This is a genomic window from Varibaculum prostatecancerukia, from assembly GCF_943169825.2.
Classification (GTDB): Bacteria; Actinomycetota; Actinomycetes; order Actinomycetales; family Actinomycetaceae; genus Varibaculum; species Varibaculum prostatecancerukia.
The window spans coordinates 1,440,723-2,211,690 of record NZ_OW968402.1; the positions used below are offsets into that span (position 1 = coordinate 1,440,723).

The following is a 770,968-nucleotide window of genomic DNA, read 5'->3' on the forward strand; positions in this document are numbered from 1 at the left end:
TTTGTATTTGAGACACTCTGCATCAGAGACTTGCGCGTTTTTGCTGATAGCCTCGGAGGGAAGGCTTATCACTACCGAGATAAAAATGAACAGGAATGTGACGTAGTTATTCACCTAAGGAACGGTAAATACGGTCTCATTGAAATTAAACTTGGTGGCGACAAGCTAATTGAATACGGCGCAGAGACTTTAAAGTCAATGGAAGCAAAAATTGATACCCAGAAAATGAATGCTCCATCTTTTCTTATGGTTTTGACAGGAATCGGCGACTGGGCCTATCGACGCAAAGATGGTGTTTATGTAGTTCCTATTGGTTGCTTAAAAAACTGAGACCAAATACGAGTCCTGTTTTCAGCTTTTTTCATTTTCTGAGATTAGATATATTCTTTCTTTATCAATACATATTCCTGAAGTAGGATTATATATTTGAACCAAATCTGTCAGTTTGTCTTCAAAGACACCGGTTTTCGGATTACCTAACGCTGCAAACTGCTCAACTACTCTTCTTTTCATTCCAATAGCATTTTTCTGCAAAACATCCCTTTTATTTTGCAGGAATTCATCGACCGGAGATTTCTTATCCTGAGTCGTGCAACTTTTTTAGTTTTCTGGTTTTTCTTTGGCGTTTGTGCTGGTGGTGAGGTTTTGGCTTGTGTTTTTGGGTCACTAAATTGGTGGTGGGGTTTCGGTTAGACTGTTCGGGTGTCGCCTTTTTTGCGTAAAGTGAGAACCGCCTCGGATGCTACGGCGGTGCAGATAGTGGAAAAGCAAGGTCGTGTAAACCGGGTTGTGGAGCATCTTGGCTCGGCTCGCGATGAGGCTAGCCTTCAGGTATTACTGGAGAAAGGTCGCAGAAAGCTGCGTCCCGATCAGATGGAATTCGACTTTAATTACCTGGATACCAAGATTAGTTACACCCCGATAGTGCAGCATCAGTCATCGACGCTTTTGTGGCAGGTTCTCCAAGACTCTTACCGGGCATTAGGGTTCGACCAGGCTATCGGGGATGCGGCCTTTGAGCAGCTGGTTTTGGCTAGGATTGCAGAGACCTCCTCTAAGGTAGACACTGTACGGATTCTAGACGAGCTCGGGATTAAGGCGGCGCATCGTAATACTTTCAACAATTGCTTACAGCGCTGCGCGGGAAGGGATTACCGTTCCCGGGTTGGTGCGGCGTGTTTCCAACATGCCGCTAAAACAGGGGATTTGTCCTTGGTGTTGTATGACGTGACTACCTTGTATTTCGAGGCCGGCAAAGAGGATGCGGACAGCGGCACAAATCAGGGTCTGCGCAAGGTCGGGTACTCCAAAGAACGAAGAGTAGACCCCCAAATAGTAGTCGGCCTGCTGGTAGACCGTAGCGAGTTTCCCCTGGAGATAGGATGTTTTCAGGGTAACAAAGCCGAAACCAAAACCCTCCTGCCAATCGTGAAGGACTTCCAAAAACGCCACGGGCTAGATGGTTTCGTGGTGGTAGCAGACGCGGGCATGCTATCAGCCGAAAACCTCAAAACCCTATACGCGGCCGGGTTTCGCTTTATTGTGGGAGCGCGGCAGACCAAGGCGCCCCACGATCTGGAATCATATTTTCATTGGCACGGCGACTGCTTTGCTGATGGGCAACTTATCGACACGATAACCCCCAGGCACGCCAACGCGAAAGTAAACAACAAGCTGTTCAAACCGGAACCCGTGTGGAACCCTACGATGAGTAAAGCTTGGCGAGCGATATGGCAATACTCGGCTAAACGAGCCAAAAGAGACACGGTGACTTTAAAAGCCCAGCACCGCCGTGCTCTAGAGGCGATAGAGGGGATAAAACCCGCCCGTAAACCTCGCTTCGTCAAACAATCCAAAACCGGTTACAAATTTGACGAGAAAGCCTTCAACCGGGCTGAAAAGCTGGTAGGGCTAAAAGGATACGTCACCAACATCCCCGCCCCGCTCATGCCAGCAAGCGAGACCATCAGCTCTTACCACGAGTTATGGCACGTCGAACAATCCTTCCGCATGTTCAAAAACGACCTTCGGGCTCGCCCGATATTCCACCGGCGAAAAGACGCCATCGAAGCGCACCTGACCATTGTTATGACCGCCCTCGCCATTTCCCGCTACCTGTATCAAAAAACCGGAATCACCACCAAAAAGCTCGTCCGGACGCTACGACCTATCCAGGAGCAAACCATCCTCTACCAAGGCCACGAAATCCAATCCAGCGAACCCATCACCCCACAAGCCCAAAAAATCCTGGAGAAACTGGGTCACTAAACTTGTACAACTCAGGAGATCCAAACCGCCATCCGATTCCTGCAAAATCAGCAGCCAGAGATTACCGACTTTGACGAAGCCCTCGTCGGTCGCCTCATCGAGCGCATTACTATTCAGGAGGGGAGAATCAAGGTGCAGTTCAAGTCAGGGGTGGAGGTTGGGGATCGTCTTTGACAACTTGAAGCGGAAGCGTGATTTGTACACAAGCGTGATTTTCGGGACTATTGAAAAGCCGAATCGTCCCGTCGTACTTGTCTAAAAACCTTCTCGCGAAATACAAGCCCAACCCGGTAATAGCCTCATCGTTGTTTGCTTTCTCTGAAAATTCCTTTTGCATGCCGTTTGCAAGCGCCCTTTCAGAAAAACAAGACCCCGAATTACTAATAAGATATTGAACCCTGTCTTGCAGTACTTCAAATTGTAGTTGCACAGTTTGGGGTGAGTTACCATGTTCAAAGGCGTTGATGAGAACATTCATGAGCGTTTGTTTGAGTCCTATTTCGTCTATAGAAAGTGTTTGCTGGCATTTTTGAAAATTGCTTCGCCATGCATTGCCATAGTGATCACTTAGGATATTTCCTAGGATGTCAATGGATTGATTGAAGTCATCCAGCGCAATGACGGTATTACCTGCGGCTGATGAGGTATCTGATGCCATTTGCTGTTGCAAGCGATCTCCTATTTCTGTCAATCGCTCCAGATTCAAGATAAGCGCATCTGCGCTGTCTATCAGATCATCTTTGTTTCTCATATCACTCAGGTTGGAAAGATCTTCTCGTAAAAACTCTGCATGCGCACGAGCTACCGTTAAAGGAGTGCGATAGTCATGAAGCATTTGAGCCGTAGATTCCCTCATCTGATTTTCATTAGACCACAGGGCCTGTAGTGTATTTTTTAAATCTGACCGCATGCGATCAGTCAGCGAGCCGAGCTCTTCAAATTCTTTAATTGAAAGATGAGGGACCGGATAATTCAAATTTCCTGACCCTATTAATCTGACTGTGTGTCTTAAAGGGGAGATGTTATTCTCCAGACGCTTGGATATAAAACGCACAAACACAATAGTTGAAACTAGGACAGAAAAAATAAAAGCGCTGACAAAAATAATCTCTACTCTAGGTAGATGCTGGTTCGCCCACTCAGATGAGTAATGCACGCCGATTTGATACTTAAAGACGCACACGCCGCCAGGATAAAGCGATTTAGCAAAGTATCCTTCTGAGAATGGAATATCCTCGCCTTTCAAAAAAGATAGTGATAATTTCCGATCCGATGCACTGCCGTTCGAAGAAAGGATTTCATTGTTGTTGTTAAGTACTACATAGGTAATAGACGGAGAAACCCAATCCGGGTCAAAGTACTGTTCTGCTTCAATTCGTTGTTGTAGTACCTCTACTTGTTTTTCTTCAGAGTCTGCGAAGGAATAAACATGGTTTCGCACCCCAGTCATGAAGGTAACATACAAAGCGGTGCAAAGTACTAAGATTACCCCGATGAAGATTAAGGAATAAAGTAGGAACATCTTTTTTAAAGTCATATTTTTCAAGTTGTCCCTCCAGCATCCCATTTATAACCAATACCCCAAATTGTTTTGATCGGATCAACTTGGTATGGCGCAAATTTTTTACGAATGTTTTTGATATGTTCGACAACAGCGGCCGGTTCTGAATCTGTCCAATAACCACCGGCTCTATCAAGTATTTGCTCCCTAGAAAAAACTTGACCACGATGCCGAATCATCAGCTCACAAATCTCATATTCCATTTTAGTTAGGGGCACAATATCATCGCGCACTCTTACTTCTCGAGCAGTGAATAAAAATCGAATTTCCCCGTCAGTGAGCACGGCATGGTGAATGCGTTTTTCACGTCGAATGTGTGCATTTACACGACTAACCAGCTCTGAGGGGGTGAAAGGTTTTCTAATGTAATCATCAGCCCCCATTGCCAAGCCCTGAATAACATCTGTTTCAGTGGTTTTAGCAGTGAGAAAAAGAATAGGGCAGTCGACCTTTTCTCTTACTTTTCTGCATAGTTCGAAACCATCCATATCCGGCATCATGACATCAAAAATCATTAGGTCGAATTGCTCGAGTCGCAGCGTTAAAGCTTCCTTTGCTGAAGTGCAGGCAGTTACAGAAAAGGACGCTCGCTTTAAGCTTTTGGCAATTACATCGCAAATGGCCGCTTCATCATCAACTACAAGAATATGTTCCATTTCACCCTCCTTTCTCTTGCTGGAAGATATTTGTTATTATTCGTCACCTATGCTTGGTCGCCCATCCCATTTATGAAACCATGAAGGAATCAATACCACAAGGATTAGAGTAAAGACCAGGCAGAAGAAGAGTCCATGTCTCAAATCAGCTGCAACTTTTATAATGTTATCTGAATGAAAAAAGTTTGAGATCATCAAAGTCGCAAATCTTGGTGCCCAAACCGAAGGTAGATAATACCAAAGTTGATCGAACAGCCCGGTAACTCCCAATGCACCAACCAACAAAAAGATTGCACCTAATGCAACACACCAAGAAGATCCAAATCTAAGTGCTATAAACAGTTGGATGAGAAGTAAACAGGCAATTGGAATAATCACGAGTATGCAGCTTAAAACATAAGCAGCTACGTGCATTTGTCCCCACAAAAGATAGAACCCCGCTACAGATAAAATTACTCCAATAGCGACCAGCACAAACAAGAGAATGAAAATTGAGAAAAATGTCCTCAATCGTGACCGTCCAACGCACAAAATATTGAAACAGTCTCCGGCACGCTGCTCTTGTTGTGCTACGTAGGTGCAAAGTAACGTAATTAAACAAGGCATCACTAAGGCGATAGTTTGAAAATAGCCGGTGATTTTTTGCTCGGTACTCCAAGCTGCTACAGAATAGTAAGCGATAAATAAGCCAACTATTAAAATTGGCCATAGCAAGGCAAGTCCTAAAAGAGGTGTCTTTCTGATTTTGTAAATATGAGAACGTAAATTATTAAACATATATGATCACCTCGCCTCTGAGTTTGAAAATAGCCATGTCGCCAAAAATCCCAACACAGCAGTTAAAGCTAAAGATAAGATCAGAGATAAAACAACATCCATCGTTCCTATATTTAGATTACTTTCGACCGGCAGACCGTTTGGCATGACACCGATTACGACAGCCATACAACGATTGACCCATGCCCACGGGCAGAAAAGCCAATAGGACTTTAAAGCTAATAACACACCTGAAAAAGAAATAATCAGGTTTATGGCAACAGTAAAGATGAGTCCAAGCTTCTTCGATAGAATGAAACTAAAAGGTATCTGCCAAGCTGAACTTAGAAACATGACAACAATGCCTGACAAAACAGTAACAACACTAAGCTGTTTTATTTGAGCTGTTCCAAATATACCTAATAGAGCTGGTACAAGAATGACTGCAACGCTGAGTAATAGGCAAGAAAATAAGGCATATCCCAACACATTAATGAGCTTTGCGAGCCAAATTCTCTTTTGCTTAATGGGCAAAGAGCGGATTGTGCGCAAAGCGTGTTTGCCATTATCAATATTGACGGCAGCTGCACCGATCAAAGCAAAGGTTGCAGGGAGGAACACCACGTAAAACCAGTTAAATAGGTTAAGAGAAAAATAACCTCCTTGAATTGTAGCCAGCGCAGCAAGACAAAGCGGGCTCGCTATGGCAACACGTCGTACAATGCTTCTTTTAGTTTTCAAAAACTCTGATTGCAGGATGCTAAAAAAGTCCATTTATAGCCTCACTTGCTGTTTACTTACTACGTCCATAAACAACTGCTCTAAATCTATTCCCTGACGTAGCGCACCTTGGAATCCGAGAGAACCAGCGGCGATAATTCCAACATGATCAGCAATTTGCTCCACCTCAGATAGAATATGTGACGACAAAATTACCGTGGTGCCCTGTTTCGCAAATCCACGGATTAGTCCGCGTAAATCTTTAATGGCGATGGGATCCAGACCGTTTGTAGGCTCATCCAGGATAAGTAGCTGAGGGTGATTGATGAGAGCTAATGCGATGCCGAGTCGCTGTTTCATTCCCATAGAAAACTGACCGGACTTCTTTTTTCCAGTGTCAGAAAGACCTACGATTTCTAAAACTTCATCGATTCGGCTTTTTTCTATTCCCAGAGCCAGTGATCGTACTCTACAGTTTTCATAAGCTGTTAAGTTGGGGTAGAGTGGCGCATTTTCAATAAGTGCCCCGATTTCAGAAAGAACCGAACGGTTCCAAGGAGCATTATTAAAAAGAATAGATCCGGATGACGGTTTGATCATGCCGCAGATCATTTTGAGAAAAGTTGACTTTCCTGCGCCATTTGGACCAAGAAGTCCATAGACTTTTCCCCGAGGGACACATACATCGATTGAGTTAACGGCTATTTGTTTTCCAAACTTTTTCGATAGGCTCTGCGTTTGTAAAATATAATCTGCCATATTAGTTGCCTCACCTTCTTATCGGTACTTAAACTGTACGAAAGAAAAATAAGGAAACTATAAGGTGCGAGATGAAATATCTATCTCACCCACTCAGCGGGCAAAACATCAATATCACCCACTCAAATGAGCCAAAAGAAAAATCGACTACTCAACCCTCTTAAGCATTTGCCCCGAAAACCCGTTGACCAGTTCCCCTGAACAGCCAAACAGCCCTCGAAGCACCATCTCACCATATTTTAACCACACAAAACCCCTGATAAACAAGGCTTTTCGTTACCGCACCCGTGTCATCAAACACACGCTCTCCACCGGGTTGGTGTGGGGAAAAGGTCGTAGATCTGCATGAACGCGATCCGTTAGCCACGGGATACGGCAACTTTTAGGTCACGAGCTAAGGCTGCCGGGTCGCAGGCGACATAAATAATCTGCTCCGGCTTTAGGCGCGTCAACGCCGCCATCACTTTCGCGTACAGCAACTGCTTAACCCCAGATTTAAACACACATTACAGCCTAGAAATATCTAGGAAATCCTTATCACAAGCCTTACTCAGAAAGAATAAGTATGAGGAATTGGCTAAATGAAGTATTTAGCCCGCGATCAGGTCGTTAAACTCCAACAGTCACTTATCGAAACCAGCGGAGGCTCCGCGGCATCCGCGATGAAGCGCTAGTTAATACAATCTTGCGGGTAGCTTCCGGTGAAGCCACAGAACAAATCTCTACCAGTGGACCTATGACCATCAAGCGTGATCCATTCCGAGGACGGGTACTTGAAGTAGAGCTAGGTCGGAAGCTCCTGTGGCGTTACAGATTGACATGATTGCGAGTGCATGAGCAACTTCCACCCCGCATCCAGAGAAAACAACTCTGGCAGTTATTCGTCAAAATAAAGTTAGTAGATATCCGTCAACTAGCGCCACGAAAAAGTAGAGCAACAGCGCTCTTATAAATGCCTCGATATGCTTTTTCGGATCTTTATAAAGCTCTTTTTGCGGTATTTTCGATAATCTTATCCGCTTGCTATTTCGCCACCACAGCAAATCAATGACGAGCAGGTCGAAAACATTTAAGGTCTGTCCCAGAATCAGCAAACATATAAAGTTATGAGCGAAGTTTTCCTGGCGAATAGGGATTCCGAAAAGTAAAAACAAGACAGTAAATACGAGAAAATTTGCTGCCCAGATATAGGCTCTCCCCGTTTCCTTAAACTTTCCGCGGTACTCGACAATCTCTTGGATGCGATCTTGAGCTTTTTCAGGATAGGAACTGTAGTTTTTTAAATTTTTCTGATCTGTGCCAGTCTCTAAGTAGCAAAACCCAAAGAATGCCGCACACAACATGACTGTCTCAATTAAAAGCACACGTATCCCCTAACCACTGAAGCGTACTGGGTCAATATAACTGCACGAGTCAGCACAAGAGGGAAATGATCAAGGCTTTGAATAGCTTTTTCTATCCTGTCTATTTGTCCTCTAGCATTTTTAGGTGACAATAAACTAAAGGTGATATATGCATAAATGCCCCCTAAGGGCTCTTCTGCTTCATGTGTTATGCAAACTGCATAGCTCATAAACCAAATTTCTTGTGCAAAGATTCAAATACTTCGTCTGCCGGTTTCACATCCCCAGATAGCACTGACTGATAGCCTTTCCCCTGTGCCCTGCTCGTCTTCTTCGTGTGGCGAGCGGCGCGAAAGCACAGTGAGGCACACGTTCTGTCTTTGTTCTTGAAATTAAAAAGACAGAGCGTGTGACCCGCTTAGGTTCAAAGAACTTACTTCTTGCCCGTCTGCTGTTCCCTCAGCTTCTGGCGTGCCTCCTGAATCTCCCACCAATCGGAATTCTTGAATCCATCGGGGCGAACAGAATTTGGGTCGTTCGGGTTCCATGTATTCTTCGTATTCTTCGTATTCTTCGTATTCTTCAGTGTGACTTTAAGGTCCTTCGCGATACCCTTTCCCGCTTCGGCGCCCATATACACATACAATCCAGTGCCCGTTTCGCCTAAAATCTTCGTACCTTGTTGAGGCCATGGATTGTCTTTCGCTACGGCAATGCATACTCCGCCACCGTAATCGTTAGGTGGCATGTGACTGAACATCCATGTATGGTCGTTTACCTTCTTCACGCTCCACTCACTGGACTTCCAGCTAGACGGAACATCCACATAGAAGTAGTCCGTCATGAATGAGTGACCGCCGTTCGCTGCCTTGGTCTTAGCATCCTTCTTTTCCTTAGCGGCTTTCTCCTCGGCTGCCTTCTTCTCTTCCTCTGCCTTCTTGGCTGCTACGGCATCGTCCCTGCGCTTCTGTGCCCTCTCTTTAAGCTCATCAAGCTTGGATATATCTATCCCACTGTCCTTCGCTGCGTTATATGCTGCTTCGATTTGCTCGTCTGTCACCTCTTCCGCAGGGATTGGCTCGATAGTGATTTCCTTCTCAACATCGGTCTTGCCATCCTTGGCAATGCTCACCTTCGTGACAGCGTCCTTTGTGTCATAGATGGTGCCGTCCTCTGCGATTGGCGATGCCGCAATCGCAAGTCTGTAATCCCCGGGTTTGAGCGCTATGTCAGAGGAACTTGACCCTCCATAGAACATGCTGTCCACATCATTGCCCTTGGAATCTTTTCCAGTAGCATGGACAGGGATTTTTGTGCCCTTCTCCGTATCAAGCCCCTTGGCGTTCACTACAATCGGCACGCCATACGTCTTGGCTTCTTGTGCTGAGAAATACAGATATGCGCCTCCGCAGCAGACGGCAATTGCCGCTATAACGGCTATCACCACTAATAATTTCGTTCGTTTCTTCTTCGCTGATTCATCAACCATTACTTTTCCCCCGTTTCCTTTCTTGCAATGTTCTGAGTGCCTTTATGAAATCATCTTGAAGTGCTTAAATGCCTTGATGATTGCATCGTGTTTGTCTTTCGGGCATTGAGGTCGATTTTTAGCAGCCATCCCTTCCTTTTCGTAGGAGAATTGCTTCTCAAGCCCTAGTCCATCTTTCAAAGTTGCGATATATAGCGGCGACACTTTCAGTCCGTACTTTTCAAGCACGTATGCCTGAATCTGCTTGTATGTCGGCTTTGGCGGTAGTTTCTCACGCTTCAGGTCTTTCATATCAACATCCACATATAAATGCTCTTTGACATTTTGCCGGGTTAAGAGACATACCGTCTCCAGGTGGTGGGTGTGGGGGAAAAGGTCGTAGGCCTGTAGGGATACGACCTGATAACCGTGGGATACGGCGACTTTTAGGTCACGAGCTAGAGCTGCCGGATCGCAGGCTACATAGATAATCCGCTCGGGCTCTAGACGCGCCAATGCCGCCATCACTTTTTGTCCCGCACCGCTGCGCGGCGGATCCATTATCACCAGGGGCGGTCCCTTCATCTTGCCGCCATAGTCCGCGAGTGCCTTGGCATCTACCCTTCCTGCGCGAATCTGCAGACGTCCAGGAGCTCCAGAAAGATTCTTGCGGGCCATTTTCACTGCCGGCTTTGATCCCTCCAAAGTGGTCAGGCGTCCTCCCCTATCCAAAATTTTAGCTAGAGGACGCGAAAACAGTCCTGCGCCCGAGTACAGTTCCAGGATTTCTTCCCACCGCCGGTCCCCGGGTATTAGCGGGCGGTCGCTACTCGCGTCTGCGTCCCTACGTTCGCTCGCTTCGACACTCCCGTCAGCCTCGCCATTGACAGGGTCTTCTAGACCCTCCCCCTGAGCAGTAGATACCCCGCTACCTAGCTCGTAATCGCTAGTCGCAGCCGCCATTACTTGCTCGCATAAAAGCCGCGCCGCCTGGCGGTGTGCCTGCCAGAAACCGTTCGGTGCCACCAGGTAGTCCCCGAAACCGGGAACCGATAAACGCACATTCTTTTCTGCGACCAGCTGAGCCGATTCGTCATAAAGGCCGCGTCCATTCCACACCCGCAGGCCGTTCGCACTCGCCCACGCCCGGATGCGCCCTCTCGGTTTTAAAACCTTGCCCCAGCTGGCGGGGTTGCTAAATAAAGATGATTCACTAATCAGCGGATCCGCCAGGGGAAAACTATCAATCTCTACCAGTTCTTCCCCGCGGAACTTAGTCATCGCTAGGCGCCCAGCAGCACTGACTTCAAAATCGGCGCGCAACCGATACCCTAAACCGTCCTCACCGCCAGTGTGTGTACTACTCACGCCCTGGCAGCGTAGCTCTCCCCCACAGGCATCAAGAGCTTGCGCGAAAACTTCCTCTCCCCCCAGGCGCCGCAAACAATCCGCCAGCACCTGCGCTTTCCAGATGCGTTGGTACGACAGTTTCACGTGGCAAAGATCCGCCCCACCAACTCCGCCAGAACCACCTAAAGCCCACACCGGCGCTTGCCGCTGATCCGACGCCTGAACTACCGCCCTGACTTCGGCAAAAATAACTTTGCCTTTTTTAGCGAGCGGTACGGCTTTTACCTGCTCCCCCGGCAACCCGAAACGCACCATATAGGTTTGACCGTCCCTATGCGCCAGGCAGTAACCGCCGTGGACGGGGCGCAGCAGCTGCAGAAAAACTTCACTCATAAGTTAAATACTTAAAAATCGGAGGAAAAGTCAGGCTGAATATCCTCGTCACTTTCGGTTTTCTCCCCCAGAGAGGGCGGGTCAATCCCCCAACCGCCATGGACATTATCAAACCAGGGAAGACGGTCATCTTCACCCATAAAAGCACCTCGGGTTATATCTTGAGATCTTCCTCTGAAAACCGGGTCTGACTTGCGGTATTCTTCGGGAGGACGCAGCGGATCTATCCCTGCTCGGCGATCGGCACGCCCCTGGCTATGGGAGAAGTTCCACGGCACCAGCACCACCAGCACCCCCGGCAGATCCCGCAGTTGGCGACGAATACGGTAAACGGAGCGGTTATGTAGAAACTTTTGCCAAGGATACTTCACCAGATAGCAGGGAATATAGATCACTACTAGATCCCGGGGCGAGCGGTGCCGCAAAGACCGCACGTGCTGAATCAAAGGACCGGTAATGTCGCGGAAAGGTGACGCTAAAACCGTCAGTGGCACTTCCACCCCGCTATTTAGCCAACTTTCCTTCAAGCATTCAAAGTCATCAGGCTCAATCTGCACGTGTACCAGCGATAGCGAAGAAGGATGACATACGCGCGCATAGGAGATTGCCCGCATCGTAGGTTTATCCAGATTGGAAACCAGCACTATGCTTTGCACCCGCGAAGGCAAAGCGCGTTCGGTGGCAAAATCGCTCACCAGGGTTTGCGCGGCAGTGCCTTTATAGTATTTCCCGATCGCTCGTAGCAGCCCAAACATTACCGCCATCATTACCAAGGCAACCCCTACACCTTGAGTAATCCGGGAAACGGTCACCACTACCAGCACAGTAGCGGTGCAGATAAAACCAATCGCATTGACCATCCAGCGCCGCCGCAATATCTTCCGCTTAGTTTTAAACGTATGCATACGTAGCTTCGTGTTCCAGTATCGCAGCATCCCCAGCTGAGAAAGGGTTAGGGAGATGAAAACCCCCACGATATACATTTGGATTAGACGGGGAGACTCCGCCCCCGTCACCGTTATTAAAACCGCTGCTACTAGGGCAGGAACGCAAATCACTGGCGATAGGGAACGCCTATCGGAGCGTCGGAAGATCTGCGGGGGTAATAACCTGTCACGAGAGAGCACCTGGGTTAGTTGCGAAAACCAGTTAAAAGCACTGTGAGCAGCAAACACTAAGATAAGAGCGGTTACCGCGGTGACCAGGTAAGCCATGAACGGATAGGGCGCAAAAACCGTATGCGCAAGTTGGGCGATTACCGGAGGAACTTCATAGGCAGCAAGCGGAGTATCGCCGGACAATATTTGAGAGTTAAAAGCGGGAACTTTTACCCCGGTTACTTTCGCCAGGTGCAGCACTGAAAGCATCATCGCCGCGCTTATCGTCCCAAATAGGGCGAGTGTTATCCGGGCGTTCTTAGGACGCGGCTTCATGAAAGCAGGCACCCCGTTGCTGATGCCTTCTACCCCGCTCAAGGCGACACAGCCTGCGGAAAATGCCCGCAGGAGCAGTAAAAATCCTCCCAGACCAGTAAGTCCGGCCTCATAGGACTCGGCGGGTAAAAGTCGCATAGAGGCAGTGTCCGCTGCCCCCAGGGAACCGAGCGCTTCTTGGGTAAAGCCGAAAACAGCTAGGAGGGCGATTACGCCCATAAAAAGATAAGCGGGGATGGCAAATAGTTGTGCCGACTCCCGCAGCCCTGACAGGTTCAGCAGGGTCAATACGGCGATCACTGTTAGAGATACCAAAACCTGGTGAACGTTTAGCGTCGGGAATAGCGCCCCCACGTAGCTGGCACACACCGAAGTGGAAACCGCGATGGTTAGCGAATAGTCCACCAGCAGAGCACTCACAGTTACCAGGGAGGCAGATTGCCCCAGGTTTTGCCGCGCTACCTCGTAGTCCCCGCCTCCGCGTGGATACGCCCGCACCACCTGGCGATAGGAAATAATCACCACTGCCATTACCGCGAAAACCGCTACCCCTACCCATAGCGAGATCCCGGAGGCAACGATTCCTCCAACCCCTAAGGTCAAGAGGATTTGATCGGGAGCGTAGGAAATTGAAGACAGCGCATTAGAGGCAAAAACTGGCAGGGCATAGCGTTTTGAGAGCCCTTCTCGTATCAGCCGCGGTTTACGCAGAGCCGGTTTTCTCCAGCCGTCTTTCACGTCTTTCACATCCCGATCATCCCACTATCTGACTAAAATCGATAGTTTTTGAGCTAGCAGTAAGCTGAAAATAGCAGCAAAAAGGTTTACGCTACTTGCATGCACTTCGTAGTTTTAGGCTCGGGGCGAGTAGGCGCCCGCGTCGCCCAGACCCTTGATGAACAGGGACACTCGGTGGCGATTATTGACTCTAACCCCGAGGCTTTTCGGAAACTGCCCGCTAACTTTACCGGGCAAAAAGTTTCCGGAATGGGGTTTGACCGGGAAGTATTAGAGCGCGCGAATATCGAAGAAGCCTATGCTTTTGCGGCTATCTCTAATGGAGACAACACCAATATTTTGGCGGCGCGTATTGCCCGGGAAACCTTTGGGATTGACCGGGTAGTCGCGCGGATTTACGATATTCGCCGCGCCGAGATTTATCGGAAGTTGGGGATTAACACTACTTCTCCGGTATCTTGGACTGCCTCGGAAATGCTGCGCCATATGCTGCCGGATGACACCCAGGTCGCCTACTCTGATTCCGTCTACCAGGTGAAGGTGCTGCGGATTATCCCCAGCGAAAGTTGGGTGGGGGTTTCGCTGCAAAAGACCCAGAGACTGCTAGATATTAAGGTTGCCTATATTGGGCGCGATGGCGAACCCTATTTCAACCTGTCATCCCTGGTCATCCAAGAGGGTGATGAGCTGATTTGTACAGTTCCCTCCCAGCGGGCAGCGGAGATCGAACGGGCTTTTAAACGCCCCCCAAAGCAGGAGGTTTAGATGCGGGTTGTAATCGCCGGAGCCGGCTCCGTGGGGCGCTCTATTGCCCGAGAACTGGTTACTAACGGCTATGAAGTGACTTTGATAGATAACCATTCCGCGCGGATGGAAGTAGCCTCAATTCCCCAAGCAGACTGGGTGTTGGGCGATGCCTGCTCCCTGGAGACTCTTTCTAAAGCCGAGATCAGTCAGGCCGACGTGGTGGTCTGCGCTACCGGGAATGACAAAGTTAATCTGGTGGTTTGTCTGCTGGCGAAAACCGAGTTCGGGGTGCCGAAAACGGTGGCGCGGGTAAACAACGCAAAAAACGAATGGCTTTTTGATGATGCCTGGGGCGTTGACGTGGCGGTGTCCACTCCGCGAGTAATGACTTCCCTGGTAGAAGAGGTAGTATCCGTGGGGATTCCGGTGCATCTGTTTCGTTTCCACACCTCGCACACCAATATGTATTCCCTGACAGTCCCGGAGGACTCTCCCTTAACCGGAAGGCCGCTCTCCGCTCTCGACTTGCCGCCTTCGGTGGTGCTCGCAGCAGTGTTGCGTGATTCGCGCCCGCTTTCTCCCCTCCCAGATACCCTGGTGCAAGGCTCTGACGAACTGCTAATGCTGTTTAGCTCCGAAACTGAGGAAGATTTAGAGCAAATAAGCGCGCTATTTGCTCCACCTCCCGAGGAAGTAGCTGATCCGGCGCAAGAAGATTAACTAGGACGCAGATTGGTTAATGTTCTCGCGCAGTTATTAGCAGTTACTAGTTGGCGCGCAGACGGCTGGTTTCACCGCGCAGTAACACCCAGTTGAAATATCCGATGAGGACGAATGCGGGCAAACCTAAGATTAGTCGCGCCGCCCCCAGGGGTACCAAGAGGTTCGCGTAGTAAAGCGGTAGTTCCACCACTAGTCGCAAGGTAAAAAGCCCTATCCATAGCCAGGTGCAGAGCCGGGAAAGTTCATAAAATTTGCGAGCATGCGCCTGGCGCCAACTGTCTAGTTTGCCGATTGCCCCAGCTACCAGCCAGCCGATTGCAGGTCGGCGAGCCAGGATGGTCAGCAACAATACCACTGAGTAGACCCCGTTTATCCAAAAACCGAAGGCAAAAAAATTTTCGACCTGTCCGCTGCGCCAAGCCCAAAACACGCTAATCAGAGTACCTGCTAGGCCAGCGAGTACCTGACGCAGACTTTGCCGGCGATGCAGGCGAATAACCCCGAAAATCAGGGTGGCCGCGAGTGCCAGGATCACCGGCAGGCGCAAGGATTGAGTGAAGGGATAGATTACTACCACCAAGATGGTGGGTAAAGTGGCCTCTAGCGCACCCCAAGGCCCGCCGATTGCCTCTCGAATTGAGAAATGTTGCGATCCAAGTTGCGCCCCCAATCCGCTGATTTTTCCCGGGGTTGCTATCGGATTTTCGCGAGGCAAAGAAGAATCGTCGGGATTAGTAGGATCTTTGCCCGCCGCCTCTACAGGATTAGTGGCCATTAGCTATAACCGGTTCAATCTGGAAAGTTGGGTTGATAACGCACAGTCCATTGGAGCGAGAAATAACCATTCCCTGGACTGCCAAGCGGATTCCGGCTTTGATACCGGGAACGCTTTTTCGTCCTAACCAAACCACTTCTATCGAACCGGTACCGTCAAATAAAGTACCAGAGAAAGACCCGGTTGCAGTGGGTGGGGGGAAAGTAACTGAACGCAAAACCCCAAATAGCGAGGCTTTTTGCCGCTCAGCTACCTCGCAAACCTTAGAGGCTACCGCAGCTTCAGCGGTTTCAGCTTGCGCGGTTTCGCTCGCCTCGCTACCTGTTGCCAATTCGTTATTCACTGCTCGCCTGCTTCCAGTTGTTCACGCACCTGCTGAGGGAGCACGATTGGTAATAGTTCGCCGGGAACTCGTGCTTCTTCCCCGCGTACGACCTCCAGGCCATGCAACACGTCCAAAAGTTGCTGCCGAGTATTTTCATCTTCAGCAGCCAGGCCGCGCACGATTACCCGTAGCAACCAACGTTCACCCTCGACGCCCCACAAAAGCAGGGGTAAAGCGCCCTCACCGGCAGATTTTCCTCCCGGAATCGGGCGCGCCAACACTGCTTCCCCAAAGGGGCCGGGCAGCGGAAAAATCTGGTATTCCTGAGATTTAAGCTGTTCCGCAAGCTCCACGCGGATCTTATCCCAAAGCCCCCCAGAGCGTTGCATCGCGAAAGCAGAAAGCTGCATTTGCCCTGTTCCCGCCACTATTTCTACTGCCAAGATATTGCCATAATCATCTTGAACCGGAAACAATTGCAACCCAGGAATTAAGGGAATCCGGATGGCTCCCAGATCTAAGAAGTCGCTGCCTCCTGGGGAATCCCCTTCGCTATAGGGACCCCGGTTCTCTGGGGGTTCCGCGCTCGGCTGCGGACCGGTAGCAGCTGGCGAAACTTGCGAATCATTTGCGCCAGATCCCGCAGGAGGCTGCGGTTTGACCGGATTTGAGGAATCGCTCAGGTCTGCCGCGCCTTCAGAAGATTCGCCCTGCAGGACGCGTTTGCGACGGGAAGGAAAAAATTTCATAACGCCAGCTTATTCGGCACAGTCGCGGCAAACAGGTTTGCCGTCAACCGCGCCCGCTAGGCGGGAACGGTGCTGCACCAGGAAGCAGACCGAGCAGGTGAACTCGTCATCTTGTGCCGGAATCACCTGGACAGAAAGTTCCTCACCCGATAAGTCAGCGCCAGGCAGCTCAAAATCTTCGGCAGCTGCGTTTTCGTCCTCATCGACCTCGGCTGAGCCACTGGCCTCCGCACGGCGAGCCTTCAGCTCCTCCAGGGAGTCTTGTTCTACTTCCTCTTCATTTTTACGGGGGGCGTCATAATCTGTTGCCACGGTTCGTCCCTTCTTAAAGCGATGCTTGGGTCATCAGTTAAGTAAACAATAGACGCGGGGATATTAACACTTCAAGCCCTAAAATGCTAGATACGACAGACACACCGCGCCTAATAGGCAAAAAATGCCTATGAACGTGGCAATCTCGAAGCAAGGGAACGGAGGAATATGAAAGACCTAGAGCTGTTGGGGTTGCACCCAGACGGTAATCAGCTGATTCTCAATGATGAGGAAGGCACCCGCTATGCCTTGGCTATTACCCAGGAGTTACGCGATGCGCTACGTCCTGAGCGTCCCAATTTGGAGGCGGTACCCCAAAGTCCCCAAAAAACAGTTTCTCCGCGAAAAATACAATCCTTATTGCGTGCCGGCAGCACTATCGGTGAAATCGCAGACAAGTTTGAGGTTCCGGAAGCAAAGGTGCGCCGCTACGCCACCCCGATTTTGGCTGAACGGCGCCATGCCGCAAATCTGGCGCAGGCCTGCCAGGTGGGAGGGGAATCAGATTCTCCTCACCTGGGCGACTTGGTTATTGATCGCCTAGCGGCACGGGGGGTTTCCGCAGATTCTTTGCGTTGGGATGCGGTTCGCAGCGGAAAAGGCCCTTGGGAAATTATTTTGACTTTCACCCAAGATGCCCGCGACCTTACTGCTCGCTGGCATATGGAGGCGGGTGCCTCTACAGTCAGCGCGCTTGACCAAGAAGCTATATGGTTAACCGAATCTTCCCAACCGGCCTCTAAGGTATCCAGTTTCGAAGAGTTTTTCCCACTTTCATCCGCGCAATCCGCCCCACCGGAAAAACCGGATACCGGTACGGATGCACTCTTAGATGCGCTGGCAGCTGCCCGAGGAAAACGCGACGCTACTCCCGATGTGCAACTCCCGGAAGATCAAGCTGATCTAGAGGAACTTGCCGATTTAGAGGAGGAAGACCACCGCGACACCCCGGCTGAGAATACCGCAAAAGAGCAGGCAGAGGTGGTTTCTTTACATGGTAAACCCGGCAGCAGCATCCCGGTTGCGCCTGACTCCCCCAGCCAGCCTACGCCAGTTAATCGCCCGCCCGACCAAGTGTGGGACTCCCCGGAACCTACTCTTGTAGGTACCCTCTCTGAAACCGAGGCACTAAATCTGGATTTGACTAGGCGCGCCCTGTCCGGCCCGGCACCCGAAGCGGATGCCCCTTCCCGACCAGCACCTCCTCCCCCGGTCGAAAATGAGCTTTCCAGTGCGCCAGTCCTTCCGGGAATGGAAAATGTTGAGGATAGCGATAAAACTGTCCTGGCCTCGAGTGATAGCCGCTCCAAAGGCAAGGGTAAACATCGCCGTTCCGGTAGAAAATCTATCCCCAGCTGGGACGATATTGTTTTCGGCACCAAGCCCCGCTAAAGCCAAGCACAATGTATGCCCGTCCTCTAGACAATAATCAAAGGGATTTCTATCTCCGCATCGCTTAAAGCACCGTGTACCCCCACCATTTTTAAAACCCCGCGGCTGTGGAAACGCGAATCCACGAACTGGTAGTTATCGTTTGCAAAAATAGTGAAGTCTCCTATGCGGTTCGGATCGCTAATATCTCCGTAAACTTCCCGGTAATCAGCCACTATTTGACCGCGCCCGGCAACCAGTTTTTGCCACTGCACGAGCACCAGCGCTTTAGGGGCCTTCCGGGTGCGATTTCCGGCGGGATCCTGTCCTAGATACTGTTCCTTGAGGTGAATATGGAGGGCGCGCGGCTCCCCCGAAACTGCAGCTATCTGCGAGGCTAACTCGCAGGTAGCTAAATCAATAGTGGTTTCCGCGGTGACGTTGACCATGCCGTGATCTGCGGTTATCACCATGGCAACATCTTGGGGCAACTGGGCGCGTAACTCAGATAATCCCCGGTCAATCGCTTCCAATTCTTGCAGCCACCTAGGGTGTGACCATCCGCGATTATGCCCCCAATGATCCAGCTGCGACCAGTATAAATAGACATAATCGGCACCTTGTTTAAAGGCTTGCAGGGCGTGGGAACAACGCTGGGAAAGTTCCGTAGATACCTTGAGATTCGCGTCTCGCAAAGTTATTTCACTCAGCGTAGAACCCACAAAATCCGGGGGAACTAGCGCCAGTGCCTCCAGGTCCAGCTGGCGGGCGCGAGTGAAATAAGTAGGCTGGTCGCACCAGGAACGCGCCGGTCGGTTAAAGCCTTCAAAAGTAATCAGATTGAGGACGCGCCTAGCCACCGGATCCCAACACTGATACCCCAGCATCCCGGTTTTTGCAGGTGAAAGCCCAGTGTGCAGGCTAGTTAAGGCCGCCACGGTGGTGGAGGGGACGCAGGTTCTGACTGGTTGCCCCCAGGCGTCCTCCGCCTGCGTGAGGTAAGGCCGCATAAAAGGAATATGCCCCCGCCTAGCTGCAAGCAGCCGCTGTCCCATGCCATCTATCGCCACTAGGCAGAGCCGGCGCTTACCTTTCCCCATTAGCTGCCGCAGCGTGGCAGAAAACTCGGTTTCCTCCTGCCAGTTAAGCGCCCCAAAAGCAGTCGGTAAAATATCCCAAATCCGCATTCCAGGCATTGTTTCCTCACGGTGATTCATACCTCTTATGTTCTCACATCCGCGAGCCAAATCTGACTAGAGCCAAGTTTTTTGCTTTGATAATAAGGTGAGTAAAAAGTCGCATGAACCCGATCAGCCTGACCTGTTTTCTACAGCTATGCCTGCTAGCGGCGAACTCGACCAGCCAGAGGCCAAGAAACAAAGTCTTAAGGCCGCGACTACTACTCCGGTGAAGCCCAAGCCGAAGAAAGCTACCCCTTCGGAAAGTCAGACACCTCAAGAACACATCACCCATATCGATGTGTCCGAGGAAATGCGTACTTCCTTCCTGGAATACGCCTATTCGGTGATTTATGCGCGCGCCCTGCCAGATGCCCGGGATGGGCTAAAGCCGGTACAGCGGCGCATCGTCTATATGATGAGCGAAATGGGGTTATGGCCGAACAAAGGGCACGTAAAAAGCTCCCGGGTGGTGGGGGAAGTTATGGGTAAGCTCCACCCCCACGGCGATAGCGCCATCTATGACGCGATTGTGCGCCTGGCACAAGACTTTAACCTGCGGATGCCGCTGGTGGATGGGCACGGAAACTTTGGTTCCTTAGATGACGGCCCGGCGGCGGCGCGCTATACGGAAGTGCGGATGGCGCCGACCGCGCAAGATATGGTGTCCAATCTAGATGAGGACGTCGTAGATTTTGTTCCCAACTACGATAACCAGTTCATGCAACCGGCGGTGCTCCCGGCAGCTTTCCCGAACCTGCTAGTAAATGGCGCCAATGGGATTGCAGTCGGAATGGCCACCTACATTCCCCCTCACAACTTGGGGGAAACCGTGGCCGGCGCGATTCATCTGCTAGAAAATCCCGAGGCAACTACCGAAGATTTAATGCGTTTTATTCCCGGTCCCGACCTGCCAGGCGGCGGAATCATTGTGGGGCTGGACGGTGTACGCCAAGCCTACGAAACCGGGAGGGGAATTTTCCGCACTCGCGCCAAGACCTCGATTGAGCGAGTTACTGCCCGCAAGATGGGGATTGTGGTCACCGAACTGCCTTATATGATCGGTCCAGAAAAAGTCATTGAAAAAATCAAAGATGGAGTGCAAAAGGGCAGGATAAAAGGTATTTCTGCGGTCACTAACTTAACTGACCGCGACCACGATATGCGCCTAGTTATCGAAGTTAAATCCGGGTTCAACCCCGAGGCGGTGCGCGCCGCCCTCTTTAAGCACACCCCGATGGAGGATTCTTTCGGGATTAACGCGGTAGCTTTGGTCGATGGGCAGCCGCGCACTTTGGGGCTAAAAGAAATGCTGCAAGTGTTCCTCGATCACCGCATGGAGATTGTGATGCGCCGCAGCCAGTACCGCCTGCGTAAACGGCAAGAACGGCTGCATTTAGTGCAAGGGCTGCTAGTCGCAGTCCTCGATATTGATGACGTTATTCAGATTATTCGCGCCTCCGAGGATGCTGCTCAAGCAAAAGCCCGCTTAATGGAGGCTTTCGACTTAGATGATGTGCAGTCTGAACATATCTTGTCCCTGCAACTGCGCAGGTTAACTAAGTTTTCTCGCCTGGAATTAGAGGCGGAGCGTGACCGCTTGACCGAAGAAATCGCCGAGCTGGAAGCGTTGATTGCCTCCCGAGAAAAACGGCAAGAGCTGGTGGTGAGTGAGCTGCGGGAAGTAGCCCAAAAACGTTCGGATCCGCGGCGAACGGTGCTGCTGGCAGAAGAGGGCGCCGCCCAGTTAGCCGCCGAGCAAGACGCACCTCTAGAGATTCCCGATGAGCCTGCCACGGTGGTTTTAGGGGCAGGCGGCCTGGTGGCGCGTTTTTCTGGACACGAACCTTTTGCTACTGACGGTCAACGCGAGCCCTGGGATGCAATTATTGCTACAGCCCAAACTACCGCTCGCGGCCAGGTGGGCGCGATTAGCTCCCTGGGAACTTTATATAAACTTACTGCCCTGGAAGTACCAGCTTTGGTACGGTCAGCAGCAGCTCCTTCACTGCGGGGTACGCCTCCGATTTCACGGCTGCTCAGCCTGGAGGAAGGCGAAGAAATAGTGGGGCTGGTTCCCCTGGATGAAGAAGGACCGACTTGGTGGGCGGCCACGGCTGCTGGGGTTATTAAACGGATCCGGCCGCAGGTGTTGGCTACCCAGGATTCTTATTCCATAATCGGTCTAGACAGCGGTGACCAGGTGGTGGCAGCTGGCAGTGGAGGCGATGACGGTGCTTTCGTGCTGATTTCTTCGGCAGCGCAACTGCTGCGCACCCCGGCAGATAAAGTACGCCCCCAAGGACGCTCTGGCCAGGGCATTTCCGGAATGAAACTGGCAGAGGGCGACCAAGTAATCGCTGCCGCTTTGGTTAGTGAAGACGACCTAGAATCTTCCCTAGTGGCAACAGTTGCCGGAATTTCTTCTTCGGGCCCCGGTAGCGGGCAAACCAGTGCGAAGGTCACTCCTTTGCCACAGTATCCCCAAAAGGGACGCGCCGGACAAGGGGTGCGCTGCCAGCGTTTCTTGAAGGGTGAAAGCCGCCTGTCTTTGGCGGCCATCACCGCTACCCCGCCGCGCGCCCTCAGCAAAGACGGAACCCCGCTGTCGTTACCGGCGCAAACTGACAAGCGGGACGCTTCTGGTAGCGGGCTGAAGCGACAAATCTATTTCTTGGGTTAAGGGGCTATCGCTTTCTTGGGGCAAGTTAGTTGGGCAATAGGCAAGTAAAGTCCCTAGTTGAGGGAGTTATTGTCCGTTTCAGATGCGGGAGTTTCAATCGCGTACTGGGTAGAGGTTCCGATGACTTTAAATCCGGCCTCCAAGAATAGACGCCGGGTGAAAGCATCAGCAGCCTCCGGCAAGAGAGCTCCAGTAGTAGCGAACCCCCGATTCTTAAACGCTTTCAATACCGACGCGATTAAAGATTGCAAGATGGCGGCATTTTCCCATCCCGGCAGTAACCCCAGCAGATCAATATAGCCTTGACGATTCCCCACCGCCTTCCAGTCTTGGCGATAGATGGAAGACAGCGCGAAACCGGCAATCTGGGAGCGATCAGTGGTTTTATCTAGCGCCACAAAAGAACAATCTGGAGTGAAAGCTCCTCGGCGAGTAGCCCAATCTTCCGCGCTGTAACCCGGCCCCGGATTTCGGTCTTGCAGGATCCGGTTTAAAGTATGACGCAACATTTCATCTAGTTCCTGATTCCAAGCCACAATCTGGAACGGATAAGGCAGTTCCGGCAGCTTTATAGGCTCGGTCAAATCCCGGGAAACATCCACGAAAGAAGCAGTTTGCTGATATCCGGCCTCTAGGAGCAACGCAGACAGGTCAGGGGCAATATCTTCCACATAGAATAGGGCGCGTCCGGGGCGCGAATGATCGAGGAGGGCGCGCGCCTGATCCCGCTGCCAAGCTATCGATGCGCGTCCTAAACCTTGGCCGCGATAGCGCGGATCTACCCCACCCTCGCAGACCACTTCGTTTACCAGTAGCCGCGGACGCACCTGCGCATAGGCGACCAGGTTGTTTTCCTGGCCGAAGGCACCGATGGTACGCCACCGTGAGGGTGCCGCAAAAAACTCTTCTACCTCAGAAATCGCTGTCCTAAAGGGAGGATTGTCGAATTCTTCAATCCGATGGATCAGGCTCCCCATTTCCGGTACGTTATCGGGACCGAGATTGCGCCAATCATATTTTCCGGTGCTCTTCGGCAGCGACCATTCCTGCCCGCTCATCACAGCTCCACCGTATAAATCATGCGCGCCCCCGCCAGTTTGAAGCCGCAGGCGGCACACACCCCAGAGAGGTCACCCAGGGTCGGGTAGTTATCTTCGGCGAATACCTGTTTATATCCTGAGTGTGCGCAGGCCGTGAGCACCCGGGAAAGTACCTGTTTTAATACCGCGAAATCTGCGCCGTGGTTATCGGCATTTTGGCGGTCATCACCGAAAATATCTACCGCCACTGTGGGAATTATTTCTTCGGATGCACCCTCAGATTCTAGGCAACTGCTTTGGCAAAGATCCCGGTAAACCACCAGACAATAAGCAAGCACGCGACCAGAATTCATAGAAACAGCTGCAAAGGACAAATCGGGAGCCAGATTCGATAAAACTCGCCCCCACCAGCGGGAAGCATCCCCCTTATCGGCATATAGGCGCGCGGAGTTAGCTACGTGCAAAGCTTTTATTTCTTCCCAGTGATCGGGGGAAAGCCGGCGGGCAGAAATGATCCGCACATCTTTCGTAGGGAACTTTTCTTCTAAGGAGGCTAGCACAGCCGGGTCTAAGCGGTGCGAAAAAACTTTTATGGTGCGTTGAGCAGAGAATCCAGCAGCCGCATAGAGCATTCGCCGATCCCCGGCGCGCTCGTCTACTACATTGCGGATTTGGGCGGGCCGATCATAATCCTCGCCGTAGTAACCCAACATTAGTTCCCGAGCACGCACATCTTGCCAAGCCAACAGGGCGCGACCTATTCCCCGTCCTCGCCAATGCTCGGCGGTAACTGCAAACAGATCGGCGCGGGCATAGCTTTTTTCGTCCGGCTGTAAAGTGACCGACCCGAAAGCCGCCAAGTTGCCGCGCGAATCTAGTCCAATCAGACAGTCTTGCAGTTCCGGGCGGCTCAGCGCCTGGGTTAACCGACTAATCTCGCCCTCGGAAGTAGGACGTGCCGGATGGGAATTCTTCTCAGTTAAATGGATTAGTTCCCGAATTTTCCAAGAATCAGTTTCGCGCGAGGGACGCCAATATAACCCCAGATGAACCGGGGGTACCGGGGCAGCTGGTAGGCTCCCTAACCGTTCGCGCAAAGTTGACATACTTTTATCTTACTGGCGCGCAAGCAGCAAACCGAAACCGTTAAGCATCTATTTGTTCGGCTGCCAGTTGGTCTGCGCCGGCCACGATGAATTCCCGGCGGGGCGCCACCGTGGATCCCATTAGCAGCTCGAAAATGTTTTCGGCTTGCGCCAACGCGGCTTCATCGGCGAAAGTGATTTGCCGCAGGGTGCGTTTTCCGCGTTGCATGGTGGTTTCTGCAAGCTGAGAGGCATCCATCTCGCCCAGACCTTTATAGCGCTGGATAGGTTCTTTATATTTGCGTCCACTCTTGGCGAGGGCGTGCAGGCGCTGATGCAGCTCATCCTCGGAATAGGTATAGATAATTTCTTTCTTTTTCCGCCCTTGAGCTGGGATTTCGATCCGATGCAGCGGGGGTACTGCCGCGTAGACTCTCCCGGCAGCAATCAGGGGGCGCATATAACGGAAGAATAGGGTGAGCAGCAGGGTGCGAATATGGGCTCCATCCACATCGGCATCGGTCATCATAATGACTTTGCCGTACCTGGCAGAATCCAGGTCGAAGCTGCGACCAGAACCTGCCCCGATTACCTGGATAATCGCTGCGCATTCGGCGTTGGATAGCATATCGGAGGTGGAGGCTTTTTGGGTGTTGAGGATTTTTCCGCGAATCGGCAGCAGGGCCTGGAAATCCGCTGATCGTGCCTGTTTGGCGGTACCTAGCGCCGAGTCGCCCTCTACGATAAACAGTTCACAGTCCTCAACTTTATTGGAGCGACAATCCGCTAGTTTTGCCGGTAGTGAGGAGGTTTCGAGGGCGTTTTTACGTCGGGAAATCTCTTTTTGATGCCGCGCACTCACTCGCGCCCGCATCTCCCCTACTACTTTCTCCATCAGGGCAAACACTTGCTGCTTGTCGTCGCGTTTGGAGGAAGAGAACTTCTTTTCCAGCCACTGGGTGACTGCGCTAGATACTGCCTGGCGCACTTGGGGGGTACCTAAAACTTCCTTGGTTTGCCCCTCGAACTGGGGTTCAGGCAACCGCACGGTCACTACCGCGGTCAGCCCCGCCATCACGTCCTCTTTTTCGATTCGGATCTTGGCTTCTTTTTGGGTGAGTTTCAGGCGCTTCGATTTCTTATTTTTATCAATCTGGCTGCGCAATACCCGCACCAGCGCGTTTTCGAATCCCATAATGTGGGTGCCGCCCATGGGGGTGGCCACGATGTTCACGAAAGAACGCTCAACCGTGTCATAGCCGTTGCCCCAGCGCATCGCAATATCAATATCGCAGGTGCGTTCGACTTCGACCGGGCGCAAATGTCCGCTTTTTTGGTCTAACTGTTGAATAGTTTCACTGTAGGTGCGCTGGTCGCGGATACACCAGGTGTCGATAATCGCCTGATCGGGGGCGAGGAAATCGACGAAATCTTCGGTTCCGCCCTCGGCCTTGAAAGATTCCTCTAGGGGTTCTTCGGGGCGTTCATCGCGGCAAACGATGGTTAAACCCGGCACTAGGAAAGCGGTTTGGCGCGCGCGTTCCAGCAGGTGTTCCCACGAGAATCCGGTGGAGGCGGTTTTGGGGAAAATCTGGAAATCTGCCCAAAAACGCACCCGGGTTCCGGTCTTTTTCTTGGGGGCTTTCCCTATTACTTTCAGTTTGGATTCTTTAGTGAATGGCTTGAACGGCGAGGTAGGGGTGCGGGATTCGGTGTCGTCAAACTCGCCGGGCTCTCCACGCAGGAAAGACATTTGATAGGTTTTCCCGCCTCGATCTACCTGCACATCTAGGCGGGCAGAGAGGGCGTTTACTACCGAGGCACCTACCCCATGTAGGCCGCCCGCTGCCCCATAGGAGCCGGTGCCGAACTTTCCGCCCGCATGCAGCTTGGTATAGACGACCTCCACCCCGGATAGCCCTACCCCGGGGACTTTATCTACGGGGATGCCGCGGCCATTATCGGACACCGATACCGAATGGTCATCGCCGATAGTGACCTCGATCTGGTCACAGTACCCTTCCAGGGCTTCATCTACCGAGTTGTCGATGATTTCCCACAGGCAGTGCATCAGCCCGCGGTGATCGGTGGAGCCGATATACATACCGGGACGCTTGCGAACTGCGTCAAGTCCTTCTAGTACCGACAGGTGCCGGGCGGTGTAGTCCGATTTCGTCTTTGTAGCCACCTCTCTAGTTTAGAGGGTGGCGCTTTTAGGGTTGCTAGCGGCTTTCCGAGGGCGCGCTTTTGTGAGGGACTTCCCGTCCGTTTGGGGGCAACTTTCTATGCTTTTAGAGTGTTGGTTTTACCTCCAGCGGAATAAATATATGAGTTAATAAAGGTAAAGAAAGTGCCTAAGTGACTGACTTTAGCTAGTCCAGGAAGAAGGAATCGCCTTGAAACGCGTAGCAAAGATGCTAATCGGTACGCTATTAGCTGTATTCGCGCTAACAATACCGGCCGCACCCGCAAATGCAGCCAACGACTATCTGCTTGATATGTCTATAGATGAGGATTTAGAAGTTCATGCATCTATCAACATTCCGTTGCCGGATGACCCCCTGAGTTTTCTGGGGGGCAGTTTAAATTGTGGGTTGCTAAAAGCATCGACTGAGCTTTTCCCCGGAGGAGTCAGCGATCTGAGTAACTTCAAAGTTGAAAGCTGTGACCAGCAAGGGAAAAACATCTCTTTGGAAGTTTCGGGGCAGGCAAGAGAGGGCGACCACAGCGCTAGCGGCTGGAAAATTACCAAGGATGAAATTACCTTGTCCGTTCCTCCCAACATTGGTGCGGCATCAGATGCAAACGAGAGTAATATCGGCGGAATCCGGATTACCTTCCCCGGAAAAGTTAAAAGTGTACAACCCAATATTGGATCCACTTCTGGCAATAGTTGGTCAGTAGATAATCCTAGCGAAATAGACGAAACAGTAACTATTACTGCTGACCGTCATGGCTCCAACTTGGGGTTGATTCTGGGAATCACCATCCCAATAGTCCTAATAGTTGTAGCGGCGATTGCGGCGGTGGTAGTGATAAGAAACCGCAAGAATAAGCAAGCTTCTACTCAGTCTATGCCAGGATATGGCGCCTATCCCCCGCCGCCTGTGCCCGGAAACTCCCCAAACCCTGTCCATCCGCAGGTACCGAGGCATCCGGCTTCAGTCGCTCCGGGGATACAGGAAACAGCGCCTTCTAAGCCTGGAGGTATACCGGTTACACCTGGAGCCTCTGGGATTCCTGCGGGGCAACCACCAAGGCCTGGAGTTTCGGAAACACCTGATGGGCAGCCACCTCTGTCTCAGGCTCATTCTCCCCTACCTAATCCGGGTGACAGATCTGGATTTGAGCCTGCTGTCTCCGCAGATGTGGGTACCCCGACCGGGCAGCCTTTTATGCCCGATATTCCTCAACCCTCTGTGTCTAAGGATTTGGTAATGCCCGGGGAGCAGCCGCACGTTCCTGGCTCTCCACAAATATCGGCTGAGCCATCTCCTAAGAACGAAACTGCGGAAGCACCGAGCGAACATCCGCCCCGGGCTCAAGCTGAGGGGTTGCCCGAGAATCAGCCGTCTACTTCGGACGCTGGCAGAATGTCTCCAGAGCAGCCGCCTGCTCCTGGCACTGCTCAGCCTCCTATGCCCCCAGTTTCTCCTCAAAATGGATATCCTCCCCAGTACGGTTACTTCCCAGCTCCACCAGCTATGCCCGGATACCCCGCCCGACCCCCAATGCCGGGTTATCCGGCGTCAGCTGCTCCGGGAATGCAGGAAGCAGCGCCTTATATGCCTGGAGGCAAACCGGCAGCACCTGGAGCCTCTGGGATTCCCGCGGGGCAACCCTCCATGCCAGGTAGTGCTACATCCCCGATTTCAGGCGCGCCGTCTCAAGGTGGATATCCGCCCGGATACGGCTACTTCCCAGCTCCACCCGTTATGCCCGGTAACCCCGTCCAACCTCCCATGCCGGGCTATCCGCCATCAGGTACACCTGGTGCGCCGGGAGCTGCGCCCTATCCCCCGAATATTCCTCCGCAAGGACAAGCGGGAGCGCCCGTGCCAGGTGGCTACTATCCCTATCAGTATCCTTATCCCTATCCGCCCGCTAATCCTCAAGGCTCGCAAGCTGGATACCCGATGCCACCTCAAGGCTACGGAACGCCTGCCCCAGGATTCCAACCTCCTGCAACTCCCCCACAATCAGGAGAACCAGGAAATCCGGGAGAATCGGGACAAACTGCCGAATCCCATAGCGGACAACATGCATCCCACTCGCCGCAGCCTGGACAGTCCGGGCAACCCGCGAAATCCCCCGAACCCGCACAATCGAAAGAAACAGGAGAACCGGGAAATTCGAACGACTCGGAACAAGAGCTCCCCTCTAGCAAGCCCAGGCACGCAGCCGAGCCAGCGCAAGCTGACCTGACAGTTCTAAAGACAGATTCTCCCGAGGCGATAGCACCCAAGCATTCGAGTCCAGCCGACCAAGCAGAGCAACCTGGACAGACAAACTAATAGGGAAAAGTTAAAACTCCGGGTTTAGCCCAGTTCAAAGGCAAATAGCTAGATGGCGTCTCCAGCTTAACGGGCGCGGGACAGCGAAGTTAACGGGGCGTTTTGGGCTTCCTCGAAATGCAGCTGCTCGGTGTTATCCACGATTTCGGCACCACTTTCCCGCAAAGCCGGCACTAGGGCGTGGGCGTGATGGGCGCAGAAAAACAGATTGCCGGCCTCCAGGCGGGCAAGAACCCACGCCTGCGCTCCGCAGGTATCGCAACGATCAGTCGCATCAAAAACATAGGTTTGCTCACTCATGTCCTCATTGTCTACTGCGTACGAGCGGAAGTCACGCCACGGATCGAGCTTTCGCGCCTGGCAGAACTAAACCGCCGTCCTTGCCAGTAGCAAGGACGGCGGAAAGTTAAAAGTGTGACGCCGCTCCTAATCCAGGTAGTCGCGCAACACCTGACTGCGCGAGGGGTGACGCAACTTCGACATAGTTTTGGATTCAATCTGGCGGATACGTTCACGGGTAACCCCATAAACTTTCCCGATCTCGTCCAAAGTTTTCGCCTGACCGTCACCCAAACCGAAACGCATCGACACTACCCCGGCTTCCCGCTCGGACAGGGTGTCGAGGACGCTACGTAACTGTTCTTGCAACAAAGTGAAGCTGACTGCATCGGCTGGTACCACCGCCTCGGAGTCTTCGATCAGATCCCCAAATTCGCTGTCGCCGTCCTCGCCCAGAGGGGTATGCAAAGAAATCGGTTCCCGACCGTACTTTTGCACTTCCACCACTTTTTCAGGCGTCATATCCAGTTCTTTAGCTAGCTCCTCGGGAGTAGGTTCGCGCCCCAAATCCTGCAGCATCTGCCGCTGTACCCGTGCAAGCTTATTGATTACCTCGACCATGTGGACGGGAATTCGGATAGTGCGCGCCTGATCAGCCATCGCGCGGGTAATCGCCTGCCGAATCCACCAGGTTGCATAGGTAGAGAACTTATATCCCTTGCTGTAGTCGAATTTTTCAACTGCACGAATCAGACCCAGGTTACCTTCTTGAATCAGATCCAAGAACAACATTCCCCGACCGGTGTAGCGTTTCGCCAGTGACACCACCAAACGCAAGTTGGCTTCTAGCAGGTGATTCTTTGCGTGTTGACCATCAATCGCCAAAGAATGTAGATCCCGACGCATCTTAGAAGTCAGGTTTTCCGATTCAGTTTCCAGCTTGTGCTGCGCATAAAGACCTGCCTCAATGCGCCGTGCCAAATCTACCTCTTCTGCGGCGTTTAGCAGCGCAACTTTCCCGATCTGTTTCAGGTAGTCCTTAACCGGATCTGCAGTCGCTCCTGCAACCGTGACTCGTTGCGCAGGTTCATCGGTTTCATCAGAATCAGAAACGGTGAAGGCATTGCCTTTCTTTTGCCCCTTAGCATTAGCTTTTGCCTGGGCAATCGCCTTACTTAAGCCTTCAGCGGCAGTGGCGGGAGCAGCTTCTTCCTCTTCTTCCTCATCTTCTTCGGGTTCGCGATCTTCACCATGCTTTTCGTCATCTTCATCTTCGTCGCTATCGTCGAGCTCCGATTCGATGTCAATTTCTTCTTCGCTGCTTAAATCCTCGTCACCAGGTTCAACCGTATCTTCATCTACCTCGGCATCTTTTACCGTGAGCTCTTGCTCTTCATCCTGAAGAGTGCTCTCAATTTCCTTTTCTTTTGCGCTAGTTTTCTTGGTGGCAGTCTTCGCCGTGCTCTTCGCACCGGTCTTGGTGGCAGCAGTCTTCTTAGTTGCCGACTTCTTGGCTGTTGCTTTCGTCTTGGTTTCTTCAGCCTTCGCCGAAGCCTTTGCCGGAGCTTTCGCAGCGGTCTTGGCGGTACTGGCTTTTTTAGCCGCGGTAGTTTTCTTCGCTGCGGCGGTCGTCTTAGTTGCCGCCGGTTTAGAGGTCGCGGTCTTCGAAGTAGCCTTAGAAGCAGCCTTAGTGGTGGTGCTAGCTTTAGCCGCACTGGTCTTCTTTGCCGCAGCGGAGGTCTTCTTTGCTGCCGGCTTAGAAGCTGCAGTCTTTGCCGGAGCCTTCGCAGCAGTCTTGGCGACACTGGCTTTTTTAGCCGCGGTAGTTTTCTTCGCTGCAGTGGTCTTGCTGGCTGCGGCGGTCTTTTTCGCAGTCGTGGTCTTCTTAGTTGCCGCCGTTTTCGAGGCAGCAGTCTTCGCTTTAGCTGCGCTAGTAGTCTTCGCAGCAGCGGAGGTCTTCTTTGCTGCCGGCTTAGAGGCCGTAGCCTTCTTGCTGGTAGCAGCCTTTTTCGCCGTAGTAGTTTTCTTGGCTGCCGGTTTGGAGGACACAGTCTTCGCTGTGCCCTCAGTAGTCTTTGCCAGAGCTTTCGCAGCGGTCTTGGCGGTACTGGCTTTTTTAGTCGCGGTCGTCTTTTTCACCGCGGCGGTCTTACTGGCTACAGCGGTCTTCTTAGCCGTAGTAGTCTTCTTTGCTGCCGGCTTAGAGGCTGCAGTCTTAGCTGATGCCTTCGAAGTAGCGGTCTTGGCAGTACCGGCTTTTTTAGCCGCGGTGGTCTTGCTGGCTGCAGTGGTCTTTTTCGCAGCAGTAGTAGTTTTCTTAGCTGTAGCGCTCGTTTTGCTGGCTGCAGTAGTCTTTTTTGCGGTAGCAGTCTTCTTTGTTGCCGGTTTGGACGCCGCCTTCTTGGTGGCAGCAGTCTTCCTAGCCGTCGATTTGCTCGATGACTCCGAAGCCTTAGTTTTCGCTGCACTAGTAGTTTTTTTAGCGGTCGCGGTTTTGCTGGCAGCAGCAGTCTTTTTCGCCGTAGTATTCTTCTTAGCCGAGGCTGTAGTCTTCGCCGTGCTCTTCGCACCGGTCTTGGCGGCAGTAGTCTTCTTTGCCGCAGTCTTGGTGGCGGGTTTTTTCGCCGCGCTCTTAGCGGTCTTAGCAGCAGTCGTTTTCCGAGTGCTGGCGGTGGCACTAGCTTTCGAGGAAGTTTTCGCGCTAGATTCAGATTGAGCAGGTTTAGTAGTCACAGCGACCTTTCCTGATTCCTAAACGTTTTCATAGAGAATGCTCAACAATTATAATTCAATACCACACTTTCTAGCACATATCCAGGGAAGTTTCGCGGCCAGAGTAGAACACGCAGGGAAAGGAAGTAGCAGCTAATGCCCACTGAACAGGAGTTTTCCACCCAGATTGACGAACTATTACCGAAGGCGTGGCAGAGCGGGCTGCAGCCTTGGCGCGACCTCGAGGGAGTGGAAGAATTATTTCAAGTGGGACTGGCAGCACTTTCCGGAGGTAAACGCACCCGCGCTCGCCTCGCCCATACCGGCTGGGCCGCGATCAGCGGTAACCATTCCCGCCCTCCCAAGCAGGTTTTTGACCTGGGAGTGGCCCTAGAGATTTACCAAGCCAGCGCCCTCGTCCACGATGACATTATTGATAACTCTCCCCTCCGACGGGGAAAAGATGCAGCTCATATTAGTTTCGCGAAACAGCATCTCAGCGAGAAACGCCAAGGCAATTCGCAAGAATATGGCAGTTTTGCCGCGATTTTACTGGGAGATTTACTGCTGGCGGTAGCCGATCAATGTGCTTTCGCGGTCACCTCTGCTTGCAAAGACGCTAATGCTTTTTTCGCCAACTGGACCGAGATGACCCGGGAAGTGGCCGCCGGTCAGTACCTGGACTTGCGGCTCGAAACTGATGAACTTGATCCCGCTGTAGCGCGAGAGCGAATTTTAACGGTGGTTCGCCACAAGTCAGGGCGTTATTCGGTTGCGCATCCGCTAACCTTGGGGGCGCGCCTAGCTGGTGCCAGCCCCACCCAACTGAAAACCCTTTTCACCATCGGGGAATACTGGGGAGTCGCCTTTCAGCTTTGCGATGATGAACTCGGAGTGTTCGGTGACCCCAGCCAGACTGGAAAGCCTGCAGGCGGTGACTTAACCGAAGGGAAGAAAACCGCATTGTGGTCTCTAGCGGAACAGATGCTTAGCGATTCCGCGCGGCAGGGGTTGCATTACGTGTTTGGCAACCGGGCAGCTACTGCCGGACAGATTTCGGCGGTAACTGAAGCCTTAACTGTGCAAGGGGTAAAAAGCCGACACCGCGAACTAATCGCAGAATATGCCGCTAAAGGTGATGCCCTAGTAACAAGCGGTGATTTTGATAGTGCTGGCCGCCAGGCACTGCTTAAGCTCGGACGGGCGCTGGTTGAGCGCGAATCCTAAAATATTTTGCTTAAAGAGCCTGCATGGCTGCCACTGAATTAACTTTGGTGTGGCTTCCGGCGCGCAATAAATCCAGCGGGCGCTGCTCGTCTAATAACGGTTGGGCAGAAAGCACCCACTCGGTTGCCTCTTGAACGCTAAAACCCCCATCTATCAGGGTTAGCATGGTGCCGGGCAGACGCTCAATCAAAGTCCAGCCCTGTGGGGTTTCCAGTAGGCTATCCGCTACGATCTGCAGTTTTCCCTGTTCATCAGGTAAGGCCAAAAGGCGATGTTCTTTTAGGAGGCGGTGGGTACGAGTAACTTTTACCCCGAGGCGCTCGGCGACTTCCGCGAAACTGATCATATCCATGTTCTTAGCCTATCTAAGGTGGCAAGCCGGTTCCTACCCGCGCCGCTTACCGGCAATAGGGCAAGCGCCCGCTAGGATTGCCTTATGAGTATCGATCCGGAAGCTAGAGGACGCCCTAGCAACTCCCCGCGGGAATCGTCCATCCCGCGTGCAGCTGGAAAAAACAGCGAGCAGATTCCGGAAATAGAGCAGCGTGCAGGCGATGAAGACCAGATGTTGAAACGTCTGATAGATCAGCGCTACCGGATTTTAAGCATTATAGATACCGGCGGGATGGCCAGTGTTTACCGCGCCCACGACGAACGGCTGGGACGCGATGTGGCGCTCAAAATTATGCATCCCCACTTGGCAAACACCCCCTCTCTAGTAGAGCGTTTCGAGGCGGAGGCGCGTTCAGCTGCCCGCTTGATGCATCCGGAAATTGTGCAGATTTTTGATCAGGGAACCTGGCGGCGGCGCCCCTACCTGGTGATGGAGTTTATTAACGGACCGAACCTGCGCCAGGTACTGACTAAAGAAGGCGCTTTGTCTTTAGGACGTGCCTTAGAAATCACGGAGCAAGTTTTAGAGGCTTTGCAGGCCGCGCATGGGATGCAGATTATCCACCGGGATATTAAACCAGAAAATATCTTGTTGGCTCCCTCCGGAAAAGTAAAAGTAGCTGATTTTGGACTTGCTCACGCAGTTAATCAAGCTACTGGCACCACTACCGGATCGGTGATGGGGACGGTCACCTACCTGGCTCCGGAACTTATTTCCCAGACCACCTCGGATGCCCGTTGCGATGTGTATTCCGTGGGGATTATGGCCTATGAACTGATCAGCGGGGTGCCGCCTTTCCAAGGCGATACCGCGATTCGTACCGCGTGGCAGCATGTAAGCGAGGATGTTCCCCCGCTTTCCGATACTGTGCCTTGGATTCCCAGCGAGGTCGATGACTTGATTGCGGCGCTTACTGCCCGCGATGCCCAAGACCGCCCGGTCGATGCCGGAGCTGCTCTACAGCTAGTGAGGGCGGTATCGGAATGTCTAAGTCCCGAGCTGAGTGAACGGAAAGCTAAGCGCCCGGTAGACCTGCCCCAAGAAAAAGAAACTGAACGCACCCCCCTAGGAAGAGGTGGTACTGCAGTGCTGCCGGTTTTACCGGTCGCCTCCCCGCAAGTACCTGCAGCTCCAGTTCGTCCTCATGGCGCGCCTGCTCACAGTGATTCTTCCGCTACCCCGCCTGTCTCCAACCAAGGAAAATCAGTAGCTGTGGTTGCAGCTGACAGTGCGGAGGAGACTCCAGACACCCCTCCCCAAAAGAACAGCAAAAAACGCTTGGTAGCTGCGGTTATCGCCTGCATTTTGGTGCTGGCGGGAGCTGCCGCTGGATGGTATTTTACTTTGGGTCCCGGAGGGCGAGTAGCAATACCTAATGTGGAAGGGAAATCCGCGGCACAAGCCAAATCCATGCTGGTAAAAGCAGAGTTAAAGGTGAAAATTAGTCGCGAGTATTCCGATACTATTGCCCCTAATAAGGCGACTCGCACTGATCCCAAAGCCGGCGAAAAGGCATGGAAAAAGTCCCAGGTAAACTTGTATATTTCTCGGGGAATTGAATACGTAAAAGTCCCCGATTTAACGGGTAAAGATGGTAATCAGGCCGCGAAACTACTTATAGGAGCGAAGCTGAAACTAGCCGGCACCAGCGCGGAATACTCCGATGAAGTCGAAAAGGGAAAAATCATTGCTACGGATCCGAAAGCCGGTACTACTTTACGTCACCACTCCAAAGTGAAAGTAACAATTTCAAAAGGCAAGGAACCGATTAAGTTACCGGATTTAGCCGGTAAAACCGAAGACGAGGTAGCGGAAACACTTAGTGATCTCAAGTTAGAGATGGAAAAAACCACCGAGTTTTCCGATTCGGTTCCGCGCGGGAAAGTGATCGGACAAGAACCGGAGGCAGGAACTACCGTTTACCATCATGACCAGATAAAAGTGCGGATTTCGCAAGGTCCAGAGATGGTTGAAGTCCCTAACGTAACCGCTTTATCTATGGAGGAAGCTAAACAAAAGCTCACGGATCTGGGATTCCAGGTGAATGTTCAAAAACAACTCCTAGGAATTGCCCCCAATCGGGTTTATTCCCAATCCCCTGGTGGGGGTACCAAACTAAAGAACGGATCTACGGTTACTTTGACCTACGTCTAGCGAGAGACTTTCCCTGATCTAGATAGTCTGCATCCTCGAGCTTTAGCAGGACGCAGCTCTAGCGCCCCTAGAGGTCTGGTCTAAACCGTGTAACCCCAGGGCTCTAAGGGTTCGCGCAGAGGATTACCCAAGGTGTCGTGGCGTTTTTGCAACATTTCCGCCACCTGGAAAGCCAGTTCTAAAGATTGCTGGTGATTTAGCCGCGGATCCACTCGGGTTTCATAACGGTTCTTCAAGGCATCTTCTGTCAGTCGTTCACTGCCCCCGATTACCTCGGTAACATCATCGCCTGTAAGTTCCACGTGAATTCCGCCAGGTATAGTGCCCGCTTCTTGGTGAGCGGCAAAGAAACTGGCCACTTCCTCGAGGATGCGTTCGAAGCTACGAGTCTTATAGCCGGAGGAAGATTGAATAGTATTACCGTGCATAGGGTCGCACATCCAGGTGACGGGCCGGCCATCACGCTTTTGCGCCTCTAACAGCGCAGGTAGCGAAGACTTTAGTGCCTGCGCCCCCATCCGGGTGATGAAGGATAGACGTCCCGGATCGGCCTCAGGATTGAGTTTATCTTGCAACCTAGCTAAATCATCGCCGGTGGCGTCGGGACCAATTTTCACCCCCAAGGGATTGGCTACTTGCGAAAGTTGCTCCACATGAGCCCCATCTGCCTGACGGGTACGCTCCCCGATCCACAGGAAATGCGCAGAGGTATCGTAAAGATCACCTGTACGAGAATCTACCCTGGTCATAGCTTGTTCATACTCTAAAAGTAGGGATTCGTGGGCGCTATAAAAGTCCACGGTGCGTAGTTCATCGGCGCTAACCCCGGCAGCGTCCATAAAGGAAATCGCGCGGTCAATATCGCCAGCTAAAACATCGAAACGTTTATAGGCAGGATTAGAAGTAAAACCGCGATTCCATTCATGTACCCGATGTAGGTCGGCATATCCGCCTTGAGTAAAGGCGCGGATCAGGTTCAAAGTGGTGCCCGAACGAGTATAGGTATCTAGAAGCCGTCCGGGGTCTGGAGTGCGAGCCTCGGGGGTGAATTCGAAAGAGTTGACTGCATCTCCCCGGTAAGACGGCAAAGTAACTCCGTCACGGGTTTCGGAATCGCTGGAGCGAGGTTTAGCGTACTGTCCAGCCATCCTCCCCATTTTTACAATCGGCAAGGAAGCCCCATAGGTGAGCACAATTGCCATTTGCAAAATGGTCTGGATTTTCAGCCGCACCCGATTAGCGGTTGATTCCGCGAAAGTTTCCGCGCAGTCCCCGCCAGTAAGCACAAAGGCGCGTCCCCTGCTGGCCTCTGCCAATAGTTCTTTTAAGGCATCTACTTCCCCCGCAAACACCAATGGGGGACGAGTGCGCAGATCAGCTAGCTTTTCTCGTAGCTTGTCCTGATCTGGATAGCTGGGCTGCTGGGTTGCGGGGCACCCCCGCCACGAATTCAGAGCCTTAGTTGTTTTCTCGTCCACGAAATCCACCCTAGTAAGTTTTAGATTTTAAGACGAATAAATCCGAGAGATGGACTTATTCCCTGTTTAGTTTGCTGTGGCACCGGTATTTATTTACTTCTTTGCCCACGTGCTTGTCATAGGGAGGCGCCATTAACACCTTCCCTGAAAAACTGACAGTAATAATTTCTTTGGCTCTCGCCGCACGCGGCGAGAGCCAAAGAAACTTTAGTTAAGCGAATATCGTCTTCACTTAGCTGTTGCCGGCAGGCTAAGCGGACAATGGTAAAGCTACGCGGGCTCTACTTCCTGCCCGATGTTAGCCATCATTTCCTGGAACCAGGGGGTGGTAATATCGAAGGCTTTACCACCCTTGATCCGGGAGAAAGCGATCGAGCTCAGCAGATCCCCATTTTCTTCATCATGACCAATCAGACCGGCTTTGCCTTCCAGTGCGCACTGCACCGCATAGTCGGTCATGGATTTAATCAGCCGCAGATCTTCTACTCCCGCCGCCGAAGCCCGAGAGAAGTAACCGGACTTTTGCACCATGACTTTTTCAGCTCCGATGCGCTCAGCGAACTGGTGCGCAAACCACTGACCGGGATTAATCTTGTCTAGCTGCACGTGGCCAAAGGGATCGCGGGGAACTGTTTCCCCTGCCTGCTCCATCTGCTCCACGATTTCGCTGACCCCGGCGCCCTCAGAAAGGAAGATATTTACGTTTCCGACCTCGTCCATAACTTTTCGAAGACGCGCAGACTCGCCCTCGATATCTATATGTGCTTCAGGCACGAAAATGGCGTGAATATCGCGAGACTCGCGGGTGAGCCCCATGGAAGGCAACCATTCTTTCTTGTCCAAAAGCTTGCGATAGGAACGGGCAGTCGCAGCTGTGAGATAACCGCAGTGACGTCCCATTACTTCGTGAATAATCAATTCCCGCGGGTTAGACTGGCACTCCCCGATTACGTGCTCTGCAAACAGCGCTCCGTTATCGGCTGCGGTCCAAGCCCCCAGGGATTGCCGCACCGGAATGATGTCGTTGTCAATAGTCTTCGGCAGCCCCACCACGGTCAGTTCATAGTCGTGTTCATGCAGGTAGTGCGCAAGATCCGCGGCGGTGGTGTTGGTATCGTCCCCACCGATAGTGTGCAGGACATCTACCCCGTCCTCTACCAAGCGATTAGCCGCAAATTCCAGGGGATTAACGCCCTCTTTAACCAGACCGCGTTTAACCAAATCTTCGGTGTTAGTCAGCTTGACCCGAGAGTTACCAATCGGGGAACCACCGTATTCATGCAGCAGGCCGGCATTTTTACGTGCCTCTTCGTCTACCACAATAAAATTCTTGGAAAGCAACCCGTGATATCCGTGCTTATAGGCGATGATTTCAACTTCCGGGGCCAGTTCGGTATAACGTTCAATCAATCCGCCAACCGCTGATGATAGGCAAGGTGCAAAGCCACCGGCAGTCAGTAGTGCCACCCGTTTAATGGTCATATCTCCTCCAAAAGATTTATTTGGCCAGTTTTGGCCCCGACATTTAACATTCTAGTCGATATTCCTTAAAGGACTCTAGGAGATCGGCACCTTTCCCATCCATACAGGTAAAACAGGATAACCCAGCTTGGGAACCAACCCTATCCACAGCTGGTGGGTAAGTTGCAAAAAATAGCGGAAGACTCCGAGGACTCCCCAGCGGGGTTTACTCTTTTGGTTCTTCGTCCTCGCTTGCAGTTTCTTCCGGAGGCTCCGGCACCTCAGTTTTAGGAGCCTGCCTGCCCCCAGGAGCTTCCACTTTCGGCTCGACGGCGCCCGTGTCCTCGTCATCTTTCTTGGCGGCTAGCGCCTTTTTTACGTCCGCTGCATACAGATCCACGTATTCTTGCCCGGATAGGCTCATTAGGGAATACATAATCTCGTCGGTGATCGCCCGCAACACATAACGGTCATTTTCCATGCCCTGGTAGCGAGAAAAGTCCAAAGGCTCACCAACAACCACTCCGATGCGGTGCAAACGCGGAATCCGGGTACCAATCGGCTGGGCAATATTGGTGCCCACCATCGCCACCGGAATCACCGGTGCCCCCGAACGTAGCGACAGACGCGCCAAGCCGGTTTTACCACGATAAAGTCGCCCATCAGGGCTGCGGGTACCCTCGGGATAGATACCGAATAGTTCACCCTCCTGCAAACGCGCCAACCCCTTTTGCAGGGCCGCCTGGGATTTCTTTCCCCCGGAACGGTCAATGGGAATAGTGCCCACCTGGGTCATAAACCACTTCACGAAAGCGCCTTTCAGGCCTTTACCGGTGAAATAGTCAGCTTTGCCCACAAATACGACTTCCCGGTCAATCATTAGCGGCAAAAAGAAAGAATCAATCACCGCCAGATGATTGGAGGCCAGAATCGCTGGCCCGGTCTCGGGAATATTTTCGGCTCCTTTAATCCAGGGTCGGTACAGAACCTTTAGAATCGGTCCCAGGATTACTTTCAGCATCCGGTAAAACACGTAAGCTTCCTTCCCGCCCGGGCTAACTGGCCGATCCCTAAAGACCGGCTAGACTAACGACTATGAAACTCCCCAAGAAGTGGGGGGCGCATCGCCGCCGCAACCCAAGTCAACGTCGCGTAGATGATGAATTTTTAGATATTACATCTAGGTTAGATGATACCGGTATTTTTGCGCCTGGACCGCGAGATTACGAATTATCCGAGCCAGATGAGCAGTTTCAACCCCCTACGCTGCCTGCCAGTCCCCGTCCCCGCGGAGCCATGCGCGTTTTAGTGATTACCGTCGTAGTGCTAATGGCCTGGGTGGCCACCTACATCACGGGAGTCACCCTGCCGTTCTGGCTTCATGTGTTGGGGTTCTTAGATTTAACGATTTTTTGCGTTCTCCTCATCTATCTGCGTCCGCGCGGCCGTAGCCCCTTGACCAATAAATGGGGGGATGACGATGGGGCGAGGGTGTGAGCGCTCAATTTTTTGGCCCACCTTCGCGCGCCCTGAAGAATCACCTCAGCACTCTGTTACCTTCCAGTGGTGAACTGGCACCCCAAGGCGAGTTTTCACAGCTAGGAACCCCGCTGGCGGAATGTTGTTTCCTGGTGGTTGACCTGGAAACCACGGGAATGGGCGCAGGTGCGGAAATCACCGAAATAGCGGCTGCCCGCTACTATAAGCGGCGCCTTTGCGGAACTTTTCGTTCTCTAGTGCGAACCCGCCGTTCGATCCCTCCAAGAATAGTGGCACTCACCGGAATCACTAACTCGATGGTGCTTGCTGCGGAGCCTTTGGAGGAAGTTTTTCCGCGTTTCCTTGCTTTTTGGAGGGCCGATCACCCCGACTCTCCTCCGGTAAATACCCTGGTTGCCCACAATGCCAGTTTTGACACCGGGTTCTTGCGCCGCGCCGCCGAGCAACTAGATGCTCCCCTACCTCACGCCCTCACCGTAGATACCTTGGCGATTGCCCGCCTGCTACTTCCCCGTCCCTTCGTCGCCAATCACCGCCTAGCTACCCTCGCTAAATATTTTGGCGCGGAAAAGCCCACTCACCGCGCCCTCGAAGATGTTTTAGCAACCGTGACGGTGCTGCAAGGGCTGCTGGATTTGGGGCAGGGAGCCGGTCTCACCCACACCCAAGATTTTCGGGTTTTACAAAAGGTACCCCGCCAGATTCGGGCAAAACGGGTGTTGGGAGTCAATCTACCGGAGCGCCCTGGGGTCTATATCTTTGAGGACGAGGAAGGAAAACCTCTCTACGTGGGGTCGGCTTCTAACCTGAGAACCCGGGTAGGTAGTTACACCACGGTGGGTGAAAAACGTCGGCAAATGCGAGAAATGTTAGCTGCCGCGTGCCATATCCGGCATTATTGTTTTCCCCATGTACTTTTGGCGCGGCTCAAAGAATTAGACTTGATTGCCCGGCTTAATCCCCCATTCAACCGTGCCAGCACCCGTCCTGATAAATATTGGCTGCTAGAGCTAACCGATGAAGATTTTCCCCGCCTGAGACTTTCTAAGCGAGTAGAGCGCGAAACCCATTCCCGCATCCTCGGGCCGTTTTCTACCCGCAAAAGCGCTGAGCGAGTCCGCCGGGTACTCTCGCAGCAGTGGAGCCTGCGCACCTGCACTCAAGAGATTTCCCCCGGAGCTCCTGCGGACAGTTGTTATTTGGAACAGTTAGGCGCCTGTCTTGCTCCTTGTCGCCCGCAGAACCAAGAAAAGTATGCTCAGCACCTAACGCAGCTGGCTGCTAATAAATCCGCCGCGGAACTGACTGCGGTTGATACCCTGCTAGAAAAAGTTCGGAACTTGGCAGAAAATGAAGAATACGAGCAGGCGGCAGTGATCCGCGAACAGCTTTTTTCGCTGCTGCGCGCGGGTGCGGAACAAGAATTATTGGCCCCGCTTCTAGGCGCGGAAGAACTTATTTTTGCCCTCCCCGCTCCCCACGGAGGATGGGTATATGTGGCTCTCGCCTACGGAAAAGTAGTGGGAACTGCTTTTACCTGTGCTAACGCACCAAAAATCGCGATTGACCAAACCGTTGCGGCACTAGCGGAAGTTTTCCCGGTGAGCGCCCCGCACTTCCTTGGCCAGGGCATCCTTTGGGAGCAGCTACATGTCTTGGCGCAGCAACTTTATCAACCGGGAACCCGGATCGTGCGGATACGGGGTACAGCGGCTTTGGCCTGGCCTGCCCAGGGAATGCTTTCTCGCACCCAGTTACGGGAGACCTTGGCTCAGGCTAGAAAACCGTATTCTTTCCAACTATGAGGGCGGAGACCAGGATCCTAAGCAGCGAAAATCTCCTTGAAATTAAAAATGCTTAGCGCAGCAGTTCAGCTACGGCCTCTTGCAGCTTTAGGGGGTTGAGGGGACGCTCCACCGCTTTGGTAGCTCCCGCCCATCCGACAAGCCATTCATCTTGCGGACGCGCGGTCAAAATCAGGATTGGGGGCAGGTTGTCATTTTCTTCAGCTAGAGACTTCGCTACCGAAATCCCAGAAATCTTAGTGGCTTCCCCATCAAGAATCAGCAGATCATAACGATTATTTAGTACCTTGTCCTGGGTAATCGTGGCGGTTGCAGTTTCATCCCAAGTTATTTTCGGCAAATCTGCCGCCGGTTTAATTCCTACTGCTTCGATTACTTGCCGGCGCACCTCACGGTCATCGCTGTACAACAAAATCTGTAGGTTCTCTTCCGATTCCGCCATTTTCTGCTTCCTTAGGTAAATATTTAAAAGGACTTTTGGCTTTCATTGTAACCGACTATCACGCCCTTGCATTGTCCGCTTGTCTAATGTCATCCCCATTTCCTAAATTTTCCGCGCATCATCCTCCTCACAAACCGGGATTAGCCGGTAAATACGCGCTCGAGCGCTGCAAAAATAGGACTTAGCGCCTAGACTAGATAACAGATGCCATCTGACCGGAGGGAAGTTAGGTGGACAATAACAATACAAAAGGAGAACCATTTATATGGAGAAATACACGCTTCCGGAACTGCCCTATGATTACGCCGCTTTAGAGCCGCATATTTCTGGCAAAATCATGGAACTTCACCATGACAAGCACCACAACACCTATGTGAACGGCGTAAATGCCGCCCTAGAGAAACTGGCAGCCGCCCGCGAAGCTGGAGACTTGGCAGCAGTCAACCAGTACTCGAAAGATCTGGCTTTCAATCTGGGTGGACACACCAACCATTCGGTTTTCTGGACTAATATGGGCCCGGATTGCGGCGGGGAGCCCGAGGGCGAACTAGCCGCGGCAATCACCGAAAACTTCGGTTCCTTCGAGGCTTTCAAGAAGCATTTCTCAGCGGCAGCCACCGGACTACAAGGCTCCGGCTGGGCCGTATTGGCTTGGGATTCCATTTCTTCGCGGCTCATCATCTTCCAGCTCTTCGATCAGCAAGGAAACGTGCCCGTCGGGGTAACTCCGCTGCTCATGCTGGACATGTGGGAGCACGCTTTCTACCTGGACTACCAGAACGTGAAAGCTGACTACGTGAAGGCCTGGTGGAACGTAGTTAATTGGGAAAACGTTTCTGCTCGTTTCGAAAACGCCGAAAAGAACTTTAAGTCCCTAATCAACCTGGCCTAGCAACTAACGCGGGGGAGCGATTTCCCCTCCTGCCCAAAAATTCGGGAAGCGCTAATACGCGCTTCCCGAATTTTTATGCCCACCGCACCTACTCGGGAAAACCGCTCCCCCCACGTATTTATACCTTCCCGGAAAAGTGTAAAGCGGGGGAAAAGTTTTTCCCACGCGGATACGATTTCAGATTAGGGTCGCGGCCGGTAAAAGATACGAGAGGGGCTTGACCTGCGGAGCAGGTCACGGGGTCCCCGGAGTGCTTTTACCGAGCCAGACCCGGATTTTACAATCGGATTTAAACTGTCACCCGAGGCGGGTACTGGTTTGTTTCGCCCCAATGTCGTAGATAGCAATCCGCGCTGGATGTGCCTTCGCCCCTTGGCGCGCGCCTTCTGCGGGCTCTATCATCACCATCCGCGAGCCGATGGGTACCCCTAAGAACTGCGGGGTGGTCTGCACGGTAGCGGGCGTAGACACCATTTTCCCGCTGACCCAGGAGCTGGATACCTCTCCCCATTTACCCTGCTGATAGCTGGCGGCAGTCAAATGTACTCCCGGAAAATCATCCGGTTCTAGTTTCGGTCCCGTGCCTTGGTAAAGCATGATTACCTGTTTTAACTGCGGAGCCGGCATATCGGGATCGATATCCAGCTGCGGCTGACTGCCGGGGCCGCCGGTAATCTTTACTCCTTTAGGGAGCTTCTCGAAAGACTCGTCGATTTTCTTCGCGTGTTTCAGTGCGGAAATATCACTTAAATCCATGGCGCTGATCAGGTCGATCACAAACACCATAGTGGAATCGGCGGGGATTCTCTTGGCGGCTTCACCTTGGAAACCTAAGCGTGGAGGTACGGTAAGCTGCACCCGCGAGCCAACTTTCTTGCCGATCAGACCCTGTTTCCAGCCGGCGATAACGTCACTCATCGCATAGCCTTGGGCAGAGTCTCCCATTCTGAAGGTGGTCATCACGGTTTTTCCGTCCCACAGGTTACCCAAAGTGTCCATCAACACCTGGTCTTTGGCGGTTACTTTGCGTCCGTCGCCCTCGTGAAGTACCCGCACCTGCAAACTGGTGGGCGCTTTGCCCGCACCGGCCTCCATTTGGGGTGCTTGTCCTAACTCGCCAGAAACTGCCGGGAACTTCCCTTTTACTTCTGGTGCGGAGGCATCGGATCCTCCCTGGGAACAGCCCGAAAGGACGCCCAGGCACAGGGCAGCCAAGAGCGAGAGCACTATCGCTCGCATTTTCAATGTTTTAACTGCAGGTTGCAAATCGTTATAAGTACGCATAACCCAGCCTGTACAGATTTTCTAGAGGGTGCCGATAATATCCATCACGAATGCGACGGCTTGCCCGTTTTGCATGGAACTTAAAGCTAGCCGCGATCCCACAGTTTTACCAGCAAGCTCTTTATCTAATCCCAACTCGGCTAGTGTCTTTTCCCCTTGCAGCGGCATCGGAGTTGCGCTATCCCAGGTGGAAGCAGTCTTCCCTTCCTGGTCTACCCAGCTTTGATGCACTATCACCACATCTTTAGCTTTCAGCGGCGCTCCTTTTCCTTGCGCCAGCACTACTACCTTGCGCTCTTTTGCCAATTGATCTGGGGTTACCTTCAATGCCGGCTTTGCCCCTAGTTTGCCGTCAACTTCCAGACCGGGCAAAGTTTCGCCGGTGGCTTTAGCTTCTGCTAGCAGCTGCTGGCCTTTCTTCGCCTGGGATGCGGAGAAGCACTTCAAAGTATCCACTACGAATACCAAGGTAGATCCGGCGGGAATGTCGCCGGTTGCCTGATCCCCATAACCCAATTCGGGAGGAATCACCAGGAGGGTGCGCGATCCCGGTTTGGCATCTTTAAGGCCTTTACCCCAGCCGGGAACTACCTGCTTTAAAGAAAAAACGGCGGGGTTTCCACGATCAAAACTGGAATCAAATTTTTTCCCATTCCACAGTTGCCCGTGATAGTTGACCGCTACCACCGCGCCGGTGCCACAGGCTTCGCCCTCTCCATCTTTGAGAGTAACGACTTTCAGATCTTTCGGTGGGGTTCCCTTCCCGGCACTAACCTTGGGAGCCTTACCGTAATCACCCTCGACATTTACCCCAGTATCGTTGCTACTACATCCGGTGAGGGCGCCGCCGATTAGGGCTCCCATAAGAGCGAGGGCAGCAAAAGAAGATGAAAGTCTACGTTTCACGGTTAAATCCTGACTGTTTTTAGTGGAATGACTGGCCGCAGGCGCAAGAACCTACAGCATTGGGATTATCGATGGTGAATCCTTGCCGCTCGATAGTATCCGAGAAGTCAATAGAAGCGCCCTCTAAATAGGGGTTCGACATTTTGTCTACTACTACCTCTACCCCGGGAGCGAACTCCACGACCGCGTCGCCTTCAAGCAGACGCTCATCGAAATACAGCTGATAGATGAGCCCGGAACAGCCACCCGGCTGGACTGCAATTCGCAGCCGTAAATCATCGCGACCTTCCTGCTCTAACAGCGATTTTACTTTTTCAGCGGCTGCATCGGTCAAAGTAACTTTGTGGGTAGCTGTTTTTTCAGCCTGTTCTTCGCTCATGTTTCTCCCTATAACAATCGTCTGGTTTCAGTAAGCTAGTCCTTAGCCTAGTCCAAGCCGGCCCCTACTGGCTATCGTGACCAGGTACGCGCTAAGCGAAGTCCGGCCTGACTCATACCGGCGATATCGGAGGGAAACTGATAGATACCGTCAATTCCCATCTCGGCTCCCTCTGCTCTACTTAGGTTATTTTCACTGGTAACCACGACTATCGGGATTCCGCTGGGAGCGGATAAGTGGCAGAGATGTTCTAAGGGGGAACCGGAAAGATTCCAGGGGGAAAGCTCAGGGGTATTCGCCACTAGCAAATCTGCGCCCCCTAAAATCTGGGGCAGTTGGGTGCGCTCATCTAAGAAATCTGCCGCGAAATCTAGGCGGGCTCCCAATCTGCCTAGTAGTTCCCCGATCCCAAAAGCGCATCCTCCTCCTGGCAGCGTCCCGATTTGGCTTTCCTGAGCTTTTCCGAAGCCAGTTGCACTGGACAGCCCCAGATAACGCTGGTGTCCGAACTTTTTAGCCTCGCCCAGTATGCCCTCCCAATTTTCCTTGGTTTTTTGGGCAATCTCCGGCCGGGTTTTTGCTACCGCAGCCAGCACCCCGGAGGCAGAAAATAGCGGTTTCTGACTGCCGGTAACTACCACCGTATGGGCGAGGGCGCGCCCCAGTTTTTCCCACACTTGCGGATTTGAAGTTTCCCGATCATAGGCGCGTGCCACTCCCCGCATAAAGGCGGCAGGAAAATCTGGTAACTCCTCTAGGTTCGCCAAAGTCGCTGCTCCGGGTGACAAATATTCGCTTTGCAAGGATAGTCCCAGATGACAGGGAGGAAGGTAAATACCATTTCCCGCTTTCAATAACGCGGACAACCGTTCGCCTGCCAGTTCCGGATCGATAGTGCCAGCGAAAATATCTGCTACCGGAAAGTTAACTGCGACCTCCCTAAATCCATAGGAGTAGGGGATGATCTCCAGCTGATCTTGGCTTTGATGACCCTGCCAACCAGCTTTAAAGGCCTCCCCTAGCTCTTTGGCGCTAGCGGAGGCAGTGCTGGTTAATGCCAGAACTATTTGCACTTAAAGCTGGCCACCTAGCCGGCTAAGGAACAGTGCCTCCGCCGTAATTGCGTTCTGTAAGTCCCCTAAATCTTGGGATTCGTTTTCCGAATGGGCGTTGGTGGCCGGATCTTCTACCCCGGTAATCAAGATATCGGCCTGGGGGAACACTTGCGCGAGGTCGGCGGTCATCGGGATTGCTCCCCCACAACCAATATCTACCGCGTCTTTGTCCCAAGCACTAGATAACGCCCATTTCATATCTTTTTCTGCCTCAGATGCTTGGGCTTGATAGGAGGGGCCGCATTCGAGGACTTCGGTCTCTACCTCGGCTCCAAAAGGTGCATTTTCTTTCAGGAAATCGCTCAATGCCTGAGCACATTCGGCGGTGCAAGTGCCCGGAGCGGTTCGCAGCGATAGCCGCAAACAGGTTTCGGGCACCAGGGCGTTGGCGCTTTCGGCACGGGAACGCTGATCCCAACCGATAACGCAAAGTGATGGCTGATTCCAGAGCCGCGACGCCACGTCGCCCTTCCCGGCTAGTTTAAAGCTGTCCACTACCTGGGCATCTGCCTTAAATAACTCTTCTGGATAATGCACATCTGCACTGGTAGAACCGCCAAGACCAGGTACTGCCAAGCTACCGTCAGGGTTAAAACATTTCGCCACTAAAAGGCTGGCGATAGTGACCGCATCTAGTACCGGGCCGCCGTAGGCTCCCGAATGCAGGGCGGTTTCCATGACTTTGACTTTCACATCCAGGCTGGCCACTCCGCGCAAAGTAGCGGTTAGGGCTGGTTCTCCCACCCGCCAGTTATCGGAGTCGCAAACAATAATCACATCTGCAGCCAAATCTTCCCGATACTTTTCAATAAAGTTACGGAATGAGGGCGAGCCGACCTCTTCTTCGCCTTCGATAAAGCAGGTCACGTTAACCGGGCACTTATCTGCCAGCGCCAGCAACGCCCCGTAGTGCACCATGACTCCTGCCCCGTCATCGGAAGTGCCCCGCCCATAGAGGCGCCCGTCCTTTTCGGTGGCGACGAAAGGATCGGTGTTCCAGCGTTCGCGTGGCCCGGCAGGTTGCACATCGTGGTGGGCATATAACAAAACTGTTTTGGCCTGTGGGTCAACTATTTTCCGGGCAACAACTGCAGGCATTCCCTCTTCCCCACCGGGAGTAGGAGCGGTTTTTACCTCGGTTTCCATCCCTAGATTCGAAAATAGTTCCGCCAGGTGGTGGGCAGATTTTTCGACTTCCTCGCGGGAGGATGAAGAAACCGACGGGATTGCCACCAGTTTCGTCAATTCGCTTTTCACGTCATTAAAAATGTTCTCTGAAGCTACTTTTACTTTGGAAATATCACTCATGATTGCCAGGTTACCCCGATAGCATGGGCTGAGGGAAAGACTGCGTTTCTATCTCAGTTAAGAAACCTTAGATAATACAGATTTCCAAAGCCCGCTCTGGCTAGATAACCTGGATGAGTGAAACTTTTTGGACGCAGTAAAGATGACGACGCCGCTCCGGTAGAGGACAAGGTCTCGGGCAAAGGTCGCCCTACCCCTAAACGCAAGGATGCCCAGGCGCGCAATCGCCGACCACTGGTAGTAGACAAAAAAGAGGCACGCAAACGGCGCCGCGAACAACGCGACGAGGTCTACAAGAAACAGCGGGAAGCACTAGATGGCAAGGGTGATGAACGCTATCTACCCGTCAATGACCAAGGTCCGATCCGTCGCTATATCCGTGATTTCGTAGATGCTCGTTTCGCTATCGGCGAGTTATTCATGCCGATTGTGCTGGCTTTCTTGATTTTGTCGATCATGTTCTCTCGCAATCAACGGTTGAATTCGTTTTTACTATTCACTATGTGGGGGTTGCTGCTGCTGGCGCTAATCGAAGCCATTATCACCACCATGATCATTAACCGTTCGCTAATGAAGGTAGCTGAGGGAGATAAGCGGGTAAAGAAAGGAAACGGCCGCTATATTTTAATGCGTCTAGCCAGTCCGCGCCGGATGCGGCGTCCCCGCCCTTCTGGTTCGCGCGGCCCACGCCCCGATATTAGCGAATACGCCAGGGATATTCGCGCCTATATGCGTTCTCGCCCCTAGTGGCTAGTTAGTGGTTATTGCGTAGCGGAAGTGCCGGAAGATTGGCACTAAGCTGCTTGTTTATCTTTCCGGCGAAACTGGGACCCTGATAGATAACCGCAGTCAGCGCCTCTAAAAGATCGGCTCCTGCCTCCAGGAACTGGCGGGCAGAGGCTACATCCTCGATTCCCCCGCACCCGATGATTAGATATTCTTCGTTTAAGTGGGAGCGCAAGAGGCGGACTACTTGCAGGGCACGTTCTTTTAAGGGAGGACCCGAGAGTCCGCCCTCCCCAAAATCGTGGTCAATGGTGGTGTTAGTGGCGATCACTCCCGCTAAACCCACTTCTTTAACCATCTCGGCTAGTTCCACCAGTTGCGAATCTTCCAGGTCAGGAGCCAATTTCACCAACACTGGCACTGCCCTACCGGCACTTTCTTGAGCTGCGGTTTTAACTGCTTCGGCGATTTCGCGCAGCTGGGCGCTAGCTTGCAGGCTGCGCAGCCCGGGGGTATTGGGCGAAGAAACGTTAATCACCAGATAGTCTGCATATTTTGCCAGCGCCAGCGCACTGGCGCGATAATCGTCTGCTGCCTTCGACAGATCTGTCGTCTTATTTTTCCCCAGGTTCACCCCCAAAACTAGGGAACGCCCCTGGCGGGTGCTTCGTAACTGTTGTAAGCGCCGCGCCATCTGCGCAGCTCCCTGGTTATTGAAACCCATTCGGTTACGCACCGCGCGTAGTGGCAATATCCGCCAAAGGCGCGGCTTTTCATTTCCCGGTTGCGGACGAGGAGTTACCGTCCCCACCTCTACAAACGCAAACCCGAAAGCGCCGAATTGCAGCGGCGCTAAGGCATCTTTATCCATGCCCGCTGCCAGTCCTAGATATCCGGGAACTGGCCTGGCCAGGGATTTTAATCCCTGCTGACTGCCAACCCAGCCGCTGTTCAAGGTAGCTACTGACCCCGAAAAAAACATTCTGATTAGCGCGGTTAATCCCGGAACCCGCGAAATCAGATGCAGCGCATTCATAGTTGCGTTATGGCATTTTTCGGGATCAAGCCGTGAAATCACGTGGTTATATAAGAATCGATATAGCACGGGCTCAATTGTACTTAATAGCGGACGCACTTACTGAATAGCTGGGAAACTGTATCCCGGCAGCCGACGTTATTGCCGGTTTTTATTGCTAGTCCCACCACAGGCACCAACCGGCAGATGCCCATTTGGGGTCGGCACTATAGAGTTCATCGGGCGCACAGGCTTGCCCCAAGGCGAGTTTGCTCTGGTATGCGTGCCAAATTTCGCGGGCGCGCTGCGCAGAAGGCTCCGGCACACCTTCAGCAGAATTTTCAACGATAAACATAGTGTCCACGCTGACGCGCTCGTCCCAACGCGAAGAACCGATAAGGTATCCCGACAGGTAAACCCGCCCCGGATTGGCTATGCACGCATTTAGGAACGCCAACAAAGTTGGGGCTTCATTTTGCCGGTCGGCCAGGGCTACCCGAGGAAGCGCTGCCAACACTTTCCGCGCACCCTCGGCATCTAAGCCGTGAAAACGCTGGTAATCCCCGATTCCTTGCCCGGTAGCGACATAGTTTTTAAGAATTTCGGGGATTTTGGTTTCCGCCAGCCACCCCAGTGGTCCGTAAAGGCCGGAAGGCAGATCCGGGTCCTCTTCCAGCATCTCTAGCAGATTTTTATCCCCCTCCTCCCCCAAGAATTCCGGGGTTGAAAGGGCAAAGAGATCACTGTCTTGCAGACGCGCTCCCAACTTAGATTTTGCAGGTGGACGCGCAGGTATTGAAGTGGTCGCCATAGTTACTCCTTAAGCTTGGTTTACTTTTCTTCACTTTGGCGCGCACCCAGCCTCGGGTGAAAAGAGCAGATAAGAAAACCTGGAAAACTATCGGCTATGAAATCTGTGGATATCTTTTTGTCTTCCTGGACGCCATAAGATAGATGAGTGCTTATTCCGCTTAACGATTTATCTGATCCGCGGGTACGTGATTTTACCCAGTTAAAGGACGTGAACCTGCGTAAAAGTTTTGAGGCCGAACGCGGTCTCTATTTAGCGGAAAGTTTTTCGGTGATTACCCGCGCCTTGGCGGCCGGTCATCAGCCGCGCTCCATTTTGACCAACCGGCATTGGCTGGAGCGCCTGCAAGAAACTTTGGGGCCGCGGGCTGCGGATATTCCTATTTTCGTAGCTAAGGAGGAGCAGCTGACTCGCCTTACCGGGTTCAGTATGCACCGAGGTGCTATCGCCGCGATGGAACGCCCGCCTCTGCCGGAACTGGGCGAAGTGCTTGCCGAGGCGCGGGCAGTGCTGATCTTAGAGGATCTGGTTGACCACACCAATGTGGGTGCCGCCATCCGCTCGGCAGCGGCGATGGGCTTTGACGCCATTTTGACTAGCCCTCATTGCGCTGATCCTCTCTATCGCCGCGCGGTTAGAGTGTCGATGGGAACCGTGTTTTCCTTGCCCTGGACCCGAATTGACACCTGGCCCGATACTTCCGCTTTGAAAACCCGAGGATTTATCGTTGCTGGTTTAGCACTAACTGATCAGGCAGTTTCCCTGCCAGATTTTTGCGCCTGCCTGCATTCCCAAGGGGAGCGGGGACAACAGCCGAAAGTAGCCTTAGTGCTAGGCACCGAAGGGCCGGGAATGACTAAGCAGGCATTGGCTGGCTGCGATCAGCTAGTTAAAATCCCCCTCAGCCACGGGGTTGATTCTTTGAACGTCGCCGCTGCCGGCGCAGTTGCCTGCTACGCGGTTAGCCAAGCCCTAGGGACAAATATTCAGACTCCCTAAAGCACGCGGGCGTCCTCGGGAGCAATACGCCTACTTAAATCGCTGGGAAAAATCAGGCGGGGCGCCAGCGAGATAGACTCGCCGCGCCCCGCCTTAAAAACCAGGTCTACGTTACTCCTGACCGGCCTTAGCCGCATCCGCAGCCTCTTTGGCTTCCTTTTCGATAAAGTCAGCCTCCGTAAGACCCTGATGGGGGTTAAAGTCGATTTCCGAGTAGTTTTCCCCTTTTTGATAGGGCGGATCCATACGGCGCAGCGCCACTACCGAACCCACCAGGCCGCCCCAAATCACCAGGATGGCGACCAGCATCATCAATATCGCTTCACCAGTCATAGCTAGTCTTCCTCCTTGTTCCAGTCCACATTTTCTAGGTCGAACGAGGGTGAAATCTCGGCGCTCTTATGCCACTTCATACGGGGCATTATCACTGAGAACACCAAGAGAATCGCCAACATACCCCAGCCGAAAGTATTTGTCCACCAACGCGGATAATCACCATAACCGTGAGAAATCAGATCCACCAGGTTAGGTACCAGCATGAATACTAGGAGCACCGGGATTACGAAGCCGATGAGCCCCTCCCACCATTTACCGGCTTTTACCGCAGAGGTCACGTTCAAGTGAACTCGCAGGGAACGTAGCGAGGGGGTTACCACTGTAACAATCACGCACAGTGAGAGTGCCGCACCTACCACCCCGATAGTGTTGATGTAGTTGTCAACGGTGTCGAGTGCGGCCAGCCCGGTGGTAGTTCCAAAGAAGAACACCGAGACGATCGCCAACACGACCCCGAGAATCACCGATGCCTGTTTAGAGGTCCAACCAATCTTGTCTTGGAAAGCCCCCGCAACCACCTGCACCAAAGACACCATGGAGGTGATACCCGCCAACACTAGGGAGGCGAAGAATAGCGCTCCGAAAATGGCGCCGCCAGGCATCTCGTTGATAATTTGCGGGAAGGTAATAAAGGAAAGCGAAACCCCGGAAATATTTTCCAGTTTGTCGACCGAAGTATGTTGCAGATGCGCCATATAACCCAAGGTGGCGAAAACGCCGATGCCTGCGAGTATCTCAAAGGAAGAGTTCGCGAAACCGGCAACTAGACCGGTACCGGTCAAGTTAGAACGCTTCTTCAGGTAGGAGGCGTAGGTCATCATAATCCCGAAGCCTACTGACAGTGAGTAGAAGATTTGAGCAACGGCCGCAATCCAGACTTTCCCGTTCCACAGGGCGCTCCAATCGGGGGTAAAGAATTTGTTTAATCCGTCGGTGGCTCCCGGCAAGGTCAGCGCCTTGATCACCATGGCTACGAATAGCACTACCAGCAAGGGAATACAGATTTTGGTAATCCATTCGATACCGCGCGAAACCCCGAGAGCGATTAGGACAATAGTGACCACCCAGGTAATAATCAGCGGAATCGCGATTCCCCACACCGGGGTCAGCGAGATTGAAGTGGTGTCTTGTGCCTGCAGGAACTTATCGGAAAAGAATTTTGCCGGATCATTTCCCCAGGCACGAGTAAAGGAAAACATGGTATAGCGCAGCGCCCAGGCAATAATGGCCGCATAGTAGACGACAATGAAGAAACAGACGCCCACCTGCCACCAACCTACGGCTTCGGCACGCCGGTTTACCCTGGCGAGAGCGAGAGGGGGCGAGCCCCGGAACTTGTGACCGATCGCGTAGTCTAGCATCAGCATTGGTAGTCCAATGGCTAGTAGGGCGATCAGATAGGGAACGATGAACGCACCGCCACCATTGGTATAGGCAACACCGGGGAAACGCCAAATGTTTCCCAAACCAATCGCAGACCCAATCGCCGCAATCAGGAATCCATATTGTGTCCCCCATGACTGTCGGCTGGTCTTATCGGACGCAGTAGGCTGCGAAACCTGTCCAGACATCTCAACTCCTTATAGACGGGACAAACAATTGTCGAAGCGCAATTGCTTAGAGCTAAAATAGCCCCTTCTATCATTTGTCGGACAAAAACACCCACATTGTGAGATTTTTGCCTGAGGAAACTAGCTGAAAATTAGTTTTCTCCCGCTTACGCCGTAAGTAAGCGGGAGAAAACTAGGGTTTTACGCAGTTACTGCGGCGTGACGCCGCGGGGTTTCCCCTTCTTCATCTTCACCCGATTCCGTTTTCTTTTCCCAGGTAGGAGCGCCCGCTCCCAGCTGTTCTAGACTCACAGCTTTGGCGGTACCTGCACTTTGGATAGTCATCACCGCGCTCTCACTAGAGTGAGTGACCGTCCCCGAAGTTACGGCCACGCGGGGGTGGGCTTTGGCTACGCCCTCACTGTTTTGAACCTCATCTTGAGGATCCGCGCCATCGGAACCCTGTTCAGAAGCATCTTTTACCCCAGCCTCTTTTTGGGGGCTGACTACTTCCTGCTTTACTTCAGCGGTCTTCTCCGGAGCAGATGCCGGTTCCTCCGGGCTCTTTTCCGGCTCCGGGATAGCTGTGTCTTTAGCTAAAAGCTGCTCTTTCTTAGCATCATTAGGTTTTTTGCTCTGGGTTTCCTCGTCATGAGCCTTACTGGCAGCTGCCGCAACTTTTGCCATCGACGCCCGGTTCTTAGACTCCGTTTTTGAACGTCTGTCTTCCCTGGCCTCACGTTTTTGCCCCTGAGAACGCAGATTTTCATCGCTATTAGCACCGTTTTCTACCGGTTCGCCATGCACGATAAACCCGCGCCCCTCGCAATGCTCGCAAGGAGTAGAGAATGCTTCTACCAGCCCTTCCCCTACCCGTTTACGGGTCATCTGTACCAGACCAAGGGAAGTAACTTCGGTTACCTGGTGGCGAGTGCGATCCCGCCCCAGGCATTCCACTAGGCGTCGCAACACCAGATCCCGGTTGGACTCCAACACCATATCTACGAAGTCGATAACTATGATTCCCCCGATATCGCGAAGGCGCAGCTGACGCACAATTTCCTCGGCGGATTCTAAGTTATTGCGAGTGACGGTTTCTTCTAAAGTTCCGCCGGAGCCCGTGTATTTACCGGTGTTCACATCGATAACGGTCATAGCTTCGGTACGATCGATAATCAGGTAGCCGCCCGATGGCAACCAAACTTTGCGATCCATCCCCTTAGCTAGCTGCTCATCTACGCGGTGGGCAGCGAAAATATCATCGGCACCCACCCATTGTTCAACCCGATCACGCAGATCAGGAGCAAACTCTTCTACATAGGAATCGACTTGACGATAAGTCTCCTTACCTTCCACTTTCAGCTTTTGGAAATCTTCATTGAAAACGTCACGTACCACCCGCAAGGCTAGTTCCGGCTCTCCGTGCAATAAATAGGGAGCAGATTTGGAGGACGCGGCGTTCTTTTCGATTTTCTCCCACTGTCTTTGCAGACGCTGCACGTCTTGACGAAGTTGATCTTCGCTGGCGCCCTCCGCAGCCGTCCTAATGATTACCCCGAAGTCCTTGGGCACAATCACCTTTAGCAGCTTCTTGAGGCGGCGGCGCTCACTCTCGGGAAGTTTCCGGGAAATACCGGTCATAGTTCCTCCCGGAACTAAAACCAGGAAACGTCCCGGCAGCGTCACCTGCGAAGTTAGTCGCGCACCCTTATGTCCAATGGGATCTTTGGTTACCTGCACGGTAATGGAATCGCCAGATTTTAAGGCTTCTTCGATGCGCCGCGGCCTGCCCTTCATCCCGGCAACATCCCAATTGACTTCGCCGGCATAAAGCACCGCGTTGCGTCCGCGCCCTAAATCAACGAAAGCCGCCTCCATAGAGGGCAAAACGTTTTGCACTTTGCCGCGATAAACCGAACCCACCATAGTGGTTTGGGTATGCCGGGAAACATAGTGTTCTACCAGCACGTTATCCTCTAAGACTGCAATCTGATTTAGTCCGTCTTTAGAACGGATTAGCATAGTGCGATCTACCGCTTCACGACGCGCCAAATATTCAGATTCAGTAATGATCTTGGGGCGTCGTCCCTCCCGGCGTCCCTCCCGGCGACGCTGCTTCTTGGCCTCTAGGCGAGTTGACCCCTTGACCTGCTCAATCTGGTCAACAGCCTCTGCGCTACCGCGAGTGCGCCGCCGACGCCTACGGTGACTACTACCCGTTTCTGTTTCTTCTTGGGATCCCCGCGCTGCTTGAGCGCCGTTAGTCTCTGACTTATCTTTCCGGGCAGTAGTCTCTTTGGAACGAGATTGTTTCCCGTTGTCACCGGAACCATTATCCCCGGACGCGTCCTCGCCTTTACGGGAGTTTTTAGAGCCCCGCGCCTTTTTCTCGCCTTTGCCTTTAGTCGATTTAGTTTTCTTTTCGCTGGCGCCCTCACCCTTTTTCCGGCTCTTGCGCCTGGGAGCCGAGTCCTGGTCGCTGTCGCCATCCCCTTGAGCGTTCACTTCCGGAACGGGAGCCGCCGCAAACATAGGAGCCGCAAAAGCTGGAGCCGCCGTAATCTGAGCGGGAGCTGCCGGAGAAGATTCTATTTTCTTGGGGGCAGAAAAAGCTGGCCCGGAAAAAAGTGCCGCGCCACTATTTTGATTAGATTCTGTTTCGTTATTATTTGGGTCTTTCACCACTGATCTCACCTGGACACGCCCGCACTGGCGAGTCCCCTATATTACGCCGTCCTCTAGGACGGAAGCCTTTGTTTACGCGAGTACATTCACCCCACGCCAGAGAGTTTTCCTAGGAAAATAGTCCCTCTGGGGTGGTTCCCTCCGTAGTGCGACGCCGGAAACCATCCAAGATCATTATTCCATATTTCTCAATTCTGTCGTAAAACCAGGCTAATTCTTAGAAAATCCTGGGAATTACTTAGCGACCGGCTGAAAAACGAGCTAATCTAAGTGACAACGTTGTCACTATGGACTCGCCTAAGCAAGCTCATAGCGGGCAGCGACTTCTAAACCGACTAGAAACGGAAAGGCGAGCAGAATGACTATTGCTTCAACAGCATTAGATGCCACTATGTTGGCGCGATGGCAGTTCGGTGTTACTACCGTCTACCATTTCATCCTGGTTCCGTTCACCATCGGCATGTCCCTCCTGGTTGCCATTATGCAAACTAAATGGCATAAAACTGGCGAGGAATATTGGCTGAAGGCGACACGGTTCTTTGGGAAACTGTTCCTAATTAACTTTGCACTCGGTGTTGCCACCGGTATCGTGCAAGAATTCCAGTTCGGCATGAACTGGTCAGAGTACTCCCGCTTTGTGGGCGACATCTTCGGTGCGCCGCTAGCATGTGAGGCTCTTATTTCATTCTTTATGGAGTCCACCTTCCTGGGTCTGTGGATCTTCGGCTGGGGCCGGCTATCTAAGAAGGCGCACCTCACGTGCGTCTGGCTGGTCTGCGTCGGGGTTAACACTTCGGCTCTGTGGATCGTGGGGGCAAACTCCTGGATGCAGCATCCGGTAGGGGCAACCTTCGATCCGGCAACCGGCCGTGCACAGTTGGACGGCCTGGCTGGCTTCTTCCAGGTACTGCTTAACCCGGTACTGTGGGCGGCATACACTCACGTGCTTTCTACTTCATGGCTGCTGGTTGGCACCTTTGTTGCCGGCATCGCTATTTGGTGGATGGTTCGGTCTGCCAACGCTGGCGCCGAGACTGAGGCACGTGACATTTGGCGTCCCATTGCCCGTTTCGGCATGGTGGTAGTTATCGTTGGCGGTCTGCTAACCGCGGTCACCGGACACGTTCAAGGTCAGCTAGTTGCTAAGCACCAGCCGGCCAAGATGGCTGCTGCTGAGGCTCTTTGCCAGACTCCAAATGCTGGCGAGGGCGCACCCTTTACTATTGCTGCTTTTGGACCACTGAACGCTAACTGCGATCAGATTTCCAAGGTTGGCGAGGTACCCGGGGTTTACTCCTTCATGGCTACCAACTCCTTCACTGGAAAGGTAGAGGGTCTGGATACTTTGAACCAGCAATATGGCTCATTGTTCTCTGAGATTCTCAGCCAGCGCGGCTACGATATGCAGTCGCAGCCGGTTGACTTCAGCCCGAACATTATGTTCAGCTTCTGGAGCTTCCGCCTGATGATGCTGTTTGGCATCTTCTCGGCAATCCTGGCGATTTGGGGTCTGGTTGCTACCAAGGGTGGCAAGATTTCTAAGTCCACTGGTTTGGGTAAGTTCGCCATTTGGTCCCTGCCGATGCCTTTCCTAGCCTGCTCCTTCGGCTGGCTATTCACCGAATGGGGTCGTCAGCCGTTCATCGTGCACCCAGTGGACATGCAAGTCGATGGATCCTCGGTATTTATGCTTACCGCCCATGGGCTTTCGTTCGCAGTGCCCGCATGGCAGGTACTTGTTACCTTGCTGGGCTTCACGCTGATCTACCTGGCACTAGGCATTGTCTGGTTCCTGTTGATTAAGCGTTACGTTAAGGAAGGTATCCACGTCAATGCCAATGAAAAGGCAGTACATGGCGAGGATGCTGGCAAGAACCTAAGCTTTGCTTACTAGGTCAGATAGGAGATCGAAGAGATGACTATTCTACAAGTTATTTGGTTCATCCTGATCGCCGTCCTCTGGACTGGCTATCTGGTACTGGAAGGGTTCGGTGTAGGCGCCGGTATGGTAATGCCGATGGTAGCCAAGACCGACCGTGAACGCTCTCAGGTTCAAAAGACCTTTGGCCCGGTTTGGGATGGTAACGAGGTTTGGTTGCTGACCGCCGGAGGCGCGACTTTCGCCGCCTTCCCGGAATGGTACGCCACCATGTTCTCTGGAATGTACCTGGCACTGTTCCTGATTCTGTTCTGCTTGATTATCCGCATCTGCGCGATTGAGTGGCGCACCAAGGTAGCCTCGGCTGCTTGGCGGGGTCGCTGGGACAGCTGGCAGACCATTGTTGCCTGGCTAGTTCCGATTCTGTTCGGGGTGGCCTTCGCCAACCTGGTTCAGGGCATGAATATTGCGATTACCCAGTACAACACCCCCGGTGAAGCCGTGGCGGGAGCTGCTGACCTCAGCAAGCACGTCCACAACTTCACTTCTCAGGGCGCTCCTCTCGGTAGCGTATTCCTCTCGCTGCTAACCCCCTACACCATTGCGGGTGGGGTCATGCTAGCGTTGATTTTCGCTACTCAGGGCTTGGCTTACTTGGCTCTGCGCACCAATGGTGAAGTTCAGAACCGCGCTAAGAATCTGCTCGGTAAGTTCGCGATTGCGGACACCGTGCTGGTTGCAGTGGCCGCGCTTTGGGGTCAATTCCTGTACGCTTCCCAGGCCATGGCTTGGATTCCGCTGATCATTGCTGCCTTGGCGTTTGTCGTCACGGTACTAATGGCGCTTCGCGGCTCCGAATGGGGTACCTTGCTCGCCCACTCCGTCGGAATCGCTGGGGCAGTTGCGTGGATCTTTACCGCGATGGCACCCAACGCTATGAAGTCTTCCATTAAGCCAGAGTTCTCTCTGACTATCTGGGATGCTTCTTCCTCGTCGTCTACTTTGGCGATTATGCTAGTGATCGCGCTGGTAGTGGTGCCCATTGTTTTGGGTTACACCTTCTGGAGCTACACTCGCATGCCGCTGAAGATTACTCTTGAGGGTCTGGACGAAAACCCGGGTGTTCCCTGGGACAAGATTCGTCAGGGTGCTTCTTTCCTCGCGGAAAGCTAGGCAAATATCGGCACCTATCAGGTAACTTCCAACTAGGTGCCAGTAATAAAACTAAATAAATAGTGTTGGCCTTGGCTATTCAGCCAAGGCCAACATTATTTTTACCCCCACGACTATTGTCCCCACCTACCGGAAACAGATTTTACTGACACGCGAAACCCAGAATGAGCGCGGGAGGGGATTTCATCCGAGTGGGCGCGGTGTTACCGAACTGGGGTAGAAAAAGATGCGAGAGGGGGCTTGAGCCGAGCGAAGCAAGGCTCACCGGGGTCCCCCGAGTACTTTTTCTACCCCAGTTCCTCCCACGTACTATCAGACTAGATTGGGACGCGTTTAGAGTTTTCACGTTCCTGTGGGAAAATAGTCCCGATATTTGCACGGAGGACACTTGTTTTGAAACCACTTGATCCGAAACTGCTGAAATATGCTAAGTCTGCGCGGGTCGCCATCGCTATCACCGCAGTCACCGGCATTATGCAAGCAGGTCTCGTAATCGCCCAATGCTTCTTAATCTCGGCACTGATTTCTCCAGTAATCTCTTTAAGGCAATCCTGGGATCAAGTCGCTCAGTTCGCGTTTTGGCTGGCGCTTGTATCGCTGGCACGGGTAGCACTCACCTATTTCCGCTCCAACCATCAACATAGGGCGGCCAAGAAAGCGATTCGGGAACTGCGTGGACAGGTGCTGGCGCATTGTTTGAAACTGGGGCCGCGCTGGCTGGCACGCAAAGGAACCGACACGGTTACCCTGGCTACCCGAGGTTTAGAAAAACTCGGTCCTTATTTCGTGGACTATATTCCGCAACTGATCTTGGCAGTCACGGTCACTCCCCTAGTGCTACTGGTAATGGCGATTTTGGACTTTTGGTCAGCGCTGGTAGCCATTATTACTATTCCTTTGATCCCGATATTTATGGTGATTATTGGGCTGATGACCCAGACTGCCTCGGATCGCCGCCTGGCTACCATGCAGCATTTGGGCAGGCAACTGCTAGATTTAGTTGCCGGTTTAGCGACTTTAAAGAGCCTGGGCAGGCACCGCGGCCCAGAAAAACAGATTTCTTCGATTGGGAAAACCTATACCCAAACCACGATGGCGACTTTACGGATCGCCTTCCTATCGGGTGCAGTCCTGGAGTTTATATCGATTCTGTCGGTAGCTATCGTGGCGGTTACCGTAGGTCTGCGGATGGTGGCTGGCGGTCTCGACCTCTACACTGGGCTAATTGCAATTATGCTGGCTCCCGAGGTATACGCGCCGGTGCGGGAAGTTGGCAAATTCTTCCATGCCTCCGCCGATGGGCTTTCGGCTTCACAATCGGCCTTCGAAATCCTAGAAACTCCCCCGGCTACCAGTGGTGATAAACCGGCTCCGAAACTGGAAGAAACCACTATTACGATTAAGGATCTGGGGATGCGTTCGCGGGGAGCTTGGGCACCCAATGCCGTTAATCTAGTAATTAAACCGGCCACTATCACCGCTTTAGTAGGTAAATCGGGGGAAGGTAAAACCACTACCGTTATGGCGCTGTTAAAACAGCTCTCTAGCGACCGCGGCACTATTACCTTGACCGACGCCTCCGGTAAAAACCTGGATTTAGATGAGGTTTCTCCAGATTCTTGGTGGGAGCAAACCTCGTGGCTCCCACAGATGCCGCTATTGCTACCGGGAACTTTGGCACAAAACATTGCTGAAAGCCCCGCTCATCTTGCGGAACTTTTCCCTCAGGGGGCGCCCGGGGAGCAAGTGCATAAAGCCGCGCGTCTAGCGGGTTTCGAGGAGGTAGTAGCGAAGCTACCGGAAGGCTGGAACACATTTTTACGGGCAGGCGGGGAAGGTCTGTCAGTAGGTCAGCGCCAACGCCTTGCCCTAGTACGGGCGCTGCTCTCTACCAAGCAGCTAATTGCTCTGGATGAGCCTTCTGCCCACCTTGATGCCCATTTGGTGGCACAAGTAGCACAAGTGGTTCAGCAGTTGAAAGATGCGGGAAAAACCGTAGTTTTAATTGCCCACCGTAAAGAGTTAGCACAGATAGCTGACCAGGTAGTGCGAATTTCTTCTGTTCCTTTCACTCCCGAAGAAACAGAAAAGTATAGAGATACTCAGCCACAGGCGGCCAGAGCCAGTGAGGCGGAGATTCCTGAATTCTTAGGCTCGACCCGGGGGTTGGAATAGCATGAAAACTTGGTTCATTACTGCTGAGGAACGCCAGGCTCTCAAGCGGGCGATAAAACTTTTGGAACTAAAACCCGGCACTTTGTTCTTGGCTTGTTTCTTGGGAGCTGCCGGACTGGGCGCCTCCATTGCCCTGGGTGCCACCGCCGCCTGGCTGATTGCGCGTGCCTCCCAAATGCCACCCGTCCTCTACCTGGAGGTCGCGGTAGTTTCCGTGCGCTTATTCGGAATCTCCAAAGCGGTGTTCCGTTACCTAGAGCGCCTAGCCTCCCACCAGCTAGGGGTATCGGGGATGACCACCCTGCGCACTAACCTTTATAAGACGCTTTCGCATTCGGATACTGCTCGGATCGCCAGTTTGCGGCGGGGAGATATTCTCGACCGGCTGGGAACCGATGTTGATAATATCGGTGATTTCGTGGTCAAAAGCCTGCTACCAGCGATGGTGGCCACCATCGTGGGAATCATCACCGTAATCGGGATTTCCCTAGTGGATTGGCGCGCCGGGCTGTTCTTAACTTTGGGCTTGCTGCTCTCGGGAGTGGTAGGGCCTTTATTTACCATTCGTTCTACCCGGATTGCCCAGCGCCGGGAAACCGAAAGCCGCGCCCACATTTCAGAAGTAGCTATGACCATTGTTGATGGATCTGCTCAAATCACGGTTGATGGGCAAACCCAGCAGGTGCTTGCCGGCTTGTCCGATCTGGAAGATCAGCTCTATGACGCCAAGGATGCCACCGCGAAACCGGCGGCTTGGGCGGCGGCTATCGACGTGTTCGGAATGCTGATGTCAGTGATAATGGCCGCTTACTTCGGGATTTTTGCGGTTATTGATCAGTCCATTCCGGAAGTCATGTTGGCCGTCCTGGCGCTTACACCTCTGGCTTCTTTTGAGGGGACTGCCCAGCTCGGTCCTGCCGCCCAACAGCTGGTGATTTCAGCGACTTCGGCGGTAAGGATCATGAATATGTTGCCCCCGGAAGACCAGGTAAAAGCGGCTGAAGAAACCGAAGATGCGGTGATTGAAAATTTCAAAGCTACCGGCCCGAGCATCCTCGAGGCCAAGGATTTAGCTATCGGCTGGCCGGGCGGCCCAGTAGTGGCTGACGGGATTAACCTGCGGCTGGCTCCCGGGGATCACCTGGCGATTGTCGGCCAGTCCGGCATTGGAAAAACTACCCTGCTCTACACTCTATCTGGCCTGCTAAAACCAGTTTCTGGGAGCGTAAAGATTGACGGAGTAGATATTTCCTCTCTGCCACGCACGCAGGCGGCTGCTAGTTTTGTGATCACTCCCGAGGACGCTCATATTTTCGAAACCACTATTCTAGAAAACTTGCGAGTGGCTAATGGTCAGCTTTCAGTTTCTGAAGGCGAAGAACTCGTTAAAGAAGCCGGTTTAGGCGAGTGGCTTTCCTCGCTACCGGACGGTATCGAAACCGAGTTAGGTTCGGGAGCGACCACTATTTCTGGTGGGGAACGCCGCCGCATCCTGCTGGCACGCGCCTTGGCAGCTAAAGCTCCACTCCTAGCCCTGGATGAACCGGGTGAGCACTTAGATCCGGAAACTGCGGATGCGCTGCTGCGAGATTTGCTAACTGCCGGCAGCAAGGAACATCAGCGGGGAGTCGTGCTGGTAACCCACCGCCTCACCCCACTTGACCAGGCAGATCGAGTTTTCATTATGGATAAACCGCATGGCCTGCCGGATGAACCGGCAACTTTCGTAGCCCAAGGTACCCATCGAGAACTGTTGGAAACTCACCAAGGCTATGCCTGGAGTCTGCGTCAGGAGCAGGTTGATGTCTTTTAAGGACCTGCCCACCTCCGATAACTCTGATGCGGATGCGTCCTCCCCGATCGATATTCCTCCGCTGCTAAATAATGCTTCGGGGCAATACTCGCCCCTACCAGAAGATAGCACCCAGTTACTTTCCTCAGTGCTGCAGATGATGGGAAACCTGGAGCAAGATAAAGTTCTGCAGGCTTTCGTAGATCAGGCTTGTGCGGTTACTTCCTCGCCCTATGGGGCGCTATCGATTCTGGGTTCGCGCGGAGAAACCAGCGCTTTTTATATCCACGGGCTTAGCGCCGACGAGAGAGAAACTTTAGGTAATCCCCCCATCGGTCGGGGAATAATCGGGGCTATCCCGGTAGATAACGGCATTATCTCTAATGATTTGCATTCTGACCCTCGTTTCACCGGTTACCCGCCTGCGCACCCAGAAATGGTTTCTTTCTTGGGGGTGCCGCTTCGTATCCACGAACAAGTCTATGGACGCCTCTATTTGTGTAATCGTCCCGGCGGTTACAGCCAACAAGACTTAGCTTATGTGTCTGGTTTAGCGATCCTGGCTGCAGTAGCAGTAGAGAACTCGCGTCTTTATGAGGTTTCTCGTTCCCGCGAGCGCTGGACCAGGGTGTCGCAGCAGCTCACCACGATTTTATTAGAGGGAACCGAAGAAGAGGACGCGCTACAGTTCATCGCCAAATCAGTGCGAGAGGTAGCGGACGCGGATACGGCGCTCCTGGTGCTACCTTCAGTTGGCGATTCCTGGGTATGCGAAATTGCTTCTGGATACGGCGCCGCCGACCTTATCGGGGTAACCTTTCCTCCCCACGGACGGGCGCGGACGGTACTAGCGGAAGGTCAAGGTTTAATCGTTGACTCTCTAGCCCGAGCAACCACTATGCGGGTACCTGAGTTAGCTAAGTTTGGGGCGGCGCTTTATGCTCCTCTCCTGGCAGGTTCCCACGCCATCGGGGTTTTATTGCTGCTACGTCTGCCGGAAAAACCGGAGTTTGATCCGGCGGTATTAGAAATGGCGGAACAGGTCGCTACTCAGGCGGCTTTGGCTCTAGAGATTGCAGGGGCTAAACATGCAGCTGATATTGCTACTTTGCTAGATGAACGCGCCAAGATTGGCGAAGATCTTCATGACCTGGCGATTCAGCAACTGTTTGCCACCGGCATGCAATTGGAACGTATCCGCGCGGCCTTTGCTAATGGAGATGATCTGGACTCTGCACGCGCCGAATCTTTGATGCAAGATGCTCTTGCTAGCGTCGATGATTCGGTGAAACAGATCCGGGCAATTGTTCATAACCTGCGGGAACCTGACGCGGCAGTCGATTTGGTTGAACGCTTGCGCCGGGAAGCCTCACTGGCGCGTCGCCTACTGGGTTTTGCGCCCTCTTTCGTTTTAGATATCGATGGTGAGACACTTTCCTCGGCTAATCCCTCGCGGGAAGAAATCCTGATTGAGGAGGTTGATCAGCGGCTTAGCCACGATATTTCTGATGATGTGGTGGCGGTGGTACGCGAAGCTTTATCTAATACTGCGCGCCACGCGGGCGCGTCTTCGGCGCAAGTAGTGGTGAGCATTAGCGGTATGGGCACTAATGGTTCTATTCGCGTCGAAGTAACCGATGATGGACGCGGCCTCGACCCTGCCGTTACCAGGCGTTCCGGGTTAGATAACCTAAAAAGCAGGGCGCGCCGCCACGGCGGAATCTGTCTGGTGCAGCCCGCCTTACCGCGCGGATTGAAAATTATTTGGGAAGTTCCCCTTTCTTAGCGAACTTCCCCGCCTGCTACCTAGAGCCCTGCCGATTTGGCGACCTCGGCTAGCTTTTCGGCACTGCGAGTGAGGGCATCACGCTCATTGAGGGTAATCGGGGGATCAAGTACCCGCCCTATCCCGGCTCGTCCCACCAAGGTAGGAGCTGCCATACATACTCCAGAAATCCCATTCCAGTTATCTAGCAGCGAAGATACCGTCAACACCCGATCTTCATCGCGCATCACTGCAGAAATAATATTGGTGACCGACAGACCGATCGCGAAGTTAGTGACCCCTTTGCCTTCAATTATCCGGTAAGCGGATTCGACTACATCTTTGGAGATGCGCTGTTTCAGCTTGTCATCAAAGATTCCGCCATTAATCGTGGCTCCCCAGCGCGAAAGCGGCACGTTACCGATCTCGGCGCTTGACCACAGAGGTACTTCCGAGTCGCCGTGTTCCCCGGCTATATAGGCGTGCACGTTTTGGACTGCCACCCCGGTTTCTTGGGAGATAAGGTAGCGCATCCGGGAAGTATCCAGTACCGTACCGGAACCAAATACCTTATGGGAGGGTAGTCCACTCATCTTCAAAGCCATATAGGTGGCGATATCAACCGGGTTAGACACCAAAATATAGATAGCGTCGGGGGCTACATTCAGTACCTTCGGCAAAATCGAGTTCATGATATTTACCATCGCCTGCACCATATCGAGGCGCGACTGCCCCGGTTTTTGCTGGGGGCCAGCGGTAATCACGACTACATCCGAGTCCCGCAGTACTTCTACATCATCCGATCCGGAGATCGAGGCTGCGGGGGTGAACTGAATCCCGTGAGCCAGGTCGAGCGCCTCGGCCTCTACTTTGGCTTTATTGATATCAAAGAGGGCGATTTCGCGTGCCGCACCTTTGATTTGGCAGGCATAGGCCAGGGCGGTTCCCACGAATCCGGCACCTACAATCCCAACTTTTGAGCGCCGCGTAAGCATCGACGCGGGGTAGAGAGAATTAGCGCGTTCTTTGGACATTTTTTCTCCTTTAGACTGGGATTAATCTCCTACTTATTAAGTTACCGGCTGCTACCAGGATTTTCCGGTGATGAACGGCCTAATTGCTGAGGTGATTTTGGATGCTTTTCAGCTTGCCGGTTAGCTAGTTTTCTGTTTCCTCGAGGTTCCCCAGCCGCCCTAGTGCCCCTAGCACCGTCTGATAGTCGGTAGTTCGCCAAAATGGGGGCAGAGATTTTAGCAGGTAGTTGGCGTATCGGGCGCTAACTAGACGCTGATCTAGCACCGCCACTACTCCTCTGTCGCTGTGGGTACGAATCAACCGGCCGGCTCCCTGCGCCAATAGTAAGGCCGCGTGAGACAGGGAAACCTCGGCAAATCCGCTACGTCCTTGCGCCTCAGCCGCCCGGGTACGCGCGGAAATATAGGGATCATTGGGTCGAGGGAAGGGTATGCGATCAATTAGGACGAGGCGGCATTTATCGCCAGGTAAATCCACCCCCTGCCAAAGGGAAAGAGTGCCGAAGAGGCAGGAATTTTTACTGGCTGCAAAGTCCTCTATCAGTTGATTTATCGGCGCTTCCCCCTGTAGGAACACCTGCAAGTCACTTTCGTCTGCAAAATACTCGGCGGCTTGCTGGGCGGCTCGATAGGAAGAAAATAGCCCTAAAACCCCACCACCGGCAGCTTCTGCCAGCTCTAGGGTTCTTTCCAAGGCGGCTTCACTCAAGCCAGATTTACCTGGCCTTGGTAAATCGGCGGCCACATATAAAATCCCCTGCTGGAGATAGTTAAAGGGACTGCCGAGGTCGCTACCTTGCCAACTTTGTTTGTCCCGGAAACCTAATCGATTCGCAATCGCCTCGAAAGATCCCCCTAGCTGCATAGTTGCCGAGGTGAGTACGCAGGAATGTCCCTTAAAGAGATGGGCATAAAGATCCCCACCTACATCCAGGGGGCCGCAATAGAGGCGGCGGCTCCCGGATTTTTCTTCCGCGATCCAGGCGGCCGATTTTTCCGGGTCAAAGGCAGCGATAATCTCGCAAGAATCTAGCGCCTCTTCAATCTGGGCGAGGACGATGCGCTGCTTTACCCGTTGTTCGTCCTCATCCCCGCTGCTGGTGACTTCCCCAGAGATATCGGAGAGTTCTATTTGCAGAGTGGTCAAGGTAGTTTCTAGTTTCTTCGGCAGTTCGTTAAGTTCGCCCTCGTCTTGTTCTTCTAGGATTTTTGTGAAATTTTTGGCCGTCTTTTCCAGGGCGGTAACTGGCAGGTTGAAATGTTTGCTCACCCCGCGCGCTACTTTTTCTATGGCGCCGCCAGAGAGGTTTACGCAGGCTTGGGAGCGGGCGCGGGAGGGTAGTTCGTGGGCTTCATCTACGATCAAGAGGTCGAACTCTGGCAGTAGCTCCGCGCTGGTGAGCGCCTCTATGGACAGCAAAGCATGGTTGGTGATGATGATATCGGCGTCTTGTGCCTTCAGGCGCGCATCTCGGGGAAAACAATCCGTAAAGAAACGACAGGTTTTCCCCTGGCATTGGTTGGGAGAAATCGAGGCTTGCTGCCAGGCGGCTAGGGTCACTCCGCGCTGAAGTTCATCCCGGTCACCGCTGTCAGTTTCTTCTGCCCAGTCTCGTAGGCGCTGCAGCTGTTTACCGATATTACTGGGGGAATATTCGGTGGCCTCGTAGCTGGGGAACAGCCCTTCTATTTCTTCGGGAGCCGCCAATTTCCAGCGGCAAACATAGTTTGACCAGCCTTTTAATACCGCAACTGTGGGAGGCGTATAGCCGAGTTCGCGGCAGGCACTCACTACCGTGGGAATGTCGCAGGTAAGCAACTGGCGTTGCAAGGCTAGGGTCGCAGTGGAGATTACGACTCTATCCCCGTGTTCGATTGCCCGTTGGAAGGCTGCTGCCAGGTAGGCGAGAGATTTTCCGGTACCGGTTCCCGCCCCGACCAATTGGCTTCCGGGCTGGGAAAACGAGCGGGCCACCAGGTTACACATTTGCACCTGTTCGGCGCGTTCACTGCCGCCAATCTGGTTAATGCAGGTACTGAGAATTTTCCGCGCCGCCTGGGCATCTTTGCTGCTCCCACCTCTACCTTTATCGGTGGCCCCTACCAGTGGGGATACTCCGGGATCAGGCATCTAATTTGCCGCCTCTAGGATGGCTTGGGCGAGGGCGGGGCCGGCGCGTCCTACGACGTGAGTACCGTTTTCTAAGTATTCCACTTTGTCTACGGTACCTTCCTCGTGTAGCCGCGCTACCAGCCCAGATTGGTCGTAGGGAATCACGTAGTCAATGGGTTTAGCGGGAGGAGGTAGCGCCTGACCAATCGCCTCCCGCAGTTGGTCTAGCCCCTGCCTGGTGTGGGTGGAGACCGGGATTCCTCCACCGATGGCAGATTGCAGGGCCCGAATGTGCAACGCATCCACCAGGTCTGTTTTATTGAGGACGAGAATCTCGGGAATGCGGGAAACATTAGGCAGATCTGCTAGCACTTCATGTACGGTTTCTACCTGCTGGACGGGGTTGTGGTGAGTAGCATCAACCACGTGCACGATTACATCGGCGTATTCGGCTTCTTCCAGGGTGGAGCGGAAGGCTTCCACCAGTTCGTGGGGCAGTTCGTCAATAAAGCCTACGGTGTCGGACAACGTGTAGACGCGTCCATCGGGGGTCTCCGCTTGCCGTACCGTGGGATCCAAAGTAGCAAATAGCGCATCTTGCACCATCACATCTGCATCTACCAGCGCATTTAGTAGGGAGGATTTTCCGGCGTTGGTGTATCCCACGATTACTACCGAGGGCAGGGGGCTGCTGAGGCGACCTTCCCGTTTGGTGTCCCGGGCTTTTTTCATCTGTTTGATTTCGTGGCGCAGTTTCGCGATTCGTTTGGTAATCCGCCGCCGGTCGGTTTCCAGTTTGGTTTCGCCCGGCCCGCGCGAACCGATTCCCGCACCTCCCGATACACGCCCGCCGGCCTGACGCGACATTGACTGCCCCCAGCCTCTTAGGCGAGGAAGTAAATATTGCAGCTGCGCTAGTTCGACTTGGGCCTTACCTTCGCGAGAGGAGGCATGCTGAGCGAAAATATCGAGGATTACGGCGGTGCGGTCAATGACTTTCACTTTGACTTGGTCTTCAAGTCCCCGCCGCTGTGAAGGCTGCAGCTGCGCATTTACAATCACAGTATCGGCTTCCAGGGCCGCCACCTGCTCGGCTAACTGTTTAGCTTTCCCGCGTCCTACAAAAGTTGCGGCATCGGGGGCGCTGCGTCGCTGCAAAGCCGCGCCTACCAGCTCGGCCCCGGCAGTTTGGGCTAGCGCCGCTAGTTCCGATAGGGACTGCTGGGCGCCGGTGCGATCGCGATCATAGATGCCTACTAGGAAAACTTTTTCCAGCTGTACTCGCCGGTACTCGACCTCGGAAATATCTAGATCAGAGGCGTTTGTGCGTTGGAATTCTTCGCGCAGCTGCCGGGAGAAATCCCCGCCGTGGGAGCTTTGTTTCGTAAGGGCGGTACTGCCCCAATCCAGCAGTTCTAACCCTTCTTTGGGGGTGTTTGCGTCTACATAGTAAGGATGCGGGGAAGTTGCGGGGGCGCTGTCGAAGGCGGAATCAGTTTCGCGCCGGTTTAAGCTCCGGTCACGCACGCGGCGCACCAGATTATAGGCTCTGTCCAGGTCTTGTTTACTGACTTCCGTTTCCGCAGGTATTTGCGCCGCCTCCCTTGGTGCTATCAACTTAATCTATTTTCCCACGACCCTGCGTTAGCTGCAAAAGGCGCGCGGGAGGTGTGGCGTACGGGATCTTTCGAGGGATCGGGCTGACCAAGTTCGACACATCTCACAGCCCGGGAAGTTTGTTTCTTCCGCACGATTGGGTATTCTTTAACAGGTCTAGGGCCTATAGCTCAGTTGGTTAGAGCGTCACGTTTACACCGTGGATGTCGGGGGTTCGAGTCCCTCTGGGCCCACCGGCGTAATCCGGTCAGGGATTACTAACACAATAGAACTCCAGCATTTTGAAAATCCGAGAAACCACAATTATTCCGTCTGTACCCCCATTAGGATACTAGCCAGATATTATTAGGGGAGCAGAAGAAAGGAATGCGTAGCGCCCCGCCCTATCGGTTTATGCTGACTTCTTTAGAGGAATAGTAATGCGTGTAGATATAGATGACCTCAGATTTAAATATCATGGTAGGGGTGAAACGCGTAAAATTTTTGACGGAGCTTCTGTCAGCTTTTCATCGGGTAACTTTTATGCGCTAATGGGGCCGTCAGGTTCAGGAAAGACTACGCTGTTCAGACTGCTAACTAAGGAGCTAGAACCGGAAGGCGGGCAGATTCTGATTGGGAATAGGGATTTAGAAAAAATTTCTGCCCGCGAACTCCGGACTTCAATTCTTGGTCGAATTTTTCAAGACTACCTGTTAATTCCTTTCCTAAATCCGATTGAAAATTTGCTGCTGGCGCGAGAGATCAGCCACGGATCCGCAGGTAGGCGCGAACGCGATCTTGCCTTGCAGTTGCTGGCACGGGTTGGATTAGCAGGTCATAGCACTCAACCTGTTGAGTTGCTATCCGGTGGAGAACAACAACGCGTAGCTATTGCGCGCGCCTTGATGGGATCGGCTCGGATTCTTCTTGCAGATGAACCCACTGGCGCTTTGGATCGGGATAACACTGTTCAAATCGCACAGTTGCTAGCTAGTTTTGCTCACGACGAGGACATGCTGGTTATTGCGGGTACACATGATATGGAATTCGCTAGTTACGCTGACAAAGTTATTCATATCGGCAATTATGGTTTTGCTGTGGAGTAACGCTAATGGGTAGACAGCGGCTACGTCTCATCTTCAAGATGGCTATACACCGACCTGCGGACGCTTTGGGTACGGTGGTTTTCGCGCTAGTGTTAGTGATGACGTGCGCAAGTCTTAGTGGCTTTATTTCTGCCTATAGTCACGCAATTCAGCGCGGAGCGCAAAGTAGTTTCGGAGCTTATAGTCAACAGGTAAACGGCAACGAGGACGTTGCCGTTTTTATGCGGTCTTTACAAGATAAAGGCGAGGCAGTAGCTACTTCATATTCACGTCAGAATCTTCTAAAAACTGATACGAAAAAGGCTACGAGTGCGGACGTAACGATGCTTAGCGGCGCGGGCGACCTGGGGGTACTAGTTGCTGGACACTATCCAGATAAACCGGGCGAGCTATCGGTTAGCCGGGAGGTTGCTAAGAGATTACAGGCAAAGCCCGGGGATCACGTTGAACTCGTAGACGTAGAGCAAACGGGAAAGCAAGCCGCATTTACTCTAGTTGGAATCACCGAAAACCCTGCTTCGATTCATGAAGTCAGCGCCGTTGCTATCAGTAGTAATCAAACCATATTTGATTCCTCCGAAGTATGGTTCACAAATAATGATTTGACCGCTTTGAGTAACTTGTTGGATCACGGTGGCGGAAATGTCGCGACAGTAACCTCGGTAATAGAGCGCGCTAATGCTAATGCGGTCAGTTATCAGGCGATATCGCCACAGGTTGCTTCACTGTTTCTAGGTCTGATTATCGTGGTGCTCTTGGTGGCAATTTATGCTGTCGATCGGCAGCGACGCCGCAGCGTATTCCAGGTATTGACCGCGTTAGGTGATACGCCAGGGCGAGCTGCTTTGACCACTTGTACCCAAACCACTTTGCTGGCATTAGTTGGGGGAGCAATTGGTTGGATATTAGCGTGTATATCGCTTCCCACCGTCTCGCGGTGGCTAGCAGCGTTTTTTGAGCAGCGTTGGAATCAGGTGGAATGGACTGCCGTGAGCATCGCTGCGCTAGCAACGCTGGTCATGATTACCCTTGGAGGAATACTGAGTGCAGGGGTAACAGTTTTATCTCTAAAACACCACAAGCGCGCTCACAGCGAGGGACTTTCACCCCGGGTACTGCTGATAGTAGGTATTGCGGGCACTGTAGCAACATTACTCCTGATAGTTTCTCGACAAATATTGATTTTTCCGCTGGGTCACCGCGTAGCGATGATTGTCGGAGCTCTAAGTATCCCCACCCTGGCATACGCACTCACATTATTCACGCGCAAGCGTAAAGTGACAGCTCGTTTAGGCAATCGCTTACAACAACTTACTTTAGGAGCGCTTGCAATAGTATTCGCTTTGAACTATTACGGAGCGCTCTATGCAAGTGGAGTAGCAGATTGGACTAATTGGCTAGGTCGGCAGATTAATGGTGAGGAAAGCTATCTGCAGGTCACAAGTGCTACCGAACAGGCCGTAGACAATCTTTTGGAAAGATTACCCCAGTTAAAACCGCGCACCGCGGTATTTGGTGATGTCTCTACCAATGAGCAAATGTTCCGGATTACCGATAGCAAAGGTACTCAATGCTTTAAAACCGCTAAGTCTGTAGACGACTGTCCTCAATCTAACCTGGATTTTGTTTATGTTGCCTCTGGAGGATTGATTGATAAGAGTTTTATTAACCATGCTCCCAAAAGTTATGTAACCAATAAAGGTGCAGTTACTTTGATTGGCATCGGTATCACTGACTCGACCATCACCAAAATGTCTACGGTAGAGGGACTTATCGGTGATCGTAACTTGGAAAATAACATTCTAAGCGGGTTGGTTATATCACCTGACTCCCCACTGCTTAAACAGTTAGGGGTCAAGAAACCTCAGTCTTACACTGCGATTATCACCGGTTTTGCCGCCTTACCCGATGAGGTGCAAGACGAGATACGTGCAAACCTGCTCATACAGGCTCCCTTCGCAACCATAACTGATTCTGAAGATCCGCAGGTTAGGCAAATGCGTGCGCAAGCGGTAGCTCGCCAACTTTTAGCGGTAATCGTCTCCGGCGCGATACTACTAACCCTAGCGGCCGCTTTGGTCTCTAATCAGCAAATTGAACGGCGTCTAATCGAACTCACTGGCGGCGGTAGCAAGATGCAAGTCCGACTAGTTAAATCACTACTTATCTCCTACACGGTTTCAGTGACTTGCGCAGTAATTTTAGGGCGTCTAGCCGCGATGGATCGAGTCCCCTTTATCCGCCTGAATTCAGCCGTTTCCCATGACTACGGTCTGGTGTGGACAATAGGATTGTCTGGCCTACTGTTCCTAATCCCCGCCCTCATTATCGCAATTCGGTCTAGCAATACTATCCCGCTAACCGGTTCGCCCAAATCTCAAAATAATCCTTAGCCGAACGGTGCGATAACCGTTTTACCTATCCCCAATCACCGCTATACCAGAGGGATTGAATGAGGGGGACAAAATTGTGTGCAATCTTGCCAAGGGGATTACTATCACTTTATGTATTACAGGCGGATACCGTTATTTTCTTCGCTGACGCTTACCGGGTTGATCGGCGGGTTATGGTGGTATGCCTTGGAGTCCACCGCTTCCACCCCCACTTGGGTGCCGGCTAGCGTGCTAGTTATCGCATTCCTGATTGCAACTATCGGGATGGCCTGTGCGAGCAAAACTACCGGTTCCAAGGGCGCAAAAATTACTTACCTGACCGGCACGATGCTGTTCCTTGCGGGATTCGCGTCCTTTTATGTATTCTCCCAACCTACCACTATAAACATTTTTGGGTTTATAGCGGTTGCTGCGGGTTTAATAGCCGCAAATCTAGCCGCGGGTTACCTTTACCGGGACAATTCTCGGCAAAAGTAAATATTTCGCTGCTTAGCGACCGCGGGTTACTACTTGGGTTCCCGACCATTGGGGGGAAACCACATCAGAGGTGGTGGGATTCATCCCGACTGTTTTTGCGGCCTCTTCGATTATGCGGGGATCAACGGCACCCGGGTCAGAGGCAATCGGGCTGAGCACCCAAATAAAGCCCCCTTCATCCATATTGCCCATCGCATCCATGAGCGCATCTGAGAGTTCATCGGCGCCGCCGTCATCATCGCGCCACCAAATCAGGGCGCCATCGGTCATCGCGGTGAAATCTTCATCTGCTAGATCGTCATCAATTTGATCCATTATGGCTTGGCGAAGATCTTCGTCGACGTCCTCGTCCCAACCAAATTCTTGAATGACTTGTTCTTTCTTAAACCCCATCTCCGAAACGGATAGGGAACTTTCATGCCTTTCGCGTGTGGTTTCCACGTTCTCTAAGTTACATGATTAAAGCAATAGGAGGAAACGCGGGAGCGAGCTTTGAGATAATCGCCTCCGGTTTTTCCTATTTTCTTCTGTTTCCTGGATTGTTCTTGACGCCCTCTCCCCCTGTTTCTCCTGGTAGAAAGAATACGAGCCGGGTTTACGGGAGGCGGAAATATGTTAATGATTTTCTTGCCGCTCTGCTGGTTTCTGGAGAGCGTTAGCGGTTTTCGTTTAGGCGCACTAGCCAAAGCGGCGGAAATAGATAACAATTAGGTTTGTATGGTCATTTCTGTTGGAGGAGCAACGAAATCTATGAGTGAAAATAAGGCGTCACTGGATTCTGTACACCAGTTAGCTACTGCCCTGCCGGATCCCGATCCTCAAGAAACCCGTGAGTGGCTGGATTCTTTGGATGATTTGATTCAAGAGCGCGGTCCGGAACGTACTCGTGATCTTTTGTTGCGGATGTTGTCGGCGGCGGGCGAGCAAAACGTGGCGGTGCCTGCCAACCTCAACACCCCCTTTACTAACACGATTAAGCCGCATGATGAACCGGCCTTTCCTGGCGATGAACGTATTGAACGTGACTATCGTCGCTGGATGCGCTGGAATGCGGCGGTGCAAGTTACCCGCGCGCAGCGCGACGGAGTCCACGTAGGGGGTCATATTTCTTCCTATGCCTCGATTTCTACTCTTTACGAGGTGGGCTTTAACCATTTCTTCCGAGGTAAGTCGCACCCGGGCGGCGGGGATCACGTGTTTTTCCAAGGCCACGCCTCCCCCGGTGTTTATGCGCGCGCCTTTTTGGAGGGGCGACTCTCTGAGGAAGATATGGACGGTTTCCGTCAGGAACTATCGCAGGCACCGCATGGCCTGCCCTCTTACCCACACCCGCGGCATCTGCCGGAGTTTTGGGAATACCCCACGGTTTCTATGGGACTGGGGCCGGCCGAGGCAATTACGCAAGCCTGGTTCGATACCTACTTAACTAATCGCGGAATCAAAGACTGCTCTGACCAGCACACTTGGGCGTTCCTGGGTGACGGCGAGATGGATGAACCGGAATCGCGGGGAATGCTGCAACTGGCGGGACAACAAAAGCTCGACAACCTCACTTTTGTGGTGAACTGTAACCTGCAGCGCCTGGATGGCCCGGTGCGCGGTAACGGACAGATTATTCAAGAACTCGAGTCCTTCTTCCGAGGCGCCGGGTGGAACGTTATCAAGGTGATTTGGGGTCGCGGCTGGGATCGGTTGCTGGCCAAGGATCACGATCATGCGCTGCTGAAAGTGATGACGGAATGTCTGGATGGCGATTACCAGACTTTCAAAGCTAATGATGGCGCTTACGTGCGCAAACACTTCTTTGGACGGGATCCTCGCACCGCGAAAATGGTGGAGGACTGGACCGATGAGGAGATTTGGGATTTGCGGCGCGGCGGTCACGATTACCGCAAGGTTTACGCCGCCTATCACGCGGCGATGGCGCACAAGGGACAGCCGACCGTTATTTTGGCACACACCATTAAGGGATATGTACTGGGTGAGACTTTCGCGGGTCGTAACTCCACTCACCAGATGAAGAAGCTGACCCTTAAAGATTTGAAGGCGCTGCGCGACCGGCTGCATATCCCGATTACCGATGAGGAGCTGGAGAAAGATCCGCAGCTTCCTCCCTATTACCGCCCCTCCCAGGATGATCCTTCCCTGCAATATATGTTTGAGCGGCGCGAGAAGTTGGGAGGATTCCTGCCTTCGCGTCCTAAGGAACGCAATCAGATGCAGCTTTCCCTGCCGGAGGATTCCGTGTATGACGTCCTCAAGGGCGGTTCTGGCAAGCAGAAGGTTGCTACCACGATGGCGCTGGTGCGCCTGATGAAAGAGTTCTTGAAAGACGAAGAGTTTGGCAAACGGATTGTGCCGATCGTGCCGGATGAGGCGCGTACTTTCGGGATGGACTCGATGTTCCCCTCGGCGAAGATCTATAACACCCTGGGCATGAATTACACGGCAGTCGACGAAAATTTGATGCTGCATTATGCCGAAGGTAAAGACGGGCAGATTATGCACCCGGGGATTAACGAAGCGGGAGCGGCGGCTGCCTTCCAGGTAGCGGGCACTTCCTATATGTCTAATGGGGAACCGATGATCCCCTTCTACTTGTTCTATTCGATGTTTGGTTTCCAGAGGACGGGCGACCAGTTCTGGGCGGCCGGCGATCAGCTGGCGCGAGGCTTCGTGATTGGGGGAACCGCGGGGCGTACTACTTTGACCGGTGAAGGTCTGCAGCACGCCGATGGCCACTCCCCGATTATTGCCGCCACTAACCCGGCGTTTGTGCAGTACGACCCGGCCTATGCCTACGAGCTGCGGCATATTATTCGCGATGGAATGCAGCGGATGTATGGGGATGGCTCCGATGGGCGCGACCAGAACGTCATGTACTATTTGACGGTTTATAACGAGGCGATTCACCAGCCGGCAGAACCCGAGGGGGTAGATGTTGAGGGAATCTTGCGCGGTATGTATGCCTTGACCGGTCACTATGAAAATGGCGGACCGAAGGTGGAGCTGCTGGCCTCGGGAGTCTCGGTTCCTTGGGCGCTGCAGGCACAAAAACTTTTGATGCAGGATTGGGGGGTTGATGCCGCGGTCTGGTCGGTTACCAGCTGGCATGAGCTGCGCCGGGACGGTATGGATTGCGATCGCCATAACCTGATTCATGCGGATGAGGAATACCGCCTGCCGTATGTTACTAAGCGTCTGCTTAATACGAACGCGCCGGTGATTGCGACTTCTGATTATGACCATCTGATTCCGGATATGATTCGCCCCTGGGTGCCGGGACGCTATAAGGTGCTCGGCGCCTCTGATTTCGGTTATTCCGACACCCGGGCTGCCGCGCGCCGTCACTTCTTGATTGATGCGGAGTCCCTGGTGGTTCAAGCCTTGGAGGCTTTGAATGAGGACGGGATTCTGCAGGATCGCTCGGTGGTTACCGAAGCGGTAAAACGCTATGACCTGCTAAATCCGAACGCTGGTTCTTCTGGCGAACAGTAATAGCTGACGCTAATAGCATCAGGGGGCGCTCATCGTTTGATGGGCGGCGCCCCCTATTTTTTGGAGTTAATACCCTGCTAATTCCGGTATAGGTATTCACCTGTCTAAAAGGCACTGGACCACATTAAGCCACTTTTGCGATTCTGCGGACAACCCCGGCTTTCGTGGGATTTCCCTATAATTGCCGCCGCTACAGTTAGCGATAAATTTCTTTGCGATGCCCAATAGCTAAGGCTTGAATATAGAAGTGGTCATCTTCGATCTCGCAGATGAGGCGATAGTTTCCGATGCGGTACCGCCACTGCCCGGCATAGTTTCCGCGCAGCGGTTTACCGTGGCTGCGGGGATCAGGGGTTTCCACCAGATTTTTATCAATCCAGTTACTAATCATTCGCTGGGTGTAGCGATCGAGTTTACGAAACTGTCTTTTGAACCTGGCGGTTACCCGGAACTGATATTTCACAGGTCGAGTTCTTTCTTGAACTCATCCCAGGAGTAGGATTTCTTTCCGTCCTCCATCCATTCGCGGTGAGCCTCATCGGCTACTGCCAGGTCGAACTCGTCTTCGATCTTTTCAAAAAGTGCCTGCCTGAAGGCTTCTGCCAAGGTAATCGAATGCAGGTTCGCATAGCTGGTGGCTAGTTCTTTTTCTTCTGCACTCATCCTGATAGAAAATGCCATCTTTCCCCTCCTCTTGTAGTACAAGGTACTACAAGCGTTCTAGGGGGTCAATAGCTTGCGACAAGTTAAAGCATTAGCCGCCACTGAACTAGATCCTGGATGCACGGCAGCCCCAGGCGCGCCTTCCAGAATTGCTTGCCGCGATAAGCGGTAAGGGGCGAGGTGTGGGAGGATGGGGCTATGGAAAAAGCTGAAGTTTCCGCCAGTACGGTTAAGCGGGTTTCGCAGATGGAGGCGGCGCTGGTGCGCCTAAATGACGCGATTGCAACTGTTGAGGGCGCGCTGGATACCTATGAGCAGATGTGGGACGATTATCGCGCCTTGGATAGCTACTATTCTGGAAAAGCCTGGTGGGAAGACTTAGAGGCTGACAACCAGGGGCTTCTACCCGAGGATTTGCCTCGCGGGGTACTTTCCGAGGACGCGCTTTATGACGCCCTCGGCGACGCCGAAGCCCTCCGCCAGCGCCTAACAGAAATCGCGCAAGCCGCGCAGTAAAACACACGTCACTAACCCGAAAAGGATATTGAGCGCTTTATCCTGCTTTAGTTGCACATACGCAACTCAGATAGTTTTGCTGTGTTTACGTAACTGCGCTGCAAAAAACATCAGGCATAGGTTTATTGTCAAGAGCAGTGAAAAACGTTTCCGGCTATGCCTGTTAGCTTAAACGAATTCCAACCCTGTTCAAGATCGCTTCTGCCGAGCGAGATTATCCTCAAACATGGAAAAAGCGGCTCCCGTTTACGACAATGCCCATGGCGCTGACTAGCCGGGTGTGCGAAAAACTCCAGCTTCCCGGCTGAAAGTTACTGCAACGCTTCCACTACCGGGTAGAGCTCTGGACTGTCAGCGCCTAGACTCTGTGAAACACCGCCGGTCAAAGCCAGACTAGTGATTACCAGGAGCGCAGAAATGCGCTTAAGTAAAATCTTTACCATTTGAGAACACCTCCCTTGTATTACTTGGCTTCCACCTGTTGCTATGCGTATGAGGGAGTCCGCTGTGCCTAAGAAAATGAACAGCCCAGTTAGAAAGCATTTGTGGTGGCAAATGCTCCACCTATTTACAAAGCGCCTCTTCTTGTCCAGCTCCGCTATCGCGTTAAAAGATGCATGCAACACTGGCGGATAGCGCGTAACTTCGACCTCGCAAGTCGTAGTAAGTTCGCCCCTATCGTGAGAAACGAAAAAATCAGCAACCAACCTGGAATCAAGGTCACTAGCAAGTCTTTGTATCTTGTCCATACCCCCTATATAGGGCGCGAGAGCAAAAACCCAGGTGAAAGCTATATTCCCACTGTGTAGTATTGGAAGTTTTTAAGAAAAGGGATTTTGTTAAGATTTCTGTGTGTGCAAGCAAAATTGGGACGATGGCCTCCCAAACGGGGCCTACCAGATACCGCCCAGAACAAGATGCGAGAAGTACCCAATCAGCGACATTGTGCCTTGCGATATAGAATACTTACGAATCCAAGGGAATCGCTGGACCCAGGCCGGAAGACTGACTGAGTTCGTTTTTGTTCTCCAGGTCAGAAACAAAAACACTGGCAGATGGCAAACGCACCTTTCGATAGACTGCACACATTCCAACACCCACATTCACCACTACAAAGATGGGGAACGGGATGACAGAGCGCGCGAAACGATTAAGGTACTTAACCAAGCAAGGGATGTTCAGGACGCATTGGGAATGGCTATACTGAGAATCAGACAAGAGATTAATAAACTGGTGGAGGTGCGAAAGTGAACAAGGAATTGGCGGACTTTGAGAACGAAGTCCTCTACAACGTCATGCTTGGGACTACCACCCCTAAAGTTATAGATTCTAGGGGTCACACCCCGCTTATTGTCTGCCTGGAAAACGAAACCGTTGGCACCCTGCTAGCTAGAATCGAAAGAGCCGGAGGTTGCGGGACCGTATATGCCCTATCCGAAACCGGCGAGGTCAGCGTGATAGCAGTGCAAGACAAAGCCCCGGAAGCACCCAGTCCCACCGACCTAGCAGCCGACACCCTAAGCGAAAACTCCCCTATCGGATTATTTATCGAATACATTTCTACCCAAGAAGATGGTGTTTATCTCACCGGCGCAAAAATACGCTCATACGGCACCGCCGAACTGACCAAGGTTTAATTCCCGCAATTCCAGCTACCGCTGACCGATCCATCAGCGGCTAAAGTAGCTGCGAAAGGTTGTTCCCAAGACAGGCTTAGGTTCGATCTGCCGCGCCGGCCTTCTAGTGATATGGAGGCGTTCGGCCCGGAAGCGTAGATAGTGAGCGTACCGTTGCATGACCCGGTAAGGGTAGTACTTGCCCGCCTGTTTGCCGGGGCAGGAGCAGGCGCGGGTGCTACGGGCCGCTGGATAATAGTCCTAGTGGGAACCGGGGCAGGCTTTACCGGGACAGGCGGGATTTCCTTTTTCTTCAGATTATCTACCGCCAAAGAAGAAAATACCCCAGCCCCCAGGACAAGACCTACCACTGCCACGTACGTAATAAACGTAGGCGACAGTAGCAGGTACTTAAATGTGCCCCAGGGGCTACGGAGTAGCGGCCTATCAGAAGAGGTCATCACCCTCTACCTCGTCTACTACCGGGGCAGCCTTAGCGACTTTAGCCTTGGGGCTGCGGGTGCTCTTAGCCTTGGACTTAGGCGCGGGAGCGTCTTGCTCGGCGCTACCTGCGCTAGAGCCAGGGGCTCTATCCTCTTCCACAACCGGAGGCTTATCCGGGCTATAACTAACCTTTGTAGCCTCAACTGTTCATGGTTCTCTTTTACCTCGCTTCCGTGAATAGGAGCCATTTCCAAAAACGGAAAGAGCAAATTGCGTTTCTGGCATTGTTCCCTGACGATGATTTCCAGGGTTCGCCAAAAACTCCACCTCCCCGACCGGCATCTGCTCCAGAATCTCCGCTACTGGGTAGAATCCAGGACTGTCATTGCCTGGATTGCAGGGAATAATAACGCTTAACGCTAATGCAAGCAGTGCAAAAAGCGCCAGAGCGCGTTTCGATACGCTTTGTATCATCTTGGAAAACCCTCCTGTCTAAAAATTTTGCTTTCCACTTGTTGCTATGCGTCAATCACGATTCGGGGGCAAAACAGCAGGTGGGGAAGAAAATAAGGATAGGGTTGAACTACCCCAACACTGAAGACATTGGGGCTTCTTGTTTCATCCAAACATTGCCCGTTTTCCCAACGAACGTATAGTCCATTGGTGCTACTGGTCTTACACGTTTTTCCGCAAGAGTTCTGCTATGTTCCGTAGCAGAGGCGTTTATAGACCGCTCACGTCTTGCCACTAGGTTCACCTCCCCTAAAACGACTCCGACTTCTTATTTGCACTACCTATATAGGGCGCGGGGTAATGGGGGGAAACACAAGACGGGCAAAAATAAAACCGCTGGTCAAGGTAGTTGCGAGGTTTATCAGCATACATTCGCGTCCCCTGCCCCCCATTCATCGGCAGAGCTAAAGACCCCGCCGGTTTCTGAAACAAGGAACGCTTTAGGTTCTGCCTAAAAATCTAAACGGGGAGATAAAAAAAGAACGGCTCATGTTCCTTAGTGCAACTGCTCAGAACGCAATCCTTGTCTGTGAGATAGTTACTATGATTCCCTTAACGAGTTTAGAACTGCCTGCGTGGAAATTACCATATCTCCACGATCTGAGTCGATTAGAACAAAATCAAAGCTCTCATAGAAACTGCGAACTTTTTCTTCAGGAGCCTGCAAGATTAAAAAGCGCGTGCCTGTCATGCCAGCAATATCCCTATACACCTTAAATACTTCGTGCATAAGGATGTAGCTCGCTGAAGTACCATGCAAGGATTGGGCAACGGCAAACTTGCCCAACAGCTGACCGGGATGAGAGGCAGCAGTAGAAATCCCTTCCCGCATAACACGGGGTAGCGCTTTGGAATCTATTACTTGGGAAGATAGGCAGAAATACCCTAGAACCTCAGTCGAGCCTTGCTCGCACATTACCCATATTGCCGACTGGTGACGTTCTTCGTATTTTCTTCCCCATTTAATCAGCCAATTGCCTAAAGCGTTCCCATGCCCACAGTCGAACCAATCATAAATATGATCCTCGTTAAGGCGTTCTACTGTGTAGCTCATGCCTCAACTAGCCCGCATTGAGCGAAAATCTCTCTAGCTTTTTCTCCTTGTTCAGCTCCTAGAGTTTCTAAAATCTCAGCCCCTTTTGCGGTGATAGGCATAATTTGGGGAGGGGGGAGCAAATAGAAAAGCTCCGGAGGCATTTTTCTCCACAAAAAGAAATCAATAATATCTTCGCTATCCAGGTATGACCGCCTGGTACCTTCCTCGCGACCTTCCCAGGCCTTAATCCAAGGGTCCTCCTGGTGCGTCATCTCCACCAAGTCCCACTGGTCAATCTCCCCGTAGTATTCCCAGACTGCTTCTACAACCTGGTCTAGGTAGAAATCATCCTCTAAGGGGGCATCTTCAAAAGTGGCGCAAACTTGCTCAATAAGTTCCAGGCTGACTACTTCTTGCTCGGAATGTAAGGAAAGCAAATCCCCTACGACCGGTCCGTATGTCATGGCGTAAAACTGCTGCCTAAACAAAGGCTCGCCGGTAAGCCTGCCATACCAACCATAAATGTAGTACATGAGCTTTTCTAGCTTAATTGCCGAAATTTCCCCGCGTCCGCTCACCCGAAATAGACGGGCAGCAACATCAAATACCGAACGTTGCATTCCTAGCCACCTCCCCGCGAAATAGAACTGTCTCCTTTTTAATGTATCTTAATGCATCCAGCCCAAACAAGGCACATACACTTACAGCCCCAGCAAATCGCTAGGGCTGTAAGGTTAAGAATGGTTAGTTACTAGCAAGGCCAGGAATTACCTTCGCTATCGCCGCATTGACGCATACTGGTGGTACCATCACCGTTGTCAGTGTATTTCCAGCCATCTTGTATCACAGTCTTGGGACCACCACTGTTACTACCACCGCCAGAGTTACCACCAGAGCGAGGTGCCTGGTAGTTACCACCGGAGCGGCGAGGTGCCTGGTAGTTAGAGCGGGCTTGCCCCTGATAGTTACCACCAGCTTGAGTCTGGGCTTGAGCCTGGGCATCAGCAGCAGCTTCAGCCTCTGCCTGCGCTTCTTTTTCAGCCTTCACCTTAGCTACGTAGTCCTTAGCAGCCTTAACGTTACGTTCAATAATCTCAGCCTGCTTTTCCTGAGACATCTGCACGGCAGTAGGTATCTTATGTGCCGACTCGCCCTGCGCCTTGGGAGCAGAGCTAGAACACCCCGCCAAACCAATAGCTAAACCAACAGCTGCCAGTACAGGTAAAATCTTTCGAGTTTTCATCATTTAATCCATTCAGTTATATCCAACGACTTCCTCAAGTACCCATACCGGGCGCACGAGCAAAACCTTGGCGGGAACTATATGCAACCATTATATCGCTTTAAGAATAAAATAACTAGCAAAAGGAACTACAAATCAACAGGTAGCGGCCGCAAAGTATTAGCCATAAAGCAGCTGCCCGAAACCTCGGCGAAGATCAGCATTAGATCCAGCCGGAAACTTTAATAAAAATCAAAGCGGGAACCAAAAGAATCCGGCGAGAGGAAATATTTCCTCTCGCCGGATGGAATGTTAGGTTATTGTGCTTTTAAAGTTAGCTCAGAATTTTTAGTATTTAGTCCCGACACGCCCACATATTGCGATTTCTTTTTTAAAAAATACAGCTAAGACTTGCGGAAACCTGCTTTTACAGTTTTGTTTTATTGACTTTGATAAAGGCGCGCCAGCTCCCCCAAAGTTTTACATTCCACAATCTGGCCATCGGAGCGTTTTTCTCCCAGTTTCCCTTCGAACCGCGCCACTACCGCATACAGCGACAAATCATCGAAATCTAGCTGCGTTCTCAACCCCGTCTCTGGCCGCAAATCTGTCTGTTCACAGTTAACTTCCGCGGCAACGGCTTCCAAAAGACAAGCTATAACCTCCGGGTCGCCGCTAAAGTTTTCCCAGGCAGCAGGGATATTTTCCGAGGATATATCCGGGTTGCTACCGCTGCCTTCCTCGAAAACCGCCCCAGATTCCGCGGTAGAACTACGTACAGATTCGTCCTCTCCCCCGCTTTCATCCTCCGAGCCGCCCGGCAGGTTTTTACCGAAATCGGCGAGCGCCGCTAAGGCATCGGCATCTAGCGCCATCTCAGCCCACTCGGTGCAGCCAGCGCACCGGCGCTCCGGCTCCCGCATATCGGAAAGGCTCGAGTTCTTCGTCCCAAGCGGTTCCCAGTGCCAAGTCCAGCAAGCGCCGCAACTCCTCTTGACTGCCTTGAGAAAGGGCAACGCGCACCCGGTCTTCGGGCACCACTACGTTGCCCACCACATCGGTTTGGGCATGGAAGATTCCCAGGTCAGGGGTATATGACCAGCGTCCCCCATTGTTATTTACGGAGGCGTCCTCGGTTACCTCGAAACGCAGATGTTCCCATCCGCGCAGGGCGGAGGCTAGTTTAGCGCCGGTACCAATCTGCCCCACCCAGGACAGTTCCGAGCGGAACATTCCCGGTTGCGCAGGCTGTTCCGTCCACTCTAAGTTGACGCGTTGATCTAGAACTGCGCCAACCGCCCATTCCACGTGACTAGAAAGTGCACGGGGGCATGAGTGCACGAAAAGTACACCGCGGGTGTAATCCTTGTTCATCGCTTCTCCTTTAGTGCTCGCAAGGTTCGTCTTCCCCAACGGCCTGTGCGCACCTAAGAGTGATGACACGCGGTGTCTCACTTTCTATTTTGCCCTCGATAACAAGTTTCAACAAGCCCAAAAGCCTCTGACCACCAATTTTGTGACCACTGAGGCTAATGTGACACCTGTGGTTTAGAGGGTGGGTGTCAAAGCGCGGGGTGCGGAGGAAACGCGAGAACGGACTGAGCAGACGCGCAGGATCAGTTTTCTGCCAGGACAGGTTCCGGCGTTGGATGTAACCTCGCGTGGGGCTTATCAATGGCGCGGGGACTAGATTTTCCGATAGGGCTAGGCGGACGTAAACCTCGAAAAACACCTACGGCTTTTCCGAGGTTTTGGGCAGGAGAAAAACCTAGAGCTCACGCTAACTTACAACCACCAAGCTCTTATCAAGGGCGAACGGGAAAAGATGCGGGAGAGACCGGACTAGACGCGCGGGGGCTGAGTTTGATCCGAGTAGGTGCGGTGGGCATAAGAATTGGGGAGAGACTAGGTCTCTCCCCAATTCTTGGGCGGGAGGACAAACTCAGCCCCCGCGCACCGGCTCAGCTACAGGCCTTTTTCACGAATCTCTTTAAAAGCTTTACGGCGCGTTAACCGATCCAGGCGATCTAGGTACAGATGCCCATCTAGGTGGTCACATTCATGCTGGATACAACGCCCCATCAGCTCTTCACCCTCAACCACTTTCGGCTTGCCATCCAGGTCAATCCCTTCGGCACGCGCATACCAGGCACGCTTGCAAGGGAAGTAGAGTCCCGGCACCGACAGGCAACCTTCATCGCCGTCTTGGTATTCGTCCTCAGATACCTCCACGAGTCGCGGATTCAAGATGTAGTCGATTTCCCCGTCAATGTTCCAGGAGAAAGCCCGCAGCCCCACACCAATCTGGTTAGCGGCTAGACCGGCGCGCCCATCGGCATCTACCGTTTCCAGCAGGTCTTCTACCAGCTGTTTTATATGTTCATCGATTTCGCCCACCGGTTCACAGGGGGTACGCAAAATCGGGTCACCGATTACTCTGATTTCTCGAAAAGCCATGGTCTATTTCTCCTCATTTCCGCTCGCCGGAACGATTTTTTCTGCCCGCGCATAGGCTTCCTCAAGATCCTTGCGCACCTTGTCACTTACATACTGAAAGGCATCCGCAACTGCGATTTCTTGGCGTTCGCCAGTGGCGCGACACCGTACTTCCACAGTTCCATCTTTGAGCCCGCGTCCGATCACTATCAACCAGGGCATGCCGAGCAGTTCCGCATCCTTGAACTTCACCCCGGCAGATACTTTCTTGCGGTCATCAATCAAAGTATCGATTCCGGCGGCAGTAAGCTGGTCTCCCAAAGTCTGCGCGGCCTCGAAAAGTTCTGCCCCTTTACCAGTAACCAGCACGTGTACTTGGAAGGGCGCCACATTAGTGGGCCATTTCAGCCCTACCTCGTCGTGATATTCCTCGGCAATAGCTGCCATGACCCGGGAAACTCCGATTCCATAGGAACCCATGGTAACTACCTGGGATTTCCCGTTTTGATCTAGCACGTTTAGCCCCAGGGCTTCGGAATACTTCGTTCCGAGGGCGAATATATGGCCGATTTCGATTCCGCGGGCGGTCTGTAAGGCTCCGGAACCGTCGGGAGCCGGATCCCCATCCCGCACTTCCGCGGCTTCAATAAACCCGTCAGCGCGGAAATCTCTGCCGGCCACCAGGTGATAAATGTGGGTGTCTTCTTTGCCGGCGCCCGCGATCCATTCGGTACCTTCCACTACCCGCGGGTCGAGGAGACAGCGGGGGCTGCCGGAGATATTCCCGTCCTCGTCTACTTTCCGATCCGGATGGTCAGGCCCGGCGCAGGTGGGGCCGGTAAAGCCCGGCACGATATTGGGGTAGGCGGCCATATCTTCCGGGGTGGCCATTTCCACATCTGCCCCTAGAGAGGCTTCCAGGCGGCGCATATCAATCTCGCGATCCCCGGGTACCCCTAGCAGTAGCACTTCCCGTTTCCCATCGGCATAGGTGGCGGCAACCATGAAGGCTTTCAAAGTGTCAGCCTTATTCCATTCCCGGCCATCTTCGCGCGGGAAATGCTCATTCGAGTAATCCACTAGCGCTTCCATAGTGTGTGTACCAGGGGTTTTACGTTCAATCGCCGCCGGAACCTGCGAATAATCTTTCGGCTCCGGCGCAATGGTAGTTACCGCCTCCACATTGGCGGCATAACCGCCCTGGGAGCGGACGAAAGTATCTTCCCCGATAGCACAGGGGAATATAAACTCTTCGGAGCGCGATCCTCCCATAGCCCCCGCCATCGCGGAACAAATCACGAAATCCAGCCCCAACCGCGAATAGATCCGTTGATAGGCACGGCGTTGCTCCTGGTAGGAGGCTTCTAGTCCTTCTTCGTCAATATTGAAAGAGTAGGCGTCCTTCATAATGAATTCGCGTCCGCGAATCAGCCCTGCCCGGGGACGTGCCTCGTCCCGATACTTTTCCTTAATCTGGTAGAGGACGACCGGCAGATCCTTGTAGGAAGAATAAAAGTCTTTCACCAGCAGGGTAAACATTTCTTCGTGAGTGGGTGCCAACAGGTAGTCAGCGCCCTTGCGATCCTGCAGCTTAAACAGGGAAGGCCCGAACTCTTCCCAACGGTTGGTCGCTTCATAGGGTTCGCGTGGCAGCAACGCCGGGAAAGCCACCTCTAGGGCGCCAATCCGATCCATTTCTTCGCGCACTACCTGCTCTACGCGCCGAATCGTGCGCAGCCCCAGGGGTGTCCAAGTGTAAATCCCGGGCGCGGCACGGCGAATATAACCGGCGCGCACCAGCAGTTTATGGGAATCCACCTCGGCATCTACCGGGTCTTCCCGCAAAGTCCTGACAAAATAAGTCGACATATTGTAAGCCACGTTCGCCAGTTTAGTAGATGATTCAAAGGAACCTAAACCGCGCCCGCCTCGCAGGAATCAAGTCGTCTCGCACCTAAGTGAGGTATGGGCGAAAGGTACCGTATGGATCCGCGCGAGCGAGAAGTTTTTCCTCCCGCATACAACGTACGGATTGCATCTCCCAAGACTTGGAACTAAAGACCATTTTTACCTCCCCACTCGCAAGGCTTACGGTCGGTAAGCTGTACCCGCCCGGTTGGGTTTGAGCGCGCGTCCGGATTTTTCTAAGACAACATCCAGCAACAAGAAGCGCAACCATATGGGGAGGGCTGGCTGTGAGCGCGGGAGAGAAGTTTTATCCGAGTGGGCTAGGTGGGCGCAAAATTCGCAACTGCCAGCGGGCAGTTGCGAATTTTTGGGCGGGAGGAAAAACTTCTCTTCCGCGCGTAAACCGTCGCTACGTTTGCCGAATTCTTGGGCAGGAGGAAAAACCAATCCCCCCCCCGCGCCGCAAGTAGCAAACTCGGGAAGCTTAACGACCAGGAATCGCGACCTCAACTTGGCCGGAGCCTTCTTCTAGGCCCAGCAGCTCAGCTTGGCGGTGCGCCTCCGCAATCAGAGTAGGTACGATTTCCTCCTCGGGAACCGTCTTTATCACTTTGCCTTTGATAAAAATCTTGCCTTTGCCGTTACCGCTGGCTACCCCGAGGTCGGCTTCGCGTGCCTCGCCAGGACCGTTTACGACACAGCCCATTACCGCTACTCGCAGCGGCACTTTAATTTCGTCTTTCAGGGCATCCGTAACGGCGTTTGCCAACGTGTAAACATCTACTTGGGCACGTCCGCAGGACGGGCAAGAAACAATCTCCAGGGTGCGTTCTTTTAACCCCATGGACTGCAGGATTTCAATCCCGACTTTTATTTCCTCCACCGGATCAGCAGACAGAGAAACCCGGATAGTATCCCCGATACCTTGACGCAGCAGCGCGCCGAAGGCGGTCGCGGATTTAATAGTGCCTTGGAATTGGGGGCCAGCCTCGGTTACTCCCAGGTGCAGCGGCCAATCCCCCATTTCGCTCAGCAGTTCATAGGCGCGAATCATAGTTACCGGGTCATGGTGTTTGACCGAGATCGCAAAGTCGTGAAAATCGTATTGCTCGAATAGCCGCGCCTCGTTAACCGCGGATTCTGCCAGCGCTTCCGGGGTGGCTTTGCCGTGGCGTGCCATTACCCGCGGGTCCAGGGAACCAGCATTGATCCCAATCCGCAGGGCGGTGCCGTGTTTGCGTGCGCATTTGGTGATTTCTTCTACCTGATCATCGAATTTGCGGATATTTCCGGGGTTAACCCGCACCCCGGCGCACCCGCCCTCAATGGCAGCGAACACATATTTAGGTTGGAAGTGAATATCAGCAACTACCGGAATAGTAGATTTTTGGGCGATGACCGGCAGTGCCTCCGCATCATCAGCGCTGGGGCAAGCCACCCGCACAATATCGCAGCCGGCAGCGGTCAGAGCCGCGATCTGCTGCAAGGTAGCACCAATATCGGTGGTCTTGGTGGTGCACATGGATTGCACGCTAATCGGGGCGTCTCCCCCAATAGCTACGCTTCCGCAACGGATCTTCCGAGTTTTCTTCCGCGGGAAACCCGCTGGCCCAACTTCCGGCATTCCTAGTTCAACACTCACGTTCCTATTATGACGCGTTCAGCCGCTAAAGCCCTATTTTCTAGAAATAATCAGACCTTTCCCACTGCTGTCACCAGAGCTTTTTCGTATGCTCGCTGAGGGCGAAAGCTCAAAGGAAGAGTAAAACCCAGCGGCAGACGCTACGGCAAGCGAATCGGATCCACAATATCGGCGACCATCAGCAGAACTGTCATCGCAATCAATAGCCCGGCCACCACGTATGTTAGCGGCACCGCTTTCGCGGCATCAATTGGGCCGGGAGCGGGGCGAGAACGCAGCCGCGCATAGCTGTTCTTGATTCCTTGCCAACAGGCACCAGCAATATGCCCCCCATCTAACGGAGGCAGCGGAATCAGGTTGAATACAAATAGCGCCATATTTAGCGAGGCCAGCAGGGAAAGCATTCCTCCCGCGCGGTCAGCCAAGGTTATTTGGGTAGCAGGGGCGGAACCGATTTCTCCCGCGATGCGCCCTACGCCCAGAACTGACATAATCCCCGAGCTATCTCGCGGAGTATCGGTGAACACCGAGACCCCCACATTCCACACTGCTACCGGCAGTTTTAAGACTACCGCTCCGGTTTGGTAAAACATTTGCCACATGGTTTGCCCATAGGTGGCTATCCCCGTGCTTTGACGCACCGAACGCGCGTAGAGGCCGGCTTTCCCCTCTACCCCGGAAAGCTGCAGATCGATAACCTCTCCGCCGCGGCGCACCGAAACGGTAGCGTCTCCATGAGTAGCCCCAGCATATTTGCGCAGGTCTTCCCAGGTGTTAATCTTTTTACCATTCCAGGCGACCAATACATCTCCGGATTTGATGCCGGCTTTGGCTCCCGGTGACGGCTGGGCTCCCTCCTGGGAGCATTCGACCACCTGACCGGCTTTTAGACACACAGCTTTATCGACCGTGGTGGTGGGGGTGGCAATCCCAATCCCCAGCATCGCTACCCCCATCAGCACGAATGCCAAGAATAGATTCATGACTGGCCCGCCGAACATTACCACTAGGCGGTGGCGTACTGGCAGGTTATAGAAGGCACGAGGACGCTGCTCCAGGGGAATCTCTGCTAGGGAGGCATCGCGCGCTTCCTGCGACCAGGTAGGAACCAAGTCTTCAGCTTGCTGTGGATCCAGGGCGCGTGCCTCGCGCACCGAAAGTTTTTTACCGTCAAGTTTGTATCCAAATTGGTCAGGGTCACCCGGTCCATACATTCCCAGGATCCGGCAGTATCCCCCTAAGAGGATGGCTTTTACCCCGTACTCGGTTTCCCCGCGTTTGCGCGAAAACAGGGTGGGCCCAAAACCAATCATGAACTGGGGAACTAACGCCCCGAACTTCTTGGCGGGCAGCAAATGTCCACATTCGTGCAGGCCAATAGAGATAATCAGTCCCACAACCAGAATTATTATTCCCAGCAAAAACGCCATGGAGGTACCCTACCTAGTGTTTATGACAATTTCCTGAGCCTTGGCTTTCGCCCAGGTTTGCGCTTCCATAATCTGCCCTAAATCCGGATTATCAATACCGATATGTTCAGATAATACTTCCGCTAAAGAATCCACTATTTGCAGGTAGGGCAGGTTTCCCGCCAGGAAGGCATCCACAAAAACTTCATTCGCGGCGTTATAGACCGCCGGGTGCGAGGCCGAGGCCGCCACTGCAGCTCGGGCCAGTTTTATTGCCGGGAAAGTTTCGTGATCTACCGGCTCGAACTGCCACTGCTGGGCGCTAGTGAAATCCAGAGGGGTAACCGTTTTTTCTAGGCGGGTCGGCCAATCTAGTCCCAAGGCAATCGGAAGACGCATATCGGGTGGGGAGGCCTGCAAAATCGTGGCCCCATCGCGCCAAGTAACCCCGGAGTGAATAATCGACTGCGGGTGAATCACCGGCACAATATTTTCGGGATCAACATCGAACAGCAAATGCGCCTCTATCAGCTCTAACCCTTTGTTCACCAGGGTTGAAGAATTGATAGTGACCACCGGCCCCATCGACCAGGTGGGGTGATTAAGCGCTTGCTGCGCGCTGACCTCCGCTAAGTCCGCGCGCTTCTTGCCCCTAAACGGCCCTCCGGAGGCAGTGAGAATAATCTGGCTAACTTCACTGCCCCCATCCTGGTTTACGCTGGTGAGCCCCTTATGGTGCACACCCGAAGCTAAAGCCTGGGCAATCGCCGAATGCTCTGAATCAACCGGCACAATCTGTCCAGGGCGCTGGCAGGCTGCTTTTACTAGGGCGCCGCCTACAATCAAAGATTCCTTATTCGCCAGTGCCAGGGTGGCTCCGCTTTCTAAGGCCGCCAAAGTGGGAGCTAAGCCCACCCCGCCGGTAATCCCGTTGAGCACTACCGCTTCGGGGTCAGCTCGCCCAGCCAGAAGCGCACTAGCATCTTCCCCGGTCAAAACCTCGGGTTGATATTTTTCGCTACTGCCGGCCAGTTCCGCAGCTAGCGCGCTAGCGAACTCTTCGCCCTTATCTAAAGAAATCGCCACCATCTCGGGGCGGAAACGCGCGGCTTGGCGCGCCAGTAAAGCTAGGTTAGATCCCCCGGCACTGAGGGCGCGGACACAAAAACACCCCGGATTTTGGGTAATAACCTCTAGGGCTTGGGTGCCGATAGATCCGGTGGATCCCAGAATGAAAACGTCGCGCACTGCCTCCCCAATCACCGGTATTATTTTGGCGGCATTTCCCGCCCACCAGCGGCTATTCTACCGCCAGCAGTACCTCTATTGCCCGCGAGAGATAGGCATCGACCACGCCCTCTTTATAGGCTTTTTCATTCTTGGCGGTTTTGAAAGTGGCACTGCGAATCTGGGCAGAAGTCATTCCCTCATCAGAGTCAAAATACTGTGCCAGCCGGTCAAGAAGCTCATCCACCTGGGCGGCGTCATAACCTTTGCCATCCGGATGGGCGAAACGTTTACCCCGAGGACGCAGCATCCGCGGATAAAGAGTGGTTGCCCGCTGGGCAACCCGCTCCATCCAGGCCTGAGAACCATTAACCGCCACGTTATCGGCGCGGTCACGGCGCACGAACGCCGCCTCTAGCCGGTCCATTGCCTGATCGATGGCGCTAGTTTGATAACCGCGACGCACCAGGTCAAAATGGGCACCCCGCACCTGGGCAGCCGAGAATTTTTCAGCAGGCACCCCGCCCTCATAGGCTTTACGCGCCTTAGTGAAAAACTCGTCTACCTGGGAGGGATCGTATCCCCGCGTAAAATAACCGGCTCGCGGAAAGCTGTTCTCACTCATTTGCCAGCCCTCTCCTTCCGAGATTTGGTCGCCAATTGGCCACACGCTCCGTCAATGTCCTGTCCGCGAGTATCGCGGATAGTGGTAGTTATACCTTTACTCTCCAGGGTATCCACAAATTCTGCTTGAGCGTGGGATTCACTCGCCGTCCAGATAGATCCGGGAGTGGGATTTAAGGGAATCGGGTTCACATGCGCCCATCCGTGCCCGCGGGCATTCAACAAATCCGCCAGCAGCCCCGCCCTCCAGGCTTGGTCATTCATATTCTTAATCAGGGCGTATTCGATGGAAACTCGCCTGCCGGTAGCTTGAAAATACTGGTAGGCGGCATCTAAAAGTTCACTAACCTTGAATCGAGAATTCACCGGAATCAGCTGGTCACGCAGTTCATCATCAGGGGCGTGCAGTGAAATCGCCAAGGTGAGCGGGATTTTTTCTGCCGTCAGTTTCTTAATCCCCGGCACCAGCCCGACGGTTGAAACCGTGATTCCCCGCGCCGACATCCCGAAACCTTCCGGCGGGTCAGCAATCAGGCGCCGCACCGCCCCCATCACCGCGCGATAGTTCACCATCGGCTCCCCCATCCCCATAAACACCACATTGGATAGGTGACAGGGATCCCCGCCAAGTTCGCCCTCTTCGCAGGCTTTACGCGCCAAGCGCACCTGTTCCACAATTTCGGCGGTAGACAGATTGCGGGTCAGCCCCATTTGCCCAGTAGCGCAAAACGGACAGGCCATTCCGCATCCCACTTCGCAAGAAATACACAGGGTAGCGCGGGAGGGATAACGCATCAGCACCGACTCTACTTCCGCACCATCAAATAGTCGCCACAGGTATTTTCGGGTCATTCCCTGATCCCCCCTGCGCACCACTACTTGCTCAACTAGGGGTGGAAAAGCCAGATCCGTGAGCTTTTCGCGCCCCTGAGCGGGCAGATCCGACATTTGCTGCGGATCAATATTCAGCCGACTGAAATAGTGGCGGGATAATTGATCAGCGCGAAACGCCGGAAAACCGGCTTCTTTTAGCAGTTGCTTGCGTCCCGCCAAATCAAAATCAGCCAGATGTACCTGCGGTTTTACTCGCCTGGTTGCTTGAAAACGCAGCACCGGACGGGCATCTGGGCTACTGGCACCCTCGGGTACTTGATCGGTGGGCATTACTTGAGCGGGATCGCGGCTAGGGCGAGCCCTGCGCATCAAGTCTTTATCGTTGGCAGCACTATTGGGGAGGACGCGTCCCTTCCCCCTGCTTTTAGCGGCGCTTTTCCCTTTTCCGGAGGCTTTTTCTTTCGCCATTGCTGCCGCCCTTAAAAGATAAATAGGGAGACTACGAAGAACAGCGGCACCGTGATTAGCAGCGAGTCCAGGCGATCCATTACCCCGCCGTGACCGGGCAGCAAATGCCCCATATCTTTAAGCTGCAAATCCCGCTTAATCAAGGATTCTCCCAGGTCGCCGCAGGTGGCAATCACCGGGGTAAGTACCCCAAGTACCGGGATTGCCCACAACGGAGTGCCCGTCACCCAGACGGCAATAGCAGCGGCCACCGTACACATCACCACCGAGCCGGCAAAGCCTTCCCAGCTTTTCGAGGGGGAAACTGCCGGAGCCATCGGGTGCTTACCTTTAAGCGCCCCCGCCGCATAGCCGCCAATGTCATTACAGATAGTGACCACAATCCAAAGGATAATCGGCGCTGGATGATGCGGGTTATGCAGCATAATCACTACAAAAGAGGCCAGGAACGGCAAATAGATAGCCACAAAGCAGGTAGCTAAGAGGTCGCGGGTAGCAAACTTAGAAGGTCCCACGCTTAGGCGCCAAATCGCGCAAGCGATTAACGTCGCCAGCAGCGCCGCCCACAGCCCCTCCGGGCCTAGCAGATAGGCACAAAGCAGCATCCCAATAGTGCCTACCCAAAGGGGAGGCAGGCACAGTTTTATCCGGATACGCGCAAGGGCTCTGGACATCTCGGCTTCGGCCATAATCGCCACTACCATAGCAAAAACCAGGAATAAAACCGTGGGTGCCAGCAGTAGCGCCAGTGCCAAGGCTCCCAGGCCTATCCCCACCCCAATCGAGGCTGGCAGGTTACGACCCGCCCGTGATTTTTTAGCTTTCTTGGGCGGGTTCTTAGCAGGCTCTGGGTTCATTACAGACGCAGATCCCTCGCTTAAGGCGTGGGGGCTGGGATTCAACTACATCTCCATCAATTCTTTTTCTTTGGCATCTAGCAGGGTATCCATGGTATCAACCTGCTTCTTGGTCAAAGCCTCGATTTCCTTTTCCGCGCGGGCCACTTCGTCCTCGCCGGCATCGCCATCTTTTTTCAACTTCCCAAGCTGATCCATGGCTTTGCGGCGGATACCACGAATCGTGACCCGGCCTTCCTCGGCCTTTTGCCCCGCGAGTTTTACATAGTCGCGGCGGCGTTCCTCGGTCAGCTCCGGAAGAGTTACCCGAATATGGTTACCTTCGTCAGTCGGGTTAACCCCCAGGTCGCTGTCACGAACTGCCTTGATAACGTCGCTGGTTGAAGATTTGTCATAGGGGGAAATCAGCACGGTACGCGGTTCGGGAATATTGATGGTGGCCAGCTGCTGCAAAGGCGTAGGCGCCCCGTAGTACTCCACCAAAATCGGGTTAAACATGGCGGCGTTGGCCCGCCCGGTGCGAATCGCAGTGAACTCTTCCCGGGAAAACTCGATGGCTTTTTCCATCTTGTCTTCGGCCTCGAGCAGAATATCGTCAATCACTTGGCTACTCCTTTTCAGCAGAAACTAATGTACCGATTGTCTCACCTAGCAGGGCGGAAGTAACGTTGCCAGGCTCAGACATTCCAAAAACGCGGGTATTGAGACCATTATCCATACAAAGACTAAAGGCAGTGGCGTCCATAACCTTCAGTTCTTTTTGGAGAGCCTCCTGATAGGTGAGGTGGTCAAACTTGGTGGCATTAGGGTCACGCTTGGGATCTGCGCTATAGACCCCGTCAACCCCGTTTTTACCTACTAATAGCTCTTGGCAATGGGTTTCGAGGGCGCGCTGGGCGCTAACAGTGTCGGTAGAAAAGAACGGAAGACCGGACCCGGCACCGAAAATCACTACCCGCCCCTTTTCCATATGACGCACCGCTTTCAAGGGAATATAGGGTTCGGCAATCTGTCCCATGGTGATGGCAGTTTGTACCCGGGTGGTTACTCCTGCCTGCTCTAGCAGATCTTGTAGAGCCAGGGAGTTCATCACGGTTCCTAGCATTCCCATATAGTCTGCCCGCGCCCGGTCTAGGCCGCGCTGGGAAAGTTCGGCGCCACGGAAAAAGTTTCCCCCGCCGACTACCACTGCTACTTGAACTCCTTGTTCAACTGCGGCTCCGATCTGTTGAGCTACCGAATTGATAACGTCCAGATCCATGCCGACGTGTCCGCCCCCAAAAACCTCTCCGGACACTTTCAGCATCACTCTGCGTTGTTTATTTGCGACTTCTTGGTTCACCCTTGTCCCCTTAAAATATCGTTACTGGCCGGTAGGCAACCTGTTACTACCTTAACCCGAGATTACTGCCTGGGGAGCTCCCCCAAATGCTTCTTACTTATTTATCCCGGCAAACCCGGGTTTTTGACTTGCGAACATAAAAGTGTGGCCTCAGGATTTTCCTGAGGCCACATCTTTATTTGCTTAAGAACCTACGTGGAAACGGGCAAAAGCAGTAACTTTACCGCCGGCCGCTTTCACGATCTGTCCTACCGACTTCTTGGGATCTTTCGCAAAATCCTGATCCAGTAGGCAGTTGTCCTTGTAGAAGGAACCCATCCGGCCCTCCACAATCTTGTCTACGATCTTTTCGGGCTTACCCTCTTTAATCGTCATTTCGCGCAGAGTTTCGCGTTCCTTATCCAGTTCAGACTGGGGAACTTCCTCGCGGTCAATGAAACGGGGGCTGTAAGCAGCAATGTGCAGCGCGATATCGTGGGCAACTTCAGCGCCCGCCTTATCGGTGGCCACCAGCACCCCGACCTGCGCGGGCAGATCCGCGGAGGAGTAGTGCAAGTAGCTGGTCACGGCCTCGCCCTCAATCCGGGTAACCTGTCCCAAAACAATGTTCTCGGAGAAGAGGGCGCCGATTTCCTCGACCTTGTCTTTCACGGTGCCTTCGCCGCATTTAGCCTCTAGCAGCTGTTCGCGAGTGCTTACTCCGCTGTCTACCAGTGCCTGCATGATTTCCTCGGCGGCCTCCACGAACTTGGGGGACTTGCCCACAAAGTCAGTTTCGGAGTTCAGCTCTAGCATTACCCCAGCCTGTCCGTCCGCGGTATCCAGCACTTTCGCCGTTACCAGGCCATTTGCGGTAGAACGATCTTCCCGCTTAGCTAGGGATTTCTTACCCGCCAAACGAATCGCCTTTACAGCTTCGTCCTTGTCGCCGTTTGCCTCTTCCAGTGCTTTCTTTACTTCCATCAGACCCGCGCCAGTCAGTTCGCGCAGTTCCTTAATGTCTTGCATCGAAATAGCCATAAGTATGTTCCTCTCGTTAACGATCCTCAGCGGATTATTCAGACTTTTCTGCTTCAGCCGGGGCTTTTTCCTCTTCCGCGGGGGCGGCAGGGGCTTCTTCTTTCGCGTCCTCTGCCTTTTCGGCTTTCTTGTCGCCGGCTTCTTCGCTAGCTTCGTCCTTTGCGGCGCCTTCTAGCAGTTCCCGTTCCCAATCGGCTAAGGGTTCTTCGCTGGCGGGAGCGGCCGCTTCGCCTTCCGCAGCGGCTTCTTCGCTAGCTTCTTTCTTAGCTGCCGCCTTTTGCGAGCGAGCAATCAAGCCATCTGCGCAGGCATCGGCAATAATCCGGGTAAGCAGGGCTACCGAACGGATAGCGTCATCGTTACCGGGAATCCCGAACTCGATCTCGTCCGGATCACAGTTGGTATCCAAAATCGCTACAACCGGGATATTCAGTTTGTTGGCTTCTGCCACTGCCAGATGCTCTTTATTGGTGTCGACTACCCAGATAGCGGAGGGGATGCGTGCCATATCGCGAATACCACCCAGGGTGCGGGTGAGTTTATCTTTTTCGCGGCTCATCATCAGCAGTTCTTTCTTGGTACGTCCAGAACCGGAAACATCATCAAAGTCGATTTGTTCTAGTTCCCGCAGACGCTGCAAGCGCTTGTGTACGGTGCCGAAGTTGGTGAGCATGCCGCCCAGCCAGCGCTGATTAACGTAGGGCATCCCTACCCGCTCCGCCTGTTCGGCAATGGAGTCTTGCGCCTGTTTCTTGGTGCCGACAAACAGGATGTTTCCCCCGCGCAGCACGGTTTGCTGCACGAAATCATAGGCACGATTGATGCCATCCAGGGTCTGCGCCAAATCGATTACATAAATGCCGTTGCGATCAGTCAAGATGAAGGGCTTCATCTTGGGGTTCCAACGCCGGGTTTGATGTCCAAAATGAACGCCGCTCTTCAGCAGCTCAGACATGGTTACTACCGCCATGACTTCCTTTCAGTGCGCTAGGGCGCACGTGTTTTGGGGCTATTGCCCCGGTTTACGGTTTCCATTCGGTTCCTGGCACGACGTCCACTGACACCCATTTTTACTGGTAAAGACCGCTTTCGGGGGTATCCCCTAGAGCTTGCCGCCACCAAAAAATAGGACCGAAGCCAGCGTGACCCAGCAAGGCTGGTAGTCGTACGCGAAGTCACCTGGGAATCCAGGTGCTAAGAGCTATCTTAGCGGCCTTGAGGAACTACCCCAAGCTGAAAGTGGCACTGAGCACTGTTAATCTGCTGACAGTTTTCAAAAGAAAATACTGGTTATTCAGTTTGCGAAGTTTGTTTTGGTTGTTCCAGTTGTTCCTGCGGCTTCTTCTGCGGCTGGCGCCTGGTTACCTATCTGACTTTCGCCGGTTGCCTACCTGGTTTTTCTCCGTTTGTCCTCCGGGGTATATAAGGGCGCGTCATCCTGGTCTGTTTATTTACTAAATTTTTGCGGAGGCTGCGGGCGGGCAAGCTGAGGGAGTGAAGAAGAATCTCTACTCCTTCGGGGCGCTACTAGCGGCTTTGGTCGCGACCTTACTCTTGGCTTTTTCCTCGGCTCCCCCGGCTCTTGCCAGCACGGGAGGTCAAGGATTTGGGCAAACGGTGAATCTGGCGCAGCTTGCGGGAGAGATCGGATATTACCAGTGGCCAAGTCGCCACCGCGTCGAGATTCTACGAGCTTTTGACCCCCCAAGCTCCCCTTGGGGTAGCGGACACCGGGGAGTTGATTTAGCAATGCCGGCAGGCTGTGAGGTTTTTAGTGCGCGCGCGGGAACTGTTTTCTTTGTCGGCACTATCGCCGGTAAGCCCAGTATTTCGATCAAGCATACGGAGCTGATTCGCACTACCTACACCCCGGTGAAAAGTGACTTAGAGGTAGGAACGTCAGTTACAGCCGGTCAAAAGATTGGAACCTTGGAGGCGGGACACCCGGGGCTACATTTTGGGGCAAAAATCGATGATTACCACTACCTGAATCCTCTATTGCTGATTCTGGGACCGATTCGCCTACTCCCCGACTCTTAAACCGGCTTTTGGCGGTCGCTAACAGGGGAATGCGACGTGAAAAAATTTTAGGCGCGGGGGAAAGCCTGCTGGTAGGCACCGATTAGACGATGGGCATCCACATGGGTGTAGCGCTGGGTAGTTGACAGCGCGGAATGTCCTAACATTTCCTGGATTACCCGCAGATCTGCCCCGCCCTCCAACATATGGGAGGCCATCGAGTGCCGCAGACCGTGCGGCCCTAAATCGGGTACTCCCGCCAGGGCACAGGCGCGGTGCAGGCGTCCGCGTACGATCCTTTCCGAAATTACCCCGCCTTGGGCTCCTAAGAATAGGGCGTCAGTAGGCGGCAACTTTTGCAGCTCTCCCCGCGCCCTCTGCAAGTAGAAGCGCAAAGCTTTTCCGGCCTGGGGACTAAAGGGAACTATTCGTTCTTTTGATCCTTTGCCCCACAGCCGCACCGTGCGCGAGTTGAAATCAATATCTTCCGGTACTAGGGCACAAATCTCGCCCACCCGCGCCCCGGTGGCGTAAATCAACTCGAAGATCGCCCAATCTCGCGCCATCACCGCGCTAGTATCTGCCTGACTTTCGCACCAAGCAAGCAGCTTTTTAGCTTGCGAAACCGATAACATATGCGGCAGATTTTTCGCGGTTTTCGGGGTGCGAAGTTGCTTCGCAAAATCTGTTTCCAGCACTTGGTTTTGTTTTGCCCATTTTGAAAAAGCACGCAGCGCCGCGATTTTACGGGCAATAGTGGTAGCCGATTGTCCCTGGGAGCGCAGCTGCGCCAACCAATTACGCGCTGCCGGCAAAGTGCAGGCCGGTAAAATCGATTCTTCTTCGGTAATCTCGCAATGATCCAGCCAGCCACGCAAATCCGCTAGATACGCCTTAATGGAGGCTGGAGAGAATGATTTCGCATACTGCAGATAGCGGCGATAATCTTCTAAGGCTTCGCCTCGCTTCACCGCTCGCATCCCTAGACTCCCGCCTTTTTCCATTTGCCATCAAGTTGGATTACCCGGCCATCCATTTCCAGGTTACCCATAATGGACAGCACTTCTTCGATGGCTGCCCCGCTGGCGCGCGCAATTGCCGAGGCATTTGCCGGACTCCGCAACGGAGTAGCATCCAGGATTCGGGCGCTTAGCGGATCCAGGCCGTCCAAGTACCCTGTCTGCACCCGCATCGGATGGGCAGTTACCGTCCCCAGGGGCGCAATCATTTCTTGCACGTCCTCGGCACTGCTAATCAAAGTGGCGCCATCTCGAATTAACTGGTTGGAACCCGCCCATTCGGGTTGGTTAATCGGGCCGGGAACTGCCCCCACTTGCCGCCCTAGTTCCATGCCGTGCCGGGCAGTATTGAGCGCTCCAGAGCGAAAACCCGCCTGGATGACGACAGTTGCGGCCGATAACGCCGCGATTAGGCGATTGCGATCTAAGAATCGCCAGCGTGTGGGGCGCGATCCGGGCGGATATTGACTAAGCAACAAGCCGCTGCCAGAAATCTGTTTAAACATCTGCGAGTTCATAGCCGGATAAGGACGATCCAGACCTCCTGCCAGCAGACTAATCGTAGGGATTTTTGCCCGCAGACAAGCCTGGTGAACCAGGCAATCCACCCCATAAGCACCCCCGGAAACCAGGGTCATCCCCTCCCCGGCACAGCGCCAGGCAAGTTCGGTGGCAATATCGTGTCCCAGGTTGGAAACGGCACGCGCCCCTACCATCGCCACCGTTTTTTCACTCTCCTGATTTAGCAGGGAAGTATCCCCGATTGCCCACAGTGCCCAGGGTGCGTTAGCGACATTTGCAAACGCGGCTGGCCAATCTGGATCGCGCCGAGTAACTAACTTAAAACGCCCTCGGGAGAGCATCTTTTCTAAGGCCGGTAAATCTAGGGATTCTAGACGCCCCCGCCACCTAGAAAAACTTTTATCCCACTTATCTCCGCCGCTGCGTCGAACTAGCTCTACCGGCAGATATCGGTGCCAACGCTGCGGATCATCACTGGCGGCGCGGCGTGCAATTTTTAAAGCGGCAACCGGTCCGAGTTCACTAAGCAGTAAATCTGCCGCCAAATCTTCGGCCTCAGTTAGCATTGACCAACTGGCACAGGCCAATCGGTACTGATGATTATCTTCCATACTTCCTCCTAAGAGCTGTGCGAAGTTCGCAGCGAATAGGCCAGACCAAAATCTTCGCTGGTGGGTTTATCTCTGCCTTTAAGATCAGCGACCGTCCAGGCCACCCGACAAATACGATCAGCGCCCCGCATCGAAATTCTTCCCGAACCCACCAGGTGATCCAGGCGGTCTTTAGTGGCGGAATCTAAACGCTGCCTCAAAATACGGCTGGGGATGCGAGCATTTAGGGTAACTCCCTGCTCTTTCCAGCGATAACGCGCACGTTCTCGAGCAGATAACACCCGCTCGCGCACGGTTTTACTGGTCTCGGGTACTTCGTCAGTGGTTAAATCGGTAATTTTTGGTCGCCCTACCCGGCATTGCAGATCGATGCGATCCATCAGCGGCCCCGATAGCCGCGCCAAATACCGTACCCGCTGGTAAGGAGTACATTTGCATTCCCCTCCCAACTGTCCCCACATCCCACAAGGACACGGATTAGCCGCAATCACCAGCTGAAACGCGGCCGGGAAACTGGTGACTGCCCGCGAGCGATGCACGGTTATTTTTGAAGTTTCTAAAGGTTGTCTTAAAGCATCTAGGCTGCGGGTTTGAAACTCAGGGGCTTCATCTAGGAAAAGCACGCCCCGGTGAGCTAAGGAGATCGCGCCCGGGGTAGCAATCCCGCTGCCTCCCCCGATCAAAGCCGGCAGCGTCGCAGAATGGTGCGGGGCAATAAAGGGCGGGCAGCGCATCAGGCCATTGGCAGGCATAAAAGTTCCCGCCAGGGAGTGAATCGAGGTTACTTCCAGGGCTTCTTCGTCATTTAACGGAGGTAAAATACCCGGTAAACAACGCGCCAGCATGGTTTTCCCAGATCCGGGAACCCCGATAAAACTCAGGTGGTGTCCCCCGGCGGCAGCTATCTCCAAGGCTTTGCGCGCCAGGAACGCTCCTCGCACCTCCTGCAAATCCGGGGGATCATCGATCGCTGAGGCCGGGGATACTTGCGGGGATGCAGGTTTATCTAGGGTTTTAAGCTGCGCTACCCGCTCTTTCATCTTTCGCATCCCTAAATAAAACAGCGCTTCTACCAGGTGCGATACTCCAATGATTTCTATTCCCTCGATTAGGGAGGCTTCGGCAACCGCTTCGGAGGCCACCATCACTTTCTTAAAGCCGGCACGTCGCGCCGCCAAAACCTGTGGCAAGATTCCTTTTACCCGATAGACTCGGCCATCCAAGCCCAGTTCCCCACAAAACACCATCCCCTCTGCCCGTTTTTGCACCCCCGCATAGCGGGAGGCCACCACTGCTAGCGCGATCGGTAAATCAAAACCGGAGCCAGTCTTAGGCAGTTCCGCCGGGGAAAGATTAACCGTCAGCCGGGTAGGTTCCCACCGCAGCCCGGTAGAGGCGATCGCGGCCTCCACCCGAGCCCGAGATTCCCGCAGTGAAGCATCTGGCAGTCCTACCAGTGCAAATGCTGGTAATCCTTGAGTGTGATGGGCTTCTACTTTGATTAGGTGACCGTTTAAACCCACCATTCCTAGCGCGAAACAAGTTCCGATTTGCGCCATTTTAAATCCCCCGACAGTGGGTAATTACCGGAACTTTTCCACCGGAGACATCAATGGCAATCAGATCAATCCGTGCCCCGTACCCTTTCCCAATATCTGGGTGTCGAGATAGCCATACGCTGACCAGCTGGCGCAGGCGGCCATATTTTTCGCGCCCTATCCCCCGCTTAGCGCCCCCATATTGCTGAGTGGTACGGGTTTTTACCTCGGCAAATACTAGACGCGCCGAACGCGGATCTCGGCAGATAATATCGATTTCCCCGAATCGACACCGCCAATTGCGGTCGATTATCTGGTATCCGCACTCTTTAAGCATCCGGGCTGCCAGATTCTCTCCCGCCGCCCCGATTTCTCGGTTCTTGGTTGCCATGCTTTAAGACTTACCTTGCAGGCAGGCAAACTAAATTTTTTATTTTGCGGACCAGGAAAACCCCGGATTATCTCCCCTTGGGGACAACCTCCCCCAAGGTACAGAAAACTCGGGCACGAGCACTCGCGCCCTAAAAAATAAAACCGTTAGAACAGCTGTTCACCGTGCTGCGGACAGCGAATCAGGTAGTTAAAAGCCCCTAGGGCAGCGTTAGCGCCGGCACCCAGGGCAATCACAATCTGTTTATGCGGAGTGTTGGTGCAATCCCCGGCGGCAAAAATTCCCGGCACCGAAGTGGCACCCTGGTTATTTACCTTGATATATCCGTCTTCTAACTGCATAGTTTCCGGTAACCAGTCAGTGTTGGGAATCGAGCCGATCTGCACGAAGATCCCGTCCAAATCTAAAGTTTGCTTCTGGTCACTGGCGTCAGCGTACTCCAGACCGGTAACCCGATGGCCGTCCCCCAGCACCCTAGTGGCCTTGGCAGAACTGATTACCTTGGTATTAGGTAGCGTTTCCAAGCGATTGACCAGCACCTTATCGGCCTGCAACTGATCTGCCAGGTCAATCAAGGTAACTTCGCGAGCCAAAGCCGCCAGGTCAATTGCGGCCTCGACCGCTGAGTTGCCGCCACCCATGACTGCTACCCGGCGATCGGCAAACAACGGACCGTCGCAGTGAGGACAGAAAGTGACCCCCCGGTTCAGGTACTGTTCTTCGCCAGGAATATCCAGACGCCTAAAACTGGTACCGCTACAAATCACCACGGTACGCGCGCGCAGACAAGCCCCGCCCTCGGTAGTAAGCGGAATCATTCCGTCCTTATCGCGTTCCCCAATGGACTCAACTTGGATCCCGCCAATCTGTTCAACCGCGTAATCACGCAGGTTAGCTTTAAAAGTGGCGACCAAATCCTCGGGTTGTACCCGTTCAAGGGTAATTAGATTCTCGATCTGACCACTCTCTAGGATTTGTCCCCCGATGCGGTCTGCCACCAACCCGACTCGTAATTGTTTACGCGCCGCATATACTGCTGCGGCGGTGGCGGCGGGGCCGCCCCCGATTACCAGCACGTCGAAGGGTTCCAGGGCGTTGAGGCGTTTTGCCCGCAGACCGGTCATTCCCCGCCCAATCTTGGAAACGATCTGTTCTAAAGTTGCCCTGCCCTGCAGGAATAGTTCTCCATCCTTCATCACCGTGGGTACGGATTGCAGATGCAGATGCTCGAACTCTTCCCAGAAAGTTCCCCCATCCACCGTGGTGTGTTTGATTAAGGGGTTGAGAACTGAAATCGCGTTCAGGGCTTGCACCACGTCCGGGCAGTTCATGCAAGAAAGCGAAACATAACTGGTGAACTCGGCGGGTTCATCGATTTCTTTAATCGCGGCGATAATATCAGCATCAGCCTTCACTGGATGCCCACCCACCTGCAATAACGCTAATACAAAGCTGTTGAATTCGGTTCCGGTCGGCACCCCCGCGAAACGTACACTAATATCGGTTCCCACCCGCCGAATCGCAAAAGAAGGTTTACGCTTATTTTCTTCCCATTTTACCTGGATATTGTCAGATAATCCCGCTATCTGATGCAGGATTTCGGAGGTCTGCTTGGACTGTTCGGAATAATCCAGGGAAGTCGCAAACTCTACCGGGTATTTAACTAATCCAATAACTTGTTTTACCTGGTCAAGTATTTTCTCTTCTAGCATTGCTTATAGCTTTCCAGACAGATCAAACGTAGGAGTAATGGTGCTCTCCCCCAAATCCCAGTTCGCGGGGCACACCTCGTCAGGGTGATCGTAAATATATTGGGCCGCCCGTACTTTCCGCAGCAGTTCCCCGGCGCTGCGTCCTACCGCATCCGAAGTGGTTTCTACATATTGAATAATCCCGCTGGGGTCAATCAGGAAGGTACAGCGATAGGCGCACCCGGATTCTTCATCCAAGGCTCCAAACGCTCGCGAAATCTTGCCGGTAGGGTCGGCCACCATGGGGAAAGAAATTTTTTGAATCCGTTTCGAGGTTTTATGCCAAGCCTTATGGGAATGATGTTTATCGGTAGAAACCGAATAAACCTCTACCCCCATCCGCTGCAGCTGAGCGTAGTTGTCTGCCAAATCCTCTAGTTCGGTGGGGCAAACATAGGAAAAATCCGCCGGATAGAAGAACATTATTGCCCATTTATCGCGGTAATCCTCGCTGGAAACATCGACAAAGGAGTCATTATGGAAAGCTATCCCGGACCAGTCCGGCGCTACAGTATTAATCTTGGACACTGTCAGCCTTTCTGCATATATACCATCGTAAAAACGCCTAACACTTTCCTTCTATGGTAACAGCCGCCCGCCGCCCCGGTTAGCTAAATGCGCTATCCGGGCAGGTATTTTAAATAGTTATTTCCGATTCGGGCAGCTTCTCCACGTTAATATCTTTGAAAGAGTAAACCTTTACCCGATTAACGAAGCGGGAAGGCCGATAAATATCCCATACCCAGGCATCTTGTAGGGTTACTTCAAAGAAAACATCCCCGCCATTATTGTGCATTTGCACGTCAACCTGATTGGCGAGGTAGAAGCGGCGATCAGTTTCCACCACGTATTTGAAGATAGACACCACATCTCGGTATTCGCGAAACAAGGCGAGTTCCTGATGGTTCTCATAGGCTTCTAAATCTTCAATACCCAATTTTCATCCCCTTAGACTGCTAAAAACTTTGGGAACTTGCGTTGCGCTGGTGCGGCGAGCGCGCCAGGCTCGGCTAAATTCCGCTGCCGGCACTCCCTGCAAATGCCAGCTGAGGCGGTGCAATGAATCCAGCCCTAACTGCCTAATTGCCTGGGTGTGCTGCGCGGACGCATATCCCTTATTTGCTGCCCAGCCATACCCCGGATCGGGCAAGCCGCTCATAAGTCTATCCCGAGTAACCTTGGCCAGCACGGAGGCAGCGGCGATAACTACCGATTTCCCATCTCCTTTGACCAAAGTGGTAACTCCGCGGGAAATTTCTTTTTCTGAGGACGCAGTCGACACCGCTGCCGGCGAGGGCGGCTCGCAGGAGGCAAATAAATCTGCAGGTGCCGTTAGATAGTCGAAACTGCCGTCAAGTAGCAGTAAACGCGGAGAAAAACCAGTTCTTTCTATAGCTTCCAAGGCGCGGAATGCCGCTAAGCGCAAGGCCGGGGTTAATCCCTCGCGGTCGATTTCTTCGGGGCTGGCGGTTCCTACCGCCCAGGCAGCCGGCCATGCCGCTAACTCGTCGAACATGGCTTCGCGCCGCTTGGCGGTTAGCTGTTTCGAATCGGTTAAACCGGCAGGGGGCGCCCCTTCGCTTCCATCTATGACCGCTACCCCCACTGCCAAGGGACCGGCGATTGCCCCGCGACCTACTTCGTCAATGCCGGCTACGCAAGTTAGTTTAGACGCCGAAGTGCCGCTCTTACCTGCAGAAATAGCGGTGTAATCCGGGGAGGTAAATAGTTTTTCCGCGCGCGATAGTAAGGAAAGTTCCAGGTCTCGACTTGGGATGGTTGTCATTTTAGGGAGCAGGCGGAACCGCTGCGAAAGCGTCGGTGTTCTTAATCGTAGACATCCGAGTAATCGGCCACATGATAGAGAATGCTCGCCCGGTCACCTGGTCTACTGACACGAAACCTTTCGAAGGCTCTTTCATATGGAAACGCGAATCCTCCGAGTTGGAACGGTTATCCCCCAACACCCACAGTTTGCCCGCCGGCACAGTCACATCGAATTTTATTAAAGAGGGCGCGCTGCCGGGGTTAATATATCCGCTTTCGTCTACGCTGACGCCATTAACTTTTATCCGCCCATTAGTGTCGCAGCATTGCACCCGATCCCCCGGTAGTCCGACGATTCGTTTAACCAGGTGGTTGTGGGAGTCATCGGGGCGCAGCCCTACCCAAATCATCATCTTGCCGACCAGGGAGGGACTGGGGGTGTTGGCGCCGCGTTTTAGCCAGTTTTCATCATCTTGGAAAACAATCACGTCGCCTCGGTTAAGTTGCCGGTATTTAGGAACCAGTTTTGACACGATGATACGGTCATTGATTTGCAGAGTTTGTTCCATCGAGGAGGACGGGATTTGGAAGGCCTGCAACAAGAAAGCCTTGATAATTGCGGAGATGGCTAGGGCAACTACCACCATCATTAGGGTTTCCCGAATCATCAACCACCATTTGGAGGGAGTCTTGCGTGTGCGGCGGCCACTTCCTGAGGCAGGCCCGTCTGCCGCTCGTTTCCCTAAGCCGCTTGCGGCTCTAGTTTCTTTCATCCCTTTAGCTCCCGCCATGATTCGATATTTCCATCATGCCATATATAAGTTAATCGGCTCTGCCCGCAGGCAGAGCCGATTAACAAATAACGATTTTAGGAATCGCGACGCTCTTTAATACGAGCGGCTTTCCCATGACGTTCACGCAGGTAGTACAGTTTCGCCCGGCGCACATCGCCGCGGGTTACTACCTCGAGAGATTCGATAGTCGGCGAGTTTACCGGGAAGGTACGTTCTACCCCGATCCCGAAGCTAATTTTACGCACGGTGAAAGTGGCATTCGGCTGTTTCTTGCCGTGACGGGAGATTACAACCCCCTGGAACACCTGGATACGAGTGTTTCCACCTTCGGTGACCCGTACGTTTACTTTAACGGTGTCGCCGGCGCGAAAATCGGGCAGATCAGAGCGCTGGGACTTCTGGTTAATCTCATCGATGATATTCAATGTAGTTTCCTCATTTGCTTTCGTTCCGCAGGTAACGTCAGCTATCGGGCCGGTCTAGCCGGCGTATCTAGCATTGCCAAGCGGCATTTGCGGCCCCCTGCGGCAGGTTTCGCAGCCTACTTGTGCAACCTTGCCTATTGTGCCACGTTTTGCGCCCAAGACGGAACCTGGCGGGCTGTGAAATCCCTAACCGCGATCAGATCCTGATTTTCAATTCCGCCCACCATGAAGGTGCGACGCCCGCATTTGCGGTAGCCGTGGTGGCGATAAAATTTTAGGGCTCGACGGTTGGCCTGGTTGGTGCCTAAACCAATCTTGGTTATATGCGGGAAAAGTGCTTGCAGCTGAGCATGGGATACTTCCAACATTGCCCCTGCCAGTCCCGAGCTGCGCCAGCGCTGATCCAGATAGCATTTTGACAGGTAGGCGCAGTTTTCTCCCGCTGCTTGCACCAGGTTTTCTTCGGGGGGTAAAAACCCGGGGGCGCCCGCGTTGATTAAGGTGTAACCGGCAGTTTCCCACGAGGTTTCTTCTTTGTTTTTTTCGCCGGGAGCCACTTCAGCCAAGATGATTAAAGTTCCCGGATCAGCTAGATAGGCTTTAAAAGCCTGCTCACTAAGTTCTTCAGCGACAAAACGGGCAATCGCGTCCTCGGGTAAATAGTCCGGGCAAGCCTGTGGGAATAGGCGAGATGCTATAGCTGAGCAGGTTGCCGCTTCTCCCGGCTGCGCGCGACGAAAACGTACCTGCCGGCTATAGGGGGCAGGTAGGAATCCGTGGGCAGCCAGGATTTCACGATCCGATTTTTCGAGGGCGTCCGGGGCTAAATCCCAAATCAAATCGGGGCGACGAGCGGCAGTTAGCATTAGGGACTGCTGGCGGCGCCAATCTTTGACCTTTTGGTGATCCCCACTGAGCAATACTGGCGGGATTTCCAGGTCGCGCCAAGTAGCCGGCTGAGTATAGGCGGGATATTCCAGCAGTCCGGATAGTTCATAGGATTCTTCCACCAGGGAACCGGGGTTACCTACGAAGCCATCCAGCAACCGGCAAGTTGCTTCTATCAGGGCAACGGCGGCGACTTCTCCCCCGTTTAGCACATAGTCGCCCAGGGAAAAAGGTAACACCGCAACACCTGGCTGCTGCTGATAGTACTGGCTGACTCGCTGGTCGATTCCTTCATAGCGCCCGCAGGCCACCACCAGATGCTCGGCGTTTTCCGCTAGATCCCGTACCTGGCGTTGAGTGAGTGGAATTCCCGAAGGGGTGGGGATAGCCAGCACCGTTTTAGCGGCACCTGCCTGGTCAATCACCTGGTCAATGGCTTTGCCCCACACATCGGGTTTCATCACCATCCCCGCGCCCCCGCCCGCGGGGGCGCGATCCACAGTCCGATGTACGTCTTGGGTCCAGTCCCGCAAATCCCATATATGGGTTTGCAAAATACCGCTGCCTCGGGCTTTACCCATAAGAGAAACATCTAAGCAATCAAAGAACTGGGGGAAAATCGAGATAATATCTATCCGCATGGGGGAACCTTTCTGCACCCTTAAAACAATCCGTCAGGTGCATCCACGGTGATTACCCCATTTTCGAGGTCAACCCCGGTCACTAAGGCTTTCACAAAAGGTACTTCCACTAGTTGATCCTCAGCCGTGGTTACCTGCAGGCGGTCTTGGAATCCCCCCAGAGCAAGTCCCGCACATTTACCTAGGGGTTCACCCGCGGGACTAACGACTTTTAGCCCTTCTAGCTGCACAGAAGAGTATTCATCTTCCCGGGAAGTTTCCGGGGCAAAAAGTTCGGTACCCCGGATAGCTTCTGCGCCCTCACGCGTGTTTATATGCGAAAAAGTCAGGCAGTAGCGATTTTTTATTTCCCGGTAGGACGCCACTGTCCATTCCTCACCTGCAGCGGTAGTCAGGGTGGCTCCCACTTGGAAACGTTCGGCGGGATAGTCGGTAAAGGGACGCACCAGCACTTCGCCTTTTAGGCCACGCGGCGGGCCAACCTGCCCGACTTTTACCAGATTCATAGTTCTCTTTCCTGTTATATAAGTTGCGAGCCCCATGAATCCTCATGGGGCTCGCAACTAAAAAACTAGCGCTATCGGCGCGAACGACGATCCGTGTCGACTACATCAACCCGAACCGGTCCGCGAGTAGAAAGTGCGCCCATAACCTTGCGCAGAGCCCGCGCGGTGCGACCTCCGCGACCGATTACTCGCCCAAGATCCTGCGGATTGACCCGCACCTCTAGCAGCTTGCCGCGCCGCATACTGCGTTCATCCACCCGCACATCGTCGGGGTGATCGACAATTCCACTAACTAGATGTTCTAGTGCATCCGCCAACATATTTAGGCTTCCTCACTCTCGGGAGCAGCTTCCTCAGCTTCTTCAGCCTTGGCTTCTTCAGCTTCTTTAGCTGCCGCCTCGGCCTCGGCCTTAGCTTTTTCTTCGCTTACCTTAGCCTTGCGCTTTTGTGCCTCGTCCGCGGCGGCCTTCACGTTCTTTTCGCGGGCCTCGTCGCTGCTAAGAGTTTCTTTGGTCTTAATCCAGCTTTCAACGTTTTCTTTACCGTTGAAGCGGGCAATATCGCCCGAAAGTACCAGCAACCGGCGAACTGCGTCCGAGGGCTGTGCCCCCACGCCGAGCCAGTACTGAACCCGATCCGACTGGACCTGAATAAAAGACGGTTCCTCGTTGGGGTTGTACTGTCCAACCTCTTCGATTACGCGACCGTCGCGCTTTTTGCGTCCATCCACCACTACAATCCGGTACACCGGGTAGTGAATCTTACCAACACGCTTTAAACGAATACGAACTGCCACTTTTGTGGTTTCTCCTGTTCTATTGACTGCTGAGTGTCCGCCCTAGCCGGTGGGATTCGGCCTGGATCAAACTCTCGAGACAAGGCCGCCACACAGAGAGGGGGTGTCTTGGCCCGGTACAACTAGCTATTCTGCCAGAATTTGAGGCTGTGTTTCTACTTTACTGCCCGCTAGGCCGGCTTCTTTGAGCAGTTTCACACCTCTTAGCTACTCTCTGCGCGATTCCAGGAGCATCGCCGCACAAAAGGCTGCCGCCCCTAATCGCTGGACTGACTGCGGTGAAACCGGGAGGGAGCTACTGAAAAGCACGAATAAACTGTTCCACGGCGGCGCGGGCAGTAACCGGATCTAAATCGCGGGCGCTAGCCACAAACGCCCCGCGCAAATGTTCGGGATCTTCCCGGTTATAACGGGTTTGGAAAGTTTGGACTTGTCCCCCAGCCACTCGCACTAGGTGGATCCCGGCAGCCACATCCCAGGGGCGCATCGCAGTTCCAAAGGCGACGGCGGTATGCCCGGCAGCTACCTGTGCCAGGTCCAAAGCCCCGGCACCGGGAGAATGCACGGTCGCGTAAGCATTAGCCAGGCGGGCGGCCATCTGCCAGGATTTTTCTACTCGCTGCGGATTTTTATCCCGGAAGGGGAAATACCCGGTGATGATGCCTTCGCTTTCGGCGCGCGCATTATCGGCTTGCATCGCGGTGGCGCGCTCCCCCTCATAAAGGGTGGCATTGGTAGCATCAGCGATGAAAAGTTCGCGAGTGTAGGGAACATAAACAGCGCCTGCCACCGCTTTCCCATCTAGCTCCACCCCGATAGAAGTGTTGAAATAGGCGACGCCGGAGGCAAAGTTCGCGGTGCCATCAATAGGATCTACAATCCAGCGCACCCGCTTCCCTAAGTCCTTCACTAGCGCTTTTGCTTCCGCCAGTTCGCCTGCCCCCGGGGCCTCCTCGCGCTGGTCGTCACGAGCCTGCTGCCAGGCGAACTCCTCAGCTGCAAGTGGCTGCTCTAGGCGATGCCGTGATTTTTCCTGGCAAGCAGCGTGGACCTGTTGCAAAGTTAAGGCTCCGGCTGCGGCAACTTTTTCTTTCTCGAGGACGTGCTCCCCGGTTTCCTCCCCCAAGATCCGGGAGCCGGGTATCGCGCTGCCTAGCAGGTACTGCAGCCGCGCCTCCACATAGCGGTCATGGATAGTGACTGGATCGTGGATACCGGCTTTTAAGAACACCTCTAGGGGCGCACGAAAGGCTTTGCGCAGGTAGACCCCTACCTGTTGTGCCGCCTCCCCCGCGATTATCATTAACGCGTGGTCAAGGCTCATTCCCGAAGTGCTCATAGCTTCTATTATTACCCTCTTTAGGCTATTAGTCCTAGGAAACCGGGGCTTTAGTGGCGAACTCGCGCCCCAGCAAGGCCACTTTTTCAGGTTTAACTGCCATTTCCAGATCGCTACTCGGATCTGAGGAATAGCGCAGGTAGTCGGCGCGGGCTCCCGGTTCCAGGGCGCCCACCCCTAGGTAGTCGCGGGCGCGCCAGGTAGCAAAATCAATAATTTCCCGGGCAGGTATCCCGCCGCGTTCCCATAGCGCCAGTTCCCGTCCCAACTCTCCATGCGGTTGATACCCACCGGAATCGGTACCCGGCAGCAGCTGCACTCCGGCATCGTAGAGCATCGCAAAATGCTCGCGCCGCCCTTCCCACATTTTCCGCATAGTTTCCGCATACACCGGATATTTCTGACCCGCCTGCGCCGCGAACTGATTAAACAATTCAACCTGCAACAAGGTAGGAGTCACCGGAATCCCGCGCCGGGCGCACTCTTGAGCCTGCTCGGCATCAATTCCACTGCCATGCTCAATACAGTCGATCCCCGCTTCTAGCAGACCCGCAATCGCTTTATGGGAAAATGCGTGCGCGGTTACCCGCGCTCCTGCCTCATGAGCAGCCGCAATCCCCTCCTGCAAGATTTCGGTGGGCCACAGGGGATCCAAATCTGAATCCGCGCCGTTGGAGCGGTCGATCCAGTCGGCCACGATTTTTACCCATCCGTCACTTTTTTGCGCTTGGCTCGCCATCACCTGCGGTAAATCACTCAGGTTCTCTACATCGATAGGTAGCAGCCGCATATAGCGTTTAGGGCGAGCAATATGGCGTCCACAGCGAATAATCGGCGGCAAAGCAGGGTTCCCTAAAATACCGGGAGCATATTCCAGGTTTCCGCAGTCACGAATCGCTAAAATTCCGCAGTCTCGATCCGCCTCTGCCTGCGCTAAGGCTTCTTGCGGTGTGGCTATCTGCCCTACTGCCGCGAAACCGATATGGCAATGCACATCGCAAAATCCCGGCAGGAAATAGTCGCCGTCAGCGGTGGCGTCGGCTTTAAAAGTTCCGAAGTGTCCGTCCTCGGTAATCGTTAACTGCCCCCGCACCCAGCTGGGAGCCTGATTAGCTTGCTTACGGTAATAAAAATTTCCGCTAAGTTGCTTCATCGCTGTCCCAGCATTCGTTTCAAGTCATCGGGCAGATCATCCAAAGTGGGAGCTGCGGCCGGGGCGGCTGGCTGCGCAGCTCCCATCCCGAAAGCACTGCCGGGAGCCGGCGCTGTTTCCTCGCCTTTAGCGGCTTGTTGTGCCTCCCACTGTTTTTGCTTCGCGGGATTGCCGAACTTGCGGCGATTCTTCTTCCCCGCCCTACGCTGCTTCTTGGTGGCGCCTCCGCGCCCTCCGGGCATCCCCGGCATAGAGGGCATCCCGGGCATGCCTCCCCCATTAGACATCCGTTTCATCATTTTCGCAGCCTGAGTAAACCGCTCTACCAGCCCATTTATCTCGGTAACGGTGGTGCCGGAACCGCGCGCGATCCGGGCGCGGCGCGAACCGTTCAGCAGGGAAAGGTCATCGCGTTCTGCCGGGGTCATGGAGTTTACAATGGCTTCAATCCGGTCGATGCTCTTTTCGTCAAAGGCATCCAACTGGTCGCGGTACTGATTCATGCCGGGCAGCATTCCCATCAGTTTCTTCATCGACCCCATTTTGCGGAGCTGCTGCAGCTGCGCCATAAAGTCGGTGAGGGTGAACTGCCCTTTCTGCATCTTCCGAGCCAGCGCCTCGGCTTCTTTTTGGTCATAGGCCTTTTGCGCCTGCTCAATCAGGGTGAGCATATCACCCATATCGAGGATGCGCCCGGCCATCCGTTCGGCATGGAAACGCTCAAAATCACCCAAGTTTTCGCCGGTAGAAGCGAACAAGATCGGTTGCCCGGTTACCCCGCGCACCGAAAGCGCCGCCCCGCCGCGGGCATCACCGTCAAGTTTAGAGAGCACTACCCCGGTAAAGCCCACCCCGTCACGGAAGGCAATCGAAGTTTGCACTGCGTCCTGCCCCACCATGGCGTCCAGGACAAATAGGATCTCGTTAGGATTAACCGCATCGCGAATATCGCGCGCCTGGCGCATCATTTCTTCATCGACACCGAGCCGACCAGCGGTATCGACGATAATCACGTCATAGCCTTCGGCGATTGCCCGGTTTAGTCCCGAACGTGCTACCTCGACCGGATCGCCCTTTCCGTCCCCGGATTCGGGAGCGTGAATATCTACTCCGGCCTTTTCGGCAACAATACTTAGCTGAGTGACCGCGCCCGGACGCTGCAGGTCACAGGCAGCGAGGAGGACGCGTTTGCCTTCTTCTTCTCGCAGCCACTTGCCGAGTTTTCCGGCCAGAGTAGTTTTACCGGCACCTTGGAGACCAGCCAGCATGAAAACTGATGGTCCGCGCTTAGCGTAGTTAAGTTCCCGGGTCTCGCCCCCCAAGACCTCCACCAGTTCGTCATGAACAATCTTGACTACCTGTTGGCCGGGATTTAGGGCTTTGGAACGCGCCGCTCCATAAGCTTGTTGCCGCACCGTCTTGGTGAATTGGCGGACTACCGGCAGCGCTACGTCGGCTTCTAGCAGGGCACGGCGGATTTCGGAGACGGTAGCGTCAACATCCGCCTCGGTCAGCAAGCCTTTAGAGCGCAGACGCTTAAAGGAATCGGCTAGGCGATCAGACAGGCTATTGAACAAAGTGGTTTCCTCCTGGAAATAGTTTCGCCGTCTAGTTTACTTCAGCAGCGCATCTACGAAATCTTCGGGTACGAAAGGCGCCAAATCATCGGGGCCTTCCCCTAGTCCCACTAGCTTAACCGGCACTGCTAGTTCGCGTTGCACACTAACCACAATTCCGCCCCGAGCCGTCCCGTCGAGCTTGGTGAGCACAATACCGCTAACATCTACCACTTCGGAGAATACTTTTGCCTGTTGCATCCCGTTTTGGCCGGTAGTGGCATCTAGAACTAACAGGGTCTCGGTCACCGGGGCGCTCTTTTCGATTACCCGTTTGACCTTGCCCAACTCGTCCATCAAACCGGCTTTATTCTGTAGACGTCCCGCGGTGTCTACCAGCACCACATCTAGCCCTTTATCTTTGGCATATTTAACCGTATCAAAAGCTACCGAGGCCGGATCGGCGCCCTCTTTATCGGAGCGCACTACTTCCACTCCTACCCGGTTACCCCAGGTCTCTAGCTGGTCAGCAGCGGCTGCCCGGAACGTATCGGCCGCTCCCAGCACTACGGATTTGTTTTCCGCCACCAAAATGCGGGCAATCTTGCCTACAGTGGTGGTTTTCCCGGTGCCATTTACTCCCACGGCGAGGACGATCCCCGGTTTTTTGCCATCGGCCTGCTCTAGGTTTAGGCTGCGATCCAAATCCGGGTTTACCAGCTCAATCAGTTTCGCACGCAAAATTTCTCGAATCTTATCCGGATCGGAAGTCCCCAGCACTTTCGCCTGGGTACGCAGTTCCTCCATCAGCTCATCGGTGGCGGCGATCCCTAAGTCTGCCAGCAGCAAAGTATCTTCTATTTCTTCCCAATCTTCTGCGCTCAGGTCGCCGCGACCGAGCACTCCCAGCAGCATTTTGCCGAATGATCCTGATTTCGCCAGCCGGGAACGCAGACGCTGCATCCGTCCTTGGGCTGGTTCTGGGGTTTCGAGGGCGGCCTCAGTACTTTCCGGTTCTGGTTCTACCGGATGGGCTTCTTCCGCGATGGGAGCTTCGCTTGGCTCTTCGGCGGGTTCGGCGGATTCTGCCGCGACTGGCGTTTCTTCCGCTGCTACTGATTCCGGCGCTGCCTGCTCCGGCTCCGCAACCTCCGGCTCCGCAATCGCGGTCTCTGGGACTGCCTCTTTCGCACCCTCTTTATCAGCGGTTTCACTTTCTTTAGCCGGTTCAGCTGCTGTAGGTTCCGCTCCCCCATCTACGGGAGTTTCTTCCTCCCCACCCGCTTCACTGGGAGTCGCTTCCAGTTGTTTCGCTTTGGAGGGCTCTAGCCGTTTCTTCGCTTTCGCAGAGCGCACCGCCAAAGCGCTACCGGTTCCAACGACCGCCAGAACTAGAACTACAACTACAATCCCGAGAGGTGTAAAAAGAAAATCCATATCCCTATTGTCACCTATCGGCGCGCCCAGGTCATATTAGGAAAAGTTTTTCCCGCGTGAACTGCCGGTTTAGAAAAAATATCGGTCTTATTCCGATTTGAGGGGTTGCCAGGAAACCTTATCCACCTGGAAAGGTTCATCTCCGGGCAAACCGGTGTGCTCCTCTAAATCCAGTTCGGCGGCGTCCGACTTCACCGGGGTGTCGGGGGTGAACTTGCGAGCCCAGCGACGCATCTGCCCGCCCTGGTGGTCTTTTGGCTTGTCCGCACGGGGCGTATCTGCAATCTTTTGGATTCCAGCAGCTTTTCCCTTGGTTTTATTGGCATTTACCGTCGGTACCTGCGGCAGGTAGCTAGTGGAATCTTCTGGATCTTTCACCATTGGGGTTGCGGCACTAGCTGGAGGACGCCGATGCTGCGAAGGAGCAAAAGTGGGAGGCAGCATCCCCGTGTCATCCGGTGAAGCTCCCTTAGCGTTGGCTTTTGCTCGTTTTTCTTGACGCGCGGCATCTTTTTCTGCCCGGCGCGTGCGCATCGCTGCTACTTCTTCCCCCCACATTTGTCCGGCGGCCGTACGCAGGTTCTCTACCTCTGCCAGCGGATTGGCGGAATCTCCCGGAGATGCCTCTTGTAGCAAAGTGTCGAGGCGTACCCGCTGACCAGAGTGTTCCCGGGGGGCGCGATGCTCGTTTTCTTGCCAAGAATCGGCTGACTCGCGGATCCATTCCCGCACCCCACCTCCGGGACGGCGGGTGCGCACCATTACTGCCACCACTAGCACCCCAATAAGCACAGTGATGCCGATGCCCACGAATAGCAAGATCAACGGTTGAGTCACGTAATCTAGTATGCCAATTCTTAAGCGATTTACCGACTTTAGATATTGACCGATACCAAACTGTTACCAGATTTCGGTGTGAGCTTAGCTATTAGCCGGCTCTAGGCGTTGCGAAATTACCCGCGATACTCCCTCACGCATAGTAACCCCGTAGAGCACATCAGCTACTTCCATAGTTCGTTTTTGGTGGGTAATCACAATCATCTGGCTAACTTCGCGCAGCTGTTTGAACAGCTCTAACATCCGTGAAAGATTCAAATCGTCCAGGGCGGCTTCAACCTCGTCCAAAATATAGAAGGGCGAGGGGCGGGCTTTGAAAATCGCGATTAGGAATGCCAACGCCGCTAGGGAACGCTCCCCACCAGAGAGCAGGGATAGGCGTTGCACGTTTTTTCCGGCGGGCCGGGCATTTATTTCCACCCCGGTAGTGAGCATATCTTCCGGGTCAGTCAGTTTCAGAGAACCGCTGCCCCCTGGGAACAGGTGGGAAAACACTTCCGTAAACTCCCGGGCAATATCCGAGTACGCCTGTTCAAAGGCTTCTTTCACCTGGTGATCGACTTCCCGCACCACTACCAGTAGATCTGCTTTCGAAGTCCGCAGATCTGTCAGCTGTCCCATTAAGAACTCAAAGCGTTTTTCGAGGGCGTGGTGTTCTTCTAAAGCTAAGGGATTAACTTTCCCCAGCCGGGAAATAGCGCGATTCGCTTTTTCCAGCAGGGCGCTCTGTTCAGCACGATCATAGGGGTGCCAGCCTCCTTCCTCAGGTTCTGCTGCGCTTTCCCCGCTGACAGTTTCAGTTTTTACCTGCGCTTGCTCGGCGTTTGCTACTTCATCGGTTTTTGGCGTTTCCGTATCCTGTCCTTCATCTGCAGAGGTAGCAGCTTCTTCCTGGGCGTTTTCTGCCCGCTGCGCCAGCAGCTGCGGATCGGGAACCAGCTGCTGGGGACCAAAAGCGGCAATTAGTTCTTGGGGAGAAAGCGCGTAACGCTCCTGCGCTTGCTGAGTTAATTGTTCGGCGCGTACCCGGTATTCAGCGGCAGCCACCTCGTCGCGACGGCTTAAATCGTTTAGCTCTGCAAGCTGGGTATTCAAACGGTCTATTTCACTGCGTACTTGCCCGGCGGCCTGTGAGGAGGCGGCGCGGGCGGCCTCTGCGCTTTCCCGCCAAGTTTTCGCCACCTGGGCTACGCTGGCCGAACGCTGCGCAAACACTTCACACCAGGACGCCACCTGCAGCATTCTTTGGGAATCCCGGGCACGCTCGATTTCCCGTTGACTGCGGGCAGCTAGCCGCAATTGGAACCGTTCCAAAGACTTTACTTCCCCTTGAAAACGTTCCCGCAAATTATTGGTGATCTGGGTAGCGGCCGCCAGCTCCAAGTGCGCCTGCGCAGCTTTTTCTCGAGCCGCTAAATCGGCGGCCCGAGCGGTCTCTAAAACTTGTTCTGCCTGCTGCAAAGGAGCTAAATCCTCGCTGCCCGCAAAAGCATCCCGCGCTTTTTGAGCCGCCGCTAACTGCTCCCTGCAGTTTTCAAAATCTACTTTCGCCTGCGCCAGCTCTGCTGCCGCCCGCTTTTCTTGGCTCTCGGCTCCGCTAACTGCTGCTTGGCTCAGTGCCCGTTCTTGCGCCTGCGCCGCCGCCTGAGCATCGGACTGGCGCAATACTTTCAATGCCTGCGCCGATGCCGCCGCTGCCTGCGATAATTCTTCTGTAGCTACTTTCACCTGGGCACGCGCTTTTTCTGTAGCTTCTGCGGCCTCCTGAGCGGCTTTCCGGGCTAAGCGTAGACGCCGCTCCACCTCGATACGGTTAACTCCACCGCTGCCGGTTTCCCCCAGGTATTTGCCGATAATCGTACCGTCTTTGATCCCCACCCGCGCCTGCGGATTATCTGCGAGCAGTGCCTGCGCCTGCGCCAGATTTTCAGCTAAATAACTATCTTTTAGCAGCTCGTTTAATGCCGGGTGTAGCCCAGTAGGAGCCGAGATTACCTCTCGAGCCGGAATCGGTTCCCCCGAGCTGTTCGCGGCCGGCTTGCTCAGAGGAACGGCCGCGTCCTCTGGATTACCTACCACCCAACTAACGCTGCCACTGCGGTCTTTAACGGCCGCCAGCCCCGCCTCTAGCTGGGCTGCTTCAATGGTGAGGGCGGATCCGGCGCGCCCGAGCAAGGCGGCAATTGCCCCCTCCCAGCAATCGGGAACCGTGATTAAGGAGGCTAACTGTCCCCGCGACTTCGCTGCCTGCGCAAAAGTATTTTCAGCCTGGTTCGAGGAGGCGGCTAACACCCCACTGAGGCTTGCTTCGCTCTCGGAGGCGGCCACTGCTTTGGCTTCGCTTTCGCGCAGACGGTCGCGAGCTTTCTCTAATTGCGTGCGTACCTGGTTTTCCGCCTCGGATAGTTTCCGGTAGCTACCCGCCGCATCCACCCCGGATTCTGGAACTGTTTCTCCTGAAGCTTGTTGTTTTTCCCGCGCTGCCTCCAATTTTTCTTGCGCATCCGTCTGCGCTTTTTGGGCTCTTTGAATCCGGGAATCCGCTGCCTCCAGGCGCGCCTTGGCCGTTTCAACTTCCCGCTCTAGCCGCGCGGTCTTCTGGGTTTTTTGCTGTGCCTCTTCCCGCAACTCCTGGGTAATGCGAACCTGCTCCCCAACTTTCCGAGTGGTTTCTTCCCGGGCGGCTTCGGCGGCATCAGCTTGCTTGCGTTTAGCTAAAGTGTCCTCGTCATGACTGGCCAGTTCGCTTTGTAAATGTGCCAACTGGCTCTGGCGTTCCTCTACGCTGGGGCCGGCGGGAACTGGTTCAGGTTTCGCTAAGGAGGAGGCGCGTTCATTGGCTAGGGCTTCTAGGGCACGCAGGCGCTCGGTGATCGCGGTCAACTGTTGCCACAGATTGGTGGCTTTACCCGCTACATCGGTTTGCGTCGCATCTGCGGTTAATTTCTGCAGTTTTTCCTGCTGCAGAGCAAGTTTCTCCCCCAGTTCTTCGCGCCTAGTTGCCAGGGCTTTCCCGCTTTCTTTATAGCGGGAAAGCTGCAGGCTCATCTGCTGGAGGTCATCTGCCAGAATCCGGCACCCGGCATCGCGCGCCTGTGCCTGTAACACCGCAGCTCGCCGCGCAGTTTTTGCTTGCCGCGCTAGAGGCCCTAGTTGCCTTTGAATCTCTTGGGTAAGGTCGGAAAGCCGGGAAAGTTTTTCTTCTAAACCATCGAGTTTCCGCAGAGCGCGTTCTTTACGCCGCTGATGTTTTAGCACCCCGGCGGCCTCTTCAATCAGGGAGCGCCGCTGGGAAGGGTCGGCAGAAAGTACCTGGTCGAGTTGACCCTGCCCGATAATCACGTGCATATTGCGCCCCATGCCGGTATCGGAAAGCAACTCTTGAATATCTAGCAGCCGGCAGGGAGTGCCGTTAATGGCATATTCGGAACCGCCCTGGCGAAACAGGGTGCGGGAAATGGTGACTTCCGAATAGTCAATCGGTAAATCTCCGCTGGTGTTATCAATGGTCAGCGCTACTTCTGCGCGTCCTAGGGAGCTGCGGGAACTGGTGCCGGCAAAAATAACATCTGCCATGGAGCCGCCACGCAGATTCTTGGCACCCTGCTCGCCCATAACCCAGGCGAGTGCGTCTACGATATTGGATTTGCCAGAACCATTCGGACCGACAACACAGATGATTCCCGGGGTGAACTGCAAAGTGGTGGCGCTGGCGAAAGATTTAAATCCTCGCAGCGCCAGCGACTTTACATACATCTAGATTCTCTCGCTATTCGCAGGCGTCCGGGAACCAGATTTTTATTTCACGGACAGCCGCGCTGGGCGAATCTGAAGCGTGCACCAGGTTTTGGATTTGTCCACTGTCGTAGTCGCGTCCATAATCGCCGCGAATAGTTCCCGGCGCTGCCTCGGTGGGGCTGGTGGCACCCACCAGGGAGCGTACCCCCTCAACTACCCGGGTGCCTTCAATAACTGCAGCCACAATCTTCCCGGACTGCATAAAGTCAACCACGGATTCAAAGAAATGTTTACCGCGATGCTCTTGATAGTGTTCATACAAATCATCATCGCTTGCCTGCACTACCCGCAAAGCGTCGATAGCGTAGCCTTTTTGCTCAATCCGCGCCAAGATTTTCCCAGTCAGCCCGCGGTGATAGCCATCCGGCTTCACCAGCACCAGGGTGTATTCCTTATCTGGATCCAACTTGAAGTCACTCATTCCCGTTTCCTTTCTCGCTTTCCCGCCCCGTTAAGCCCAAAAACTTACCGAGTTTACTTTTAAGAATACCGGTTGCGGACGCATCCCAATTCTTTTTCTGCGCTTCACAGATTTTACGGGAGTCGCTAAATCATTCCCCAGGCTGGATTGCATCCTCTGCTTCGGGCGCCGTTAGTGCCGCCTCTACCGCGTCTAAGGCTTTAAGGGATTCCCCGCCTTCGGCGGCAATCCGCAGTTCATCCCCGGGTTTTATCTTCAACCCCATAAGCGCGAGGACGCTGCCCGCATCAACCTGGTTAATGGTCACCTGGGCATCAAAACCAGTAGCAATCCGAGCTAAACGCGCTGCTGGACGCGCCGACAGTGGCTCTGAAGCCCCATAGGTGATAGTGCGGGGAGCAAGCGGATCCGGAGCGGGCGGAGGTGGCAAAATATCTGCCGCATCCTCTTCGGGGTAAAACTGGGAGGCAGCATTGATTGATCGCAGGATTTCTGCCAGGTCTGCGCCTTGAGCGGCGGCCACTACTCCCGCAGCGGTTCCCTCCACAATCGGGCCGCGCCCTAGCCGCAGCCGGCGCATCCCGATATCGGTGATTACCTGTTGGCAGGCTAGCCGCGCAGCCCCAAAATCTGCCATTAAGACAATCGCGTCTTGTTCTCCGAGTTTTTCCATTACTTTGGAAATTTTTCCGCTCAGGATTTCAGCGGCGGTACCCAGCCCTTCATCATGGCAACCGCAGGGCTCGATAATCACTTTTGGAGCCAGGTTGGCTACCACTTCGCATATTCCCCGCGCCAGCGTTTGTGACTGCGAAACAACAATAAAGGCAGTTTGCGGTTGCATAGCATTTCCTCCAAATACAGATGTCCCCTCTAGGCTATCGCGCCACGGGGCACGACTTAAACCTAGAGGGGACATCTACTTTTCGGTTTTAAGCGGATTTTTCCGCACGCAGGGTTGAGAACCCCTATTCGGCGTCTAAATCCTTTTCGACCAGTTCTGCAATCGCCGCGACAGCATCCTCGTTTTCACTCTCCACGGTAACCTCGGCACCGCATTCGGCACCCAAGGTCATGATCAGCATCATCGAGGAGGCATCTACCGGTTCTTCTTCGGCGGTTCCAATAGTGATTTCCTCATCGAACTCGGCGGCTTTTTCCGCGATAATCGAGGCCGGGCGGGCATGCAATCCCACGGAAGATCCTACTTTCACAGTTTTTGAAGCCATGATTTTTCCTTTCCTTATTTAACTAATGTATCTAACTTAGGCTTTGACTGCTGCCGGTTTCTTGCGGCGCATCTTAGCGAAAGTGACCGCGGCCGCAGCCACTGCCACCCCAGCTACCAGGGCGACTAGCGCCCCGAAAATATTGGTGTAGGCAAATAGCACGAAGATTCCCCCATGCGGAGCCCGACACCCAACCCCTAGCGCCATCGCAATTGCGCCGGTCACCGCGCCGCCTGCCATCATAGAGGGGATTACCCGCAGGGGGTCGGCTGCGGCGAAGGGAATCGCGCCTTCAGAAATAAAGGACAGTCCCAGTAGCCAAGCGGCTTTACCGTTTTGCTGTTCTGCCGGCGAATACAGTTTCGGACGCACCGTAGAAGACAGCGCCATCGCCAGGGGCGGTACCATTCCGGCCAGCATCACTGCTGCCATGAACTGATAGGACCCATCGGTAGCTTGCGATAGGCCGGCCGTACCTACCAGATAGGCGGCCTTATTGACCGGTCCGCCCAGGTCGAAGCACATCATCAGACCAATAATGATCCCCAACAAGATCGCCGAGGTACCGGCCATAGAGTTCAGCCAGTTCTGTAAGCCGCTCATCAAGGCTGCCAGGGGGCGACCGAGCAGCAGTAGCATTAATAGCCCCATTAGCAGGGTGGTTAGCAGTGGCACAATCGCCACCGGCATCAGTCCTGCTAGCCAACGCGGACATTTCAGAGTGGAGAGAGCATTAGCAATAATCCCGGCCAGAATCCCGGTCACCAGGCCGCCGATAAATCCGGCTCCCAGGGTTACCGAAATCGCGCCTCCAATGAAGCCAGGGGCGATGCCGGGACGTCCTGCCAGACCGAAGGAAATATATCCAGACAGCGCTGGCACCAAGAAACTCATTCCCGTTTGCCCCAGGAAGACCAACAGGGCTCCCAGGTAAAGCAACAATCCGGAGCGGTTAGTCATTATTTTGGCTTCCCCGAAGGGGCCAGAATCTGGCAGATTCCACAGCGAGAAGTTAAGGGAGATATCTTGCGCCGGGCCGGCCACATCATAACCGCCCAGCAGGAATCCCAAAGCGATTAGCAAACCGCCGGCTGCTACGAAGGGAATCATATAGGAAACCCCGGCCATCACTGCCTTTTGGATTCGCCGTGCCCAACCTACTTTCTCTTCCGGCTGCGCATCGCTAGTAGTGGCTACCGGAGCCGCATTCGGGTCTTTCTTTTTCGTCATTACCTCCCGAATTAGCTTTTCGGGATCGTTAATGGCCGCTTTTACTCCCACATCCACTATCGGGAGATGAGAAAAACGTTCCGGTGCCTGCACACTAACGTCGTGTGCAAATATCGCCCCGGAGGCGCAGGCAATCAAAGCCGGGTCTAGCCGGTCGATATGCCCGGATCCCTGTGCCTCCACATGTACGGGAATCCCCAGTTCTTTGCCTTTGTTAAGCAGCGAATCTGCCGCCATATAGGTGTGGGCAATCCCTGTGGGACAAGAAGTCACCGCTACCAGGTATTTCCCTTGGTCACCGCTGGATCCCGCTTCCGGTTTTACCGGAGCTACCGGGGCTGTAGGAGGATTCGCCGGAGCTTCCTTAGCCGCGGGCGCACTCTTGGAGGCAGCTGCCGAACCGGGCTCGACCACCTCCATAATGATCTCTGCGACCTGGTCGGCAGAATCCGCCGAACGTAAAGTAGCCAGGAAGTTCTTATCCACCAGTTTGCGTGCCAGCTTTTGCAGCAGTTTCAAATGTGCCTGTCCTTGCCCTTCGGCAGCAGCAATCATGAAAATCAAATCTGCCGGGCCGTCTTTGGCTCCAAAATCTACCGGCTGTGCCAGCCGGGCAAATGCCAAGCTGCCAACTTTAACTGCCTGCGAGCGGCAATGCGGAATCGCGATTCCCCCGGGCATCCCGGTCACGGATTTAGCCTCCCGCGCCATCAGGTCGCTAATTAAACCATTTTGTTCAGCGCGCCCGGTGAGTGCGATTTTCGCAGCTAGAGCCGCGATTACGTTATCTTTATCTGTCCCCAGCGGCTCATCTAGGCTCACCAGCTGCGGGATTATCAACTTTTCGTCTTCCATAGTTCTCCTGTTCAAGGTCGCTGTTAAAGGCTAAGTTTGGTTATTTTGGCTTCTTCGGGATGGATTTCTGCGGGGGTAGGCGGCTGGGTTCCCACTTTCGCGCAGGCAGCTGCCCCATAGGCGAGCGCAGTCGCTAGGCATTCTTCTGAGCTCTTCCCTCGGCTTTGAGCAAGTACATATCCGGTGAGGGAAGAATCTCCGGCTCCCACGGTGGAACGCACCCGCACATCGGGGCTGGTTCCATGCCAGGCGCCCTCTTCAGTAATCAAAATGGCACCGGCCGGCCCCAGGGTAGCCAGCACTGCCCCGACTCCCCGTTCGCTAAGTTCTTTGGCTTTACGCGCTACTGGCAGTAAATCTCCGCTGATAGCCGCCCTTTCCATTTCGGATCCGTTTCCTCCCAAAAGCTCAGCTAGCTCAAAAGAGTTGGGTTTCATCAGGTCAACTTTTACCTGGCCGAGCGCTTTCCCCAGGGCGCGCAGCGGCTGCCCGGAGGTATCGACTGCGAACCGCCCCTGGCAGCTAGCTAGTTCTTGTAGGCAGGTCACGTAAAAATCATCCGGCAACCCCGGGGGCAAGGATCCAGCGAGTACCACCCAGTCACTATCCTCGAGGGTTCCCGTCTGTTCCCTGAGTGCTGTCAGCAGCAATTTTTCTTGCTCCACATCGAGAGTGGGGCCGGGTTCGTTGATTTTGGTGGTTTCCCCACTGGCGTCGATAACCGTGAGGTTAGTGCGTACTGCTTCCGGAATTTCGGTGCACACATAGGGGAGGTCTACCTGGTCTAACAGCTCCAGAATCGGATCTTGGGTTTTTGCCGGCAACACGCAGCGAACCGGGAAACCGGCCTCTTGGGCTACCCGCGCCACATTGATTCCCTTCCCGCCCAGATCGGTGTGGGTAGAGATGATGCGGTGGACACCTCCCGGCACCAGGGTCTGCTCCAAGTTCACGGTTTTATCCAAACTGGAGTTCGCGGACAGGGTAACGATCATGCCAAGAACACTTCTTTCGCTAGTTTTCCTAAGTCTTTGCCGGCAATTTCACTCAGACGCTGATCCGAAATCAGCATTTCAATTTCACCGGGAGCAGCAAACTGGACGATACCGGTGTGGCCATATTTATCTGCATCCGCCAGCACTACCGCGTGACGACTGCTCTGCACCATTGCCCGTTTTACCGCAGCTTCCTCGATATCAGGGGTGGTATAACCATCGAGCGGATCCATCCCGTTTGTACCCAAGAAAGTGATATCCGGGTGGAGGGCGCGCACGGCCTGCACCGTGACCGCCCCGACTGTCGCCAGGGTGGACTCGCGCACTGTCCCTCCGATTAGATGTACTTTCAGGCTGCGGGTGCGGGTGGCAACAGCCGCTGCAATCGCCGCCGAGTTAGTCACCAGTAGTAAATCGGCGCGGTCAGGGAGCAGCTCTGCAAAATAGGCGGTCGAGGAGCCGGCATCCAGGAAGACAGTAAACGCGCCCTCGGGAATGTGGCTGAGGGCGAGCTGCGCCATTTTTCTTTTTTCTTCGCCGTTGACTTTCATCCGCTCGGACAATTGCGACTCGGGGATCTGTTGGATGCCGACTGCTCCCCCGTAAACCCGCTTCGCTTTGCCCTGGTCGGACAATAATTCTAGGTCGCGGCGAATAGTTTCATCGGAAACTTCAAACCGCTGCGCTAACTCGCGCAGACTCACCTGCCCGAACTCAGATAGCGCTTGCTCGATGAGGAGGCGGCGGCCTCCGCTATGAACCGGCATCTTCGCCTCCCGTCTTGCTGTAAGAATGGAACCTGGTAGATAGAGAATCACCAGAGCCGTTGGTCAATACTCTACTCAACATAACCTGCAACTTCAAGAGATTCTGTGAGTTTAGCGAGAGAGTTTGTGGGGTTATGAGATTATTTCGCTGTTTACTATGGAGGTTTAGAGTATTTCCTTGTTTAACTTTCCAAAAGATGCGACACTGGCACTATAAAGTTGCCCTCAGTGAGGAGGAAAAATGTCCGCAGAAGAAACAATCTATGGCACTCCAGTGGTTAATGGTCTAGCCTACGGGCCAGTCGCCTGGGTTAGCCGTTTTGAAATCCCCAAACTGCCTGCCACGAAAATCCCGCTAGATGAGCGGGAGGCTGAAGCCGAGCGCTACACTCAAGCGGCTCAGACCGTATCCGGACGCCTGCTGGCTCGCTCTAAAGAAACCGTAGGCAGCGCCGCGGATGTTTTGGCCGCCCAAGCGGAACTTTCTCGCGACCCCGGTTTCAAGAAAATGGTGGTCACAGCCATAAACAAAGGCACCCCAGCCGCCACTGCCGTGATGACCACCACCGAAATGTTCTGCTCTATGTTTGAAAAGGCCGGCGGGTTGATGGCCGAACGCACCACTGACCTGAACGATCTTTGCTTGCGAGTGGTAGCCGAACTGCTAGGAGAACCCGAACCGGGACTGCCCCATCTGGCTGAGCCTTCGGTACTTTTCGCCGATGATCTAGCTCCGGCCGACACCGCCGGATTGAACCCGGCAGAAATCTTGGCTTTGGTTACCGAACAGGGCGGCCCCACCTCCCACACTTCGATTATTGCTCGCCAGCTGGGGATTCCCTGTATTGTAGCGGCACGTAAACTGCACCAGATCGAGCAAGGGGAACAGGTCTTTGTAGACGCCTCCCTGGGGACGATTACCACTGGAGCTGACCCGGATGAAGCCCTCCCGAAAGTTGAGGCTGATCTGCGCGCTCGCGAAGCTATCCGTAACTGGTCGGGGCCAGCCCGGCTTGCCAGTGGCGAGGATGTGGAACTGTTAGCCAATGTTCAAGATGGTCCCGGCGCTCAGAAAGCCGCCACCGGATATGCGCAAGGGGTGGGTCTGTTCCGTACCGAGCTCTGTTTCTTAGATTCGGCGAAAGAACCTACTACTGAACAACAGGCAGAGATATATTCACAGGTGCTGGCGGCTTTCCCGGACAAGAAAGTGGTTACTCGCACCTTGGATGCCGGATCGGATAAACCGATTTCTTGGGCAACTTTGGATGAAGAACCTAACCCCGCCCTGGGGGTGCGAGGGCTGCGCACCACCGGCATTGACGAAGATCTATTCATCCGACAGTTAGATGCGATTGCGCAGGCAGCTCAGAGTCATCAAGGGAAAAACTGGGTGATGGTGCCGATGGTTTCTACCTTGTCCGAGGCAAAGTGGGTGGCAAAGCTGATTCACGACCGGGGCCTTACTGCCGGAATCATGGTGGAAGTGCCGGCAGTCGCGATTATGATTGACCAGTTCTTAGCCGAGGTTGATTTCGTTTCTATCGGCACTAATGACCTCACCCAATATGTGATGGCGGCAGATCGGATGAACGCTAATCTGGCCACCTATACCGATTCCTGGCAGCCAGCAGTTTTGACTTTGATTTCCCGGGTAGCTGACGCCGGGGTGCGCCTGGGTAAACCGGTAGGGGTTTGTGGGGAGGCTGCGGCTGACCCCATTTTGGCCTGCGTCCTGATTGGTATGGGGGTCACTTCCCTGTCGATGGCTGCTTCGGCGATTCCCGGAGTGGGTGCCCAGCTAGAACAAGTGACTAAAGAACAGTGTGAAAACGCGGCGAAAGAGATTTTGACGGCTCAAGATAGCGGAGATGCCCGGACTAAAGCCCGCCGCGCCCTGGGGATTGATCGCTAGTTTAGTACCCGGCGGGGGCAGTACCGATAGACAGGTATTGCCCCTCACCCAGGTCGACAATATCGCCTGCTTGCAGCACTACCGGATCTGCGGGTTCAATCGGGTAGACTTGCCCATCTCGACGTAACCGGGTGCCGTTTACCGACTCTAAATCTTTCAAAGACGGGTTACCGTGCTCGTCAATATAGAGCAGGCAGTGGGTGCGGGAAATCTGTTTAGCCGGGCTAGGCACAGTCATGGTTTGGGCTTGCGGATAGGTGGAGGTGGCGGCATCAGGCCGGCGCCCCACTACAATCGCGTCCTCTAAAATCATGGACTGCCCCTGCCCGGAAGTGACCGTATAACGCATAGCAGGTTGGTAAGCAGGCTGTTCCTCGTATTGAGGCTGCATCTCGTATTGTCCCTGCCCATAGTCGGCTTGCCCATACTGTTGCTGGTATTGGGGTTGCTCATAGGCGGGCTGTTGATACCCGGGTTCTGCATAGGGGGGCTGCTGGTAGGCAGGTTGCCCATATTCTGGTTGTTGATATTCGGGCTGCCCGTACTCAGGTTGCTGATATCCGGGAGCTCCCTGGGGAGAATAGCCCGGATATTGGGGAGCTTGCGGTTGTTCGCCATAGGGATTGGGGTAAGCGGGATTTGCCCCCTGACCATAGGGGTCGGGATTTCCCGGCACGGGCGCACCGGGCTCCGCTTGGGGGGCTCCATAGATCCCGCTGGGCGGATAGCCTGCACTGGCACTACCCGACTGGTTCGGATAGTACTGGTAGGGATCGTTGCTCATAGTGTTTCCTCCATTACCAACCGGCAATTTTGTGCTCTCCTATTTACACCAGTCTACCCCAGGCGAGGTTTTTCCATCTATGCTCACCGCAAAAACTTTTACGCACCATTTCCCGCCTTGAGGCTTAAGGCTGATTTTCGGTTCGGTGACCGTATGACTGCCCGCGTCCTTGCCATCTTGGGTCACTTGCACCTGGTAAGAGGCGGGGGTATCGCCCTCGCCCGGTTTCCAAGTTAGCGCTATTTGCCCATCTGCAGCGGGTTTTCCTTCCAAGGCAGTGACTGCAGATACTTCCGTCACGATGCCATCATCTGCGGAGGCAGTAATTAGCGGTTCGCTGGAACTGGGAGCGCTTTTAACCGAGCTAGTATCGGATTTGAAATAGTAGGCAACCCCGGCACCAGTTCCAGCTACCAGTACAAACGCTCCGATTAGAGCCAGGAGGATTCGCCGCCAACCCAAGCGGGAAGCCGGTAAGAGGGAACGCGAAAGCGCCACGCTAGAGTGTCCCCCTACAATCAGGGGACTATCTGCCCGCGCCGCATCTGCCGAATCTAGCGCTGGCTGCGAACCAGACGCATCTTTAAGGCGAGTCGCATCCGGATCGGTAGACACTTGCGCCAAAGTAGGATTAGCGCTCGCAATATCCATGCTGGTCACCGGCTGGTTTAGCTGAGCCTGCACTTCCTGTAACACTTGCCCAAATTGGGCGGCACTTGCGGGACGATCCGCTGGATCTGGCTGCAGCGCCCAGACCAGAATTTCGCGTAGCGGCGGAATCAACTGGGGAGCATCTAGGCGGGGAGCCGTATGTAAAATCCGCTCGGTCAGCGCAGATACCGAGTTATCGCCGCCAGGAATTTCGAAGGGACTACGCCCAGTAACCAGCGAATGCATAGTTGCCGCTAGGGAATAAATATCACTAGCCGCTCCCGCCAAAGAGTTTTCATCGTGCTGTTCCGGGGGTGCCCAGGGTACTGAAAGTCCTAAAACATCACGGTGAGCTAGTGGCTTTCCCAGTGGTAAAGCTAGACCAAAGTCAGAGAGTACCGGGGTGGAAAATTCAGAGATCAGCACGTTTGCCGGTTTCATGTCGCGGTGAGCGAGCCCTGCCCGATGTATAGTTTCTAAGGCTCCCGCCAGACGTATGGTGATGTCCAGCGCCTCTTTGAGGGGCAGGGGGCTGCGGCGAACCCGCTGCGACAAGTTCGTCACCGGACAGTATTGCAACACTAGATAGGGGCGACCATCGGGCAGTTTTCCGGTTTGATACAGAGACAGAATCGCCGGGTGCGCGCAGGTAGCTGCCAGGGCATCGGCCTCGGTAGTAAAAACTTGGCGCCCTTCCCGGCTGCCCAGCTCCCGCAGGACTTTAACCGCTACTTTGCGTTCAGGACGTTTTTGCCTATAGAGGTAAACATCGGCGAATCCCCCTCTGCCCAGCAAAGACTGCACACTGAAACCCGGAATTTTAGGGGGTGTCTGCGCCATGGTCACCCCCTTTCCGTAAGCGAGTTTCGTCAACGCTCGGGGGCGTAGCTGCCCGGCGAGTGTAATCTAGCAGATCCTGATTTCCTCCGGGGTTGTTCTGCGGAGGTTGTGGCGGCGGAGGGAGCGGGGAAACTGCCGGCTTTCCTAAGCGAGTAGCGTCCCAGTCCCCCTCGGAAGGTGCCCCTGGCGAAGCCTTTGGCGGCCGCGGAGGCTGGGTTGATCCCGGCGGGAGCGGAGGTTGTGGCGGCGGCGGGAGCGAGGAAACCGCCGGCTTTCCTAAGCGAGTAGCGTCCCAGTCACCCTCAGAAGGCACCCCCGGCGCCGGCGAAGGCTCGGGTGGCGTTGGCGCTTTCGGAGGCTCTGGCGGCAGCGGAGATTGCTGCGAATTCCGCACCCGGGTAACTTCCGCTGCTTCACTGGCTTTATCCGACTCCCCCTCGGGTGCCGGCTCCTCCCCTAATTTCCAGGCAATCGTTCCTAAGCGAGTAGCATCCGCTGCCGGTTCTTCCTCGGAGGATCCCAGCGGCTTTGCCAGACGGGTGCCGTCACTAAAATCTATCCCTACCTGCGGTAATCCTACTTTACCTAGACGGGTAGCTTCTGAGAACACCCCGCCTGCAGCGGCCGGAACCGGTGCGGCTTCACTGCGCACCGGAGCTAAGGGCGTACGCAGCTGCCGGTATTCCTGCTGGGTAAGCCCCAAGGACAAACTGGGCAGCGAAATCTCCTTACGCGGGGTCAGAATCTTCTCCACCCCCGGAATTACAGTGAGCTTTTGGGCGAACTCACTGCGAATAAAGCGGCTATACAGAGAGGAAGGGCGAATCGCGGCCACCATTGCTTTTGCTTTACCGGCGGCCGCTTTCCAGGTGTCGGTTAGCTGTTTCACCAGATCCCATGCCCAATCGGAATCAATTTCGCTATCGAGACCGGGACTGTAATCCAGGTAGTCAGCGATTCCGGCTAGTTCGCGCGCTCCTGATTCTGCCTTCGCTTGTTTTATTCCCCCTAGGTAAGTATCGATTATCCAGGCGGCTTCTTGACGGGTAGCTCCTGCCGGGAGTCGTACCCCGCGGTCACGGAAACGATCTACTATTTCCTCCCAGGCTCCCCGCAAACGCTTACCTGGTTCTTTGGCTTTCCGCCTCCTGCGCGTGCGGTACCACTTAGCCAGTAGCACTAGCAGGATCGGCGAAAGTAGCAGCAGCAACCAGGAACCATATTTTGCGGCCACCGCGAGCGCTGCCAAAATCTGCATACCGGTGGAGGGATTATCAGCGTGCGCCTGCTTTTCTACGTGCGGCAAAACCGGCGGAGTGGCCGGTGGTGGCGGGGGCTGCAATACCTGTGGTTTAGGCACGGATTTGGGTTGCGGCTGATCGGTGCGGGGTACCCGATTTCGGGGAGGCGTGGGATCGAAGGGTACCCAACCTACGTCTTTAAACTTCACTTCTACCCAGGCGTGAACGTTATCGCCCTTTAGTGTCAGGTTTCCGCCAGCTTTCTTATCGGCCGGATAGGCGCCCATCACTACTCGTGCAGGTGCCCCGAATGCCCTCACCATCAGCGCCATAGCTACCGCGTATTGTTCATCGTCACCGATTAATTCTTTCCCTTGGAAAAATTGGCTCATCCGGGAGGCGCGATGTCCGGGGCGAGACAGCCCATCCGAGCCATCGGAAAAGAAACCCTCGCCGGACAAATAAGACTCCACATTGCGAACCTTTTGCAAAGGGGTAGTTGCCCGCGCGGTTAACTGGTTATTTAGTTCGGTAATTTCAGTGGGAACTGCCTCGTCTTTACCTTGGGGAATGGGGTCAAACTCCAGTCCCGAAATCCGCGAGTCACTGGGGATCCGATCCCTGGCAAACCCAACCTGGTAGGACAGGTTAGCAGGCGCAGCAGCGAAGGCCGACCGCAGCGAGGTCGAATAGTAAATAACTGGTTTTGGCTGATTATTGACTTTTAGGGAATAGGCATCGCCCAAGAGCGGCACCCAGGGTTGGTCATAGTTCACCAGTTTTATGTGCGCGGTGCTATCAGCTGAAACCTGTTTATCTAATACCGAATCAACCTGCACAAATTGCGCGTTTAGTTGGGGGTCAATTTTGAAGACCGTGCCGTCATAGGCGTTCATAGTGGCAAAACGCATCCGGGTACCCGCCGGATAGTTCTTGACCTCCGCGATGGTTTTATCTTTCCAGTCGCGGGAAAGATGCCTAAAGGAGGCTAGGGGGGAAATAAAGTCTTCTAGTTCTACTGGCGGTAGTACGTGGGTGCGGAGCACTTCCCGGTTGCCGCGTTCAGTTATCGCCGCCAAAGAAGCGGAGGCCAGGCAGATAACTACCGTCACGGATACCATCGCTAGGGGGCGGGTAATACTGCTTTTCTGCCTGGCATCCGCTAGGTTAACCCGGCGGGTACGTGCCTTGGTAGCAGAACCGGTAACTAGGGCGCACCAAAGTAGGGCTACCAGGAAATATCCGGCTCCTGCCCAACGCGCCGCTGGAACCACTTGGGCTCCCCAAGCAATCGCTACCACCAGGCTAATCGTGGCAGGTACCAGCGCCACCCAGGGGCGACGCGAAGCCGCTGCTAAGCCCGCTAGTAGGGCGGTTACGAGGCAAGTAATTAGGGGCAGTACTGCTGCTCCCCCAGACGGGGTTAGCGGCAGCGCGGCGGTTAGGGCGTCGCGCCAGCAGGTCACCGTGGAGGTCACCAATACTTGGAGACCGGATAAGGTGGGGTAAAACTTGCGTCCCAGCGGGTCAGTAGCAGCCAAGGTGGGGCCGAAGGCTAAAAATACCCCCAGCATCAGGGTCACAGTGTAGATTATTCCCAGGTTCCAGCGGCGAACCACTAACGCGATCAGCACCCCCAGGACAGTGCCTCCGATAGCGGCGATTCCCCCGGCGAAACCTAGGAAAGGTAGGGCAAATAGCCAGCAAGGAATGATGAATAAGCATAGGGAGCTTAAGCAGATTAAATCGGATCTTTTCATGCCTGACTCGCCCCGCTTAATGCTCGGGGCAGCTGCGTGAGTTCCCCGATGTTTAGTAGTCGCCGCGAGGTAGCGCCTCGCCGAGTCAAAGTAGCTCCGGCATCTGCCCGCACACCGGTGGTAGCCATATCGGCAGGAGGCAGCAAACAGATTTGTTGCAGGCGGCGCATAGATACTCCCGGTCCGCAGATCAGGGAACAAACCGAGGCCTGCGCCTCATGGGCAAGCGCCCAGCGCACCAGATGCCGATACTCTTGGGCGTCCTCTTCGGGCTGAACTTCGGTAAGAAAGTCCAATACTGCCCGGGAAGTGGCCGCTTTCAACACGGTTTTGCCTGCATATAGGGTCAAGGGCTGCCCGCTGGACAGGGAGGAAACCGCTAGAGAGGCCGCCGCCTCTACCGCGAGTTCAAAATCAGCTTCCCCATAATTTTCGCGTTTCAGATCCAGCACAACTAAATGGTGGGAGCGGCGAGTCTCTAGGTATTGCCGCATCATTAACTGGCCAGTGTGAGCTGACATTTTCCAGTGAATATGGCGGCGGTCATCGCCGCTCTCATAGGGGCGCAAGGCGTGAAAGGCAGCATCGGAACTGGTTATTACCTGCGAGGTTGCCCCCTCCATATCTCGAGCATAGCCACTTAAAGTTCCCAGCGCGGAGGTGAAGTTGGGGTACACATAGACCTCTTGAAAGTCTGGCCAAGAACGCACCCGGCGGATTAACCCTAAAATATCTTCACGCACCGTGCGGGGCGGCCCCACTACAATCTTTTCCCGCCGCCTAGTTTGCAACTGGAAATCTCGGCTAAAACTCTTATCCGAACGCAAAGTCGGCAGGGCAATATCGGCTTGTTCCCTCCCCAGGGGTAACTCTATTTTGAGGGCGCGCACCGCGCGGCGTCCATTATTTTTAGCGGTTGCCCGTCCGATTAGATCTTGTCCTTTTCGCAGCCGGTCTTGCTCTACCCGCACCCGCACCGAGAGGTCTCCCCCACCCCAGGTTTGCGCTACCGCGGCTACCAGCGCTAATAGGGAGGCAAACATCACTGCGCCGGCCTCTGCCCAATCCCAAAGCACCCAGGCAGCCAGGCTGGCGAGCCCTCCTAGCAGGACTAGCCACCCTAAACCGGTAAGCGGAATATTGCGTAGCGCACCCAGGTAAGGAGTGGTGCGCGCCCGTTTCCAGGCTTTATTTCCGCTTTTCAGCGCGCTCTTTAGCGCGGTGGTGGTGGTTTCGGGAACTTTCATTATTTTAGGCCTGCGAATCCACTGGCGGTGGTACCTCGTTGAGCGCCCTCTCGACTACGCTTTGCGCGGTCGCTCCTTCAAAGAGGGCATCGGCATCCATAATGATCCTATGCGACCAAACTGGCACTGCCAGGGTCTTTATATCGTCTGGTAATACGTAGTGACGTCCTTGGGAAGCCGCCCACACTTTCGCCATCCGCATCATCCCGATGGCCGCCCGGGTAGAAACCCCCAGGTTAACGGCATCATCTTCACGGGTGGCTTCCGCGAGCTGCTGTACATACCGGGTGATTTGGTCATCTACATAGTTACGTAGCCCCAGCTCCCCCAAGACATTAATTTCTTCCGCCTCTACCACCGCGGTTAAATCCTTGGAGAGGTCGGGTTGAGATGCTCCCGACAAAATCTTCACCGTGGTTTCCCGATCGGGATACCCCAGAGAAACTTTAATCAAGAAGCGGTCTAGCTGTGCTTCGGGAAGTTTATAGGTGCCTGCCTGTTCTACCGGGTTCTGGGTGGCGATTACCAGGAATGGCGAATCTACCGGATGTACCACCCCATCCACGCTGACCTGGCGTTCTTCCATTACTTCTAGCAGCGCCGATTGGGTTTTAGGGCTGGCACGGTTGATTTCATCTGCGAGTACAATATTGGCGAAAATCGGGCCGGCATGGAAATCCCACTGCTTAGTTTTCTGGTCATAGACGGTTACCCCGGTGATGTCGGTGGGTAACATGTCGGGCGTGAACTGAATCCGGCTGTGCGAGGCGGCTACCGAGGCGGCGAGGGCGCGCGCCAGGGCAGTTTTCCCAGTTCCGGGGGCATCCTCTAAAAGTACGTGTCCGCCTGCCAAGAAGGCCGCGAGTACCAGGCGCACCTGGTGTCCTTTACCGAGTATCGCCTGATCAACGTTTTCGGCGATCTGCGCGAAACGAGTGGAAAAATCGGCGGCTTCTGCCTGTTTAAGGATCATAGAGCTATCTGCCTTTCGGTTTGCCGGGCAGGTAACTCCCGCCCGCTATGACTGGGATTGTGGTTCTGATAGTTGCTTAGGGCGCCCCACCTGATTTGAGTAACCGGGTTGCGCCAAAGAGGGCGGTTATCACTGGGTAAAGTCGGCTGCTCTACCAGCGGGATCAGCTGCGGGTATAGCGGTTTCGACACCGGAATCATAGGATTGAGATTCAACCAATTGTTCAGGTAGGAAACAGATGACATTGATTCATCATCGGAAGGATCAGTAGGGGTAGGGCTGGAATCGGGGATTGAAATAACTATCTGCTTTTCATCTATGGAGGTGCCGCCAGATTTGAACTTTAGTGTCGCAGTAATCGTCCATTCATCACCGGGTTTCAAATACTTCAGGCTAATAACCCAACCGCTCCCACGGATGGCACCCACTTTGTATTGAGAGCTTATAAGTGGTTTTCTGCTACCGCTTTCTACCCCAGAAACTTTCAAATCTAAGTATTTGTCGATATCCCACGCGTCTAGGTTGCTCCCGTCCACGGTTATCGTCGCGCTAGTACCCTTTTGGTCTGTCAGACGCATATCGGTGATAGACGGATTTTCCTGGGCAGCTAGATTCGCGGTCACTGAATCAGAAACACCCCCATTATGGTCAAAACTACAGGTGTATTCGACTTTCAGATCGTTTTGCGCCTGCGGGTTATCGAATGGGAAAGCTCCGTCGTTTCCTACCGATTTTCCCGCAACCCGGGTGGCTTTGCAGCTTCCGCTATCTCCGGCGGGGGCAACTGCTCCACTCAGATTCACTTTGGCTTGTTTAGCTCCATTACGTTCTAAAGTAGCTTTTACTGCCTTTTTGTTAAAAGAGTCGTAAGTTGTGAAGTTGCCGGTAGCCGCTGGCCCCGACTTGGTATTGACCGCGTAAACACTGAATTTGTGGGAACCTCCAGAAATCTCAGAAACCTTCCAGGAGGTACCTTTAGCCTCCCAAGTACCGGCTCCCTCTACAGACACCACATAGTGATCAATCGGGGAACCACCGTTAGTACTAGCCGCATCCCAAGTTAGGGTGGCAGTTCCGGGTGTATTGCCAGTGCTACCTCTGGGATTGCCGGGGGCGCCGGGAGTAACCTCTACCACTATCTCCGGGGAAGTCCCCGGCTTAGAATCCCCCACCCGGTTAGTGGCTACCACCGTGAATTTGTGTGCTTTTTTCCCAGGTTCTAGCCCTGGGAAGTCCACTATGGTTGCGGTAGAGGTAACCGATTTACCGGAAACTGAATCGGTAACTTTATAACCGGTAATCGGCGCCCCATTGGCTGCCGGGGCAATCCAGCTAATAGTGGCAGTGGTGGATTCTTTAACGGTAGCGGTTACCGCAGTGGGCGCATCCGGTACTGTCACTACCCGAACCCGCGCGGTGCCGGTCACCTGGCGGTCCGGATCCCCAGAGGCATCCTGCAAGGTATAAGACACCACCATATCGCCTTTAAAATTAGCTGCCGGGGTAACTTGCAATTGAGTTCCCGAAGCCGAAGCCTGACCGGATCCTTGCACCACACTGGGCGATCCCACAGTTTTCAGGGGTTTTCCGGGATAGGGATTGGTGGCGTAGCGATTCAAATCAATACTGAGGGTCTTACCCGACTCGCCCTCCAAATCAATCGCCGTTAACTGGATTAAGGGGCGGGTAGAGCTGACCACCCGCACCGGAATTTTCCCGGTAGTCGGCCCGGAGGCGTCCTCTACCGTGACTTCGATATTGCCCGCGTTACCTTTGGCTTTACCCGCATCCGCCGAAACCGAGAGCCTGGTGCCCTTCAAAGATGCTTTAATCCCGGCCGGAACCGCCCCCAGACGGTAACGCATTTTTGCGGGGTTATCGCCATCTAGATCGCTAACCATATCCGCAAGATTGGTGGTAACAGCCTCTTCACCTGCAGCTACGTCTATGCGCGTGGGGGTGAAAATCGGGGGACGGTTATCGGTGGATTTAACATCTATCGGCAGGGTCAGGGAGGCACTAAGGGCGGAAGAGTCATTAGATTTCCCGTCACTTACTTGCATCACCAGCGAAGTTTTCCCGAAAAATTCGGGGCTAATAGTTACTTGGAAGGAGTCATCTCCGGACATTTTCACCCCGCCGGAAAATCCGGCCCCCAAGGTGATAGCTTTCGCGGAGTGAATATGGGGGGTGCGTGCCTTCCGGGTGACCACGTAGGAGGCCAGGTCGACAGTCAAAGTTTCCCCGGACTGGGCTTTTATGGGCACACTATCGGGGTCAATATAGGGTTTTTGCTCGGAAACCCCCGGTACATTAACTATGGCGTTGGCACTTAAACCGTCCTGGTCAGTGACTTTATAGAGCACCAGTTGCCGCTTAGAAGGCGCCGGAATCACCAGCTTTGATCCTCTTACCGTCACCCCTTTTTGCTGGCAGCTCACGGTCAGGGCGGCTCCATCCCCATCGGGGTCAATGTCATTGGCGAGGACGTCTACTACAATCGGTTCGCCAACTTTCCTTCCCCCCTCTTTCGCGGTCACCAAGTCATCGGCGGCCTCGGGAGCCTGTAGCGGCGCATGGGGGTCTACCTGCACAGTGGCAATCGAGGTATCTTGTCCGCCTCGTCCATCGGTAATGGAGTATTGAATCCCGTAGGAGTCCGCTTTCTTCGGGGTAGTAAGCATCACCGCATCTTGACGTGCGGAAACTTTCAAAGAATCCCCCGGGGTTTGCAAGGATTCCGGCAGCAAGCCAACCCCGTCACCGTCAGGATCAGTATCGTTCGCGGTTACTGCGACTGCGAGGGCGCGATTCGGCCTTACCCGTACTTCATCTGGATTAGCCTGCGGATTTTGGTTAAGGGCAGAGGCGGGAGCCACCCCGACCTGTACCCGAGCGGTTCCTTGTTTACCGAAGCGGTCTTCCACGATATAGCTGAAAGTATCGGTACCGATTTTTCCAGCTATTGGCTGGTAGTTGAGCCAGCTGGGGCCAATATCTACTACCCCCATCTTGGGGGCGTCTGCAATCCCCACCAGGGAAACTGAATCGCCATCGGGGTCAATATTGGTTAGTTCCACTGGTATCCGGGTGGTTTGCCCCGATATCGCCCGACCGGTCACTACTCGCGGCTCAGGAGCCGCATTATCGGAGGCATTGGCCGGTTTTATCTCTACACTGACTCGCGCGCTGGCCTGATTCTGGTTGGTGTCCGTGACCGTGTAGGTGGCCTCGTATTTGCCGGGTTTCTTCGCCATGAAACGCACCTGGTTTCCGGTCACAAAGAACCTTCCTGCCTCCGCGGGAGTAGTGGTTTGCAGTTTGGGAGACAGCTTCAGGGTGAGCCCCACGGGGGAACGGTCATTAGCCAGCACGTCTACGCTGGCTACATCCCCTACTCGCCCTTTAGCTTCATCCGGTTTGGCGTTGGGGGGTGTAGTCGCCGACTGCGTCCTCATGGGGATAACCGTAACTACCCCTTCGGCACTTTCATACCCATTGGACACCTGGTATTTTAAGGTTTCTGCTTTGGTGATTCCGCGGGGAGCGGTGATATTTAACAGGGAATGATCCATCACGGTTGCCCGCAGCGGCGAGGATTCCCCCACGGTTACCGCCTGGGTGACTAGCACTTCGCCAGCGGGGTCGGCATCGTTGGCGAGCACATCGGTTAGCACTTGCCCGCCGATGGGCAGTACCGCCATATCGTCTTCTACTACCGGTTTCCCGCGTTTGCCTGAGGAAGTGACATCGACCCGGATAACTCCGGTGGCGGTGGCGGGGCCGTCAGACACGGTATAGGTCAAATAATAGGTGCCTTCTTGTTCGCTCTTAAAAGATAAAGTTCCCCCCGCCAAATCCGGGGTTACCTGCGGACCGGTTCTTTCAATATTGACTCCCGCCAGGGTCAAGGGATCGCCGTTCGCGTCGGTGTCATTAGCGAGGGGACGGATTGTAATAGTGTTTCCTGCCCGCGCAAACGCAATATCCCCGTTGGCTTCGGGCGGCACATTTCCGGCGGCACGCACATCCACGTTCACCCGCCCGGTGATTTCTTCGCGCCCATCAGATACCAGCACTTTTATTTCTTTTTTACCGATAGAGCCGCCCTGGTTGCGGATCACCAGGGTGCCTTCTTGTCGATATTCGACTTGGTTTTCGGCGCTAGCGGATACCCCGGTCAGGAACACCGGATCCCCATCCGGATCGCTAAAGGCAGGCAGGGCGTTGTATTCGATCTGCTTACCCGATTCCACTACTACCGTGGGTACTCGCTTTTGGGTCGGGGCATTATTTTGCGACTCCGGGGTGATATTCACGGTCACATTGGCGGTATCTACCCCGCCTCTACCGTCTTTTGCCTGATAGGTAAAGTTTATGGTTCCGGAGGCATCGGCGGGCAGCTCGATCCGCAGCGCGGCGCCTCCCCGCACTGGTTTCACCTGACCTTTCTTGGCCTGCCCTACGACCTCGGCGGTCAGTAAATCCCCATCGGTATCAGAGTCGTTTTCCAGCACCGGCAAAGTAGTTATTTTCCCTGGTCGCGCCCCAAACACATCGTCGCGAGCGACCGGTGGAGTATTTTCTTTTTGCCGATCTTTCTGCGCTATTTCTTCGGTCAACTGCGGGGAATCTTCGCGCTCTTCCTGTTTCTTTAACATGGTGGAGATTTCATCCCAGTTATCTACCAGTTCCATGTTTCTGTCGGCTAACCAGACTGCGCCATCAGCGGTGTCATTGAGTACCACCAAATCGCGGTTCTTGCGGAACACCGGGTTCTGTGCGGTTTTTAGCCGCTCCAACTCTTGGGAGGGTCGGTAAACTTTCCCGGAGCATTCCCGCACGAACTTGCCGCTACCTGCCCACGCCCCATAAACGCATTGGGCTTTCACCATCGGGCGGGCAGGGGTACCGCTACTACCTCCAGAGGGAATCTCGCTAGTTCCCCCGCTAGAAAGATCAACTTTTAGCAGTTTATCCTGGTCGGCGAGGAGCACGAACGGTTTTTTGGGGCCGGATTCTTGCAGCTTTAACTGCGTGCCCTGCAGTTTTATTCTTTTCCCGCTGGGTAAATAGAGGATTCCTTGGTCACCATCGAGGGCGACTGCCTGGTCTCCTACCCCTGCTACCTCTAGTTTCGCGTTAAGTGGCAGTTGGGAAAGATCTACCCGTTCGTCCTTCCACAGCTTTCCTTCTTTTCGTACGGTTATCAGCTCTTTGGTGGTAGCTGAGGCCAGGAAGAAAGTTCCTTTTTCCCCTCCGGCCAGCTGAGCGCCGCGTAGGGAACGCACGCTAGCATTAGCCCGGTTGCGCTCTACTCCCAAGAGGTCTTTTCCACTCCAGAGCAGACCGGCTTCGGGGTCAAGAATCGCCAAGTTCTCCCCAGATTGGGCGATTTGCTGCCCTTTCCCCAGGGAGGATGAGGTTTCTAGGCGTACTTTCTTAGGGTCGATTTTGGCGGCTTCACTGGCCGCTTGGTTCTGGAAGTGTACGTTTTCACCCGCCTGGGTAACATCGAACTGTCCGGCTTTGGAACGGACTGCTCCATCTAAGGCGCGTGCGGGAAAGTTCAAATGCCCCACCAGGTGTTGGGACTGGTTAGTTACCCAGATTCCGCCATCATTCAGATCTACCTGCGCCTTAGTTATTCCGGGATGCTGCCAAGCCAGATAGGCGATTACTAGGCTGAGGACGGTGAGCACTCCCACCGCGGATTTGCGTATCCGTCTGCGCCTTTTAGCATTATTTTCCCGTCGCGCCCGGAAACTGGAGTATCCGGTAGTTCCAGTTTGCTGCTGCGAGGAGCTATTTTGCCTGGAGATAGAGCGAGCGGAGTGGCGAAAGCTCCCCTTACTTCCCCGCAACCTAACCACAGCGACGTCCTCTTCTCATCTTTTAATCTTCCGCCGCCAACCCGGGAAAACTTTTCCGCGCAGGCGGGGAACTAACCTGCAAGTATTTACTAAATAATGAGTCTACTAAACTCCAGCGCTTCTCCGCCGCTTTTAATCTATTTTTGTCCCCGGGTATCGGTTTTCAGACTTTCCGCAACCTATAGGCGGAGCTAATCAACTGCGTGTTTTACGGTTCCAAGCTCCCCGACCGCTCTTCTTTTACCGCGAGCAGCGGTTTCCGAAATAGCGGTCTGTTTATTTTCCTAACTATTCATGAACAGTCTTTCAGATACACTACTGCACTGCAACCTTGATATCGCCTCTACCTGCAAATATGCTTAACTATGAATATAGGCACATAGGAATCCATTGCACTACCCCCCCCCATTTACATAAAATGAAATAGTGCTAATAAAGAAAAAAGTTTCCTCCGTTTTTCAGTTCCTAGCCACTCTCGCGACCCTCGCGGTGATTGTGGCGCTCGGGTCGACCAATCCGGCAGCAGCCGAGGGCGTGACCAGCTGGGACGACTTGGTGGCTAAAGCCGACACCTTCACTTCCGGGTCACACGACCTGACGGTCACCGGCAACCTCACCGTGGGTGAGCAGTCAAAACCGCTGGTAGTTCCCCAGGGCGCAGAGCTCACTCTTAAAGGCAAGGGCAGCACAGTTACCGGAATTAACAAGACGGCAGTGGAAGTGAAATCGGGCGGGAAACTGAACCTGGCGGGTCCCTCCTTCACCAAAACACAGTTCACGGTAAACGGAGACTTAAACTTTAGCGCCGGTTCCATTCACGATTCCGACCCCGCCGGCCCGGTGATTTTTGTTGACGGCGGCACCTTCACCATGAGCGGCGCTGCCATTTTCTCTAATAACACCACCACAGTAAGTGCAACTCCTACCCCTCAGGGCGTTAGCAGGGGCAAATATGCGCCGATAACCGCCTACGGTAACAGCACTATCACCATCAGCGGCGGATCCATTACAGAAAACAATAATAACCGCTTGACTCGTGGGGGCGCCATAGAAATTTGGGGCAGCAAAGATAATCACGCCACCCTTAATATCCAGGGCGGAGAAATCGCCAACAACAAAATAGAAAACCCCGATAGTACCGGTCTTGGGGGAGCCATTTTTGGGGTTTTCACCGACGCAACCATTTCTGACGGTAATATCCACGACAACTTCACGGAGTACGCCGGCGCAATTGCACTCTTTAGCGGATCTCTAACTATGAGCGGTGGCGCCATACAAAACAACCACAACAACATGAAATACAGTGGGGAAGCCGGAGCAATGATACTGGGATCCGTAAAAACCGAGATTTCCGGGGGCACCTTCCAGGGCAATACCGGCAGTGATGACGGTAGCGGAGCCATCAAGGCTGCCGGCAGTGACCTGCGGATTAGCGGAGGAACTTTTAGCGGAAACCAAAGTCGAGACGGGGGTGGTGCGCTAATGTCATACGATGGCAAGCTCACCATTGACGGCGGGGTTTTCCGCGATAACCAAGCAGATGGATGGGGCGGGGCTATCGGCGCTAGGGGAGGCACTGTAACTATCAATGGTGGTTCTTTCACCGGAAACACTGCTGAGAAATCCGGGGGCGCAATTGCCCTGTCAGGTGGCACGAAGAAATACGACGGAAGCCAAACCGTGATTAACGGGGGGCATTTCGCAAAGAATACCTCGAAAGGCTTTTGGGGCGGCGGTGCCATTTACAATGACACTTTCTCAAAACTCACCGTTAATAATGCTCTGATCAGGAATAATACGGTTAAAGATTCATTATTAATCGGTGCCGGGAACCACCCCATTAGCAAGCAAGGTGGCGGAGTGTGGAACTGTCCCACCGGGAAGACCACGCTGAACATTACTCGCGGGGTCGCATTTTATGGGAATTCCGCCGAGGACACCCCTAAATATGAAAGTTTCAATGGTGCCGGGGATGATTTCGCCAGTATCTCTACCCACACCTTCGGGAAATTCACCGCAGGTCAGCCAGTATCTATTACCTCTCGGATGCTAGGAGGGGGACAGCGCCTCTGGTATCAAGACGGCTCAATCCATGGTATTCACTCTAACTGGGACTTAGCTAGGCAGCTGCCGCGTTATAAAGAGGGCGGCGATAACAAGCTGATCCCTTACGACACGGAAATCAATGAAAATAAAGCTTTCAAGTCGGTACCCAGCGAAGACTCAAAGAAACTCGCCGAGAAACTAGCACGAGTGGTTATTGAAGATAACTTTGCGACTAGTGCCGGTATCAGTGGCGCGGGGATAGCCAATAATGGTCAGCTGGCTTTCGGTGAACCCGAAAAATGGAAGCTTCAGGTTAAGAAGGCTTGGCAAGGCGATGACCCGGAGCAGCGTCCTACCAAGATAACCCTGGACGTGCTAGTCGGCGGATTCCAGGTAGACCAGGTGGAACTGAGCAAAGAAAACAACTGGACGGCCGTGCTCGAAGACTTCCCCGACCCTGACACCCTGAAAGACGCGAAGACCGACAAGAAACTGCCGATCACCTTCAGAGAACATGACGGGAACGGCAAGCAGCTGGATGGCTACCAGCTGGCCGTAACCGGAGAGTCTAAAGACGAGGGAACCAAGACCTACAACATCTCGGTAGTCAACAAAATGACCACCGAGGTCGAGGTGTCCAAGAAATGGGCAAACCCGGATGGCACTTGCCCAGACGCCTCTCAAATTGAGGTACAGCTGCTGACCAACGGGAAAGCGACCGACAAGAAACTTACCCTGAACGCTGCCAACTCTTGGAAAGGCAAGTTCGAGGATCTGCCGAAGTATATTGACGGTAAACTCGCGAAATACACTGTTTCCGAGGTAGCGATACAGGGATACAGCAGCGAAGTAAGTGGCAATGCCAGCAAGGGATTTACGCTTACCAATACCTGTACGGTTCCTCCGCCCACCACTACCCCACCTCCCCCGCCGGGAGATACTCCTCCTCCGCCAAAGAAGACTCCCCCGCTGCCGCCTACCGGCTCTGGAATTAGTGCGGCGCTAGCGCTAGGGATCTTGGCGCTGGCTAGCGGAGTGGTGCTGGTACGCCGCCGGCTGCAAAACGCCTAAAACCGCTCAGATTCTGACAGTCATTTATGGGTCAAAAGCCCTAGAGGCGTAGACTGCCGCTATGGCTGCGGAAAGAAGCGATAACGGTGGCTACTCCCGAGGGGATCCTGAATATCGACGCATCGAACTCGCGCTATTTATTGCCGCGTTCGTCAGTTTCGCGCAAATGTACGAAACCCAGGTGTTATTGCCGGAAATCTCGGAGCATTTTCACCTAGATCCTTCGGCTGCGTCTCTAACGGTTTCCCTCACTACCGGAGGCTTAGCGCTTGCTTTATTCCTGGTCGGTCCCTCCTCCGAGCGACTGGGGCGCCGACCCATCATACTCACCTCAATTTTGGTAACCTCCCTGGTGGGTATGATGCTAGGCTTTGTCCCTACCTGGCATCTTTTGCTCGCCGGACGTTTCCTACAAGGTCTAGCGGCCGCCGGTCTGCCCGCAGTTGCGACCGCCTACCTCGCCGAGGAAGTGCGCGCTAAAGATTTACCCCGGGCAGCCGGTGTTTATATCGCCGGCACCGGCCTGGGCGGTCTTTTCGGGCGCATCCTCAGCGGCGTCATTTCCCATTTCCTTCCTTGGCACTGGGTCTTAACCGTGATTGGCGTGGCGGGAGTTTTATTTTCGCTGTCGGTCTGGCGGCTGTTGCCTCCCCAAGAAAACTTCCAGAAGTCTCCCCCGGGGTTAAACACCTTGATAGCCCACACCAAAGCGGTGCTTAGTGAGCCGGGATTGGCCTTGCTATTTCTGATTGGCGCCTTGACGCTGGGAGCCTACCAGGCGGTTTTCAATATGGTGCCCTACCGTTTCAGCGCCGCCCCCTACCTCTTCCCCGCTTGGATCGTGTCCGGGTTCTTCCTGGTTAATGCCTTCGGCTCCCTAGCCGCCTCGGTGAGCGGCAACCTAGTTGCCCGCTACGGCAGACGGCGAGTAATGCCCATGGCGGCGCTGCTGACTTTAATCGGCTTGGTATTGACCATTTTTGAAACCCTGTGGATCGTGATTCCCGCGCTAATAATCTTTGCTATCGGGTTCTTCGCTGTCCATGCCACCGCCTCCGGCTGGGTAACTGCCCGCGCCGTTGCGGGAGTGGGTGCTGCGGGGCAAGCAGCCTCCGCCTATTCCATTTCTTACTACCTGGGAGGCTCCTGTTTCGGCACCGTAGGAGGGATCGCCTGGTATCACTGGGGTTGGTCAGGTTTAGTCGCCCTCACCGCCACCCTGATTGCCCTAGTAGTAGTGTTCGCCCTGCTCCTGCGAAAAATCCCACCCCTACAAAAATCCGGTTACTAACCTCTTTCCGTACCTGTTCGTGCACTGAGCGTAAAAGCGCTCGGGGGACCCCGGTGAGCCTTGCTTCGCTCGGCTCAAGCCCCCTCTCGCATCTTTTACGCTCAGCACACAAGTTTGCGAGAGAGATAGGTTTTATCCGAGTAGGCGCGGTGGGCATAAGAAATCGGGGAGAGACTAGATCTCTCCCCGATTTCTTGGGCAGGAGGAAAAATATATCCCCCGCGCACACTATAGGCTGCGGAGCTCTTTTACCGCCCCGTATCTATACCCTGTTGAGGAAAATCTGCTACCGCTGTTCGCGGCGACGTAGGATTAGGTATCCTCCGGCGAGGCATGCCAGCATGGCACCTAGCGCCACGCTAACTTGCGCACCAGTCTTTCCTAGCTTCTTATGCACGTCACCAGTATTGCCCGGCTTGCCCGGAATCTTGGTACCCGGTTCCGGCTCGTTGGCCACATAGATATAGGCACCATCGTACTGCTGGGTTTCATCCGCAGGATTCTTCCAAATGGTGAAGGTCAGCGGCTCTTCTAGTAGCTTGTAGCCCTTAGGAGATTTCACTTCTTTCAACTGGTACTCGTACTGGTCGTTCTCATCGCTAACCGACAGCGCCCATTTGAGTTGTTCCTGGTCGCCCCTAATGGTGACTTCCCCATTCTTATCGGTAGTAAACCGCAGGGGCTCTTTCTCAGCCTGCTCTGGGGTAAGCTTCCCCATCAGCGGCTGGAATTTACCGTCCTTCTTCTCATAGAGTTCGAACTCGGCGCCTTCCAGCTGAGTGGTCAAGTCACGGGAATCATGCTTATGAATGGTTATTCCGGGGTTGGGGGCGCTACCGCCCCCGCCCATACGCACTGCCACGGAAGCTTCAACCTTGGACTGTTCCTTCCCGACCTCGACCTCGTTACCGTAGTTAACCAGATCCTTGCCGATTACTTTCGCTTTATAGGTGACCACTACTTTCTGCTTGTTCGGCACCTGCATAGTGAGCACCCCGTCCTTATACACCGGCCGGTAATCATAATCGGCGGGGGTCATCTTCAAGGTTTCCGGCTGCAGACGCAGATTTGTCATCTGGTCTTTGAAGTTCGCAGTCTGCGCCCCATTAGCAATATCTAGGCCGCCGGGGTTAATGGTGACCGTAAAGGACGCCACATAGTTGTTACTCAAAGTAGGCTTGTCAGTTAGCTCTTTGGTGAGGGGGGCATACTTGTATTCGGCATCCACAGCTTTCGTGGTCACCGGCCCCCAGGTGGCGGTGTTGCTGACCTTTAAGCTTTCTGGGTTCTTATTGATGGCATCTAGCGCTGCCCGACTAACCGGAATTAGCGAGTAATCCAGGTAATAGACAGATTGCTTTTTGCCTTCCGAATCCTTCGGCAACTTATCAGTCTTCATCTCGAAGTTAATCACGCCATCTTGCTGTGCGATCTTTAGGTTCTCTACACCTGACACATTGGGCTTCGGGTCGTCAGCCAACTTTAACAGTTTGGCATCGAACTTGTCAGTGATCTGGAAAGCATCCTTTTCATATTTATCCAGTCCTTCGAGGCGTAGCCGGTAGTTGAACACCGGATAGTCAACCCCGCCGATTTCCTTGAATTTAATGCCGTTGAAGGTTTTGTGAATGCCTTCGGGATCCGGGGTTGCCGCTGCCGACGCGGTGCGGTCAATGCCATTGGCGGTGGCCTTCACCCGATTTACGTGCCGGTATAGACTATCGTCACCAGCGCGGTAAGCCTTTACCCATTCTGGATCATTATTGGTAGTGAAAGTAAGTTTTACCGTGCGCTCGATGGGCTTCTGTTGATCGTCTAGTTCATTATTTTCCAGAAGTCCTTTTTCTGTATGCTCTTTATTTTTGAAAAACTCAATGGTAAATCCCCTATCGGGATTCTCAGGGTCTGGTTCGAACGTATAGTCTTCGTCTCCGATCAAGCCTTGAACCGTGATCTTGGTGTCTTTATTCAACGTGTCCTGGAAAGATTTATCGCCACTCTTGGCTGCCGGCAGGGTATCCGTCAATACTAGGGAGTCATAGCCCTGCGGCACCACATTGACGGCTACCTCCCAAGTGACCTTTTCTGGATCGGCGGAAAAGGCTTTCTTTTCAACGTTAAAGATATGCGGAGGGGTGAGGCCGACGGTGGGAGCCACTACTTCCTCCGGGCCATTGGGATTGCTAGGAGTCCGGCTGGAAGCACCATTCTTCACCGAAGTCGGCACAATCTGCTGGGTGACATCTACCTGGGTGGTATAGGTGATTTCGTAGCTGGAATTTTCTGGGTCAGTATCAGTACCGGGCAACACGTACGACCACTCGAACTGTGTATCCAAATCGGTGATGCCAACGTCTGCCCATTTAATCTCGCGGGTTTTCTCGATAGAGTTGCCCTCCGCGTCCTTTTTACCCTTGTTGACCACGAGCGTAATGCCGTCTCCCGCGTACTTCATCATCTTTTGGAACTCTTCGGGGATGGAGTCTTTGACTTTATTACCTGCCACCTTCAGCTTCGAGTATTTATTAACGTTCAGCGTCCACGGCTGCTCGTAGATTCCCGACTTAGGAGCCGTTTCTTTCGGACTGCCAGCACCCTTGGTGATGGTGCCGATCTTTAGCTTATGCTCCAGGTCATTAGTGGTCTCTTTAGGGGCGGGAATCTGGTCAGAAACCACATTGGCTTTATTCTCAGTTTGAGCCTTGGAGCCAGCCTCGTCCGGGTTAATCTTGGAGTAATCAACGCTGGCGGAGTACTCGACCGTGACCCGCTCCCCATGCGTCATCTTGGGGATGGTCACCGTAAACCCATTTTTGCCAAACTGCGGTACGCCAGGTTTGGGGGCTTGCTTATTCGAGGACTTGATCTTGAATGCTTTGGGATCTTTGTCCAGGTGAAGCGCGGTGTCGTCACCTTGGATCTCGTCAGAAATCACCACATTTTCGTTAGTGTTTATGGAGTTAACCGTCAGGGTGTAGAACACTTTCCCGGCAGCAAAATCATGGCGCGCACTCTTAGTGATAGACAGATCGGGATCGTTAGAAACCACTACGTCCATATGGACGCCATTTTTCAGGTCGATCTTAGAGGCGTCTTTTGCGAACTTTACATCTAAGGTGACAAAGAACTTGGCCTGCGGGGACTGAGTTAACTTCTCATCTTTAGCTAGCTTTACATGGATTTTATTGTCTTTCGTCACCCAAAAGGTATTGTCCTCAACGGGTTTCCCTTGAGCGTCGATCGTGAACTTTAGCGGATTTTTGGTGGGAAAAGCCTGCAGAGCGGCAGGTAAAGCGTAAACGAGTTCAGTATCGCTAGGTATTTGCCATTCAGGACCGGGTTTCTCGGCAAATCCTAGTTTCAACTGGTAAGGGGTGTCCGGGTGGACTTTATATTTCCCTTCCGTATCTTTGGTCAGTTCGGCGCCACCGTAGGACAGCGTCGCATCGTTAGTTAGGAACTTGGTGAGGTCAAAAGTGCCGTCTGCTGGATCCGGAGCAGGCGCGCCCGGTGCTTTCGCGGGACCTGGTTGCTGCGTCGGGTTTGCGGGAGTGGTGCTTTCCCCCGGCGAGGTCGCGGGGGCACCGGCAGGGGCAGGCGAAGTAGTAGTGGCAGCGGGGTCGCTAGCTGTCTGAACGGGGGCGGAAGTGCCATCCCCGCTTGGCTCCGCATAGCTGACCCCAGCTTGCGGCCCAAATCCCAGCAGCAGTGTAAACGCTAACAAGGGAAGCAATAGTTTTAAGGCACGATATTTCCTTTTTTGCCCCATTGCGCGAGTGGATCCCGTTTTCATACTTATCTCTCCCTGAGTTAATGCGCCTATTTCCCCTGTTCACAACAGTTAAGCTACACTAATAAATCTCTCATATACCACCCTACTATATACCTCCTACCTTTAGAAATACAGAGGGAAATTTTATTTCCCAAATGCTTTTTGTTGCTAAAAAATAGCGACTTCCCGATTTTTACCCCACCGCCATAACCTCAAGTTTCCCCCGGCCCCCAACAACCCCCGGAACTCCAGCGCCCGCCCTCATCGGTAACCAAACCATCCTTGCCGACCCGTATCCCACAGGATACGATTAGTAAAATCTAAAAGCTAAAGACGATCCAAGCTCAGGACATAGAAAAGGCGAAGAATCTCGCTAAACAGCTGAAAGAGGAGGGAACATGGCAATAAATATTTCAAGCTGGGACGCCAGCGAGTATCTGGAAAGCGCAGATGACATAGCTGCCTACTTAAATGCTGCTTTAGAGGACGGGGATCCGGCAATCCTGCAGGCAGCTCTCGGGGACGTTGCAAAAGCCCGAGGAATGAGCGCTATCGCCCGGCAAGCAGGTCTGGGGCGCGAATCCCTCTACAAGTCATTATCACTAGAGGGCAACCCCTCCTGGGCAACTATCACCAAAGTATTAAACGCGCTCGGCTTACAGCTAGAAATCAAATCGCCGGTTTCCGCCTAACTTTCCCGAGGTATCACCAACCTCCCCCTAAGGGAATAGCTGGGAAGCGGAAAAGCGCTTTTTTCTGCTTTAGGTGAATCTGCTTCCTAGCGCGGTTTATTTAATATTTTCGCACGTCACTGTTTTTTAAAAGCTATCTCCTTGCGGTTCTACAGAGGTTCCGTTGCGGTTTTACAGTACTTTCGTTGCGGTTCTACAAGAGTTTCGTTGCGGTTCTACAGCAGGCAAAACCATCCCTTAGTCCTCCGCGAGTGGCTAAAGCGCCCGAAAGACACCCATACAAATTCGCGCCGGAGGGTGATTCTGCACCGGGAGGGTGAAAATGTCGCCTATCCCCCTAAGCACTCCCAATTCCCCGAACCAAACCACCCTCCAACGATGAAAGCGCCCTCCAGCTACGAAAGCGCCCTCCACAGACAACGAACCACCTAACTTGTCGTCCCTCCCCCCCAACCGGGAGGGCGATTTTGCAGCAGGAACAAAATAGAGTTAAGAAAAATAGGAGGAGTTTAAGATGAGTGATTTCGATATTGCGGAGGCCGTAGAAAAGCTAGGTTCCTGGCAAGAGGAAACCTACAAGTGTCTACATCAGCACCCCGAGCTTTCTATGGCTGAAACCGAAACCTGCGATTTTATTTACCAGCAGCTGCAAGATTTTGGTTATGAAACTCAAAAAATCGGTGGCGGCGTCGTGGGGGTGCTAAAAAACGGCACTGGTAAGACCACACTTTTCCGCGCCGATATCGACGGACTGCCAGTAAAGGAAGAAACCGGACTGGACTACGCTTCCACTATCACCCGGCGCGATCAAGACGGGAATGAAGTCCCCGCGATGCATGCCTGCGGACACGACGTGCATATTACTGCTGGTCTGGGGGCAGCCCGGGTACTGGCCGAGAACCGGCAGGCCTGGGGCGGCACCCATATTGCGCTTTTTCAACCCGGTGAAGAAACCGCCGAGGGCGCAAAGTCAATGGTTGCCGACGGGCTAGTTGAGAAACTTCCCCGCCCCGATGCGGCTTTCGGCCAGCACGTCCTCACCGGTCCTATGCCTACCGGTTCAGTCGGCACCCATATTGGCGCCATCCTCTCGACTGGCGCCTCTTTGAAAATCACGGTGCATGGTAAAGGCTCGCATGGATCAATGCCTCATATGGGAGTTGATCCGGTGGTGCTCGCCTCGGCGATTGTGCTGCGCCTGCAAACTATTGTGTCTCGCGAAATTGATCCCTTTAAGATGGCGGTAGTGACCGTGGGGTCACTGCAAGCTGGTTCCAAGTCGAATATCATTCCCGAACGCGCCACCTTGCTGGTTAACATCCGCGCCTATGACCTGCAAGTGCGCGAGCACCTCTTGGCGGCAATTAAACGGATGGTGAACGCCGAATGCGAAGCAGCCGGAAGCCCCGAGCCTGCCCAGTTCGAGCTTTACGATTCCTATCCCCTGACCAACAACGATGCCGAAACCACTAAAACGGTAACCGACGCATTCATTGCACACTTCGGATCAGAGCGCGTAGGTGACTGCGGCGAAGTTCCGGCCTCAGAAGATTTCAGCACCATCCCGGATGCGTTCGGAATCCCCTATTGCTATTGGGGATTAGGAGGATTTCGCGAAGAGGACCCCAAGTTCCCCAATCACAACCCCAAGTTCGCACCCATCATGCAACCCACGCTAGCCACCGGCACCGAAGCAGCGGTGGCTGCAGTGCTGGCTTGGCTGGGGAAGTAGAAAGCGTTATTCCCTGTGAGGAACTTTCCATATGCTCCCACTTCACAATCCCACTTTTTAGGAAAGCATTAGCGTTAGCGCAAAGCCTAGCCCAATTCCGCAGGGAATCCTGTCAGGATATTCCGCATACGTAAGTTACCAGCGATTCTTCTCCACGAGAAAGGTGCTATCGAACGCACGCGGGCTGATAGCCGGTTATTATCTCCCCAATACTACTGTTTTAGACGTTAGCTAAACCCAGATAGTTGCGCAAAGTACAAACTATCTTGCATAGCGCTATAACTGCGATTAGAAAAATTGCAAAAAAATACATCTATTTAACGCCTAATTGTATTTTCTTCAAAGTATATTGATGCAAAAATAAGGATGAATGCAAAGATGCATGGCAAATTATCTAATCACTAAGGAGTGATAATGAAAAGGATAGCCAAACTTGCAACCGTTTGTGTTGCAGCTTTAGCACTCGGTGGATTATCCGGATGCAGCGGGAGCAGCAGTTCCTCGAAAAGCAACGACTCAGAAATAATAGTTTGGAGCCAAGTGACGGGCCCCGATGCAAAAGCGGCAAAAGCTACTTTTGACGATTACAACAAGACTAATCCTGACGTAAAAGTTAAGATGCTCACGATGAAGAAGGATACCTTCAACGCCAAGCTAGCTACCACGGCTCGCAGCGGTAAGGATGTGCCCGATATTGCGTGGGTGGCGTCCGAAGAGGTTCCTTCTTGGCAGAGCCAAGGAATTTTAGATTCTTGGGATAAACTAATTAAAGGCACGAAGCTAACTAAAGATGCTTATTTGCCAGCCGCTTGGACTGCGGGACAGGTGGATAACTCTCAATACGGAATCCCCGGAACCATGGGTACCTGGGTCATGTATTACAACAAAGATTTAGTCGATAAGTACGTCCCTGGCGCCATGGATGACGGCATAGCAACTTTTGAAGAAATAGAAAAGGCAGGTGCTGCAGCTAAGGCCGATGGCGTCTATTCTTATGCAAACTCTTGGCCGTTCCAGAACTACGATAATCTCTATCTACAAATGGGCGGTAAGTGGACTGATAAAAATGGCAACATCTCCGTAGACAACGATACTTCTACTAAGGTCTTTGAAGAGTTAAAGAACCTTTTAGACGAGGGTTACATGGTTCCGGACGGCAAGGAAGCAGTCAAGTTGTTCATGAACGGTAAACTGATTTTTATGCCCGAGGGAACTTGGCAACTCTCCACAGTAAAAGACGCGAAATTCGAGTGGGGAGAAACGACAGTTCCCCAATGGGATCTGGAAAACCTAGTCCAATGTTCCGGTGCTGATCAGTACGTAATAATCAAGAACAAGAGTGGCCGATCCGAAGAAAAGCTAAAGGGGATGGTGGCTTTCATGGAATGGCTACAGTCTAACCAACTCGAAATGTTGAAATCAGGGGCAAACCCCTCGGCTAAAGCCATGCTAGACAACTCAGAATATGCGAGCATGCCGCAATCCTTCCTGTTAAAGCAGGAAAACATCGCCAAATCTGTCAACGTAATCAACACTCCTGGACTCAGTTATGTAAACACCGAAATCGATGCCAGGGCATGGGACATGATCACTGGTAAGGCCAATATCAAGCAAACTATGCAAGATATCCAGAAAATCGCTGAACAGAAAATGAAAAAGTAATATTTAGCACCCGTTTTGGCGGGTGGGTACCCTGGGGTACCCACCCGCCAAACTTAAAAATCAGACCATACCATTTTTGGGGTTGTATAGTTATGAAATCCGAAACCAAAAAACACAAGAGCCGTATACGCAATGGCCTGTGGGCGACTTTTTTTATAGGGCCACATAGCGTTCTGTTCATATCATTTTTCTTATTTCCGGTCATCTATGGGATCTATGCATCCTTCACAAAATGGTCTCTCTTCAATGACCCGATTTGGACGGGACTAGCAAACTATAGAGAACTACTATTTGATAAAAATTCCATATTCCACGACCAGTTAGTAAATGGGCTATCTGCAACACTAATTTTCGTGGTTTTTACTGTTCCTCTATGCATAATAGTCCCTTTGATACTGGCGGCAATGTTACAGACACAGCAAAAGTTTAAGAAAATTTTTCAAGCAGTTTTTTACATTCCTTCTATGTTCGCTGTTTCAGCTGTAATGCTAATTTTCGCTTTTTTGCTAAGCCGTTCTTATGGGCCCTTTACCGAATGGTTCAACTTTGATCTCAACGTTACTCAAACGCAGCCTTACGCGTGGCTGGCGTTGATTCTAGTCACCGTTTGGTGGTGTATCGGACAAAATTTAATTATATATATCGCCGCATTGGGCGGAGTTTCTCAGGAAGAAATAGATGCCGCAAGAATAGATGGAGCTTCAAATTTCCGCATTCTCCGTCAAATACAACTCCCAAGTATCCAACTGCCAATGCTTTTTACAGTAATCACAACTACCGTTTTACAGTTCAACGTTTATGGCCAGCCTCTGATGCTGACAAATGGCGGGCCGAATGACTCCACAAAAGTACTACTCATGAGTATTCAACAAAATGCATTTGGATCAGGGGTACCGGTTGCTGGAATGGCATCGGCGATGGCAACAATACTAGGGCTGGTAATCATCCTGGTTTCCGCAGTGGAACTCATCATTCTAAAACTTTGCCAAAGGTAGGTAAGCCATGAAGTTTAGCACCGTTGAAAAATTTTTTGCCGGAATTATTCTCTTAGTACTTTCAGTCCTATGGATATTCCCAGTTGTTTGGGCATTTTTCACCTCATTCAAATCCAAAGATGAGATTATTTCTAGCAGTTTTAGTCTGATTCCTAAGAAATTCACTTTGGCTAACTATATCGAACTGCTAAGCGCCAATGAACAAACACCTGTATTGACTTGGTTTTTCAACTCGTTGGTAATCTCCGTAGGTGAAACGCTGCTTGTGTTAATTGTTGTTTCACTCGCAGCCTATGGATACACCCGAGTTAATTTCAAGGGAAGGGACGTACTCTTTCTATTTTTACTATCGACGATGATGTTCCCCTCAGTCCTTAGCTTAATTCCTAACTATAAAATCGTAGACACCTTGGGGCTTTTAAACTCTCCCCTGGCTGTAATATTGCCAGGAGCGGCCGGAGTCTACAATGTTTTCTTAGTTCACCAATTCGCCAAGGCAATCCCTAGTGAGCTAGATGAGGCAGCTAGGATAGACGGAGCGAGCCACCTTCAAATTTATTTACATGTGATAATGCCTTTATTAAAACCAGCTCTGACGGTTGTAGCGTTATTTACTTTCACCGCGGCATGGAATGATTTTTTGTGGCCCTCAATTGTACTCACCGATGTGGGAAGCATGGCTATAACCCCTGGCCTGCAACTTTTACAAGGCCAATACGAAACCTACCCTGGTATTTCTACCGCTGGCGCATTAATCGCCTTACTACCAATGCTGGCCATATTTATTTTTGCTCAAAAGTATTTCATGGAAGCACTGCACATGACCAGCGGAATCAAGTAATTGGAGAACTTCCTATGATCTATTTACGTAATGAGTATCCACGTCCGCAGTTTAAGCGGGAGAACTGGCAGAATCTAAATGGAGTATGGAATTTCTGCTTTGACGACGAAGACAGGGGTCTGCGTGAACGCTGGTTTTTACAAGACACCCCTTTCAAGATGCAGATCAATGTCCCTTTCGTTTATGAATGTGAGCTCAGCGGCATTAATGTCCAAGAGCGACACGACATTATCTGGTACAAACGCGATTTTGATACACCGACCTTAACCCCACAACAACGCTTAATACTGCATTTTGGAGCAGTCGATTATCAAGCACAAGTATTTATTAACGGTCAGATGGTAAAAGAACACATCGGCGGCGAAACCCCGTTCTCTATCGATGTCACACCTTTCCTCGAAAAAGGGACTGTTCAAAGCCTTTGTTTACGAGTTCAGGACCCGCTTGATAACCAAGAAATACCGCGTGGCAAACAGTTCTGGATGCCGAAATCCCAGGGAATCTGGTACACGCGAAGCACCGGAATCTGGCAAACAGTTTGGTTGGAAGTTGTAAACGATCAACATATTGAATCTCTAGCTATCGAACCCGATTTGGACAGTGGAACTGTTGAGTTCAATATTAAAACTAAAACCAGCAATCAAAATACTATCCTGGGTTTGAAGATTTATTACCGCGACCAACTGGTCGTCGAGACACGTACCAAATGTATAGAGCCCAAACTAAAGTTTTCTGTGGATATCGTGCAATCAGATGTCTTCCGAACAGGTTTTCATGACAGCGATGAATACTTGTGGAGTCCAGAATATCCCAATTTATTTACTGTTAAACTAACGCTAATAGATATTGATTCAAATATTGAAATAGACTCTGTTAGCAGCTATTTCGGAATGCGAAAAATACATTCAGAGAATGGAATTATTTGTTTAAACAACAAGCCTTACTACCAAAAATTAGTTCTTGACCAGGGATATTGGCCTAGAGGCTTACTGACTGCCCCTGAAGATAAGGATTATCGTCGGGATATTTCCTTGGCGAAAGAGATGGGCTTCAATGGATGCCGAAAACATCAAAAACTTGAAGATCCCCGTTTTCTCTATTGGGCAGATAAACTAGGTTTTCTAGTTTGGGAGGAATGCTCCTCTACCCCGTTTTTCACTGCGGATTCTCAGATAGCTATTTTCGATTCTTGGAAAGAGGTTTACCTGCGAGATCGCAATCATCCCTGTATCATAACCTGGGTACCACTAAATGAAAGCTGGGGTGTTCCCAATATTCACTTAGATGGGAAACAACAGCACTGGGCACAGACTCTGTATCATTTGTTGCGTTCACTCGACGACACTCGTCTGGTGAGTTCCAACGATGGTTGGGATCAAACTGTTACCGATATCTGTGCCATTCACAATTATCGGTTCGGCAAAAATGAAGACGACCCCGAGTTCAAAGAATTCTGCGAGACTCTTAGTACCCCGGAGGCGTTAGTGTCGCAATATGTTAGCGGACGCCCGGTATACGCCAATGGGTTCAGTTATGGCGGCGAGCCCATTCTAGTTACTGAATGCGGGGGTATCGGATTTGCTACCAATCAGGAATCGGATTGGAGTTACCTCAGCGTATGTTCCGAAAAAGAATTTTTATCTGCCTATCGACGCCTAGTTTCTGCACTCTGCACTTCAAAGTATGTGCAGGGATTCTGTTACACCCAGCTCACGGATGTCGAACAAGAGGTGAATGGGCTACTAACCTACGACCGCAAGCCCAAATTCGATTTGAAGGAACTACACCAGATTAACGCAAACAACTAGCTCAGCAGCTAGAATTGGAAAGGACAATAGATCACTCGCAAAGAGCCCGGAGAACACTAGGTATGGAACTTCGTCTGGACAAGGAATCCCTAGTAGTTTACCGGGCTCTGGCATCTGATTCACGGCTTAGCATTCTCCAACAGCTATCTCAAAAACCCGCAACCGCTACCGAGCTGGCAAAGATTTTACACCTTAGTAAGACAACGCTTTCGAGACACTTAAACCAGCTACGCCAAGCAGGCTTGATACAGGTAAAAGAAGACTCTCAAAATGAAGATCGCCGCCAAAAAATAGTTTCCTTATCTGTCGATTCCATAGAAATAGTTTTCCCTTCGAAGATTTACCTCCCCTTTGAACGTGTCACTCAGAAAACACCTATCGGTTACTATTCGGACTTCCAAGCCGAGCCCACCTGCGGGTTAGCCAGCAGGACCAAGATTATCGGGGTAATTGATGATCCTCGTAGCTTCACTTGCAACGATAGAATTCGCTCCCAGCTATTATGGTTTTCCTCCGGGTTTGTATCTTATCGATTACAAAACCCTTTAGACTCAAATCAACATGCGGAGATGCTCGATATTTCTATGGAAATTTGTAGTGAATATCCCGGATCCAACAACGAGTGGAAAAGCGATATTTTATTTACAATCAACGACGTCGATGTAGGATCTTGGACGAGTCCCGGAAATTTTTCTGACGTTCGTGGCATCTTGACGCCCTCGTGGTGGAAATCCAACTTGAGTCAATATGGAAATCTGATTCATCTACGAATTAATCACGAAGATAGCACGGTGAATGGTAAACGTATATCAGGCTGTACCTTAAATGATTTACGTCTTCATTCTTCCCCCTTCCTTACGGTTAAAATTGGAACAAAACCTGACTCTCCTAATCAAGGGGGACTTACTATATTTGGGAAGTATTTTGGAAATCACGCGCAAGATATAGTAACCACCTTGTATTATTCGGAACCGTCAGTTCACAGCAGGGATAGCGGCACGCTCCTCTAACCTCGGAGTGTTCTTCTGTTACAGTTGCGGGTTGAGTTCAATCCTGAACTACCCCAACTTTCTTCTGATTACCTGAATAATGCAGTCAGTGAGTGCTTTAGGATTATTGCTCAGTAAATCAGGGTGTAAGTACTGCACTTTCACCAGTATTTTGTTGCGGTTCTACCGAGGACGCAAAGGGCATTTCTAACAAGTACGACTACTAATGATAGAAAGTTGTGGGCAACCGATTCTCCGGCTGCCCACAACTTTAGGCTAATTCTCAAACCGTTAATAGCAGGCAGAATGCACTACTAGCAACCGCCAGCGATCACTCAGTTTCCCCAGATGGATCTGAGACTATGAATCTTTAGGTCGCTGACCGCAATCACTCCCCCAACAGAGGCGATACTGACCCCGCGTTTATCCCCAGCCGGGAAAGCCAGCGAAGATAAACTATAGCGACCATCATTGATGAACACCTCAAGCGAGCCGCGATCAATGATTACCCGCAGTTTCAACTCCGCTCCCCCCACGTAGGGAGCAGAGCGGTAACCGCGATCACTGGAGCCACTTTTACCCCGGTCAAGGATCACTCGATTCGATAGCGTGTCGTAAGCAACCTCGGTATAGCGGTCGACACTTGTTTGTTGCAGCAACAAAGAAACCTGTTCAGAGGAGGTTTTATCCAGATCTACCGTCAATTCTATTTCCCCGACGCTCATATCAGACGCGATTTCCACGGTGCTATCGGTATCCACGGTGAACGCACCTTTATCGACAGTGTTTTCACGTAACCTATCGAACTCTGGGATCGGGGTAGCAATAATTCCGAAATCTTCACCCAGCGAGACCTCCCGCGGGGTCGCCAGCTGCCCACTCCAACCATCTGCTGCTTGGCTGGCAAGCGGCAGGGTGAAGCCTCCCATCCACGCGAACATTAGGCGGCGGTTATCGGGAGAATGCATCGACTGGGTCGCATAAAAGTTGTGGCCGAAATCGAACTGGGCGAAGTTCTTGAGAACTTCAAAGTCCCCGCCCGGAGTCCAATTTCCTACCGCATAACCGGTGTTGTGTCCATTGCGTTGGTTATATCCCTGGCGACGTACGGAAGTCATCGGGCTGTAGACCAGCACCCATTTGCCATCAACTTCAAAAAAGTCGGGGCACTCGATCATAAACGTGTCCGGATCAGGATCTTCGTAGAGTACGCGATCAAATTCCCAAGTGTATAGATCGGCGGATGAGTAGAGCCAAACCTGCCCGCACCCCTCTGGCGTTTCCACACCGAGTACCAGCCACCATTTTTCGCCCTGTTTCCACACTTTAGGATCGCGGAAGTTAGAGATTCCCTTCGGATTCTCGATAACGGGCCCGTGTTTGGTGAAGGTAAACCCATCGGAGCTGACTGCCAGACATTGGCGTTGGATTGAGCCATCACCATCATCTTTACCGTTCGCCCAGCGGTTACCCGTATATAAAACATACAGTTTGCCCTGATGCTCGAGGGCGCAGCCAGACCAGACTCCGTCCAGATCGTATTCCTCACTGGGGGCAAGCGCGATGGGTTCGCGTTTCCAAGTCACCAAATCCTCACTTGAGAAGTGACCCCAATGCATGGGTCCCCACTGCGCACTATAGGGATGGTGCTGGAAAAACGCGTGATAGCGCCCTTGGAAGTAGCTAATACCATTAGGATCGTTGATCCACCCGGCGGCTGGAGCTAGGTGTACCTGCGGATACCAACGCGGGTTTACGTCCTCTTGCGCCGCAGAAACGAATTTATCGGCTTTTTGTAACAGTTATTGATGCTCACTCAAGGGATTCTCCTTTTAGCGGTTGCCACAGACTTTAAAATATCTATATCTCGCCATACCCCCCTAAAACGGAACTTGGACGCCCTCACCACAATCACGATAAGGGCGTCCAAGTTTCAGTCATTACCTTTAAATCACCTAATCTTTGCCACGGTTAGAGCGCATTAGCGTATTTACCCGCTTGTTTGCCTCCGTCAACGAGGACGGCTCGCTTTCAAAGGCGACAACCGAAGACATTGCCGGCTTCATGAGGGCATCTACCTGCGCCCACCGGTCAACTACTGGAGAGGGCACCGTAGTGCCTTCCTCAATATGAACCGAAAATGCGCGGGCATCAAACCCCATATCTTCAAAGGTTTTGATCGCTTTCTTCGTTGAAGAAGATATTGCCGGGAACACCGTACCTTGTTCAGCGATTACATCTTGGCATTGAGCCGAGCCTAGATATTTAACCCAACGCCAGGATTCCTTAGGATGCTTGGTGCCAATCCAAATCGAATCTGCCAAACCGTTCATTACCGAAGCACGATGCCCATCAGGACCGATTGGGGTGGGGGCAACTTGAATCGGGAGTTTAGTGGCGTTAGCGATAGTAGAAATATTCCACGACCCCTCAACCAGGCTGGCATATCCACCTGATCCCAGAGATTCCACAGTCCCGATCCCCGAGGATGCTACCGATAACGGCGGCATATATCCCTTATCAATCAAGGATCTCCACCATCCAATACTTTCCTGGAACTTCGGATCGTCGTAGTTAAAGTGCATCCCCCAGGGATTCTTTTCCGTCCAGGTCCAGCCCCCATTAGACAAAGCATAAGGTGACCACTGTACTTGTCCATATCCAGATCCAGCTTCGTTGTAGCCCAACGCGTAAACCTTGACATGCTTCTTGTCGAAACCAGGTTCATCCCCGCGAACGCCATTCACATCAACCGTGAGACGAGCAAGAAACTTTTCAAAAGTCCCTCCGTCTTTCGGATTCCATTCTAACTTCCAGAGGTCTTCTTGGGTATAACCTGCGGCTTTGACCATATCCTGGTTGTAGAACAGCGCCTCAGTATCCCAGTCTTTAGGAAGACCGTAACGATGTTTACCATCCGCAGACTCCCACTGTTCGGCAAGCCCCGGGGCATAATGACTCAAATCAAACTTCTCGGCCTTGACATAAGGTTCAATGTCCAGGAGCTGCCCCAAAGAAGAATACTTACCGAACTGCGAAGTATGATCGGTGAAAACATCTGGCGCATTTTCAGCCACCATAGAGGCTGTCATTTGCGTCCAATAGTCATCCCAACCGAACTGTTCAATTTGAATATGAATATCGGGGTTTTGTTTTTCAAAATCGGCAGCACATTGGCGGTATCCCGGAAGTTGTCCCGAATCCCATAACCAGTAACGCAATACGGTTTGCCCCGGTTTTCCACTCACTTGCGAACTACAAGCAGCAAGTCCCCCTGCAAGAATCAGCCCCAGGGTCGCCGCCAAAACAGCGGTGACCATTCGGCGCCCAGAAGCAGTAAACGCAGATTTTTTCATGTCGAGCCTCACTTAATTCCAGAGAATCCAACAGAGTTCACAATCCGCTTTCCGAGGATGATGAACAAAATGATAATGGGAAGTGCTGCCACTAAAGCGGCAGCCATCAGAGCTGTCCAGTCCGGCGAACCTTGCGGTTTTTGGGACCGGAAAATACCCAGCGCTACCGTCAGCACCCGCACATTATCGGACTGCCCCACCAATAACGGCCACATATAGTCGTTCCAAGCGTTAATAAAGGTCAGCACTGCCAGGGTAATGATGGGGGCAGAAGCCATCGGACAAATAACCCGGAAAAATACCCGGAACGGACCTGCCCCGTCGATCATTGCTGCCTCATCAATCTCACGCGGAATTCCGAGGAAGAATTGGCGCAAGAAAAATATCGAAAACGGAGTCATAAAGAAGGTAGGCAGGATTATCCCCGCGAAGGTATTGAGCAGACCCAGCTGTTTAATCAACACAAAGTTAGGGATGGCAGTGAAAATAGACGGTACCATCAGCGCCGATAGGAACAGCGCGAAAACCGCATCTCGTCCTCTCCACCTTAAACGGGAAAATGCGTAGGCTGCCATCGCCGAAAACAAGGTTTGGCCTATCATGACTGCTGCTGCCACCACGCATGAGTTACGCAGGTACAACCAGAAGTTGATAGAGGCTCCCGCGCCCCCTTGTGCCAAAGACTCCTCCGGAGTAGTCATCCCTAAAACCCGTTTATAGGCATCGAAAGTGGGATTTTTCGGCCATAACTGTCCCGGGTGTGCCAGCAACTCTGAGTTGGTCATCAAAGAAGATCGCAGCATCCACAAGAAGGGGAAAATCGTTAAAAATAACAAAATAATCAGGCATGCCCACGCACCGTAGAAACCTGGGCCGCGATGCTTACTGGAACCAGTCTTTTTATCCGCAGCGCCCTTTTTAGAGGACGCAGCTTTGGTATCTGTCACCGTTGAAACACTCATAACTCGCTCCTCACAGTTCGTCGGATTCGCCGGCGCGCATCAGTCGCAGCTGAATCAGCGAAATCCCAAATAGCAGGACAAATAGCACCATGGCGATGGCAGAGGCATACCCGAAGTCGAGCTGTCCGAACGCCAGATCCCAAATGTAGTAGTAGATAACCCGGGTGGCGTTGATGGGGCCACCTTTAGTGGTAATCGCTACCGTGTCGAAGATTTGGAAGGAGCCAGTCAAAGTCACCACCAAAACCATGGCGAGGACGGGACGAAGCAGGGGCAAAGTTATCGAGAAAAACTTTCGCCCCTCCCCAGCTCCATCAATATCGGCCGCTTCATAGACCGTACGGTTGATGGTTTGCAGCCCCGCGAAAACCAGTAGCGCCGTATAACCCATGTGTCGCCACACGTTAATAAATGCGACTGTAGGAATCGCCCAGGCGGATTCCCCAAAAAATGCGACCCGGTCTAGTCCCACCCAGGTGAAAATTTCGTTAACGATACCGATTTGGTAATCCATCATGAAGTACCAAACCAGGGCAACAACCACATTCGCTATGAAATAGGGCAACAATGCCATACCGCGAATAATGGTGGAGTTGGTTAAGCGCTGCAGCAGAACTGCCAGGACGATGGCGATAATGGTTTGAAAACCGATGTTAAGCACTACGTAGTACACCGTGACTTTTACGGCATTCCAAAATAGCGGGTCGTGGATTAGACGGCGATAGTTCGCTAATCCTGTCCATTTTTCGGGAGTTAGCACTGCGTAGTCGGTAAATGAAAAATAAAAACCGCGCAGTGCTGGTAGTAGGTAAAAGAAAAATAAGCCGATTCCAGCGGGAATCAAGAAAATTAACGCATATCGCGTTTGACGTGAGTTAACCACGCGGTGTTGCTTCTTCTCGAAGCAACACCCAGGGATGTGCTCATCAGCTTCTCCTTTCAGATTTTTTTAGGGAACAAAGCTGGGTTAAGCGCACATCATTGCGCAGTTAAAACTATCAAAACGGTTTGCATAGGATTGAGATCCGGTAGGCGAATGCCGGCTCTTTGCAGCACGGTTCCCGGTAACTCCAATCCCTCGCCCCACCAGGAAACCGTATCCTCGCCCCACCAGGAAACCGTACCTTCGCCCTCGCCAATCGCAGACTTGATTCCTTTGGGCAGCAGCTCCCGGAGCCGGTAAGAAATGGAACTATCTAATCCCGGTAAGCAAAGTGCTGGTGAGAGACGTTGAGCCGATGTGCGCAGGCGGGTCACCGCAAACACGGCCTGGGCTTTGTCCTCAGATACCACTCCATGAACCCAATAACCCTGGTCGGGGTGATCTACATGAACAGTTCTCCCAGAGTGCAAGAAGGAGCGCAGTTCCTTATGGAGAGCTACCCAGCTTGCAAGTTGCTCAATCTCTTCTGCAGTAGCGGATGCCAAGTCCCATTCAATTCCCATATGCGAGAACATAGCGTTGGAGGCGCGCAGAGCCAGACTTAGGGTACGTCCGGTTTGGTGAGAAACCGGGGAAGCCACATGGGAACCTACCAGCTCCGGCGGGAGTAGCAGGGAGGTGCCCGCCTCTATCAACATCCGCTCAATGGGATCGGTACAGTCAGAGCCCCAAACCCGAACAGCATATTCCATGATTCCCAGATCAATGCGACCACCACCGCTCGCGCAGGATTCGATTTCCAGATTGGGATGGGCGTTTTTAATTTCCTCCATGAGCCGATAGGTGGCGAGAGTTTGCTGGTGATATGCCGGAATCCCGCTGGCAGGCGATACCGCCTCGTAGAGGTCACGATTGAAATCCCACTTAATATAGTCAATCTGGGTGGATGCCAATACCGCTAACATCTGCGATTTTACGTGGTCAAAGGCCCCGGGATTGGTTAAATCCATTACCTGCTGGTGCCGGGCTTCTTGAGGACGATGGGTACGGGGGGAAAGCATCCAATCTGGATGATCCCTGGCCACTTGGGAGTCGGGGTTAATCATTTCTGGCTCAAACCACAGCCCGAACTGCATCCCCTTGGCATGCACTGCATCTGCCAGCGGGGCAAGCCCATCGGGCCACACGTCCTCAGATACTGTCCAGTCCCCCAAACTTGAGGTATCGTCGCGACGTCCGGAAAACCAGCCATCATCGAGCACGAACCGTTCTACGCCAACCTCAGCTGCCAGGTCTACCAGCTTTAATAGATGCGGTAGCGATTGATTGAAATAAACAGCTTCCCAAGCATTAAGGGTCACTGGACGGGGAGTCCTCGGATGGTTATCGCGACTGCGAACAAAACTATGCATCCGCCCTGCCGCCTCATCTAGTCCGCGCCCCCAAGTGCCAATGATCCAAGGAGAGGCGTATTCTTCACCCTTTTTCAGCACGACTTCACCGGGTAGCAATAATTCCCCTGCTAGTAGTCCTTGATATCCTTGAATATCTTTTTCGGCAATGGTGCGGGTATTTCCGGACCATGCCACGTGTACATAGTGAACCAGCCCGCTGCGCCAAGAAGTATTGGCTTCACAAGTTCCGTGGATACTGGATAGTGCGAGCCCGCGTGCGATCCGCGTGTCGCGTTGATGCGCTCCAATAGTGAACTCATGCTTTTGAATATCACGTTCTCGCAGATGATGCCCGGTTTGATCCAGAACATAGGTTTCTGCTGCCGGCGTAGGTAGTCCCAGCAATAGTGAATCCACCTGGTAACCGTCAGCGCCAGTGTTGGTGATCGTAGCTCGGGTACGGATTATGCCGGAGGGGACGATCTCAAGTTCCAAAGTGAGGTCGATATCAGCTTCCATGTCATGTAGTTTTGCCGACATAGCCGAGGCCGCACCGTCAGTTCCTTGATAAGTCAGTTTCATATCGGTCAAGTTGAAAGCCGAAAAAAGCGTGTTGCCGTTACGCGAACCAACTAACCCCGGTGTCCCTACCCAACCCTCACTTTGTTGCGGCACTAAAGAAAAGAGTGGGGAAACATCAGCGTTGCCTAAAACTATGGCCGGAAATTGCGAACGTGAAAAATTTTGACTTTGAGCAGCAGTTAACTCCCCGAGATCTTTCCCCCAGTAGAGAATCTGCGGAGTCCCCTGCTCCGTAATGCGCAAACATACCGAAGTGCCTCCATTACGAAGATTAAGTAACGCAGGAAAATTCATCATCAATCCCTCCTAGAATAAAAGCGGAGTAACGCCACACCGCGCAGACATATTTTCAATACTAAAAACAGTAGCGCGAGTGTAGGGCTGATACAACTACTTTTAAAAAAGCTGGATACGCCCTGGTTGACCAGACAGGAATATTTTTTAAGGGAACCTGAAAAGAGAATAATGACACGGCTATTTGACGACTCCTCGCTGGCACTCGTTGCGCACGTCTTGGCACATGGCCCCCTTTCGCGCGCCGACACCGCACGGGATCTTGATTTATCACCTGCCACCCTCACTCGCCTAGTTCGTCCTTTGATTAACAATGGGACAATCAGTGGGGTGTGTTCTGGGATGTCAAAAACGGGGATGGGGCGTCCCACGAAATTGCTGGAAGTTTCTTCCCACAATCGTTCTTTTATCGGAATTAACCTGACCAGTTCTACGATCCACTGCGTGCGCACCGACACCCATGCACGCATTATTTCTAGTCAAACAGTTCCGATCCAAAATCGGAGCACAGATGAATGCCTATTGCAGTTAAAGGGGCTGATTGACGAACATATCCACTCAACTAAGTACCCCTCCGTTGAAGGAATCGGAATTTCATTGGGAGGGAAAATCGATGGTTCCACTGTCCTTGAAAGCCGCTTCTTGGGGTGGCGAAACGTAAACCTAAAAACTTTTTTCGCAGAAACCACAGCTGAAAACATTCCCGAAATAGAACTAGTTAATGACGTAACCGGTTTAACCATGTTGGAGCAATGGTTTGGGTTGGGACGGCATTGTGAAGATTTCGTGGTTGCCACAATTGGGGATGGCGTAGGTCATGGCATGGTCCATAACCTACGAGCTGTTCGCTCCCCACAGGGCGGTGTAGGTATGACCGCCCATCTTCCTCTGGCGGGAGCCCACGGCGTTTGCCAGTATGGACACGTGGGGTGCGCTAATGGGGCGCTGACTGTACCAGCGATTTTGTCGCGAGCTCAAGCGGGTAGAGCCATTACCGAGAAGGGTAATTCGCCAACATCGGCGGAAGAACTCATGCGGCTAGCAGATAACGGCGATAAATCCTGCAGGCGCGCGATTGCCGAATTTGCTCGAAGCCTGGCGGTGTACCTTCAGACAGTCGCGTCTGCTGCTTTGGTTATGGATGTGGTCTTGGACGGGGAGGGCGTGTGCCTATTGGAATCTTGCTGGGCAGCGGATTTCGACAAGCATTTAAATTCTTATGCCCGCCCCGACGATCCTCGAATCACGGTTCACCGGCGTTCAGGTAGCTTTGAGCGTTGGGCACAGGGCGCCGCGGTAGCGGCGATTGTAAAGTGGCTAATCCGCGCAACTCGCAGCGCTAATGGTAAGGCGTAAGTCTTTAACTACCAGCTATTATCGCTTCTGGGCAATCCCGCTACTGTAGCGCCGCCGATTCTCAGCAGATAACACCTATCAATAAGTGAGTCCCTTAAAAACTAGAGGGCGACGAGTGGCTTCACATAGGGGATCTCTTTGCTGCGAGCCTGATCAAGTTCATAGGCGGTCTGCATGTCCAGCCACAGGCGGGCATTACCGATTCCCGCAAGCTCCAGCCGCAAAGCCAGGCTAGGGGTTAGTGCCGCTTTCCCATTCAGAACCCGCGAAAGGGTAACTCGAGATACCCCCAACTTGCGACTGGCGTCGCTCACCGAAACACCAAGTTCCTTCAAGAAATCCTCCCGGATTACCGCCCCGGGATACACCGGATTTTTCATACTCATTCTCTCTAACCCTCCTCAGTGATAGTCAAGGTAATCAACAAGTTCCACATCTTCACCCACGAATCGAAAGATCAACCGCCAGTTCCCACTGACTCGCAGCGACCAATAACCCGCAAGCGTTCCCGTCAGTTTGTGCGCACGGTAGCCCGGAAAGGTCAGCAGCGGCGCCGGATCATGTACTTGATCCAACACCGACAGCATCCGCGCAAGTTTATCTGCGTGAGCAGGATTGATACCGGATTTCGATCCTGATTCGTAAAACCGCTGCAATCCTGCGTGTTTGAAGCTGACGATCACCACCTAAGTGTATCGCATAACTTTACAGCACGAAAGGGCTAAACCTATTCGTGACTCAACTCAGTTCTTCTGCTGTTCCGTCAAGTACACCTCGCGACTGACAAGTGCGGGAGCCAAACACATCTCCAGCAACCGCGGTGTCCAAAAAAGTCCAACTTGCACAACAGAAACGGTCCAACTTGCACAACGCACGATAAGACAGGGCTGGATGCTGGTGCCGTTCTGAGGTTAGATTGCGCCGCATCCTGCACTATCGGGCAAAAGGGACAGCACCCCTTGACCAATGTAGCTTTTAAGCTACAATTAGGGTGTGAAAATTGCTTCCAGCAGCTTGTTTGACGCTTCGCTGGAGGGGATAAATCTAGCCAAATCAGAGATATTAAAACCGCTCAAAACCTCGCAAAACAGATAAGAAAGGAACGATCATGAACGAAGTGACTTTTTCTGCGTTTGACGCGAGCAAATATCTTGACACTGATGAAGCGATAAATGACTACTTAACTATCGCACTCGAAGATGGTGACACCAAAACGGTGCAAGTGGTTTTACGTGACATCGCCCGAGCACACGGCATGACTCAGCTCGCTAAAGAAACTCAGCTCAACCGCGAATCCCTCTACAAATCATTATCCAAAGAGGGCAACCCATCCTTTGCGACCATCACGAAAATCATGAAAGCCCTCGGACTCAAAATGACCCTCGCCACCCAATAGCCCTAAACCCTGGAACGAAAAAGATCAACCCTAAGTTTTTCCAAACAATCCGCCCGGATTACCGCCCCGGGATACACCGGATTTTCTATACTCACGTTTCCTCGCCCTCCCCTGGATATCTCTCCCTCTGATAGTCGCAGCCCTGGGCGCCGGTTATTAGCGGTAAACGTCTTTACGATGTCCCAGATCAACTAGAACAACAATCAGTTCTCGGTCCCGGATTTCAGTAATGAGTCGATAGTTTCCAACCCGGTAACGCCAGTAACCAGAGAATTTGCCCTTTAATGGTTTCCCATACTTTCTGGGCTCGGCAGTATTGACTAGGTTCTTTTCTACCCCCGCTTTAATCATCACCAATACCGGCTTATCCAGTTTTTTCAGGGCTTTCTTGGCTTCTTTCGTGTAGTAGAGCGAATACCGCTTCATACCCCCAATTCCGCCCATAAATCATCGTGGGAGTACAGCTCCGCCTCACCGGCGACCTTCTGCTTTTCATAACGCGCGATCGTCTGCAGATCGTATTCGTCCTCAATGCGTTCCATCATGGTTGCGCGAATAACCGCAGATAAACTCCGGTTATGAATCCGCGCGTAATCCTTATATAAATCCAGCTCTTTATCCGGAACCCGTAAACTAATCGTCCCCATCATCTCTCCTCCCAGCGCTGTACTACAAGTGTAGTACCACCTAGATTGAGGGCGCAACAGTTTTACCCCTAACCGAGGGCGAAAACCCGGGATGCTTCACCCGATAACGCCAGTAGCCACAAACCACGGGTGTTTATTGGACGTGTGGTTCGGGACGATGTCTATCACTACCCGAATGCCACGCTCACGTAATGCCGTCACCAGGTCGAGAAACTGCGCCAGCGTACCGATACGCGGATCAACATCGCGATAGTCAATCACGTCATATCCGCCATCAGATAGTTCTGACGGATAGAAAGGGCTGAGCCACACCGCGTCGATATTTAGGGAAGCCAAATAATTAATACGTGAGGCTATGCCAGCCAAATCCCCGATGCCGTCACCATTAGAGTCAGCGAAGCTGCGCGGATAAATCTGGTAAACAACACCTTGACGCCACCAATCTGCGTCTGAAAAGGCGATAATCCTTCCTTAAGCTTTCTTGAAAGACAAGATACGAGATTCCCAGGGCGCCAAATAATCCGGTGCATTATCGGCATGGGTGCCCAGTATCAGTTCGCCGCCGTTAAGATCCGGCAGGTCGTTTGGAATAGCCGCCCGCTTAGACGAACAATTCGCTAAAACTAATAAGGTCTCGTCACCGAGGGTACGGGTAAATGCCCAAATTTGTTCGTGTTCCGCCAGCAGCAATTCAAAGCGACCTTCGCGCACCACTTCAGATTCGTGGCGCAGTTTAATTAGCGCCTGGTAGTGCTTGAATACCGAATTCGGGTCTTGACGAGCAGCTTTGGCATTTATCTTCGGGTAATTCGGGTTGGGCTTAAACCATGGCTCACCATTGGTGAATCCAGCATTGGCCGACTCCTCCCATTGCATTGGGATGTGGGGCGTTTCGACGCCGCAGTCCGGACCTGTGTACTCATGGTGATGTTCTTCCCCGCCCGTTACCGCAAACGCATCCACACGCTGGTGTCCTGCGGCAGCATGCCGTCCGCAGTCAGCTCTCCCGAGCACAGCAGCACATCGCCCTCAGGCAGGGCGGCTGGCGTGGCACCGAAGTTCGTCAGATTCGCCCAGCCGTTGCTGCGACGATAGGCGATCACACCGCCCGCATTGCCGTCCGCTCCGTCTTTGCTTCCGGATTCCGCATCCTGCTCCAACCATTCGAGCTCGGTGTCATACAGCTTCAACTCATGGCGTAAGGCGAGCGCCCGACGGTACAGGTTGAGCATCGAGTTACGGTCCGCCCGCTCTCGGTCAACGGCGAAATCACGGAACCACAAGGGCTGAGGGAGATGCGGCCGGGCCGGGGTCTTCCCGTCCTGCGCACGTTCAGGCGAAAAACCGAAGGACCCTGTCTGCGCGAAAGCACTCCCACCATCACGAACACCGGCATCCGCCGCGACCCAAGGCAGGGGCACACGGCACCCATCACGGCCTTTGCTCATACCGGAACGGGCGGTGCGCAAGGCAGTCGGGTCTTCGAGCCGGTCCCAGGGGATATCGGCCACTTCGAACAGGCCCAGCTCCTCACCCTGATAGATGTATGCGGAACCGGGGAGTGCAAGTTCCAGCAGAATGGCGGCCCTGGCACGTTTGGTGCCGAGCGCGCGATCCTCGACATAGGTCTTGCCATCACGCAGCAGCCAATCCAAAGCGAGCTGATGCTGATGCCCCGGTACGGAAACCTGGGGCAAGGCGTATCTGCTGGCATTGCGCGGCACATCGTGGTTACTCATCACCCAGGTCGAGGTCGAGCCGGACTGCTTCGCCGATGCGATGCCTTCGGCAATGGCCTCGTGCATCTCGTCGCGGATCCAGTTCTTCTTCGCGAATTCGAAGTTGAATACCTGTCCGAGCTCTTTGGGGCTGGCGTACAGATGCTGCCTGTCAGGGTTCACCCAGGCCTCCGCAACCGCGAAACGCGGAGGATTGTACTGGTTGAACAGCTTCCTCCATTCACGGTAGATCTCATGCACCTCATCGCGGTCATAGGTCGGATGCGAGCCATCGGAGGGAATGGGCTTGAATACGTCAACATCCCACTGGTCAAGGTCATCCCGGTCCAGGTCCTTGGCCAAAGCGTGTGCGACATCGACGCGGAAACCGTCCACACCACGGTCACACCAGAACCGCAGCGTCTTGAGGAAGTCATCACGCACCTCCCTGTTATCCCAGTTGAGATCGGGCTGATCGGGCGTGAAGAGATGCAGATACCATTGGCCGTCGGCCACACGCTTCCAGGCGGAACCGCCGAAGTTGGCGATCCAGTTCGTCGGCGGCAACTCGCCATGCTCGCCCCGCCCCTCGCGGAAGATATACCGTTCTCTCGCCGCGGAACCCGGTTCCGAATTCAGGGCCTGCTGGAACCACGGATGATGGCTGGAGGTATGGTTCGGCACGATGTCCACCACGACCTTGATATCGCGGGAGTGCGCGGCCTCGACCATTTCGCTGAAATCATCCATCGTGCCCAGACGACTGTCCACATTGCGGTAATCGTCCACATCATATCCGCCATCGAGCAAATGGGAGGGGTAGAAAGGGCTGAGCCAGATCGCGTCGATGCCCAGATCGCTCAGATAGTCCATTCTTGAGGTGATGCCCTTGATATCACCCAAACCCGATCCGGTGCTGTCGCTGAATGACCTCGGGTAGATCTGATAGACCGAAGCCTGTTTCCACCAGAGCTCGTCCTTCAGCGCGTCGGATTCCTGCGCATCGGTTCCGAATACGCCACTCACGGCCGTTGTGTCATCCTGGGATACTTTGAGGTTCAATGAATCTGCACTCATAGTCAACTCTGACTTTCTTCCAATCGTCATTGATAGTGTTTGGAACAACAACCTTTATGCTAGCGCTTGCATAAATGTTGTGCAAGCGCTAGCAATAAATAGTCACTGAACTTCGCTCCCCACGTCCCGCCGATGGGATAGCGGGCGGCCGATGGCCCTTCACAGTACAATTGCAGCAGTAAGCAGGAGATTCCAGGCGGGACAGAGAAGAATGTTGTTGAAGGATATAGCCGAAATGGCTTCCGTATCACTTTCGACGGTTTCCCGTGCCCTGCACAACGATGAACGCATCAGCGAGGCCACCCGGCTACGCATCCAGGCCATAGCCGAACGTGAGCATTTCCTGCTGTCGAAAAGCGCTTCCGCGCTGGCTTCCCGCAAATCCTTCCGTATCAGTGCGCTCTTCGTCGACCGCTTCAACACCTGGTTCACCTCCACGTCATTTGAAGGTCTGTATACGACCATCGCAGGAAGCGGATACGATCTCTTTCCCATCGTCTTGCACACCCCGGAACAGATGGACAGCTATTTCCGCAGCATCTCCGAGAACAAGAACACCGACGGCATCATCATCGCCTCGATTCTGCTCAGCCCCGAGCAATCCTCCCAGTTGGCGGATGCCAACATCCCCATCGTCGGCCTTGACTCGCAGGACACCGAAGGCTATGACGCCGCGGTGCTCCTCGATAACACCGCATCCATGCGGGACGCCGCCGAGCACATACGCGATCTCGGGCACCCGCAGGTCGGCCTCGTCGAATTCCCCCAACCAGGGTCATTCAGGCGATACAGCTTTACCGAACGCATCCCCACCTTCGAACTGGCGTTGGGCGCCGCAGGCTACGATCCGCGGAACGTTCAGCGTTTCCGTAGCGAGAACAACCGCGCCGATGCCCAGGGCGTCGCCTCTTTGTGCGCACAGATACTGTCCGCCCAGACCCGGCCCACCGTGCTCTTCGTGGAGACCGACGACTTCGCCATCACACTGATCGCGGCACTGCAACAACGCGGCATCCAGGTGCCACGGGACATCTCGGTCATCGGATTCGACGACAATGCGGCCTCCGAACTGGTGGGCCTGGTAACCTTCCATCAGGATGCACTCGACGACGCGCGCCTTGCGGCCTCGAAGCTCCTGGACATACTCAACGGCAGACAGCTGGCCGAAGCATATTCAGGGCTAATACCCAAAATATGTGTCTTTTGCCGGGCGTGTTGGGGTGGTTTAGTGTCCTGCCCAGCCTTTGCGGATGTGTAGGGATCCGTTTTGGTATGAAGTGTCCCAGGTTTTGTTCCGTTTGAGTAGATGGGAAAATCTGGATTATGCCTAAGAAATTTGATCAGGATGCGAAGGATCGTGTGGTTCGTCTTGTTGAGGATCGGGTTCTTGCGGAGAATTTGTCCTTGCGGGAAGCGTGTCAGGTGGTTGCGCCAAGGCTTGGTGTTTCCTGGCATACTGCTCGCCAGTGGGTGCAGCGCTCTCGTCGTGAGGGTCGTGTTCACCGCCTAGAGGAGGACGTGATTGTTGAGAATGCTAGGTTGCGGCGTGAGAATCAGCAGCTGCGTGATACGAACGAGTTACTCAAAGCGGCGTCGGCTTTTTTCGCGTCAGAACTCGACCCGCAACGTCGGAAATGATCGCTTTCATTGACCGGTACAGGGATCATTTTTCGGTCGAGTTCATTTGCGCGACGTTGAATGTTCATCGTGAGGGTGGTTTCATTACCTCTCGTGGCCTCGGCAATCCAAATCTCGTGGGGTAAGTGCTCGCGCTTTGCGTGATGTGGTTGTTATTGAGCGGATCAAACAGATACACCGTGATAATTACAGCGTTTATGGGATACGCAAGATGTAGTTGGAAATCCTATAGATTTCCCTACCATTTCCTTGGCTTCACCAATACGAGCCAGCTCGATATTGGGTTCGGCCTGCGTTACGGTGGCATGCTCTTCGCCGTGAGGGTATCAGTATTGACCTGAAGCAAACAGCTCGATTGATGCGTCTAGCAGGTGTGAGAGGGAAGATGAAGGGCAAATGCCCGATAACTACCCGGAAAGCCGGTAGGGAAGATACCCGTCCTGATTTGGTAAAGCGTGACTTTAGAGCGCTAGCCCCGAATCGTTTGTGGGTAGTAGATATTACCTATGTTCGCACAGTCAAGGGATTTGTGTATGCGGCGTTCGTAACTGACGTGTTTTCCCGCAAGATTGTTGGTTGGGCGCTATCGGATTCGATGCGTACGAAATCTCTACCGTTGCAGGCACTCAATCAGGCGGTATTGTCAGCTAAGGAAACTGCGGGTCTGGTACATCATTCAGATCATGGATCCCAATACGTAAGCATCGTCTATAACGACACGCTCACCAATGCCGGGATTAGACCCTCAACCGGAACCATTGGTGATTCTTACGATAACGCGATAGCAGAAAACGTTAACGGCTCATATAAAAATAAGCTCATCCACACCCGCCGGTGGAACAACGTAATAGAGGTAGAAATCGCGACATTTCAATGGGTGTCATGGTGGAACGAACACCGCCTCCACCAAGCGCTAAGCTACCGCACACCCAGAGAAATCGAGACCGAATATTGGGGAAAACACAAACACCAAGTAATAATAGAAAACAAGGCAAACGCCTAGGAACAAAACCCAGGACAGTTCAAACACGCCCGGAAAAAGACACATATTTGGGTATTAGCCCGTTACACTTAACAATCAATTCCCGTTTTCAAGGGGGAAGACTCACATCTCAAGGAGTAGAGACAATGGGGACTAATTCAAAAGCTTCAATGAAACCCGCAGCATCCTTCGAACCAAAGAATCCTGGTTTATGGACCTATGTAGCATTTACACTCGCTAACCTAGGTCTGTGCATCGTCTACGGATCGGCATTGCAAGTTTTACTTGCTACGCAAGTTGACGCGATTGTAGGACCAGAAAATCGGGTGGGACAGCTTGCTATTGTAACTAGCGTTGGCGCTGTATCTTCAATGATTGCTCAGCCTGTTGCAGGGTGGATAGCGGATAAAACACATGTACGCTTTGGAAAGCGTAATTTTTGGATTTTTATTGGTGGTATTTGCTCTCTCTTCGTATTATTTCCATTAGCTTTCAGCAACAGTGTTTGGATGATTACGCTTCTTTGGGCGGCTTGCATGTGGCCACTTAACACCATTCAAGTTAATCTCAGCGCTTTCATCCCAGAGCGCACCCCGATTAATCGCAGGGGTCTCATGTCTGGCGTGATGGGAGTCGCAAGATACGGAGGTATGACCATTGGAGTCATTATTGTCGGTCAAGTCGCCTCTACCATTCCTTCTTATATAATTGTTGGAGTTACATGCGCACTAACTGCAATGCTTTATTCCTTCACCACTAAAGATTTATCTTTGGCTGAACGTCAAGAGGCAATCGCTACTGATTCAGATAAGTCCCCTTCGGAGGTGAACAGAGGAAAGAACGTTTTATTCACCTCAGCCGCACACGATTTTTGGCTCGCATTCGCATCAAGATTCTGCGTGATTGGCTCATATTTCCTTGTGACCGGATACATGCTGTATATGCTGCAGGACTATATTGGCTACGGGGATCAAACCCTGGTTGCTGCAGCTGCAGGAGTGGGCATCGTCACCGCCGTTATAACAATTGGAAACTTAGTATGTTCTGTTCTGGGCGGTATGCTCTCAGATCGCCTAGGTAAAATGAAAATTTTTATTGTGGGTGCCGCCGCACTATTTGCGGTCCCTGCTATCCTTATGTATTTTTTTCCGTCATGGAAAATGTTACTAGTTTCTGCAGCTTTAATCGGCATCGGATTTGGAACCTATAACTCGGTTGACCAAGCGCTTGTCGCACGCGTGCTGCCGTCGAAGGAGACTGCAGCGAGAGATTTAGGCATTATTAACTTTGCTGATGCTGGACCACAGACTGTTGCGCCTACTATTGCTGCCGGTATTGTTGCTTTTACAGGCGACTATGGAGTCATCTTCCTTGCTATGGGATTCTTCTGTGTAATTGGAGCAGTAATCGCTCTACGTATTAGGGGTGTGGATTAAAAGCCTGGGTATATTTTAAGGGGAATTATTATTGCAATCTATCCAATTATCTAAGGAACTCTCGATACTTAAAAACTAATGTAAGCAGAATCCTGAGAGCCAGGGAAAAATATAGCTGGTTTCAAATGGATGAATCCTACTGGGTTTTGTTCCGCTTCTTATACAAGGGTCGGTTGACTGGCTCGGTGTTGATTATAGCTTGCGATAATCTCCTCTGGGTAGCGTAGCCTAGGGGTTCGTGGAGGCGGTGGTTGTTCCACCAGTACACCCGGTTCAGGGTTTCCCACTCGATTTGGCTACACGAGCGCCAAGTGCAACAGTAGATTAACTGAGCCTTGTTTAGTCCGCCTACGGTTCGGCTTGGCGTTATCGTAAGAATCGCCGACGCTGCCAGTAGAGGACTTTACACCGTAGTCGGCAAGTTTTTCATGGTATCTGATATAAATGTATTCCGATCAGTGACTGCTATGGCGAATCGGATCTTTTAGATTTACCCTGGCGCAGTATTCGTGTTTAAACACACCATTTTTAGAGCTCCCACTAAAACAGGGGTGGAAGGGCAGCCCACAGGGATCTGCTTTTTTATATTCATTCTCTCTTAGCTACCCCTAGAAACAGCTAAGCTACTAATATTCGCTGGTGGGACAGGCGAGTCAGCCGACTACCCCGCCAGTGATAAAGATCGGAGAAGTAATGAAGTTTGTCCTTGCTCCAGACTCGTTCAAGGGAACCATGAGCGCTGCCACGGTCGCCGCTACCATGAGCAGCGGCGTTCGCGACGTTTTCCCCGATGCCGAATGTGTCGAGGTGCCCATGGCTGACGGTGGGGAAGGTACCGCCCGATCCTTAGTTGCTGCACTCGGCGGTGAAATGCGTTCGGCTCAAGTAGCCGATGCATTAGGGCGCCCTAGGCCCGCACACTTCGGATGGATTGCAGCAAGAATGCTCGCAGTCGTCGAAATCGCAGAAGCTGCCGGTATCGAACATTTAGCTTTAGAAGAGTTAGATCCTCATCAAGCCACTACTGCGGGCGTAGGGCAGCTGCTCAATCAGATACTTGAGCTTTCCCCCACTAGCCTGATTGTTGGTTTAGGTGGCTCTGCCACTAACGATGGTGGCTGGGGAATGGCGCAGGAGTTGGGAGCAGTTGCTAAAAATAGCTCCGGTGACCTCATCGATAGCTGCCCACTAGCCTTAGCTGATGCTGCCAGCCTAGATATCAGCAACCTCAGTAAACGTTGGCAAAAAATAACGGTCACCCTTGCTTGCGATGTCGATAACCCGCTCACCGGAGAAAGAGGTGCCACCGCGGTTTTCGGCCCCCAAAAGGGGGTGCAGCCTGAAGAAATCGCCATATTTGATGCAGCTTTAGCGCAATGGGGAAAGCTTTTAGATAAAGCTAGTGGTCATCCCGTAAGTGAAACTCCCGGCGCGGGAGCCGCAGGCGGCTTAGGGGCAGCTTTTATGGCATTGTTAGGCGCAAAACCGCAAAGCGGGGTCAACGTGGTAATCGATGCCGTCAATCTAGAGGATCAGCTAGCCGGGGCAGACTTTGTTTTCACTGGAGAAGGCGCCATGGATTTCCAAACTAAATTCGGTAAAACCCCCTGGGGAGTTATGCTCACTGCCCGCAAACATAACATTCCTACTATCGCATTCACCGGCAATTTAGGACGCAACGCAGAGTCACTACACGAAAACGGCTTTGCCGCCATCGTCCCGACCGTACGCGAAGTAGGGAGCTTAACCGAGGCTCTCGAAAAAGCTCAGTCATCGCTGCGTGAATCAGTGCGTATGACCTGCCGGATACTTGCTGCGCCAACTTTCCCGCGTGACTGAATAATAAAAACGGATAGGGTGCATTTACGGGAAACCAGCAAGATCCTTCCGCTTTTCTAGCGCGCTGATAATTTTAGAGAATGACTAATAAAAATAAGCTATCCCCCGAAGATGCGAGAAAATTTATTAATGACGACCCCTGGAACTGGCTGCCTGGCAGGCATTGCTCCTCTGTTCGCAAGCGATGCTCTTCTGTTCACTTGGGTGAAGAAGAAGGCATTCGTATTTTAAGAGCTCGCGAGCAAGCCGCTCTGACTCCCGTCTCGCCAGAACAGATTGCTAACTATGCGAATGAGTTTCTAGCTGCCTTAGGGATTCCGGAAGTTGAAACCCCCAGATTTGCTTTTCCACCTGGACTAACCGATGACGAACTGGACCGGTATCTAGAGGAAAATCTGTACGAACCAATAAGTGCCTCGGGAGGAAATCGTAAGGACTTGGTTTGGATGAAATTCACCGACCAAGGTTTTCTGGGGGTGGTAGCGGCAAGTGCCGACATCAATTTTGACATTCGAAAAGACGGAGAAACCGACCTAGGAAAACGAACCGTAGCAGGAATAATCGTTCATGGACTCAAGCAAACGTGGGATAGAAGCTTCGTGCTAGCGTTTCCTCTCAAATCAATACCAGAAGATTTGACATGCAGTGGCATAGAAACCGGCATCGGAAACTATCTGATCAGCCAGGATGTCCCGATATTGGACTATTACTCCCACAGGTACTTCTAGATCCCAGGCGCGACGGTCAGCCTGCCCAACAGTGGGGTTCTTCCCCTTAATCGGGAAAACACCAGGATCACATCCTGGCTACGGGGCGACAATTATTCTCGCGTGGAGCCGACTATCGGACTCGAACCGATGACCTGCTGTTTACAAGACAGCTGCTCTACCAACTGAGCTAAGTCGGCGGGTACGTAACCCGTACAGAGGGCGCGCCGCGCGCGAAGCGTCCGCAACCCTTACGAAACCAGCGCATCGGGTAGGTATCAAGTACCCGTAGCCCTCGCCTCGCGTCCTCGAAAATGAAGACGCCCTTTAGTTTGTCACGGCTTTAGTAAATGAACAAAACCGCAGCTAGTTGGCACCCGGTTCTTATGGTTTTCTGGGCAGCTAAAAGATAGCTCTCACCCAGCCACAGCGGGCTAAAACCTGGCCGAGAACAGGTCCCTGCCTAGCTAGCAGTCCCCCTGACCTATTTCTTACCGAGCAGCAGATCCTCGTTAAAAGTTCCGTCCTGGTTAATCGGATTGTCAACCAACTTCGCATTGGAGGCAAACATCGGGGTTCCTATCTGCTGGGATTGCTTACCAGCAGCATCCGCCCACTGTTTTTGCCACTTCTCCAGCAGCGCCGATTGGGGTTCTGCCTTGAAGGAGTTAATGATCTCGTCTTTAACCCCAACCTTCTTGGCAACTTTCTTGATTTTTTCTAGCGACTTAGCCGGATCAGCCATAATCGTGGAGTTACCCTGATCCTTCCAACCAGCGTCCTCACCTTTAGCGAACATCACCCCATATCCGGCATCGATCAACGCTTGATGGAACTCCAGCGTTTTCTCTGGCTGAGCTGCAGCCACCTGCATAGAGGCATTCCCGGCGATAATCGTCCACGGCAGTGCGTGAGTAGCCACTGGATGCAGCACCAGATTAGCTTTACCGTCCTTAGCAAAAGCCAGGATCTTCTCCCCCAACTGATGTTCTAGGTTCAGACAGGCGGGGCAGCCATAGGAAAACCACATCTCAATAGTGGGAACCCCAGCGGTAGCTTTATATACGCCCTTTTGGCCAATCAAAATACCCTGCGCCGCATCAACGGCCTCCTGACCAGAGAGGGCAGCAACTTTTTCCGGGCGCTGACCGGAAAGCACCGCGCCTGTATTCCCCTGCGCTTCTCCATTTCCGCTCTGCGCAACCAGGTATCCGGCGAGAGCCACCGCGGCCACCACTAGCACCGCAACTATCGCGATCGCTACCCGTTTTCCGGTTTGCTTACGGCGCGCCGCTTCCCGCTGTGCTTCTACCTGTTTCCAAACCTTTTCTTGTCGCTTTTGCGCGGCTTGAGATGAGGTCTTAATTTTTCCGGTCTGAAACTTGCCTTTTTTCTGTGCCATTGCTTTCCGCTACTACTTTCCTGCGACTTTCCAGTTTTCTGTTTCAAGCATAAACGAGGACGCGCCTAGCTCCCAGCCTATCCGGGCTTTGATCACCGCAACCCGGGCTAATCAGGCTACCAAAGGAAATTTACCACCATATATTCGGCGCCGATGCTGACTGCCAGTGCCACTACCCCCCAAAACAGACGGGCACCGGCTCCCCCGATCAGGCGCACCATAGAGCCAAACCCCACTCTGAAGGAACGAGAAAAAAACGCCACTATCGTGCCAAACAGCGAATACGCCAGGTAGAGCAGCACCCGATAAACCGCCTGTTGTTCGCGCCAGCCCTCGGGCAAAATCCGCTGTGCAGGTTCCAATAAGAGCACATCCCCGTACTCTCCTATTAGGGTCACGCCCACCCCCACCAGTATGGTCACCACTATTACTCCATGTAGCGGCGCCCATAATGGTTGGGCTTTGAGCGCCGCACTGGGCGGAGTAACCATTCCCGAAGCCAGTTGCGCATCTCGCATCCGCGCCCTAAACGCCCCAAACAGACCGCAAAAGGCCACTAAGGCAGTCAGAACTACCGTACCCAGGGATACTGTCAGCGGTGCATGCAGATTATTTTTTAGCGCAAATACTTCGGTAGCCAGCGATAAGGACAGCATTAAGACCAAACAAGACAACCAGGCGTTAGGTAACTTATTGGGGATATAGCGCGGCTCCCACTGCGCAGGCACCCCGCCAACCCCTCCGGCAACTGCACCGTAGCCAGGCGCCGACGGCTGCACCCCCGGATCTACGCCGCCCCCCGGATAGTTACTTGCATAGTTACCCGCGGACGCCACCTGATAACCGGCCGGACTGCCACTTTCGGGGGGAGCCGGAGGATAAAGCCGAGTAGCTTGACCTGAAGCTGAGGGCGCGGAACTGGGCTCTGATTCCCCTCGGTGTTGAGAAGCAGGCGGAAAACTGGGAGGAGGCGGCCCCGGATCGGCTGCACCAACATTCGCTGTGTCCAAAGCTGCGGTCCCCGCCCGCGCAAAACCAGAATCATCCGTCAGGTAAGAATCTTCCGGCAAGTAATCAGCGGGATCTTTCCCCTCATTAACCGCCCTAAAAGCCGCGATTAGCTGGTCGGGAGTTGCTCGCCGCTCCGGGTCTACCTGGAAACCAGCCTCAAAAACTCGCTGTAGCGACTGCGGCAATTCCGATAGGTCAGCTTGACCAGTATTTATGCGCCCTAAAACTACTTCGATAGGACCAGAACCAAAGGGCGGACGGCCACTGATGCAATAGAGCAACACACACAGCCAAGCCCACCAGTCATCGCGCGGGCGCGCATCCTCGCCCTGAATAAGTTGCGGAGAAATATATCCGGGAGTTCCCGTGACCAGCCCGGTCGCGGTTAAACGTTCCGCCCCCGGAGTTTGGGAAATCCCAAAATCAATCAACACCGGCCCTTGCTTCGAGATCATGATATTGGCGGGTTTCACGTCCCGATGCACCACCCCGGCGCTGTGCAGTTCCCGCAAAATCCGTGCCAGCCACTGCGCCAGGTCAATCAAATCCGGTAAATCCCAGGTGCCGAATTCGCTCACATCCTGGTCGATAGTCACCCCTTTGATCAGCTCCATAGCCACGTAAGGGGTTTCGCCCTGGGTATTTACCTCGAAAACTTTCGCTACCCCCGAGGAGCTAACGCGGTTAATCGCGTCCGCCTCCCGCTGCAGACGTTTGCGGGCATTGGGGTCGCTGGCAATCTGCGGATGCAAAAACTTCAAGGCAACTTGGCGACCATCAGGGGCTTCGGCCTGGTAGACCGAGGCCATTCCCCCGGCGCCCAAGGCCTTAATCACCTTGTATCCGCCAATTTCTTGCGCGACCACTGTCTCCCTAACTGTTAAGCAACTCTCTTTAGCTGATTTTAGCTAACTAGGCTCGCACATTCCCAACCACCTATGCCACAATTGTCCTAGCAAAAGTAGAAGGAGGAGGAATAGTGCCCGCTATGCAAAAACTTCGAGTCACTACTACGGGGACCTCTTCGTTCTATTCTTTGATTCCTTCCCTACCCTGGTCACTGCCTCTAGAAGAATGGCCAAATGAGCTATTAGCAGCACTCCCACGTGGTATTTCTCGCCACGTAGTGCGCTTCATCCAGTCTGAGGGCGAAATTTACGCGGTAAAAGAGATTTCTGAGCGCGATGCATTGCACGAATACCATATGCTGCTACAGCTGCATAGAAAAGAACTACCTGCCGTGTCGGTGGCGGCAGTAGTCGCCGGACGCAAGGACAAAAACGGGGAAGAACTACCCGCCGCTCTAATCACCAATCACCTGAAGTATTCCCTGCCCTACCGGGTGCTGCTGTCAAAACAGCTCTCTCAAGGCAATCTCGATCGCGTCCTTGATTCTCTAGTTGCCCTGCTGGTGCGCCTGCACTTATCCGGTTTTTACTGGGGGGATGTTTCCTTATCGAACACTCTTTTCCGCCGCGACGCCGGCACCTACGCCGCCTACCTGGTAGATGCGGAAACTGGGCGCTTTTACGACAATATTTCGGATCGCTCCCGCGAATACGATGTCTCCCTAGGCGCCATGAATATCATCGGGGAACTGATGGATTTGCAGGCCGGAGGCCTGGTAGACGAGGACTTCGATCCGACTATAGTCGGCGACTACCTGGAAAAAAGCTACCACGCCCTCTGGAATGATTTAACCGGATCCGAGCGGATTCCCGCCGACGAGATATGGCGAGTAGGGGCGCGTGCCGACAGGCTGGGACAGCTAGGTTTCGATATTGGCCAAGTAGAGATTGAGTCCGATGAGGACGGGGATTTCTTACGTTTCACCCCGCGAGTCGTAGAGGCCGGGCATTTCCAACGCCTGGTAAAAGATTTAACCGGCCTGGAAGTCCAAGAGGAACAGGCAAAACGTATCTACACCGATATTTTGACCTATAAACGGCGCAAGAAACTTGATAAAACTCCCCTGCGACAGGTGGCCAATACCTGGATGGATCGGGTGTATCTGCCCACCATAAACGCGATTCCCGCTGAGCTGCGCTCAAAACTAGAGCCGGCACAAATCTTCCATGAAGTTTTGGAACACCGCTGGTTCATGTCCGAAAAAGCTAGGCGCCACGTGCATACCCGCAAAGCCGTAAAAGACTATATCCGCACTCAGTTGGCGGCTCGCCCGGATGAACAAGTAGTCCTTCCGATGCCGCTGACTGCGACCGCCGATATTTCTGATTTTCTAGACCCGGAAAGAAAATAACTGCCTTTATTGTGGCCAGCGCCCAGGCTAGTAGTGACAGACTTAGGTGGCATACATCCCGGATATCGGTGCCGATAAACCAGAAACCTGCTGCTAGTGACGACCGTGACGGCGCCCTACTACTACTAATCCTCCCTGAGGTAAAAGACGATCAGGAGACATCGACTCGGAAACTGCCGCTAAGGAAATCGTGAATACTGCCGGCTGCCTGTTGGTAAGCTCTATGCGTCCCCCATCGGCTTCAATTAGATCTTTAGCCAGTGCCAGACCAATCCCGCTGGAGCCATGACCGCTAACTCCCCGCCGGAAAATATCGGGAGCGATATCTTCGCTCACGCCCTCGCCCTCGTCAGAGACCTCGACAAAGATGGAGCGCGAGGAGACTCCTTCGCGGGTAGAAACCGTGACCGTACCCGCCCCATATTTCAAAGAATTTTCCACCAAAGTGGCAATAGCCTGCGAAAGCGAAGAGGGTGTCGCCAGGGGCAAACGATCGGTTACTTGGTTGTCAAACACAATGCGGCGCCCCACTGCCGTGAACTGTGGCTCCCACTCATCCCGCTGTTGACGGAAAATTTCCTCCATTTTCACTGCTTGGGTATGGCCATGACTAGACTGCTGAGCCCGTTTCTTCAAGTCTTCGACCACTTGGGTAATGCGTTCTACCTGTTCCAAACAGGCTTCCGCCTCGGTGCGTACTTCTTCGTCATCGCTTAGATATTGGATTTCTTCTATCCGCATGGAAAGGGCGGTCAAGGGAGTGCGTAACTGGTGAGTAACATCCGAGGCAAACTGGCGTTCCTTGGCGATCCTGCCCACGATTCTTTCACCGGAGCGAGAAAGTTCCTCGCTGACCAGGTCGATCTCCTCGATTCCAGTAGGCTCTATCCGGGCTTGGACCGCACCAGAACCCACCTGTTCTGCCTGAGCAGAAAGATATATTAGGGGCGCTGCCAGGCGCCTTGAACCCCGGAAGGCAAAAATCGTGCCAGCACCCAATGCCACTGCTCCGCAGATCAGCACCGCGCAGACCGCGCCCACCGACGACCAGATCACCGGTACCGCCGAAGAACGGATAGAAACATAAAGACCGCCAGCACTGCGGGCATGGGAATACAGTTGCCATTCAGTGTCGACGGAACCAGAATCAAAAATACGCTTTTCCCGCTGGTCAATACGGATTTGGGATTCGGGAGCATAGACACGTCGCCACTGCGTAACCGCCTGGCGAGTACGATCCAGATCGTGAACCCCGATCTGATCCAAGTAACGCGAAAGGGTCACCGCCTGGTTATCCTGAGCCGTCTGGCTGGACTGCCACACGTAGGAGGGCGCCAAAATCGCCAAAGGTAGTCCCAGTAAAGTCAGCGATACTAACACTGACTGGAAAACCATTAACAGCGCACGGCGGCGCATAGCCGGCTACTTTCGTTCAGTCTCGAAACGGAAGCCCATTCCCCGCACAGTAGAAATGTAGTACGGATAGGCAGCGTCATCGCCCAGTTTCCGTCGCAACCAGGAAATATGCATATCCAAAGTCTTGGTTGACCCCGCGGGATCCGAACCCCAAACTTCCTGCATGATTACCTGGCGAGGAACTACGTTGCCCGCCTCTTTAATCAGAATGCGTAACAGGTCAAACTCTTTGGCAGTCAGTTGTAGTTCCCGGCCATTTTGGAAAGCGCGGTGAGCAGAAACATCAATCTTGATGTCCTGTGCCTCTAAGGTGTCGTCTTGGAAGTCGCTGCCAGCGCGGCGTAAAAGAGCGCGCACCCGAGCCAAAAGTTCTGCCAAGCGGAAAGGCTTAGTTACATAGTCGTCCGCACCCGCGTCTAGACCAACCACCATGTCGACTTCATCGGTGCGAGCAGTTAGCACCAGAATCGGTACTGAAGATCCTTGGGAGCGAATCTCCCGCGCCACGTCTAACCCATCCATATCAGGCAGACCCAGATCCAGTATCACCAGGTCAGCACCAATTATTTCGCCGAGAGCCCCGCGGCCGGTGCCATGAGCGCGCACCTCGTAGCCTTCCCGTCCCAGCGCACGTGCCAGAGGTTCGGAGATTGCCGGATCGTCTTCAACAAGTAAAACTGTAGTCATGTTCCCATAGTAAACTATAAAAATCTTTATCGCCAGCGGGCGTGTACTTTAGATAGTTTTACTATTTCTTTACTGGCGGGGAAGCCATCTCTAAGGTACTGTGGCGCATCAGCGGCTGGGCTGCGCCTTCAGATTTACCGCGGGTAAGCAACCAGGCTTCGACCTCGCCGAGGCCTTGGAGAGCTTGAGTTTCTGCCGGGCTTACCGCGAAAAACCCTTGATTATCCAACTCTTTTAACTGTTTGGCAGAGGCGGCATCCATCAGGATTTGCCCGCGGGGAGCGATATCTACCAGGCGAGAGGCCAGATTGACCGGGGGACCAAAAATATCGCCGGAACGGGAAACTACCCGCCCATGAACCAGCGAAGCCCGCACCGGTTGCAGCTCCGGCTCCTTTTTCAACCGCTCCACGATTGCACACACGATATCGGCCGCCACCAACAGTTCATCGGCAACAAACAGAACCGCATCCCCCAGGGTTTTTACCACCCGCCCTCCGCGAGTAGTAACCACGTCGCGACAGGCCATTTCAAAAGTTTGCACCATATCCGCGAGCGCTGACCCCGTCATAGTGGAAGAGCGGCGGGTATAGGCAACCATATCTACGAACCCCATACACCGATCTAGGGGATAAGAATCGGAAGCAGTTTCTTTCCCCTCCCGCATCTCTACTTCTCGGTTGGTGTTAAGCAGTAGATACGCCATTTGCCTGCGCCAGGCATAGCCCAGTTGGGATTGCAAAAGATCTATGTATTGATCAATTTCATCGAGGGCTACTAGGCGCGCCTTGGTGTCATCCAGACCCATGCGGTCTTGAAAATCAGTCACAATCGCCTCTAGCTGCCACAGCGCCAGCCGCTCGGCCAAATAGGATTGTGCCCGCAATAGTGAAGTTACGGCACCGGGTGAAAGCGCGCCCTCGCTAATCTCTTGAATCCAGCCCTTGACCGCTTGCGCGTCTTGTTCAGTGAACATATAGGCGTCCGGATCTGCCTTGGGAAAGCCACAGGAAGTCCAGAAACCTTCTACGACCTTCATCTCGACTCCCAAATGATCTGCCATCTCCCGCATAGTCATAGTGGGAGCGCCCCCGATTAGTTTCCACACCGGGCGCATCACGGTATTGCGCGCAATTTGGGCAGCAGACATGGATTCACTCACCCTACAACCTTAAGGTGAACAGCCTCACTTTTTCCAGCAGACCAGGCAGTGCCACCCGCTTTGGCAGAAACTTTTCTTTTTCACGGCTTCGCTACCTCGATTTGCTCCGGTAGCACTGTTTTTCCATAGGTTTTATTCCCTGCCGCCATTGTGCCTTTTAAAATAGAGGCTATGACTGATCACTTAGTCTTGGCCTCCGCCTCTAGCGCGCGGGTAAAAGTGCTGACCGGGGCGGGTATCACCCCCTTGGTTTGGGCAGCCGATATTGATGAGGACGCGGTGCGCGCCACCTTGGCTAACGCTGCGCCACCCGAGGTAGTTACGGCTTTAGCCCAGGCGAAAGCCCGACACATAGCCCAGCTAATAACCAAAACCAGCAGGCGTCGCCGAGAATGTTTGCAACTCAACCAGACCACTTTGAACGCACTTGCCGGGCTAGAAACAGGTGAGCGCCTGGCGGTAGTGGGATGCGATTCCATGTTGCTGCTAAACGGCAAATTACGAGGTAAACCCCATAGTCTCGAGCGCGCCCTCGCTCAGATTCATGAACTTTCCGGGGCGTCCCCGGTGCTTTTCACCGGCCACTGCGCGATCGCCCTCACCCGCACTAATAGTGGCTTTACCTGGGAAAAAGAGGTGCAGGGCCACTCGGAGGCCACTCTGTATTTCAGCGAAATCAGCAATAGAGAGGCGCGCGCCTACGCGGATAGCAAAGAACCTTTGGAAGTAGCGGGCGGTTTTACCATTGATGGATTGGGAGGAGCCTTTATTGACTCTATTAAGGGCGACCCACATGGCATTATTGGAATTTCTTTGCCATTAGTGCGTAAACTATTAACCGAACTTGGCTTTTTTTGGCCAAATTTATGGAAGGGCTTACCAAATCAAGCCCCAACAGATAAGGTTGAGTTATGAGTGAACGAAAAGCACGCGGGGTAGGCCTCGCAACCGTCAGCGAAAGTGGTCAAACCCTGGACGTTTGGTATCCGCGTCCTTACCTGGGTGACCAGCCAAATGAAACCGATCAGGAATTAATCCACAAACTAAGTCAGATTGAAGGGCGCGACGAGGGGCGTGGGGTTAACCGCACGGTCACCGTAGTCACTATCGATTTAGACGAGTCCGCCAGTTCGACTGCCGACGCCTACTTGCGTCTGCATCTACTGTCCCACCGCCTAGTAAAGCCCAACACCATCAACTTGGATGGAATTTTTGCGCGGCTTCCTACCGTTGCCTGGACAACGGAAGGTCCCTGCGCGGTCGAGGACTTCGAAAATACCCGTATGCGGATGCGTCTGGGTTACGGACACCCGATTCACCTGCTCAGCGTGGATAAGTTCCCCCCAATGGTGAACTACATTATCCCCTCCGGAGTGCGCATTGCTGATGGCGCGAAAGTTCGTCTCGGAGCCTATCTGTCACCGGGCACCACCGTGATGCACGCGGCTTTCGTTAACTTCAATGCCGGCACCTTAGGAGCCTGCCTGATTGAAGGACGGGTTGCACAAGGGGTAGTTATCGATGACGGCTCTGATATTGGAGGCGGCGCCTCTACCGAAAGCACGCTCTCAGGTGAAACCGGGCAACAGATTTCCCTAGGGAAACGCTGCTTGCTGGGTGCCAACTCTGGGCTAGGAATCGCCCTCGGCGATGACTGCATGGTTGCCCCTGGCTTGAACCTGACTGCCAGCACCAAAGTTTCGGTGCTCCCCCACGCGGGGGTGGCGCCCTCCGCCGAAGGTTACTTCGCGGAGCCAGTAGTGGTTCCCGCCTCCGAGCTTTCTGGAGCTTCGGACGTGATCTTCCGCCGCAACTCCCAATCGGGTCGGGTTGAAGCCCTGCCGCGCGCTGGCAAAGAAATCAAGCTGGCGACCGCCGCCCGCATCAACCCGTAAAATCAACAATCCGGATTTTTCCGGAGCCAAGTAATAATCCGCGTACCGATCCCGGTGCGCGGATTTTTACACTCCCGCCGCCCGCAGCCTCGCTGCTCCACGCTCGGGTCTGGCTCGCTTACCTCGTTGAGCGATTAAGCGCGGGGTTAGATTGTTATCCCGGTACGGGTTGGGTTGTAAAAGCGCTCGGGGGACCCCGGTGAGCCTTGCTTCGCTCGGCTCAAGCCCCCTCTCGCATCTTTTACAGCCCAACCCTTGTGCGCGGGGGATTAGTTTTATCCGAGCAGGCTAGGTGGGCGTAAAACTTGGAAACGTAGCTACGTTTCCAAGTTTTTGGGCAGGAGGAAAAACTAATCCCCCGCGCTGGCTACGCTATCGATTCTGCTTACGAGAATTACGACTGGTGGCGCCAGGCTGCGGAACGCTGACTGGCGACCCAAGCAGCGACCTGCGTGCGGCGCTGCAACCCCATTTTGGCTAGTAGCGAGGTGATATGGTTCTTCACTGTCTTTTCGGCGACACCGAGCTTTTCGCCGATTTCGCGGTTAGACAGCCCATCGCCGATTAGGTTTAAGACTTTGCGTTCTGCCGGGGTCAGATTCGCGGTGGGATCCTCGTTGCCGGCGCGGCGGCGGGTAACGGTGCGTTCATCAAGCAAGACTCGACCGCCTACTACTGCCCGAATCACGTCGGTGATTTCGGCTCCCCGCACCGTCTTTAACACATAGGCTTTAGCTCCTGCCTGCAAGGATTCCGCTAAAGCATCATCGTCATCAAAGCTAGTGAGCACGATCGCCAAAGACTTGGGGGAAACCTCACGCAGCTGTTTCATTACGTCAATGCCGGTGCCATCGGGCATTTGTAGATCCACCAGCACCACATCGGGGCGCACCAGTTCGGCGCGGCGCACCGCGTCCTCAACTGTTCCCGCCTCAGCTACTACCTCCATACCGGCAGTGCGGTCTATGATTTCGGCAATCCCGCGACGCACGATTTCGTGGTCGTCAATAATCATTACCCGAGTGGACGGTTCTTCTGTCTGCGATTGCTGAATGTTCACGCCTTGATTCTACCTAATCCTGGTGCAAAGGAAACATAGCTTTCACAAAGTAGTCAGCTAGCCCTTAATCCTATCCGGGAGCTACTGACCCCCCGCTGGAGCAGGCGCCAGGGGCAAGTGGTCAGAGGCGTGCTATTGACCCTATTTTTTCAGTTCCTGGCACTGGGGACAGTAGGTGGCGTTACGCCCTGACTGTTGCAGTTTTTTTAAGGTGGTGCCGCAAACCTTACAAGGCTCGCCGCCGCGTCCATAAACTTTTAGTTCCTGCTCGAAATAACCGGGGTTTCCACTGGTGTCTACATAGAGTTCATCGAAAGAAGTTCCGCCCTGTTTAATGGCGGCTTTCATGATCTTGCCCGATACCTTAAATATTTCCTCAATCCGTTCCTCGGTTAGGGTTTTAGCGCTTTGCGCCGGACTGATACGGGCAGCAAACAAGGTTTCATCTGCATAAATATTCCCGATCCCGGATACGAGCTTTTGGTCTAGGAGGGAGTGCTTAATCGAGCTCTTACGCTGATGAATCTTCTCGGCGACCTCCTTGAAATCTGCGTGCGGATCAAGTACATCCCGGGCTACGTTTACTTCCACATTGCGGGGAATCAAATGAGATTCAGCGCCGATACCTGCCGGTTTCTTGTCCTTGGTTTCCACTAGTGGCTCAACCACCATGCGACCGAAAGTGCGCTGGTCAACAAAACTGACGGTTCTGCCATCTTTTAGGGTTAGGCGCACCCGTAAATGTCCTTGATTCCGGCGGGATAGTTCAATTTTGGGTTTATTGATTAGTAACTGCCCGGACATTCCCAGATGAATAACCAGGGAATACAGGGTTTGCTTTCCCTCTTCATCCTCACCTAATAGCCACAAAAACTTTCCGCGACGCACGGCGTTCGTTATTGTCCATCCCTCTAAAGCCTCGCTAAAGCGCTTCTCATCCTGCCCCCGCAGAGAGCCGGGAAAAAATACCTCAACTTTTTCTATCTGCGCCCCTATTAGCTGCTGTTCGAGGCCGCGGCGTACTACCTCAACCTCAGGTAATTCTGGCATAAACAGTTCCCCTCAAATCTACTGTCGTTTCTCAATCCTTAAATGTAAGGTCATTTCCTTCTAAAAGCCTATCGGCGTAGTCACGCCATGTTCCTCTCGCAGCGTCATTACCGCTTGTCTGGCGGCTTCATGTTCGGCCACCTTCTTAGAACGACCTTTCCCGGAACCAATTTCCCGTTCTCCGATTAGGGCTCGCGCCGTAAAACGGCGATTATGGTCGGGACCGATACCTTCTACTGAAAACTCTACATTATGAACCCCTAACTGACCAGTAAGTTCTTGCAAAGTAGTTTTCCAGTCCATACCTGCCCCCCGCTCGAGGGCATGTTCTAAGAGGTCTTGAAGCAGATTTTCTACTACCTTTCGAGTAGTTTCCAGACCGTGGCTCAGATAAGTTGCCCCGATCAGGGCTTCTACCGTGTCAGAGAGAATAGAGTCCTTTTCGCGTCCTCCGGTCTTATCTTCTCCGCGCCCTAGCAAAATAAATTCCCCGAGATTAATATCGCGGGCAACCTTGGCTAAAGCCGGTTGGGAAACAGTGGCTGAACGCATTTTCGCCAAATGCCCCTCCGGGTGAGAAGGATAGGTACGGTAAAGACTTTCGGTGACAATCAACTGTAGAACTGCGTCACCCAGGAACTCTAGGCGCTCATTATTGGGAAGATCGTCTTGTTCATGAGCGAAAGAACGGTGAGTTAAAGCCAGCACCACCATATCGGGGTCTAGCTCGATCCCCCATCTGGTTAGCAGCTTCGCTAGGTCTTGCGAACCGCGACTCATGCGTTCTTCTCTCCCTCTTGGTCAAATAACCCACTCAGCGCCGACCAGCGCGGATCTATCTTTTCATGATGGTGACCGGCTTCGGCGTGTGCCAACGCGATTCCACAGTCGGGGCAAAGCCCCAGGCAATCAGGGCTACAAAGCACCGAATAGGGAATCTGCGGCACAATGGCGTCTATCAATAGCGGCTCTAAATCTACCCGAGAATCAGGGCACACCTGATAGGACTCATCCAGATCAGCATACACGCTTGAGTCGTCACTCACCTCATTTAGCAGGTGCGCAAGCTCATCTGGATAGTAATAGATTCGACTCAAAGAAAATTCGATTGCTTCTTCTACGGGTTCCAGGCAGCGCACGCACTCTCCTTTAGCGAGAGCACACCCGCTGACACTGATGGACACGCCCTCGGAAATCGCTACCGCGAGCACCTGTAAATCCAGGGTTTCCCCGGCCGGAACCGCCATATCGTCAGTGCCGATGGGGGCAGGTAACTGCACCTGTACCTGCCAAGATTTACTGTCGCCTTCACCGGATCCTAAACTGGCTAAATCCAGCGGGATAACGGCCTTTTTTATTTGTTTCATGACCCTCACCCTAGGCGGAATTTTCCTCCGGCGCTAACAGACTTAACTAAGCTGGTTAAAACTGAGGGCGCTCCTGGCGGGAAAACTGAGCGCGCCCCTTACGAGTTTGCTCAGCGATTGCCCCCAGCAAATCTTCTAGCTGCGTCAAAGAATCATTAACGTACTGGTCAGATTGATTCATAAAATCGCTGGCTTCCCCGCGCGCAGTATTAACCGTTTCCTTAGCAACCTGCTGAGCTTCCCGGTAAACGTTCTCTTGAGAAACCATTTGATCTGCGCGTTGCCGAGCTTCCTGCAAAATCTGCGCGGCTTGCTCCTTCGCCTGGGCAACAGTTTCTTCTGCCTGGGCGCTGGCGTGAGCAATCGCCGACTCGGCCTGCTGATTGGCTTCTGCAACCGTTTGCTGGGCTTGCTCATCGGCCTGGGCAATAGTTTTCTCTGCGCTCTGGTTAGCTTCTTTAGTGACCCGCTCGGCCTCGGCGCGGGCATCAGAAATAGTCTGCTCGGCCTCCTCGTCGGCGGCATCTAGCACTTTATTGGCATCGGCGACGATTCGATCTGCATTAACCAGGTCAGCCGGTAGCGCCGCGCGCGCATTTTCGAGCAGCTCCACCCCTTCGGCCTGGTTAATCATTACCGAAGCGGAAAAGGGAACGCTGCGTCCCTCCTCGATCAATTCGGTGAGGCGGTCAAGTACTGCAATCACATCTGAAGGTGCGTACTGCGGTTCTTCCTGGGCTTCCATAATCTTCCTTCCTGTTTTAGGCTTCTGGATTCAAAGAGTGGTCGGGGGCAGTGTTATTTTCCGCGGATGCATCGAAGACTACTTGCAGCGCCTGGGCTACTTCGGGAGGAACGAATCCAGACACATCTCCCCCATAGGCGGCGATTTCTTTAACCACGGAGGAAGAAATCAGTGCATTTTCCGGGGAGGTGGGAATCAAGATCGTATCGATACCGGAAAGTTGGCGGTTGGCGAACGCCTGGGTCATTTCACTGTCAGTGTCTTTAGAGTTGCGAATACCTTTCACTAGCGCCACTGCCCCATAGCGGGTCGCCAGGTCACAAGCCAGACCTTCCCAGGTAACTGCCTGCACATTCGGCAAGTCTGCGGTGGCTTGAGTAATGAATTCTTCGCGCTTGGCGGCCTCAAAAAGATAGTTTTTCTGGGAGTTTTTTGCTACCGCCACGATTACGCGCTCAAAAATGTGGGCTGCGCGGGTGATCACGTCCAAATGACCATAGGTCAAGGGGTCGTAGGATCCGACGCAGACAACAGTACTCATGAATACTAAAATACCTGCAAGGGTTCCCTGGGGAGGACTTCCCACGCGGAGGGAGAGGAAACTGAGCTTGTCCGAACTCTTTTAGGCGGCACCGAGGGCGGGGCGCAGGAAGTAAACGGCACTTTCCCCGTAGAGTTTGCGGGCTTCTTCTTCCCAATCATCTTCGCCCCAGTCCGGGGCTTCATCGCGAGCCGAACGCTCGATCACTATCCAGGCATCAGGGTCACAAAGGGGGAGCAGCTGCGCTAGCACTTCTAAGATTTCCGAGTTCTTCATATTGTAGGGAGGATCGATAAAAACCAGTTCCCATTGGGGATTTGGCTCGGTTCCTTTCCAACGCGAAGCCAAGAAAGTTAGGGCGGACTGCACATATAGTTTCGCTTCCGCAAAAACCGGAGATGCCGCCTGGTTCTTGCGGATTACTGTGGCCGCGCTTGGTGCACGATCAACCAGGTCTAGGCTGAGGGCGCCGCGCGAGAGAGATTCAAAGCCATAGGCTCCCGAACCGGCAAAAAGATCCAGAACACAGGCATCTTCCGTGGCTCCCCGAGATTGCAGAGCCGAGAAAATTGCCTCCCGAACTCGGTCTTGAGTAGGGCGGGTGCCGGAAGAGGGTACGGCTAGCTGAGTGCCTCGGGCAGTTCCAGCTATTATTCGCGTCATGATTACACCCTAACCCTAGCGAAGTTCACAAAACAGCGACTTTCGATATTACATTCAAGCATTCCGTTACCCGCGCTCTAAAAATTCCTGTTCTTCTTCGCTGATTCGCCGGGCAATCGCCTCTTTTAATATTTGATGGCTCTTTAGTTCCGGGTCTGCCGTTACCAGCGTCTTAGCATCTTGGCGCGCCTGGGAAATCACTGCTTCATCCGCCAGCAAATCCAAGATTTTCAACGAGGAGGCGCGTCCAGACTGGCTTTCTCCTAAAATGTTCCCACTTTCCCGCAACTTGAGATCGACAGCGGCCAGCCGGAAACCATCGGTAGTTTCGGTGAACGCTTGCAGACGGTTGCTGGCTAGAGTATCGGGTTGTGCCCCTGACCAAACCAAACACACTCCCCCAAGTTTGCCGCGTCCTATGCGTCCCCGCAGCTGATGCAACTGGGCAAGACCAAAACGGTCGGCATCTAGGATTACCATCATGGTTGCCTGGGGAACATCCACCCCCACTTCGATAACGGTGGTGGCCACCAACAACGGGGTTTTCCCGCTAGTAAAATCCGCCATCGCCCGGTCTTTTTCTTCCGCTGACATTTGTCCATGCAGAACCCCGATTTCGATTCCTTTTAGCGCCGGGAGCGACCGCAGGTGGCTGACGGTATCACTGACATTGGCGATGGATCCTGCCGCATCCTCGCCCTCTTCACCGCCAGCCCCATCTTCATTTTGGGAGCCAGGATTGATTGCCGGACACACCACAAAAACTCGGTGACCGGCCACGATTTCTTCGGCGGCGCGCTGCCAAGTGCGCGCTGTCCAGGTGCGATTCGCGGTATCTACCCGGAAAGTTTCTACTTTCGCCCTCCCGGGAGGCATTCCCTTTAAAGTCAGTAAATCTAAGTCCCCAAAAGAGGTCATCGCCACCGATCGAGGTATCGGAGTAGCGGTCATCACCAATAGGTGGGGAGTTCCCGATTCGCCCTGTCGCAGCCGGTCACGCTGACGTACCCCGAACTTATGTTGCTCATCGATAACCACCACCCCCGGGGAAGTGAGCATCACCCGCTCAGAAAGCAAAGCATGAGTTCCCACAATCAACGCTGGTTGCCCAGTTTTTAACGCATCCAAAGTACGGCGCTTTTCCGCAGTGGACATAGAGGAGGTAAGCCGATAAATCGGGATGCCCTCTGTCCCCCGTAAAGTAAACCCTCCTGGTTGGGCGTATTCACCTAAAAGACTGGTGAGAGTAGAAAAATGCTGATGCACCAAGACCTCGGTGGGAGCCATGAAGATTCCTTGCCGCCCGCCATCTACTGCCAGCAACATCGCCAGCAATGACACCACAGTTTTACCGGAACCCACATCCCCTTGTAGCAGCAAGTTCATGGGATGAGGTGACTGTAACCGCTCCTCTATATCAGCTAGGGCTTGCTGCTGGAAGTCGGTTAGGGCAAAAGGTAGCGAGGAGGCGACCCGCTCGGTAAATCCTCCGGGAACCTCTTTTAGAATGGGTGCATCCGCAGCGAGTTCTTGTCGCCGCTCCGCTAGCGCCGCCTGCAACACGAAGGCTTCCTCGTAGCGAAAACGACTACGCGCCGCCTCATAATCTGCGCGAGTTTGGGGGCGATGAATCTGTTCTAAAGCCGCATTTATCTCTAATAATCCCTGTTCTTTGCGGATTTCCTCGGGTAAAGGATCGGGCAGGGGACGAAACTTTAGCTGATCTAAAACCACCGCAATCGCTTTTTGGGTGGTCCATGTGGGTAGCCCGGCCTTCGCAGGATAAATCGGTTCTGGCCGCTGAGCCTGCACTTTAGCTGCCTGGTTACTGGCGGCATCTAGATTTTCGTCGCTTACTTCCTGATAGGAGGGGTGAGACAACTGTAGGCGTCCTCGATATAGGCTGGGGCGACCAGAAAACAGTTTCGTTTGTCCCACCTGCATTTGCGAGGACATCCAGGTGATTAGGTGCTGGCTTTTTGCCCAAAAAACCGCATCCATCAGGTTTTCCCCATCGCTTAGCTGCAGGGAAAGCATCCATTTTCCACCGCGAGTACGCCGCCGTGAAGAATCTGCGATTTGGGCGATTACTGACTGCTCTTCCCCCAAGGTGAGTTGCGGGAAAGAAGTAAGCTCCCCCAGTTCGTGATAGCGCCGAGGAAAGAAGTACAACAGCTCAACAGTGGTTTCAAGCCCGAACTTTTTATCTAACTTCCCCGCTACTCGCCCTAGGATTTTCTTTAAAGGCTCCCCGGCTACCTGACTTTCCTGCGCGTTCACGAAGACAATACCCCCACCAAGGTGTCGCCGCTTTGCCCGCCACTGATTAACTCAATCCGGATTCCGGGAGCCCCTTGCGAAAGCGCGTTTTGGATGCGGGCAATCAGATCCGGGTCCTCCCCTTTGCGAATCAGGATACGCGCCTGAACATCATCGGCGGTCACCGAAGATGCCAGCAGATCAAAGGATGTTTCGGAGGATACTGTCCATGTGCGTTGGGTAGCTAAAGCATCGAAGGTGCGCGAGCGCTGCAACTGGATCAGGTCAGGGGTTTCAATGGCTGAAGAAACTACCTGGCAGCAGGCGCGGGTTACTTCTAATACTTGCAGGTCATCTTGGGTGGGAGCCACCATCACTTCAATCCCTTGATTTTTGGCGGGACGTACCAGGTTTGCTAGTTCTGCCGCGCTCACCTGGTCACAGGGCAGCACTTGGACGACCTCTTGCTCCATCTCGGCGATTATCGGGAGTACTTCCTGAGGAACTCCCCGGCGGGAAAGCACTACTGTGGCACCTAGGTTAGCTAAATCTCCCACCAGTCCGGGAGCAGAAGCATAGGCTAAAACCGCTGGTCTGATTGGGCGGATAGCGCGCGAGGAATCCAGGCTCACCAAGTTGGAGCCAGAGGGGGTTTCACTTTCAATAGGCAGCGGGGGGCGGGCTAAAATCATCCCCGATTTTTCCGGTAACAATTCGATTACCTTCCGGGGATGCCGGCTGCGTACTAGCAGCATCCGCGGTCCGATTCCCAGCATATCGGCGCGACCGGTAATCGCCCCATATACTCCGTTTTTCTCTAGCTCCGCGCGCAGTCGCTGAACACGTGAATTATCGGCTTCCCCGCGCCAAGTTAACACTAGGGAGTGCCTTCGCGAGGGCGCAGGCAAACCGGGGTGGGAATCCGGAACCATATCGCGCACCATTTGCAAACTGGTGGCTACCGCCCCCTGCTCTTGTTGATTTTCCCGACAATAGGTTTCTACCATTGCCGCTACTAGCAGCATCAACACTGCCGCTCGCGCATCGGGGCGCCCATGATTTTCTTCTGCCCCTTCCACTAGAGCCACTTGGCTAGCCATCCAGGCACGCGAGAGAATATCTTCGATTGACATTTGCTCTGGCTGGGTTTCTAGCTCCGCGTTTACCTCCTCTATCAGCCCCGATAAAGTGGGCGGATCTAGGCGCTCCACGGCGGGCAACAGGCAGCGGGTAGGACACTGGCTGCTAGAACGCAACACTTTTAATAGCTGCACCGGATTTAGACCGGGGGAACTAGCCGCATTGGCAGCCGCACTGCACAGCTCGGACAGCACGATCCCAATCATTCCGCTGGCTCCCGCTAAGGCGGCATCGGCGATCGCTTCTAAAACCCAGCTGGCGTCCCTATCTGCGCGAGAAGGCAGTCCGGCCACAGTCAAAGCCACCTTATCCCAGGTAAGCAGGGTGTTTGTGCCGGTATCGGAATCCAGCTCGCTTTGTAGATCCATAGAATCTAGGGCGCTTTGCGCCGCCTGCAGCACTTCCCCGCTGACCTTTACCCAATGCCGGATATTACTTCCCGTGACTTGCAGATCCAGCCGCTCATCAGATTCCACCGCTTTCGCCACATTTTCCCGTTTGCCCTTCGGCCTTGGTTTCGCCGGTTTGGGAGCCATTTGCGGTACTTCAAAGTCAAGCAGCCCGGTTGTCCCTTTCACTGGGGTTTCCGCGGTTTTCTTTCCGCTTTTTTTTCGTTTTTCGCTGGAACGAGGACGCGGGGTGGTCTTATTGGGTTTTAGGCTTTCCTTAGCCTCAAGGGAATTTTTCTCGTCCCGTCGGTCATGGCTTACATACTCTGAATTGGCAGTAACCGGGTTTTTTGCCCTTGCGGCGCGCGCGAAATCTGCAAAAGAAAACAGATCCGCTAGGGGTTCTTCTTCGCCCACTGCCGCCTCCTTCGCAAAAAACTAGTTAAGGGTCTGCGCCTGCCCGCTCTCATAGTCTAACGAGTTTTTCAGTGAAGCCTGGCACAATAACCACCTGGTACTTGGCGGTTGCGCTTCGAATCAGTTAATCTGGTCGGGTTGCCGATATCTGGGCAAACTTACCCAGATTCAAAGAATACTTGAAGGAGACTATCGTGGCTGCCACCTGTGACATCTGCGGAAAAGGCCCCGGTTTCGGGAAGAGCGTTTCGCACTCCCACCGGCGCACGAACCGCCGTTTTAACCCGAACATTCAAAGCGTGCGCGCCGTTGTTGGTAGTGCCCGCAAACGCATGAATGTTTGCACCAAGTGCCTGAAATCTGGACGGGTAACCCGCTAGTAACAGGACGAATCGGCGCCGTCTGCCTCTGGCAGGCGGCGTTATTTTTATTTTCTCTGGAAAGTTCTCCTCCCTGAGCAGGGGAAGCCATGTAAAGTTAAAAGTGATTTCGCATCCAAATTTAGACAGGCAGAGGATTCTCATGAGCCAGAACAGCCCAAACCAATACGGTAATTTTCCTAATAACCCTGGTCAGCCTCCCTCTCCGAATAATCCGAATAATTCGTTTAAGCCGGGAATTCCAGATGGGCAAAACCATCAGATGCAGCCCTACCCACCCCAGCCGGGCAGCCAGGCTCAGACCTACCGCCCCCAACCAAGCAGCCAAAGCCCGATGCCTCCTGCCCCAAATGGCGGCAACTACCAGTGGAATAACTATGGACAACCTCAGGGACAACCTTTCCCCGGACAACCAGCTCCCGGTAACTACCAGCAATATCCGCCTTTCCCCGGACAACCAGTTCCGGGCATGGCCTCCCCTATGCCAAATCAAGCTTTCCAGCAGTACCCGAATCAAAAATCGAAACTGGTTGCCGGTCTGCTCGGCATCTTCTTGGGCGGTTTTGGGGTGCATAATTTCTACCTGGGAAGAACGGGGAGAGCAGTTCTTCAGCTAGTAATCACCCTGCTTTCCTTCGGCATCGCAGCCATCTGGGGCTTTATTGAGGGCATCTTAATTTTGGCGGCGAAACCGGGATCTTCTTGGGCGGTCGATGCTGAAGGGATACCTCTACGTGACTAACTAGCGCCGAGCCGGTTATTACTGACTCCCAGCACCAAGTTTGCCTACAGGGAAAACTATTGCTGATCGTTGTTCAGGCTTTACCATGTGAGCAAGTTCAAAGGCCGCCAGAGCGCTTTCAGCTTTTAAAGAGGCCTCCTGGTCTGCTAGATTAGGTGTTAACCGACCAGGAAACTGGTACGAAAGTGGAGGTTTTCCCACCTGGATGCTCTCGGGTATCGGGTAAGAACAGATGCTTTAGGCATCTGCGCGTTTTTTCGCAGCCTCCGCAAAACCAGCGGGGGCTTTTCTTTTTAAGTCTGGCTCCCAAAAATCTCGAGCAAGGAGCAGCTATCAGCAACGAGACACGCATTAATGAACGCATCCGGGTGAAAGAAGTACGCCTAGTTGGCCCCAGTGGTGAACAGGTAGGGGTAGTCCGGATCGAGGATGCATTGCGCCTAGCCACAGAAGCTGGCTTGGATCTAGTAGAGGTCGCGCCTACGGCGAAACCTCCAGTTTGTAAGTTGATGGATTACGGCAAGTTCAAGTACGAGGCCGCACAAAAGGCTCGTAACGCTCGCCGTAACCAAGTGAACTCCCAGCTAAAAGAGATTCGTTTCCGCCTCAAAATCGATGATCACGATTACGAAACCAAGAAAGGCCACGTAATACGGTTCCTCGAAGGCGGAGACAAAGTAAAAGTCATGATTATGTTTCGCGGACGTGAACAGTCCCGCCCCGAGCTTGGCGTCAAACTTTTAGAGCGCCTGGCCGAGGAAGTAACCGAGATGGCTACCGTAGAATCTATGCCCCGTCAGGACGGACGGAATATGACTATGGTGCTGGCTCCCACGAAACGTAAACATCACACCAAATCGGATCAGCGTCGTCGCCGCGACCAACAGCGCGGCGAAACTATGAACCGTCAACAACTTAAGGATGCCCGTAAGGCTCGCAGAGCTAAAGAGGCTCAGGAAGCTGAAGCCGCAGCGAAAGCGAAAAAGTAGGGTCGTCCTAACCGCCTAAGAAACAGGCAAAACCACCGGCGTGCCGGTAGAGAGGAAAAACAATGCCGAAGATGAAGACGCACTCCGGTGCGAAGAAGCGCTTCCGCCGGACTGGAAGCGGCAAATTGATGCGGGAAAAGGCGGGCAAACGCCACCTGCTAGAACACAAGTCTTCCAAACTGACCCGTCGCCTCAGCCGTGATCAGGTAGTGGCACCCGCCGATGCCAAGCGCGTAAATAAGCTGCTGGCTGGCAACAAGTAGGCAAGGAGAGGATTAAGAGAGATGGCACGCGTAAAAAGAGCAGTTAATGCCAAGAAGAAACGTCGCACCGTATTGGATCGCGCCTCCGGTTATCGGGGTCAGCGTTCCCGCCTGTACCGCAAGGCTAAAGAGCAGCTGCTGCACTCAGGCGTTTATTCCTACAATGATCGCCGCAAGCGCAAGAATGATTTCCGGAAACTGTGGATTCAGCGGATTAACGCCGCTTGCCGCGCCCAGGATATGACCTATAACCGGTTCATCCAGGGCCTGCGCCTAGCAGACATCGAAGTTGACCGCCGGATGCTCTCCGAACTAGCGGTTTACGATATTGACACCTTTAATCAGCTGGTAGACAAGGCGAAAGCTGCCCTACCGAAGGACGTAAACGCTCCGGCTGCTTAATAAACCGTCAAGAAAAGTCAGCTTTTTGCTTAATCTACGCCTAGACACGATTGATAATCCTCGCTCCCAGCGGGTGCGGACGCTAGTCAATCTGTCTAGGCGTAGTTTTCGTTTAAAACAAGGATTACTCCTGGTAGAAGGGCCACAGGCCTGCGCGGAGCTACTGCGTTTCTACCCGGACGCGGTTCGTGATGTTTATCTTGTTACCGATGCACCCTCCCCCGCGATCCAGGTGGCGCGGGAGGCGCTAGGGGTTACTTCCTGGGTGCATCCGGTTACCCGGCAGGTAATGAACCTGTTCGCGCCCTCCGCACAAGGAATCGCCGCCACCGCCGATCTTTCGCTGCTTCCTAGCGAAAAACTTCCGTCCCCGGATATTTTGAATGAGGGCGTGTGGGTAGTGTGCGCGCGAGTGCAAGACCCCGGTAATCTGGGCACTATTATTCGGATTGCCGATGCCTGCGGTCTGGCAGGGGTACTGGCCTTGGAAGGCTGCGCAGATCCCTCTAGTCCGAAAGTTATTCGCGCCAGCGCCGGGAGCCTGTTTCACCTTCCGGTTTACTCCGGCGGCTCCCTTGCTTCTTTAGCGGGGTTGAGCGCGGAAAACGACGGCTACCTGGTGGGGCTGTCGGGATCAGCCGAAACAGATCTCCCTACTTTTACTACTTCTGGGATGGTAACTGCCGCGCCGTTATTTATCTGCCTGGGTAATGAAGCCCGAGGTTTAAGTAGCGAGGAAATCGCCCTCTGTAATGAAACCATTTCTATTCCCATGTGGGGGCAAGCTGAATCCCTAAACGTAGCGACTGCCGCCGCGATCACCCTGCACGCCATCGCCAGTGCCCGCACTCACTAAAAGCAATCCGCCTTAAATCGCCCTATCCAGGGAAAATGACAAATATCATTTCTAAAAAGTGACAAACCCTGATGGTATAGCGCCAGATTAACCGCGATAATTTGGGTATGAAAGAACAAGCAGACCCCAACCTATCTACCTCCATAAAGGTAGTGGATAAAGAAGCATTAACAAATGCTGCCGGAATAGCAGAAAGTTACGAAACTACCCGGAAAAGTAGAGAAAATAAATCCCTTATTTCCGCTACCCCAAAGCCGGCAATAGCGACTCAAAACCTGACCCAAACTTTTGGCGCAATCCGCGCCCTGAACAATATAACTTTAACTATTCCTGCCGGAAAAGTAACCGCCCTGCTTGGACCAAATGGAGCCGGAAAATCAACCCTAATTGATTTAGCTACCGGACTCACCAAACCAAAATCCGGGAACATTAAAGTATTCGGTTTAGATCCGTTGCGTGCCGTTCGCTCTGGCAGGATAGGAGTCAGTCAGCAAAGCGGTACTTTTCCGGAAATACTCACGATTAAATCCGCCTTACAACTCCTAGCGGCAGCCTGGCCAAAACATTTGCCAATAGAGCAATTAATGGAGCTTTGCGATCTGAATAAAATAGCCAAACGGAAAATAAAAAAGTGTTCCGGCGGAGAAGTTCAACGGCTTAAACTTGCTTTAGCGCTCCTACCTAATCCGGATTTACTTATTCTTGATGAAGCCACCACCGGAATGGATGTGAACGCAAGAGCAGCGTTTTGGCAGATTATGCACCACCTAGCCCAGCAGAAGCGCACCATTGTTTTCGCCACCCACTATTTAGCGGAAGCCGAAGATTTTGCGCACAATATAGCCATCCTAGATCACGGGCAGCTGGCAGCCAGCGGCAGTCCCGATAAGATTCGCTCCTTGGCACGCTCGCACCTATCAGCCCTATTAGCGGAGCCCTCACTCACCGGCGCTCAGCGCGCCCTCGCCAAAGTCCAAGGAGGGCGAAACTGGAATATCTGGTTCGATAACGAGCGCATCCATATAGATGGGGCTGACCTTGATGATGCGTTACGCACCCTCGCCCAATTCGATGAAGCCACAGATTTCAGCCTGACCCGGGCATCCTTAGATGAAGCCTTTACCCATATCACCCAGGAAGCAAATCGTTAAGATGCCTATTGCTAATACCTACTCGTCCTTAAAAAAGAGAAATACCATGTCGAAAAATAATGATTTTGCTCTAAAGCTAAAAACCGATAATAAAATGTTAAAAATGCTGAATTTTCCCGCCTCCTCTAAAAGTCAATCCCCCTATAACTCCTGGCGGAATCTGGGATTAATTATGCGGCGTTGCTTTTTTGTTTGGGTACATCCGACTACTTTAATTCTATTTACTTTTATCCCGATAGCCTGTTTCTCGATTTTCGGTTTAGGGCAGGAATACTCGAATATCGATTTAGGAGAAACCACAATTGCCGGATCCATCATGTGCAATATGTGTCAATACTCGGTAGTATTTGTCGCCGCCTGTATCACTGCCCGTATCGGCACCGAACAGGCAACCGGCTGGACGCGACAAATCGCCCTCACCCCGATAACTTCCCGGCTGTATGGCACTGGCCGCGTTATCGCGACCGCTATTTCTTGCCTGGCAATGACCATTATTACTTACAGTTACGGGTTCGCTACCGGGGTACGCATGAGCGCAAAGACTCTAATATTATCCCTAGGTGTTTTAGTAATTTCCGCACTTTTCGGAGCGGTATTTGGATTATTAACAGGTCTGCTCATCCCCTCAGATGCGGCGCAAGGAATAGTTGGAGGCGGCTCGTCACTAATCGCTATTTTTTCGGGAATGTTTACTCCTTTAGAACAGATGGGCGCGTTTGTCCAAAAACTGGGTGAGTTTATGCCTATGTGGGGATATAATCAGCTTTTACAAGCCACATTTAATAATCAAACTATTTTGGGGTGGAAAATCTATTTGAATATGGCAGTGTGGACTGTGCTGCTATTGGGAATAGTGTTAGCGTTACTGCAACGAAAAAAGTCGTAGTTACCGCCTAGAACTTTATCGCCGATAATGCCAGCAAAACTGACTAGCGACTGGTGGAAATGAGGGAATATGTTAAAAAATAGGGACTCTTGGGCTTTCGCTTTCCCTCCCCTACTATTTCTTATTCTGCCCCTTTACTATATGTCGGCAGGATTTCCACAAATCAGTTACCTTGTCGCTTTCTTTTTGATGGTGCTGTTTGGCGCCTTCTACGTGGCGGCTTGGCTACAAATCCCCTATCGTCCGCGCCGTTTATCCTCGCTTAATATCGCTATTCTAGCCGGGCTAATCGCCACCTATTTGGGAGGATGGTGGATAGCGGGAACTAACGCCCCGGTAGCCTTTCAAGCTTCCTATCTTTGCTCGGTAGCTATATTTTTACTACCTGCCCGTCTTGACTATTACGCATTAGGGATAATTTATCTGCTGACAATGCTGCAAGTAGCTATCTCTCCCTCTATAACCAACTGGTCGGCGGTGCTGATAACTATCTTTACTTCTTTAGCCTGCTTTGCTGGTCGCAGCTCCGTTGAGGCTGAAAAACGCCGGACGCTGGCGGCAGCTAGTGAAACACAGGCGGCTAAAATGCGCGAGCGAGCCAGGATTAACGCTGATTTGCATGATGTTTTAGGGCAGACCTTAACGGCTATTTCCTTAAATGCTCAGCTCAGTTCCCGGCTTTTGCAACAAGGCAGGAATCAGGACGCGGCCTCGGCTCTCCGCACTGTTCAGCTCCTTTCACGACAGGCTCTCGCGGATGTGCGACAGGTGGTTAGCGCTTCTCGCGAGATTGTAATCGCTGAAGAAATAGAAAATGCACGGGCACTTTGCCAGGCAGCAAATATCACTTTTTCTGTTAGCGCCCTGGATACTATCAAGCCCGAAATCGAGAATCTGGCTGCTTGGATGATTCGCGAGGGAATCTCTAATCTGGTTCATCATTCCGGCTCCGATAAGGCCTGGCTGCTCTGCACCGCTAAAAGCGTTTGTTTAATCGATAACGGTAAAGGTTACCAGGAGCTAGTTTCAGATAGTGATAACGCCGGGTCAAGTGGTAACGATGCTACCGGTAATGGTCTTTGCGGTCTTAAGGACAGAGCCAAAAATCTAGCAGTTATTTCTTACGGTAACCTGTTTAGCTCGGCTTGGGAGCAGCTAATAGCTATAGACCCCGAGATTTCTACCAGGGCAGATGAGCTGATTTTACCCCCTAAATATCCTCGTAAACACCCTCATGGATTCTTCCTTGCGCTTTATACTCGCTAGCTTGCGGCGCAGTTCATTTAAGGCACTCGCCGAAAACCAGTCATTTGTCGCTACTGCGAGTGTTGTGCCTGATACTTGTGGTACTTACTCAACTAGCGCTATGGAATAATTAGAACATGATTTCGCTAATGCTGGTAGATGACCAAACCCTGGTGCGACAAGCTTTAGCCAGTTTGCTTAGTTTAGAGGACGACCTCAAAGTTTCAGGGCAGGCTGACAACAACCAGGCAGCGTTACAGCAGCTGCGCGCCCTACAAAATAGTGGACAGGCAGTTGATGTGGCGTTGGTAGATATTGAGATGGGGTCAGATTCCGGACTGGATTTAACTCGCGAAATCAAACAGGCTTTCCCAGACACAAAAGTACTGATAGTAACGACTTTTGGTCGTCCCGGATATTTAAGCCGAGCGCTTGCGGCAGGAGCTAGCGGTTTTATTGTCAAAGACACCCCCGCGGATCAGCTGGTGAGCATTATTCGCAATATCTATGCGGGAGCTAAACATATTGACCCTAAATTGGCTGCCGATGCCCTAGCTCAAGGACCTAATCCTTTAACCCCGCGAGAAATCGAAACTCTGAACTGTGCCTTAGCTGGGGCTAGTATCGAGCAAATAGCGGCTACAGTTTTCCTAGCTCCCGGCACGGTACGTAATATCATTTCCGGTGCAATGACCAAGCTGGGAGCTAAAAGCAGAATCGAAGCTGCTCAAACCGCTAGCGCCGCCGGTTGGCTATAATCCTACTGCAATAAGTCCGAGTGCGTTCCCGTTCGTGTTAGCGAAAGCTCAATTTGGTTAGAACTAATTTTATATATCAGTAGCCAATCAGGGCGGATATGACATTCGCGATGCCCCAACCAGTTTCCCGTTAGTGCGTGATCCTTTAGTGCTTTTGGAAGTGCTTCTCCAGCCGCTAACAGCCGGATAACGTCATCTAGCTCCTCTATGGGAAGCCCACGCCGAATAGCCTGCTTGTAGTCTTTCTTAAACCGGCTAGTCCATTGAATCTGGTAGCTCATGATTTTAGTTCTTTTAACGCCTCTTCGACATCCGAATAGCGTTTTGCATCTGGGTCAGCTAGTAATCTCTCTGCTTCTGTTAGAGCCATCTGGGTTTGATAGTTGGGCGATTTTTGACGGATTTCAAACGGAAATCCTCCCGCTTGGATAGCCTGACGCAAAAAAATATTAATCGCGGTAGTCATATTAACCCCTAGATTGCGAAAAATATCTTCGCTTTGCTGCTTAACATCTTTATCCATGCGTACACTGAAACTGGTAGTACCGGACATAGCAAATCCTCTCTCCTGCAATAAAATACATCTATAATAAGTCTATTATCCAGGTATTAGATATGCAATAGCTATTAGTTTCTACTAACTGAGGGGCAGGGTGAGGGTGAAGATGGCTCCTGAGGTGGCGCGATTTTCGCCTGTGACGCTGCCTCCGAGGGCTTCGGTCAAGGTTTTTACGATCGCCAGCCCTAGCCCGGAGGATTCTCCGGGCTGCCGCGCACTGTCGGCACGCACGAAGCGATCAAATAGGGTATCGGTAATCCGCTCGTCAATACCCGGTCCGTTATCGGCCACCTGCACCTGTACTTGCCGATCCGCCGTAAAGCCGGCGCTAACCTGTACTTTGGTTCCGGCAGGCGTGTGCTGTGCCGCATTTGAAAGCAGGTTAGAAAAAATCTGGGCGAGAGCGGATTCGCTGCCCGCTACCCTGGCTGCGGCCAATTCTTCCCCTATTTCCAGTTCCCAGAGGTGGTCGGGATAGGCAATCCGGACAGTCGTAAAAGTATCCACCAAGGCTCCCGCAATCGGCACTTCCTCTACCTGGGCACTTTGTCCGGCATCCATCCGCGCCAACAAAATCAAATCAGAAACTAGATCCGCGAGCCGCCCACTTTCCCTTTCGATCCGCTCGACTGCGTCTGCGGCCTCCTCTCCCAGGTTTTGCCGCGCCAATAGCTGGGCGTATCCACTGATAGCAGCGACGGGGGTGCGTAGTTCATGAGAGGCGTCAGCTACAAATTGGCGCAGCTGCGCCTCGCTATCCTCCCGTAGTTTCAGCGAGGTTTCGACATGTTCGAGGGCGCGGTTCAAAGAGCGCCCGAGCTGGGCGGCCTCCGAGTCTTCCCGGGTAACTGCGTCTTCAACCCGCGCAGGTAGCTTAGCTTCGTTTTGGAGATCGACGGTTTCAACTTTTCGCGCTACCCGTTCCACCTGGGCTAGATCCCGCAGTTCCCGGCGCACCAGGAATCGCGCCAAAAAGTAGGCGCCTAGCAGAGCCGCGAGCGATCCTAAAGTGTAAAAGAGGGTAAAGGAACGCAGAGTTTGATTTACTTCCCGCAGCGGGATTCCGCTGGCGATCTGGGCAGTGCCACCGGGGCTACTCACCGAGCGCAGTACCACTCGATAATCGCCTAGCGAAATCAGGTGAACATTTTGGGGATGAGCAACTGAATGTGCCAACACCTGCTGCACCTGGGCGCTGTTCAACTGGCGCGAGCCTTCTTTCGGGCTAGCTACTAAAGAGGTCGCCTGACTGCCTTGATAGATGAGGCTAAATGAACCGGCTGTTATTCCCGGGAAATCCCGTCCTGGGTGCGGTTTCTCCGGTTTGTCGACATGCTCTCCCTCGCCGTCTTTGCCATGCGGATCAGGGAGTTTATTCGCGTGCGGTGTATCTTTTGCCAGCTGATCCGCCGGTTTTCCCTTGGGAGATTTTCCCTGTTGCGCGCTTTCCTTCTCCACGTTTAAAGGAGTTCCTAAAACCTCTTTTCCCTGGCCAGCCCGGGCGATCTGGGCGAGTTGATTCACAGATTGGTTAAGTGAAGTGTCGAGTTGAGTATAGAGGGCGCTTCGCAGCGTGAGTCCCGCGAAAGTTCCTACCACCGCGAGCACCAGCAGGCACACCCCTAGCACCATCACCGGTAGGCGGCGCGAAAGACGACGTGAGGGGGCGCGTAAAAACCGGCCCCTATTGCGTCTGTTATTAGCCACGCGCCTGCTCCGAACGCATCACGTACCCTACTGCCCGCACGGTTTCAATCAATGGTTCTGTCTCCTGGTCGATCTTTTTTCGCAGGTATGAGATATAAAGTTCCACTACGCTGGCTTTGCCGCCGAAATCAAAATGCCAGACGGCATCCAGGATCTGTTCTTTGCTAAGGACCCGATCACAATTTTCCATCAGGTAGCGACACAGTTCGAACTCGGTTTTTGTTAGCTCGATTGGCTTTCCTGCCCGGCTAACCTGGCGGCTATCTACCTTCATTTCTAGATCTTTTACCCGCAGCACCTGCTCTTTGGGGTCATTTTCATCAGCGAAACCGCTGCGGCGCAATAGTGCCTCTAGGCGCAACTCTACTTCGGTCAAATCGAAGGGCTTGGTTACATAATCGTCTGCTCCCGAGCGTAGACCCGCGATTTTATCGGCGATAGCATCCTTAGCGGTAAGCATTAGCACCGGAATATCCTCCCGCTCACGCCGGATCCGCTCCATCGCTTCAAAACCGTCCATTACCGGCATCATCACGTCCATCACTACCGCGTCCGGGCGCTGTTTTCTGGCCAGCTGTACCGCCTGGAATCCATCATTAGCGGTGAAGGTTTCCCAACCTTGGATGCTTAGAGCCTGCGCCAATAGGTCGGCTAATAATTTTTCATCATCCACGATCAGGATTCGGGGCACCTGGCCTGCCCGCGCCAAACCAGAGGCACGGGCAGACTTTGTTTCAGTTTCCATGTCTTAATTATGCCTTTACCTTGAGCTGTTCAGGTGGCTTTAGCTGTTATTGGAGGGCGCGATGCTATGGTTTTGAAAGTCGCCTGTCCCCCCAATACCGTTTTCGGAATTGCTTTGTTTCTGCTGGTTTTGCGGTTTTTGGTTCTGATTGTCCTGCGGCGGTTGTGACTCTTGCCCATTTTGGTTTTGCCCGTCGGGTGCCATCTGGTCGTATTGTCCTCCCGGGGCGTTTTGCCCCGGCTTCCTAGGACCGCAAGGCCCCAGATCGCCACCTCTTCGCCCGTCAGGAGCCATCTGTCCGCCGTGACCCGGAGGCATATGTCCGCGAGGGCCTTCATTTGAGATTGCCATTCCCGATCCCATGCCTCCCATAAACAGAAGGATTGCCGCTCCCACCAGGGTCACTGCTTTAACCCAGGTTTTTTTGAAAAAAGTGGCAATTTTTCCGGTCTCAGCGCCGGTTTCCTTCGCGAAGGCTTCCGGCTGGAAACTCTCTTGGGTGAGGGGCACTGCCGACGCTCCGGACTGCGCGCCCGCAGGGGGCACTGGTTGCCTGGATTCAGTTTTTGGTTCAGTTTCCTGCTCGGTTTCCATCGACTGGGTTCCGTGAGCTGCCAAAGCAGGCTCGGGGGCATCCTGATCATTTTCCTGCTCGGGCAACCGCTCAGTAACTTTACCGTCTTGCTCTAGATTTTCTTCCTTTGCTTCATTTTCGGGATTCATTTTTCCTCCTAAGTTGTTTCTTTAACTAACATCTTTAAGTTAAGAAACTGATTTATGAGGCTAGGAAGAAAAACCTATGAATTTGCTATGGATATTTTTCGCTGCGCGAATAGCCTTTCGTTAGCACCCGGAATTACCTATCTGAACAGCCGTTTTACCTTTACTGAGGATGCTTGAAAGTAATACTCAGAACCCGGAACCCGGGACATTATTTTGTGGGCCGGTTCGCACAGTTGGCACAGAGGCCGAAAATATCTGCCATATGTTCGATATCGCTGAACTGGTAGCGCTGAGAAATTTCGGAAATCCACTGTTCTAACTGGTCATCTTGGATATCGACGGTGTATCCACAGCTGCGACACACCAGGTGGTGATGGTGTCGGCGCGCCGCACACCGCCGATAAAGGGTTTCGCCCCCTTCCGAACGCAAGCTATCCAGCTCTCCTACCTCGGTTAGGGTCTGCAGGTTCCGATACACCGTAGCTAGTCCCACGGTTTGCCCGGCACCCATTAGGGCAGCATGCACTTGCTGGGCGGAGCGAAAATCGGTTTCATCAGCCATAATCGCCATGATCGCGTCTCGCTGCCGGGTTTTACGCTGCATTGCCATTGCTTCTTTTCCCTACTTTCCCGCCCTTTAACGCTGCCGCAGCTGGCAAATTTTCCTGACTGCTGCCTCGAGGGCATATTGCGGATCCCGGCTAGCGCCTTTAGCGTCCTCGTCTGCTTGCGCAATAATTTTAATCGCTGCCGCTAATTGTGAATCTTTCCATCCGCGCACTTCCCGCCGAGCTTTTTCCACCTGCCAAGGTGCCATTCCCAGCTGGGCAGGGTTTATTCCCCGCACGCTCACTTTTGCCAGGTTGCGAAACTTGAGTGCGAGCGCACCCCCGATCGCGACCGGCTCCACCCCGGAAGAAAACGCTTGTCGTAGCAGCACTAGGGCGCGCGAAAGATTCCCCACCGCTGCTGCATCGGCCACGTTAAAGCCAGTAGCTCCTACCCGCGAACCATAGAACTGCTGCACTGCCTGCAAAGTTACCGCCTGCGGATAGTCAGAAACTAACTGGCGAGCAGCGCCGATTAGTTCCGCCAAATCCCCACCTAGCGCATCTACTAGCAGCTGTGCCCCAGCTGGCTCTATGCGTCCGCCGACCGTGCGCACTTCTTCAACTACTAAGGCAAGTTTGTCGCGGGCATTCTTTACTTTCGCAACTTTAACTTCCCTAGCTCCTGCCTTCTTTATCTTGTCTACCTGGCGTTTTCCTTTATTAGTGCCATCGTGGAGCGCTACCACCCAGCAATCAGGTTGCGGGGTCACCAGATAGGCGGCCAAGTCCTCACCCAAAGCTTCATCAGCGGATTCAAAATCAGGAATCACCAACAGGCGGGCTTCCCCAAACAAAGAGGGCGAAGTCAAAGAATCCAGGGATCCTACTTGATACCCGGCAGCGGTCACCTCAGTCACTGCTAGAGCCGGATCCTGGTTTCGTCCCAGTTGTTTCAAGCGGGTCAGCGCCCGATCTGCCAGCAGTTTTTCTGGTCCGCGAATCAATACTGCGGATTCCAGGGTGCAATCGCGCCAACTCATCTGCTTTGAGACCATGCTTCAACATTGCCACCGATCCTGGTTTTTGGAAAGTAGCAACGAAAAATAAAGGTCACCCCGCAGGCAACTGCGACTAAAGCTAAAATCCCGGGGATTCCTTGCGGCCAGGGCAGGATCGCAAAGGGGTTACTGGCAACCCCGCGAGCTACCATCATCACCCAGGTGCACCCGACTCCTAAGGTTTTAGCTAGTAAAGTACCTGGTAGCGGCAAGAACGTCAGGCAGGCACCTCCCCAAATCAACAGGGTTACCACCGGAGCTATCGCCACATTGGCCGCTACGGTTAGGGTGTTGATTCCGGGACGGATTAGCAGTTCTCCCGGCAAGCAAGCTAGCTGTGCCACCAGGCTAACTGCGCTAACCGCCAGAAAAGCCGCTAAAAACTTTCCCAAAAGCGCGCGATATTTTTCAGGTATTACCCGAGCTATCCGACCGCTTCCCTTTCTTTCCAGCGATTTCAGTTTTTCTTGTAACGTTTCCTCTACCGGTTTAGCGACCAGCACAATCGCGGCAGTGGCACTAACTGAGAGTAAAAATCCGGCATCCTGACCGAAGGCGGGTTCAAAAATTAGGAGCCCGATTACGGCCGTTTCTAGGGCGCTAAAAGAACGGGGTTCCCTACCCCTAGCTAAAGCCAGCACACTCACCATACCCATTACCGCTGCGCGCAGCAGTGACGGCGCCGGCCCCAACAGTAGGCAGTAGCCCACTAAAAGGCTCCCACACGCCACCAGACGCCAGCGCCGTCCAAGACCAGCAGTAAGCAGTGCCACTAGGGACAGCAACACAGAAATATGCATCCCCGATACACAGGTAATATGCACAATTCCCGCAGTTTTCAGCGCTTCGGTATCCGCGGAGGCATCGGCGCGGATACCCAGGATCATGGCCGGCAGCAGCATAGCTGCTGCCGGGGATTTTGCGGCTATCAGTTTCTCTTTCAGCCTGGCCGCGAACTTTTGTTTGAGGGCCGCCGCACCGCGCGGCTCGGCTCGAATTTTTGGGGTAGCCATGATTTGGGCGGGAATCTCAAACAGAGTATTTGCGCTGGTAAAATCGCTTATTTCTAGGTTGCTCTTCCCGGTGCGATGCGGTCTTTCCAGTTTCAGGCTGGTTTCTAGGACGGTTCCGCGCGGATAAGCCGTTAGATGCTGGCCGAAGGCCACCACTTTCAGGCGGGTTTTAACCGCCGGGGCAGGCGGCAATCTAGCTTCTAATAGCTGTAACTGGGTTATTTGTTGGTCACTGCCGGGCGCATATTTTCGCGGCGGCCCTTCTACCATTGCTAACACTCGAACTTTGGAGATCTCCCCCTGCCAAGCGCGCGCTAAAGGATCCGCTGCAATCTGCCTAGCGGCCTGCGAAACCGATAAACCGACCGCACCAAATGCGGCTACCGCCAGGGCTAAGGTTAACCCTACCGGTGCTAAACGCTGGAAATAAACGGCGATCAGCAGCGCTGCCGCTACCACCAGGGCTAAGGCACTGATAATCGGTTCTAGGTCCAGGGGTAAGGCCGGTAGGATCAGCGTCCCTAACCAGGCAGATACCGCTGCTGGCAATAACCGTAAATCCAGGACTCGAGAGTTCACATTTACGCCTAGACTTTGATTAACTCCGCCAAGGCAGCATATTTCTTTTCTCCGATTCCCGAAACATTCTTTAAGTCCTCAATGTTTTGGAATCGCCCCTGCTCCTTGCGATAAGCCACTATCCGTTGCGCCAAGGCCTCCCCCACTCCGGGGAGCTGTTCTAACTGTTCTTTGGAGGCATCATTGATAGAAATTTTGCCCCCAGACCCCGCAGCTGCCCCTTCGCCCTCACTGTTTTCCCCTGCGCTAGCTCCGCCACTATCGCTGCCTGCACTTTCATCAATCCCCACTCGAATCTGCTCCCCATCACTGACTTTGCGCGCCAGGTTCAGCTCCGATAAATCCGTCCCCGCAAGCGCACCCCCGGCGGCTTTAATCGCGTCTTGTACCCGGGCAGAAGCGTCCAGGCGCACCACGCCCGGTTTATTCACTTTTCCCACTACATCCACCAGCACCGCCCCACTCGTTGCCGGGGCAGACGCCGATGAGGAACTGAAACTACTAGCCGGTAAAGAAGCACTGCTTTTAGGGGTTTTACTTTGTGACCAGCCCGCCAGCACCGCCACGATGACCATGACAACCAGCGCTACCGCCACTATTTGTGGAGAGGGTACCAGGCGCGCCCGCAAACCCCCTGCAGGAGAGCGTAACCGCCCCTCAGCCTGGGCTAAAAGTTTTTCCCCCTGTGCGACGCTGCGAGTGGCCTGGCGAAACTGCGCGCGGGTATAGCTGGATTTTTCCTGATCCATAGGGCGAAACTATTGCCTGCCACCTTAGGCCGCAATCTCAAATCTGCGGTTAACAGGACAAAGCGGCGTTATCTACCCTTGGGGACAGACCCTCAAGTAGCCGTCCCCGCCATAAACCCCCAAAATAAAAGAGGGTTAAAAGCCTAGTTTACTCGCATCCCAAGAGCGTAACTTTTCCAAAGCCGCCACTAAATCCGGGCTTAAGGGTGCTTCGAAAGTCATTTTTTCGCCAGTGACCGGATGAGTAAAACCTAGGGATACCGCATGTAACCACTGTCGCTCCAGCCCCAGTTTCTTGGCCAGCAGCGGATTTCCCCCATAGATAGGGTCACCCACCAGGCAATGACCCATCGCCTGCATATGCACCCGAATCTGGTGTGTCCTGCCCGTTTCTAACTGCACCTCGAGCAGCGAAGCGCCGGGCAAAAGCTCTAAAGTGCGGTAATGGGTAATCGCCGGCCTTCCCCCCTCGACTACCGCCATTTTGAAATCTCGGGAGGGATGCCGCCCAACCGGGGCTGAAATCGTTCCCTGCGCTGGTTCTAGGTAGCCTTGCACCAGGGCGTGATAAATCTTTTCCACCCGGCGGGCGCGAAAATCCTCCTGGAGCTGTCGGTATGCTCGCTCTGATTTCGCCACCACCAGGGCGCCGGAAGTCCCTACATCGAGGCGGTGCACGATCCCGATACGCTCGCTTGGCCCCGAGGTGGCGACCTGGTGCCCCGCCGCCAGCAGGGCGCCAATAACCGTAGGTCCCTTCCATCCGGGAGCGGCATGCGCGGCTACTCCCACCGGTTTATTCACCACCACAATATCGGCATCTTCAAAAAGAATCGGCAGTTCAAAGGGGGTTTCTAAACTTTTTGGGGAGGTATCGGGCAGCAGCACTTCCACCTGGTCTTCGGGAAAGACCTCGGCAGATTTCCGGGGAATTTTCCCGTTTACCTGCACATCTTTTTGTTTAATCAGTTTGGCAACTAGTGAACGCGAAAGTTCCAGTTCACTGGCTAATACCTGGTCAAGACGCATCCCCCGCACTGAATCGGGCAGCTGCATCGTAACCCGTTCACGCATCTTTGCCTCGCACTCGCTCCGGCTTATAGGCGTGTTTTCCGCTGGTAGAGGGTACTCCCAGTACCACCAGCACCACCACGGTAATAACCCCCACCACAATCGCGATATCGGCGATATTTCCGACAAACATAGAGCGATAGTTTAAGAAATCAATCACGTGTCCGCGAAAAACTCCTGGAGGACGCGTAAGCCGGTCAACCAGGTTTCCTAGCGCTCCACCTGCCAGTAGCCCTAAGGATAGTTGCCACGCCAGATTGGTCATAGCGCGCCCACTCCAAATAATGATTACTAGCACTGCCGCCGCGATCACCGAAAATACCCAGGTGAAGCTTTCAGCTAGGGAAAAAGCAGCGCCAGGGTTGCGCACCAGTTGCAGACCAATGAAGGTACCGATTAGTGGCTTGGGAGCGGCTCCCACTTCTAGGGTGCTGAGCGCCCAGGCCTTGGTGGCTTGGTCAATGATCAGCACCGGTAGGGCAATAAATGCAAATATCACCAAGAGCGGGGCGGCTTGCTTCTTTTCTCGCTTGTTCATCTTCTTCCCAGATCGGTTGAGTCTACGACTCAATTTAATAAAAAAGCAGCGATGCCACCACTTGCGTGGTGGCATCGCTTCATCCTCCCTGGCTCTCGGGAGGAACTAGGCTTTTTTATGCTATTTAGGCCTCTTGGGCGTCGAGTTGCCCGATTAGCGCCTGCAGGTGCTCGCGCACCTTGTGGCGGTAGTCATTCTCGAAGGCCTTGAGGTCATCAACCCGGGTTTCTAGATCTGCCCGCTCGGATTCTAGCTGCTCTAGCACGCGGCGACGCTCATCATTGGCTTCGCGTACGATCTGGTCACCCTTGAGTCGGGAATCTTCCAGAATCTGGTCGGCTTCTTGCTGACCGTTGCGCACGTATTCATCGTGTACCCGCTGTGCCAGCGCCAGCATCGAGGTTGCGTCCTCAGGATGGTCGCCGGCGCTTTGTGGAGCGGCAGCACTCTGCTGTGCCTGCGACAGCTGTTCACGCAGCTGTTCGATTTCCGCAATCGCTTGCTGGGTTTCGGCCTGCGCTTGCTGGGTCTCGGCCTGTGCCTGTGCCAAAGCCGCCTGGGCTTCTTGCTGGGTCTGCGCCAAGTGCGCCTGCAGCGCCTGGATTTGCTCCCCGGCCTGCGGGTCACCTTCGGCAGCTGCCGCCTGGAACTGCTGTACCTGCCCCTGCATCTCGGCAATCTGTCCATTAGCGGTTTCTAGCTGCGCCTTGAGGGCAGCTACTTCTTCGCTATTGTCGCTGGGGGCTACTGCCCCACCAGCAGCAGCCTGCTGACGTGCCTCATCCAGTTCGGATTTTAAGGACGCATTTTGATCTTGCAGGGTCGCGATAGTTTCCACGACCTCATCTAGGAATTCGTCGACCTCTTCTTGGTCGTAGCCTTCACGGAACTTGGTTGCCTGGAATTGCTTCCAGTGCACATCTTCAGCAGTCAGCAGAGCCATACCTGTCACCTCAGTTTGTTATCGTCTTCTTCCCCGGGAAAGCTGTTAACTTCCTCGAGGAACTTCTGCGCTATAGGTTGCAGTTGGAAACAAGCATACCGAAGTTTTGCTCAACTTCCACATCTTCAACAATAGTAACATCTATGATTTTCGGCAACACTTTAGACATTTTTCTGCGGTTTTAGGAACTAAAAAGCACCAAAAGCGCATTTACTAAGTGGGTCCAAATGTTAATTAAGATTGTGACCAGCAAAAACAGTACTATAAAACTAAGATCTAGGGCGAAAGTCCCAAGACGCAGTGGTTTAATGAATCTCCCTAAGAAACGTAAAGGCGGATCGGTTAAACCAAAAACCAGATTACAAAGAAACAGGGTCAGGGAATTATTTGGTCGCCAACTGGGGTTTAGCGCCATCACCCAGGACAAGACAGCCCGGACTATCAGCGCCAGAATGTACAGTTGCAGCAGCCATCTGCCAACCAGACCGACCCAATAGATTAGGGAAAGCATCTAGTTAGCTTTGGTTGAAGAAATCTCTTTTAGACCCCAGGGAGGACGCGCCCTCGTCTACCTGTACAGACTTGGGGGAAAGTAGGAACACCCGGTTCGTCACCTTTTCGATGCCCCCATCGAGGGCGAAGCTAAGACCGGCAGCGAAGTCAATCATCCGCCGTGCCTCCAAGTCGTTCATTGCCCCCAGGTTCATAATCACCGGGGTGCCGTCCTTGAAGGCCTCCCCAATATTTTGCGCCTCGTTATAGGTGGTGGGGCGAATGGTTACAATCCGTTTTAGATCCGAAGCCGATTCGGGCTGGGAGCTGACCGCATGCGGGAAACGCAGCGCCGGCTCTACAATCCGAGGACGAGGAGCCGGAACTTCCGCATCCGGAACTTCGCTTTGCAGCTCATCGCTATATTCCTCGTTCTCTTGCGGTTCGGACAGGCCTAAATAGTCCATCGTCTTCCTCAAAGCGCCCATCAGGTTCTCCTTCGTTAAATACGGGTCTATGAAAACGTTAATCGTGACCGGGTTTTTTAGGAAGCATCCCCTCGGCGTGTTCCCAAAACTACCGACCTAAAATTGCAGTTCAGCCGGCTGGCACCTCACCTTTACCAACTACAATCCCCGCGAAGCGTCCGGTGACGGAATCGCGGCGATATGAATAAAGATTTCGATCTTCGAAAGTGCAGCGTTTAGAGGCGAAAGTAATCCGCACTCCCGCTGTGCGCAGCTGGGAGATTACTCCTGCCTGCAGATCCAAACCGGGGGTACCTGAGCGAGTCCGCGACCAGGCGGCCGGCACATGTCCGGTTACATGGGTGCGCATCGCCTCGGGAACTTCATAGCAAGCCCCACAAATTGCCGGTCCGATTGCGGCGTGAATCTTCCCGTTCTGTGCGCCTAGTTTTCGCATCGCGATTACCGCTTCCCGCGCAATCCCGGTCACCATTCCCGCTCTACCGGCGTGTACAGCGGCTACCAGCAGGCCATCATCAGATGCCAGCAACAGGGGTACACAATCGGCCACCATTACTCCGGCAGCAGGGGTTGCCAACCCCAGCTCCGCAAATTCGCGGGTATCAATAATGATTCCATCGGCATCGGCAGGGCTGTCAGTGTAACCAGGATGGACTTGTGCCACCCGGTTGGAGTGGGTTTGGTGCATCCATACCACTTTCCGCCCGATCGCCTCATCAACGATTTTGCGATTTTGCGCTACCACCGCCGGGTCATCACCAACGTGATCTCCCAAGTTGAGAGTGGCATACGCGCCGGTGGATCCCCCTCCAATTCGGTTGGTGAAAACCGCCTGCGCTCCCCCGAGGTCAAACATGGCGGCCTACCGCATGAAGTCGGGTACGTCTAGCCCCGATTCTTGGTCATCGTCCTCGAATACTCGCGGTACCGTCAAAGTAGCGTCATCCTCACGCCCCGTATCTACCCCAAAGTTATCGCGGTAGCTGTGGGAGCTCTCATTTTCCCGGCGGCTAAAGGCATCGCGGGAGGGCGGAGTTACCGGCAGGCGGTGCGCTCCCGGCGCGCTAGCGCGCGGCAAATCCCCCACGCTGCGATCTTCATCGTTCAAGGCCGCCCGGCGCGGGAAAGCTGGGATCGCAGAGGTAGCAGTGGAGTCCTCTTTTTGCTCTTTCTTTACAGGGGCGGAGGCCGGTTCTGCCGCTGGTTGCGGCGCTTTCTGCTCTACCTTAGCGCTCTTGGCTTTGCCTTTAGCTTTTTTAGGGTCATCGAATCCGGCAGCAATAATGGTCACTCGAATTTGGTCGCCCAAGGCCTCATCCACATTGGCACCAAAAATAATATTGGCTTCGGGGTGTACCATCTCGCGCACCATATCCGCGGCGCGATGTACCTCGATTAAGCCCATATCCGAGCCTCCCTGGAAGAACATCAACACCCCGAGCGCCCCATCGATATTGGCTTCTAGCAGCGGGGACATAAATGCGGCTTCGGCAGCGCGAATCGCGCGATCTTCGCCGGTGGCAGAACCAATCCCCATGAGGGCGGTTCCTGCCCCCTTCATCACGCTTTTCACGTCCGCGAAGTCCACGTTAATGAGGGCGGAAGTGGTGATCAGATCGGTGATGCCCTGGACACCGGAATGTAGCACTTCGTCTGCTGCGGAAAAAGCATCGACCATGGTGATGTTTTGATCCGAGATTTCCAGGAGGCGATCGTTAGGAATCACGATAATGGTGTCGACCTCTTTGCGCAGCGCCTCTACCCCGGCATCTGCTTGGGTCTGACGACGGTTACCTTCAAAGGAGAAGGGTCGGGTAACTACCCCAATGGTCAGGGCGCCCATTTCTCGCGCCACCCGCGCCACGATAGGAGCACCACCCGTACCGGTACCGCCGCCCTCGCCTGCGGTAACGAAGACCATATCGGCACCTTCTAGGGTGTCTTTGATTTCTTCTTCGTTATCAGCGGCGGCGCGCTCGCCTACCTTGGGATCGGCTCCGGCTCCCAGACCGCGGGTTTCTTCCCGTCCGATATCCAGTTTCACGTCTGCATCTGACATCATCAGTGCCTGCGCATCGGTGTTAATCGCGATGAACTCGACGCCTTTTAGCCCGAACTCGATCATGCGGTTAACGGCGTTTGCTCCGCCGCCGCCGATGCCTACGACTTTAATATCTGCCAGGTTCGTATCTGGTACTGTCACGGTCGCCCTCCGATCTAACCCTCAACCTTTAGTTTAGGGTTAGTTTTTCTTGCCCTCTTGGTCAAACGAAAATCCTATGTAAAGTGGCGTTTTCAGCAAGCACTCGGCGCGCGTGTTGCCAAATTTGCGCTAAATGCGCCCCCGAATCCTCGCCGTCCTATCATTGAAGACGAGGACTGCAATCCCAGGAGGAAATATGCCCACTATTTTTACTCGTATCATCGCTGGCGAAATCCCCGGCGAGTTCTGCTGGAAAGATGACATCTGCGTCGCCTTCGCCGACATCAACCCCATAACCCCCGGACACGTACTTTTAGTTCCCCGCCGGGAAGTCGAAAACTACTGGGACGCTCCCACCGAGGAGCTGCAGCACCTGATGAAAGTGGCGCAGATTATCGGTCGCGCCCAACGCCAGGCTTTCGGCTCCCAGCGATCCTGCCTGAGTATTGCCGGGTTCGACGTGCCGCACCTGCACCTGCACTTAATCCCGTCGAACTCCATGGAGGATATCAAGTTCGCGCACGCCCAGCCGGCAACCCCGGAGGACATTGCCACCTCTATGCAGGCACTACGCCAGGCGATTGCCGACCAGGGGTATGCCCACGAAGCAGGAGTTAACGCCTAAAACTAAGGTTTTAGGGGTGAGGCGCAGGTGACGTGCTAGTTGACTGACCTAACCGTAGGCGCGTGCTCGGGGTGAGGCGCGGGCGCGGGGAACGCGCACTCACCTTGAGGAGCAAACTAGTGCCCCCCTACTTTTTCCCGAGGGCGCGTTACAGCAGAAGGCGCGACGCTAAGTTGGGTGCGCCAAAAGGGTGCGTTAACAGCGTAAAGGCCATGACTACCCCGCGGGCAGGTGGCGGCGGAGATAATCAAGTTCGCTTTGGTCGTACCAGGACAGCGGCTGCGCCGCCAGTTCTTCCCAAAGCTCCCATCCGGAAGTTTCCTGCGCGTCCTCACCGCTAAAGTTTCCCCGACACCAAGCCGCGGCTGATTCCAAAGAGACCGCCTCTCTGACCTGCTGACATAACTCTAGTTCTTCGGGGCTATCGAGATGTAGGCTGACCAGGCGCTGCCAGTCGAAGCCGGTTTTCACTTCAAAAACACCGAGATCGCTGCTGGCGCTGATTTCACTGGCTTCCACGTCCAGCGCCGCTACGATGCGCCCTTGATAGCCACTGGCGGGAACCTCTAGGCAGGACATCGCAGCCATAGTCATGGCCATATCTTCTGCCTGTTCTTCATCTAGGGGGTCAATTCCCCAAAGCTGACAAAAATCATGGTTGCCTGTCCAGGCGAACTGAGAATAAAGCTGCTGGTTAGAAAGCTCATTGACCGCTACGGGAAGATAAATACGCACCTAACTATGCTAACGCCCGCGCGCCCTCTTGAGCCTTAGCCCACCCCGAAGCATGCTTAAAGGGAGGTTGCCAGGATTTTTCTTACCTCAGCAACCACCCCAGTAACTCATCTATCTTTAATTTTTTCTTAATTTAAAATTGCTAACAGCCTCTTTACAGCAATTTTGATTATTAAAACGTCTTTTGGTTTCCTCTTTAAACAGCGCAAAACGCGACTTGGCAATGATGCCTGTTTCCCCGATGCCCTTAATGGATTAGCGGCACAATTCTCATATTCTAAGGATCCGAACCGATGAGTTTAGCAGCAAGGCAACCCCTCTTACGAGAGCTGGAAAATGCCGATAACGAAGTAGAAAATAGTAAAAACCGTTTCCAGGAACTGTTTCCGCCGGGAAAACCTTTAGTAACTATCTGTCCTCAAGATGGGAAATATTCCGGGCCACTAGCAATCATTTGCCCCGAGCTCCCCGAAATTCCCCTCAGCCCCAAGTATGGCCCGTTAGTAGTGCGGACGTTACGCCCTAAAGAACAAGAAAAGCCAGGGGTGTTGCCTGGCGCGAACCAAGGGGAATCGCTAACTAAGCTACCCCAGATAAAACCCTGGGTAGCGGCCGCGGTGAAAATGATTTTTGAAGTGTTTTCCGGGCGACGCTCCGAACAAGCCGTCACTAACTGGTTCACCGCGGAGCTGCGCAAACCCTTTTTGGCTTTGGTACGCGCCGAAAGGCACCGTCCCCTGCCGGCACCGATTCAAGTGCGGCGTATTTGTTACCGCAAAGCCGGGGAGGGCGAACGTGGCTTCAAAGGGATCGAGGTCGCGGTTAGTATCAATGACGGCTCCCGGGTGCGGGCAATCGCCATGCGCATCAAACCCTGGGGAAAGAGCTGGCGAATCACCGCCCTGGAAATCGGGTAAACAACACGCAAAACTAGGGTAAGCGCGCAAACCCGCGACAGATATACGTGGCAGATACCGCGAATACCTGAAAGGCTGATCTAGCCGCTCTCTACCCACGAAACCGCAGGTAAAGGTATTTTACCGGTTTACTAACGGCGCTTCTTGCGCTTCTTTTGAGCGCGGCGCTGAGCCCGGTTACCGCCTTGCGCGGCGGTTTGCCGGGCGGCCTCGGCACCAAATGCCGATCCTTGTCCGGAGGCACCGGCCATGGCCGGCACAGTTTGCGAGGATTCCTTATGCCCGGTATCCCCCATCACTGAGCCTTCCGCCAGCGCCTTCTTCTTGGCTTGTTCAGCTTGCTGCTTTTCTGCCTCCAGCTGTTGCTCGTAGACCTGCTGGAACTGGTGGGAGAAACTGAAAATACCGGTAATAGTATCTTCGCGCACCTGCCCCATCATGTTTTCGAACATCAGCGCACCCTCGGATTTGTATTCCACCAAGGGGTCGCGCTGCCCCATCGCCCGCAGGCCGATGCCTTCTTTGAGGTAATCCATTTCGTAGAGGTGCTGTTGCCAAAGACGGTCAACCGTGGCCAGTAGCACCCGGCGTTCTAGTTCCGCCATCGGCTGGTCGCCCAACTGATCAATCGCGATTGGGTTCTCATTTACCTGATCCAGAATCTCTTCATAGGCATCAGCAATGTCATCCTGCAGCTTATGTTCCAGTTCGGTAGCCGAAATATGCAGGAAGGCGCCATCCTCGTCTTTGAGATCAGATAGCGGGGTGCGCACCGGATAAACCGCACGCAGATTGCTCCACAGTTTTTCCAAATCCCATTCGTTGGAATCGGCGCCTTCGCTGGTGGCATGGGTGACTGCCTCGGTAATCAAAGTGCGCAGGTAGGAAGGAATCAGCTCATCGAGATCGATTTTCTTGTGTAGCACTTCTTGACGTTCGGTGTAAATCAGATCGCGCTGATCGGTCATCACATCGTCATATTTCAGCACGTTCTTACGAATCTCGAAGTTCTGCGCCTCCGTCTGGTGCTGCGCGGACTGAATCCGCCCCGACACCATCTTGGATTCGAGCGGCAGATCCTCGGGGTAGAGCGAAGAATTCATGAACCGGGTTACGAACGCCGCCATGTTCTTCATCATTAGCGGGTCGTCCATCGCCAGGTAGAAACGGGATTCCCCGGGGTCACCTTGCCGTCCAGAACGCCCGCGCAGCTGGTTATCGATCCGGCGAGCATCGTGACGTTCGGTACCTAGGACGTAGAGTCCGCCCAGGTCAACGACCTCTTCGTGTTCATCGGCTACCTCGGCCTCCGCCTCGGTAAGGGCATCCTCCCAGGCTTCTTGCCATTCGGAGAGATTTTCTTCCGGATCCAGGCCACGCGCACGTAGTTTCTGGTCAGCAATATGTTCCGGGTTGCCGCCGAGCATAATGTCGGTACCACGCCCAGCCATGTTAGTGGCCACGGTAACCATGCCTTTACGCCCGGCATCGAAAACCACCTGGGCTTCATGAGCGTGCTGTTTAGCGTTCAACACGTTGTGCGGCACTCCGGCCTCATCCAGCATGATAGAAAGTTCTTCCGACTTGGCAACATCCGTGGTACCCACCAGAATCGGCTGGCCTTTTTCGTGACGTTCTTTAATGTCATTGACAATCGCCTTGAGCTTGCCGCGCCGGGAAGGATAAACCAAATCCGGCTGGTCAATGCGAATCATGGGTTTATTAGGCGGAATCGGGATTACCCCGATCTTATAGGTGTTCATGAACTCGGCTGCCTCGGTTTCGGCGGTACCGGTCATGCCCGCGAGTTTTTCGTAAAGACGGAAATAGTTCTGCAAAGTGATGGTGGCCAGGGTCTGGTTCTCGGCCTTGACCGGAACATGCTCTTTGGCTTCAATCGCCTGGTGCATCCCTTCGTTGTAGCGCCGTCCCTCCATCACGCGCCCGGTGTGTTCGTCAACGATTAGCACTTCCCGGTTGCGGACAATATAGTCACGATCCCGTTTGAACAGCTCTTTTGCTTTGATCGCGTTATTGAGGAACCCGATTAGGGGGGTGTGGGAGGCTTCGTAGAGGTTGTCTATCCCTAAGAAGTCTTCGACCGCGGCGATCCCCACATCGGTTACCCCCACGGTGCGTTTCTTTTCGTCGACCTCGTAATCCATATCCTTTTCCAGGCGGGTCACCAGGGAGGCGAACTTGTTGTACCACTGGTCGGCCTCGCCTTGGGCGGGACCGGAAATAATCAGGGGGGTACGGGCTTCGTCAATCAGAATCGAGTCCACCTCGTCGACGATGGCGTAGTGGTGTTTGCGCTGAACAATGTCTTCTACTCGCTGCACCATATTGTCGCGCAGGTAGTCGAATCCAAACTCGTTATTGGTGCCGTAAGTAATATCTGCCTGGTATTGTTTTACCCGCTCCGTTGGGGTTTGGCCGTTGACGATACAGCCCACGGTTAGCCCCAGGAAACGATAGACACGTCCCATAAGTTCACTTTGGTAACTGGCGAGGTAGTCGTTGACCGTGACTACGTGCACGCCCTTGCCGCTAAGTGCATTCAGGTAACTGGGCATAGTGGCGACCAGGGTCTTACCTTCACCGGTTTTCATCTCGGCAATATTGCCGTTATGTAGGGCGATTCCTCCCATAACCTGCACGTGGTAGGGCTTTTGCTTGAGGACGCGCCAGGCGGCTTCCCGCACAGTAGCGAAGGCATCGACCAGAATTTCGTCCTCGGTTGCCCCTTTTTCCAGCGCCTCTTTGAATTCGGCGGTCTTGGCTTTTAGTTCTTCGTCGCTGAGGGCGGCGTATTCTTCTTCTTTCGCCACAACTTCGCGAGCTGTCCGGTCTAGGCGTTTGAGGATTCGCCCCTCGCCCATCCGCAGGATTCTTTCAAAAAACGACATTTGTTCTCCCGTGTGTTCGCTCCGTTTACCGATTCTATATGGCTGCGGCAAAAAGCACGATTAGTTATTTTAGTTTTTCCTCTAGGCGTAGCACCTGGCGGTACTGGTTTTTCGGCTCCTGTGCCTAGCTCGCGGGTTTTTACGGTTCGTACGCCCCAGCTTTGTGCGCTGGTTGCTACGCCCCGAGCTTTGCTCGCAGCTCCCGCGCCTTACCGGTATCCTCCCAGGTAAACCCGGAACGTCCGAAGTGTCCGTAGGCGGCGGTGCGCGAATAAATAGGTCGGCGCAGCGAAAGCCGATCGATAATAGCTGCCGGTCGCAGGTCGAAGGTTTCCCGCACGGCCTGCAGAATCTTCTCTTTATCGGCCTTTTCGGTACCGAAAGTTTCCAGTTCTACCGACACCGGGTGCGCCGAGCCGATAGCGTAGGCCACTTGCAGTTCTGCTCGATCAGCTAGTCCGGCCGCGACCACATTCTTGGCTACCCATCGCGCCGCATAGGCCGCGGAGCGATCCACTTTGGTGGCGTCCTTACCCGAGAAGGCGCCCCCGCCGTGACGCGCCATCCCTCCGTAGGTATCTACGATGAGTTTCCGGCCGGTCAGACCGGTATCGGCGGCCGGGCCTCCCAGGATGAACCGACCCGCCGGGTTCACCAAGGTGCGGAAGTCTAGGTTTTCAACCCATGGCACCTGGGCGATTACCGGATCGATTACGGCGGCTTTTACTTCTTCGCGCAGGTCTTTGAGGTTTGCGGAGGCGCGATGCTGGGTAGAGAGTACGATCGTGTCCAACCCCACCGGGTGCCCGTCCTCATAACGTACAGTTACCTGGGTTTTCCCATCGGGACAGAGATAGTCGAGGATTTTTTCCCGCCGCACTTTTTCGAGTCGCTTGGCGATGCGATGTGCCAGCCAAATCGGGGCAGGCATTAAATCGGGCGTTTCGTTGCAGGCATAGCCGAACATCATCCCCTGGTCACCAGCTCCCTGCTGGTCAAAAGCGTCTACCGCTTCGCCTTGGCGAGTTTCCCACGAATCTTGCACCCCTTGGGCAATATCGGGGCTCTGGCGGTCGATAGAAACTAGTACTCCGCAGGAATCTCCGTCAAAGCCAATATCGGAGGAGGTGTAGCCGATTTCGTTAATGGTGTTGCGCACCAAAGTGGGCAGGTCAACATATCCGGAAGTGGTGATTTCGCCGGCCAAATGCACTTGCCCGGTGGTGGCCATGACTTCTACGGCAGACCGAGCCTCCGGGTCTTGCTCTAGGAGGGCGTCCACGACGGTGTCGGCGATCCGGTCACAGACTTTATCGGGGTGACCGCTGGTGACGGATTCAGATGTAAAAATCGACTGCTTTGAGCTCATAACCTCCAGTTTAGGGCAGCCCTTGCCTCGGAGGGAATTAAGCGAAGTTAAGCGTCAAAAGTCACCATAATGCGTTCCACACTGGACTATTCGCAACACATCGCCATCGATCTTGAAAACCAGACGATTTTTTTCATCGATGCGAGCGCTCCAGTATCCAGAAAGATCTCCCCGCAAAGGTTCAGGTTTGCCTATGCATTTGTACCCATTACGGTCAATTGACTGTATTAACTTCAATATTCGTCTCACAGTTTTCTTGTCTTGTTTCAACCAATACTGAAATTCTTCCCAAGAATAATCTGTCCAAGCCTTAATCACCGGGCAGAACCTCGTGAATAGTACCGCCAGTTTGTTCCATTTGGGCTATTGAACTGCGCAAACGCTTCATATTTGATTCTGAGTAGAACGGATCAATAGACACCTCGAACGGGATTCGCTTCTCCCGCACGACCTTTGCTGCAAACATAGTGTAGGCGCTGGTAGCCGTAAGCCCCAGTTCTTTACACGTGGCTTCAAGAGATTTTTTCAAACTAGCATCCATCCGAAAATTGACAGTTGCTTGTGCCACTTCAACCACTCCTTAAATACAAATCTCAACTTCTGAAGTACATATTAGAGGTTTTGCAACACAAATGGAATACTTTTTTACATTTTGCGCTCAACTGCCGTCACTTTCACCAGTCTGATACACCCCCGCTTGCACAGGCTCCCACCCCCCCCTAGTCGGCGCCGGAGGGTGTTCTGGTACCGGGAGGGCGGTTTTGTCCATGGAGGGCGATTCTGCACGCCCCCACACGCGCCTTCAGGCACAACGCGAACATTTCCACCCTCCCGCGACATTTCCGCCCTCCAGAGGCACAAAAACGAGCGCTTTAGAGGCTTCTACAAGCGCGGCGGAGGGTGATCTTGAACCGGGAGGGCGATTTTGTCCCTCTCCTTCCTTCCAGGCGCGCCGGAGGATGATCCGGTACTGGGAGGGTGGTTTTGTCCGTGGAGGGCGATTCTGCACGCCCCCACACGCGCCTTCAGGCACAACGCGAACATTTCCACCCTCCCGCGACATTTCCGCCCTCCAGAGCGGGTGTGAGGCGGACGCGGTGAGAAGTGAGGGGTGAGGGGACGGGATGAGTAGAACTCAGCCGCATGGGGGTGAGGGCGCGAGGCGGCGATAAAGCGATCAGACGGCGGGACGGCAGCGAAGTGACCGGGCGGTCCAAGACAGCAGGACGAGAGTGCGGAGCCGGGGCGGCGAAGAAGCTATCGGGCGGAGGAGGAGCGGCGGGCGTCGGATGTGCGCGCGGGGATCGGGTTAGGAGACCAAAATTTTCCGAACTTCACCCAGTTTTTATGGACTTCCGCGGGGTTGAAGATACAAACACATCTGACGGTAGCCTGTGGATAACTTGTTGCGTAATTCATCGAAATTGAAATTAAGAATGCGACATGAAATTTGATTAAATTAAATGCATAAGTTCTTTTATTTTTATATTTTATTCACTATTCTTTTGTCACATTTATCTATTAATTGCCAAAATAAAACGATTTTCCACAAAAAAGACCCTATTTTGGGCTTCGCCAGGGCTCTCACGGGCAACAAACTCGCGCACGAAATACTTCACCACATGCGATCAAATTGTGTCGAGTTTCATATAAATTATTTAGCTGAACATCTACTCGCTAGAAGGTAACGACGCACGAAGACGAGAGGAAATAAGAATATATGCAGGTAGAGGGCATGAAAGATACAATCGTAAAGCCGAGGGTAGCGAGCGCAAAGCGCCGGAAATCAACAGCGTCGCAAACAAAAAGTGCGGGCGCTAGGTAGATAGCTGCTAAGTGTTGGAACGCAAGCGCAGCACTTCAGGCGCAAGCGCCAGCATTCGGCATCGGCTTCCCTATCGCCGGTAGCGCGCACTAATAACGTCAGCAGCAGGCTGGCGCTACCGCGCGAAATAGACCGCTAGTACCCTGCCCTATTCTTCGGCGCCTAATTCGCTGTCGCCGGTAGGCACTACCAGCACCGGGCAAGCCGAATGCGCCAGCACTGATTGCGAGGTGGAGCCCATTAGCGCTCCTGCGAATCCTCCGCGCCCTCGAGTTCCGACTACCACCAGATCGACAGCGGTTGAAAACTCGTTGAGCAGCGCCGCCGCGTTTCCATCCAGGGCGTGAGAATGTACTTTCACTCCACTATCAGCGATTTCTTCCTGGCAAATTTCCTTGAGTTCGCTGCGCACATCCCGCAAAATACTTTCGCGATCCACCGATGCTGGCAACCACGCCAGTACCCCCGCCGAGGACGCCATTGGTACTGCCTCGACCGCGGTCAGTTCCGCGCCCCATACTTGGGTTTCGCTGATGGCGCGGCGCAAAGACTTGCGGGAACGCTGCGAACCATCAACCCCGATAACTATTTTCTTTACCGGAACGAACTGGTCGTCAGCGCCACGCCTCGGCACCACCACTACCGGACAACGGGAATAGGCAGGTAGCGCCGAGGAAGTCGCCCCCAGCAGGCGGTCAGTAAACCCTCCGCCGCCTCGGGTACCAACCACTATCAAATCGACTTGCTGCGACAGCTGCACCAAAATCGCGGTAGGATCGCCAGCATCAACTCGCCCCTTAGCCTGGTAACCCAACTTTTCTAGGTGGGCGATAGCCTCGTCAACTACGGTTTGGGCACTGTCACGAATCGCATCATTGTCCACCACCGCGAATCCGGAATCCATTGACGCGGCCGTATAGGAAGGTAGCGCGTAGGCACATAATACTTGCAGCTGGGCGCCGCTTTGCTTGGCGCGTGCGCCCGCCCATTCTGCGGCCTCCAGGGATTCGGGGGAGCCGTCCACTCCCACTAAGATCTTTTCTTTTTCCGCCATGATGATGCCACCCTCCTGCTGCACCGATGCCTGCTTGCTTCCATTTTATAGGCCGAAGGACGCATTTGCGCTGAAATGAGCGGTGCGCGCGGAAGCGGGCGCGGAAACCTACGGGGGAAACGAGCCTTGCGCTCAGCTGAAGACTTTATCTTTATCCTGAGGAGCCGCCTGGTCGCTTTTTGCGCTGGTTTTGTCAGCCTGGGGCGCGGGTGAGGACTTGTGTGATTGCCCGGAATGACGAGATCCTCTACGCTTACGCGATTCCCGGAACTTCTTTGCTCTTTCCGTGCGGGTTAGTCTGCCTATTTGCGCGAAGTTTTCTTCTTCATTCCCGCTATTTTCTGCTTCATCGTCTTTTTTACGGTCTTTTCGCAGGTACCGTGCCACGATGGTTCCTCCTACTGCGGAAATAATTATCGGGAGGATCATCCACCAGCGCAGCGCATCCCACCAGGTGGGGCCTTCTTCGTTCATAGGGGGCGCTGCCTTGAGGGCGATGCGTTCAGCGGTAACCACCAGGCGGTGAGTGTTGGTGCCGTAGGGGGTGCAGGTAAATAGGGTCAAAATGTCTTTACCTGGTTTCGGCTCAAATAAGTCCAACTGGGTAGGTTTAATCACGTGGATAGCGCGTACTTTATAAGCAAGCTTTTGCCCCGCCACCTGCACATAGGCAATATCGCCGACTTTGACATCCCGCAAGCCGTCAAACAAACTGGCGGTCCTCATCCCGGAATGGGCGGTTAGCACCGCGTTTACTCCTTTACCACCGACTGGCAACCCGGTGCCAAAAAGGTGTCCGGCTCCCCGCGCAATCGCGTCATCTTCGGTGCCATGCCGCACCGGCAAGTCTATTTGCCCAGATGGCACCACTAGACGCGCCATTACGTCTCCACTTAAAGTGGCCAGGTACTGTTTATATTCTGCCGACCCGGTTTTGGTCATCTGGTAGAGGTAGGGGTCAAGAATGGGGATTCCGCGGATGTTGCGGTTATATTCATGCGCCTGTTTCAGTAGCGCCTGTGACTGATCGGGATGATTAGCCATCCGCTTCATTTCTTGTGCCTCTAGGCGCGAGATTTCACCGATACGCACATTACCAGCGAAAATAGCGACTACCGGATAAAGTAGGAGCAACGCTCCCACTACTGTTAAGACAATGATTAAGACTCTTCGCAACGCGGTCCCCCCTTCAAAATTCTTAGCAGTTTTCGCCTAGCTATTCTTTTAGCTGGCTCGGTATTTTCTTAACCCAACTCGGGTACTTAGCTTCCCGCAGTCTACAACGGGCTTTTTACTTGTTTAGTTAGCTGCTTCTCCCCTGGCCGGCCGACCTGCTTTCTGCGGCTTTTTCCGGCAAGCATTTCCAGCTTAAGGGCGCAAAGAGGGGGCGATGCAGCAAGCTGCACCGCCCCCTCTTTGGCATTAGGGGCTATTGTTCACTCTATTATTAGTTTTCCTAGACCTGCGCTTAGTCCTTGCGGCGTTTAACCGCTAGGGTCACGCCGATGGAAACTAGGATCAAGCCCAGAGCCGAAACGAGTAGAATCCCCTGCGCACCAGTCAGCGGCAGCCCCAGGTTCTTGTGGTTGGTAATATCAAGCGCGTTACCAGCCTTAGCTTTAGCTGCAGCCGCCAAATCAGTAACCGTTCCCGGCTTGGTCAACTTGAAAGAAATCGCCTGTGGCAGAATCTGGTAACCAGCCGGAGCTTGTTCCTCAACTAGGCAGTAGGGTACCTGGTCCGCTTTCGCTACTGCTACCCCATCAATCCAGTCAGTCATCTGCAAATCAGAGATTTTTGCTAGACCATCTGCCCCAGTCTCATTTGAGGTCTTGATAGTGCCGCCATAGCTGGAGCAATCTTTATTGTCCGAGGTATCCAGGTGAACACTGAAAATAGCGCCAGCCAGAGTCTCGCCCGCGCTGTTAACCTTCTTGATTACGATATCGCCGTGCCGGGTCTCAACCTCCGGGGAGTTAATCGGCTTATCGTTCTTCTTAGACCATTCGTTCGGGTACAACTTACCGGTGTTCTTGGTCAAGCCATCAGCCGGAACGCTCTTTAGCTTGACGTGCAAAGTAACCTCGATCTTGGCGCCACCAGCGATAGTATTCAGCCCGGCACCCTTGAAGGCTACGGTGATCTTGTTGCCTTCGGCAGTGGCATCAAAATCGGGTGTAGTCTGGTCGTTAATCTTGGCGGTAGTCTTTACATACTCCACATTGGCGGGCAACTGGTCGACAATCTGGTATAGATTACCCAGGTCAGCACCATCCATCTTTCCATCGCCATTGACGTCAGCACCAGTGGAAGTGGTGGTCAAGACGTACTTAAACTCATCCATACCGTTTGCAGCGCCCTGATTCAAAGTAGTAACGCCCTTGTCTACGACCTTCTTATCCAGTTCGTTTTCCTGGTTCTTGGGGTAGACATGTACGTCGCTATTCCAGGCCTTACCATCGGGATTGGTCATCGGCAAAGTAACTGCGAAGGGCGCAATCGGAGTGATTTTTTCCTTCTTAACCTCTTTACCTGCAGCCTTAATCGTGCCCGATCCGGCTAGATCTTCAACCACGACGTAGAGACCCCTAGGTACAGAAGAAAACGCAGCTTCCCCATTAGTGCCAGTTGTCATAGTCGTCGGGTTAGCGGCCAGAGTGTAGGTCTTACCCCCAGATACAATCCCGGTAGTGGCGACATTATCCTTCAAAGCAACTGCCCCAATTTCTTGAGCCAGTTTCAGACCATCATTGGTAGAAACATCAACGCCCTCAACCTTATAGAGCTTAAAATTAACCCCCTCCAAAGGTGTTTTACCATTAAGCTCGGCAGCATCAATCGCAGTACCATCGTGTTTCAAACCCGTGGTGGCGCCCAAATACTTATGTATCGTCAAATTTGCGGTAGTGGGCTGAGGTGCACCCGGGGTCAACTCAGTATTGGCACTGGCGGCGCCTACTCCTGCCAGGCCCATGAAGGCCATCACCATGCCGGTTAGCATGGCCAATAACTTTTTCTTACTCACTTTCTTTTCCTTTCAAATAGAGTGAATACAATAGCAATCCCTAATACCAGGCACCCTAGAAGCAACACTTCTAAAGAACCGGCGTATCCCGATAAGGGAAGTTTCCCTTCCGGGTAGTTAGTGACGGTCAGGGATCCATTCCCGCCACTAACCGTGTTTACATTTCCTTTTCCACTGATAATGGTGACTTTCCCGTTACCGTCTACCGTGAAGTTCACCGGCTGCGGCAGGAGGGCGTAACCCCTGCTGGTCTGGGTTTCCTTCACAACGTACTTTTGGCCGGGTAACACCTGGAACTTCACAGTTCCATCCGCACCGGTTTTCAAAGTCTTTTCGGCAACATCGGAACCCTCTTTAAAGAGCTCAAACACCACGCCCGCCATCGCGGAGCCGGTATCGGATTTCTTATTCAAAGAGATTTCAATATCCGATTTCTGGTTATAGCGCTTGAAAGTTATCACCGGGTTATCCGCGCTCGGGGAAACCGTTTCAACCTCGTTGGAAATTAGATACCCCTTCGGAGCCTTAGTTTCCTGAATCTTATACTTCACGCCGAAAGTAAGGCCGGTAAAGGTGGCGAGGCCGACCTCGTTAGTAACCAGCGTCTTCTTGGTTCCATCAGGCGCCGTTAGGGTGAATTCCGCACCCGCCAGCGGCTTACCGGTTTCTTTCGATAGTTTCGAAACCGTGATCCTGCCGGTGTCCTTAGTGTTAGGCACCTCCATAGTGATCAGTCCGGTAAACCCTTCTAGCAGGGCATAGTCGGATACTTTCACCGAAATTGGGTTAGATTTCAGGATATAACCGCTGGGAGCTTGAATTTCCTTCAGCTTATAGATCTTGTTCGGATCCAGCTTCACGGTTGCCGGCAGGTTAACCAAACCGTCACTACCAGTAACCAGGTTGGTAGCCACTTCCGTCGACTCGTCCTCTTCATACAAGGTGAACTTGGCACCGGAAAGCGGAATCACCACATCAAAAACACCTGCCACCTGGCCTGGCACTTTAACCGAGCCGGGAGTGCCCGACACCACCTTGTCCGCTGCCGCTTCATCAATCGACTTCACCAGGGGTTCGAACTTGAAAACCCGCAGGCGAGAAGGATTATTATTGGCCGTCCAAGTAAACTGCTGCGCCTTATAATCATCAACTATGAAATCGTATTGCGCCTGGGGGTCAACATAGTACCCGATGGGAGCTTTCAGCTCTTTCACCCGGTAAATACCGCCATCCAGTTCGGTGAACTCTGCTTGCCCGGTATCGACTGTAGTTGCCTTCTTAATCGGCTCGGCGGGCCAAGAACCATCGTCGGCCTGCTTGAATAGGCCGAACTCGGCGCCAGCAAGGTTGCGGGCATCGCCGGTAACATTGGGGTCAACCTTGGTGACTACCAGCGAAGACTGTTGCTTTTGTTCCTCATTGGGCACCAGTAGCTCGCTTTGCTCGAACAACAGATGCCCGGCAGCATCCTTAAGCTTGCCGGCCTCATCAATCTGGAACTGCAGCGGGGCATCGTTCTTGACATATCCGGCAGGAGCCGTGATTTCTTTCAGAGTATAGACCTGGTTAATCACCAGATCCTTCAAGATGGCATTAGCGTCTGGTCCCCCGGTGGTTACCTGCGTAACCAGGTTGGTAGCCGAAGCAGTATTGCCTTTATAGAGGGCGAAGGTCGCGCCGGGTTTAATCACCCCGTCACCGCGCTTCCACTGGCCAAAGGACTTATTCTTATCAGCCATGCCGCGCACGCCTAGCTTCGACAAGGACACCGAGCCTTTATCGTTAAAAACCAGACCAAGATCCCCGAAGCCGAACGTCAGATTCAACCCACGGAATTGAGTACATCCCGTGGAACAAGTCGTAATCGTAAAGTCAATCGGAGCAATCGGCTGCAGGTGACGATCACCCGGATTCTCGGTTAAGCGCCATTTACCGGCAGGAATGCCATAGAACTTTACGTCACCGTCATCGTTAGAGCGCACCGTCCTCGGAGCTGAGTTCGGCACAAACATGGTGCCATCGTTCTGTTGCACCGGTAGCGGAGTAATCGTGAACTCGATTCCCGCTAAGGGTTGACCGTTCTTATCCACCTTTTTAAACTCGGCGGTACCACGAATCGGCTCGACTGGATACCATTTGCCCATGTTGGTAACATCAGGCGCTTTAATCTGGTAGGTGCCGGTAGCAGAATCAAAATTAGTCGCACTAAAGTCGGTGGCGGACAGCATAAATGCTCTATCGCTTACTGCATACCCGGTCGGAGCCTCGATTTCTCGCACCGTCCAACCCGGGGCGGCATTCACATTCGTAAACCTGACTTTGCCGTTAGAGCCAGAGATAGCGGTGGCTTTGAGCGCGCCCTCTTTATCATAGAGGCCAAACTTGGCTCCTGCGAGCAGTTTCTTCTGCGCTGACTGTAAGGGCTCGGCTTTGTATCCGTACTTTGTCAGCTCAATATTTACCGCCGGCGGCACCAAAGTGTTAATCACCGGGTTGGATTCCAGTTTCCCTTCGTGAGAACTAGACACGCTCCAGAAATCATTTATCGCCTGCTTACCCAAATGTTCTTGGGAAAGCGGAGTCGCGCCCTTGGGGCCGGCAATCATCGGTACCGTGATCCGCACTTCGCTGCGCGGCTGCTGCGGGTTGGTATTAGTGAATTTCAACCCCGTTACCGCCGAGCAAGGAGTGCTCTGCCAGTTGGCACGATCCAGGTCATATTTCGTCGCGATACCAGTATCGCAGGTATAGAAGGTATTCCAACCAGTAGCAGCCGTTCCATCAGCCATTTGGAAGCTGATTCGCCCGCTGGGATCATACTGGTTAATCATGGTGGAACCTTTGCGGGCAGGAGTACCTGCCACCGGCAGTAAGTCATAGACCACCGGATTTTGCTCCGGGCGCGTCCCGTAGCCTAAGCGCAGCTGATAATCGAAGTTCGCTCCCCCGACAGTTCTAATCTCGGTAATCCAGGGGGCATTGGGCTTGCGCTCCCGAATCCGCTTAGTTATGTAGGTTTCATCCCCAACCGCGACTCGGGTGGTATTTTCCGCTTTCGACCACGTTCCCGTACCCGCAATCGGGTTCTTCACTTCATTTAGGTAACGGACATTTCCCTGCGCCCGTACAAACGCTTCGTTAATAATGTCACCGTCGATAACACCATTGGTAATAGTGGTCTCTAGTTGTCCCACACTGTATACCTGGTTCGGATCCGTGACTTGGTCGGCTTGGAAACGAACCGCTACGCGTCCGGTGCCATTGAAGTTGGAAAGGATCTCATAACGCGCTCCGGGCAGCTCCGCAAACTTTTGAGTTAGCGTCACCCGGTTAACTTCCAAGCCCTTGGGTAGCACATCTACCAGCTCGAAAGCAGTCAAGGGATCACCATAATCGGTTTCCAGCTCGGCACCCACGGTATAGGTACCGGTTTTACCGGCTATAGTTGCCTTGGCAAAAGTGTTCACTTTACGAGCTTTAAGAACTTTGCCCTCGGGCTTCACCTTGACATGAGCCTCTTTGATACGTTCTCCGCCCTGTACCTTATTTCTGAGGTCAGCTTGGCACTTCAGTCCGTTACAGAGGTTCTGATTCGGGTCACGGAGCTTGGTGTGAATCTTGGTAATAGTGCTTTGTCCCGGCTGCATTGCCTTAACGCTGCTCCACCGCAACTGGACGTTCTGGTAGGAGGTAAGATTCTCCGGCAGGTCGATACGGTCAGTTCCCGTAATACCAACCGAATAAAGAACTTGATAGGTATCCGGTTCACCAGTGGGACTAATAATCTCCAGTTTGCCCCCTACAAACACTGGGTCGGGAGTAATAGCGGTGTATTGTAAACGGTCATCAAGGTCGAAGTCCCTAAGATTTAGGGTGACAGGAGTATCCGATGTGTTCCTGGTAAGTACATTCCAATCGAATTCTGTATTACGATCCTGCTTGCTGTCGTAGATTACCGCGACTCCATCACGGAAGTGCGGACCGGCAGCAACCTTCGTTAAGGGCACGCCGGGGGGTGCGGTCTCCATCGGTTTATAGAAGCTAAAGTAAGTATTTGCCGCCCCAGTAATTAGCGGTTCCTTCGGACCTTGTTCTTCGGGGGTGAGGGTAAAATCGGCGTGGTTATCAATCCGTTTTTGTTTCTTTGCCCCCGGGAAATGCAACTTCAAGCTCCCTAGACCTGAGTATTCCGTGGTCAGACGTTTTTGGGTATTAGTGTAAGTGAGGGTGACCTGATCGTCACCTAGCTTCCACCCCGGGTTTTCAGAAGCTACGAACTGGGCACGCGCTTGGGTACCATCTGTCTTCGTATATAGCGGCAACTGGTCAGTGATGGTGTAACCCCGCACGTTCCGCAGCATTTTCTCTACTTCAAAAGTAAAGGTGACCGCGTTATTGCCAGAGGTGCTGACGTCCCCTTCCGGATCGTCATCGTAGTCCCTGCATACAGCAAGTTCGCATCCGACTGTATCTTTCTTGAAGGTAGGCAGCGGATAGTAACCTTTAAGGTTCACCGGTCCCGGTTTAGAAGCCGGGTGCGGGGTCAACACATACTGCTTCCCATCCGAGGCGGTATCAAGCAATTCGGCCTTAACCGGGAACACTGCATCCGAGGCGGTAATCCGCTTCTTTATACGCCAGTAGATAGGAATACTTGTTCGTATGGAGCTATCGTAATTCGGCCTCAGCTTAACTTCTAGGACTCCTGGGGCAACTACCTTTACTGATCGGAAGTATTGGCTGGAAGTATTATCCCAATCCGCAACTTCTACCCGGGTGGGATCATAAGTTATCCGGATGGTCCCATTCTTAACTATCGAGGTGCCAGCATCCCCACCGTAGGTGATGTCAGTACGCATATTATTGCCGAACTGCTCTTCTAGCTCGTTGGACTCGGGCCAGCCTGGCTGGTTTATTTTTCCGGTCAAATTCAGACGGGCGTAAGAGCCCGACAACTCGGCAGGAGCCTTCTGGTAACGGAAAACTATGTCCTTGTCATTACCATCTAGCTTTATGGTCTGGGTAGGAGGCAGCGAATATCCCTTCACCATGGGAGGAACTAGCACATAATTTTGGTTACTATCGCCCTCTCGGCTGTTAATTGGACGGTTCATTTCCGGAGCTACCGGCTGACCGGTTTGCTGATCAAGGTAGCGTACCCGCACCTGGGAATCGGTGAGGATAATAATGTCGTTACCAGATCCAGTAGTATAGCCAGAAATATTATTGGGGTTCTTCCCCGACTCAGGACGCAGATATATAGGCCCCCTAAGACCGCCGTAGGTAGTATTAGAGCCAACGCCGTGTCTACCCCAACTTATGTCTGAGAACATTTTTACGGCATGTTCTAGATGATCATGCTGCTGACCGCTAAAAAACAGGGGAGCATCCGGAACCGTAAACACCATTCCTGGCTCCATCTTCCAGCTAAAAGTAGCTGGAGCGATGACCCACAAATTACCAAGAGACTCCGGGAGAGCGGTGATATTATTTTTATTTTTCTCTTTGTCTATATCTTCTGTCTGCCCGTTAGAGATAGAGGCCCCAAAGACCTCAGCATAAGGGTCCCAGTCGGAGATAGGTGCTCCCCGCTCACGTCCACCTAAGACACCTAACTTGCCCCAGGAATCTGGTAACGCCGTCAACTCATTATTGGCAAAAGCCCCATAGTGGATTTCTGTAAGCTCACCCCAGGAACTGGGTAAAGCCTTTAGGCGATTGTTCTGGAAACTGTACCTTCCGACTACATTAAGCTTGCCCCAAGAAGGCGGCAAGGAAACTATTTCATTGTTCAAGAACGCGCCACGCGGAATAGTGGTAAAAGTATCCCAGGGGGCAGTGAGAGCAGTGATTTTATTATCCTTAAAACTCTCGGCGCCGATAGTAGCAACGCTACCCCACGAGTTCGGCAGACCGGTGAGGGCGTTGCCCATAAAAGCCTGAGCCCCAATAGTCTTCACCTTCCCCCAAGAAGAAGGCAGGGATTGAATCTGGTTAATGTTAGTACCGGATTCTGCTCCATACGGGTAACAACGGTAATCGGGATAAGCGCTATCTTTATAAATGTTTTTACCAGCAAAAGCACAAGGCTCAATGGTAGTCACGCTATCCCAGGTGGGAGGAAGCACTGTGAGATTATTTCGTACGAAGGAGTTCTCACCGATAGTGGTCACCCCTCCCCAAGCGGGCAGCGCCGCCAGCTGGTTATCGTAGAAAGCCTGCTTCGGGATAGTGGTGATCTTGCCCCAAGAATCCGGCAAAGAAGTTAACAGGTTAGAAGCAAAACTACTCGTGCCTATCCGAGACACGTTTTCCCAGGAATCTGGGAGTTTAACCAGTTTGTTTTTCTCAAATGCAGAATCTCCAATGCTGGTAATCGACCCCCAGGCTGGTAGCGAGGCTATCTGGTTATCATAAAAGACCTGCGAGGGCAGGGAGGTAATCTTCCCCCAGGGAGCGGTCAAAGCAGTGATTTTATTGTGTTCAAAAGACCCTACCCCCAGTTGTGATACGTTCTCCCAAGAATCCGGCAACCCAGTCAACTGGTTATAGCTAAATACCTCTTGACCTAGGCTGGTAATCGGTCCCCACTCGGGCAGTGAAACTAGCTTATTCTCCTTAAATGCATACCTGGGTAAAGAGGTAATTTTACCCCAGGAATTTGGCAAGGCGGTTAGCCCACAAGAATAAAAGGCTGTTTCTCCAATCGAGGTAACTTTTCCCCAAGAATCTGGAAGCGTCGCGAGATTTGAGTTCCTAAAAAATGCCTCCTGGCCGATTGAGGTGATATTTCCCCAGGATTTTGGTATTGATTGCAATTTATTCGCACCGAAAACCCCCTCATTGATCTCGGTGAGCAAGCCCCAAGAATCCGGAAGTCGAGTCAAGGCACCACTTCTGAAAGCATTTTTTCCAATAGATTTAACAGAACCCCAGGAATCTGGGATTTCACTCAACTTTCCGTTTGAGTTAAAGGCTGATTCACCAATCGAGGTAACTTTTCCCCAAGATTTAGGAAGAGCCGTAAGTTGTTGGGAACTTTCAAAGGCGGAATCGCCAATCTTAGCAACTTTGTCCCATGATTTAGGCATCTCGGTGAAGCTGCTAGATGCAAATGCCCGGTTGCCGATGCTGGTGATAGAACCCCATGAATCCGGAATCCGGGTCAGCGAAGGGTACATATCTGAAAAAGCATTATCGCCGATCGCGGTAATATCCTGGCCTTTATCTCCGACTGTTGGCCAGCACCAGGGATCCTTGGTCTTCCCTGCCATATGCTTCTGGTTACCGTCACGGCTGAACCCGGTAATAGTTCCCCCGTTGTAAGTGAAATCTTTTACCTGCCAACCGGCACAAATAGTTTTCTCTGGCCAATTCGGACCTACTGCCACCTTGCCTTTAACGGTCTTAGTGCGCCCTTGAGAATCAGTAGCGGTGTAGTAGACATCGTAGGTGGCCTCTGGCACACTGGTGTCAATTTTTTCTGGAGAGACCGTCAGCGAGTCAGTAATGTCTTTGCCATCAGTGTCCTCCGCAGTTATCCCCGCCAGCAAGGCTGCTTTGCGGCCGTCGCCACCTTGGGGAATATGCTTGACGATTTCTCCGCTGATCTTGGGTGAAAAATCGGTTTTCTTATAAGTAAAAGTAACCTCATTGGGCGCCCCGGACTGCGGGGTAATATCTTGGGTAGCCGGAGTCACCGCGTAGCCAGCCAGTTGCGGCGCCTTAATCGTGTTTTTTTCGCCCGCGAAATAGACGCCATCCGGTTCGGTGAACTCACTTTGTAGCACCTGCGGGCTGCGCAGGGGCTTATTAGTATCAGCATCGAGGTAGTTAATGGTGATCGAGACTGCGTCCTCCGCAGCCACCTGACCAAAGCCGGAATCGTACTTTTGAGAAGTTACTGCGGCCGGGAGCGAGGACTGCCCGTCAGCTTTTTCTAGCACCACCCAGCGCTTGTTATTCGAAAAAACTTCCTTGCCAAAGGTGGTGATGGTAGCGGGAATCTTCACCTTTTCAATCTGGTTACCGCTAAAGGCATCCTGCCCTACTTTTTCCAGTTGGGGCGGGAGCGTAACCGTAGAAAGCTGGTTATTGGCAAATGCGCTAGCGCCGATCTCGGTCACGTATTTCGGCAGGGTGACCTCAGTTAGTTTATTGTCACGGAAAGCGTTCGCCGAAATAGTGGTTAGCCGCCGGGGCGGATTTTGCGGAGCATCCTGGCGGGTGTCGGTGATATTCACCTTGGTTAACTGGTTATCGCTGAATGCGCCCTCGCCAATGCTGATTACCGTATCCGAAGTGAAAGTAGTTAGCTGGTTCTTCTGGAACGCGCCCTCGCCAATAGTTTCTAGCCCCGGAGCCACCAGCTCCGTAATCTCGTTATCGTAAAAGGCGCGATCGGCGACCTCCGTCACTGAAGCCGGAAGCGTAACCTTAGTGAGTTTCAGCCCCGAAAATACACTCGCCGCAATCTTGGTGACGCCATCAGGAATGGTCAGTTCGTGATTATTTTGCAGATCAGTTTTACCCGCATCGGTCAGGCCAGTAATTTCCGTTCCGTTGTAAGTGAAACGAGGGTCAGTCGGGGGCACCCCCCCCCGCATCGGATTTGGGCTGCGAAGTGCCGGAGGAACGCCCGCGCTGGGATCTTCGAAGTTAAAGGGGACTGCTTGGTTGCCGGTTGCAGGGTTATTAGATGCGGACGGCTTAGATGAGGACGGGCTGGGTTTGTTGGAGTTTGCAGACGGTTTTGTGGAGTTGCTGTTACTGGGGGTATTAGTACTGGTTGAGCTGGAGTTTCCTGCATTCGGCTGTTCTACTGCGGGCGCCGTTATCGGCACAATCACCAGCAAAGTGGACAACAACAGCCCTAAAACCGAAAGCGAAGCAACAAGCCTTCTGCTCAACACGTTACTCGTCACGCTAATACCCCAACCACGGGTCAGCCGTCATCATTAGCGGCTTACCCTCTGCTCAACACATTACATCTCAATGATAGTAAATTAATATTCTTTCCGCAATGGTTCGGAAGATGGGCATCCTTAAACTGCTTAGGCGTTCACGCATAAAATGAAACATCTCTATATAGAAGCTTCCCTACCCTATATAGAAGCATCCTTATATATAAGGACAACCCCCCCCCGTAAATTTCGCCGCCGGAGGGTATTTACGTCCTTGGAGGGTGCTTCCGTCCTAGGAGGGTATTCAGTCCGTGGAGGGTAATTACGGCTCTGGAGGGCGATTTTGTCGCTGGAGGGCGATTCCGCCACATTCCACCAGCATTTTCTCCCCCGATGCGACCGTTCCACCCTCCCGAGACAAGATCACCCTCCTAAGATATGGAAACCGCATCCTACATCACGTTTGCCTAACACTCCGGAGGGCATTTCCGTCCGTGGAGGGTAAATACGACTCTGGAGGGCGGTTCCGTCGCTGGAGGGCGATTCCGCCACATTCCACCAGCATTTTCTCCCCCGATGCGACCGTTCCACCCTCCCGAGACAAGATCGCCCTCCCGCAACATCTAAACCCAGCCGCGGCATCTACACCACGCCACAGTATTTCCCGTCCCCAACTAGCAATAAGCGCAAAATATCCTCGCCGGATTATCGGGATAAGGACTTTATAAACAACCGTTGCGAAGCTATAGCTATGTTTCCGGAACTAATCAGCACTCAGGCTTTTTCCCGGCGAGTTCTGATGCAATCTCTGGCGAATGGCACCCTGATTAAAGTCGGGCGCGGACATGTTATTAGGCCGCTGAAATCGGCAGATAAATGGCAAAGGATACGACACGTAAAGCTAGGGCAAATCGCTTCCCACGCGGCGCGATGTAACACTCCCCCAGTGTTTATTGGAGTGACCGCTGCTCTGCTGCATGGCCTGTGCCTAAAATCGCTGCGGGGGGACACCGCTTTACATACCTCGACTAGGCATTTTGAAAAGAAATTGCTGCCCGCTTGGGTAGATTTAGATACTTCCAAAGGTTGCCCTATCCGCACAAAAATGCCGCCAACTCCCCTGATCTTCCACAAAATCACCGTCCCGAAAAATTCCGCTAAATTTATCGGTCACAAAATGCGCGTCACCGATCTTCCCACGACTACACTGCAATGCGCCGCCTGGTTGCCCGCCGGTAGTGCGCAAGCAGTCGCTGACTCCGCAGCTAGAAAGCTTATTCCGCAGTGGAACCGCCTTGATCGTCGTAGTCGCGAGGCTTTCGCGGATCGAATTCCAAAGCTGCGCGCTAAGATGACGAACCTAGCAAACAACTATCGGAAGCGGCTCGGAGCGCCCCAGGCTCGGCGAATCCTTGCAAATATGGATCCCCGATTTGAAAGCTATGCGGAATCTTTATTTCATGCCGCATCACAGTTAGCGCAGGTAAAACGGCTAATTCCACAGTTCCAAGTTAAGATTTCCACCGCTCAGAGCTATTTTCTAGATGCTGCGCTCCCGAAGATTCGCGAGGCGTTTGAAATCGACGGAATGCAGAAGTATCAAAGCACCGATCCTCAAAAAGCTTTCGAATCCATTCAGGGTGAGAAACAGCGCCAAAGTCAGCTCCAAAAACTCGGATGGCGCATTTACCGATTTACCTACGAGGACGTGGCGGACACCCTGGGGTTTGCAAAATTCCTGCGCGAAAGGTTAGGTACCTGCTGGAACGGTGTGCCACTTCTGGCCTTATACCGTTTGAAAAAACCCGCTTTTAATATGTAGCGGATTAGGTCAACTTGACTACATTAACTTGCTGAACAGCTCTTTTATAGGTTTGCGTCCTCGCGGGGACTATTTACTTCATTCGCTAAACGGATCAATAGCGTCCCCTTATTTCTAGCTACTCCTTACTCTTTGCATCTTTTGTTGCATTCCTTTCGCCCGCAGGTCATACACATATTTCGACCTGTGGAGGGCGGAAACGTCCTCCTCTATAAAAGCCAAGCGGGCACACTCCCTACTGATAGTTAGATATCTGCCCTATCTAAGCGCTTGGAGGTTAGATATCTGACCCAATTAAACGCTTGGAGGGTGGAAATGCTGGGACAATACACGCAAGCAGGAAATACGCACGACACTAGCGCCCTCCACGCACAAAAACACCCTCCCGAGACGTAAATACCCTCCCGGCGCAAAAGTTGGACTCAGAGATCAGCGGTAAAAACACCCTCCCGAGACAGAAGCACCCTCCAGCGCGAGGAATGGAGAGGGGTTTTATAGAGAGGAGAGGGACTTTAGAGGGGATCATCAATAGCTGGAGGGCGAGTTCGACGCTGGAGGGTGAAAATGTTGGGGCAATACACGCAAACAGGAAATATATCCGACATTAGCACCCTCCACACACAAGAACACCCTCCAGGAGCGTAATTACCCTCCGGGCACAGAAGTTGTAGTCAGATACCGACAGGTAAAACGCCCTCCGGAAACAGAAACTCCCTCCAACGCGAGGAAAAGCAGGCCAAAACGCAACCCGGTGGGAGTAAGCGGGAGTACGTGACACTAAGCGAGAAAAAGTGAGGAAAAGCGAAACTAGGAAGAGAAAAAGGTTGCGACCCGAGGGAAGTTAAGGGTGAAAAAACGCGACCCGAGGGAAGTTGAAGGTGAAAAAACGCGACCCGAGAAACTAGCCTCGGGTCGCATGATTTTAAGTTTTCGCTTCGATATTAATTTTTGGTTCACATAAGGCTGTGGTTAGAGAACGTAATACCTAGTACAGCCAGAACCTCGAGTAACCGCAGCTGCCGTTAATAATTAGAAACGGATTACCTGGAAACCCGAAGAGTAAATCGGGGCTACCTTTACAACGTCACCAGGTTTGGGGGCGTGAATCAGTTTCCCTCCGCCAATATAAATAGCCACGTGACCGGGATGCCACAGAACGTCACCAGGCTGAGCTTGGCTAAGCGGCAACTTGGTTCCCGCAGCAGCAATAGCCGAATCGGTGCGAGGAAGCGACTTTCCAACTTGCCCATACACGTATTTAACAAATCCGGAGCAGTCGAAGCCGCTGGGAGTGGAACCGCCCCATACATAAGGAACGCCCTGATACTGCATAGCAATCCCCACCACGGTGCCATCGGCAGGACCTAAATCGCGCCCCGCGAAGGAAGAGGATTGTGAGGAGGCGGGCTGAGCTGCCGGAGCAGGAGTATTTACCTGAACAGAGGTGGCAGCCTGGGCGACTTTATCTGACTCAGAGGTAACAGGCTCATTAACAGTCAGCTTTTCAACAGTGCCTTTCGCCAGCTGCGCGGAGTTAACCGAGGTGGCGATGCGCTTGGCGGCGGTGGCGTCGGCGCTAGCGGGAACGGCTGCTGCCGCTACTACGGTTAGCGCAACCCCCGAGCCGGCCAGCGCAGATAGGCGCTTGCCATTTTCGGAAGAAAATACAGACTGGGCAAACTGGGAAACCGGAGTGGAGGGACGGCTCGGAGCGCGGTGACGCGCTTTCAGCTTCTGAGTCACGATAAGGGTTCTCCTGACAGTGAAAGTTCTCTGGCCGATCAAGAAAGCTTCTTGGGAGCTACCCAGGAAACCGTCCTGACCGATTGGTCGTATCCAAATATAATGCTTCGATAACGAAATGTCACGTTTTGGTTACGAAAGTTTTTTAATCTTTCTCAAGACCTCGGAAACCAAGTGGCCAGACCCACAAAAATGCGCACCCTCAATAACTAGAAAATCAGCCCTAATAATTCGCTATTATCCCAGCTCAAAACAAAACTTAGACAGGTCTAATCCCCCTGGGAGACCCCTTCGACAAACAGGTGCTGCCCTAAAGAAGTGTAAAGTAACACAGTTTTTCCTGTGTCAACCCCGATAACCGACACCTGATCGTTCTGAGGCTGCAGATTCACCTCGTGACCAGGCAAAATACCGGCCTCATCAAAGAAAGCCAGCATTCGGGGCTCCGCCTGCAGAGGCTCGCCAATCCGCACCACTTTGGTGGCCACAATACCGCCATACTGCTCCACAATCTGCGCTGCAGAGGTTCCCGGCCCCACCAAATCGCTATCAGCATCAGGAATCGGGTTGCCATAAGGGTCAGTAGAAGGATGATGCAGCATATCGAGCAGGCGCATCTCTACCGCGGAAGACATCACGTGCTCCCAGCGGCAGGCCTCATCGTGCACCATTACCCAATCCAAACCGATCAAATCCAGCAGTAACCTCTCGGCCAGGCGATGTTTGCGCACCACTTCCCGCGCGAGGGCAACGCCCTGGTCAGTAAACTCAATCCGGCGATTATCAGCCACAAAGAGCAAATCATCGCGCTCCATGCGCGCCACAGTTTGAGAAACGGTGGGGCCGGAATGATCCAGGCGCTCCACAATCCGTGCCCGCAGCGGCGGCACCCCATCCTCGAGCATCTCGTAGACAGTTTTCAGATACATCTCGGTGGTATCAATCAGATCGCTCATCAATGCCCCTTGTGCCGTGTCAGTCGCGGAACCTGCGCCCGCCATTATTCTCGCCCAGCCTCACATTGCCCGGCTAACCCAGGATATGGCGCTTAACGCAAAGTTTAGACGCAAACGCGATTACCAAGGGCGTTTTGGACTAGATTCGCGGAGGTTTGCGCACCTAGAGTAAGGTTTGCTTTATGGAAAACTTTGTCAGCATTCCCGAAAATTTATTGCCCAAAAATAGGAAATTCGGATCCGGACCTAGCTCAATAAGAAAAACTGCCCTTGCGAAAGTTGCCGCCAGCGACCTGCCCGGCACCTCGCACCGGCAAGCCCCAGTTAAAGACCTGGTGGGTTCGCTGCGCGAAGGGTTAAAAGAATTATTTGCCCTCCCGGACGGATACGAGGTAGTGCTGGGAAACGGCGGCGCCACCACTTTTTGGGCGGCGGCGGCGTCCTCTTTAATTAGGGAAAGTTCCGCGCACGCCGTTTTCGGCTCCTTTGGCGCTAAGTTTGCGGAAACCGTCAGCGGGGCTCCGCACCTTAAAGACCCGGCAATAGAGCTCGGGGGCGTATCGGCGAGGGCGCAGGGCCGGGAAACCGAAAGCGAAATCGCGCTTTTGCGGGGCGGGCAAGAGGGAATCGACGCCTATTGCTATCCCGCACATGAGACTTCTACTGGCGCCCTCAGCCCGGTAAAGCGCATTGAGGGAGGATTAAACCTGGTAGACGCCACTTCGGTCGCAGGCGGGGTGCAGGTCGATATTTCACAGACCGACGTTTATTACTTCTCGGGGCAAAAATGTTTCGCCGCCGAGGGCGGGCTGTGGGTGGCGCTGGCCTCCCCTGCCGCTCAGGAACGGGCGAAAGACATCAAAGCAAACCCGGGTGCAGGACGTTGGATTCCTCCGGTACTGGATTTTTCGGTGGCGCTGAAAAACTCGGTTAAAAACCAGACTTTAAATACCCCGGCGATTGCCACCCTGATTTTATGGGAAGACCAGGTGCGGTGGATGCTGGCGGAGGGCGGCCTGGAGGCGATGGAAAAACGCACCCGGGCGTCCTCGGCGGTGCTATATGAGTGGGCGCGTTCCCACCCGGACGCCTCCCCCTATGTGTCTGCCCCGGAAGAGCAGTCCCCGGTGGTGGTGACGATTGATTTCCACGATATTGATGCCAACCAGGTGATTGCGCAGCTGCGCGCTAATGGGATCGTAGATATCGATCCTTACCGGGCTTTGGGACGCAACCAGATCCGGGTGGCGTGCTTCCCCAATGTGGAAGTGGCCGATACCCAGGCGTTAACTGCCTGCCTAGACTACGTAATCGACCGCCTGTAGCGGCCTTCTTTAGAAGCGGGTGCAGCTACCTGCGCGCTAGGCAGCACTAAAGCACCCTACCGGCGCCCGCTAGGCAACACTAAAACACTCTTATAAAACAAATAGTCCGTGGGAGCAGCCTGGCCACTCCCACGGACTATTTAAATTCCAGACCCTTTACGACAGCAGGGATTGGATCGGCCCGAGGCAGAAGTAGATTACGAACAGGATCGAAACTATCCACATCAGGGGGTGGATCCGCGAAATCCGTCCGGAAGCGATCTTGACGATCACATAGGTGATGAAACCGAACCCGATACCGACGGTAATCGAGTAGGCGAACGGCATCATCATGATGGTCATGAAGGCGGGAATAGCCACGTCGGCGCGCGTCCACTCGATATCGCGAACATTCACCATCATGAGGAAGCCTACGAACACCAGGGCGGTGGAGGCCGCCTCGGCGGGAACCAGATCCACTACCGGGGCGATAAACATGGAAACCCCGAACAGCAGGCCGGTAACTACCGAAGCCAAACCAGTGCGCGCGCCCTCGCCAACCCCGGAGGTCGATTCCACGAAAGAAGTGTTAGAGGAAACGCCGCCCAGGCCACCGGCCATTGCCGAAAGCGAGTCAATCAGCAGAATTTCGCGAGTCTTAGGCGGATTGCCGTTCTCGTCGAGCAGGTGCGCGCCTGCGCCTACCGCCACCATAGTTCCCATAGTGTCAAAGAAGTCTGCGAGCATCAGCGAGAAGATCAGCAGCACTACCCCTACCGCGGTGGTGTGGGGGTTGGTGAAAGCGCCGAAGAAATCAACTGCACCGATAGTGGAAAAATCGGGCAGGGAAACCGGGGAACCTTTAAGCTGCGGCACGTTAGAAGCCCAGGCAGATACCGCCTTTTCATCGGCTGCGCGCGAACCCAAATGGGCAAAAGCCTGCACGATGAAAGCCAAAACCGTAGCGCCCACAATCCCGATGAGAATCGCGCCTTGCACTTTGCGGATATAAAGCACCACAATCACGGCTAGACCGACACAGAACACTAGCGCTGGCCATCCCACCAGGGAGCCGTTCACACCCAGCTGTACCGGAGTGCCTCCAGGACGAATAATCCCGGCATTTATCAGACCTACGAACGCAATAAACAGACCAATACCCACGCTGATAGCGGTTTTTAGTTGGGCAGGAACCGCTTTAAACACGGCCTCCCTAAAGCCGGTCAGCACCAGGATGGTGATGGCCACGCCCTCCCAAAAGATCAGCCCCATCGCTTCCTGGTAGCTGAGCCCCAAAGCCTCGGGGTTCGCCAAAGTAAAAGCCACCACGGCGTTTAGTCCCATACCGGAGGCCAAAGCCAACGGGAAGTTCGCCACTAGCCCCATAAGCAGGGTCATCACGCAGGCCACCAGGGCAGTGCCGGCAGCGATAGAAGATTGGCTAATACCTTTGGGGGCGGCGTTCCCCAAAATCGCGGCGTTAACCACCAAAATATAGGCCATCGCGAAGAAAGTGACCAGGCCACCGCGGACTTCCCGCCCAACGGTGGAGCCCCTTTCAGAAATTTTAAAGAAACGATCTAGGAAACTATTCGACTTTGTCGCCGTATCTTGAGAAGACAAGATAACTGTCCAATCCGCCACCAGGGCATAGAAGTTACTTACAAGCTCATTATCGGAAGATTCCCAGGGTTTTTCCAATCTTGACCGCTATCTGCGACTTAGTTGCAAATTTCATCCAGATTGCCTACGCCGCAACCAAAGCAGCCCTAGCGAGATTCCCTAGACCTGTTCGAAAATTCCTTAGCCTCCTGGTCAGAGCTGCTAGTCCTAACCGCTAGCGGGCAATAGCTAGGACGCAAACACAGTCCTCCAGCCTCAAGCCGAGCCCCTAGCCAGAGCCACTACTCCCCTAGATATCCACCTGTTCTACGTCGAGTTCATCCAGGCGCGCGGGCGTGGGCTGCCAAGGGGAGGTATCCACTTTGACGTCAGTTTCCGAATGCGAGCCACAGGTGTGATCCATAGAAACCACCCGGCCATCGTCCACTGACCATTCATTGGTGCACACCCCGAACATGGTGCGCATACTGCCTGCTACCTTCAGTAAGAAGCCACAGGTTGAACAGGTATTTTCTGGAAGCTTCTTGCGGGTCATTCCCCGCCGCCCAGGACCTTGTTCGGAGTTATACCAGCGTTTAGCGGCCTGGGCACGACCGCAAGCCGACAGTACCCGGGGGCGCCCCAGTCCCAGTTCCTCTAGGGTGCGCCGATCAAGATCTTCGGGATTGGTGTCCGCATAGGACTGATCGAGGCGCTCGTCATCGGGAACGTAAGGTAGCACGTCCTCGCGTTTTATGTCTTGAGGACGCAGCCGCTCTGCCCAAGGCACCCAGGGACGCGCCAACAACGCGTCCTCTCCCGGAAGTAAATCGACTTCACAGACGGTGGCTTTGCGTCCCCGTGGCACCCGCGCTAAAACCGCCACCCAACGCCAGCCGCGGTAACCCGGCTTTAAACATTCAAAACAGTGGGTGACCAGGCGTTCACCCTCGTTAGTGGCGCTCAAATGTTCGCCAATCTCTTCCGGTTTCGCAATAGGCGCAAGCCCTTCGCGAGCAATATCGACCGCGCTGGCTAGTACACTATCCGCTTTTCCGGTTTTACGCCGGGTAGTTTCACTCATGTGCGTCTTTCTTAATTCACCGCCACTACTAGGCATCGAAATCATCGGCAACTGCCCGCAGCAGCTGCGCGATCTTCGCACCATTTTCCGGGTAGCGTCCATGCCGCAAATGCCCGGAGGAGGCGTCCAATAACTTAATCAGGTCTTCGACTACCGGCACCATGGCCTTGGGTTTACGCCGCAAATTTTTTGCTACTGAGGGCGCGCGCTGCAAGATCTTCACCGATAGGGCTTGGGGACCGCGTCGCGAGTCGGCAACGGAAAACTCTACCCGAGTTCCCGGTGCAGGAGGTTTAGTGTCAGCAGGCAATACGCTGGCGTGTAAGAACACCTGCGAGCCGTCCTCTGCGGTGATAAACCCGAACCCTTTGTCGGCATCAAACCACTTAACTTTTCCGCTTGGCACTGAAATCTCCCTACTTTTTCTAAATCTAGGTTACATGAAGCAACATATAACCCACTTCTTTGCATATGATAATGCAAAGTGGGGATTTAATCTGCTCCGGGCTAGCCTCATTAGTTAGGGAGAAACTTACGTGAGAGTCTTAAAGAAAGCCGGTTTACTGGTAATAGTTCTTCTAGCTGCGCTTTTCGCCAGTTTCGTAGTTACTGGAAACGTTGCTTACGCCGAGGATCCGCCTAAAATTTCCGATCACCTTTATGATCCAGGAAATAAAATGGGCAAACAGGCCGAGAAAGTCAAGGAACGTCTGGCGTCTTTAGATCGCTCGGGACTGCATGTTTATGTGGCGTTCCCATCGGAGTATTCCAATGACACCGTCAGCAACTGGAACTTGATGGCGCTACAAAAGTCGGGGGCTCCTCAGGGCTCCTATATGCTCTCGATAGTGGCTGATAACCCTAATCAGACCATGTATTTGGCTTCTGCAGATAATGCCGCGAAACTCTCCCAAGAAGAATTGTCTGCGATAGCCTCCGATAAAATGGTGCCCCTGCTCAATCAGCAAAAATATCCCGAGGCAGTTTTAGCTTACCTGGATGCGCTTTCAGCGAAAGCACCGGAAATGGGGTCGGGACTGGCGGTTGCCCCCTGGGCGATGATTGCTTTCCTGATCGCCCTAATTGTGGTGATCATAGTGATTTCCCGGATGCTTAAGGCGCGCCGTAAAGCTAAGGATCACGCCGAGGAAAGAGACAAAGCGGATGTTTTGGCTTCCGAGGCAGCGGCCAGCCCGGTGGTAACGCCGGTGACAGCTACACCAGCTACCGAGGAGCAGACTGCCCCGGCACCCTCGGTTCCTGCTGCTACCGAAGCAGAAAGTAGCGAGGAGGATGAGCAACCGCGCAAACGAAAGTTTGGATTCAAGTTTGGAGGCAAGAAAAAGGCGAAAGCCTCCGCCAGCGATTCACCTCTGCCAGAAGCATCCTCGACCCCGGCAGCTGCCCAGGAGGAGGCAGTTACCGCTGCTACTTCACCTGCTGCGGCTCCCGTTACCGCGGCGGCCACGCCCCATTTGCCTGAGGTTAGTGCGCCTAGTGCGCCTGCGGCGGTTTCTCCCCAGCCGGCAAGCACCGCTGCTGCTTTTAAACCGCAATTTGGCAAAGTTCCTTCACTTGCGGAGCTAGATCAAATCGCTTTAGCACGGACGAAAGCTGCTTCTCAATCACCTGCCGGAACTACCGGCAGTGGTCACGCCCCTGTGCAATCTCCGCAGGCGCCACAGGTGCGGGAGGTACCGCAGGAGGCGCCACAAGCGCCGGCTCTACAGGGGCAGGCACCAGTTGCGCAGCAACCACAACAGTTCCAGCCGCAGGCGCCACAAGAACAACCGCAGGTACAGCAACCCCCGGCTACGCAACCACCGCAGCCGCAGCCCGTAGCGAGCGCCCCACAAACAGTAACGCCCGGTTCGTCGCCGTTACCACAAGCGCCGGCCTCATCTCCGCTGGCTGCTACCGCCACCCCGGCAGTGCCCACGGCGGCGCCAACCGTGCAATCCCCGCAGATGTCCGCGCCGCAAGCGCACAGTTCCGTCCTACGTCCGGGAGCGACCACCTATTTGCCACCGGAAGCCAATGACGATGACACTCAGGTTACTTCCGCCGCGCAGATTAAAGACTATGGTCAAGAACGTCGCGACGAGATTGCCCGCGCGAAAGCCCGCGCCCAGGCAATTAACCGTTTCCGCCAGGAACAGGCGCATAAGCAAGCCGCGCCCACTCCAGAGCGACCCGCTAGCTATCAGCCGGGTTTGAGCCCCCTGCCGACAACCCCCAGCCCCCAGCAGCAAGCGGCTGTTCCGGTAACGCCTCCCGCGCAGGTGCCTTCCCAGCCCGCGCCGCAGCCACAACTGCCCACGCAGGTGGCTTCCCAGGTTGTATCTCCGGTAGCGCCGCAGGAAATTCCACAGGTATCTCCGCAGATGACAGCTCCGGTTCCGGGAGGCGAAAGTTCGCAGGCTCCCAGGCAGGCACAGGCCGCCGCGCCCTCCGGCCCGGAGCCGACCACTGCCCCGCAGACGATTCCGCAGGTCGTTCCCCAAGAAACGCCGCGCGTGGAACCGCCGGTAACCCCGCAGACTCCGCCACAGGCAGCTCCGCCGGTAACTCCGCCGGTAACCCCGCAGACTCCGCCACAGGCAAGCGAGCGCCCGGCAGAACCCGGCGCGCAACCGGACTTTACGAAAGTGCTGCGGCAGGCCGATTCCTGGGCTCGCAAGGGTTCCAGCAAGCTGGCGCTGGCACAGGAACGCTTTGGAAAGAGCATCACCCAGCCCTTCGCATTGGCGCTAGTACGCGCCCAAGATGCCGTCCGCGCCGCCTTTGCGGAATTTGCTACTGCCCAGCTGCAGTCACGGCCTATTGATCAGCAGATTGTGGCCGGTAATTTGCCGGCACCTTTGCGGGAGCTGCGCGATCAGATCACCCACTTTACGAATCTGTATCATCAGCAAACCCCGCTGCCGGATATCACCCGCAGCTTCGAGCGGCAGATTATTGAATGCCGGGAAGACCTGGTCAGATGCCGGTTGATTGTGGAGCGCATCCAGAATGATGACCCCCAAAACGCTACTCGCATCGGCGAGGACGTGATGGGGGCGCATAAACTGCTGGCGCGAGCACAGAACCTGCTGGAAGAAGCCAAGACCATGGATCGCGCGGGGCAGGAAAACGAGGTACTCAAAGCCACGGTCCGCACCGAGAACCTTTTGTTGCAGGGGCGTAAAATCGCGCGGCAGGCGCGCGCCGAGGAAGCCGCTCTCCAGGCGGCAGAAAAAGTTACTCAGGCTTTGACCTTCGAAGAAAAAGTGGAGCCGCTTAGCGAGCAGGTCGCTATTTTGATGGCGGCAGTCGATGACTATATCGGAGTGCACACCGCTAAGGTAGGAGTAGCTGCCCGCACCATGCTTGACCTGGCAAATCGCACTTTGACTCGCCTTGATCGGCCGGGGAATCACGACACTCAAGAAGCCTTGCGCCTCTTGCAACGCGCGAAACAGCAGACTGAGCAGGCCTTGCGTCTGGCAGAAAATGATGTGGCAAAGCGGAGCTAATCAGGGCTAAACCGCACTAGTAGTAGGGTGAAACGGAGCTAGCCACGCGAAGCCGCGAAAGCCTCCCCTGACAGCCAGATTTCTGCGCCTCGGGGAGCCAGCGCCTCCTGAAGCCGATAGGATTAGAGGTATGTGCTTAGCTCGATTCCGCAAACGGTTATTGGCATCATTTTTCGCGGCGCTGCTGGGGATGTTTTTCACGGTAGCACCAGCGAGCCCGGCTCTAGGCGATGCGCCTGCGGAAAGTTTTGACAACCATCTATCCGACCCGAGTGGATATCTTGACGATTCGCAGGAAACAGCTCGTGCCTTAAACGATGCCTCCGGCGGGGGCTACCAGCTCTATGCCGCCCTCACCGACAATTTTGCGCCCCTAAGCGCGCAGGAATGGTGCGTCAAGAGTCGAAATCAGGGCGCGGGAAACAGCCGCAGCGTGCTGCTAGCAATCGCGGTCAAGGAACGCGCCTACTATATTTGCCCCAGTGACGATGTCAGTTTCAGCGCCAGCAGGCAAGAAAGGATTGTTCAAGGAATAGAGCCCCTACTTTCCCAGGAACAATGGGAGCAGGCAGTTAAAGTCTTTGCATCCAGCGCCGCTTCCTCCTCCGATCTTAGCGATGCCGGAAGCGCGGGAGATTCCGGCGTAGGGGAATCCGCGAGCACGGGCAGCTGGTTTTGGCTGATAGTCCAAGTCCTGGCGGTAGTGGGAATCGGAGTCGGGATTATTGCCTTCGTCCGAAAACAAAAAAAGACCCGCACTCAAATAAAAACCAGGCAGGCTGCCTCGGATAAGCAGATTGTAGAGCAGGCAGGGTCAGATGTATTGGCCGCTGACGATGCCATTCGAGGTGCGAAAGAAGAACTAGAGTTTGCGAAGATGCAGCTAGGGGCGGCACAAACCGAGGAATACGCCCAAGTGCTAGCGCAGGCTACCCAGGCGCGAGATAGCGCTATGGAAAAGTTGGCGAGTTTAGATTCCCTGGCGGGTATCGAAAAATCCCAACAGGCGCAAGCTGCATCTGCTGAGGCTAGACACTGCCTCGAACTGTTGAAGCAGCAGGCAGAGAAATTAGCGAGTTTACGCGAATCTTTAGATTCTTTGCCGGCGCGGATTAAGAACCAGTTAACGCTGATTGCAGAGTTAGAAACCCAGGCAGAGCAGCTTCCTGCCATCATCGCGGCGCTGCATAAGAACCACCCCCAGGCGGTATTAACTTCTTTAGATGACGCCCCCGAGCAGATCAGAAACCTTTTGGGAGCCGCGCGGGAAACTTTGCAACCGCTGCTAAGCGAGTCCAGCTCTCCCGCCCTAAAAGTGCAGGTGCAAACCGCGGAGCGAGCGATTGCCCAGGCACGGGCCTTGATAAAAGAAGTTTCTGAGGCCGAGGGACAGTTGGCGAACTTGCAACAGTCACTGCTGGCGGCAGTAACCTCTATTTCTGCTGATCTCGACGATGTGAAACGGCTGGAATTGCAGGATAAGTCGATTTTTCAAACGCTTTGTAGCAAAGCGCAAGCCGAGATTGATAACTGTATGAAAGCCCGAGATGGGCAAGGTGACCCCCTGGCGGCGCTGTCCGCGATTGCCCAAGCGGAAGCAGATTTGGATCAGGCGCTGGCGCCCTACCGGCAAGACAGTGAGCAAAAACAGAAGGCAGCGGCGAGATTGCAGACAGCTTTGGATAGTGCACAGAGACGGATTGCCAGTGCAAATAGCTACGTTTCTAGCCACCGGGGAGCGGTAGGTTTGGATGCACGCCAGTATCTTGCGCGCGCCAAATCCCTTTACCAGCAGGCACAGGAGGCCAGAGGAGATACCGGGATAAAGCTGGCGGAGTTGGCGGGAGAAGCTGCCGATCAAGCCCGGGACAGCGCGCAGGCGGACTACCGGGAGCGCCGCGATGACTGGGGCAGCCGGCCGGGAGGTGGTGGTAGCGACTTTCTAACCGGAATGATTCTGGGTGGAATCCTGAATGGCGGTCGCGGACCGGGAGGCAGCAGCTGGGGCGGCAATAGCGGCAGTTTCGGAGGTGGCTTCGGCGGCGGAAGTAGCAGTGGCGGTTTCGGCGGGGGCTTTGGCGGCGGAGGCGGCGGCTTCGGAGGAAAGTTTTAACCGGCGAAGCGCCCAGTTTTCCGGTAAAATTAGAAAAGATACTCAATAACTAGGAGGACCAATGGCAGAAAAGCAAACGATTCTGGGACGAATTACCAATATGGCGAAAGCTAATATCAATGCACTCCTAGACCGGGCAGAAGATCCGGGAAAGATGCTTGACCAGATGATTCGGGACTATACCAACTCGATTCATGAAGCTGAAAGCGCAGTTGCCCAGACCGTAGGGAACGTACGGCTGGCAGAAAAAGATTTAGAAGATGATCGTGCTGCCGCCTCCCAGTGGGGCGAAAAAGCCGCTCTAGCGTCAAAGAAGGCGGAAGAAGCGCGCGCTAGCGGGGATGCTGGCGAGGCAGATCGTCTCGATAATCTAGCTCGCTTGGCTCTGGGTAAACAGATTGATTTTGAGGAGCAGGTCAAGGCGCAAGAACCGCTCTTGGTTTCCCAAAAGGATATGGCGGAGCAGCTTAAGCAAGGCCTGGCCGGGATGAAGACCAAACTAGAGGATCTTAAAGTTAAGCGCGACCAGCTGGTGGCCCGGCAAAAGACCGCCGAAGCCCAAAACCAGGTACAAGAAACCGCCCAAAAGTTTAACCTCGCGGATCCCACCAGTGAACTTAACCGTTTCGAGGAGAAAATCCGCAAGCAGGAAGCCCTGGCAGCCGGACGCGCGGAGCTGGCTTCTGAATCACTAGAGAATCAGTTCGCGGAGCTGGAAAAATCCGGTTCCTCGGCAGAGATTGAAGCCCGACTAGCGGCTTTGAAAAACAAGTAAGTCTCACTAAGACAGACAGCTTTAATACCTGTTGCTGGCGTCAGAATTTTTTCTGGCGCCAGCAATGTTTTTTACGTTAATAGGATCTGATATTCCGGAGCACTACCAGGATGGAATCTGCGCCGCGCCGGTAACGATCGCCACCCCTGCCAGTAAGCACGCAAACCCTAAGGTCAAACGGTATTCGCGCACCTGGCGAGTAAGAATGGGGCCGAGCGCGCCTCCCACCATGGAGGTGAGCGCAAATACCGTAACTACTACCAGGTCGATATTTAGGGGCGTCCCTATCCGCGCCAGCAGCGAAGATACACAGGAAATCACCATTATAAACAGCGAAGTGGCCGCTGCTTGCCGCATATTAAGGTGCAGCAAAATCACCAGTGCAGGCACTACCGCAAAGCCGCCCCCCACCCCAAAAAATCCAGTCAAGAAACCAGTAACCAGCGCTGCCAGTACCCATTTAAATAGGGGACTTTGAGGTTGCACTTTATCCGCCGCTACCTGCGCAGAAGCTTCGGGACTCGCGTCAGCGCCAGTGCTAGCGTTTTGTGCGAAAACCTCCGCGGCGTCCTCCTGCAAAATTTTGCGAATCTTATCGTGATACTGACGCCTGGCCGTTAATCCTCGTCGAGCCATAGCGATCGCTACCGCTGCCGCTAGCAGCGCAAATAGCAACATCAGATAGTTTCCGGGGGTGAGGGCGTTTACCTTGCTGCCGGCAACCGACCCTGCGGCGCTAAAAACCCCAAATAGCAGCCCTTTCCTCCACTGCACATTGCCCGAACGCGCATGCGGAACCAGGGAAACTAGGGCGGTAAGCCCCACGATAATCAGGGAGGCAGCCGCCGCCTCGTGGGGGGAAAAGTGCAGCAAATAAACCAGCACCGGAATGAATAACATTCCCCCGCCCGCACCCAGCGCCCCTACTACCAGGCCAATCGCTAGCCCGATGGCGGCGGCAAGCATTAAAAACATGGCTATTTAGCTTTGTCGTATTCCTGCAGCGAGCACACTCCGTAGGTGCGGTCGCGGGTAGCTTCAATCGCCTGTACCGCTGCTTGGAACTGGGAAATGGTGGTGATAATCGGTTTGTCGGCGGCAGTGGTGGCGGTGCGGATTTCGTAGCCGTCTACCCGCGCCCCGGAAGTGCCGGGGGTGTTAATCACCATGTCGATTAGCCCGGCGCGAATCATATCCACCACCGTTTGTTCCCCATCAGGACCCGGCCCTTGGCTGGCTTTACGCACTTCGGTAACCGGAATCCCGTAGCGGCGCAGCAAAGCGGCGGTTCCCGCGGTCGCCATGATGGAGAATCCCAAGTCAAATAACCGGGATACCGGCAAGGCTAAGGAACGTTTATCCTGGTCAGAGACCGACACGAACACGGTGCCGGCGGTGGGTAGATTCCCATAGGCCGCGGTTTGGCTCTTGGCAAAGGCAGTGGGGAAATCCCGGTCGTAACCCATGACTTCCCCGGTAGAACGCATCTCGGGCCCGAGAACCGTGTCCACGATTCGACCATTCTTGTCCCGGAAACGTTTAAATGGCAGCACCGCCTCTTTAACCGCAATCGGCCGTCCGGGCGTAGCGAAATCAGAATCATCTGCCGGCAGATAGCCGCGCTCTTTTAGCTCCGCAATCGAAGAACCCATCATCACTAAGGCAGCTGCCCTCGCTAAGGGCACTCCGGTAGCTTTCGCTACAAAGGGAACGGTGCGCGAAGCCCGCGGATTAGCCTCAATCACATATAACACCCCGCTAACCAGGGCATATTGAATATTGATGAGGCCGCGCACCCCTACTCCGGCCGCGATTTTCTCGGTGGAAGTGCGGATATGGGAAATAATCGCGTCCGAGAGAGTGATGGGGGGCAGCACGCAAGAAGAATCGCCAGAATGAATCCCGGCCTCCTCGATATGTTCCATTACCCCGCCCAGGAACAGCTCCTGGCCATCATAGAGGGCGTCCACATCAATCTCGATGGCGTCATCAAGGAAACGGTCAATCAGCAGCGGCCCGGTCATCACTGTGGGATCAGATAGGTTATAGCGATGCAGGTAGGAGTCGAGTTCTTCGGCGGAATAGAGGATCTCCATTCCGCGTCCTCCCAACACGAAAGAAGGACGCACCAAAACCGGATAACCGACTTTTTCTGCCTGCTCAAAAGCTTGCTCCGGGGTGGTAGCAGTTCCATGCGCCGGAGAGGGCAGCCCTGCCTCGTCAAGAACCCGGCCAAAAAGTTCGCGGTCTTCGGCGGCGTCAATCGCGCTCGGCGGAGTACCCACAATCGGCACCCCGGCAGCTTTCAAACGCGCAGCTAAAGAAAGCGGGGTTTGCCCACCTAGCTGCACAATCATCCCCGCTACCGGGCCAGCCGCACATTCGGCCTCGTAAACTTCCATTACGTGCTCAAAGGTGAGCGGCTCGAAATAGAGCCGTGACGAAATGTCGTAGTCGGTGGACACCGTTTCCGGGTTGCAGTTGACCATTACGGTGTCATAGTCGGTTTGCAGTTCCTGAGTGGCGTGCACACAGGAGTAATCGAACTCGATCCCCTGCCCGATCCGGTTCGGCCCGGATCCCAGAATAATCACCGCCGGACGCTGGCGCGGTTTAACTTCGCTGGTCAGGTCATAGGTGGAATAGTAGTAGGGAGTTTGGGCGGGGAATTCCCCGGCGCAGGTATCGACCGTTTTATAGACCGGGCGAATCCCGAAGGCTTTGCGCACTTCCCGCACTACCTCATCGGATACGGAGCGAATCTGCCCAATCTGCAGATCCGAGAAACCGTGACGTTTGGCTTCTACCAGCAGATCCGGGTTCAGTGCTTCCGCTTCCCGAATCTTCACTGCCACCTCGTTCAGCAAGAACAGTTGATCTAGGAACCAGCGGTCAATCTTGGTGGCCTCGTAGAGTTCTTCCAGGCTCGCCCCCGCCCTAATCGCATCCATCACCTGGATTAGGCGTTTTTCTGTAGGGGTCTTGACCTGCTCTAATAGCTCCGCTTTCGAAGAAGCAAGCGGGGTGTCCCAGCGGAAGTAAGTGCCCGCTTTATCCAGGGAAATCAGGGCTTTTTGCAGGGCTTCGGTAAAGTTACGTCCCAGCGCCATCGCCTCGCCCACTGACTTCATGGCGGTGGTCAGCGTGGGGTCAGCCGCCGGGAACTTTTCGAAAGCAAAACGCGGCACTTTGACGACCACATAGTCCAAAGTGGGCTCGAAAGAGGCCGGAGTCGAACCGGTAATATCGTTGGGAATCTCGTCTAGGGTGTAGCCCAGAGCCAGTTTTGCGGCCAACTTCGCAATCGGGAAACCGGTAGCTTTCGAAGCCAGCGCGGAGGAACGAGACACCCGGGGGTTCATCTCAATGACTACTACCCGACCAGTATCGGGGTGAACCGCGAACTGGATATTACAGCCGCCGGTATCCACCCCTACTTCCCGGATTACGTTAATCCCAATATCGCGCAGATTCTGCAGCTCCCGGTCAGTTAGGGTGAGCGCCGGCGCCACCGTAATGGAATCGCCGGTATGTACCCCTACCGGGTCAACATTTTCGATAGAGCAAACCACGACCACGTTATCGGCCTTATCGCGCATCAGCTCCAGTTCGTATTCTTTCCACCCCAGAATCGACTCTTCCAGCAGCACTTCGGAGGTGATGGAATCGGCCATGCCTCCCCCAGCGATCCGAATCAGATCCTGTTCGTTATAGGCAATACCGGACCCCATACCGCCCATAGTGAAAGACGGGCGCACCACCAGCGGATATCCCAACTGTTCAGCGGCTTTTCTGCAGTCAGCCAGGTTGTGAGCAATGAAAGATCGTGCCACTTCGGCGCCGCAACGGTGTACTACCTGCTTGAATTCTTCGCGATCTTCGCCGGCGTTAATCGCCTGGGCGCTCGCCCCGATTAGCTCCACCTGGTATTTTTCCAAAGTGCCATCTTGGCTAAGGGCAATCGCGGTGTTGAGCGCGGTTTGCCCACCCAAAGTCGGCAGCAGGGCGTCCGGGCGTTCCTTGGCTATAATCGAGGCCACTACCTGCGGGGTTATCGGCTCAATATAGGTGGCATCCGCCATCTGGGCATCGGTCATAATGGTCGCCGGGTTAGAGTTAACCAAAATAACTCGCAGCCCTTCCGCTTTAAGCACGCGGCAGGCCTGGCTCCCGGAATAGTCGAATTCGCAGGCCTGACCGATTTGGATCGGCCCGGAACCAATAACTAGGACAGATTTAAGATCAGTTCTGCGTGGCATTTTTTTCCTTCGTTTCCTGCATGATTCTTAGGAACTTATCGAATAGATATTGGGCATCGTGAGGACCGGCCGCCGCCTCGGGATGGTACTGCACGCTGAAAGCTGGCAGGTCGAGGGCGCGCAAGCCTTCCACTACCCCATCGTTTAGCGCCAGGTGAGAGACTTCTACCCGCCCGTAGCGTCCTCCATCGAAAGGAGCCACCGAAGGATGCTCCGCCGGAGCGTCCACCGCGAACCCGTGGTTGTGGGCAGTGATCTGCACTTTCCCGCTTTCGCGATCTACCACCGGCTGATTTACCCCACGGTGACCGTAGGCAAGTTTATAGGTGCCGTACCCGAGAGCCCGTCCTAGGATTTGGTTGCCGAAACAGATTCCAAAGAAAGGAATACCCGCGTCCAGCACCGCCCTCGCCAGGGCTACTTCGTGGTCTGCTGAGGCCGGGTCACCCGGTCCGTTAGAGAAGAACACCCCATCGGGGTTCACTGACATGATGTCTGCAAAGCTGGATTGCTGCGGGAAAACATGCACCTGAATCCCGCGCAGCGCCATCTGCTCGGGGGTGCGCGCTTTGATTCCTAAATCTAGGGCAGCCACCACCGCTAAAGGCTCTTTACCCTCATATTCGCCAGCGGGCTCTACCACGTATTTTTCCGGAGTGCTCACATCCGCCGCCAGCGCGGCGCCTGCCATCACCGGCTGGTCTCGCACTACCGAAACCAAGAGGTCGCGGGTGGCATCATCAAGATAGGCGGCACCTGCCGGAAGCGCCTCGCCGGAAAAAATTCCGCCCCGCATAGCACCGACTTCCCGCAAATGCAGGGTGAGGGCGCGGGTGTCTACCTCGCAGATCCCTACTATTTCTTGGGCTTTTAACAGGTCTTCCAGGTCGCCGGTAGCACGCCAATTGGAGGCGCGCCGGGCGGCATCGCGGACCACATATCCGGCTACCCAGACCCGACCCGATTCGGGATCCACTTCATTTACGCCGGTATTTCCGATATGGGGAGCGGTTTGGATAACTATCTGGCGGTGATAGGACGGGTCAGTCAAAGTTTCCTGGTACCCGGTCATCCCGGTCGCGAATACCACTTCCCCCAGGGCGCGTCCCCGCTTGCCCCAGGCTTTGCCTTTCGCGATAAACCCGTCCTCCAGCACGATTAAGGCCAGATCCGAGGAGGCCTGCTGCATAAGAACTTCTCCTTATCTATGCCTCACCCAGGGGTAAGGGCATATAGAAAAAATTGCCCGCACCGAGGGGGCGCGAGCAAATAGGTAAGAGTTTCACTGCCCCTAATCATAGCGTAAGCGCCCGCCCCGGCGTGATTCTTGTTCACCGCCTAGTAGCTATAGGAGAGGTACCTACTGTGAGAGCGTGCCTGCTGTTAGCTAACGCGAAGTTGTTTCTGGAGGGTGATTCTTTCGCCGGAGGGTGATCCCGTTGCCAGAGGGCGATTCCGTCGCCGGAGGGCGATTCCGTTGTCAGAGGGCGATTCCGTCAGGTAAAAGGCAAACAAGCGAGCAGTTGCGCCCTCCACGGACAAAAACACCCTCCAGCGCGGTAAAAAAGACCCGAATCTAGCGGCTCCACCACAACTCGGGAGGATGATCTTGTCGCCGGAGGGTGATTCGGTTGTGGGAGGGTGGTTTCGTCAGGTACGAGGGAGAAAAGCGGGCAGTTGCGCCCTCCACGGACAAAAACACCCTCCCCGGACAAAAACACCCTCCCCGGACAAAAACACCCTCCCCGGACAAAAACACCCTCCAGCGCCGGGAAAAAGCACGATTTTCGCGCCCCTAAACACCACCCCGGAGGGTGATTCCGTTGCGGGAGGGTAATACTGTCGTGGGAGGGTGCTTTAGTTTAGGATTCAGGCTCTGCCAGCAAAGATTGAGATTCCGTAGTCAGGATTCGTCGATAAAAGGTGCGAGAAAAAGGGTAGCCCCGGCGGAAAATCCGCCAGGGCTACCTTAAATCTCTAGGTAACTAGATAGAAAACAAAGTTACTTCATCCGGGTGCCGACGGAGCCCAGACGCTCACACGCCTCGACTACGCGCGCCGCCATACCGGCTTCGGCAGCTTTGCCCCAAGAACGCGGGTCGTACTGCTTCTTGATACCGACTTCGCCGTCTACCTTGAGGACGCCCTCATAGTGCTTGTACATCCAATCAGCGATCGGACGGGTGAAAGCATACTGGGTGTCAGTATCTATGTTCATCTTGATAACGCCGTTCTTTACCGCAGTGGCGATTTCTTCGGCAGTAGAGCCGGAGCCACCGTGCATTACCAAATCGAACGGGCGATCTCCCTTGCCATACTTCTCGCCTACGGCTTCTTGAATCTCGCCCAGGAGTTCCGGACGCAGCTTAACGTGTCCCGGCTTGTAGGCGCCGTGAACGTTACCGAAGGTCAAAGCAGTTATGTAGCGACCTTTTTCGCCGAAGCCCAAAGCCTCAGCAGTCTTCATACCATCTTCTGGCGTGGTGTAGAGCTTCTCGTTGATTTCCCCAACGATGCCGTCCTCTTCGCCACCGACAACGCCGATCTCTACCTCGAGAATGGTGTTGGCCTTAACCGACAGTTCCAGCAGTTCCTGAGCAATTTCCAGGTTTTCTTTCAACGGAACCGAGGAACCATCCCACATATGGGATTGGTAGGCCGGCAGGCGACCAGCCTTGACCTCTTCGGCTTCTAGCTCCATTAGGGGGCGAATCCAGGAGTCAATGTTCTGCTTGGCGCAGTGGTCAGTGTGCAAAGCTACAGTTACCGGGTAGTTCTTGGCGATTTCCCGGGCGTAGGCGGCCATAGCCAGGGAGCCGGCTACCCGATCTTTAATGGTAGCGCCCGACCAGTATTCGGCACCGCCTACCGATACCTGGATGATTCCGTCCGATTCTGCCTCGGCAAAACCACGAATCGCAGCAGTTAGCGTCTGGGAGGAAGTAACGTTAATCGCGGGATAAGCGAACTTGCCTTCTTTCGCGCGATCTAGCATTTCGTTATAAACTTCAGGGGTTGCAATAGCCACAGGGGCCCTCCTTTAAGATAGACTTCTTACGCTTTCATTGTCTCACAAGGTCTAGCTGACTGCAGGGTCTTGTGTCCCAAATCTTTGTCACCCACATCTCAAAAACCAGGTGTCACCTCTCGCAGCATCAGTTGCGATCGGGTTGGGAATCAAACGTTTTCCCATCCGATTTTTGTTTTGTCTCATTTGTCAGCCAGAGCGCTAAGTTGCCCACCATATCTACTCATCGCAACTCAGTTAAGTGATAGAAAAAATATATGATTCCCCAACCTAAAACTAATCGTTTGTTTTCCCGTTTAGGACTGTTAAGCATAATAATCCTGACTTTCTCGATGCTTTCAGCTTGCCAAAGCGTCAGTCTTGGCGGCTCGTCCTCCAAGGAAAGCGACTCATACGACCCCGGTAACTATCAGCGACTGCCCTATCAACAATTAGCTGCCGAGTACGAAAACGGGGCGGCCGAAGCTTGGCGTACCCAAATCACCCATCTCAAAGGAACGCAGATAACACCATTCGTATCGGAAGATGGGGAAACGGTAGCGGTCGCCCTCTATACCATTCCTAATGAAAATAAAAGCGGAGTTTTCAGCATCACCGGCTACGATTTAGCCAGCGGTAAACAGAAGTGGCATAAAGATTTTGATGGTAACGACTCTACGATTAGCGCCATTGATCAGATAGGTCCCGAGGCTTGCCTGCCCCAAACCTTCCGTAACAATATCGTTTGCAACACCGGATTGATAGATATTTCTACCGGAGAGGTCGAGAGTCTGCCCGAGGAGGCGTTCGGGACTTTCCCCGGCTCGGAGCAAGAGACCCAGCAGCTGCTTTTCAATACCAATGACCTGGCGGTCTTGTTTCATTACCAGCGAAACTCAACTAGTAACATTTCGGTTATTACCCCTGAAAATAAGGTGCTCTGGACTAAGCCGGTGGCAATTTTTTCAGCGCAAGGAATCTCTCCTATCTGCCGATTTGCCGACAAATCTGCAGTCTGCGCTAACCCGGATGGAAAAGTACAGATACTCGATCTAAAAACTGGAAAGGTGAAGAAGGAGCTCACCCAATTAAAAGAGGATCCCGACTTCCACATGTTCAATGTCGCCCTACAACTAGATCCCGATAACGAGGAAATCATCTTATGTATTCCAGGGGCAGATTCAGCATGCGAAAAATACAAGGCAGATGGCACTCAGATTGACTCTGAGGACTTTAGCCTTGAGATGGCTCGTCGCGGCGCGGTTACTCATGATCCCATGCGGGTAGAGAAGTTGAGTTACCCGGCGACTAAAGAGATACCGGAAATCGGCGCTACTAAGAGCGTGGAACTCACTGGCCAAGACCAAGATAAACAAGAAATTCGTGCCACCAAAACCAGTGATAGCCAAGATCTGTGGCTCATTAACCACAGTGGTTACAATCAGTGGCGAGCCAGCGGAGGCTACCTTTTCTTGGCAACTGCCAGTGGAACCGCTAAAGATGCGAATGATCCTGACGACAACGGAGAATATACGGACAGCATTACTACAGATTTCGTCTTTATTCCTCCTCTTAGCAAGCAATACGAAGTAGGGAAAACTACTTTTGGGAGCGGCAAGAACGGTACCCGGGTACTTCGTGCCGGCAGCTTCACCGGTAGCGGAGACGGTGACCTGATCGGAGGCGCAGCTGAGGGGGTTGTGAAGGCCGGGAACAGCGCCAATGGTGGAAACGGGAAAGGAAAGTACGGGAAATACTCCTCTTCTTCGGGAACCCGACTGGGGGAAAACTACCTAGAGAATTCAGGAGCAAAGATTCCCGAACTACCCATACGTTCGGTAGCAATCGCCAATATCGACGGCGTATCGTCCTCCCAAATCCGGCTTACTCAACAGTTCTTTGATGATTTAGCCGCCGGGAACTTAGAGAGAATCCGTAAATCCTGTTGGACTATGCCTGCAGAAGTTATGGACAATCGCTATTTCAATGACCGGCTCCGCGGCGCGATTCTGCAGGCCGGGGCAGCAGGAGGACGCGTTGTAGATGGCGGTGCTGAATGGCAAGGCAAATATGTTTCAGTTATGTTCTCGCAACCGGAACTGAACTCTAACTATCCGTGTCCCGCGATTCGGGTAGGCGGAAAAATTGATGCGCTTAGCCCCGCGGATGCCGTCCATGTGGCCAAGCGGGTAGTGGGACAAATCGATGGGCAACCGATTCATGTCCACGATGACGGTCGCTACGAAACTGTGTGTGGAGCTTCTAGCTCTAGCCAAGTAAAGAGCGTGACACAGGGAGGTTTAGTCTCCAAGATCCGCGAGATAGCCGCTGGTGGCGGAGTGTCCATAAAACCGCTAAAGCAGCAAAAGGACGATGTGCTTTATAGAGCAAAAAGTGGCAGCGCTACCATCACCTTGCGCCAGCATTTAAAGACCAGTACTTACTGTATTGAACCGCGTTAGGAACGGCGGTGCTGAATCACCCACGCCCACATGGCTACTGCCGCGGCCGCGCCTACGTTTATGGAGCGGGTAGAGCCATATTGGGTAATCTCGTAAACCGCTGCGCATTCCGCGAGCATTTCTGGGCTTAAACCGTTCGCCTCCGACCCGAAAACCAGGCAACAGTTCTCCGGCAAAACCGCGTCCTCTAGCGGCTGGGATCCCTCCACATTGTCTATCCCAATCAGGGTAACCCCCGCCGAGCGCGCCCAATGGGCAAAAGACTCTGCATCCGGGAAATGGTCTACGTGCTGGTAACGATCGGTTACCATCGCGCCCCGTTTGTTCCAGCGGTGCGCCCCTACGATATGCACGGAGTTAGCACCAAAGGCGTTAGCTGAACGCACTATGGAACCGATATTGAAATCATGGTCGAGGTTTTCGATCGCCACCTGGAAAGGGAAACGTTCACTATCCAGGAAGTCCCGAATCGCATCCCGGCGCCAATAGCGGAAACGATCCTCCACATTGCGGCGGTCACCTTCCTCCAGTAGCTGCGGATCCCAATGCTCCCCCTCTGGCCAATGCTCTGACCCGCCCGGCCAAGGACCAACCCCATTACCCATAGGCTTAGACTTTAAACCGGTCACGCTGTAGGTAGCCCGTAAAGCGGCACACTAGAGAGCGGGGAGCCTTCCAGGTTAAGAAGCTCATGACCTTAAAGATTACGGAAGGTACCGAAATAACTTTTCCGCGTGCCAGATCATTCAAGGCTTGCTCAACCACATATTCCGGGGTTAGCCGGGCAATAGTGGGCACGTCCTCGATCTTGGTAGTGATCTTGCTAAAGAAGCCGGTATCGGTAGTCCCTGGCTTTAGCGCCATAACCTGCACCCCACTGCCGCGCAACTCCTCTGCCAGGGCGCAACTGAAAATCTCTACCCAAGTTTTATGCGCGGCATAGGTACCCATGGCAGTTCCAGACGCTACCGAAGACACATTTAAAATCGCACCGCGTCCGCGCCGGCGCATCCTAGAAGCCGCGGTTTGGGAAAGCAGCATAACTGCCCGCACCATTACGTTTAGCCCGCGCACCTGTTGAGAAGCGGAACCGTCTACGAAATCTTCCGCCAGGGCAAAACCGGCATTATTAACCAGCAGTGAAATCGGGCGCTCGGGGGAGGCTAAACGGCGCGCCACTTTCCGCAATCCTTGTTGCATAGCTAAATCGGCAGGTAACACTTCGCAGGTCACCCCATAAAAGTCTTCAATGCGTTGTGCCTGTTCCAGCAAAACATTTTCTCGCCGCGCCACCATCACTACATTGTGTCCGCGCCCCGCCAACTGGTTACAAAACTCTAGGCCGAGCCCACTGGAGGCTCCGGTTACTAAAACCCATGACATCTTTTAATCCCCCTCGATTCCTAAATCTGTCAAATCTAGTGCCGCCAGATATTCCCAGCCGGCCTGGTTAACTTTTTCTTTAGCTACATCGCCACGATCAACTACCACCGCTACACACAGCACTTTTGCTCCTGCTTTTTCCGCTGCCTGCGCTGCGCGAATAGGCGAACCGCCAGTGGTGGAAGTATCTTCCACGATCACCACCTGTTTTCCGGCGATATCCGGGCCTTCGATCTGGCGCCCCATCCCGTGATCTTTAGCTTCTTTACGCACCACGAAGGCATCAATATCAAGACCCCGCGAAGCAGCGGCCTGCATAATCGCAAAAGCCACTGGATCCGCCCCCATAGTCAGCCCGCCGACCGCATCGATATCTTCCGGCAGGTAACCGGCCTCTTCTAGCAGATCCAGCAGCACATGCCCGATCAGAACTGAGGCTTCGTGATGCAGGGTGGAGCGACGCAAATCAATATAGAATGAGGATTTCTTTCCGCTGGCCAGCGTAAAATCCCCGTATTTAACAGATAGCTCTTTGATTAAAGAAATCAGGCGAGCCTTTTGAGAGTCGTTAGCGGTCATGACATTCAGTTTATCGGTTTTATAACCGCTATGGTTGACACATGAGGATTGCAACTTGGAACGTTAACTCTATTCGGGCACGATATGAGCGGGTGAGCGCGCTTTTGGAGCGGGAAAACTTGGATGTTTTGGCAATACAAGAAACCAAATGCCGCCCAGATCAGTTCCCTTATGAACCGTTTAAGCAGGCCGGATACGAAGTCGCGGTGCATGGAGCCAACCAGTGGAACGGGGTGGCGATTATTTCTCGGGTAGGTCTCGAGGACGTGCAGCAGGATTTTCCCGGGCAGCCCGCTTACGGGAACCCCGGGAAAGAACCAGTAGTGGAACCGCGCGCAATCAGCGCCCTATGCGGCGGGATAAGAATCTTTTCCCTCTATGTTCCCAATGGGCGCGAACTATCCCATCCCCACTACCGCTATAAGCTGACCTGGTTAAAAAACTTGCGCGAGTATGCGTCCTCGCTGCTAGAGGCGGATCCAAAGATACAACTGGCACTAATGGGCGACTGGAACATTGCCCCCTTTGACCAGGATGTGTGGGATATGGAGGTGTTTGCGGGTGCCACCCACGTATCTAAACCCGAACGCGAAGCCTTCTTCGCTTTCGCGGATGCTGGTTTCACTGAAGTCACCCGCGACCTGTTCGACCAATACACCTATTGGGACTATAAACAGTTACGTTTTCCCCGCAATGAAGGGATGCGGATTGATTTTGCCTACTGCTCCCCTGCTTTGACCAGCCGGATTAGCGCAGCCCAGTCTTTGCGGGAGGAACGCAAAGGTAAGGGCGCCTCCGACCATGTGCCGGTGATTCTTGAGGTGGCTCCCTAAGCCCGCTGAGCGTTTTTGCCTACTTCGCGCAGGGCGCGGTTAAGTTCTGGCCACAGCTGCTTATGGAGGGCGCCGAAACGCTCTTGCCCTAAGAAGACTGCTCCCAGGCGTATGGCGGGATCAATCCACAAGAAAGATCCGGATTGCCCGAAGTGTCCGTAGGTATCCGGGGAAGAATCCGGCAGAGTCCAGTGCGGATCTTTGGCGGCGCGGATTTCGCAGCCTAGCCCCCAAGCATTGTCGCGGTGAAAACCATATCCCGGTAACACCCCGGGTAGCTGGATTCCATCACTGCGCGACCAGGCAGCAAACAGTTCCAAGGATAGGAACCGCGGGCAGGCGGCCTCGAAAGCAAAAGCCAAAAGTTCTCGCAGGCTGCCATGCATTCCCCAGGCAGGCGAACCTCGCATTTTGCGCTTTATTCCCAGATGAGAAAATAGCATTTCCGCAACCCAGGTAGCAAAAGGAACCCCGCTGCGCTGAGCGAGCAGCTCACCGAGGATTTCGTATCCCGAATTGGAGTACACACGGCGGGTATGGGGCGTACGGGTAAATTCTCTTTTTTCATGATCGAGGCCGCTGCGGTGCGCAAGCAGGTCGGCCACGCTAACGGAACGAAGCTCGGTTACTCCTGGTAACTGGGGCAAGGGTTGATCCAAGTCGAGGACGCCGTTTTCGACGGCTCCCAGAATCGTACGGGAGGTAACCAGCTTAGTGACTGACATCCAGGGATAGACTTTGTCCTGGTCTCCCCAGGTACCTATAACCTGGCAGCTTTGGGGTAAAGACACAGATTCATAGGAAAAAAGCGCGCAGGAAACCGGGAAAGGAAACTGCGTTAAAACTGCAGTTACTGGGTCAAAATCCATCCCCACGAGTCCCTAGAAGGGGCGGGCAGCCATAACTGCGGTAAGAGCCGCCACTGCTTCACGTGGCACGACACCAACATCCGCCAGAGTATTGTATTCGTCGGTTTCGAGAACATTGTTGATAACCAAACGGCCCAACAAATCGATGCTGAGCGCCTGGTTCTCTTGCGCGTATTCGAGGTCGCTGGCCACCAGAATGCCAGAACGAACAATTTTGTCCAAGATTTCTTCCGGCACATCCGAAAGACCGTACTTCTCCATTTCCTGGGAGGAAAGGCTGATGTATCCCTTTTCCAACAAATCTTCCAAGGTAAATCCAGCCACCTGTTCGATTGCGGCCATTGCGGAGGGGGATGCAAAACCGCTGGACATGATGGCGTGAAGCGCCTTGGGGTTGGTGAGATCCACCTGGTTGATAATCAAGTTGGTCAAGGAACCGACTACATCTACCCCATCCCTGTTGTAGAGCCACTGGATATGTAGGCCGTACCATTCGGCCAGGAGGGAATGTGCCAGTGTCTTGGGATCGGAATCCTTGTTGATGAGATCGTCTTCTTGTAGCTGCCCAAAGGCGCTGGTTAGCACCTTTTGTAACCCTTCAAAACGAGCCGCGAAGTGGTCGTGTGCCGGGTGCACCTCGTTGGAAGCTTCCACCGACAACATACATTCCATTTCCACGATCGTGGGGTTAGAACTGAGCTCGGTAGAAAGTTCAGCGAAGGCATTAAAAACTTCGAAAGGCTGCATGTTACGCATAGCCTGAACATCGAAGTTGGAGCGATCCTCATAGCGCTCGATAACCGCCATGAGCAGGGCTTCTTTTGAGGGGAAGTGGTAGATAACCCCCGGGTGGGATATGCCAACACGGCGAGCCACATCGCGCATAGAGAGACCGTGGTAGCCAACTTCCGCAATCATATCTACAGTTGCGTCAAGTATGGCTTCACGCCGAGCCACGCCACCGGCGTATGGTCCGCGTTCCCCGCTCTTATGTGCTGGTTTGGGCACCTGGGCATCCCCCTCCCGTTTGCCTATCGCCTATACTTTTTTCTACCACTGGGCATAAAAATACCCGAGCTCTATCCAGGATACAGTTTTTCTCCCCAAATCACCTAACAAATCGGCGATGATTTATAACTGCTCCACCCGTATCCAAGCGCAATCGACCCCCCTATCGCCTGGAATTTTACACATTCCCGCTCAAATACCTTCACTAGCTGGTCTTTTAATGAAAATAGATATCAAAAAATGGTGCCGGAAGCTTATCTAGCTTCCGACACCATTTTTACGACTACCCGTCATTAAATTAACAACAGGTGGAATCTTCCCGCCGGGGCGGCGTGCCCCTCCGGTACCGTCACCTTGATTTCGGCGCCGTCTTCCCACTTTCCAGCCAGAAGACCTTGCGCCAGCTGATCGCCAATTTCGGTTTGAATCAGGCGGCGCAGCGGGCGCGCCCCGAACGCCGGGTCATAGCCGCGATTAGCTAACCACTGCTTCGCGTCCTCGCTAACTACCAACTTCAGGCGGCGAGACGCTAGCCGCTCCATCACTTGCGCTAACTGCAGATCCACAATCTGGGCAAGCTGAGCCCGACTGAGCGGCTTGAAGATCAAAATCTCGTCAAGTCGATTCAAGAACTCCGGCCTAAAGTTGGCTTTCACTGCCTCTTTAACCAGACGTTCTTTCTCATCCTCGCTCATATCTTTCTCGGTCAGATACTGCGAGCCCAGGTTAGAGGTAAGCACCAAAATAGTGTTCCGAAAATCTACTACCCGACCTTGACCGTCAGTCAGTCGCCCATCGTCTAACACCTGCAGCAGCACGTGGAAGATTTCCGGATGCGCCTTTTCCACTTCGTCCAGCAGAATCACGCTGTAAGGACGCCTACGCACCGCTTCAGTCAGCTGACCGCCTTCTTCGTAGCCCACATAGCCGGGAGGGGCACCAATCAGGCGCGATACCGAGTGTTTCTCCCCGTATTCGCTCATATCGATGCGCACCATAGCGGCAGGGTCATCAAAGAGGAACGCCGCTAAGGACTTGGCAAGCTCGGTTTTCCCAACTCCGGTAGGCCCGAGGAAAAGGAAGGAACCGGTCGGCCGGTTGGGGTCAGACACCCCTGCCCGCGAGCGCCGCACCGCATCCGATACGGCTTGGACTGCCTGCTCTTGGCCGATTAGCCGTTTCCCGATCTCCGCCTCCATATGCAGCAGCTTGTCGGTTTCGGTTTGCAGCATTTTTCCGGTAGGAATACCCGTCCAAGACTCCACCACTTCGGCAACCTCGGTGGGGCCAACTTTTTCGACTACCATGGCGTCGGAGCCATCACTTTGCTGTTCCTGCTTTTCGGCGGCGGCGATCGCAGCTTGAATCTGGGGAATTTCCCCGTTCTGCAGCCGTCCCGCAGTTTCCCAATCGCCACTGCGCATCGCCCGCTCTAGCTGGGTGTTTAGCTTATCGAGTTGGGCGCGCAAATCCCCGACCTTATTGCGAGAGGCTTTTTCGGATTCCCAGCGCACATTTAGTTCATCCAAGACCTGTTGCTCTTTGGCGATCTCTGCGCGCAAATCTGCTAGGCGGGCCTTGCTCTGCTCATCTAAGCCTTCGCCCTCAGAGTCTGCCAGGTAGGCTTCTTCCATTTTCAGCCGGTCTACCTGACGCCGCTTTTCATCTACCTCCACCGGGCTCGAATCCAGCTCCATCCGTAGACGGGAAGCGGCCTCGTCAATCAGGTCTATAGCTTTATCCGGTAGGTTGCGGTCGGTGATATAACGATCCGAAAGTTTCGCCGCGGCCACCAGTGCCCCATCGGTAATCGTGACCTTGTGGTGCGCTTCGTATTTGGGGGCTATCCCGCGCAAAATCGCTACCGTATCCTCTACGCTAGGTTCTGCCACAAACACCTGTTGAAAGCGGCGTTCTAGGGCGGGATCTTTCTCGATGTTTTGTCGATACTCGTCCAAGGTGGTAGCCCCCACCATCCGCAGCTCGCCGCGCGCCAGCATGGGTTTAATCATGTTTCCGGCATCCATGGCGCCTTCAGATCCACCCCCGGCACCTACTACCGTGTGCAGCTCATCGATAAAGGTGATGACTTCCCCGCCGGCGTTCTTGATTTCCTCGAGGACGGCCTTGAGGCGTTCTTCGAACTCGCCACGATATTTTGCCCCCGCGACCATTGCCCCTAAATCTAGGCTAATCAGTTTCTTATTTTGCAAGGACTGGGGAACATCCCCGGCCACAATCCGCTGTGCCAGGCCCTCTACGACTGCGGTTTTACCTACCCCGGCCTCTCCGATTAGCACCGGGTTGTTCTTGGTGCGCCGCGAGAGTACCTGGATAACCCGCCGGATTTCTTTGTCCCGTCCGATTACCGGATCTAATTTCCCGCTACGTGCCACCTCAGTGAGGTCGCGTCCGTATTTTTTCAAGGCTTGGAAAGAGGATTCCGGGTCTTGAGAAGTGACCGGGTCTTTACGAATTTCCTTTAGCTTGGCTCGCAAGCTATCTACGCTGGCACCCGCGCCCTTTAACAGCTGAGTAACTGCCGTCTGACCTTCGGAGTCATCGGCGAGAGCGATTAGCAGATGCTCGGTGGATACGTATTCGTCGCCGAGTTCCCGCGCCAGATCGCCGGCCTTATTTATAACCCGGCGCATCGCCATTGAGGTTTGCACCTCGCCTACGCTGCTACCGGTGACGCTGGGAAGTCTTCCCATCAGGTGGTGCAGCGGCGCGTTAATTTGCTGGGTGCGATTAGGCACCACCGCTTCTAGAAGCGCAAACGCGATCGAGTCGGTTTGCCCTAGCAAAGCATTTAAAAGATGTTCCGGCTCTACCTGGGGGTTGTTATTGGCTTGCGCGGTTTGTACCGCATCCCCTAAGGCGGCCTGTGATTTTACTGTAAGTTTTGTTTCCATTTTTCCTCCCGTATTCCCATCCGGGTGGGATGGGGTGTTGCTATTTAGTCCAACACCTCTAAAGTTGAGTTTATTCCACTCAACTTTATTTTTTGGGTTAACTACCTCACAAAAACCATCCCTAGCCCAAGAAAGCTAGCACACCCGGAGGACGTGCGAAAACGAGTTGCTAAAAAGTCTCTGATTGCGCCCCAAACCCAGGACACTCCGGAAAACTAGCGATAGTAGGAGTTAGTCATGAGAGCTTGTCGATTGTCCCGACCGCGTTTTACCGTCCAGATTATTCCCCAAATCAGCAAGCCGATACCTACAAATCCCATAATCGTGGGGAGGATAAATGCCCAGACCAACAGGGTAAAGGTAACATTGGGAATCACGCTGATGGCGGTGATAGGGGCTTTATCGGGCTGGGCGCTCTTGCAATCAATCACCAGCTTCCCGCGAGAGTGCAGATTGTAACTGAACACCTCGTTGTTCTTTTCACTGCCGGCAGTGTCGGCGCTGAAATCTGCCCCCGCATCGGTTTCGGAAATAAGTTCCTGACCGTTGAAGGTAGTTTTACAAGTAACCTCAGTATCTTCTGGCACCTCTACCAGCACTATGGTGCGCCCGTGATAATCATCTTCACGGGTGATGACGCTATCGCCACTGTGCCTTTCCATACCGGCGCTGATATTAACTCCATACCCGACTAGCATTCCGATGCAGGTTATCGGGGCGAGGACGATCATCAAGATGATCCCCAGCACCAACGTAGCAATGGGCACTGCTTGGGATTTTCTTTCCGGACGCGGAGTTACCGGGTCATTGCTAAGGCCGGAAAAACTGCCCGGTCCCATATCTCCCGGTCCGCCTGATTGGGGCATTCCCGAGGGCGCGTTCCAATTCGTGCTCCCCTCATATCCAGGCGGGGTGGGAAAATTATTTCCTGCTGGGGAAGGACTTTGCGGTTGCGGGTAAGAGTTGGCACCTGTATAACCACCTGCGGCTTGCCCATAAGAAGGCTGAGAGGCGGGAGGCTGCGGAAAGTTATTACCGCCATTATTTTGGGCACCAAAGTCATGGTGAACGTTAGGTTCAATTCCAGAACCAAAACTATTTTGCTCACCAAGGTTATTTTGCGGAGGATTTCCAGGAAAAGCCGCAAAATTATTGCCGCTATCCCGGTTAAGGGGTTCTTGCTCCGCCGCCTGCTCCGGGGAGGAAACCGGCTGCTGAGATGAGGACGGCGAGGCAGCTTGGCGCTGTTCGGCAGGACTTCCAGAGTAAAGTTTCCCGTCTAGCACCCATTGTTCTTGCTCGCTCGAGTTAGCGCCGTACCTATTTGGAGTTTCGTTCATCGTTTCTCCCTTGCCTAGTTTCCTCAATTGTAAGGGCTAGCATCGATTTTCACCCCAAATAACTATTTGTCCTGGTAGATAGGGCACAAGCTCCTGTCCAGACACCCGCCGCGATCCTGGGAACTTAGTCAAGGGAGAAACTTCCCCAGTAGGAGCAGCGGAAAATACCCTGCCACGTCCTCGTTCATAAATAGCGATCCGCTGACGCAAACGCTCATTTTCAGCCGCCAAGCGGGCAGCAGCACGTTGCAACTCTAGCACCCGCTTAATGCCTGCCAGGTTAATACCCTCTTCTTGGGAAAGACGCTGCACTTCTCGCAGTTCCGCAATATCTTCGGCGCTATAACGCCGCCCTCGCCCCTTAGTGCGCTTAGGGATAACTAGTCCGATGCGATCGTATTGCCGCAGAGTTTGCGGATGCATCCCCGCTAGCTCTGCGGCCACCGAAATCACATAGAGCGTTTCAACCGTGGCAGTCATTATTGCCTCTCAAGCTGACTGCGGGGGTTAAAATCCGGGTGATCGGCGCGAATCGCTTCGCCTAGCTGCTGGGCAATATCCACTACCCGACTAGAAGGTTTGCGCGGATTCACTATCCGTACCGTGGCCACCACGTCTAATCCCTCTAGACCTTTGCCGCGCAAGCGCAGCTTGGTACCACTGTCGGCTCCGGCAGGTATCTTGATAGTTGCCTGTTTACCGCCAAGCAGGGGCACTTTAACTTTGGCGCCCGCAAGTGCTTCGGCAGCGGTCACTGGCAGCTGCATTTGTAGGGCTTTACCGTCAAAGGAATACAACGGATCGGGAGTAACGTGAACTGTCACTACCAGGTCACCGTTTCCTCGCGGCCCCGGCCGCCCTTTACCGCGCAGCCGCAGTTTTTTACCATCGCGGATCTTACTAGGAATCCGCACGGTCATACTCTTGCCATCTACCGTCAGCTTCATAGTGCTGCCCGCCATAGCAGTCCGAAAATCCAAGGTAACTTCGGCAGCTAAATCTTTACCTTTGCCACCATTGGAAAAACCGTCAGAAGTCGCGCCGAAAGCCCCGGATGCCCCGAAGCTGCCGCGACCGCCTCCGGAAAACAGCGAACCAAGCATGGAGCCAAGGTCGCCGTCACCCAAGTTGATCCTAGCGGAGCCGCCTCCGGGAGCGGTTCCGCCCCCAAACATAGAGGCGAATACGTCGTCGAAGCCTCCGGCCCCACCATGACCTCCGGTGGGGCCTGCGTTGAAACGCGCACCACCGCCTGCCATAGCGCGAATAGCGTCGTATTGACGTTTTTGTTCCGGATCAGACAGTACCTGATAGGCCTCTCCGATTGCCTTAAACTTGTCTTCGGCAGCCTGGTCACCAGGGTTTTGATCCGGGTGATATTTGCGTGCCAATTTTCGGTAAGCCTTCTTTATTTCGGCCTGATCTGCCTTTTTCGATATTCCCAGGGTGCGATAAAAATCTTTTGCTACCCAATCTTGTCCGGCCATGAATGCTCACCTCCTTAATCCCTAATCCGGGTTATTTACTATTACTTTTGTTGCCCGCAGTACCTGATCGCCCACTTTGTATCCGGGCTGGAGCACCTGGGCGATGCTGGGTTCCCCCGCCCCGCCACTTTGCGCCATCATGGCTTCGTGTACGTTGGGGTCAAACTCATCCCCGTTATTGCCATAGCGCGTTAAACCAAAGTTGGTTTCTAGGGTGTTCTCCAATTTGTTAGCGATCGATTCGAAGGGGCCTTGCAATTCGCCGGCCTCTCGCGCCGCCTGCACGTCATCCAGCACACTTAGCAGCACCTGCAACACCGCTTTTTGCCCATCTGTTCGGTGGGCAGACATCTCAGTTTTGCTGCGCTTGACATAGCCGGAGTATTCCTGCTGCAAGTTATAGGTTTCGGCTCTTGCCCGGGCTAGCTGTTCTTCTAACTCAGCTACCTGGGCTTTAAGCTGTTCTACCTGAGCATTTGCGTCCTCAGGCTCGGCTTCTTCAGCCGCGCTGCCTTCTGCTGGCACGGCTTCGGGATCGCTATCGATTTCTTCGCCCAGACGCGCAGCTAAATCTGCAAAAGCCGCGTTTTCATCCTGCTTATCGGCTTCTTCCGGTTTAGCGCTGGCAACCGGCTCTGACTGCACAGAGGCGTCCGAGCTGACCGGTGCTGACTGTTCCGGAATACCGGTATTTTGAAGATCCGAAGCCTGCGAGGCGGAAGCATCCGCCTGATTTTCTAATTCTGGATCCGAAGTGGGATGCATTGGGTCTTTCACCTTGATCTTTATCCTCCGTTTCCCATTTTGCTCTTCCAAAATTCTTCCTCCTGCCGGTGGGGCGCCCACTTTCGCGAGCGCCCCAGACAGCTTGAGACTAAAGAGTTACTTGTCTTCGTCCTCGTCATCGACCACTTCCGCGTCGATTACGTCATCCTCGGCTCCGGCACCAGCATCCTCAGCGGAGGCGCCAGACTCTGCCTGGCTTTGCGCCGCCTCGGCCTGAGTTTGCGCATAGAGGGTTTCCCCAATCTTCTGCGACTTGGTATTGAGTTCTTCCATCGCAGTCTTCACGGCCTCGATGTCTTCACCTTCCAAAGCCTTCTTGACCTTGTCGGAGGCTTCACGTACCTCTTTGGCGATTTCCTCGGGCAGTTTCTCGGCGTTATCTTTCAGCAGCTTCTCGATCGAGTAAACCGTCTGTTCCGCCGAGTTACGCAAATCGGCTTCTTCGCGCCGCTTCTGATCCTCTTCCGCGTGCGCTTCGGCCTCTTTAACCATGCGGTCGATCTCGTCCTTAGAAAGCGCGGAACCTCCAGAAATAGTCATCGACTGTTCCTTATTGGTGTTCTGGTCTTTCGCCGAGACGTGCACAATCCCGTTGGTGTCAATATCGAAAGTGACCTCGATCCGGGGAACCCCCATAGGCGCGGGCAAAATCCCGGTGAGCTGGAAAGTTCCCAGCGACTTGTTATCGCGGGTAAAGGTACGTTCACCCTGGAATACCTGGATTAGCACCGAATCCTGATTATCTTCCGCAGTAGAGAAAATCTCCGAATGCTTAGTAGGAATCGCGCTATTGCGCTTAATCAAGGTGGTCATTACCCCGCCCTTGGTTTCAATTCCCAGCGACAGGGGGGTGACGTCAATCAGGAGGACGTCGCTGCGGTCTCCCTGGATAATCCCGGTTTGCAGGGCGGCACCGCTGGCCACCACTTCGTCGGGGTTAACCGACTTATTGGCTTCTTTTCCGTCGGTCAGGGACTTTACCATATCGGCTACTGCCGGCATCCGGGTAGAACCACCCACCAGCACTACGTGGTCAATATCGGATACGTGAATCTTGGCGTCTGCAATTACCTGTTCGAAGGGCTTGCGGGTGCGTTCTAGGAGATCCTGGGTCATTTCCTCGAAACGGGCGCGAGTTAGACGCTCATCAAGGTGAACCGGGCCAGACTCGGCCATTGACAGATACTGCAAAGAAATCTGAGTGGAGGTAGCCGAAGACAGTTCCTTCTTGGCCTGCTCCGCAGCATCGCGTAGACGCTGAATTGCGATCTTGTCGTTCGACAAATCCACACCGGTATTGGTCTTAACTGTGCCAATCAACCAATCCACGATTCGCTGATCCCAATCGTCACCACCGAGGCGGTTATCCCCGTTAGTGGCGCGCACCTCGATAGTGGAAAAGCCGTCCTCATCCTTCATTACTTCCAGCAAGGAAACGTCGAAAGTACCGCCACCGAGGTCGAAGACCAAAATGGATTCGTCCTTTTCGCTCTTTTCCAAGCCGTAAGCCAAGGCGGCGGCAGTCGGCTCGTTTACCAGACGCAGTACGTTTAGTCCCGCGATTTTACCGGCATCTTTGGTGGCCTGGCGCTGCGCATCGTTGAAGTAGGCAGGCACGGTGATTACCGCGTCCTGTACCGAGTCCCCCAAGTATTCTTCGGCGTCTTTCTTCAGTTTGCCCAAAATAAAGGCGCTGATCTGCTGAGGGTTGTATTCCTTATCATCAATTTTTACTTTCCAGGAGCTATCTCCCATGTGGCGCTTCACCGAGGCGATGGTGCGATCCACGTTAGTCACCGCCTGCCGTTTGGCCACCTCTCCTACCAGGACTTCCCCGGCCTTGGAGAATGCCACCACCGAGGGGGTGGTGCGCTGACCTTCAGCATTAGCGATAATAGTGGGCTGCCCCCCTTCTAGAACCGCAATCGCGGAGTTGGTGGTGCCCAAGTCAATACCTACTGCACGTGCCATAGTTTCTTCCTTCCTACAAATTTATTTAGTCTTTTTAGCTCTAGGTTCTGGCGGCTGACGCCCGACAGTTTCAGTCTTCGCAACTTCCGCCGAGATTCCATAAACCTTGAGCCTTACGCACTCAAGGTTATCAAATCCTGAGGAACTATCAAGCCAAATCCCTAAAACCTGAGTCTACTTAACTCAACTCCGTAAACCCGACTTTTATTCCCCCGCCTCCGAAATTTTTTCCAAAAATTTAGAAAATCTCCTTTACCTGCACTTTTAGTTTCGGAGGGGATGGATGGGGCGCAAGTTTTCCCGAAGAAACCCCAGCTGTGGGGATTACACTTTCCAAATTGCGCTTTCAGCGTATATGTTTCTTAAGTAGGATTTTTCCGAAGATAAAGGAGCAATCATGGCAGTCGAACTGGTCGAAGAGTTCAGCGAGGAACTTGTAGAGGCATTTTCGCGCCTTATCCCCCAGCTTTCACAATCCGCTAAACAGCTAAGTGCCGAACAGATCAAAGACTTCTGCGAACAAGATGGAGTTTACCTGCTAGTTTTCCGCTCCGAAGAAGGCAAGATTTTAGGGATGCTCTCTTTGGCAACCTTCAAGATTCCCACCGGAAAACGCGCCTGGATTGAGGACGTGGTCGTGGATTCGGCTGCCCGCGGTCACGGAGCCGGCCAAAAACTAGTTGAGGCTGCAGTAGTTCACGCCAAGAAGGTCGGGGCAAAAACCGTGGATCTTACTTCCCGCCCCTCGCGCGAAGCCGCCAACCGCCTCTATCGGCGCTGCGGTTTCAAGCAGCGGGAAACCAACGTTTATCGCTACGCTGATAACTAGCCCCATCTGACTACCCCTGCTGCGGTCTGATACTTAAAGTTTTTGAGGACGCAGGCGAACTTACCCCAGTCTGCAAGATAAAACACATCGCCGATTTATTAGGATATTTGTGCAGGTAAGAGTATTTTATTTTATGTTTCTTCCCGGACGCGTGGGCACCTAAGGCGTGACTTAGCTAGCATTGTTCCCCAAAGTCAGTATTCCTCGGGTAACAATGGTGGCAACAGCAGTCGAGAAATAAGGAATGATTTATGACCGCCCTGTCTATTCCCGCTTTGGAACTTTCTACCGGATACCAGATACCGCAGTTCGGTTTGGGAACCTACAAACTCCCCGCTGAGGATTGTGTAGATGCAGTTAAATATGCGCTGGATCTGGGGATTCGCCATATTGATACCGCGCAGATGTATCACAATGAGGCGGAAGTAGGGCGCGCGATTGAAGAATCCGGAATTGACCGCGAAGATATTTTCTTGACCACCAAGCTCAATAATGACAAGCATTTACCGGAGGACGCTCGTAAATCTTTCCAACAAAGCCTCGAGGATCTGCGCACCGACTACGTAGATTTATTCTTGATTCACTGGCCACTGCCAACCCGCTATAACGGCGATTTCGTGCAGACCTGGCGCACCCTCCTAGAGTTCCAATATGACGAAAAGGCACGCACCGTAGGGGTTTCTAACTTCCAGATACACCATTTAGAGCGCTTGATCGCGGAAACCGGGGTGACCCCGGCGGTCAATCAAGTGGAGATTCACCCCCACTTTGCCAATAATGAACTGCGCGCCTTCCACCAGCAACATGGAATCGTAACCGAAGCCTGGTCACCGCTGGCACGCGGGAACGTTTTAGGGGAAGAAAAAGTAATTGCCGCCGCCAATCGTTTAGGAAAAACTCCTGCCCAGGTAGTGCTGCGTTGGGGCATTGAGCGCGGAGACGTCCTCTTCCCCAAGTCGGTTCACCCCAACCGCATTAAAGAAAACCTGGATATTTTCGATTTCCAGCTCGATGAACAGGCCAAAGCGGATTTAGATTCCCTGGATAAGGGCGAGGCCGGCCGATCCGGCTCCCACCCCGACACCATGGACATCCTCTAAACCCCTATACCGCGACTAGCGACACAAGGGCTGATCTTCACGGTTGGCGCGGGGGCTAGATTTTCCCTCCCGCTTGAAAACAGGTAACGCCGTTCCCTGGAATAGGTTGGTGCGGTAAAAGCGCTCGGGGGACCCCGGTGAGCCTTGCTTCGCTCGGCTCAAGCCCCCTCTCGCATCTTTTACCACACCAATAGCTAGTGCCCGCCTGCGCAGCAATAGGCGCACTTAATATCAAGACATAGAGGGCTGTTTAGTCTCAGCTATGCGCGGGGGCTAGATTTTATCCGAGTGGGTGCGGTGGGCATAAGAATTCGGGGAAAGACTTCAGTCTTTCCCCGAATTCTTGGGCGGGAGGAAAAATCTAGCCCCCGCGTAACCTACTTGCGTTGATACAGGCTAGTTTTCACGATTGGCGTGGTAGTAGTCGATTAACGCTTTAGTAGAAGGATCTTGCTGCTCCAAGACCTCCTGGTCACCGGCGATTGCCGGAGTGAGCGCCTTGGCGAGCTGTTTGCCCAGCTCCACGCCCCACTGGTCGAAGCTGTTAATCCCCCACACGACCCCTTGGGTAAAGGTGATGTGTTCATAGAGGGCGATTAGCTGCCCCAGAACCGAGGGGGTTAGCCGCGGCGCCATGATTGAGGTCGAGGGCTTGTTGCCAGCGAAGACCCGGGCCGGCACGATTTGTTCCGGGGTGCCTTCTGCACGTACCTGATCAGCGGTCTTACCGAAGGCTAGTGCCTGAGTTTGAGCGAAGAAATTCCCTAGGAAGAGTTCGTGCTGATCGTTATCGCCATCTTTGAGCGGCCAGGTGGGATTGGCGAAAGCAATGAAGTCGGCGGGAATCATTTGAGTCCCTTGGTGAATCAGCTGGTAGAAGGCGTGCTGCCCGTTGGTTCCGGGCTCTCCCCAGAAGATTTCTCCGGTATCGTAGGATACCGCTGCCCCATCCCAGCGCACTGACTTACCGTTGGATTCCATAGTTAGTTGCTGCAGGTAGGCCGGGAAACGATGCAGGTATTGGGAATAGGGTAAGACGGCGTGGGTAGGCGCGTGCATGAAGTTGCGGTACCACACGTTGAATAGTCCCATCAATACCGGAACGTTTTCGGTCAAAGGTGCAGTCCGGAAATGTTCGTCCATGGCGTGCATTCCCGCCAGGAAATCAGCAAAGCCCTCTTTCCCGATCGCGACTGCCAGGGCGGTACCTACTGCGGAATCTACCGAGTAGCGCCCTCCTACCCAACTCCAAAAACCGAAGGCGTTATCCGGATCGATCCCGAACTCCGCAACCGCCTCAAGGTTGGTAGAAACCGCTACGAAATGCTTCGATACTGCCTGGCGCGCGTCCTGTTCACTGAGCTGTTCAGTTTTTTCTTTTCCTTCCCAGATTCCGCGAGCCGCTAACTGTTCTAGCAGCCAGGTGCGAGCCGCCCGGGCATTAGTTAGGGTTTCCAAAGTAGTGAAAGTTTTGGAGGCCACTATAAACAGGGTGGTTTCCGGATCCAAATCCTTCACTTTTTCACACAGATCCGTGGGATCGATATTGGATACGAAACGGCATTTAAGCTCCGGTTTCGCATAGGGAAGTAGCGCCTCGTAGGCCATTGCCGGTCCCAGGTCTGAGCCTCCAATTCCGATGTTCACCACGGTGGTGATGGGTTTGCCAGTAATTCCCAGCCAGGAACCACTGCGCACCTTCTCGGCAAAGGCATAGACCTGCTCCAGAACGGCGGCGACATCAGCGCTCACATCCTGTCCATCAACTTTTAGATTATCTTCGCGAGGACGCCGCAGGGCAGTATGCAGCACCGCGCGATCCTCGGTGGTATTAATGTGATCACCTGCGAACATGGCGTCCCGATGTTCCTCGACTTTGGTCTGTGCCGCCAGGCGTGCCAGCGCCGCCAATACCGGGGCAGTTACCAGATTCTTTGACAGGTCCACTTGCAAATCTGCGGCCTTAAAAGTCAAATCTTCCGCACGGCTAGGTTGGGATTGGAACCAACCCGCTAAATCTGGCTGGAACGACTGGGCAAGATTCTCTAGCTCTTGCCACGCCTGGGTAGTAGTGGGATCAATTGGGGCACTCATGTTTTCTCCTATTTGAATCTGTTGGTTTTAAAGGTCAGTGATTGGCAACTCTGGGACTTCAATGTCCCATTCGTCACGGGAAACCACCGGAATAATATCAATAAGCGGCAACCACCATTGGTTGAGAGGCCGCCGTACCTGGGGGTCTACCTTTTCTTGCATTTTTAGTAGCGGGAAGGTTTCAATCCCGTGCTCCGCCAACCCCACCCCTAAGGGTTCAGTTCTGTTTTGCGCGAATTCCTCTCGGAGTTCTTTGATCGCTACCCGCACTAGGCGCGTAGCTAAGATCCGGTCAAAGGGCGAAGGCTCGCCGCCTTGCTGCAGGTGTCCGAGTGCGGAGTGGCGCACATCGAAGAGACCCTGCGATTCTTGGGCAAAAACCGAGGCAATGAATTCCCGGTCGTATCTGCCTCCGGCCTCTTCATTATGCAAAACCAGGCAGAGGCGGCGACCATCACGGAAAGAATCCCGCATCATTTTCACGTCATCCGCTAGAATTTGTAGATCGTAGGGGAATTCATCCAGGTAGACCAACTCGGCTCCGGCCGCAATCCCTGACATTAGGGACAGGTATCCACAGTGTCGCCCCATGGCATCGGCTACGAAGCAACGCCGCGAGGCAGCCGCAGATTCCCGGATGCGATCTAGCGCCCAGACTGCATTATTTAAGGCGGAATCGGCCCCGATAGAAAGTTCGGATCCCGGCAAATTGTTATCAATAGATGCCGGAACGCAAATCATCGGGATATTAAAAGCCGGATAGCGGGAAGTTTCCTGGCGCATCTGATTAATCGACAGGTAGGCGTTATAGCCTCCGATTACCACTAGCGCGTCAATACGATGTTCTTCCAGGGCGCGCCCTATCGCATAGTATTCTTCCACCCGGGGAATTGGACGCAGGGTTCCCAGTTCGGCACCGCCATCAAAGCCCCATCCTTCAACGTCTTCCCAGGCCAGATGCTTAACGTTCCCGGACATTAGTCCGTCAAAGGAGCCGTAGATTCCTAGCATTTCGAATCCGCAATCGATGCCTTGGCGAACTGCCGCTCGGGCGGCAGTGTTCATCCCGGGCGCCAATCCCCCCACGTGCATGATGGCTACCCGCCGCGCATCGGCAGGCAGCTGGTCTTCCTGGGGAGGGGTCGACATTACTTCGTTAATGGCCAGCATCTCGCGGAAGGAACGGCCGCGCGCCTGCACCGCTTTTTCATATTCTTTGGCCTTGGTGAATTTGGCGACTGCACGCGTGTCGCCAACCGCTTTCATCAGGGGCAGGCGAGCTACTCGATTGTTACGCGCCCCAATAATCACCGGCTCGGAGTTTTGATCTTGATGCAGCACTTCATAGGCGGCGGCATATCCCAGAGCGGTGGGCATCCAGCGGTCATAGGCAGAGGGAGTGCCGCCCCGCTGCACGTGTCCCAATATAGTTAGGTGCGGGCGCTGACCGGTTTCTTGCTCGAGGGCGTCACATACATCGTTTGCAGTGATGGGATTACCCTGGTGGTCGATAGCTCCTTCGGCCACCAGCACAATTGATTCGCGTCTGCCAGCTTTGCGCCCGGCTGTAAGTTTGTCTGCTAAAGTCTTCTGCCACCCTGCCTCGGGAGGAGCTTCGGGGATAAAAACATAGTCACAGCCACGTGCAACCGCACTCATTAACGGAAGATACCCGCAATGCCGCCCCATTACTTCCACTACGAAAGTCCGGCGGTGGGAGGCGGCGGTAGAAGATAGTTCGTCCAGGGCTACCAGGATTCGCTGTAAGGCGGAGTCGGTGCCGATGGTCATATCAAATCCGACTAAATCATTGTCGATAGAACCAACCAGACCGGCTACCCGTAACTTTTCGTGTCCGGCTACCTGCTCAGGGGTTAGTTCCCCGGACTGCACCAATTCTTCCAGCAGGCTCGGCCATTCTTCTTGGAACTCATTAGTTCCGGCCAGCGACCCGTCCCCACCGATGGAAATCAGCCGGTCGATCCCCTTTAGAACCAGATTCTTTGCGGCTTTGCGCAATCCGGAGCGTTCCCGAAACTCCTGGCAGCGGGCTGTTCCAATAATGGTGCCGCCCTTATTTAGCACACTAGACACATCTGACCAGCCCAGCGGCTTAATCATCTCGCCGCCGGTAACTGCCCCTTGCCATCCCTCAAGAATCGCATACGGCTGGGCTCCCATTTTTAGGGCGGTGCGCACCACCGCCCTCACGGCCGCATTCATGCCTTGGGCATCTCCGCCCGAGGTTAAAACTCCAAGCCGTTTTGGTTGCCCTTGCGCGGACTGGCCCATTATTCCTCCTCTTTGAAGGCTGGCCCCTAGGCGCTTCCCCTGGCCACCAGCGTCATCATTTTATCTACTTCTGCTGGATCCGGCGCTTCCACCTTTTCTCCAGACAAGAATTTGCCGAGAGCCTGGGCGTACATCCGCCCACTAACCTCGGGATTAAAATCAACAGACGTCAAGGGGGGATTGAAAAGTTCCCCTTCGGGAGCGTTCCCGACTCCAATCACCGCGCAATCGTTAGGCACCATTCGCCCACACATCCGCAGCGCCTGGATTACTTCCATCGCCAAGAAATCGTTATGACAAATAAATCCGTCTACCCCGGGATTCTTCGAAAATAGCTGCACCAACTCTCCAGATAGGTTGGGAGAGTTATATTCGGTGGTCAGCATAGTGGGGGTAGGACATCCCCCGAAAATGCATCCCTGCAGCACTCCGGCGTAACGCAATTGATTTAGATTTTTAAGCAGGACGCTATCGGAACAGAGATAAACCAAGTTACGATGCCCGGAAGAAACCATCCGCGAAGCCATGGCTCGCCCTGAAGCACCGTAGAGTGCCGCTGCCACCGAATACAGCGGGGAATCGGTGGCAAAAATGGCTGGCTCAACCTCTACTCCCAGGCTTTGCAACTGTTTATTTTGCTCTGCAGTAAAAGGAACCAGGGGCAAAATCGGGCCGATAAGTTTTGCACTGTCAGCTAGGGTATCAACATCGAGTTGATCGCTGTCTAACTGCACCGGGATCAAGTCAATCCCCAGTTTGGCGGCTTCGAACGCTACTCGCATAACCGTGGTCAGCAGGGGCGCGTTATGCGGCATCGGGGGAATTACGAACAGGCAGCGTTCCACATCTACCTGTTGTTTCTTCGCCACGGTTTCCCTCCCCGCCCTAATCGTTACCTGCTCTAGGTTTTGAATGCTCAGTTCTAACGTTAATACTAGCCTATTTCAATGATCCAACCAGCGTGAAAACGGAGCGGACGCTTCATTTTTGCGTCCGCCCCGAAAGAATCCTTCACCTGGGGGCTATACCAGAGGAAATCCCTCTTTAAACCCCCAGGTCAACCGGGTTTTATTTTATGCTTCTTGCTTTAGGCGCTGAGCCAGGTTTTCAATCAGCACATTCATAAAGCCATCGGTGTCTAGCCAGGGATGATCCGGGGAGATCAGGCGCGCTAGGTCTCCGGTCATTTGCCCGCCCTCGACAGTAGAAATAATTACCTCTTCTAGGGTCTCGGCGAAGTGGGTAACCTCCGGGGTATTGTCCAGGTTGCCGCGATGCGCCAGACCACGGGTCCAGGCGTAGATAGAAGCAATCGGGTTGGTGGAGGTCTTTTCCCCACGCTGCCAGCGGCGATAGTGCCGGGTTACCGTACCATGCGCGGCCTCGGCCTCAATCGTGCGCCCATCGGGGGTCATTAGCACCGAGGTCATCAACCCCAGGGAGCCAAAGCCTTGGGCTACAGTATCGGACTGGACGTCGCCGTCATAGTTCTTGCACGCCCACACATATCCGCCTTTCCACCGCAGGGAGGAGGCCACCATGTCATCAATCAAACGGTGTTCATAGTGGAGACCGGCTTCCTCATATTGCGCCTTAAATTCGGCGTCATAGATATCGGCGAAGATATCTTTGAACTGCCCGTCATAGGCCTTCAAAATGGTGTTCTTGGTGGACAGGTAGACCGGGTAGCCGCGCAACAGGCCGTAGCGGAAGCAGGCACGGGCAAAGTCTTTGATGGAATCGTTGAAGTTGTACATTCCCATGGCGACTCCCCCGTCTTCGGGGTATTCCACCACGGTATGTTCGATGGGCTTCGAGCCATCTTTAGGATGGAAAGTAATAGTTAGGCTGCCCGCACCGGGGATCTTGAAATCAGTAGCCTTGTATTGGTCACCGAAGGCATGCCGGGCAACTACGATGGGTTTCGTCCATCCGCCCACCAGGCGCGGCACATTGTTCATAATGATTGGTTCCCGGAAAATCACCCCACCGAGAATATTCCGGATAGTACCATTGGGCGATTTCCACATTTTCCGCAACCCGAACTCTTCCACCCGGGCTTCATCGGGGGTAATAGTTGCGCATTTAACCCCTACCCCGTGTTCCTTAATCGCGTTTGCAGCGTCAATCGTGACTTGGTCACTGGTGGCGTCGCGGTTCTCGATGCTGAGGTCGTAGTAACGAAGATCCACGTCCAGGTAAGGAAGAATCAGTTCATTACGGATTTTTTGCCAAATGATGCGGGTCATTTCATCGCCGTCTAGTTCGACGACTGGGCCGGCTACTTTGATCTTTGCCATGAATAACTCCAAAAGCTGTAGTTTTAAGTCCTCGGTATCAACTTTACTCGACATCGAGATAAATTGACAATGCCTAAAGCTGTGAGTTACCAAGCGAAATTTTGAGATTTTTTGCCCCCGTCATTAAACCCGCTTTGCCTACCAGGAAGTACTCAGTCGCTCGCGCATGAAGATCGGGTAGCTTAAATTAGCTATATGCAGGTGCAGATTGGCAAAACTTCGGCGGCGCGGCCGGCGCCGCTTATTTGGTTAGAGTCAGGTCTGGGTGGATCTATGCGCAGCTGGAACCTGACATTCCCAATCCTTTGTCGCGCTTTTTACTGCGCCCGCTCTACCCGCTCCCCAATTTTGCGCCCCCACGAGGACGAGGAGGTAACTTGGCAAAGCCTAGTGGCGGAAATGCGAGCGGGCGGAGAAAAAACCGCCGCTCACCTGGGAGCTACCTTTGATAATCCCCTACCCATAGTGTTGGTGGGACACTCCTATGGGGCGATGCTAGTGCGAGTTTGGGCGGCGCAGCTATTAAAGTCCCCCACTCCCTCCCGGGTACGGCCGGTGGGAATCGTGCAGATAGATCCCTCTTTTGAGGGAAATTACGAGGGCGCGAGCCCCCTCTATCAAGAAATAGAGCGAAAGATCCTCGCTTGGCTTTACCGGGGTGCCGCCCGCGAGCAACCCTCCTTTTATATGGCCTGGCAAGACCTACAGGAGATTGACCTGCTGGATCGCCAGCTCCCCCAGCTGGTGATTTCCGCAGCTCACCGCCGCAATAGTAAAACCTGGCAGGGGCTAACCTCGTTTGCCCGCGCGATTGATGCCCGGCTGGTGCGCGCCGACTCTTCCCGCCACCTTTTGCAGGTGTTCGATCCGGCAACCGTCGCGAGTCAGATTATTAGGTTTACTGCGCGCGCCAGCGAGCGGCCAAAACGCCAAGGGAACTAAAATCTACAGAATCACCTCAATACAGACAAATTATTCTCACCCACACCCCGAATGAGGCAACACTCACCATTTGCCCGCAATCGCTGTGAGTTCGGCCTGAGCACTTGCTTTGGGCAGCTAACTTATATTAAATTAACAATGTTTTAATGGTTGAAATAATTAATAGGTAGAAGCACCAATATTTGCCCTCAAAAATAAATTTTGGTGTCGGAGGTGGGAAGTCCCCCATGAAAGTTTCGTTCAAGCAAACCCTGGCTCTACTGCTAGCACTGGCATTGATACTTCCGGCGGCAGTGATACTTTCCCGACCGCTGACAGCTGACGCTGCGGAAACCAGCAAATACCAAAATTCCATGGAACTGGAACCAGTGAAGCTTCCTGCTGACACAACGACGGCAGATTTCGTCAAGAACCCGGATCAACCCCATATCTATACCCTCCGTAGCGACTTTAAGGTTGAAAGAGATAAAAAGGAGGACGGCACTACAAATTACGCCATTAACTACCAGCCCTATGTGGCGACCGTGGGGGAAGATGCTACTAAAGACGAAAAAGACAAGGTAAAAAAGACTATTAAGCTGCCGGATTTCCTGGGTTACGATAAGCCCAAGGATAATTTCGTTATCGACTACAACACGGTGGTTAACGAAGGTAACCCCGTTAGCCCGCCCAGTGGCGATAATGTATGCGGAAAGGCCGATCAGAAAACTCGATCCTTTGACTACAAAGCTATTGAAAATGAAGTTACGATCAAGCATGTTTTCCAAGACCTCAATGATTTTGACAAATATGGCCCAAAACCCGGGGAAACAAAAATAATTGAAACCACCCAGAAAGGTGCCATCGGTTCCGATTTAAAAGTTAAGCCTTTAAAGGATGATGAAATAGCGGGTTTTATTCCAGAAGCTGATTCTATTACGGTGCAGGTTCCCCAAGACACTAAGAATTTTTCCGTGGAATACCGTTACAACCGTAACCACTATGACGTCACTTTCGACACCGATGGGGGTACGGAAGTTCCTTCCCGCACCCTGTACTACGGGCAGGTCATCCCCAACCTCGAGCAAAAAGATATCCCCACTAAAGTGGGAGCCACCTTCCAAGGCTGGAAACCTTCGGTGGACCTAAAAGATAACTCTGGCAAGACGACGTTTAAGGCCGGCGAAGTTATTAAAGACAGCAGCGGTAATGCGATTAAAGATCTAAACGCCAAGCTGATTATGCCCGCCGAAAACGTCAAATTCACCGCAGTGTGGAAAGATAACCCAGAGGCAGACTATGCAATCCAATTTTGGACGGAAAAGGCCGACTACCCCGAGGGGGCTTCTCTTTTAGAAAGGTACGATTTCGTGGGTACCCATGTATATAAGAATCAGGCCACCGGTACTCGTCCAGACCTTGAAAAAGAGACGGTAAAAGGGGTGGAGTTTCCAGATCTAGATCAGGCACGGTTAGATAAAATATGGAACAAACAAAGATTTAACCGGGGTAAGGACCTCTTCCTGAATAAATTCTATAAATACAATAAAGATTTAACTGATAAAGAAAACGCTGATCCAAATAGCCCCAACTTAGTAAAGACGGTTTCTTCCACCGGCAAAACCGTCTATAACATCTATTATGACCGCCAGGTGTATGACCTTTACTTTACGAAGTCGAATGCTAAGACGGGTGATCAAGCTGAGGCGACCTTCTATCCAGAAATTTGGAGACACGGTAAAAAGTTAGGCGAGCCGGGAAACCCCTACCACTTTAAGGCCCGGTTTAACCAGTTGATGACAGAGTGGCCAGATGACGCCCAAGAAACCAAGGGGTTTTCCGAGGGTAAGCAAAGTTTTGGCTGGAGTCCAAACTTCAATAATCCACAATGGATTTACCGTGACACCCCTCCCTACCGGCTCTCGGCTGAAGAGTTTCTAGATATGGACGGCTACGACATACGGGGTGGTTACACCAAGAGGATTGATGCCGGAAATGGCGTCATTAAGGACCTCAAATGGTTTGAGTTCACTACTCTTTCTTTTGGTATCGAACAAAGGGGTGGCCCCAAAGAAACCACCCAGCCAATGCCTCACCACATGGACTTTTGGATGGATGGGTTTGAACCCGGAGAGACCATCATTGACTACAATCTTTACCGAACCAAAGCGGATACCGCAGCAAAAACCTATGGTCACAAGTATCCAAAGGTGCAGGGCTTTACCCCTTACGGTACAGCCGAAGTCTCGGAGCAGCTTGACGTGGATGAGCTCGCTGAGGTGAACGAGGAGCGGAAAGAGACAACTCCCCTTCCTGACGAACAGGTAATAGACCCCTATGGCAACGACAAAACCAAGGGCGACATGCAGTTTATGAAAACGTTCTTTAACCGTGCTGATGAATTTGGGGACGTTGCCGATGACAGCGAGCCATTTGATAAAAATGGCTATATTCGTTTTAAGTACCACCGGAACAAGTACAAGTTGCGGTTCAACAATGATCCCGCAAACCCCAAGGACGACAGTGAGTACAACCAGACCAATCAGACAGAGGTCTTCTACCAAAAGCCCTTAAAGGATTTAAACCTAGATGACCCGCAGACCTTAATTGATCTAGAGCTGACGGATCTGGTGGAAAAAGATGACAATGGAAAGGACAGGATTAAAAGACCAGAGGGCCTGGCACCCCAAATGGTATTCAAGGGTTGGGCGCTAGACCCGGCGGGGCAGAAACTGGTTTGGGAAAACAAGGAAACTATGCCCGCGCACAACCTGGTTCTCTACGCTAAGTGGGGGGAACCAGACTATAAGTGGAAGGTAACCTTTGACCCCAATGGGGGCAAGCTAGATCCCATTGAGGAGAAGAATGTTACCACCGGCCCTAAGACCATTAGGGATGGCGATATCGCCGACCAAAAAGAAGTCACCTACCCGATAAAGGGTAAAAACGAAGGGGACAAGCAAGTCTTTACTGTTGTGCAGCGGCAAAAACTGGTAGAACCGAAAAAACGAACCCGGGAGGGCTATAGCTTCATGGGTTGGGAGGTGCTGCGCTATAAGAAGGATGCCAGTGGTAACTACACCGAGGAAGTGGACGATTCTTATCGAAAAACCTATAAAGTTCCGGAACTTTACTCCTACGGTAACGACGTAGTAAGTCCCATTTACCTGAAAGCCATTTGGGTAAAAAATGATATGCAGGATGTCAAGGTTTTCCACCACTTCTTGGATAACAATCTCGCAATTGATAAGACCGTGAAGGATAATCCGGTTATAGAAACTAAAAGGAACCAGCGCGCCGATAAATACGTGGCCGCCATTGGTTCTAGGCAAGATGCCAATTGGATTTTGGCTTCCGATGCAGATTTGCAGAATACCAAGGACGAAGAAACTAAAAAACTCTATGACGATTATCAAAAACTGGCTGACGAGCTTGGTAACCGGGCAACGAAAGGTAACACCTATTTCCAGACGCTTAGGATAGAACCGAAACAGATTTTAGAAGACGGGAAGTTAGTTGATAATCCGAAATCCAAGGACAATGAGTTCCACTTCTTCTATCGTCCTTTCCGGACCCGTAATTTCAAGGTTAACTATGTGGACCAAAGAGCTCAGGCGGAGTTAGCGAAAGCCACTACCGATGCGGAAAAGAAAAAGATTATAGAGAAATACCGCATCCTGGATCAGAAACCAGTCACCAGTCAGGCGCGGCATTACGATGCTTGCAACTACAAGCCGATAACCGGCTGGCGGCTGACTTCTAAACCCCAGCAGCAGCTCTTCTACGATGTAGATGAAGATACCAATGAATTCAAAGGAATCAATGGTACTGGTTCCGATGAGATTACCTTCTACTATCAGGATGTCAGGGTCATAGAGGTGCCCTCAGGTAGTCCTACTCCTCCAGAGAAGTCCGGGTACGTCCGGGTGACCTTTAAGGCCAGTAAGGGCGGCTCCTTTGGCAAAGATAAAGATGGGAAACCCATCACAGAAATAAATTACGACGTATTGAAGGGGCTCAAGTCTGATCTGCTTCCAGTTCCCCAGGAATTGGAAAATGGAAAGCAGCCGGATGAAAACAAGTACTATGTCACTCCGGAAGAGGGCAAGAGCTTTATTAAGTGGGATAAGGAATCACTTTTACCGTCGGGCACGGAGATAAACGAAAACCATACCTTCACCGCACAGTTCGATTGGTCAGATCTGATGACTAAAGGGGTGGCGACTACCGAGTCCTTTAAGACTCCTGATGGCACCTGGATAAATAATTTCGTGCCCACTCTGGATGAGCTGAAAGCAGCTATTCAACTGCAGAGTAAAGACAAAACTAAGATAACCAAGCTGCCTGAGGGCGCGACGGTAAAGTTCGTAGATGATCAAGGTAACGAAGTAAATACCCAGGATGATCTCTACAATCTGGTAAAAGAAGAACCGGATTCAAACGAACTTGTTCGTACCGTGAAACTCAAAGCGAAAGTGCAATTTGCCAAAGAATCAGAACCGCGGGAGATTGACGTTCCGATAAGGGTTTATAAGAACCGGTACGATGCGCCGCCTACGGCTACGGGAACCATGCCGGACTTCTTGATGCAGGCAACCGGTCCTCATGGCGATTTGGCTAAACTCTTGGATGGAAAAACCTATGTAAAGGTGACGGTGAAGCCCTCCAGTCGCCTGGGTAATCTGCCTCCTAAGAGCTATTGGGTTAACCCCAAGGCTTGGGTAGAGATTCCCGAAATTGCAGTCAGCGATAAAGATAAGGCCGCAAGCGGGTTTAAACATTGGTCAGCTAATAAAGCTGCCCAAAATGAGGGGCAAGCTAAACTGGGAGTTTATGACTTCATGAAACGGCATAAGTTCAGTGAGGACACGGTGATCACCCCGGTATTTGTAGAAAAAGTGGTGACCCCCGTACCGGAAAAGAAGCCTAATAAACCGATAGTGTCACCCGGTCCGGTAACCGGAGCTAATGCGCTGGTTTATCTCTATGCGGCAGCCTTGTTTACTGCAGCTGGCATCGCGCTGGTGATCAGCAGGACCAGGAGGAAAGCACAGCGGGCATAACCCGCAATCATCCCTGAGGGTAAAACTAAGTAAGGGTGGGGACGCGAATTCGCTCGCGTCCCCACCCTTAAAAAATTATTTACTGCTCCCGGGTCTACTGCCCCTTGGGCCGTAATCCCCTACTAGCCGGCGTCATTGAGAATCTCGCCGCTACCCTCTATCTGGCGAGTACCGCGCTGCACCGCAATCTTGCGGGGCTTAGCTTCTTCTGCCACCGGGATAACCAGCTTGAGGACTCCGTCGACATATTCCGCCTCTACCTGGTCAAGAGCCACCCCATTACCTAAGGTAAGTTGGCGGGCAAAAGTGCCGAAGGGACGCTCGTGGGTCAGCCACTGACCACCAGCGATTTCGGGGGATTTGCGCTCGGCGCGAATAGTGAGGGTGCGATCCTCGATATCGATATCTACACTGGCCGGATCCACCCCCGGCAGATCAAAGAGGGCGATGAACTTTTCCCCATCGCGATACAAATCCAGGGGCATCGCTGCCCGGGAGGGACCTTGACGCATGGCGTCATCAAAAATTGCTTCCATCTGACGGAAGGGATCATACCTGCGAACCATGATTACTCCTTACCCCCGCAAAGCTGCGGGAAATCTTCTTGCCGAGAGTTTCTCGGCCTCACGTCTCCTATTTTGGCACTCGAAGCACCTTAGTGCTAGTGAATTATTCTGGAGGCGAAAACTTAAGCGCCCTAGGCTCAACTTTACTTTTTTCTTTGCTCCCGCACCCTCCTAAAACAAAAAAAGTCCTTTTAACAGGCAATATTGTTCCTCTTTGGGGATTACCAGTAATCTCAGACCGAAACGCCGCCCCAAAGACGCCCGAAAAGCGTTTGCTACTGAGAAAATGAAGACATGAGCACGCGATACCTACCTTTGTTCGTCTACGGCACCTTGAAACTCGGTTCGCGCGGCTTTGGCTCCAGTCTGAAAGCCGCAGTGACCGAATTCGCCCCGGCCTATCTGCGGGAAGCCTCCCTATATATCGGAGCCTCCTATCCGATGGCAATCCGCTCTATCGGCGGCACCGGGATCGTGGGACAGGTATTGCTAGTCGAACAGCGTCTTTTTGAAGAAACCCTGGAAGAACTGGACGAATACGAAGGCTACCTAGGTGAGGGCGACCCCAACAATATGTACACCCGCCAAACCGTGCGGGTAGAAGTATTCCCCGATGAGGACAGCACCTGGGAAGGCCCCACGCAAGACGTAAAAGCCTACATCTATATGGCTACCCCCGATTCCTTCCGCGATCACCGCGGGGAGCTGGTACTCTCCCCCAGCGGTGACTGGGAAAACCACGAGGAAGAGTGGGAGGAGCTGTCCCCCGCCCTCGAGGACACGCAAGACCCCAACGTTGATGAACGTTTCGCCGACGACGAGGACGAGCTAGACCGCTAAAGCCTACTTCTTTCCTTCAGCGCCCGCCGCCAAGGATTGCTGATACTTCATCATCACCTTTTGCTGGGACTCTTGCCCCGCTAGGAACCAGCGTCCATCGATTTCCTGCCACCCCATTATTTGCAGGGGCGTACCTTTTTTATCCTTAATCAGAATCGCTTTTACACCCCCGGCATCTGCCGCTTTTTCGGGCGCAAACACCATATCTTTTAGCTTAATAGCCGGATTGTCCGGAACCTGCGCAAACGCTTCTTTAGCGGCAGCGGTACACTTCTCCACGCTATCGCGGTTTTCTTCGGATTTTTTACTTAAAGCTGCCACTAGTTCCCCACGCGCAGTCGGGGAGCTAAGCACACATAAAGTTTCGGCGTCCTTATCCAGTAGCGCCCCGTAATAAGCCCGCGCACCCTCCTTGGGGGAAGCGGCACCTTCAGGATTAAAGATCTTTTGTAAAATCCCACTGGCATATAGTCCTACTACCACCAGGGCGATGACGGCTACTACCCCCAAAATCCAGGCGACAACCCGGCGGGTAGTTGAATGATCGGGACGCACACTCTCGATTTTCTTTACCGAAATCTGGGAAACATCAAATGCGCTCCCCGCTGGCAGGGTCGGTACTTCCTCCCGGTCAACGTGTCCGCCAACTTGATTACCCCAAACCCGTTCGTCGTCTTTATTCTCCCCTGCCTCATCTGGCTGCTCCGGCGATTCTGACCGGCTACCGGCTAAAGGTAAGATTTCGGGAACCTGGAACTGCTTATCGTCGCTATTGTCCTCGCCGCTGCGCAAGACTGTGTCCTCTGGATCTGCGCTATCTGCGGCGTCTGCGCTATCTTCAGCAGCTCCGGCATCATCGCCGTCTTCGGCGGCTTTTACGTCATCAGAATCTTCGGAGTCATCGGAATCATTATCGGCTTCCCTCAGGTGGTCAGGGTGCTCGGATTCCGTATCCGGATCCTCGCCCTTCAGAGTGGGGGCGGAAACCTGTTTCTCGTCCTCCTCGCGGGTTTGTGGCGAGGGATTTTCCTCCCCGTTCGCCGCCGGCGAAAGCTTTTCCTGGTTCCCGGAACTCTTATCGGCATCGTTTACGCCATGCCCAGCCGTTTCTTCTTTATCTTGTTCATTACTCATAGGGCGATACTACCGGGAATACCCGGTTATATGCTCATTCATCTGGTTTCAGCGGTCGCGAGCTGGCAAAATCTTCGATACCCTGGAAACAGGTCGCTGAAAATCAGCATTATAAAATAGCTGGTTAACGGCCTTTGAAAGTATAAATTACCCAACAAAGTAGGGATAGGAATAATGGCAAATAGCAAACAAGAAAAAAAGACTCCGACTGTAGTACCCACCGCGGAAGAAGCCAAGGAACTCATCCCTGCAAATAATGTTGCCGAGGATCAAGGTCAGGGTCTAACCACCGTTGCCGACCAGGTAGTGGCCAAAGTTGCCGGTCTCGCCATTAAAGAGATTCCGGGAGTCTACGATCTTGGTAACTCTGCCGCCCGCGCCCTGGGGGCTTTGCGCTCCAAGGTGGGAGCCTCAGAAAGCATCACCCAGGGCATCTCTGTAGAAATCGGACAGACCCAAACCGCGCTGGACGTAGTGCTAATCGTGGAATACCCCTACCCGGTACACGAAGTAGCCGACAAAGTCCGCGAAGCGATTTTCTCGTCTGTTGAAGGGTTAGTAGGCCTGGAAGTAACCGAAGTAAACATCAAGGTTACCGATGTGCATGTACCCGACAGTGACGAAGAAAAAGAAGAAGAGAAGGAAAGCAAGGATCTGAAGTAGCCTTCGCCGGAAAGGAAAATAAAATGACCACCATAGCCGGTATTTTTTGCGGTGCTTTTCTGGCCTATATGGCCGTAGCTCACGGATTCTTCGGATTTTTAGTTGCCATCCTGTTTATGGCCATCGGAGCCGTGTTAGGCAGGGCGGCTTCTGGGAAGCTAGATCTGAAAGGCGTTGGTGAAGCCCTGATCGGCAAGCACACCACCACCTCCGATTAGAAAGGAGGCGGCTAATGCAATCCGATAAGGAACAGGCGGAGCTTACGGGAATCACCACGGTTTCCGCGCGGGCAATCCAAACCATTGTGGCCGCCACCACTGGGCGCCGCATCAGCGTACCCGATAAGCTGATAAAAGTTACTACCCATGATGACCAGGGACTATTGGGGATAGATATTTCTTGTCCCCTGGACTATGACGCTCTGGACACCATTGGGCAGACCCCGGACGCTTCGGTGTTTTCACTGGCAGGCGAGGCACGCCAAGACATTGTTAACCGCGTTAGCGAAATCGCCGGGGTAAAAGTAGGGCGCGTAAACCTGCGGCTAACCGGACTTTATAAACATCAGGAACGGAGGCAGCTGCAATGAGTACGCAATCCAGCAAATCCGGTCCTTATGTGTCTTATCTAGTCCGGCGGGAAACTCATTCCTCCCGGGCGCTAATCAGCGTTATCGTGGCGCTACTCTTGATGGCGGGGCTAGGGTATTTAGCTACCGAGGGAGTGCTGGCCGCGCTAGGCCGCCCTCCCCTATTGGCGACCCCCCAAGATTTGTGGGAGCAAGCCCCTGCCGCTTTGCAGGAAAAGTCTCGCCCCCTAGTAATCATCGTGGGGGTGCTAGTGGCAATTTTTGGGTTGCTACTGCTAGCCAAAGCCATATTGCCGGGGACTTTAAGCAAACATGCATTAAGGGACGAGCGCGCCGCCTACGTTGCCGATGACTCGGTGATCGCCTCCGGGATTTCCCGCTTGGTGCGCGAAGAGGCCGGGCTACCCCAGGGAACAGTGTCTACCGCGGTTAGTAAACGCCGCTCACTAAGCACCATCACCCCCAGTACCGGCCGCCCTCTAGACCAAGGGCAGATGACACAGTTCACGAAGGATGAAGTTTCTTCCTGGCAGCTGCAGCCGCGGTTAAAAACCACTGTTAAGGTCGCCCCCGAGGGGAGGCTGGAGAAGTGAAGAAACTACCGCGGGCATTGAACCGGATTCTGCTGTTTGTCTTTGGTCTGCTTTTCTTAGCCACCGGAGCAGCGCTGGTGGCAGTGGCAACTTATGCGCCGCTGCGCGACCTGGTGCTTAAATATCGCTCACGTCTTGACAGCGAATACGCTTCGCTAGCGGGGCAAGCAACCTTTAAAGTGTCCGGGCAACAGTTTTCCTGGGTACAAGTGGGACTGATTGCGGTCGCGATTATTGTCGCCCTCTTGCTGCTCAGCTGGATATTTTCCCAGGGAGGCGGCAAGATTCGCTCACTGGCTTTAAATAAGGCTGGAAAAGATTCCGAAAAAGAGGGCGAGATTACCGCCGAACTGGGCTTAATCCGGGACATTATCGACGACGCAGTCAGCGACAGCCGCTGGATCTCGTCCTTGAAGGTGGCTTCTTGGGACGTGAAGAAACAGCCCGGACTGCTGCTAAGTGCCGCAGTTTATAAGGGAGCAAATCCTCGGGAAGTAAAGACAGAGCTTGACCAGGCAATCGCTAGGCTCGATCAAGTTTTAGGAATAAACATGCCGATTTTGGTACGACTAACCACGAATTGGCGAAGTAACTTAGGATCTGCGGACCGCGTAGATTCATAGAAAAAATAAAGGAGAACAATATGGGATTGGACGACAAGATTAAGAACACCGCTGAAGATTTGGGTGGCAAAGCTAAAGAAGCTGCCGGCAAAGTTAGCGGAGACAAGAACGTAGAAGCCGAAGGCAAAGTTGATCAGGTCAGCGCAGAAATCAAAGACAAGGTTTCTGAGTTTACCGACAAGGCCAAGGACGTGGCCGAAGAAGCCGGCGCAAACCTGAAGGCTGCTGCTGAAAAAATCAAGGAAGGTTTCTCTGACGATAAGTAAATCCAGAGAAAACTAAGCTTTAAAATAGCTATAGAAAGGGATCGGGAGGCAACCGCCTCCCGATCCTTTTATGTCTAGTCTCCTAAAACGCTCTAGGCTCTAAAATTGCACTTTCCAGAGTACAAATTCCCAGTTAATCCAGTAGGGAGGGGGAAACTTTAGTTTCCTCCCCAATGCGCATATCGGCGATCTTCCCGGCGGCCCGCAGCTCTTTTAGCCGTGGAACTACCCGCTTAGAAATCCCCCAAGGATCAATCGTATTTAAGTAAATCCGGGTACCGCCCTCAAATCCCGCCAAAGTCGAAATCCGCCATTTCAACAAGATTCGCCAACGCATCGGGGTCGAAACCGATAGCGGACGGTGATACCACTCTTCATTACAGGGAACATCCGCCCCGGTAGCCGCATGGATAGCGTGCAAAATATCGGATACTGCCCGCACTTTCCTTTCACCCGCATCCCAGGGATTACAAGGTTTGCCCAGTGGCCAGACTGCAATCGTGGGATAGCGGTGCCCCACCCCCGCCATCGCAATCGCGTCCTCGTTTTGCGCCAAGATCAGGCCGCGAGAAGCCCGAATCTTCAAAATCGTATGGTAAATATCGGGGTCTTTACGCAAGCGCTCGCGTTCCTGCGCGGTCTGAACCGGAAATTCGTCAATTGCCACCAACTGTTTATGCAAGTGATCAAAACTGGCACCCGCCGGTTTCAGCCAGTTCTGGAAAGTGGCCACGTATTTAACTGCCGGATCCAGGTCGTACAGGTTGCGCAAGGTGCGGGCAGTAAAAGCGGTATAAGCATTATGCTCATCAGGAGTGAGCGTACCTGCCGAAGCGAGCTGGGAAGAATCAGTCGCTCCGGGAACAAAATGCCGCTTAGCCACAATCAAGTCATGGCCACCCGAAAAGAACGAGCTGGCCTGCCCCAACATTTCCGGTTCGCTGAGGCCATCGATTTCGGCGTCATTCATCCCGTATTGGTGCAGCTTAGCTCGCACTACCCGCAGCACATGGTCATAGCCAGTGGGGGTGGACAGGTATTCCGCCATATGTTGGCGTTCCTTATCGGAAGGCTCATGGCCATAATTAAGATTCCAATATTGATAGGAAACAATCTCGAACAGGTTGGGAATCCGGCGAAAATCTGCCGGGTATTGGCTTAATTGATTGGCCGCTAACCCCTCTACCAGCCGGAAATCCCCGCAGCTAGTAGTTTTATCTGCCGGGAGTTCTTGATCCCCCAGGACAATCCGGGATTTTTCGGGCGGGGTTTCTAGATAGCGATCCGAGCAGAAAGCACAACTGGAAGTGTGGTCTTTGTCGGTAATCGGCTTGGGGTTAACCTGCGGCTTAGCTAGGGGGCGATGCCCGCGACCAGGAACAGTCCACACCTCGGTTCCGGTCAACTGATTTCGCTGTTTAACGGTTCCATCTGCCAGTTTAACTAGGGCGCGTGCCGATGCTGCTTCCTCTTTTGCCATACTTCTACCCTAGTTGTCCGCGCCTACTTTTTTGCCTACCCGCAGCGCGTGTAAGTCAGATGCGTTAAATGCTGCGGGTCTGGTTTATAGTGAGCGGGAGGAAAGGAGGGAAGTTGATTAAATATTTAGGCTCCAAACGGAACCTGGTGCCAGCTTTAGGGACTATTGCTACCGCTGCCGATGCCAGCACCGCCCTCGACCTATTTTCGGGCACTACTCGGGTTGCCCAAGAGTTCAAACGCCGCGGAATGTTTACGACTGCCTGCGACCTGGCCTCCTATAGCTACCAATTGGCGCGCACCTATATCGAAACCGATGCCGACACCGTTGACCTTGCAGCCTTGCGGGCGCATCTAGCGAAAATGAGCGCCTTGGACGGTAAAGAGGGTTATTTCACCGAGACCTTTTGCCGCCAGGCGCGCTTTTTCCAACCCCACAACGGAGCCCGTATCGATGCCTGCCGAGACTACCTGGTGCCCTTGACAGACTATCCCCTGTTTCCAATATTATTGACTTCCCTGATAGAGGCGGCCGACCGGGTAGATTCCACCACCGGAGTCCAAATGGCGTATCTAAAACAGTGGGCGCCGCGCTCCTATAACCAGTTAGAACTGCGTTTGCCGCAGCTGTTATCTGGAAAGGGGCGGGCGCTGCAAGGCGACGCCCTACAACTGGTTGACCAGGTACCCGAAGTCGACCTCGCCTACCTTGATCCCCCCTACAACCAGCATCGATACTTTACGAACTACCATATTTGGGAGACCCTGGTGCGCTGGGATGCCCCGGAAACCTACGGGGTGGCACGCAAACGGGTGGACGCCCGCGGCGATGAACACCGCTCAGTCTTTAACTCCAAGCGCACTATGGCACAAAGTTTCTTTTCCCTACTGGGGCGGGTACGCGCCAAAACCATCGTGGTTTCCTATAACGATGAAGCCTGGATTAGCGAAGACGAGATGATTAACGCCATCCATGAGGCCGGGTTTGCACGGGTCGAGAAATTTTCCTTTTCCCAACGCCGCTATGTGGGGGCAAAAATTGGGATCTATGATCCCCAAGGCAAAAAAGTCGGTAAACCGGGAGCAGATCGCAATACTGAAAACGTGTTCGTAGGGGGCAGCGCCGCCACCCTTTCCCAAATCAGCGCGGCTTTGGCGCCCTAAGCACGAATCCGCTAATACTGGAGCCAGCCCTTAGCTTGCTGGGAGAGCTGCTCTAAAAGAGATATCGCTTCTTGCGCCCGCGCTGCCGGCACCATCAGATGATCGTGGTGCAGACCGGATAAAACATTGCAGGGAATAGATTGGCTGGCCAGCTGGGAAGCCACCGTGAAAGTGAGCCCGGTTTCTTCTAAGGAAACGTCGCAGTCCAAAGTGATACGGCGGTATATCTTTTTTCCCTCAGCCAGTCCCGCAGCTTTTGCCTGCTCCAAGGGCACCACTAAGGTGAGTCCTTCTTCCTCTTTGATCTGGGCGAATGAGTCCAACCCAGCGGGTAAACCATCCTGCTCCGACAAGAACACATACTTGCCAAACATATGGGGATGTAGCTTAGACAGCGCTAGGTCAAAGTCAGAATAAGAACTCATAGTTTTACGGTATGAGGATGGACGCTACCCGTGCTTTCTAATCTCACACTACGGTCGATTTTTTAAAGTTTAAGCAGGCTAATGCCAAAACTTTCAGGCAATGCTCAGTAACTCGTTTTAGAATGCTCGCTCCCTAAAACCCGCCGGGGAGGACGCAGCCCTTGCCCGCCCTCGCTGTAGGTTAATACCGGCAGCAAAGGTTAAGAGATTCGCCGATAAACGCTCATTACTGCCCGCGCCACCGCCGAGGGCGACTCTAAAGGTACCAAATGCCCGGCGCGCGGCACCGAAACTACCCGGGTGCCGAGTGCCTTAGCCATAGCTTCGGCTTGGGCAGCCGTAGAACTTTGATCTTGCTCCCCGCGCACTACCATTGCCGGAATCTGTGCCCGCTCCAGGGTTTCCAGGCGCCCAGGACGCGCCGCTAACGCCCGCTGCGCCCAAGAAATCGCTTCCCCGGGAGCCTCTCTAATCCACTTTTCCATCAACTCCGGAATCTTGGGGAAATCCGTGAGAGTTTCTTTGGCGAGCATAGTGGGGATGCCCTCCACTAGTTGCTCTTGCGCCCTGCCTACCAGCGCGCCTACCGCCATCTCCGTGCGGGCAGCCCGCGCCTTAGGCGTGTCAATATCGGCCTTGGTGCCTACCAGTACCACACCCCCAACCAGTCGCGGGTGACGCTCAATCATCGCCTGCGCGGTGTGTCCTCCCATAGAGTTCCCACACACCAGCACTTTTTCGGCGCCCTCCGCGCGTACTGCTTGGGCTACATAGTCAGCATAGATTTCTAAAGAGGGCGGGTCAGTTGGGAGCGGAGAATGGCCAAACCCCGGGGGATCGACTGCGATTACCGGCACGCCCTCGAAACGGCGCGCCACCCCTTCCCACATTCGATGATCGTAGGGGAAAGCAGCTAATAAAACTACTGCGGGGGTACTCCCTATTCTTTGCGCATCGCGCGTAAAAATCGCCACGTTCATAAGCCCATCTTCGCACAGCTAGGGGCGAAGCTTAAGGTAAATCGGCGCCAGAGTTGGGGTTTTCCAGAAAGCGCGACCTTTGCGGATCCACTAGCTTAGTTAAAGACCACGTTCCCAACAGGAGCGATGCCAGTGCCGGCGCTCATCTACGGCGGAGCGCTGGCCAAAAAGAGAATCAGTTCGCCAAGCCACCACCTGTGCCTGACCGATCTGGATTTCTTGGCTACACCCGGGGCAACGATAGACCTTGCGTGCCTGCGAAAGATACTGCACCTGATAGTCACCATCCGCGCGGGAAACCGAACGCGGCATAGAAGCTAAGGAATCCATCCGCAAAGGGCGATGCTCGCCCCAGGGACGCTTACGAGAACGCCTGGCCACTTAAAACGCTAAGGCTCCCCGCTTGTAGACCCGCATGGGATTCAAATCGGCATCGGTAACCAGTAAATCAGCCGACTTTCCGGCGGCTACTTCGCCTAACTGGGAGTTACCCAAAATTTTTGCCCCCTGCACCGAGGCACAATAAACCGCGTCTACCAGCGGGATTCCCGCCTGATGCGCGATTTTAACCTGGTTAATCAGATGGGAAGTTCCCCCGGCAAGTCCTCCGCCTGGCTGGCTGAGCTTAGCTACGCCCTCTTTAACGGTTACCGTTTTCCCGCCGAGGACGTAGTCGCCGTCACCCAGACCGGTCGCCGCCATCGCGTCGGTGACAAACACCATCTGTTCCCGCCCGATCAGTTCATACACATTACGTACCAGGGAGGACGCCACATGCACCCCATCAGCAATGATTTCAACAATTACGCCGCCCCCGGCCGCATCCGCCAAGATCTCGGGTACCGGCCCCGGATCACGGTGATGCATAGGTGCCATCCCGTTAAACAAATGGGTAACGGTGGCGTGCGGGCAGCGGGCGCGCGCAGAATGTTGCAGAGTTTGCCGCACCTCCACCAGGGCATCCCGCATCTTTTGGGAGCTGGTATCGGTATGCCCAAATGAAGGCACCGCCCCGCCGGCAATCAAAGTTTCTGCCACCCCAGACGGCCCCATCGCATAGGGTTTTTCGGGAGCGAAAGTCATCGATACCGCATAGCCGCGCGAAATAATTAGTAGCTCGCGCGCTAAGGGCGCATTGGGGGCTTGAATATGCGCGGGATCTTGCGCGCCGCAATGACCTTGCGCAATGAAGGGGCCTTCAAAATGAATCCCGGCTAGTTTGCCCGCTTCGCACAGCTCCGCCAGGATTTCTGCCTTTTCCCGCAACACCATCGGGGATTGGGTGACCAGTGAAGCTACCAGGGAAGTAGTTCCCCAGCGCAGATGTTCGGACACTGCGGCGAGTGCCTGTTCCTTGGTTTGTATGTCGGGGAAAGAGGATCCCCCACCGCCGTGGCAGTGCACGTCAATTAAACCGGGAAGCACGTAGCGATCATCACTGGGAGATTCCGCTGCTAGGATTTCATCGCCGAACCCGACTTCTTTGGCGGCGGTTGCCTCCCCCACCCAGACGATGGCATCCCCGGATACTACCACTGCCCCGTCGGTAATGATGCGATTCGCGGTTACTACTCGTCCGCGTAGTGCAAAAACTTCACTCATAGCTGCAATGCTCCTGCCCGATCAGTTTTATTTTCATTGCTTAAAATAGGCGCGATTCCGCGTCGTCCACCCCTCGCATCGTATCGTAATCCAAGGTTAGACAGCGAATTCCTCTATCCTCGGCTAGCGTTCTGGCCTGGGGTTTGATTACTTGCGCCGCAAAGATTCCCCGCACTTCCGGCATAATCGGGTCGCGGGAAAGTAAATCTAGGTAGCGGGTCAATTGTTCCACCCCATCGATTTCTCCGCGCCGTTTCACTTCGATGGCGACGTGATTAAGGTCGGGGTCAAAAACCAGTAAATCTACCGGACCTACCGGAGTGGGATATTCGCGCCGGATTAGTTCCCAGCCGTCACCCAGGATTTCGGGGACTTGCGCCGCCAGCAACTCTTGTAAGTGTGCCTCTACCCCATCTTTTTGCAATCCCGGATCTATTCCCAGTTCGCAGCTAGTTTCCGAGAAAATCTCCCCGATTCGCAGTTTTAACTGATCCCCAGTTTTCGTCGATTCCACTAACCAAATCTGCTCCACCCCGGCGGCTTCGTCCTCGGCGTTTAGCTCTAGTTCTTCGACAGTGGCCGGGCCCGCCATCCAGTTAAGAGGTTTGTAGGAGCCGCCATCACAGTGGATAAGCACCGAAGAATCGGCTTTCACCATGATCATTCGCGGGGCCATCGGCAAGAAAGAGTTTAGACGGCCGCTGTATTCGACAGAACAGTTAGCGAAAAGGACGCGCATGAGAACCTATTCTAGGGGAAGAATTTTAATTCCAAGATTGGGGGATTTCCCGAGGAGGCGCAGCCTCTGCCCAAGATACGAGGCCGGCGTGGTCATCCTCGGAAAGAAACAGCCAAAAACGATGGGAGCCGACAGTAACCGGTACCGCTACGTTGCGCACGCCTTTTTTGGAGAGGTAGTTGTGAACTTTACCTAGCTCTACTTGTCGACGTGGCCAGGTCTTATCGGGACGGAAAGAAAGCCCTGCCGCCTTGTACCAGTTTAAAGTCTCCGCCTTGTAAACAGCGCACCCTTCGGTCCAACCAGAGGTGACATCGGGGCGGTAAGAGCACAAGAAAGCACCCTGGTGATAAAGACGATTCATTCTCCACAAGAAATAGGCGGCGATTAGAGCCACTAGGGCGGCAATCACCAAGAGGATTAGCAGAAAAACTTTAAGCGCCGTCATGGCCTAACTATAACCCTTAAAAACGATTATTTTCGGCTTAAAGCCCGTCAACTACGATGGTTACCTTATCTTCGTCAACCGAAACAAATCCGGGAACCACTTCAAACTCTTGGGCGTCCGGATCGTTTTCCTTCTTGCCCACTTTTACTTTTCCAGCGGTAATAGTGGCTAAAAGAGGCTGGTGACCAGCCATAATACCCACGGAACCTTCGGTTGTGGGCAGGGAGACGAATCCCGCCTGCCCACTAAAAAGCTCCCCAGAGCGGGTAACTAATCTAACCGAAAGCGAACTCATTACGCCGCTTCCTTCTGCAGCTTCGCCCAGTTGCGCTCCAGATCCTCAATACCGCCGATATTGAAGAAAGCCTGCTCCGGAATGTGGTCGTACTTACCTTCGCAGATACGCTTGAACGCTTCGATGGTTTCAGATAGCTCCACAGTCGAGCCCTCAACACCGGTGAACTTCTCCGCCATATAGGTGTTCTGGGACAGGAACTGCTGAATCCGGCGCGCGCGGTTGACAGTGAGTTTGTCCTCTTCGGAAAGCTCATCCATACCTAGAATCGCGATAATATCTTGCAGCTCTTTGTTCTTTTGTAGAATCGACTTCACCTGGGTGGCAACTTCGTAGTGTTCTTCACCCACATAGGTGGGATCCAAAATACGCGAAGTAGAAGCCAAGGGATCAACCGCCGGATAGAGACCACGCGAAGCGATATCACGCGATAGCTCGGTAGTGGCGTCTAGGTGAGCGAAAGTAGTTGCCGGAGCCGGGTCGGTGTAGTCGTCAGCGGGCACGTAAATCGCCTGCAGCGAAGTAATCGAGTGTCCCGCAACCGAGGTAATCCGCTCTTGGAGCAGACCCATTTCATCGGCCAGGTTCGGCTGGTAGCCTACCGCCGAAGGCATATGCCCGAGCAGGGTCGATACCTCCGAGCCCGCCTGGGTGAAACGGAAGATGTTGTCGATAAACAGCAACACGTCCTGGTTTTGCACATCACGGAAGTATTCCGCCATGGTCAGACCGGTTAGCGGAATCCGCAGACGCGTCCCCGGAGGCTCATCCATCTGCCCAAAGACCAGTGCGGTCTTATCAAAGACTCCCGCTTCATCCATTTCGTGAATCAGGTCGTTGCCTTCACGAGTACGCTCGCCCACGCCAGCAAATACTGACACGCCGCCGTGATCTTGGGCTACGCGCTGAATCATTTCCTGAATCAGCACGGTCTTGCCCACACCTGCGCCACCAAATAGACCAATCTTGCCACCCAGCACATAGGGAGTTAGCAAGTCGATAACTTTAATCCCCGTCTCGAACATCTGGGTTTTAGATTCCAGCTTGTCGAAGGAGGGCGGGTCGCGGTGAATCGGCCAACGCTCTTTAATATCGAGGGTTTCGCCCTCTTCCAGGTTGAGGCAGTCGCCAGTCACGTTAAATACGTGTCCCTTAGTAACGTCGCCTACCGGAACCGAAATCGCGGCACCGGTATCGGTAACCTCTTGCCCACGCACCAGACCGTCAGTGGGCTTTAAAGCCAGGCAGCGCACGATGTCGTCACCTAGGAACTGTGCCACCTCCAAAGTGAGCTTGTGCGGGGTATCTTCCCCTTCAATCTGGATCATGGTTTCCAGCGCGTTATACATTTCGGGCAGATGATCCGGCGGGAACTCCACGTCCACAATCGAGCCGATCACCTGGGAAACCCGTCCCACGCCCGTAGTCCGTTCGGTATCACTCATTAGAGTCTCCTTATTCCTTGTTTCCTCTAGCGACCAGCGGCCAAGGCTTCCGCCCCGCCGACGATCTCAGTTATTTCAGTAGTAATTTCTGCCTGGCGTGCATTATTGGCCAGGCGAGTGTAACGCTCAATCATGTCATGGGCGTTATCGTTTGCAGTGTGCATAGCGGTTTGCCGGCTAGCCAGCTCGCTGGCTGCTGCCTGCAGCAGCGCCGACCGAATCCGCGAGCGCACATACATGGGCAGAATCTGATCCAGTACTGCCTCGGGGTTAGGCTCGAAATCATAGAGTGGGGGAACTTTACCCTGGGGTGGATCCAGGTTAATATCCATCTCCATCTCTACGGCTTCTTCTTCCGATATGACCTCCAGAGGCAGCATCTTGCGCACTACCGGAACCTGCTTAACCATATTCACATACCGGGTGAACACCAGGTACACCTGAGCTACGCCCTCGTTAATCACATCCGCCAAGAAAGCTTCGGTGAGGACGTCTGCTATCTCGTAAGATTGCTCGATTGTCGGGGAATCTGAATTCCCAGTCCACGAGCGCTTAACCGGAATCCCCCGGAACCGGAAATAACTTTCTGCTTTGCGCCCACAGCTGTACAGTACCGGCTCTTTACCCTGCTCTTTTAGCTCTTCAACCAACTTTTCAGTTTCCCGCAAGATGGAAGCTGAATAGGCACCAGCCAGACCGCGATCCGAAGTAACACACATCACCGCTACCCGGTTAGTGTCCGTACGTTCACGGGTAACTGGATGATCAAAGGAAGAGTGCATCGCCAAAGCCGCCAAAGCCTGGGTAATCGCCGAGTCGAAGGGCGTGGACTGAGTGGCAGCTGCGCGAGCCTTCCCGATACGCGAGGCCGCAATCAGCTCCATAGCATGAAAGACCTTAGCCAGCGTCTGCGTGGCCTTAATCTTCTGCTTATATATCCGCTGCTTTCCGCTCAAGGCTAATCCTTTTTGTCTTTCTTGTTATGGCGGTCTACCACCAGTTGTTCGCTGTCACGCTCGGCTTCGGAAACCTCCTCGGGAATCTGAACTTCCGATTCCAGCACTCCCTGAGAAGAAACGAAGCCCGCACGGAACTTCTCCACTGCCTCTTTCAGAGCTTGTTCGGTGTCAGAATCAAACTGCCCAGTTTCCTTAATTTTGGCTGGTATATCCGAGTTGGCGTGCAGATAGGCAAGCATTTCCGACTCGAAACGGTGAACATCGCTGACTTCGATGTCGTCCATATATCCACTGTTACCAGCCCAAATAGAGCAAACCTGATCTTCTACCTCGTAAGGGGTGGCTTGCGGTTGTCGCAGCAGCTCCATCAGGCGTTCCCCGCGGGTTAGCTGGCGTTTCGTGGTGGCATCCAAATCGGAAGCAAACATCGCGAAAGCCTGCATATCTCGGTACTGTGCCAAAGTAATCTTCAGGGTACCGGAAACTTTCTTCATCGCTTTGACCTGCGCATCTCCGCCTACACGAGAAACGGAAATACCTACGTCTACCGCCGGACGCTGGTTGGAGTTAAACAGATCCGACTGCAAGAAAATCTGTCCATCGGTAATCGAAATGACGTTGGTGGGGATATAGGCCGATACGTCATTGTCTTTGGTTTCAATCAAAGGCAATCCAGTCATGGAGCCTCCGCCGAGCTCATCAGAAAGCTTGGCACAGCGCTCTAGGAGCCGCGAGTGCAGATAGAACACATCGCCCGGGTAGGCTTCGCGCCCCGGCGGGCGACGGAGCATCAGGGAAACACTACGGTAGGCTTCGGCCTGCTTCGAAAGATCATCAAATATGATTAGGACGTGTTTGCCCTGGTACATCCAGTGCTGACCGATAGCTGAACCGGTGTAGGGAGCCAGGTACTTATATCCGGCGGAATCAGAGGCGGGAGCCGCCACAATAGTGGTGTATTCCATGGCTCCGGCAGCTTCTAACTGCCCGCGCACACTAGCAATCGTGGAGCCTTTTTGCCCCACGGCCACGTAAATGCAGCGCACCTGCTTCTTGGGATCCCCACTTTCCCAGTTCTTACGCTGGTTAAGCACAGCGTCAATCGCAATCGCGGTTTTACCGGTCTGGCGATCCCCAATGATCAGCTGCCGCTGACCCCGCCCAATCGGAATCATAGAGTCGATGGCTTTCAGGCCGGTCTGTAGGGGCTCATGCACGGATTTGCGCATCATTACCCCGGGAGCCTGTAGCTCCAGGACGCGGCGTCCATCGATATCTTGAATCTCGCCCATGCCATCTAGGGGCTGCCCCATCGGATCAACCACCCGCCCTAGGTATCCGTCACCCACAGGAACGGATAGCACCTCTCCGGTGCGGCGCACGGGCTGACCTTCTTCAATACCCGAGAAGTCACCCAGCACAATCGCGCCAATGGTGCGATCTTCCAGGTTCATTGCCAATCCGGTGGTTCCGTCAGCGAACTTGAGAAGTTCGTTCGCCATCGCCCCCGGTAAGCCCTCTATCCGAGCGATACCATCAGCCGCCATCACTACGTGTCCGATTTCGTCCTCGGTAGAACGAGTGGGCTCGTAGGAGCTTACGAAGTCCGCGAGGGCGTCACGAATCTTCTCCGGTTGGATTTGAAGTTCAGCCATGAAATTGCCTTTTCCTAACGTTCCGGTACTACCCGGCCAGTTTTTGCTTTGTTTCTTGAATAATAGTGGCGAGAGAGCCATCGAAAATCTGGGAACCAACCCGAACTTTCATCCCCCCTACCACCGAAGGATCTACGCTCACCTGTAGGTGAATGTTTTTCTGATAGCGGCGAGACAAAATATCCCGCAAACGCTCAGCTTGCGCCGGCTCCAAGGGCGTTGCCACCTGCACAGTAGCCACCAGATAATCTCCGACAGCCGCCAAGTCGCGACGCATATGGCGTAGGTTTCCCGTCAGGGAAACCGCACCCTCAATTTTGGAGTCGCGGCTAACAGAGCTAATTGCTCGGTTAGCCAAAGTGATCGTCGGACGCGAAAGTGCCGAGCCGAGTAGTTCATTTAGTAAGCGCACCCGATATTTCGGGTCGCGGTTGCGATCCGAAAGTGCCGAACGCACCTGCTGGTTAGCGCGCACGAACTGCTCCAGGGAGAATACTTCATCGGCGATCTCAATGGTCTTGCCCTCTGTCTGGGCACCATATCGCACCGCATATTCACCTAGCCGCTCAATAACGGTAGGCAACTCTGGGGAGCTATGTGCAGTTGCCAAAGCTGCTATCACTGCTTCCCTGGCGACATCTGACAGGTTTTCTGCCAGGGCAGTGAGCAAGCCGGATCGATCCTCGTGGCTACGAGCCGGATCAGTGAGCGCCAAAGCAACTCGAGATGAGCCCTGTACCAGGTCTGAGAGCGCGAAGAGGTCATCTGCTAAGTCGTAGCAAGTATCGGCATCTGTGCCCTGCTGCCCGACTATAACCTCTTTGCCCTTCTCGAGGGCGTGCCTACTGGATGCGCGCATTATTTCCTAACACTTTCCTTTTCCGAGGAGGCCTCCAGCTGATCCAGGAAACGCTCAATCACCCGTGCGGATAGTTCCCGATCGGTCAGCTGTTCGCCCACAATGTTCTCTGCCAGGTCCGCTGCTAGCATCCCAACCTCAGTCTTGAGAGAGATTTCTGCTGCCTGTCGGTTGGCCTCTACTTGCCGCTGGGCATTAGCACTGATACGTTCAGCTTCCTCGCTGGCTTGTGTCTTTGCTTCTGCCACAATCCGCTTGGCGCTTTCTTGCGCCTCGGAGCGGATTTGAGCTGCTTCTTCGTGAGCCTTGCGCAACGCCAGTTCAGATTGGGTGTTAGCATCAGCGATTTCTTTCTTCGCTTGCTCCGCCTTTTCCAAACCATCCTTAATGGTGATGGCGCGAGTTTCGGTGATTTCTTTGTACTTTGGATAAACGAACTTCAAAATCACAAAGAAGAAGATTGCGATAATAATCGCAGACCAGACTAACTCTGGAATCGCTGGCAGTAGAATGTGGTGGTCACCTTCCTCGCCTGCCCGCTGAATCATGTACAACATTGAGTTTCCTTTTGAGGATTAGAACAAGAAGCCGGCAACCAAACCGATTAGTGCCAACGCCTCTACGAACGCGATACCGATGAACATATTGGTGGTTAGACGACCACCAAGTTCAGGCTGGCGAGCCAGAGATTCCTGGGTCTTACCGATTAGAAGCCCAAGACCGATACCGGGTCCAAGACATGCCAAGCCGTATCCGATAGTAGCTATAGATCCAGTCATTATTTTCTTCTCTTTCTTTTCTTTATTTGTGGGTTTTCCCGCCGAAGGCGGAAGTCTTAGTGGGTGTGTACCGATTGTTCTACGTACACCGCGGTGAGTACCGCAAATACATAAGCCTGAAGGAATGCAACAAAAATTTCAAAGGCGGTTACCGCAATCGCAGCTAGGAAGGTTACCAGCGAGAGCACTTTTAGTCCTCCGGCCGCGGTAAGCAAGAAATAGTTGGATGCCAAAATTGTCAGTGCCAGCAGCATGTGTCCGGCGACCATATTGGCCAAAAGCCGGACGAACAAGGTGAAAGGACGCACCAGGAAGGTGGAGAAAAACTCAATCGGAGTCAGCAGAATGTAGAGCACCTTGGGAACGTTCGGAATAAATAGCGAAGACTTAAAGTAACCTCCAAAGCCCTGAGCCCGGATTCCGGCGATGATAAACAAAAACCAAACAAATATCGCCAGCAGTAGCGGAATGCCTGCCACTGCACTACCAGCGATGTTAAGCCCAGGAATAATGCCCCCGATATTCATAAACAGGACGGTAAAGAAGATTGCGGTAACAAAACCGTTGTATTTCTTCGCGTATTCTTTACCCATCACCTGCTCAGAGATATTGGTGCGACAAAAATCCAGGAGATACTCCATCGTAGATTGCGCCGTACCGGGAATCATTTTTGCCCGGCGGGTATAGAGCACCGCGCAAATCAAGAAAGCCACTAACAGAACAATCCGCACTAAGGTGATGCGGTTCATTTCGAAAGGGGTTCCGGCAAAAGCAATCACCGGGGGGAAGAATTCATCAATAGTAGGTGCCTCGAAACCGCCTTGCGGTAACAGGGTGGTGAGCCCACTAAGCATCGGTGACACTGTCTGTTCCCTTCATTTCTGCCGATTTGGCCGAAAACTGTGATTCGGACTCCATTCTAACGCTTTCATAGCACTTCAAGAGACCGCTTCAAAATATCTCTAGATTAACTTAACATAGGACACGCGTCGCTGAGAACTAAAGGTGCTAGTGCTGCGCATTTACTGTTTCTATAGTTTCTCGATAATCAATTTATTGGTTTTAGATACCGCACGCGCCTCGCCAACGGTGGTTAGTAAAATAGCGACTATCAATACTAGAAAGATTACCGTGTTATCAACCTGTGGCAAAGGGCGCAGAGCCGCCACTGCCACAATAACTATGACCAGTTTCACTAAATAAGCCCCGAAAACCACCCCGCTAGTGCGACGGGGATTGCGCAGCACTAGCTGATTGGCTCCGATTCCCACCGCGGCCACAATCCACATAATCGTCATCCCGGCGACCGCCCCCAGCAGCCCTGGCCAGGAACGGATTACCCCGGCCAACGGTATTGCTACCACCGTTAAGACCCCTAAAATCAGGGCTACTACCCGGTTACCTCTGCGAATCGCCGCGCGCGCCCCGTAGCGATCCTGAATAGAGGAGGTAGCGCTGGTCAGACTAGTTTTTTCCAGGCCTTTGTCGGCAGTGCTTTTTACGTCACCCCCCTGCAGCTCAGCCGCTGATGCATCCTCGTTCATAAATCCTCCTTTTGTCGCTGGTGGTGCGGATAGGGACCAGAAGCAGCAAAATAATCACTCCGCAAACCCGGTAAAAAAGCTATGGTAACTAGGAAACACAGAACCCCACCACCGCAGGCCAGCAGCAGTTCTCCCAGCGGGCTTAGTTTCAAGAAACTGACTGCCAGTAGAGAAATAAAGAATGCCCAAAGATACATCACCAAGACTGCGCGGCGGTGAGAATGCCCCATTTTTAGCAGACGATGATGCAAGTGCTGGCGATCGGGCTTGAAAGGACTCTGCCCACGGCTAAGCCGACGAATTACTGCCATCACCATGTCGAGGAACGGCAAAATCATTACCGCGATAGGTAGCAACACCGGGATGGCAGCCGGCAGGAATTGCGACCTGCCTAAAGAGGCGGGATCCGTCTGCCCAGTTACCACAATGAACATGCAGGAAGTAGTGAGCCCCAGCAACATCGACCCCGAATCACCCATAAAGATTTTGGCGGGATGGAAGTTAGAGGTTAAAAACCCCAGGCAAACCCCGACGATTACGATTCCAATCATGGCAGCGAAGGAAGCATAACTTTGGGCGTTAGTGAGGCGAATCAGCAGGTAGGAATAAACAAAAAACGCTCCGGCGCCAATCAGGGTAATTCCGGCAGCTAGACCGTCTAGACCGTCTACAAAGTTCACCGCATTGGTTGAAACCACGATGATGAGCACGGTTACCAGAATCGACATCCGGGTGGAGGGAATAGTCATTCCAAAAATCGGGAAAGAAACTATTTGAATGCCCTGCCAGGCTATCCCGGCGGCGATTAAAACCTGTCCAGAAAGCTTTGTCCACCAGTTCAAATCATAAATATCGTCGATTATTCCCAAAACTGCGATTGCGAGAGATCCAAAGATTAGCGCCCAAACTTGGGGATCGCTGTAAAACTGCGAGAAATACGGGGTTTGCCTCGCAATTAAGAACGCCCCTAACAGTCCAGATAGCATGGCAATCCCCCCGAGACGCGGGGTGGGTACGGTATGCACATCGCGCCCCCTTACCGGGGTCAATACGTGCAGTGCCAAGGAAATACGGCGCACTAGCGGGGTCACTAAGAAAGTAATCGCGCAGGCGATTACTCCAAGTAACAGATAGGCTTTCACAGTTTTTCCTAGTCTTTCGGCTCTTTGCCCGCTACTGCAGATAACCGCGCAGGCGCGATGGCTCCTACCCGTATCAGCGAATAGTCTTCGTCCTCTACTTTAACTATGGTGGAGGGCTCACCGATTCGACTGGGACCCGCATCCAGGTATGCCGCCACCTTGTCCCCAAAATACTTTTTGGCTTCGGCGGCTGACTGGGCAGGAGGAAGCCCGTGGAGATTGGCGGAAGTTACCGCTAGCGGCCCGGTTGCGGTCAGTAACTGCAAAAGGTCTGTTTGATTCGGTTGTCGCAGCGCCACCGTTCCCCCGGTTACTCCCAGATCAAGGGGTAAATCTGGGCGGGCCGGCAGCACGATAGTTAGGGCGCCTGGCCAGAAACTATCCATGAAGCACTTGGCCAGGGGCGGAATCTTCGGAACCAAGGAAGCAGCTTGAGCGATACTATTGACCAACACCGGAGAGGGAAAGTCTCGTCCCCGACCTTTCGCGGTCAACAGCTTATCGACTGCCGCAGATGAAAAAGGGTCTGCCGCAATCCCATAGACGGTATCCGTGGGCACTACCAGCAGGTTTCCAGCAGAAATCTGGTTTTTCAGGCAAGAGATGTCTTCGGGACTTAAGGGAGTACGCATACTTCGATATTAACGTTTTAGGTTACGTTCCCGTCCATAGGTGGTGATGGCCGCTCCTACCCAGATACAGACCAAGGAAATACCTGTTAACCAAATATCGCGGCTACCCCCAGTTTTTGCTAACTCACCCGGGCTATCGGGAATGCTTTCCTGCGGGGAAGACGGGGTTTCACTATTTTGGGGAGAGGGGGTAGTTGCTGCCGGTTCGGGAGATTTAGTGACCTCTACCGCCGTGGTGGCAGGAGGGCGATCTAAAGGAGCCTCGACATAATTCAAAGTGGGCTGAGGAGTGGGGTCATCCGCGAAGGCAGTAGAAGTAAGAACTAAAGGCAGCAAAGCTACCACGGCAATAGCAAGTACCGTGCGAAAACTGCGCGCCATCTCCGCCCCTTTCTCCTATCTTCCAGCCACTTTACCTTAACGTTAGCAGCATCTAAGGCAGACGTTAATGTTATCTTTACTTTCGCGCCAATAGGTATCGAGGACGACCATTAAGATCCGGGTGCGTCCTCGCTTGTCGAAAACCGATTTTACCAGCATAATCGCATAGGATTTCCCCTTGTGTGGGGTCATGTTCCATCGCCAAAATCCCGTCTTGCCCCAGCAGCCGGAAAGCTTGTTTAACGGTTTGTTTCGGAATGTTGAGACCATCTGCTCCCCCACCCCAAAGGGCGAGCGGCGGATCCTTTAATGCTTCTGGCTGGGTGATAGTGCCGGGCGGTACATAGGGCGGGTTGCTTACAACCAGGTCAAAAGCTCCCGCCTCTCCCTCCCAAAGCTGCGGATCGGCGACGTCTGCGTAGCTCACGGTAATCCGCCGCGCTAAATCTGAATAGCGTTCCAAATTTTTCTGCGCCACTGCTAAAGCTTTTTTGCTGATCTCCACCATAAAGACCTCAGCCGAGGGCAATTCGCGGGCAAGAGTAAGGGCAATAGCACCCGATCCGGCGCATAAATCTGCCGCGAGTTTTGCTTTCCTTGCACCCTGGGGACGCAGCGCCAGTTCTACTAGATACTCAGTTTCCGGGCGCACAATAAAAACATCTGGGCTGGAAACCAGGCGAAAAGCCCCGAAATGCATTTCTTTTAGCAGCTGTTGCAGCGGCTGGTGAGTACAACGCTGGCTAACCAAATCACGGAAAACTTCTGTTTGCGTAGCTGACAATACCTGAGGAGCAAATAGGAATTCTTTAGCTTCACAGGCAGCGCAATATAGTGCCATGATTTCTCGTGCCGGCTCGATTCCAGCTTCAGCGTAACGCCCTCGCGCCCAGCTAAACGCTTGCTGGCGAGAAAAACCGACCTCGTTCATCGCGGAATCGCCGCGCTTATTTGTCCGACTGCCCGGAGAGCTGCTGCAAGCGATGTTCCTCATCAAGTTTGATGGCCGAATCAATCACCGGCTGCAATTGCCCATTGAGCACCTGGTCGAGGTTATAGGCCTTGTATCCGGTGCGATGATCGGCAATCCGATTCTCCGGGAAGTTATAGGTACGGATACGTTCGGAACGATCCACTGTACGCACCTGGGAGTGCCGCTGCTCGGCGGCCTCGGCCTCCCGCTTTGCCTCTTCTTCCGCCTTTAGACGCGCCCGGAGCACCCGGAAAGCTGCCTCACGGTTTTGAATCTGCGACTTCTCGTTTTGCATACTGACCACGATTCCGGTGGGAATATGGGTCAGGCGAACCGCGGAATCGGTGGTATTAACCGACTGCCCGCCCGGACCGGAAGAGCGGAATACATCTACCCGTACCTCGTTGGGGTCTATCTCTATTTCTCCCGCGTCTTCAACCTCGGGCATTACCAACACTCCGGCGGCGGAAGTATGGATGCGCCCTTGGGATTCAGTAACCGGCACCCGCTGTACCCGGTGTACCCCGCCCTCGTATTTTAGGTTCGCCCAGACTCCGTCCTCGGGAGCTACATTTCCTTTAGCTTTTATCGCAATTTGCGCGTCCTTGATTCCCCCGAGATCATTCACTGTGGAATCCAGCACCTGTAGGCTCCAACCTTTAGCTTCGGCGTAACGCTCGTACATTCGCAGCAAATCCCCGGCGAAGAGGGCAGACTCGTCCCCACCGGCACCCGCTTTAATTTCCATAATCACATCGCGAGCATCATCGGGGTCGCGGGGAGCCAAGACTTTACGCAGCTTATCTAACGCCTGACTTTCAGTTTGCTCCATCTGGGGAATCTCGGAGGCAAAATCGGAATCTTCTTTCGCCAGTTCCCTGCCCGCCTGCAGGTCTCCTTCCGCGCTTTTCCAGGTTTCATAAGCCTTAGCGATCTGCGCTAACTGCGTATGGCGGCGCCCAATCTTGCGGGCCTGTTGCTGATCCTTTTGTATCTGGGGATCGCCCATTTTCATTTCCAGTTCAGTTTTTTCTGCGATGAGAGCCTGAACAGCTTCCTCGTCAATCGGCGATCCCACAGTTGCTCCTTAAATCTTTGCGACCTGACTTCTACTCTACGTTGCCTATCCCCGGGGCGAAAACCAGCTTTCGCTAGGAAGCGCCGGTTAAAGCCTTTCTCGAACCAAAGAGGCAGGGTGATGGCAAATTAAAAAGGTGTGGCCGACCAACTGGCCGACCACACCTAATAAAAGCTTTACTGTTCGCGCTTGCGCTTGCCGTAGCGAGCTTCGAAGCGAGCAACCCGCCCTCCGGTATCCATAATCTTTTGCTTACCGGTGTAGAAGGGATGACAGGCAGAGCACACGTCTACCCGCATGGTGCCGGACTTAATGGTAGAACGGGTTTCAAAAGTATTCCCACAGGTACAGGTAACCGTGGTGGGAACGTATTCGGGATGAATTCCCTGCTTCATGGTTTCTCCTTGAGGTTCTTAGGGCGCCGGGTCCAAATGCAGGTTACAAGAGGTGAACCGGAACCGGATTAGATTATGCCACTTCGCGCCTTGGTGATGCTACTTCTCGGGCAAAAATGTGGTGGGCATGACCTTTCCGGGTGGCTTCTTCTAGCCGTTGTTCGCCATTTGAAAAATGAATCTTATAACAATCTCATAACAGACAAGAAAACAGCAGGGCATCAGTGCTGGTAAAGTGGGGCAAAACCTACTTCTACCTGCAATTGTGAGCAGACTTACCCACGCTGGGGATAGTTAAAGCCTAAAACGCCGTTAGGATGAAGGTGTTGTTTTGATTCGCCCATTTTGGAAGCCCGATATTGATGTCTAAGAAAACAAAAATAACTGTTGGGGTAGTAGTTGCCATCCTGGTGACGATTATCGCCGCGTTCGCAATCTACGTTTCCTACTACGCAGTTGGGAAGAAAGCACTGCCCGGCACCAAGGTAGGGGAAGTTACAGTTTCCGGTCTAACTGCTAGCCAAATCAAAAAACAACTCGACACCGCGGAAACAAATAACAAAGTTACTTTTTCCGGACAGGGAATCAAGGAAACTTCGCTGACTCCCAAGGAAATCGGGTATCAGGTGAATTCGACAGAAACCGCCCGGAAGGCGACCGTCCGCAACGGTGCCTTCAGCTACGTAACCAGCCTGTTCACCACCCGCCAGGTAAACATTGTTCATGACTTAAAACCTAAAGTTGTGGACAAATGGTCACAAGAGTTACCCACGGAAACTTCGAAACTACAGCCGGTAACTGAGCCTCAGGTAGAAGCAAACTCCGAAGCAACTGGGTTTGAAATAACTCCCGGTAAGGACGGTTTTGGAGCAGATAACCGCGCTATCTTGATGGCAGCTGCCAAGGTAGTCGCCACCCAGAAGGATCAAAACGTTCCCCTGAAAATTGGTAAGACTATGCCTTTGGCGGAAGCGAGTTGGGCTAAACAACTGGCTGCTAATGCCAAAAAATTAGCTAAAACCGAGGTAACGGTGAAGGCCGGAGAAAAGGATATCGTTGCCACCCAGCAGGATCGGGTTTCCTTCGTGAAAATCCCAGATGTCACCATGAATCCTAAACCGGGAGCAGATGGGAAAGTTATCAGCAACTGGATAAACGAGAATAAAGAATCTGTTGAGGTAGAAAAAGTTAACGGCAAACGCTTCGTAAATAGCGAGGGGAAGGTACTTAAAACCGAAACCGAACTGAAAGATGGAGTTAAAGTCACCAACGCTGATCAGCTGGTAAAAGAAATCACCACCAACTTTGCCGCCGGAAAAGACAGCTCGGTAGCCTACAAGACCGATGTTGATAAAGCTACTAATGAAGACAAGACCATTGCCGATGGGGCGGAAAAGCTGGCCTATATGGCCGGGCCTGGTGAAAAATGGATTGACGTAAATCTTTCTAACTACACGGTTACCGGTTATGAGGGTGCCACGGTAGTTAAAGGACCAACAAAAATGGTTCCTGGCGCCCCCGCTACCCCCACCATTCAAGGAACCTTTGCGGTTGAACGTAAAGTTCGCTCTGACACTATGCGGGGATTTAACACTGATGGCAGCCGGTACGTAACCCCGAATGTTCCTTACGCCATGTACTTCTCCGGAGGATACGCGCTTCACGGAGCACCCTGGCGTGGTTCCTTTGGATGGGGAGGACCAGGCGGTTCTCACGGCTGCGTAAATATGCCCGTACCCGCAGCGGGCGAGTTCTACAACTGGGCACCGATAGGAACAGTAGTAGTCTCTCACCGCTAGTTACATTCCCGAAGGGATTCCAGCTATCGAAATCCCTTCGCAGCCGGTTTCACCTGCTATTGTGAGCAGACTTACCCATTTTGGGTGTGGTCAGCGATGCAAAGCCAGCTAGGATGAAGATACTGTTTGGATTCACCCATTTTCTGAAACCCCGATATCCATGTCTAAGAAAACAAAAATCACTATTGTCGCATTGGCTGCCGCGCTGGTTACGATTATCGCTGCCTTTGCAATCTACGTTTCCTACTACGCAGTTGGGAAGAAGGCACTACCTGGCACCAAGGTGGGGGAAGTTAAAGTCTCCGGGCTAACTGCTAAGCAAATTAAAAAGCAGCTAGATACCGCAGAAACCAAGTACCGGGTCACTTTTTCGGGACATGGGGTTAACGGAAAATCGCTGACCCCCAAGGAAATCGGGTATCAGGTTGATTCAGCGGAAACCGCCCGGAAAGCAACCGCGCGCAGTAGCGCCTTCAGCTACGTAACCAGCCTGTTTACCTCCAGGCGGATTCCGATCAAGCACCAGGTAAACGCGCAGGTTACCAGCAAACTATCGCATGAACTTACTAAAGATATTAAAGGCAGCAAACCGGTCACCGAGCCTAGCGTGCAACTTAACGCCGAGGGGACTGGTTTTAAAGCGATTCCGGGTAAGGACGGATTCGGAGCAGATACTAAGAGGCTACTAGCAGGCGCGGATAAGGTTATGGCTAGTCAAAAAAATCAGAAGATGCCTCTGACTATGGGTGCAGTCAAACCACTGGTTGATATTAAATTGGCACAGCAGTTAGCAGACGCGGCAGAAAAATTCATCCAACCACAGGTCACGATAAAAGCCGGGGATAAAGAAATCGTCGCTGACCAAAAAGACAAGGTTAGTTTCGTTATTGTTCCGGAGGTCAGTCGGCATGCCAAGCTCACTACCAATGACAATGCCGTGGCTGACTGGGTAAACAAGAGTAAAGAAGCCGTTGAGGTAAAAAAGGTTAACGGCCAGCGCCTGGTTAATAGCGCGGGAAAGGTACTAAGAACTAAAACCGCATCAAAGGATGGAGTCACCGTTACTAACGGTGACCAGTTGGCAAAAGAAATCGCCAGTAACTTTGCTGCGGGGAAAGACAGCTCCCTTGCCTTCGAGACTAAAGTCGATAAAGCCAGTAATGAAGATAAGCTCATTGCCGATGGGGCGGAAAACCTGGCTTATCTAGCAGCGCCCGGAGAAAAATGGATTGATGTGAATCTTTCTAACTACACGGTTACCGGATATGAGGGAACCACGGTGGCAGTAGCGCCGACCAGCATGGTTCCCGGAGCTCCCGCTACCCCGACGATTAAAGGAACTTTTGCCATCCAACGCAAACTACGATTCGACACCATGCGGGGATTTAATACAGACGGCACCCGCTATGTGACACCGAACGTCCCCTATGCTATGTACTTTTCCGGAGGATACGCCCTCCACGGAGCACCCTGGCGCAGTTCCTTTGGATGGGGAGGACCCCGTGGATCCCACGGCTGCGTAAATATGCCAGTTTCTGAAGCCGGCGAGTTCTATAATTGGGCGCCTATTGGCACCCCGGTAGTCGTGCACCATTAAAGGGCATCCGGTGCCCCACCCCGGCATCGAGGGAACTCCCGACCAGTGCTCCTATCAGCTGCTGTTAGCTGCCGGTTCTCTAGTTGGATAGCAGCCAGGAAATAATCAGATTGCCAGAGGCGCGCAGCCCATCGTGGTGCCAGTCTGGTTTTTCTAAGATATTGGCTCCCATAACCCTGCCGGTGTTTAGCGACAGGGTGCGGGGAACGAAAATATCGTCCCGGTAAACCACCGCATGTACCGGCACCTGGTTTTCCGCCAGTTTCTGCGGGTCATAAAGTACCGGCCAGTCAGTTTCTGCCGCCAAATCATCTGCTAGATTAGCTAGGGGTTTCAGCGCCGGATCTTGCGCAAAGACCCAGCTACCAAAGTGTTCCCCGGTCAGATAATAGGGTTTCCCCCAGTCGAGAGGATCGGCGTTTTGCGCGAACCCGGGAGCATTTGCGCGAATCCGATCTGCTGTCCAGGCAGTCGGCTCAACTTCGCTTTGCGGCACCGCATTCCCGTAAATAGTTTCATGCAGGAGGGCGTAGAGGGGATCTAGAGCAAAACTGACCCGGCTTCCGACTTGCCCTAAAAATTCTTGGGTGAGGTGGCGCTTGCCTCCGGTCTGCACAAAAGGCGCCTCGAAAAGGTAGCGCAGATTTTCTAGGCCCAGGGTGCGTCCCAGCTCCAGGCCTACCTGCCGAATTCGATTGGGGGTAAGTTTTTCTCCATTAGGCAGGTATTCATCGTGTTCTAGCACGTGCGCACAGGTTTGGCGGACTGCTTCTTCTATTCCGGGCAAGGCGTAGAACTCTTGGCAGCGCCGGGCGGTGGCCGCAAACGTGCGCTCGTAAATCCGGTTTACCTTGGTTAGTCCCGGCAGTCCTCCGGTGATATAGGCTTTTTCGATGGCCTCCGGAAAGCGGGAAAGATAGGCGGTAATAATAAACCCGCCGAAACTTTGCCCCATGACTGTCCACTTTTTTATTCCTAGGGCGCGGCGCAGCGCTTCCGCGTCCCCTACGATCTGGTCGGCGCGCATTAGCCGCAGCCAGGCTCCGGCGTGAGACCCCAATGCGGGAATAGTGACGTTATCGAGCGGGGTAGATCGTCCGGTTCCCCGCTGGTCAAGCATGATAATCCGGTATTTTTCCAGGGCAGCTCCGAACCAGGGGGCAGACCAATCGGCGGGACGAGAACCCTTGCAGCCGGGACCGCCTTGGAAAAAGATCAGGTAGGGTCGGTTTTCATCATCGTCGAGGGCGATTTCGCGGGCATAAATCTGGATATTGGTTTTCTGGATTTCGGCGTCTACCCAAGGGGGTAGAAACTGGTTGTCTGAATCCGAAATGTCGGAGTTTTTCTGCGATTTTGGCCGGGCTAGTTCTCCGGGAGTAACCGCAAACAGCTCGCTTTGTACCCCGCTGTCCTGCTCATCTACCCCTCGCGCCAGGTTTACTACCGGGTTTTTCGCCGAGTCCGGGTACAGGTTTAGCGCCACTTCTGGGTGGTAGAGGGGTACAGTCAGGACGTGTTCGCGGATTAGGTAACGTCCCTGGCGATACTCCTTGGGGTTAGGGTTTTGTTCTAATTGCGGATAAAGAGGGCGCGCTGGCGCTGCTGCGGGAGCGACCGGTTTTTGCTGGCCGCTAGTTTCGCGGGAGTCTTCTGGATGTAGGTATTTTGCGGATTTAGCAGCGTCCTCAGCTGGTGTATGGGAAGTTCGTTCACTGGTCCCCTCCTTTCCAGATTTCCAGCCTGGTCCTAAATCCGCTTCCCGGGGAGTCCCCGACTGGTATGCCCGCGCTACTGCCTGCGCATGACTGTCCGCTTGCTCATTAAGCGGGTGACCGGCGTGTCCTTTTACCCATTCGAAACTGACCTTCCCCTTCCTAGCAGGGTCAGATAGCAGCTGGTCTAGGCGTTTCACCAGTTCTAGGTTGGCTACTGGTTTGCCACCGCCGGTTTTCCAGCCTTTTTTCTTCCAGCCGAACCGCCATTTGGTCAAAATGTTAATCACGTATTGGGAGTCCGCCTGAATCAATAAATCATCGTCTATTCCGGCAGTTTCGGTCAGTAGATCGGCTACTGCCATCAGCTCCGCCTGGTTATTAGTTCCCAAAGTAAAACCGCCGGCACGCCAACAATCAGGTGACAGATACCAACACCAGCCGCCGGCACCGGGATTGCCGAGGGAGGAACCATCTGTTGCTGCGATAATCATCTGCAATCTCCTTACTGCACACCTGGAAAATCAAAATAACCTGGGGACGCCGGTCGGCGTCCCCAGGTTATCAGTACCAGTATCAGATCTGTGGTTCAGGCTTCGCGTTTGTCGCTCTAGCCTGGCGATTAGCTGGCGGCTTTAAAATCTGCGACCATCTTGCTGCCAGCCGTGATTAACCGCCTAGTGCCAGAAATGGCGGGTACCGGTCAGGTAGAGGGTTACCCCTGCCTCCTGGCAGGCTTTGATGGTTGCTTCATCACGAATCGAACCCCCTGGCTGCACAATCGCTTTTACGCCCGCATCAATCAGGGTTTGAGGACCATCCGCAAAGGGGAAGAAAGCATCAGAGGCGGCCACCGAGCCGCGTGCCCGCTCGGGAGCGGCCTCGCCTTCCGGCGCCTGTCCCAAGGTGTTGGCGCGTTGAACCGCCAGAGCACAAGAATCAACGCGGTTAACTTGCCCCATGCCGATGCCGACCGTGGCCTGATCCTTCGCCAGCAAAATAGCGTTCGACTTCACTGCCCGCACCGTCTTCCAAGCAAAGACCAGGTCAGCCAGGGTTTGCTCATCTGCTGCCTGTCCCGCGGCCAATTTCCAGTTTTCTGGATTATCTCCCTCGGCCTGCAAGCGGTCACGAGTTTGCGCCAACACTCCCCCGCTGATCTGCCGGAACTCCCATTCCACTGGAGCATCCGCATCAATCCGCAAAATCCGCAGATTCTTCTTAGTTTGCAGCAGCTCAAGCGCCTCTGCTTCATAATCGGGGGCAATAATCACTTCGGTGAATATCGGTTTCACCTGCTGTGCCATTTGCAAAGTCACCTTACGGTTACAGGCAATCACCCCGCCATAGGCAGACAGCGGATCGCAGCCGTGCGCCAGCAGATGTGCCTTTGCTACGTCCTCAGCAACTGCAATCCCGCAGGGGTTGGCGTGTTTGATTACCGCCACGCAAGGCTCGCTATGGTCGGTGGCAGCCCGCCAAGCTGCATCGGCGTCAGTGTAGTTGTTATAACTCATCGGCTTGCCACCCAGCTGTTCTGCCTGCGCCAGGCCGCACTCTTCGTCGGTGAAACGGTAGACCGCGGCCTCTTGATGCGGGTTTTCCCCATAACGTAAGCTGTGCAGTTCCTTGAGCTGCGGTTTCCACTCTTCCAGGTTAGGCAGGGCACTGCTAGCAGTATCCGCGTCCTCGCCTGGGAGTTGCTTAGCGAACCAGGAAGAAATCTGGGTGTCGTAAATAGCGGTGTGGTTAAAAGCGCGTGCTGCTAGCTCCCGGCGCTCCTCGGCAGTGAAGCCCCCGCGCTGCAAAGCAGCCGCTAGATCATCATAGGAGCTGGGATCAACGATCACTGCCACATCGGCGTGATTCTTGGCGGCCGCCCGAATCATCGAGGGACCTCCAATATCGATTTTTTCGATGCAATCCGCAAACCCCGCACCGGAAGCCACCGTGTCTGCGAAGGGGTAAAGATTGCAAACCACCAGGTCAATCGGGGTTACTTTTAATTCTTCTAGCTGCGCAACGTGGGCCGGCAGCTCCCGGTTAGCCAAAATCCCCGCGTGAATCAGCGGGTGCAGAGTTTTTACCCGCCCGTCTAGGCATTCGGGAAACCCGGTTACCTGAGAAACTTCAGTTACCTCTACCCCAGCAGCGGCAATCTGATGGGCGGTAGAACCGGTGGAAATAATTTCTACCCCAGCAGCCTGTAGGCTTTTTGCCAGTTTATCCAGACCGGTCTTATCGTACACGCTGACCAGGGCACGTTTAATGGGTTTAATTTCGCTCATGACGCGGGATCCTTTTGTTGCATTCTTTGTCCAGCCCAGGCGAGCGACTGTCCCTTTACGTTCCCCAGTGGTAATCCACTTTTTTCGCCAGTCACGTAAAAACCAGTCTACCCTGCTGGCTTCGGCGACGAAAGTTAGTCTTGGTCGGGAATTTCAATAGCTTGGGTGGAGGTATCGTCCGCATCGCGGTGCGGTTTGCCAGCTTTTAGCCGTCCTCGTTTGAAAAGTGAGCGTTTGATTGCTGGCCGCGTGAGCTCTGCTGCTGGGAGCCGCTTAGCAGAGGATTTTATTTTTTCTAGCACCTGCTGTTCTTTCGCAATAACTTCATCGGTTTTGCGTTCTGCCCAATCGGTGACTAAATCTTTGATTTCTTCGGTGTCAGCCGGGAGCGCGCCACGAGAGCGGGCAAAGATTTCTTGCGGAGTTGGCGGAGCCGGGCGGGTCGGCTCTGAGGACTCCCGCTCACTTGCTGTTTCACTGTCCGAGTTACCGGTGGTTTCGGGGGTGCTTTCTTCGGGGACATTTTCGTTGTTTTCTTCCCGCTCGTCCTCATGCTCACTTTCTTCATTAGCGAGAGTTTCTGGCTCATCAGCTTCAGGCAGTTCGCGCGTCTGGGGAATCTCTGTCGTTTCCTCCCCTTCCACGACTGGGGAGGCTTCTGGCGACTCACTTTCTGCCGCATCTGCGGTTGCGTTTTCTTCTTTTTCAGTGGCGGTCTGCTCGCCTTCTGCTGCGTCCGCGGCCTTAACGGTAGTATCGCTGCTCAAAGGAGTCCAGGAGCGATAATCTTTAGCTTTTTCTTTCGCGGCTGCAAAACCTTGGCGGCTAGCGCGCACACTCGCCCTCTTGACCAAAAAGAATTTATCTACCAAATAGGCGCGGGAGTGGGGATGCAAAACCGTTCCTACCAGTGTAATTGGCGCCCAAACCAGAAATAATCCCATGGCGGCAACAGCCAATGGATGCGCCCCCCAGGCGGACATCCGTCCCGCGCCGATAGAACCGGAGCCTAAGAAACAGAACCACGCGGTCAAAAAGGTAAATAAAAGCGCTCCCACCAGGAAAGATGCTACGTGTGAAAAGAAGTCAACCCGAGCCATTACGGTATAAAACAGATATCCAACCATCAGGCTAAGTACCGCAATCAACGCCAATACCCAATATCCGGGGGTTTGGGCAGGTAGCGCCCCCAGGATGGGCACTGCCGGAATCGGGCCAGCTTTCACCTGAGTTAAAGAGCGGATAGTGCCGGTACCCTGCTGGAATCCCGGCCCCAAAATCCAGGCTAACGCCCAGGTCTGAACGGTAGGCAGATAGAGCAGTTGCGCCAACCAGATGAGGACGCCTGCCCCCAGGGATACCCCGTACAGGTCATAGATTTTATTTACTGCCGTGATATGGGAAAACACTTGGGCAAGCACCAGAATCAAGGTGACAATCCCGAAGAACGTAAACATTTGCCATCCGGCGCGTACCCCGGAAACTACCCAGCCAGGCACCGTCCAGGTGCTATTATTTCCGTCCCAACTGCGCTCATCGCGGTCGATTCCCAGGCGACGATTTTCCAGATCTTGTCTATAGGCACGGTCGGGCTGGCGCATCCGCAGGATGAGAGTCCGGCTCCAAGCCGTAAAACGGTTAAAATCAGCAGCTAGACACGCTTTAGGACGGAGCAGCGAAGGCTTTTCGGTATCGAGGCGTTGATCGCGGTCAAATAGGTAAAAAGCGTAGGCAACAGCGGCAAGACCGTGTAGGAACGCCCAAAAAAACAAGCCTCCCAAACTATAGGCTCCGCGGATTGCTAGACCCACCAGGGTGGCAATTGCCGCTTGCGCAAAAGGATAAGCCCACAGGATGGTTTTACTTTCGAGGACGAAACTATGTGCTAGGCGCCCAGCTAACCACAGGTAGGCAATCCACAGTCCCAAAGGAATCACCGATAAGGTGGCGGCTCCACCGAGGGTGCCGCTTAGGGGAACCCCGAAGCCTAATGCCCAGACGCTGGCGCCTACTGTCAGGGATTCCGTCCAGACAGTATCCACCATCCAGGGGTTGCCAGAGGTGGAAAAATACACTCCCGCACTGATCGCTAAGAAAATTATCCAGGGAAATATGCAGGTGATGAGGGCGGCGGCCACCATCCGGGGAATCCCTCGCGGAATCCTCACGGTGAGGGTGCGCCGCCCCTTTTGGGAGCTAGCTACGGTTTTGTTTCCAGCCGATTTTGCGGATACTTTCCCAGCAGGGGAAGTTTTCTGTCTTGCTAGCCGCAATTTCCCGCCTAAGGGGCTCCCCTTACCTTTCTTGGTGCCGCCGGAGCCATTCTTGACTTTGTCGGAATACTTATTTTTGCCCCCCGGACGCTCAGTTCCGGATTTTCGCGCGTTTTTCTTTTCTGGTTTAGGCGATTTTCCTACGGAGGTATAGGCGGATACTTTCCTCGCACCCGCAGGTTGCCGAGGAATCTTTGGAACTTTAGGCCGCCGTAACATCCCTACTATTGTCCACTTTTTCGCGGTACTGCCATTTAGGCGCACCGCGCTCAAGCCTGCCCCGCGCTGAATAATGGTTGTGGGGGCGGCGCTAGGCGCCGCCCCCACAACATTTTCAGGTATTTCAATTTTAGCTGACGTGCTGTCACCAGCGGGAGGATTAGCTAACTGGCAGCAACTGCCATTTAGCTAAGCGCTTTATATGCCTCCCGCGCCAGCTCGGCAGTCTGGGAAGGAGTCTTCCCGACTTTTACGCCGTGGGCTTCCAAGGCTTCTTTCTTGGCTTGGGCAGTCCCTGCCGAACCGGAGACGATAGCGCCCGCATGCCCCATGGTTTTACCTTTAGGAGCAGTAAAGCCTGCTACATAGGCGATCACCGGTTTGGTGACATTAGCGGCGATATAGTCGGCGGCGCGTTCTTCCGCGTCTCCCCCGATCTCACCAATCATCACGATTACTTTGGTGTCGGGGTCTTTTTCAAAGGCCTCGAGAGCATCGATATGGGTGGTACCCACCACCGGGTCACCGCCAATCCCCATACAGGTGGTAAAGCCGATATCGCGGAGCTCAAACATCATCTGATAAGTCAAAGTACCGGACTTGGATACCAGTCCGATGGGACCAGAACCGGTAATATCGGCGGGGGTAATCCCCACATTGGACTGTCCCGGGGTAATGATTCCCGGACAGTTAGGGCCGATAATCCGACAGCCCTTTTCCAGGGCGGCATTTACGAACTCGGTGGAATCTTGTACCGGGATTCCCTCGGTGATCACCACGATTAGCGGCATTCCGGCCTCAACCGCCTCTAGCACCGCCCCTTTAGCGAAACGCGGGGGAACGAACACTACCGAAACATTCGCGCCCTCTTTTTCCATTGCTTCTTTTACGGTGCCAAAAACCGGTACCGAAACCGTTCCGGCTTTAATACCTTTCTTTTCTGCGGCTTCTCCCAGGGGGACGATATCGAAATCGACCGTTTGCCCTGCTTTCTTGGGGTTGGTACCCCCTACCACATTGGTACCGGCACCTAGCATTAATCGGGTGTGTTTGCGCCCCTCGGAACCGGTCATGCCCTGTACGACAATCCGGGCTGAGGAATCAAGGAATACTGACATTTGGTTTCTCCTTATTCTTTTACCGATTCTTAACAGCCGGCAGCGAGTTTAGCTGCCTGGGCGGCACCGGCATCCATAGTTTCTACCATGGTCACCTGCTGCAGGTTCGCTTCTTCCAAAATCTTGCGACCAGCCGCCACCGCGTTACCATCTAGCCGCACCACCAGCGGCTTCGTGGCTTTATCGCCCAACATTTCGATTGCTTTCACGATTCCGGAAGCTACCTGGTCGCAGGCGGTGATTCCCCCGAATACGTTTACGAATACTGACTTGACCTGGGGATCGCCCAGAATCACGTCCAACCCATCAGCCATCACCTGCGCGGAGGCGCCGCCCCCGATATCTAGGAAGTTGGCTGGTTTCACTCCATATTCCTCGCCCGCGTAAGCCACCACGTCCAAAGTAGACATCACTAGACCAGCGCCGTTACCAATAATCCCCACCTGACCTTCCAGGTGTACATAGTTCAAGCCTTTTTCTTTAGCTTTGGCTTCCAGAGGATCCTCGGTGCGTTTGTCTACCAACTGGTCGTGACCGGGCTGCCGGAAACGGGCATTATCATCCAAGGTTACTTTCCCGTCCAGGGCAATAATCTCGCCTTCTTCACTGGATACTAGGGGGTTTACCTCGACCAGGGTAGCATCCTCGCCCTGGTAGACATCCCAGAGCCCCTCCAGCACCGGTACGGCCTTAGCGATCAGCTCTTCATCCTCGAAACCGGCCTGTTTCAGAATGTTGCGGGCAACATCCTCGTCAATCCCAGTAACCGGCAGCGGAACTTTGGCCAGTGCCTCCGGGCGCTCTTTGGCTAGCTGCTCGATTTCCATGCCGCCTTCTTTAGAGCACATCGCCAGGTGGCGACGGTTTGAGCGGTCAAGCAAAATCGAGAAATAGTATTCGGAAGCGATATCGGCACCAGCGGCAACTAACACCCGATGCACGGTATGCCCCTTAATATCCATACCCAAGATTTCTTCGGCTTTTTCGCGGGCTTCCTGGGGACTGCGAGCGAGTTTAACCCCGCCAGCCTTTCCCCGCCCTCCTGTCTTTACCTGCGCTTTTACCACCACTAGGGGTGCAGCGAGTTTCTCGGCAGCTTTTTGCGCTTCTTCAGGAGTTTCGGCCACGATTCCGGCTAGCACGGGAACTCCGTGAGCCTCGAATAAGTCACGAGCCTGGTATTCGTAAAGGTCCACTTGCACGTCCTCTCAGTAAGTACCTCGACATCAAGATATAGGACTATAGTACCGCATATTTGCGCTTATTTCGTCACCAGAAAGTGTTCTCCCTCACGTTTGCGCTGGAACAGGGTTGGCATCAGAAAGCTCCGCGAAACCCGTACGGAAATGAAACATCAGTAACGATGAGGGCGCAGGTGGGGATTTTCTTTCCTTCGTGCACCCGCTGAGCTTTTACGCGGTCAGAAGCGAAAAAAATACCGGTTCACGGTACAGTTAAGTGACAGCCGGAACATGCTGGACGAAAAACCAAGAAAGTGAAACGGAAATAGCTATGCTTTTGTGGGATCGCGCAGCCGCGCTGATCGTATGCTACTTCTTGGCGACACTGCTAATTCCCTTTCTGGTCAAATACTTTAGGCAGCGCACTTTTTACATCGCCGCCCTCATGCCCCTGGGAGCCTTAATCTGGACGCTATCGCACACCCGGCAGGCTTTCGGCACGGGATCGCAAGGATTGGCTGACTTTTATCAATGGTCAAGTGCGCTAGATTTGGAAATAGGATTTCGCCTAACCGGCCTATCATGGCTGATGCTGACAGTAATTAACCTGGTTGGCGCTTTGATCTTGGTGTATTGTGCGCAATATTTCTCTGAAAATTCTCCGCGCCTTCGTCAATTTATCGCAGCTTTCCTAGGTTTTGCCGCCTCGATGTCAGGTCTGGTCTTAGCAGATCACACCATGACCCTCTATTTCTTTTGGGAAATCACCACTTTCAGTTCCTTTATTTTGATTGGTCACGAGGCTGAGGAACGTGCCTCTCGCGCTGCCGCTCGCCAAGCGATTTTGGTGACCACCACCGGTTCTTTAAGCATGTTCGCCGGTTTCGTGATTTTAGGAATCATGCCCGGAGGCTCCTTTAGAATCAGCGAACTGTTAACCGTACTCTCTTCCCCTACCGCCCTGGGCACTCCCGTCGAGCCGGTGGCAGCTATCAGCGGATTAGCGTTAATTCTTTTTGCGGCAGTTACCAAATCGGCGATTTTCCCAACCCACTTTTGGCTCCCCTCCGCGATGGCTGCCCCCACCCCGGTCTCGGCTTTCCTGCACGCTGCCGCGATGGTTAAAGCTGGTATCTACCTACTTGCCCGTTTTGCACCCGCCTTTGCCAGTTTCCCCGGACTTACCTGGGCAATCGTAGGTTTAGGGGGATTCACCATGCTGCTAGGTGGATACTCCGCACTGCGGCAAACCGACCTAAAACTGGTGTTAGCTTTCGGTACCGTATCTCAGCTGGGATTCCTGACTATGCTAATTGGCTCAGGGAACCCCCAACTTTACTTGGCGGGACTGTGCGTTTTGGCTGCACATTCCACCTTCAAATCCGGATTGTTCCTAACTACGGGTACTATTGAAAAACAGACCGGCACCCGCGAGTTTCCCAGCCTGTGCGGGCTGGGGGAACGTTCCCGGAAACTGGCCATTTGCGCTCTCGCGGGGATTCTATCTATGTCCGGAATCCCGATCACCAGCGGATACCTCGGAAAAGAGCACACCATTACCGCTCTTCTAGGTGCAGGACGCGACCTTGAATCCGGGGTGATTCTGGCGGTCCTGATTGCCGGATCTGCCCTCACCTTCGCTTACTCGCTGCGTTATTTTTGGGGAGCCTTTAGCCATAAACATGACCGGCAGGGAACTTGTCCCCATCGCCAAAAACTGCGGGCAACCGGTAAAACTCTGACCATCATTCCCGGCGTACTTACCGGACTTTCGTTGTGCCTGGGGTTCCTGCCCGGTGTCCTTGACGGTTTTCTGGGGCAAACCGCTGTGCAAATCTACGGGAAAAATCCGGGTCATCTGCATCTTTGGTCAGGGATACTCCCCGGTTTAGTGACCGCGCTGATCCTGATTGCAGGAGGTTGGTTGTTCTGGAGTCGCGCCCGCCTGGCACGCTTGCAACGCCGTCTAGCCTTCTCGCCGCGTTGGGGCGCCCAAGGTATTTATTCGCGCACTATCCGCAGCCTAGAAAGTGGCGCCTCCTGGGTGACTGGCAAGGTACAAACCGGATCCCTACCTACTGATCTTTCGGTGATATTTACCGTTGCGGTGTTGGCAGGAGCAGTATGCATGCTAGGGATTTCCGATATGCATCGCTGGCATTTCGCCGATTCCTTCGGGCAAGCATTCATCTGTTTTGCCCTTATCGGAATGGCCGCTATCTGCGTAGTTGCTCAACGTCGCCTAAATGCTGTGCTGGCACTTTCGGCTTGTGGAGCCGCAGTTGCCGCAGTTTTCGTTCTCCAGGGCGCTCCTGACTTAGCGCTAACTCAACTGGTAGTCGAAGCGGTCACTTTGACTCTTTTCTTGCTGGTACTGCGGCGCCTACCCGCACGTTTTTCTCGCCGCCTCAGCCGCTGGGCGCCCGGGTACCGGCTTCTAATGGCCGCTGCCTGCGGAGTGGGCGTAGTGCTATTAGGGCTATCCACCGCCTCTGCCCGGATTCATGAACCGGTCTCCAACCTGGTAACTACCGAGGGTAGCATTTTTGCGGGCGGTCAAAACCTGGTCAATATCTTGCTGGTGGACGTGCGAGCCTGGGATACCGTGGGGGAACTGTCGGTACTGCTAGTTGCCGCCACCGGGGTTACCGCCCTCATCTACCTGCGAGGATTATCTACTGCGCTCGCTGACTCCCAACGCGCTCGCCGATACCGACTATTGGCGAGGGCGCGCAAACGGCGGGGTCGCTTAAAGGAAACTTCTGCCGCCCCCCAGCAAACCTGGCTAGCCGTCGCCACTTTAATCAATCCGCGCCGCCGCTCTATTTTGCTGGAGGTTTCCACCCGAATCCTCTTCGATACTTTGCTACTGGTATCGGTATGGCTACTGTTTATTGGACACAACCACCCTGGTGGAGGCTTTATCGGTGGCATGGTTGCCGGTATTGCTATCACTATCCGTTATTTTGCAGGAGGGCGTTTTGAACTGCTGGAGGCAGTCCCGGCGCGTCCGGGCGGAGTGATCGCTATCGGAATGACTACTGCGGTAGTTAGCGCCCTAGTCCCCCTGGCCTTTGGCTACACCATTTTGCAAAGCGTGGAGGCTCACCTTGATTTAGGGATCTTAGGGGATTTGCACTTTACTTCTGCAATGGGGCTAGATATTGGGGTATATCTGCTGGTTATCGGGGTGGTGCTTGATTTGCTGCAGTCCTTAGGATCCGAGATTGACCGGCAGGGCGAATCTGCGGGACACCAGTTGCCGGAAATTGATATTACCGGGCGCGAAGATCCAGCGGATCAGCCGCCAGGCTTTAGGGACGCTAAGGGCGAGACCTCAGTTTCGTCCTCCGCGAGCGAAGGAACAAAGCTCACTCCAGAACTAAGTTCCCTCTCTGAACCTCGGGAGGCACAACGATGAGTGTTTCTTTATGTCTACTTTTAGCTGCCGGCTTCCTGGTTGCCTGCGGGGTTTACTTGGTCACTGAACGCACTTTGACCCGCATAGTTATCGGATTAGGGCTGCTGGGCAACGGGATTAACTTATTTCTGCTTTCCCAGGGCGGTGCGGCCGGGACCGCCCCGATTCTAGGAACTGCCCTTTCAAAAATGTCCGATCCGCTCCCCCAGGGAATGATTCTGACTGCGATTGTGCTTTCTATGGCCACTACCGCCTTCGGTCTGGCGCTTGCCTATCGCTCCTGGCGACTGTCGGGGCATGACGAAGTTACCGATGACCTGGAAGATAGGCGGCTGGCAAAGAAAGTGGGCGATACCGAGCGTTTCTTGCGCCTAGATTTGGATGAACTCGACAAGAGCCACGGACGTAAAAGGAGGGAGCTGTGAACTTTCTGTTGGCACTGCCAGTGCTCCTCCCCCTATTAGCGGCAGCTTTAACCTTAGGATTGGGACGCCACTATCGCACCCAGTCAGTAGTTGCCTTCACCACCCTGACTGCTTCCCTGGTAGTTGCCATCATGATTTTGGTGTTTTCCGACGAGGCAACCCTGGTTCTGGATGTCGGTTCGTGGGCGGCTCCAATCGGGATTTCCCTGGTTGGTGACCGTCTAGCTGCGATAATGCTGTGTACTTCCCTGGTGGTGATGGTGGCGGTACTGGCCTATTCCCTTGCAGAAGGCACTGTCCACGAGTCAGAAGATATCCCTACCCCAATTTTTCACCCCACCTACCTGGTGCTATGTGCCGGAGTTAATAACGCGTTCCTCACCGGCGATATGTTTAACCTGTACGTGGGGGTAGAAATCCTGCTCACCTCCTCTTTCGTCCTGATCACTCTGGGAGGCACCCGAGATCGGATTCGTTCCGGTACCGTCTATGTGGCGGTATCGATGGTGGGGTCAGCGGTTTTCCTGATTGCCCTGGCTGCTCTCTATGGCGCCTGCGGCACTATGAATATGGCACAGCTGTCTATGCGGCTAACCGAAATCGACCCGGCAGTCGCTATGCTGATCCAAACGCTATTCCTGGTGGGTTTTGGTTTGAAGGCGGCGGTTTTCCCGCTTTCGGCTTGGCTTCCGGACTCTTACCCTACGGCTCCCGCGCCGATTACCGCAGTATTTGCGGGTTTGCTTACCAAAGTCGGGGTGTATGCAATTATCCGGATGCAGGTACTGATTTTCCCGGAGTCACCGGTGGATATAGTGCTAGCAGTGGTGGGGATTCTCACCATGATTGTGGGGATTTTGGGGGCAGTGGCTCAAGACGATATTAAACGGCTGCTTTCTTTTACCTTGGTTTCCCATATTGGTTTTATGATCTGGGGGATTTCCCTGGCCAATACCCTGGGGGTGGCTTCGGCTATCTTTTACGCCGTCCACCATATTTTGGTGCAAACCACTTTGTTCCTGGTGGCAGGGATGATGGAGAAGGTGGGCGGCTCCACCTCGCTACGCCGTCTGCACTCTCTGGCAAAAATTTCCCCGCTACTAGCCGTCTGGTATTTAATTCCGGCTTTCAATCTGGTGGGTTTCCCGCCTTTGACCGGATTTTTGGGCAAACTTGGTTTGGCGGAGGCCACGGCGGCGCGTAACACTCCCCTGGCTTGGGCGCTGCTGGCTGCGGGGCTGATTGCTTCGCTGCTCACCCTATATGTGGTGGTGAAAATCTGGCTGCAAACTTTCTGGCAGGGACGTGAATCTGCGCAAGAAAGTGGCGGCGAAGAAGAGGAAGCGGTCGACACTTTTGAAACTGCCTCCCGGATTCCGCGGGGAGTATGGACAGCAACTGGTTTCCTAACTGCAGTAACGATCGGTATGTCGGTTTTTGCCGGTCCGGTCTATACCTTTACTGAACGCGCCACGATTTCTATGTCACGGGCTGAATATCAACGCGCGATTCTCGGCGAGGACGGACGCGGACACGGAATCTCAAAAATTGCTGCTGGGCTCCCGGAAGATTTAGTTGCTGAGGTGGGAAGTCAAAATACTCCCTCGGGAGCAAAGACCAGTGCGCACGACTTTGTTCTCGATACGTTTTCGCTGGTTCCAACGGATTTTAGCGGATCCGCCATGATGAGGGGAGGTAGCGATGACTAACGAAAAAACGGACAGGTCTGACAAAGGAAACGCAGCTCCGGCAGATTCCCCGGAGAAGATTGCGCAAGTGCTAACAGATTCTGTTGACGAGCGGAACAAGCGAGAGGGATTGGAAGAAACCCCCGCCAGCGCCAGGTCGCAACGCCCTGGTCTAAAACAGCGTTTGCGAACACTGCCTCGCCGCTGCTCCTTGGGGATGACTACCTGGCTGTTTGTAGTGTGGCTATTGCTGATTCGGGATCTTTCAGCGGTTTCGATTTGTGGCGGTTTACTGCTTGCGGTAGCACTGCAAACATTTTCCCCGATGCCACACGTCAATCCGGTCAAGCGTTTTCGCCCTCTGCGAGTAACTTGGCTGATTCTGCGGTTTGCCTGGGATTTGCTGGCTTCGGCTTTCCAGGTGGCTTATGTGGTTTTGCGCAGCAAACCGGCTCGTCCCCAGATGATTGAAGTGGAGATGGTGACCCGCTCAGAGTTTTATTTGACTATGGCGTCGGCAATGACTTGCCTGGTGCCCGGGTCTTTAGTGGTACGAGCCCAAATAAATCCTTCGCGCGTAGTTTTGCACGTGTTGGACGGACAACTTTCGGGAGGAGCACGGGGAGTAGAGAAATCTTTGCACGCCCTCGAAATGAGAATTGTAAAAGCCCTGGGTAGCCGGGCAGAGATTCGTGAGGCCGAGGAACGTTTGCAAAGCTATGAACAGCTAGTTGCGGAGGGGAAAATCCCCTATTCGGGCAGGAGTCCTTACCTACCCGCGGATATACCCCAGCAACCTGCTAGCGAAGGGAGGCAATCGCTATGACCTTAATTTTCACTTTGAACTGGGCGATGTTGTGCGTTGCTGAACTACTGGCGCTCTATATTTTATGGCGGGGACCGGGGATTTTGAATCGTACAGTGGCGCTGGATCTGCTTACTGCCATCACCATCGGGATTATTTGCCTGATATCGGTTACTGGGGAGCGCGATGACACCATGCAGATTTTATTGATTCTGACTTTGGTGAGTTTCTTGACCGCGACGTCGGTAGCGCGGATTATTGGGCAGCGTTCGGCGGCGGAACAGGCTCACGATGCTGATCCTGGTGCTGCTATTAAGCCGCAGCAAGTGACCGATACGACCACGGCGGAAGGAGGACGCGATGAGTGAAACTTGGTCTACCGTCCTCACATACCTGGGGGTAGCGATTTTAACCCTGGGTTCTGCCATGACGCTGATTGCCGCCATTGGAGTGGTGAAGCTGCCGACTCTGTTGCAAAGGCAGCATGCAGCTACAAAACCGCAGTTAACTGGGTTTATTTTAACCTGTCTGGGATTAGTGGCGATTCGGCAAACCTGGTCCTGGCTTACGGTAGTGATGCTGGCGATTGTGTTGCAGACAATAACTGCGCCGATTGGGGCCCATCTAATTGGGAGAACCGCTAAGCAACGCGGCGAAATCAAAGATGCCGGTGAGACGGTTTATCGCCACCTGCACTTGCCGGTTCCCGGTAAAGATGCGCCTGCAGTAATCCGAGACAGTTAACTTCATGTACACCCGTAAGCAAAATAAAACCACTCTCAATGTAGTTTTTATTATGCATTGGATGCTGTATTTGATACCTGAATGCTGTTTTCCCGGGGGTCTGAAGCAAAATCACCTTGCTAGCAACATCTCGATATACATTGTTTACGATATTGCTAATTTCCGGCACGGTAGCTATCCCGGTAGTGAGCTGCATTTAAAAATCAACCCCGCGTAGAGAGTAATTCTTGAACCGTGGTAACTATCGATTAATCGTGTTCTGGGAGGCTGTCTAAGCCTGCCTGCCACTTGGCAATTTTTTCGGGTGCGCCCTGCATGTCACCGAGGAACAGATCAATAAAAAGCAGGACAGAATCAACAAAACCAGCCCCATCACACTTTTCGTGGCTATCTAAAAGAGCTATTTGCTCGGGGGTAGCATGAGCTTCGAAGAAAGCACGCGAAGCAGTGTAAAGCTCATCATAAGTCATCGTTTTCACCCCCGGAATAGTCGATAACCGCTGTACTCATGTCCACTATGACAAGCATAGTCCTGCCTTAGACATAATCTCTGCCGGGGTAGAATCTTTCACGGCTCCAACCTTAGACCCGATAATCCCGCGAGATTATTCCCGTAAATATTTTAGGGTCACTTCAGACAGGGGCAAGGGATAATCTCCGGTCCTTGCGTAATCATCCTGTAAAGTAACTAACTGTTCGCCAAGGGTTTTTGGTAGACCAATCCGTTCCTCAAACGCGAGCGAGACTATGAAATCCAGGTCTTCGCCCTCGCCATATTCGTAATCTGCTATCAATTGTTGCACTGCAGGGCTAGCTGTTTTTTCGACGTGGCCACGTACCCTTTTATATAGATCTAAATACGTCAGCATATATTTACCGTTGTTTGATAGTTATCTTCTAGATATCCGCTCTCAGACATTTTTAGATTTATATCCAGCCTTAAATTTGGTCATAAGCAATCTGAACTGGATAGAGACCATTTTTCATTTTTTCAATATTTTTAAGGTCCGTTTCATCAATTATTAGCGTAACCGTATCACTATTTGTTGCCTCACTCCCCCACCCAGGGCGGATTCTATTAGCAGAATCTGGTAACCGCGCTTGACGGAGAGAAGGTGATGGCTATAACTGCCGCTTAAAACTCCCTTTAGGTCTTCCGGCTTTCCCCGGGCGGGTTTCCTGCCAGGCGTCCACGGTTTCGGGTAACCAACCGTATTTGATGGCCTTTCCCGCTCCTATGGTTGCGTCAGGGGCGGGGAACGTGCCGCGCGCAATATGACTTTTTATGGTGTGAGGGGATAACCCGAACCACCGAGCCACGCCGTTTACGGTTAAATAGTTAATCATGTTTCTTATTTTGGCGGCATATGCCCGTCATACTGACCAGCGACACCGGGGATACTAACAGTTATATTTCTAGATAATAATTTTGTCCTCTTTGGGTTAGATAAACTACCCCGTCTGTTAGTACGGACAGCCTTTCATTTATTTTTGTGTTTGCCCCCCAGCAGAGCATGTCAGGCTAAAATAGCGATTGAAACGTTAACCAACAGCTAACGAATTTGAAGCCATAGCGTATTAGCTTCTTTCTCCAGTTTTATCCCCCGCCGAGACCACCCCCAAAGAACCACCTCCCAGATAGGGGGGCGTTTTGCCTAATTTTTAGCGAGCTTTCCCCAGGCCTTGTTCTCCATTTCCTATCAACGAGGTCTCCGACATTCTTTGGGTGGCAAGGAGTAACCATCTCCATTCGGGTCAGTTAGATACCAGTAAGCTACGGTAGTTACATCATCTCGGCGTTCGAATAGGTGATCTCCCCGGTCTCCTATTTGCTGTAAAGTTACCTTTAGACGGGTGGAAAATCTGATGGGATCTAGCAGGTGCCATCTATACATCCCATGACCTGTCGGCATATCTTTAGCATAGGGGGAAACTCCGCTGTTATCTCGATTTATCTGTTGATGATACCCCAGGTAAGCAGAATTAAAATGAACTGCCTGAGGATCTTCCGGTCCCTCCCATTGATCCCGGAACCCCCATGCGCCTCCTACATAATCTTCGAGACCAGTACCAACAATGGTTGCAAAATCTTTATCATCATCAATATAGAATTTTACTTCCCCTTCTCCATACCAAAACCGTTCCAACTGGGTCAGAAATACTTGTGTCCCTACGTAGCAGCCAGTGCCAGTAATATTTGCTAGAACATGATCTTCCCCTAATGAATTTGAACCGTTTGTACGTCTCCATTGAGAATGTAAGTAGCAAATATTGTCGGGGAGCTTGTCATTTAAAGAATAATCCACTTGATAAAAGAATCCGTCAAGATTTTCTTCATGTTCGCTTATAATTTCGATACGAGCTTCTTTTTTGAATGGCATTTCTAAATAACAATTTAGCCCTCCCGTTGGAGCCGAAACCATTACCGCAGAAGAGAAAATTACTGTTTCTCCGAAACCACATCCAAAGAAGTCTCCAATCGGTACATCGATAGCTGCCCTAGGAGAGGAATCCCAAGTAATACGCAAACGCAAGTTCCTTAACACGAAAGGGTTCTTTGCAGTACGAGTGGGCATAGTAAACCACAAGTGGCGTATCACACCGGGTCCTTCAATTCTTGCAATTTCAACACTTTCCCCCGCCGCTATGGAAATACACGGGCTTCCTTTCCGCCCTTGCCCAAGCTTGGATGATGCTCTTCCCCCTTTCCCGGGCAAACCATTTGGGTTCTCCGCTGTGATTGCACGAGACAAAGTGGGTAGATATTGGGTATACAAAGGTAAATTCATTTTCTATTCCGTTTCGTGGATTGTTGTCATCACTTAACTGATCCTGCAGCGACACCGCGTGTCAGTGTTCGTTGAAAAAAAGCGAAGAACATTAGCGTTGGCAGCAGGGATAGTAACGAAGCTGCCGCCATCTGGGTCACGTCAAGTGTATTTTGACCTTTAAGATTAGCCAATGCGATGGGCAAAGTTTGCGAATCTGGCCCGACTAACATAATCATCGGGATTAGAAACTCGTTCCATGTCCACACAAAGAAAAACACCATTAAAACCGCCAACGATGGTCTCATTATGGGATACACCACGCTAACGAGAACACGAAAGCGTCCCGCCCCATCCACTTGTGCCGCCTCTAATACTTCTCTTGGAAAAGTAGACATAACAGACGCTAGGAGATACGTCCCCATCGCTGCTTGCAAAATCGAAAATATTATTATTACCGACCAAACTGAATTATGTAGACCGATCCCCTGTGCACCGTAGAATAACGGATAGAGCAACGCCTCTTGCGGAAGCATTGTTGCTATTAATAATACAAAGATTAATCCGGTTCTTCCTTTTATACGGCCGACACCCAACGCATATGCTGAAAATAGTGAAATTACAGTCCCTACCAGGGCAGTAACACCAGCAATTAGTACAGAGTTCCAAAGCAGCCGAGGAAAATTAACGGCACCTAGATACCTATTAAATGCAGCTGTTGTCCAATTTTCTGGAAAGGCAATCGGACCATTAATCGAATAGTCAGCCGGATCTTTAAATGAATTAATAACAACCAAGTACAACGGTGCCAGCATCAACATAGCTACCAGAAACACTAGAAGTAATACACAGTATTTTATTACCGCGTGGCGAACACTCGAAGCTGAACTACGCTCCATTTTTTCTTTTTTTAAAACAGGTATTTTTTTCATTACATACCTACCCCTCTTCAATCGCTGTGGATTGCCAGTAGACAAGCCCACCGGCGATAACAAAGATGGTTAGTGCTAAAACTGTAGCTGACGCGGCACCATACCCCACTCTCGAAAGTTCGAAGAAATTCCTATACGAAAAGAACGAGGGGACGTACGTTGATAACTCAGGTCCACCCCGAGTTAATACCATTACAGGCGCAAATAACTTCATTGCCCCTATAGTTGCAGTTAAGACGACCACAAAGATATCAGCTCTAATATTTGGAATGGTGATGTGTTGAAAGCGCTTCCACCACCCAGCACCATCCAACTGAGCAGCTTCATATAATGAAGGCTCCACCCGCTGCAGTCCGGACATAAATATAACTACCGGATAACCAATTTGTAGCCATATCATCATTAGCATTATCGAGTAAAGCGCTAAATCTGTACTTCCTAACCAGTCTGGCAATACATCAATTCCGACGTTACGCAATATTTGATTAAGCGCTCCATCTCGGGTATTTAGAATCCAACTCCAAAGAACTCCAGCTACAGCTACAGGCAAAATTTGCGGAACGTAATAAGTTGCGCGTAAAAATGATGCGATTGTTCCATTAAAATTGCGCCCGATAAAATCAAATAACGCAGAAGCTAAAATTAATCCAATAATAGTGGGAATAATAGCAATAGCAATCACCATATAAATGGTATTTAGAAATGAAGACCAAAACAGGTTGTCTCTAAGTAAATTAGAATAATTTTCCAGTCCCACCCATTCCATTTTAGCCCGCCCCCCTTTCCAGCTAAATAAGCTTATAAAGACATTAGCCGCCAAGGGGATTAACACAATAACACTAAATCCAACTACCATTGGTAGCAGATAAAGCCAATACGCTCTCCGCTCTCTTTTTTTCCAATTCATAATTCACCGATTTATTTAAAAAGAGAAAGCAATATATTTAAATTACTTATTACCCTCATAATAATCTTTCATTCCTTTTAGAAATTTCTTGCCACTTTGGGCTCCAGAGGCAATTGACTGTAATCCCGCCATTTGGTAATCCAAAAGCCCAGGAACAGGGTAATCTGGATAATAGGATAGCTGGTTTTTTGTCTTTAGAGTCTGAAATGTTTTGTTCATTTCTTTCATCCGCTGATCTTCAATCGTCGACGGATCGACAATCACTGGGATTCCTCCTAGCTTGGCAATTTCCTCCTGTACAGATTCGCTCAAACTCTTCTTGATCCAAGCTCTGGCGCACGCCTTGTTCTTTGCATCTGTGGGAATGGCCCACAAATGCCCCGAAGCGCCAGCAGTAAGTTTTGAGTCGGGGAATTTAAGCATGCCCCAATTGAATGGAGCTTCCTCGTTTATCCGATTGAACGACCAAGTACCATTTGCCATGAACGGCATTTTCCCTGCAAGAAATGCCCGCTCCATATCATCGGCCTTTAAACCAGCTAGCTGCTTACCCAAGTATCCTTTCCGCAACCACTTTTCAAGATGAGCAGTCCCTTCAGCAAATGCGCCGCCCGTGATATCCGAGCTACCCGACATAAGAATGAAGTTGTCAATCTCTTTTCTAGAGGCATTTTGAGAGACAAGCTGCCACCAAGTTTGTAGAACTGCATGCTCGCCAGCATTCGACGACACGGGAGTAATCCCATCGGCAAGGAGTTTATCAAACACCGATTCAAGCTCTTTCATGGTAGAAGGTATTTCAGTGACACCATGCTCCGCCAGCAAATCTTTGTTGTAGTAGAAAGTAAAGTAGCTGGCTGTAGAAGGAACACCATACCAATCACCCCCACCAGCTCTACCTTCATCGTCATATTTGGCTAAGGCTGCCACTGCCCCCGTAATCTCTTTATCCCAGTGGTTCTTTTTCACAAGTTCATTCACAGGCTCAATTAACCCCTGTGACGCAAGCTGCCCAGCATCGGCGTTACCGGTATTTACAAGCACAACATCAGGCACACTCCCACCCGAGAGCAAGACCTTCGCATTGGAGCGAAACGCCTCGAAATTCGTAGTTGCCCATTCGACGTCAAGTTCCGGATTCTCCTTTTTAAATTCGTTAAGCCCCTTCTGCCACCCCTTGTACTGAGCGGAAGTGGTCGGCTCATATTGGAGTATGCTGCATTTGCCAGATAGTTTTGCCGGATCATTGCCGCTATCAGCAGATGCACTACTCGAATGCCCGTTCCCACCTGCACACGCGCTTAGACTCATAGCAAGAACCAACATTACGCCAACTGCGTTTTTGATTTTTGACATCTTTGTCCTCCTTAATTTTGTAAAGAGTAGGTATATTCGAAACACCCACGGTAAGGTAACGTTACCTCAAAACGCTTCATAAGGCAAGTAGCTGTCGCCAGGAAGTTAAAAAATGTCCTCTCCATGCCTGCGCCAAGGCTTAACGCTGCATTCACTAAACTTAAAACATCTGCAACACTAGCCACGAAAGCAGTAATAAAGTTCCAGAAAATCACCGCTCATGCTAGAATAGTGACCTAATGGTTACAATAAAAGATGTTGCAAAAGCTGCAAACGTGAGCCCCATGACAGCATCTCGTGTTGTCAATCGAACAGGTAACGTTAACTCAAATATGCGTTCTCGTGTGTTACGCGCAGTTGAGCAACTCGGTTATGTACCAAACTTGTCCGCATCAAAACTTAGAGCTTCCAAAGGCAAACATTGGACTATTGGGTTAATCCTTAGAGACGTTTCGAATCCTTTTTCAGCAGAGCTACATAGATCAATAGAGAAGTCACTTCGAGATTCCGGCTCGCTGACCCTTACAGCAAGCAACGATGACAATCGCGAATACGCACGGGAAGTCGTAATGATTATGCGTGCCCACCAAATCGATGGACTTATTATTGCTCCCCCACCAGGTAGCCAGTCATATCTAACAGCAGCAGCTGAAACTGGATTGCCTATTGTAATCGTGGACCGCCCCTCAGAATCCGACCTAATTCCTTGTGTTATTTCCGACAACTACGAGGGCATGCGTCAGGCGACCCGCCATCTTGCATCTTTCGGACACCGTCGTATCGCTTATTTAGGTGACGAGCTTTCAGCGCCAATGATCGCTCGTAGGGATGGGTTCTTTGCTGGATTGGACGAGATGCGTATTGCCAGAGATGAAACAATAGTTTTTCTTGATCAAGTCAATCCCAATCAAGCTAGGAACACTGTTTCATCTTTACTAAAATCCCCGAATCCTCCTTCAGCCTTTTTAGGCTCTCGAAATCGGATAAATGTAGCCATTCTCCAGGCGTTACGAGAGCATGGTCAGGAAAAACAAATTGCCATGATCGGATTCGACGATGTAGAACTGGCAGCTGAGCTAAGTCCAGGCATGACCGCTATTGCTCAAAATCCGGCGTTGATTGGGCAAATAGCAACTGGCATATTGATTGAAATGATTGAAAACAATCACATAGACGGCCAAACGGTGGTAGTGTCCACCCGTCTAATCCCGCGCGGCTCCGGAGAAATCTCATGTTCCTCCCAATATGTCGACTAAGTGATTAATCCTTCATATTCTATATCCGTTAGAACTATCGCCCCCCCCCGGTAGGGCGCGTTTTGCCTTAGCGTATGCGTGTCCCCCCCCCTGCTCGGCACGCCAAAGAGTCACTCCAATCACCTGGCGTGTCTTCTGGATAAACTCTGGCACCACCTATTAGGTAGGCAGTTTCCAATCCGGCCGTCCCTGATCAGTAACTGCGAAAGTCCAAAAAAGAGGAAACCACAAGAGGAATCAAATCCGGGGCGCTCGAAATAAAACCCCTAGAGAACGAGAGACTGCAGTCTCCACAGCGCCAGGCTATCGCCTGCACCAAGTTGCTAAAATCCCGGACAAATACCCTCTTACAACGAAAGACCCACCAGGTGTCCGACGGCGCCGGTAATCAGCATGGCGAGGGCGCCGCCGATAATCACCCTAATGACGGCACGTCCTCGGGGAGCTTCCGAAAGCCAAGCTGAGGTGTAACCCGCCAAACCTAGCGCCACCAGCGTCAAAATGAAGGTGGCGACAAACTTGGAGGCCGGCGGGAACAGCAAGATGGCCAGCATCGGCAAGACCGCGCCTAAGACAAAGGAAATCGCCGAAGAAAATGCGGCGTTCCAGGGGTTAACAAACTCTTGCGAATCAATCGAGTAACGCGCCTCTACCTGTGCCGCCACTGGATCAATCGCAGAGTATTCTTTTGCCACTAACCGGGCAGTTTCCAGCGAGAGCCCTTTGCCCTCGTAAACCTTAATCAGACCCGCAAACTCGCCCTCGGGATCTTTCCTCAGCCGACTCTTTTCTTTATGAACCAGCGCTTTCTCCGTATCCTTTTGGGTAGATACGGATACATATTCGCCTGCCGCCATAGAAATAGCTCCCGCGACCACTGCCGCCATCCCGGCGGTAAAGATCGCAATATTATTTTGCGGATCAGCGGCGGCCACCCCGACCACCACGCCCGCGGTAGAAACGATGCCGTCGTTAGCTCCCAGCACCCCGGCACGTAACCAATTAAGTTTGGAGGCCGTCTTTACGCTCTCGTCGGTATGCTCGTCTCGCTCGCGCGTACCGGAAGAAGTACCTAGTATTCTCTCCCCTACCAAACTCATTTGGCACCTCCACTTACCAGTACGTTTTAGCTGCTTAACGTTTTTTCTGACTTCAAGGTCAGATTAGCAAGACAAAAATTTTTGCGAGCTAAAAAACGGGATTACGCGTCCAGTAACAGGCAAACCCAAGCGGAAGAGACCTCATGTCTAAGGGAAGGCGAGCCAAAGGAAAAATTCTAGGATTCTTGCCTCGCGCCCTCGGAAATTGAACGAGGAAATCGCCCGGCGGGGTCAATCCCCTACATCAACGCGCGTAACATCCTAGCCCTGTCCAAAAACAGATTCCCTCCCCCATCTACGGAGGCAAAGTAGGGCTAACCTTAGTTAAAATTTGCGTCAGCTAACCAAATAAAACCCGGTCTAACCGGCACAAATACCGCCAACTAACCCTCAAAATTACCTAATTAACAAAAGGGCTATCTTGCGTAAATAGTTCCCCTGTTATGACACCTGAGGTCTCAGACAGAGCAACGCCGCTGAAAGCTTAAAACAGAAACTGCCGTGCAGAAACTGCCCTATGCTTCCCAATTCTCCAGGAAAGCGCGAACCGCGGCAGCGCCGCGATAAGAGGCTTGCGCCCCGACCTTGGTGGTAGCCAGGGAAGAAACTGCGGCAGCCAGGCAAGCTCCATCCGCTAATGAACACCCCGCCGCCAGCGCCGACAACAAAGACCCCATGAAGGAATCTCCCGCTCCGGTGGTATCTACCGTCTCAACTGGGAAAATCGGGATCCGGGTGGCCTCACCATTATCTAGTACAAGCGAGCCATCACCCCCCAAAGTCAACACCACCTGTTTCATTCCTAAAGAATCGGCCGCTTCCCGCAACTGGTTAAGGTCTTCAACATCTAGTTCGCGGCCACTTAATACCGCCAGTTCGTGTTGATTAACGATCAACACATCAACCAGTTTCAATAGGGAATCTGAAACCTGAGTTATAGGCGAAAAGTTCAGTACCACCTTTACACCTGCCTGGTGAGCAATCCGCGCCGCTTCCTCAACCGCATCTAGAGGAGCTTCTAGACACAAACCCAAGGTCTTCGCCGAGGTAATAACTTCGCTTTCTTCCCGAACTAATTCCGCATTTACCAGCGCATTTGTCCCCGCAGAATAAACGATAGTGTTCTCTCCGGCCGCATCCACTGTAATCAAGGTTGATCCCGATGCACCCTCGCAACGCTTCACCCCGGTAGTGTCTACTCCCGCGCTGTTAAGGGAAGCCATTAAGAGGTCGCCATGCCCGTCATCGCCAACGGCTCCAATAATCTTAGTTTTCGCACCTAAAAGGGCGCAGGTAACCGCTTGATTAGCGGATTTACCTCCAGGAAGGGTCACCAATGGACCACCGATAACCGTTTCACCAGGACCTGGGAGTCGCTCAGTTTCTATGGTCAAATCAGCATTAATTGACCCCACTACGGTAACGGGCGCCCCTAAAGCATCCAGCACTCGCTGCGCGGTTGTCACTATCTCTTTCATCTGCTTCATGTTTCCTCACAAATACTAAAATTTTATTTCGCTAGCTCGGATTGACTACTGTACCCGCATTTTGCGGTAACCGATTCGCGTTAATATCTTGCGCACTCGATTCTGAGTACGCTCAGGAGTAGCCGAAACTCGTTGAGGGAACGCGTGACCATTAAGGCATTCACGTCCAATTTTTTGGCGATTTTCCTAATAACGGTCATCGCGTTCCCTCATTCAATGTTTCTACTGTCCCTAGCTGGCGTCTGCGGGTTGTCCGGCTGCTTTCGGAATTAGGAACGAGGTTCCCAATGCCAACAGCAGCAGTACAGCGCCCGTGATAATCGCGCCGAGATGCCCGCCGTAGCCTCCACCTAAAGAAGTCATCACCGCATAGAGCACCGCGAAGGAAATACCGGCTCCCAGGTTGAAAGCACCTGCGTTAAGCCCCGGCAGGTAGCCGGGATTGTCGGAGGGTGAAAGCACAATCCCGAGACCGTTAAGCATGATGTTAACCGTACCGGCATAGGTTAGACCTGCGAGGATAGACACCAGTAGCAACACCCAGGCTGCGGCGCCGTTCATGGTAAACATCAAGATTGCCAGGGAGATTAGCGCACCGATCAGGCCGTAACGCAGAACTCTACGATACCCGAAGCGACCTGCGAGGGTACCAGCAACAGGCCCCATCACTAGACCGGCAAGCGCGTAGGGCGTGAGCGTCCAGAAGGAAACCACGTCCGCCCCTAACCCCGCACCAAACTTGGTGTCTTGGGCAATGGAAGGCACAATCCCGTTCATGATTGCAAAAATACCGGTCATGGTGAGTACCGTGGTCAGTAGTAACGCCCAGGTACTGCGCGAACTCAGATAGTGGCGGGTGACCAGAGGATGTTCGGTATTGCCTTCTTGACGCCAGAACAGCATGAAGAAAATAGCCGCAGCTATTATTAACCCGATTACCACCAGCCAGTTAGCATTCTGCAGTTTCGCAATCTCATTAATGGCGATTAGGGCGGATCCCACTGCTACTACCAGATAGAACGTGCCGAGCCAGTCCATCGGTTGCGGCTGATCAACAGTAGATTCATCAGTGAGAAAACGGACAGCAAACGCGGCAATTACCGCAATTACCGCCATCGTCCAGAACACGGAATCAAAACCAAAATTCTGAGCTAACCAGCCGCCAGCGATAGCGTCAACACCGGCGATACCACCATTAATGGCGGTAATAACCCCCATCAAGGTGCCATAACGTTTAGGATCTGGCACCGCCACCCGCAACATGATTAGACACAGGGGAACGGTCGGTCCGGCCACGCCTTGAATGGTGCGCCCGATAAACAATAGGGCGACTGAACCGGTAACTCCCGCAAGAGCAGAGATTACGCAGCCCACAGCGGTCAGTACCATCATGCTAGTTAGTAGTTTGCGCCTGCCGATCATGTCGCCCAGCCGCGGCAGGAATAGACTAAACAGCGCCGCCGCCGTAAAGAACACGGTTTGGGTTAGTCCAATCATTGCCGCAGTGGTGTTAAGTTCTTTTTCCATCAACACCAGTGCCGGTGACAGCATGGAAGCGTTTAGCTGGAAAGCGAAACAGGCTACAAGTAGGGCGGTCATTACCGCGCCTACGGAACGAACTTTACTCATTAGCAGTTACCCTTCTGCACGCGGTCGATAGCATCGATAACCAAATCCCAGAAACCCTCAAAGTCCAGTTTGGTGGCGGCCTTCGTGTGACAGTCTTCTCCGGCAGGTTCTCTAAAGTCCGCGACAGTCATCCCATCCGTGAGGGCGCCGCGTAGCTCAATATCCAGCGGTACCCGCACAGTTTCGACAATTGCTGGGTCGATTAGATAGGCAATGGTACAAGGATCGTGTACTGGCGGGAAGTCGAAACCTTGCGAATCTTTGTAAGCCTTACGGAAGAATACGAACAGATCTAGCACGAACTGGGCAACCGGACCGCCAAGCTTCTGGATTTTAGCGGTGATTTCGTCAGTAGCCAGGGCTTGGTGGGTTAAATCTAATCCCACCATCACTACTTCCCAAGGCTCATTAAAGACGATATGGGCGGCCTCGGGATCGACTTTGATATTAAACTCGGCAACTGCCGACCAGTTCCCCACATGGTATCCCCCGCCCATCAGCACTACTTCGCGTACTCGTTCTACGATGCGCGGTTCCTTGCGCACTGCCATCGCGATATTGGTGAGCGGCCCGGTAGGTACCAGCGTGATTTCCCCGGGTTCATGGCTCATAATAGTGTCGATAATCAGGTCAATCGCGTGCTGATTTACCAGTGGTTGCGGTTCAGGCAAATCTACTCCGTCAAGTCCGGATTCACCGTGTTGACCGGGAGCGACCTCAACCTCACGTACCAGAGGACGATCACATCCAGCCGCGATTGGTACCCCCTCCATTCCGAAAACAGTAGCTATCCGCTGAGCATTGTTAGTTACCTTCTTCAGCGTCTGGTTACCACCGACAGTAGTGACAGCCAGCAATTCGATTTCGGGGTTGGCATGTGCCAGCAACATGGCAATAGCGTCGTCATGCCCGGGGTCACAGTCGAGGATAATTTTTCGCGACATCTTCGTCTCCTTTGCGCGATTCAATAATCTTTTCGCAAATGTTTGCGTAACTTGAAACTAGCACAAAGACGCAGGAAGCACGGGGTTTTCAGCAGAACTTTACAGTTTTGAAAATGTTTACGTAAACATGTCATGCAAGTTATCCTCACAGAAAAATCCTTAAGCTTTTCTCCGCGCGGGACACGCGAATAAAAGATACTCTTAGAGACCGCGTTAGCGCAGGTAGCGATGCACAGAAATAGATATAGCAAGCTGAGGATGCGTAAGAACGCTGCTCAGTAGCTAAGTCGGCGCGGGCAGCGATTTTATCCGAGTGGGCGCGGTGGGCATAAGAAATCCGGAAAACGTCGCTACGTTTTCCGGATTTCTTGGGCGGGAGGAAAAATCGCTGCCCGCGCTTTGATGGAAAAAATAAAACCTACTGACTAGCCCTTGTGTACCTCGTCGCGGGTGCGCTTATTTTCCTCATCTGGATGCCCCATTCCTGCACTGGGATTAAACCAAGTCCAGGCTAGGAACACCAGAGCAGTAACGAACAACGCCACGCCGGAATACATATTGGCATTGATCGGGGTGTTATTAATGTCCTCCAGATTATTTGCCACATAGTCCGGAACCGTGGCTGGTTCAATCACCAAACCGCAAATAATCAGGAACAATCCGATAATGCCAAGCACCAGGCCGCAGATAACGCGAATATCGTAAATGTGAATCTTTCGTTTCATTTCTTTAACCTCCCCCTAGTGGAACACCGAGTTTAGAATCAGCACCAAGACACCTGCCACAATCGCCAGCGGAATCGGGCGACGCAGCAGCGGCAACTCGTGCAACTTCGGATCAACACGACTCTCTTTCGGCGTAAGCGACCAGACGAACCCTTCCAGTTCGCGGTAATCCTTCGGCTTGGTAAAGAGGGAAACCACCACATTTACCAGCACACCTACTACGAAGGCCGCGCCCGCAGCAATGAACGCTTGGCCTTGGCCGGGCAGCTCTAAAATCTTGTTCCAGCACAAAACGTTGACAAACAGTGCCGCCAACGTACCAAACAACAGACCCGTCCAGCCGCCGGAGGGCGTCGCCCGTTTCCACAGCATACCGATAATGAACGAGGCAAACAGCGGGGCGTTAAACATCGAGAACAACTGCTGCAGCAAGTCCATAATGTTGGGGTACAGCGAAGCAATCAACGCCGTAAATACCGCAACGGTACAGGCCACGATGGTAGCGTTGCGTCCTACCTTCAAATAGTGCTCATCGGATTCATTCGGCTTGAAATAGGCCTCGTAAATATCGACCGTAAACACGGTGTTAAAAGCAGAAACGTTAGCGGCCATACCTGCCATGAAGGAAGCCAACAGCCCGGCAATCGCCAAACCTAGCAAACCATTAGGCAACAAATCCCGCATCATCAGCAACATCGCATCGTTATAGCTAACCTGATAGCCTGCCGGCACGTGCGAGGATAGGTTCGCGAGCGCTTCCTCGCCGACCCCCATATATTTCGGTCCGGCTTTAAGCCGCACGATTTCAGGAATCAAAACCCCTGCTACCATACCTGGAATAATCACCAGGAAGGGAATAAACATTTTCACGAAAGTCCCGATAATCGGGGTTTTCTGTGCGGCAGCGATAGAGTCAGACGCCATCGCCCGCTGAACTTCCACAAAGTTGGTAGTCCAGTAACCGAAAGCCAGCACGAAACCAAGCCCCATAACCAAACCAAACACCGACATTACCGGCGAGTTAAACCCGGACAGCAAAGTTCCCGGCCAAGAATGCAGCTGGTTATTAGCATCCTGGTAGACAGGATTGGTTGCCTCGCCTGCCCACTTGGTAATCTTTTCAGTTAGTCCCTGATATCCGCCTACACGGTAAAGACCAATCAAAGTTACCGGCAGCAGCGCGGCAACAATCACGAAGAACTGCAGCACCTCATTGTAGATAGCAGCGGCTAGACCACCAATACTGATGTAGGTGAGCACGATTAACGCGGCGATAATCAGCGAAATCCATAGCGGGATTCCTAGCATTCCGTTAACGATTTTACCCAGTAGGTACAGGTTTACCCCGGCGATTAGCAGCTGGGCGAGGGCGAAGGAAAGCCCGTTGATCAGGTGCGCGGCAGTCCCGTAACGTTTGAGCATAAACTCTGGTACTGAACGTACCTTTGATCCGTAATAAAACGGCATCATTACTACACCTAGGAACAGCATCGCGGGAATCGCGCCTACCCAGAAATAGTGGAAAGTGGGCAGACCATATTGGGCACCGTTGGCGCTCATACCCATAATCTCAACGGCACCTAGGTTGGCAGACACGAATGCCAGGCCGGTTACCCAGGCCGGCAAAGAGCGCCCACCGGTCAAGAATTCGTCAGACGAGCTGGCTTTCCGCTTCATCATGAACCCTACGGCCACTACGAACGCAAAGTACACAATGATGGGAAAATAGTCGTAAAACTTGGGCTCAATCAGGGTGGTTACCTCATTGGGCATTAGTAATATCGGGTGGCTCATTCCCTCCCCCTTTTGAATTTAGGACTCCATTATCCCCGCCCAGCTTAAGGTGGTTTCCGAGAGAGGGAAACCGCCCGAGGTCTTGACGGTTAAAAGACACTATAATGTGACAGATTGTCCTACAAAGTAAGTTTTACCTAATTTTTTCCAATATTTTTAGCCGTTAACCTTAACTTTTAACTCAAATTTGCAACCTCTATACTCGCTTTCGTTCTTTATTTTTCCTCTCCTCTCTTTTGCTGCCCTCTAATTTTTAATCCCCTAGTACTGGTCGTATTCTTTTCATGTATTTCATCAAGGAGATTGCCCAGTAATGACAACTGAATCGAAAACAGCAGTAAAAGAACTAACTATTCGCGGAGTGATTATCGGGGGAATCATCACCTTAGTTTTCACGGCCGCGAATGTTTATTTAGGGCTAAAAGTGGGACTGACTTTTGCCACCTCGATTCCGGCGGCAGTTATTTCCATGGCGATCCTACGGTACTTCAAAGATCATACTGTCCAAGAAAATAACATCGTACAGACCATTGCTTCGGCAGCCGGCACGTTATCGGCAATCATTTTCGTGCTACCGGGCCTAATCATGGTGGGCTGGTGGACCGGCTTCCCTTATTGGACGACCGCTGCCCTGTGTGCACTAGGCGGCATCTTGGGGGTTACCTACTCTATCCCCTTACGACGCGCCCTCGTAACCGGTTCTGACCTCGCTTTTCCCGAGGGGGTAGCTGCCGCAGAAGTCTTAAAAGTAGGCGACACCAGTGAAGGCGCCGCCGATAATCGCCGCGGCCTACACGTGATTGTTTGGGGAGCGATTACCTCGGCCTTCTTTTCCCTGCTCACCAACCTAAAAATCGCGCTCTCCAGCGTGACCACCGCTTTCAAAGTTGGAGCTGGGGGAACCATGGTAGGTACCAGCCTTTCCTTGGCGCTCATCGGAATCGGTCACCTGGTCGGTCTGGGCGTGGGCATCGCCATGGTGTGCGGAATGGTCATCAGTTACGGGGTGCTGCTCCCCTACTTTTCTTCCGGTCAGCTGGGCAGTGGAGATTTTGCCGAGGGCGTGCAAGGAATTTTTGCCTCTGATGTGCGTTTCGTAGGCGCCGGGACAATCGCCGTCGCCGCTATTTGGACTTTCCTGAAAATAATCGGTCCAGTTATCCGGGGAATGCGCGAATCTCTGGCTGCATCCCGTAGACGTAAATCGGGGGTGGAAGTACCCGCGCAAGAGCGTGACCTTTCCCCCGCCTGGGTCGTAGGTATCACCTTAGCTTTGATGCTTCCCATTGGGGTACTGCTCTGGTTGTTCCTAAAGGGCACTCCGTTGGAACACCACACCAGTGGACTGATTTTCCTATCTATCCTGTTCATTTTGGCTCTCGGGTTAGCGGTCGCCAGCGTCTGCGGTTATATGGCGGGACTAATTGGAGCCTCTAACAGTCCGGTTTCTGGAGTGGGAATCCTAGTCGCAATTTTGACCGCTCTAGTGATCAAAGCGGTTGTTCCCGCTGGTAGTAACCCTAAGACCCTAGTGGCTTATACCTTATTTACGGCGGCTATCATCTTCGGTATCGCCACTATTTCTAATGACAACCTCCAAGATCTAAAAACCGGGCAATTAGTGAAGTCCACCCCTTGGAAACAACAGGTAGCGTTAATTATCGGGGTGATTTTTGGCTCCCTAGTCATTCCTCCGGTGCTGCATTTGATGAATAATGCTTTTGGTTTCCAAGGAGCACCCGGTGCCGGTAAGAATGCGCTGGCCGCTCCGCAAGCCTCCCTAATTGCAGAGCTAACCAAGGGGGTATTCGGGGGCGATATTGACTGGAGCCTGCTAGGACTCGGAGCGTTGATCGGGGTGGCCATCATCTTGATTGATGAGATTCTAAAGCGCACCACTTCCCGTTACTCGCTGCCTCCGATTGCAGTGGGAATGGGAATGTACCTGCCTATTACCCTGACTATTCTGATTCCGATTGGTGCTACCTGCGGGGTTCTCTTTAACCGTTGGGCGAAAACTCGGAAGAATCCGGAGGCCGCCTCCCGGATGGGAACTTTGCTCGCCACCGGTTTGATCGTAGGCGAAAGCCTGTGGGGAGTGGTTTATGCCGCGATTGTGGGCACTACCGGCAGTGAGGAGCCTCTGGCTATTGTGCCTGATTCCTGGTCGGGAATGTCCTCCCTATTGGGGCTAGTTATCTTCGTTGCTTTAGCCGCCTGGGGATACCGCCGCGCAAAGCAACAGGCCGAGGCTTAAAATCAATCAAATTGATGACGCTAGAGGAGAATCAAATCCCTCTTTACCCGCACGCAACTGACTGACGTTGGTGCGCGGAGGATTGGTTTTTCCTCCCGCCCAAGAATTCGGAAAAAGACCGCAGGCATTTTCCGAATTCTTATGCCCACCGCACCCACTCGGATAAAACCAATCCCCCGCGCGGCCTAAAGCCAGCGACCAGGGAACTGCACTACGCTGGCCTGCGGCTCCACCAGCTTCACCAGGTCACGATGTTCTATTCCCGCATCCAGGTACGGGTCGCGGGAAGTAACTAGCCGGTAACCAAGCTTTTGATAGAACCCGATAACTGGCACTTGGGCTGCGATTTGTAGTAGCAGCGTCCCGCCACCCTCGGAATTCGCCCAGCTGCTAAGCGCTAAACGTTCGGCGCCGAGTACCAGTTCTTTACCGTTACCGCACCCGCGGGCTGCGGGAAGTACGGCGAAACGTCCTAAATTCCCGGTTATAGTGTCCCGCGGTAACTGAGGAAACATTTCTGCGAGGTCGGCGGGAATCCCGATTTTCGGTGGGGTAATCCGTCCGGCAGCGATAGTGCCGGAGGCATCTTCACCTAAAAGGTGGATGGTTCCCTTAGCAAAGTCGATATCGTCTATTTCTAGGTCAAGGGAGATTCCTTGTTCCAGGTGGAAAACCGCGAGGCGGGTTGCAAAAATATCGAGAATATCGCCCGCGCTTTCAGCTCGGCGGACTTGCATAGCGGTGCTCATACTTTTAAGGATATTTATTTTTTGTTTCTAGGGGAGACTTCCGAGGGGAACTTCCAAATAAATAGCGCTTAGCCCTGGCGGTAACTAACGCCCATCATGGAGCGCGGGTAATGCCACCGCAGCACTCCGGGGGGAGCTACAGCCAGGCAGGTTCCGCATTCCAGGCAGGCCGCATATTCGATATCCACTGAGCCGTCCTCGCGAGCGGTATAGACATGAGCAGGACAAACGAGTTCTAAAAGTTTTCCGGCACCCGTGGCTTTCGCAAGTTCTTGGTCGATAGCTATATGGGATTCTTCTTCGTCTACCTCGTAAATATTGGCGGTAAGTCTCTCAGATACGCTTTCGGGAAGATATTCAGTCATCTTAAATCGACCTCACTGCTTGTAAACCGAGCTTCACTAGGCGACGGACACTTAGTGGCGATTTCTTTAGCGCCGCCTTAGCCACCGGTAATAGGCGTTTTCGCGGAGTGGTGTCCAGGTTATAGATCCCGTGGAGGGTATCGGCCGCGAGCTCACCTACCTGGCCATACAGTTCCTGATTATGTAGGAACTGCGGAGAGCGCGCGAAAGTTTCCATATCTTTGCCCACGAAAGACGCCTGGTAGTTTTCTAGATATTTACTTAACGAGGACGCGCTAAAGTTTTCCGCTTTGAGCGCGGTATCAATGGCGCTGGCAGCAGCTTGGGCAGATCCGGCCGCCAAATCCATTCCCCGAATCGTAAACCCGGTGTTGAGGGTAAACCCGGCGGCGTCCCCTATCAACACCAGCCCATCGTGAACCAGCCCGTGCTGCATAGTTTTTCCGCCCTCGGCTACCAGGTGACAGCCATATTCGAGCAACTTTCCTCCCTGTAAGAACGGCTCGATAAAGGGATGGTTTAATAAATGATCATGCAGTTCAGAAGAGGATAACTGTTTTTTCTTCAGGTCGTCTAGCATCGCCACAATCCCGACAGAAACCGAGTCCCGGTTGGTGTACAGGAAACCGCCGCCAGCTACCCCCTGGGTGCAATCCCCCACCATCTGGTAGGCGGCGCCCTCACCTTCCTGCAGATTGAAACGTTCTTTAACTGTTTCTTCGCCCAAATGGATAACGGATTTTACCCCCACCCCCAGGTGACCAAGGGGTTCTTGGGGGCGGCTCCCGGCGTATTGCGCCAGGAAGGAGTTCACCCCGTCAGCTGCCACGATTACTTTGCCGTAAACGGTGTCTTCTCCGGCGCGCACTCCGCAAAACTTCCCGTCCTCGCGCACTAATTCATCGACTTTCATGCCCGGCATGATGGTGGCACCGGCCTCTTCTGCCTGCTCGGCCAGCCAAGGATCCAGTTTGGCGCGCAAAACACTCACGGCGTTCACTGGTTTTGCTAGGCGCTGATCCCAATACTCCAGATTGACCGCAGATTTCGGGTTTAGGAACGACAAAATGTTCTTGGTGATTTTCCGTTCAAGGGGCGCTTTTTCAATAAAGCCCGGAAAAATCTGGTTCATTACCTGGCAGTAAAACACCCCGCCCGAAAGGTTCTTAGCCCCCACTTCCGAGCCACGCTCAATCAATAAGACCTGGTGACCCTCTTTTGCTAATAGGTAGGCACATACCGTCCCGGCGACGCCGCCTCCTACGATAATGACATCGAAATCGTATTCCACGCTCATGTTTTATCTAGCTGCCTCCACTGGGCGGATTACCTGCTTCAGAATCTCTACCTTATCGCAGTTCGCAGCGGGCAATAATGAGGCGGGCGCGATACCCGTTAGACTTTCCTCAGAGGTTAGGAGGGCGATGAGCGGGCAGCAGGCAGCTAGCGAACAGCATCAGCAGGCTAAGCGACGCGAAAAACCGCACGCGCAAAGCAACCGTCCTGCCCGCAACCGCCCGAAAGCCTTAAATAATGCGCCTGCTACTATCTCCTACCCCGAGGAACTTCCGGTTAGTGCGCGGCGGCAAGAAATCGCCGAAGCCATCGCCAACAACCAAGTGATAGTGGTTTCGGGGGAAACTGGATCCGGGAAAACTACGCAGCTGCCAAAAATTTGTTTAGAGCTAGGCAGAGGACGCGGCGCCCTAATCGGACACACGCAGCCGCGCCGGATAGCTGCCCGCTCAGTGGCTACCCGGATAGCCCACGAGCTGGGAGAAAACCTAGGAAAAACCATCGGGTTCCAAGTGCGATTTACTGACGTGGTCTCCAGCAAAACCATGGTCAAGTTGATGACGGACGGGATTTTACTAGCAGAAATCCGCACCGATCCCCTGCTGAAACGCTATGACACTATCATCGTGGATGAAGCCCACGAACGCTCCCTCAATATTGATTTCATTTTGGGGTATTTGGCACGCTTGCTGCCCCGCCGCCCCGATCTGAAAGTGATTATTACCTCGGCAACTATTGATTCCCGGCGCTTTGCCGAGCATTTTTCCCGCCCCGGTTCCCCAGTCCCGATTATCGAGGTATCTGGGCGCACCTACCCGGTTCAGGTACGCTACCGCCCCCTAGATGGCTCCGATGGCCGGAATGAGGACGCAGAGGGCGGTGAGGAATCCTTCGAAGAAAACCGTAAGCACTTCCCTCACCAGCAAAAAGAGGGCGTCGCCCGCGGGGAACTAAAAGATCAAACCGAGGGGATCTGCCAGGCAGTTGATGAACTCTTTGCTTGCGGTCCCGGCGATATTTTGGTGTTTTTGCCAGGCGAGCGGGATATTCGGGACACCGAGGCCGCCCTCGCCGCGCATCTAGGTCAGAGGTACGTGCGCGCCGGGGAGCGCTCAAACACCCCGGGCGCAGTAGAAATCTTGCCGCTATTTGCCCGGCTATCCCCGGCAGAACAGCAACGAGTCTTCGCTCCGCATCCTTATCCGCGGATCGTGCTGGCCACCAATGTGGCGGAAACTTCGCTAACCGTACCGGGCATAAAATATGTGATCGATCCCGGTCTGGCCCGGATTTCTCGTTATTCCCAGCGCACCAAAGTGCAGCGCTTGCCGATTGAAGAAGTTTCCCAAGCGAGCGCCCGCCAACGGGCGGGGCGTTGTGGGCGGATTAGCGACGGGATTTGTATCCGCCTGTATTCGGAAGAAAATTTCCTGGAGCGTCCCCGTTTTACTGAACCCGAAATTTTGCGCACCTCCTTGGCGGCAGTTATTTTGGCGATGGCCTCGTTAAACCTGGGGAAAGTGGCAGATTTCCCCTTTATCGATGCCCCGGATCCTAGGCAAGTCCGTGACGGGGAACAGCTGCTTTACGAACTGGGTACCCTTTCGGAGCGGAGCGAAAACGCCGAGGGCTACCGCCTCACCAAGCTGGGGAAACGCCTAGCGAAGCTGCCGATTGATCCCCGTCTGGCCCGGATGCTGCTAGAGGCCGACCGGCGCGGATGCGTATCGGAGGCACTAGTAATAGTTTCGGCGCTTTCAATGCAAGATGTGCGCCTGCGCCCTCTAGAACACCAGGAAGCTGCCGACCAAGCCCATTCGCGATTTCTGGATTCCAGTTCCGATTTCCTGACCTACCTGAATCTTTGGCGCTACCTGCGCACCCAATCCCGCGATCTATCCGGAAGCGCCTTCCGGAAAATGTGTCAGCGCGAATTTCTACATTATTTGCGCACTCGGGAATGGCAAGATCTTACTAACCAACTGCGGCAACTACTCAAAGAACTGGGAATCAGCGTACGCCCCTTGGCGAAGCCCTCCCGCTCGACCTATCAGCCAGATCCGCAGTCTTGCGAACTGATTGCGGCCTGCAAAAACCTCACCTCTAAATATTCTGACACGGAAGCTATTCATCGGTCCCTGCTGGTAGGGATGCTTTCGGGGATTGGGAACTGGGATCAGCGCGCCAAACAGTACCTAGCGCCGCGGGGCGCCCGCTTCACCATTTGGCCAGGTTCGGGGCTCTCTAACCGCACATTCGATTGGGTAATGGCTGCGGAACTGGTAGAAACCTCCCGGCTGTTTGCCCGCAATGTGGCCCGGGTTAACCCCGATTGGATTATTCATGCCGGAAAACACCTGGTCAAACGCTCCTATGGGGAGCCGTATTGGTCAAGTAGGAAAGGCACGGCGCTAGTTCCGGAACGGGTTACCCTTTACGGGCTCACTATTGCCGCGGACGTGCCAGTTCCTCTGTCCCGGCTGGGAAATAAAGCGATGCCCGCGCTATCGCCTGCGGCAAATAAGTTGGATCTTCCTGGCGAGCAGACCCCGCAAACTGCCCGGGAGTGGGCACGCGCCCTCTTTATTGCTAATGCCCTGGTAAGAGGGGACGCCCCCTTGAATTATCCCTTCTTAAAACGTAATGAAAAGATGCTGGAGCGTGCTCGGGAAGTTGAGCAGCGCACTCGACAGGCGGGGATGGTGGCCGGAGAGGACGCCTTGGCGGCTTTCTTTGCGCAGCGACTAGGCAAAGAGGTAACCAATCCGGGAACTTTCGCGGCCTGGTTTAAACGTCAAGATGACCCCCATATTTTGGATTACCCCGAGGACGTGGTGCTCACCCCCGCTGCCACCTCAAAAGCGCCCCGCAACTATTCCAGTGGACAAGCCGCAGATCATTCGATTGGGGGCAGAACTGATTTGGCCGGCAAACTTACCCGGCTGTCTCGCGCCGGGTTCCCCGACCGCTGGATAGGGGCAGATTTTAGTTTGCCCCTGCAGTATCACTTTGCGCCCGGCAAGGAAGAAGATGGGATTACCTGCCAGGTTAGCTTGGAGCAGTTGCCCTATCTGGATCCGCAAGAGTTTCAATGGACAGTCCCGGGCCTGTGGCCGCAGCTTTTCACCGCGTTGATCCGGGCGCTACCGAAAACGGTGCGCCGCCAGTTAGTTCCTGCCCCGCAGGTGGCTGCAGAAGTCAGCGCGTGGATAGAGCGCGAACTGGCCAATCCCGCGGCTGCTACTGGTGCTTCCGAAAGCCGCGAGCCTACCCCGGTACAGATTAAGCAAGAGGAAGCGTTGCAGGCGTCTCTCGGACGTTTAGCGGCTTGGGCGGGGATTGAAAAAAGTAATAATAATAATGAGCCTACCAGTGAAAATCAGCCTAAAGTTCCGGGAAATGAAGGCAGCGCGAAGAACGCAAATCCAGACCCCTCGGAAAGCACAGAACAGGAAGAAAACGGGGACTTATCGAGGACAGGCACTCCCCAAGCCACTGCACCCGCAGCGGCGGACACCTCTAAACATCCTGACCATCGCAACCTAACGGAAGTTTCGCCTAAGAAGAAGCAAACCGCCCCCTCGCGCCCGCTGGCTCAACTTTTCATCGCAGCTCTCGACCAACTGCGCGCGGTAGAGGTAACCGAGCAAGATTTTTCTCAGGCGGTCAGGGCCTTGCCTGCGCATTTGCGGATTCGCTTTGCGCTGCGGGTGGGAAAGGAACAGATCTATTCTCGCGACCTTGGAAAACTGCAAAAACGTTACGGAAAGAAAGGGCGCGCCGCTCGCAAGCAAGTAATCCGAGACGCACTTTCGCAGGTGAGCAAAGCCGAAAGCGGAAAGAAAAACCCCAATCGTTGCAAACCGTCCCCAGGCAGCGGCGAAGCTAATAAAGCCGACGAACAGCGTTTCCCGGAAACAGATTTTTCTCCTTCCTGGCCGCAAATACGCGGGAAAACAGCAGTTTTACCTGCGCAAACAACCACTACTGCTGGCGGGGTACCTGGAGAAGCCTTCCCGGGCTTACTACCACAGCGCCTGCCGCGGCCTTTCGGATTATCACTACTGTCTGGCTCGCAAAAAAACCGCTACGAAAACCCGCGTTCCACCCATAAAAACAGCACAAACAGCAATCAGCAGAATCCAAGCTCCCCCGTTTTCCCAGTACGAGTAGCCCGCTTTGAAAACTTGCAGCAGGCTCAACGCTGCCACCACTTTGGGGTTACCTGCTTGCTTTGCGCCCAGCTTTACCTACCTCCTGCCCGGATCTCTACCCGCTGGCCAGCACATTTAGCGCTGAACCTGGCGGCATTACCCTACGAAAAGGCCGCTTTACTTGCAGATCTGCAGCTGGTAACCACCTGGCGTTGCCTAGCCCAAGCAAAAGTCGATACCTGGACAGTTCGGGATTCTTCGACTTTGCAACAGCTAGCTAAAGAATTCCGTGACCGTTTCGAGGACGAGGTTTACGCCCTCGCCCGCGAAATTGGGGAAGTTGGTGCCGACTACCGGGAGGTATCAGCCGCCCTCTCCCAGCATTTCCCACTCAGTGCTTTAGGGGAAGTGACCCAGGTGCGCTCCCAACTCTCGCAACTGATCTACCCAGGTTTCCTATGGGATTTATGCGAGGGAGCCGAAGATTTAGGGCGGTACCTGCAGGCCATAGCTACCCGCCTACAAAAGGCGAGCCAGGGACAAAATAAGGGGCACCACCAGGAAGAACAAGCTTTAGCTATCTGGGAAGGCGCGCGCGAAAAGCTGGAAAACCGAGAAAATCTAGCCGCAGCTCCATCTGCCGTAACTGCCCTACTCCACGGGCGCTGGCTAGTGGAAGAACTACGAGTTTCGCTATTTGCCCAACCCTTGGGTACGCGGGAGCGGGTTTCGCTGCAGCGACTAAGCAAACTTCTAAAAGACCCGACGCCCTAGCTTTACTTTTCTTTTAGGATTTCAATACGTTCTAAAAGAACTCCCCCCAGCGCCAAAATAACCCCGGTTTCTACCCGGAACAGGATTTGGATTAAAGTACCCAAGCCCGGCAGCACTGTATGCAGCACCGGATTATAGTTATAAGCATTAGGGATACTGGCAACCCAAGGGCCAATAAGCGGGGCAAAAAGACCGCCGACAAACACCACGATCCCCAGCACAATCAAGGTTCTTCCCCGAATGGCACAAAAGTTATCTAGCACAATTTCACCAATCCTTTAAGCCGGCTCGGCAATAGCTTTACTTAACTATCGTTATTTTACTGAGCTACACTACCTAAAGCAATAGTAAAATAACCGCCGCGACCAGGGTAATTAGGGCGCCGACACCTAAGCCGATCGCCACTCCGCCTACGATTTCTTTAGCTGCGCCCCGCCGGCGAGCAGGCGCGTCTTGGCGGGGAGAAGCACTCGATGGGCTCTCGGCAAAACCGGGACTGTTTTCCCAGGCGCCTAAAGTTTGCTCGTTTGCGGACTCCTCCTGCTCCCCTGGTGGCGAGAATCCCCCAGGAGACCCACCGACCCCGATAGCCTCCTCGGTATTAACCATAATTGCTGGTGGTAAAGCTACCGGACGCCAGACAGGAGCCGCCGGTTCAACCTGCCCGCGAGCGGTCTGCCCCGACTGGGTTTCGGCCTCATCGTGGGCAGGAATAATCGGTTTCGCCGACGCCAAGGAAGTCTTAGCGTCTGCTGGGGAAACCTTCACCACATCCTCCAGCGGTTGCGGGGGCGGGGGCTCCTTTAATACTGGCAGAGCATCGAGGGGGCGCACCTGGTCAACTACTGACTTTAAGAGGGCGTGGGTCTGGGCAGCGCTGGGGCGCACCGAAGTCTCTTTCGCCAGCATTTGGGTAATCACATTCCACAGGGAGCCAGGAATTCCGGGAAGCATTCCCGGCATATCGTAGAACTGATGCTCCAACACTTCCCCTACCGAGCCTCTAAAAGGGGTGATTCCGCAGAGTAACTCGTAAAGGATCACTCCCAGGGAATAAATATCGGTTTTAGAACTGACTCCTTTGCCTTCAATCATTTCGGGAGCCATATAGTAGGGAGTTCCCGAGCGTTTCGTGGTTTGGATTTCGTAGCGGGGATCAATCCACCTGGCTAAGCCAAAATCCGCGATTTTTGGCACCAGGTAGTTACCTTGCCGTTTCAACAAAATATTGGAGGGCTTCAAATCGCGATGTACAATCCCGGCGTGATGAATCGGGGAAAGACCAGCGGCAATCCCCATGCAATAGTAGACGGCGTCTAAAGGCAGCAGCGTTCCCCGCTTTTTTAGTAGCTCCCCCAAATCCCCGCCATCGGTATATTCCATAATGATTGCCATATATTCCGGAGTTTGCACCAGATCATAAACTTCCACAATGTTTTGGTGGCGCACCCCGGTAACCAGGTCTTTCTCCATCCGAAAACGCTGCGCAATCCCGGGTTTTACCGCCAACTTCGAACGTAAAATCTTAGCGGCATACAGGTTTCCCCGCGAATCAGCGACCTTCCACACTTCCCCCATGGTGCCCGAACCTAGGGCTTTGAGCAGACGATAACCGGCGATATAAAACGGGGTTTGCTGGGGTGCGGGAGCTCCCTGGCTAACTACCGGCATTTGGGGGGATCTATAGCCGGCACCATGGCCCAAACTTTGCGGAACTTGGTCAGGATAATCAGGAAACTCAGCCACCACTTATCTCCTCGACCTTGATAGAGGAACCGCAGTTAGCGCGGCAAATACGCCGTAGAATCCCACTAAAATCAGCAGGTTAACACCCCACCGACCTGTAGACGGTTTCCATCGCTGATGTTTTTCCGGAATAGTGATGGGCTCTGGTTTTTTTAAGCTTTCAGCTTTAGGAGGAGCCTGTCCCAAGGCCTCAGCCTGTTGTTTGGCGTCTTCATTACGTTGGTCAATCTTCGCCTTGTTTTCCTCATAGGTTTTATCCTGTTTTTTCTGCGCATCCAGAGCTGATTGCCGGCGCACTCGATCCAAATCAACTGAGGCCGCACCGGCCGAATAAGCCCATTGGGAAGAAACCGTAGAAGATAACAGGTGTCCCGCACTGGAATCCTCAAAATCGATTACTCCCCCACACATCACCAACTGCACCATGAGCAGCACAATCATTACTGGAGTGGTCTGTTCTGCGCTGCGTACCAAAGCAGAAAAGAATAGCCCTAAAGAGGACGCCGCCAAAGTTGCCAGCAAACAGGCAAGGAACAGCTCCCAACGGAAAGGCAGGGCAACCCCGTCTTTAGGAATCCGATTCAGTAATGTTATTACCACCGTAAGAATTCCCGCCTGCACCACTGCCGATAGCCCCAGGCTAATGATTTTTGATAGCAGATAGGCGCCTAAACGCAATCCCACCGCGGATTCTCGGAGAAAAATAGCGCGCTCGCGCACCAGCTCCCTAATCGCGGGAACCAGCCCCATCAGTACCGCCCCGAAAATCACGATGACGAGCAACATTCCCGGTGATTTAATCCCCTCGGTATCGGTGCTACCCACGAACCCGGCTTTACCGGGAACCACTAGGGACAATACCGCCATTACTAGCGGCAGCGCCACCGTAAAAATCACTACCAGAGGATCGGCCATCATCAGTCGCATTTGGCGAGAAAACAAGGTGCGACTTTGCCTTAACAAAGAATGCTTCTTCGGTTGGATCAGTTGTTTTTGCGCCGGAGCCGCCCTACTGCCCGCACTAACCCCCGTGAGGCTTAGCGACCTCTTTATATCCTGGAGATTCACCCGTCCCGAGGAGGCGAACATAGCTTGCATCTGGTCAGGAGCCCGCGAAAGTAAATCATAGATTTCCGGAAAATCTTTCACCCCCAAGGGGGCAAAAAACCCTTTAATTCCCGCTGGCGGACCAAAGTAAGCCACTTTCCCCCCGGGAGCCAGCAGGAGCACATTATCCGCCATATGCAGATTGGCAGTTGAATGGGTAATAACTACCACGGTGCGCCCTGGTTGTCCGTTTTGACCGTGCGCGAGTTTAGCTAAAAGCGCCATGACTTCTCGATCCAGATTAGGATCCAGTCCCGAAGTGGGCTCATCCAGGAACAACAAATCGGGTTCATCTAAAAGTTCCATTGCGGTAGATACCCGTTTACGTTGCCCTCCCGACATTCGTTTTACTTTCGTATCGGCATGGGCTTGCAGGTCGAGCTGATTGATGACTCTCTGCACCGCTGCTTTTCGTACTGTGGCGGGAGTGTCATCCGGGAAACGGAGCTTGGCCGCATAATCTAAGACTTTTCGCCCCGTCAGATCCAGATGCAATAAATCATCTTGGGGAACTGCAGAAATCCGGTCAGAAAGCGCGGAGGCATATTGGCTCATCTCCAGGCCTTCAAAATAGGTGGCGCCCTTTTGTGGTTTGAGCTTGCCCATCATGCAGTTAAGAAGGGTAGATTTCCCTGCTCCCGAAGGGCCGATTACCGCCAACAAAGAATCCTTAGGAACCGCAAAAGATACCCGGTCTAAAATAGCCTTTTTCGACCCCGCGCCCTTTTGCCGTTCTGATCCACTGGTTCCTACCAGGAAAGACATATCGTCCACGATTAGCGCTTCGTGAGTTTGCCCTTCAGCAACTATCGATCCGATTCTAACCAGATTATTTCCCACTAAACGCAGAGAAATCCTCCCCACAGTTAGTACATCGCCCGGTTGTATTTGAGCGGCGCGTACTCGCAGACCGTTGATAAAAACTCCGTTAGTTGACCCCAGGTCGGTCACCGTTAATTTGCCGTAGTTAATAGCCAGCACCGCATGCCGGGAAGAAACCATCGGGTCTGGTAGTACCACTTCGTTTTCAGGATCACGCCCGATATGGAAAATCTGTCCGGGAGCAGGAATCGGAATCTGGTTACCAGCTCCCACGATTTCTCGGTTATCGGTTCTGCCCAAATTAGCGGGAAGTTTAGGTGGGGCGGGACGGGGCGGTTTTTTGCCGATACCCAAGGTTGTCCACCCAGTAGGAACCAACATGTCGGAACGAGACGCCATTTTAGGAGAGGCGGCGCTGACCGCCGTTTGCGGAATTTTTACTGGCTGCGAGGCAGGAATTTTTTCTACCCCTTTGGGAGCCGCTGCCCGGGGAGGCAGTGCGGAGGTCGGCGGCAAAGCTGCCGCGGGAGAACCGGCTGTTTTTAGCTCCTGGTTAATTAGTTTCTCTTGATAGGTAATAGTCGGGGCAGAAGGTTGTTTTCCCAGACGAACCTGCCCCACGCCCTCCATCTCATATGCCCTGCCGGGATGCAGCCGCTGCCCCGCAACATAGAGCCCGTTAGTTGAATTTAGGTCTGTAAGTGTAAAGCGTCCATTCTGGTAAGAAATTTTGGCGTGTCGTCGCGACACTACTGGGTCGTTGAGCGATAGGTCTGCGGATCTATCCCGACCTATCACCGCGCTCTGCCCACGAGAAAGAGTCAGCTCTTTCCCCCCGCACTGCACCAGTAGTTGCTTACCCATACGCCTTCTTTGGTGAAATCTTAAACTTGAATGCTTTTAGTTTACGGTCTTAGGTGTCCAAAAGTTACATTCGGGTTATATCGGTCAAATTCCGCGCCGGATTTTACGCAGTTCCCGCAGATAGGCAGGGTGGTGACGCGGAGTGCCTCCCTGATAGGTCCAAGTAAAAATATTTTCGATATGGAAATCACGGGAACATTTAGAACAGGCTAAAACCCGAGTAGGGGTGCGGAAACGCTCAACGCGGTGACCGGCTTTGCATATCCCAATCCAAGGGGCCGGTAGGGAGGGCGCATCCGAGGCGACTGTGCGCTGGGCGCGTCCTCCTAGGGCCTTTACTGCCTGTTGCCAGCGTCGCCCATGTCCTGCCCGCGACCCTACCTGGGCGTGCGCCACCTCGTGTAAAACCACTTCCCGAGCGGCGGCAGCATCATAAAGCGGCAGCAGGTAGCGGGAAAAACTAATCCGTTTCTCCCCAAAATGGCAGGCTCCGGCACGGCGGCGAGCATGATCGCAGCTCACTTCCCAATCTTGCAGCCCGCAGGCGTCCAGAGTGCGACGCGCCAGCTGTAATACCTCGTCCAAGTCGCCTACTTTCAATAAATGCATTTAAAAACATAAACTAGGGCTGTTCCCCCTGAATCCTAGCGGAGGCAAACTCATAAATGACAACCTCACCTCTAGTGCCGCCAGCGGTGTCCGCGCGGCGCGAAGTTACCCGGCAAAAATTATTCGCTGCCGCCCGGGAGCTGTTCGCCAAAGAGGGACTAGGCAAAACCGGGGTGAAACCCCTGTGCGAAGCCGCCGGTTTTTCCCGCGGAGCTTTTTACTCAAACTTCCCCGACTTTTCTGAGTTCTTGCGCCAATACGTACACGGCGAGTTCGCGCAGGTTTCGGAGCAACTAACTCGCGCGCAATCCTTGATCAACCAAGATTTAGCCACCGGGAGTGCCTCCGCCGAAGGTAGTTTTTTAACTACCCACTGGCCGTTGATTAGTAAAACCATCTCCACCACTATGTTGTTTGAGCGAGATTTCGTGCTAGTGCTGACCGAGCTGCGGGTGCATGCGGCACGCAACCGGGAATTTTTACCGTTTTTACGCAAAGAAATACTGGTGCTCGAAGAACAACTGGCGCAAATCATTACCGGATGTCTAGACACTCTCGGTTTGCGCCTGCGGGTAGACCCCCTAGAGTGCGCCTTTGTAGTGGTTTCCCTCTGGCAAGCAGACCTGATAAACCGCTCAGGTGGGGTCGCTTCCGGTCAAGTAGTGCGCCCCTCCAGTCACTTCCTAGAAGCCGCCCTCCCGCGCTGCTTAGCCGGGATGGTCGCCAGCGAAGAGTCCTGACGCTAAAGACTAGTGACCCAGGGTACCGGGGGTGACCGGAGGCTGGGTTGACCAGGGGAAATTAATCCACTTATCGGTGTGCTTAAGTACGTAGTCGGGTTTAATAATCGACCGGGACTTTACATAGATACAGGCGCTTCTAGCTTCAGAAACCGTTACCCGTTCGCCGTCTTGCCCGGAGGGAATCCCGCGTTCGCGAATCAGCCGCATCACCAGTTCTAAAGTTTTCCCCGAGTCAGCCACGTCATCTACTACCAGCACCCGTTTGCCCGAAAGTGCTGACACATCCATCAATGGGGGAATCAGTACCGGTTCCGGCAGGGTTTCTTCAATATCGGTGTAGAACTCGACGTTCATAGTTCCGATTGCTTTGAGCCCTAGCGCGTAAGACAGCGCACCAGCAGGCAGCAACCCGCCGCGAGCTACTGCCACTACCAGCTCGGGCATCCACCCGGAATCTGCTATATTCTGCGCTATTTGGCGAGTGGCATCCCCGAATCCTTGCCAGGTGAGCACTTCCCGATCTTGTGTATCAGCCATAAAACTAGCCTAGCTATTTTTAGTGAACTTTTTTTGACTGGGAAAGAGGTTTTTCTTTTATCTGCTCTCCCCACCGCCTCCACCTGGAAAAATAGCGCGCCCTCGCCCTCAAAAATCTGCTGCCAGCCGTAAACCCCTCCCCCTTTTGCTTCCTTTGCACTAAGCTGAGTAGCCGTGCGCTTTTTAAATGGAATGTCAGCCCCGTATGAGCTGACCTATGACGATGTGTTTATGGTTCCGTCCCGTTCGGCAATCGCCTCTCGCTTTGACGTGGACTTATCTTCTGACGACGGCACCGGAACCACCGTGCCGATTATCGTCGCGAATATGACGGCAGTTGCCGGCAAACGGATGGCGGAAACGGTTTCTCGCCGCGGAGGACTGGTCACCCTGCCACAAGATGTTCCCGGCGATATCATCGCCAAGACTGTGGCCAAGGTAAAAGCCTGCCACACCGTCTATGACACTCCGGTGGTACTCGGTCCCCACGACACAGTGTCAGCCGCGCTTTCTCTGATTTCCAAGCGCTCCCATCGCGCAGTGCTGGTAGTTGATGAGGAAAACCATCCCATCGGAGTGGTTCCCGAATCGGCTTTGGCCGGAGTGGATCACTTTGCCCAGCTACATACGGTGATGGATACCCACACCCTGCTCTTGCCGGAAGGGACCGGTCCCGAGGACGCTTACCGCCAGCTAGCCGAAGAACACCTCGGGCTGGGCGCGGTAGTTGATGAACAGGGACGCCTGGTAGGAGTAATGACCGCTCCGGGCGCAGTCCGTTCCTCTATCTACACCCCCAATACCGATAAAAACGGCAAACTGCGGGTAGCGGCAGCGGTCGGAATCAACGGTGACGTGGCTGGACGTGCCTGTCAGCTGGTGGAAGCGGGCGTAGATGTGCTGGTAGTCGATACCGCGCACGGTTATCAAGACAGAACCATCCGGGCTTTGCAGGCAGTACGTGCTACCGGAGTGGAAGTACCGATCGTGGCCGGAAACGTGGTTACCGCAGACGCGGTATCCGAACTGGCTGCTGCCGGTGCCGACATTTTAAAAGTTGGTATCGGGCCGGGCGCAATGTGTACCACCCGGATGGCTACCGGTGTGGGACGTCCCCAGTTCTCCGCGGTTCTCGAATGCGCCAGCAGAGCCCACGAACTCGGGAAACACGTTTGGGCCGATGGAGGCGTACGGCACCCCCGTGACGTGGCCCTAGCGCTGGCAGCCGGAGCCTCTAACGTGATGGTCGGTTCCTGGTTCGCCGGCACTCACGAATCACCTGGCGACATTGTGCGCGATGCGGACGGACGCCCCTATAAAGAAAACTTTGGGATGGCTTCCCGCCGGGCAGTTCGCAACCGTAACGCCACCTCCCGCGGCTTTGAACGCGCCCGCAAAGAACTGTTCGAAGAAGGAATCTCTACCTCAAGGATGTATCTGGATCCGGCTCGTCCCGGGGTAGAAAACCTAATCGACCAGATCCTGGCAGGCGTACGCTCCTCCTTTACCTATGCGGGCGCGGCTAACCAGGCAGAGTTCCGGGAAAAAGCAATCGTCGGAATTCAAAGCGCCTCCGGCTATAAAGAGGGCGCCCCGGTAGAAAGCTCCTGGTAAAGCAGATATCAGCGACTACAGATATAGACAACCATTAACTGGCTAGCGAAAGGAATCCCCTTGACCCGGGTATTGTTCGTATGTACCGGCAATATTTGCCGTTCAGTCATGGCGCAGGCAGTTGCCGCCCAGAAGGCTGAAGAAGAGATACTAGATAATCTGGTTTTCGACTCGGTCGGCGTTTCCGATGAAGAACACGGTAACCCCCCGGATTATCGCGCGGTACACATCCTCGAAGAGCACGGGTGGCTAGTGCCCGACCACTATGCCCGCCAGATTAATCGTAATGATTTCCAGGATTTTGATCTGCTACTGGCTATGACCAGCGGCCATAAACGCGCCCTAACCCGGCTAGCGCAGCGTTGGGGCGCCGATGAAAGTAAAGTCCGCCTCTACCGTGAATTTGATCCCGAGGCTAGCCCGAGCGATATGGAAGTTCCCGATCCCTGGTACGGAGGGGAACGCGAATTTGCCGACACTATCGAAGTTATCGAGCGGGTAACCCCAGTGCTCCTAGAAGTCCTCTCCGAGATTTCCTAGTTCCCGTCACTGAATGTCCTCAACCTCGATAGCGACTTGTCTTCGCGCACACTCGCATAAATGCCGAGGCTAGGTTTTCCCTCCTGTAGACGTCCGCGCACAGGGGCGGATTTTACCTCGCGCCCCGAAATCCGGAAAATGCTCTGGCATTTTCACGGATTTAAGGACCGAAGCCTACCCTGCGGCATAAATCCGCCCCTGCACGCTAGTTGCGTACCTCGCGTGAGTCTCGTACCAACTGTGTCCCTAGCGAGGGAGTAGATTTTTCCGAGTGGGCGCGGTGGGCATAAGAATTCGGAAAACGCCGCTACGTTTTCCGAATTCTTGGGCAGGAGGGAGAATCTACTCCCTCGCGGAACGAGCGCTTTTACCGAGCCAGACCCAATACCGGAGGAAAAGCTAATCACGCGCGCATAGGTGCGGTTTGCTTAGTTTTGAGGTTTAGCGCTTAAAATCGAGGAAACGAAAAGCGATCGATAAGGGAACGCCAATGCCGAAAAAACCAGTCGAGGTTGAGGACATTATCAATAAGCATTCGGGAGGGTTGCAACGCAACCTTTCGAATCGGCATATCCAGTTAATCGCGATTGGTGGAGCGATTGGAACCGGACTTTTTATGGGATCCGGGCGTACTATTCACCTGGCAGGCCCTTCGGTGCTGGTAGTTTATGCCATTATCGGGGCAGTGTTATACCTGGTAATGCGGTGTATGGGGGAACTACTGGTTTCCAATCATAAGTACGGTACCTTCGCTGATTTCATTACCGACCTATTGGGACCAGGCGCCGGTTTCGTAGTGGGATGGACATATTGGCTGTGTTGGATAGTTACCGGTACTGCCGAAGTTATTGCGATTGCCGGTTACTTCAATTTTTGGTGGCCTGACCTGCCACGCTGGATTCCCGCGATTGGTACCGTGGCATTGTTGTTCTTCCTTAACGCCCTCACCGTAAAGGCTTTCGGGGAAACCGAGTTTTGGTTCTCGATGATAAAGATCGTGGCGATTATCGCGCTGATCTGCTGCGGAGCGGTGATGGTGATTATCGGGTTTACCTCCCCCGATGGTCAGCGCGCCACTATCACCAACCTGTGGTCACATCCGGGAGTTACCGGCTCCGGTTTTTTCCCGAATGGTTTTTCGGGGTTCCTAGGGGGATTCCAGCTAGCAATTTTTAGTTTCGTAGGAATCGAACTGGTAGGTACCACCGCAGCCGAAACCAAGGACCCGGAAAAATCTCTGCCCAAAGCGATTAACTCGATTCCGCTACGGGTATTACTGTTCTATGTTTTGGCGCTGGCAGCTATCATGTCGGTGACTCCTTGGGATTCTCTCGACCCCGAATCCTCCCCCTTCGTGGGACTATTTTCCCTGGTGGGGTTGGTGTTTGCGGCTTCGCTAGTGAACCTGGTGGTAATGACTTCGGCAGCCTCTTCGTGTAACTCGGGAGTTTATTCCACCTCTCGAATGATGTACGCGATGGCGCTGCGCAGTGACGCACCGAAAATTTTCCGGAAACTTTCCCGCCGCTCCGTACCTTTAAATGCCTTGGTTGTCACCTGCCTATTCCTGCTGACTTCTATTGCGTTAATGGCAGTAGGAGGCACGGTAATGGAAGCATTTACCCTGGTAACCTCGGTAGCGGCGGTGTTATTCATGTTCGTGTGGGTAATGATAGTGGCCGCCTACGTGGAGTTCCGCCGCCGCCTGCCCCAAAAGCATGAAGCATCGATATTTGCCATGCCCGGCGGATATCTATCTATCGCGGTGATCAGTGTCTTTATTGTTGCGATGGTGTTCGTCCTCGCCCTCGATCCCGCTACCCTGTATGCCATGTTGGCCAGTCTGCTGTGGATTGCGGTCATCGCCGCGGTATCGCTCCTGGTGCGCCGCAGTCCTCGTAACGCGAAAATCCGCGCCGAGTTCGCTGACCGTCGCCGCCGGGAACTGGCAGCCGCCCAGCAGCACCAAGCCAAATAGCCCGCCCCCGCCCTAGCCATCTGAGCTTTATCTAACACCTCGTTGCGGGTCGGGTGGTAAAAGCGCTCGGGGGACCCCGGTGACCCTCGCTTCGCTCGGCTCAAGCCCCCTCTCGCATCTTTTACCGCCCGACCCTTATGCGTGGGGGAGAAGTTTTATCCGAGTAGGTGCGGTGGGCATAAGAATTCGGAAAACGCCGCTACGTTTTCCGAATTCTTGGGCAGGAGGAAAAACTTCTCCCCCGCGCTCAACCGAGCACTTTTACCGACCGCGACCCGACATCTGCGGGGGAATTAACGGGAGACTTAGACAGAGCGGGATTTTAGGCGGCGATAGCGACTAAGAGCCGCGAAAATGTCTTGGAGGCGGGGCGCGGCCAGGAACGCCGGGTAGCGTCCGGCTGAGAAAGCCTGCCAACTGGAGGACGCGAACTCAGCGGCGAAGCGGGCACACGCATCCGCAATGCTTTCCTTGCCGGTGGCGTCAGTGACCAAAGCGCGGACGGCATAGGCGATGGCTTCTGCTTGCCCGGGATCAACCACTTGAGCAAGGGCGGAAATATCGATTTCTTCGTGGTTCAAGCGCAAAGTCGCGGTACCTTCGGCGCGGGTTTTTTCGCGCCGCCCCGAGGCAGGAGGCGGGCAGGCTAGAAGCAAACGTTTCCTCACTGCCGGATCCGGCCAGGGAGCAGCCACGCTATCCGCACTGCTGGCGGCGCTATCGGAGCTGCTCACTTCGTGCGCCTTGGCGGTGGCATCGTAGGGCAAATAGTTTTCGAGCAGCAGCACTTGGTCAGCTAGATCCAGGAAATCTCCCGAGCCTCCCATCACCATAATGGTGGATACTCCCAGTTCTTCCCGGATGCCTCCTACCCGGTCGACCAGGGGAATGATTGGCTCGCTGCGCACCAGCTGCCGCATCCGGCTATCGCGGAGTAAAAGATTGGTGGCGGAGGTATCCTCGTCAATCAGCAGCGCCCGCGAACCGCACTCTATGGCTTCAGTAATCGCCGCAGCTTGAGAGGTTGAGCCTGAGGCATTTTCGGTAAAGAACGCCGTAGTGTCTCCGCCTCCGGGAAGGGAACCAATGAATAGGGAAATATCGGTGGCCGTTATTGCCCGCCCATCCTCGGCGCGCACTTTTACCGCGTCTGGCAAAGTGGCGACCAGTTCGCGTCCATCCCCCGGAATATGGGGGTAAACCGCGCGCTCGAGGGCTTCTAGCAGCGTGGATTTGCCGTGATAACCACCGCCCACAATCACAGTGATCCCTTCGGGGATCGCCATTCCCGAGATTTTCCCCGCATAGGGCAGCTCTACGGTTTGCACCAGGGGCGAGGGGGTTTCCTGACCTAATACCGCAGGAAGGCGGAAGGGAACTGCATCATTCATCGGTAAATCACTGATTCCGGAGGCCCGGGCCAACAGTGCCCCGTCAGCCACGAAGGCCACCCATCCGCGCTCATGAAGAATATTTTGCAGCGCCACATGGTCTTTTAAAGTGTGGATATGCCCGGTGAGATCGTCTAAATCCGGGCCGTCGTCCTCACCGAAACATACGGTTTTATAAACCAGTTCGCACAGGTCATAGTCCAAGAAGCGAGCAAAGTTACGCCCTAAAATTCGCCGTCCCGCCGCCGGAAACGGTACCTGCACCCGCAGTTCCAGCCCGTCCTCACTAAGAATCACCGAGGAGCGGGGCAGAATTTCTTGCCCGACCGGCGCAATCCGCAGTTGCGCCTCAGATTTCCCACCCGACCGCCTCGCCCCGAAAACTTTGCGGGCTCGCCGCGCCAAGAAATCACCGACAGCTATCCGCCCCAACTCGTCAGCGGCAATCTCTGCGGGAATCTGGGTGGTAGCCAGCGGGACTAATATCCGGCATGCCGAAGGCGGGGCAAAGGGGTCGGACTGCACCCGGTCAATAGAGAAAGTAAAATCCCCGAAACTCCATTGTCCGATTAACTGTTTATAGCCGCCATAGGAGCGCCCATCTAATGATTTGGTTTTCCGAATTAGCTCATCCGCATCCCGCATAGTTCCCTATTCTATGCCGCACTCAGGTTTGCCTTGTAGACTAGCTAAGTGACGCGCAGATTTTCGGGGTCTGCCCCGATTGCGCGAATAAACTTAGAGAATGGAAGGAAATTTTCGTGACTGACAAGCTGAAACTGGTTGACACAATCCAGGCAATCAACTGGAACGATATCCAGGACGATAAAGATCAGGAAGTTTGGGATCGGCTCACGGGGAACTTCTGGTTGCCGGAAAAAATTCCGCTGTCGAATGATTTACCTTCCTGGAAAACCCTGAAGCCGGAAGAACAGCTGATGACTAACCGAGTGTTTACCGGTTTGACCTTGCTGGATACCCTGCAGGGTACGGTGGGCGCGGTTTCGCTGATTCCCGATGCCCGCACCCCACACGAGGAGGCGGTTTACACCAATATTGCCTTTATGGAGAGCGTGCACGCAAAATCATATTCTTCTATTTTCTCCACCTTGCTTTCTACTACCGAGATTAACGAGTCGTTCCGCTGGAGTGAAGAAAACGAGAATCTACAGCGTAAAGCGCATATCATCATGAACTACTACCAGGGGGATGACCCGGAAAAACGCAAAGTCGCGTCTACCCTGCTGGAGTCTTTCCTGTTCTATTCCGGTTTCTACGCCCCCATGTATTGGTCTGCGCATGCCAAGCTGACTAATACCGCGGATTTGATTCGCCTGATTATTCGGGATGAAGCAGTCCACGGCTACTACATTGGTTATAAATACCAGTTGGCGGTTAATGAGTCTTCGCCGGAGCGGCGCGAGGACCTCAAGGACTACACCTTTGACCTGCTGTCAGAGCTTTACGATAACGAAGAATCCTATACCGAGGATCTTTATGATCCTCTGGGGCTGACCGAGGATGTAAAGAAGTTCCTGCGCTACAACGCCAATAAAGCCCTAATGAACCTGGGATACGAGGCGCTATTCCCCGCGGACTCTACTGACGTGAACCCCGCGATTTTGGCGGCGTTGTCACCTTCGGCAGACGAAAACCACGACTTCTTCTCGGGATCTGGCTCGTCCTATGTAATCGGGGAGATTGTTGATACCGAGGACGACGACTGGGACTTTTAGGTTTCGGTTCGACTCCCGCAACCACCTATTTCTGGTTATCATAAGGGATATGAGCAATATTCCTACTTATCCTGAACCCCGTCCCTCCTCCCGCGTCCTAGTCACCGGCGCTTCTACCGGCATTGGAGAAGCGACCGTCCGGCAACTGCGTGCCAGTGGCTGGGCAGTTATCGCGGTGGCACGGCGGCGCGAACGCCTAGAAAAACTGGCGGAAGAAACTGGTTGCGAGTTTTACACTTGCGACTTAACCGACCGTAAGGCGGTTGATGAAATGGTCGCTGAACTGCTAAAGAAAGGGCCACTGACTGCGGTAGTCAATAACGCTGGTGGCGCTATCGGCACTGATTCGGTGGCAGATGGCAAAGTAGCGGACTGGCAGCAGATGTATCGCATCAACGTGGTCACGGCCTTGAATGTCACCCAGGCCACCCTGCCTTCCTTGCGTGAAAATGGCGGTGACCTACTGTATGTCACCTCTACCGCCGCTCTCGACACCTATCCGGGAGGCGGCGGCTACGTAGCTGCTAAGCACGCCGAACAGATGATTCCCCTGACTTTGCGGCAAGAACTGGTGGGCGAGCCGGTGCGACTAATTGAAATCGCGCCCGGGATGGTGAAAACTGCAGAGTTTTCCCTAAACCGTCTGGGATCTAAAGAGGCTGCTGAACAGGTCTATCGCGGGGTTGCGGAGCCTCTAGTCGCCGAAGACATCGCTGACTTAATCAGCTGGTGCCTGTCGCGTCCTCCCCACGTGAATATCGATCGGGTGATTATCCGCCCGGTAGCCCAAGCCACCAACACTGTGGTTGCGCGCGATTAGGGCGCTACTGAAGTCTAGATAAATAGTTAGGGCGCAAGGAAGGTTACCTTGCGCCCTAACTATTTTGTATTTACCGCGTATCTCCCTATAAGTTACCTCAATTCGGGTACATATCCACAGGTAGATAGCGGTTACCTAAATTAAACCAACATTGCTTAGAGCATACAGGATACGCAGCCTTCGACTTCGGTTCCCTGCAAGGCATGCTGGCGCAGCCGCATATAGTAAAGAGTCTTGATTCCCTTGCGCCAAGCGTAAATATAGTTCTTGTTTACCTCGCGAGTAGTCACCGTGTCCGGGTAGAACAAGGTTAGGCTGAGCCCTTGGTCTACGTGCTGGGTGGCCACCGCATAGGTGTCGATAATCTTTTCCGGTCCAATCTCGTAGGCATCCTGGTAATACTCCAGGTTGTCGTTGGTCATATAGGGCGCCGGATAATAGACCCGCCCGATCTTGCCTTCTTTCCGAATCTCGATCTTGGCCACAATCGGGTGAATCGAGGAGGTGGAGTTATTGATATAGGAAATCGACCCGGTCGGCGGCACCGCCTGCAGATTCTGGTGATACATCCCGTGTTCACGGACTTTTTCAGCCAGTTTCTTCCAATCTTCGCTGGTAGGCACCTTAATCGAAGATTTTTCTAGCAGTTCCCGGCATTTTTCGGTCTTCGGAGTCCAATCACCGTTAATGTATTTCTCGAAGTACTGCCCGGAATAGTACTGGGATTCTTCGAAGCCTTCGAAGCGTTCCCCGCGTTCTTTCGCAATCTTGCAGGAGGCTTTAATCGCTTCGAACGCCACGGTCAGGAAATACATATTGGTGAAATCCAGGGCTTCTTCGCTGCCGTAGAACACTTTTTCCCGCGCCAGGTAGCCATGCAGGTTCATCTGACCCAAACCAATAGCGTGGCTCATACTGTTACCACGCTCAATCGAAGGCACCGCCCGAATATTTGACAGGTCAGACACGCTGGTCAGTCCGCGAATCGCGGTTTCGATAGTGGCAGAAAAGTCCGGAGAATCCATAGTCTTCGCAATATTTAGCGAAGCTAAGTTACAGGAAATATCTTTGCCCACCTGCGCATAGGTGAGGTCTTCGTTGTACTCGCTCTTTTCCGAGACCTGCAGAATCTCCGAACACAGGTTGGACATAGAAATCCGTCCCTTAATCGGGTTAGCGCGGTTAACGGTGTCCTCGTAAACAATATAAGGATAGCCGGACTCGAACTGGATCTCGGCTAGAGTCTGGAAGAAACGGCGCGCGTCAATCTTCTTCTTGTGAATCCGCGCGTCCTCTACCATTTCCCGGTAGTGCTCGGTGATAGAAATATCGCTCATCGGCTTGCCATAGACCCGCTCTACATCGTAGGGGCTAAACAGGTACATAGGCTCTTTATTGCGTGCCAAGTGGAAAGTAATATCCGGGATTACTACTCCCAGAGACAGGGATTTAATCCGGATTTTCTCGTCCGCGTTTTCCCGCTTGGTATCCAAAAATTCCATGATGTCAGGGTGGTGGGCATTGAGATAAACTGCACCCGCACCTTGCCGTGCCCCCAACTGGTTGGCATAAGAGAACGAATCCTCTAGCAGTTTCATCACTGGAACTACCCCGGAGGACTGATTCTCGATCTTCTTAATCGGGGCGCCCGCTTCCCGCAGGTTAGTGAGCGACAGCGCGACTCCGCCTCCCCGTTTAGAAAGCTGCAGCGCAGAGTTGATGCCACGCGCGATGGATTCCATATTGTCTTCGATGCGCAGCAAGAAACAGGAAACCAGTTCCCCCCGAGCCTTTTTACCCGCATTTAGGAAAGTGGGGGTAGCCGGCTGGAAACGACCGGTCATAATCTCGTCCACCAGGTGCTTGGCGAGTTCTTCATCCCCGCGCGCCAGGTACAGCCCCACCATACAGACCCGATCCTCGAAACGTTCCAGGTAGCGTTTACCATCGAAAGTTTTCAAGGTGTAGGAAGTGTAGTACTTGAATGCCCCCAGGAAAGTGGGGAACCGAAATTTATAGGCATATGCCCTTTTAAACAGGTCTTTAACGAACTGGAACTGGTATTGATCCAAGACTTCCTGCTCGTAATAACCTTCGCTAACCAGGTACCTCATCTTTTCTTCCAGGTCATGGAAGAACACGGTGTTCTGGTTTACATGCTGCAGGAAATACTGGCGGGCAGCCTCTCGATCCGCCCAGAACTGGATTTTCCCCTCTTTGTCATACAGGTTCAACTCCGCGTTCAACGCGTGATAGTCCCGATCGGGGGAAGGGGCGGTTTCTATTCCGGTGTCAGTTAGATTTTCTGCCAAAACTCACTCAGTCCTTTACGGCATATCTCAACGTCCTGGGAGGTTCCCAGGAGTTCGTACTTGTACATAAACGGGATTTTTAGTTTTTGGGCGAGGATATCGCCGGCAATGCAATACGCTTTGCCAAAGTTGGTGTTTCCGCTGGCAATAATGCCTACACAGTGATCGCGGTTGCTCTTTTCATTTAAGAACTTAATTACCTGCTTAGGTACGGCGCCTTTGATATTTCCGCCCCCATAGGTAGGCACCACAATCACATAAGGCTCGTTTACATAGAGGAAGGGGTCACGAGGACGTAGCGGAATCCTTTTGTTGCGAAATCCTAGTTTCTCTACGAAACGTTTAGTGTTATTAGTCGCGGAAGAAAAATAGACCAGCAGAGGTTCCGAATCGCTCACCTTTGACCTGCCTTATTGCTCTCGATCTTCGCTAATAACTGTCCCTACACAGACGCGCTGTCACCGCTGCCGGAACTCCCCGCTCTTAGCGTCAGGTACTTCGCGCGGTATCTTTTATTTCTTGAGGGCGTTCCTGCCTTAAGCAGTAGCTACTGCGCGAGCCGCAATTGCCAATGCCTTGATCTTGTCGGGGCGGAATCCGCTCCAAGAATCATTATCGGCAACCACTACCGGAGCCTGTACGAATCCCAGGGACTTGACGTGCTCAAGAGCGTCCGGATCCTGGCTCATATCAACTTCCGCATAAGCAATGCTCTGCTTCTTTAAAGCGCGCTTAGTCGCATCACACTGCACACAACGGGGCTTAGAGTAAACGGTGATCGACATGTTTCTGCGCTCCTTAATTTCGCTTTCTTCGTCTGCGCTATTCAAAGAATAACATCATTGTAGTTTTTCTGCCGCCAAATTCAGGCGGTGAGTTAAACACTACACCTAGTAGTCAGCTAACGCTAGTACCCCAAGATAGTGTGTTTGGGGATAACCGGTGGAAAGAAGGCGAATTTCTGGGGATACCCCGCAACCCTAATCAATCTACTAGCTGGCTACCCGGCACCTGCCTGCTTTTTAAGCAATTTTCTCCTTCAAGACGATTGGTGAGCGGTTCCACCAAAATTGTGGATAAAAACTTTTCCCGGCGTGTCGCAAGTGTCCGCGCGCCCGGTCGGACTTTACCTCCCTAGCGGGTCGGGCAGTAAAAGCGCTCGGGGGACCCCGATTTCCTCGCAAAAGCGAGGATAGGGAACTATCTCAAGAGATTAATAGGTATGTTTCCGACTAAGGAAGATACTGCTGGCTTGCGTGTCCCCTCTCGCATCTTTTACAGCTCGACCCTTACGTAGGCGGTACCAGCGAGCGTGGAGCCTAGGTTTTATCCGAGTGGGTGCGGTGGGCATAAGAATTCGGAAAACGCCGCTACGTTTTCCGAATTCTTGGGCGGGAGGAAAAACCTAGGCTCCGCGCGGAAAACTGCAGGAGGAAAAACCTAGCCCCTCACACACAGGCGAATGAATATCGATAAGGTGGTATCCAGAACAGCTACGTATTAAGGAGCAGGCGATGAGTGAGCGCATGAACGTGGAATCTTTCAACCTTGACCACACCAAGGTGGTGGCTCCCTTTGTGCGGGTGGCCGATCGCAAGCAACTGCCTGGCGGCGATGAACTGGTCAAATATGATGTACGTTTTTGCCAACCGAACCAGGAACACCTGGAAATGGACACGGTGCATTCGATTGAGCATTTAACTGCGGAGCTGATGCGCAACCACACCGATAAGTTGATTGATTTTTCACCTATGGGTTGTCAAACCGGCTTTTATGCCCTGATGTTGGGGGTGGAACCGGAGGAGTTCACCCAGCTGTTGGCGCTGACTTTCGAAGATATTCAACGCGCTGACCAGGTTCCCGCAGCAAATGAGCGGCAATGCGGATGGGGCGCGCACCACAGCCTGGAAGGAGCGCAGCAGGCTACTGCACGTTTCTTAGCGGCACGCGATAGCTGGAATCAGATCTACGCTTAGGAAGTAAACCTATTATGAACAGTTACGACACCGTAGTAATCTGCGCGGAAACCACCGAACTAGCTCCATTGGTGAGCCGTTCTTGGCTACAGGAATGCCTCGCGCACCGCTCCGACGCCTCCTATGCGCCTGCAGATCCCCAGAAAGTGTTGCCGCCCCCGCTTAAAGAACTATCTGGACTGCGGTTTTACCCTATGGATTTACCAGAACTCCCGGGGCGTGTGCTCGCGGTACAAAGCGGAGTGGGGATAGTTAATGCTGCCCGCGCAGCCACTATTGCCATCGAAGTTTTAGGAGCCAAACAGCTGCTTTACTCGGGAACCGCCGGGGGCTTAGCCGCAGATAGCCAGGTGGGGGAAGTTATTTTCGGTGACACCTACGTTTTCCATAACGTGGACGCAACCGCCTTTGGGTATCCGCCCGGGCAGTTACCGGGGATGCCCGCCAGTTACCCGGGCACTCAGAAGCTAGTTTCCGCTGCCCGCAGCCTCTTGAGCCCCGTCTTAGGTACGGAGGATTCGGCTGACGAGAGCTGCGAAAAGACTAGGCTTAACCTGGCTGCCTTGGAAACCGCGGGGGAAAATGGAGAAAAAGACGCGCTATTGAGCTCCTTAGAGGGGGTTCCGGCACGTTATGGCACTATTGCGACTGGTGATTCTTTTATTACTGACGCCAATGTCCGTGAGGTTCGCGCGGCTTTCCCTCTCGCTCTAGCCGCAGAAATGGAGTCGGCCGCCGCAGCCCAAGTGGCTTACCTATCCGGGGCTTCCTTCTTGGCGGTGCGCTGTGTTTCTGACCTTTGTTCCCCGGCAGGCCAAGAGGTATACCACGGTAACGCCGCGGTTTGCGGGGCGCTGGCTGCCGCTAGCACCATCTGCCTACTACGCTCTCTCTAAGGCTAAAGTCACTGGCTCCTACAAGTTATCTGAGACAGCTTTCTAGTTATGCTCTCTGTCATGTAGACCGGGTAGTATAACCGTATAGGTTATTACTACTAGGAGAAATCGTGGCTTTGTCTTTTTCCCGTCGCATGAAACTAATTATTGCGGTAGTCGTCGGGGTAGTGGTGTTAGCAGCTGTCGGCGGTGCCAGTTACGCGATAACCGCAGACAACCCGGGTAAATCCCAAAAAGCAGCTGCCTCAACAACCCGCCCTACCCCAAAGAAGACGCCTGGAAAATCCAAAACTCCTACCGCTACCCCCAGCACTACCACTCCCACTCAGGAGCCAGTGAACTGCGCTGAAGCCAAATGTGTAGCTTTAACTTTTGACGACGGGCCGGGAGCTGACACTCCGCAACTTTTGGATATTTTAAAGGCCGAAAAGGTTCCAGCTACTTTCCTTTTAGTGGGCAAGTCGGTCGCCACCTATCCGGATACTGTTGCTCGCGAGGTTAAGGAAGGACATTCCATTGGTGCACACACCTGGTCACACCCGGAACTGACAAAACTTGCCGATGCAGGAATAGTTAATGAAGTCAACTCTACAGTCGAGGCAATCAGCAAGGCTGCCCCGGACGCCAAGGTTACTTTTACTCGGCCGCCTTATGGAGCGTTCAATCCTCGGGTAATTTCGGTCTTGGAATCTTTGCAACACGCAGCTGTTCTTTGGGATGTGGACACTTTAGATTGGAAGAATCGGGATCCGAATGCGGTATTACAGAAGGTGAAAGAGCAGGTAAAACCGGGTTCTATTATCCTGATGCATGATATTCACCCCACCACTATCCAGGCGGTACCCGAGGTAATCAAATATTTACATTCCGAGGGATACACCTTGGTTACGGTACCGGAAATGTTTGGAGGCTCCCTAACCCCCGGTAAGGTTTACTTTGATCAAAATCTGATTCAGTAACCAACCCGTTTTAAATTCTCCCGGTGAATCCGTTAGAACCCCGGCTAGCGGCACCGGCACTTAGGGTTCGGGAGTGATTTCCGAATCTAACTGGGCATCTGGGTGGGCGGCGATTAGATCGGTCAGCGAGGCTGCCGAGGTGATCATTTGCGCCATCCCGTGCGTGCCTACTACCCCCGCCAAGGCAGCCCCTACCCCCATTTCCGCCAAGGCATCGGCTTTGAGTCCCGGCCAGCCGTGAAGCCGCTTTTGCAGATCGGAAGGCACTTGCGCCAGCCCGATCCCTGCAGCAAACAGCGCCCCGACTAGCCCGGCAATAGCATCGGTTGCCCCACCTAGTTGGACCGCTAGGGACACTGCCCTCCGAAATGCATCTTGCCCACTGAGCGGGTTTTCACGGTGCTCGATTTTAACTGCCCGCAAGATTCCAGCAACTGCCTGCAGGGCGGGAACCGCATAGGTGTTGTCACGAGGTGGTTTGAAATAGGTTTCTTCTGCCTGTTGCAGCCATTCACGCCACTGCTCACGGCGAGAAGAGGCAAGCAAGGCAATCCCGCTACCCAGATTTATCCGGCTCGCCCAGGATTCATCACCGGGGAGCGGGTCGGTGACTGCGCGGCGAATCGCTTCCGCATAGATAATCGCCGCCTCGCTAGCCAGGGAATCCACGTGGGTAAGTTCGGTGACTGCCCGCACCGATTCTGCCGTCCACTGCGGATCTTTTATACGAGTCAGCCCGAGAATAGCGCAACGACTAAGTGGACCAGAGCCGTTGGTACGCCGGGTGCGCATATGGAAATAGGCCGCAGCAGAACGTATTTTTCGCGCGGGATTCACATTGGAAATATCGTTAACGGTAGTTTCCAATACCACCCGCGTGGGGGCATCAACTTTACGAGTACCCCCCTGATACCAGGCTAAATAGCGGGAGGCAATCGCATCTAGACCTTCTTCCGTGGTGAGGTCAATTCCGGTTACTGCCACTTCAGCTAGACAGATTGCTAGCTGGGTATTTTCCGACCATTCCCCGCCTGCTAGACGCCCTTCAGCCCCTAACATTCGCGGGGTGCCTGCCAGTGGCGGAGTTTTGAATTCGTAGCCAACGCCCAGGGCATTACCGCAGGCTTGCCCAACTAGGACTGCGCTAGTCCGATCCGCCATGATCGCGAGGGGTGCTTGACCACCGCGTCGGATCAAGTCATTTTCTTGATCGCCGCGTTCCCGGTTTGTCTCGCTCGCCTCAGCCACCCTTTCAACTCTAATGCACGCCTGGCCTAACAAGCCACCAGCCCTGGCTAGAGCGCATGGTTATTTCTCTAGCCAGGGATGCTTCCCACTGAGACAATGCCCGCAGTTTCTAAGTTCATCTCCGACGCGCCCGGTAGGAAAGTAGCAAACCCCCACCTCCTAGCGCCACTAAACCTAGCCCCAGCGTCTGCGAGGAATTCCCACCGGTTTTGGAAAGCACGGTCTGTACCACCGGAGGAACAGTCACGGGTGGCAGTGAGTATTGTTCGCTAGTTTCCGTCTCTGAGCTGCGGAAAGGCTGGGTACGCGCGTCACCTTTATAGGAACTCACAAACACATAGGTATCTTTGCAGGGCAACCGCTTGAGACTAAGCGGTTTACCGTCTATGTCTTTATCTACCGTAAAGGTACCGTTCTTGGCGGGAACTTCTATTGAGGCCAAGGGTTTCTTGCCTTTCGCGTCTTGATCTTTTATAGGTTCCGGCAAACAGTACAGGTCATTGCGCACAATCTTTTCGTCTGCCTGCCATTTCCCAATGCCGGTAAAATCGGGGTGATCTTCTGGGAATCCACTCAGTTCTACCTGGTCAGTTAAAATCTTATCGTCTTCACTAAGCACTATTTTTGCCTGGGTTTTTACCTTAGGGGAAAACGGTACTACCTGAGTTTCTGCTTCCTCAAAGAAAGCAGGTACATAGTCTGATTTCAAATAGGTGCCTTCGGGCTGCGAACTGCGCTGAACCGCCGCCACAAACGTATAAAACCCTGGTTTTTCTGCTTTATAGGGTTCGCTCTGATTAGAGATACTAACCCCAGCTTTAGCTTCTTCTGCACTCTTCGGAGTGGCGGGGATCTGCCAAGTTTGTACCGCTTTTTCCTCCGGCGGGATCTCACCGGGGCCGCGAGCAGAGCTGAACGGTCCGTAAACCGCCAAATCAACCATCACGGTCTGCCAACTCTCCTCTCCGGTTTTCTTCCCCCACTCTCCCTCAGCTTTTACCGTAATCTCATCGCTCAGGGTAGCCCCTTGCTCTTGCGGAAGCATCTGCGATTGGGTTTCAGTTTTTACGCTAAAGAACTGACGCGGTTCCGCATCTGCAGCTGCACTAACGCCAACTTGCGCGGGCGCGCCAGCAATCAGCAGATCTTGCCAAGTCGGGTGCTCCCACACCTCGTAACTAACCGGTGGAAGCCCGTCCGCCTTCACCTGCACACCCACTTTCCCGGGTGCGGTTACCTCTAGAGGAATCTCTTGTACGCTCTCGCTAGAGGAAAGTTTAAAGGTGTTCTCTTGATTCTGGTCGGAAAAACGTGCGGGCCCGGATAAGGTAACAGTTTCATTTATCCCCGTTAGGGGCTGCCCGGCAGCGCTTTGCAACACCGGTAAGCGCAAGATTCCCTGGGTAGAACCAGTAGCAAGTTTTATTTCCGGAGTACTGATTCTATAGGGACCAGCGTAGGAGGAGGCCTCTATCAACAGTTGCTGAGCACGCTGTTTTACCGTGTCCGAAGGGCTTTGTTTAGAGGTTAGGCGCCCTGATAGAGAATGAATCGCATACACGGTTGCCGCAAGTTCGGGGTCTCCTTTGTCGATAGCGCTACGCAATTTTCCAACCAGATAAGCAACCCGGTATTGCTGCCCAGCTGAAAAAACCACAGTCTCGCCTTTCTCTTTCGGTTTCATCTCAAATGTTTGTGCATTAGAGCGGTATTCTTGTCCACCACTAATCAATCGGCTTCCCTGATAGCTGACCCATTGGTTGCGTGGCGAATTTAGCTGCCGATCCGTGGCGCATACTGCCACCTTGCTGCCATCTGTAGATTTGCGGGCATTTAGTTGTATGGCGGAATTTCCATAGTTTTTCCAGACTGTACTCGGCCCTGCTGCCTGGGAAATTTGCTGTTCACTGGCCACTATCACTGAGGAAGCAACCGCTATTACTGCAGTCACCCCCACAAAAACCAGCCGTTTTCGTAACCGCGTGCGTCGCCGCCGCCCGGGACTAATTCTGGAGGAGAGACCGGAAATCTGATGATTTTTTACGTATTTAATGCTGTTTTTTCTTTGTGTTTCCATATTTTGCAGATTTCCACTTACGTTTCCCGGGAGCGATGTCTGAAAAATCAGCTGGGGAAAACGCGTCACATCCTTGGCTGGGGATAACTCTCTAAACATCTCTCAGAACTGTCCTTGAAGCACGTTTTACGAGGCCAGAGAACTTACACCTCCAAGAGATTTAAACAATACGTTCGCAGTGATCCGCAGAGATAACTTTTCGTTACTGCGGATAAGCGTGAGAACATAGGACATAGATACAACGCCTGGCATTAGAAAAAGATATGGCAATGAAGGTAGTAAGTAATGATTAGCTCGGTTCCGCCACCGCCTCCCGAGATGACTCCTGCTTCCGGCGCCCCTCCTACATCTGCTCCCATACGTGCTGGTGCACCCGCTTTTGCCGTTTCCAACCATCCTGGTCCCCACCGTCTTGCACCTCCCCCTCCTGCTCCTGCTTCTCCACCCGCTTCTTCCAATAGCCAAGCCCCTAAAGCCAGCTACCGAATTTTGGGGCTGGATGGTTTACGCGCGGTAGGCTGCGCCGCGGTTTTGCTTTACCACTTGTTGCCGGAGGCTGCGCCGGGAGGATTCCTAGGGGTAGACGTATTCTTTGTGCTCTCCGGGTTTTTAATCACCGCTTTACTGGTGCGAGACTACGAAAAATTCGGCAAGGTAAGAATCACGCGGTTTTGGTTGCGCCGAATCCGCCGCCTCCTACCTGCAGTTGCCGCTACCGGTTTTTCTTGCACCATAATTGCACTTTTCGTTTCCCGCGACCTCTTAGTAGGGATAAAAAGCCAGCTCGCTGGGGTTTTAACCTTTACCTATAACTGGCTAAAGATTTTCAAGGGTGAAAACTATTTCACCATGTCCAATCCTGATTTGTTCACTAATATGTGGTCGTTGGCGGTAGAACAGCAGTTTTATCTGTTCTGGCCACTGGTAGTGCTGTTGCTAGTATTGCTTCCGCGCCCCCTCAAGGTTCTGGCAGCACTACTTCTAGCGGCAGGGTCAGCCTTCCTAATGGGATTAATAGCGCCCGACGATTTGAATCGTGCCTATATGGGATCGGATACTCACGCCTTCGGTTTAATGATCGGAGCGGCGCTAGCGTTTGCGGTCCGATCGCCCCTATCTCGCGCTTCTTCCCCCGCCAAAGGGGCGCAACTGCGCGGTTTAGCCGGAATTCTTAGCTTTCTCGTGCTCTTGGCTTGCTTCTACCTCGTTCCCGACCAGGGAAAATACACCTACCCTTGGCTGACTCTGTCAGTTTGTCTCGCTGCTGCTTTAGTTATCCAAGCGGTTTTAGCTCCAGTAATCATCACTAAAACCGCAATGTCTCCCCTGGTTGTGGTGCTCGACAGCAAACCATTTGTCTGGCTGGGAGAACGCTCATACGGCATCTACCTGTGGCATTGGCCAATCTTGGTCATCGCTCGTACTGCCGCTCCTCTGCTAAATCCGTTAATAAATGCCCTGGTAGTAACCATACTTTCGGTACTTTTAGCTGCCGCAACTTACCGCTGGATCGAAAACCCGATGCGCAGAGGCGGAATCTTGCCGACTTTGAAACGCTGGATGGCCCCGATTAGGAAGCGCCCCCTTATTACTGCTTGCCGGTGGGTGGCAATCTGTACTTTCGTATCGGCAGTTATCGTTAGCGTAGCGTTGGCTCCGGCAAAAACCTCCGCACAAGAGGCAGTAGAGCGGGGGGAAGCCGCTAAAGCTACCGTTAGTGAGACTCCCTCTAAGCCTTCTAGCAACTCCCCTGTTCCTTCACCGCGTGGCCTGCCAATTCAACCGGTGGAAGCCAATGTAACTTTCCTGGGCGATTCGGTAATGCTTGCCTCTAAGGGCGAGATTCAGGCGGCTTTCCCGGGCGCTGTGGTTGATGCGGAGGTTTCTCGCGCCTGGCCAAAGGCGGTATCTCTGATTAACCAGTATAAAGATTCAGGTCAATTGGGGCATTGGGTGGTGCTGAGTTTGGCTACCAATACCGACTTAAAACCCGAGCAGATTGATCCAGTGCGGCAAGCATTAGGACCCGACCACCACTTGGTTTTGGTTACCGGTTTTGGTCCGGCCAGCGAACCTTGGATTTTTAGAACCAATGACGCTTTGATTGCCTACGCTGCCGCCCACCCTAAAGACACCCTGGTCGTCAGGTGGGATCAAGTTGCTCCTACTATCCGGGAGCATCTGGCCTCCGACAGCGTACACCCCGATCAAGAGGGTGCGAAACGCTGGGTAGCTGAGCTAGTGCAGACCCTCAAGGACTACCCGGGAGTTACTCAAGTCGGTACGCCTTAACCTGCCAAAACCGCCTGACACACCCTAAAACCAGCGGATAACACGCGGGATTTCAACCAGCCAATACTTGCGCAATAATTGCTTCGGTTTGCCCGGGGCCGGAAGTTGCGCGGGTTTGCACCCCGGTGCGCACCGCCGGGTAGTCGTTTCCATCGGGGTCAAGGCGATCCCCAACAAATAGCACCTGCGCGGGTTGGAGCCCGGTTTGCTCCAGGAACTCCCCTACCCCGTAGGCTTTATCAATCCCTTTCATGGTGATATCTACCGAGGTAGAACCACCTGAAAGTACGGTCAGTTCCGGCAACAGCTTTCCCGCGCGGGAAGCAATTTCTGCCCGTTTTTCCCCGCTAGGATCCCAAGCGTCCTTTTCTGCTTTTCCTGCCTGCTGCCCGAGGGCTGAATAGGTTAACTGGGAGCCGCGATCCTCGATGATTTCCCCTACCGGATTGTCGCACCAATATCCCAGGGAACGAGCGACCTCCTCAATCACCTTTTTCGCTTTGCCAGCAAGATCGGGATCCATGTCTAGGACATATTTGGCCTGCCAATCGCCATTTTCAAATCGGTAGTAGCGGGTGCCGCAAGTGGGCATAAGATGCAAGTTTTCCGGCGAAAATACTTGTGACTGCAAGGGAATTAGTAACTGCCTTGAAAACTGATGAAGAGAACCCCCGCTGATTACTCCGGTGGGAAGAGTGCGGGTGAGGCGCGCAAATTCTCTAGCCAGTCCCGCTTGCATTGCCTGCTTTGAGGGGGTCAGAGTGCCGTCCAGGTCAAACACCATTGCCTTAATCGCGCCCACTTCTCACCTTTCTATTTGCGATGACCTTAAACCAATTAGCTATTGTAAAGCCTAAAGCGGGCTGCCTCGTTTTTTACTTCCTGGGGGCAGATTAAAATGCCAGCTAGTCGCGTAATCACAGGGCAAGCTAGCCTGAAGACCGGCAAATCCGAGAGACTGCCCCATGCACCCGAATCCGCAGTAAAATTTCAGGTTTTTCCAGCCTCTAACCGGTATGTAATCGTTTTCACAAAAGCTGTTTTAATCTGCCTTAAACCTCTTATCACCTGCATATTTAAGTATTGCACTTAATGAAATTACCCCTCGTTTCTCATTTTTCTTTGTCTAGACATTGACTAGGGGCGTGAAAGCTTTCTATAGTAATCATGTAAACGTTTCCACGAGGGAGAGAGTTCAACCGGAACTTTCCGAATCGGAAGAACAGAAAGAGAGAAAATAAAAATGGCTATTTTGGTTGCACCGTCAATCCCGATGAACTCTACTCGGCTAGAAGAGCCGAGCATGGTTGCTGCTGTCGCGTTTTTCGCGCTAATGTTCGCTGGCGCTGGGATTACCCTAGTCGGCATTGTGGCAGCTTCTGCGATTACTACTATTCTGGGCGGACTAATGACCGTCGTTAGCACTCTTGGAGTGACTTGGTCTCACCTATACTTCAAGCTCAAGGGAGAATAGGTTACTAGCGGCAACGGATCTAGTTGCCAGCAAACACCTAATGCGCGTCGCCGCCAGCGACGCCTAAAGTCTGACCGAGCGAAGAAAAAAAGACAGATACCGGTAAATCTGGACACTGTCCACATAAATAGGGATGATCCCAAACCTATGGGTTACTACCCACAGATTACGGAATCAGCCTAGGAAAGAGTCTAAGCTTGGCAGACTCTCTCAAGACTGTTAGCAAGTGGGGCGGATGGATTTCCATCCGCCCCACTTTTTTGCGCTTATACACTTATCTCGTCCCTTCCCGCCCCTTGAGGTCAGGCCGAGGCTCCCCAATGCCAGCGAGATTTTCGGGAGGGTATCTCTTTTGCGGCTAAGCCAGTTCCTCCCCTTAATACGTGGCTACCTCGAATACTGGGGCAGCAGCGAGAAAAAAGCCAAGGGCGCCGACTCACTAAAACCACACATACTAAAGGACGGGCACGTCCTTTCTCAAAAAGAACGCGCCCGCCCTGAAGTCACAGCTAGCAGCTGCCGAAGCGATTAACGGAAACCGTATAACTTACAGCGACATATCTACCACAGCGCGGCCTTGTACCTCGCCCTTGGCTAGCAGATTGTAGGTGGCACCGGCTTCTTCCAGCGGAACCCGCTTGGTAACAATCTTCTTGTAATCGATTAGCCCCTGATCAGCCATGCGGATTACCTCCGGCAGATCCTGGCGAGTACGAGCTCCATAGGATCCCAAAATGTGTTGAGAACGACGTACCAGACGATTGATTTCTACCTGAGCGGTCTGCACCCCGGCACCTAGGCCAATCGGCACCATGCGTCCTCCGTCTTTAAGTACGTCTAGCGCGGTAGTCCAGGTTTCAGGACGCCCAAGCGCCTCGAAGGCCACATCTACCCCGCGTCCATCAGTAATCTTCAGGATTTCCGCACGCGCATCCTGGGTAACCGAATTGATAACGTCGGTCGCACCCAATTCTTTAGCACTGGCTAGTTTGTCATCGGAAATATCGATACCCACGACCTGCCGCGCCCCGAAGGCCTTGGCAATCTGGATGATGTTCGAGCCTACGCCCCCAGTGGCAACTACCGCTACGCTCTCTCCAAAGTGCAGGTCAGCGCCACGACGCACCGCGCCGAAAGCGGTCATCGCCGCACAGCCAATAATCGCAGAAGCAACCAAATCCATACTTTCGGGCACTACCGCTACCGAAGTGGAGGGCACTACCGCGTATTCCGCGAGCCCACCCATGGAGTACATGGCGATTTCGCTACCGTCCAAATCAGCCAAGCGGGTGGTGCCGTCATAGAGCTTTCCCTGCAAGCGGTTGAGGTCGAAGAAGGGCGCACAAAGATCATCGCGTCCGGAGGAACATGCCTCACACTGACCACAAGGCATTAGGAATGCTCCCGAAACATACTGACCTACTTTCAGGCCGGTGTGCTCGTTACCTTCTCCCAGTTCAACGATTTGCCCGGCAACTTCATGACCGAGTACGCAAGGCTTGGGGAAATTGATTGCTCCCCCAATTACGTGCAGGTCAGAGTGGCAAAGTCCGCAAGCAGCCACTTTGATAAGTACTTCTCCCGCCTTGGGGTGAGGGGTGCGGATCTCGTTTACTTCCAGTCCTTTATCAATATCGCGTAGAACTGCGGCTTTCATTGTCTCGGGAATTGTCATATCCTGCTCCTTCGCTAGAGTTTCGTTTAAAAACTTTCTTGACCTTGCAGCTGCGGCGGACACTGCCGCTTCTGTCGGTTAAGTCCAGTATCAACCATATTTGAATCTTTGTCCATACATTTTGACAAAATAAAATATTTATCCGGTTACTTTCGAACTAGAGAGGATTTGCCCGGGACTAATGGCACAGACAATCATCTATTTTGGGAAGGGCGAATACTAGCTGCATACTGTTAGCCTCTTCTTGAAATAATTGTAAGTACAATAACTTCATAGCTAGATTTGCTAGTCTAAACCCAACATTCAGAAATAAAAGGAGAGGCGCTGCTGGTTCTTACCCCGGGATTGATCCTCACCTTGGTTGCCTGCGCCATTATGTGCGGACTGGCAAAAACCGCGCTGCCGGGACTGGCATGCGTACCGGTGGCGATCTTAGCTGCGGTAACGCCCACCCGCCCCTCCACCGCCCTAATGCTACTGATGCTGCTAACCGGGGATTTACTGGCAATCTGGACCTACCGCAAGGACGCTGACTGGAAAGTCCTGCGCGGTCTATTTCCGCCTGTAGCCGTAGGGGTAGCCATCGGCGCACTTTTTCTGGCAAAAGTATCTAACCAGATAATGAAAGTTTCCATCGGGATTATTATTTTGGCTCTTACTGCCCTCACCCTGGCGCTCATCTGGTACGCGCGTCGCACCGGGCGCGACCTGGGCGCTTCCATGAGCGCTTCTTTGCCTGCACGCTTGTTTTACGGCTCCCTATCCGGCTTCACTACGATGGTCGCTAATTCTGGAGGACCAGTAGTCTCCCTGTATTTCCTGGCCTCCCGTTTTGAGGTCCGCCGCTTTTTAGGTACTCAAGCCTGGTTTTTCTTTATCGTCAACCTGCTAAAGCTACCTTTTTCCGCCGGCATTGGTCTGATTGATCAGCAAATGTTGCTGATCGCGCTGTGTCTAGCTCCCCTAGTTCTGGGGGCAGCCGTGCTGGGGCGCTGGTGGATAGGGCGTATTGACAATAAGATCTTTGATCCGATTGTCACTGCCCTAACCATCGTTTCCGCAGTGATCCTTCTGATCTAGCCGCGAGTACGCCGCGTAATCTGCGGGCGCGGGAAACCTGCTAAGCGCGGGGAAAGATTTTTCCTCCCGCCCAAGAATTCGGAAAAAGACCGCAGGCATTTTCCGAATTCTTATGCCCACCGCACCTGCTCGGATAAAACCTTTACCCGCGTCTATTTACACTCAATACCACGCACACTTTTCCCTGCAGTTCACCGCAGTAAGAAAATAACTGAGAGCTAATCCCATAATCGGTTCCACACGGGTTATTCAACACATGGAAAAGCGGGGGCGAGCTCAGCTCGCCCCCGCGTATCAGGTAACTGACCTACAGATTTTCACCTGTAGATTTAGCAATTACTTGCTGTAAATGTGCTCCATGTAGGATTCGATTTCATCCAAGGAACGAGCGACCTCCTCAATCACCTTTTTCGCTTTACCAGCAAGATCGGGATCCATGTCTAGGACATATTTAGCCTGCCAACCACCATTTTCAAACCGATAGTAGCGGGTTCCGCAGGTGGGCATAAGATGCAGGTTTTCCGGCAAAAACGCTTGCGCCTGCAAGGGAGTTAGCAACTGCCGCGAAAACTGTTGAAGTGAACCTCCACTGATTACTCCGGTGGGAAGAGCGCGAGTGAGGCGAGCAAACTCTCTAGCTACACCCGCTTGCATTGCCTGCTTCGAAGGGGTCAAAGTGCCATCCAGGTCAAATACCATTGCCTTAATCGCGCCCACTTCTCGCCTTTCCATTCGCGGTGTTTTCCGGCCAACTAGTTATTGTAAAGCCTAAAGCTGAATCCGTAGCTTTCACTTCCCTCTAGGGTAGCTTCCCAAAGGTCGCAGCCAAGTTTAAAGATTGCTACCCTCCTCCCCAATCCCGGGTCATGTTCCAGGCTTTAGGTGAAGCTCAGAATTCGCCCCGTTCCCCGGATTTTCTAACTCTACAATGGGTATGTAATCGTTTTCATAAAAATAGTTTTAATGCATTATTTATTGCTTTGACCAGGGCTGTTAGCTGTAAAAGCTGCCTAAAACACCCGGCAGTTCTCATATTCTTTTCTCAGACGTTGACTAGGGGCTAGAAATGTCCTTATAGTAATCATGTAAACGTTTCCACGAAGGCGAAAGTTCAACCGGAACTTTCCGAATCGTAAGAACAGAAAGAGAGAAAAATAAAAATGGCTACTTTCATTGCTCCTTCGGCTCCGATGGCTTCTACTCAGCTAGAGGATCCTAAATTCCTTGCCGCTATCAACTTAATTGCGTTATTGATTTCAGGCGTAGTTATTACCTTGCTCGGCATTATCACTGGCTCCATGATCGCCACAGGTTTGGGCGGATTGCTGACCGTTGGCAGCGCCATCGGTCTTCCGTGGTCGCTCCGTTACTTACAGGGCAAGGACAAGTAACTTTCGGCAACAACCAGCTTTTGTTGTCAATAAAATTCAATAGGTGTCGTCACCAGCGACGCACAAAGTCTTGCCAAGCTCAGTATTAACAGGGCGCAAAGCTAGGTAACAGCTTGCTGTTTGCAAATTGCAAGTAGCTCAGAAATTCTTCAGAGCCTGGCAGACTCTCTCTCAAGACTGTTAGGGGGGCGGATGGATTTCCATCCGCCCCCCCTGCAATTGCAGGCTCCCATCCCTGCGTATTACGTATTTAGCGGCAAATTTACAGTATTAAATACAGTTTTCTAGGCTACTAGCTGTAAATGTGCTCCATGTAGGATTCGATTTCATCCAAGGAACGTCCGGAAGTTTCCGGCATGATCTTGAACAACACCACCGCAATGATCAGGTTCAACACCCCATACATCGCATAAGTGGGTCCACCGCCCAGAGCGGCAATCATCGGCGGGAAAGTCCAGGTGATGATGGCGTTCATAATCCACATGCAGAAGATGGCAGTACCATTCATAATTCCGCGCACATTTGCGGGGAACATTTCACCCAGCATTGTCCAAACTACAGTACCGTTCGAGGACTGCACCACCAGCATGAATAGTGACATCATTAGCAGCACCAAGTACCCTGCCCACACCGGCACGCTGCCGGCTGCGTCATGAGGAGCAATCACAAACTGGAAAATTAGGGCGATTCCCAGCAACAGGATACCTACCAGGGTGACGTCCCAGATCAAAATAGTGCGCCGGCGGAACTTGGTAATCAGAATCAAGCCGATAGCCGAGCCTACTACACTCATTACGCCGTTAGCTACCTGCGCAGTAATCGCGGCAGAAGTTCCCATGCCCGCGATGCCCAGCACCTTCGGCGCGTAATACATAACCGTATTTACCCCGGTGGTCTGGTTGACAATCGCTAAGAATATACCTACGAACATCAGTTTGCGCAGCCAGGGCGTGTTCATTACGTCGCGGAAAGTACCTTTCTTGCCGTGTTCTTGGCTTTGACGAGCCTCAATCATCTCGTGCAGTTCCTCGGTAAGATCCCCATCTTTCTTGGGGTCACGCACCCGTTTCAAGGATCCGATAGCGGCGTAAACTTCCTGCTGCAGCACATGCCAACGGGAAGATTCTGGCATCAGGTGCATCCCAATCCACAGGGCAACGGCAGGCACTGAACAGAGCACAATCATCCAACGCCAGGCGGCACCGTTACCGGCCGAAACCGTCATATTGGAGATGAAATCATGTGCTGCCTGCACATCGTGACTACCAAGGTGCTTAGACACTATTGCGTTCAAAGCATCCCAAGAGTACTCTCCAGCCTTCACTACCCCAGCAGGATCTGATTTCACGGTAATCTTCGGTCCGCCGTGAGCAGAGTTAATAATCGCGTTCATGGAGAAGGCCAACAGCTGCCCGACTACAATCATCAACTGGTCAACGGCCACGATAGTACCGCGGATCCGCTTAGGTGCAGTTTCTGCCAGGAATACTGGCACCGTTGCCGAGGCGCCACCTACGGCTAGCCCCAGGATTAGGCGGAACGGATACATTACCCAAATATTGGGGGCAAAAGTATTACCGATAGCACCAATCAGGAACAAAATGGCCAGCATAATGATGTTGTGCCGGCGACCATAACGATCGGAGAGCCGTCCTCCAAATAGCGCCCCGAAGGCAGCACCTAGGGTAAGGATACCGCCAATTGCGCCCTCTTGAGCAGGAGTAATCCCCATGCCACCTGCACCGTGCGGCATATACATATAGGGCAAAGCACCGGAAATGACCCCGGTGTCATACCCGAATAGCAGGGAGCCCAGGGTGGCCACTGCCGCCACGGCAATAACTCCGCGATGATTTCCCGAGGACGGGGTTTCCTGCACCATTTTTTGCAGTTTTTCTTTACTCAACTCATTCAGAGGAGTTTTTTCTTTATTTATTTCCACTGGTTTAGCTTTCTTTTTCGAAGGGGTGAAGTTACTTATCGTAGGTGGTGGCGCCGCTTACCTTTGCGACTTCATGCCAACACCCATCCGCAGCTGATTCCACGGTAGCCTGATCTATTTCGGCAGCTGACCAACCATCGGCGACTGAGGGCGCAATCTGTTTACCGGTTAACACTCCCGACAGGAACTGGTAGCACTCGACTGCTTTCATATCATCGAAGCCCATTGAGGTGCCGGCTCCCGGCTGGAAACGCGAGAAATGCGGATAGTGAGGATTGGCCATTGAACGGACGTATCCGTGTATCACTCCATTGTCCTGTCCGATGCAGGCCTGCAGATCATTGAGGTATTCGAAGTTCCAACGCACTGAACCTTCAGTACCATAAACTTCCACAATGTACTCGGCACGCGGTCCCACGCTCACGCGAGAGGACTCCATGGTGCCCACCACTCCGGAATCAAAACGCACCATCATGGCTACGTAGTCCTCGTTTCCGACTTCCTTCTTTTCGTCAGAAACTTCCCAACCGGTGTGACCAACACCGGCCTTAGTGGGAATAGGACGCTCTTTAATAAAGGTGTCAGTCAGGGCAGAAACCGAGCTAATCCGGTCACGCAAAATATATTGCACCAGGTCAGCTCCGTGACTCATCAGGTCACCAACAACCCCAGCACCTGCTTTTTCCCGGTCGTAACGCCAGGTGTAGGGACCGTCGGGGCTGGAGGCATAATCGGCGATTAACCAGCAACGAACATTGGTAATTCGCCCCAGCTTCCCTTCAGCAATCATTTCCCGTGCCTGTTCAACCGCGGGAGTGTGGCGATAGTTAAAGCCAACCGCGGTGTTAATGCCCGCGTTTTGAGCGGCTTCGGCAATTTCGCGAGACTCGGTAGCACTTACGCCCATCGGTTTTTCAATCCAGAAAGGTTTGCCGGCCTCAGCTGCCGCGACTGCAATTTCACGGTGTAGAAAGTTAGGCGAACAGATGGACACCACGTCCACTTCCGGATCTGCGAGTACCTCGCGGTAATCGGCAACTGCTTTCTCGAAACCGAGCGCCTCGGTCGCGAGCTTTTGGGTTTCTGCGATGGGGTCACAAGCTACCACCAGACGCACCTCGGCTCCCAGCTCTGGAAATCGCTCTGCCATCGCTTTATACGAACGCGTATGCAGGCGCCCCATCCAGCCTAGAGATATCACCCCTACGCCAATTTTCTTCTTATCTGACATATAAACTCCTTACCCAGCCACCATTGGCTATCGTTTGAGTGGCAGTAAGAGCTTCGATTGCTCGAAATACCACGCCCTCAAATCTAACCGAAACTTTTCGGTTTGTCTACCACTTTGACATAACATTTTGACAATACCAATTCTGCTTGTCATAAAGCTAAAGAAAATATAAAAAGACGCGGGATGAGTCAACCGGGTAACACCCGATAAACTCACCCCGCGCCTTGCAGCTAAAGGAATCAGCTTAGAGGATATTATCGTCCTCTAGCGTTAACGATTACCTCGAAAACCTTTAGTGAAAAACTACTTGGCTTTCTCGATAATTTCGCTAACCCGCCAACGCTTGGTCTTGGACAGGGGACGAGTCTCCATAATCCTTACCAAGTCGCCAGTGCCGCATTCGTTGTTCTCGTCATGCACCTTGTAACGCTTGCGGCGGTTAATAACCTTGCCGTACAAGCGGTGCTTCACACGATCTTCAACCTGCACCACTACGGTCTTGTCCATCTTGTCGGACACGACGTAGCCCTGCAGCACCTTGCGGTGATTACGCTCTACAGTAGCGGTTTTCTCTGTTTCTTCGCTCATGAATCCTACTCCTCAACCTGCGGAGCGGTACGAATACCGAGCTCCCGCTCTCTAGCGATGGTGTAAATGCGGGCAATATCGCGACGCAACTGCCCGATCTGTCCGCGATCTTCACCGGCACCAGTGGCCAGTTGGAAACGCAGATTGAACAGCTCAGTCTTAGCTTCGTCTAGTTTCTTGGACAGCTGTTCTTCATCCAACATATCCAAATCAGACATTTTCAAGCCTTTTGCCATTACTGATCACCGCCTTCACGACTGATGAACCGAGTCTTAATCGGCAGCTTGTGCTGCGCACGGCTCATCGCTTCCCGAGCGATATCTTCGGACACGCCCGCCAGTTCGAATAGCACACGACCCGGCTTCACCGGAGCCACCCACCATTCGGGAGAGCCTTTACCGGAACCCATACGAGTTTCGGCAGGCTTCTTGGTTAGCGGACGGTCGGGGAAAATGTTGATCCACACTTTACCGCCGCGCTTAATGTAGCGTGTCATCGCGATACGAGCGGCCTCAATCTGCCGGTTAGTAATATAGGCGTGATCGAGTGCTTGAATCCCGTATTCGCCGAACGCCAGTTCGGTACCGCGCTTAGCCATGCCCTTACGGTTGGGGCGATGCTGTTTGCGCCATTTAGTCCTACGAGGAATTAACACGTTACTCCTCCGTTCCGTTTTCTTGCGGCTTCTCGGCCTCGGCTACTGGCTTTTCAGCGGGAGCCTCGGTAGATTCAGCCGGCACTGCGGGGGCAGCATTTTCCGAAGCCGCAGCCTCGGGGGTTTCCGCCTGAGTCTGGGCAGCGCTCTCTTGACGGCCTTCACCGCGTCCCGAGCGACGTCCTCCGCGTGCACCTTCACGACCTGCGCGTCCGCGACGTCCACCGCGGCCACCCCGTCCACCGGATTCAACCTGTTTGCGAGCGAATTCGGTTTCGGTGAGATCGCCTTTATAGATCCACACTTTCACGCCGATACGCCCGAAAGTGGTGTGAGCTTCATAGAAGCCGTAGTCGATGAGGGCGCGCAGCGTGTGCAGCGGCACCCGACCTTCGCGGTAGAACTCTGAACGCGACATTTCTGCCCCGCCGAGGCGGCCAGAACACTGCACCCTGATGCCCAGGGCACCCCCGCGCAGCGCTGACTGCATACCTTTACGCATTGCGCGTCTAAAGGACACGCGGGCAGCCAGCTGTTCGGCAATACCTTGCGCCACTAGCTGGGCATCAATCTCGGGGTTCTTAACCTCGAGGATGTTCAGCTGCACCTGTTTACCGGTGAGTTTCTCCAGATCACCACGCAGGCGATCCGCCTCTGCTCCCCGCCGACCAATAACAATGCCGGGGCGGGCAGTGTGCAGATCGACCCGTACCCGATCCCGGGTGCGTTCAATATCAATCTGGGAAATACCGGCGCGTTCCAGGCTCTTTTCCATGATCCTGCGAATACGCACATCTTCATCAACGAAATCACTGTAACGCTGTCCCGGCTTAGTGGAGTCCGAGAACCAGCGGGAACGGTGATCGGTGGTGATACCTAACCGAAAACCGGTAGGGCTAACCTTTTGTCCCATTAGTCGTTCTCCTCTTCCTGTTTGCCGTCAGAAACCTCGATAGTGATGTGGCTGGTCCGTTTGAGGATCCGGCCAGCACGCCCTTGAGCGCGCGGACGGAACCGCTTCATCGTGGGACCTTCATCTACGTACGCCCGCGAAACTTTCAGTTCCGCAAACGTATCTTTGTCGCCAGGCCGATCAGCTTGAGCGGCGGCGTTGAACATTGCGCTGCGAAGCACCTTGCGAACATCAGTTGCGACCGCCTGAGGAGCGAAACGCAGGATGTCGTAGGCCTCGAGGGCGTTCTTGCCGCGAATCAAGTTCACGACGCGACGCGACTTCTGCGGCGTAGAGCGCACGAAACGCGCTTTCGCCATGCCTTCCATCTTTGCCTTCTTTCTCTTCGGGCGCGCCTAACGACGGCGTGCCTTTCGGTCGTCTTTGTCATGTCCGCGGAAGGTACGAGTGGGCGCAAACTCGCCCAACTTGTGACCAACCATGTTTTCGGTGACGTACACCGGAACGTGTTTGCGTCCGTCGTGTACCGCGATAGTGTGCCCAATAAAATCGGGGGTAATCATAGAGCGGCGTGACCAGGTCTTGATAACCGACTTTTTATTGGCGTCATTCAGAGCGTCGACTTTTTTCATCAGATGGTCATCGACGAAAGGACCCTTCTTTAGGCTACGTGCCATGATTTATCTCCTACCTAACGCTTCTTGCCGGTCCGGCGACGACGCACAATCAGGCGATCGCTGGCCTTATTCGGACGGCGGGTACGACCCTCGGGCTTACCCCAGGGGCTAACCGGGTGACGACCACCGGAAGTACGGCCTTCGCCGCCACCGTGCGGGTGATCAACCGGGTTCATAACCACACCACGTACCTTGGGACGATGCCCCTTCCAGCGCATCCGTCCAGCCTTACCCCAAGTGATATTGCCGTGGTCAGAGTTGCCGACCTCGCCGATGGTGGCGCGGCAAGCAGCCTCTACGTTACGGATTTCACCGGAGGGCATACGCAGCTGGGCGTATTTGCCTTCTTTCGCCACTAGCTGCACGGAAACTCCCGCGCTGCGAGCGATTTTAGCTCCCCCACCAGGACGCATCTCTACCGCGTGAATCACGGTACCCAACGGAATGTTGGTTAGCGGCAAGCAGTTGCCCGGCTTAATATCGGCAGCCGGCCCCTGTTCGATGCGGTCGCCCTGATGCAGTTTATTCGGGGCGATGATGTAACGCTTGTCGCCATCTGCATAGTGCAGGAGGGCGATATTGGCGCTGCGGTTCGGATCATATTCGATGTGGGCAACCTTTGCGGGCACCCCATCTTTGTCGTGACGACGGAAATCGATCACGCGGTAACGGCGCTTATGCCCCCCGCCACGCCGGCGGGAAGTGATACGACCGTCGTTGTTACGTCCACCAGTTTTGTGGATAGGACGCAGCAGAGACTTCTCCGGATGGTCGCGAGTGATTTCCGCGAAATCGGAAACCGACGCGAAGCGACGCCCGGGAGTAGTCGGCTTGTATTTACGAATACCCATTACTTGTTCACCCCTTACGCAGACGCTTCGTTGAAGATATCGATTGTGCCTTCGGCAAGGGTAATAATGGCGCGTTTGCTATCTTTCCGCTTGCCAAATCCGGTGCGAGTACGTACCCGTTTACCTTTGCGCGCAATCGTGTTTACGGTCTTTACTTTCACATCGAAGATTTTTTCGATGGCGATCCGAATCTCGGTCTTATTGGCTTTGGGGTCTACCTCAAAAGTGTATTTCCCCTGATCCATCAGGCCATAGGCTTTTTCCGAGACGATCGGGCGGTAAATAATATCCCGCGGGTTCTTAGTAACCTCGAGTGCCATTGCTTTACGCCTCCTGTCCGGTCTTATCGGCGATGAACTGGCGAATCGCGGCCTCGGTGAAGATAACGTCCTCGTTATTGAGTACGTCATAAGTATTGAGCTGGTCAACCATCAGCAGGTGAACCTGCGGCAGGTTACGCAGCGACAATATCTGTTCTTCTTCCGGGCGGGTAAGCACTACCAGGACGTAGCGCTGATCTACCAGGGATTCGATGTGTTCGCGGCCAGCCTTAGTCGAGGGGGTTTCCCCGGCAACCAACTGGGACACCAAGTGCATGCGATCCTTGCGTACCCGGTCAGATAGGGCGCAAGCCAGAGCTGCGGCCTTCATCTTCTTGGGGGTGCGCTGAGAGTAATCGCGCGGGTGCGGGCCGTGTACGACTCCGCCGCCCCGCCACTGCGGCGCGCGAATCGAGCCTTGACGAGCCCGACCGGTGCCTTTCTGGCGCCACGGCTTCTTGCCGCCACCACGCACCTGACCACGCGTTTTAGTCGAGTGCGTACCCTGACGAGCCGCCGCGAGCTGCGCGTTAACTACCTGGTGCATTAAAGAAATATTGGGATCCCGATCAAAGATGCTGGCGGGCAGGTCAACGCTGCCTACTTCCTTACCAGCGGGATCAGTTACGTTTAGCGAAAGATTAGTCATAGTTACGCACCTTTCACTGCACTACGAATCAGAACAATACCGCCCTTGGGACCGGGAATAGCTCCGGTAACCAGGACAATGCCTTTTTCGGCATCGATTGCCTGAACTTTAAGATTCTGGATGGTCCTGCGTTCCCCACCCATGCGTCCGGCCATCCGTAGGCCTTTGAATACGCGTCCGGGGGTGGCGCAAGCGCCGATGGAACCAGGTTTGCGGTGGTTACGGTGAGCACCGTGGGAGGAGGAAACGCCGGCAAAACCGTGACGCTTCATAACCCCGGCGAAACCTTTACCTTTGGTCTTTCCGGTAACATCCACTTTTTGGCCGACTTCAAAAATGTCGGCTGCCAATTCCTGGCCAAGAGTGAAATCGTCATTGCCTCCGGTACGCACCTCTACTAGGTGGCGACGGGGGCTGACTCCTGCTTTATCAAAATGGCCGGCAAGGGGTTTGGTGACTTTCCGCTGATCGATCTGCCCGAAACCGATTTGAATGGCGGTGTAGCCATCGGTTTCCTGGTCTCGAATCTGCGTCACCACGTTCTTGTCGACCTGCACGACGGTGATGGGAACGACTTTTCCGTCCTCGTCCCAAACCTGCGTCATGCCTAGCTTGCGGCCGAGAAGTGCCCGAGTGGGTACTGCGGCAGCCGGCTGGGTCTGCGTGGTCATAATTTATTTTCCTTAGAGTTTGATCTCGATGTTTACGTCAGCAGGCAAATCGAGACGCATCAGCGAATCGACTGCCTTAGGCGTCGGGTCGACAATGTCGATGAGCCGTTTGTGCGTACGCATTTCAAACTGCTCTCGGCTGTCCTTGTACTTGTGTGGCGACCGAATCACGGTGAACGTGTTCTTTTCGGTCGGCAAAGGTACTGGGCCTACCACTGTGGCGCCCGCGCGCTGGACCGTTTCCACGATCTTTTTCGCGGACGAGTCGATGACCTGGTGGTCATATGACTTCAGCCGGATGCGGATTTTCTGTCCCGCCATTCCGTCTACCTCTTCTTCTTCCGTAGATGTTTCCCCGGTGTTTATCCCGGGCCTGCCAGGGGATCGAATCCCTTGCTTGCGCTAAGCCCGCTAGGGCGAACTTAGCCAGCTACAAGCGCGCAAGAATCCCTAAAAAAGTTTAGGGAGGTGATCTTTACGATCCCTGACGAACTGTTTCGCCAGGCACGAATCGATTCCTGCGTTCTTGCTGCCGGGCGCTAACTGAGCGGGTACGCAGAGCGCACCTTTCAACTAGAGCCAGTAAACTACTTTAACGCGCTTGTAAGAACCCTTTCAAGCTGCGGTCATGTGAATGACCCCACGTCCACGCATCCGGGCGTGTCGCAGCACTCATTTTCTGCCGCGCATGGGGTGCTTTTCGTAACGTCCTGCGCGGAAACTAGGTTTTCCTTCCCCTCCGCACAGCAGCAGGATTCTCCCCTCCTGACGCAGCGGGGCTGCCGCGGTAAAAGCGCTCGGGGGACCCCAGTGAGCCTTGCTTACGCTCGGCTCAAGCCCCCTCTCGCATCTTTTACCGTGCCAGCCCATTCGCGGCTTCAGCACTTGCGGGTACGTGGCACCGTACCGCGCGAGGACTAGGTTTTATCCCAGTCTGCTAGGCGGCGCAGAAATCGAAAAATGACCTGGTAATTATCGTTTTCTTGGGTGGGAGGAAAAACTTTTCCCCCGCGCGGGCTTGGATACCGCGCGAGGGAAAGGACTATTAAGCTGCGGCGGAGTTTCTTTAAGCTTCCGTAAGGGTTTCTTCGTCTTGGGGACGGCGCCGCAAGGCGGCAACCAGGATGCCGGTACTAAAGAGGACGCCCGCTGCAATCAGGAACGGCACCACGTAGACACCGGTCTTGGGCATATGCGGCTTCGCCGGGGGCGGGGTCACGGGAGCCGGAGTTTGTTCCGCCATCATCTTGGGGGCAATCGAAATGTTAAAAGTCCATACGTGCAGGTCAGGGTTACCGGAGGGCATGGTTATCAGGAACGGCTTGATGCGACCATATTTATGGGTAGTATCTGCCGGTTTCTGATCACTCACCAGGTACAGTCCGACCGGCAGGTCAGCGAAGGTAACGTTGCCTTGATCATCGGTGGTCATGGTTTTTGCCGGCTCTAAGCCTTTGGCTTCGGCCTGCTTAACCGTCATCTTCTGCAGTTGCGTCCAATCCGCGGTAGGTAAATCTACCCCTTTGACCCGGTTAATCTGAATCACCTGTCCCCCAGCGGGACCATTAGGCAAGGCTCCCGGTTTGGGGTCGTCATAGGGATTGGCGGCAGTCTTGGTGATATGCAACTGTCCGAGGCGCGCGGGATTGAAACTTGCGGGATCGAGGCCGGTGATGTCACCCACTACTACTGGTTGGTCCGATTGCGGTGAAGCCATCGCTGAGGTTGGTACCAGGGCAAGCATTAGTGCGGCCAGCAGCCCCAAGCCTGCTTTCAGCTTGCGTCGCGTGCTGTTCACTGTGTCCTCCTTGCTTTTCGTGGCGGGTAACGGGTAGTTATCTCGGCGTCGGTGGCGGAGATTCCGCCACTGGTAATCGGGGGTGAAGCCCCGGATGCTTTCTTATTTTCTTTTTCGTCCTCATCGCGGCGGCGCTGCCTCCACAGCCACCAACCGAGCAGCAGAGCGGCTAGGCAAGCCACAAAAATTATGGCTCCCATCCACCATGGCCATTCCAGCTTTCCGGCTCCGGCGAAGGGGTCGGTCTTATCCATCGGCACCCGCTCCCCGGTCACTAACAGCCGATGGCTGTTAATTCCGTAGGGCGTGCAGGTGAGGACGGTTAAAAGGTCTTTGCCTTCTTGCCGCTGCAGGGTTTTCACCTGGTCGGGGCGAACTACTCGAATCCAACGCACCTGGTATTTGAGCTTTTGCCCCGCTACCTGCACATAGATAGCGTCACCTTTCTTAACCTTGGTCAGGTTATCGAGCAAAGTGGCTGTTGAGAGCCCGCTATGCCCGGTGAGTACCGCGTGCGTTCCTTTACCCCCTACCGGGAGCGAGGATCCGTACAGATGCCCGATTCCGCGTTCTAGGGTGTCTGGCTGGGAACCGTGGTAGATAGGTAAATCTACTTTGATTCCCGGGATTATCAGACGCCCCATCTCGGGGACGATATTTAGTTGTTTTAGATACACCTGATAGGGGTTGTTGTCTTTGGCTACCCGCGCCAACCAGGGATCCAGGATGGGAGCCCCCGGGGTGTGCTGGTTATATGCCTGCGCTGCCTTAAAAGAATCAGACAGCTGCTGCCTATCAAGATATTTTTCTGCTTTTGAGTATTCGTAGGCGATCTGGAGTTGGCGGGCATTGTTCCATTGGGTTGCTACCACGGGGTATAACAACACCGCAATACCCGCCAACGCCAGGATTACGGGGATCAGAGTGGAACCGCGGCTGCGCTGAACTTTGCCTTTACGCTGCTCGGTGGCTCCGCTGGTTTTCTCTTTCTTCCCCAATTTTCGCCTTGCTATTTAGTGTCGGGGAGCAGGGTTGCTCCCCGACACTTTATTTTAGTTATGCGCGTACCCGATTGCGACGAGCATAGTAGTATGCTCCACCCAGCAATCCGGCTGCCACGATCAGGAAGAGGGCAATACCCGCTCCACCGGTCAGCGGCAGCTTCGAGAGGATATCTGAGCTCTTTACCGTGTTCTGGTACTCGACCTCTACTGGTTTGTTCTGATCAGCAGCGGCTTTAACCGTGGCCTTATCGAAACCGACTTTCACCACAGAGCTGCCCAACTCGTAACCGGTAGGTGCCTTAGTCTGTACCACACACAGACTATTGTCACGTGCCGCTAGGGGTTCTGAACTAGCTACTCCGGCTTTCAATCCGGTCGCGATTGCGGCACCAGTGGTGGAAGGATCCCCGGTAGCTTCATCGTCACAAGCATAGACGCTAAACTCTGCGTTTTTATTGTTGATATCGGTTTGTCCGTCCTTGTTGTTTACCAGCAGCTTCGCCATCGGAATATCCGGCTGGTCTTTAGGATCAGTTTCACTGCCGCCGTTTTCACCTTTCTCCGAGTCATAGTTGTAGGCTGCCTTGTTCTTAATAACCCACTTGCTGGCGTCTTCGCTCCAAATAGGATCCCCTGCGGGGAGAATTTTACCGGTCAGAGTCACTCGCAGAACCTTGCCTGAATTGGCATCCAGCTTGGCAAGTCCGGTTTTAGTTAGCTCGATTCCGTAGGGGTTTTCAATAACCGTGTAATCAGCAGCATCTAGCGCTGTCTTGGTGTCCCCATCTACAATCTCGACCTTCTCGATCGTAGAGTTGGCCTTATTTACCTTCAGCGGACCGGAAGGAGTATCAGTGACTTTGTAGGTCTTAAACTTGTCACCTTTATCTTTCTCGGTCAAAGTAGGAATCGGGGAGTCAATCTCGAAGGTCATCTTGGAACCAGGTTTAATCACCTGGTCTTTAGCGGTGATGTCCTTCTTAGTGATCTTCCCAGCGGAACCGTTCTTGGGGTAAACGGTCACGGTATCCATCCAAGTTCCGGATTCGGGATCGGTCATCGGAATCAGAATCAAGGACGGGAGCGCCGCCTTGTAACCGGTAGGAGCCTTGGTTTGGGTCAAACGATACAACCCGGGCTTGACGGTAAACGAAGTCTTGCCATCGGCACCCAAGTCTTTCGTTTCTTCAACTGCCGGGCTCGCCGGAGTGAAGGTAGCGGCAGTCGCTGCAGTGGCCGCATTGTAACCAGCGGTAGTGGTTACATCGTAGTTACCTTTTTCCAGCTTGAAAGTACCCGAGGGCAGTTTCTTGCTGTCGTCAAACTTACCGCTCTTGCCGTCAGCTTTAACTCCGGATTCACCAGTCTGCGGCTCTACCGAAATCGTGTAATCTTTGCTGGCATCGATCGCGGGGGCAGCGCTGGCGCCAGGCGCGCCGACTGCTACCAAGCCCAGGGCAGCCATGCCCAAGGCGGCAGCTAGTGCCATCCCCCTCCGAACAAATTTCTTAGTGTTGGAAAACATTTTTACCTCATTTATGTTTTTCTGTTTATTTACGTTTGGAAATTTTCTTAACTTCTTTGTTTTAAGATGTTTGCGCGTTACCCCCTGTTAACCCGGGGTCGGTGCCGGACCGGAAAAATCTTTCACGAGCTAAAGACTGTCTCCAGGCGGCAAGCATCCATCCCGCGGGTAAGCGTGGCAGGCACGCGCGGTGAATTATTTTCATTCGCGCCTCCTATGCCACATCACGGCTGCCGAAGCGGCCACCAGGGAGATTCCCACCAGCCACAACCAGGGCAAATAGCCGCCGGTTAGCGGGAGATTCCCAACTCTTACGTCCGCCAATTCGATCTGCCAAGCCTTGACGGTATTGTCCGGCGCATAGGTGGCTATCAGACCAGAACTCTTGGCTTCCGGATCGAGCTTAACTGCGGTGTCTTGCTCCGCTTTCTGATCGGCAGGATCTAGGGCGACGGCAAACTTCCATCCGAAGGGGAACCTTTCGCCCGCATTCTTGCCGGCATTGGTGTTCCCCAGCAGATAGTTGCCAGGTGGCAGTTCGGTCTTCGATTCATACACACCCGACTGGCCCTCAACTGGCACCAGCTCGATCGGCGTCCCGGCACTTTCGTCTGCGTTTCTCTCATATAGGGAGAAGGTAGCATCCGGCACCACCTGTCCGTTAGGCTTGGGAGCCGTTGCCTTATAGATACGCACTTTGGTGCCATTGCTGTAAACCGTGTACAGCACCACGCCCTGTTTGGTGGTTCCATCCAAAGTAATCTCAAAAGTGCCCTTGCCGGGATCCGTATCCTTAACTGCCAGCTTGGTCTTGTTAGCTTGGGAGAAATCCATGTTGTCATAGAAATAGAATCCCAGTTTATCCACGTCCCAAGGCACCCAGTTGCCTGCCACTTTCAGGTACGGTTTCGCCGAAGTATCCGGTTTGGTACCAGTCAGCTTGCAGGTGGTACCCACCGGCACCAGCGGAAGCTGCGCAAAGTTGCCGCGCCCTGCCTCGGCGGTACCGGCTATCGCAGGATAGCCCCCATCGGGTGCCGGCAAACCAGCCGGGCGAGTACAGGTGTAGTTGTACGCGTACTTGTTGGTTTCCGGCAGCACCTCATCGCGGCGCTTGCCCTCTACTGCGGTACCTATCTGATATTGATCGAAAGGCACCAGATAGAAGTCCTCGAAGGTAATAGTGGTTTCCTTCTTGCCTTCGGGGTCCAGACTGAGCGGGGTGACCTTTAAGACACCCGGGGTTTGCGAGTTGCCCAATGCCTCAGTTTGCTCAGTAGCCCCCTCGGTTACTACTTTGGCACTGGGGTTCAAGTACACCTGCGGATTCGTGTACTTGGCAACCGGGTCTTTCTCGGCCTGGTTTTCATGCCAGATCTTACAAGTGGAGCTGGCGGGCACGAAGTTACCGCCGTCCTCACCGGAGAGCAAGGTGAGTTCACCAGTGCTCAAGGTGGTCTTGTCGTTAGCGCTCAGATCCATCGAGCCCTCGTACACTTTGGGATTGCCCTGGTCATCTCGCAGATACTTATCGGTGCATTGATAGTGCGCCTTGTAGCCAACTTCCCCTTTATCGACCAGGGCTTGACCCACGGACATATAGGAGGCCGCATCATCTTTTCGCACCTTCTGCACCACTTTTAGTTTGGCGGCAGGACGCACGAAATCGTTATTGATGGTAAAGAGGGATTGTTTTTGTGTACTCCCCTGGCCACTCACATGATTGGGGTGCACAATGAAGCCCACAATTCCCTGGTCACCACTCATTAGATTCAGGTTAGAATCATCATCTACCTGCGAATTTTTTCCTTTGTTATAGCTGAATAGACCCCTCAATCCGGCAGCATCTGCGGTCTGCGTGTCTTGGGTTGGATCCTTCTCAATGGTGGTAGTCACCTTGGCATCCAGCTCTGGGAACTTTTCCTCTGCCAAAACGCAGCGATACCCGACTGGAATCAGCTGGTTGGCGACGGCATCCTCCCACTTTCCAGGCTCAGTGGCACTTTCTTTAAAGCTCAACGCCACTCTAATAATGGCGGCGGCGCTACTATCGGGAGGCAACTCCGCGTCTCCGGCTCCAATTAGGGGCGGCGGCCCGCAGTAGAGGCGAGCGTCAAAGGTCTTGCCTCTAGCTAAGGGCGCCCCATTGCCGGTATTAGTTAAACTCACTTTCACCTGGGTTTTTTCGAAGACATAGTTATTCCAAGAAACCATAGCGCCGGCAAAGTTCTCGGGCAGGGTGCTGGGAACTACCGGATTACGGGGATCCCCATTCGCATCTTTTAAGTTGTCCCCGACAGTCGGGTTATGGGGATCATTGGGTATAAATGCTTCGTTTTTCCCTGCTTTTTTGTCACGCGGCAAGAGCACCTTAACCTGAATCTCTCCGCCCACATTTTCGGCGCGGCACTTATCGGAAGCATCCGTGCACTTTTCGTTTCCTTCGCGGTCACGACCGCGGTATCCATTGGTAATCTCCCAATAGTGACTCCATACAGTTTCGTCTACTTTGGCACCAGCGGGGTCTTCAGTGACGGTACAAACCGCGCCCGCCGGCAGGGCATCAATCACATGCCATTCACCCTGTTGGAAACGACCCATTTCAGTGCTGGCACTGGGATGCAGATTGCTCTCTTTCAGCCTAGAAGGCAAGTCATTGCCGAAAGTAGCTTGGGCATCGGTATTCAGCCCAATGTCACGGGGTGCGGGGATATTGATGGGCTTTCCATTCAAGGAGCAAGACCAGCTCACCGGGAAGTGCTTATCACCAGAAACAATAGTTACGCCCTCGCCGCCGACTTTCTTCTTCAGGTTGAAAGTCGCCAACTGCAAGCGGTAATCCCTCTGCAAAGCGATGCTTTGGCCATCAGCAGACGTCCACTGATAACTATATTTGTCCGCGCTGGCTGTGCCCCCGGCACCTGTCCAGGCCGGATCCTGCAAATCGGTTCCAGGAATCTTCAAAGTCGCTTCGTTGGTGGTAGCCGTACAGTCCCAATTGGCGGGTACTTCCAGGGGCGTAACGGTACCCCCATTAGACAGTTCTGGTGAGAAGGTTGCCGTAGATGTTACCGCGCCATTTTTGTACTGGCATTTAACCTCAAGAGGAACCTTGGTGCTATCAGCATCATTGGGGGCAATCCCCAGGACGGCTTGACGCCATTCGTCCGGAACAGTAATCCGGTCGCCGTTGGCGGTACTATTAGCATCCTTGGAAGTCCACATGCTGGAGTGAGCAGCCAGATTTACCGTGGTGGTCTTGGCCTTAGCCCATAGGCGAATAACCACGCTAACGCTGCCACTGCCACTAGGAGAAGTGAATTGGGTGTTGATAGGGCCTGCATTTGCCTGGTTGATATCATCAACATTCGCCCACTTCCAATCTATTCTGCCTTCTAAATCGGCAAGCGGAGCCTCCACCCGGCAATCCGAACCCTCAGGGATATTAGTGGAATCAACAATGGTGCTAGTACCATTCTTCAAATCAAGCGTGACGGGTACGGGCGCTCTGTCCGTTCCGCCATTTGTGCATTTAACCTGTGCGTCCAAAGTATCGGGAATCTTTAACGCATCATACTGGGGACGAGATTTCACCAGCCCCTGTACCGAAATCTCACCCGAGCCTGGCAGCGAATACTTGGTTTCCAAATTGGCGGTAGATCCGCTTTCGGTGATCGTCACCGTCTGTGGAGGAGCCTGGTACCTAACATTCAATCCCGCAATGTCTTGCGGCTCTGACTGAATGGTGCACTGGGAACCAACCGGCAGATTTTCCAAAGACTTGGAAGTTTTTTCGTTGCCATTTGCCGGGATAACTAACTCATTGACTGTCTGCCCCGCCTCTCCCGGCAGCTTACAGGACACCGTAACTTTATTGTTCTTACCTTTTATGGTGGACTGCATGGCGGAATCCGGGGTCGGTGACCCCCAGGCTATCTTATGGTTTATAGCCAGGTTAGCCAGCTTATAACTAAGGTCGTTCTTGACGTTAACCGGAGTTTCAATCGTGGTGTCAGTTATGGTGGTGCTGATTGGACCCGGCATCACCAGCTGGGCGTTGGGCACAGCAGCGGGAGCTCCGATCGAATCCTCGGTAAGATCACATCTAACCCCGGCCGGCACCTTTTCCACTAGCTTAGACTCGGTGGACTTAACACCAAAGCTTGCGGTGTCTTGGCCGTCAATCGGCACGGTAACTCCCTCGTCGGTGCATTTCAGGTGCATGGGGAAGTCCTGGCCAATACCCTGACTGGCGGCCTCGCCGGTCAGCTCTTTAGTTACCCGCAACTTGCCTTCCAAGCGCTGTAAATCCTCGGTTATGTTAATAATTTGTTTGCCGGGAGAGTGTACCCAGAAGTAGTTGTTGCTGCAGGCTTTAGGAGTTGTGGGTTTGCTATCGTGGTCTGCCTGACAGATAGTAGATTCGTAACTGTCCCTCACGACTACGCCGGGGATATTTACCGACTCGCCCACATCGGTACCAGGTCCGTGAATGTTCTGGTTCGGGGGAACCGTTGAAAGTAAACAGTGAGTACCGACCGGCCAGGCATCCTTGCCGTTTTTATCCTGTCCCAGGATAACTTTGGCGGTACCATCGGGTTTCACTCCTACCCAGTCGACTCCTACGTAGCCGGGATAGGTTCCGGTATTTGTTTCCGGCAACTCGGGGAGCTTAGTGGGGTCAGCCATGAACCGACAGTTATAGTACACTGGAACCTTTTTAGGTAATTTGCCCTCTGCGATTTTTTTCGCCAATGCGGGATCATTCTTGGAGTTAGAGAAATGCAGGGTAACTTCCACGTGCGCTCGCAGGGAGTTATACACAGTATGCGAAACCAGCTGCGAGTCTTTTTCGGTGGTGACAGTGGGATCCTGAAGCTTGATTTTACCCACGATGATATTCTTTACCGACTGCTTTTGATCTTTTATTTTCTGGGTTTGAGCCTCGTCTACCGCAAAGTTAGTTCCAATAAAATAGCTGTCAGAAGTAAATTTCATACTCGCGGTAGTGACGTCATACCCCTCGGGCATCTCGATGGTTTCCGTGATAGTACACTGGGTACCTACTGGAACTGGCGTCGGAGTTATTTGAAGTTTGCCCAGCTTGGCGATAATGTTCAACTCTTTAACTTGTTGGGGACCAGCGACCGTGGGGGGAACAACATATTCATCCGGCTTATCTCCCAGGGGATCTTTACACTCCCATTTATAGGAGTATTTGGCGCCATTAGTGTAGTGAGGAGGCTTGCCTCCGACTTCGTAACGAATCTGATCATTAACTGTTGAAACGGTCTTTTCGAAGGTCAACTTTTGCAGCGGGCGCGAATAAGTCGCACACTTAATCGAGAAAAGCTCACTAATCTTATTCGCAGGGATCTTAAACCCGACGCGCTCGTGCGCGGGATCATTTATCTCTTCAGGCGTGAAAACTTCGGAATCTCCAGTGGCTCTACTCAAACCTTGGCAGCGGACGTTCTTCCCATTAAGCTTGGTGTGCCAGTATTCAGTGGTATGCCGGGGGAAAGTAACATCCACCCCGCCGGTCATCTTTGCCTTAGTAAGACTGATTACCACCCGACCATCTTTACCGGTGGTATAGTACTGCGACTTTACGGAAGTATCTGTTGGGGTAAAGTCGATTCTTTGACCAGCATTGGGTTTTACATAGCGGAAATCCTGGTCTACCAGATCGGAAGTTAGCGAAAGGTGGGTATCCTCCCACATCCAACGGCGCATGGTTTGTTCAAAAGTGCCGTTGGCAATGCCATCCTTCGTATTTGTCTTGTAATATTCTCCATTTTTATCAAACCAACCATTTGGTTGATTGGAGTTATTATCGTGGTTAAATTCAATATATTGGTAATTAGGACTGTCCTGTTTAGGGTCAGCTACACCAGTTAGAGCGCGCAAGAAGGCGGCACGGGTATTAAAATTCTTAACCCAGGTTCCCATGCCCATAGTGCGAATATCGCCGCCGAGGTTGCGAATCCGCCGGGCAACATCTAGCATACCGAGACGACCAGGGTTAGCGGTCAAAGGAAAATCATTGAACTTCCACGCGTGATCATCTTCGCTATCTTTATTGTCGGGGTCGTCAACAAAGTTCTTGGAGGGAGTATCAAGATCTTTACTTATCAAATCCTGGTTAAGTTGATCCTCGTCGGACTCCCCATCCACATAGTGGTTAATTTGCCAAACATCCTTGTTCCGGTTATAAATCGATTTACTGAGATGCCAGTGGGGGTCGGACACCGACATAATAATAATCTTGGAATAGAGAGGTCGGGGCTCGAAATCGGGGTCGCCCGCATGCTCTTTTAATTGTTGCTGCCGGTAACGCAGCATATCCATGTAGAGCTTACCCAGCCCCCACTCGCTATTGCCACCAAACTTAGTGGCTAAATTCCCGCCCTTGCCGTTGGTGGCATCCAAAGACCAGACTTTATTCATTACCTTGTTATATCCAGCCTCATCTGCCAGAGAGGTGGCTTGCAAGTCGGGAGTGTTATTCCCCCAGGCGCCCTCGTCTTGTTTACGGGCGTAGTGGTAGATACCTATAGACAGCGGGGAGCCTTTTAGCTTCTCAATTACATTCGCTACTGCCCGGTTTTGATCCCAGTTACGGCACTTGCCGTCGCTTAGACGCTTACGGCTATCTGGTATTGCGTCGCCGTAATCCCTAGGGCAAGGAGTGTTCCAGTTGGTACCAGGAACCGCCCCACCCATGGTTTGGTATCCATAGAATGACCCCATCTCGAATACTAAGGCAATAGAACCAGCGCTCTTGATATCCTGGGATTCCGCTTCCCGAGGAGGATCCGAGGGCCAGGGGTCATCCGCACCGCCAATGATCGGGTGAGCCGGGTCAGAGGGTTCTGCCTGCGCTTTAGGGAGCGCCAATACCGCCACCGGAATCAACGCGAGCACCAGCCCCAAGAGGGTCAGCACCGCGGTGAGCTTTTGATATCGCTTATGTCCTGCCACGTTGCACCTAACAATCCTAGTAAAACTACGCCCCCCCCGGGTTACCCGGCAAGGGGGCGAGCAAGATACCTTTGGAACTAATCCTAAATTACAGTTAGTTAACCCGTCAAGCACTTTTTATGAATACGTGCAGCTCGCTCACATCATGAGACGATAAAAAATCGCGCCCCGAGAGGTATCTCTCGGGGCGCGATTTAAACTAAAAGGTTAGTTTACAGATCGATCTTGGTTACACGACCAGAACCAACGGTGCGGCCACCTTCACGAATAGCGAAGCCCAGGCCGATTTCCATAGCGATCGGCTGAATGAGCTCCACCGAGATTTCGGTGGTGTCGCCGGGCATAACCATTTCCTTGCCCTCGGGCAGGGTGATAACGCCGGTGACGTCGGTGGTACGGAAGTAGAACTGGGGACGGTAGCCAGAGTAGAAGCTCTTGTGGCGGCCACCCTCGTCCTTCTTCAAGATGTAGACCTGACCCTCAAACTTGGTGTGAGTGGTGATCGAACCGGGCTCTACTACAACCTGGCCACGCTCCACGTCTTCACGCTTGGTGCCACGCAGCAACAGACCGGTGTTGTCGCCAGCCTCGGCCTGATCCATCGACTTGTGGAAGGTCTCGATACCGGTAACGGTGGTCTTCTGCGGTGCGCGGATACCCAGGATTTCCACCTCGGAGTTGAGCGGGAGCTTACCGCGCTCCACACGACCGGTAACTACGGTGCCACGACCGGTAATGGTGAAGACGTCCTCGATCGGCATCAAGAACGGCTTATCCAGGTCACGAACCGGTTCCGGAATGTACTCGTCAACCGCTTCCATCAGTTTCTGAATCTGGCCAACCCACTTCTCGTCGCCTTCTAGCGCCTTCAAAGCGGATACCCGGATGACCGGGGCGTTATCCCCATCGAAGTCCTGGCTGGACAGCAGGTCGCGGCATTCTTCCTCGACCAGTTCCAGCATTTCTTCGTCGTCAACCATGTCGCACTTGTTCAGCGCAACCAGAATGGCGGGAACGCCCACCTGACGAGCGAGCAGTACGTGCTCACGGGTCTGCGCCATGGGGCCGTCAGTTGCGGCAACCACCAGGATCGCGCCGTCCATCTGAGCTGCGCCGGTAATCATGTTCTTGATGTAGTCGGCGTGACCGGGGGCGTCTACGTGTGCGTAGTGACGCTTCTCGGTCTGGTATTCCACGTGGGAAACGTTAATGGTAATCCCGCGTTCACGTTCTTCCGGAGCGTTGTCTACGTCCTCGAAAGGAGTGAAATCGTTCAGTTCCGGATAGGTGTCGTGCAGCACTTTGGTGATAGCCGCGGTCAAGGTGGTCTTGCCGTGGTCAACGTGCCCAATAGTACCAATGTTAACGTGCGGTTTATTCCGCTCGTACTTAGCCTTAGCCACTTAATGTCCTCCTGGACTCGGGTAGTTATCTATCGCTTGGTTGTCAAAGTAAAGGTTAACACCCAACGCGAATGATCTCCTACGGGTTTTTCTGTGATTTTTAACAAAATAAAGGCACCCGCGAGGGCTATTCGCCTCGGGTCTTTGCAATGATTTCCTCAGCAACTGAGCGGGGGACCTCATCGTAGCTGTCAAACTGCATGGTGTAAACGGCGCGACCCTGCGTCTTTGAACGCAAGTCACCCACATACCCAAACATTTCCGACAGCGGAACCTTTGCCCGGACTTCCTTCACTCCATTGACATCGTCCATGGACTGAATAAATCCGCGGCGAGAGGAAAGATCGCCCATCACGTCGCCCATATACTCTTCCGGAGTCCGGACCTCTACGGCCATAATCGGCTCCAGCAAAGTGGGCTTAGCGCGGCGAGCGCCCTCCCTCAAAACCATGTTACCGGCAATCTTGAATGCCATTTCTGAAGAGTCGACGTCATGGTAAGCACCATCCGTCAGGGTCGCTTTGATACCGGTTAAAGGATAACCAGCCAAAACGCCACCCTCCATGGCTTCTCGAATGCCCTGGTCTACCGAAGGAATGTATTCACGAGGAATACGTCCGCCGGTAATCTTATTAACAAACTCGTACGGTTCTTCCGCATCCGTGGGAAGCGGCTCGAAAGTAACCAGTACCTTTGCGAACTGGCCAGAACCACCGGTCTGTTTCTTGTGGGTGTATTCCACATCCTCGACCGTCTTGCGGATGGTTTCGCGATAGGCAACCATGGGCGCGCCCACGTTTGCTTCCACGTGGAACTCGCGTTTCATCCGGTCAACTAGCACGTCCAGGTGCAGCTCGCCCATACCGCCAATCACGGTCTGGCCGGTCTCGTCATCTAGACGCACGGTGAAGGTCGGGTCTTCTTCTGCCAGGCGCTGAATCGCAATTCCCAGTTTCTCCTGGTCAGCCTTGGTCTTCGGCTCGATGGCCACGTGAATAACCGGATCTGGGAAGTTCATCGACTCCAGAACTACCGGCTGATCACTCTCACACAAGGTGTCGCCAGTGGTGGTGTCCTTCAAACCCACAAAGGCGTAAATGTTACCAGCGTGCGCAACCTCAATCGGATTTTCCTTATTGGAGTGCATCTGGAAAATCTTGCCTACGCGCTCACGCCGTCCCTTGGTGGCATTCAGCAGCGGGGAGCCCGCCTTGATGTGTCCGGAGTAAATCCGAACATAGGTCAGCTTGCCATAGAACGGGTGCGCGGCAATCTTAAATGCCAGCGCCGCCAAGTGGGCGTTCTCGTCCGGAGGACAAAGAATTTCTTCTTCCTCGTTATTGGGGCTGTGTCCTTCCAGCGGCGGTACATCCAGCGGGGAAGGCAGGTAACGCAAAACCCCATCTAGAACCGGCTGTACGCCCTTGTTCTTGAACGCGCTGCCCGCAAACACCGGGTAGATTTCGCTCTTCAAAGTGAGTTCGCGAATACCGGCAATAATCTGATCGTTGGTGAGCTCACCGTTTTCTAGGTAAGCCTCCATCAATTCGTCATTGGCTTCCGCCGCTGCGTCAATCAGTTTCTCGCGGTATTCTTCAGCGCGATCTTTAAGATCAGCGGGGATTTCACCATATTCGAGAACCGCACCCAAAGTGGGGTCACCCTCGGATACTTTCGCGCCCTTCTTATTGGCCTCTGCGGCCTGCTCGGCACTAAAGGTTTCCGGGAAGTAAACAGCCCGCATTTCCAGCAGGTCAACGATTCCCTTGAACTCGGCCTCGGCGCCAATCGGCAGTACCATCACTACCGGCTTGGCATGCAGACGATCCTCGATGGTTTTCACCGAGTAGTAGAAATCAGCACCCAGTTTGTCCATCTTGTTGACGAAGCAAATACGGGGCACGTCATACTTGTCGGCCTGACGCCATACGGTTTCAGACTGGGGTTCTACACCCTCTTTACCGTCAAATACGGCCACGGCACCATCGAGGACGCGCAGGGAGCGCTCTACCTCTACGGTAAAGTCAACGTGACCAGGGGTGTCAATGATGTTGATCTGTTGATCATGCCAAAAACAGGTGGTCGCCGCGGAGGTAATGGTAATCCCGCGTTCCTTTTCCTGTTCCATCCAGTCCATGGTTCCGGCACCATCGTGGGTTTCCCCGATCTTGTAGTTGATGCCCGTGTAGTACAGGATGCGTTCGGTTACAGTGGTTTTACCAGCATCAATGTGAGCCATGATGCCGATGTTGCGAACCTTAGATAGGTCAGCAAGCACTTCTAATGCCACAATTGTTCCTTCCGGTTAGAGTTACCAGCGGTAGTGAGCGAAAGCCTTGTTGGACTCCGCCATCTTGTGCATGTCTTCACGACGCTTCACCGCAGCACCCAGGCCGTTGGAAGCATCCATAATTTCGTTCATGAGGCGTTCGGTCATGGTCTTTTCGCGGCGCTGCCTAGAAAAGTCAACCAACCAACGCAGCGCCAAGGTGGTCGCCCGGGAGGGACGAACCTCCACCGGCACCTGGTAGGTGGCGCCACCGACGCGGCGAGAACGCACTTCCAGAGCGGGGCGAACATTTTCCAAAGCGCGCTTTAGCACGCTAACCGGATCCTGTTCGGTACGCTCACGCACGCCCTCGAGCGCGCCGTAAACAATACGTTCCGCCAAAGCTTTCTTGCCGTCTAGCAGAACCCGATTCACCAACTGGGTGACGATGGTCGAGCCGTAAACCGGATCTACCGCCAAAGGGCGCTTGGGAGCTGGACCTTTACGAGGCATACTACTTCTTCTCCTTCTTCGCGCCGTACTTAGACCGGCCCTGGCCACGGTCACGCACACCCTGGGTGTCAAGCGCGCCGCGCACGATGTGGAAACGCACACCGGGCAGGTCCTTTACACGCCCACCGCGCACTAGCACGATGGAGTGTTCTTGCAGATTATGTCCCTCACCGGGGATGTAAGCGGTCACTTCAATGCCGCTGGACAGGCGAACACGCGCCACTTTCCGCAGTGCCGAGTTCGGCTTCTTCGGGGTGGTGGTGTAAACACGAGTGCAAACGCCGCGGCGCTGGGGCGAGCCCTTTAACGCGCGAGTTTTACTCTTCGCCTTCTTAGTTGAGCGTCCTTTGCGGACCAACTGTTGGATGGTAGGCACTACTTCTCCTGTTACTGAATGTCGAAACACTTGCCACGCGGTACCGAAATATCGGCCCCAGAAACGGGCATACTGCACCGCCGGGGCCGGCCCGCAAGGTTAAGGCTGCATAGGATGCTGGCCTTGGTAATCAGCGGATCGCGCCTAACTGACTTACCCTTAACGTCCGGAGCTCAACGGAGAAGAGCCCGTGCCAGAAAAATCTGGCTAGTTCGGGGCCCGGTATCGCGGGCACCATGATTAAAATTAGCCAGCCACCCTGTCGCTGGTCAAACCGGATTAGCAAATAAAAGCCCTTTTGTGACTGATTCCATGAGTAAAGCTCCGATTTTAGGATCCTGCGTCAATATTACAGGCGGGTTCGTGTCGGCTCGATTCCTGGCTTATTATGAGGAATCGTGTGTTCATCTAGCCTGCCCGCGAGCGAAGTTTTGCAATACCGCGTATCCAGGCTTCGCAATCGCGAGTGCAGCTTTGAGCAGGTATTTGAGCTTTTAGAGCAAAATCAGCATTTGCTTTCACCTGCCACAGCTGAGTGCCGCACCCTTACGGTTTGGAGCGGCAAGCGGCTCAAGTTGGCGGGTTTAGGAATAGCTTGGAAGGCCTGCTTTAGCGGCGAAAATGCTTTTTCTGCAGCCGAGGACGCCTGGCGAGGGCTGTGTGAAAGCAGCCAAGACGCTGCTGGGGGCGAAGACGAAAATCCCGCTTTAGCTGCGGAATCTCGACAGGCGACAACGAGAGAAAACTGCTGTTCAGAACCGGGAAATACTCGCAGTTCAGAACCTGAGAAAATAAGCTGGCCGCTGGTTTTAGGCAGTTTCGGGTTTACGCCCGCTACCCCCTCGCTGCTGCTAGTTCCAGCTTTAGCGGTGGTTTCCAGTGGCGGTAACACTTGGCTGTGGCAAGCTCGCTTTCAGGCAGGGCAAGAAGATTTCCGAGGACGCCGGGGAAATTCCGGCGCAACTGCCGATAATGTGCAAAAGGCGGCAGGGACCAATAAGGAAGAAGCCCAAAGCGATGCCTCGGGCAATAACGCGGAAGCAACAGAAAACACGCAGGTTGGCGACCCTTCCTTGCGCTCTTGCCCCGCGCGAAATACCAACGTAGCAATTCCCCGGCAACCATCCCCGCTATCCCCTTCCGATCCCGCGCAGGTAGTTAGCGAAACGTATCCGCACTTGCAGCCGGATGCATGGATGGCGGCAGTGGGGCGCGCGTCCGCGGAAATTCGCGCCGGGCGAGCAGAAAAAATCGTACTTGCCCTCGACCGGGAACTACGCTTTTACCAGGATGTTTCCTTGGTGCGGGTTACCAAATACTTGGCTGAAACCTACCCCACCTGCTGGACTTATGCGATTGGTGACCTGGTGGGAGCCAGCCCCGAGATGCTCGCCAGCGTAAGCGAAGGGAAGCTGCTGTGCCGCGTCCTCGCGGGCTCGGCCGTTCCCTCCCAGGAACAACGCTTGCTAGGCGATCCTAAAGAGCAACTTGAGCACCGGTTGGCAGTTCAAAGCGCCGAAGATTCGCTAACTGGACTTGACTTAGATTTAGAGGTGCCTGCTCCCCGCTTGCTGCACCTGGGATACGTTACGCATTTGGCGACCGATATTACCGCTGAAAACCTTGCTGATCAGGGCGTTACGTCTCTGCGTGCAGCGGCGGCACTTCACCCCACGGCAGCGGTTTGCGGAAAGCCCCGCGAAGTAGCTGCCGCGCGTCTGGCTGCGCTAGAGAATATGGATCGGGGTCGTTACGCCGCCCCGATTGGATGGATGGATGCTGCCGGCGAGGGCGAATGGGCAATTGCTTTGCGGTGCGCCGAGCGCGACCCGGCTCGCGCAGACACTTATCGCCTGATTGCTGGCGCTGGGATCATGGCAGATTCCGATCCGCAGCGCGAGCTGGCCGAAACCGAAACCAAAATGTCACCCATGCGCCGCGCCCTCCAGGCGTAAACGAAGTTAAAGGGCAGCTAACTCGCGGGCGATTTCCGATTCCAAAGCAGCGCGGCGAGAGCGTAAATCCGGCAAATAAGCGTTAATTTCCACGATTTCACGGCGCGGGGTTTCGCAAAGAATCGCTTTTAGTTCTTCTATGTCTTGGGCGCAGCGGTGATCCCAACCCAGGCCGGCAGCCAGCGCGGAAAGATCGAAATGCTGGGGTGTCAAGAAGTAGCGCTCGAAGATTTCCTGGTCACTAGCCGCACCGTGTTCGAGGGTGGCGAAGATGCGTCCTCCCCCATCGTTAAGTGCCAGCACCTGCACAGTGGGCGCGTCCTCCAACTGCCCAGTGAGCAACCCGGTTAGATCATGTAGACAGGTCAGGTCCCCGGCTATCAGCCGCACCGCGCGCCCGGTGCCAGCAGCCAGTCCCGAGGCAGTCGCGATATTTCCATCAATGCCTGCCAGGCCGCGATTCGCGCAATAGGTAATGCCGCGGTCACCGCGCGCCGCCAGATCAAAAGCACGAATCGTGTTGGAGGCACCGAGCATAGTCAGCGGAGGGGCACAGGAGGCAGTCACCTTTTTCCCCTCCGGTTGTGTCAGCACGCTATTGCCACTCCCCGAGCGGCCCTCATCATCGGCATCCCTCACACTATCGGTGCTGGTCAGGTGGTTAACGCCTTTTTCGCTAGTTTCCCGAGAGGTATCGGGGTCACGATTAACCCACTCCTCATAGACGTCCTCGTAAATACGGGCGAGGGCATAAGGATCTATCCCCATTTCCAGTTCTCGCAGGTTATCCCCCATTTCCGGGGTATCTTCGGGAGTGGCCATGCGGAGGCGGTGGGCAACTTCGTTCGCGGTTTGTCCGCCTTCGTTCGAGGTAGCGAAAACATGATTTTTTATTGCTTCCGAAGGGGTTGCCTGCGCAGCTACTACTTGCGGAAGTTCACGGGAATCCAGTGCAGCATAGTTGGCGTTTTGCCAAACCGTGACCGCGCGTCGATCTACACAGCGGCGGTAGGCGCGCTCGACTGCTTTCGCGGCCTCGCGCCAACGCGCCAGCCAGCTAGGACTGGAGGTCGCCGGGAAAACCTTATCCACTTGCCCGGGGGTGGTAGCTATATATTTTCCGGTCAGGTTAGTTCTCGCCCCCAGGCTAGGCAAGCGGTAAATCGGGATATCCCCTCGGGAAAGCAGGGAACTTACCGGACGCGACAAAGTGGCGTGACCGGCTATAATCACCTGCTCAACTTCACCGGTGAGGGCGGGGAGCACTTGCGCCGCGTGCGCGATCTGCACCGGATTGCCGGGGAGCAAAGTCACCGTCGGTTCTGCCAACACCGGCAGTCCCCATGCTTGCGCCGCCTCTGCGACCTGCGGGAGGCATTGATCCGCTAAAACCACCACCGTTTTTGCGATTTTTCGGGGAGCTTCTCCCTCACCCTCGACCACTAACTGTATTTTTAGGCGGTTTTCCGAGGAAGGCGCGGTTGCAGCTTCGTCAGCAGCAAGACCTTGCAGCTCGGCAGGAATCTGCCAGCTGCTGGAGCTGACTAAGGGTGGCGCGAAACATAGATTCAACTGCAACGGGCATAGTTGCCCGCGTTTTTCGGCACCCGCACCCCAAGCCTTATCAAAGGCATCGCTAAGACTTTCTTTTACCGTATCCAGGCCATCCTCGCTGGCGTCAATATCTAGCGCCACCGGACAGGCTGGCTCAAAAATTCCTTGCTGCCAGGTAGTTTGATTCGCGCCAGTTCCGCGAGCGGAGCGGGGGCGATCAGCGGTCACAGCAACCAACGGAATTCCGCAGTGGAAGGCTTCTAGCATTCCCGCATGCAACTCGGCGACTGCAGTCCCCGAGGTCACTACCAGAGCTACCGGGGTGTAGGCCGCGTCCTCACCCTGATATATTCCGGATTTCGCCAGCCCCAAAGCGAAGAAAGCCGCAGAGCGTTCATCGAGGCGAACATGGGTGCGGACTACCCCTGCCTGTGCTAACGCTGCCAAAGCATAGGTGAGAGGCGCGGATCGGGAGCCGGGGGAAATCACGAAATCGCGCACTCCGGCGCGCACCAACTCGCTAACTGCCAGCCGCGCCAAGGCGGTGGCCGATTCTAGGTTTTCTCCGACCGGATCCGGTATTTTTTGGGAGCAACCAGGGGGAGTGGAGGGGAAAGGAACGTCACTCACCTACTAGCGACCTCCGCCACATCTCGCATTCGCTGAGCCCAACGTTTAACCAGGTCGCGACGGTCATCATTGTCGGGAGCGGAAATTAAATCGGTATTTATTTCTACTTCCTGCACCTCTAGCTGACCGTCTTTGACCTGCCAAGGCTGACGGGAAACATCGGATTTAAGTAGCTGGCTGGTCGCCAGGCCGCAGGCATGGGGAAGCTGCGCCATCGCGGCGGCGGCGCGCACCCCCAGTCCGATACCGACTGCGCTATCGACCGCGGAAGAAACCACCACGTCCATGCCACGTTCATTAGCTTTTTCCGCTAAATCAATAACCGCGGATACTCCCCCCAAGGGTTGGATTTTCACCACCATCACATCGGCGCAATCTGCTGGCAGGTCAGCGAGAGGATCCGGGGAGCGGCGAATCAACTCATCGACCGCGAGCGGCACCGAAGTGGCGGCACGTAACTCCAGCATTTCTTCGGCACTCTTACAGGGCTGCTCCACATATTCCAAACCGCCGGCCGCCTCGTCTAAGGCGGCGATCGCGGTTTTAGCTTCCGCCAGATTCCACGCGCCATTAGCGTCTACCCGGATCCGATAATCCCCACCGAACTGGTTTTCGAGGGCGGTGCGTACTGCTTTCACCCGCTGAACGTCATCGGCAAGTTCGGTACCCCGATCTGCAACTTTAATTTTCGCGGTCCGGCATCCGCCGCTTTGCTCTACGATTTGCTGGGCGCGCCCCGGGGAAACCACCGGTACAGTCACGTTCACGGGAACGCTGGCTCGCACCGGGTCTGGCAGCTCTTCGGTCAGGGCATTAACCGTTGACCAAAGCCAACGTTTGGATTCGTGCGGACCATAATCCCAGAACGGCGCGAACTCACCCCAACGATTCCCCGAGCGCAATAACACGCCTTCGCGCACGATTATCCGGCGGAAACGGTTTACTAGAGGCAGGGAATAAACTAGCGCCTGGTCGATTTCAATCGGGGGGAACTCGGAATTATCAAAAAGGCTACTGAGGTCGCTGACTTGCGAAGCCGGTACCTCAACTAGCATTGGAGTGCTGATGTTTCCTGCCATTACTTTCCCTTAAAACCTCGTATTATCGTTTTACTTCCGAAAACGATACTTTTTCGCTTACCACTGCCTATTTCGGTCTTTCTACTTCCTATTGTGGGTCTATTTGCCCTGAAAAACCTAATAGTAGTAGGGGAAGGTTGACCAATCCGGTTCCCGGTGCTCCAAGAAAGCGCGCCGCCCCTCCTCGGCTTCATCGGTAGTGTAAGCCAGGCGAGTAGCCTCCCCTGCGAATAACTGTTGGCCTAGTAAACCATCATCTGCCAGGTTAAACGCATATTTTAGCATCCGGATAGCCTGCGGGGATTTACGGGCAATAGTCAGCGCCCACTCTAAGGCCACGGTTTCTAGCTGCTGGTGTGGAACTGCCGCGTTGACCACTCCCCAATCTGCCGCTTGCCGGGCATCATAGGTGTTCGCCAGGTAAAAGATTTGCCGGGCGCGTTTGTCCCCGACTTGCCGCGCCAGGAGCGCCGAACCGTATCCGGCATCAAAGCTGCCCACATTCGCGTCGGTTTGTTTAAACCGGGCATGTTCCTGGCTGGCCAGCGCCAAATCACACACCACCACTAGAGAGTGTCCGCCCCCGGCAGCCCACCCCGGAACCGCGGCGATTACCGGTTTAGGCATCGAGCGAATCAGACGTTGGACTTCCAAGATGTGCAGTCGTCCGGTACGCGCCAGATCCAGGTTTTGGCGGCGCTGGGAAACTTCCGCGTCCGGATCGGCTCCCTGCTGCTCGTAACGATAGCCACCCCGGTCACGAATCCGCTGGTCGCCACCGGAACAAAAACTGTATCCTCCATCGGAGTCGCTAGGACCATTCCCAGTTAAGATCACCGCCGCCACATCGGCGGCGCTGCGCGCATATTCCAGGCAAGCCAGCAGCTCATCTACGGTATGCGGACGGAAAGCATTGCGCACCTGGGGACGGTCAAAGGCAATCCGCAAAACCGGCAGCTTCTCCCCATTTTCCCCGCAATCAGCCAATTCGGTGGCCGCAAAGTCATTAAGCTGATAGCGGTCGCGCCCCGGCTTATAGGGTTTTTGCTTCTCCTGAGCTTCAGATGAGGACGAGGACGCGGAGGCATTCGCACTTCCCGCTTTCACCACCGCCCGATGAAAAGTCAGGTCAGTTAGCTTTTCAAAGCCGGGAACTGGAATCCACCGTTGCTCATCGAAAGTGTCAGAAACATGTTCAAGCTGGCTCATACTCCCACCCTACCCCGAGCACGGTTACCAAGTTTCCCGCAGTTGTCCGCGCAAGGCAAGAAGTTTTTCCTCGCGTTCTGTGCGCGGGAAGAGAAGTTTTTCCTCCCGCATTATTCCGCGCGGAGCCTAGGTTTTTCCTCCCGCCCAAGAAATTCGGAAAACGTAGCGGCGTTTTCCGAATTCTTATGCCCACCGCACCCACTCGGATAAAACCTAGGCTCCACGCTCGCTGGTACCGCCTGCGTAAGGGGCGCAGGGGAAAAAGCTGCCGGAAGATGCGCACTGAGCGTGCGGGGGCGGATTTATGCCGAGGGGTAGGCTTCGGGCCTTAAATCCGTGAAAATGCCAGAGCATTTTCCGGATTTCGGGGCGCGAGGCAAAATCCGCCCCTGTGCGCGGACGCCTATGGGAGGAAAACTTCTTTCCTTGCGCTTGAATTGGGATCGCAGGAACTGGCGATAGACTGGGCGCTGACGGCTATTTTCGGAGGTTGGCTTTGCGCATTGTTCCCCCACCGAGCACGGACGCTCGGGCAGCCAGCGAAGTTTTAGCTCCTCAAAGCGGTAATAGCAATAAAGATTTCCAGATTGACAAAGAAGAAAATGCTCCGCAGATCGTCTGGTTGCAAAGCGAACCGAACGTAGAGGAAAGACAAGAAGGAAAAACCACGGATTCGGCCTCGCGCCCGCGGCCGCTGATTTTCCTGCCGGTCTCCGATAATCCCGCGCGCGATACCTTATTCTTTACCGCGCTGCGCACCGCCCTCTGGCCGGACAAATTTACTTCCCTACCCACTCTTGATTTGTCGGCAGTTGCCGGGCCGGCGAAACCCTTTTTTGCGCTGCGGATCCTGGCAGATTACCACCCGATATTTTTCCCAGCGCGCACCGAGCATCTGTCCTGCTCTTGGGCTCGCCAGCAAGCATTGCGGCTGCAGCGCCTGCCTGAACAGGTAAGTTTTATTCTTTCGACTTCCGGTTCTACCAAGCCCGGAGGGCGCCTGGTGGGGATTTCGCTGGCGGCTTTGCGCGCTTCCCATCAGGCAACCGCCCAGCGCCTCGGGGGTGCCGGCCTCTGGGTGTCGTCGCTCCCTCGGGATCATATTGCCGGTTTCCAAGTGATTGCCCGTGCCTACGCGGGGGGAACTGAGCCGGTAACTATCGATATGACCGGTGGTTTTAAGCTCTCTCGCCTGCGGCAGGCTCTGGAAAATATTTCCTCGGCGGGCGTCCCGATTTATCTATCGCTAGTTCCCACTCAGCTGACCCGCGCCCTCGCCGATCCAGAAACCCTCGCGGCTCTGCGCCTTTGCTCTGCGATTCTGGTGGGCGGGGCGCGTATCTCGCCCTCGTTGCTTACCGCCGGGCGCGAACAGGGGTTGAACCTGGTCACCACCTATGGGATGACCGAGACTTGCGGGGGCTGCGTCTATGACGGTGTTCCCCTGCCGGGAGTCAAAGCTGCGGTTAACGAGGGCAGGATTTGGCTGTGTACCCCCACTTTGATGAGCGGATATTTAGAGGCAGAATCAGATCCTGAAATCCGCGAACTTTCGGGTACAACCTGGCTGGCTACCAATGATGCGGGCAGAATCATTTTTGAGGACAAGGAGACGAGCGCGAGAACCGAAGATGACACTTTCTCGGGATCCGAATCGAGTAACCTGCAAACTTTCAGCTCTCCGGGAGTGGAATCCACCAGCAGACAGGCTCAACTAGCAGCAAGCGAGAACACTTCGCTTGAGCAAAGCAGCGCGGATTTAAGGCCCAATAAACCACCTCGGGAAGAAGTAGACATCATCGACTCGTCTAGCCGAGCTCACCTAGAGGTGTTAGGTCGTCTAGATGACACCATTATTTCCGGCGGGGAAAATATCTCCCTACCCCTGGTGACCCGGGCGGCGGAACAGGCGGGATATGGGGGAATAGAGTTCTGCGGGCTAGCAGATGATGAATGGGGACAGATACTCTGCGCGGTTTTTTCGGCAGCCTCTTTACCCGCCGCGGAACCCGATGATGCCCGAAACCTTGCCCATTTAGGCCAGGAGCTACGCGAAGCCCTCAGAAAACAGTTACCACCCTCGCATCTGCCCCGCGCGGTGGCGCTGCTCCCCCACCTCCCCCTACTGCCCAGCGGAAAATTAGATCACCGCGCCTTGCAAGCGGATGCGCGCGCCGCCGATAGAGAAAACCGCACCTGGCGCAAATAATACGCAAATAAAAGGGCTAATGCCCAAACTGGCATTAGCCCAAAATAAGTAGAGGCGGCGAGGAAAACCCCGCCGCCTCTAAACCTAAAGTTTCCTTTAGCCTTTTAGTACCTGGTGCAAGGCCGCCAAATCCAGCGCCCTGTCACCAGATAGGCTCCAATCATCGCCAGCCGGGATCGCCTTCACCCGCGCAGGGGTTGGAATCCTGTTGAACATTGCTATTTTGCTGTTGATTGTTGCTAGATTGCGATTGTTGCTTCGGAGCAGGCGGGTTGTAATTCTGAGTTTTCGACTGCTGCGCATTCTTTTGCGCTGCAGCCTGCTCAGCTGCTGCTTGTTCCGCTGCAGCTTTTTCTGCTGCCTCTTTCTTCTCCGCAGCTTCCTTTTCTGCTGCTTCCTTATAGGCTTGAGCTTTTTCTGCCGCCGCCTTTAGAGCCTTCTGAGATTCTAGAGTGTTAAACTTTTCGCCCTTCTTGGTTTCGCCCGCGAAATAAACCAAATCGGATTCAGCATCGAAGCGCAGTTCTGATTTCTCTAAAGTTGCCAGGGTTTCTATCGGAAGCTGATTAACCTCATGTTTTTCTTCTTCAGAGAAGCTCAGCGACAGATCAATAAGATGCCGCTCATTTACTTTCGCCGCATTCGGATCGCCATCTTTTTCCACCGCATCTTTGGTGTCTTTCTTGTATTTTGCGGGAATATTGAGTTCAGCTAGCCTCTTGTTCATAAACTCTGAACCTTTAGAAAAATCTAGTTTAGAGAACTCACCCTCACCTGATTGCCGAATAGAAACTTCTTTAATCGACTTACCGGTTTTGTTCCTTAATAAGGTTTTAATTGCACCTTTGCCAGTCTTGCCAATAACCACGCTGGCAGTCTGTTCCTCTTGCGGAGCTTTTGCTTTCTTGGAATCACTGGCGGAGCATCCAGTGAAAGCAAACATTAGACCTAAAGCGCTCAACACCAAAACAATTTTTTTAGCGCTACTTCTAAGCATAGACACCATTTCTAGCCTTTCTAAACGTTCCTAAACTCAATTTTTTATTATCTAACATTTTGGGAAAGTATCCTATCGGCTCTCCCAATTCATCTACATTTAGTTGCTATTTTCCCTGTATTTTAGCTATTTCCTTAGCTTCCAGCCCAAAATCTTTGCTAACCGCATAGATTTTGATATCCGCACCTTTGGGAACCTCGGCTTCTGGAAGGTAGAACCGATATCCAAAGTCATTAACGATTCGGTGAGAATCGTTAATAACCGACCGTCTGTATCCACGGTAATCGCGCACCTGGGAGTCCTTCCCCGGCATCGTCACCCTCGCAAACACTTCTACATCAGCTTGACGATACCGGGCGGGAATAGTTCCATCGATCACCTTAAATATTCCGTTTTTCTTGAAACTAGCCTTGGTCTTACCTGCGGTGTCAATCAATTTATAGGGAGCAAGCGTACTCGGAGGGCTAGTCATCGCCGGCGGATCCGTAGCGAAAAATGGAATCAACCTTTCGGCTCGCTCTACCACCAAGATGTCTGGTTCTAAGGAAAAAGCGTAGGTAGCATCGTAGGGAATCAGCTTGGAATAGTGGGCACTAGCGAAACTCGGGGAAAGCACCGGTACCAGTGAGTTGCCGAAAGAGTCTCGGAACATAAAAAGATCCTCTTTCCCCTGCCCCCTCGTTTCGAAAAGATCCGCGGTGGTATCCGGCTTATCACCCAGGTACCTCCAGAGATTACCTTGGAAATCCTGGAGGTCATTTATTCCTTCCGCCCGCCAGTTCGGTTCGCTCACCGTGGAGGTAGGATCCTGCATCCTCTCGATGTCACCTACGAATCCTTCACCCAGTTTCCATTGTGGATTTTTAGCCAGGTTCTCCACCTGCAACTGGTCTAGCAGATAGTCGGCACCGCTATATGCTCCCTTGTAACTCCAGTGAGTGTCGGTTTTTTGATAAAGAACTTCCTTACTGCTTTTCAGCTTTTTCGTGAGATCCACGTAGGGAACGCCCAGGGAACCTAATCTGTTCTGCAAACGGTTTAGATTAGATTGCTCAAAATTTCCTGCCCGGTAACGACTGGGCATGAATTGCCCATAAAGGGTGTTCTTATTGGGCGCTAACGCCACCGCAAACTTGATGCCCTGCGCCTGCGCCTGGTCACCCAGAATCTTTAGGTTGGTGGCCGCATTGTCGATTCCGCGCGAAGAAAGTCGATTTACTCCCCGATAGTCATCGAGCGAATCTGCGTAAAACAGGTAACCATTTTTACCAATAACTACCTGATCGGTAAGTGCGGACGAGAATATCCCGCTTTTCAAGGTGCCGGCAGCTGCGATCATTTCCCCTCTAAAAGGAAAAGTTTTTTCCAGGTAAGTGCCGGCATCTTGTAAATAGTTGACATTTAACTCTCCGGAAGACTTAGTTAGGGAGGGCGCCGCAACCTTTGCTTCTTGCGAGGGCTCTTGCCATTTTTTATAGGGAGCAGGTGTGAAACTGCGGGAATCAACATCAGGCACAAACCAAGGGTCACAAAGGTTAGCATTAGGCTGCTCTTTGCCCACCGCGCTACCGAGGCATTTTTTTCCTCGGATGAACCGTTGTTTTCAGTCATAGTTACTTCCTGCACCTCCTAGAACCTGAAATAAATGAAGGGGTGGTAGCCGCCGGCTGCCAAGATCAGCAGGTTAGCTGCTAGCAGCACCAGGGTTAGACCCAGGCTCCACACTCGGGTATCTACAGTAGCCGGCATATAGGTCGAGGAAGGGTTAGTGACCCCCATTTTCTTCCATAGTTTTGCTTGCGGAGACAGGACTTGAGTAACCGGAAGCATAGCAATCAGAGCTATGGAGAAAATAGTTAGAGTCCATGGGTCTAGGTAGGAGAACGCCAGGGATCCGGCTCCCACGGTGGATTCGGTGTTGAAACCAAACATATTCGCGTACATTTGCAGAGCTTGGGTAAAGCTATCTGCTCTGAACACTACGAACGATGCTACCACCACGAACATGGTGTAGAGGTGACCGGCCCAGTGCGGAAGTTTCTTCAGGGGCACTATTTCTTCGAGCATTAAAAATATCCCGTGGATTAACCCCCAGACCACGAAGGTCCAGGCGGCACCGTGCCACAGACCGCAGAGCAGGAACACCGTGAACTTGTTTATAACTGTTCGCGCTTCGCCTTTGCGATTTCCGCCCAGGGGAATATAGAGGTATTCCAGGAACCAGGTGGATAAGGAAATATGCCAACGACGCCAAAACTCTTGCATGGTGCGAGAGATATAGGGGTAGGTGAAGTTTTCTTGGAATCGGAAACCGAACATCGCTGCCATGCCGATGGCCATATCGGAGTAGCCGGAAAAATCGAAATAAATCTGGAGAGCGTAGCAGATAGCCGCTAACCAGGCTGCGTAAAAATCTACTTCCCCGGATTGGTTTCCATAGATCCCATCGACTACTACCGCCAAAGAATCAGCGACTATCACCTTTTTACTAAGCCCGACTACGAATCTGCGCATCCCACAAGCCACTCCGTTCAAAGTGAATGAACGCTGCGCAATCTGTTCTTCGATGTGCCGGTAACGCACGATTGGTCCCGCAATAAGTTGCGGGAAGAACGAGATATAGAGCATCACCACGAAGGGATCCCGGGCGGCGGAGATTTTCCCGCGATACACATCTATTACGTAGGAGAGCGCCTGGAAGGTATAAAAAGATATCCCGATCGGTAAGGCTACTGCCCCGATTTTCAGGTCGAGCCCTAGCAAGGAATCGATGGTTCCTACAAACATCCCTGCGTATTTGAAGAACCCTAGCACTCCTAGGTTGAGAACTAGCGCCAGCGTCAAGATGGCTTTTCGCCCTGCCGACGCTGCGTCCTCTTTCCTGGTGTCCAGTGCTAATGCCAGAGCCCAGTTCGCTAGACAGGAAACCAGCATTAACAGCACATAGATGGGTTCCCCGTAGGAATAGAACAGGAGGCTGGCTAATATCAGCACTGCATTCTTTCCCCTTACCGACGGAATTATCAGCGTGAGGATAAAAACCGTCGGTAAGAAGAAAGATATGAAGAGGACAGTGCTAAAGACCACTAGTTAAGGGCTCTCTTATTGGCATCCCAGTAGTAGATCGGAGCGTTCCAGTAGGTCTTGTAGTAGAACGCCCAGCCACCTTTGGAACTCTTGTAGGCCATGTCTTCGTCGGTATCGAAAATATAGGTTGTGCCCGAAACATCGATTTCATTCCAGCCGTGGGGAGCTCGCGCGTTCGCCACGTATCCGAGGCGGACTCTCGCTGATGGATACCCTAGCGCCCGGGCTATCCACTTGTAACCGGCGGCAAAGCTGTAACAGTTGCCCCCACCGTTGGCGAAGAAATTCTTGGCGTATTGGATATCCCAGTTGCTTCCCCACGGATGTGACTTCCCGTGCGCACCAATATAGTGATAGTTGTTTACCACATAGGCATAGGATTTGTAGAGGGAGTCATAGCGCCCAACTATGGACTCTAAGGTGGCGTCTAATTGAGCATCACCCGAGCCAACGTAGTTAAAGTACATTCCCTTGGCTCGTAATGCCCTCACCGTCGAGTAACCAACTTTTCCATCAGGGTAAATACCATTGGCTCTCTGGAATGTCTTAACACAGTTTTCCGTCATCCGTCCGAACCATCTGTCCGGTGTGAATTTACAGTAGGACGGATTCAGATAGGTGAGCGCTGTTTGCAACACTTCTACTTTATAACCGCTGGAACCATAGCCCATAACACTGATGTAGTTGACAGGCGGAATTATCCATACTGGTATTCCCGCTGCCCGCAGAGCTTTCGCGGTTGTCATCCCTACGCCCCCGTCTGGATAAATTCCGTGATCCCTCTGGAAAGCCTTCACCGCTGCAGTAGTACGCGCCCCGAATATTGAGTCAGCGTGAACGCCTAGGTATTGCGGGAAATACTTGTTTAAGCCCAATTGCAAATTTCTGGTAAAACTGCCACGCGATCCGGACCAGACGGTAGCTCTCCACCACTGCTGAGAGGGTGAAGGAGCTGCATAAATAGTGATAGGCACACCCCTGTCTTTACGCACGGCATCGGCAAACGCCTTATCTGCAATATTTGAATGAGATAGCCCTAGGTCGCCACGAATATCGGAAACGCATTTAGAGGTTGTTGCTCCAAAAAACGTGTCCACCCGCGGAATAACGCAATGCTCTGGATAAAATGCGGCTAGGTAACCCTGCAAGCTCCGAACGATGGGGGTGTTTTGTTGCGGAACCAAATTAAAATTAGTGTTGATAGGGCTAGCAATCGCAGCTCTGATGCCCTGTTCTCTGAACTTGGCCGCAGTAAGAAAACCATATACACCATCTGGCCTGCTAATACCAAGTTTTCTTTGTGCACAGTTTAAAGAAGCTTTAGTCTTTGCACCGAATATTCCGTCTGGCTTAAAAGATCCGCATTCTTTGAATTTCCCAACCAAGGTTTTTTGAAGATCTAACACTGCTTCCGAACGCATGCCCTGCCTTAGGAAGCTGCCGGAAATCACCGAGAATTGTTCTTCAGAGGCATCCGCTTCTTCCTCACTATCTTGAGATTGCCTAGAAGTAACTGTTTCACTTGGCGAACTGCTTTCATTTTGCGAATTGCTCACAGACGCATCTGGTGAAGCAGACGGATCCTGCTGACCACCTGCATTGTTCTCGGCCTCAGTTGTACTGCTTTCCGTATTCCCCTCATTTGGAGCAGCGTATGCAGTCCCCTCTACTCCCCAGGATAATAAGAGAGCGAAGGTGGCTAACAGCCCCATTATCCGTTTTTGATTCCTGAGCAACATGTGTTTCGCCTCTTCATTTCTCTGCAGAGATGCTATTACAGTGAATAAGATTGTATCTAATTAAAAATCTTAAATCCACTATTACCTATTGAGAGTAGAACTTCATTATTTTTTCTGCGCTGTCTAACCCCACATCCTTGAGATTCAAGCGTTCTACCGCGGGATCCATAAGTTCAAATGCCCACGAAAGCGTGGCGTCAATATTTGGAGTAGCGACCCCTATAAGTTTGCCAAGCTGGGCAATCTGAGAAAGTCCAAACGCTATATCTTCCTTAAAATAGCGCGATGAATAGTTCAAGCGATACCCTTCACCATCTGCAATCATAGGAGAACCGATACCTTTGAATGCAGTAATTCCCCTAATCTTAGCGGTGAGTTCATCCTGGTTACGAGATTCGTAGTAGGCAGTTAAAGAAGGGACTAAATCCCCACCCACACTGGCGTATCCTCGTGCAACTTCCACAAGTTCTGTGTTCATCTTGAAAAAATAGTCCGAAGCTTTACTACCCCAACCTTCATAGAAGGGAATATTTTCAGAAAAAGTGTTCCCCGGATTTTGCTCCGTAATTTCACGCAACCGAGATGAATGCAATATGGGATTGGACGCACCCAAAGAAATAGGCAGATACGTGGGCATCGTGCGCACAGGAACATGGAATAGTTCCTGCAGCAAATCACGCGCTCCTGCCTGTCTGGTCAGCTCAGCTGCTACCAGTTCTTTCTTTACACCTGAAAGCACTGCGCGATCGCCGTAACCAAATGAGCGGGAAATGAACATTACCCGCTGAAGACCAACTACGGCTGCCCCCTGTGCGAGCACCGGGTTAACAGTAAATTCTCGAGCACCATTGCCTGGAGATAACACAATGGTGTGCCTTTCGGCGAGGGCGTGTTGAGCACGATTAAAGAAATCCTGCACTGCATAGACAGGAAGTGTCACTATGATGACATCGGAAAAATCGATAAGTTCAGCGGGATTGGAAGTTACAAACGCTAAATTTGCGGTGTACTCCTGCGAAGAAACCAAATCATGCACGTGTACTCGAGGTTTCCATTTAGCTGCTTGCCGGGTGTAAAGGGCAGTTTCATGCCCATGCCGCGCCAGGTAGCCTGCATAGACCGCCCCAGTATGGCCGCCTCCAACAATTCCAATGCGCATCGGTTAAGCTATTCCTCCTAATACTTCCAGCAAGCGGGCATTGTCCTGGGTGGAACGAACCGCTAGCCGAATATATTGCTTACCGTCAAAACCCTCTTTTTCGGAAAGATCTTTTATGATCAGATCGTTTTCCAGACAGGCAATAGTAAGTTCCTTTGAGCTGTGGGGAGCCAGCACCTCCGCGGTTACAAAGTTGGCTTGTGAAGGAATCACTCGCAGATAGCTAAGCTGGTTCAGATCTTCTACGAACTGCGCCCTCACCGCTTTTATTTTTTCTAAGGCAGCTGCGTAATCTTTCTGGTATTTTTCTTCTATTTGCAGATAGAACTCGGCAAAAGAGTTTATGTTCCAGATCGACACGTCTTTCTTGAAACCTGTGATAGCTGCAGTATCCGAGCTCGCTAAGATTCCCAGACGCAAACCGGCAACCCCGTAACTCTTGGAAATGGATTTCATAATGAACAGGTGCGGATGGGAATCCAGGATTTCCTGGCTTAGCAGTGAATTGTCTTGACCTTCAGCAAAATCAATGAAACTTTCGTCAAGAACTAGAGTTATCCCGTTTTCTTCTGCCCAATCTGCCAGGCGGAGTGCATCTGCCTGGGGGATGAAGTTACCCGAAGGATTGTCAGGGTTAATCACAATCAGAGCTTTTACCCGCTCTCCGCTGTCGGTTTTACCTTGTTCACTGCGTCCGAAAAACTCTATTAAGTCATCTGCGGTGTAGGAAAAATCCGGATTATCTGCCTGGTAAATAACCGGTTTTTCCGGGCAGCGATTGGGGTATTCCTCGAAGGTGGGTCTAACTACTCCGTAGGGCATCGGCAGCTGCGCCATTAGAGATTTAATTAGCTCTGCTGCCCCGTTCCCAACCACTACTTGTTCAGGCCGTAAAGCAAAATTCTTGGCCGCCAGTAAAGAGTTAACCCCCATACCAGAAGGGTAATCGGCCAGCAAGGAATCAAAGTTCGCTCGGATCTCGTCCTTCATCCGTTGCGGAGGGAAATAGGGATTGACCAGATAGCAGTAGTCCAGCATCTTGGGGTAACGCCAATATCCGCCGTAGCGGGATTCAAATAGTTTCTTGCGCTGGGCGGTATCGGGATGGAATATCGAGGATGCAATATCTAGATCCTGTACATCATCAATCTCGTACCACTTTTGCCCATCTAGGCGTTTGGCTTTTATTCCCGGATCATCCAGGAGAGTAATAACCCGCAAGACCTGTTCATAGTATTCATTGCGCCCCAGCGCCTGAGTATAGGCATCTAAGAAGGGAACATAATGCGTGGTAGAGAATTCTTTAGAGAACTTATAAATATTTACCGTCTTGTAGTAAGAATCTATGTCCCGATAAACAAATTTCTTGCCGGGGACGAAAGCAGAAATAGTGTCATCGTCATCGAGCTTGACGACCGTGCCATCCATCCAGGACTCGTATTTATCAACTAGCGCTAAAGTTTTCCGGGGATCATCAAGAAGATCGTCTAGTACCCTATCTTCGAAAATCAGATCCGACTCTAGCAGCAGGGTGTCCTCTTCTAACAGCTTATCTTTGGCCAACCACAAAGAGTAGATGTTATTGGTCTGATCATAAATCGGGTTATCGACGAACTCTATTGGGGTAGAAATATCTAAGGTTTCAATATAGTCAATGAGCTTTTGGCCTTCGTAACCAGTCACAATAACTATTTTCGAAAGTGCCTTAGCGTCAAGCTGATGCAGCATCCGCTCAATCATGGTTACCCCATTGACTTTCACCATGCACTTGGTGTTGTTTGCAGTGAGATCTTTAAGACGGGATCCCATTCCTGCCGCCAAAATAAGTGCCTGCATTTGACCAGCTTTCTATCTATCGGTAGCTTTTGTTCGGTTTCTGATTCCCCAATCTTACCGAATCTGACCTCTTTTACCTCGGCACTTATCCGGCTTGTCTATGACATAGTTAGACAACAACAATAACATTTGTAACAATGAGAACATGTTTACCTGCAGCAACAGAATCCGCACACGCGCACTGGCAATCCTGGCTCTTATCGCCACCTTTATTGCCTTTAATGGCCTAACAGCCATAACCGCACCTCAAAAGGCGGAGGCAGCTCCAATCACCGATTGGCAGGCCGGGTATATTATCTCGGATGCCAACTTCTATACGCAGGGAAACATGAGTGTCTCCCAGATCCAAACCTTCCTTAATAACAAGGGTAAATACTGCAATGGATCGAGGTGCCTAAAAAATTATCGCGGCAATCTTGCTTCTTTCTCTGCGGGCTCTTGCCCCTCAGCAGTTACCGGAGGCAGCAACCTATCGGCAGCGGAAATGATTTATCGAGTGTCACGTGCTTGTAAAATCTCCGCAAAAGTTTTGCTGGTTACTTTGGAAAAAGAAAACGGTCTGGTGACTTCACCCGCCTGGTATAACTCCCGTACCGGCGCGAATGCGTTTAGGACCGCCTTGGGGTACGGCTGCCCCGACACTGCGCCCTGTGACGCGCAGTATTTCGGAGTAGGCAACCAGCTTTATCACGCTGCGAAACAGTTCAATATCTATAAGAAATACCCCAACTACTATAATTTTAGATCCGGGAAAACCTCGTGGGTGGGATATAACCCGAGCTCGGCTTGCGGAGGAAGTAACGTCTATATGCGCAATGCCGCTACAGCCGGCCTCTACAACTACACCCCCTACCAACCGAATGCAGCTGCCTTACGGGCGGGACTAGGGACTGGGAACTCCTGCAGTTCTTATGGCAACCGCAATTTTTATTACCTGTACAAATCATGGTTCGGCAGTCCCCGCGCAGCCTCAAAACGCACAGTTACCCAGGCGCAGATAAAAGCCCTTTCACCAGTCATTTCCGATACCGATCTCAAGAGCGGAATGTGGAACGACACCATAAAGAAACTACAAGCAGCCATGCTTTTAGCAGTCCCCAGCTACCCACTCTTTACCCCGGACGGTGGGTACGGAGCTAAGACCACCGAGATTGTGAAACAGTTCCAAAGCGAGAACGGTCTTTATCCCAGCGGGGTGGTGAACCAAGAGACTTCCTATACCCTGCTGCGTAAGGGTTTCCCGGTATACGTATTCACCCCCCACACCTACTACGGAACTTTGGGGTGGGGCGCACGTAGCGATGCTGTAACCACGCTACAGATAGGCGCGAAAGCGTTATTCCCCCAGTGGTATTCAGCAGGTATAGACGGGATTTATGGCGCCAAGAGTACGGCTTTCGTAAAAGCATTCCAAAAGTCCAAGGGACTTCCCGAAAGCGGAACCGTAGACGAGGCTACCGCGCAGCAGCTTCGCGAAGCCGGGATTCCTATTTCCCTAGTGGCGGTAGCAGATCCCAAACCGATCTACCTGCGAAGCACCCTTTGGAAGGGCGCCTGGAATGATGATGTCCTGCAAGTTCAGCGGGCACTGGTAAAGAAATTCCCACGATACGCCCAGTTCCAACCGGATGGCGGATTCGGAGCCAAGACCGAAGCGGCAGTTAAAGCAGTTCAACGCGCTAACGGAATCTATCCGGACGGCGGCGTCGGTCCTAAAACCATGGAACTTTTCCGAAAGAACGGAATCGAGGCGGGGATGTTTAACGCCGCTAAATCAACTACCGCTCTGAACCAGGGAGTATGGAACTCGTCAGTGACCACTTTGCAGCAAGGGCTGCGTAAGTATTTCCCGGAGAGTTTCCCCTGCTGGCCGGACGGTGGATTCGGAGCTAAGACCGAAGCCGGAGTAAAGGCGGTACAGAAACATTTCGGTCTGCCGGAAACCGGTTTTGTAGATAAGGCTACTGCCGATCAGTTGCGAAGCTTGGGAGTGCCGCTCACCGTTTCGGCTCCACCTGAGGAGCTCGGTCAAACTCTGAACACACCCTTGGGACAGTGGCAATGGAATTCTCAGGTAATGGCGCTGCAAAAGATACTCAAGTACTACTTCCCCGCGCAGACTCCCTACACCCCTGATGGAGGTTACGGAGTAGGCAGCAAAGCTGGAATGATCAAAGTTCAGAACTTGCTGCGCATCACCCCTACCGGGGTATTTGATCAGGAAACTGCTGCAAAGCTGCAGGAATACGGAGTTCCGCTGTCCTATAAGTAAAATAATCAAATCGGCAGCGCTAGCTTGCCGGCAACCCTTAGCCAATTTTTAGATAGAGGAAGCCGCCGTGAAGAAGTGGTTATTTTTAGTTGCATTCGCAGCCGTTACCTTAAGCGCCTGTTCCCCCGCCCTGCCGCGGGAAACTCCGAGCACTAGCGCCAGCGCCAGCGTCAGCAGCGGGCAGGCCAGCATTAGTACCCCAGCTACACCGGATGCAAAATCTAAGCAGCCAAAAGCCTCCGAAAAGTCCGACGCCAAGACTCTGCCTAGTTCCAAGGTTAACGCTGACCAAAAAACTCCGCAGGGTGCAGTTATGCTCTACCTGAAGGCCTTTGCTTCCAAGGACACAGCAACGCTTTGCAAAACGATCACCACTTCCACAGTTAATCGCTTAGAAGCCTTAGGGCAAGAATGCGAAAGCACCTATCGGGAGTCAGAGGTTCCCGAACCTGCAAAGGATCTTTCAAAATTGCAATTTCGCAATAGTGGTTCCACTAGCGATGGACGCGGGGTATCGGTGCTGGTTACTTCGGGGAAAAGCAGCTACTCGTTTGTATGCGTAGACGAGGGGGGTAGCTGGCACGTAGATCCGGAAAGTTATACTAGGAAATAGTAAATAGCAAGAACTTCTCGGCTCTTTTTACAGCCTTAACACTATGAAAGGCGCTGCTACATGATTGCAAGCGTGAAACGTTGGCTTCGTACCTCCCGATTAACTCGCGACCTCTACCAACGCCTATACGATGTCAAGCATCAGCGGGAAGAACGTTTAGCAAATGCGGCCCTCAAAAACGATGGCGCTGAAGTACTGGCCGACTTCCAAGCTCTGATGCAAAAACTCGGTGCCGAATGGTACTTAGCATATGGGACCTGCCTAGGCGCCCTCCGTAATCATCAGTTCATATCCCATGATCTAGATATGGATTTTTATCTATGCCCTAAGCTCGGAGTCGGGATCGAAGAAGTTAAGAACGCACTTTCTGCAGCCGGCTATCGCCACCACCACGATTACGAAGTGGAGGGAAAGACTGCAGAATGCAGCTGGGAACGGAATGGGGTCAATTTTGACATTTTTGTTCTCGAAGAGAAACCAGAGGGATATGGGTGCTATTTATTTAATCGTTTCCCTGATAGTTCTTACAGTCACGAGCACGAATTTTCTGTGAGCTTGAGTATGGCCCCACATATCACCGACAAACGTGAGATAGACCTTGCGGGAGTTACAGTTCCCATACCTGCAAACGCCGAAGATTTTATGAAACTTTACTACGGTGAAAATTGGATAGTCCCCGACCCCAGCTACACTTGGGAAAACGCGCTCCCTTCGCGGAAACGATGCGCTAAGCGAGGATACTATAGACAGTACTGACCTTATTCACGCCCTACCCAGGAAGTAGCATGAAAACTTTTGAGTCTCTCAGTAGCCCCCATATATCTGTGGGCATTGTTGCTCTAGATGAAGAGGATTATCTTCCCGATATGCTCTCTTGCATCAAGGCTCAAGACTACCCACACCATCTTATCCAGGTGGTGCTGGTAGATAGCGGATCTGAAGATGCCACCCCCCGGATTATGAAGGACTTTGCCACGCGGGCAACCGACTTTGAATCCGTGGTGCTGCTCCATAACCCAGGAAAGACCGTGCCGAAAGGATGGAACGTCTTTCTTGCCGCCGCAACCGGAGATGTAATCGTTAGGGTAGACGCTCACGCTCGCATTCCAGATAATTTTTTGAGCCAAATCATAGCGGTCTTGCGTGAAGATGAAGCAGTAGCTGGTGGCCCGCGCCCCACGATCACCCCTAATAGTGCCACCGACTGGCAACGAGTATTGCATACCGTCGAAGAATCTATGTTCGGGGCTTCGATCGCGAAATATCGAGGTAAGTCAAAATCCGACTCTAACGCACCTCAGTACGTAAAATCAGTATTCCACCCAGGATACCGCCGCTCGGTGATAGATAAAGTGGGTCCCTTTAACGAGGAGCTTACCCGCACCGAAGACAACGACTACTCCTACCGGATTCGTAAAGCCGGTTATAAGATTCGTTTTGATTCCCGGATCTATTCTGAGCAAATAATTCGTCCTTCACTGTTTGCCATGATTAGGCAAAAATACAATAACGGCTATTGGATAGGTAGGACTCTTTTCGTACAACCCGGATGTATCGAGGTGTATCACCTGGTGCCGGGAGCTTTTGTTTTAGCTATTGCCGCGGGATTCGCACTGCGGCTACGGGGAGTTAAGCTGCCGCTGCGGCTGCTAGCCGCCAGCTATGGAACCGCCGATCTGGCTTTAAGCGCGGCATCGTTTCCGAAAGTTGACCCGCCCACCAGTAAAGCTGCCAGCTTACCCTTGATTTTCCCCGCCCTCCATATTGCCTATGGCATCGGCACTTGGAAGGGAATAATAGAGGGACTAAAAGAGACATTCCAAGGAGGGCGAGGGTGAATCTTGATTCCCTGCACGACTTGAAAAGTAAGCTGCAGCTGCGCTGGCATTTATATAAAAACCGACAGCTTTTGAATCGGGAAGTAACCATTATTTCCAATAACTGTATTGCGGGGGTCATATATCATGATTGCGGTTTACGATTTCTTTCCCCTACTGTGAACCTTTGGTTTCCGACTGAAGATTTTTTCACCTACGCGGCCAACCTCCTTGAGTACTCCCCACAACAGGGAGCAGAACTACGTGAGATTTTTGAGGAGGGAATCAGTTACCCCCTGGGGTTACTAACTCCAAAATCTGCGGATCTGCCCGCGATAAAGCTTTACTTTCAGCATTACCCCAGCTTTGAACTTGCCAAAGAAAAATGGGAGCAGCGTTCAAGGCGAATAAACTTGGAAAACATTTGTATGATTTTTGAGTGTTCGCAACCCATTGCCGAAAACAGCCCTATTCCAGAGCTTTTTCGCGCGGCTCCCTATTCCCATAAAGTTATAGTTACCAGTAAGCATTCGGTAACTGGCGCAGGCACTGAAGTTGTACATCTTCCGGTATATGACTTGCCAGGGTATCAGCCGGGAAAGCTTTTCACCACCAAAAGTAAACTGTCTTTATCCCGGTGGCTTGATGATTTCAATTATGTAGAGTTTTTAAATCGCACTAAAGGAAAGCTGCTTCCCGCGATACTCAAGTAGATTGTCAGCACTCCCTAGAGTCAATGTTCGAAAACAGGGATCACGAATAATCTCTAGCTGACAAATGAGGATGCCAAATAACGCGACTTCACTGCCCGCATCATTATAATTTCTCGAAGATTAAAAAGTTCAACAGACTTAACTATTCGTAAGTTTTGACATTAGTTTTAAGCTTTACGTTCGTTAAGTATCAATTTTTGATAGCGATTTACAAGTAACTGCGAGGCTTGCCTAATATCGAAACCCTTCTGGGCAACTAGCTTATCTGCCCCTTCTAAACGATTTGTCGGCAGGGATAGGACAGTTTCCGCCCAACGATCCGGCGGGTCACCTAAGCCCTGCTGCCGATAGCTAGGAAGAATTCTAGCTTCCGCCGGTACCTGGCTACTCGCCAGACAAGGCAGACCATTGGTCTGTGCTTCTACCAGCACAATCCCAAAGCCTTCATGGAGAGAAGGCAAACAGAAACTATCCATGGCGCTTAGAAGCGCGCCTATATCTGTACGAAGACCCGCAAAATGCACCGAATCTGCAATCCCAAGTTTCTTAACTCGGGTCTCAACTGCGGGACGCAGAGCGCCACCTTCACCCACTAAGAGGAGACATGCATCGGGGCGGCGCCGCTTTACCTCAGCAAAGACCTGCACTAATAATTCATGGTTCTTCAGGGCTACGAAGCGCCCTATATGTCCGAGCACAAAAGCATCCGGGGAAATGTTGAACTCGCTTCGCACTTCCGCTCTTTGTTGGGGGTTAAATAAGAAATGCTCCAAACTGATTGCGTTATTGATTACTGTGAATGAGGCAGTAGAAGTTATGCGTTTACCAAAAGCCGCGTTTCCCGCTGCTATGGAAGCTGCCCAAAAGTCAGTAGCCAGATAGGGCAGGGAACGATAGAGTAACCAGTTTCGTACACTGCCTATTAGGTGCTCAGAATATTTTTCGGAATGACTATGCGCGATTCGCACCTTCACTCCATATTTTTTTGCAAGCGTGAAAATCACCGGATTCAAATAAAGATCGTGAAGTTGCACCGCATCATATTCACCAACGTGAGCCCGGAAAAAATCCTCGACCGCTTTCCAATACTGCGGGAATCCCCTAAGCCCAGGTTCGGGGGTCAGAAATACCCTCCCCCCGAGTTCTTCGATTTCCGCCCGAAAGGTGTAGTCATTTTCCCAGAACACCAGGAAATCAAAGGTAACTTCTTTGGCAATGTGACGATAGTAATTCATCATCGCTTGTGCTACCCCAGAAACCTGAGCGCACGAAGCCATCACCTGTAAGACTCTCACGGTAATCTCGCTACTATGCCAGTTTTAGTTCCCGGAAACCAGTTTTGTTTCCCGCAGCGTAATCACTGGAATTCTCATCGGCTCGGAGTCGGGACGGGCTATTAAATAACCCATGATAATCAGCAAAATCCCGAACATGTAATCTAAGCCTAGGAATGAATCAGTCAGGAACATAACTCCGCTCATTATCGTCAGCCAGGCCGCGCCCAAGAAGAAATCGGACCAATCGGGGTGACGCAGCTTTATCGCTTTTCCATAGCTAACCAGACATCCCAAGAAAAACACCAGGTAGATCCCAAATCCGAGAGCTCCGTAGCTGATTAAAACATCAAGATAGGAGTTGTGCACGTGATAGCCCCGCTCCAATAATTTCTGCTCAGCGCGTAGTTTCTCCGCTTTCGCGTATTCATCAGTGTTGTAGGGGCCAATACCGACTACCGGGTGCCCTTTCCAAAGCTCGAGGGTTTCTTCCCAGATGTAAATGCGCGCTGATTTAGTGGAATCTCCTTTATTTACGCGAAGCATACTCACGTCATCTGCCATCTTCCAATCAGAACTGGTTTTCTTAGATCCGGCAGGGTGAATTAGTTCAAAAACTTGAGTGTAATAGGAAATTTCTCCCTCCACCAGGGCATCTATATTGGCATTAACCGTGGTGTAGCCAAAACCCCCGATAAGGATTACCCACACCACCAGCAGAGCTTTCGCTTTTTTCTGTAGATACTCACTGCGCCGGTAATAAAACACGAAAAGGCAAAGACCGGCCACTGCCAGGGTGATTAATAGGGATAAACGGGCTCCTCGAGAATTGCAACCAACGGTAGCGATAACTACCAGAACTAGATTTATCCAATACAAAATTCGGTATCTTATTTTACCGCGCGCGGTAAGGAAGATCTTTTCCTGATAAATCAACGCCCAGGTAGTAACAAAGATACTCACTATTCCAGCGAGTGCAGCGTGATTCGAATCCACATTCATTCCGAAAACGATGAATACTCGATTCCCGGAACCATAGGTCAAAGATTGCACCCCAAGACGGCGCATGGCGCCCGCTAGTTCACCTAGGAAAGTAAAACCCAAGGCAATCATTGCGACCGAAGTAAGCGCCTGTAAACCAGTTATTATCTGTGCGGGCAGCAATACTTTAGCCAGCTCTCTATGGGGTTTGGAGCTGCGCGCTATATAGGCTCCCAGCGGATAAACTAATAACACCGAAACTGCAAGCAGGATTCCGGATTTAATTTGAGTTACCGGATTTACCGCATAGTTTAGGGCTAAGGTAACTACCGCGGCAGGCAGCAGCAACCCCAGCACTTTTATCCAAGGGGTTTTAAAGTAGGAGCGATCCTTTAATAAATAATAAAGAATCAAGGCATATGCCCAGAACAAAAGCAAATACTGTATCGACCCGAGGAACTCGCCTAAAATTACAACTTGCCGCAACACAAGATAAACCAGGTAGACACTCACGCAGTAAACCGGATTCAGCAGGACACTGAAGAGCTTGCGCGCTTGCTTTGGCGCCGTAGGGGTCACAGTTTCATCACTTACTACTGCTTCATTCACATTCTTACTCCACTAAAATAAGCTTTTCATTTGGCTCACTAAAAGATAAATAGAGTTTACCGCATTAGAGTGAGTTCACCTCGCAAGCAGATAGCATTCCCTATGGAATACTGAAGTTATGAGGCTAAGCGTAATCATTCCTTATTATAATTCAGCAGAATTCTTACCGCGTCTGGAAAAAACTTTATCTAACCAGATAAACCCCCGGGGAGAAGCAGAGACTGAAGTTGAAGTCATTGTGGTTGATGATGCCTCTCGCCAAGCAGATCAGACTCTGCTAGCTGAGGTCTCGGCTAGAAATAACTGGCAGCTAGTGACCCTAACTGAAAACCTGGGACCTGGAGGGGCGCGCAATGCCGGAATCTCTGCTGCCAGTGGCGACTACTTAGTGTTTTTAGACTCCGACGATGAGCTCATCCCCGGCTCCCTGGAAATACTTGCGGATGCGTTGAGTAAAACGCCTTGTGACGTATTGCTTTTCGACTTCAGTATTATCGACGAGGGAAAAGCACACGATTATACCGTTCTTCCCGAACCCCCGGCACAGCTTGATTACGTTAGTACCGACTATGCGCTGGCCTTCGCGCGGGGAGGAACCTGCGGGAAAGTCTATCGCCGCGATTTTGTTCGTGAGCACGACCTGGGGTTCGGAACCGGCGTCCGGCATGAAGATACAGTGCTTACCAAAACCGCACTGGCTTGGGCGGAAAAAGTCGCTTATCTGCCCCAGAGTCTTTACCGCTACCAGGTCCACGCAGGGTCTTTGATTGCTGATGATTCTAATGCTTCCCTTTCTGCCTCCTTTGAGGCCTTAGAGCAGATCCGCAAGCTTAGCGCGGACAGGCATCCTCAAGAAATTGAATACGTCTATATTGTCGAAGTAATCATTTCCTGCGCGATGAAATTCTATCCCTTAAAAGTAACCCGCAGTCAGGCGCGAAAACTATTCTTACGCTTTGTCGCAGACTATCCTAACTGGGCAAAGAATCCTTACCTGCAGAAAGGCGGAATCCGTTACCGCTTATATGCCGCTTTAGCTCAGCACCACTCCTTTCTCGGTTTATTTACACTTTCCTACGTAGAAACCGTGATGCGAAAAATTCTAGGTCGGGGACACTGACTCCCTCCCTATCTGGAGCACTTTTAGGACGGAAGCCAGAAACGAAGAAGCAGGCTCCCCCCTAAGAAACCTAGTTGCTATCTCCGTTTCGGGTAACAATAACTATGCCTCTCTAGCGGTTTGTCCGTTACTAGATATTGATTTACCATGCTTTACTTGTAGACGTTAAGTCTAACGCAGTGAATCTAAGGAGAAGCGTGGCGATAGAAAATAAAGGCACTCCCGACAGTGCTGAGCCTGTTTCCAGCGGCAACACTGTTTCCAGTGATGTTCCTGCTACTTCGAGCTCCGAACCTAAAACTACCGATTCTGGTGCTACAACTATTAAAGAAACCGGAAAAACCAAGAAGAAAAGGCTGCTAAAGAATACGATTTTTCTCTATGTCTTAGTGTTCTCCGGGTATTTCTTTTCCTTCATCACTGTCCCCTATCAAACCCGAGTGCTCGGCGCCGAACTCTACGGAAAAATCGGGTGGGCAATGGCGGTGATGGCGTACTTCAGTGTATTTATCGAGTTCGGGTTTTTACTGTCTGCCACTGCGTCAATCGCGGGAAATCGCGATGATAAAACCTATGTCGAAAAGGTGGTAGGAGCGGTAACCCTAGATAAATTACTGCTTACCCTTCTCAGCCTGGCAGTTCTCGCCCCCATGGCGTTTTTCTGGCAGAAAATGAGTTCAGATCCCTGGTTCTACCTGCTATGTTTCCTCTCGGTTTCTTCGGCGAGTTTCATGCTCGATTTCTTCTACCGCGGTATCGAAGAAATGCAAACCATCACCATCGCCTCGGTTTTCTTACGAGCTCTCTTCACCATCGGAATTTTTGTTTTCATGCACAAACCCCAAGACTACTGGATGGTTCCTGCGCTGAACCTGGGAGGTAACCTCCTCGCAGCCGGCTACGTCTACGGACACATGATTTTTAAACTCGGTTATAAAATTCGCTGGCCCGGTCTGGGCTTCGCCTGGCAAATCTTAAAAGAGTCCACTTGGTTTTTCCTATCCCGAGTAGCCAGCACTATTTATACCGCTACCAATATCTTCCTTCTCGGGTTCGTCTATCCGGTAGCCAGCATCCCCATCGGCGTCTACACCGCAGCCGACAAACTGCTCGGGGTAATGAAACAAACCATGGGACCAATATCCGACAGTCTTTATCCCTATATGGTGCGCAACCGCGACTTCAAACTCCTAAAGAAAATACTGCTCTCGTTAATGCCGGTAGTAGCGCTGGGATGCATAGTAGTTGCGATTATCGCCGAGCCTATGTGTTCTTGGTTCTTTGGGACTCAGTTCCGTGATGCTGGAAAAGTATTGCGCCTGATGATGCTTATCCTATTTATTACTTTGCCGGTCTACCTTCTGGGATTCCCCACCCTCAGTCCCCTGGGGGGCGCAAAAGCAGTTAACCAATCGGTGATCGTAGCTTCTATTTTCCACGTCTTTGCTCTCTGCGTAACCTTCGTCCTCGGCTACCTAAATATCTACTCGGTGGTGCTACTTACCTTCTGCACCGAAATGATTATTCTTATTTACCGAGTGGTTGCAGTATCTAAATACTGGAAGAAATCAAAAGCCGGGTTGTAATCCTGCCAGCACAGTTAGTTACTTTAAGCGCAAGGCGATTCCATAAATAAACGTGGCTACCGCGATAGTTATGCGTGCCGTCACTACCGTGGCAGCATCTATTTTCCGCAGTCCTTTTAGAGGTATCCGTCTAGCCAGTTTCTGCACTCGTTTTTTCAAAGAACGGTAGCGGGGATCTTGGCGGTAACTAGGATCGGCGGAGTACTCCACCAGGCAGTTGATCCCGGCTTTAAACGCTGCCAGGAGCGCGAGTTTCGCTTGCGGGAGGTGTAGATCGCTCAACAACCTATAGTGTTCTTCGTAAAAATCAATCCCGTCTCTATGTTTCCAGGAGGGAGTAGCCATTATTGAGGACTCGTTACAACGATAGTGATAAAGCGGTGCGCGAGTGAGCGCAACCCGTTCAGACTGTAGCAACACCGGAAGCGCTACCGCTACGTCCTCGTGGAGACGTCCTTCAGGAAAATGCAGATTTTTATAGATTCGCCGCGGATACAGTTTAGATACTGCCACCGTAAGCTGCTGTAAGAGCAGTCCCCCATACAGCTGCGTTATCGCTTCATTCTGGGAATATAGGCGCCAATTCGCTTCTTGAGCAGGCTGACTCATGGAGTACAGCTCGCGATCGTCAGAAAATCTAGCCAGCCCACATACCGCTAAATCAGCTTGCAGCTTTGAAATCCCTTCCATCAGTAGCCGCACAAAATCTGGATGCAAGGAATCATCGGAATCAACAAAGCAAAGATAATCCCCATGCGCCCGCGCTAAACCAAAATTTCGCGCGCTAGAAAGTCCCCCATTGGGTTTACTGACTACTTCCAGTCGCGGATCAGCGTAACTTTCTGCTATCGCCAGTGAACCATCGGGGGAACCATCATTTACCACGATTACCTGCAAATTTTTGTAGCTCTGCGCTAACACGGAATCAAGACAGATACGCAGATATTTTTCTACGTTATAAACCGGAATAACCACAGAAACTAGCGGCTCACTGCTGTCATGCTGCATTGTAATCGTTTCTTTTAGTCGCTTATCCCTGCTTTTCGAGGATCAAAACGCCCGTTGGTCATGTATTCCTGATAAGGAGTATCTAAATCCATGAAATAAACTGCGTGCTTGGGTTGCTGTTGCTCAATGGGGGGCGGGTTAAGATAATCGTCACCGAACTCGGCACGCAAATAGGCGTCCCAGTCAGCAGGCATCCGGAACTGCTGTTGTGTTCCCGCTACTTCCAGTGGCATATCGATTCCTTGACCAAACCATTTACGCCGGAAGGGGACGATTATAAGCTTTGGATCGTCACAAATCCTTGCCGTCCATTCATGGCGGTCATAATCCCATTTACTCATTTGCTTCTCACAAGCCCGCCATAGTTTATATCGCCAGCGGGGATGGGGCACTAGCGCTAACGCCACCTTCGCCCCCAAAGCCACTACTTTGCCGTGGTTTTTCGGCACTTCGGCCACGTTATACAAATTGAAGAGTTCTCCCATTAGCACCTGCCACCACCAAGCTAGGGACTTTGGCTGAGGTGCTCCATCTAGCGGAAAAATATCGATGGTCAACCCTTGGGGAATTTTTTTATCTATTTGATAAGGGGTTACCAAGGTAGTGAAGTTGTCACAGATTTTTGCCATTACATCCCCGGCATGGGTATTCGCGCCGGTACGGACATAGCTAAAACGCTCGGTATCGGCTTCCCGATTCCAAAGGCTGGCAAGTCGTTCATAATCGGGGCGAGGCATATAGACATCTACATCATCATCCCAGGGAATAAATTTCCCATCGCGAGCCGCGCCAATCACGCAACCTCCGCAACCATAAAAACGCAGCCCACGTTGATCACAAAAATCCGCGAAATACTGGTAGATCTCCCAAGACTTCTCTTGCATCTTTCGCAGTTCATCGGCACTCACCGGACGCGTCTTAGCTGCCCCAAAGTTTTCCATCTCTCCATCCTCCTTGATTATTTTCAGTAATCTCGATTCCCGATTGCGCCCTGCCGGTCGCTCATCCATCCTGGGAAAACAGATACTTAACTTTAAGTTATCCTATCTATCTGCGACTATTGATAGAGCACCTGGTCTTTCGCGGTCACGAAATCGTGCTCTGCCATTAAGGCTTCCGGAGAGATTTCAGGGACAGTAGTATGCGAAATTAGCGGATGGAAGGGACGCTCGTCCTTTTCGGCCTCAAAATGCAACACTTCGGAGAGCTTTTCCCCGGGACGCATCCCCGTAATCTTGATTTCAATATCCTTCCCGCTCATTTCAATCATGCGCCGCGCCACGTCAATGATTTTTACCGGCTCACCCATATCTAGTACCAGTACCTCACCGGGACGACCAATCGCTCCCGCTTGAATCACTAGGGCGCACGCTTCCGGAATAGTCATAAAGAAACGTTCCACATCCGGGTGAGTAATGGTGATGGGTCCTCCCTTCTCAATCTGGGAGGTAAAAGTCCAAAGCACCGAGCCGCGCGAGCCTAAAACATTACCGAAACGCACGCTAACGTAGCGCCAGCCCTTGTCAGCCACCTGCTGAGAATGGTGTGCCACTATCCGCTCCGCCATCCGTTTAGAACGCCCCAACACCGTAGTAGGTTCAGCAGCTTTATCGGTAGAGATATTTACCAGGTTAGTAACCCCGTACTCCACTGCCAGCTCTACCACGTTCTTCGATCCCAAAACATTGGTTTTCCACCCCTCGTCCGGGTATTGCTCCAGCATCGGTAAATGCTTGAGCGCGGCGGTATGGAAAATAACTTCCGGATGGTGGGTTTCAAAGATCGCGCGCAGCGCCTCCCTATCCCGAATGTCGCAGAGGGCGAAATCGGGGGTATCCAGCATCCCGGATCCATAAAGGTCCAGTTGCATGGCATGCAACTCGGATTCATCCCGGTCTAGCAGCACTAATTCTGCCGGATTCAAGGCTTTCACCTGACGGCAAATCTCGGAACCGATGGAGCCACCCGCACCAGTTACCAGCACCCGTTTACCTGTCACATAACTGGCGATTTGCTTTAGGTTAGTTTTGATTTCCCGCCGCCCCAACAGGTCAGTCACGTTCATCTGGCGAATATTGCTTAAATCAACTTTCCCATCTAGCATCTCCCCTACTTGCGGAGCTACCAGCAGTTTTAAACCGGCATCTTTTGCTAACTGTGAGTACGCGCTTTTAACATCCCGCAACTGCACACTGGAATCTGCTGGATCAGGATGCTCGGCATTAATAGAGAAAATCGCGGTAGTTACCCCTAGTTTTTTCGCTATCTCCGCTAAATCCTGTCGTTTGCCGCGAACCGGAACCCCGCGCAGCCGCAAATTCCGCTTCGCCGAAGCATCGTCAATCAAAGCCACTGGAATATAGGGAGATTGGGTATCCACCTGCATCTGATTAATCAGCTGTTCGCCAGCGATCCCCGCGCCGATGATAATCACCGGCTCCGGATCCTCGACCCCATTGCGGCGTGCCTTTTTGAAAAGCCGCCAAAAAACTCGCGCGCTGCTCATAATTAATAGCCCCAGAGCCGGGCTGGCTACCGCCACCACAATACTGACGAAGCGACCGGGATACACCAGGGTAAATAGCGCACCTACCACTGCCGATGCCACAACGATGACCCCTAAGCTGACTACCTCTTCGAATGAGGCAATCCAGTAACGGTTCATATAGTGCTTCGAGAGCAAACCGGCAACCGCTTGCACCACTATCGCGACCACCGCGAAAACTAGAATCGCTTGTTCATCCAGCGAGCTCAAGGTGAAATCAAACCTGAGCCAAGAAATAATAACTACTGCCAGAACCCAACTGATAATATCCGTCGCCAGTAAAATACCGCGTCGCAGCCACGTAGGAATAAACACGTATCCTCTTTTCTGCCTATTCATAAAACCTAAAGCCATTCTAGCGTTTACTCAGTACTTACCTAAAGACAATGCCGCCGCTAAAGGAACAAAGATATTAGTGAGATAATGGCAGCAGGATTGCATGCTGACCGAAAGGCTAAAAAATGAAAGTGCCATTTTCTCCTCCTGACATTAGGGAACAAGATATTGAGGCAGTAGTAGAGGTACTGCGCTCAGGTTGGATCACCTCCGGCCCAGTGGGGGAAAAGTTCCGCAAAGCACTGACGGAGTTTTCAGGAACCGCCGGAACCATGCTGCTTAACTCGGCAACTGCTGGTCTTAAGAATGCCCTGCGGTTTTTGGGGATTGGCCCCGGCGATGAGGTAATCGTTCCCGCCTACACCTATACCGCTTCGGCCTCTGTGGTTGCTCACGTAGGGGCAAAAATCGTAATGGTAGATGTGGAACCAGGCGACTACTTTACTTCTGCTCAGCGCATTCGGGCTGCTATCACCCAGAATACGAAAGCGATTATCCCCGTGGATTTAGCGGGACGGATGGTTGATACTGCACCGATTTATGAAGCGATTGAGGATGCCCAGCCACTTTTCCACCCGGGGAATGCCCTCCAAGAAACCTTAGGGCGCGTCGCCCTGATTATTGATGGCGCGCATTCTTTGGGAGCTACCGGATATGGGATGCATTCGGGGCAAGCCGGCGATTTCACCGCTTTTTCTTTCCATGCAGTCAAGAATTTAACTACTGCCGAGGGCGGCGCCCTGACTTGGCGTGCAGAAAATCCTTTGGCGGATCAGGTAGAGCACTTCGTAAAACTCAACACTTTGCATGGGCAGTCTAAATCGGCGCTAGAAAAAACCAATAGCGCGGGTTGGGAGTACGATGTCCTTTTCCCTGGCTATAAAGAGAATATGCCCGACACCCTGGCGGCTTTGGGGTATTCCCAGTTGCAGCGCTATCCACAGATGATAGCGCGCCGCCACCAGATTATTGATTCCTACACCCAGGCACTAGCGGATCTGCCGGTGACGGCGCTGGCTCATAGTGGCACTGATGCTCAAGGGCGTAGCTGGAATAGTTCCGGCCACCTCTATTTACTTTCCCTAGACACCCTGGGACTGGCGGAACGTAACCAGTTCATTGAAGAAATGTTTAACCGGGGGATCTCGTGCAATGTACACTACAAGCCGCTACCGCTGCTGACTGCCTATCGTGACCTGGGGTTCAAGATTGATGATTTCCCGAATGCTTACGAGGCATACTGTCACGAGGTCACGCTACCTCTAAACACGGTATTAGACGATAACCAGGTAGAATACGTGCAGGAAACTGCTAAAGAAATTTTGTCTAGGATGACGAAATAATGTTTCCGGCAGACGCAAGGAAAAAATCTGTGGACGCTAAAGAGATTATTGACCGCGCTATTGCGGCGGCGGCATTGATAGTGCTCAGCCCCCTATTTGCGGTGACCGCGCTGGCTATCAAACTTGATTCTTCCGGGCCGGTATTTTTCCGGCAAGAAAGGATCGGACGCTTCGGGGTTCCCTTCCATATCCACAAATTTCGCACCATGCGCAATGAAAAACCGAAGAAAAATATCTCTGCCAGCGGTGATCCGCGAGTAACTAGGGTGGGGCGGATCCTGCGGAAAACCAAGATTGACGAGTTAGCGCAACTCATAGATGTTGCTCAAGGATCTATGTCACTGGTGGGGCCGCGTCCGGAAGTACCGGAATATGTGGAGCAGTGGCCGCAAGACAGGAAAGCACTGATTCTTTCTGTGCGCCCCGGAATCACTGACCCGGCCTCGATTGTTTATCGTAATGAGGCCGACGAGTTAGCCAGTGCCGCCGACCCGGAACGCTACTATACCCAGGTATTGATTCCTAAGAAGACCAAAATGTATGCCGATTATGTGCGGTCTCGCTCTTTGCTGGGTGATTTCCGGATTATTTTGCAAACCATTGCCACTGTTGCGCGCGGGTAGCTAAATACCCGGAAAAGAAAATACAACTGGCGCATATATAGCACACGAATAGCTAGAGGCGGCGAGGAAAACCCCCGCCGCCTCTAGCAGTAAATTCAGTTACTTCTCTAGCACCTGGTGGTAGGCCGCCAAGTCCAGCACCCCGTTACCGGAAAGCCCAATCAGCACCACCTGATCATCGCCAGCCTCCCCGGAACGGATGAAGTCCAGCGCCCCCGCAATCGCGTGGGTAGATTCGGGGGCCGGAATGATTCCCTCGGAGCGCGCGAACTCGAGCCCAGCCGCAAAGGTCTGTTCTTGCGGATAAGCGCGCGCCTCCATCAATCCCAGGTGGTAGGCGTGCGAAACCATCGGCGCCATCCCGTGATAACGCAAACCACCAGCATGAATGGGATCCGGCACGAACTCATGACCCAGGGTGTACATCTTCATTAAGGGGGTCAGACCCGACATATCCCCGAAGTCGTAACGGTATTCGCCTTGCGTCAGCGAGGGGCAGGCTGCCGGTTCACAGGCCACTACCCGCGCGTTCTTGCCTTCGCGCAGATTCTCGCCGATAAAGGGAGTAGCCAGACCACCCAGGTTAGAGCCACCCCCGGCGCAACCGAAAATGAAGTCCGCGCCGGATTCGCCGGCTTTAGCCAGTTGAACTTGTGCCTCCAAGCCAATTACCGTCTGGTGGATAATCACCTGATTCATTACCGAGCCCAAAGCGTAGTGCGCCTGCGGATCCGAAACCGCAGATTCCACCGCCTCCGAAATTGCCATCCCTAGAGAACCGGAAGTATCGGGGTTTTCGGCTTGGATCCGGCGGCCTGCCTCGGTGCGATCGGAGGGCGAACTCCAACATTTCGCGCCGTAAGTCTCCATCTGCATGCGCCGATAGGGCTTTTGATCATAGGAGGAACGTACCTGCCACACTTCACATTCCATTCCCAGCATGGAGCAGGCCATCGCCAGGGAAGCACCCCACTGCCCAGCCCCAGTTTCGGTGGTGAGCCGTTTAATCCCGGCCACCGCGTTGTAGTAGGCCTGGGCTAATGCCGAGTTCGGTTTATGGGACCCGGCCGGAGAATTACCTTCATACTTGTAGTAGATGCGGCATTTAGTGCCTAGTTCTTGCTCCAAGTTGTGCGCGCGATAAAGCGGCGCCGGACGGAAATTGGTATAGAGTTCCCGGATTCGCTGGGGAATCTCGATATAGCGTTCCTTGCTCATCTCCAGTTCGATGAGCCCGGGAGCAAACAGGGGCTCCAGATCTTTCGCGGTAATCGGTTCGCGGGTCTGCGGGTTCAGGTAGGGAGGCATCGGCTCCGGGAAGTCCGCGACCAGGTTGTACCAGCGAGCAGGAATGTGGTTATCGATCGGAAATCCTAAGGGTTGGATTCTAGGGTTATCAGTCATCTTTTCTTTTGCTCCTCATTGAAATATCACTTCTATTAAATAGTTTCCGCTGGCGGGAGACAAAAAAATACCCGCCACCTGGCGGGTTCTATAAATGCCTGAAAGAAAGGACCCGCCTAGGCGAGCCACCACCACTGAATCGATTTGATCGCTGTTTCTTCCATGCCCCTATGCTAACGAAAACGTGAGAGCGACTACAAGCCGTCTCAAAAGTTGGCGTTTTGCTTTTCAGAGCTTTAGTCTAAACGTAGCCATCAAGAGCAGTGCAGAGACCTGGCTCGCGCACTGCAGCAACCGATAAGACGGTGCTAATGCCAGGACCGATGGGAAGGAACTTATGAGTATCGGCAAAGCGGAAAAGCCGCTGATTGAGTTGCGGGACGTCTATAAAATTTATCCCCGCAAGAAACAGGACCAGCTGCACGCCCTCGATGGTATCTCCCTAAAAATTGGGGCCGGGGAAATCCACGGCATTGTGGGACAGTCGGGAGCCGGAAAATCTACGCTGATTCGTTGCCTGACCGCTTTGGAACATCCCACTTCGGGCGAAATTCTGGTGGCGGGGCAAAATCTTTCCACCCTTTCTGAAAAGCATTTGCGCCAGGCACGCCGCTCGATTGGGATGGTGTTCCAGGCGGCTAACCTTCTGGATTCGCGCACTGCTGCCGGCAATATTGCCTATCCGCTGTATTTGGCGGGACAAAAACGCGGGGATCGCCACGAGCGGGTTCAAAAGCTGCTAGATCTGGTGGGGCTGCATGACCGGGGATCCTCTTATCCCTCCCAACTTTCCGGGGGGCAACAGCAGCGAGTAGGGGTCGCCCGGGCGCTGGCCGATGAGCCGCAAGTGTTACTGTGCGATGAACCTACCAGCGCTTTGGATACCGAATCCACCCAGCAAATCCTGCATTTAATCAAAGATGTACATGACCGCCTGGGCGTAACCGTAGTGATTATTACCCACGAGATGAGCGTAGTCCGCGAGATTTGCACCCACGTCACTTTGCTAGAAGGCGGAAAGATCGTACAGACCGGTTCGGTGGAGGACGTAGTCAAGAATCCGTCTTCGCGGCTGGCAAAAGACCTGGTTCCGCCCCCCAATGTTGACGAAGAAGTAACTTTAGACGGCGAGCCCGCCTCGGTAGTAGATATTGCTTTTACTTCTTCGCCGGGGGTACCCACCGGATCTAAAGTTATGGATCTGGTGGCTAGCCTGGGCGGCGATATTGTGGCCGGAACGTTTGAAACCGTGGGAACCACGCAGGTTGGTCGTCTAGCTCTGGGAGTTAAAACCACGGAACTGGACAGTTTTATTCGCGAAATGGAAAATCATCACATCTATACGGAGGTGCGGGCATGAGTCTTATCGTTACTACCTCACAGGTTGCGAACATCATGCCCATGGCTGCGGATGCTTCCGGTAGATGGTTTTCCAATCCGGTGATTGCTAATGATCTTCTGAATGCCACGTTAGAAACTATCTACATGTCGCTATGGTCGGGATTTTTCTCGATTCTGCTGGGGCTGCCGATTGGTTTGCTGCTGGTAGCTACCGCTCCGGCGGGACTGCTATCAGGTTCGAAGGTCGCGCGAGTGCTCTACGCAGTGTTGGGATTCATCGTTAACGTGGGGCGCTCACTGCCCTTCGTTATTTTGATGATTTCGATTATTCCTTTTACTCGCCTGCTGGTAGGCAGCGTTTTGGGGTGGAAAGCGGCAGTAGTTCCACTGACGCTGGCGGCGGCGCCGTTCTTTGCCCGCCTGGTGGAATCCAATGTGCAAGGGGTAGAAAGCGGCAAACTAGAGGCGGCAAAAATGGCGGGCGCCTCTAACTGGCAAATCATGATGGGAGTGCAGGTGCACGAAGCGTTGCCGGCCCTAATCCAGTCAGTTACCGTTACTTTGATTTCTCTGATTGGTTACGGGGCGATGGCGGGTACTTTGGGTACCGGTGGCCTGGGGGCGCTTGCCATAAACTACGGTTACAACCAATTTATGGGTGACGTGATGCTAATCGTGGTCATCGACATCCTGCTGATCGTGGTCATCGTACAGTGGGTCGGCGACATGCTTAGCCGGCTGGTCGATCACCGCTAAGGAAAAACCAGTCGGAGTTTGTTCCGCTAGATTTTAGCGGTCTAGTTAAAAATTTTGTTCCCTGGCACCGCGCTAGGTAGCTCGGGAAAGCTTTTGTCCTCGTCCGCTCTATAGACGCAGGCGAGGACGGGCAAGAAAACTTTGTAAACTACCTAAAAAACAACTAATTAAAAGGAAAAGAAAATGAAAACTTGGAAGAAAATTATTGCTGCAGCGGGAGCTGCTGGTCTGGCCTTAAGTCTGGCTGCTTGCGGCGGTAGCTCCGCTGGTGGCGACACCAAACTGATCGTAGGGGCTTCCCCTAATCCGCATGCGAAGATCTTGCGTTACGTGGCCGATAACTTGGCTAAGAAGCAGGGCATCGAGTTGGAGATCAAAGAGTACACCGACTACGTCCAACCGAATGAAGCCCTGAATTCTGGGGATCTGGATGCCAACTATTATCAGACGGTTCCCTACTTCGATGAGAACACCGCCAAGAACAACTGGCAGTTCGATCACGGCAAGGGAATCCACCTAGAGCCGCTAGGAATTTATTCCGAAAAGCTCAAGGATATTAAGGATCTGAAGGACGGCGCCAAGATTGGGATCATCAACGACCCCACTAACCAGGCGCGTGCCCTAAAACTACTGGCCGACAATGGTTTAATTAAGTTGCCGAAGGATGAGAAGCAGCAGAAAGTATCGGTGATTGCCAAGTCTAAAGAGTACAATCCGCGTGGCTTTGAGCTGCCTGAGGTGGAAGGTGCGCAGTTAGTGCGCGCCCTAGCTGACCTAGATGTCGCGGTGATCAACGGTAACTTTGCTCAACTTGGAGGCAAGAAGCCCTCTGAAGCCTTGATCTTGGAATCTACCAAGAATAATCCTGCGCTAAATATTCTGGCTTGGAAGAAGGATTCTGAAAAGGTAGAGGCGATTAAGAAGCTGGACACTTTGCTGCACTCTCCGGAAGTCAAGGCTTACATTGAAAAGACCTGGCCGGACAAGTCAGTGCTACCCGGTTTTTAATCCGACTAACCAAGTCGCTTTAAAAATCTAATCGCCTTAAATCTCAGGGGCGGGGTCGAAGAAAATATTCGACCCCGCCCCTGTTTATGTTCTTTAGGTCTACAAATAGTTACGGCGATTAGTCCGCAGCTACCAATATCCGCAAGAATAACTGTCAGATTCCCCAGGTATTACTGGGTACCGTTACTTGCGCAAAGTTACCTGACAAAGCGGGGTTCCTGCCTGCACCGAGCCAAGGGAATAATCCATTGCCTCCACTTGATTCCGTCCGATAAACACCACCGGGGTTACCGGATCTTTTTCTAGCGCGAGCAGGCGTGGAATATCGACCTCAACTATGGGCTGCCCGGCCTCAACCTCCTCGCCCTCACTGCATAGCAGCTTGAAACCCTCACCCTTAAGCCCCACCGTTTCTAGCCCCACGTGTACCAGCACCTCTAGGTCGCCAACCTTGCCTACCAGCGCGAAGGCGTGTCCGGTTTTAAAAAGCTTTACGATTTTCCCACTAACCGGAGCCAAGACTGGCTGTACCTGCGGTAAAGGACGAATAGCTACGCCCTCCCCCATCATTTTCTGAGAAAAAACCGGATCCGGAACCGCGGTGACCGGCACAATCTCACCACAAAGGGGAGCTAGTATCGGAAGGACTGTCATCAGCTACCTCTGGGTTTTCTCCGGGACAAACGGCCAAGTTTTCAGGCGGTCTTGCGCACAATCAGCTGGGTGTCCACTTGGTTTTCGGTGGCGTCCCATTTCTTGCCATAGTTTTCCTCATCCAAAAAGAACTCTACGTGTGCTACCAGGCGCTCAACTGCTAGTGCTGCCAGTTGTTCCCGATCTTGTCGCACCGTAGTTAGTTCCACATAAGGCTCAGCAGCAATCGGAGTGTCATCGAAACCAACTACCGCAACTTCCTGCGGAATTTTGATGCCTTCTTGCCACAGCCTAATCATGAATCCTTGGGCACACAGGTCGTTAAAACACATCACTGCACGTGGTAGCCCCCTGTCCCCCCTGCTGACCTGGTGTAATATCTCGTCGGCAACCCGCGCCCCATCGCGCGGATTTTGTCCGCCCTGATAGATACGATTCGCTACACTTTCGCTGGACGATAACCCCGATTCTTTAAGGCAGCGGCGAAATGCGGCTTCCCGCACCCGGGCGTTAGCCTGATTGTCGCCACAAATATGCACAATGTCGCCAAAACCCTGCTTTTGTAAATACTGGAAACCTTTCTCAATTCCTAAGGCATCATTGGACACCACGGCGTCAACATTCTTTGATCCAGATTCTTGACACAGGGTAATCAGCGGTATGGTAGATGCAACTTTTTCTAAATACTCACCGGAGAGTTTTGTACCGATAAGAATTATTCCTTCACAGCGGTCTTGCAGCAGGGATTCGATGCAATCCATTTCGCTGCGCAGTCCCACGCAACCCGCCGCTACCAAGCGATAGCCTTGTTTTTCAGCGTAACGATAGAGCGGATCCATCAGCGAGGTTTGGAACTCTTGCTCCATATAATAAACCACACCCAGCAAATAGCTGCGGTCTAGACGAATGAGGGCGGCCTGCCGGTCAGGACGATACCCCATCTCAAAAGCGGCGCGCTGAATCTCAGCGCGTCTCTTTTCCGAAACTCCGGGTCGTCCGGACAACGCAACGGACACCGTAGAAATGGCGGCTCCCACTTCCTTGGCGACATCGGAGATAGTTACTTTTTGTTTCATAGCATTGCTCTTAGAGTATCGCTAAATAGCCTATAGCCATGGAGGTTCAAACCTCTGAAACATAATTTGGAATAAACCAAATAGCTAACTAAACACCCCTAAGATTCGTTTGAGCATTCACAGGTAAACGTATAGTTAACGTTATTTATTCAGTTGTTTTCCGAGAAACACTTGGATTTGCAAGAAAGGTTTTCCGAAGACGCCACCTGCGCCCTCGGAAAACCAAATCTTGCTTAGTTACTGAGCGGGATTACTGTCCGAACTCGCTCTTCACCCGGGCAATCATCTTCTTATTGATTTCGTCAGCGCGGTCATGCCAGCCGAATACGCACAGAGATAACACGCCATCGAACTTCATATCCCGTAAGGTGCTGAACAGCTCGTCCCAGGGAACTTCGCCCATGCCGATCTCGTTGTGCTGGTGTACCCGCGCGTCCACTCCCGGAGGATTGATTACGTAACGGTTTCCATCGAAGGCCTTGTGGTTATAAACATCCGCAATATGTACTTCTTTCAGCAGGTCACCTGCAGAACGTAGCATCCGCTCTACATCGCCCTTGCCATCGGAAAGGTGGAAGGTGTGCGGAGCGCAGTATTCATAGCCAATCCAGGGCTTATTTACCCCGCGAATCAAGTTGATGGCGGGATCGTGTAGCTCCACGAAGTCGTAGGGGTGTGCCTCCATGTGCAGCTGAATCCCATATTTTTCAAAATCGGGTGTGAGTTCTTCAATGGACTTATACCACTGATGTTCGCAGTGCCGGGGAGTGTTGGGATCCCCGGAAAATTCAGAAACAATCTCGCGCACATCTAACTGATCGGCAATCTCGAGCAACCGCCGCCAGTTGCGCACCTGGGCTTGCCGCTCTTCCTCGTCAACACATGCCCAGTTAAACACCGGGTTCAAAGTGGCAATCTTAACCCCGGATTCCTTCTGTGCCTTGTTAAGCTCGGCGACAAAAGCATCGTCCGCCTTGGGGTAGTGATGCCAGAAGTGAAAATCTGCCGTTGGCGAGAGTTCCACATAATCAAACCCCAGTTCCCGGGCTTTATGCAGGGTTTGCGGAACCAGCATAAACCAGTAATACATATTGGGGTCGAGAGCAATCTTGACCATTTTTCATTCCTTCTACTTGGCGGTGACTATATTCATCAGGGCGAGTATTGAGGTTCCTCCCTCAGGTAGTAGCCTCTTCGCTCCGCTTATTTGTTGGGCACCCTCAGCTTAGCCGAAACGTTTCGTCACATCGAGGCTTTTCCGGGGTTTCCCGTTTGTAGACTTGGTTGACACCAAAGCCTATCTACCTTTATTTAACACGTGTTAAACAAGGGTGTCAAGGGTATTACCCTTATATTTTTTCTCGCGTAATAAAAAAACTGCGATTTGCATTTTTTCACTAGACGCGTCCTTGCCCACTAAAATACCTATTCCGCCTCGTAAGTTTGTAAAGTAGATGCTTAGAGGGAAAAGCGCCGCTTAGCGCCGCGACCAAGAAGGCTAGGCACAGAAAGAAGGAACAGGAAATGGAAACCGGCAACACTTCCAAAGTCCAGGAATCAAACGAACTAAAAGAACGGGTGGCGCTGAACCGTCAGCTTGCCCAGATGCTGAAGGGTGGCGTGATTATGGACGTCACCACCCCGGAACAGGCACGGATTGCCGAGGACGCGGGCGCGGCCGCCGTTATGGCGCTAGAACGGATCCCCGCCGACATTCGGGCAGCGGGCGGCGTTTCTCGGATGAGTGATCCGGCGATGATCAAGGGGATCCAAGAGGCAGTTTCTATTCCGGTGATGGCAAAGTGCCGGATTGGACATTTTGTGGAAGCCCAGTTGCTGGAAGCTATCGAAATCGACTATATTGATGAATCCGAAGTCCTCTCCCCCGCCGACGACATCTACCACATTGATAAAACCCAGTTCAAAGTACCTTTCGTGTGTGGGGCACGTAACCTGGGTGAAGCGCTGCGGCGCATTGGCGAGGGCGCAACCATGATTCGCACCAAGGGCGAGCCGGGAACCGGCGACGTGGTACAGGCAGTAACCCATATGCGCGAGATGAACGCGGAAATCCGGCGGATTTCCAGCCTGCGCGAAGACGAGATTTTCGAGGCCGCTAAGCAGCTAGAAGTACCGCTGGCGCTGTTGCAAGAGGTACATGATTCTGCGCGCCTTCCGGTCGTAAACTTCGCGGCTGGCGGAGTGGCCACCCCAGCAGATGCAGCTTTGATGATGCAGCTAGGTGCCGAGGGCGTGTTCGTAGGTTCCGGTATTTTCAAGTCCGGCAATCCCGCCAAACGTGCCGCCGCGATCGTCAAGGCAGTCACTAACTTTAGGGACGCAAAACTGATCGCGGAACTTTCCGAAAATCTGGGTGAAGCCATGGTGGGGATTAACGAAAGTGAAATTGACCTACTGATGGCAGAACGCGGAAAGTAAGCCCCCTCCAACAGAATCGGTCAGCGTAATCAGATGGAAAAAGTTGGCGTACTCGCAGTTCAAGGTGCCTTCATTGAGCATGAACAGTGCCTGCAGGCAGTGGGGGCTCAGGTAGTCGAACTGCGCGAAGCAGCAGACTTGCGCAGCGGATTTAACCGCCTGGTATTACCGGGCGGAGAATCCACGGTGCAATCAAAACTGCTGATTGAACTGGGGATGGCGGATCGGCTACGGGATATGATTACCGCCGGGATGCCGGTTCTGGGAACCTGCGCTGGACTAATCTTGCTGGCCAAGCAGATTATGGGTAAACGCGACGTGGATCGCACGGCACTCGGAACCTTGGACGTTACCGTGGAACGCAATGCCTATGGACGCCAACTCGGTTCCTTTAACGCCCGCGCTGACTTTGCAGGAATGAAAGATCTACCGATGACCTTTATTCGCGCTCCTCGCATTAGCGAGGTGGGGCCGGGAGTAGAAGAACTCGGACGAGTAAATGGGCTAATTGTGGGGGCGCGAGCCGGAGGTCAAATCGGAGTTACTTTCCACCCCGAACTGACCGGCGACCCGCGCCTGCACCAAATGTTCTTGAACCTCTAGTTCCTTTAGCTACCTTTAGCCTTCCTCGCGCTGGAAGCTCATAGTGGCTTCATAGTGTCCGGATTCGCTCGGCCAGCGGGTAGTAATCGCTTTGGCCTTGGTGTAGAACTTCACGCCCTCGGGGCCGTGGATATGAGTGTCCCCAAGTAGCGAGTCTTTCCAGCCACCGAAGGAGTAGTAGGCAACCGGAGTCGGAATCGGGACGTTAACGCCCACCATGCCGGCCTCAACATCGAGGGTGAACTTGCGCGCTACCCCGCCGTCATTGGTGAAGATAGCAGAGCCGTTACCAAAGGGAGAGGAGTTAACGATTTCGATGGCTTCTTCATAAGTTTCGGCGCGGGTAATTACCAGCACCGGACCGAAGATTTCCTCGTAGTAGGCGGGCGCATCTTTGGGGCAGTTATCGATAATGGTGGGCCCTACGAAGTAGCCGTTGGGGTAACCTTCCGGTCGGAATCCGCGTCCATCACGCACAATAGTCGCACCGCGTTCTTCAGCGTCAGTAATCAGACCTTCGATGCGTTCCTGCGCTTTCTTGTCAATCACCGGTCCCATCTCGCAGCCTTCAACCATGCCTTGATTCACGTGAATCTGGTCAGCGTGGGCTTTGACTTTCTCGGCTAGTTTTTCACCAGCGCTTCCTACGGCTACTACCACCGGCAACGCCATACAGCGTTCACCCGCCGCTCCGAAAGCCGCTGCCGAAATATGCTTGGCGGCGAAATCGATATCTGCATCCGGCATCACGATGGCGTGGTTGTTTGCCCCGCCCAGCGCCTGTACCCGTTTGCCGTGAGCAACCCCGGTGTTCTGCACAATATGTGCAACCGGAGTGGATCCCACAAAGGAAATCGCATCGATTCCCGGATGCTCCAAGATGGAGGTAACCAGGTTACGGTTACCAGTCAATACCTGGTAAATCCCGTCCGGTAGCCCCGCTTGCTTGTAGAGTTCGCCGGTAAAGAGGGCAGCGGAAGGAGTGGAGGACGCGGGCTTAATAATAATGGCATTACCAGTAGCGATAGCCAAGGGGTGCATCCACATGGGCACCATTGCCGGGAAGTTGAACGGGCAAATCCCCGCTACTACTCCCACCGGCTGCCGCACGGTGTAAATATCAACACCAGTCGAAATCTGGTAGGAATATTCGCCCTTCATATTGGCGTTAATCCCGCAGGCATAGTCGAGGGTTTCCCGTCCGCGCTGAATCTCGCCAATCGCGTCCGAGTAGTTCTTGCCGTGCTCCTGGACGATGAGCCTTGCCATCTTGTCTTGGTTTTCCAAAACCAGGTGGCGCATCTTGAACATGATGTCTACGCGTTTTGCGAGCGAAAGTTTCGCCCACTCTTTTTGCGCTTTTTTGGCAATCTCTACTGCGTGATCCAAATCTTCACTAGATGCGGACGGAACCGTAGCTACGACCTCTCCTAGCGCTGGATCTTCAATATCGATGTGTCCAGCAGGTTTCCCCTGTGCGTATTCACCGTTAATCCAATGCTGCAACTGTTTTACCATTGTCAGTTTCTCCTCAGAATGTTGCTGACCTTATCGCCGGTCATGCCAGGTTGTAGGCATCCCCTTTGATTAACTGAATTGTCCTTACAATAGCCACTATAGTCGACCTAAGTCCCAGACACAAGAGCACACCTGCGTGAGCGTACTAAAAGTTTCAATTGAATGGCAGTCTTTAGAAAATAGAGTTGCGCCGCCCTCAAAAACTACTAGAGCCCTGGCAAATGCGCCCTCCCCTAGCAGTACGACGCCGTCCTCGCCCAAGGAATCCTAAACTTCTTTTCCGCCCGTTAGCGTGGCTTTAGAGGAAAGTCATTTAAGCTGATAAGCCTCATTTTCATTTGTTCTATCTTCCTGTTTGCCGGAGAGTTATCTGCCTGTTTGCCGGAATTTGGAATTTTCGAGGAGGGAGTGCAGCAAGTGCAGGGCGCGAACGTGACGGGGCGCGGCGGACGTCGCACCGAGAGCCATACCTGCCGGAGGGGACGCAGGAGACGCGGTAGAAAACTCCCGGCGAAAGGGCAGGCTGAGGACAGTAACTTTGCCGTGGGTGGCTAAACGCCTTGGTGCCAGCGGGCAAAGACGCTAACAATCAGGGATTGGGGGACGTGAAGATGTAACCTTCTAGCGGCGGCGAGCAAAGAAGTCCTTTAGTTGCGCGGAACATTCCTGCTCTAGTACCCCACCGATTACTTCAATACGGTGATTTAGGCGGCTATCGCGCAGGACATCACGGACAGAGCCCGCTGCGCCTGCCTTGGCGTCCCAGGCGCCGAACACTACCCGCGAAACCCGGGCATTCACCAGGGCACCGGCACACATAGTGCAAGGCTCCAGGTTGACCACCAAGGTGGTGCCGGTGAGCCGCCAAGTGCCCAGGCGGCGCGCTCCTTGTCGCAAAGCCATAATCTCTGCGTGAGCCGTGGGATCAAAAGGATAGGTTTCCCGCTGGTTAAAGCCGCGCCCAATGATTTCCCAGTCTCCCAGGTAGGGAGGGGAATCACTCTCGGAAGTGGGCGCGCCCTCGCCCGGGGAAGCCAGCGCACCCTCGCCGGTAAAAATATCAGCACGCCGGACGCTAATTGACGCCAAATTTTCGGCGCGGGGAGCGAGCAAAAGCGCCCCCACCGGCACATCTGCCTGCTTTTGTGCACAGGTTGCCAAATCCATAGCGCGGCGCATTACCTCGTCAAAGCGATTCATGCCCTCAATTTACCTGGCATTTTACACTGATAAAACCTGGTGCTTTTCGCAGACAAAAAGCTAAATAAGTGAAAGACTGGATACATGTTTGAAAGAGCCGGGCAAAAAGCCAAACCAGAAGATTTAATCAATGTCGATGACCTCCTAGCCGCCTACTATGACCTGGAGCCAGACCCCGCCGAGCCAAGCCAACGGGTCAGTTTCGGCACCTCGGGACACCGCGGCAGCGCCTTCGACCACGCATTTAACGAAGCCCATATCGTGGCCATCACCCAGGCAATTGTGGAATACCGCCGCAACCAGGGGATTAGCGGGCCGCTATTTATGGGGCGTGACACCCACGCCCTTTCGGAGCCTGCTCACCGCAGCGCCCTGGAAGTGCTGGTAGCTAATGGAGTGGACGTGCGGATCGATTCCCGCAACTCCTATGTACCCACCCCGGCAGTATCCTTAGCGATTCTGCAGGCAAATGGGGCGCCTGGCAAAGTGCGCACCTCGGGCGCGGATGTGGCTGACGGAATTGTAATCACCCCGTCACATAACCCGCCACGCGACGGCGGCTTCAAATACAATCCCCCTACCGGCGGCCCTGCAGACGTGGACGCTACCGGCTGGATCGCCGATCGCGCTAACCAGATTCTCCAGGACGGCTGGCGCAATGTTCCGCGCTCTACGCTAGCGGATTTAACTCGCGCCGACTGTGTCCACCCCCATGATTATCTGCATGAATACGTGGATGCGCTGCCCAGCGTTATCGACTTGGATGCGATTCGCTCTGCGGGAGTACGCATCGGCGCAGATCCCTTAGGTGGAGCTTCCGTGGACTATTGGGGGATGATTGCTGAGCGTCACGACCTGAACCTGACGGTAGTTAACCCGGATGTGGATCCCGCCTTCAGCTTCATGACCTTGGATTGGGATGGAAAGATCCGCATGGACTGCTCCTCCCCTTATGCAATGGCTTCGCTACGGGAAAAGATGGCACCGGACGAGGACGGGGTTACGCCTTTCGATATTGCTACCGGTAACGATGCAGATTCGGATCGCCACGGGATTGTCACCCCGGATGGACTAATGAACCCCAACCATTACCTGGCAGTCGCCATCGAATACCTGTACACCCACCGGCCGGAATGGGGCGAGAGTTGCGGAGTCGGGAAGACCTTGGTTTCCTCCTCGCTAATCGACCGGGTTGTTGCCAACATGGGACGCAAGCTGGTGGAAGTACCAGTGGGCTTTAAGTATTTCGTGCCGGGATTACTCTCCGGAACTATCGGTTTCGGGGGCGAGGAATCCGCCGGTGCCTCTTTCTTACGCAAAGATGGGTCTGTCTGGACAACCGATAAAGACGGCATTATTTTGGCGCTACTAGCTTCCGAAATCCTGGCGGTAACCGGAACTTCTCCCTCGCAGCTGCATAAACAGCAGGTGGAACGTTTCGGGGCTTCCAGTTATAAGCGTTTCGAGGCCGCCGCCACCCCGGAGCAGAAAGCTAAACTCAAGAAACTTTCTTCCGAGGACGTAACCGCCGAGAAACTTGCCGGGGAAGAGATTACCGACAAACTGGTGCGCGCCCCCGGTAATGACGCTGAAATCGGTGGACTGAAAGTAGTCACTAAGGACGCCTGGTTTGCGGCTCGCCCCTCGGGTACCGAAGATATCTACAAGATTTACGCGGAATCCTTCCAGGGCGACCAGCACGTTGATCAAGTGATTTCCGAAGCGCAAGAGGTAGTAGGCGCCGCCCTCTCGTAGTCGGCTCTAACCCTTATACCGCAAGGGCGGAGATTACTTTTGTCTCCCGCCCGCTGCAAGCGTTGGGGGCTAGGTTTTTCCTCCCGCCCAAGAATCCGGTAAATACCTTTGGTATTTACCGGATTCTTATGCCCACCGCGCCTGCTCGGATAAAACCTAGCCCCAACCCCGCGCCTGTTCCGCGAGAATCCAACCGGTTGCCATGCTGCCCGGATATTCCCCACCAAGCCGGTAAGGGTGAGGATTACTTTTGTCGATCAGGTTAGGCGGGCGTAAGAACTTGGGTAATACCTTGGGTATTGCCCAAGTTCTTTGGGCGGGAGACAAAAGTAATCCTCGCCCTTAATATCGGGTCGGGAGGTAAAATCTTTCCCCTGCTTCCCAGGTACAACCCCTTAGTTACCGGGAGCGGAGTTGGCGGTTGGTGGCGGCAGTGGCGAGGGCGGCGCGGGGATCTTCCGGCCAAGGATGCTTGCGGTACCTGCCCCGCATTTCCGCTCGTACCTGCGGATAGACTTCATCCCAGAAGTGATCTAAGTCGGTCACTAACGCCAGCGGGCGACCTGCCGGTGACAGCATCTCCATCGCCAGGTCGACTTGTCCTCCCAGGATTTTTGGCGCGGATTGCATCCCAAAGAATTCTTGTAGTTTCGCCTGCACCCGAGGCGGGCCGCTGGTGATATCGTCGGGATAGCTAATAGCGCCGCGCCGGCCGGAAGGAAGTAAAAATTCGCTGGGTGCCTCTTGTTCCAAGGTACGCCGAGTTTCATAGTCGAGTATCCCCTCCAACCAGGTCGTTACCGGGGCATTTGCAGCGTTTTTTCCTGCTGCAAAATAACTGATCAACACCTGCCAGAAGCGGGGATTATCATGTAAATCCTGGTCACTAACTGCAGGGACATTGGGCAAATAGCGCGCCGCCCAGCGCAAACGGGCGCGTAAGCGAGTGGCTTTAGGGTTCCAAGTCAGAAAATCTAGCCCCACCCGCTGATACTCGGCTTCGAGGACGCGCTCAGGTTCTCGGATTTTCGCTTTTTGCCGCTGCAGAGGGATTTCTCCTAGACACCGTTGCTGCCAAGCGCTGATTTTTCCATCCCGGTACTCTTCAAAATGTTTTTCTTGTTTTAGATGACTTCCCAGCTCTAACGCCAGTTTCTCGGTGAGGGGCGCGGCTAAACGAATCAGGTCGTCACCGCCTTTACGCACCCCAATTTCTGCAATCGCCAGCCATTTACTGGTGGATAAAGAACTGTCATTGTCTAGGCGAGCCGCTCCCGACCCAGAAAGCTGATATACCCCGTCCTTACTGGTTAGACGCCCTATTTGATCGGGAAATGCCATCGCCACCACTAATCCAACGCTTAAATCGCCTGCAAGTTTTTGCAAATTAGCTGGTGAACTTGCAGCTTGGCTATTCGCGCTGCCTTGCCCTAGCTGCCCACCCCTAGCAGATAACAACGACATAAAGTTCTCGCTACCAGTATCGATACCTTGATAACGCCGCGCCAATTTTTCAAAGCGGCTACGCTCAGTGCGATAAGTTCTATCTCCTTGACGTTCCGCGCGGCGAATCGCAGCCCATAAATCACCGTCTGAACTACGTAAATCCACTTGTAAAGCCGCCACTACCTGGGCGGCACGGCGCTCACCCACCAGACGCGCCCCCAAAATCAAGGCGCGTGCCAGGCGGGGATGGGCTGGAATTTGTACCAATTGGCGTCCAAAAGCGGTAATCCGGCAATCATTATCTAAAGCGCCGAGTGCCTGCAAATCCTTCTCCGCCTGCTGCCAGGCAGCAGGCGGAGGGGCGGTAGGCAGTACCAGAACTTCCAGATCGGTTTGCCCCCAATCCGCCAGTTGCAAATAGGTCTGGGCAAGGTCACTCCGCAGGATTTCTGGCTGCGTATCGGGTTCCATACGCGCATAAGTTTGCTGGTCATAGCCGCGAATCACATATCCAGGTCCCAGGCGCGCGGCACGTCCCCCGCGTTGAGTTGCCGCGGCTCGCGAGCAACTCAAGGTGCTCAATCCCCCGGCATTTCCACGCAGACGGCGACTGGGAACCCGCGATAATCCACTGTCAATCACCTGGCGAACCCCGGGAACTGTCAGTGCCGATTCTGCCACCGAAGTGGCAACAATTATCCTGCCCTCCCCGGGCTTAAGGGCGTCCTCACTGGCGGAAGAGGCACCCTGGGACAGCACTTTTGCCTGCTCGCGGGGAGATAGCTGTCCGTGCAGAGTCATGATTCGCTCCGGATAACTAGCACGCAAACGCAATGCGGAGGCAATTGCCTCTACGTCCGCGATTGCGGGCGCAAACACTAAAGTATCAGCCTGTATGCGATGTTTTAACGCCAAATCAGCCAAATAGTCGCGGAGCTCTAGGGAAGTTCCCCGCTCACTAATCCGCCGCACCCGCGCTGGCGGCGGCGCGAACACTTCTTGCAGAGGAAAAAGTTTGCCCTCTGCCTCTAAAACGGGGGTATCTTCCCCTAAAACCTTGCGGAACAGTTCACTATCTAAAGTCGCCGACATCACGACTATTCGCAGCTCCGGGCGTAACTGACGCACCTCGCAGAGCAGAGCTAATAAAATATCGGTATCCAAAGACCTTTCGTGAACCTCGTCGATAATCACCGTACCAATACCCGAGATTTCCGGATCCGTCAGCAGTTGCCGCAAAAACAGGCCGGCAGTCACAAAATCTAGGCGAGTATCGCGGCTGCGAGTGGATTCCCCCCGGATAGAAAATGCGACTTTAGCTGCCAGGTTATCCTCATTATTAGGTAGCAGTGTCTGCAGGTAACTGGCAGCAGCCCGGGCGGCAATCCGGCGCGGCTCGGTCACTATTACCCCCGCTGCCGGGGAGTTATTTTTCGCCCGCGCATCCTCTAACGCCCAGCAAATCGGAGGAACCAAAGTGGTTTTCCCTGACCCCGGCTCAGCGGAAACAATTACTTTCCCCGCGGTTTCGAGGGCGCTTTCCAGTTTCGGCAAGATTCTCGCCGCCGGAAGCTCAGGGGCGAGGGCGCGTGCCTGGGAAAGCGTGAACATACTTCTATTGTGCACCGCGGGAGATAAAAGCAAATACTTCCGGCAGCGGGACTGCCAATTAGGAAAGCGCCTAAAAGTTGCCACAATGGAGCTATGGGGTATTACCGGTTAGGCAGACGCAGGCGTTCTGGGAAGGACTTTTCCTGGGGTACCCGCATTATTGCGGGATTTATTATTGGTTTGCTGGCATGGGCTTTTATCCCTGGAATCGGTCCGGATTTAGCGGGACTTTCCCAAAAAGGAGCCCCCAAAGTGGGGTTACCCAATTGGGGGAAAAGTGCGGATCAGATTCTCTCCGAATCGGTGCAGACCGATTTGGTAAAAGCAGTCGCCAGCCTGCCCGAGGGCGAGTGGGAAAGCGCCTCCCCCTATCAGCGTTCTCAATTCGGTATCCGTTGGGCAGATGTTGATCGCAATGGTTGTGACACCAGAAACGATATTTTACGGCGCGACTTGTCCCAGGTGCAGACCAAGGCGGGAACTCATGATTGCGTGGTGCTATCTGGAGAATTCACAGAGCCATATACTGGGCGTTTCCAACGATTTCGTAAAGGGGCAGACACCTCCAGCAAGATTCAGATTGACCATGTAGTCGCCCTCTCTAATGCCTGGAAAACCGGAGCCAGCAGGTGGGATGCTAAAGCTCGTGAACAGTTCGCCAACGACCCCTTAAATCTGCTGGCGGTTGATGGTCCGGCGAATCAAGATAAACAAGATAAGGATGCCGCCAGTTGGCTGCCCCCTAACCAGGGATTTCATTGTCAATACGTGGCTTTGCAGACCGCGATTAAACAAAAGTGGAAGCTGTGGGTTACTCCGGAGGAAAAGCGGGCGATGGCGACAGTGGCAGCGTCCTGCCCCGCGCAGCCCCTCCCCGCTGGTTAGCCCGCTTCGCGGGGTAGGTAATTTTAAATACCAGTTGCTTAAGTTTCTTAATTGTTAATATACTTAACTATATGGATAACACTTCGAACCCGACCAACGAGCGCAAGCAGCTATTAGACCAGCTCCTTTACGAACTACACAGATTAGTTTTTGCCTCAACTGACCTGGTCAACCGGTATTCCTCAAAATTGGGATTGCACGGGAAGGATGGAGAAGCCTTGCTGCAAATCTGGCAGGCAGAACTAAGTGGCACCCCCCTGTCCCCCTCGGAATTAGCAGAACAACTACACATCACCCGGGCAGCGGTTAGTTATCTCACCGATCGCCTCATCGATTTAGGATACGTAAACCGGGAAACTAATGAGACCGACCGCCGAAAAACCATACTGCGGATCTCAGAGCTTGGCGGACAAATCGGGCATGGCTTCACCGCCCCCATGGAAGCGGGACTTAATGGATTGTTTGCCGCGCGCACGCAAAAAGAACTGAAAACTTTTACCGAAATGCTCCAGGACTTCGTGGAATCCCTAGACACCTCCCACGACCTTAAAGCCTAAGACTATCGCCAGAAAACCACGGCTAATTAAGGATCAAAAATGAGCGATCTACTTGGCGCTTCAAATAAAGAGGAAGCGAAAGAATCAAAGAAATCCGGAGTATCTCCGACAGTAAATAACCACGCCCCCAGCGATTTTACTGCCCCTAAGCGGTGGAAACTCGTCCTCGTCCTCTATTTAGCAGGCATCGGGATGGGCGCCCTCGATATGGGGATTGTGAACCCGGCGCGTACCGTGATTCAAAATGGGCTGGGAGTAGGCGATAAGGTTGGGGTTTGGGTTTTCACTATTTACACCCTCGCCTATGCGGCAGCGATTCCAGTAATCGGAAAAATTGCGGACATTATTGGCCGTAAACCGGTATATGTACTGGCGATTGGGCTATTTGGGCTCGGTTCCCTGGGATGCGGGCTAGCGCAAGATTTCTCTTCCCTAGGACTGTTACTAGCTTCCCGCGCCATCCAAGCCATCGGAGGCGGCGGGATGGTGCCAGTAGCAACCGCTGCAGTCGGCACCATTGTTCCTCCCCCTAAGCGCGGCATGGCCTTAGGACTGGTAGGCATGGTTTATGGCGTTGCCTCAGTGTTCGGCGGCTCTGCTGGTTCTCTCATTTTGGATATCGCCGGACAGGAAAACTGGCAATGGATCTTCTACATTAACGTTCCGATTGCGGTAATCGTGGTCGCCCTCGGAATTTGGGCGCTCCCGCAAGAAAATGAGAATTCCGCGCGCAAACTAGATTTACCAGGGGTATTTATCCTAGTAGTGATGATTACCGCCCTGTTGTGGGCATTCCAAAACCTAGACTTCACCAAGATCGGCGAATCCCTGGGAGACCCCAACGTATGGGTAGGTTTACTTATTTTCCTGATCATGCTGCCAGCATTTTGGGTAGCGGAAGTGCGCGCCGATGACCCTCTCATCGATTTTAAATACTTCGCTACTATCAACGTGGGAACTACTTTGTTGTTCGCTGCCGTATCCGGCATTTTGATGATGACCGTCATGTTCATCCCGCAATTCGCGGAAAACTGTATGCGGCTACCCTCTGGACGAGGCGGCTATCCCACGATTATTATCGGCTTGGCCTCGGCCATCGGGGCTCCATTAAGCGGACGGCTAACCGACCGTTTTGGTCCTCGCTTCGTGCTAGGGATTGGGGTGCTGATTTCTACCATTTCCGGGTTCATGTTGATTTATTGGGCGAGCCCCTACCCGGGATACCTATCGAATTCGGTTTCGATTTTCGTAATGGGTCTGGGGCTAGGATTCCTGATGGGGGCGCCTTTAACCTACCTAATCTTGCACCTGATTCCAGAAACTGACGCCAACTCCGGACAGGCGACACTCTCGCTGATCCGCTCACTGGGTACCACTTTGGCTCCCGCGATACTGGTCGGGTTACTTGCCACCGCCATGGGAGGACTATCGGGCAAAGTCATGGACGCCATGCCCACCATGGAAATGCCAGCGATGCCCGCTATGACTGCTCCGGCACCCGACCCTAACGGAAGTATGCCCCAGGGAATGTCTCCGCAGGCTCAAGGCAGCCGGGAAGGAATGCCGGAAAATATGGGCGAGGGAGGCCAGACGATGCCCCCACAAACCCCAGGTAACGGGGAAACTATGCCGCCCGAAGCCGCAGTTAACGGACAGACCATGCCCCCAAGTAGCCAGGCAAAAGCCCCAGCAGAAACGCCAACTGGGAAAGCCGCCACCCCCATGGCGAAATCCGATATGGGATTCAAGATGTCCGATATGCCTGCTTCTCTGCAAAATAAAATTAAAACCGCTGATGTAACCAACGTGGTAGATCGCACTAAAGAAGTTGCGAAATATATGTTCGCGCAGCAGGAAGAGAAAATGAAAGCCAAAATGGGGATGGTTCCTCCCGGCATCGATAAGATGCAGGAACAATATCTTAAAGATATCGAGTCCCACCGTGACCAGATAGAGACCGCGTTCCAAATGGGGCTAAATGAAGGATTCACTCGCCTGTTCTGGTTCTATACCATTTTGTCACTAGCTGGGATATTGCTCCTAGCAGGACTACCTTCCAAGCGCAAAATTGATGCCGTAATCAATCCGGAGTCGGATCGAGGTCTGGCTCGGTAAAAGCAGACCGTGTCCGGGTCTGGCTCGGTAAAAGCACTCCGGGGACCCCGTGAGCTTCGCAAAGCTCAGCTCAAGCCCCGTTCGTATCTTTTACCGGCCGCGACCCGGACGTGCTCCTCCCGCCCAAGAATTCGGAAAATTCCAAAGCATTTTCCGAATTCTTATGCCCACCGCGCCTGCTCGGATAAAATCTCCCCCTGCGGTAATAAGTTTTTCGCACACTCTCTTTCCCACCACCATCGCGCCTGCTCACTGCCCTGCCCAAACCCCGATAAAAGCCCTCTTATGCACATCTGCGTACCTCAAAATGGAGGGAAAGCTGGGGCGGAGATAAATCCGTTAGTGGAAAAAATGGGGTGAAAGATAGAAAGATAGGGGTATGCCCACAAGTTCCTTAGCCCCTGAAGTTATTGAAATCTGGTTCCGGGCAGTCGATGTGACCGGAGTGTTTTGTGCTGCGGTAATTGGCGCGAAACTCGCTCGTGAGCGCCGTTTTGATGCAGTCGGGTTCGCCACCCTGGCGGTTATCTCCGCGCTGGGCGGCGGGATGACCCGGGACGTGCTACTACAACAGATTCCGGTTGCCTTTACCGATCCTTTTTATTTAGGAGGCGCCCTCTTGGGAGCCACCGTGGCGTTCTTTTGGCGCCTGGAATCAAAATGGACCAACCGGATGATAACCGTGGCCGACGCCCTCTGCCTGGGGTGTTGGGCCGCTACCGGCGCCCAAAAAACCCTCGCCCTGGGACTAGGGGTGTTACCTGCGATGATGATGGGACTAACTACTGCGGTGGGAGGAAGTATTATCCGGGACGTGATGGTGGGAAAGATTCCCAAGATTTTTGGGGGCGCTAATTTGTATGCCACCCCCGCTGCCACCTCGGCAGTAATCATGGTGGTATTTTTCAAACTAAATATGCCGGTACTGGGGATGGCGCTCTCCATTATTGCGGCGCTGATTTTTGTACTTTTGGCACAGTGGCGAGGATGGGTACTTCCCGAGGCACTTGATTTGAGCATCAATCTAACTCCCCGCCAGTTTCGGCAGCTTTTGCGTTTGCGTGATACCAAACCGCAGGATTCAAAAGACACTAATCCGGTCACTAAAGATAAAAACACCTCTGGCAGTGATTAACGGGACGCCTACAAAGGGCGGTAACGAAACTCCGGCAAGAAGGACGACCTCTAGCCATGCATAGCTGGAAGTTTAGAGCTGGGTGCCGATAGCTAATCCCAACAGGTAGGTGGCTCCCGCCGCCCCATAGCCGATCAGCAGTTGTCGCAGCGCTTTGGGAGCCGGATTTACCCCCGAAAGCAACCCCACAATTCCGCCTACGATAACTAGCGCTACCCCTACTAGAATCACCGCGCCTATCGCACCTTGCAGGGGTGAAAGCGGTAAAAGGAATGGGAATAGCGGGACGAAGGCTCCAATAGCGAAGAAAGTGAATGAAGAAATAGCGGCTTTCATGCCGGTACCGATTTCTTCATATTCCCGGTTACCCGATTCTAGATAGGCGTGTCCACCGGTCTTAATTTTGGCAAAGGCGGCAGCCGCCTTACGGTCAGCGGTCGCGGCATCGTCTCCCCGCGCCCGAAACACTAGCGACAGTTCATTTTGGTTCATATTGAGCTTATCGATGGCGTGTTCAGACTCGGGGTCTGGGGAAGATGAAGCCAACAGTTCAGTTTGAGAACGTACCGAAACGTATTCCCCGGCTCCCATGGAGAGGGCGCCGGACAGTAAGCCCGCTAGTCCAGTAACGATAATGGTGGTTTTAGAAACTCCGGTACCAAAAATCCCCAGGATGAGGGCGCAGGTAGAGACCAGACCATCGTTTACCCCGAAAACGGCAGCCCGGAAACTGCCAGAAATAGTGGCGCGTTGGCGGGCAGCCAGACCGCGCACCACCTCGGAATGAATTTTTTCATCCGCCACAATTTCCTTGGGAACATCCAGGTCTGCCTCGTAATCATGCCGCTGTTCTGCTCGTTGCATCATCGCCAACATAAAGATAGTTCCGAAAATGCGCGTGAAAAAGTTAAGTAGCCGTGAACGTAGGCTTGCCCGCGGGGTGGGCAGCGCGTCCTCACCCAGGAGATTTAACCAATACTGTTCGTGACGTTCTTCGGCGATTGATAACTCTTGGAGCACTTCCCGCTCATCGCCACTACGCCGGCGCGCCAGGTAACGATAGGTGTCGGCCTCCAGGCGTTCTTCCGCGAGATATTTTCTCCAACGCCGCACCTGTTTCCTGGAAACAGCAGGTACCTGAGAGCCATCAACAGCTGCGTGTTTATTAGCTGAGTCAGCCATTTTAGAGACGTGAATCCGGTCCTTCAACAGTTATTTCTTCGATTTCGACATCTACGAACTCGGGATTAGATTTGCTGGAGGGCGCTACTCCGAAGATGCGTTCTTTGACCGCGTCCGCAATCTTGTCGGTGACGGCTTCGCCTTGGCGGCGGAAAATCTCGGAAGCCTTTTTCTTGGTGGCCTCCCCCGCTTTGCGTACCTGCGGATTGGAAGTCACCGCGTTAACGGTTTTTGCTACCCCGCCCTCTGGGTTCTCTCGCACTTCGCGGCGAACCAGGGCAATACCAGCGCCGATGCCGAGCACGGTTAGGAGTTTCTTTCCCACGGCTAACACCTTTCAAATCGATAAGAATAAGCGTTCCTCATTCTATCGCACGTGCATGATGAGGAAAGTTGCAGCAAGTTGAGAACTATCCTTAAGCAATTTCCGTATTTTTTCACAACATATTTTATGTTTCGCGGTTTACGGTGGATACATGAGCAAGATTAGTATCGACACTTCCCGAGGCATCACCTTGGCAGCCGACTTTGTAGTGCCGGTGGATTCCAGTAAATGCGCGGTGGTGTTTGCGCATTCTTTCTTGCTTGACCGCCACGGGCTGGGATGGTTCGATGTTTTCGCAAAATCTTATCGCAGCGCTGGTTACGCCACTTTGCAACTGGATTTTTCCGGCTGCGGGGAAAGTGCGGATGATGTGATCCATTTAGAAAACCAGATTGAGGATTTAAAGGCGGCCTGCGGTTGGCTCTCTGAACGAGGCTTCGAACGGATAATCTTGCATGCCGATGGCTCCGGAGCCTTGGTAGCTTTGCGTGCGGTCCCCGACAAGGTACAGGCACTGGTGCTTACGGCACCGATTTTAGGCCCGGCGGAGGTTTCCTGGGAGGACGTATTTTCGCCCTCGCAACTAGCTGAGTTAGAGCGGGTGGGACATACTCGGATCCCTAATGACCAGGGGGCTTCGCGACCATATTTTGTGATCGGGAAACAGACTTTGGGGGAACTAACCATGGTCGACACCGAAAAATTACTGCACGATATCGCCCTCCCGACCTTATTTGTGGTTGATCCCCAGACGCTCGCCTCGCAATGGTTTGCCCCACTGGTTGATGATCCGCAGTCGTTACTTCCTCCCAATTGCGAGCTGTTATTCCTAGATAAGCTCAGTTTGTATGGGGAGCTACCCGCTACCTACCGCAAACCGGACAGCACTTACCCGGATGCGGAGAAGGTGGATTTCTTGCGGGATCAAGTAGTTGCCTGGGTTACTCGTGTGGCTCCTGCGGTTAGAACATAAGCTAATCAAGGGCGGCCAGTCTCTTCGTTTTCTAGGGGATTAGGTTCCCGAATTTTCTTTGGAAAACAACGGAAAATCTTTATAACATCCCACTAGCTACATCTTTTACCAAACGTAAAGCTAACTTTCAGGTTCATTTATATTATTTTTCAGACAAATGTCTTATGATTGATAACAGCAATAAGGATTGAGCGTTGATCGTTTGATATCTCCTTATTTGCTTGAGATGGGGAACAAAAGTGGGGCGGATTCCAAAGGAATCCGCCCCACTCTCTGTCTACGGACCTCACCGCCGGTTAGCGCCCGCACGAGCCGCTAGCTTAGAAAACTAGGGCGCGAATGTCACCATTCGCTGGGATCGCCGGCAGGAGCGGCGCTGATTTCGAACAACAAATCCCCGACTTCAACCTGATTACCTTCCGGGCGGAGATTTTCCAGATCAGAGGGAGTCGAATCCAGTACCACCACCGGGCAAATCGGCGAGTAACGCGCTTTTTCAATTTGTTTAACCGAGAAAGTAGTGATGGGCTCTCCGGCTTTAACCATTTCATTTTCGAGGGCGTGGCAGGTGAAACCGTCCCCCCGCATCTTTACCGTGTCAATCCCCAGATGTACCAGTACTGTTTGTTCTCCGTTGGCAATCATGAAAGCGTGCGGGAACAGCTTTATTAGTCTCCCGGAAATGGGCGCTACTGCCGTCAGTTTTTTGGCTCCGGGGAGTGGACGCACCGCAATCCCGGCACCCACAATCATGCCGGAGAACACTAAGTCTGGTACCTGCCGCAGCCCCACTAGCCGCCCAGGAATCGGCGAACACACCTGTAAGGATGGCTCCCCCATGCTTCACCCCAATCCCAAAAGGAGAACTAACTTTCTTTATAAACCAGCCTAGCCCGCCCGCGTCCTACAGAAAAACTTATTATTTTCCGGAGGGCGAGGGGCGGTACTCACACGAAAATCACGCTGAACTCATCCCCGTTCTTCCTCGCAAAACGTAAAGCGAAATAGCAGGTTAAGACCGCGCTAGCCTACCCGCGTTTGCGAGCACGGAAAACCAACACAACTCCCGAAGCCCCGAGCAGCAGCGAAATAAATACCATCTCGGGTACTCCTGCACCAGTGGTTGCCAGGTGGTCTACGCTACGATCTTGCACAGAACCCTTAACCTTTCCAGAGGGTTTGTGCGTCGGTTTCGTCGGACCAGAAGCAGGTCCCTGCGGATTCGGCTGCGGGTTTATACCCGGGTCTGGCTCCGGTTCCGGCTCGGGCGCCGGCGCCTCCCTCACCAATAAAATACTTAAAGGAGGTACCGTAACTTTACCGTTTGAAGTGAGGGTTACCGGTTTTTGGTAAACATCCAATCCCTTAATCATCACCTCGTATTCCCCGGCTGGCAAAGGAGCCTCCCAAGCTAGTTTGTCTGCATTCACGTATGCGAACGCATCGGCGCTGTCTTTACCACTCTTAGTCTTTAGCGGGAACGCACCCTTGACGGTATAACCCACATGATTAGTAGCGATGCTCTCTTCACCAGCAATAATTTCATGCGTGTACTTCTGGTTTACAGCGTCGTAACTGCCCTGGCGCATAAAATCATATTGCTTACGGAACTTGTTTAAATCCCGGAAGAACTTTACTTCCTTTTCATATTGCTGAGCCCGGTCATAGTCGAAAACATTAACCGAGTCGGGGGACTTATAAGAGTTGTGATCCCCCGCTTTGGTGCGCAAGAATTCCTGCCCCGCGTGGATAAATACCGCGCCATTGGCCAGGTACTGGGTGCCGGTACCGAGGGCGTGCCGCTGAGCTACTTCGCTATCGGGGGTATCTGCCGGCAAACTGCCTTTCAATTTATCGAACATGGTGTAGTTATCATGGGCTTCGTTGTAGACCACGGATTGGTCTGGCCCCAGATAGTTACGCACATATTGGGCGCCCTTGATATTGTTCAACAAATCCCAAGAGCGTTGGGGCTGGTTCGCACCACTAATAAATCCGGTGTGGTTCAACTCGAAGTTATCGCCCTTTACGGTGTCACGATACTGGTCATTGAAGAACGAAATTCCAGGCATCTGTTTCGCGTTTTCCTGGTTAGCCGCCGCTACCCCACTAGGATGATTACCCATCTTCCAGCCTTCGCCCAGAATCACAATTGAGGGATCAATCTTATTTAGGGCTTCCCGCACCGCTTTCATGGTTTCCACGTCATGGATACCCATAAGATCGAAACGGAAACCGTCAATATCGTAGTGCTTTGCCCAATAGGTAACCGAATCAACAATGTATTTGCGCATCATCAGTTGTTCCGAGGCGGTTTCATTGCCAACTCCGGTTCCGTCTTGGAACTTGCAGTTCGCATCCATCCGGAAATAGTAGTCAGGGACAGTTTGCTGCAACGGAGAGGTTTCCGGATTGTAGACATGGTTATAAACCACATCCATAATTACCCGCATATCGTTCGCATGCATGGTTTCTACCATTGACTTTAGTTCCAGGATGCGTGAGGTCGGATCCGCCGGTTTGGTTGCGTAAGACCCTTCGGGAACATTATAGTTTTGGGGATCATATCCCCAGTTGTATTGGGCGTTATAGGAAAGGTCACCGAGTTCATCTACAGACCCGAAATCAAAAATCGGTAATAACTGCACATGGGTGACGCCCAAAGATTTTAGATAATCCAGGCCAGATAGATTCCCCTCCTTAGTTTTGGTACCCGCCTCGGTGAGCCCCAAGAATTTGCCCTTGTTGGTGATGCCGTTATCCGGGCCGATGGTTAAATCGCGTACGTGTGCCTCGTAAATAATCGCGTCCTTCATCGAGGTAAATGCGGGCATCCGTTTGCCATCCCAGTTGCTGGGTACGGTTTTATCGGGGTCAATCACCACGGCGTGCGTACCGTTGGCGGTAACCGCCCGGGCGTAGGGATCGATAGCTTCGTTAACCTTGTCGCCCGCGAAATGGAGGCGGTAGCGATACTGCTTTCCCTTTTGGTCACCGTCGAGCGTAATCTCCCAGGTTCCTTTTTCCCCTTTGGTCATGGCAGTGACTTTTCCGTTCTCGGAATAGTTAACGAATTCGACTGTTTGGGCAGTGGGCGCCCATACCCTAAAGGTGGTTTTTTTCGGGGAGTAAATCGCCCCTAACTCGCCCTCGTAAAAATATTTCTTATTAAAATCCGCGGTATGTAGCTTCGCACAGTTACTGTTAGGAGTCGGTTTGGGAATATCTGCTTCCGAATAGTAAATTTTGGGGTCACCCTGCACAATCCAGATTTCCGCCTTCCCCTGGGGGAACTTGGTAACAAAGAGGTCGTCGGGAGTGTTTTTCTCTGCCCATTCATTTCCGGGTTCCGAACGGCGCACAATCAGACCAACTTTTTCAATCCCATTTGGGTCTTTATGAGTAAGGGTGGCGGTATGGTTTCCATCGAAATCCGCTTGCTTTCCTTCCGTTTCCGGAAGCCAAGTCCACACATTCCAGTTGTCATATTTATTGTCGGAGCGCAGGTAGTGAACAGTGACAGTGACTTCGGTAGGGAGGGCAGGGGGATTTTCGGCGGGTTTCAGCTGGTAGCTGCCATCGGTTTTTATATCGATCCCGCCCGGAACTGGGATATCTTTCAAGTCAGAGGTTTGCCACGCCCAGTCGTTTGTCGCAGTAGAGCGACGCACAATTAGGTTTACTTTTTCATTCGGAGCCGGAACGGTGACTTCGGCGGTTAGGTTGCCTGCCCCATCCTTTCCGGTGAAAGCCACGGAGTAACCACCAGACCCCTCGGTCCACACCCACAGGTTATATTCCGATGCGGGTACATTGGGATCGGGGGTAAAACTCACCTTTAATTTGCCGTCTGCTGCGGGTTCCAGTCCGTCCTGGTTATAGCTGAAACTACGAGCATCCCACCTGGTGAAAACGGAGTTCCCCGGTTTCGCGCCAGTATACACGGCGGATTCCCAGACTCGATTTTCGCTCTGCCCTGGCTGTAAGGAAGTGGTGTCAGTGCGGTAGACCCGGAAGTTCAGGGGATCGCCTGGCGCCAAGATATTTGTGTTTATATAGCCTTCCGGTTGCTGGGCGGAGAACTTTTGACTTTGCTTTGCCTGCCCATCAGCCCAGTACTCTACTCGGTAAACAGTTAAGGGGTTTTGAACGGTTGGATCCGGTTTGAAGTTCAGGTACATTACCTGGCTATTAGGACCAGCGTGAGCTAAAGGAGTAACACTACCTGCTATTACCAGCAGAAAGGCGATAAAAAATCCCAAAAAACTTCTACTAATTCTTGATTTCACTGGTCCTCCTCGACCAAGGCGTAGGCGGCGGCATCGCCGGAAACGTTTCCGAAACCATGGTATCCGACTTCAAATAAGATATGAAGATTGTATTTATGTGCGTTTCCTCACGTTTAGCTAGCTTTTTCAAGAGCCAACACTGCCGGCTAACGCGCGGAATTGTTAATCCTATGATGGTGTCGCGGTCGATTGCGCAAGCCGGGAAACTGGCAGCTCAACCGAGAATCAGCTTCGTACACGCTCCTCGCTGTGTGCCCTAATCCGGGCGATAATTCCTATCCGCACTCTTCAATGCGCCTATCAATCCCAAAAGCCGCTGGAACCAAGCAGGAACACATTTCCATCGATAACGCTGCCAGGCGTCGGAGCTAGATTAATGTCCTCAGGCAAGGCTATGGCAATTGGAAAGCCGCAATCCACCTCACACCGCCACCACTTTTGCCCGGTAAGACTGTTAGTCCTGAGTTCCGCCTTTTCAACAACTCCCTTAAACATTGCGGAGGGATTAGCTTCTTCTGGTTGATTATCTCCGCTGGCCAAGGCGAACAGCCAAGGACTAGTAACAAATCTAGGACCAATATAGATTTCATTCGGCATACCAGGGACTGGAGGGTTATCAACTTGAATAGGAGTTTGGTCTTTTTTCCATGCTTCCTCATTCGGGTAAATGGAAACCTCAATCGCCGCCCCGGAGAGACGATAATCATCATACTCAGCAAATTCACCCTCAGTACCGAACGGGCGCAGCGGGTAACAATGAGGGTCATCTACTGCAGCCAACAAGCGCCAAGTAGGACTACCATTCCCGTTATCATCGTAGATATCGAGCAATGCCAGCGAGGGCTGAATCTGATATGCCCTGACTATGCGTCCCCCCATCCCCTTTAATGATGGGGTCGTAAACGGAGGATCGTCCTCGTAACGGAAGATCCCGACCCCGGCTTCGCTCTCATCTTTATAAAGACCCACAAACATGAATGGGTCAACATCCGATACGCCCACCACTCCGGTGTCAATTATCGCGTCAGCCAGATCCTCCCACTCGGGAAAATCGAAACCTAATGCATGAAAATCAGGGGAAAACATGGTTTTATTCTCCCAGATTTATACCTATTGTTACCGGAATTCTGAAAATTTCTATTCGCGAGGGCGCGTCCTCACCGCATTCTGCAGGGAAAATTGGCGGGACAAACAATCTGCTCCCTAGCTAGCCGAGTTCTGAAGTTAATCTAGCTTGGCGGCGGCTGCCAGCATTTTTTCAATCTCGGCGCGATATTTTCCGTCTGCGTTCCGGATTTCGCCGCTATCTGCTAGGTAGGTTTTCAAGAATTTTTCTAGAGGACGACCCAAGCCTTGCCCCGCAATCCTGCCGGTACTAGCCGCGATCCCGGCATGAGCGCGTCCTCCAAAACTGAGAAGCCACATATCCTCCCCCACCGGCACGTTCGCACTCAGGCGCGGCATCACGAAAGGAAAGTCCAGGTGTTTAGCTCCCAGGCGCTGGTAGAAAGCCCAACGCCGCTGCGGATCCCCTCTGTCTTCCGAGGACGCGTGGAGCTGCGGATCCTCAATTTCTCCCAGAATCAACAGGGGATTATTACTAGATTCCAGAGCGTAAATCGCTTGACGGAAAAGTTTAGAGCCCACCCCATGACCGCGAGTGCGGGGACTGACCGCCAGCCAACTCAGCAAAGTAACTTCGCTGGTTGCCGACCATGCTATCGCTGCCCCTAGCGGGCGCGTGCCCTCCCAAGCAGAAAAAGTCTGGAACTGCCCCGCCTGCAGCTGAGCGATTAAATCTTCCGGCTCCCCCAACTCTTCGGGCCCAAAAGCAGTTTTCAAAAGTTCACGCACCAGGATTTCTGTCTGCCCCGGTTCCAGGTGGTTTTGATACTCGATTTGCACCTCTTAACCCTAGCCCACAACATGAGTTAAGCTCGAGTTTCCATGCCAGCTAGATGAAGCACGGGCGCTTAGCTCAATCTTCCAGACCAAGTTCCGCCTTCACTTCCTCTAGAGAGTAAGTTTTCGCTTTACCAGCGCGGATTTCTTCTACTTCATTTAGTAGGGTGTATTTCGTTAACGCCTGAGTTAACGTGCGGATACGCTATCCCTATGGCTACAATGTACACGCACCAAGCCATCGGCACCGTGTCCGAAGATCAGATTGTCGGCAAAGCCATGCTAATCGTCTGGCCCCTAACCAACTTCGGCGGAGTTCGTTAGGTTCGCTCTTCTGGAAGCTGTCAGATATTGGAGCAGGTATTAACCCCGCAATAGGGGTAGGCGGCGTGCTTTAGAAATTGGAAAAACCCCGTCACCGCTGGATCGCAACGAGGACGGGGTTTGGCGCGCTCGACAGGATTCGAACCTGCAACCTTCTGATCCGTAGTCAGATGCTCTATCCGTTGAGCCACGAGCGCATTTGCCGTTGCCTTAGCAACTACCTCAGTCTAAGACAGAGCCAATAAGCCTTCCAAATCCACGACAGCTTATTTAATGTGATTCACACACTAGCGCCGCGGTGGGGACGTACTGCACGGGGGATAGTTTTTATCCGATAGGCTAGGCGGGCGTAAATCCGTAAATGCCGCAGGCAGTTACGGATTTTGGGCAGCAGGAAAAAACTATCCCCCGCATATTATGTGCTTTTACCGAGCCAGCCCCGAAGCGGGAGGCAAAATCCTACTCCCCGCGAAACCTCCGCGGGGTAACTCTACGCAACCTAATCGGTAACGAACTGCATGAACAGCTCGTTTAAGGCGTTTGCATCTTCGTCAGTTTTGCAGATGACCAGAATAGTATCGTCACCGGCGATGCAGCCGAGCACGGCATCAAACCACGCCATATCGATTGCGCCTGCGAGCAACTGGGCTCCTGCCGCCGGGGTGCGCAGCACTACCTGATTATGCACCACTGCGGAAGATACCAGCAGGTCTTGACACCATTTCGCCAACTTTTCATTACCGGGATCTTCCTGTCCCCGCCGCACTCGCACCGGATAAGGCTCCGGCAGCATATAGATAGTTTTCCCACTGGTAGCACGCACTTTGGTGGCTCGTAAAGCTAAAAGATCCCGCGACAGAGTGGCTTGGGTGGTAGGGATTCCGCGTTCAGCCAAGTGGGTAAGCAGCTGTGACTGGCTAGAGATTTCCTGCTTACTGAGGATTTCACGGATCGCTTCCTCGCGCGCAGCCTTAGTGGTCGGTACGGTTGCCATGCCCCTATCTTCCCATTACATCCGCTCGGGAGCTACCACTCCGCAAAGATCCAAGCCATTTTCTAGCACTTGCCGCACGGCCTCATTCAGGTGCCTGCGCGCCACGTGTGCGTCGGTTATTTCCTCGCCGGAACGGGGAATTACCCGGCACTGGTTGTACCAAGTGTGATAGCCCGCCGCTAGTTTCTCCAGGTAACGCGGAATCCGATGGGGTTCGCGCTCTTCCGCGGCCAGTTTCAACTCTGCCGGGTATTGCGCCAAAATCCCGAGCAGATCCTTATCGGCTTGGCTAGACAGCGCGGAGGCATCATATTTGCCATCAGCTTTCACTCCGGCCTCATCGGCGTTGCGCCCCACCGAGCAGGTGCGGGCATGCGCATATTGCACATAGTAAACCGGGTTTTCATTGGTGTGGGAGCGCAGCAAATCTAGGTCAATATCGACAGTGGAATCCATCGACACTCGCACCAGCGAATAGCGGGCAGCATCTACTCCCACCGCATCTACCAGGTCATCTAGGGTAATCACGGTGCCGGCACGTTTAGACATTTTTACTTCTAGGCCGTTTTCTTTCAGATTCACCATCTGCCCGATGATAATCTCTAGGCTCTGACCCGGCTTGCCCCCGAAAGCTGCGCACATGGCATACATACGGTCGATATATCCGTGGTGGTCAGCGCCCAAAATCAAGATTTCATGGGTGGCTCCCCGGCGCTGTTTGTCCCGATAATAGGCAATATCGGCTGCGAAATAGGCGGGATCCCCATCGGATTTCAAGATTACCCGGTCTTTATCGTCCCCATATTTAGTGGACTTCAGCCAGGTGGCGCCGTCTTTTTCATAGATGACACCGCGGGAACGCAGCTCTTCGATCGCGTCAGTAACTGCCCCGGAAGTGTGCAGCTCGTCCTCGTGGAAGAAAACATCAAAATCGGCGCGGAAATCATGCAAACACTCTTTGATCTCTGCAAACATTAAAGTGGTGCCGGCTTCCCGGAAATATTCTTCCGCCTGTGCTTCCGGCAGCTCCGCTAGCTGCACGCCCTCTGCTTTAGCGCGCTCAGCCACTTTATCCGCAATATCGAGGACGTACTGCCCGCCGTAACCATCTTCCGGCACCTCTTTGCCCTGCCAACGCGCCAAAAGCGACTTGGCAAAGCGAGTGATCTGGGCGCCGTGGTCATTGAAATAGTATTCGCGGGTCACTTTTGCCCCGCTGGCCGCCAGAATCCGGCAGAGGGTATCTCCGACGGCGGCCCAGCGCCCTCCCCCCAAATGGATGGGGCCAGTGGGATTGGCAGACACATACTCCACGTTAATGTTTTGCCCACTCAAAACTTCGCTGTGCCCGTAATTTTTCCCGGCCTGCAAAATCGTGGAAACAAGCGCCCCGGCAGCAGCCGCCCCCAACCAAATATTTACGAACCCCGGCCCGGCCACCTCGGTTTTCGAGATACCTGCTACCTGGTCAAGCTGGGCGGTGATCTTAGCGGCGAGGTCGCGTGGCGCCATACCCGCTTTCTTTGCCAACTGCATAGCCACATTAGTTGACCAATCGCCATTATCGCGCGAACGCGGACGCTCAACTTTCACGGTTTCCGGGATAGCGTCCGGATCTAAACCGGTGTCGGCTGCCAGTTGAGAAAGAATCTGGCGGATTAAGGCACTTAGTTCTTCTGGAGTCATGCTTTAAGCCTAGACTGCCAGGCGTATTTATCGCCAAATCTGGCGAGCTAGCCCACACCGGTAGTCAGCTGGCACAATAGGGCTATGAGTGAGCAGGTTTACCACAAGGTTGATAATCGCCATCCCGAGGCTCTGGAGCTTGAAGAACTGGGGCTAAAGTGGCTGGCAGAGCCGATGGATAAAGGCGGAGCGCACGTGGCGAAAGTCGCGGCTTCTGGTCGTGGGTTCTTAGACACCGAATTAATACCCTCTACCGCCATCACCAGCGAAGCGGCGCGCGCCTTCGGGGCAGCACTGGCGATTACCCACGCAGGCGGAGCCGATTGGTACGGGCAGCCCCCTCTGGGCTATTCCGGTCCCGGCTATATGGGTCGCTCCCGCTTGGATTTAATTTATGAGGACGATGGACAAAGCTGGGGAGAGTTTTTCGCGGATCACCGGATTATGCCGAATCTGCCGCCTGCCCTCGCCAACGGGTCGATCGATAGTTCGGGAGTGGCAGTTTTAGAGCGGCTGGCTGAGCGCCTACGCGATGGAATCTTCAATGCTCCCGAACCAGAGTTAGTAAAATCCAAAGCCGCGCGAATTCACGGTGACCTGTGGACCGGGAACGTAATGTGGGCGCCCGCGAGGGCCTTAAAGCGTTTTCCTGCTCTGGCGGGAAGGGGCGCTGCCTCGGATCAGCCCCTTCCCAAAGCGGTGGGGGTACTGATAGATCCGGCTCCGGCAGGGGGACACGCAGAAACCGATTTGGCGGCATTGGGAGTTTTCGGGCAGCCCTACCTGGAGGAAATCTACCAAGGTTACAACCAGGTCTCTCCCCTAGCTTCGGGGTGGCAAGAACGCATCGGCCTGCACCAAATCCATATGTTGGCGGTACACGCTAACCTGTTCGGAGGATCTTACGGCCCTCACACTGTGCAGCTAGCTAGTCAATATCTCTAGTTGCTGCGGGCGGCTGATAGCTACCGGGACTCCCGGGACGTGTCTACGAATTTTAGAGGATGGAATTGACGCGAGACTCAAGCAAGCCTGAAAACAGGTTAGGCTAGTTGCTATGAACCACATTGTCGCCTTGCTTATGGGAGCAGTATTACTGGCTGGCTCAGCCTGGATTCGGCATGGCAGTGCGAGAGCCCGCTTTTGGATCCCGAAGCAAAAGAAAGACATTTCCCGCTCCGGCATTCTGATTATGGACGAACGCTGGGTGTTGGTGTTCTTGCCGGCGCTGGGACTGTTCTTCCTGACTATCGGAGCAACTCTGCCCGCAAACGCCGCCCCCAGACCCTGGAACTATCTCCTGCTGACCATATCTTTAATCGGCGCAGTTATCGGCCTGGTAGGGATTATCTGGGGGGTAACTAACTTCTACTATCCGGAGGGAGTGCGTCCGGCGTGGCTGCGCGCCTACTACCAGCGGCTGGGGTTTTCGCCTTCCCGAGGTGCGCGACTAGCTCCCGCCTGGTACCGCGAGCAACTAGGTGACGGGAATTTAGAAAATCCCCGTCTGAAGCGCAATAAGCAGACAGCCGAAAAAAGTGGGAAAAAGACCTCTGAGAAGGCGACACATAACAAACAGAAACGCAAGCAGCGGCGACCACGGTAAAAACGCTTGTTCCAGTAAAAACAGCTGGTCTCCGAACAACAAAGACCACTTTCCCTATTCAGAAAACATCCAGAAAACATCCAGAGTGGAAACAGTTGTCGGTGCCATTATGGGGCCAAAGAGATAAAGAGGAGATTGAGATTGATGATGAACAACAATGATTCACCCCGACCCGATAACGCTCATCAGCCGCTCGACGACTGGGAAATGGACGATTGGCAAAGCGCCGGCTGGCCCGGAGAAATCCCGGAGCCGAGCGGTAATAGGTTTCCGGCAGCAGATCCCGGGAACAACGGAAACATTAACTCCAGCAAAAACGAGGACGCGCGTCCCGAATTAACCGGTAGGATTACCGATATTCAACCCGGCAACCCGGCGATTAGCGGCGGGGAGGCATCCTCCAATAGTGGAATCAGTCCCCAAACTAATCAGGATTTTCCCGCTGGACAGGCACGACTAGAGGGATATCCTTCCCCCTACAGCTCTGGTATTAGCGGGGCCTCCCACTCGCAAAATGAAAGTTTCTTCTCTAACGACTTTGCCCCCGAGCAGGCGACAAACACTACTACTTTCCCCTACTCCCCCTCACCCCAGGGAACATTTTCCTCCCCGGAGCATCCCGCTTGGGAACCGGCCGCGATGCCTCCCCGGAAACAAGAAAAAACTAAACGGGGTCCGGGTTGGCTAGCCACTATCGCAATCGCGGTGGCAGCGGCCCTCTGCGTATGGCTGTTGCCAGCCGAATTTGGGTCCCGTACTACTGCGCTTGGCAAATCTCCAGTAAAGGTGGCAACCGAAGCGCCGGTAGTGCAAGCTAACGCCAAACAGACCAACTGGGAGGCAGTCGCCAAAGCCGTCCAGCCCTCGGTGGTAGCTATCCAGGTGGCTTCCGGCGATTCCGGGGAAAGCGGATCCGGGGTAATTTTCGATGAGGCCGGACACGTGATTACTAACTATCACGTCGTTGCCTCCGCGGTTTCCGGGAAAGCGAAAGTGCAGATAGAGCTGAATAACGGCAAAATCTATGAAGCCAAAATTTTAGGTACTGATTCTTCCACTGACCTGGCAGTTCTAGAGTTTGTGAAACCTCCGAAAGATTTACAGATGGCTGCGCTGGGCAGTTCCTCGAATTTGCGAGTCGCCCAGCCGGTAGCCGCCATCGGTTCTCCTTTGGGGCTAGAGAACACGGTTACCACCGGAATCATTTCGGCTCTGGATCGCCCGGTAGTAGTCACCCAGTCTTCGGGTAAATCGGGGATTCAGATTCCGGGACTTAATGAGCGTTCTGGTGCCGGGGAACGGGTCGTTACCAATGCTATCCAGGTGGATGCGGCGATTAATCCCGGCAACTCTGGGGGGCCTCTCTTTGATGCTTCCGGCAAGGTTATTGGGATTACCTCCTCGATTGCTTCTCTAGGTTCCTCTGGGGAGGGACAGGCCGGTTCCATCGGTATCGGTTTTGCTATCCCAGTGAACCTGGTACGTAACGTGGCCGATCAGATTATCACCTCGGGCAAAGTTACCCACGCGATGCTGGGAGTCACCATTGAGACCGGAATTGCCCAGATTTCTGGGGAGGCTCGTATGGGGGCGAGGGTGTCCTCGGTAGTTCCCGGCTCGGGAGCCGATAAAGCCGGGCTCAAGCAAGGGGATCTGATTACTAAGATTGATGGGCGCCTGGTGGGTTCCGGAGTTGCACTGACCGGCTATGTTCGCTGGTACAACCCGGGGGACAAAGTAAAACTCACAGTAATCCGGGAGGACGGCTCCCACGAGATTGAGGCTCAGCTCGGCGCTCAGAAAGCCGATCGCTAGCCGATACGTACCCTAAACGAAGTGAGCCCGCTGGAAAACCAGCGGGCTCACTTATTGGTTTTAAACTCTAGGAGAAGATCGCGCGGAAGAATCCGCCGAACCAGGAGAACACCCTCACGAAGAACACCCGAACTTTAACTACAAAATTATTGGAGTTATCGGCTTGCTCGTCTGGCTGCGTAGTTGGCTCCGGTACCGCAGTAGGCGGATCGTCCGGAGTTGGCGCCTCGGTAAAGGTAGGCTCTGGGGTGGAGGGGGTAGGTTCTACGCTTGGCTGCGGATCCGGAGTCGGCTTAGGAGCAGTGGTCGGATCTTCACTGGGCTGAGGAACCTCAGCAGTGGGATTCGGGGTCGGATTAGCGGTTTCAGTGGGAACCTCCGGCTGAGCCGGTTCACTCGTAGGTTGAGCCGTAGGCTCTGGCTCTTGGCTGGGCTCAGGAGTAGTCGTCGAATCTTCACTGGGCTGCGCGGTTTCACTAGGCGCCGGATCCGGTGTGGGCTCGGGAACAGCGGTTGGATCTTCACTGGGCTGAGGAACCTCAGCAGTGGGATTGGGAGTGGGCTGAGCCGGCTCGGAGCCCGCCGGGTAGCCTAAATATTTTTCTAAACCTTGTAGCGCTAGAGCCACATCGGCGCCCCCAATCGGGTTCTTGAAATCTTTAACCCCTGCCATACCGGCGGCCATTAAATCGCCTTTACAAGTGTGATCCAGACCTAAAAGATGCCCGATTTCATGTGCCACAGTAGAAACTTGCGTCAGCCAGCCACTGCGATCAAGACGCAAGTATAAGAGCCGCTGGGCAGCATAGGCGGTACCAATCGCTTTACCCTCGGAATAGGGGGAATCGATTACCCGTACCGGACGATTAGCCATCGAATCCACGAAGCGGAAGTTAATCTTTCCGCCACTGCGTTCGGTCCACATCTTGGTTGCGGCTTCGATTGCTGGGCGGAACTTGGTGTTACCCAAATATAGGGACAAAGTATAAGAGTCGGCGCTGGTAGCGCCGATCAAAAAGGTATCTATATTGGTGATGGGTTGTCCTTTAGCTACCTGGTTATGCATTACCCGGCATTCGCGCACCGTAGGAGTGCGGTCAGCGGCTTGCACATTTTGGCTCCCAGAAACTGCGAACAGTCCCCCCATTGCCAGCCCCACCATCGTTAAGGTGGCTACTAAAATATTCCTTTTTCGACTCATACTCATACTCAAATCTTACCAAGCGGTAAGATTAAAGCAAGGTGATAGTCCCATCTTCCTTGAGAGCTTTTTCATATATGGCTGTCCGCCGCTTTGCCTTAAATAAAACAACAGGTAAAAGCCAAGGGGGCTTGCCTAGCTAGCTTAGCTAGGCAAGCCCCCTTTAGGAACTCAACTACTTAGATTAAAGATTCAAACCGAAAGAATCTTCAAAATTAATGCCGGCCAAGAAGTCATCGTCTAGTTCAGTGACTTTGAAATCGTCAGCTGACCAGCCCATCTTAGCCATCGCTTCCTCAGTAGGTTCTACGCTGGCATCCCGGAACATCGACAGACCAGTACCCGCCGGAATCAACTTACCGAGAATCACGTTCTCTTTCAGACCTACCAAGGGATCCTTCTTCGCACTCAAGGCCGCATCAGTTAGCACCTTGGTGGTTTCCTGGAAGGATGCCGCCGACAACCAAGAATCGGTTGCCAGTGAAGCCTTGGTAATCCCCATCAGCTCCGGACGTGCCGCAGCCGGCTCCCCGCCCTCGGAAACAACTTTACGGTTAATAGAGCGGAACCGAATCGAATCCACCAGAGTACCCGGCAACAGATCCGTATCACCGGACTTCAACACGGTTACCCGCCGCAACATCTGACGCACAATCACCTCAATATGCTTGGAGTGAATATCCACGCCCTGCGAACGGTAAACCTCTTGTACCTCGTTGACCAGCTGTCGTTGGGTAGAGTTCACACCCAAGATGCGCAGCACCTTCTTCGGATCCAGGCGACCCTCAGTCAGCTGCTGACCTACCTCGACCCGGTCACCGTCAGAAACAATCAGTTTCATGCGGCGAGGAGCATCGATAATCAAGTCATCTTGACCGTCATCGCGTACCACTACCAGGTGACGGGTCTGACCGGGGTCATCAACTACTTTTACACGTCCCGAAGCCTCGGTGATCAACGCTTCACCCTTGGGAGTACGTGCCTCGAAGAGCTCCTGTACACGCGGCAAACCCTGGGTAATATCAGCAGCGCCCGCGGCACCACCGGTGTGGAAGGTACGCATCGTTAACTGAGTACCCGGCTCCCCAATCGACTGGGCAGCGATAATCCCCACGGCCTCGCCAATATCAACCCGTTTACCGGTCGCCAGTGAGCGCCCGTAACAGGAGGCGCAAGTACCGGCCTCGGATTCACAGGTCAAAACGGAACGCACCGGAATCTCGGTGACTCCCGCTTCGATCAGCACATCAATCTGGGCGTCACCCACATCGGTACCTTTAGCGAATACCAGGTTGCCGTCCTTATCGGTAACATCCTTGGACAAGGTACGACCATAGGCGGTGGTTTCTACGATATCCAGCTTGTAAACGTGACCATCCTCGGTGACCCCACCAATGGGCAGCACCAGACCACGGCGAGTGCCACAGTCCTGTTCGCGCACGATAACATCCTGAGAAACGTCCACCAGACGGCGGGTCAAATAACCCGAGTCTGCAGTACGCAGCGCGGTATCAGCCAAACCTTTACGCGCACCGTGGGTGGCGATGAAGTATTCCAGCACCGACAGTCCCGAGCGGTAGTTCGATTTAATCGGCTGCTCAATCAGCTTCTGCTTGGGGTCAGCCACCAAGCCACGCATACCGGAAATCTGACGAATCTGATCCCAGTTACCCCGAGCACCAGAGGAAACCATCCGGTTCACCTGGTTACGTGCCGGGAAGTTCTCCCGCATAGCCTGCGCCACTTTGGCAGTACATTCGGTCCACAAATCCACCAGTTCGTTGTAGCGATCCTGGGCGGTAATCAAACCGAGATCGGCGTCCTCTTGCACCTGAGTGGCTTTCTCATCGTACTCGGCGAGAATCTTCGCTTTTGCCGGCGGTTCCACTACGTCAGCGAAGCCGATAGTGGTACCCGACCAGGTTGCCCAATGGAAACCAGTTTCCTTCAAAGCATCCAAGGAGGCCGCTACATTGCCCTTGTCGTAACGCTCGGCCAAAGTATTGACAATCCGAGAAAGCCCCTTCTTGTCAATCTGCTCGTTTACGAACGGATAGGAAACCGGCAACGCCTCGTTGAAGAAGCAACGCCCAATAGAGGTTTCGAACTCTACCGAATCGCCTTCTTCGTAGCCTTCCGGAGCCTGCCAATCCTTCGGCGGCACCGTACCCGGCTCGAAACGAATCAGCGCAGTAGCGTTAATATCCAAGCGGTTCTGGTCAAAGGCCATAATGGCTTCACCCAGTGAAGAGAACTTGGGGGTAATCGGGTTTCCGTCCTCGTCGGTCGGAACCGGAAGGGAAGGATCAGGATCCGAGGTCAAGTGGTAAATACCGATGACCATATCCTGCGAAGGCATAGTTACCGGACGACCATCGGCGGGCTTCAAAATGTTGTTCGAAGACAGCATCAAAATTCGCGCCTCAGCCTGAGCTTCCGCTCCCAGCGGCAGGTGTACTGCCATCTGGTCACCGTCGAAGTCCGCGTTGAACGCCCCACAAGCTAGCGGGTGCAGCTGAATCGCTTTACCCTCAATCAAGATGGGCTCGAAAGCCTGAATACCCAGGCGGTGCAAGGTAGGCGCCCGGTTCAGCAACACCGGGTGTTCGGTGATGACTTCATCAAGCACATCCCACACCTGCGGACGCTGGCGTTCCACCATCCGCTTAGCGGCCTTGACATTCTGCGCTTCCTGCCGTTCTACCAGCCGTTTCATTACGAAGGGCTTGAACAGTTCCAGAGCCATCTGCTTGGGCAGACCGCACTGGTGCAGCCGCAGCTGCGGGCCTACCACGATTACAGACCGACCAGAATAGTCAACCCGTTTACCTAGCAGGTTCTGGCGGAAACGCCCTTGCTTGCCCTTGAGCATGTCGGAAAGCGACTTGAGCGGACGGTTGCCCGGACCAGTCACCGGACGTCCCCGGCGACCGTTATCGAATAGGGCGTCCACCGACTCTTGCAGCATCCGCTTTTCGTTATTCACAATGATCTGGGGAGCACCCAAATCCAGCAGTCGCTTCAAGCGGTTATTACGGTTAATTACCCGGCGGTAAAGGTCGTTCAGGTCAGAGGTCGCGAACCGACCTCCATCTAGCTGCACCATCGGGCGTAGATCCGGCGGAATCACCGGGATGCGATCCAGCACCATCGATTCCGGCCTATTTCCGGTCTGCAAGAATGCAGAAACCACTTTCAGCCGTTTGAGCGCACGAGTCTTGCGCTGACCGGTACCAGTTTCAACTTCCTCTTTCAGCTTTTCGGCTTCGGCCTTCAAGTCAAAGTCCCGCAGACGCTTTTGAACCGCCTGCGCGCCCTTATCGCCCTTGAAGTAAATGCCGTAACGCATCTCCAAGTCGCGGTAGAGCCGCTCATTGCCTTCGAGGTCTCCTACCTGCAGTTCCTTAAAGCGGGTAAAGACTTCATCGCGGTGAGAAACTTCCCGATCCAGTTGGCGACGCATTTGCGCCACCTCTTTATCAGCTGCCTTGCGCACCTTTTCCTTTTCAGCATTCTTGGCATCTTCAGCCTCGAGCGCCGCCAAATCCTTTTCCAGTTTTTCCTGGCGGGCAACAATCTTGGCTTCAAAGCGTTCATTCAAACGCTGTATTTCCAAGCTGAGCTCGTTTTCCAGATTTGGCAGATCCTGGTGGCGGGCATCTTCATCGACCTCAGTAATCATGTAGGCCGCGAAATAAATGACTTTCTCTAGGTCTTTAGGCGCTAGATCCAGCAGATACCCCAAACGGGAAGGCACACCCTTGAAATACCAAATATGGGTAACCGGGGCAGCCAGTTCAATATGTCCCATACGTTCGCGGCGCACTTTGGAGCGAGTTACCTCTACCCCACAACGCTCACAAACGATGCCCTTATAGCGCACGCGCTTATATTTTCCACAGGCACATTCCCAGTCCCGGGTAGGACCGAAAATCCGCTCACAGAACAGGCCATCCTTTTCGGGCTTCAGAGTGCGGTAGTTAATAGTTTCCGGCTTCTTGACTTCCCCGAATGACCATTCAGCCACGCCTTCGGCGGTCGCCATGCCGATATGTAGTTGATCGAATTTATTTGCATCCATAATCGACTCTTACCTTCTCTTCCCTGCTGCCTAGATTTCTTCCAAAGAAACATTGGGGTTTGGCCGCGAGCCAATATTGATCCCCAACTCTTCGCTGGCGCGCTCAGCACCGTCATCGTCTTCAGCCAGGGACACCACATTGTCTTCGGCGTCCAGGGCCTCCACATTCAGGCAGAGGGAGCGCATTTCTTGTATGAGGACGCGGAAAGATTCCGGAATGCCAGGCTCAGGAATATCCTCGCCCTTAACAATCGCTTCGTAGACCTTCACACGGCCGGTAATATCATCCGATTTCACGGTCAGCAGTTCCTGCAGCGAATAGGCCGCGCCATAGGCCTCCATCGCCCAGACCTCCATCTCGCCGAAACGCTGCCCGCCGAACTGGGCTTTACCACCCAGAGGCTGCTGCGTAATCATCGAGTAAGGCCCGGTGGAACGAGCGTGAATCTTATCATCTACCAGGTGGTGTAGCTTCAACATGTACTTGTAGCCCACCGAAATCGGGTAGGGGAACGGTTCGCCGCTACGCCCATCAAATAGGCGAGCTTTACCGTCTTCGTTGATGAGGCGATCCCCGTCCGCGTTCGGACGGGCGCATCCCAGCAGTCCGGTCAAAACGTCTTCTTCCACACCGTCGAATACCGGGGTGGCGACCTTTTGCCCTGCGGGAGCCGTGAGGCCTTCCTTGGGGAGTTTTTCAATCCACTTGGCGCCTTCTTCTGCCAGCTTGGAAGCATCCCAACCCTGGTGAGCAATCCAACCCAAGTGGAACTCTAGAACCTGCCCGATGTTCATACGACCAGGTACACCCATGGGGTTCAAAATAATGTCAACCGGAGTGCCGTCCTCTAAGAAAGGCATATCTTCGATCGGCAGAATCTTGGAAACCACACCCTTGTTACCGTGGCGACCAGCCATTTTATCACCAATGGTGATCTTGCGACGCTGCGCTACATAAACGCGCACCATCTGCTTAACGCCGGGAGGTAGTTCGTCGTCATCATCGTTAAACTCGCGAACCCCGATCACAATCCCGGATTCGCCGTGAGGAACCCGCAGCGAAGTGTCCCGCACTTCCCGGGCTTTCTCGCCGAAGATAGCGCGCAGCAGGCGCTCTTCACTGGTCAGCTCGGTTTCACCCTTGGGGGTTACTTTCCCGACCAGGATATCGCCGGCCTGTACCTCGGCACCGATGCGGATAATGCCGCGTTCGTCAAGGTCAGCGAGGGCGTCCTCGGAGATATTGGGAATATCGCGAGTGATTTCTTCCAGACCCAGCTTGGTTTCGCGGGCATCGATTTCGTGTTCTTCAATATGGATTGAAGTGAGCACGTCATCTTGGACTACCCGGCGGGAAAGAATAATCGCGTCCTCGTAGTTGAGGCCTTCCCACGACATGTAGGCAACCAGCAGGTTCTTGCCGAGGGCAAGTTCGCCGTGATCGGTGGCCGGACCATCAGCGATTAGCTGCCCGACCTCTACCCGGTCACCGGCAGCCACCCGTACATGCTGGTTGTAGCAGTTACCGGGGTTGGAGCGGTGGAACTTGTCCAGCTTATAGGTGAAGTAAGAACCGTCATCGCACATGATTTGGACATGCGCCGCGTCGGCTTCTACTACTACCCCGGAGTGTTCGCTGATCATGGCTTCGCCAGCGTCCATAGCGGTGCGGCGTTCCATGCCGGTGCCCACAAGCGGAGCCTCGGTGGTCAGCAAGGGAACCGCTTGGCGCTGCATGTTTGCACCCATGAGGGCGCGGTTGGCGTCATCGTGTTCCAGGAACGGAATCAGGGCGGCAGCCACCGAAGTCATCTGCCGCGCCGAAACGTCCATGAAGTCAACTTCTTCGCGCCGCATTTCCTGCGGGTCTTCCCCGGCGATCCGACAAAGCACCAGTTCTTCAGCAAAAGAACCATCGTCATTTAGGGGTGCCGAAGCCTGGGCGATATTGTAACCGGCCTCTTCATCCGCACTTAGATAGTGAACCTCGTCGGTGACTTTTCCGTCTTTAACCACGCGATAGGGGGTCTCAATGAAACCGAAAGAGTTCAACCGGGCATAGGTTGCCAGCGAACCGATCAGACCAATGTTCGGGCCTTCCGGAGATTCAATCGGGCACATCCGGCCATAGTGGGACGGGTGCACGTCACGAACTTCCATGCCCGCGCGGTCACGAGAAAGACCTCCCGGACCAAGCGCAGACAAACGCCGCTTGTGGGTTAGCCCCGACAGCGGGTTATTTTGATCCATGAACTGGGACAGCTGCGAAGTACCAAAGAATTCTTTGATCGCGGCCACTACCGGGCGGATGTTAATCAGCGACTGCGGAGTGATTGCCTCCGCATCCTGGGTGGTCATCCGTTCGCGCACTACCCGCTCCATCCGGGAAAGCCCGGTGCGAATCTGTGCCTGGATTAGTTCCCCAACCGCGCGAATCCGGCGGTTACCGAAGTGGTCGATATCATCGGTTTCTACCCGCAGGTCGACGATTTCGCCGTCCTCGTTGGTAGCAGATACCGTCTGGTCGCCCTTTTGCAGCGCCAGTAAGTATTTGAAACCAGCAACGATATCGTCCAGCGTCAAAGTAGAAGTGTGAATATCGCTGTTGAGCCCCAGTTTGCGGTTGACCTTGTAGCGACCAACTTTGGCCAGGTCATAACGCTTTGGGTTGAAGTAGAAGCCTTCAATCAGGTTGCGTCCGGCTTCGGCGCTGGCCGGCTCGCCAGGACGAATCTTCCGGTAAATATCTGCCCGGGCATCATCGGTGGACTGAATGTTGTCCGAATCCTTGTCCAAGGTCGAAAGCATAATCGGGTAGTCCTGGAACTCTTCCCGGATTTCTTCCGCGGTCATTCCCAGGGCGCGCAAGAACACCGTACCGGACTGCTTGCGGCGCCGGTCAATGCGGATACCCACGTTTTCCCGTTTGTCGATTTCCAGCTCTAGCCATGCTCCCCGCGAGGGAATGAACTTGCAGCCGTAAATGTCTTTATCAGAGGTCTTGTCCGCGACTTTCTCGAAATAAACACCAGGAGAGCGTACCAACTGGGAGACTACTACCCGCTCAGTGCCGTTAATAACGAAAGTTGCCCGCGGAGTCATCAGCGGGAAATCCCCCATAAACACGGTCTGAGATTTAATCTCGCCGGTGTTTTCATTCATGTATTCGGCAGTAACGAAGATGGGAGCCGCATAGGTGTAATCCTTGGCTTTACATTCTTCAATGGAATACTTCGGGGGCTCGAACTTGGGGTCAGAAAACGACAGCGACATAGAGCCGGCAAAGTCCTGGATCGGGGAAATCTCTTCAAAAATTTCCTCTAAACCAGAAAGCACCGGATCGGTGCGACGGGTCGCTTTTGCTTTTTCTTCTGCACTCTCGCGCCACTGGGGGGTGCCTAAGAGCCATTCAAAGGACTTTCTTTGAATGTCTAGCAGATTCGGGGGAGCCATAACTTCCTGCAGTTTTGCAAACGACAGGCGAGAGGGCTTATTGGCGGATGCGGTTTCAGCAGCCAAAAGGATTCCTTCCGGACGATGTAACTTCGCGCGTATTTCTGGTTTCCGGCCCCTTCCGGGCTCTGGTTGCTCTTCCGACCGCCTTGCGCATTTTAGAGGCGAATCAGCAGACCAGACCACATCGGGCTACGGCAAACGCAAGTATCAATGCTAGTTTGAAACCGCTGATTATGCCACATAGGAGGCGCGGACGTGCGCATTTTCACAGCTTTTTTAAATATTTTGCGCAAAATTGTTTGTTGCTCCCCCGCTTTTGGGAGTTTCCAAGCGCCTTCCTAGTACCTACTTATCCGAATTTTCTTGCCCTAAAGTGAACTCTGCATCCCGTTCGTGGGCAACTAACTTCGCCAGTTCACCTGCCTGCGCCAGCACCTGCTTCGGAGCGCCCTGTTCTACTAACTTGCCCCGGGAAAGCACCAACACCTGGTCAGCTTCCTCCACTTGTCGCAAGGTGTGGGTGATTTCAATAATGGTGGCCTGCGGGCGAAGCTCGCGCACCCGGCTACGCAGCCGCTCCGCTAACTGCGGTTCTAAATGCGCTGTGAACTCATCTAACACCAAGACGGGGGAATCAGAAAGCAGCGCTCTGGCCAACGCCAATCTTTGCCGCTGCCCCCCAGAAAGCGCCCCGCCATGTTTTCCAACCCGGGTTTTTAAACCTGCGGGTAGATCTGCGACCGTCTGATCCAGTTCCACGATTTTCAGCACTTGCCAAAGCTGTTCCTCTTCCGCGTCAGGTTTGGCCAGCCGCAAATTATCGGCAATCGAAGCCGAAAAAATGTGGATCCGCTGAGTAACCAGAGGAATGGCGCGGCGAAGAGCTTCCGGATCTACCTCGCTTAGCGGCAACTTACCCAAGAGGATCTGTCCGCTATCTACATCCCAATAACGCAGCAATAACCTGGCCAAGGTAGATTTTCCGCTCCCGGTCGCCCCGCAGATAGCCGTCCAGGAACCGGCAGGAATAGTAAAGGAAATATCGCTGAGCGCCGCAGGCGCCGAAATCTGTTTTCCGCTTTGGGGATAGGTGAAAGATACGTCCTCGAAAATGATCGGGAAAGGTGCCGCTGGTAGCTGCTTACCTCCCGTGGGCACCTGGGGAGCGGTGTTGGCAACTTGCCAAACTCGGCGAGCCGCCGCGAAAGAGTTGGCCAAAAAAGTAGAGAAATCTTCCACCCCCCGGCAAACCTCCCAAGAGCGCAGCACCGCGAATACGGCAGCCAGGGCGGGTGCGAGCGCGGTGAAATCTGTTGACGCCGGCATCCCCACCCAAATCACCGCTAGGGCTGCCAGATACATTCCGCTTTGCGTCAGGGCGCGACGCAGCGCATATAGCGAGGTCAAAGCGCGGGAGGCGGCACCATCAATCGACATATAGCGTTCTAGTTGGATAATCCTGGTGCGCTGCAAACCATAGCCGACAACCTCGCTAATCCCGTTGACTGAATCGGTTACGGACTGCGAAACCTGTCCTTTGGCGCTGGCAGAGGCATCGGCAGCCCGGTTTCCTTCTCCCCCACCCAGCAGGGCTAAGGAAGTCAGAGTTGCTAGGTAGATAAGGAATAGGAGGGCGCCGCTGAGGGGGGAAACCAAAAAGCCGGTCAGAATCGAAACCCCGAGCGGGATTATCAGGGCGCTGAAAGCCGGAACCAGGGTGTGAGCAAAGAACACTTCGATCCGGTCAATATCCCCGGTGATACGAGCCAACAGGTCCCCGCTTTTCGCCCCCACCATACAGGCCGGGGATTGGGGCGCCAGCCGCAAGAACATTTCTTGCCGCAAGATCTCCAAGGCTTTGAAGGCTACATAGTGTCCAGCGAACTGTTCCAGGTAACGGAAAAATGCTTTCAGGAACGCTAAAGCGGCCATCACCGCAATGCTCACCCAAAGATAAGACATTGGAAAGGCGCCGCCGCCAGCGATTTCTACCACTGCGGCGCTAACTCGGTAAACCCCGAAAGTTATCAAGCCGATGCCTAGTCCCTGGTCTAATAACCGGGCCGCCCCCGATATGTACAAGGGTTTTAGCACTGGGTGAGCCAGGCTCAGCAACCAGGCAATAAGCTGGCGGGTTCCCACCTTGTCAGGTGCGGGCGACCCTGCTGCTTCACCGGCTTCGGCCACAGATGTTTGCCCAGGTAGGTTTTGATTGAGATCTTCTGTATCTCCTTTAGTAGGGCGCCAGCGGTCTAAGAATCCCGGTTTTTTGCTCACGGTGTCACCTCCTCTAAAGCGCCATTATTGAGGTAGAGGACTCGGTCGGCGTTAGCCAGAGCGCTGGCACGGTGGGTGAGTAGTACGATGGTTTTTTCTCGCGCCACCTCCGCGAGCGCCTGGGTAATCGCCGCTTCGGACTCCAAATCTATCTGCGAGGTTGGCTCATCCAGGAGCAGCAAGTTTCGTCCAGACAGCAACGCCCGCGCTAGCGATAGCCGCTGGGCTTGCCCCCCGGAAAGCGCATAGCCCTCCTCCCCCACCGGGGTATCTAGTCCTTGCGGGAAAGAACTAATTTCCTGGTCCAGACGCGCCTGCTGGAGACAATCCCACAGCTGCTTTTCACTGGCCCGCGGAGAAACCATCATCAAGTTAGAGCGAATCGTGCCACTAAAAATCCAGGTGCGTTGGAGTACCAGCGCAGATTGTCTTCTAAACCACTCCCTACTACCCGTTTCCAAGAGACGTCCTTGCAGGTTAATAGCGCCTTTACTGGGCAACAGGTTGCCTTTAACCAGTTCCATTAGGGTAGATTTTCCTGCTCCAGAAGCCCCGCAGATGGCCGCCCATTCCCCACTTTTAACTTTCAAATTAAGTTCGCTAAGGACGGGCTTGCCACCGGGGTAAGCAAAACTTACTCCGTGGGCAGCAAGCAGCACTTCAGAGGTATCTGTTTTAGGATCTCGGGTCTGGTTACTACCCCACTCTTGCTCACTGCCGCAATCTTGCCCGCTTTCTACTTTTTGGGTGCTAACTGAGCCTTGCGCGCTAGCTGCACCGGAGGTAGCGGCATCCTCCGCCTGACCTTCCGATCCCGCTGAAACCGCCTTTACGAAGGTAGAAGCAGTTTTCTTTCCAGTTTTCCGCTGCGGATGCGAGGGCGCTTTCCCGCTTAAGAAGGCGCGCACCAGGCGTTGATTCGCCATCCCCGCCATCCCCACATAGAAGAAGGCGCCGATTTTATTCATCGGTTCCAATAGCAGCAACGTCAATCCCAACATGGAAACCACGGGAGCGATCACGGTGATATCGGAGCCCCATGAAGCATTGAGAACCTTCCAGAGGGTGAGGGCGAACCCGCAGGTAAGCAGCAAGAGATTGAATCCCATATCAATCACCAGCAAGATTAGCTGGTTGGCCGCCAGCAAGCGCATAGTAGAAAGCCGGTTTTCTTCCCCGGCTTTCGCTAGTTCTTCCCCCCGCGAGTCGGTAGCGCCCAGCAGGCTTAAAGTTTCTAAACCGGAAATAGCGTCCAGGTAGGCGGCAGCCAGCTGGTTGCGCCGCCGCCGCGATTTACTAGAAACTTTCCGGGTCAATTTGGAGAACACAAAAATAATGATCGGAACCAGGGGAACAAAAGCCAGCAGAATCAAGGCACACCAGGGGTCGATAAACAACGCCATGAGCCCCAGCACCAGCAGAGGACTGAGCATCGCTCCTATCATGGAGCCCAGGAATGCCTGGCGGTAGCGCTGAATTTTTTCGGTACCGGCAGTCATCATATCGACCAGAGAACCAGCGTTACGGCGGGCAAGAACTCCGGGTCCTTGGTGAAAATAGCTACGCAAAAGACGCGACTGCAAGGCCACCTGTTCTTTATGGACCGAACGCTGCTCAATCGCGATTCGCGTCCCCTCGCAGCCTCCGATCCCAATAGCTAGGACAATCAAGCCGCTGAGCTGCCCGGAGAAACTTTTCCCCGAAAAGGCTTGCCCAAAAGCACTGCCCAGCAAAATCATGAACCCGGCAGCCAACATGACTGAAACCAAAGTTAGGAGCACGCTGGCGATAATCGCTACTGTCCCCGCCGGACGGGAAATTGACAGTTTTTTCGCCATAAAGTCCTCTTGTTCACTCGTTTTCCTGGCTTTACTTTACCTGTTTTAACCTACACAACGCACCGCCGACCCCTGCCTTAGTCCTCAAGGGAGGTAAAGTAACAAGCATGAATCAAACCCAGGTGAGCCCGGGCGGCGAAAAAGACTTGTACCAGTCAGAAATGGCGGCGTCCTCTGATACCACTGACCCGCTGGCAAATCTTAGCCCCTACCAGCGTTATGTACGTCGCCGTCAGCAACGTGAAACCATGGTTTTCACTATTATCGGCTCGGTGATGGCCGGCCTCTTGGTGCTTTCCATTCTGGTCGGATTCGGGATTTTACCTTTCCCGTTCTTCAATGACTTCAAACAGGCTCCCCAATATGCCCAGGCCGGCGATGTTCCCTGCCCGACCTCTGAAAAAGCGGTTCCCCTTGACAAAATGGAAGTCCATGTAGTCAACGGTACCGATGTTTCCGGGCTGGCCGGCAAAGTAGCCGCGGGGTTAAAGGAGCGGGGCATCCCGGTGAAAGATATTGGAAATATCACCACCGGATCCTATGAGGGCAATGTCCAGATCATTACTGGCCCGACCGGGGTTAACGTTGCTTACACTTTGGCGCGTGCCTTCGAGGACGCAGAAATCGTTTTAGATCCGCGACCTACTTCTGATGTGACCGTGACTATCGGGTCTCGCTATTCCGATATGGTTACCCCAGAAAAGTTCAAAGGTATCGCCCAAAAGAATCTTGAGGAGATTGACGGCTGTAAGCTGGTGCAGATCGCCTAAGCTCCACGAGGTCGAGTATTCTCGCCGTTAGCAGATTATTCGCTCGCTTGCGGAGCAGAATTATCCAAGTTTGACGCTACCCGTTTTTCATAGGAGCGGGACTCTAGATCCGTACCCGCCGGGGCAGAAGCCGGAGACGCCTGTTCGAGGAAGGTACCGCGCGCCTTCGAAATCCCCCGCATCACGTGGTAGACCACGATCGCGGCGGCCGAACCCAAAGCAATACCGTTGAAGGTCAGGGAGCCAATCTGCCAAGTGTAGTCGGCGATGGCAATAATCATCGCAACCGCAGCGGTATTCAGATTCACCGGATCCGCAAAATCAACTTTGTTTTGTACCCAGATCCGCACGCCCAGCATTCCGATCATGCCGTAGAGGACGGTAGCCGCGCCTCCAAGTACCCCGGGAGGAATGGTGGCGATGGCCGCCCCAAACTTGGGGAACATTGATAAGACCAGAGCTACAAAAGCAGCCACAATATAGGCGGCGGTGGAGTAGACGCGGGTTGCGGCCATTACCCCAATATTTTCCGCATAGGTGGTGGTGGCGCTACCGCCGCCGCAACCGGCGAATACGGTAGAAATCCCGTCTGCAAACAGGGCGCGCCCGGTCAAGTGGTCTAGGTTTTCCCCGGTCATCGCGGATACGGATTTAACGTGACCGACGTTTTCAGCAATCAAGACCAGCACTACCGGGATAAATAGTCCCAAAGTCGAAGGTTCGAAAGAGGGGGTGTGGAATTCAGGCAGGCCAATCCAGGCGGCTTCGCCGATGGCTTTGAAGTCCACTTCATGTTGGATTACCGCGGCTATATAGCCCACGCCCACGCCAATCAAAATGGACAAGCGGCCGATGATTCCTTTGAAAAGGACGGTGATTAGCACGATGGAGGTGACGGTGATTACGGCAGTGACCGCGCCCTCTTTAAACCAATTCCAGGCGGCCGGTGCCAGGTTGAAGCCGATTAGAGCTACGATACATCCGGTCACGGTAGGCGGCATGATGCGGTCAATCCACACGATGCCCGCAAAATGAACGATTACCCCGATCAGTGCCAATGTAACCCCGACGCTGATGACCCCGCCGAGCGCCGCTGACTGTCCGTACTGGGAAGATACCGCGGTGATGGGGGCAATCAAAGCGAAGGAGGAACCCAAATAGGAGGGCAGTTTACCCGCAGTTACCAGCGCGAAGAGCAAGGTTCCTATCGCGGTGAAGAACAAGGTGGTGTTGGGAGGAAAGCCGGTCAGCAAGGGCACCAGGAAGGTGGCACCGAACATGGCGACTACGTGTTGGGCGCCAATGCCTGCGGTGCGCGGCCAGGAGAGCCTCTCACGAGGCATTACCACTTCACCGGGTCCAATAGAGCGGCCATCACCGTGAAGTTTCCAGAAACCCAGGAGAGATTTTTTCTGGGGTTGCTGGGGGGATACAGATTGAAGATTCTGATCGTTACTAGACATTTCGTCCCTATCAGCTAGGAGACCCCGCCCACAGGGGCGCGAGTCTACTTAAGTTTTACGGTCAGAACTTAACTTTATTCCCTTCAGGGCGCTTAAGAAAAGTTAGCCCAAAATTCGTCCTCGAAAACCATTGAAAACATAAGAATCTGGTTTTATAGTTAGCCTATTGATTCATCGTCAACCAAGTTGGGAGATTCCTATTATGTCCACTTTCAAAAGACTGTCCGGAGCACTAGCCGCCACCGCCATGTTGATATCGGGAATAGTTTGTGCCCCAGCTGCACAGGCAGCTCCTTCTTGCCCTTCTGGCTACGTGTGTATGTGGAACGGAATTAACGGGACCGGTACGAAGTTCAAATATTCCTCATCTGCAAATCACACCCATCAAATCCACTCAGTCTATTTTAACTATAGAACAATGGGAACCAAGTTTACGAGCGAAAGAAATGGCAAGGGATATAGAATTACGTACTACACCCCCTCTCAAAGAGGTTTTCGGAATTGGGATCGTATAAACTGGAAAGCTTGTCGCTCACACCAGGACTTTAAGATTTAATCTCGAATTGCAGGATCCGTATGAGAGCCAACCATGCGCTGAAAATCTTACAAATACTCTGCGGAATTTCACTGGTTAGCTTTATGACGGCGTGCGCTTCACAACCGGTTGATGATAGCGCCGAGTGGACTCCTAGTAAAGCTGCTGTAAATAGCCACATTTATCTAAGCGAGACCAACGCTATTCTCTATCCCCCACAGGCAGAAACTAACCAGTTGCGTAACGCATATTATGCCGCAGTTACATCTTGTATGCAGAAGCAAGGATTTTCTTATACTCCCACAGACGCCAATTCCCCATCATTGGATTTGATTTCAATGAACGAAAAGGCAATTGAAAATGTTTATGAATATGTCTCGGAAGAAGATGCGGTAAAATACGGCGTCGCAGTTCCAGGATGGTATGACCAGAATGCTAAAGCTGCAGACGATAAAATTTTGTCTCCTGAGGATCGGGCGCTCTACGGAGACGAAAACAGTAAAAACCCTTCAGGATGTGTAAACGAAGCAATGAAAGAGGTACTTCCAAAATATAAACGCATGGTCGAACTAGAGCAGGAAGCAACCAACATTTCATTACAAGCCACAGACGCAATCTCCACAACGAAAGACAAAGCTGCAGCAGCTTGGAATAAATGCATGAAAAACGAGGGATACACTCAGTTTTTATCTCCCTCTTCCCTGTCTAGCCCGAAGGGGGATGAGGCTCCCGACCTGTCCTGGCCAGCACCAAATCCCGGTATAGAAGAAATAAAGGCAGCTCAGGCTGCTTCTCGCTGTATGTTAAGCACCAGGTACCTTGAAAAAGTTTCCAAAGCGGAGGCACTAGCGGTGCATAAGATATTAGCGAAGAAACCAGGGCTAATCGCGGAGTGGCAAGAATTACGTCAAGATAGCCTAAAAAAGAGTAAAAATATTTCCAGAGAAAACTAATATTTTTTCCCCACGACTTAGGATGCTATAACTTGAAATTATTGAGCCGCAGTAAACGCCGAGTTGCGTGGAAAACAGTCATTTTTACTGCTAGTGGAGCAGCTATATGTCTGGGTTTTGTTTTACTTCTGACGCTGAGTTTCTTATCCCCGTCCAAGGCGCGTCCTATCTCTAGTGCTCACCCGGTCGCTACCGCGAAAGTAGAAGCTGGAAAACTATCTCGCACGCTAACAGGAACAGCTAACATTTCGTCCTCTAGCGAAAGAGAAATTCCTCTTTCAGTTAGAAACGAGGACGAAGTAGGGGTGATCTCGGCGGTGCCAGTCAGCGCCGGAAAACCTGTTCCGTACTGTCATGCTTTATTAGAAATATCAGGGCGTCCTCTTTTAGCGTTGAACGGATTAATACCTGCCTACCGCGACCTCCATATCGGCGACAGCGGCAAGGATGTCACCCAGCTGCAAAAAGCTTTGAATAGCTGTGGCTATTCGGTTGCAGCAGATGGACAGCTAGGAAAATACACTGCCCAGCTCGTCGCGAAGCTCTATCGAAACAACGGTTATGCTCCGGCCCAGAACCCGAAGACACGAAACGCACGTCAGGATACGCCTGGCAACAAACCCCAGGCCGAATCGGACACCAATAGCACTGAAAATGAAACTGCCTCAGATGATTCATTAGTTATCCCCCGCAGTGAAGCCGCCTTTATCCCTGCCAATTCCACTATTACCGAGCTGCCTGATTTGGGTAGCTATCTGGGTGAGAAATCTAGTGTGAAAATCGGGGTAGGCGCACCCTTAGCAATCCTGGAATTAGACGCAAAACAGATACTGAAGCTGCGCGAAGGTTTACCGATAAAATTGGAGTCTGGTCAATGGAATAACGAGACCACATTACCCGCAATTCCCAACTCCCCCGACTCCAATGATAAAGATGAAGAACAAAACTCACAGCCAACATACACTCTGCGTATTCCCTTAAATAATCCCCCAAATAATGCTCTAACTACTTGTCAATGGAGTGTGACCATCGGTTCCAACACTATTTATCCGTTCACTGTGCCCGCGGCAGCAATCCGTGAGGATAACAAAGGAACCTATGTGCAAAAGAAGACCGGCGATTCTACCCAGAAAACTTATGTTGAAATTATCGAAAGCGGAGATGGAGCCGTTGCTATTAAAGGGGCAGTAAAAACTGGTGAAATTGTCTTGCTGGGAGATAAATAATTGGACTCTAACGCTCAGGTTAATACATCTGATATAGCCCCTCCGACTACCAATGAGCCCCCTATCCTAGAAATGCATAACTTAAACCGTACCTTCGGGACAGGAAATTCTACTGTTTATGCGTTAAAAAATGTGAATCTAAAAATAAAAAAAGGGGAGTCAGTAGTAATTACCGGTCCTTCTGGGGCGGGAAAATCAACTCTCCTAAATATCCTAGGGTTATTAGACCCTAACTACGAAGGCACGTTAAAGATACAAGGGAAGGATTGCAGTAAACTAAAACCAGCACAAATTGATCAATTACGAGCTGATCATATTGGTTTTATTTTTCAGGATTTCGGTTTAATTCCTTACCTGAATGTAATACAAAATATCGAGTTGGGTTTTACCTACAGTAATCTCGAAAGGAACATACGAAAAGAAAAAACACTCTTTTGTTTATCGGCAGTGGGGCTAGAACACCGAGCAACCGCTCGCATTAGCACCCTATCTGGGGGTGAAAAACAGCGGGTAGCCATTGCACGAACCTTAACTAGATCGCCCAGTCTACTGTTAGCTGATGAACCCACCGGTAATCTCGATCAAGATAATTCCCAAAAAACTATTGAACTCTTATTGCAGGTACAACGGAGCAGCGGATGCGCTCTGGTAGTGGTCACGCATGAGCCAGAAGTGCGCGCCCACTTCGGCCACGGTTATTTGGTGGTAGATGGAAACGTGGAGCAGATCGATTATGACAAGAGTTAATTGGGGACTGCTACTACAGCAATCTCTTGGTGCCATCTGGGGCAGAAAAATGCGCTCCGTCATGACCGCGTTTGGGATAACCGTGGGGATTCTAGTTTTTCTGGTCACCTTAGGTTGGTCTCTCTCCGCCAGTGCAGACATAAACGCAACTTTCGATGAGCGTACAGCGACTACCATAACCGTTACTGCCCGCGAAGATGCTGAGCAAATACTAGATAAAAACTTCACTGACAGGGTAACGAAAATGCAGGGGGTAAAAGCAGCAGGACGTTACAGCGCCGCACCTCAAGCCGATTGCCGCACTCACCCCGGCGAAACTCAAGCCACCCCTATAATCGTGGCTGATCCCGGGTTTTTACAAGCCAGTGGGATGAAAGTAAAGAGCGGGAGACTTTTCGATAAAAGCATCGAGAAAATTCCGGGGCCGGTCGCCTTATTAGGGCCAACTGCTGCTAACAACTTGGGTATGACCACAACTGACGGCACCACAAGAATTATTTGCGATGGCAAATCTATTCCAGTGTTTGGGGTCTTATCCTCCACTGGCCAGGCCGCAGGCGCAAGTTCAGCGGTAATTATTTCTAAGAATCTAGACGGCAGCGATGTGTCTTATCAAGCTGGAAACGGACTTGCTGGCGTGGTTGAAACCGAGTTAGGTGCCACTAAGAAAGTGGCTGCTGCTCTTCCGTATGCAGTATCTGCCAGGCATTCGGAACTAGTCGCAGTCAGAATGCCACCAAGCACCGAAGAACTCCGCGGTAAAGTAACAACTTCATTAAACACAATGGCAATCGGGGTTTCTATTCTTTCCCTAGTAGTAGGCGCAATAGGAATTATGACAACTACGCTAACCTCGGTTATTGAACGCACTACCGAAATAGGGTTGCGTCGTTCTCTTGGGGCACGTCCGCGTCACATTGCATACCAGTTTATTATCGAAGGAGTGTTTCTTGGAGGCATCGGCGCTTTTTTTGGAGTACTTCTCGGCTTAGTGTCACTGTTAGTACTAGTCAGACTACAAGGGTGGACGCCAGTAATGTATCCGCTAATACCGCTGCTATTAATTCCCGGAGGGATGATAATCGGAATACTCTCATCCCTGGTTCCTGCCTTACGTGCTGCTAAAATCCCTCCAGCAGCCGCCTTAAGACACTAAAGAAATAGATCCCTAAAAATCGAAACCTAGTCATTCACTCCCTGCTGCCAGCAATAGTATGGGTGTATGCAAAAAAAACTGGTTTACCGCGACGAAGTTGATGACCCGATTACTTTGCCGGATCTGAGCGACCCGGAAGAAACTGCTCAGTTCTTGCGGTCATTGCCGGATGTTTCCGACAAGTGTCCCTCGACTGAAGCTCAACTTATTGAGACGATGGGGATCCGCTTTCACCACTTGGGCGGGGAGGTAATGGTTTGCTCAATGCCAGTAGAGGGCAACCGCCAGACCTTAGGGGTCCTGCACGGCGGCGCGAATGCGGTGTTGGGGGAAACTACCGGGTCTTTGGCTGCCAACTACGTGGCTCCCAAAGGCAAACACGCGGTAGGGGCAAATATCTTCGTCACCCATCATCGTCCGGCTATCGAGGGCCGGGTGTATTGCGTGGCGACTTTAGCCCAAAGCGGGCGCACCCTCGCGACCTATTTCTTGCAGATTTTTTCCGAGGACGGCAAACTCACAGCCTCCGGCACCCACACCTGCGCATTTGTGGATGATTAGGGCGAGGCTGCGCAAAAAACTGATTTCGATATTGCACGGATATTGCACGCGGCAGCTTCATGAGACAACGCAGAGACAACGCTGGGAGATTTTTTAACTTGACCGTTGCATTTGCCTTGGTCAGAGCCATTTATTTGGTGCGCAAGGGGGGACTTGAACCCCCATGCCCGGTAAAGGGCACACGGACCTGAACCGTGCGCGTCTACCAATTCCGCCACTTGCGCTTAGGTTTAACGCCCGGAAGCGTTAACCAACGAATAGAAATCTACCCTGAAACCAAAGGCGGGAGCAAGCCCACAGAAAAAAGGCGTCACGTTTCACAACGTTTACCGCCAAAATTTGCAACTCAGGGCGGATTCTCTCTGCTGCTTTAGACTTTTTCACCCCGCCAGCACGCCTAATATCGCCCTATTCACCCTGCGATAATACTTCTCAGACATTTTTCTATTACCCTGGGTCTTAGGTGTGTTTGCTGCGCGCTGTTTTTACCGGCAAAATCTGCCAGATAAAAATAGCGCCGCAAGATGCTTCAGATCTGGTTTTTACAGGAGAGGACGAAAATATGGGAGTGGTTGACCGCTTCGAAAGAGCCGTTTCCCAGGGGGTAAACGCTCCTTTTTCTAAAATGTTCGCCAGTTCAATTAAAGCGGTAGACGTAAAGTCGGCGATTCGGGAAAGCATGGACAGCTCCCGCGCCACTTTGAGCGATGGCCGGGTAGTAGTGCCCAATGAGTACCGCGTACTCCTTAATGAAAAAGACTTCCAGTCGGTTATGGATCAGAACTCGCAGGTATTCGCGCAAGAATTAGCGCAAGACGCCACTTCATACGCTACGGAACAAAGCTACGTGTTCGTGGGGCCAGTGGAAGTTACTTTTTCTGCCGGAGAATATCCGCTGGGAGAACTAAAAATCGAAAACGCTATCCGGCGTGGCCCCGCTGCCCCGGTGACCACTGCTGGCGCCAGTCCCGCCCATCCGATTATCGATATCGAGGGACAACAGTGGCTACTAACCGAACCAGTCACGGTGATAGGGCGTGGATCTGAAGCCGATATTGTGGTACATGACCCGGGAGTATCCCGCCGCCACCTGGAACTGCGAATAACTTCTCAAGGAGTAATCGCTACCGATTTAGGTTCCACTAACGGATCCTATGTGGAAGGTCATCGCATCAGCGCCGCCACCCTGTTAGATGGAAACGAAATAACTATCGGTCGCACTCACCTGCTATTTTGGACATCAAGCGCGGATGAATAATAGGCGGTAATTGTGGCGGTAGGACTTTTATACACTATTCTTCGATTCGGTTTCGTAGCCCTATTATGGCTGCTGGTAATCGGATTGGTACTAGTGCTACGCCGCGATATTTTCTTGGCGTCCTCGGCATCTGCAAAATCTCCTCTCCGAGGCTCGCGCGCACGGCGCCCTCAAAATAAGAAGAGCAAGCCCCAAAAATCCAAACGCAAAGGCCGTCCTCGCTACCTGGCTTTCACCGGTGGCGCCCTGGCCGGAAATCGTTTGAAACTTGACGGAAACCCCATTCTCTTAGGGCGCTCTGGCGAGTGCACGGTACCTCTGAAAGATTCCTACTCCTCCAATAGACACGCGCGTATCTACAACAACAACGGACGCTGGTTTATTGAGGATCTGAACTCAACGAATGGAACATTCGTTGGCAACAAACGCCTCACCACCGCTCAGCCCCTCGAGCTGGGAGTCGTGGTGCGGATTGGACAAACAACAATGGAGCTAACTAGATGAGCATCGGATTCAACTATGCTGCCCTCTCCGATATCGGTAAGATCCGGCAATCTAACCAAGATTCGGGTTACGCCGGTCCAAATCTGCTGATATTAGCAGACGGGATGGGAGGCCCAGCCGGGGGGGATATTGCCTCGTCAATAGCTATCGATCATGTACGCGGCCTCGACTCCTTAGCCGAAAGCCCCGAAGACGCTCTAGAAAGCCTCCGGACAGCCTTAGGGCAAGCGCATCAGGAACTTTGTGAACGCTCCAGCCAAGATCCCGCGCTGGCCGGCTTTGGTACTACCTGTATCGCTATTCGCCGCAGCGAAAATGCTCTGACCATGACCCATATCGGGGATTCGCGCGCCTACCGGCTGCGGGGCGGAGAACTGCGGCAAATGACCAATGACCATTCTTTCGTGCAATACCTGGTGGATACCGGGCAACTCACCCAGGATCAAGCAGAAAACCATCCCCAACGTTCGGTACTACTACGGGTTTTAGGGGATTCTCAAGAGGACGTAAATCTCGACGAATCTCATCCCGAACTCAAAGTTGGTGACCGCTGGCTGCTGTGTTCGGACGGCTTGTGCGGTTTTGTATCCGGGCAAACCATCGGCAAAGTGCTCTATCACAGTGAAACCCCGCAGCAGGCTTGCGAATCTTTAGTGGAACTGGCGCTGAAAGCCGGCGGCCCAGACAATGTGACCTGCGTAGTTGCCGACATTGTGGAGGACGCCCCGCAAAGCGAGCCACAAGTAGTGGGAGCGGCGGCCACCGACCGGTTAGCGCAGGTGCGCAGACAGCTGGATACGCTTTCCGAAGACACCTTGTCTGCTAGTCCCGATAGTCCCGACCCGGCCGCTACTGATGCCCGGGACGAGGACGAGTCTTTTTCTGCGGCGCGGGCGGCGGTACCGACGGAGCCCCTAGAGGAGGAAACCCAGGTTCCTAAGTTCCGCTGGGGTCGAATCATCGGGGTAGTCCTGGGACTACTGGTCTTGATTGGGCTGTTTTTGGGGGCTTTGCGGTACGGGATGTCTTCTCGCCCCACCCCTCCTCCGACTGCCACTTTGACCTCGGTGTCCGAAACCGAATCTACTGATACTTCGCCCCAGAAAGAAAAAACTGAAACTGAAAATCCTTCGCAGACGGAAACCTCTAAATCTGCTCATCCCGATAAGTCTTAAGCGGCAAGTGATAACCGCGAGTTAAGAAGTTAACGCGGTTCCAGTAAAGGAAAGGAGGGACAGCGCTTTTGGTAAAAATAAAACACCCCACTGGCCGACTGGCAGAACTGCTTTTAATCGCAGTAGCCTTAGCGGCCTGTTTTGCTGGATACTTTTCTATTAATGTCAACCGTACCGGCGCTCTTCCTACCTCCTTTGTACTGCACATTTGTATCCTGGCTACCTTCGCCCTCGCTACCCACCTAGCAGTGCGTTTCTTAGCGCCCTATGCCGACCCGGTGCTGCTACCCGCGGTTTTGATGCTCAACGGGATTGGCCTAGTGATGATTTACCGTCTGGATCTGGCTTACGGTCCCGAGTCCCAGCTGTATGTGGGTTTTAAGCAGGCAGCCTTCACCCTGCTCGGCGTGATTTTAATGGTGGTTACTTTGGCGGTCGTGCGTGACTATCGCAAGCTGCGTAACTATACCTATTTGTCGATGCTGATGGCGATAGCGCTACTCCTACTACCGCTGGCACCAGTGATTGGGCGCACCATCAATGGTGCCCGCATCTGGATTTATATCGGATTTTCGCTACAGCCTTCCGAAATCGCCAAAATTTGCTTGGCTATTTTCTTCGCCGGATATTTAACTACCCGCCGGGAAGCACTAATCCAAGGCGGGAAATCGCTGCTGGGAATGCGCTTGCCGCGCCTGCGAGATCTCGGTCCGTTAGTAGTGGTGTGGGCAGCCTCTATTATGATTTTGGTGTTCGAGCGTGACCTGGGAACTTCCCTGCTAATCTTTGGTTTGTTCGTGGCGATGCTGTACGTGGCCACCAATCAAACCTCGTGGCTGCTTATCGGGGCGATCCTTTTCGCACCGGCAGTAGTCTTGGCTGCCCGGATGTTTTCACACGTACAGGCGCGGATTGATGTGTGGCTTCATGCCCTCGACCCCGAGATCTATTCCCGCGCCATCGGTGGTTCTGGGCAGCTGGTATCCGGTCTTTTCGGAATGTCCGATGGCGGAATCTTGGGGACTGGTTGGGCGCAGGGGTCTCCTTCGCTCACTCCTTTCGCGAACTCCGATTTTATTTTCGCTTCTCTCGGGGAGGAACTGGGGTTAACCGGGTCGCTAGCCATCCTCACTCTCTACCTAATTTTTGTGGAACGCGGGCTACGCACCGCTCTGATTGTGCGCGACAGTTTCGGCAAACTATTGGCAGCCGGTTTTGCTTTTACTATCGGATTCCAAGTGTTTGTAGTGGTAGGCGGCGTTACCAGAGTTATTCCTTCTACTGGCCTTACCTTGCCGTTCGTAGCGGCCGGCGGTTCCTCGCTAGTAGCCAACTGGGTGATTCTGGCTCTGTTGCTACGCCTTTCCAACGAGGCACGCAAACCGGTAACTACCGAAAGTGGGGTTATTGATACTGCCGAGTTAGAAGCGGTAATTGCCCGCCAACAGGATAAACACTCCGTGACCGAGCTGGCAGATTCCGAGTCTCCCCTTGTTGCGGACGCGACTTCGGTTCCCCCTCACGAAACCCAAAAACCAGCCACCTGGACACCCAGAGCTGCGCGACGTCGCCCAAATCATCCCGCACCAAATGCCTCCTCCCACCTCCAACAACCTTTTGGGGGTGACCGCCATGAATCCGCAGATTAAGCGACTTTTCCTCGTAGTTTTTGTCATGTTCTTGTCGCTGATGGTGGCGTGTACCTACATCCAGTTCCTGGGGGCAGATTCTCTCAACGCAGATGGACGCAACTCTCGCGCCTTCTACCGTTCCAAATATATTGAACGCGGCCCTATTATGGTGGGCGAAAACGCGATTGCATCCTCCCAACCCACAGAAGACTCTACCGGCTATCGTAAGCGCTACCACCGGGTTTACTCTGACCAGGCTCCGCTGTACTCTAACCTGACCGGTTACCTCTCCCCGGGCGGCAATGCTACCGGGATTGAACGACTACAAAACTCGGTTTTAATGGGGGAAGCCTCTAGCCAGGCTCTATCCCAGATGCTTAAGCACGCGGCGGGGGAAAATCAGAAGGGCGGAGGGGTACGCCTGACTGTTAACCCCAAGATTCAGGAGGCGGCGGCGCAGGCACTAGGGAATCGCAAGGGCGCCGCAGTCGCAATCAACTACCAGACGGGAGCAATCCTAGCGGCGGTTACTACCCCTCGTTTTGATCCGAACTCGCTAGCGAGTGGCAGCGAGGAAGAGTCACAAAAAACCTTAAAAGGGCTGAACTCAGACCCGGCAAAACCGATGCTAGATCGCGCTTTGCGCGGGGAGTTTGCGCCGGGCTCGTCCTTCAAAATTATTACCGCTGCTGCTGCACTCGAGCAGGGAATTCGCTCTCCCGAAGACCAAGTTGATGCTCCGGTCTCGGTGCCTTTGCCAGGTTCAAATGCGCGGATTTCTAATATCGAGTCCACCAACTGCGGCAACGGTAGCCCGACTTTTAGTTATGCTTTTGCCCTATCTTGCAATACGCCTTTCGCTACCATTGGTCAGGACTTAGGATATGAAGCCTTAAAACAACAGGCTGAAGATTTCGGCTTCAACCCAAAGTCCGTTTTGAACGTGCCGCTACCAGTGCAAAAGTCCTATTTCCCCACCAGTGATCCCGGGCTGGCTCCCACAATGATGAGCGCGATTGGGCAGTACGAGGTGCGAACTTCTCCTTTAATGATGGCCACCGTAGCCGGGGCAGTAGCGAATCAAGGTACCCAGGCGCGCCCCTTCTTAGTGGCGTCCGAACTGGGACCAGATGGTAAGGAAACGCGCAACTACCGCTCCGGCGGCACTATGGGTAGGCCTATTTCCAAAGAGGTAGCCCAGCAGCTACGTGAAATGATGATCCAAACGGTAACCGAAGGCACCGGTAAGGCAGGTAGTGTTTCCGGGGTGGAAATGGGAGCCAAGACTGGAACTGCCGAGATTGATGGTGGCAGAACCGACGCTTGGTATGTGGGTTGGGCAGATATTCCCGACTATCCCCTGGCATTTGCGGTGGTAGTAGAAGGCGATTCCGCTAACCCGGCTCCCCACGGCGGACCGGTCGGGGGACCGATTGCCAAAACCATAATTCAGGCGGCGATGAATCATGACTGATAGCCGCGTTTTACCTGCCCCGCCGCGCGGGCGGGAAGCAGAAATGTCAACTCCCCTTGACCCGATTGCTACTTCTGGCCAAGACGCGACCAGCGCCCAAAAAGCGATTGCCGCTTTGAAAGTGGGGATGAAGATTGCTGGTCGCTACCTGCTGCTTTCTCGTTTAGCTATCGGCGGTATGGGGGAAGTTTGGCAGGCTCTAGATGAAAAAACTGGCGAACGTCTGGCACTAAAAATTTTACGTCCAGAACTGGCCGGAAAGAAACTTTTCCTCTCGCGCTTACGAATCGAAGCCTACAATGCTTCGCGGGTGCATCACCCGAACCTAGCGGCAGTTCAGGCTTCCGGTGAGGACGGCGGGCTGGGTTGGATCAGCATGGAGCTGGTTGACGGGGTTTCCCTAACCGAAATCCTGGATCAGGAACACACTTTAGATACCGATTTTCTGCTTTCGGTGTTATACCAAACCGCTGACGCCCTCAGTGCGGTACATGGAGCCGGGATTGTACACCGGGACATTAAACCTGGAAACATCATGGTTACTCCTACTGGAGAAGTAAAACTTACCGATTTCGGGATTTCTAAGGCACCGGGTCAGGCTAATTTAACCCAGGTGGGAATGGTGATGGGTACTGCCCAATATCTGCCCCCCGAACAGGCGATGGGTCAGCCGGCCACGCCTGCTGGTGACCTCTATGCCCTAGGGATTATCGCCTATGAAGCCTTGGTTGGGAAACGACCCTTTAGCGGGGAAAAGCCGGTAGATATCGCTTTCGCCCACGTTAACAAACCGGTTCCGGCTCTACCAGAGTCAATTCCGTCTGAGATGCGTGAATTGGTGATGGAGCTTTTGGAAAAAGAACCGCAAAACCGCCTGGCCAGCGCAGCTGATTTAATGCGGCGCCTGGAGGAAGTACAGCACTGTCTGGCTCATCCGCAGCTTAAGAAACAGGAACAGACTAGCGCCCAGGAATCACCGGCACTATCCCCGCAACCAGCTGAGGCGGCGGCTACTGCCGCTGAAACTGAAGAATCCTCTGCGCAAGCTGCAGATTTAGAAAACTTCCAAGAAGATATGGAAGAACTAGCCGAGCTCGAGCAGGCGAACCAAGACTCCGCTGCCGTGGCAACAGTTGCTGAAGAGGCGCCACCTATCGCTGCTGCGTCTGCTCCTCTGCCTGCCGCAGACCCCGCTGCCCTGGCAGCTTCCCCCGCCCCCAGCTGGCGGCCTCCCTTTGCCACCTCGTGGCCGAAAGAAGAAGACGGGTCGCGAATGCTCTATCTATCCGGAGGCACCGTCCCCGCACCCCAGGTACTTCCTAACTCGATTCCTCTTCCCGAGGGCGCCTGGGGTCAGCGCCTGCGGCAGCGGATACGACCCCGCGAGTTTGCCGAGCTCATCCCGCCAGTTTCCGCATCCCGTCCGCGTTCCCAAATACAACGCCTACGGTACTTGCCCCAAGTTTTTAGTTGGCGTAAAGCCCCGACTCCTCCTCGTTACGTGGCACCCGGCGCACCCGAAACCGGGAAAGCCTCATCTTCGCTGGCTACACCGTTAGTTTCCTGGAGCCATAGACTGGAATCTCAGATCGGGCTGCAACCAGCCGATCCCCTAGACGCCGAGGTAGCCCGGCTGCGCCGTCCCTACGAAAAAGTAGCGATCTTCAGCCGAAAATGGTGGAACCAAGATGTTTCGCGAGCCCGACACGGACGGCATGATCAGCGGTGGGCGCTACCTCTAATTTTGGTTACTCTGCTCCTATGGATTCTGGTAACCACCCTGAGCCTGGGCGCTGGCTTACTGTTTTCGGCGGCTAACTCCCCGGCAACCCCCACCCAAAAAGCTATGATAAAGATAGTTTCGGAACCAAAGGAAGACACATGGCAGATTCTCCATACCGCATAGGCGGAGGCCGCTACGAGATCCGTTCCCTGATCGGCAGGGGCGGGATGGCTGAGGTACACCAGGCCTACGACACCTTGCTTTCTCGCGTTGTCGCCATCAAGATGCTACGCATTGACCTCGCGAAAGATTCGGTGTTCTTAACTCGTTTCCGACGTGAAGCTTTGGCGTCTGCTTCCTTGAATCACGAGAACATCGTCCAGGTTTATGACACCGGCGAACAGGTGGTCACTACCCCGGAAGGTACCGAAGTTCACGTTCCCTATATTGTAATGGAGCTGGTAGAGGGACACACAGTCCACCAATTGCTGACCGATGGACAACCGGTTCCCATCAATGAGGCAGTTGAGATTATGACGGGGGTGCTCAACGCCCTCGAATATTCCCATAAACGCGGACTAGTACACCGTGACATTAAACCCGGCAATGTAATGATTACGAACACCGGCAAGATCAAGGTGATGGATTTCGGGATTGCGCGCGCCCTAGAAGATTCGGGGCAGACCATGACCAGCACGGATGCTGTGGTGGGTACCGCTCAATATTTGTCCCCGGAGCAGGCAAGAGGGGAAACCGTTGATACCCGTTCTGATCTTTACTCTTGCGGCTGTATGCTTTTCGAACTGCTGACCGGTAGGGCCCCTTTTAAAGGAGATTTCGCAGTTTCCGTTGCTTATCAACACGTAGCGGAGATGCCGCCACTACCTTCTTCGATTGCCTCCGATATCAGCCCCGAGCTTGATCGGATGGTAATGAAATCTCTGGCTAAATTGCCGGAAGAACGCTATCAGGATGCTGCTTCTATGCGTTCAGACATGGTCAGGGCGGCAGCGGGCGCCGAAATTTCTGCCCCGGTGCTGCCTCCGTTACCAGTTAGTACCCCAACTGAAGGTTTTATGCAGCCGCATGCCTCCTATCCACCTGCCCAGTGGTCACAGGTAATGGAAGAAGACCCTGACCAGGAAGAAGAGGACGAGGAGGCTGCCCGCAAGAAAAAACGTAAGAAGATTATTTGGGCAGTAGTTATTGGGATAATAGTTGCCGCTGCGCTGATAGGGCTGATTTGGTGGCTGATGGCTTCTGGTAAGAATCAGGAACCCGAGCAGGTCACCATCCCGAAAGAAATTATCGGGATGAGCGCAATTGAAGCGCAACGTACTCTTGAAGATCTGGGATTAAATATGGAACAGGGTCCTGCTATTGCCTCCGATGAGGTAGACAAGGGTAAGGTCGCCGAAACTGATCCCGAACCGGGAACTGAAGTTGAATCCGGATCTACAGTAACCATTCATTTATCTTCGGGAGCTGCCGAAATTACCGTACCTGACGTATCTGGACAAACTCAGGATGCCGCCCGAAAGACCCTAGAAGAAGCAGGTTTGCGGGTGGGATCTGTCAAATACGAGGATGATTCTAAAACAGCGGCCGAGCGGGTGATCCGTACAACTCCGGAAGCAGGCAGTTCTGCCAGTAAGGATGATGAAATCATCTTGGTGCTGTCCTCAGGCTATGTTTCTATTGACTCCTCTCAAGTAGTGGGTAAGAGCCAACAGGAAGGATTAAGGTATCTGGCTGGTCTAGGTTTACAGACCAACACGGTGACCCAGGAAACCAGCCAGACTCCCAATGGACAGATTATTTCGGTAGAGCCTTCTGGCAGGGTAAAAAATGGTACTTCGGTGACAGTTAAGGTGGCAAAAACCCCGCCGCAGCAGTCAAGTGCACCCTCGCAGCCTGCAAATAACAGTTCCGAAGAGCCGACTGAACCAAACCCCTAAACCCAGGGATAAAATTCTAGAGGGCGCCGCCCGAGCCATACCCAAGGGGACTACCTACGGTGGTTCCAGTGAGATCCAGGGTCTCGGAAATCCAGGGGAATAGCCACCAAAAGCAGGCCATAATGATTAGGGCGATTATCAGCACCACCTGCAGGAATTTCAGCCACTTGGGACCGGGAAGTAAATCCCAAATTAACCCGCACATGCGTTGCCTCCTTCTGCCAGTTCCTTGGGGATACCGCTGTTACGAGGCACCCAATGGTCGAAGCTCAGATGCACAATATAGCGTTCCCAGTTCCCATACTCCGGGTTACAGGTAGTCATAGTCATTAGCCGCTCGGTGGGCTGCTCCCCCGGCTTTTCTGGTACCGGTAAAATCACGTCCGATTGGGTAGGTCGCACAATCTTGTGGTTCCTCACCTTGTAGATTAACCACTCATTCTCGGTTTCCATGACTACGGTGTCCCCGGGTTTCAATACGTCAATGCGCCGGAAGTTAGATCCGAAAGATCTGCGGTGAGCCGCCACCGAAAAGTTCCCTATTTGTCCAGGTAGCGCTGTAGTTTCATAGTGTCCAGCAGCTCCGGTATTCAAAATCAGTTGAGTGGTGCCTTCCTTAACTGGAATCACCATATAGTTCCATTTCGGAACGTGCAGGGCCCCCAGAGTCTCATTTTCTTGTTTAATCCCGATACTGGGGGGAGCGCTTTTGCGCTCGTCGGTGGAAACACGATTGGGGCAGCTCTTAGTGCTCTTCTGGAAAGAATCCAAAGCCTGGTGATTGTAGCTGGCCACCTGCCAGTCGGTGACAAAAACGTCCCAAAATGCGAATAATCCGAACACCAGCCCCACGATAATCAGTAGTTCCCCAAAAGCCGCGATGGGGTCGAAGCGGCTACGGCGTTTTTCTTTTTCTGGCCGTGTTTGCTTGGTTTTTCTACTCATATTCTTCCGAGATTCGTCTGTTTGGACCTGCGGGCATTATTCCCTGCTTTTATCCTAGACTTAATTTACCGGAAAGCAGACTTAACTATGTCTCTAGCGCTATTCCCACTAGAATGGGTCTAGCTAATAAAATCGTACTTTTTGGAGGTACTCGTGCCGGAGTCTCGTAAGCGCAAGGGCGCTAAGCCTCACCGCTCCCAACAGCCAGAAGAGTTAAATAAGTCTTGGGCTGCTGATATGAAGCCATCTCCTCGCTGGTGGGCGCCTCTTTCAGTGTCGTTGATGCTGATTGGGTTGGTTTTAGTAGTGGTTTACTATATTACTTCTGGTGGCTACCCCATCCCTAGTGCTGGCAACTGGAACCTGGCTTTGGGTCTGGGCGTTGCCTTTGGGGGCTTCTTAATGTTGCTGCGTTGGAAGTAAGGTCTAACCCTCTTTCCAGCATTTTCTTTCTTCTGGGAGGGCGCGCGTCCTCTTTACGTCGACACTAATAGTAACCGGCGTTACCGAAACATTTCGGGCAAAGTGTTTACATTCCTGGCTTATTCCTCTATTGTTAATAATGTAAGGACAAAGGAACGGGAGTTTGTTACTCCCCTGCACAGAACAGAGTTGTTTTATGTTGAAATTTGGATTGCTGGGAGCCGGACGGATTGGTCATGTTCACGCTAAAACTCTTGCGGCCAACCCTGATGCTTCTCTAGAAGTAGTTTTTGACGTACGCCAAGACGCGGCTGACGAATTAGCTAAACAATACGGCGGACGCGGAGTAACAGATGAAAAAGAAATTTGGGACAACCCGGATATTGATGCGGTAATTATTGGTTCCCCGACACCGCTACACGTTCCCCATATCATCGCCGCCGCTAAATCCGGCAAAGCTGCGCTGTGTGAAAAACCGGTGGCCATGGAAACCGCCAAAGTTGAGGAATTGCGCGAAGCCCTTAAGGGACTAAATCCCACGGTGATGATGGGATTCAACCGCCGCTTTGACCCTTCGTTTGCACGGGTAAAGGAACTTATGGATAAAGGCGAAATCGGTCAGGTGGAACAGGTAACTATTATTTCGCGTGACCCTGCCGCACCGCCTGCCGACTACATCAAAGTTTCGGGTGGAATCTTCAAAGATATGACCATCCACGATTTCGATATGGCGCGCTTCCTGCTGGGCGATGTCGATACCGTCACCACCATTCCGCAGAACCTGGATCCAGAGATCGCCGCTTGCAATGACTATGACGCAGCAGTGATCGTACTGACCGCTAAGTCGGGTGCAGTAGCCACCATTATCAATAACCGCCACTGCGCCACCGGATACGACCAGCGCTTAGAAGTAACCGGACGTGAGGGTCAACTTAATGCAGATAACATGCGTCCCACCACGATTTCGCTGTCCAAAGATAGCTATTCGCTTTCCCGCGAGCCCTATCTGGACTTCTTCTTGACTCGCTACGCCGATGCCTACGCGGCTGAGCTCAACGAGTTTATTTCCATAGTTAAAGAGGGCGGCAAACCTACACCCTCGATCGAGGATGGAGCCCAGGCGTTACTACTGGCAGAGGCAGCGGAAAAATCTGCCCGTGAGCAGCGCCCGGTTAAGGTCGGCGAGTAGACCTTAGGTATCGCTTTCCACAGCGTCTGTGGGCGAGAAAAGCGTTAGTGTCCACTGGGATATCAATAAAAAAACAAGCAGTAAAAGATAACTAAAAATTACAGGTCGCGTAAAAGACGTTTCACCTGGAAATCAATAATGGAGGAAAATATGAAGATTGCGGGAGCTCCTATTTCTTGGGGCGTATGTGAGGTACCGGGCTGGGGATATCAAATGACCCCTGAGCGCGTGTTGACCGAAATGAAGGAAATTGGCTTAACCGCCACCGAATTCGGGCCTCAGGGCTGGCTACCGATTGAGGCTGCTGCTCGCGCAAAAGAGGTAGGCAAATATGACCTCAAGCCGGTAGGAGCTTTTTTCCTGGCAATTATGCACGATCCTGAGGTTGACCCCATCCCGGCAGTAAAGAAAGAGCTAGAAGCATTCAAGGTTGCTGGAGGGGAATACCTGATCTTGGCGGCAGATTCTGGTCGTGACGGTTATGATGACCGCCCGGTACTGGATGATGAAGGTTGGAAGACCCTATTCGGAAATTTGGACAAGATCAGCGATGTTTGCGCCGAGGCCGGAGTAAAGGCTTGCGTGCATCCTCACTGGGGAACCATGATTCAAAATGACAGTGAGATTCGCAAGATGCTGGACGAATCCAAGGTGGCTCTCTGCTTGGATACCGGACACATGGTTTGCGGCGGCTGCGACCCGGAGGCAATCGTTAAGGAATACCCCGGTCGTACCGTGATCGTTCACGCGAAGGACGTACACAAGGAAATGACCGATAAACTGCTGCCCGGTGAGATCACCTGGTCGCAGGGAGTTAAGGCCGGAATGTTTGCTCCTATTGGTGAAGGCGATATTGATTTCGGCACCATTGTGGCGGAACTGGATAAGGCCGGCTTCGACGGCTACTACGTGCTGGAACAGGACATCATGATTGATGAGGAGCCTCCCGCTGGTGGTGGCCCGAAAGCTAATGCGGAGAAGTCCTTAAAGGCACTGCAAAAACTGGCTAGCTAGTAAAAAGGTAGCTAGTTAACTAAAAAGTAATGGTTGGGGGTTGCAACTAAGGTTGCAACCCCCAACCATTTATTAATACTAAGTCTTTACTTTTAGCGTTATAGCTTAAGTCTTTTCTGTTTCTTCGCCTCTAGTTGCTGCTCGCCGGCAGATACTGATCTGGTTATTGCAGCTTATAAAGCACAGCTGCTGATAACCTATGCAACAAGCAGACAGCCACAGCCGCCTGCAGCAACCGCGAACTTAGCGAGTTTCCTTGTGTACAGTGGACTTGCGGCAACGCGGGCAATACTTCTTCAGTTCCAAGCGATCCGGGTTATTCCGGCGATTCTTCTTGGTGATGTAGTTACGCTCTTTGCACTCGCTGCACGCCAAAGTAATCTTAGGGCGGACGTCGGACGACTTGCTGGCCATTCTTATTTACCTCTATGTCTCGGGCCGCCCGATCAGCGGCATTTCCTATTTCAATCTAAATTGAAAAGTAGCGAGGGCGGGGTTCGAACCCGCGACCTCACGATTATGAGTCGTGCGCTCTCACCAACTGAGCTACCCCGCCGCTTGAGTGTTTGCCAAAACAAACCTCAGAGCCCCGACAGGGATTTGAACCCTGGACCTTCTCCTTACCATGGAGACGCTCTGCCTACTGAGCTATCGGGGCAACAGTGAATAAACTTGCTGGACTAAGCGATGACTTAACCGCCCTGCTGCCCAGCAGTTTTCCACTCTGCCACCAAGTCCGAAGACCTGGCAACGTGGCGGGTGAGGGATTCGAACCCCCGAAGGCTACGCCGGCTGATTTACAGTCAGATCCCTTTGGCCGCTTGGGTAACCCGCCTTGTACACTCAGGCACCCCAAAAGACTATCAAACCGCGTTGGGCATACAAAAATGCTAGCAAGGAAAGTTACCCACTTCACCGAATTTTTGTGTGTCCACCCTTCAAACTTTATTTTTTTCTGGAACTAACACCGGTTTTGCTTCCTCGGCACTTAAAATAAGCATCGCGTTGATAGCCGGGAGGGTAAATAATCCCGAGCACACTAAAATCAAAGCACCTGAATCATTCGTTAATGCCGCGAGCAGCGAAGTTAATATCACCCCTTGTGCAAAGCGGTAGGCTCCCGGAACTGGTTCCAGAGAATGAGAAGCAGAGATACCTAAGAGACTGCGGCGTTTAGAGGAATATCCGGGTCTACTGCGAACAATCTTGAAGACGATGACCGCGACCACCAAGACCATTACCACCGTGAACCCGATGGGGCCTCCGAAACTGTTAATCATTGCCTGCGCTTTGCGGGCGACAATAATTCCGCCGCCTCCGCCTCGGACTTCGGAAATGAAACGCCCAAAGTGGGTGCGAGCAGTGGGACTTGCCACCTTGTCCACCAGCACGAATACGCTTGAGGATAGCAAAGCCGCCACTACCAGAACCGCCACTTTCCCTACTCCCACTTTTCTACCGAGAACCCAGTTCAAGGTGATACCCACTCCCAGGATCATGGCCAACGGCCCGCCGACATCTGCCCCCAACCAGGGGAAACCATCAAGGACTACCGCCAGCCCTAGCAGGGAGAATCCATAGATAAAATAGTGACGGCCTTTGTGTGGGAAACGCGCTATTAGCGGCGCGAAAATCAGGCACTGTAAAGCCAGGACGGCAGAGAAGAGGAAGGAATACTTGTTGTTATTTAGTCCGTAGAAACGGGTAGCAGCCGTGGCAGCGGAGGAAAACATCGCGGAGATTTGATCTGGAGAACCGCTGAGTAGGCTCACCATAATCCAGACCATCACCACGATGGCAGCTACTAATATTGGCGCCGAGTAACGCAGGTAAGTCCATTTCCGGGCAATCAGCCCGCCCCCGGCAAAGCAGAGAGCGGAAAATACTCCGGCGATAAATAACACTAGCAGCAGAAATTGGGCGGTGAGGATGGGAGCAGACATTTTCAGGGCGTTGGCGGTGAAATTTCCGCCCGTTCCCCCCAGCATTTTGGTCGGCGTATAAGCCGCAAGGGTGCTTGCTGGTCCCAGCAGGCTGGCGCTTAAACAGATTCCAGCCAGTAATTTGCGGGCATGCGGGGAACTGCGCAACTTTTTTCGTCGCAATAAGACCCCTAAAAGAACAGCGGAAAGCAGCAGGATAATTCCGGTGAGGACGATAAAGCGCGCCTGAACGATAGTAGCCTGATCGGCGCGCAGCGACTGATTACGGAGCCAGTCAAGATTTCCAGCCAACCCATAGTCACGTTCAGGGCTAAAGTCTCCTCCTACCAGGTAGTCCGGGATATTTGCTCCGCTAACCTCCAGAATTTGTCTGGTGAAGTCCACAGTGGCAAGTAGTCCCAATTGCCGGGTAGAAGATGAACGTAATATTCCGGTCTTGGAGCCGGGTTCTCGGAAAAAAGCCATTCCCAGGTGGGGGGTGGCAGAATGATCAGCCACATCTAATCCGAAGATTAAGTCGTTGTCGCTCGCTCCCCGCAAAGCAGCCGTAAGCGTCTTTAATATCTGTTCGCTGTGGGGTTTACCCACCCTATCCACACCGGGTAAACCATCGGCGGGAGTAGCGTTTAGTGAAGTGGGGGAAACTTTAATCTCTGCACTGGAACTGACCGAACCAACATCCACAACGGTCACGTCGCTATCTTCTAGCGCCGCCTTCACCTGCGAAGTTAGCCGAGAGGCATCTGCCCGCGAACTATATTTAGCCATCTTGCCGGCACTGTCCATAGTCGCGATAGCTGCACCTTCACCGATAGCTCGCACCCTAGTGCCGTTTTCCTCCAGACTTTGCCCTAAAGTTCCGGGAAGGGCTTGTTCATTTTGTCGGGAAGCATCGTGCCTCCAGGAGTTTATGGAGCTGGCGGGAACTGTGCCACTGGACAGGTCAGGAATATCCGGACAATGCCCACTGGCTCGTCCTTGGGTGGCAGTCACCCGCATTCCGGTCGACAAGGTGAGATACCCATCTAGGGGGCAGGTAGTTTTGGCGGCGTTATGTCGCGTTAAGTTAGCGAGGGTGGCTGGACCTAGAGCCTCCAGGAACTCTTTGCCACTCTCTTCTTGCGGGTTGACATCTGACCAGGAAATACCGGAGGAAACCAGTACTAGTACGCGGGGATGTTCGCGCGCCTGAGCGTGCAGAGGGGTAAGTAGCGCTATCGCGAAGGTAAATATCAAGAGGGCGATAGCGCGCCGCGACACGCGGGAGCAGCGTTTCTTCACGTCCCTAGCATATCGGTCTTTTGTTTGCGAAAGTGCGAGCGTGCGTCCTCGTCCTAAAAAATCAGCTGTTTGCTGTAGAACAGTAGAACAACAGGGATCTTGAGGACGCGGCAGCGAACGAAAGAGATAACTGCCACAGACCGCCAGAAGATTTTGCATAATTATTCGTAGTGTTGCATACTTTCTACATAGCTATTGATTGGAGATATCATGAAACGCAAACTTGCGGCACTGGCCGCCATTTCCCTAACCTCGCTTGGCCTGGCAGCCTGCAGCTCCGGCAGTGGAACTGCCGCCGATCCCGCAGCTGATCCAGGAGAAAAAGGCTTCGACGTATCGACCATTAAAGCCGACCCCGCCGTAGAAAAGCTGGTACCGGCAGACATCAAGAAAGCCGGAGTGCTAAAGAACGGCGCCTCGGTGGACTACGCGCCTGCCGAATATATGAAAGCTGATAACAAGACTCCCACCGGTTATGACGTGGATATGGTCAAAGCCATTGCCAAAGTTATGGGACTAAAGGACGGCACTACCACTCACGGTGAGTTTGATTCCCTGATCCCGCAAATCGGAACTAAATACGATATCGGAGTTTCCGGGTTCAGCATCACCAAAGAACGTGAAGCCGAAACCCAGATGGTTTCCTATGCCGAACTGGGATTCTCTTACGGGGTAGCCAAAGATAACCCCAAGAAGTTTGACCCCAAGAATCCCTGCGGCAAGACCGTCGGGGTACAGACCGGTACCGCCCAGCAGGACACCATTAAAAAGATTTCTAAACAGTGCGAGGCGGACGGCAAGCCCGCAATCACCGTAAAAGAGCACAAGATGCAGACCGAAATCGTCCCCAAGGTCACCGGCGGACAGTATGACGCGGTGCTCGCCGATTCCCCGGTAGTGGGATACGCAGTCAAGATGAGCGGCGGGGAACTGGAACTTATCGGTAACGCTTTTGAAACTGCCAAACATGGCGTGGTCGTTAACAAAGATAACGAACAGCTGGCGAAAGCGGTACAGGCAGCACTGCAGAAGCTGATGGATGACGGTACTTTGAAGAAGATCTTCGCGGTTTACGGTTCCGATAACTTCGTCCTCGACAAAGCGGAAATCAATCCCGAAGTTTCCGAGTAAATCCTCGGGGTTTAGTCTGTAAATATGGATAGCCAAAAAATTAAAGATGGCGCTGCGCTGACCAGGCCGCGTCCGGTGTTTTCGCCGGGGCGCCTGGTCAGCGCGGTTGTAGTACTGATTCTGGCGGCCATGCTGGTGCATGGCCTGGTCGCTAATGAAAAGTTCCGTTGGGATCAGGTAGCCATATACCTCTTTCACCCCACGGTTCTGCGTGGGATTATGTGGACACTTATTCTTACGGTAGTTTCCATGCTGATTGGGGTAATCCTGGCGGTGACTATGGCGATTATGCGCCAGTCCCCTAACCCGATTATGAAGGGGGTTTCCTGGACCTATATCTGGTTCTTTAGGGGAACTCCTATCTACACCCAGCTGCTGTTTTGGGGGATGCTACCCACCCTTTATTCCACCCTCTCGCTGGGAGTGCCTTTCGGCCCGGAACTGCTCACTTTCGACACCAACACGGTGATCAGCCCGGCGGTGGCCGCTATTTTGGGACTGGGGCTTAACGAGGGAGCTTACCTGGCAGAAATCGTGCGCTCCGGCCTGAACGCGGTGGATTCGGGACAAGAGGAGGCGGCGCGCGCCCTAGGGATGAGGCGCAGTCAGATTCTGCGGCGAATTATTCTTCCGCAAGCCATGCGGGTGATTATTCCGCCTACCGGCAACGAAACCATTTCCATGCTGAAGACCACTTCCTTGGTCTTGGCGGTGCCCTTTACTTTGGAGATTACGTTCGCTACCCAAACCATAGGGCAACGTCTGTTCCTGCCGATCCCATTATTACTGGTAGCAGCGATTTGGTATTTGACTATTACTTCGATTCTGATGGTGATTCAAAGCCACATTGAAAGCTACTTTGGTCGCGGGTTTGATGAACGGACCGGCGGGGATAAGAAACTCTCCGGACCAAGTAAGTTACGCGCGATAGCCGAGTCTGGCACTACCAAAGACGATCCCTTCTTGGAGTACACCCCATGAGCTCACAACCAGATAAGCAACCCCTAATGGTGGATTTGCAGCACGTCCACAAGTTCTTTGGCGATCTCCACGTGCTGCGGGACGTAAGTTTACAGGTTGCCCCAGGGGAAGTGTGCGTGCTCCTCGGTCCCTCTGGCTCCGGAAAATCGACCTTGCTGCGCTGCGTAAACGAGCTGGAACAGGTGTCTGGAGGGCGCGTGTACCTAAACGGGGAACTATTAGGGATGGAAGAGGGTGCGCCCTCGAAAAATCCTATCCGCGCCGCCTTAGATCGTCGCCGCGGATCTATCACCGAGCAGGGTACCGTGTTGCGACGCCTGAGCGATAAGGAAATCGCGCGCCAACGCTCCCAAGTGGGCATGGTGTTCCAGCGTTTCAACCTGTTCCCTCACAAGACCGCACTGGAAAACGTGATGGAAGCCCCTATGCAGGTGAAGGGAATCGGCAAAGAGGAGGCACATGCGAAGGCACTGGAGCTGTTAGAGCGAGTCGGGCTGGCAGATCGCGCTGACCATTATCCGGCTCAGCTATCGGGAGGACAGCAACAGCGAGTAGCCATCGCCCGCGCCCTCGCTATGGAGCCAGAGCTGATGCTGTTTGACGAGCCTACTTCGGCCCTGGATCCCGAATTGGTGGGGGAAGTACTTTCAGTTATGCAGGATCTGGCGCGCGGAGGCATGACCATGATCGTGGTTACCCACGAGATTGGTTTCGCCCGGGAAGTCGCCGACCACGTGGTGTTCATGGACGAAGGTAAAATCTTGGAACAAGGGACTCCTGACCAGGTAATTAACCACCCTCAGAATCCCCGCACCCAAGACTTCTTCTCCAAAGTACTTTAGCTGGGAAAACTCCTCGGTTTCTAGGCTTTTAGCGTAGAAATCTATCAAATTAGAAAGTCTCACTACCAGCGCATATATTCCATTCTGATGGATTTGGCTAGATTAGACTGATGGATTTGGCACTTTTATTAGAGTCAAGCCCTCTGCTCTACGGACTATAAGTTTTGAATAGATCACGAGGATCCAGTTGCTTCCTCCAGTGATTAAGTATGACTTCTCAGATTGCTGCTAACCGAACAAGCTGCACATATGCATGATTCCGGCAGGTCGAGAGCACGCGGATAGCGACTGGTTTTCCCTCGCCCTCCGCAGGTATTTCTATAAGATTAATTTTGAGGACGCATATCAGCCTTGACCACTCCCCTGCTTAGGGGACTGTCGCGCAGAAGCGAGGTAACGGGTTAGATGCGGGCTCGCCCCACGGAAAACCTACCTATCACAAGCAAAAATCTAGGAGAAGTGAACCTTGAAACTTAGAAAAATAGCTGCTGGAGGCATTGCTCTGGCGCTTGCCTTGGCGCTGACGCCCGCGATTGCCAGCGCCGCTAATTCCTCAGCTAGCGATAACGCCCAGTTCGGTTTTTGGCTCAATGGAGACCGGGAAAAGCCGGTTTACTTCTCTTCAACTATGACAGTTAGCGCTAGCCGCGACTCTAAGTCCGGGAAGAGTGTTGACCTGGATGCCGTGCACTATGGCGACACCGTGAAAGTAAACTTTAGCGCGGTAAAGAATCCCGAAGGCTATAGCCAGGCTCCCAAGTCAGCAAATATTACCTCCGGAATCTGGACTGAAGAAATGGACTTCTCGAAGTACGAAGGTAACTCCGATGATTTGAGAGTGGATATTCCCGGTAAAGCAGATGAAGCATTTAACCCGCAATCGGGAACCAGCTACGAATTCCAGGTTCCGTGCAGCCTAGAACAGCAAACCTACTATGTAAGCGGTGATTTAAGGGTCGAGCTAGCCGATATGGGCAACCTGCAAATCATGCAGGTACTTTCCAATGATCCGGAGCGTCTTTTCGCGAACGTGCCTTTTACGATTAATGATCCAGAGGGCGCGGATCGGTGTGCAGGGAAACCGGTAGCAACCACCAAGGAAGTTAAGAAACCCACCCCGAAACCGACTCCCACTGCCAAAAAGGGGATCCTTGGCAAAACCGGGGCTATCGCCCTGGGAGTAGCGGCCGTTGCCGTAATCCTAATTGCGGTAGGGGGCACTATTACCTGGAGGGCGCGGCGTAAGAAGATGGGTGAACTGACCGAAGAAAGCTAGTTACCTCTAATGCTGTGCATCATGCTGGGCGCGGTTGTTGTTTAAAGTCAGGTTTTCCTCGACTGAAAAGGGCGCTGCGCGGCATTACAGTCGGACTGGACAGGAACGCGGCCCCCAGGTGCCGGGACGGGAATTAAAATGTCCCGCTAGGGCTTTTCCGCAATCCGGGCATTTGCCCGCCACCAGATTATATTCGCGCAATTGATACCAGTCGCGGCGAATCAGCTCCTTACCGCAACCGGCGCAATAGGTGGTGTCGGCCTGCGGGTCATGTACGTTACCCAGGTAGACGTGCCTTAACCCGGCCTCGCGGGCAATATCGCGGGCAGTGCGCAGCGTCTGCAAAGGCGTAGGCGGGGTATCTAACATTTTGTGATCGGGGTGGAAAGCGGTGAAATGTAGGGGGATCTCTGTGCCCAGCTCGCGCGCTATCCATTCGCATTCTGCCTGCAGCTGTGCCCGATCATCGTTATAGCCGGGAATAATCAGCGTGGTCAGCTCCACCCAGGTGGAGGTGTTATGCACCACCCAGGCGATATTGTCCAAGATGTTGGTCAGGTGCGCGCCGGTTAAATGCCAGTAAAAGTCCTCGTTAAAACCTTTTAGGTCGATATTTGCGGCGTCCATGACGGAAAAGAATTCACCTCGAGCCTCAGGGGAAATATAACCGGCGGTTACTGCAATGGGATGGATTCCTAGGGCGCGACAGGCGCGGGCAGTATCGATCGCATATTCCGCGTAAATTACCGGATCGTTGTAGGTAAATGCTACTGCCTGCACCGACATTTCTTGCGCGGCCGTCGCGATTCGCGTCGGGGTGGCGGATTGCGCCAGGCGATCCCATTGCCGCGCAGCCGAGATTTCATGGTTTTGACAGAACTTACAGCCTAGATTGCACCCGGCGGTGCCGAAGGAAAGCACGGGGGTTCCGGGATAAAAGTGGTTTAGCGGTTTCTTTTCTATTGGGTCAATGCAGAATCCACTCGACCTACCCCAGGTGGCGAGCACAATCCGTTCCCCGCGGCGCTCCCGCACGAAACAATATCCTTTTTGCCCCTCCCGTAAGCGACAGTTTCGCGGACAGAGGTCGCATTGGATTCTGCCGTCATCTAGCAGGTGAAACCACTTTCCCGGCAGAGCGGTTTCTTCCCCTATTGCGGAAGTATTCATTATTCACTCCAGGCGGTAACCGTATAGGTCTGAACCTGCGCGCGCGCATCCCACCAGGAAGCAGGTAGCCCCGCTTTCATTTTCAGATGCGCCAGGAATTCTTTAGGATCAGGCAGTTGCTCCCACACTTGCGGTAGGAAGGTAGCGCGAGCGTATCCAGCATTAAGGACCACCCCGCTCACCTGAGGTTTTAGTTGGAAAATCACTTCTGCTTCGCTGCCTGCCTGCAGAGTTACCCGGGGGCTTAATACCGAAACTTCAATCTGGATAGCAGGCAGCTCCGCCCGGGTCACCGCGGGAAAACGGGGGTCTTGGAAAGCAGCGGCACGCGCGTTCTCTATCACGTCGCGTCCCAGGGGACGGTATTCTTCCAAACTGCCGATACACCCGCGCAGGTTCGTGTTTTCGGTGAGGGTAACGAAACTGGCACCGTCTTCCTGTAACCAGGAGGGAGTATCGGGAATTACCGGGTCTGCCTGGTCTAATAACGCAGTCTGGATTGCCTCTCGTGCCAAAGGTAATAATATCTTTCCGGCATCTGTGGGAACTGTCATGGCTAGCTCCTTATCTCGAAGGCGGCGTACCCTACCACTCGGTCGCTGCCCGCATAGGGGGTGTCGCCCGAGTTGTAGTTTCCGATTAGGCGCGGATAGATTCCGCGCTGCCTACACAGCTCTAGCAGCCCATTTAGCGGGCGCACCCCGCAGGCTTGTTCCGAAGTGAGCGGCAGTTCTAGATTTTCTATCTGGGAAATGGTTGCTGCATCTATGCGTTCTGCCTGTTCATAGGGGTGATAGTGGGAAAGATCAGAACTAACTGCTATCAGGGTTTGTTCATCGGCAAGAGCATCGATGATGTCTGCGACCGCCCTGGGGGCTGCCTCCCCCACATTTAGCGGAATCAGCTGCACGTCCTCACCAAAGTTCTCGATTATCAGCGGAACCTGCACTTCCAGGGCATGTTCTTCCAGGTGAGTAAGTGGATCTATGGTTACTTTCAGCGGTAAATCCTGGGTTTGCTCCAGCACCTTTTGAGTGGGTACCGATAACATTCCCGCTGGAGTTCCGAACTGGTCACAGCCGGGTAAAGCCACTCCCCGAATCGCAACCCGATGAGTGGGTCCCAGTAACACAATCCGCCGAGTTTCTTTGCGTCCTAAAGCCGCCCGGCGCCAGGCTGCCGCCGCCAACATTCCCGAAAATACCCACCCGGCATGAGGTGCCACAATTGCCTTGACCTGCCCGCTTACTTGGGGATCATCGGGTGGTAGATCCGGTCGCACCTGCAAGTATTTCTCGGCAGCTTCATTTAAGATGCGCGCCTCAGATTTAATCTCTACCACTTCCTGCGGATAAAACATTCCGGCCACCGCCGGTTCCCGCCTCAGATTCTCTCCCATAGCCCCTCCCTCATCGCAGGTGGATAACCTCTATTTTAGCTGGTAATCCGGGGTGACATGAGCATTTTCCGCACCTAAACAAGCAGCCGGGGATAGGTTTCCACTGAGCGTTCTGCACGGAGGGTAGATTTTTCCTCCTGCCCAAGAAATTCGGAAAACGTCGCTACGTTTTCCGAATTCTTATGCCCACCGCGCCTGCTCGGATAAAATCTACCCTCCGCGCTTATATGCAGCATGAGCACAAGGATTATGGGCGAGTAGAAACACGCGCCTAGCAAGTGCCTGCAATATCGAACCGCACCATTTAGCCCACCGCATATCGCCGCATCCTCGCTTTCGCAAGAAAACAAGCTTCTCGGCTACTTTTACCGTGCTATCCGAGTAAAAGTTATAGATACGGGCGAAGATCTATCGGTGGCGCCCCTGCTAATTTTTGAAATGGTGATCCCCTGTCACCTACGTAACCCACGCCAGTTTTTCTATCAACTGTGTAATAAGTGTGGTTTTGACTACCCTGCGATGGGTTCTGCCAGTCGAGCCTGATGGCAACCTGATCCCCTTGTTGCTGGTAAACGGTAACAGTTAAAACCTCGCCACTGCTCTTTAAACGTTCTTCTCCGCCGTCTCTCAACTCAAATGCCCTGGCTGCTTGCGTCAATTGGCTATCGCTGTAACCTTTGGCTTCTTGCGCTTTCTTGGCTTCTTCGGCTTTTTTAGCTTCGGCCTCGGCTTCGGCTTTGGCGATCTCAGCTTTCTTCGCCTCGCGAGCGTCGGTTACTTTCTTAATAAACTGCTCTATCTGGGCATCGTCCATGCCGTACTCTTTATAAATCTTCTTAAGCTGGGCAATCTGCTCATCGCTAACATTTTCCGGACTGATCGGGTCCAGCTTAAAAACCGTTTTTGAAGCAGAACCTTTAGCGTTATTACCAGTAGTTTTACCGTTCTGTCCCGATTTATCAGACTTTGTACCATTACCCGTCTGTTTGTCACCAGCGGTCTTCTTGTCGGGAACCGCAACCTGCAGCGGAACCGGATCCTTCGGTACCGTAAAAATCTGACCATCATCCAGAATCGGGGAAGCCTCTAGCGCCAGCCGATACCGACCAGCCATTAATTTAAGCTTGGTTTTGCCAGGAAAAAACTTAACTCGTTTATCCACCTTTTCCTTATCTAAATCCTCACCCTGAACCCGAAGCGGCACAAAGGAAGACTTTGCCGCATCGTAGCTCTCCCCGTTAACCTCAACTAACACCGATTGGTATTGATGAGCCGCCTGCCAAGCAGCATTTTCCGCCTGCTGCTTACGGTAAAACCAAAAACCAGCACCGAGCGCACAAACCAGGACCAACACCAAGATGCAGCACACAATAATCAATCCCCGGCGCCCTTTGGAGTCTCCAGCGTCATTAGAATCAGCACCACCCAACCCAGGCTGTTGTCCCACCACCGGAGGCATCACCCCAGTCGCATCCCCATCACCAGGAACATAAGTATCACCCATAGAGTCCGGACGACTATCAAAACCACTCGTCATAACTAATACTCCCAAGAAAGCGAAGTAAAAACGTTAAATCCTGCCCCCATGCTAACGCCCCAAACAGCGCCATACCCAGCATTCTCTGTCTGAATTACGGTACAACGCGGGGGAGGGATCTTTCCGAGCAGGCGCGGTGGGCGTAAAAGGGGCGCGGCCGGAAAGCCACGGTCTTCGCCATCACTCCCCCATCGGGAACACACCCATTTAGCCACCACAACAAATTCCATTCTTAGCGTCTGCCAGGAATCGAATCAGCAGGTGTTTTTATCTATTCAAACCCGCAACTTGCAACGCGCAGAAACACCAAAACACAGGCATCAATGGGGAAGAAAGCGCTGAAACTAGGTTTTCCCGAGTCGGCTAGGCGGGCGTAAAACTCGGAAAATGCATGAGCATTTTTCGAGTTTTTGGGCAGGAGGGGAACCTAGTTTCAGCGCGATTCAATCAAGCATCGATGTCACCTTTGGTGAACTGCGCGTTGTAGAGGCGGGCGTATGCGCCCTCGGCGGCCAGCAACTCTTCATGCGTCCCGGATTCGACAATATCGCCATGCTCCATCACGAATATCACGTCACTGTCGCGAATGGTAGACAGGCGATGAGCAATCACGAACGAGGTGCGTCCCGCAGTAGCTTTGGCCACTGCTCGCTGAATCAGCTGCTCCGTGCGAGTATCAACCGAGGATGTAGCCTCGTCAAGAATCAAAAGCGGCTTATCGGCAATCATGGCGCGGGCAATAGTCACCAATTGGCGCTGCCCGGCTGAGAGGGCGGAATCTTCACGGATCTCGGTATCGAGGCCGTGGGGCAGTTGCGCGACCAGATCACTAAGTCCTATCGCTTTAATCACTTGCGCTAGGCGCTCCTCGGATACGTCCTGGTGGGAATAAACAATGTTTTCCCGTAGGGTTCCTTGGAACATCCAGCTGTCCTGGAGCACCATCGCGAATTGTGAATCCACGTCCTCGCGCCGCATCGCAGAAAGCGGGGTGCCGTCCAGGAGAATTTCTCCAGAGTCCAGTTCGTAAAAGCGCATTAGCAGGTTTACCAGAGTGGTTTTCCCGGCTCCGGTCGGACCTACGATGGCCACGTTTTGTCCCGGCTGTACTAGGGCGGAAAAACCGTGAATGATTTCTTTGCCCGCTTCATACGAGAAGCGGATATCCCGGAATTCGACTTCGCCCCTAGTGTCCTTGCCGTTCAGCGCCGGTTTTTCGGATTCGTCGGACAGCTCGTCCTCTTCTAGGATCTCAAATACGCGCCCTCCGGCAGCAGCGGCGGATTGGAAGGAGGCCGCCGCAGACGCCAGGTTCGATAACGGCTGGGTGAAAACCCGGATATAGAGCATAAATGCCGCAATTACTCCGATGGTTACGTAGCCTTTCACCACGAGGACTGCACCCAGCACGCATACCACCACGTAACCCAGGTTTCCCACGAACCCCATTACCGGCATCATCAGTTGGGAGAGGAAATCCGCACGCCAGGTGGCGTTAAAAAGTCGCTGGTTACGGCGGTTAAACTCTGCGGTGGTAGAGGCAGCAGCATTGTAAATATTGATGATTCCTTGCCCGGATAGCGATTCTTCGATATGACCGTTTAGGCTGCCCAGGTAGGATTGCCGGCGAATAAAAAACCGTTGCGAGAACACCATGATCACGGCGTTGAGGATGAATCCTAGAACTGCCACCCCCATACCGGCCAGCGCCATTCGCCACTCGGTGTACAGCATCATAAAAGCGGCGCCTACCAGAGTAACTACTCCGGTAATGATGGTGGTGATTGCGGAATGTAGGGTTTGTACCAGGGTGTCGATATCGTTGGTTACCCGGCTCATGGTGTCGCCGTGGCTGGTTTTGTCAAAAAAGGACAGCGGGAGACGGTCGATTTTTCGGTCGATGGCGGAGCGCATCCGCTGCCCGGTGCGTTGGGTAACTACCACCATTATCAGCGATTGTCCCAGGTTAAAGAAGAATCCCAGGGCGAGGACGAGGGTTGCCATCCGCAAGAGGGAAAATATCCTGTCCATATCGATACTGCTGCGCAGTCCCGAGGCAATCACATCGGTTATCAAACCTAAGAACATCGGCATAATCGCAGTCAGGAGCGATCCCACAATCGCCAAAACTACCGCAACCAGGATAGCTAGGCGGTAACGCCCTAAAAACTTGGCAAGTCCGCGCACCGATTGCGAAAACTGTCCCTTCTTGGCTTTCTCATAGACGTTCCCCCCGTGGCGTCCTCCCGAGCGCACCGGCGACATTTTTTCTTTTACTGGCTCTAGTCCGCGCCGCGCCGACTCGACTCGCCGGTCCCACCTGCCCATTTCTGCGTATTTCATGCCAACTCCGCTTCGGAGAGTTGGGACAGGGCAATTTCGCGGTAGATCTTCGAGGACGCCATCAGGGATTCATGTGTTCCCCGCGCCGCGATTTTGCCGTGATCGATTACTAAAATCTGGTCGGCCTCCCGCACAGTCGCAATCCGCTGCGCCACAATAATCTGGGTTTTCCCGCTGGCTTTTTCTGCCAATTCCCCGCGAATATCGCGGTCAGTCGCATAGTCGAGGGCGCTAAAAGTGTCATCGAAAATCAGGATTTGGGCATCCCTAGCCACTGTCCGCGCGATCGAGATCCGCTGTTTTTGCCCGCCGGAAAAGTTACTGCCTCCTTGAGCTACTTCTGCCGCGAACTCGCCCTCTTTATCGTCAACGAAATCGCAGGCAGCGGTGTCACCCGCCTCAACGATATCGGCGGGAGTAATATTTTTTAGTCCTTCCCCAAAAGCGATATTGGAGGCGATGGTTCCGGTGAATAGGGTGATCTTTGGGGGCGAATACGCGATTTGGTTGCGCAAGTCGTGCAACCGCCATTCCCGCACGTCCTGGCCGTTTACCAAAACCTGACCTTCGCGGGGGTCGTAAAGCCGGGGAATCAAGTTAACCAGAGAAGTTTTTCCGCTGCCGGTTGCTCCAATCAGAGCGACGGTTTGCCCGCGCGGAATTTTCAGATTTATCTGATGGAGGGCGTCATCTTCGGCTCCGGGATAACGGAAGGAAACCCCTCTAAACTCGATAATCGTCCCTTCGGGATCGAGATTTGTTTCTTTTCCGAGGTCGAGGGCGGATTTATCGCCAGTATCCACCGGATCTACTAGGGAGGGCTCGCGATCTAGCACTTCCCGGATGCGACGATTAGCCACAATCGCACGAGGCGCAAATACGAACACCATCGCCATCATTAGGAATCCGCCAATAGCCTGGGTCGCATACCCAGAAAATACGATCATCTGCGAAAAGAGGGTTACTTTGGCGGAGCCGGCTGCTGCGGAAATCATTAGCGCCCCTAGCACATAGATCGCCAGGTTAAGCCCGGAAATCACAGTGTTCATCACCGGCATCATGAAAGAAAAAGTGCCGGAGACCATCAGGTGGGTGTTGGTTAGTTCAGTGTTGGTGGCTTCAAAACGCTTTTGGTGAAAATCTTGGGAGGTGTAGGCACGGATAACCCGCACCCCCTCCATATGTTCGCGAGTCACCCGGTTCAGATCATCAGTTATCCGTTGCATCCGCATCATCCGCGGCATCACGATCCGCCAAATGATGAAAATCATGACCATTAGCACCAAGACAGCAACCCCGGTAGCAGCGGTCCAAGTCAGGTTCTTCCCCGCGATTTTTATAATCGCCCAGATGGTGAGGATGGGGGCTTTCACCATCATCTGACACCCCATAACCACAAACATTTGTAGCTGAGTGACATCGTTAGTGGAACGAGTGATTAGAGAGGATGCGCCGAAGTGTTCAAAGTCTGCTTCCGGGAGCGAAATCGCTTTTGTAAACACCGATTCGCGTAGGTTGCGAGCCACGGTAGCGCCGATCATGGCCATGCAATAACCAGTAATGATGGCTACCACCATAGAACCGGCGGCACATCCCAGCATTTTCGCACCTTCGGTCAGCACCTCTTTAACGGTAGCGTCGGGCCCCACAATCATTTCGGTGATGGTTTGCATGAAGTCGATCAAGCGCAGATCTAAGAAAACCTGGCAAACAATGGTGATGATTGCGAGCGCGCTGAGCAGCCATTCTCTTTTCCCAAGGTGCCGTAGCACGGTCATGACCCCACCCCTATTTCCTGGTATATAGTCGCGCCCAACTGTTTGCATCCTAACGCGCGAGGGAGTTCCTGTCGGGTGAATACCCTAGTTTTGCGCCCTCCGCGAATAAGCAAATCACCCCAGAGCTAAGTAAAAGCCAAATCAAGGGGCTTCAGCAGCGAAAACACCAAAATAAAGACACAAAAAATGTTACTTAGCCCGGCATTAGCCCGAGCTTTCCAGGTAGCTTGGCAAATAAAAAGGCGGTGCGGGGAAAACTTTCCCCGCACCGCCTTTTGAAAGTAAAAGACTAGCTAGCCTTACTTCAGGGTGACAGAAGCACCCGCGCCTTCCAGCTCTTCCTTGGCCTTTTCGGCATCTTCCTTGGAAGCGCCCTCCAGGATGGTGGTGGGAGCGGAGTCAACCTTTTCCTTGGCCTCTTTCAGAGCCAGTCCGGGCTGCAGCGCGCGCAGAGCCTTGATTACGGCGATCTTCTTGTCGCCGGGGCCTTCGAGCACTACGTCGAATTCGGTCTTTTCTTCGGCTGCTTCTTCGCCACCGGCGGCACCGGGGGCAGCAACGGCGACGGCGGCGGGCGCCGCGGCCTCTACGTCGAAGACGTCCTCGAATTCCTTAACGAACTCGGACAGTTCCAACAGAGTCATTTCTTTGAAAGCATCAATTAGCTCTTCTTTGCTGAGCTTAGCCATATTGGCATTCCTTCCTATTTTTGCCCACGCGAGGCAGATTTTTTCTTGTCGATCTATGCGGCTTTACTAAGCCGCTTTTTCCTGCTTTTCGCGCAGGGCGTCCACGGTGCGAACCGCCTTGGAGGCGGGCGCCTTGAACATAAAGGCAGCCTGTACCAGTTTGCCTTGCATTGCACCGGCCAGTTTGGCCAGCGTAGTTTCGCGATTATCCAGTTCAGCGAGTTTCTTGACTTCTTCTTCAGACAAGAAATTCCCGTCCAGGACACCGCCTCTAATAACCAACTGCTCGTTATCCTTGGCGAAGTCGCGCAGCGCTTTGGCCGCATCCACGGCCTCTCCGGTTACGAACGCGATTGCGGTCGGGCCGGTTAGCTCCTCGTCCAGGAAGTCAATTCCCTGGTTCTTGGCGGCAATCCTAGCCAGCGTGTTCTTCGTGACGGAATAAGTAGCCGTTCCTGCCAGGTTCTTGCGCAGCTCAGTCATCTGAGCCACGGTCAACCCGCGGTATTCGGTGAGCAGCAGGGCCGATGCCGAGCTGATTTTTTCTTCCAGCTGAGCGATCATGGCTTGCTTGTCAGCTTTCGCCATTAGGCCCTCCTTCCGTTTATCCGTGCCGGGGGCCAGAACAAGAAAACCCCGTGCAGATTGCACGGGGCGAAAATAAACCTATCGATCCTGGTGCTGCCTTCCCAAGGGAAGGGCGTCCTCTTTCCCGAGGACGCGCAACCATTTTCGATACGCTACGCATCGTTCAACCTACACAGGCTTCCGATCTGGAACTTAAACCCACTGGTGTGGGCACCGGCGATCTTGGGCAATAGCCAATTTAACAGCCCCTTTGTCCGCCGGTCAAAGCCGAAGGGCAGGATATGCCCCTTTTGTGGGTTATTTAACTTCGCAGGCACTTAGATAACTAGATGAAAGCGGTTCGCATGTGATCAAGCTCACAAATGACCGCTGCGGCGGAGGTTGAAGAATTTATTACTAAACGATTGCGAACGCCATAGTTTTGCTCTTGCGTCAAGATATTAATCTTTATATCCTGCTGTAACGCTGGGCGATGAAAATGGATTATTCATTTTCTACCTAGTTGTGTAGTCCCAAATTTTTTCGCGAAAAATATGTCAGCAGGAGTTCCGCTATGGGTATGCTCAAACGCAATAAAAATAAAATAGAAGCAGGTCACGAAACTGATTTGGATGTTACTGATCTAACTGCCAGTAAACCCTACGTACCTGAGAGTAAGAAACCGAAGAAAGATAATACCCACTGGCTATATATCGGGGTGATTATCGCGGTAGTCGCCGGGATTGCTTTCGGGTTAGTTGCCCCCGACGTAGCAAAAGAGTTCAAGGTAGTAGGCACTACCTTCGTCCGTCTGATTACCATGATGATTGTGCCGGTCATATTTTGCACGATCGTGTTGGGTATCGGGTCGGTACGTGCCGCTGCCTCGGTAGGTAAGGCTGGCGGAATCGCCCTAACTTACTTCATCGCTATGTCAACCTTCGCCCTAGCAATCGGCCTGGGAGTAGGCAATTTAATCGAACCGGGCAGTGATTTAAATATTGAGGCCAGCAAAGATACGGTTGCCCAGTTTACTTCGGGAGCCAAGCAAGAGGGCGAGGGGGTCGTTGGCTTTATCCAGTCGATTATCCCGGACACCTTCTTCTCTTCTTTAACCTCCGGGTCAGTGCTGCAAACTTTGTTCATTGCGCTGCTGGTAGGTTTCGCCGTCCAAAGCTTAGGTAAAACTGGTGATGGCATCCTCCGGGCAATCGAAGCTATTCAAAAGCTAGTTTTCAAGGTACTTTATATGGTGCTTTGGTTGGCTCCGATTGGTGCGTTTGGAGCCATGGCCGGGGTAGTGGGATCTACCGGCGCCAAAGCCGTGGGGCAGATGATGCTTTTGATGTTGGCGTTCTATATAACCTGTATCTTGTTCATCTGCATCGTGCTAGGTTCGGTGCTGGCGATTTTCACGCGTTTCAACATCTTCAAACTTATGAAGTACCTGGGTAAAGAGTATTTGCTAATTGTGGCTACCTCCTCCTCGGAATCCGCCCTCCCCAACCTGATGCGCAAGATGGAACACCTGGGGATTCACAAGGCCACAGTAGGGATTGTGGTTCCTACCGGTTACTCATTTAACCTGGATGGGACCGCTATTTACCTGACCATGTCGGCTATCTTTATCTCTGACGCTATGAACAAGCCGATGGGATTGGGCGAGCAAATTGGTCTGTTGCTGTTCATGATGATCGCATCTAAGGGCGCAGCGGGGGTTTCCGGAGCTGGGATTGCCACTCTGGCAGCCGGTTTGCAGTCGCATCGCCCCGAACTATTGGACGGCGTAGGGGTAATCGTGGGTATTGACCGCTTCATGTCCGAAGCGCGTGCCCTGACTAACTTCACCGGGAATGCCGTCGCCACCTTGCTCGTCGCTACCTGGACAAAAACTGTTGACCGGCAGCGGGTTTCCGATGTGCTTAATGGCAAGCTTCCCTACCATCCCCAAGAGGATGACATCGAGGTTGACCTCATGCACCCATCGATAGAAATCAACAATCAGCTCCCGCACACTCCGCAACCGGATGTGGAAGCAATCGAGCAACTAACCCTGGAAGAAGAGGAATCTTCGTCCAGAAAGGAATAGGGAAACCTCAGTTACAGATTTGTCGCCACATTTTAACTGGCGCTCCCTAAAGCAGGGATGCTAGCCGGTCAGCGACAAGTATCTTTCGAGCCCTCAAGTTACTCTCACCTATCGAAAGTAACTTGAGGGCTCGCTTGCATCTTGGGGTTAGCGCTGGTTTATACACTCTAAAATAAGTTTTTGCTTATCCCCAGGAAGAAACCGGGGCTTTTCCTGGGATTACTCGCAGCGTATCCTATTGACATGGCTCAAAACGACCCGCTCAACGCTGAGGATGCGCCCCCGGCAGCCAACTATCCGCCCCAAAATAATCAAAATCAGCCCTTCCCAGCCTCGGCTAATTTTTCAGAACCCACCTACTCCAGTTCGAATACGCAGTGTCCGAATCCAGCAAATCAATTCCACCCCGGCTCTAATCCGTCACCGGCAACTACCCTCACTGTCGACCCGGACCTGCCTACCCCCAAAACCGCGTGGCGAACCACCTTGACGGTTATTTCGGCGATAGCCATAGTGGGGATGCCCTTTTTAGTAATGACTTTGAGAACCCTGCAAGGCACGGTTGGCTGGGCGACCCTCATCATGATGCTCACGGTTTTCCCGATGTTGGTAGTGATGAATGTAGTTTTCCTAATACTCAGCCGCAAACTGCCAGTAGGTTTCCCGCAAACCAAGTTTTGGAATCCCGCTAATCTTTCGGCCGGCTACTACCTGGCTTGGTTTTGGGGAACCCTGGGGCTGGTCTTCGTACCCGATGGGGGCGACGAGGGCGAGAATATGATTCCCCTGGCTCTAAAGGCACTGAATCCGGCAATAGCTTCCAGTGCGGGGATGACCATCGCCAGTCTTTTAGAATTCCTGGCGCTATCAGCCTTTATCTACGCCGTCGTTGTCGGCCTATTAGCCAAATCCAAATTTTCTGTCCCGGCAAATCCGCAGTACCCGCCCCTACAGCAAGACCCCAAGTGGGGAAACTATTAGGGGCAGATGGCGCGAACAGCAGTTTCGCTGATTTCACTGACCGGTAGAGCTTGACCGGGCAGTGCCTGAGCTAACCAGCGGTGAATACCAAACCACACGTCTTGGCGCACGTCCGGGAAAGATAAGAATAGGTCGTGTTTACCGGGGTAACGTTCCATAGTTACCTGCCGGGAGAGCCGCCAGGCATTAGCGCACATGGTTTGCACACTTAGTACCGAATCGGTAAACATCATTTCCCGCTTGCGTTTCCCAGTAGAGGACGCGGTCGAAGTCAGGAAATAGGTGGGTACCTCGGTGGCCTCACCCGCCAAAAGATTCTTTTGCGCAATCGTAATCGCACGTACCCAGCCGAAACGCACTACCGCATCCGGGGTGCCTTTCCAACTTGAAACCAGCGGCCACCCCTGAAGGGATGGATCGCGCTGCCAGGGTTCCAGGCGTTTAGGCAGGGTGCCATCAACTTTTGAATCCCAACCCATCAAAGAATCTACGTAAGCGGAGTCTGCTGATTGCAGCGGCACCTCTTTCTTGGCTGCCCGCCGGGAGAAAATTTCCGCGAGGACGCGGGCTCCGAAACGCTGCGAAGTTCCCCCCGCCATTTCGATCCAAGGAGAATCGAGCAGCAGCCCCGCTACCTGGTCAGGGTGGCGATTAGCCCAATAGGCAGCAGTCAGGCCACCGGTAGAATGACCGGACAACACGAGCGGCAAACCGGGATGTTCTGCGCGAATAACCTCAAGTGCGGCAAAAATATCCAGGTCATAGGACAGGAGGTCGTCGGTCCAACCGAACGTCTGCCATTTGCGCAGCGAACGCCCGTATTTAGACAAATCTATTGCGTAAAAGGCACCACCCGCTAAGGAAATATGGCGCGCTAATTCCCGCTGGAAGAAATAATCATTCCAACCGTGGATGAACAGGCAGGTAAAAGTGGGTTCATCAGGGGTACCGGAAATTGCCCAAGGGTCTTCAGCGGGCAGGTGACGCACCAAAGTGGCGCATAGCTCTCCTTCTTCATCGCGCGGCAGCTCCACCGTGCGCGTCTGAAATCCTTTACCTAGAATATCTGGTACCCAACGCCCTACCGGTGCCGGTGTGGCTGGTGGCTGCGTCGGCAAAGACGCGGCAAATGATCTCCCTTTTCCCATTTTCTTTCCTCTAGTGACCGTGCTTTCCCTGGTGGGCTCCGCTATTGCGTTCAATCTCCGCATTTACTTCCGCAATCGCTTCCGCCAAAGTGGGTCCTTCCAGGTTCCCAATCCGGAACGCTTCCCAACCGTCAACCTGGTTATCGCCGCCTACCTGTATGAATGCTTCCTGAACCTGATCAGTTAGCTGCCCGTCACCAGGGTCGATCATGCCCTCTTGTTTGAGTAGCGCTTCGCAAATCCGCCCCCGCTCATCTGACCACAGCAGCACCGCGTCTTGACCGACCAACGCGGAAATAGACCGCAGACCTTCGGGATCTTTTTGCAACAGTTGCGGAGTAGCGACCGACTCTTCTGCTGCAACCGGGGATTCCCCGGAGGTCTCTTCACTTTCAGCTTCGCCCTCACCAAAAGTACTTTCTACTTCTGCTTCCGGTGATTCTTCGGAATCTTCCCCCTGACTTTCAGCAACTTCTTCCGCGGGGAGCGGGGATTCTTGCCCTTGCTCCGCAGCTGGTATCTCACTTTCTGCGGATGCCTCCTCTACATACTCGGAAGGAGTAGGCGGTGCGGGCGGGGTGGGAGAAACCAGTGAAATCTCGGGTTCTTCCGGGGAGGACGCCTCTTCGTCAACGTGCCAAGAAATCTGGGGCGTTGGGGCGCGATGCCCCCCAATTTGAGGACGCGCATAGCTCATGGCGTTGGGAGTGAGCTCGGCAACCTCTAAAAAGCGACGACCATTAGACATCTGCCGAGAAGAAACTTGATGAATCTCCAGTCCGGAAGCGAACAGCACTCCCAGCGCGGAATAGCAGGACTGATCAATTTCTCCAACTACCAGGATTAACCGGGGACCGGGTTGAGTGGTAGGCGGCATCGCCTCGCGGAACTCTGCCCAACCGGTTTGGAAAGCTTGCACGCCCCCTGGGTATTGCGCAGCTAAATCCATCCAGCCTTGTCCGGAGACTTGCCCCAGGCGAGACATCGCGGCCACTAGGCTGACTGGATCCAGGCGGGAAAGCACTTCCACGGACACTACCTGGCCGGAGGCGTCTAGGGCGGTCAAAGAATGCGGACCGGCACCAGTTTCTTCCTCTCCTACGGTACCTGCCCACGCGACGGGGAAAAGGGGTCGGTCAATAACCTCTAGCACCTGTGAGCGGATAGATTCCAGCACATCTGTTTCCAGGCCATGCCCCACCGGGGTCCCAAATTGTGCCGGTATTAGGCGACCAGATTCCAGTTCAAAGAGTGCCATCGATTCACCGTTCCTGTTTTTTTAAAGATCTTTCTCCTATTGTGTCACGGATAACCCCAAGGTGCCGTTTTCCGCGCCGCTGGCGATTTTAAGCGTTATTTTTTCGCTACAGATTCTCCCCTAGTCAGCAACTCTGCTAAATGCATTCCCTGGCGTCCATCCAAAGTTTCGGCCTGGGTACGACAAGAAAACCCGTCCGCTAGGAAAATCGCTTCCGGATTATTTTTTAAGGCAGGTAGGAGGGCGTGTTCTGCTACCGCCAGCGACATCTGACGGTGAGCAGCTTCCATCCCAAAATTACCGGCCATCCCGCAGCAACCCTGCAGCTCCACCACCTGAGCACCGGTTTTTTCCAGTAGGGCGCGATCAGCATCCCAGCCCATCACCGAATAGTGGTGACAGTGGGGCTGCGCCACCACGCTCACCCCAGTTAAATCTGGCAGCGGTAAATCAGGACAGTTTGCGGCAATAAATTCAGCTAGCGTGAAAGTTGATTCGCTGACCATCAAAGCCCGCGGATCGGCGGGGAACAGTTCCAGTAGGTCATCGCGAAGCACGGCAGTACAAGAGGGTTCGATCCCCACGATCGGGATACCGTTGGCGGCCGGGGGCGCCAGGCGTTCTAGCAATTTTTCTAGGTGGTGGCGTGCGCCTTTTAGTTGCCCGGTGGTAATCCAGGTCAGGCCGCAACAGGTATCTGGCGGTGCTAAAAACACTTGCCATCCCGCATCGCTAAGTAGCTTGATGGCGGCTTTTACCCCGCGCTGATCTAGTCCCCGAGAAAAAGAATCCGCCCAGATAACCACAGATTTGGGAGTTGAAAGCGCGGCCTGGCGGGTCCGCTTTCCCGCTTGAGCTGCAATTTCTTTGGTCGATATCATCCCAGGTTTTCTGGAATAGTCCTGTCCCCAGGGGGATATCTCTGATTTTTTCGGCCACAGCTGGCGGTTCGGATACTGCTTTTCGAGGGGGCGAGTGGCAAAACGAGGAAGCGCGCGGGAAGTATCCAAGTGAAGCAGCTTCAGTGTCGCCTGGACGAGCGGATGAATCTTGGTAGCCAGATTCGCTAACTGCGCGGCTCCCGGTATTTTTGCCATTAGTTGCAGCCACCGAGGCAACCACCCCAGGGCATAATGCGAGAGTGGACGAAGCCGACCCTGGTAACGCCGGAACAGGGTTTCACTGCGCCACTTGGCCATATCTACCCCGGCAGGACAGTCCGCGGAACAAGCCTTGCAGGCCAGACACAAATCGAGCACCTGCCAAATCTCGGGGTCGGATAGATTGTGAATCAACCCCCCATTGGTGGCTTCTTGGAGGATGCGCGCCCTACCGCGAGTAGCGTCCTGTTCACGTCCACTCGCCTGGAAGGAGGGACACATGAATCCGCCAGCACCGCTGTTATCGGCGCGGCATTTTCCTACCCCAGTGCAACGATGAAAAGCGTCGGTGAGGCTACCGGCGTCCGCGTTAAAGGCAAATCCTTCCCTACGCGCGTTGAGGGCGCGCGCCTGGGCGCGCCGTACGTTTTCCTCTACCCCGTCTGGGCCAGCCGGGCCGGTCAAAATCCCGGGATTCATCAGATTCTTAGGGTCGAATAGGGCTTTTACCTGAGCAAATAAATCCACAGCCTGCTGGGAGTACATTTTCGGCAGCAGCTGAGAGCGCGCCCGGCCATCCCCGTGTTCCCCGGAAATCGAGCCCCCATATTTTCCAACCAGGTCGGCGGCAGCGAACAAGAAGTCTCGCGATTTCCCTAGCCCGGCGGCGCTCCCGAGCGGCATATTTAGCCGCACATGCACGCATCCGTCCCCGAAATGTCCGTAAAGCAGTCCGTCTAACCCGAAGCGATCCAGAAGCTTTTGAAAATCCTGCAGATAGGCGGCCAAATTTTCGGGCGGTACCGCCGCATCCTCCCAACCAGGCCAGGCCTGATCCCCCTGGGGAGTACGTCCCCCGAGTCCGGCACCATCTGCACGGATCCTCCAAATAGCAGCCGCATCAGCTCCCGGAGGATAAATCATTACCGCATCCCCGATAGCCCCGGAGGCGGCCGCCAGTTCCCGAGCCCGCTGCAAGGTCGCATCCTCATCTAGGCCTTCCCCGCCCACCTCGCATAGCAGCCAGCCGCTGCCTTTAGGTAAATCCGGGACTGCCCCTGGGCCTTTATGCTGGCGCACCACTTCCACTAGCCTGGCATCCATCCCTTCCACTGCCAGTGGCTTTAGGGGAAGAATCTTCGGCACAGCAGCGGCAGCCGCAATCATATCCGGGAAACCTAGCGCCACCAGCACGGGAGCTTTAGGAAGAGGGACGAGGCGCACGGTCGCCTGAGTGATTACCCCCAGAGTACCCTCGGTTCCAGACAAGAAAGGTGCCAGGGCGGAGCCGTTTTCGGGTAGCAGGTGCTCCAGGGAATAACCGGAAACTTGGCGCCCAAAGCGCCCAAACTCTCTGCGGATAGTAGCCAGATTAGCTGCTACCAGGGATTTTAATCCCGGGATTTGTTGGATTTGTTCGTCCGGCTGCGGAATATCTTGCGGGGTTTCTGGCAAGTCTTGTGGGGTTTGCCCAGCGATAATCTCGCGTCCTAAGCCGTCGATTAGCTGCAATTCTAAAACATTATCTGAAGTGCGCCCATAGGCGGTAGCGTGCGGGCCGCAGGCATTATTGCCAATCATCCCGCCAATAGTGCAACGCGAGGAAGTAGAGGGATCGGGCCCGAATCGCAAGCCATAAGGTGCCGCAGCCTGCTGCAACTGGGCTTGCACCACCCCCGGTTCTACAATCGCGTAGCGTTTTTCGGGATCAATTTTTATGATCCGATTCAGATGGCGAGAGTAGTCGATTATCAGTCCGGGGCCGATGGCATTTCCAGCACAGGAAGTACCCGCCCCCCGCGCAGTCACCGGTATCTGGCATTCCCGTGCCGCTCGTAGCAATACCCGCAGGTCATCTTGATCTTTCGGGCAGGCAATAACTTTAGGAGGAATCCGGTAGTTCGAAGAATCGGTAGCGTAAACGGCACGGTCGGCGCGGGAATCTAAGACTTCCCCCCGAAATTTTTCTCGCAAGAGAGAACGAAAGGTGTGGTAATCACCTGCCCCGATAGCCATAACTCACCTTTCCTTGCTTTTACCGTTAATCTTATCTGTTCCCCGCTTCGCCCCTAAAACCTATTAGTGTCAGAATTGTTTATTTCTGACACTTAGGGGGTTTGTCGCTGACACTTACCGCATTTGCCCAAGTGGATGTCACCGCTCAACTGTCAGCGCACGCCGCTCACTGGCCAGAGATAAAGCCAAAGTGAGCAGACACAGAAAATACGCGAAAATTCTATAGGCGGGCAATGCATTAAAAATACCCAGGAACTCTAGCGCTACCAGGCAGTAGCTATAGATCGCTGCCCAGAAAACAAATATTGTCCAGTCTTTGAGTTCCTTAAAAGTAAGACTCGTTTTCTTAGCTACTAGGTGGCACAGCAAAATTACGAAAATAAAGCCCCAGAGCAGCAGGAAGGTTATGGGGGCGAACCACTCATCGGTTAGTTCATTGAGTTTTAAGGACGCGGCGGAAGCGATTCCTACGAAAGCCACGCCTGCCAGACCGATAGCTAGGGTAACCACTGCATTTAAGGGTTTTGACCTTGATCCGGGCCGGCGCTGCCAATAGCGCTGGTTCAGATAGACAATCATCGGAGTTTCAAATAGATAGCCCAAGAAGTTCACCCATATTACACTCATGAACATATGGTGGTTGATGGCCAAGGTAACTGGACGCCCTTCCCAAATCCAAAATCCTCCGTTTAGCCTGATCGCCGCCACGTCCAGGAGAAGATCCATTGAAACCACTAGCCAGCCGGCTAGCAGAGCCGTCAGCACCCGCGATAACCTGATTTTTTTCGCAAGTCTAAGCGCTGCAACTGCTACCCCGCCCCACATTAGACCCCCAAAGAAAGGGAACTGGTTGGGAGCCCAACCAATGCTAATAAAATACTGTGAACTGTAGTGATAGATTCCAGTAAGCCTAACTGCCAGCAATTCGAGGATGTAACCTGCGAGTGCCGCCGAGAAAAACAGGCTCAACTCATCGAAGTTTTTCTTTCTTAGAATGTCGATAACCAACACCGACGTAATCAGGTAACAGATAATTTCGAAGCTGTTAATCCAATTCACCATGTCCACCTCCTAAAACGAGTCTAGAGAAAAACTCGTGCGGAGGTATTGCTCTCACCCATCTCTGCCACCGCTCACCCGAAAAGCAATTAGGGGTATTGGGGTGAGCTCGCCCCTACCCGTGGCTACCTAAAAAGATAAAAGGGGGTCGGCGGGAAAATCCCGCCGACCCCCAGGGGTGTTATGAAAATAGACTAGGGTACGGCTGCCGAGTACCTCTGCCCGCCAGGGCGGGGAAACTAGACGCCACCACTTTCAGAATAACAGCTGTCAGCGGTAATAAACGTCTATTTACTCAGCAAATAGCCATTAAGAGCGCCCGACCACCCACTTTTGGCAACCAGGCATCACCCTTAGTCGTCCTCTAGGCAGTGGCGTCCTCTCCGGACCCCTGAATGTTTTCCAAAGCCACCACGCGACCCGCCTCTAGGCGTGCCACTGCTACCCGGAAGGGCGAGCAAGACACGTAGTCTAAGCCGGCCTTGTGGAAGAAGTGGATTGACTCCGGATCTCCACCATGCTCACCACAAATACCCAGTTTAATTCCGGGATTGGTGGAACGACCGCGAGTTACCCCCTCGTTCACCAAGCGACCTACGCCGTGAGTGTCGATGGTTTCAAACGGGGAAGTCCCGAACACGCCCTCTTCGATGTACTCGGGGAAGAAAACTCCCTCGCAGTCATCGCGAGAGAATCCCCAAGTGGTTTGGGTTAGGTCGTTAGTGCCGAAGCTGAAGAAGTCAGCTTCTTTCGCCAAAGACTCGGCGGTGATCGCTGCCCGCGGCAACTCAATCATGCAGCCAATCGGAATATCTAAGGTAACTCCGGCAGCCTCGCAAACCTCGGCGATAACTTTTTCGGCGCGGTCACGAATCAGACCGAGTTCGGTAATCGACCCTACCAGCGGAACCATAATCTCTGGGCGAGGATCCAATCCCTGCTTCTTCAGCTCAGCCGCCGCACTCACTAGGGCGCGGATCTGCATCTCAAATAGGCCGGGCATCCAAATGCCCAAACGTACCCCGCGCAGACCCAACATCGGGTTGGCCTCATGCATCCTGCGTACTGCCACCAGCATCCGTTGATCGTCAGGGTTGACCTCACCTTGGGCTTTTTGCAAAGCCACCTTGACTTCCAGACCGGTCAGATCCGGTAGGAACTCGTGCAGCGGCGGGTCAATCAGACGCACCGTCATCGGCTTGCCGTCCATAACTCGCAACATTTCTACGAAGTCCTGTTTTTGCAGCTCGCCTAGCTTATCCAAAGCATCTTCGCGATCGGAAGACCCCTCATCGGACAAAATCGCGTGTTCAACCAGCGGGCGACGATCTCCCAGGAACATATGCTCAGTACGGCACAATCCGATCCCGGTAGCTTTAAACTCCACTGCTAGTTTGGCATCCTGCGGGTTATCCGCATTCGCACGAACCTGCAACTTAGCGCGTTCATCCGCCAGCTTTATCATCCGGTCAACGCAATGCACCAGATCTTTCAGATCCTCATCGTTATCGCAGGCTTTCAGGCCGGCTTCTAATCCCCACTCCAGGTAGGTGGTAACCGGAGAATCCTGAACCGGAACATCGCCCTCGAAAACCTCGCCGGTAGCGCCGTCAATCGCGATGACGTCACCTTCGTGGAAGGTTTTGCCATCTACTGTCAAAGTTCCGGCTTCCGCATCAATCTCCAGGGCTTCGGCGCCACAGACACAGGTTTTGCCCATACCGCGAGCAACCACTGCTGCGTGCGAAGTCTTGCCACCGCGCGCGGTCAGCACGCCTTCGGCCGCAACCATTCCTGCCAGGTCATCCGGGTTGGTTTCCCGACGTACCAAAATACAGGTCTTACCAGCTTGTACCGCGGCTTCGGCCTGCTCGTTATTAAATGCAATCCCGCCGACAGCAGCCCCCGGAGAAGCCGCCATACCAGTAGTTAGGCGCACCCGATCAGAATCCACATCGAACTGCGGGAACATCAACTGGGTGAGCTGTTCACCGGTTACCCGCTCTAGCATTTGATCCTGGGTAATCAGACGTTCCTCATTTAGCTGCACCGCGATCCGGAAAGCGGCAGCCGCAGTCCGCTTACCCACGCGGGTTTGCAGCATCCACAGTTTGCCTCTTTCAATGGTGTACTCGATATCACACATATCCTGGTAGTGAGTTTCCAGCTTGCGCATAATCTTGATTAGCTCGTTGTAAACCGGCTCATTAACCGTCTTGAGGTGGGACAACGGTTCGGTGTTGCGGATACCCGCCACCACGTCCTCACCCTGAGCGTTCATCAGGAAGTCGCCGTAAACCCCGGATTTACCGGTAGAGGGGTCGCGCGTGAAAGCCACACCAGTACCGGAATCATCACCCATATTTCCGAACACCATGGTGCAGATGTTCACCGCGGTACCCAGGGAGTTCGGGATCCGTTCCCGGCGACGATAAATCGCTGCCCGCTCCGTATTCCAAGACCGGAAAACCGCCTCGATTGCCATATCCATCTGGGTACGGGGATCCTGCGGGAAATCATTACCGGTCTGATCTTTGACAATCTGCTTGAACTGCGCAGTTAGCTCCTGCAGGTTCTCGGCGGTCAAATCCACGTCAGCGGTTATGCCAACTTTTTCTTTCATCTCATCCAGCGCGTCGGCGAACAGGTCGCCGTCAATATCCAAAACGGTCTTCCCGAACATTTGCACCAAGCGGCGGTAAGAATCCCACGCGAACCGCGCTGAACCAGCCATCTTTGCCAAGCCAGCTACCGAGCGGTCATTAAGACCCACATTAAGGACGGTTTCCATCATTCCCGGCATCGAGAACTTAGCACCCGAACGCACCGAGACTAGCAGCGGCTCCTCCTCGTCCCCGAGGCTACGCCCTATCTGGTCTTCAACCTCGCGCAGCGCCTGGGTTACTTCTGGCACCAGACTTTCCGGAACCTCATTGTGCTTAAGATATGCCCGGCAAGCATCGGTGGTGATCGTAAAGCCGGGGGGAACGGGCAAACCCAGATTAGTCATTTCTGCCAGGTTGGCACCCTTGCCACCAAGCAGGTCTTTCATATCTTTGTTGCCCTCGGCGAACATGTAGACATACTTTGCCATAGGTAAATGGCCTCCATTTATTTTTGACTGCGCTAAAAAGCGATTCTTTCGCTTTTAATCTTACCAGGTAAAAGTGAAAGCCTAGGTCTTGAGTCCCCTAAGTCGAAGCGCCACAAGATTTTTTGATTTCCTCACTGAGGACGAAGACGTGTTTTTTCTATCTTTCCTCTATCTACCTGCCAATATTCTCGAGTAAATCGCCGTTTAAGCAGCCGGATGGTCAGGTTGGCTTTCCTAATCGCTTACACTGGTGATTGTGTCAGTGTATCCACCCAGGAGGCAGCGCCTACATTCGCGCGCCAGCCGTGCGCGGCGGCGCTCGGATTGGAATTTACTTATTCGCGCTTCCTCGCTAGCAATCGCGCTGACTATAACCTTTATTTTGATTCTTTCGGCGATGCCTAGATCTCCCGAAGCCACAGCGAAAGTAACTCAAACCGCCCCCACCCTGCATTGGACAGCGGTTCCGCACGCGAATAGTACGGACAGCAAAAAAAATACCGGACAAATAGCTTTGGAGGTTACCGGGGATCTTCCGGGGGGAGAAACTTCTACCGAAGTTCCCCAATCCGCTTCGGGAGAAACTTCGGTAGTACCCGGCACCTGGCCTGGGCGTGGTACCGGTAAGGTCTACCTTTATCGGGTTGAGATAGAAAACGGCCTTCCGCTTAAAGGAGAGACTGCCGCGAAGAGCATCCACGCGATCCTAAATGATCCGCGCGGATGGGGTGGAAAACAGGGCGAAATGTCTTTTACCCGCACCGATGGGCAGGCTGATTTTCGGATAGTTATTGCCAGCCCTTCCCTTACAGACAGACTATGCGCCCCCCTAACCACTAAGGGGGTTTCTAACTGTCGAAATGGCGATAACGTGGTGCTCAATGCTCACCGCTGGATAGGCGGTGCCGGGATGTGGTTCCAAAAAGGTAAAACCATGACTGACTACCGCATTTACGAAGTTTCTCACGAAACTGGGCACTGGTTAGGACACGGACACCTGTTTTGTCCTCAGCCCGGGAATCTAGCTCCAGTGATGCAGCAGCAAAGCTCAGATGGGGGCGACAACCTCGGGTGTATTCCTAACGGCTGGGCGAATCCCTAACTCCGCTTACGCCAGCCGATTTTTAGGAAGCTTTCAGCCCTGCTTCAGGACTACGTGAAAGAATCTTTTTATGAGTATTCTTCTGACATTTGGTTTTCTCCTATGTGCAGCCGGCCTAGTGTTCCTGGTTGCCCGGAGCGTGGGGGCTTTGAATGCGCGCGACCGCGCCCGCAAAGCCCACTTTGAACAAGAGATCGGCAGCGTAGAAAACTTATTGGCGTCCTCGCAGGCTGACCGCGATAAGTTGCGTCAGATGCGAGACTCCGGACGCCTGCAACGCTGGGACGCGATTAGGGACGTGATGAGGGAAGAGGACGTACCCGAAGAAGTGGCCACCGAGTTTATCGACCGCCTCTAAGCGATACGATCAACCAAGGTGTCGGCAAACTTTTCTAGCGCTGCCTTAACCTCTTGATCTTCCAGAGAAGCAATCGCCGCCTTCGCTTCCTCGCACCAGGAAAACGCTAACTGCCGGGTGCGTTCCAATACCGAATGTGCCCGTAGCATTTGCACTACTCGTTCTAAAGCCGCGTCCTCGCTAATCAAGGTTCCTCGGCTGAGTTCTGCCAGAATCTTTTGCCCATCTTCATCGAGAACGCCCTGCGCCGCATCCTGCCGCAGCAGCAGAATCGGCATGGTATCTACGCCCTCCCGCAAATCCGTTCCCGGAGTTTTCCCAGAGTCTGCGCTGTCAGAGGACAAATCAATCACATCGTCAGCCAGCTGGAAGGCTACTCCAATCTTTTCCCCAAACTGCACTACCGCCTGGGTAACCTCCTCGGGTGCACCAGAAAGTTCCGCCCCAAAGCGCGCCGACTGCGCCACCAGCGAACCGGTCTTATCGGCCAGCACCTGGATATAGAACTGAACCGGATCTTGCCCCTGTTCCGGCCCGAAGGTTTCATTGAGCTGGCCGCGACACAACCGATCGAAAGTTACCGCATGCTGCAAAACTGCTTCTGGACCCAAGGTGGCAACCACTTGCGAGGCACGCGCGAAGACTAAATCCCCTGCCAGTACCGCGCGGTTATTACCCCATACACGCTGGACTGCGTTTACGCCCCGCCTAGTGGGCGCCGAGTCCATAACGTCATCGTGATAAAGCGTTGCCAGGTGGGTCAGTTCAACCACTACGCAGGAGCGCAGCACCTCCTCTGAAAAAGGATGTGGCCCCAGGTTGGAGCACAGCAGCACCAAACCGGGACGCATCCTCTTGCCACCAGCTTTCGCCAGGTGACCGATAATATCGTCAAGCACTCCGCGATCATCCGATAACACCGAATCCAGACGGTTCTCTACCTGAACTAGGCCCTCGGAAATCCGATCTTCGAGCTCATCGAGGCGCTGCTGGGACAAGTTACTCACGGGATAACAATAGCGGTGTTTTGCAAAATATCTAGCACCGATCCCGGGAAAATCCCCAGAAGCACTGTTAAGAGGGCACAAATCCCAATCGCCACATAGGTGATCTCAGCGTGCGGAGCCACCGTAGTATTTTCTGCCACTGGATCTAGGAACATGATCTTACCCAGCCGGAAATAGTAGAAGGCGGTAATCGCGGAGGCAATCACCGCGCAAATAACCAGGGCAGTTGCCCCTCCTTGCAGACCTGCGCTAAAGGCGAGGAATTTACCCATAAATCCAGCTGTCAGGGGGATACCCGCAAATGAGAGCAAGAACAGCATCATGCATCCGGCCAGTACCGGATGAGTTTTACCGAAACCTGCCCAGGCCGGCATGGAATGCTGTTCAGCAGTAGCCACCCCGTCCTCGTTAGTTACCCGCACCAGGTAAATAATCGCAAATGCCCCGATGGTAGCCACCGCGTAAGACAGCAGGTAGAACAGCACTGCACCATTAGCGTTAAGTGCGCCCTTGGTGAAGGCAATCAAAATGAAACCGGCATGCGCAATAGACGAGTAGGCCAACATTCGTTTGATGTTGTCTTGCACCAGACCAAAGAAGGTACCCACTGCCATCGTCAAAATAGCCACCGTCCACAGGAACGGCTTAAAGTTCGCTTCGAACTGCACGACTACCGTAGAGAAGAAACGCAGCATGGCTAGGAATGCCGCAGCTTTTACTCCCGCAGCCATGAAGCCAGTCACCGGGGTAGGTGCCCCTTGATAAACATCCGGCGTCCAGGCGTGGAAGGGAGCCGCACCAATCTTAAAGAGCAGACCCACCATCATCAAGGCAGCCCCGGTCATCAAAAGCGCCGGAGAAGCTACCCGGTAGGGAATCGCCAACGCCAGCTGATCTAGCAATAGCGACCCGGAATAGCCATACAACAAAGAAATACCCATCAGCATAAAGCCGGATGCAAACGCCCCAAGTACGAAGTATTTGAGGGCGGCCTCTTGGCTCAGCAGGCGACGGTAACGCGCCATAGCGGTCATTGCGTATAGGGGTAGCGAGATAATCTCTAGCGCCACAAACAGGGTCAGCATCGAGTTCGCCATGGGGAACAGCATCATCCCACCCAGGGAGAATAGGCTCAGCGGCAAGACCTCGCTACGCTGATAGCCGCGCCGCTCAGTTTGTTCTTCCTGGAAGGATCCGGGAATATCCGAGGGCTGCCCCGCAAAAGCAGAAACCTGACTGCCGGTGCGATCTATCATCGGCAATAGTGCTAGCAGTCCCACGATTAGCATCAGCATCTGTGAGAACATCGAGAATCCATCAACGATGAGTTCCCCGCGCACTAGCCGCTGACCGCTTTGCAGATCGAAAGCTCCGAAAGAGGGGGCAAAGGCCAAGAGTGCGACCGCAACTACACCGATCGACCAGGCACATTGCACGCTCCAGCGACGCTTAGCAGATACGAATGCCTCGAGCAGAATTCCGATGACTGCCCCAAAGAGCACCACCATTACCGGCGCCATTAGCGCCCAGTTGAAACCTAGTTCACTGAAGTCGTTGATTACGGTAGCGTTGGTTAAGCTCACTTTCCGCTCCCTTCTACTTGAAAAGCCACATCCTGGGTGACAACCACCTGTTGGGCTACTTGCGACATGGGTTCAACCAGCGGTTGCGGATGCAAGCCAATCACCAGCATCAGCACAATCAAAGGCGCTGCCACCCCCCAGCGTTCCCGCGGATTCAAATCACTAATCGATTTGCGATGTTCGGGAGCCTTGCCGGTGAAAATCTTTTGATAGGGCAAGAGTACGTAAACCGCACCCGCGACTACTCCCACCAAGCAAAGCACCGCTGCCCACTGGTAGAGCCGGAAGGTTCCGATTAGCACCATCAGTTCCGGTACGAACCCGGATAGACCAGGAAGGGCGATGGCCGCCAAACCTGAGATTAGGAAGGTACCGGCAATCAGCGGGGTAACCCGTTGCATACCACCGTAGGCAGCGATTTCTTGGCTTTGACCGCGCTCGGTAAGGAACCCGCCAATCAGGAACATGCCCGCGATTGACAGCCCGTGCGCAACCATATAAACCATGGCACCGGCCAAAGCCACCGTATTGCCAACATAGATACCCATCACCATCAGGCCAAAGTGCGCAACCGAAGTGAAAGAGATTAGACGCATCAGATCCTTTTGCGCCAAAGCCGCCAGCGAACCCCAGATTACCGAAATCACTGCCAGAATAATGAACGCTAAAGCGGCGCGCCGAGAGGCATCCGGGAAGATGGTTAAGCACAGGGTAATAATCCCGAAAGTACCAATCTTGTCCAAGATTCCCACCAGGAGGGCGGAAGTTCCCGGACGGGCATTTTCAGCGGTATCGGCTAACCAGGTATGAACCGGAACCATCGGTGCTTTCACCGCAAACGCGATGAAGAAGCTAATCATCAGCGCCATTTCTACCCCGGGGCTAGCTTTGAGCTGTCCCGCCAAGTTTTCCAGCAGGAAGAGGCTAGCGTGTTTTTCACTGGCCGCAGCGGCATTGGGCGAATAGACGTAAACCCCGACAATACCGATCAGCATCACTAATCCACCTGCCAAAGAATAGAGCAGGAACTTCATAGCGGCAGCTTTTCGTTTCGCACCATTCCCGTAACGTCCAATCAGGAAGTACATAGGAACCAGCATGGCTTCAAACGCCAGGTAGAAGACGAATACGTCGCGAGCTGCAAAAATCAGCATCATAAATGCCAGAGTGGCTAAAGTCAGCCCCACATATCCGGCATCATCATAGGGTTTTTGCTCGCCCTCGAGGTCGCGTGCCGAAGCGATCAGCACGATCAAAGTGAGCAGCGCCGAAAGCACTAGCATCGCGAGCCCTAAGCCGTTTACCCCTAGCGCCCAAGAAACTCCCAGGGCGCGAATCCAGCTATGGGTTTCCGCGAACTGATAAGCGGCGGCTTTACCATAGTCAAAGTTCAGCGCCAGGTAGATGGTGCCTAACAACACCAAGGCCGATACTGCTAGTCCGATTTGGCGCGCTGCAATCCGGGTAGGTTTAATCAGCCACAGTGCCAGCGCCGCCAACGCCGGTAGCGCCACCAACAGCGTTAGTACCGGGAAAGTTGAGTTCAGGACTGTAATTTCCATTTATCTTTTCCTCCTGCCCTAAACCAATTGGCTTCCGACAACTAGGACTAAGGCTAAAAGCACCCCGCCAAGAATGTAACTGGCGTATGCACGGATGTAGCCGTTTTGCACATGACTGACCGCACGTCCGAATGCCCCAGCACACCAGGCGATACCGCGGACAATACCGTCAAGTACTCCCCGATCAGCGCCACCCACCCCGATGGTGAGCAGCTGTGCAGGTAGCATGGCCACCGACTCGTTAACGGTGTCTTGGTAAAGGTCAACCCGAGCTGCCTCCACCAGGGCGTTAGAGGCCGGAGCCACTTTCGGTACCGGCCGGCGAACGTACATGGTGAACGCCAGAGCCAGGCCACAAAGCACCAAGACCAAGGTGATAACCGAAATCGCAGTATGCGACAACACTGAGACCGTGGCCTTTTCGGTAGCAGATTGCGTTCCAGTCACTGGCTCTAGCCATTGGTTGAACTTGTCCGTAAAGCCCAACATCATCCCCATAGCCACCGAAAATACTGACAGCACCACGATTGGCCCGTTCATTAGCCAAGAAGCCTCATGCGGATGCACATCGCTGCCACCATCGAACTGGGTGGTCCAGCGCTTTTCCCCATGGAAAATCGTGAAGAACAGCCGCGACATATAGAACGAGGTTATGCCAGCGCCAATCATGGCCACTAGACCAAAGATCCATGCGCCTGCGGTTCCAAAAGCTGTCGCGTTAAACGCAGCCGCGATAATCGGTTCTTTGGAGAAGAATCCCGAGAACGGGGGAATCCCCAAGATCGCGAGCCAGGCAATCCCGAAACAAATCCAGGAAACTTTCATTACCTGATTTAGGGCACCGAAGCGGCGGATATTAACCTGCTCGTTCATAGCGTGCATGACCGAGCCGGCACCCAGGAACAACTGGGCTTTGAAGAAACCGTGTACGAACAGATGGAAAATAGCCAACGTCCAGCCGATGGGTCCCAGACCCGCACCCAACATCATGTATCCAATCTGAGACATAGTTGAGGCGGCAAGTACTTTCTTCATATCGTCCTTGGCACAACCCACAATCGCTCCGAACATCAGGGTGATAGCCCCGACGATAGCTACACATAGTTGCGCCGTCGGGGAGGCCACGAAGATAGCCCCAGAACGGACAATCAAGTAGACACCGGCGGTAACCATGGTGGCCGCGTGGATCAAAGCCGACACCGGAGTAGGGCCGGCCATCGCGTCACCCAGCCAGGCTTGCAGCGGGAACTGTGCGGATTTACCACAGGCCGCCAACAGCAAGAACAGACCGATGGCAGTGGCCCAACCTGGGGTCATGTCTCCGGAGCGGGAAGCTCCCAGTACGTCCACAAACTTCATAGAATTGAATTCCGCGTACATGGACATCATCGCTAGCAGTAATCCCAGGTCGCCTACGCGGTTCATCACGAAGGCTTTCTTGGCGGCTACCGCATTGGGTAGTTCGTGGTTCCAGAAACCAATCAACAGGTAGGATGCCAAACCGACGCCCTCCCAACCGAAGAACAACGCCACGTAGGAATCCGAGAGCACCAAGGTGAGCATCGATGCCACGAAGAAGTTCAGGTAGGCGAAGAAACGTCGCCGATCAGGGTCGTGTTCCATATAGGCCACGGAGTAAACGTGGATCAGGGAACCTACGAAGGTAACCAGCAGCACGAAAGTCATCGACAGGGGATCCAGCAGGATATTCCAGGAAAGTGTGATCTGCTCGTTACCGCTACCAGCCGTAAACCAGCTAAACACGGGAGCCAAGATCGATCTTTCTGCTGGTGCCTGCCCGATCATTTGGCAGAAAATAACCAAGCCAATCAGGAAGGAACTCCAGGAGGCAGCAACTGCCAGCCAATGCCCCCATTTGTCGGTTGCGCGTCCACATACCAACAGCAGTCCCGACACCACCAGGGGTATCGCCACCATCAGCCAGGCATATTCCGCCAATCCCACAGCGGACACATTTGCCATTTGCTGCTGATCAGCGCTTAGCAAGAATGAATTCATTTTCTGTACCCCCTAGCGTCCCATCAGGCGCACTTCGTCGACCGAGGTCGAACGACGCGTCCTAAATATCGAAACGATGATCGCTAGGCCTACCACCACTTCTGCGGCGGCTACCACCATGACGAAGAAAGCCATCACTTGCCCCTCAATGTTTTGGTGCATATTTGAGAAAGTCACCAGCATTAGGTTGCAGGAATTCAGCATCAGCTCTACCCCCATCAGGGCGATTACCGCCGAATGCCGGGTCAACACGATTACCGCGCCGATGAAGAAGAGAATGGCTGCCAATACAAGATATGAAGTCAAAGACATTATTCACTGACCTCCGTTTCTGTGGCATCTGAGTTGGGTGCTACCGGGGAATCGCTGGGTGGCGCTCCCTCGATCTTGGGCGTGATTACCCGAGTCTTAGGCGTCTGCAAACCGCTAGGCGCGTCCTCGCCGGACATCCCCCAGGCTCCGGATTTAGCCACGGCTTGGGAGGCCGCCGTTGAGTGCACGCCGTGGGATGCGTTCCCACCTTTATCGGCGCGAATCTTCTCTACCAGGTGCGGCGCTACTTCGCCGAGTGTACGATCAGCGTTTCGGGCGCGTAGAGCAGCGGAAACCGAAGCGGTAATCGTCCGCTGATCCTCACCGGAGATATTGGGGGCATCAGCCGCGTTAGTAGTCTGGTAGACACCCGCGATTGGCTGCTGACCAGGATGGATTCCCCGCTTAGCGTAGTCTTCCATTCGCGCCTGCGCCGTTTCCGGCTGCTTAAACAACTTGTGGAGACGATCGCCGTGAGTTAGGGACACCCCGGCGACTACCGCAATAATCAGCAGGCAGCCGATGACTTCCATAGTGTAAATATGTTCGGTGAACAGGCTCATCGCGATCTTAACCGGGTTAGAATCGGTGCTACCTTGGGCAGCTGCGGTCGGCATATCCGGAACTTCCCCGAACTTGGGCAGATAGGCTTTAACCAGCATCACCGCAATCAAGAGCGCTCCAAAACCACCGGCACAAAAGGCGCCCCAGCGGAGGAAGCGACGGGTGCGTAGGTAGTTATCGGAGGCGGCGACCCCCACCATCATGATGATGAACAGGATTAGGGTCATGACCGCACCGGTGTATACCACTACCTGCACAACCCCAATAAAGTAGGCTCCTTGCGAGGCGTACATCATTGCTAGGAAGAGCATTACCCCCACCATGCAAACCGCAGAGTGAACTGCGGTCCGGCAAAATAGTACGCCCAACGCCAGCGCCACCATACATACCGCAGCCACCCAGAAAAATACGGTTTGTCCCGTACTAAAATCTGTGGCTGCCGCTGTGGCTTGGGCTAGCAATATCATTGCTGAACCTCCTTAACCTCCGACTGCCTGACAGTCGGGTCATCTGGACGGTGTTCGCGGACCCAATCGCGTTGCGCTGGGGTCACCCCGGTCACCTTTCCTCGGTAGTAGTCAACATCGGCGGTTCCCTCCACCATAGGATGCGGCGCCGCCAGCATCCCGTCCTCGAGAGGAGCGAGAATCTGATCTTTTTCGTAGATCATGGTTTCGCGGTGGTAGTCGGCCATTTCAAAATCGTTGCTCATAGTCAGCGCGCGAGTAGGACACGCCTCCATGCACAATCCGCAGAAAATACAGCGCAAATAATTGATTTGGTAGACGCGGCCGTAGCGTTCCCCCGGAGAATACTGCGCCTCGGGAGTATTCGCGGCGGCCTCTACATAAATGGCGTCTGCCGGACAAGCCCAGGCACACAATTCACATCCGATGCATTTTTCTAGGCCGTCCGGATAGTGATTGAGCTGGTGGCGTCCATGGAAACGCGGCTGCACATGGGGTGCCTCATAGGGGTATTGCTCGGTAACCGTAGGACGGAAGAACGAACGGAAAGTGACCCCGAAACCGGCAACCGGAGCGAAGAACTCGCCTACCGGTCCTTTTTTATCCGGCTCAAAACTCATATCTTCCCTGGTGGGATTGCGTTTACTCATCTGATTCCCCTTCTTTGGCTACCAGGTGGTCTTCCCCGGCACCCGCCCGCACTACCGCGCGCGGACTGGGAGGTAATACTTGTCCCGGCATGGGTGGCACCGGATATCCGTCTTTGAACGCGTCAAAGGGCTCGCTGAGGGCAGCTTCTTTTTCGGCCTGCCTGACTTTTTCCTTCAGATCCGCTTTGCCTCCGGTTATCCAGATAATAATCAGGGCGACCACAAACACTGCTGCAATCGCGATCATTCTTTGTGAAATGGAGCCAATGCCGTAGACACTGACTACTCGCATGACTACCACGATCACCATCCAGGCAATCGAAACCGGCAACAACACTTTCCAGCCCAGCATCATCAACTGGTCATAGCGGACACGCAGCAGGGTGCCGCGTACCCAAATCATGAACCACATGACTGCCCAAACTTTGATGCCGAACCAAAGGAACGGCCACAGCCCACTGTTAAGCGCGCCTCCGAGAATGGCGTCGCCACCCGGGAAGCGCCAGCCTCCCAGGAACAGGGTTACGCAGATACCGGATACGTTAAACATATTGATGTATTCCGCCAGGTAGAACCAGGCGAACTTCATCGAAGAGTACTCGGTCATATGACCGGCCACGATCTCGCCTTCACATTCAGGCAGGTCGAAGGGCAAACGGTTAACTTCGCCCATCATCGAGATTACGTAGATTACGAAAGCCGGGAAGAGGGCGACGCACCACCACATAGGACTTTGCGCCGCCACAATCTCGGAGGTTTTCATCGATCCAGATACTACGAACACGGATACCAGGGACATGCCCATCGCCAGTTCGTAGCTGATCACTTGGGCGGCGGATCGGGTCGCGCCATAAAGCGGCAGATGCCCATTAGATGCCCAGCCCCCGAGGATAATGCCATAAACGCCCATGCCCGCGACCGCCAGCATATAGAGCACCGCCACATTGGAGTCGGTCAGCTGCAAGGGGGTTGAGAAACTGCCAATATGCAGATCCGGTCCGAAAGGAATCACCGCGTAAATGCAGAAGGCACAGGCGGCAGTGATAATCGGTGCCATCAGGTAAAGCACCTTATCTACGTGCCGTTTAAAAATATCCTCTTTGGTTAGAAGTTTCACGGCGTCAGCCAGCGCCTGGAACAATCCCAGCGGGCCGTGGACGTTCGGTCCTGGTCGGGTCTGAATCCGCCCCAGGCCGCGCCGCTCTACCCATAGGGCCATAATCACGCTGATAATCAGCCATGCCACGATGAATACCGCCTTAATTAGGGTTATCCACCAGGTGTCATTGCTGAAATCAGCGGCGCCAGTACTATTTGCGCTTAGCAGGATTGCGGTATTCACTGCTGCACCTCCGCATTGGGCTCCAACTGGACTAAGGCGCCACTGGTGACGCCCAAAGATTCATGCACATGAGAGTGGGTTGAACATTCGGGAACCCAAACCACGCGCTGTGGCATATCGGTTAGCACCACGGGAAGCTGGATGCTTCCCTTGTTTGTTTTCAGGTTTACAGCGCCACCGGCACTGATACCAAACTCTTCCGCCGTTTCCGGGCTGATGCGGGCGAAAGAGGCACGCCCGGATGCTTGCATATCGGGGGCGCCCACCTGCAAGAGTCCCTCATCAATCAGGGTCTTGTGGCAGCTAAGCACCACTTGGTCACTTCCGGGAGCTAGCAGTTCTGCCGGAGTAGCCGGCTCGAACTCCAGGCGCTTGCCATCCCAATCAAGCAGCTCATTAGCTTCCGCATACAGCGACTTTAGAGAATCAATCCCCAGTTCGCAGCCCATTACCTCGGCTAGTTTATTTAGCACTTCCCAATCTGGCATATCTTGAGAAACCAAGACCTGCCCAAAGGGACGTAAGCGACCTTCCCAGTTAATAAAGGTGCCGGGTTTTTCAGAAACCGGCGCCACCGGGAATACCACATCGGCTGCCTGGGCAGCGGGTGTCAGGTTGACCTCGAGAGAGATTACGAACGAGGCCGCATCTAGGGCTTTTTCTGCTAGGTCTTGATCAGCCAGGTCACGCAGGTCTAGGCCTCCGAGCACCAGCGCAGATAGCTCCCCGGAGCAGGCAGCTTCCAATATTTGCCTGGTATCGCGTCCGGGCGCATCTGGGAGCTTCGCATCCCAAGCGGCTGCAAGATCGCTGCGAGCTTCCGCATCGCGTGCGTCCCGCCCGAAGGGTAGCAGCCCCGGCAATAAACCGGCTTCTACTCCCCCGCGTTCGCCGGAGCGGCGGGGAATCCACGCCAGGTGAGCTCCGCTGCGAGCAGCCAAATCGTTTACTGCGCTTAGCAGACCCGGTATCGTACCGGCACGTTCGCCGACTACGATTACTGCGCCCTCGCCTTTTAGACCATCAAAAACAGCTCCAAAGTCCCCTTCGGCATCGGCCTTTACATTCGCGACTACTTCCGGTTCGGTACCCGGCGCCGCCGCCAACACGGTTGCCGCAGTCTTGAGGGAGGAGGGGGAAGTGAAGGGAGCCACCGTGGCCACCTTTACGCTTCCAGAACGTACCCCTTTGCGTAGCCGCAGGAACACCGCGCCGCATTCGTCCTCGGGCTCAAAGCCCACCAAAAGGACTTGACCAGCTTTTTCAAGGTCTGAATAGGTTACCGGCATTCCGGCACCTGCGAAATAGGCACCTAGGAAAGTTTCTTCTTCGCGCCCGGCTGCGCGAGTGCGCTGATCTATATCGTTGCTTCCGCAAACTACCCGGGCGAACTTGGACCAAGTGTAGGCGTCCTCAAAAGTTAACCTGCCACCAGGCAAGAAGCCTACTTTGCCTTTCCCGGCGGCCGCCAGTCCCTTAGCAGCGCGATCAAACGCATCCGACCAGGAGGTAGGCACCAATTTGCCGTCCTCGCGCACTAGCGGAGTTTTTATCCGCGAAGGTTGGAACTGCCACTGGTAACCGAAGCGATCCTTATCGGTAATCCACTCGTCATTTACCTCTAGATCTTTTTGCGCCATCCGCCGGGTAACTACCCCCCGACGAATATCGGTGCGCAGAGCAGAACCGGAGGCATCCTGTTCGGTAACTCCGCGGGTAGAGACCAAATCGAAGGGGCGCGCCCGGAAACGGTAACGCTTCGAGGTTAGCGCTCCCACCGGGCAAATCTGAATGATATTGCCCGAGAAGTAAGAGCTAAACAGCCTGCCTGCCTGGTCTTTTTCGTCTACACCGGCGCCTATGGCCGCCGGAGAAGAAAGCGGGGCGGGTTTGCCGTGGGAATCGGAAAGCGCCGGAGCATCAGGATTGAGGCGAAGAGTCGGCTTGGATCCATCAGAATCGGATATTCCCAATATTTCCTGGTCAAAAGCACCGATGTTCTCGCCCATGAAATCGTGGTCGTCACGGGGAGAAGATCCGCCGCCGCGTCCCTGCAAGGCGATGAAGGAATCGCCGGCAACCTGGTTGGCAAAACGCACACAACGCTGACAAAGCACGCAGCGTTCCCGGTCAATCAAAATCTGGCTAGTTAGCTCCACCGGCTTGGGCCACAACCGCTTTTCATCAGTAAAGCGAGTATGGAGGGTGCCGTGGCTCATGGCTTGATTTTGCAGCGGGCATTCCCCGCCCTTATCGCAGATAGGACAATCCAAGGGGTGGTTAATCAGCAAAAACTCGGTAATACCATGTTGGGCTTTTTCCGCTACCTCGGAAGTCGCGGCAGTTTTTATTTCCATCCCCGCCATCGCGGTCATCGTGCAGGCTGGCTGGGGCTTAGGCATAGGACGAACTACGCCGTCACGCCCCGGCATCGCTACCTCCACCAGACACTGGCGGCAAGCACCTGCCGGATCTAGCAGCGGATGGTCACAGAATCGGGGAATATGAATCCCCAGTTTCTCGGCTGCGCGGATTAACAGGGTACCCTTGGCAACCTCGATATCCTGGCCGTCAATATTGATTTGGACTTGCTCACTCACAGGGCGCCTCCTTCGTTAAAAACCTCCGAGGCGGCGGGCGGGAAGGCCTCCCACCAGGGAGTGGTGTACCCGGCCTCGAACTCTTCGCGGAACTTTTCAATTCCGCTGCGCACCGGGGTAGCCGCCGCGTCACCGAGAGCGCAGAAGCTGCGTCCGGCGATGTTTCCGGCAATATCGCAAAGCAAATCTACATCGCCCTCTTGACCTTTACCGGCCTCTAAGCGGTGCATTATCTGTTTCATCCAATAGGTTCCCTCGCGACAAGGGGTGCATTTACCGCAAGATTCATGCTGGTAGAAGTCGATCCAACGGCTAATCACCCGCACTACGGAGGTCGTTTCATCGAATACCTGTAGGGCGCGGGTGGCCAGCATAGAGCCGGCGGCCGCTACATCCTCGTAAGTTAAGGGGACATCCAGTTCAGCTTCGGTAAATAGCGGAGTTGAGGATCCGCCGGGGGTATAGAACTTCAGGGTGTGCCCCTCGCGAATCCCACCGGAATACTCCAGCAGTTCCCTCATGGTAATCCCGAAAGGTGCTTCATAGAGACCGGGGTGTTTAACGTGACCAGACAGGTTAAACATCCCGTAACCTAGGGATTTTTCTTTACCCATCGAGGCATACCATTCCGCGGAATTGCGGAACACCGTGGATACTTGGGCAATGGTTTCGGCGTTATTGATTACGGTGGGACGGGCATAGAGCCCCTTGACCGCCGGGAAAGGTGGTTTCAGGCGGGGATGGCCCCGTTTACCTTCCAAAGAATCTAGCAGCGCGGTTTCTTCACCGCAGATATAGGCACCGGCTCCGGCGTGGGCAATCAGTTTCAGATCGCCCAGCAACCCGGCGTCCTCAGCCTCTTTAATAGCTACTAACAGCCGGTTGTAGGCGTGAACTACTTCGCCGCGGATATAGATAAAAGCATGATCGCAACCGATGGCCAAGCAGGTGATCGCCACCCCTTCGATAACCGCGTGGGGATTAGCCAAAATCATCGGGATATCTTTGCAGGTACCCGGCTCGGATTCATCGCAGTTAACGGTCAAATAACGCGGGCCACCATCAGCGGGTGGCAGGAAAGACCATTTCAGCCCGGTACCGAAACCGGCACCGCCGCGTCCGCGCACTCCCGCTTGCTTGACTGCATCCAGAATCTGCGCTGCTTCCATCTGCTTGGCTTTTTCTAGCCCCGCGTAACCGCCAGTTTTCTGGTAGGCCTTTAGCGTCCAGCTTTCGGGTTCCCGATACTGTTTAGTGACAATCGGGGTCAGCGGAACCCGGCGGATCTCAGACTTCTCGTTTTCGCTCACTTGTCTGTCTCCTTGTGATCAGCAGAGGAGTGCTCCTTACCTACCGGATCTTTCCCGGCATGATTAGCATCTGCACCCGAAGCTGTTTCATCGGCCTGGGCGGCCTCAGATTTTTCAAACTGCTGCGGGTCAGGGGCTTCCATACCTTTTTCTTCGGCCACTTTTAGTCCCCACAAACTGGCGGGACCAGCAGCTACCCCTTGGTTGGCAGTCTCGGGGTTGGGGAATCCGGCCAAAATTCGGCTGGCTTCCTTAAAGGTAGGAGCCGCATCAGATCCCCGAGTGGGATGTACCGGTTTACCAGCCTTGATATCGCGTACTAACTGCACAGCAGATTCGGGAGTCTGGTTATCGAAGAACTCCCAGTTGACCATGACTACCGGCGCATAGTCGCAGCCAGCGTTACATTCCAGCGCCTCTAAAGTGATCTTGCCATCAGCGGTGGTTTCGTCATTTCCCACCTCGAGCTCTTTTTCTAGGGTTTCCATGATGGTATCTCCACCGAGGACGGCACACAGGGCGTTAGTGCAAACTCCCACGGTATATTCGCCGTTGGGGTGGCGTTTGAACTGGGTGTAGAAGGTGGCAACCGCGCTAACTTCGGCACGCTGACAGTTAAGAATGTCGGCGATTAGTCCAATCCCGTTAGCAGTCACGTACCCGTCTATGCTCTGCACCAAGTGCAGCAGCGGGATCATGGCGCTGCGTTCGTGCCCCTCGGGGTAGCGAGCAATTATTTCCGCTGCTTCTGCACGGAATTTTTGCTCGACCTCTGGATCGTAAAAACTCATTAGCGATCAACACCTCCCAGGACGGGATCCACACTGGCCAGCGCCACGATCAGATCTGAGATCGTGCCACCCTGCGCCAGTAGGGATAAGGATTGCAGGTTAGCGAAGCTGGGGTCACGGAAGTGCGCCCGATAGGGGCGAGTACCACCATCGGAGACTACGTGTACCCCCATAATGCCTTTGGCGTGTTCGACCAGTTGTGTGGCTTGGCCGACCGGCGCCCTAAAGCCTTCGGTTACCAGCTTGAAGTGCTGGATTAGGGATTCCATGGATTCACCCATGATTTCTTTGATGTGTTCAGGGGAGTTCCCTTGACCATCGGTACCTACACTCAGCTGAGCCGGCCACTTAATCTGCGGATCAGAGATCATTACCGGCTCGCCTTCGGTTTCATCTAGGCGATCTAGTACCTGGTAGATAATCTTCATGGATTCGTAGCACTCATCGAAGCGAACCACCGTACGGTTGTAGGCATCGGATTGATCGGTGACTGGAACATTGAAATCAAAGTTTTCATAGCCGCAGTAGGGCTGCATCTTCCGCATATCTAGGGGATATCCTGCGGCTCTAACTGACGGACCGGTCATAGACATCGCCATATGGGCAGATAGAGGCAAAACAGCCACGTCACAAAAACGTGCCTTAAAGATCGGGTTCTGCAAGGTGAGATCTTGCAGCTCGTTAATATCGCGGCGAATCTTGGGTAACTGATCCCGAATATATTCGGTACACCCGGGCGGCAAATCTTGCGCTACTCCGCCGGGACGGATGTAAGCGTGGTTCATCCGCAAACCGGTTATTTGTTCGAATACCCTTAGGATTTCTTCGCGCCCTCTAAACCCGATGGTCATCATGGTGGTGGCGCCCATTTCGTTACCACCGGTGGCAATCGCCACCACATGCGAGGTTATCCGATTTAGCTCCATCATTAGGATGCGAATCAGGTTTGCCCGCTCTGGAATTTCAGCGGTTTTCTTCAGGACTTTTTCTACTGCCAGGCAATAGGCAACTTCCTGGAAGAAGGGGGCTACATAGTCCATGCGAGTGCAGTAGGTAACGCCCTGTGTCCAGGTGCGATACTCCATGTTCTTTTCGATGCCGGTATGCAAGTATCCGGTGCCCACTCGCACGTCGCGGACATATTCTCCGTCAAGTTCGGCGATTAGGCGCAGCACCCCGTGGGTGGAGGGGTGAACTGGCCCGATATTCATCACGATGCGCTCGTTCGCCAGCTTTTCGACTTCGGAAGCCATTTCTTCCCAGTCGCCACCATGCAAATCATATTGCGGGGTGTCCTCGGTAATCAGATTGTCGAGGGCGGGGCCGGCAGCCCTGATCAAGGGGCTGCTATCGGTGTCAGGTGTGTATTTCATTTAGCTGTATGACCTCCGCGAATCGGCGGGCGGGACTGTCGCGCCCTTAAATTGCACCGGAATACCGCCCAGCGGATAGTCTTTCCGCTGCGGGTGCCCTACCCAGTCATCGGGTAAAGCAGTTCTGGTCAGACCGGGATGACCGGTAAAGATAATGCCCATCAAATCCCAGGTTTCCCGCTCCCACCAGTCGTTTCCTGGGTAGGTAGCCACTATTGAAGGAATCCGAGGATCGGACTCTGGGCAGGTGACTTCTAGGCGCAGCTGGCGGTTGTGAGTTGCCGACAAGAGCATATAGACGGCGTGTAACTCGCGACCTTTATCATGCGGATAGTGCACGCCGTTGACCCCGATGCAAAGCTCAAAGCGTAGATCTTGGTCATCACGTAGCCAGCGAGCCACCTGGGGCAGATGCTCACGGGCAATGAAAATGGTTAGCTCATCGTTGTCAACCACTACCCGCTCGATTACCTGTGCTACTTCCAGGTCGGCGTTTTGAATCAGTTCTTCCAGGATGTCCACGACTTCGTCAAACCAGGATCCGTAAGGGCGGGGGCTTTCACCGGGCATCTGCCGCTCAATCTGGATCTCCGTAAAGCCGGTGGTGTCACCATCATCATGTACCCCGAACAGACCGTGACGGGTACCGAAATCAGAGCCGGCAGTAAAACCGCGCGGGGCGGTTACCTCTACTGCTACTGGCCCGTCCTCGACATCGGAATGGAGGACTACCGTCTTGTCGTCTTCGCTCACGCCAACAGTCCTTTCATCTGGGAGGTAGGAGTCGCTTCCAAAGCAGCTTTCTCGGCTTTACGGGCGATCTCTAACCGCTGTTTTTGAGTAATGGGGGTGCGGTAATGGATTTGATCCCACAACACCATAATCGCGTGGATTAGGGCTTCTGGCCGCGGGGGACATCCGGGCAGATATACATCTACCGGAACCACGTGGTCGCAGCCTTGCACCACCGCATAGTTATTGAATACCCCGCCAGAGGAAGCGCACGCACCCATGGAAATAACCCACTTGGGATCGGGCATAGAGTCGTAGGCGTTACGAATAATCGGTGCCATCTTCCAGGAAACCCGCCCGGATACGATCATCAGGTCTGCATGCCGCGGAGAAGCGCGGAAGACTTCCATCCCGAAGCGGGAAATATCGAAACGCGGGGTGCCGGTGGCCATCATCTCGATGGCGCAGCAGGCCAGCCCCATGGTCACCGGCCAGACACTAGCTTTACGGTTAAGCCCCATAAACTTGTCTAGGCTGGTGAGGGCGACTCCTGCCGGCAGCTCATTATCAAAAGACATGCTGTACCTCTCTCTTAATAGTCCAGTCCGCCGCGGCGCCACTCATAAACATAGGGCACCAGCACTAACACGATGAACAGTAGGATGTCGATCAATACCGGAATAGCCATCACCTGCCCGAAGTGACCGATCGAAACCGCAAACGGATACAGGAACACCATTTCCACATCGAAAACGATGAACGTCATCGCGATTAGGTAGTACTTAATCGGGAAACGTCCGCGCGCGTCCTCGTGAACATTGGGGGCAATCCCACATTCATAAGTAGCCAGCTTGGTGCGGTTCTTACGACCCGGGCTGAGAGCTGCGGACATCGCCAGACCGCCTACGGCCAGCACAATCGCGACCGCGCCCATGATTAACAGTGATGCCGATGGACTCATTTGGCCTCCACATCCTTCTTGTCTGCCCCGCCATCACTGGCGCAGCAACTGCTGTAGTTTCCGGTTTTCTTCCGGCTCAGTTGTTCTTTCTGACCGATGTTCCTCATGACGGTATTACCACCTTAGTCAGAATTTGTAGCACTCTGTCGGAGGCTACTCCTTTACGGCGTTCATAACCATCAGAAAGCATTTTATGAACAAAACGCATCAAGGCGGGTTTGTCCAACCCGTACTTGGTGCAGGCGTGCATAATCTTGGGGTTTTCAATCAACCGCACGAAAACGCGACCCAGACTGTAGTATCCACCGTACTGATCCTGCAGGTCACGGGGATATTCACGGAGGGCGAGTTCGGCTTGCGCGCGCGAGGTGCGCCCCATAGCCTGTACTAAAGCAGCAGCGGCGCGCCTGCCCGCGAACATTGCCGGGGCAATCCCCTCGCCGTTAAAGGGCGAAACCATTCCGGCGGCGTCACCGACCAAAAGTAGCCCATTTTCGTAAGCCGGTTTGCGGTTAAATGCCATCGGTAGGGGGGCAGAGCGCAGGGAGCCAAGCATATTTTCTTCGCACAATCCCCATTCTGCCGGCAGATTCGCTACCCAGCGGTGGAATATTTCTTTATAGGGCAGCTTGGTGGATTGGGCTCCCGAAGAAACCGATCCTAGCCCCACGTTTACAATCCCCTCTCCCATCGGGAACAGCCAGCCGTAACCAGGGAGTAGATTTGATTTGCCGGGCTTGCCATCCCACAGTTCCAAGTGAGATTCCATCATGGTTTCGTCACCGCGGGGGGAACGAAAATAGGCTCGAGCCGCCACTGCCATTGGCCGATTTTTTAAAGGAGTGCGTCCTTGCCGCGAAGCCAAACGGGCGTTAGCTCCGGTGCAGTCCACTACGTATTGGGCATGGAAACTAAGCTCGCGCTTCTGCCGGGTTTCTAGGTCACGCTGAATCGCGCTCACTCCCCGGGCGTAACCGCCATCATCGGTGAGCAAGTCCTGAACCACGGTATTTTCCGCCAGGCGGGCACCGGCCGACACAGCCTGCTGGATTAAACGCTGATCAAGCTTTGTGCGCTGACAGGTAAGTCCATAGGAGGGCAGGGAGCCGACTTTCGGCCACGGCAAAGCGATCCGATGCCCCCCGCCGATTACGCTCAACCCGTAATTGGGCTGCCAACCTTCTGCCAAGGGGTTGATTCCCATTGCCAAGATTTCTTTTACCGCTCCGGGAGTTAAACCGTCACCGCAGATTTTGTCGCGAGGAAAGGTTCCCTTTTCAAGTACGAGGACGTCAACGCCAGATTTGGCCAGGTGATAAGCGGTAGCAGCGCCCGCAGGACCGCCACCCACAACCAGCACTTGACAGTGCTTGTCTGCAAGCTGATCCGCCATGCCTGGACGCCCCTCCCTTGCTAGTTGCCAGTTCTTGCCGCAGCCGTTGCCGCAGCAAGTAAAAACGAGGATTTTTAGACACTCTCCTCGCGCCTGTCTCAGGCTAACTTGCTTTTATTGTTTGTCTAAAGTCACAGCGGTTTCTGCTGGCTAGGCGAATACCCCGGGACTTAAGTCCATCTTAATCGTTTGACGTTTAAGCAAGGGTTTTCTTACTTAATTCTAAGCAGCTTTCAGGAAAGCACTGCTATCTCCTGGCTGCAGCGACCAGCTATCGCGGTCTTTTACGCCTAAACGTCCTCTTTAAAGGCACGGTGAATAGCCACTGTTCCCAAGGTGAGATTGCGATAGGAAACCTCGCCCCAGCCATTCTTTTGAATTAGGTAACCCAAAGTTTCTTGGTCTGGCCAATCCAAAATGGAATCGAACAGGTAGGTGTAGGCATCCGAATCCGAAGACACTAGGCGACCGGCAGTGGGCAACACGTTACGCATATAAAGCTGGTAGAGCCGGGCAATCAGAGGGGAGGGCGGGGTGGAAAACTCCATAATCGCCAACTTGCCCCCCGGCTTGGTTACCCGCGCAAACTCACGCAGTGCCTTTGCGGGATCATGCATATTTCTAAATCCGAAAGAGCAGGTAACAGTATCAAAAGACTGATCGGCGAAGGGCAAATCGTGGGCGTCACCGACCACGAAGTTTAATTCACTATGACGCTTTTGCCCCTCCGCAACCATCCCCGGCGAGAAATCACAGCAGGTAACCGCGGCTCCGGCGCGGTAAAAACCGAGCGAGGAAGTACCGGTACCCGCGGCAATATCAAGAATCTCTTGCCCGGGACGGGGAGCTACCACTTGCTGCAGACAGCGCCGCCAAATCCGGTGCTGTCCGAAAGTCATCACATCATTAGTCAGGTCGTAACGGGATGCCACCTGGTCAAACATTCCAGAAACTTCTTCTGGTTGCTTATCTAACCCCGCGGCTGCCGGCGGATTTTTTTCGCTCAAAATGGCTCCTTCTAAGTAGGCACCTGCCAGGTTACTCAGAAACGCTTGCCCAATCCAACCAGGTTAAAGCCGCGCCGCCTCGCCTTAGCTTTTTGCAGGGTCTTGCTAATTCGAGAGCGACGCCGAAAATCTATCACCGGCCATCCTCGCTGTAAGGCGCGCACCCGCAACCAAATATCCGGATTGATAGCCGAAGGTTTACCCACCAGGGTTAGCAGCGGCATATCGTTATCGGAATCCGAATAGGCAAAGCAGGAAGCAAGGTCATAGCCGCGCTCGGCAGCCAGCGCTATCACCGCGTCACGTTTGCCCTGGGAGTGCATAAGTTCCGAAGCTAAACGCGCCTCGTATATCCCATCTTTTACCGCGATTTCCGTGCCAATACCCCCGGTTATTCCCAAGCGCTGTGCCAACATTTGCGGAAGCTCCGAGGGCGCGGCGGAAATCAACCAAATATCGTGTCCCGCTGCCAGGTGTCGTTTGATTAACCCTTGCGCCTGCGGAAACAGTTTCTTCTCTAAGAGATCGCACACTTCCTGGGAAATCGCCATAATCTCGTGGCGGGAATGCCCCGCCATTACCTGCAAAGCCCGGTTCTTTACCTGGTCCACGCGCTCTTGATCTTCTCCTAGAACCACATAGAGGAAGGCTTGGCGCGCAGCGAAGAATAAATCGCGGATCCCAAAAAATCCGTGACGAAAAAGTTCACGAGTGAGCACCCAGGAGCTGGCTCCCCGAATTACGGTTTCGTCAAGATCGAAGAAGGCTGCTACCTTCGGATTCACGCTCACATCTCTAGCCTAGTGGTCTAGGCGCAGTTTTCGCACACCGGTTAGTAAAAACCGTTTGCTAGGGTGGAGACCATGCAGAATCTAACAACTATTCACCTGATGCGTCACGGGGAAGTCGATAATCCAGATGGAATTTTATACGGCCGCCTCCCCGGATATCACCTAACCGACCTCGGCAGGCAAATGGCGCAGATGAGCGCGGAATACCTCCTGGAAAAAGGCGCCTACTTAGATGCCATTATTTCTTCTCCCCTGGAGCGCGCGGTAGAGTCTGCAACTCCGGCCTCCGAGCTATTCGAGCTACCCATCCAAACCGATAAGCGTCTTTTAGAGTCCATGAATATGTTCGAGGGCGAAGTGGTTAATGGTAACCGGGCGGCTCTGCTACACCCGCGCAATTGGCCGCGCTACCGCAATGTTTTCCGTCCTTCCTGGTGTGAGCCTTATGCAGTCCAGGCCAGTCGGGTTACCGAGGCAGTGCGTTCGGCTTTACATCTGCCGATTGCCGATCCTTCCCGCCTGGGACGCTCCGCTGATGGCTCTCCGATTCGCGAAATTTTGCTGGTTTCTCACCAGCTGCCGATCTGGTCTTTCCGGTTATTTGTGGAAGGTCGCCCGCTGGCGCATATTCCTACCCGGCGGCAATGCGCTCTAGCTTCCCTCACGTCCCTTACTTTCTTGGGCAATACCCTGATTAGTTTGGATTATTGTGAACCGGCAGCGCCGCTCCTAGCTCAGGCCTCCGATATGGTGCCGGGGACTTCGGCGGCCGCCTTAAATCAAGGGCACTAGGGGGCAGCTAGCTGGAAACTCCAGGAGTTTCCTCTCGACAATTGCCTTATCAGAGCGGTTATTCAAACCGCGGCAACTAGAACGCTTTATTCCTGAGAGGAAGGTTTTTCCGGAGGGTTTGCGTCCGGATTTGTTTCGCCCTCGCCAGTGTCCTCAGCGGAGTTGTTCTGGTCTTCACCAGCGGTTTCTTCTCCGCTAGCCGCATTTTTCTGCTGCTTTTCCGCTCGTTTTCTGGCTTCTTCCTCGGCCTCACGCGCCATCCGCTCCCGCCGCATCTTTGCCTCTAAAGAAAACAAGAAATCGGGATTATCGTCGGGAGCCTGCGGTATCTCTGGTTCCTGCGGCTGCGAACGTTCCCCGCTCCCTCGGAAAATCTCTAGGGGGTTGCGGGGAATCTCTACCCGACCGTCGGGGCTTTCGGCTTTACTCGCCCAGGAAATCACTATCCAGGCTAGGGGGCCGAATACCGGCAATATGATAATGATCAACAGCCAAAAAGCGCGGGGCAGGCGTCCGGGTAAATCGGATTTTTCCGTGCGCAAGCAATCCACTAGCGCATATACCGCTAGCAGAATCTGTACGAGGGCAATAACTACCGCAGCCATGCTTCTACCCTAGCAACTATCGATTTTTTGGCCTGCCTATAAACCCTGCAAAGCCCACTGTACGGCGACGGCGAGACCATACCCCAAGGTGATTTGCCCCACCTGTTTCAAGGTTTTTATCAGGTCTTTACCGCGGGCTCCCTGCAATACTTTCATCATCGGAAAGCTCACCCCAACCGCCATAGCCAGCCCAAACACCAATGCTTCCCAACGAACACTAAAGGAAAGCACCCCCAGCACTAAGGCCGCATATAGGTAGCAGGCAAACAAGTAACGCGAGCCCTTATCCCCTAACTTCACCGCTAGCGTATTTTTGCCGCTCTGGCGATCCCCTGGAATATCGCGCAGATTATTAACCAGCAACAGCGCACATGAAAGCAGCCCGATACCGCTGGCAGCTACCCAGGTGCGCCAAGGCAGCGTATGGGCTTGTACCCAAATGGTGCCTTGCACTGCCAATAGGCCGAAAAAGGCAAACACCATCACCTCGGCTACCCCCGGCAGATAACCGTAGGGGTGCTTACCTCCGGTATAGAACCAGGCCGCCAGGGCTGCCAGCACCCCTAAACCAATCAGGGCGTAGGTACCTGCCCAAACACAAAGGGCGATTCCGCAGATTCCCGCGAGCGCATAGCAGCTAAGCGCCGCCGCTAGCACCGTGCGAGGTGCCGCCAAACCTGCTCCTGTCAGGCGCTGGGGGCCTACCCGCTTTCCTTTAGCGTCGGTGCCCCGAATCCCGTCGGAATAGTCGTTAGAGAAATTCACGCCTACCTGGAGGAATAGGGCTACTAGCAGCGCCAATGCTGACTTTCCTGCTGAGGCTTGTCCCAGGCCGATCGCCCCTCCGATTCCCATAATCACCGGCGCCAAGGAGGCGGGTAAAGTTTTCGGACGAGCGGCTTCAATCCACTGCGATCCAGTTGCCATTACAGCACCAGCCCCTTTCTTTCTATGTACGCCTTGGCTGCTATATTTTTCGTTTGCAAACTTTTGCCGGCAGTCCTATTTTTGGCGCTACCTTAGCGAACCCAGGCTTCTCCAGCTGCTACCCGCCGCGCCGCCAAGTCTCGACAGGCTGCTCTATCAAGATTACCTTGCAGGTCAGTTGGGATTTTATCTACCAATACCAGGGCGCGGGGGGCATGTGCCCGATCCAGTTGCCCGGTTACCAGGGAACGCACCAACATCGCCAAATCTGTCGATGGCTCAGATTCATCTTCAGTAGGAACGGTGGCGCTGTGCGGGCGCTCTCCCCCATCGGGCCGCTGGAATCCCGCCGGAAGTTCAGCTGCCGCAATTTCCATTTGCTCTAAATCCCCGTCCAGATCCTCGGGTAAAGAAACCGGCTGCAGCGGCGCGGCATCCGGGGCGGGGAAGACGATTTCCCCCTCATCGGTGGGGCTGGCGGTTCCGCGCGCCACTTCATAGATTCCCGCAGGTAGTTCCCCGGTTTCTGCGGCAGCAACCACATCTACCTTGGCTCCCCTGATCTTTGCGGCCATTGCCGCCATCGCGGCTTCTAAGGGCGTTAGCTTGGGTCCTTCATCTTCGGTTTCCGCAGGCAGCCCGGCGAGTTTCCGTACCCGCTCCGGATCAACTTTCACTGGTTTTAACTGGGGAAATAGTGGTTTATCTTCGGTTTTGACCTCCAGATTGTGCCGGGGATTCAACAGCTCCTCGGCAACATCGGGTGCCGGTTTGATGACTGCAGTAACCAGGGATCCCCATTTAGGATCGGGCACTCCCACCACTACTACCTGTTCTACTTGTGGAAGATCCCGGATAACTCGCTCTACCAGGGAGGCCTGAATCCGCACTCCGGCAGTGGAAATCACATCGCGTAACCGCCCATCAATTACCAGCCGGGGGCCGCGCATATGACCGGCGTCTTTAGTACGCAACCAGTGCCTACGCCCTCGAGAAACAAACTCTACTTCTCCCGGCTCTCCCAAATAGCCGGTCATCATGCAGATTCCGGACAGCCAAATCCGATCCCCGATAGTGGCCACATGCACGCCCGCGACCGGTTTACCGTCCAGTACGCATAGACCGCAGGATTCGGGAATCCCGTAGCCTTGCACGATATTGATTCCTGCTTGCTGCGCGGTACGCGCCAGGTGATCGCGGCTGGTCAAGCCGGTAACTATCAGCTTGGAAACCGCGCCCAGCTCTGTGCGTTTAGCGGGAGTAATCTCCAGTAACTCGGCCAGTTGCGCTTTAGAAATCTGCAGATAAATAGGGGCTTCATCTTTTGCGGAGCGATCTTGCGCCCTTTGAATTGCCCGAATTATCTCGAGGGCGCTGGCGGGCTGGGTCTTGGCGGCGATTATCGGAGGGATATTGACCGCAATCGCCCGCGCCAAGACCATGATGCCATCAATCTCAGTGACTGGAGAGGTGAGAATCCAGCGTCCCGGTCTGCCGACTGCCGAGTTCACCGCTTCCGCCATACCTTTGATAGTCAGTTGCGAGTAGCAGATTACCGCGCCAGCTGCTGGAGCCGGCAGTGCTAAAGCGGCGGATTCGGGTACCTCCCGGCGGAGAGTTTCATACTCTAAAAGTTCCTTGGGAAAGCCGCTGGCTTTAGGGAAAGGAAAAAGAATCTGTTTGCCTCTTAGACGCGGGTTGCGAAGATTCTGCGGTAAATCTTCTGAGCTTCCCATATATTTTGCCAGCGTCGAAAGCAACGTAGAGACATCCGCCGAGGAATCACCGATCGGCAGGTAATGAAAAGGAGAAAGGATTTCCATTGCGACTTCCTAAAAGTAAAGTAGTGTCGAAAGCTATTCTAGCCTGTCATTGGCTGAGAGTTCTTAAAGCAACGTAACCAAAAATATCGCTAAAACCGCAGTAAGTGACAAAATGTTACCTGCAACACATAAGTAAGATTAGGTTTCTTCCATTTTTTAGGTATAATAAAGGGAGCCGGTAGCTCCGGCTATTTTAGGGGAACGTGTGTCAAGATAACCCCTAAACGATAACCTAGAGCCGGTTTCGCAAAAGCGCAGGAGGGAGCGCGCGAAGCCGGCTCTAGGCATATAAAAATCTGTTTCCCGGTTTTACCTGCGGTTTTCTTCCTGACATAGTGCGGGTTAATGCCCGTTTGAGTGTTAACCCTCAATTTAGAGGTGGAAGACTTGTCCGCCTTGTAGGATGGGTTGGCAGTGCAACCTCGCAGACCAAGGATGACCTGGTCTCTCGGGTTTCACGGCGCTAAAGCTGGAGGGCGATATGGATTCGAAACTTTTGCAAGGCTTAGAGACAAGACTTCACCAGGCTTTTCAATCACAAAATTTACAAAAGATTAACCAGATTGTTTCTGCAGCACCTGCCCGCGAAATAAAGGTGTTGATGGAAAGATCAAACTTCCATCAACGTGCATTGCTATTTAGGACTCTTCCCAAGACCACCGCTATAGCCGTTTTTGATTTGCTGGACCCTGCCGTCCAAGCCGACCTGGTCAGTGCGCTACGCGGTGATCATATATCTGCCGTTGTAGAAGCTATGGATCCGCATGACCGGGCAGAATTGCTTGACGAATTGCCAGCGTCTGTTGCCACAAAGATTTTGGCTGGCCTCAGCCCCACCGAACGCGACCTTACCGGCATTGTACTGGGGTATCCAGAAAAATCCGTCGGACGAAGAATGAGCCCAAAATTCGCTACCGTCCACCCCACAGATAGCGTTGAAAAGGCTCTAGCCTACCTGACAAAAGTGCTTGATAACGTAGAAACTATCTACACGGTGCCCGTAACCTCAGCCGAAAAGAAACTTGTAGGCGTAGTAAGCCTTAGAGACATCATGGGCGCCGATAAAACTACCCTCATCAAGGACTTGATGAAACATGGAGATAGCGTTAACGCCACTCAACCAGCAGAATATGCGGCTCGGATGTGCGCAGATCGACACCGACTCGCCTTACCTGTCGTCGATCAAGAGAAACGGCTGCTCGGCATTCTGCCATTAAGTGACGCCCTCGACATCCTCGAATATGCCAACAACGAGGATCAAGCACGCATCTCCGGCGCAGAACCGCTTCGCAGACCTTACCTAGCCACCCCAATAGGCGACTTTGTTAAGGCCAGAGTGGTGTGGCTTTTAGTGCTAGCTATCGGAGCAACCCTAACTATTCACGTCCTAGAAACATTCGAATCCACTATCGCCCAAATGGTTGTGCTGTCAGTTTTCGTGCCCCTGCTCATCGGCACCGGCGGCAACACCGGAAATCAAGCGGCCACCACTGTCACCCGCGCCATCGCGTTGAGTGACATAAAGATGGGCGACGGGCTCAGAGTGATCTCTAGAGAAATCCGAGTCGGAGCACTATTAGGCACCCTCATCGGAACACTCGGATTTGCGCTAACCAGCATTTTTTATGGCCCACAAATAGGTGCAGTCATCGGGCTAACCCTGCTGTCTATCTGCACACTAGCTGCCACGGTCGGCGGCTTCATGCCTCTAGTGGCACGCAAGTTCGGCATCGACCCAGCAGTCTTCGCCAACCCCTTCATCTCAACGCTGCTAGACGCATCAGGTCTAGTCATCTATTTCTTGATCGCAAAAGCAGTTCTAGGACTATAGGAGTCCATTTCTTCTTTGGGAACCATATTTCCGCCGACACCCCAACCAAGATGGATAGCGTTATCTATACCAAAGACCTGCATCCCCATTCGGGTGTTAACCCGTTATCCCCGGACTCTGAAAACTTTAGTCCAGTAAAATCTCTGCTACTTGGGTTAATACTTGGGAAGCGCCGCCCGACACCCGCACGTCTGCGAGGGAATCAGCGGCAGTGGGTCCCCGGTTAATCACCGCTACTTTGGCTCCGGTTCCCCAGGCTTCCCGCAAAACCCATAGCCCCGTCAGCACCGCCAGGGAAGTGCCTACTGCCAGCACTACGTCCGCTTCCCGCGCAGCCGCGAAAGAACGATCCATGGCCTCACCTGGCAATGCTTCCCCGAAAAAGACGATTCCCGGTTTGATAATCCCGCCGCAACGCGGACAAGAAAGCAGGTTGAACTGGCAGGCACGCGCCGTCCGTTCATCGGCTGCCGCCAAAACTGCCACATTCTTAGGGTCGGGGTCGTCTTTTACGTCCGGATTGAGTTTGCGTAACTCCTGGTCAATATGTTCGCGCGAAAATACTGCTCCGCACCCCAAACATTGAACTTCCTCGAAAGTACCGTGCAGCAGCTGCACATTCTTACAGCCTGCCTTGCGGTCTAGGCCGTCTACGTTTTGGGTGGCGATGCAGTTAATCAGCCCCGCTTCCTCTAGCCGGGCTAAAGCGTAGTGCCCCGGGGTAGGCTGCAGCCGCGCCACGGTTTTCCAGGTTTCTTGATTGCGCCGCCACACCCATTTTTGCCAATAAAGCTCTCCTAGGAACTGATCCATATCGACGGTGGGCATCCCGGAAGAACCGGTGCCGCGATAATCCGGAATCCCCGCATCGGTGGACATGCCGGCGCCCGCGACCACGATCGTCTTTTTCCTGGCCATCAAATCCGCTATAGCCTGGGCTCCCGCCCTGTCTTCACCAATAAACTCGCTCACGTTTTGCCTCCCGTCCTCAGACTACCTCGTTTAGAGGACGATTATCGTGGACGCAACCAGCATTAACGGGGCGTGCGTTATATAACCCCAAAAATTTCCTGGTTAACCTGGTAAGTTTTAGCTATTCTCGATAGGAGTAACCTATTTACCGCCTATCCCCGCTACAATTGGGGAAGGCAATTTTAGATGCCGTCTGCAAGAAAGGAAGGGCACCACCGTGAGGCCAGTACATATTCTCATCCTGCTCCTGGTGTTGATCATTGTTTTTGGGGCCTCGAAGCTGCCCGACATTGCCCGCAATATCGGTAAATCTGCGAAAGTTTTGAAGTCTGAGTTATCTGACCTCAGCGAAGATGACACCAATAAGCAGGTAGCGGCAGGAACCCAAAATCCCCAACTCCCCGCCACCCCGGCCTCACCTGCGCCGTCCCAGACCAGCGGGCAAGATCCATCTGGCCAAGTCGCTAGCGGGCAGTCCGATACCGCTGACCCGCCTGGAAATAAATAGCCGCTGCAGCCCCTATGCCGGGACAAAAAAAGACTAACCCGCAAGCTCGAATGCGGGTGACTGAACATCTGCTGGAACTGCGCAAACGTTTGCTGCTGGCGCTGGCAGGTATTTTCGTAGCCGCGATCGCCGGCTGGTTCTTAGTTACTCCTACCTTAAATTGGATGCAAGCACCGCTGCAGGCGGTTAGTGGGCAGGCTCCACAATTAAACTTCCAGACGATTGGCGCCGCCTTTGATATGCGGATCCAAGTGTCCCTGTGGTTAGGGGTGCTGATTTCCGCGCCCTGGTGGATTTTCCAGATCGGGGCGTTTATCGCTCCGGGTTTAAAGCGCAAAGAAAAAATCTATATCGTCAGTTTTGGTTTAGTCGGAATCTTGCTGTTCAGCGGAGGCGCCCTCTCCGGAATGTGGGTTATCCCCAAGGCAGTTTCGATTCTGAACTCTTTCACCCCAGACGGATCCGTAATGCTGCTGCGGGCGGATTCCTATATCACCTTCTTCATGCGCCTGGTGCTGGCGTTTGGGCTGTCGTGCCTGGCGCCCGAAATCTTAGTGGCACTCAACTTTGCGGGAGTAATGAAAGCTAAAACCATGTTGAAAGGCTGGCGTTGGGCAGTAGTGATTGCCGCTGTTTTTTCGGCTGTCGCCAATCCCCTCCCCACCGCCTGGCCGATGATTCTACAAATGTCGGTGCTAATTGGACTTTACCTGCTGGCGGTAGGGATCTCCGCTATCAACGACTGGATCAGAGGCGGCGGTAGCCTGCGGGGTCTCTTCGGCAAGATTTGGCGAAAACGGAAACATTCCGAAGCTTCTTCCGCTCCTGAGTAATCATAATTTCTTGATATCCGCACGTATTTCCCTTACCTAGGCCCTCGGAAAACAAAGCCCTAGCCCAGGCTATCTTCCCTGATATCGTTAGGATTTGAGACATAAAAAGCAAACCCGAATCACTTGCAGCAATCGAAAGGGGAATCTGATGGCTGGCCACAACAAGAAGGATGATCCGGAAAAGATGGCACAGATGCATCGCTGGTTAAAAGCAGTGCGAGCGGAACTACAACTAGCGGAGGATCCCCTAAAAGCGGTGGAATCAGAGTTACTGTCGCTGATTGGAACGGTGGCGCATGGACCCTCCCGTCCGGGAGCCCCGCTAACTGCGTTTCTTGCCGGTTATGTCTGTGGCGAAGGCGCTGATGCGCAAGAAACTATTGCTCAGCTGCAGAAATTAGCGAAAGACCAGCAATACTAGAAAGCTTGCAAACCGCGAATAGCGATAGGAGGGATAATGGGCGCAGAATCCGGGGGAATAAAACCTCCGCGTCAGCTACTTGACCGCTGGGGTCGGGTTGCTAAAGACCTGCGCATATCGGTTACTGATCGCTGTAATTTGCGCTGCAGCTATTGCCTACCCGAGGACGCCGACACCTGGATTCCCCGCCAGGATCTACTAACTCCCCGCGAGTTTGGGCGTCTTGCGCAAGTGGCGCTGTCACTAGGGATTCGCAAGGTTCGCTTAACCGGGGGCGAACCCCTTTTACGCCCCGATTTAGAGGAAATTATCCGCAAGATTCGCCAGGCATTCATTGAGGCTGATTTGCCTGCCGAGATTGCCCTGACTACCAACGCTATTGGTTTAGCTACCCGGATAGATTCCCTGGTAGAGGCAGGTTTAGGGAGAATCAATATTTCTTTAGATACTTTAGATCCCGACCGTTATTTTGCGCTTGCTAAGCGTGACCGATTTTCTGAGGTCGCAGCGGCTTTAGAAAAACTGCCAGGTAGCGGCCTTGACCCCGTAAAACTTAACTCGGTGATTCTGGATCAAAAATCTTTAGAGGAATTACCAGATCTGGTGCGCTTTGCGCTGCGACGCGGTTTCCAGTGGCGGGCTATCGAATTTATGCCCATTGGCCCCCTGGGCGGTTCGGCGGCTGTACGTCCTCATGCCAGCGATATTTTCCGGCGCCTGCAGGAATGTTTCACTCTCACCTCGATTGAAACCGATCCGGCCGCTCCCGCGCGCCGCTGGAACGTGGCAGCTGGCAGTGATTATCCCGCCGGCATTATCGGGGTTATTGCCTCGGAGTCAGCTCCCTTCTGTGCCAGCTGTGACCGTACGCGCCTCTCTGCCAATGGCAGAGTCTATTCCTGTCTGTTCTCCCTATCCTTTGTGGATTTGCTAGCTCCTTTGCGCCAAGGTGCCTCCAATGAAGAACTTGCTCAGCTTTGGCTGAGCGCGCAAGCAGCTAAACCCGCTGGTCACACCGAAATAACGGCGGAACGCAGAACCTATTCTCTTTCTCAGATTGGAGGCTAAAGCGTGGTAACTGTACGTTTTTTCGCTGGCGCTGCCCAGGCAGCCGGAGTTGACAGTGCGCGGGTGGCAGCAGATGCTAACCAGACTCTGCGAGAAATCGCCCAAGCCGCCAGCAACAATGACCTGGCACCAATCCTGGAGGTTAGTTCTTTCCTAGTCGATGGTGCCCTCGCCGATGGCGACACTCCCCTCGGCGAATCCGCCACTAACGGCCAACTGGATGTCCTCCCGCCCTTTGCAGGTGGTTAGAAGCAGCACCCGAATGTGCGCGGGAAATAAGTTTTTTCTCCCGCCCAACGAATCGAAAAATGACCAAGTCATTTTTTGATTCTTACGCCCGCCTAGCCTGATCGGATAAAACTTCTTCCCCGCGCAATGCTTACGGCTATCAAATACCCGCAGGACGGATGGACCTAAAGCATTTTTTCCATTAGGGGTAGATACCGTTCCCACGCGGAATTTTCTTCTTTTGGTTGTATTTCCGCACTGAAATGTGGTTCCCAGTTTTCCCCGGGAACTTCGCCAGCAACGATTGCGGCCTGACGGGCGGCTCCTTTGGCAACATATTCGCCGGGTTCGGGCAGACGTAGCGGAATCTGCAAGATGTCGGCAAGTATCTGCGCTAAAACCGTTGATTTTGCTGCTCCCCCTATCAGCATCGCTTTGTTCACCGTGACCCCGCCAGCCCGCACAGATTCAAGCGCTGCGCGCATGTGGCAAGCTATACCTTCGAAAGCAAGCCTGGCGAAATTCTCTTTAGTCATCGCTTGGGGAGTCATGCCGAAAATGCTGGCGGTAGCCTCGGGAAGATTCGGGGTGCGTTCCCCGGCAAAATAGGGCAATAATGTCATTCCCCCGCAACAGGTTTCACCCTTGGCAGCGAGCTCATCAAGTTCGGCGTAACTAATCCCTAAAATCCGACAAAAGTAGTCTTGTATTTGCGAACCGTTAATAGTACACGCGAGTGGTAACCACTTTCCGGTGGCATCCATGAAACAGGTAACTCCGCTTTTCGAATCACGAAGAGGATGGCTAGAAACTGCCGCCACCACTCCGGATGTTCCTAAGGAAAGCGAGGCCTCTCCCTCCTGAAGGTTTAGCCCCAAAGCCGCACCGGCGTTATCCCCACATCCGGGCCCCAAAATACCCCCACCAAACTCTGCGCTGGCGTTACCTACTTTTTCGTAGGGTTCCGCAATGCGCGGCAAGATTATTTTTCGCGCTTGTTCTTCTGATATTCGCAGCGCATGAGCCAAAATGTCATAGCGGTAGGATCCGTCCTCACAATCCACATATCCCGTTCCCGAGGCATCTGAACGATCAGTAACTAGTTCACGCAAATCATTAGATCCGCGAATTCTCCAGGTCAACCAATCATGGGGCAAACAGATTGCTGCAATCCGGTTTAAGTTTTCTTTTTCATGATCAGCTATCCAACGCAGTTTTGAAACGGTAAGCGAAGCAACTGGCACGGAACCAACTGCCTGAGCCCAGAAATTGGCACCTTTTTCTTTAATTAGAGCCTCTGCGCTTTCTGCTGATTTCGTGTCATTCCAAAGTTGCGCCGGCCGAATTACTTTTCCTGCTTCATCAAGTAGCACCATGCCATGCTGTTGTCCTCCAACCGCGAGCGCAGTGACGTCATTGAGACCACCCACCTGGGTAGCGGCTGCACGAAACGCCTCCAGCCAAGAGCTGGGAGCTACTTCAGTTCCTTCCGGATGGGGCATTTTCCCTTGTCGGACAATTTTCCCAGTTTCTACTTCGATTACCAGAACTTTACAAGATTGAGTTGAGGAATCTATCCCAGCTACTAAAGTCATTTTTCTCCTACAGGGTATGGAGCGTGAGTATTCGCCCTTCTTTGGGCTAGACCACTCCGCCAACAATTACTTTGTTTTAGTCTCAAACATAGTCTATTGAGCTATAAAAGATTGGTCAAGGTTATTTTTGCAGGAAATATACGTGATATAACTCACTTTGATAATTATTTTATTTCTGTGCTAGCCTTTGTTTTGTTACACAACAAACAGTCGATCTCTGGTTTGGGTGAAAAAGACACTCTTACCGATGGGCTCGTACGAGGAGGTACATTTATGTCAGATCTATGGAAAACGGATGCTATTCCCTTTGTTGGGAACGATGATCCACGACAAGGACTAGGATTCCACTTTTATCAACCAGACAAAGTTGTCGCAGGGAAGAAAATGTCGGAATGGCTACGCTTCGGGGTCGCCTATTGGCACAGCTTCCAACAGCGGTTGGTGGATCCCTTTGGCGAGGGAACCGCGCAACGCCCCTACGACTCTCTTACTGACCCCCTGGAGCTGGCGTTAGCCAAAGTTGATTATTCCTTCGAGTTTTATCAAAAACTGGGTGTTGAATACTTCTGCTTCCATGACCGCGACATCGCTCCCGAAGGCGACACCTTACGGGAAACTAATCAAAACCTGGACAAAGTAGTTGACCGGATTGAAAAACGTCAGCAAGAAACCGGAATAAAACTTCTTTGGAACACTTGCAATTTGTTCACTAATCCGCGGTTCCAAGCCGGGGCAGCTACTTCCCCCTTTGCAGATGTATTCGCCTACTCGGGCGCCCAGCTTAAACACAGTTTAGAAATTGCAAAACGTTTGGGAGCAGAAAACTACGTGTTCTGGGGTGGGCGTGAAGGCTACGAAAACCTGTGGAACACAGATCTAAAGCGCGAACAAGACCATATGGCCAGCTTCTTCCATGCCGCTGTGGATTACGCGAAAGAGATAGGTCTTGACTCTCAATTCCTGATTGAACCGAAACCGAAAGAGCCCACCACTCACCAGTACGATTTCGATGCCGCCACCAGCATTGCGTTCCTCAAGACCTACGGCTTGGACGACAGCTTCAAACTTAACTTAGAGGGCAACCACGCTAACCTTGCAGGGCATAGCTATCAGCACGAAGTCCGAGTTGCGCGTTCTGCCGGGATGCTCGGCTCTCTGGATGCCAACCAAGGGGACAAACTATTAGGTTGGGATCTGGATGAATTCCCCTCCGACCTGTACGAAACCACTGCAGTAATGTGGGAAGTACTTTCCGAAGGAAGCATCGGTCCTCGCGGCGGTCTCAACTTCGATGCGAAACCGCGGCGTAGCTCTTACACCGAGGAAGATCTATTCGCAGCACATATCGTGGGGATGGACTCCTATGCGGCTGGCCTACTGGTTGCCGCCAAGCTAAAAGAGGATGGCTTCATCGATGAAATCCTACAAAAACGCTATTCCTCCTTTGACCAGGGAATAGGCAAGAAGATTGAGGACGGTCAGTTTACTTTGGCCGATTTGGAGGAGTATTCCCTAGACAAGACGCAATCTGAACTGATGAATGCTAACGAACCTGGGGAACTAGAAACCATCAAGGCTACTTTGAACAATTACTTGGTAAAAGCTCTCGCTGACGCCTAGTTATTAACTGACATCTAGTCACGCCGGTTGGGTTCAGACAAAATGTCTGAACCCAACCCCACTCTCAATAACCGAGTTCCCAAAAGGAACTTACTAAAATAGCTCTACAAGCTGCAATGATGCGGCAAATAATCGGTGATAAAAATGCGAAAAAATAAAATTTCTATGACTTTCGTGTACCTGTTCGGTTCCCTAGGAGGACTACTCTTCGGATATGATACCGGCGTTATTTCAGGTGCAATTCTATTTATTCAAGACCAGCTCCACCTTGATGCCTGGGGTCAAGGTTGGGTAGTTAGCTCCGTCTTACTAGGGGCAGTAGTGGGGGCCGCCGTAATCGGTCCCCTATCTGACCGCTATGGGAGACGCCGCCTCATCCTCCTGGCTTCCATAATTTTCTTCGTTGGTGCCATTGGATCCGGCATCGCATCCGGGGTTGCGGTGCTGATTATTTCCCGTCTAATCCTCGGTTTGGGAGTCGGAACCGCCTCCGCTCTAATTCCCACCTACCTATCGGAAATGTCGCCAGTTTCCAAGCGCGGTTTCATAACCGGTTTGTTCCAACTGATGGTGATGACCGGGATTCTGCTGGCATACATTACCAACTACGCTTTTGCTGGTTTCTACACCGGTTGGCGTTGGATGCTCGGTATCGCAGCGCTTCCCTCGGCCATTTTGTTCATTGGGGCATTGATCCTACCTGAAAGTCCTCGCTACTTAGTTAAAGTAGGTCGCCCTGAAGTTGCAAGGCGCTATTTGAACGCTATGTATAAAGGCGACGAAACCGAAGTCGAGACAAAAATTAAGGAAATTCAGCACCAGGTTGATATGGAAGAAGGTACCTGGAGCGAACTGTTTGGCAAGACTGCCCGTCCAGCCCTGGTAGCAGCCATTGGCTTGGCGATTTTCCAACAGATAATGGGCTGTAATACCGTACTTTATTACGCCCCCACTATCTTCACTGATGTCGGGTTTGGGGTTTCGGCGGCGTTAATTGCACATATCGGAATCGGCGTTTTCAACGTGATAGTGACCGTAATCGGAATTTGGTTAATGGACAAGATTGACCGCAAGAAAATGCTTATTGGAGGAGCTGTCGGTATGGCGATTTCTCTATTAGTAATGAGCATCGGCATGCATTTTTCCAGCCAATCGCATACCGCAGCGTATATTTGCGCGATCGCGTTAACTATTTACATCGCCTTTTTCTCAGCAACTTGGGGACCGGTCATGTGGGTAATGATTGGGGAAATGTTCCCCCTAAATATCCGCGGTATCGGAAACTCCTTCGGAGCGGTCATTAACTGGGGTGCCAACTCCGTGGTGTCGCTAACCTTCCCCTTCCTCCTCAACTTCTTTGGGACCGGTAGCTTGTTCTTCGGATACGCGGCGGCTTGTGTACTGGCAATTTGGTTTGTACACAGCAAGGTTTTCGAAACCCGCAATCGCTCCCTGGAGGAGATTGAAGATGGTCTACGCAAGGGCAACCTGAAATAAGAGTCGCATAAAACAAAATAAAATTTTATCAATCGCCACCGAACTGGCAGAATAAATATAGCTGTGAAGCAAAGTATTGCCAGTTCGGTGGCATTTTTCCTATGCTCTATTTCAAGGAGTGATAAATGAGACCTGGGAAAAACGCTCAAACAATCAGAAAAGAAAATCTGCTTCTTATTCTGGAAAATGTTTTGGGGGCAGACAGATTCGTATCGCGAGCGCAGGTCGCACAAAGGACAGGATTAACTCGAGCCACGGTCTCTCGCCTAGTAGATGAGTTAATTGGTTTAGCCATTCTTACTGAACTCGATCCGGTTCGCACCACAATCGGGAGACCATCTGCACCACTGGTTGCTAAAAGTGGCACTTTTTGCGTTGTAGGTATTGAAGTTGCTTTGCAATATATTTCGGTAGTGGTTACAGATTTGTCTGGCGCGGAACTCTATAAAGTTTCACAACCGATTAACGCTCGATTATCTGATCCAAAAGTAATACTAGGTCGCTGTGTGCAGATGCTAGAAGAGTGGAAAGCACCCACAGAAGTTCATATTGCTTCAATAATAATGGCTATCCCGGGTCTAGTTTCAGACGCTAAACATCGAATTGTAACCGCGCCAAACTTGGGCTGGATTGACATTGAAATTACAGATTTCTTTACCTCCCACAAATATGCTGCTACCCCACTAACAGTGGTAAATGAAGCGGATGCTTCCGCGTATTCAGTGCTGTATAAAAATCCTGGTCAAATTGGCGATACCTCCGATTTCCTGTATTTATCGGCTGGTGTAGGGGTAGGTGCGGCATTGATATATGAAGGTCGTTTATTTAGTGGACAGCACGGGTGGGCAGGAGAAATCGGTCATATATGCGTAGATACCAGTGGCCCAAAGTGCAGTTGCGGTTCCAATGGATGCCTAGAACAATACGCCGGATTAGACGCGATGCTTACTCGCGCGAATCTCCCCTTGGATGAGTCGGTAGATCCCCTAATCGAGCAGATGATAAAGGGAAACACTCAAGCTCGAAAGACTGTTGATTTATGCGCGAAATCCCTGGGAACCACTATCGCTAACGTACTAAATCTTTTAGATCTAAACACTGTGGTCATGGGTGGTCACTTCGCCCAGCTCTTTGACTATATGGAAGTGATCCTCATGTCGGAGCTGAAATACCGATTACTATCCTCCAGGTGGTCCAGCATAACCGTAAAACCGGGACAGCATGGAACTTTCACCGCCGCGCAGGGAGCTTGCCTGATGGGATTTGAGCGTTTCCTTAACCATCCGGAACTCTGGGTTAAACCGTAAAAGCTGCGCTAACAGTGTCAGCGAGCAGGTATGCGCGGGGAGAAGTTTTTCCTCCCGCCCAAAGAATCGAAAAATGACCAAGTCATTTTCCGATTCTTACGCCCGCCTAGCCTGGTCGGATAAAACTTCTCCCCCACGCTAGGGTTGCAAGCTCCGCTTGGCCATGGAGCGCCTGATATTTCGGGCAGCTCCCCCACGCGAGCGGTGCTTTCGGTTACCGAAAAGGGAGAAATGCACTTAGCGTGCAGGAGCGGATCGCTACCGAGGGATAAAAAATAAAGAAGAACCAAAAGCATCGAACACCAAACAACGCGCCGATTTGCAGCCATTTCTTTTTTCCGACACTGGTCAACCTGTCCTTGCACAAGGGTCACGGCTAGGGAAGGATCAAAGATCAGTAGCGGGGGAGGAGATTTTCCCGAGTAGGCGCGGTGGGCATAAGAATTCGGAAACTTTAGCACCCGGGCGGATTTATGCCTCAGGGTAGGCCTCGGGCACTAAATCCGTGAAAATGCCAGAGCATTTTCCGGATTTCGGGGCGGGAGGCAAAATCCGCCTGGGTGCGCACAAGAGGCAGATTTTAACCTGCGGGGATTTTAGGGACAGTTTGACCAGTGGTTACTTCCATTGGAGAAGTATTGATCCTTCCAAATCGGCACCTGCGCCTTAATCTGGTCAACGATCTCGGCGCTCACTTTGAAGGCGGCGGCGCGGTGGGGTGCGTCCACCACTACTAGCAGGGCAGTTTCTCCGATTTCTAGGCGCCCGATCCGGTGGCGTACGAAAACCGCATCCAAACTTTCAACGCTAGTGCCAGCAGCCTCCGGGGAAACCGCGCCCTCGCCCTCGGAAAGGACATGGTCAATCGCATCCCGGACGGCTTTAACCAGAAATTTTTCAGCCTCCGGATGCGCGGAATAAATCAGGTGGGTCACTTCTTGACCGCCGTCGTGGTTGCGGACGCAGCCGTTAAAGACCACCCGCGCGCCGGAAGTGGCGGGAATATCCGCTATCCCCGGAGACGAACTAGGATCTACCAGGGGTTTTTCTGTAATTTTTACGTCCAATAGCATCTGTCACCCTCCTGAAGCGCTCTCCCGGTAGAGTATAAAGCAGTAGTTAGGGGAAAGGACGCGGATGGTTTCCGAACGTGATCGCCTCACCGCCACTGTAGACGGGATAGGTGAGTGCGGGATTGACTCTTTGCAGGCCGCGCGGGTTTTGGTAGTAGGCGCAGGGGGCCTAGGTTCCCCGGCGTTAGCGTATTTAAGTGCTGCCGGGGTCGGCACCCTGGGCATTTCGGATCCCGACCGGGTCGAGCAATCGAACCTGCAGCGGCAAGTTATTCATCCCGCTTCTAGCTTGGGGCAGGTTAAATCGGTGTCGGCGGCGGCCACCGTCCATAGCTTGAACCCGAATGTACGGGTGCAACTGGAACCGAAGATAACGCCCGACAATGCCCGCAGCATTATTAGCGCGTATGACCTGGTGATTGATGCGACCGATAATTTTTCCGCTAAATATCTGCTTGCCGATACTTGCGCCGAGGTGGGCCGCCCGCATCTGTGGGGAACTTTAGTGGCCATGAACTTCCAGATTTCGGTGTTCGCCAAGGGACTTACCCTGCGGGATCTGTATCCGGTGGCACCTCCGGAAGGAACCACCCCTACTTCTAAGGTAAATGGCGTGTTAGGGGCAGTTTGCGGGCAAGCTGGCTCCATTTTGGCAACTGAAGCTATCAAGATGATTGTGGGAGTGGGCGAACCTCTTATCGGAAAATTATTGATCGTCGATACCGCCAGCGGGAAATGGAACGTAGTACATTTTGAGAGCGCCAAGGCGAACAAAGCTACCCCAGAAAGGATAGGCAATCATGAAACCCGTAGATGAATACCTAAACCAGGTATTAATGCAGGTAAAGTCGCTTCCTCCTACGCTAATGCCGGTGGCGGAGGCTTTGGGAGCCACTTTGGCAGAGGACGTGTTTGCCCGTTTTCCGGTGCCGCCCTTTACTAACTCGGCTATGGACGGGTTTGCGGTGCGCGCCTGCGACCTGCCGGACGTCCTCGAAAATAATAAAATTCCCCCTTCTTGCGAAGACGGACAGCATGCCGAGGAAGATCCGTCGAAACCAGTCAGTAAAAATAACTTGCCAAGCGCGCCAGGGGATGACGGGGCACAAAAAACTTTACCCCTCACTTTACCAGTGGAAGCCGATATTCCCGCTGGTGATAACACGGATTATCAACTCAGCCCTGGGCACGCCATCCGAATCATGACTGGTGCACGCATGCCTGCCGGCGCCGATACCGTGATTAAAGTCGAGGACACTACCCTGCCGGCTGGCCCGCTTGCCCTACCCAAAGAGGTCACGATCGTGCAGTGCCCCCGCGCAGGGGCGAATGTGCGCAAGGCGGGCGAGGACGCTGCCATCGGTGATTTAGTGCTGGAAGCGGGAACGATACTTACTCCCGCTGCGCTTTCCTCGGCAGTTTCGATTGGTTATTCCGAGTTGCCGGTTTATCGCCGCCCGCGAGTGGCGGTTATTTCTACCGGGTTGGAGCTGCGTCCGGTGGGAGCGAGCCTGAAGGGAGCGCAGATCCCGGACTCGAATTCGGTGCTGCTGGAGGCGTTGTTGCGTCGGCAAGACGCGATCGTATCTGGGGTTTATAGCTCTGATGATGAGCCGGAAGTGTTTGCGAAAACCTTGCAACAGGCCGCTCAGGGTGCGGATTTGATTGTTACTACTGGCGGAGTGAGTGCTGGCGCCTATGACGTGGTCAAAGAGGTCGGCTTGTCGGGAGGATTAGAGTTTACAAAAGTGGCGATGCAGCCGGGTAAACCACAAGGTTTCGGCACGATTCCGGCTCCCGATGGAGCCGCAGTTTATGTGGCAACTTTGCCGGGTAACCCGGTGAGTGTATTCGTATCTTTTCATGTGTTTGTGCGCCCAATTCTGGCGGCTCTCGCAGGTAAGGAAGGACGCGCTGCGCTGCAAACTCGCGCCGCCACCACTACGGTGGCCTGGAAGTCGCCTGCTGGTAAACGCCAGTTCGTTCCGGTTCATTTAACTGAGGCGCAGCGCGTGGGCGATACCCCTACCATTACCCCTACTCACCGCTTAGGGGCGCGTTCTCATTTCGTGGCTTCGCTACATCAAGCAAATGCGCTGGCGATCGTGCCAGAGGAGGTAACCCAGGTAGATCAATGGAGCCTAGTGGATGTGTTGCCCTGTTAGGGATGCATTGATCCCTGCAATATCGCGGTGCGGGAATTTAGGAAATAAGGAGGAGTAATGAAAGACGCGGAAGCCCAGCCTTTACCTCACTTAAATGCAGCAGGTCAGGCGCATATGGTGGATATTACCGGCAAGCACCCCACGGTGCGCCAGGCGCGGGCACGCGCCTTCGTGCAGTGCTCGCCAAAGATTATGGCAGCGCTGCGCTCTGGCGAAGTTCCTAAGGGGGATGCTTTAGCGGTGGCACGTATCGGCGGCATCGCCGCAGCGAAACGTACCCCGCTGCTACTGCCCTTAGCGCACCCTATCGGGGTACATTATTGTGCGGTCGATATCGAACTAGCGGAAGAAGGCGTGGAAATCACCGCCATTTGCCGAACCACTGATCGCACCGGAATTGAGATGGAGGCACTTACCGCCGCCTCGGTTGCGGCTCTAAACCTAATCGACATGGTGAAAGGGGTGGACAAAATGGTTTCCATCCGCGAATGCTACGTCCTTGAAAAACGGGGAGGGCGCTCCGGCACCTGGGTACGACCCGGATGCGAACAAGCCGCCGCAGTTAAGGAAAATAACCATGGCTAGCTCCTCGCAGTATCTAAATGGGGTGATTATGCTCGCCGGAGGCACCGGTAAGAGGCTGGGCGGGTGCAGCAAACCCGATTTACTAATCGCCGGAGATCGCCTCATCAGCTGGAGTTTATCCTTCCTGCCGAAAGTTCCCACCGTGGTGGTGGCTCCTGGCGAGGTTGAAGTTCCAGAGAATGTTTTTCTCACCATGGAGGAACCTCCCAGCTCCGGCCCTGCCGCCGGTATTGTTGCTGGTTGGCGCAGGTTAGCGAACTCTTTCGTATTTTCGCCCTCCGATATTATCGGGGTGTGTCCGGTGGACGCTCCGCTTTCCGGGTTTGCTTTGCGTCAGCTGGCGCGGCAGCTACAGGAAACCAATGAGGACGCTGCTGAGAAACAAAAAATACTTTTAGGCCAGGTGGGGGAAGTTACCCAATATGTTCTCGGGGCGTTTACCGTGCGGGCGCTAATGGAGATGGCGCGAGCAAATACCTTAAATCGTTCGGTACGCGGAGTGCTGGCTGAAATCGGGTTTGCCACCCGCGAGATCTCTCCGGACTATGCCCGCGACGTGGATACGCCGGCAGATATCGCCCCGGTAACCGAGTTGCTACGTATCTCCCGCTAGCTAGGCGAGGACACCGGGTTAGGTCGAGCGAGGGAGTAGATTGCCCCTCCTGCCCAAGAATTCGGAAAACGTAGCGGCGTTTTCCAAATTCTTATGCCCACCGCGCCCGCTCGGAACAACCTACTCCCCCGCAAGGGTCGCGGCCGGTAAAAGATACGAGAGGGGCTTGAGCCGAGCCTTGCGAGGCTCACGGGGTCCCCGGAGTGCTTTTACCGAGCCAGACCCTTGATCAATAGGCGGGAGGAAAAACTTCTCCCCGCGCCCCTGGGGGCGTGGCTAACTATCTATTCCAGGGGGAAGGCGGCCGGATCTAGCTGCTCCAAAAGGTGGGGCAAGAGCGGGCCGAGGACGCTAATGGTGTCGCGTACTCCTCCTCGGGAGCCGGGCGCATTGGCCACGATGGCACCGTTTGCGCCACGCGCAGTGATTCCCACTAGGGCGCGCGAAAGCGAAGCCAGCGGGGTGGCTTTTAGACCCTGCTGACAGATTTGCCAAGCAATCGCGTCCAGGCGTGCCTCTAACAGCGGAGCGGTGGCCTCGGGTGTCAGGTCGCGTTCGGTAATTCCGGTGCCTCCGGTAGTGAGCACCACTCGCGCGCCCTCGGCAATGGCAGCACGAATTTCGTTTTGCACGGATTCGATTCCGTCAGCCACCACCCTTACTCGATCTACGTCGATTCCGTACTCACCCAACAGTTCCTGCGCTAAGGGCCCGGATTTATCAGGGCGTTCTCCGCTTTTACAACGATCGGAAACAGTTATCACCGCACCTGCGGCACGACCACGTAATTTTTGTAGTTTTTTCTCTTTTAAGTGTGCGTGCGGGTCTACTGACACGGCGATTTCCTCCTAGTAATTATGTAAGTCAAGACTTTTCTTTACCTGGTTATTTCCCATAAAAACTGATTACTATTTGCAGCAATAATACTGCCCTAACCTGCAGGTATCCTCAAAAGTTATCCTAACACGAATAATTGAGGAACAATCTGCAAGACTGGCAATGTTACCTGGTATTACTGAAAGCATTGGAGCTATGGAAGCTACAAAGAAGTCTAAATACATACTGACTGACTGGGAACCGAATAACCCGGATAAATGGAACTCTGGTCTTGCCTGGCGCACCCTGGCGATTTCCACCTATTCCTTAATCCTGGCATTTACTGTTTGGTTCCTGGTATCAGCAATTGCCCCGAAACTTAACGAGATCGGATTCGACCTTACTAAGGCGCAACTGTACTGGCTAACCTCTATGCCTGGTTTGTCCTGCGGATTCTTGCGTTTGATTTACACCTTCTTGCCGCCCATCGTGGGCACCCGAAAACTGGTGGGCTGGTCCTCCATCCTGTACATCGTCCCCATGCTGGGCTGGTTCTTCGCGGTACAAAATCCGAACACCCCCTATTGGTGGCTACTAGCTTTAGCCTTCATGTGCGGAATCGGGGGCGGTTCCTTCTCTGGCTATATGCCTTCTACCGGCTATTTCTTCCCTAAACGCTTATCGGGGACCGCTTTGGGGCTGCAAGCTGGGATTGGCAACCTGGGGATGTCGATTATTCAGCTAGTCGGCCCGATGCTAATGGGATTCTCGCTGTTTGGGCTCACCTGGATGACCCCCCAGCAGACCGCTGACGGGGCTAGTATCTGGGTGTCTAACGCTGCGATTATCTTCGTTCCCTGGTGCATCGTAGCTGCCATCTTGTCATTTACCATGCTGCGTGACGTGCCGATTACCGCTAATATCCGCCAACAGCTCGATATCTTCAGCAATCCCAACACCTGGTATATGACGGTGCTGTATGTGATGACCTTCGGACTATTTTCGGGTCTCTCGGCAGTATTCGGACTGCTCATTAACGACAACTACGGTGCGGAGTCCACCTTGAAACTGGCAGTCGCAGGAGCCTCCTTCGCCTTCCTCGGGCCGCTGATCGGTTCGGTCGTCCGGATGGCCTGGGGGCCGTTCTGCGACAAAATGGGCGGGGCAATCTGGACCTTCATTTCCGGAGTGGGCATGGCGGTTACCCTAGCCATCGCGGGCTTCTACCTAAATAATCCTCGCGGTATGAGCGACTTTTACGGTTTCTTGATTGCGATGTTGGTGATGTTCTTCTTCGCTGGCCTAGGCAATGCCGGCACCTTCAAACAGATGCCGATGATTATGCCCGCCCGCCAAGCAGGTGGCGCAATCGGATTCACCGCCGCGGTAGCCTCTTTCGGCCCCTTCGTGGTGTCGGTGGCGCTAACTATGATTTCGCCGACGGTCTTCTTCTATGGATGCACCGTCTTTTGCATTATTGGCTCGGCGCTTTGCTGGTGGCAGTACGCCCGCAAGAACGCGCCCTTCCCCGGATAAGAATTATTGCCGAGGACGCCGCTAGCGTCCTCGGGACAAAAACTTAATAAGCACACAACTTAAAGGAAAATAAAATGGCTGTTTCTTCGTTATTAAAACTAGGTGCGAAGCTTAGGCGCGGGCAGGTAAGCCAGGACGCTCGCCAAATGTTCCTGGTCGGAGGGCGGGAAGCCGATGCGTTCTATCGGCAACGTTTCAGCCATGACAAGGTGGTGCGCTCTACTCACGGCGTGAACTGCACCGGTTCTTGCTCCTGGCGGGTGTTTGTAAAGGACGGGTTAATCACCTGGGAGGCACAGGCGGTTGACTATCCGTCTACCGGTCCGGATATGCCCGACTACGAGCCGCGCGGCTGCCCGCGAGGCGCCGCGTTCTCCTGGTACGAGTATTCCCCCACCCGCATCCGGCACTCCTATGTGCGCTCAGTACTGCTAGATGCTTACCGCAAAGCTAAACAAACTCACCCGGATCCGGTCGAGGCTTTCCGGGCGGTAGCCGCAGATCCGGTAGCCTCCGCCGCCTATAAATCCGCGCGCGGCAAGGGCGGTATGGTGCGTACCAGCTGGGAGGAAGCCCTAGAGATCGTGGCTGCCGCCAACGTGGCCACCATCAAAGACTATGGTCCAGACCGCATCGCCGGATTCTCGGTGCTCCCGGCTATGTCGATGGTTTCTTTCGGGGCGGGCGCCCGCTACCTGCAGCTGATTGGTGGGGTCAACCTATCTTTCTATGACTGGTATGCCGATCTTCCAGTCGCTAGCCCCCAAGTGTTTGGGGATCAAACCGACGTTCCCGAGGCTGGAGACTGGTTTAACTCTTCCTACCTGCTGGTTTGGGGTTCGAATCTGCCACTGACTCGTACTCCGGATGCGCACTTCATGACGGAAGCGCGTTACCACGGTCAAAAGATGGTGTCGATTAATCCTGACTATTCCGATAACACCAAGTTTGCGGATGAATGGCTCCGGGTTAATCCCGGCACTGACGCGGCACTGGCGACCGCGATGGGACATGTGATTCTAAATGAGTTCCACGTGGGCAAACAGTCTCAGTATTTCCTGGACTATATGCGGGCATATACCGACTCGCCCTTCCTGATAAAGCTAGAAGAAACCGCGGAAGGATTGGTGCCCGGAAAATTCCTAAGCGCCGCTGACGTTTCTAGCCTACCTGCAGAAACTAAAGCAAAACCGAAACCAGAATTCCGCTTCTTAGTGATGGATGCCGACGGCAGTGTCAAGGATCCGGGTGGTACTTTGGCTGACCGGTTCACTCCGGAAGGTAAAGGCCATTGGAACCTGAAGATGGAGGGCGTCAATGCCGAGCTCAGCCTGTATGAAAGCGATGCTAAAACCGCAGAAATCACTCTTCCGCGTTTCGACCTGGTAGCCGGAGAAAGCGCAGGCTCCTCGGTAGGTGCTGGCACCATTAAGCGCGGGGTGCCGGTGCGCGAGGTTGACGGACATCTGGTTACCACCGTTTTTGACATTATGCTGGCTCACTATGGGGTAAAGCGCGCCGGTCTACCGGGCGTTTGGGGTGAGGATTATCAGGATTCCTCCAACCCGGGTACCCCGGCATGGGCAGAAGAAATCACCGGAGTGCCGGCTAATGCCACCATCCGGATTGCCCGCGAGTTCGCCCAAAACGCCCTAGATTCTAAGGGACGTAGCCAAATTATTTTGGGTGCTGGCACTAACCACTATTTCCACTCTGACCAGATTTATCGCACCATCCTGGCACTAACTTCTATGTGCGGTACCCAGGGGGTTAACGGTGGCGGCTGGGCGCACTACGTGGGGCAAGAAAAGGTGCGTCCGATTACCGGCTGGACGCAATATTCATTTGCCTTGGACTGGCAACGCCCGGCACGGCAAATGATCTCCACCGGTTTCTGGTATTTAACTACTGACCAGTGGCGTTACGATTCGCTAACCACCGACCGCTTAACTTCGCCCGCGAGCGTGGCTCAGGTACCCAAGCAAAACATTGCGGATTCTTTACTGGAAGCTACCGAACGCGGCTGGATGCCCGCATATCCCCAGTTCAACCGGTCTTCTCTGGAACTGGGACGGCAAGCGCAAGAGTCGGGGAAGAAACCCGCGGAATACGTAGCCGAACAGCTAGCTGCCGGAAAGCTAGAGTTCGCGGCGAAAGATCCGGACAACCCGGTCAACTACCCGCGCGTCCTCTTTAACTGGCGGACTAACCTGTTGGGGTCCTCTGCTAAAGGTACCGAGTTCTTCTTGCGCCATATGATCGGCGCCGATAACGATGTCCAGGCCGAGGAAGTACCCGAAGATCAGCGTCCTCGTAACGTTCGTTGGCGCGAGCAGGCCGCGAAAGGCAAGCTGGATTTGGTAGTGACTGCGGATTTCCGTAACACTTCTACCACTTTACATTCTGACGTTTTACTGCCTGCTGCCACCTGGTACGAGAAATATGACCTGTCCAGCACGGATATGCATCCCTATGTGCATACCTTCAACGCGGCGATCCTGCCGCCCTGGCAGGCACGCACGGATTTCCAGTTGTTCCAAGATCTGGCGCAATTGGTGTCGCAGATGGCAGGCAGTCACCTAGGCACGCAAACAGATGTGTTGGCCGCTCCTCTGGGGCATGACAGCCCCGATGAACTAGCTAATCCTGCCGGGGTAGTTATTCCCCGGGAGGAATGCGGCTGGGTGCCGGGAGTCAATATGCCAAAGATTATTCCGATCGAGCGCGACTACACCAAGATTGCGGAGAAATTTAACTCTTTAGGTCCGGTAATCGAGAAAATGGGGATGGGTACCAAGGGCGTGCCTTTCACCCCGGATAAAGAACTACGGGAAATGCGCGAACAGTTCGGAGAAATCGAGACCGCGATTGGCCCGCGGCCGCGCCTAGACACCGATCAGATTGCTGCCGAGTTTATTTTGAAGTTCTCCGGTACCACCAATGGACGGCTGGCTACCCAGGGCTTTAAGACCTTAACTGAAAAAGTGGGTGCCTCCGGAGATATGACTGAAATGTCTCGTGGGCACGCTGATTACCAGATCACTCTGGCCGATGTGCAACAGGCTCCCAAGACAGTGGTTACTTCCCCCGAATGGTCAGGCAGTGAACACGGAGGACGGCGCTACACCGCGTTTAGCCAAAACGTAGAGTACCACAAGCCCTGGCACACTTTGACGGGTCGGATGCACTACTACCTGGATCACGATTGGATGTGTGCCTACGGGGAATCCCTGCCCACCTATCGGCCTCCGCTGGATTTGCATCACCTATTTGGGGAACCCGCACCGGGCATGGTGCGCGGGGATGGCACCCCCAGTGCCGAGGTCGCAGTCCGCTACCTCACTCCCCATAACAAGTGGGCGATTCACTCCCAGTATTTCGATAATCTCTATATGCTCACTCTCGGTCGCGGCGGACAAACCGTGTGGATGTCTCCGCAGGATGCCGCCAAGATCGGGGTACGCGATAACGAATGGATTGAAGCCCACAACCGTAACGGAGTGGTTAGCGCCCGCGCGATTGTGTCCCACCGGATCCCGGAGGGAACCGTATTTATGTATCACGCACAAGAACGGATTACCCATACTCCGCTTAACCAGTCAACCGGTAAACGTGGCGGTACCCATAACTCCTTGACCCGCATCTTTATTAAACCAACGCACCTGTTGGGCGGATATGGACAGTTCTCGTATGCCTTCAACTACACCGGTCCTACCGGCAATCAACGCGATGAAGTCACTTATATTCGCCGCCGCAGCCAGGAGGTGGAGTTCTAAATGTCAGTGGCAGTTTGCATTTTCTCTAAAGGAGCCCAGTCATGAAAGTAATGAGCCAAGTGGTCATGGTAATGAACCTGGACAAGTGCATTGGTTGCCACACCTGCTCGGTGACCTGCAAACAGGCATGGACTAACCGTACCGGCACCGAATATATGTGGTTCAACAATGTGGAGACCCGTCCCGGACTCGGTTATCCGCGCACCTGGGAAGACCAGGAAAAGTGGAAGGGTGGCTGGCGGCGCACTGCCTCCGGCAAGTTAGTTCCGCGTTCTGGGGGGAAACTAGCACAGCTGGCTAAAATTTTCGCCAACCCCAATATGCCGCAGATAGATGATTATTACGAGCCCTGGACTTACGACTATGACAAGTTGTTGTCGGCTCCGGCAGGTTCGAAAGCGCTACCGGTAGCGCAGGCGCGTTCTCAGATGAGCGGAAAGCCCCTAAAGAACATCGAGTGGGGGCCAAACTGGGATGACAATCTGGCCGGCTCTACCGAAACCATGCAGGACGATCCCACCCTTAAAAAGATGAACCAGAAGGTAAAAGCGGATCTCGAGAGTTCCTTTATGTTCTACCTGCCGCGCATTTGTAATCACTGTTTGAACCCGACTTGCGTGGCCGCCTGCCCTTCGGGAGCGATGTATAAACGTACCGAAGATGGGATTGTTCTGGTCGACCAGGATGCTTGTCGCGGTTGGAGGATGTGTGTTTCGGGTTGCCCCTATAAGAAGGTTTATTTCAACCACAAGAGCGGCAAAGCCGAAAAATGTACTTTCTGTTATCCCCGGATTGAGGCCGGCGATCCTACGGTTTGCTCCGAAACCTGCGTTGGTAGGCTGCGCTACCTGGGAGTAATCCTTTATGACGCAGATCGAGTCAGCGAGGCAGCCGCAACCGAGGACGAAACTCAGCTTTACCAGGCACAGCGAGACGTAATGTTGGATCCCTCCGATCCGGAAGTGATTGCAGCTGCGCGGCAAAGCGGGATTCCTGAGTCCTTTATCGAGGCGGCGCAAAAATCTCCGGTCTATAAGTTGATCGTGGAATATTCTCTGGCGCTGCCCCTGCATCCAGAGTTCCGCACCTTGCCGATGGTTTGGTACATTCCCCCACTATCTCCGGTAGTTGAGGCGGTTACCGCTTCGGGAGCCGACGGTGAGAACCACAAGGTCCTGCTGACTGCCCTAGCCACTATGCGTATTCCCTTGGAATATCTAGCTGACCTATTTGCCGCTGGGGATCCGCGCCCGGTGGAGCGCTCCTTGCGGCGCTTGGCGGCTATGCGTTCCTATATGCGCGATATCAACCTGGGCGATCAGCCGAACCCGGAAATCCCGGCTGCGGTGGGCATGAGTGAACAACAAGTAAAAGCCATGTACCGGCTGCTATCGATCGCTAAATATAAAGATCGTTACGTCATTCCCACCACTCATCCCGAAACTGCCCGTACCCCCAGTGAATATATTTGTCCGGTGGGTCAGGGCGCGTCCTCGGGTAAAGTCCCGGTGGAAATTGGGAGGGCGCCGCGGTGAACTCCAAGGTTTCTTTCATTCCTACCCGGCAGGAGGCGCCCCCGGTAAACGCGGTGGCTCTCGAGCCGAACCAGCGCTCTGCTGCTCTTATGGCATGCGCGCTGCTTTTGGATTATCCCGGTGACAACCTAGAGAAAATCCTTTCGCAGGTAAAAGCAGAAGCTGAGCTGCTACCCGAGGCTATCGGGCAAGAGCTACGAGAGTTTTGTTCCTGGGCTCGCATGCGCGGGGTTCGCGGGGTACAAGAGGACTACGTAGAAACTTTTGACCGTAAACGCCGCTGCGCCCTGGAGCTAACCTATTACGCCACTGGAGATACCCGGCAACGCGGGATCGCGCTTACGGTGTTTTCAGATTTATTTAGCGCCGTAGGATTTGAACCTCCCCACCGGGAATCTTTACCCGACTATCTACCTCGGGTTTTAGAGTTGGCAGCCCGCTGTGAGGGCGAAGATGTAGCTTTAGTGTTGGGCGCGATCGCCGCCAGCCGGGAGGGTATCGAAGTGCTGCATGCCGCGCTATGCTCTCTGGATTCTCCCTGGCAAAAAATAGTAAATGCCCTGCGCATGGTGTTGGGAGAAGCTGACAGTGAAACCAGCCAGCGCATGGAGCGCCTAATCCGTCAAGGCCCGCCTACCGAATTGGTGGGCTTAGACGACAGTAATAACTTACCGTGGCCACAGTTAGCCCCGGTTCAATCAGACACCGCGAGCGAAGGGTGAAGTCATGGACGTATTGTTTTGGGGAGTATTTCCCTACATTTGCATTACGCTGCTAGTTGCCGGTCTTATCTGGCGTTACCGCTCTGACCAGTATGGATGGACTTCCGAGTCCTCACAGCTACGGGAAGCTAAAATCCTGCGACTAGCTTCCCCGCTATTCCATTTCGGGATCCTGTTCGTACTGGTGGGACACTTTATGGGGCTATTTATTCCCGACTGGATGACCGAGTCTATGGGGGTCACCCAGCATCAGTACCACCTGCTAGCCACTTTTGGGGGCACCGTGGCAGGGATTGCGGCGCTGGTCGGTTTTATTGGTTTACTGTGGCGGCGTTTCGTAAACCATTCGGTACGTTTCGCTACTACCGGCCGCGACCTGGTGGCCTATGTATTCTTGGCGATCCCCCTGGCGTTGGGGGCAATAGCTACTGCCGCCAACCAGCTTTTTGGAGCAGATGGCGGCTATAACTATCGCAAGACAATTTCGGTGTGGCTGCGTTCCCTGTTTATGCTGCAACCGCGAGTAGATCTAATGGTCGATGTGCCGCTCAGTTTCAAGCTGCATATTATTGCCGGCTTGCTGCTGTTGGCGGTCTGGCCTTTCACCCGCCTAGTGCACGTGCTCTCGGCTCCGGTGGGTTACGTTACTCGGCCTCCGATCGTTTACCGGTCACGGCGCCCCGCGACTGCCGCTAGCCCTGAAAAGCCGGGCTGGGCCCCGGTTCGGGCTACTGCTGCTGGCGGTGAGGACGCAGGAGGAGCGCCTGCGCAGGGAGCCTAATTCGGGGAACTTTTACTAGGCTGTCGGACTGAGCTTCGTGATGCCGGCAGCTTCGTAGTTTTCTCCCTATTTATTCCGCGCTATCAAGGCTTTTCCGATATTTTCCTCGAATTTACGATAATCTGTGCCTATGCCAAAATATCGTATATCTACTATCGCCAACCTGCTAGGGGTCAGTGATGACACCATTCGCCGTTGGCTCGATGAAAACCTAATCAAAGCAGTTACCGGATCTGGACCCAAGCGGGTGGACGGCGCCTCAGTTGCCCGTTTCTTGCAGGAACGACCTAGTGCCATACATCTGGGAGAAAAACCTAACCAGTCAATCCGTAACCACTTCCAAGGTCTAGTGATAGCTCTGAAAAAAGGCCAAGTAATGAGCCAGGTGGATCTGCAGTGCGGGCCCTACCGGGTGGTTTCCTTGGTCTCTACCGAAGCGGTGGAAGAACTTAACTTAGAGGTAGGTTCAGCGGCTACCGCCCAGATCAAAGCGACTAACGTTTCGGTGCAGCTCCCAGAAGGAGAAAAACTGTGAAAAAGTTTCGTCTTCTCGCCCTAGCTGCTGGGCTTGCTTTGACCCTCGGTGCCTGCTCGGCTTCCGGAGGTACTAAGGCCACAGAAAGCAAGACTCCGACTGAAAAAACCCAGTTAACGGTGTTCGCTGCCGCCTCCCTAAATAAAGCCTTCCCGGAAATAGTAGAGAAGGTACTGAAAAAGTCCGACCCCAATATCGAGGTAAAGTTTTCTTTCGAAGGTTCATCTACCCTGGTAGATCAACTAAAGAATGGCGCGGCGGCCGACGTGTTTGCTTCAGCTGACGAAAAGAACATGACCAAAGCGACCGATGCGGATCTGGTTAGCGAGGTTAAACCCTTCGCCTCCAATACCCTGGCGCTAATCGTCCCCAAAGGTAATCCCGCCAAGATCACCGGGCTAGACGCCTCTTTGGATGGCAAAAAACTGGTGGTTTGCGCCGAGGGCGTGCCTTGCGGCAATGCCACCAAGGAACTGCAAGAAAAACTAGGCGTCACTCTGAAGCCGGTATCGGAGGAACAGAAAGTTACCGATGTGCGCGGCAAAGTTGAAAGCGGTGAGGCCGACGCGGGACTGGTTTACCAGACCGACGCCCTAGCTGCCGGAGACAAAGTAGAGATTATCAAAGTTAAGGGAATCGAACAGGTAGTTAACGCCTACCCGATTACTTTGGTGAAAGCCTCTAACAACCAGGAGGCAGCTAAGAAGTTTATCGCGGCTGTCCTGTCTGACGAGGGCCTAAAGATCCTGGAAAACTATGGTTTCTCTGCTCCCCTGTCAACAGATAAGAGCTAACACTTCCCTTGCGTAAGTCTTTCGGAGCTAATCAAGCGGCGGGATCTCCAGCTTGGCTGTGGGGCCCCGCCACCTTGGCGTTACTTTTCCTGCTGATCCCTTTCGCCGCCTTGGTGATGCGGGTACATTGGGGGCAGATTCCACAGCTACTGGCCACTACCCAAAGCCAGGACGCTCTTTGGCTGTCCTTAAAAACCTGCCTGACGTCTACTGCGCTGTGTATTGTCTGCGGGGTGCCGCTCGCGTTGTGGCTCGCCCAGGCACGCAATAGTTTCTTTCCTCGCCTGGTACGCACCTTTGTCACTCTCCCGATGGTATTGCCCCCGGTCGTTGCCGGTCTGGTGCTACTAATCACCTGGGGACGGATGGGGATTTTAGGGTCGAAGCTGGATCTATTAGGGATTCAGATTGGGTTCACCACCTTGGCGGTAATTATTGCCCAAACTTTCGTGGCGATGCCCTTCCTGATTACTTCTTTAGAGGGCGCGCTGCGCACTCGGGGTTTCCAATATGAGGCCGCAGCCCGGGGGTTAGGCGCCTCCCGCACCCGAACCCTTCTACAGGTAACTTTGCCGCTATCGGCACCCGCAATCGTGTCCGCTACTGCCTTAGCGTTTTCGCGTTGCCTAGGAGAGTTTGGGGCAACCATTACTTTTGCCGGCTCCCTGCAAGGTATTTCCCGCACCCTTCCCCTAGAGGTATATCTGCAGCGCGAAACCGATACTGACCTGGCGCTTTCTTTATCTTTAGTGATTATTGCCCTGGCAATTGTGATAGTAGGTGGCACCCAGGTACTTTCCGACTTCTGGTACTCACGCCTGATGGGGCGACAAAAGCAAAACGACGCCCCGGGAGCAGTAGGCGCGATTAGCGGTCTTTCCAAAAAAGTTGCACGCGAAAAACAGGCTGGCCCCGGGGTGCATCTGGATGCGAAAATCGCGGTGCGTAACCTGGATGTGGATTTAGATTTTGCTCCCGGCTCCGCCACCGCCTTGCTGGGCCCGAATGGGGCGGGAAAATCTACCATTATTTCCCTGTTGGCCGGAACACTGGTACCGGATTCTGGCTCTATTAAATGGAGCGTCGACCAGCCCCGGATTGTCCTCCTCGCCCAAGACCCGGCGCTATTTCCGCATATGTCCGTGCTGCGTAACGTAGTGTTTGGGTTGCGCTGCTTAGGGATCGATAGGCCGCGCGCTGAAAAGCTGGCTCGCGCCCAACTAGACTCCGTAGGCATGCAGACCTTAGAGCGCCGCCGTCCCCATCAGCTTTCCGGCGGTCAAAAGCAACGCGCCGCTATTGCCCGGGCGATGGCGATTGAACCGGATGTGGTGTTACTGGACGAACCGATGGCCTCCCTAGACGTAGAGGTAGCCGATCAGCTGCGGCTGTTATTGCGGGAACGGATTGGGGGTGCCACCACTATCCAGGTCACCCACGACCTAACCGATGTGATTGCCTTAGATTGCCAGGTAGTAGTGCTAAAACATGGGAAAGTTACTCGGCGCGGCTATTGGCGCGACCTATTCGAGGAAACTGAAGATCGGTTCTTGCAGCAACTAACCCGCAAAGCCCAGCTAGATAACGCTATTAAATAGGATTCACGGTTAGCTTTGTAGGACAACGACGGGTGGGAAATCTGGGTTAGGGGTGCTTGCAGGCTGCAGGTAAGCTAACATCCATGAGCATGTCCCGTTCCGCGAAGAGCGGCCCGATCGCTTCCTCCTCTGCGTCTTCCTCCCAGGCTGCCTTTAAGGTCGTACCTACTCCGATTACCGCCGAAGACCGTTTAATCGCCGATTTTAGCCGTAATCTGCATACTCACCCCCGGGTGCTGGTGGGCACCGGAGATGATTGCGCGGTTTTGGCGCATCCTGATTCTCGCTCCGTTATTTCCACCGATGTGCTGGTTGAGGGAGTACATTTTCGCCGCGACTGGATGAGCCTAGAACAGATTGGCCAGCGCGCGGCCGCTCAAAACGCCGCCGATATTGCGGCGATGGGAGCCAGCGCCCATAGCGCGGTCGCGGCGGTAACTGTTCCCAAAGAAATGGGCAAGACTGAGATGAATGCCTTGGCTGCCGGGCTGACAAAAGGGTTAGAGAGTTACGGGTACTCCCTGGTAGGAGGAGATTTATCGCGCGGATCTTGCCTGCAGGTGGCAGTTACGGTTATCGGGGATTTACAAGGTCGGTCTCCCCTGCTGCGCAGTGGGGCAAAAGCGGGTGACCTGGTGTATTTCTCCGGCAATCTGGGGGATTCGGCTGCCGGTTTAGCGCTGCTAGAACGCTTTCAAAGTCCGGCAGTGGCGGTAAATGATCCTGCCCTTCCTAAAACCTTGCACAACCTTGCGGATGAGGTGATTTCTCGCTATCAAGTGCCGCAGGTTCCTGCCGATCTTGCGCCGCAACTGGCGGGGGCAGGCGTGCATGCATTGATGGATGTTTCCGATGGGCTCACCCGTGACGGAGCGAAAATAGCTGTCGCCTCCGGAGTGGTTATTGATTTACAGCGTGAACTGTTGGAAAAGTACGCGAGCCGGTTATCAGGGCTTGCTCATGCCCTGGGGATTAACGCTTGGGATTGGGTTTTAGGCGGCGGCGAAGACCACGGGTTACTTTGTACCGCGCCCGCAGGATTTTCGATTCCCGGATTTTCCGCCATTGGACGGGTACTACCAGCAAACTCGCCTGGGCATACGGAATGCAGCGAAAGTAGCGGCGAGGACGCAGGGGTCACTAATCCCCACTCGTCCTCAAAAGAAAGCCTAGGAACAGAGCTGTTAATAGATGGAAAACTGCAGTGCCAGCAAGGTTGGGATCATTTTGCCTCTTAGAGGCAGGAGTTAAAAATAAAATTTAACGCGAAAAAGCTACCAGTGGTGGCTCCGACCGGCATCGATCCGGTGACCTTTCGATTTTCAGTCGAACGCTCTCCCAACTGAGCTACAGAGCCTAGCGGTCTAATAAGACCTGCGACCCAGACGGGACTCGAACCCGCGACCTCCGCCGTGACAGGGCGGCGCGCTAACCAACTGCGCCACTGGGCCATATTTATTTATGTTTCTCCACCTCTCGGCAGATCGTACCCCCAACGGGATTCGAACCCGTGCCGTCGCCGTGAAAGGGCGGTGTCCTAGGCCTCTAGACGATGGGGGCCTTGCGGCCTGGCCCAAAGGCCTCGGCTCAGACTTGAATTAGCTTACCGGGCGAAGGTGAGTAAAGGCAAAGTAATCATCTATGAAGCCTCTCACAACTAACGTTTACCGCGTTGTTTAAGGGTTTAATAACTGCATTTTTTGCCCGCGAAACGTAGTCTAGATATATGCAGCTGCAACCTTGGGGAACATCTTCATCCGATCAAACTGTCGAAAAAGTATTCGACTGGTTAACTAGCCTCGCCGGTATGGGCGTGGGGGTAGTCTCTGGGATAGTGCTGGCGTTAATCGCTACTGCCATTTTGAAGCTGGTGTCCCGGCGGCAACCGCTCACGAAATTGATCCTGAACCGCGCTACCCGCGCCTTCTTCCTCACCATGATAATTTTGGGAGCCTATCTGGGCTGGAAATACACCACCTCCGGTCTAGAAATTGAAAGTTCTACCGGAATTGGGCGCTTTAGTCATGGACTGCTGGTTGCAGTAATTTTGGCGTTTACTTTCCTTACTACCCGAATCTGCTATCTGATTGAGGACGTAGCGGTCAAGGCTAACCAAGAGAAGCCCTCTCGTAACCGTTCGAAAATGCTCACCCAAGCACAGGTGATTCGGCGCGTCCTGCAAGCGGTAGTGGTCGTGGTGGGGATTGCCAGCGCGATTTTAACCTTCCCCTCTGCCCAGGTGGCAATGGGATCTATGTTGGCTTCAGCTGGGGTGGCCTCGATTGTGGCAACTTTGGCTGCTCAATCGACCTTGGCGAATGTGTTCGCCGGGGTGCAAATGGCGTTGTCAGACGCTCTGCGGGTAGGAGATAAGGTACAGGTTCCTGGTTTAGACGGGAAAAAAGAACTGGGCACGGTAGAGGAAATCACCCTCACCTACGTGGTGCTTAATCTCTTTGATGAACGCCGAATGATTGTGCCTTCTACCCATTTCACTCAACAGAAGTTCGAGAACTGGACACGCAAACACACTCAGCAGGTGGGAATGGTGGAGCTCTATCTCGACTATTCCGCACCTATCGATTCGATCCGCGCACAAGTGGATTTGCTGCTGTCGGGCACTGAACTGTGGGATGGACGCAGCGCCAGCGTCGATGTTTCCGATATGAACGCTGATTGCCAGACTGTAAGGATCTCCGTTTCTGCGGTAGACAGCAATGATTTGTGGGTATTACGGTGCTACCTGCGCGAACAGCTGATTCAGTGGTTGGTGAAAGAGCTGCCTTGGGCGCTGGTTTCCCGCCGGATTCAACCGCAAGAGGTTCGCTACCTCAGCCGTGACCGTTCCGACGAGGAAGTTCACCGCCTGGCACGCAAGTTGGTAGGCGAAAATCAGCCAGAGAAAGGCTAAATGATGAGTGAATTTGATCCCCGCACCGCCAGCGAGACAGATTGGCGAAACCGCCTGGATGCTAACGAATATTACGTTTTACGCGAGGCCGGAACCGAACGCCCAGGTACTGGGAAGCATCTCTACGAAAACCGGCAGGGGATTTACCGTTGCCGAGGCTGCGGGGCAGAGCTGTTCCGCTCCGACACCAAGTTTGATTCTAACTGCGGCTGGCCAGCTTTTTTCCAGCCCGAGGACGCCGCTGTCAGCTATCACCGCGACTCCTCGCACGGGATGATCAGGACCGAGGTTCGTTGCGCTAACTGTGGCTGCCATCTAGGACATGTTTTCGAGGACGCGCCGGATATGCCGACTGGGCAACGCTATTGTATTAACTCTATCTGCCTGGATTTTCAAGCCGAATAATATGCGGATAATCAGCGCTAATCTGGAGCATGGTACCCCGGCTGAGGGGCAAACTTTGCCTGGGAATCGCTGGCAGGAGCTGGCGCAACTGTTTGCCGCTTTCCGCCCCGATGCGATCTGCTTGCAAGAAGTTGACTATTACCAGTTGCGCTCGGGGTTCCAAGACCAGACCCGCACCCTAGCCACTGCCTTGAATAAGGAAACCGGGCAGGTCTGGCAGCACCGATTCTTAAGTTTTTTCACTGGTCAAACGGCTTTCGGACTGAGATTGCCAGTGGCGTTAACTACTAGCGCCCTCGCTAATCAACACCGCTTTTTTCAAGCTAATCGACCCCTGCTGGGCGGATACGGAGTGGGGATATTAACCCCCCATCCGGTGCGCCGCTGGGTGAGCGCCAAACTGGGTGCGGCTCCCCCACGCATCAAAATTGCCGACCCAGATCCGCGCACCTGGAAATTCTATGGCGGGCAAACCCGCAGCCTGCTAGGGGCAGAAATAGTAACTGCAAATGGACGATTTTTACTGGGCAGCACCCACCTAGAGCTGGGAGTTGCTACCGCAAGACGGCAGCTAGTCCGCTCCTGGGAGGGATTGTCTTTGCTGGCGGGGAAAGCAACTCCGCTGCTGGTGGGGGATATGAATCTTCGTGAGGAGGTATCTCGCGCCCTCTACCCCTACTTGTCTTTCGCGACTGCCCCCACTTTCCCAGCTAGTGAGCCTCACTTCCAGATTGACCAGTTATTTGCTCCCCCCACTTGCCAAATCTTGGGAATAGACACTATCCAAATGCCGATCTCTGATCACCGCGCATTGTTTGTCGAATTACAGTCGTAACTGTAGGGGGTGGCGATGGGTAGCGCGCGGAAATTTTCTGATCGGATTCCGGCGCCTTTAATTTTTGTGGGCTCTGGTTTGTCGCAATATTCGGGCGCGGCGGTCGCTACTATCTGGTTGTTTTCCCTGATGAGTCCCACTACAGTGGCCTGGTGGCGAGTGGCGATAGCAGCCGTTATCCTGGTGCTGATTCGCCGTCCTTTCCACCGCGGCCTCACCTGGCGGGCGCTGGCAGCAGCAACGGTTTTGGGGTTATTCATCACCACCATGAATATGACTTTTTACCAGGCTATTTCGCGGATTCCCCTGGGTACTTGCGTCTCGATTGAGTTTGTGGGGCCGGTGGTGGTGGCACTTTTTCGAGGACACGGCTGGCGCACTCGGATCGCGGCGATTCTTGCGGGGGTGGGAGTAGCTTCCATTTCCGGGATTGGCCTGGATATTTCCACTGCCTCGGCACGGATCGGGTTGGCGTTTTCGATTGCTGCTGGTTTTTGTTGGGCGGGCTATATCGTAGTAGGGCAAAAACTCGCTGCCGCCGGTCATGGCCAAGATTCTTTAGCGATGGGTTTATTTATCGCAGCTATCCTGACGGTGCCGATAGTAGGGCCGTTGGAGATCGCTAAGGGGTGGCAAAGTGGCTGGATCTTGTTTTGCTGTATTGCGGTGGGAGTGCTTTCTACGGCGTTACCGTTTCCTCTGGAGCAGGTGGCGTTACGGCGCCTAGGTCCCGACATTTTTTCGCTATTAGCTTGCCTAATGCCGGCGATTAGTGAGCTGGTGACGATGGCAGCCCTCCGCCACCTGCCAAATGCTGGAGAAATCGTGGGATTACTGTGCATTTCGCTGGCGGTTGCTTTTGCACAATACCGTCCGGGAATGTTAAACAGGAAAAGTACGGATAATAGCTAGAGAAAGTTTTGGAGAAGAAAATGGGTTTGATTGGTTCGATTATTGCTGGTGGCATCATTGGTGCTTTAGCTCGCTTCTTTATGAAGGGTAAGCAGAACATGGGGATGATCATCACCATCATCATCGGTATGATTTCTGCTGGTCTGTCTGATTGGATCTTGGCCAAGGTAATTGGTGAGGGTCACGGTTTCATTAGCTTCGTAGTGGCGATTGTGATTGCAGTCGGTTTGATTACCGCCTACCTGGGAATTACTAACAAGAAATAAAACTAGCCCCGGCTACCTAACGGTTTTGGTGGCTGCGGCTCCCAAAATCTAGAAGACATAAAGCTGCTGTCCGGCAAGTTACTTTGCCGGGCAGCAGCTTTTTGCTATCCCTGAGCTTAACCCCTCTAACTCTAAAGTAGTTACCTGAGGGTTTTGAGGTCGGGTGAGCACCACAAGATTTTTCCCGCTAAGCACCGAGGTCTGGACTGTTGAAAACCTTTACATTGCGGCGAAACTTCGCCATTGGGAACGAAGTTTTCCGCAGGTTATCCCCAGGCAACCTGCAAATGCTAACGCTCAGGCAGGTCAAAGCCTCAATACCGCTATGACCAGTTCAAACCCCTAATACCCTCAAGGTTTACCTGAGGGTAATCAAGAAAAATTTGACATTTCCGGCTTTAAGACTTTGGTTAAAAAAGTTATCCACAGATATTATCCACAGGGGTGTGCGCGAATATAAAACCGCAGCGAAACCTGTGGATACTATCTGTGGATGATTGCCCGACTTACTCGTTAAGAGTGCGCCCGGTGAGAGTTTCGTAGATTTCCTTATAGCGACCGGATGTTTGCTTCACCACATCTGCGGGGATCTCTGGGGGATCCTGTAACTTGTATGGCTGCCAATCGCAGGCATCCGAATCCACCCAGTCCCGCAGAATTTGGGTGTCCATCCGGGGATTATGCTTGCCTGGCTCATAATTATCGGCACTCCAAAAACGCGAAGAATCCGGAGTCAGTACCTCGTCACCCAAGACCACGGCCTCGCCCCCATAGGGTAGAGCCGAACCGAACTCGAACTTGGTGGATCCTAAAATCACCCCGCTATCGAGGGCAATCTTGGCTGCACGGTCGTAGAGATCCAACGAATACTCGATAATCTTATCTACCCGACCACTGCCAACTAGCGACTGCAACGCTTCCCAGGAAACGTTGTTGTCATGGCGACCCATCTGGGTTTTGGCAACCGGATTGAAAACTGGTTCCTCTAGCTTTTGATCCTGCTGCAAACCCTCGGGCATCCGCGCCCCGCCGATGGTGCCTTTGGCCTGATACTCACGCCAGGCTGCCCCGGATAAGTAACCGGAGACATGGCACTCCAGAGGGTACATATCGAGGCGGCGGCAAATCATCGCGCGTCCAGCTACCATCTCGGGTACCGAGGAAGTGGATAGGAAGTGGTTGGGAATAGAATCCCCCAACTGCTCTAGCCACCAGGTAGTCAACTGGGTAAGCGCAATGCCTTTACCCGGAATTTCTGTAGGAAAGACCTGGCCATAGGCACTGAAACGGTCAGTAGCTACAATCAGAACCGTGTCTGAATCGTACGCGGACTGCCCCGCAGGATAATAGATTTCTCGTTCTTTACCGGAAAATAAATGGCGCCATCCACGCAGCGCCGGAGTATCACTTGACGACATATTTATCATTCTTACACTTTTTATTTAGATATGGGAGGGCTGCAGCAAAATTTCTAAAAATTTCTGTGGCTATAATAGGAAGCGCTAACAGAAAATTAGGTATAGCCAAGTTGGAGGTACTCAAACTTTGCATCAACATGCTCCTGCCACCGAATCCACTCGCAACCGGTTACTGATTGCTGCCGGGATAACTTTTGCGATCCTGGTCGCCCAGCTCATCGGATCTATATTGTCTGGCTCCCTAGCCCTAGCTGCCGACACCGGTCACGTAGCGATAGATTCCATAGGGCTATTCGTAGCTGCATTCACCGCCACTTTGTTAACCCGCCCCGCCACTGACTCCATGACCTATGGTTACGCGCGCCTAGAAGCAATCGCTGGCGGTCTGCAAGCAGGGATGATTATTATCATCTGCACAGTTATTGGCTACCACGGGATTCTTCGCCTAATCACCCCTGCCCCAGTTGACGGCACCCAAATGGCAGCCTGGGCTCTAGCTGGATTGATCGGCAACTTGGCATCTATGCTGGTAATGATGGGGCGGCACCGCGATAACCTAAATATTCGCGCTGCGTTTTTGGAAGTGTCCGTCGATGCGATTTCTTCGGTCGGAGTTATCGCCGGAGGAATAATCACCCGCCTAACCGGCATTACCCGTGTTGATGCGGTGATTTCCCTGCTGATTGCCGGAGCAATGTTGCCGCGTGGCTACAAACTGTTAAAAGAAGCGGGATCAATCTTACTTGACCGTGTTCCCAGCGATTTGAACGCCGACCATATCCGCGAGCATATTTTGGAGGTAGAACACGTAACTGGGGTTCATGACCTGCACGTATGGCCGCTAAACTCCCACACCGTGCTGCTATCAGCCCATATAGTTATCGCCAAGGAATGCTACCGTGACGGGCACGCCCTCGAGGTGTTACACCAGGTAGAAGAGTGCATGAAGTCCCATTTCCCGCGCAGCATCGAGCACTGCACCCTGCAGATTGAGCCCGAAGGCCACGCTGCCCACGAAACCCTAAAGCACTAGCTGCGGAATAGCGTAGCTAAGCACACCCCAAATTACCTGCTAACACCAGCGGAAATGCCAAAAATGAAGACACAAAAAATGGGCATTAGCAATGTGCCACAATGCCTGTAGCTAAGGGTTTGCCCGAAGGATGAGGGGAGTGGGCTACCGACTACTGCCCTGGAAAGGGGCTACTGCCCATTCGGGTATTACCCCGGTATTAGCCTGCTATTAGCCTTTAAGCCCAAGAAAGGATCAAAGCATGAAAAAGGCGGCCGGAAACTTTTGTTTCCGGCCGCCTTCCTCTATTTTTCACAAAGGAAAGAGGTAATCACCCACTAGGTGGTTACTTCAGAGCCTGCAAACGCTCACGCAGTTTCGCGAGCTCCTCGGTAATCGCCTTGGGCAGTTTGTCGCCGAACTGCGAGAAGTACTTCTCGGTGTCTTCGGTCTCGGCCAACCAGGCATCGGGATCGATGGCGAACATCTTGTCCCATTCTTCCCGGCCCATACCAGTGCCTTCCAGGTTGAAGTCCTCGAACTTCGGGTAGTAGCCGGTCGGGCCTTCAATGGCGTCAACCTTGCCAGAGGCGCGGCGCACGATCCAGTCCAGAACGCGAGCGTTGTCGCCGTAGCCCGGCCACAAGAAACTGCCGTCCTCGTCCTTACGGAACCAGTTAACCTGGTAAATCCGCGGGAACTTGTCGCCCACCTTTTCCTGCATTTCTAGCCAGTTACCCCAGTAGTCGGCCATGTTGTAGCCACAGAAGGGCAGCATAGCGAAGGGATCGTGGCGCAGAGAACCAACCGCACCTTCAGCGGCAGCGGTCTGCTCGGAGGCTACGGAAGCGCCAATGAACACGCCGTGTGCCGGGGAGTACTGCTCGGCTACCAACGGAACGTTGGTGGCGCGGCGTCCACCGAACAGGATCGCGGTGACCGGAACGCCCTCGGGAGCTTCCCAATCGGGGCAAACAATCGGGCACTGCGCAGCCGGAGTGGTGAAACGGGAGTTCGGGTGAGCGGCCTTTTCGCCGGATTCCGGAGTCCAGTCTTTACCATGCCAATCGATCAGGTGATCGGGGGTGTCCCCATCGATGCCTTCCCACCAGACATCGCCATCATCAGTCAGGGCAACGTTGGTGAAGATGGAGTTTTCCTTCATGGTCTCCATCGCCATCGGGTTGGTCTTGTAGGAAGTACCCGGGGCTACTCCGAAGAAGCCAGCTTCGGGGTTAATGGCGCGCAAGGTGCCGTCCGGTCCGGGGCGCATCCAGGCAATGTCGTCACCAACGGTCTCGACCTTGTAACCGGGGATGGTGGGCTGCAGCATCGCCAAGTTGGTCTTGCCACAGGCAGACGGGAAGGCAGCAGTCACGTGGTACTGTTCACCGGACTTTTCGTCGGTCAGACGCAGAATCAGCATGTGCTCTGCCATCCAGCCATCGCGGCGAGCCATGGTGGAGGCGATACGCAACGCGTAGCACTTCTTGCCCAGCAGGGCGTTCCCGCCGTAACCGGAACCGAAGGACCAAATCTCGTTGGTTTCGGGGAAGTGGGTAATGTACTTTTCGTCATTGCAGGGCCAGGCTTCGTCAGTCTCGCCCTCAGCCAGAGGCTTGCCTACGGAGTGAACCGCAGGAACCCAAGGACGTCCCTCGTTGATGAGATCCATCGCCTTGGCGCCCATGCGGGTCATAATCCGCATATTGCAGACCACATAGGGCGAGTCGCTCAGTTCGATACCCAGCTGAGAAATCGGTCCACCCAGCGGTCCCATGGAGAAGGGGATTACATACATGGTGCGACCAGCCATCGCGCCGTCAAACTTTTCGTGCAGAGTTTCGCGCATCTGCTTGGGATCTGCCCAGTTATTAGTGGGACCAGCATCCTCTTCTTTTTCACAGCAAATGAAAGTACGCGATTCTACCCGCGCCACATCGGAGGGCAGCGAGCGAGCCAGGAAGGAGTTGGGGCGTTTCTCCGGATTCAAGCGGGTGAACATCCCAGTTTCTACCATGAGATCGGTTAGGCGAGTCCATTCCTCTTCAGAACCGTCACAAAATTCAATCGCTTTGGGTTTTGCCAGTTCTGCAACTTTAATTACCCAGTCAACTACGTCTTTCGGCGCGTTCTTTGGGGCGGCAGCTAGCACATCTTTCTCGGTCACTGTCATTTATCTCTTGCCTCCTGCGGCACTCGACACGGCAACACTTAGTTGCTCTTGCTCTTCTATTGTCCTTCATCCCCGCCGCATTCTCTACCGTGGAAGTCAAAAACTTCCCTAAAATCACTATGACCTGGCTCATATTAAAGGTAACTTTAGGCCGTAGGACACCTTCCTAAGCGATTTTTGAGGAATAACTAAAAGCTTTAAACCCGGCCGCGAGGGTTATTACAGTATGATGAAAGGAAAGCGAAACAGAGGCGGCGGGTATTTATACCGGCACTCAAGGAGGCAGCGAAAGTGAAACGCAAGCGACTTTTAGCGTTAGCGCTACTGCCCTTGGCACTGTTGCTGTCGGGCTGTGAAGCTAGCACCCAGATGCAGATTTACGAGAATGACACGTACTCGTTTAGTACCCATTTAACTCAGCCGCGTACCGCTCAAGATATCAAGTGCAAAGACCAGATCCCGGGGATCGAAAATTACCTGAAAACTGCGCAAGTCGCGATAAAGGATAAATCTAACGATCGGGTTTCTGATTGCACGATTACGGTAAAAGCGCAGCACATTTCCCAGGCGAAGAAACCCTTTGTGACCATTAAACATATAGGCGACAGCTACCTGGTGAAACTGGAACCGGTGCAGAGCCTAGATTTCTTGGACGCACAAACAGATCAGTTCCGCCTGACTATTACTTTCCCCGGGCCGGTATTGAAAACCGACGCCGATTCGGGAGCGCAAGTAAAAGACAATACCGTCACCTGGACCACCCCACAAGCCCTGGTCAAGGGGTTTGAAGTGCGCGGACAAGATCACCCCGGCATAACTATGAACCAAAAATGGGGAATCGGGTTCTTGGTGATTCTAGTAGCGCTAGCGGCGGCGCTGGTAATCTTCCGCAAACACCCGCGCATCGCCCCGATCTGGAACAAGCTAATGCAGGCTTTGGGAATTATCGGTGCCGCCTGCCGTAATCTTTTCTTCCGCGCTTTAAGCTACTTGGATCTTGGCGGTTCTTCCACTGGGCGGCGGACAAAGCGTTCTCGGCGACGAGGACGCAAGTAGGGTTTTACTTTTTCCTTTACGATTTCCTGGTTCCCATTTCTCCCAATAATCGGGCGTGTCCCCAAGGGTAGATAATCCTGCAATTTCCTGAGGGCGCTCTGTCGGGTTTGCTCAAAACATCGGTCTAGTTCCAACCTGAGTTTGCTCGTATAGCCTCATTCCAAAGGAGCCGGTGGTGTCGGAAACTCTACAAACAATCCCTAGGCACGTATCCAGCCAGACTCAACCCGACCCTACCTGCTTGATCTGGGGTTTTAACCCTTCTGAAATGCATTTTTTATCCCAAATGCTAACTCTCACCGGTTTTCACTTCACCACTTCACTTTCACCCCCTACCACTGCTTTGCACGCAGTTATCGCAGCTCAAACAGCTGACCCTAGGCTTTTCCCACAGAATCTGCCAGTAATTCCAGCGACTTTTTCCAGGGCAACCCCGCCGGCGAAGGGCAACCCCGCGCCAGCTGCCCTGTCGCAACGGCCCACCGTAGTTCCCCGAGCGACTACATCGCAGACAAACTTGGGTGTAGCTGCTGCTTTCCAGCTTCCCCGGCAGATAGCGCCCCTACTGGCAAAACTAGATCAGTGCTGCTATCCCCCACGCGGACAGGTAATAAACGTTTTCGGGGTAGAGCCGGGCGTCGGCGCCTCCACGATCGCTTTTGGCTTGGCAAACAGCGTGAAAAATTCACTCTATGTGGATGCAGCCAGCCAATTTATCTCCTCCAGGCGCACAAAATATGCAAAGGGGCCACGCAAGCTGGGCTTTTCAACTGTTCCCCACTTTTCTTCTCTCGAGATTGCCAGCGACCTGCTAGTTTCGCGTTTGCGGATAGTTTTGCCTCACCTAGACCAAACTCGTTTTTTGCAGCTTGATAGCTGGCATCCGTCTCATGTATCCCGGATACTTTCTCTGCTTATTCGCTCATTTTCACTGGTGGTCGTGGATTGGGGTCAGCTACAATCTTCGCGCAATCCGCTTGAGTTACCGGGGAAAACCCTGGTGATTCACGATTATCAAACTGCAGCACAAAATCCCCAGACCTTACGCCAACTGCACCGTCAAGGGATGCTGCTAGTGAATAATCGTGCTTCAAAACTGATATCCACAAGCGGTAACAGAAAATTTTCTTTACCCCATTGCCGCGAGTTAAAACGCCTCCAAGCTCAAGGCTTAGGTTCTCAAACCCCGCCTAGCTTCAAGACGCATCTAGCCCGACTTTTGCAGGAAATTTTAGAGGACGGACAATGAATGGTCTTCTAGCAGGGCTGTGCCGCTTAGCGAAAAAATCTACTGCGCAGCCAGAAGCGACGGTTTCCAGCTCAGATCTGCGCTTGCAGGTGGCAGCCGGCAGAACTCCTGCCGAAGTGGTGCGACAAGAAAGTTCCGGTAGTGCGGGAACCGGACAACTCCTAGCAGATTTGGCGAATATAAATTCCTACCTGGCCGGATTTGGCCCGCTACTTGCTCCCCTGCTGCAAGATCCTTTAGTGACCGATGTGTTGATAAACGGCCCGCAACAAGTTTGGGTAGACAACGGTCACGGACTCTGCAAAGTTGAAATCAATTTTGGTTCTGAACCGGATTTACGGGCTTTAGCGGTGCGCTTGGCAGGGGCGGCCGGAAAACGCCTGGACGACGCCGCACCGATTGCCGATGGCACTCTCCCAGGCGGTATTCGCCTGCATGCTGTACTGCCTCCCCTGGCGGTTCCCTCTCCAGTTATTTCCCTGCGCTGTCCCCGCGCCCGCGGACTGAACTTTACCCAGCTGGTCAAATCAGGGACGGTAGCTACCGCATTAGCGCCGGTAGTTGCAGCTTTAGTGCAGCGACGCGCCTCCTGTTTTATAGCGGGAGCTACCGGCAGCGGGAAAACGACTCTGCTATCTGCCCTGCTGGAACTGGTGCCCCCTAATCAGCGGATTGTCTGTATCGAGGAGGTGTCTGAACTTTTCCCTACCCACCCTCACCTGGTTCACCTGCAAGAACGCAGCGCAAATGTGCAGGGCGTAGGCGCGATTCCCATGTCGGATCTGGTGCGGGCAGCTATGCGGATGCGCCCGGATCGCATCGTGCTAGGCGAATGCCGAGGGGCAGAAGTGCGTGAGGTTCTCTCTGCTATGAACACCGGTCACGAAGGCACTTGGGCAACGGTTCACGCTAACGCGGTCACTGATATTCCGGCCCGGCTGGTGGCGCTGGGAGCCCTGGCGCTCATGCCTGAATCTACTATTGGGGCGCAGGTAGTTGCCGGGGTTGATGCGTTCTTGCAGATCCGCCGGGTAACTGAGCGCGGGCGAACCCGCCGCTATATTTCCGAGATAGGGATTCCGGTTTGGGCTGATTCCCACTTGTCAGCACAGTTAGCATTAAAAGTTACCCCCGAGGGTCAACTGCTGCGAGCGCCCGGATGGCGCTCACTATCTGAGCTGGTGAATATGGACTTTACCCAGCTTGCGGAGGCGATATGAACTGGGGAACCACCATTTTATTAACGTTTTTACTGTTGGTTGCGGGGATTCCTTGGCATTTACCGGATGCGCTGGCACCGGAAAGGAAGGGCGCATATCTATCTAGGCTTACCGTACTTTTTGAGCGCACCACCGCTTTCTTCAGGCGACGCTTTGGAGTGAAACCACACCTGTCCGCCGCAGTAGTCGAAGTTGCTAGCCGCCTAAATGCGGGAGCCGATTCCACTTCGGCCTGGGTGAAAACCTTGCCGCGACACGGATTTGCTTGCCCAAAAACTGCGAGCACAGCTGATCTGCAGGTCGCTATCGAACCCTATTTAACCACTTGGGAACAGGCATCCCTCACCGGGTTACTCGCCGCGCTACGTTTTTCTGAGGCAGTTGGCGCTCCCCTATCCGAGGTACTCACTGGTTGCGCCGACTCTCTTACCGAGGCTTCGCGGGCTGCTCGCGCCCGCAAACTTGCCCTAACCGCCCCGAAAGCCTCGGCCACTATTTTGGGGCTTCTCCCCTTAGGAGGAATCGCTCTCGGCGCGGTGCTAGGAGCCAATCCTTTGCGAGCTATTTTTTCCGGGGGATTAGGGACAATCAGCGCTTTGCTCGGTCTGATTGCCCTATGCGGCGGAATGTTGTGGATGTTTCGCCTTGTAGCTCGGGCTGAAAAGGCCTAGTCATGTTTTTTCTAGCTATCTGGATTTTTCTAGGAGCCTTACCCTGGTTCCTACCTCGGCGTTCCTCCCTGGAATCTACCGTTAGTCCTAAACAGACAGCCCCTATCGACCCGGCAGTAATCCTCGATTTGGCGAGTGCGGGGCTGGCTGCCGGGTCTTCGATTCCCCGGGTACTTTCCGCCCTGGCTACTGCCTGCCAGGAACCGCGCTTAGCAGTGGTTTCACGCGCGCTTATTTTCGGGGTTGCCTGGGAGGATGCCTGGAGTCTGCTAACCCAGGGCGACAAGAGTCCCGAATGGGCAAAGTATCTGTCCCAGGCACTAGAGCCGGCCTGGAAAGATGGAGTAGCGCCTGACGCTTTGCTGAAAGGAGCCGGAATTAGGGTGCGAGCCGGCAAAGACCAGCGCGCTCGCCAGGCCGCCCAAAAGCTATCGGTGCGCCTGGTGGTTCCCCTAGGAATCTGCCAGTTACCGGCATTTATCCTCCTAGGGATAGTGCCGGCAATTCTGGCGGGACTAGAGAAACTCTAGCTGTCCGAATCAGACGATTGTGCCGCGCTTGCCTGCGCTTTACCTGATTCGTCTAACTCGTCCTCGTTCAAAGCTAATCCCGCGCTCACCAGGGACTGGTTACGCTCGCGCGCCACCGCGTCATAGTCGTATGCTTGCTTCATCCGGCCTTGGGCAAGATCAATAATCAGGCCGAGCACCAACATAGCCAAGGAGGGTATTAGCCACCCCAACCCTAGCGAGGCCAGCGGAATCGTGCCGTCAATCCACTTCTCCATTACCCCGGCAGCTTTCAAACCATCGAAGAGACCGAAGATTCCGGCTACCCAGACCGACAATCGGTAAGCCCAAAACATATGGCCGGGGATAAAGATATCCAGGATGCAGGTGATCACCAGCATGATGGTGATGGGGTAGCAGAACATCATAACCGGAATAATCACATTCACCAGCGCCTCTAACCCCAGGTTGGCGATTGCTAGAGATACTACTACGTGCAGCACCACCCATACGGGACGGGAAACGTTCGGGAACAATCCCCTAAAGAACTGGGTCGAAGCCTCAACTAGCCCAATGGCAGTAGTCAGACAGGCCAAGATGGCGATAGCGCCCAATATGACCCTGCCAGTCGAGCCGAACAGGTGCTGCGCCGCGAAGGCCAGACCTTCCCCACCGTCCTTAACGTCAGGGTTCAACCGACCCACGCGCGATCCCACCATCGACAGGCCGAAATAGACCAGCCCCAGGAAGAAAGCAGCGATTACGCCAGAAAGAGCAGTCACCCCGAAAAGTTGCCTTCCGGGTTTGAAGCCTTTCTGTCGCAGCGCCCTAATAATCACTACCCCGAACACGAAGGAAGCGATGGCGTCCAAAGTGCCATAGCCGTCAAAAATTCCCTTCAAAGTGGGGGTGGAAGCATATTTTTCAATCGGCGCAGCCTCCGAAGGAGACATCGAAGCCACCGCAGCAATAATCATTACTGCCAACAGAATCAACAGCGCCGGAGTTAGCAGACCTCCGATACGATCCAATACGTTGCGCGGATTCAGACACAGGTAACCAGCAATCCCGAAGAAAACCAGAGTGTAAACGAATAGCCACAGGTGGGAATCACCTGCAGTGGATTGGAATGACATCGCATAGGAGGCAGCTCCCGTACGCGGAATCGCATACAGCATCCCAGTAGAGAGGAAGATCAGCCAACAAAAGACCAAGCCGGGATAGTGAGCAATCCGTTCAATAATCCCCAACACCCCGGAGGAGGAAGTTGCAGCGGCAATCATCCCCGCCATCGGTAACAGCACCCCGGTGAGCATAAAACCAATGGTGGCCGGTACTTGTTCGGCCCCTGACTGCACCCCGATCATCACTGGGAATATCAGGTTGCCGGCGCCGAAGAACATGGCGAACAACGCCAACCCGGTAACCACTACATTGCGAACACGTGTATTGCTATTCATGGCTTAGTATTCTCCACTCTCAATTTTTTCAACCGTTCTAGTGTCGCAAAGCCCCGCCTCGATTCAAAATAATCTTCCCTTATTGAATACTGGGTTACTATGTGTTAAGCAGTAAGTTTGTTCTTTTGAATGTGGTCAAATTTACAAATGACCAGGTGAGGTGAGATCTATGCACACTGACGCGCAGATTTCCCCCCTCGATGAATATTTCCAACACTTATCCGCCTTGCTCTCCCTTACCCCGATCCTGCGCCGTAATCAAGTAATCCGGGCTGTTCGCCTCGCGGCGCGGCAGATGGAGGAAACCGGAGCTCTGCCTGCCCCCTATACCCGCGAGCAACTTCATGCTTATCTGGGTACTCCCGAACAGGTGGTGGCCATAGCAGATGCGGATGTAACCGTGATTGCAGCTGGCAACGGCACCCAAGTTATCCAGGCGGCAGAGAATGCTAAATTCGCAGAGGCGCCTTGGGGAAAGGCTGCTGCCAAGGTGCGCTCCGAGGACGCACGACGACTGCGCAAATATGGTCAACTGATAGGTTGGGGAGAAACCCTGCCGACAGCACCGGTGCAACCGGATTTACTAGACAGCAAAATTGAATCGCTGGTTAATTCAGACCGCGCCCGGCATAACCTTTTCGCCTACGTTTTGCCGATTGCCTTTGGAATAGCCTGCATAGCTACCGCCCTGCTAGTTCCCTTAGGGTTCTTCTTGGGGATGTTTGCCTTGGCATTATTGTTTTACCTTTGGCGCAAGCAGATTTCTCCCCTGTGGCCGCGCATCTTCTGTGCTTTGGCTACCCTGTTTGCCATTGTTTGCACCGTGGTCGCTACTTTGCGCCTGCTCGGCTATGACTCTTAGGGGCGCCTGCTTTCTTATTACAGCTTTTAGGCATCGCTAGTTTTTAGTTTTCTGCGGCCTTTTCCCGGCGCACTGCCGCCACTTCGAATAGGGCAATCCCGGTGGCAACTGCGGCGTTTAAAGATTCCACTTCGGAGGAAATCTCGATCCGGGTGAGCAGATCGCAGTTTTCCTTTACCAAGCGAGAAATCCCGTCACCTTCGGCTCCGGTAACTAGCGCTAAAGGACGATCTGCCAGATCGGATTCGCGCACTGAGGAGGTTCCGCCGCCATCTAGCCCCAGAACGAAACAGCCTTGCTCTTTACACTGTCGAATCGCGTTTACCAGGTTAGATACTCGGGCAACTGGCAGGCGAGCGGCAGCTCCGGCGGAGGCTTTCCAGGCAGTCACATTCATCGAGGCGCTGCGCCGACCAGGAATCACTACCCCGCTAGCTCCAAAAGCCGCCGCGCTGCGCACAATCGCCCCCAGGTTATGAGGATCAGTTACCCCATCTAGCAGCACGATCAGTGGCTTAGTATGATTATTTTCGGCATTTTCAAATAACTCAGCGAGATCGGTGTACTCAAACTCGGGTACCTCGAGGGCAACGCCTTGGTGAACTGCGCCCTCGGTAGCTAAATCTAGATCGGAGCGGGGAACCTCCACGATGGGTGCTCCTTGGGTGCTAGCTTCACTTAGCAGCAGGGAAAGTTTCTTATTGGCTGCTAGATTTCCCGCCACAAATACCCTGGTAACCGGGATATCGGATTGCAGAGCCTCCAATACCGGGTTGCGTCCCGCAATCAGTTGATGTCCCCGCCGCACCTGGATCAGGGAACGCTTGGCGCGCGCCTTGCGTTGGGCTGTTTGCGTTTCTTCTCGCCGCTCTTTTTGGATACGGGCGCGATAAGCTGCGTGATAGGGGCGATTCTCCGCTTTCGGGGTCGGTCCTTTCGCCCGCAAGCCGCGTTTTTTACCGCCGCTGCCCTTGGGGGCGCCCTTCTTATCGGTACGCTTCATTCTGCCGTGGTGATCTCCGCGAACTGCCATCTGAATCCCCTACCCTAAATGCCAAGTGGAGCCGCTGGCTCCGTCCTCAATAATTATTCCGGCAGCGCTTAAGCGGTCGCGTATCCCGTCCGCGCGCGCCCAATCCTTTTCTTTGCGTGCCTGCAGGCGTTGTTCCAACTGGTCAGCGACCAGCTTTTCCAAGGCAGCGGTGGCAGAATCGTTACCGCTGTCGGTTTCCCGCCATTGCTCCGAGAGAGGATCAAGCCCCAAAATCTCTAGCATGGCGCGAATCTGAATCGCGACCTGCGCACCCTCGTCAGATTTCCCGCCTTCAAAAGCGGTATTAGCTTGCTTGATTTTTTCGTGTATCACCGCTTGAGCGGCCGCGATATTAAGATCGTCGTCCATAGCTTCGCAAAAAGCCTCCGGGAGGATGGCCTCTGCTAGCTCCTGGGCGCTGGCGGTAGCGACTTCGGGAGCCGCCTGGGCAAAGCGCGTCAGGGAAGAGGCAAACTTATTCCAGGTTTCGCCGGCCTGCTCCAGGGTTTCCGGGGAATATTCCACGGTGGAACGGTAGTGAGTAGTTCCCAAAGCCAGCCGTAATACCGCTGCCGGGGTAGTTTTCAAGATTTCGGAAACCACCAGGGAGTTGCCCAGCGATTTCGACATTTTTTCACCCTTAATGGTTACCCAGGCGTTATGCATCCAGTATTTAGCGAAGGGCCAACCGGCGCCGTGGGATTGCGCTTGCTCATTTTCATGATGGGGGAACCGCAGATCAATCCCGCCACCGTGAATATCGAAAGCTTCGCCCAGGTAGCGCCGCGACATCGCCGAGCACTCTAAATGCCAGCCGGGACGTCCTTTACCCCAGGGCGAATCCCACTTAGCGGTTTCCGGTTCGCTTTCTTTTGCGGCTTTCCAGAGGGCGAAGTCGCGTGGGTCGCGTTTGCCCGCCTCTATTTGGCTATCGATTTGGCTCTCGTCCTCGGTCGTGCGCATATCAGAAAGCCTTTGCCGGGTCAGCGAGCCGTAATCTTTGAGGGATTTAACATCGAAATAGACGTTACCGTTCCCGTCACTATAGGCGTGACCAGCATCGATAAGGCGCTTAGTGAGGGCGATTTGTTCGGGAATCTGCCCGGTGGCGCGCGGTTCATAGGTCGGGGGCAGCACCCCCAGGGCGCGATAGGCAGCGGCAAACTCTTGCTCGAAGCGATAGGCCCATGCCCACCAATCCCAGCCGGCCTCCGCAGATTTATTTAAGATTTTGTCGTCAATATCGGTCACGTTACGCACATAGGTAACCTGATAGCGGCTCCGACGCAGCCAACGAATCAGCACATCAAAGGCGATTGCCGAACGCACGTGCCCAATATGGGGAGAGCCCTGGACGGTGGCTCCACAGAGGTAAATCCCTACGTGCCCGGCTTTCACCGGCTCAAAGTCTACGATGCGGTGACGGGCAGAATCATAAATGCGAAGGCTCATGTTCCCATGCTATCGGCAAGTGCCCTTTTGCCCGAAGTTTTCCCAGTGTTCTGCCGATGCGACCCTATATTAACGATAAGTAGATTGTTCCAGTAAAAGCGGCGAGGCTACCAACTCGAGCGCAAGACGGATAAACTCAGATAGTAAGCGTGCAAACGCTGGAAGGAAAATCGCCACCAGCCTTGCCAAAATCCTTATTCGAGAGGAATATTCATGCCCGCACTGATTGTTGTCGGAGCCCAATGGGGAGACGAAGGAAAGGGTAAACTCACTGACCTGGTTGGTCAGAGCGTTGATTGGGTGGTGAAGTTTAACGGCGGCAATAATGCTGGTCACACCATTGTAGTTGGGGATCAAAAGTTTGGTTTACACCTGATTCCTGCCGGCATCCTCTCCCCCACGGTCACTCCGGTAATCGGTAATGGAGTGGTAGTTGACCTGGAAGTAATGTTCGACGAAATCAAGATGCTGGAAGAGGCCGGGGTCGACTGTTCGCGACTAAAGGTTTCGCTTAACGCCCATATCATTCCCCCCTATAACAAAGTGATGGATGGGCTGGCCGAACGGTCTTTGGGTGACCGCAAGATTGGTACCACCGGCCGGGGAATCGGACCGACCTATGCGGATAAGATGAACCGGATTGGGCTGCGGATTCAGGACTTATTTGATGAATCAATCTTGCGGCAGAAAGTTCGCTCAGCGCTAAGCGGCAAGAACTTTGTGATTGAAAAACAGTTTGCCGAAGAACCTATCGACCCAGAAACTATTTCTGATCAGCTACTTTCCTATGTTGAAAGAGTGCGCCCCATGGTTTTTGATTGCGCTAAAGAGCTGAACCTGGCTCTAGACCGCGGAGAAACCGTGCTTTTGGAGGGAGGGCAGGCCACTATGCTCGACATTGACCACGGCACCTACCCCTTCGTGACCTCCTCGTCTTGTACCGCGGGTGGTGCCTGCTCGGGGTCAGGAATCGGGCCAACTCGTATCAACCGGGTCATCGGGATTGCCAAGGCCTACACCACTCGCGTAGGCGAAGGGCCTTTCCCCACGGAACTTTTTGGAAAAGAAGGTGAGGAACTGCGTAAATCCGGCGGAGAGTTCGGGGTAACTACCGGACGTGCGCGGCGCACCGGATGGTTCGATTCGGTAGTTTCGCGCTATGCCGCTCGGGTCAATGGGCTTACCGACTTGGTGATTACCAAGCTGGACGTGCTCTCTAATTATGACGAGATTCCGGTTTGTGTGGCCTATGACGTTGATGGTCAGCGTTTCGACGATTTACCCGCTGACCAGACTTCTTTCCACCATGCCCAGCCGATTTACGAGATGCTGCCGGGCTGGCACGAAGATATCAGCACCTGTAAGACCTTCTCAGATTTGCCGGTCAAGGCGCAGGAATACATCCATCGCCTAGAGGAGCTTTCGGGATGCCGCATTAGCGTAGTCGGGGTGGGTCCTGACCGCGAAGAAACTATCGTGTGTCATCAGTTGCTTGATTAATCTTTTCGTTCGCATCAAATTGGTCATCTGACACCGCTATTTTTAGGTAGCGCGGCGCGGTTTGCGCAGAAAGCCACTCTAATAATCTATCGTGGCTGTTGTATAGACTACGCGATTTCGTTGGAGGTCAGATGAGTAAGAACGAGCCGGATAACGACTTTGGTACCCGCACTTGGTTCGTGGGGGAAGAGGAAGAGAGTGATAATACTCCCGAAGATACCTTAATCCCCGGGCAGCACGCGGATTCTGCTACCTCTGGCAACGACTCTTTGATCGCTGGCGATGGGCTGAGCGCGGCTCCCCCTTCTCTCAGTGAAGATGAATTATCGGCTGGACAGCTAGATCATTCCGATAGCATAATTGCCGGTGCTGACGAGAAACCCGCTGATCCAGTAGCCGAAAACGCAGATGAGGCGGGTCTGGAGCCTGCCGAAAAGCCGATTGCGCAGGAACTAGCGACTACCGGGGATAGCGAGGACAAGAAAGATTCTCCCCAGCAGCTAGAACGTAAATCATTAAGTGAACGGGCTGTTGAGCTTGACGAGGAAACCTCTGATAATCCCCAACCGGAACTAGTCACTGCTAGCGAGGTTGAAAGTACCGCTGACCGGCGCTATTCCTTAATTAACAGCTCAGACGATATCCCGGAGCCTATCGAGGAAGAGGCTCCTCATTGGGATTCTGTAGAAGAGACTGAACCCGAAGAAGTGCTGACCACCGCGGATCGGGAAAAGAGTTTCGAGGAAACAATTTTCGAGGGCGCGACTGTCAAACCCACGGTTCCTTCGCGGGCAGCAGCCCATATTTGGTCACTTTTACTCTTCGTGGTGCTGGTACCGCTCAGTTGGTATCTAATTTTTGATGTAGCTACCCGTTTAAGTAACCGCAGCCAAGATATGTTCCTGCCCGCTTCGGCTTTGAATGTCGGCCAATGGGTAGAGCTGGTAGCAGCGGTAGTCGTAGTGTTCCTACTGATTGTGGTGGCCCGGTTCTCTTCTTTGGGCGCTTTCATTACTGGTCTGCTGCTTACCGTGGGGGGCGGATTCTTCATGGTGAATCCAGCAGGCACCGCCCATGCCCTAAAACCGCTGCTCACCGCTTTGGATAACGCGGGACAGCAAGGACACTTCTACCAGGCACTTCCCTCTAATATCGCCCACCACCTAGCTTGGTCGGGTGGATCCGGGATGCTGCTATTTGCGGGACTTGCCCTGTTAGGGATGGCGCTACTTTCCCATAGCGCCCGGCGTGCCGGTCGCAAGGACTACTTGGTTGAACGAAAAGTTAAAGCCGCCGAGGATAGCGATAAAGCTAAAGAAGACTAACTAGCAGCCAGCCCGCCTGGGACTTGTGGTTCCACCTCAGAACAAACGGTTGCTCTAAACGGAGGTTATAGTTAGGTGCTCTTTAGGGGTAGGGCGCCACTAAACTGAATGTTTTGGCAAATGCTTGGGGGCGGCAACCATATGGTTGCCGCCCCCAAAACATTTATTTAGCGTCAGATTTTAGATATTTTTCCCAGCTGCTAGCGAGCACGCCGCGCCAAGCGGTCAACGTCAATCAAGGTGACTGCGCGTCCTTCTAGGCGAATCCATCCGCGGGATACGAACTCAGCCAAGGACTTGTTCACGGTTTCCCGCGATGCCCCCACCAGCTGAGCTAGTTCTTCCTGGGTGAGGTCGTGAGGTACGTGAATCCCGTCCTCGGTGCGAATCCCGAAACGATCGGCCAGATCCAGCAGTGCTTTAGCTACCCTGCCAGGCACATCCGAGAACACCAGATCCGCGAGCGTGCCATTAGTGCGCCGCAAGCGTTTCGCCAAGGCTTTCAACATGTGCTTCGCCAATGAAGGGTTATCTTCCAGGAACACCATCAGATCCGAATGGTTTAAGAAAACCAAGCGGGCAGGGGAAACCGCAGTAGCGGTGGTGGAGCGCTGACCGGGATCAAAAAGGGTGAGCTCGCCCAGAATCTCTCCGGGCCCCAGTACTGCCAGCAGGTTCTCACGACCATCAAGGGACTGATGGGAAAGTTTTATCTTCCCTTCGGCCACAATATACAAGCGGTCGCCATCATCGCCCTCTTCAAAAAGATTTTCCCCACGTCGCAACGTGGTCTGCCCCATCATTGAGAACAGACGCTTCTGCGCTTCCTGATCAAGCCCCTCAAATAGGGGAATTCTAGCTATAAAGGACGAATCCAAACCAATCACTCCTTACACAAAATTTTTTATACCGATAAAAAAGTACATACCGATATAACAGTACCCGCTTGTTGTGACTTATGCCACCCGGCAGATGGTGTGCCGCGAAAAATTTCCACTTTTCTTTAGAATGCCCGCCGCAGCTGAGACTTAAATCCCCCCGCAGAGGTTAAACAAGTGGAAAAGCAGTTCCTAGTGGTTTCTAGAAACAGTTTACTGGGCGGTAGTTTGGCGCTGCACCCATTCGGATAGTTCCATCCGCTTGCCAGTATAGAACGGGGTGTCTTGGCGTACATGCAGGCGGGCTTCACAATCACGCTGCTGACGTAGCACGCCCATCACCCGGTTAATATCGTCGGACTCTAGGGTTACGGACCATTCGTAATCGTTGAGGGCGAAAGTCGCCAGGGTAGAAACCGCTACATCTAGGTAACCAGCACCGTTGCGGCCATGTTCGGCGAGCATGGCGCTGCGCTTAGCCTTCGGCAGGTAATACCACTCGAGGGAACGCACGAAGGGGTAAACCGCGGCATAGGCACGCGGCGCCCAACCCCCGAAACAGGCCGGCAGGTGCGGCTTATTAAACTCGGCAGTCATATGAGCGCTCATAATGGACCATACCGGCACTAGGTGGGCGCCTAGGCGGGAGTTCAACACCGCGTGATAGGCATCTTGCAGCTTGTCATTGGATTCATCCAGGAACCAGAACATCAGGTCGGCGTCGGCGCGGTATCCGGCAACGTCATACCAGCCGCGTACGGTCACTCCCAGCTCAGCGATTTTTTCCTCGAGTTCTCGCACCATGGCTGCCCGTTCGGCCTCCTCGGCAGGCAGCGGCAAGGCCAGCTCGAAAACTGCGTGCAAAGAGAAGTTATTGCACGCATTTACTTCGTCAGGATCCACCTTGTGATCACGAGGATCGGGGGACACATCATTGGGCATCGGATGAGCCATAATTTTCTCCTTTGGCTTTCTAATTTTGCTTTATTTCAAACTCTACTGGCAGGTCAGCACCGTGCTTGCTGACCCGGGAATCTTCTGGGGGTGCCCACGCTGGCCACCGGGGTTCCAGGGCATCCTGGGCGTAGACGACCTCACCACCTGCTTTTTCCTGGGCGCGCTCGTTCACCAAGTCTGCAAGCGCCTCAATAAAGTCGGAATCTGTACCCACCGTGGGCACTCGCAAATAGTTAAGCCCCAGCTGTTCTGCAGTTGCTTTCGCTTCCGTATCCAGGTCATAGACTACTTCCATATGGTCGCAGATAAACCCGATAGGTACACAAGCTACATCGGTTACCCCCTCAGCTTTCAGCTGCGCCAGCCGATCATTAATATCCGGCTCTAACCAGGGCATTTGCGGCGGTCCGGAGCGGGAACAAAAGGACAAATCCCATGACAACTCTCGCCCTAGTTCCTGGCTTGCCCGCGCCGCCACCTCGGCACATACCTGCTGGTGTTGACGGTGATAATCGGGGCGGGAGTGATCGGCAGGGCCGGAGCATTCCTGCATGGCGCGAGGAATCGAGTGGGTCACGAATGCGATATAGGGGAGGCGTCCACTGCTTTCCTCCATAGTTCGTACCGCTTCTACCAGGCGTTTCGTATAGGATCTGACGAAGCCCTCGGTAGTGTAGTAGGCGCGCACTTTATCCAGCTCCAGGGTTAACCCCTGCTCTTTAAGCTGAGCACGCGCCGCCGCTAAGTCTTCCCGGTACTGCCGGCATCCGGAGTAACACACGTAAGCGGAGGTAAAGACGCACAGGACCCGGGTAAGTCCCCGCATCGCCAGGTCACAAAGGGTGTCGTGAATAAAAGGATGCCAATTGCGATTACCGATTACTACTTCGATTTCATCGCCGCGGTGGCTGAGTTCCAATTCTAGGGCGCGGCGAATTTCTAGGTTACGAGCATTTATGGGGCTGATTCCGTGGAAACGTCCATAGTGGGTGGAAACCTGTTTTAGCCTCTCATCGGGAACTCCCCGCCCAGAAGTAGCGTTGCGCATAAAGGGCAACACGTCTTCCATTTGCCGCGGCCCGCCATAGCTGACCAACATCACCGCATCATATTGGGCGGAAATCTTGTTCACCGTGCCTCCTTTTCGCCGGCAGAGTCCTGTTTTAAATCAGCAACTTTCAACCCGGTTACCGGACAGGTGGGCTCTACATCTCCCATTCCCGTCAAAGTATCCAGATCTAATCCCCAAACTTGCTGGAGGGCGCTGACATATTCACGCCCCATCCCCTCGCGTCCGGCGCGGTGCGCATTGATAGTGGGAATATGGGCGAGACGCGCTGCTAGGTGTCGCAGCGCGTATTCAACGTCTTCGCGAGGGATGGTGTCCCCCTTCGGTAGACGCGCAACTTCATCGGCCAGCACCTGGCGGAAGCTATCGCGCAGCGCTACCACTACCGAGTCCATCTTCCGGTCTGCGAGCAGCGCTTCGGCTTCCTCTACCCCCTCGGCCACGATTTCTTCTGCCCGTTTTACCTGGGCTTTCCCCGCCTCGGGTACCCGGGCACTGATTTCTTCTAAGTTAATTACTCGTACTCGCTCTAAGTCGGCTACCCCGTCCTCAATATCGGTTTGTAAGGCCAAATCGAGAATCGTTTTTTCGCCGCTTGACAGCGCTAAAGCCCGCTGTACTTCCTCTTTAGTGAGCACCGGCGAGCCCATGCCGCGGCAGGTAACGATTAAAGTAGCTGCTTCCAAAGCCGCTATTAGCTGGTCTTTGGCTACCGGCTGCAAATCGTGTCCAAAAGCGAAACGTTCTGCCCGCCCGGAAGTGGAATATACCGAGATATCTTGCACCCCTTTGGCGCGTAGCGCTGCCACTGCCGCTCCCGCATAAGAGCCGGTGCCGATCAATAGCGTGGGAGTTTCTGCCAGAGGATTTATCCGTTCACTTACGATTTCGAGGCCGCAAGCCACTACCGAGCGCCCCTGGGAGGCGATTCCGGTCAGCTGCGCGACCCGGCGGGAAGTAGTCAACGCTCCTTGGCAGGCGCGGGTAATAGTGGCGGAGGAGATTCGCTGCTGGGTGGCGACCCGCAGAGCGCGGCGCAGCTGTCCGGAGATTTCTCGTTCCCCTATCACCATGGAATCCAGCCCGCAGGCTACCTGGAAAAGATGATCCAGCACTTCGCGGTCGCGGCGGATTTCGCAATCCGTGCCTAACCGGGATTGAATATAGCGATCTATCCCTACCTGTTGCTCTCCGGAGAGCGCAGGTGCGGTTTCAATGATGATTTCTACCCGGTTACAAGTCGAAAGAGGCATCACTCCCCGCACTTCGGGCAAGCGTTGCAAAAGATCCTGCGGGAGCCCCTCGGTGGTACTGGAAGCTGCCGCCACGGCGCTCAGCCCGTGCCGCAGATGATGTACCGAATAGGAAGAAAGACCCACGGGCTCATTAGACCATTTTTTTATTTTTCAAAAAGGACCCGGCGATTTTTGCTGCGTTAACTTTTCTATGTTTTCTTTTTGCGCAGCTCTAACCGTTATCTAAGAAATATAATCTGCCAGAGCGTCACCAAAAGTTACGATATTTAGCAACAGACAGATGCGGAAAATGTGTCAGAAAAATATTCTTACCGGTTTCACGCTCAGGGAGAATAGCCTGCCTTCCACTCTTCGTCGCACTTGCTTGCGCTGGCTGAAAATGCCAGCGATGATGGAAATATGTCTGAGCAAAATTCTTTTCTAAAAGCAGTGCGCGGCCTACGCCCCGATAAAACTCCAGTTTGGTTTATGCGCCAAGCCGGGCGTTCCCTCCCCGAGTACCGCCGCCTGCGTGCTGATAACGGTATGCTCACCGCCTGCACCACTCCCGATCTGGCCGCCGAAATCACCCTGCAACCGGTGCGCCGCTACGGGGTGGACGCCGCAATTTTCTTTTCCGATATTGTCACCCCGCTATATCTGGCCGGCTTAGAGGTGGAGATAGTCCCCGGTAAAGGCCCGGTTTTCGCCGACCCCGTCCTGGACCCCAAGGATGTAGATCGCCTCACCGCTCATCAGGGTTTTGACCCGGATTGTATTACCGAGGCCGCCCAGATTGCCTGCGCCGAGCTGGGCGAGACCCCCCTAATTGCTTTCGCAGCCGCGCCTTTCACCTTGGCGTCCTATCTGATTGGGAAAACCCGCTCGAAGAATCATCTAGAGGCGCGAGCGTTTATGCATTCCTATCCGGATGCCTGGAACCGGCTCGCTAGCTGGTGCGCGGATATGTCGGCGGCTTTCCTTGCCGCCCAGATTGCCGGTGGGGCGCGCACCGCCCAAGTTTTTGATTCCTGGGTAGGCGATCTGTCACGCGCCGACTATCAAACCTACTGCTGGGAGCATTCCCGGGTGGCTATTGATTCCGCCCATGCCCGCGGGGTACCGGTGATTCATTTCGGGGTAGGCGCTAGCGCCCTGCTGGATTTAATGCGCGATGCGGGCGCCGAATGTATTGGAGTTGACTGGCGACTACCCCTAGGTGAGGCTGTAAAAATAATCGAACATGGCCCGGGAGACCGCTTTGCGGTGCAGGGAAATATCGATCCTGCGATTTTGTTTGCCTCTAGCCAGGTGCGCCGCGACCACGTAGACCAGGTTTTAACGGAAGGTAGGAAAGCCGCCGCCCATATCGTCAACCTGGGACACGGCGTGCCACCTAATGCCGACCCGGCGGTTTTACAAGAAATCGTCGACCAGGTACACGAATCAAACTAATCACCAACGACTATGCTGAAGGACTACCCGAGGTGTCAGGTCTCGAAAACCGCTTGTGGCAAGGAGATGCAATGCACGACCTAGCTGGATTAGCCGATTATGATGTTTTGGTTATCGGAGGGGGGCTAGCCGGATTAACCAGCGCCTATACTCTGCAAAAACAGGGCGCGCGGGTGGCGGTGATCGAGGAACGAGGACGCCCCGGCGGCCTGATCTGTTCGGGACGTTTTGGGGACTTCACTTTCGATATTGGCGCTGAGGCTTTCGCGGCCGGAGCTACCGAAGTCAAAGATTTATGCGGCGAGCTAGGTTTACCGCTAGTGGCTCCCCGGGGTAAATCTTGGATTTTCCACCATGAACGTGCAGGTATTCCCGAGGGCGCCCTCCCGATTCCCCACGGTATGCTGGGAATTCCCGCCAGCCTGGATGACCCCGGGATTGTGCAGGCACTCAGTGAAGCAGAAATGGAGCGCGCCCACCAGGACTTAACTATGGGTCCGGAAGTGGGGGCAGAAGAAGCCACTGTCTCCGATCTGGTAACTGCCCGCCTCGGAAAAGCAGTTTTAGAGAAAGTAGTTGCCCCTGTGGCCGGCGGCATCCACTCCGCCAGTACCGACCGCTTAAATGCCGACACCACCTTGCGTGGTTTGCGCCCGGCACTAAAAGAGCACGGCTCGCTGGTGAAGGCAGTTGCCAGTTTGCGGGGACTGAAGCCGGGTAAACCGGCAGTGCTTGCCTCTGAGGGAGGAATGTTCCGCCTGGTAGAAACCTTAGCGCAGCGCATCGAAGAGGGCGGGGGGTTGATTTTATCCCATGTGCGCGCCCTCGACCTGGCACCGGTTGCAGATGAATCTGCCGCCGCTGACGGCCCCGCTGCAGGCTCGGATCAACCCGGCTCAGCAGGCTGGAAGGTGACGGTTTCTAACACCAAATCGGGGCCGACCCCGGGGGCAAGCCCCATAAATATCGGAGAGGCAGTCTCGGTCACCGTGCCGCAGGTAGTAGTAGCGCTACCAGGTTATTTAGCTGCGCCGATGCTGCGCAAAGTACCAGGTATTGAAGTCGGTCAGCTCCCGCAGGGAGGGCCGATCGCGCACGTAACCCTATTTGTTGATTGCCCGGCCTTAGATGCCCATCCGCGTGGTTCGGGAATGTTGGTACAGCGCCCGAGCAGTGAAGATATTGAAAATGGCTGCGTGGGAGCAAAAGCGATCACCCACTACACTTCTAAATGGCCCTGGGCGGAAGAAGCTGCCGGTAAAGGCCGCCATCTGCTCCGAGTATCTTATGGTTGGGCGAATGGACCGGAGATTCCGGTATCGGTCGAGGGGGCATTGCAGGACGCATCCCGGCTGCTGGGGGTGGAGATTTCCCCGGATCAGCTGCTGGGATCGATGATTATTCACTGGGATGGCTCCCTGCCGCCCTTTACTCCCAAGCATCGGGAAATGACCGCCAAGATGCTGGAAGATCTGCGGGCTTATCCTGGTCTGGAGCTGGCAGGCTCCTGGGTTGCCGGTTCCGGGATTGCCGCAGTAGTGCGCCAGGCGCAAACCATTAAATTGCGCGGTACCGGCTGGATCAGTGAGGCGAAGGACGATGCTTTAGTTTTGGGAACTCGCGCCTCTCGCCTGGCAGTTACTCAATCAGAAACTGTGGCCACGGCTTTGCGTGAACATGGGCTAAATGTGCAGCTGCGGCAAGTGCGCACGGCCGGCGATATTTCCCGAGCCTCTTTACAAAAGCTAGGAGGAGTGGGCGTATTTGCCGCGCAACTACGCCTGGCGCTCCTGGAGGAAAACTGTCATTTAGCAGTGCATTCTTTTAAAGATTTACCTACCCAGCCGGTTTCGGGTCTAAAAGTTGCGGCGATTCCGAGCCGCGCTGATGCCCGGGACGCTCTGTGCGCCGCTCCCGGTTTAACTTTGGAAACTTTGCCGCCAGGCGCCACCGTGGGGACGGGTTCTCCGCGCCGCGCCGCCCAGATTTTAGCTTTACGTCCTGACCTGAAGATAGTGGATATTCGCGGAAATGTTCCTACCCGCCTGGGCAGAGTGAAAGGTATTAGCGCTCCGCAGGCCGATTTTACTGATGGTCGGGAGACTCGCGAAAAAATTTCGCAGGGCGCGCATGACCTGGATGCGGTGATTTTGGCGGCCGCCGGTTTGGATCGGATCGGACTCGGCGCTTACGCCAGTGAGCGTTTCGATCCCGAACAGGTGCTGCCGGCTCCGGCGCAAGGGGCTCTCGCGGTGGAAGCATCGAAGGCGGCGCTAGAAGCGCACCCCGATTTAGCGGCTGCCCTGGAGGAAATTAATGACCTGGCAACTGCCCTTACTGCTACTGCGGAACGAGCTGTTTTAGCGGAACTAAACGCCGGGTGTGCCGCTCCGGTGGGGGCGTTTGCGCAGATGGAGCGAGGGATACTCACTCTGACTGCCGCGATTATTTCCCTGGATGGTACCCGCGAGGTGCGCATCAGTGATTCCTTGCAGGCGGATCCGGAGAAAACTTTTGCCGAGATGCTTGACCAGGCGCGCCAGCTCGGTGAAAGTGTGGCTCGCGCCCTTTTGGAGGCAGGTGGCGGCGAGCTCGCTGACCTGGGCGCTGCTAAGGCGCGCGGCTAAGAACCGGCAACGGGAAACTATTTTCGGAGGGCGACAATGGCGTTTACAGTGGCACTGACCGCCGCGGCAACGCGCCCACTTACGAAAAAGCTGCAGGTGGAATTGCCTGACTTCCGGGTAGTTGGCGCTCCGGTTACCCGTTCTCTCCCGGTTTCACCCCCGCAACTTCCCGTCTGCCTGCAGCGTTTAAAGCACGGGGAATATAGCTGGGTGGTTATTACTTCTGCCCGCACTGTCACCTATTTACAAGAACTGTTAGCTACCGAACCGCCTCTAACCACCTTTCCCCAGGTAGCAGCGGTAGGTAAGGCTAGTGCCCAGGCCGCGAGCAAGGCCGGTTGGAATGTCGCCTTGCAGGCGGGCGGCAATGCTACCGATTTAGCACGCCGCTTTGCGGACTTATCCCCCAGCACTTCCTCCCCTGGTCGGATATTTTTACCGGGATCGGCGCTAAGCAAACCCGATTTAACAGCAGCTTTAAGTGAGCAGGGCTACCAGATCGATGTTTGCCCCCTCTACACCATGACCCCGGTTTCCGCGTGTCCGGAAGTATATTTCCAAGCCGATGCGGTGGCGGTTACTTCTGGCTCTAACCTGCGCGCCCTCACTGACTTTGGGGTGTTTAGTTCCGATGCCACTGACTCTGGCCGCGCCCTCCCCCGCCTAGTTTGCATTGGGGAGCCTTCTGCGCAGGTAGCAAAGGATTTAGGGCTAGCAGTTACCGCGGTAGCTAAGACTCCGGATGCAGGCGGGCTGGCTGCGGCGCTACGTTCCTGCCTCGAACGATAACTGCGGATTGAAGCAGCTGACAGTTTAGGTGTGAAATTTTGGTTAACGTTTATAAACCGTTGGGTAACGTATGCAGAAAACACCTTAACTAGCGGCATTAGCTAGACCACAACTGTTAAAATAAAGCATGAGTTATACACCCCAGCCTAATAGTGAAAACCCCGTTCCCCAAGGTTCCCCGATACCGCAAAGCCCCCAGTTTTCACCGGTAAACCCGCAAATACCCGCCTCACCCATGCCGCCGGCTGTACCTCCCAAGAAGAACAAGACTGGTTTGATTGTCACCATCGTGATTGTGGCGGTGCTAGTTGTCGCGTTGGTCGGGTTATTTGTCGCTAATGCGGTAGTTGCCAAAACCCAAGAAGATAATCTCAAATCCAGTTTCACCAGTGAAGGCTTTTCTAAGGTGCAGACGGAGATAGATTCCTCCCCCATGCTGATTAGCTACTTTAAAGAGTATTACCGACACGCGAAGGTTACTGCCGCTGAAGGAGAATTTAAGCAAGGATCTTTCGGTAAGCAGAATGCCGGTAAAAAGGACAAGCTGAAGATAAAAGATTTTAAGCTCGATGCTTACGGTCTCAAGGGTGGGGACGATCCCCTGATTGAGAAGGGGAATATATCTTTTAGTATGCCTGGGGAAGAGCTAGACAAAATGATGACTGACCCCAACTTAACCATGAAACGTGAAGGTAACAAGATCACCGCCGAGGGCGATGAGGACGGACTAAGGTTCCAGGTCGTGATGCGTATGCAGTTTGAACCCGGAAAGTCGGGAGAATCTGGAAAACTTTTCCTAGTCCCCGACAAGTTCATGATCAACGGTAGTGACGAGTTCATGGGGCAAAAGCTAAATCCTGCTGATATGGGAATGAAAAAGAAAGAAATCCCGATGGATTTGAATAAAGCTTTCGTCCTCAAGAACGTAGATTTTTCGGGTAAAGACATCAAGTTTGACATTGATTTCAAGAACGTCAAACTGAAAGACATCGGCAAGTAAGGATTGCTGACTACCCGTTTAGGCAGGTAACAGCTACTGATTTCCGAAGTTGCCTGCAGCTGCCGCATCTGTGAATTCTCCGCACAAAAAGCGAGCGCCAGCCCCGGATAAGGGAATTTGCGAATGCTCTTCCGTGCTGAGCGGCAGACATCTTGGGCATCGCAGCTGATTATCCCCGCCAGTTTCGGGAAACCGTGCCGCGCCCTCGGAAAATATTTGCGAAACTATTCACGCTTTTGGGCGCGAATCTCGCTAAAGTCCCTTGGCGCGGTATGCTTTTTTTAGTTTTCTTATCCGCAAGCCGCATGGCTTACCTAAGGAGGAACGATTGTTTAACTCCCACGAAGAAGCCCTAAAATTTGTTGCCGACCAGGGTATCGAACTGATTGATATCCGTTTTTGCGATCTGATTGGCACCAGTCAGCATTTTACGATTCCCGCCGACCAGTTTGCGGATGCCCTAGAAAACGGGTTGATGTTCGATGGTTCCTCTATTCGCGGTTTCACCTCGATAGATAAGTCGGATATGAAGCTGATAACCGATGTGTCTGACGCCTATGTGGATCCCTTCCGCGCTTGCCCCACTTTGGCGGTGAACTGTTCCATCGTGGATCCTTTCACCGATGCGCCTTTCCCGCGTGATCCTCGCCAGGTCGCCTCTAAAGCGGAAGCCTACCTGCGCTCTACCGGAATCGCCGATACCTGCTTTATTGGCGCCGAAGCCGAGTTTTATCTTTTTGATTCGGTGCGTTACCAAACCCAGCCTTATGACACGTTTGTGAAACTGGATTCTGTTGAAGGCTACTGGAACACCGGCCGGGAGGAAGAGGGCGGAAACCTCGCCTATAAGACTCCTTTGAAGGGCGGTTACTTCCCGGTGGCGCCCTCCGATAAGTTCTGTGACCTGCGCGATTACATGGTGAAGCTGCTCAGTGACTCCGGGTTAAAAGTGGAGCGATCCCACCACGAGGTCGGCTCCGGGGGGCAACACGAGATTAACTATCGTTTCAACTCGCTGATGGCGGCGGGTGACGACATGATGAAGTTCAAGTACCTGATTAAGAACGCCGCGCAAGAGGCGGGAGTTACCGCCACCTTTATGCCCAAACCGATGGCGGGCGATAACGGCTCGGGGATGCACTCCCATTTTTCGCTTTGGAAAGAGGGCGAGCCGCTGTTCTATGACGAAACCGGTTATGGTTCCCTCTCTGACCTGGCTCGTTACTTTATTGGGGGCTTGTTGCAGCATGCGCCGGCATTGCTGGCGTTCACTAACCCTTCGGTTAACTCTTATCGGCGGCTGGTTCCCGGTTTTGAGGCTCCAATTAACCTGGTGTATTCGGCGCGTAACCGTTCTGCCTGTATCCGGATTCCGGTGACTGGCACTTCCCCGAAAGCTAAACGGGTGGAATACCGGGTTCCTGACCCTAGCGCGAACCCTTACCTGTCCTTCGCGGCTTGCCTGATGGCGGGGATTGACGGGATTCAAAATCGCCTAGAGCCGCCAGCTCCCATCGATAAGGATCTCTATGAGCTGCCGCCAGCCGAATATCATGACATTCCGAAACTGCCTTGTTCTCTGGATGCAGCTTTAGAGGCACTCCGCGCTGACCAGGACTTCTTGACTGAAGGTGAGGTATTTACCCCGGACTTGATTGACACTTGGATTGCCTACAAGGAACAAAATGAGGTGGCCCCGCTGCGGCAGGTGGTGCATCCTTATGAATTCCAGCTTTACTACGATATTTAAATCTGTTTCCTAAATAAATCCCGCCCCCGCGACCTCGGAAAATCGCAGGCAAAAGCCATTATTTTTTCCGAGGCCGCGGGGGCGGATTATTACTATTACAACCTTTACTTTTCGTCGCGATTAGTTTTAGTGATTTCCACTCCCCACAATACGCAGCCGATTACCCCGAAAACGATGGAGGCCATCACCATGATTCCGGCGCCAAAGGGGAAACTGCTGTCGGTGTCGATCACATAAAGAATCAGCGCCCCTACAGCCAGCAACACTACACATAGGATAGTGAATATCCAGGCAAAAACTTTCAGCATCCCTCTGTTCCTTTCATGCTGCCCACAGCTTTGGTTACTCTAGCAAACACCATCGGCGAAAAGTAGTTTTTCTAGAGATTTATTATCGTACTGCCGGGAAATTTCTGGCCGATAACTTTCCCTGGTTCTGGCTAATGCAGTACAAAGCTCACCTGCTTTTTCTTCGTATCTATTTCTTTTTATCATCTCGACCTCGGCGTCATCACCAGATGCTTCTTCCTCCTGGCTGGCAAGTTGCGCTGGCGCACCCTCTTTCATAAATGGAGCCGCAAGTTTATCGAACTCGTCTAGACTTTTACGCAGTTGCGCATTGGTTTCCGCTGCCTGATAGCCTTCGAGGAACTCTCGAATAATGTTGAGTTCTTTTGAAAACCGCATGGCTGATAAGTCGTCGAGCGAGTTCAGGTATCTGTGTTCTTTATTGCCGGAATTCCTCCAGGCGGAGAAATTTTCCGGTTTGAAGGCAGGTAAACGTAGCTTTTTCTGGATGTTATCAATCCAGGGTTTATACATGGTATTAAAAGCCTCGAAAGCCTTATCTTTGTTGAGATATTCCGGATACAGCAAGACTTTATAGTGTTTTTTCTGAAACTCCATGGTGCCAACTACCGGTTGATAGCACTGATTTTCACTTCCCTCTACCCCGTAACCGGCATCGGTCGCATCTCGCAAAGTAGAAAGTGAACACCAGCTATACATGGGCAGATCTGCTACGTCTTTCACGGCGGCGTGTTCCTGGGCATGACTCCCCCACAAATACCCCGCCCCCACTGAAGTTATGCAGGTTAAAACGCCAGCTAAAACAACCGCCCCCACCTTCTTATTGATCTTCATTTTGCAACCCCCTCGTGATATTTGAAGTGACACTTTCATGTTTCCAAAGGTCAAATGGGTAATTCAATGGTCAAGTGGCTGGATATTAGCGCCAGGTGGCCAGGATTAATATCCGGGTGGCTACTCGGTGGTTACATTTTTCACCGGGGTGCTTGCTGCCGGCTGGTTTGCAGCTATAGTGGCGTCGAAACGTATATTCTAAAAAACAACGAGGAGGTGGCCGTGAGCGAACAAGAAATCACTATCGGGTTGGTTGATGACGATCCCTTTGCACTGCAAGCATTGGCAGCAATTTTGAATAGTACCCCCAATTGTGCAGTCTCCTGGGCAACCTCCAATCCTGAACAAGCCCGCGAATCCTGTCACCGCGATCCCGTAGACCTGGTGTTACTTGACTACCTCTTAGGCGAGACCACCGGGGACATAATCTGCAAGCAGATCACCCAGCAAAACCCGCAGCAAAAAGTGGTGATTATTTCTAGCCTGGAAGTGGCAGATGTAGCCCGCACCGCCCTGCTCGCCCGTGCGCGGGGATTCCTAAATAAAGCCGATGTCTTAAAAGACTTGCCCAGTTTCCTCTCGGTAATCATGCAAGACTCCGTGGTGGTCTCCCACGCGGTAGTACAGGGATTGTTCCAAAGTATCCCTGCCCCCTCTCAAATTGCTCTCACCGAGCGGGAGCAAGCAGTTTCAGAGCTAATTTTGCAGGGAATGTCTAACCGCGAGATCGCAGAGAAAATGAGTTACTCCCTATCCACGGTGAAAGAAACTGTAACTGCGCTACTGGAAAAAACCCACACTTCCTCGCGAACAGCAGCAGTGGCTGTCCTGGTGCAAGACGGAGCAGTCAGCTACCCAAATAACCTTCCCTAAGGTTGGGGTAACGAGGACGCGACAATAGCTGAAGTCTACCTAGTCGCTACCAACCTCAAGCTGTAATAGGTTCTGCCACTGGTCAGCACGTTTACCATAGGTGAGCAGGCCGCCGATCTCCAGCATCCGTTTACTGGCCAGCCCTAACCCCATCTTCGAAGAATCCACTGTCCTGCCCCGGATCTGATTCTTGGTTTCTAGGCGGAAGCTATTTTCATAAATCCGCGCATTGACAGTTACTGGATGCTTAGGATCGCCATAGCGGAAAATATTTTCAAAAAGTTCTGCCACCACCTGCGCCACTGTGCGCTGCTGCTGCCGAGAACACTCAATTTCTCCAGTTTTTTCACACTGGTAGGAAACCGGGAATCCCTGCTTCTTAAGCTGGGCTACCGCCTTAGAGAGCACCTCCGTTAAGCTCTGGGTCACCACCTCGGTCTTTTCCGGCAAGGTTTTTTCCGAATTGATGAGGGCGCGGATAGCCTGCGATATTTCTGCGGCCTCGTGCGCGGCAGTGTCCCTAAACTCCTCTAAAGGTAACAAGTCCCGCTGGCTTTGTTCCGCAGCGAGTGCAATATGTGTGCAGTGCCGTAAAACATTATCGTGGAGGCGAACATTAAGGTCCCGCCGCTCCGCCTCGCGGGCTTCCTGTTCTTCGCGTCCTACCTGAAAAGAACGATCCATCCAGGTTTTTACTAAAATCCCGGCAATCGAGAAACAGGCCACATCCGAAAAAGCACTTACCGCTTCGAAATCTACCGGGTTTGCCCAGACGAAAAAGAAAAAGACATTAATTACCGTAGGAATCAATACTGCTGGCCCTAAGCGCTTGGGGGAAAAAGAAAAAGTATCTAAGAGGGCAATATTGGAGGCGGGGAAAATCGGTGCCCAATAAATCTCATCTCCCCCAATTAATGCGACCGAGGTGAGGGCGTAACCTACCCAGAAAACGGGGAAACGTATCGCTAATATGGCCATGACTAAAGCCTCAATCGCCAGCAGGTATCCGATGTCAAATTCTTGGGTTAATATCCCGTCATACAGCAAGAACAGACAGTTAAAAACCGCGACCGTGATAATGATGGCTCGAAGTAATAAAACCTTACGTGCGAACTTCTTCCCTAAAGTTTGCCGATCAAAATATAAATACGAGCCCAGAACCTTAAATACCGCATCCACAGGAAAATCATACTGAGAATCGCCCGGTAGCTGGAAGGCTTAGGGTTTATTACCGAATATTTCGCCGCTTTTTCTCTGAGTATCTGGGGGATTAAAACCAGATTCGGCAGGTGGAAGCGATCGCTGCGAGCGCTCTTTCGGAAAGCGGCAGGCAGGTGGGTTAAAATCATTGCAGATACCTAGGAGAAAAAATGACTGATGACCTTTTGCTGACACCAACTATTCGTCCTCGCCGCCTGCGGGCTTTCCCCGCGATGCGCAACCTGATTGCCGAAACCCGGGTGAGTCCCGCCCAGCTGATGCTGCCCGCGTTTGTGCGGGACGGGATTGAGGAAGCGGTAGAGATTCCCTCTCTACCAGGGGTTTTCCAGCATACAGTGGAGTCGATTCGCGAACTGGCCGCCGAGTGCGTACAGGCCGGGGTGGGCGGGATCATGTTATTCGGGATTCCCAATACTGCTGATAAGGACGCGCAGGGCAGCCCCGCCTGGGATCCCAACGGGATTTTGAATCGCGGTATCCGTGCGGTGCGCGAAGAAGTAGGAAATGACCTGGTAGTGGGGGCAGACACCTGCCTGGATGAGTTCACCAGCCACGGACATTGCGGGGTAGTCACCGCCGACGGTCAAGTCGATAATGACGCCACCTTGCCGCTATATGCGAAAATGGCGCTCAGTCAGGCGCGCGCCGGAGCCCATATGGTAGCGCCTTCCGGGATGATGGACGGCCAGATCGCGGTGATTCGCGAGGCGCTTGACGACGCCGGATTCACCGACACCGTGATTTTGGCTTACTCTGCGAAATACGCCTCCGCTTTCTTTGGTCCTTTCCGGGATGCGGTTGCCTGCTCTCTAGAGGGCGATCGGCGCTCTTACCAGCAAGATCCCCGTAACCGCCGGGAGGGCGTATTTGAAACCCAGCTAGATTTAACCGAGGGCGCCGATATGGTGATGGTTAAACCTGCCGGTTACTATCTGGATGTACTGGCCGATGTGGCGGAAATGTCCCCGGTTCCAGTCGCGGCCTACCAGGTCAGCGGGGAATACGCCATGTTAGAGGCAGCAGCCGCTAATGGGTGGATTGACCGCGAGCGCGCCATTGACGAATCCTTGCACGCGATTGTGCGTGCCGGAGCCGATATGGTGCTCACCTATTGGGCGCTAGAGTACGCACAGCAAGACAACTAAGCTGCTCAATGCCTGATTCTTTCCGCCTGCTTGCAGTTTCCGAGGTGGCACATGCCGCTAACTGTCAGTGGCGGCTTTGGTGCTACCTCACCGGTAATACTGAGCTGGAAGCCTCCGATGTTTTTCACCGCTATATCGGGGATTTAACTAGCGGCGAGGATGAAAAACTAGCGGCGAAGTATCGGGCGTCCGGGAGAATTTTCCAAACTGAGCTGGAATTAACCGCCGAAGATCTGAACGGAACCCTGCCGTTTTTGGTTTACGAGGACGATTCTTGGGTGCTGCAAATGGTGCGCTTTTCCGCCCATGCCCGCCAAGACTCGGTGAACCTCCTTGCCGGATATGCGCATCTGGCTCGGCATAATCAGGAGTTATTAAACGCAGATTTTCCCGCTTTAGCGGCAAAACTCGCCCCTTACGCCCAAGTGTTGCTGGCTGATGGCAAGACCATAGACTTTTCTCTGGATGAACTGGAAGAGCTGTGGGAACCCATTTATGCCCAGGCACAGGAAATGGCGGCTGACCAGGATTTACTTGCCGCTACCCCCGAGGAGACTTGGCGCGCCCTCGACACGGTTTGCGGTAGTTGCTCCCATTGCCGTTGGGCACTGGAGCGTTACGATGATCCCCTGCTGATCAGCGGGGTAGGTCCCGGACTGCGCAGGGAATTGCGAGCCGAAAATATTTTCACTGCCAGCGGTTTTGCTGCCAATCCTCCTAGGGGATATAGCCCGGAGTTAATCCGGCAAGCCCAGTTGCAGGTGGCGCAACATCCAGGAGAACTACTGCTAGAAACTAATCCGCTGGCTCCGGCGCTAATGGCTCTTCCCGAACCTCACCCGGGGGATGTGTATTTAGATTTTGAGAACGACTCCCTGTGGGGTTGGACCCTAAAAGATCACACCGGGCTGATTTACCTAGGCGGAATAGTCTGCTGCGATGAAGATTCTTGGGGTGAACAGAAAACTTTAACTCCGGCGCTACCGGTTCGTGGCCAAGAATCGCTACCGGCAGCAGACACCCTAAACGTGGCGGAGGAAGTAGGGGAACTATCTAAGCGTATCGGCGGAAAATATCGGAGGTTTTGGGCGCATAATCGCAGCCAGGAACGCCAGCTGCTGATTGATTTACTCGATTTTTTGCGCCAGCGTTTCCGCCAGTTCCCGCAAATGCATATCTACCATTATTCCCCGCAAGAACGCCTCTACCTGCAACGTCTCTCTTCTCGCCACGGCCTATTAGCAGGTGAAGTGCGCTACCTACTGGCTGCGGGCGGCCCCATGCGGGACCTGCAGCAAGTGGTGCAATCAGCTATTCGCACTGGTCAAGGCGGATATTCCCTTAAAGAGATGGAACCGTTCTATATGGGGTCTTGGATGCGCTCAGAAGACCTGGATAACGGCGCGGATTCGGTAATCGTCTATGACGCACTCTCGCGAGCAGGCGCCCTCGATCCGGGAGCCGAGCTTAGCGTTGATGCTGCCGAGCAGCTACGGCTCCTCGCCCTCTATAACGAGTATGACTGCTGTTCAACCGCACTTTTGCACCACTGGTTAATCGCTCAACGCCGCCGCCCGCGCCTGAGGGCCAAGCTGGATCCCGCCGCCCTAACCACCAAATAAACTACGCCCTGGCCCCACCCGCTCCGCGTTAAGCTGTGCTTTTCGCTAAAGAAAAATTATTGCTAGCTCTACTTTTGTCCCCGCCATCCTCATGGGAAAATAGGGGTATGAATGATAATCAACCCCAATCCGGTAACTTCGAAAATCAGCAGCTTCCCGGGATCCAGACTGGATCCCCCAACCCCTCTTACCCGCAATACGCTTCTCAGAGTGACTCCTCGTCCTATTCGACGCCGCTGCCGAACCAGCCTATGCCTAACGCTTCTAGCAGCGTCAGTGCAGATGAGCGGACTATGGCGATTCTGGCTCATTTAGCAGCACTAATCGCCATGGTAGTTTCTGCCGGTTGGCTTACCTTTGTAGGCCCCCTCATCGTTTGGTTTATTTATAAAGATAAAAGTCCTTTCGTGCGTAACGCGGCCGCGGGCGCCTTTAACTTTAACTTGGCGATGACTATCACTTCCGTGGTGGCTTGGATACTTTGCTTCACCATCATTTTGATACCCCTGTCCATCATCGCGTTTATCGTTATTTTCGTGATGACCCTGGTGTGTTCGATTAAAGGCGCCGTTAAAGCCTCCGATAAAGAGTTTTACCACTACCCCTTCGGGATTAACCTGCTGGACTAGCTTGCTGGGAACCGCTCCTAGATTTTTGTGACCTAGCATACTTACGGAACGATATCCCTGGTAAGAGGATTTTCTCTTCCCATTTTTTCCAGTTTTCAGATTTTTTCTGTCCCTGACCCAGGAATCTTTCAGCCCGGATAGAAAAGCTAACATTTGTTTATTTGGGTTACCTAAGTTGTGCTTGGGTTGTTTTGAAAGGATCTGGACTTGTCCTTCGTGGGAAGAGCTTGGCGATACGTCGTTAGAAAACCAGTTAGAACTATTGTTATCTTCGCAGTGCTCACTTTAGTGGCCACCGTTTTGATGTCGGCGGATGCCATCGAGAGGGCGAGCGCCCGCGAGAGCGCGAAGGTAGAGGCCAAGGCGGGAGCCGGCTTCGTCCTAGGAAATAATCCCCAGTTCAATCAGGGAACCCCGCGGGGAGCTGGAACTGTTAAACCTGCAGATATCGCCCAAATAGCGCACCTACCCGAGGTTAAAAGCTATGTGGCTAGGCAAAACGTGACCGCTGATTTGGTTGGTGCCCAGACTCAGAAACTGGGAACCAATGACTATGACGCCAAAAAGGAAGCCCAATTTGGCAATGCGGTGAACGTGTGGGGAGTAAACCGTACCGATATCGACAATAATTTCCGTTCTGGGGCGTTAACCTTGGTGGCGGGACGGCATTTAAAGCCTGGCGATCACCATAAGGCAATCATCCACGAAGATTTGGCGAAAGCTAATGGCCTGAAAATCGGCAGCAAGCTGAAACTCAAAGGTAATCCTTATGACGTCGATAATTTGCGAAAGTCCACTGCGGAAACCGAAATGGAAATCGTGGGATTGGTGCGCGGCTCCAATACTCGGCAGGCAGCGCAACGCAGCGAGCTGTTTGCCAATACCGTTTACACGGATTTGGATACTACCCGCGCCCTCTACCAGATGGGCAAAGACAACGAGATTTACCAGGATGCTAACTTTTTCGTTGCTTCCGAAAAGGATTTAGAGCAGGTAGAAAAGAAAGCCGGTTCCCTCAAGATTGATTGGCGCAACTACCAACTATCGCCCGCCACCCAATATTTAGCAGGGATTACCGGGGCGCTTAGCGGGATAAATTCCCTGATGAGCACCACTAAGATTGCAGCGTTTGGTTTTGCGCTGTTGATTTTAACGCTGGTGTTGTTCCTATGGATGAATGAACGCAAGAAAGAAACGGGGGTACTACTTTCGGTCGGCACCTCCAAGGCCAGTATTTTCGCGCAGTACCTGTGTGAACTGGTGATTACCGCGATCCCTGCGTTTGTGTTGGCGTTCTTTATTTCTGGAGCAGTCGCGCAATGGCTGGGCAATTCCGCATTGGCCTCGGTCAATAGTTCACTAATGCAAGAATTGGCTCAGGCCGGGCAGGCAGGCGCCGATATGGAATCTTCGGCGGCGACTAAGACCCTGGACGCGTTAGCAGTTTCGCTAGCTACGCCTTCGGTGATTACTGCCGTGTTACTAACTCTGCTGGTAGGCGTGCTTTGCGTATTGGCGGCGTCCTTCCCGATGCTGCGCCGCCCGCCGCGTGCCCTCTTGGTGGATATCAAATGAGGTCGCTTAGTATTTGGCGGCGCGCCTGGTATTCACTCATCCGTCGCCCGCGCCGCGCCTTGCTGCTCATGCTAATAATGGCGGTGGTTTTTACCGCGCTGGTTTCCCAGTCAGGGGTGCGCGCGCAGGTGGCCGGGATTTCCGGGGCAATTAACTCCGGGGTGAACGCGGGATTCACTGCCCACAGCAATAGTGGCACTATCTCTTTAGCGCAAGCAGAAAAGCTGAACCGCTTGCCACAGGTGAAACGCTCGGCTTTCGAAAAAGAAACTTTGGCTAAGCCGGAGGGCGCGCAGCTGGTAACTACCGCTTCCGGGGTGCAACTTGACGGCGAGTTCGCGGGTGATGCCGGGATTATCGGGACAACTAATAGTCATTTGCATCCGTCTTTTATGGGTAGGCTGTACCGGCTAGAAAGTGGCACACATTTGACAGCCAGCAAACGAGGCGCCCTGATTCACCGCGAGTTTGCTGAGCGCAATGGTTTACGTGTTGGCAGCCAGCTACGCCTGAACGCCAAGGGAAATGCAGTAAAAGTGCCGGTAGTAGGGGTTTTCAGCGGAAAAACTGAGAATCTGGGAGGACTACCCGCCGGGGCTTCCGAGAATCAGATTTTTACGGACCTAAAAAGCAGTCAACTCTTGGGAGGGAAAGAACTGACCACCGCTAGGTACTTTACCGGGGACGCCACCGAGTTACCGGCGGCTTTGCGCGGGGCTAAACAGACGGATTCGGAGCTGAATTTCGAATCTAATGCCTCCCAATTTGCGGGGGTGCTGGCTACCCTTTCGGGGGTGAATAAGCTGCTCACCGGGCTGGCTGTGGGAGTCGGTGGAGCCGGGCTAGCCGCCCTCGCCCTGATAATGATCTTTTGGATCCGCGGACGCACCCGCGAGATCGGGGTGCTGCTGGCTGTAGGAAAAACCAAAGCGAATATCTTGGGGCAACTCGCCCTAGAGGCCGCTTTCTTGGCGCTAATAGGCAGCGCTATCGGAGCGGTCCTGGGATTTCTGCTGTCAGGGAAGGTATCTGCCCTGGTCTTTGCCAAGTCCGCCAGCCCGTCTTTATCCGCCCTGTCTGCGAGCGGGAGCGCCGGGAGTATCCTGGCCGCCCTCGTCCTCGGATATGTGATTACTTTTGTGGCGCTACTTTTAGCGACCGTTCCCCTGCTTCGTCAAACCCCGCGAGCTATTCTCGCAAAAATTAGTTAGGAAAGATTATGAGTATTTTGCAGTTAGACCACCTTGAATATGTGTATCCGGGAACCAGCACCCAGATCCTGTCGGACGTGTGCACCGAGTTCGAGACCGGGAAGTTCTATGCGATTGTAGGTGCCTCAGGAGCCGGCAAATCCACCCTGTTGAACCTGCTGGCCGGATTGGATAAACCCACCTCCGGGGCAGTGCGCTTTGATGGTACCGATATTGCGGAGACTGGCTATGCTCAGCACCGCAAAAAGCAGATTTCGCTGGTTTTCCAAAACTATAATCTGATTGATTATTTGACGCCACTAGAGAACTTGCGGCTGGTGAATGGGAAAGCCGGGATTGATACTTTGACCCAGCTGGGGCTGTCTGAAAAGGAGGCGCGGCGCAGCGTTATGGCGCTTTCGGGGGGTCAGCAGCAGCGGGTAGCTATCGGCAGGGCGCTAGTGTCGGGGGCTCCGATTATTTTGGCGGATGAACCTACTGGGAACCTGGATGAGGATACCGCCCGCGAAGTAATCGAGATCTTGCAGCGGGCCGCTCATGAACAGGGCAAATGCGTGATCGTGGTGACCCATTCGCGCCAACTTGCCCGCAGCGCCGACGTTACGTTACGCCTAAATCGCCGCAAGCTAGTGGTGGCTTAATCTCCCAATAGTCCCGCGTAAGCGTGCCGGAGCTTCGCGGTATACCGAAACCTGGAAAACAATGCTGTTAAAGTTACGAAGGAGCAAGACTTTACTATTGGGTTAAGAGCGCTAGCTGCGAAAAGAAACACGCTGCACGCGAGGAAGTGATCAAAAGTGACGAAGGGGTTATTTGTAGGTCTCGCAACGCTCGATGTGATCCAGTTAGTGGAAAAGCTCCCGGCAGAAAATGAAAAAATCAGAGCCCTCGATTTCGCGTTTGCCGCAGGGGGACCTGCCACGAATGCTGCGGTGGCTTTCGCACACGGATATTCACAGTTAGGACAAGGCTTAGAAAATAGCGACGATGCGGTTCTAGTAACCCGGATATCAAATGATCGCATTGGTGACCTGATTCGCGAAGACCTCGAAAAACAGCATGTCTGCGTTAAGGCATCCGCACTACCTGGAAACACGTCCTCGACCGTGGCCACAATTTTAGTAACTAAATCAACTGGCGATAGAGCGGTAGTATCTGCTACTGACCAGCGAAAGATCGCCCCTGCTGTTAGCGCGATTGCTATCGAGGTCGAGGATTTCAACATTGTGGAAACCGATGGTTACGAAACCGATCTCACCCTAGAGGTACTAAAGCGTGCCCAAAATGCAGGAGTAACCACGGTTTTAGATGGAGGGAGCGTTAAAAGCTATACCCAGGAACTTTTACCTTTTATCGATGTTGCCATTGTTTCGGAGCCATTTGCCGCAGGTCGCAGCTCCAGCAAACTTTTCGACTATCTAGCAAAATTTGGGGTCAAATATTCAGCGATTACTCGAGGTAGCAAAGAGATCCTCTATTCGGCGGATGGAGTTACCGGAACAGTGAAACCCCGCCAGACAACAGCCGTAGACACTCTTGGTGCCGGGGACTTCTTCCATGGAGGTTTCGTAAAAGCCCTGGGCAGGCAAGAGCTTACTGTTGATACTTTCTTAGATGCGCTTTCCAAAGCGAGCCGGATCGCGGCTTTATCGATTCAATCCTTCGGCACCCGTAATTGGTTGGAAGGAAACTAGCTTTTTTCTGCCGAAATATCGAAAAGTAATCTGATTAGCGCGTCTGCCTCGGACTTGGTTGTTTCAACAATATCTTTATTGGGAGAATCAACTTCATTTACCCATTTGACCGCGAGTTTTCGAGAGCGTCCCCCAGCCATTTGCCTGTCAATAAGTCTATCTTTCAGTAAAGAAGTATCAGTATCTAAATACCAGAGGATATCTAGCATTTCTTTAACATATTCCCAACCGCCATTATTTGCGGCCAGATAATTCCCTTCAGTGACAACAACCTGAGTGTCTGGCTTGATCTCGATAGCAGCCGCAATCGGCTCGTGCAGCGAGCGCGAGTAGGTAGGGGCAAAGAGCGAATAGTTTACCTTTGCCCGCAACCGTTGCAGCAAGTCTAGGTATCCGTTCACATCAAAGGTTTCGGGCGCACCTTTACGATCTAGAAGCTGCTTTTGCCGCAATATCTCATTTGAAAAATGAAATCCATCCATAGGCAAATATGCACTAGGAATGTTTAAAACCTCCGCTAAATAATCAACGAGTTTTTGCGTTAACGTGGATTTCCCAGAGCCGGGAGGACCCGCTATACCGACAATATTGCGACCTGGGCGTAACTGACGGCACAACTCTCGTGCGAGACTATCCAAGCATTCAAATTCGTAAATCTTCACTCAATATCCTCCTAAAATAAATTTTACTGCTTTGGTTGCCGCCCGAAAGTGGAGTTAGTTCGCTCAACGCATTTTTGGGGATTAGAATAGTCGGACTTAGCTAACTTTGTATAGCAACGAACGTAGTGTCTATCAAAGAATCTTGGATCATCCGGGTGTTTTTCTATACAGGAGGACGCAAAGCCATAGCGGATCACCACATCAAGATTACTTATTTTTCTTCTGGTATTTCCGTAAGGTTTCTTCCAATGTTTTAGTGATTTCTTCCCGCAGCTCCGGCGGGGAAAGCACTTCTACAGAACCGGCATACTGCAATGCCCACCACACCATGGCATTTGGTTGAGCCCTCACATGTACTCGGTAGCAGTCACTGTCACCATCGGGCACAACCTGTGCATCTGGGAACCAAGAAAAAGTGCCGTCAAGCCCGCCGGTTACCCTATATATGACGTCAACCGCCTGCCCGCTAAAAAAGTAAGGTCGCTCATTTACGTACCTAACGAAATCAAAATCTTCGCTATCCACGCTGTCCGCAGTGCCCTCTAAAATCTTGATATCGCTGATCCTATCGATAACGAAATGAAATATCCGGGTATTTTCGTTCGGGTGCGGATCTTCGCCCGCAAGCAGGTAGTAGTCCCCTCTTTTAAAAACCGTGGTGTAGGGATAGAACTCGTACTTTTTCCCGGATTCTTTCAAAACAGCCTGGTCTCTGAGCCTGCTAGATTCTGATCGCTGTTTTTTTCCCCGTCGAGATCGCTGATTCGGAGACCAGTATTTCCCTGGCGCCTGGCGCCCCTCTGCCTCTGGCCGCAACGCCACGTGGCTATAGGAGAAGCGAATTTTGTACCCCCCACTCACAGCGCTATCAAGCTCAAGCAGAGTAGCTGGCACCCCGCTGAACATGGGGCGATCTGGGAAAAGTATTTGCCCGCTTTCGAGGTGTTCTGGCTTTACACCCGCCAGTGATGCCAGTAGGCTGCGCAAGTCGGCGACATCATCCGGGTAAAATCGTGACATCTGCAGCGCATCGGCAAGCACTCGCATTTGGGCAGGGCTAATAATGGCGGTGGCAAACCAGTCGGTGCGCCTTCCCCCTGGAGGCACCGGGATTTCGTCCTTTAAATCCTTGAACTGTTGAACCCGAATTCCGAACGGCAACCGGTCCTCCCAAGACCCAAGGTGACTCAGATATTCGCGCGCGGTTCTCTCCGAGATTTCAGGAGGGTTCCATTCCAGATCCCCGCTGGCGAAGTCTTGGGCCAGGCTGAGCGCCGTCACTCCCTGATCAGGACTGGTATTTTCCAGCAAATACTTTAAAATAGCGAGCGCGTAACCGCGTTGCGTCTTTGCCTGAGACTTTTTGGATTCGCTGTTACCCATAGACCAAGGCTAGTTCATTCCCGCTAAAACCGGAAGAGTTTTTCCGTATTACCCGCAGGATTCTTCTGGTTTGCCGGCCGCCGATTACGGGAGACAAAAAATAGGTGCTTTCCAGATAGGTGCCCTAGGGTTTGCGAAGACCTGCCAGCGGCATCGGAATATGAGCCTAGCCGCGACAAACAGCCAACTAACGCAGTAGCTGGGAAAAAAGTTTAAGTAGGACTAAACTGCCTAGATCAGTTCGGCCACCTTAACGGCAAGCTCTTCATCAATTTTTCCATAAACCTGATCTAAGGAAGCACCCAAATCTGCCTTAGCCAGCAGTTCTTCTCCAGATACGGTCACGACTTGATCCGCAAATTTTGAAAGTTCTGCATGTGCCGCTGCCGCTTTCTGGGCACGTTTTTCACCCTCGAAAGGAATGGGCATGGACACCACGGCAGAAACCTTGGCTCCCAATTCTTTGCCGATTTCGGCTACAAAAGGTGCCGCGCTAGAGCCGGTAAATCCCCCCATCCCTGCGAGTACTACGATAGCGCTGGTGCCGTTGAGCGCATCGCGAATCTCACCCGCATGCAAGCTAAGGACTTCTTGCCAGCGATCATCGTCAACCTCGGAATCTCCCTCAATATCGAGGCTGGTTAACGCAATCTTTTCTTGAGCCTGCGCCTGATCTAGGCTGTCCTGCGGCCGATTCAGGGCAATGGTTCGCACCGAGGTTCCCGTTGCCGCGACTTCCTTCGCAAACTTGTGAGTGAAAACGTCGAGAACGGTAGTACCCATTCCCCCGATGCCAACAACTGCGGTTACCTTGCCCATGACTCCTCCAAAAAGCTAGCTGCGACTAATGTTTTCCTAGCTTACAAACTCCGGAAATAATACGGCAGATTTCTTCCGTTTTACTGTTTTTGACTTACCATTAAGTAGTACCCAGTCCCCATAGCCTGATAGCAGGAAATCTCTTGTTCGTCACCGCAAAAACCGCGAACAGTATTAGTTTCCCAGTAAAATAGCACCAAGGAGAAAACCATGTTTTACGCGATGAGTGACATACATGGATACTTGGACGCCCTGGAAGCAGCGCTGAAGCGTATTCCCGATTTGGAGGCAACCCTAACTGGCGACCCCGAATCACACAGGCTGATTTTTCTTGGTGATTATGTTGATCAAGGGCCCCATAGCCGCGAAGTATTACAACGCATTTACGACCTACAAACTACCTACCCAGACAATGTAGTGGTCATCAAGGGGAATCATGACGAATGGCTTATCGACTTCCTGACTACCCGGGACTGCCTGGCGACAACCACCTATATCCCCGAGACTCTACTGAGCTTTTTAGACGGGGTAGACCGCGAAGCGGTAAAAACCGAACTCGCAGACAGGGATCCCGAGACAGCCCTGCAGGCGATCCGCGACCAGATTCACGCCCAATATCCTCAGCTGGTGCGCTGGCTGAAAAACTTGCCGAGCTATTGGAAAACCCCAACCCAGGTGTTTGTTCACGCCGGAATCGACGAGGACGCGCAGGAATACTGGGAGCTGGGAACTTCCGAAGACATCATGCTAAACAAATTCCCCGCCACTACCGGACCGTTCCTGATAGATATTATTGCCGGTCACATCGGAACCTACGCTTTAGCAAGTGACCAAAATTTCCATGACATCTACTTTGACGGATTCTCGCATTACTTTATCGACGGCACCGTCGGAGTATCCGTCCGCATCCCAGTTCTAACCTATGACCCCACTACCGGCCGCTACGGATCGGTCTAGCAGACCCGACGGCATAAGAATCCGAAATCTCCAGTGCCAGCAACACTTCGTGTTGCGCCAACGAAGTGGAGCTAGCGGGACTCGGCGGTGCTACGCACCAGCAAGGATTTTCGGAGCTGTTCTGGGGATACACAGCCTCCGAGAATTAATCCCACCTACATTCCCACTCGAATAGTGAAGCGTCTGTAAGTCTTGGGGTGGCTGGTCTGGGATTGGCTGGCAGGATTGGTATTGGCCGATACCGATTTCGAGAAGACTCGCGCAATAACACCGCACGTCGTGTTCAACCAATACGGGGCGAACAGTCAGCAAATTGGTTCAGTCGGCACACTTAACATTGGCAGGAGGTTGTGATGCCAGAAGGACAGATCGCACCCGTAGAGCCAGCGCCGCCAAACGCAATGGTTCTCAATCAGCTCGGGTCAAACGGTATTCAGATTGCTCACGCAGGTACCATCAACGCCCCTATCCACATCATGGTGCCAACACCCCTCGGGACTGCGGGAACACCTGCCATCCAGGTTGCTTTAAGTAGCGACTACTACCAGCTGATCGTAACTCCAGATTTTGCTCCGAACGCCCGATCGGTCCCTATGGATCATCAGCGCGCCTTGATTGAAAACATGTGCCCCACAAATCGCGAGCAGCTGAACAAACTCGACAAAGACGTCATTGAGATGCTGAAGACCTACCCCGCGCTCATCATGAACGAGAACGACGACTTTTGTAAGGCCAGCACGGAGCAGGTCGCTTATTTTGCTGCGGTCACGAACATCCGCAACGGTGTACGCGGAATCAAAATTGAATACGTCCCGTTAACAGAAATCCCGCAACAACGCATCAACGACCTCCTCGAAGAACTTGACCTATCCGGCAACGACAAATTCAACGAGCTCAACCGCACCCACTGGGCCGTCAAGAACGTCAATCTCATCTATGAACTAGCCAAAGCTGGAATTAGCGTACTAGCTCCAACCTTCGTCCAAAGCTAGGCTCAGCACGAGACAGCGCGAACTAGATAGACGTTCGCGCGATGCGTCCCCTAACTTAGGCTAACTACTGAGGGCGCGCACCCATCTGGTGACCTCCTGTGAGTCTGGTCAGAATGTGGCGAAAGATACATCAGCTATAGTATGCTTAGGTAAGGCTAACCTAATCTACTGGAGGTGTAATGCTGAATCCTAAAATCGATTTAGATGGAATGAACAAGTACATCTACGACAGCGAATGGTCAGACTTATGGCAGACCTATTTTTCTGAGCGTCCAACTACGCAAGCGACTGCCGACTTCCTAGCTTCTTTAATTCCTGGGGGTCGAGCCTTGGAGATCGGAATCGGCAGTGGCCGTGTAGCAATTCCACTAGCTGCACGCGGCGTCAAAGTCACCGGAATTGACACTTCTGTTCACATGCTTAAATATCTTGAAAAAAATGATACCGAATGCTCAGTTGAAGCAATTCAAGGCGACGCTCAAAGTTTCGACTTAGCTACCAAAGATTTCGATCTTGTATATTTTGTTTCCTGGGGACTGCACATGTTACTGACCGATGAGGCTCAACAGGCTTGTTTCGATAGGGCATCTCTTCATTTGAAGAAGGGAGGCTATTTTGTCATCGAACTAATGTGTTCAGAAGGCTATCCTTTCGGTGACTCAGACATTAAAGCACTTAAAATTGATAAAGGTTCGGTTATTGCTGCAGGTGAAATACATAATCCTACACAGCGTCTACTATTGAATGCTTATCTTATTTTTAACGATGGGGAAGCGCCCAGAGTTCACACTTCGGCATCACATTACTGTACTGCTGATCAGTTGGACATAATGGCGTCTAATAGCGGACTAGAACTATATCACGCTTACGAGTCATGGGATAGAGCTCCGATTATTGAGGATTCACCTACGATGATTCGAGTTTACCGGAAGTGCCGCGATGACTAACCAAGCATTTCCTCCAAGATCAGGGCTAGACGTGTCCATGGTTGATACAGAGATAGAAGTCCAGAATGGATATTGGACATTCTCTAATGGAGTCGCAAATTCTTTTGTAAGTCACGTCCGCAAATCTGTGCCTTTGTACGACGAGGGACATTTCATGGCAGCCGAGTTGGCCAGTTGCTTTTTGCTTCCAAAAGGAAAAGCCTACGAGCTCGGTGTTTCCACTGGTGAACTCATTAAAAAGCTAGCCCGTCATAATCCTCGAACACGATCGGTAAAATGGATAGGTCTCGACTGCGAGAGCGAAATGATTGCAAAAGCTCGCGAACACTGTGCCGGGATAGACAATATTGAGTTGATAGAAGCGAACTTAGAAGACTTTGAGTTTGATAAATGCGATTTTGTCGTTGATTTTCTAACAACACAGTTTTTGAATCGCTCCGCGAAACGTGCATTATTTAGGAAAATATACGAAAGCCTGCGAGAGGGCGGAGCATTTTTTACGTACTCGAAAATACTTCAGCAGGATGCCTTTTTTCAAGAACTTGCACTGCTACTTTACTCACGATTTAAAACCTTTAACGGGTTGAGTGCCGAACAGGTCGTAACAAAATCTGAAAGTGTTTACGGTGTTATTAAACCCGAATCTACCGTTTCCATGATTGAATTGTTGCACGATGTAGGATTTGAGAAAGTAACTCCCGCTATTAGATACATAAATTTCGAGGGGTTCTTAGCGGTAAAGTGATTACGAGCTGTTCATCGGAAGATGAACTGTTTAATTTCCCCATCGTACACTTCGATGGCTTCTACTCCGTAGACATCAGAGATCAGTTCTGTAGACAGTGTGTTTGCCGGACAACCCTGGCAAGCTATTGAGCCATGCTTCATGACGATAACTTCGTCGCAGTATCGTGCCACAAGGTTCAGGTCGTGCAGGACAATGACTGCTGTAGGTGCGACTTCACGTACGAGAGCAAGAACCTGATGCTGGTATTTCACATCTAGGTGATTAGTTGGTTCATCCAGAAGCATACATGGACATTGTTGAGTTAAAGCTCTAGCGATTAGGACACGTTGGCGTTCCCCGCCTGAAAGTGTTGTGAAATACCTGTTTTTGACATTACTCATACCGACTCTTTGTAGTGCTTGGCTGGCAAGTTCATAGTCGGTATCTGAGTAGCCTTGGAAATCGGTGCGGTGAGGAGCTCGTCCCAAAAGGACGAACTCCTCCACACGCATCCGGTCAGTGTCATGCTCAAATTGCGATACCACAGATATTTTCTTGCCAATCTGCGATGCTCGCATTTTATGTAATGGTTTTCCTTCGAGTGCAATTGTTCCTGTGCTAAGGGGTTGCGCTCCAAATAGGGAGCGCAGTAGTGTTGTTTTCCCTGAGCCGTTGGGTCCTGCTATACCGAGAATATTTCCAGGCTTTACTTGAAATGAAATCTGGTTAATGGCTGTGTAGGAGCCAAATTTTACGGTTGCTTCTGTCACAGTCAAAGGAAAATCGTTCACGGTTTCTCCTATTTGCGGATTTGATCTGCGAGTTCAATGGTGCCGTATAGTGCTGTGGGCGAAGCATAGGCAATTGCAGACTCAGCAAAGAAAATCTGGTTGTTCTTCACAGCCTTCATGTCTTTGTATCCAGGGATTTTCTCCAAACGCGCCATGGTTGATTCTTTAGTTGCCCCGCCCATTCCCAGGAGGACGATAATCATATCTGGGTCGGACTTGACAAAAGCTTCTTCCGCAATTGGGCCTTGATGGGGATGATAGTTTGGATCGATAGCAGACTTTAGATCCAAAGTTTTTGAAATTTCTCCCATGACCCCTTTGGTTCCGTAACTGTAGAGTCCTTCGTCTTCACCGTAGTAGTAGGCGTAAGAGACGCTGCGACCTTGTCCTGGCTTTTCTTTAGCTATTTGGTCTATTTTGGATTTAAGATCATCAGTTGTTTGCTTGGCTTTTTCTTGTGTTCCTAACAAGTTCCCAATTGTCGTTATTTCACCTAGAATCGCATTGAATGACTCATTTTCTTTTTGATCAGGGTAGAAGTAGTGACATTCTGGTGCGTCAACGATTGCGGGAATTTTCTTTTCTAGTACTGCATCTGGGGATAGCCCGCCTGATTCAAAACCTCCGCCATATACTAAGTCTGGCTTTTTGGAGATAAGAGCTTCCATGGAAATTGGTTCTTGGATTGCCTCAATTTTATCAACCTTACCAGCCATCCAGGCCGCAGGTTCTTCACCCCATTCGTTTGCTCGCAAAATCACCTTGTCTTCTGCCCCTGCTGCAGCAAGGTATGCAAGTCCAGTGACGCCAAGTGAGACAACCCTTGATGGACTGGTAGCAAAAGTCTGTTCTTTGCCGCAGTTAGTCACTGTAATCCCTTTGGACTGATTTGACGATGATGATGTCTGACCTGACGGCGCTGATGAGCATGCAGATAACCCCATAGCCAGGCATACAACCGAGGTCATCAGTGTAGTCAGTTTTTTACTTTGTCGCATTGTTTCTCCTTTGGTTATTGTGCGTTCTTCTTGATTAAAGCCATCAACATCGGCGTGCCCACTAAGGCCGTGAGGATTCCGATGGGTAGTTCTGCTGGACGAATAATTAGACGGGCACACAAATCTGCCACGACAACGAGAAGTCCGCCAGAAAACATAGCCACGGGTAGCGTATTTCTAGTAGTTGATCCAACAAGCAATCTGGCAAGATGAGGAATGACTAACCCAATAAACCCGATTGCTCCAGTTATCGAGACGAGAACTGCAACAGTAAAAGCTATGATTGAAATGAGTAAAGCCCGGTAAATGCGAGGGTTTGTACCCAAGGATCTTGCACAATCGTCCCCGAGATTTAGCACATCAACGCGACGCCCCATAAGAAAGAACAATACGAAGGCAAGTGTTGTACAAATGGTCGCTATCCATACGTCATTCCATGATGCTGAGGTGAGCGAACCGAGCATCCAGAACACAACAGACTTTGCCCCAGCAGCGTTTTTGGCCGTTACCGTGATTAGACTCGTGAGCGCTGAGAAAAAATAGTTAACAGCCATACCAGCGAAAATAATCCGTGCTGGAGTGATACGCCCTCCAGCACTAGCAAGGAAACCGACACAAACCATAGCAAGAAGCGCTCCGAGAAAAGCCCCAACTGTGACACCAAGTGAAGCAAGAAATACGTGAGAACTTCCTAAAACAATGACAAGAGCAGCTCCAGTTGATGCTCCAGATGAGATACCTAAAATGTAAGGGTCACCCAATGGATTCCTCAATAGTGACTGGGTGATAAGCCCACACATAGCCAGCCCAGCTCCTGTTGCAAATCCCAGCAAAACACGCGGCAAACGAATTTCCGTGATAACTTGTTGATCCGCTCCGTCAACAGTGCCACCCAACATGTCATGAATAGCCTGTACTACCAAAGAAACTGAAATATCAGTAGCGCCAAAAGAAATGCCAAACACTATGCAGACGCAGACCAATGCAAGAAGTGCGATTAAGAGCAGAGAACGTTGTAGCCGAGTACCTAACACTTTATCTCACTTCCTCAACGCGCATGAGAACCTGCGAGGGCAGGCTCGCAGAACAGCTTGTTCGTTTTACCTGCCTGCGTGGTGAGATAGTCCCAAAACTGATCAGAATGCTCTTGTCGAACTTGACTAGATACGGCACCTTGATGTGTTCCTGGTGACGAATAACGGTAGTAGGTTACTGCGGCTAGGTTTGCTCGGAGTTTTTCAACTAGCAAATCGGCGTGAGAGACAGGTGTCACCTCATCGTCTACGTAAGCTGAGATGAACCAAGCGGTGTCTTTTAAAGAACCGTTGATCGAAACTGCGATCGGATCTTCTTTTTTCATAAATGCTTCCCAATCTGACACTCTGGAATCGCCATATTCGGTAATCCATTTATGGCTGAGATCGTCGATATGAATATTGCGCGTATTTGCTATGGGTACTCGGCACAAGTAATTGCTTGCAAGGCTGGGAGAATGCATTGCAGTAGATGCAACAACAAGTGCTCCATGAGACATACCATGTAAGAATGTTTGCTGTGGTGTGCAGACTTTTTGATCCTGTAGGGTGTGGATAGCGCTCTCAACGTCATAACGCACTAGCGCACGTCCCTGAAGGCGTGCTTGCTCATGCCAAGCAGTTCCATACTCTGCACCGCCTCGGGTATGGATGAGCGCTATATTGAATCCTTGGTCAAGCCATCGGCTTGCAATCTGTGAGGAAAAGAAACTTGTGTTGGATTTACCAAACCCTCCATAGACATGAACAAATGTAGGGCTACATTGCTCAAGCTCGCCATAACAGTCAACTGGGATACGTGTCCCGTCAGTAGATACCGAGTTGATGCGGCGGTGTTTCACGCTTACGGAAAAAGGATATGGTGTGGATGAAATCTCGGTTAAGCTGCCATCTGCCTCAATAGCGAATTGCACTTCCGGGAGCAGGAAAGACGACACCCTCATGACCCAGCCATGTATCGAATCTTCCACGGGTTCGATAGAGCAACCTGGCGGGAAGAACTCCCCAGCTTGATAGGTTCGCACGCCACGGTCGTCTAGGATCGCAATCGCGCAGTTAGCGTCAATCCATCCCCCATATATTTCCCGTTTTTTCTCTCGAATCCGCCAAGAGACAAACATGGTAAAACCGTGCGACACCCGGATGGACCCACGTACCCGAACTGGTCCGACCACGCGCGGACTAGTTCGGGTACGTGTTGCATCAGGTTGTTTGCTGGAGTCGTTTCGGTTCTTCATCTAAGTGAGGTTGTTCGGGAGTAACTTCTGTCATATCATGTACTTAGGGTAGCCTACCCTAAGTACATGATTAGAGGCAAGTCTGTCTCTCACTCCACAACCAGAAAGGAGGCGATGATGGAAAATCTCGTCATTGTCGAAGTTCAAGAGGAATCCACCGACCAAATCACGGTTCCTCACTGCCATCACGCTCGGACTACGAGCACCATCGCGTGGTCGTAACCGCATAAGGCCTGGCGCTGGCGTTGGTCATCTCGCCACTGGTGCGAGATGCCAGCGTCAGACCAGCTATGAAATCAATTGAAAGACTGGAATGGAAAGCCAACTGCTCGGTATTTGTGCCGAACTAAGAGTTTTAGATCAATCTCGAACCCTGTTAACCTGCGCCGATGGGACTCAGCTTATACTTCAAGCTGATGCTGTATCCCTCGCTGAAGTTTTCGATAAAGCAAAAGGACGCTGTACAAGTGAAGTTCTCGGAACTCCTTTGTACTCAGCGCTCGCTAAACACACTTCACTGAAAAAACCACCGACAGCAGCAAGCAAAATGACCGTACCGAAAGCACATGGTCCGATAGACGTTCTCGTTTGCGGAGATGAGTCATTCGGAAAGGCTCTAGTGCTCGCACTACTGAACAAAGGGGTTAAATGTGCCTATTCGGATCGAAATCCCAGAGAATGCTCCTATGAGGTGTTTCATGGGGGTTTTCTAGTCGTATGCAGATCCACTCAATCGCGGATGCTGTTCGATTCCGAATTGCAGGCACTCAACGAATCAAATGTATCTTGGATCCCCATCGATTATGAAGGGTGTTCACTTCGAGTAGGACCAGTCGTTGTCGAAGGTCGCGGCGCGAACTACAGCGACTGCCTGGCACGGGAACGCGCAAACTCTATAAACGAGGAGGTTTTTGCCGCGTCCTTGCAACCTGCATTACGTGGGCGCTTTCTCGAATTTATCACGCAGTCTCCTACGTTGATAGAAGAATGTGCCGAATTGGTTAGCCATATCTGCTCTGATGAACAAGTCGATCAAAATCAGAGTTCCGTTTTTGATACCGTCTGGGAAGTTAAACCGAACTCCGATCTCCTCATCCATCCCGTACTTCCAATCAATTTTGTTAATCCGCCGGATAAACTGAGACCAGTTCATCCCCCCACGTTTCTTGTAGACCGACTCTATGGTGTCGTAAGAGAATTAACTACGGTTAGACATTCGTCCCTCATGCCTCCGACTTTGGTAACAACACAGGCTCGAACTACTGATTTATCAAAAATGTCTGGTTACGTTAATACCGTGTTTTGTCAAGGCTCAAGTGTTGCGCCTTCGCAAGTGAGCGAAAATGAGATCGAGATTGTTCGTGACCAGAACTTTTACGCTGCGATTGGAGAGTCGGTGGAACGATACTGTTCTAATCTAATTGATCTCAAACCAGTACAATACGCCAGTTATAACGAACTAATCAGACGTGGGTTTCCGGCGTTGGACCCTCGCGAACTGGTGCTTTTCTCATCAAAGCAGTATGAAACCACCGGGTTTCCCTTCCAACCTCTGACTGCCGATGTGAGAATTGGCTGGGTCGAAGGACGATATTTAGATGATGACAGTGCAGTCTATGTCCCAGCATCGCTTGTTTATGTCAACTGGCATATACGGCAAAATCGGCATCAGCCGCGTATTAATTTTCCGGCGTTTGCAGGTGTGGCTGCCGGGATAACCGAAGAACAAGCTATCCTTTCTGGTTTGAGCGAGGTAATAGAACGGCATGCCACTATGGTGTGGTGGCTTAATAAACAGCCACTGCCACACGTTAGACTTAGCCAGGCACAGCTTTCGTTATTCGAAGGGGCTCAAGAAAATCTGCGCCCGGCGCTGATTCATTTAGATAACACGTTCAATGTTCCTGTGGCGGCAGGTGTAGTTCATAACGACACATCCAAGCTGGTTCACGTTGGGTTTTCCTGTCGGTCCACGTTAGCCGAAGCCGCATTGAAAGCGTGGAGTGAGGCGCTCACTCTCCAAGAAGGAGCGCACGACTTGAAAAACCCCAACGGTATTCACTGGTCGGCTATACGAGACGGACTGTTACCAGGACGATCCTATAAGGCATGGCGTGAGGACAGGCGCTACTTAGACGACTTTCGTCCAGATCTCAAAGATGTTGATGATTTATTAGTCCAGCAGGAAGTTTTTCTTGACCCAAGAGCGGTAGATCGCGTTGCACCCTTGCTTGATGTTACGCCAGCAAGAGATCCTCAGACAGTAAATGAACTGCCGGATTCTTCCTTGAAGACATATTTAGAGATAGTTCGCAATCGCGGCAAACGTGTCATTGTAGTTGACATTACTTCACCAGATGCAGCATCGTGCGGATTGAAAGTCATTAGGACGCTGGTACCGGGAACTGTTGGCAACACGCCAGCTGCATTCCCTTATCTTGGTAACGGCGTTGTGGTCAATGAGGCCGTCACACTGGGGTGGCGTGAAAAGCCTCTGGACGAAGAATGCATTAATAATTTCCCGATGCCGCACGCTTAGACGTGGTGTCGTTATAGAAGGAGAAGGATGTTTACCCAACAACGACGCGTTATGGCAGCGGCAGGGCTGACGGTATGGCTGTTGATTCCGCCTATTGTGATAGGAATGGTTGTGTCTGCCCTGTACGTGGCAGCTGCCTGGTTGAACGCAAGCCTGTTTACCGAACTGCTGGGGCTGCGACGCTTTTCAGTGATTGTCCCCCTTATCGCCGTGATTGCCGTTTTGCTTGTAGTACGGCCTTTAATTGATGTGTGCGGCCAGTTAGTACAAAATCGGGCGGGTTTGGTGGTGAAGGGCAATCTTCGCCGTTCGTTGCTCAAAGAACTGGATCGTCAAGGTCCGATGCGGGTGGGGCTTGGCCGCTCAGGGAATCTTCAGTCTGTTATCACTGACGGTGTGGAAGCTATCGAGCCTTATTTTGTCAAGTATTTCACCCAGTTGGCTGTCACGGCTATGACGGCTTTGGTTTTGACTATTACCTTGGCCCGCGTGAGCGTGTGGATAGCGCTCGTGTTGCTGGTCTGCGGCGTTGCCGTAGTAGCGATTCCCAGATTATGGGATAAAGCATTGGCTGAACGCGGGCAGTCCCATTGGGCTGCGTATGAGACATTAAATGCCGATTTCATTGACGCAATGATGGGCATGGCTACTTTGAAGTCATTTGGCGCTGCCGATTCCTATGGCGACAGGTTAAATCGGCAGTCTCGTGAGCTGTTGACCTCTACCTTGGGTCAGCTTCGTCTTTCCTTGGGCGAGACAGGGTTGAGTGGGATGATGAAAGTACTTGGCCCTGCATTAGCTTTGCTCATAGCGATTGCCCAGGTGCGCACCGGCAGTATGGAACTTGGGCAATTGTTCTTTGTAACGTTGCTATCCGTTGAAATGTTCCGGCCGTTTAACCAGCTTTCATCGTGTTGGCATGAGTCATTTTTCGGTATCTCAGCTTTGCCGTCAATGAATGAGCTTTTCACCCGGATCCCGCCAGACGATAAGGAGTCTGACCAGCCTGAGCACGGTCAGGTAATTGAGACAGTATCTAACCCTAGTTTGGGGATAGTTTTTGATAACGTCACCTACACATATTTGGGAAGCAGCAAGCCGGCGATTGAGCAGATGAGCTTCGATATTGAAACGGGTAAAACGACATCGATTGTGGGATTGTCTGGGTCTGGTAAATCAACTGCATTGGGGCTGCTGATTGGCTATGATCAGCCTGCCAATGGCGATATCAAGGTGTTTGGGTTACAGCCATCGGTTGATGAGGTAACCAAGCTGGTGACCCTTGTTCCGCAAGAGCCGATTATTTTCCCCGGCACTATCCGCGAGATTTTACTGAGTGCCAATCCTCAGGCTAGTGAGGCCGACATGATGAAGGCTTTGACTATTGCTCACGCAGATAACTTACACGTCGAATGTGATGGCGACTTAGACGACAATCGTTTGGCAGAGCAGCGACCTTCGCATTGCCTTCGCTCGGATTCGGTTGCTGACAGTGTTTTGGATGTAGAGATTTTTGAACATGCGAAAAACCTGTCGGGTGGACAAAAACAGCGTCTCGCTATCGCAAGAGCGTTAATTCGCGGTACACAGATTTTGATTTTGGACGAATCAACATCAGCGCTTGATACCTATACAGAGCATCAACTGCTAAGTGAATTGAGAGCTGCCTATCCTGAACTAACTCTTGTGGTGGTGACGCACCGGATAGATACGGCAGCGAAATCTGACAAAGTCGTGGTTTTGGCGCATCGTCAGGTGAGCTGTACAGGTGCCCCTAGTGAATTAGCGAAAGATCCTGGCTCGGCATGGTCTGAGCTAGTAGCGGCACAGAAAGGAGAAAACTAGTATGGCTCAGACTCTTTCGCACATGGTGCGGTTGATGCGCAGACTGCGTGAATGCCTGCCGTTGTTTGTAGCTTCTACCGTTGTGACAGCGTTGGCTCAGATCACTCTGGTTGGGGTTACCGTGACATCGGTGTGGATCTCAACCCAGTTCCTAAGAGATGTGAATACCCAGATATCCGGTCTAGTCGGACTTTTATTAGGCCTGGTTGCGGCTCATGGGTTGACAACTTTACTTGAAGTGTGGTGGTCGCATGAGGTTGCTTACCGGATTTTGCATACATTCCGGGTTCACATTTACCAAGCAATTAAGCGAATCGCTCCGGTCGGCTTAGCTGGTAGGCGCACCGGTGATGTGGCCTCAGCAGCTATGGATGATGCTGAGAAACTTGAATGGTTTTATGCCCATACCGCCTCAACCATTATTTGCGCAATTGTTAGCCCATCGATTTTCATTGCATTTTTATGCTGGCTAATCGGTCCAGTTGGGTTGGTTATGGTGTTCCCAGTGGTAACCATGATCAGCCTGCCTCTTTTGCTGTTACCTATTCAGCAAAAGCAAGGGAGCGCACTAAGGCATGCTCTGGTTGATTTGCGGATCGCTGTGCTCGATTCAATCCAGGGGCAACGAGAGTTACGTTCTCTAGGAATGGTCGCCAAGCAGCATACTATTATTGACGGTTTGACGCGGCGAGTACAGCAAGTAATGAACCGTCAGGCTCTGCGACGGGCTTGGGAAGGGGCATATGCCGGAATCTCGACGTCTGCTTGTTCGACGCTTCTGTTGATTATTCTCACCGGTCGAGTACTCGATGGAGAGCTTGATGGTGCCTTGTTGCCAGTTGCTGTTGTTTTGGCAGGGATGAGCACTGCGCCAGCTCTTACTCTGGTTGGAATGCTGGGTAAGTTTGGGGAACTCGGTGCCTGTGCTGGGCGGATTAATGAGATTTTTGATGCTAAAGACCCTATCCCGAGCGAGCCGATTGAGGTTGAGGAACACTCTGGTGAGGCAGGGTCACTGGTAGCGTCGGAAGTGTCTTTCGCTTATGAGGATCACACGGTGCTAAAAGACGTTTCTGTTGCCGTGCGCCCAGAATGCTCGATAGCGATTGTTGGAGCCTCAGGTGCCGGTAAAACCACATTCGCTAATCTGGTAATGCGTTTCCTTGATCCTGACCAGGGGGTAATGCGATTTGACGGGGTTGATCTGCGTGGCCGCCAGCCTGATACCTACCGGCAAGAGCTGGCGCTGATCCCTCAGGATTGTCATATTTTCGCTGGATCTATCCGTAATAATCTGGCGCTGGCTCGCCCTGAAGCCAGCGATGACGACATGTGGCAGGCACTCCAAGCGGCACAAATTGGGAATCTTGTTGAATCTCTGGGTGGTTTAGATGCTCGAGTTGGTGATCGAGGAGCAACCTTATCTGGAGGAGAGCGGCAACGGATTGGTATCGCTAGAGCAATTTTGCGTAACCCTGAGTTGTTGATTCTTGATGAACCATTGGCGAATATCGACCCGTTCCTCGAAGCTCAAATCGCGGCTCACGTGAAGCAGTTACGTTCGGGACGTGCCACGATAGTCATCGCTCACCGGCTTGCTTCTATCCGAATTGCTGACAGCATCGTGGTTCTTGATGCTGGAAAGATTGTTGCTCACGGGACTCACGACGAGCTGATCAGTAATGATGTTTACCGCAAACTGTTAGGAGATCAGATACCGGCAAAGTAGTTGAAAACGCTAGGGCAAGAATAGGGGTCTTGTTCTAGCGTTTCAAAAGAAATGAGGGGTGAGAGGTGCATTTGTGTGCAATTCTCATCCCCTTTTTTCCTGATTAGGGCTACGCACAGCAATGATAGCGCAAGATTGATGACACCGAAGACGAATACCGTTCAGAGCGTAACTGGCTAATATCTCAACAGCGTGCGCGATACCTCTCAACTCCCGTGAAACAAGACGTGAATTCTTCACCGTCAACTAGAAAGTCGAGCGACTACAACCAACGTAGTTCTACAACCACGCCCCTTGCCCACACACCGGGCACGAAGAAATATTCATCCCCATACAATGCCCGGCCCAATTTCAATGCAGACTTTCCCGCGCTACAAAGCCGCAAAACCCCGCTCATAGCAACATTTTCTGTCCGACCTTCAAGTTACCCCAACCAACTTGAACCACGAGCTTTCCCCACCACACCAACGAAAAGCCCCCACAAAAGCAACAAGAATGTCCTATAACCCGCAACCACCGACGAAAAGCCTAAACAATTTGACGAGCGCCGATACTTTTTGACGGAGTGCCATACGTTTTGACGCCCTCGGAGTCGTGACACTCGAGATCGCCTTCCTGACCCCAGATTCGACACTCAGGAGACCCCTAACCACCATCTCCTGCACCCACTCAGCAGGCCAACCCTTCCCCACAAACCCACTCTGACAAGCCAAACCACCGCCCATCCGGGCACAACAAAAGGACGCTCACTTTGTATCAAAATGAGCGTCCTAGTGGTGGAGCTAGCGGGACTCGGCGGTGCTACGCACCAGCAAGGGTTTTCGGAGCACAGCCTCCGAAAACCACTGGCGCGGGCGAACGCTCAACCCGCGTTCGCTACCTCCCCGCGCCAGCCCTCACGGGTTCGAATCCCCTTAGCTCCACAAACCGCCCCGGCCAACCCCGCGTTGGTCGGGGCTTTTTCTTATTTTAACCTCCCTAACCTGCGCTGATAGCCCGCTGGCGGGGTGGAAACCGAAAGGCACGGACGGACAAAGAAAGACAAAAAAGGACTAAAACGGGTAGAATCTAGTGGTACTTAAGTGGTACTCGAGTGGGACTCGTTTTGGTGGTGATGATCTTGAGCAAGCGGCGTGGCTTTGGTTCGGTAAAGACTCGGGAGCTGAAATCGGGCGCGCGCTCGTACCTGGCTTCTTTTATTAACCCGGATACGGGTAAAAGAGTTTCGCGTTCTTTCCGCTCGAAGATGGAAGCGAACGCTTGGCTAGGGGAGCGGCGCCGCGATATCCGTTCTGGGGAGTTCCGCTCCCCAGATGATCATAACGAGTTGGTTACTTTCGCTCACGCCACCCAAGAACATTTACAGCGCCTAAAGACCGCTGGACGTAAAGGCTCTACCCTCTATACCTATTCCTCGAAGCTGCGCTACCCCCTGGACAAACTAGGGGATAAGGATTTAGGGGAGCTTTCCTGTAACGATATCGAAGCCTATTGCCTGCAGACCTCTAAGGATCTAAAGCCGGGCGCAGCCGCTAACGCCTTGAACGTAACCCGCGCGGTACTGCGATGGGCAGCAAAACGCGGATACATGGACGCCTCTGAGCTGAACCGGGTTACCTGGCCAGTATTCGACCCAGTAAAAGACCCCGAGCGCCGCCAAGTAGCAACCCCCGAGGAAGTCAAGGAACTGGCGGCTGAGATGCCTGAGCGGCTACGCCTAGCAGTCCTACTGGGCGCCTGGTGCTCTATGCGCATGGGGGAGGTTTGCGGCCTGCAGCGCGGCGATTTCACTAACCTAGATAACCCAGCGCTGGCAACGGTGCGTATTGTTCGGCAGACCAATTCGAAAATGGGCGGGGCTTTAACAGACCTGAAAACCAAAGCGGGGCGCCGCGAGATATCTATTCCGCCCGCCCTCGTCCCGGTAATCAAACAACACCTGTCCACCTGGGTGGCAAAAGACCCCACGGCTCCCGTATTCCCCAGAACCACCGACCCGGCTACGCCGGTACATCACAACACGATTCGTAGCGCATTCGAGCGCGCTCGCGAACAGCTAGGCATGGAATGGTTCGTGTTCCACGATCTGCGCCATACCGGGCTTACGATTTTTGCCCAGCAGGGCGCAACGCTCGCGGAACTGCTCGAGCGCGGCGGGCATGTGGATGTGGAGGTTGCGCTGCATTATCAGCACGCAACCATGGAGCGTGACCGGGCGCTAACTGCCCGCATGGATTCGCGTATAGAGGTTTAGGTGTGGTGAAGGCGCCTGCGCTGTTTGCTGGGTATTCTAGGGATTAGCGACAAGATGTAATAAGGCGTGACGCTATGAAGTAAGGAGAGGAAGTGGCAGGCAATGGCGAGCGGTGGCATTTTCCCAATGAGGCAGACGCTGAGGGTGAACATCTTCCCAACCTACGGTCTGGAGAACTGGAACAGGGAGATAGACCAAGCGGCGATGCAGTCGCGGGAGCGGCTGGAAGCGACCTACAGCCAAGCGCGGGCACAGTCAGCGCTTCAGCAGCTTCTATTGAATCGCTTGAAAATATTGCAGGAGAAGCGCTGATGCAGGATCTTAAGAAGGGAGCGGCGCGTCTGGGGATTTTCTCGGTGTTCGACCTGAGGGGCAAACACACTTACGCAGCGTTTCAAAATCTTCTCCCAGCTCCCCGGGTGGTGTCACCATTGTCGATGTGGAACCGGGCGGCGAGCATGAGCCAGAGCGCCAATAGATCACTCAGCAAACTTAATAGAAGTTAGGCGTAGCCGATTTCTAAAAATTTAGGGAAATATGTGGGTAAATACTGTTACTAGTAGATGGATATCATGTTATACTTAAAGGGTGTTCAGGAGAACACGTTGATTGATAACTAAAAAGGGGTGATGCCTATGAGGCTAGCCGATTGGGTGATGTCAGCCTTAATGCTTGCAAGCCTAACCCTGCAAGGGGTGGCGATATGGCAGCAGCGCAAACCACAAAAACGCGGTAAGCACCGCAAGGGCTGACAAACAAAGGTGAGGGGTTCAAAATAATCGAACTATCTTGAACCCCTCACCGCCTAGCATCTCATGACTTACCCCTGGAAAGGAATATTATGGTGACCCGAAACATGACCGTATCGGCGCTCTCGCTGCTGATAATCGCTCTAGCAACACGGATAACCGGTTTACGCTGGTACACCTGGCTATTCATAGCAGCATGGATAGCCCTTACCGCCATCGGATACCGGCAGGACAAAGCCCGTGACTAAACAACCAAAACGCTACCTATCCGCGCTGGACGTGGCAGAAAGAATCGGGATAAAACGCGGAACCCTGTACTCTTACCGCGCAAAGAATATGCTCCCACCCCCGGATGTGATCGTTGGAACCACTACTAACGCTACTCACGGCTGGCTACCCAAAACGATAGATGACTGGAACGCTGCTCGCCCGTCCCGCTCGCGGACAAGTCAATGAAAGATAGTAGAGTCTGAGTATGGCAAGAACAATCGCAGCAATAGACCTGTTCTGCGGGGCAGGGGGACTTAGCTTAGGGCTAAGACAATCCGGTATTAACGTTCTTGCCGGTTATGACCTAGATCCGGCTTGCCGTTACCCCTACTCCCATAACATTAACGCCGATTTCTTCCTCTCTGATGTCAAAGACGTCTCAGGAAACCATCTACAACAACTCTGGAACAAGCACCCTCAAGATGTCAGACTACTCGCGGGTTGTGCTCCTTGTCAGCCCTTTTCGACTATGCGTAAGCGTGGGCAGGGAGGCAGCTCTGACCCGCGTTGGCGATTGTTGGAAGAGTTTGAGCGTCTCGCGTTAGAGACGTTACCAGAGTTTGTGACTATGGAGAATGTTCCAGGTCTGAGCGCCTCGCCTGTGTTCTCTGCGTTTATTGCTGGGCTGGAAAAGGCGGGCTATCACGTTTCTTACAGCGTTATTGACTTGCGTAGGCTTGGTTTGGCGCAATCTCGGCGGCGTCTGGTCTTGATGGCTTCTCGCCTTGGAGCTGTATCTGTTCCAGAGGGTGACTTAGAACAGGGAAACTACACAAGTGTTGCGGATGTAATCGGAGGTTTAACCCCTATTGATGCAGGGGGTACTGATGGTCATGACCCCTTGCATCGGTCAGCGCGTTTGTCTGCGCTTAATTTGCGTCGTATCCAGGCTTCAATCCCGGGAGGTACTTGGAGGGATTGGGAAGATAAAAAGCTATTGGCTGCCTGTCATAAGAAGAGTTCGGGGAAATTTTATGCGAGCGTGTATGGGCGAATGCGTTGGGATGAACCGGCTCCCACTATTACTACGCAGTTTTTTAATTACGGGACTGGAAGGTTTGGGCATCCCTCGCAAGATCGGGCTTTGAGTTTACGGGAGGGTGCGTTGCTTCAGGGCTTTCCGCAGGGGTACAGTTTTGCTCCCGGAGAGATGGCGGCAACGGATCAGATAGGGCGCCTTATTGGAAATGCGGTTCCCCCGGTACTGGGCAAGGCGGTTGGTGAGGCTTTTCAGGCGTCACTGCTTGCTGTTTAGGTATTCTTGGTTCTCTAGGTAATCGTTGAATATGTCCAATATTGCGTACAGGTATTCATCGATGATTCTAAAAGTGTCATTTAGATCCTTTTCGGTGCGGTTAGCTCCTAGTTCTTTGAAGCTTACTTCGCCGTGTGTTAATCGATTGCGGTCATTTTTTAGTCCCGTAAGGCATTCCTGTGCGTGGGTGAGCGCTTTTTGTTCTGTGTAGTGTTCGTGGATTTTCTTATCAAATTTTAAACCCAGATGGTTACAGATTTTATCGATTGCTTCGTGGTCTATATTTCCGCTGTCCTTCATTAGGAATTTGACGTATTTTGCAGGTGGGAAGCTGCTTTCCGGGGGGATAGCTTCGCCATCCAGATAGGCCGATAGGCGTTGAATCTTTGTGGTGAACTTAGCCAGATGTTTTAGCTTGGGCATGGAATCTGCTGTTTGTGCGGCTAGAAAGCGGCGTTGTATCGATTGGTTGAGGTTCTCGGTGCGGACTTGATCCTTTTTAACTTTACGGATTACAGCTCTAAGTGCTTCCGTTATTGTGGCTTCAATCCAGGTGTATTCCATGACCAGGGTTGCTGCCCGCTGAGTAACCAGTGGTTGGGGGTTAGGGGGTGTTGTCTTGCCAAGTTTGGTGATTATATCGAGAGCCTCGCTTATTTCGTTTCTGCGTTCGTGAAACACGTTATACGCGATTTCCATTAGGCATCACTGCCTAGGAGGAAGTCCTTAACTGTATTAATCCTTCCTAGAAGTCTTGATTTAGCGTTGGCTCCATCGGCGCGCACGACTTCCTTGAACTGGCGGCTTTCCAAGAAGTCTGCAATATCTTGTGAATCTCGGATTATTTCTCTGCCTGAGTTTAATGCCAGGGCGCTGCCAATTGCTATCGCTTCGAACCTGCTATTGGGGGTGAAGTTTCCGTCAGGTTTTCGCCTAAACCCATACGGGAACGCCTGGTCTATATACTCCATAGTGTTTGTGAAGGTTTCCCGCATCTGCTTTTCTATATCTGGGTTCTTCGTCAAAGCGAGGTTCATGCGTTCTGTGTAGGTGTATATGAAATCTTGTACTCGGTCGCGATAATCGGATAAGTCGTATTGGAACGCGAAGAATCTTGCTACCAACTCTTCACGGCGCCCCTGATTGGCTAATCTTTTCGACATTGGAGACATGGAAACCAAAGGTTCTGTTTGCGCAAGCTCTTGAACTAAGGACTGGAACGGGCCGCTCAAAGCGCCTTTACGAACTTCAGGAGGCTTGGCTACCTCAGCAGAGGTGTTAATACGGTCGAACAGATCCGCAAGTGTCTCCGAATCCCCATCCTCCAAAATAATGCTACGCAGCGAATAGTTCTTGAGCTTGCGCTGCCTGGGCACAGACAGAGAACTAAAGCGCAACCCCTCGCCCGCCGTAATAACTTTCATAGGACCAAGAACTAACTGGTCATGTAGAAAATCCCGAATAGTACGCAAACGCTGCGAACCATCAACAATTTCCAACAACCCAGTTTCTCTGTCCAAAGATAAGAACAAGAACGGAACCGGAATCCCTAACAACAACGACTCTATAAACCGAGTTTTCGTACTATCATCCCAAATATCCTTTCGTTGATAATCCGGGATAACAATCTCTCCGTTCTCTAACTTGTCCGAGTAATACTCCAGCGTGTACTCCGAAACATAGTAAGAAAGACGAGATTCTCCCTCGATGATCTGTTGTTCTACTTCTTCTAGCTGCTGGTTTTCTACCGAATCCTTAACCATTACCATTCCAATCTCTTAAATCACGCGAAGGGCTCTAGTTCTTCCAAGTCCTCGCTGACTTTCCTGCTCTTACCGCGACCAAAATCAGGGCGCGCAACATTATCGACACCCGAAACATCCCCCGAAGCCGCGCCATCCGACCCCGGAGCACTCGCGGACGGGGTAGCCCCGGCTATTAGCGCTTCTGCTTGTGTTATTACTGCGCTGGCAGTGGTGGCTACGCATTCGGCAAGTTTCGCGATTTCACCTACCGATGCCGCACGTTCCCCGCGAAGAATAATCCCTACCCGGTTCTGACTAATCCCCGTAGCCGTAGCTAACCTTTGCTGGCTAAGCCCCTTCTTCTTCGCTCGCTCTCGCAGTAGCGCACTGCACGCCTTGTCTAGGCCGTCTACGGGTTTAGGTTTACGAGCCATAGCGCCAATCCTCAACCATTACCATTCCAATCACTCAAATCACGCAAAGGGCTCTAGTTCTTCCAAGTCCTCACGGGCAACCCTGCTGTTACTGCGACCAAAATCAAGCCGCGCAACATTCCCAACACCAAAAGCACCCGCTCCCTGCCTGGCTCCCGAACCACTTACTCCCGGAGCGCTCGCGGACGGAGCAGATCCAGATATTCGTGCTTCTGCCTCTGCTACCACTTGGGACGGACGCAAAGATAGCGCAGTTGCCATACGCACAATCTCGTCAACGTTAATCGTTGGCCCCTCGTTGCGAAAAATGATTCCTACTCGGTTCAAAGACATTCCAGCAGCTTTAGCTATCGCCCGATAGGACAATCCCATGAGGCTGGTCTGTTCTTGCAACACTGCAGCAACGCTTCGACCTAGATCTTCAACAGGTTTTTTCCGGGCAGACATACGGTAATCATACTAAAAACGGGGACACGACCCGCCGCTAACTTGACAACGTACCGAAGTCGGTTCATTATGGGGTCATGAACAAGTTGAACCGAAGCCGGTACAAGGGGTTTGAGGTCGTTCTTTCAGGTGAAATAAGGGCAGAAATGGCTCGACAAAATAAAACGGTCAGTTCCTTAGCCGATGAAATGAAATATCGTCGCGCAACACTCTCTGCCAAACTCAACAATCACACCCCCTTCTCCGGAGCAGAACTCGGAAAAATAGCCCAATGCTTAAATATAACAGCTTCCGAACTCATGCGCCGCGCAGAAGAAGCAGTCGCTCCCGCCTGCCCTACCGCTTCCAGCTTGCGCCACCCGCAGCACCCCGAAACCTCCCCCGAAGCCGCCCCATCCGACCCCGGAGCACTCGCGGATGAGGCTGAGGCGGGTATGTGGCAGGCGGTGCTGGATCACAAGGCGCGTTGCGCTGCTTGTGACACGCTGCTGCAGGCGCAAACGCATCTAACCGAGTTAGCGCTTACCGAGGAGGAGCGTTATCTTCAGCATCTTCGCCGTCTGGCTCGCGCCGATGCTACTTCAAGGACTATGGAGTACGCATCATGAGTGACCAATGTTTTGTCTACTGCCTTGACTGCAGGCAATTCTATACCGGAACGTGCGATGAAAAGGGTATTTATCAGCGTGATTTAGACGCAGAGCACAGGGGTCATTCGGTGCATGTTTTCGGTGATCCTTACACCTATCAAGAACCGATTTGCAGCACGCTTATCACTTTGATGCGCGGTGGCGAAGTACCAAAGCTGCTAGTGACGTTTACCCATGCGGCTATCAAACTGGGTTATTTAGATGATGCGCTGCGAATCTCGAGGGAAGAGGGAATCCAGGCGCAAAAAGCTAGAGCCCGCGCGGCTGAAAGCAGCAGGTTCGCGAGGCGGTACCGCCATGGGGTCTAAGCATTGCTCATATTCTTCCTCCCTGGCAGGGACGGGCTTCCAAAACAATATCCCTGCCGGGGAGGGCTCAACTTCTATTTATTCAAAGGAGAACTCGTAAATGATTCGCAACCAGTTTAGCGGCGAGACCGCTAAGGATTTCGCTAGGGAATTGCAAGACCTTTACCATGCGGGGCGGGCTTTAAGTGATATTTCAGCTCCGATAGAGCTGGAGAATTACTCTAACGCCACGATCTACTCCTGGCTGCAGTCCGTATCGGCGGCGATGGCATTTTTTACCCTCGCGGCGGGCCCCGTTTATCGGCGGATTGGAAACTCTGAGATTCCTTCCGGGGTGATTAAACAAGCAGCAGAGTTCTTTGGCGGTGATGCTCATGATTCTTCCTCCCCAGTAGGTGATGAAACTTCCTTGTCCACTTCTGATCCTACTGGGGAGGGTTCTCCCCAGGATCCTATCTCTGCTTTTATACGGAAGCTGCTCGGGGCGATACTCAAGAAAATTCGGGAGAGGAGCAATAAATGCTTCGCAACCAGACCAGCGGCGAGACCGCTAAGGATTCTGCTAGGCAGATGCACAGCCTTTATCTGGCGGGGTGGAAGTTAAGTGACGTTGCGGCCCCGGTAGACGTGGAGGATTACCCCAATGCCACCGTCTACGACTGGCTGCAGTCCGTATCGGATGCAGTGACACGCCTGGTGGAGGCAGCTCACCCGGTGTATCAGCGTTTGGGCGCCGCGCAGGTTCCGATGGGTGCGCTCAAGCAGGCGGCGGACGCTTGTCGATATATCGAATACGCACAGCGCTTCGGCGTTGACGAGGACGAGGCGCGGAAAAAATGGGGAGAGGAGCAATAAATGCTTGCGGTTGTATCTGATTGTGCTACTATGTCCGCAGGTGCTGAACACACCGTAACGAGCGGTCTACCGCGATCCCGTGAGAGCGGTTTTTTCATATCGGCTTGGCGTACCAAGCCGGGTAGCGTCCTCGCTATACAAGACCCTCCGGGGGAAAGCGGGAGGCCTGGCTCGTTACAGGTGTTCAAGTACCCGGCGCTGACTTGCTCTGAACAAGCCGGTCAGCGTCCTCGAACGAACTTAACGAGCTTTTTGGAGGACGCTATGGAGCGTTATACGGGTGTTTCTTGCTCCCGGTTGGTAAAGTTCCCGCTTACCCGAGGCGATTGCCCGGCGTGCGCGGGTACGCATCCAGCAGGGCATGAGTGGCACTGCCCGGTGCTTTCTTATTTGGTTTCTGATTTTTTGGCTCCCGGCGCGCGGCTTTCTATCGCGCAGGTGGGGTTGGTGCTCGATGCGGTGGCGTCTTTCGTGGCCGCGATGGCTACCGACACCCCCACCGGTGACGGCGCCACTGCTGGCGGTGTTGATGGTGACGGTGTTATCAGTGAGGGGGTGGCGTAGATGCGTTACCTCGATGATGAACTACGTGACCAGCTTAGTGATGAAGCGGTGGTGCCTTATCGGACGGGTGCTTCTTTGAGTATCGTGTCCGCTGCTTCTCGCCTGGCGGGAGTGATGTCTGCTGTTAGTAGTGTTGCTCAGGCGTATCACGAGAACGTTATGCAGGAAACCCCGGCTAGTGATGCTTTACAGGTTTTAGAGCTGCTGTGTGCTCAGGTTCGGGTGTGTAACCGGGATTTGGAAAGCGCGGTGTTATCACTCGCTATAGGCCACGGCAGGCCTGCCGTTGGTAGTGACGTTTTGGCCGAACTCTATGACCAGGTACCCCTGCTCAGGTTGTTCGACACCCCGCCAGAAGGTGGCGAGGTCGTTAAAAAAGCTGGCGGGCGCACTCGGAGACATCTCTCTAGGCAAGAAGCTTTTCAGCGTGATTTTGCGGTTCCCGTTGTACCAGAACCGTTCGATAAGGTCTCCATCGTTGACGCAGACCATGAAGCCGCCCCCAGCGGTGAAAAGCCGCTCGGGAGCAGTGTCGATGACGGCAAGCAACAGCGGGTAGCTGGCGACGTCAATGATGTAGTCCTCCATGAGATACCTGAAGGTTGCGGTATCGATCATAATTCTTCCTCCCCGGTGGGTGATGAAACTTTGTCATTCCCTTCTGATCCTACCGGGGAGGGTTCTACTTCTTCTGGTTCTGGTGAGGGGGTGGAGTAGATGCGTTGGCTAAAAGCTTATTGCGATGAGGACTGCGAAGATGGAGCTTACTGCCGTTCCTGTCGCGCGCCGCTTAGAGAGGCAGACCAGGTGGTCTGGCAGTTAGGAAACGATGGGCGCGTCTTGCTGCAGGAAAATACCGTCGTCATTGAATTCGAGGACGGGTGTGGCCTCACCAGTTATCCAACTTACGATCGCGGCTTGTGCCGAAGGTGCAGGGGTATCCGCATCAAGGTAGGAAAGGTCAAAGGTCTCGGTAACTTTGCGGCTCGGAAAGCTAACTGTCGTTGTGATTCTTCCTCCCCGGTGGGTGATGGTTGTCGTTCTCTTTGCAATCCTACCGGGGAGGGTCTTACTCGTGAGGAACGCTGTCAGCTAGCCGGTGCGTGCTTCTGCCTAATCTCTGCCTTGCAGGGGCAAGGGAGCGTTAGCAGTTCCGGTAGCGTCCGCGATGGCTTTGACCGATATGCGCAGCATCGCGATCTGATTGGCAAGGTTGCCAAGCATCTTGCTCTCGGGGGACAGCTCAGCCCAGTTGCTCGTGAATTCCTCAAGCGCGACATTCCCTATCTCATTAGTGAAATCTCGTCGCAAAGTTTCGATGCGTTCCAGCGCATCTTTGACGGTACTAAGTTCATTCATGATTCTTCCTCCTCAGTAGGTGATGAAACTTTGTCATTCCCTTCTGATCCTACCGGGGAGGGTTCTACTTCTTCTGGTTCTGGTGAGGGGGTGGAGTAGATGCCGCAAGTAGCTAGAAAAGACCGGTTAAACGTCAAGCAGGCAGCAGAGTATTTGGGGATTGACCCGCGTACTTTGCGTCGTTACCGCCAGCAGGGGCGGATTCGTACCCGGCGAACGCCGGGGGGTCTGCCGTGGTTTTCGCGTACGGATTTGGATAAGGCTTATGACAATTATGACTGTCCCTTTAAGGGGGCAGCATGAGGCATGATCCGGTGTTTATAGCGCGCCGCTGCGGTGTAGTGGTGCTTGCTGTTGCTGCGTGGCTTTACGTGACGTTGTTTCTTATTTCCCCGTCTGAGGTTGCTTCTCCTGCGGCTACCGCGTGTTTTTGGGGAACTTTCATTTTGCAGGTTATTGGCGGGGTGTTGTGTATGACGCGCAGCCCCGAAAAGAACGAGGAGGGGCAGTGATGGGGATATTGCTGACTGGTTTGTATGTACTCATGGCAGGGATTGTGGTTGGCGCGGTAGCTCGCGCGGTCTCGCAGTGGTGGGAGATTCGCTCGGAAGGACCGGCGTATTGCACTGATATTGAGGAGGCGATTTCGCAATGATTCTTTGGCTTGTGCTTTCAGTAAGCGCGGTGCTGCTGTTCGCAGCTGTTGCAGCCACTTTGGTGTTGGCTATCCAGGATCGCTTCGAGCAGTACGGGGAGGTGCAACACCCTGATGATTACCTCCGCGACTAGAGATTGCCCGGTTATTAGTGTGGCGGTTCCTCTGCTTAACGGTTTGCCGTTGGCGCATGTGCAGGCGGTAGCTGCTGGCGAGGCGGCTAGGCAGGCTAGGGCGCGGCGCCTGGTGCTTTCTGGGCGGCGCCCGGTTGATATTTCACATGAATCCCGGCTTTTCCGGGTCGAGTTCGAGACGCGCCCTTATACGGGTGTGGATGTTCCGGATGTGAAGGCTATGCGCCCTAAAACGTTTTTGAATGGGAAGGATACTGATTCATGGTTAAGCTGAAATCTTCCCTGCCTCCAGGAGAGTTAAACGGGCTGTACGATATCGCTACTGACGCGGTTTCTTACCCCAGCAGGATGCGCCTGGTTGTAGGACTGGTAGAGGTTCCTGAGGTACGTAAGAATATCCGTAAGGGCTTCACAGAGCCGGTTTTCGAGGTTACCCATATTGAGCCGTTGCCGCCTTGTTTGATCCGGCAAGGATACGCTCTGCTTGCTCAGGCTATGGAGCTGCGCCTGCCGCCTTCGCTTTTTGGTGAGAAAGAGCTGCAGACGTATTTAAAGAACTTGGGGGCGGGCTTAGAGCGCGATATATCTTCCCAGACCCTGCAAGGTCAGGATGATTATCTTGACGGCTCGATTGATGAGGATACAGGGGAGCTTTTAGAAGAAGGTGACCTGGATGGCAACTGAGAGTTTGTCTTTGGGGCGTGATTATTGGGTTACTGCTAATGCCCGGTTTAACCCGATGGTGCGGGCGCGCAAAGTTAAGCATCTGCGTTCGTGTGGCTATTGGCTGGGTTGCCAGTTCCGTAATAAGCATGGGCTGAAAAAAGTCCCTAGATTGCGTATGGAGGTTACGGTTACGAATCCTCCCCGCGGGGGCTGTAGGGATGTGGCGAACTATCATCCCACGGTTAAAGCAATCCTCGACGGGATCGTAGACGCCGGGGTACTAGAAGACGATGATAACCGACATTTGGAAGGACCGTTCCTGCGTCCTGGTGTCGGTCACTCTGAACATAGGGGGGTGGCTTCGTTTGAGATAGCGCTTACCCCTATTGATTAATTCTTCCTTAGTTCACTTTTCGAGGTACAGGTGTTTTTTCAAGTTGATGATCAGCTCCAGGTGAACCCGAAAGCGTTAGCCTTGGCCAGGCGGACACTTTCCGGGGACTTAATGGGGCCGGCTGCTCTTGGGGTGTGGCTCATGGCCGGATCTGCAGTCCAAGCGCAACTGACCGATGGTGTGATTTCACTAGAGACCCTTCTAGGTATCTTCCTTGATCGCGATTTCGTGGAGCGTGCTGCGAGCCTACTGTGCGAGGTGGGGTTGTGGCACGATCCTAACCATAAGTGTGACCGCTGCCTACCTGTCGCACCAGGAACGTGGCGGTATCATGACTGGTTCGATCTTGGCTACGATACCGGCGAAGGTAAGAAACTAGCTGACCGTAAGAAGAAAGAACTCAAGGATCGGAATCTTATCGATTCCGTATGGGCGCGAGACCGGATACCCTCTGGGCGCTCTGGACGTTCCGATGTTGCTCTTTGCCGCTATTGCGGCAAGAAGCTCCGTAAGAACGTTCGGCGTGGTCCGGATGGTTGGGAACTAGACCATGTAGATCCCAACCGGGCTATCGGCGCCCGAAACGTGGTGGTGGCCTGTCGTGATTGCAACGCGAAAAAAGGCCGCCGCCTGCCTCAGGATGCCGGGTTAAAACTTAGAAGGCCCCCTAGTGGGCTTAAACCGGATGACCCGTACTTGCTGCTAGCAAAAATGAGTGTGGACAGTGTCGCTGAACCTGACCAAGGATCGCCCATTCACGCCCAGGACACGGCAGCAGATACCGTACCGGTTTGCGCTGTGGACAGTGTCGCTGAACCTGACCAAGGATCGCCCATTCACGCGCCACGTTTTAACCCGGCCACTGAGGAATTTTCCGCTCCCGAACCCGAATCCAGCGCCCCCGAGAGAGTGCCAGAAACTAGCACCCAAGAAAATAGGGTGCTAAAAACTGGCAGTCCCACCTCTGATGCTGAAAATATATTGCAGCAGGTCAGCGCGGGTTTTGTGAATGAGGTGTCCCCGCGCGCACGCCTGCGCGCGCGCCCGCGCACGCGGGCATGGCAGGGTTATGGCAGGGAAATTACTTACCAGGGTAATACAGGGACTAGGCAAGGCTCACCGCAGGGTGACACTCAGGGTTCACTGCAGGGCGCACCACAGGGCGCCAGGCAGGGCGCAGCAGGGTCTGTCCAGGGTGACGCTAGGGTTGCCGCCCCGCAGGGGCAGAGCACGGCTAGGAAGCGCCGCAGAGGACGCAGGCGCACCAGTGGTGGCAACTGTGAGGTTGCAGAGAATCTGGACGCAGGCCAAGCTCCCAACGTGCTTGTGGCTGGTCGCTTTGGCTCCCCTTGGCATGGATGGCACGGACCTCCAGCAGAGCCGGGAATCTCGTTTTGCGAAGAACACGAGCAGCACTGGCCTTGCCGGTTCTGCCAAGAACAAGCTGAGGAAGAACATGAAAATAGTTAATCGAACCGCCTGGATTATCTTGGCGCTGGCAGTATTGATCGCGGGATCCCTGGGTGCGCTCGCGGGTTATGCGGCTGGCGCTGCAGGGGTAGACGATTCCCCGCAGTCAGTGTCGGTGGCTTGGTGTCAGCGTTTGCATCGAGACGGGGCTGCTGTTTCTTGTGATTGGGATTCGAACGCGGTGCCAGTGCTTGCCCAGCAGCTTGCCTTAGAAGAAAAGCTATCTAGTGGGGATGCTACCCGGCGGGCTGCGTGGCTGCTGGAGAGGGGGCGCCTTGGATGTGGATGAGCGCCAGGTTCGGCGGGCGCATTCCTGGCTTGATGATCTAGCGAAGTTGCGGGGACTCTATCCCTCGATGATGGAGCTGGCTCTTTCGCGCCCGGGCGATTCCTCGGGGCGCCACGGTCTAGGTTGCGGGCGGGGGTTACCGTTTCGGGCGGGGCTTTGGCTTGACGAACCTTCTATGGAGGGGGCGAAGACTTGGCCAGCAATCGAAGCAGAGCTATCTGCCTGGTCTGATTCTCTTTCTAGGTATTGCGCTGTGCACACTGGTGACCCGTTGGCGGATCTACATGACATTATCGACCACATGTTCGCAGAGGAATCAGAGGATTTGGAATATCTGTTGGGGGATATTTCGATTGCGTGGCACCGGGTACATAATGTCGTGGATCCGGATGTTCCTGGTCCTCCTTGCCCTGATTGTGGGGAAACCACGATTAAGCCCCAGGGCGCGAAGGGCTGGACTGAAACCTACCGGTGTAGGGCGTGTGATCGTACTTGGAGTCAGGCTTCGTGGCTGGCCGATGCCCTGGGCAAGATTCGCCGGTCTACCCAGTTGATTACTACCTCCCAGGCGTGCGCGCTGTTCCCGGGGCTCACGCGCAGGCGTTTAGATACTTGGCGTTCGCGCGAGAAGTTGTTGTCTGCTGGGTTTCGGGCGGGGCAGTCCCTTTGGTGTTGCCGCGATATTTGGAATCTGTTGCGCGTGTCTGGTGGAGAAGGCGCTGGTTGTGGTAGTGTGGACGCTAACGGGGCATCAGTGTCTAATCAGACAGGTGGTGCCTTTTGAGTTTTAAGACCAAACCAACCGCGCGTTATCGCCAGCTCCCTAAGAATTGGCGGCGTATCAGGGTAGAGGTTATTCAACGTGATCATGGGCGCTGCCAGATTTGCGGTTCACCTGGCACGGACGTTGACCATATCATCAGGGGACAGGATCATTCCCTGTCTAATCTTCGTCTGCTTTGCAGACGCTGCCACATGCGGCGAACCGGGAGGGATGGAGGAAGGGTTAAGTATCGGTCGCGGGTTTGTACGCTCCGCCCGAAAGAGGCTCATCCCGGGTTGAAATCTAGCCCCGCCCCTAAAGATTTAGGGGGTAGGAACCCCTCCCCGCCCCCCTCGCCATCGCTTCGCGTATAGGCGCTAAGAAACTGTACGGGTTTTAGGGTCGATATGGGTTTGACCTGCATCTATCCTCTCTTTTTGTTTGGTTTTGTTCGGTTTATCGGGGGGTGCAAATTGGATTTTTTAGATGGGGGTGTTTATGGGTGCTCGCGGTCCTATTCCAAAGCGTAGCGAGGCTAGGCGCCGCCGGAATAAGCCGGTGAATAAGGTGAAGTCCGCTAAGGGTGCTGAAGAGTTTAAGATTCCGGGTGAGGATCGTTCTTGGCATCCGATAGCGAAGAAACTTTGGCGTTATACTCGCCGTTCTGGGCAGGTTCGGTTTTATGAGCCTTCGGATTGGGCGGTTCTTTATTCCCTGTGTGATGACATCTCGTATTACAAGAAGGCTAATAAGCGTTCTGGGCAGATGTTGGCTTCGATTATGTCTGCCTTGTCCTCTCTGCTGCTTACTGAGGGTGATAGACGCCGGGTTCAGATTGAGTTACAGCGAGGCGGTAGCGAGGGCGATGCGGAATCGAGCGCGGTTGCGGATATGGAAGCGTGGCGGCGCAAGCTCTCTGGGTAGGTGAGACTCGTGGCGGGTGCACAGTCGCAGGTTTTGCTGCCTCCTCGTGAACGAATCGTTACTTTGCCCGAGGGACTCCCGAAGTACACGCTGGGTTATGGTGCTTTGGCTTGGATTCAAGACAATCTGCGTCAGCCTAACGGTCCGCTCGCGGGGCGTCCTTTTACTCCTACTCGCGGCCAGGCTCGGTTTCTGGTTTGGTTTTATGCGGTTGATGAGGACGGGCGCTGGCTTTTTAGGCGAGCGGTGCGCCGTTTAGCTAAGGGGTCTGGTAAGTCCCCGTTCGCGGCGGTTATGGCTCTGCTGGAGCTTTTGGGACCGGTGCGGGTGGCTGATTTTGATAAGCGGATTCCGGGCGGCGTGATAGGTAAACCGGTGTCTATGCCTCTGGTGTGGGTAGCAGCGGTTTCTGAACGGCAAACCGGGGTCACTATGCGCATGGTGCGGGGAATGGCTAATAAGCGTTCCCGCCTAGCCCAGCGCTATGACTTAGAGATTGGTAAAACCTATATCGAGACCCCCTATGGGGGCAAACTTGAACAGATTACTTCTTCTGCTTCCTCTGCTGAGGGTTCGGAGACTTCTTTTACTATCGCGGATGAAACGGAGCACTGGACACCGGGGGTGGGAGGTCTTGACCTTGAAGAAACCCTAGACCAGAACCTAGCTAAAACCGCCTCTCGTATGTTGGAAACTTCGAATGCGTGGCTACCTGGTGCGGGTTCGGTTGCGGAAAAGACTTTCAATGCCTGGTGCGAGCAGGAAGAGGGCAACACTATTGGTAAGCAGAAGATTCTTTATGACGCGGTGATAGCTCCCGCCAATACTGCTTTAACCGATACCCCTGATGATGGGGAAATCTCGATTACTGAGGGGTTGGAGTTCGTTTACGAGGATTGCCCCTGGGTAGATATCGAGACCATTAAAGAAAGGATCTGGTCTCCGTCTTTCCCCGTGTCACGTTCGCGGCGCTTTTTTTTGAATCAGCCGAACGCTGCCGAAGATGCTTGGGCTACTTTGCAGGAGTGGTCGGTGCTTGCTGACCCTGACCGGGCGCTTGAAGACGGCGAGGACGTGGTCCTGTTCTTTGACGGTTCAAAGAGCAATGACCATACCGCGCTAGTTGGTTGCTGCATGAAGGACGGGTTCATATTCACGCTCGGGGTATGGGAGCCGTTAAAGACTACCGGGGTAGTGGATGTGGGCGCGGTAGATGCGACGGTTGCTAGGGCTTTCGACAGGTTTAATGTGGTGGCTTTTTCCGCTGACGTTAGGGAGTGGGAATCGTTTGTGAAGACCACTTGGCCAGAAAAGTACGGAGAGCAGCTGCTTATCTGGGCGCAGCCTAGGGGGATGTCTGCTTCTCCTATCGCTTGGGATATGCGTTCTCACGCTTACGAGTTCGCTACTGCTGCTGAGATGTGTCTAGCGGAAATCCAAGACGGCTTATTTGCTCATGATGGTAACTGGGATACCTCGCGTCATATCGGTAACTGTAGGCGCAAGGAATCGCATGGGCGGATCACAGTTAAGAAAGAGTCCCCGAAATCTCCTAACAAGATTGACGCGGCTGTGTGTGTTATCGGGGCGCGCATGGTGTATCGCAAAGTCCTAGCTTCTAAGGAATGGGAGGCACGCAGTGATTCAGGGTGGGTGGTGTATGGATGAGCTTTAAATCTTTACTGCAGAACTGCCAGGTAATAAGAGGAGGTAGGAAATACTCTTCCTATTACGAAGGTGAACACCGCGTGGATGCCATCGGGGTTTCTCTTCCTCCTCAGGTGCGCGTCCTGGAAATAGTTGCTAACTGGCCGCGCCTAGCGGTAGATGTGCTAGTCGAATGCTTAAGCGTGGACGGTTTCACGCTCGCAGAAGATAAAACCGGGAAAGTTACTCGCGCTCTGCAGCGTCTGTGGGCGGGCGGTGATATGGATTCGCTGGCGGCTATGGCGCATACGGAGGCACTTATTCAGGGGCGTTCTATCTTGGTGGTGGAGCGCTCGCTTCAAGGCAAGGTTTTTACCAGGGTGTTGCCCTGGGATGCGTGCGTTGCGTATGAGACTGATTCTGCCGGGCGGGTTGTTGAAGCCATGATCCGGTATCGGCGCCAGGGTGAACAGTGGGCGCAAGTATTCGGCCTCGATGGTTCCGCCTGGTTCCAGTTTTCAGGCGGGGTATGGCGGGAAGAGAAAGCCTATCGCCAACCCTTTGCCGGTATTACTCCGTTTATCCCGGTAATAAACCGGATGCGTCCTTCTGATGAGGTTGGGCGTAGCGAAATGGATGATGTGATTCCCTTTGCTGACGCTGCTTCTCGCTCTTTCACTAACCTGCAGGTTGCGCAAGAACTGTTGTCGATGCCGCAACGCTACATTCTGGGCGGTAACTCGCAGAAGGTTACCCGCCCTGATGGTTCCCAGGTTTCAGAACTTGAACAGTATCTAGGCCGCTATATTCACGGACCGGAAAAGGGGAGCGTTGGGCAGTTGCCGGGCGCGGATTTAACCCCGATTATTTCGGCTATCAAGATGTATGCGCAAAATGTTTCAGCGGTGGCTGGAATCCCGCCCTCTATGTTGGGGATTACCACCGATAATCCCTCTTCTGCTGAGGCTATGCGCGCCGCTAAGGAGCGTCTGGTGGCTAAAGCTGAGCGTAAACAGGCGCTGTTTGGTGACGTGTGGGAGCAGTGGGCGCGCATTGTGTTAGGGCTCTGTGGAAGACCGGTTAGCGGACTTGAGACCTTGGAAACCATTTGGCGTGATTCGGCTACTCCCTCCCAGGCAGCGAAGAACCAAACCGTGCTGCAAGCCTACGCCCAGGGGTTGGTGTCAGCACCTACCGCGCGTGAACTATTACCGCTCTCGCCCGAGCAGCGAGCCAGAGAACAAGTAGGACAGCTAGAGCCAGACGATTTATATCTATAAGGCGGTGCCATGAATCCTTATGAAGCACTGCTGAACGCGATAATAGCTTTAGCGAAAAAAGCTATTATCTGGGAAACCAGTAAAGCCATCCAGCAAGCAGATGGTGACACTGAGATTACCCAACGGATTTTAGCTGACCGGCTCCCGCCTATCGTGCGGGCTTTCCGCCGTCTTGCCTACCAGGCAGCTATCTCCCATGTACGCTCCGAGGGCATACAGCATGGGGTGGATCTCGACTACACTCCCGGTCTCGCCCTATACCCTGAAAAAGCAGTCCTAGACCCTATTAGACGAGCACTGCGGATAACCGAAAGCACCGATCCAGAAACTGGCGAACCCAGCAAACAAATCAGCGCCAACCGCTATGACATCAGCCGTAAATTAGGGAACATTCTTTCGCGGCATGTCCATAGCGCAGCCCGCCAAGCAGTGCGCAGATGCGCAACCGATAGCGAAGAGCAAGCAGAACTATCCCGGCAACTAGACCAAGAAACTGATTCTACTGTGCCTGCGCGGCTCGCGGGTGGGGATTCCCCGCTTGATAGGGCTGCTGCTCGCATGCAGGAAACTATTCTTGCTGAGCGCAGGGAGGCAGCTGAGCAAACTGGTTTACCGGTTGATGATCCCCGGCTGCTCAAGGAGTTCGAGCGGCTTAAGAAACGGGTCGCTGATATTGATGATTTGGTGGACGATGAGCGGATAAAACGCGAACGGCGCGCTGATTACGATAAGGAAACCAAAAAGCGCCTTCAATTTGGTAGGCCGCGTGCTTGGGCACGGGTGCTTACCGGGGCTAGGTCTTGCTGGTTTTGCGTCATGTGTGCTTCGCGCGGTCCTGTTTACCAGTCAGCCCAGAGCGCGGGAGAAAACAAGGAGCCTTGGAATAGCTACCATGATCACTGCGATTGCAAGGTAGTTCCCGTGTTTGATCATCGTAACTGGGAAGGCGTTGAACAGTACCGCCAGTTAGAGAAAATGTGGCGGGATGTCACCTGGAAGAAACGTGATGGAAAGCTGCGCCCCCAGGATGGCGAGATACAGCGCCAGTTGATGCAAAAGTTCCTAAAGAGTGATAGCGGAAAACAGCAGTTAAACGAGATTTCTAACTTTAGGAACGATAAAGATTATCTAACACCTAAAGTATCGCGAAAAGACCTTCTAAAACCTGTAGGGGAAAAACTACGGCATGTGCGTCACTACCACAAATACAATCCTGACCGTAAGCCCAGACCCAGGGTCGAGCGGGATACGCAGTTTCGCAAGAATTTCTTGGGCAAGGAACCGCCCTCGAATGAAGCAATTAATGCTCTAGTAGAAGAAATCCTTTCAACAGGTGAACTCGTCGATAGTGAGGGTGTTGAAATCCATTTAGCGAAGTTTGTAGGAGAAACTCAGGTTACAGCGGTATGGAAATTTACTGAAGAAATGATTTGGAAATTCCAAAGTGCATTCCCAACTGGTGGAACAGGATATTATGAAGCTATAAACGGGGTCTGGACGTATAGGTAAGCGAGGTGAAACATGACTCTTAACGATGAAGATTTTCTCCCCAGTGAGGAAGAACTAGATGAAATCTGGGACTTCCTTATTAAGCAGTCGGAGCTAGACACTCCGTTTGGGAAAGCTGTTAAAACAGAGTTGAACAGTTTACCTCCAGAGCCGACTACCGTTTTTTACTGCTCCCTCCTGGAAGCATGGTACAGACAAGCCCCGGTTCCAAAAAGCATTATCGAGTATTACCGAGGCTTTATGGACAAAGACCAAATAGACCACATGGATCTGAGCAAACTGATTGTCGCTGACGAATAACAGCTAGTAAACAACTAAATAAATAGATTTACCCGCATGACCAAAGGTTATGCGGGTTTTCTTATACCCAAAAGTAAGGAGAAAACATGTTTAAGAACCGCTGTAAGCCAAAACCCCGCAAGACCACTAAACCGGGTAAACCCAAGCGCCGCGCGCAGGGTGAAGACGAAAACGCAGAACCTGAAACCGAAGCACAAGAGCAACTGAGCGAGGAAGAAAAAGACACCGCGCCCTCGGAAAACAGCGAAGAACCCCAAGCCGAACCGGACGAGCAGGAAACCTCTAAAACTGACGAGGACAGCGAAGAGGAAACCCCCTCCGATGACGCTAACCCGTCCTCAGAGGATGAAGCTGATTCTGGGGAAGATACCCCTGCTGAAAGCGAGCAGGAAACTGAACCAGAACAGGACGTGACCGCTGAAATCGCCAAGTTGCAAACCGATCTGGAAAACGCCCAGAAAGCGCTCGCGGATAAGGAAGCGGAACTGGCGTCTTTGCAGGCGGTAGAGCAGACGGGGAAGGTGCTCTCTAGCGAGGGGCTACCTCGAGAGTTAGCGCAGTATTTACCGTCTGATCCTGAGCGTTTAGCTGAGGCGGTAGAGCTGCTTAAATCCCTGCAAGCCCGCCCGGGTGGGGAGCGGATTCCGCGTCCTGATTCGGTTAAGGGTGAGCGGGGCGGTAAGGATTATGAGGCTTTCTTTGCCTCTCTTGACTAACTAGCAGGCCAAACTAAGAAAGGAAAAAGATTATGGCTATAAAAGATAACATTTTTACCCTGGAGGGTCAGCAAAAGTCTGGCCTGCTTGCCCCGGAAATGGTGGGCGAGATTTTTAAGAAAGTCCAGGAAAGCTCCGTGGTTGCTCCCATGTGTGGGACCGTTCCGATGGGGGCTAATGGTTCGGAGTATGTGATTGCTACCGGGGAACCGGAGGCAGATATTGTCGGTGAGGGAATGGCCAAACCGGTTTCGACTATCGGTTTAGCTACCAAAGTGGTCAAGCCGGTAAAAGCGGCGGTGATTGTTCCTTGGTCTAAGGAGGCTCGCCTAGCTAACCCGGCTTCGGTGTTCGACACTATTCAAGAAAAAATGTCGGATGCGATTCGCCGCCAGGTGGATTACGCGATTTTGTATGGTAAGTCCGCTAAAACGGATAAAGTTATCTCCGGGGTTGACTGTGTAAACCAGACTACTAACCGGGTAACTTTGGGGACTGCTACCGCGAAACAGGGCGGTCTATCTGCTGATGTGATTAGCGGATACACCAAGGTAATGGAAGCTGATAGCGGCGATTATGATTTCTCCGGGTTTGTGGCTGATCCACGTCTGCGTTCTACCCTTCTTAGCGCGGTAGATGATTTCGGGCGTCCGCTGTTCCAAGCTGAGCGGGTAAACCTGGCAGATTCGTGGGGCTCTATTATGGGCCTTCCCACCAAGTTCGGCAAAGTAGTATCTGGGCGTATCGCTGGCCACGCTGGCAGTAATGTTCGCGCTTTCGGTGGCGATTTCGCTGGTTCTATCAAGCTTGGGTTTGTTGAGAACATCACGGTATCCATGTCGAATGAGGCAACTATCCAGATTGGTTCCGAAATGGTTTCGCTATGGAGTAACAACCTCGAAGCCGCTTTGGTAGAAGCAATCTTCGGGTGGGTTATCGAATCTCCTAACGCTTTCGTAGCTTACGAACAAAAGGCAGCTACCACAGCTGGTAGTTAGCAAACGGGAGGGTAAGTAAATGGCAATAGCAACCCCTGAGGATATCGCGGCATCGCTACTGCGCGACCTTACCCCCTCAGAGAAAAAATATGCCGGGGTGCTGCTGGATCGGGTTGAGGTCATGATCCAGGCACGGTTAAACCTCAACCTAGATGAGATTACTTCCCACATGCGGGCAGCTCTCATCCAGGTTGAGGCAGAAGCCGTTGCCCGGGTATACCGAAACCCGGAAGGCCGTATCCAAGAAGCTGATGGCCAATACTCCTATCAGCTATCCAATCTCGTTGCATCAGGAATGTTGCAAATCCTGCCCTCAGAGTGGGAACTATTGGGGGCAGGATTCAACCTTTGGAAAACTATCCCGCCCGCTCTGGACGGGTATCTAACCGCCAACGCTAAAGCCCGCCCGGGTAATGAGTTCGGTTTCAACATTCGCCCTGACCGCACCTATATCCCCTGACAGGGAGGAAAAGATGAGCCTGCTAGAGGGACGTCACCGCTTACAGGTACAAACCGCGCGCCGTACCGGCGTCAGCAAGTATGGTAACGCCCAAATCACCTATAACGACCCGGTAGAAGTAGCCGGAAACGTACAAGCAGTCTCTAGCGAAGAAATAGCCTCCCTGGGAATGCAAACCAAATCCGTCTATCGCGTCCTCGCCAGGTCTTGGCCGGGCGGGCCTTACTCGCGGATTTTCTGGGAGGACAAAATGTTCGAGCAGCGCGGGGAAGCTAGGTGGTTTACTCGTTCGCCTGCTACCTATCACTGTGAAGTGCTGATGGTGGCTTCTGGGGTCGAGATTAAGTAGGTGGGTGGTTATGGCAGGCGGGGTAACGGTTAATAAGACCGCCTATAGGGTGGCCGCTAAGGTGGCTGGTCAAGACCCTGAGATGGATAGGGTAGCTGCCCGGGTGGCTGCTGTTGCTAGTGCTGAGGCTTTACGGCATAAACGTTCTGGTGATCTGGCGGGCTCTATTCGGGTGCGGCGTGGCCGCAAAGACCGGGTGATAACGATTGATGACCCCGAGGCGTTACATATCGAGTATGGGCATCTTGCCGGGGGTCGTGGTAAGGGCGCTAGGTGGGTTCCGGGGCTGCACATTCTTTCTAAAGCGGTTAAGAGGGTGGGGTAATGGATGTTGTAGCAACGCTGGTGAGTGTTCTGCGTGAGGGTGGCTTGGATGCTATGGCATCGGTTGATACCGATATTGCTGTAGATACTGATCCGCTAGTGATAGTGGAAGAATCAGTAGCTCGCCCAGTGGCCTCGTTTTCGTGGCGTTGGGCGCATCAGGTAAATATCGATATCCACGCGGTTACCGCTATCGAGGCTGACCCGATAGCCGTCCTCGATAATGCTTTGGATATCTTGTGGGACTGGTTCCAGGCAGGTAAACCTGCTGGCGGTGTCTGGGCGTCACATTTGGAAATAATCCAGATTCCTTCTCTGGTTCCTACCGATAGGCTCACGGCTACTCATCTGCGACAAGCCCGCACCGAAATCTCTCTAGTCGCTCGTTCGCTGGCGGTCTAGGTCTGAAAACTCAATAAAAAAGTTCTGTTTATACGTCACCGGCCAGGTGGCGTTTTTCTTTTGAAAGGAAAAAATAATGGCAAATCAAAAATATGTGGATACGGATCATTTGCTCGTACCTGGTCGAGGCACTGTGCTGTTCGCTGAGCCGGGGCAAGCGATGTTTAAACTGGAGGGTTTCGATAAGGCTAAGCCAGATAGCTTTGCGTCTTGGAATCTGTTGGGCGGTACCTCTAAGGAGAATATGCCCGCCTTCGATAAGGATGGTGGCGATGCTACCCAGTTGGGGATTTGGGAAGAGGACGCTGTCTATACCACTTATGAAGCAACCTCTATGTCGGTTACTTTGAATGCGGTACGTATCGATAAGGAAACTTTCGAGCTTGCCTTCCCGGGCGGTGTCTGGGATGAGGCAACCGGCTCGTACAAGATTAACGGTATTGGTTCAGTTGAGAAGGCTTTAGCGATTGTCATGTTTGATGGGCAAAAATGCGCGGCTTTCTATATGCCACGGGTTTCCCTATCGGTTGGTGATATGCCTGAGCTGGATAACGAGAACTTCTTGGAAGCCCAGATTTCCGGGCAGATTCTTACCGACCAGACCCAGCATTTACGTTTGCAGGTGTTCCGTCCTCGCCCGTTGACTGCGGCTGCTCCCGCGTCCTCTGCTGGGGGGAGTCACTAAGTATGGGTAAGGCAAAGAGTATTTCGGAACAGGCAACCGCGAAAGCTGAAGAAATCAAGAAAACGCCTTTCCGGCAGATTCCCGGGGCTCATGTGATTAAACCGTTAAAGGATATTCGCGCTTCGGATCGTTTGCGGTTTACTGCCAAAATCGCTGTTCTTCTTGATGAGGAAGGTAACCAGATCGGTAACACTCAAGAAGTGCTGCTGGCGATTGCTGACGCTTGCGACTTGGTGGAAGAACGCATGTCTACCACGCCGGAAGAGTTCCAGGAGTGGGCGGGCAGCGTTGATGATGGCTCCCTGATTGAGTTGTTGATGGCGCTTTATAGCGAATTGGGGGAAGGCAAAGGCTCTACGAGCTGATCTGTACCACAGGTGATGTGGCAGGCGATCTTAGAGCCTTATTTGGGTTCAGCCCAGAGGAAGTATGGGAACCCTCTGGGCTGACCTTAGCTACGCAGCTGATTGACCGGTTAGCATTCGAGCCGCGCTCTATTTGGCGGGCGCGTCAGATGGAATCCGCGCCCGCAAAACCCGCAAGTGCAGATGCTGCGTTGCCGTTCTTTGCTTGGGATGAAACCAGTAATGCGCTAGCGCTCATAGCGGATGAGCTGCAAGCATTACGCAGCCAAGTCGCGGCCATGGGTAGCGGGAAGCGTCCTCGCAAGATTACTCCTTATCCGCGTCCTACCAAACGCAAAAGGCACACCCCGAAAAGCCTGGATCAGATCAATTGGGATTTCTTTAACTTCTGATTTTTTTCTTTTCCGGGAGGTGGGTGGATGGCTAATAATACGGTCGGTCGCATTAGGGTTAGGACCCTGCCGGATACCTCTAAGTTCAATGAGGATCTACGTAAGGTATTAAAACGCGCGCGGGAAAAGTTTGATTTACAAATCCCAGTAGAGCTAACCCTGGATGGTAAATCGGTCATTAAGGTTCGCAAACTTATCAACAAGCTGTCCGATATCGAAATAGAGCCGGATATTGATGTTCCCACTGAGCAGGTAAAGAAAGCCCGCGAAAAGGTTGAATCTGCGAAACCGGAGATTAAGCCGCATATTTCGTATGACCACGCTGAAGCGGAAAAGATTAAGAAGCGGCTTGAGGAAAAGTTCGACAAGATAAAGTCCACGATTAACGCGAATCTGGATGTGGGTAAAGCCATGGCGCGTTTGAAATGGTTTACCCGTCCCCGGTTCGTGTCTTTAGAGGTGCGCCTTAAAGGAACTAAGAAGGTAGCTTCTTTCTTTGCTGCTCTCTCTGGTGCGCGGGTGTTGAAATCGTTTGGCACCTCGATAAAGAACTTTGCCACTAATCTTGACCGCACTACCCCGAAGATTATGGCCACTGCCGCCGGAATCACTGCGTTATCTTCGGTTGCTCTTTCTGCAACATCGGGGCTGATTGGAATCGGTGGGGCTTTAGCTTCAATCGCGCCCGCAGCTCTCGCCCTGCCCGGTATTCTGACCGGCGCAGCCGTAGGCGCGACCGCACTGTTCTTAGCTTTGAAGGACACTGGGAAAGTTCTAGGTGATCTCGCCCCACAGTTTAAGGCGGTTCAAAGTTCTGTCTCAGCTTCTTTCTGGGCGCAAGCAGCAATCCCTATCCGCTCCCTAGCTACCTCTGTACTGCCCACTCTTTCTGCAGGGCTAACCAAGGTAGGGGCTGAATCCGGTAAAATCGCTGCCGCGCTGGCGGGCATGTTTTCCGCTCAAGCCAAGAGCGGAATGTTTAGCAGCCTGTTCAATAACGTTGCTAATTCCATTGCGACAGCCCGGGCAGGAGTAGTCGGTTTTACCGGGGCTTTCGCCACTCTCGGGTTGGTAGGTTCCCAATACCTACCCCAGTTAGGTGCCTGGGTTACTAACTTGGGGCAACGTTTTCAAAACTTTGTATCCCAAGCAGCCGCTAACGGATCCTTAAAGGGCTGGATTGATTCAGCCATACAATCCTTTAAAGACCTAGGTGGCACCCTGGCGGGCATCGGCGGGATCTTCTCCAAACTACATCAAGCTGCCCAAGCCGCAGGAGTAGGGGGACTAGCAGGTCTACGCACTGCGCTGGAAGCCATAAACAAGGTTATGGATTCCCCCGCATTCCAAGGGGCTCTAACCCAGATTTTCCAAGGAGCAGGCCAGGGGGCTAGTGCGCTCGCGGGCGCGCTTAGCCCGTTGGGAGGGATGATTGAATCATTAGCTCCTGCGCTTTCTGGTTTGCTTTCTGGTATGAGTAGCGGGGTTGCTACCGCTATTACTGGGATTGCTCAAGCGCTATCTTCTCCGGGGATTTCTCAGGGGCTTGCGGCGCTTACTTCCGGGTTTCAACAGATGGTTACGAATCTGTTACCGGCGTTTAAGCCCCTGGCGGGGGTAATAGCTGCGCTTGCTCCTGTGATTGGTCAGTTAGCTGCCGAGATTGGTTCGGTGCTGACTGCTGCCATCCAAGGGGCAGCCCCGGTGATTACCTCGATGCTTGCCGCTATTAGGCCGCTAATCCCGATTTTGGGTGGTGCCTTGATAGGGGCGATACGGGTACTTTCCCCGTTGCTGCAAGCGTTGTGGCCGCTAATCGTACCTATCGCTGCCGGGTTTGCGGCGCTATCGGGGGCTACTGCTGCGGTAGGGGTGATTACTAAGATTCAGACCGGGTTCGCTTCCCTGGTTAAAAGTTTCGATGCTATCTCCAAAGTTTTAACTATTGCTAAAAATGGGTTTGCGGCGTTAAACGCGGTGCTAGCGGCTAACCCGATCATCCTGATAGTTGTTGCTGTGGTTGCGGTTATTGCTGGACTGGTGTTGCTGTATCAAAAGTGCGAATGGTTCAGGAACCTGGTTAATGCTGTATGGGAGGCAATCAAGACCGCCATCATCACAGTTATCAACGTTATTAAAACTGTTATTACCACGGTTGTTACCGCGATAGCTGCGGTTTGGGGGTCTATTTGGAACGGGATTAAAGCTGTGGCGCTGGCGGTTTGGGACGGGATTGTTGCTGGCGTAACTGCGTGTATTAATACTGTTCGGGCTGTGATTACAGCGATAGTTACCGGGATAGCTGTGATTTGGAACGGGATTTGGACCGGGATAAAAACTGTTGTTATCGGCGTGTGGACAGTGATTAAAACTGTGGTAACTACCTATATTAATGCTGTTCGGGCTGTGATTTCGGCAGTGATAAACACTATCCGGTCTATCTGGAGTGGCGGGTGGAATGCGGTCAAGTCGATTCTTTCGGGCGCTTGGGCAGCTATCAGAGGAGCGGTCAGCTCAGGAATATCTGCTGTGGTCTCTGTGGTTCGCTCCCTGCCGGGGAGGGCTCGCAGCGCTTTAGGAAGTATCGGTTCAACGCTGCTGTCTGCTGGCAAGAATCTTATTAAGGGGTTTATTAACGGAATCAAGAACATGTTCGGATCCGTTAAATCTACCCTGTCGAGTTTGACCTCAAAGCTGACGTCTTGGAAGGGTCCGCCCCGGAAAGATGCGGTGCTGCTTTATGGGGCTGGACGTCTGGTGATTGATGGGTTCAAACGGGGCCTGGAATCTCAATACCGCGCGGTGCGGCGGTCTTTGAATGGGTTTACCGGGTCGTTAGATCCGCAAATGCCAGGACTGTCGATGTCGCAACCGGTGGGTCTTACCTATGATGCGTCCAGTTTCAATCCTGGCACTAGCGGGTTTGGTGGAAATTCCGGGCGGGTATCTGAGGTGAAACAGTATTTCCCGAATGTTATTGATCCGCGTGCTGCAGCTCTTGCAGCGGCTCGCGGTTTGCTTGGGGTTCCGGTATCTACGGTGAAAGGTGGCGCGCTGTGAATCATGAGACCGACTGGTTTGCTCGCGTCACCCCGATCCAGCATCATCAAATCAAGATAGGCTCTCTTGTTTTCGGGGTGCGCGACAGTGAGGGCGTGGATTGGTTGATCCAAGATGTCACCGACTGGTCATCGACCCCGGTGCATTCAGAATCTGCAGATAGATCCTGGAGAGATGGGGCATGGTTAGGGCGTCAATGGATTAGCGCTAAACATTTTGAGATTCGGCTTTCATTGATAGCTCGCAGCTATGACGCGGCTTTCTTTGAGCCGCGTGTGGACGCTATTCTTAAAGAGCTGCCTATCCGTAAGACTTTGCCGATGCTGGTTAGTCGCTGGGCGTCAGAGACTGCGACTTGGGTGCGGGTTGAAGAATCGGTAAAAGTGATCCCGGTTGATAGGCGCCGTTGGGATATATCGATTCAATGTATCGCCCCGGAGGGGCTGCGTTATGCTGCCTCATTCGATACCGGAAACCTGCTATGGCAAACCTATCGGACGCATCTGCCGAAATCTTCTGGCGGGCTAATCATTCCCTTCACGGTTCCGTTTACTATTAGGTCGCTGGTGGAATCTGGGGAAATGGTTTTCCATGTCGCAGGCACTGCCGCTCCGCTGGCGCAGATCATTATTAAAGGTCCTGCCCGTAACCCGGTTATTCGTGATGAGAAAGCAGACTGGCAGACCTCGTTCGCGTTGAGCCTGCGAGAGAACCAGCGCTTAACGCTAGATCTTTCACGGCGGACAGTAACTCTAGGAGAATCTGCGTCACGGCGGGGCGCCATGCGAGGGGTCTGGCCATCTCTATTACCGGGGGAGCATCAGATTTCTTGGAGTTCAGACGTCTATTCCCCTGATTCGGAATTGATTATCAAGTTTGTAGAAGCATACACGTAGGAGCATTCATGGCATCGATAGATATTATTCCCCCCTGGGCGCTAGACGCCGGGAAAGATGATAAACCTACCTACACCGGGCGAGACTTGCGCGACTTGCTCGCAGCGGTGTTAAAACCCGGGGATAGCCCTGTTAGTGCGAAACCAGGAATCTTGCGTGGCCTCGAAGTCAAAGACAACGGTCAAGGGGTAACTGTTGAACCCGGTTATTGCGTTATTTCTACTATGGACGGGCCGTTCCTTACCGGTGTGCGTCACCCGGTTACCCTGCCGATTGCCGCGCCCCACGTTTCGTTTTCCAGGATCGATTTAGTCGTAGCGGTGATTGATGATTCGGCAGAATCAGACCGAGGAATGAACCTGGAAATAGTGCAGGGTTCCCCGGCATCTAGCCCCACCCCTCCTCAAGCTCCCGCGAAATCTTTAACTATCGCGGAAATAGATGTATCTCCAACGGGGGGACTTTCTGTTACCACAGGTGAGCGCACGCTGCTGGCGGGCGGTTTTGAGCCGGGGACTTCCGTTTTGAAAAACGGTTCAGGAGTGTCCTCTGGGGTGATTGAGCGGTTGAGCCTACCGGGGCGGGTAGTGGTTTTGAATGTTGCTGTTATTGCTTCAGGTGAATCTGGTCTTTTAGCTGATACCGGTATTTCTGGGGTCACCCAGTTTGCTTTGATGGGCTCTGACACTCAGATGTGGTGGTGTGGGCTTGCAGGAGATGGTTTCTTAACGGTCTTTGGGGATACCCCGAAGGCCGGTGATGCTTTGTCAGGGACTCTAGTTATTACTGTCCCAGAGGGGTAAGTAATGTTTTTTGGGGCGTTCGATATTAAAACAGGGGAGCTGCTATCGGAGCTGCCTTTATCGGTTTCCGGGGATCTTACCCTTGCTATGGCGACCATTACTACGTGTGATTTCGAGTTGCCTACGGATGATCCTGCGTGTCCGACCGATTGGTTAGCTATCACGGATCCGTACCGTGTCTGGATAGTTGCCTGGACTGACATAGGGGAAATCGTGTGGGGCGGGATTATTGATACGCGGGTGCTGAAATCGTCCTCGTCTGTAGTGGCTATCTCGTGTGTTTCGGCTGAGGACTATCTGGATCGGCGCTACACTCCCACGAAGAAGTTCAATAACATTGATCAGAGTGATATTGCTGCTTGGCTGGTTAGTCAGGCAGTAGTGGGTGGGATTCCTTTTCTGATTGATGCCCCCAAATCTGGGATACTGCGCGACCGTGCCTATTATGCGGATGAGTCCGCTACCTTGTATAAGCGTCTCACCGAGCTTTCCGGAGTGATAAATGGTCCGGAATGGTATGTGGGGATAGAGTGGGCATCTCTTGAGCGGAATTCGATTGTTCCCGTGTTCCATTGCGGTACTCCACAGGTAGGAAGAATCTCTAGTTCTCCTAGCGCGGTTTTCGAGCTGCCGGGAGGGCTCTTAGAGGTACAGCTTGAAGAACGGGCAAAAGTGGGGGACATGGCTACCCACGTGATTGCGATAGGAGGCGGGGAAGGAGAAGACCGCCCCATCTCTGCGGCTCATATTGCTGTAGAAAAAGAAAATTCCGGATACCCAAGAATAGAGATTCAAAAAACCTTTGACTCCGTTTCCCGCCCCGAAACGCTTAACGCACACGCCGCCGCTATCCTAAACCGAGTCCGTGAAGGTTCTAAACCCTTTACCCTTACCCAGCGCATCGGAGAATACCCCGTAGTGGGAATCGATTACGGTCTGGGAGACCTCGTAAGGATAGAGATAGAAACTGACACGATTTCCCAAAAAATGGTTTTACGGGTGGTGGGCTGGGTGATTAACGTGAATGGAGAGGCAATCTCGCCTATTGTGGCTCAGCTTGGAGAATCTAACGACCAGTAAAACCGCCATTCGACTAAGGAAAATGGGTAGCCAATGCCGCAGCTAGTACCTTTACCGGTAAATACAGACACCCTGCGTAGAGTTTTCCGCGAAGCCGCTAAACCAAATACCGGCAGGAAGCTATCTTCCGCAACAATCTCCCAAGGCGGAATCACCGTGCGCGATAAAGGCGTACTCGAAGTCGCTGAAGGTGGAAACGTAACAGTAGTCGATGGTGACCTGATCCTGGCATCGGGGATCATACAGGCAGACATGCTTAAGGAAAACATCTTCCCCCAAGTAGTGACCATGCCCCGAAAAACGCTAACCAGTCTGAACGGGGCAAAAACGGGAACCTGGGGAACAAGCCCCCCGGCGCTTATCGCTACAGCTCCGTCTTGGGCGAGCGCAGCTATCGTATTCGCCGTCATGACCGGATGCCTAGTCTTAGATGATTATGACTCTACCCCGAACTTTTATGCGCTCGCGGCCGTGACTATTGAGGGGAACCGAAGGAATCCCTCTAGGTTTAAGGATGAAACCACGGGAGATGTTTTTCTAAATGTTCCTCACGTGGTGCAAGCGATAGGTAGCTTTAGTGGCGTCCTGTCTGATTCTCGTACGGTGCGGATTGGGTATGCGTATCAAACTGGAGACCCTGGCCATATTGTTCTGCGGTCTTCTTGGGTGGAGCTGCAAGCATTGATTATCTGGATGTAGGGGGGCGGCGTGGATCAGGTTCCTTTACCTTCTGGGATTGGGCAAGCCCAGCGTAGGTTGCGTGAGATTCAGTCTGCCGTGGATTCTACGGGGGCTCGCACCTTAGAAAATGCTTCTATTAACCAGGGGACTCTCCGGGTAAAGCATGGCGGCAACATTGTTATTAGTGATGGCGGTACGCTACGTATCGAGTCAGGGGACTTGATATTAGGGCGAGGGAAAATCCGTGGTGATGCCTTAGCGGAACAATTTACTGCTAAAACCTATTCGATACCGTTAGAAGGGGCCGCTGACTCCCCGAATAGTTCGTGGCGGTTTATGCGAAAAGTGGTTGTGTCCCCGCCTAGTTGGGCGCAGCGGACGCTGATTATCGCCTCTTGGTATGCGTATCAAATCTTGCGGTTAAGCGAATCTGGATCTGGTTATCAAGCGCGGGCTCGTCTTGCTGCGGGCAGTAAAGAGTGCGAATCAAGAATGTTGCACTGGGAATACACTCTCGAAGTCGGCACAAATGGGCGGGAACGTGACTCGGCTAGTGGTTTTGGGATTTTAGAGATTCCAGGAAACCAAGAATTCTCCTTAGGTGTACAGGGCTGGGCTACCACGGCTAAAGCGGTGATGCCTGTGCAAATGGATGCTACTTGTCTTTTCACTCGAAATAATTCTTGATATTGGAGGTAAATATGGTCACTGCTCTTTCCCCGATTATTCACGCGGATTTACCGCTTGAGGAATTAGTTCTGCCAGAATTTTCCGGAACATGGAGGCAACCTTCCTCTGACGCGCATTTGAGGATTTTCCGGCAAGGAAAAATGGTCTTCTTCGTAGGCGAGATTGTTGCCGGAAGCAACGCCACTACAAACATATTTAAAACTCCGCTCCCGGAAGGCTGGCGCCCTAACGGCAACTATTTTTTCCCCGTGTATTCTGCAGGAACCCACGTGATGTTTAAGATTGACGCCGCTGGAAACTTAACCTACGGCTACGGGAAAGCTGGTCAATACGATTGGTTCCCCATGTCATCGATCCGATATCTAGCTGAAAACTAGCCTCTAACTCATGCTTGAAGCCCCGGTATTGTTCGGGGCATTTTTTATACCCAAAACAAAAGAAAGGAATCCCCTATGGCGCCTAATGAACCTGATGATCCTGAGGCGATCCAGATTGCTACCGTGCCTGAGTTCGGTGATGGTCCAGAAGACTGCGCCGAATTATCTTCCCTTGAGATTGGGGGCGAATAATGGCTACAGCATCCCAAGTGATTAATACTGCTGCTAAAGAAGTCGGATACTCGCGCTGGAACGACCCGAATCCAGGCACTAAATACGGGCGCTGGTACGCCGCGAAAACCGGCTCCCCATACTTCGGGCGGTCAGGCGTCCCGTACTGCGCTATGTTCGTCTCCTGGGTACTGAGCCAAGCGGGTATGATCCCGCCGGGAGGGATATTCGCCTATTGCCCCACCGGGCTAAACAACGCCCGCCGCTTGGGACGTGTACACGATAAACGCAGCGCCGCGCCTGGTGACATCGTGTTCTTTGATTGGAATAAAGATGGATTAGCTGATCATGTGGGAATCGTAACCGCCAACAAAGGTTCCTACATCGAGACTATTGAGGGTAATACCTCATCAGGGCGGCGCGGCTCCCAATCCAACGGGGGCGGCGTGTACCGTAGGGCGCGCGCACTCTCTTGGGTGCTTGCGGTTGCGACCCCGCAATACTCCAACGCTGCTCCCTCGTACCCCGCCAGTGGCTCCCGAACCGGGCTAGTGGTTGATGGGTGGGCAGGCCTAGCGACTATTCGCCGCGCGCAGCAGATCGCCGTGACACCGGCAGACGGGATAGTCAGCGGTCAGTGGAGAGGAAATAAGCAATACCACTGGGCAGTAGCCGCCGTTAGCTACAGCCGTGGTGGATCAACCCTAGTCCGCAAAATCCAATCCATCCTAGGAGTCAGCCCTGATGGATATTGGGGGAGACAAACCTCTATCGCGATGCAGCGAAGGCTGCACGTTACCCAGGATGGGTATTTCGGACACGCTTCTGTAAAAGCTTGGCAACAAGTTCTCAACGGCGGACGACTCATTTAATACCAACAGCAAAGGAAAAATTATTATGGGAAAACACTCTCGATACTCCCTCACCCCTGAACACTTGGAATGGTTGACTCCTGCAGTTCGAATTTGGCTTTATGGCGTGGTGCTAGCAGTAATCGCTCTGCTTGGAGGTTACGGGCTAATCACCGACAGTGTCGCGCCTTTATGGGTGGCTCTCGCGGCTGCGCTGCTTGGTCAAGGCACCGCGATGGCGCACACCCCCAAAACAAGTGCTTCTCCTGGGGGTGGCAGTCCTAGCGATACTGTTGATCGCTTAGAAAACTAACTGCCTACTTGTCACCCGCGCCTACCATCCTTGGCGCGGGTGACTTTCCTATCCTGGGAGTCAATCTTGCATCAGACACTCTTAAATAATCTCGGTGATGCCGCGATCTCGCTTGTTATCGCGTGCCTAGCTTTTTCTACCGCATGGCTACAAGCCAAAACAAAACGGCTTGCCAAACAGAAAATCTCTTTGAAAAGCCATGCGGCCAATCTTCAAGAACATTTAGAAAAAGCCCGTACTGACAACGAGACTGTCTCCGAAATTAAAGAGCAAGTAACCAATAGTCACGGAACGAACTTGCGTGCAGACCTAGACCGCGTGTTGGTAGGGATTGCTCGCCTGGACAGACGGCTCGACCGTTTTGAGACAGCACAAGACGAAGTAAATCGTCAAGCGATAGCGAGCTTCGGGCGGATGTTCGAATCTACAGAAAATATCAGGCGATCAGCCACCCAGGAACACGAGCGCATCTGGCACGCAGTTGATAAAATACAAACAGAACAGGCGCCACACCCCCCCCCACGAAATAAGTTTCTAGTGGAACTTTTGTGGCACTAAATCCCCTATTCTTTGTATTATCCCAGGTAAAAGAATCTTGTAAAAGAATCCCCTTGACTCAAAACACTGATGCCCCGGCACAAGGCCGGGGCATCAGTGTTTGTGGAGCTAGCGGGACTCGAACCCGCGACCCTCTGCTTGCAAAGCAGATGCGCTACCAGCTGCGCCATAGCCCCTTCGAGCCGGAAAACCGCTTACAGGTACTTCCAAACTCCAGGATCATTGCGTAAGTCATTTGCCGCATTCAGTGCCCAGGCAATAATCACCCCGATAAACAGCAGTTTTAAGATCTTTTTCAAATCTACCTACCTGGTTGATTGCTGAAACAAACTTCCCTCGCAGTGGGCCTAGCTGGGCTCGAACCAGCGACCTCAGTCTTATCAGGACTGCGCTCTAACCAACTGAGCTATAGGCCCATCGTGTCCATCGATGAACACCATTGCAGATTACAACATTCCTAACCCGGCTTTCAAACCCTGCCTAGGTGCGTTCCGTCACGCCCCCTGCCAGCTTCCTCGCCGAGTACAGAATGGGGTAATACTACTCGTCGGTAAGTGCCAGTTTTATCCCGCCCACTAGGGAGGTTACGAGGTTATAGATAAACGCCCCGACTGTAGAGAACGCAGTCATTAAAATTACGTTGGAAACCGCGATGATAGTGCTCATCGCCATCACCCGCGGCAGGCGCAGATAATCAATCATTGAAGCAATCGAACCGGTGGGATCAATATCGTTAATAAAATTCTCCACCGAACTAAACACGTTCATCGAGTTCAAAAGCAACCAGACCAGCAAACCAGCCAGCACCATCGCGATTCCAAGCGCCACCGACAGCAGGAAGGAGACCTTCATAACCGACCAGGGATCAATCCGGGAAACCACCAACGAGATTTGGCGGGGTTGATACTCACCAATCTTCTTTGCTGAGGATGCGCTGGCGGCTTCCGCCTGCCCCACCTTCGTAACAGTATCGGATTTTTCCGGCACCTGGGGAATCGCAGAGCTGCTGCCACCCTTCGAATCCGCCTTACGCGCGTTTTCTTTTTCGCCGCCCAGATCCTGTGATTCACCCTCCGGGGAGAGATCATCAGCTACCTGCTCTGAGCGAGCCTTATCTTGATCTTTACCATCAGTTGTCATTGGTCAGCCTCTCACTAGAGCTCGGTTGGTTCGGTTTCTAACGCGGTCACTTCTTGATTGAGTTCCTCGTCGGTAGCCTCATCGATTTCACTATCGTCTGCCTTTTCATTATTTAACGCCACGGCCAAAACCGCATCCCCCTTGGCCGGGCGAGTGAAAATCACTCCCTGAGTGTTGCGTCCCGTACGGGGCACTTCGTCCACTCGAGAACGCTGCACTTTCCCAGAGTGCATAATTACCATGACTTCATCATCGGGGTTCACTATCAAGGCTCCCACCAGGCCGCCGCGCTCAGCCACCAGGTTTGCAACCTTGATTCCGAGGCCACCGCGCCCTTGCACCCGGTATTCTTCTACCGAAGTCCGTTTCGCGTATCCGCCCTCGGTAACCACCAAAAGGTCGCTGTCGGGACGGATAACCGTCATCGCCAACAGGTGATCCCCTTCGCGGAACTTCATTCCCCGCACCCCGGAAGTAGCGCGGCCAGTAGGACGCAAAGCTTCGTCGGAAGCTAAGAAGCGCAGCGACTGTCCCTTATGGGAAACCAACAGCAACTCGTCATCACTATTGACCAGTTCCGCAGAAACCACTTCATCAGCGCTACCATCAGGCAGTTCTCGCAGGTTAATCGCGATCAAACCACCGGTACGATTAGAATCATATTCGGTAAAACGGGTCTTTTTCACCAAACCCGAGCGGGTAGCCAACGCCAAATATTCGGCATCATCATAAGAACTGAACGCCAACACCTGCGCGATTTTTTCCTCTGGTTGGAACGCCAACAGGTTCGCTACATGCTGCCCTTTAGAGTCACGTCCTCCCTCGGGAAGTTCATAAGCTTTCGCCCGATAAACCCGACCCTTATTGGTAAAGAACGCCAACCAGTGATGGGTGGTGGTGGTAAAAAAGTGATCCACCACGTCATCTTCGCGCAGCTGCGCCCCTTTAATACCTTTACCGCCGCGCTTTTGGCTGCGGTATTGATCCAGGCGGGTGCGTTTCACATAGCCCGAATGGGTAATGGTGACCACCACGTCCTGTTCTTCGATCAGGTCTTCCATCGACATTTCCCCGGCGAACGGCATAATCTTAGTGCGCCGCTCATCGCCGTATTTATCGACGATCTCGCCCAGTTCGGTGGAAATAATTCCCCGCTGCCGCTCGGGACGAGCCAAAATATCCTGTAAATCTTTCACCCGCGCCTCGAGCTCGGTGTGCTCATCCAGAATCTTTTGCCGCTCGAGGGCGGCGAGGCGGCGCAACTGCAAAGCCAAAATCGCATCCGCCTGGACTTCATCCACCCCGAGCAGTTCCATCAGAGCGCTGCGCGCCTCATCAACCGTGGGAGATTTACGGATAGTTGCAATCACCGCGTCCAAGGCGTCCAGCGCCATCAGGTAGCCTTGCAAAATATGGAGGCGATCCTGCGCCCGCTTGAGACGGAAGTTAGTGCGGCGCACAATCACTTCCAGCTGGTGACTGATCCAGTTAGAGATAAACCCATCGATAGAAAGAGTACGCGGAACCCCATCTACCAGCGCCAACATATTGGCAGGGAAGGAATCCTGCAACTGGGTGCGCTTATAGAGATTATTTAGAACCACCTTGGGAACCGCGTCCCGTTTCAGCACAATCACCAGACGCTGCCCGGAGCGGTCCGAGGATTCATCACGGATATCCGCAATCCCCTCGATCTGTCCGTCTTTAACCAACCCGGCAATCTTGGTCGCCAGGTTGTCCGGATTTACTTGGTAGGGAAGTTCGGTAACTACCAGACAAACCCGGGAGTTAATTTCTTCCACGTTGACGATTGCCCGCTGCACAATCGAGCCGCGACCGGTGCGATAGGCACTTTCAATCCCTTTACGTCCCAAAATAGTGGCACCCGTGGGGAAATCCGGTCCCTTAATCCGCTCGATCAGGGCTTCCATCAGCTCTTCACGCGAAGCCTCGGGATGCGCTAAGGCCCATTGCACGCCGTCGGCAACTTCCCGCATATTATGAGGAGGAATCCGGGTAGCCATCCCCACCGCAATCCCCTCCGAGCCGTTAAGCAGCAGGTAGGGGAGCCGCGCGGGCAAAACCGTGGGTTCTTGAGTGCGCCCATCATAGTTGTCCATAAAATCGACAGTGTCTTCATCGATGTCGCGCACCATTTCCATCGACAAGGGCGCCATTTTACATTCCGTATAACGCGGAGCTGCCGGCCCTAGGTTGCCCGGGGAGCCAAAGTTACCTTGACCAGCCACCATCGGGTAACGCATCGACCAGGGCTGTACTAGGCGCGCCAAGGCATCGTATACCGCGGCGTCACCGTGGGGGTGGAAATGCCCCATCACGTCGCCCACTACGCGCATACATTTAGAAAATCCCGAGTTGGGGCGGTAACCGCCGTCATACATGGCATACAGAATCCGCCGGTGAACCGGCTTCAAACCGTCCCGGACCTCGGGCAGGGCGCGCCCTACGATCACACTCATCGCGTAGTCCAGGTAGGAGCGCTGCATCTCGGTTTCTAAGTCAACCTGATTGATATGCCCCTTTGCCTGAAAGAGACCGGAATTATTTTCGAGGGCGTCTGATGAGGAAGTATTCCCCGCACCCGCTCCGAAAGCCTCGCCGGAATGCTGGGGGGTTTCCGGGGAATCTGCTTGTTGATTTTGATCTTGGTTGTCTATTTCGCTCATTTTTAACCCGTCCCTTAAATATCCAAGAATCGCACGTCAGTGGCATTGCGCTGAATGAAAGCGCGCCGCGACTCCACGTCTTCGCCCATTAGCATCGAAAAAACTTCATCCGCGCTGGCCGCCTCGGATAAGGTCACCTGCTTGAGCATCCGCTCTTCCGGATTCATAGTGGTTTCCCACAGTTCCTGAGGATTCATCTCCCCGAGGCCTTTGTAACGCTGCACTCCGCCCTCTTTTGGCAGGCGCTTGCCATCGGTTTTGCCGTCCTCTAAATATTCGTCACGTTGACGATCTGAGAACACGAACTGGTGAGGTGCATTCGACCATTTCAGCCGGTAAAGCGGGGGGCAAGCAATAAATACGTGCCCTTTTTCAATCAGCGGTCGCATATAGCGGAACAGCAAAGTCAGCAGCAAAGTGGCAATATGCTGGCCGTCCACATCCGCGTCCGCCATAATCACGATGGCGTTATAACGCAGCTTGGAAATATCGAAGTCTTCGCCAATGCCGGTACCAAACGCGGTAATCAAAGACTGGATTTCTTGACTGGAGAGGGCGCGATCTAGGCGCGCTTTCTCTACGTTTAGGATTTTCCCGCGAATCGGCAAGATTGCCTGGTGAGCCGGGTCGCGCCCCTGCACGGCAGAGCCCCCTGCCGAGTCGCCCTCCACGATATAGATTTCGCATTGGGAGGCATCGCGGGAAGAACAATCCCGCAATTTCCCGGGCATAGACACGGACTCAAGAGCCGACTTACGCCGGGTAGCTTCCCGGGCTTTACGCGCCGCGACCCGCGCACTCGCCGCCTGCTGGGCCTTCAACAAGATTGCTTTCGCATCCATGGGATGGGCATCTAACCAGTCACCCAGTTTGGAATAAACCTGCTGCTGCACAAAGGTACGAGCCTCGGTGTTACCCAGTTTGGTTTTGGTTTGCCCCTCGAACTGCGGCTCGGTGAGTTTAACCGAGATAACCGCGGTTAAACCTTCGCGAATATCGTCACCGGTCAGGTTGTGATCCTTGTCTTTGAGGATCCCTTTATCGCGGGCATATTTATTCATCAAGCTGGTCAGTGCCGAGCGGAAACCTTCCTCGTGGGTGCCGCCCTCGGTGGTGTTAATAGTGTTCGCGTAGGTGTGCACCGATTCCGAATAGGCGGTGGTCCACTGCAACGCGATTTCTAGGCTGATGGATGCGTCCTCGTTAACCGCCTCGAAATCGATAATCTCGGGGTTGATGACCTCGGATTTCTTGGAGTGGTTAATGAACTCAACATAGTCGCGCAAACCATTTTCGTACATGAATGATACTTGCCGGAAACCGGGAACCGGATCGTCGGCGGTGCCTTGCGCATCGCCGGTAACTAAATCGCCCGCGTCGGTAGCCTCGGGGCGTTCATCGGTTAAAGTGATCCGCAGCCCCCTATTTAGGAACGCCATCTGTTGGAAGCGCTGGCGCAATACCTCGAAACTAAAAGTCGTGGTCTCGAAGATTTCCGGATCCGGGTAGAAGGTCTGTTGGGTACCGGTTTCCTCGGTTTCTTCCCCGCGTTCTAGTTCGGTGAGGGGATGTCCGCCGTTACCGAAAGACTGCCGCCACACGTAGCCTTGCCGTTTGACCACGGTATCCATGCGGCGAGACAGGGCGTTTACCACTGAAACCCCCACCCCGTGCAGACCGCCAGAAACCGCGTAACCGCCCGAACCAAACTTGCCACCCGCGTGCAAGATAGTCATCACTACCTCAACCGTGGGGCGCTTTTCGGTGGGATGCATATCCACCGGGATCCCGCGGCCGTTATCGCTGACCCGCAGACCCCCATCCGCCTGAATGGCGACTTCGATATGGTCGCAATAACCGGCCAAGGCCTCGTCGACGGAGTTGTCGACTACCTCGTATACCAGGTGATGCAGACCGCGCTCCCCGGTAGAACCGATATACATACCGGGACGTTTGCGTACTGCCTCGAGTCCCTCTAAAACTGTAATGTCGCCCGCGCCGTATTCGTGCTGGACTTGTTGGTCACCCAGATCAGCCACCTGCTGGATCTCCTTGGTCTAGTTCGTTGGCCCCGAGCTGGATACTCCCAGCCGCTGGGCACCATCTGCCCCAGGGCATTCACGCCGAAAATCCGGCGCTCACTAGCTCTATTCTACCGTGAAAGCCTCAAAAACCCACATTTTACGGCTTCACCCCACTTTTCGGGGGAAAGTCACTTTTTTACTTTCGGCGCGTTAGGCGCAAATTTTTCCGAGGACGTACCTGGGACTCGGAAAGGTGCGGGTATTCTCAAAAAATCCGGGATAGCGCTTGGGAAAAGGCGAGGGCAGAGCTTTTGGAAAAACGCCAGCGGCATTCTCGGGAAGATGGGAATAGATGGGAAGACACGGGCAGTTCTTAGAAAAAGACGCCAGCGGTCTTCCTCTAAACACGCCGGCGGAGCTTCTCGGAAAGCAAACGCTACTTGGGATCCATGATCCGGTAGCTCAGCCCGCGCACAGTCACGATAATCTTCGGCGAGTGCGGACCGTAAATATCTGAGTTGTATTACTTTTCCACCCTGATTATTCTTATCTGATTTCTCAGCCACCTGCACTAATAGCTTGCATTTATAGGTCTACCCCCGGAAAACTAGTAACGAAAGAGAGTTTTTTAGGACGCTTTGCTGAGCAGCGCTGACGGCAGTAGTTCTTGTTTGGTGGTTTTGATATTTTATCGAAACTCCCGGAGTCAGCCACTCGCCCTGGCACCGGCCGTTTTATACGGATGACGCCGCAGAACATCCTTTAAAGAATCCCTATCAACAGCAGGAATATAGGAGAGAAAATAATGAAACTTGGCAAACTAGCTGCCGGGGCAGCCGCCCTCGCACTTTCGCTAGCGCTCGTGCCCTCCGTGGCCAGCGCCGCTGAAAGCGGGTTAAGCAACGAGGATACTTTCATGATCCTGCAAGCAAAAAACCCAGTCAGACCGGGATACTACCCAGAGGGAGCTGCGATTTATTATTACACGGCCAATTTAACTGCCACGCGGGATGGAAACCCAGTTGATGCTAAACAGGTTCACTACGGTGACCAAATTGTGGTGACCACCGGAAAACCTGCCTTGGCTGACGGATCTCAGCACGATTGGAAAGAACCGTTTTCCACCAAGCAGACCCTAAAAATTCACAGCGGATTTACTTCGAACCCCACCCCTCCCGTTGGGGATAAGTATCTCTGGCAGCCCACCGGCGTTGTAAACACGTCGGAAGCTAAGACTGTTGCTCCCACCGAGGAGGGCAAGTTTACTTATACCGTGGACTGCCAGCTCAAACCCGGGGAGCGCTTCGCGTTCTTAGATGCACGCTACGACAAGACCGTCAATGACACTTCTCCGACCACGTACGGTTCTAGTTATGATGACGCCCAGAACGTCGCCTTGCTAAGTTTTACGATTAACGACCCGGAGGGCGCCGCAAAATGCGGTAATAACAATAGTGCTAACCCGGGGAATAATTCCCAAGCCGGCACCAACACAAATAAGACCTCTACTTCGAAAGCCAACGAAGATAAACATAGTGCGAACAGTGATAACAATGCCAAAAAGATCGAGCAGAAGTCTGTCAAGAAAGATTCCCTGCCTCCCACCGGGGCAATTGCTCTGCTAGCTACTGCCTTGGCAGGAACGCTAGTTGCTGTAGGTGGCGGTATTACCTATCTGTCTCGTCGCCGTAAACAACGTTTCTAAGTCTCTACTAGATTAGGTTTTTGCCCGGCAGGAAAACCTGCCGGGCAAAACTTATCTTCAGGTATTATTTCGGATCCATGATCCGGTAGCCCAGTCCCCGCACGGTCACGATAATCTTCGGTGAGTGCGGGTCGTCCTCAATCTTGGAGCGCAGCCGTTTGACGTGTACGTCCAAGGTTTTGGGGTCTCCGAACCAGTTTTCGCCCCACACCCGATCCATAACCTGTCCGCGTGTAAGCACCCGCTCAGGGTTACGCAAAAAATACTCCAATAGTTCGAACTCGCGCAGCGGCAGCTCTTTGAGCTCCCCGTGCACCCGCACTTCGTGGCGGTCGACGTCCATGGTGACGGGTCCAATTTCCAGCAGGTTTCCTACTTCGGGAAGGTCCTGGGTGCGGCGTAGTACTGCGGTGATGCGCGCCAAGAGTTCGCGGAAACGATAGGGCTTGGTCACGTAGTCATCCGCGCCCAGTTCCAAACCGATTACCACGTCAACCACGTCATCTTTAGCCGTCACCATGATGATGGGGGTATCGTAGCTTTCGCGCACCTGCCGGCAAACCTCGGTGCCGGGAATCCCCGGAAGCATCAAATCCAGCAAAACCAGGTCGATGTGGTTGCTTTTAACCACTGAAAGCGCCTGGTCACCATCGGCTACCCCGATTACTTCGTAACCTTCGCGTTTAAGGGAATACTCCAGAGGTTTACGGTAAGCTTCCTCGTCCTCAACTACTAATATGGTGGTCATTCCTGTTCCTTTTTCAGCTCTATTTGGGTAGCTTGCGTATCTTGGGGGTTGTGACGGGGCAAAGTAATAGTGAAAGTTGCGCCCTCCCCCGGTTTAGAGTTCACGTGGATAGAACCGTTTAGATCCGAAACCACGTGTTTAACGATTGAGAGCCCTAAGCCGGTTCCGCCAGTGGAGCGGGAACGAGCCGGGTCTACGCGGTAAAAGCGTTCAAAAATTCTGCCTTGGTCTTCCTCGGAGATTCCGATGCCATCATCGGCAACTTCAATCACCACGTTATCGTCTTCCCGCAAGGTGACATCCACGTGACCTCCAGGATTAGAATAGCGAATCGCATTTTCCAGCAGGTTTTGCAAAGCAGAAGTCAATAGCTCCAGGTCAGCAATGACTAAAACCTCTTCCCCCTGCGGAAAATGGGTATTTAAGGTGATATTCGCATCCTTGGCGGCAGTTCGCACCTGGTCTAGGGCATCGTTGATGGCTTCGATTGCCAACATGGAACGTGGTTTGGCTGGCAGGCGCCCATCTTGCAAGCGTGCTAAAGAGATGATTTCGTAAACCAGTTTGGTGAGCCGTCGCGATTCTTTAACTAGCTGAGTGGAAAAGGTTTCTACTGCCTGCACATCGTCGGCATTGTCGTGAATCGTTTCTGCCAGCAAAGAAATCGCTCCCACCGGGGTTTTCAGCTCGTGGGAAGCGTTAACCACGAACTCACGCCGGGTGGCATCAGCTTGGAGGACGCGAGTGCGATCCTCTAACAACACCAGGGTATGCCGGGGTGAGATTGGAGCCACCCGCACCCTAACCGACCAGGGGACGGCGGCATCAGGATGCACCAAATCGTAGTCTTCCTCTACGATCCGTCCCGCGCTGCGCGCCTTGTCAATCTGCGCTAAAAGCTGCGGGTACTCGATTTTCCCGTTATGGAAAAGGGGTACTAGCCGCGCCAACTGGGAGATATAGGCAAAAGAATTATCGGGATTGAGCACTACCGAAGCCTCGGGTAGGGCGTCAAGAATCGTAGATAGATCCTCTACTTGCCAGCCGGAACCATCCCAATGTGGCCGGTCGCTTTGGCTCTCCATACTCATTATTTTAGAGGGGTCAATCTCTGAGAAACTAATTGTAGGGACTTTGTTAACCAACTGTTAACCCTGGGTAACGGTTTTTTGACACCGTGGGCTCTTAACTTCTGCCACTTACCTTCGTTACCTTCGCGCGAGCCCCCTATCCGAAACGCCCCGCAATATAGTTTTCGGTAACTTTTTCGTGAGGGGTGAGGAAGACGGATTCAGTAGGCCCGATTTCCACCAGTTTCCCCGGTTGGCGCGGCCCGGCGATATTAAAGAATGCGGTCTGGTCAGAGATCCGCGCCGCCTGCTGCATATTGTGAGTAACGATCACAATCGTATAAGTCTGTTTCAACTGAGAAATCAGGTCTTCAATCGCCAAAGTAGAGATAGGGTCAAGCGCCGAACAAGGTTCATCCATCAGCAGCACCTCGGGCTTTACTGCAATCGCCCGCGCAATGCACAAGCGTTGTTGCTGCCCACCAGACAGGGAAGCGCCCGGTTTATCTAGCCGATCCTTAACTTCTTCCCATAGGTTCGCACCCTTGAGGGATTCTTCAACAATCTGCTCGCTCTCGGATTTGCTGATTTTCACCCGATTCAGATGCAAGCCCGCTAACACATTGTTCTTAATCGACATGGTAGGGAAGGGGTTCGGACGCTGGAATACCATGCCGATCATCCGCCGCACCTCCACCGGGTCGACCTCTTTGCCGTAAAGGTTATCCCCGTTGAGTAGGACTTCACCCGCAATGCGCCCTCCGGGAGTGACCTCATGCATCCGGTTCAAAGTGCGCAGCACCGTGGATTTTCCACACCCCGACGGCCCAATCAGGGAAGTTACCGTTTGGGTTTCAATCGTCATATTTACGTCCTCTACGGCTTTGAAATCTCCGTAGTAAACGTCTAAGTGTTTAGTTTCTAAACAGATTGCCATTTTCTTTTCCTATTTGCTTTGCTTCTTGGAGCCCTGCTGGTAGCGAGGGCGAGTTATTTATTTACCAATCGAGAGTTTCTTGGCTACGAACCTGGCTCCCAGATTCAAAACCAAAACCGCGAATACCAGCACTAAGGCGGCGCCCCAGGCGCGATCCACATTGATAGTGGGGTTACAGTTCACCGCGTGGGCGGCACAAGAAACCGTGGAGGTGTACTGCTGATAGATATAGACCGGCAGGGTTTCCATGCGCCCGGAAAACACATTGTTATTGATTGCATCGAACATGCCGGCGGTAATCAGTAAGGGGGCGGTTTCTCCCACGATTCGTGCAATCGCCACCACCACCGAGGTTACTAGCCCAGCCGCGGAGGTGCGCAGCACCACCGAGATCACGGTGCGCCATTTGGGAACCCCCAAAGCATAGGATGCTTCCCGCAAATCATTAGGCACCAGCCGCAACATTTCCGCTGATGAGCGCACTACCAGCGGAATCATCAATACCGAAAGGGCAACTGCCCCCATTAAGCCGGAACGGTAGGCCGGCCCAATCACAATGGTGAACAAGGCAGCCGCGAACAGACCGGCAACGATCGAGGGTATACCGGTCATCACGTCTACCAAGGTAGTAGTGAGTTTCGCGAACTTAGTATTGCCCGCGTATTCGGTCAGGTAGATGGCTACCAGCAGCCCTATCGGTACCGAAATAACCGCTGCTACCAGGGTAATCAGTAGGGTACCCACCATCGCGTGGTAGATACCACCGGCCTCCATTCCTCCGTACACGCCCTTCATAGACACGCTCAAGAAATAGGGGGAAATAATCCCGATACCCCGCCGAATAAGTTCGTATCCGATGGAAGCTAAAATCGCCAGCACCAGCAGACCGCACATCCACATCGAAGCCGCAATCGCGTTATTGGTGAATCGGCGGCGGAATGAAAGCGCTTTATCGCCACCCAGTTTGGCGTGTTTAAGCTCTGTATTAGGCTCTCCGCTTTCTAGTTTCTCCTGGTACTTCAGCTTTCGCTCCAGGATTACTGCCTGCAAAGCAGAAGTATTATCCGAGGTGGAAAGAGCCGCAAGCTGATTACTTTTGCCCAGGCTCATCGCCCCGGTACCGGCGGGAGCTTGCCCGGCTTTAACCGGCGTGTGCCCGGCGCCTATAGATTGTTGCTTTATTTTTAGGTCGCCCTGATTCTGATTTTCTTCACTCATTTATTTCCCCGAACTTTCCTTGCGGGCTACCATCCAACGAGCACCCGAATTGACCAGTAACGTCAGCACAAACAGCACTAGACCAGTGAAGATTAGCGCCGCCGCCATATTGGAATCGGCCTCCGGGAACTGGAGGGCGATATTAGAGGCAATCGTAGAGTGCGCTCCGGCTCTAAACAGCGACCACACATAAGAGGCGCCGGGCGAAAGTACCATCGCCACGGCCATAGTTTCCCCGAGTGCCCGTCCTAGCCCGATCATTGCTGCCGAAACCGTACCGGAACGCCCAAATGGCAGAACCACGGTTTTTATCATTTCCCACTTGGTGGCGCCCAACGCCAGAGCCGCTTCCATTTCGAGAGCGGGAGCGCGGGCATAAACCTCGCGGCACAGCGCGGTAATAATCGGAATCACCATAATCGCCAGCACCACCGAGGCTGCAAAAATCACCCGCCCGATTGGAGATACTGGCCCTGAAAATAGGGGAAACCAGCCAAAATAGGTGGCAAGGAATTCCATAATCGGTTGCAAAATAGGCAGCAATATTAGTCCGCCCCATAGGCCGTATACCACTGAGGGAATCGCTACCATCACGTCAATCAATCCGGCGATAATCGCCGAGATTTTCTGGGGAGCATAGAAGTTTACAAATATCGCCAGCGCCATAGAAAGCGGTAAGGCAATCGCTAAGGCGACCGCCGCTGCCAGGACTGTTCCAAAAAGCTGGGGCGCCACGTACTCCCAGATGCTGACCATTTCGGTGCGTCCGCGCATCCGCAGCCGCAAATCCGGGTTAGAGATTGCCGGCCAGGCTTGCAAAGTCAGGAACATCGCTACCAGAGCTAACACTGCCGCGATAACCACTGCTGAACCTTTAGTAGCAAGATAAAACAATCCATCCCAGTTAAAAATTCCTTTTCGGGAAAGGGATTGTTGAGATTCTCGTTTTTCGGGGAGGGTTTTGGTACTCACGTTTACTCCAGGTGGTTAAGGCCAGGAGTACTGGCACTTCGCCGGTACTCCTGGCCACCATTGCCCATATTTAGGGAGTTCTTACTTGATTGCGTCTAACGCAGTAGTGATTTTCTTCGTGATTTCCTTCCCCAGGGGAGCAGATCCGGCTGCTTCGGCAGCTTTCTGCTGTCCATCGGCGGATACCACGTAGTTGACCCAGGCTTTCACCAGTTTGGCGGTGTTGGCATCTTTGTACTGCGGGCAAACCGCGTAGTAGGAAACCAGTACCAAGGGGTAGGCCTGGGAATCATCGGGGGTGCGGTTGAGTTTCAACGCCAGGTCGTTCTTTTCTCGTCCGTCCTCAACTTTGGCATTTTCCACGATCTTGGCGGCTGCATCTGCAGAGTATTCCACGAAACCATCACCCGCTTTGAGCGCTGCAGTCCCGAAATCGCCGGCCTGAGAGGCATCGATATAGCCGATCGCACCCACAGTTTTCTTTAGGTTATCCACTACGCCCGCGGTTTTATCCCCGGATTCGCCGCCAGCCACCGGCCAATCTTTTGATGGCTTATCCGGCCAAGCATCCGGGGCCGCTGCGTGCAGGTAGTCGGTGAAGTTCTCGGTTGTACCCGACTGGTCAGCGCGGTGTATGGCTACAATCTTGGAGTCAGGTAGCTTGGCGTCAGCATTATCGGCGGCGATCGCGGGGTCATTCCATTTGGTGATTTCCCCGCGGAAGATCTTGGCGATGGTTTCTGGCTTCAGGTTCAGTTTCTTGATGCCATCCAGGTTGAAGGCCACCGCCACTGGGGATACATAAACCGGCAGGTTGATCGCTTTGGAGTCTTTACAAACCGCAGCTGATTTTTCGACTTCTTCGCTAGTCAGTGCCTGGTCAGTACCGGCAAAAGACACGCCACCCTGTAGGAAGGTGGTCACCCCTGCCCCGGAACCTGTGGGGTCATAGGTTACTTCCACATTCTTAGCTACATCCGCAAACCCGGCTTTCCAAGCCTCAACGGCACTTTTTTGGGAGGACGCGCCCGCGCCCGCTAACTTGCCGGAAATATCAACAGTTTCCGTTTTCTTAGAGTTATCTGTATTTCCAGTGGCATTATCGGAGCCACAGGCGGCCAAGCTAGTTGCTGTCAAGGCAAGACCAGCGATAACCGCTAAAGATTTAATGCTCTTGCGCATATCTTTCCTTCGATTCTTTTAGATTTTTCATTGACACTTGCAAAGTAAACGAAGAAGTTAACACCATTCTGACGGCAGCGTTAATTTTTAGTTAACAGTGTTTCAAGGTAGAAAAATTACCCCTGTAAAACTGTTTTACCTGTGCTAATGAAAATAACTAGCCAATTTTTGGAGCAACCCACACCAGGGTGTAATAGGGCAAAGTGACATTTTGGCTGGGGTCTAAAGCCAAATCGCCCCACAGATACGATCGCAGATTACTCTGCATATGTTGCTTCCCCCGCTCACTAGCCTTCAGATAGGAAGAGCGGGTCTTGGCCAGGGCAAAGAGGGCGGCAACTGGGATAGATATTCCCCATTGGAACAGTTTCAGCTCCGGGGTAGCGAATTGTTTTCCTACTTGCGGCACTCGGTCCGGGTGGTGCACATCCCCGGAACGCATCACCCGCGAAAGCCGCTTTACCCAGGGGAAAGACACATTCATCTGGTTGTAGATGATCACTAGGCGTCCGCCGGGTTTCATCACTGTGGCCGCGGCTGCGCAAGCCGCCTCCCTATCGACCCAATGCCAGGATTGCGCAAAACAAAGCGCATCGAAAGTATTGGGTGCAAATAAGTCGGCGACGTCCTCGGCCTTCCCTTCAAAAAGAGGGACTTGCGGGAGGGATTCGCGGAACATTTCCCGCATGGACGCCGCGGGCTCTAGGGCGCTAACTTTTACCCCCTGCGCTACTAACGCCCGGGTAAACTTCCCGCTACCAGCCCCAACATCTAAAACTTGGGGGTTTGCTAATCCGGAGAGCCCCGCGCGAACAGCAGCTGGTAGATAGGCGGGCCGGTAACGTTCATAATCAGTTCCGGCCAAAGTGTAGGGGTTTCCTCCGCGCGCAGCTCCGCCAACCTGCTGCTCATCGGTAATACTTCCAGGAGGCGGACCTAGATTAACCATAGGTATCGCGGGGACCGCGCCCTTTAACCGAACGTGGTCCATGTTTCCAGGAGGGTGCCTGCGGGCCCAGCACAATCAACCTTTTTATCACCACAGAACCGGCATGATCCTCAATTAATCCCATTAACTGCGGAATCAGATTACGCAGCTCGCTTGCCCAACGGGTAGAGTCGCAGCGCACCACCACATCCCCATCTTTGATTGATTCGATTTGCGCGTGTTGAGCCACCTGGCTACCAACTATTTGTTCCCAATTGGCTTTCAGTTTGCCCACATCCAGCATTTGCCCGAAGCCAAAGTTATGTACATATTTTTCCCAAACCGCGCTTAACCTGCGTGGTTCCCTCCGTGACCATCTGCCGCCGTGGCCTCCACCTGCCAGTCCCGGAGAGGGCTGTAACTGTGCTAATCCGGGAACTCGATCGCGGGCGTAGCTATCATTTATTCCCTTAATCTTCCCCAGCGAGATTTCCTCGGACTCTAGGGAGTCAGTGTCTTTAGAAGCGGTGGCAGCTAGCCCGTCCCAGTTGCGTCGTCCCCGATAACGTCGCAGCTCGCCAGCCGACATTCTGATTAGCCCTTTAGAAAAGGCGTGTTCTTGGGCGGCGCGCAGCACCCGCTGAGTGTAGGTAGGAGTTTCCTCTGGCTGCTCGCTCATGAGGGATCCTGCCGGTTATCTTCGCGGAGAGCTTCCCCGCTGACTTCGCCAGATACGGTCATTGGGGTGACGGTGGTTCCTTGGGCGGCGCGCAGCACCTCAAAAAAATGTGCTTCTATTTCGGGGGGTAAATCTTTACGGCTGGTGGCGGTAATCAACACCTGATCAGCGCGGTTCATGAAATCGAGGAGGGCGGATCTGCGGGAAGGATCCAGTTCCGCAAAAACGTCATCCAAGATCAGGATGGGAGTTTCCCCCACCTGCCGTAACAGCTCAAACTGTCCTAGGCGTAAAGCGAGGGCGGCGCTCCAGGTTTCTCCGTGGGAAGCAAACCCCTTCACCGGTAAGGCATCTAACATCACCGCTAAATCATCGCGGTGCGCACCTGCCAGGTTGACCCCGCGAATCAGTTCTTCCTCGCGGCGAGCCGCGAAAGTTTCTCGGAGTGCCGCCTCGACTGCCTGCGGGTCAGCCAAATCAGCGGGAGCCGCGAACGACGGCACATAGGACAATCCCAAGGTTTGGGAGGAGTTCGCCAGATGTTCTTCTCCTAAAACCAGCAGGTAAGCCTGCACCGCGTGAGGGGTAAGCGCCTGCAAAGCCCGGACTCTACCCGCAATTAAACGCGCTCCCACCTGGGCTAACTGATTATTCCAAACATCGAGGGTAGATAGTTCTAAAGATAGATCTGCCCCGCGGCGCTTCTTTTTTGCCGCCTGCTTCAACAGGGCGCCGCGCTGGCGCAAAATCTTTTGATGCTGACTGATAGTGCCGGCCTCTACCGGCCACAGTTGCACCAATAAGTCATCGAGGAAACGTCTGCGAGCTGCCGGATCGCCTTGTAAAATATCTAAATCTTCGGGAGCGAACAGCGTAGTAGCAATCAGACCTCGTACCTGTTTTAGAGGTACCGGGGAGCGCGCTAGGCGGGCGCGATTAGCCCTCCCGGAACCTATTTCCAGGTCTACTTGCATTTCGTGATCCTGGCTGTGGGCTTTCACTCGAATAACTGCCGCCCCTGGCGCGGTACTCTCAGAACTGCTATCTGCCTGTTCGCCCTCGGTTTCTGAACCTGCTAGCGCCGTTCCCTCGCGGGCAGCGAGCGCCGCCGATTGGGGGGCGAAGCGCACCAGCGCGCTGTCTGCACTGGAGCGATGGGAGTGGAAGTTCGTTAAATACCCGATTGCCTCCACAAAATTGGTTTTACCTTGACCATTGGGGCCAACCAGGATATTTACCCCCGGCGATAAATGCACAACGCAGTGGTGAAAACTGCGGTAATCATCCAGGGCAATATCGGAAATATACATGGCTTTGGGCGCTACCCCGCCTGACTAGGAAGAATAGCGAATCGGCATTAGCAGATACCTAAAGTCCACAGAATCGTCACCATCTAGTTCTTCCTGTCCGGTAATCACCGCCGGCTTGGTGGGGTGAGTAAAGGACATCCGCACATAGTCGGAATCCAAAGCGCCTAAACCATCCAGGAGATACTGGGAGTCAAACACAATCATCATTGGCTCATCTGCAATAAAGGTGCAGGTCATTTCTTCATGCGCCTGCGCATCATTGCCCTGCCCGGCCTCTAAAGTAAGGGTGCCATCCGCGAAATTCATGCGGATCTGGGCGCTGCGGTCAGTCACCAAAGAGACACGTTTAATTGCCTGCTCAAGTTCTTCGCGGCGAACCACTGCCTTAATAGGCGCTTCTTTGGGGAAAAGGCTGGTCACCGGAGGATAATCTCCTTCGGTTAGCTGGGAAGTAATCTTGCGTCCTCCGGCTTCTAGGGCGATAATCGCCCCACCCTCGGAAGAGTTTTCTAAACCTAAATGAATCTCTCCTGCGCCGGAAAGTGCCTTGGCCATTTCCGAAAGAATCCGTGACTTTACCAGCGCATCTGCGGAAAAATCAGTTTCTTTAGGTTGCCATTCCATTTGCCGTACCGCCAGGCGATAGCGGTCGGTAGCCATTAGGCTCAGGTGGGAATCCGCCAGTTCCATCCGCACCGTGGCCAGCAAAGGTAGGGCTTCATCGGAGGAGGCAGCGCGGGAAACCTGGGCTACTGCGCGCGCGAACTCAACCGAGTCGAGTTCTCCGATAGCCTCGGGGATTTGCGGCAAAGCCGGGTAATCATCCAGGGGCATCACTGCCAACTGGAAACTGGAGGCGCCGCAGGAAATGCTGACTTTACCCCCCTCCATCTGCACAGTTACCGGCTTCTTGGGGAGCTGTTTGCAGATATTAGCCACCATTTTTCCGGAAACCAGGACTTCGCCCTCTGATTCCACATCGGCCTCAAATTGGTTCCGAGAGGAAACTTCATAGTCGAAGCTGGACAAGGTGACGATCCCGGCCTTGGCGCTCATCCACACCCCGCCTAATACCGCCACTGCTGGACGTGCCGGCAAAGTGCGGGCGGTCCAACTGATTGCGTCCTCGAAAACATCCCGCTCGACTACGAACTTCATGCGCTGCCCCTTTTATCTTCTTGACCATGGTGTATGGCGCGAAATTTGCAAAATCCAGCCGGTGAAAACCGGGCTGAATAATTTGTTCCAGTCTCCCATTATAGGGTTTCGCACCCCGATTAGCACTAAAGCGCCAAAAACTGGGGATAACGCGCCGATTCTTACTTTACGGGACAGATTATTCGCAGCTGCAACCGGTTTTGAGGGTTAGCTTCTCAGGTTTAACTGGGGTGCGGCCGCGATGAGTTCGCGAGTATAGTCCTGCTGCGGATGAGAAAACACCTGCTCAACCGGACCTTGCTCTACGATTATTCCCTCTCGCATCACTATTACCCGCTGGCAAAGGTGACGCACCACCGCCAGGTCGTGACTGACAAACAGCAAAGTCAAGTTTTCCCGCTGGGCAATCTGCATTATCAGATTCAAAACTTGAGCACGCACTGAAACGTCCAGCGCGGAAACTGCTTCATCAGCTATTAGCACGTCAGGACGCGCTGATAGGGCGCGGGCGAGGGCGATTCGTTGCCGCTGGCCTCCCGAAAACTGGTGGGGATATTTATCGGCGTCTTCGCTGCTTAAACCGACTTCTGCCAGTACTTCCTCTAGGCGAGCGGGGATATCAGTAGGCACCCCCTCGCGTCCGCGAACCCAGGGGGAACGCAGCGGTTCGGTAATAATTTTGCCCACCCGCATCCGCGGATCCAGGGAACTGAGCGGATCTTGAAACACGATTTGTACCCGGGCACGCAACTCCCCTAACTGCTTTTCTTTTAATCCGGTAATCGTGCGACCCGCGAATTTGATTTCTCCGCTAGTAGGACGGGAAAGAGCACATAGCATCCGAATTAAGGTGGATTTTCCGGAACCGGATTCGCCTACGATTCCCAGACGTTCCCCGGCAGTGACTTCCAGGCTTACTCCAGCTACCGCGCGTACCTCTCCGGAGGAACGCGGATAGATTTTCACTAAATCTTGGGCGCGGAAAATCGGTTGCTCACTCATCGCTCCCCCTAAAGAAATCACTCAGGACGGGCAGGCGTGCTCCCGGTTTTACCGCCGCGATATCGGCGGTTGCCAGCAGGCCGCGCGTATAGGGATGTTTAGGCTGTTCCAGCACTTGCCGCAGGGAACCGTGTTCCACGATTTGCCCCCGATACATCACCAGCAGATAGTCACATATCTGGTTAACCACCGCTAAATCGTGGCTGATAAACAGACAGGCAGAGGCGCTTCGAGACAGCTCTTTATCTAAAAGCCGGAGCACCTTCGCCTGCACAGTAACGTCCAAAGCAGTGGTGGGTTCATCGCAAATCAGCAGTTGCGGGGCATTTATCAGCGCCATTGCCATCATTACTCGCTGACGTTGTCCCCCAGACAGCTGATGAGGAAAGGCGTTGGCGCTCTGCTCCGGCTGGGGCAAACCCACCCGTTCCAGCATTTTTATGACTTCCTGGCGCTTGTCACTCCGTCCGCGTTGATGCAGCGCTAAAACCTCCGCCACCTGTTTACCGACTCGCATCGTGGGGTCGAGGGCGGTCATCGGTTCTTGAAAAATCATCCCGATTTTAGCGCCTCGCAACCGCGCCATCTGTCTATCTGCCAGCGGCAATAATTCTTTTCCGTCAAGGGAAACCGACCCGGAGATTTTTGCGCCCTCCCCGAGCAGACCCATTAGGGCGAGCGCGGTCACTGATTTCCCCGAACCAGATTCACCAATCAAACCCACCCGCGCCTGGGGCGGAATCTCGAAACTGATTCCTTTAACTACCTGGCGTCCTCTAAAGGAAACCTGCAGGTTATCTACTATTAGTCCCTTCATTGCCGCTCCCGAAGTCGCGGATCTAGCACCTCGCGCAGCCCGTCACCTAAAAGGTTGAACCCTAAAACAGTCAGAGCAATCCCCAGGGCGGGCCACAGCGCCAACTGCGGATTTACCAGCAGCGACTTTTGGGCCTCAAACAGCATCAACCCCCAGGTGGGAGTGTCGGGACGGGTACCTAACCCCAGGTAGGAAAGGGCGGCCTCCGCCAAAATTGCGAGGGCGAAACTTACCGAGGCCTGCACGATGATTGTGGGAGCGATATTGGGTAACACGTGGGTGAAGGTGGCGCGATAGCGGGGAGTACCTGCCGCCCTGGCCGCCACCATATAGTCCTGCGACATTACCCCCAAGGTGGCTGCCCGGATATTGCGGGCAAATGCGGGAGTCGAGGCGATTCCGATCGCCACCATCGCGGTCCAGGTGGAACCGGATCCGCGCGCCGCCGCCAGCAAAATCGCCAGGAGTAGGGCGGGGAAGGCATAGAGAATATCTAGGGAGCGCTCAATAATTCTGGCCGGCCATCCTCCACGCCCCGCAGCATAAACACCCAGCGGAACCCCGATTATGGCGCCGATACTGACGGAAACTATCCCCACCAGCAGACAGATTCCGGCTCCCGAAAGCATCCTCGAAAACACGTCGCGTCCAAAATCGTCAGTTCCGAAAATATGGGAGGAAGAGGGCGCACTTAAACGCTGCTCGCTAACTTCCGTAGGGTCAAATGGCAGATAGAGGAAAGATATTATTCCCATCAGCACGATGAGACTTACTAGCGCGATCCCGATCCACAGATTGGGCTGGCGGCGTAACGATAGTTCCCGGTCGGTTTTCATCGCTCCACCCCCTGCCGGATTCGAGGATCCAGTAACTGGTAAACCACGTCTACCAGCGCATTAATTACCAATACCGCCGCGACCAGAATCATCACTACCGCTTGCACTACGGTTAAATCTCGCTGCCCAACCGCGGCGATCAGGTAGGTGCCCAAACCGGGGATTGCAAATACTTGCTCTACGACAATCGCCCCTACCAGCAGGGTGGAAAGTTGCAGCCCCAAGACCGTGATTACCTGTAAAGATGCGTTTCTCACCCCGTGACGCACTAGCGCCCCCGGAAAACGCCAGCCAATCGCCCTCGCCGTGCGGAAATAGTCCTGTTTGATTACTTCGATAAAAGCCGAGCGGGTGTAGCGGGTAAGTACCGCTCCTTGCACTATCGCTATCGAAAGTGCCGGCAGGAATAGATAGCGCGCCCATTCCAGCGGATCATCCTGGAAAGAAACGTAACCGTTTGCCGGCAACACCTGCAGTTTAACCGCAAAAACTATGGTCAGCAGCATTCCGGCAAGGAATGCGGGGATCGCCATCCCTAACTGGCTGAGGACAGACACCACGATCCCGCTCTTACGGTTACGGCGCAATGCCCCGAGCATACCCAGGGGGATTGCCAGCACTAAAGCCAGGATCATCCCCGCGAACACCAGCGAGAATGTGGCCTCTAGGCGGTGGGGAAGCTGCTGAGAGATTGCCTGTCCGGTAAATATCGAGGTACCCGGATCTAGGCGTAGCATTCCACCCAACCAGCTGAAATAGCGCAAAATTAGTGGCTGATCCAGTCCCATAGCTGCCCGCAGTTGCGCCACCGAACCCGGGTCGGCATTCGCCCCTAAAATCACGCCGGTCACGTCCCCTGGAAGCAGGTTTATCAGCAAGAACACCACTAGCGAAGCCACTAATAGGCTCACTATTAGGGTGGCTACCCGCTTCAGGATGGCCTGTGCCGGCGCTTTCATCTCAACTCTGGTAGCTAATAGACGATAGGTCGAAGGACAGCCCGGTTACATTCGCGGCTAGGCCGGAAATATCTGCCTTGGTCACAATCAGGTTGGGCAGCAGCCACAAGAATCCGGCGGCGGCATCATCAGAGAGTACCTTCGCGGCCTCCTTCATATATTTGACCTGGTCTTCCGGGGAAGCCTCATCGGCTTTTTGATACAAATCCCGGAACTCCTGCGAATCGTAATGCCAGTAATAATCGGTGTTGGTGAAGCGAGAAATATCGCGCGGCTCCATATGGGCAACAATAGTCAGGTCGTAATTCGATTTGACCATTACCTCATCAATCCAACGCGCCGGGAACTCTAACTGCTCAATCTCTAAGGTAATCCCCACTTTAGAAAGTTGGCTCTTAATATGGGTGGCCGCTCCCGAGGCATAGGGCAAAGTAGGAATCCGCATCTTGAGGGTGAGTCCCTCTCCGTATCCCGCTTCTGCCAACAGTTTCTTGGCTTTTTCCCGATCTAAAGGATAGGCAGAAGACAGATCTTCATACCAGGGATCAGTCGGCGGCACCATCGATCCAATCAACAAGCCTTTACCTGCCCAAACTGCGTCCCGCACCGCTTTGCGGTCAATGGCATAGTTAATAGCTTGGCGCACTCGCTTATCTTTGAGGGCTGCTTGCTGCTGATTCATCCCCATCACCACTTCGCCATTAGTGTGGCCTTCCAGCACTTTGAAGCGGGAATCATCGCTGAACTTATCGAGTGCCTGGGGGGCAGCCAGGTTAGAAATAATATCTAGCGAACCAGAAAGCATCGCGGTATTCATCGCGTTAGGGTCGGAGAAATAGCGGAAAGTCGCTCCTTTGACCTTCGGTTTTTCACCCCAATACTTCTGATTAGTGGCTAACTGGATTTCTTCCCCCTGTCGCCACTCTTTCAAGGTATAAGGGCCAGAACCTGCCGGTTTAGTCGCCAAGTCACCCTTATCGAGTGCCTGCGGATCATAAATAATCCCGGCAGTCGAACTCAGGTAATACAGCCACGCATTCGAGGGGTGCGACAGCTCAAACTGGACTTTGTTTCCCCCGAGGTCTTTCACCGCCTTCAGGGCTTCCATTTCTTGCTTGCGGGTAGGGCTCACGGTTTTATCAGTCAGCAAATAGTTGAAAGATTTGGCGACCGCCGCCCCATCAACCGGGGCACCCGAAGCAAACTTCGCGTCTTTCAAAGTAAAGGTATAGGTCTTGCGATCAGCAGAAACCTGGTACTCTTTCGCCAGCAGTGGCACCAGCTTGCCCTTGCCGTCCACCCGCAGCAAAGTTTCATACACGTTATAGAGCAACGCATAGGTAATCGCCGCCGCATCGTTATGCGAGGGATCTAAAGTCGAGGGCGTAGCATGCACCCCGATAGTCAGCACTCGCTCGGATTTACTATTTGACGAATTGGTACTGGAACAGCCAGCTAACACCAAACCGGCAACAGCCAGCACAGCCAAAAGACGCTTACGCAAGGATCTCCCCTTTATCGGCGATGGGTCATGATCGTTTCAATCATAACGCTTGCCCGCCCCGCCCGAATTTTTCGCTCACTGCCAGCTACGAGGATGGATTGCGTAAACACAGACGAGGGCGCGGGGGAAGAAGTTTTTCCTCAGAACAAAATCAAAGAAACTGGACTGTTGAGCGCGTGGGGGCTAGGTTTTTCCTCCCGCCCAAGAATTCGAAAAACGTAGCGACGTTTTCCGAATCCTTATGCCCACCGCACCCACTCGGATAAAACCTAGCCCCCGTGCGACATCAAGTGGTTAGCTTCAAAATCTAAGGTGCCCGCAAGGGTCGCGGCCGGTAAAAGATACGAGAGGGGCTTGACCGGCGAAGCCGGTCACGGGGTCCCCGGAGTGCTTTTACCGAGCCAGACCCGCAGCGCATGCTAAAGCAAAATGTGGATAACTGCAGGGATTAAACGAGTTCTGGTACGCCCGCAGGGGATCGAACCCTGGACCCACGGATTAAAAGTCCGTTGCTCTACCAACTGAGCTACAGGCGCCTGCCATAAAGGCACGTTTTATTCTACAAGGACAACGGCCATTTCCCAACTTAGATTTTGGTTGCTTACCTCACTAAAGAACCCGTAAAGTAGTATTCAAATCCCTCCATTAAACGGCGGGAATTCACTTCTAGGAAAGGGTTTTCATGCTCACGCCAACTACTTTTGGAACCCCCATGTCGAAATCCGCTTTGCGGGTATTATTGCTCGGCTCGGGAGAGTTAGGTAAAGAATTGGCGATTGCATTCACTCGACTAGGGGTGGAAGTCCACGCAGCGGATCGCTACCAAAACGCCCCGGCACAGCAGGTGGCGCACTATTCCTACGTTCTAGATATGACCGACGGTAAACAGGTAGATTTCCTGGTGAAAAAGGTGCGCCCGCATTTTATTATTCCGGAAATTGAGGCTATAGCTACCGCCACTTTGGAAGAAATCGCAGCTTCCAGCCAGGTGACGGTAATCCCCACTGCTCACGCCACTCGTCTCACTATGGATCGGGAAGGTATCCGCCGCCTCGCCGCCGAGGAACTGGGTATCCCCACTTCCCGGTATGTGTTTGCTTCCGGGGAGGAGGAAATGCGCCAGGCGGTAGACAAAATCGGGCTGCCCTGCATCGTAAAACCGGTAATGTCCTCTTCTGGAAAGGGCCAGTCCCTGCTGAAAACCCCAGCGGATATTGAGCCTGCCTGGCATTACGCTCTGGAGGGAGGACGCGGCGCCAGCCAGGGACGAGTAATCGTGGAAGGCCTGGTGGATTTCGACTATGAAATCACCCTATTGACGGTGCGTTCTCTCGACCAGCAGACGGGACAGACAGTCACTAGTTTTTGCGAACCTATAGGTCACCTGCAGGTAAATGGGGATTATCACGAGTCTTGGCAACCGACACCTATGGAAAGTGGGGTGCTAGAAAAAGCGCAAGCTATTTCCGAGAAAGTTACCACCGCCCTGGGTGGGCGCGGCATTTTCGGGGTAGAACTGTTCATTTGCGGAGATGAAGTCCTCTTTTCCGAGGTGTCGCCGCGTCCTCATGACACCGGCATGGTGACTATGGCTTCTGGTTACCTCTCCGAGTTTGAGCTCCATGCCCGCGCTATTTTAGGGCTACCGGTCGATACCCGCCTGCGTACTCCGGCGGCCTCCGCGGTGATTTGCGCTCCGCTTGCAAGCGCCGCTCCGGTTTATCGCGGTTTAGCGTCAGCTCTTGCTATTCCGGAAGTAGATTTAAGGCTATTTGGTAAACCGGATTCTCGCCCCGGCAGGCGAATGGGAGTGGCGTTGGCGCGCGGAAATAACATTGACCAGGCGCGGGAACGCGCCAAGAAGGCTGCCGGATTAATCACGGTTCAAGATGCCTGATAAACCGGGAATAATAGTTTTTACTTTCGAGCAGTAAACCTATTTTTTCGCTTTCTACCGGTTATCTTGGCTATATTCAGCAATAAATACCACCGATTTTATTTTTAGGTTGCCGCCTTTATCGGTTTTGTTTTCGATATTATTTAACAAGATATAGAAATGCATTATTGCCGGCGTTAAAATAAGAGGCAAAAGCAAACCTCGAAAAGGGAAAGGTAAAAGTATGGCCAGAAAAACCAGAATTGTTCTGATTGATGATATTAACGGCGAACTTGGGGATGAAACCATTAAGTTCGGTCTTGACGGCGTTGATTACGAAATCGATTTAACTACCGAAAATGCCAAGAAGTTCCGTGACCTTATGGATCCGTGGATTCAGGCAGGACGCCGGGTAGGGGGACGCCGCGTGGCCGGCACCGATACCCGCCCGGTTTCGGATGCCGCCAAGATTCGTGCCTGGGCACAGAAACAAAATATGCAGGTTTCCGAAAAGGGACGTATTTCCGCAAAGGTGCGTGCTGCCTACTATCACGCTCATTCAAAATAAATTCGGGACTTATACCCCGTGCAACCTCACTCTCAAAATGAAAGACTAAAGATATGACTTACAAATTGATACTGCTCCGTCACGGGCAAAGCGAATGGAATGCTAAAAATCTTTTCACCGGGTGGGTAGATGTTCCGCTATCCGACCAGGGCCGCAAGGAAGCCACCCACGGCGGTGAACTATTAAAGCAAGAAAACATCTTGCCGGATATCGTATTCACCTCCCTGCTGCGCAGGGCGATTATGACCGCCAACCTTTCTTTGGATGCCGCTGATCGGCACTGGATCCCAGTGAAGCGTAACTGGCGTCTAAACGAACGCCACTACGGCGCTTTGCAGGGCAAAGACAAGAAAGCTATCCGCGACCAGTACGGCGATGAACAGTTCATGCTCTGGCGCCGTTCCTACAGCACTCCTCCCCCAGAAATTGAATTGGGATCTGAGTTTTCCCAAGATGCCGATCCGCGTTATGCGGGAGAGCCGATTCCGCGCACCGAATGCCTGGAGCAGGTGCTAGAGCGCTTGCTGCCTTATTGGGAACAGGAAATCGTTCCGGAACTCAAGAGTGGCAAGACGGTGCTTATTGCCGCACACGGTAACTCGTTGCGCGCGATTGTAAAGCACCTGGATCAGATCAGTGACGAGGATATTTCCGGTCTGAATATTCCTACCGGGGTTCCTTTGTACTACGAGCTGGATGAGGATCTACAGCCGGTCAAGAAGGGCGGAACCTACCTGGATCCGGATGCCGAAGCTAAGATTGCGGCGGTAGCCAACCAGGGCAAGTAACCCTGATAAGCAGTTTTTTCTCTGACAGTCCCCGAGGTCGCCCTCGGGGACTTTGTCATATCTAGCCCCGGTTCCTTCGGGCTTTGGGGTTAATCCGGCTGCGCCCTCGCAACCGGAAAGAGGTAGATTTTCGGGTCTGAGGGCGGGGTGAGAGACAAAAAGTGCGAATTGACACAACTTTGGCGTATCTCACTACCGCAGGGGCAAAAAATATGGCAGACTGAGATGTAGGCGCAACCAGCGCTCGTGTCGCAGGTGACACGTGGGGAAGATATTTCCCGCAGTTACAAAAAGACACTCCACTCGGATCGTCGGGCACGTACCTGCCCGTGGAGGAGATATATAAATATGGGAAAAGTTGTATTTGATTCGGTATCCCGAATCTATCCGGGGTCAGATCACCCGGCTGTTGATAAATTGAATCTGGAAATCGAAGATGGAGAATTCCTGGTTTTGGTGGGTCCTTCGGGCTGCGGCAAAACTACTTCGCTACGGATGTTGGCTGGTCTAGAGGACATTAACTCCGGCAAGATTTACATTGGGGATAAAGATGTAACCAATGTGCAGCCCAAAGACCGCGATATCGCGATGGTTTTCCAGAACTATGCGCTTTATCCGCACATGACGGTGCGTCAGAACATGGGTTTCGCCCTCAAGATCGCTAAGGTTCCGCAAGAGGAAATCGATAAGCGGGTCGAGCAGGCCGCCGAAACTTTGGATTTGACTCAGTATCTGGATCGTAAACCGAAGGCTCTTTCTGGTGGTCAGCGTCAGCGCGTGGCTATGGGTCGCGCGATTGTGCGTAAACCTCAGGTGTTCTTGATGGACGAGCCACTGTCGAACTTGGATGCGAAGCTGCGGGTACAGACCCGTACCCAGATTGCCCAGTTGCAGCGTACTTTGGGGGTCACCACCTTGTACGTGACCCACGACCAGACCGAGGCGCTCACCATGGGCGATCGGATCGCGGTGATTGCGGGCGGTATCTTGCAACAGGTGGGCACCCCGCGGGAACTCTATGATCGCCCCGCGAATGCTTTCGTGGCTGCCTTCATCGGTTCCCCAGCTATGAACATCGGTACCTTCAAGGTAGAGAATGGTTCGGCAGTGCTGGGCGGAGCCAAGATTCCGTTGGCGCCGTCTACTGTGGACGCGCTGAAGCCCGAGGATAACGGGGAAGTCATTATTGGTTTCCGTCCCGAGGCTCTCGAAGTTCAAGAGGCCGGGGTGGATCCGGAGCACACCATTCCGATCAAGGTGACCCACGTTGAGGAACTGGGCTCTGACGGCTATGTTTACGGCACTTTGGATGGTTATGACGCTAAGGAGCATCGCACCGATGATCGTCCTTGTTTGAAGCAGGTAACTATCCGCGTGCCTCCGCATTCTGCGCCCCCCGAGGGATCAGTAATGCCGGTACGGATTAAAGAGGGCGGGCGTCATATTTTCTCGGCCTCTACTCAAGAGCGGCTACCGGAATAAACTAATCAAATAGCAACCACAATTGTGGGGGCAGGCGTTTCGCCTGCCCCCCATTGCTATGGTGAGTAGCGCCTGGAGGCTCATACCAAGTCATGGGCTAATGCCCGAACCTTTATTCGCTAGGCGGGTATTGGCATGTTCCCCTGATTAGGTACTAACCCATTACCCACCGATGTAGGGCTGATAACCGAAATTTATTGCGGGGTCAATGCCCGTTTTGAACATTGACCCCGCCTGGCGTGATTTACGCTAGCTAAACAGGTGCTTACTAGCGCGCATGCTTCGGCTGGCGCCGCCGAGCAACCAGGTAGGCTCCGGCACCTGCGCTGATTACGGATAGCCCCAAAATGGTGGACAAATCAGCTGCCCCGGTGTTCCCGAGGCCGGAACTGGAAGCGTTAGCTTGCTCACCTGCATGTTTACCTGCCGAGGATGACCCGGGTGCGATGCAGTCTTGGTAGAGCTTCTCGTAGGTGGCTTTCGCCTGATCCAACTGAGTGGTAGCCTGCTGCAAGGCAGCTTCAAATGGCTGCAAGGCAGCTTTAGCCCGTTGATATTCTGGCTCTGCCTGCTTGACAGTTTCCGCAGCGGCTTCCGTGGCTGCTACCGCAGGCGGATATTCCTGATATTTTCCAATCACCGCAGCAATCGCGTCCTGCGTGGCTTGACTGGCAGTTGGAGCTGCGGGCGCACGGAGCATGGAGATTGCCCTAAATGCGGCAGGGGCAGCTGGGGCAGGGTTACTGCCTGGCTGCTGCTTAACCCAGGTGTCTAGGTCGGGCACTTCCTGCGCGGCATTGTTATCTGCCTCAGCCTGATCTTTAGCTGCCTGGGCACTATCTTTTGTTACCCCAGCGTCCTGTTTTGCTTTATCAGCTTTTTCTTTTGCCGCGTTCGCATCAGTTACGGCTTTATCTGCGGCTTCGGCATTAGCCTTGGCCTCATCCGCAGTCTTTTGCGCGGCGTCTTTGTCTGCGTAAACCTTACCAGCCGCGTCGTTTGCCGTCTTGGCGTCCGCTGCTTCTTTATCAGCTTTGTCTTTAGCTTCCTTTGCCTCAGTTGCCTTGGTGGTAGCTTCGTCAGCTTTCTGCTTCGCTTCGCTTAGCTTGGTTTCGGCGTTGGCTGCTGCCGCATCGGCTTTAGCTTTTTCGGCTTTAGCGGTTTCAAGAGCGCTTAGAGCTGCATCAATCGCTTCTTGAGCTGCTTTCAGTTTCTCATCAGCATTATCGTGGATAGCCAACGCTTCTTGATATTTCTTGTTGGCCTCAGCCAAAGCTTTTTTATTTTCGTCTACTGATTTTTGCGCGGCATCGGCATCCTGCTTCTTTGCGTCTACCTCAGTTTGTGCCTTGGTAACTGCCTGATCAGCTTTAGTCTTTTCATCCTTAGCAGTATTCACTACCTCGGTTTTTTGGCTAACCACAGTCCGCTGTTTTTCGATATCCGCGACGGATTTAGTTAGTGCGTCCTGAGCCTTAGTAGCATCAGCATTCGCCTTTTCTAGCTCCTGTTCCGTTTGTGCCAACTTGTCTTGGCAGGCTTTACATTTCTGTGCTTCCGCCTTGGCGGTAGCTGTTGCCTGCTGCAAGTTAGTCTCTGCTTCTGTTTGCGCCGCTTGCTTTTTTGCAAGCGTAGCTTGAGCTGCAGTTAACGCGGTATGTGCGTCTTTAGAACCATTATCCTTGGCATCTCTCAAAGGGCTGTAGTACTTCAGTAATCGTTCCCTGTAGTCCGACACGCTGTAGGAAGTTTCTGAGGTGGTAGTGGAAGCTTGCTGAATGTCTACAAGTGGGTTAGACCCAAAACCGAAACCGGCATATTTAAAATTTGCATTCATTACCTGTTCGTAGTGACCGGTAGTATTCACAATCCAGTATCCGTACTGACCTTCCTTATGATCATCGTAAGAGACCGAACCACCATTATCATCGTAAAATTGCTTTTCTGCTCTATACCAACCGTCGAAGGGGTCTTCGTGCCAAGCTAGAATCTCCCCTTGACCGACATTGCCCCCCCAATTATGTGTATGGTCGCGGGTAATTGCAGAAGCATTGGCGTTTATTTGAGCAAGCGCCATAAGCTCATCTGTTACTCGTAGGGCATCCATGGGGGCAAAGTTATTGTCCCCGGCTTTTCTAAGGGCATTGCCTTGATCGATATAATCAAGTGCTTTCAGCATGTTCTCGAGTGAAGTTGTATCACCATCAGCTCCCATATGAGTGTAATTCATAATCGGGACTTCTTCGCCTGTGAAATTGCCCTCCTTATCTTTAATTTTGACTTTGTAGGTAGTTTTGAACTGCTCCAATGCCTTCTGCGAATTTACACTCTCAAAAAAGCCTATTGAGCCTTTTGCAATCTGCGCTTTAGCTTCGGCTTTGGAGGCTTCGACAGCTGCTTCGGCTTTCTTTACCGCATTCCGAGCCGCTTCCACTGCGGCGTCAGCTTCTTCCTTAGCCTTCGTAGCTTTCTCTACCTCTGCTTTGGCAGCGTCACACTTCGGCTGCTGCTCATTTAAGGCTTTTTGCGCGTTATCTTTACTGGTTTCGGCATCGGTTTTCGCTTGGACGGCGTTGTTATAGTTTTGCTGCGCGGAATTTTCATCATCCTGCAGCTGCTTCAGCTTATCTTTGGCAGCATTCAGGGCTTCTTGAGCGTTTTTGACCGCCTGCGCCTTTTCTGCCGCCTCGTTCTTCGCGGTATCTAGTTTCGTTTTAGCCTCGGACAATGCGTCATTCGCAGTCTTTTGGTCGTTGACGGCATTATCGTAATCTTTCTTCGCCGTATCTAATTTGTTTTGTGCGTCTTGTAGCGCATTGTCGCTTCTAATAGCCTCTTGCACGGCCTGAAGTTTCTGATTTGCCTTATCTAACGCAGTTTGCTTTTCCTGTACGTCATTCGCAGCGTCTTTAGCTTTTTGCTCCGCAGCTTGCTTGGCGGTTTCAGCATTCTTAGCATCCTGGTCCGCCTTTTCAGCAGCCTTGGTGGCTGCGTCTAGGTTAGATTTAGCTTCCGCGGCTTTTTCTTGTGCATCTTTTAGTTTCGCTGCAGCATCATCGGCAGCCTGCTTAGCTTCAGCTACCGCGTCAGCTCCGGGAGCAGCGTCCTGCGCCTGCTTATTCGCGTTATCTGCGGCCTCTTGATTCGTCTTCGCGTTATTGAGGTTTTCTTCGGCTTTCTTTGCCCGTTGCTCAGCCTCAGCAAGAGTCTGCTCCGCTTCCTGCAGCTTCTCCGCTGCCGCCGCCAGTGCTTGTGCTGCCTGGTCCTGCAGCTGCTGGTGCGCAGCGGTGGCATCATCCCGTTTCTGTTGCTGGGCAGCTTGTGCCTTCCGCAAGGTATCCTGGGCACCCGCATAAGCCGCGAGGGGCTTGGCAATCTCTGGCTTGGCCTGCTCAGTTTCTAAATTCGCGGCGGCGTCCGCGGCTTGCTGCTGGGCGCGCTGATAATCCTTATAGGCTTTATTGACCGCCGAAACGTCAACTCCGACGCGGCATTGTGAAACAGATCCCGGAATATTCAACTTGCCCTGTGGTGCTGCTTGATTAATCCCGAATGCCGCCCCCGCCGGAGCCACCAGAGCAATACCGGTGCCTGCTGCAATCGCTACCTTCGCAACCTTTTTGCGTGCCATGAGATTCCCCTCTATATCCTGTTAGTTTCGCTCGTATCATCAAGCCTTAAGTTCCCTATAATCTTCTCGTATTTAAAGACAAAAGTCCAGTCCAGGGGCATTTTGAAGGGATTTATCCCGAAGTACGGACAGCTGCAAAAAATTAAGAAGTAAATAACGGAAGAAACCACCCGGAAAAAGACACTCCCGATAGTTCTCAGCCCCGAAAACACCAATCGCAAACCCCAAAACCAGAGCCAAAATAACGGGCATTAACCCAAAAAATAATCTGGCTCCTAGACTGGGAACGTCCTAGGAGCCAGATTTTTCTTTTTATTTACTGAAGCCAATCAACCAGGTAACGACTGGATTCTTAGATTATTTTGAGGAGCCGCGTCCTCGTCCCTAAGGACGCGACCCTCTTTGGGACCGTTAGGCATAGAAAACGCAAGTTACCCAACGGAGTATGCGGGCAGCTTCAGCTCGTAGAGAGAAGCTGACATGAACGAGGTGAGCCAGAACTGCACGGTGGGTTGAATCTGCTTACCCTTCATATCGGGGGTCAAAGTCAGAGTGTCACCGGTTCCAACCTGCTTACCGTTTTGGTCCTTCCAGATCACATCGGTGTAGCGCTCAACTGAATCGGAGTTACCCTGCAAGCTAACTTTCGCGATCAGCTTGTCGCCCTGGCGAACTACCTGATCCTGATCGAATCCGTAGTATTCCAGCTTCAGCGGTTCAGAAATCGAGGTGCCCACCGGGTTGGTGACCTTCAAGCGGAAGCGCAAGGACTCGGCCTCGGCGCGGTTGGCAATCGGAGCCGACCGCAGCAGACCCCACTTGTCTTCGGTGCGAGCACCGGGAGCGTAGTCCAGATCGTTCGCGGTTCCGTAGAAGCGGTGATCATTGGGAATCCGGAACTTGTCCTTTACGTCCTCCCAAGTCTTACCGGCATCCTTGGAGCGCTGCCACTGGTACTTCATCCCGGTGGAGCCCTGCACGGTGAGCTTAGCCGGTTCGGCGTATCCACCCTGAGCTACCCGAGGAGCGGCATTCACCTTAATCTGGGGAGCCATCTCGCTGGAGGAGATCATGGGATCGAACAGCTTCACGGTGTAGGTGTAGGAGGAGCGAGTCGCACCCTTAACCCCGGTAACGCTAACCGTGTAGTCACGCGATCCATCGGTACCTACCGGAAGATCCTTGATCTTCGGCATCTTGATCAGCAAGGTGTTGTAGAAGTTCCAGGTCCCCGGACCCTGCCCGTCACGGTCGTTACTAAGAACGGTGGTGGGAACTTCCGCACCGTTCGGACCAGTCACCCGCACCTGTGCTCCAGAGAGGTCAGGACGCTGCGACTTGCTTTCACCACGGAAAGAGATGCTCCAGCGTTCCACATCGTCGCGGTCATCGCGGTTAGTGGTCAGCAGCTGGTAGGGGAAGTAACCGGCAGACGGCCAGGTCATGACTTCCGGCTTGTAAGCGCTGTCATTAGCCAGCTGCTTGTTATTGAAATCAGGGGTGGTGACCAGGTGATCGCCGGTTACCACAATCGCGTTGTAACCATTGACATTCCCGTAGGAGGAGGTCGCCAGAGTGGGATCCATCAGGGCGATGCGGTGACCCAGGCGGTCATTGGAACCAACCTTGGTCATAGTAGAAGCGCCCAAGTTAGAAGGATCAATGAAGTACCACAGAATCTGTTCCGCAGGAGTTTGCCCGGCGCTATCAGACAGGTTCGAGATAGCAGCTCCCTGCTGTGCTTTTTCAGAGAAGCACTTGGAGTTTTCTTGGATCGAGTGAGAAAGGCGACCGTTGGCAGCCATATTAAGAGCGGCCTGCTGCGCATAATCTTGCAGTCCGGAAGTCATATCCATCTTGACTGCCTCGGCACCGTTGAGGCCGCGGAAGAAGTTAAGAGCCCGACCTACCGAGTTAGCGGTGGTGGGGTTGGCTACACCCGCGCGGCATTTATTATGATCCGCACCGTTGTTGGGGCTTTCGGGGTAGTCAGTGTCGGCAATATCGCTAAGGTAACGGGTACGTACCGCTTCCCGGTTGTTGGTGTCAATGGCATTAGCGGTGACTGCAGTAGAACCTGCGGCGGAGGTATTGGTGAAAAAGGTAGCTGCATCGGCCAGGTTTACACCTGCCGCAACCACACCTGCGACCAGAACACCTGCGACCAAAGTCTTGGCGTGCTCTTTCCACGTTTTCATCGTAGATCCCGTTCCTTGCGTTTTCCTCTTAGTGGAAACCAAATCCTTCGATTTCCGTGAACGTTGCGATCCTTCGCTTCGTTCATTAACTATTATCCTCCAAAACGAACACGATTTAAAGCGAAAATGTTGGAAAATGAAAGTTTTACACCTGGTAGGGAGAATTTACGAATACTTACCAACCATAAAGTAGCTTTGACCAGCTATATTAGAATGTTTTCAGATTTTTAGAGCGATAGCAGCAGTCTGGGAATAAAATGTGTTTTGCATCACTGGTAATTTTGACCATGTGAATGATTTAATGTATTGTTTCATCTACAAATAGTAACTACCAGCTAGAATAAGTGGAAAGTGGTAGTGTTTCTCATAAAAAATTTAAAAAATGAAAATCTAGGAAGCAACGCCGCTTTTTAGCTGAGTTTTCACTCACCGAGCCTGAGTTTTCACTCATGCCAAGAATCCAACAGAGAAATGCCGCAAACATTTAACTATCCTCATTTTCAAATGATTTTTATGAAAACATACCCATCTGTGAGTCATCGTCACACTAAAGCCAACCAGCAACTCCCCCGGGGTTAAACTGTTCGTGCCTGGAAAATAACTGGAACTTGAAATCCGATTTGGCTACTCCAGAACTTTCCGGGATATATATAAGGTATAAAGGTCAATCGTTAACCCACGAGAAGAGGCAGTTTTGAGCGCTAAGAAACTGGTAATAGTGGAATCTCCAGCCAAAGCCCGCACGATTAGCGGATACCTGGGCGTTGACTACCAGGTAGAGGCGTCCGTGGGACATATCCGCGACCTGCCCCAACCTTCCGCACTGCCCGAGAAACTAAAACAGTCGGGTTACAAAAAGTTCGCAGTCAACGTAGATGATGGCTTCCAGCCCTACTACGTGGTTAACCCGGATAAGAAAAAAACTGTAGCGGGACTGCGTAAAGACCTTGCCCAGGCCGAAGAACTCTACCTCGCCACTGATGAAGACCGCGAGGGCGAGGCAATCGCGTGGCACCTTTTGGAAGTGTTAAAACCCAAGGTTCCGGTCAAGCGGATGGTGTTTCATGAAATCACTAAAGAAGCGATTGACCGCGCCCTAGAAAATACCCGAGATATTGACACTGACCTGGTGCAAGCCCAGGAAACCCGGCGGATTCTAGATCGCCTCTACGGATATGAGGTGTCCCCGATTCTGTGGCGCAAAGTTGCTCGTCACCTGTCTGCCGGACGGGTACAGTCGGTGGCCACCCGCCTGGTGGTGCAGCGCGAACGGGAACGGATCGCGTTCGTGCCTGCCAAATACTTTGACCTAAACGCCACCTTTAGCGCCGATGAGCAGGAATTCGAGGCGCGCGCCCTAGAAATGGATGGGGTTCGTTTCGCTGTGGGACGCGACTTTGATGATCGCGGACAGTTAAAACGCAAAGCCACAGTTATGGATCAGGCGCTGTGGGAAAAACTGGCGCAGGCGTTGACCGAAAAGCCCAGCTGCCAGGTAACTTCCGTAGAATCCAAGCCCTATACCCGCCGCCCCGCTCCCCCCTTTACTACCTCTACCCTGCAGCAAGAGGCCGGGCGGAAACTGCGAATGTCTTCGCGGCAAACCATGGCGATAGCCCAATACCTGTATGAAAACGGCTACATCACCTATATGCGAACCGACTCCACCGCGCTGTCTAGTCAGGCGATTTCGGCGGCGCGTCGCCAGGCAAAGGGCCTGTATGGCGCGGATGCTATTCCCGAAAAGCCCCGCTTTTACGCCAAGAAAGCGAAAGGCGCACAAGAGGCACACGAAGCTATCCGCCCTGCGGGAGATAACTTCCGCACCCCCTCCCAGGTGAAAGGGGCTCTCAGCGATCAGCAGGCGGCGCTTTACGAACTGATTTGGAAACGCACCCTGGCCTCACAGATGAATGATGCGCGCGGAACTACCGATACCGTGCGGGTGAGCGCCCAACTGGTTTTGGAAGGCGAGACGCGCGAGGTGGTGTTCACTGCCTCCGGGACGGTGATTACCTTCCGGGGTTTTTTGGCTGCCTATGAAGAAGGCAAAGATAAATCCCGCTACGCCAGCGCCGATAGTTCTAAGGCACTGCCAAAACTTAGCGAAGGACAAAAACTGGCGATCACCAGTGTAGATAGGGAAAAAGCAGAGCACGTAACCAGCCCGCCCCCGCGTTATACCGAGGCCTCCTTGGTGAAAACACTAGAAGAAAAGGGAGTAGGGCGTCCCTCCACCTATGCCTCCACTATTGGGGTGATTATTGAACGCGGCTATGTGCGCCGCGCCGGGCAAGCCCTAGTGCCTTCGTGGCAGGCATTTTCGGTGGTCAGACTGCTAGAAGAAAATCTGGCTTCCCTGGTGGACTACGACTTTACCGCCACTATGGAGGGCGACCTCGACCAGATTGCTGCCGGTGAGCGCGACGGGAAAGAACTTCTTACCCACTTTTATTTTGGAGGCGGCGAGGGCGATGCTTTCTGGGCACGCGGCCTGAAAGAAACCGTGGAAGGTCTGGGCGAGATTGACGCCCGCGCCCTAAACTCTATCGAGGTGCAACCGGGAGTAAACGTGCGGGTAGGGCGCTATGGGCCTTATCTGGAGGATGCCGAAGGCAAGCGAGCCTCAGTTCCCGAAGATTTAGCGCCTGATGAATTAGATGCCGAAAAAGTAAAAGAATTGTTCACCATTTCGGCCGATACCGGGCGGGAGCTGGGCAAAGATCCAGATAACGGGAACACGATTTTAGTAAAGAACGGGCGCTATGGGCCTTACTTTACTGAGGTACTGCCCGAGGACGCGCCCAAGGGTACTAAACCTCGCACGGCCTCCCTGTTTAAGACTATGTCTCCCGAGTCCGTTGACTTGAGCGATGCCTTGAAACTGCTTTCGCTGCCGCGAGTAGTGGGCAAGGATCCGGAAAGCGGAACCGAGATCACCGCGCAAAATGGGCGCTATGGACCTTATTTAAAGAAGGGGTCGGATTCGCGCTCCCTAGAAACGGAAGACCAGATTTTTTCCATTACTTTGGAGCAGGCGTTAGAAATTTACTCCCAGCCGAAGACCCGGCGGGGACGTACCGCGAAGCCGCCCTTAAAAGAACTGGGAACCGATCCGGCCTCCGGCAAGCCGGTGGTGATTAAAGATGGGCGCTTCGGCCCCTATATTACCGATGGCACCACCAACGTGACTGTGCCGCGCTCTAGCACCGTGGAAGAGATAGATGCTGATCAGGCCTATACTTTGCTGGCGGAAAAACGGGCGAAAGGACCGGCTAAGAAACGCGGAACTCGCAAAACCACCAAGAAAACTACCGCGAAGAAAACTACCAAGAAGCGCGCCAGCACTAAGAAAACTACCGCTAAAGCCGCAAAGAAGACTGCGGCGAAAAGTAGCTAGGCGCCAGTGGGGCGCCGCCAGCCAGTCGTTGAGAGGGTTTTAGTAAGTGGTGCGCTCCGCCTTGCGCATAGTGAACCCGTGACCAGTCTTAGAGTTCCAGCAGTCTACCCCGGTATATTGCTCCACTCCACAGGCGTAATCGCCGTTGTAGTAGACGGAGCCGTAGCTAGCCGGTGTTTGGGGATCGGTTCCATTACCAGGATCGCAATGTTGGTTTACTCCGCTATCAGTCAGCTCAATTGCCCATATATCATCGCAACCCTGTTCCCACTGCCGCTGACCAATCTGGCAATATACTGAATCGCCATGCATTAGGCAGCCAATATTTTTGCTAGGCGTATAGAATCCGTGATCTTCATAAATCGCATCTGCGGGGATCGGCTTGCCGGTTTCCACGGCGGTCTCGGTAGCGGTGGTAGTGCTTTGTGCCGTCGTGGCAACGTTAGTGCTGGTGTCACTACCGCTGGCACCTGCCTTACCTCCACGCGAAGAAACAATCCAGGTGACTACCACAGTAAATGAAATCAAAGCTATCACTAGCAGCACAGTTAGAATAATAATTCCCCAGCTGCGTTTGGGTTTTTGGGGATGGGGGGCGCTGACTGCCGCTGGGTTCGCATAGTAGACAGGATAGGGCGAATATGCCGGATAATTAGCGGGCGGAGGTATAACCGGTTGCTGCTGGGGCATCGGATAGGTGGGCGCCTCTGGTTGCGTTGGCAGCGAAACTGTCTCTGCCAAGTGAGTGGCGCCCTCATCCAGAGAGGGAATCGCTGCTTGTAGGTCTTCCACAGGAATACTTCCCAGGCGAGTGGCATCCTCGTCACCTGCTACCTCACCGCCTTGTCCGTCGGGAACTTCCTGAACTTCGCTTCTATCCTGGCTTTCAACAGAGGTTTCCGCTAGTTTTTCTACCTCCGCATCCTTAGGCTCGGTTCCGTTTTCTGCGCCTTCCGCGCTCACTTCCGCCTCAGAACTTATCTCTTCGGTAACCGGAATGTCCTCTGCGAGGCTTTCGGGTTTTTCTTGCCCGGCGTCCTCGGCGGGGAGTGGGAGGTCTTCCTCATCTTTGGGAGCGAACAGACTATGCGAAGAAGAGGATTCGGTTTCCGGAGCCGCTTCTTCGGGTTCTTCCTGGCTTTCCGAAGCTAACTGTGGCATTTGCGGCGCCGAAAAATCCCCCGATCCGTTTGGTTCTGCCGACCCTGATGCTGCTTGCGCCAGCGCGGCCTGTCCTATAAGCCCGCCCCTGCGCGCGGCCACCACGGCTTTTACCCGGTCATCTCCCACGTTTTCCAGCAAATCAAGCAGGTCTGGATAGGCATTCGAGTTGGCAGCTACCTCGGCAAACACCTCGGGATGCTGAGCTGCGATTTCAAATAGCTGATTCGCGTCTGTTTCAGAGGCTAGTGCTCGCTCACGCAGCTCTTGCAAATCGTCATTTTCGGTCATGGTTCGCCTTTTGCTAAAGAAAATACTGCCCTCATTCTAGCGGGCAAGACGCAGCGGTGGTTAAGAGTTCTAAAATAACCCCGGCTAAAAATACTACTCTCAAAAATTTCTGCAAGCTTCAGCGAGGGCGCGGGACGCCAAAACTGGCAGCGCCTCAAACTGGCGGCTAGCGCCCTTAGGCAGGCCGGAAAGAAAAGTTTTCAAACCCTAACTCGCCGATTTCCTGAGCCCAGGTTTTTACTTGGCTATCCCAACCTTTGGCTTGTGCCTGAAACTCCGCGGAAGTACCCAGTTCGCGCGCCTGCTGCAGGGCAAAGTTTTTTACGCCTCGCGCCGCTAAATCCTGCGCCAACTCCACTACTTTTCCGGGGTGAGATGGGTAAACAGTTAATCGCACCTCGTAGGCGATGCCGCTGGCCAACACGGCATCTAAGCAGGCGAAAGCCTTATCTGCGCCGGCTACCCCGGTGACTTGCCGGTAGTCGGCGGGCAAGGCTTTAATATCTAGCCCCACCCAATCGAGTAAGCCGGCCGCTAACATTTCTTGCAGGCGCGAAGGGTAGGCTCCGGCCGCGTGCAACCCCACCTGGAAACCCTGAGCCTTCACCCAACGAGCCGCCGGGATTACCGCTGCTTGTGCCAGGGCTTCCCCGCCGGAGAACACCACTCCGTCAAGCAGTCCTTTTCGGCGTCCCAGTAACTCCTCTAACTCGGCAAACGGTACCGCGCCGGGGACTTTAAAATCTAAGATTTCAAAGTTTTGGCAGTAGGCACAGCGCCAAGGACACCCCTGGCAAAACACACTCGCCACGATCTTCCCCGGCCAGTCCACCGTGGAAAACGGGACTAGACCAGCAATGTTAAGCTGCCTTGCCTGCCCCAGCAGGCTCGGCTCACCGTTAGTTGCCGAAAAATCAGACACCGGCTAACTCTTGCGAGAAAGTAGTGCGCTCGGCATACTCGCTCTGCTTGCCGGTATTGAAGGAGGTAACCGGACGGAAGTATCCCATCACCCGCGTCCACACTTCACAGGGCTGCTCGTGGTTGCCTTCTTGGGCGCACTTGGGGCAATCGAAATGTTCGCCCGACAAGTACCCATGTACTGGGCAGATCGAGAAGGTGGGAGTAATCGTAATATAGGGCAGCTTGAAGTTCGCGAGCGCCCGGTGTACCAGGGTCTTGCAGGATTCCGCGGAGTTCATCGCCTCCCCCATATAGAGGTGCAACACAGTTCCACCAGTATATTTACCTTGCAGTTCCACCTGTTCTTCTAGCGCTTGGAAAGCGTCCTGGGTGTAGCCTACCGGCAGCTGCGAAGAGTTGGTGTAGTAGGGCGCATCCGCGGTTCCCGCCTGAATAATGCCGGGGAAGCGTTTAGCGTCCTCTTTCGCAAAGCGATAAGTGGTGCCTTCGGCAGGGGTGGCCTCCAAGTTATAGAGGTGCCCGGTTTCTTCCTGCAGCTGCACCATCCGTTCCCGGATGTGATCTAGCAGGTCAGCACACATTTTGTGCCCGTCCTCGCCGGTAATATCTTGGGCATCATCGGTGAAGTTACGCACCATCTCGTTCATTCCGTTTACCCCAATAGTGGAGAAATGGTTATCGAGAGTGCCCAGGTAACGGCGGGTATAGGGGAAAAGCCCGGAATCCATATGCCAGGAAATAACTTCCCGTTTCTTCTCTAGGGACTGGCTGGCCAGGTCGATCAGGTGATCCAACTGTTTGGTTAGCCCGTCCAGATCGCCTTTATAGAGGTAGCCGAGGCGCGCCATATTGATGGTCACTACCCCCAGGGAGCCGGTTTGTTCCGCCGAACCAAACAGCCCGTTGCCTCGTTTTAGCAGTTCGCGCAGATCTAGCTGCAAGCGGCAGCACATGGAGCGAATCATATGGGGATCCAGATCGGAGTTCAGGAAGTTCTGGAAGTAGGGCAGACCGTATTTGGCGGTCATCGCAAATAGGCGCTCGGTGTTGGGGGAATCCCAATCGAAGTCGGGAGTGATGTTGTAGGTGGGGATGGGGAAGGTAAACACCCGTCCATCAGCATCCCCGGCGGTCATCACTTCGATGAACGCCCGGTTAATCATCTCCATTTCTTCGTGCAGATCCCCGTAGGTGAAGTCCATCAGTTCATCCCCAATCAGGGGGTGTTCATCTACTAGGTCATCCGGGCAAGTCCAGTCGAAAGTCAGGTTAGTGAAGGGGCACTGGCTGCCCCAGCGGCTGGGCACATTCAGGTTGTAAATAAGTTCCTGCATGCACTGGTGAACCTGCTCGTAGTCCAGGTTGTCTTTGCGAATAAACGGCGCCATATAGGTGTCGAAACTAGAGAACGCTTGGGCGCCGGCCCACTCGTTCTGTAAAGTTCCCAGGAAGTTCACGATTTGCCCGCAGGCAGAGGAAAAATGGCGAGGCGGATTGGAAGCAATCGCGCCAGTAACTCCGTTAAAACCTTCCTGCAATAGTTGCTTTAGGGACCAGCCGGCGCAATAACCTGCGAACATATCCAAGTCGTGAATGTGGTAGTCGCCGTCGCGGTGTGCCTGCCCGATTTCGGGAGTGTAAATCTCGTTCAGCCAATAGTTGGCAATCAGTTTGCCCGAAGAGTTAAGGATCATGCCCCCCAGCGAATACCCCTGGTTCGCGTTGGCGTTTACCCGCCAATCGGCTTTCGATAGATACTCATTTACGGTCTGACCCGGATCAACCAAGTGCTTCGTCTTCGTTTGGGGTGCCATTTTCTTCCTCTTTCGCTTCCTTCAAATTCTTCTTTTAATGTCTACGGGTTTGTAGCCAACGCTATCGACTATAGGTAAAACTGGCCGCAAAGCCTAATAGACACACCAGATATAGTAGGTTTCCCAAATCTGAACCACTAGATATTGTGTTTTTCTGATTTTTCTCATATTTGCTGGCGAGGACGAAAATGGTTACTTTACTTGCCAGCGTGCACTTGTTTGAACTGCGCAAATACTTTGGGTCTTAAGTCCTAAGGGGTAGGAGGGGAAGATTTTCGAGGACGCATCCCGGCGCGGGCAACCTCAAAAATAAAAATCCAGCAGGCGCCCCCTAAGGCAAGGACGGTTCCGGTCGCCAGCGAAAGGGCGAGGGGGTGACGAGATTTAGCGAGGTGGCTGAGATCCATAGTGGCCGTCCCGACCGTGAAATAGTTGCCTCCTCGCGCTAACTGGTAGTAGCAGTAGGCAACCAGCACTACCCCTACCAGCGCCATGATCGCCGCCAGAAAAGTGAAGATGCGCCCTCGTCGCAAAGCTCGCCGTCCGCGCTCTCCGCCCAGCTCTAAGGGAGAAAGCAGTAGGGCGAACACCGAAACTACGCAGATGGCGGCAAATACATCAGAAGGACGATGCCAGCGCGCCACAATCACCGCTAAGGCCACCATCCACAGCACCAATGCCGAAAGATAGGTGGCCACTTCCCGCCAGCGATCGGCGGCTACCATCACCAGCGCAACCGCCGCTGCCCCTGCCGTAGTGGTGTGACCGGAGGGGAAAGAGTTGGTCATATAGTAGGTGATTCCCAGCGCGGGACGGACAAGCACCAAATGCTTTAACACCTGGGTGGTGACGGTGGCCGCCAGCACCATCACCAGCATTCGAGCGCCGAGGGCGAAACGCCGGCGCACCAACGCCACGATTACTGCCGCCGCGATTAGGGGCACCAAAATAAATAGGTACCATTCTCGCAGCAGCACTTGATCCCAGGGCGCAAAGGAATGGTTGAGGTCAGACAGAGCGAACATGGCAAGAGTATCGGTTGCTTGTCCGGCGCGGGTGCGCACAAAAAGCAGGTAGCAGGCCACCAGCAGTAACGCGGCGAGGAGGGCAGCCGAAAAACGGCGCACGTAACCGGCGGTTAGACTACTTCTCACCCCGCTGCTCATGCTTTAACCTTATTTTGTCACCCCTTTGGTTTCCACAACCACTGGGTATTTTGGCGCGAGTGTTAGCAATAACTATTTTCGCTGGGAAAGGAGCAGCTGGTGAGGTTGCAGAATCTGCTGGCAAGTTTGCGTGCCTTCGGCACCGATCAGTTGCTTTACGAAAAAGTGCTTCCGGCGCGCCGCGCTAGTTTTGCCCCTTGGCCCGATTGGGTGGGAGAAGAATTACGGGCAGGACTTAGCGCCGGCGGTATAGACCGGCTATGGGAACATCAAGCTAGCTGCGCCAATGCTCTTTATAGAGGCCAGGATGTGATTCTTACTTCCGGAACCGGTTCCGGGAAATCTTTGGCTGCTTGGCTGAGTTTTCTTGCCCGGCGGGCTCAGGAAAAAGGTGCTGATACTTACCTGGAAGGAGCGCGACCCACTGTCCTGTATCTGGCCCCCACCAAGGCTCTGGCTCGCGACCAGGCGGCGGCTTTGCACCGTTGGTCTGGACTCGCCGGACTTGATTTGCAGGTTGCGCCGGTAGATGGCGATAGCCCCGGGGAGGTTAAGAAGTGGGCGCGGGCGGGTGCTGACATCGTGCTGACCAACCCAGATTTTTTGCATTTTGCTATTTTGCGCGGTCACGAACTTTGGCGACCGTTTCTGCGCGGTCTTTCGCTGGTAGTTATTGATGAGGCGCACTATTACCGGGGGGTCTTGGGAGCTAATGTGGCCTTGGTTTTGCGCCGTCTGCGCCGGCTTGCCGACCACTATCATGCCCAGCCGGTCTTTGCCCTACTTTCTGCCACTACTGCTAATCCCGCAGCTCACGCCGCTAATCTTTTGGGACAAGGGCGAAACCTTAAAGTTATCGACCAAGACACTTCCGGGAGCGGGGCGCATACAGTATTGATCTGGCGCCCGCCGGTAATCGATGCCAGCGATCCCGCCAGTTGGGATAGCCAAAATCTGGGGGAAGAAAGCGACCCCTTATTAGGGCAGGCAAAAGATTTCGCGGTAACAAATCCCCAGCTGAGCGGGGGTGATGACACCGATAACCCCGAAGGTAAACATGATGAGGGATCGCGCTATCCCGCCATTTGGGAGGGCGGTCGCCTGCTGGCACAGCTAGTAAATAACGGCGGGCGCCTGCTGACCTTTGCGCCCTCTCGGCAAGGGGTGGAAACTATCGCCCAGGTCGCCCGGGATCAGCTAAGTACCCGCAATCCCGCGTTAATGTCTCGGGTGGCCGCCTATCGTGGTGGTTACCTGCCAGAGGAACGCCGCCAGTTAGAAAAAGACTTGCGAGAGGGCATCTTGCAAGGTCTTTCGGCAACTTCCGCCCTAGAACTGGGAATCGATATTTCCGGGCTGGACGCCACCATTACCTGTTCGTGGCCGGGAACTCGCGCCAGTTTCTGGCAGCAAGTAGGTCGCTCCGGGCGCGCGGGGCAAGACGGAATCGGTATCTTAGTGGTTTCCGATAATCCTTTAGATGATTTCCTGGCGAACCATCCAGAAGAGATTTTTCGCCCGGTGGAAGCAATAGTTTTCGATACCGAAAACCCGTTTGTATTGGCTCCCCAACTGCTGTGTGCTGCCGCCGAACTTCCCTTGAACAGTGAAGATGTTTCTTTATTTGGGGAAGAGAGCGCCCAGATCATGTCGGAACTTCACCAACAGGGTTTGCTGGTAGAAAGACCGGCGGGACTTTGTTTCGATATCACCAAACCTTTTTCACCCTGGGAAGCGGTGAAAATTAGGGGCGATCTAGGTCAGGTACAGATTATTGAAGCCGAAAGTGCGCAGGTAGTGGGGACTGTTGATAGTTCTCGCGCCGATAGCGTGCTGCACCCGGATGCTATTTATGTGCATCAAGGCCGCGTCTGGCAGGTTTCGGCTCGAGATGAGGACACCGCCCAGGTAGTTCCGGGCCCCAAAATGCTACGCACCCGCCCAAACACTGACACCAGTATTTCAATTTTGTCTGAGGAAGCACCCCCGGTTACCCCTTTGCAGGGAGTCAGTTGGCATTACGGCAGGATCGAAGTGCAAACCACGGTTACTTCTTTTGATTTATTGCGTCTGCCCGGTCATGTTTATCAAGCTACTTTCCAGTTGGATTGCCCCACCCGCACTCTGCAAACTACCGGCACCTGGTTCACGCTAGATGAATCGATAGTTAAGCACTTACAGCTAAACGAAGAACAGCTGCTGGGAGGGGGCTTGCACGCAGCCGAACATGCCCTGATCGGACTGCTTCCCCTGGTAGCCACCTGCGACCGCTGGGATCTGGGAGGACTATCTTTGACTCAGCATCTACAAACCGGGCTACCCACGGTGTTCATCTATGACGGAACCGCCGGCGGAGCTGGTTTTTCGCGGCATGGTTTCCGCGAGTTGCCCACCTGGCTGGATTTAACCTACCGGCAAGTGAATGAGTGCCCCTGTAAAGAGGGTTGCCCCCGCTGCATTCACTCCCCCAAATGCGGGAATGGAAACGAAATGCTTTCAAAATCCGCGGGACGCGATCTTTTGGAATTTTTGTTGGACACCTTTAAGGGCAGAAAAACTACTGGTTAGAACCCTAACGCTCACTGAGGCTGGGGCCGGCTCGCGAATGCGCCTTTGCCCACCAATTAGCGGGCCCTTTCACGTTGACCTCCACTCTCACGTCAGAAACATGCAAGCTACAGGCAGCTAAAGAAACCTGGTTTTCGCGAGCCACTTGCTCAGCTACGGCACACGGAGTGCCTTGCCCCCCGTAAAAGTAGGTTTGGGCAGCGGCTAAAGCCGCGAAATCGGCTCCAGTTTGCGCCCGTGCCTTCGCGGCTAAAACCCCACCTAACAGTGCGACCCCCACCGCTAGCGCCGCCAATAGGCAGATGAATCCCACCGCCCAAATCGTGGCTGAGCCTTCCTCGGCCTCGGCGAATCCTGGTTTTCTGAATCCCCGCCAAAGATTCACCGCTCTATCCCCATCATTAGCTCTGTTTCTTTGAGGGCGCTGGCGCGGCAGGTAACCGCCGGCAATACTGGTCCCGCCAGTTTTTTAGTGGCGGTGGCTTTAACCCACTGCCCGCTGCGGTCTACCTTCACCGCGATTGCTCCCCTGCCTTGCCAAGGCGCACCAATACTTGCCCCGCGCGCTGCTACCCGTGCCACGTCACAGACTTGCACTTTCGCTGCTCCGGCCGCGCCGGCACCCAAACCCAAAGCTGCCACCGCCACGAGAGCGGGCAGGGTTAGGGCGGTCTCGACGGTGGCGTAGCCCCCCTGACTTTCCCGCCGCATTTGCCACAGTCGACGCAGCCACTGCCAAAACTGCGCCGACTGCGGATGTTCCCCGAATATTTTTTTCACTTTAAATCGAGAGCGCCTGTTGAATAATTGCAGTTAAAGCGCTTTTTATCCCCCCTCCCTTAATGACTGCCATCAATAAACCGGCAAATGCGGCCGCCGCTAAAGTTCCGATCGCATATTCGGCGGTAGTCATTCCGTCCTCCTCGGTTTTTAGCCGCGTAATCGCCTGCCGAGTCTGTGCCCAAACCAGTGCGCGCAACGCCAAATTTTTCATCCCTTCCCCTTTCCTGACCCCCAGACCCACTTCAGCCTGCGGTGATACCAGCATTCCGCGCGAGATCCCACTCCGGCAATGTCCGCATAAATCCCTGTGTAAAGACCGCGATTATCACCTCCTGGGGACTTGTAGGCGATAATGGGCGCATGAGTGAGCAAGTAACCCAATCTGATAAAGAACTATTCGCCCAGGCAAGAAAAGCGATTCCCGGAGGAGTTAACTCTCCGGTGCGCGCCTATGGATCCGTGGGCGGAACTCCCCACTTTATTAAAGAGGCTTTCGGCGCCTATGTACGCGATGAAGAAGACAACACTTTCGTGGATTTGGTTTGTTCCTGGGGACCGGCACTACTGGGACATTCCTGCCCCCAGGTGGTGCGCGCAGTTCAAGAAACCGCCATCAAAGGCCTGTCTTTTGGTGCCCCTACAGTGAGTGAAACTAAACTGGCGCAGGCGATTACCGCCCGGATGCCTTCTTGCGAACAGGTGCGCATGGTTTCTACCGGCACCGAAGCCACTATGACCGCGATTCGCTTGGCGCGGGGAGTAACCGGACGTGACCTAATCATCAAGTTTGCCGGCTGCTATCACGGTCACTCCGATGGACTGTTAGCCGCCGCTGGTTCCGGAGTCGCCACCCAGGGGCTGCCTGGTTCCGCGGGGGTAACCGCCGCGGTGGCCGCGGAAACCATCGTGCTCCCCTATAACGACTTTGACGCCCTCACCGAAACCTTCGAGCGCAAAGGGGAACAAATCGCGGCAGTCATTTGCGAATCCTGCCCCGCCAATATGGGAGTCGTACCCCCACTGCCCGGTTTTAACCAGCACATTCGCGCGCTCACCAGTAAGTATGGGGCGTTGATGATTACCGACGAAGTGCTGACCGGTTTCCGGGTAGGACCCTCGGGATATTGGGGGCTGCAAAATGACTATTGGATCGACCTGCCCGCAAAGCTCCCGGATTTTTCCAGCGAGGACGAGCAGGCCAGCTGGCAGGCCAGCCAGCTAGAAAAAATGGAGTTCGTTCCCGACATCTTCACTTTCGGGAAAGTAATCGGAGGAGGCATGCCGCTGGCCGCTCTGGGCGGATCCCGAGAAATTATGGAGCAGCTTTCTCCCCTGGGTCCGGTTTACCAAGCCGGAACCCTTTCGGGTAATCCCTTAGCTACTGCTGCTGGTCTGAAAACTTTGGAGCTGGCCGATCACACGGTCTATGCCCGCACTACTGCGGTTGCTGACGCCCTAATCGGAGCTATCGAGCACGAGGCCGAGGAAGCGGAGGTACCTCTGAAAGTTAACCGGGCAGGCAGTTTATTCTCGGTCTTCTTTGGGGAAGGCCCCGCAGAAAACGGGGTAACCAATTTCGAACAGGCAAACGCGCAAGAAACCTTCCGTTACCGGGCGTTCTTCCATGCGATGGAGGAACAAAATATCGCCCTACCGCCCTCCGGATTTGAGGCCTGGTTTGTGTCTTCCGCTCACGATGACCGGGCAGTAGGACGGATCTTGGAGGCGCTCCCCTCTGCGATGCGCGCCGCCGCCGAGGCTGAGGCTGATGATAGTTAAGTTAAAATTGTTTATTTATCGATTCTAATTGATAACTCATTACCCCAGGGTTTTGAGTTAAATAATAAAAAACTCGATTAAAACTCTATCGTTAAACTTTAATGTTGTGATACACTATTAAGCGTATTAGTAGGTTGGGTAGGGAAGTTCCGATTGACTATGGGCATTCTGCGCAAGATCAGCAGTTTTGCTGCCACTGCTTTAGTGGCAGCAGCGCCGCTGTGCATTGGCTTCTGCGCTGCTCCTTTCGCCGTTGCCGCTCCTTCCGACACACCAACCACCAGCACTTCCACTACCAACCCAGCTGGTCAGTCGCAAAATCTCAATGACTGGTCAAAAGCTAATTGCCCTGGTGGAGCCGAGTTTGTTAATGACGCTAATCAAAATACCCCGATTTATTTGGGGTACGCGAACGGGAACACCTATCTGGGCTATACCGACGCAAAAATGAACAGCAATGCGGGAACGGGGAAGAACTTTATTGATCCCCGATCCGATGCAAAGTACCAGGAAAAGTTCGGTACCTGCGTGCGGGTAGCTGCTGATCACAGTGGGCAGGCCATTGCACACGTCTTTTACGGAACCTTATTCAAGGCAGATGAATCTGCCCTCGCTGCCTCCGGTTTTAGCAAGGAAACTGAGACCGTTTTCCAGGTGACCAAAGTAAAATCATGGGAACCGGGAACAACGGTAGAATCACGGGCTACCGAGTCTAGTGACAACTACCAAGAAATGCCCTACTCCGTTTCCAATGGGCAATCCGATAGCGGTTTCAATAATCTTTTAACTGCTGATGAGACCTCGATTGACCTGCGCTTTAGCCAGTCTGGTTTTTACACCATCTACCTAAAAGCCATCACTACCGACCCCAACAACCCCGATAAGTCCTACCAGGCCGAAATGGCCTACACCCTTATCGTCGGTAAAGAAGCCTCAGTTCCCAAAGATCTCCAAGATGTTGTCGATGGGAAAGACCCGGGAGGATCAGACAATCCCCCCACTCCCAATCCGGGAGAAACTACTCCTGGTACCCCTACACCGGGACCTGGGGACGAGGGCGGAGGAACCCAACCGGGAACTGACCCCACTCCCAATCCCGGGGACATTACTCCTGATACTCCCACGCCAGGTCATAGCGATAATGGGGGGAACACCCAACCCGGAACCATTCCCACCCCAAAGCCAGAGGTAAGTCCTGACCCACGGACGCCAAATCATGGAACCGCTAACGGAAATACTCAGCCTGGAACTAATCCCGACCGCAAACCCGCAGTAGGATCTACTACTTCCGGGCATAACCCGGGACAAGCTTCCTCTTCCCGCCTACAAGCAAATTCGCGGCTTGTCGGCACTAACTCTGCCCGGCTCGGCGGCTCCCTAACCCGCACGCAGCTACCCCGGCCGCTGGCAGGTGCCTTCCCCACCCTTCCTGACTCGGCCAGCTCTGCAGATGCCGGGAACTCAGCGGGGAATAACGCCCACTCTGCGACGCCTAATCCGGACTCCGCCACTGCAAACGGTTCCGACTCCGGTTCCCAGGCCGATAACGAAAATTCCTTGAAGTTCCAGGCAGCTAATACTTCCACTAAACAAGCCGCCCAACAGTGGATTCGTTCCTCCTCCCTAGCGGTATTTTCGGTAGGTCTGGCAGTTGCCGGTCTTACCGGTATCGGTTTACTTGCCTACTCGCGGCTACACCCGTAGATGAAAAAACCTTGGCGCGCCCGTTTGCGCGACTACCGTTTAAAACGGGAAAAAGATCAACCTCTTGATGAAGCCATCTATATGTCAGTGGTTACTGGCCGTCTCGAACCTCTGCTGCGCGCCCTCGCGATCTATCCGGTTTATAGCAGCGGGCAAGTCATACATACCGATGATTCCCAGTTTTTAGTCGCCTACTCTACCCGCCTGCGAGCAGACAATACCTCCCCTGTGACCCCGGCGCTCTTAACTGAACATTTGGATGCCACCAGCGCAGAACCTGCCCCTTTGGGAGCAATCCTGAATCCGGGTGGAAAGTTCGAAATTACCCTGGAGGCGCATAATCTTCCACGCCTACGCGCCCTGGTTTCCAATCTTCCTTGCGAGGACGCACTTACCCCGATTGCCTCAGAATCCCTGGAAGTAACCCCGCCTACGGAAGAACATAAGCAGCTGCTAACCCCGCTAACGCAGGAGTTTGGGGTGCCTGCCGGGCAAAGCCTGCGCGTCCTGACTGCCGAGTTTCACGGTTTTAAACCGGGGTCGTGGCCGGTAGTTTTTTTGATTGATACTGCCGGAGTACCTCAGGAGATTCCCGCCGGCCTGGGCGAGCAGCTTAACCGCGATTTTCCCCAGGTGATAGTGGTAGATCCGGCGATTGCTGATTGGCGGCGCGACCTATTTTGGCACTACCGGGAGTTGCTGGTCTAAAAGCCTGTCAGCTGTCTGCCTGACGCCAGGCAAAAGCGAGTTACCTAGGTTTTATTTCCCTAATCGCGGCCAAGAACTGATCATTTTCTGCGCGGCTACCGATAGTTACCCGCACGCCCTCGGGAAAACCGCGGGTTTGTACCCCCTGCGAGAGCGCTGCCTCCTGGATTTGCGCGCCTACCTGCCCGCCGAACCAAATAAAGTTGCCACCCGCTTCGGGAATATTCCAACCATCGTGGCGCAGCACAGCTAATACTCGCTCTCGCTCCTCACAGACCTCAGCTACCTGCTGGCGAAGGGCTTCCTCTGCCTCCAATGCCGCCAACGCACAGGCTTCAGATACTGCTGATAGCCCAAAGGGAGTTGCTACTTTGCGGATCGCTGCCGCCACCTGGGGGCTAGTTAAACCGTAACCGCAGCGCAGCCCGGCCAAAGCGTAGGCTTTAGAAAAAGTGCGCAGCACCAAAAGGTTAGGAAAATCCGCGAGCAAAGCCGCTCCATCGACATGCCCGGCAGACGTATCGAACTCAAAATAGGCTTCATCCAAGACTGCCAAGACTGTTTGGGGCAAAGCCCTTAAAAATTCGCGAACCTGCATCGCCGAGAGGGAAGGGCCGGTGGGGTTATTGGGACTGCAGAGAATAACCGCCGCGGTTTCTTCATCTACCGCCCCCATGATTGCGTTCAAATCGTGACCACCCTGGCTATTTAGCGGAATCTGCCGGGAGGAGGCACCGGTAATCCCCACCAATATCGGGTAGGCCTCGAAGGAACGCCAAGGGTAGACCACGTTATTGCCTGCCTGCGCCACCGCGGTCAGCGCATTGGCGAGTACCTGAATCGATCCCGGCCCCACTACCACCTGGTTTTGATCCAACCCAAAGCGGGCAGCCAGTTTTTCCACCAGGGCACTACCAATTGCACTCGGATAGCGGTTAGCGGTGGCTAATGCCCGCTCACCTGCCTCAATAACCGTTGAAGCGGGTGGGAAAGGTAGCTCGTTACTGGAGAGTTTAACTACTTTTCCGGCGTCCCCTTTGCCTGCAACATAAGCGGGAAGCCCGGCGAGTGCCTGGCGAAATCTAACCTTAGTCATAAGCTAAGTTTGCTCCTTTAAGCCATTTGCTGCCCGTTTGTTTCAAAATGGCGTGGCTGGCAAGTACGTACACCGGCTGCGCTCGGATTTTAGGGGTTCATTTTCCCAGCTTCGAGCCGGTAACCACTCCTTTATTTAGCGTGCCATAATAGGACTTATGCAAACCCTGCTTGATAACTGTTTTGATTTCGCACAAACCGACACTGCTTTGGGGCCCTTAGATGGACGCTACCGCTCCCACGTAGCAGCCCTGACCAACTACCTGTCCGAACCCGCCCTTAACCGTGCCCGGCTTTTAGTAGAGGTAGAGTGGCTGATTTTCCTGGCCGAAAACCGGGTACTTGCGGGGGTCGAGCCTTTTAATGAGGACGAGAAACGCTACCTGCGCTCCCTGATAGAAAACTTCGGCGAGGCCGAAGTGGCAGAGCTGAAACAAATCGAAGCGGAAACCAAACACGACGTGAAAGCAGTCGAGTATTTCTTGCAAGCACGGCTGCGCCGCGCCGGAGATGTTTTAGGGGAAACTGCCCTACCTCGCTACCTGGCCGCCGTACATATTTTTTGTACTTCCGAAGACATCAACAACTTGGCCTACGGGATTGGCATCAGGGGAGCCGTAGAAAAGGTGTGGCTGCCTAAAGCTAAGGATCTGGTCAAGCAGCTAGGTGAACTCGCTGCCCAGGCAGCTGAGGTGCCGATGCTGGCGCACACTCACGGCCAACCCGCTACCCCGGTTACTCTCGGTAAAGAAATGGCGGTGTTCGCCTATCGGTTGAGCCGGCAGATTAGCCGGATTGAAAATACCGAATATTTAGGCAAGATCAATGGGGCTACCGGAACTTGGGCCGCACATAAAGTGGCGGTACCCGGGGCTAACTGGCCGCAGCTCGCGAAATCATTTGTGGAACATTTGGGGTTAACCTGGAATCCGCTTACTACCCAGATTGAATCTCACGATTGGCAAAGTGAGCTTTATAGCGACCTGGCTCGGGCAAACCTGATTATGCATAACCTGGCTACTGACTGCTGGAGCTACATCTCGATGGCCTACTTCCACCAAAACTTGGCGGCGCAAGGCTCGACTGGTTCCTCCACTATGCCGCACAAGGTCAACCCCATCCGCTTTGAAAATGCAGAAGCCAACCTGGAGATTTCTTGTGCATTGCTGGAAACTTTGGCGCAAACCCTGGTGACTTCCCGACTGCAGCGTGACCTTACCGATTCTTCTACCCAACGCAATATTGGGGTGGCTATCGGGCACTCCCTGCTCGCCCTCTACAACCTTTCAGGCGGCCTTAGGGGGCTAGATGTTGCCGATCAAGTGATGGCGCGCGACCTTGACCGGAACTGGGAGGTGCTTGGAGAGGCAGTGCAACAGGTGATGCGGGTAGAAGGCTTGGCGGGCACTCCCGGGATGGATAACCCCTATGAGCGACTGAAAGAGCTCACCCGAGATAGCAAAGTTGATGAGGCAGCCATGAGAGACTTCGTACTTTCATTAGGGCTTTCTGAGGACGCGCAGACCCGGCTGGCGGCGCTCACCCCCCAAACCTATATTGGTTATGCCCCCGAACTGGCTACCGGAAAGCTACTTGAAAACTAATACTTACCAGGTGGTAAGTAGAGTATCTAGCGGAATAATTCCGAGAATCTAGGAATTTTTAGGCAAATAGTAGATACATTTACCAAGGTTAAAGCCTTATGTGAGCTATCTCACTTAGATTAGATTATTTTCAGCTGGCAATTTAGTGACCATGCGGTAAGATTATTAGTGGTACCAAATGAATGGAGCGTTCCCAATAACGGCTCCGCGATAGATGAGGGATTGAACAATGAGACTTAAGAACTTCGCCAAGACCCTGGTATCTGGGGTGTGCGCAACGGCCTTGATTCCCGCCGGTCTCTTAGCGGTCGCAGCAGCCGGTAACCTGCAAGGTGAATCGCCAGCTCGCGAAGTAAATGTATCCACCTCAGTGGCGAACACTCCCAAGTTTTTAAGCGGTTGCATCGACTCAAGTCAGCTGGGCTATGAAAATGTGGAGATTCGCAACCTCCCCGCTGGCAAAGACTGGTTCCTTACTGTTTCTGACTCTGACCAGAGCCCCTTCCCCAGCCGTGACAGCTACCGGAATCCCAATGGTGGCGGCTATATGTACATTTTCGATTCCAGCGCTGACACCAACGATCGCTACATTAAAGAAGCGGTTGCAGAATCCGGTTCCGGGTTGGCAGGCACCTATAAGTTCAACTCTTCGGTCAAGAACACTTACGGCTGGGTTTTTGTCCAGCTAGAGGACGAGCTATACGGAGCTTTGAGAGTTAACGCCGGTTGCGATTACGACTTCGCCACGGTGTTGGACAACAATGCTTTTGACAAGTACCTACAGATCAAGAAGATGGTGGTTAACCCGCAGGCAGTACGGCAAACCGTAAATCCGCACCTAGACCTGCACCAGTTCCGGGCGCCGGCAGATGGCGACTTTAAGGTACTAGATACCCGCCCGGCACCTCCCACGCCGACTGATCCGGACACTGAGCCGGCTCATCCGGATGTTCCCGAGGTTCCAACAGCTCCGACAGTTGAACGCCAGGCGCCAACTCTTGACGCTTCCTCTAAGAAGCCCGAACCGCGCGCTGCGGAACAACCCGGCTCGCAGACTACTAAGCAAAGCACTAACAGCCAAGCTAAACCGCAACCGGCTCCGGTGCGTACCGTAGTTGAGTATCGGGAAAACACCCGTACCGTAACTGTTCCCGGTCCGGTTCGTTTCCGGGAAGCTCCGACTAATACTTCATCCTCCAATAACGCAAGTGGAGCGAATAATCCTTCTACTTCCGCGAACAACTCCGCTAAACCGGCTCAAGAGGCGTCGGATGGCGCGAAGGAAGCAACTGGCAATGGGACCGCCAGTCAAGTTCAGGGAGTAGAAGCACCCAAGGCAGCGCCTTCGGCGCCCGCCGCGGCTCGAGCTGCCAATCCCAGTGTGGTTGACCGCATGGGTGGGCTCGGCACGATTGCCGCAATCGCGGTTCTTGGGTTGATTGGCGCAGGTGGCGCCATTGCCCTAACCAGGTCGTTAATGAACGGTTAAGGCCACTGGGAACTGGCCTTAGCAGTTCTCTGGTTAGGTACGGGGCAGGAGATTCCCTCAATCTCCTGCCCCGTCTTAAATTTTGTGGATTTCATAAACAGCTGAACTCATTGCAAACTGCAAGCTACCGACTAGAATTCAAGCAGAACACATCAAAATACCAGAAGAGGATACTATGGGGTTTTTTTCAGCAAAGCAATCCAATAAGAAAGCCACTGATCGCACTATCGATATTTCGGTCACCGGCATGACCTGCAATAAATGCGTAGAGCACATAAGTGAAGCCCTGGAGAGTCTAGATAAGGTGAAGCAGGTGTCAGTATTGCTGCGCACCGAAGAACCCAGCCAGGTGACCATCCTGACTGACTACGAGATCGAAGATCAGGTTATCCTCGACACCGTTAAGGACGCCGGATACGAAGTTGTCGCCATTGAACGCGACCAATAACTCGCCTACTTCGTAGCTTTTAAGCCAGCCCCGCGCAAGCAAACGCTAGCTATTGCCCGGCTGTCGTCTCCCTATTTGCCTGCAGTTTTTTTCTTCGAGCGCGCCTTGAAATAGCTGAATACCATAGGTACCACCGAGATGGCTACGATCGCGAGGGCAATTATTTCTACGTTATTGGCCACTGCCGGGATATCCCCCAGCAGCACTCCCGCGATCATAAACACCCCGATCCACAGAGCCGCGCCGAGCATATTCCAGATCAAGAAAGTACGGTAATTTTGCTTGCCAATCCCGGCAATGATCGGCACGAATGTTCGAACAAAGGGAACGAAACGGGCTAAAACTAGCGCCACCCCACCGTAACGGCGGAAAAACTCCTCGGATTTATGCATATTTTCGGTTGATAAATAGCGGGCGTCATCTTTAAATAGCCGCCGTCCGTATTTGCGACCCAGCCAATAGCCCACCAGGTTTCCGCAAATAGCAGCAGTAAACAGGACTAGGAAAGTCAGCCATTCCGGTACTCCCGGTATCCGGTTGTGCAAAATTCCCAAGGCGAAAATCATGGAGTCACCCGGAAGTACCGGGAACAGCACCCCAGATTCGATAAAAACGATTAGGGCGACAGCAGCCACCATCCAGCCACCAAGCTGCGCTAAAAGCGTGTTAAGCAAAAGGTTGGGATCGGTGAGGTAATCTAGCACCCCGGTAGCAGCCACGAACCCTAACATCTGCCCTCCTGAAATAAAATAATCAACTGTCTTCATCCTAGACGAGGGCGCTAGTGCCCTGGCAAGCAAAAACCCGCCCTGGGCGTAAGGTCACATCTAAGTTAATTGCATAGAATCAAGGCATGAGTATTTCGGGAGATACTGCCAGTCCTCAGCAGGATCAGCACCTCACCGAAATAGTTGACGCCAAAAACTCGCGTTTGCGTCGCATAGATGACTTGGCACGCGCCGGACTTTACCTGGCAGCCATCATCCTGGTGGTGCTGATGGCTATCTATGCCCACGCCACCACGCAGGCGGTTGCCCAAGATTTAACTAAAGTTTTTATCAACACCACTTTGGCGCAGATTCTGCTACTGCCCCTCTCCATGCTGCAGAATCTATTTATCCTGGTAGCCCCGGTGGCGTTACTGATTATGCTGGCGCTGCGGGGGCAATGGTTGCGCACCTTCCAAGCAGCTTTTACCGCGGTTGTGGGGGGAATGGTCGCTTTAGGGGCTTCCGCCTTGATTTCGGCGCTCCCCTACGTGTTTTCAAACGCCTTAAAAGTCTGGGCAGTGGGCGGCTCGATAGTGGCGATTTCCATTCCCTTTACCGCGGTAGTGGCAATGATGACTATGGCCGGGGAACGCCGACGTGACCAGCTCGTACGGATACTATGGGCAATAACTTGGGCAATCTTAGCCCTGGCAGTCCTCCAAGGCCGGATGACCTTACCTTCGGCGCTAATCACCGTACTATTAGGTACTTTCACCGGGTGCATAGGACGCTACCTATGGGGGGTTCGTAACTATCGCCCTAGCGGATCTTCCTTGATTTGGGCTTTAACCCGAGTGGGGATTACTCCCCGGCGAATCTTGCGTCTAGACCCACCTACCGAGGGGGATCTGCTTTGCGTTGAACAAGTAACTTTTACTACCGAAACTGGCTCCCTGCTGCCACTTGGGGAAATGAAACGGGAAAGTCTGCCCCGAGACCCAGTTTTAGAGCTCGCCACTTTTGCCGGTCAAGATCTAAAATCCGAGGGGGAAACCGCCGGATCTGCTGACCGGGTTTATAGCGTGATCTCTGAGGATTCCCGCCGCTACCGGATGGTGGCTACCGATGGAGATTCCCGCCTCTCCACCTGGATCACGGGAATCTGGAATAACCTACGGTTGCGCTCTTTTTCGAAGTCAACTGCCAGCACCGTGAGACAAAACGGGGAATACACCGCGCTAATGGGGGCGATGACCACCCGGGCGCAAGTGAGAACGCGTCCCTACCACGGCCTCGCCCACTCTGGCACCACGATGCTCAATATTTTCGAGGACGACATTGCCCTAAGACCGTTTAGTTCTCTAGGTTCTGCAGATATTTCTGATGCACAAATCACTTCCGCCTGGCGCCAGCTGCTACACGCTCATCAAGGAGGGCTCGCCCACCGCAATATCAGTGCCGAAAATCTTTGTTTAGGATCCGATGGATTTCCCTATTTTCTTAACTGGTCACAGGGGGAAGTCGCGGCCTCCCGAATGTCAATCCTCATTGACCAGGTACAACTTCTAGTGTTAACCAGCCTGTTAGTGGGGGAAGATCGGGCAGTCAAAGCCATGCGGCAGGTGCTGCCCGCTTCTCAAATAGAAGCTATGGTGCCGGTACTGCAAACTTTGGCATTGCCAGATTCAACCCGACAGCAGGTACGAAAAACCTCCCTACTTGCCAACTTGCGGCAAGAACTATTAGTCAGCAGCCACACCGACCCAGCAACTGTTCCCCGTGCCCAATTGCGCAGGTTCTCTTGGTCTTCGCTAATCTTCACTGCGCTGGGAGTAGCGGCAGTCTTAGTAGTATTAGGTTCGCTGAACTTTAAAGAAATCTACGCCACGATTATTACCGCTAACGGCTGGTGGATCGGGGGTGGAATATTTTTTGCCATCGCTATGAGCAGCGGGCAAGCGCTATCCCTGCAGGCAGTAACCCCAAATCGCCTAGGTTATCGGGAACTATTTTTACTGCAAATCGCCGGTTCGGTCACCTCTCTGGTGGTGCCGGCAGGCTTGGGGGTAGGAGCCCTAAACCTGCGGTATTTAACCAAGAAAAATATGACCAGCGCCCTTGCCTTAGCTACCGTCTCCCTAATGCAGCTCTTCCAATTCGTGATTACCGTGGCGCTACTGGCGATAATGGTGATGTTCACCGGCACTTCTATGAACGTGCGGTTACCGTCTTCGACTATGGTGAGCGCAGTCCTAGTGATTGTCGCTTTGCTAGTAACCGCCTTCGCCCTCCCCAAAGTGCGTAAATGGATTTGGGAAAAAATCGAACCTTCCTTCTATCAGGTATGGCCGCGCCTAATCTGGATTACCTCTAGTCCTAGGCGTATGTTCTTGACTGCTCTGGGATGCCTGCTACAAACCAGCCTGCAGCTAGCCGCCTTTTATTGCGCGGTGGCAGCTTTCGGCTACCACCTGCCGATTGCCATTATTACGGTTACTTTCCTGGTGTCCAACACTTTAGGCTCCCTGATTCCCACCCCGGGAGGGCTGGGACCCGTAGAGGCCGCTCTGACTGCCGGGCTGCAGGTAGCGGGGGTACCAGGCGCGATTGCGCTGTCCGGAGCCTTGTTGTATCGCTTACTGACCTTCTGGATGCGCGCGCCCCTGGGATGGTTAGCGATGCGCTATTTGCAACGGCGTGACGTGCTCTAACTAACTGGCTTCCCTCCGCTTTTCTCCCTTAGGCTAGAAGCAAAGAGAGGAATAGGTTAATGAGTCAACCCCCTGCCACAGAGCAACCCAAGAAAAAGCCGGCAGCCATTATTGTCTTAAGTTTACTGGCGGTTTCCTTCTTAGTGCTGGTATTTTTTATCGCCTACTATCTAGGTTCGAGCAAAACTGACGCTACCAGCACCAACGGCACCGATGCGTCCTCGCTTAGTAGCCAAGGCGCACAAAGTGACCAACAGTTACCTCAAGGGGTTAACCTGATTAGCGACGAACAGGGCAAGCAGCTTATTAAGTCTTTTTATCGCTCCAATAAGGACGATGCCCGGGCGATTGGTAACCCCAAGGCTCCGGTAACCATGATTCAGTTTTCAGACTTTTCTTGCCCCATGTGTTACCAATATGAATCCACGGTGTTTCCCCAGCTAAAACCCTATATAGATAACGGGACCCTGCGGATCGAGTTCAACAACTTGGCGATTTTCGCCCGGGATTACCATTCGGATCTGGCGGGAGCCGCTTCAATTGCGGCCGCTAAACAGGGCAAGTTCTGGGAGTTCTTGATTGCCGCCACCAATTTGGCTGGTCAACAAGGCAATGGTCATATTACCTGGGATCAGGAGCTGGTCACTCAAGTGGCTAAATCCAGCGGAGTTAGCGACCTCGCACGCTTCAATCAAGATCTAAACTCTCCGGAAGCTGCGAAAATAGTGGAGGAAGAAAGCGCGCGTGCTCACTCAGCCGGCCTTGGTGGCACCCCGGCATTTTTCATCAATAACTATTACATTACCGGGGCTCTACCTGCGGAAAGTTTTCTACAAACGATTGAAATTGCTTTGAAGGACGCGAAGTAATCTCCCATGACTATTAACTTTACGATTGCTTACCTGGGAGGCCTGGTTACCTTCCTAGCTCCCTGCGGAGCTTTCTTACTACCGGCCTTTTTCGCTTGCGCTTTTGAGGAGCGCGGCCGTCTCCTACAGCGAATCCTAGTGTTCCTGGTCGGGCTAATCATTGCCTTGGTTCCCCTAGGTTTTGCCGCTGGAGGCCTCGGGGGTTGGCTACTCGCCCACTCTCGCCTAGTTACTCTCATAGCCGGGGGGGTAATTTTAGCTTTAGGTCTAGCCCAAGTATTCGCTCTCCCCTTACCTAAACTGCCTCTACCTCGGGCTTTAGGTGGCGCGACCCGTCCTAGTATCGCCGGGATTCTCCTTTTCGGAATTTCCTACGGCCTCGCTGGATCTGGATGTACCGGTCCGATCTTAGGGGCAGTGCTTTCGGCGGCCACCCTTACCGGTTCCAGTGTTCGCGGCGGCATCCTAATGTTTTGGTATGCGCTAGGAATGTTCACCCCCGTTGCCCTACTTTCCCTAATCTGGGGTTCGCTCACTGCCCGCCAACAGCGCCTATTTCACCCGCGTCCTCTCCGGTTTTTAGGACGCCAAACCACCTGGGGCTCGCTACTGGCCGGCTTAGTGTTTGTGGCGGTAGGAGTATTTTTACTAATTACCGGCGGCACCAACGCTAACTCTTTACTTGACCCCTCCCAGCAGGTATCGCTAGAAACCCGCATTTCCCAGGTAGCCGGTGCCCTCCCCGACTTTCTGTTGCCCCTACTGCTAGTGGTTCTAGTGGCATTCTTTGCCACCCTTACCTGGTATTTGCGCAGCCAACGCGGAAAACACCATCAAGAAGAACTTGATTCTGCAGGCGGCAAGTAGAGAATTTTTACTTTAATTTTGCTCTTTTGATGGTCACGGCTTTGGTAGCCTCGCTTCTTCGTGGGAAAATGGCTATTAATCTAGCAAAGGAGAAGCTAATGAGCGCGCAAGAAAAAGGAACCCATCTGGATTTATGGCAGGATTCCTATGCTGCGCGAGCTCATAACCTGCGTGAATCCGAAATTCGCGCCCTCTTTTCAGTGGTTTCTCGCCCGGAAGTGGTTTCTTTAGCAGGCGGGATGCCCAATATTCATGATCTGCCGCTAGCAAAACTGGCCAATAGTGCCCAGCAACTGGTGCTTGAACACGGCGAACAGGCGATGCAATATGGCGGCGGTCAAGGCTGGGCGCCGCTACGCGAAGCTATAACCGAAGTAATGGCCGAAGAAGGGATCCACGCCAACCCCGATAAGGTGGTAGTTACCACCGGCTCTCAACAAGCATTAGACCTGGTCACACAGCTTTTTATTGAGCCGGGAGACGTGATACTAGCCGAGTCGCCCTCCTATGTGGGAGCGCTCGGGGTGTTCAATGCCTACCAAGCGGATGTGCGCCATATTGCTCTTGATGATCAGGGGTTGATCCCCTCCGAGTTCGCCCGCACCGTTGAGCAGGCGCGCGCGGAAGGCAAACGCATAAAGTACCTGTACACTATCCCCAATTTTCACAACCCTGCTGGGGTATCGATGTCGATTTCGCGACGCAAAGAATTGGTGGATTTGTGCCGCAAATATGGGGTGCTGATTTTAGAAGATAACCCCTATGGTCTTCTAGGTTTTGAGGGACAAACTATGACCCCCCTGGTGGAACTTGCCCCTGACCTGGTAGTTTACCTTGGTTCTTTTTCTAAAATCTTCGCTCCGGGCTTTCGGATTGGTTGGGCGTACGCGCCCCCAGCGGTCAGGGACAAACTGGTGGTGGCCTCCGAGTCTGCGATTTTATCGCCCTCCATGGTGGGTCAAATGGCAATCCACGCCTACCTGCGCGACTATGATTGGCGCGGACAGATTGACTCCTACCGGCAAATGTATCGAGGACGCCGCGACGCCATGCTCGAGGCACTGGCCGATTACCTGCCGGAATGTCACTGGACAGTTCCCGAAGGTGGTTTCTACACTTGGCTGACTTTGCCCGAAGGACTAGATTCCAAAGCTATGCTCACCCGGGCAGTTAGCGAATTGGTGGCTTATACTCCCGGCACCGCCTTTTATGCCTCTAATGAAGGTCGCCAAAATATCCGCCTAGCGTTTTGCTATCCCCCAGAAGATGAGATTCGTGAGGGCGTGCGCCGTTTAGCCAAAGTGGTGCATCGGGAAATGGGGCTAGTTAAATTATTTGCTTCCCAGCAGAAAGGTAAGAGCCATGACTGAAAGTAAAAGCTTGAAGGTTGCGATTATTACCGGAGGACAGCTTCACGAGCGGGAAGTTTCGCTGCGTTCGGCAAATAGAGTGGCCACCCAACTGCGCCAATATGGTCACCAGCTGCAGACTTTGGAACTCGACCGAGATCTACTTAGTTCCCTAAGTGACTTCTCCCCCGATGTAGTTTGGCCAATAATTCACGGACGCGAAGGCGAGGACGGCTCCCTACAGGATTTATTAGAGTTAAGCGGCTTGGCTTATGTGGGTACCGGACCCAAGGGCTGTCGGATTTCGCTTTCAAAACCGGTAGCAAAATCGGTGGTAGAAAAGAACGGACTGCCGACTCCACATTCAGTAGCCCTCCCGCAAATGCTATTTCGGCAGGTGGGGGCAGATACTTTGCTGAGCGAGGTTTCTCGGCGCTTGGGATATCCCTTAATGGTTAAGCCTTCTAGGGGTGGCTCGGCAATGGGAATCACCTATGTGGAAAATGAACAAGCGCTGCGCACTGCGATGGTAAACGCCTTCGCCTATGACGATGAAGTTTTAATTGAACGCTTTGTCCCTGGGCGAGAAATCTCGGTTTCTATCGTAGAAGAAGCCGGAGCTCCCCGCGCCCTACCTCCTGTAGAAATCCGCACTGACGTGGGCAGATACGACTTTGATGCTCGCTATTTAACCGGACGCACCGAATATTTCGTGCCCGCGCCTTTAGAAGCTGAGCTAGATGACCGCATCCGTTCCTTGGCTTTAGACTGTCACCGGGTTCTGGAGTTAGAAGATTTTTCCCGCATCGACATGATTGTGGATAAGGCTGGTAACCCATGGTTTATTGACGCAAATGTAGTTCCCGGTATGACCGATACTTCTCTTTGGCCCTTAGCGGCGCACACTGATTTAGGTTTCGGTGAACTAATTGAGGTGATTACTCGGGCGGCAGCCGCCCGCGGCGCCCGCGCCTAACCAAGTTTTTGCATCAATTAATTTATTCCTACGAATCACAAGGTTTCGAGTTTAGCTAGATCCTGGTTTATTAACCTTGTTGATTCCGCAGAACTGACTGGTTTTTCCCCGCTAACTAACGTTCGCCACTAGCCTTTTCTAACAGCTTCGTAATTCGCGCTAAATCTTCTTCATCAGCGTATTCAATAACTAACTTGCTAGTTTTCTTGCCTGGTTTAATAACTACCCGGGTATCGAGAATATCGGTCCAGCGTGCCTGCGCTATCTCTTGACTAGCAGAAAGATTAGGCTTGCTCCGCGAAGAGGTCGCCCGTCGCCGCACCGATCCCCGCACATTTCCCAGTGCCACAATTTCTTCAGTAGAACGCACCGAAAGACCTTCAGCGATAATCCGATCCGCTAAATATTCTTGATCCCCCGGATCACTTACCGCCAATAAGGCGCGGGCGTGCCCAGCCGAAAGCACTCCGGCAGCAACTTTCGGTTGTACGCTGGCTGGCAACCGGAGAAGTCGTAGCGCATTAGTTATAGCCGGCCGCGACTTAGACACTCGCCGAGAAAGTTCCTGCTGAGTACAACCAAAATCCTCCATCAACTGCTGATAGGCAGCAGCTTCTTCTAAAGGATTAAGTTCAACTCGATGCAAGTTTTCGATCAACGCATCCAACAACATCTTGTTATCGCTGGTTTCACGCACAATCGCGGGAATTTGTTTCACCTTCGCCAACTGGCAGGCTCTTAGCCGCCGTTCCCCCATGATCAATTCATAGGCGTTCTTGTCAGTGGGATCGGTGCGCACCACAATCGGTTGCAATAGTCCAACTTCTTTAATCGAAGCTGCCAGTTCTGCAATTTCGTCCTCATCAAAAGTTTGGCGAGGTTGTGAGCGGTTGGGATTTATTTTCTTAACTGCAATCAGTTCCAGTTTTGCGCCCGGCACTGGCACCAAAGATGTTTCACGTGAAACATCCTCAGTGACACCTACTTTTTGTGGTTTCTCCGAAACTGCCGACTTCCGTTGGCGACCGTTTGAACTGTCTCCCTTTTTAGTTGTCTCCTTTGGTCGGCTGTTACGCAATGTTTCACGTGAAACAATTTTACGAGGCTCTAAAAGTTCTTTAGCAGATCCGCCTTTGGGGGAGTGCCCATGGCCACCGAAAAAGATATCCGCAGGACGTGAGTCAGTATCTGCTGCTACTTCTGCGGGTTTAGTTTCTGCTGGCTCCGTGGGAATCAGTGCAGATAATCCGCGCCCTAAATGTTTCTTTCGCGTCATTACGATTTCTCCTCGCGACTAACTAACTCATATGCGGCATCTAAATAACATTTTGCACCTTTAGAAGCCGGTTGGTAAGTCAAAATTGATTCTTCATGCGAGGGGGCCTCCGCCAAGGCCACGTTACGGGGAATAATTGTTTCCATAACTATGTTGCCGTAGTAGGCGCGCACCTCTTCTAAAACCCCTTTACCTAGCAAAGTGTTGGTGGTAACCATAGTGGGCAAAATACCGGTAAATCTCAGGTCAGGATTAAGCCTTATTACCAACATGTCGATAGTTTTTGTCAGCTGCGTAAGCCCTTCCAAAGCTAAATATTCTGCTTGCAAAGGGACCAGCACTTCCTGCGCGGCCACCAGTGCATTAACCGTCATAATCCCCAGGGAAGGGGGAGAATCAATAAAGATATAGTCGAAGTGTTCTCCGCTATTTAATAGTTGGTGTACTGCATCGGCGAGAATTTGTTGAAAATTAGTTCGCTCGTTCAACTCTAGTTCGATACCGGCCATATTCATGGAGGCCGGCACTACCCACAGATTTGGGATTTTTTCGTTTTGAACCAGTGCATCGCGCAGGGCCGCGCCCTCGGTCATCACCTCATAGAGGGAAAGCTGATCTTCAGCGAGGTGACGAAATCCCAGAGAGGAAGAAGCGTTTCCCTGCTGGTCAGCATCGATTACCAAAACTTTTAAGCCACCCAAAGCCAGCGCTGCCGCCAGGTTTACCACCGTAGTAGTCTTGCCGACGCCGCCTTTTTGATTTGCTACCGCAATCACCCGAGGCTTTTCAGGCGCGGGCAAGGTATCGGTTCCGCTGGGATTAAGGGAACGTCTAGTCGCGCCGCTATCGGTTCCGCTATCCGCTTGCTCCACCATGTCTGCATCTGCTAATCGATGCTTGCTCATTATGCCTCCAAAAAGAGTAGTAAGCAGCTTGCCACTTAACCGCGTTTTGTTGCCATGATTATTCGAGTTATCGAATCATCCATTAGGGAGGGTACTTCCTCTATATGCGCCGACTCTAGCTTAGCTGCCATCAGTTCTTCCTGAGCTTCAGCCAGTTCTTGGGGAGCTTTCTCGCCTTTGATGGCCAGCATCCTGCCTCCGGGAGCCACCAGTTTGCCTGAGATGCGCACTAATTTCTTGAGACTGGCTACCGCTCGGGAGGTAACCGCCGAAAACTTTTGATCGGGGGGTAGATCTTGGCTGCGGGAACGCAATACTTCGACGTTTTTTAGTTGCAGCTCTTGTTTTACTTCCTCTAGCCATTTACTGCGCCGCGCAAGCGGTTCAATCAAGTAAAACTGCAGGTCAGGACGCATTATAGCTAATACTACTCCCGGTAATCCTGCCCCGGAACCCACATCGGCTACCGTCACATTTCTGCCCAGCGGCAAGAACTTTTCGGCTGCCGCGCAGTTTAGAAGATGCCGCGGCCACAGCCGCGGAAGTTCGCGTGGACCTAGTAGTCCCCGCAACTCACCCTGGTCTGCCAGCATCTGTGCATAGCGATTCATATTCGCAAAAGAGGAACCAAAAAACTCTTTTACGCTCTCACTCGGTAACGCAACCTCAGAATCTACTGGCGACATAGCTAAACCCAACCCAATAAAACAAACCAGCTAGCTGATAAAAGCCAGCAGGTCGGTATAACTATTCTTCTTCTGATTCCGGACCGGCTTCAGTCGGATAAATAACTACTGCCCGGTTCGGAGCTTGGCCTTGCGACCCAGAATATACGCCTTCATCAGCCGCTACGTCGTGACACACTTTGCGCTCAAAAGGATTCATGGGCTCCAGGCGAACCGGTTCCCCGCTGGTTTTTGCCTTGGTAATCGCCTCTTCGGCAATAGCCCGCAACTCTTGTTTACGTTCCTCACGGTAGCCCACAATATCCAGCATCAAGCGAGAATGTTCTCCCGTCTTTTGGGAAACTGCCAGGCGGGTTAAATCCTGTAATGCTTCTAGAACCTCGCCCTCTTTCCCTACCAGACGCTTCAGATCCGAAACATCTTGGGGATCCGCCACCACATCTACACTGGCACGATCGTGTTCCACATCGATTTCTAAATCTCCGCCCAAATCTGCAATATCAAGCAGTTCTTCTAAATAGTCAGCGGCGATATCGCCCTCTTCTTCTAAAGCTGTTACCCGGTCTGGGGCTTCCTCTTCGCTCATGATTGTTATTCCTCTCTTAACTACCTGCAATGATCCTATCGGTTCTTCCGCCGATTTTTACCGTCATTATTCTTCCTGCGCGCCTGGCGGCGTTTCGCTTTTTCTTGCTCGCTAAGCCCGCCGCCCTGACGACGCCGTTTAGCTTGCGCATCCCGCTGCGCCCGGGTGAGCCGTTTAGGTTGTGCCTGGGCATTGCGCACCCCGGGCTTCATCCCTTCCTGTTGTTCTTCGGCCTTTTTTTGCAAGGCCGACATCATCCGGGACTGTTTCGCCGGTTTCCGCGGTTTTTCTTCTAGCTCCAGGTCCTGCGCTTTCTTATGCAACCGATCCTGGGTTTCTTTATGGAGAGCCACGCCTTCACGCAGTACCTCACCATTTTCCACCTCTTCAAAGGGATCCTCATTACCCTTACGATCAGCTTTGACTTCTAGCCGCAAACCTTTATTCACGTCCTCGCCGCTTAGCCCCATTTCGGAAAGCTTCTGGTTGTATTCCTTCAGCGTTTCCTCTTTAAATTTATCGTATTTAACCTGGTGACGCTGCATTTGGGCGTCATGAGCGGGGGAGCCGGGAGTAGGCAGATAGCGCATAACAAAAATCTGTTGAACAAAACTAACCACCATCGTCACTACCAGGTAAACCAGCACCCCGATCTGCACAATAAAACCGAACCAAGCGGTCATCAGGGGCATCACATAAACCATCATCTTCATCATCCGCATTTGCTGCGGATTGGAAGTGTTCATATTGCGCCGCATATTGATGAACTGCTGGAAGAACATCAATCCGCCGTAGAGCAGCACCGAAACAATAATCAGTGTTTTAGTCGCGGTAGGGTTGGAGGCGGTGTTAGTGAAAGTATCCGAAAGATAAACCCCAAATACTGTAGATTTATCCATTTCCGCGGCCAGGGTGGAATCAAATCCCCCAATATGGGCTCCAGGATGCTTGGCAATCAAAGGCATTTGCCAAAGCACCCGGTACAAAGCCGCCAAAATTGGTAATTGAATCAGCAGCGGGAAACAGGATGCCATCGGGTTGACACCATATTCTTTATACAGAGCCATGGTTTCCTGACTCATCTGCTGCTTAGAGACCTGGTCGTTGCGCCCCTTATATTTTTCTTGAATCGCTTTCATCTGGGGTTGAATAGCGCTCATTCCCCGGGTGGATTTTATCTGTTTAATAAACAGGGGAATTATTAGTAGCCGCACAAAAATCGTGAGTACCACAATTGATAGCACCCAGGTAGCACCGGGACCTTCCGGCAAGCCCAGCAAAGTTAAGCCCTTGTGGATCCCTACCAGTACCCAGGCAGTCACCCACTTGAAGGGGTATAAAACGGTGTCATACCAACCACCCGAAGTGGGTTGGGTAGATGCCGCAAGCATCTGCGCACTTAGCAACATGGATTTGCTCCTTTACTGTTTTACCGGGCTCGGGAGGGCTGCATTATCTATCTTCGCCCAATGTTCTTGGAGTTCGCTTAAAGTCATCTGGTGATAGGGCGCGCTTTTCCACTGTCCCTTTTGTGGAGGGTAATCCACTCCTCCATCTGAAAGCGGATTACAGCGCAGAATCCGCCAACCGGCGAGCAGCCCGCCTTTAAGGGCGCCGTGTATCTGCAGCGCGGAGAGCGCATAGCTACTGCAGCTGGGATAATACTTACAGCGCGGCGGGAATAGGGGAGAAATACGGCGCTGATAAAAACCGACAAGGGATATCAGCGCCCGCTTCGCGATTTTTCCTCTCACTTTTTCCCCTTTTGTTTTACCTTACTCAAGGCTTGGTCTAAAGCCGCTCCTAGCTGCAGGTAGGAAGCATTTTTTGATTTCCCCAGAGCGCGAATCACGGTTAGGCTTCCGCTGCCTAGATTTTCTAGGCGACTAGCACTAAGTGCCCGAAGGCGCCGTTTAACTCGGTTACGATCAACTGCCCTAGGCAAGAACCTTTTAGGTACAACGAAACCGACCAGCGGCGCCGCAGTGCCAAACTGGTCGGGTAGGTGGTGCACCACCATTAGTTGATTTCCGACGCTTATTCCCCGCCGAAACACTAAGGAAAAATCGGCTGATTTTTTCAGGCGATTGGCCTGGGGCAACATGCTCTAAGCCGAGAGTTCCTTGCGTCCTTTATTCCGGCGATTAGCAATAATGGCTCGCCCTGCGCGGGTACGCATCCTCGCCCTAAAGCCGTGTTTCTTGGCTCGGCGACGGTTATTCGGCTGAAAAGTCCGCTTTGTCACTTTATTTCTCCTAAATGTTCTTCGCTTACCGGAATGAATAGCTCCGGTCTCTTAGGTTCCAGGTTTGTAACCTGGGATTAGACAACATAAGCAAGCCTACGCATAGCACTTAGCCAGGTCAAATAGTTATTCAGTGGTTATGACCACTATTTTTTCCCCCGCTTAATAAACCTGTGGAACTTACAAAAATTACAAAGATGTAAGATGTTAATTATCTATTTTAAAAACTTTCTGTTTTTAATGAGTTTTTGCACGCTATACCCTTTTTACCCCCTTAAACTACAACTGTGTAAGTTATCCACAATCTTTTCCCCAGGTTGGGGATAACCTATTTTTGTCCTAGAATCATCACTAACCCCAAAGTTGGGGAAATTCCTCACACTGGTTTTAGAGATTTTGGAGAAATCG

General features: G+C 53.3%; 658 protein-coding genes, 13 tRNA genes, 1 pseudogene and 1 riboswitch (1 of these 673 running past the window's edge). Of the genes and pseudogenes, 275 read left to right on the forward strand and 397 right to left on the reverse strand.

Features of this window, described 5'->3' with window-relative positions; all coding sequences use genetic code 11:
* Positions 1 to 330, forward strand: the 3' end of a protein-coding gene (locus KO216_RS06280) for an ATP-binding protein (RefSeq protein WP_215523396.1). Its footprint begins 945 nt before the window's first position; 330 of the gene's 1,275 nt are visible here — the last part of the coding sequence; the start codon falls outside the window, past its left edge; the stop codon is at positions 328 to 330.
* Positions 331 to 351: 21 nt separating this feature from the next.
* Here KO216_RS06280 and KO216_RS06285 read toward each other — a convergent pair whose 3' ends face one another.
* A complete protein-coding gene (locus tag KO216_RS06285; RefSeq protein ID WP_309547286.1) occupies positions 352 to 534 on the reverse strand; it encodes a hypothetical protein in 183 nt (60 codons plus the stop codon).
* A 168-nt stretch (positions 535 to 702) separates the two neighbouring features.
* Between KO216_RS06285 and KO216_RS06290 the strand changes: the two genes are divergently transcribed.
* Positions 703 to 2,268, forward strand: coding sequence for an IS1634 family transposase (locus tag KO216_RS06290; protein ID WP_215523398.1), 1,566 nt, complete (start codon positions 703 to 705; stop codon positions 2,266 to 2,268).
* Positions 2,269 to 2,407: 139 nt separating this feature from the next.
* On the opposite strand, the gene KO216_RS06295 is transcribed toward KO216_RS06290, so the two are convergent.
* From KO216_RS06295 to KO216_RS06340, 10 genes are all read right to left on the reverse strand, one after another.
* Positions 2,408 to 3,805: a sensor histidine kinase gene (locus tag KO216_RS06295; RefSeq protein WP_251452083.1), complete on the reverse strand. Its 1,398-nt coding sequence runs from the start codon at positions 3,803 to 3,805 to the stop codon at positions 2,408 to 2,410.
* Positions 3,806 to 3,810: 5 nt separating this feature from the next.
* Entirely contained in the window at positions 3,811 to 4,485 is a 675-nt protein-coding gene (locus KO216_RS06300; protein ID WP_215523400.1) for a response regulator transcription factor, read from the reverse strand.
* Positions 4,486 to 4,521: 36 nt separating this feature from the next.
* The gene (locus KO216_RS06305; RefSeq protein ID WP_215523401.1) at positions 4,522 to 5,262 is read right to left on the reverse strand and encodes a lantibiotic immunity ABC transporter MutG family permease subunit; all 741 of its coding nucleotides are present in this window, start codon (positions 5,260 to 5,262) and stop codon (positions 4,522 to 4,524) included.
* Between the two features lie 6 nt (positions 5,263 to 5,268).
* Entirely contained in the window at positions 5,269 to 6,015 is a 747-nt protein-coding gene (locus tag KO216_RS06310; RefSeq protein WP_215523402.1) for a lantibiotic immunity ABC transporter MutE/EpiE family permease subunit, read from the reverse strand.
* Positions 6,016 to 6,720, reverse strand: a complete 705-nt coding sequence (locus KO216_RS06315) for a lantibiotic protection ABC transporter ATP-binding protein (RefSeq protein WP_215523403.1) — start codon at positions 6,718 to 6,720, stop codon at positions 6,016 to 6,018. It lies immediately after the preceding gene.
* A gap of 359 nt (positions 6,721 to 7,079) precedes the next feature.
* On the reverse strand, positions 7,080 to 7,223 hold the full coding sequence (locus KO216_RS06320) for a hypothetical protein (protein ID WP_215523404.1): 144 nt from the start codon (positions 7,221 to 7,223) through the stop codon (positions 7,080 to 7,082).
* Between the two features lie 381 nt (positions 7,224 to 7,604).
* Positions 7,605 to 8,084, reverse strand: coding sequence for an ABC transporter permease (locus KO216_RS06325; protein ID WP_215523405.1), 480 nt, complete (start codon positions 8,082 to 8,084; stop codon positions 7,605 to 7,607).
* 412 nt (positions 8,085 to 8,496) lie between these two features.
* Positions 8,497 to 9,552: a hypothetical protein gene (locus KO216_RS06330; protein ID WP_215523406.1), complete on the reverse strand. Its 1,056-nt coding sequence runs from the start codon at positions 9,550 to 9,552 to the stop codon at positions 8,497 to 8,499.
* 42 nt (positions 9,553 to 9,594) lie between these two features.
* Positions 9,595 to 11,274, reverse strand: a complete 1,680-nt coding sequence (locus KO216_RS06335) for a class I SAM-dependent RNA methyltransferase (protein WP_215523407.1) — start codon at positions 11,272 to 11,274, stop codon at positions 9,595 to 9,597.
* A gap of 11 nt (positions 11,275 to 11,285) precedes the next feature.
* Positions 11,286 to 13,454 (reverse strand): APC family permease, encoded by a 2,169-nt coding sequence (locus tag KO216_RS06340; RefSeq protein WP_215523408.1) that lies wholly within the window; start codon positions 13,452 to 13,454, stop codon positions 11,286 to 11,288.
* A gap of 90 nt (positions 13,455 to 13,544) precedes the next feature.
* Between KO216_RS06340 and KO216_RS06345 the strand changes: the two genes are divergently transcribed.
* On the forward strand, positions 13,545 to 14,210 hold the full coding sequence (locus KO216_RS06345) for a potassium channel family protein (protein WP_215523409.1): 666 nt from the start codon (positions 13,545 to 13,547) through the stop codon (positions 14,208 to 14,210).
* A complete protein-coding gene (locus KO216_RS06350; RefSeq protein ID WP_215523410.1) occupies positions 14,211 to 14,912 on the forward strand; it encodes a potassium channel family protein in 702 nt (233 codons plus the stop codon).
* A 46-nt stretch (positions 14,913 to 14,958) separates the two neighbouring features.
* On the opposite strand, the gene KO216_RS06355 is transcribed toward KO216_RS06350, so the two are convergent.
* The 4 genes from KO216_RS06355 to KO216_RS06370 are packed head-to-tail and all read right to left on the reverse strand — an operon-like array spanning position 14,959 to position 17,076.
* Positions 14,959 to 15,690: a DUF3159 domain-containing protein gene (locus KO216_RS06355; RefSeq protein ID WP_215523411.1), complete on the reverse strand. Its 732-nt coding sequence runs from the start codon at positions 15,688 to 15,690 to the stop codon at positions 14,959 to 14,961.
* Entirely contained in the window at positions 15,680 to 16,033 is a 354-nt protein-coding gene (locus KO216_RS06360; RefSeq protein WP_215523412.1) for a single stranded DNA-binding domain-containing protein, read from the reverse strand. Before KO216_RS06360 ends, KO216_RS06355 begins: the two co-directional genes overlap by 11 nt.
* Positions 16,030 to 16,764 (reverse strand): DUF3710 domain-containing protein, encoded by a 735-nt coding sequence (locus KO216_RS06365; protein WP_215523413.1) that lies wholly within the window; start codon positions 16,762 to 16,764, stop codon positions 16,030 to 16,032. The genes KO216_RS06360 and KO216_RS06365 overlap by 4 nt, the downstream gene beginning before the upstream one ends.
* Before the next feature lie 9 nt (positions 16,765 to 16,773).
* Positions 16,774 to 17,076: a DUF4193 domain-containing protein gene (locus KO216_RS06370; RefSeq protein WP_215523414.1), complete on the reverse strand. Its 303-nt coding sequence runs from the start codon at positions 17,074 to 17,076 to the stop codon at positions 16,774 to 16,776.
* 168 nt (positions 17,077 to 17,244) lie between these two features.
* Here KO216_RS06370 and sepH point away from each other — a divergent pair, with 168 nt between their 5' ends.
* Positions 17,245 to 18,468: a septation protein SepH gene (gene sepH, locus KO216_RS06375; protein ID WP_215523415.1), complete on the forward strand. Its 1,224-nt coding sequence runs from the start codon at positions 17,245 to 17,247 to the stop codon at positions 18,466 to 18,468.
* Positions 18,469 to 18,494: 26 nt separating this feature from the next.
* Here the strand turns inward: sepH and KO216_RS06380 are convergent, their stop codons facing one another.
* Positions 18,495 to 19,664, reverse strand: coding sequence for an alkaline phosphatase family protein (locus KO216_RS06380; RefSeq protein ID WP_215523416.1), 1,170 nt, complete (start codon positions 19,662 to 19,664; stop codon positions 18,495 to 18,497).
* A gap of 274 nt (positions 19,665 to 19,938) precedes the next feature.
* On the opposite strand from KO216_RS06380, the gene KO216_RS06385 reads away from it, so the two are divergent.
* The gene (locus KO216_RS06385; RefSeq protein WP_251452086.1) at positions 19,939 to 22,308 is read left to right on the forward strand and encodes a DNA gyrase/topoisomerase IV subunit A; all 2,370 of its coding nucleotides are present in this window, start codon (positions 19,939 to 19,941) and stop codon (positions 22,306 to 22,308) included.
* A gap of 53 nt (positions 22,309 to 22,361) precedes the next feature.
* Here the strand turns inward: KO216_RS06385 and KO216_RS06390 are convergent, their stop codons facing one another.
* The 3 genes from KO216_RS06390 to KO216_RS06400 are packed head-to-tail and all read right to left on the reverse strand — an operon-like array spanning position 22,362 to position 26,621.
* Positions 22,362 to 23,366 (reverse strand): GNAT family N-acetyltransferase, encoded by a 1,005-nt coding sequence (locus KO216_RS06390; RefSeq protein ID WP_215523417.1) that lies wholly within the window; start codon positions 23,364 to 23,366, stop codon positions 22,362 to 22,364.
* Complete coding sequence (locus KO216_RS06395) at positions 23,366 to 24,454, reverse strand: GNAT family N-acetyltransferase (RefSeq protein WP_215523418.1); 1,089 nt, start codon at positions 24,452 to 24,454, stop codon at positions 23,366 to 23,368. The genes KO216_RS06390 and KO216_RS06395 overlap by 1 nt, the downstream gene beginning before the upstream one ends.
* 40 nt (positions 24,455 to 24,494) lie before the next feature.
* Positions 24,495 to 26,621, reverse strand: coding sequence for a DNA gyrase/topoisomerase IV subunit B (locus KO216_RS06400; RefSeq protein WP_215523419.1), 2,127 nt, complete (start codon positions 26,619 to 26,621; stop codon positions 24,495 to 24,497).
* 208 nt (positions 26,622 to 26,829) lie between these two features.
* Between KO216_RS06400 and KO216_RS06405 the strand changes: the two genes are divergently transcribed.
* Positions 26,830 to 28,947 carry a hypothetical protein gene (locus KO216_RS06405; protein ID WP_215523420.1) on the forward strand — a complete coding sequence of 706 codons (2,118 nt, stop codon included), beginning with the start codon at positions 26,830 to 26,832 and terminating at the stop codon, positions 28,945 to 28,947.
* Positions 28,948 to 29,013: 66 nt separating this feature from the next.
* Here KO216_RS06405 and KO216_RS06410 read toward each other — a convergent pair whose 3' ends face one another.
* Both KO216_RS06410 and KO216_RS06415 read right to left on the reverse strand, forming a co-directional pair.
* Positions 29,014 to 29,247 (reverse strand): DUF7455 domain-containing protein, encoded by a 234-nt coding sequence (locus KO216_RS06410; protein WP_215523421.1) that lies wholly within the window; start codon positions 29,245 to 29,247, stop codon positions 29,014 to 29,016.
* Between the two features lie 126 nt (positions 29,248 to 29,373).
* Positions 29,374 to 31,275 carry an RNA polymerase sigma factor gene (locus tag KO216_RS06415; protein WP_251451939.1) on the reverse strand — a complete coding sequence of 634 codons (1,902 nt, stop codon included), beginning with the start codon at positions 31,273 to 31,275 and terminating at the stop codon, positions 29,374 to 29,376.
* Between KO216_RS06415 and KO216_RS06420 the strand changes: the two genes are divergently transcribed.
* Together KO216_RS06420 and KO216_RS06425 are read left to right on the forward strand one after the other, a co-directional pair.
* Positions 31,253 to 31,942 carry a hypothetical protein gene (locus tag KO216_RS06420; RefSeq protein ID WP_309547287.1) on the forward strand — a complete coding sequence of 230 codons (690 nt, stop codon included), beginning with the start codon at positions 31,253 to 31,255 and terminating at the stop codon, positions 31,940 to 31,942. The two genes, KO216_RS06415 and KO216_RS06420, sit on opposite strands and share 23 nt — an antisense overlap.
* Before the next feature lie 152 nt (positions 31,943 to 32,094).
* Positions 32,095 to 33,165 carry a polyprenyl synthetase family protein gene (locus KO216_RS06425; RefSeq protein ID WP_215523423.1) on the forward strand — a complete coding sequence of 357 codons (1,071 nt, stop codon included), beginning with the start codon at positions 32,095 to 32,097 and terminating at the stop codon, positions 33,163 to 33,165.
* 10 nt (positions 33,166 to 33,175) lie between these two features.
* Here KO216_RS06425 and KO216_RS06430 read toward each other — a convergent pair whose 3' ends face one another.
* Entirely contained in the window at positions 33,176 to 33,517 is a 342-nt protein-coding gene (locus KO216_RS06430) for an Rv2175c family DNA-binding protein (RefSeq protein WP_215523424.1), read from the reverse strand.
* An 84-nt stretch (positions 33,518 to 33,601) separates the two neighbouring features.
* Here KO216_RS06430 and pknB (KO216_RS06435) point away from each other — a divergent pair, with 84 nt between their 5' ends.
* Positions 33,602 to 35,713 (forward strand): Stk1 family PASTA domain-containing Ser/Thr kinase, encoded by a 2,112-nt coding sequence (gene pknB, locus KO216_RS06435; protein WP_215523425.1) that lies wholly within the window; start codon positions 33,602 to 33,604, stop codon positions 35,711 to 35,713.
* Between the two features lie 80 nt (positions 35,714 to 35,793).
* Here pknB (KO216_RS06435) and KO216_RS06440 read toward each other — a convergent pair whose 3' ends face one another.
* The 3 genes from KO216_RS06440 to KO216_RS06450 form a co-directional block, all read right to left on the reverse strand.
* A complete protein-coding gene (locus tag KO216_RS06440) occupies positions 35,794 to 37,191 on the reverse strand; it encodes a class II 3-deoxy-7-phosphoheptulonate synthase (RefSeq protein ID WP_251451945.1) in 1,398 nt (465 codons plus the stop codon).
* Between the two features lie 270 nt (positions 37,192 to 37,461).
* Positions 37,462 to 38,673 (reverse strand): pyrophosphate--fructose-6-phosphate 1-phosphotransferase, encoded by a 1,212-nt coding sequence (locus KO216_RS06445; RefSeq protein WP_215523427.1) that lies wholly within the window; start codon positions 38,671 to 38,673, stop codon positions 37,462 to 37,464.
* Between the two features lie 205 nt (positions 38,674 to 38,878).
* Positions 38,879 to 39,673 carry a lysophospholipid acyltransferase family protein gene (locus KO216_RS06450; RefSeq protein WP_374047511.1) on the reverse strand — a complete coding sequence of 265 codons (795 nt, stop codon included), beginning with the start codon at positions 39,671 to 39,673 and terminating at the stop codon, positions 38,879 to 38,881.
* Positions 39,674 to 39,747: 74 nt separating this feature from the next.
* Between KO216_RS06450 and KO216_RS06455 the strand changes: the two genes are divergently transcribed.
* Positions 39,748 to 40,149, forward strand: coding sequence for a hypothetical protein (locus tag KO216_RS06455; protein ID WP_215523429.1), 402 nt, complete (start codon positions 39,748 to 39,750; stop codon positions 40,147 to 40,149).
* Positions 40,146 to 41,957, forward strand: coding sequence for a DEDD exonuclease domain-containing protein (locus tag KO216_RS06460; protein WP_215523430.1), 1,812 nt, complete (start codon positions 40,146 to 40,148; stop codon positions 41,955 to 41,957). Before KO216_RS06455 ends, KO216_RS06460 begins: the two co-directional genes overlap by 4 nt.
* Positions 41,958 to 42,009: 52 nt before the next feature.
* Here KO216_RS06460 and KO216_RS06465 read toward each other — a convergent pair whose 3' ends face one another.
* Positions 42,010 to 42,399 carry a response regulator transcription factor gene (locus KO216_RS06465; protein WP_215523431.1) on the reverse strand — a complete coding sequence of 130 codons (390 nt, stop codon included), beginning with the start codon at positions 42,397 to 42,399 and terminating at the stop codon, positions 42,010 to 42,012.
* Between the two features lie 265 nt (positions 42,400 to 42,664).
* Between KO216_RS06465 and KO216_RS06470 the strand changes: the two genes are divergently transcribed.
* Complete coding sequence (locus KO216_RS06470) at positions 42,665 to 43,291, forward strand: superoxide dismutase (protein WP_215523432.1); 627 nt, start codon at positions 42,665 to 42,667, stop codon at positions 43,289 to 43,291.
* A gap of 297 nt (positions 43,292 to 43,588) precedes the next feature.
* On the opposite strand, the gene KO216_RS06475 is transcribed toward KO216_RS06470, so the two are convergent.
* From KO216_RS06475 to KO216_RS06495, 5 genes are all read right to left on the reverse strand, one after another.
* Positions 43,589 to 44,575, reverse strand: a complete 987-nt coding sequence (locus KO216_RS06475; protein WP_215523433.1) for an FKBP-type peptidyl-prolyl cis-trans isomerase — start codon at positions 44,573 to 44,575, stop codon at positions 43,589 to 43,591.
* A 21-nt stretch (positions 44,576 to 44,596) separates the two neighbouring features.
* Positions 44,597 to 45,481, reverse strand: coding sequence for an FKBP-type peptidyl-prolyl cis-trans isomerase (locus KO216_RS06480; RefSeq protein ID WP_251451948.1), 885 nt, complete (start codon positions 45,479 to 45,481; stop codon positions 44,597 to 44,599).
* A gap of 19 nt (positions 45,482 to 45,500) precedes the next feature.
* The gene (erpA, locus tag KO216_RS06485) at positions 45,501 to 45,860 is read right to left on the reverse strand and encodes an iron-sulfur cluster insertion protein ErpA (RefSeq protein ID WP_215523434.1); all 360 of its coding nucleotides are present in this window, start codon (positions 45,858 to 45,860) and stop codon (positions 45,501 to 45,503) included.
* 71 nt (positions 45,861 to 45,931) lie between these two features.
* Complete coding sequence (locus KO216_RS06490) at positions 45,932 to 46,933, reverse strand: hypothetical protein (protein ID WP_215523435.1); 1,002 nt, start codon at positions 46,931 to 46,933, stop codon at positions 45,932 to 45,934.
* Positions 46,934 to 48,283 carry a M20/M25/M40 family metallo-hydrolase gene (locus KO216_RS06495; protein ID WP_215523436.1) on the reverse strand — a complete coding sequence of 450 codons (1,350 nt, stop codon included), beginning with the start codon at positions 48,281 to 48,283 and terminating at the stop codon, positions 46,934 to 46,936.
* 117 nt (positions 48,284 to 48,400) lie between these two features.
* Between KO216_RS06495 and KO216_RS06500 the strand changes: the two genes are divergently transcribed.
* A complete protein-coding gene (locus tag KO216_RS06500; RefSeq protein WP_215523437.1) occupies positions 48,401 to 49,030 on the forward strand; it encodes a DUF3043 domain-containing protein in 630 nt (209 codons plus the stop codon).
* 7 nt (positions 49,031 to 49,037) lie between these two features.
* Here the strand turns inward: KO216_RS06500 and KO216_RS06505 are convergent, their stop codons facing one another.
* Both KO216_RS06505 and KO216_RS06510 read right to left on the reverse strand, forming a co-directional pair.
* Positions 49,038 to 50,087 carry a quinone-dependent dihydroorotate dehydrogenase gene (locus KO216_RS06505; protein WP_374047475.1) on the reverse strand — a complete coding sequence of 350 codons (1,050 nt, stop codon included), beginning with the start codon at positions 50,085 to 50,087 and terminating at the stop codon, positions 49,038 to 49,040.
* Positions 50,088 to 50,202: 115 nt separating this feature from the next.
* Complete coding sequence (locus KO216_RS06510) at positions 50,203 to 50,835, reverse strand: hypothetical protein (protein ID WP_215523439.1); 633 nt, start codon at positions 50,833 to 50,835, stop codon at positions 50,203 to 50,205.
* A 147-nt stretch (positions 50,836 to 50,982) separates the two neighbouring features.
* Between KO216_RS06510 and KO216_RS06515 the strand changes: the two genes are divergently transcribed.
* Positions 50,983 to 51,834 (forward strand): TrmH family RNA methyltransferase, encoded by an 852-nt coding sequence (locus tag KO216_RS06515; RefSeq protein ID WP_215523440.1) that lies wholly within the window; start codon positions 50,983 to 50,985, stop codon positions 51,832 to 51,834.
* A 111-nt stretch (positions 51,835 to 51,945) separates the two neighbouring features.
* Here KO216_RS06515 and KO216_RS06520 read toward each other — a convergent pair whose 3' ends face one another.
* The 3 genes from KO216_RS06520 to KO216_RS06530 all read right to left on the reverse strand — a co-directional run bounded on the left by KO216_RS06520 (position 51,946) and on the right by KO216_RS06530 (position 56,252).
* Positions 51,946 to 52,167 carry a methionine/alanine import family NSS transporter small subunit gene (locus tag KO216_RS06520; RefSeq protein ID WP_215523441.1) on the reverse strand — a complete coding sequence of 74 codons (222 nt, stop codon included), beginning with the start codon at positions 52,165 to 52,167 and terminating at the stop codon, positions 51,946 to 51,948.
* A 2-nt stretch (positions 52,168 to 52,169) separates the two neighbouring features.
* On the reverse strand, positions 52,170 to 53,741 hold the full coding sequence (locus KO216_RS06525) for a sodium-dependent transporter (protein ID WP_215523442.1): 1,572 nt from the start codon (positions 53,739 to 53,741) through the stop codon (positions 52,170 to 52,172).
* A gap of 180 nt (positions 53,742 to 53,921) precedes the next feature.
* Complete coding sequence (locus KO216_RS06530; protein ID WP_215524082.1) at positions 53,922 to 56,252, reverse strand: Rne/Rng family ribonuclease; 2,331 nt, start codon at positions 56,250 to 56,252, stop codon at positions 53,922 to 53,924.
* Positions 56,253 to 56,763: 511 nt separating this feature from the next.
* Here KO216_RS06530 and KO216_RS06535 point away from each other — a divergent pair.
* From KO216_RS06535 to KO216_RS06555, 5 genes are all read left to right on the forward strand, one after another.
* Positions 56,764 to 58,299: a cytochrome ubiquinol oxidase subunit I gene (locus tag KO216_RS06535; RefSeq protein ID WP_215523443.1), complete on the forward strand. Its 1,536-nt coding sequence runs from the start codon at positions 56,764 to 56,766 to the stop codon at positions 58,297 to 58,299.
* 21 nt (positions 58,300 to 58,320) lie between these two features.
* Positions 58,321 to 59,457 carry a cytochrome d ubiquinol oxidase subunit II gene (gene cydB / locus KO216_RS06540; RefSeq protein ID WP_215523444.1) on the forward strand — a complete coding sequence of 379 codons (1,137 nt, stop codon included), beginning with the start codon at positions 58,321 to 58,323 and terminating at the stop codon, positions 59,455 to 59,457.
* 393 nt (positions 59,458 to 59,850) lie between these two features.
* Positions 59,851 to 61,632, forward strand: coding sequence for a thiol reductant ABC exporter subunit CydD (gene cydD, locus KO216_RS06545; RefSeq protein ID WP_215523445.1), 1,782 nt, complete (start codon positions 59,851 to 59,853; stop codon positions 61,630 to 61,632).
* A gap of 1 nt (position 61,633) precedes the next feature.
* Entirely contained in the window at positions 61,634 to 63,445 is a 1,812-nt protein-coding gene (gene cydC, locus KO216_RS06550; RefSeq protein WP_215523446.1) for a thiol reductant ABC exporter subunit CydC, read from the forward strand.
* Positions 63,435 to 65,210: a sensor histidine kinase gene (locus tag KO216_RS06555; RefSeq protein WP_215523447.1), complete on the forward strand. Its 1,776-nt coding sequence runs from the start codon at positions 63,435 to 63,437 to the stop codon at positions 65,208 to 65,210. The genes cydC (KO216_RS06550) and KO216_RS06555 overlap by 11 nt, the downstream gene beginning before the upstream one ends.
* Before the next feature lie 20 nt (positions 65,211 to 65,230).
* On the opposite strand, the gene KO216_RS06560 is transcribed toward KO216_RS06555, so the two are convergent.
* From KO216_RS06560 to hflX, 3 genes are all read right to left on the reverse strand, one after another.
* The gene (locus KO216_RS06560) at positions 65,231 to 66,223 is read right to left on the reverse strand and encodes an L-lactate dehydrogenase (RefSeq protein WP_215523448.1); all 993 of its coding nucleotides are present in this window, start codon (positions 66,221 to 66,223) and stop codon (positions 65,231 to 65,233) included.
* Between the two features lie 124 nt (positions 66,224 to 66,347).
* Positions 66,348 to 68,354 carry an ATP-dependent DNA helicase gene (locus KO216_RS06565; protein ID WP_215523449.1) on the reverse strand — a complete coding sequence of 669 codons (2,007 nt, stop codon included), beginning with the start codon at positions 68,352 to 68,354 and terminating at the stop codon, positions 66,348 to 66,350.
* The gene (gene hflX / locus KO216_RS06570; protein WP_251451951.1) at positions 68,355 to 69,953 is read right to left on the reverse strand and encodes a GTPase HflX; all 1,599 of its coding nucleotides are present in this window, start codon (positions 69,951 to 69,953) and stop codon (positions 68,355 to 68,357) included.
* A gap of 159 nt (positions 69,954 to 70,112) precedes the next feature.
* On the opposite strand from hflX, the gene KO216_RS06575 reads away from it, so the two are divergent.
* The 4 genes from KO216_RS06575 to KO216_RS06590 all read left to right on the forward strand — a co-directional run bounded on the left by KO216_RS06575 (position 70,113) and on the right by KO216_RS06590 (position 73,908).
* Positions 70,113 to 70,186, forward strand: a tRNA-Val gene (locus KO216_RS06575).
* 186 nt (positions 70,187 to 70,372) lie between these two features.
* Positions 70,373 to 71,038: an ATP-binding cassette domain-containing protein gene (locus tag KO216_RS06580; protein WP_215523450.1), complete on the forward strand. Its 666-nt coding sequence runs from the start codon at positions 70,373 to 70,375 to the stop codon at positions 71,036 to 71,038.
* A 5-nt stretch (positions 71,039 to 71,043) separates the two neighbouring features.
* On the forward strand, positions 71,044 to 73,431 hold the full coding sequence (locus KO216_RS06585; protein ID WP_215523451.1) for an FtsX-like permease family protein: 2,388 nt from the start codon (positions 71,044 to 71,046) through the stop codon (positions 73,429 to 73,431).
* A gap of 78 nt (positions 73,432 to 73,509) precedes the next feature.
* Positions 73,510 to 73,908, forward strand: coding sequence for a hypothetical protein (locus tag KO216_RS06590; protein WP_215523452.1), 399 nt, complete (start codon positions 73,510 to 73,512; stop codon positions 73,906 to 73,908).
* Between the two features lie 12 nt (positions 73,909 to 73,920).
* Here KO216_RS06590 and KO216_RS06595 read toward each other — a convergent pair whose 3' ends face one another.
* A complete protein-coding gene (locus KO216_RS06595; RefSeq protein WP_251451954.1) occupies positions 73,921 to 74,349 on the reverse strand; it encodes a DUF3052 domain-containing protein in 429 nt (142 codons plus the stop codon).
* 309 nt (positions 74,350 to 74,658) lie between these two features.
* On the opposite strand from KO216_RS06595, the gene aceE reads away from it, so the two are divergent.
* Complete coding sequence (gene aceE, locus KO216_RS06600; protein WP_215523453.1) at positions 74,659 to 77,406, forward strand: pyruvate dehydrogenase (acetyl-transferring), homodimeric type; 2,748 nt, start codon at positions 74,659 to 74,661, stop codon at positions 77,404 to 77,406.
* 196 nt (positions 77,407 to 77,602) lie between these two features.
* Here aceE and KO216_RS06605 read toward each other — a convergent pair whose 3' ends face one another.
* Both KO216_RS06605 and relB (KO216_RS06610) read right to left on the reverse strand, forming a co-directional pair.
* Positions 77,603 to 77,869, reverse strand: coding sequence for a type II toxin-antitoxin system RelE family toxin (locus KO216_RS06605; RefSeq protein ID WP_215523454.1), 267 nt, complete (start codon positions 77,867 to 77,869; stop codon positions 77,603 to 77,605).
* On the reverse strand, positions 77,866 to 78,087 hold the full coding sequence (gene relB, locus KO216_RS06610) for a type II toxin-antitoxin system RelB family antitoxin (protein ID WP_215523455.1): 222 nt from the start codon (positions 78,085 to 78,087) through the stop codon (positions 77,866 to 77,868). The genes KO216_RS06605 and relB (KO216_RS06610) overlap by 4 nt, the downstream gene beginning before the upstream one ends.
* 180 nt (positions 78,088 to 78,267) lie before the next feature.
* Between relB (KO216_RS06610) and KO216_RS06615 the strand changes: the two genes are divergently transcribed.
* Together KO216_RS06615 and KO216_RS06620 are read left to right on the forward strand one after the other, a co-directional pair.
* Positions 78,268 to 78,585 carry a DUF4298 domain-containing protein gene (locus KO216_RS06615; RefSeq protein WP_215523456.1) on the forward strand — a complete coding sequence of 106 codons (318 nt, stop codon included), beginning with the start codon at positions 78,268 to 78,270 and terminating at the stop codon, positions 78,583 to 78,585.
* A gap of 1,247 nt (positions 78,586 to 79,832) precedes the next feature.
* Positions 79,833 to 80,222, forward strand: coding sequence for a hypothetical protein (locus KO216_RS06620; RefSeq protein WP_215523457.1), 390 nt, complete (start codon positions 79,833 to 79,835; stop codon positions 80,220 to 80,222).
* A gap of 426 nt (positions 80,223 to 80,648) precedes the next feature.
* Here the strand turns inward: KO216_RS06620 and KO216_RS06625 are convergent, their stop codons facing one another.
* The 19 genes from KO216_RS06625 to rpsB all read right to left on the reverse strand — a co-directional run bounded on the left by KO216_RS06625 (position 80,649) and on the right by rpsB (position 98,153).
* Complete coding sequence (locus KO216_RS06625) at positions 80,649 to 80,804, reverse strand: hypothetical protein (protein ID WP_215523458.1); 156 nt, start codon at positions 80,802 to 80,804, stop codon at positions 80,649 to 80,651.
* 48 nt (positions 80,805 to 80,852) lie between these two features.
* Positions 80,853 to 81,119 (reverse strand): hypothetical protein, encoded by a 267-nt coding sequence (locus tag KO216_RS06630; RefSeq protein WP_215523459.1) that lies wholly within the window; start codon positions 81,117 to 81,119, stop codon positions 80,853 to 80,855.
* A gap of 580 nt (positions 81,120 to 81,699) precedes the next feature.
* Complete coding sequence (locus tag KO216_RS06635; protein ID WP_215523460.1) at positions 81,700 to 82,212, reverse strand: hypothetical protein; 513 nt, start codon at positions 82,210 to 82,212, stop codon at positions 81,700 to 81,702.
* Positions 82,209 to 82,814: a Panacea domain-containing protein gene (locus tag KO216_RS06640; RefSeq protein ID WP_215523461.1), complete on the reverse strand. Its 606-nt coding sequence runs from the start codon at positions 82,812 to 82,814 to the stop codon at positions 82,209 to 82,211. Before KO216_RS06640 ends, KO216_RS06635 begins: the two co-directional genes overlap by 4 nt.
* 131 nt (positions 82,815 to 82,945) lie before the next feature.
* The gene (locus KO216_RS06645; RefSeq protein ID WP_215523462.1) at positions 82,946 to 83,440 is read right to left on the reverse strand and encodes a hypothetical protein; all 495 of its coding nucleotides are present in this window, start codon (positions 83,438 to 83,440) and stop codon (positions 82,946 to 82,948) included.
* A 416-nt stretch (positions 83,441 to 83,856) separates the two neighbouring features.
* Complete coding sequence (locus KO216_RS06650; RefSeq protein ID WP_215523463.1) at positions 83,857 to 84,291, reverse strand: acyl carrier protein; 435 nt, start codon at positions 84,289 to 84,291, stop codon at positions 83,857 to 83,859.
* 1 nt (position 84,292) lies between these two features.
* A complete protein-coding gene (locus KO216_RS06655) occupies positions 84,293 to 84,790 on the reverse strand; it encodes a DUF3145 domain-containing protein (RefSeq protein WP_215523464.1) in 498 nt (165 codons plus the stop codon).
* A 591-nt stretch (positions 84,791 to 85,381) separates the two neighbouring features.
* Positions 85,382 to 85,873: a peptide deformylase gene (gene def, locus KO216_RS06660; protein WP_215523465.1), complete on the reverse strand. Its 492-nt coding sequence runs from the start codon at positions 85,871 to 85,873 to the stop codon at positions 85,382 to 85,384.
* A gap of 3 nt (positions 85,874 to 85,876) precedes the next feature.
* Positions 85,877 to 87,733 (reverse strand): proline--tRNA ligase, encoded by a 1,857-nt coding sequence (locus KO216_RS06665; protein ID WP_215523466.1) that lies wholly within the window; start codon positions 87,731 to 87,733, stop codon positions 85,877 to 85,879.
* Positions 87,734 to 88,244: 511 nt separating this feature from the next.
* Positions 88,245 to 89,384 carry a flavodoxin-dependent (E)-4-hydroxy-3-methylbut-2-enyl-diphosphate synthase gene (gene ispG, locus KO216_RS06670; RefSeq protein ID WP_215524085.1) on the reverse strand — a complete coding sequence of 380 codons (1,140 nt, stop codon included), beginning with the start codon at positions 89,382 to 89,384 and terminating at the stop codon, positions 88,245 to 88,247.
* A 158-nt stretch (positions 89,385 to 89,542) separates the two neighbouring features.
* Positions 89,543 to 90,832, reverse strand: coding sequence for a M50 family metallopeptidase (locus tag KO216_RS06675; RefSeq protein WP_215523467.1), 1,290 nt, complete (start codon positions 90,830 to 90,832; stop codon positions 89,543 to 89,545).
* A 9-nt stretch (positions 90,833 to 90,841) separates the two neighbouring features.
* Entirely contained in the window at positions 90,842 to 92,059 is a 1,218-nt protein-coding gene (gene dxr / locus KO216_RS06680) for a 1-deoxy-D-xylulose-5-phosphate reductoisomerase (RefSeq protein ID WP_215523468.1), read from the reverse strand.
* 52 nt (positions 92,060 to 92,111) lie between these two features.
* A complete protein-coding gene (locus tag KO216_RS06685; RefSeq protein WP_215523469.1) occupies positions 92,112 to 92,663 on the reverse strand; it encodes a DivIVA domain-containing protein in 552 nt (183 codons plus the stop codon).
* Positions 92,660 to 93,865: a dual-specificity RNA methyltransferase RlmN gene (gene rlmN / locus KO216_RS06690; protein ID WP_215524086.1), complete on the reverse strand. Its 1,206-nt coding sequence runs from the start codon at positions 93,863 to 93,865 to the stop codon at positions 92,660 to 92,662. Before rlmN ends, KO216_RS06685 begins: the two co-directional genes overlap by 4 nt.
* Before the next feature lie 110 nt (positions 93,866 to 93,975).
* Positions 93,976 to 94,821 carry a phosphatidate cytidylyltransferase gene (locus tag KO216_RS06695; RefSeq protein WP_215523470.1) on the reverse strand — a complete coding sequence of 282 codons (846 nt, stop codon included), beginning with the start codon at positions 94,819 to 94,821 and terminating at the stop codon, positions 93,976 to 93,978.
* A gap of 45 nt (positions 94,822 to 94,866) precedes the next feature.
* Positions 94,867 to 95,424, reverse strand: a complete 558-nt coding sequence (gene frr, locus KO216_RS06700; protein ID WP_215523471.1) for a ribosome recycling factor — start codon at positions 95,422 to 95,424, stop codon at positions 94,867 to 94,869.
* A 4-nt stretch (positions 95,425 to 95,428) separates the two neighbouring features.
* Complete coding sequence (gene pyrH / locus KO216_RS06705) at positions 95,429 to 96,127, reverse strand: UMP kinase (protein ID WP_215524087.1); 699 nt, start codon at positions 96,125 to 96,127, stop codon at positions 95,429 to 95,431.
* A 219-nt stretch (positions 96,128 to 96,346) separates the two neighbouring features.
* Positions 96,347 to 97,183, reverse strand: coding sequence for a translation elongation factor Ts (gene tsf / locus KO216_RS06710; protein ID WP_215523472.1), 837 nt, complete (start codon positions 97,181 to 97,183; stop codon positions 96,347 to 96,349).
* A 34-nt stretch (positions 97,184 to 97,217) separates the two neighbouring features.
* Positions 97,218 to 98,153 carry a 30S ribosomal protein S2 gene (rpsB, locus tag KO216_RS06715; RefSeq protein WP_215523473.1) on the reverse strand — a complete coding sequence of 312 codons (936 nt, stop codon included), beginning with the start codon at positions 98,151 to 98,153 and terminating at the stop codon, positions 97,218 to 97,220.
* Positions 98,154 to 98,677: 524 nt separating this feature from the next.
* On the opposite strand from rpsB, the gene KO216_RS06720 reads away from it, so the two are divergent.
* Complete coding sequence (locus KO216_RS06720; protein WP_251451960.1) at positions 98,678 to 99,223, forward strand: M23 family metallopeptidase; 546 nt, start codon at positions 98,678 to 98,680, stop codon at positions 99,221 to 99,223.
* 47 nt (positions 99,224 to 99,270) lie between these two features.
* On the opposite strand, the gene KO216_RS06725 is transcribed toward KO216_RS06720, so the two are convergent.
* The 26 genes from KO216_RS06725 to KO216_RS06850 all read right to left on the reverse strand — a co-directional run bounded on the left by KO216_RS06725 (position 99,271) and on the right by KO216_RS06850 (position 126,468).
* Positions 99,271 to 100,182, reverse strand: coding sequence for a tyrosine recombinase XerC (locus KO216_RS06725; protein ID WP_215523474.1), 912 nt, complete (start codon positions 100,180 to 100,182; stop codon positions 99,271 to 99,273).
* A gap of 2 nt (positions 100,183 to 100,184) precedes the next feature.
* Positions 100,185 to 101,354: a DNA-processing protein DprA gene (gene dprA, locus KO216_RS06730; RefSeq protein WP_215523475.1), complete on the reverse strand. Its 1,170-nt coding sequence runs from the start codon at positions 101,352 to 101,354 to the stop codon at positions 100,185 to 100,187.
* 8 nt (positions 101,355 to 101,362) lie between these two features.
* Positions 101,363 to 102,913: a YifB family Mg chelatase-like AAA ATPase gene (locus KO216_RS06735; protein WP_215523476.1), complete on the reverse strand. Its 1,551-nt coding sequence runs from the start codon at positions 102,911 to 102,913 to the stop codon at positions 101,363 to 101,365.
* 1 nt (position 102,914) lies between these two features.
* Positions 102,915 to 103,283, reverse strand: a complete 369-nt coding sequence (locus KO216_RS06740) for a YraN family protein (protein WP_215523477.1) — start codon at positions 103,281 to 103,283, stop codon at positions 102,915 to 102,917.
* Positions 103,284 to 103,429: 146 nt separating this feature from the next.
* Positions 103,430 to 104,995: an alkyl hydroperoxide reductase subunit F gene (ahpF, locus tag KO216_RS06745; protein WP_215523478.1), complete on the reverse strand. Its 1,566-nt coding sequence runs from the start codon at positions 104,993 to 104,995 to the stop codon at positions 103,430 to 103,432.
* A gap of 3 nt (positions 104,996 to 104,998) precedes the next feature.
* The gene (locus KO216_RS06750) at positions 104,999 to 105,562 is read right to left on the reverse strand and encodes a redoxin domain-containing protein (RefSeq protein WP_215523479.1); all 564 of its coding nucleotides are present in this window, start codon (positions 105,560 to 105,562) and stop codon (positions 104,999 to 105,001) included.
* Positions 105,563 to 105,671: 109 nt separating this feature from the next.
* Positions 105,672 to 105,971 (reverse strand): DUF2469 domain-containing protein, encoded by a 300-nt coding sequence (locus tag KO216_RS06755; RefSeq protein ID WP_162840155.1) that lies wholly within the window; start codon positions 105,969 to 105,971, stop codon positions 105,672 to 105,674.
* Positions 105,972 to 105,974: 3 nt separating this feature from the next.
* Positions 105,975 to 106,820, reverse strand: coding sequence for a ribonuclease HII (gene rnhB / locus KO216_RS06760; RefSeq protein ID WP_215523480.1), 846 nt, complete (start codon positions 106,818 to 106,820; stop codon positions 105,975 to 105,977).
* A gap of 1 nt (position 106,821) precedes the next feature.
* Positions 106,822 to 107,592, reverse strand: coding sequence for a signal peptidase I (gene lepB, locus KO216_RS06765; protein WP_215523481.1), 771 nt, complete (start codon positions 107,590 to 107,592; stop codon positions 106,822 to 106,824).
* A gap of 77 nt (positions 107,593 to 107,669) precedes the next feature.
* Positions 107,670 to 108,020: a 50S ribosomal protein L19 gene (rplS, locus tag KO216_RS06770; protein ID WP_215523482.1), complete on the reverse strand. Its 351-nt coding sequence runs from the start codon at positions 108,018 to 108,020 to the stop codon at positions 107,670 to 107,672.
* 134 nt (positions 108,021 to 108,154) lie between these two features.
* Positions 108,155 to 109,549 (reverse strand): tRNA (guanosine(37)-N1)-methyltransferase TrmD, encoded by a 1,395-nt coding sequence (gene trmD / locus KO216_RS06775; protein ID WP_215523483.1) that lies wholly within the window; start codon positions 109,547 to 109,549, stop codon positions 108,155 to 108,157.
* Between the two features lie 20 nt (positions 109,550 to 109,569).
* Positions 109,570 to 110,055, reverse strand: coding sequence for a ribosome maturation factor RimM (gene rimM / locus KO216_RS06780; protein ID WP_215523484.1), 486 nt, complete (start codon positions 110,053 to 110,055; stop codon positions 109,570 to 109,572).
* Between the two features lie 71 nt (positions 110,056 to 110,126).
* Positions 110,127 to 110,375: an RNA-binding protein gene (locus KO216_RS06785; RefSeq protein WP_215523485.1), complete on the reverse strand. Its 249-nt coding sequence runs from the start codon at positions 110,373 to 110,375 to the stop codon at positions 110,127 to 110,129.
* A gap of 2 nt (positions 110,376 to 110,377) precedes the next feature.
* Positions 110,378 to 110,851 carry a 30S ribosomal protein S16 gene (gene rpsP, locus KO216_RS06790; RefSeq protein WP_215523486.1) on the reverse strand — a complete coding sequence of 158 codons (474 nt, stop codon included), beginning with the start codon at positions 110,849 to 110,851 and terminating at the stop codon, positions 110,378 to 110,380.
* A gap of 295 nt (positions 110,852 to 111,146) precedes the next feature.
* Positions 111,147 to 112,190 (reverse strand): inositol monophosphatase family protein, encoded by a 1,044-nt coding sequence (locus KO216_RS06795; protein ID WP_215523487.1) that lies wholly within the window; start codon positions 112,188 to 112,190, stop codon positions 111,147 to 111,149.
* Between the two features lie 34 nt (positions 112,191 to 112,224).
* Positions 112,225 to 113,343, reverse strand: a complete 1,119-nt coding sequence (locus tag KO216_RS06800; protein WP_215523488.1) for an amidohydrolase family protein — start codon at positions 113,341 to 113,343, stop codon at positions 112,225 to 112,227.
* Complete coding sequence (gene ffh / locus KO216_RS06805) at positions 113,340 to 114,920, reverse strand: signal recognition particle protein (protein ID WP_215523489.1); 1,581 nt, start codon at positions 114,918 to 114,920, stop codon at positions 113,340 to 113,342. Before ffh ends, KO216_RS06800 begins: the two co-directional genes overlap by 4 nt.
* Before the next feature lie 36 nt (positions 114,921 to 114,956).
* Entirely contained in the window at positions 114,957 to 116,336 is a 1,380-nt protein-coding gene (ftsY, locus tag KO216_RS06810; RefSeq protein ID WP_215523490.1) for a signal recognition particle-docking protein FtsY, read from the reverse strand.
* Positions 116,337 to 116,423: 87 nt separating this feature from the next.
* Positions 116,424 to 117,173, reverse strand: coding sequence for a hypothetical protein (locus KO216_RS06815; protein ID WP_215523491.1), 750 nt, complete (start codon positions 117,171 to 117,173; stop codon positions 116,424 to 116,426).
* 84 nt (positions 117,174 to 117,257) lie between these two features.
* The gene (gene smc / locus KO216_RS06820) at positions 117,258 to 120,929 is read right to left on the reverse strand and encodes a chromosome segregation protein SMC (RefSeq protein WP_215523492.1); all 3,672 of its coding nucleotides are present in this window, start codon (positions 120,927 to 120,929) and stop codon (positions 117,258 to 117,260) included.
* Positions 120,930 to 120,942: 13 nt separating this feature from the next.
* Complete coding sequence (ndk, locus tag KO216_RS06825; RefSeq protein WP_215523493.1) at positions 120,943 to 121,392, reverse strand: nucleoside-diphosphate kinase; 450 nt, start codon at positions 121,390 to 121,392, stop codon at positions 120,943 to 120,945.
* A 130-nt stretch (positions 121,393 to 121,522) separates the two neighbouring features.
* Complete coding sequence (locus KO216_RS06830; RefSeq protein WP_215523494.1) at positions 121,523 to 122,236, reverse strand: HPr family phosphocarrier protein; 714 nt, start codon at positions 122,234 to 122,236, stop codon at positions 121,523 to 121,525.
* A 124-nt stretch (positions 122,237 to 122,360) separates the two neighbouring features.
* The gene (locus tag KO216_RS06835) at positions 122,361 to 122,621 is read right to left on the reverse strand and encodes an HPr family phosphocarrier protein (RefSeq protein ID WP_215523495.1); all 261 of its coding nucleotides are present in this window, start codon (positions 122,619 to 122,621) and stop codon (positions 122,361 to 122,363) included.
* 36 nt (positions 122,622 to 122,657) lie between these two features.
* A complete protein-coding gene (locus tag KO216_RS06840; protein WP_215523496.1) occupies positions 122,658 to 124,706 on the reverse strand; it encodes a PTS fructose transporter subunit IIABC in 2,049 nt (682 codons plus the stop codon).
* 23 nt (positions 124,707 to 124,729) lie between these two features.
* Positions 124,730 to 125,701, reverse strand: a complete 972-nt coding sequence (locus KO216_RS06845) for a 1-phosphofructokinase family hexose kinase (protein ID WP_215523497.1) — start codon at positions 125,699 to 125,701, stop codon at positions 124,730 to 124,732.
* Positions 125,698 to 126,468, reverse strand: coding sequence for a DeoR/GlpR family DNA-binding transcription regulator (locus KO216_RS06850; RefSeq protein WP_215523498.1), 771 nt, complete (start codon positions 126,466 to 126,468; stop codon positions 125,698 to 125,700). Before KO216_RS06850 ends, KO216_RS06845 begins: the two co-directional genes overlap by 4 nt.
* A 241-nt stretch (positions 126,469 to 126,709) precedes the next feature.
* Between KO216_RS06850 and ptsP the strand changes: the two genes are divergently transcribed.
* Positions 126,710 to 128,383: a phosphoenolpyruvate--protein phosphotransferase gene (gene ptsP / locus KO216_RS06855; RefSeq protein ID WP_215523499.1), complete on the forward strand. Its 1,674-nt coding sequence runs from the start codon at positions 126,710 to 126,712 to the stop codon at positions 128,381 to 128,383.
* Between the two features lies 1 nt (position 128,384).
* On the opposite strand, the gene KO216_RS06860 is transcribed toward ptsP, so the two are convergent.
* From KO216_RS06860 to KO216_RS06885, 6 genes are read right to left on the reverse strand one after another with little or no spacing between them, the layout of a single operon-like run.
* The gene (locus KO216_RS06860; RefSeq protein ID WP_215523500.1) at positions 128,385 to 129,167 is read right to left on the reverse strand and encodes an FHA domain-containing protein; all 783 of its coding nucleotides are present in this window, start codon (positions 129,165 to 129,167) and stop codon (positions 128,385 to 128,387) included.
* A 39-nt stretch (positions 129,168 to 129,206) separates the two neighbouring features.
* The gene (locus KO216_RS06865; RefSeq protein ID WP_215523501.1) at positions 129,207 to 130,658 is read right to left on the reverse strand and encodes a serine/threonine-protein kinase; all 1,452 of its coding nucleotides are present in this window, start codon (positions 130,656 to 130,658) and stop codon (positions 129,207 to 129,209) included.
* Positions 130,639 to 133,659, reverse strand: coding sequence for a transglutaminase-like domain-containing protein (locus KO216_RS06870; protein WP_215523502.1), 3,021 nt, complete (start codon positions 133,657 to 133,659; stop codon positions 130,639 to 130,641). The genes KO216_RS06865 and KO216_RS06870 overlap by 20 nt, the downstream gene beginning before the upstream one ends.
* A complete protein-coding gene (locus KO216_RS06875) occupies positions 133,656 to 134,906 on the reverse strand; it encodes a DUF58 domain-containing protein (protein WP_215523503.1) in 1,251 nt (416 codons plus the stop codon). The genes KO216_RS06870 and KO216_RS06875 overlap by 4 nt, the downstream gene beginning before the upstream one ends.
* Before the next feature lie 4 nt (positions 134,907 to 134,910).
* Positions 134,911 to 135,879, reverse strand: coding sequence for an AAA family ATPase (locus tag KO216_RS06880; RefSeq protein WP_215523504.1), 969 nt, complete (start codon positions 135,877 to 135,879; stop codon positions 134,911 to 134,913).
* Entirely contained in the window at positions 135,876 to 141,752 is a 5,877-nt protein-coding gene (locus tag KO216_RS06885) for an Ig-like domain-containing protein (RefSeq protein ID WP_215523505.1), read from the reverse strand. Before KO216_RS06885 ends, KO216_RS06880 begins: the two co-directional genes overlap by 4 nt.
* A 426-nt stretch (positions 141,753 to 142,178) precedes the next feature.
* Here KO216_RS06885 and KO216_RS06890 point away from each other — a divergent pair, with 426 nt between their 5' ends.
* Complete coding sequence (locus KO216_RS06890; protein WP_215523506.1) at positions 142,179 to 144,869, forward strand: Cna B-type domain-containing protein; 2,691 nt, start codon at positions 142,179 to 142,181, stop codon at positions 144,867 to 144,869.
* Positions 144,870 to 144,930: 61 nt separating this feature from the next.
* Positions 144,931 to 146,160 carry an MFS transporter gene (locus KO216_RS06895; RefSeq protein WP_215523507.1) on the forward strand — a complete coding sequence of 410 codons (1,230 nt, stop codon included), beginning with the start codon at positions 144,931 to 144,933 and terminating at the stop codon, positions 146,158 to 146,160.
* Positions 146,161 to 146,446: 286 nt separating this feature from the next.
* Here the strand turns inward: KO216_RS06895 and KO216_RS06900 are convergent, their stop codons facing one another.
* On the reverse strand, positions 146,447 to 149,953 hold the full coding sequence (locus KO216_RS06900; protein WP_215523508.1) for a SpaA isopeptide-forming pilin-related protein: 3,507 nt from the start codon (positions 149,951 to 149,953) through the stop codon (positions 146,447 to 146,449).
* Between the two features lie 377 nt (positions 149,954 to 150,330).
* On the opposite strand from KO216_RS06900, the gene KO216_RS06905 reads away from it, so the two are divergent.
* The 7 genes from KO216_RS06905 (at position 150,331) to KO216_RS06935 (ending at position 158,672) form a co-directional block, all read left to right on the forward strand.
* A complete protein-coding gene (locus KO216_RS06905) occupies positions 150,331 to 150,624 on the forward strand; it encodes an addiction module antidote protein (RefSeq protein WP_215523509.1) in 294 nt (97 codons plus the stop codon).
* Between the two features lie 514 nt (positions 150,625 to 151,138).
* Positions 151,139 to 152,356 (forward strand): amidohydrolase, encoded by a 1,218-nt coding sequence (locus KO216_RS06910; protein WP_215523510.1) that lies wholly within the window; start codon positions 151,139 to 151,141, stop codon positions 152,354 to 152,356.
* 540 nt (positions 152,357 to 152,896) lie between these two features.
* Positions 152,897 to 154,018, forward strand: a complete 1,122-nt coding sequence (locus tag KO216_RS06915; RefSeq protein ID WP_251451964.1) for an extracellular solute-binding protein — start codon at positions 152,897 to 152,899, stop codon at positions 154,016 to 154,018.
* Positions 154,019 to 154,110: 92 nt separating this feature from the next.
* Positions 154,111 to 155,013 carry a carbohydrate ABC transporter permease gene (locus KO216_RS06920; protein ID WP_309547289.1) on the forward strand — a complete coding sequence of 301 codons (903 nt, stop codon included), beginning with the start codon at positions 154,111 to 154,113 and terminating at the stop codon, positions 155,011 to 155,013.
* 7 nt (positions 155,014 to 155,020) lie between these two features.
* Positions 155,021 to 155,854, forward strand: coding sequence for a carbohydrate ABC transporter permease (locus tag KO216_RS06925; RefSeq protein ID WP_215523512.1), 834 nt, complete (start codon positions 155,021 to 155,023; stop codon positions 155,852 to 155,854).
* 14 nt (positions 155,855 to 155,868) lie between these two features.
* Complete coding sequence (locus KO216_RS06930) at positions 155,869 to 157,662, forward strand: glycoside hydrolase family 2 protein (RefSeq protein ID WP_215523513.1); 1,794 nt, start codon at positions 155,869 to 155,871, stop codon at positions 157,660 to 157,662.
* A gap of 62 nt (positions 157,663 to 157,724) precedes the next feature.
* Positions 157,725 to 158,672 carry an ArsR/SmtB family transcription factor gene (locus KO216_RS06935; RefSeq protein ID WP_215523514.1) on the forward strand — a complete coding sequence of 316 codons (948 nt, stop codon included), beginning with the start codon at positions 157,725 to 157,727 and terminating at the stop codon, positions 158,670 to 158,672.
* Between the two features lie 314 nt (positions 158,673 to 158,986).
* Here the strand turns inward: KO216_RS06935 and KO216_RS06940 are convergent, their stop codons facing one another.
* The 5 genes from KO216_RS06940 to KO216_RS06960 form a co-directional block, all read right to left on the reverse strand.
* Positions 158,987 to 160,453: a glycoside hydrolase family 32 protein gene (locus KO216_RS06940; RefSeq protein ID WP_215524090.1), complete on the reverse strand. Its 1,467-nt coding sequence runs from the start codon at positions 160,451 to 160,453 to the stop codon at positions 158,987 to 158,989.
* 153 nt (positions 160,454 to 160,606) lie between these two features.
* Entirely contained in the window at positions 160,607 to 162,007 is a 1,401-nt protein-coding gene (locus KO216_RS06945; protein WP_251451967.1) for an ABC transporter substrate-binding protein, read from the reverse strand.
* 8 nt (positions 162,008 to 162,015) lie between these two features.
* Positions 162,016 to 162,969, reverse strand: a complete 954-nt coding sequence (locus tag KO216_RS06950; RefSeq protein ID WP_215523516.1) for a carbohydrate ABC transporter permease — start codon at positions 162,967 to 162,969, stop codon at positions 162,016 to 162,018.
* A gap of 10 nt (positions 162,970 to 162,979) precedes the next feature.
* Complete coding sequence (locus KO216_RS06955) at positions 162,980 to 163,852, reverse strand: carbohydrate ABC transporter permease (protein ID WP_251451970.1); 873 nt, start codon at positions 163,850 to 163,852, stop codon at positions 162,980 to 162,982.
* Positions 163,853 to 163,947: 95 nt separating this feature from the next.
* Positions 163,948 to 166,125 (reverse strand): alpha-galactosidase, encoded by a 2,178-nt coding sequence (locus tag KO216_RS06960; protein ID WP_215523517.1) that lies wholly within the window; start codon positions 166,123 to 166,125, stop codon positions 163,948 to 163,950.
* Between the two features lie 168 nt (positions 166,126 to 166,293).
* Here KO216_RS06960 and KO216_RS06965 point away from each other — a divergent pair, with 168 nt between their 5' ends.
* The gene (locus KO216_RS06965; RefSeq protein WP_215523518.1) at positions 166,294 to 167,478 is read left to right on the forward strand and encodes an ROK family protein; all 1,185 of its coding nucleotides are present in this window, start codon (positions 166,294 to 166,296) and stop codon (positions 167,476 to 167,478) included.
* A gap of 101 nt (positions 167,479 to 167,579) precedes the next feature.
* Here KO216_RS06965 and KO216_RS06970 read toward each other — a convergent pair whose 3' ends face one another.
* On the reverse strand, positions 167,580 to 167,864 hold the full coding sequence (locus KO216_RS06970; protein WP_215523519.1) for a HigA family addiction module antitoxin: 285 nt from the start codon (positions 167,862 to 167,864) through the stop codon (positions 167,580 to 167,582).
* Between the two features lie 15 nt (positions 167,865 to 167,879).
* On the reverse strand, positions 167,880 to 168,164 hold the full coding sequence (locus KO216_RS06975; RefSeq protein WP_215523520.1) for a type II toxin-antitoxin system RelE/ParE family toxin: 285 nt from the start codon (positions 168,162 to 168,164) through the stop codon (positions 167,880 to 167,882).
* 422 nt (positions 168,165 to 168,586) lie between these two features.
* Here KO216_RS06975 and KO216_RS06980 point away from each other — a divergent pair, with 422 nt between their 5' ends.
* Entirely contained in the window at positions 168,587 to 168,874 is a 288-nt protein-coding gene (locus KO216_RS06980) for an addiction module antidote protein (protein ID WP_215523521.1), read from the forward strand.
* 156 nt (positions 168,875 to 169,030) lie between these two features.
* Here the strand turns inward: KO216_RS06980 and KO216_RS06985 are convergent, their stop codons facing one another.
* The 5 genes from KO216_RS06985 to KO216_RS07005 form a co-directional block, all read right to left on the reverse strand.
* Positions 169,031 to 169,300: a type II toxin-antitoxin system RelE family toxin gene (locus tag KO216_RS06985; protein ID WP_215523522.1), complete on the reverse strand. Its 270-nt coding sequence runs from the start codon at positions 169,298 to 169,300 to the stop codon at positions 169,031 to 169,033.
* Positions 169,297 to 169,521 (reverse strand): type II toxin-antitoxin system RelB family antitoxin, encoded by a 225-nt coding sequence (relB, locus tag KO216_RS06990; protein ID WP_215523523.1) that lies wholly within the window; start codon positions 169,519 to 169,521, stop codon positions 169,297 to 169,299. Before relB (KO216_RS06990) ends, KO216_RS06985 begins: the two co-directional genes overlap by 4 nt.
* A 96-nt stretch (positions 169,522 to 169,617) precedes the next feature.
* Entirely contained in the window at positions 169,618 to 169,887 is a 270-nt protein-coding gene (locus tag KO216_RS06995; RefSeq protein WP_309547290.1) for an alpha-amylase family glycosyl hydrolase, read from the reverse strand.
* A gap of 105 nt (positions 169,888 to 169,992) precedes the next feature.
* Positions 169,993 to 170,484, reverse strand: coding sequence for an alpha-amylase family glycosyl hydrolase (locus KO216_RS07000; RefSeq protein ID WP_215523524.1), 492 nt, complete (start codon positions 170,482 to 170,484; stop codon positions 169,993 to 169,995).
* Positions 170,466 to 172,316: a glycoside hydrolase family 13 protein gene (locus KO216_RS07005; RefSeq protein WP_215523525.1), complete on the reverse strand. Its 1,851-nt coding sequence runs from the start codon at positions 172,314 to 172,316 to the stop codon at positions 170,466 to 170,468. Before KO216_RS07005 ends, KO216_RS07000 begins: the two co-directional genes overlap by 19 nt.
* Before the next feature lie 235 nt (positions 172,317 to 172,551).
* Here KO216_RS07005 and KO216_RS07010 point away from each other — a divergent pair, with 235 nt between their 5' ends.
* The 5 genes and pseudogenes from KO216_RS07010 (at position 172,552) to KO216_RS07030 (ending at position 178,939) form a co-directional block, all read left to right on the forward strand.
* Positions 172,552 to 173,574 (forward strand): LacI family DNA-binding transcriptional regulator, encoded by a 1,023-nt coding sequence (locus KO216_RS07010; protein WP_215524093.1) that lies wholly within the window; start codon positions 172,552 to 172,554, stop codon positions 173,572 to 173,574.
* Between the two features lie 65 nt (positions 173,575 to 173,639).
* Positions 173,640 to 174,957: pseudogene (locus tag KO216_RS07015) on the forward strand (IS3 family transposase).
* Positions 174,958 to 175,082: 125 nt separating this feature from the next.
* Positions 175,083 to 176,372 (forward strand): MFS transporter, encoded by a 1,290-nt coding sequence (locus tag KO216_RS07020; protein ID WP_215523526.1) that lies wholly within the window; start codon positions 175,083 to 175,085, stop codon positions 176,370 to 176,372.
* A 639-nt stretch (positions 176,373 to 177,011) separates the two neighbouring features.
* On the forward strand, positions 177,012 to 178,211 hold the full coding sequence (locus KO216_RS07025) for a glycerate kinase (protein WP_215523527.1): 1,200 nt from the start codon (positions 177,012 to 177,014) through the stop codon (positions 178,209 to 178,211).
* A gap of 80 nt (positions 178,212 to 178,291) precedes the next feature.
* Positions 178,292 to 178,939 carry a hypothetical protein gene (locus tag KO216_RS07030; protein WP_215523528.1) on the forward strand — a complete coding sequence of 216 codons (648 nt, stop codon included), beginning with the start codon at positions 178,292 to 178,294 and terminating at the stop codon, positions 178,937 to 178,939.
* 103 nt (positions 178,940 to 179,042) lie between these two features.
* Here the strand turns inward: KO216_RS07030 and KO216_RS07035 are convergent.
* The 3 genes from KO216_RS07035 to KO216_RS07045 form a co-directional block, all read right to left on the reverse strand.
* Positions 179,043 to 179,118, reverse strand: a tRNA-Thr gene (locus KO216_RS07035).
* 284 nt (positions 179,119 to 179,402) lie between these two features.
* Positions 179,403 to 180,320, reverse strand: a complete 918-nt coding sequence (locus KO216_RS07040) for a DsbA family protein (protein WP_215523529.1) — start codon at positions 180,318 to 180,320, stop codon at positions 179,403 to 179,405.
* Between the two features lie 116 nt (positions 180,321 to 180,436).
* Entirely contained in the window at positions 180,437 to 182,197 is a 1,761-nt protein-coding gene (locus KO216_RS07045) for a serine/threonine-protein kinase (RefSeq protein WP_215523530.1), read from the reverse strand.
* A gap of 122 nt (positions 182,198 to 182,319) precedes the next feature.
* Between KO216_RS07045 and KO216_RS07050 the strand changes: the two genes are divergently transcribed.
* Positions 182,320 to 183,591, forward strand: a complete 1,272-nt coding sequence (locus KO216_RS07050) for a DUF4032 domain-containing protein (RefSeq protein ID WP_215523531.1) — start codon at positions 182,320 to 182,322, stop codon at positions 183,589 to 183,591.
* A 93-nt stretch (positions 183,592 to 183,684) separates the two neighbouring features.
* Here the strand turns inward: KO216_RS07050 and KO216_RS07055 are convergent, their stop codons facing one another.
* The 3 genes from KO216_RS07055 to KO216_RS07065 form a co-directional block, all read right to left on the reverse strand.
* Positions 183,685 to 185,007 (reverse strand): sensor histidine kinase, encoded by a 1,323-nt coding sequence (locus KO216_RS07055; RefSeq protein ID WP_251451972.1) that lies wholly within the window; start codon positions 185,005 to 185,007, stop codon positions 183,685 to 183,687.
* Between the two features lie 6 nt (positions 185,008 to 185,013).
* On the reverse strand, positions 185,014 to 185,694 hold the full coding sequence (locus KO216_RS07060) for a response regulator transcription factor (RefSeq protein WP_215523532.1): 681 nt from the start codon (positions 185,692 to 185,694) through the stop codon (positions 185,014 to 185,016).
* Between the two features lie 61 nt (positions 185,695 to 185,755).
* Positions 185,756 to 186,856, reverse strand: a complete 1,101-nt coding sequence (locus tag KO216_RS07065; protein WP_215523533.1) for an adenylate/guanylate cyclase domain-containing protein — start codon at positions 186,854 to 186,856, stop codon at positions 185,756 to 185,758.
* 171 nt (positions 186,857 to 187,027) lie between these two features.
* Here KO216_RS07065 and KO216_RS07070 point away from each other — a divergent pair, with 171 nt between their 5' ends.
* Together KO216_RS07070 and KO216_RS07075 are read left to right on the forward strand one after the other, a co-directional pair.
* Positions 187,028 to 187,771: a Maf family protein gene (locus KO216_RS07070; RefSeq protein WP_215523534.1), complete on the forward strand. Its 744-nt coding sequence runs from the start codon at positions 187,028 to 187,030 to the stop codon at positions 187,769 to 187,771.
* Positions 187,768 to 188,751 (forward strand): DapH/DapD/GlmU-related protein, encoded by a 984-nt coding sequence (locus KO216_RS07075; RefSeq protein ID WP_215523535.1) that lies wholly within the window; start codon positions 187,768 to 187,770, stop codon positions 188,749 to 188,751. Before KO216_RS07070 ends, KO216_RS07075 begins: the two co-directional genes overlap by 4 nt.
* Positions 188,752 to 189,145: 394 nt before the next feature.
* Here KO216_RS07075 and KO216_RS07080 read toward each other — a convergent pair whose 3' ends face one another.
* From KO216_RS07080 to KO216_RS07120, 9 genes are all read right to left on the reverse strand, one after another.
* Entirely contained in the window at positions 189,146 to 189,766 is a 621-nt protein-coding gene (locus KO216_RS07080) for a response regulator (RefSeq protein WP_215524096.1), read from the reverse strand.
* A 186-nt stretch (positions 189,767 to 189,952) separates the two neighbouring features.
* Positions 189,953 to 190,861: a bifunctional DNA-formamidopyrimidine glycosylase/DNA-(apurinic or apyrimidinic site) lyase gene (mutM, locus tag KO216_RS07085; RefSeq protein WP_215523536.1), complete on the reverse strand. Its 909-nt coding sequence runs from the start codon at positions 190,859 to 190,861 to the stop codon at positions 189,953 to 189,955.
* Between the two features lie 60 nt (positions 190,862 to 190,921).
* A complete protein-coding gene (gene rnc / locus KO216_RS07090) occupies positions 190,922 to 191,641 on the reverse strand; it encodes a ribonuclease III (protein ID WP_215523537.1) in 720 nt (239 codons plus the stop codon).
* Positions 191,638 to 192,228: a YceD family protein gene (locus KO216_RS07095; RefSeq protein WP_215523538.1), complete on the reverse strand. Its 591-nt coding sequence runs from the start codon at positions 192,226 to 192,228 to the stop codon at positions 191,638 to 191,640. The genes rnc and KO216_RS07095 overlap by 4 nt, the downstream gene beginning before the upstream one ends.
* 55 nt (positions 192,229 to 192,283) lie before the next feature.
* Positions 192,284 to 192,973, reverse strand: coding sequence for a hypothetical protein (locus tag KO216_RS07100; RefSeq protein WP_215523539.1), 690 nt, complete (start codon positions 192,971 to 192,973; stop codon positions 192,284 to 192,286).
* A gap of 16 nt (positions 192,974 to 192,989) precedes the next feature.
* Complete coding sequence (gene coaD / locus KO216_RS07105) at positions 192,990 to 193,514, reverse strand: pantetheine-phosphate adenylyltransferase (protein WP_215523540.1); 525 nt, start codon at positions 193,512 to 193,514, stop codon at positions 192,990 to 192,992.
* An 81-nt stretch (positions 193,515 to 193,595) separates the two neighbouring features.
* Positions 193,596 to 194,177 carry an RsmD family RNA methyltransferase gene (locus KO216_RS07110; protein WP_215523541.1) on the reverse strand — a complete coding sequence of 194 codons (582 nt, stop codon included), beginning with the start codon at positions 194,175 to 194,177 and terminating at the stop codon, positions 193,596 to 193,598.
* Positions 194,178 to 194,243: 66 nt separating this feature from the next.
* A complete protein-coding gene (locus tag KO216_RS07115; RefSeq protein ID WP_215523542.1) occupies positions 194,244 to 196,457 on the reverse strand; it encodes an ATP-dependent DNA helicase RecG in 2,214 nt (737 codons plus the stop codon).
* Positions 196,454 to 198,382 (reverse strand): hypothetical protein, encoded by a 1,929-nt coding sequence (locus tag KO216_RS07120; protein ID WP_215523543.1) that lies wholly within the window; start codon positions 198,380 to 198,382, stop codon positions 196,454 to 196,456. Before KO216_RS07120 ends, KO216_RS07115 begins: the two co-directional genes overlap by 4 nt.
* A gap of 194 nt (positions 198,383 to 198,576) precedes the next feature.
* On the opposite strand from KO216_RS07120, the gene rpmB reads away from it, so the two are divergent.
* The 10 genes from rpmB (at position 198,577) to KO216_RS07170 (ending at position 206,054) form a co-directional block, all read left to right on the forward strand.
* Positions 198,577 to 198,762, forward strand: coding sequence for a 50S ribosomal protein L28 (gene rpmB, locus KO216_RS07125; RefSeq protein ID WP_215523544.1), 186 nt, complete (start codon positions 198,577 to 198,579; stop codon positions 198,760 to 198,762).
* A gap of 142 nt (positions 198,763 to 198,904) precedes the next feature.
* Positions 198,905 to 199,504, forward strand: a complete 600-nt coding sequence (locus tag KO216_RS07130; protein WP_251451975.1) for a TM2 domain-containing protein — start codon at positions 198,905 to 198,907, stop codon at positions 199,502 to 199,504.
* Between the two features lie 155 nt (positions 199,505 to 199,659).
* On the forward strand, positions 199,660 to 200,493 hold the full coding sequence (infC, locus tag KO216_RS07135) for a translation initiation factor IF-3 (protein ID WP_251451978.1): 834 nt from the start codon (positions 199,660 to 199,662) through the stop codon (positions 200,491 to 200,493).
* A gap of 62 nt (positions 200,494 to 200,555) precedes the next feature.
* A complete protein-coding gene (gene rpmI / locus KO216_RS07140) occupies positions 200,556 to 200,756 on the forward strand; it encodes a 50S ribosomal protein L35 (protein ID WP_071128655.1) in 201 nt (66 codons plus the stop codon).
* A gap of 21 nt (positions 200,757 to 200,777) precedes the next feature.
* Entirely contained in the window at positions 200,778 to 201,158 is a 381-nt protein-coding gene (gene rplT / locus KO216_RS07145) for a 50S ribosomal protein L20 (protein WP_215523545.1), read from the forward strand.
* A gap of 25 nt (positions 201,159 to 201,183) precedes the next feature.
* On the forward strand, positions 201,184 to 202,014 hold the full coding sequence (locus KO216_RS07150) for a TrmH family RNA methyltransferase (protein WP_215523546.1): 831 nt from the start codon (positions 201,184 to 201,186) through the stop codon (positions 202,012 to 202,014).
* Between the two features lie 107 nt (positions 202,015 to 202,121).
* Positions 202,122 to 203,165 carry an ABC transporter ATP-binding protein gene (locus tag KO216_RS07155; protein ID WP_215523547.1) on the forward strand — a complete coding sequence of 348 codons (1,044 nt, stop codon included), beginning with the start codon at positions 202,122 to 202,124 and terminating at the stop codon, positions 203,163 to 203,165.
* Positions 203,166 to 203,211: 46 nt separating this feature from the next.
* On the forward strand, positions 203,212 to 204,051 hold the full coding sequence (locus tag KO216_RS07160) for an ABC transporter permease (protein WP_215523548.1): 840 nt from the start codon (positions 203,212 to 203,214) through the stop codon (positions 204,049 to 204,051).
* Positions 204,052 to 204,120: 69 nt separating this feature from the next.
* Positions 204,121 to 205,317 (forward strand): sensor histidine kinase, encoded by a 1,197-nt coding sequence (locus KO216_RS07165; protein ID WP_309547292.1) that lies wholly within the window; start codon positions 204,121 to 204,123, stop codon positions 205,315 to 205,317.
* Positions 205,318 to 205,433: 116 nt separating this feature from the next.
* On the forward strand, positions 205,434 to 206,054 hold the full coding sequence (locus KO216_RS07170) for a response regulator transcription factor (protein ID WP_215523550.1): 621 nt from the start codon (positions 205,434 to 205,436) through the stop codon (positions 206,052 to 206,054).
* 2 nt (positions 206,055 to 206,056) lie between these two features.
* On the opposite strand, the gene KO216_RS07175 is transcribed toward KO216_RS07170, so the two are convergent.
* The 16 genes from KO216_RS07175 to ftsZ form a co-directional block, all read right to left on the reverse strand.
* Complete coding sequence (locus KO216_RS07175) at positions 206,057 to 206,335, reverse strand: type II toxin-antitoxin system YafQ family toxin (RefSeq protein ID WP_215523551.1); 279 nt, start codon at positions 206,333 to 206,335, stop codon at positions 206,057 to 206,059.
* Entirely contained in the window at positions 206,332 to 206,607 is a 276-nt protein-coding gene (locus tag KO216_RS07180) for a type II toxin-antitoxin system RelB/DinJ family antitoxin (protein ID WP_215523552.1), read from the reverse strand. Before KO216_RS07180 ends, KO216_RS07175 begins: the two co-directional genes overlap by 4 nt.
* A gap of 84 nt (positions 206,608 to 206,691) precedes the next feature.
* Positions 206,692 to 208,320 carry a sensor histidine kinase gene (locus tag KO216_RS07185; RefSeq protein ID WP_215523553.1) on the reverse strand — a complete coding sequence of 543 codons (1,629 nt, stop codon included), beginning with the start codon at positions 208,318 to 208,320 and terminating at the stop codon, positions 206,692 to 206,694.
* The gene (locus KO216_RS07190) at positions 208,313 to 209,065 is read right to left on the reverse strand and encodes a response regulator transcription factor (protein ID WP_309547293.1); all 753 of its coding nucleotides are present in this window, start codon (positions 209,063 to 209,065) and stop codon (positions 208,313 to 208,315) included. Before KO216_RS07190 ends, KO216_RS07185 begins: the two co-directional genes overlap by 8 nt.
* A gap of 39 nt (positions 209,066 to 209,104) precedes the next feature.
* Complete coding sequence (locus KO216_RS07195; RefSeq protein WP_215523554.1) at positions 209,105 to 209,788, reverse strand: hypothetical protein; 684 nt, start codon at positions 209,786 to 209,788, stop codon at positions 209,105 to 209,107.
* 208 nt (positions 209,789 to 209,996) lie between these two features.
* Positions 209,997 to 210,398: a Fur family transcriptional regulator gene (locus tag KO216_RS07200; RefSeq protein WP_309547294.1), complete on the reverse strand. Its 402-nt coding sequence runs from the start codon at positions 210,396 to 210,398 to the stop codon at positions 209,997 to 209,999.
* 27 nt (positions 210,399 to 210,425) lie between these two features.
* Positions 210,426 to 211,394 carry a DNA polymerase III subunit delta gene (gene holA / locus KO216_RS07205; RefSeq protein WP_215523555.1) on the reverse strand — a complete coding sequence of 323 codons (969 nt, stop codon included), beginning with the start codon at positions 211,392 to 211,394 and terminating at the stop codon, positions 210,426 to 210,428.
* Entirely contained in the window at positions 211,376 to 212,989 is a 1,614-nt protein-coding gene (locus KO216_RS07210) for a ComEC/Rec2 family competence protein (protein ID WP_215523556.1), read from the reverse strand. The genes holA and KO216_RS07210 overlap by 19 nt, the downstream gene beginning before the upstream one ends.
* Positions 212,990 to 212,997: 8 nt before the next feature.
* A complete protein-coding gene (locus KO216_RS07215) occupies positions 212,998 to 213,738 on the reverse strand; it encodes a ComEA family DNA-binding protein (protein ID WP_215523557.1) in 741 nt (246 codons plus the stop codon).
* 135 nt (positions 213,739 to 213,873) lie between these two features.
* Positions 213,874 to 214,812, reverse strand: coding sequence for an RluA family pseudouridine synthase (locus KO216_RS07220; protein ID WP_215523558.1), 939 nt, complete (start codon positions 214,810 to 214,812; stop codon positions 213,874 to 213,876).
* Positions 214,805 to 215,347: a signal peptidase II gene (gene lspA, locus KO216_RS07225; RefSeq protein WP_215523559.1), complete on the reverse strand. Its 543-nt coding sequence runs from the start codon at positions 215,345 to 215,347 to the stop codon at positions 214,805 to 214,807. Before lspA ends, KO216_RS07220 begins: the two co-directional genes overlap by 8 nt.
* A 124-nt stretch (positions 215,348 to 215,471) precedes the next feature.
* Positions 215,472 to 216,290 carry a DivIVA domain-containing protein gene (locus tag KO216_RS07230; protein WP_215523560.1) on the reverse strand — a complete coding sequence of 273 codons (819 nt, stop codon included), beginning with the start codon at positions 216,288 to 216,290 and terminating at the stop codon, positions 215,472 to 215,474.
* Positions 216,291 to 216,471: 181 nt separating this feature from the next.
* On the reverse strand, positions 216,472 to 216,801 hold the full coding sequence (locus KO216_RS07235; protein ID WP_215523561.1) for a YggT family protein: 330 nt from the start codon (positions 216,799 to 216,801) through the stop codon (positions 216,472 to 216,474).
* Between the two features lie 4 nt (positions 216,802 to 216,805).
* Positions 216,806 to 217,270: a cell division protein SepF gene (locus tag KO216_RS07240; protein ID WP_215523562.1), complete on the reverse strand. Its 465-nt coding sequence runs from the start codon at positions 217,268 to 217,270 to the stop codon at positions 216,806 to 216,808.
* A gap of 109 nt (positions 217,271 to 217,379) precedes the next feature.
* A complete protein-coding gene (gene pgeF, locus KO216_RS07245; protein ID WP_215523563.1) occupies positions 217,380 to 218,126 on the reverse strand; it encodes a peptidoglycan editing factor PgeF in 747 nt (248 codons plus the stop codon).
* 6 nt (positions 218,127 to 218,132) lie between these two features.
* Positions 218,133 to 219,473 (reverse strand): cell division protein FtsZ, encoded by a 1,341-nt coding sequence (gene ftsZ, locus KO216_RS07250; protein WP_215523564.1) that lies wholly within the window; start codon positions 219,471 to 219,473, stop codon positions 218,133 to 218,135.
* A gap of 196 nt (positions 219,474 to 219,669) precedes the next feature.
* On the opposite strand from ftsZ, the gene KO216_RS07255 reads away from it, so the two are divergent.
* Positions 219,670 to 220,098 carry an HIT family protein gene (locus KO216_RS07255; protein ID WP_215523565.1) on the forward strand — a complete coding sequence of 143 codons (429 nt, stop codon included), beginning with the start codon at positions 219,670 to 219,672 and terminating at the stop codon, positions 220,096 to 220,098.
* 216 nt (positions 220,099 to 220,314) lie between these two features.
* Here the strand turns inward: KO216_RS07255 and KO216_RS07260 are convergent, their stop codons facing one another.
* On the reverse strand, positions 220,315 to 220,833 hold the full coding sequence (locus tag KO216_RS07260; RefSeq protein ID WP_215523566.1) for a DUF6912 family protein: 519 nt from the start codon (positions 220,831 to 220,833) through the stop codon (positions 220,315 to 220,317).
* Between the two features lie 293 nt (positions 220,834 to 221,126).
* Between KO216_RS07260 and KO216_RS07265 the strand changes: the two genes are divergently transcribed.
* A complete protein-coding gene (locus KO216_RS07265; protein ID WP_215523567.1) occupies positions 221,127 to 221,750 on the forward strand; it encodes an Rv3235 family protein in 624 nt (207 codons plus the stop codon).
* 131 nt (positions 221,751 to 221,881) lie between these two features.
* Here KO216_RS07265 and secA read toward each other — a convergent pair whose 3' ends face one another.
* From secA to KO216_RS07305, 8 genes are all read right to left on the reverse strand, one after another.
* Entirely contained in the window at positions 221,882 to 224,659 is a 2,778-nt protein-coding gene (secA, locus tag KO216_RS07270) for a preprotein translocase subunit SecA (protein WP_215523568.1), read from the reverse strand.
* A gap of 175 nt (positions 224,660 to 224,834) precedes the next feature.
* Positions 224,835 to 226,028: a methionine adenosyltransferase gene (gene metK, locus KO216_RS07275; protein WP_215523569.1), complete on the reverse strand. Its 1,194-nt coding sequence runs from the start codon at positions 226,026 to 226,028 to the stop codon at positions 224,835 to 224,837.
* 54 nt (positions 226,029 to 226,082) lie between these two features.
* Positions 226,083 to 226,346: a Txe/YoeB family addiction module toxin gene (locus tag KO216_RS07280; protein ID WP_215523570.1), complete on the reverse strand. Its 264-nt coding sequence runs from the start codon at positions 226,344 to 226,346 to the stop codon at positions 226,083 to 226,085.
* Positions 226,339 to 226,596, reverse strand: coding sequence for a type II toxin-antitoxin system RelB/DinJ family antitoxin (locus KO216_RS07285; protein ID WP_215523571.1), 258 nt, complete (start codon positions 226,594 to 226,596; stop codon positions 226,339 to 226,341). Before KO216_RS07285 ends, KO216_RS07280 begins: the two co-directional genes overlap by 8 nt.
* A 1,405-nt stretch (positions 226,597 to 228,001) precedes the next feature.
* The gene (locus KO216_RS07290; protein ID WP_215523572.1) at positions 228,002 to 228,907 is read right to left on the reverse strand and encodes a universal stress protein; all 906 of its coding nucleotides are present in this window, start codon (positions 228,905 to 228,907) and stop codon (positions 228,002 to 228,004) included.
* 132 nt (positions 228,908 to 229,039) lie between these two features.
* Positions 229,040 to 230,083: a class C sortase gene (locus KO216_RS07295; RefSeq protein WP_215523573.1), complete on the reverse strand. Its 1,044-nt coding sequence runs from the start codon at positions 230,081 to 230,083 to the stop codon at positions 229,040 to 229,042.
* 292 nt (positions 230,084 to 230,375) lie between these two features.
* Entirely contained in the window at positions 230,376 to 231,932 is a 1,557-nt protein-coding gene (locus KO216_RS07300) for a SpaH/EbpB family LPXTG-anchored major pilin (protein ID WP_215523574.1), read from the reverse strand.
* Complete coding sequence (locus tag KO216_RS07305; RefSeq protein WP_215523575.1) at positions 231,929 to 240,841, reverse strand: leucine-rich repeat protein; 8,913 nt, start codon at positions 240,839 to 240,841, stop codon at positions 231,929 to 231,931. Before KO216_RS07305 ends, KO216_RS07300 begins: the two co-directional genes overlap by 4 nt.
* A gap of 745 nt (positions 240,842 to 241,586) precedes the next feature.
* On the opposite strand from KO216_RS07305, the gene KO216_RS07310 reads away from it, so the two are divergent.
* A complete protein-coding gene (locus tag KO216_RS07310; RefSeq protein WP_215523576.1) occupies positions 241,587 to 242,657 on the forward strand; it encodes a putative endonuclease domain-containing protein in 1,071 nt (356 codons plus the stop codon).
* A gap of 1,029 nt (positions 242,658 to 243,686) precedes the next feature.
* Here KO216_RS07310 and KO216_RS07315 read toward each other — a convergent pair.
* A complete protein-coding gene (locus KO216_RS07315; protein WP_215523577.1) occupies positions 243,687 to 244,400 on the reverse strand; it encodes a C40 family peptidase in 714 nt (237 codons plus the stop codon).
* A gap of 269 nt (positions 244,401 to 244,669) precedes the next feature.
* Entirely contained in the window at positions 244,670 to 245,356 is a 687-nt protein-coding gene (locus KO216_RS07320) for a metal-dependent transcriptional regulator (protein ID WP_215523578.1), read from the reverse strand.
* A gap of 182 nt (positions 245,357 to 245,538) precedes the next feature.
* Between KO216_RS07320 and serC the strand changes: the two genes are divergently transcribed.
* On the forward strand, positions 245,539 to 246,681 hold the full coding sequence (serC, locus tag KO216_RS07325; RefSeq protein WP_215523579.1) for a phosphoserine transaminase: 1,143 nt from the start codon (positions 245,539 to 245,541) through the stop codon (positions 246,679 to 246,681).
* 156 nt (positions 246,682 to 246,837) lie between these two features.
* On the opposite strand, the gene KO216_RS07330 is transcribed toward serC, so the two are convergent.
* From KO216_RS07330 to KO216_RS07340, 3 genes are all read right to left on the reverse strand, one after another.
* The gene (locus KO216_RS07330; protein ID WP_215524101.1) at positions 246,838 to 248,283 is read right to left on the reverse strand and encodes an NCS2 family permease; all 1,446 of its coding nucleotides are present in this window, start codon (positions 248,281 to 248,283) and stop codon (positions 246,838 to 246,840) included.
* Positions 248,284 to 248,572: 289 nt separating this feature from the next.
* Positions 248,573 to 249,346, reverse strand: coding sequence for a DUF3027 domain-containing protein (locus KO216_RS07335; RefSeq protein ID WP_215523580.1), 774 nt, complete (start codon positions 249,344 to 249,346; stop codon positions 248,573 to 248,575).
* A 28-nt stretch (positions 249,347 to 249,374) separates the two neighbouring features.
* Positions 249,375 to 249,752: a cold-shock protein gene (locus tag KO216_RS07340; RefSeq protein WP_251451981.1), complete on the reverse strand. Its 378-nt coding sequence runs from the start codon at positions 249,750 to 249,752 to the stop codon at positions 249,375 to 249,377.
* A gap of 130 nt (positions 249,753 to 249,882) precedes the next feature.
* Here KO216_RS07340 and KO216_RS07345 point away from each other — a divergent pair, with 130 nt between their 5' ends.
* The 3 genes from KO216_RS07345 to KO216_RS07355 all read left to right on the forward strand — a co-directional run bounded on the left by KO216_RS07345 (position 249,883) and on the right by KO216_RS07355 (position 255,749).
* Positions 249,883 to 252,861, forward strand: a complete 2,979-nt coding sequence (locus KO216_RS07345; protein ID WP_215523581.1) for a hypothetical protein — start codon at positions 249,883 to 249,885, stop codon at positions 252,859 to 252,861.
* 130 nt (positions 252,862 to 252,991) lie between these two features.
* Entirely contained in the window at positions 252,992 to 254,974 is a 1,983-nt protein-coding gene (locus KO216_RS07350; protein WP_215523582.1) for a TPM domain-containing protein, read from the forward strand.
* 61 nt (positions 254,975 to 255,035) lie between these two features.
* Positions 255,036 to 255,749 (forward strand): PspA/IM30 family protein, encoded by a 714-nt coding sequence (locus tag KO216_RS07355; RefSeq protein ID WP_215523583.1) that lies wholly within the window; start codon positions 255,036 to 255,038, stop codon positions 255,747 to 255,749.
* A 102-nt stretch (positions 255,750 to 255,851) separates the two neighbouring features.
* Here the strand turns inward: KO216_RS07355 and KO216_RS07360 are convergent, their stop codons facing one another.
* From KO216_RS07360 to fbaA, 4 genes are all read right to left on the reverse strand, one after another.
* Positions 255,852 to 256,724, reverse strand: a complete 873-nt coding sequence (locus KO216_RS07360) for a sulfite exporter TauE/SafE family protein (protein ID WP_251451982.1) — start codon at positions 256,722 to 256,724, stop codon at positions 255,852 to 255,854.
* 2 nt (positions 256,725 to 256,726) lie between these two features.
* On the reverse strand, positions 256,727 to 260,008 hold the full coding sequence (gene carB / locus KO216_RS07365) for a carbamoyl-phosphate synthase large subunit (protein WP_215523584.1): 3,282 nt from the start codon (positions 260,006 to 260,008) through the stop codon (positions 256,727 to 256,729).
* Complete coding sequence (gene carA / locus KO216_RS07370; protein ID WP_215523585.1) at positions 259,992 to 261,197, reverse strand: glutamine-hydrolyzing carbamoyl-phosphate synthase small subunit; 1,206 nt, start codon at positions 261,195 to 261,197, stop codon at positions 259,992 to 259,994. The genes carB and carA overlap by 17 nt, the downstream gene beginning before the upstream one ends.
* A gap of 813 nt (positions 261,198 to 262,010) precedes the next feature.
* A complete protein-coding gene (gene fbaA, locus KO216_RS07375) occupies positions 262,011 to 263,036 on the reverse strand; it encodes a class II fructose-bisphosphate aldolase (protein ID WP_215523586.1) in 1,026 nt (341 codons plus the stop codon).
* A gap of 257 nt (positions 263,037 to 263,293) precedes the next feature.
* Here fbaA and KO216_RS07380 point away from each other — a divergent pair, with 257 nt between their 5' ends.
* Positions 263,294 to 265,477 carry a hypothetical protein gene (locus KO216_RS07380; protein WP_215523587.1) on the forward strand — a complete coding sequence of 728 codons (2,184 nt, stop codon included), beginning with the start codon at positions 263,294 to 263,296 and terminating at the stop codon, positions 265,475 to 265,477.
* On the opposite strand, the gene KO216_RS07385 is transcribed toward KO216_RS07380, so the two are convergent.
* From KO216_RS07385 to pyrE, 3 genes are read right to left on the reverse strand one after another with little or no spacing between them, the layout of a single operon-like run.
* Complete coding sequence (locus KO216_RS07385) at positions 265,474 to 266,082, reverse strand: TrmH family RNA methyltransferase (protein ID WP_215523588.1); 609 nt, start codon at positions 266,080 to 266,082, stop codon at positions 265,474 to 265,476. The genes KO216_RS07380 and KO216_RS07385 overlap by 4 nt on opposite strands.
* A 4-nt stretch (positions 266,083 to 266,086) precedes the next feature.
* Positions 266,087 to 266,860 carry an SDR family NAD(P)-dependent oxidoreductase gene (locus KO216_RS07390; protein ID WP_215523589.1) on the reverse strand — a complete coding sequence of 258 codons (774 nt, stop codon included), beginning with the start codon at positions 266,858 to 266,860 and terminating at the stop codon, positions 266,087 to 266,089.
* Between the two features lie 3 nt (positions 266,861 to 266,863).
* Positions 266,864 to 267,439, reverse strand: a complete 576-nt coding sequence (pyrE, locus tag KO216_RS07395) for an orotate phosphoribosyltransferase (RefSeq protein ID WP_215523590.1) — start codon at positions 267,437 to 267,439, stop codon at positions 266,864 to 266,866.
* 41 nt (positions 267,440 to 267,480) lie between these two features.
* Between pyrE and KO216_RS07400 the strand changes: the two genes are divergently transcribed.
* The gene (locus KO216_RS07400; protein ID WP_215523591.1) at positions 267,481 to 268,272 is read left to right on the forward strand and encodes an exodeoxyribonuclease III; all 792 of its coding nucleotides are present in this window, start codon (positions 267,481 to 267,483) and stop codon (positions 268,270 to 268,272) included.
* Here the strand turns inward: KO216_RS07400 and KO216_RS07405 are convergent.
* The 8 genes from KO216_RS07405 to dnaK form a co-directional block, all read right to left on the reverse strand.
* Positions 268,269 to 268,997 carry a serine hydrolase domain-containing protein gene (locus tag KO216_RS07405; RefSeq protein ID WP_374047480.1) on the reverse strand — a complete coding sequence of 243 codons (729 nt, stop codon included), beginning with the start codon at positions 268,995 to 268,997 and terminating at the stop codon, positions 268,269 to 268,271. The two genes, KO216_RS07400 and KO216_RS07405, sit on opposite strands and share 4 nt — an antisense overlap.
* 156 nt (positions 268,998 to 269,153) lie before the next feature.
* On the reverse strand, positions 269,154 to 270,149 hold the full coding sequence (locus KO216_RS07410) for a TetR/AcrR family transcriptional regulator (RefSeq protein ID WP_215523593.1): 996 nt from the start codon (positions 270,147 to 270,149) through the stop codon (positions 269,154 to 269,156).
* A gap of 293 nt (positions 270,150 to 270,442) precedes the next feature.
* A complete protein-coding gene (gene clpB, locus KO216_RS07415) occupies positions 270,443 to 273,064 on the reverse strand; it encodes an ATP-dependent chaperone ClpB (protein ID WP_215523594.1) in 2,622 nt (873 codons plus the stop codon).
* 215 nt (positions 273,065 to 273,279) lie between these two features.
* The gene (locus tag KO216_RS07420) at positions 273,280 to 274,404 is read right to left on the reverse strand and encodes a hypothetical protein (RefSeq protein ID WP_215523595.1); all 1,125 of its coding nucleotides are present in this window, start codon (positions 274,402 to 274,404) and stop codon (positions 273,280 to 273,282) included.
* Positions 274,405 to 274,440: 36 nt separating this feature from the next.
* Positions 274,441 to 274,884: a heat shock protein transcriptional repressor HspR gene (locus tag KO216_RS07425; RefSeq protein WP_215523596.1), complete on the reverse strand. Its 444-nt coding sequence runs from the start codon at positions 274,882 to 274,884 to the stop codon at positions 274,441 to 274,443.
* Positions 274,884 to 275,891 (reverse strand): DnaJ C-terminal domain-containing protein, encoded by a 1,008-nt coding sequence (locus KO216_RS07430; protein WP_215523597.1) that lies wholly within the window; start codon positions 275,889 to 275,891, stop codon positions 274,884 to 274,886. The genes KO216_RS07425 and KO216_RS07430 overlap by 1 nt, the downstream gene beginning before the upstream one ends.
* A gap of 21 nt (positions 275,892 to 275,912) precedes the next feature.
* Complete coding sequence (locus tag KO216_RS07435) at positions 275,913 to 276,707, reverse strand: nucleotide exchange factor GrpE (RefSeq protein ID WP_251451985.1); 795 nt, start codon at positions 276,705 to 276,707, stop codon at positions 275,913 to 275,915.
* A gap of 66 nt (positions 276,708 to 276,773) precedes the next feature.
* Positions 276,774 to 278,648 carry a molecular chaperone DnaK gene (dnaK, locus tag KO216_RS07440; RefSeq protein WP_215523598.1) on the reverse strand — a complete coding sequence of 625 codons (1,875 nt, stop codon included), beginning with the start codon at positions 278,646 to 278,648 and terminating at the stop codon, positions 276,774 to 276,776.
* A gap of 397 nt (positions 278,649 to 279,045) precedes the next feature.
* Here dnaK and KO216_RS07445 point away from each other — a divergent pair, with 397 nt between their 5' ends.
* On the forward strand, positions 279,046 to 279,477 hold the full coding sequence (locus KO216_RS07445) for a GNAT family N-acetyltransferase (protein WP_215523599.1): 432 nt from the start codon (positions 279,046 to 279,048) through the stop codon (positions 279,475 to 279,477).
* 251 nt (positions 279,478 to 279,728) lie between these two features.
* Entirely contained in the window at positions 279,729 to 280,577 is an 849-nt protein-coding gene (locus KO216_RS07450) for an aldo/keto reductase (RefSeq protein ID WP_215523600.1), read from the forward strand.
* Between the two features lie 396 nt (positions 280,578 to 280,973).
* Here the strand turns inward: KO216_RS07450 and pgi are convergent, their stop codons facing one another.
* The 4 genes from pgi to KO216_RS07470 all read right to left on the reverse strand — a co-directional run bounded on the left by pgi (position 280,974) and on the right by KO216_RS07470 (position 287,263).
* Positions 280,974 to 282,671, reverse strand: a complete 1,698-nt coding sequence (gene pgi / locus KO216_RS07455; RefSeq protein WP_215523601.1) for a glucose-6-phosphate isomerase — start codon at positions 282,669 to 282,671, stop codon at positions 280,974 to 280,976.
* A gap of 27 nt (positions 282,672 to 282,698) precedes the next feature.
* A complete protein-coding gene (locus KO216_RS07460) occupies positions 282,699 to 284,963 on the reverse strand; it encodes a 6-phosphofructokinase (RefSeq protein WP_215523602.1) in 2,265 nt (754 codons plus the stop codon).
* Between the two features lie 26 nt (positions 284,964 to 284,989).
* On the reverse strand, positions 284,990 to 285,832 hold the full coding sequence (locus KO216_RS07465) for a substrate-binding domain-containing protein (RefSeq protein WP_215523603.1): 843 nt from the start codon (positions 285,830 to 285,832) through the stop codon (positions 284,990 to 284,992).
* Positions 285,833 to 286,036: 204 nt separating this feature from the next.
* A complete protein-coding gene (locus KO216_RS07470) occupies positions 286,037 to 287,263 on the reverse strand; it encodes an NADP-dependent isocitrate dehydrogenase (protein ID WP_215523604.1) in 1,227 nt (408 codons plus the stop codon).
* A gap of 195 nt (positions 287,264 to 287,458) precedes the next feature.
* Between KO216_RS07470 and KO216_RS07475 the strand changes: the two genes are divergently transcribed.
* Both KO216_RS07475 and KO216_RS07480 read left to right on the forward strand, forming a co-directional pair.
* On the forward strand, positions 287,459 to 288,205 hold the full coding sequence (locus KO216_RS07475; protein ID WP_215523605.1) for an alpha/beta fold hydrolase: 747 nt from the start codon (positions 287,459 to 287,461) through the stop codon (positions 288,203 to 288,205).
* Positions 288,206 to 288,432: 227 nt separating this feature from the next.
* Positions 288,433 to 293,247, forward strand: coding sequence for an InlB B-repeat-containing protein (locus KO216_RS07480; RefSeq protein ID WP_215523606.1), 4,815 nt, complete (start codon positions 288,433 to 288,435; stop codon positions 293,245 to 293,247).
* Between the two features lie 122 nt (positions 293,248 to 293,369).
* On the opposite strand, the gene KO216_RS07485 is transcribed toward KO216_RS07480, so the two are convergent.
* Positions 293,370 to 293,813: an Hsp20/alpha crystallin family protein gene (locus KO216_RS07485; protein WP_215523607.1), complete on the reverse strand. Its 444-nt coding sequence runs from the start codon at positions 293,811 to 293,813 to the stop codon at positions 293,370 to 293,372.
* Between the two features lie 294 nt (positions 293,814 to 294,107).
* On the opposite strand from KO216_RS07485, the gene KO216_RS07490 reads away from it, so the two are divergent.
* On the forward strand, positions 294,108 to 294,653 hold the full coding sequence (locus KO216_RS07490; RefSeq protein ID WP_215523608.1) for a gamma-glutamylcyclotransferase family protein: 546 nt from the start codon (positions 294,108 to 294,110) through the stop codon (positions 294,651 to 294,653).
* A 3-nt stretch (positions 294,654 to 294,656) separates the two neighbouring features.
* On the opposite strand, the gene KO216_RS07495 is transcribed toward KO216_RS07490, so the two are convergent.
* On the reverse strand, positions 294,657 to 295,787 hold the full coding sequence (locus tag KO216_RS07495) for a hypothetical protein (protein WP_215523609.1): 1,131 nt from the start codon (positions 295,785 to 295,787) through the stop codon (positions 294,657 to 294,659).
* Positions 295,788 to 295,961: 174 nt separating this feature from the next.
* Here KO216_RS07495 and KO216_RS07500 point away from each other — a divergent pair, with 174 nt between their 5' ends.
* The 6 genes from KO216_RS07500 to KO216_RS07525 are packed head-to-tail and all read left to right on the forward strand — an operon-like array spanning position 295,962 to position 298,521.
* A complete protein-coding gene (locus KO216_RS07500) occupies positions 295,962 to 296,450 on the forward strand; it encodes an Asp23/Gls24 family envelope stress response protein (RefSeq protein ID WP_215523610.1) in 489 nt (162 codons plus the stop codon).
* A 23-nt stretch (positions 296,451 to 296,473) separates the two neighbouring features.
* Entirely contained in the window at positions 296,474 to 296,668 is a 195-nt protein-coding gene (locus KO216_RS07505) for a hypothetical protein (RefSeq protein ID WP_024059343.1), read from the forward strand.
* 14 nt (positions 296,669 to 296,682) lie between these two features.
* Positions 296,683 to 297,039 carry a hypothetical protein gene (locus KO216_RS07510; RefSeq protein WP_215523611.1) on the forward strand — a complete coding sequence of 119 codons (357 nt, stop codon included), beginning with the start codon at positions 296,683 to 296,685 and terminating at the stop codon, positions 297,037 to 297,039.
* A complete protein-coding gene (locus tag KO216_RS07515) occupies positions 297,036 to 297,632 on the forward strand; it encodes a hypothetical protein (protein WP_215523612.1) in 597 nt (198 codons plus the stop codon). The genes KO216_RS07510 and KO216_RS07515 overlap by 4 nt, the downstream gene beginning before the upstream one ends.
* Positions 297,629 to 298,255: a hypothetical protein gene (locus KO216_RS07520; protein ID WP_215523613.1), complete on the forward strand. Its 627-nt coding sequence runs from the start codon at positions 297,629 to 297,631 to the stop codon at positions 298,253 to 298,255. Before KO216_RS07515 ends, KO216_RS07520 begins: the two co-directional genes overlap by 4 nt.
* A gap of 20 nt (positions 298,256 to 298,275) precedes the next feature.
* Positions 298,276 to 298,521 carry a CsbD family protein gene (locus KO216_RS07525; RefSeq protein ID WP_215523614.1) on the forward strand — a complete coding sequence of 82 codons (246 nt, stop codon included), beginning with the start codon at positions 298,276 to 298,278 and terminating at the stop codon, positions 298,519 to 298,521.
* Between the two features lie 133 nt (positions 298,522 to 298,654).
* Here KO216_RS07525 and KO216_RS07530 read toward each other — a convergent pair whose 3' ends face one another.
* Entirely contained in the window at positions 298,655 to 300,001 is a 1,347-nt protein-coding gene (locus KO216_RS07530; RefSeq protein WP_215523615.1) for a DUF4921 family protein, read from the reverse strand.
* A gap of 113 nt (positions 300,002 to 300,114) precedes the next feature.
* Here KO216_RS07530 and KO216_RS07535 point away from each other — a divergent pair, with 113 nt between their 5' ends.
* Positions 300,115 to 301,164, forward strand: coding sequence for a DNA adenine methylase (locus tag KO216_RS07535; protein WP_215523616.1), 1,050 nt, complete (start codon positions 300,115 to 300,117; stop codon positions 301,162 to 301,164).
* 11 nt (positions 301,165 to 301,175) lie between these two features.
* On the opposite strand, the gene KO216_RS07540 is transcribed toward KO216_RS07535, so the two are convergent.
* The 21 genes from KO216_RS07540 to rpmE form a co-directional block, all read right to left on the reverse strand.
* A complete protein-coding gene (locus KO216_RS07540) occupies positions 301,176 to 301,589 on the reverse strand; it encodes an ACT domain-containing protein (RefSeq protein ID WP_215523617.1) in 414 nt (137 codons plus the stop codon).
* A 200-nt stretch (positions 301,590 to 301,789) separates the two neighbouring features.
* On the reverse strand, positions 301,790 to 302,569 hold the full coding sequence (locus KO216_RS07545) for an alpha/beta fold hydrolase (RefSeq protein WP_215523618.1): 780 nt from the start codon (positions 302,567 to 302,569) through the stop codon (positions 301,790 to 301,792).
* A gap of 99 nt (positions 302,570 to 302,668) precedes the next feature.
* Positions 302,669 to 302,950 carry an Rv1322 family protein gene (locus KO216_RS07550; RefSeq protein WP_251451988.1) on the reverse strand — a complete coding sequence of 94 codons (282 nt, stop codon included), beginning with the start codon at positions 302,948 to 302,950 and terminating at the stop codon, positions 302,669 to 302,671.
* Positions 302,951 to 304,171 (reverse strand): N-acetylglucosamine-6-phosphate deacetylase, encoded by a 1,221-nt coding sequence (locus tag KO216_RS07555; protein WP_215523619.1) that lies wholly within the window; start codon positions 304,169 to 304,171, stop codon positions 302,951 to 302,953.
* Positions 304,172 to 304,211: 40 nt separating this feature from the next.
* Positions 304,212 to 304,910 (reverse strand): endonuclease NucS, encoded by a 699-nt coding sequence (gene nucS / locus KO216_RS07560; protein ID WP_215523620.1) that lies wholly within the window; start codon positions 304,908 to 304,910, stop codon positions 304,212 to 304,214.
* A 25-nt stretch (positions 304,911 to 304,935) separates the two neighbouring features.
* Positions 304,936 to 305,358 (reverse strand): DUF2550 family protein, encoded by a 423-nt coding sequence (locus tag KO216_RS07565; protein ID WP_215523621.1) that lies wholly within the window; start codon positions 305,356 to 305,358, stop codon positions 304,936 to 304,938.
* Positions 305,359 to 305,395: 37 nt separating this feature from the next.
* Positions 305,396 to 305,653, reverse strand: coding sequence for a F0F1 ATP synthase subunit epsilon (locus KO216_RS07570; protein ID WP_215523622.1), 258 nt, complete (start codon positions 305,651 to 305,653; stop codon positions 305,396 to 305,398).
* Complete coding sequence (gene atpD, locus KO216_RS07575) at positions 305,653 to 307,098, reverse strand: F0F1 ATP synthase subunit beta (RefSeq protein ID WP_215523623.1); 1,446 nt, start codon at positions 307,096 to 307,098, stop codon at positions 305,653 to 305,655. Before atpD ends, KO216_RS07570 begins: the two co-directional genes overlap by 1 nt.
* Before the next feature lie 26 nt (positions 307,099 to 307,124).
* A complete protein-coding gene (locus KO216_RS07580; RefSeq protein ID WP_215523624.1) occupies positions 307,125 to 308,054 on the reverse strand; it encodes a F0F1 ATP synthase subunit gamma in 930 nt (309 codons plus the stop codon).
* A gap of 2 nt (positions 308,055 to 308,056) precedes the next feature.
* Positions 308,057 to 309,712 carry a F0F1 ATP synthase subunit alpha gene (gene atpA / locus KO216_RS07585; protein ID WP_215523625.1) on the reverse strand — a complete coding sequence of 552 codons (1,656 nt, stop codon included), beginning with the start codon at positions 309,710 to 309,712 and terminating at the stop codon, positions 308,057 to 308,059.
* Between the two features lie 28 nt (positions 309,713 to 309,740).
* Positions 309,741 to 310,571: a F0F1 ATP synthase subunit delta gene (locus tag KO216_RS07590; RefSeq protein WP_215523626.1), complete on the reverse strand. Its 831-nt coding sequence runs from the start codon at positions 310,569 to 310,571 to the stop codon at positions 309,741 to 309,743.
* Positions 310,571 to 311,128: a F0F1 ATP synthase subunit B gene (locus tag KO216_RS07595; protein WP_215523627.1), complete on the reverse strand. Its 558-nt coding sequence runs from the start codon at positions 311,126 to 311,128 to the stop codon at positions 310,571 to 310,573. The genes KO216_RS07590 and KO216_RS07595 overlap by 1 nt, the downstream gene beginning before the upstream one ends.
* An 18-nt stretch (positions 311,129 to 311,146) precedes the next feature.
* Positions 311,147 to 311,350, reverse strand: coding sequence for an ATP synthase F0 subunit C (atpE, locus tag KO216_RS07600; RefSeq protein WP_071128734.1), 204 nt, complete (start codon positions 311,348 to 311,350; stop codon positions 311,147 to 311,149).
* Between the two features lie 56 nt (positions 311,351 to 311,406).
* Positions 311,407 to 312,204, reverse strand: coding sequence for a F0F1 ATP synthase subunit A (gene atpB / locus KO216_RS07605; protein ID WP_071128735.1), 798 nt, complete (start codon positions 312,202 to 312,204; stop codon positions 311,407 to 311,409).
* A gap of 177 nt (positions 312,205 to 312,381) precedes the next feature.
* Positions 312,382 to 312,894, reverse strand: a complete 513-nt coding sequence (locus KO216_RS07610; RefSeq protein WP_215523628.1) for a Cg1360 family ATP-synthase-associated protein — start codon at positions 312,892 to 312,894, stop codon at positions 312,382 to 312,384.
* On the reverse strand, positions 312,891 to 314,036 hold the full coding sequence (locus tag KO216_RS07615) for a glycosyltransferase family 4 protein (RefSeq protein WP_215523629.1): 1,146 nt from the start codon (positions 314,034 to 314,036) through the stop codon (positions 312,891 to 312,893). Before KO216_RS07615 ends, KO216_RS07610 begins: the two co-directional genes overlap by 4 nt.
* A gap of 8 nt (positions 314,037 to 314,044) precedes the next feature.
* The gene (locus KO216_RS07620; RefSeq protein WP_215523630.1) at positions 314,045 to 314,668 is read right to left on the reverse strand and encodes an L-threonylcarbamoyladenylate synthase; all 624 of its coding nucleotides are present in this window, start codon (positions 314,666 to 314,668) and stop codon (positions 314,045 to 314,047) included.
* 9 nt (positions 314,669 to 314,677) lie between these two features.
* On the reverse strand, positions 314,678 to 315,049 hold the full coding sequence (locus KO216_RS07625) for a hypothetical protein (RefSeq protein ID WP_215523631.1): 372 nt from the start codon (positions 315,047 to 315,049) through the stop codon (positions 314,678 to 314,680).
* 76 nt (positions 315,050 to 315,125) lie between these two features.
* Entirely contained in the window at positions 315,126 to 315,980 is an 855-nt protein-coding gene (locus tag KO216_RS07630) for a N5-glutamine methyltransferase family protein (RefSeq protein WP_215523632.1), read from the reverse strand.
* A 16-nt stretch (positions 315,981 to 315,996) separates the two neighbouring features.
* Entirely contained in the window at positions 315,997 to 317,037 is a 1,041-nt protein-coding gene (gene prfA / locus KO216_RS07635) for a peptide chain release factor 1 (RefSeq protein WP_215524106.1), read from the reverse strand.
* A 239-nt stretch (positions 317,038 to 317,276) separates the two neighbouring features.
* Entirely contained in the window at positions 317,277 to 317,495 is a 219-nt protein-coding gene (rpmE, locus tag KO216_RS07640; RefSeq protein ID WP_071128742.1) for a 50S ribosomal protein L31, read from the reverse strand.
* A 362-nt stretch (positions 317,496 to 317,857) separates the two neighbouring features.
* Here rpmE and KO216_RS07645 point away from each other — a divergent pair, with 362 nt between their 5' ends.
* Together KO216_RS07645 and KO216_RS07650 are read left to right on the forward strand one after the other, a co-directional pair.
* Positions 317,858 to 319,294, forward strand: coding sequence for a L,D-transpeptidase (locus tag KO216_RS07645; protein ID WP_215523633.1), 1,437 nt, complete (start codon positions 317,858 to 317,860; stop codon positions 319,292 to 319,294).
* Positions 319,295 to 319,454: 160 nt separating this feature from the next.
* Positions 319,455 to 320,891 (forward strand): L,D-transpeptidase, encoded by a 1,437-nt coding sequence (locus KO216_RS07650; protein ID WP_215523634.1) that lies wholly within the window; start codon positions 319,455 to 319,457, stop codon positions 320,889 to 320,891.
* A 79-nt stretch (positions 320,892 to 320,970) separates the two neighbouring features.
* Here the strand turns inward: KO216_RS07650 and KO216_RS07655 are convergent, their stop codons facing one another.
* The 5 genes from KO216_RS07655 to sucC all read right to left on the reverse strand — a co-directional run bounded on the left by KO216_RS07655 (position 320,971) and on the right by sucC (position 329,700).
* Positions 320,971 to 323,100 carry an alpha/beta fold hydrolase gene (locus KO216_RS07655; protein ID WP_215523635.1) on the reverse strand — a complete coding sequence of 710 codons (2,130 nt, stop codon included), beginning with the start codon at positions 323,098 to 323,100 and terminating at the stop codon, positions 320,971 to 320,973.
* A gap of 183 nt (positions 323,101 to 323,283) precedes the next feature.
* Positions 323,284 to 324,894: a bifunctional phosphoribosylaminoimidazolecarboxamide formyltransferase/IMP cyclohydrolase gene (purH, locus tag KO216_RS07660; protein WP_215523636.1), complete on the reverse strand. Its 1,611-nt coding sequence runs from the start codon at positions 324,892 to 324,894 to the stop codon at positions 323,284 to 323,286.
* A gap of 26 nt (positions 324,895 to 324,920) precedes the next feature.
* A riboswitch (ZMP/ZTP riboswitch) is annotated at positions 324,921 to 324,999 on the reverse strand.
* 29 nt (positions 325,000 to 325,028) lie between these two features.
* Positions 325,029 to 327,494: a cell division protein PerM gene (locus KO216_RS07665; RefSeq protein ID WP_215523637.1), complete on the reverse strand. Its 2,466-nt coding sequence runs from the start codon at positions 327,492 to 327,494 to the stop codon at positions 325,029 to 325,031.
* Positions 327,495 to 327,571: 77 nt separating this feature from the next.
* Positions 327,572 to 328,504 (reverse strand): succinate--CoA ligase subunit alpha, encoded by a 933-nt coding sequence (sucD, locus tag KO216_RS07670; RefSeq protein ID WP_071128747.1) that lies wholly within the window; start codon positions 328,502 to 328,504, stop codon positions 327,572 to 327,574.
* Between the two features lie 29 nt (positions 328,505 to 328,533).
* Positions 328,534 to 329,700, reverse strand: a complete 1,167-nt coding sequence (gene sucC / locus KO216_RS07675) for an ADP-forming succinate--CoA ligase subunit beta (protein WP_071128748.1) — start codon at positions 329,698 to 329,700, stop codon at positions 328,534 to 328,536.
* Positions 329,701 to 330,016: 316 nt separating this feature from the next.
* Between sucC and KO216_RS07680 the strand changes: the two genes are divergently transcribed.
* The 6 genes from KO216_RS07680 to mnhG are packed head-to-tail and all read left to right on the forward strand — an operon-like array spanning position 330,017 to position 336,768.
* The gene (locus KO216_RS07680) at positions 330,017 to 333,106 is read left to right on the forward strand and encodes a Na+/H+ antiporter subunit A (RefSeq protein WP_215523638.1); all 3,090 of its coding nucleotides are present in this window, start codon (positions 330,017 to 330,019) and stop codon (positions 333,104 to 333,106) included.
* The gene (locus KO216_RS07685; RefSeq protein WP_071128750.1) at positions 333,103 to 333,531 is read left to right on the forward strand and encodes a Na(+)/H(+) antiporter subunit C; all 429 of its coding nucleotides are present in this window, start codon (positions 333,103 to 333,105) and stop codon (positions 333,529 to 333,531) included. Before KO216_RS07680 ends, KO216_RS07685 begins: the two co-directional genes overlap by 4 nt.
* Positions 333,528 to 335,240, forward strand: coding sequence for a Na+/H+ antiporter subunit D (locus KO216_RS07690; RefSeq protein WP_215523639.1), 1,713 nt, complete (start codon positions 333,528 to 333,530; stop codon positions 335,238 to 335,240). The genes KO216_RS07685 and KO216_RS07690 overlap by 4 nt, the downstream gene beginning before the upstream one ends.
* A complete protein-coding gene (locus tag KO216_RS07695) occupies positions 335,233 to 336,045 on the forward strand; it encodes a Na+/H+ antiporter subunit E (RefSeq protein ID WP_215523640.1) in 813 nt (270 codons plus the stop codon). The genes KO216_RS07690 and KO216_RS07695 overlap by 8 nt, the downstream gene beginning before the upstream one ends.
* A complete protein-coding gene (locus tag KO216_RS07700; protein ID WP_071128753.1) occupies positions 336,042 to 336,392 on the forward strand; it encodes an MrpF/PhaF family protein in 351 nt (116 codons plus the stop codon). The genes KO216_RS07695 and KO216_RS07700 overlap by 4 nt, the downstream gene beginning before the upstream one ends.
* Positions 336,385 to 336,768, forward strand: a complete 384-nt coding sequence (gene mnhG / locus KO216_RS07705; protein WP_215523641.1) for a monovalent cation/H(+) antiporter subunit G — start codon at positions 336,385 to 336,387, stop codon at positions 336,766 to 336,768. Before KO216_RS07700 ends, mnhG begins: the two co-directional genes overlap by 8 nt.
* Before the next feature lie 248 nt (positions 336,769 to 337,016).
* Here mnhG and KO216_RS07710 read toward each other — a convergent pair whose 3' ends face one another.
* The 6 genes from KO216_RS07710 to KO216_RS07735 form a co-directional block, all read right to left on the reverse strand.
* Positions 337,017 to 337,238 (reverse strand): hypothetical protein, encoded by a 222-nt coding sequence (locus KO216_RS07710; protein ID WP_215523642.1) that lies wholly within the window; start codon positions 337,236 to 337,238, stop codon positions 337,017 to 337,019.
* 135 nt (positions 337,239 to 337,373) lie between these two features.
* Positions 337,374 to 337,571 carry a hypothetical protein gene (locus KO216_RS07715; protein WP_215523643.1) on the reverse strand — a complete coding sequence of 66 codons (198 nt, stop codon included), beginning with the start codon at positions 337,569 to 337,571 and terminating at the stop codon, positions 337,374 to 337,376.
* Between the two features lie 897 nt (positions 337,572 to 338,468).
* Positions 338,469 to 339,557, reverse strand: a complete 1,089-nt coding sequence (locus tag KO216_RS07720) for a glycoside hydrolase family 172 protein (protein ID WP_309547297.1) — start codon at positions 339,555 to 339,557, stop codon at positions 338,469 to 338,471.
* A gap of 29 nt (positions 339,558 to 339,586) precedes the next feature.
* Complete coding sequence (locus KO216_RS07725) at positions 339,587 to 340,468, reverse strand: carbohydrate ABC transporter permease (RefSeq protein ID WP_215523646.1); 882 nt, start codon at positions 340,466 to 340,468, stop codon at positions 339,587 to 339,589.
* Positions 340,469 to 340,475: 7 nt separating this feature from the next.
* Positions 340,476 to 341,375, reverse strand: a complete 900-nt coding sequence (locus KO216_RS07730; RefSeq protein WP_215523647.1) for a carbohydrate ABC transporter permease — start codon at positions 341,373 to 341,375, stop codon at positions 340,476 to 340,478.
* Positions 341,376 to 341,417: 42 nt separating this feature from the next.
* Positions 341,418 to 342,731, reverse strand: coding sequence for an ABC transporter substrate-binding protein (locus KO216_RS07735; RefSeq protein WP_215523648.1), 1,314 nt, complete (start codon positions 342,729 to 342,731; stop codon positions 341,418 to 341,420).
* Positions 342,732 to 342,970: 239 nt separating this feature from the next.
* Here KO216_RS07735 and KO216_RS07740 point away from each other — a divergent pair, with 239 nt between their 5' ends.
* On the forward strand, positions 342,971 to 343,987 hold the full coding sequence (locus KO216_RS07740; protein ID WP_215523649.1) for a LacI family DNA-binding transcriptional regulator: 1,017 nt from the start codon (positions 342,971 to 342,973) through the stop codon (positions 343,985 to 343,987).
* A gap of 347 nt (positions 343,988 to 344,334) precedes the next feature.
* Here KO216_RS07740 and KO216_RS07745 read toward each other — a convergent pair whose 3' ends face one another.
* The 6 genes from KO216_RS07745 to KO216_RS07770 all read right to left on the reverse strand — a co-directional run bounded on the left by KO216_RS07745 (position 344,335) and on the right by KO216_RS07770 (position 351,666).
* Complete coding sequence (locus KO216_RS07745) at positions 344,335 to 345,087, reverse strand: VIT1/CCC1 transporter family protein (protein ID WP_215523650.1); 753 nt, start codon at positions 345,085 to 345,087, stop codon at positions 344,335 to 344,337.
* Positions 345,088 to 345,602: 515 nt separating this feature from the next.
* The gene (locus tag KO216_RS07750) at positions 345,603 to 346,574 is read right to left on the reverse strand and encodes a ribokinase (RefSeq protein ID WP_215523651.1); all 972 of its coding nucleotides are present in this window, start codon (positions 346,572 to 346,574) and stop codon (positions 345,603 to 345,605) included.
* Between the two features lie 231 nt (positions 346,575 to 346,805).
* Positions 346,806 to 348,203, reverse strand: coding sequence for a uridine transporter UriT (uriT, locus tag KO216_RS07755; protein ID WP_215523652.1), 1,398 nt, complete (start codon positions 348,201 to 348,203; stop codon positions 346,806 to 346,808).
* Positions 348,203 to 349,147, reverse strand: a complete 945-nt coding sequence (gene uriH, locus KO216_RS07760; protein WP_215523653.1) for a uridine-preferring nucleoside hydrolase UriH — start codon at positions 349,145 to 349,147, stop codon at positions 348,203 to 348,205. Before uriH ends, uriT begins: the two co-directional genes overlap by 1 nt.
* 425 nt (positions 349,148 to 349,572) lie before the next feature.
* Complete coding sequence (locus KO216_RS07765) at positions 349,573 to 349,872, reverse strand: hypothetical protein (RefSeq protein WP_215523654.1); 300 nt, start codon at positions 349,870 to 349,872, stop codon at positions 349,573 to 349,575.
* A 15-nt stretch (positions 349,873 to 349,887) separates the two neighbouring features.
* Positions 349,888 to 351,666, reverse strand: a complete 1,779-nt coding sequence (locus tag KO216_RS07770) for a sodium:solute symporter family protein (RefSeq protein WP_215523655.1) — start codon at positions 351,664 to 351,666, stop codon at positions 349,888 to 349,890.
* 313 nt (positions 351,667 to 351,979) lie between these two features.
* Here KO216_RS07770 and KO216_RS07775 point away from each other — a divergent pair, with 313 nt between their 5' ends.
* The gene (locus KO216_RS07775) at positions 351,980 to 353,923 is read left to right on the forward strand and encodes an OPT family oligopeptide transporter (protein ID WP_215523656.1); all 1,944 of its coding nucleotides are present in this window, start codon (positions 351,980 to 351,982) and stop codon (positions 353,921 to 353,923) included.
* 185 nt (positions 353,924 to 354,108) lie between these two features.
* Here the strand turns inward: KO216_RS07775 and KO216_RS07780 are convergent, their stop codons facing one another.
* The 3 genes from KO216_RS07780 to KO216_RS07790 form a co-directional block, all read right to left on the reverse strand.
* Complete coding sequence (locus KO216_RS07780; protein ID WP_215523657.1) at positions 354,109 to 354,672, reverse strand: GNAT family N-acetyltransferase; 564 nt, start codon at positions 354,670 to 354,672, stop codon at positions 354,109 to 354,111.
* Positions 354,673 to 354,740: 68 nt separating this feature from the next.
* On the reverse strand, positions 354,741 to 355,037 hold the full coding sequence (locus KO216_RS07785) for a ferredoxin family protein (RefSeq protein WP_215523658.1): 297 nt from the start codon (positions 355,035 to 355,037) through the stop codon (positions 354,741 to 354,743).
* A 1-nt stretch (position 355,038) separates the two neighbouring features.
* Positions 355,039 to 356,334, reverse strand: a complete 1,296-nt coding sequence (locus KO216_RS07790) for an FAD-dependent oxidoreductase (protein ID WP_215523659.1) — start codon at positions 356,332 to 356,334, stop codon at positions 355,039 to 355,041.
* A gap of 91 nt (positions 356,335 to 356,425) precedes the next feature.
* Here KO216_RS07790 and hrpA point away from each other — a divergent pair, with 91 nt between their 5' ends.
* Positions 356,426 to 361,261, forward strand: coding sequence for an ATP-dependent RNA helicase HrpA (gene hrpA, locus KO216_RS07795; protein WP_374047512.1), 4,836 nt, complete (start codon positions 356,426 to 356,428; stop codon positions 361,259 to 361,261).
* A gap of 2 nt (positions 361,262 to 361,263) precedes the next feature.
* On the opposite strand, the gene KO216_RS07800 is transcribed toward hrpA, so the two are convergent.
* The 4 genes from KO216_RS07800 to KO216_RS07815 all read right to left on the reverse strand — a co-directional run bounded on the left by KO216_RS07800 (position 361,264) and on the right by KO216_RS07815 (position 366,409).
* Positions 361,264 to 361,524 (reverse strand): hypothetical protein, encoded by a 261-nt coding sequence (locus KO216_RS07800; RefSeq protein WP_215523660.1) that lies wholly within the window; start codon positions 361,522 to 361,524, stop codon positions 361,264 to 361,266.
* A gap of 73 nt (positions 361,525 to 361,597) precedes the next feature.
* Positions 361,598 to 363,007 carry a serine/threonine-protein kinase gene (locus tag KO216_RS07805; protein WP_215523661.1) on the reverse strand — a complete coding sequence of 470 codons (1,410 nt, stop codon included), beginning with the start codon at positions 363,005 to 363,007 and terminating at the stop codon, positions 361,598 to 361,600.
* Positions 363,008 to 363,010: 3 nt separating this feature from the next.
* A complete protein-coding gene (locus KO216_RS07810) occupies positions 363,011 to 365,800 on the reverse strand; it encodes an FHA domain-containing protein (protein ID WP_215523662.1) in 2,790 nt (929 codons plus the stop codon).
* A gap of 84 nt (positions 365,801 to 365,884) precedes the next feature.
* Positions 365,885 to 366,409 (reverse strand): SprT-like domain-containing protein, encoded by a 525-nt coding sequence (locus KO216_RS07815; RefSeq protein WP_215523663.1) that lies wholly within the window; start codon positions 366,407 to 366,409, stop codon positions 365,885 to 365,887.
* A 56-nt stretch (positions 366,410 to 366,465) separates the two neighbouring features.
* On the opposite strand from KO216_RS07815, the gene KO216_RS07820 reads away from it, so the two are divergent.
* The gene (locus KO216_RS07820) at positions 366,466 to 367,149 is read left to right on the forward strand and encodes a TetR/AcrR family transcriptional regulator (RefSeq protein WP_215523664.1); all 684 of its coding nucleotides are present in this window, start codon (positions 366,466 to 366,468) and stop codon (positions 367,147 to 367,149) included.
* 9 nt (positions 367,150 to 367,158) lie between these two features.
* On the opposite strand, the gene KO216_RS07825 is transcribed toward KO216_RS07820, so the two are convergent.
* Positions 367,159 to 367,689 (reverse strand): phosphoribosyltransferase, encoded by a 531-nt coding sequence (locus KO216_RS07825; protein ID WP_215523665.1) that lies wholly within the window; start codon positions 367,687 to 367,689, stop codon positions 367,159 to 367,161.
* 192 nt (positions 367,690 to 367,881) lie between these two features.
* On the opposite strand from KO216_RS07825, the gene KO216_RS07830 reads away from it, so the two are divergent.
* From KO216_RS07830 to KO216_RS07840, 3 genes are all read left to right on the forward strand, one after another.
* Positions 367,882 to 369,303 carry a GuaB1 family IMP dehydrogenase-related protein gene (locus KO216_RS07830; protein WP_251451994.1) on the forward strand — a complete coding sequence of 474 codons (1,422 nt, stop codon included), beginning with the start codon at positions 367,882 to 367,884 and terminating at the stop codon, positions 369,301 to 369,303.
* A 60-nt stretch (positions 369,304 to 369,363) separates the two neighbouring features.
* The gene (locus KO216_RS07835) at positions 369,364 to 369,843 is read left to right on the forward strand and encodes a low molecular weight protein-tyrosine-phosphatase (protein WP_215523667.1); all 480 of its coding nucleotides are present in this window, start codon (positions 369,364 to 369,366) and stop codon (positions 369,841 to 369,843) included.
* A 490-nt stretch (positions 369,844 to 370,333) separates the two neighbouring features.
* Complete coding sequence (locus tag KO216_RS07840) at positions 370,334 to 371,821, forward strand: amino acid permease (RefSeq protein WP_215523668.1); 1,488 nt, start codon at positions 370,334 to 370,336, stop codon at positions 371,819 to 371,821.
* A 305-nt stretch (positions 371,822 to 372,126) separates the two neighbouring features.
* Here KO216_RS07840 and KO216_RS07845 read toward each other — a convergent pair whose 3' ends face one another.
* The gene (locus tag KO216_RS07845; RefSeq protein WP_215523669.1) at positions 372,127 to 373,857 is read right to left on the reverse strand and encodes an ABC-ATPase domain-containing protein; all 1,731 of its coding nucleotides are present in this window, start codon (positions 373,855 to 373,857) and stop codon (positions 372,127 to 372,129) included.
* A gap of 116 nt (positions 373,858 to 373,973) precedes the next feature.
* Between KO216_RS07845 and nrdF the strand changes: the two genes are divergently transcribed.
* Both nrdF and KO216_RS07855 read left to right on the forward strand, forming a co-directional pair.
* Entirely contained in the window at positions 373,974 to 374,948 is a 975-nt protein-coding gene (gene nrdF, locus KO216_RS07850) for a class 1b ribonucleoside-diphosphate reductase subunit beta (RefSeq protein ID WP_215523670.1), read from the forward strand.
* 49 nt (positions 374,949 to 374,997) lie between these two features.
* Positions 374,998 to 375,768, forward strand: a complete 771-nt coding sequence (locus KO216_RS07855; protein ID WP_215523671.1) for an SDR family oxidoreductase — start codon at positions 374,998 to 375,000, stop codon at positions 375,766 to 375,768.
* 155 nt (positions 375,769 to 375,923) lie between these two features.
* Here the strand turns inward: KO216_RS07855 and nrdE are convergent, their stop codons facing one another.
* From nrdE to nrdH, 3 genes are all read right to left on the reverse strand, one after another.
* Positions 375,924 to 378,080, reverse strand: a complete 2,157-nt coding sequence (gene nrdE / locus KO216_RS07860) for a class 1b ribonucleoside-diphosphate reductase subunit alpha (RefSeq protein WP_215523672.1) — start codon at positions 378,078 to 378,080, stop codon at positions 375,924 to 375,926.
* Positions 378,065 to 378,478: a class Ib ribonucleoside-diphosphate reductase assembly flavoprotein NrdI gene (gene nrdI, locus KO216_RS07865; protein WP_215523673.1), complete on the reverse strand. Its 414-nt coding sequence runs from the start codon at positions 378,476 to 378,478 to the stop codon at positions 378,065 to 378,067. The genes nrdE and nrdI overlap by 16 nt, the downstream gene beginning before the upstream one ends.
* Positions 378,479 to 378,616: 138 nt before the next feature.
* Complete coding sequence (gene nrdH, locus KO216_RS07870; RefSeq protein ID WP_215523674.1) at positions 378,617 to 378,865, reverse strand: glutaredoxin-like protein NrdH; 249 nt, start codon at positions 378,863 to 378,865, stop codon at positions 378,617 to 378,619.
* A gap of 729 nt (positions 378,866 to 379,594) precedes the next feature.
* Between nrdH and KO216_RS07875 the strand changes: the two genes are divergently transcribed.
* The 3 genes from KO216_RS07875 to KO216_RS07885 all read left to right on the forward strand — a co-directional run bounded on the left by KO216_RS07875 (position 379,595) and on the right by KO216_RS07885 (position 381,911).
* Complete coding sequence (locus KO216_RS07875) at positions 379,595 to 380,056, forward strand: S-ribosylhomocysteine lyase (RefSeq protein WP_251451997.1); 462 nt, start codon at positions 379,595 to 379,597, stop codon at positions 380,054 to 380,056.
* Between the two features lie 14 nt (positions 380,057 to 380,070).
* Entirely contained in the window at positions 380,071 to 380,952 is an 882-nt protein-coding gene (locus KO216_RS07880) for a 5'-methylthioadenosine/S-adenosylhomocysteine nucleosidase (RefSeq protein WP_215523675.1), read from the forward strand.
* A gap of 110 nt (positions 380,953 to 381,062) precedes the next feature.
* The gene (locus tag KO216_RS07885; protein ID WP_215523676.1) at positions 381,063 to 381,911 is read left to right on the forward strand and encodes a polysaccharide deacetylase family protein; all 849 of its coding nucleotides are present in this window, start codon (positions 381,063 to 381,065) and stop codon (positions 381,909 to 381,911) included.
* 60 nt (positions 381,912 to 381,971) lie between these two features.
* Here the strand turns inward: KO216_RS07885 and KO216_RS07890 are convergent, their stop codons facing one another.
* Both KO216_RS07890 and KO216_RS07895 read right to left on the reverse strand, forming a co-directional pair.
* Positions 381,972 to 383,159 (reverse strand): ADP-ribosylglycohydrolase family protein, encoded by a 1,188-nt coding sequence (locus KO216_RS07890; protein WP_215523677.1) that lies wholly within the window; start codon positions 383,157 to 383,159, stop codon positions 381,972 to 381,974.
* Between the two features lie 115 nt (positions 383,160 to 383,274).
* Positions 383,275 to 385,236: a hypothetical protein gene (locus KO216_RS07895; RefSeq protein ID WP_215523678.1), complete on the reverse strand. Its 1,962-nt coding sequence runs from the start codon at positions 385,234 to 385,236 to the stop codon at positions 383,275 to 383,277.
* A 285-nt stretch (positions 385,237 to 385,521) separates the two neighbouring features.
* Between KO216_RS07895 and KO216_RS07900 the strand changes: the two genes are divergently transcribed.
* Positions 385,522 to 387,528, forward strand: a complete 2,007-nt coding sequence (locus KO216_RS07900; protein ID WP_215523679.1) for an acyltransferase family protein — start codon at positions 385,522 to 385,524, stop codon at positions 387,526 to 387,528.
* A 52-nt stretch (positions 387,529 to 387,580) separates the two neighbouring features.
* On the opposite strand, the gene KO216_RS07905 is transcribed toward KO216_RS07900, so the two are convergent.
* Positions 387,581 to 388,330, reverse strand: coding sequence for an HAD-IIB family hydrolase (locus tag KO216_RS07905; protein WP_251452000.1), 750 nt, complete (start codon positions 388,328 to 388,330; stop codon positions 387,581 to 387,583).
* Between the two features lie 441 nt (positions 388,331 to 388,771).
* Here KO216_RS07905 and KO216_RS07910 point away from each other — a divergent pair, with 441 nt between their 5' ends.
* Positions 388,772 to 389,002, forward strand: a complete 231-nt coding sequence (locus tag KO216_RS07910) for a hypothetical protein (protein ID WP_215523680.1) — start codon at positions 388,772 to 388,774, stop codon at positions 389,000 to 389,002.
* Positions 389,003 to 389,549: 547 nt separating this feature from the next.
* Here the strand turns inward: KO216_RS07910 and KO216_RS07915 are convergent.
* Positions 389,550 to 390,677, reverse strand: a complete 1,128-nt coding sequence (locus tag KO216_RS07915) for a zinc-binding dehydrogenase (RefSeq protein ID WP_215523681.1) — start codon at positions 390,675 to 390,677, stop codon at positions 389,550 to 389,552.
* A 357-nt stretch (positions 390,678 to 391,034) separates the two neighbouring features.
* Here KO216_RS07915 and KO216_RS07920 point away from each other — a divergent pair, with 357 nt between their 5' ends.
* Positions 391,035 to 391,757 carry a sulfite exporter TauE/SafE family protein gene (locus KO216_RS07920; protein ID WP_309547298.1) on the forward strand — a complete coding sequence of 241 codons (723 nt, stop codon included), beginning with the start codon at positions 391,035 to 391,037 and terminating at the stop codon, positions 391,755 to 391,757.
* A gap of 336 nt (positions 391,758 to 392,093) precedes the next feature.
* On the opposite strand, the gene KO216_RS07925 is transcribed toward KO216_RS07920, so the two are convergent.
* On the reverse strand, positions 392,094 to 392,489 hold the full coding sequence (locus KO216_RS07925) for an HAD family hydrolase (protein ID WP_215523682.1): 396 nt from the start codon (positions 392,487 to 392,489) through the stop codon (positions 392,094 to 392,096).
* A gap of 428 nt (positions 392,490 to 392,917) precedes the next feature.
* On the opposite strand from KO216_RS07925, the gene KO216_RS07930 reads away from it, so the two are divergent.
* Positions 392,918 to 393,148, forward strand: a complete 231-nt coding sequence (locus tag KO216_RS07930; protein ID WP_215523683.1) for a hypothetical protein — start codon at positions 392,918 to 392,920, stop codon at positions 393,146 to 393,148.
* 292 nt (positions 393,149 to 393,440) lie between these two features.
* Here the strand turns inward: KO216_RS07930 and KO216_RS07935 are convergent, their stop codons facing one another.
* From KO216_RS07935 to rpsL, 21 genes are all read right to left on the reverse strand, one after another.
* A complete protein-coding gene (locus tag KO216_RS07935) occupies positions 393,441 to 395,030 on the reverse strand; it encodes an MFS transporter (protein WP_215524111.1) in 1,590 nt (529 codons plus the stop codon).
* Between the two features lie 91 nt (positions 395,031 to 395,121).
* Entirely contained in the window at positions 395,122 to 396,321 is a 1,200-nt protein-coding gene (locus KO216_RS07940; protein ID WP_215523684.1) for a Gfo/Idh/MocA family protein, read from the reverse strand.
* 303 nt (positions 396,322 to 396,624) lie between these two features.
* Positions 396,625 to 396,909, reverse strand: coding sequence for a 30S ribosomal protein S17 (gene rpsQ / locus KO216_RS07945; protein WP_022864269.1), 285 nt, complete (start codon positions 396,907 to 396,909; stop codon positions 396,625 to 396,627).
* A 5-nt stretch (positions 396,910 to 396,914) separates the two neighbouring features.
* Positions 396,915 to 397,145, reverse strand: a complete 231-nt coding sequence (rpmC, locus tag KO216_RS07950; RefSeq protein ID WP_122819264.1) for a 50S ribosomal protein L29 — start codon at positions 397,143 to 397,145, stop codon at positions 396,915 to 396,917.
* Entirely contained in the window at positions 397,145 to 397,564 is a 420-nt protein-coding gene (gene rplP / locus KO216_RS07955; protein ID WP_024059446.1) for a 50S ribosomal protein L16, read from the reverse strand. The genes rpmC and rplP overlap by 1 nt, the downstream gene beginning before the upstream one ends.
* A gap of 1 nt (position 397,565) precedes the next feature.
* On the reverse strand, positions 397,566 to 398,477 hold the full coding sequence (rpsC, locus tag KO216_RS07960; RefSeq protein ID WP_215523685.1) for a 30S ribosomal protein S3: 912 nt from the start codon (positions 398,475 to 398,477) through the stop codon (positions 397,566 to 397,568).
* Positions 398,477 to 398,845: a 50S ribosomal protein L22 gene (rplV, locus tag KO216_RS07965; protein WP_215523686.1), complete on the reverse strand. Its 369-nt coding sequence runs from the start codon at positions 398,843 to 398,845 to the stop codon at positions 398,477 to 398,479. The genes rpsC and rplV overlap by 1 nt, the downstream gene beginning before the upstream one ends.
* Positions 398,846 to 398,872: 27 nt before the next feature.
* Entirely contained in the window at positions 398,873 to 399,154 is a 282-nt protein-coding gene (gene rpsS, locus KO216_RS07970; protein WP_022864274.1) for a 30S ribosomal protein S19, read from the reverse strand.
* Positions 399,155 to 399,168: 14 nt separating this feature from the next.
* On the reverse strand, positions 399,169 to 400,005 hold the full coding sequence (gene rplB, locus KO216_RS07975) for a 50S ribosomal protein L2 (RefSeq protein WP_215523687.1): 837 nt from the start codon (positions 400,003 to 400,005) through the stop codon (positions 399,169 to 399,171).
* Between the two features lie 14 nt (positions 400,006 to 400,019).
* Positions 400,020 to 400,325, reverse strand: coding sequence for a 50S ribosomal protein L23 (rplW, locus tag KO216_RS07980; protein WP_215523688.1), 306 nt, complete (start codon positions 400,323 to 400,325; stop codon positions 400,020 to 400,022).
* Positions 400,326 to 400,329: 4 nt separating this feature from the next.
* Positions 400,330 to 400,974 (reverse strand): 50S ribosomal protein L4, encoded by a 645-nt coding sequence (rplD, locus tag KO216_RS07985; RefSeq protein WP_215523689.1) that lies wholly within the window; start codon positions 400,972 to 400,974, stop codon positions 400,330 to 400,332.
* Positions 400,975 to 400,976: 2 nt separating this feature from the next.
* A complete protein-coding gene (gene rplC / locus KO216_RS07990) occupies positions 400,977 to 401,645 on the reverse strand; it encodes a 50S ribosomal protein L3 (RefSeq protein ID WP_215523690.1) in 669 nt (222 codons plus the stop codon).
* Positions 401,646 to 401,657: 12 nt separating this feature from the next.
* Entirely contained in the window at positions 401,658 to 401,966 is a 309-nt protein-coding gene (rpsJ, locus tag KO216_RS07995) for a 30S ribosomal protein S10 (RefSeq protein ID WP_022864279.1), read from the reverse strand.
* 745 nt (positions 401,967 to 402,711) lie between these two features.
* The gene (locus KO216_RS08000; protein ID WP_215523691.1) at positions 402,712 to 403,443 is read right to left on the reverse strand and encodes a pilin N-terminal domain-containing protein; all 732 of its coding nucleotides are present in this window, start codon (positions 403,441 to 403,443) and stop codon (positions 402,712 to 402,714) included.
* Positions 403,440 to 404,441, reverse strand: coding sequence for a class C sortase (locus KO216_RS08005; RefSeq protein WP_251452005.1), 1,002 nt, complete (start codon positions 404,439 to 404,441; stop codon positions 403,440 to 403,442). Before KO216_RS08005 ends, KO216_RS08000 begins: the two co-directional genes overlap by 4 nt.
* Positions 404,442 to 404,499: 58 nt before the next feature.
* Positions 404,500 to 405,936, reverse strand: a complete 1,437-nt coding sequence (locus tag KO216_RS08010; protein WP_215523692.1) for a SpaH/EbpB family LPXTG-anchored major pilin — start codon at positions 405,934 to 405,936, stop codon at positions 404,500 to 404,502.
* Positions 405,937 to 406,173: 237 nt separating this feature from the next.
* A complete protein-coding gene (locus KO216_RS08015; protein ID WP_215523693.1) occupies positions 406,174 to 412,956 on the reverse strand; it encodes a DUF5979 domain-containing protein in 6,783 nt (2,260 codons plus the stop codon).
* 212 nt (positions 412,957 to 413,168) lie between these two features.
* Positions 413,169 to 414,359: an elongation factor Tu gene (gene tuf / locus KO216_RS08020; protein WP_215523694.1), complete on the reverse strand. Its 1,191-nt coding sequence runs from the start codon at positions 414,357 to 414,359 to the stop codon at positions 413,169 to 413,171.
* A 127-nt stretch (positions 414,360 to 414,486) separates the two neighbouring features.
* The gene (gene fusA, locus KO216_RS08025) at positions 414,487 to 416,649 is read right to left on the reverse strand and encodes an elongation factor G (protein ID WP_309547300.1); all 2,163 of its coding nucleotides are present in this window, start codon (positions 416,647 to 416,649) and stop codon (positions 414,487 to 414,489) included.
* Between the two features lie 21 nt (positions 416,650 to 416,670).
* Positions 416,671 to 417,141, reverse strand: coding sequence for a 30S ribosomal protein S7 (rpsG, locus tag KO216_RS08030; RefSeq protein ID WP_215523695.1), 471 nt, complete (start codon positions 417,139 to 417,141; stop codon positions 416,671 to 416,673).
* Between the two features lies 1 nt (position 417,142).
* Entirely contained in the window at positions 417,143 to 417,517 is a 375-nt protein-coding gene (rpsL, locus tag KO216_RS08035) for a 30S ribosomal protein S12 (RefSeq protein WP_022864284.1), read from the reverse strand.
* 398 nt (positions 417,518 to 417,915) lie between these two features.
* Between rpsL and KO216_RS08040 the strand changes: the two genes are divergently transcribed.
* Positions 417,916 to 419,472 carry an isochorismate synthase gene (locus tag KO216_RS08040; protein ID WP_215523696.1) on the forward strand — a complete coding sequence of 519 codons (1,557 nt, stop codon included), beginning with the start codon at positions 417,916 to 417,918 and terminating at the stop codon, positions 419,470 to 419,472.
* 6 nt (positions 419,473 to 419,478) lie between these two features.
* Here the strand turns inward: KO216_RS08040 and KO216_RS08045 are convergent, their stop codons facing one another.
* The 3 genes from KO216_RS08045 to KO216_RS08055 all read right to left on the reverse strand — a co-directional run bounded on the left by KO216_RS08045 (position 419,479) and on the right by KO216_RS08055 (position 423,944).
* The gene (locus tag KO216_RS08045) at positions 419,479 to 421,656 is read right to left on the reverse strand and encodes a thiamine pyrophosphate-binding protein (RefSeq protein ID WP_215523697.1); all 2,178 of its coding nucleotides are present in this window, start codon (positions 421,654 to 421,656) and stop codon (positions 419,479 to 419,481) included.
* Entirely contained in the window at positions 421,653 to 422,735 is a 1,083-nt protein-coding gene (locus KO216_RS08050) for an o-succinylbenzoate synthase (RefSeq protein WP_215523698.1), read from the reverse strand. Before KO216_RS08050 ends, KO216_RS08045 begins: the two co-directional genes overlap by 4 nt.
* 117 nt (positions 422,736 to 422,852) lie before the next feature.
* Positions 422,853 to 423,944 carry a 1,4-dihydroxy-2-naphthoyl-CoA synthase gene (locus KO216_RS08055; RefSeq protein WP_215523699.1) on the reverse strand — a complete coding sequence of 364 codons (1,092 nt, stop codon included), beginning with the start codon at positions 423,942 to 423,944 and terminating at the stop codon, positions 422,853 to 422,855.
* Between the two features lie 490 nt (positions 423,945 to 424,434).
* Here KO216_RS08055 and KO216_RS08060 point away from each other — a divergent pair, with 490 nt between their 5' ends.
* The gene (locus KO216_RS08060) at positions 424,435 to 426,153 is read left to right on the forward strand and encodes an AMP-binding protein (protein WP_215523700.1); all 1,719 of its coding nucleotides are present in this window, start codon (positions 424,435 to 424,437) and stop codon (positions 426,151 to 426,153) included.
* Between the two features lie 160 nt (positions 426,154 to 426,313).
* On the opposite strand, the gene KO216_RS08065 is transcribed toward KO216_RS08060, so the two are convergent.
* The 6 genes from KO216_RS08065 to KO216_RS08090 form a co-directional block, all read right to left on the reverse strand.
* Positions 426,314 to 427,150 carry a hypothetical protein gene (locus KO216_RS08065; RefSeq protein ID WP_309547301.1) on the reverse strand — a complete coding sequence of 279 codons (837 nt, stop codon included), beginning with the start codon at positions 427,148 to 427,150 and terminating at the stop codon, positions 426,314 to 426,316.
* Positions 427,151 to 427,256: 106 nt separating this feature from the next.
* A complete protein-coding gene (locus KO216_RS08070) occupies positions 427,257 to 428,711 on the reverse strand; it encodes an alginate O-acetyltransferase AlgX-related protein (RefSeq protein WP_215523702.1) in 1,455 nt (484 codons plus the stop codon).
* Between the two features lie 68 nt (positions 428,712 to 428,779).
* On the reverse strand, positions 428,780 to 430,144 hold the full coding sequence (locus KO216_RS08075; RefSeq protein ID WP_215523703.1) for an MBOAT family O-acyltransferase: 1,365 nt from the start codon (positions 430,142 to 430,144) through the stop codon (positions 428,780 to 428,782).
* A 92-nt stretch (positions 430,145 to 430,236) separates the two neighbouring features.
* The gene (locus KO216_RS08080; protein WP_215523704.1) at positions 430,237 to 431,976 is read right to left on the reverse strand and encodes a peptidoglycan-binding domain-containing protein; all 1,740 of its coding nucleotides are present in this window, start codon (positions 431,974 to 431,976) and stop codon (positions 430,237 to 430,239) included.
* Between the two features lie 85 nt (positions 431,977 to 432,061).
* A complete protein-coding gene (locus KO216_RS08085; protein ID WP_215523705.1) occupies positions 432,062 to 433,135 on the reverse strand; it encodes an NAD/NADP octopine/nopaline dehydrogenase family protein in 1,074 nt (357 codons plus the stop codon).
* Positions 433,136 to 433,138: 3 nt separating this feature from the next.
* Positions 433,139 to 434,971, reverse strand: a complete 1,833-nt coding sequence (locus KO216_RS08090) for an aminotransferase class I/II-fold pyridoxal phosphate-dependent enzyme (protein ID WP_215523706.1) — start codon at positions 434,969 to 434,971, stop codon at positions 433,139 to 433,141.
* A gap of 145 nt (positions 434,972 to 435,116) precedes the next feature.
* Here KO216_RS08090 and KO216_RS08095 point away from each other — a divergent pair, with 145 nt between their 5' ends.
* From KO216_RS08095 to KO216_RS08115, 5 genes are all read left to right on the forward strand, one after another.
* Positions 435,117 to 437,243 (forward strand): peptidoglycan-binding domain-containing protein, encoded by a 2,127-nt coding sequence (locus KO216_RS08095; RefSeq protein ID WP_215523707.1) that lies wholly within the window; start codon positions 435,117 to 435,119, stop codon positions 437,241 to 437,243.
* A 67-nt stretch (positions 437,244 to 437,310) separates the two neighbouring features.
* A complete protein-coding gene (locus KO216_RS08100; RefSeq protein ID WP_215523708.1) occupies positions 437,311 to 437,856 on the forward strand; it encodes a hypothetical protein in 546 nt (181 codons plus the stop codon).
* Positions 437,857 to 437,928: 72 nt separating this feature from the next.
* Positions 437,929 to 438,612 (forward strand): LicD family protein, encoded by a 684-nt coding sequence (locus tag KO216_RS08105; protein WP_215523709.1) that lies wholly within the window; start codon positions 437,929 to 437,931, stop codon positions 438,610 to 438,612.
* A 29-nt stretch (positions 438,613 to 438,641) separates the two neighbouring features.
* Positions 438,642 to 439,694, forward strand: a complete 1,053-nt coding sequence (locus KO216_RS08110) for a glycosyltransferase family 2 protein (protein WP_215523710.1) — start codon at positions 438,642 to 438,644, stop codon at positions 439,692 to 439,694.
* Positions 439,691 to 440,386, forward strand: a complete 696-nt coding sequence (locus tag KO216_RS08115; protein ID WP_215523711.1) for a DUF1919 domain-containing protein — start codon at positions 439,691 to 439,693, stop codon at positions 440,384 to 440,386. The genes KO216_RS08110 and KO216_RS08115 overlap by 4 nt, the downstream gene beginning before the upstream one ends.
* Positions 440,387 to 440,553: 167 nt before the next feature.
* Here the strand turns inward: KO216_RS08115 and KO216_RS08120 are convergent, their stop codons facing one another.
* Positions 440,554 to 441,681, reverse strand: a complete 1,128-nt coding sequence (locus KO216_RS08120; protein WP_215523712.1) for a glycosyltransferase — start codon at positions 441,679 to 441,681, stop codon at positions 440,554 to 440,556.
* 24 nt (positions 441,682 to 441,705) lie between these two features.
* On the reverse strand, positions 441,706 to 443,250 hold the full coding sequence (locus tag KO216_RS08125) for an O-antigen ligase family protein (RefSeq protein WP_215523713.1): 1,545 nt from the start codon (positions 443,248 to 443,250) through the stop codon (positions 441,706 to 441,708).
* Between the two features lie 118 nt (positions 443,251 to 443,368).
* Here KO216_RS08125 and KO216_RS08130 point away from each other — a divergent pair, with 118 nt between their 5' ends.
* Positions 443,369 to 444,370 (forward strand): glycosyltransferase family 2 protein, encoded by a 1,002-nt coding sequence (locus KO216_RS08130; RefSeq protein WP_215523714.1) that lies wholly within the window; start codon positions 443,369 to 443,371, stop codon positions 444,368 to 444,370.
* Between the two features lie 197 nt (positions 444,371 to 444,567).
* Complete coding sequence (locus KO216_RS08135; RefSeq protein WP_215523715.1) at positions 444,568 to 445,956, forward strand: oligosaccharide flippase family protein; 1,389 nt, start codon at positions 444,568 to 444,570, stop codon at positions 445,954 to 445,956.
* 18 nt (positions 445,957 to 445,974) lie between these two features.
* Here KO216_RS08135 and KO216_RS08140 read toward each other — a convergent pair whose 3' ends face one another.
* The 3 genes from KO216_RS08140 to KO216_RS08150 all read right to left on the reverse strand — a co-directional run bounded on the left by KO216_RS08140 (position 445,975) and on the right by KO216_RS08150 (position 449,824).
* Positions 445,975 to 446,964: a glycosyltransferase family 2 protein gene (locus tag KO216_RS08140; protein ID WP_215523716.1), complete on the reverse strand. Its 990-nt coding sequence runs from the start codon at positions 446,962 to 446,964 to the stop codon at positions 445,975 to 445,977.
* 14 nt (positions 446,965 to 446,978) lie between these two features.
* Positions 446,979 to 447,905 carry a LicD family protein gene (locus tag KO216_RS08145; RefSeq protein WP_215523717.1) on the reverse strand — a complete coding sequence of 309 codons (927 nt, stop codon included), beginning with the start codon at positions 447,903 to 447,905 and terminating at the stop codon, positions 446,979 to 446,981.
* A 116-nt stretch (positions 447,906 to 448,021) separates the two neighbouring features.
* Positions 448,022 to 449,824, reverse strand: a complete 1,803-nt coding sequence (locus KO216_RS08150; RefSeq protein WP_309547302.1) for a polysaccharide biosynthesis protein — start codon at positions 449,822 to 449,824, stop codon at positions 448,022 to 448,024.
* Between the two features lie 146 nt (positions 449,825 to 449,970).
* Between KO216_RS08150 and KO216_RS08155 the strand changes: the two genes are divergently transcribed.
* Together KO216_RS08155 and KO216_RS08160 are read left to right on the forward strand one after the other, a co-directional pair.
* On the forward strand, positions 449,971 to 451,188 hold the full coding sequence (locus KO216_RS08155) for a DegT/DnrJ/EryC1/StrS family aminotransferase (RefSeq protein WP_215523719.1): 1,218 nt from the start codon (positions 449,971 to 449,973) through the stop codon (positions 451,186 to 451,188).
* A complete protein-coding gene (locus KO216_RS08160; protein ID WP_215523720.1) occupies positions 451,188 to 451,811 on the forward strand; it encodes a sugar transferase in 624 nt (207 codons plus the stop codon). Before KO216_RS08155 ends, KO216_RS08160 begins: the two co-directional genes overlap by 1 nt.
* 99 nt (positions 451,812 to 451,910) lie before the next feature.
* Here the strand turns inward: KO216_RS08160 and KO216_RS08165 are convergent, their stop codons facing one another.
* The gene (locus KO216_RS08165) at positions 451,911 to 453,215 is read right to left on the reverse strand and encodes a TrpB-like pyridoxal phosphate-dependent enzyme (protein WP_215523721.1); all 1,305 of its coding nucleotides are present in this window, start codon (positions 453,213 to 453,215) and stop codon (positions 451,911 to 451,913) included.
* 337 nt (positions 453,216 to 453,552) lie between these two features.
* Here KO216_RS08165 and KO216_RS08170 point away from each other — a divergent pair, with 337 nt between their 5' ends.
* From KO216_RS08170 to KO216_RS08180, 3 genes are all read left to right on the forward strand, one after another.
* Positions 453,553 to 454,575 carry a methionine ABC transporter ATP-binding protein gene (locus KO216_RS08170; RefSeq protein WP_215523722.1) on the forward strand — a complete coding sequence of 341 codons (1,023 nt, stop codon included), beginning with the start codon at positions 453,553 to 453,555 and terminating at the stop codon, positions 454,573 to 454,575.
* Entirely contained in the window at positions 454,572 to 455,312 is a 741-nt protein-coding gene (locus KO216_RS08175) for a methionine ABC transporter permease (protein ID WP_251452007.1), read from the forward strand. The genes KO216_RS08170 and KO216_RS08175 overlap by 4 nt, the downstream gene beginning before the upstream one ends.
* Positions 455,313 to 455,495: 183 nt before the next feature.
* Positions 455,496 to 456,320, forward strand: a complete 825-nt coding sequence (locus KO216_RS08180; protein ID WP_215523723.1) for a MetQ/NlpA family ABC transporter substrate-binding protein — start codon at positions 455,496 to 455,498, stop codon at positions 456,318 to 456,320.
* 183 nt (positions 456,321 to 456,503) lie between these two features.
* On the opposite strand, the gene KO216_RS08185 is transcribed toward KO216_RS08180, so the two are convergent.
* The 3 genes from KO216_RS08185 to KO216_RS08195 all read right to left on the reverse strand — a co-directional run bounded on the left by KO216_RS08185 (position 456,504) and on the right by KO216_RS08195 (position 459,167).
* A complete protein-coding gene (locus KO216_RS08185) occupies positions 456,504 to 456,974 on the reverse strand; it encodes a PTS sugar transporter subunit IIA (protein ID WP_215523724.1) in 471 nt (156 codons plus the stop codon).
* A 41-nt stretch (positions 456,975 to 457,015) separates the two neighbouring features.
* Positions 457,016 to 458,050 carry a LacI family DNA-binding transcriptional regulator gene (locus KO216_RS08190; RefSeq protein ID WP_215523725.1) on the reverse strand — a complete coding sequence of 345 codons (1,035 nt, stop codon included), beginning with the start codon at positions 458,048 to 458,050 and terminating at the stop codon, positions 457,016 to 457,018.
* Between the two features lie 250 nt (positions 458,051 to 458,300).
* Entirely contained in the window at positions 458,301 to 459,167 is an 867-nt protein-coding gene (locus KO216_RS08195; RefSeq protein ID WP_215523726.1) for a sugar phosphate isomerase/epimerase family protein, read from the reverse strand.
* 407 nt (positions 459,168 to 459,574) lie between these two features.
* On the opposite strand from KO216_RS08195, the gene pdxS reads away from it, so the two are divergent.
* Positions 459,575 to 460,489, forward strand: a complete 915-nt coding sequence (gene pdxS / locus KO216_RS08200; protein WP_215523727.1) for a pyridoxal 5'-phosphate synthase lyase subunit PdxS — start codon at positions 459,575 to 459,577, stop codon at positions 460,487 to 460,489.
* A gap of 33 nt (positions 460,490 to 460,522) precedes the next feature.
* Complete coding sequence (pdxT, locus tag KO216_RS08205) at positions 460,523 to 461,092, forward strand: pyridoxal 5'-phosphate synthase glutaminase subunit PdxT (protein ID WP_215523728.1); 570 nt, start codon at positions 460,523 to 460,525, stop codon at positions 461,090 to 461,092.
* A gap of 15 nt (positions 461,093 to 461,107) precedes the next feature.
* Here the strand turns inward: pdxT and KO216_RS08210 are convergent, their stop codons facing one another.
* Both KO216_RS08210 and tadA read right to left on the reverse strand, forming a co-directional pair.
* Positions 461,108 to 462,610 carry a CoA-acylating methylmalonate-semialdehyde dehydrogenase gene (locus KO216_RS08210; RefSeq protein WP_215523729.1) on the reverse strand — a complete coding sequence of 501 codons (1,503 nt, stop codon included), beginning with the start codon at positions 462,608 to 462,610 and terminating at the stop codon, positions 461,108 to 461,110.
* 621 nt (positions 462,611 to 463,231) lie between these two features.
* Complete coding sequence (gene tadA, locus KO216_RS08215; protein ID WP_251452009.1) at positions 463,232 to 463,810, reverse strand: tRNA adenosine(34) deaminase TadA; 579 nt, start codon at positions 463,808 to 463,810, stop codon at positions 463,232 to 463,234.
* A gap of 84 nt (positions 463,811 to 463,894) precedes the next feature.
* On the opposite strand from tadA, the gene pgm reads away from it, so the two are divergent.
* Complete coding sequence (gene pgm / locus KO216_RS08220) at positions 463,895 to 465,565, forward strand: phosphoglucomutase (alpha-D-glucose-1,6-bisphosphate-dependent) (RefSeq protein ID WP_215523730.1); 1,671 nt, start codon at positions 463,895 to 463,897, stop codon at positions 465,563 to 465,565.
* Between the two features lie 399 nt (positions 465,566 to 465,964).
* Here the strand turns inward: pgm and hrpB are convergent, their stop codons facing one another.
* Positions 465,965 to 468,622 carry an ATP-dependent helicase HrpB gene (hrpB, locus tag KO216_RS08225; protein ID WP_215523731.1) on the reverse strand — a complete coding sequence of 886 codons (2,658 nt, stop codon included), beginning with the start codon at positions 468,620 to 468,622 and terminating at the stop codon, positions 465,965 to 465,967.
* 93 nt (positions 468,623 to 468,715) lie between these two features.
* Here hrpB and KO216_RS08230 point away from each other — a divergent pair, with 93 nt between their 5' ends.
* From KO216_RS08230 to KO216_RS08245, 4 genes are all read left to right on the forward strand, one after another.
* Entirely contained in the window at positions 468,716 to 469,507 is a 792-nt protein-coding gene (locus tag KO216_RS08230; RefSeq protein ID WP_215523732.1) for an HNH endonuclease family protein, read from the forward strand.
* 71 nt (positions 469,508 to 469,578) lie between these two features.
* Entirely contained in the window at positions 469,579 to 470,064 is a 486-nt protein-coding gene (locus KO216_RS08235; RefSeq protein WP_215523733.1) for a MarR family winged helix-turn-helix transcriptional regulator, read from the forward strand.
* A 39-nt stretch (positions 470,065 to 470,103) separates the two neighbouring features.
* On the forward strand, positions 470,104 to 472,179 hold the full coding sequence (locus KO216_RS08240; RefSeq protein WP_215523734.1) for an MFS transporter: 2,076 nt from the start codon (positions 470,104 to 470,106) through the stop codon (positions 472,177 to 472,179).
* A 379-nt stretch (positions 472,180 to 472,558) separates the two neighbouring features.
* Entirely contained in the window at positions 472,559 to 473,314 is a 756-nt protein-coding gene (locus tag KO216_RS08245; protein WP_215523735.1) for a trimeric intracellular cation channel family protein, read from the forward strand.
* A 72-nt stretch (positions 473,315 to 473,386) separates the two neighbouring features.
* Here KO216_RS08245 and KO216_RS08250 read toward each other — a convergent pair whose 3' ends face one another.
* Both KO216_RS08250 and KO216_RS08255 read right to left on the reverse strand, forming a co-directional pair.
* Positions 473,387 to 474,523, reverse strand: a complete 1,137-nt coding sequence (locus tag KO216_RS08250; RefSeq protein ID WP_309547303.1) for a VIT1/CCC1 transporter family protein — start codon at positions 474,521 to 474,523, stop codon at positions 473,387 to 473,389.
* Positions 474,498 to 474,821 (reverse strand): hypothetical protein, encoded by a 324-nt coding sequence (locus tag KO216_RS08255; protein WP_071129918.1) that lies wholly within the window; start codon positions 474,819 to 474,821, stop codon positions 474,498 to 474,500. The genes KO216_RS08250 and KO216_RS08255 overlap by 26 nt, the downstream gene beginning before the upstream one ends.
* Positions 474,822 to 474,972: 151 nt before the next feature.
* Here KO216_RS08255 and KO216_RS08260 point away from each other — a divergent pair, with 151 nt between their 5' ends.
* Positions 474,973 to 475,794 carry an alpha/beta hydrolase gene (locus KO216_RS08260; RefSeq protein ID WP_215523736.1) on the forward strand — a complete coding sequence of 274 codons (822 nt, stop codon included), beginning with the start codon at positions 474,973 to 474,975 and terminating at the stop codon, positions 475,792 to 475,794.
* A gap of 342 nt (positions 475,795 to 476,136) precedes the next feature.
* On the opposite strand, the gene KO216_RS08265 is transcribed toward KO216_RS08260, so the two are convergent.
* The 7 genes from KO216_RS08265 to argS all read right to left on the reverse strand — a co-directional run bounded on the left by KO216_RS08265 (position 476,137) and on the right by argS (position 484,989).
* Positions 476,137 to 476,634 carry a PTS sugar transporter subunit IIA gene (locus KO216_RS08265; RefSeq protein WP_215523737.1) on the reverse strand — a complete coding sequence of 166 codons (498 nt, stop codon included), beginning with the start codon at positions 476,632 to 476,634 and terminating at the stop codon, positions 476,137 to 476,139.
* Between the two features lie 188 nt (positions 476,635 to 476,822).
* On the reverse strand, positions 476,823 to 480,056 hold the full coding sequence (pulA, locus tag KO216_RS08270; RefSeq protein WP_309547304.1) for a type I pullulanase: 3,234 nt from the start codon (positions 480,054 to 480,056) through the stop codon (positions 476,823 to 476,825).
* 327 nt (positions 480,057 to 480,383) lie between these two features.
* Positions 480,384 to 481,169: a hypothetical protein gene (locus tag KO216_RS08275; RefSeq protein WP_215523739.1), complete on the reverse strand. Its 786-nt coding sequence runs from the start codon at positions 481,167 to 481,169 to the stop codon at positions 480,384 to 480,386.
* Between the two features lie 138 nt (positions 481,170 to 481,307).
* Entirely contained in the window at positions 481,308 to 481,988 is a 681-nt protein-coding gene (locus KO216_RS08280) for a GNAT family N-acetyltransferase (protein ID WP_215523740.1), read from the reverse strand.
* A 442-nt stretch (positions 481,989 to 482,430) separates the two neighbouring features.
* Positions 482,431 to 482,506: transfer RNA gene (locus KO216_RS08285), tRNA-Arg, on the reverse strand.
* Positions 482,507 to 482,808: 302 nt separating this feature from the next.
* A complete protein-coding gene (locus KO216_RS08290) occupies positions 482,809 to 483,303 on the reverse strand; it encodes an arginine repressor (RefSeq protein WP_215523741.1) in 495 nt (164 codons plus the stop codon).
* A 15-nt stretch (positions 483,304 to 483,318) separates the two neighbouring features.
* Positions 483,319 to 484,989: an arginine--tRNA ligase gene (argS, locus tag KO216_RS08295; RefSeq protein ID WP_215523742.1), complete on the reverse strand. Its 1,671-nt coding sequence runs from the start codon at positions 484,987 to 484,989 to the stop codon at positions 483,319 to 483,321.
* Positions 484,990 to 485,073: 84 nt separating this feature from the next.
* On the opposite strand from argS, the gene KO216_RS08300 reads away from it, so the two are divergent.
* The 3 genes from KO216_RS08300 to KO216_RS08310 all read left to right on the forward strand — a co-directional run bounded on the left by KO216_RS08300 (position 485,074) and on the right by KO216_RS08310 (position 488,410).
* Positions 485,074 to 485,934, forward strand: a complete 861-nt coding sequence (locus KO216_RS08300; protein ID WP_215523743.1) for a fructosamine kinase family protein — start codon at positions 485,074 to 485,076, stop codon at positions 485,932 to 485,934.
* Positions 485,935 to 486,046: 112 nt separating this feature from the next.
* Positions 486,047 to 486,595: a hypothetical protein gene (locus KO216_RS08305; RefSeq protein ID WP_215523744.1), complete on the forward strand. Its 549-nt coding sequence runs from the start codon at positions 486,047 to 486,049 to the stop codon at positions 486,593 to 486,595.
* A gap of 144 nt (positions 486,596 to 486,739) precedes the next feature.
* Positions 486,740 to 488,410 (forward strand): S1C family serine protease, encoded by a 1,671-nt coding sequence (locus KO216_RS08310; protein WP_215523745.1) that lies wholly within the window; start codon positions 486,740 to 486,742, stop codon positions 488,408 to 488,410.
* Between the two features lie 67 nt (positions 488,411 to 488,477).
* Here KO216_RS08310 and KO216_RS08315 read toward each other — a convergent pair whose 3' ends face one another.
* From KO216_RS08315 to KO216_RS08335, 5 genes are all read right to left on the reverse strand, one after another.
* Entirely contained in the window at positions 488,478 to 489,617 is a 1,140-nt protein-coding gene (locus KO216_RS08315; RefSeq protein ID WP_215523746.1) for a reprolysin-like metallopeptidase, read from the reverse strand.
* Positions 489,618 to 489,795: 178 nt separating this feature from the next.
* Entirely contained in the window at positions 489,796 to 493,695 is a 3,900-nt protein-coding gene (locus KO216_RS08320; RefSeq protein ID WP_309547357.1) for a DNA-directed RNA polymerase subunit beta', read from the reverse strand.
* Positions 493,696 to 493,722: 27 nt separating this feature from the next.
* Positions 493,723 to 497,211, reverse strand: a complete 3,489-nt coding sequence (gene rpoB, locus KO216_RS08325; protein WP_215523748.1) for a DNA-directed RNA polymerase subunit beta — start codon at positions 497,209 to 497,211, stop codon at positions 493,723 to 493,725.
* A gap of 282 nt (positions 497,212 to 497,493) precedes the next feature.
* On the reverse strand, positions 497,494 to 499,425 hold the full coding sequence (gene cydC / locus KO216_RS08330) for a thiol reductant ABC exporter subunit CydC (protein WP_215523749.1): 1,932 nt from the start codon (positions 499,423 to 499,425) through the stop codon (positions 497,494 to 497,496).
* Positions 499,422 to 501,263 carry an ABC transporter ATP-binding protein/permease gene (locus KO216_RS08335; protein ID WP_215523750.1) on the reverse strand — a complete coding sequence of 614 codons (1,842 nt, stop codon included), beginning with the start codon at positions 501,261 to 501,263 and terminating at the stop codon, positions 499,422 to 499,424. The genes cydC (KO216_RS08330) and KO216_RS08335 overlap by 4 nt, the downstream gene beginning before the upstream one ends.
* Positions 501,264 to 501,370: 107 nt before the next feature.
* Here KO216_RS08335 and KO216_RS08340 point away from each other — a divergent pair, with 107 nt between their 5' ends.
* Complete coding sequence (locus KO216_RS08340; protein ID WP_215523751.1) at positions 501,371 to 502,033, forward strand: LytR C-terminal domain-containing protein; 663 nt, start codon at positions 501,371 to 501,373, stop codon at positions 502,031 to 502,033.
* 35 nt (positions 502,034 to 502,068) lie between these two features.
* Here the strand turns inward: KO216_RS08340 and KO216_RS08345 are convergent, their stop codons facing one another.
* On the reverse strand, positions 502,069 to 503,496 hold the full coding sequence (locus tag KO216_RS08345) for a uracil-xanthine permease family protein (RefSeq protein ID WP_215523752.1): 1,428 nt from the start codon (positions 503,494 to 503,496) through the stop codon (positions 502,069 to 502,071).
* Positions 503,497 to 503,743: 247 nt separating this feature from the next.
* Here KO216_RS08345 and KO216_RS09675 point away from each other — a divergent pair, with 247 nt between their 5' ends.
* The 6 genes from KO216_RS09675 to KO216_RS08370 all read left to right on the forward strand — a co-directional run bounded on the left by KO216_RS09675 (position 503,744) and on the right by KO216_RS08370 (position 508,674).
* Positions 503,744 to 504,052 carry a peptidase inhibitor family I36 protein gene (locus KO216_RS09675; RefSeq protein WP_374047513.1) on the forward strand — a complete coding sequence of 103 codons (309 nt, stop codon included), beginning with the start codon at positions 503,744 to 503,746 and terminating at the stop codon, positions 504,050 to 504,052.
* Between the two features lie 20 nt (positions 504,053 to 504,072).
* On the forward strand, positions 504,073 to 504,984 hold the full coding sequence (locus KO216_RS08350; protein ID WP_215523754.1) for a hypothetical protein: 912 nt from the start codon (positions 504,073 to 504,075) through the stop codon (positions 504,982 to 504,984).
* 32 nt (positions 504,985 to 505,016) lie between these two features.
* Entirely contained in the window at positions 505,017 to 506,210 is a 1,194-nt protein-coding gene (locus KO216_RS08355) for a peptidoglycan-binding protein (RefSeq protein ID WP_215523755.1), read from the forward strand.
* Entirely contained in the window at positions 506,211 to 506,957 is a 747-nt protein-coding gene (locus KO216_RS08360; protein WP_309547305.1) for an ABC transporter ATP-binding protein, read from the forward strand.
* On the forward strand, positions 506,944 to 508,113 hold the full coding sequence (locus KO216_RS08365) for an ABC transporter permease (protein ID WP_215523757.1): 1,170 nt from the start codon (positions 506,944 to 506,946) through the stop codon (positions 508,111 to 508,113). The genes KO216_RS08360 and KO216_RS08365 overlap by 14 nt, the downstream gene beginning before the upstream one ends.
* A gap of 66 nt (positions 508,114 to 508,179) precedes the next feature.
* A complete protein-coding gene (locus KO216_RS08370; RefSeq protein WP_215523758.1) occupies positions 508,180 to 508,674 on the forward strand; it encodes a PaaI family thioesterase in 495 nt (164 codons plus the stop codon).
* A gap of 135 nt (positions 508,675 to 508,809) precedes the next feature.
* Here KO216_RS08370 and KO216_RS08375 read toward each other — a convergent pair.
* Positions 508,810 to 508,898: transfer RNA gene (locus KO216_RS08375), tRNA-Leu, on the reverse strand.
* A 338-nt stretch (positions 508,899 to 509,236) separates the two neighbouring features.
* On the opposite strand from KO216_RS08375, the gene KO216_RS08380 reads away from it, so the two are divergent.
* From KO216_RS08380 to pknB (KO216_RS08410), 7 genes are all read left to right on the forward strand, one after another.
* Positions 509,237 to 509,932, forward strand: a complete 696-nt coding sequence (locus KO216_RS08380) for an FHA domain-containing protein (protein ID WP_215523759.1) — start codon at positions 509,237 to 509,239, stop codon at positions 509,930 to 509,932.
* A gap of 12 nt (positions 509,933 to 509,944) precedes the next feature.
* The gene (locus tag KO216_RS08385; RefSeq protein ID WP_215523760.1) at positions 509,945 to 510,436 is read left to right on the forward strand and encodes an FHA domain-containing protein FhaB/FipA; all 492 of its coding nucleotides are present in this window, start codon (positions 509,945 to 509,947) and stop codon (positions 510,434 to 510,436) included.
* Positions 510,433 to 511,611: a PP2C family protein-serine/threonine phosphatase gene (locus KO216_RS08390; RefSeq protein WP_215523761.1), complete on the forward strand. Its 1,179-nt coding sequence runs from the start codon at positions 510,433 to 510,435 to the stop codon at positions 511,609 to 511,611. The genes KO216_RS08385 and KO216_RS08390 overlap by 4 nt, the downstream gene beginning before the upstream one ends.
* A gap of 68 nt (positions 511,612 to 511,679) precedes the next feature.
* Entirely contained in the window at positions 511,680 to 513,260 is a 1,581-nt protein-coding gene (locus tag KO216_RS08395) for an FtsW/RodA/SpoVE family cell cycle protein (protein WP_215523762.1), read from the forward strand.
* Positions 513,244 to 514,716 (forward strand): penicillin-binding transpeptidase domain-containing protein, encoded by a 1,473-nt coding sequence (locus KO216_RS08400; RefSeq protein ID WP_215523763.1) that lies wholly within the window; start codon positions 513,244 to 513,246, stop codon positions 514,714 to 514,716. Before KO216_RS08395 ends, KO216_RS08400 begins: the two co-directional genes overlap by 17 nt.
* The gene (locus tag KO216_RS08405; protein ID WP_251452011.1) at positions 514,709 to 516,622 is read left to right on the forward strand and encodes a serine/threonine-protein kinase; all 1,914 of its coding nucleotides are present in this window, start codon (positions 514,709 to 514,711) and stop codon (positions 516,620 to 516,622) included. Before KO216_RS08400 ends, KO216_RS08405 begins: the two co-directional genes overlap by 8 nt.
* Entirely contained in the window at positions 516,598 to 518,397 is a 1,800-nt protein-coding gene (gene pknB, locus KO216_RS08410) for a Stk1 family PASTA domain-containing Ser/Thr kinase (protein WP_215523764.1), read from the forward strand. The genes KO216_RS08405 and pknB (KO216_RS08410) overlap by 25 nt, the downstream gene beginning before the upstream one ends.
* A 16-nt stretch (positions 518,398 to 518,413) precedes the next feature.
* On the opposite strand, the gene KO216_RS08415 is transcribed toward pknB (KO216_RS08410), so the two are convergent.
* A complete protein-coding gene (locus KO216_RS08415) occupies positions 518,414 to 518,602 on the reverse strand; it encodes a hypothetical protein (RefSeq protein WP_215523765.1) in 189 nt (62 codons plus the stop codon).
* Positions 518,590 to 519,342 (reverse strand): class E sortase, encoded by a 753-nt coding sequence (locus KO216_RS08420; protein WP_215523766.1) that lies wholly within the window; start codon positions 519,340 to 519,342, stop codon positions 518,590 to 518,592. The genes KO216_RS08415 and KO216_RS08420 overlap by 13 nt, the downstream gene beginning before the upstream one ends.
* A 153-nt stretch (positions 519,343 to 519,495) precedes the next feature.
* On the opposite strand from KO216_RS08420, the gene KO216_RS08425 reads away from it, so the two are divergent.
* The 3 genes from KO216_RS08425 (at position 519,496) to KO216_RS08435 (ending at position 521,968) form a co-directional block, all read left to right on the forward strand.
* On the forward strand, positions 519,496 to 519,765 hold the full coding sequence (locus KO216_RS08425) for a cell division protein CrgA (RefSeq protein WP_215523767.1): 270 nt from the start codon (positions 519,496 to 519,498) through the stop codon (positions 519,763 to 519,765).
* A gap of 196 nt (positions 519,766 to 519,961) precedes the next feature.
* On the forward strand, positions 519,962 to 520,954 hold the full coding sequence (iolG, locus tag KO216_RS08430; RefSeq protein WP_215523768.1) for an inositol 2-dehydrogenase: 993 nt from the start codon (positions 519,962 to 519,964) through the stop codon (positions 520,952 to 520,954).
* Positions 520,955 to 521,092: 138 nt separating this feature from the next.
* A complete protein-coding gene (locus KO216_RS08435; protein WP_251452013.1) occupies positions 521,093 to 521,968 on the forward strand; it encodes a sugar phosphate isomerase/epimerase family protein in 876 nt (291 codons plus the stop codon).
* A gap of 243 nt (positions 521,969 to 522,211) precedes the next feature.
* Here KO216_RS08435 and rpmG read toward each other — a convergent pair whose 3' ends face one another.
* From rpmG to KO216_RS08460, 5 genes are all read right to left on the reverse strand, one after another.
* On the reverse strand, positions 522,212 to 522,382 hold the full coding sequence (gene rpmG / locus KO216_RS08440) for a 50S ribosomal protein L33 (protein WP_215523769.1): 171 nt from the start codon (positions 522,380 to 522,382) through the stop codon (positions 522,212 to 522,214).
* Positions 522,383 to 522,450: 68 nt separating this feature from the next.
* Positions 522,451 to 522,524 (reverse strand) — tRNA-Met (locus KO216_RS08445).
* A 29-nt stretch (positions 522,525 to 522,553) separates the two neighbouring features.
* Positions 522,554 to 522,626 (reverse strand) — tRNA-Thr (locus tag KO216_RS08450).
* 95 nt (positions 522,627 to 522,721) lie between these two features.
* A tRNA-Tyr gene (locus tag KO216_RS08455) sits at positions 522,722 to 522,803 on the reverse strand.
* Positions 522,804 to 522,906: 103 nt separating this feature from the next.
* A complete protein-coding gene (locus tag KO216_RS08460; protein ID WP_309547306.1) occupies positions 522,907 to 525,351 on the reverse strand; it encodes a hypothetical protein in 2,445 nt (814 codons plus the stop codon).
* Between the two features lie 51 nt (positions 525,352 to 525,402).
* Between KO216_RS08460 and KO216_RS08465 the strand changes: the two genes are divergently transcribed.
* The 4 genes from KO216_RS08465 (at position 525,403) to KO216_RS08480 (ending at position 529,422) form a co-directional block, all read left to right on the forward strand.
* Positions 525,403 to 526,323, forward strand: a complete 921-nt coding sequence (locus KO216_RS08465; RefSeq protein ID WP_215523771.1) for an ABC transporter substrate-binding protein — start codon at positions 525,403 to 525,405, stop codon at positions 526,321 to 526,323.
* 24 nt (positions 526,324 to 526,347) lie between these two features.
* Positions 526,348 to 527,304 (forward strand): amino acid ABC transporter permease, encoded by a 957-nt coding sequence (locus KO216_RS08470; protein WP_251452015.1) that lies wholly within the window; start codon positions 526,348 to 526,350, stop codon positions 527,302 to 527,304.
* Positions 527,301 to 528,146: an amino acid ABC transporter ATP-binding protein gene (locus KO216_RS08475; protein WP_309547307.1), complete on the forward strand. Its 846-nt coding sequence runs from the start codon at positions 527,301 to 527,303 to the stop codon at positions 528,144 to 528,146. The genes KO216_RS08470 and KO216_RS08475 overlap by 4 nt, the downstream gene beginning before the upstream one ends.
* Before the next feature lie 466 nt (positions 528,147 to 528,612).
* The gene (locus KO216_RS08480; RefSeq protein WP_215523772.1) at positions 528,613 to 529,422 is read left to right on the forward strand and encodes a hypothetical protein; all 810 of its coding nucleotides are present in this window, start codon (positions 528,613 to 528,615) and stop codon (positions 529,420 to 529,422) included.
* Between the two features lie 84 nt (positions 529,423 to 529,506).
* On the opposite strand, the gene amrS is transcribed toward KO216_RS08480, so the two are convergent.
* The 8 genes from amrS to rplJ form a co-directional block, all read right to left on the reverse strand.
* Complete coding sequence (gene amrS, locus KO216_RS08485) at positions 529,507 to 530,592, reverse strand: AmmeMemoRadiSam system radical SAM enzyme (protein WP_215523773.1); 1,086 nt, start codon at positions 530,590 to 530,592, stop codon at positions 529,507 to 529,509.
* On the reverse strand, positions 530,592 to 531,146 hold the full coding sequence (gene amrA, locus KO216_RS08490; protein WP_215523774.1) for an AmmeMemoRadiSam system protein A: 555 nt from the start codon (positions 531,144 to 531,146) through the stop codon (positions 530,592 to 530,594). The genes amrS and amrA overlap by 1 nt, the downstream gene beginning before the upstream one ends.
* A gap of 2 nt (positions 531,147 to 531,148) precedes the next feature.
* Entirely contained in the window at positions 531,149 to 531,991 is an 843-nt protein-coding gene (amrB, locus tag KO216_RS08495; protein WP_215523775.1) for an AmmeMemoRadiSam system protein B, read from the reverse strand.
* Positions 531,992 to 532,379: 388 nt separating this feature from the next.
* Complete coding sequence (locus KO216_RS08500; protein ID WP_215523776.1) at positions 532,380 to 533,528, reverse strand: hypothetical protein; 1,149 nt, start codon at positions 533,526 to 533,528, stop codon at positions 532,380 to 532,382.
* 447 nt (positions 533,529 to 533,975) lie between these two features.
* The gene (locus KO216_RS08505) at positions 533,976 to 535,871 is read right to left on the reverse strand and encodes an ABC transporter ATP-binding protein (RefSeq protein ID WP_215523777.1); all 1,896 of its coding nucleotides are present in this window, start codon (positions 535,869 to 535,871) and stop codon (positions 533,976 to 533,978) included.
* A complete protein-coding gene (locus KO216_RS08510) occupies positions 535,868 to 537,649 on the reverse strand; it encodes an ABC transporter ATP-binding protein (RefSeq protein ID WP_215523778.1) in 1,782 nt (593 codons plus the stop codon). The genes KO216_RS08505 and KO216_RS08510 overlap by 4 nt, the downstream gene beginning before the upstream one ends.
* 299 nt (positions 537,650 to 537,948) lie before the next feature.
* Positions 537,949 to 538,338 (reverse strand): 50S ribosomal protein L7/L12, encoded by a 390-nt coding sequence (rplL, locus tag KO216_RS08515; RefSeq protein ID WP_215523779.1) that lies wholly within the window; start codon positions 538,336 to 538,338, stop codon positions 537,949 to 537,951.
* A gap of 66 nt (positions 538,339 to 538,404) precedes the next feature.
* Positions 538,405 to 538,926 (reverse strand): 50S ribosomal protein L10, encoded by a 522-nt coding sequence (gene rplJ, locus KO216_RS08520; protein ID WP_215523780.1) that lies wholly within the window; start codon positions 538,924 to 538,926, stop codon positions 538,405 to 538,407.
* Between the two features lie 50 nt (positions 538,927 to 538,976).
* Between rplJ and KO216_RS08525 the strand changes: the two genes are divergently transcribed.
* The 3 genes from KO216_RS08525 (at position 538,977) to KO216_RS08535 (ending at position 541,975) form a co-directional block, all read left to right on the forward strand.
* Positions 538,977 to 539,159: a hypothetical protein gene (locus tag KO216_RS08525; RefSeq protein WP_215523781.1), complete on the forward strand. Its 183-nt coding sequence runs from the start codon at positions 538,977 to 538,979 to the stop codon at positions 539,157 to 539,159.
* Between the two features lie 320 nt (positions 539,160 to 539,479).
* Entirely contained in the window at positions 539,480 to 540,994 is a 1,515-nt protein-coding gene (locus tag KO216_RS08530; RefSeq protein WP_251452016.1) for a cation:dicarboxylate symporter family transporter, read from the forward strand.
* Between the two features lie 243 nt (positions 540,995 to 541,237).
* Positions 541,238 to 541,975 (forward strand): hypothetical protein, encoded by a 738-nt coding sequence (locus KO216_RS08535; RefSeq protein ID WP_215523782.1) that lies wholly within the window; start codon positions 541,238 to 541,240, stop codon positions 541,973 to 541,975.
* On the opposite strand, the gene KO216_RS08540 is transcribed toward KO216_RS08535, so the two are convergent.
* The 5 genes from KO216_RS08540 to ppdK all read right to left on the reverse strand — a co-directional run bounded on the left by KO216_RS08540 (position 541,972) and on the right by ppdK (position 551,650).
* Entirely contained in the window at positions 541,972 to 543,123 is a 1,152-nt protein-coding gene (locus KO216_RS08540; RefSeq protein WP_215523783.1) for an alpha/beta hydrolase, read from the reverse strand. The two genes, KO216_RS08535 and KO216_RS08540, sit on opposite strands and share 4 nt — an antisense overlap.
* Before the next feature lie 10 nt (positions 543,124 to 543,133).
* Positions 543,134 to 544,381, reverse strand: coding sequence for an eL24 family ribosomal protein (locus KO216_RS08545; RefSeq protein ID WP_215523784.1), 1,248 nt, complete (start codon positions 544,379 to 544,381; stop codon positions 543,134 to 543,136).
* Between the two features lie 95 nt (positions 544,382 to 544,476).
* Positions 544,477 to 547,497 (reverse strand): FAD-binding and (Fe-S)-binding domain-containing protein, encoded by a 3,021-nt coding sequence (locus KO216_RS08550; RefSeq protein WP_215523785.1) that lies wholly within the window; start codon positions 547,495 to 547,497, stop codon positions 544,477 to 544,479.
* A 138-nt stretch (positions 547,498 to 547,635) separates the two neighbouring features.
* A complete protein-coding gene (locus tag KO216_RS08555) occupies positions 547,636 to 548,559 on the reverse strand; it encodes a carotenoid biosynthesis protein (protein ID WP_215523786.1) in 924 nt (307 codons plus the stop codon).
* 361 nt (positions 548,560 to 548,920) lie between these two features.
* Positions 548,921 to 551,650 (reverse strand): pyruvate, phosphate dikinase, encoded by a 2,730-nt coding sequence (ppdK, locus tag KO216_RS08560; RefSeq protein WP_215523787.1) that lies wholly within the window; start codon positions 551,648 to 551,650, stop codon positions 548,921 to 548,923.
* A gap of 256 nt (positions 551,651 to 551,906) precedes the next feature.
* On the opposite strand from ppdK, the gene KO216_RS08565 reads away from it, so the two are divergent.
* Together KO216_RS08565 and KO216_RS08570 are read left to right on the forward strand one after the other, a co-directional pair.
* Entirely contained in the window at positions 551,907 to 552,752 is an 846-nt protein-coding gene (locus KO216_RS08565) for a DUF3152 domain-containing protein (RefSeq protein WP_215523788.1), read from the forward strand.
* Positions 552,753 to 552,822: 70 nt separating this feature from the next.
* Positions 552,823 to 553,110 carry a hypothetical protein gene (locus KO216_RS08570; RefSeq protein ID WP_215523789.1) on the forward strand — a complete coding sequence of 96 codons (288 nt, stop codon included), beginning with the start codon at positions 552,823 to 552,825 and terminating at the stop codon, positions 553,108 to 553,110.
* On the opposite strand, the gene KO216_RS08575 is transcribed toward KO216_RS08570, so the two are convergent.
* The 18 genes from KO216_RS08575 to KO216_RS08660 all read right to left on the reverse strand — a co-directional run bounded on the left by KO216_RS08575 (position 553,107) and on the right by KO216_RS08660 (position 573,574).
* The gene (locus tag KO216_RS08575; RefSeq protein WP_215523790.1) at positions 553,107 to 554,117 is read right to left on the reverse strand and encodes a polyprenyl synthetase family protein; all 1,011 of its coding nucleotides are present in this window, start codon (positions 554,115 to 554,117) and stop codon (positions 553,107 to 553,109) included. The genes KO216_RS08570 and KO216_RS08575 overlap by 4 nt on opposite strands.
* A complete protein-coding gene (gene nuoN / locus KO216_RS08580) occupies positions 554,114 to 555,700 on the reverse strand; it encodes an NADH-quinone oxidoreductase subunit NuoN (RefSeq protein WP_309547308.1) in 1,587 nt (528 codons plus the stop codon). Before nuoN ends, KO216_RS08575 begins: the two co-directional genes overlap by 4 nt.
* Positions 555,697 to 557,262 carry an NADH-quinone oxidoreductase subunit M gene (locus KO216_RS08585; RefSeq protein ID WP_215523791.1) on the reverse strand — a complete coding sequence of 522 codons (1,566 nt, stop codon included), beginning with the start codon at positions 557,260 to 557,262 and terminating at the stop codon, positions 555,697 to 555,699. Before KO216_RS08585 ends, nuoN begins: the two co-directional genes overlap by 4 nt.
* An 18-nt stretch (positions 557,263 to 557,280) precedes the next feature.
* Complete coding sequence (gene nuoL / locus KO216_RS08590; RefSeq protein ID WP_215523792.1) at positions 557,281 to 559,281, reverse strand: NADH-quinone oxidoreductase subunit L; 2,001 nt, start codon at positions 559,279 to 559,281, stop codon at positions 557,281 to 557,283.
* 12 nt (positions 559,282 to 559,293) lie between these two features.
* Positions 559,294 to 559,593, reverse strand: a complete 300-nt coding sequence (gene nuoK / locus KO216_RS08595; RefSeq protein WP_071129008.1) for an NADH-quinone oxidoreductase subunit NuoK — start codon at positions 559,591 to 559,593, stop codon at positions 559,294 to 559,296.
* Positions 559,593 to 560,624 (reverse strand): NADH-quinone oxidoreductase subunit J, encoded by a 1,032-nt coding sequence (locus tag KO216_RS08600; RefSeq protein ID WP_215523793.1) that lies wholly within the window; start codon positions 560,622 to 560,624, stop codon positions 559,593 to 559,595. Before KO216_RS08600 ends, nuoK begins: the two co-directional genes overlap by 1 nt.
* On the reverse strand, positions 560,621 to 561,274 hold the full coding sequence (gene nuoI / locus KO216_RS08605; protein ID WP_215523794.1) for an NADH-quinone oxidoreductase subunit NuoI: 654 nt from the start codon (positions 561,272 to 561,274) through the stop codon (positions 560,621 to 560,623). The genes KO216_RS08600 and nuoI overlap by 4 nt, the downstream gene beginning before the upstream one ends.
* Entirely contained in the window at positions 561,267 to 562,616 is a 1,350-nt protein-coding gene (nuoH, locus tag KO216_RS08610) for an NADH-quinone oxidoreductase subunit NuoH (protein WP_215523795.1), read from the reverse strand. Before nuoH ends, nuoI begins: the two co-directional genes overlap by 8 nt.
* Positions 562,613 to 565,216 carry an NADH-quinone oxidoreductase subunit G gene (locus KO216_RS08615; protein ID WP_215523796.1) on the reverse strand — a complete coding sequence of 868 codons (2,604 nt, stop codon included), beginning with the start codon at positions 565,214 to 565,216 and terminating at the stop codon, positions 562,613 to 562,615. Before KO216_RS08615 ends, nuoH begins: the two co-directional genes overlap by 4 nt.
* Complete coding sequence (gene nuoF / locus KO216_RS08620) at positions 565,213 to 566,526, reverse strand: NADH-quinone oxidoreductase subunit NuoF (RefSeq protein ID WP_251452017.1); 1,314 nt, start codon at positions 566,524 to 566,526, stop codon at positions 565,213 to 565,215. The genes KO216_RS08615 and nuoF overlap by 4 nt, the downstream gene beginning before the upstream one ends.
* Positions 566,523 to 567,317, reverse strand: coding sequence for an NADH-quinone oxidoreductase subunit NuoE (gene nuoE / locus KO216_RS08625; RefSeq protein WP_215523797.1), 795 nt, complete (start codon positions 567,315 to 567,317; stop codon positions 566,523 to 566,525). The genes nuoF and nuoE overlap by 4 nt, the downstream gene beginning before the upstream one ends.
* Complete coding sequence (locus KO216_RS08630; protein ID WP_215523798.1) at positions 567,317 to 568,690, reverse strand: NADH-quinone oxidoreductase subunit D; 1,374 nt, start codon at positions 568,688 to 568,690, stop codon at positions 567,317 to 567,319. The genes nuoE and KO216_RS08630 overlap by 1 nt, the downstream gene beginning before the upstream one ends.
* On the reverse strand, positions 568,691 to 569,443 hold the full coding sequence (locus KO216_RS08635) for an NADH-quinone oxidoreductase subunit C (protein ID WP_215523799.1): 753 nt from the start codon (positions 569,441 to 569,443) through the stop codon (positions 568,691 to 568,693).
* Complete coding sequence (locus KO216_RS08640; protein ID WP_215523800.1) at positions 569,440 to 570,000, reverse strand: NADH-quinone oxidoreductase subunit B; 561 nt, start codon at positions 569,998 to 570,000, stop codon at positions 569,440 to 569,442. Before KO216_RS08640 ends, KO216_RS08635 begins: the two co-directional genes overlap by 4 nt.
* Before the next feature lie 14 nt (positions 570,001 to 570,014).
* Entirely contained in the window at positions 570,015 to 570,383 is a 369-nt protein-coding gene (gene ndhC / locus KO216_RS08645) for an NADH-quinone oxidoreductase subunit A (protein ID WP_215523801.1), read from the reverse strand.
* Positions 570,384 to 570,486: 103 nt separating this feature from the next.
* On the reverse strand, positions 570,487 to 571,776 hold the full coding sequence (locus KO216_RS08650; protein WP_215523802.1) for an NAD(P)/FAD-dependent oxidoreductase: 1,290 nt from the start codon (positions 571,774 to 571,776) through the stop codon (positions 570,487 to 570,489).
* Between the two features lie 290 nt (positions 571,777 to 572,066).
* Positions 572,067 to 572,783, reverse strand: a complete 717-nt coding sequence (locus KO216_RS08655) for a class I SAM-dependent methyltransferase (protein ID WP_215523803.1) — start codon at positions 572,781 to 572,783, stop codon at positions 572,067 to 572,069.
* A gap of 35 nt (positions 572,784 to 572,818) precedes the next feature.
* The gene (locus KO216_RS08660) at positions 572,819 to 573,574 is read right to left on the reverse strand and encodes an HAD family hydrolase (protein ID WP_215523804.1); all 756 of its coding nucleotides are present in this window, start codon (positions 573,572 to 573,574) and stop codon (positions 572,819 to 572,821) included.
* 72 nt (positions 573,575 to 573,646) lie between these two features.
* Between KO216_RS08660 and KO216_RS08665 the strand changes: the two genes are divergently transcribed.
* Positions 573,647 to 574,366, forward strand: coding sequence for a histidine phosphatase family protein (locus KO216_RS08665; protein ID WP_215523805.1), 720 nt, complete (start codon positions 573,647 to 573,649; stop codon positions 574,364 to 574,366).
* An 86-nt stretch (positions 574,367 to 574,452) separates the two neighbouring features.
* On the opposite strand, the gene KO216_RS08670 is transcribed toward KO216_RS08665, so the two are convergent.
* The 3 genes from KO216_RS08670 to KO216_RS08680 form a co-directional block, all read right to left on the reverse strand.
* Positions 574,453 to 574,971 (reverse strand): PLD nuclease N-terminal domain-containing protein, encoded by a 519-nt coding sequence (locus tag KO216_RS08670; RefSeq protein WP_215523806.1) that lies wholly within the window; start codon positions 574,969 to 574,971, stop codon positions 574,453 to 574,455.
* A 36-nt stretch (positions 574,972 to 575,007) separates the two neighbouring features.
* Entirely contained in the window at positions 575,008 to 575,898 is an 891-nt protein-coding gene (locus KO216_RS08675; RefSeq protein WP_215523807.1) for a 1,4-dihydroxy-2-naphthoate polyprenyltransferase, read from the reverse strand.
* 92 nt (positions 575,899 to 575,990) lie between these two features.
* Positions 575,991 to 577,721: an AMP-binding enzyme gene (locus KO216_RS08680; protein WP_215523808.1), complete on the reverse strand. Its 1,731-nt coding sequence runs from the start codon at positions 577,719 to 577,721 to the stop codon at positions 575,991 to 575,993.
* Between the two features lie 481 nt (positions 577,722 to 578,202).
* On the opposite strand from KO216_RS08680, the gene mgtE reads away from it, so the two are divergent.
* Positions 578,203 to 579,552 (forward strand): magnesium transporter, encoded by a 1,350-nt coding sequence (gene mgtE / locus KO216_RS08685; RefSeq protein WP_215523809.1) that lies wholly within the window; start codon positions 578,203 to 578,205, stop codon positions 579,550 to 579,552.
* Between the two features lie 126 nt (positions 579,553 to 579,678).
* Here mgtE and KO216_RS08690 read toward each other — a convergent pair whose 3' ends face one another.
* Positions 579,679 to 580,524 (reverse strand): SIR2 family NAD-dependent protein deacylase, encoded by an 846-nt coding sequence (locus tag KO216_RS08690; protein WP_251452019.1) that lies wholly within the window; start codon positions 580,522 to 580,524, stop codon positions 579,679 to 579,681.
* Positions 580,525 to 580,741: 217 nt separating this feature from the next.
* Here KO216_RS08690 and tatA point away from each other — a divergent pair, with 217 nt between their 5' ends.
* The 5 genes from tatA to KO216_RS08715 all read left to right on the forward strand — a co-directional run bounded on the left by tatA (position 580,742) and on the right by KO216_RS08715 (position 583,603).
* Positions 580,742 to 581,032, forward strand: coding sequence for a Sec-independent protein translocase subunit TatA (gene tatA, locus KO216_RS08695; RefSeq protein ID WP_215523810.1), 291 nt, complete (start codon positions 580,742 to 580,744; stop codon positions 581,030 to 581,032).
* A gap of 14 nt (positions 581,033 to 581,046) precedes the next feature.
* Positions 581,047 to 581,865, forward strand: a complete 819-nt coding sequence (gene tatC / locus KO216_RS08700; protein ID WP_251452021.1) for a twin-arginine translocase subunit TatC — start codon at positions 581,047 to 581,049, stop codon at positions 581,863 to 581,865.
* A gap of 148 nt (positions 581,866 to 582,013) precedes the next feature.
* Positions 582,014 to 582,286: a DUF6457 domain-containing protein gene (locus KO216_RS08705; RefSeq protein ID WP_215523811.1), complete on the forward strand. Its 273-nt coding sequence runs from the start codon at positions 582,014 to 582,016 to the stop codon at positions 582,284 to 582,286.
* Positions 582,287 to 582,322: 36 nt separating this feature from the next.
* Positions 582,323 to 583,354 (forward strand): GTP 3',8-cyclase MoaA, encoded by a 1,032-nt coding sequence (gene moaA, locus KO216_RS08710; protein ID WP_215523812.1) that lies wholly within the window; start codon positions 582,323 to 582,325, stop codon positions 583,352 to 583,354.
* A 3-nt stretch (positions 583,355 to 583,357) separates the two neighbouring features.
* Positions 583,358 to 583,603 carry a MoaD/ThiS family protein gene (locus tag KO216_RS08715; protein ID WP_215523813.1) on the forward strand — a complete coding sequence of 82 codons (246 nt, stop codon included), beginning with the start codon at positions 583,358 to 583,360 and terminating at the stop codon, positions 583,601 to 583,603.
* 164 nt (positions 583,604 to 583,767) lie between these two features.
* Here the strand turns inward: KO216_RS08715 and xylB are convergent, their stop codons facing one another.
* A complete protein-coding gene (gene xylB, locus KO216_RS08720; protein WP_215523814.1) occupies positions 583,768 to 585,177 on the reverse strand; it encodes a xylulokinase in 1,410 nt (469 codons plus the stop codon).
* 273 nt (positions 585,178 to 585,450) lie between these two features.
* Between xylB and xylA the strand changes: the two genes are divergently transcribed.
* The 3 genes from xylA (at position 585,451) to KO216_RS08735 (ending at position 589,601) form a co-directional block, all read left to right on the forward strand.
* On the forward strand, positions 585,451 to 586,797 hold the full coding sequence (gene xylA, locus KO216_RS08725; protein ID WP_215523815.1) for a xylose isomerase: 1,347 nt from the start codon (positions 585,451 to 585,453) through the stop codon (positions 586,795 to 586,797).
* A 144-nt stretch (positions 586,798 to 586,941) separates the two neighbouring features.
* The gene (locus KO216_RS08730) at positions 586,942 to 588,294 is read left to right on the forward strand and encodes a sugar porter family MFS transporter (protein WP_071129030.1); all 1,353 of its coding nucleotides are present in this window, start codon (positions 586,942 to 586,944) and stop codon (positions 588,292 to 588,294) included.
* A gap of 125 nt (positions 588,295 to 588,419) precedes the next feature.
* Positions 588,420 to 589,601 (forward strand): ROK family transcriptional regulator, encoded by a 1,182-nt coding sequence (locus KO216_RS08735; RefSeq protein WP_215523816.1) that lies wholly within the window; start codon positions 588,420 to 588,422, stop codon positions 589,599 to 589,601.
* A 596-nt stretch (positions 589,602 to 590,197) separates the two neighbouring features.
* Here the strand turns inward: KO216_RS08735 and KO216_RS08740 are convergent.
* Positions 590,198 to 590,674, reverse strand: a complete 477-nt coding sequence (locus KO216_RS08740) for a molybdenum cofactor biosynthesis protein MoaE (protein ID WP_215523817.1) — start codon at positions 590,672 to 590,674, stop codon at positions 590,198 to 590,200.
* A gap of 64 nt (positions 590,675 to 590,738) precedes the next feature.
* Between KO216_RS08740 and KO216_RS08745 the strand changes: the two genes are divergently transcribed.
* From KO216_RS08745 to mobA, 4 genes are read left to right on the forward strand one after another with little or no spacing between them, the layout of a single operon-like run.
* A complete protein-coding gene (locus tag KO216_RS08745; RefSeq protein ID WP_215523818.1) occupies positions 590,739 to 591,491 on the forward strand; it encodes a HesA/MoeB/ThiF family protein in 753 nt (250 codons plus the stop codon).
* 19 nt (positions 591,492 to 591,510) lie between these two features.
* Positions 591,511 to 592,839 carry a molybdopterin molybdotransferase MoeA gene (locus KO216_RS08750; RefSeq protein ID WP_422100000.1) on the forward strand — a complete coding sequence of 443 codons (1,329 nt, stop codon included), beginning with the start codon at positions 591,511 to 591,513 and terminating at the stop codon, positions 592,837 to 592,839.
* Positions 592,840 to 592,896: 57 nt separating this feature from the next.
* Positions 592,897 to 593,424, forward strand: a complete 528-nt coding sequence (gene moaC, locus KO216_RS08755; RefSeq protein ID WP_215523820.1) for a cyclic pyranopterin monophosphate synthase MoaC — start codon at positions 592,897 to 592,899, stop codon at positions 593,422 to 593,424.
* Positions 593,417 to 594,037 carry a molybdenum cofactor guanylyltransferase gene (mobA, locus tag KO216_RS08760; RefSeq protein ID WP_215523821.1) on the forward strand — a complete coding sequence of 207 codons (621 nt, stop codon included), beginning with the start codon at positions 593,417 to 593,419 and terminating at the stop codon, positions 594,035 to 594,037. Before moaC ends, mobA begins: the two co-directional genes overlap by 8 nt.
* Before the next feature lie 284 nt (positions 594,038 to 594,321).
* On the opposite strand, the gene KO216_RS08765 is transcribed toward mobA, so the two are convergent.
* Positions 594,322 to 594,873, reverse strand: coding sequence for a MogA/MoaB family molybdenum cofactor biosynthesis protein (locus tag KO216_RS08765; RefSeq protein ID WP_215523822.1), 552 nt, complete (start codon positions 594,871 to 594,873; stop codon positions 594,322 to 594,324).
* Between the two features lie 196 nt (positions 594,874 to 595,069).
* Here KO216_RS08765 and KO216_RS08770 point away from each other — a divergent pair, with 196 nt between their 5' ends.
* The 9 genes from KO216_RS08770 (at position 595,070) to thiL (ending at position 607,368) form a co-directional block, all read left to right on the forward strand.
* Complete coding sequence (locus KO216_RS08770) at positions 595,070 to 596,389, forward strand: nitrate/nitrite transporter (RefSeq protein WP_215523823.1); 1,320 nt, start codon at positions 595,070 to 595,072, stop codon at positions 596,387 to 596,389.
* Between the two features lie 74 nt (positions 596,390 to 596,463).
* Positions 596,464 to 600,165: a nitrate reductase subunit alpha gene (locus KO216_RS08775; protein WP_215523824.1), complete on the forward strand. Its 3,702-nt coding sequence runs from the start codon at positions 596,464 to 596,466 to the stop codon at positions 600,163 to 600,165.
* A gap of 41 nt (positions 600,166 to 600,206) precedes the next feature.
* A complete protein-coding gene (narH, locus tag KO216_RS08780; RefSeq protein ID WP_215523825.1) occupies positions 600,207 to 601,700 on the forward strand; it encodes a nitrate reductase subunit beta in 1,494 nt (497 codons plus the stop codon).
* Positions 601,697 to 602,422, forward strand: coding sequence for a nitrate reductase molybdenum cofactor assembly chaperone (gene narJ / locus KO216_RS08785; RefSeq protein ID WP_215523826.1), 726 nt, complete (start codon positions 601,697 to 601,699; stop codon positions 602,420 to 602,422). Before narH ends, narJ begins: the two co-directional genes overlap by 4 nt.
* A gap of 4 nt (positions 602,423 to 602,426) precedes the next feature.
* The gene (gene narI / locus KO216_RS08790; RefSeq protein WP_215523827.1) at positions 602,427 to 603,203 is read left to right on the forward strand and encodes a respiratory nitrate reductase subunit gamma; all 777 of its coding nucleotides are present in this window, start codon (positions 602,427 to 602,429) and stop codon (positions 603,201 to 603,203) included.
* 130 nt (positions 603,204 to 603,333) lie between these two features.
* Complete coding sequence (locus KO216_RS08795; RefSeq protein ID WP_215523828.1) at positions 603,334 to 603,738, forward strand: TOBE domain-containing protein; 405 nt, start codon at positions 603,334 to 603,336, stop codon at positions 603,736 to 603,738.
* Positions 603,735 to 604,532 carry a molybdate ABC transporter substrate-binding protein gene (gene modA, locus KO216_RS08800; RefSeq protein WP_215523829.1) on the forward strand — a complete coding sequence of 266 codons (798 nt, stop codon included), beginning with the start codon at positions 603,735 to 603,737 and terminating at the stop codon, positions 604,530 to 604,532. The genes KO216_RS08795 and modA overlap by 4 nt, the downstream gene beginning before the upstream one ends.
* Before the next feature lie 8 nt (positions 604,533 to 604,540).
* A complete protein-coding gene (locus KO216_RS08805; protein ID WP_251452023.1) occupies positions 604,541 to 606,130 on the forward strand; it encodes an ABC transporter permease in 1,590 nt (529 codons plus the stop codon).
* Positions 606,131 to 606,213: 83 nt separating this feature from the next.
* Complete coding sequence (gene thiL, locus KO216_RS08810; RefSeq protein ID WP_215523830.1) at positions 606,214 to 607,368, forward strand: thiamine-phosphate kinase; 1,155 nt, start codon at positions 606,214 to 606,216, stop codon at positions 607,366 to 607,368.
* Positions 607,369 to 607,411: 43 nt separating this feature from the next.
* On the opposite strand, the gene KO216_RS08815 is transcribed toward thiL, so the two are convergent.
* The 3 genes from KO216_RS08815 to KO216_RS08825 form a co-directional block, all read right to left on the reverse strand.
* A tRNA-Phe gene (locus KO216_RS08815) sits at positions 607,412 to 607,487 on the reverse strand.
* Positions 607,488 to 607,507: 20 nt separating this feature from the next.
* Positions 607,508 to 607,581: transfer RNA gene (locus KO216_RS08820), tRNA-Asp, on the reverse strand.
* 36 nt (positions 607,582 to 607,617) lie between these two features.
* Positions 607,618 to 607,690: transfer RNA gene (locus KO216_RS08825), tRNA-Glu, on the reverse strand.
* A gap of 166 nt (positions 607,691 to 607,856) precedes the next feature.
* Here KO216_RS08825 and KO216_RS08830 point away from each other — a divergent pair.
* From KO216_RS08830 to KO216_RS08850, 5 genes are read left to right on the forward strand one after another with little or no spacing between them, the layout of a single operon-like run.
* A complete protein-coding gene (locus KO216_RS08830; RefSeq protein WP_215523831.1) occupies positions 607,857 to 609,041 on the forward strand; it encodes a mechanosensitive ion channel family protein in 1,185 nt (394 codons plus the stop codon).
* 3 nt (positions 609,042 to 609,044) lie between these two features.
* On the forward strand, positions 609,045 to 609,446 hold the full coding sequence (gene msrB / locus KO216_RS08835; protein WP_374047514.1) for a peptide-methionine (R)-S-oxide reductase MsrB: 402 nt from the start codon (positions 609,045 to 609,047) through the stop codon (positions 609,444 to 609,446).
* Between the two features lies 1 nt (position 609,447).
* On the forward strand, positions 609,448 to 610,281 hold the full coding sequence (locus KO216_RS08840) for an endonuclease/exonuclease/phosphatase family protein (RefSeq protein WP_215523833.1): 834 nt from the start codon (positions 609,448 to 609,450) through the stop codon (positions 610,279 to 610,281).
* A 15-nt stretch (positions 610,282 to 610,296) separates the two neighbouring features.
* Entirely contained in the window at positions 610,297 to 611,193 is an 897-nt protein-coding gene (locus KO216_RS08845; protein ID WP_215523834.1) for an EamA family transporter, read from the forward strand.
* Between the two features lie 20 nt (positions 611,194 to 611,213).
* Positions 611,214 to 611,459: a GlsB/YeaQ/YmgE family stress response membrane protein gene (locus KO216_RS08850; RefSeq protein ID WP_215523835.1), complete on the forward strand. Its 246-nt coding sequence runs from the start codon at positions 611,214 to 611,216 to the stop codon at positions 611,457 to 611,459.
* Between the two features lie 506 nt (positions 611,460 to 611,965).
* On the opposite strand, the gene KO216_RS08855 is transcribed toward KO216_RS08850, so the two are convergent.
* On the reverse strand, positions 611,966 to 612,877 hold the full coding sequence (locus KO216_RS08855; protein ID WP_215523836.1) for a phosphoribosylaminoimidazolesuccinocarboxamide synthase: 912 nt from the start codon (positions 612,875 to 612,877) through the stop codon (positions 611,966 to 611,968).
* Positions 612,878 to 613,004: 127 nt separating this feature from the next.
* Between KO216_RS08855 and KO216_RS08860 the strand changes: the two genes are divergently transcribed.
* Positions 613,005 to 613,910, forward strand: a complete 906-nt coding sequence (locus KO216_RS08860) for a cation diffusion facilitator family transporter (protein ID WP_215523837.1) — start codon at positions 613,005 to 613,007, stop codon at positions 613,908 to 613,910.
* Between the two features lie 325 nt (positions 613,911 to 614,235).
* Here the strand turns inward: KO216_RS08860 and KO216_RS08865 are convergent, their stop codons facing one another.
* Positions 614,236 to 616,065: a phosphoenolpyruvate carboxykinase (GTP) gene (locus tag KO216_RS08865; RefSeq protein ID WP_215523838.1), complete on the reverse strand. Its 1,830-nt coding sequence runs from the start codon at positions 616,063 to 616,065 to the stop codon at positions 614,236 to 614,238.
* Between the two features lie 291 nt (positions 616,066 to 616,356).
* Here KO216_RS08865 and KO216_RS08870 point away from each other — a divergent pair, with 291 nt between their 5' ends.
* The 5 genes from KO216_RS08870 (at position 616,357) to KO216_RS08890 (ending at position 620,791) form a co-directional block, all read left to right on the forward strand.
* Complete coding sequence (locus tag KO216_RS08870; protein ID WP_215523839.1) at positions 616,357 to 617,121, forward strand: LppM family (lipo)protein; 765 nt, start codon at positions 616,357 to 616,359, stop codon at positions 617,119 to 617,121.
* Between the two features lie 517 nt (positions 617,122 to 617,638).
* Complete coding sequence (locus tag KO216_RS08875) at positions 617,639 to 618,370, forward strand: CpaE/TadZ family protein (RefSeq protein WP_309547309.1); 732 nt, start codon at positions 617,639 to 617,641, stop codon at positions 618,368 to 618,370.
* Positions 618,367 to 619,590, forward strand: coding sequence for a TadA family conjugal transfer-associated ATPase (locus tag KO216_RS08880; RefSeq protein ID WP_215523841.1), 1,224 nt, complete (start codon positions 618,367 to 618,369; stop codon positions 619,588 to 619,590). The genes KO216_RS08875 and KO216_RS08880 overlap by 4 nt, the downstream gene beginning before the upstream one ends.
* Positions 619,587 to 620,261, forward strand: coding sequence for a type II secretion system F family protein (locus KO216_RS08885; RefSeq protein ID WP_215523842.1), 675 nt, complete (start codon positions 619,587 to 619,589; stop codon positions 620,259 to 620,261). Before KO216_RS08880 ends, KO216_RS08885 begins: the two co-directional genes overlap by 4 nt.
* 2 nt (positions 620,262 to 620,263) lie before the next feature.
* On the forward strand, positions 620,264 to 620,791 hold the full coding sequence (locus KO216_RS08890) for a type II secretion protein F (RefSeq protein WP_215523843.1): 528 nt from the start codon (positions 620,264 to 620,266) through the stop codon (positions 620,789 to 620,791).
* On the opposite strand, the gene brnQ is transcribed toward KO216_RS08890, so the two are convergent.
* A complete protein-coding gene (brnQ, locus tag KO216_RS08895) occupies positions 620,788 to 622,230 on the reverse strand; it encodes a branched-chain amino acid transport system II carrier protein (RefSeq protein ID WP_215523844.1) in 1,443 nt (480 codons plus the stop codon). The two genes, KO216_RS08890 and brnQ, sit on opposite strands and share 4 nt — an antisense overlap.
* A 169-nt stretch (positions 622,231 to 622,399) precedes the next feature.
* Between brnQ and KO216_RS08900 the strand changes: the two genes are divergently transcribed.
* Positions 622,400 to 623,092 carry a hypothetical protein gene (locus KO216_RS08900; protein WP_215523845.1) on the forward strand — a complete coding sequence of 231 codons (693 nt, stop codon included), beginning with the start codon at positions 622,400 to 622,402 and terminating at the stop codon, positions 623,090 to 623,092.
* 43 nt (positions 623,093 to 623,135) lie between these two features.
* Here KO216_RS08900 and rlmB read toward each other — a convergent pair whose 3' ends face one another.
* Positions 623,136 to 624,125 carry a 23S rRNA (guanosine(2251)-2'-O)-methyltransferase RlmB gene (gene rlmB, locus KO216_RS08905; protein WP_215523846.1) on the reverse strand — a complete coding sequence of 330 codons (990 nt, stop codon included), beginning with the start codon at positions 624,123 to 624,125 and terminating at the stop codon, positions 623,136 to 623,138.
* Positions 624,126 to 624,134: 9 nt separating this feature from the next.
* Positions 624,135 to 625,577 (reverse strand): cysteine--tRNA ligase, encoded by a 1,443-nt coding sequence (cysS, locus tag KO216_RS08910; RefSeq protein WP_215523847.1) that lies wholly within the window; start codon positions 625,575 to 625,577, stop codon positions 624,135 to 624,137.
* A gap of 213 nt (positions 625,578 to 625,790) precedes the next feature.
* On the opposite strand from cysS, the gene KO216_RS08915 reads away from it, so the two are divergent.
* Together KO216_RS08915 and KO216_RS08920 are read left to right on the forward strand one after the other, a co-directional pair.
* Positions 625,791 to 627,077 (forward strand): adenylosuccinate synthase, encoded by a 1,287-nt coding sequence (locus KO216_RS08915; protein ID WP_215523848.1) that lies wholly within the window; start codon positions 625,791 to 625,793, stop codon positions 627,075 to 627,077.
* A gap of 131 nt (positions 627,078 to 627,208) precedes the next feature.
* Positions 627,209 to 628,402, forward strand: coding sequence for a hypothetical protein (locus KO216_RS08920; protein WP_215523849.1), 1,194 nt, complete (start codon positions 627,209 to 627,211; stop codon positions 628,400 to 628,402).
* A gap of 200 nt (positions 628,403 to 628,602) precedes the next feature.
* On the opposite strand, the gene KO216_RS08925 is transcribed toward KO216_RS08920, so the two are convergent.
* From KO216_RS08925 to KO216_RS08940, 4 genes are all read right to left on the reverse strand, one after another.
* Positions 628,603 to 629,289 carry a Crp/Fnr family transcriptional regulator gene (locus tag KO216_RS08925; protein WP_215523850.1) on the reverse strand — a complete coding sequence of 229 codons (687 nt, stop codon included), beginning with the start codon at positions 629,287 to 629,289 and terminating at the stop codon, positions 628,603 to 628,605.
* A 204-nt stretch (positions 629,290 to 629,493) separates the two neighbouring features.
* Entirely contained in the window at positions 629,494 to 630,234 is a 741-nt protein-coding gene (gene hemQ, locus KO216_RS08930) for a hydrogen peroxide-dependent heme synthase (protein WP_215523851.1), read from the reverse strand.
* A gap of 19 nt (positions 630,235 to 630,253) precedes the next feature.
* Positions 630,254 to 631,369 (reverse strand): ferrochelatase, encoded by a 1,116-nt coding sequence (gene hemH / locus KO216_RS08935; RefSeq protein WP_251452025.1) that lies wholly within the window; start codon positions 631,367 to 631,369, stop codon positions 630,254 to 630,256.
* Positions 631,366 to 632,685, reverse strand: coding sequence for a glutamyl-tRNA reductase (locus tag KO216_RS08940; protein WP_215523852.1), 1,320 nt, complete (start codon positions 632,683 to 632,685; stop codon positions 631,366 to 631,368). The genes hemH and KO216_RS08940 overlap by 4 nt, the downstream gene beginning before the upstream one ends.
* A gap of 276 nt (positions 632,686 to 632,961) precedes the next feature.
* On the opposite strand from KO216_RS08940, the gene hemE reads away from it, so the two are divergent.
* From hemE to glnA, 5 genes are all read left to right on the forward strand, one after another.
* A complete protein-coding gene (hemE, locus tag KO216_RS08945) occupies positions 632,962 to 633,996 on the forward strand; it encodes a uroporphyrinogen decarboxylase (RefSeq protein ID WP_215523853.1) in 1,035 nt (344 codons plus the stop codon).
* A gap of 71 nt (positions 633,997 to 634,067) precedes the next feature.
* Positions 634,068 to 636,623, forward strand: a complete 2,556-nt coding sequence (hemC, locus tag KO216_RS08950; RefSeq protein WP_309547310.1) for a hydroxymethylbilane synthase — start codon at positions 634,068 to 634,070, stop codon at positions 636,621 to 636,623.
* A gap of 36 nt (positions 636,624 to 636,659) precedes the next feature.
* Positions 636,660 to 637,412, forward strand: a complete 753-nt coding sequence (locus KO216_RS08955) for a uroporphyrinogen-III synthase (RefSeq protein ID WP_215523854.1) — start codon at positions 636,660 to 636,662, stop codon at positions 637,410 to 637,412.
* Positions 637,413 to 637,539: 127 nt separating this feature from the next.
* Positions 637,540 to 638,412 carry a hypothetical protein gene (locus KO216_RS08960; RefSeq protein WP_215523855.1) on the forward strand — a complete coding sequence of 291 codons (873 nt, stop codon included), beginning with the start codon at positions 637,540 to 637,542 and terminating at the stop codon, positions 638,410 to 638,412.
* A gap of 328 nt (positions 638,413 to 638,740) precedes the next feature.
* On the forward strand, positions 638,741 to 640,162 hold the full coding sequence (gene glnA / locus KO216_RS08965) for a type I glutamate--ammonia ligase (protein WP_215523856.1): 1,422 nt from the start codon (positions 638,741 to 638,743) through the stop codon (positions 640,160 to 640,162).
* A 104-nt stretch (positions 640,163 to 640,266) separates the two neighbouring features.
* On the opposite strand, the gene KO216_RS08970 is transcribed toward glnA, so the two are convergent.
* Together KO216_RS08970 and KO216_RS08975 are read right to left on the reverse strand one after the other, a co-directional pair.
* The gene (locus KO216_RS08970; RefSeq protein WP_215523857.1) at positions 640,267 to 640,470 is read right to left on the reverse strand and encodes a hypothetical protein; all 204 of its coding nucleotides are present in this window, start codon (positions 640,468 to 640,470) and stop codon (positions 640,267 to 640,269) included.
* 39 nt (positions 640,471 to 640,509) lie between these two features.
* A complete protein-coding gene (locus KO216_RS08975) occupies positions 640,510 to 641,304 on the reverse strand; it encodes a hypothetical protein (protein WP_215523858.1) in 795 nt (264 codons plus the stop codon).
* 222 nt (positions 641,305 to 641,526) lie between these two features.
* Between KO216_RS08975 and KO216_RS08980 the strand changes: the two genes are divergently transcribed.
* The gene (locus KO216_RS08980) at positions 641,527 to 642,177 is read left to right on the forward strand and encodes a response regulator transcription factor (RefSeq protein WP_215523859.1); all 651 of its coding nucleotides are present in this window, start codon (positions 641,527 to 641,529) and stop codon (positions 642,175 to 642,177) included.
* Between the two features lie 39 nt (positions 642,178 to 642,216).
* On the opposite strand, the gene KO216_RS08985 is transcribed toward KO216_RS08980, so the two are convergent.
* Positions 642,217 to 643,356, reverse strand: coding sequence for a sensor histidine kinase (locus tag KO216_RS08985; protein WP_215523860.1), 1,140 nt, complete (start codon positions 643,354 to 643,356; stop codon positions 642,217 to 642,219).
* 191 nt (positions 643,357 to 643,547) lie between these two features.
* Between KO216_RS08985 and hemB the strand changes: the two genes are divergently transcribed.
* The 7 genes from hemB to KO216_RS09020 all read left to right on the forward strand — a co-directional run bounded on the left by hemB (position 643,548) and on the right by KO216_RS09020 (position 651,274).
* Positions 643,548 to 644,543: a porphobilinogen synthase gene (hemB, locus tag KO216_RS08990; protein WP_215523861.1), complete on the forward strand. Its 996-nt coding sequence runs from the start codon at positions 643,548 to 643,550 to the stop codon at positions 644,541 to 644,543.
* A gap of 8 nt (positions 644,544 to 644,551) precedes the next feature.
* Positions 644,552 to 646,165 (forward strand): ribonuclease H-like domain-containing protein, encoded by a 1,614-nt coding sequence (locus KO216_RS08995; protein ID WP_215523862.1) that lies wholly within the window; start codon positions 644,552 to 644,554, stop codon positions 646,163 to 646,165.
* A 107-nt stretch (positions 646,166 to 646,272) separates the two neighbouring features.
* Positions 646,273 to 646,794, forward strand: a complete 522-nt coding sequence (locus tag KO216_RS09000) for a DUF4870 domain-containing protein (protein WP_215523863.1) — start codon at positions 646,273 to 646,275, stop codon at positions 646,792 to 646,794.
* 288 nt (positions 646,795 to 647,082) lie between these two features.
* Complete coding sequence (locus tag KO216_RS09005) at positions 647,083 to 648,369, forward strand: ABC transporter permease (protein ID WP_309547311.1); 1,287 nt, start codon at positions 647,083 to 647,085, stop codon at positions 648,367 to 648,369.
* Positions 648,366 to 649,580, forward strand: a complete 1,215-nt coding sequence (locus tag KO216_RS09010) for an ABC transporter permease (protein WP_215523865.1) — start codon at positions 648,366 to 648,368, stop codon at positions 649,578 to 649,580. The genes KO216_RS09005 and KO216_RS09010 overlap by 4 nt, the downstream gene beginning before the upstream one ends.
* 8 nt (positions 649,581 to 649,588) lie before the next feature.
* Positions 649,589 to 650,221 carry an ABC transporter ATP-binding protein gene (locus KO216_RS09015; RefSeq protein WP_215523866.1) on the forward strand — a complete coding sequence of 211 codons (633 nt, stop codon included), beginning with the start codon at positions 649,589 to 649,591 and terminating at the stop codon, positions 650,219 to 650,221.
* A 156-nt stretch (positions 650,222 to 650,377) separates the two neighbouring features.
* Positions 650,378 to 651,274 (forward strand): PfkB family carbohydrate kinase, encoded by an 897-nt coding sequence (locus KO216_RS09020; protein ID WP_215523867.1) that lies wholly within the window; start codon positions 650,378 to 650,380, stop codon positions 651,272 to 651,274.
* Here the strand turns inward: KO216_RS09020 and KO216_RS09025 are convergent.
* From KO216_RS09025 to KO216_RS09035, 3 genes are all read right to left on the reverse strand, one after another.
* Positions 651,271 to 651,936 (reverse strand): nucleoside/nucleotide kinase family protein, encoded by a 666-nt coding sequence (locus tag KO216_RS09025; protein ID WP_215523868.1) that lies wholly within the window; start codon positions 651,934 to 651,936, stop codon positions 651,271 to 651,273. The genes KO216_RS09020 and KO216_RS09025 overlap by 4 nt on opposite strands.
* Before the next feature lie 207 nt (positions 651,937 to 652,143).
* Positions 652,144 to 653,319: a helix-turn-helix transcriptional regulator gene (locus tag KO216_RS09030; RefSeq protein WP_215523869.1), complete on the reverse strand. Its 1,176-nt coding sequence runs from the start codon at positions 653,317 to 653,319 to the stop codon at positions 652,144 to 652,146.
* Positions 653,320 to 653,550: 231 nt separating this feature from the next.
* A complete protein-coding gene (locus tag KO216_RS09035) occupies positions 653,551 to 654,138 on the reverse strand; it encodes an FtsZ/tubulin family protein (RefSeq protein ID WP_215523870.1) in 588 nt (195 codons plus the stop codon).
* 210 nt (positions 654,139 to 654,348) lie between these two features.
* Between KO216_RS09035 and KO216_RS09040 the strand changes: the two genes are divergently transcribed.
* From KO216_RS09040 to KO216_RS09055, 4 genes are all read left to right on the forward strand, one after another.
* Entirely contained in the window at positions 654,349 to 655,095 is a 747-nt protein-coding gene (locus KO216_RS09040; RefSeq protein WP_215523871.1) for a metallophosphoesterase, read from the forward strand.
* Positions 655,096 to 655,448: 353 nt separating this feature from the next.
* Entirely contained in the window at positions 655,449 to 656,087 is a 639-nt protein-coding gene (locus tag KO216_RS09045) for a hypothetical protein (protein ID WP_215523872.1), read from the forward strand.
* A gap of 179 nt (positions 656,088 to 656,266) precedes the next feature.
* Positions 656,267 to 657,034 carry a class I SAM-dependent methyltransferase gene (locus KO216_RS09050; protein ID WP_215523873.1) on the forward strand — a complete coding sequence of 256 codons (768 nt, stop codon included), beginning with the start codon at positions 656,267 to 656,269 and terminating at the stop codon, positions 657,032 to 657,034.
* 154 nt (positions 657,035 to 657,188) lie between these two features.
* Positions 657,189 to 657,779 (forward strand): methyltransferase domain-containing protein, encoded by a 591-nt coding sequence (locus KO216_RS09055; RefSeq protein WP_251452031.1) that lies wholly within the window; start codon positions 657,189 to 657,191, stop codon positions 657,777 to 657,779.
* A gap of 11 nt (positions 657,780 to 657,790) precedes the next feature.
* Here KO216_RS09055 and KO216_RS09060 read toward each other — a convergent pair whose 3' ends face one another.
* The 4 genes from KO216_RS09060 to KO216_RS09075 are packed head-to-tail and all read right to left on the reverse strand — an operon-like array spanning position 657,791 to position 661,705.
* Positions 657,791 to 658,552, reverse strand: a complete 762-nt coding sequence (locus KO216_RS09060; protein WP_215523875.1) for an ABC transporter ATP-binding protein — start codon at positions 658,550 to 658,552, stop codon at positions 657,791 to 657,793.
* A gap of 8 nt (positions 658,553 to 658,560) precedes the next feature.
* Positions 658,561 to 659,550 (reverse strand): ABC transporter substrate-binding protein, encoded by a 990-nt coding sequence (locus KO216_RS09065; RefSeq protein ID WP_215523876.1) that lies wholly within the window; start codon positions 659,548 to 659,550, stop codon positions 658,561 to 658,563.
* A gap of 14 nt (positions 659,551 to 659,564) precedes the next feature.
* Complete coding sequence (locus tag KO216_RS09070; protein ID WP_215523877.1) at positions 659,565 to 660,584, reverse strand: FecCD family ABC transporter permease; 1,020 nt, start codon at positions 660,582 to 660,584, stop codon at positions 659,565 to 659,567.
* Between the two features lie 14 nt (positions 660,585 to 660,598).
* Positions 660,599 to 661,705, reverse strand: coding sequence for a prolyl oligopeptidase family serine peptidase (locus KO216_RS09075; protein WP_215523878.1), 1,107 nt, complete (start codon positions 661,703 to 661,705; stop codon positions 660,599 to 660,601).
* A gap of 430 nt (positions 661,706 to 662,135) precedes the next feature.
* Here KO216_RS09075 and KO216_RS09080 point away from each other — a divergent pair, with 430 nt between their 5' ends.
* The 8 genes from KO216_RS09080 to KO216_RS09115 all read left to right on the forward strand — a co-directional run bounded on the left by KO216_RS09080 (position 662,136) and on the right by KO216_RS09115 (position 672,463).
* A complete protein-coding gene (locus tag KO216_RS09080; protein ID WP_251452035.1) occupies positions 662,136 to 664,361 on the forward strand; it encodes a YcaO-like family protein in 2,226 nt (741 codons plus the stop codon).
* A 27-nt stretch (positions 664,362 to 664,388) separates the two neighbouring features.
* Positions 664,389 to 666,206 carry an ABC transporter ATP-binding protein/permease gene (locus KO216_RS09085; RefSeq protein ID WP_215523879.1) on the forward strand — a complete coding sequence of 606 codons (1,818 nt, stop codon included), beginning with the start codon at positions 664,389 to 664,391 and terminating at the stop codon, positions 666,204 to 666,206.
* A 1-nt stretch (position 666,207) separates the two neighbouring features.
* Complete coding sequence (locus KO216_RS09090) at positions 666,208 to 667,935, forward strand: ABC transporter ATP-binding protein (RefSeq protein WP_215523880.1); 1,728 nt, start codon at positions 666,208 to 666,210, stop codon at positions 667,933 to 667,935.
* A 1,093-nt stretch (positions 667,936 to 669,028) separates the two neighbouring features.
* On the forward strand, positions 669,029 to 670,189 hold the full coding sequence (locus KO216_RS09095; protein WP_215523881.1) for a tyrosine-type recombinase/integrase: 1,161 nt from the start codon (positions 669,029 to 669,031) through the stop codon (positions 670,187 to 670,189).
* Positions 670,190 to 670,281: 92 nt separating this feature from the next.
* Entirely contained in the window at positions 670,282 to 670,695 is a 414-nt protein-coding gene (locus KO216_RS09100) for a hypothetical protein (RefSeq protein ID WP_215523882.1), read from the forward strand.
* Positions 670,696 to 671,030: 335 nt separating this feature from the next.
* Positions 671,031 to 671,186 (forward strand): hypothetical protein, encoded by a 156-nt coding sequence (locus KO216_RS09105; RefSeq protein ID WP_215522639.1) that lies wholly within the window; start codon positions 671,031 to 671,033, stop codon positions 671,184 to 671,186.
* Positions 671,179 to 671,394 (forward strand): helix-turn-helix transcriptional regulator, encoded by a 216-nt coding sequence (locus KO216_RS09110; protein WP_215523883.1) that lies wholly within the window; start codon positions 671,179 to 671,181, stop codon positions 671,392 to 671,394. The genes KO216_RS09105 and KO216_RS09110 overlap by 8 nt, the downstream gene beginning before the upstream one ends.
* A 19-nt stretch (positions 671,395 to 671,413) precedes the next feature.
* Positions 671,414 to 672,463, forward strand: a complete 1,050-nt coding sequence (locus KO216_RS09115; protein WP_215523884.1) for a DNA cytosine methyltransferase — start codon at positions 671,414 to 671,416, stop codon at positions 672,461 to 672,463.
* Here KO216_RS09115 and KO216_RS09120 read toward each other — a convergent pair.
* Genes KO216_RS09120 through KO216_RS09135 form a run of 4 tightly spaced genes read right to left on the reverse strand, consistent with a single transcriptional unit; the run spans position 672,446 to position 675,089 of the window.
* Positions 672,446 to 673,162: an MAE_28990/MAE_18760 family HEPN-like nuclease gene (locus KO216_RS09120; protein ID WP_215523885.1), complete on the reverse strand. Its 717-nt coding sequence runs from the start codon at positions 673,160 to 673,162 to the stop codon at positions 672,446 to 672,448. The genes KO216_RS09115 and KO216_RS09120 overlap by 18 nt on opposite strands.
* A complete protein-coding gene (locus tag KO216_RS09125) occupies positions 673,162 to 674,232 on the reverse strand; it encodes a DUF262 domain-containing protein (protein WP_215523886.1) in 1,071 nt (356 codons plus the stop codon). The genes KO216_RS09120 and KO216_RS09125 overlap by 1 nt, the downstream gene beginning before the upstream one ends.
* Positions 674,233 to 674,246: 14 nt before the next feature.
* Positions 674,247 to 674,642, reverse strand: a complete 396-nt coding sequence (locus tag KO216_RS09130; protein ID WP_215523887.1) for a helix-turn-helix domain-containing protein — start codon at positions 674,640 to 674,642, stop codon at positions 674,247 to 674,249.
* A 39-nt stretch (positions 674,643 to 674,681) separates the two neighbouring features.
* The gene (locus tag KO216_RS09135; RefSeq protein ID WP_215523888.1) at positions 674,682 to 675,089 is read right to left on the reverse strand and encodes a helix-turn-helix transcriptional regulator; all 408 of its coding nucleotides are present in this window, start codon (positions 675,087 to 675,089) and stop codon (positions 674,682 to 674,684) included.
* Between the two features lie 146 nt (positions 675,090 to 675,235).
* Between KO216_RS09135 and KO216_RS09140 the strand changes: the two genes are divergently transcribed.
* The 41 genes from KO216_RS09140 (at position 675,236) to KO216_RS09335 (ending at position 703,027) form a co-directional block, all read left to right on the forward strand.
* Positions 675,236 to 675,697: a helix-turn-helix domain-containing protein gene (locus tag KO216_RS09140; RefSeq protein ID WP_215523889.1), complete on the forward strand. Its 462-nt coding sequence runs from the start codon at positions 675,236 to 675,238 to the stop codon at positions 675,695 to 675,697.
* The gene (locus KO216_RS09145) at positions 675,694 to 676,047 is read left to right on the forward strand and encodes a hypothetical protein (RefSeq protein ID WP_215523890.1); all 354 of its coding nucleotides are present in this window, start codon (positions 675,694 to 675,696) and stop codon (positions 676,045 to 676,047) included. The genes KO216_RS09140 and KO216_RS09145 overlap by 4 nt, the downstream gene beginning before the upstream one ends.
* A 519-nt stretch (positions 676,048 to 676,566) precedes the next feature.
* Positions 676,567 to 676,902, forward strand: a complete 336-nt coding sequence (locus tag KO216_RS09150) for a hypothetical protein (protein ID WP_215523891.1) — start codon at positions 676,567 to 676,569, stop codon at positions 676,900 to 676,902.
* Complete coding sequence (locus tag KO216_RS09155; RefSeq protein ID WP_215523892.1) at positions 676,903 to 677,466, forward strand: hypothetical protein; 564 nt, start codon at positions 676,903 to 676,905, stop codon at positions 677,464 to 677,466. It begins immediately after the preceding gene.
* Positions 677,467 to 678,183: a hypothetical protein gene (locus KO216_RS09160; RefSeq protein ID WP_215523893.1), complete on the forward strand. Its 717-nt coding sequence runs from the start codon at positions 677,467 to 677,469 to the stop codon at positions 678,181 to 678,183.
* Positions 678,184 to 678,924 (forward strand): hypothetical protein, encoded by a 741-nt coding sequence (locus KO216_RS09165; RefSeq protein ID WP_215523894.1) that lies wholly within the window; start codon positions 678,184 to 678,186, stop codon positions 678,922 to 678,924. It abuts the gene before it with no gap.
* On the forward strand, positions 678,925 to 679,128 hold the full coding sequence (locus KO216_RS09170; protein WP_215523895.1) for a helix-turn-helix domain-containing protein: 204 nt from the start codon (positions 678,925 to 678,927) through the stop codon (positions 679,126 to 679,128).
* Positions 679,125 to 679,337 (forward strand): hypothetical protein, encoded by a 213-nt coding sequence (locus KO216_RS09175; protein WP_215523896.1) that lies wholly within the window; start codon positions 679,125 to 679,127, stop codon positions 679,335 to 679,337. The genes KO216_RS09170 and KO216_RS09175 overlap by 4 nt, the downstream gene beginning before the upstream one ends.
* Positions 679,334 to 679,480: a hypothetical protein gene (locus tag KO216_RS09180; protein ID WP_215523897.1), complete on the forward strand. Its 147-nt coding sequence runs from the start codon at positions 679,334 to 679,336 to the stop codon at positions 679,478 to 679,480. The genes KO216_RS09175 and KO216_RS09180 overlap by 4 nt, the downstream gene beginning before the upstream one ends.
* Entirely contained in the window at positions 679,477 to 679,614 is a 138-nt protein-coding gene (locus KO216_RS09185; protein ID WP_215523898.1) for a hypothetical protein, read from the forward strand. Before KO216_RS09180 ends, KO216_RS09185 begins: the two co-directional genes overlap by 4 nt.
* A complete protein-coding gene (locus tag KO216_RS09190; RefSeq protein ID WP_215523899.1) occupies positions 679,595 to 679,888 on the forward strand; it encodes a hypothetical protein in 294 nt (97 codons plus the stop codon). Before KO216_RS09185 ends, KO216_RS09190 begins: the two co-directional genes overlap by 20 nt.
* Entirely contained in the window at positions 679,876 to 680,298 is a 423-nt protein-coding gene (locus KO216_RS09195) for a hypothetical protein (RefSeq protein ID WP_215523900.1), read from the forward strand. Before KO216_RS09190 ends, KO216_RS09195 begins: the two co-directional genes overlap by 13 nt.
* Positions 680,288 to 680,674, forward strand: a complete 387-nt coding sequence (locus KO216_RS09200; protein ID WP_215523901.1) for a RusA family crossover junction endodeoxyribonuclease — start codon at positions 680,288 to 680,290, stop codon at positions 680,672 to 680,674. The genes KO216_RS09195 and KO216_RS09200 overlap by 11 nt, the downstream gene beginning before the upstream one ends.
* Before the next feature lie 30 nt (positions 680,675 to 680,704).
* Entirely contained in the window at positions 680,705 to 682,144 is a 1,440-nt protein-coding gene (locus KO216_RS09205) for an HNH endonuclease (RefSeq protein ID WP_215523902.1), read from the forward strand.
* Positions 682,131 to 682,433 (forward strand): hypothetical protein, encoded by a 303-nt coding sequence (locus KO216_RS09210; protein ID WP_215523903.1) that lies wholly within the window; start codon positions 682,131 to 682,133, stop codon positions 682,431 to 682,433. The genes KO216_RS09205 and KO216_RS09210 overlap by 14 nt, the downstream gene beginning before the upstream one ends.
* On the forward strand, positions 682,426 to 683,217 hold the full coding sequence (locus KO216_RS09215) for a hypothetical protein (protein ID WP_215523904.1): 792 nt from the start codon (positions 682,426 to 682,428) through the stop codon (positions 683,215 to 683,217). The genes KO216_RS09210 and KO216_RS09215 overlap by 8 nt, the downstream gene beginning before the upstream one ends.
* A complete protein-coding gene (locus KO216_RS09680) occupies positions 683,214 to 683,570 on the forward strand; it encodes an HNH endonuclease (RefSeq protein WP_215523905.1) in 357 nt (118 codons plus the stop codon). Before KO216_RS09215 ends, KO216_RS09680 begins: the two co-directional genes overlap by 4 nt.
* A 184-nt stretch (positions 683,571 to 683,754) precedes the next feature.
* On the forward strand, positions 683,755 to 684,120 hold the full coding sequence (locus tag KO216_RS09220; RefSeq protein ID WP_215523906.1) for a phage terminase small subunit: 366 nt from the start codon (positions 683,755 to 683,757) through the stop codon (positions 684,118 to 684,120).
* Positions 684,121 to 684,129: 9 nt separating this feature from the next.
* Entirely contained in the window at positions 684,130 to 685,788 is a 1,659-nt protein-coding gene (locus KO216_RS09225) for a terminase large subunit domain-containing protein (RefSeq protein ID WP_215523907.1), read from the forward strand.
* The gene (locus tag KO216_RS09230; RefSeq protein ID WP_215523908.1) at positions 685,785 to 687,047 is read left to right on the forward strand and encodes a phage portal protein; all 1,263 of its coding nucleotides are present in this window, start codon (positions 685,785 to 685,787) and stop codon (positions 687,045 to 687,047) included. The genes KO216_RS09225 and KO216_RS09230 overlap by 4 nt, the downstream gene beginning before the upstream one ends.
* A gap of 9 nt (positions 687,048 to 687,056) precedes the next feature.
* Positions 687,057 to 688,556 carry a VG15 protein gene (locus KO216_RS09235; protein ID WP_215523909.1) on the forward strand — a complete coding sequence of 500 codons (1,500 nt, stop codon included), beginning with the start codon at positions 687,057 to 687,059 and terminating at the stop codon, positions 688,554 to 688,556.
* A 12-nt stretch (positions 688,557 to 688,568) separates the two neighbouring features.
* Positions 688,569 to 688,856, forward strand: a complete 288-nt coding sequence (locus KO216_RS09240) for a hypothetical protein (RefSeq protein WP_215523910.1) — start codon at positions 688,569 to 688,571, stop codon at positions 688,854 to 688,856.
* Positions 688,857 to 688,942: 86 nt separating this feature from the next.
* Positions 688,943 to 689,572: a prolipoprotein diacylglyceryl transferase gene (locus tag KO216_RS09245; protein WP_215523911.1), complete on the forward strand. Its 630-nt coding sequence runs from the start codon at positions 688,943 to 688,945 to the stop codon at positions 689,570 to 689,572.
* Between the two features lie 32 nt (positions 689,573 to 689,604).
* Complete coding sequence (locus KO216_RS09250; RefSeq protein WP_215523912.1) at positions 689,605 to 690,570, forward strand: phage major capsid protein; 966 nt, start codon at positions 689,605 to 689,607, stop codon at positions 690,568 to 690,570.
* Positions 690,571 to 690,589: 19 nt separating this feature from the next.
* On the forward strand, positions 690,590 to 691,030 hold the full coding sequence (locus KO216_RS09255) for a Gp19/Gp15/Gp42 family protein (RefSeq protein WP_215523913.1): 441 nt from the start codon (positions 690,590 to 690,592) through the stop codon (positions 691,028 to 691,030).
* Between the two features lie 13 nt (positions 691,031 to 691,043).
* Complete coding sequence (locus tag KO216_RS09260; RefSeq protein ID WP_215523914.1) at positions 691,044 to 691,379, forward strand: hypothetical protein; 336 nt, start codon at positions 691,044 to 691,046, stop codon at positions 691,377 to 691,379.
* Positions 691,380 to 691,389: 10 nt separating this feature from the next.
* A complete protein-coding gene (locus KO216_RS09265) occupies positions 691,390 to 691,704 on the forward strand; it encodes a DUF5403 family protein (protein ID WP_215523915.1) in 315 nt (104 codons plus the stop codon).
* Positions 691,704 to 692,105, forward strand: a complete 402-nt coding sequence (locus KO216_RS09270) for a hypothetical protein (protein WP_215523916.1) — start codon at positions 691,704 to 691,706, stop codon at positions 692,103 to 692,105. Before KO216_RS09265 ends, KO216_RS09270 begins: the two co-directional genes overlap by 1 nt.
* A 76-nt stretch (positions 692,106 to 692,181) precedes the next feature.
* Positions 692,182 to 692,790, forward strand: coding sequence for a phage tail tube protein (locus KO216_RS09275; protein WP_215523917.1), 609 nt, complete (start codon positions 692,182 to 692,184; stop codon positions 692,788 to 692,790).
* 2 nt (positions 692,791 to 692,792) lie between these two features.
* Entirely contained in the window at positions 692,793 to 693,155 is a 363-nt protein-coding gene (locus tag KO216_RS09280; protein WP_215523918.1) for a hypothetical protein, read from the forward strand.
* Positions 693,156 to 693,172: 17 nt separating this feature from the next.
* Positions 693,173 to 693,547, forward strand: a complete 375-nt coding sequence (locus tag KO216_RS09285; RefSeq protein WP_215523919.1) for a hypothetical protein — start codon at positions 693,173 to 693,175, stop codon at positions 693,545 to 693,547.
* A gap of 27 nt (positions 693,548 to 693,574) precedes the next feature.
* A complete protein-coding gene (locus KO216_RS09290; RefSeq protein ID WP_215523920.1) occupies positions 693,575 to 696,607 on the forward strand; it encodes a phage tail family protein in 3,033 nt (1,010 codons plus the stop codon).
* Positions 696,604 to 697,503, forward strand: a complete 900-nt coding sequence (locus KO216_RS09295) for a phage tail family protein (protein ID WP_215523921.1) — start codon at positions 696,604 to 696,606, stop codon at positions 697,501 to 697,503. The genes KO216_RS09290 and KO216_RS09295 overlap by 4 nt, the downstream gene beginning before the upstream one ends.
* Before the next feature lie 8 nt (positions 697,504 to 697,511).
* The gene (locus KO216_RS09300; RefSeq protein WP_215523922.1) at positions 697,512 to 698,306 is read left to right on the forward strand and encodes a hypothetical protein; all 795 of its coding nucleotides are present in this window, start codon (positions 697,512 to 697,514) and stop codon (positions 698,304 to 698,306) included.
* Between the two features lie 3 nt (positions 698,307 to 698,309).
* Positions 698,310 to 699,386 (forward strand): hypothetical protein, encoded by a 1,077-nt coding sequence (locus KO216_RS09305; RefSeq protein ID WP_215523923.1) that lies wholly within the window; start codon positions 698,310 to 698,312, stop codon positions 699,384 to 699,386.
* Between the two features lie 33 nt (positions 699,387 to 699,419).
* On the forward strand, positions 699,420 to 700,085 hold the full coding sequence (locus KO216_RS09310) for a hypothetical protein (protein ID WP_215523924.1): 666 nt from the start codon (positions 699,420 to 699,422) through the stop codon (positions 700,083 to 700,085).
* Positions 700,086 to 700,094: 9 nt separating this feature from the next.
* Positions 700,095 to 700,754 carry a hypothetical protein gene (locus tag KO216_RS09315; RefSeq protein ID WP_215523925.1) on the forward strand — a complete coding sequence of 220 codons (660 nt, stop codon included), beginning with the start codon at positions 700,095 to 700,097 and terminating at the stop codon, positions 700,752 to 700,754.
* A 14-nt stretch (positions 700,755 to 700,768) separates the two neighbouring features.
* Positions 700,769 to 701,134 (forward strand): hypothetical protein, encoded by a 366-nt coding sequence (locus tag KO216_RS09320; protein ID WP_215523926.1) that lies wholly within the window; start codon positions 700,769 to 700,771, stop codon positions 701,132 to 701,134.
* A gap of 191 nt (positions 701,135 to 701,325) precedes the next feature.
* A complete protein-coding gene (locus KO216_RS09325; protein WP_215523927.1) occupies positions 701,326 to 702,177 on the forward strand; it encodes a CHAP domain-containing protein in 852 nt (283 codons plus the stop codon).
* A 25-nt stretch (positions 702,178 to 702,202) separates the two neighbouring features.
* Entirely contained in the window at positions 702,203 to 702,469 is a 267-nt protein-coding gene (locus tag KO216_RS09330) for a phage holin (protein ID WP_215523928.1), read from the forward strand.
* A 66-nt stretch (positions 702,470 to 702,535) separates the two neighbouring features.
* Entirely contained in the window at positions 702,536 to 703,027 is a 492-nt protein-coding gene (locus KO216_RS09335; protein WP_215523929.1) for a DUF2746 domain-containing protein, read from the forward strand.
* A gap of 103 nt (positions 703,028 to 703,130) precedes the next feature.
* Here the strand turns inward: KO216_RS09335 and KO216_RS09340 are convergent.
* The 5 genes from KO216_RS09340 to gyrB all read right to left on the reverse strand — a co-directional run bounded on the left by KO216_RS09340 (position 703,131) and on the right by gyrB (position 708,893).
* Positions 703,131 to 703,203: transfer RNA gene (locus KO216_RS09340), tRNA-Ala, on the reverse strand.
* 166 nt (positions 703,204 to 703,369) lie between these two features.
* Positions 703,370 to 703,443: transfer RNA gene (locus KO216_RS09345), tRNA-Ile, on the reverse strand.
* 124 nt (positions 703,444 to 703,567) lie between these two features.
* On the reverse strand, positions 703,568 to 703,942 hold the full coding sequence (locus KO216_RS09690) for a DUF3566 domain-containing protein (RefSeq protein WP_251452101.1): 375 nt from the start codon (positions 703,940 to 703,942) through the stop codon (positions 703,568 to 703,570).
* 239 nt (positions 703,943 to 704,181) lie between these two features.
* The gene (gene gyrA, locus KO216_RS09355) at positions 704,182 to 706,854 is read right to left on the reverse strand and encodes a DNA gyrase subunit A (RefSeq protein WP_215523931.1); all 2,673 of its coding nucleotides are present in this window, start codon (positions 706,852 to 706,854) and stop codon (positions 704,182 to 704,184) included.
* 14 nt (positions 706,855 to 706,868) lie between these two features.
* Entirely contained in the window at positions 706,869 to 708,893 is a 2,025-nt protein-coding gene (gene gyrB, locus KO216_RS09360; RefSeq protein WP_251452040.1) for a DNA topoisomerase (ATP-hydrolyzing) subunit B, read from the reverse strand.
* 790 nt (positions 708,894 to 709,683) lie between these two features.
* Here gyrB and KO216_RS09365 point away from each other — a divergent pair.
* The gene (locus KO216_RS09365) at positions 709,684 to 710,583 is read left to right on the forward strand and encodes a hypothetical protein (protein ID WP_215523932.1); all 900 of its coding nucleotides are present in this window, start codon (positions 709,684 to 709,686) and stop codon (positions 710,581 to 710,583) included.
* A gap of 64 nt (positions 710,584 to 710,647) precedes the next feature.
* Here the strand turns inward: KO216_RS09365 and KO216_RS09370 are convergent, their stop codons facing one another.
* From KO216_RS09370 to KO216_RS09445, 16 genes are all read right to left on the reverse strand, one after another.
* Positions 710,648 to 711,331 (reverse strand): response regulator, encoded by a 684-nt coding sequence (locus tag KO216_RS09370; RefSeq protein ID WP_215523933.1) that lies wholly within the window; start codon positions 711,329 to 711,331, stop codon positions 710,648 to 710,650.
* Positions 711,328 to 712,422 (reverse strand): sensor histidine kinase, encoded by a 1,095-nt coding sequence (locus KO216_RS09375; protein WP_309547312.1) that lies wholly within the window; start codon positions 712,420 to 712,422, stop codon positions 711,328 to 711,330. Before KO216_RS09375 ends, KO216_RS09370 begins: the two co-directional genes overlap by 4 nt.
* A gap of 136 nt (positions 712,423 to 712,558) precedes the next feature.
* A complete protein-coding gene (pstB, locus tag KO216_RS09380; protein WP_215523935.1) occupies positions 712,559 to 713,338 on the reverse strand; it encodes a phosphate ABC transporter ATP-binding protein PstB in 780 nt (259 codons plus the stop codon).
* A gap of 57 nt (positions 713,339 to 713,395) precedes the next feature.
* Complete coding sequence (gene pstA / locus KO216_RS09385) at positions 713,396 to 714,556, reverse strand: phosphate ABC transporter permease PstA (protein WP_251452042.1); 1,161 nt, start codon at positions 714,554 to 714,556, stop codon at positions 713,396 to 713,398.
* Positions 714,557 to 715,528 (reverse strand): phosphate ABC transporter permease subunit PstC, encoded by a 972-nt coding sequence (pstC, locus tag KO216_RS09390; RefSeq protein WP_251452045.1) that lies wholly within the window; start codon positions 715,526 to 715,528, stop codon positions 714,557 to 714,559.
* Between the two features lie 81 nt (positions 715,529 to 715,609).
* Entirely contained in the window at positions 715,610 to 716,710 is a 1,101-nt protein-coding gene (pstS, locus tag KO216_RS09395; RefSeq protein WP_215523936.1) for a phosphate ABC transporter substrate-binding protein PstS, read from the reverse strand.
* A gap of 157 nt (positions 716,711 to 716,867) precedes the next feature.
* On the reverse strand, positions 716,868 to 717,659 hold the full coding sequence (locus KO216_RS09400; RefSeq protein ID WP_309547313.1) for a class I SAM-dependent methyltransferase: 792 nt from the start codon (positions 717,657 to 717,659) through the stop codon (positions 716,868 to 716,870).
* Positions 717,652 to 718,317, reverse strand: coding sequence for a DciA family protein (locus KO216_RS09405; RefSeq protein WP_215523938.1), 666 nt, complete (start codon positions 718,315 to 718,317; stop codon positions 717,652 to 717,654). The genes KO216_RS09400 and KO216_RS09405 overlap by 8 nt, the downstream gene beginning before the upstream one ends.
* The gene (gene recF / locus KO216_RS09410; RefSeq protein WP_215523939.1) at positions 718,314 to 719,627 is read right to left on the reverse strand and encodes a DNA replication/repair protein RecF; all 1,314 of its coding nucleotides are present in this window, start codon (positions 719,625 to 719,627) and stop codon (positions 718,314 to 718,316) included. Before recF ends, KO216_RS09405 begins: the two co-directional genes overlap by 4 nt.
* Before the next feature lie 24 nt (positions 719,628 to 719,651).
* On the reverse strand, positions 719,652 to 720,785 hold the full coding sequence (gene dnaN / locus KO216_RS09415; protein ID WP_215523940.1) for a DNA polymerase III subunit beta: 1,134 nt from the start codon (positions 720,783 to 720,785) through the stop codon (positions 719,652 to 719,654).
* Between the two features lie 207 nt (positions 720,786 to 720,992).
* Positions 720,993 to 721,787: an ABC transporter ATP-binding protein gene (locus KO216_RS09420; RefSeq protein ID WP_215523941.1), complete on the reverse strand. Its 795-nt coding sequence runs from the start codon at positions 721,785 to 721,787 to the stop codon at positions 720,993 to 720,995.
* Positions 721,780 to 722,604 carry an ABC transporter ATP-binding protein gene (locus tag KO216_RS09425; protein ID WP_215523942.1) on the reverse strand — a complete coding sequence of 275 codons (825 nt, stop codon included), beginning with the start codon at positions 722,602 to 722,604 and terminating at the stop codon, positions 721,780 to 721,782. The genes KO216_RS09420 and KO216_RS09425 overlap by 8 nt, the downstream gene beginning before the upstream one ends.
* Positions 722,601 to 723,440, reverse strand: a complete 840-nt coding sequence (locus KO216_RS09430; RefSeq protein WP_215523943.1) for an ABC transporter permease — start codon at positions 723,438 to 723,440, stop codon at positions 722,601 to 722,603. Before KO216_RS09430 ends, KO216_RS09425 begins: the two co-directional genes overlap by 4 nt.
* Positions 723,437 to 724,399: an ABC transporter permease gene (locus tag KO216_RS09435; protein ID WP_215523944.1), complete on the reverse strand. Its 963-nt coding sequence runs from the start codon at positions 724,397 to 724,399 to the stop codon at positions 723,437 to 723,439. Before KO216_RS09435 ends, KO216_RS09430 begins: the two co-directional genes overlap by 4 nt.
* A gap of 1 nt (position 724,400) precedes the next feature.
* On the reverse strand, positions 724,401 to 725,903 hold the full coding sequence (locus tag KO216_RS09440; protein ID WP_215523945.1) for an ABC transporter substrate-binding protein: 1,503 nt from the start codon (positions 725,901 to 725,903) through the stop codon (positions 724,401 to 724,403).
* Between the two features lie 460 nt (positions 725,904 to 726,363).
* Positions 726,364 to 726,439 (reverse strand) — tRNA-Lys (locus KO216_RS09445).
* A 146-nt stretch (positions 726,440 to 726,585) separates the two neighbouring features.
* Between KO216_RS09445 and purT the strand changes: the two genes are divergently transcribed.
* The 4 genes from purT to KO216_RS09465 all read left to right on the forward strand — a co-directional run bounded on the left by purT (position 726,586) and on the right by KO216_RS09465 (position 730,617).
* Entirely contained in the window at positions 726,586 to 727,800 is a 1,215-nt protein-coding gene (purT, locus tag KO216_RS09450; protein WP_215523946.1) for a formate-dependent phosphoribosylglycinamide formyltransferase, read from the forward strand.
* Positions 727,801 to 728,023: 223 nt separating this feature from the next.
* Positions 728,024 to 728,347 carry a histone-like nucleoid-structuring protein Lsr2 gene (locus KO216_RS09455; protein WP_215523947.1) on the forward strand — a complete coding sequence of 108 codons (324 nt, stop codon included), beginning with the start codon at positions 728,024 to 728,026 and terminating at the stop codon, positions 728,345 to 728,347.
* A 53-nt stretch (positions 728,348 to 728,400) separates the two neighbouring features.
* Complete coding sequence (locus KO216_RS09460; RefSeq protein ID WP_215523948.1) at positions 728,401 to 729,135, forward strand: phosphoglyceromutase; 735 nt, start codon at positions 728,401 to 728,403, stop codon at positions 729,133 to 729,135.
* A 348-nt stretch (positions 729,136 to 729,483) separates the two neighbouring features.
* Positions 729,484 to 730,617, forward strand: a complete 1,134-nt coding sequence (locus tag KO216_RS09465; RefSeq protein WP_215523949.1) for an ABC transporter ATP-binding protein — start codon at positions 729,484 to 729,486, stop codon at positions 730,615 to 730,617.
* 268 nt (positions 730,618 to 730,885) lie between these two features.
* Here KO216_RS09465 and KO216_RS09470 read toward each other — a convergent pair whose 3' ends face one another.
* Together KO216_RS09470 and KO216_RS09475 are read right to left on the reverse strand one after the other, a co-directional pair.
* Positions 730,886 to 734,248 (reverse strand): CAP domain-containing protein, encoded by a 3,363-nt coding sequence (locus tag KO216_RS09470; RefSeq protein ID WP_215523950.1) that lies wholly within the window; start codon positions 734,246 to 734,248, stop codon positions 730,886 to 730,888.
* A 431-nt stretch (positions 734,249 to 734,679) separates the two neighbouring features.
* On the reverse strand, positions 734,680 to 736,446 hold the full coding sequence (locus KO216_RS09475) for a CAP domain-containing protein (protein WP_215523951.1): 1,767 nt from the start codon (positions 736,444 to 736,446) through the stop codon (positions 734,680 to 734,682).
* Between the two features lie 694 nt (positions 736,447 to 737,140).
* Here KO216_RS09475 and topA point away from each other — a divergent pair.
* Positions 737,141 to 739,846: a type I DNA topoisomerase gene (gene topA, locus KO216_RS09480; protein ID WP_215523952.1), complete on the forward strand. Its 2,706-nt coding sequence runs from the start codon at positions 737,141 to 737,143 to the stop codon at positions 739,844 to 739,846.
* 39 nt (positions 739,847 to 739,885) lie between these two features.
* On the opposite strand, the gene KO216_RS09485 is transcribed toward topA, so the two are convergent.
* The 4 genes from KO216_RS09485 to KO216_RS09500 form a co-directional block, all read right to left on the reverse strand.
* Entirely contained in the window at positions 739,886 to 741,298 is a 1,413-nt protein-coding gene (locus KO216_RS09485; protein ID WP_215523953.1) for a variant leucine-rich repeat-containing protein, read from the reverse strand.
* A gap of 175 nt (positions 741,299 to 741,473) precedes the next feature.
* Positions 741,474 to 742,220: an anaerobic ribonucleoside-triphosphate reductase activating protein gene (locus KO216_RS09490; RefSeq protein ID WP_251452048.1), complete on the reverse strand. Its 747-nt coding sequence runs from the start codon at positions 742,218 to 742,220 to the stop codon at positions 741,474 to 741,476.
* Entirely contained in the window at positions 742,213 to 744,036 is a 1,824-nt protein-coding gene (locus KO216_RS09495) for a ribonucleoside triphosphate reductase (RefSeq protein WP_215523954.1), read from the reverse strand. The genes KO216_RS09490 and KO216_RS09495 overlap by 8 nt, the downstream gene beginning before the upstream one ends.
* A 251-nt stretch (positions 744,037 to 744,287) precedes the next feature.
* Positions 744,288 to 745,202, reverse strand: a complete 915-nt coding sequence (locus KO216_RS09500; RefSeq protein ID WP_215523955.1) for a phosphatase PAP2 family protein — start codon at positions 745,200 to 745,202, stop codon at positions 744,288 to 744,290.
* 99 nt (positions 745,203 to 745,301) lie between these two features.
* Between KO216_RS09500 and KO216_RS09505 the strand changes: the two genes are divergently transcribed.
* Positions 745,302 to 747,770, forward strand: a complete 2,469-nt coding sequence (locus KO216_RS09505; protein WP_215523956.1) for a DEAD/DEAH box helicase — start codon at positions 745,302 to 745,304, stop codon at positions 747,768 to 747,770.
* Positions 747,771 to 747,774: 4 nt separating this feature from the next.
* Here KO216_RS09505 and KO216_RS09510 read toward each other — a convergent pair whose 3' ends face one another.
* From KO216_RS09510 to KO216_RS09520, 3 genes are read right to left on the reverse strand one after another with little or no spacing between them, the layout of a single operon-like run.
* Positions 747,775 to 748,155, reverse strand: coding sequence for an Rv3654c family TadE-like protein (locus KO216_RS09510; protein ID WP_215523957.1), 381 nt, complete (start codon positions 748,153 to 748,155; stop codon positions 747,775 to 747,777).
* On the reverse strand, positions 748,152 to 748,550 hold the full coding sequence (locus KO216_RS09515; RefSeq protein WP_215523958.1) for a hypothetical protein: 399 nt from the start codon (positions 748,548 to 748,550) through the stop codon (positions 748,152 to 748,154). Before KO216_RS09515 ends, KO216_RS09510 begins: the two co-directional genes overlap by 4 nt.
* 1 nt (position 748,551) lies before the next feature.
* Complete coding sequence (locus tag KO216_RS09520) at positions 748,552 to 748,764, reverse strand: DUF4244 domain-containing protein (RefSeq protein ID WP_215523959.1); 213 nt, start codon at positions 748,762 to 748,764, stop codon at positions 748,552 to 748,554.
* Positions 748,765 to 748,913: 149 nt separating this feature from the next.
* Between KO216_RS09520 and hemL the strand changes: the two genes are divergently transcribed.
* The 3 genes from hemL (at position 748,914) to KO216_RS09535 (ending at position 752,744) form a co-directional block, all read left to right on the forward strand.
* Complete coding sequence (gene hemL / locus KO216_RS09525; protein WP_215523960.1) at positions 748,914 to 750,332, forward strand: glutamate-1-semialdehyde 2,1-aminomutase; 1,419 nt, start codon at positions 748,914 to 748,916, stop codon at positions 750,330 to 750,332.
* 153 nt (positions 750,333 to 750,485) lie between these two features.
* On the forward strand, positions 750,486 to 752,036 hold the full coding sequence (locus KO216_RS09530; protein ID WP_215523961.1) for a hypothetical protein: 1,551 nt from the start codon (positions 750,486 to 750,488) through the stop codon (positions 752,034 to 752,036).
* On the forward strand, positions 752,037 to 752,744 hold the full coding sequence (locus KO216_RS09535) for a hypothetical protein (RefSeq protein WP_215523962.1): 708 nt from the start codon (positions 752,037 to 752,039) through the stop codon (positions 752,742 to 752,744).
* 40 nt (positions 752,745 to 752,784) lie between these two features.
* Here the strand turns inward: KO216_RS09535 and hisC are convergent, their stop codons facing one another.
* The gene (gene hisC, locus KO216_RS09540) at positions 752,785 to 753,840 is read right to left on the reverse strand and encodes a histidinol-phosphate transaminase (protein ID WP_215523963.1); all 1,056 of its coding nucleotides are present in this window, start codon (positions 753,838 to 753,840) and stop codon (positions 752,785 to 752,787) included.
* 157 nt (positions 753,841 to 753,997) lie between these two features.
* Here hisC and purB point away from each other — a divergent pair, with 157 nt between their 5' ends.
* The 3 genes from purB (at position 753,998) to KO216_RS09555 (ending at position 757,380) form a co-directional block, all read left to right on the forward strand.
* Positions 753,998 to 755,443, forward strand: coding sequence for an adenylosuccinate lyase (gene purB / locus KO216_RS09545; protein WP_215523964.1), 1,446 nt, complete (start codon positions 753,998 to 754,000; stop codon positions 755,441 to 755,443).
* Between the two features lie 229 nt (positions 755,444 to 755,672).
* Positions 755,673 to 756,932, forward strand: a complete 1,260-nt coding sequence (locus KO216_RS09550; RefSeq protein WP_215523965.1) for a hypothetical protein — start codon at positions 755,673 to 755,675, stop codon at positions 756,930 to 756,932.
* Positions 756,933 to 757,107: 175 nt separating this feature from the next.
* A complete protein-coding gene (locus KO216_RS09555; protein ID WP_215523966.1) occupies positions 757,108 to 757,380 on the forward strand; it encodes a heavy-metal-associated domain-containing protein in 273 nt (90 codons plus the stop codon).
* 71 nt (positions 757,381 to 757,451) lie between these two features.
* Here KO216_RS09555 and KO216_RS09560 read toward each other — a convergent pair whose 3' ends face one another.
* Positions 757,452 to 758,111, reverse strand: coding sequence for a DedA family protein (locus KO216_RS09560; RefSeq protein ID WP_215523967.1), 660 nt, complete (start codon positions 758,109 to 758,111; stop codon positions 757,452 to 757,454).
* Positions 758,112 to 758,233: 122 nt separating this feature from the next.
* Here KO216_RS09560 and KO216_RS09565 point away from each other — a divergent pair, with 122 nt between their 5' ends.
* From KO216_RS09565 to KO216_RS09585, 5 genes are all read left to right on the forward strand, one after another.
* Complete coding sequence (locus KO216_RS09565) at positions 758,234 to 760,801, forward strand: lysylphosphatidylglycerol synthase transmembrane domain-containing protein (RefSeq protein ID WP_215523968.1); 2,568 nt, start codon at positions 758,234 to 758,236, stop codon at positions 760,799 to 760,801.
* 59 nt (positions 760,802 to 760,860) lie between these two features.
* Complete coding sequence (locus tag KO216_RS09570) at positions 760,861 to 761,670, forward strand: DsbA family protein (RefSeq protein ID WP_215523969.1); 810 nt, start codon at positions 760,861 to 760,863, stop codon at positions 761,668 to 761,670.
* Between the two features lie 6 nt (positions 761,671 to 761,676).
* On the forward strand, positions 761,677 to 762,537 hold the full coding sequence (locus KO216_RS09575; protein WP_215523970.1) for a cytochrome c biogenesis CcdA family protein: 861 nt from the start codon (positions 761,677 to 761,679) through the stop codon (positions 762,535 to 762,537).
* Between the two features lie 98 nt (positions 762,538 to 762,635).
* Entirely contained in the window at positions 762,636 to 763,907 is a 1,272-nt protein-coding gene (locus KO216_RS09580; protein WP_215523971.1) for an aminotransferase-like domain-containing protein, read from the forward strand.
* A complete protein-coding gene (locus tag KO216_RS09585; protein WP_215523972.1) occupies positions 763,900 to 764,862 on the forward strand; it encodes a D-alanine--D-alanine ligase family protein in 963 nt (320 codons plus the stop codon). The genes KO216_RS09580 and KO216_RS09585 overlap by 8 nt, the downstream gene beginning before the upstream one ends.
* Before the next feature lie 115 nt (positions 764,863 to 764,977).
* On the opposite strand, the gene KO216_RS09590 is transcribed toward KO216_RS09585, so the two are convergent.
* From KO216_RS09590 to rpmH, 8 genes are all read right to left on the reverse strand, one after another.
* A complete protein-coding gene (locus tag KO216_RS09590; protein WP_215523973.1) occupies positions 764,978 to 766,138 on the reverse strand; it encodes a ParB/RepB/Spo0J family partition protein in 1,161 nt (386 codons plus the stop codon).
* Entirely contained in the window at positions 766,138 to 767,043 is a 906-nt protein-coding gene (locus KO216_RS09595; protein ID WP_251452050.1) for a ParA family protein, read from the reverse strand. Before KO216_RS09595 ends, KO216_RS09590 begins: the two co-directional genes overlap by 1 nt.
* Before the next feature lie 35 nt (positions 767,044 to 767,078).
* The gene (rsmG, locus tag KO216_RS09600) at positions 767,079 to 767,729 is read right to left on the reverse strand and encodes a 16S rRNA (guanine(527)-N(7))-methyltransferase RsmG (RefSeq protein ID WP_215523974.1); all 651 of its coding nucleotides are present in this window, start codon (positions 767,727 to 767,729) and stop codon (positions 767,079 to 767,081) included.
* A gap of 61 nt (positions 767,730 to 767,790) precedes the next feature.
* On the reverse strand, positions 767,791 to 768,315 hold the full coding sequence (locus KO216_RS09605) for a Jag family protein (protein WP_215523975.1): 525 nt from the start codon (positions 768,313 to 768,315) through the stop codon (positions 767,791 to 767,793).
* Between the two features lie 35 nt (positions 768,316 to 768,350).
* The gene (gene yidC, locus KO216_RS09610; RefSeq protein WP_215523976.1) at positions 768,351 to 769,724 is read right to left on the reverse strand and encodes a membrane protein insertase YidC; all 1,374 of its coding nucleotides are present in this window, start codon (positions 769,722 to 769,724) and stop codon (positions 768,351 to 768,353) included.
* A gap of 12 nt (positions 769,725 to 769,736) precedes the next feature.
* Positions 769,737 to 770,069, reverse strand: a complete 333-nt coding sequence (gene yidD / locus KO216_RS09615) for a membrane protein insertion efficiency factor YidD (protein ID WP_215523977.1) — start codon at positions 770,067 to 770,069, stop codon at positions 769,737 to 769,739.
* Positions 770,066 to 770,419 (reverse strand): ribonuclease P protein component, encoded by a 354-nt coding sequence (gene rnpA, locus KO216_RS09685; protein ID WP_215523978.1) that lies wholly within the window; start codon positions 770,417 to 770,419, stop codon positions 770,066 to 770,068. Before rnpA ends, yidD begins: the two co-directional genes overlap by 4 nt.
* Before the next feature lie 3 nt (positions 770,420 to 770,422).
* Positions 770,423 to 770,560 (reverse strand): 50S ribosomal protein L34, encoded by a 138-nt coding sequence (gene rpmH, locus KO216_RS09620; protein WP_083378387.1) that lies wholly within the window; start codon positions 770,558 to 770,560, stop codon positions 770,423 to 770,425.
* Between the last annotated feature and the right edge of the window lie 408 nt (positions 770,561 to 770,968).

Bases quoted from the DNA above. Each gene is read 5' to 3' on its own strand.
- KO216_RS07515 (WP_215523612.1), top strand. From the start codon at position 297,036: ATGAGTACGCAATCCAGCAAATCCGGTCCTTATGTGTCTTATCTAGTC.
- pstB (WP_215523935.1), bottom strand. From the start codon at position 713,338: ATGGCAATCTGTTTAGAAACTAAACACTTAGACGTTTACTACGGAGAT.
- ptsP (WP_215523499.1), top strand. From the start codon at position 126,710: ATGTCCGCAGAAGAAACAATCTATGGCACTCCAGTGGTTAATGGTCTA.
- atpE (WP_071128734.1), bottom strand. From the start codon at position 311,350: ATGACTGGATCTATAGCTACTATCGGATACGGCTTGGCATGTCTTGGA.
- KO216_RS06850 (WP_215523498.1), bottom strand. From the start codon at position 126,468: ATGCCGGTTCATAGCGGAGGCCGCCGCCTCCTCATCGAGCAAGCGCTA.
- KO216_RS08175 (WP_251452007.1), top strand. From the start codon at position 454,572: ATGAGTCTTATCGTTACTACCTCACAGGTTGCGAACATCATGCCCATG.
- clpB (WP_215523594.1), bottom strand. From the start codon at position 273,064: ATGGAAACAAAACTTACAGTAAAATCACAGGCCGCCTTAGGGGATGCG.
- KO216_RS09085 (WP_215523879.1), top strand. From the start codon at position 664,389: ATGTTTACCCAACAACGACGCGTTATGGCAGCGGCAGGGCTGACGGTA.
- KO216_RS06725 (WP_215523474.1), bottom strand. From the start codon at position 100,182: ATGCGAGCGGTGAAGCGAGGCGAAGCCTTAGAAGATTATCGCCGCTAT.
- rpmG (WP_215523769.1), bottom strand. From the start codon at position 522,382: ATGGCCAGCAAGTCGTCCGACGTCCGCCCTAAGATTACTTTGGCGTGC.
- KO216_RS09105 (WP_215522639.1), top strand. From the start codon at position 671,031: ATGGTGACCCGAAACATGACCGTATCGGCGCTCTCGCTGCTGATAATC.
- KO216_RS06535 (WP_215523443.1), top strand. From the start codon at position 56,764: ATGACTATTGCTTCAACAGCATTAGATGCCACTATGTTGGCGCGATGG.
- KO216_RS09115 (WP_215523884.1), top strand. From the start codon at position 671,414: ATGGCAAGAACAATCGCAGCAATAGACCTGTTCTGCGGGGCAGGGGGA.
- KO216_RS09260 (WP_215523914.1), top strand. From the start codon at position 691,044: ATGAGCCTGCTAGAGGGACGTCACCGCTTACAGGTACAAACCGCGCGC.
- mnhG (WP_215523641.1), top strand. From the start codon at position 336,385: ATGAGTGAAACTTGGTCTACCGTCCTCACATACCTGGGGGTAGCGATT.
- KO216_RS06935 (WP_215523514.1), top strand. From the start codon at position 157,725: ATGGAACTTCGTCTGGACAAGGAATCCCTAGTAGTTTACCGGGCTCTG.
- KO216_RS08365 (WP_215523757.1), top strand. From the start codon at position 506,944: ATGACAAGAGTTAATTGGGGACTGCTACTACAGCAATCTCTTGGTGCC.
- KO216_RS07780 (WP_215523657.1), bottom strand. From the start codon at position 354,672: ATGAGCACCGCTATGCAAGTCCGCCGAGCTGAAAGCGCGGGCGATATT.
- KO216_RS07925 (WP_215523682.1), bottom strand. From the start codon at position 392,489: ATGGAAAGGCGAGAAGTGGGCGCGATTAAGGCAATGGTATTTGACCTG.
- KO216_RS09500 (WP_215523955.1), bottom strand. From the start codon at position 745,202: ATGAGCAGCGGGGTGAGAAGTAGTCTAACCGCCGGTTACGTGCGCCGT.
- carA (WP_215523585.1), bottom strand. From the start codon at position 261,197: ATGCAGCAGGCCTCCTCGGATCTGGCCTTAATCGTGCTGGAGGACGGG.
- KO216_RS07840 (WP_215523668.1), top strand. From the start codon at position 370,334: ATGCCGAAAAAACCAGTCGAGGTTGAGGACATTATCAATAAGCATTCG.
- KO216_RS08475 (WP_309547307.1), top strand. From the start codon at position 527,301: ATGAGCTCACAACCAGATAAGCAACCCCTAATGGTGGATTTGCAGCAC.
- KO216_RS08995 (WP_215523862.1), top strand. From the start codon at position 644,552: ATGCCTGATTCTTTCCGCCTGCTTGCAGTTTCCGAGGTGGCACATGCC.
- argS (WP_215523742.1), bottom strand. From the start codon at position 484,989: ATGACTCCAGAAGAACTAAGTGCCTTAATCCGCCAGATTCTTTCTCAA.
- KO216_RS08300 (WP_215523743.1), top strand. From the start codon at position 485,074: ATGAGTGAGCAGGTTTACCACAAGGTTGATAATCGCCATCCCGAGGCT.
- KO216_RS08390 (WP_215523761.1), top strand. From the start codon at position 510,433: ATGAGCATCGGATTCAACTATGCTGCCCTCTCCGATATCGGTAAGATC.
- KO216_RS08185 (WP_215523724.1), bottom strand. From the start codon at position 456,974: ATGACAGTCCTTCCGATACTAGCTCCCCTTTGTGGTGAGATTGTGCCG.
- KO216_RS08975 (WP_215523858.1), bottom strand. From the start codon at position 641,304: ATGAAGATCAATAAGAAGGTGGGGGCGGTTGTTTTAGCTGGCGTTTTA.
- KO216_RS06510 (WP_215523439.1), bottom strand. From the start codon at position 50,835: ATGGCGACCACTTCAATACCTGCGCGTCCACCTGCAAAATCTAAGTTG.
- purT (WP_215523946.1), top strand. From the start codon at position 726,586: ATGCTCACGCCAACTACTTTTGGAACCCCCATGTCGAAATCCGCTTTG.
- KO216_RS08265 (WP_215523737.1), bottom strand. From the start codon at position 476,634: ATGGGGGAGCCATCCTTACAGGTGTGTTCGCCGATTCCTGGGCGGCTA.
- KO216_RS06300 (WP_215523400.1), bottom strand. From the start codon at position 4,485: ATGGAACATATTCTTGTAGTTGATGATGAAGCGGCCATTTGCGATGTA.
- dnaK (WP_215523598.1), bottom strand. From the start codon at position 278,648: ATGGCACGTGCAGTAGGTATTGACTTGGGCACCACCAACTCCGCGATT.
- KO216_RS07940 (WP_215523684.1), bottom strand. From the start codon at position 396,321: ATGTCAGATAAGAAGAAAATTGGCGTAGGGGTGATATCTCTAGGCTGG.
- KO216_RS07620 (WP_215523630.1), bottom strand. From the start codon at position 314,668: ATGCGTACTCCCTTAAGTCCCGAAGACATCTCTTGCCTGAAAAACCAG.
- KO216_RS07845 (WP_215523669.1), bottom strand. From the start codon at position 373,857: ATGCGGGATGCGGATGAGCTAATTCGGAAAACCAAATCATTAGATGGG.
- KO216_RS07525 (WP_215523614.1), top strand. From the start codon at position 298,276: ATGGGATTGGACGACAAGATTAAGAACACCGCTGAAGATTTGGGTGGC.
- holA (WP_215523555.1), bottom strand. From the start codon at position 211,394: ATGGTCTCAAAGCAGATGAGTTGGCGCGATTGCACCCTGGAATCCGCA.
- KO216_RS08915 (WP_215523848.1), top strand. From the start codon at position 625,791: ATGCCCGCACTGATTGTTGTCGGAGCCCAATGGGGAGACGAAGGAAAG.
- KO216_RS09560 (WP_215523967.1), bottom strand. From the start codon at position 758,111: ATGTTAGGGTTCGTGGCTGCTACCGGGGTGCTAGATTACCTCACCGAT.
- KO216_RS09075 (WP_215523878.1), bottom strand. From the start codon at position 661,705: ATGTTTGTCTCTTGGCGGATTCGAGAGAAAAAACGGGAAATATATGGG.
- KO216_RS06475 (WP_215523433.1), bottom strand. From the start codon at position 44,575: ATGCGTACTTATAACGATTTGCAACCTGCAGTTAAAACATTGAAAATG.
- nrdH (WP_215523674.1), bottom strand. From the start codon at position 378,865: ATGTCGATCACCGTTTACTCTAAGCCCCGTTGTGTGCAGTGTGATGCG.
- KO216_RS08545 (WP_215523784.1), bottom strand. From the start codon at position 544,381: ATGGCACTCTTTGAACTGGAATCTGGTCGCCTAATACCGGCACAATTT.
- KO216_RS09200 (WP_215523901.1), top strand. From the start codon at position 680,288: ATGGCAACTGAGAGTTTGTCTTTGGGGCGTGATTATTGGGTTACTGCT.
- rpsC (WP_215523685.1), bottom strand. From the start codon at position 398,477: ATGGGACAAAAGGTTAGCCCTACCGGTTTTCGGTTAGGTATCACCACC.
- KO216_RS08415 (WP_215523765.1), bottom strand. From the start codon at position 518,602: ATGTGCGGGTTAATTTGGGATTTACTTCCCGGTCCCAAGTGGCTGAAA.
- KO216_RS09320 (WP_215523926.1), top strand. From the start codon at position 700,769: ATGGTCACTGCTCTTTCCCCGATTATTCACGCGGATTTACCGCTTGAG.
- KO216_RS06630 (WP_215523459.1), bottom strand. From the start codon at position 81,119: ATGATACAAAGCGTATCGAAACGCGCTCTGGCGCTTTTTGCACTGCTT.
- cydC (WP_215523446.1), top strand. From the start codon at position 61,634: ATGAAAACTTGGTTCATTACTGCTGAGGAACGCCAGGCTCTCAAGCGG.
- mobA (WP_215523821.1), top strand. From the start codon at position 593,417: ATGGCTAGCTCCTCGCAGTATCTAAATGGGGTGATTATGCTCGCCGGA.
- KO216_RS06560 (WP_215523448.1), bottom strand. From the start codon at position 66,223: ATGTCCAAAGAACGCGCTAATTCTCTCTACCCCGCGTCGATGCTTACG.
- KO216_RS09250 (WP_215523912.1), top strand. From the start codon at position 689,605: ATGGCTATAAAAGATAACATTTTTACCCTGGAGGGTCAGCAAAAGTCT.
- KO216_RS07200 (WP_309547294.1), bottom strand. From the start codon at position 210,398: ATGGCAATGCAGCGTAAAACCCGGCAGCGAGACGCGATCATGGCGATT.
- KO216_RS07910 (WP_215523680.1), top strand. From the start codon at position 388,772: ATGGCTATTTTGGTTGCACCGTCAATCCCGATGAACTCTACTCGGCTA.
- def (WP_215523465.1), bottom strand. From the start codon at position 85,873: ATGGCTTTTCGAGAAATCAGAGTAATCGGTGACCCGATTTTGCGTACC.
- KO216_RS07735 (WP_215523648.1), bottom strand. From the start codon at position 342,731: ATGTCAAAAATCAAAAACGCAGTTGGCGTAATGTTGGTTCTTGCTATG.
- KO216_RS07215 (WP_215523557.1), bottom strand. From the start codon at position 213,738: ATGGATCAGGAAAAATCCAGCTATACCCGCGCGCAGTTTCGCCAGGCC.
- KO216_RS06345 (WP_215523409.1), top strand. From the start codon at position 13,545: ATGCACTTCGTAGTTTTAGGCTCGGGGCGAGTAGGCGCCCGCGTCGCC.
- KO216_RS08705 (WP_215523811.1), top strand. From the start codon at position 582,014: ATGGCTGGCCACAACAAGAAGGATGATCCGGAAAAGATGGCACAGATG.
- KO216_RS07190 (WP_309547293.1), bottom strand. From the start codon at position 209,065: ATGGAAACTGAAACAAAGTCTGCCCGTGCCTCTGGTTTGGCGCGGGCA.
- KO216_RS08555 (WP_215523786.1), bottom strand. From the start codon at position 548,559: ATGGTGAATTGGATTAACAGCTTCGAAATTATCTGTTACCTGATTACG.
- rplB (WP_215523687.1), bottom strand. From the start codon at position 400,005: ATGGGTATTCGTAAATACAAGCCGACTACTCCCGGGCGTCGCTTCGCG.
- KO216_RS08730 (WP_071129030.1), top strand. From the start codon at position 586,942: ATGCGAAAAAATAAAATTTCTATGACTTTCGTGTACCTGTTCGGTTCC.
- KO216_RS08865 (WP_215523838.1), bottom strand. From the start codon at position 616,065: ATGACAGTGACCGAGAAAGATGTGCTAGCTGCCGCCCCAAAGAACGCG.
- KO216_RS09010 (WP_215523865.1), top strand. From the start codon at position 648,366: ATGAGGTCGCTTAGTATTTGGCGGCGCGCCTGGTATTCACTCATCCGT.
- rplJ (WP_215523780.1), bottom strand. From the start codon at position 538,926: ATGGCGAAAGCTGACAAGCAAGCCATGATCGCTCAGCTGGAAGAAAAA.
- tatC (WP_251452021.1), top strand. From the start codon at position 581,047: ATGCCGGGACAAAAAAAGACTAACCCGCAAGCTCGAATGCGGGTGACT.
- relB (WP_215523455.1), bottom strand. From the start codon at position 78,087: ATGGCATTTTCTATCAGGATGAGTGCAGAAGAAAAAGAACTAGCCACC.
- rnpA (WP_215523978.1), bottom strand. From the start codon at position 770,419: ATGTTGCCCCAGGCCAATCGCCTGAAAAAATCAGCCGATTTTTCCTTA.
- ndhC (WP_215523801.1), bottom strand. From the start codon at position 570,383: ATGAGTCCATCGGCATCACTGTTAATCATGGGCGCGGTCGCGATTGTG.
- KO216_RS08230 (WP_215523732.1), top strand. From the start codon at position 468,716: ATGGGGTATTACCGGTTAGGCAGACGCAGGCGTTCTGGGAAGGACTTT.
- KO216_RS07570 (WP_215523622.1), bottom strand. From the start codon at position 305,653: ATGAGTTCGCTTTCGGTTAGATTAGTTACCCGCTCTGGGGAGCTTTTT.
- KO216_RS06470 (WP_215523432.1), top strand. From the start codon at position 42,665: ATGGAGAAATACACGCTTCCGGAACTGCCCTATGATTACGCCGCTTTA.
- KO216_RS08600 (WP_215523793.1), bottom strand. From the start codon at position 560,624: ATGATATTGCTAGCCCAAGCCACAGCGGCAGCCACAGATTTTAGTACG.
- hemE (WP_215523853.1), top strand. From the start codon at position 632,962: ATGTCTGAGCAAAATTCTTTTCTAAAAGCAGTGCGCGGCCTACGCCCC.
- KO216_RS06920 (WP_309547289.1), top strand. From the start codon at position 154,111: ATGAAATCCGAAACCAAAAAACACAAGAGCCGTATACGCAATGGCCTG.
- KO216_RS09045 (WP_215523872.1), top strand. From the start codon at position 655,449: ATGCCAGAAGGACAGATCGCACCCGTAGAGCCAGCGCCGCCAAACGCA.
- nuoE (WP_215523797.1), bottom strand. From the start codon at position 567,317: ATGAGTTTTTACGATCCAGAGGTCGAGCAAAAATTCCGTGCAGAAGCA.
- KO216_RS07530 (WP_215523615.1), bottom strand. From the start codon at position 300,001: ATGGCAAAAGAGGAAGCAGCATCGGCACGCGCCCTAGTTAAACTGGCA.
- KO216_RS09370 (WP_215523933.1), bottom strand. From the start codon at position 711,331: ATGACCACCATATTAGTAGTTGAGGACGAGGAAGCTTACCGTAAACCT.
- pyrH (WP_215524087.1), bottom strand. From the start codon at position 96,127: ATGCTGAAAGTGTCCGGAGAGGTTTTTGGGGGCGGACACGTCGGCATG.
- amrS (WP_215523773.1), bottom strand. From the start codon at position 530,592: ATGAATACTTCCGCAATAGGGGAAGAAACCGCTCTGCCGGGAAAGTGG.
- KO216_RS09595 (WP_251452050.1), bottom strand. From the start codon at position 767,043: ATGAGCAAGCATCGATTAGCAGATGCAGACATGGTGGAGCAAGCGGAT.
- KO216_RS08085 (WP_215523705.1), bottom strand. From the start codon at position 433,135: ATGCGCATTGGAATTGTTGGAGGCGGCCATACTGGGGCGGTCTATGCA.
- KO216_RS06950 (WP_215523516.1), bottom strand. From the start codon at position 162,969: ATGAGTGTTTCAACGGTGACAGATACCAAAGCTGCGTCCTCTAAAAAG.
- KO216_RS06455 (WP_215523429.1), top strand. From the start codon at position 39,748: ATGAAACTCCCCAAGAAGTGGGGGGCGCATCGCCGCCGCAACCCAAGT.
- KO216_RS08540 (WP_215523783.1), bottom strand. From the start codon at position 543,123: ATGGGAAAAGGGAGATCATTTGCCGCGTCTTTGCCGACGCAGCCACCA.
- KO216_RS09175 (WP_215523896.1), top strand. From the start codon at position 679,125: ATGAGGCATGATCCGGTGTTTATAGCGCGCCGCTGCGGTGTAGTGGTG.
- KO216_RS08460 (WP_309547306.1), bottom strand. From the start codon at position 525,351: ATGCAAAATCTTCTGGCGGTCTGTGGCAGTTATCTCTTTCGTTCGCTG.
- KO216_RS08210 (WP_215523729.1), bottom strand. From the start codon at position 462,610: ATGGTAAAACAGTTGCAGCATTGGATTAACGGTGAATACGCACAGGGG.
- KO216_RS06635 (WP_215523460.1), bottom strand. From the start codon at position 82,212: ATGAGCTACACAGTAGAACGCCTTAACGAGGATCATATTTATGATTGG.
- KO216_RS08675 (WP_215523807.1), bottom strand. From the start codon at position 575,898: ATGGCAACTGGATCGCAGTGGATTGAAGCCGCTCGTCCGAAAACTTTA.
- coaD (WP_215523540.1), bottom strand. From the start codon at position 193,514: ATGAGTACTGTTGTCTGCGTCGGATCCTACGACCCCTTGACCTATGGT.
- KO216_RS08245 (WP_215523735.1), top strand. From the start codon at position 472,559: ATGCCCACAAGTTCCTTAGCCCCTGAAGTTATTGAAATCTGGTTCCGG.
- KO216_RS08775 (WP_215523824.1), top strand. From the start codon at position 596,464: ATGGCTGTTTCTTCGTTATTAAAACTAGGTGCGAAGCTTAGGCGCGGG.
- yidC (WP_215523976.1), bottom strand. From the start codon at position 769,724: ATGTTGCTAAGTGCGCAGATGCTTGCGGCATCTACCCAACCCACTTCG.
- KO216_RS07160 (WP_215523548.1), top strand. From the start codon at position 203,212: ATGTCGAAAAATAATGATTTTGCTCTAAAGCTAAAAACCGATAATAAA.
- aceE (WP_215523453.1), top strand. From the start codon at position 74,659: ATGAGTGAAAATAAGGCGTCACTGGATTCTGTACACCAGTTAGCTACT.
- KO216_RS08750 (WP_422100000.1), top strand. From the start codon at position 591,511: ATGCAGGTAAAGTCGCTTCCTCCTACGCTAATGCCGGTGGCGGAGGCT.
- KO216_RS08335 (WP_215523750.1), bottom strand. From the start codon at position 501,263: ATGGCGAAAAAACTGTCAATTTCCCGTCCGGCGGGGACAGTAGCGATT.
- KO216_RS07380 (WP_215523587.1), top strand. From the start codon at position 263,294: ATGATTCCCCAACCTAAAACTAATCGTTTGTTTTCCCGTTTAGGACTG.
- KO216_RS07505 (WP_024059343.1), top strand. From the start codon at position 296,474: ATGACCACCATAGCCGGTATTTTTTGCGGTGCTTTTCTGGCCTATATG.
- KO216_RS06295 (WP_251452083.1), bottom strand. From the start codon at position 3,805: ATGACTTTAAAAAAGATGTTCCTACTTTATTCCTTAATCTTCATCGGG.
- rplV (WP_215523686.1), bottom strand. From the start codon at position 398,845: ATGGAAGGCATGGCGAAAGCGCGTTTCGTGCGCTCTACGCCGCAGAAG.
- hemL (WP_215523960.1), top strand. From the start codon at position 748,914: ATGAGTGAGCAAGTAACCCAATCTGATAAAGAACTATTCGCCCAGGCA.
- KO216_RS08130 (WP_215523714.1), top strand. From the start codon at position 443,369: ATGAGGCTAAGCGTAATCATTCCTTATTATAATTCAGCAGAATTCTTA.
- KO216_RS07445 (WP_215523599.1), top strand. From the start codon at position 279,046: ATGGCAGTCGAACTGGTCGAAGAGTTCAGCGAGGAACTTGTAGAGGCA.
- KO216_RS07490 (WP_215523608.1), top strand. From the start codon at position 294,108: ATGAGCACGCGATACCTACCTTTGTTCGTCTACGGCACCTTGAAACTC.
- xylB (WP_215523814.1), bottom strand. From the start codon at position 585,177: ATGACTTTAGTAGCTGGGATAGATTCCTCAACTCAATCTTGTAAAGTT.
- brnQ (WP_215523844.1), bottom strand. From the start codon at position 622,230: ATGAATAGCAATACACGTGTTCGCAATGTAGTGGTTACCGGGTTGGCG.
- metK (WP_215523569.1), bottom strand. From the start codon at position 226,028: ATGAGCTCAAAGCAGTCGATTTTTACATCTGAATCCGTCACCAGCGGT.
- KO216_RS07335 (WP_215523580.1), bottom strand. From the start codon at position 249,346: ATGAGTGAAACTACCCGGCGTAAAACCGGAAAAGCGGATAGTGTACTA.
- KO216_RS06900 (WP_215523508.1), bottom strand. From the start codon at position 149,953: ATGAAAACGGGATCCACTCGCGCAATGGGGCAAAAAAGGAAATATCGT.
- KO216_RS09080 (WP_251452035.1), top strand. From the start codon at position 662,136: ATGGAAAGCCAACTGCTCGGTATTTGTGCCGAACTAAGAGTTTTAGAT.
- KO216_RS07825 (WP_215523665.1), bottom strand. From the start codon at position 367,689: ATGGCTGATACACAAGATCGGGAAGTGCTCACCTGGCAAGGATTCGGG.
- KO216_RS08145 (WP_215523717.1), bottom strand. From the start codon at position 447,905: ATGGAAAACTTTGGGGCAGCTAAGACGCGTCCGGTGAGTGCCGATGAA.
- KO216_RS07680 (WP_215523638.1), top strand. From the start codon at position 330,017: ATGCTTTTGTGGGATCGCGCAGCCGCGCTGATCGTATGCTACTTCTTG.
- KO216_RS08845 (WP_215523834.1), top strand. From the start codon at position 610,297: ATGGGTAGCGCGCGGAAATTTTCTGATCGGATTCCGGCGCCTTTAATT.
- KO216_RS09485 (WP_215523953.1), bottom strand. From the start codon at position 741,298: ATGACCGAAAATGACGATTTGCAAGAGCTGCGTGAGCGAGCACTAGCC.
- KO216_RS07810 (WP_215523662.1), bottom strand. From the start codon at position 365,800: ATGGGTAAGCAACTACTGGTGCAGTGCGGGGGGAAAGAGCTGACTCTT.
- KO216_RS06735 (WP_215523476.1), bottom strand. From the start codon at position 102,913: ATGGCGCAAATCGGAACTTGTTTCGCGCTAGGAATGGTGGGTTTAAAC.
- atpD (WP_215523623.1), bottom strand. From the start codon at position 307,098: ATGAGTGATACCGAACGGACTACGGGCGTGGGACGGGTTTCCCAGGTG.
- KO216_RS09140 (WP_215523889.1), top strand. From the start codon at position 675,236: ATGGCTCGACAAAATAAAACGGTCAGTTCCTTAGCCGATGAAATGAAA.
- KO216_RS07010 (WP_215524093.1), top strand. From the start codon at position 172,552: ATGGCTTCCGTATCACTTTCGACGGTTTCCCGTGCCCTGCACAACGAT.
- KO216_RS08640 (WP_215523800.1), bottom strand. From the start codon at position 570,000: ATGTCTTTTGATAATGAGCTGCCGGCAGGAGTCGCCCTCACCAGCCTA.
- mgtE (WP_215523809.1), top strand. From the start codon at position 578,203: ATGGATTCGAAACTTTTGCAAGGCTTAGAGACAAGACTTCACCAGGCT.
- KO216_RS07405 (WP_374047480.1), bottom strand. From the start codon at position 268,997: ATGTCAGTCACTAAGCTGGTTACCTCCCGTACGATTCTGGGAGCCGTC.
- KO216_RS06355 (WP_215523411.1), bottom strand. From the start codon at position 15,690: ATGGCCACTAATCCTGTAGAGGCGGCGGGCAAAGATCCTACTAATCCC.
- KO216_RS07595 (WP_215523627.1), bottom strand. From the start codon at position 311,128: ATGTTGTACATGATTCAGCGGGCAGGCGAGGAAGGTGACCACCACATT.
- KO216_RS07180 (WP_215523552.1), bottom strand. From the start codon at position 206,607: ATGTCCGGTACTACCAGTTTCAGTGTACGCATGGATAAAGATGTTAAG.
- KO216_RS09520 (WP_215523959.1), bottom strand. From the start codon at position 748,764: ATGAAAAATTTGGCGTTGCGCGCACTGGTTTGGGCACAGACTCGGCAG.
- KO216_RS09585 (WP_215523972.1), top strand. From the start codon at position 763,900: ATGACTGAAAGTAAAAGCTTGAAGGTTGCGATTATTACCGGAGGACAG.
- rlmB (WP_215523846.1), bottom strand. From the start codon at position 624,125: ATGGCAGTTCGCGGAGATCACCACGGCAGAATGAAGCGTACCGATAAG.
- KO216_RS09375 (WP_309547312.1), bottom strand. From the start codon at position 712,422: ATGAGTATGGAGAGCCAAAGCGACCGGCCACATTGGGATGGTTCCGGC.
- KO216_RS08290 (WP_215523741.1), bottom strand. From the start codon at position 483,303: ATGGCAACCGTACCGACCACTAAGGCTGCGCGCGAGGAAGCGATCCGT.
- KO216_RS09155 (WP_215523892.1), top strand. From the start codon at position 676,903: ATGCTTGCGGTTGTATCTGATTGTGCTACTATGTCCGCAGGTGCTGAA.
- rpmE (WP_071128742.1), bottom strand. From the start codon at position 317,495: ATGAAGCAGGGAATTCATCCCGAATACGTTCCCACCACGGTTACCTGT.
- KO216_RS06960 (WP_215523517.1), bottom strand. From the start codon at position 166,125: ATGATGAATTTTCCTGCGTTACTTAATCTTCGTAATGGAGGCACTTCG.
- KO216_RS06410 (WP_215523421.1), bottom strand. From the start codon at position 29,247: ATGAGTGAGCAAACCTATGTTTTTGATGCGACTGATCGTTGCGATACC.
- KO216_RS08080 (WP_215523704.1), bottom strand. From the start codon at position 431,976: ATGTTGCTCAGGAATCAAAAACGGATAATGGGGCTGTTAGCCACCTTC.
- KO216_RS09235 (WP_215523909.1), top strand. From the start codon at position 687,057: ATGAATCCTTATGAAGCACTGCTGAACGCGATAATAGCTTTAGCGAAA.
- KO216_RS08465 (WP_215523771.1), top strand. From the start codon at position 525,403: ATGAAACGCAAACTTGCGGCACTGGCCGCCATTTCCCTAACCTCGCTT.
- KO216_RS09280 (WP_215523918.1), top strand. From the start codon at position 692,793: ATGGGTAAGGCAAAGAGTATTTCGGAACAGGCAACCGCGAAAGCTGAA.
- KO216_RS06785 (WP_215523485.1), bottom strand. From the start codon at position 110,375: ATGTTGGCGGATGCACTAGAACATCTAGTTAGTGGAATTGTCGATCAC.
- KO216_RS06640 (WP_215523461.1), bottom strand. From the start codon at position 82,814: ATGCAACGTTCGGTATTTGATGTTGCTGCCCGTCTATTTCGGGTGAGC.
- KO216_RS09015 (WP_215523866.1), top strand. From the start codon at position 649,589: ATGAGTATTTTGCAGTTAGACCACCTTGAATATGTGTATCCGGGAACC.
- KO216_RS09675 (WP_374047513.1), top strand. From the start codon at position 503,744: ATGTTGATATCGGGAATAGTTTGTGCCCCAGCTGCACAGGCAGCTCCT.
- KO216_RS08260 (WP_215523736.1), top strand. From the start codon at position 474,973: ATGAGCAAGATTAGTATCGACACTTCCCGAGGCATCACCTTGGCAGCC.
- KO216_RS09365 (WP_215523932.1), top strand. From the start codon at position 709,684: ATGAAACTTGGCAAACTAGCTGCCGGGGCAGCCGCCCTCGCACTTTCG.
- KO216_RS07100 (WP_215523539.1), bottom strand. From the start codon at position 192,973: ATGGAAGCCCAGGAAGAACCGCAGTACGCACCTTCAGATGTGATTGCA.
- ahpF (WP_215523478.1), bottom strand. From the start codon at position 104,995: ATGCTAGAAGAGAAAATACTTGACCAGGTAAAACAAGTTATTGGATTA.
- KO216_RS08140 (WP_215523716.1), bottom strand. From the start codon at position 446,964: ATGCAGCATGACAGCAGTGAGCCGCTAGTTTCTGTGGTTATTCCGGTT.
- dprA (WP_215523475.1), bottom strand. From the start codon at position 101,354: ATGGAAGATAATCATCAGTACCGATTGGCCTGTGCCAGTTGGTCAATG.
- KO216_RS06685 (WP_215523469.1), bottom strand. From the start codon at position 92,663: ATGAGTGAGAACAGCTTTCCGCGAGCCGGTTATTTTACGCGGGGATAC.
- rpmI (WP_071128655.1), top strand. From the start codon at position 200,556: ATGCCGAAGATGAAGACGCACTCCGGTGCGAAGAAGCGCTTCCGCCGG.
- KO216_RS07130 (WP_251451975.1), top strand. From the start codon at position 198,905: ATGAGCCAGAACAGCCCAAACCAATACGGTAATTTTCCTAATAACCCT.
- KO216_RS07240 (WP_215523562.1), bottom strand. From the start codon at position 217,270: ATGGGCGCTTTGAGGAAGACGATGGACTATTTAGGCCTGTCCGAACCG.
- KO216_RS09425 (WP_215523942.1), bottom strand. From the start codon at position 722,604: ATGAAGGGACTAATAGTAGATAACCTGCAGGTTTCCTTTAGAGGACGC.
- KO216_RS08630 (WP_215523798.1), bottom strand. From the start codon at position 568,690: ATGAAATACACACCTGACACCGATAGCAGCCCCTTGATCAGGGCTGCC.
- rplC (WP_215523690.1), bottom strand. From the start codon at position 401,645: ATGACCACGCAGACCCAGCCGGCTGCCGCAGTACCCACTCGGGCACTT.
- KO216_RS07390 (WP_215523589.1), bottom strand. From the start codon at position 266,860: ATGTCATGGGTTTTAGTAACCGGAGCCTCCAGTGGGCTCGGCCTAGAG.
- KO216_RS07765 (WP_215523654.1), bottom strand. From the start codon at position 349,872: ATGAAACGAAAGATTCACATTTACGATATTCGCGTTATCTGCGGCCTG.
- sucD (WP_071128747.1), bottom strand. From the start codon at position 328,504: ATGTCAGTATTCCTTGATTCCTCAGCCCGGATTGTCGTACAGGGCATG.
- KO216_RS07110 (WP_215523541.1), bottom strand. From the start codon at position 194,177: ATGACGCGAATAATAGCTGGAACTGCCCGAGGCACTCAGCTAGCCGTA.
- amrA (WP_215523774.1), bottom strand. From the start codon at position 531,146: ATGACAGTTCCCACAGATGCCGGAAAGATATTATTACCTTTGGCACGA.
- KO216_RS07565 (WP_215523621.1), bottom strand. From the start codon at position 305,358: ATGACGGCGCTTAAAGTTTTTCTGCTAATCCTCTTGGTGATTGCCGCC.
- KO216_RS07080 (WP_215524096.1), bottom strand. From the start codon at position 189,766: ATGATTATTGACGACCACGAAATCGTGCGTCGCGGGATTGCCGAAATC.
- KO216_RS09245 (WP_215523911.1), top strand. From the start codon at position 688,943: ATGTTTAAGAACCGCTGTAAGCCAAAACCCCGCAAGACCACTAAACCG.
- dnaN (WP_215523940.1), bottom strand. From the start codon at position 720,785: ATGAAGTTCGTAGTCGAGCGGGATGTTTTCGAGGACGCAATCAGTTGG.
- KO216_RS06310 (WP_215523402.1), bottom strand. From the start codon at position 6,015: ATGGACTTTTTTAGCATCCTGCAATCAGAGTTTTTGAAAACTAAAAGA.
- KO216_RS08180 (WP_215523723.1), top strand. From the start codon at position 455,496: ATGAAAACTTGGAAGAAAATTATTGCTGCAGCGGGAGCTGCTGGTCTG.
- KO216_RS07685 (WP_071128750.1), top strand. From the start codon at position 333,103: ATGAGTGTTTCTTTATGTCTACTTTTAGCTGCCGGCTTCCTGGTTGCC.
- KO216_RS08065 (WP_309547301.1), bottom strand. From the start codon at position 427,150: ATGCTTAGAAGTAGCGCTAAAAAAATTGTTTTGGTGTTGAGCGCTTTA.
- KO216_RS07430 (WP_215523597.1), bottom strand. From the start codon at position 275,891: ATGGCCGGACAAGATTGGGTAGCAAAAGATTTTTATCGCACCCTGGGA.
- KO216_RS09130 (WP_215523887.1), bottom strand. From the start codon at position 674,642: ATGGCTCGTAAACCTAAACCCGTAGACGGCCTAGACAAGGCGTGCAGT.
- KO216_RS07540 (WP_215523617.1), bottom strand. From the start codon at position 301,589: ATGAGTTCTTATTCTGACTTTGACCTAGCGCTGTCTAAGCTACATCCC.
- KO216_RS07610 (WP_215523628.1), bottom strand. From the start codon at position 312,894: ATGAACGAGGATGCATCAGCGGCTGAGCTGCAGGGGGGTGACGTAAAA.
- KO216_RS07425 (WP_215523596.1), bottom strand. From the start codon at position 274,884: ATGACTGCCACGGTTGAAACGCTCTATGTGATTTCGGTGGCCGCAGAG.
- KO216_RS07195 (WP_215523554.1), bottom strand. From the start codon at position 209,788: ATGAATCCCGAAAATGAAGCAAAGGAAGAAAATCTAGAGCAAGACGGT.
- KO216_RS07775 (WP_215523656.1), top strand. From the start codon at position 351,980: ATGACAACTGAATCGAAAACAGCAGTAAAAGAACTAACTATTCGCGGA.
- narH (WP_215523825.1), top strand. From the start codon at position 600,207: ATGAAAGTAATGAGCCAAGTGGTCATGGTAATGAACCTGGACAAGTGC.
- KO216_RS06335 (WP_215523407.1), bottom strand. From the start codon at position 11,274: ATGAGTGAAGTTTTTCTGCAGCTGCTGCGCCCCGTCCACGGCGGTTAC.
- KO216_RS07770 (WP_215523655.1), bottom strand. From the start codon at position 351,666: ATGAGCCACCCGATATTACTAATGCCCAATGAGGTAACCACCCTGATT.
- KO216_RS08885 (WP_215523842.1), top strand. From the start codon at position 619,587: ATGAACTGGGGAACCACCATTTTATTAACGTTTTTACTGTTGGTTGCG.
- nucS (WP_215523620.1), bottom strand. From the start codon at position 304,910: ATGCGCGTCCTTTTCGCTAACTGTTCTGTCGAATACAGCGGCCGTCTA.
- KO216_RS07355 (WP_215523583.1), top strand. From the start codon at position 255,036: ATGGCAGAAAAGCAAACGATTCTGGGACGAATTACCAATATGGCGAAA.
- purB (WP_215523964.1), top strand. From the start codon at position 753,998: ATGCAAACCCTGCTTGATAACTGTTTTGATTTCGCACAAACCGACACT.
- KO216_RS09550 (WP_215523965.1), top strand. From the start codon at position 755,673: ATGAGACTTAAGAACTTCGCCAAGACCCTGGTATCTGGGGTGTGCGCA.
- KO216_RS08550 (WP_215523785.1), bottom strand. From the start codon at position 547,497: ATGGCTATCGGGGCAGGTGATTACCACACCTTTCGTTCTCTCTTGCGA.
- KO216_RS07855 (WP_215523671.1), top strand. From the start codon at position 374,998: ATGAGCAATATTCCTACTTATCCTGAACCCCGTCCCTCCTCCCGCGTC.
- KO216_RS07360 (WP_251451982.1), bottom strand. From the start codon at position 256,724: ATGTTTTTAATGCTTGCCGCCGCCATCGGGCTAGCGATTGGCCTGGTA.
- KO216_RS08850 (WP_215523835.1), top strand. From the start codon at position 611,214: ATGGGTTTGATTGGTTCGATTATTGCTGGTGGCATCATTGGTGCTTTA.
- KO216_RS09330 (WP_215523928.1), top strand. From the start codon at position 702,203: ATGGGAAAACACTCTCGATACTCCCTCACCCCTGAACACTTGGAATGG.
- KO216_RS08310 (WP_215523745.1), top strand. From the start codon at position 486,740: ATGATGAACAACAATGATTCACCCCGACCCGATAACGCTCATCAGCCG.
- KO216_RS06875 (WP_215523503.1), bottom strand. From the start codon at position 134,906: ATGAAAGTTCCCGAAACCACCACCACCGCGCTAAAGAGCGCGCTGAAA.
- ftsY (WP_215523490.1), bottom strand. From the start codon at position 116,336: ATGGATTTTCTTTTTACACCTCTCGGGATTGTAGTTGTAGTTCTAGTT.
- KO216_RS07220 (WP_215523558.1), bottom strand. From the start codon at position 214,812: ATGCGTGAACGGGTTACGATGCAGCTGCCCGATTCAGTGCGGGGGATG.
- KO216_RS07060 (WP_215523532.1), bottom strand. From the start codon at position 185,694: ATGACTACAGTTTTACTTGTTGAAGACGATCCGGCAATCTCCGAACCT.
- KO216_RS09435 (WP_215523944.1), bottom strand. From the start codon at position 724,399: ATGAAAGCGCCGGCACAGGCCATCCTGAAGCGGGTAGCCACCCTAATA.
- KO216_RS08470 (WP_251452015.1), top strand. From the start codon at position 526,348: ATGGATAGCCAAAAAATTAAAGATGGCGCTGCGCTGACCAGGCCGCGT.
- relB (WP_215523523.1), bottom strand. From the start codon at position 169,521: ATGGGGACGATTAGTTTACGGGTTCCGGATAAAGAGCTGGATTTATAT.
- uriT (WP_215523652.1), bottom strand. From the start codon at position 348,203: ATGAGTAAAGTTCGTTCCGTAGGCGCGGTAATGACCGCCCTACTTGTA.
- KO216_RS07400 (WP_215523591.1), top strand. From the start codon at position 267,481: ATGAGGATTGCAACTTGGAACGTTAACTCTATTCGGGCACGATATGAG.
- hrpB (WP_215523731.1), bottom strand. From the start codon at position 468,622: ATGTTCACGCTTTCCCAGGCACGCGCCCTCGCCCCTGAGCTTCCGGCG.
- smc (WP_215523492.1), bottom strand. From the start codon at position 120,929: ATGTATGTAAAGTCGCTGGCGCTGCGAGGATTTAAATCTTTCGCCAGC.
- KO216_RS06555 (WP_215523447.1), top strand. From the start codon at position 63,435: ATGTCTTTTAAGGACCTGCCCACCTCCGATAACTCTGATGCGGATGCG.
- KO216_RS07040 (WP_215523529.1), bottom strand. From the start codon at position 180,320: ATGGCACAGAAAAAAGGCAAGTTTCAGACCGGAAAAATTAAGACCTCA.
- KO216_RS07750 (WP_215523651.1), bottom strand. From the start codon at position 346,574: ATGAAGCAGATGAAAGAGATAGTGACAACCGCGCAGCGAGTGCTGGAT.
- KO216_RS08880 (WP_215523841.1), top strand. From the start codon at position 618,367: ATGAATGGTCTTCTAGCAGGGCTGTGCCGCTTAGCGAAAAAATCTACT.
- KO216_RS08500 (WP_215523776.1), bottom strand. From the start codon at position 533,528: ATGACGAGTGGTTTTGATAGTCGTCCGGACTCTATGGGTGATACTTAT.
- pgi (WP_215523601.1), bottom strand. From the start codon at position 282,671: ATGAGTGCCCCAATTGATCCCACTACTACCCAGGCGTGGCAAGAGCTA.
- pyrE (WP_215523590.1), bottom strand. From the start codon at position 267,439: ATGACCGCTAACGACTCTCAAAAGGCTCGCCTGATTTCTTTAATCAAA.
- KO216_RS06390 (WP_215523417.1), bottom strand. From the start codon at position 23,366: ATGAGCGGGCAGGAATGGTCGCTGCCGAAGAGCACCGGAAAATATGAT.
- KO216_RS09555 (WP_215523966.1), top strand. From the start codon at position 757,108: ATGGGGTTTTTTTCAGCAAAGCAATCCAATAAGAAAGCCACTGATCGC.
- KO216_RS08315 (WP_215523746.1), bottom strand. From the start codon at position 489,617: ATGAGTATGAGTCGAAAAAGGAATATTTTAGTAGCCACCTTAACGATG.
- KO216_RS06895 (WP_215523507.1), top strand. From the start codon at position 144,931: ATGGCTGCGGAAAGAAGCGATAACGGTGGCTACTCCCGAGGGGATCCT.
- KO216_RS08900 (WP_215523845.1), top strand. From the start codon at position 622,400: ATGCACACTGACGCGCAGATTTCCCCCCTCGATGAATATTTCCAACAC.
- gyrA (WP_215523931.1), bottom strand. From the start codon at position 706,854: ATGAGCGAAATAGACAACCAAGATCAAAATCAACAAGCAGATTCCCCG.
- KO216_RS06520 (WP_215523441.1), bottom strand. From the start codon at position 52,167: ATGACTGGTGAAGCGATATTGATGATGCTGGTCGCCATCCTGGTGATT.
- KO216_RS08840 (WP_215523833.1), top strand. From the start codon at position 609,448: ATGCGGATAATCAGCGCTAATCTGGAGCATGGTACCCCGGCTGAGGGG.
- KO216_RS07030 (WP_215523528.1), top strand. From the start codon at position 178,292: ATGACTAATAAAAATAAGCTATCCCCCGAAGATGCGAGAAAATTTATT.
- KO216_RS07700 (WP_071128753.1), top strand. From the start codon at position 336,042: ATGACCTTAATTTTCACTTTGAACTGGGCGATGTTGTGCGTTGCTGAA.
- KO216_RS06930 (WP_215523513.1), top strand. From the start codon at position 155,869: ATGATCTATTTACGTAATGAGTATCCACGTCCGCAGTTTAAGCGGGAG.
- KO216_RS07625 (WP_215523631.1), bottom strand. From the start codon at position 315,049: ATGGCGCGCAGTTTTCGCACGGTACTTGCTATTGCCGTGGTAGCTTTG.
- KO216_RS08275 (WP_215523739.1), bottom strand. From the start codon at position 481,169: ATGTTTTCCCCTGATTTTCATGCATTAGGTTTCGATTTTCCCGAGTGG.
- KO216_RS06615 (WP_215523456.1), top strand. From the start codon at position 78,268: ATGGAAAAAGCTGAAGTTTCCGCCAGTACGGTTAAGCGGGTTTCGCAG.
- erpA (WP_215523434.1), bottom strand. From the start codon at position 45,860: ATGAGCGAAGAACAGGCTGAAAAAACAGCTACCCACAAAGTTACTTTG.
- KO216_RS08090 (WP_215523706.1), bottom strand. From the start codon at position 434,971: ATGCAGGCACTTATTTTGGCGGCAGGAATGGGATCCCGTCTTAAAGAT.
- KO216_RS06395 (WP_215523418.1), bottom strand. From the start codon at position 24,454: ATGTCAACTTTGCGCGAACGGTTAGGGAGCCTACCAGCTGCCCCGGTA.
- KO216_RS06865 (WP_215523501.1), bottom strand. From the start codon at position 130,658: ATGGCGCAGACACCCCCTAAAATTCCGGGTTTCAGTGTGCAGTCTTTG.
- rpsG (WP_215523695.1), bottom strand. From the start codon at position 417,141: ATGCCTCGTAAAGGTCCAGCTCCCAAGCGCCCTTTGGCGGTAGATCCG.
- KO216_RS06585 (WP_215523451.1), top strand. From the start codon at position 71,044: ATGGGTAGACAGCGGCTACGTCTCATCTTCAAGATGGCTATACACCGA.
- KO216_RS07460 (WP_215523602.1), bottom strand. From the start codon at position 284,963: ATGGGCCAGTCCGCGCAAGGGCAACCAAAACGGCTTGGAGTTTTAACC.
- KO216_RS08195 (WP_215523726.1), bottom strand. From the start codon at position 459,167: ATGGTCAAGATTGCTCTCGACCCCAATATGTATTACTGGTTTATGCTG.
- rpsJ (WP_022864279.1), bottom strand. From the start codon at position 401,966: ATGGCGGGACAGAAAATCCGCATCCGGCTGAAGTCATATGACCACCAG.
- KO216_RS06860 (WP_215523500.1), bottom strand. From the start codon at position 129,167: ATGAGCAACGATCCCTACCAGTACTATCCGAACCAGTCGGGTAGTGCC.
- KO216_RS08740 (WP_215523817.1), bottom strand. From the start codon at position 590,674: ATGCTATTGGACGTAAAAATTACAGAAAAACCCCTGGTAGATCCTAGT.
- KO216_RS08670 (WP_215523806.1), bottom strand. From the start codon at position 574,971: ATGGCTGCGGTAGTTATTGCCCTCGTACAGATTCTGCTAGCGGTATAT.
- KO216_RS06530 (WP_215524082.1), bottom strand. From the start codon at position 56,252: ATGTTTGCGGCGGCTCCCGTTCCGGAAGTGAACGCTCAAGGGGATGGC.
- rplW (WP_215523688.1), bottom strand. From the start codon at position 400,325: ATGGCACTCGAGGTTACTAAGAACCCGCGGGATATTATTTACCGCCCG.
- moaA (WP_215523812.1), top strand. From the start codon at position 582,323: ATGGGCGCAGAATCCGGGGGAATAAAACCTCCGCGTCAGCTACTTGAC.
- KO216_RS09405 (WP_215523938.1), bottom strand. From the start codon at position 718,317: ATGAGCGAGCAGCCAGAGGAAACTCCTACCTACACTCAGCGGGTGCTG.
- pstS (WP_215523936.1), bottom strand. From the start codon at position 716,710: ATGCGCAAGAGCATTAAATCTTTAGCGGTTATCGCTGGTCTTGCCTTG.
- KO216_RS08305 (WP_215523744.1), top strand. From the start codon at position 486,047: ATGAACCACATTGTCGCCTTGCTTATGGGAGCAGTATTACTGGCTGGC.
- KO216_RS08400 (WP_215523763.1), top strand. From the start codon at position 513,244: ATGAATCCGCAGATTAAGCGACTTTTCCTCGTAGTTTTTGTCATGTTC.
- KO216_RS06465 (WP_215523431.1), bottom strand. From the start codon at position 42,399: ATGGCGGAATCGGAAGAGAACCTACAGATTTTGTTGTACAGCGATGAC.
- KO216_RS07055 (WP_251451972.1), bottom strand. From the start codon at position 185,007: ATGCGCCGCCGTGCGCTGTTAATGGTTTTCCAGTCAGTGTTAGTATCG.
- KO216_RS07545 (WP_215523618.1), bottom strand. From the start codon at position 302,569: ATGAACGTGGCGATTTTTACGCGCGATGCGCAAAGAATAGGGAGTACC.
- KO216_RS09275 (WP_215523917.1), top strand. From the start codon at position 692,182: ATGGCAAATCAAAAATATGTGGATACGGATCATTTGCTCGTACCTGGT.
- KO216_RS06565 (WP_215523449.1), bottom strand. From the start codon at position 68,354: ATGCCTGATCCCGGAGTATCCCCACTGGTAGGGGCCACCGATAAAGGT.
- rplL (WP_215523779.1), bottom strand. From the start codon at position 538,338: ATGGCTAAGCTCAGCAAAGAAGAGCTAATTGATGCTTTCAAAGAAATG.
- KO216_RS09475 (WP_215523951.1), bottom strand. From the start codon at position 736,446: ATGAAAACGTGGAAAGAGCACGCCAAGACTTTGGTCGCAGGTGTTCTG.
- KO216_RS08650 (WP_215523802.1), bottom strand. From the start codon at position 571,776: ATGGCGGATCAGCTTGCAGACAAGCACTGTCAAGTGCTGGTTGTGGGT.
- KO216_RS09090 (WP_215523880.1), top strand. From the start codon at position 666,208: ATGGCTCAGACTCTTTCGCACATGGTGCGGTTGATGCGCAGACTGCGT.
- KO216_RS07790 (WP_215523659.1), bottom strand. From the start codon at position 356,334: ATGAGCGTGGAATACGATTTCGATGTCATTATCGTAGGAGGCGGCGTC.
- rpsS (WP_022864274.1), bottom strand. From the start codon at position 399,154: ATGGCACGTAGCCTAAAGAAGGGTCCTTTCGTCGATGACCATCTGATG.
- KO216_RS09325 (WP_215523927.1), top strand. From the start codon at position 701,326: ATGGCTACAGCATCCCAAGTGATTAATACTGCTGCTAAAGAAGTCGGA.
- KO216_RS09210 (WP_215523903.1), top strand. From the start codon at position 682,131: ATGAAAATAGTTAATCGAACCGCCTGGATTATCTTGGCGCTGGCAGTA.
- KO216_RS08955 (WP_215523854.1), top strand. From the start codon at position 636,660: ATGGCGTTTACAGTGGCACTGACCGCCGCGGCAACGCGCCCACTTACG.
- KO216_RS06425 (WP_215523423.1), top strand. From the start codon at position 32,095: ATGCCCACTGAACAGGAGTTTTCCACCCAGATTGACGAACTATTACCG.
- KO216_RS07070 (WP_215523534.1), top strand. From the start codon at position 187,028: ATGACTGATCACTTAGTCTTGGCCTCCGCCTCTAGCGCGCGGGTAAAA.
- KO216_RS07930 (WP_215523683.1), top strand. From the start codon at position 392,918: ATGGCTACTTTCATTGCTCCTTCGGCTCCGATGGCTTCTACTCAGCTA.
- KO216_RS09035 (WP_215523870.1), bottom strand. From the start codon at position 654,138: ATGGGCAAGGTAACCGCAGTTGTTGGCATCGGGGGAATGGGTACTACC.
- KO216_RS06980 (WP_215523521.1), top strand. From the start codon at position 168,587: ATGAACGAAGTGACTTTTTCTGCGTTTGACGCGAGCAAATATCTTGAC.
- KO216_RS08960 (WP_215523855.1), top strand. From the start codon at position 637,540: ATGAGTTATACACCCCAGCCTAATAGTGAAAACCCCGTTCCCCAAGGT.
- KO216_RS09165 (WP_215523894.1), top strand. From the start codon at position 678,184: ATGCGTTGGCTAAAAGCTTATTGCGATGAGGACTGCGAAGATGGAGCT.
- KO216_RS06830 (WP_215523494.1), bottom strand. From the start codon at position 122,236: ATGCAACCGCAAACTGCCTTTATTGTTGTTTCGCAGTCACAAACGCTG.
- KO216_RS09305 (WP_215523923.1), top strand. From the start codon at position 698,310: ATGTTTTTTGGGGCGTTCGATATTAAAACAGGGGAGCTGCTATCGGAG.
- KO216_RS07320 (WP_215523578.1), bottom strand. From the start codon at position 245,356: ATGAGCGATCTGATTGATACCACCGAGATGTATCTGAAAACTGTCTAC.
- KO216_RS06845 (WP_215523497.1), bottom strand. From the start codon at position 125,701: ATGATCGTTACCCTGTCCGCGAACTCCAGTTTGGATAAAACCGTGAAC.
- rpsQ (WP_022864269.1), bottom strand. From the start codon at position 396,909: ATGAGCGAAGAAACAGAGAAAACCGCTACTGTAGAGCGTAATCACCGC.
- KO216_RS07290 (WP_215523572.1), bottom strand. From the start codon at position 228,907: ATGGCGGAAAAAGAAAAGATCTTAGTGGGAGTGGACGGCTCCCCCGAA.
- KO216_RS06675 (WP_215523467.1), bottom strand. From the start codon at position 90,832: ATGGCGTTTTTGCTGGGAATAATAATTCTGGTTGTGGGACTGATTATC.
- KO216_RS09000 (WP_215523863.1), top strand. From the start codon at position 646,273: ATGAATGATAATCAACCCCAATCCGGTAACTTCGAAAATCAGCAGCTT.
- KO216_RS07480 (WP_215523606.1), top strand. From the start codon at position 288,433: ATGAAAGTTTCGTTCAAGCAAACCCTGGCTCTACTGCTAGCACTGGCA.
- KO216_RS09495 (WP_215523954.1), bottom strand. From the start codon at position 744,036: ATGGCACCCCAAACGAAGACGAAGCACTTGGTTGATCCGGGTCAGACC.
- KO216_RS06650 (WP_215523463.1), bottom strand. From the start codon at position 84,291: ATGGCGCTAGATGCCGATGCCTTAGCGGCGCTCGCCGATTTCGGTAAA.
- KO216_RS06970 (WP_215523519.1), bottom strand. From the start codon at position 167,864: ATGAGTATGAAAAATCCGGTGTATCCCGGGGCGGTAATCCGGGAGGAT.
- KO216_RS07165 (WP_309547292.1), top strand. From the start codon at position 204,121: ATGTTAAAAAATAGGGACTCTTGGGCTTTCGCTTTCCCTCCCCTACTA.
- KO216_RS08055 (WP_215523699.1), bottom strand. From the start codon at position 423,944: ATGAGCCAGCTTGAACATGTTTCTGACACTTTCGATGAGCAACGGTGG.
- KO216_RS07450 (WP_215523600.1), top strand. From the start codon at position 279,729: ATGACCGCCCTGTCTATTCCCGCTTTGGAACTTTCTACCGGATACCAG.
- KO216_RS07075 (WP_215523535.1), top strand. From the start codon at position 187,768: ATGAGTGAACGAAAAGCACGCGGGGTAGGCCTCGCAACCGTCAGCGAA.
- KO216_RS06740 (WP_215523477.1), bottom strand. From the start codon at position 103,283: ATGGCAACCAAGAACCGAGAAATCGGGGCGGCGGGAGAGAATCTGGCA.
- mutM (WP_215523536.1), bottom strand. From the start codon at position 190,861: ATGCCAGAATTACCTGAGGTTGAGGTAGTACGCCGCGGCCTCGAACAG.
- hemB (WP_215523861.1), top strand. From the start codon at position 643,548: ATGACTGATGACCTTTTGCTGACACCAACTATTCGTCCTCGCCGCCTG.
- KO216_RS08585 (WP_215523791.1), bottom strand. From the start codon at position 557,262: ATGGAAATTACAGTCCTGAACTCAACTTTCCCGGTACTAACGCTGTTG.
- KO216_RS08505 (WP_215523777.1), bottom strand. From the start codon at position 535,871: ATGAAATACGCAGAAATGGGCAGGTGGGACCGGCGAGTCGAGTCGGCG.
- KO216_RS08235 (WP_215523733.1), top strand. From the start codon at position 469,579: ATGGATAACACTTCGAACCCGACCAACGAGCGCAAGCAGCTATTAGAC.
- KO216_RS07420 (WP_215523595.1), bottom strand. From the start codon at position 274,404: ATGAACGAAACTCCAAATAGGTACGGCGCTAACTCGAGCGAGCAAGAA.
- KO216_RS06495 (WP_215523436.1), bottom strand. From the start codon at position 48,283: ATGAGTGATATTTCCAAAGTAAAAGTAGCTTCAGAGAACATTTTTAAT.
- serC (WP_215523579.1), top strand. From the start codon at position 245,539: ATGGAAAACTTTGTCAGCATTCCCGAAAATTTATTGCCCAAAAATAGG.
- KO216_RS06795 (WP_215523487.1), bottom strand. From the start codon at position 112,190: ATGAGCACTTCGGGAATGAGCCTTGACCACGCGTTAATGATAATCGCG.
- KO216_RS09605 (WP_215523975.1), bottom strand. From the start codon at position 768,315: ATGAGCGAAGAGGAAGCCCCAGACCGGGTAACAGCTTTAGAAGAAGAG.
- KO216_RS08735 (WP_215523816.1), top strand. From the start codon at position 588,420: ATGAGACCTGGGAAAAACGCTCAAACAATCAGAAAAGAAAATCTGCTT.
- pknB (WP_215523425.1), top strand. From the start codon at position 33,602: ATGAGTATCGATCCGGAAGCTAGAGGACGCCCTAGCAACTCCCCGCGG.
- KO216_RS06315 (WP_215523403.1), bottom strand. From the start codon at position 6,720: ATGGCAGATTATATTTTACAAACGCAGAGCCTATCGAAAAAGTTTGGA.
- KO216_RS08830 (WP_215523831.1), top strand. From the start codon at position 607,857: ATGCAGCTGCAACCTTGGGGAACATCTTCATCCGATCAAACTGTCGAA.
- rplT (WP_215523545.1), top strand. From the start codon at position 200,778: ATGGCACGCGTAAAAAGAGCAGTTAATGCCAAGAAGAAACGTCGCACC.
- rplD (WP_215523689.1), bottom strand. From the start codon at position 400,974: ATGACTAATCTTTCGCTAAACGTAACTGATCCCGCTGGTAAGGAAGTA.
- KO216_RS09170 (WP_215523895.1), top strand. From the start codon at position 678,925: ATGCCGCAAGTAGCTAGAAAAGACCGGTTAAACGTCAAGCAGGCAGCA.
- KO216_RS06450 (WP_374047511.1), bottom strand. From the start codon at position 39,673: ATGCTGAAAGTAATCCTGGGACCGATTCTAAAGGTTCTGTACCGACCC.
- KO216_RS08795 (WP_215523828.1), top strand. From the start codon at position 603,334: ATGCCAAAATATCGTATATCTACTATCGCCAACCTGCTAGGGGTCAGT.
- KO216_RS07050 (WP_215523531.1), top strand. From the start codon at position 182,320: ATGCAAAAACTTCGAGTCACTACTACGGGGACCTCTTCGTTCTATTCT.
- KO216_RS08665 (WP_215523805.1), top strand. From the start codon at position 573,647: ATGCAGAATCTAACAACTATTCACCTGATGCGTCACGGGGAAGTCGAT.
- trmD (WP_215523483.1), bottom strand. From the start codon at position 109,549: ATGCGGATAGATATTATCTCGATTTTCCCCCAGTTCTTTGATTGCTTA.
- KO216_RS07095 (WP_215523538.1), bottom strand. From the start codon at position 192,228: ATGAAACAAATAAAAAAGGCCGTTATCCCGCTGGATTTAGCCAGTTTA.
- KO216_RS08350 (WP_215523754.1), top strand. From the start codon at position 504,073: ATGAGAGCCAACCATGCGCTGAAAATCTTACAAATACTCTGCGGAATT.
- KO216_RS07495 (WP_215523609.1), bottom strand. From the start codon at position 295,787: ATGAGTAATGAACAAGATAAAGAAGAAACGGCTGGGCATGGCGTAAAC.
- KO216_RS08345 (WP_215523752.1), bottom strand. From the start codon at position 503,496: ATGTCTAGTAACGATCAGAATCTTCAATCTGTATCCCCCCAGCAACCC.
- KO216_RS09265 (WP_215523915.1), top strand. From the start codon at position 691,390: ATGGCAGGCGGGGTAACGGTTAATAAGACCGCCTATAGGGTGGCCGCT.
- prfA (WP_215524106.1), bottom strand. From the start codon at position 317,037: ATGAAAATGGGCGATCCCCAGATACAAAAGGATCAGCAACAGGCCCGC.
- KO216_RS08405 (WP_251452011.1), top strand. From the start codon at position 514,709: ATGACTGATAGCCGCGTTTTACCTGCCCCGCCGCGCGGGCGGGAAGCA.
- KO216_RS06800 (WP_215523488.1), bottom strand. From the start codon at position 113,343: ATGAAGCAACTTAGCGGAAATTTTTATTACCGTAAGCAAGCTAATCAG.
- thiL (WP_215523830.1), top strand. From the start codon at position 606,214: ATGAGCATGTCCCGTTCCGCGAAGAGCGGCCCGATCGCTTCCTCCTCT.
- KO216_RS08855 (WP_215523836.1), bottom strand. From the start codon at position 612,877: ATGTCGTCAAGTGATACTCCGGCGCTGCGTGGATGGCGCCATTTATTT.
- KO216_RS07385 (WP_215523588.1), bottom strand. From the start codon at position 266,082: ATGGGTAATGGGGTTGGTCCTTGGCCGGGCGGGTCAGAGCATTGGCCA.
- KO216_RS09310 (WP_215523924.1), top strand. From the start codon at position 699,420: ATGCCGCAGCTAGTACCTTTACCGGTAAATACAGACACCCTGCGTAGA.
- recF (WP_215523939.1), bottom strand. From the start codon at position 719,627: ATGTATATTTCCGATATTGCCCTGGATGATTACCGCAGTTTTCACCAC.
- KO216_RS09580 (WP_215523971.1), top strand. From the start codon at position 762,636: ATGAGCGCGCAAGAAAAAGGAACCCATCTGGATTTATGGCAGGATTCC.
- KO216_RS06965 (WP_215523518.1), top strand. From the start codon at position 166,294: ATGACACGGCTATTTGACGACTCCTCGCTGGCACTCGTTGCGCACGTC.
- KO216_RS07645 (WP_215523633.1), top strand. From the start codon at position 317,858: ATGTCTAAGAAAACAAAAATAACTGTTGGGGTAGTAGTTGCCATCCTG.
- KO216_RS08010 (WP_215523692.1), bottom strand. From the start codon at position 405,936: ATGGCACTAGCTGCCGCCTTGGGCATGGCTGCCCTGGGCTTGGTAGCA.
- KO216_RS07815 (WP_215523663.1), bottom strand. From the start codon at position 366,409: ATGCATTTATTGAAAGTAGGCGACTTGGACGAGGTATTACAGCTGGCG.
- KO216_RS09135 (WP_215523888.1), bottom strand. From the start codon at position 675,089: ATGTCTGCCCGGAAAAAACCTGTTGAAGATCTAGGTCGAAGCGTTGCT.
- KO216_RS08160 (WP_215523720.1), top strand. From the start codon at position 451,188: ATGTTTCCGGCAGACGCAAGGAAAAAATCTGTGGACGCTAAAGAGATT.
- KO216_RS08890 (WP_215523843.1), top strand. From the start codon at position 620,264: ATGTTTTTTCTAGCTATCTGGATTTTTCTAGGAGCCTTACCCTGGTTC.
- KO216_RS06695 (WP_215523470.1), bottom strand. From the start codon at position 94,821: ATGAACCCAGAGCCTGCTAAGAACCCGCCCAAGAAAGCTAAAAAATCA.
- atpB (WP_071128735.1), bottom strand. From the start codon at position 312,204: ATGCTTAGTGGGCTCACCACCCTGTTACCGCAAGGCGGTTTCGAGGCA.
- KO216_RS09055 (WP_251452031.1), top strand. From the start codon at position 657,189: ATGGCAGCCGAGTTGGCCAGTTGCTTTTTGCTTCCAAAAGGAAAAGCC.
- KO216_RS09575 (WP_215523970.1), top strand. From the start codon at position 761,677: ATGACTATTAACTTTACGATTGCTTACCTGGGAGGCCTGGTTACCTTC.
- KO216_RS07745 (WP_215523650.1), bottom strand. From the start codon at position 345,087: ATGAGTTTGGTAGGGGAGAGAATACTAGGTACTTCTTCCGGTACGCGC.
- KO216_RS09120 (WP_215523885.1), bottom strand. From the start codon at position 673,162: ATGGAAATCGCGTATAACGTGTTTCACGAACGCAGAAACGAAATAAGC.
- KO216_RS09590 (WP_215523973.1), bottom strand. From the start codon at position 766,138: ATGACGCGAAAGAAACATTTAGGGCGCGGATTATCTGCACTGATTCCC.
- KO216_RS08190 (WP_215523725.1), bottom strand. From the start codon at position 458,050: ATGAAACAAAAAGTAACTATCTCCGATGTCGCCAAGGAAGTGGGAGCC.
- amrB (WP_215523775.1), bottom strand. From the start codon at position 531,991: ATGGGAGAGAATCTGAGGCGGGAACCGGCGGTGGCCGGAATGTTTTAT.
- KO216_RS06305 (WP_215523401.1), bottom strand. From the start codon at position 5,262: ATGTTTAATAATTTACGTTCTCATATTTACAAAATCAGAAAGACACCT.
- KO216_RS07915 (WP_215523681.1), bottom strand. From the start codon at position 390,677: ATGACAATTCCCGAGACAATGAAAGCCGCAGTTCTACGCGATATTGAT.
- purH (WP_215523636.1), bottom strand. From the start codon at position 324,894: ATGAGCGAAATTAAACCCATTAAACGTGCCCTGGTCAGCGTGTACGAT.
- KO216_RS09255 (WP_215523913.1), top strand. From the start codon at position 690,590: ATGGCAATAGCAACCCCTGAGGATATCGCGGCATCGCTACTGCGCGAC.
- KO216_RS06365 (WP_215523413.1), bottom strand. From the start codon at position 16,764: ATGAAATTTTTTCCTTCCCGTCGCAAACGCGTCCTGCAGGGCGAATCT.
- KO216_RS06655 (WP_215523464.1), bottom strand. From the start codon at position 84,790: ATGAACAAGGATTACACCCGCGGTGTACTTTTCGTGCACTCATGCCCC.
- KO216_RS09430 (WP_215523943.1), bottom strand. From the start codon at position 723,440: ATGAAAACCGACCGGGAACTATCGTTACGCCGCCAGCCCAATCTGTGG.
- pgm (WP_215523730.1), top strand. From the start codon at position 463,895: ATGTTTGAAAGAGCCGGGCAAAAAGCCAAACCAGAAGATTTAATCAAT.
- ispG (WP_215524085.1), bottom strand. From the start codon at position 89,384: ATGCCGGAAGTTGGGCCAGCGGGTTTCCCGCGGAAGAAAACTCGGAAG.
- KO216_RS07020 (WP_215523526.1), top strand. From the start codon at position 175,083: ATGGGGACTAATTCAAAAGCTTCAATGAAACCCGCAGCATCCTTCGAA.
- KO216_RS07695 (WP_215523640.1), top strand. From the start codon at position 335,233: ATGACTAACGAAAAAACGGACAGGTCTGACAAAGGAAACGCAGCTCCG.
- KO216_RS07265 (WP_215523567.1), top strand. From the start codon at position 221,127: ATGAGTTTAGCAGCAAGGCAACCCCTCTTACGAGAGCTGGAAAATGCC.
- tadA (WP_251452009.1), bottom strand. From the start codon at position 463,810: ATGAATCGCTTTGACGAGGTAATGCGCCGCGCTATGGATTTGGCAACC.
- KO216_RS08165 (WP_215523721.1), bottom strand. From the start codon at position 453,215: ATGACTGATAACCCTAGAATCCAACCCTTAGGATTTCCGATCGATAAC.
- KO216_RS09420 (WP_215523941.1), bottom strand. From the start codon at position 721,787: ATGAGTGAGCAACCGATTTTCCGCGCCCAAGATTTAGTGAAAATCTAT.
- KO216_RS08050 (WP_215523698.1), bottom strand. From the start codon at position 422,735: ATGGCAGGAAACATCAGCACTCCAATGCTAGTTGAGGTACCGGCTTCG.
- pdxT (WP_215523728.1), top strand. From the start codon at position 460,523: ATGGAAAAAGTTGGCGTACTCGCAGTTCAAGGTGCCTTCATTGAGCAT.
- KO216_RS06925 (WP_215523512.1), top strand. From the start codon at position 155,021: ATGAAGTTTAGCACCGTTGAAAAATTTTTTGCCGGAATTATTCTCTTA.
- KO216_RS07655 (WP_215523635.1), bottom strand. From the start codon at position 323,100: ATGATTATCGCAGCAACAGATGGTTCCTCCCTCGGCAATCCCGGTGCC.
- hisC (WP_215523963.1), bottom strand. From the start codon at position 753,840: ATGACTAAGGTTAGATTTCGCCAGGCACTCGCCGGGCTTCCCGCTTAT.
- KO216_RS09195 (WP_215523900.1), top strand. From the start codon at position 679,876: ATGGTTAAGCTGAAATCTTCCCTGCCTCCAGGAGAGTTAAACGGGCTG.
- rsmG (WP_215523974.1), bottom strand. From the start codon at position 767,729: ATGTCGCCAGTAGATTCTGAGGTTGCGTTACCGAGTGAGAGCGTAAAA.
- KO216_RS08920 (WP_215523849.1), top strand. From the start codon at position 627,209: ATGAGTAAGAACGAGCCGGATAACGACTTTGGTACCCGCACTTGGTTC.
- atpA (WP_215523625.1), bottom strand. From the start codon at position 309,712: ATGGCTGAACTTCAAATCCAACCGGAGAAGATTCGTGACGCCCTCGCG.
- KO216_RS09190 (WP_215523899.1), top strand. From the start codon at position 679,595: ATGATTACCTCCGCGACTAGAGATTGCCCGGTTATTAGTGTGGCGGTT.
- KO216_RS07235 (WP_215523561.1), bottom strand. From the start codon at position 216,801: ATGCTTTCCCTAATCTATTGGGTCGGTCTGGTTGGCAGATGGCTGCTG.
- hemC (WP_309547310.1), top strand. From the start codon at position 634,068: ATGCACGACCTAGCTGGATTAGCCGATTATGATGTTTTGGTTATCGGA.
- iolG (WP_215523768.1), top strand. From the start codon at position 519,962: ATGTTGAAATTTGGATTGCTGGGAGCCGGACGGATTGGTCATGTTCAC.
- lepB (WP_215523481.1), bottom strand. From the start codon at position 107,592: ATGGCGGGAGCTAAAGGGATGAAAGAAACTAGAGCCGCAAGCGGCTTA.
- KO216_RS06985 (WP_215523522.1), bottom strand. From the start codon at position 169,300: ATGAAGCGGTATTCGCTCTACTACACGAAAGAAGCCAAGAAAGCCCTG.
- KO216_RS09240 (WP_215523910.1), top strand. From the start codon at position 688,569: ATGACTCTTAACGATGAAGATTTTCTCCCCAGTGAGGAAGAACTAGAT.
- KO216_RS06910 (WP_215523510.1), top strand. From the start codon at position 151,139: ATGAGTGATTTCGATATTGCGGAGGCCGTAGAAAAGCTAGGTTCCTGG.
- KO216_RS07470 (WP_215523604.1), bottom strand. From the start codon at position 287,263: ATGGCAAAGATCAAAGTAGCCGGCCCAGTCGTCGAACTAGACGGCGAT.
- KO216_RS09230 (WP_215523908.1), top strand. From the start codon at position 685,785: ATGAGCTTTAAATCTTTACTGCAGAACTGCCAGGTAATAAGAGGAGGT.
- rpsB (WP_215523473.1), bottom strand. From the start codon at position 98,153: ATGGCGGTAGTAACCATGTCTGAGCTGCTGAAGAGCGGCGTTCATTTT.
- ndk (WP_215523493.1), bottom strand. From the start codon at position 121,392: ATGAGTGACTTCAAGTTGGATCCAGATAAGGAATACACCCTGGTGCTG.
- carB (WP_215523584.1), bottom strand. From the start codon at position 260,008: ATGCCACGCAGAACTGATCTTAAATCTGTCCTAGTTATTGGTTCCGGG.
- KO216_RS07630 (WP_215523632.1), bottom strand. From the start codon at position 315,980: ATGAACGAGGTCGGTTTTTCTCGCCAGCAAGCGTTTAGCTGGGCGCGA.
- KO216_RS07725 (WP_215523646.1), bottom strand. From the start codon at position 340,468: ATGAAAAAAATACCTGTTTTAAAAAAAGAAAAAATGGAGCGTAGTTCA.
- KO216_RS06330 (WP_215523406.1), bottom strand. From the start codon at position 9,552: ATGGTTGATGAATCAGCGAAGAAGAAACGAACGAAATTATTAGTGGTG.
- KO216_RS08340 (WP_215523751.1), top strand. From the start codon at position 501,371: ATGAATCAAACCCAGGTGAGCCCGGGCGGCGAAAAAGACTTGTACCAG.
- nuoK (WP_071129008.1), bottom strand. From the start codon at position 559,593: ATGTCTTTGACTTCATATCTTGTATTGGCAGCCATTCTCTTCTTCATC.
- KO216_RS08770 (WP_215523823.1), top strand. From the start codon at position 595,070: ATGGAAGCTACAAAGAAGTCTAAATACATACTGACTGACTGGGAACCG.
- KO216_RS09455 (WP_215523947.1), top strand. From the start codon at position 728,024: ATGGCCAGAAAAACCAGAATTGTTCTGATTGATGATATTAACGGCGAA.
- narI (WP_215523827.1), top strand. From the start codon at position 602,427: ATGGACGTATTGTTTTGGGGAGTATTTCCCTACATTTGCATTACGCTG.
- KO216_RS07155 (WP_215523547.1), top strand. From the start codon at position 202,122: ATGAAAGAACAAGCAGACCCCAACCTATCTACCTCCATAAAGGTAGTG.
- KO216_RS09125 (WP_215523886.1), bottom strand. From the start codon at position 674,232: ATGGTAATGGTTAAGGATTCGGTAGAAAACCAGCAGCTAGAAGAAGTA.
- KO216_RS06380 (WP_215523416.1), bottom strand. From the start codon at position 19,664: ATGAATCACCGTGAGGAAACAATGCCTGGAATGCGGATTTGGGATATT.
- KO216_RS08380 (WP_215523759.1), top strand. From the start codon at position 509,237: ATGGGAGTGGTTGACCGCTTCGAAAGAGCCGTTTCCCAGGGGGTAAAC.
- KO216_RS07500 (WP_215523610.1), top strand. From the start codon at position 295,962: ATGGCAAATAGCAAACAAGAAAAAAAGACTCCGACTGTAGTACCCACC.
- KO216_RS09570 (WP_215523969.1), top strand. From the start codon at position 760,861: ATGAGTCAACCCCCTGCCACAGAGCAACCCAAGAAAAAGCCGGCAGCC.
- rnhB (WP_215523480.1), bottom strand. From the start codon at position 106,820: ATGACAACCATCCCAAGTCGAGACCTGGAACTTTCCTTACTATCGCGC.
- cydB (WP_215523444.1), top strand. From the start codon at position 58,321: ATGACTATTCTACAAGTTATTTGGTTCATCCTGATCGCCGTCCTCTGG.
- nuoI (WP_215523794.1), bottom strand. From the start codon at position 561,274: ATGAGTAAACGCAATCCCACCAGGGAAGATATGAGTTTTGAGCCGGAT.
- pdxS (WP_215523727.1), top strand. From the start codon at position 459,575: ATGGAAACCGGCAACACTTCCAAAGTCCAGGAATCAAACGAACTAAAA.
- KO216_RS07650 (WP_215523634.1), top strand. From the start codon at position 319,455: ATGTCTAAGAAAACAAAAATCACTATTGTCGCATTGGCTGCCGCGCTG.
- KO216_RS08510 (WP_215523778.1), bottom strand. From the start codon at position 537,649: ATGACCGTGCTACGGCACCTTGGGAAAAGAGAATGGCTGCTCAGCGCG.
- KO216_RS08370 (WP_215523758.1), top strand. From the start codon at position 508,180: ATGCAAAAAAAACTGGTTTACCGCGACGAAGTTGATGACCCGATTACT.
- KO216_RS07555 (WP_215523619.1), bottom strand. From the start codon at position 304,171: ATGAGTGAAGTTTTTGCACTACGCGGACGAGTAGTAACCGCGAATCGC.
- KO216_RS07175 (WP_215523551.1), bottom strand. From the start codon at position 206,335: ATGAGCTACCAGATTCAATGGACTAGCCGGTTTAAGAAAGACTACAAG.
- KO216_RS07935 (WP_215524111.1), bottom strand. From the start codon at position 395,030: ATGGTGCAGGAAACCCCGTCCTCGGGAAATCATCGCGGAGTTATTGCC.
- sepH (WP_215523415.1), top strand. From the start codon at position 17,245: ATGAAAGACCTAGAGCTGTTGGGGTTGCACCCAGACGGTAATCAGCTG.
- KO216_RS07170 (WP_215523550.1), top strand. From the start codon at position 205,434: ATGATTTCGCTAATGCTGGTAGATGACCAAACCCTGGTGCGACAAGCT.
- KO216_RS09290 (WP_215523920.1), top strand. From the start codon at position 693,575: ATGGCTAATAATACGGTCGGTCGCATTAGGGTTAGGACCCTGCCGGAT.
- KO216_RS09185 (WP_215523898.1), top strand. From the start codon at position 679,477: ATGATTCTTTGGCTTGTGCTTTCAGTAAGCGCGGTGCTGCTGTTCGCA.
- KO216_RS09040 (WP_215523871.1), top strand. From the start codon at position 654,349: ATGTTTTACGCGATGAGTGACATACATGGATACTTGGACGCCCTGGAA.
- KO216_RS09400 (WP_309547313.1), bottom strand. From the start codon at position 717,659: ATGGTTAATCTAGGTCCGCCTCCTGGAAGTATTACCGATGAGCAGCAG.
- nuoL (WP_215523792.1), bottom strand. From the start codon at position 559,281: ATGAATTCATTCTTGCTAAGCGCTGATCAGCAGCAAATGGCAAATGTG.
- KO216_RS08420 (WP_215523766.1), bottom strand. From the start codon at position 519,342: ATGAGTAGAAAAACCAAGCAAACACGGCCAGAAAAAGAAAAACGCCGT.
- KO216_RS07880 (WP_215523675.1), top strand. From the start codon at position 380,071: ATGAACAGTTACGACACCGTAGTAATCTGCGCGGAAACCACCGAACTA.
- KO216_RS06945 (WP_251451967.1), bottom strand. From the start codon at position 162,007: ATGAAAAAATCTGCGTTTACTGCTTCTGGGCGCCGAATGGTCACCGCT.
- KO216_RS09535 (WP_215523962.1), top strand. From the start codon at position 752,037: ATGAAAAAACCTTGGCGCGCCCGTTTGCGCGACTACCGTTTAAAACGG.
- KO216_RS06870 (WP_215523502.1), bottom strand. From the start codon at position 133,659: ATGAAAAGATCCGATTTAATCTGCTTAAGCTCCCTATGCTTATTCATC.
- KO216_RS08095 (WP_215523707.1), top strand. From the start codon at position 435,117: ATGTTTACCTGCAGCAACAGAATCCGCACACGCGCACTGGCAATCCTG.
- KO216_RS07005 (WP_215523525.1), bottom strand. From the start codon at position 172,316: ATGAGTGCAGATTCATTGAACCTCAAAGTATCCCAGGATGACACAACG.
- secA (WP_215523568.1), bottom strand. From the start codon at position 224,659: ATGTCGTTTTTTGAAAGAATCCTGCGGATGGGCGAGGGGCGAATCCTC.
- hemQ (WP_215523851.1), bottom strand. From the start codon at position 630,234: ATGGCTCATCCGATGCCCAATGATGTGTCCCCCGATCCTCGTGATCAC.
- KO216_RS06840 (WP_215523496.1), bottom strand. From the start codon at position 124,706: ATGGAAGACGAAAAGTTGATAATCCCGCAGCTGGTGAGCCTAGATGAG.
- KO216_RS07895 (WP_215523678.1), bottom strand. From the start codon at position 385,236: ATGGAAACACAAAGAAAAAACAGCATTAAATACGTAAAAAATCATCAG.
- KO216_RS09470 (WP_215523950.1), bottom strand. From the start codon at position 734,248: ATGGCACGCAAAAAGGTTGCGAAGGTAGCGATTGCAGCAGGCACCGGT.
- KO216_RS07310 (WP_215523576.1), top strand. From the start codon at position 241,587: ATGTTTCCGGAACTAATCAGCACTCAGGCTTTTTCCCGGCGAGTTCTG.
- KO216_RS06385 (WP_251452086.1), top strand. From the start codon at position 19,939: ATGCGTACTTCCTTCCTGGAATACGCCTATTCGGTGATTTATGCGCGC.
- KO216_RS08170 (WP_215523722.1), top strand. From the start codon at position 453,553: ATGAGTATCGGCAAAGCGGAAAAGCCGCTGATTGAGTTGCGGGACGTC.
- KO216_RS09030 (WP_215523869.1), bottom strand. From the start codon at position 653,319: ATGGGTAACAGCGAATCCAAAAAGTCTCAGGCAAAGACGCAACGCGGT.
- KO216_RS06580 (WP_215523450.1), top strand. From the start codon at position 70,373: ATGCGTGTAGATATAGATGACCTCAGATTTAAATATCATGGTAGGGGT.
- KO216_RS09565 (WP_215523968.1), top strand. From the start codon at position 758,234: ATGAGTATTTCGGGAGATACTGCCAGTCCTCAGCAGGATCAGCACCTC.
- rimM (WP_215523484.1), bottom strand. From the start codon at position 110,055: ATGAATCTGGTAAAAGTCGGGCAGGTTGGCCCGCCGCGTGGCCTAAAA.
- KO216_RS07510 (WP_215523611.1), top strand. From the start codon at position 296,683: ATGCAATCCGATAAGGAACAGGCGGAGCTTACGGGAATCACCACGGTT.
- pknB (WP_215523764.1), top strand. From the start codon at position 516,598: ATGGCAGATTCTCCATACCGCATAGGCGGAGGCCGCTACGAGATCCGT.
- tsf (WP_215523472.1), bottom strand. From the start codon at position 97,183: ATGGCTATTTCGATGCAAGACATTAAGGAACTGCGCGAACTGACTGGC.
- KO216_RS07710 (WP_215523642.1), bottom strand. From the start codon at position 337,238: ATGACTTATGATGAGCTTTACACTGCTTCGCGTGCTTTCTTCGAAGCT.
- KO216_RS08570 (WP_215523789.1), top strand. From the start codon at position 552,823: ATGAGTATTCTTCTGACATTTGGTTTTCTCCTATGTGCAGCCGGCCTA.
- rlmN (WP_215524086.1), bottom strand. From the start codon at position 93,865: ATGCGCAGGGCTCGCCCTAGCCGCGATCCCGCTCAAGTAATGCCCACC.
- KO216_RS07230 (WP_215523560.1), bottom strand. From the start codon at position 216,290: ATGGCTCTGCTGACTGCTGAAGATGTGCACTGGAAGCAATTCCAGGCA.
- KO216_RS07255 (WP_215523565.1), top strand. From the start codon at position 219,670: ATGCCCACTATTTTTACTCGTATCATCGCTGGCGAAATCCCCGGCGAG.
- KO216_RS09065 (WP_215523876.1), bottom strand. From the start codon at position 659,550: ATGCGACAAAGTAAAAAACTGACTACACTGATGACCTCGGTTGTATGC.
- lspA (WP_215523559.1), bottom strand. From the start codon at position 215,347: ATGAACAAGCGAGAAAAGAAGCAAGCCGCCCCGCTCTTGGTGATATTT.
- KO216_RS09150 (WP_215523891.1), top strand. From the start codon at position 676,567: ATGCTTCGCAACCAGACCAGCGGCGAGACCGCTAAGGATTCTGCTAGG.
- KO216_RS06350 (WP_215523410.1), top strand. From the start codon at position 14,211: ATGCGGGTTGTAATCGCCGGAGCCGGCTCCGTGGGGCGCTCTATTGCC.
- KO216_RS09300 (WP_215523922.1), top strand. From the start codon at position 697,512: ATGGCATCGATAGATATTATTCCCCCCTGGGCGCTAGACGCCGGGAAA.
- KO216_RS09160 (WP_215523893.1), top strand. From the start codon at position 677,467: ATGCGTTACCTCGATGATGAACTACGTGACCAGCTTAGTGATGAAGCG.
- KO216_RS08240 (WP_215523734.1), top strand. From the start codon at position 470,104: ATGAGCGATCTACTTGGCGCTTCAAATAAAGAGGAAGCGAAAGAATCA.
- KO216_RS07485 (WP_215523607.1), bottom strand. From the start codon at position 293,813: ATGGTTCGCAGGTATGATCCCTTCCGTCAGATGGAAGCAATTTTTGAT.
- rnc (WP_215523537.1), bottom strand. From the start codon at position 191,641: ATGAGTCGCGGTTCGCAAGACCTAGCGAAGCTGCTAACCAGATGGGGG.
- cysS (WP_215523847.1), bottom strand. From the start codon at position 625,577: ATGAGCCTTCGCATTTATGATTCTGCCCGTCACCGCATCGTAGACTTT.
- KO216_RS07785 (WP_215523658.1), bottom strand. From the start codon at position 355,037: ATGACTGAATATCTTCCCGAAAGCGTATCTGAGAGACTTACCGCCAAT.
- KO216_RS07820 (WP_215523664.1), top strand. From the start codon at position 366,466: ATGACAACCTCACCTCTAGTGCCGCCAGCGGTGTCCGCGCGGCGCGAA.
- KO216_RS07730 (WP_215523647.1), bottom strand. From the start codon at position 341,375: ATGAATTGGAAAAAAAGAGAGCGGAGAGCGTATTGGCTTTATCTGCTA.
- KO216_RS07350 (WP_215523582.1), top strand. From the start codon at position 252,992: ATGTGCTTAGCTCGATTCCGCAAACGGTTATTGGCATCATTTTTCGCG.
- pgeF (WP_215523563.1), bottom strand. From the start codon at position 218,126: ATGTTTGACCTCGGGGGAGCGCAGGCGGTTTTCACCAACCGAATTGGA.
- KO216_RS08970 (WP_215523857.1), bottom strand. From the start codon at position 640,470: ATGCTGAAAGTTTTTGCCTGGATATTCACTATCCTATGTGTAGTGTTG.
- KO216_RS07875 (WP_251451997.1), top strand. From the start codon at position 379,595: ATGAGTGAGCGCATGAACGTGGAATCTTTCAACCTTGACCACACCAAG.
- KO216_RS08530 (WP_251452016.1), top strand. From the start codon at position 539,480: ATGGGTATGCTCAAACGCAATAAAAATAAAATAGAAGCAGGTCACGAA.
- moaC (WP_215523820.1), top strand. From the start codon at position 592,897: ATGAAAGACGCGGAAGCCCAGCCTTTACCTCACTTAAATGCAGCAGGT.
- KO216_RS08680 (WP_215523808.1), bottom strand. From the start codon at position 577,721: ATGGAAATCCTTTCTCCTTTTCATTACCTGCCGATCGGTGATTCCTCG.
- pstA (WP_251452042.1), bottom strand. From the start codon at position 714,556: ATGAGTGAAGAAAATCAGAATCAGGGCGACCTAAAAATAAAGCAACAA.
- KO216_RS09145 (WP_215523890.1), top strand. From the start codon at position 675,694: ATGAGTGACCAATGTTTTGTCTACTGCCTTGACTGCAGGCAATTCTAT.
- KO216_RS07590 (WP_215523626.1), bottom strand. From the start codon at position 310,571: ATGCGCGCATCCAGTAGGCACGCCCTCGAGAAGGGCAAAGAGGTTATA.
- KO216_RS08745 (WP_215523818.1), top strand. From the start codon at position 590,739: ATGGTTTCCGAACGTGATCGCCTCACCGCCACTGTAGACGGGATAGGT.
- ppdK (WP_215523787.1), bottom strand. From the start codon at position 551,650: ATGGCAAAGTATGTCTACATGTTCGCCGAGGGCAACAAAGATATGAAA.
- KO216_RS08535 (WP_215523782.1), top strand. From the start codon at position 541,238: ATGGCTCAAAACGACCCGCTCAACGCTGAGGATGCGCCCCCGGCAGCC.
- KO216_RS06430 (WP_215523424.1), bottom strand. From the start codon at position 33,517: ATGGATATGATCAGTTTCGCGGAAGTCGCCGAGCGCCTCGGGGTAAAA.
- KO216_RS08155 (WP_215523719.1), top strand. From the start codon at position 449,971: ATGAAAGTGCCATTTTCTCCTCCTGACATTAGGGAACAAGATATTGAG.
- KO216_RS08435 (WP_251452013.1), top strand. From the start codon at position 521,093: ATGGAGGAAAATATGAAGATTGCGGGAGCTCCTATTTCTTGGGGCGTA.
- KO216_RS06835 (WP_215523495.1), bottom strand. From the start codon at position 122,621: ATGGCTTCAAAAACTGTGAAAGTAGGATCTTCCGTGGGATTGCATGCC.
- KO216_RS06905 (WP_215523509.1), top strand. From the start codon at position 150,331: ATGGCAATAAATATTTCAAGCTGGGACGCCAGCGAGTATCTGGAAAGC.
- KO216_RS07830 (WP_251451994.1), top strand. From the start codon at position 367,882: ATGTCAGCCCCGTATGAGCTGACCTATGACGATGTGTTTATGGTTCCG.
- KO216_RS07475 (WP_215523605.1), top strand. From the start codon at position 287,459: ATGCAGGTGCAGATTGGCAAAACTTCGGCGGCGCGGCCGGCGCCGCTT.
- xylA (WP_215523815.1), top strand. From the start codon at position 585,451: ATGTCAGATCTATGGAAAACGGATGCTATTCCCTTTGTTGGGAACGAT.
- rpmC (WP_122819264.1), bottom strand. From the start codon at position 397,145: ATGGCAAAAGGCTTGAAAATGTCTGATTTGGATATGTTGGATGAAGAA.
- KO216_RS07720 (WP_309547297.1), bottom strand. From the start codon at position 339,557: ATGAATTTACCTTTGTATACCCAATATCTACCCACTTTGTCTCGTGCA.
- KO216_RS06880 (WP_215523504.1), bottom strand. From the start codon at position 135,879: ATGATCCTTAAACAGGCAGAAGCCGCCGATTTTTCCACTCGTTTCGCG.
- KO216_RS09465 (WP_215523949.1), top strand. From the start codon at position 729,484: ATGGGAAAAGTTGTATTTGATTCGGTATCCCGAATCTATCCGGGGTCA.
- KO216_RS08110 (WP_215523710.1), top strand. From the start codon at position 438,642: ATGAAAACTTTTGAGTCTCTCAGTAGCCCCCATATATCTGTGGGCATT.
- KO216_RS06645 (WP_215523462.1), bottom strand. From the start codon at position 83,440: ATGATGAAAACTCGAAAGATTTTACCTGTACTGGCAGCTGTTGGTTTA.
- KO216_RS07740 (WP_215523649.1), top strand. From the start codon at position 342,971: ATGGTTACAATAAAAGATGTTGCAAAAGCTGCAAACGTGAGCCCCATG.
- KO216_RS06445 (WP_215523427.1), bottom strand. From the start codon at position 38,673: ATGACCATTAAACGGGTGGCACTACTGACTGCCGGTGGCTTTGCACCT.
- KO216_RS06525 (WP_215523442.1), bottom strand. From the start codon at position 53,741: ATGTCTGGACAGGTTTCGCAGCCTACTGCGTCCGATAAGACCAGCCGA.
- KO216_RS09460 (WP_215523948.1), top strand. From the start codon at position 728,401: ATGACTTACAAATTGATACTGCTCCGTCACGGGCAAAGCGAATGGAAT.
- KO216_RS09050 (WP_215523873.1), top strand. From the start codon at position 656,267: ATGCTGAATCCTAAAATCGATTTAGATGGAATGAACAAGTACATCTAC.
- msrB (WP_374047514.1), top strand. From the start codon at position 609,045: ATGAGTGAATTTGATCCCCGCACCGCCAGCGAGACAGATTGGCGAAAC.
- KO216_RS09270 (WP_215523916.1), top strand. From the start codon at position 691,704: ATGGATGTTGTAGCAACGCTGGTGAGTGTTCTGCGTGAGGGTGGCTTG.
- KO216_RS07900 (WP_215523679.1), top strand. From the start codon at position 385,522: ATGATTAGCTCGGTTCCGCCACCGCCTCCCGAGATGACTCCTGCTTCC.
- uriH (WP_215523653.1), bottom strand. From the start codon at position 349,147: ATGTCGCGAAAAATTATCCTCGACTGTGACCCCGGGCATGACGACGCT.